Here is an 846,862-nt window from a genome sequence, read left to right as displayed (position 1 = left end):
TGCCTCAATAAAGTTTTTCTTCTTTTTCCAGCATTGCTAGAAAACTGTCGAATCGCTTCTGGCGCGTTTCCGGTTTTTTGGCCGTTTGCAGGCGATAAGCGATGGCATAGCGATTTTGGCGATTGAGCGTTTCAAAAAAGGCTTTGGCCGACGGCCGTTCTGCCAGAGCTGCCATAAAATCTTCAGGCATCGTCATTTCGCTGGCTGGTGCATAAGCTGACTGCCAACGGCCGTCTGCCTGGGCAGCCCGCACGTGAATGAGGCCCGGCTCCTGCATTCTGTCCTCAGCGATAAGGCGTTCTACATGCTCGCGGTTCCGTTTGGACCAGTTGCTGCCTGGACGGCGCGACGTAAATCGCTGCAAATAAGCCTGATCGTCCAATGGCTTTTTGACGCCATCAATCCAGCCCCAACAAAGGGCTTCTATGACAGCCCCTTCCCAATCAATCGTTTTTTGACCGGAGCCTTTTTTGTAAATCTTGAGCCATAGCTCTGGCTCGGAATCATGATTTTGCGCCAGCCATTGCCAAAATGCAGGCCCGTCCTCAAAGGCGCGGATACGTGTTTTATCTGGTTCTGGCATAATGTTTCCTTGTCTTTTTCTTGAAGTTGTTGCCGAGGGTCGTCTACGCGATTAAAGCGTTATTCTCATGTTTGCTGGGATTGTGCAACCTAATCCGCGACTTTGTTCAATTTATTGGGCTGGAATTTGTAGATGCGTTAACGGCCGTTGTAACACATTAACAGTTGAATCCTCTTTAGGGTTCATATGTTTTTAACCTGGTGAGATTGGACCAATCTTGGAGATTGGTCCAATCTGGAAACTCCAAAGTTAATTGCAAACGAACCCTTAGGATTCGCCGCAATAACTTTGGCGCAATGCCTGGTTTTGCCTAACGAACACCACTGAAGGCATTTTCGGAATAAAAAATAAGCCTTCAATCCGAAAATGCCTCAAGCGAATTCCGAAATACATCGAATTTCACTCGATTATTTCTCGGAATTCGCCTAAGACAGCAAAATCAATATCCTCAGCCGATGCTGTGCCGTTTGTACGACCCGGATAGCTAAGCCAGGTCATGGCAATGTTGAGTTCACGGATAATATTTTCCGCTTCGATTCTGATGTCATTATTAAGTTCCAGCGTTTCAGTAGTATGGGCATCTTTGATAAGGGTGAGATCGTAGCCACGATCCAGGGCGCCATACGCCGTGGCTCGAATGCACCAGTTCGTGGCCGCGCCAGCCAATACGATGTGCGCCGCGCCAAGCTGAGCCAGGGTCTCTTCCAATTGCGTTTGCTCGAACGATGAGTTGAACTGTTTATGAATCCGTATTTCACCTTCTGCCGGCAGCAGGTCTGGCACTATTTGCCAATCCGGGCTGTCATAGACCAGTTCGTCGTCCGCGTGCTGAACCCATATCACGGGTATCCCCAGTCCCCGTGCTTTTTCGACTACGGCGCCGATGTTTTTAATGATTCGTTGGGCATCCCACGCATTTTGCATGACGCCGACCTGCACATCTACAACCAAAAGAACTCCGTTGTTTCCTTCTCGTATAACTGCCATTTTTTACCTCCAGATCAATACCAGCGTGTATGGTTTTCTGAGTCAGGAAGCACTGCGCCTTTTTGCAACCTGACAAATAAGATAAGTCTTGGCCCGGGTAACGGCCGTTTTCCATCCCCCATTGTGTCGGTTTTATGGATGAATAAACGGCCGTTTTCTTCACCCCGCACCCTCGCCAGGTGATATAGGGCAAAAAGTGGGGAGAGCGGTGCTCAACTCGCCGCCTTCTTCGCTTCTGCCTTTAGCGCTTGGACACGCTCTTTTTGTCTGAATTAGTGTGCCGCAAGATATTCTGGCAGAAATAATAGCACAAATGTTCTTGGTCTCCAACAAGGACTAGCGGAAGCGAGACAACAGGATATTACGGTCTGAGAGTGCCAGCAATGCTCAATTTAGAATTAAAGCGGCGATGTCAGATGGGACGTCATCTTCCTCAAGCGATTTGACCATAAACAGCCAGAGTGATTCCCAGTCAGGAAAATAGGTTAGCGACACAATGCACCAGCAGTTCTCAATTTGCCTGGGTGCTGCTAGTAGGGGCGGGACGGCGCGGACGGGTAACAGCCGCAGCGAACGGCATCTTCCCCCGCCGTCTCGCCCAATGGGACCCAAAGAGGGGCGAGACAAGCGGGAGGCCAGGCATTGGTGATTGGCAAAAATGTTGTCCCGCCCCTACGGCTGGATTTCAAATTGAGAATTGCGGCAAGGTTCAATTCAGGCGACATGTGCTTTACAAATTTAGGCATGGTTCAAGTTACTCGAGGTTCGCTCAAATTGAGCGGTAAATAGTAAAATTGGCGGCATGACTATGCCAGAATTCACAATCAGTGTTGAACGGCTGGATGACCTGCCGCTCTTGTATGGTTTATCGAAAGATAGGCATTCAGTCCACCATTGATACCGTCATCAAACCGCACGGGAATTGGCAGGACTGAGCATGGGTTGCCCGTTGGGCTTGTTGTTGGCGCTGGATGTGGTTCCTGGCAATCGGGCCGATGACCCGCTGTATGTGCCTTGCTACCAGCGGGTGAAAGAGATGCTGGCCCGGAATGGGTTGCTCATCGTCGGCGACAGCAAAGATGAGCGCCTTTGACACCCGGGCCACGATTGCGGCGGGCCATGACCACTATCTGGGCCCCCTGCCCGATGGAGTGAACCGGGTCTGCTGGACAAAGTACCTGCGCCGGTGGTGGGCTGACGGCGGCGCGGCGATGCCGGTTTTCCTGCCCGACGATGAGCCTGAGGAGGGACAAGAGCCTGACTGCTCCCTGGCCCATCGCCGAAGGATTCGAGGTCAGCCGCGCCCATCAGGCTGGGGTGGGCACAGCATGTCGTCTGGTCGGAGCGTTGTCTGGTGGTGCGCTCGTTGAGCTACCAACAGACCGAACAGGCGAACTTGCGGCAGCGGCTGGCCAAAGCGGAAGGGGCGCTGCGGACTTAACGCCTGCGCCAGGGCGGGGTAAACGCCCCATCACCGATGGAAGCGAGTTTACAAAAAGCCATTGCCGCTATTGAAAGCAGTATCGCGTGGCGGTCTGTTGCCGGTCAGCTACACTCGCCAGGTCACAGAACGCGCCATCCGCGGCTATCGCGGTCAACCGGCACGAGTAGAGCAAGACATTCGCTACCAGGTGCAGGTCAAGCGAGACGAGGCGGCGATTAGTGGGCGCTGTTCCGGGCCGGTTGGCGTATCTACCTGACCAATGCGCCGCAGGCGTCGCTCTCTTGACCGAGGCCGTCCTGGCTTACCGCGACCAGTATATCGAGGAGAACATTTTCCGCCGTCTCAAAGGCAAGATGCTCTCCATCACCCCGGTCTATGTCCAGCGGGATGACCATGCGCGGGGCTTGTTTCATTTGCTCTCGCTGGCGGCGCGACTGCTGGCCTTAGGCGATTACACGGCTCGTCGCACTCTGGCCGACCAACAGTCAGAACTGGAGTGGCATCACCCCGCAACCCCAAGCGGGCCACGGCTCGGCCGACGATGGAGCGGCTGCTGGAGGCATTTGACAACATCAACCTGAGCATTATCCATCTGACCGGGCAGCGGGTCTGTCAGGCGACGCCGTTAACGGCCGTGCAGCAGCGCATTTTATCTCTGTTAGGCTTGTCGGCTACGTTGTATACCAACTGGACTGTGGCTGAACCGGTTAACCAGGGGTGGATTGGGCCTGTTGACGGTATTTGATTGGTAAAGTGCTTGTTTTTTGTAGCTGTCATATCGGTTTTGCTGGCTTCTGAACCACTTCACCGATATGGCAATCTGAATTGGACTTTTGCTCGTTTATTTGAGCGAACGCCCTGAAGTTAGCTTGACAAAATGATAAAAGAAAACCACGAGTTTCCAGTGCATAATTGGTTTTACTAGAGCCGCTTATGCAAAAGGAGGAAACCCGTGGCTGAAAGCCGAGATGATATAGTGCCCGCAGAAAGAGCGCAAATTGTGATAGAGATGATGTCGCCGAACCGACCTTGGGGAAGAGTAAAGCAATTGGCTGAAACGTATCAACTGTCGCGACAGACACTGTATGACATGACCACCACAGGCAGAGATGCCTTGATTCGCGCCATGATCCCTGGACAGCATGGCCCGCAACCCCAGCAGAGATGTAGTAGTGACGAAGAATCGTCTGCAACGGTGTGCTGACTTTGAGTGAACAGGGAGTCAGCCAACGTGGCGTGAAAACCTGTTTGTCCGAAATGTTGGATGCAAGCGTCTCGTTGGGCTGGATCAATGGCGAGTTGGCTGACCTGGAAGATGTCGCTCAACAGGTGAACCAGCGGCTTGAACCAGCGAGCAACGAGACGTTGGCTGGTGATGAGATATTCGCCAATGGGTTGCCCAATCTGTTGGTGGTGGGGAATGATTCGCTCTACATCTATGCCTTGACCCGTCAGGACGAACGAGATGGCGACACTTGGGGCTGTGTCTTGCTGGACGTACCCGAAACCAGGCAGTTTGCTTCCGATGCCGGTACCGGTTTGGCAGCTGGTGTGAAAGCGGGCCGCATTGAGTCACCATCAATTGGATTGGGACCACTTGCTGCGTCCCATGTGGGGTCAAGCAACCCGCTTGGAAGAGCAAGCCTACGCCGCCCTGATCAAAGTGGCAGAACGAGAAGCGATCTTTGACAAATCGCAAACAAGCAAGCGCCTGCAGCATCTTGCTAAATGGGAGGCATTGGTGGCTGAGGCCGACAAGAAAATAAAGAAGCTGGATGCTTTTGCCCAAATTGCCCGTAAAGTGGATGCCTACTTCGCGCTCATCGATCTGGAAACAGGTCAATTGGTCGATGCTGAAAAGGGTATGGCTCACTTGCAAGTCTTGGGTGAACAAATGACCACCTTCTCGGGTCGCATTTACAAGAAACTGGCAACTAATCTGCGAAACTGGGCAGCCAGCTTGTTCACTTATCAAGCACTGCTCTCTCCAGAGTTGGCAGTTTTGACCAACCAATACGGCTCTGAAGCCATAGCTGCCCTGTGCCGCATCTGGCAATGCGAAGCCGATGAAAAACGGCGTCACCTTTCGCTGCCCGAAAAAGAAAATCGACAGCAGATTTGGCAGCAAGCGCTTGATACCGCCTATCTTTGCCTGGGCGACAGCCGGCTTGGCTCCGCTTGGGAGGCTGTCACGACGCTGCTGTCCCATCCTTGGCGCGGGAGCATGTTGGCCGAATGCGTCAATAGTTTGTTGAGACCGATTCTTGACCGGCGCAAGCACACCGACCAGGGCTGCCTGGATTTGTTTCGCTTCCTTCATAATGTACGCCCCTTTCTGCGGGGCAAACGAGCAGGTCATAGCCCGGCGCAACTAGCGGGTATCTCTTTACCTGATGACCCGCTTTCTTTATTGGGGCTGGCGCTTAAAGTGTCAAGCTAACTTCATGGGTTTTTGAACCATGCCCGAACCTGATATCTAAATTCTTGATTGCCCTGGACAGTGTAGCCGGGAGGTATTATGGCGATTATGATCAGGCCAAAACCTATTTATTGGAAGCGGCAACGTATGTGCAACAAATCAACCTCTGAACGCAGCGCAGCCCTATTCCTGACTTTAGGCAACGTGGTTTATAAACAAGGGGATTGGCGGGCAGCGGATTTGGTCTGGTTAGCGGCGACCGCGCATCTTTACCGGGGAGAAATGTATTTGAAAACAGGGAAGGATGCTACGGCGCGCCAGGATTTTACGATAGCTCTGGAGACGGCAAACACCCTAAACGCGCCGGAACAAAAGGCAGCGGCGCTGTTTGGGCTGGCGCGAGTCTCTTTGTCTACTCATCATGAGCAATCCATTCGCTGTGCGCGGGAAAGCGCCGCTATTTTTGCAGAATTAGGTCACTGTAGTGTAGACAGCGTTCGGCAATGGATAAAGGGTATTATTGCATAACGCCCCTACAAGGTACGTTCCAATAAATCGCCCGCTCGCAGTTCAGCGGCATCGGCCATGTAGTCGGGCATGCCTGGCAAAGCCGTCAGTTCGGACACAACAACCTGGGTAAAGGCGGATCCAGATCGTTCGCCATTCACTTTAACCCGGCCTCCCTGGCGCGGATCATGGCCTGGGCGCGGTCGGCGACCTGTAGTTTGTTGAAGATATTGGAGATATGGTTGCTGACCGTTTTGCCGGAAATGTTTAGCCGGGCGGCGATATCGTTGTTACTCAGTCCCTGGGCAATCAGCCGCAGCAGCTCCCGCTCGCGGTCGGTGAGATCGGGGAAAGGCGTCACGGCCGTTTCCGAACCGCTCCCGCGCTGAAAAAAGGTTGTCAACCGGCCAGCAATCGCTGGACCAAAGAGCGCCTGACCCTCGGCAACGGCCGTTACCGTCCGCAACACCTCCGCCCTATCCGCTCCCTTCAAAATATAACCCCGCGCCCCGACGCACATGGCGGCAAACAGGGAGTCGTCATCTTCCAGCATGGTCAGCATGATCACGCCCACGTTGGGCTGGTCGGCCAAAATGAGGCGCGTGGCTTCGATGCCGTTCATGTCCGGCATCTGGATGTCCATGAGGATCACGTCGGGCGTCACGGCAGCCGCCTGGGTGATGGCTTCCTGGCCGGTAGCCGCTTCGCCAACAACGGCCGTTTCCGGGGCGGCGTTCAGCAGGGCAGTCAATCCTTCCCGAAATAGTTTGTGATCATCCACAACGAGAATGCGAATCGGTTGTTTGCTCATACGGGCCTCTCGTACAGGGCGGCGACGTAATCATGGTCAATCACCTCGCCCTGGTAGCTGAAACCCTGATCATCGTAGTAACGGCGCAGACGGCCGTTCCTCGCCAAACAGTCCAACCGCAGAAATTGTCGCTCCGCTTGCCTTGTTTTCATCATCGCCCAGAACAAAATCAGGCCGCCCAGATGTTGCCCATGCATGTCGCTGCGCACGGCTATCGAATGCACGTAACCAGCCAGATTGTCGTCGGGCCAGTAAGGATCAGCCCAGGTGAAGCGCACAATGCCAAAGCGGTTTTGGGCGATGCCCACGGTGTGCACTTCCTCTCGCTGGATGGCTTCAGCCATGCGCCGCTGCCAATGTTCGTTGGGTGGCGAGGCCCACTGGTTGATGCCTTTCCCTTTGAGCCAGGCAGCGGCCTCAGCCAAAATTTCCATGACCAGAGGCAGATCATCAGGTTGGGCGACTTTGAAGTCGAGGACGGTGGTGGGCGTGATTTTCATGCGCCATCAGCCTCGCTTTGGGAAGATAGAGGGAGAACGGCCGTTACCCACACCCCCTCCTTTTCGCCAGATTCAATGCTCAGCCGGCCGCCCAGCTCCTCTGCCCGCTCGCGCATCGAATGGAAACCGACGCCGGTACGGCCGTTTGGCGCCAGCCCCCGGCCATCATCACCAACCGTGAGCGTGAGGTGCGTATCCTCCGCTTGCAGGTGGACGGCGCAGTTGTGCGCCTGGGCGTGCCGGGCGGCGTTGGTCATCGCTTCCAGGGCGATGCGGTAGGCGGCCACTTCCACGGCGGCCGAGAGCGGCGGCAGCGGCTCTGGCCTGGCACTAATCTGGATTTGCAGGCTGTGCGGCTTGTTTAGCTGCGCGGCGTGGGCCTGCAATGCACCGACCAAGCCCAACTCATCCAGGGCGGGTGGGCGCAGCTCATGCACAAGCCGCCGAATTTCGGTCACGGTGGCCTGGTTTTGCGCTTTCAGGCCGCGCAGCAGGCGGGCGGCTTCGGTTGGATCGTTTTCCAGCAGGTCCAAAATGGCGTCAATGGCAAAGGTCTGGCTGGCCAGGGTCGGGCCAAGCTCATCGTGCAGGTCGCGGCGGATGCGGCGACGCTCTTCTTCGCGGGTGAGCACCAGCTTTTCGCGGGATTTTTGCAGGGCGTTGGTCAGCCGCAGCGAATAGGCGGCGGCGCCGGCCTGGGCGGCGATGTCGCCCAAAAGCTGCTGCTCTTTGGCGGTGAACGGCTCGCCCGGCGAGCGGGGGGCGGCTTGCAGCCAGCCGACAATTTCCCCCTGGTAACGCAGCGGCCACTCCTGGAGAACGGCCGTGCCCCGTTCCCCGCTGCTGGCGGCAGGCTGTCGTTGCTCGTTGGCGACCAGTTCGATGGCGGCGTAGGGCAGTTTGAGGGTTTGGCAGATGGTGGTGGTGATGGCGGGCAGGGTTTGGGTGGGAACGGCCGTTTCCCCCAACTGCCGCCCTAACTGTGACAATACCTTGTAGGGATCGTCCCGTTCGCCAAACATGAAGCGGTTGACGCCGCGCTGCAACCGTTCACGCAGCGGCTGAAACAAAACGGCAATGAAGCCGGTGGCTAACAAGGCAATGGCAAAGTTGCCGCGCGTGTGCAGGATGGCGCTCAGGCCCCCCACGACCAGGGTATAAATGGCAACGATGCTCAGGGTCAGACCACCATACACCAGGGTGCGATTGATGAGGATATCAATATCCCACAACCGGTATTGCAAGATAGCCAGCCCCAGAGAAACGGGGAACAAGGCAGCCAGAAAAATCATCAGCGTGCCACCGAAAAGATTCCAGGTAAGGCGCGGGAGGCCGGGTGACAGGGGAAAGAATTCCATCAAAAGAAACCACAGCAAAACGCCGAGCATCAGGGACGTGACGCCAATGACCACCCATTTTGTCTGCTGTTTTTGCGCCTGATTGGAATAGGCGCGGTAACGCACAATCTGTGACGCCGCGCCGAGCAGCATGAAGAGCAAAAAGGCCATCCCGTTGATGGTGTCGGGCAGGTTGTCATCCAGCCCTGGCGAGAGGATGAGGTTGATGACGCCAAAGGGTAGGATGACAAAGAGGAGCAGGTAGGCGCTATAACGGGTCCAACGGTTGATGAAACGGCCGTTAGGGAACAAGAGCAGCAGCAAGAGCAAGGACGCCGCGCCGATTTCGCTGACTATATCGCCCAAGAAGGCTACCCACTGCGCTTCCTGTGTCCAGGCCCAAAGAATGTTGCCCAGGGAGACGCCTAGATATACAAGCCCCAGGCAAGTCAACACCCCGAGCCAACGATGGGTACAGTTACGGAAGATGACAACCCACAAAATAACCACCGGCACAATCAGGATCAATTCGACGGCCGTGTGAAAAACAGCATAGGCAGACGCCGAGACGCCCCATTCCTGCAAGATGGCAAAATCAGCCGGAACCAGAATGATCGCCGGGCAAACGGCTTCTATACATACGGTTTGCAGTTGCAACAGCCGGGCGGGAATTGCGCCGAGTAAGAGGGCCATCGCGCCCAGTGCAAAAATCAGGAGGAAGAAACGAACGGCCGATTGCCATTGCGCCGGGATGAGATCCAACGGTTGATCGTTGATGGGTGGGGGATGGGGAACGGCCGTTGGCGTGACTGGCGGTAGGGGTATGAGACGATTGACATAGGTTTGCAATTGGTTCTGTGCGGGTTTTAGCAGGATGGCGGTGACGGCCGTTGCCAGCACCACACCCAGCAGCTGCCACTGCTGCCCCGCCGCCAACAGCCCTAATCCACCGACCATAAGCAGGTAAACGGCCGTGATCAACCCCGTCAGCCCGCCATACACCAGCGTCCGGTTAATGAGCTTATCAATATCCCATAGGCGATGAGTTAAGATTGCCCCGATAACGGCGATAGGATACAGCATGATAGCCACCACTTCTGGATGCAGGGCAAACCAGACAGCCAGCAAATTGGCATTGAGGCCAAAATAGGCTAACAGCGGCACAAAAGGGAACAGCAGCACAATCATGGCTATAACCGTGCCCCACACGACCCATTTAATTTGCTGCCGCTCCTCTTGATTACGCATCAGACGATAACGATTAAGTAAAACCGTTGTTGCTATCAAAATGATAATGGCAATGGCGATAATTGTTTCCGGGAACAGCGCCGCTACATGACGATAATAGACGGGATTGAGCGCCAGGTGAGGAAATAACAACCACAACCCAATTGCCAGGGCAAAAGCATGGGCTAGCCAGCGTGTCCAGCGTGGCTGAAAACGGCCGTTCGGAAACAAAAACAAGGCATAACCAGCCACTATAAATGAAACTCCCCGCAGCAGGGATAAAGGGAAATGCCAGGGTTCATGCCTCAGCGCAAAGGTAAAGAAAACAGGTGACAACAGCGGCAGGGAAGCGATACCGGCTCCAGCCGTCAACAACACGCGCCAATCACTCCCTTTGCGCCAGACGACCAAACCACATAATAAGATAGCCACCACAGCATGACTCAGCGAAAGCAAAATTAAGTATCCGGCATAAACGCGCTGATGTATGCCCAGAGCAGCCAGCGCGTCTATTGTTTGCCTTTGGAGGGGAATAGACAACGGGGAGCAGTTTGCCACACAGGTTTCAGTAACGAGTTGTGAAAAAGAGGGCAAAGCGCCGACAAATACGCTTACCGTGATCATGGCAAACAGAAACCACGCGGCATGGAAAACTGCTATTCTCCCAATGCGTTTGTTCCGGGCAGCTTTTACCAGATTCATGCGTCTGTCTACCTTTCTGTTCGTGGTATAATCTGCTCATCATGAGTGTTGGATCGGAAATTCAAGAAAAAATTGGCAAATACATCGCCCATGCCCGTCAGGCGATAGCAACGGGCAAATTGGTGTTGGCGCATGAAGATTATATAACAGCGGTGAACCGCGCCTATTATGCCATTTTTTATGCGGCTAATGCCTTGCTCGCCAGCAAAGGGCTGGAACGGAGCAAACATTCCGGTGTCATCGCCGCCTTTCGCCAACACTTTGTTAAAACCGGTCTCATCGAACCAGAATTTAGCCGTTTTTTCGGCGCGGCAATGGATGAACGTCATGCCGGTGATTATGACCTGGAGCCACTTGATTATGAAAGCGCCAGCCGCCACCTGGAAAACGCCACCATTTTTCTAGAGCGCATGGAGCGGGCTTTGCAGGAGACAGGGATTCAATATGATTGATTTACCCGAGCACTTACAAACCAATGAAAAGCAGGCTATCTTGAAACTGTGCCTGACCCTGTCTGAGATGTTAGGTCGCAATCTGGTTGATATGGTTCTGTTTGGTTCCAAAGCTCGCGGCGATTTCCACCCTGATTCAGATATAGATTTACTTGTCGTTCTGCGTCATCTTAATGCGGATAGCCGTTGGTTGGTGCGAAGTGTGGCGGCTGATTGTTCATTAGAGTACGATGTTTTGTTCAATACCCACCTCTATGAAAAAGGGCGCTGGGAGGCCATGATGGCCCACCGGGATACGCTGTGGCGTGAAGTACAGCGGGACGGTATGCCCCTGCGTGATCTGTTGGCGCAGCCCATTTCATAACCCAGCCCAAAGTTCAGCACTGTTAAGATCGTCGCAGGCGGTGAGCGCTTTTTGCAGCATGGGCAGCCAGACCCACTGCGTCTCCGGGTTGTACCGGCCGCGACAATACTCCACGGCAATGTAAACGCCCATGGCTACACAGAGGCGGTAATCGTCCCACAACTGCTCCCAGACGTAGCCCTGCACGCCGCGCTGTATGAGTGTTTCGTGGTAATGACGCAAGATAGGCCGTTCCCATTGGCGGCGTGCTTCCACATCCCACTCCAGGGCAATGGCGTAGGCCAGATCGTACACGCCCAGCCAGGTGGTCAGGCTCCAGTCGAACGGTTGGCGGTCTATCAGGTACAATGGCCGTTCCCCCTCTCGCGGCACCATAATATTGTAACAACCGGCGTCGCCGTGAAAGAGGGTAAAGCCGTTGGCGTCCTGGCTGCGGCGGATCATCGCCTGCGGGTGGTGGGCGAAGATGTCGCGAATGGCAGCGGGCCAGTGGGGTTGCAGTTCGCTGGCAACCCGCCCGACGATATGCTCAACCCCCGGCTCGCCAATGGCCACCCAGCGGCGGATGTGAGCGGCGTCGTGCAGCGGGGCGTTGGCTTCGGCCAGCCGTTCTGCGCCCCACCAACGGCCGTGCAGAATGGCGAACGCCTCAGCCAGCGCCAGGCCATATGCCAGGGTGGGCGGTTTATCGCAGGCAATTGTATGCGTTGCGGAAATGTCTTCGAGCAGCAGATGGTAGCGATGAATAGTGGGGGAGTAACGGCCGTCGTAACAACGCAGCAGCGGTGCATCCGGCACGTCCACGTAATCGCGCAGGTAATAATCCACTTCGGACGAACCAAAAAATTCACCGTCGCCGGTATCGGCGTCCACCATTTTGAGGAAGAGGCGCGACGGCCGTTCCCCCTGCGCGTCCGGGCTGTAATGCAATTGCAGCGAGCCGCTGGTAGACCAGTTGCCACGGCCGTCGGCTATGTCAAACCCGGCCACGCTGCCCTGAGTGAGTGCGCCGCTGTGGGTGAGAACGGCCGTTAGCCATTCATTTGTCACTTGTTCCAGATTGGTGATGAGTTGGTCAGTCATAGGGCACAGTTTACCATCTCTCCTTGTTTTTTAGTGCTGTCAATTGCTGGCCCGCCAGCGCCACACGGCCCACAATGAACGAAGCAACCCCCATCCGAGCGTCAACAGCAGAATAACCAGCAGCAGCAGCCCCAGGTCGGGTTCAAAGCGCAGGGTCAGCGGCACATTGGATTTGGCGGCGGGCAGGCGGATAAAGAGCAAGTAGCCGACCAGCGCCAGGTCAATCAGCGCCAGCGCCACGAAGAACCAGCCAGCGCGGCGGGTCAAGGCTGCGCCGCGTAGTCGTCGAATGGCAGCCACCCCACTGATGAGCAAAAGCAAAATGAGGCCAATGCTTAACGGTCGTAAATTCTGCGTCAGCCAATCTTCTTGCGGCGGATAATGCTGCGCCTCCAGCCCCAACGCCAGCAGCGCCACGTCAAAGGCGATGTTGCTGAAAGCGGAGCCGTTGTTAGGGCCAGGGCCGCTCATCAGCAGCACCACGCCCACATCATATGCAGGAATGAAGAGGATGAGATTGCTGAATCCCAACCATTCGCCGCCGTGCGAGAGGGCGGTTGGGGGTTCGTCGCCGGGCAAGGCGGCGTCGGCAAACGGCCAGACGGCCCAGCCCATCGCATACTGGACATCCGGGCCGGTGGCGGGATCGGGCGTGTGCAGTGCGGCCACGCTTGCGGGGGAAAGGAGTTGGGTGGTCTGGTAACGGCCGTTTTGCAACTGCGCCAGCACAAAATGAGCCATATCTTCCGCGCTGCCAATCAGCCCGGCCGAGGGCTGCACAGCCCGCGTGTAGGGCATCTGATCATCAAAGCTGGTTTGCCGCCCCAAAAAAGGGTAAAAAGCGTTGCTCATCCCGGCGGCGCGGGCCGTTTCTAATGAGGTGAACGAGCTGCTCATCTCCAGTGGGCCAAAGATGTTGGCCTGAATGTAGTCGCCATAGGATTGGCCGGTCACTGTTTCAATCAGTAATCCCAGGATGTCGTAATTGCTGTTGGAATATTCAAACGCCGTGCCGGGTGGGTTGTTTAGTTCGGTATCGGCCAACTGCCGGATGCTGGCCGCCAGCGCGTCGGGGGCGTCTGGCTCCAGGTTGCGGCGGTAGCCCTGCGTTTCATCCAGGCCGCTGGTCTGGTGCAGCAGTTGGCGCACGGCGATGGGTGTATCGGGCAGGAGCCAGGGCAGGTACTGTTGAATGGGCGCGTCCAACTCGATTTGCCCCGCTTCGACAAGCTGCATGACGGCAACGGCCGTTACCGGTTTACTCAGTGAAGCCAGCAATAACGGCGTCTGCGGCGTCACCGGGTCGCCCGCTTCGTTGGCGACGCCGTAGCCTGCCAGATGGACAATCTCGCCCTCCCGTACAACCGCCAAAGCCGCGCCGGGGATGTTCAGACTGTCCATGCGCTCCTGCATGAAGGCATCAATGGCCGGGCTGTTCCCGCTCATTTGCGCTGCGGCGTCGGCAGTCGTCAACAGCAGGAAGCTCATCAGGACCAAAAGAAACGTTAGATTGAATCTCAGCAAACGCAGCAGGAGCTTTTGTTTCAACCGTTTGCACGGATCACCCGTCGGACTGGTTATGGATGGGACCATGGACAATCTTTTCCTTCGCTTGAAAGCAATCGAGCGCAATTGTTTTGGCCCCACCCGGTTCCACCATTATAAACCAGGGCGCAAGTCCCCTTAACGGCGGTAAAAACGGCCGTTATCTGGCCGCCACCGGCGCAACGGTTTGCATATAGGCCCATAGCGCCCGCAGTTCCTCATCTGTGTAACGGCCGAATGATTCCCAGGGCATCTCTTCCGGGTTAAGCAGCGTGCCATCCGGCCGCACCCCTTCTGTCACCGCCCGCAAAAACTCCGCCTCGGTCCAGGCGCTGATAGCCGCCGGCGTAATGTTGGGCGAGCCAAACATCTCGCTGCCCGCAAAATCAGGCATATGGCAGGCGGCACAAAAGGCGGCCAGGTATTTGCCATAAGCCAGCGTTTCTTCTGGTGATATGGGCGCAAGGGGCGGCTGGCTGGTATCCACATTTTCGACAGTGACAAGGGGAAACAGCTTCGTCGTGTGCATGACGCGCATCATGGGGCCATAGCTGGGGTGCGGATAGTCGGTATCTACCGGGGGCACACTGCGCATATAGGCGATCAATTTTTCCATATCGCCGATATGGATGGCCTGATGAAATTCGGAAGGCATCCCGACAGTGGGTGAACCATCTGGCTTCACGCCATACCAGATCGCCCGGGCAATCTCTTCGTCGCTGTGGCTGCGGCCGATGCCATTTTCGCCCGCCGTCAGATTGGCGCTGTAGATTTGCCCAAAGGCGGGATCATCCGAGAAGAGATCCCCAGCCAGGTTGGCCCCATGACAGCTCTCACAGTAGATGACAAACAATTTTTCGCCAGCGGCGATACTTTCGGGATCATTGGGGACGTTGAGGTTGAAAACGGCCGTGACCTCATACGTCTTGTTCAACCGGCTGGCGCTGACGGCGTAAACGCCCACCACCAGCAGAATGATTAATCCCAACAAGCCACCTGCCACAATGCCAATCCATTTTAAAACACGTTTCATTTGAATTTTCCTTGTATGGTATAATCTGTCTGGTTAACGATTGAGTTGTTTAAGCCAATCTTGACAGGAATGAAAAGCTCATGATTTTAGAATACATTCAAAAAGCTCTAGAGTTGGCCCAATATGAAATGATTGAGGATGAAGAACCCTTTTATGGTGAGATCGCCGACTTGCCCGGCGTTTGGGCTACAGGCCCAACGCTAGAAGCATGTCGTCGTAATCTGGCGGCAGCCGTTGAAGATTGGCTGTTATTTAGCATTGCCAAAGGGTTACCCATTCCTTCGCTGGCAGACACAAGGATAGAATTACCAGCTCCAGTCGCTTTTTAACGTGCCCAAGCTTTCTCCAATTTCACGCCGCGAATTTATCCACCGCCTGCAAAAATTAGGGTTCGAAGGCCCTTTTTCTGGTGGGCGGCACCAATTTATGCTGCGCCAGTCACAACGACTGATTTTGCCGAACCCACATCGCAGCGATATTAGTGCGGCCCTGCTTTCCCGACTGTTACGACAGGCTAACGTCTCGCGGGAAGAATGGGAAGGAGTGGAGTGAGCGGTAAAGTCAGGCAACGGCCGTACTGCCACTCACTTCACCCACCACACCGTCTGCCGGTTGGGTCAGATAGCGCCAGCCGATGGGGGCAACTGTTATTTTTCGGCCACCAGCAGGCTGCTGCCGGGGGCCTGACGCATGGGGTAAAACTGAATGTTCTTAAAGCCGGTTTGGTCAAGCAGAGTGGTCAGTTCGGCGCGGGTGAAGATACGGCCGTCGGCAAACAGGTAATACATCAACCCCACCAACTGCACGATGGCGTTGGTTGCTGAGCCAAACTGCTTGCCCGCCACCTGGTCAAAAATCGCCACTTTGCCACCCGGCTTCAGCGCGGCGTGCGCTTTTTCCAGCAGCTTGTGGTTGGTTTCCAGGTCGTAATGGTGCAGCAAGTTAAAGAGCAAGATGGAGTCCCATTCCGTGCCCCAGGCGGCCGACCACAAATCGGCGGCGTATAGGTCTACCCGGTCGCTCAGTTGGGACGCTTCCAGATTTTGCTGCGCCGTTTCCAGGGCGGCTTCACTGTCCATGATGGTGGCCGTCAGCCGGGTATGCGCCCGGCAAAAGTGAATAGTGAACTGGCCGTGCCCGCCGCCCACATCCAGCAACCGGCTGGCCGTTTCTGGCAGTGCCACCTTCTTTACAATGCCTGCCCCCACCAGATTGGCGTTGCCCTGCATCATCGTCTGGTGGGCGTGGCTGAGGCCGGGGGTGCTGGCGGTGAAGTCGTAGAAGTTAAACGGCCGTTCCCCACTCTGTATCACTTCCAGGGCATGGGGCCACAGTTCCCGAAAAAAGGTATCAAAGACAAGCAGGGCGGCTTTCATGTCCAGCATCTCGTCTTGCAAAAACCATTTGTCGGTCATGGGGCTGTTGTGGTAACGGCCGTTCCGTTCCACCAAGTAGCCAATCGCCGCTAGCGCCGCCAGCAGTTTTTCCAGACCCCGTTCCTGGCAGCCCAGGGTTTGCGCCAGTTCGGTGGGGGTAGACGGCCGTTCTTGCAGCACAGTGAAGAGGTTGAGGCGAACGGCCGTGTTCACCGCCTGAAACGCCAGCGCCCCGGCCAGATCCAGCATCGGCCCTGGGGCGGCATTCAGCGTAAAAAAGGCGGTTCGTTCCAGAAAATTGGGTTGAATAGGCATGGCAATCTCCAGTAATCGGTATTCGGTAAACCGTATTCAGTATCCAGTTCGGCCCCGTTCACCGCTCACCGACCACTCTACCCTTCCCGCTTTCCCGTTGTCATGGGGGCAGGCTCCTATTTCGGTCGGGAAATTTGCCAGCTTGCGCGCATCTTTGCCGCGCTATCGTTTATAATGCCCCTGAACATGTCCGGTTTGGGAGGGCAGTCGAAACGGGCCTCAACCAGAAGCCCGCTACCTACTGTAACTGGCCGGACCCAACACCCAACTCTTCAAGTGGGAAAGACATCACCGTAGGCACGAAAAGGCTGAAACAGAGCATATCCGCTCCGAATGTGGGCAGGCGGCAGCCAACCCGCGTTTTCCCTCTTGAGACAGGCCGCAGCAAAAACAGCTATTCAACAGATGTGCGGCAACGGCCGTTCGCCCCACCTGCTCAAACAAGTTGACCAGCTTGGTCGCGGCCAGGGAGACGGTCATCGTCGCCCGCCCCGCTTTTGCCAATGCCGACGAGTCGGCCTACCATTGGGACTGTACGGCCGTTGCCGACAAATTAGCCAACTTCCTGGTTAATAGCTGATCGGCGTGATGGAATATCTACCGGTTGGCGATGCGCTTTATACGGTTCAGCCAGGAGAGACGCTCACTTTGTTTTATTGCCTCAATCGGCTCAACCCAAACTACCTCATTCTTGACGACAGGTGGACGCGCCGACATTTCTGGCGGCGGCCGAAGAGTACCCCGGCGAAGTGAGTGAGCGGCAAGTGCGCCAGGTTCAGGCGCGCAACTGGAGATTGTCGGATTGATGATGGCGCTGCATCTCCCCACTGCCGTTGAATTGACCGCAGCCATTTTACACCTGCGCGCCATCGGGCTGATATACTCCCGCGCCTACCTGTCCAGCAGGTTGACCAGGACCAGCTCGATGATGGTGGCTTCGTCCAGGTTGGGGAGAGGGGTGGATCTAGTACAACGCCTGGATAGCCAAAAACTACCAAAATCCGTGAGCCCGCCAAGACCCTGGTAGCCGTAATCCGTGATTGGGCTGCGATAAGTTTAGGTGGCCAAATGGACGGTCGTTTTGCCAGCCCTTCCCCTCTACAGTTACCCTCAACCGTCGCAGTCTGGATTAGACCGGTTCAATCTCCACGACTAAATCATCCATCTTACCTCATACCAATCTCCCCCAACTGGGGGGGGTCCATATCCCCTGACCAGCCGATACGCTTGAAGGATAGCAGTTGTATGATTCAAATTAGTCCTAATAGACTCAATCAACGATATTTCCTTATTCACACATACTAGACCTCGGCGCACCTTACTACCCGGTGTGCCGGCATCAACCAATCAGGGCAGTTAATCCCATGATCGAGGAGGATCAAACGATGAACCAGGATATTTTTGAAGGCAAGTGGAAAGAAATGCAAGGTCAGGCCAAAGAGTGGTGGGGCAAACTCACCGACGATGACTTGAAGCAAGTAGACGGCAAGGCTGACCAGCTCATTGGCATTCTGCAACAGAAGTATGGTTACACCAAAGAACAAGCCGAAGAGGAATTGAACTTGCGGCTGGAAGGGTTTGCTCAGGAGCCTGCGGAAGTGGGCAAAAGCCCTTACACGACCCCGGCTCCAGAGGGTACGGGTTTGGATCATGCCATGCCGGGCGAACCCTATAAAAGTCCTTATGTTACGGGCGAACCGGAAGATCACACCGCTAAAAATGCGGGGTTCAAAAGCCCTTATGCTACGCCGGATATGACTGACATCCGTGAAGACGACAGGGAGTTAAGCCCATACACAACGGTGGATAACAGGCCCTGAATTGGGAAGCCCTGTTGCTTGTGTCGTTTGTGGGCGCCCTCATTCTGCTGGCGATTGTCAAGCTCTTTTCCCGGAGAAGGGTGCGCTAACCAGGCGCCTGCTGCTGTTGCACAACTCATTCGAAGATGCTGGATGTGGGTGACTGGATTCGCGTGGGGCTTTAACGGCCGTTGACTACCAGCGTGGCTTTATTGATTTCAGAAAAGTCCATTCATCAAGCCAATCATACGGAAACCTGCATCCGTTCAACTCCTACGAGGGAACACAACATGCCTACCATTCCTGTTTCCGGATCATTGCCCAACGATTATCAAGAAGTTCTCTACTGGCGAGTGACCGATAAACCCACCCACGTGATCGCCATACAAATCCTGGCCTTAATCTCCCTTGTCATCTTTGGCCTTATTTTTTTTGTGTTGGCTGTCAGCTTGGGCAAGATGCCGACACAAATTGCATTCGGTATGGGCGAAATCGGGGCGGTTCTGCTCGGGGTTTTGCTGGCAATGGGCTTACATGAGCTAACCCATGGGTTAACCATGCAGATGTTTGGGGCAGAACCCAAGTATGGCATCCTATGGAAAGGGCTGATGTTGTACGCCACATCGCCCGGGTACGCTTACCCTCGAAACAACTATATCGTTATCGCCCTGGCGCCATTTGTTGTCATCAGTACCTTTGTCATTAGTGGCATGTGGTTATTGCAGGGAACCTTATGGGTACCCTTATTCGCGTTATGCGGCATCTTCAACGCCAGCGGCGCAATAGGCGATATGTGGATGACCATGATCGTGCTTCGCTACCCCGCCACAGCCTACGTTATGGATGAGCGAGATGGGTTACGACTCTTTTTGCCAATCACATTGGTACAAGCCACAGGCTAAAGGTGCGGTGTACGAGTCATATTTGTTTTGTAAAGAGAATGGGGATCAGTTAATTGGTGAGGCTGGCTAAACGGCCGTTCAGCGCCTTATTGGAACTATAATAATCTTTTTAAGGAAAGTCCAAAATGGATCAGAAATCAAACGATGAACAGAAGCGACCCTCAAAATTTTATCAGAACCGAGGCACATCTCTTGGCGTCGCTCTGGGATTAATCTTTGGAGCAGCATTTAACCAAATTGGCATAGGCCTGGTACTGGGTATTGCGGCAGGAACGGCAATTGGTCGCACGCTTGAGTTACAGGCTCATAAAAAAACTAATCAGGAATAAATGATGAGCGAGAATGAAAGCAAAGGCAAGTTGCAGCAAATATGGCGGAAACTTGGAGAGTGGTTGCGGCAACCGCGCCAAAAGCAGTTGGCCGAAGAAAAGATCGCTGACGACCATGCTGAGATGGTTTGGGCTGATGATGGCGGCCCTCCAATTGAGCCGTCAGGCAGTGAAAAGCCCAAGGATAGTCACGAATAATCTCACGTTAATTGATAAGCAATATTATTGGTTTTTGTGACCTTCTTGCATGGCCTTCCCGAAGCGCAGTGGCCCAGATAAGCATTCTGTTGAACGAGTCTCTTCTCGATTAAACTGGAGAAATCCTAATGTCCCAATCCCAACACAACGATCAACAACACCGGGAAATCTTGCAGCGCATTGCCCACAAGGCGATGCTAGAAAGGGAGTTGCTTCCCGACTTTTCAGCCGCAGTGCTTGCCGAACTGGACAAAATTCAAGCCCCCGCCAGTCTAAACAGCGAGCCAGCCGAAGCGGTTTCTGGCATACGTGATCTGACGGATTTGCTGTGGGTTTCCATTGACAACGAGGACTCCCGCGACCTGGATCAACTCACGTTTGCCGAATCTCTGCCCGAAAACAAAGTCAGGATTCTGGTAGCCGTGGCCGACGTGGACGCGCTGGTTAAAGATGGCTCAGCCATTGACCAACATGCGCGCCACAACACAACTTCGGTCTACACAGCCGCAACCATCTTCTCCATGCTGCCGGAAAAGCTCTCCACCGATTTCACTTCCCTGAATTTTAATGAGGAGCGCCTGGCTGTTGTTGTAGAAATGGTGATCGGCGCAGATGGCTCCTTGCAAGGCTCAGATATCTATCGGGCGCGCGTACAAAATCATGCCCGGCTCTCCTATAACAGGGTGGCCGCCTGGTTAGATGGGGATGGTGCTGTGTTTGAGGAGATAACGGCCGTTCCCGGCCTAACTGACAATCTGCGCCTGCAAGACCGCACCGCCCAAAGCCTGAAGAACTTGCGGCGCGTCAATGGGGCACTCAGTTTAGAAACCATCGAAGCCAGACCAATCTTTGACGGCGACCAAATTCGTGAGCTTGAAGTACAACAGAAGAACCGCGCCAAAGAGATCATAGAAGATTTCATGATCGCCGCCAACGGGGTCACGGCCCGGTATCTTGAGGCCAAGAAATTCCCTTCCATCCGCCGGGTGGTACGCACCCCCAAACGCTGGGATCGGATAGTGACACTTGCCCAAGAACACGGCGCCACGCTGCCGGCTAACCCGGATTCGGTGGCGCTTGATGCGTTTCTCGTTAAAGCGAAAGCTGCTGATCCTTTGCGCTTCCCCGACCTCTCCCTGGCGGTGATCAAACTGCTCGGAGCAGGCGAATACAGCGCCGAACAGCCCGACGCGACGACCTCAGGCCACTTTGGTCTGGCGGTCAAAGATTATGCCCATTCCACCGCTCCCAATCGCCGTTACACCGATTTGATCACGCAGCGTTTGCTGAAAGCCGCTGTTGCCAGCCAGGCTGCGCCCTACAGCTTTGCGGAACTGGCTGTGCTGGCCGAGCATTTCACCCAGAAAGAGGATGACGCGAACAAAGTGGAACGGCAGGTTGGCAAATCTGCCGCCGCGCTGCTCATTGAGTCCAGGATTGGCGAAGAGTTTGATGCGTTTGTTACCGGCGCTTCCGAGAAAGGGACGTGGGTGCGGCTGCTCACTGTGCCCGTCGAAGGCAAACTCATGCAAGGGTTCGAGGGGTTGGATGTGGGTGATCGGATTCGCGTGGCGTTAACGGCCGTTAACGTCCAGCGTGGCTTCATTGATTTCAAAAAAGTTCATTCATCAAATTAATACGGAAACGCCCGCATCCGTAGGCGGACATGACAATGATAATAATTTACGACAAAGGAGGCCGGGGTACGCCGGTAAAAGATGATGAAACATAAATATGATGATCTTCCTGGAAAACCAATTTCCCTCTGGCTGGACACGACACCCCAAACGAATTTCCCTTCTTTGCAAGACAACTTACAGGTGGATGTGGCTATCGTCGGCGGTGGCATTGTGGGCCTGACAACCGCTGCGCTGCTGAAAGAGCAGGGCAAAACAGTGGCTGTGCTGGAAGCAAAACGGATCGTTGAAGGCGTCAGCGGCAACACCACGGCAAAAGTAACCTCCTTGCACACCCTGATCTACGCCTATCTCATTCAGCATTTTGGCAAAGAAAAAGCGCAAATCTACGCCAATGCCAACGAGACTGCCATCCAACAAATAGCCAATTTCGTCCGGGATAAACAAATCAACTGCGAGTTTAGACGCACCGCAGCTTATACCTATGCTGAGTCCGACGAGGAAACAGCCAAAATCCATGATGAGGTAGAAGCAGCCTTAAAACTGGGGCTGCCCGCATCGTTCACCGAGGAGACGCCGCTGCCTTTTCTTGTTAAAGCAGCGGTACGCTTCGACAACCAGGCGCAATTTCATCCGCGCCAATACGTATTAGCTCTCGCCCACGATATTCCTGGCGACGGCAGTAATATTTTTGAAGATACCCAGGTTTTGGATGTTTCCGATGATGACCCTTGTGTTGTAACCACAAATCGGGGAACGATTCACGCCGCTGACGTTATTGTTGCCAGCCACTTCCCGTTTAATGACAAAGTTCTCTATGCCACCCGGCTGAAACCACATCGTTCCTATGTTTTGGCCGCCCGCCTGGCAGAACCAGTACCGCAGGGCATGTTTATCACCACTGATTCATCCCATACAATGCGCCATCATTCAGGAGCTGACGGCGAATTTCTATTGGTGGGGGGTGAAGGGCATATCCCCGGACAGGATGACGATACTGTAGAACGTTACCAACGGGTTGAGCAGTGGGCGCGTGAAAATTTCAACGTGAAATCTATCGAGTATCGTTGGTCTACACAGGACAATCAAACTCTGGATCGGCTGCCGTATGTTGGCCGTTATTCACCCGTCTCGCACCATGTTTACGTGGCTGCCGGTTTTGGTGGTTGGGGCATGACAAACAGCATGGTTGCTGGAATGCTCCTGCGCGATCTGATCTTGGAACGGGAAAATCCTTGGGCTGAGCTTTACGACCCGAACCGCATTAATCTGAAAAGCGTGCCCGAATTTGCCAAACATTCAGCACAAGTGGCTAAACATTTTGTGGGAGATCGTCTGGCAGTGACCGATACCGTCGAGCCGGGAGAAGGCAAGCTTGTCAACACAGAAGACGGAGCGGTAGCCGTTTATATGGCAGAAGATGGGAACCTCACTGCTTTGTCACCAGCCTGCACCCATATGGGTTGTTTTATTCAGTGGAATTCGGCGGAAAAGAGCTGGGATTGTCCGTGTCACGGATCGCGCTTTGCCATGGATGGCACGGTTATTCATGGTCCTGCACTTAAAAACTTGGAGCAGGTAAATGTCAGAGCTAAAGAACCGATCTGATTGAGGAAACGGCCGTTCCTTCGGCCGTTCCGCTGCCACCACGTCTCAGCCAAAACCGTCAGGTCTTTCCAGTCTTTGTCGTTAACAGCCAAACCATGATCAGATAGGCAATGACGTGAAAGATGATCAGGACCAGAAAGCCTGAAGCTGAGGCTGCGGGAAAGGGAAATGGGGCGGCCGCCGGATTGACGGCCGATATGATGTTAGGAATGATTGACAGGACAAAGACAACGGTGGCCACAATGCGGTAAGTACGCAGCGGCCGTTTAGCCATCCGCACCACCACGACAAAGGCCACCACGGCCAGGAAGGTAAACAGCACCGTCATGATGCCAATGGCTGCCGCACTTAAAGGGGGAAACTCGGCCGGCGAGGGTAAATCTAGGACGGCGTTTAATATAAAGTAAGCGAGTAAATTAGCCACCAGAGACAGGCCAATTGCAGCCAGACCCGTTGGCCAGATTTTGCTTTTGTCAATTTGTTCGTTGCTTGTAAAAGTTGTCACTTTGTTCTCCTTAAATATCTGTTCAGCACAAACGCGCAAAGGACACGAAGAAAAGCTTTGTGTGCTTTGTGCCTTTTGTGGTTAGCAATTCGCCGACATCGCTAATTACTTAGCATCGGCGCTTTGCGCCGCCAGGTATCTGACGCCGCCTGATCCAGCATAAAGCGGGCAAAATCGGCGCGGGCCAATTGGGTCCCCGGCCTTTCATACTGCTTAACCTTCCAGTGGGTTTTTTATATGCCTTGTGACTGCGGTGTTTTTTGCCACACAGCCGCGTCATCGCTGATGAATTGGCGCATGGTGATCGACGGGCGGTTGAGCAAAACGGCCGTTTCTGGATGCACCGTCTCCGCCATGCCCAGGCGCGTTGTCAGATAAATGGCCGTCATCACGGCCACGTAACCGAGCGGATGGCCGCGCCGCCAGAACCGCCAGGCAAACCGTAAAAAATGGGGTTGACTGTAACCGATTGGCCGTGCCAACGCGTCGCTCATCAGCGCCGCCACCGCCCCATAATCCAGCGCTTCCCCACCCGTCAGCGGATAAGCCTGCTGTGCATGACCCGGCTCCGTCAGGACTCGAGCCGCCACCGCCGCGATGTCTCGCACATCCACAAACGCCGTCTTGCCCCGACCGGCCGGTACAAAAATGTCGTCATGGTCGCGGATGTCCTGCCGGTGGGTGGTGGACAGATTTTGCATGAAGAAACCGCAGCGCAGCAGCGTATAAGGCACGGAACCGGCCATCAGCAGCGCCTCGACTTTGGCATGAGGCACAAACCGATTCTTCTCCGCCCCCACCAACGACAGAAAAACGATGTGCTGCACGCCTGCGGCGGCAGCATAGGCGATGGCCGGCTGCATATCCCGCGCGATGTTGGCGATGTGGGGCGGGCGCAGCAAGAACAGCCGGTCCACGCCGGCAAAAGCTGCGGCGTAAGTGGCCGGGTTGGTGAAATCGAACAGCGCCCAGGGTACGCCCTCTGGTAGATTGGCCGCGTCGGCGGCTGACACGACGGCCGCCCGCAACTGCTGCCCGGCGTCGCGCAGCAGTTGCGCCAGTTCGCGGCCAACGTTGCCCGTTGCCCCTGTGACTAAAATGGTTCCATTCATATATTAGACCAGTCTACATAATTTCATGGTAAAAAAAAGCCTTACAACAGACGCTCCAGCTCAACGGCCGCGTCCAACAACGGGCCGACATTGCGCTCGCTGCGGCTGAGGATGATGGCCCCTTCAATCAGGGCAATAGTGACGACAGCCAACCGCCGCGCTCGCACCGGCTCGTAACCACTGCTTAACAACTTTTCTACAATCACTGACTGCCAAACGCGGTAGGCGTCGCGGCAGGCGTTATTGAGGCGTTCGTTGGTGGAGGCGGCTTCCAGGGCAACGGCCGTTATCGGCCCGCCCGCCTGGAAACCACTGGCCTGCACGTGCTGCGCCAGATCGCGCAAAAAAGCCGGAATCGCCTGGGCTGGTTGTTCATAGGCGTCCATGCCCTTGCGCAGCCGCTCGGAGATAAGCCGGCTGGTCTGGCTGATAGCCGCTTCGACAAGTTCATCCTTGCCTTCGGGGAAGTAGTAGTAAAGCGAGCCTTTGGGTGCGCCGCTCTCCGCCAAAATCTGGTTCAGGCCGGTTGCCGAATAGCCCTGCATTTCGATTAGGTGGCAGGTTGTCTCGATAATTTGCTCTCGTCGTGAAGCCATATAGAGAATTATACAGACTGGTCTATAAAAATCAAGGATTGTTCTGCCGTATTCTGATTGTAGACCCAGATCAGGTTGGGGGCAGTATGATCAAAAATCGCCCGGCATGAAACCGGGCGACCTTTGAATATAAGGCACAACTGCGCCAGAGTCTGTCGCGGCAACAAACTCCAGGAAAGCCAAAAATCAACGCTCCGTTGGGCCATGGGAGGCCGGGCTGGCCAGGCTCACTCCCAGATACCTGGCCATGCCCTCGCTGCACGCCTGCATGGTGACGTTATGATTCCAGCTAAAAAGAGGGCGCAGCAGCGGAGTCAGGACGTTCATCCACGTTTTGGTCGTGTTGACATTCCAGGTATAGCGCGTCGTCGTCAACGAGCCTTCTTGCGACAGTTCCCATCGGCCAAAGCCTTCCAGCTCGCCAGAAGCCTGGCCTTCAAGAATAAATGGCGCCTCTTTGTGCGTGATTTGTGACTCAAAAGCCAGTTTGTAGGGCAGGCGGCTGACAAAGACAAACTGCCAGCGGCTGCCAATCCCGTCTTCACCTCCGGGTGATAGCTGGCGGGTGCTTTCGACCGCAGGCCACCAGGTCGGCCAGACTTCCGGTTCGTTGATCAGTCGCCAAACGTTCTCAATATCTGTATCAATTTTCCAGGTGGTAACAAATAAGTAATGGGCCATCAAACCATCTCCTCCGAACAGGTGGGGCGAGATTGGCGATTGGGGCTGGAGATCGCGCAGCAGGGTAATCGCCAATCGCCTCCTTAAGTTGGTGTCTCTTTCTTTTGCGATTCCATCAGAAAATAGAACAGGGCAATGCCGATCAATAGAAGGAATAGGCCACCAACAAACAGATAGGTGACGGCGTTGGCTGGGTCGAATTCGCTCCAGGCGCGCAGGGTGCTGATCAGGATGAATAAGATGGAAACCCACTGCGCCTGCAGAATCAGACGGGCCGCGCTCCAACGGGGGTCGAAGGCGATGCCTAATCCCACCAGACCAGGCAGGGCGAACATGGCACTGATGACCCGCGCCGTGAGCGGGGTAAGCTGCCACGGCCAGAGGTTAATCATCAGGGCGGGCTGCATGAAGAGGAGCAGGGATGTCAGCACGGTGATCCCGCCGACCAGCCCCATCATCCAGCGCCAGGAGGTGGGGATGATTTGGAGGTTGGCAACGGCCGTTCCTGGGTCCACTCTCCGGTTCCGCAGCCAGGTGGCAATCACCAAAAATGGCGTTGTCAGATACAGGGCTGTCCAGGTGAAGAAAGAGATGTGTTGGTGGTTAAAGCGGTCCCAATGAAGCAGCGTGGCGATGCCGAGGATGGAGGCGAAGGCGGTGACCGGCAGAAAGCCGGTCTTGATATGATGCCACTTTTGCGCCCGCAGGACGCCGCTGAAGAAATAAATCCCCCCAAGATAGGCGGATGCCAGCATCATTGGCGTCATGGTGGGCACAATGGTCCAGGCAAAGGTTTTGTCTGTCTGGTCAGGCCAGATAAACAGCAAAATGAAAGCGGCTATCAGAAAAGGGATGATGAACGCGGCCAGCCACTTCGTTTCACGGTGAATCCGGTCATCTTTGGCGATTGATTGTTGGGCAGCTTGTTGTTGAACCATTTTTCCCACCTTGGTTTGTTTTTTGCTCCCCAGCCTGCAAACTTTAAGCAATCTGGCGCCGCTTGTCAATAGGGCAGCTCAGGCGATTTTGGCGGTTCGTCTAGGCAAGAAGCGGCATAGCCAGGGGATATTGTCATCAGCGACGGCGCTGAGCGTCGCCCCAATGTTGTTTCCGCCAAACTCTTGTATAATTGCTCTCTGCAACTTGATTCGAGACAGTCGTCTACACGGCGTCGGCCAGATGGGGCTTTAGCCCACACCAGAGCCAGTGGTGGCCCTGACCAAAAACAGCCTGTTCGCCGCCCTGGACGCCGGAATCTAAGCCACAGACTTCAAGATCATACTCAATTCAAAGGAGAATTTTTAATGAAAGCAAACGAAAATGGTTCACAATTTGACGCCGACATCATCGCCGAAACGGAAAGTTTCGCGGTCTGGCGCAGCCAGGAAGATGACGGGTTTGTCTACCACGTGGAAATGGGCGGCATCACCCTGCACCTGGCCGCCGAAGAATGGGAAGAGTTTATCGTCTTGATCAAAAGCGCGGCCTAGTACCCGTATTCGATAATCCGTATTGCCTATTTCGTAGGGCGCTGCCTCTGGCAAATGCCAACGGAAAACAGCATACGGACTTCGGTTTACGGCTGCTAGCAGCGCCAACAACAGTCGGGCTTTGTAAACAAAGCCCGACTGCTGTATCAGGCACAAGGCTAAAACCGTGCGGCGCGATTTGTCTGGCCGCGCCGCGTTTTTCCGAGGAGGGCGGAATGGAAACGGAGAAAAGAGCGGCCTACATACCCAAGATTCGAGATATGGCCGAACATGACCGGCCGCGTGAACGGTTGGTCAAGGTGGGGGCCGGCGCGGTTTCGTCGGCCGAACTATTGGCGATTGTTTTACGTACCGGCACAGGCGGCGAAAATGTGCTGCGACTGGCCGAACGACTGCTGCACACCTTTGGCTCCATCCCCGGACTGGCGCGAGCGACCATCCCGGAATTGATGAGCGTCAAAGGCATCGGCCAGGCCAAGGCGGTGGAAATTAAAGCGGCTTTGGAAATTGGGCGGCGGCTGATGGCCAGCGCGCCGGAAGAAAAACCGCGCATCACATCGCCGGCCGACGCGGCTAATTTGTTGATGTCGGAGATGATGTTTTTGGAGCAGGAGCATTTGCGGCTTATTTTATTGGATACACGAAATCGGGTGCTGGGCACGCCCAACATTTATATCGGCAGCCTCAATACCTCGGTGATTCGCATTGGCGAATTGTTCCGCGCAGCCCTCAAGGCCAACGCGGCCGCCTTTATTGTGGCCCACAACCATCCGTCCGGCGACCCATCGCCATCGCCGGAGGATGTAAATGTGACGCGGCAGTTGGTGGCCGCCGGCAAGCTGTTAGACCTGGATGTGCTGGACCATATTGTCATCGGCCACCAGCGATATGTGTCGTTGAAAGAGCGTGGATTAGGGTTTGACGCTTAGTAATCGTCTAAGAATCATTTCCTGTTTTTTAGATTGGACCAATCTTGGCGATTGGTCCAATCTGGGCGATGTAATTTCTAGATGATCACTCAGGAATTGGTATGAGCCAAGCTGAATTTTTGCTTAACGGAAATCTGGGTGAGCCGTTTTACGCGGTCGGCGGGGATACGCAGCGGATAACGGCCGTTGGCTGGATGAGTTGGTGGCTGCCGCCCCGTCCCGACGACCCCAACTGGAAACATCGCCAACCGGTCTTTAGCAACTTCACCATGGACAATCGGCCGGTGCAGCAGCTAACCACGCCGTGGGGAACCCATGTGGGTGGGCTGTGGCAGCAGGCGCCGGCCGCTCCCGGCAACCGGTATGAGCTAACCGTTGAAGGGCAAGCCTGGTCCAGCGATGAGCCGACGCCCGGCAGCCGGGTGGAAGGCAGCGATGTCAACCTGCAAATTGGCATTGATCCCACTGGCGGTGTAGACCCGGAAAGCCCGCTGATTCAGTGGAGCGCGGTGGCCCAGCCCCTGAGCCATTGGGAGACTCTGCACCTGACGGCCGACGCCGAGACGACCACCATCACCATTTACCTGAAGTCGGCGCCAAACTTGCCCAAGCGGCAGCAGAGCGTTTTCTGGCGCAATGCCTTTTTGCGCCCGATTGGCCGCCACAAGCGCAGCGTGAACATCATCGGCGCGGGCGATACCTACATTACGCTGGAACCAGAACACCCCCACCCGGGGGAGGCAGTTCAAGTGAAGGTGTCTTCAACGCGGGAACACCGGCAGGTGGATTTGTTGGTGAAGGACGCGGCGGAGGTGTTGACGGCCGTCTCCCCCCTGGGCCACACTGTAGACGGCGAGCGCCACGTCTGGCGCTATGATTTCACGGCCGTCGCCGATGGCCTATACGAAGTACGCTTTGTCGGCGACAAGGGAGCGCGGCTGTTGGCGCTGCGGCTGCTGCAAGTGGCCCGCGACATGCAGCTTGTGCCCAGCGACGCCTCGCGGCTGAATTATCAACGGATTTATGTGCTGCTGCCACCAACGGCCGACGTGCATTGGTTCATGGCGGCGGCGCGGGGTGGGTTTAACGGCCGTTTCACCATTGGCTTTTCGGCCGACGACGCCGGCGTGGGCGACCTGACTCACAAACAGGTCATCGCCGTGAACCCTCACCATTGGCCGGAAGTGCTGACCCCTTCCTGGTTCCAGCAACATTACCCGGGCGTGAAGTTTACGGCCGTTGTCGCCAACCGCCCCGACGACCTGGAAGCGTGGCTGAGGAAATGGTTTGAGACGCAAAATTGACGATTGGTCCTGAGCTTGTCGAAGGAATGACGAGAGTCGGCGGCTTATCGTCATTCCCGGTAATAGGCATCGGGGTATGGGGCTGTCACGGGGTCCTCATCGTGAATGGAGAGGTGGACGATGGTATCGCCGGGGTAGAAATAGATGCCGTGTTCACGGGCGATGACAAAACCATCGTGGGGTGAACGGAGCGGGCTGTTGGCTAACGGCCGTCCCCATACATCGCGCAGTTCGGCCAGTGGGTCCCCCTTTTTAACCATGTCACCCGATTCCACCAGATGCAAAGCCACACACGCCTCCTCCACCCGCGTGCCCTCGCTGCGCCGGGTACGAAAACCAGGATCCGCCATTTTAATGCCGACAATTGGCTCCATGTCGCCGGGCAGCATACCGGCCCAACGCAGCACATTGCGCGTACCGGCCACCGAAGCCGCCACCATCGCCTGGTCAGGCATCAGGCCCGTGCCCAATTCCACCGTGAAGGCCGGTATACCAGCCACCAACAGCGCCGCGCCAGAGGTGGAGCGATGCAAATCCTGTTTGATGTAATGCTTCGCCGGAAACTCGGTGACGATGGTATGCCCATAAGCGGCCATCATCGCTTCTTGTTGATGGGCCAGGGCTTCAGCTTTAGCCCGGTTTTGCGCTTCGTTTTCGCCCTTGGCGTGATACAGCACCCGGTCACGAAAGACAAAAGAGATGGAGTCTATCCAGGCGTTGTGGTAATCAATCATAAAATCGGCCGTTTGCCGAATATGCACAAACAACCGGGCAAACGCTCGTTCGACCGACGACGGCGCTTCTTCGTCCGGGTCTTGGGGGCGGGCCGGTTTACCGTCAGGCCACATGCGGTTGGGGTTTTTCGGCAGGTGGTAGGGCACGTATTCTTTGGTGCGCAGCCCGGCCGGGCTGAGGGCTGGTAGGGCCACAATCGTACCGCGCAGTTGGTCTACCAATTCCTGGGTGATGAGCCGGTACAACACCGTCGGGCCGGTATGCTCTGGGCCGTGTATGCCGGCCGTCAGCCAGATGCACGGCCCCGCCTTCCGCCCCTGAGCAATCATAACCGGCAGGTAATCGTCGTGGCCGGTGGGGTGAGTGATGGCGTCCCATTGGCCGTATTGGATGGTTCCGGGTTGGGCAACGGCCGTTCCCAGGCTGATAGATTTCGCCATATTCTCCTCGTTTTGTAACTATTCTAACGCTTCGGCAAGACCGACAGCACTTCTCGCGCCGCGTTACGGCCGGGCGCGCCGGTGACGCCGCCGCCAGGGTGCGCGCCGGCGCCGCACAGATAGACATTTTTAATGGGGGTGCGGTACTGCCCCCAGGCCGACACCGGCCGCATCACCAACAACTGCTCCAGGCCCATTTGCCCATGATGAATGCTGCCCTCCGCCAGGCCATACATCTGCTCCCAATCCAGCGGGGTGAGAACCTGGCGCTGGCCGATGAGCAACGGCAAATCGGGCGCGTACTGGGCCATCGTTTGGATAATCAGGTCGCCCAGGCGCTCCCGTTCCGTTTGCCAATCGCCGCTGCGCAGGGCATAAGGGGCATACTGCATGGTGATGCCCATGATGTGCTGCCCGGCCGGGGCAAGGGTGGGGTCCAGCAGGCTGGGGATGGTGGCATCGAGGAAGGGATGGGGGGAGATACGGCCGTATTTGGCGGCATCATACGCCTTTTCCAGGTAGGTCAGGTCTGGGGCGATGCGAATCCGGCCGGTTAGCTGCGCTTCGGTCGTCTGACCGACAAATTCTGGCAGGCCAGACAAAGCCAGGTTCACTTTGGCGGTGCAGCCGCGATAGATGATGCTGCGCACGGCGCGCATAAAGCGCGGCTCCAGCTTTTGCGGCCCAATTAAGCCAAACAGGGTGCGGCGCGGATCGGCGCTGGAGAGGATGACGCGGCTGGTCAGCTCCGCGCCGTCGGCCAGACGGACGCCGGTGGCCTGATCATCGTCGTTGACCAGGATTTGCTGCACGGCCGTGCCGGTGCAAATTACCGCGCCATAGCTTTGGGCGGCGGCAGCCAGCGCCGCCGACAATTGACCCATGCCGCCACGGGGGATACGGCCGTTCATAAAACCATTGGCGTGGCGATAAAAAAACAACAGGGTTGTGCCCGCACTGCGCGGCCCCAACTGGCTGCCCACCAGCCCATCCACTGCCAGCGCCCCCTTCAGTGCATCGCCTTCAAACCACTCATCCAAATAATCGCTCAGGGCCAGCGGCAAGACACGCAAAAATTCCATCATGTCGTGGTCACCCAGCCGCTTGAGCTGCCAGCCGATTTTGCCCCAACTGGCGGCGTCGTTCAGGTCCAGGGCCATCAGGTCTGGCGGCGTTTGGGCCATGATCTCGCCCCAGATGGCGGCAAACCGGGCCACCTGGCGCACAAATGCCGGGTAACGCGCGGCGTCAAGCTGGTTAAAGTGGGCGATGTCCTGTACAGTTTGGGTTTCGTCGTGCCAGAGAGTGAGGGCATGGCCGTGGGGCTGTGGGGCAAATACGGCCGTTGGCCCCTGGCGAAATTCCAGGCCATGCATCTTCAGAAACAGCTCTCTGACAATGGTTTCCGGGAAAAGTCCGGCGTCGGGCGCGCCGGTATTTACGTGAAAGCCGGGCCATACTTCTTCTGTGGCCGCCACCCCGCCAGACAGCGGGCGCTGCTCTACAACCAACACGCGGTGGCCTGCTTGCGCCAGATAAGCGGCGGCCGTCAGGCCATTATGCCCTGCGCCCACAATGATGGCGTCGTATTGTGTCTGACTCATCGTTTATTTCATCCTTGCCCGTCTGAGGTGTATGCCGCCCGGCGACCTATGCCACTGCGACAGCACTTTAAAGATACCCCAATTCGATGATTTGTTGTAACAACTCTGGCGGAAGACAGCAGTTCTCATTTTGCAATCCAGCCGTAGGGGCGGGACAGACGGCGCGGGAAAAGGCCGTCCGCTGCGGCTGTTTTCTGCGCGCGCCGTCCCACCCCTACCATACACCATGATAAATTGAGAACTGCTGGGCAGAAGGGAGCAATTTTCGATTGAGTCGTGGTGTGTGGCAGCAACACAACTGCGTCTCCATCGCCAGCCAATCCTACTTGAACACCATCACCGCCTTCCGCAGCCAATAACGGATAACGGACAACGGATTATGGATTACCGAATATTGGCCCTGTTGTCCAAACACCGGATCAGTTTATCGAATTTGCCCCACTTGTTATAATTGCAGCCTAACCATGGTTATGCTGCACGTTCAATTATTTCAGGCACTAACGGTCAAGACGGCCAGTTTCACCCTTCTCGACCTGGGATCCCCTACTACCCGGTCCCTTTTTGCTTATCTGGTGCTGCACCGCGAGCAAAACCTGGATCGTCGCCGACTGGCTTTCCAATTCTGGCCCCACAGCAGCGAGCAAATCGCCCGGCGCAACCTGCGCCAATACCTCCACCGCATCCGCCGCGCCCTGGAACCGGTAGACCCCACCGGCAGCCTCATTCTTAACGAAGGCAACCTGGTGCGTTTCAACGCCCCCACCGACTGGACGCTGGACGTGGCCGCCTTTGAACAAGCCGCCTCGCCGCCCCATGAAAACTTGCCTCTGGCTATTCAGATCTACAGCGGCGAGCTGCTGGCCGACATTTACGATGACTGGGTGGGGCCGGAGCGGGAGCGATTGGCCCGCCTCTACCGCGAATGCTTGCTGCGCCTCAGCGACCAGCAGGAGGCGGCCGGCCAATTCGCCGAAGCTATTGTCACCGCCGAACGATACCTTACAGCCGAACCCTACCTGGAAACGGCCCATACCCGCCTGATGCGCCTGCATTACGCCGCCGGTAACCGGGCGCGCATCGCCCAACAATACCAGCAGTTGGCCACCATTTTGGCTGAGGAATTGGGCGTCGAGCCGCTGCCAGAGACAACGGCCGTTTATGAAGCCATGGTCGCCGGTGACTACATTATCCAGCGCGGCAAACCACCCTTCGTGCCCATGCCACCGCCCCAACCCCCAACCGCCACCTCCCAACCGCCGCCCTCTCCCTTTATTGGCCGCGCCGAAGATATGGCCTGGATGAATGGTTGGTGGGGGGAAACGGCCGTTTCCCACGGCCACTTCATCTTCCTCCAGGGCGAATCCGGCGTCGGCAAAACCCGCCTCCTCGACGAATGGCTCGGCCAGATTGACACCCCTGTTTACCTGCTGCGCGGCCGGGGCCACGAATTTGAAGCGATGATCCCCTACAGCCCCTTTCGCCAGGCCCTACGCGGCGCCGCCCCCGACCTGCCCTGGTCCCTCTTCCAACCGCCGCCACCCTGGCTCTCCCCCTTGCTCTCACTCATCCCCGACCTGCCCGCCTACTTCCCCGGCCAGGAAATGAGCGCCCCCAACAGCGGCTCACCCCATCATATCATCGAGGGTCTGGGCAATTTCATCTTCGCTCTGGCCCGCCAACAGCCCGTCATCCTGCTGTTAGACAACCTCCACTGGGCCGACGCGCCTACCTGGAACTTCCTCGGCTACCTGGCCCAGCGCGCCGGACAAACACAGCTTCTCATCATCGGCGCCGCCCGCATCGAAGACCTGCCCCATGAACGCGCCAGCCTGCTGCGCCGCCTGCAACGCCAGCAATGGGCCAGCACGCGCCAACTCTCCCGCCTCTCCCAAAGCGAAACCTACGATCTGGTTCGCCAACTGATGGGTGACGCCGCATTAGACCCCCGCTTCACCCGACGCATCTACGAAGAAACCGAAGGCAATCCCTTCTTCATCATCGAAACCATCCGCGCTGTGCGGGAAGCCGGCGGCGACTGGACCCAATCCGTACCCACAGACGCCGCCGGCCGCCGCCCTTACTTCGCCATCCCGCTGCAAATCCAGTCCGTCATCCAAACCCGCCTGGATAAACTCGGCGATGAGAGCCGCGCTGCCCTGGGCGTGGCGGCGGCCATCGGCCGTGAATTCGACTTTGCCCTGCTGCAAGCCGTCAGCCAGTTTGATGCGGAAACGCTGCTGAACGCCCTGGACGAATGGCTGGATCGCGCCCTGGTACGCGAAACCAGCGATGGCTACGACTTCACCCACGAAATGCTCAGCCAGGTGGCCTATCAGCAGCTTAGCCGCGCCCGCCGCCAGTGGATTCACCTGCAAATTGCCAACCACCTGGCCGAACACCGTTCAGACGCCGACCCGGGCCAGTTGGCCCATCACTACTACCTCAGCACGGAACCGGGCAAGGCGCTGCCCTTCCTGGCGCGCGCTGGTCAGCGGGCGCTGAGCGTGCGTTCTTACGCCGAGGCGCGGGAATTTGGCTTGCGGGCAATTGGGCTGCTCGGTCGTTTCCCCGCGCCGCGCCAGGGCGAACAGACAGAACGCATTGACCTGAATTTGCAACTGGCGCAGGCCTACGCCTTTACCGGGGCGCACGGCAAAGCGCTGCAACTTTTGCAAGAGATAGAGCGCACGGCCGAAGCGCTGGGCGATATGACCCGGTTGGCGCGCATTTTTCACCGTTCGGCGCAGATATTTTGGCTGCAAGGCCAGCCGACCACCGCCGACAGCTACAGCCGCCGCACCCTGCGCCACGCCGAAGAACTAGACAACGCCGAACTGCGCTTTGCCGCGCTGCGCATGTTGGCCCGCGCCGGCATCGTTCTTAGCCATTACGACGACGCCATTGCTTACCTGCTGCGTTATATTGATCTGGCTGGGCGGGTGTATGCGCCGCCCGATTTGCCAGTGATTTATGGTTATCTGGGTGTGGCTTACGCCCGCGTTGGCTCCTGGCAGCGGGCGATTGACGCGGCGCAAACCGGCCTGGACCTGGCGCGCACCGACCTGACCGGCGCAACGCATGTCGTGGCCCGAATGCAGTTGGCCTTTATTTATGCCGAACTGCATGAATGGGCGCAGGCGCTGGCTATCGCCGAACCGGTGCGCGATACCTGGCGCGAGGAGGGCATGACGCCCCACGCCTTTATGCTGCGCGCAGTAATTGGGCGCTGTCTGACGTATGGCGACGAACCGCAGCAAGGTCCGGCGGAAATTCAGGCGGCGCTGCAATGGGCAGAAGGGGTGGAACATCGGGTGCAGGTGCATCCGGTGCAGATGATTTTAGCGCAGTGCCAGGCGCAGGTAGGGGCGTATGAATTGGCCCTGGGCACAGCGGCGAAATCGTTGGAATTGGCGGAGAGGACGGGGGATTTGTGGGCTACGGCCGCTTGCCTGCGTGTTCATGCCGAAGCCGAAATGCGTCTAAACAAGCCGAACTGGGGGCGCATTGAAGCCAATCTCATCCGCGCCCGCGACATTTTGCGCCAGATTCGCGCCCGGCCGGATTTGGCGCGCACCTACCTGGCCCTGCGCCGCCTGTATGACCGCGCCGGGCAGTCGGCCTGGGCGGTAGACTGCCACTTTCGGGCGACGACGATTTTCGAGGAATTGGGCATGTCGGATGAACTCGCTGTGGCCCAGGGCCGGCCGGGTGGCGAGCGTATTGGCGCGGTGGTGATTCCTGGCCTGGATTTACAAGGCCCCAATGTTGCCGCATCGTTCGATTCGTGATGCGCCAGGAAGCTGGAGTTCGTGGTTAACTTGACGTTTGGCGGTTGGTTGGTTTGATGGTTTGTTCGCCAGCCCACTAACCAACCAACCTGACAGTTGCGTTTTTCTCGTTAACGGCCGTGTAAACAGTTCATTAACGCCTCGTGAGTAAACTACCCCTCATCTGCTCCACAATTGACCCTGCCGATGGCGGATCAGACACGGAAGAGGAGACTATTTATGGCGCGCGGCTTTAATCATGTCCTAAACAGCAGCCCCCTACAACCGGGCGATAGGCAATTGGTGGTGGATGATATTTCTCTGGCTTTTGGCGGCGTGCAGGCGTTAACGGCCGTTTCCCTCGAAGTGCGTCAGGGCGAAATCACGGCCATCATCGGACCCAACGGCGCGGGCAAGACCAGTCTGCTCAACTGCATCAGCGGCCTGTATCATCCACAAAAAGGGAAGATTACGTTTTATAACGGCCGTGAACACCTCATCACCCATCTCAAACCCTACGAAATCGCCCGTCTCGGCATCGCCCGCTCTTTCCAAAACATCGAACTCTTCAAACACATGACCGTGCTAGACAACATCATGCTCGGTCGGCACATTCACCTCAAAACCAACATCTTCAGCGGCGGCCTCTTTTGGGGCCGCGCCCAAAAAGAAGAAATCGAAAACCGCCGCTTCCTCGAAGACATCATAGACCTGCTCGAAATCGAAGCTATTCGCAAAAAAACTGTCGGCGCGCTCTCCTATGGCCTGCAAAAGCGCGTCGAACTGGCCCGCGCCCTGGCCGTGCAGCCCAGCCTGCTGGTGCTAGACGAACCAATGGCCGGCATGAACAGCGAAGAAAAAGAAGACATGGCCCGCTTCGTCCTCGACGTGAACGAAGAACATGGGGTCAGCATCATCATCATCGAACACGACATGGGCGTCGTCATGGACATCTCCGACCACATCATCGTCCTTAATTTCGGCATGAAAATCGGCGATGGCACACCGGAAGAAGTGCAGCAAAACCCGGAAGTTGTTCAGGCGTATCTCGGCGAGGATTTGCCGCACGGCTGAGATACACAAAAAAGAGGTAGTGGGGCACCCTTATCATACGCTCTGGCGGATGGGCCGGCACAAGGGCCGCCCTACCCAACGTCATTTCTCTAAAAACAAATGGGCGAAACATTTCCACAACTACTCCTGGAACGGAACAAAGAATTTGGCGATAGGCGCATTGCCTTACGTGAAAAATATCACGGCGTCTGGCAATCTATGACCTGGGCCGAATTGGAGCGCCGCGTGCGCCATTTCTGCCTGGGGTTGGTTAGCCTGGGTCTGGAGCCAGACAGCACCGTCGCCATCATCGGCGACAATCGGCCAGAATGGGTGATGGCCGAACTGGCCGCGCAGGCCGCCGGGGCCAAAAGCATTGGCATCTACCAAGACGCTGTCGTTAGTGAAATGATCTACATCATCACCCACGCTCGCGTCAAATTTATCGTGGTCGAAGACCAGGAACAGGTGGACAAAGTCCTGGAAATGTGGGACGACCTCAAAGAGACCGTCCATCGCGTTATCTACTACGACCCCAAAGGGCTGCGCAGCTACACGGAAGAGTTCCTGATGTTTTTCCCTGACGTGGAAAAATTAGGCGAAGAATACGAAAAAGCGCACCCCGGCTGGTACGAACAACAGGTTGCCGCCGGCAGCGGCGAGGACATTGCCATTCTCTCCACCACGTCTGGCACCACTGGCTATCCTAAGTTAGCCATGATTCGCCATCGCAACCTCATCACCCAGGGGCGCGGCCTGCTGACTTTAGACCCGTTAACAGCTGATGACCGCTTCGTCAGCTTTTTGCCGCTGGCCTGGATTGGCGAACAAATGATGTCCTTTGCCTGCTTCCTGCAAAACGGCTTTCCACTGCACTTCCCCGAAGCGCCAGAAACCGTACAGCAAAACATCCGCGAAATTGGACCACACTCCATGTTCAGTCCGCCGCGCATCTGGGAAAACATGGTCAGCCAGGTGTTGGTGAAGATGGAAGACAGCTCCCGCCTGAAGAAAAAACTGTATGACTGGGCAATAGGCGTAGGCTACCAAATCGCCGACCTGCGCTTCCGCAAAGAAACGCCCACTTTTGCGTTGAAAACGCAATACATCCTGGCCGATTGGCTGGTTTTTCAGGCCATTAAAGACCACTTGGGGCTGCGCCATCTGAAGCGGGCTTACACCGGCGGCGCGGCGTTGGGGCCAGACGTATTTCGCTTTTTCCATGCTCTGGGCGTTAACCTGAAGCAAATTTATGGTCAGACCGAAGCCAGCGGTATCAGCGTGCTGCACCGCGACGGCGATGTGAAATTCCAGACGGTTGGTACGCCGGTCCCCGGCACAGAAGTGCGTATCGCCGAGAATGGCGAGATTTTGTTGAAGTCGGGGTCGGTGTTTGCCGGTTATTACGGCAACGAGGAAGCGACGCACGAATCGCTGCGTGAGGATTGGATGTATTCCGGCGACGCTGGTTACTTCGACGAAGATGGGCATCTGATTGTGATTGACCGAGCCAAAGACGTGATGACGCTGCATGACGGCACGAAATTCAGCCCACAGTTTATTGAGAACAAGCTGAAATTTAGCCCTTATGTGCGCGAGGCAGTGGTGTTTGGCGGCGATTGGCCGTTTGTGACGGCGATGATCAACATTGACATGGCCAATGCGGGTAAATGGGCGGAGAACCATCAGATTGCCTACACCACCTACACAGACCTGGCGCAGAAACCGGAAGTGTATGCGTTGGTGCGCCGGCAGGTGGAGACGGCCAATGTGGACCTGCCAGAAGCGGCGCGTATTAAGCGCTTTTTGCTGCTGCACAAGGAGCTAGACGCCGATGACGCAGAGCTGACGCGCACGCGCAAGGTGCGGCGCAAGTATGTCGCCCAACGCTACGATGACATTATTTCGGCGTTGTACAGCCAGAATGACCACCTGGATGTGGAATCGGCGATTACGTATCAAGACGGCCGTTCCGCCATCATCAAGACAAGGTTGAAGATTGAATCGTTGAACGGAGCGTGAACCGTAATCCGTAATCCGTGAACCGTGAACACGGAATACGAACTAAAGGGCTAACTATGGAAAAATTCATCCAACTGACGCTAACCGGGTTGACCAATGGCGCCGTACTGTCGCTGGTAGCGTTGGGTTTTGTCCTGATTTATAAAGCGAGCGACGTCATCAACTTCGCCCAGGGCGACTTCTTGATGGTCGGGGCCTACATTACTTACGCCTTTGTCGTGCAGTTTGGCCTGCCCTGGACCTTGGGCGTGCTGCTGACAATGATCGTAGCCGTGCTGCTGGGCATCGTCGTGGAGCGATTCATCCTCCGCCCCATGATTGGCGAGCCGATCATTTCCGTCATCATGGTCACGATCGGCCTATCCAGTCTGCTCAGGTCCATCGTCAATACCATCTGGGGGACCACCGGCCGCGCCTTCCCCTCCTTCCTGCCCCGCACCCCATTAGACATCGCCGGGGCCATCATCTCCGCCGACAGATTAATCGCCCTGGGCCTGGTCGTTGTGCTGCTGGTCATCTTCATGATCTTCTTCCGTTACTCCAAAGAAGGCATCGCCATGCGCGCCACAGCCGACGATCAGCAGGCCGCTCTCAGCATGGGCATCAGCGTCAAGCGGGTGTTCGCCATCGCCTGGTCTATCTCAGCCGTCGTGGCCGCCCTGGCCGGGGTCATCGTCGCCAACATCATTGAGCTAAACGCCGCCGCCCTTTCCGGCTTTGGCCTGCGCGTCTTCCCCGTCGTCATTTTAGGCGGCCTCGACTCCATCCCTGGCGCGATCGTGGGTGGCATTATCATTGGCTTACTGGAGGTATATACGGCCGGCTATACCGCTCCAGAGTTAGGGCTGGCCTCTGTCATCCCTTTCATTGTTCTCATCTTCATACTCATGGTGAAACCTTACGGCTTATTCGGCGAAATACGCATCGAGCGCGTCTGAGCCACCATCCGAATCCTGAACACAAAACACTGAACACCGAACACTAAACACTGTATACAAAACACGGAACACCAAACATGGAATCTGGCGTTTTTCACAGCACCTACCGCGAAGATATGCGCTTACGGCCGACGCCGCTCATGCGCATCCGCATTATAATTGTCATTCTCCTGGTGGTCATTTTCCCCTTCACGGCCAACACCTACCAGCTCACGCTGGCTAACCAGGTAGGCATTATGGCGATTGCCGCCATTGGCCTGAACATCCTCACCGGCTTCACCGGACAGATCAGCCTGGGAACCGGCGGTTTCATGGCGATTGGCGCATATGGCTCCGGCCTGTTGGTGTTGGAATTGGGGCTGCCCTGGTGGCTGACAATCCCTATTGCCAGTTTGGTGACAGCGGCCGTTGGCGCGTTTTTTGGCCTGCCCTCCCTGCGCCTGAAAGGGCTGTATCTGGCTATTGCCACGCTGGCCGCGCAACAAATCATTGAATGGGCAATTATACGCTCGCCGTTCACCGGTGGCGTCGAGGCATTGGTTGTGCCCGCGCCCCGGCTGTTCGGCCAGAGAATGAGTACCGACTTCAATTTTTATTGGGTTACCCTCTTTTTCCTGGTCCTCACGGTCATGTTTGCCGTCAACCTGTTCCGTTCCAGAATCGGCCGCGCTTTTATCGCCATACGCGATCAGGACATCGCCGCCGAGGTAATGGGGGTGAACATCTTCCGTTACAAACTGCTCGCCTTTGCCACCTCTTCCTTCATCATTGGCATGTCCGGGGCGATGTTGGCCCAATATCGTGGCATCGTCAATTACGAACGATTTACCATTGAAATGTCCATTACCGTCCTGGCTATGATCATCATCGGCGGGATGGGGTCTGTCTCCGGCTCTATTTATGGAGCCATTCTCATCACCTTGCTGCCGGCCCTCTTGTCAAATCTGGGGACGTTCCTGGGTGGCTCTGTCCCGCAACTGGCGGGAATTATGCCTTTCATTCAGCGCGGCTCATTTGGTGTTGTCATTATTTTGTTCTTGATTTTTGAGCCGGAAGGCATTGCCAAAATCTGGCGCAACGTGAAGGATTATTTCCGTCTGTGGCCGTTCAGCTATTAGCTGTGAGTTGTAGACGCAGCGCGCGCGTTAAGAGTGCGTCGCATCTGTGTCTGTTGCATTTTAAGGAGGATAAAGAAGATGTTTAAGAAAAGGACGATGTTGTTTGTTTTGGTTCTGCTTGCCAGCCTGGCCCTGGCAGCCTGTGGTGGCCGCAGCGACGGCGATTCGGCCACCGGCCCCATTAAAATCGGCGCTGTACATGATCTGACTGGGGCAACGGCCGATGTTGGTACGCCGTATGCGGATGGCATCCGCGATTTTGTAAAGTTCATCAACGAAAATGGGGGGGTGGGCGGCCGGCAAATCGAACTGCTTTCCCAGGATTACGCCTACAAAGTAGACCAGGCAGAGCAGTTATACAGCCAATACACCTCTCAGGGTGTTGTGGCCTTCCAGGGTTGGGGCACGGGCGATACGGAAGCGCTGCGCGGCCGGGTCACTGAAGATGAAATCCCGTTCATGTCCGCTTCTTACTCGGCCGCTCTTACCAATCCAGAAGAAACGCCCTACAATTTCCTGGCGGGCACTTCTTACTCTGATCAATTCATCATCGGTTTACAACACGCCAAAGAAGACGGGGCGACCGTTGTTGCTCTGATGCACCATGACAGCCCCTTCGGCACATCACCGTTGGAAGATGGTCGCCGGTGGGCAGAAGCCAACGGCATGACGGTTATCGGCATCCCCATGCCGGCCGGAACCTCTGACTTTACGGCGCAGCTTACACAGGTAAAAGATGCCGGGGCGCAATATATCGTCATCCAAAATGTCTCCTCGCCGGCCGCCACTTTAGTTAAAGACGTGGCCCGTTTGGGCCTGGACGTCGGGATCGTCTGCCTGAACTGGTGCGCCGATGAGTTGTTTGTCCGTTTGGCTGGGGATGCGGCCGAAGGCACGTTGGCGGCCAGCCCCTTTGCCTTTCCCGGCAGCGGCGCGGCGTTGATCGAGAGTGAAATACGGCCGTACACCGAAAAAATCGGTAAGGACCTGGATGAATTGGGCGTCCATTACGTGCAGGGCTGGACTACCATGCGCGTCATGGTAGACGCCATCGCCAAAGTTATCGCCAATGGTCAAGAAGTGACCGGCCCCAACATCAAAGCGGCGCTGGAGACTTTCACGAATTATGAAACCGGTGGCGTAACCGCGCCGCTCACCTACAACAGCAGCGACCACAGCGGCAACAAATCGCTGCAACTGTACCAGGTACGCAACGGCATCCACCAACGGCTGACCGATTACATCCGTGCCGGTGGCTGAGGACAGTAGTTGATGGTTGGGATTGCTGGTTGTTAGGCAAGAACTGTCCCACTGACAACTGGCAACTCCCAACCGTTTTCGGAGTGAACATGCTCGCGCTTAATAACGTCGAAGTCATTTATAACGATGTCATCCTGGTGCTGAAGGGAATGTCGCTGGAAGTTCCCCAGGGTAAGATTGTGGCCCTGCTTGGTTCCAATGGAGCGGGCAAGTCCACGACGCTGAAAGCCATTTCTGGGCTGTTGAAGGCGGAAAATGGGGAAGTGACCGATGGCGAGATTCTGTTCGAGAATGAGAAAATTCAGGATTTAGACGCGGCCGACGTGGTGCGGCGCGGCGTTTTCCAGGTGATGGAAGGGCGGCGGGTGTTCGAGCATCTGGATGTGGAGCAGAATCTGGTCGCTGGCGCTTACACACGCCAGGACCGGGGCGGGATAAAGCAAGACATCGAAATGGTGTTTACTTATTTTCCCCGCCTGAAAGAGCGACGGCGACAAACGGCCGGTTATCTCTCCGGTGGCGAGCAGCAGATGTTGGCTATCGGCCGGGCGATGATGGCCCGGCCGCGGCTGATTATGCTCGACGAGCCATCGTTGGGGCTGGCCCCGCTACTGGTGATGAGCATTTTTGAGATCATTAAGCGCATCAACCAGGAGCAGGGTACGACCATTTTGTTGGTAGAGCAGAACGCTCGTATCGCGTTGGATGTGGCTGACTATGCGTACATTATGGAAAACGGCCGTATCGTCCTCACTGGCGAACCGGCCCAACTCAAAGACAACGCCGATGTGCGCGAGTTTTACCTGGGACTCAACGAAGTTGGCGCGCGCAAAAGCTACCGCGATGTCAAGCACTACAAGCGGCGCAAACGCTGGCTCTCCTGAGAATCTGTCCCCTACGTGGTTGCCCCTATATCTGGCGTCAACCACCTAACCAGGACAAGCCAGAACCAAAAAGGGTTATCTAGGTGGTTTTGCCCACCTATGAATACGTCGAAGAGGAAAGCATCAAGATAACAGGCCAATGGGCATTCTCATGGGTAATGCATTCTTGCTGGTTTTATGGGCCTATACCCAGCCTGATTTTACGGTTTATGAAGCCTGTACTCGTTGGCGCAGCAGCGGCTCACGAATCGCCTTTGCATCCAGCTTGTTTGCGCCGAGAAAAGTGATGAATCGGGTAAACCCGCGAGCCAATACCTCGGCAAATGCCTCATCTTTGCCGAGGGCCTCATCTTCCAACCACAAGCCCAAGATAACGAACGTGCTGGTTGCCCGGTCGAGTTTGCTGTCGAAGCGCGCCACGAGCCGGTCGCCCCACAAAACCGGCAGCGTGTAATAACCGAACTTGCGCTTGTCCACCGGTTTATACACTTCCCACACATAGTCGAAGCCAAATAGAACTTTGGCGCGCCCGCGCGCGCTGACAGGATCGAGCGGCGCCAGGAAGACGACCTCTTCCGTCGTGGTTGTGTCCAGCGGCGTCCACGCCTGGGGCACGCGCTCGGCGCTCAAATCGTGCAGCGCCTGGACGTCGCTGCCGAGCGCGTAGTGCATCGCCTTCCAACCTTCAACCTGCACCTCGATGAGATCGCCAACCGCCAACATCGCTTCGAGCATCTGCTTGACTTTGCCAAAGGGCACGCCGCGGTGAAACGAATCACTCACACGGCTCGCCCGTGACAGGCCGGAGAAGCTGATATCCTTTTTAATCAGGAAGCGGTCAGTCTCAGCCTCGTCGCTTTCGCGAATGTGATGCGCCGGGGCGACGTTTTCAGTCAGGGCGTACACACGTTCGAAGTTCTCGCGGTGGTGGGTCATCACTTCACCGGTACGCCATAAATAATACAAAGCGAGCGCGCTGTCCTTACGGCCGCGATAACTTTGCGTTCGTGTCCGCGTCGCCATCTTGAAGTCGCGATTGCTCACGGTACCGCGCTCCTGCAAAATGGCCCGCATTTCGACGATGGCCTCGGCGTGGTCGCGCGCCATATCGCGAATGCGCACGGCGTGGGTATCACGCTCGCGGCGCATGACCACGCGCCAGTGCGGCAGTTCGTCCATTGGCCGGGCAGCCAGCCAGCCACCCCAGTCAAAGAATTGGCGCTGCTGGTAGGTCACATCTTCCCATATACCAGGTGTGTAATCAAGGACACGGCCGTACAGCTTGATGTCCTGGCTGCGGGCGATGATTTGCAGGGGGTCGAGCTGCAAATATTCCATGGCGTGCATGGCCTGGGCTGTGCCCGCCACGCCGCGCCAGCGCCGCCCCGGCCACAAGCCCTGCTTACCGAGGATAAAACGACGGGCTGTTTCAATGTTGATAGTCAGCATAATGGCCTATTGTAGAGATGCGCAGTCAGAAGAGGTTATGTTTCTGGCCTGGGTTACCCAATCAAAACCCGTCACACCGTGCTGCGTGAGCAGGAAACTCAAGTGCGCGGCGTGTTCCTGAACGTGGCGCATACAGCAGAACAGGGCATGGTAAGCCACAAACGAGAATTGTCCGTACTCAGCGTTATCCGGTTCGTCCCACAAAACGGCCGTCCAGAGATGGTCCGCGCAGAACTTTATAGCGTCGCCAAGCATATCTATGACCGCCTCGAACTGCTGCCAGATGATCGTTCGCCAGGTGATAATGTTCATGCTGCCTCCATTGTTTTTGCCCACGCGCCTCGCTGTGTTCAACTAGCCATGTTTCCATCCCACCCAATCAATCTCTGCGCCTGTGCGAGAGCCGAGCCGTTCCATCAGCTCGCCGGTATGCTGCATCAAGTGCCGGATCGAGTAGATTTGCAGCTCTAACGTGATCAAAGACCTACCATGCCCTTCCGGCGCTTCCAGATTCAACTTTGGTATTCTTTCCACAACATGCTGCTGGCAGAAGGCCAGGTACTCCAAGATTGTGTCTTTATCGTAAGGCTCGAAGACCTGCGAGTCATCGAAGTCGTACACTTCCCGATGCTTGATCCAGGGCGTAAAGGATTCATAAGAGTCTGCCAGATACTCATGGGTAAAGTAGAGGGCATGGTAGGCGACCTGCCAGAATTTATTCCTGTCGTTCGCCGCATTCCAAAGCGGCTCCGGGCACAGGGTAATTGTCTGCTTGAGCATTTCCAGTGAGGCCAGATACTGCGAGACGAGAATTGCTGCTAGATCCATCTTTCTACCTCCTTCGAAGATAATTTAACGCAAAGACGCAGCAGCAATTCCAATGATGGTAGGGGCGGGAAGGCGCGGTCAGGTGCTGGCAGTGAAAAATGGCGTTTTCTCCGCGCCGTCCAGCCCTACGCCAGGTTCATCATTGGAATTGCTGGAGGCGCAGAGATAAACTTGCGTTAGGAACGAAAATTCAATTAAGTGCGGGACTCGTCATTCCCGCGAAGGCGGGAATCCATGTTGTTACAGGAGTGGATGCCTGCCTTCGCAGGCATGACGCCGTGAAGTTCCGTAGGGTATTTAATCCGTGTTCCTAAGGGATCATCCCAAAATTACTTCCCGTTTTGGGTTTGTAGTAACCGCTTCAGCGGTCTGGACGGCTAAAGCCGCCACTACGAACTAATTTTGGGATGGTTACAAAGCGGCGGCTGGTTGTCCAGCCGCCGCTTTGGTTGGCTGCGTGTCAGGTTATGGCTTTACAACCACCGGTAAAAATAGACGCGGTGGTTCAATGTAAAACAGATACGATGTCACCATATCCACTTCGCCATCACCGGTCACATCCATTTCCAGAATAATGTCGGTGGGGCCTAACAGGACAAACTCGGTGTACTGCACCGAGATAGGAATGTGGGTTTCTCCCGGCGTGTTGGCAATGGTCCCGGTAATGGCTACGCCGGGCGGCAGCCCATTCAGGCTGACAGCCGGTGTCGGTTCCATCCCGCGCGTCATCGCCCAAACCCGGTAGGTGGCGTCCCCACCGCCGTTGAGACCATGCGTGGAGCGAACGCTGTTATTTTGCACCGTGAAGCTGATGTTTTGGGTAAAGCCAAAGGGAATACCACCGCTGAGGCCAGAATTGACATTGGGGCTAGTCCACCATATTGGCGAAAAAGACCACAACGCGGCCTGGCAAGTGAAAGATGTGCCGGTGTCCAGATTGGTCACCACTGCCTGGAACACAGTGGACTGCGAAGGCCCGGTAAACATACTGGGATAGTCCACATTAATCTGCACCACGCCATATTGGAATGGATTCAGCGAAATGGGCAGTTGTGTTAACACGTTGAATGTGGTGGGACCAACCAACTGCACGGTGTACCCTTTCTGCGCAGTGGTGGAAGTATTAAAGATGTAGATCTCCGTCAGTAAAGAAGTTGTGTTCAGGAAGTGATTATCCCAAGGGATCATGCAAAAGTCATTTTTGCCGCCCTGCCAGTTGCCAAAATCGGCGTCGGTTATCACTTCGCCGGGATCAAGTTGAAGGGTGTAGGTGCCAGTGACGGGCGCTGTTTGAACCCACTGAATCATTTGTTGTCCGTTCCAAATGGGCGGTGGCTGGACTTCTGACACCACGTAACTGCCTGGCGGCAGATTCATAAACCAATAATTGCCCTGGTTGTCGGTGGTGGTAGACGTGACGACATTATTGCTCTGCACCTGAATGGTCCAGTTGGGCAGACCATTTTCGCCGGGGTCTTGCAGGCCATCGCCGTCGGCATCAAAGAATTTTTGGCCGTGGATTTCGCCGGGTTGGATGTAGTTGCCAAAGTTCAGGTTTCCAATGACTTGTGGCGGCACAAAAAGCACTACATGATTGCCAGGAGGCAGGGGGAATGTTTGTGTCCAACCGGGTTTTAATTGTTCTGTGATGGTATAAGTGCCGGTGGCAATCCCGGTAAACCAATAAGTGCCGGTGGCGTCTGTGGTGGTGGTTAGGGTGGTGCTGTTATCGCCCACTAGTTGGATAACCCAGCCGGGTAATCCAGGTTCGCCAACATCCCATTGGCCGTTGTTGTCAACGTCATAAAACTTCTTACCCCAAATGCCGCTGTTGCCCAGTTCCTCGCGATTACCGAAATCAAGGCCATCACGTGGCTGCCCATTGGTGATGATGACGTTATGGACGCCAGGACCGCCGATTGGGTCCAATGGGAAGGTTTGCTGCCAACCCAGTTGGTTGATTTCTTGCACGACGTATGGGCCATCGGGCAAATTGTCGAAGCAATAAAGGCCATTGACGTTGGTGGTGGCGGAGAGGACTGTGCCGACGCCGCCGCTCAGTTGAATTGTCCAGCCGGGCAGTCCCTGCTCTGGAGGATTGTCCCAGGCGCCGTTGCCGTTCAGGTCGTTGAACTTAGTGCCGCAAATGGAGGCCCCGCCGGCCCCGGCCAGCTCTGCCTGGGTGCGCGGCACGGCCGTAAACGCCAATAACATCACCGCCATGACGCTGCCGACTAAAAAGGCCAATACAAGGTAACGGGACCAGTCTAGAGTGGGTTTGGTATCAAATTCAAGCTGCTTGTTCATGTCTCATCTCCTATAGGTTGGAGTTGTTCGTAGCTGGGTGTTGGATCAGTCACCGTGGTCTCCCCCGCGCTGACAGTCAGCTGTATGGCGCCTGATGAGCAGTGTGGCAGCGAGTGTTCCCCTGGTTGGATAATGGTCTGAGGTTGCCCAAAAACCAATGAAACTTCCTGACGTCGCGCATTAAACGATAACATCACCTCCTGTAACCAATGCCGTCATTCATTAGGATTGTAGTGGGCGCTAAAATCCTGGAATGCGAAGGTCTGGCAATATGGTTTTATGCTGTGTTAGGGGCTAATGAACATAACCATTATAACAGACGGCCGTTACCATGTAAACAATCGCTCGACCAATGGATGCGCGGCACGTTAGCGGTTCCGCTGCCGACGTGAAGAAGGCATAAAATCCGCGCCTATTCCCCCCGCCGCCTATGTTATCATGCAAGCAATGTGCAAAACGGCCGTTTTCGCCGTGGCGCTTCTGGGGTAGTTCGGCCGGTACGAGTCGAAACTGGGGCACGCCACCTCCTCTTTCCCATAATAGAGAGGATTTCCCATGCGAATCAGACCTGTTCTCCTGCTCGGTTTCCTGTTCAGCTTCAGCCTGCTTATCAGCTTCTACCCATCATCCTTGCCCGCCCAAACCGTCGCCGCCGATCCACCCGCTGCCTGGGGCAGCCTGCCCGGCCCAACCGGCGGCAGCATCAGCCATGTTGTCATCACGCCAGACCACCAGTGGGACAGCCCAATGTTCGCCGCCGTCCAGGGGCGCGGCATCTACCGCAGCCTGGACGACAGCTTTCATTGGTCCCCCACCGGTTCCGGCGACTGGACCACGCTAGACCTGCGCCTCTCACCCGCCTTCGCCGAAGACAACACCCTCATTGCCCTCACCGGCGCGCCGCAAAGCGGCTATACGGTGCGCCGCTCCCTCGATGGCGGTGACACCTGGATCAGCTCCGTCACCTTTTCCGGCGGTCTGGCCCTGGCCCTGTCGCCCGACTTCGCCAACGACCAGACGCTCTACCTGCTCACCGGCAGCAATCATCTCAGCTACGTCTCGACCGACGGCGGCGATAACTTTGCCCTGGTAGGCGGCTGGCTGGGCGAACGGGACATCATTGCCCTGGCTTTTTCGCCCGGCTACGCCAGCGACCAGACGCTCTTCGCCCTGGTGGCCAACGACGGCCTCTATCGTTCAACTGACGACGGGGCTAACTGGACGCCAATGGGTATCCAGGGCGATATTCGCGCCCTGGCCCTCTCGCCCGACTTCGCCAACGACCAGACGGTGCTGGCGATTGCTCAGGGCGGCACAGTCTACCTCTCTACAGACGGCGGCGTCAGTTGGACGATGATGGATTCGTTCACCCTGGGGAGCAGCGGCCGTTTTTCCATCGCCTTCTCCCCCACCTTCGCCAGCGACCGGGTCGTCATGGTCGCCAGCTCGGCCGACCCCGGCCCTTACCGCTCGCTCGACGGCGGCTACACCTGGGAAACAGCCGGCTGGTATGACCCCGCCTACGATTACCAGGATGGGATGATCGGCGGCGGCGTGCAGTCGCTCGCCCTGGCCCCCAACCAGGATTGGAGCGGCCGCGCCTTTGCCGCTACTCGCGCCGGCATCGCCCTCTCCGCTTACCGGGGCGGCGACTGGATGCAAATGAATAAAGGACTGCCCCTCCTGGCGACCCGCGCCCTGGCCCAGGCTCCCCACTACGGATACAGCGGCTCGCTATTCATCCTCGCCGGAAGCGCCTATTTTGAGCAGGGCCGCTTCGACAGCGGCGCGCTCATCCCTGATTCCGGGGCGATCCACCGCTCGACCGACGGCGGGCAAACCTGGCGGCAGGTGAGCGGCCGTTTGGCCCGGCTGAACGCCCTTGCCCTGTCGCCGACCTTCGCCAGCGACAGCACGGCTTTCGCCGCCGCCGGGATGATCGGGCAGCATGGTTTCGTCGAGGGAGGGCTTTACCGTTCGACCGACGACGGCCAGCATTGGACGGCCGTTTCCCCCGCCCCCCACGCCTACACCGCCCTGGCCCATCTCCCCCAACTTCGCCGTAGACCGGACCGTCTGGGCGGCGGCGCAGGGAGCGACAACGGCCGTTGGCCTCTACCGCAGCACCAACGGCGGCGATAGCTGGACCCTGGTCGCCCCCGGCCTCAACGTCAGCGCCCTGGTCGTCTCGCCCAACTACGCCCTGGACCAGACCCTCTTCGCCGGGACGGGCGGCGCGGGCGTGCAGCGTTCTGTCAACGGCGGCCTCGCCTGGAGCCAAAGCTTATCCGTGCCGCAGGTGACGGCGTTGGCCATCTCGCCAGTCTATGGGGCCAGCCGCACCCTCTACGCCGCCGCCCGCCCCGAAGCGGGCGCGCCTACCAGCCTCTACCGCAGCAGCGATGGTGGGGCCAACTGGCAGGCGCTTGCTGGGGCCATCCCGCCAGAGCAGGACGGTCAACCGCTAACCATCAGCGCCCTGGCTTTTGCCCTAGACGGCTCGGTTTTGGCCGGAGGACAGTATGGGGCCGATGGGGGGACAGTTGTTTACCGCTCCACCGATGGCGGAACGACCTGGGAAGCATTGGATGGGTTGGCGGAGGGAACGGCCGTTTATCAGTTCACCAGCCAACCGGCCAATTCCCTCGACCTCTACGCCGCCACCAGCGGCGGCCTGCGAACCCGCCATGTACCGCAGGGCAGCCCGCCGGAGCCGGGAAGCTGGCAGAGCAGCGGGCCGCGCGGCGGCCAGGTCAACGTCCTGGCCGTCTCGCCGGGCTTCGCCAACGACGGCCTGGCCTTCGCCGGGGAGCGGCTGACCAGCTTCCAGGGTGGCGCCTCCGGCCTGGGCGTGCGCAAATCGGCCGATTATGGCCAGACCTGGGTGGAATCCTCCGGCGGCATGGCCGCCTACGATTACAGTTCGGCCGTCTTCGCCTACGCCTTCTCGCCCGGTTTCGCCAGCGATCAGACCCTCTTCGCGGCCACCTGGGGCGGCCTTTTCCACAGCGCTGACGCCGGGCAAAGCTGGACGCGGCGGCCCATTAACCATCCAGCCGAAATCGGTTTTGTCACGGGGGTGGCCGTCGCCCCCGATTTCCCGACCAGCGGCCACATGGCGGCCATCGCCGGCTACGGCAGCGGTGTACTCTACCTGAGCCAGGACGGCGGGCACACCTGGACCGCCCCGGAAATATGGTCACCAGGCAGCCAATCGCCCGCAGCCGGGGAAGGGCTGCTAAATGAATGGATCGCCGCCGTGATTTACTCGCCCGACTATGCCAACGACCAGACGATCATCATCAGCAGCCTCAATGGCATCTGGCGTTCCGGCGATGGCGGCGACACCTGGACGCAGGTCCACGCCGAATACATCTCCAACCTGGCAATCTCGCCCGACTACGCCAACGACCAGACCTTCTGGGGCGGCAGCGACTTTTTGCACATCTTCCAGGATGGCGGCGCGACCTGGATCAGCCATCCGGTGGGCGAAGCGGATTACGTCCTCAGCCTGGCCGTCTCGCCCGATTACGCCAACGACCAGACCCTCTTCGCCGGGACGGACATTGGCCTCTACTGGTCAGACAATGGGGGGTTGGATTGGACGGCCGTTCCCGAATACGCCGGTCTGACCATCTCCCGTCTGGCAATCTCGCCGCAGTGGCCGGCGCATCCTGTCTTGCTGGTCGGCACACCGCAGGGCGTCTACCGCCTGCTCACCGCCGACCTGGCAAATGGCGTGATAAAGGAGGCCAGCCAGGGATTGGCGGTGATGTCGGCCACCACCCTGGCCCTGGCCCCCGACGAATCGCTGCTGCTGGCCGGGACGCAAAATCACGGCATCTTTAGCAGCCTGGACCGGGGCGAAAACTGGCAAGTTCTCGGCTCGCAGTGGGGCGGCGGCTATTACAGCACTGTCGCCCTGGCTATCTCGCCCGCCTACGCCGACGACCAGACCATTTTCGCCGCCACCGCCAGCGGCCAGGGCATCGGCGCATCCATCAGCCGCACCCAGGATGGCGGCGAAAATTGGGTGGGCGTCCACAATACCGACTACATCAAACACCTGGCCATCTCGCCTGCCTACGCCGATGATGGCGTGGTCTTCACCGCCGCCGGGGGCTACCTGCGCTACTCAACCGATCAGGGGGACAACTGGTCACAGATGGGCAGTTGGAACCCGTCTGCGCAGGGGGCGGCGCAGCAAATCGCTCTGTCGCCGGGGTATCCGGGCGACGGCCGTTTGCTGGTCGGCAGCAGCAATGGGTTCTGGTTTAGCAATGACAACGGGGGGCATTGGACCCAGGCGACGAGCGGGCTGGTGGGCAATCGGACTGTCGGCGCACTGGCCGTCTCGCCCAACTTCAGCGCCGACGGAACCCTGTTGGCCGTCACCACCTGGAGCGAGATGATCCCCGTTTACACCTTCCATCAAGCGATTTTCCGCTCCGGTAACGGCGGGGTCGCTTGGACGCCGGTGATGGCGGGCATCGCCGACAATGAGATGCTGCAAGATGTCGCCTTTTCGTCCAACTTCGCCGCCGACCAGACGGCTTACGCCCTCACCGACCGGGCGTTATACCGCTCCCGCGACGGCGGCCTGAGTTGGGCGCTGGTCGGCGCGCCGCCGGACGCGCCGGCATTAGGCCGGGTGCAGGTAGACAGCGCCGGGAGCGTGTATATCTCCAGCAGCGCCGGGGTCTGGCGCTACCGCACGCTGTTCCACAATCTGATCATCAACGGCGGCTTTGAGGCGACGGGCGGCTGGACGCTGCCGGTCACGCCGATCACAGGGCAGTACAGCGGGCAGGTGGTGTATAACGGCCGTTCCGCGCTCCACCTCGGCCTGGACAACAGCAGCAATCGCAACGGCTACTCCTCCGCCCGGCAGAGCTTCACCCTGCCGCCGGGCACGCTCCAGGCGACGCTGACTTTTAACTTCTACCCGGCTTCCGGCGAGGCGACGCTGGCGGCGCAGCCCGACCTGCGGCCGCAGAGCCGCTGGCTGGAACCGGAGCAGACGGCCGCGGGCGACGCCCAATACGTCTTGCTAATTGACCCGGTGACGGCCGATGTGCTGCAAATATTGCATTGGGGCCTGAGCAACGAGCAGGCGTGGCAGCGCTACACAGTGAACCTATCGCCGGAGTACGCCGGTCAGCCGCTGCTGCTTCATTTTGGGGTGTTGAATGATGGGGTAAACGGCCGTTCTGCCCTTTACGTGGACGACGTTTCCCTCACCATCCTGGACGGGGCGCTGGCCCCCTACCGACTCGCCCTGCCCATCGTTCATAAGTAGGTTGGCAGCCTAAGTCAGTGGTCAGTAGTCAGTGGTCAGTAGTCAGTGATCAGTTTTCAGTCGGCGTTGCTGGAAAACGCGAGCTGAAAACTGAATACTGAGTTTCCCCCAAAAACGCAGAGACGCGGCGGCGGAGAAGGATGTCTTCTCTGGTAACTCTGTGTCTCTGCGCCTCTGCGTTACTTTTTTCAGGGGACTCAATATAACTCCAGAAAAGTCTTTTCCTGAGGTTGTCGGGCGATTTCCCCAATCGCCCAGAATGAATTCGGTGACTGCGATAAAAAGTCTGCTCAAGCAGACTATCGGAACGTCGCTGCCAGAGTATGCTGAAGCATATTTCCTGTTTTAGCCAGAGAAATCATTCCCTGGTGCTTGCAGCATCCGAATGTACTATTGCCAAAGTATAAGTTTCTCTTTTTCTGTGCGGTTTTTTTCACAAGTGTAACAGTTTTTGTAAGATCGCTTTGTTAATCTCCCACTAATGTTGGTAGTAAATCCAGTTGTTGCGGTGAATTGCCAAAAACCTTAAACCGATTTCCTTTCTAATATGCAGCGGTAGTTTGTGAGCGTTTATACAAACTACAAAAAGTGCTCCACATGAGAAGAGTTTCTGTTGGGGAAATTTGCGATCCATATGCGGATGGCAGATTCGATAAAAGGAGGGCCAGCCATTTATACTTTCGTGTGCCAGTAAAAAATCTAGCAAAAAGGAATTGCCTGATAGGTTGGCCTTAAACGGCCGTTTATCACCAGCGCCTGAAGTATGCATAGGTCGCCAGAAAGGGAGGAAAACATTAGCCAACAAATTTCCACACAAACCAGGTTTCCGAAGTTGTTTAACCAGGAATATCAACCATTTACCAGGGCGTTTTGTCGCCCCTGTTTCTATTTTCAGGAGAAAATACAATGAAATCGAAGCTAACCATCGTCACTTTGCTGACGCTGCTTTTGGTTCTGCTCACGTCGGCCGTGCAGGCCGATCCCATCAACTATTACGTCGCGCCCGGTGGCAACGACGGCAATGACTGTTCAACGACAAGTACCGCCTGCGCCACGATTCAAGCGGCAATCGACAAGGCAGCGGCTGGCGATACCATAATTGTCTATCCCGGGACTTACACGGAAAGTGCAAATTACAACCCTGGAGATAACACAAATTCCGGCAATAACCCACTGGGTATGCTCATAAACAAGTCTGTTTCCATTATTGGAGTGGACGCTGATGGGGTTCCCATTACCAATGTCGAAGATGTCGCAGCGACCGTTACTTCCTCAATTCAGTCCAACTGGGGTACAAACTTCCATGTCACAGCACCAAATGTAACGATTCGCGGACTGAAACTGCTTGGTGTTGGAAGTACCCATCAACCATTGGTCAACAAGGCCATTGAGATTGTGGAAGACAATTTCACCTTGGAACACTCTGTTGTAGGCGCTTTAGGTAGCCTCCCGATGTACGGTGCTGTCTACATCAATGACGAGAACGTACCTTCGACAGTCAACTTGGAGGACTTTGTTTCCAAGATAAAGAAATTCCGCATAGCGGATAACGAACTACGAGGATCGTTCAGCACAACGAATGGCCCAGGGTGGAACATTCCTCCTGCGGAAATCGACATGTTGGTCACTGGCAATCAGTTTGTCAACAGCCCAGGATCATCTGTTGCTAATGCAGGCATCTACGTAACTGGATTTGATGATGACATTGCCTGGCGGAATGCGCCCGCGGTCTTTCCAACAATCACCAACAATGCGTTTGACACTGGGGTGTCTGGGCTGCTGCTCGCGAGAGACGATGAAGTCGGCAGGTTACCAAACTTGACACAGGTACAAGCATTCCTGTCCAACAATACATTACCACGAGGCGTCTATATTACTGACCCCAGCGATCTGCTGCGTGTCACTGCAACCTCTACCAGCAATGCTGTCACCGTATATTTGAGTATCCAGGCCGCAGTGGACGCTGCAACTGCGGGAGACAAGGTCAATGCCGTTGCTGGAACCTACGTCGAACAGGTCGAAATCGCCAAGAACCTGACACTGGTGGGCGTTGGTCCGAACACGATCATCCAGTCACCAAATACTCTCCCTTTGTTCTTTGTGACGGGAACCAACAATAACTATCCCATCGTCTATGTCCACGACACAGATGCCGTGACGATCAAGAATCTGGTGGTCGACGGCGCAGGCAAGGGCAATGCCAACTACCGCTTCCAGGGTATCGGCTATCACAACGCCGGCGGCACGGTGGACGTGGTAGAGATCCAGGGCGTGCGTGACACACCATTGAGTGGGTCTCAACACGGGGTTGCCTTGTACGCCTTCAACGAAGATGCAACGGCGCGGACCCTGACAGTCACCGACTGCGTCATCACCGATTTCCAGAAAACTGGGATGGCACTATCAGGAGCGGGCCTGACGGTGAACGTAGATGACTGTACCGTGATTGGTGCTGGGCCTACTAACGTAACCGCCCAAAACGGTATTCAAATAGCTTCTGACGCCACCGGTAGTGTAATTGATTCCGACGTAACCGGTATCGCCTACACTGGCAGTGGATGGGTTGCCACCGGTATGCTGTTTTACCACGGAGCTTCTGTAGCTGTTACTGGTGGTAGCGTGAGTAATTCGCAGGCCAGTATCATCTTCCAGGAAACTCCAGGTACTGTCTCCGGAACCACCGTGACATCCGCTGCAGTTGATTATGCAGAAGGTATCAGTGTACGTGACTACGGCGCCAGGGCAATGGGTGAAGGTGTTTTGAAGGTGGTCCCGGCATCGCCTTTTGAAAATGGTCCAACGCGGGAAGGCTATATAGTAGATGGCGTTTCGACAGTGGTTGCTGTGGAAGATGTAACTCTCTCCGGGGTTGATCAACCCGATAGCTATGCCGTTGCCGCCTGGTCTTTAGGTGATGACGTCACGGTTAGTGTAACGGATTCTAGTATCCAGGATTGGGATATTGCATTGTTAGCTTACCGGAGCAGCGGTGCGGTGTCCTTGAGCGCTAACCATAACTGCATCTCTGACAACGGTCTGGGTTTCTACAGCAATGCGACAGTGAATCAGGATGCTGAGAACAACTGGTGGGGCCACCAATCTGGGCCATACAACCTAACTCAGAACCCTAGTGGCACAGGTGACGAGGTTACTGACTTCGTCGACTTCCAGCCTTGGATCAGTGATAGTTGCGGAAGCACAACTACGACCGGCAACTGGCAGAACACCACCACCTTGGCATATGATGACCTGCTAGGTTCGCTGGACGCTGCCAACCCCGGCGAAGAGATTGTCTTCGTGGGTACCGGACCGGTTGGCGGTGGTGCAGTTGTCAACAGACCTGGTGTCACCATCAATCTCAACGGCGGTACCGTAGGCGCAGGTTCACCGGCGTTTACAATTGTGGCTGCTGACGTTACCGTTCAGGGCGGCGTTTTGGACGGCAACGGTGATACTTCGCCTGCTGTGTTAGTCAGGGCCGGTGGCAACAACTTCACCCTGAAGGATGTGGAAGTACGGGAATGGGCCAACGGCGTGGAAGTGGAGGCCAACGTCACCTCCTTTAAGCTGTTCGACAACTGGATTCACAGCAATAGCGGCGCCGGTTTGCTGGTGAACAGCGGCGTCACTCTGGGCGGCGTGGTCTCCATTCAGGGCAACCTGTTCAAGGCCAATGGCGGCAACGGCATTCAGCACGACGGCAACGGCTCGCTCCCGGCAACATACAATTCCTGGGGTGATGTGGCTGGGCCGGCTGGAGCTAATGGTGACGGCGTCAGCGCCAACGTCACGGTTCTACCCTGGACCTTTGCCGAAGTTTACATGGACGTTGACCCAACGACAGCTGGAGACCAGTATCAGCGGGACGTGAACGAGAATGATACCTTCACGGTTAACCTAATGGTTGATGCAGCAAACCTGTACGGCATTAGCTTCCGCTTTAGCTATGACGACGACTTACTGACCGAACCGCCTCTCAACTTTAGCTTCGTCTCACCGTGGGATACTGCTTACTGCCAAGAATATGACGACCTATTAGACAATGAGATAGGTTATCAATGCGCCCTAACTGGTGCGACTGAGTGGCAGGGTGGTGCAGTAGCTACCGTCAGCTTCACAGCTAATGGCCCTGGCCTGACTGCAAACGGTCCCTGGTCGGCGCTGTTCGACATCTCCCATCTGGAGGCGGATACCAGCGCTGGCGCTCTGAATGGGGCGAAGGTCTTTGTCAACAACGCCGGCTTTAATGCCCCCAGCACCACAGATCGCAATATCACCGATACCAACGACGGGCAGATTGACATCACCGGGCTGGCGAACTTCACTGGTTTTGTGGACCTGCAAGGGCGGGCGAATGATTCCGGCACGGTGGTGGAAGTGTTCAACGTCGCCAATAAGACTGCGTCTGTCTTACTGGCGCAGGGAACCAGTGATGCCGGTGGCGGTTATACCACAGCTTATGAAGGCCTGAATCAGCTTTTCATCGGCAGCACATACTACTTCCAGATTAACCGACCGCTTTACCTGCCAACGACTATTCTTGTTTCCCTTGATTCGATTAATAACCCTGTACCAGAAGAATGGGCTAACAGTGCGGGGGCGTCGTTACGGCCGTTCACATCCCTCAACACAGTGGTTTTGTTAGGCGGCGACGCCACCAATGACAATGTCATTACAATTACTGACGCCTCGTGTATCGGGGGTCAGTATGGTGGTGCGCCGGATGTTTGTGGTGTTGATGGGATTGGCGACGTCAATGGGGACGGTGTGGTGAACATTCTGGACCTGACGCTCATGGGCGGTAACTTCGAGAAGAACTCCAGCCCCTGGACTCCAACTCCAACTCCATAACATCTTTGTGGCGTTTCAGGTTTATTGACCTGACGCCTGACTAACCTGGCTGGTACTCGCCGCCTTGAAGCGGCGAGTACCAGCCTTGACCTTGAAGACAAAATGTTTATGAGCCGTTGTATAAGACATCCCCTGACGCTGCTTCTGATTCTGTTCTGGCTTCTGGCTGCACCCCCGTCTGTTTGGGGCCAAAACACAGAGGCTGTTTTACAGTTCAGCCCGTCTACGCTGCAGGTAGCCACGGGCCAGACGATAGACGTGGCCGTCGAAATTAAAGATGTAACTGGCCTGTATGGTTTTGACGTCACCGTCAGCTATGATCCGGCCATTGTGGAAGTGGTGGATTTTGATCCTGCTTTGGAGGGCGATCAAGTGGCCCTCGGCCTTTTCCTTGATCCGGGTTTTGTCATCTTCAACCAGGCACGGAATGATTTGGGCCAACTGCGGCTGGTCATGACCCAGTTGAACCCCAGCGAAGGCAAAAGCGGCAGCGGCAATCTGATGGTGATTCGTTTCCGCGCCCGGCAGGCGGGCGAGACGCCCCTGCTGCTGGTGGCTGGTGAGCTGGCGCAGCGGGATGGGACGAGTTTTGTCCCGCAGTTGATAGATGGGCAGTTGGCGGTCATCTCCGCCGCTCCACCCCCGCAAACGCCAACGCCCATCCCGGCGCAGTTGGCCGGGACGCCCTTGCCCACGACGGCCCCAGACCTCCTGCCGGCCGCGCCGCAGGCCACGCCAACGGCCGTCACGCCGCCAGGCGCCACACCCCAGGCCACGGCAACAGCGACGCCGGCCGTTACCCAACAGGCAGCGCTTGCCACCGTCACAACGGCGCCGCTCAGCGCCAATTCACCCACCCCAGAGGCTCCGGCGTCGGCGGTCGCAACGGGGGCGGATGGCGCGGTAAACACGGCCGAAGTCGAATCAACGGCGGCTGCGGCAACGGCCGTTCCGACTGAAACGGCGACCCCCATCGCCGACACAACGCCAGAAGCCGTGGCTGCTTTGTCCCTGGCTGAAGGGGCAACGGCCGTCGCCAAAGGGCCAGCAGCGGCCGTCGCCGTGATTGGCAGCGGCGTGGGCAGTGACAATGGGGCAGATACGCCTGACAGCGCCCAAAATAGTGGACAAATTCCCTTGTCACAGGTATTCTTTTCGGCCATCAGCTTGTTACTGATTATTGTCCTTGTTTTCTCTTTCTTGAGCCGAAAACGTCAGGCACAACCCTAAAACTGATGAACCAGAGGCCACACACCAGGCTAACCTCACAACAAATCACTCTCAGCCTTATCTTGCTGGCTGTACTGTTTTTGCCGCTTCTGGGCGTCTATGGTCTCAATCAAACCAGTGACACCGCCATTGTAGTGAACCCGCCAACAGGCAGCTATGCGGTGGGCGAAACGATTGCGGTGGAGGTGTGGGTTGAAGATGTGGTGGACCTCTACGGGGTAGACATTCGCCTGGCCTTCGACGCCACACGGCTGCAAGTGCTGGACGCCGATCCCAATCTGCCCGGCGTTCAGGTAACGCCCCGTTCTGACATTCTTTCGCCAGATTTTGTCATCCGGCGCGAGGCAGACAATGTGGCCGGTACGGTCTGGTATGCCGCGACGCAGATCAACCCCTCGCCGCCGGCCAGCGGCTCTGGCGCGCTCTTTTCCTTTACCTTCATGACCATCGCTGAGGGATTGACCAACGTGACGGTGACCACCTACCAGTTGGCCGACGCCAATGGCCTCTCCATACCGGCCCAGGCCAGCGGCGCTGTTTACCAGATCGGCGATGGCGCGACGGCAACGCCAACAGAGACGAGTACGGCAACGCCACCTCATACTGCGACGGCCACAGCCACGCCGACCATCACAGCAACGCCAACGATGGGCACAATGACGGCCACCAGTACGGCGACGCCTACCGCAACACCCTCAACTACGCCTACCGCAACACCTTCATCTACGCCTACCGCAACACCTTCATCTACGCCTACTGCCACGTCCCAACCGCCCATAGAAACGGCGCTGCGCGTGCTGCCGGCAGCCGGCAGCTATGTGGTTGGCGAAACGATCCTTGTCGAAGTTTGGTTGGAAGATGTGGTTGACCTGTACGCGGTGGATGTTCGCCTGGCTTTCCCACCCGCCTTATTGCAGGTACAGGATGCGAACCCGGCTCTGCCGGGTATCCAGGTGATCCCGCGCAGCGATTTGCTCTCGCCAGACTTTATTGTGCGGCGTGAGGCGGACAATGAAGCCGGGTCGGTCTGGTATGCCGTGACGCAGGTAAATCCACGCGAGCCGGTCAGCGGCTCGGGCGCTTTGTTTGCCTTTTCTTTTGCAAGTGTGGCGGAGGGCACGGCCGTTGTAACTGTCTCTGATACGACCCTGGCCACGCTTGACGGGCAGGTGATCCCGGCCGATCCGTTCGGGGCAGTTTATGAATTAACCGTCGGCGCGGACTACAAGCTGTTCTTGCCTGTTGTGCAGCGGAACTGATAAGCCAACATAGGCGCTTTAGCGCATACCCACTAGGGAGATGAAGTAGATGATGACACATACGCGAAACTGGTGGACAAGAGAGGAAAAGATTGGCTGGCAACGGCCGTTACTGTTTCTCGCCTGTATCCTGGCCCTCGTCTGGCTGGTGGGCTTGCTCTCCAACCCACAGTCAGTTACGGCCCAAAGCGGCACGACGATCACGCTGGAGTCGGTTACGACGACGATTAACGGCTGCGAGACGCTGGATGTCTTTATCCGGATCAACAACGTCAGCGGATTGTATGGGGCCGACGTTTTGCTTACCTTTGACCCGGCAGTGTTGGAAGTGACGGCGCTGCAAGAATCAGTAGATTTTCTCCTGCCAACCTTTTATATTGCCAGGAAACAGTGGGACAACACAGACGGAACCGTTCGTTTGGCGTTGACCCAACTGAGCCCGAGACCGCCGGTTGACGGCAGTGGCAATTTTGGCCGCGTCACTTTCCGGGCCAAAGGGGCACAGACCAACTCGTCAATCCAATTCGGCTACAGCGAACTGGCTACCATCAATGGGGTGACGATTCCAGCAACGGCCGTTAACGGCAGCCTGTCCACCACGCCACCCGCCGCCACCACCGCCGCTATCGCGAAACTCAACCCAACGACGGCTCGCTTGAGCTGGACGGCCGTTCCCGGCGTGTCCAGTTACAACATCTACCGCGACACCTACGCCTACTTCACCCCCACGACCCCCCACCACACCACCAGCGCACTGACCTTTGATGACGATGACGCTTTGGGCGACGTCGCCAGCAACAACTTCTATGTGGTCCGATCGGCGTGTGCCAACGGGTTCGAAAGCGCCAACGCCAACCGCGTCGGCGAGTTTGATTACCCCTTATTAACCGATCCTGCGACCAACAAATTCAACATGATTGCTCTGCCCCTGGATTCCACCGCATCGATTGTGCCCTTTAGAGCATCGGGTTTAGCAGCCTATGTCGGATCTGGTGTCAAACTCGTACAAAGATGGAATACACCAACCCAAAACTTCCGAATTTACAACCCGGTTACGTCTCCACCTTCTGCCAACTTCGAATTGTCAATAGGCGGACTATATGTGCTTGAGGTTGATAATACAGTAGATCAAGTAGTAACTTTTGTTGGCGGTGTGCCTTCTCAAGGTTCGATTGTTTTTAATTTCACTTTGGGATTGTCGGGTGATTGTACGCTCAATAGTCTCTCAATACCATTAGATCGTACAGATATTTTGCGAGCGTCAGCGTTAGCTGATGATATTGGCGGTGTAACCCAGGTTTTGGGGTGGAACCCAGGAACCCAGAATTTTCGGCTTTTCAAACCAGTTATTAGCCCTCCCAGCGCTGACTTTACCGTAAGAACTGGTTATCCTTATTTTGTTTGTCTAGATGAGACAGCGCCGATTAGTTGGCCTTAGAAGAGTGTTTGTTTTGAATTGATAAGGAATGGGTGAAGATCATGAGAAAACGTTTGATATGGTTGGTTTTGATTTTTTTAGCCTTAACACTAATAACTGCTGCTAACGTCTCCGCTGGAACATATCGCAGTCCATCGAAAGATACCTTATGTGATGCGCAGGTAGGTTCATGGTGTGAAAATGGTTATGGCGTACAGACGGGATCAAGCGGCATTGGTGCGTGCATTCCCGATCAGGTAAGTTTCATTGGCTGGGATCTGCGTGATGTTGGGGGGGCTATTGATTCCGCGCAACTCACACTAACAACTTATGATGTATCGGGTGCTCCCTCACCTGGCGTGATTGTTTTCGAGTTGTTCATACCCAGTACGCAAGATTGGACTGAAGATCTCGATCAACCTAGCCCAGGGGCTTCTGGTACTATACTGGCAAGCTCCTCTGTCGCGTTGATCAATGGAACTAACCCACAACAGGTCGTGTTTGGCGGTAGTGCCGATCCAGCCGGTGCGACAGCGCTCGGTGACTATTTTGACGGATTGAGAGCCAACCCAGCAACTACTGTTGGTGTTCGTATCACTGCGGGGTGCTCGCAGGGCACCCTTGTAGCTTTTAATGACCGCGAAAATAGAGGCAATCTGCCCGGCGGTGCGGCGGCCACGGAGCCGGATTTGATTCTATTTACACCAACGGCCGTTTCCCTGTCTTCCCTCAACGCTTCCGGTGAGAATGCCAACAGCAATGTACCGGTAGTTCTGGTTATCGGCGCATTAGGGATTATAGCTGTCGTCACCAGCTTTGTCGGTTTGCCGCTGCTGCGCCAACGTAAGCCCCAGGCGTGACCCCATGAAGCGGGTAGGCTGGCTTTTAAGCCTCCTGCCGCCAATTAATTCAGCGCCCACGCTGTTAGCCAGCATGACAACCACCCGTCGCCGACGGGAGGTTGCCCTTTGCCTGACGCTCAGGCAGCTGCTGCACATTGATCCCAAAGTGAACTGTCCTTGGTCTTCTTTTCAGAAACAGGGGGTTAGAAATGAACGCATTCATACAAAATATGTCAACCCAGCGCAAGCTCGCCGTGATCATTCTTCTGGCATTCATTGTGACGCAGATGCTTGCCAGGCAGTCTCCCGTATTATCCCAACTGGAAGACGCCTGTGATAGTCCGGCCAATCCCATCGTGGCCGAAAACTGCCTGACTGGAAACCCGGCCATCGAGTGGGAGATAAACGGCGCGGGCGACGCGAGCGTTCAGGGATTCGCCACGAATATCAGCGTGAACCGCGGCGGGACGATTGGATTCAAGATCGGCAATACCAACCCGGCCGATGGCGGCAGCCAGATCGATCCGGTAGCGCCGCCAGCATTCAGAATCGACATCTACCGGCTTGGCTACTACAACGGTGTTGGTGCACGCTTAGTCCACACTATTGCCGATGTGGACACAGTTGAGACCAATCAGCCCGCCTGCAATCTCTCCACCATCGAAATGGGCGGCGGCGCTACCACCAGTGGCCAACTGCTCGACTGCGGCAACTGGTCCGTATCCGCCAGCTGGTCGGTACCGGCCGGTGCGACTTCGGGCGTTTATATCGCCCGGCCAACGCGCATCGACAACGGCGGGGCCAGCCACATCCCGTTCATCGTGCGCGACGATGCCAGCAATTCAGACCTGCTCTTCCAAACCTCCGACACCACCTGGCAGTCTTACAACCCGTACGGCGGCTACAACGCCTACGGCAGTTCCGGCGCGACAATGGCCGAGAAGCTCAGTTACAACCGCCCTTTTACCACTCGCGGCGCAGAATTGGAGAACTACCTGTTCAACGCCGAATACCCGATGATCCGCTGGCTGGAGCGCAATGGCTTCGATGTCAGCTACATGTCAGCCGTGGACGTCGAGCGTTACGCCAGCCTGCTTTTGAACCACAAAGTCTATCTTTCTGTCGGTCATGACGAGTACTGGTCGCAAGGCCGACGGGATGCGGTCACTGCCACCCGGGACGCCGGCAAGCACCTGGCCTTCTTTAGCGCCAATGAAATTTACTGGAAGATCCGCTGGGAGGCGTCCACGGCAGATGGGGCAGCACGGACTACCGCACCCAGGTGGTCTACAAGGAAGGCAGCTCCGCCCCCAGCGGCGCGGTCGAGCACCGCAACTGCTACGACAACTACCTGTGCGATCCGAGCACTATTTGGACCGGCCAATGGCGCGAGGCGCCCGGATCTACCCCGGAGAATTCGCTCAGCGGCCAGATTAGCTGGCGGCTGACCACGCCGGGGGCTGCGATGACCGTTCCCGGTGAGTACGCGCCGCTGCGCTTTTGGCGCAATACGGCCGTTGCCACTCTTGGGCCGACGGATGAGTTGACGCTGGGCCAAAACATAGTGGGTTACGAGTGGGACCCCGAATATCCGGAGTACGCCGACTGGTATCCGGCCGGCCGGGTTCTGCTTTCAACGACCAATCTGCCCTCCTTCGCTGGCTCAGACCAGCACCACCTGAGCCTCTACCGGGCCCCTTCCGGGGCATTGGTCTTTGGCGCGGGTACGGTGCAGTGGTCGTGGGGCCTGGACGCCACGCATGACTACGGTACCTCAACCGAAGACCTAAACGTTCAGCAGGCCACGGTGAACCTGTTCGCCGATATGGGCGTGCAGCCGGCCACGCTGCAGTCCGGCCTGGTGACGGCGAGCGCTTCGACGGATACGGCCCCGCCAACTGTTGCGGTGACGTCGCCCGCCGCGGGCGCCTCCGTTCCTGGCGGTGCGCTGACGATCACGGGCACGGCGAGCGATACCGGCGGCGCTGTGGGCGTGGTCGAAATCTCCACCGACGCTGGGCAAACCTGGCGGCGCGCTTCCGGCCGCGCGAATTGGAACTACACCTACGTCGCCGCTGAAGGCACGGCCGACATTCGCGTGCGCGCTGCCGACGACAGCCTCAACCTCAGCACACCGCTTAGCCACACATTTAACGTTGAACCACGGGTATGCTCTGCCAGCAGCCCCTGCTCGCTCTGGGATGACGCCACGACACCAACCGAATACAAGCAGAATGGGAATCCCATCGAAACGGGTTCCCGCTTCCGCACTGACGTTGCTGGCTTCATCCGCGGCATCCGCTTCTACATTGGCCAACCCACCAGCGCTACGTTTACCGCTCACCTCTGGTCGAACGATGGCCAACTTCTAGGGGAGGCCGACTTCCCCGGCGCAGGGGCGCTGGGCTGGGTGGAGGCGACCTTTGCCACGCCCGTACCGGTGCAGGCCAACACCACCTACGTCGCTTCTTATTTCTCGCCCAACACTTATTATGCCTACACCAACGGCTATTTCGCCACTGCCGGATTTGCCAACCCACCCCTTTACGCACTGCGTGACGGCGAAGCTGGCGCGAACGGCGTCTACCGCTACGACACGCCAGGCTTTCCCACGCAGACCTACCAATCGAGCAATTACTGGATAGACGTCACGTTCGTCGAGGAGTTCGCGTCCCACACCTTCTTCGACGGCGCGCTGCCCGCCCGGCTGGAACGGCAACGTGAATGACAATCAGGCGATCGAGCTGGGGATGCGTTTCCGCACCACGATCCCGGGCGAGGTCACCGCGCTCCGTTTCTTCAAGGCCCCGTCTGCGTTGGGCGAGATGGTGGCGAGCCTGTGGACCGAAGCCGGCGCCCTCCTCGCCAGCGGCTCGATCAGCGCCATCGCCGACAGCGGCGGCTGGCGCGAGGTCGTCCTGCCGACGCCCGTCCCGCTGACGGTGGGCACGAACTACGTCGTCTCGTACTTCTCGCCAGCCCCCGGGTGGTTCGTGATCAGCCCGGAGGGCGCTTTCGCAACCGACCTGTTGGTCGGCCCGTTAGTCGCACCCGCCAACGTGGTGGGCGCACTGAATGGCGTTTACCGCTACGACGGCGGGTTCCCTAACGCGGGCGGCGGCCGCAACTATTACGTGGACGTCGTCGTCCGCGAGACGCTGCCTCCAGACACCACGCCGCCTACCGTCATTTCTACCTCACCTGCGGCTAACGCCACCGGCGTCGGAGTCAACGCCAGCGTCACCGCCACCTTCAGCGAGGCGATTGACCCCGCCACGCTGACTGCCAGCACCTTCGAGCTGCGCGATCCCGGCAACGCGCTTGTCGCCGCGGCCGTCTCCTACAGCGCCGGCTCGCGCACCGCCACACTCGACCCGGACGCGGCTCTCGCCAACAACACGACCTATCAAGCCATGCTCAAGGGTGGAACCGGCGGCATCGCTGACCTGGCAGGCAATCCGCTAGCCGGCGACCTCACCTGGAGCTTCACCACGGCCGCGCCGCCGCCCCCGCCGCCCGACGAAGGGCCTGGCGGTCCGATCCTGGTGATCGCCACGGCCACCGACCCCTTCGGCCGTTACTATGCCGAAATCCTGCGCGCTGAGGGCCTGAACGCCTTCACCGTCACCGACATCACCCTGGTGGATACGGCCGTTCTGGCTAACTACGATGTCGTCATTCTAGCCCACATGGGGCTGACACCGGAACAGGTCACGCTCTTTAGCGATTGGGTCACCGCCGGTGGCAACCTCATCGCCATGCGGCCTGATGCGCAGCTCGCCGGTCTGCTGGGGCTGGCCCCTGTCGGCGCGACGACGCTCGCCGAAGGCTATCTGTTGATGAACACGGCTGCCGCGCCGGGCGTGGGCATCGTCGGTGAGACGATCCAGTTCCATGGCACGGCCGATCTCTATTCCCTGGACGGCGCGACGGCCGTGGCCACGCTCTATTCCAACGCCAGCACAGCCACAAGCAATCCGGCGGTCACGCTGGCCAGCGTAGGCGCGAACGGGGGCCAGGCCGCAGCTTTCACCTATGACCTGGCGAAATCGGTCGTCTACACGCGCCAGGGCAATCCCGCCTGGGCGGGCGACGAGCGCGACGGCTTCCCTCCCGTGCGTTCCAATGATATGTTCTATGGTGCCAAAACTGGGGATGTACAGCCAGACTGGATCGACCTGAATAAGGTGCAGATACCACAGGCGGATGAGCAGCAGCGGCTGCTGGCCAATCTGATCCTGCATATGAATCTGGACGAGACGCCGCTGCCCCGCTTCTGGTACTTCCCGCGTGGCGAAAAGGCGGTGGTCGTGATGACCGGTGACGACCATGCGAGTACGAATGGCACCGCCACCCATTTCGATTGGTTCGCCAGTCAGGATCCGGCCGGATGCGAAGTGGATAATTGGGAGTGCATTCGCTCAACATCTTACATCTATCCCGAAACACCGCTCTCTCCTAGCGCCGCCGCCGCTTACGAGGCGCAGGGCTTCGAAGTCAGCATCCATGTCAACACAGGCTGCCAGGCTGACTGGACGCCGGCCACCCTGCCGATTTTCTTTGCCGCCCAGCTAATGACGTTCGACAGCAACTTCCCCACCGTTCCGGCGCCTTCAACGCACCGCACGCACTGCATCGCCTGGAGCGATTGGGCCACGCAGCCTCAGGTTGAATTAGACTTTGGTATCCGCTTGGACGCGAACTACTACTACTGGCCCGAGTCGTGGGTCCAGAACCGGCCCGGTTACTTCACCGGTTCGGGTATGCCGATGCGTTTCGCCGATCTGGATGGGACGATGATTGACGTTTACCAGGCGGCGACGCAGATGCCGGATGAGAGCGGAATCAATTACCAGCTCCATACGGCGACCCTGCTGGACAACGCCCTGGGCGCGCCCGGCTACTACGGCGTGCTGACGACCAACATGCACACCGACAGAGATCTAGCCCCGGCGCAGACGATCGTGGCTGTGGCGAAGGACCGCGGCGTGCCGGTGATTTCGGCGCGCCAGATGCTGACCTGGCTGGACGGCCGTAACGGTTCAGCCTTTGAATCACTAAATTGGACCGCCAACACCCTTTCTTTTTCCACCTCCATTGGCGCAGGCGCAAACGGTTTACAGGTAATGGTTCCCGCCCAGACCGCAGGAGGCACTGTATCCAGTATCACCATTGCCGGATCGCCCGTCTCCTATTCCTTGCAAACGATCAAGGGGATTCAATACGCCATTTTCGACGCCAGCGCGGGCACGGTTGACGTCAGCTATGCCGAAGATACCACGCCGCCAGTTGTCAGCTCAGTCTCGCCCCCGGATACGGCCGTGCAAGTACCGACCGGCAGTGTAGTAACCGTCACCTTCAACGAACCGATGAACGCCGCGACGGTCAACACCAATACCTTTGAACTGCGCGCTCCCGGAAATGTCCTGGTAGCGGCGGCTGTGACGTATAACGCCGCCACCAATACAGCCAGCCTGACGCCCAATGCGGCTCTGGCACAAGACACCACCTATCTGGCAACGGTAAAGGGCGGCGTCTCTGGTGTGGCTGATGTGTCGGGCAATCCTCTCGCAGCCGATACAACCTGGTCATTTACAACGGCTGCTGATAGCTGTCCATGCAGCATTTGGGATAACAGCCCCAGTGTTGGAGGCAACCCGGCTGATTCAGCCAGCTATGAATTAGGCGTCAAATTCCGCAGTTCTGAAGATGGGTTCATTACTGCCTTGCGTTTCTATAAATATCCGGAAAATACAGGCACGCATGTAGGCCGTCTATGGGATATGAGTGGCAGTCTGCTCGGTTCGGCTACCTTCACCAATGAAACTGCCTCGGGTTGGCAAGAGGTCACTTTAGACCCACCGGTTGCTATTACGGCCAACACCGTTTATATCGCCAGCTACGGGACGGAAAATGGTAATTATGCTTTCAGCGCCAACTACTTTACCTCCCAAGGCGTGGACAATGGACCCCTGCGTGCCTTATCCGCATCTGAGTCGCCAACGCCGGGAACGAATGGGGTACTCAATGAAACACCGGGGCTGTTTCCAAACGAGAGCTTTAATGATGCCAACTATTGGGTGGACGCGGTTTTCGCGACAGCCCTGGCTAACGATACGACGCCGCCGGTCATTAGTAATATAAGCGCCACGCCGGCGGCCAACGGAACGGCCGTTATCACCTGGAACACAAACGAGCCGGCCACTTCTCTGGTGGGGTACGGGACAACCTCAGGGGCACTGAATCTAAGCCAGAGTAGCGCTGCCTCAGTAACATCGCACTCGATCCTGCTCACCGGTCTGGCGGCAAACACGACCTACTATTACAAAGTTACCTCCGTAGATGCCGCCAACAACAGTGCTACCTCCACAGAATACAGCTTTATCACCCCGGCGCAAGTGCTGACCGATACCAGCCCGGCCGACTTTGGTGCAGCAGCGGCCAACTCTTCTTGTTACATCGCTGAGATGGAGGATGGCGAAGTCATCCTGCCGCCCACCGTTGGGGAAGAATTCGACGGAACCACATTGCCTGTGGGGTGGAGCAGCACTTCCTGGACAGGTGGGGCTTCTACGCTAAGTGGCGGTCAGGTTTCGGTTGATGGGGCATTAGCCGGATGGGACGCCTTCTACACCCCTGGCCGTGCCCTCGAATTTGAGGCCACATTTGGCAATGAGACGTTTCAAAATATCGGCTTCGGTCAGTCGTTAGCAAATCAAACAGGCGAATATTGGGCCATGTTCGGTACTTACAATACCACCAGTGGGCTGTATGCCCGCACGAACAACAATGGCGCTGTGACGGATACTCTCATTGCGGGAAACTGGCTGGGTACCCCGCATCGTTACCGCATTGAATGGACCGCCAGCCAGGTTCTTTTCACCATTGACGGCTCTCTGGTCCATACGGCCGACGTAGCCATCCTCAACACGATGCGCCCGCTTATCAGCGATTATCAGGCTGGTGGGGCAAGCGTGAACGTGAACTGGCTGCACATGTCCCCGTATAGTTCGCCATGCAGCCTGACCTCCCGAGTGTTCGACGCGGGCGAAACAGTAATTTGGGACACGATGTCCTGGAGCAGTGTTGTGCCGGCCGGCGCCAGCCTGGGGATGAGCTATCGCATTGGCAACAGCCCAACCCCAGACGGTAGCTGGTCGGCTTTTGCGTCAGTGGGCAGCTCGCCGGCCAGCCTGAGCGGCAGTTCACGCTACATTCAATACAAAGCTGACCTGGCCAATACCGATAACAGCCAAACCCCGGTCTTGCAAAATGTCAGCTTTGCCAGCCACATTGGCGCAGACACTACGCCGCCGACGATCACGGGCCGCTCGCCAGTTCCTGACGCTACGGCCGTTGCCTGGGATACGGCCGTAACCGCGACCTTCAGTGAAGCCATGAACGCCGCCACGTTGACGGATACGACCTTTACCTTGCGCGCTTCCGGCGCTGGCAGTGATATGCCCGCGGTTGTGACATACGCCAATGGGGTCGTCACGCTCACGCCGACGGCGAACCTGCAAGGCGGCACACTCTACCTGGTGACTGTCTCCGGGACAGTGACCGATCTGGCCGGCAACCCCCTCGGTGATGACGATACCTGGAGCTTCACGACAACCGCTCAGGGTTCGCTGACCGACACCACCGTCGCCAACTTCAGCGCCGGAATAGCGGGCGCCTGCGTCATTGACCCCACTATTGGCGACGGCGCTCTACGCCTGCCGGCCCTGATTGATGAAGACTTCTCCGGTGACAGCTTGCCGGCTGGCTGGTCAGTGCGGGATTGGCAAGATACGGGACCGGGCACCGTTACCTTTAGCAATGAGCAGATGGTTATCAATGGCGCACGTGCCAGAGTTGATGCCTTGCTCTTCCCTGGCGCCTCGATTGAGTTCAGAGCCACCTTTGGCGCCCAGCCCTTTCAGCATATCGGTTTTGGCGGCGGGGACGATACCTACAACACCTACCCCATGACTGCCTTCTCAACCGCTGGCTCGGATCCGGTTAGTCAACTCTATGCCCGCACCTGGCCGGAGGGGGGAGGTTCATTCATTGATGTGCCTCTAGGCAGTCAGTGGCTGAACAGCCCACATACTTACCATATGAACTGGTACGACGACCGCATCGAGTTCTACATTGATGGGTCCCTGGTCCATACCCAGAACACGGCCATCAGCGTGCCGTTGCGTTTCGCTGCCAGCGATTATCGACAGCCGGCGACAGCTTTGACTGTTGATCGGGTGCGGCTTGGCCCGCCTTATCTTTCGCCCTGTGTTTTCGAGTCGCGTGTTTTTGATGCGCAGGTGGTTGTTGACTGGCTCAGCGCCGAGTGGTTGGGAACAATGCCCGCAGGCACAGCGGTGACTGTCGAGACGCGGACCGGCTCCAGCGCCACTTTGGAGAGTGAATGGTCAGAATGGCTGGAAGTTGATGCATTGGGCAATATGGACAATCCCGACGGCCGTTATGCCCAATACCGCCTGACCCTGTCCACAACCGACGTCAACGCCACCCCCATCATCGAAGAAGTAACCCTGCGGTACAGTGTGGACATCATTGAGATCGCCCAGTTTACCGGCTTTGTGGATTTACAGGGCCGGGCGAATGATTCTGGGGCTGTGGTAGAAGTGTTTGATATTGCCAATAAGGCTTCGTCTACGCTGTTGGCTTCCGGCGCAAGCGCTGCCGGCGGCGGCTACACCACTGCCTTCCATGGCACTCGTCAGCTTGAAGTGGGTACAAGCTACTACTTGCAAATCAACCGACCGCTCTTCTTACCAACCACGATTTTGGTGGCCGATGATTGGCAACATTGGGCAAATTTAGTGGAACGGCCGTTGACAGCGCTCAATACCGTCGTCTTATTAGGCGGCGATGCTACCAACAGCAGCGACATCGGCATTGGCGATGCCGCCTGTATCGGTGGCGCGTTTGGCAGCACGACCCCAGGAAAATGTAGTCTTCCGGGTGAACCTGGCTATGATCCGGCTAGCACACCAGATGTCAACGGAGACGGTGCAGTGAACATCCTGGACCTGACCCTGATGGGCGGTAACTATGGAAGGAGCTTTAGCCCCTGGACGCCACAATAACCAGCAATGCCAATTGTGGTAGGGGCGGGGCGGCAAGGGGAAACGGATCGTTAATAGTTTCGGTAATCCGTATCCCGTATTCCGTAGGGCGCTACTTTTAGCAAATGCCAACGGGAAACGGGGTACGGACTCCGGTTTACGGCTGCCAGGGAAGCGTGAATACGTCTTTTTGCAAGCCAGCGGCAATCGCTTTTGCCAATGGGTGTGTTTCAAATGCCTACGGCGAATTGGCGATGGTGAAACTGCTGTTTAACTCGGCCACCAGTTTGTCGCTGCCGTCAAAGGCCCACACGGTCCAGGTATAGCTGCCCGGTTTTAAGGCGGGCGTTACGGCCAACGAAGTCTCGGTTGTTGTCTCATCCAGGACGACGACGGGCGGGTAAGCGACAGCGTCCACCACGACGACCTGATAGCGGACTGCGCCGGGATAACTTTGCCATTGCAGCACCGGTTCCGGGCTGACGGCCGCGCCGTCCGCCGGGGCGACCGGTTCCAGGGCGCCCTTGACAAAGAAAGTGCTGTTGAGTTGGGCGAGAACGGCCGTTACCCCATACTGCGCCTCAAGCGCATCCTGCGCCCAGACTGTCCAACTGTAATGGCCGGGAGCCAGCGGCTGTTCCACCGCCAGCAGGGGTTCGGTCACAGTCTGATCAAGGACGACTTGCGGCGGGAAGGCCGCATCATCCAACACGACGATGTGGTAGCTGACCGCGCCGGGGAATTCCTGCCACTGCAAGACGGGCTGGCTGTCCACCGATGCCTCGTTTTCCGGCCAGATGGGTTGCAGGATAGGAACGGCCGCTGTCCCTGCCACCGAAAGCGAGTTAATCACTGCGTCCAGCGCCGCCAAATCCGGCGTAAAAGCGGATGTCGGCTGCTCATCAAGCAAAGCCAATGTCTGCGCCAGATAGCCTTGCCAATCTTCCATGAGCGCTGTCCATTGCGCCTCGCTTAACTGCGGTGAGTCGGGCAGTTCGGGCAAGGTGACGGGGAAGTAGGCGGCGACATAGGTCGCGTCATCATTCGTTAATCCCTGGAAGGTGTAGAACAAATCCTGGTTGCTGATCGGAACCGGCCCCTGGCTCAACTGCGTCAGGTAGCGGATGCCCTGCCCGTCGGCAAAGGAAAGATATTCGGTCTGGGCGCGCAGCGTTTGCACGGCGTTGCTGGGCGGCAGCATGGTCAGCCCCACCTGTTCGGCACCCTCGTTTGCTGGGAAGACCTCAAAGGTAGAGGTATCTGGCTGGTCGGCCAGAAGCTGCTGCAAAGCGGCTACGATGGGCTGCACTTCGGCATTCAATCCGGCCGTAGGATAGATGTGAATCTGGCCTTCGGGCGGCAGGTACTGACCCAACGGCATGTGTTCCTGCGGTCCAGCGGCGGGGGCGAAGGTGAAAACAATGTGTTCGGCTGGCGCCCACATCATGCCCGGCCCCGGTTCGGCCGGCCGCGCCGGGACCAACTCCGGCCACACGCTGTCACCGGTTGCCTGGTCAAAGGTAAACGTCGCGCCGAGGAAGTTGACATCTTGACGGCCGTTTTCAGCCAAAACAATCGTGCCGTCCAGTTGATTTCCCCACAGGCCATGCGCCCCCACCTGGAACAAAGCTGACGGCGCCGAACCTGTCAGTTGGTTGAAGGAGAGGTCTATTTCGTACAAAGCCGGGAGTTGGCCCAGACTAAAGGGGATGCTGCCGCTGAGTTGGTTGTCGCGCAGCCTGATGGTAGTCAGCGCCGTGCAGTTTGCCAGCGATTCAGGAATGGCCCCGCTGAGACGGTTGTGCGAGAGATGGAGGGTATGCAGCGCGGGCAAGTCGCCCAGAGCGGCGGGTAGTTGGCCCTGCAGGTTGTTGTAGTCAAGGCCCAGGGTATCCACATGGCCGTCGGTGCAGGCGACGCCATACCAGCTGCAAGGGGTGTTTGTTGCCAGCCAGCCGGTCCGGTCTGCCCAGTTCGGGCCGTTTGTGGCCTGGTAAAAGGCTGCCAACGCCTGGCATTCGGCGGCGGGAATTTCGCTGACGGCCGTGCAGTCGAAGGCATTGTCTGTAACGGGGGTGGGGAGGGCTGGCATAACGGCCGTCTCCGCACCCGCGGCCACGACCTCACCCGCAGCCGGTCCTACTTCCGTTTGGGTTGGCCCACTGCTACAGCCAGCAAAAAGCAGGTTGATGAGCAATACCATGATTAGTTCTACAGGTATCCGAGACATCTTTACCTCCCAGGCAAGAGACCATCATTCGCCTGATTTTAAGTTAAGTTTGGGTATAGTTTAGGGCGGAAGGGGAACGGCCGTCCTCTAACCAAAGTTAGGTTGTGAGTTATGTTTGGGAGAGGGGAGGGGTGAGGGGTTAAGTGATTCTTCTGGTGTAAATGGACAGAACTCCTGACGTCTTATTCAGCGCCGTGCCCGCCCCAGAGCGAACGGCCGTTTTCATCCCGCAGCCGCACCTCCGCCCCGGTCGTCTCATGGCGCAGGGCGACAATCTCAAAGCCGTCGGCCGTGCGGTAGCCGGTCAGGCGGATGGCGTCGCCGACGGCGGCGCTGAACCCCTGGCTTTGGGCGTATTCCCAGGCGGCGCGGCGGGCGCGCGCCTGAGTCCCATCGGCCAGTTCCAGCCATAGGCCATTGGCGCGAATGTTGGTGACAGTGGCCACGGCCGTTTGCCAATTCTCTGCCGCCACAACGTCATTCTCCTCATGGTCAGCAGCCTCAACCGAGGAACCGACCTGCTGGCCGAGCGGCTCATTGGCGTCACCCAACTTATCCAACGTCCGGTTCACCCCGCCCACAATCAGCAGCAGCGTCACCAGACCAAACAGTGTGCCGAGAAAAAGTTTTTTGAACATATTTATTACCTGTGGCCGTTGTCGGTTGTCCGTTATCCGTTATCCGTTGTCCGCTATCCGCTGCCCGTTCAACACCTTCCCCGTCACCTTCACAATCCAGCCCCAGTGGATGTAGATGTGCCACAGCGCGGCCAGGATGATGCTGATACCGCCCCAGGTGTGCAGCACGTCCCACACGGATCGGCTGAAGAGGAAGCCGGGGTCCCAGGCGAGATTTTGGCCCGCCTGGTAGCCCCCTTCGGGCAGGAAGAAGAAGTAGAGGCCGGAAACGGCCGTTACCAAAAAACTCAACGCAATCCAGCCATTAATCCATACATTGCGTCGCGCCCCGGCGGAAAAACGGCCGTTCTGCCACAGGCGGCGCGTCATCGTCTTCACCCAGCCCCAGTGCATAAGCAGGTGAATGACAACGGCCGTTACCATCAGCAAGCCGCCCCAGGTATGTATATCTTCCCAGGTGTGGCGCGTGAACAGAATGACGATCCCATACCAGGGATTACGCCCACCTTCAAACCCCCCAGAGGTAAAGACCAGGAAGTACACCCCCGACAACATAGACAGCAGCGCGCCGAGGAAAACGGCCGTGTCAATCAACCAGTTATTGCGCGTTCTTGGTGAAATAGATTGCTTCATACTCATCTTGCCATACTCCTAACAATGCTGTTACCATAGCACCGCATCATGAAGAAGTTATGAAGCCCCATCTTCACAAAATCTTCATAGTCCATTGGTATAAAAGCAGTTGGGAGTTGGGAGTTGATAGCCTCCTAACTCCCAACTAACAACTATCAACTACCAACTACCTCATGTCTAAAACCATCCTCGTCGTAGATGACGAACCCCGTTTAGTCAGCCTGGTGCGCGGCTATTTAGAACAAGAAGGCTACCAGGTGGTGACGGCCGGAAACGGCCGTGACGCCCTATTTGTTGCCCGCGACAGCCAGCCCGACCTCATCGTCCTGGACCTGATGATGCCAGAGTTGGATGGCTGGGAATTCATGCGCCTGCACCGCCAGGAGCGCAACACTCCGATCATCATGCTCACCGCCCGCATCGAAGACGTGGACAAAGTGGCCGGTCTAGAGATGGGCGCCGACGATTACATCACCAAACCATTCAGTCCGCGTGAACTGGTGGCCCGCGTCCGCGCCGTTTTGCGCCGCCTGGAACCAGCCGCCGAAAAAAGCGACCTGCTGCGCCTCGGTCCGCTGGAACTGGACCGCACCGCCCACACCCTCAAGAAAGATGGGGCATTGGTAGAGCTGACGCGCATGGAATTCGATCTACTCGACACCCTCATGAGCAGCCCTGGCCGCGCCTTCAGCCGCCTGGAACTGCTAGAACGCACCCAGGGCTACGCCTACGACGGCTACGAACGCACCGTAGATGTGCACGTCAAAAACCTGCGTAAGAAAATCGAAGACGACAGCGCCAATCCCACCTACATCCACACCGTCTTCGGCGTTGGTTACCGCTTCAACCCCGGCCTCTGATGCGCGCAATCTGGCACACCCTCTGGTTTCGCCTGACGGCCGTTTTCCTCTTCATCGCCATCATTGGCGTGGCCGTCGTCGCCGTGCTGGCCAATCAGGCCACAACCACCGGCTTCCGCGCCTTCCTCACCGAATCAGAGTGGGCCGATTTACGCGCCGACCTGGCCAATCTCTACGAACGGCAGGGAGATTGGGCCGGCGCGGAACTGCTGCTCTCAGCCGGGCGGCCGGGGCAGGGCGGCGCCGGTTTGCTGCTGCTGGACGAGACGGGGACGATTGTGGCCGCCGCCGGGGGGCGGGCCAATCGGCCAACCGGCCCCGCCGACGCCGATGAAGCGCTGCCGGTGCTGGTCAACGGCCGTTCCGTCGCCACCCTCCTCGTCAAATTCCCCAGCAGCGGCGGAGCGGGCAGCTTTGCCGCCGCCGCCTTTCTCGATCAGGTCAACCGCGCCCTATGGCTGGGCGGCGGGCTGTCCGTCCTCCTCGCCCTCTTCCTCGGCGCGCTGCTGGCGTGGCGGCTGACACGCCCCGTCAGCCAACTCACCCAGGCCACCCGGCAGATGGCCGCCGGCGACCTGAACCAGCAAGTGCCACCCGCGTCCGGCGAATTAGGCGAACTGGCCGCCAGCTTCAACCAGATGGCCGGGGCGCTCGCCCTGGCCGAACAACAGCGGCAGCAGCTTTTGGCCGATGTCGCCCACGAATTACGCACCCCCCTCAGCATCATGCGCGGCCATATCGAGGCGATGCTCGATGGCGTCTTCCCCCTCACGCCGGACAATCTGGCTGTCGTCCACGAGGAGACGCTGCTGCTCGGCCGACTGGTGGAAGATTTACGCACCCTCTCGCTGGTGGAAAGCGGCCAGCTTCCGCTGAATTTGCGCCGAATCAATCTATCTCAGGTGGTGCGGCAAACGGTCGTTGCCTTCGAGCCGCTCGCCGAAGCCGAAGGGGTGCAGCTAGTTCTGGACACCCCGCCCAACTTCCCCCTCGTCCTGGCCGACCCCGACCGTTTGCAGCAGGTGATGGGCAACCTGGTGGCTAACGCCCTGCGCCACATCGGCCAATCGCCGCGCCAGCCGCGCACCCTGCGCCTGGAACTGCGCCACCAGGCCGACCAGGTGCAGGTGCGGGTGGCCGACAATGGCCCAGGGCTGTCGCCGGAAGCGCAGGCGCATGTGTTCGACCGCTTCTGGCGGGCGGAAAGCTCGCGCAGCCGCGACCAGGGCGGCTCCGGCCTGGGGCTGACTATTTGTCGCGGCATTGTGCTGGCTCATCACGGCCAAATCTGGGCCGAAGAGACTCCCGGCGGCGGCGCGACCTTCGTTTTTACCCTCCCCGTTCACACCCCTCCAGACCTGACAGGTTTTTCCCCGGCCCAACTCTAAGCGCATGAAGCCCAAAACCTGTCAGGTCTTTGTTATTCACATCCCGAACACAACCTCTTCATAACTTCTTCGCATCTGCCCCGTATCATCCCCTTTACAGAGACGCGAAAACCGCGCCTCAAAAGGAGCATGATAGGATGAAACACAACACAATCGTTTTCCTCTTTGGCTTGATTTTGCTTTTGGCGTTGGCGGGCTGCGGCGCGGCGGCGGCCGATTTGCCGGCCGTAGATAGCGCGACGCTAACGGCCGTGAACCCCACCACCACCGCTCAAGAAGGAGCGGCCGTTCTCCCCAGACCCACTCCTGTGATTGTGGCAGAAGGGGGGGATGGAGAAACGGCCGTTGCCGCCATCCAACCCGTCACCGTCACCAACCAACTCAGCGACGCCGAAATCGCCGCGCTGCACTTCATGCGCGAAGAAGAAAAACTGGCCCACGACATCTACCTGGTCCTCCACGACATGTGGGGGCTGCCCATCCTGCAAAACATCGCCGCCAGCGAACTCAACCACGTCGAGAGCGTGCTGCGGGTGTTGGCCCAATACGGCCTGCCGGACCCGGCGGTCGGCAACCCGGCCGGTGTCTTCAACGACCCCACCCTGCAAAATCTATATCACCAGATGGTCGCCCAGGGAGGCCAATCCTTGCTCGAGGCGCTGAACGTCGGCGCGACCATCGAGGAAGTGGACATTTTGGACCTGCAAGCGCGGCTGGCGCAAACGACCAACCCCGACATCTTGCGGGTTTATCAATCGCTGCTGGCTGGTTCAGCCAACCACCTGCGTTCCTTCGCCCGCCTGATCGAGCAGCAAACCGGCGCCGCCTATGAGCCGCAATATCTGACAGACGCCGTTTACGCGGAGATTCTGGCGCTGGCCGGGGAAAACGGCCGTAATGGGCAAGGCGCGGGCGGTCAGGGCCAGGGTCAAGGCGCGGGCAGCCAGGGTCAGGGTCAAGGTAATCCCGGACAAGGGCAGGGCAATCGCGGCGCAGGCAGTGGGCGCGGTGGGCAACCCTGATGCCAAAAATCGTACACCAGGAGCAGGCAAATGTCTGAAAGAACCCCAACCAACCAACCCCGGCGCAGCCGGCTGCTGTACACCAGCGCCGCCCCCGACGACCGCAGCCGAATGCGCGCCGTCGCCAACAACCTCATTCTCCATTTGCATCCCACCAAAGTGCCCGCCCCGGCCCTGAAGTGGAGCTACACCTGGGGGCTGGGCGGCATCTCCGCCACCCTCGCCGTCGTCCTCATCGTCACCGGCGTCTTGCTGATGTTCCGCTACGACGCCAGCGCAGCGACAGCTTATACCAGTATTCAACTGATTGAGACCCAGGTCCTGTTCGGCTCACTCATTCGCGCCCTGCACCATTGGTCGGCCAACTTGTTGGTGATTACGGCCTTCCTCCATTTGCTGCGCGTTTTTTACACGGCCGGTTTCAAAGACGGCCGTTCCACCAACTGGATCATCGGCATCATCCTTTTCCTGATCGTGCTGACCTTCAACTTCACCGGCTACCTGCTGCCCTGGGACCAACTGGCCTATTGGGCCATCACCGTCGGGACCAGCCTGCTCAGCTACATCCCGCTCGTCGGCCAGGCGATCAGCGATTTTTTGCTGGCCGGGCCGGTGGTGGGGCAAGGGGCGCTGCGTAACTTCTACGCCCTGCATGTGGCCGTGCTGCCCACCCTGCTCATCCTGATGATGTCTTACCATTTTTGGAAGGTGCGTAAGGATGGCGGGATTTCCCAGCCGAAGGAGGAAGAGATGGAGGAAAACGGCCGTCGTCGCCCCATCGAACGCCTCACCACCATCCCCCACCTGGTCCAGGTGGAATTCGCCGCCGCCAGCGTCCTCATTGCCGGGCTGCTGCTCTTCGCCATCTTCGTGCCCGCCCCGCTGGAAGAGTTGGCCAATCCCAGCCACCCGCCCAACCCGGCCAAAGCGGCCTGGTATTTCATGGGGCTGCAAGAGTTACTGCTGCACATGCACCCATTGGCCGCTATGCTCCTGACCGGGCTTGTCCTCCTCGCGCTCATCTTCCTGCCCCGGCTGGATAGGGACGCGGCGGACATCGGCCATTATTTTCGTTCGGCCGTTGGCCGACGGGCCGCCGCCCTGGGCGCTTTGCTCAGCCTGGGCCTCATCCCCATGCTGGTGGTGGTGGATGAATGGTATCTCGATTTGCCCGCGCTGCTCCCCGGCTGGCCAACCCTCCTCTCCAATGGGCTGCTGCCGCTGCTGTTCAGCCTGTTCGGGTTGTTCTTGATTTATGCCCTGTTCCGTTGGGGCGGCCGTTTGCGCCACAGCGAGGTATTGGTCGGTCTGTTCAGCTTTATCTTTGTCAGTCTCATCATCCTCACCCTCATCGGCGTCTTCTTTCGCGGCGCGAACATGGCGTTGGTCTGGCCGTTTTGAGCGAGAGCTAGAGCTAGAGTGTAACTGGCATTCCCTCTAGCTCTACACTCTACACTCTACACTCCCGCAAGGATTAACCATGACAACAAACACACAACCAGCGCCGTTGACGCGGCGCAACTTTTTGAAATTAGGGCTGGGCGCATTGAGCAGCCTGGCGGTGCTAGAAATGGGCGCGGCCAGCCTGTTCTTCATGCAGCCGCGCCGCCTGGAAGGGGAGTTCGGCGGGGTGGTGAATGCTGGACTGGTGGAGAGCTTCCCAGTTGGCTCGGTGACGGAGTTTCCCGACGGCCGTTTCTACCTCGTCCGCGCCGCCGATGGCTTCCTGGCCCTCTCCAACCGCTGCACCCACCTGGGCTGCGCTGTCCATTGGCAGGCCAACAACCAACACTTTTTCTGCCCCTGCCATGCCTCCAGCTTCGACCAGCAAGGCGACGTGCAAAATCCGCCCGCCCCCCGCGCCCTCGACACCTTTCCCATCGAAATCAGCGACGGGCAGGTCTTTGTCAATACCCTTCGCGCCGAAAAGCGCGACCGCTACACACCAGAACAGGTGACCCAGGCATGAACCGAAATACCATCGTCACATTGCTCGCTATGTTGCTGATTGTCGTGGCGTTGCCCGTCTACGGCTGGCTAGAACCGCAGCGCATGGAAGCGGCGCAGGAGACGCTGCGCCAGACCTCCATCGCCGACGCGGCGGTGATGTACGTGGAAAATTGCGCCATCTGTCACGGGGCGAAGGGGCAAGGCATTGGGGCCATGCCCGGCCTGGACAACGACGGTCTGCGCGACATTCCCTACGATACGCTGTACAAAACCATCTCGCGTGGCCTGTATGGCACAGTCATGCCGGCCTGGCATGTGGACGAAGGCGGCATCTACACCGACTACCAGATTGAAGAGCTGATCGCCCTCATCCGCTATGGGGACTGGCCCGAAGTGGGGGAATTGGCTGCCGCCCAGGGACTCATCCCGCCGAGCCTGCCCGTGCCGGAGGTGGATGAGACGCTGCTGGCGCGGGTGGTGGCATTGGGCGAGGCGGGCAGCGAATGGGCGGCCGGGATGCAGCTTTATGCCAACAACTGCACCATCTGTCACGGCGTTAATGGCGAGGGGAGCGCGTTGGCCGTGCCCCTGAACACGCCGGAGATTCAGGCCAGTGATGGCGCCACGCTTGCCCGCATCATCAACGAAGGTGTGCCCGGCACGCTGATGATGGGCTGGAACAGCATCCTCAGCCCGGATGAAGTGGCCGATCTGGTGGCCTTCCTACAAAACTGGGCGACCCTCAGCGCCGAGGGGGTGGCCCTGACACCGCCGGAGCCGGTGTGGATAGATTTGCAGAACCCGGAAGAGGTGTTGGCCTACGGGGAGCGGTTGTTCGCCACCACTTGCGCCGCCTGCCATGGGGAAAATGGCAGCGGCGGCACGGGACCGGCGCTGAACAGCCAGCAAATTTTGACCCGGCAGACGGATGAGCAAATCTTGCAGACCATCATCAATGGCGGCCACCGGCCCAATTCGGCCATGCCTGCCTTTGGCGACCGGCTGACGCTGGTGGAGATGGAGGCGTTGGTGGATTATATCCGCGCCTGGGAGCCGACGGCGCCGCTGGTGGAGAATCCGCGCGGCACGGGGCAGGGGGGCGGCCCGCCCTGGCTGCGTACCGATGGCGCGACGACGCAAGGGCAGGGGCAAGGGAACGGGCAAGGGCAGGGGCAAGGCCAGGGACAGGGGAGGCAAGGGAACGGGCAGGGCGGCCCGGCCGGACAAAGCGGGCAGACGCCGAACACAGAGGGGACAACGGCCGTTTCCCCCACCCCCGCTGAACAGTATCAAGGCACAGTGGTGGCGGTGGCCGGGAATTTGTTGACCTTTCAGACGGTAGACGGCCGTTTGCTAGACGCTATGCTCGGCCCGCCCTGGTTCTGGGAAGCCAACGGCATCCTCTTGAACGCCGGAGACGCCATCAGCCTGGAAGGGTTCCAGGGCGAAGGGCACATGGAGCTAAATTGGCTGCATAACGAGACGACAGGTGAACGCCTGAACCTGCGCACGCCAACCGGCCAACCGGTGTGGAATCAGTGACGCGATTTTCATCGCCTTACTTCTGTTACTGGGTGTGTTTCATTTCAGTTACGCCTTGTGGGAGAGGCATTGTTGTACCCGTGAACGGCTGATGGGTAAGAAGGGGCAGCAGAGTGTACGGCCGTTGCCGGGAGGCGAAAGGTGACGGGTCCTGGGGCGGCTACTCTCCGCGCCGAATCATGTCCAGGGTATACATCAGGACCCAATTTGGGCCGATGGGCGTACGAATTGGGGTGCACGGTTTCGAGCCGATGGAACAGTTCGTCCAGGTCGGCGCGCATTTCTTCGGGCGTTAAGAGGGGGTAGTCGCCCAGCAAGATGGGTTCGGGCAGGGCAACGGCCGTCGGCGTTGGTGCAGCGGCGGCAGTAGGCACGGCAATCGTGGGGAGGGGCACAGACGTGAGATATTTGACGTAGCTCATGCCAACGGCCGTTTTGAACTGCGAACTTAAATGTGCCGGGCTGAGGTTGACAACTTCGGCCACCTCCTGCAAAGAAATATCTGCCCGCCGGTAATTTTCGTGAATACGCTGGCTCACCCGATAAAACACGCTGACATTCATCATCCCTTCAAATGGCAAACCTCACCAATCTAAACAAGCAAAGTATGATGCGTTTTCAAGAATCGAGTAGAATGGGCAGCAAGGCAAACGCCTTCACAAACTATCACCTTCCGGCCAAACTATGAATCGTGACATTATTTTGACCATTGACAACGGAACCCAAAGCGTGCGCGCTTTGTTGTTTGATTTGCAAGGTAACCTACTGCACAAGGCGCAAATCTTTTTTGAGCCTTACGTCTCACCGCAGCCAGGCTGGGCAGAACAAGACCCGGATGTCTTCTGGCAGGCCATTGGCGACGCTTGCCAGCAGCTTTGGCGCACCGGCAGCATCGCCAAAGAACGCATCGCCGGCGTGGGGCTGACCACGCAGCGGGCGACGGTGGTGAATGTGGGGGCAGACGGCCGTCCTCTGCGTCCGGCCATTCTCTGGTTAGATCAACGCCGCACCGAAGGTCTGAAACCCGTGGGTGGGCTGTGGGGGCTGGGTTTTGCCCTGGCGGGCATGAAAGAAACGGCCGCTTACCTGCAATCGGAAGTGGAAGCCAACTGGCTGGAAAGACACCAGCCGGACATCTGGGCCAATACCCACAAATACCTCTACCTCTCCGGCTACCTTACCTACAAACTCACCGGCCGTTTTGCCGATTCCATTGGCTGTCAGGTGGGCTACATGCCCTTCGATTACAAAGCGCAAAACTGGTCCAAATCGTGGGATTGGAAGTGGCAGGTGATCAACGTGCCGCGCAGTTGGCTGCCGGAACTGGTTCCCCCCACCGGGCAGTTGGGCGAGATCACGCCGGAAGCCAGCGCCTTCACCGGCATTCCCGCCGGGCTGCCGCTCATCGCCGCCGCCGCCGACAAAGCGTGCGAAGTGATTGGCTCTGGGGCGCTGGCCCCCCACATTGGCGCGCTCAGCTTTGGCACGACGGCCACCATCAACACCACGCACCAAAAATATGTCGAAGTCATCCCCCTGCTGCCGCCTTACCCATCGGCCGTGCCCAAAGCGTATAACCTGGAGGTGCAGGTCTTTCGCGGCTTTTGGATGGTGACATGGTTCCGGCAGGAATTTGGCCTGCGCGAGGAACAGTTGGCCCAAGACAGGGGGCAGGCGGTCGAAGAGTTGTTCGACCGCCTGGTCGCCGACGTGCCGCCTGGCTCTATGGGCCTGACGCTGCAACCCTATTGGTCGCCCGGTTTGCGCGTGCCCGGGCCAGAGGCCAAAGGGGCGATTATCGGCTGGGGCGACGTGCATACACGGGGGCATTTTTACCGGGCGATTTTGGAAGGCATTGCCTACGCGCTGCGCGAGGGCAAAGAGCGCACGGAAAAGCGCAGTCAAATCGCCATTACTGACCTGCGGGTGGCCGGCGGCGGATCACAAAGTAACGCCGCCATGCAAATTACCGCCGACGTGTTTGGCCTACCGGCGTCACGGCCGCATGTTTATGAGGCGTCGGGGTTGGGGGCGGCGATTGACGTGGCGGTGGGGTTAGGGCTGCATGGGGGGTTTGATACGGCCGTTTCCGCCATGACCCGCCTCGGCCAGACCTTTGAACCCGACATGTCCCACCACCGTCTGTACAACGACCTGTACCACGGCGTTTACCAACACATGTACCAAAAACTCAAACCCCTCTACGAAACCATCCGCGATATTACCGGCTACCCGGTTCGCTGAACCCCAACCACTGAACACCCTCAAACCGCCGCTTCCAATTGATCAATGGCCTGGCGAATGGTGGCCGCGCTGGCGTGCAGCGCCGCCTGTTCCTCCGAGCTGAGCGGCAAGATAAAGGTATCTTCCACGCCCTCGCCGCCGACGATGTGCGGCAGAGCCACCGTCACATTCTTTACCCCGGCGATGTCGGGCAGGGGCGTACACACCGTCATGATCGCCCGACGGTTGCCTAGAATGTTGCTGACGATGCGCGCCAACGCGCTGCCCACGCCATAATAGGTAGCCCCCTTGCCCTCGATAATCTGATAAGCAGCGCGGCGCACCGAATCATCAATGTGCTGGCGCGTTTCCTCGTCCAATGGACAGCCATGAGAACGGCAAAAATCGTCCAGCGGGATATTGCCAATGTTCACCAACGACCAGACCAGAACCTCGGTATCACCATGTTCGCCGATGACATAGGCGTGAACGTGGGTTGAATCTATGTGCAGCTGCTGGCCCAACAGCGCCCGGAAGCGGGCTGTGTCCAGCGTTGTGCCAGAGCCGATAATCCGGTGCGGAGGAATGCCAAACTCAGCCGCGTACTGCGCCGATAGGTGGGTCATCACATCCACCGGGTTGGTGGCGACAATGAGAATGGCATCCGGGGCGTGGCTGAAAATTTGCGGGATGACTTCACGGAACACGGCCGCATTGCGTGATAACAGTTCCAGGCGGGTTTCGCCCGGCCTTTGCCCTACCCCGGCCGACATAATCACCACCCGGCAGCCGTGTAAATCGGCGTAATTGCCGGCGCGAATGGTTAGAGGATGGGCAAAGGGGACGGCGTGCAGAATGTCGGCCGCCTCGGCAATGGCCCGTTTCTCAAATTTGTCTACCAGGACGATTTCGCGCCCCACGCCGCGCATTACCAGGGCATATGCGGCCGTCGCGCCGACCATGCCGCTGCCAACAATACCGATTTTCATGATTTTTCTCCTTATGGCCGATTGTCAGGGATTTACCACCTGCACGGCCGTTAGTGGAACAACATTATTTTCAAAGGGTCCGCTGGCCGATTGCACAGCCATCCGTTCGCCGGTGAACCAATCATACAGGCCCACTTGCAAAGTGTAGGAACCAATGGGTAAGTCGGTCGGTAGGTCGAGTGTGTACTCATCGGCGATGATTTCGCCGGGCCGCCAGCGGGGTGTGAGATAGGCGTTGTCGCACGGCCGTGTATCGCGCTGCGCCCATACCGGCGAACCGGTCGCCGGGTTTGTCTCGCCAATGAGGTGAATGAAGACCGTATAATTGATGGGCGTCGGCGCAGCCAGATACCACCAGAGGCGGAGATGCAGCGGTTGGCCGGGGGCAGTGGTTGGCTCTAAATCATACCCTTGCAGCATTATCTGGTCGGCAAAGTTGGCCTGGAAAGGAAATTGCGGCTGTGTCTGGGCGCGCTGTCCGGGCGGTATGGCGTAATCGAAGGCATACAGAGAGCCATCGTATGGGTTGTGGTACTGCCAGACCTGCCGGCCCTGGGGAAAGATGGCTTGAAGCCGCGCCAGAGAACGGCCGTCTTCGCTGACGATAAGTTGGTGAGTGGTCTGCGTAGTCTCGGCCGGAAACACGAGGCAGGTACGGCCGTTATACGTGCGCAATCGTTTGTCTCGCCCATCCATCGCAAACGTGAGGGTGTACCAGTCGCCGGGAATCGGCGTGAGGTAGATAGGTTCCTCATCAGGCAGCTTGCCGGCATATTCGCCGATGGCGCGCAAACCCACGTCAAAGGCGGCAAACAGCCAGGGCGAGGTTCCCCATTGATGGAAATAGTCGTTGTAGGCCCGGCTGCCAGAATAAAACACGGCCGCGGCCAGACCCGCCAGCACGATGCCCTGACCGAGACGGCGGTTAGGGACGCGCTGCAAAATTTCGCGGCCCACCAACCATGCGCCCAAAGCCATCGTCAGGGCCAGGGGCAAAGTGGCGATCAGCGAACGGCCGTGATGCGGTGGATATTCAGTCAGGATGGTGGGCAAAAAAGAAAGCGCCGTCCACACCAGCAAAAACCAGTACGGGTTGTCTTTCAGCCGCCGCAGGCAGGCAGCCAGCCCGATCACATAAAAAGCGAACTGCAACCAATCCATCATCGGCCGGCCGGGCAGATTTTGGCGCCAGTTGGTATCGCTGCGCCAGGCGAAACCGCGCAAAACGGCCGTTATGCCCTGCCACAATGATACCCAGGGCGATTCGCCGCCGATGGTCGCCGCCGTCGTCTGCTGTGGCCGCATAAGAAGCCACTCAGGATGGCGCAAGAAATACAGGCCCAGCGGCAGAAAGGTCAGGGCGGCGGCCAACAGGGCCACGCCCAATTGCGGCAGCCGCTGACGCAGCAGCGGACGGGCAAACAGCAGGTGATACAACACAACCAGGAAAGCCATCACGGGAATGGTGCGGCCAGCCTGGTAGGTATACAAACTGGCTGCCGTAAAAAAGCCTGCCAGAATCGCATCGCGCATGGCCCCGGTGCGCACCGTGCGCCAGATAAACAGCATGGCCGGGACGGCCATCATCGGGGCCATCGAAGGTTCCATGCCAATGCGGTTGTAATGAATGGACCAGTACCAGATCGCCAAAAACAGGCTGGCCAGCAGACCGATTTGCCCGGCGGCTTTACGGCCGTAACCGCGAAACAACTCCACCGCCAAAAAATAAAGGCTGACCACCGTGACAACCCCGGAGGCCGCCGAAACCAAACGACCGCCAATCGGCGTAGGCCCAACCAGGTAAAAATAGAGCGCGGTCAGGTAAATGTGCAGCGGCTCTTCGCCATTATTTTCCGGCATAAAAATAGGCAGCATCTCGCCCCGAGAGATGCGCAAAGAGTACAGGCTGTTGAACGCTTCGTCGTAATGAAGGCCAGGAGGTGTGGTATCTAGCTGCCAGAAGCGGAAAAAAGCGGCCAGGGCAGCAATGAGTAAAAGGGCGACGATCTCGCCGCGCCGTTCAGTCCAGAAACTATTTTTATCGGTGTGAGTTGTCGTCATAAGTGAAATAATGTGATTGCCAGCAGCCGTAAGCCGAAGTCCGTATTCCGAAGTCCGTATTCCGTAGGCCGTAGGCCGTAGGCCGTAGGCCGTAGGCCGTAGGCCGTAGGCATTTGCCAGAGGTGGCGCCCTACGGAATAGGGGATACGGATTACCGAATACGGCTGCTAATCTTGCAAAACTAATCGGTTGGCGCGGCGGCGGCGGTCGGTTTACGCCGGCCGGCGCCGGTGCGGCGCACCAAAACCAGCGCCGGGAAGATAACCACCAGAGACAAGGCCGCGCCCAGCCAATAAGGGCTGTTGGGGTTGAGGGCAAAAATGGTACCGGCAACGGCCGTACTCACAATGGTCGAAAGGCTGACGGTAGATTGGTACACGCCCAACACCCCACCGCGCAGTTCATCGGCCACGGTGATTGTCGCCAGCGATTGCAGCGGCGGCATCATGAGGCCCACACCCATGGCAAACAACAGGGCCGCCGCCCCACCCAACAGCGGCGTAGACAAAGCGGCAAAAATCAATAAACCCAGTGTCCGCGAGGCGAGGCCAATAATCAGCACCCAGGCTTCATCATACTTTTTGAGGGCGCGCGGCAGCAAAAAAACCTGCGTCAGAAACTGCCCCATCCCGACTATCGTGAGCAAGACGCCAATGCCCAGGTTCACCATTCTTTCGTTGTAGCCGGCAAACAGCACCGCCTCGCCAAACAAAGCAAAGGTAGATTGCAGCAGGCCCATGCCAAATTGGCCCACAAAGGCGATGAGCAAAATCAGCAGCAGGGAGCTGTTGCGCATAATGGCAGCAAAGCCTACGCTTTGTTTGTTGAAATGGCGATTGGCCTCCCGCTGTTCGGGCGAAAGGGTTTCGTCCAGAGTGAACCAGGTGAGCAAGACGACGATGGCCGCGGCGATGGCCGCAAAGATATAAGGGATACGCGGGCCAAAGAGCGCCGACAAAATGCCGCCCAAAGCGGGGCCAAAGATGAAACCGAGGCCAAACACGGCAAAAATATAACCCAGCGATTGGGTTCGCTTTTCGCGGGGGGTGATGTCGGTGATGTAGGCCTGGGCGACGATGATATTGCCACCGGTGATGCCATCCAGGATGCGGGCGACGAACAAAAAAGCGACGGAAGGGGCCAGGGCGAGCATGAGAAAGCTAACGGCCGTGCCCACCTGGCTAATTATCAAAACGGGTAAACGGCCAACCTTGTCCGACAAGCGCCCCAAATAAGGTCCGGCGATAAACTGCGCCGCAAAAAAAGAAGTCGCCAGCAGGGTAATGGTCTGGGGCGACATGCCAAATGCCCGCTGCGCATACAACGGCAAAATAGGCATGATCATCGCTGCGCCGAGCATTTGCACAAACACAATTAGCAAGACGGTGAGCAAGCGCCGATCAATGGTTTTCAGCTTTCTCAACAAGGTAAGCCTCTCAGGTGATGAACGTAGGCCCCATTTTAGCTTGTGCCAGGATAATAACCACACAGCTTTCATCTGACTGTTAGACGACCGTACCAATCGCAGCCACCCTGGCAGGCAGAGATCAAAAAACGGCCGTTCCCGCGCCACCAATCAGGCAGCAGAAAAGGAAACGGCCGTTTTGTCTATCCGGTCAAATTGGCGGGACTATTGTCTAATAATCGTCGTCATCGTCCTCAAGGTCGTCTTCAAAATCGGCCAAATCTTCATCGTCAAATCCATAGTCCGCCAAATCATCGAACTCATCCTCATCCACCCAGCTCAATTTCAGCGGTCTCAACTGAATAACCTCCAACTCCGCTTCGCACTCTTCGCAAACAAGAAAAGAGCCAAGCTCAGGACTTACTTCAAAGCGAATCATCGTCTGGCAAGCCGGACATCTGGCAGATAACGTCGTCATCATCATCTTTTTCACCTCACAAGTTTGCCGCACCGACCCAGCCTATACTGCGCTATTGTGGTACGAAAATCTTATTCATGGCGCGTATTATGCCAAATTTCCTTGCGGACGCACGCAATTCATCGGGCTAATTCCGGACGCTGGCAGTTTGGGTAACAGTGATCAACGGCCGTCCCCCCTCCCCGGCCACCAACGCCAAATCTGCATATCTCCCCGGTTCGCTGCGCCACTGCAAGCTAAAGGTCCAACCCTGCCACTGCCACACGGCAACGGCCGTTCCATCCGGCCCATCCACCAACACCACCAGCTCTTCAATGCCGTCGCCGTCCACATCGCCCAACGCCAGTTGGCGGATGGGGTCCACCACCGGCCGGCCGCCCCACAGCAGGTCATACACGCCGCCGCGATAGCCGACGATGTAGGGCTGGCTGCGCTGGTAGCCCGCGCCATCCGCCCGCCAGATAGCCAGCATAATCTCGTAACGGCCGTCATCATTCGGGTCGCCCAGAGCCACATCCACCACCCGCCAATCGGCCGGGCTGCGCCAGACGGCCGTGCCAGCCTGATAAACGACCACCTGCTCCCCTTCGCGGCGCACTATTTCCGGCCGGCCATCACCCGTCAGATCAATCTGCCCGCTGAAGAACTGGCCCGATTGCCCCGTTGCTGGCGCATCCGTTGGCTGGCAATCCACCTCGCGGCAAACAAAACCAATGCGCGGCGGCGGCGGCAAAATACGCGCCAGAAGCGGCGCGGCCTCGTCCAGCGTTAACAAACGCGGCCGTAATCCGGCCCGGATGGGCAGCGCCTGCACCGCCCGCAGCCCATCGGCGTCGAAAAAGGCGTGCAAGGCCAACCCATGCCGCGTTTCCCCCATCTCCTGGTCAAACACAAAATTGCCCAGGCTGTAGGCCACCACCCCAGCGCCAACCACCGCCACCGGCTGCGCCACATGCGGATGATGGCCGACAATCAGATCAGCCCCCGCGTCCAGCAGCGCCTGGGCGATTTGCTCTTGCGTGGGCGACGGCCGTATCTCATATTCCAGCCCCCAATGGATGGAGACGATCACCGCGTCGGCCTCGGTTTTGGCGGCGGCGATGGCGTCTTGCCACAGGGGAAGGCAGGCTGACAAGGAGAAGGGGAGACAAGGAGAGGCGAAGTCGGGGTCGGGGATGGTGTTGAGGGCGAGGAAGGCTAAGTGGATATTATTGGCTATGCGAAAGTTTGCGGCGCTGTTGGTATTTTGGGGGTGGCCGATGGGGACGATGCCGGCCTGGCGCAGGCGCGCGGCGGTTGTTTGCAGCCCTTCGCCACCCCCATCCAGGCTGTGATTGTTCGCCAGCCCCAGCAAATCGAACCCGGCGCCGCGCAGTTGGAAAACGGCCGTCGGCGGCATAAGCAGCGTCATCCGTGAGCCGTATTCCGTGTTCCGTTGTCCACTCGCTGTCAGCGGTTCACTGTGAATTGTTATCACCCCTTCCAGATTGCCCAGCGTCACGTCGGCAGCCGACAGCCAGGCGGCCACGTCGCCCAACGGGTCGGGCTGGTCGGCGACGCCGCGCCCCAGCAGCACATCACCCACGGCGATGAGGCTGGCAAGGGATTCGTCGGCGGAAATAGGACGGCCGTCGCGTAGATAGAGCCAGGGATAGGGTGAAAGGTCTGGAGCAACGGCCGGCTGGCCAGACCACAGAACCAGCAGGGTGAACAGGAGAAAGAGGAGGAGGAGGAGGAGGAGGGAGACGGCCGTTAACGGGCGTGGACTCTTCATTCTGACGAACCAATTGCCAACGATAGAGATTCAGATAATGATTTTGGAGCGCAGGCGTCTCGCCTGCCAGTGCGGGCAAGATGCCCGCGCTCCGTTTCGATCTACTGATTTTGTGTAAGGGCAGGCCTTGTGCCCGCCCGGCTGCCAGAGGGCGACCACAAAGGTCGCCCCTGCATCTGGTTTCAACCCCCTAAAATCCTGAAGAGCCATTTTGCCTTAAATGACCCATGCCAAAAAACAACACAAACAATCGTTACCAGGTACGACACACGGCCGAAAGTATGTCGCACCTGGTTGAATCCGGTTTTACGGTGTCTGCCAGTTCGGCGGTTGGTTGGCGTAGACCAGATTGGTCACCTGCCAGACGCCATCCACGCGCTGCAAGGTGTAGGTGGCGTCCAGCGTGTATGGGCCGCGGTGGCCCAGCACCGGGTCGTCATAGTCGGGGTAGCCGTTGGGCGCTTCGTAGAGCGTGTCGCCCCAGGTTTCGCGTACAGTCACAACGGCTGTATCCGGCCCCTGCAAGTCAAACGAACGGTAGCTGGCGCTGATCCACTGCCGCCCCACATACTGCCCGGCGGCAATCAGAGCATCCAATTCGGCCTGGAAAGCGGGCAAGGGCGCGGGCAGCCAGGGTCTTCCCTCCATATACTCGGCCGGCTCCCAGAAAAGCCAGGGCAGATTGGTCTGGAAGGCGTAAATGGCTTGCTGGGCAAAAGCGAATTCGGTTTCGGCGGAGAAGAAGGTGGTGATCCACGACGGCCGTGCCACCCCCTCCCCCGCATCCAACATCTCGCGCCACTTTTCATCCGTCAGGCGGTCGGCGGCCGGCCAGGGGAATTCGTAGTAGGAGAACACGCCGCCCTTGGCCACTTGTAGGGTGATGGTTCCATCCTCGGCCACAAACGGCACGACGGCATACAACTCATCCACCCGCCCCACGCCCACTTCCAACACCGTCGGGTCAGGCACACCGTCGCGCACGTAATCAGGCGCAGTGGCCACGTCGGCGATGACGGCCGCTTGCGGTTCTTCATCCATGTAGGGCTGGGCGAAGGGGTCATCTTCCGGCACATCGGCCGAGGCCATCACCAGATGCTCCAATTCGCCGCCAACGTAGCGGATCAGGTAGGCTTCGTCTTGGCTCAGCGGTTCGCCGCGCAGCTCTTTTTCGGCCATCATCTGGAAGGCGTCGGCCAGACGGATGAGGCGGTTCAGGCTGTCGGCGTCCTTCTCCGTCAGCAGGCCCCGTTCATCCATGCCGTCCAGGGTCATGGTCGCCAGAGCGGAGAGGCGGGCGTAGAAAGCAGGGACCGGTTCCACATAACCCACGGCTTCCTTTGGCGAGGGGGGATTCAAGCCGCCGCCGCCCAATTCGGCGTAGGCTTGTTTAGCGTAAAGGATGGTATCGTGCTTCAGTTCGGCCCAACTGCCCAGACTGGTGGAAAGCTGCTTGTCCAGCCAGGCGTCGGAGAGCATGAATTGGGGGTAGCCGGTGGTGGGTGCGTCCAGAAGCGGCTGCAAGGTAAAAAGCCAGCCGTTGTAGAGCGTTTCGGTCCATTCATCGGCCGTCAGGCTGCCGGTCCAGGCGCGCATCTTGTCCATCTGCGCCGGGTAGCCGACATAGTTGGTCTCGCCCAACGATTCGAGGATGGTATAGGCGCGGTCGGAGCCCATGGCGGCCATCACGTCCAGGCCGTTGGGCAGTTGGCGCGGCTCGTCGGTCGTGCCGACATTGCGCCAGATGAGTTCGCGGAAGATGTAGGCGTCGGGCACGAAGCGCTGCCCCATGAAGCGGAAGCCTTTGGTCACTTCCTCCACGTCGTCCGTTTCGCTGATGACCAGGCCCAAAATGCGCGGCGGCGGCAGCAGATTGGCCGCTTCGATGAAGGCGGTCAGGCGGTTCTCGTCGCTCAGGGTGGTCAGATTGGGATTGTCGCCGTAAACGGCCGTCATCACATCTATGTACTGGAACGCCGTCAGATCGTCGCTGCGCCCCACCAGGAAGGCGGTGGGATCATACACATCGCGCCACACGTCCAGGGCAGGACGGCCGTTCACCGTCGCGTTTTGCAGGGCGTTTACCAGCAGCAGGGCGGAGCGGGTTTCAGCGCGGCCCACGGCCAGGTCGTTGGATTTGAGGCGGAAGGTCATACGGCCGTACCACATCATGCTTTTAAAGTAGGCCATCAGCTCTTCGCTGAGGGTGTAATGGCCGCGCGGGATGTATTGGGTGTAATCTTCGCCGAACTCCAGGCCAGGGAAAAGCGGCGAGGGCAAAATGCCACCAGCGTCTTCGATGAGGGCGATTTCGGCCTCGGCCAGCTCTTGGGCGTAGACGGGAATTTGCACCGTTGGCTCCAGCAGCTTGCTGGCAGCGCCGACGAAGGCGACGGAACGCAGCGCCGCGTCTTCCCATTCGCTCCCTTTGAGTTCCTGGTATTGGGCGTCAGTTTCCGCCAGGATAGCGGCGTTCAGGTCGCGCAGCAGGGGCGCAAAAAACTCTCGTTCGGCGGTGCGCAGCACTTTGTCGAAAATAAGGTGATAGCTGTGCAGCAGCGAATCGCTGGTAACAAAGATGGGCACGTTGGCGTAGCGCGCCTGTTCATACACGCTAAAAAACTCTTTTTCCACACCAGGGCTGACAACCACGCCGCTTTGCGCCAGCCGCGCCAGTTGGTCAGGCGAAAGGGCAAAGGGGACCAGGACGTTGCTCAGGTCAGGGGCAATGAGGTCGTGGAAGATGGCCGGGGCGGCGGTAACGGCCGTTTCCTTAAACTGAGCAAAGCGGGGCATATCACTGGCAGCCACTTCGGGGACGGGCACGGCCGTTGGCGGTGGCTCATCGGTGGGCGGCACGGCCGTGTCTGTGGCCGCCGGGATGACGATGGTGGGCGTCACCGGTGGCGGTGTAGGGGCAATCTCAGAAACGGCCGTTGGGGATTCAGGCACGGCCGTGGGCGCGGCTTCTTTGCCGCCGCACGCAACCAGGACCAGCAGGAGAACAAGTAAGCCAATACGCAGCAATGATTTAGGGTGCATCACATACCTCCTTAACAGGCTTGCAGATGGGCAAAAGGTGGGTTCGGCTCCGACCACCCATCATTCCAATCATCATCGCCCATTATAACAGAAAGACCTGACAGATTGCGGCAACCTGTCAGGTCTGGAGCCTATTCAACAGCCTGTCGGAGAACTCAGGATAGGTACACGGATTGAACGGATTCGACGGATTTTTACGGATAACTCACCAGAAAACCGGTGTAAATCCGTGTCATCCGTGTATCCATCCCTTTCTACTTTTCCGACAGCCTGCCAGGAGTGCTGCGGAACAATCAGGCGGCGCGGGGTTGGGGAACGGCCGTCACCTGCATCCGTCTCGTCCGCCAATAGCCCAGCAAAGCCAAAACCACAACCAGAGCGGCAGAGAGTACGGCCGTATTCGCCACCACCGCCACATCCGGGTAAGCCGCCCGAATGCCAAACAGCGCCCACACCAGCACCCCGGCATAGGCCAGATTACGGCGGTTAATCAACAGTACCCCGGCAACCACCACCGCTACCGCCATCATGATGGCCGACCAGATCGGTTGGGCAATGCCAAAGCCGTTCCAACCAAAGTAATTGGCGACGCTGGCAACGTTGGCGATGGTCGCCACGGTAATCCAACCCAGGTAGAGGCTGAAGGGCGCCTGGTAAAACAGCTTGTCGGCTGTGGTCAGCGCTGAACTGCGGCGGCCAATGTCCAGCCGCAAATAAATGGCGATGAGCGTCACCAGCAGAGCGACCATGAATGCCACCGACAGCAGGTAGACGCCATAATGCCAGGCAAACAACCAGCCGATGTTAAACACGGTACTCAGGACAAACAGCCCACCGATTTTTGCCAGAAACGGCCGTGTCCGCTGCGCCGGCAGCGCCTGATACACACCAAAACCCAACAGCGCCGAATAAATCAGCCCCCAGATGGCGAAGGTATAACCGGCCGGGGTGAAATACGAGGGCAGCGCGTCGGAGATGGATTCGACGGAACGGCCGTTTAACGGCAGGGCACTGGATAAGATATTCATCACAATCACCGCCACAACGGCGATGATGTTGGCTATTTGCAAAGATTTTGCATTGATTTGTTTTGTATTCATGCCTTTATCTTAACAAAACCTGTGCATTTTGTCAATAGCCTGTCGAACATTCCAATTGGAAGCCGTGTTCCGTGTTCAGCCGCCATTACCTCTGGAAAACGCATACTGAAAACTGGGCATGGTTCAAGTTAGCTTGACAAAATGATAAAAGAAAACCACGAGTTTCCAGTGCATAATTGGTTTTACTAGAGCCGCTTATGCAAAAGGAGGAAACCCGTGGCTGAAAGCCGAGATGATATAGTGCCCGCAGAAAGAGCGCAAATTGTGATAGAGATGATGTCGCCGAACCGACCTTGGGGAAGAGTAAAGCAATTGGCTGAAACGTATCAACTGTCGCGACAGACACTGTATGACATGACCACCACAGGCAGAGATGCCTTGATTCGCGCCATGATCCCTGGACAGCATGGCCCGCAACCCCAGCAGAGAGATGTAGTAGTGACGAAGAATCGTCTGCAACGGAGTGTGCTGACTTTGAGTGAACAGGGAGTCAGCCAACGTGGCGTGAAAACCTGTTTGTCCGAAATGTTGGATACAAGCGTCTCGTTGGGCTGGATCAATAGCGAGTTGGCTGACCTGGAAGATGTCGCTCAACAGGTGAACCAGCGGCTTGAACCAGCGAGCAACGAGACGTTGGCTGGTGATGAGATATTCGCCAATGGGTTGCCCAATCTGTTGGTGGTGGGGAATGATTCGCTCTACATCTATGCCTTGACCCGTCAGGACGAACGAGATGGCGACACTTGGGGCTGTGCTTGCTGGACGTACCCGAAACCAGGCAGTTTGCTTCCGATGCCGGCACCATCAATTGGATTGGGACCACTTGCTGCGTCCCATGTGGGGTCAAGCAACCCGCTTGGAAGAGCAAGCCTACGCCGCCCTGATCAAAGTGGCAGAACGAGAAGCGCTCTTTGACAAATCGCAAACAAGCAAGCGCCTGCAGCAGCATCTTGCTAAATGGGAGGCATTGGTGGCTGAGGCCGACAAGAAAATAAAGAAGCTGGATGCTTTTGCCCAAATTGCCCGTAAAGTGGATGCCTACTTCGCGCTCATCGATCTGGAAACAGGTCAATTGGTCGATGCTGAAAAGGGTATGGCTCACTTGCAAGTCTTGGGTGAACAAATGACCACCTTCTCGGGTCGCATTTACAAGAAACTGGGTAACTATCCAGGTGTGAGTTGAGGCATAAGAACATTATCGTCAAACAGAGACCCTAATGCTTCCCACACATTGAGACCCTGTTTACGAATCGTGGAAATATAGGTGCGCAGCGAACAGAATTGTTCAGCGCCTTCCCAACTGCGAAAAAGAGCCTGAGATTTTCTGCTGAACCTTCATCATTCTGATGTCTCGTTCAGCCAAGTTGTTATCAAACGGCACCTTAAAATCATGGACAAAACGCAAGATAGCCTCCTGCTGCTTGTCAAATCGTTCTACCAGATTACGCGCCTTTGTTTTTTTGCGCCGCCCTCGTTTGACAAGGGGCGGATGTTCATCAGGTAACAGGTTTTCCTCTAAACCGAAGGCAACAATGGTGTCATACATTTGGTGGATTCGTTGCAACTGCTCGATTGACAATTCGGTTTCCCCTGCCTGATAAGCTTCGGCAACCAATTGTTTGGCCGATAACAAATAGACAATCATCAGTGCTGCCCATTGCTGTTGATCGTTCTCAACCAGAGCCGTCAACTCGCGCAAATGATGGGCATTGCACAAGGCATGAAGCAACAATTGATACTTGAAATAGGTCGCCCAGTTATCGTGAACAAGGGCGCCGGTGAATTCAGGCAGAATGCCAATGGCGTCAGTCGCCTTTTTTGCCCCGACTTTGATGCGGTTCATAATAAGTCAATTCTGGGGTGCTGACGGTATGGAGCCAAGCTCTTTTTCCACTGATATAGAAGCCTGTCTCATCAGCATGACCGACTTCGGCCTTTTTGACGGCTTCTTTAATGGCTTGTGTGGCTGGCTTCACATTTTCTGCGGCCGTCTCTAAAAAGTTTTGCAATGAACCAGTGGAAATGGGTAATTCAAACAGGTCGGCCAACATCTGTCGCTCTCGTTCATACGGAATGAACTGCTCATTGCGCAGATAAACTGACAACCGCTTGACTTGCGAACCATATTGCACCGGGTTGGTCACATCCGCTGGAAATTCACCGGTTGTTGCTTCACCACAACAGGGACAGATGATGGTTTCGGCTTGGTGTTCGATGGTCACATAACGCAATGGCGGTAATTCAAAGACCTGTCGTTTAGCAACTTTACTGGCTACAATTTCTTCGGACAATGGGGCTTGGCAATGGTCACAGCGGGCTGGACGATGCGGTTCAATGAAATCTGGTTTGGGATTGAACTCAAGCGTATGCCCTTCATGTCCTTCCTGACCACCAGCTTTGCGCTCTGTTTGTGGCCGTAGACTTTTGGGCTTAGGCTTCTGTCGGCCTTTATCGCGGCTGGACGGCCAACTGGAGTTGTGGCTATTTTGACCAAGCAACTCGACTAAATGCTTGATTTGAGTCTCAGCAACGGTCAACTTTTCGCGGAGTTCTTGGACTTCTCGCTTAAGTTGCTTGTTTTCTGCTCGCAGTTGTTGCACTTCGTCCATGCTTATCATTTATACCACAGGTTTTAGACCTGTATAGTTACTTTGGTTCAAATATACATAGCACCCTCAAACGGCTTGAATGTTGCGTACATCCCAACGCAGGGTGGTACACTGACCCTGTTCAATTGTCGTCTGATCGGCCTAGAAGCTGATGGAGGGGACTGGCGTGGGCATGGATGTGGGCAATGGCGTGATCATTTTAGCGGCCACAACAGAGGCGTCATGACAATAGCCAGCAGGTACACGACCACTGTCAGTAGCCCGCCGACCCGCAAAAAATCCATGAAGCGGTAGCGCCCCGGCCCATACACCATCAGACAGGCTGGCTCCAGCGGCGTCAGGTAGGAGGTGCTAGCGGCAATCGCAATCATCATAGCAAATGTGCGTGGATTCAGGCCCAACTGCACCGCCGTTTGCAGCGCCACCGGGATTACCACCGCGGCTGCGGCCTGATTTGACATGGGTTGAGTCAGAAGTACGGTCAGCGCAAAGAATCCGGTCAGCAGCCACAGTGGATTCCATGTTCCCACCAGCGCTGTCAGGCGGTTGGCGAGGAACTCCGCCGTGCCGGTGGTCTGCATGGCAACACCCAAAGACAGCATACTGCCAATGAGAATGAGTACCTTCCATTCCACTTGACGATAGGCGTCGTCGGGCGTAATACAGCGTGTCACAAATACCAACAGCGCTCCCAGCAGCATCGCCACCGGCAGCGCGACAATTTTCAAAGATCCCAGCAGCAGCGCTCCTCCGAAAATTGCTATCACTGTCCAGGCCCGGCGGCGGTCGAAACGTTGCGCATCCACCATGCCCAGCACGCTGAACGTGTTTTCAGCTTGCAGCCCTGCAATCTGTTTTGGATTGCCCTGCACCAGCAGGACATCTCCCATTTGTAGGCGGGTGTCAGCAATCTTGGTATGAACGACCCCTGTACGCCGGTTGATAGCCAAAATTTGAACATGGTACCGTTCTCGTATCTGTAAACCCTTGGGCTTGCGTCCAATGAACGGGGAGGGCGGCAGTAAAACCACCTCGGCCAGGCGCAGTCCATCCCCCTGCAAATCCACATCTGAAAATTTAGCATCGGCCTGGATGTCAATCCCGGCAGTATCTTTGATTTTTAAGATGGCGTCTGAAGCGCCTTCCACCAGCAGCGCATCACCGGCCCGCAGGACGGCCTCAGCCGGCGGATCCAGTTGGCGTTGGCCTTCGCGGATAATCGCCAGAACCGTCAGGTCAAAATTGCGTCCCAGGGCGGACTGCGCCAATGTACTGCCATCCAACGGTGAGCCGGGCAAAATCCGCAGTTCGGCCAGGTAGGGGCGCAGGTCGAAGCTCTCGGTCAATGTTTCCGGCGCGGGGTGTTCGGGAATCAGGCGCTGTCCGATGAACAGCATGTACAACACGCCTGTGAGAAACACGGGTATACCAACTGGGGCCAGTTCAAACATGCCAATGGGCGCCAGACCAGATTGTGTCATTAAACCGCTCACGACGACATTGGTTGAAGTGCTGATCAGCGTTATCGAACTGGCTAGAATGGCGGCAAAGGCCATCGGCATCAGCAGGCGCGAGGCGCTTATTTTGGCGCGTTGACTCAGTCCCAAGATTACCGGCAGGAAGAAAGCCGCCGCAGCGGTGTTATTGATGAAGGCGCTTAATCCTCCTACTGCCAGCATCGTTGCCGGCAGCAAGCTGGCAGGGCGTTTGCCGGTGAATTGGAGTAGTTTTCGGCTCACCACTTCTACCACGCCGGTGCGCATCAGGGCAGCGGTCATAATCAGGATGCCCAGCAGCAGCATGACGGTATCGCTGCCAAAGCCGGCGAACGCCTGCTCCATCGGCACCAGCCCCAACAGAATCAGGGACAGCAGTACCCCCAGCGCGGTCACATCGGGCGGAACCCACTCAAATGAAAAAAACAAGAGCGCGACTGCCAGGATTATCAAAAGTAGCAAAATGGCTAAGGTCATGGACTTATCACTCCTCAAATGTACATGGATTTTGCGCTCTGATCGGATTGGAACTGATCTATGGTGGGCGACAGGCTGAGTATGGCGTACCGTCGGGATACGTGTAAAAAAGACCCGCTTTCGCTAAGATTTTTGGACAAATCCGCACAGAAACGGCCTCAAAAACATTAGCAGGGATGAATTTTGACTCTTGTAACCTGTATTAGCAGAAATATTTGGCCTATTTTGATCGCTTTTATATCTGCTACGATCGTTTAGACGCCATTTTGGTCTCAAAAATGAGCAAAAAGTAGGCCAAAGTGGGTATTATTTACACGTATCCCGACGGTACGCCAATACCTCAACCGCAGCTAGAGCGCAAGCCCTCCGAGGACTCGCGCCAGCGTCGCCTGGAACCAATGTTAGGCGGGTTGCCCGCCTGACGCTGGCCTTTTTTCCAGAGTAAATTTGTTAAAACTTATGCCGAAGCCGCCTGATTTGACCGGGTAGGGCGGTGGCTGCTGCCTGAAAGTTTGCTGGCAAACGGCCGTTTCACTTCCATATTCTTATGCCACTGCCGACGGCCGTTCTTACCCAACATCTCATGATTCCCCACAACCTCAACCAGCCGACATCGTTTCACGCCTTCAACTTTTGCTGAGCGAGACGCTCGTTTTTCGCCTAAAACTCTTTCTATTCTCTTGCTTATCCTTGGTCAACCAACCTGCCCTTATAACGCAAAACTCCTTGCCATTGACAAACTGTTTTGCCGAAGTTGGTTTGTGCTAGCCTTACTATCTGGAGTCTGGCGAAAAGTGGATCACAAGAGGCTGACAGATTAAGATAACAGTTCCAAACCAAAATCTAAATCTGGAGCAACCTCTTGATCAAGCAGATTGTACAACATTCGACCAAACTCATTCAATTTCTTGCCCTTTTACAACTGACTCTCGCAAAACCACAGTGTCGTCATGTTTTAGCCATTGCCGATGCCGCGATTGTCTGCGAGTCGCCCCACAAGACATTGACCACCCTATACGACTTAATCGTCGACGGGCGACATCCCTCGAATGCGGCCGATTGCTTGCGCATCAGCCCCTGGTCTGCTCAGGATTTGCGTGGTGCGCTGCGTGAATTCACGATTGGCGACCTGATACAGTTAGCCAGTGTCACAGGTGAGAAAGTTATATTTGTCAGCATCGACGATTCCTTGACGGCCAAAGACAAAGACACCACCTGTCAGGAAGCTGTGGACTGGCATCATGACCATACCCGCAGTCAGGGAAAAAAGCAGGTTTACACCAACGGAACCCAACATGTTGAAGTCCGCATTCAACTGGGCAACCAGGCGTATGTCTTCGGTTGGGGTCTCTACCTGCGCGAGAAAACGGTGCGCCGCCTCAATCGGAAACGGTTAAAAGGACGCCGCCTGGCCTTTCGCAGCAAGTATCGCATCGTGCGCTCCATTCTGATGGAGTTGAAAAAGCTGCTGCCCGCCGGTTTTACCGTCTATGTTCTTTTCGATAGTTGGTACGCTTCCAACAACCTCTTAAAATTCTGCCGTCGTCAGAGCTTGCACTGAGCGAAGTCGAAGTGGTTGGCATGTCATTTGTGCCATCAAATCCAACCGGACGCTCGACGGTATCAAACTGCCTGAATGGAACCAACGCCTTAAGCACCAGCCGTACACACCGGTTAATCCGGCGGCTACAGACCAGCGAAAACGGCCTACCTCGTTCGCGCCCGGAAGGGCAGACTCAAGAACGTGCCGTTTGAGGTCTGTGTCCTCATCAGCAAGAGGCACCGTGGGGACAAGCGCCCCAAGTATTTTCTGTGTACCGACCTGTCGTTGTCGCCGCAGCAAATACTGACTTACTATCAGAAGCGTTGGCCGATTGAGGTGGATAACTACTATGTCAAGCAACTGTTGGGTTTGGGCGACTTTCGCGTACAGTCTTATGAAGCAACGGAGAAGTGGTTTGCCATCATCTTTCTGGCCTACACCTATCTGCAATGGCGCTTGAATCACGCTCAACCAGACGAACGTTTTAAGGTGGTCGCTGATGTGATTCGACATCACCGACAGCACCATGCGCGTCAAGTATTGGAAGCGGCGTGTAAATTAGCAGCCACTTGTGGAGACATCGAGCAGGTATTGGCGCGTTTCATTGGCGCCGAACAGCCTGCCCCGGCATAACCGACCAGACTTCTCCCCCAGCTTGAAGACATGTACGCTAGAATCAGTGCGTCACTGATTCGCTGTGCAGCCCTGCCACTGCGACAGTTAGCAGGCAAGACGATATAGGTTTTTAAAGGTTCGGTTGAGTGACGCTAGCCTAAAATCGCCAGAGTCCAGTTACTATTTGTTTAACGGCGTAAAGAGAGCGAGGTTATAGCTAGCAAAACAATGCTTATTCCTAGAATCACCCAAGACCATATTGCTGGATACACTATGAGCGGGTAAAGGAGCAAACCAATAGATATACCAATTAACAGCATTACGGCCATAAAGCCATAAGTCCGTAGCCGATGGCGAGAGTTCTCACTAACCTTATTTGAATCTTTCTTTATCAAGACCAAGCGTCCTTTAATACTATCAATCTATACCAAACCCATCCATGGGTTTGATAGGGAGGGAAAAAGCATGCTCTCAAACGTGCTTTCGCTAATGATGAACCTGCCCTAACGCCAGTTTCAGGCGCGCTGGCGCGGGTCACCAGGGCCTTTGCCATTCACCTGAGCGGTAGCTGTCCGAGGCATCGCGCCAGCGTCGCCTGGAAACGTTGTTAGGCGGGACGCCTGACCAACGCCTTTGCCGGCTTGCCTGAGCGAAATTGTTAATGCTTTGCGCCGGAGCGGACTGACTGGACTGGCTGCGCCGCTGGCTACTGCGAAACATTATAATGGAAAACGGTCGTTTCCCTTCCACCACTTTTGCTATCCAAACCGGCTGTTCTTACCCAATATCTCATGATTCCCCAAAACCTCAATCAGACTGTGGCGTTCGCCGTCCACAACTTTTGTTGAGCGTGACGGCCGTTGACCACCCAAACCTACGCCACGAGAAAACAATAAAAGAGTGAACGGCCGTTTCCTTTCCAAACCTTTTGCCACTCTCCAAAACCTCGCCCAATCTGCACCACGAGAGCCGACCACCGTTTTGGAAGAACTGTGACCAACAACCTGCAAAAATAACTGGACAGCAGCCCGCCCTAACTCGCTGTTCTACGGGTGCCCGTCAGATTTTTGCAAGTACCCATTTCAAGTGGATGATGCTGATTTCAGGTAGGTCAAACGGCAAAATGCGAAGCAGTTTGATGCACAAAATAGGCTAGGTTGCTTATTTGACAGGCTGTTTTGGCTGTTCAAGAGGCTAATTTTGGCCGTAAGCTGCTCAAAAACCACCCATCTAGCGTTTACGCAAAAATCTGACGGACACCCCTGTTCTACAGCTTGTTTGACAGGCAATAAATATCCATGATATGATTCGTATCATGAATACGGATTCGACACGCCCTTACGAAAGTAAGATACGAAAACGGCAAAAACAACAGACGCGCACGCGCATCCTGGAAGGATTGATCAAGGTAATGGGCGATGGTCTGGCCGATATCTCAATCCCGGCCGTCGCCAAGGCGTCAGAAATATCCATTCCCACGATTTATCGCTACTTTCCGACCAAACAAGCCCTAATCAATGCCTTACCAGCCTATCTGGCCGAGAAAATCGGCGCCCCCACATTAGTACCACAGCCCGATTTGGAAAGTTATCTGGCAACGATAAAAGCATTTTACTCGAATGCGGACAAGATGGATGAATCGCTGCGGGCGGCAGCTCTGAGCGAAGCGGCGGGCAACATCCGTCGTACCACACGGCCGGAACGTCTGCAAATGGTAGAAGATATGCTGACGCCGTTCATAGCCGACTTACCGACAGAAGAACAAAAACGGTTGCGGAACATTGTTCTTGTTTTGGCGACTTCAGTTGTTATTCGTGCATTTACCGATTATTTAGACCTTTCCTGGCAAGAAGCAGCCGATCATGCGGTGTGGGCTATCCAGACATTGGTGAATGAGGCTTCTGCTACTGCCCAGATCACAGGAGAAAATGAATGACCGTTGTCACGTTACCGGTAGCACATAGCCTATCCTCAGTTACTTTGATTGGTGGAAAAGCAGTCAACCTGAATCGTTTGTTAACCGCTGGCTTTGCTGTACCTGCCAGTATAGTCGTTACCACAGAAGCTTACTGGGCTTTTGTTACGGCCAACAAGCTTGATGTTTTTTTTCAGGCCAGGACAGGCAAGCCTGTTTCAGACGAGACTATATGGCAACACTTTTTGGCTGCCAGTTTACCAGGCACACTATCTGATTCGATTTTGAATGCGTATCACAACTTGGGGAATAAATTGGTTGCTGTTCGCTCCTCGGCGACAGCGGAAGATTGGGAGGCAGCCAGCTTTGCGGGACAGCATGACAGTTTTTTGAACGTTCAGGGTGAAACGGCCGTTCTTGAGGCTGTGAAAAAATGTTGGGCCAGCCTATGGATGGAGCGGGCAGTTGTTTATCGCAACCAGCGTGGTATTGATTCACATCAGGTAAGCATGGCGGTCATAATACAGCCAATGATAGCCGCAACCTGTTCTGGTGTACTTTTCACCCAGGACCCCCTTACGCTTACTCAAAAGACAGTCGTCGTTGAAGCGGTGCCTGGTCTGGGCCAGGATTTGGTAAGTGGGCAGGCCACACCGGATCGATACATTGTGAACCGGCATAGCAAGGAAATTGAAAAAATAACGACTCAGAAAGAGCTGCCTGTTCTGACCAACGCCCAGGTCCAGCAATTGGTTGTTACCGGATTGGCCGTCGCTGAGTTGTTCGGCACTGCTCAGGATATTGAATGGGCTGTAGAAAATAACAGCTTCTTTCTTCTACAAAGTAGGGCCATCACCACAAAGGCTCCTCGTATACCTCTGACGCCATTACCACCCTATGAAATCAATGTACCCGGTGATGACAGTTGGTTGCCGGAAGAGGCGATATCTCATCCCTTTGATTTGTGGACACGGGCAAACTTTGGTGAAGTTCTTCCTAATCCAGTCACCCCTTTGACGCTTTCCAGTTTACAGATGATAGGCAATGCCGCAGAGGTGCAGTTAGCATCTGGCGAGAAGGTGCAGATGGCTCGACGTATCTATGGGCGCATTTATGCCAATGAGGGGGGAATGCGACAATTTGTGGCCGATTTAGGACTACCTACATCCTTTATTGATGCTACCTGGGGCAGCAGACGTCCTGATTTACCACCTAAAGCGGGATTCCGACCGTGGCGGTTGCTGACTAAAGGCCCCCAACTTATCTGGCAAGGGTTGAAAAGTCAACGACAATCTTCTTCCCCAAAGCCACTCTTACCCAGAGATGAGGCTGAACTGTACCGGCAAATTGATGTCTGGACAGATGAATTCCAACAGGGCGACCTGTCAGGCATGAGTGAAGAAGAAGTGTGGTCTACTATTCGCACTGTGTGGGAGCCGCGCCGCGCCGAGGTGTACCAGCGGCATGTCACGGTGAGTACGGGAGCTTTCCTTTCATTTGCCCCGTTGGAATGGATGACAAAGAAGTGGGGACATGATGCCCGGTTGGCTCAAACCTTAATTACCGGCCTGAACGGTGTCTACACCGCGGAAATGGGTCCGGCCCTACAACGGCTTGCTCAGGCATTGCACGATGCCAATCTGGTTCACGTTGTCCGGGAAAATCCGCCCCAGGCCGCGTGGGATAAACTGCAAACTTTGCCAGAAGCAACGGGGGTACGGGCATTGCTTGAGCAATTTTTGCATGATCATGGTCACCGTTGTCCGGCAGAACCTGAAATTTTGCTGCCCCGTTGGGTCGAAGCACCAGAGCAGGTTATTGCCTTAGTGGCCGGATATGTAGGGGATATTGGGCAACGAGACAAACAGGAACATTCATCTGCACAAGTTGCTCAGCAAAACATGGAAAAACAACTGGGCCTCATCCGCAGAGTTCTGTTTCGCCGGGTGTTGCAACAGGCGCAAAATCAGGTGCGCCGCCGTGACAACAGCCGTCACTTTATGGCTAAGCTGGAACTATCTCGCCGTCAGCTATTTATGGAGTTAGGGCGCCGTTGGCATGAAAGGGGAATTCTATCTGTCGCCGAGGATATTTTCTTTCTTACCCATGACGAAATTGACATTGCAGTGAGGGGAAGCACGACAGCTACGGCTGAATCTTTATTGGAGCGTACAGCGGAACGACGGAAGGCTTATGAATTCTGGTGCTCCTATCCAATCCCAGAGGCGCTCGATTCCGAGGGCCGACCTTTACCTAACCTCGCATTATCCGCGGAACAGGGTCTTCAAGGCATCCCGGCCAGTGGCGGTATGGCTACTGGTCCTGTGCGAATTGTTCACCAGCCTAACGAGGCTGCACGGCTACAACGTGGTGATATTCTGGTTACGCTGGCTACAGATCCAGGTTGGACACCTGTATTTCCACTTGTTGCTGGGCTAGTTTTAGTTTATGGGGGGCAGTTGTCACATGGCGCCATTGTTGCGCGTGAGTATGGTGTCCCGGCTGTGGTAAATGTTCCTGAGGCAATGACCCGGTTGCATGAAGGAATGATCGTGACTGTTGATGGCAGTAACGGCCGTGTTTTGTTTTTGGCAACGTAAAAGTGGCTCTCCCGCAATTTATGTGATCAGATTTGATCCAATATGGTTTGATCCGTTGACAACAAGTTGATCAGTCGAGCACATTATACAATTCAGGTAGACTAAAGAAGCTACTGTCCGCCTTTTCACACAAATCGCGGGAGAACCTGACAATGGGGGTCACTATAGACAATGGTACTCAATAATGTTAACGAAAAGTCGATTATGCACAGCATTAGATTACTTTTCTTCGCCAATCTTTGATATATAAGACATTGTTGTTATCTAGTTGAATTACACTTCGAGAACGTAACAATAAAGACGTTTCTAAGCCGTATTTATCAATTTGGCCCAAAATCAGAATACGGCTTTTTTTATGCCACATTGAATAACATTTTGAGCCAAATTCGGCACTGAAGGTCATGATTTAGTTCAAAATACCAAGTATTAGGGAGGTTTTCAATAAATTTTGTTCGATCTGCCTTAATTTCCGGTCTGACTCAGTTCAAAGGCGAGTGATGAACACAAAGCACGGTTAAAATCAATGAGGAAAGTGCTTAATGTGGCACATTTTCTGCCATATTCTGATTTTGGGCCGTCTAGGGATGGAAAACGGGCTGCTGGAGCAGCCCGTTTTTTTGCCTATTATTCTTTGATTTAATACGGCCGTTGGTCTTCATTTAGCTCGGTCGCTAACAGCAAAAAGCTGGCATTCACACCATCGCCGCCCTGAGCGAGACACCGGCTGCTAAATTATCTGGCATTCTGCAAGCCCCAGCCTGGCGCGCTGAAGCGATTCTGACCGAGGCGAAGGGGAGATAGAAATCTGCGGACTACCGAAGGTGGTCGTCTGGCGTGTTGAGCCAAACCGCAAAGGCACACGTTTGCCCTACCAGGTTAAACTCTTGTACGATCCCGGTTCCCGGTTGTGCCACAAAGACTGTAGCCCCAGATGGCAGCAACAACCATTCCCCTGTAGCAGAAAAAGCGTGGCTTCTTGCCTGATCCCAATCAGGTGTTTGTTTGCTCCAGGCATAACGAACTGTTTCGCCCGTCTGCAAAGCGTACAATTGCATTTCCTCAGAAGCCGCTACAACGAGAAAGTGCCCATCGGGGGAAATTTCCAGTTGGTGCAACGAGGCCGAAGTTAATCCGGGCACATAACTAATCTGCTCCGTTTGCAGGTTGATCACAAAAAGAACGGCGCGCGCCGGCGTGCTTGGGTCGGTGGCGCTCACCAGAACAATCTGCGGATGAGAAGCACTCCCCCTGGCATTGATCAAAACAACGTCGTCTGGATTGCTGTCATACCCTTGCTCAACAAGAGCGCTTTTCGCTTTTTCCCCATCCAGCACAACACGCGGCTCAGACGCGTCGTCAAGCTGCCAAATGACAAGTTCTGTGTGTGTCCCGCCTAAAGCAGGCAGCCCATCTGTGGGACGTAAATAACCTACCCGGTTTTCACTCAGCCAAAAAGGCGTCCCGCCTATATCAACTTTCCCTTCGTTTTCTCCCAGCCTGTCTTTTATCTGGATTGTCCAATCTGCAAAGTCCCAAACCAACTCTTTACCGCCCAGAGGCGAGCGAAGCAGAAATTCGTCGGCCATGACGAAGTCGCAGGCGCCTGTTTGGCATCTGGTTGTGTCAATTTGGAATAAAGTGTAGGGTTCGTCCGTTTGATGGGCGTAAAGCTCGTTGCCTGAAGAAGAAAAAACGGTTAGCTGTGGCAACATTACGTAACGATCTTCGGCGGTGAAAACCAGCCTTTCCTGGCCATCTTGCCATAAGAAGATGTGGAACTGGGCTTGTCCGGCGTCATCAATTTCGTTGCCGTAAATGAGAAAGCCATCGTCGTTTTCCAAAGGGTACAGTCCCTGAATGGCAAATGTGATCGAGTTGAGCAGATCAGATGGTTTTTGGCTCCATACCTGTCTACTGGCGTCAAATCGCCAGTATTGGATACCGGCGTCATCCTGGCATACCAGCATAGGATCGGCTGGTAATGCGGCGCTGCTGAATTCTGCAGCGCCGTTCTCTGCCGTTAAGTTGGTTGGCGGTGGCGCGTTGTCATGCAATGGGTCCGTTTCCCGGTCGCTTTTATTCACTTGAGAACGGCAGGCTGATGTCAGACTTGAAATAAAAATGAACACAGTGATCAATATAAGATTTGACTGGTATGATTGAGTTTTCATTTTTCCTCCAACAGATATGAAAATGCTTGCATTCACAGGTACTCTTCTTTCTCGTTCTAACGTTACTACACTGTTAAACGAGTTTTCTTTACTTTCGCACTTGGTCTGTCATTCCGAGCGAAGTCTTCGGAGCGAGGAATCTCTCTCCTCTACAAGCGGCAGAGATTCCTCGTCGAAGACTCCTCGGAATGACACGACGAAGTCTAGATTATTTTGTTAACGGTGTATTACGGGTGTAGATCTTTCTCTTTTACTTTTATTGTTGACAATCGGATGGGATAGAAATTGGAAGAGGATCTGGTGGAATACACCAACAATCATATCCAGCTTGCCATTCCGCACAAATAACGCCAATGCCTGGGATTACAATAAGGCGAAGACAATTTTCGTAATGGCAACACCACCTGACGTATGCACAATTACCCCATGCGCAACAGTTTGGGTGGGTAACTTGAGCAACCAATAGCATTTATGCTTGCTCCTCCACCTTCAAGGTCAGAAACCTCGATTACTGTATTATTATGCAGGCTTGATGGGGAATTGAGATAATCTTTGGCACCGGTAACCTTGTGGGCGGATATACCTATAGTTACCATGAGAAATAGTAGTAAAATCTTTGCGAATTTTGACATGGCTCACCTCCAAATACCTCTCGCACAATTGTTCAACAAGAAGTGTAGGTCTGGGGGTCGGCGACTGGTGGCTTGTATGCACCTACATAATCAATTTCAGAATAAAATAACCAAAGTTTTACGGTCAATAGGACTGTGGTCCTGGTAGATCGCTGGCAAAAACCGGGTTGCGCCAGGACGTTGTTCGGACCTTTTGAAAATAGAAAGTGTGCCAGCCAACCAGGGTCTTATCTCTTAAGCCAGGGTGATGTGCAAACGGCCGTTTTCCACCACCCACACTTCCTCCGCAAAACGCTCAATAAAATAACGGTCGTGGACCACGGCCAGCACTGTGCCCTGGAACTGGCGCAAGGCCTCCTCGAACTGAGTGCGGGAGGGGATGTCCAGATGGTTGATCGGCTCGTCGAGCAGCAGGAAGTTGCAGCCCTGGGCCACCAGGCAGGCCAGCGCCAGCCGGGAGCGTTCGCCATAACTCAACTGCCCCGTTGGCCGCAGCGGGTCGTCGCCGCTGAAGAGGAATTGGTGCAAGAAACTCCGCGCCTCCGTCTGATTCAGCGCCGCCACGCCTAAGATCGTCTCCAACGCGCTCTTCTCCGGGTCCAATAGCTCCTGCTCCTGCGCCATGTAGCCCAACTGTACACTGCCGCCCAGCCGCGCCCGGCCGGCCAGCGGCGCGATCTGCCCGGCAATCGTTCGCAGCAGCGTTGTCTTGCCGCAGCCGTTCTCGCCGGTGAGGACCACCCTCTGCCCCGCCTGCACGTACTGGTTCAGGTCCGTCAACAGCGGCGCGCCGCCGGGGTAGCCCACTGATAAACCCTCCAGCGCCAACACATCTCGCCCCAGGTGGGACGCTTCGTCAAACGACAGCTTCATCTGCCAGCTTCGCGCCGGTTTTTCCACGCGTTCGTCGGAGTCCAGGTAACGGTCCAGCTTCTTCTCGCGCGATTTGGCTTTACGCGCCACCTTCTTGGCGATCCCCTGGTAGAAATCTTTCGACTGCTTGATGTCTCCGCCGCCGATACTGACAGAACTGACTTGCCGTTCCGTGTAAGAGGCTCGCGCTTTGACGCGGATGATGTCTTGCTTCATCCGGCGGATTTCGGCGTTTTGGTCGCGGTAGGCGGCCCACTGTTTGTCTTGTTCGGCCAGGTATTGTTCCAGGTAGTCGCTGTAGTTGCCGGTGTATTCGCGCAGGTGGTGTTTGTGTGGTGTTAGCGGCCAAAATGAATAGCTGAAAACGAGGCATTTCGGCTGAAATAAATGGGGGCGTAGGTTCCTCCAAACCCCAAGGCCACTCCAAAGAGAGTGGCTTTTTTTCTTCTCAAACTGGGGGAAAGCCAGTAAGCTTGCCGCCCCATCCCAAGAAGGAGAATGGCATTCCGGCCCAGGCGGAACAAGGTCTGACCACCTGGGAACCACCTTAGTGGGCCAGAAGCCAACCAAACCAGCTTGATTGTAATTGCCTTTGGCCTGGATGTACAGGCTTACGTGGAAAATGAAGGGCACCAGCAGTGCCCCCGGCCGACACAGTGCCCCCACTGTGGGGCGGTGGGGCGCATGACCGGCCATGGCAGCTACGGGCGGAAGCCGAAAGACCTGGAGCGAGCCTACCAGATACGGGTCAAACGCTGGCAGTGCCAGCACTGCCAGCAGACAACGAGCTGCCTGCCGAGTTTCCTGTTGTCCTGGCGGCACTATCTGGTGGCAGTGATCCAGGCCGTTTTGGTGCAGCGGTTGGAGCAAGGGGGAAGTTGGTCGGCCATCGTCCGCCAGTGCAGCCTAGGGCTGTTTCAAAGTAAAAAGTGGCGTACAAGGTGGAATTGATGCAAAGTTTCCTAAATTCTACAAAAGCGAGGAAACATGCGAATCGAAATTCCACCTGTGTACACTATTTTTGACTCAATTCCTGATTGGCGCAAGGCAAAAGGGAAAAGGTACGGCTTGAAGAATTTGATCGAGTTCATCGTTTTGGCTATCTTGTGCGGGAAGAACAGCGCCCGGGCTGCGTCTCGCTGGGGAAAACACCTTCCGGCAGGCGTGAAAAAGCGGTTAGGTATCGAACTCGGCCAACGACAACTAGAATTACCCATCGTCTTGCCTCAAATAGAAATCTTACTTGTAACTATACAGGTCCAAAACCTGTGGTATAAATGATAAGCATGGACGAAGTGCAACAACTGCGAGCAGAAAACAAGCAACTTAAGCGAGAAGTCCAAGAACTCCGCGAAAAGTTGACCGTTGCTGAGACTCAAATCAAGCATTTAGTCGAGTTGCTTGGTCAAAATAGCCACAACTCCAGTTGGCCGTCCAGCCGCGATAAAGGCCGACAGAAGCCTAAGCCCAAAAGTCTACGGCCACAAACAGAGCGCAAAGCTGGTGGTCAGGAAGGACATGAAGGGCATACGCTTGAGTTCAATCCCAAACCAGATTTCATTGAACCGCATCGTCCAGCCCGCTGTGACCATTGCCAAGCCCCATTGTCCGAAGAAATTGTAGCCAGTAAAGTTGCTAAACGACAGGTCTTTGAATTACCGCCATTGCGTTATGTGACCATCGAACACCAAGCCGAAACCATCATCTGTCCCTGTTGTGGTGAAGCAACAACCGGTGAATTTCCAGCGGATGTGACCAACCGGTGCAATATGGTTCGCAAGTCAAGCGGTTGTCAGTTTATCTGCGCAATGAGCAGTTCATTCCGTATGAACGAGAGCGACAGATGTTGGCCGACCTGTTTGAATTACCCATTTCCACTGGTTCATTGCAAAACTTTTTAGAGACGGCCGCAGAAAATGTGAAGCCAGCCACAAAGCCATTAAAGAAGCCGTCAAAAAGGCCGAAGTCGGTCATGCTGATGAGACAGGCTTCTATATCAGTGGAAAAAGAGCTTGGCTCCATACCGTCAGCACCCCAGAATTGACTTATTATGAACCGCATCAAAGTCGGGGCAAAAAGGCGACTGACGCCATTGGCATTCTGCCTGAATTCACCGGCGCCCTTGTTCACGATAACTGGGCGACCTATTTCAAGTATCAATTGTTGCTTCATGCCTTGTGCAATGCCCATCATTTGCGCGAGTTGACGGCTCTGGTTGAGAACGATCAACAGCAATGGGCAGCACTGATGATTGTCTATTTGTTATCGGCCAAACAATTGGTTGCCGAAGCTTATCAGGCAGGGGAAACCGAATTGTCAATCGAGCAGTTGCAACGAATCCACCAAATGTATGACACCATTGTTGCCTTCGGTTTAGAGGAAAACCTGTTACCTGATGAACATCCGCCCCTTGTCAAACGAGGGCGGCGCAAAAAAACAAAGGCGCGTAATCTGGTAGAACGATTTGACAAGCAGCAGGAGGCTATCTTGCGTTTTGTCCATGATTTTAAGGTGCCGTTTGATAACAACTTGGCTGAACGAGACATCAGAATGATGAAGGTTCAGCAGAAAATCTCAGGCTCTTTTCGCAGTTGGGAAGGCGCTGAACAATTCTGTTCGCTGCGCACCTATATTTCCACGATTCGTAAACAGGGTCTCAATGTGTGGGAAGCATTAGGGTCTCTGTTTGACGATAATGTTCTCATGCCTCAACTCACACCTGTATAGTTACATTAAATCAACCATTCTGTGGTCTTGACAATGGGGGTAACTATAGGCATACCCCTGCCCTTGTACGCCGCCAAGTCCCATGGGAGTGGTAATGGTCAACAGGTTGCCGTTGTCATCATAACTGTAGGTGGTCGTCGTAGCGCCGTCGTTGGATGTAACCAGCCGGTTGACCGGGTTGAAGGTGCGGCTGACGCTGGTGGTTTGGCCGTTGACCTGCTCGGTGTAGGCGGTCATGTTGCCCGCTTCGTCATAGGTGTAGCTGTAGCTGGCGCTGACGTGGCCACTGTAGGCCGCGTTTACCAACCGGTAGAGCGGGTCGTAGGTGTATGCGATGCTCGTGTTGACCACTACTTCCTGCCGGACCAACCGGGCATACACATCCACATTCCCGCCTCGTCTATCCTCCCAGGCCAGCAAGTGGGTTCCGTCCCCGGCTGCGGCCAGCAGTTTGGTGCCGCTCACAACTCATAAGGAAACTCCCGTTTCCATGGAGAATTTTACTGCTCGGTAAGTGCTATGGCCTTAAACAACGATTTGCATCAGAGGGAGACATATGGCTTATAGTAGTGACATATGCAGATTGGTAATCAGTCAATTGTAGCAAAACAGAGTCAGGTAAATTGTAATAGGCTTGATTTGGATCAATCGTTTCTTCTTTAAAAACATGAATCGAAAACGTAAAAAGGCCATCATCACTTTCTTTGCGCCACATTTGTACAGTATCCTCAGACCAAATTGCCCATCCATTTCTAGAAAGTTCCGTTTTAAAAGCATCTAGTAATACATTAGGATCGCTTTCAGCACCATACCATCGATCACTTGCTTGACCAGCACATTTGCCTGTTGCACTCGATGTTGTAAATGAATGTGTGTACATTAAGGTTGAAGCCGGATACATAAGTTTATCGTATTCGGTAGTTATCAAATTTTCTGAAGAAACACATGCTGTTAAGGTCATTAATAAAATTGATCCCAACACAATAAATTTATTATGAATATTCGGCATGGTTCAAAAACCCATGAAGTTAGCTTGACACTTTAGGCGCCAGCCCCAATAAAGAAAGCGGGTCATCAGGTAAAGAGATACCCGCTAGTTGCGCCGGGCTATGACCTGCTCGTTTGCCCCGCAGAAAGGGGCGTACATTATGAAGGAAGCGAAACAAATCCAGGCAGCCCTGGTCGGTGTGCTTGCGCCGGTCAAGAATCGGTCTCAACAAACTATTGACGCATTCGGCCAACATGCTCCCGCGCCAAGGATGGGACAGCAGCGTCGTGACAGCCTCCCAAGCGGAGCCAAGCCGGCTGTCGCCCAGGCAAAGATAGGCGGTATCAAGCGCTTGCTGCCAAATCTGCTGTCGATTTTCTTTTTCGGGCAGCGAAAGGTGACGCCGTTTTTCATCGGCTTCGCATTGCCAGATGCGGCACAGGGCAGCTATGGCTTCAGAGCCGTATTGGTTGGTCAAAACTGCCAACTCTGGAGAGAGCAGTGCTTGATAAGTGAACAAGCTGGCTGCCCAGTTTCGCAGATTAGTTGCCAGTTTCTTGTAAATGCGACCCGAGAAGGTGGTCATTTGTTCACCCAAGACTTGCAAGTGAGCCATACCCTTTTCAGCATCGACCAATTGACCTGTTTCCAGATCGATGAGCGCGAAGTAGGCATCCACTTTACGGGCAATTTGGGCAAAAGCATCCAGCTTCTTTATTTTCTTGTCGGCCTCAGCCACCAATGCCTCCCATTTAGCAAGATGCTGCTGCAGGCGCTTGCTTGTTTGCGATTTGTCAAAGATCGCTTCTCGTTCTGCCACTTTGATCAGGGCGGCGTAGGCTTGCTCTTCCAAGCGGGTTGCTTGACCCCACATGGGACGCAGCAAGTGGTCCCAATCCAATTGATGGTGACTCAATGCGGCCGCTTTCACACCAGCTGCCAAACCGGTACCGGCATCGGAAGCAAACTGCCTGGTTTCGGGTACGTCCAGCAAGACACAGCCCCAAGTGTCGCCATCTCGTTCGTCCTGACGGGTCAAGGCATAGATGTAGAGCGAATCATTCCCCACCACCAACAGATTGGGCAACCCATTGGCGAATATCTCATCACCAGCCAACGTCTCGTTGCTCGCTGGTTCAAGCCGCTGGTTCACCTGTTGAGCGACATCTTCCAGGTCAGCCAACTCGCTATTGATCCAGCCCAACGAGACGCTTGTATCCAACATTTCGGACAAACAGGTTTTCACGCCACGTTGGCTGACTCCTTGTTCACTCAAAGTCAGCACACTCCGTTGCAGACGATTCTTCGTCACTACTACATCTCTGCTGGGGTTGCGGGCCATGCTGTCCAGGGATCATGGCGCGAATCAAGGCATCTCTGCCTGTGGTGGTCATGTCATACAGTGTCTGTCGCGACAGTTGATACGTTTCAGCCAATTGCTTTACTCTTCCCAAGGTCGGTTCGGCGACATCATCTCTATCACAATTTGCGCTCTTTCTGCGGGCACTATATCATCTCGGCTTTCAGCCACGGGTTTCCTCCTTTTGCATAAGCGGCTCTAGTAAAACCAATTATGCACTGGAAACTCGTGGTTTTCTTTTATCATTTTGTCAAGCTAACTTGAACCATGCCGAATATTCACTATTGACCTCACGGCGGGACTGGGTTAGTTGTATGGGATACCAGAGGTCGCGTACCAGAGAAATCCCACTCAACAGACCCAGCGCCCTCACGGCTTATTTTTATAAAGCGGCAAAAATACTGCAAAATCATTTGGGCTTCCAAAGAGGCTAGGGGTTTGAGCTTCTTGATAACCACTTATGCTACCGTAACAAGCTGTTACATCACATCGATATGCTGTGTAAATAATTATCATATCGTTATCATTCAAATCCATTAGATGCTCTGATTGTTTCCCTGTTCGTATGTCTGCCCACCAACGCAGATATGCAGCAGCATAACGAATGCCCCCCTCATCTGATAGAAGGGTTCGCAATCGCACACTTTTTTGATTACCGCCACCTAAATCAGGTAAGAATCCCTGACCCGGATAGTTTCGATTAAAATAATTTTCAGTTCTTACTGCAGGTCCTGCATGCATGTTGGCAATACCAGGAGCTGCACCATATCCGAATCCCTTTGGTTCCAAATAGGAAGCTAACCCAAAATACTCATGAAATCCTTCAAGGAGATCATTGCATATATTAGACATTATCCAAAATAAAAAGTAGCACCAAAAGGCTGTAAAATCAGCCGGAAATCAAAGAAAAAGAGGTGCTACCTGATGTTATCATACAGTAATCTACAAAAAGAGCCGAAACTGCTGCAAGCCTTCACAGGATTAGATGAAGCAGAGTTTCTGGAGTTACTCGTTGCTTTTGACAATGCCTGGCAAGCCGACGAAAGAAAAAGAGCCAGTAGACGCCTAAATCGAAAACGCAAAGCAGGCGGTGGTCGGAAACTGGGTCTTGAATTGATGTCCGACAGGTTGCTATTCATCCTGATGTATATGAAACTCTATCCCATCCAGGAATTGCAAGCATTTATGTTTGGGCTTAGTCAAAGTCAGGCCAACCGCCTCATTCAACGCACCGCCGATGTTCTCAAAGAGGCTTTGCAACAAATGGGACACCTACCCGAACGAGATGGACAACAACTGGCGCAGGTATTGGCGCAATGTGAGACCCTGACGTTCACGCAAGATGGGACTGAGAGACGACGACAGCGGCCCAAAAAGAACCAGGAAGTGTACTATAGTGGCAAAAGAAGTGTCATTCGGTCAAAAATCATCTGGTTGTTCATCCTGATAATCGGCGTGTCTGGTTTCTCAGCAAAACCGTCCCGGGCAGTAAACATGACAAAAAGATAGCTGATGAGGCGGCATTATCTTTCCCTGACCATGCCGTCGTTGAACAAGATACCGGCTTTCAGGGGTATGAACAAGATAACATCATCATTGTGCAACCAAAGAAAAAGGCCCGTGGCAAAGACCTGTCAACCGCCGACCGCTTTTGAATAAGGCTATCGCTTCTGGACGGATCATTGTGGAAAACGTGATAGCTGGTGTCAAGCGGTGCCGGATAGTTAAGGATGTTTTACGTAATTGGAAAACAAGTTTTGACGACCTGGTCATGGCCATAGCCTGCGGTTTACACAATTTACGTGTTTCATTCCGTCATGCAGTTGAGACCATTAACCTGCTCGATCTTATTTAGGATAATGTCTATTAAAAAGTGGTCTATCGGGCCCAAAATCAGAATACGGCTTTTTTTATGCCACATTGAATAACATTTTGAGCCAAATTCGGCACTGAAGGTCATGATTTAGTTCAAAATACCAAGTATTAGGGGGTTTTTAATAAATTTTGTTCGATCTGCCTTAATTTCCGGTCTGACTCAGTTCAAAGGCGAGTGATGAACACAAAGCACGGTTAAAATCAATGAGGAAAGTGCTTAATGTGGCACATTTTCTGCCATATTCTGATTTTGGGCCAACCAGGCCGAAGCGACGCAACGCTTCAACGGCAAAGAGTTGACCGGCTTCATCCAGAAGCCCTACAACGCCACCACCCTGATCAAAAAAGTACAACAAATCTTACAGTAACCGGATCACACACCTCACTCATCATCGGCTCGGCCGCCGATCACCCATGCCTATTCCGCCTCACGATATTTTTCCCGGGTTACCTGGTTGACTGACAAATCTCAGATTTTCACCGCGGAGAGCGCGGAGGACGCGGTGATTTTCTCTGGTACAGCCTCCGCTCTCTGCGTTCTCCGCGGTTAGATAAGTTTTGTCAGTCAATCAGGGCGAAGCCCTTAGGATCCGTAAATTTATTACTTCCCGCACTTGCTCAACTTTCTATGACCAGGATGCGGGAACTTATTCTTTTACGGACTCTTAGCGTAGGAAAGCGTCCTTTCACTACTAAAACCCCAATGCTTACTTCACAATTTTGAAGTTGAACATCCCAGTACCGAGTACACCAAATAGCCGAATCCAGATAGGCAGAACTTGTTCCGTACCGCGCGAATTCGTAATATCGCCCAAGTCAATTATATCCTTCCAGCCGAACCAACCTTTAAGCCACTCGGTCACTTGCGCTTTGGCGTCCGCATCGTTGCCACACACAAACAATGTATGATCCGCATTGGCAATCAGGCTAGGATTGACCATCAGGAAGGCGGTTACAGTGTTGAGGGTCTTTACCACTTTCACATTTGGAAAAGCACGCTGAATCTGTTCGCCAAGTGAATCGGTATTGCTGACTGAGAGCGAAGGCGGGCTACCTTTAGAGAAATCCAGTGGATTGGCAATATCTACGAGAATCTTGCCGTTGAGATTGGATTCACCAGCCAGTTTGAGGGCCTCCAATGAACCTGTGCCATTTGTGGCATTGAACACGACTTCACCGTGTTTGGCGGCATCTGCAAAGGTTCCGAGTTTAACGCTCGCGTGTTCTTTCTGCCAAACGCTGAATGCTGGAAAACCATATGGATGAGGCTCAATGTTCGCTTGTGTTTTCGCCACATTGCGCGTACCAACCATTACGTCATGTCCAAGTTCCGCCAATTTTCCACTGATGGCTTGACCGACCATGCTTGTTCCAAAGACTCCGATTTTCATTGTGTTACTCCTTTTTGGGTTGCGTAAAATTGTGAAACACGCTACGATACAAGTCTGTATCGAATAGTTAAACAATACAATACAGACCTGTATCGTGTCAAGAGGCAACTGATATGAAAAACGAAATCACTCCAAAAGATAAACTATTCCAAACCGCCGCACGTTTATTCTATCAACACGGTTATCGCGCCATCGGCGTGGATACCATCGCCGCCGAATCAGGCATCGGCAAGATGACTCTTTACCGTCACTACCCCTCCAAAGACGATTTGATTGTTGCATTTCTCAAAGATAGCAACGATGGTTTCTGGAATTATTTTGAGCAAGCCACAAAAGACATTCCTACCCCACGCGAAAAATTACTGGCATTCTTTCAAGGCTTGCAGGACTATGTGACCACCCCCGCATGTTGCGGATGTCCCTTCCTCAATGTGGCAACTGAATACCCTGAAACGGGTTATTCTGGTCATCAGGTTGCGCTTGAACACAAGCAATCTGTTCGCGCCCGTTTTCGTCAATTGGCAAAAGATGCGGGTGCAACCAACCCCGAAGCACTGGCTGATCAACTCTTTCTTTTAATGGACGGCGCTTATATGGCGTCGCGCATGTTTGGCAGAAAGAATCCCGCCATGTATGTTGCCGAAGCCGCGCAGGTTTTGGTTGACTCGGCTCTCGGATGATTTTGTATATCGTGCAATTGAGTTGGGTGCGGAAACCCGGCCACATGAAAGGATACTGCTGGCGAATTCAAAACAGGTCACAAATTGGTGTCGAGCCAACCCGATTTTGATTACTTTTGACCTTGAACGGATTAGTTTTATGACTTTTGAGCGATAAGATAATTCGCCAGCAACATCCTTTCATGATACTGCTGGCGAATTCCCATTTTGCTCCAAAATTAGGCAATCACGGATGCTGGCGCTAACCTGGCAAAGGAAGAAACTCCTGTTCGAGCCTGTGGTAACTCTGCCCACCACGCGCCTAAACGCAAAATATTCATTCCTAAAGCCGTCAGTATGTGTTGTAGACAAGTCTTAACCAAACCAACATGACGAGTACGTCGCAAGTCAGCAATGGCAATCCTTTGCGAAATAGTACCCTCCATACCAGCTCGTTTGGCATATGTTCGCCAAAAGCCATGTTCTTTCTGACGTTGACGAGCTGCACATAGCGCTTCATATCCAGCTTGCGGCCGAATGGTCAGTGTACGAGATAAGGCCGCAGACCGAGTACACTTGGCACGCACGAGACAACTCCTACAGTCTTGTTTGTGAAAGCTAAAAGGCCCAAAATCAGAATATGGCAGAAAATGTGCCACATTAAAGCACTTTCCTCAATGATTTTAACCGTGCTTTGTGTTCATCACTCACCTTTCTATTGACACATTCCGGCTGTGCGCTGGCGCTCTACTCTACAAAATACCCATATTGCCCCATAAGCTGTTTGATACGAGCGATGAAAATATCGCGCGCCTGATTCGTTGGCATATCAACTCTCCTTGCGACTATTTTATCGATATGTAAACCTGACGGACAAGTAAGCCCGACTAACGGCTCGCGTTACCGGCGGCGGGTGGGTTTGGATTCATCTGCAAAATGGAAAAAGCCCAAAATCAGAACCAACTCATTTTGATGGTGAGAATCCCGCCGTCCGTGTGCACGCATTGTTAGACTGAGCCTGCCATTCTTGCTTTTTGAAGTCCAGCGATTCCCATTGCGATACACATCACAGATAGAATCAAACCAGGCCAGTGGTTATTCAAAAAAGTTGCCGCTGCTTCCATAAGAATAAACCATTTCGAAAACTCGATAAGAGAGTAGGCGGCCATTACCACTAAGAGCAACCCATTAAAGGCTTTCTGATAACCCTGCCTAAGTTGAAGGCGCTCCCGTTCCTCGTAACCGTTACTTCCACCGATTAGGCCACCTAAAACAGCCACCGTCAGCATAAATGACAGTAGTTCGAAATCTGGCAAGAATAGAAACGCAATACCGATGATCCCGACTATAAGTGCCAGAATATTCATGAGACGGTAATTCACTCTAGTCTTACTTATTGTGTTCATGATCCAGACCTTCTCCTTTCAGGGATTCGTCATTTGGCGAATTCCAATCATCTAGCAGGCTGTCGGAAAAATATCTTCTGAAGGCCCGATGATAGACAAATAACGATTTCAAAGCATCAAGACAAGCAGTTTGCAACTCATATTGGCCTCATTACCATGAATTTTGCACGGTTTTACAGCCCGTTTTCGGGCATCAGGCAGGGGGCAATAACGCCCCCATCAACCAACCCGCAAGGTATGCAATCGTTTCAAGTTGTAAGCCAGACAAACCAATGTCCATTCGCCACCGGCAGCAACCAGGCCTCGCAGAGAAAACTGACGGCAAACCCAAGGTTTCCTTGATGATACCGATAACCGGTTCAACCGTCGATTTGCGCAAACGGTAGGTGGCTTTGCCGAGGGTGGTCTGCAGTTTGTAAGCCATTTGCTCTTTGACGGAAGCATCATTGGGTGGCGGGTTGGGATTGTCCAGGAAAAAGGCACGCCAACCCTGATGGTGTGGGCTGCGACCGGTGGCGATGTAGGGGGTCAATGCCGCGCGCTTCCAAGCTGGCGATGTTGTTTCGCTGAAATAGCCGGTGTCCAAATTGACCTTTTTCGGCTGACCCACGACTGGTGGTACGGTGTCGAGAGTTGGCAGGGCGGCCTGTTTATCGTTGGTATGGTCACACAACCAATTGCCCACTACCAGACGACTGTCATGGTCAACCACTACCTGGACGTTATAATGTTGGTCAAAGCCGCTGTTGGTGGCGTTTTTCATGATGCGCGATTCGGGGTCGGTGAAGTTGTACTGGTCTTTATCTCTGGGTCCTGGAGTGGGTGGCTGCGGTGGTTTGCCCGGCGGCTTTTTTCCTGTGGGTCGGTCTTTTCGGCCCGGGCTTGCATCTTGGCCTCGTATTCGGCTTGCTCGGCTTCATACCGGGCCTGGGCGCGTTCCTCCAGCACCTTCTTGGCTTCGGCCAGCCGCGCCAATTGCTGCTGGCGTCGGGCAATCTCATCGGGAATGTTCATCTCTTCGGGCAGTTGTCCTCCATCGGCAACTTCAGCCAAAGTGAACAACTCCTCGACTTCGGCTTGCAGATAGGCTTCGATAGCCAACAGCCGCTGGTAACTGACCGCTTTGCTCTTGGACGCATCGGCATGGATTTTGCTGCCATCCAGACTGACGTTACCCAATTGCAAATAGCCCATCGCCTGGGCAATCAACAGTATCTGGACAAACAACTCTTTCAGTTCAGCCAGAAATTGTTGGCGGAAAGCCGCAATCGTGTCATGGTCGGGGTGCATGTCACCGGTAATGAAACGAAAGGGAATCACCTCATGGGTGGCGCGTTCAATCTTGCGCGAACTGAATACGCCGCTGGCATAGCTGTAGAACAGCAATCCCAACATCACTTCCGGGGCGTATGGTGGCGCACCCTGCTCACTATACTTTCTATACACGATCCCCAAATCAAGTTGGGCGACGACAGCGACAATGAAGCGAGCCAAATGGTCGGGTGGCAGGACATCGCGCAAGGTGATTTGCAGGTCCAGGGTCTTTTCGTAATCAGCAGTTCTGAATTTTCTTGCCATACCCAAAGTTTACACCGAAATCATTTTTGTTCGGAGAAACGTATCTTCTCCGACAAGCTGCTAGTACCCGTATTCGGTATTCCGTATTCCATATTCCGTTGGGCGCTACCTTTGGCAAATGCCAACGGAAAGCGGCATACTGACTTCGATTTACGGTTACTAATGAGGCGCCCCATGACAGCCTGGAGAATCCGGTTGTTTAACCGGGCTAAGGACAGCCCAACAAGGAGAGTAAACTTATGTCAGCCGAAGCAAACACAGGTATTTTGGATGAACAGGGGAATTTGCGTGTTGAAGCGCTGAACCAGGGGACGATTTTGCTGCGTTTTACCGCCCAAGAAGAAGAACCCTCGTTGATTCAGCTTGTCTTCACCTGGATCCCCGACGATCCAACACAGCAGGCAATACGGCAAGTTGTCAAAGAGAGTGACACCGATCTGGGTCGGGGCGGGTACGTTGAATGCCTGAAACTGAACAAGAACAGAGGGGTTAATGCACCCCTGGTCTGCCTGCCAAAGCTTTGGGAGTAACCCAAATTCCTTTGAAGTCGTTTTCGGCGGTGGTTAAGCAGTCTGGATGGTAATGGCTTGATGGATGAACAGCCCGGCAAACGCTGCTGTCACAAATAGTCCAGCCACCGCCGCAAACTGGGCCAATGGCCCTTGCGCTTGCAGCCCTGAAAGCCACCACAAGACAGCGCCGTAGCTAACAAAAGTGGCTGCGCCAACCACCAAAGGCAGCCAGCGAGCCAGGCGATCTGGACGATGGGACACGGGTACGCCAGACCAGGCGAATCCCACAGCGTTGATGACGCCGGTGAGTAAGGCAGCCAGCCAACTACGGCTGTCCATCGTGACCGTTAGAGGCAGCAAAACAAACACCCCCAGAGAGCCTAACACAATGGAAACGGCCGTGCGTGCCAGCCAATGCCCATCTGCCAAAGCGACCTGGGCCGTCGCCAACAGAGCAGCCCAGTATCGGACAGACACAAAGCAGAGCGTCACCAGTATCAACAGCAGCAGCGCGGCATCTCGAATGCGCACCCCTGTCGTCGCGTCTGAATCCTGGGCCACACTCAGCGCCAAAAGCGCTACCGTGATCAGGCTGCACGCCAGCGCCAGACGACCGGCGGCAGCGCTGAGTTGGTCAATATAGGGCTGGTACGCCTGTCGGCGCAGGCGGGCTATCTGTGTTTGAATTGGCACAGCGAAACGCAAAGGCAACGGCCGTTCCTTTTGTGAATGGTAGGCAAACGTGGCGAGACGGTGAACGGCCGTTCTGCCTGCCCCATTTATCGCCGCTTCCGCCAACAAGCCCGCCCAAGTCGGCTCATCTTCCCACAGCGCCAGTTGGGCAATGATTGCCAGATGCAAGGCTTCATCGGCCACATTATTCTGGTGCGCGGCGCGCAGCAGCGCCAGTCCCTCTGCCTGGTCCAGATGCAACCAGCCGGGAACCCCCTGCCCAACCGCCAGGGACGACAACAAAATCAACCTCTTTTCCTCTTCCGTCAACCGCCAGGCTGGATTCTGCTGCTGCGCCGCCAGCTGCGCCAGTTCCTCACGAGACAAAAGCCGCTCAGCGGCCAACGCCTGGGCCATCAGACCCACCAGCGGCGTCCAGGCTGCTTCCCAATCTTGCGGCAGCGGACTGGTTTTGGCGATGACGACCCGGTCCATCTGCTCGTGCAGCTTTAGTGTGGGCGTTTGTTCCGGGCGCAGCGCCCGCACCCGCGCCTCAGCGTAGGCGAACAATTCATCAATGGTGATCTGGCGGTCCCGGTTCCGGTCGGCGCGTTCCGTTTGAATGCCTTCAATGAGGTATTTGGTGAATAAAGAATTTGGCCCCGTTTCGGTAAACGAAAACTGCACCCGACTGGAAGATGAAAGAACGGCCGTTGTCTGCCCCTGTAACTTGTCGAACACCAACGCCTCAGGGCCGGCTTTGGCGTCTGCCGGAAAAGCGCCGCTAAAGCAGCAGTCCAAAATGACAACACGATGCTGCGAACGGCTAAAGCGCATGACATCGCTAAGAAATGACTCTTGCAAGCTGGTAGACAGCGGCTGGTTCACCCGCGTATTGCGCGCCACCAGGCACAACGCCCCATCTTCATTTCTGAACCCGTGACCTGAATAATAAAAGAGCGTCAGGTCGCCGCGCTGCGCGCTGCGGTAGAAATCTTCAATCCCTTGCCGCAAAGCATCGGCGTCTCTGTCCACAAGCTGTTCAACGATCTTAAATTCGCCTCGTGCTGCCAGCAAATCGGCTAAATCGCGCACATCATTGGCCGGCGTAGACAAATGAGGAAAGTACTCCACGTCTTCAAACTCTGTATTTCCCACCAGTAAAGCCAATCGTTTTGCCATCGTCTATGCCCAAAAAGAAGCTGCATCTTTTGCCAGACAACGCTGGCAAAACAAGGCGTCATTCTGAGCGGAGTCTGCGGAGTGAAGAATCCCTTGCGTCAGCCGTAAGGGGATTCTTCCTCGAAGACTCGTCAGAATGACAATGAATTGTCGCTAGTGGCGCTGTTAGCGCCTAATCGGCGGCAACCTCATGCCAGGGAGCAGTGGGTCGCTGCGCCTGAATGTGTTGTAAGAGGGTCGGAATCTGGTCGCGTCGCTCCAGGCGCAGCAGCAGTTGGACCACTTTGTCCGATTTGTTTTTGCCCGGCAGTTCTTCATAATCCAGGCGTAAGTCAAAACAGAGCGTTTGCAATTCGCTTTCATCAAAATAGGCGGCCACCAGATGCCGCAATTTCACCCTGTCATAATCATATGGCATCGTTGGTGGCAGCGCGGCATTGGTGGTTTCATCGCCAGATTGCAATTTTTGCACCAACGCGACTAGTTCATCTGGCGACAATCTTTTGTCGGGCGTAAAAGTCACTTCCAGGCCACCGGGGGTTTTGATGGTCAGCTGCAGGTCTTGCCCGCGCAGCGCCCAGGCGTGCAAAAAGTTAACCAGGGATGGCAGACGCGACGGCACGGCCGTTAATCCCAACGCCTGCAACATAGCCGAATTGCCCTTAGCGCCCTCTGGCAGCGGTCCTGCATAGGCGATGGGTTTTACACTGTCTAGGCCCCAATCATTCAGGTCGCGTGCCAGTTGACGGGCCAGGTTATCGCGCTTCTCGGCGTCCATTTCCGGCGCAGAGAGTAAAAGGCGGAGTTCAATCGGTGAATTCATGATTGACTGTTTCCAAAGCGTTCGTTGCACCTGTTGATACAATGCGCATATCATAACATGCCTGTGGAAATCGCTTCAAGCGCTTGCCTAATACGTGTACGAGATACCGGTTGCAAGCTATAATCCACTGTTATGAATATCAGCCAGCAGGGACGCCTCAGCCGCCCGCAGCCATGAACATCACCCTCCACGATCTGTCCCACCAATTTGTGGCTGGCAGCAAAGCGCTGCCGGTGCTGCACGCCATCAACCTGACCATCGCTTCTGGCGAATTTGTGGCTGTGGTGGGACCCAGCGGCTGTGGCAAATCTACCTTGCTGCGTCTATTGGCCCATTTATTGGAACCGACGGCCGGTAGCATAACTGTGGCTGGCGGCAGCCCGGCAACGGCCGTTGCCCAAAAACGTATCGCTTGGATGGCCCAAAACCCGGCGCTGCTGCCCTGGTACACCTGCCGCGACAACGTCGCCCTGGTACAGCAGATCAACCAGGCCAACGGCCAGACGCCGGACGAACTGCTGGACCTGGTAGGCATTGGCGACTTCGCCGGGGCTTATCCCTTCACCCTCTCCGGCGGGATGCAGCAGCGATTGGCCCTGGCACGGGTATTGGCCCAGGGAGCGGCCGTCTGGCTGATGGATGAGCCATTCGCCGCCCTGGACGAACTGACCCGCGAACGGCTGACGGGCGAACTGCTCGGCCTGTGGCGGCGGCAGCGACCGACGGTGGTCTGGGTGACGCACCATATCTATGAGGCGGTGCGCCTGGCCGACCGCGTCTTGGTGATGTCGCCGCGCCCGGCGACCTTCCTGGCCGACATCACAATCCCCCTCCCCCGCCCCCGCAGCGACGCCGCGCCGGAATTTTTAGCGGCGGTGGCGGAAATTCGGAGGGCGGTGGCTGGTGGCTAGTGGCTGTATTCAGTTTTCAGTTTTCAGTTTTCAGTTTTCAGTACACATTTGCCAGAGGCAACGCCGACTGAACACTGAACACTATCAACTCCCAACTCCCAACTCCCAACTATATGAGCAATACTCGCGGAAGTAACTGGCTGGCTGTATTGATTGTGGGTGGGGCGCTGCTGCTGTGGGAAACGGCCGTTCATCTGCGCGACATCCCCGTTTACATTTTGCCCGCGCCAAGCCGGGTGGTGCAGACGTTGTGGCAGAATGGGTGGCTGTATGGGGAGGCAACGGCCGTTACTCTCAGCGAAGCGCTCCTCGGCCTGATTTTAGGCACAGTGGCGGGCGGTGGGCTGGCCGTGCTGCTCAGCCTGTGGCCCCGGCTGGAGCGCGGCGTGATGACCCTGGCCATCCTGGCCAAATCCACCCCACTGGTCGCCATCGCCCCGCTGCTCACCATCTGGCTCGGCTTTGGCATGGCCCCCAAGGTGATCATCACCGCCCTGCTCACCTTCTTCCCGGTGCTGGTCAACGTCCTGGCCGGGTTGCAGCGGGCCGACCCGGCCATGCTCGACCTGTTCCAAACCTGGCACAGCAGCCGGGGACAAATTTTCCGCCATGTCCGCGCCCCGTCCGCCCTGCCCTACCTGTTCACCGCCCTGCGCATCGCCGCGCCGCTCTCGCTGATAGCGGCCGTCGTCGCCGAGTGGACCGGGGCGTCCGGTGGACTGGGGCGGACGATGTGGCTGGCCTATACCAATCTCAACCTGCCCTACATGTTCGCCGCCATCTTCATCCTCTCCATCGCCGGGGTGAGCCTCTATGGGCTGATTGTGTGGCTGGAGCGGCGCGTGGTGTTCTGGCAATCGGCCAATCATTTTTAAGAACGGAAGAATTTATACAAAGGGACAAAGGGGGAAAGGCTCTTCTTTGTCTCTTTGTTTCTTTGTAATAAAAATCACTCATCAAGTGGAGAATGTATGCGACACACAAGACAACTGGTTTTGCTGATGGCGTCTCTGTTGGCGCTGATTGGTTGCCGGCCAAATTCGGCCGACACGCTAGAGACGATGACCTTCATGGCCGGCTTCCGCCCCCAGGCTAATCTGCCCTTCGTCGGCGTCTACGTGGCCCAGGAAAAGGGCTTCTTCGCCGAGGAGGGGTTGACGGTCAAGATCGAACACGCGGGCGGCGGGGGGCAGCATTTGCAGCTTCTCACCGCCGGAGAAGTGCAGGTGACGACGCAGGACGCGGCCGTTTTGCTGCAACGCCGTGCCGATCCCGGCCTACCGCTGGTCTCCATCGCTCTGATTGGGCAGCGCGGGCAGCAGGCATTCGCCGCCCTGGCCAATTCCGGCCTGACCACGCCCCACGATTGGCAGGGGCGTATCGTCGGCTACAAAGGCACACCGCCGCCCGACCTATTCGCCCTACTCCAGGCGGCCAGGGCGGATCCGGCGCAGGTCTCCCTGGTCAATGTCGGCTTCGACCCGCGTGTCCTGACGGAGGGGCAGGTGGATGTGTATCCGGTGTTCAAATCGAACGAGCCGTATCTGATCCGCAGTTGGGGCTATGACCTGACGTTGTGGGACGCAGGTGACTTTGGCGTGCCGACGCTGGGGCTGGCTTATGTGACCAGCGAGCAGATATTGCAGGAGAATCCAGAGATGTTGACCCGCTTTTTACGGGCGGCGATGAAAGGCATTGCTTATGCGGAGGCCAATCGGGAGGAGGCGGTGGCAATTGTGCTGCGCTACGCCGGACCAGAGACGGACGCCGCCCATATGCGCTTCATGCTAGACACAGAGCTGGCCGACGCGCACAGCGCCATTACAGACAAATTTGGGTTGGGTTGGCAGACGGCCGAACAGTGGCAGGCGCTGGCGGATATGCTGCTGGAGTTTGAGGCGTTAACGGCCGTTTCCGTGCAAAACGCCTTCACCACAGACATCCTGGCCGCCGCAAAATAGGCATCATTGACAGAGTGACAGCCCCTGGCAACTATGCTAAGATGATTACCTATCATGCGTCAACTAAATTTCCTGAGCGTCTGCCTGGTAGTTGTTTTGTTTTTGCTGGGGCTGCTGCTGTTAAACGCCCTGGTAAATGGCGCTTTGTTCACCTGGCAGAGCGCCGTTTTAGCTGTTCTGGCCGGGATAGGTTCAGGTTATCTTCTATGGCGCGTGGTGATTCGACCCTCTCGTCCAATAGAAACGGCCGTACCCTTCTCGCCTACCCAACCCGCCCATCGGCAGCCTGAAGCGGACCAACAGACGCTAACGGCCGTTAATCTGCGCCAACAAAAAGAGTTGTTTGAGAACCTGTTTGAGTATGCCAGCGACATTGTGTATATCCTCAACCGCGATGGTACAGTTCTTTATGTAAACCGGATCATCGAAACAGCCATCGGCTATGCGCCATCTGAGGTGTTGGGCAAGCATTTTGTGGCCTTCACCCATGGCGTGGACGAAGACATCCTGGAGAAGCAGTTGGGTCAGGGGGGCATCAACCATTACGAATTCGTTTTTCAGACCAAAGATGGGCGGCCTATCGTTCTGGAGTTAAACGCACATTTCATGCTGCACGACGGCAAACCCATCGCCATTTTAGGCATTGCCCGCGACATCTCCGCCAAAAAACTTGAGCAGATAGAATTGCAGCAGGCCAAAGAGGCGGCCGAAAAGGCTACCCGCGCCAAAACCATTTTCCTGGCGAACATGGGTCATGAGCTGCGGACGCCGCTTTCGGTGATCATCGGCTACGCCGACATCATCAGCCAGGATGCGGCCAGCGATGGTCAGAGCGCGACCCTGCTGGCGGCTAACAAAGTCAAACAAGCGGCGCAGCAGTTGCGCGGCATTGTCAACGATGTGCTAGAGATTACCGAAATCGAGACCGGCCGGCTGACGTTTTTGCTGGAGACGTTTGATATTGCCGAAACGGTGAATCGCGCGGTGAAAAACTGCCAGACGGCCGTTGACGCCCACAACAACGACCTGCTCATCTTGCTGCCCCCAGACGTCGGCAGCATGTTTGCCGACCAGGACAAAGTGCGCCGCGCCCTGGAAAATTTGCTCAGCAATGCCGCCAAATTCACCCAAAATGGATTTATCACCCTCAGCGTCACCCGTGAGCAAACCGACGGACAAGAGTGGGTCCTATTCCAGGTGGCCGACACCGGCATTGGTATTGCGCCTGACCAATACGAGAAGGTTTTTCGGGCGTTTGATCAGGTAGATCAATCGTTTACGCGGGGGTATGATGGCGTTGGTCTGGGTCTGGCGATTAACCAACATTTGTGTACGTCCATGGGCGGCAGGATCGATCTGGTCAGCGCGCCAGGCAAGGGGTCTACATTTACGATGCGCTTACCGGTGAGGGTAACGGCCGTAGACGCCATGTTCGTGCGCAAAAAGTAAAAGACAAAACCTCATGCGTCGCCCATCAACATGACACATGGCACATGACGTATCAATCAAGCCCTTTCCTGCTGCATCCGCGCTTTCAACCATGCCACCCATTCAGCAACCCCCTCCCCCGTTTTACAAGAAATCGGGAAAAAGGCGGCGTTGGGATTGAGCATTTCGATCCCCCGGCGGAAATAAGCCAGGTCAAAATCCACGTAAGGCAGCAAATCCATCTTATTTAAAATCAGTGCGTCAATCCCCCGATAAATATTGGGGTATTTATACGGCTTGTCATCCCCCTCCGGCACACTGGCGATGACCACATTAAAATGCGTGCCCAGCATGAACGACGCCGGGCAAATCAGGTTGCCCACGTTTTCGACAATCAGCAGTTGAATCTCCGCCAGGGGCATCTGCGCCAGCGCGCCACTCAGCATCACCGCGTCCAGGTGACAGTCACCGCCGGTGTTAATTTGCACGGCCGGCATCCCGGCGGCCGTTACCTTGTCGGCGTCAATGGTCACGTTGGCCGTATCCCCTTCCACCACGCCAAGCCTGGTATCGGCGGCCAGGGCTTCAATCGTCCGCAGGATGGTGCTGGTCTTGCCGGCGCCCGGCGAGGCCATGATATTCATGCCCACCACCCCGGCCTCATCCAATTTCGCCCGGTTCTGCGCCGCCAAACTATCATTGGCGCTCATGATTTCTTGTATAACGGGTACGGTTGTCGCCATGCTGTCTCCTTATTTCGGATTTTGGATTTCGGATTTTGGAAAACGGTACTTCACAATTCACACTTCTTCCGTCTCCACCTCAATGCTTTCCAGCCGAAACTCCTCCCCGGCCGTCACTTTTAGGCGGATGCTGTCACACTGGGGGCAGGCGATTAACTCCCGGTTGAGGGTGTAAGAATGGCCGCAGTCCAGGCACAGCAGCGTCGCCGGAATGCGCTCAAAGCGCAGCGTGGCCCCAGCGCACAGCGTATCTCTGCTGATGATGTCCCAATAAAACTGAATCGAATCATCCACAATAGACGACAACTGGCCGATGACCAGGTGCAAGGTGGTGACGCGCTTCGCGCCGACTCGTTCGGCGTGTTCAACGGCAATGTTTAGAATGTTTTCGGCAATCGGTAATTCGTGCATTGGTTTACTGCCGACCGATAACGTACCGGCAGGCTTCCGAATTGTGGCACAGAGACAGGCCGTTTCCAATGCCAATTGTCACCTGTTTTAACGGGCAAACGTCATCCTACGGCGGGGGAGACGGCCGTACCCGTCACATACACAAAGTGATCATCATCCCCGCATCACGTGACAATAGGCACTGCCACACATCGGCGGCAGCGAGTATCCTCTATACATCCTGGTAAAACCACGTCGGTCCGTCGCCAACGCCTTATCATCCTCGCCCAACGGCAGCCGACAAAATCGGAGGCAAAATGACCACAACCAAATGGATTGTTGTTGATAAAAAGTGGTGCGAATTTATTGGACAAGAAGCCAGCATTATGGAACAGCGCGTCTACGCCACCGACATGCTGCCAGACACCGAACCTTACCGCGTTATCGCCCGCAAATGCTCGGCCAACGTCGCCTGCAACCTGGCCGATGTGCCTTGTGATTGGGCTTTTACCAACCCTCAGGTTGATCGCTTTAAACTCGGCTGATCTTTGCGCAGAAGCTGAACGACTAATGAGTATGAACCATCTCTGGACAGACGGCCGTGCGTTACAATCGGCCGTCTGAACGGGTCGGGCCAATCTGCTACCGCACTCTCGGGGAAAGAGTCCCAGGCATGTAAATAACATTCATGCCTGGGATTCTTTGTTTTGCATAGTTGGTTGGCAAACCAACCAACTATGCTTTATTTGCGAAAACGAAGCAGACCAAAAAGAACGGCCGTAGCCACCGCCGCCATCCCGGCCACTTTCACCCCCTGGCCCACTTTGCCATCCAGCCCAATACCGTCAAACAATTCGGTGATAGGTTCCAGCCGCTGGCGCGGCGTCACGCCAAAAGCAAGGCGCGTAATGGCCTTGCCCAGGCGATAATGCCCCGGCGCGCGGAAAATCGTCGTCAGGTCCAGCGGGTTCGGCGTGCCGCCAATGGCATAAGAACGCATCTGCGTGAACTGCATCACCTCTTCCTTGCCATGCGTGCGGGCGTTGCCCGACAACTTCACCCCGCCAAACGGCAGCAGCGAGACTGGATAATGGACAATGGCGTCATTAATGACCACCGAGCCAACATCTAACCGGTGGGCCACGCGCTTGGCCTGGCGCATATCACCGCTCCACACGGCCGCGCTCAGGCCGTAATCACAATCATTCGCCAGCCAGATCGCCTCCGACTCATCGTTAAATTTCATGATGGGCATGATGGGACCAAAGGTTTCTTCGCGCATCACCTTCATGCTGTGGTCCACGTCCACCAGAATCGTCGGCTCCATAAACAGGCCGTCCAACTTGCCGCCGGTCAGGATGCGCGCACCCTTCGCCAGCGCATCATCCAGTTGAGCAGTGACGATGTTGACCTGCCGCTCAAAGGTCAGCGGCCCCATGTTGAAGTGGTTGTCGGTGTCGTGGGTATAGCCAATTTTCACCTGGCGCGCTTCGGCGAGAACGGCCGTCACAAATTCATCATAAGCCGCCGCCTGCACATACATCCGCTCAATGCCCATGCACGTCTGGCCGGTGTTGTACAACGCCCCCCAGGTGCCCCATTTGGCCGCCGCCTGAATGTCGGCGCTGGCAAAAACAACCATGGGGTCCTTGCCGCCCAATTCATAAATAAACGGCGTTAATGTTTTGGCCGCCGCCTGGGCAATGATATGCCCCGTCGCCGTCGAACCGGTGAGGAAGATCAGGTCGGGCCGCGCGGCGACGATTTGCGCCCCAACGGAGCCATCGCCGTGCAGCACGCGCACAAAGGGGGCCAATTCTGGCACGCGCTGAATCAACTTTTCGATCATCACGCCGACAGCCGGCGTCACCTCGGATGGCTTCAGCAAGACGGTGTTGCCCGCCAGCAAAGCGGAACACATCGGCGGCACACACAGGTCAAAAGGATAGTTCCAGGGGCCAATCACCGCCACCACGCCAAAGGGATGGGGTTCGGTGTAATACTGCTTAAACAGGTACAAGCCGGGCGGCACACGCCGCCGCTCTAACCACTTGGGGCCAAGTTTGTAATATTGATGCAGCCGGTCTACGGACATGTTTACTTCAACCCAGCCATCCTGGCGGCTTTTGCCAGTGTCCTGATTGATGACCGAACTGATTTCATCCATCGAATCTATGATTTCGGCCTGGAATTGGCGCAAAATGCGAATCCGCTCAGCCAGCGGTTTGCGCCGCCACACCTGAAACGCCTGGCGCATCTCTTTGTGCGCCAGGGCGATCTCGTCACTCGTGGACATAGCAACCTGACCAAACTGCTCGCCGGTTGCCGGATTAACAAATGGGATGATGCGCGGTTCTGCCATGGCTTATTTGTCTCCCTGCCTGTTCCAGGCTTTTAACAAAAATAGAACGGCCAGTGGGATGGCCAGTAACAACATGAAAGGCAGGCTGGCTCTGAGGCGGGAACGGCCGTTTCCTCCACCATTCTCCGCTGCCCCGGCCGGCGCGGCCAACGGGGCCGGTTGCGCCGCCGCTGCTTTGGCCGGAATCTTGCTCATGGCCCGTTCCGTCATGGCGGTGATGGTCAGGCTGGGGTTCACCCCCAGGTTGGCCGGAATCACCGAACCATCGGCCACGTACAGGCCAGGGTAATTGAAGACCTGGTGATTTTTGTCAATGACACCCTTGCTTTCATCGTCGCCAATACCACAGCCGCCCAGGATGTGGGCCGTATTGGGGATGTCCAGCAGGTCGTTCATGCCCGCCCAGGCGACGCCGTTCACCTTCTCGGCAAAACGGTCTACCACACCGCTGCCCGCTTCCACTACCGGCGGAATCGGCAGAGAATGGTCCCGTTCGCTGACCAGATTTTTGCTGAACAGCGTCCAAGTGCTGCGGCCGCGCTTAAAGGCCATGCGGTTTTCCACGGTCTGCATGATCAGAAAGATGGTGTTGCGCCGCGCCCAGTCCGGCCAGACGCGCACCGTGAGAAAATCAGACGGCCGTCGCAGCCCATTCACAAACGACCGGAAAACGCGCGGCCCAAAGCCGCCCTCAAACTGCACCAGCGGCCAGGTGAGATTGCGCATAAACGACTGCCCCGGCGCATAGCGCACCGGCTCCACACTGGTCACGTCATCAATCCAAAAATGGGAGCTGATGGCGACGCCCTGAGAATAATCCACGTCCCCCTCGCGGGCGGTCACGCCCATCAGCGCTTCGCTGTTGCTGCGTACCATCTGGCCCAACCGCTGCGACAACAGCGGCAGGGAACGATTCTCATCGCGGCATTTCAGCAGCAAATTAACCGTGCCCAACACCCCGGCGGCGATGATGACGTTTTGGGCGCGTACCGTCTGCTGCCGTTTGCGCGCCCAGTCGGTAACTTTTTCGTAACGGACTTCGTAGCGAGCCTGGTCGGATTGTGGGCCGTATAACGGCCGTACATCCAACACATTGGCTTCCGGGCGCACTTCCGCCCCCCACCGTTCCGCCAGATAAAGGTAATTTTTGTCCAGGGTGTTTTTGGCGTTGTGCTGGCAGCCCACCATGCAGCCGCCGCAGTGAATGCAGCCAGCCCGCTCCGGCCCGCTGCCATCAAAATACGGGTCGGGAACCACTTTGCCCGGCTCGCCAAAGAAAATGCCTACCGGCGTCGGCTTGAAGGTGCTTTCCTGCCCCAATTCTTCGGCGATTTCACGCAGACGGTGGTCGGCCGGCCAGAATTTGGGATTTTCGGCCGTGCCCAGCATTCGGTCGGCCACGGCGTAATAAGGCGTCAGCTCCGCTTCCCAATCCGCCAGATCGCGCCACTCGGCCGCCTCAAAAAACGCTTTCGGCGGTTTGATGTGCGTGCTGGCATATACCAGACTGCCACCCCCTACCCCACTGCCATTCAGGATCCAAATATCGTCGAAGAAATTGATACCCATGATGCCGAAGCAGCGGGCGGCCGGCAGCCACAAATATTTAAATACATTCCAATTCGTTTTGGGAAAATCTTCGGCATTGTACCGTTTGCCACGCTCTAACACCAGCACACGGTACCCTTTTTCGGCCAGACGCAGCGCTGAGACGCTCCCCCCAAAGCCGGACCCAATGATCACATAATCAAACACGTCCCCTGCGATCTCATTGCCATTTTCATTTTTCATGTGCAGCTACCCCTTTCCTGATTTCAGTGGAGTTTCGATTGACAAACAACCTGACGGCCGTCAATCTTTGCTATTGCCCGACGCCTTACGGAAACAGTTATAACACGCTGCGTTATATTGTACACAAGAACGCCCCATTTGTGCATCTTGCAAATCGTATCTTCTTAAATATTTCGGGATCCACCGGTAGGCAAAGGGGTAAAAGCCGGGTTTACCCGGCGTTGTTTTGTAGACCGGCGCTTTAGCGCTGGTCGTCGCCGGTCGCCGGTCGCCGGTCGCCGATTGTCCATCGTGCCTGGAGCTAAAGCCCCAGGCTAAAAAACAACGCCCCGTAAACGGGGCTAAAGACGACTATGACAGCAGCAACAAACCTCCTGAAGGCTCCCCTGATCATTAAGATGTTACAGAAATCGGCTTAACGGCCGTTAATAAACCATCCTTCACCTAACAAGTAAACATAATTATTTCTTGAGAAACATTATGTAATCTGTCAACCCCGGTTGACACTTCGTTGACGCCGCCCCGTTTTCTTTGTATCTTAGTGTCTTTGTTCCTTTGTACAAATACTTCCTACTTCACCTCAGGAGGCTGAATGACCGAAATCATCGCCATCGCCATGCAAAAAGGCGGCGTGGGCAAGACGACCACCACCATCAATCTGGCCGCTGCCCTGGCCGAACAGGGCAAGCGGGTGCTGGCCATAGACCTGGACCCGCAATGTAACCTGACCCAACATGCCGGATTCGATCCGGATCACATCTCGCCGACCATTTACAACGGCTTTAAGGCGGAAATTGACGGCCTGGAAAGCAATGTCGCCGATGCCATTTACGAGACCGACGAAGGCTTTCACCTGCTGCCCTCGCAGCCGGAACTCAGCCTGATCGAGCTGGCGCTCATCAATACCCTCAGCCGCGAGCGGGTGCTGGCGACGATGCTCGTCGGTGTGCGCGCCAACTACGATTTCATCCTCATAGATTGCAATCCGTCGCTGGGGCTGCTGGTAATCAACGCCCTCACGGCCGCAACCAGCGTCGTCATTCCCATCCAGACAGAGTACCTGGCGGCGCGTGGCGCGCTGATGATTTTGTCCAGCATCGAGACGGTGCGGCGCAAGAAGCTGAACAGCGACCTGGCGATTGAGGGCATTCTGTTGACGATGGCCGATACGCGCACGACGTTGACCAAAGATATTTTAACGGCCGTGCAGCAGCAATACGGCGACGGTATGCGCATCTTCGACACCATCATCAAACGCTCCGTGCGCTTCGCCGAGAGCGCCGTCGCCGGCCAGAGCATCCTGGCCTACGACCCCAAAAGCAGCGGCGCCGAAGCCTATCGCAAAGTGGCAAAGGAAATAGTCGGCTAGTCGCGCCAGCCAACTACCCGACTAAAGGACCAACAAGACCTATGGTTAAAAAACGGCCGTCTATCAACCTCAGCCGCCCTATTCCCGCCCAGACGGGCGACATGGAAACCCTGTTCGCCGGCAAAGATGACGTGGAGCAGGCCGCCGGGCTGCAACTGCTGGCCCTGCGCTGCGACGCCATCTTCCCCGACCCCAACCAGCCGCGCAGCACCTTCCACGACGACAGCCTGCAAGAGCTGGCCGAATCCATCAAACAAGATGGCGTCATCCAACCGATCGAAGTGACCCAGGTGCGCGCCGGGCAGTACATGATTGTGCATGGCGAACGCCGCTGGCGCGCCGCCCAACTGGCCGGGCTGGAATCCATCCCGGCCGTCGTCCGCCGCCGCTCTTACGACGAAGTGACCCGCTTCGTGCGCCAGCTTGTGGAAAATATCCAGCGCGAAGACCTGAACGACGTAGACCGCGCCTATGGCATGGTGCGCCTGCGCGACCTGCTGCAAGAAGAACTCGACGCCCAAATCCGCGATGGCCAGACCAGCAGCAAGCCCCATTCGCGCTCCATTACCTGGGCCAAAGTGAGTGAACGCCTGGGCTTCAGCCGCCAGCGCGCCAGCCAGATCATCCAACTGCTGGACCTGCCCGACGAAATCAAAACGGCCGTGCGTGAAGGGACCATCAGCGAACAGGACACGCGCATCCTCAAGGGCCTTAAACCGTCGCAGCAGCGCGCCCTCTACCGCGCCCTGGAAGCCGGCGACGTTGACAAAGCCGAGTACAAACAGGTCGCCCGCTACCTGAAACACGACGCCCCCGACGCCTCCGTCCACGAGGCGATCCGCGTCCTGCACATGCCGCTGCCACCGGTAACGGCCGTAATCGAACCCATATTCGATTCTTCCCTCGGCCCCGTCGAACCCCTGGACTCGCCCGAACCGCCCGAAGACCAAATACCCAACCTGCTACCCAACCAACTCACCACCAAACCCACCCACCTGCAACGCCTGCACTGGATACGTACCCACCTTTCCCGCATCTCCGCCCAATCCACCACCCCCGCCGAACGTCAGGAAATGCGCCGCCTGCTCCAACTCATCCAACAAGACGTCGCCTCCCTGCTGGCCGCCCTAGAAAAATAGTCAATAGCCAATGGTCAATTGTCAACGGGCAACGCCGGCCAACTTCACAATTCATAATTCACAATTCACACTTCAAAAGGAGAGCCATATGACCGCAAAAACCATCATTATCACCGGCGCGTCACGCGGCTTGGGCCTGGCGATTGCCCGCGACGCCGCCGAGTTAGGCGCCAACGTGGTTCTATTCGCCCGTTCCGCCGACAAATTGGAGCAAGAAGCTCAGGCCATCCGCGAAATCGGCGCAAAAGCCCTGGCCGTGCCCGGCGACATCAGCCAGGAAGCCGACTGCCGCCGCCTGGTGGACAAGACGAGCGCCCACTTTGGCCGCATAGACGCCCTGGTCAACAACGCTGGCGTCATCGAACCCATCGCCCCGGTCGCCGAAGCCAGCATCGCCGCCTGGCGGCAAAACCTGCTGACCAATGTGCTGGGGCCGGTGATGTTGACGCAAGCCGCCCTCCCCTACCTGCGCCAACACCGCGGCCGGGTGATCAACGTCTCCAGCGGCGCGGCCACCTACGCCATCCCCGGCTGGGGGGCGTATTGCACGGCCAAAGGGGCGCTGAACCAGTTCAACCGCGTATTGTCCATCGAGGAAGAGATGGTCACTTCTATCGCTGTCCGCCCCGGCGTGATTGACACCGACATGCAGGCCGTCATCCACGAAATGGGGGCGACCGGGATGCCGGAGAGCGCCTACCAGCGCTTTGCCCAGATGCGCGACGCCGGCGAACTGCTGCCGCCGGAAGTTCCCGGCGGGACCATCGCCGTGTTAGCCCTGTTCGCCCCCCGCGAATGGGACGGCGAATTTGTCGCCTGGGACGAGGAGCGGGTACAAGAACTGGTGCGCAAATACGCCACCCGGCGGGAGGGGTGATTGCGGATTGCGGATTGCGGAGCGACGTTTGACGATTGCCTCGTCATGCTGAGCGGAGTCTGCGCAGCGAAGCATCCCCTTCCCCAGCGCGACCGGGATTCTTCGGGCTTCGCCCTCAGAATGACAGGGAAGGCAACCCGTCATGCTGAGCGGAGTCTTCGCCCCTGAGCAACGTCGAACGGGGAAGCATCCCCCCTCCCCGCGCTGTGCACGCTGTGGCACGGTCAGGAGACCGGCCACAGCTTAAGGGATTCTTCGGGCTTCGCCCTCAGAATGACGCTATAGTTGGTAAGCAATGAAGCAATACTTCGTCTACATCCTGGCTTCGCCATCTAGAACCCTCTACACCGGCATCACCAATGATCTGGCGCGGCGGGTTTCTGAACACAAACACAAGCTCATCCCTGGTTTCACTTCCCGGTACAACGTAGGGCTTTTGGTGTATTACGAGACCTTCAACACGCCCCAGGAGGCTATTGCCAGAGAAAAGCAAATCAAGGGCTGGGTTCGTCGCAAGAAAATCGCCCTGATTGAAGAAAGCAATCCCTCTTGGGAAGACCTGAGCAAGACCTGGGAATAACCCCCTCGCCACCCCGTCACGCCGTCATGCCGTCATGCTGAGGTCCTCCGAAGCATCTCCCCTATTGGTTGTTCCTGGACAGGCGGGATGCTTCCCCGTTCGACGTTGCTCAGGGGCGAAGACTCTGCTCAGCATGACAAGCTTCCCCCTCGTCATGCTGAGGTCCTCCGAAGCATCCCCTTGTTCCCTGGGGATGCTTCCCCGTTCGACGTTGCTCAGGGTCAAAGACTCCGCTCAGCATGACAACAGACGGCCGGGGGCGCTGATGGGGCGTGAAACGGGGCAAATTTGCCCGCTGCGGGGCGCAGCGGGCCAAACAACACTGCCGCCGCCCTGTTCGTGAACAGGACGGCGGCAGTGGCTATTTAACGACTATTCAGTTGTGGGGACGGCTCTCTACATGAATTCCCAGGAACGGGGAGAGCGCCACAGGCTGGAAAGCAGCAGAGAACGCACATCCAGCAGCTCTTTCGGCAGGCGGTCATAGAGCTTCACAAAGAGCGCTTCGTGCGAGACGATCTCCGCCTTCCACTTCTCACTGTCAATCGCCATCACGTCCTGGAACTGCTCGTGGCTGAAATCGAGGCCGGTCCAGTCAATGTCCTCATAACGCGGCATCCAGCCGATGGGGCTTTCCACGGCCATCGCCTGCCCATGCGACCGTTCCACAATCCACTTCAGGATGCGCATGTTGTCGCCAAAGCCGGGCCAGACGAACTTGCCATTCTCATCCTTGCGGAACCAGTTGACGCAGAAGATGCGCGGCGGATTGGGGATATTCCGGCCAAAGCTCAGCCAATGGGTGAAGTAATCGGCCATGTGGTAGCCGATGAACGGCAGCATGGCCAACGGATCGCGGCGCACCTGGCCGGTGGCGCCAAAGGCGGCGGCGGTGGTCTCCGAGCCGAGGGTGGCCCCGGCATAGACGCCATAGACCCAGTTGAACGATTGGTAAACCAACGGCACCGTGTCTTGGCGACGGCCGCCGAAAATAAAGGCGTCAATCGGCACGCCATTTGGGTTCTCCCACTGGTCATCAATCACCGGGCATTGGGCGGCCGGGGCGGTGAAGCGGGCGTTGGCATGGGCCGCCGGACGGCCGCTGTCGGGCGTCCATTCCTGGCCGCGCCAATCAATCAACGACGCCGGTTTCTCTTTGGTCAGCCCTTCCCACCAGACATCGCCGTCGGGCGTCAGGGCAACGTTGGTGAAGATGCTGTTTTGGGCGCAAGAGGCGATGGCGTTGGGATTGGTCTCCGGCGACGTGCCGGGGGCAACGCCAAAGAAACCGGTTTCCGGGTTGATGGCATACAGCTTGCCTTCGGCGTTGGGTTTGATCCAGGCAATGTCATCGCCGACGGTGGTTACTTTCCAGTCGCCCATCTCTTTGGGCGGGATGAGCATGGCAAAGTTGGTCTTGCCGCAGGCGCTGGGGAAGGCGGCGGCCACATAGCTCTTCTGGCCTGCCGGGGATTCCACGCCGAGGATGAGCATGTGTTCGGCCAGCCAGCCCTCGTCGCGGGCGATTTTGGAGGCGATGCGCAGGGCCAGGCATTTTTTGCCGAGCAGGGCGTTGCCGCCATAGCCGCTGCCATAAGACCAGATAGCCCGTTCTTCGGGGAAATGGACGATGTATTTCACGTCCGGGTTACAGGGCCAGGAGACATCCTCTTGACCCGGTTCCAGCGGCGCGCCGACGGTGTGCATACAGGGGACAAAACGGCCGTCTGCACCCAACACATCCCACACGGCCGTGCCGGTGCGGGTCATGATGTTCATATTGACAACGACGTAAGCGGAATCGGTGATTTCGATGCCCAGTTGAGCGATGGATGAACCCAACGGCCCCATGCTAAACGGGATAATGTACATGGTGCGGCCGCGCATGGAACCGGCAAACAGTTCATTGAGGCGAACGTGCATGGTTTTGGGGTCTTCCCAATTGTTGGTGGGACCGGCGTCGGTCGGGCTGACGCTGCAAATGTAGGTGCGGTCTTCGACGCGAGCGACGTCGCTGGGGTCGGAACGGGCCAGGAAACTGTTGGGGCGCAGTTCTTCGTTGAGTTTGATAAACGTACCGCTGTCAACCAGTTGTTGGTTGAGAGTGGCCTGTTCTTCAGCCGAGCCGTCACAAAAATGGACATGGTCTGGTTGGCACAAGGCAACCATTTCCTCGATCCAGGCGCGCGCCTGGGCATGGGTCAGATTGGTGGGGAATTCAAGTGTCATCAATTTTTTCCTTTATTCACTAAACATACAAAATCAGCCGGAGCACACAGCAAGAAGCCAGAAGTTGCCCAGCGTTCAAGGCAACGGCGCCGTCGCCATATTGTTTTGTCTTGCTCATCTGCTCCCACAATAAGCGGTTTTGTCACCGGTGGTCTGGCAAGCCTGACCGGTGCGATACTCATTAAAATCAGGATGATGATAGCGGAAAAACGGCCGTCTGGGTAGATGACAAATGACATATGTTCAAGCATTACGTCATAGTGACACCAAGTTGGGGCAAGGAACTGTCAACCCAGGTTGACAGTTCCTTGCCGGTAAAATTTGGGCAAATTCGTCCTCGGCAGAAAACGGCCGTTTCTGCTAGAATCAACCGAGGGATTACCATCTGAACCAACGGCATCCTGGCCTATCCAGGCCCATTTTTTGAAGGAGCGAGATACGTGAGCGATTTACAAACATTACAGGCGCAATTTGAACAAGTGAAAAGCCTGGGTCTGGCGCTAAACATGCAGCGCGGCCAGCCAGCCAACGCCGATTTTGACCTGGCAAACGGCATGTTGACCATTGTGGACGCCAACGACCTGGTGACGCCGGGCGGGGTGGACATCCGCAATTACCCTGGCGGCATCGCCGGGATTCCCGAAGCGCGGGAATTGTTCGGCGAAATGTTGGGCGCGCGGGCCAACGAGACCATTGTCGGCAACAATTCCAGCCTGAAGCTGATGAGCAACACCCTGATGTGGGCGATGCTGCGCGGCCTGAAAGAAAGCCCACGGCCGTGGAGCCAGGAAACACAAACCAAGTTCATCGTCACCGTGCCCGGTTATGATCGCCATTTCACCCTCCTAGACGCTTTGGGCATCGAGATGGTTAGCGTGGGCATGACGCCGGACGGTCCAGACATGGATGCGGTTGAGGCGTTGGCGTTGGATACGGCCGTGCGCGGCATGGTCTTTGTGCCCACCTACAGCAACCCCACCGGCGACACGGTGTCCGATGAAACGGTACGGCGGCTGGCTGGCATGAAAACGGCCGTGCCCGATTTCACCATCTTCGCCGACGACGCCTACATTGTCCACCACCTGACGGATGAGCAGGAACGGCCGCTCAACCTGCTGCGCGCCTGCGAAGCGGCCGGCAATCCAGACCGGGTTTACCTCTTCGGCTCCACCTCCAAAATGACCTTTGCCGGGGCTGGGCTGGGCTTTATGGCTGCCAGCGCGGCCAATGTCAAATACATCATCGGGTTGATGAATACGCAGTTCATTGGGCCAAACAAGGTAGAGCAGTATCGTCACGTTAAGTTTTTGCGCCGCTATCCCGGCGGCATTGCCGGGCTGATGGCCGATCACGCCGCTATTTTGCGCCCCAAGTTTGACGTGGTAGACGCTGTATTAACGCGGGAATTGGGCGACACGGGCCTGGCGACCTGGTCTAAGCCGAAAGGGGGCTACTTTGTCAGCCTGGATACCACCCACCCGATAGCCGACCGGGTGGTGGCGCTGGCGCAAGAAGCGGGCGTCTCGCTGACGCCGGCCGGGGCCACATATCCTCACGAGAAAGACCCACACAACGCCAACATCCGCCTTTCCCCCAGCCGCCCGCCGGTGGCCGAGGTGGAGAAGGCGATGGAAGTGGTGGCGTTGTGCGTTAAACTGGCCTCGGCGGAGTTTGACGGTGAGCCGTGAACCGTGAACGGAACACGGAACACGTCTTACATCTCCATTTCACGGGTGAGAAACCAGGCGCCATGACGGTCGTCGGCGTCTTTGGGGGCGCGGTCGTAGTAGAGTTCAAAGATACGGCCGTCCGCCGTTGTCACGCGAAAGAAAAAGCGACCCACACCCCAGGAACCCCGCTGGGCGGCCCGCGCCGCGTGTTCTGGCTGCATATTTTGCGCCATACGTCCGCGACGGCCGTAATCCACCCATTCCTCCAACAGTTGCACCACCCGAAACGTCTCATCGCCCCAGACAAAACCGTCCGGGCAGCCTGGTTTTTTGCTGATGGCCGGTGGGGTGTCGAAGACGGCCGTTATCTGTTCGCCAATAAATCGTGAGTCCAACAAACTCCCTCAAACTTCCAACCGCCGGGCGATCTCTTTCTCCAGGCGGGCGATTTCAGCTTGCAACTGCGTTTCTTCCTGGGCCAGCACCAGCAGACTTTGCTCGGTGGCTTCCAGGCGGTCCACATATTGGGCGCGCATTTGCCCTTCTTTGCCGGTGTTGGACAGCGCCGACATATTGCCCTGCACCTGTTTTTGCGCCTCGTAGATCTTCTGGCGCTCCTGATTGATGGTCTCAATTCGCTTCTTATGGTCGTTGATTTTCTCCATCAGCCCCAAAATCGTGGCGATGAGGTCATGGGCGGCGCGGTCAATCAGGCCATCACGCAGATAGCGCGCCAAAGTGACGTAAGATTGGCGCTCGATCTGCTCGTGGCGGCGGCGCAGATAGCGGGTTTGCACGCGCAAGATCGTCTCCTGACGCGGCGGCGCACCTACGGCAAAGCGATAGGTCTCCTGGGTTTGCTCGGCCGGTTTGGGCGTGTCGAACAGGTCGTAACTCTCCTGGCGCGGATGCTCCACCAGCACCGTCAAGGGGCGGTTGGTGGTGTTGTTGATCTGATACGTGCGCCAGCGGATGTCCCATTCCTCAAACACCAAATATGCTTTTTCCAGTGACAGGGCGTGAATTTGCGTAGACGCGCCAGACTGTTCGCGCACGCGCACGCCCAACTCGACGGCATAAGGGATGATAAATTCCGCCTGGTCGGCGGTGAATGGCAGCACCGCTTCGCCAACATAATCACCGCCTTCGCTGACCGTAACCGGGCCACGTTCTAGCGTCAGGCCGGTTTTGTTGTCCAGGCGTAGGCTGGCGACAGGGTGAGAGGCTAATTTTGCGCCGTTGTAGAGCAGGTCTTTGCGGTAGGGCAGGTTGGCGGCAACGATGGGAACCATAGCCGATTGGCCGCGCCCGACAGAAACGGGGGTGTTGATGTGGTATTGGAACAACTCGCCCAACGCTTCGCCGCTGGTTTGCACGGCCGTTGCTTCTTGCAGATCACGGCGAGACATTTTGGCTTGCGGGGCAGGAGCGCGCATGTCGTCCATAACCGCCATTGTGGGCATGGGGGCGGACGGTGGGACCATCGCGCCCATGCCCAGGGTGGCAGCCTGAAAGCCAACCGGGCCGGCAGCGACGCGCGATTCTTCTTCGATGAACGGCCGTTCCGGGGTAAACGGCGTGTACAAATCATACACAAAAGAAATGGGCATCCCGGCCACCAGGGAGAGTTTGATGTCGGTTAGTTCCTCCTCCAACCGGTTGTCGAAAATGCCCCAACCGAGCAGCAGGGCGATGGGTCCGCTGTCGGCGTCGGGGTCGGCCACCAGGCGGTAGCTGACGCGCCAGGTGGGGGCGGGGGCGATGTAGCTCACCGACAGATCGTGTTGGCCGGGGGTGAGGCGCACGGTGACTTGCCGGTAGTTTTCTTGCGTCAGGGACACTTGCAGGAAGAAGCGCAAATCGGCCGCGCCGCGCTCGTCGTTGATGGTGACGGCCTGTACCCGGCTGAGGGCGACGGTTTGCACCTGACGGCCGTCGTCTTGCAGCAGCGAAACCAGCGAATCGCCCACCGGCTGGCGGTCTGGTAGTTCGTCCAGGCCGAGGAGCAGGCCAACGGCCGTTTCTCCCTGGTCCAGGTGCAGTTCGGCGCGCCGACCGCGCAAACCAACGAGCAAATCGCGCAGGCTGCGGCCGTCATCCAGGCGGATGGAACAGCCGGACAGCCGTTCTTCGCGGCTTTGCGGGGTGGCGTAATCTACGCCCAACACCTGGCCGTCGCCCCAATCTACGGCCGTCAGGCTCTTCAGAATATCGTTCATTTCCTCCACGCGGAAGGAGAGGGAAACTTCGTCACCCTCTAACTGCGCCCGGCGCTCGAAAAAGCCGACGCCGTGCTTGTAGAGAGTCATGCGGGTGATGGGCAGAGTGGTCATGGAATCTCCTGAATGGCGAAGTTTGAATTGTGAATGGTGAAGTATGAAGTGGAAGAAGTCATTCACCATTCATACTTCACAATTTATTCGTAACTACCAAGCCCTCTCTGGTTGTCATACCCGCTTTCGCGGGTATCCATCATCATCGCCAGAGTGGATTCCCGCCTTCGCGGGAATGACCGGCTTAGTAGTTACATTTATTCAGTATTTTACCACAGAGGGAGTTGAAAGGTGGGACGACGGCCGTCGAGTAATACAAACGGCTTGAGATTTTTGGTCTGCACGCCGAGGAGTTGCAGGTCGGCAATGTCGCGCAGCACGCCGAGGCGGCGGGCGTTGAGGATGGTTTGGGCGCTGATGGGTCCGATGCCGGGCACACGCAGCAGTTGTTGGCGCTCGGCGCGGTTGAGTTCCACCGGGTTTTGCAGCAGATTTTGCTGCGCCCAGGCCAATTTGGGGTCAATGTCTAGCGGCAGATTGCCATCTGGGGTGAAGGGCAAATCTTCCAGGTCGAAGCCGTAGTCGCGGAAGAGGAAGGAGGTCTGGTAAAGACGGTGTTCACGCCGCCGGTCGGAAGCGGGCAGGTGTGCCAGCGGTGTGTCTGGCTGGGGGCGAAAGGAGGAGAAATAGGCGCGGCCGATGCGCAACTTTTGGTAAAGGTATTCGGTGGTGGAGAGCAGTTCCAGGTCACTTTCACCCACCGCGCCGACGACAAATTGGGTGGTGGTAGAGGGCCAACGGCCGTTCCAGCCCATACTCCCCGGCTGCGACTGGCGGATGTCTTCGATCCATTGTAACGGCCGTACCAATTCGTCCCAAAAATGCTTCTTAGGCGCCAACAACGCCAGCCGATGGTCGTTGGGCGCTTCCAGATTCACCGACAGCCGGTTCGCCAACTGCATCGCACGCTCCACCTGCGCCCGCTCCGCGCCGGGCATGATTTTTAGATGCACATAACCGCGAAACAGATGCTTTTCGCGCAAAATGGCCACCGTGTCCAGCAGTTTGTCTTGCGTCGCCGCGCCCCCTTTGATGATGCCTGAACTGAGAAACAGCCCTTCGGCCACCCCGGCGCGGTACAAATCCATAAAGGATTTTGCCATCTCGTCGGGTTGGAAGGTGGTACGGCGAAAGTCACGGCCGGCGCGGAAGGGGCAGTAAAAGCAGTTGCGTTCACAGGCCGAAGTTAACAGGGTTTTGAGCAGCGGAATTGTTTTGCCGCCGGGCATTTTGGCGTGATGGATACCGAGGGCTTGCTGCGGGCTGGCGGCTGGAGTGTGGCGGTTGGCAAAGCCGCCGCTCGATCTGGGTTGGGGATCGTTTATTGGGATGCCGCAGGGCGCAATATGCGGCGCGGGCTGCAAGGAGACTTCTTCGGCGGGTTCCAGATCGGCGTTATCGGCCAGCAGTTTGAATTTTTTCAGGGCGTCCATGGCCTGATTATAGAACATGCGTTCGCTCAGGTCAATCTTTTACCGCCGTGTCGCAGGAGGGGCGTCTGATATACGCCCCTCCCTATCGCCGGTAATCGGCCTCAAGGGCGGCGACCTGGGCCAGACAGGCGTCGTCGGTCTCGTTGGGTTGGTAGGTGGCGGCAAACCAGGCGTCCAGGATTTCTTTGGCGATGATCTCCGAGGTGCGGCGCAGGGAGAGGCAGAGAATGTTGGCGTTGTTCCACAGGCGCGCGCCGCGAGCGGTTTCGGCGTCGTCGCACAGGGCAGCGCGAATGCCGGGGACCTTGTTGGCCGCCAGACTGACGCCAGTCCCGGTCCAGCAGAAGAGAATGCCTTCGTCGGCCGCGCCGCTGGCGACGGCTTCGGCGACCTGTCGGGCAACGGCCGGCCAATATCCAGGCTGGTCGGCCAGCGGGCCAAAGGGAAGGGGCGTGTGACCGCGTGCCTGCAAATCGGCCAGCACGGCGTCTGTCAGGTGGGCGCGTTCATCGGAACCAATGGCAATTTTCATCATGTACCTCCGGGCGTATGATTATACCCTCCTACAGTGGGGGTGCATGATTATACGTCCCTACATTATTGCGTCGTTCGGGAATAGGACAGGCCATTTTGCCGCTCCGCCTCGAACAAGGTGGGATAGGGAATGATAACGCCATGTTGGCCGATGTGACGGATACGCTCCAGTTCGATCAGGCGCTGCATGTCGGCATCGGAGAATTGGCTGACGACTTGTTGCAGCCGGGCGAGCGCTTTGGCTTCATTTTCGGCCTGCATGTGCCGTTCGTGGACCGCCTCCAGAGCGGCTTTGACATGGGGCGGCATGTCTATCGCGCCAATCATCACCCGGCTCACCTGAAAGGCCAACGGCCGTAACCGCCCATCCAGCGCCGCCTTTACCTGCGCCTCCAACTGCTTGTGGGCGCCGGGCAGGGTCAACTGCTCAATGGTGTATTCGCCGATGACATGCTGCAAAACGTTGCCCAGGTGGCTGCGCGCGGCCGCCGCCGGATTTTTCGCCAGGGTGCGGGCCACTTTGGCCTGTTGGTCGGCCGGGACGGCAAACACATTTAGCGTATAGGTGAGACGCCATTCTACGGCCAGCGCCAGGCCGCCGATGGTTTGCAGGCCGGTGGTTCGGCCGGTTACGGCCGTTGAATCGGTGGCAATTGTGGCGCTGATATGTTCGCTAAACGGCCGTAACCAATGGCCGCCCGGTGGTAAAAAGCGGACAAACCGCCCACCACTATCGTATACCAGCGCTGCCTCCATCTCCGGCACAAGCACATAAGCCGCTCGCCGAACAGCCCAGACCACCAGACCCAACAGCATGGCAACGGCCGTGCCTACCAGCCCGGCCACACCGCCCAGCCACGCACCTAACCCAACGGCAAAAGTTATTATGAGTACAGCCAACATCCACCACATCACGCACCTCATTTTTTATTCGTGTAAAATATACACTTTCAGTATAGTGTCACAACAACACTTTGTCAACCACCAAAGTTTGATTCGCTGGCTGACGCCGCAAAGTTGACAAGAATGTTTATAATATGGTCAGGTCGTTTACCTTTGCCGTTCAAAAAAGGAGTGCATGATGCTAAAAAATGGGTCGTTTTCCGAAGGATGGACAAATTTACCGCCGACGCCGGGTTTCCTCATCAACCAACAGCCCAATCACTGGCAGTTACGCTGGATTGAGCCGGGACAGTCGCTGTTTGGCGCGGGCGATACGGCCGGTGGTGTGCCCGAATGCGTTCACAAACTGGCCGATCAACTGCCACCTGACGAGCAGTTGGGCGGCAGCAATGCCTTGATCCTGGCCGGCACGGCCACCTACAAAATTTTTCACGGGGGGTCGCCGTTTGGCGCGGAGTTAAAGCAAATGGTGACGGGGCTGACGCCGGGGACAACGGCCGTGTTAACCGCGCCAGTTCTGGTTGTGCTAAACAACGAAACCGACCCGTTCGGCGCAGAATCGGGCGTGTGGGTGAATGGGGCAGGGGGGTGGGTCAACGGCGGGCAGATGGGCAACCGCCAATGGTTTCACCACACGGTGCAATTCACTGTGCCCGACAGCGGCACGGCCGAGGTGATCATCCGCGTGAAGAGCAAATGGGCGCGCGCCAAAGATTTTTTCATTGATGGCGTTACGCTGGTGGCCGAAGAAAGCCCGGTGCTGCTGGACCCGCCGTTCAAGCCCAAACCAATCAATCATGTTCGCGTTCAGGTCCCACCAGGAGTCCAGGTGGTGTTAACTATCTGCCAAACGCCAGACGTGGTGGTGGTTTCTGTGCCCGAAGGGATAGATGTGGAAGTCGTATAAGATAATCGCCGGTGGCGAGAGGTCGGCTGCCGGCCTCTCGCCACCGGCTGCGCTCTTTATTTGCCCGTCCAACTTGGCCGCAAGTAGATAAACCAATAGACCAGCCCCACCATCAGCGCCCCGCCAATGATGTTGCCAATGGTAACAGGCAGCAAATTAACCAGGAAGAAATTGCTCCAGGTGAGGGCAGGATAGTCAACGGCCGTTTTGCCGACATTGGCCCAAAATTCAGCCGGCGCGCCGGCCTTAACCAGCAGTCCAATCGGAATAAAATACATATTGGCGACGCTGTGCTCAAAGCCGGCGGCCACAAAAGCGGTAATGGGGAAAATGATCGCCAGGATTTTGTCGGCGGCCGTGCGCGCGCCAATGCACAGCCAGACGGCCAGGCACACCAACGCATTACAAAAGATGCCCAGCATGATGGCCTGGACAAAGCCCAACTGCACTTTGGCGCTGGCCGTGTTGAGGGCGTTGAGGCCCACAGCGCCATTGTTAAAGGCGTATTGCTGGGTCAGGAACATGCCAACGGCCGTTACCAACGCGCCAACAAAATTACCCACATACACCACCACCCAGTTCCGCAGCAGCGCCCCGGTGGTCACTTTCTTGTCTGCCCAGGCCATCACAATCAAATTATTGCCGGTGAACAGCTCCGCGCCCGCGCCAACGACCAAAATCAGGCCCAGGCAAAAGGCCAAACCGGCCAATAATCTGACCACGCCATAGGGCAGCACACCGGCTGCTCCGGTGGTGACGGCCGTTGAAAAGACAGCCCCCATCGCAATAAACGCGCCCGCCAACACAGACAGGGACGTCATGCGGTAAATGCCCAGGTTGGCTTTAGACACGCCGGCGTTTTCCGCCTTTTTGGCCATTTCCGCGGGGATAAGGGCATCAATCGAGAAGTTTTGTTCCATGGTTCAAGCTCCTGAGTGGGAATAGGACGGCCACCAACGGCCGTTGTGATTGACCTGAGTATACGGGGTGGGAAACGGCCGTTACAGTGCCATCTGACACCTCCGCGCCAGATAAAAATCACCAGAAACAAAAACGGCCCCGGTTTTCACCGGAGCCGTCTCTCAACTCTCAACTACCAACTACCAACTACTTCTTGCCATCCAACGCCGCGTGGGCGGCCGCCAGGCGGGCCACCGGCACACGGAACGGCGAACAAGAAACATAATTCAAGCCCAGCTTATGGCACAGAGCGATGCTTTCGGGGTCGCCGCCATGTTCACCGCAGATACCTACCTCCAGGTCCAGGCGGGTGCTGCGTCCCTTCTTCACGGCGATGTCCATCAGTTGGCCCACGCCATCCGGGTCAATGGTCTGGAAGGGATTCTTGGGCAGAATGCCATCCTCCACGTACTTCACCAGGAAGTTGCGTTCGGCGTCGTCGCGGCTGTAGCCAAAGGTGAACTGGGTCAGGTCGTTGGTTCCAAAGGAGAAGAACTCGGCCGTCGCAGCGATCTGATCGGCTGTCAGACCGGCGCGGGGGATTTCGATCATCGTGCCAAATTTGTAATGGAACTGCACCCCTTTTTCTTCCATCACCGCGGCGGCAATCCGTTCCAGTTTGGGTTGGATGAAATGCAGCTCGTTGATGTGGCCGGTTAACGGAATCATCACTTCCGGCTTCGGCTCAAAACCGCGCAGTTTCACGTCGGCGGCCGCTTCAAAGATAGCCCGCACCTGCATTTCCACGATTTCCGGCATCATCACGCTCAGGCGGACGCCGCGCAAACCCATCATCGGGTTGCTTTCGTGCATCGCCTGGATGTTGGCCAGCAGCGTTTCTTTGGTAAGATCTGCCACGCCCTTGATGCGGTTTTCGATAACTTCTTCCATCAGAGCGTGTTCGTCGGGCATGAACTCATGCAGCGGTGGGTCAATCAGGCGGATGATGACGGGCAGGCCGGTCATGGCCTCGAACAATCCGTCGAAGTCGCTGCGTTGGAAAGGCAGCAGTTCGTCCAATGCTGTCTGGCGGTCTTCTACTTTGTCGGCCAGGATCATGCGCTGCACAACGGGCAAACGCGCCGGCTCGAAGAACATATGCTCGGTGCGGCAGAGGCCGATGCCTTTGGCGCCGTAGGAACGGGCGCGGCGGGCGTCTTCAGGGTAATCGGCGTTGGCCCACACCTGTAAACCGCGTGTCGGCCAACCGGACGGTACGGCGCGAGTGCCTTCTCTGGCGGTGATTTCATCGGCCCAACTGAGCAGCGTCATGAGTTCGGTTTGCTCTTCCAGGGAAGGAGCAACGGAAGGAATCTGGCCCAGGAAGGCTTCGCCGGTCGCGCCGTCTACGGAAATGTAGTCGCCTTCTTTCAGGGTAATGCCGTTGGCTGTTACTACCCGGTTTTCCAGGTCAATGCGCACATCGGAAGCGCCAACGACACAGGGGATGCCAAATTGGCGGGCGACGACGGCCGCATGAGATGTAGCCCCACCTTCACTGGTAAGGATTCCTTTGGCGGCCAACATGCCATGAACGTCATCGGGTTTGGTGAACGGCCGTACCATAATCACGTCCTGCCCATGTTCTTTCGCCATTTTCTCGGTCAGGTCGGCATCCAGATAGATACGCCCCACGGCCGCGCCGGGTGAAGCGTTAACGCCGGTGGCAAAACGCTTGCCTTCGTCGGTGGCCTGCTTTTTGGCTTTCGGGTCAAATTGGGGATGGAGCAAAGTGTCCACCTGGTCTGGCTGGACGCGCTTGATGGCTTCTTCTTGGCTGATCAGTCCTTCTTCGGCCATCTCTACGGCAATTTTAACGGCCGCTTTTGCCGTGCGCTTGCCGTCGCGGGTTTGCAGCATCCACAGTTTGCCACGTTCGACGGTAAATTCTACGTCTTGCATGTCGCGGTAATGCTGTTCCAGCGTTTCCTGCACTTCCAGGAACTCGGCATACGCTTCGGGCAGTTCCTGGCCCATGAATTGAATTTTGGAGGTATTGCGAATACCGGCCACCACATCTTCACCCTGAGCGTTAATCAAATAATCGCCATAAAGAATGTTTTCGCCGGTGGCGGGGTCGCGGGTGAAGGCGACGCCAGTGCCGGAGCTGTTGCCCATGTTGCCAAAGACCATCGTCTGGATGTTAACGGCCGTGCCCAGGTCGTGGCGGATATTGGCAGCATTGCGATAATCCACAGCCCGCTTGCCATTCCAGGATTGGAAGACGGCTTCGGTCGCCAACTTGAGTTGTTCGTAGGGGTCTTGGGGGAAATCGAAACCCTGATGCTCTTTGATGGCCGCTTTGAACACTTCGGTCATGGTTTTCCAATCTTCGGCGTTCATTTCGGTGTCGCTTTTGTACCCTTTTTCGGCTTTATATTGTTCCAGGGGGTGTTCAAAAACGTCGTCGTCAATGCCCAGGACAACGGAACCAAACATCTGCACCAGACGGCGGTAAGCATCATAGACGAAGCGTTCGTCGCCGGTAAATTCGGTCATGGATTCGGCCGTTTCATCGTTCAGGCCGATGTTCAGGACGGTATCCATCATGCCAGGCATGGAGAAGCGAGAACCGGAGCGGCAGGAGACGAGCAGCGGGTTGCTTGGGTCGCCAAATTTTTTGCCGGTCTGTTCTTCGGTCGCCTTCATGGCTTCCAATTCTTGCTCCCACATGCCATCGGGGAACTGCATATTGGCGGCCAGATAGGCATTACAGGCTTCGGTGGTCACGGTGAACCCAGGGGGAACCGGCAGGTTGATGCGGGTCATTTCGCCCAGATTGGCGCCCTTGCCACCCAATAGGGAGCGAACGTCATCCCAGGCGCCACCCACATGTTCGGTGGCGAGTTCTACTTCGTTGAATAAATAAACATATTTTGTCATGAAATCCTCCAGATTGTCGTCTAATGCCGCTGTGGAAAAAGGCATTGATGATGTGGTTATGGCTAATAGGAATGAAGGTCAGGCATGTTAAACATACCTGACCAGGTTGATATTATTTTGCTGTGCAATACGGCCGTTTCGCACAGCCGCTATGGCTTTCCACCGAGTCAAACCGACTGGTATTTTACGAGGTCTACAGATGCCTACAGAGTGACAATAGACACGTTTGCTACCGACAAAAGTCACATAAAATCACCAGACTATTTTATGACGTACTCATAATTAATTTATGGAGTTTCCAGAGTAAAACTAAATTGTTTGAGCCAAATTTTTGCTTTGGCGGCGCGGGCTTTGCAAAACAACAATACCCAAAATGATGATCGCCATACCCGCCAGCATAACGGCCGTCACTCGTTCATGCAATACCACGACGCCGCCAATTCCGGCCACAATCGGCATGATGTAAGCGGTCATGGCCGAGGCCGTTGCGCCGAAACGCTTCAGGTTGTAAAAGGTCAGCAGCGTTCCGGCAAACGTGCCGATCAGAGCTGCCCAAAACAGGGCCACAAAGCCGCCAGAGGTGACAGCATGGAAGTCTAAACCCAGGAAAACGAAGGAGAGAGGCATCACGGCCAAAGCGGCGACGCCCATGCTGACGCCGGAAACATCGAAAGAATCATAGTCGCTGAGGTATTTGCGGGCGTAAACGGTCATGCCGTTGCCCAGAATGATGGCGGTGAAAATGAGCAGGTAGCCCAGGGGGTTGGTCTGTGTATTGTTGGTCAGGCCAGTTTCGCCGCTGGCCGCCAGCAGCACAGCGCCGCTTAGGGCCAGGGCCACGCCAGCTGCTTTGCGCCGGTTGAGAGATTCATCGGGTAGGGTGAAATGGGCCAACAGGACGATGACCGCCGGGCCGGTGGTGATGAGGACGGAGGCAATGCCGCTGGAGAGATATTGCAGGGAGGAGACGATGGTCAGCATGGGCACGGCCGTGCCAAAAATGCCCATCACCGCCGCGTGTTTTAACAGACGGCGGTCGGTGGGCAAGGGATGGCGGCGGCCGGCCAGCAGATAGACTGCCAGAAAACCCAGTCCCGCCAGGGTTAAGCGCAGGCCAATGAAGGTGGCCGGGGGAAATTGGTCTACGCCAAAACGCGACGCAATTAAGGTTGTGCCAAAAAGAAAGCCCAATAGGGTGATGTAAGGGATTGCCTGTGCTGTCACCAATCGCTCCGGTTATAGATTTTGTTAGATGAATATCTAACACATTGGCGAATTATAACCGAAAGCGGCTGAGAAACGAGGGGAATCGTAATCCGTAATCCGTAATCCGTAGTCCGTGGGGGATGCCGACGGAAAACGGATTACGTGTGCTGGCGTAAAGTCAGTTGTTTTAGAGGGAGCGGGCGCAGTAGTACCAGGACGGCCGTTTTGGTAACACCACCGTCCACGCGCCGCCAAACTCCGATTGGGGTGGTGCGCCATCGGAACGATACAGGTAGCCGGCGAGGCTGGCGCCGGTCGGCTGGTGGAGGAAGAAGAACACGCGGGTCGAACCGCTGCTGCGATCAATCAGGACACGGCCGTTGGCGGACAGGCGGTGATAGGCGGCGGGCAAGGTGGCGTATCCATCCATGTCTGCCACCAGTTCACCAGCTTCCACCAGGGCCACAACGTGTTGATACGCCGTCAGGTTAGACTGGAAGCGGGCCTGTTCCCACAGGCTGGCAAAGGGCACACACTGCACAATGATCAGAGTCCACACATTGATCAGCAGGGGAACGGCGGCCAACAGCAGGTTGCCCTGGCTGGCGCGAAAGGCGAGATAAACGCCAGAGGCCAGGATGAGGGCCAACAAGATGATTTGCAGGCCATTGGCCGCCGTGTCTTGCGTCCCTTGCGTCATTTGGGCGACGGCCGTTATCAGTACCAACACCAGGCCAATCCACAACGACGCCACACCCAACGCCGGAAATTCCCGGCTAACTTCGTCACCATCGTATTCATAGGTAGCCATGGGTTTCCTCCTTCGGCAAGCTCAGGACCAATCGTCAATCGTCAATCGCCAACCGGGGCGTCATAAACAACACCACATAGGCCAGAATAAAAACGGCCGTCATTAGTCCCGTCGTCACAAAGGTCTTCAAAAACATCTCCGGGTGCAGCAGGCTGATGGCGACGTCTTCCACCACGCGCAGCGGACTGGTGAACATGTCCCAACTGTTCCAGCGCAAAAATCGGCCGATATACACCCCCAGCCCAGATAAGCCGGAGACCACCAGCACAAAGGCCCAGCCAATGCGCGCCCCATATTGCGCCGCCACCACCGTGTGCAGCAAATAAAGCGACACCAAACCTAACATCAAACCGGTCAGGGCAAAGGCAAACAGCATGATGGCGTCGTACCAGAAAGGCACGTCGCCCCAGGGGTAAAGGTGGATCAAATCGGTCACCAGGTAAAGGGCGTTGGGTAGGAACAGCAGCCACAGCGTGCCCATGACGCCAGTGACAAACGGCCGTCCGCGAAACCCATACACCATCGCCGCAAACAAAAACGGCAGCCAGGCCAGGAACAAATTCCACACCAAAAAGGTGAACTGTAGTTGGCCGGTGTACAACATCCGTAAGACCACCATCATCGTCGCCAGACTGGAAGCAAAAGCCAGAGCCAGGCCAATTAAGATAAGGTGGCGGGTAGGGTGAACGGCCGTTTCCGCCTGCTTCAAACTCTTTAAATCAATTGTTGTCACGAATAGACCTCCATGTTTTTGTTAGACCTGTCGGGTCTTCATGCCAGACACTTTACCCCATACGGCCGTACCTGCGACACCTCCCAAACCCCCATCGCCACGCACCTGAGTGCTTGATCTGTCCACCAAATTAGACGATGGTAGAATAGACTGCGGCTGCACTCTGGAGCATGGCCGCAACCTGATGAGTCAGAGACGAACCAACATGCTGAATCTGCTGATTGTAGAAGACAACGAGAAGCTGCGACCCGCCCTCACAGCCGGCTTGGCCGCCACGAATAGGGTCCGCGTCGTCTACGATACGGCGGCGGGCGAAGACGCGCTGGAATTTTGCCTGTCCGGCGAAGCGCCAGACGTGATCTTGATGGATGTGCAGTTGGCGGGGGTGATGAATGGCATTGAAACGGCCGTCGCCATCCGCCGCGAACTGCCCCGCCTGCCCATCGTTTTCTACTCCATCCAGGACGACGACGCCTATTACCGCGACTTTCGCCGCGCGGGCATCCTCAGCCATTACGCCTACGTGCGCAAATCCAACTACCTGCTGCCGGCGATGATTGTGCCGTTGCTGCTGGATGCGGTGAACGGCCGTTCCTTCATAGACCCAGACATCGAGTCGCGCGTCCAGGAAGTGCGCCACAAAGATGAAAACGCCCCCATGGACCTGCTAGAACCCAACGAGCAAATCGTCGCCCGTATGTTGGCCCAGGGCCTCAGCAACAAACAAATCGCCGACCGGCTCGGCTTCCGCGACAAACGCACCATCAGCCGTATCAACGGCCAAATCTACACCACCTGGGGCCTCAACGACACCACCGACGACGAAAAAGTCGCCCGCACCCGCGCCAGCCTCATCGTCCACAGCGGCCAGCTCATCACCTGGGACGAAGATGGCCTGCCCCATGTCCGCAACAAACGGGGCGAATGGGTTATCTGGGAGCTATAAATGGTATTCATCCTTCAGCGTTTCCCGTTCATCGTCGCTTATGAGTGGTAATCTCTTTCTCAATTGGGCGATCATCGCCATCTCCTTTTTTAATGCCATCCTACTCTTGTGGCTGGGCGTTACCGTACTGCTCAATTCCGACCGGCGCACGTTGGGCGTGTGGGCCGCCAGCGGCTGGCTGCTGTTAGGCGCGGCCTTCTTCGTCAGCCACACGGCAATCATAGGGCGCGGCGTCATCACGCTGGGTTGGGCCAGCACCATTTTCTGGTGGACCATCGCCATGGTCCCGGCCATCATCCTGCCGTTTGCCTGGTACGTCATCATGTTGTGGTACTCCGGCTTCTGGAATGACCCCATGTCTGATTTGCGCCGTCGGCAGCGGCCATGGCTGCTGCTGGCCTCTGGCGGATTGGTCCTGGGGCTGCTCAGTCTGGCGGCGGGGATGATCTTGTTGGCTGTGCCATCGCCGAATTTGTACCACCTGCGCGTTTTCATTCGCTGGTCGGTGGCCGGGATTCCGCTGCTGGCCGTAGGCTACTCGCTGTTCATCGTCTTGTGCATTGGCCTGGCGCTGGACGCGCTGCGGCGGCCCGGCCCGCCGCGCCACGTCATGGGCGATCTGGCCCGCCGCCGCGCCCATCCCTGGCTGGTTGTGGCGTCGTTGACCATGCTGGTCGTTAGTTTTATGCTGATGGGCGTGATGGCCTGGGTGGTGCAAGATGCCCGCCAGCGCACCTTTTACGATATTTATCTGTCCGCCAGCACTACATTTGCCTGGCTGGATGTGGTGGTCGCCGGGCTGCTGAGTTTTGCCATTCTCATGTTGGGTCAGGCGGTGGTGTCTTACGAGGTGTTTACCGGCAAATCGCTGCCGCGGCGGGGGCTGCTGCGGCATTGGCGCAGCGCCATTCTGCTGGCTGCTGGCTACAGTTTGATTGTTGGCGCGGCGTTTGCCGTGGAACTGCGCTTAATTTATATTTTGCTGCTGACGGCCGTACTCATGACCCTCTTCTTCGCCCTGTTCGCCTGGTCTTCTTATGTCGAACGGGAGCGGTATATTGCCCAGTTACGGCCGTTCATCACCAGCAACCGCCTCTACGACCAACTCCTCACCCAATCCACGCCCCAAGAGATGGACCTGGGACCCGCCTTTCGCACCCTTTGCACCGACGTGTTGGATGCGCGTCTGGCTTATCTGGCCGCTCTGGGTCCGATGGCCCCGCTGGTCGGTCCACCGCTGACCTTTCCCCACCGCGAAAATTTCACCCTGCCGCCGCTCACCGACATCGCTGCCCAATTTTCCTCCCCAACCACAATGACCATTTTATTAGACCCCAGGCGTTACCAGGGCGCAGTATGGGCGGTACCGTTGTGGAGCGAGCGTGGGTTGATCGGCGTCTTTCTCCTGGGCGAAAAGCGCGGCGGCGGCTTGTATACGCAGGAGGAAATTGAAATTGCCCGCGTCAGCGGCGAGCGACTGATAGACACCCAGGCCAGCGCCGAAATGGCCCGCCGCCTGATGCTGGTGCAGCGTGAACGGCTGGCGCAGACGCAAATCATTGACCAGCAAACCCGCCGTGTCCTGCACGACGACATTCTACCGGCCCTCCAGGCGGCCATGATAAAAATGAGTAGCTCACAATTAAATGGGGAGGCGGCGCAGGCGGTGGAAACGCTGACGGCCGTTCATCGGCAAATTTCCGATCTGCTGCACGATATGCCCACCATCACCGCTCCAGATGTGGCTCGCCTGGGGCTGCTGCCGGCCTTGCAGCGCGCCGTAGACAACGAGTTTAGAGCCGCGTTTGATGCCGTTCACTGGCGTATTTCGCCGGCGGCGCAGGCCAAATCGCCACAAATCCCCAACCTGACGGCCGAGGTGGTTTTTTATGCGGCCCGGGAGGCCGTGCGTAATGCGGCGCGCTATGGCCGGGGAGATGGGCAGAAACGGCCGTTCACCCTCACCTTCACCGCCGACTGGCAAGATGGATTGCTGCTCACCCTGGAAGACAACGGCGTCGGCCTGGAAATGACCAGCCACAACAACAAAGGCAGCGGCCAGGGTCTGGCCCTGCACAGCACCATGATGGCCGTTGTCGGCGGCACGCTGGCTGTAGAAAGCGCCCCCGACCAGCACACCCGCGTCATCCTCTCTTTGCCCCAGATTGCTGGCGCTTAACTTGCAGCCCCTTTCTCGCGTTTGCGCCAGTAACGGCTGATGCCGTCTACCGACATATACCAGGGGTTGGAGATTTCATATTGGTGAATCGCTGCGTCGGACATGCCAGCACTTTTGGCGCGGTTTCGGTTCCATTGATTGTACGTTTCCACTAGTTTGTCGCGCGCTACACCGGCGTCGAGCTGGGTTTTGATGTAGACGGCCGTCTCCCGTATCTGCCCTTTCAACGTCGTCAAATGTTGGATTGGGTCGTTCACCGCGCCAAAGTGGGTGGGGTACAACGTCTGTAAGTTTTCTGCCAGCAAGCGGTCAATGCTGTTTTCCCAGGCTTCCAGGTCAAATTCTGGCGGTGGCGCGGGCACGTCAATCATCGGCATATCGGGCAAATGGATGCCCGCCGCGTCACCGGTAAAGGCCACACCGCCCAGACGGAAAACGTGATGGTGGCGCGCATGGCCGGGCGTCTCAATCGCTGTAAAACGCAGACCAACCACCTCGATCACATCACCATCAGCGACGGTTGTCACCCGCTCGGCCGGCGATGGCAAAAAATCGCCCCAAAGCGCGTCCATCTTGTCGCCATAAATGCGGCTGGCGCTCTGTAACAATCGGTCAGGGTTGATCAGGTGTGGCGCGCCAAAGTGGTGGACGTACACCTGGGCGCCCTGCTGCGCCCACCAACCGGCCGCCCCGGCATGGTCCAGGTGGATATGTGTCACCAACACATGCCGCACATCGGCTGGCTGAAAGCCATGTTGGCCCAACGCGCTTTTCAGCGCAGCTAACGTTGAACCAGGGCCGGTTTCGACAAGCACCGGGCCGCCATCGCCGACAACCAGGTAGGCGGCAATGGTTTGGGGAACATGTTGAAAGTTTAGGTCGAGTGTGTAAATCTTCATGGCTAAAATAATAGCATAGTATCCCTAGAACGGGGGGAAAAAATTTCCGACTTTTTTCACAAAGCATGGTGGGTCGGGCTTGGGGCCGTATGGCCCGGCAGTACGTGCCAGATTTGCCCGGCGGCGCCTCTGTTTGCTTGACGGTCCGGCCAATAGCTGTCGGCGGTGGTTGTGGATTGGTGAAGGTGTTTTGCGGCAAGACGGCCGTTGCGAAAGTACCGCCGGGCCAGGCAGTTGGGTGGATCAATCCTCGGCTGACCGTTCCCCGTCATCCCTTGCGTAAACAGGTCTGTCAGTTCACGATTGATCCGCTTCTGCCGGCCCCGCGCCACTGTCTGATGCGGGCCGTGATAACTGTTGGGCAGCTGCCAGGCCACATAAGTTGCGCCAGGTTTTCCCTGACGGCCGTTGTGGTCCACAAATTCAAAAGAAGCCGGGCCTTTGCGCCAACCAACCTCTTGTCGCTGCTCTGGCGAACAGGCCGGGCCAACAGCAAAATGCGTTTGCGTTTTCACCCGGCTTTTTCTTTCATAAACGCGCTGTGTCTTGGGCGTGGTGGCGCTCACATCGTGCAGCGTGGCGCGGGCGATGGGTTTGTGGTCGCCAGTTTGGTTCTTGCGGCTGCTGTGGAAGCTGGCATAAAAATGCGCCCGAACCAGGCTAATTGAACCGGTCAACACGGCCAACGGGATGGCAACGGGACGTTGAACCAGGCGGGCCAAGCCCAGCGCCGCCGCCGCTTTGGCTACCGACGCCAGCCAGATACGGCCGTTTTGCCACTGCCAGAACACCCCTTGCCCCTGGCGCAGCAAATTGCGCATTTGCCGCCAGCCACACACGCGCTGCTCAGACCGCCGTTCCGTCAGAATCCGCCGGGTAGTGGTCTCATCCACCCACCCACGCCCTGCTTCGTCTAGCTGGCGCAGCAGCAGCCAGATGCGGCCAGCCGCCGTCTGGTTCTCGCGTAACATCGCCAGACCCAGGTCGGGGTAGAGTGTGATAACGGCCGTCGGTGACGGCCGTTCGGGTTGGTTTTCGATTGGTTGGACAATGGAAAGGGGTGCCGGAGAAGCGCTGCAAATGGCAATGGGTTGTTGGCTGGGGCGGAGAACGGCCGTTAAGTTGGCGCTGCCCCAGCCCAGATGGGTTGGCAGATGTGCCAGCCCAGACTGAATGGCTTGTAAGGATGGAGAGGTGGGGGAGGGGAAACGGCCGTCAGAATACTCCGCGTTTGTTAAGCCGCATACCTCTCGCATTGCCTGCTGTTGTCGCCGAACTTCTACCAACCGCTCCTGCGCAGCCAGCAGCGCCGACGAGACGCCACCCGTTTGGCTAACCACGTCTTGCCCTGTTGCCAGGCAAGAAACAGGCAACATAAAATAAACATAACCTGTCTCAACGCTACATAATACGTCATTGACAGCTATGTCTGCCTATGCTATGCTCTTACCTAGCTAGTGAGCTACCCGGGGATACAAAATCCCCCTCCCCACTAAAGGGGCGACTAAGCTGAAGGTGTTGGCGGCACCAAACAGCCAAATGTAGGTAGCTTGCTTATACCACTCTAGGCCAGGCGTTTATACGCTTGGCCTTTTTTCTTAACAGAGTTCGGAACCCCTGTTAACTGCATACTATTAAGTTTATAAAAACCATTATCTTTATAGCTCAAAATACGAGAAATAATGGCGTATATAAATGATTCTGACCGACAGTCTAACAAAAATAATATACTATGTCAATCAATCTATAGCATATAGATTGAACAAAGAGGCATTGTATACGCTCAACATATCACTGTTATCAATTCCTATGCTCCACTTGACAAGCAAAATAGACTTTTATAACATATTGCAATGAGTACAAACCCCCAATTTGGATTTGAAATAGAACACTACAAGCCGGAGTGGGATCGGTTGGGTGTTGTTGTCCCACCATTCAACATCGAAGCCGACCCAAGATTCATGTACCTGTCCACGGAAACCAGACGCGCCCTCTCTAAAGTGAGCTACATGGTAGAAGCGGGGCAAGGGGCATCTGTGATCGTCGGCGAAATTGGTACCGGCAAGACGACCCTGGCCTCCTGGTTTCACAGCCGTTACCATCGCCGCCCCGACTTTGTTGCCGCAAAAATAGACGAGACGCCTAAAAAGAGCGGTCTTCTATTATTGCGACGCATCGCCGCTGAATTTGGTTTACGCACCCGCCGTGCCACTGAAGACCAGCTAAATGAATTTCGCGCCTTTCTTATAGAAAAAACGGCCGATGGTATTCTGCCCCTTATCATCATTGACGAGGCTCACGAATTAGGCCCTGAACAATTTGTTGAATTACGCCGCCTGCTAAACTTTAGAGACCCGCGTGGTGGCAAAGCCTATCAATTAGTTCTGCTCGGCCGCCCAGAATTAGATATTAACCTGCGCGAGGTGCCAGACTTCAATGATCGTGTTGCGACACGTTCCTCACTAGACCCGCTTACCCCCGACGATACACGCTCCTTATAGAGTATCGCTTGCCCGCTGCTGACGCGACAACAAACAACCGGCGCTCTTCACCGAAGACGCCATCATGCCCATCTGGCGCGAGACACGTGGCTATCCGCGGAGCATCTGTTTGCTGTGTCTCCACTTATGCCTGGAGCTGTTAATCACCGGGGGCGTAATCATAAATGAGGAATTTGTGGCGAAATTCCTTGAAAACCATCACAACTACCGCCAGGCCGCTTGATTGCTGCTAGAATGACGTCTTCTGTCCCAAAACCATGAGCAGTCAACGCAAAGACCGAACCAGCACGCTCGCCGAGCTGCTAAAAGACAAGCCAAAGCGCGGCCGGCCGCCGCACGCTGTCAGCCGACAAAATGTTTACGTCGCCCTCTCGGATGATGAAAAACAACAAATGAAGCGGCTGGCGCTTCTCCTCCCATCTGGCCTGTCACGCGCCGATTTACCAGATCTGGCAATCGCTACACTTACTGCCAGATTAGAAGCGCTGCACCGTGCCGTATCCGACAGAAACAGAGAAATCCCCGAAGGGATTACAGACCTGGAGTCCCTTTACTTGTTGTGGGACTTAGCTGTCCCGGTAGAAACCGCAGAACGCAAATGGACATCTATACGAGTATCACCGCAAGAGGTAATCGAATTGGGTCGCGCCCATGGCACGCTGAACGCTGTATTTGGCGCTAATCGCAGCGAAACATTTAGTCTGGCTCTAATTTTATTGACTCTCTTCATTGAAACTCAAAATCTGCCTCCTACCACAACCCTCGCAGAAGTACGGAAAATCATTTTAACCAATTATTTATGAGTAGCTCATAACTTAATCAATTACCTTCTCTTTTGAATTGCGTGTAGCCAATATGACGCATTGTATGAAGCGGCGCCAATTGAAGTAAATCACTCCATTCAGAAATTGGTGACGGGTGTGTGCCAAATCAGTTGGGTCGGTAGGGAAGGGCAGGTGGGGCATCTTTGCTAGCCACCAATACCTGGCCTCCGCGTCATCTCGCCCTCTTCTTTGACCGGCGCTGGCCTCTATCAGGTCGAGATGGCGCAGGGAAAAGCCGTTCGCTGCAGTTAAGACGAGCCCGCGACCCCATCCCTGCGTGTGCACAACTGAAATGAAAAAGAGCCATCGGTGATAACCCAAGAATCCGACCTCGCATCCATTCCGCAGCATTTTCTGTAGCCTATACCTGAGAAAAAACTAGCCGCTACATGTGATTTACAACAAAAAACGGAAAGCTATTGGAGTAGTTTAGTCGAGTGAGTGACCTTTGCTAAAACCAGTTTTAGAAATTCACACGAAAATCCCTTGACACCAATTAGGGTGCTTGCTATAATCCCAAACTGTTGATGGCAACGAGATGTCGCCGAAATAATCGGAACATCAAAACAAAAAAATTAAGGTCAGGCAAACTGAAATTACAGTAGCTAGAAACGGCTCTTAGCCGTTTTTTTGTCTGCAAAAATCCCTTGACAAAGGGCGTGCGTTTGCTATAATCATTGACCTTGTGTACCTTGACAATTGAAAAGTGACAGAAACGCAGTAACGTTCAGGTTGAGTAAATTCTTTTAATAGTAGTCCGTTTTAGACGGATTTAAACTTTCTATTTATGGAGAGTTTGATCCTGGCTCAGGATGAACGCTAGCGGCGTGCCTAATGCATGCAAGTCGAACGGGATCCCTGGATTCGTCTGGGGTGAGAGTGGCGAACGGGTGAGTAACACGTTGGTGACCTGCCTTAGAGAGGGGGATAACTGTTGGAAACGATAGCTAATACCCCGGATGTCAAGGCTTTTAGAAAACCTTGACTAAAGCTTCGGCGCTCTAAGAGGGGCCTGCGGCCCATCAGCTTGTTGGTAAGGTAATGGCTTACCAAGGCTAAGACGGGTAGGGGGCGTGAGAGCGTGACCCCCCACACTGGTACTGAGACACGGACCAGATACCTGCGGGTAGCAGCAGCAAGGAATATTGCGCAATCGACGAAAGTCGGACGCAGCAACACCGCGTGGAGGATGAAGGCCTTCGGGTTGTAAACTCCTTTTCTGGGGGAAGAGAAAGGACGGTACCCCAGGAATAAGTCTCGGCTAACTACGTGCCAGCAGCCGCGGTAAAACGTAGGAGGCGAGCGTTATCCGGATTTACTGGGCGTAAAGCGCATGTAGGCGGTTTACTAAGTCGGACGTGAAAGCTCCTGGCTCAACTGGGAGAGGCCGTTCGAAACTAGTAGACTTGAGGGTGGTAGAGGAGAGTGGAATTCCCGGTGTAGTGGTGAAATGCGTAGATATCGGGAGGAACACCAGTGGCGAAGGCGGCTCTCTGGGCCACTCCTGACGCTCAGATGCGAAAGCTAGGGGAGAGAACGGGATTAGAAACCCCGGTATTCCTAGCCGTAAACGATGTCAACTAGGCGTAGGAGGTTATTGACCCCTTCTGTGCTGTAGCTAACGCGTTAAGTTGACCGCCTGGGGACTACGGCCGCAAGGCTAAAACTCAAAGGAATTGACGGGGACCCGCACAAGCAGCGGAGCGTGTGGTTTAATTCGAGGCTACGCGAAGAACCTTACCAGGGCTTGACATATGCGTGGTAGCGAGCCGAAAGGTGAGCGACCCTTCGGGGAGCGTATACAGGTGCTGCATGGCTGTCGTCAGCTCGTGCCGTGAGGTGTTAGGTTAAGTCCTGTAACGAGCGCAACCCTCGTCGCTAGTTATACGTGTCTAGCGAGACTGCCCGTGATAAGCGGGAGGAAGGTGGGGATGACGTCAAGTCAGCATGGCCTTTATGTCCTGGGCTACACACACGCTACAATGGCCGGTACAATGGGTTGCCAAGCCGCGAGGTGGAGCCAATCCCCCAAAGCCGGTCTCAGTTCGGATTGTAGGCTGCAACTCGCCTGCATGAAGTCGGAGTTGCTAGTAAACGCGCGTCAGCAACAGTGCGTTGAATACGTTCCCGGGTCTTGTACACACCGCCCGTCACGTCATGGAAGTTGGCAACGCCTGAAGTCGGTGGGCTAACCCTCACGGGAGGCAGCCGCCTAAGGCGGGGTCGGTAACTGGGACGAAGTCGTAACAAGGTAGCTGTAGCGGAAGCTGCGGCTGGATCACCTCCTTTTAAGGAGAAAAAGCTTTGTTGTGAAACAAAGCTCACTCCCAGGTCAGTCACCCATTAGGGTGTCAATCTGCGTTAAATCGTTTCTGTCACTTTTTAGTTGTCAAGGTTTTAACAAATTCTTAGGTGTGACAATTAGCTTTCTCTCCAGAGGGGCTAACTTGTGGACGCCCGCGTTTGGGCCTGTAGCTCAGCCGGTTAGAGCGTTCCTCTGATAAGGGAGAGGTCGTTGGTTCGAGTCCAACCAGGCCCACCTTTGTTCCTTAAGGGGATGTAGCTCAGTTGGGAGAGCGCCGCCTTTGCACGGCGGAGGTCAGGAGTTCGAGCCTCCTCATCTCCATTGGGCCAGGGGTTTGCGGGTAAGGTTTTTTGCAAACTGATATGGATTTTTTCAACTTGTTCAATATCTGACGGTTTGTTGGTGTATAGTTGTGCTCTTGATGGCCCGACTATATGTCGGGTTTTTTGTCCTTTATAAATATGTGTTGTGTTTTAGTAAGGGATTGATCAATGCTACTTCACGGTGGCATTGATCAGCAGCTTACTAAGCTGATGACAAGTACATTTACAAATGAATAAGGTGATGGCGTAATTTATGTACGTATGAAAATGCCGAATTCTCCGTATCATGTGTGTAAGCTACTAAGGGCGCACGGTGGATGCCTTGGCGTCAAATGCCGATGAAGGACGTGGTACACTGCGATAAGCCCCGGGGAGTCGTGTGCAGATGTTATATCCGGGGATGTCCGAATAGGGAAACCTGCTAGGGGTTAATGCTCTAGCACTGTTACCTGAACACATAGGGTAACAGAGGGAACGAGGTGAACTGAAACATCTTAGTAACCTCAGGAAAAGAAATAATTCCCTAAGTAGTGGCGAGCGAAAGGGGAAAAGCCCAAACCGTTGTCTATATGGTGGCGGGGTTGTAGGACTCGCGCATAGGAGTTACAAATCTATCTGGTAGTAGAACCATCAGGAAAGGTGGACCATAGAGGGTGATAGTCCCGTATGCGAAATCGGATAGACTCCTGCGATGTTCCTGAGTACGGCGGGGCACGTGAAACCCTGTCGGAATCTGGGAGGGCCACCTCCCAAGGCTAAATACATTTGACGACCGATAGTGAACAAGTACCGTGAGGGAAAGGTGAAAAGACCCCCGGTAAGGGGAGTGAAATAGAACCTGAAACCGTGTGCCTACAACCGGTCGGAGCACTATGGCCTTCGGGCAATTGTGTGACGGCGTGCCTTTTGGAGAATGAGCCAGCGAGTTAATCTCAGTGGCGAGGTTAAGTCAGCGACAGACGGAGCCGTAGCGAAAGCGAGTCTGAATAGGGCGATGTAGTTGCTGGGATTAGACACGAAACCAGGTGAGCTACCCATGGGCAGGCTGAAGCGAGGCTAATCCCTCGTGGAGGGCCGAACTCACTAATGTTGCAAAATTAGGGGATGACCTGTGGGTAGGGGTGATATGCCAAACGAACTTGGAGATAGCTTGTTCTCTCCGAAATAGCTTTAGGGCTAGCGTCGCATGTTTAGTATAGGGGGTAGAGCACTGGATGAGCTAGGGGGCGCGAGCTTACCGACCTCAACCAAACTCCGAATACCTATACTCTAGAGTGCGGCAGTCGGACTATGTGAGATGAGTTTCATAGTCGAAAGGGAAACAACCCAGACCGTCGGCTAAGGTCCTTAAGTCTATGCTAAGTGGGAAACGATGTGAGAGTGTTTAGACAGCCAGGAGGTTGGCTTAGAAGCAGCCACCCTTTAAAGAGTGCGTAATAGCTCACTGGTCAAACGCTTTTGCGCGGAAAATGTAACGGGGCTTAAGCATAGCACCGAAGCCTCGGACTTTGATAGTTCTGCGGGTTTGTTGGAGTGGTAGGAGAGCGTTCTGTAGGAGATACAAGGGTGATCGAAAGGACATCTGTGGCCTACAGAAGTGAGAATGCTGGCATGAGTAGCGTAAAACATGTGAGAAACATGTTCCCCGTAAACCTAAGGTTTCCGACGCAAGGTTAATCCGCGTCGGGTTAGTCGGGCCTTAGCCGAGGCCGAAAGGCGTAGGTGATGGACATCCGGTTAATATTCCGGAACCGCCTAAATGGAGCGATGGGGGGACGCAGCGTGGTAGGTCAGCCCCTTATTGGATTGGGGTGCTAAACGTCTAGGATAAGGATGGGTGTAGGTAAATCCGCACCCGGAGTCTGAAGCGTGATAGCGGTGCCTTTAGAGCCAGAAGTGATTGAGCCAGGCTGCCAAGAAAAACCTCTAAGTGATGATATTTAGGTGACCGTACCGCAAACCGACACTGGTAGGTGGGTAGAGTATACCAAGGGGATCGAGAGAACCTTCGTTAAGGAATTAGGCAAAATGCCCCCGTAACTTCGGGATAAGGGGGGCCTCTGCCGGTGATACAATTCGTTGAGCTGGCGGAGGCCGCAGAGAAACGGCTCTTTCAACTGTTTAACAAAAACACAGGTCTCTGCTAAGTCGAAAGACGATGTATAGGGGCTGACGCCTGCCCAGTGCTGGAAGGTTAAGGGGAGAGGTTAGCGCAAGCAAAGCTTTGAACCGAAGCCCCAGTGAACGGCGGCCGTAACTATAACGGTCCTAAGGTAGCGAAATTCCTTGTCGGGTAAGTTCCGACCCGCACGAATGGCGTAATGAGAAGAGCACTGTCTCAACGAGGGACTCGGCGAACATTGAAGTACGTGTAAAGATGCGCGTTACCCGCAGCAGGACAAAAAGACCCCGTGAAGCTTTACTACAGCTTGGCATTGAGTTAGGGCTTATCTTGTGTAGGATAGGTGGGAGGCTTTGAAGCTGGGACGCCAGTCTCGGTGGAGCCAACCTTGAAATACCACCCTGGCTAAGTCTTGGCTCTAACCCGCGGCCGTTATCCGGCGTAGGGACAGTGCCTGGTGGGTAGTTTGACTGGGGCGGTCGCCTCCGAAAATGTAACAGAGGCGCCCAAAGGTTCCCTCAGGCTGAATGGAAACCAGCCGTAGAGTGTAAAGGCACAAGGGAGCTTGACTGCAAGACATACACGTCGCGCAGGTACGAAAGTAGGGCTTAGTGATCCCACGGTTCCGTGTGGTAGGGCCGTGGCTTACCGGATAAAAGCTACTCCGGGGATAACAGGCTAGTCTTGTCCAAGAGTTCACATCGACGACAAGGCTCGGCACCTCGATGTCGGCTCATCGCATCCTGGGGCTGGATAAGGTCCCAAGGGTTGGACTGTTCGTCCATTAAAGCGGTACGTGAGCTGGGTTCAGACCGTCGTGAGACAGGTCGGTCTCTATCCGCTGTGGGCGCAAGGGATTTGAGAGGGGCTGCCCCTAGTACGAGAGGACCGGGGTGGACAGACCTCTAGTGTGCCAGTTGTACCGCCAGGTGCATCGCTGGGTAGCTACGTCTGGCAGAGATAACCGCTGAAAGCATCTAAGCGGGAAACTTGCCTCAAGATTAGATCCCTCATCCGTTATGGAGTAAGACCGCTAGGAGACCACTAGCTTGATAGGCGGCAAGTGTAAGTGCAGTAATGTACTCAGCTAAGCCGTACTAATGGTCGAGGGCTTACGTTACACATGGTACGGAGAATTCGGAATTTTGGTATTGTACATAGTTCCTGTTACCTTATTCATTTGATATGTTCTTTAATTTGTTGTTTTTTAGAAAGATCTCTTGGTGATTTGAGCGGCGAGGGTACACCCGGTCCCATCTCGAACCCGGCAGTTAAGTTCGCCAGCGCCAATGGTACTTGGGGGGTGACTCCCTGGGAGAGTAGGTCATTGCCAAGAGACCTTTTTTAGAGATTGGAAATTGAGGAGTGAAGATGTATATCTTCTACTCTTCAGTAGCCAATCTCTTTTTTTGTTTGGGGGACTTAAGCAACGGCCGTCGTCATGCGTGAATATCTCCTTCTGCTGCAGAAAAACCGTAACTATCGTTTTCTGTGGCTGGGGAGTGTTGTTTCTCAGTTGGGAGATTGGTTCAACCTGCTGGCCGCGGCCGAAATCATCACTGCACTTACCAACAGCGGGGTAGCTATTAGCTACCTTTTTTTGACTCGTTTTTTACCCCTCTTTCTGTTTAGCCCTCTGGCCGGTGTGCTGGCTGACCGTCTCAATCGTCGAACGATTCTCATTGTTTCTGATGTGCTGCGCGCCTTTACCGTGCTTGGCTTTTTGTTGGTGCGCTCGTCGGGGCAAATTTGGTTGTTTTATGCACTGACACTGCTTCAGTTTGTGTTGAGTGCATTGTTTACACCGGCGCGGAATGCAGTATTGGCCAATGTCGTGGTTGAAGAGGACCTGGTGACGGCTAATGCGCTGGACAGCCTTACCTGGAGTACGATGCTGGCGTTGGGCGCATTTTTGGGTGGATTGGTGGCGGCTACTTTGGGGGCACAGACGGCGTTTGTGCTGGACAGCCTGACATTTATACTTTCTGCCTGGTTTATTAGCCGGATTGTGATGCCGGCGACGGTTATTACGTCGGTGGGAGTTCGGCAGACGGGGTGGCTGGATTTTGTAGACGGGTTTCGGTATCTGTGGGGCGAACCTGTTATTTTGGCGATTGCGCTGGTGAAGGCGGCCGGTTCGTTGGTCTGGGGTGGTATCAATGTGCTGGAGATCACGTTTGCGGCGCAGGTCTTTTCGCTGCAGGACTCGTTTGTGGCGCAAACGCTGCATGTTGAAAATGGCGCCACGGCCGTTTTGGGCGCTATCTATGTTGTCAGCGGATTGGGGACCGGGTTGGGGCCGATTGTGCTGCGGTCCTGGCTGGGTGACAGCCGTCGCCGGATTTTGTTAGGGATTTCCATCGGCTTTGTTCTCCTGACGGTGGGCATTATGACTTTGGCGCGGGCCGGCTCGCTGCCGGTTTTTTTGTCCGGAACGCTGGTGCGGACGGTGGGGTCTGGGGCTGTCTGGGTGTTTTCGGCGGCCCTGCTGCAAATGTTGACGCCCGACCGATTTCGCGGCCGGGTGTTTGCCTTTGAGTTTGCGGCGTTGACGCTGACGCAGTCTGTTGCTACTTTTTTTGCCGGTTATGCGCAGGATTCGTGGGGGATGGATGTGCGTGGGGTAACGGCCGTTTTGGGTTGGCTGAGTATGGTTATGGCGGCGCTCTGGTTTCTAGTTCATTGGCGGGTGCGTTCCCACTTTATGGAAGGGGAGGGTGGGCAACGGCCGTCAGGCAACAAACATTCAGGTCTGCATCGGTAGAAAAACGCTGAGTGTGGAACCCTGGTTGATGGCGCTAAATACTTCAATATGCCCACCATGCAGCCGGACGATTTCCTGGGCAATTGCTAGGCCCAACCCGGTTCCAGGAATATTAGATTGTCGGGCCTGCTTGCCCCGGTAAAACCGGTTAAACAAATAGACCACATCATCGGCGTCAATCCCGATGCCGGTATCTTTAACGGCCAGACAGACCTGCTGCTGATTGGCGGTGGGCGCAATTTTTACCTCTATGCGGCCCTGTTTGGTGTAATTGATGGCGTTAGACAATAGATTGGTGATCACCTGCGCCAGTTGATTGCGCTCGCCCCAAATGAGTGGCAGGTCGGGACAGGGTGTAAAAACCATCTGTAAGCCGGCAATGTCGGCGCGCGGCTGATGGGCGATGACAACGTCCTGAGCAATGGCGTTCAGGTCTACCAATTGGAAGCCAGGCAGGTTGTTGGGGCGAATGTCTAGCCGGGAAAGATCTAAAATATCCTGGATAAGCTGACCCAAGCGGTCAGCCTGTTTTTGTAAAATAGGCAGGTATTTGGGCAAAAGCTCGCTGCCTTTGTGTTCCAGAAGATCGAGATACAGCTTCAGATTGGTTACCGGTGTACGCAGTTCGTGGGAAACGTCGGACACAAACTGGGACTTGAGAGCGTCTAGCTCTTTGAGCTGCTCATTGGCTTCGGCCAATTCGCTGGTGCGTTCCGCTACCCGCTCTTCCAATTCAGCGGCGTGGGTGCGTAACTGGTCGTACAAGCGTGCCGTTTCCAGAATGCGGCCTAATTCTTCGCAAACGGTTTGGGTCAGGCGGATTTCTTCGTTGGTGAAAACATGTCTCGTCTCGGAACCGATGCCCATAATGCCAACAAGGCTGCCCCGCAGCGAAATAGGAACGAGTAAAGCCGACATGAGGCGGTAGATTTCGACCAGGTGGGCCATGCCAGGACTAAGGGGGAATTGGCTCAAATCCGGGACAACAAAGGGCGTTTGGGTTTGCACAACGGCCGTTAACAATGCGCTGTCTGTCATTAGCTCTAAAACCCGGCCGGTAAGCGATTTGTGATCGGGGCTAAGATATTGGGCCATCACCCGCCCAGTTGTCATGGACTTGTCTAACTCCACCAACGTGACGTGGCTTGCCGATAAATAGTGGGCAATTTCCTGGCAAAGTATTTGCAGCACGGTTTCTTCTGTCTGCCCGGAAGCGGCGGCAGAAATGACTTTGTTGAGCAGATTCAATTCTTGGGTTCGGGCGTGGGTTTTGGCAAACAATTGGCTTCGTTCCAGCCCCAGGGCAATGACATTGGCGATTTGCTGAACCAGAGGCAGTCTGACTTGTTCAAACGCGCCTGTCTGGTCCCAACTTAATGTCAGAACTCCTTGGGTAGCCTCATTAACCAGCAGCGGCAGGGCTATATAGGCCCGATACCCCTCTTTGTACAATAATTGAGCAGCCAGATAGTCTAATTCTTGGCTGATGTCGGGCACGATGTGGACACGGCCGTGCAATAAATCCTCAGTGGCCGCCGACTGCGAAATGTGCAGACGAAAAGCTGAGTCAAATTGATTCTTGTCATCATGCAGCGCAATAAAATAGGCCCACTCCCGCGTTTCATCCATTTGCGCCAACGTGACCCGTTGGCAGTTGGTAGCGGCTTTCAGACTCCTCACCAGGGCAGGGAACGCATCCTGAATGTTGGAAGCTGCGTTGAGCGCCCGCAGCACGTCGCCTGTCAATCGCAGCGCTTCGGTGCGCCCGGTGGCCGCAGCAAACAGCCGGGCATTCTGCAGAGCCAGCGCGGCCTGGGCGGCAAACGCCGCTAAACGCTGCCCATGTTCGTCGTTGTAAAAATCAGGTTCAAGTTTGTTGATGGATAAAAAGGCTGCTACTTCGCCGCCAATCAGTACAGGAGCGCTGGCCCAAGAGCCAATGTGTGGGGTGGAAGCGCTGTCGAGCCACAAATTGCTCTGCTTGATGTCTGGGATGACTAACGGCCGTTTTGTCTCAATCACTTTCTGCCAGGTCAGCGCGTCGGCCACGTCTCTAGCGCGCGGCCGTTGGGCAGTATCCAAAAAAATGCTGAACTGCTCGTAACCACGCGCCCGCACAACAAACGTTTGCCCATTCTGCACTTCGATAACGTTCGCCGAATCATAAGGTACAACCCGGCCGAGCTGTTCCAGCAGCAAATCCAGCACCACTTCAACATCCAGTGATGCGCTCAACGCCAGGCCGATTTCGTGTAGGGCTTCAGCCAGTTCGCGTTGTGTGCGTTCCATCTCTGCGGCTCGCTTACGTTCTAACTCGGTCGCGGCTTGCGCAGCAAACAGATTCATGACCGAGACGGAATCAACGGTGCTGTCTATGAGCTGGTCGTGGAAGACGACCAGAACTCCTGATGGCTGCCCATCGGCGCCGAACAGCGGCGCGCCAATGTAACACTCGATCTGTTTCTCGTTTAATCCTTTGTCTTCGGGGAACAATCGCCAGACATCTGAGGTGTAATACTGTATCCCGTTTTCCAGCACTGCGGCGCAAGGGCTGCCGGCAATCTCGTATTGGATATTTTGCCGCAGACGGCCGTCTTGCCAATAGGCAATCGTTTGAATCAGCTCTTTGTTATGGCCGGTTATCTCGCCTACCAACGCATACCGGGCCGCCAGCGTTTCGGCCAGATGTTGTACCAGGGAAACAAAAGAATCATGACCGGTTGCCCATGCTGTGCCTTTTAGGATAGCATTCAGCGTATGTTCAACCCGGCCAAGCCGGGCTGCTCGCGCGGTCAATGTCGCATTCTCTGCTTTCAACAGCTCGATTTCTTGCTTCAGGTCATCAAAATTCATGATGGAGTGTTTTTTGGCTGCACCAACACCCGATCATCGCCAACGCGCCGGGTAACTTTGATGTCGTCCAGGTGCTCTAAGAAGGCGATGGCGTATTTGCGGCTGGTTTGCAGCAAGTCGCGGGCCTGGGCAGCGTTGATACGGCCGTTCCCTGCCAAGTACGCCACGATCTGCCCGGTGAATAGGGCATAATGTGGCGCAGCGTAAACCACGTCATCGTTAAGTTGGCGCAGCTGCCCCATGTCCAGCAGGGCCAAATATACGGCGTTGCCAACGGCCGTTTTGCATTCCTTCACGCTGGGTGAATGGATACCGGCGGCGTCCATCTGGCGCAGTAAGGCAGACACGGCCGTTTGCTGCCCCGGCGACAAGGTAATTTCACGGCCGGGTTGGCGCAGTGTGGCTTCGTCGGGGATCACCAGACCGGCCTGCGCGGCCGCATCCACCAGCGGATTAAAAATGGTTGGCGGCAGCTTCAGGCGGCTGCGCGCCTCCTCGCGGGGCACGCCCAGCCGCAGCGGATTCTCCTGATGATAACGCGCCACAATCTCTGCCAGCCGATCTTGCAGCCGCTGCCAACCGGCGCGGGTCATGAGCTGCTGTTCCAGGCGGACAATCAGATTGTCCCGTTCCAATTCGGCCAGGGCAGCCGCCGCTTCGGCCTGGTTGACGCTGCCGCTTTGCCGCAGTTTGGTCATTGTGGTCGGCTCCAGGCGAGACAGCGCTTGCAGCAGCAAATCGGCCGGTGTCCCTTGGGCCAGGGTTTGCAGCCGGGCCAAGACATCGGGACGAAAACGGCGGTGGCGGCGGCCAGGGTGTGGATCCAATACTTTGCCGCCGCCCAGAGTTGCGCCAGGCGACGGCCGTCGCAAAATGAAATGATCGCCGCGCGCCACAGCCACCTGCTGCGTCAGGGCCAGTTGCAGCCAGCCTTCTTCGCCGGGGTTGATTTGGGTCATGCCCAACACGCGGGCGTGGGCCATCACCTCGGCCGCGCCGACAAACAATTTCACGGCCATATTATGCTTCAATGGTGTGGGCGCATCGGCCAGATGGCGATAGACCACGTCTAACAAAACGGTCGCGCTCAGAATGCCTGGCGCAGCCACCACATCGCCGCGCTGCACCTGATTGTGGTCTACGCCGGTGATATTGATGGCGACGCGGCTGCCCGGATGGGCTGTGTCTCGTTTGGTTTTGTGGGTTTGCAGTCCGCGAATGCGCCCTTTCAGTCCAGATGGCTGGATTTCTACCGCGTCGCCCAGGTGGAAACGGCCGTCGCTTAAAGTTCCGGTGACGACTGTGCCAAAACCGGATAGGCTAAACACTCGGTCAATGGGCAAACGGGGGCGGGCGAGGTCAGGGCGGGGGGGAACGGCCGTTAACCGCTGCCACAATACGGCCCGCAGTTCATCCAGCCCGGCTCCGGTGCGCGCCGACACCGGCACGATGGGCGCGTCGGCCAGCGCAGTGTCGGCCAATAAGTCGTGCAGCTCCAGCGTCACCAGGTCCAACCAGTCAGGGTCATCAATCAGGTCGTTTTTGGTCAAGGCCACCACACCGCTGCGCACGTTTAACAGATCAAGAATTGCCAGGTGCTCGCGTGTTTGCGGCATCACCCCTTCGTCGGCCGCCACCACAAACAGCGCCAGGTCAATGCCCCCCACGCCCGCCAACATATTCTCAATGAAATCCCGATGGCCGGGCACATCCACCACACCCACTTCTGCGCCATCGCCCAAATTCAGCCAGGCAAAGCCCAGGTCAATGGTCATCTCCCGTTCTTTTTCCTCGGCCAGGCGGTCCGGATCAATACCGGTGAGCGCCTCTACGAGAGTGGATTTGCCGTGATCTACGTGGCCCGCGGTACCGATGACGTACATTTCAGTGTTCAGTATTCAGTGTTCAGTATCCAGTTCACTGAACACTGAATACTGAACACTGGCTGCTCTCTCTTATTCTTCACGCACCGGGACCAGCGCCGGTTGGCGACGGCGGCTGGGGTTACGGGAAACGGCTTTTTCAACTTCTTCCAGCCAGAGGCGCGGCCATTGTTTCAGGGCGTCGGCCTGGGCTGTTTGCACACGCCACAATGTTTCTTTGTCTTGTTCGATGGTTTTAAGCTGTTCTTCGAGCAGGGTAATTTGTTCCAAAATTTGCCGGTTTTGCCGGTTCAAACCGGCCCATCGCTGTTCCATTTCCACGTCGAACGTGCGCCATTTTTTGTCGTTTTCAGACAGGAAGTTCTCCCAATTGGCGCTGAGGCGGCTGTGTTCCACGCGCAGAAGTTCGGCCGTGTCGCGCTGCTGTTGTTCGATTTGCGCCTGCCAGGGGGCCAGGGTTTGCACGGCCATTTTGGCTTCTTTGTACTGGTCGGAAAACGTGACCCATTCTTTGGAGAATTGTTGGATGGTCTTGGCGTGGTCTTCCATGATTTGCCGCCACCCTTCCACCCGCTGGTTACGTTCATATTCCCCAATCTGGATTTGTTCCATCCAGCCTTTGGTGCTTTCGCGGATTTCTTGCTGTGTTTCCATCAGATTGCGGATGCTGATGTCTAGTTTGCTGGCGTTGCTGGTCAGCACGTCCAATCGGTCGTGGATGGGACTCCATCGTTTGTTGATTTCCACCAGTTTGGCCTGTGCTTCGCTGATACTGCGGCTGTTTTGTTTTTCTTTTTCTTCCAAGAAGGTCAGGGAGTTTTCCCAGGTGTCCACGCGGTTGGCAACGGCCGTCATCTTATTCTGCTGCTGTCCGATCAAGTTCGCCAACCGTGTCTCTTCCGCCTGACGCATTTCCATTTCGCGCTGCAAGCGCGGGATAGCCGGCAGCTCCTTGCGCACGTCGGCGATTTCACGCACGTTGCTTTCATGTTCCACACGGCGCATCGCTTCCATTTCCGCCTGCGCCTGCACCCGGCGCTGATCATACTGCTCGATCATCTGCACGATGTCGTCTTTGAACTGCGCCAACTGCACATCTACCTGAGGCAGACGCGAAAGCTGCGAAGTGAGACCAGCGATTTGCGTTTCCAGGTCTTGAATACGTTGGTCGCGGGCAGTAACTTCCCGCTCCTGTAGGACAACCCGTTGTTCGATTTCCGTTAATTTGCGGCCGACTTTGCGCCGTTCTTCATCCTGCCATTCAACTTGTTGGCGTAAATCTCTAAGTTCTTGCGACTCGCCTGAGCCGGTGGGTTTAGCCATTGATCACCTCTGAAAAACTGCATTTGGTATACGTCGAGCGTTATGCGCATTGTGTCGTGGTTGATGGACTGCATTATAACGTGACGAGGGCCGATGGCAAAAGAGGGCAAAAGTCCAAACCCTTACGGCAGGGTGCAGCCGCCGGGAATCGCCAGGTTGGGATCAATAAAAATTTGCTGCGACTGTGCCGTGCCGGTGGCGTCATCCTGAACGCGCACTTCGTGGTTGTAGGCTGCGCAGCGGCGGGCTTTGGCGAAGTGGTAAAATGGGCCGGCGCCGCGATACTCGGCCGGCTGGTCGGCGTCAAAAACCCAAACGGTGTAAGGACCGCCACCGCCACCGTAAGGAGTGATCTGCACCTGGCAGCGCCACTCTGTGCCGATGTATTCGCAGCTTTGGGCAATCCAAATCAGGGTGGTTGGTTGATCAGATGTGGGTGAGGCAACGGCCGTCACCGTGGCTTCAGGCGTAGGTGTGGCCGTAGGCGTCGCTGTCGCCGGGACGTAGGCTTCCAGGCTGAAGGTCAGCTCCGGGCCAAACGGTTTGCTGCTGGCGTCTACCAATGACCAGACACTCTGATAACTGCCGGCGGCCGCCGGGGCGACAAAACTGGCCGTGAGGGTGATGCTTTCGCCTGGCTGCACGGCCGTATTCAGCCGAATCGGATTACCTGTGAAAGCAAACGTTTCGCCGGATTGGTGCGCCCAATTCAGATTGTCGGGCCAGGGGCAGGTTCCGCTGTTTTGCAGAACCCAATTGACTGGAAATGGGGCATTGACTGGCGCGGTCTTGGCGCGTGGATTTTGGAACGTGAACACATTGACCAGTCGGGCGTCTGGCGTGCAGGCGGCTAGAGCGGCAGCGGTGGCGTCTGGGGTGGGCACGGCCGTTGCCTTTTTGGTGGCAGTGGCGCTGGCGGTAGGTATAACGGCCGTCGCCTCTTCGCTGGCGACCACCACCAGCAAGGTGGGAGCTGGCGGTGGCAGCGTGGCGGTGGCCGGTTCTTCTGTTGCTGGCGGTGTCTGGGTATCGGCTGCTGTGGGTCCGGCTGCGGCCGTCACCGGTTCTGCGGGTTCGTTGGCACGGCCGTTTAACGCCCAGATGCCGCCACTAATCAGCCCCAACAGCAGCAAGCCAACGACCATCAACGGCCAGACGGCGCGCTTTTTCCCAGCCTCCGCCGCCAGCGGCGGCTGCGGCGTCGCCGGTGGCGGCGTCGCCGGTGGCGTGATCCATTCGGTGCTGACGAAAGGCGCCGGGGTGGATACGGCCGTCATCCCACCAACCGCCGCCGTCGGTTCAGCGCCTCCCGCTGCCGGTTCAGCGACCACCGCCGTAGTGTCGGGGACCACCGCCGTAGTGTCGGGGACCCCCGCCGTAGTGTCGGGGACCCCCGCCGTAGTGTCGGGGACCACCGCCGTCGGTTCAGTCGGCGATTCCATCGCGCCACCGGACAACGCCGATAGTTGGCCGACGGGAGCGACAGAACTGCCGCTTTTGTCACCGGGCAAGAAGCGCAGCGCCCGCAAATCATCGGCCATGATTTTGGCCGTGCGGTAACGGTTTTCCGGCTCTTTGGCCATGGCGTTTAGGATGATGTCTTGCAAGGCTGGCGGTACGTTGGGGTTAAACCGGACCGGTTCGGGGATGGGCGTGTTGACGTGCTGCATGATGACTGCCAGGGGCGTATCGGCCGAGAAGGGAAGCTGCCCGGTGGTCATCTGGAACAGCAAGACGCCCAGGGCGTAAATGTCTACGCGCTCGTCGCCCGGTTTGCCCATGGCCTGCTCCGGCGACATGTAAGAAGGGGTGCCGATGAGCGCGCCGGTGGCCGTATAGGCCATGCTTTGGCCGCCAACCAACTTGACAATACCAAAATCGGTGAGGATGGCACGGCTGTCTTCATTGAGCATAATGTTGGCGGGTTTCACATCGCGGTGAACCATGCCCCGGCTGTGGGCATACTCCAGCGCTTCGGCCACTTGCAAAGCAATTTGCACCGCCCGTTCCAGCGACAGCGCTTCTTGCCGCTGAGCCAGTTCTTCTAACTTTTGCTTGAGCGTGCCGCCGGAGACATATTCCATGACCAGGTAATAAATGTCGTCGCGGTAAACGTCAAAATCGTAGATGGCCACAATGTTGGGGTGGCGCAGGGAGGCCATGGCTTTGGCTTCCCGCTTGAAGCGCTGCAAAAAATCTTGCTCGCTAACCAGAAAAGCGTGCATGAGCTTGATGGCGACGTAGCGGTCCAGGCTTTCCTGGTACCCCTTGTACACCTCGGCCATACCGCCGCGTCCTAGTTTTTCCAAAAGTTGGTATTTGCCGATGGTTCGGCCTGACAGGGTGTCGGTCATGGGTTTCCTGTTTGCGCTGTGCGCCTGGAAGGGATTCGTCTGGTCAGCGCACAAATTCAGCAAATTTAGTATACCCGAGTTTATGACCTTTTGCAGCGTTTTTGTATTCGTCGCAGCTGCTAACCTGAGGAACACGGAGGGTACTGCGGTTAGACTTGTAAATACGCCGTACTCGCTGCCAGCAGCGCCCTCACCACCAACAACAAAACAGCGACTCGCATAGATGGCCGACTAACTTTTGTGTCCAAACGGCCGTTTGGCTGGTCGTCGGTGATTGTTTGATGAGCAGGGTTGAACTTTTAGTGACCGCCTAAAAGCAACTACGTTTCTTCCTCTGTCAGCGCAAAAAATCGGTAGCCAAAGCCATGTTCGCTGTGAATATAACGCGGTTGGTTTGGGTCAATCTCTACCTTTTTGCGCAGATGCCAGATGTAGCGGCGCACATAGCCCACGTCATTGGCGTACTGCTCGCCCCACACCTCACGCACCAACATCTGCGGCGACAGTACCTCGCCGCTGCGTTCCATGAGCGCCGTCAGCAGCTTAAACTCTGTCGGCGTCAGGGCAATCAGCTCTTTGCCCCGCCAGACTTGTTTTGCCATCAGGTCCACCACCAAATTGCCCTGGCGCAGCAAATGGCTGTTTTCATCGGGTTGTTCCTGGTTGGATTGCTGTCGGGTCCGGTTTAATACGCTTTGCACCCGCGCCGCCAATTCGGCAAAAGAAAATGGTTTGGTAACGTAATCATCCGCGCCCAATTGGAACCCACGCAGCACGCTTGTTTCTTCATTGCGCGCCGTCAGCATGATCACCGGCGTCTGGGCCATTTCGCGGATGCGCCCCAATGTTTGCCAGCCATCGCGCTGCGGCATGGTGACGTCCAGGATGACCAATTCTGGCTGGCTGGCATAAAACGTTCGGAGGCCGTCGTCGCCGTTTACGGCCGTATGCACCCCATGGCCCCTCTCCCGCAAATAATCAGCCAGCAGCTCCAACAGCGCCGCATCATCATCAATTAGCAGCAAGCAAGCCATCCTGCGCCTCCTCTTCTTGCGCCAACGGCAGCGTTAGCATAAACCGGCAGCCCGGCGCAGCGGAATCCTCATGGGCTGGCGATTGCAGCGTCAGGCTGCCACCCTGCTGCTGCAGCAGCATCCGGGCAAAATACAGCCCCAACCCCCAACCGCGTGGCTGGTCGCTGTGCCCATTGCCCGGTGACATGCGCACAAAACGCTCGAACACCTGCGCCTGCCTCTCGGCGGGAATGCCCGGACCATAGTCAGTAATGCAGAGACAAAGCTGCCCCGGCGCTACGGTCACTTTTAGCTCGATGGGCGACTGGGGCGGGGAGTACTTATGCGCATTACGCAGTAGATTGCGTACCACTTCTTCGGTATAGGTCTCATCTACCCACAGCGGCGGTATATCGGCCGGAAGCTGCCAGACCACCTGCCCGGCATCGGCTCCCAACGTCACATTCACCGCCTGCTGCAGCAGCGGTTTTAGCGCCACTGGCCCACAGTGGACGTGCAGTTTCCCGGCTTCCAGTTGGGTCAAATCCAAAATCGTGCGCACAAATTCGGTTAACCGCGCCGTTTCCGTTAGCAGCAGGTGCAAAACACGCTGTGCCTTGAGTGGAAGCTGTTCTTTGTATTGCAAGGCCACCTCCAGCCCGCCATTCAACGTCGCCAGCGGTGCGCGCAGTTCGTGGCTGACCAGAGAGACAAAATCGGACTTTATCTGATCCATTTCCTGTAGGCGCAAATTAGCCTGCTCTAGCTCGGCTGTACGCAGCGCCACTTTCTGCTCTAAGCCGCGATTCAACTGGGCAATATCGCTGTGCGCCTGCTGCAATATTTGCAGCAGATGTTCCACATAGGTCAGCGCCAGATAAACAGCGGTTGGCCCTACAACACCAAATACAAAAATTTCCAGCAAGCCCATTGGGTCAACCAGGAGCGGTTCATGCTTTATCCTGTGTTCCCATCCCTCAAAAAGCGTTGCCAGCAAGAACAGACCCAAAGGCAGCGCAAAGCGCAGTCTGCGAATGTGGCGTGTTGTAAAAAACTCGGCACGCGAAGCTAAGAATTGTTGTGGTTCAGTCATCAGCTCTTTTCCACCAGAGAAAGATAGGCTGCAAACGCAAAGGCCAGACCGTTTTGACCGAATCAGCCTGTGAATACTATAACATCAAATTGGCAGTCCGCAGCACGCCTGCGACACTTTTTGACAAACAATGACGCCATTGTCACCAGGATGTTTGTTAAACTGTAGTAACTATACAGGTGTGAGTTGAGGCATGAGAACATTATCGTCAAACAGAGACCCTAATGCTTCCCACACATTGAGACCCTGTTTACGAATCGTGGAAATATAGGTGCGCAGCGAACAGAATTGTTCAGCGCCTTCCCAACTACGAAAACAGCCTGAGATTTTCTGCTGAACCTTCATCATTCTGATGTCTCGTTCAGCCAAGTTGTTATCAAACGGCACCTTAAAATCATGGACAAAACGCAAGATAGCCTCCTGCTGCTTGTCAAATCGTTCTACCAGATTACGCGCCTTTGTTTTTTTGCGCCGCCCTCGTTTGACAAGGGGCGGATGTTCATCAGGTAACAGGTTTTCCTCTAAACCGAAGGCAACAATGGTGTCATACATTTGGTGGATTCGTTGCAACTGCTCGATTGACAATTCGGTTTCCCCTGCCTGATAAGCTTCGGCAACCAATTGTTTGGCCGATAACAAATAGACAATCATCAGTGCTGCCCATTGCTGTTGATCGTTCTCAACCAGAGCCGTCAACTCGCGCAAATGATGGGCATTGCACAAGGCATGAAGCAACAATTGATACTTGAAATAGGTCGCCCAGTTATCGTGAACAAGGCGCCGGTGAATTCAGGCAGAATGCCAATGGCGTCAGTCGCCTTTTTGCCCCGACTTTGATGCGGTTCATAATAAGTCAATTCTGGGGTGCTGACGGTATGGAGCCAAGCTCTTTTCCACTGATATAGAGCCTGTCTCATCAGCATGACCGACTTCGGCCTTTTTGACGGCTTCTTTAATGGCTTGTGTGCTGGCTTCACATTTTCTGCGGCCGTCTCTAAAAAGTTTTGCAATGAACCAGTGGAAATGGGTAATTCAAACAGGTCGGCCAACATCTGTCGCCCGTTCATACGGGAATGAACTGCTCATTGCGCAGATAAACTGACAACCGCTTGACTTGCGAACCATATTGCACCGGGTTGGTCACATCCGCTGGAAATTCACCGGTTGTTGCTTCACCACAACAGGGACAGATGATGGTTTCGGCTTGGTGTTCGATGGTCACATAACGCAATGGCGGTAATTCAAAGACCTGTCGTTTAGCAACTTTACTGGCTACAATTTCTTCGGACAATGGGGCTTGGCAATGGTCACAGCGGGCTGGACGATGCGGTTCAATGAAATCTGGTTTGGGATTGAACTCAAGCGTATGCCCTTCATGTCCTTCCTGACCACCAGCTTTGCGCTCTGTTTGTGGCCGTAGACTTTTGGGCTTAGGCTTCTGTCGGCCTTTATCGCGGCTGGACGGCCAACTGGAGTTGTGGCTATTTTGACCAAGCAACTCGACTAAATGCTTGATTTGAGTCTCAGCAACGGTCAACTTTTCGCGGAGTTCTTGGACTTCTCGCTTAAGTTGCTTGTTTTCTGCTCGCAGTTGTTGCACTTCGTCCATGCTTATCATTTATACCACAGGTTTTGGACCTGTATAGTTACAAACTGTAGCTGTAAATAACGTTACAGTACGATCTATTCATCCTGGCAATGGCGTTTGTAAGCCGTTGCTTCAACACATCTAACAGGAGAAAAATCAATGCGAAGGAAGCGTATTTCAATATTAGGGATGCTGCTGTTGGCTTTAGTGGCTGCGCTGGTCACTTTACCGGCCACAGCGCAAGATGCTGAACCAGAAGAACCCACCATCTGGGTTCCCGATCAACTCACGACGGAATTGCGGGTCAAAGCGGCTTACAATGGTCAGGATATCCTCTGGCTGTTTGAATGGCCGGCCGATCCGGGCAGCTTGTTTCACGATGTGTTGGTATATGAAGACGGGAAATGGGTAAAACGGGGCGACAGCGGCATTGGTGCCGATGAGTATGGTCTGCGCGAAGACCGTGTTATTATGATGGTGGATACGGGCGTGGTCCCGGGATTTGCCAACCAGGGTTGCTACGCCGCCTGCCACGACGGCCTGGATTCTCTGAGCAATGGGCTTGATGAAGATACTGTTACAACCACTCTGGGGGAAGATTGGGGGCGCGCCGATATTCGCAAATTTATTCCGCTGTCGCGGAATGGCGCTGCCTGGTGGGATGCGTCTTGGGATACACCAAAATCGCCAGAAGAATTAGCGGCGCTGGCTGAAGCTGGCGCTTTTTTGGATATGTGGCATTGGCGTTCGGTGCGCAGTAACCCGATTGGGTATTCGGATGACCAGTATGTGCTGGAATACCGCAACAGCGACGAGGGTAAATCGGCTGTAAGCACCAATTGGGATGGCGACCTGAAGCAGCCTAATGTGATGTTTGATCCTGATAAGACGGGCATTTACGCGCTTAACTGGGACAGCCTGGTGGCTGGTGAATACAGTCAGGACGATGTGTACTTTTTGTCTGGCGACAATTCGGTTCCGTTTGACCCGAACCACGCCTGGCAAAATGGAGATGTGATCCCGCGCCGCCTGCTGCGCATACCGCAAGAGGGTGTGGCAGACATCACGGCCGACGGCCGTTGGGCCGATGGTTTGTGGCGGGTGGAACTACGCCGGGCGATGGATACAGGCAACAACAGTTCCGACCACGCTTTGCTAGAAGGGCGCACTTACAACGTCGGTTTTGCCATTCATAAAAACGCCACCGGCGCGCGCTGGCATTACATTTCACAGGGCATGAAGGTTGGCGTGGGTGTACCGGCAGAAATAACGGCCGTGCGCTTTAGCGGCGACAATCCAGACTGGGACGCTATCCCCTGGACCACGCTGCCCATGTACTACCCCGGGCAAATCACCTGGGACTGGCTGACCAGCGACGCCCACCCCGGTGCGCCAGAAATTCGCGCCGATGAAAGAAGCTGCCAAAGCTGCCACGGTAATGATCAGGCGGCGATTGTAAAGCTGGCTCAGGCTTCGGTGTATCATGAAGTACGCGACGGCCGTTCATCCCTCAATTGGTGGCTGACGCTGGCGGCCGGCCTGACGCTGTTGGTCGGTGGTACGGTAACGGCCTTCAATGTCTCGAAAGGAAAGGAGAAATAACGATGCAAGGTTTATTACACACCGTATTGTCTGGGGCCAATATCGGCATTCTGGTGCTGGCGACCGCCGCTTTTGCGGTTCGGTTTTTCATGGGCAGCCGCGATGACAACCTGGCTGCCAGCGCCGACAAGGTGGCTTATGTGGCCGCGGCCGTTGGCGTCATTCTGGCGATATTCACTGCGCTTTCGGGCATATTTGGCACCTGGCCGCGCGAGGCCATCCGCGAGACGCTGCTGATTCAGAACAAGATGTTGGTGGCTTCGGCTTTGATTGGTTCGTGGGGCATGTTCGTCTTACTGCGCTGGCGCGTGGGGCCGAAGTTGTGGCAAAACAGCACCCTGAAACTATGGAGCGCCTTCCTGGTTCTGGTGGGCTTTCTGAACACTGTGCTGGTCGGCTCTATGGGTGGCTCGGCTTCGTTGAAGGGAACAATTCTGGACCCGGTTCTCTGGTCGCTGAATCTGAACCGGTTCACTTCGCTTTCCTGGGGGCCGGTGTTGAGCGTGGTTGTGATTGTGGTGGTTCTGGCGTTGGCTGTGTTTACCGGCCGTAAACGAGCCAGCAGCTAACTACCAGTGATGCAATAGAGATCAGACCTGGCAGGTTTGCCCAAACCTGTCAGGTTCTCTATCCAGGTATTGTCGCCTCGCCCAGCGGCCACTGCACAGTAACGGCCGTTCCCTCCCCCAGGCCCGCACTCACAATGCCAATCTGTCCACCATACAGTTCCACAATCAACTTCACCAACGACAACCCCAACCCCACCCCCGGCGCAGCCCGTGACCGCGACTTGTCGGCCCGGTAGAAGCGGTCGAATAGATGGGGCAAATCCTCGGCGGCGATGCCCATGCCGTTGTCTTGAATGGTGTGCCGGATGACCGGCCCAACCGGTTCCAGCCGCCAGATGACCTGGCCGCCATCGGGCGTATAGTTCAGGGCATTGTTGAGCAGATTGCGAAAAACAATGGTCAGGTGGGTGAAGCTGGCCGTCAGCGGCGGCGCTGTTTCCGGCGCGTCCAGTGTCAGGTTGATGTGGCGGCTGGCAGCGGCCGGGGCGATTTCGTGCAGCAGTTGACGCGCCAAACGGATCGGGTCTACCTGCTCGTGGCCGATTTCTTGCCGACCAGCGTCCAGCCGCGAGAGCAGCATCAGGTCTTGCACCAGATTGCCCAGCCGCCGCACTTCCTCGTCAATCTCGACGATGTAGCGCTGCGCTGTCGTGTCGTCCAGTGCGCCGTCACGTAGGGCTTCGCTGCGCAGGCGGATGGTGGTGAGGGGCGTGCGCAGCTCGTGCGAGGCGTTACTGGCGAAGGCGCGCTGCGCCTCGATCATCGCTTCCACCTGGCCGCTCATATGGTTGAAGGCGTGGGCGACCTGGCCGATTTCGTCCTGACGGGTTTCGGGCAGCCGGGCGCGGAAATTGCCCTGGGCAATTTGCAGGGCGGCGTGGCGTAGTTGTTCTAACGGCCGTGTCAGGGTGGTCGCTAACCAAAAGGCGGCGATGGCGGCAACGGCCGTAACTCCCAATACGGCCGTTGCCAGGCCCAACCAACGCTGCCATACCAGTGCCGCCGCGCCCGACAGCGGCGCGGCTAACTGTACCACCGCAATCACGTCATCGTCTTCCCAAATGGGCGCGGCGGCGTAAACGACGCTGCCGCGAATCTCACTGCTAACCGCGCCACTTTGCGCGGACCGGATTTCTGGCGTGTTGGTACTGCTGCGTTCACCACTGCTGCTCAGCCAAAAATCGCCGTGATCATCGGTCAGGACGATGGTGGTGTTGGTTTGCTGGGCGTAGGTTTGCAGTAGTGAACGGATTTCGGTCCAATCAGACTCTTTGTCGTAGTCCTCTTCCAACGGGTCGGCAAAGGCGCGGGCCACAAGCTGCGTCTGTTCTTGCAGGCGGCTGCTGAAATCCTGCACCGTACCGGCGGAAATTTGCCGCCCGGCCAACACGGCCACCGCTGTAAACCCGGCCAGAATCAGGCCGACATAGGCCAACAGCAAACGTGTGCGCAGTGAACGCATCAACCTAGCTCCTTCGCAAAGCGGTAGCCAACGCCACGTACCGTCTGGATGAGGTGCGGCTGGCCGGGGTCGGTCTCTATTTTTCGCGCAGCCAACGGATATGCACATCCAACGTGCGCGTATCCCCCAGCCAATCTGTGCCCCACACTTTGTCGAAAAACTCGGCGCGGGTGATCACGTCGCCGGGGCGGCTGAGCAGCAGCGCCAGCAAATCATACTCTTTCTGGCGTAGGGGCAGTTCGACGTTGTCTTTGAAGAGGCGGTGGGTGTTTAGCTCCAGGCGCAGCGGACCGGCGATGATCTGGTTGTCGGCGGCGATGGGGCGGCGGTCTAGTTCCACGCGACGCAGCAGGGCGCGCAGGCGGGCGATGAGTTCGCGGGTGCTGAACGGCTTGGTAAGATAGTCGTCGGCCCCCAGTTCCAGGCCCAAAATGCGGTCCACTTCGTCACCCAGGGCGGTGAGCATGAGGATGGGCACGGTGCTGTTGCGGCGCAGCGCGCCGCAGACTTCCCAGCCATCCATGATGGGTATCAGCACGTCCAGCAAAACAACGTCTGGTTGTTGGCTTTGGGCAAGGGAAAGGCCATCTCGGCCGTTATGGGCCACCAGTACGTCATAACCGGCTTGCCGCAAGGCGCGCGCCAATGGTTCGGTGATCATGATTTCGTCGTCTATCAGCAGAACAGTGGTCATAGGCTTCATTGTGGCACAGGTGACGGCCGTTATCAATGCCCACCGTCAGATTTAAGCTGGATTTAATACTGTTACTACAACGTTGATTCATTGGGGGTTGGCCGTTGGCCTGGGCGCAATAGTCCATGACGGCCGTGTGTACATCTGTTACAATTTGTGAAGATAACAAGGCTGTAACGGCAAAGAGGCAAGATAGATGGCGCTGCCAACCGAACGACAACAGAAAATCCTCGATTTGCTGCAAGAGCGGGGCATCGTTTCTATTCAAGAGATGGGCGGCCTGTTTGGCGTCTCTGATATGACTGTTCACCGCGACTTGAACCAGTTGGCGGCGGTCGGGCAGTTGGTGAAGGTGCGAGGTGGGGCGATTTCGCCTGGGGTGGTTGCGCCTGGCACGGCCGTTTCCCAATCTACACCAGACAGCGAATCTACTCTGGCCGACGATGTCTGCTGCGCCTGCCATGGCCGCATCAACCCACGCACGCAAATGGTCTTGCACCTGACCGATGGCACGCGCCGCCGCGCCTGCTGCCCACATTGTGGCCTCATCAGCCTGGCGCGGTTGGCTGGGCAGGTGGAATTGGCCCTGGCGACCGATTTTTTGCACGGCCGTACTGTTAGCGCACATACGGCCGTTTACGTGGTTGGCCCGGCAGTAACGATTTGCTGCGAGCCGACGGTATTGGCTTTTTTGCGCCGCGAAGAGGCAGAGCGCTTTCAACAAGGATTTGGCGGCCAGGTTTTGGACCTGGCTGCCGCGACGCTGGCGGTGCAGGCGGCCATGCACCTGGGCGGGCACAGCCGGCATAGGGGTGAGTAAGTTATGAACAAATGGGCGGGGCGCGGCACGGCCGTCTTTGTTTTGCTCTTATTCTTGCTGCTGGCGGCTTGTGGTGAGCGGCAAAGCCAGGCAGTGAACGAGACCGGTGTGGTCGTGACGGCGCAGCCAGAGACAACGGCCGTTGGTGAAACGACGCTCACCGTCACCCTGACCGACGCCGATGGCCAACCGGTGGCTGATGCCGCTGTGCAGGTGCGCGGTGACATGAGCCACGCCGGCATGGTCCCGGTGGTGCGCGCCGCCCTGCCGGATGAAAAGGGCGTCTATGTCGCCCCTTTCACCTGGACGATGGCCGGCGATTGGCTTGTAACGGTTGATTTTACCCTGGCCGACGGCCGTTCCGGGACAGAAATCTTCAACTTCTCTATCCATATCCCGTGAAACGGTTGACACTGAACGAATGACGACTGACGTACTACGCCTTCCCCTCATCGGCCGCTTCCTGCGCTGGCGTTGGGGGCGGTTGGCGCTGCAAATGGGGATGCTGCTGGTAACGGCCGTCATCCTCTACGATGGGTTTACGGGACGGCCGTTGGCGCCGACCAACCTGGCGACGGTCGTCACCTGGGTGCATTATCGTGGGTTGGTGATGTTGGGGCTGCTGTTGGCTGGCAACCTGTTTTGCATGGGCTGCCCCTTCACCCTGCCCCGCACATTGGCGCGTAAGTTGAGCGGTAACGGCCGTCGCTGGCCGCGCGTCCTGCGCAACAAATGGCTCGCCATTGGCGTGTTATTTGTCTACCTCTGGCTCTACGAATGGCTCGATTTATGGGCCAGCCCGCTGCTGACCGCCTGGGTCATTGTCGCTTACTTTGTCGCTTCATTTATATTAGAGAGCCTCTTTGCCGAATCCCCCTTCTGCAAATACGTCTGCCCGCTGGGCACATTCAACTTCGTCAATGCCACCATCTCGCCGACGCAAATCACCGTCCGCAGCGCCGATATTTGCCGCACCTGCGAAGGCAAAGAGTGCCTCAACGGCAATGGCGACGTGTTAGGCTGTGGTACAGAACTGTTTGCGCCGCAAATCAGCAGCAACATGGACTGCGTTTTTTGCCTGGACTGCGCCCGCGCCTGCCCCTACGACAACATCGCCCTCACCTTGCGCAGCCCCCTGCGCGAAGCAAGCACGCCAGACGCCTTTCCGCGTCGCTGGGATTTGCACCTGCTGATCCTGGTCTTCGCTTTCGCCAGCCTGAGCAACGCCTTTGGCATGGTCCCGCCGGTTTACGCCCTGGAGCAAACATTGGGCGTCTGGCTGCGCACCGATAACGAGGGCCTGCTGCTGTTTCTGATTTTTGCCGTGCTGAATTTGCTGCTGCCGCTGGGATTGGGTCTGGGGGCTGCCTGGTCTAGCCGCCATTTGGCGCGCCGCCACGAGCCGCTGCGTGTGGCGCTGGCGCGTTATGCCCCGGCGCTGCTGCCGCTCTCGTTTGCCATCTGGTTTGCCCATTACGCCGGGTTCCACTTCCTCGGCAGCGCCCTGAGCATCGTGCCTGTCTGGCAAAACTTCCTATTGGATCACAACATCACCCTATTCGGCGCGCCCAATTGGACTCTAGGGCCGGTGTTGCCGACCGCCTGGTTAGACCCATTGGAGATGGTGGTGGTGCTGGTCGGCTTTGCCGCCAGTTTCTACGCCGTCAGTCGGCGCGCCCGCCGCGCCGAAGAGCGGCCAGATGGTCTGGCGGCGCAGATGCCCTGGTTGGCGCTGCTGCTGGCCCTGGCCGCCGCCGCCATGTTCATCTTTTATTTGCCAATGGAAATGCGTGGGGCGGGGTTTGCCGGCTAAGCCAGACGGAGCGGCGCCGGGAAGGCATCGTCATAGAGAATGACGATAAACCGCTTTGGTCCATGCACGCCCACGGCCATTGTCTGCTCGATGTCGGCCGTTTTGCTGGGGCCGCTGATCAGGGTGATGTTGGCCGGGGTGGGGGCCTGGCGCGCCTGCGTCCAGGTGAACAGGTCGCTGGTAAGCCGCGACGTGGGCAGCAGGACAATGTGAATCGGCGGCAGCAGGGTTGCCATACGGCTTTGGCCGGGACCGCTGCTGATGATGACTGAGCCGGTTTCGGCCAGGGCGGCGTCGGCGCTGCTGAGGCCGGCGTCGGCCGCGGCGCAATAGGCGCGCAAATCTCCGGCGGTTTGCCCGACAAGATGCCACTGTATGTCTGGAAAACGGCCGTGCCAATCCACCCCAGCTAGCGGCCCGTCGTCATTGACAACGGCCGTTCCAATCTTAATTTCGCGCAGCAATGTACCTAATTCAATGACGGCCGTCTCCCAATCAACCGCCCGCCGGACTTCCGCCTTGGCGGCGATGGCTGCCTGGGTAAATTGCGCCGCCAGGTCATCAAAGTCGCGCCGCGAGCGCCACACCGGCGGCAGCGGCGCGGCCGGCCCATTGCCTGCTGCGCGCAGGCGTCCCAAAATTTCATCCCGTGCGTTCATCATCACCTCTACAGTCTTGGGAGTCCAAGCCTTCGGCCGCCAAGCTTTCGGCTGCCAAGCCTTCGGCCTCTAAGCCTTCGGCCCACAACTGGCGGAAGGATTTGGCCGCCAGGTGAGGCGGGCGGCGTTCGCCGGTGAAGCTGACGGGCAGTTGGAGTTGCCCATCATGCAGGAACGGCCGCTGCCCCAGCCGCGCCGCGCCCAGCGCCAACTGCCAGAGGCCAGCATTGCCCATCAGCGCCGCCACCGCCCGTTCGGCCAGCGCTTCTGGTCCGGCGATGATGCCCTGCGCTACTTCCTCCTGGCGCAGCGCCAGCAGCATACGCGGTAGATCAATACGCACCGGGCAGACGTCTTTGCACGCGCCGCACAAGCTGCTGGCGTGGGGCAGCGCCTCGTATTGCTCCAGGCCAAACAGCAGCGGCGACACCACTGCGCCGATGGGACCGGTGTACGGGCTGCCGTAGGCGTGGCCGCCCGCCTCGCGGTACACCGGGCAGACGTTCAGGCAAGCGCCGCAGCGCAGGCATTGTAAAACCTCTTCATAAGGGGTGTTCAACAGCCGCGAACGGCCGTTATCCACCAACACCACATGCACTTCTTGCGGACCATCCACATCGCCGGGCCGGGCCGGGCCGGTGATGGCGGTGGTGTAGATGGAAAGCGGCTGGCCGGTGGCGCTGCGCGCCAGCAGGCTGAGCCAGACGGCCGCTTCGTCCCAGGTTGGGGCGATTTTTTCGATGCCCATGACGGCGACGTGAACGCGGGGTAGGGTTGTGACCATACGGCCGTTGCCCTCATTGGTCACCAGCACTACGCTGCCGGTCTCGGCCACAGCCAGGTTGCCGCCGCTGACGCCCATGTCGGCGGCCAGAAATTTGGCGCGCAGCATCCGCCGGGCGACAGCCGTCAGCGCCGGAATGTCGGCCGCCGACAGCGATTCGCCCGATTCATGCTCGAATAGTTCGATGACCTGCCCTTTGGTTTTATGCACCGCCGGGGCGATGATGTGGTAGGGTGGCTCCTGCGACAACTGGATAATCCATTCGCCCAGGTCGGTCTCCACCGGCGTGATGCCCGCCGCTTCGAGCGCCTGGTTCAGACGGATTTCGTCGGTCATCATGGATTTGCTTTTGGCGACCAGTTTCACGTTGTGGGCGCGGGCGATGTCTACGACGATCTGGCTGGCTTCGGCGGCGGTGCGCGCCCAGTGAACGTGGGCGCCGTTGGCCTGGGCGCTGCGCTCGAAGGTTTCCAGGTGTTCGGCCAGGTTGGCGATGGTCGTCTGGCGAATCGCTTTCAGGTGGTCGCGCAGCGCCTCGACGTCTGGGACCGCGCTCAGGGCATTGCCGCGCGCTTCGCGGAAATGGGACAATGCCCGGTCCAGCGCCCCTTGCAGGCGCACGTCTTCGATGGCGATGGTAGCGCTGTGGCGGAATTGGCTGAAGCTGCTGCCTGGTGTACTCATCGGGTGGCCCTCTCTAGCATGGTGGCGATGTGTTCGATGGGTTGACGGCCGTCTGTCAGGCCGCGCATTTGCATCAGGCAGCCGGGGTCGGCTGTGACCAGGGCGGCGGCTTGCGTTGCCTGCGCTTGGCGCAGCTTCTCGGCGGTCATGGCGTTGGACACTTCGGGCATTCGTACGGAAAAGAGGCCACCAAAGCCGCAGCAGCGGTCCGGCTCGGTCATCTCCTGGATGGCGTAACCGGCGGCTTGCAAGGTGTGGCGCGGTTCGTTTTTCAGGCCAAGCAGGCGGCACATGTGGCAGGAATCGTGGTAAGTGATGGGTTCAGGCTGGGGGGTAGGCACGGCCGTTGCTGCCGGCCATTTTGCTTCTTTCGCCAAAAATTCGCTCAGTTCAAACGTCTTTTTTGCCAGACGCAGAGCGCGATAGTAATACTTTGGCTCATTTTCCAACAAATGGGGGTATTCCTGACGAATCATCGTCGTGCAGGAGCCGCTGGGCAGGACGACGATGTCTTGGTCGGCAAAGGCGTCTATGGTGCGGCGGGCCAAGCGCCGTGCTTCCTCCTGGAAACCGCTGTTAAAAAAGGGTTGGCCGCAGCAGGTTTGCTCTGGGGGGAAATCTACCGCGCAGCCGGCGCGGCGCAGCACCTTCACTGTGTCCACGCCAACTTCGGGCAGAATCTGGTCTACCACACACGTCACAAAGAGGGCAATCCGTTTTTCCTGGTCGCTCATAAAGCAATCTCCTGATGGACGTAAGTTGGACGTAACTACAGGGCGTTCGCTCAAATAAACGAGCAAAAGTCCAATTCAGATTGCCATATCGGTGAAGTGGTTCAGAAGCCAGCAAAACCGATATGACAGCTACAAAAAACAAGCACTTTACCAATCAAATACCGTCAACAGGCCCAATCCACCCCTGGTTAACCGGTTCAGGCCACAGTCCAGTTGGTATACAACGTAGCCGACAAGCCTAACAGAGATAAAATGCGCTGCTGCACGGCCGTTAACGGCGTCGCCTGACAGACCCGCTGCCCGGTCAGATGGATAATGCTCAGGTTGATGTTGTCAAATGCCTCCAGCAGCCGCTCCATCGTCGGCCGAGCCGTGGCCCGCTTGGGGTTGCCGGGGTAGATGCCACTCAGTTCTGACTGTTGGTCGGCCAGAGCGCGACGAGCCGTGTAATCGCCTAAGGCCAGCAGTCGCGCCGCCAGCGAGAGCAAATGAAACAAGCCCTGCGCATGGTCATCCCGCTGGACATAGACCGGGGTGATGGAGAGCATCTTGCCTTTGAGACGGCGGAAAATGTTCTCCTCGATATACTGGTCGCGGTAAGCCAGGACGGCCTCGGTCAAAGAGAGCGACGCCTGCGGCGCATTGGTCAGGTAGATACGCCAACCGGCCCGGAACAGCGCCCACTCAATCGCCGCCTCGTCTCGCTTGACCTGCACCTGGTAGCGAATGTCTTGCTCTACTCGTGCCGGTTGACCGCGATAGCCGCGGATGGCGCGTTCTGTGACCTGGCGAGTGTAGCTGACCGGCAACAGACCGGCCACGCGATACTGCTTTTCAATAGCGGCAATGGCTTTTTGTAAACTCGCTTCATCGGTGATGGGGCGTTTACCCCGCCCTGGCGCAGGCGTTAAGTCCCGCAGCGCCCCTTCCGCTTTGGCCAGCCGCTGCCGCAAGTTCGCCTGTTCGGTCTGTTGGTAGCTCAACGAGCGCACCACCAGACAACGCTCCGACCAGACGACATGCTGTGTGCCCACCCCAGCCTGATGGGCGCGGCTGACCTCGAATCCTTCGGCGATGGCCAGGGAGCAGTCAGGCTCTTGTCCCTCCTCAGGCTCATCGTCGGGCAGGAAAACCGGCATCGCCGCGCCGCCGTCAGCCCACCACCGGCGCAGGTACTTGTCCAGCAGACCCGGTTCACTCTTGCCATCGGGCAGGGGCGTCAGATAGTGGTCATGGCCCGCCGCAATCGTGGCCCGGGTGTCAAAGGCGCTCATCTTGCTGTCGCCGACAATGAGCAGTCCATTCCGGGCCAGCATCTCTTTCACCCGCTGGTAGCAAGGCACATACAGCGGGTCATCGGCCCGATTGCCAGGAACCACATCCAGCGCCAACAACAAGCCCAACGGGTCGAGGCTGGCCCAGCATCGCTTTGAACTGCGGTTCATAGACCCCTTCTTTGTTCTTCCCCACCTGAAACAACAGGTGACCCGCCGGGTCGTGATACACGCCGGCGGTTGTGCCATCCAGCCGCACGATGTTCACCGACCGCAGGTCGTAAACGCGCAGCAACCGATTACCCAACAGGCCTCGATCCGCCGCCACTGGTCAGGCTCGTGCAGTTCCCGCAGACAAATCGCCAGTCGGTCATCGGTGAAGTCAAGCTCGGTCACGTCCTGTCCGGTCAACTGCCGCAAAGAAACCTGATGGGTTGCCACCCACTCTTGAACCCGATCCATCCGATGGTTGTACGCCGAGATGATGTGGCTGAGCCAGATGGAGATCACCCAACCCATGCTCAGTCCCTGCCAATTCCCGTGCGGTTTGATGACGGTATCAATGGTGGACTGAATGCCCATCTTTTCGATAAACCCATACAAGAGCGGCAGGTCATCCAGCCGTTCAACACTGATTGTGAATTCTGGCATAGTCATGCCGCCAATTTTACTATTTACCGCTCAATTTGAGCGAACCTCGAGTAACTATACAACTTCTGGGGAATTTCACCAGAGGGAAGCGGCGCCTTCACTGGACCATAGAAGCTGTTCGCGCCTGCCACCAGGCGGTCAGGTCGCGGAACCCGGCATAGTGGTCCTTCGCGCCTGCCACCAGGCGGTCAGGTCGCGGAACCCGGCGGCGTTTAGCCGGTGGCCTGTGTTGTATTCGCGATAGGTCAGGTCTGCCCCGGCTGTGCGCAGGGTTTGGGCGCAGCGCTGTGCCCGGTCGTAGGGAATGAGCGCATCTTCCCGGCCAACGGCCATAAAGATAGGCAGACCAGATAAAACGGCCGTTTCCCCCTCCACCGCGCAATCTTCTGGCGCAAACCCCACCAATCCGGCAATGCCCTGTACCAACCCTGGCTGGCGCATGGCTGTGGCATAGGCCGCCGCGGCCCCCTGGCTGAATCCCATCAGATAAATGTGTTGGGGATCAGCGTTGTACAGGCTGGGCAGGGCGTGGATGAAGCGGGTAACGGCCGTAACCGCCGCATCAAATTGGATCAGCGACGGCCATTCATCCTGGCTGCGCGGGTGCCAGGCGTAGCCACCGTCTGGGTCGGGCTTGATGGCGCGTGGGGCGACCAACAGCCAGCCCGGCGGGCAGCTTTTGCCAAAGACCCACATCACGTCTTCGTTACCAGAACGGCCGTGCAGCATGACAATGGTGGGTAATGGCTGGCTGGTTAACGGCCGTAACACCCGGTGAATTAAGCCAGCCTGGTTGATCACCTGGACCGTTTTGACAAGTTGAGGAGAAGATGGGTCATTCATTGTAAGGGTTGGTGATGAGTGGTAGTTTGCCGCCACCGTTTAAAAAGAAATGAGGTGGCGAACTAACGGGCGCTAGTTCGACCACCTCTGGGGGGGGAGCCATAAAGAGTATAGCATGGTCCCAAAATATCGTCAATCCCAGAATCGAGGAATTTTAGCAATTTTTGTATTAAAATGATGAATTAGTAGAAAAAGGGTGTTTGTCGGGCGCTGGGCTTGATGCTTTGTATCCTATGGGACATGAAATGTGAATGAAAGTAATACCCCCGCCAGGACTCGAACCTGAATCTACCGCTTAGGAGGCGGTTGCTCTATCCATTGAGCTACGAGGGCGAAAATGGTCAATGGTTCAAGGTCAACGTTCGATACAAAACGAACGGTGCAATACTCAGGCAGAGATTATAACAAACAATTGGCGCTTGTCGGAAATCCTGACGGCCCACCAGGCCACCGAACACTGAACTTTACGCTACGGCCGTTTCCCACTGGCATTCCCTCCCTTTTTGTTGCATCATAGAGAGAAGCTACTATTTCCGGTGCGCCGCCCTTTCTAACCTGCGCCGCACCCTGTTCCTAATATGGAGGTTCATCCTATGGATTACAAAACCCTCGATTTGACCGATCAATTTGTAGAATTGATTCGCCGCGCCGCTACGCAGCTGCCCCAAGATATGCGCCAGGCGCTCCGGCAGGCCCAGGGCAACGAAGAGCCGGGTTCGGCCGCCGAAGGGGCGATAGACACCATTTTGCTCAATGTAGACATCGCTGAGCGCAACAGCACCCCCATCTGCCAGGATACCGGCACGCCCATCTTTGAAGTCAGCTACCCGATAGGCGTTTCCACCCGCAAACTGGCCGACCAGATTCGCCGGGCGGCGGCCATCGCCACACAGCAGAACTACCTGCGCCCGAATGCCGTGGACAGCATTTCCGGCAAAAACAGCGGCGACAATACGGGCGAAGATTTCCCCACCATGCACTTTCATGAATGGGACGAGGAGGCTATTCGCGTAGACCTGCTGCTGAAAGGCGGCGGCTGCGAAAACGTCTCTACCCAATATAAACTGCCCGATGGCCCATTGGGCGCGGGCCGCGACCTGGAAGGAGTGCGGCGGGTGGTGCTAGACGCCGTACACAAGGCGCAGGGGCAGGGTTGTGGCCCGGCCGTTCTGGGCATCGCCATTGGCGGCGACCGTGGCTCTGGCTATCTCAAGTCTAAGCAGCAGTTGTTCCGCCCGCTGGAAGACACCAATCCTGACCCACAACTGGCAGAGTTGGAGCAGCGCATTTATGAGGAAGCCAACCAATTAGGTATTGGCCCGATGGGTTTTGGCGGCAAGACAACTGCGCTGGGCGTAAAAATTGCCGCGCAGCACCGCCTGCCGGCCAGCTATTTTGTCTCGGTGGCCTATATGTGCTGGGCCAACCGCCACGCCAGCATGGAGATTCAATTGAAAGAGGAAGGGTTGGAGGTAAGTTATGCCTGAGTTAACAACGCCCATTTCAGACGCCGACATCCGCAATTTAAAGTCGGGCGATACCGTTTCTTTGAACGGCGTTATTGTCACCGGCCGCGACGCGGCGCACAAATTTATGATCGATCATTTCATCAAGCAGCCAGTTCAGCCAGATGAGGCCGAATTGTATGAAGACCTGAAGAAACTGCTGGACGGCGGTGTGATTTATCACTGCGGCCCGGTGGTGAAATTCCATGAGGACGGCTCTTATTCCTTAGTGGCGGCCGGCCCGACCACCAGCATCCGCGAAGAGGTGTACCAGGCGGACGTCATCAAACACTTTAACTTGAAGGGCGTCATCGGTAAAGGCGGTATGGGGGCGAAAACGCTCCAGGCGTGCCAGGAGCAGCCGGCCGTCTATCTTCATGCCATCGGCGGCGCAGCCAGCTTTATCGCCCAATCGGTGAAGGAAGTGCTGGGGGTGTACAAGCTGGATTTTGGCGTGCCGGAAGCAATGTGGGTGATTCGCGTGGAGAATTTCCCGGTGGTAGTGACCATGGACAGCCACGGCGCTAGTCTGGACAAGACCATTGAGGCGCAATCTAAAGAGAAGTTGGTCGAATTGATTGGCTAACAAATTTTTACCAACTGGCAGCCGAGAGCGAGAGCGAGAGCGAGAGCGAGAGGAAGAATTCGAGCAATACTCTAGCTCTAGCTCTAGCTATTCTTGAGGGAAATCATATGAAGAAAGTACGATGGGGTTTGGTCTCGACGGCGAATATCAACCGGCGGCTGATTCCGGCGATTCGGGCGTCGAAAGAGGGGGAGTTAACGGCCGTATCCAGCCGTTCTCTCGCCTCCGCCCAGGCATATGCGGCTCAGTGGGCGATTCCGCACGCCTTTGGCAGCTACGAAGCGATGCTGGATTCCGACGCCGTAGACGCCGTGTATATCAGCCTGCCCAACCACCTGCACGCCGAATGGACGATTTACGCGCTGGAACACGGCAAACATGTGCTGTGCGAGAAGCCCTTCGCCCTGACGCTGAACGAAGTGGACGCGATGATCTCTGCCAGTGAGCGTACCGGCAATCGGTTGGCGGAAGCGTTCATGTACCGCCACCACCCGCAGGCAAAACTGGTGAAAGCGATGGTGACGAACGGCCGTCTTGGAGAAATCACCATCCTGCGCGGCGCGTTCGACTTTGCCATGACCGACCCGGCGACCAATGTGCGAATGCGGCCAGAATGGGGCGGCGGCGCATTGTGGGACGTGGGCGTTTACCCCATGAGCTACGCGCAAAACCTGATGGGCGGGCCGCCGCAGTGGGTCTTTGGCAGCCAATGGATCGGCGCGTCGGGCGTAGACGAGGTGTTTGCCGGGCAGATGGGCTATGGCAGCGGCGTGATGGCTCAATTTAGCTGCGCCTTTCGTTCGCCGTTCCACACCTTTTTTGAGATTGTGGGCACGGAGGGCAGGGTTTTGGTGACACGGCCGTTTGTCGGTCCCCAGGAAGGCACTGTCACATTCTATCCGGCCAACGGCGATGTAGAAACCTTCACGGTACCGGATGAGGAACTTTACCTGGGCGAGGTGGAAGATATGAATACGGCCGTGCTGCACAACACCGCCAACTTCCTAACCCTGGCGGAAAGCCGCAACCACGTGCGCACCATTCTGGCGCTGTACGACTCGGCCAGGCAGGCCGAGGTGGTTTGGTTGGCTGACTAAGCGGCAGTAACCGCTCGCTGCCGCAAGACCTGATGCGTCATGGGCGGCGCAAAATGCGCCGCCCATGACGCACGTTTGTTTTAAACCTGCTTTATTCAGCCCATCACCCCGCCCTCCACGCGGTACACCTGAACTGAAACACACCCATTGAAATGAAACATATGTGTGGCGAAATTCGGCCCCGAAAGGAGTTGTTGTCAACTATTATTAATGTATAATTAACAAATTGTACGGATTTTTGTTGCGTTCTTGCAACTATCTGCAAGTGAACAATTGAATATTGGCGCAGTCTGGGGGGACCAAAAGCCAAATTGACCGGGTATAAGTGTGTCCGGCGGGCGCATCTACGACTTGGGGGAGGCCAAAGCAGAAGGGAAAAAAGCATCAAAACGGCCGTTAACCCAATACAAACGCAAATGAAGCAAATGGTTGAAGCCGTCTTCGCTCCAGCGCATGCCGACACCCTTGAATCGTTGCTGAATCAACCACTTGCAGGTACTTTCAACCAGGCCGCTGCCAATGGGTAATCCAGCCTGCTTTAATTTGTCGTACTGGATGTGCTCCCGGTGTTTATCGAGATAATTGTACAGTTTGGTCAAGGCTTGTTGCGCGGATTCTGGCAAACCGGGTACGGCGAGAGCTGCCTGAATATCGGCCAAAACCGCGTCTTGCTGACCATGTCGCAAGCGGTGGCGGGCCTGATGGAACCACGTTTTGGCCTGACTTGTGCGGCCATCCAGCCACACCTTGACCCCGGACCAAAGATTTTGGGTTGCGTGGTAGAAATCTAAAACCCCAGTGGCCGAGGCGCTAAAGCGTTCGGCAAACAAACGCCAAAAGCCCCGCCCGCCATCGCTTAACCAGACAACGCGGGGCGCTCCTTGATGCCTGGTCTGCGCGCTTCCAGCCACATCCGCTCGGATAAGTCGTCCACATCACCCAAAACAGCCGTCACGCGGTGGTGATGCAAGCGGCTCATCGTCTGGCCCGCGCGGGTGATATGCTTGCCTAAACGGGCAAAGATGGCGACCTTGATTTCGCGCCATACTGTTTTGCCCGCCGCTGTCTTGGCTTGGGGGCGAAAGGGAACCATCACCCCGTCAGCGCCCATCAGGAGAGTTTCCGCGGCAAGGGTCGCGCTCAACGCTTCCGCCTCTGGCTCATTCCCCAGTTTCAACGCCGCTAACTCGGCCACCAAATGGTTCATCATCTCTTCTCCAGTCACCTGAACCCACTCCCAGATACTTTGCGGCGTGACGATGACCTGGCTCAATTCTTTTAACAACATGGCTGCGGTTTCAAAGGGCACAAAAATGGCTGTCAAGCAAGCTATCCGCCGCAAACCATCATCGCTTTTTTGATTGGGCTTTAATCCCAGCGCCTCATCCAATGGCGCTACCTGACCAATGGCACATCGCTTAGGACAGCGTCCCAGTCGGCGCTGCCAGCGAATGAGACCAATGATGCTCTTGACTTCCCGAGGGGCAAAGCCTTTGCTCTGCAACTTCCGGCCACATATTTGACAATGACCCCACTCTGTTGGGGCTTGGGCTCTGCTATTCAAGGTTTCTTCCACCAGACTCACTGCCAGAATGCGCGATAATTGCCAGGCGAGCAGGATCATTAAGGAGAGCGTGGCTGCATCGCCCATCTCATCAACTATTTTTTGGCATTCTGGTTTCGCTTCACGTATAGTTTCCATTAAACACGACATTGTTCTAGGCGATCCTTTCGGGTTTGTGATGATTCTTCGAAAGTTTAACCTAAAAATAATGTCGTGTTAGTTTCCTCCCCTAAGTTCTTTATGCGCCCGTGTCCGGCATCATGTTTCGCGCTCATTGCATTCGGAAGGAGGGATGTCCCATGAGAAAAAGGAGCAATTGGTTATTTGGCATTGGTTTGATGATCACTTTGGTGATCGCTATGGTGGCTATTTTTGTCACACCCCTGACGGCAGCCTCAACTGAGTCTAAGCGAACAACGGCCGTTCCCGCCCATACGGTCAGTCTGTCTTCAGTCGCGCAGTCAACAAAAGGCCAATGTGAGGTAACGGCCGTAGACCTCATTGGCGCCTGGGTAGATGCCGGCGCGCCAGAAAGCGTCCCCTTCCCCTTCACCGCCGAGGACGATGCCGATTGTTCTGGACTCTTTGCGACAGACATCTTGCCCCTCTTTACCACCGAAGACGCCTGGTTCCCCGGCTCTCAGGCCTGCACCGAGTGTCATTTCGAGATTTCCCCCGATTCGCGCCACGAGATGGACCTTTCCAGCTACGCCGGCATTCTCACCGGCGCCGACGCCCTCTCCTCGCCGCCCGGCGCGCCGATCATCTTGCCTGGCGATTGGCAGAACTCCGTCTTGCGCGCCCGGCTGCGCAACAATCGGATGCCGCCGGATTGGGAATTTGAAATCGAAGAGACCAATCGAGACGGTCCCCTACTCACGTTGGGCGGCGGCGATGTTTACGCCGTAGACCTGATTGCCGCCTGGGTAGACGCGGGCGCGCCCGATGGCAGCTTCCCCTGGACCAACGTAGACGGCGCGGCCCAGACCGGCAGCTTTGCCACCGACATTTTGCCCCTATTCACCGAAGAAGACGCCTGGTTCACCGGCTCGCAAGCCTGTACGGAATGCCACTTCGAGAATTCGCCCGATTCGCGCCACGAGATGGACCTGTCTTCCTATGAAGGCATTCTCACCGGGGCCGACGCGCTTTCTTCGCCGCCCGGCGTGCCGGTAGTGCTGCCCGGCGATTGGGCCAATTCTGTTTTGCGCCATCGCCTACGTGACAACCGGATGCCGCCCGGTTGGGAATTTGACATCGAAGAGACCAACCGGGATGGTCCGCTGGTGCAAGCGGGTGTTTTAGGCGCGCCTGTGACCGAGCGGCAGCCGCCAACGGCCGTGCCAACTCTCGTCGCCGCGTCCGCCAATCCGCCCCCACCGGGTGTCCCGGAATCCACCATCACGGAAACCATTACGACACCCACCATTCATCCCGTCCTCTTGGGGCTGTTGGGGGTGCTGACGGCCGTCTTCGGCGGCGTGATCGGCGTTGTGCTGCTCAATCGCTTCCGCGTCAAAGGGCGCGAACCGAGCGTGCCAGTCGTGGCGACCGACGTGGCTTTACTGTTGTTTTCCTTGCTGGCGGTTAGCAGCGGTGCGCTCTCTTTGTACGCGGTCGCCAGCGGTGCGTTCACGCGGACCCACACCATCCACGAAGAAGTCCCTTACCTGGTTGAAGTGCCCGTCCAGGTTCCCATTTTGGCCGAAGTGCGCCTGGAGGATTGGCAAGCCCAAATTCCGGCTGAGTATGAAACGCTGCAAAACCCGTTTACCAATGACCCGGAAGCCATCGCCGCCGGTAGGCGACTATACTTTAGCAACGACTGCCAGCAATGTCACGGCGATGCTTTGGACGGCCAGGGAAAATTTAGCAAAGGGCTGGCGCCTAAACCGGTTAATTTGACCGATCCGGCCCTGATCAATTTGCCATTTATGACCGACACTTATCTGTATTGGCGATTGAGCGACGGCGGGGGACAATCCCCTTTCCTGTCGGCGATGCCCGCCTGGAAGAGTATGCTCACCGAGACAGAGCGTTGGCAGTTAATCGCCTACATCCGCAGCCAGACGGCCGATTATATGATTGATGAAGGGCAGCAAGCGGCCGTGGCTATCGCGCAGCAGATGGGCTGCTTTGCCTGCCATCGCAGCGAATCGCTGGGGCGCGGGGGAACGATTGGTCCTGGTTGGGACGAATTGAGCGAGGTGGCCGCATCTCGTGTGCCCGGCCTCTCGGCTGAAGAGTACGTGCATCAATCCATCGTTGATCCCCGCGCTTTTGTTGTTGAGGGGTATGAAGACCAAGCTCTGACCATGCCGGTGGACTTTGGGCAGCGGTTGTCGGATGAAGAAATGGATCTGATGGTCAATTTCTTGCTCTCTTTGGCGGATGACGAGTGATGAGATTTGGGGGTGAATGCCCGCGCAGCCAACGGCCGTAAAACAGTCTCCCCATCGTCCTTCTCGCGCCACTCTGATGGTCTACGGCCGCCGGGTGGCGCGGGCGGGATTTTGGCTGTGGCTGATGCTGTTGTTGGGCTGCGCCCGGCCGGGGGCGCCGGCCGATCTGCTGACGGCCGTGCCTGCCTGGCAGTGGCAGCGTGACTTAGGCGATGGATTGGCTTCACCGCCGGTTTTGGCAGGTGGGTATGTGGTGGCGACCACAGCTGCGGCGGTTATCGCCCTGGACCCCCATTCCGGCGCAGAGCAGTGGCGATTCGCGCCCGATGGTGGCGTCTGGTCCCGTTCGCTGGCCGCCAGCGAAGACATCATTTTTGTCGGCGCGCCGGGCCGGGTGTTGGCCCTGAACGCCGCCAATGGGCAAATCCGCTGGCAGCAGCCGGTGGTGGGCGAGATGCTCTGGCCACCGCTGGTAGATGATGGACGATTGTTTGCCGGAACGGCGTTTGTCGGGCCGGGCGTCACGCCAAACGCGGCCGGTCGGGCCTGGCTGTATGCTCTGGATGCTGCTTCGGGGCAGGTGGAATGGGCGCAGGAGACGGCCGTGTACACCCTCATCACCCCGGCGGCCAACGAGGCCACGCTCTTTGTGGGCGGCAGCCAGTTGGGGCAAGAGAAAGTCCCCGAAGGGGGGCACATCCGCCTGCACGCTTTCGACAAACAAACGGGGCGCCTTATCTGGACGGTGGAGCGGCAAGACGGGTTCTTAAAATCATTGGCTGTAGATGGTTCACGTCTGTTTTTTCTGGCCTATACCGATGTGGTATTTGGGCTGGCGGCGGCCGATGGGTCTGAATTATGGCGCTACCCAACTGAAAATTGGTCGCCGGGCTTTCGTCTGGCAGACGGACGGCTTTACCTGGGCAGCGACAATGCTTTTGTTCATGCAGTGGAGGTGGCGGGGGGAACGGCCGTATGGCGTACCCATCTGGAAGGTGTGTTCAACGCGCCGCGTTCCACGCCTGCGGCGGACCAGGACGCCCTGTTTTTCCAGAGCAACGACAATCGGCTGTACTGCCTGGAGCTTTTGACCGGGCAAATGCGCTGGCAAACAGAACCGCAGCCGCGTTCGCGTGTGGCTTTGGTGGTGGGGAACGGCCGTTTATTTCTGACCGGCGAAGATGAAAACCTGTACAGCTATGTCTTGCCGTCTCGTGTGAATCAGTGATCAGTATTCAGTGTTCAGTGACCAGTTTTCAGTCGGCGCTACTTCTGGAAAACGCACACTGAACACTCTACACCACTATATTTACCTTTCAGTGGGCTTCTCTTTTTCTGACGAAATCTCACCCTCCAGGTAAGCAAAGAGTTCAGACAACGAGGCAAAACCGCGCCTCTCACCGGTGGCCGGAAATTCCAGCGATGCACGCCAGACGCGCCGTCCCCCGTCTTCTGTTTCCCACAGGCGCAGCAAATAGGCGAAATAACGTGGTTTCCTTCTGCTCTGCCTCATGGTATTTCTCCCTGGAAAGTATCCACCGATTACACCGATTTTACAGATAGAAAATCTGTGTCCATCTGTCTCCTAGACCTGACAGGTCTCAGAGGACCTGTCAGGTTTTGTTGTGATCGTTACTTCCTGACCATAGGTAAATACACTTTGTAGCCGGGTGTATACAAGCCAGACAACCCCGTCGTTGTGCCCAGGCTCATGCCGGGGATGGTGTTGTGCTGCGCCGATGTGCTGGTGGTACGCAGCCCTTGTCCGGCCGTCAGCGCCGCCGGCAGCGTAGCGCTCCAATTACCGTTGGCATTGGCCGTCACCACCGCCAACGATTGCAGCGTCTCGGTGATGGTATCGGTATCGTCCAGGAATAGTTCGACGATGCAGTTGGGGCAAGGGCTGCCCGCGCCGCTGGTTCCGCTAACGGCCGTGCCGCTGATACTCGTCACCTGCGCCGGTTTAAAATTGCGGAAGGCGTCTGGCAGGCTTTTGGTCATCTGGATGGCGTCTTCCGGGCTGTTGTTGCCTTCGATTTCCCCCCAGGGCGTTAATTTTTTGATCACGTTGCCGCGCAGTGTATTGGCGTCCGATGTGGAAACCACCGGCGTGTCGTTCAAAGAAATCGCCGAAAGCCCCGGTCGGATGATCTGATTGGTGGTGATCTGGTTAAATTTTGTGCTGCTCAACAGATAAATACCCCGCCCGCAAACGCCGATTTCGGCGTTGGCCGCGTCCAGGCCAATTTTGTTGTCCCGGATAATGTGGTAACTGCCGCCCATGCGAATGGTATCGGCCTGAATGGTGGGCGGGCTGACGGCGATGCGCAAACCGGCAAAGATGTTGTTCTCCACCAGGTTACGGCTGCCGCTGAGGCTGATGCCGCTGCCGCCCAGCCAATCCCACTGCAAACAGATCAGGCTGGGATCTGTGGTCTTGTCGGGCACGGTTCCATTGGCGATGGTTCCCACGTAGTTGTTGGCGAAGGTGGTGTCGTTGCCATTGATGGCCGCCGCGACCCCGGCCAGACCAGTGAAGACATTGTTTTGGATGACGTTGTTGGCGATGTTGGCCCCGACAGAAATGCCGGTATTGCCGCTGCCATCATTTTGCCCGCCGCCGCGCAGGACAATATTTGTGCCATCGTCACTCAGGCCAAACCAGTTGTCTTCGATGAGGTTGCCGCTGGAATTGACATAGATGTGGGTTTTGAACATCTGAAAACCCAGGCCGCGAATCTGGTTGTTGTTTTGGACGCCTGTTTCGCCCAGCTTTAGCCCATCCCACTGGCCGGTTCCAGGACCCACCAGGATGATTTTAGGGTCGGTGGTGCGACCGCCGGGTTGGGTGCTGCCGTCAATGGTGATGTCGCCATTCAGGTAGCGCAGCGTGGCGTTGGCCGCGCTGGAGATGCCGCTAAACTGAATTTTCCAGATTTGCAGGGTGCTGTTGTAACCCTCTTCGGCCGTTGCCGGGATGTCGAAGGTGATGAGGACGGGTTTAGGGCTGGTGCGGGCCTGGATGACGGCGCGGCGCAGGGTGCAGGGTTGGGTGGCGCAGGTGGTTCCATCGCTGGTATCCAGGTCTTTGCCACTGTTGACGATAATGGTTGTCGCCGGGGCGTAGCCGCTGGCGGTAACGGCCGTTTCCTGAGCCATCAACTTGAACGAAAAGAGGCTGAAGAGGACGGCCGTCCCCAACAATCCAAAAAACAGGGCGCGTATCGCTTTCATGAATCGTCTCCTTTTGTAAATGCTGGTAGTCGGTTGGCACACGTTGGATGGCCCCCACCGGTGCAAACGCCTGATATAAATAATCCGCCATCTGTCATTCCTCATTCGTTGTGCGTCATTGACCGGCGAATGACAGCCACGGCGACCCTTGCACTGTAACTGCGCGGCGTCAAAGAATCGTCAAAAATAGCAGGGGATGCTTTGTGTCCTGGCGGTTAAGCGGTAAAATGGTTGAAGCGTATTGGTCTTGGTGTATTTGTTGCATATAGTGGTAGGGGTCATGGCTGCACTGAAGATCACCTTGTTTGCCTCGTTCCAGGTTGTCTTCGACGGCCGTTCCGTTACCGACTTTGCCACCGATAAAGCCCGCGCCCTTCTCGTCTATCTGCTGGTCGAACGCCGGCAGCCGCACCGCCGCGAAAGCCTGGCCGCCCTCCTCTGGCCGGATCAGCCCGAAGCCCGCGCCCGCCAAAACTTACGCCAGGCCCTCTCCAATCTGCGCCAGGCCCTCGGCGACAGCGACGACTCCGCCAGCGCCGCTGCGCCGACGCCACCCTTCTTATTGATAGACCGGCACGAAGTCCAGTTCAATCCCCAGGCTGAGGTCTGGCTGGATGTGGCCGAGTTCACCGCCCTGGTCGAGAACTGTACACATCATCGTCATCGCCAGATGGGCCAATGCCTGCCCTGCTTGCAGCGGCTGGAAGCGATGCTCGCCCTTTATTCCGGCGATTTTTTGGCCGGCTTTTTGCTTTCCGACAGCGCGCCGTTTGAGGAATGGGCGCTGCTAAAGCGGGAATGGCTGCATTGTCAGGCCGTCGAAGCGCTGGGCCACCTGGCCGATTTTTATGAGCGGCGTGGCGATCTGGCGGCCGCCCGACGTTATGCCCAACAGCAGGTACGCCTGGAGCCGTGGCGCGAAGAAGCGCACCGCCAATTAATGCGTTTGCTAGCCGAAGATGGGCAGCGCAGCGCCGCCCTGGCCCAATACGAAACCTGCCGCCGGGCGCTGGCGCGTGAATTGGGCGTCGAACCCACCCGCGAGACCCTGGCCTTGTATGAAAGGATTTGCGCCGCGCCGTCGTCGGCCGCCAAACGGCCGTCTACCATCAACCTGCCCCCGGCGGCTACCCCGTTTATTGGGCGGGCGGTGGCCTGCACCGAATTGGCGGAGATGCTGGCCGACCCGGACGGCCGTCTCATCACCCTGGTTGGTCCTGGCGGTATTGGCAAAACCCGCCTGGCGATGCAGGTGGCTGAAGCCCACCTGGGTCTGTATGCCGATGGCGTCTATTGGGTGGCGCTGGCGGCCGTTCCATCCGACGGGCTGATCATCCCGACAATTGCCCAGACCATTGGCTTGACGTTGTACGGCAAAGAGCCGCCGGCCGCGCAGCTTTTGGCCTATTTGCGCCAGAAACGGCTCCTGCTGGTGCTGGATAACGTCGAACACCTGCCCGGCGTGGCCGAACTGATCGCCGCCTTGCTGCCCGGCGCGCCAGACGTGACCTTCCTGGTCACGTCGCGCCAGCGGTTGGATTTGCGTGAGGAGTGGTTGTACGCGGTGGAAGGGCTGCCGTATGGTTCTGCCCTGGCGGCGGCCGATGAAGCGGCGCAGTTGTTCATTCGCAGTGTCCAGCGCGCCTACCGCAGCTTTGCGCCGACGCCGGCCGATTGGCAGGCGGTGGCCGCTATTTGCCGCTTGGTGGAGGGGATGCCCCTGGCTTTGGAGTTGGCCGCCGTCTGGGTCCCAGACCTGAGCTGCGCTGCCGTGGCCCACGCCCTGGCAGACGACATGGCCTTGCTGACTGCCTCCTGGCGCAACGCGCCGGAGCGTCAGCGCAGCGTGCAGGCTACCTTTGAGCATTCCTGGGCTTTGCTGCCAGCCGCCGAACGGCTGTTTTTTGCCCGGCTGGCCTTGTTTCGCGGTGGCTTTGCCGGATTGGCCGCCGCCCAGGTGGCCGATGCCGCCGCACCGGTGCTGGCGCGTCTGGCGGCCAAGTCGTTGCTGCGGCGGGTGGGTGACGGCCGTTATCAGCTCCACGAACTCTTGCGCCAGTTTGCCGCTGACAAATTAGCCACTTATCCTGGGGAAGCGGAGCAGACGGCCGTGCGCCACGCCCACCATTACCTCTCGTTCCTGGCCGGGTATGAAATCGCCCTCAAGGGCGCCGGCCAGGAAGAGGCGCTGCTGGTTGTTGGCCGCGAAATCGCCAACGTGCGCCAGGCGTGGGATTGGGCTGTGGCGCAGATAGCTGCTGGTGGCGCAGACGCCGCCGAGCTGCTTCAGGCCAGTCTGGAGAGCCTCTTTTTGTTTTATGCGCTGCGGAGCTGGTACCAGGAAGGCGCGGTTGTATTTGCTCAGGCGGTTACGGCTGTCTCCCCGGCCATCCCCGGTCATCGTCTGCTGCGCAGTGAACTCCTGGCCCGCCAGGCCCGCTGTCTGGAATTTACTGCCCCGCCCGAAGAGGCCATCGCTTTGTATCAGGAGAGCCTGGCTTGTTTTCAAGCGCTTGGCGCACTGCAGCAGAGCGCTTTGCCGCTGTATGGGCTGGGTTACATGGCCCATATTCAAGGGGATTATGAGGCAGCTCAGGGCTTTTTTCGGGAAAGTCTGGCGCAGTACCAGGCGTCGGGCGACCGTTGGGGCATGGCGAATGTGCTCAGCAGCCTGGCCCTGGTTCTACGGCGGCAGGGCGCTTTCGCGGCGGCGCGGCATGCCGGCCAGGAAAGCCTGGTTATTCGCCGCGAAATCGGCGACAGGCGCGGCATCGCCTCGTCGCAAAACAACCTGGGGCTGGTTTACTGCGCTTTGGGTGATTACCAGGTGGCTGAAGAAGCGCTGCGAGAGTCGGTGGCGATCTGCCGCGAGATAGGCCATACGGTGGGCACGGCCAACGCTATTACCGGTTTGTGCCACGTGGCTGTCAGCGCCAAAGCGTATGCCGACGCCGCCCGCTATCAACAAGAGGCGCTGGAGCTATACCGAGAGGTGGGTGATTTTTGGGGGGTGGCGATTGCCTATAACAACCTGGGACAAATCGCTATGGAGGATGGGCAGATTGCCGCGGCGCAGACGTTTCTGGCTCAGGGGGTGCAGGTTTACCGGGAGCTGGGCATTAAATCCGGGCTGGCTCATGCGTTGAGCAATCTGGGGCAGGCGAACTACGTGGCCGGGCACATGGCCGCGGCGGCGCGGTATCTGGCTGAAGCGCTGTCTATTGCCCACGAGGTGGGCGACCGGCCGACGATTTTGGAAGTCTTGGCGCGCACGGCCGTTCTGTGGGCGGGGCAAGAGCCGGGCCTGCGTCCGCTGGTAGTGCTGGCCTTTGTGCTGCGGCAGCCGGAGTTGTTGGCGGAGACACGGCGCACGGCCGTTGCCCAGTATGCCGAATTACAGGCGAGATTTACACCAGAGCAGACGGCTGTGGCGCAGCACCTGGCCGCCGGGCTGGATTTCGCCGCGATAACCAGCGAAAGTTTGCAGACGCTACAACAGATACGCCCAATCTGATATACTCCCCACCCTTGCGCCGGTGGCAGAACACCCGGCCTATCAAATACTGCGGCGGTCGTAGTTCCCGCCTTAACAAAACAAAGGAGAATGTCTGTGTCTGTTGTAAATTCCCAGGAACCTATTCAATTGAAGGCGGTCGGGCCGATCGCCCAATCTATGCCGATCATCGCGTTGGTTGTGGTGGCCGCCTACATCGCCGCGCAAATGGTCGCCGATGTCGCCAGTCTGCGGATTGGCAATGTGGCCGGGCTGGCGGTGGATATGGGTACGTTTATCTACCCTATCACCTTCACCCTGCGCGACGTGGTGCATAAAATTTGGGGTAAACGCAATGCTCAGGCGTTGATTATCACGGCAGCGGTGATTAACGTCTTGATGGTTTTGTATCTCGGCTGGGCGGCGTCGGTCGCCAGCGACCCGGTCGCCGACCCTGATGGGCTGTTTGGCGCGGCGTATGCGCTGGTGTTTGGCCCATTATGGCGCATTGTGCTGGCCTCTATTCTGGCCGAAGTCGTCAGCGAGATGGCCGATACTGAGGCGTATCACTGGTTTGTCACCCGCATCACACAGCAGAAGCAGTGGGCGCGGGTGTTGGTGAGCAATGCGGTTAGCATTCCCATTGACACAGCGATTTTTGCGGTGGTGGCGTTTGGGGGGGTGTTTCCGTGGACGGCCGTCGGGCAAATCTTCCTCTTCAATCTCATCGTCAAGTTCGCTGTCACGTTGTTCAGCCTGCCGCTCATTTATGTCTATCCCGACCCGGATTGGTCGCAGCTTCATTAAACGCTTTGTTGCTCGTTGCGGAAAGTAAAGCGCTCTACTAAAATCCGACCATGCACATTGGGATAGATGCGCGGCTGCCTTTTTACCAGATGGGAGGAATTAGCCAATATACGGTGCATCTGGTACAGGCGTTGGCGGAGATAGACCCGACCAATGCCTACACCATTTTTCACAGCCGCAGAGACGGCCGTTCCTATCTCCCACCCGCCGCCAATTTCCGCCGCCGCAATCTGTGGACACCCAGCCACCACCGACTGGAACGGCTGGCTCTGGCGGCCGAACTGCTGCCCCACCGGCTGGACGTGCTGCACAGCCCAGACTTTATTCCGCCGGCCGCCGGGGCGCGGCGCAGCATCATCACCGTCCACGACCTGAACTTTATCTACTACCCGGAATTTCTTACCGCTGAAAGCCGACGTTATTATGCCGGGCAAATCGCCTGGGCGGTGCAAAGAGCCGACCACATTTCCGCCGACAGCCACGCCACCCGCCGCGACCTGATTGAGCAGTTGGGCGTGCCGCCGCAGAAGGTGACGACCATTCACCTGGCGGCTAATCCGCTGTATGAACGGCCGTTTGCCCCTGAAGCCATCCAGCCAACCCTCAGCCAATATAACCTGCCGCGCGGTTTCATTCTGTTTGTTGGTACGTTGGAGCCGCGCAAAAATCTGCCCATGCTGCTGCGGGCTTACAAATTGCTGCGGCAGGAAACGGCCGTAGACATTCCCCTGATCCTGGTGGGCGGCAAAGGCTGGATTTATGACGAGATTTTTGCCACCATCGAGGCATTGGGCTTGCGCGACCATGTGCGCCACCTAAGCGGCGTTTACGACGAGCAGTTGGCCCATCTCTACCATGGCGCCGGGGTATTGGTGACGCCATCGCACTATGAAGGCTTTGGCCTGCCCGCCCTGGAAGCGATGCACTGCGGCTGCCCGGTTATCGTCAGCAATCGTGGCTCGCTGCCGGAAGTGGCCGGCGACGCCGGCTGGCTGCTGGACCCCGACGACAAAACAGCCTGGGCCGCAGCCCTGGCCCGCACGCTGACCGATTCTGACCTGCGCGCCGGGATGATCGCCAGAGGCCATGCCCAGGCGCAAACATTTAGCTGGCGGCAAACGGCCGTGCAAACCCTGGCGCTTTATCGCGGATACTAAACCATGAACCTGCTCCTGCTTACTCCTCAATTACCTTATCCGCCGCACCAGGGAACCAGCCTGCGTAATTTCCACATCATTCGCGGGCTGGCCGAGCGGCATTCCATCACCCTACTCAGTTTTGTGGAAGACAACCAGTCGGCTGACCCACAAAGTTATGCGCCACTGGTTGAATTATGTCAACGAATCGAGACCATCCCGGCCCCGTCGCGCAGCAAGACGCAGCGTTTGTGGCAAATGTTAACCACTCGCCGCCCAGACATGGCCCACCGCTTGTACAGCCCGGCTTTTAACGCCCGGCTGCGCGACTTGCTAACGGCCGCTGCCTTTGACGTGGTGCAGGTGGAGGGCATCGAACTGGCTCGCAGCATCGAAATCGTGCGCCAGATTAGTCCGGGCAGCAAAATTGTCTTCGACAACCACAACGCCGAGACGGAATTGCAGCGGCGCAACATGCAGACTGATTTTGCCAACCCGCGCCGCTGGCCGACGGCCGTTTACTCCTGGGTGCAGGTGCGGCGATTGGCTCGCTTTGAAAGCTGGGCCTGCCGCATGGCCGATGGCGTCACGGCCGTATCGGCCACCGACGCCCAACATTTGCCCAATGTGACGCCCGTCACCGTGATCCCCAACTGCATTGACGTGACCCAGTACCGGCTGGAGGAGTCTGAAGCCATCCCGTTTGACGTGGTGTTTAGCGGCAAGATGGATTACCGGCCCAACGTGGACGCAGTTTTGTGGTTTGCCGATGCTGTGTGGCCGCACATTGTGGCGCAGCGGCCGTCGGCCACCTGGGCCATTGTCGGGCAAAAGCCCCATGCCCGGTTGGATCGGCTGCGTGGGCTGCCGAGCGTCACCATAACGGGGTGGGTGGCGCGGGTGCAGCCTTACCTGGCCGGGGGGCAAATCATCATCATGCCTTTTCGCGTAGGCAGTGGCACGCGCCTGAAACTGATTGAGGCGATGGCCGCGGGCAAGGCCATCGTCAGTACGCCGGTGGGGGCGGAGGGGTTCCCGGTGCAGCACGGCCGTGAAATCTGGCTGGCCGAGACGGCGGAAGGATTGGGCACGGCCGTTCTTCACCTGCTGGCCCAGCCCGACGAACGCGCCCGCCTGGGCATGGCCGCGCAGCAGTTTGCCGCCCAATACGATTGGCGGGTCATCATCCCCTTGTTTGAAGCGCTCTATAAACGGCTGGTCTGAACGATTCCCTGCTGTTCTAAAAATTCGCTTACGCTGCGTTCCAGCGAAATCTGCCCGTTTAGCACGGCGTCTTTGCAGCCCTTGCGCCAGGGCAGCAGCAGCGGTCTGGCCGTTTGCCATTCGTGGTAGATCAACCAGGCTAATGGCCCGGTCTCGGCCATGAAGCCGGAGTTAAAAAAAGCCCGGTCGGTGGCCGCTCTGTCATAGGCCAGGCGCACAATCTGCGCCTGCCACTGCCCGTTGCGCCAGATGATCTGGGCATAGCTGGCCCGTGTATCGCCATCCACCGAGTTGCCGGTTGCGCCGGTATTGACCAACAAGGTCTGGCCTATCAGCCGGGTATAAGCGACGTGGATATGACTGGTGACAAAAACGGCCGTTGCCGGGGCAATTCTGGGTTGAATCTCTTTGTCTGTATAAGTCGGGTAGATGCCGTCTTCATTGCTGCGCATGGAAGCATGGGTTGTTCGCAGCACGCTGCCATCGGCAGCCGCCAGTTCGGTGAGGGGCGGCAGGGCCGCCAATTCGGCTACATGCCCGTTCAACTGCTGGTAAGTCCAGCGCGAATTTTTATTGATGTCGGCGCGCACGCCGACATGTTCCACATCTGGGACCGGGTTGGCGTGTTTGCAAACATACGTTTCATGGTTGCCACCCAGCACGCGCCAGCCCTGCTGCGCTCGCCGCGCCCGAACCATTTGCCAGCAGGTGGGCGAATCTGCCCCACGATTCACTACGTCGCCATTGACGATGACCTGGTCGGGCTGCCAGGCGTCTATGTGGGCCATAACAGTTTCCAACGCGGCCACGTTGCCATGAATATCAGAAAGGATTGCTATTTTCATGGGCCGATTGTAACTGAAGAGGGTGGGCTGTAAAAGAAGCGCTTGTTAGCAGTATCCGGTATTCAGTATTCAGTTTTCGGCATGGTTCAAAAACCCATGAAGTTAGCTTGACACTTTAGGCGCCAGCCCCAATAAAGAAAGCGGGTCATCAGGTAAAGAGATACCCGCTAGTTGCGCCGGGCTATGACCTGCTCCTTTGCCCCGCAGAAAGGGGCGTACATTATGAAGGAAGCGAAACAAATCCAGGCAGCCCTGGTCGGTGTGCTTGCGCCGGTCAAGAATCGGTCTCAACAAACTATTGACGCATTCGGCCAACATGCTCCCGCGCCAAGGATGGGACAGCAGCGTCGTGACAGCCTCCCAAGCGGAGCCAAGCCGGCTGTCGCCCAGGCAAAGATAGGCGGTATCAAGCGCTTGCTGCCAAATCTGCTGTCGATTTTCTTTTCGGGCAGCGAAAGGTGACGCCGTTTTTCATCGGCTTCGCATTGCCAGATGCGGCACAGGGCAGCTATGGCTTCAGAGCCGTATTGGTTGGTCAAAACTGCCAACTCTGGAGAGAGCAGTGCTTGATAAGTGAACAAGCTGGCTGCCCAGTTTCGCAGATTAGTTGCCAGTTTCTTGTAAATGCGACCCGAGAAGGTGGTCATTTGTTCACCCAAGACTTGCAAGTGAGCCATACCCTTTTCAGCATCGACCAATTGACCTGTTTCCAGATCGATGAGCGCGAAGTAGGCATCCACTTTACGGGCAATTTGGGCAAAAGCATCCAGCTTCTCTATTTTCTTGTCGGCCTCAGCCACCAATGCCTCCCATTTAGCAAGATGCTGTTGCAGGCGCTTGCTTGTTTGCGATTTGTCAAAGAGCGCTTCTCGTTCTGCCACTTTGATCAGGGCGGCGTAGGCTTGCTCTTCCAAGCGGGTTGCTTGACCCCACATGGGACGCAGCAAGTGGTCCCAATCCAATTGATGGTGACTCAATGCGGCCGCTTTCACACCAGCTGCCAAACCGGTACCGGCATCGGAAGCAAACTGCCTGGTTTCGGGTACGTCCAGCAAGACACAGCCCCAAGTGTCGCCATCTCGTTCGTCCTGACGGGTCAAGGCATAGATGTAGAGCGAATCATTCCCCACCACCAACAGATTGGGCAACCCATTGGCGAATATCTCATCACCAGCCAACGTCTCGTTGCTCGCTGGTTCAAGCCGCTGGTTCACCTGTTGAGCGACATCTTCCAGGTCAGCCAACTCGCTATTGATCCAGCCCAACGAGACGCTTGTATCCAACATTTCGGACAAACAGGTTTTCACGCCACGTTGGCTGACTCCCTGTTCACTCAAAGTCAGCACACTCCGTTGCAGACGATTCTTCGTCACTACTACATCTCTCTGCTGGGGTTGCGGGCCATGCTGTCCAGGATCATGGCGCGAATCAAGGCATCTCTGCCTGTGGTGGTCATGTCATACAGTGTCTGTCGCGACAGTTGATACGTTTCAGCCAATTGCTTTACTCTTCCCCAAGGTCGGTTCGGCGACATCATCTCTATCACAATTTGCGCTCTTTCTGCGGGCACTATATCATCTCGGCTTTCAGCCACGGGTTTCCTCCTTTTGCATAAGCGGCTCTAGCAGGCTGTCGGAAAAATATCTTCTGAAGGCCCGATGATAGACAAATAACGATTTCAAAGCATCAAGACAAGCAGTTTGCAACTCATATTGGCCTCATTACCATGAATTTTGCACGGTTTACAGCCCGTTTTCGGCATCAGGCAGGGGGCAATAACGCCCCATCAACCAACCTGCAAGGTATGCAATCGTTTCAAGTTGTAAGCCAGACAAACCAATGTCCATTCGCCACCGGCAGCAACCAGGCCTCGCAGAGAAAACTGACGGAAACCCAAGGTTTCCTTGATGATACCGATAACCGGTTCAACCGTCGATTTGCGCAAACGGTAGGTGGCTTTGCCGAGGGTGGTCTGCAGTTTGTAAGCCATTTGCTCTTTGACGGAAGCATCATTGGGTGGCGGGTTGGGATTGTCCAGGAAAAAGGCACGCCAACCCTGATGGTGTGGGCTGCGACCGGTGGCGATGTAGGGGTCAATGCCGCGCGCTTCCAAGCTGGCGATGTTGTTTTCGCTGAAATAGCCGGTGTCCAAATTGACCTTTTCGGCTGACCCACGACTGGTGGTACGGTGTCGAGATTGGCAGGGCGGCCTGTTTATCGTTGGTATGGTCACACAACCAATTGCCCACTACCAGACGACTGTCATGGTCAACCACTACCTGGACGTTATAATGTTGGTCAAAGCCGCTGTTGGTGGCGTTTTTCATGATGCGCGATTCGGGGTCGGTGAAGTTGTACTGGTCTTTATCTCTGGGTCCTGGAGTGGGTGGCTGCGGTGGTTTGCCCGGCGGCTTTTTCCCTGTGGGTCGGTCTTTTCGGCCCGGGCTTGCATCTTGGCCTCGTATTCGGCTTGCTCGGCTTCATACCGGGCCTGGGCGCGTTCCTCCAGCACCTTCTTGGCTTCGGCCAGCCGCGCCAATTGCTGCTGGCGTCGGGCAATCTCATCGGGAATGTTCATCTCTTCGGGCAGTTGTCCTCCATCGGCAACTTCAGCCAAAGTGAACAACTCCTCGACTTCGGCTTGCAGATAGGCTTCGATAGCCAACAGCCGCTGGTAACTGACCGCTTTGCTCTTGGACGCATCGGCATGGATTTTGCTGCCATCCAGACTGACGTTACCCAATTGCAAATAGCCCATCGCCTGGGCAATCAACAGTATCTGGACAAACAACTCTTTCAGTTCAGCCAGAAATTGTTGGCGGAAAGCCGCAATCGTGTCATGGTCGGGGTGCATGTCACCGGTAATGAAACGAAAGGGAATCACCTCATGGGTGGCGCGTTCAATCTTGCGCGAACTGAATACGCCGCTGGCATAGCTGTAGAACAGCAATCCCAACATCACTTCCGGGGCGTATGGTGGCGCACCCTGCTCGCTATACTTTCTATACATGATCCCCAAATCAAGTTGGGCGACGACAGCGACAATGAAGCGAGCCAAATGGTCGGGTGGCAGGACATCGCGCAAGGTGATTTGCAGGTCCAGGGTCTTTTCGTAATCAGCAGTTCTGAATTTTCTTGCCATACCCAAAGTTTACACCGAAATCATTTTTGTTCGGAGAAACGTATCTTCTCCGACAAGCTGCTAGCTGTTTAAGTTTCTCATCTTTAACAGTTTTCTGGTGGTGACAATGAGCATGAAGAAGCTGCCAGTTGTTATACCCATCATGTCCACCACGTGCTTTGGAGATGATGTGGTCAACTTCTGACTTATCCTCTGCACCGAAATACAATCCACAATAAGCGCATTTGCCAGCTTGCCATTTGAGCAGGGTCGCCACTCGTTTAGGCAGGCCGGGTTGTCTTCCACGTCGTGTTGCCAAATAGACCCAGTCGCCATCGTACGGACTTTTGTTTCCGCGCACCTTGATGTGTCGTTGAATCGGTGTTTGGGGGTTTTTGCCCAACCCCTCAAAAAGGTTCAATCCAGCGACTCGATGAGCGAAATCGGATATAGCTTTAGCTTCCCCACAAGTTCATCAATATCCGGGACCTGAGAAATTTGACGGAAATTGTAACGGCCTTGAAAGTTTATGTGCCGCCACGCAATAGGCGACACCCGAGCCAAACGTTGGGCTTGAGTCTCATCTGCATCAGCCAGTGTGGTCTCCAGGAGCCGCGATAAAATGACAGCATTAGACATTATCCTAAATAAGATCGAGCAGGTTAATGGTCTCAATTGCATGACGGAATGAAACACGTAAATTGGCCTGTGGGTAACAAACTCGCCATATGAGGCGACTAGATTAATGGCGACAGAAAATCAATGACTGTTTTCCGCATCACGTTTCTGTAGATAGGCGTAAGATACCCGGCCAGATGAAAGGATACTGCTGGCGAATTCAAAACAGGTCGAAAATCGGTGATGAAACAAACAAATTTCGATCGTTTTTTAACCTTGAAGCGGCTGATTTTTGTGATTTTCGGAGCGACGAAACAATTCGCCAGCAGTATCATGAAAGGTAACACATTTGGGACACTCTATTTCGCCAGAGCGCAAAAACGCTAGAAAACACCCAAAGTGCCAGCTTCCTCAAGAGAAGCAACTGCCGAAATGGATTTTCTACACCGTAAAAAGTCAACCATGTGGGTTTAGGAAAATGGTTCTTCGAACCCTATTAGCTTCGCTTCTACGCTTTTCTGCCGCGTTTTTAGAGAAAATTGCGCCTAAATCCCACCTTTTCTGTTCTCTCGGCCGATTTCAGCGGCTCAATTTCCCTTTTGGGGTAATCAAGCGCATTCCAGTAACGTCTTGGCGGAGTCTGATGTCCCAAATGTGTTACCCTTCATCTGGCCAGGTGTCTTTTTAGATAATGCCAAATAGATTGGCATGGGAGTTTAGTTGGCCGTTACGTGGAAATTAATCATGTCGCCTCATATAGCGAGTTTGTTACCCACAGGCCCAGGTAACGATTGACGGTGTTGGGTTTTCGTTTCAGGTCATGCTGCAAGTAGTCCCGATAAGGGGTAAAACAAACATCGCTGTCACCAGCCGCCACATTTTCAGCTATCGGGCATAGGCATTGAGATCAATTTGGCTAACTCGACGGGCCATTTCCGCCTCGGTAGGTTGGACATAAATCTGTGTTGTCTGAATGGAGGTGTGTCCGAGCAATCTTGCCAATCCTACCAAATCCCCTGGATGACGAAGCAAGTAGCGGGTGGCAAAGGTGTGCCGTAAACTATGGGGAGTGGCTTCGGCCGGAACCTGCCCTAGCGATGCAGCCTGCTGGATAGCCTGCCCAATCATCCGGCTCATTTCTCGAATACTCAAGGGGGTGCTTCGCTCGCTTTTCCACAGCGGTTCCAGAGCATCCACATTCTGCCAGACCGTTGCCACTGCTTTCAACCTGGGTTCCACTTCTAAGAGCGGAGCAGCATAGTCGGCTAGGGCCTGGCGGGCCGACTGATTGAGCTGAAGCCGCCGGCAGCGCTGCTCAAAGAGCAGCCCTCCGAGGCAGCGACGCCTGAACCTGAGCCAACGGATACAGGGCGACGCTGTCCGCTGTGCGGCCAACCATTACGGCTTGTGCAACGGCTGCCCCGGCTACAGCCGGTTACAGGGACTCCCTGGCAACCCCCTTAATAAGGGACGGCGCGGGCTGACAATTGCATAACCAAAAGCAGCCGCAGACGGGCTGTTTGTTTGATGCTGCCCGGTGGTCGTCTGGCGACCGGCGGTGGTATGGGCGGCGTGACAGAAAGGGTGGGAAATCTGTCCCTGATGATTGATCTTTTCCAGTCTAAACTGCTACAATGACTCTGGTCGTGGGGGCGAGAGGTAGCGGTTATCGGGCATCCCCAGGCTTAAATTCCAAATAGAAAGGCTTTGGCTGAGTGCGGCTTAGTTCAACTCAGGATTATGCGGCGGCTCCGAAGACTCCGCGCCGCATGAATCCTTACTTCGTTAGCCGCCCGTGCGCCGGCATCCGGAGGGTTAAATGACGAACGCAATTGAAGACCATTGGGGTAGGGGCGACGTTTACAGCTTGATCGTATCGGCCCTGAACAAGGCGTCGAAGTCCCTAGACGGCTTGACGGTTGAAGATCTAGCGCCGGTTGACCATTTCCACGCCCGCGGTTTCCCGGCGACCGTGGAACTTGCGGATCGGCTTCCGGTCAGGCACGGCCAGCACATTCTTGACATCGGTTGCGGCCTCGGCGGCCCCGCACGCTACATGGCGAAGCGGTTTCACTGCAATGTAAGCGGCGTGGACATAACGAAGCCTTTCGTCGACGCAGCCAACAAGCTGACGGCGCTACTTCGAATGGAGCAGGAGGTGAGAATCGAGCATGGCGACGGTCACCGCCTGCCCTATCCAGATTCCCACTTCGACGGCGCCTACACGCAGCACGTCACCATGAACGTGGCCGATCGCCCGAGATTCTTCGCGGAAGCCTATCGGGTCCTGAAGCCAGGCGGATTCTTCGCGCTCACGGAGCACGGCTTGGGACTGAAAGGCGCTCCGCACTATCCGCTGCCTTGGTCGGCGGACGGTGCTGGCGCCTACCTGTTTACGCCGTCCGAGACACGTGCGATTCTGGAAAAAACCGGGTTCGAGGGCATTGTCGTCGAGGACACGGGGGCGAAGTATGTTGCCGGATACAAGCTTGTGATCGAAAAGGCGGAGAAAGGCACCTTGCCGCCGCTTGGAGTTCACATCCTGATGGGCGACACCGCGTTGCAGAAGACCCGCAATGCCGCGCGGAACATAGAAGAAGGACGCACCCATCCTATACAACTGATTTGCCGAAAACCGCGATGAAGACCCTTGCGTGTTCGCGGCTAACCCGCTGCTGCAGCGGACGCGCAGCAGCGCGCCGCTGAGCGCAACGTTAGGATAGACCCAATCGCAATTTCCATTACCAAGTACTGGCAGGGAAAGAAGGAATTAATGACGATATTAGTTGAAACCCTAATCCTCACAGTGGCAGTGCTATTGCTAAAAGTCTACTCAGGGGTTCTACTAGGATTGGGGCAGGAATCGGACATAGCCTAATCATGAGCGCTTTTCGACTTAAAGATTGCTATATTGGACATGATTCCTGCGATAACGATGACTTTGTACATCAGAATCCGCGATCCTGATCAGGGTTAAATGTGCTTTTGGAACCCGAAATTCTGTGATACCGGTTGTTATCCCAGAGAAAGAAACAGTTTGCCGATACATTATGTTCTGTGTCCGATTCCTGCACTGATCCTAGTCAAACCCCTGTTAGTGGTGGTTGTTGGAGAACGGCCGTTCCCCAAACTCCCTACCCACCACGTTTACATCCCGGCCTCGATTTCCGGCAGCGTCAGCAATTGTACTCCATGCTGCGCCGCCAAGGAGTGCGCCGCTTCGGTGAACGCTTGCCGTGCGAACAGAGCATAATGCACCGTCCAGCCATCACCTCCGTCCGGCAAATCGGCCAACACTTTGGGCGTCTTGACCTCAATTAACTCTGCCAGCACGCTCCGGCTTACCGGCGCATCGCCCCATTGCACTCCCCCAACAAAAGCTGCCGCTCCCGCCAGTTGATCGCCGCCACGTCCACCTGCACCGTCTTCGACCAATGCGCCCCCACGTTGTCGGCGGCGAAGGGCAGCTTCTCCCGCTGCGCCTGCGTTACCAGCCAGGCGAGACAAATCTCCTCAAACGTCAGGGCCACAAAGGCGCGGGAAGTTGTCCTCAATCATCTGCCACAGACGATGGGACAGGCCACCATCCAACAGGTGCAGGTTGGGGTCAATGAAACGGTAGTAGAACCGAAGGAAGGGGTCGCGCAGGTAGTAGCGCGTTTTGCGGCTCGTTTTTAGTTCTGCCAACGGCACAGTGGCCGGGATGCGTCGTTCGACGAATTGCAGTTCTATCAGCCAGGGCAGGTAATGGCTGAGGGCCGTGCTTTCAGCGCCGCATAGCTGGCAATCGCCTCCCGCTCGTGATGACCGGCGGCGATCACCTTCAGAATCGCTTCGTAATTGACAGTCTCCCGCTCCGTCAAATCGCTCACCAACACCTGCGGCTCGTTGCGAAACCAGCCGGTGCGCTGCAAAAAGAGCCGCTCGACGTTGGCCTTGAGCGACTCATCATCCCGCCAGCGCTCCAGGTAGGCGGGCACGCCGCCCAAAATGGCGTAGATAGCCAACCGCTGCCAGCTATCGTAGCGCGGCAGGAAGGCCTGGCAGTCGGCAAAGCGCAGGGGGTAGAGGGGGAATTGGGCTGTCAAACGACCATAGAGCGGTGATTGGTATTGGATGAGGTCGGTCAACATGCCGATATGGGAGCCGGAGAGGATGAGGATGATCTGGCTCTCCTTGAAGAGATGGTCCCAAGCAGCCTGCAAATGGCTGCCGAGACCGCTGTCTTGTTGCAGGGCGTAGGGCAGTTCGTCGAGGATGACGATAGCCCGGCGGTTGCCAACGGCCGCGTCCAGCATCTTGAACGCCTGCTCCCAATCGCGCGGCTGGATTGTCACGTCTCCCTCGCCGCCATGCTGCCAGGCGTAGATGGCCCGGCCCAGGTTGCCGAGCAGCAGGTCGCGGGGGTCGCGTTTGGCCACCCAGTAGAAGGTGGGCAAGCTGGTTTGCCTGGCCCAATGGGTGATTAATGTTGTTTTGCCGATACGGCGCCGGCCGTAGAGCATGATGAGGTGGGCGCCGGGCTGCTGGATGAGATTGTCGAGCAGGGCTAATTCGTGGTGGCGGTTGATGAATTGACTCATAGTTTCGGTTTCTTCGCAAAGGTTTATCAGACTATTATAGTCTGATAATTATTATGATGTCAATGCGTGAAGAGAGTTATTTCGTAGCAAGAGAGGTGAGCTTCAGCTTTGTGCTTTGAGAGGGTCGATTGGAGGCATAATATAATAGGAAGCGTGTTTGGGAATGCTGGCGTAGGCGGACCCGGGGCGTTGGCTCAGAATGAGATGCGCATTGACTTAAAAACAATCTGACTTTGCGTGGTTCGGGTGTTTTTGCATAGCATCTCAAGAGAGTATATTCAAGTATTTTGGCTCCCAAAACGGCCGTTTTGCCCCCGGTACTTCCCGCTTTTTTTCGCCCTTTTCCGCCTCTAACTAACCGTACATATTCCGGCCTGATGACATACATAAACCCTCATCGGCTTTGAATTTTAATTTCCTGTTTTCAAGTTTCGCATTCGAAGTATGCTGTTCGTAATTTCGGATCCTTCGTTGATTTGTATTAGTACATGCTGAATCCTACATCTTCCCGAAGCCAAAATGAGGCAAAAAAACCCGCCTTTTTCTTTCATTTTTTGCTACGTATAATTTAATCTTATACGTAGTTATTGGGCTAAAATAGGAAATTATGAACCATAGAGACAAAATGAAGGGCGTGACACAACGGCTAGGTAAGCACGACAAGGAACGGCCGTGACGCAGCTGATATTTATAAAAAACTACGGTGACAACCCATGAGCGAACAAACAATCATACCAACGCCAAGCAATGAGTTGGAGAATCCACTGACAGCGACGACCCCCATGGCGACTGTCGGCCAAGTCGCCAACCAGGTGGCCGCCGATCATATCTTTGCCGACTATTTAAATAGGAAGAGCGATGATACGATTGCCACGCACTATGCGGCCTTAAAGCGGTTCGGCGAATATTTGGAGATTGCTGGTATTCCAGGCTTAACGGGCGTTCGCCTGCAAACGGAGCCAGAATCCTGGCGCGGCTTAACCTGGGGGCTGGTAGAAGGTTTTGTCAAATGGCAGCTGCACGAAGGTTATGCCATGGCCACGGTGAACAACCGGCTGTCGGCCATCAAGGTGTATGCCAGGATGGCCGCCAAAGCGGGCGTGATTGATGCCCAGGAATTGCAGCTGATTAAAGCAGTCAACGGTTACGGCCGGGCTGAAGCCAGGCGGGTGGATGAACGACGCGCAACGATACGCGTGGGCCATAAAAAGGAATTACCGGTGCGCCTGACGCCATGGGACGCGCAAATCTTGAAGGATCAGCCTGATACACCCCAAGGACGGCGCGATGCGCTTCTGTGCTGCCTTCTCCTGGATTTAGGGTTACGTGTGGGCGAAGTTTACGGGCTATTTGTCGAGAATTTCGATTTAACGCCAGGAGAATTGCGCTTCTATCGCCCTAAAGTCGATATGGAGCAAACGCATCAGTTAACCGGTGATGTCTGGCTGGCAGCAAAACGGTATCTGGCTTTGGATGCGGCCGCTGCCGGGCGCTTGTTGTTAGGCAGCCGAAAAAACGGCCGTCTAACCAACAAGCCGATGTCGATACGGGCGATGCAGAATCGTATTACCTATCTGGGAGAGCGCCAGTTGGGGCTTGAGGGTCTGTCTCCCCATGACTGCCGTCATTACTGGGCCACCGACGCGGCCAGAAGTGGGACGGATCCGTTTCGGCTACAAGAGGCCGGCGGCTGGGCGAGTCTGGCGATGCCCCGGCGCTATGTGGAAGCGGCGGAAATTGCCAATAAGGGGGTGAAGTTATCGGCGGGATAAAAACAGGCTTTGCTAAAAGACACCTAGTTTTGCCGCCTAATGGGTAGTTGGGGTGCTGGGAGCAAATGGACGATTTCCTACGCTAAGGAAGTTTGGAGGTTTTGAAGCTAATTTCGGCTCGAAAATCAACCGCTTTATCCAGCAAAAGGAATTATGTTGCAGCAAAAACGGCCGTTAAGTGAGTGAATTCTTGCAAAATCGGCTCGCTTTGCACTGTTTTCCGCAATATAAGGCGAGTTATCACGGTAATTATGTTACAAAAATGGCTAATCGTAGGTTTTCATCCTTTTACTGCTAAATGCGCCAGGGGGATTCTTTTTGAGTCAATGCGGTTGCCATGAGGTTTGTTTACCAGGGTGTTGCTCTATTTCCTGCCGTTTTGATTCGTTCTCTCGAAACCGGTTCATGACCGGGGGATGAGAGGCAAGGAGGTAGTATGGCTAACTAAATCCTTGATAACTTGTGGTTCGATGTTGGGTGCAATCCCCAACCTCTAGTGAACGGAGAATGCTACATCCCCATGGTAGCGACTGGACATCAATCCGTGAAGCGGGATGAAAAAGCGGGTCGCCTGGAGTTCGACCAGGTCATCCCCGCAAGCAGGTATCTATGGGTAGGAATACGAACAGACGTCTGAAGCATCGTGAATAGAAACAAGCCTACGCGGACTATTGGCTTGCCCAAAATGGGAAAGGATAAGGGCCTGGCGCATGGCAAGCACGACCAGGGTTCACCCCGACAAACCCGGTGTATAGTCTGACCCTAAGGATACGCAAAACGAACCACAGGAACGAAGTAAACCCGCCCGTGCTCTCAGCCGGACTGAGCAGGCGCCAACCGGATGCCGGTCGGGGAAGGATTCCCCAAGAAGCAAAAGCCGGGGGTAATGCCCCGGATAGGCAGACGTGGGGACGCATGATTGGAAGGTAAGGACACAAGTAGGAGTAAACAGGTTATGAACACGGTACAACAACCGATGTATGAATGGAAAGACCTGCCCTGGAAGAAATTCGAGCGGTCGGTTTTCAAGCTCCAAAAGCGTATTTACCAAGCCTCAATTGAGGATGACAGAAAAACAATCCACAAGCTCCAAAGGCTCTTAATTAACTCTTGGCACGCTCGGTGTCTCGCTGTCAGACGGGTTACGCAAGACAATCGCGGCAAGAATACTGCCGGCATTGATGGCGTCAAACGCCTTTCACCCAAGCAACGATTGTATCTGGCGCAAACGCTGAAACTTCGACAGAAAGCCCGCCCCCGTGCGGCGCGTATGGATTCCTAAACCAGGTAAAACGGAGATGCGCCCCTTGGGTATCCCCACCATACGCGACCGAGCTGAGCAAGCCTTGCCAAGCTTGCCCTGGAACCCGAATGGGAAGCTCGCTTTGAACCAAACAGTTACGGATTCCGGCCAGGACGCTCCGCCCATGATGCTATTGAAGCCATCTTTCAATCTATCTGCCTCAAAGCAAAATATGTCCTCGATGCAGACATCGCCCAATGCTTCGACCGCATTAGCCATGCCGCACTGCTGGCAAAACTGGAACTTTTCCCTGCCCTTCGCCGTTCCATCCGAGCCTGGCTCAAAGCTGGGGTCATGGAAGAAGACCAGCTTTTCCCACACCCGCCGGTTCGCCTCAGGGTGGGGGTCATTTCGCCACTGTTAGCCAACATCGCTTTACACGGTCTGGAAACGGCCGTCTCGAAAGCACACCCACAGGCGCGATTAATTCGTTATGCCGATGATTTGGTGGTATTGCACAAAGACCTACCCGTCATTGAGCAAGCAAAGGAAACAGTGTCAGCATGGTTAGCTGGGATGGGGCTGGAATTGAAACCAAGCAAAACATGCATCACCCATACATTTCACCAGCATGAAGGCAAGGTTGGGTTCGATTTCCTCGGATTTCATGTGCGTCAATACCCGGCGGGTAAGAATCGCTCCGGGAAAACGGGGTATCCGCCCAACTTGCCACTTGGCTTCAAGACCATTATTAAACCCAATAAGAACGCGATGCAACGGCACTACCAGGAGGTTAAGCGCATTATCGAGGCGCACCCATTCACACCACAGGCACAGCTCATCAGCCAACTCAACAAAACTACACGCGGCTGGACTGCCTACTTTGCCACGGTTGCTTCAAAAGATGCCTTTTCCAAACTGGCACATCTCACCTTTGTCAAGCTTCGCCGCTGGGCAAAAGGGTCGCCACCCATCTAAATCCTGGAAATGGATTGCCCGTAAATATTGGCATCCTGAACGGGGAACTTGGCTCTTTGCCGCGCCTGTTGGTCTGCCGCTTTACCGGCATTTCGAAACACCCGGCCAACGACAAGTCAGAGGTGAAAGGCAGCAAGAGTCCAATTATGGAGATTGGGTTTATTGGGCCAAAAGAAGAGCGGCTTATACTGGAACCCCAACACGAGTAGCGAAGCTACTGACAGCAACCGTATCGCTCAAGTGAGGATTGCTATTTTACGTCAAAGGTGAGCTTCAGGAAGGTGACCACATGTTCCCAATTGCCAGCGGAGGTAAAGAGTCAGCAAATACCAACAGGCGGCTTTGCTGCCCCAACACTGTCATCACCAGAAGACGTACAAGAGCCGACCGGTCTTTGGCAGTTGAGAGGCGCTGCTAGAAAAGTGCCGGTCATGCGGGAGTCGGATGAGCAGGAAACGCTCGACCGGCTTTGGAACAGCGCCGGGCAAAGGAGGGCGACTCCGTCCCCTGGAACGACGTTTCATACCTGGCGGGGCTGAACCAAGAGCAAACGTCATGTCTCGGTGCTCAAATTCTTGCGATACAACGATAGAACGATATGATGACCGAACTAAAGGAGAGTTGAGCGCAATGACCCTCAAACTAATAGACCAATCTCCTTTCTTAGTTTTATAGTGGGCATTTCGGCGTTGCCCCAGTTGGAATCGTAAACTCTACGTGCCCATGCGGCATTGTGTGATGCCATGGGTTTAATGCTCTATGGTCAAATCCGGCGAATCCGCGAACAGTTAGGCGGCAATGCCCTGGTCAATTGCATCATGTGGAACTATGGCGATGAGGCGGCGCGGAGCGAGACACGATCTGCCTGCGCCTGCTGGCCCGCTTTGGCTGGGCACTATTCAAACCAACCGGATTCCTGACGAAAGAAAACGGGAGCGTGTTGAACCAATTCCAACGCGACTTCGCCGATGTTGCCTGGGCTGCATTTCGGCGCGAAATTCTGCCAGACGATATGTTGGCGGAAATGGATGCGCCAGTCTGCGCGAGCTCAACAAGAATATCGCGTCTTATGGACGAAGCGGCCAATCTGCAGCGGACATCTGCAAACCCACGATCTCGCGTTTAGGGCATAGCACCCAGTTAGGAACTCTGGAAGAACGTGTCTCGGCTTGAAGCCCGATTACAGGAACTGGTGATTCTAAACCCGCAGCAGATGAAAGATTATGCCGATATGGTGGCAATTGTGGCGCGGGTTCTCAAACGCAAGCAAAAAGGTAACGAAGCCACGGTTCACGCCGAGGTCAAACGGCAGTTCCAGGTACCTTCCTACCAGCTTATCCCAGAAGCAAACTTTGATACCGTCAAGCGCTATCTGCGATTGGTTTGTCCGCCTATCCGGACCGGTGCGCCTGTCCCCACGATTTTTGAGCAGCCAGCCAAAAGCGATTGCTGTAGGAGGAAAGCCGGATGACAACAGCCAACGTGCAGAGCATAAAGTGGTGCTGCCTGATGAAGTGTGGAGTGAAACGCTCATCCAGGCGACGCTGGAACAGAAAACAGCCAGCGAGGTTTGTGACTACGTCTTACGCCACTATGTGGGTTTATCCGCAGAAGATAAGCCGCCAATCCGGCCAACGACAATTAGAATTACCCACTGACGACAATTAGAAATGCCCATTTAGGCGTCAACGTGACTGCGGCTAAACTCCTGACATTTATGTAAGGAGTAAAGCAATGACAGCCACCGACGCACAAGTGAGGGATTGCTATGCGTGAACGAAAAAGGGAAGAATCAGGAACAGGCGGCGGCCAAAGCCAATCTGCAGCCGCAAAACAGTCAGCAAATACGAGCAGTCGGGTTTGCTGCCCCGTCAACTAGAGAAGGCGCGGACGTACAAGACCCGACCGGATGCTTTTGCTGCTGAGTGGCCGATGTTAGAGAAAAATGCTGGCCGGGCCTGGTGAAGCCAAGACATTGTTCGACTGGCTGTGCGAACAGCAGCCGGGCAAATACCAGGAGGGTCAACTGCGTACCCTGCAACGACGTGTCACGACCTGGCGGGCGCTGAACCGAGAGCAAACGGCCAGTCTGGACCAGATACGGGAGCCAGGCGAGATGATGCAGTTGGACGGCACCTGGATGACCGAACTAGAGGTGACGCTGGAGGGACAACCGTTCAAACACATGCTCATCCACAGCGTCCTGCCTTATTCCAACTGGGAATGGGGGCGTGTGGCGCAGTCGGAATCGTTGAGCGCGGTGCGCCTGGGCTTACAAAGCGCATTGCTGAAATTGGGCTATGTGCCGCAAATTGTCCAGACAGACAACAGTTCGGCGGCAACCCGCCGCTTGCGCAGTGATGAAGAGGACGCGAACGGCCGTACACCGATGAGTATCTGGCGCTGCTGGCCCACTATGGCCTGACGCCGCAGACGATTCATCTGGGTGCGTCTGACGAGAATGGGGATGTGGAATCGAGCAACGGCAAGCTAAAACAGTCGGTGGCGCAGCAGTTGTTGCTGCGTGGCAGACCGCGATTTCGCCAGCCTGGCGGTGTATGAGACCTTTTGGTTTGACATCATGGACAAGCGCAACAAACGGCGCGAGATGCGATTGCGCGAAGAATTGGCGGTGATGCGGCCGTTGTCGGCCACGCCGCTGGGCCAACCACAGCAAACTGCGGCTGCGCGTCAGTCAGGGCAGCCTCATTCGAGTGCTGGAGAAGACTTATTCTGTGCCCACGTCGCTCATCGGCAAAATGGTGACGGTGGTTATCCATGAGTGGTCGTTGGAGATTTATTACGCCGGTCAACTGGTAGACCGCTTCGCCCGGCCTCATTGGCAATGAGGTCCACCAAGGTGAATTACCGCCATGTCATTGACAGCTTGCTGCGCAAACCGGGGCTTTCGCCGCTACCGGTATCGGGACGATTTGTTCCCTCGCTCGTCTTTCGGCAGGCGTGGGAGGCGCTGGACCGGCAGTATGCGCCATGCCGGGCCGATTTGCTTATTGCCGAATTCTGCATCTGGCGGCGCGTCATCTGGAGGGTGTGACTGGCGGCGGCTTTGAACTGCTGCTGACCACCGGTCAGACGTGGAGCGAGGTGGATGTGGCCGAACTCCTGCGTGTGGAAACGTCGGTCGTGCCGGCGCTGACGCAGCCGGTGGTGGAATTGCGCCTGTACGACCAGTTGTTGGTCGGCGGTGGCGCGCTGAGCGGTGGCGCGCTGAGCGGTGGCGCGCTGGGCGGTGGCGCGCTGAGCGGTGGCGCGCTGAGCGGGTGGCTGGCGCGCTAGGCGGTGGCGCATGACGACGGGCATGAATCAGGCGAGATGCGTGCGGCTGTTGTCAGCCGGGCGGCGGCTGCCGACGATGGCAGCAGCGGCAGGGAGGATGCGCTGCGCGGAACGGGATAACTGGCCGCTGGATGCTTTATCCCACTTGTTGAGAGACCAGGAGGTGGCGACGCGGCAGCAGCGGCGCATTGAGCGTCTGCGGCTGGAGTCGAAGCTGCCGCCGGGAAACGGTTGCCGTTTTGACGAAGGCCGCTTGCCGCTGCGCATCCGGCGGCAGTTACCTATTTGCAGGCCGGGGACTTGTCAATCAGGCCCAGAATGTGTTGTGCTTTGGTTTACCGGGCACAGGCAAAACGCATCTGGCGGCGGCCGTGGGGCTCTGTTGGTGGAAAACGGCCTTGGTTCGCGCTGTTTACGCCGACCTTCAAGGTGGTGGGGCGGCTGCTGCGGGCTGGGTTCAGGAATATGAACTGGAACGCGAACTGGACCGGCGTTTAGACCGGTTTGGAGGTGGTCATTCTGGATGATATTGGCTATGTGCAGCAGAGTCGGGAAGAGATGGAGGTGTTGTTCACCTTTTGAGAAGGCGGTATGAGCGGCACAGTCTGGTGATTACCTCCAACCTGGTCTTTCGGAGTGGGACAAGATATCTCAAGGACCCATGTTGACTTGGCGTCTGCCACAGACCGGGTGGTGCATCATAGCATCATCATTGAGTTTGGGCGAGACATCCAGAGTATGCGCATGGAAGAGGCGCAACGGAGTCAGGCGGCGCTGCGACCAGAGGTGGGCGTAGGGTAACTTTTCATGGGGAGAAAATCGTGGCAAAAATGACGCCAGAAATCCGTGACCAACTCTTGTTCTGTTATCCCGGACCCGTGCCTGTGTGCTCGGTGGAGTCACCCTGGTTTGCCTGGTTGGAAACGGCGTCGGCCTTCCGCTATTGCAGTGGACAGCGGCGCAATCTGTGTCGCGGGCATGGCCCCGTTGTATGGACCTGTGTCTTTCCGCAAGGAGCGGCGGCGGCAGATGGGACTGTGGTATGCCTATCGCCGGGTGCATGGCGTTTTGTACAAGCGGTATGTTGGTAAGTCGGCGGGTGACGCTGGCGCGGTTGGAGGAAACGGCGGTGGCTCAATGAGATATGGTGACAGATGGGAAGCATTAAGGAGGGCCTATGGTGGTGGTTGGCAGGCTGGCTGACGGCTTGTCGGGGCGTGTTTTTATGGGAACGGTATGGGCATTTCTAATTGTCGTTGATGGGCATTTCTAATTGTCGTTGAGCAGCCAATCCTATTAATGTCCGGATCGGGTCGGCAGCGCTCTATTTATTTAGACCAACAGATTTGGATCGAACTCATTACCTGTAAGGTTCGAGAGCGGCGGCCGATCAGCGCGATTCTGGAACAGCAACTGCGGGCATATTTGGGCCTGCCCGTTTCGCTGCCTTAAACAAGCTTCTCTTGACGCTTTTCTGAAATAGACAAATGAGAAGAAGGGTATGTTTCCAAGGCGGCAGATATAGATATCCGCATTGAATCAAAAAAATAATCTATCTAACTTGGCGTGGTTCCCATTGTCGCGAATAGATCTGTCTGCCTACGGCGCTGAGGCGAGATTGCGGCGCAGTTGCTTTGTCTAACAGTTGCCACCAGATCCGGGATGTGCTGAGGCAACAACCGTTGTCTTCCGCGATGGATGCTCGCCAAACGGCCGTTTGCCAGCTATATTTTTGGCTTCCCAAACGGCCGTTGGCCCTCGCGACTTCTCGCTTTTTCGGCCCTCAACTAACCGTACATATTGCAACCGTATGGACAGGAAGTGGGATTGGTTGGCATCGGCCGGACACAACACTACGAGGGGCAAGTCAAGCCTCTCTAACGGTTGTTGCCTGGGCTTGAATCAGCAAACGGCCGTTCTGTACACAGATTCCAGAGACAAAGAGAAACGGGCAACGCAATTGTTTGGATGTGCTTTTGCCGCGATAATCATCCTAAGAAGATTGTTATCAAAAACCCCCATCTTAGGAGAAAATCACGATATTCACCAATCCACCGATGGATTGATGCGACCGCACCATTGACGAAAGTCGTCCATGCGATCACGACGCGAGACATATCGGATCAACTCTAAGACAAAGTCGCTTTTGGTTTGCGGAAAATTTTCATGCTCAATATCCATAGCAAAGCAAATCTCACGCAACTCGCTGACGCTCAAGGATTCCCGGCAATTAAAGAATAACCGGTATTCTTTCCGCTCATAAACCTCTTTGCGCTGGCTCTTTTCATCGGCAAGATGGCCTAAAACATTCGTGAGTATCTGGCTCTCACCCACAGGTTCGGGCGTTTGATCCACCAAAACCAGAATGGTTTGCTCTTCTTCATGTAGCCGTTCCTGACCATCAGCATAAGAAACTGTAAGATGGAGAGGCACGTCTGGGCCATATTGAAGCGGACTGACCGATAAGGGGAGCACTCGCTCTTCTTCAGGGGCAATACGGGCTATCAATTGCGTGCAAGTGATCCCGCCAGCAAATTGCTCGTTGCTGCTTTGCGCCTTAATTGTCAGATGCGCCGCAACGCCAAATCCTTTGTTCGTCACTTTGAGATTTATATCTGACGGGGTATGTTGTTGCAGATTGGCGTACTCCACATCAAGTATAATGACCGGCAATTCATTGTAACGTGCTACCTCACGTAAACAATAGGCCAGGTCTTCGGACAGCAGTTCTCAATCTGAAAAACTAGTGACATGAAGGGCAAAAAGTGATAGTGTCAGGCATTTGCCCAAAGGAGAAAACATGAGCCACGCACTATCACTAGATAAAATCATGGAACATTTTCAAGAATCCTGGCGCAAGTTGCCAGACTACCGGAAACCCAATAACAACACTAAATACGAGGTAGCCGATGCTGCGTTGTCAGCCTACAGCGTCTTTTTTTTATGCAATCCGCTTCATTTTTAGCCCACCAGCGGGATATGAACCAACGTAAAGGTCAAGACAACGCAGGAACTTTGTTTGGCGTCAGCAAGATACCCAGTGACAATCAGATACGAAACTTGCTAGACCCAGTGACACCTGACCACTTTCATGGAGATTTCTCTTGGATTCATGGGGAATTAAAGCAAAGTGGTTGTTTGGTGAACTTTCAGGATTATAAAAGCACTTATCTGATCCCCTTTGATGGAGTTGTCTTTCATTCCTCAGAGAAAATCCATTGTGATAAGTGTAGCACACGCCAAGACCGCAACGGCACAACCCACTATTATCACAGTGCCATTATGCCCGTCATCGTCAAACCTGATTCGCCCCATGTCCTATCACTACCACCAGAGTTTATTGTGCCTCAAGATGGACATGAGAAGCAAGATTGTGAACGAGCTGCAGTTAAGCGCTGGTTAAGGCAGCATCAGGGTCAGTTTGAGGCCCAAAGTGTGACCTTTCTGGGTGATGATTTGTACGCTAACCAGCCGCTGTGTCAGTTAATTGACCAAACCTATCAACAATTCTTTATCTTTGTCTGCAAACCTGATTCCCATCCCACCCTTTATCAATGGGTAGACTCTCTGGCTGGTGTCGCGGGTTTAGAGACCATGCAAGAACGCTTTTGGAATGGCCGACATGGGGAAATCTGGTCCTATCGCTTTGTCAACCAGATACCCTTACGGGCGGGCGAGGATGCTATGTTGGTCAACTGGTTAGAGTTAACCATTACCCATGAAGGCACTGGCGAACAGATCTTTCATAATGCTTGGATTACCAGCCATCAGGTCACGCTCAAGAATGTGACTTCTTTAGCTAAGAGGGGCGTACACGCTGGAAGGTTGAAAATGAAAACATCAATGTCCTCAAGACCAAAGGTTACAATCTAGAACACAATTTTGGTCATGGGCTGAATCATTTGTCTAATGTCTTTTTCTCGCTCAATATTCTGGCTTTTCTGACTCATACAGCCCAGCACTTGCTCAACAAGGCTTATCGTCTCTTACGAGATACGTTAGTTGTACGGCGCACTTTTTTCAATGATCTCAAAGCCTTAACTCGCTATATCGTTTTCGATAGTTGGGATGCCTTGTTTGCTTTTATGATAGATGGGTTGGAGTTATCCCCTTGATTCTTTCATTTAATTTCAGATTGAGAACTGCTGTGTTGTTGAAAGAACTCTTGCATCACTTTGCTGGCGTGATAGCGTGCCCCATCTTGAATCAAAATGAGATGTTTGGTCGTTTGCTCCAGGACCTCCAGCAGGAACGTCTGATAGCTGGTGCTATTGAATTTGTCTGTTATCCCCTTGTAAAAGAAACGTCCTGACAAATAATCAATGAGGCCAAAAACCTTGTACGCCTTGCGCCGTCCGCTGGTTTTGACGGTGGGTTGTTCCCCACGTCTCGCCCAGGTGTAACTGAGGGTTCCCCATTGGGCGAAACTGGCCTCGTCTCCGAAAAGTATCATCCCTCCTTTGGCTTGAGCGAGGCGTTTGATTTCTGGCCAAGTCTGGGTCATCCAGGTCCTCTGGGCTTCGCCAACATTATCCAGATGATCAGAGACAAAACGAGCCTTCTGATAGGAGAAACCCATATTCTTTAACAATTCAGCGATGTAGTGCAAATTGTAGGTAATCTGAAACTCTTTCTCGATCAGGTCTTGGAGCAGAACTGTGTTCCAGCAACCACAATCATAGCCCGCCTCTTCTGGCCCAGCCTCGATGAACGTTGCCAGTTTCTTGCGCTGATTCTTCGTTAATTTGGCTGGTCGTCCCGGCGGGCGGTGATAGTGCAAGCTTTCCACACCGCGTTTCAGAAACGCGCGAATGTAATTACGCACACATTCTTCGCTCAAAGCGAACATCCCGGCTACTTCCGCTGTGGTTCGGCCCTCCGCTACCGCCAACAGCGCATGGATTCGTTTGATAAGCCGTGTCTGCCCTTTCTGATAACTGTTTTGCAGACGTTTGATGACCTGTTTGCGTGTTTCTGTTTCCAAACGTATTCTGATCCCCATAGATACAGATTAGACACATCAGCCACTTTTTTGCCAAGCAACTCAAAATCTTTTTCTGAAAAGCTATAGTACGAGTCTTTCTGCCTGTGTGCTCAGTGGTGTCTCCTGCCTGGTTTGCCTGGCTGCGCACGATTTCTTCCTTTTGCTACAGTAGTTCTCAGAGTTCGGGGTGCCTGGCGGTACACCGGGATAAACGGCGCCGCCGCAAAACGGCCGTTCCCCCCACCCCCATCACCCCCACCAACAACCCAATCCAACCAACCGGGCTGGATGCCGAGAAGGAGGAGAGAGAAACGGCCGTTGGCTCCGCCGTCGCCAGCGTCCAGATACTCAACCCATCCACTCCGCTTATCGTCGCGCAGCTATAACCGTTCACCGTCGTCAGCGTCGGCGCATCGCCAACTTGCCTCCAACTCCCGTCGCGCCAACGCGAGAAGCGCAGGGCGCTTTCATCCAACCCACCCAACTCCGCTGCCGTATAGCAAAGTTGCAGCGTCAGGCTAAACCCTTCCGTCACCGTCGGCGTAATCTCCCACCAGGCGCCGATAGATTCCGGCCCCTGGCTCGCCCACTCAACCCGCTTCGTCACCGTGATCACCCCTGGATCGGTAAGCGCCCCATCCCGCTGCACACCCGCCAGCGCCGGGCCAAAGGTCGTCAAGGTATTGGTCATCACCGGCCGCATCACCGTATCGCCGTCATCATACTGCATCTCAAACGCGCCGATGTCGCAGCCCAGGTCGGCCGTGCGGGACAAGCCGCGCGGGTCGGCGGGCAGGCAAGCGGCCACATCCGCCTCGTCTATCGCCGGCGAATCGGGCAGCAAGGCCAGTGTGGGCAGAGCGACGTCTTCATTAGGCCCGATACGCGGGCCGCCGTGATCGCCCAATAGGCCAAGCCGGGGAGCGGCGGCGAGGAAGCCAACTGAGCCGACGGTGTTGCAGGAGCTATCCGTGGCCAGCGTGTGGATGTTCGTCGTGTTCGGCTCCTCCAAGAAACACGTACCGCTGATGATGTTGTTGTGCAGCGTCAAGACGTTTTCATAATTTATAGAGGGGTGGAAAAGACTGCTCGCGCCATCGGCGAATATGTTGTGGGCCAGGAACGTCGTGCCAAAGTTTTTCAACCTCAATCCGTTGCTCGGACCCCCCTGTCCCCAATTCTCGGCAAAGGTGCTGTTGGTGATCGTGATGGGACCATTCGTGTACTCCGCATGGATGGCCCCACCCCCAAAGGGGACGGTATACCCGCCAACATGGTCAGAGCCATTGCCGATGAAAGCGCTGTCCTGCACAACCAGCAGCAGAATAGGGCTTTCATTGGAATAAAGGCCAATGCCGCCGCCGCCCCACTGAGTCACATTGTTTGCAATCAGGCTGCGGCTGATCGTCGCCCCGCTAGCGAAGCTTACGCCAATGCCACCGCCGCCCACCAGAGAACTGGCGGCGATCATCTCGGTCACCACGTTCTGGCTGACAATACTGTCAACGAGGTTGAGCGAGCCTCGGGTGGAGGTATGGCCTTGTATAGCCACAAGAATGCCGCCGCCACAAGCCCGACGATTACAGAAACGGCTGGTATTGCCGGCAATCAGCGAGTTTATGACGTTCAGCTCGCCAGAGGCGCTGATGCCGCCGCCCTTGACGGCGGTGCTGCTCATCACGGCGCTGTGGGTCAGCGTCACCACCGCCCCCGCATCCACCCGCAGCGCGCCGCCGCAGGGATAGCTGTTCCCATCATCGAAATGCGCACAGATAGGATTCAAGACGACGCCGTTGGAAGCTGACTGCGTGCTGGTCATCGCGCTGCCGCGTGCCAGGGTCAACCCCGCCAGCGTGACGCGCCCGCTGGGGATCCACAGCAGGCGGTGCAGATCGAAGCCGTCCAGCGTGGCCGGAGCGGTCAAGGCGGTAGCGTCTACGGTCATATTGCGCGTGATGACCAGCGTGGGTTCTGAGACCGTCCAGGGGAAGGGCGAGTCGTACAAAAGGGTGATGGTCTGCCCGGCCAGGTCTGGCCGGAAATCAACGACCGCGCCAGTGGGGGCCGCGGCCAGGACTTGCCGCAGGGAGCAGGGGCCGTTGCCGCGCAGGGCGTCCACGCGCAGCGGCGCGCTGCATTCCACCGTCGTCGCCGCTTGCGCCCAGGTTGTCAGGTTGGCCGCGCTGCTGACCTGGGCGGTACTGAGCAGCGTATCGCCATAGTCGCCGGGCTGGTTGAGCGCGCCCACATTGCGCAGCGCCAATACCCAGGTCAACGTTTCGCCGCTGTCCATACTGCCCTGCCAGAATACCTGGTTGCCGTTGAGCGTCGTGTTGGTGGGCGAGATGACCCACTGCGCAAGGACCACGCCAGCCGGTAAGGTCTGTGTGAGAAAGACCGCCGGATCGGCGGCTACGCTGCTGTTGGTCAGCATGAGGGTATAGGTCATCAGGCCGTGATAGGGCGCGTTAGCGGCGGGCGAGACGGCCAGATTCAGGTGCAGCGGGCCGCGCTCATACGCGCCGACGTCGCAGGCTGCGCCCTGGGGCCGCGCCAGATCGCGCTGGTCAGCGGCGGGACAGGCGTCCGCGTCACCGGCGTCCAGCAATGGGCTGCCCGCCAGCGGCGCCTGGGTCAACAACGGCTGATCGCCAGCGACGCCGACTCGCGGGCCGCCATTGTAGGTCAGTTCGCCCAAGAGCGGCACGCCAGACTGGAAATTGACGCCGCCCGCGCTGCACGAACCATCTTCCACCAGGTTGTTGACGTTCGCGCCGATACTGCCAGAGCCGCCCAGAGCGCAGTCCACGCCTCGGTTGGGATAGAGCCGACCGAAGCTGTTCGCCACTACGGTATTGGTGTAATGCAAGGTGGCAGATTCTGGGCCGACATAAATGCCGCCACCCTGGGTAGCCAGGTTGTCAACCAGCGTGCTGTTGGTCAGTGTCACGCTGCCAACGTACACAAGAATAGCGCCGCCGGTGGCAGCGCTGCCATTGCCGCTGAAGGTGCTGTTTTCCACCTGCATTGGGTATGATGGGTATGAGTAGAGGGACAGCGCGCCGCCGCCACCGGCCGTAACTCCAGACCAGTCGGTGGGGGAAGACACCGCATTGCCGACAAAGGCGCTGGATTGCAGCGTCATCTGGCCGTGAGCGTTAATGGCGCCCCCATAGTAGAGTGCGGTATTACTGAGAAAGACGCTCCTGTCTATCCCCAGATAGGGCGCTTGCGCAGAGTTATTCCGGTTGCTAATTGCGCCGCCAATCTGGGCCGAGTTGTCGCGAAAAACGCTGCGCTGGATCGTGAGACCCATGTTTACGTTTTCAATAGCGCCGCCTGAGGAAACGATGTCTGAAGCAGCGCTCTCATTGGTGCGATTCCCAATAAACGTACTATCGGCCACGATATTCATATCGTTATAAACTGTCTGTGCCCAGCCAGCCAAAAGAAGCGCGCCGCCGGTATCGATCGCCTTGTTGCTGATGAAGGTACTGCGACTAATCTGCAACCTGAGGTCGGGTCGATCGGGTTGATCTGCCATTGAGATTATGGCGCCGCCATGGTAAGCGGTGTTGTCGCTAAAATCACTACCCACTACGGTCAAGACGTGCCGGTTCTCAATAGCGCCGCCGGTAATGGCGGCATGGTTGTTTGTGAAAGCGCTGGAATACACGGTTGCCGTACCCTCGTTGAAGAGCACGCCGCCAAATCCATACCCCTCGGGAAGATTTGTGTTCCCGCTGAAACTACTATGCGCGACCGTCAACGTCCCCCAGTTGCTGATTGCGCCGCCGTAGGAGGCGGCCGTATTACTCACCACCGCGCTGTGCGTCAGCGTCACCTCGGCGCCGACCTCTATTTTCAGCGCGCCCGCGCAGGGTTCCGCGTAGCAATCCTTAACCGCGGTGTTGTTGCCATGGGCGAAGGTCAGCGCACGCAGCGTGACGCGGGCATTGTCGCTCACCCGCATAATGCGCACGGCGTCGTTGCCATCCAGCGTGATGGAGATGGGCAGCGTGCTGCCATCCAGCGTCAGGTCTTGCGTGATCTCCAGCGTGCTGGCGAGGGTGATGGTATCGCCGGACAAGTTGGCGTCGAAGGTGATGGTATCGCCGGGCACGGCGTCGGCGATGGCCTGGCGCAGCGTTCCCGCGCCACTGTCCGCGCTGCTGATGACGGTGATATTGTCGCTGAATGGAGCGGCCGCTTGCGTGGGCGGTGGCGGCGCGATGGCCCACAACAGCAGCACGCCAATGACAAAAGAGAGGGCGACGCTTGAAACGACGGCTAAGATTCGTTGTATCATGTGCAGATAGGGCTTATAGGTTGGCAATTTTGTTTCTCCTGAGAACCATTCTTGTTTGATCTGCATGTTAAGGGTGGTGGTTAAAGTGGGGCGCATCTATTAGGGAAACCCCATATTAACATTGCCAGTGTAAATGAGACGCAATTTGTGTATCTGGTGAAGGTTTTCCCACAGTGTAGTCTGTGTGCTGTTATGTAAAAATAGGAGATATGGCTCACATGTAGGCAGGTGGCGTGAATAGAGGGGGAAAACGGCCGTTTCCCCCTACTGGGCTTCACAGCCCCTGCCGACTGTAATGAAGCCCAGTAACATCGCAACTTTCCTTCAACAAGATTTTGTAGGCTAAACAGATCATTGTGCCGGCGTGACGTCCGGCGCAAACCCATAAACGCCGCGAGCAGTATCGCCGCTGCAATGCCGATTGTTGCCGGGGACTGTGTAACCAGGGCAATGACCCGCGCCCCCGTAGGAATTTCTACCTTGATAGTCCAAAAGCCCGCTCAACTCGAATCCGCTGCCGGAAAGCGTCCCGGCGTCCGGCTGACCGACCGTCCTGTCCAGGGCGTAATCTCCGTCCGCGCTGACCGCGCCGCCGCCATCCACCGTAGACCACATCAGGTCATACCTGCCGCCGGATTGTGTACCAGCCAGCGCCCGCATAAGCAGCAACAGACATGCTGTGTGTAAAGTAACGCGTGAGATTTGCATCGCTTTCTCCTTTACCGCCGCCAGATATACGGCGAGCAGAGGGTACTGGAACAGTGCGCCACCTTCAGGTCGTCATTGGTACTATCGTAGTAAGTGATTAGCCCCAATCAAGCAGTCTCCGTGAAAGCCGCCTTAGCGCAACACCACTTCCACGACGACGTGCCGGTCAGCGCCCGGCAGATAAAAGGAATGGCTGGTTGCCAATATGGGTATTTTTGCATATCCCACCCAAAAGGTATATTCCAGCGTATCTCAGTCGAGTAGGCTAAAGTAGATGTGGCCCATTAATTTGGTTGTTTTCGATCATTTTTTACTCGAGAAGGAATTTTGAAATATACCTTTTGGCCTGTGGGTAACAAACTCGCTATATGAGGCGACATGATTAATTTCCACGTAACGGCCAACTAAACTCCCATGCCAATCTATTTGGCATTATCTAAAAAGACACCTGGCCAGATGAAGGGTAACACATTTGGGACATCAGACTCCGCCAAGACGTTACTGGAATGCGCTTGATTACCCCAAAAGGGAAATTGAGCCGCTGAAATCGGCCGAGAGAACAGAAAAGGTGGGATTTAGGCGCAATTTTCTCTAAAAACGCGGCAGAAAAGCGTAGAAGCGAAGCTAATAGGGTTCGAAGAACCATTTTCCTAAACCCACATGGTTGACTTTTACGGTGTAGAAAATCCATTTCGGCAGTTGCTTCTCTTGAGGAAGCTGGCACTTTGGGTGTTTTCTAGCGTTTTTGCGCTCTGGCGAAATAGAGTGTCCCAAATGTGTTACCTTTCATGATACTGCTGGCGAATTGTTTCGTCGCTCCGAAAATCACAAAAATCAGCCGCTTCAAGGTTAAAAAACGATCAAAATTTGTTTGTTTCATCACCGATTTTCGACCTGTTTTGAATTCGCCAGCAGTATCCTTTCATCTGGCCGGGTATCTTACGCCTATCTACAGAAACGTGATGCGGAAAACAGTCATTGATTTTCTGTCGCCATTAATCTAGTCGCCTCATATGGCGAGTTTGTTACCCACAGGCCAGTTTCGAGTTCGCCAACAACATCCATCCCGAATTTAGGCCAACATATCTGGACAGTCGATGAACTGTTAATGTACCGAGTGCCGTTACCGCGCTGGACATCACCGAAACGTCGCGGACGGCCTTCTAAAGAGCTGTCAGACCTGATAAATCGATGGTGTTAACCGACCACGATTAAATGTGGTCTTACCGGCACCCGAGGTAATGGGTGAACCGGAGAAATTTGGAATGGACAGATGCGCCTGGCAACCTGGTAACTGTCCCAGGTTCAGTGACGTCAGACCAGTCCCTGTTCGAGCGCGCGGCGGGCGGCTGCCGTGCGCGAGTTGACGTCCAGCTTTCCATAGATGGAGGTTAGATGAGCATTGACCGTACGAGGGCTAATCACCAGGGTTTCGGCCACTTGGGCATCGGTCATCCCTTGCGACACCAAGCGCAGCACCTCCAGTTCGCGCCGCGTGAGTTCACCTGTTTTGTCCATACTCTCTTTTTGGCGGTCAGTCTCATTCTCCGGCGCGGTGGTCGGCGTCAGGGAGTGAAACGCGAATGTAACCGCTTCTTCCAAGCCCATCGCCTTGCCCGCTGCCAGTGCCGTGGCGAAGCCTTTAGCGCCCAACTTCTGGCGCGCCGGCTGTAGACCTCGCTCATACTTCGCCTCGTCAAGAGGGTTTAGGATCACCCCCATCACTTCACGCTGGCCTGCATCTACTCCGTGTAAGCGCGCCGCCCGCTCGGCCGAGCCAGTGGCAGCTTCAAGGATTGCCAGGGTGCGTAATACCTCCACTGTCGTTGGCCAGTCCCCCAGCTCTTGTGCCAGGACCAAGCTCTGCCTGGCACGGGACCGGGCTAACTCATGCTCGCCCTGCGTCACAGCCACCAAGCCCAGATCGGCCAGAACAACGGCCGATTGTCGCTTGTCTCCCAAGGTTTCAGCGATGGTGTGGCTACGTTCGAGGTAAGACTGAGCTGCGGTTCTGTCACCTTGGTACAAAGCCAGGCTGCCGAGATTGCCCAGGGCCAGGGCCGCCCCGTGCAGGTCGGCCGTCTCTTCCATCAAGGGTGAACAGCGCTCGAAATAGGAAACCGCCGCCGTAGGATCGCCTAACGCATAGGCGACTGTACCTAGATTAAGCAGTGCGGCCGCAACAGTGTTCTTGTTACCGTACTCCTGAGCAAGGGACAGCGCTCTCTCGTAATAAGACTGTGCTGCCGGGAAATCACCCTGGTGGTCTGCGATGATACCCAGGTTACCAAGCGCTCTGGCCATTCCATCCCAGTCTTCCATTCTCTGAGCGATTGCCAGCCCATCTTCGAAAAAATTCTGTGCGGCTGCATACTCTCCTTGCGCCACCGCCAGCATGCCGGCGCCCCGCAGTGCGCTAATGTGGAGCAGTGTATCGACGACCTCCCCCTGAATTTCCGACAGGACGCCTGTGAGCACCTGCAGGCCTTCCCGTGTATAGCCACGCAGATACCAGAAGTAGGCCAGGGCAGCGGATAGCCGGAGCATGAGCGCCAACCGTTTTTCTCTGCGGCACCATCCGAGTGCGGCGCGGAAGTTGTCATGCTCTTGCTCCAGGATCTCAAGCCAGCGGTTCACGCTGGCGCTTTTCAATTCCGGCGCTGCTTCCTCGGCCAGCGCCAGGAAACAGTTGGCGTGTGCCTGCTGCAAACGGTCCTGCTCCCCGCTGCTGCGCAGCTGTTCTAGGGCAAACGCGTGGATCGTCTGAAGCATCACAAAGCGCGGTTCGCCGTCTGGTTCGCCGGCTTGGCGCAGCAGGTTTTTATCCACCAGCGCAGCCATACCGTCCCACAGGTCAACGCCTAGATCCGCATCAGCATCGCACACCGTCGCGGCAGCCTCCAGTGTGCAACCACCAACAAACGCCGCCAGCCGCCGGAACAACTTCTGTTCCTCCGGGGCCAGTAGTTCGTAGCTCCACTCCATCGTTGCCTGCAGCGTCTGCTGGTGCGCCGGCAGGTCGCGAGCGCCGCCTTTGAGGTGCTGCCAGGCGCTCCCCAACCGACTCTGGAGCGCCTCGGCGCTCCCCCAAAGGGGCAGGCGAGCCGCTGCCAGCTCGATGGCCAACGGTAACCCGTCCAGCCGAGCACAAATCTCGGCCACAGCAGCGGCATTGGCCGGTGTCAATTCAAACGACCGCATGGCGGCTGTCGCCCGCTGCCGGAACAGTTCTACCGCAGAGAAGGAGGCGACTACCGCCGCCGACAAGGCCTGATTCAGCTGATCGGGAGCAGGCGTCGCCAGCGGGTTAACCGGGTAGTTGTGCTCACCGCGCAGTCGCAACCATTCACGGCTGGTTGCCAGTACACGCAGCTGTGGAGCAGCCGCCAGCAAATCGGAAACCACCGGTGCCGCCATGATGAGATGCTCGAAATTGTCCAGCACCAACAGGAGCTGGCGTTTGGCAAGCGCCAGGCGTAACGTCTCGGTCACGGTTTCACCTCCACATTCCGCCACGCCCAGAGCAGCGGCAATTGTGGCCGGCAACAGCTCCGGATCCTGCAACGGATCGAGCGCGATGAAAAAAACTCCATGGCTGAAGTTGGGCAGCAAGTGGTAGGCCACTTCTAAAGCAAGCCGTGTCTTTCCTACTCCTCCAGGTCCAGTCAGTGTCACCAAGCGAAACGCTTCATGCTGCAGCAAAGCAGCCAACTCTGACAGCTCGCGCTCGCGCCCAATTATAGGTGATGTTGGTGCAGGCAGGTTATGTTCGGCCAAGACAACGTTACTCCTGACGTTCGCTCACGCCAATGGGTGCTATTGTACCATGACTTCGCCCAAAACTAGCGAAGCTGTCACGAGACACAAGATAACAACAGGGGGATTTTTGCCCAACCCCTCAATATGGTTCAATCCAGAATTTCTTACAAACCCTACCTCTGTTAGCGACTCTTGCAATCCGGCCAAATCATCTAATTTTCAGATTTTGATTTTAAAATCTCCACCTCTGGTGGTTAGCTTGAATTGAACCTTTTTGAGGCTTTGTGCAAAACCCCCAAATCGGTAAGTTCGTTGGTTGCCGATCAGCGAACCAGTCCCTATCAATGTGAGATGATTTCTCCGCCTGATGCATGCTTGACACTCGTGTTTCTCCCACCGAGCACCCTGGTTGTCGCCGGGGTGAGACAATACTAACTTGATCAACTTCACGTCAAAACTTTAGATGCGGCTGAGAGTTACCCTCGGTTATTATAAGTGAAGACAGTCGTGCAGTATAGATAGGTAGTCAACTTAGGTTGTTTCACTGATGTGTAAAGGGTGTGGTAAGACGATAATGCGGACAGTTCGAAGAAGTCAGGAAAAATTCACAAAAGGAGATTGAAATGAATACAAACCTGAACGTTCAAAAATCTGTTGTACTGACCCTGGCCTTTTTACTTGTTGCTGCTATGCTCCTGATTAGTCAGTTATACCTAACAGGGATAACCGGGGCAATCGGAGCCGGACCAAACCTATACCCACAAGTGAAATTTGAGCCGGTTCAGACTGAGGTAATGGAAGTTGTCGAGCAGATAGGTACGAAAGTTGAGGCGTATGCCCCTCTGGGTGGTCGCAGGACACCGGCTGCTTTGGAAGGTCGCAGGACACCGGCTGCTTTGGAAGGTCGCAAGACACCGGCTGCTCTGGAAGGTCGCAAGACACCGGCTGCTCTGGAAGGTCGCAAGCTACCACCGGCCGCGCAGGTTGTCCTATCAGCACAACAAGTAACACCCTTAACCCTGGTAGATAGCCTCTTGGCGCTCGCTCTGGTAGGGTTGCTGCTGAGTCCCGTCTGGCAAGTCCGGTCCAAACGTAATTGATTATCCGATTAAGACTCTGAGCGCCTGCACGGGTGAACACCTGCGCAGGCGCTTTTGTGCAGGTAAGGACGTCAGATCTTCCTCAAGGATTCTAAACATGACTCGACACGCCCGATGTTTCTTGACTATCGTGATTCTGGTCGCAGCCGCGGCCTGGTTTCTCGGTCTGCGCGGAGAGGTGGATGAACTCCTTAGCGGTGTGCCGCCAGCTTATAGCGGCCCGGTCTTTGAGCTAGACAGCCTCGAACACACGCAGACTCTGTCCTATTCGTCAGTGGAACTGCGCACGCAATTTGGCAAGATGGTTGGTCAACCCTCCGCACCGATTGGCGTCGCCCTGGTTACCCAACCTGGACAATCAGAAGTGTTTTGGGTAGTTGATGAAGTGTCAGGAGGAACCTACCAGATTACCGCTACTCTGCGCTATGCTGGTGAACAGACATTGATTTACGTAGATAATCACATTGAGGTCGATCAGCAGGCCCTGGAACAGGCCGCCCTGAACTTCGAGATGTATATTTACTACCCCACCATGGATTTATTTAGCCCAGAGGCTCCCCTTGGGTTTGAAAGCGATTCGCGTTTGACAATCTTACACACCCCATTAGCCAGCGCTGGCGGTTATTTCTCCCAAGCTGACACTGAACCAATAGAAGTCAACCGTTTCAGTAATCAGCGCAATATGTTTGTGATCGGCTCCGACTCATACTTGCCGGGCGATGATGGCTACCTGATGATCCTGGCGCATGAATTGCAACACATGATTCACGCCAGTTTGCAACCAAATAGCCCGGCCTGGTTTAACGAGGGAATGTCCATGTTGGCGCAGGACCTAAACGGTTACATAGACGACGACCTGGCCCTGATATACCTGGCCAATCCCGACATCAGTTTGACGGACTGGGCTCAGAATGCTTCCGAGACGGGTGAATATTATGGCGCGGCGCAGCTTTTTTTGCGCTATTTTTATCAGCAGTACGGAGGTGTGGAGATACTTCCCGAACTACTGCGTGCCGGCGCCGGCAGCAATCCGCAGGTCTTTGTTCAATTCGCGAGGGAAATCCGTCCGGATATTAGTAGTTTCAGCGAACTGGTGGCCGATTGGGCGGTGGCCAACCTAGTAAATGATGCCAATGTCGGTGATGGCCGTTATGCTTACGATGGACTACCTACACAGGCCAGGCCGCTGGGGATAATGGGCAGCAGTGTGTTAGCCACTGTCAACCAGATGGGCGTGGATTACCTGGACGTGGGGAATGGGCCACGCTTGGTGGAATTCGATGGCGACGATGCTGTATCCTTGACTGGCGCCCGTCCCAAACGGGGAGATTGGATGTGGTGGAGCGGGCGGGGCGACGCCCAAGTAACAACCTTAACCAGAGCTTTTGACCTCCGAGGTGTGGCGCAAGCCGCCTTGCATTTTTCAGTCTGGTACGAGCTCGAGCGGCATTTTGACTATGCCTACGTAACGGTCTCGGTGAACGGTGGCGAGACCTGGCAAACCCTATCGGGGCAGGTCACCAACCGTGAGGATCCCCATGGAAACAACTTGGGCGAGGGGTTGACCGGCGTCAGCGGGTATCCGGGTATAAACCCCGAGCAGGGCCGGCGTGGACGCTGGGTACAGGAGCGCATGGATCTGGCACCTTACACCGGGCAGCAGATTTTACTGCGTTTCTGGGTGGTTAACGACCCATCCTATAATGCCCCAGCAATTCTAAATGTAAAACTTGCGAACAGAAGTAGATCGCGCTATACCATCACCAAAAGCCAAAAAGGGGTGATGTGATGGGAAAAAGAGCGCAAGTGAGTCGGTTTATCCAGCATCTGGGCGAGTTGACAGAGAAGATGCCTGACAAGCGGGCTGGGCGGCATAACCAGATATATGCTTTGCAAGACGCGGTACGCGGCGCCTTCTCTATCTTTTTCATGCAAAGCGCTTCTTTTCTGGCGCATCAACGCCTTATGGCGCAAAAGCGCGGGCGGAGTAATCTGGAAAGCGTGTTCCAGATGTCGCGCATTCCCACTGACAATCATATCCGTACCCTTTTGGATGGCGTGCCAGCCAGCCATTTTGCGGGAGCCTATCAATGGCTTTGGCAGCAGTTGGTGGCTGAGGAGAAGTTGGCCGGATTTCGGGCATTAGGGGGGCGGTTGCTCGTTGGTATCGATGGCATTCAATTCTTTAGTTCGACAAAGGTGCATTGCCCCCAATGCAGTCAGCAAGTGCGCGAAGGTGTCACCCACTACCATCATCGGGCATTGACAGCTTTGGTTGTTCATCCTGAGCAATCGGCGGTGCTGCCTCCTGGCGCCGGAATTCCTGCTGCCACAGGATGGCAGTGATAAACAGGACAGCGAACTGGCGGCTGCCAAACGTTGGTTGCCGCAGCAGGCCACCTGGCTGCAACAACAGAAGGCGGTCATCCTGGGAGATGACTTGTTCAGTCATCAACCGTTCTGTGAGTTGGTGCTGATTTACGGGCTGGACTTCATTCTCGTGTAAGCCCAGTTCGCACGAGACGCTCTATGAGTGGGTCGCGGCTATTGAGCGAGGGGCAAGCTGCCTGAAATTGGTCGTCGCGTCTGGAACGGTCGTCACGGGGAAATCTGGCGGTATCGGTATCTCAATGATTTACCGCTGCGTGCGGGTGATGATGGTCTTCGCGTGAACTGGTGCGAGTTGACGATTACCCATGAATTGACTGGCGAACGCCTTTATCAAAACAGCTTTGTGACCAGTTTACGCCTGGACGCGCCTCTGGTCCAAGCTGTCACTCACGCTGGACGCGCCCGCTGGAAACATGAAAATGAGGGACATAATGTCCTGACCACCCACGGCTATCATATTAAGCACAATTTTGGTCATGGGCAAGAACATTTAGCGACCGTCATGTTCACGCTTAATCTACTCGCCTTTTTCCTGCACCTTTCTGGAGTTGGTGGATACGACCTACAAACGGATTCGTGCTGCTCTAGGTGCGCGTCGCACCTTCTTTGAGGATGCCTGGTCACTGATGCGTTGGCAAATCTTTGAAAATTGGGAAGCCCTGATTCAATTTATGGCCGAGGGTCTAGAGTTAGAACCCGCCCCTGACTAACTGTTTCGTTTCTTACGATTGGGCCATTGTTATTGGATGCTCACAAGTCGCCTCGGCAGAGAGGTGGCTAAATGCCGCGTTGCTATCATCTGGGTAATTACCTGGTTTTGAGGTCGTTACTGTACTCGGAACCGTGCCACATAACACTGCACTTTAATCTGATTAGCGCAGAGTGCGACTCCTCGCTGATACATCGGCATTGCGCCGCTATTTTCCCGATACCCGTTTTCTACATTTAGAATTGCTGATAATGCCCAAGGTTTGTTATTGGACGAAATTCACATCCCGGAAATTGGTTACTACGATGGGGGCGAAACTGATGATGTAGGGTGGCAGTCGCAGGGTTTTGTGCGCACCACGGGTGGTATTCCCCAGGAATGGGTAGTGCGACTGGTCGTTGAAACGGAATCTGGAATTGAGGTGCGCCGGGTGGAACTAGACGAACGCAAGTGGGTCCGGTTGGATCTGGCTGCCAGCGAACGCGGCGTGTTGGTGGTGATGGGGGCTTCAGCACTTACGGATGAGCCGGCCCGATATCTGATTGTTACCCAATAGTGTCCGGATAAGAAGGATTTTTCAGAAGGCTCAATATGGATTTGGGTATTTTTGTATATCGCCCCAAAAAAGTATATTTCAAAAATCGCTATCGAGTATGAATGATCGAAAATGACCAAATTAATAAGCCATACCTACTTTAAGTCTACTCGACTGAAATATGCTGGATTATACCTTTTTGGGGGATATGATGAAACACCCTTTTTGTGCTTCAAAGAAGCCGATGGGGTCCTGATACCTGATAAACCCTGTGGGCGGGACCATGATTTTTCGCCGCGGCAGCCAGTAAGTGACAGACCATGCCTGAATAAGCCGCAAGGGCTGCTTGCGGCTGAATACAACCACTACATTGAAGAGATAAAGTAGGAGGAATCAGCATAATGAACAACCAGATCACCCCGAAAGCGATGCCATCTCATCTTAAGCCACCCCACTGGGTCTGGCTTATCGTTTTCTTAAGCCTGCTGACGTCACTTCATGCTCCCCTGCCGGCAGCCGGGCAGGTGGAGGCGCTCTACAAAATTGACCTGCCCACCCCAGTGAACAGCGGCGCGTACGGCAAACAGGTCGCCATCCTGCCCAACGGCAACATCGTCGTCGCCGACCCGGCTTACAGCACGGCAAGTGTAACCAATGTCGGGGCAGTCTATCTTTACGATGGCGAGACGCTGGGATTGATCAGCGTGCTGACCGGCAGCCACACCAATGATTTCGTCGGTGGTTCTGGCAGTGATACTGGGGGTATCACAGTTTTGAGCAGCGGCGACTTTGTGGTATCCAGCCCGGCCTGGAATGGTACGCGCGGCGCCGTCACCCAGGTGAACGGAACAACCGGCCTATCCGGGGTCGTCAGCTCGGTGAACAGCCTGATTGGCTCGTATGACTGCGATACTGTAGGCCAGGGAGGGATTACCGAGTTGCCCAATGGCAGCTATCTGGTCTACAGCCCATTATGGGGTGGTGGACCAGAATGTCCCGGCTGGCAGGGCGCAGTTACCTGGGTGGACAGAGTCACCGGCGCCACCGGAGAAGTGGGGGCAGGAAACAGCCTGATAGAGGTTAAGTCCAGCAGCCAAATCCACGTCCTGACCAACGGCAATTACCTGGTAAGCGGCGATAATTCGCTCACCTGGGGTAACGGCGACACCGGCGTCACCGGTGCTGTTTCATCTGCCAACAGCCTGGTAGGCAGCAAATTTGATGATGGGATTGGTCGAAACGTCATCCTGCTCGCCAATGGCAATTACGTGACCTGGAATCCAGAGTGGGACAACGGCCCTGTCATTGACGCCGGGGCGGTCACCTGGGGAGACAGCGCCACCGGCACTTCCGGGGTGGTGTCAAGCGCCAACAGCCTGGTAGGAATTCGCAATTATGACAACGTCGGCTCGCCAGGGACTTGGGATCCCGGCGTCGTGCCCCTGGCGAATGGCAACTACGTGGTCATCTCTGCGCTTTTGGATTTACCCTCCACCATGAATGTCGGCGCGGTCACCTGGGGCAACGGCGCAACTGGCACAACCGGGGTCGTCTCAGCCATCAACAGCCTGGTCGGCGGTAACTACAATGACTGGGTGGGAACGGGAGGGGTAACTGCCCTGAGCAATGGCAATTACGTGGTCAACAGCTCGTATTGGAACGGGCACACCGGCGCGGTCAGCTGGGGGAACGGCGCAACTGGCACCACCGGCGTGGTCTCAGCCGCCAACAGCCTGGTGGGTAGCGCAGGATTCGACGAAGTCGGTAGCCCTGGCGCTGTCGCCCTGCCCAATGGCAACTACCTCGTGCGCAGCGCCAAATGGAACCAGAATAGTGGGGCCGTTACCTGGGCAGATGGTGATACCGGCATCACCGGCGAAGTATCATCTGCCAACAGCTTGGTCGGCGGTACTGTAGGGGATCGAGTGGGTTCGCATCTCCCCTCCCCCGGCGGCGTTGCGATTTTGAGCAACGGCAACTATGTCGTTTCCAGTCCATTCTGGCAAATTGTCTTCAACCAATTTGTCGGAGCGGTCACCTGGGGAAATGGCAGCACAGGAGTTACCGGGGTTGTTTCCGCGGCAAACAGCCTGATCGGTAATTCTACGGGAGATATGATTGGCTTACTCCGGCAGGGTAACCCAAATCCCCTGGACGGCATCATCCCTTTGAGCGACGGCAACTACCTGGTCGCCAGCGGCTATTGGGATAACAGCAGCACACCGGATGTCGGGGCGATCACCTGGATGAACGGCAGCCAGCCAGCCAGCGGTGTGGTTAACGCCGCCAACAGCCTGATCGGCAGCTCTGCCAACGACATGATCGGCGCAGCTCATTTGGACGTTCCTTATGATGGAATCGTGGAATTGCCCAATGGTAAGTTTGTGATCGCCAGCGCTTACTGGGACAACGGCGCAGTCCAGGATGCCGGGGCGGTCACGTTTATCAACGGCGCCGGCGGCTTCAGCGGCAGCGTCGTCACCTCCGCCAACAGCCTGGTCGGCAGCTTTAGTGGCGATTTCGTCGGCTCACATGGCGTGGAAGCCCTGCTTAATGGCAATTATGTGGTGCGCAGCGGCTACTGGAACAACCTTGCCGCCGGGAAAATCGAAGCCGGCGCCCTGACCTGGGGCAGCGGCGTCGCCGGCGTCACCGGGGTTGTCTCCTCCGCCAATAGCCTGGTGGGCGGCAGCGACTTGGACCGGATCGGCGTCGAGCCGCTGAACGTGCTGAGTAGCAGCGACTACATCGTCTACAGTCCGTTGTGGGACAATGGCGCTAATAGTGATGCTGGCGCTGTCACCTGGGGAAATGGGACCACAGGGACTGCCGGTTTGATCAGCAACAGCAACAGCGTCTTGGGACTGGTCGCCAACCAGAGCAGTAACTTCCCCTTCCAGGTTGCCCCCAACAATCAGCGCCTGGTGGTTGGTCGTCATCTGAGTAATATCGCTACCATTGTTGAGCTGCTGCCCCGGCTGATCGTTCATCGTGCTGGCGCCGGATCTGGCACCGTCACCAGCGATCCGACTGGTATCAACTGTGGAGATGACTGCACTCACCTGTTTAACCCGGGCACGCTGGTGACGTTGACCGCAACGCCGGCCGTTGGCTCTATCTTCACAGGTTGGTCTGGCGCCTGTACTGGCCTGGTGGTCTGCATTGTCACGATGGATCAGGTGCAAACAGTCACCGCCACCTTCACCGCCAACACGCATCTGTTGAGCGTCAGCCTTAGTGGTACCGGCTCCGGCACGGTTACCAGTGACCCACCGGGCATCGACTGTGGCGTTGACTGTACTGAAGCCTATCCACAAGGAACTGTGGTTACCCTGACGGCTGTGCCGGCGTCCGGTTCGACTTTCAGCGGCTGGTCGGGGGCGTGTACCGGCACGAGCACATGCGTCGTCACGATGAACGCGGCCAAAACGGTGGCAGCCACCTTCATGGCAAATCCCGGTACGCATCTTCTAACTGTCAGTCTGGCCGGCAGCGGATTGGGTACCATCACCAGCGACCCACCGGGCATCGACTGTGGCGTTGACTGTACTGAAGCCTATCCACAAGGAACTGTGGTTACCCTGACGGCTGTGCCGGCGTCCGGTTCGACTTTCAGCGGCTGGTCAGGGGCGTGTACCGGCACGAGCACATGCGTCGTCACGATGAACGCGGCCAGAACGGTGGCAGCCACCTTCATGGCAAATCCCGGCACGCATCTTCTAACTGTCAGTTTGGCCGGCAGCGGATTGGGTACCGTCACCAGCGACCCGCCGGGAATCAACTGTGGCGTTGACTGGAGTGAGGCATACGCCCAGGACACGGTGGTTACATTGACAGCCACCCCGTCCCCTGGTTCGACTTTCAGTGGCTGGTCGGGGGCGTGTACCGGTGCCGGTACGTGCGTCGTCACGATGAACGTGGCTCAAACAGTGGCAGCCACCTTCACGGCCAATCCCGGCACGCACCTCTTGACAGCCAGCCTGACTGGCAGTGGTTCGGGTGCCGTCACCAGCGACCCGCCGGGCATTAACTGTGGCGTTGACTGCACTGAAGCCTATTTGCCGGGAACCGTGGTCACCTTGACGGCGACACCTGTTGTCGGTTCGAGTTTCATCGGCTGGTCGAGCGCTTGCAGCGGTTCAGAGACGTGTATTCTAACAATGGATAGTAGCAAGAGCGTCAGTGCGGTTTTCAGTCTGAACGGTAGCGAACTGCCGTACAAGGTTTTTCTGCCAATAGTGAAGCGCTAATCATAGCCTTGTTGCGTCAGACTGCGTGACAAGGCTTGTGAACATATAGAATTTTCAGTGTAGGCGTTCAGCCCCTGGAGACTTGACAGGTTTTTTCACCTGTTGCGCCTCCAGTTGAACTGGTCAACCTGTTAGGTCTGAACGGTTACTTTTCGGTCAGGAAATAGAGGCTCCAATGAATTTGGGTATTATTACAGTCGGCAGGGGCGTCGCTGCCCCCACCGCTGCTCCAAAACGGTGCGTGAAAATATCCCTTACATGTAGCGATTTCCAGCAAAAAAAGGTGGCCTATTGTCAATTTCAGAATTATTTGTCCCTGTTCTCAACACTATTTGTCCCGCGTTTCAGAACTACTTGTCCTGGATTTCAGCAGTAATTGTCGCAACGTTCTGGAGTTTTCTGTCCATGCCAAAATTATGTTGCGAATATTTTTGGCGTTAGCCATCCTGGGCTAATCCTTGCGGCCTCTGGCAAGTTCCGTTTCCATTAGCTTCGTTGAGCACATCATTCGCAACATAATGAACATTATCACGGTAATTATGTTGCAAAAATGGATAATCGTAGGTTTTCGTCCTTTTACTCCCAATACGCCAGATTGCTCGGACACACCTCCATTCAGACAACACAGATTTATGTCCAACCTACCGAGGCGGAAATGGCCCGTCGAGTTAGCCAAATTGATCTCAATGCCTATGCCCGATAACTGAAAATATGGCGGCTGGTGACAGCAATGTTTGTTTTACCCCTATTATATGCTTTTGGCCTCGCAACGGCTCTCAAACAATTCGCCTAGCAGCTTGTCGGAGAAGATACGTTTCTCCGAACAAAAATGATTTCGGTGTAAACTTTGGGTATGGCAAGAAAATTCAGAACTGCTGATTACGAAAAAGACCCTGGACCTGCAAATCACCTTGCGCGATGTCCTGCCACCCGACCATTTGGCTCGCTTCATTGTCGCTGTCGTCGCTCAACTTGATTTGGGGATCATGTATAGAAAGTATAGCGAGCAGGGTGCGCCACCATACGCCCCGGAAGTGATGTTGGGATTGCTGTTCTACAGCTATGCCAGCGGCGTATTCAGTTCGCGCAAGATTGAACGCGCCACCCATGAGGTGATTCCCTTTCGTTTCATTACCGGTGACATGCACCCCGACCATGACACGATTGCGGCTTTCCGCCAACAATTTCTGGCTGAACTGAAAGAGTTGTTTGTCCAGATACTGTTGATTGCCCAGGCGATGGGCTATTTGCAATTGGGTAACGTCAGTCTGGATGGCAGCAAAATCCATGCCGATGCGTCCAAGAGCAAAGCGGTCAGTTACCAGCGGCTGTTGGCTATCGAAGCCTATCTGCAAGCCGAAGTCGAGGAGTTGTTCACTTTGGCTGAAGTTGCCGATGGAGGACAACTGCCCGAAGAGATGAACATTCCCGATGAGATTGCCCGACGCCAGCAGCAATTGGCGCGGCTGGCCGAAGCCAAGAAGGTGCTGGAGGAACGCGCCCAGGCCCGGTATGAAGCCGAGCAAGCCGAATACGAGGCCAAGATGCAAGCCCGGCCGAAAAGACCGACCCACAGGGAAAAAAGCCGCCGGGCAAACCACCGCAGCCACCCACTCCAGGACCCAGAGATAAAGACCAGTACAACTTCACCGACCCCGAATCGCGCATCATGAAAAACGCCACCAACAGCGGCTTTGACCAACATTATAACGTCCAGGTAGTGGTTGACCATGACAGTCGTCTGGTAGTGGGCAATTGGTTGTGTGACCATACCAACGATAAACAGGCCGCCCTGCCAACTCTCGACACCGTACCACCAGTCGTGGGTCAGCCGAAAAGGTCAATTTGGACACCGGCTATTTCAGCGAAAACAACATCGCCAGCTTGGAAGCGCGCGGCATTGACCCCTACATCGCCACCGGTCGCAGCCCACACCATCAGGGTTGGCGTGCCTTTTTCCTGGACAATCCCAACCCGCCACCCAATGATGCTTCCGTCAAAGAGCAAATGGCTTACAAACTGCAGACCACCCTCGGCAAAGCCACCTACCGTTTGCGCAAATCGACGGTTGAACCGGTTATCGGTATCATCAGGGAAACCTTGGGTTTCCGTCAGTTTCTCTGCGAGGCCTGGTTGCTGCCGGTGGCGAATGGACATTGGTTTGTCTGGCTTACAACTTGAAACGATTGCATACCTTGCAGGTTGGTTGATGGGGCGTTATTGCCCCCTGCCTGATGCCCGAAAACGGGCTGTAAAACCGTGCAAAATTCATGGTAATGAGGCCAATATGAGTTGCAAACTGCTTGTCTTGATGCTTTGAAATCGTTATTTGTCTATCATCGGGCCTTCAGAAGATATTTTTCCGACAGCCTGCTAGGGCTGTTTCAAAGTAAAAAGTGGCGTACAAGGTGGAATTGATGCAAAGTTTCCTAAATTCTACAAAAGCGAGGAAACATGCGAATCGAAATTCCACCTGTGTACACTATTTTTGACTCAATTCCTGATTGGCGCAAGGCAAAAGGGAAAAGGTACGGCTTGAAGAATTTGATCGAGTTCATCGTTTTGGCTATCTTGTGCGGGAAGAACAGCGCCCGGGCTGCGTCTCGCTGGGGAAAACACCTTCCGGCAGGCGTGAAAAAGCGGTTAGGTATCGAACTGGAGCGCCACCCTTCACCAGCTATGTTATGTCGTGTTTTCTGGCACATAGAAGCGACGGTACTCGAAACGAGAATCAGAGAGTGGCCACCCAGGTGCATCAACAACTTGTCCTGGCCGACCTGGTTCGTGGGGTAGCCGTGGACGGCAAAAGCATTCGTCGGGCCGCTTCCTTGGGTAGTCCCAATGCCTTTTTAGTGGCGGCTGTTTGTCACCAACTGCGTTTTGTCCTCAACCAGGTGGCTGTGGCTGACAAAACAAACGAAATCACCTGTGTCCCTACCTTGCTGGAACATTTGTTGCTCAAAGGGCTGGTTATCACCGTCGATGCCCTGTTAACGCAACAACAGATTGCTACCCAGATTCGGCGAGCAGGGGGGCATTATGTGATGTATGTCAAAGGCAATCAGCCCAAAATGCTTCAGGCACTGGTCCAACTGTTTACGCCACCCCGCCGCCCTGGCGTAGCCCCTTTTGACCATGCCCGGCAGGTCAAAAAAGGACATGGTCGGATTGAAATACGGGAAATCTGGGTTTCGACGAACCTGAATGGCTACCTTGACTGGCCGGATGTCGCCCAAGTCTTTTGTCTGAAACGCACCCGACAGGAAGTAAAACCCAACAAAACCACGGAAACTATTGTCTATGGGGTCACGTCGTTGTCAGCGGCTGAGGCATCACCGGATGAAATTATCGAGATAACCCGCGACCATTGGGCGGCGATTGAGAATGGTCTCCACTGGGTCAGGGATGTTGTTATGGGCGAGGATGCTTCCACTACTCGTCAACCGGGTGCACCACAAGTGCGGGCGGCCTTTCGCAACATAGCCATTAGTCTCGTCCGGTTGTCCGGCTTCGATTCGGTTACTGAATCGATTGATGCTTTTTCTGCTGACCCATACAAAGCCCTGGATACCATGGGGCTTTGATACTTTGAAACAGCCCTATTCGCCAGCAGTATCGTTTCATGTGGCCAGGTGTCTTAAAAGGTGAAGATAAACAGCGCGACGAGAGCGACAAAGATACCTATCCACTGAAAGTTATCCCAAAAAATCTTGCCGTTTAATTCGGGGCTGAGCAGTTCCAAAATAAAGCCCAGAACCATAGCGGTCTGGGCATAGGCATAGAAGGCAAATGTATTGATAGTCGGCACGGATCGCCGCCGCCAGGTATAGTGGGCCACGGACAGCGAGATAAGCAGTGCCATGATATAAGGAAACAGGTAAGTTGCTTCTTGCCAGTTCAAGCGGCCTCCTCCATCTGTGACTATCCCGATTGCGCCATAGCATAACATAATGCTCATACACGGTACAAGGAATTATTTGCTTTTACCCAACCCTCCCTTGAAGAAAAGCATAGCCTGTCCGTTTGCGACTGAAGGCTTTTTACCGGTTAAGGGGCCTCCCGTGACGCCGGAGGCCCCTTAACATGCCGTGTGTAGGCCAGGGCAAAACTGGTCTTGCCCTGGCGAATCAAGTTGTTACCGCCGGCGCAGTACCCAACCGCTAATCAGCAGTAGGCCAAGCAGCAGGGCAAGGGAGAAGACGGCCGTGTTCACTCCCACAGCGCGAATGGTTTGCAGGGAAACGGCCGTGGGTTTCATCCGGATTGCTGTCGGTCAGGCCAAAGGGCGAGTAGGCGCTGACGCCATCAACCTCCACGTAGTAATGGTCGCCACCGTTGCCGCGTTGTTCGCCATCAGCGTCCAGGCGGTCCCAACTGGCCCCATTCCAATGATAGACGCGCATAGCGCCGGTGTCCTGGTTGTTGCGTTCGTCACCCAAATACCAGAAGCGGACGGCGGCCGTTTGCGGCGTGGTCGGCTCGATGTCGAAGCAGCGGTGGGCCAACTGGTCGCCCTGGTTGCAGCCGGCAGTCTGGTTGCCGCGAATTTCACCGTCGTCGGCCCCATCGCCCCGGCCGGGATGATGTCTACGCCGTAGTATTTTGCCCCACCGCTGCCGGTGATATGCAGGAAGCGGGTGTAAGTGGGATCGGTGATGTCGATGGTCTGGCGCAGCGTGCCGTTGTTGGTGAGGCGCCGTTGATGGCGAGGGAACGGCCGTCGGGAATCGTCAGTTCCGCACCGGCGGCTACCGTCAGGTCAAACACAGCCGGGTCCATTTCCAGTACCGGCCAGTCTACTCCAGTGAGATAAGCCGGGTCCACCAGGACGCGCGCAAAGCCGTTCGGGACGCCGTTGGGCGTCCAGTTCAGGGCATTGTTCCAGGCGCTGCTCTGGCTGCCATTCCAGGCATAATCAGTGACCACGGTCGTGGTGATGGGCATGTTGGGCACTGTGCTGGGCGTGTCGTGGGCGATAAATGGTTCACCGGTATATTGCCCAGGCGTCATCGCCGTGGCGTCGAAGGTTACATTAATTTGCTGGTCGGTCGCGGCAGCGACTGTGCCAGAGGCTGGTAGTTCGCTTAACCAGGGAAGGCCAGCGTCTACAAGCAGGCTGACATCGTCAACGTGGAAATTGGTTACGGCCAAAGAAGTACCGTATTCGGTTGAGCTAAAGCGCAAATTGTGGGCGCCGCCATCTGCGTAGGCAGAAACATCAACGGTGGCCTCTTTATAGTCCCCATAACTGGCTGCATCTGCCTCCGTGACAGAAAACAGCACGTCGCCATCCATGGAAACATTCATGAACGCCGGGGCGCCGGTGCTTCCGATTAACAGCCAGAAGGACAATGTCGTTACGCCGGATGGGATTGTGACAGTCTGATCAACCGAACCGATTTCTGTGGAATTTGCTCCGCCGAACCAGACCCAATAACTGCCGGTTCTGGACACATCGGCGCCACATCCACTATCACAAATTGGCGTGCCAAAATTAGTAGAAGCCTCGCTCCAACTGGTATTTGGCGTTCCGCCTTCAAAGCTGCCATCCTGTGCCACATCAGAGACGCTGCCACCTATTTCACCAATCTGGTAGTTGGCTGTGTCAGTACCGCTGTTGGTGATGGTAAACGGCCGTATCAGACTGCTCCCCGTCGGAATTGTAACAGCCAGACTTTCCGGGGCATAACTGAGTAAAGCGCTGCCCAGGGAGAAGTCGTGGTACACGGTGTTGTTGGCTACCACGTTCACGGTGTCTACGTCTGATGTGTAGCCGGTGGCGACGGCCGTAAACGTCCTGCTACCGGCCGGGGAATAGAGAGTATAAAAGCCATCGTCTACGTTGGGGTCTAACGGCGTGGCGGCGCTGTTAGTGGTGTAGCTGTCTTCGTTGGACACGGTAGCGCCGTTGACGCCTGCGGTCATGTTCGCGTTGTAAACGTTGCCTACCACCAAACCACCGGAAGGAGCAGTACAAGACGATGCTCCTCCAATTAAAACATCATCTACCTGCCACCACCATGACCAACTGCCATTGTAATAGTGGAAACGGACCATCACATTAGGTTGATTGCCGGCCAAAGCGGAGATGTCGATAACGGCCGTTTTAGGCCCCAAATCACTTGCTCCGGAGCGTGTCCAAACGTTCGTCCAAGGCCCCGCCCCGCCATTGATGCTTACATCTACATTGGCTACCTCGGATGTAAATGAGTAATCCCGGTATTCGTACTTGAACTCAAGTGTAACTACAGGCGTTGATGAAAAGTCGATTACAGGAGTGCGTAACTCGGTGTTTTGTACGCCAGAGGAGCCATAACTATCGCTGTTAAGGACAGCAAACAAGCCAGCCCCACCCGTATTGTTACCGACATTGCCAGGATTGTTGAACTGCCAAACCTGACCATTTCCTTGATTGTCAACTATGCTCCAACCCGAACAGCAATTCTAAATGTAAAACTTGCGAACAGAAGTAGATCGCGCTATACCATCACCAAAAGCCAAAAAGGGGTGATGTGATGGGAAAAAGAGCGCAAGTGAGTCGGTTTATCCAGCATCTGGGCGAGTTGACAGAGAAGATGCCTGACAAGCGGGCTGGGCGGCATAACCAGATATATGCTTTGCAAGACGCGGTACGCGGCGCCTTCTCTATCTTTTCATGCAAAGCGCTTCTTTCTGGCGCATCAACGCCTTATGGCGCAAAAGCGCGGGCGGAGTAATCTGGAAAGCGTGTTCCAGATGTCGCGCATTCCCACTGACAATCATATCCGTACCCTTTTGGATGGCGTGCCAGCCAGCCATTTTGCGGGAGCCTATCAATGGCTTTGGCAGCAGTTGGTGGCTGAGGAGAAGTTGGCCGGATTTCGGGCATTAGGGGGGCGGTTGCTAGTTGGTATCGATGGCATTCAATTCTTTAGTTCGACAAAGGTGCATTGCCCCCAATGCAGTCAGCAAGTGCGCGAAGGTGTCACCCACTACCATCATCGGGCATTGACAGCTTTGGTTGTTCATCCTGAGCAATCGGCGGTGCTGCCTCTGGCGCCGGAATTCCTGCTGCCACAGGATGGCAGTGATAAACAGGACAGCGAACTGGCGGCTGCCAAACGTTGGTTGCCGCAGCAGGCCACCTGGCTGCAACAACAGAAGGCGGTCATCCTGGGAGATGACTTGTTCAGTCATCAACCGTTCTGTGAGTTGGTGCTGATTTACGGGCTAGACTTCATTCTCGTGTAAGCCCAGTTCGCACGAGACGCTCTATGAGTGGGTCGCGGCTATTGAGCGAGGGGGCAAGCTGCCTGAAATTAGTCGTCGCGTCTGGAACGGTCGTCACGGGGAAATCTGGCGGTATCGGTATCTCAATGATTTACCGCTGCGTGCGGGTGATGATGGTCTTCGCGTGAACTGGTGCGAGTTGACGATTACCCATGAATTGACTGGCGAACGCCTTTATCAAAACAGCTTTGTGACCAGTTTACGCCTGGACGCGCCTCTGGTCCAAGCTGTCACTCACGCTGGACGCGCCCGCTGGAAACATGAAAATGAGGACATAATGTCCTGACCACCCACGGCTATCATATTAAGCACAATTTTGGTCATGGGCGAGAACATTTAGCGACCGTCATGTTCACGCTTAATCTACTCGCCTTTTCCTGCACACCTTTCTGGAGTTGGTGGATACGACCTACAAACGGATTCGTGCTGCTCTAGGTGCGCGTCGCACCTTCTTTGAGGATGCCCGGTCACTGATGCGTTGGCAAATCTTTGAAAATTGGGAAGCCCTGATTCAATTTATGGCCGAGGGTCTAGAGTTAGAACCCGCCCCTGACTAACTGTTTCGTTTCTTACGATTGGGCCATTGTTATTGGATGCTCACAAGTCGCCTCGGCAGAGAGGTGGCTAAATGCCGCGTTGCTATCATCTGGGTAATTACCTGGTTTTGAGGTCGTTACTGTACTCGGAACCGTGCCACATAACACTGCACTTTAATCTGATTAGCGCAGAGTGCGACTCCTCGCTGATACATCGGCATTGCGCCGCTATTTTCCCGATACCCGTTTTCTACATTTAGAATTGCTGCAACCCGAAGGCAAACTTCCGCTATCGAACTGTTCAAACAAACCGCCACTTGCATAACCTGGCGCTTCACAAGCAACCAGATCAGCATTCAAGGCAAAGTCCTGGGTAGTATCACCGGCAATCGGGCCAATCAATTGGGTGGCATCGTGTAACCATCTACCCAGGCGCTGACGATGAACTCATAGCTGCCGCCCGGGGCAACTGCACACTGTACGCGCCCGTTTCCGGGTTGGTCAGATGGTGCTGCCAGGGTAGCCAGTAATGTCGATGCTGGCGTACAACGGCCAGCCGGTAGCCGCATCCGTTACGAAACCGGAAACTGTGGCGTCGGGCACGGCAGTTAAGGCAAAATTCTGAGTAGTCACCGCCATCTTGGATGGTCACGCCCGTTGCGTACTCGGCAGATAACCAAAAGCCGAGGCCGTGACGTCATAATCACCGACAGAGACCACCAATTTCATATTCACCGGCGGCGTTGGTGTTTACGCTGCGCATATTGCCACTCAGAACAGCCTCAATCGTAGCGCCAGCGATTGGCAGACCGCTGCCGACATCGGTAACCGTCCCTTGTAGCGTACCATTAGGACACTCGGCTTGCGCCGCCTGCACGGCAGCTTCTACATTAATTTCGCCCCAGCCGGTGGCATAGTTGGGCCAGCGTGCGCCGTGACCCAAATCATTGTAATAAATCGGCGTGGCCGTCTGCTCGATGATGGTTTCCGTGGTGGCATAATCGCCTATCAGGCAGGAGCCAGCCTGCCGCATCAGGGCCACCAACCCGGTAACATGCGGCGCCGACAGGAGGTGCCGCTCCAGCCATCTTGATACTCTGTGTCGCTGCCCGGCGTGCTAGAACGGATGCTTACACCAGGAGCGATGACCTGGGGTTTTAAATCCGCCCAACCGGCCTGAGGATTTACCGTGTCGGGATTGTCTGTTGGCCCCAATTGGAGTGAGTGGCATATTGGCCGTTGCTTTCACCCGAAGAGCCTACGCCGGTGACGTTACCGGGCGGGCCGGGTTGCCGACGGTGTTTAGGCCGGGCGGCGAGGTAAGAACAGTTGCTGGCGTTGCCATTGGAGAAAACCGGGTAAATACCGGCGGCTTGCCAGGCGGCGATGGATCCGCGTACCAATTGTCGTATGTTTGACCACAGTCGCCCCAGGAGTTGTTGACAACGTTGGGGCGCATGTCGGGGTTGGGAGAGCCAGGGCTGCCAATGGGATAGGGGGCGGCAATCCATTGGGCGCAGGTGAGCAAGGCAGCATCAGGGCAGCCGGTGGTCTGGCAGGCGTCACGGGCAATCCACTGAGCGCCCGGAGCCACACCGATCTGGTTGGTTGGGGCTGCGTTTTCACCAACGATGGTGCCCATTGTATGCGTGCCGTGGCCGCTGATCGTCCGTTGGTATGGCGCTGCCGCTGGCCGCGCCCAACCAGTTGTAGTCGTGGCTGCCGGTGGCCGTGCCACGATATTGGCGAACCAGGGCTTCGTGGGTAGCGCGTACGCCGGTATCAACGTTGGCAACAACCATACCTAGCAGCTTGTCGGAGAAGATACGTTTCTCCGAACAAAAATGATTTCGGTGTAAACTTTGGGTATGGCAAGAAAATTCAGAACTGCTGATTACGAAAAGACCCTGGACCTGCAAATCACCTTGCGCGATGTCCTGCCACCCGACCATTTGGCTCGCTTCATTGTCGCTGTCGTCGCAACTTGATTTTGGGATCATGTATAGAAAGTATAGTGAGCAGGGTGCGCCACCATACGCCCCGGAAGTGATGTTGGGATTGCTGTTCTACAGCTATGCCAGCGGCGTATTCAGTTCGCGCAAGATTGAACGCCCCACCCATGAGGTGATTCCCTTTCGTTTCATTACCGGTGACATGCACCCCGACCATGGCACGATTGCGGCTTTCCGCCAGCAATTTCTGGCTGAACTGAAAGAGTTGTTTGTCCAGATACTGTTGATTGCCCAGGCGATGGGCTATTTGCAATTGGGTAACGTCAGTCTGGATGGCAGCAAAATCCATGCCGATGCGTCCAAGAGCAAAGCGGTCAGTTACCAGCGGCTGTTGGCTATCGAAGCCTATCTGCAAGCCGAAGTCGAGGAGTTGTTCACTTTGGCTGAAGTTGCCGATGGAGGACAACTGCCCGAAGAGATGAACATTCCCGATGAGATTGCCCGACGCCAGCAGCAATTGGCGCGGCTGGCCGAAACCAAGAAGGTGCTGGAGGAACGCGCCCAGGCCCGGTATGAAGCCGAGCAAGCCGAATACGAGGCCAAGATGCAAGCCCGGGCCGAAAAGACCGACCCACAGGAAAAAAGCCGCCGGGCAAACCACCGCAGCCACCACTCCAGGACCCAGAGATAAAGACCAGTACAACTTCACCGACCCCCGAATCGCGCATCATGAAAACGCCACCAACAGCGGCTGACCAACATTATAACGTCCAGGTAGTGGTTGACCATGACAGTCGTCTGGTAGTGGGCAATTGGTTGTGTGACCATACCAACGATAAACAGGCCGCCCTGCCAACTCTCGACACCGTACCACCAGTCGTGGGTCAGCCGAAAAAGGTCAATTTGGACACCGGCTATTTCAGCGAAAACAACATCGCCAGCTTGGAAGCGCGCGGCATTGACCCCTACATCGCCACCGGTCGCAGCCCACACCATCAGGGTTGGCGTGCCTTTTTCCTGGACAATCCCAACCCGCCGCCCAATGATGCTTCCGTCAAAGAGCAAATGGCTTACAAACTGCAGACCACCCTCGGCAAAGCCACCTACCGTTTGCGCAAATCGACGGTTGAACCGGTTATCGGTATCATCAAGGAAGCCTGGGTTTCGTCAGTTTTCTCTGCGAGGCCTGGTTGCTGCCGGTGGCGAATGGACATTGGTTTGTCTGGCTTACAACTTGAAACGATTGCATACCTTGCAGGTTGGTTGATGGGGCGTTATTGCCCCCTGCCTGATCCCGAAAACGGGCTGTAAAACCGTGCAAAATTCATGGTAATGAGGCCAATATGAGTTGCAAACTGCTTGTCTTGATGCTTTGAAATCGTTATTTGTCTATCATCGGGCCTTCAGAAGATATTTTTCCGACAGCCTGCTAGGCCACGATAACCGTCTGCCCAGGCTTGGGGGGCCAGCACATGGGCGATGTTGGGTTCTATGGCGTTCGGCGCATGGCTATTATCAGTGATTTTTCCGGTTCAATGATTTGCATCACGCGGGGGGCGCGGATGATTTCGATCTCGCTGAAGGAGAGGCAAACCGTTCAAAGTGGATTTATTGGAGCTTTCAACGGCAATGATGTTTGTCAATCCAGAAGCTTTGGTATTTTACGCCTTGCGAATCGAGGGTGGGCGCGCATTGGCCTGGGAAGACCTGGCGGCCCCTTGCAGAGTTTGCACCACATACCAGCCGCGTTCGGCCCACGTCATGTTGTAGCGGCTGATAAATCTGGTTTTTCGCGGAAGTATATGGGTAGCCCGTTTCGCCTACACTTTGAAAACGGGTGATGAGGGCTGGTTCAACTTCTACAACTGCTTTGGGGGAGGCAACGGCCGTTAAAGCCACCGACGGGTCAAATACAGCCTGCTGCAAACGAATCTCAACCGGTATAGGCCCGTTCCGGCAAAACGGGCGAACCTGGCGGTGGGGTGTCGGTCACAACCGCAGGGTTCGTACCCGGCTTTGGCTGTTCTGCCGGGACGCTGTCGTCTGTTTGAGCCGAGCCGGTTTGTGTTGGCGGCTCGGCTGCCACCGGATAAGGTCGCACAGCTGTCAGCCCTAGGAAAATAACGCTAACAATAAAATAAATAACTCTCTTCTTCATGTTTGGATCTTTGCTCCTTTGTTGTTATGTTGTCAAGCGAAACCACACCAGAGCTGAACGGCTTTAGTGGAGTCTCTGACTATGTAGAAGTACTACCGGTACACCAACAAGACTCTCCGTCAGAGGGAGCTACCAATACAAAAAAAGATGTCCACGAAAATCGGTCGCTCTGCAAAAGCTATGCAATTGTTGAGGTAAAGGTTTTCTCCGTCCCCTTTGTTACTGCTGAGGATTTTGAATTGCTAATGAAAACAGTTTGGCTGAAGTCTAACGTCCTATTACACACGCATTTTGTGAAAGATCTTGCTGCAACAGCCGTATGACAGATGGGTTTTCGGATTTAATCAGGTAGAAGGAGTAAGGATGTCTACCTAAAATCCACGGTGCCCATCTATGATTTAATAAGTATAGTCACGTAAATTACAACAATCGTTTAAATTTGTTTAGGTTTTGTTTAATTTTTCAGCGCGAGAAGATTTTGCCCGACCTGGCGTTTCCTACCCATACAATCGTTGACCGAAAAGTGGGATTCCCCCAAAAAAGTGGACACATGGGACACATAACCCAAACAAAACACATTAATCCTGATACAGCAAAATTAGCTTCGATGTGGGATACCCGACCAGATGAAAGGATACCGCTGGCAAATTCAAAACAGGCCGAAAATCGGTGATGAAACAAACGGATTTTGATCGTTTTTGAGCTTGAAGCGGCTAATTTTGTGATTTTTCGGAGCGGCGAAACAATTCGCCAGCAGTATCATGAAAGTTGACACATTTGGCACATTAGACTCTGCCAGTGTGGTTCAGAAATGAGATTAATCGCTTAAAAAGTCGCAAGAGTAAATGCCGCATTTTGGGCGCAATTTCCGCCAAAAATGCAAGAAAAAGGCTCAGAAAGGCTTCTGCGTGATTGGCTGGGCCACAAAGACAAGATGCCTACAGGGTGAAAATTTTTATGCTGACCTCGAGAACACTCCGTATTTTGTTGGCGAAATAGAGTGTGCCATATGTGTAAAGGTGTCATGTGAACAGGTATCTCTTGGGTAGTATTCAGTGAATAGATTCATGTGATTTTACCTTGCACATATGCGCCTATCACCGCCAGCCTAAAAAAAATAGGCTTGAAATAAAGAAAATAGAAAAACAACTAAAATAATTCCAATCGAAGCACTAACCATTACACCTTTAAAAATCAACCGATACAAATTATCGCTAAAAGCAAAACTTGGCTCATCAAAAAAAAGCAATTTCCAAGACACAAAAGACTTACAAATCCAGCGACAACGGGTGAAATAAAAATCAAAAGAAAAGACATACTTTCACCCCACCTGAGAACCCCCGCAAAAGCTCGAAAAATAAGTAGCCAAGAAAACCTGAAACTACGAAAGAAAGTAACATTATAAAAATGCTGCTAAAAGTTTTTCCATATGGACATCGTACCCTCCCTTTCATTTTCCTTGCGTATATGTGCCTATAAAAAAGTAAACGGCCGTTACCGCCCTGCCCTTATTGGCCCAAAATCAGAATATGGCAGAAAATGTGCCACATTAAGCACTTTCCTCAATGATTTTAACCGTGCTTTGTGTTCATCACTCACCTTTGAACTGAGTCAGACCGGAAATTAAGACAGATTGAACAAAATTTATTGAAAACCGCCTAATACTTGGTATTTTGAACTAAGTCATGACCTTCAGTGCCGAATTTGGCTCAAAATGTTATTCAATATGGCATAAAAAAAGCCGTATTCTGATTTTGGGCCATGTCGGCGGAAAAGAGCAAAACAGGTGAACGTGATCGGGCTGGACAACAAGCTCTCTCACTTCGCCACCAAGCTCAGCGGTTTTGGTGCGAATCAGCGCGTCAAGTTTGGCCGGGATATCGCCAACCAAGACCGGACGGCGAAATTTTGGAATCCAGACGAAGTGATAGTTGATATTGTAGGTGCTGTGCTGCGTTCGTTTGCTCTGCATAAAGAATTATAACAAATACGCTCCACAAGCTTATATGGCAGGAGACGGCGCTTCACGCTGCTCACATTCCCCTTCCCGCTAAAGCTGGGAGTACCCTGTGAGGCTTACGATGGTGCGTTTTGCTGGCCGGGCTGCATCTGAAGGGCATTCCGCTTTGGCGGCTGCTCATTCACGATTGGACAAAGTTCACCCCGGCCGAACTGCCGCATTACAACCGATACTTTCACGGTGACAAGAAGAACGTCTTGGAATTTGCCATCGCGTGGAGCCATCACGAAAATCACAACCCGCATCACTGGGGTTATTGGATAGCCAGAACGGGAAAGTACGCCGGGCAACCACTCCCCATGCCTCGCGCCTACGCACGGGAAATGGTTGCTGATTGGATGGGCGCCGGCCGTGCGTATAACAGATCGTGGGATATGACCAAGTGGCTCACTGACAACCTGCCTCGTATCACGCTCCACGAAGAAAGCCGCCATCACGTTTCTGTCGCCTTGTGCGAATTGGGATACGAAAATTTGATCGAATTAGACACCCGGCCACATGAAACGATACTGCTGGCGAATTGTTTCGTCGCTCCGAAAATCACAAAAATTAGCCGCTTCAAGCTCAAAAAACGATCAAAATCCGTTTATTTCAACACCGATTTTCGGCCTGTTTTGAATTCGCCAGCGGTATCATGAAACAGGTCATATTTGGGGCGTTAGACTTCGCCAGGATCCGCAAGCGCCTCTCTAAGCCGTTCTAAGCGGAAAATTCGTGAAATTGGTGTCTTTTAATGGCATGGTTCAAGTTAGCTTGACAAAATGATAAAAGAAAACCACGAGTTTCCAGTGCATAATTGGTTTTACTAGCAGCTTGTCGGAGAAGATACGTTTCTCCGAACAAAAATGATTTCGGTGTAAACTTTGGGTATGGCAAGAAAATTCAGAACTGCTGATTACGAAAAGACCCTGGACCTGCAAATCACCTTGCGCGATGTCCTGCCACCCGACCATTTGGCTCGCTTCATTGTCGCTGTCGTCGCCCAACGATTTGGGGATCATGTATAGAAAGTATAGTGAGCAGGGTGCGCCACCATACGCACCGGAAGTGATGTTGGGATTGCTGTTCTACAGCTATGCCAGCGGCGTATTCAGTTCGCGCAAGATTGAACGCGCCACCCATGAGGTGATTCCCTTTCGTTTCATACCGGTGACATGCACCCCGACCATGACACGATTGCGGCTTTCCGCCAGCAATTTCTGGCTGAACTGAAAGAGTTGTTTGTCCAGATACTGTTGATTGCCCAGGCGATGGGCTATTTGCAATTGGGTAACGTCAGTCTGGATGGCAGCAAAATCCATGCCGATGCGTCCAAGAGCAAAGCGGTCAGTTACCAGCGGCTGTTGGCTATCGAAGCCTATCTGCAAGCCGAAGTCGAGGAGTTGTTCACTTTGGCTGAAGTTGCCGATGGAGGACAACTGCCCGAAGAGATGAACATTCCCGATGAGATTGCCCGACGCCAGCAGCAATTGGCGCGGCTGGCCGAAGCCAAGAAGGTGCTGGAGGAACGCGCCCAGGCCCGGTATGAAGCCGAGCAAGCCGAATACGAGGCCAAGATGCAAGCCCGGGCCGAAAAGACCGACCCACAGGAAAAAAAGCCGCCGGGCAAACCACCGCAGCCACCCACTCCAGGACCCAGAGATAAAGACCAGTACAACTTCACCGACCCCGAATCGCGCATCATGAAAAACGCCACCAACAGCGGCTTTGACCAACATTATAACGTCCAGGTAGTGGTTGACCATGACAGTCGTCTGGTAGTGGGCAATTGGTTGTGTGACCATACCAACGATAAACAGGCCGCCCTGCCAACTCTCGACACCGTACCCCCAGTCGTGGGTCAGCCGAAAAAGGTCAATTTGGACACCGGCTATTTCAGCGAAAACAACATCGCCAGCTTGGAAGCGCGCGGCATTGACCCCTACATCGCCACCGGTCGCAGCCCACACCATCAGGGTTGGCGTGCCTTTTCCCTGGACAATCCCAACCCGCCACCCAATGATGCTTCCGTCAAAGAGCAAATGGCTTACAAACTGCAGACCACCCTCGGCAAAGCCACCTACCGTTTGCGCAAATCGACGGTTGAACCGGTTATCGGTATCATCAAGGAAACCTTGGGTTTCCGTCAGTTTTCTCTGCGAGGCCTGGTTGCTGCCGGTGGCGAATGGACATTGGTTTGTCTGGCTTACAACTTGAAACGATTGCATACCTTGCAGGTTGGTTGATGGGGCGTTATTGCCCCCTGCCTGATGCCCGAAAACGGGCTGTAAAACCGTGCAAAATTCATGGTAATGAGGCCAATATGAGTTGCAAACTGCTTGTCTTGATGCTTTGAAATCGTTATTTGTCTATCATCGGGCCTTCAGAAGATATTTTTCCGACAGCCTGCTAGGGCAGCCCCGCGGCATAGTCCAGCGCTTGCTGAACATTTATCAGGCCGTAGCCTACTTCGTCGTGCCATTGTCCATACGGTCTGATGTGGTTATGGTTATACACGTACAGATTGGGTTGGATTTTTTCACATGTGCTGCTGATCGCTTCGCGCACCTGCTGGCCGTTCAAATGGGGAAAGCGGGAGAAAATCAGGGCAGCTAACCCGGTCGCGTGAGGCGCAGCCGCGGATGTTCTACCAAAATCCAGACGAAAACCACCCGCATTAGCCTGTAAATCGGTGGTTGGGATGGACTCGCCAGGGGCCATCATGTCCAACGCTGTTCCCCAATTGCTGCCCCAATCCAACCAACTGCCGCTCTGTAGAGTTCGCCGCTCATCCTGCTGGTTCATCGCGCCGACGGCGAGGGTTTCCGGGAAGCCGGCAGGGAAAACGACATCGGCGACGTTGTTGTTGCCGGCCGCCGCGACAATGAGGATGCCAGCCTGGTTTGCTTGCTGCACGGCCGTATGCAAACTGGCGGTCGGCGGAAACTTGTTGCTCATGTTTATGACGCGCGCGCCCTGAGCCAGCGCCCAATCCATGCTGGCCGCCGCGCCGACGCTGCTCTCGCCGTGATAAATGGGCAGTATGGAGCAGCCGCCAGCCATCCCGGCAACCCCCAGATTGTTATGCAAGGCGGCGGCAATCCCGGCAACGGCCGTGCCATGCGCTCTGACCGGCGAAGCATCATATGGTCCACCCAGAACGCCATTGGCTGCCTGGCTGGCATTAAAATGCGTATTTTCCGGCGTATATGCCAGGTCAGGATGGGTCAGATCACAGCCAGAATCTATGATGGCGATGGTCACGTTTGGGCTGCCGATCTCCAGGTCCCAACCGGTAAGGCCAACGCCGCCGGCGCCCACCCGCACCATATTCCACTGTTCCGCCCAAAGCGCATCTCTAGGTTCAAAGGCGTCTGCTTGCCACATCACCCACTCAAATTCAACCCAGGTCACGCCAGCCGCTTCTGCCACTTCCACCAAAATGTCATAGGCGGCGCCCACACTCTTGGGCAAAAGAAAATACAAAAACTCCCCCAACAGATGACTCATGCCCTCGACTTCTTCCAGGTCATACTTTTGCCGCAGCGCTTCTCGAACCATCGCCGCATCCTCCGGCCTTGTCTCTACCAATAACACGTCCGGCAAAGGCGCTGCCTGCGACCACTGCCCCTGTATCTCGTCCATATATACGGGCGCAATACGGCGCACAATGTCCGTCGCCAAATCATCCATATTCTGGCCGGCGTTCGCCCTGACCCAACGACGTGGACGATACCAGGCTGCTCTTTCCTCTGGCATTTGCTCAGCCCAACCAGGCGGGTTGTACGGTTCCAATTCGTTTTCCTGCAAATAGCTGTCAATCAGTTCTTCGGGCACGTCCAGGTTGAACTCGATAAAGTACAGGTCTTCCAGCAAGACATAAAGTCTCTGGAAATCGGATCGGCCGACGATGAGTTTGGGTTCTAAAGGCATGAATACCTCCAATAGTGAGCGAGAGCGGTGCTGTCTAACGCGGTGTATCAAAAACAAAGGGATGGAACTTCGTAAGGAGGAGAGTAGTTTCCCCATTATAGCAGAAATCGAGTGACTTGGGTGCCATGAATTTGCCGCGCTTCTTGCCCTATTGATGGCTGCTCTGATATGATTCGAGCATGGAAAGTCACCCCCTGTCGGCCCAAGAAGAACATCTGGCGGCCCGCCGCATTCTGGCGATTACCGAAGAGGAATTGCAGCGCATTATCCTGGATGTTCATGATGGGCCGGTGCAGCGTCTGTTTGCCGCCCGTTCCCAACTAAGCGCTCTGCAAAATCGCCGCGCCCATGGCGAATCTATCGCCGAAGCCGATTACGACAAGGTGATGGGCCGCGTGGCGCAGTTGTTGGATGGCGCGCTGGCCGAAATTCGCGCTTTTTTGGGTACGTTCCGGCCGCCTGATTTTGCCCGCCGTGATTTTATCGAAATTATCCGTGACCTGTTGATTTATCACGAGGAGACGACCGGCTGCCAGGTTTATTTTGCCGGACCAGATTGCTTGCAAACGCCGCTCTCTTTGCCGGTGAAGATCGCCTTGTATCGCATTTGTCAGGAGGCGCTGTCTAACGCTTACCGGCATAGTGGGGCGAATGAACAGTGGGTGCAGATTGACGAAACGGCCGTGTCCATCACTCTCTCTATCTGGGATGAAGGGCGTGGGTTTTCGCCGCCGCCGCTCACTGGCCCGGCGGCCACCGAGCGCGAAGAGCATATTGGGCTGCGCGGTATGCGCGACCGTGTGGCTTTGGTGGGGGGCGCATTCGAGCTGGATAGTTCACCACAGCGGGGCACGCGCATCACCGTAAGGGCGCCAATCTATGAATAAGCCGATTCGTATAGTACTTGCCGATGATCATGCGTTGGTCTTGGAAGGGCTGCGCAGCTTATTGGCCTCGGAAGACGACATCCTGGTTATTGCCACGGCCACCGATGGCGAACGGCTGCTGGAAGCGGTCGCTCGTTTTGCCCCAGATGTGGTTGTCACTGACATTCAGATGCCCTACATGGATGGGGTGACGGGGCTGGAGAAGATTCGCAGGCGTTTCCCGGAGACCCGTATTTTGGTGCTGACGGCGTATTCCGACGCCGAGACGATGCGCGCCGTATTAAGCTGCGGCGCGGATGGCCTGTTGTTTAAGACCGACCCGCCAGAGCAAACCATCCGGGCCATCCGCCAGGTGATGGATGGGCAAATGGTCTTTCCGGCGGCGGCGCGCCGCTGGATGTTTGCTCCGGCTGCCCCGGCTGAGCCGATGGTGGCGCTTTCTGGGCGAGAGGTGGAGGTGTTAACGGCCGTTGCCGAGGGCCTCACCAACGCCGAAGTCGCTGAACGGCTGCATATCAGCGAAAACACCGTCAAATTTCACCTGCAAAACATCTACCAACGCCTGGGCGTTACTAACCGCACCGAAGCCAGCCGCTGGTATCTGCAAAATAACAAACCCTAACCCAGACCAACCAAGAGCAAAACTATATAACGCGGAGACGCCGTGACGCAGAGTCGCAAAGGCGCAGAAAGCTGCTCTTGCTGCCTCTCCACTTCACCTCGTCTCCCAATCTCCCAATCTCCCAGTCTCTCAGTCTCTCAGTCTCCCAGTCTCCCAATCTCCCCCACGATATTCAATATCTTTGCGAAATCTATGCAATATATTGACAATACCTTGCATAGATGGTATGCTTCTTTTTGTCTGACCGACACGTTACAGCAAATTAGGTGTGCCGGCCGCGGGAGTACCATCCATGTCAAATCGTGAAATTATTGTCGAAAACCTGGGCAAAGAATATCCGGGCGGGGTAACGGCCGTTCAAGATGTCTCGTTCCGGGTAAACTCAGGCCAAATCTTTGGCTTTCTTGGTCCCAATGGGGCGGGCAAAAGCACCACCATCAAAATTCTGACCACCCTGGCCCTGCCCAGCCGCGGCCACGCCCATGTCGGCGGCTATGATGTGGTCTCGGAGGCCGACCAGGTACGCCGTATCGCCGGCGTGGCGCTGCAAGAAATCGGCATAGACCCCCTGATGAAATCCATGGAACTGCTGACCATGCAGGGGCAGTTGTTTGGCGCCGGTCGCAAAGAAGCCACCGCCCGCGCTCAGGAGTTGTTAGCCCTGGTGCGCCTGGAAGAAGCTCTGGGGCGGCGTGTCGGCACATACAGCGGTGGGATGCGCCGCCGCCTGGATTTGGCCCTGGCTCTGGTCCACAAGCCGCAAATCCTCTTCCTCGACGAGCCGACGACGGGACTAGACCCTGCCAGCCGCCGCGACGTGTGGGAAGAAGTGCGCCGCCTCAACCGCGAGTTAGGCATGACCATCTTCCTGACCACCCAATACCTGGAAGAAGCGGACGAATTGGCCGATGTCGTCGCCATCATAGACGCCGGTAAAATTGCCATCGAAGGTTCGCCGGCCAAACTCAAGGCCAGCGTCGGCACAGAATCCATCAACCTGGCCTTCGACAGCCGCGAGACGGCCGAAAGCGCCCGCGCCGAGTTGGGCGACATGGCCGATACCATTCAGATTGACCGCGACATGGTTCGTCTGTACATGAGTCAGGCGGCGCAAACCATTCCGGCCGTCGTCAATCGTTTGCAGCAAGCCAATCTCAATCCCATCTCTTTGACGCTGACACAGCCCACCCTGGATGACGTTTTCCTGCGCGTTACCGGGCAGCGGCTGCAAACCGAAACCGCTCAACCCCAATTGAGCTAAAACCTGGAGGACAATTACTATGACAACTCATGCACCGACGCAGCCGATCGTTAACCGCCCGGCAGTTACCAATGGCCGGGCCAGCCTGCCGCTGCAAATTATGTTGGTCACGTGGCGCAATCTGGTCACTATTTTTCGTACCCCGGTGGCCCTGGTTCCACCGCTGGTCATCAGCATCTTCTTCCTGGTGATTTACGAATCTACCCTGGGCAAAGCGGCCGCTTTTATCCCCAATCTCAGTGGCAACAGCTATCTGGGCTTCATTTTGCCGCTGTCCATCATCAGTTCATCGCTTTCTGGCTCCGGCATCGCCGCGCAAAACATGGTGCGCGACATTGAAAGCGGCTACTTTGACAAACTGCTGCTGACCCCCGTCAGTCGCACGGCCTTGCTTCTGGGGCCGATTCTGGCCGGGGCGCTCATTTTGGGCATTCAGGCCAGCGTGGTGATTGCTTTTGCCACTGTCATGGGTTTGCAGTCGGCGACCGGTGTTGCTGGTTTGGCGGTGGTGGTTGGATTGGCTATATTGTTGGGTACAGGTTTTGCCGGGTTTACGGTTTCGGCGGCTTTGGGCAGCGGCAGCGCGGCGGCCACCCAGGGGGCCAGCTTCCTCTTTTTCCCGCTGACGTTCCTGACGGCCAGTTTTGTGCCGTTGGAATTGTTAGATGGCTGGCTGCAAACGGCCGCTCGTCTGAACCCTATCACCTACGTTTTGGAAGCGATGCGCGGCCTGCTCAATACCGGTTGGGACACGGCCGTTTTAACGCAAGGTATCGCCGCCTGCCTCATCCTGGGCGTGGCGATGTATGCCCTGGCGGTGTACGCCCTACACGTCCGCACGCGCCGCAGCTAATCGCTAATCGTTCACCAGTTCACCAGTTCACCATTGGTAACGGCCGTCTGCCCGCCAGGTATTGTCCTGACCGGCAGACGGCCGTTTTGTGTTCCCACGTAGCCCCAAACGGCCGTTCCTCCCTCAGCCACAACCACAATTGATGCGCCACCTACCCGGTCAGGTAGGCCATCCCACCTCAAATGGATAGGCAAGAACCGCCCGCTTGCGGGTTTCTTCACAACCTCGGCCGTGTTATCCTATTTGTGTAAATCGTCACAAACTATTCACTTCACAGGGGCGCGCGAAAAAAGGGGAGTCATGTCTGAACAACCGGATCACAATCTAGCTTTAGAACTGGTCCGCGCTACCGAAGCGGCGGCCTTGTCCGCTGCCAAATGGGTGGGACGCGGGCAGAAAGAATCTGGCGATCAGGCGGCGGTGGATGCGCTGCGCCTGCTGTTGGGCACGGTGCGCATGGATGGCATCATTGTCATCGGCGAAGGGGAGAAAGACGACGCCCCCATGTTGTATAACGGCGAGAAGGTGGGCAACGGCCGTGGCCCCCAGGTGGATGTGGCCGTAGACCCCGTGGAAGGGACCAATTTGCTGGCTAAAGGGCTTGCCAACGCCATCGCCATCGTCGGCCTGGCCCCCCATGGCGCGATGTGGAACCCCGGCCCCGCCTTCTACATGGACAAACTGGTTGTCGGACCGCAGGCTAAAGGCAAAGTGGACCTGGATGCGCCGGTGGCCGACAACTTGCAAGCCATCGCTACCGCCAAAGGCATACATATAGACGAGGTGACGGTGGTTATTTTGGACCGGCCCCGAAACGCGGCAAAGATAACGGCCGTGCGCCAAACCGGCGCCCGCGTCCGCCTCATCACCGATGGCGATGTGGCTCCGGCCCTCATGGCCGCCCTGCCCGAAACCGGTATAGACGCGGTGATGGGCATCGGCGGCACTCCCGAAGGCGTCATCACCGCCTGCGCCATGCACGGGCTGGGCGGCGACATCCAGGGCCGCCTGGCGCCCCAATCAGACGCCGAACGCCACAACATCGAACAGGCCGGCATCTCCCTCACGCGCAAACTTGGCCTGACCGATTTTGTCTCCGGCGATGACCACTTTTTCGCCGCCACCGGCATCACCCAGGGAGATTTTCTGCGCGGCGTGCGTTACACAGCGGATGGCGCCGTCACCCATTCGTTAGTTACCCGTTCCCAATCGGGAACGTGGCGATTGATCGAGTCTTATCATCGTTGGGATACGCTCATGCGTATCAGCATCGTACCGTACCGTTAACTATGTGGGGAGGCGGTGGGGAAAGTTGGTCCAACTTGGGCCAACTCTCCCCACCATTTTACAAGCCCCAGGTTTCCCATTGAGTGGTTGAATCACAAAAAGGAGAATTTAAAATGAGTGAAGCAATAGCCCCTAATTTAACAGCCCAGCCGCCAACCGCCGATTTGAGCGATAAATACATCGCCGGTGTGCGCACCTATGCCAGTGGATATTACGACCCAGATTACACGCCGAAAGACACCGACCTGCTGTGCGCCTTCCGCATCAGCCCCAAGCCACCCACAGACATGATCGAAGCCGCCGCCGCCGTCGCCGCCGAATCGTCCACCGGAACCTGGACCGAGGTCTGGTCCAATCAGTTGACCGATCTGGAATTTTACAAAGCGCGGGTGTACGACATTCAGGGTGACATTGCCTACATCGCTTACCCGATGGATCTGTTTGAGGAGAACAGCGTCGTCAACATTATGTCTTCTATCGTGGGCAATGTGTTTGGCATGAAAGCGATCAACGCCCTGCGACTGGAAGACATGCGCATCCCTGTCGCCCTCGTCAAGACATACCCAGGCCCGCACGTAGGCATTTATGATGAACGGGTATGGGCGGATAAATGGGGACGGCCGTTGCTCGGCGGCACTGTCAAACCCAAACTGGGTCTCTCCCCCAAAGCCTACTCCACCATCATCTACGAATGTCTGATGGGTGGCCTGGATACCACCAAAGATGACGAAAATATGAACAGCCAGCCATTCAGCCGTTGGCAAGACCGTTTCCGTTACGCCCAAGACGCCGTCGAAGACGCCATGGTCGAAACCGGCGAATACAAAGGCCACTGGCACAACGTAACGGCCGGCTCTACCCTTGAAAGCCTGAAGCGTATGGATTTTGTCAAAGAACGCGGCGCCGATATGTGCATGTTCGACTTTCTCACCGCCGGCTTTGCTGCCTCGGCCGATGTATTTGCCCATGCGCGTGAACTGGATATGATCGTCCACTGCCACCGTGCGATGCATGCCGTCTTCACTCGTCAGCGCGACCACGGCATCCACATGCGCGTCGTCGCCAAATGGCTGCGCCTGACCGGTGGTGATCATGTCCATACTGGCACAGTTGTCGGCAAATTGGAAGGCAATTGGAGCGAAACACAAGGTATTCTCAGCTTGCTGCGCGAACGGCATACCCCGGCCAACACCCAGCAAGGCATCTATTTCGACCAGGATTTTGCCGGTCTGAAGACCGTCTGGCCGGTGGCCTCTGGTGGTATTCATGTCAACCACATCCCCGACCTGTACCGTCTGACGGGCAATGATGCCTTCTGGCTTTTTGGCGGTGGTACGCACGGCCACCCCAAAGGCAGCCGCGCCGGGGCCACCGCCAACCGCGTCGCCACCGAAGCGATTTCCTCCGGTTCCACCCTGCAGGAAGCGGCGCGCAATTCGCCGGAACTGCGTGACGCCATGAACCTGTGGGCCGACATCAAGTTTGACTAGTACAAAATGGCAGAAATAAGCCGACAGTTTGTAGAACGATGTTGTAAATCGTTCTGGGGCGATTACAACTCGCATCAATTTTACTTTTCCAAGGCTGTTAGCTAAATAGTTCATCAGGTGACCGACGGCCGAAGACCTGTGACCGGTAGGCCAAGCTTCCCTAGGAGGGAGGTTATATGAATCGCAAAACCATCATGCTGGGCATCGCAGGCGACAGCGCGGCCGGCAAGACGACATTGAGCAAAGGTATTGTAGACGCCCTGGGACCAGACCATGTGACGGCTATCTGCTGTGATCATTACCATAAGTACAACCGCGTACAGCGTAAAGAACTGGGCATTAGCGCCCTATCGCCGGAAGGGAATTATGTGGACATCATGGAGCAGCATTTTCGCCTGCTGCGTGAAGGTCAACCCATTTTGAAGCCCGTGTACAACCACAGCACGGGCGATTTTGATGCCCCGGAATATATTAAACCGACCAAATACATCATTGTGGAAGGGCTGCTGCCCTTTCACACCCGCTTGATGCGCCTTTGCTTCGACGTGAAGGTGTATTTGAATCCGCCGGAAGAGCTGCGCCACAAGTGGAAAATCAAGCGCGACACTACCAAACGGGGTTATACGTTGGAGCAGGTGCTGGCTTCGCTGTCCGGCCGTGAAGATTTATCGCCTCGTTACATTCAACCACAGCGGGCTATGGCCGACATGGTGGTGCGGTTTCATCCTCCCGAAGGACATGCCGAGGAGACCGGCGGGCATCTAAACGCCAACCTGGTTCTGCGGCCAACCATTCCCCACCCCGACATGACCGACATTTTACAGCATAGTGGTAATGGTGCTGAACCGGCGATGCGGTTAGAATTAGGGCGCTATGATGGCAAGCCGGTGGACTTTTTGGACATTTCTGGCAATGTGGCGGGCGAAAAAGCGCGCGAATTGGAAGAGGTGATTCAGAGCCATCTACCGGCCGATAGCAGTGTTGATCTGGATAAGCTAGGTCGCTATCAGTCTGGGTTGGATGAGGAGCGCAGCTACCCTCTGGCGCTGACGCAGCTGCTGATCGCTTATCACATGATTACGGCCGGCGAAGCCGTATTTACATAACTATGACGCGACGATAGAGAGACGCGGTGGTTTGGAGGCCGTGGGTCGGGGGGCCGTGAGCCGTGAGCCGTAATCGGAATACGGAATACGGAACTTCCTAACATCTCTCCCTATACGGCCGTGTCTCAATCAGGAGAACTTACCATGAACAACGATCTATCCTCCGCGTTGCGTCCGGTGGCTAACACGATTCGCGTGTTGGCGATGGACGCGGTGCAAAAGGCCAACAGCGGCCACCCCGGTATGCCAATGGGCATGGCCGACGTGGCCGCTTTGTTGTGGGCGCGTTATCTGAAGTTTGATCCACAAAATGCACATTGGCCGGACCGCGACCGTTTTGTGCTGTCGGCCGGACATGGCAGTATGCTGCTGTATGCCCTGCTGCACCTGAGCGGTTATGACCTGCCGCTGGCCCAGCTTCAGCAGTTTCGGCAGTGGGGCAGCCACACGCCCGGCCACCCGGAAGTGCATGAGACGCCCGGCGTCGAGATGACGACGGGGCCATTGGGGCAGGGGATTTCGACGGCCGTTGGCCTGGCCCTGGCCGAGCGCTGGCTGGCTGCGCGCTACAATCGGCCAGAATTTACCCTGGTGGACCACCACACCTACGTCATCGCCAGCGACGGCGACCTGATGGAAGGCATCTCCCACGAGGCCAGCTCGCTGGCCGGCCATTTGGGGCTGGGTAAACTGATTGTCTTCTACGACGATAACCACATCAGCATTGATGGTTCCACCGAATTGTCGTTTACCGAGGATGTGTTGGGGCGCTATGCCGCCTATGGCTGGGGGACCTGGCGCGTAGATGGGCATAACCCGGACGCGATTGCCTCTATTTTGGCCGAGGCGCTGGCGGATGCGGAACGGCCGTCGCTCATCGCCTGTCGCACCATCATTGGTTTTGGCAGCCCCAACCGGGGCGGCACAGCCAAGGCCCACGGCGAGCCGCTGGGCGCGGAAGAAATCCGTCTGACCAAAGAGGCGTTGGGCGTGCCGCAAGAGCCGTTCTGGACCGACCCGGCGGCTTACCAGATTTTGGGCACGGCCGGCAAAAGCGGCGCCGATGAGCATACTTTGTGGCGCAACGTGCTGACCGGCTATATTGCCCGCTATCCTGACCTGGGGGCTGAATTCCAGCGCGTTATGCGCGGCGAACTGCCGTCAGGCTGGGATGATTTTACGGTGGAATACACCGCGCCAGACGCGACGCGCAACACGGCCCACAAAGCGCTCAACGTGCTGGCGCAGCGCGTGCCGGAACTGTTGGGCGGCTCGGCCGACCTGACCGGCTCCAACAAGACGGACCTGAAAGGGGCAGGGGATATTCAGAATGGGGCGTTTGACGGCCGTTACCTCCGCTTTGGCGTGCGTGAGCATGGCATGGGGGCCATCCTGAATGGGTTGGCGCTGCACGGCGGGGTGATTCCCTACGGCGGCACTTTCCTGGTTTTCTCTGACTATATGCGCCCCACCATCCGGCTGGCGGCGCTGATGAAATTGGGCGTCATTTACGTCTTCACCCACGATTCCATCGGCCTGGGCGAAGATGGCCCTACCCACCAACCCATCGAACACCTGGCCGCCCTCCGCGCCATCCCCAACCTGACGGTCATCCGCCCGGCGGATGCCTATGAATCGGCGGTGGCCTGGAAAACGGCCGTGTCTCGCCGCACCAGCCCCACCGCCTTCGCCCTCACCCGGCAAAAACTCCCGTTGTTGGACCCCGCCCTGGCTGAGGGCGCCCGAAACGGCGCCTACGTGCTGGTGGATGTGGCCGACCCACAGGTGATTTTGCTGGGGTCCGGTTCTGAGCTGCATATTGCCGTCGAGGCGCAAAAGCAGTTGGCCGCAAAGGGCGTGGCCGCCCGCGTCGTCTCGTTCCCCAGTTGGGAGCTGTTCGACGAGATGCCCCAAGATTACAAAGACGCCGTGCTGCCGCCGCAGGTGACGGCCCGCGTCGCCATCGAAGCGGGCATTGCCCTGGGTTGGAGCCAATATGTCGGCCAGCAAGGCCGGGTCATTTCGATTGAACATTTTGGTGCGTCGGCCCCATTCGAGACGCTGTATCATGAATTTGGCCTGACGCCAGAAGCGATGACCGCCGCGGCGCTGGAATTGGTAGGGTGATGGGGTCACAAGATGATGGGGTCACAAGATGACCGGGTCACAAGATGACCGGGTCACAAGATGACCGGGTCACAAGATGACCGGGTGACTTGGTGGCATGGTGTCACCCGGTCATCTTATTCAGAAAGGTGAACGAACATGGCAAATGTCAAATTAGCCCCCTCTATTCTCGCGGCTGATTTTGCCCGGCTGGGCGAACAGGTGGCCGAGGCGGTGGCCGCCGGGGCCGAATACATCCATGTGGATGTGATGGACGGCCATTTTGTGCCCAACATCACCATTGGGCCGTTGGTTGTGGCGGCGTTACGGCCGTTGGCCCGCCAGACCGGCGCACTCTTAGACGTCCACCTGATGATCAAAAACCCCGACCGCTACCTGGCCGACTTTGCCCAGGCCGGGGCCGACATCCTGACCGTTCATGTGGAAACCTGCCCCCACCTGCACCGCACGGTGCAGGCCATCCGCGAATTGGGCGTGAAGCCGGGCGTCACTCTGAACCCGGCCACGCCGCTGGTGACTTTGGAAGAAATTTTGCCCGATGTAGACCTGGTGCTGATCATGTCGGTCAATCCCGGGTTTGGCGGTCAATCTTACATACCTGGCAGTACCGCCAGAATTCGCCGCCTGCGCCAGATGTTAGACGCCATCGGTTCTAAGGCCGATCTGGAGGTAGACGGCGGCATCAAGCTGAGCAACGCCGCCGACATTGTGGCCGCCGGGGCCGATGTGTTGGTGGCCGGCAGCGCCATTTACGGCGGCAGCCGGACGATTACGGAAAACGTGACCGATTTTAGAAAAGCGCTTGCTTAGCCGGATGGCCGCAGCGTAGTCAATCTCCCGACGATGCGGCCGCAAGACTAACAGACTGCCCGACTATTTGGTATACTTTGACTTGAACGGCCGTCTAGCGCGACGCCGACCAACCAGTTAAGGAAACAAATATAAGACAAGAGACTACGCAGCAAGTTTTAGATGGTCTCTGGCATAGAAAAGGAGATTTTCATGATTGTAACAACGGCTGATTTATTTAAAGTGGCTTACGGCAAATTTGCTGTCGGCGCGTACAACATCAACAACATGGAACAGACGTTAGGTCTGTTCGAGGGCAACGTGAAGGCACAGGCACCCTTTATCGTGCAGCTTTCTAAAGGGGCGCGCAAATACGCCAATCCCAAGATGCTGGAAGCGATCATCCGCGCCGCCGAAGAGTTGTACCCTGACGCCATTTACGCCGTGCATCTGGACCACGGCGACGAGCAAACCTGCTACGACTGCATTGATTCCGGCTTTTACAGCTCGGTGATGATTGACGCCTCGCACTATCCCTTTGACGAAAACGTCGCCATCACCCGGCGAGTGGTGGAACGGGCGCACGCCAAAGGCATCAGCGTGGAAGCGGAACTGGGTATGTTGGGCGGTGTGGAAGAAGACATCTCCGTGGACGAAAAAAGCGCCCTGCTGACCGACCCCGACGAAGCCAAAGCGTTTGTGGAACAAAGCGGCTGCGACAGTCTGGCGGTCGCCATTGGCACCAGCCACGGCGCGTACAAATTCAGCGGCAGCCAGGGTCTGCACTTTGGCCGCATGGCCGAAATTCAGAAGCGGCTGCCCGGCTTCCCCCTGGTGATGCACGGCTCTAGCTCTGTGCCGCAAGAAGAGGTGGAGCGCATCAACGCCGCCGGCGGCGCGTTGGACCCCTCGGCCAAAGGCGTGGACGCCAACGAGTTTGCCAAAGCAGTGCCGTTGGGCGTGACCAAGGTGAACATTGATACCGACGGCCGTCTCGTCTGGACGCGCGTTCACCGTGAATTTTTCCGCGACAAGCCGGCCGATTTCGATTTCCGCAAGCCCGGAACGCTGTTCGTCCCCGCTTACGCCGACTTCATCGTAGACAAAAGCCACAAACTGCTTTCCGCTGGCACGCTGCCCTTAGTGCGCGAGGCGCTGGGCAAGTAGGTAGAGATTTGTTAGTTGGTTAGTTTGTTAGCCAGCCAACAAACTAACCAACTAACAAAAAGGACTCCACCGAGTCCTTTTTTTGTTGGTTAGAACGGCGCGTCGCCGACCAGACTTTGATGCCACTCTGTCAGAAATTTCATCGCCGCGTCGAATTTGCGCTGCGGCATGAGTTTGTAAGAGGTGATGCCAAATTTGCGGTACAGTTCGCCATAACACGCGCCAAATTCGTTGCGGCCGGTCTCTTTGCCCAAAGCCAGGGCCACCGCCTTGACGGCCTGGCTGATCTGGCTGGCCTGCGCTTCCGTTACCACATCCGCGCCGGAAAGCTGCTCTTCGACGGTGGTCAGCCGCTCCTCCACATTTTCTAGCCGCAGTTCCGTGTCGCCCAGCCGCCCTTCCAACATAATCTGCTGTTTGGCGAGTTTGACAATCGCCAGCGCCATTTTGTAGGCTTGTACGGCATCGGTGTCTTGTTCCAGCAGTTTCTCGAAGCCAGGTTCCATCGTCAGGCGACCTTCCTGGAAGGCTTCCCACAGCACGGTTCCCGCTTCTTCCTGGAATTTTTCCAGTTTGGGTTGGGCTTCTTTTTTGACGGCCGTCACCCGCACGCCAGACAACCACAGCGGCACCAAATCTACGCGCAGCACAAAGGTTTCTCTATCGCCCTGAATGGTGTGTAAATTGCACACCATTAACCCCCGACCGAGGACGGCGTGGCGGCGGATGCGCTGCCGCTGTCCATTATCGTCCAGCCCGAGGGCCTGGCACATGTGGCGCACGGAGGCATAGATACGGCCGTCATTGGCGCGCACGGCCGTTAATTCGTCGCCATAAAAGACCACGTCCTTCTGATCAACCGCAATCAACACACTTTCATCTGCCATGCTGTCATCCGTTTAAATGGTTCTGTGGGGTGGAGCAAATGTCTTTGCCTCTGTTTGTGGCCGACGCTTGATGCTAAACTGATTCGGCTGGCTGCCCCGGCTGCCGGTTCATCCCTTTTTGCCAGATCAGCCCAAACGCCAGCCGCCAGGCCAGCACAAACAGGCTGCCCAGCGTTAATGTCACCAACATGAAAGCCGGGGGAATATCGCGGCCAAGCATAAAGGCGCGCAGCAACAGCGCCAGCGGCGCGGCGATAAACCAGGCGTTTACCGTCCGCGCCAGCAGAGTGGGCAGCCGCATCCCCTGAGCGTCCAACGGGATGGCTTTAACCACCCAGGCTACCGTCACCCAGGCCAGCAGGAAGGGAAAAGCGGTGCGCAGCAGGCCGAGCAACGGCCGTGCCGCATCCACTGTGTTATGATCTCTTTGTCCGGTGAAGACAAACAGCAAAATGGCGATTAAATCGCCCAAAAGCAGCACCATAGGGGTCCAGCGCATTGTATTGTGTGCCATCATGATATACCCTCATTCGGGCGGACGAAACGTCCATGCTCCCATTGATGATAATGATTGTACCGCGAAAAATAAGCTGAGGAAAAAAGAAGCGGGATTCTTTGCGGGAATTGTGGTAAAACGGCCGTTATGGAAATATCAATACAAAACAACGAAGTAGTGCCAGAACAAGGCAAATGGTTAGGGCGCTTTGCTGCGCTGCTGGTGTGGGCGGCGATTGGGTTGCTTTCGTTTTGGCTGCAAGCCCGGGCCTGGCTGGCGCCGGGCCTGGGCGAGCTTCCAGCCGATACCCAGGCGTTAACCGACACATTGCTCCAGGTGGTGACGTTGGGCATTCCGCTGCTGCTGCTGGCCTGGCGTTGGCCCCATCCGCGTTACCGGGCCATGTTTCAGACATGGCTGTGGGGCTGCGGGCTGCTGCTGGCGCTGGGCGTGGCCCGATTTGTGCCCCCGGCGCAGAGCCAACTGCTGTCCTGGCTGCAGCTGATGGGGGCGCTGGTCTGGCTGGCGGTGGTGTATCTGGTCTTGTGGCGGCGACGGCCGCTGCCTACCAACTGGTCTGGGACGCCGCTGGCGCTGGGGTTAACGGCCGTTACCCTCTATCCCTGGCCCGGTTGGGGCGCGCTCGGTTCGCCGCTGGACGTGCTGTTGGCGGCGCTGCTGGGCGGGGCTGTGGGTATTTCCGTCAGTCTCATCGTCGCTCATTTCTGGCGCCAATCCCTGGCCGACCTGTCTCGCGGGCCGCGCCACGACGCCCTGACCGGCGGCTTTGTCGTGGGGGTGCTGTTGCTCATCGTCGCCAGCGGCCTGAGCCTGAACGGGGCGCAGTTGGTCATGATGGTCGGTCTGCCGGCGTTGGGCTGGTTGGCGGCGGGCGTGACCGGCTGGCCGGCGGTGGCGGTGGTGGTCGGTTTGGGCACGGCCGTGCCCCTCGCGTTCATGGATACCGACGCCACCAGCGTCATTGCCGCCGACTCGATTCTGCTCTGGTCTTTTTTGGCGGCGCTGGCCTCGCTGGCGCTGGCCTGGTTGTTGGGCGCGGTGCTGGTGTGGACGGCGGGCCGTCGTTCAGCGCCGCGCCGCGCGGCGCTGGGGTGGGGGGCAGCGGCCGCTGCCTTGTTCATCGGCGGGTTGATTTACAGCCAGGGCGGGCAGACTGGTTTCCACGGCGACACCCTCTTTGTGGTACTGCGTGATCAGGCGGACGTGACGGCGGCCGCCGCCATGCCCGATTACAACGCCCGACGGCAGTTTGTCTATGACACGTTGGTGAGCCACGCTGATGCCACCCAAGCCGACTTGCGCGCCGACCTGGACCGTCTGGGCGTGTCTTACACGCCCTATTACCTGGTGAACGCCCTGGAAGTGTCGGGTGGTTGGCCGATGCAGGTGTGGCTCGCCAGCCGGCCGGAGGTGGACCGCGTGCTGCCTAATCCCACGCTGCGCCCGCCGCAAGGCGCACCGCTGGCCGTGTCACCGACGGCTGCGCGCCCGTCGGCGCCGCGGTGGAACCTGACGGGCATTGGGGCAACGGCCGTATGGCAGGATTTTGGCGTCACCGGTGAAGGCATCGTCATCGGCCAGTCTGACTCCGGCGTGCAGTGGGACCATCCCGAACTGCTGCCGACTTATCGCGGCCGTTCTGGCAACCACGACTACAACTGGTACGATCCCTGGACCCATGCTGCCGTCCCCCAAGACGCAGGCGGGCACGGCACACATACCCTCGGCTCGATTGTCGGGCAGACGGTGGGCGTGGCCCCCGGCGCAAGCTGGTACGCCTGCGCCAATCTGCCGCGCAACGTGGGCAGCCCGGCGCGCTACCTGGACTGTATGCAATTTATGCTGGCCCCCTTCCCGCTGAACGGCAGCCCGCTGCGCGATGGCGACCCGCTGCGCTCGGCTCATGTGCTAAACAATTCCTGGGGCTGCCCCGAAGCCTACGAAGGCTGCGACGCGGAATCGCTGCGGCCGGCAGTGGCTGCGCTGCGGGCGGCGGGTATTTTTGTCGTCGCCTCGGCGGGCAACGCCGGGCCGGCGTGCAGCACCGTCGCCGATCCGCCGGCGCTGTACGCGGAGGCTTTCTCGGTGGGCGCGGTGAACGAGGCGGGTGATCTGGCCGCTTTTAGCAGTCGTGGCCCGGTGATGGTTGATGGCAGCGGCCGTACCAAACCAGACATCCTGGCGCCCGGCGTGCAGGTGTTGTCGTCGCTGCCGGGGGATGGTTATGGCTTGCTGGACGGCACTTCGATGGCCGGGCCGCACGTTGCCGGGGTGGTGGCCCTGATCTGGTCGGCCAATCCTGCCCTGATCGGCAACATTGAGCGCACAGAGGAAATTTTGCGGGCGACGGCCACGTCATTTACCGGCCAAGTAGGCACATCGCTGCTGGCCGAGATGATGGGGCAGCTAGAAGATTCTGGCCTGTCGCTGCCGGCGCAGACACCGCCGGAAGATATGGCCGGGTTCGGCGTATGTTATCTGGAAGGAAACGCCGTACCCAACAATCTGACCGGCTACGGCATCGTCAATGCGTATCGCGCCGTAGAGATGGCCCGGCGCGGGAACTGAAACTCTTGAACCATCCAGACGTATAGGTGGTCATTAACCTGATATAACCTGATGGAGGTAAACGATGGGCATTTTGAGTTGGATCATCTTTGGGGCATTGGCCGGTTGGATTGCCAGCATGATTGTAGGACGTAACGACCAGATGGGCTGCCTGACAAACATCATTGTCGGCATTATCGGCGCGGTGGTGGGCGGTTGGATCATGAGTCTGTTTGGCGGTTCTGGTGTCACCGGTTTTAACCTGCCCAGTTTTGTGGTGGCGGTCGTCGGGGCTGTGGTTTTCTTGGGGGTTTTGAATTTGCTTACCGGTCGTCGGCGCTAACTGGTTTTGTCGAGATAGAACAAAAAAAGCGGGGTAAATCAGCTGATTTACCCCGCTTTTTGTTGGTTGGGGTTATTTTTCCACGGGCAGCCCGGCTTGCTGCCAGGCGACGATGCCGCCTTCCATGTTGTGGACGTTGGTGAAGCCGTTTTCGCGCAAAAAGTCGGCTGCCTGACCGCTGCGGTTGCCGCTGCGGCAGGTGATGATGACGGTTTTGTCGGTGGGGATTTCGCTGAGGCGGTTAGGAAGGTCGCCCAGGGGGATAAGGGTGACGCCGGCGATGTGGGCTTCGTCGTATTCAAACTGCTCGCGCACGTCGAACAGCACTACGTCTTCACGGCCTTTGATTTGGGCGACGGTTTGTACGTCTACTGTGTCGGGTAGGTTCAGTTCGCCGTCGGCGGTGGATGGGGCGGTTTGTTCGGCAACGGCCGTATCCCCCGCGTTTGCTGCCCCACCACAGGCAGCTAAAATCAACACCAGCAGCAAACCAGTAAGCCAGATATATTTCTGTTTCATTTGCAGAATTTCCTTGCGATTCAAATAGATGACCTTACTTTTACCACAGAAATGGGTTGTGTCAACTATCACAGGTCGCAAGTCATAAATCGCCTGTTTGACGCCTGAGGGAAGATTGCACGGCCGTTACCCCCACCAGCGCCACCCAGGCCATCGAGCCAAGCACAAAGGGCAAGATGGTCAGCAGGCTGACGAACAGGACGAGGGCGACAACGGCCGTTAGCCCCAACGCGCCCAATGGATTCAGCAGCAAAAACCGGCCGCCGTTGGCATAGGTGTTGCGCATAGATTTGTCTGCCTGCGCCAGCCAAAACGGCCAATAGACCAGATTCAGCCCCAACCAGACTGTCAGCGCCAACAGCCAGACCACCCGCAAAAAAATCCATAACGGCCCTGGCACGTCCCAGTAGGTGAGCAAGTTAAACAACGCCAGCCCGATGACCAGACCATTGACCAACGCCCACTGCCAGGCGGGCCAGAACAATTCTTTGGCGGCGGTCCAGATGTCACGGCCGTTCCACCACTGGTTATCGTAGGATTGGCGCATGAGGGAGAAGAGAACGGCCGTTGCCGGCGGCCCCGGCAGCACCAATACCTGGCACACAAACCAGGCCAGGGCGATGGGGAGAACGGCCGTCCATTCATACCACCATCGTTTACTGGCTTGCAGCAGAACGGCCGTCACCCGAATCATCGCTCACTTAATCCCACTGTAGCTGGTTCCCTCGATAAAGTACCGCTGAAACACAAAAAAGATAATCGCCATCGGCAGCGTGGTCAACATCGAACCGGCCATCAGCGAATTCCATTGCAAATTCTGCCCCATGCCACCGCGCAGCAGCGCCAACCCCAACGGCAGCGTGAACAAACTCTGGTTCACCGTGATCACAATCAACGGGTGCATAAAATCGTTCCACGCTCCCTGAAAGCTGAATATGGTCAGCGCTACCAGCGCCGGTTTGGCCGTCGGCAGCACCACGCGGAAGAAAATTTGCAGCGGCGTCGCCCCATCAATGCGCGCCGCCTCTTCCAATTCACGCGGCACCGACTCGAAAAACTGTTTCATCAGAAAAATGCTAAACGCCGTAATCAATTTAGGCACAATCAGACCAGCATATGTGTCCACAAATCCCAACAATTTCAACACAATAAACATCGGGATCAGCAGCACAATGCCCGGAATCATCATCGTGCCCAAAATGCCCAGAAAAACGGCTCTACTGCCCGGAAAGCGAATACGCGCCAGCGCATAACCGCCCAGGCTGGCAAACAACAAGTTGCCCAGCGTAACCGATACGGCCACCAGCCCGCTGTTAATCGTCCAGCGCGGCACATTAAAGTTCAGCAGCCGCCGATACCCTTCCAGCGAAATCTCTTTGGGTATCAGGCTCACCGGAAACTGGTTGATTTCGGGTAAGGATTTAAAGCTGGTGGCAATCGCCAGCAAAAACGGATAAATGAAGGTCAGGGCCAGCAAGAACAAGACGCCATAAGACAACACTTTCCTGACCGCTGCCTGCCGTTCATTTGCCTGCAAACCACCCTGAGAAATGGGTTGACTGATCGTCGCCATGATACGCTCCTTTGCGCCTAATTGTCTGCTTCGCTGCCGGTGATGCGGCGTTGAATCAGCGTGAGCGTAAAGATGATGATAAACAATACGATGGCAATCGCCGCGCCCAGCCCCATCTGGCTGTTGTTGAAGCCATTGCGGTACACCAGATAGGCTATCGTCAACGTCGTTTTGGCCGGGCCGCCGCTGCTCATCACGTACACCTGATCAAAAACCTGGTATGTGCCGATAAGCCCCAGGGTGATCACAAAGAACAAAGTCGGCCGCAGCAAGGGTAAGGTGATTTTGCGAAACTGCGTCCAGGCGTTGGCCCCATCAATTTGCGCGGCTTCATAGACAAAACCGGGCACGTCTTGCAGCGCCGCCAGAAAAATGATCATCATGGTGCCGATGGTGGTCCAGGTATTCATGATCATAATGCCCGTCAGGGCCACACTGGGGCCGCTGATCCAGCTCCACAGCGTGACGCCGCCCAATTTGCTCTGGGTCAGAAAGTCTGGGGCTGTCTGAATGGTCAGCCCAAACCAACTGAGCACAATGTGGATCAGGCCGCGTGGGTCGGCCATCCAGGCGATGGGCTGCCAGGCGCCAAATGTCAGCGAGCCCAAGACCTGGTTCACCAGGCCGCTTTTTTGGTAGAAGAACAGGAACATCAGGCTGATGGCGACCGATGAGGTGATGGAAGGGAAGTAGTAGGTGGTGCGAAAGAAGCCCTTGAAGCGCAAAAGCGATTGGTTGACGACGACGGCCAGCAGCAAAGAGATGATCGTCTGCATCGGTACGACGCCCAGGGCGAAGTAGGTGGTGTTTTTCAGAGCGGTGAAGAAGTCGGTTTGCCGGATGCCAGATTCGGTCAGGATGGCTTTGTAGTTGTTCAGGCCGATGAAGTTGGCTTCGGCTGGCCGGCTGATGCCGTTCCAATCGGTCAGGCTAAAATAGACGGCCGCAATGATCGGAATGATGATGAACACAGAAAAAATCAGAACTGTGGGGGTCATAAACAGCCAGCCGGCAATGGCATTTTGCCTGTCTTCACCCCGGATGCCGGTTGTCACAGCCATTTGCTGCCTCCTGCTGAGACCTGACAGGCCGCCGCGGCCTGCCAGGTCTGTCTAAACATGGTTTTGCCTACCGGTTCAAAACTTCCGTGCCTACTTCTTGGGCGTTTTGCAGCACCTGTTCGGTGGTCGCCAGACCAGTGAACGCTTCTTGTAAACCAGAGTTCACCGTGTCCAGCACGTCCTGGAAGCCGGGGCGGAACTGCCACGGATAGGCAAAATCGGCGCCGTTTAGGAACGGTTCCAGATCAGGATATTTTTCCAGCCAGCCAGCGCGCAGGCTGGCGCGGGTGGGCATCGCCAGACCCAGGTCGGACCAGGCTTTCATGCCTTCGGGGCCGGTGAGGTAATTTACCAGGCGTACCGAGGCGTCGTGGTTGGCGGCGTTGGTTGGCACACCGTAGCAAACGGTGAAGGACATGGTGGCGTCGCCGCCCGGTCCGGCCGGTAGTTCGGCTACGCCGAAGTTAACGTCGGGGAATTGGTCACGCAGGAAGGAGACAATCCAGTTGCCTTCTGTGGACATGGCCGCCTGCTGTTTGCCAAACGCTTCGCCGGGCCAACCGCTGTCCAGGTCGGATGGTTGGGCGGCAAAACCGTCTTGTACCAGACCCACGTAGAAATCCATCGCTTCTTGTGCTGCTGGCGAATCCAGGGTCATGGCCGTGAAGTCGGCGTTGGTGATGGCCCCATCGGCCTGATAGAGGAAGGCGATCCAGCGGGCCATGTCGGCGCTGAGAACGATGCCGTAGACGCCGTTGTCGCTGTCTGTGAGGGCCTCGGCTGCCGCGCGCAGGTCATCCCAGGTCCAATCGGCCGTGGGGTAATCCAGGCCGGCCGCATCGAACATGTCTTTGTTGTATTGTAAGGCCAGGGTGCTGAAATCTTTGGGCGGGCAGTAGAACGTGCCGTCCAGGGTGAAGGCCTGGCGCAGGTTGGGGTAGAAATCGTCTACGTCTTCCAGTTCATCACCGATGGGCGCAATGGCATTGGCGGCGACGAAATCGGGCAGTTTGAAGCTGTCAATGTAGAAAACGTCGGGCGGCGCGCCGCCGGCCAGGCTGGTTTGCAGCTTGGTGTCGTAGTCGGGCACGAGCAGCAGGTTGGCCTGAACGTCGCTGTTGGCGGCGTTGAAGTTGTCAATCATTTCTTGCAGACGGCTGTTTTCGGCGTCGGAGCTGGCCCAGCCCATGAGTTGGAGTTGGATGACATCGGCCGCCGGTTGGTCGGTCGGTTGTTCTACCACTGGTTGTTCTACGGCCGTTCCCACCTCAGTGGCTGCTGGCGCTACGGCCGTTGGATCCGCCGCACTGCCACCACAAGCAGCCAACAGAACCCCTACGAGTAACAATACCCACAAAGTTAACAAACGCTTGTTCATTTTCTTCTCCATTTAATCCATTCACTGGTTGATAATTGTGATGCACGCCGGGGAGTAGTGAAGGCGAGATTGCTGTATAATTGGCTCCACGAGGCGCATCGTTGATAAACGGTTTGTCTCTTCATGATTGCCGCGTGTGCCTATCTTTGACCGGACGGAATGCGCGGCAGTCTATGTTTTAAACAGGTGTGCCGAAAACTCATTCAATTTTGGCGATAACCCTTCCTTCTGCATCGCGGCGGATGTCTACCTGTTTGTACGCGCCACGATAGCGAAACTTGAACGCAATGCGCTGCCAATGTTGGGGTAATTGGGGATGCAGAGAAAACGTGCCTTGCTCCTGGCGCAGCCCGGCGAAGCCAAAGACAACCGCCTGCCACACCCCACCGGCCGAAGCGGCATGGATGCCATCCCCGGCGTTGCCACGTGGATTAAGCAAATCTGCCTGCGCGGCCAGCATAAAATGCTCATACGCTTCCTCTGGTCGCCCCATCTCGCAGGCGGCCCAGGCGTGGAAGCTGGGTCCCAACGACGAGCCATATTTGTGGTCGGTGATGGGCATGTAGGCGTGCCAATTGGCCTGCCACGTCCGCTGGTCGAATTGATCGCGGAACAGGCAAAGCAGCATGATCACGTCCGCCTGCTTGAGGACCTGGCTCTCGTTGGCCCCTTCGATGCCCAGAATCACTTGCAGCGATTGGCTGGCGCTGGCAAATAGTTCAGGGTCCAGCCGGTTGCGTTGGAAGAAGCCCTCAAATTGTTCGATAACGGCCGTTGCCCCATCCCACAAAAACACCAAATGCGCCATCACCTCCTGCCAGTGCCGATAGACCTCATCCGTGAGGGCGAGTTCGGCTTCCAAAGCCGCCGCCTTCACCGGGTCGGCCTGCCGCAGCCAGTCGCGTACCTCCAGGGCGGTCTGCAAATGCCAGCGGGCGATATAGTTGGTGTAGCTGTTGTTATCCACGTGGTCGTGGTATTCGTCTGGGCCGATGACGTCGCGGATGCTGTAGACGAGACGGCCGTCTATCTCTTCCCGCTCGGCCCGGCTGCCCCAAAAACGGGCCGTGTCCAGAATCATCTCCGCGCCATAGTCGCGCATAAAGGCATTATCGCCGCTGATCTGCCAATACTGCCGGATGGCGTAAGCCACGTCGGCCGAAATGTGGATTTGAATGTCGCCCGTCCAGATGCGCACCAACTGCGTCGGGTCGCTGAAATGAGGGACCCAGGTTGGCGTCACTTCGTCGCCGGTGGCCGCGCTTTCCCAGGCGTACTGCGCTCCGGCAAACCCATTGCGCGCCGCTTTGCGCCGCGCCCCGGCCAACGTGTGGTAGCGATACAGCAGCATGTTGCGGGCAATCTGCGGCTGCGTATAACTGAAAAACGGCAGGATAAAAATTTCCGTGTCCCAAAAAACGTGCCCCCGGTAGCCATAACCGCTGAGCGTTTTCGCGCCGATACTCACCCGGTCGTCGTGCTGTGGGGCGGCGACGAATAGTTGGAATAGGTTGAAGCGCAGAGCCAACTGCGCCGCGGGGTCGCCTTCAATCTGTACATCGCTGGCCTGCCATACCTGCCGCCAGGCGGCGATGTGGGCGGCGCGCAGCGCGTCGTAGCTCTGGCTGGGCAAATAAGCCTGGGCGCGGGCGACGACGTTTTCGGCTTGCGGCGCGGCATCGCGCCCGGCGGCGTAGGCGATGAGCTTGTCTAGCAGCAGGCTTTGGCCGGGCGGCAGCGTTTGCGTCACATGGATACGCGGCTGGCCGGGGCAAAGTTGGCTCTGTGTTTGTGCCCCCGCCGAGGCGATGACGGCCGCCGCCGCGCCCACATCCATGCTCGTCTTGCGCGTGCGGCTGTGCAGCCAGACCAGGCCATCGTCGGCTGCGCCCTGGTCCAACAAGCGCCAGTGCAGTAAATCCTCGTTGGCGACGTGGCCGTTGATGCCCGTGGTGATGGCGAGATGGCAGGCCTGGTTGACGGCCGTTGCCAGAATTCGCAGCGCGCCCACATGTTCCTGAGCATAACTGGCAAATCGCTCAAACGTCAGGTCTACAATCGCCCCGCCCGGCGACTGCCAGCGCACGTCGCGGCGCAAAATTCCCTGGCGCAAATCCATCTGCCGCTGAAAATGCAAAATTTGCCCCTGGTCCAGCCGGAACGGCGCGCCGTCTACCCAAACGGCCGTATCTAACCAGTCTGGCATATTCACCAACTCGGTAAAACTCACCGGCATGTCGTCGAAGATGCCGTGGGCAAAGGTGATCGGCTGGTCGTCGGGGTGGCCTTCCTCGAAGGCGCCGCGGGTGCTGAAATAACCGTTGCCCAGCGTAAACACGGTCTCCATGTGGCGCTGCCCGGCTGGATCAAACCCCGACTGACAAATAACCCACCGCGGATCAACGGCGGTCAGCGCCTGCAAATCGGCCAGGGTCACATCGGCCAGGCTGTCGCGGCGGTGGGTCAGGGCGGGCAAATCGGCAAATCGGGCGGCCGGCCCCAGCGCCAGGGTAGTCATGCCGGCCGCCAGACCGGCCTGTACCCCGGCGGCGGCGTCTTCCACCACCAGGCAGCCGCCTGGCGGCGTGTTTAGTTTGGCGGCGGCAAAGCGGAACAGGTCGGGGGCCGGTTTCGGTTCGGCCACGCTGTGGCCGTCGGCCAGCAGCGCCAGCCGGTCGGCGATGCCCAGTTTAGCCACGACAACGGCGGCGTTGCGGCTGGCGGAAGCGATGGCGTAAGGGATGCTGGTGGCGTCCAGTTCATCCAGCAGGCGAGCCACGCCGGGCAGCAGGTCGGCCGGGGAAATCTGGGCCAACATCTGCTGGTAATAGCTGTTCTTGCGCTGCATCATATCCAACAGCGCTTCTTCGGGCAGAGAACGGCCGTCCAAAATGATCGCCAGCGATTCGCGGCGCGAGATGCCGCGCAGTTTTTCGTTAATGGCGCGGTCGAAGGACAGACCCTCAGCGTCGGCCAGTTTCTGCCAGGCCAGATAATGGTATTCGGCCGTGTCGGTGATGACGCCATCTAAATCAAAAATAACAGCTTGCAAAGTCATGGTTTAGCTCGATTGGCGGATGATCAGTTCTGGTTTTAGCAAAATCCCTTTTTGGGCGATGGGCTGCCCTTTGATTTGTTTCAGCAGCAAATCCACCACCTGCTGCCCCACCGTGGCGATGGGCTGCCGCACGGTGGTGAGGGCCGGGGTGAAGTATTGGGCCATCGGGATGTCGTCGTAGCCGGTGATGGCGATGTCTTGGCCGACGTTCAGCCCGGCGGCGCTGGCGTCGTTGAGCGCGCCAATGGCGATAACGTCGGACACACAGGCGACGGCCGTTGGCCGGTCTGCCGCCGGCAGCGAGCGGAAATGCTGCATCCCGGCCGCGCCAAACTGCACTGTGTTGCTGCCGCGCAGCACCCAATCGGGGCGCACGGCCAGCCCGGCGCTGCGCAGCCCATCGGCAAAGCCTTCTTCGCGGTAAGCGCCCGCCTCCGACCCTTCCGGCCAGGTGAGCAGGCCGATGCGTTGGTGGCCTCGTTCAATCAGATGGTCGGCGACGATGCGTAATCCGTGACGGCCGTCTATATCCACCCAACAGAAATCCCATTCCGTATTGGCGCGGCCAAAACTGGCAAAGGGGATTCCCTGCTCAATCAAACAGGCGATGCGTGGGTCGTTGTGGTTGGTGTCTGCCAGGATGTACCCTTCCACCTGCCGCCGGTCATACAACTCCTTGTAAATGGCAACGTCGGACGTATCGGTGGCATCCACGAGGAAGGTGAGCAAGTGGTAGCCGTGCTGCTCGAAGGTGTACACGGCATCGTAGAGAAACTGGTCCAGGATGGGGCGGGGGGAATCATCCTGGCTGCGCTGCCAGGCGTAACCGATGAGGTTGCTGGACTGGGTACGCAGATTGCGGGCGCTGACGTTGGGCTTGTAGCCCAGGTCGGCCGCTGCCTGCCAGATGCGCGCCTCCGTGTCGCCGGACACATTGCCCTGCTTATTGAGCACTTTGGAGACTGTCTGGTAGCTGACCCCGACGTGGGCGGCTACGTCTTTGATGGTGATTCGAGCCATGAAGTTGCCCTTTCTCATCTAAAAAGTACGGTTATCGCTTTTAGGCGAACGTTCGCCCGAACGTTCGCCTCTATTAAAGCATAGATAGAGATATGTTGTCAAGAGGCAGCGGCCGTGAGATCTAAAAACCCGGCAGGCGTCCTGATTGACTGACAAAACTTATCTAACCGCGGAGAACGCAGAAAGCGCGGAGGCTGTACCAGAAAAAATCTCCGCGCTCTCCGCGGTGAAAATCTGAGATTTGTCAGTCAACCAGCAGGCGTCAGAAGGCTTGCCAGGTTTTGCAACCCACATTGTGATGTCTCCGTGAAATCTAGGGATGGCCGCGGCTTTGGGGTGTACCCAGGTTTTTGATTGTGCTACACTTCGCCCTGGAGAAAAAAGATGGATGTAGCACACTTAGCACAGCTTTTACAGCGCGCAACCATCGCCCGTGACAACGAGGCGAACGATACGGCCGTGCGCTATTACGCCGAACTGATTGCCCAAACAGAAGGGGGAGCCGCCGAGCCGGGGGTACGGGAGATACGGTTGGAGGCGCTGCGGGAAAACGGCCGTCTCTATCGTTTGCTCGGCCAGCAGCAAGAGGCTCTGGCTTGCTTCGAGCAAACATACATGGATGCCGGTTCTGGCGAGCAAGCCGTAGACGCCCTGACTTTGTTGGCTAACCAACACAACAGCATGGGCAGCTACGATGAGGCCATGCAAGCCTGCCGCGAAGCGCTGCAATTGACCGAAGCCCTGAATTATTCGGCCGGCCGCGCCGCTGCTTTCCAGGTCTTGGGCCGCGCCTACGCCCATCAAGGCCGCACCGAAGAAGCCATCCACAACATGCAAAAAGCGCTGGCGCTTTTTGAGCAAATTGGCAACCGCACAGAGGTTGCCCGCACCAATAGTTGGATTGGCGTTGTGCGTATGGACCAATGGCACATGGACAAAGCGATTCGGGCTTTTCAACGCGCCTTGCAAGAATCCGAGCATGTCAGCCCCATTTTACGCTGCACCATTCTGAATAATCTGGGCGAATGTTATCAATGCCTGTTCGATTTCGAGCAGGCGTTGGCCTACCATCGTGAAGCGCTGGCGCTGATCAGCCAGACGCGCTTTACCATGCCCCAGGATGATCTACTGCGTAATTTGGGGGTGGATTTGTGCCGCATTGGAGAAGTGGATGAAGGCATCGCCCACCTGTACGACGCCTTACGTCTGAGCGAGGCCAACGGCGACCCGGATGTGCGTTTTCAGGTGTTGGATTCTCTGATACACGCTGAACTGGAACGCGGTCGGCCGGATGTGGCTTTGCAATACAGCCAAACGTTGCGCATGGAAGCGGAAAAGAGGAAAGCGCGTCATTTTGAAGCCCGCGCGCTGTATGGTCTGGGCCTGTGCTACCAGCAATTTGGTGAAGGCGTGGCCGCTGAGCAAGAGTGGCAGCAGGCGCTTTTTTTGGCCCATGAAACGCGCCAGCAAAATCTTATCTGGCAGATTCACGCCGGATTGGCGCAAATTGTGGGTATTGCCCCCCTGGCCGCCACCCACAATCGTATTGCCGCCGAGGTAATTGACCAGATTGTGTACCCGATTGAAGAAGATAATTTGCGCCAAAAATTCCTGGCTGCTCCATCCGTAAGGGCGGTGCTGGCTGCACGCCCAGAGTAATGGCCGGCCGCCTGTCAGCCTGTTGCTAAAGCAAAAATTGGCATGGTTCATCGGGCGAAACATCTTCTTTACAAATTTACGCGGCATTGTCATTCCTTCGGCGTTGCTCAGGACAAGGTCTGAGCGGAGTCTTCGGCCCTGAGCAACGTCGAACGGGGAAGCATCCCGCTAACGCTAGAGGAACGGGATGCTTCGGAGGATGCTTCGGAGGATGCTTCGGCAAGCTCAGCACAGGCTCTCAGCATGACACGCTTTTTTGCAAAATTTGTAAAGCACAAATCAACTGAAATGAACCATGCCGGATGTTACTATAGATTGTCAGAAAAACATTTTGGCTGGTAGGGGCGACCCTTGTGGTCGCCCTCGATTGGGCGGGCACAAGGGTCGCCCCTACTATGGTTTCTTCGGAAGAATTTCTTCCGAAGAAAAAAAATTTTCTAGTAAGGAAACGGAGCGATTCTTCCGAAGAAAATTTTTTTTCTAGTAAGGAAACGGAGCAATGCTTCCCAGGAAGAATTTTTTTCTAGTAAAGAAACTTCTCAGCCTTGCGCCTGCCGCCGTAGACTCTAAGGGTTTTGTGCCGAAGGGCTAGACTTCCCCGTTATTGTAGTTGGTTTGGGGCTGGTTTCGATGATTTGAATTCCTTCTGGCGTGAGGCCGCCAAGCTGGTAGGTGATCTGGTTTAGCAATCGCTTTGTTCATCCTCTAACGCGCCCAGCCAGGGAGCCAGGCGGGCTTCGTCCGGGTCGGTTTGGTGGGCTTCCTGGAAGTGGGCCAGACTGCCGTACCAGCCGACAACGGCCGTTTTCCCCACCCGCGTCGCCTTATCATGAACAATCGCGTCGTAGGAGCAGTAGGGCCAGTCGCGGAAATCGTCTACCAGCCCGTGTTTTTGTGGGTTGCGGTGGATGTAGGTGACGAGGTTGTAGAAGTAGCCTTCGGTGGTAACGGGGATGCGGCCAAACGGCCGTTGAAACAGCGCCCCCGTCCGTCCATAGCGGTCATTAAAAGCGCGGGCATAAGCGTTGAAGAAGTTGGAGAAGAATTGATGCGGCCGGTCGGCCTGCGTATGCGGCCAAAAATCACGCAGTTCCGGGTCGCGCAATATCTCCTCGAACGCCTTGAGGTGGAGAAGGAAATGGAAATGATTGGGCAGCAGGCAGTAGGCGTACACGTCAACGATGGGCGCAATGTAATGGGTGAACAGCTTGAGGAAGTAAAGGTAGTTGGCCTTTTCCTGAAAGATGTTGCAGCGGTTAACGCCCCGGTTGTAGATGTGGTAGGTCTGACCAAATTGCAGTTTGGGCATAGTGTGCATCTGCTCCTCCATGTATAGCCCTTTAGACCTGACAGGTCTCCGAAGACCTGTCAGGTCTAAAGGGCGGGGCCACGCGAGACCCGGCGCCGGACCAGACACCTGACAGGTCTCGGAAGACCTGTCAGGTGTCTGGTCCGGGTTCACGGCGCGGCAATAGGCATACGCGGCGGGGCGGTTTGCCAAAGCCAGGCGATTTCGTCATCCGTCAGGCCGTAAGCCTGATTGACCAGATTGGAGATGGTGTTTTCTAATTGGTTGATGTGGGTTTGTCGCTGGCGGACGTCGCCGCTGTATGTTTCGTGGGTGCTTTTCAGGGTGCGGACTGCGGCGGGGGTCAAAAGACCGGCGGCGCGGGGACGCCGCTTCTTGACTTCTTGCGTGAAATCAACGCTGTTGAGCGCGGCGAATGATTCCAGCTTTTGCCCGACCTCGGCAATGCCAAATTCAACGCGCAGCCAGTCCAATAGCTCGCCAATCATGGAACGCTGCTCTTTGGCGAGGGCGATGACCTGAGTAACGGCCGTTTCCACCCCCGCCCGAATCTCATCTGTTGGCTGCGCGATGGGAAGCAATTCCATCAACTCCCCTTTCGGGCTTAATGCCTCATCTTTCATGTGAGGCAAATAACGCCAGTTATGCCACCACATCAAAGGCGAGTTTAGCACAGCAAGAAGATACAGATCATCAACAGGTAGCAAGAAGACCTTGTTATTTATGAAGAAATTTTCTGTATCGTAGCTGTAAGCAGGGTGGAATTGGATTTCTTTGATAGATGATTTTCGGCTTCTCGAACTGCTCATAGTAAGCACAAGACCGAAGTTCCCACCAGAAACGACCTTTGTCCCACCGCTTCATCATTTGCTTTTGGAACGGTGCAAAAAACTTGTAAATGGACGGGTACGTTGCTGCAAAAATTGCTTCCGCTTGTTCGCCAGCATCGCTCCAGGGCCAGACATAATTCTCGCTGGACTTCAAAAGAACCATCCATAGGTCTGCCCATTGTGGAGACCAACGCTTTATATCCTGGCCGCGCAAATATGGCTTGATGATTGCTGCTGCATTCGGATCATCCTGATCAGAAGATTTCGTGTGGCTGTGTCAATCAAAAACGCTTCATTAAATCCGGTTTTGATCCCGTAAAAAGGCGACTGTCCGATAAACTCTCGCAGGGGAAGGCCATTTTGTTTTACTTTGGCCATCAACTGTTCAACCACTTCTGGCTCTAAACTCCAGGGTGCGCTGCTGAAACGACTGTTTAAGACGCGGTAACTATTGCTAGCAATGAAGGAGGCAATCTCTACCTTGTCCAATTCGGCGCGAGGAAATATGCAGATGGTTGTTTTGCTGTCCGCGTTGCCGTGTTCATCTTCCGGTTTCTGCAAAATCAAAATACAGGGAAACGTATCCGCATCGGCAAAAATGGGCGCGTGACCAAAATCCACAATCTCCCTGACGTGGGCGTTTTCCGCCAGATAACCGCGCAAGCCATCGCCATAACCGGCCCGCAGCCATTTGTTGTTGACGATGTAGGAAAGATAGCCGCCAGAACGCAGCCAGTGAAGGCCGCCGTACAAAAAATAAACGTACAAATCGGCCGTGCCTTTGTAGACCGGCTGGTAAGCCTGCGGCAAAAAGGGCTTGATAGCGGCCATCTGCTCCTGCCGCACATACGGCGGGTTCCCAATCACCGCATCAAACCCGGCCGCCTCGCCCAAAGAACGGCCGTATTCATCAAAAAACACCTCCGGGAAAGCCAGCTCCCAATGAAAATAATCGTTCGCCGCCGCCGCCGGATGGCCCAAAAAAGCCGCCGCCTGCGCTGCACTCAACAGGCTCTCCCGCCCTTGCAGCCGGTCGGCCAGGGCGCGGTACTCCTCCGCGCTCAGCCCATTGCCAAAATAGGCGCTCACCCACAGGTCGGCCAGCCGCCGCCAGCGGGCCACGTGCGTCTGCTGGATGTCTCGCCAGGCCGCCTCTTTGGCGTGGACCGTCTCAATGTCGTCGGTCGGCAGGCGCTCAATCCGCATCACGCCGCCCACCGCCCGGAACATATCCTGGGTAAACGCCCCTTCGTCGAACAGGGGAACCTGACAGGTCTGCGGAGACCTGTCAGGTTTGGCCACCCTTTGCGGCGGCGCGGCTAAATCAGCCAACCACGCCCCAATCAGGCTGTCGCCATGTTGCAGGTGATGGTCCAGGAAGGAGAGCGGTTTGTCGGCGGCGGCCGTTTTCAGCCACAGCGACAACTTCGCCAACTCCACGGCCATCGGATTCTTGTCCACGCCATAGATGCACGCTTCGACGACGCGCCGTTTCCAGTAGAGGAGGTCGGAGCTAGAGCTGGAGCTAGAGCTAGAGCTAGAGCTAGAGCTAGAGGAGGAGGGGGTGTACTCATTGGTGGCGAGGGCGCGGGCCAGGTAATGGGTTGCTTCCACCAGGAAGTGGCCGGACCCCATCGCCGGGTCGAGGACGTTCAGGCGCAGGATTTCGGCGATGAAGTGGTTGGCGAAGGTGGAGGGAGAGCTAGAGCTAGAGCTAGAGCTAGAGGAAGAGCTAGAGGAAGAGGCGAGGGCGGCGCGGTGGCGGGCTTGCTCTACGAGGGGGCCGAGGGTGTTGGCGACGATGTATTCGACGATGTAATCGGGGGTGTAGTAGGAGCCGGTCGCTTTGCGCTCCCCTTTGTCGGTGGTCAGGTACAATTCGCCCGGCTGGCGGCGGTCGCCGTAGCTCTTCGCCCGCCCCCTTTGCGCCAGCGGAACCCACGTCTCCACCCCCTTCTGGCTGATCGTCACCATCTCCTCGGTGGCGACGGCCACCTTGTACTCCAGCAGCCCTTCGTAGATGGAGCCTAGCTGGCGCACGTCGAGGGTGCGGTAATCCACCCGCTGATATTCCGGCTTGCCGCCCGCCTGGATGATGCGCCGGGTCGCCAGATAATCAATCGCCTGGGCCAACGCCCGGTCGCCGACAAAGTGGGCCTCCAAAAAAGGATGCTGCGCCGGGTCGAAGAGGCCGCCGTTGTAGCGCGGCAGGCCCAAATCGGCGTTCAATTGGGCGTCCACGCCGCTGATCAGGCGGAACAGTTCACGCAGTTGGTCCCAATAGCGGCGGCCGGTGGTGGGCAGATGGCTTAGCTGGCTGCGCCGGCTATCTATTTTGCCGGCCAATTGTTGCAGCGAATACTGCTCCTGGTAGATGGGCTGCTGGATGGGCAGCAGGGCGCGGCTTTCGCCATAGAAGATGAAGAGCAGGCGATAGAGCAGGTAGAGGCTGTTCTGGTAGACCTCGGCGCGTTGGGCGGGATTGGCGGCGTCCAGGGCGGCGTCCCCGGCGAAGAAGCCGATGATCAGCTGCTCCAGGGCGCGGTAGGCGTTGTCGCGCAAATCGGCTTCCAGGGCGACGGCATAGGCGCGGCTCTGGGCCAGGGCGTCGGCGAGAAAGGTACGGCCGTCGCCCCCCGGCCGGAAGGCGGCCTGGTTGAAGAAGAGCCAGAAGTAGAGGATGACGGCCGTTCCCTTCGTCTCATCCCCTTCCTCCAACGCCGCCAGCAAATCCACCTCAAAGTAAGTCTCCAACGTGCGGGAGGAGGATTTGTGCAGCAGCCGCCAGAAACGGCCGTTGCTCAACATCCCCCACTCCAACCCGGTCAGCGTCAGGTAGGTGTCAATCTGGTACATCGGGTTCTGGTCGGCGAAGATGGGCTGCGCGCCGGTCTTGCGGCTCAGGTTGACGCCCCACTGCTTCACCTCGCAGACAGCCAGAGCGGATTGGGCGTAGGAGAGGCTGTTTTGTTGGGAAACGGCCGTTTGCCGCGCCGCCGCATCGGGGAAAAAGAAAAAGTCCGGCTTCTTGATTTTGCCCTGCCAGCCGGGGATAACCGCCTGCCCCTCCCAATGCGCCAGCCCCAGCCGGGCAAAAATCGGCTTAAACCACTTGTCCTCAAGCTGGTTCTCGTTGTAATGGGGCAGCTGCGCCTTCTCCTGGGCGTACAACTCGCGCAGCCAGACCAGAAAGGCGGCCGCCTGGGGGATGGCCGCCCGCCAGGCATCGCCCCGGCGCAAAATAGCGTCCAGGTAATGGTCAGAAAAGAGGGATTGGTTGTTGTGCGAGGCAAGGCTTAAGGGTAACTGCGGCGAACTGTCGGCCATCTATGCGCTCCTTTGGTTAAGACCTGGCAGGTTTTTGGGAACCTGTCAGGTCTGTAAGGATAGCACCATGTTTGCACTTTTTTCAAACGTATTTTTTCAATATGTTGGGGTAATCGGTAGCAAAGGGGTAAAAGCCGGGTTTACCCGGCGTTGTTTGATAGACCGGCGCTTTAGCGCTGGTCGTCGTCGGTTGCCCGCTGCGCCTGGAGCTAAAGCCCCAGGCTAAAAAACGACGTCCCGTAAACGGGGCTAAAGACGGCCGTGGTGGCCGCGACAAATCCCCCGGAGGCTCCCTCGATGATTGAGATATTACTTTGACAATGTTAGATTAGCCACCTATCCGCGCCGTCGCGCCCCTACCGCAATTGGGTTGCCGCCGAAGGACAGAGCGTTTGGCAGTTACCGGGGATGTTAGATAATTGACGTATGAATCAGATCCAACGCCGCCCAAGCCGGACAGCGCCCTATTTTGCCGCGCCGCGCCGCTTCCTCTGGCCCGCCATCGCCCTGCTGTTCATCGCCGCCGTCTGGCTGAGCAGTTTGCCGCCGCACATCGCCATCGCCAACGACCCACTGCCGGATCCGACGGGCGAGTTTAACGGCTTGTTGCAGCTTTTGGATGATTCGGGCGAATTTGTGATTGCCTGGCACACCTGGGGCGTCACCCACGCGCCCGGCTACCCGCTGCTGGGTCTGGTGGGCAACCTGGGTGTGCGCCTGCTGGACCCGCTGCGGCTTTATCCGGCGGCCGCCGCCAACCTGCTCTCCTTTTTCTTTGCCCTGGGAGCCTTCGTGTTGCTGGCCCGGCCGCTGGCCCGATTTGAAGCGTCGGGAACGGCCGTGGCCGCCGCCTATCTGCTGCCCGCCTTCGGCATCCTCGTCTGGCTTTACGCGGTGGTGGCTGAGGCGTATGCCTTTGGCCTGCTGCTGGCGTTTGGCTCGCTCAGCCTGGCGCTGGCGGTGGGGCAGCAGCCCACCCGGCGCAAATTTCTGCTGTTGGGTCTGCTCTTTGGTTTGGCGGTGGGCCATCACCGCACCCTGGTCTTTCTCGCGCCCGCCTTGCTGCTGGCTGTCTGGCCGGCCAGAGCGTTGGGCTGGCGCATTTGGTTAGGGGCGGCGCTGCTGGCGGCGGCCTCTTTGCCTGGTCTACCTCTATCTACCCCTGGTCGCCTGGGCCGGATCGCCCTGGGTTTACGGCCGTTCGCCCACCACCTGGGCCGGGTTCAGCGACGCTTTTTTCGCCCGCGAATACAGCGCCCGGCTGGCCCCGCCGACGGCTTTGCCAGAGATTGCCGCTGCGCTAAACGGCCGTTTGCGTTTTCTGGCCCAGGAGATGAGTGGGTTCGGGCTGGCTGTCGGGCTGTTCGGTTTTGTCCCCGGTCTGCTGCACGCCGAAACGCGCCGTCTGGCCGGCGTGCTGCTGCTGGCCTTTGGCGGCTACTGGCTGGCCCCCGTCAGCCAGGGTTTGTTGATTCGCTCTTACATGATGATCCTGGTCGCCAGCCTGACGTTGGCCGCCGCCTGGGGGGTGGGGCTGATCGCTTTAGGCCGTTGGCGGCGTTGGCTGCCGGCCATCGGTCTGCTGCTCACGGCGGCCATCGCCCTGAACACCCTGCGCGCCCACCAGCCCTACATCCTCTTCCACACCAAAGACGACACCGGGCGGCAAATTATTGCCGACGCGGCCGCGCTGCCGGGCGAGAGTCCGTTGGTCGGGGAGATTTGGGGGCCGCGCTTCTTCCCGCTGGCTTATGGCCGGTTGGTGACGGGCGAATTGGCCCGAATGCGCCTGCTGGATTTGCGGGCAGACCTCAGCGGCTTGCCGCCGGAGCCGCCGGCGCTTCTGTTTGTCAATCCCAGTGTGCTGTATGCCACCCCACTGGCGCAGTGGCGCGAGAAATATGGCACAGCCGCAGCCCTCAGCAGCCAGGGCCAACGGATGATAGCGGTTCGGCCAACGCCCCTGCTGGCGGCCATCGCCGACCGGCCGTTGGCCGCCACAGACACAGTGCAGCTGCTGGCCGCCCAGGCGGAACTGGCCGATGAGACCAATCTGGCTGTCACGCTGTTGTGGCAGGCGACCGGGCAGCCGGAGCATGATTACAGCGTTTTTGTCCACGTCAGCGACCAGGCGCAGATTCTTGGCCCAGATGATCTGATCGCCCAGGGAGACCGCCGCCATCCGGCTGCCGGTTTTTACCCGACCTCAGGCTGGCAGCCTGGCGAACTGGTTCAGGACAATTACCTCATCCCGCTGCCAGCCAATCGCCTCCCGCGCACGGTGGTGGTGGGCTTGTATACGGTGGATGAAAACGGCCGTTTTACCAACTACCTCAGCTACTCCCTGGCAGCCGTAGTCGGTATTCCGTAGGGCGCTGTCTCTGGCAAATGCCCACGGGAAACGGGATACGGACTTCGGCTTACGGCTGCCAGCAGCCTATGGGAAAGGTAAAAATTGATACACGGATGACACGGATTTACACGGATTTTGGGCATGGTTCATGGTTCTCCCGCAGTTTGTGCTTTACAAATCTAGCCCAAAGAGGTGTCATGCTGAGAGCCTGTGCTGAGCGAAGCCGAAGCATCCCCCGAAGCATCCCGCTCCTCTGGTGGGAAGGGGATGCTTCCCCGTTCGACGTTGCTCAGGGCCGAAGACTCCGTTCAGCATGACAAGAAAGCACGTCATGCTGAGAGCCTGTGCTGAGCGAAGCCGAAGCATCCCCCGAAGCATCCCGCTACTCTGGTGGGAATGGGATGCTTCACTCCGAAGACTCCGTTCAGCATGACAATGCAGCGTAAATTTGTAAAGAAGATGTTGGGTCTTTCGGATCTCGTGGGGTAGCGCTAAATGTAGGGGCGGGTCTTGTACCCGCCCAGTCGAGGGCGACCACAAGGGTCGCCCCTACATCGGGCGCTGCCCCATGAAATCCTGAAGAACCAGAATCCCTAAACTCAGCAGATCGAAATGGTTTTGGAGCGCAGGCGTCTCGCCTGTCAGTGCGGGCAAGATGCCCGCGCTCCGTTTTGATCTACTGAAACGACAAAGATAGTGTTCGTCGCTAACGCCAACTGAAAACTGGTCACTGAACACTGATGACGACTGCCAGATCGTCCTACCCCTTTCAATTGTCGGCAATATCCAGTATGATGTACCAGGATGGATGTCCCCTCAGCCGCGACATAGGTCGCCTGGAAAGAATTGCGCTCAGCCAATTGATTCACACTCGCCGCATCTTCTTGTAACCCCGTTTCCACCCACTGTTCATCCTTTCCCGGTAACACGTAGACAAATAGATCTTCTGGAGAAAAAAATGAAAAGAAAACTATCGGCATATCTGGTAATGGGTATGGTATTGGCGGCGTTGGCATTGGGCGTTGGCTGGGTGTTGGCTCAGCCGTCGCCCATGGCCCCGGCTGTTGAGCCAGTGGCCCCGGCTGTTGAGCCGTTGGCCCCGGCTGTTGAGCCGTTGGCCCCGGCTGTTGAGCCGGTGGGGACAGATTTTACCTACCAGGGTTATCTGGATAACAATGGCAGCGCGGCCAATGCGCTTTTTGATTTTGAATTTATGCTCTACGACGCCGCCGCCGGCGGGAATCAGATTGACGTTACGGCCGTTCGGAACAATATCCAGGTGCAGAACGGGTTGTTTACGGTTGATCTCAATTTTGGCGCATCGGCTTTTGGGCAAAATGCGCGCTGGCTGCAAATTGCGGTACGGCCGTCTGGCGGCGGCGCGTTCACAACCTTGAGTCCGCGTCAGGAACTAACGCCCGCGCCCTATGCCCTGGGGCTGCCCAATGTATATACCAACGAATCGCAAAACTTCGTTGGCGTTGGACGCAATTTCCGCATCTCCGGCAACGAAGTATTCGGCGTGCGCGCCGTTGCCGCCGCCAACCAATACGGTGGTATGTATGTGGAAACGACTAACGCTGGCGCCTGGCCGTTTTATGGCTATGCCACCAATGGCTCTTTCCGGGCCTGGACTTATTATGATGGCGCAACGGGCGATTGGCACTTGTACAATGCCGGCATTCGTCTGAGCGTGCCCAACGAAGGCGGGCTGCGGATTGGTCCCAGCGCCGATTACAGCCTGGTCATCAGCAATACCACCGGCAGCGATGGCATTCGCATCCTCAAAACAGGCGACGACGCTATCCAGATAGGCAGTGCGCCGGACGTTTCCAACTACGGCGTTTATATCCCCAGTCCAGGTGTATCCACTTATGGCATCTGGTCGAACACGGCCAACGCCAGCGGGGAGTGGGCGTTTTACAGTGTGGACAATATTCAGGCGGGCAACGTCTTTGCCCACGCCTATTCGCTGGTCGCCAAAGTAACGGGGGCGACGGCGCTGACAGCCGGAGACGTGGTGGCCGTAGATGGTTTGGCCGACCCACTGCCAGGGGCGCAAAGCGCGCTGCCGCTGGTGCGGCTGGCCGACGATAAGCAGTTCACCGGTGTCATTGGTGTGGTGACGGGGCGATTGGAGTATGCGGTTGCGCCGGGCAAAGAAGAAGAAGGGGAGATGTCTTTGCGCAGCGGCGATGGGCCGGCCAATCCGGGCGACTACGTGGCGCTGACGATATATGGCGTGGCGGAAGTGAAATTGCAGCCGGGCACGGCCGTTCAAGCCGGTGATCGTCTGACAATGGCAGCGGATGGACGGGCACGGCCGTTGCAAACGCGCACTCTGGAAGGCATGGTTGTCACTGAAGGCGCGCCAATCATTGGTACCGTCCTGGAAACGCCCACGGCCGGACAAGACACAATCGCCGTGTTTGTGACACTGCGTTAGGGAGACGGTCCATGAAACGACAACGCACGGTTTTACTTCTACTGGCGGTGGTGTTGTGCCTGACGGCCGTTGCCACTCTCCTGGCGCTGCCGGAACAAGCCCCAAACGCCCTCTCGATTCCCTGGTGGACGGTGGATGGCGGCGGCGGCACAAGCAGCAGCAGCGTTTTTACAGTGAGCGGCGCCGCCGGTCAGTTTGATGCGGGCCAGCAGATGACGGGCGGCTCCTTCACCCTGACCGGTGGTTTTTGGAATCGCACAACCGGTAATATCAGCGGCGGCGAGAGCCAACAAATCTATCTGCCCCTGATTCGGAGGTGAGCCACTGCCATACGCTATAGATTTTCAGAGAAACATTCTGGCTGGTAGGGACGACCCTTGTGGTCGCCCTCTGGCAGACGGGCGGGCACAAGGCCCTCCCCTACACAAAATCATTAACTGAATACCAACTTTCTTTATCGCGCTTTGGCGGGGCGCAGCAGCGGCGTATCGGCCGGCAAAACGCGCTGTGTGTACCAACCCAGATACACAATCTCGGCCAGCGCGGCCATATTCAGGGCGACAGCGGCAGTGGGCAGACCGGGCCATTGGTTGAACAAACCAACGGCCAGGACAACGGCCGTAACCCCCAAATTAATCGCCATGCCCACATTCACCGCTTTGGTCGCCCGCCGATTGATGAGCAGGCCGCGCAGCCAGGAGATAAACGTCGCCAACGCCGGGAACAGCAAGAAATAGACCAGACTGGATTGGGTCAGCGCGCCGACAACGGCCGTCATGTCTTGCACCACATAGATGTAGTAAACCGCCAGCGGAGTGAAGATAAACAGGGCCATCAGACCGGTCATGGTCACGGCCAGGTTCAGGCTGAAACGGCGCAGCGTGTGAAAAGTGCCTTTACGCTCGCTGAGGGCGATGACCACTTCTGGCAGCGCCAGCGCCGCCGCGCGGGCCATCAGCATGATCTGGAACACCACCGGCCAGGCGGCCAACGATTCCACCGGCTGGTCCAGCCGCGCCAGACTAAACGTAACCATCGGCTGGGCCAGCAAAATGAGCAGCGAGGTAGAGGCCAGGGGTAGGTGGAACCAGAAAAGTTCGCGCATGGTCAGGGCTGGCCCGGCGGCGGCGGGCGAATCGGGGGCCAGGTGCCGGCGCAGCAGCGGCCGTACCGCCACCGTGGCATACAGCGCCTCGGCCACCACCCCGGCCATCAGCGCCGTCGCCCCAATGATGATGCCCGCCCAACTGCTGAACAGAGCCAGACAAACGGCCGTGCCACCCGAAGCCAGCAGACGAACGGCCGTGCCCCAGGCCACCTTGCGCGTCGCGCCATAATGAATCATCACCCCTTGTAAAAAGCGCCGCCAGGCAATAGCCGCCGTCCAAAACACCATGATCTGCATCCCCGGCCGCACCCACTGCGCCACTGCCGGCGGCGTGCCCAACCAGCGACGCACAATCACGTCGAACAACGGCGTAAAAGCGACCAGCGCCGCCAAAACGGTCAGGGCAATAGCCCACTGAATGGTAAAACGGCGCAGCAGCAAAAAAGAATGGCGGTCTTTCACCAGCGCCGTCGAGGTCGCCAGCAGGTTGATGATCGGGCTTTCGATGGTCACAGACAGGCTGTTGACAATGCCAAAGGCGGCCAACATGATCACTTCTTGGGGCAGGCGGTTAATGGCCGCGCTGATGATGGGACCTTCGGCCGTCATAAGCAGCCAACTGGCAAACAGGGGCATCCAGAACCAAAAAATGTCTCGTTGTCGCATAGGCGGGGGAGTATAACACGGTGGCCTGATTTCTGTTAAAATGACATCGAAGGCTGAGACACGGTTGACAAAAGATAGCTCTCAACTTATGGAAACTAACAAAAATCCCGATTTGCTGCAAAAAGTATTCAAAGAACCCATGCTCAAGTACGCTCCGGAAGAACAACTCGCCTTGTTTTCGGAAAAACAGCTGTCGCGGGGTGAAATCCAGGCGCTTGCGGCGGAGAAGAATGACGCACCTAAACCACAATTATTGTACCAACACCCGCACGGCTCAATTTATGTGGGTGATTCTGTGCAATGGTTGTCTTCATTACCAACTGAATCGGTTGATCTCATCGTGGCGGACCCCCCCTACAATATCAACAAAGCAGAATGGGATACGTTTGAATCTCATCAGGTTTATGTGCAGTGGTCTTTAAGTTGGATAGAACAGGCTGCCCGTGTGTTAAAACCTGACGGGACGCTTTACGTCTGTGGGTTTTCTGAGATTTTAGCCGATATCAAGTTGCCGGCGTTGAAGTTCTTTGCGGGTTGCCGATGGTTGGTATGGCACTACAAAAACAAAGCCAATCTTCGTTCGGATTGGGGGCGCTCGCATGAGAGTATTTTGCATTTTCGCAAAAGCAAAGAATTCACGTTCAACGTAGATGAGGTGCGCATCCCTTATGGCAACCATACGACAAAATATCCAGATCGGGTGGCGGCCGAGAGCAGCCAATACGGTCACAGCACAGAGGTTTGGAGTCCGCATCCCAGGGGAGCTAAACCGCGAGATGTGATTGAAATACCCACCACCTGCAATGGTATGAATGAGACCACGCCCCACCCCACCCAAAAACCAGAGGAGTTGTTTCGTAAGTTGATTTTGGCTTCTTCCAATGTTGGCGATCTGGTGATTGATCCGTTTTTAGGGTCGGGGACAACGGCCGTTGCCGCCGAACAACTTAAGCGAAAATGGATGGGCTGCGATCTGTCAACCGAATATGGTCAGTGGGCCATAACACGTATTGAACTGGTAAAAGATTGGCCGGTAGACAAGTGGATTGAACACGACCTGACCAATGCCAATCGGAGAAAGGCCATTCGATGACCACAGCCCGATCACTAGAAGAATTACAAGCCAGTGTGCAAGACAAATCCGCTTTTAAGCAATTGGCAGATTACCACGCGCTTACCACTGCGTTTCTCGATCTCTTGGCGCAAACAAAGCCAACGCGCATCATGGCTCCTAACGATCACCGTTACGTCTTCTTTCAATACGGCAAAGAGCATAATTACAAGATTACGCGCCCACTGAACTTCGATTTATTCATTGAAACGGCCGATGAATTCTACACAGCGTTCACACGGTTGATGTTATTCCTTGCCGATATGCGTCAGCAAGGACAAACCGCTGCCGACCTTCCTTCGGTGCAAAGTTATTTGCAAACCAATGAAATCAACAAGGCTGTCTACACAATGCAGCAGTCTATTGGCAGTATTGGCGACTCTTTCACAAACCCCAATCAAAGCCGAAAGCGAATCGGCCAGCTTTTTGAAAACCTGGTTAAGCTGCTCATTCAAGAAATGGGCTTTCCCTGCCAACCACGAACCATTTCTGTGCCTATTCCAGACTCACCAGGTTACAAAATGTCTTATGAGCTTGACTTGGTCATTTCCCAAAAGGGCGCCATTGTCACTTCTGAAAGCGCTTTGCTTCACCCAGACGAATCAATCGGGTCGGTCAAAACCACCAGTAAAGATCGGATTGACAAAATCTTTCTAGACAAGTTTCTCTTGGGCAGATTGTTGGGCAGAGAAATTAAAGTGGTAGCCATCTTTCTGCACGATGTGCAGCGTGCACATATGGCGACCAGTATCTTTGGCGTCAATTCCACCTTCAAGACAAACCATTTTTTAGGCTACACGTTGGCGCTCAACCGCCTTAATGGTGTGTATTATGTCGATCCTCGGCCCGAGATGGTGAGTAATCCGCGACTCAGAAACGAGATTGGCGATCTGCAACGCTTTTTAACCCAGGACATCTGGAACTTGTAATCACCTTTCCCACACACTGTTCAGCTAAAAAGGAGAACCATGCGCAAGAAAGTTGTTTTAATCACCGGGGCGGCTGGCGAAATCGGCCAGGCGCTGATCAAAAGTCTGGCGGCTTCTGGCAACAACCACGTCCTTAGCCTGGATTTGCACGAACTGCCGGCCGACATGGCCGGTTATTCCACCCACATGCAAGGTGACATTCTGGACCATAACCTGTTTGCCCGGCTTGTCACTGAGTATGACTTTGACGTGATATTTCACCTGGCGGCGCTGTTGTCTACGCGGTCAGAATTTGCGCCGGAGCTGGCGCATCAGGTGAATGTGAACGGCACGTTGGCCCTGCTGCAAATGGCTGCCGAGCAGTCGCAGCGGCGCGGTGATCCGGTGCGTTTTATATTCCCCAGCTCCGTCGCCGTTTATGGCCTGCCCGACCTGGAAACAAAGGCGCGGGATTTTTATGTGCGTGAATGGGATTGGAACTACCCGACGACGATGTATGGCTGCAACAAACTGTACTGCGAGATGCTGGGCATGTATTTTAGCAGCCATTATCAACAGTTGGCGCGTTCTAAGCCGGTGATGTTGGATTTCCGGGCGGTGCGCTTTCCGGGGTTGATCAGCGCCTATACGGTTCCCTCTGGTGGAACCAGCGATTATGGGCCGGAGATGCTGCACGCGGCGGCCCAGGGCAAGCCCTATGCCTGTTTTGTGCGAGAGGACAGTGTGATCCCTTTTATGGCGATGCCCGATGCGATTACGTCGCTGCTGCAATTGGCGGCGGTGGAGCGGGCGGCGCTGCGGCGGGCGGTGTATAACGTGACCAGTTTTAGTTTAACGGCCGTGCAGTTCCGCGACGAGGTTCTCAGGGCCTTCCCCAACGCCCAAATCAGCTTTGCGCCGGATGTGCAGCGCCAGGGCATTGTAGACAGTTGGCCGGCCGGGTTGTCCGACAAGACGGCGCGGCGCGATTGGGGCTGGGAACCGGCTTATAATGTAGAACGCGCCTTCGCGGAATACCTCATCCCCAACATCGCCCGACGTTATCAATCGTGAAGATCGTAAGGAACGAGATTTGAATAATCTACACGGTTAGATTGGACAAATCTTCTGGGATTTGTCCAATCTTTTGTCGGTTACAGCGCACACATCTATGTTAGACCGTAAGCACCTCACGCGATTTGCCTGGCTGTCTATTGGCACGGCCGTCGTAACCATCTCCCTCAAAGCGCTGGCCTATTATCTAACCGGGTCGGTCGGTTTGTTATCCGACGCGCTGGAGTCGGGCGTGAACCTGGTGGCGGCCCTGATGGCCCTGATGGCCCTGACCATCGCCGCCCAACCGCCAGATGATCAACATGCATACGGCCACGCCAAAGCGGAATACTTCTCCAGCGGCGCAGAAGGGATGATGATTTTGTTTGCGGCGATCATGATTGCGGCAACGGCCGTGCCGCGCTTGCTCGACCCACAGCCTCTGGAACAGGTTGGCCTGGGTCTGGTGGTATCGGTGACGGCTGGGTTGTTCAACCTGGCCACGGCGCTTGTCCTCACCCGCGCCGGCAAACAGCACAATTCCATCACCCTCACCGCCGACGCCCATCACCTGTTGTCGGATGTGTGGACATCGGTGGGGGTGGTGGTGGGCGTGGCCGCCGTGGCGCTGACCGGTTGGCAAATTTTGGACCCGTTGATTGCTTTGGCGGTGGCGGCGCAAATCCTAAATTCTGGCGTAAAACTGGTGCGTAAATCGGCGCAAGGGTTGATGGACACGGCGCTGCCGGCGGACGAATTGGCGTTGGTGACGGCCGTTTTGGACCGATATTGCCAGCAAGAATCCATTGAATATCACGCCTTGCGCACCCGCCAATCGGCGTCGCAGCGTTTTGTATCCGTTCATGTTCAGGTTCCCGGTGAGTGGACAGTACAGCACGGCCATGCGTTGTTGGAGGAAATGGAACGAGATTTGCGGCAGGCGTTACGGCCGTTAAGTGTCATCACCCACCTGGAACCTATTGAAGACCCGGCCTCCTGGCAAGACATTACCCTCAATCGGGAAGAGTAGCCAGGAGAAATCGCTCAGATAAGCCGGTTGGCCTGGGCCACTTCGCTTAACCAACGCGCACTGGGTTTGATGGTCCGCCGTTGGGTGGCGCGGTCCACGGCAATGATGCCAAAAGTTGGCTGGTAGCCGAGCATCCATTCAAAGTTGTCATAAGCCGACCAGGCAAAATAACCGCGCACGTCCAGCCCCTCTTGCAAACAGGTGTGTACGCTGCGCAGGGCTGCCTGGTAGTAAGCCAGGCGACGGCCGTCATCCTTCGTGCCAATGCCGTTTTCCGTCACCATCAGGGGCAGGCCGGTTACTTCGTGGGCGCGGCGTAGGGTTGCGCCGATGGCTTCGGGCCAGAATTCGTAGCCCATTTGCGTCAATTCCACCCCTTCTTCCGGGCCGAAGGGGCCTTCCGGGCCGTACCGCTCGCGGGTGTAGGTTTGCACGCCGACAAAATCATCTTCGCGGGCTGCTTCCAGGAAGACATCTTGCAGTTCCCAACGCATCTGGTCACGCACGGCTTCGCCGCCGGGCAAAGCCTGCATATCAGCCATGGCAATGGTCAGGCCGACGGGCAGCGACGGCCGTTCCGCCTTAATCGCCGCCCGCGCCTGCTGGTGGGCTGCCAGGATCACTGCGCGTCCCTGGCTTGTTCCGGCAAACATGAAGGGCGCAAATTGCTCTGGCGTGGTATGCAGCGCCTGAGCCGCCCGCTGGATGAAGGTTTCATCGAGGCCGCCGGCCATCCACAGCAAAGCCGCCATACGCGGGATGTTGACTTCGTTGATGGTGCAGACCGCTTCGATGAGGTCGCCCAGATGTTCGGTGACTTTTTGGGCGTAACGGCCGAATTTAACGGCCGTTGCCCCATTCTGCCATCCCCCCTGGCTGATCAGCCAGCGCGGCGAAGTGAAATGATGGTAGGTGACGATTGGTTTGAGGCCGTGCGCGTGGCACGCTGCCAACATGCGGCGGTAGTGGTCCAGGGCGGCGGTGGAGAAACGGCCGTCTTCCGGTTCCACCCGCGCCCATTCCACCGAAAAGCGGTAGCTGTTGAAACCCAACTCGGCCAACAGCGCCATATCTTCCGGGTAGCGGTGATAATGGTCAATGGCGTCGCCCGACGGCTCGGCGAAAACGGTGTTCGGCAGGTGTTCCATCACCCAGAAATCGCTGTTGGTGTTGTTGCCCTCCACCTGATGGGCGGCCGTGGCTGTGCCCCATAAAAAACCTTGCGGAAATTCATTGGTCATTTTTACTCTGCTTCTCCAGACCTGATAGGTTGCTAAAAACCCGGCCCAGATTGGACCAATCTCCAAGATTGGTCCAATCTCGCCAGGTTAAAAACATATGGACCCTTAGCGCTTCACCCCATGCACCTGCTCCAGCAGCATGTCGGCGATGTCGTCGGCGGGCTGCGTGAGCGAGCCTTCCTGGAAGTGGAGGAAACTGCGCAGGGGCAAGTCCATCAGAAAACTAAGCACATCCATGCCAATAGCATCGCTGCCAGAGTCATCAGCGCTGAAGGGACCGCCATTGGATGTTAATTCGTGGAACATTGGCTGGAGGATTTGTTTGCCGAGGGGGTCGTCGAACCAGGCGCGGATGGTGGATTCGGCGTGCAAAATGGATGGCAGCTGCAAGGTGGATTGCAGGGTGACGGTGGCCTGGCAGCGAATGTCGGCCGCCGATGCGCCAACGAGGATGTCGAACTGACCATCTTCGGTGATCCATTGTTGGTAGGCGGGGTCGTAGTAGGCAAAGGCGCGGGAATCGAGGGTGATGGAGACGGTTTGGGTTTCGCCCGGCCGGAGCGACACTTTGGTGAAGCCTTTGAGTTCTTTGTACGGCCGTATCAACCGCGACGCTTGATCATGCACGTATAACTGCACAATTTCCTTGCCGGCCACCGGGCCGGTGTTGGTCACATCTACCGACACCGTCAGACCGGCCACGTCTTTGAAGCTGTCGGCCGAAAGCTGCAAATTGCTGTAGGCAAAAGTGGTGTAGCTCAACCCGTAGCCGAAGGGGAACAGCACTGGCGTCTCTTTGGCGTCGTAGTAGCGGTAGCCGATGAACAGCCCTTCGCCGTAGCGCACCACGCCGTTTTCGCCGGGGAAGTTGAGGTAGGCCGGGGTGTCTGCCAGACGCAGCGGGTAGGTTTCGGTTAGTTTCCCAGAAGGATTGACGCGGCCAAACAAGATGTCGGCAATGGCCCCGCCGCCAGCCTGACCCATCATCCACGCTTCCAACACGGCGGCTGCGCCATCAAGCCAATCGCCCATGACTACCGGCGCGCCGTTGTTGAGGATGACGACGGTGTGGGGTTGAACGGCCGTTACGGCCTGAATCAAAGCCACCTGCTGCGCCGTCAAGTCCAGGTCCGCCCGGTCATACCCTTCCGACTCTTTGAAGGAAGGCAGGGCGATGTAGAGCAAGGCCACGTCAGCGGCCTGGGCGATGGTGACGGCTTTGTCAACCAGGCCCTGGTCCAGGCTGTTGTCTTCAGGATACCCCGTGGCAAAGCTCAATTCGGCGTTCCCGGCCAGCTTTTGCAGTTCGCTGAACGGCACGTCTACCTGGGTGGGATTGATGTGTGAGCTGCCGCCGCCCTGGAAGTGGGCTTGTTGCGCGGCGCGGCCAATGACGGCGACGTGCTGCGGGTTTTGCAAGGGGAGCAGGCCGTTGTTCTTGAGGAGAACCATGCCCTCGGCGGCCACTTTGCGCGCCAGGGTGTGGTGGGCGGCGGCGTCAAAGCCGCCCCCTTTGGGTGTTTGCGCGGCGCACAGGGCGACGCGCGCGATGCGTCGCGCGGCTTCATCCAGCACCGCTTCGTCCAGTTCGCCGTTGCGCACCGCTTCGATGACAGCATTGACCCGCGTCTGCTTGGGGCCGGGCATTTCCAGGTCTAACCCTGCTTTGAGGGCGGCGACCCGGTCGTGGACGGCGCCCCAGTCGGAGACGACGAAGCCCTGGAAGCCCCACTCTTTTTTGAGGATGTCGCTGAGCAGGTAGGTTTGTTCGGAGCCGTAGGTTCCGTTGATTTTGTTGTAGGAACACATGACGGTCCAGGGTTGGGATTGGGTAACGGCTGTTTCAAACGCCGCCAAATAAATCTCGCGCAAAGCGCGTTCGTCCACCTCGGCGTTGATCGAAAAGCGCTCAAATTCCTGGTTGTTGGCCGCGTAATGCTTCAGCGACGTACCCACGCCCTTACTCTGAATGCCTTTGATCAGACCGGCGGCCATCGCCCCAGCCTGGTACGGGTCTTCGGAAAAATACTCGAAGTTACGGCCGCACAGGGGCGAGCGTTTCATGTTGACGCCGGGACCGAGGATGACATCCACGCCCAGGGCAATGGCTTCTTCGGCCAACGCCTGCCCCATTTCAAACAACAAATCCACGTCCCAGGTGGCGGCCAGACTGGAGGCAGTGGGGAAACAGGTGGCGGGCAGGCTTTTACTCGTCAGCGCATGAATGTCGGCGACGCGGCGAATGCCGTGTGGGCCATCGGAGACGAACAGTTCCGGCAGGTTGAGCCGTTTTACCGGGGTTGTTGTCCAGGCGCTGGCTCCGGTACAGAGCGCCGCTTTTTCTTCTAAAGTCATTCTGGCTACGAGAGCGTGAATATCGGACATGGTTGACTCCTTTTTTCTCAATTAGAAAGAATCGTAAACCGAACGGATGCGCAGCGCTGCTTTGGCCTGGGATAAGTCCCATCCGTGAGGCAGTGGGCAGGTAAGGGTAACGGCGCGGCGGGCGGGTAGGTCGAAGTAGTTGTCGCTAAAAACGACATCGGCCCCGTCGAGGGAGAGTTCTACCAGGCGGGCGAGGGAACGGCCGTTCAATTCAATGTGCAGCATCGCTCCTTCAAGATGACAAACGGCCGTTATCTCCGGTTCCATCAGCTGCAAATGTTTGGTCGGCGCGAAGAAGGCGGTCTGCCGGGTCAGAAGCTTGTCATTCTGCCACAATTCGGCGATAAAGGTCAGGCTGCGCCGGTTGTCGTCGGTTAGCTGATCGGTAAAGTCCAGGGTGTTGACGTGGGTGGTGGCCTGTGGCGCGGCTTGCACCGCTTCCTCGCCGGCTGCCAGCGCTGCGCCTTCTAACGTTTCCAGCGACCAGCGGATACGGCCGTGCCACGCCTCAAGCCGCTCATTGGTCAGGTAAACTCCCTGGCGCGGCGGCGCATCCTCAATGGAGAGCAGCAGCGGCGCGTAGAAGCGGCGGGCGGCGTAATGCAGCGCCTTCCAACGGCCGAAATAATCGAGGCTGGACCAGGAGGCCACCGGCCAGCAGTCATTAAGCTGCCAGTAGAGCGTGCCCGCCACCCGCTCCTGGGCGCGCCGCCAATGCTCCACACCGTAGCGGATGCCTTCCGCTTGCAGCGCCATGCTCAGGTAAACGAGCGACGGGAAATCTTTGGGCAGGCGGAAAGTGTCGAGCATTTGCCCGACCATCAGACTGTTGCCGCTGTCATTTTTCTGGTGCTGCTCCATGATGTAGGAGGTCATGTTCCAGTCGGCTTCGTCGGCGTAGGTGCGGATGGAGGCCAGCGGCGGCAATGCCTGGAAGCCAAATTCGCTCATGAAGCGGGGATATTGGTCGCGGTAGGCGGTGAACGGTTTACGGCCGTGCCACACGTCCCAATAGTGGGCGTCCCCTTGCTGCTGCCCATTGGGGTTCTCGAAGGGGGTGTCGGACGAAGGCGAGCTGGGCCAGTAAGCGGTGTCCGGGTCTTCGGCGGCGCACCAGGCGGGCAGTGTGTGGTGGAAGAAGCTGTCGTAGGCCGCTTTCAAATCGTCCAAATCGGGCCGCTGTTTCCAGCCCCAATCTACCCAGCCCCATTCCATCTCGTTGTTGCCGCACCAAAGGGCCAGGCTGGCGCGATGGCGCAGTCGGCGCACATTTTCCAGCACCTCGATGCGCACATTTTCCAGGAAGTCGGGGTCGTCCAGCGGGTAGACGCTGCATGAGAAGATGAAATCTTGCCAGACGAGGATGCCGTAGCGGTCGCACAGGTCGTAGAAGCGTTCTTCCTCGTAGAAGCCGCCGCCCCAGACGCGCAGCATGTTTTGCTGGGTTTCGGCCGCGCCGCGAATGAGCGCCTCCAGGTAGGCGTCGCTGATGCGCGTGGGGAAAGAGTCGGCCGGTATCCAGTTGGAACCTTTGGCGAAGAGGCGCACGCCGTTGACGACGAATTCAAAGGAGCGCCCCCATTGGTCAGGTTCCTGGCGCAGTTCGAGGGTGCGCAGGCCAAGTTGGTAGCGGCGATTGTCTAGTTCGGCGTTGTTCTGGCGCAGGCTGATGGTGATTTGGTAGAGGGGTTGGGGGCCGTAGCCGTTGGGCCACCATAATTGGGGGTGGGGAATTGTGAATTGTGAATTGTGAATTGTGAATTGTGAATGGGGGGAGGGGGAAACGGCCGTTTCCGTCATCATCTCCTCGCCATCGGGGGCGAGGATGTGGAGGTGGGCGGTTAAGCCTTCGGTTGTCTGGCCTTCGAGGGTTAATGCGGCGGAGATTGTGACTTCGCCGTTGGCGTGGTGTTGGCGCAGATGGACGTCGGCCAGACGGATGCCCTCCCCGCCTTCCAGGCGAATCTCTTTCCAGACGCCGATGGGCGGAAGCTGCGGTCCCCAATCCCAACCAAACTGGCAGGGGGCTTTACGCAAATAAGGCCCGCCGGCGATGGCCTGGGAGACGCCGGGCAACGGCCGTTGCGCCTCCTTTTCGCTGATGGTTTGTACCGGTGAGGCAAAGGTGATGAGCAGTTCGTTGTCCCTGGCCTGGAGCAGGGCGCGGACGTCCCAGCGGTATTGGCGGAACATGTTGTTGGTGTGGGCGAGGAAACGGCCGTTTAAAGTCACCGTCGCCAGCGTATCCAGCCCATCGGCCACCAGCCAGACGTGGGGCTGCGCCAACAGTTCGGGCGCGGCCATAAATTGATAGCGATATTCCCAATCGCTTTCCGCCACCCATTGCACCCGCTTTTCATTGTCGCCCACAAAGGGGTCGGGGATGCGGCCTAAAGCCAGCAAATCAGTATGCACGCCGCCGGGCACGGTGGCGGGCAGCCATTCCTCTGCTCCCGCCTGACGAAACTGCCACTCGCCTGCCAAAGATTGAATGTTCATATGTTGTTTTCCTGTGAATCTACTTTTCCCGCCAAACAGCTTGCAAAGCGCGATAATCTAGAAGAATGATGCCCTTCATGCGCTCGGGCGATGTCAAAAATCAAAATCGTCTGGCGATATGAAAATCTCGGTCTATCGCCGCAATTGGGGTAGCCCGGAAACCGCCCCCCGCCGGGCGGCGCGCCCAGCACGCAAAAGTCCATCCACTCAGCCGCAGACAATGCCAATCCAGGTGCGTCGGCTTCAACCCGGCCACCAGCACAGTTTCGATCTGCGCTCTGAACTCTCGCTCCAATTCCGCTAAATTGACCTGGGCCAAAAAGTGGGGCATCTGCTCGAAGTTGTAGAAGTGCCCCGCCTCGTTAACGAGAGATGGTACTTGCTCCCTGGGGGTAAGCGGTCCCCACCGGTAATCAACCCATTCAGAAATCGCCGTGAGGTGAACGCCAAAGCGGACTTCGGGATGCTCTTTCAAGAAATGGATGGCGTGCAGTGCCCAAGGGCAGGGGACCATCAAGGTGGTGGAGCGAAGAATACCGGCCGGCCATGCGCCGATAACGGCCTCATTCACCGAGTTACACATCCCAAAATCATCGGCGTTGACGATCAACAGCTGGGCGCGGGATAGCCCAACAGCCGGTTGGTCTGGCCACCGCATACTCCATTTCCTGCGATCCCTTCATCACCAGCGACAGCCGGTAACTGGCGAGCAAACTGAGGAACAACGCCACCAGGCTGATGGGGATGATTTCCAGAGAAAACCGGCGCGCCAACACACCCACCAGACTGGCGATTGTCGCCCCGCCCAACCCGGTAGCCGCCATTTGTATCCCAATGGTGTTGGCGGCATAACGGGCGCCGACCCGCTGCCTGGTTCCCGACATCATCGCCGGGAAGACCGGGGCAATCGCCAGGCCGATCAGCCCGACCGCCAGCAAGTTGGCGAAGGGCACGGGGTTCCACCAGAGCAAGACGGCGCCGAGCAGAGCCAAAACCATACCGCCCTGGGCCAGCAAATGAATCCCCAGGCGTCGGGCGTACAGCCCGGCCAGGATGCGCCCAACGGTAAACATCGCCCAATAGCTGCCGGCCCAGAAACCGGCCAGACGCACCGGTACGCCGCGCGACTCGGTGAGCAGGGTGTAGGCCCAGGCTCCCAGGGAGACTTCCGCCCCCACGTAGAGGAAAAACAATAGGGCGCTGAGCCAGACTTGCGGCCGGCGCAAGGTCTGGCCGATGGGGGTTTTGTACTCCGTCAGGCGCTTTTCCCGTTTCTGCTCCGTCCGTTCTTCGGGGGCGTTCCACCAGGCAAGGGTGAGGGTAAAAGCGAGGGCCATCAAGAACTGGAAGCCGCCGACGATGCGATACCCGGCGCGCCAGGAATCCAGGGTGGTGATCGCCAGGGTCATGATCACCGGGCCAATGGTCACGCCGATGCCGTAACTGGCGTGCAGCCACTGCATGAGTCCTTCGCCGAAATGGGCGGCGACGTAGGTATTCAGACCGGCGTCAATCGCGCCGGCGCCTAACCCGGCCAGCACGCCCAGGGTCACCATCATCCACCAGGAAGGCACAAGGGTGTAGCCGACGAGGGCCGCGCCGGTGAGAGCGCAGCTAATTGCCAGTAAGTTGCCCACGCCCAGGCGGGCGATCAACGCCCCGCTGAGAAAGCTGGAGGTCATGTACCCGGCGACGCTGGCAAAGAGTAACATGCCCATGGCATCCAGCGGGATGACAAAATCGGCGCGGATGGAAGGCCAGGCGATGCCCAACAGGCCATCGGGCATGCCCAGGGCAATAAAAGCGGCGTAAGCCAGAAGAATCAGGCTTAATTTAGAAGGGACTCTTGATTTTTGCAGCATGTTTGTGATGTGTAGAGACGTTGCATTGCAACGCCTCTACCGTTAGACCGTTGAAAGGTCCCATTCTTCATAGATTTTGGGTACGTCGTTGAGCAGGCGTTTGGTATATGGCTCTTGCGGATGCAGAATCACCTGGTCGGCCGAGCCGCTTTCGACAAATTTGCCGTGTTCCATGATGTAAACGCTGTCAGAAACATAATACGCCAGACCAATATCATGGGTGATGAAGATGGGCGTCATGCCGATTTCATCGCGCAGCTGCATCAACATATCCAGGATAGTGGCGCGGGAGCAGGCGTCTATCATGGAGGTGGGTTCATCGGCCAGCAAGATTTGGGGCTTCAGCAAGAAGATGCGGGCGATCATCAGGCGCTGCTGCTGCCCACCGGAAAGCTCAAAGGGATACTTGTTGGTCAGTTCGGCGAACTTCAGGTTGACGAAGCTGCACGCCTCGGTCATCAGCTCGCCCTGAAAGTAAATGTCGCCCTCAGTCGGGTTGATCAATCCCAGCAGCATTTTCGCCAACGTGGTCTTGCCACTGCCCGATTCGCCGACGATGGAGATGATTTCGCCCTCGTAGAAATTGAAATCCACGTGATCCACAGCGACAGTTTTATTGCGACCAAGGCCAAATACTTTTGTCACGCCTTTGCCGCTGAGGCATAGTTTTTTCTCGTCAGACATTTTGATGAGCCTCCCTGGCATATATTTCTCGCAGTTCTGCTTCGGGGATGATGCAGCGGTAGGCACGGCCGTGTCCCGCTTCGCGCAACGGGACGGAGATGGCTTTACACTCCGGCCGCACGTACTTGCAGCGTTCGGCAAAACGGCAGCCAGACGGCGGGTTTTTGAGATTCGGCGGCACGCCCGGAATGGCCGTCAGCTTCACATCCCGCAGCCCTTCTTCCGGCACGATGATCGAACCCATAAGACCTTTGGAATAGGGGTGGAGGGGGTCGAACACTGCTTCTTTAGCGCCGGCCTTTTCGACGATCTGCCCGGCATACATGACCATGATGTCATCGGTCACGTTGTACAGCAGCGGCAGCTCATGGGTGATGAAGATCATCGCCTTGATGTACCCTTTGTCCATCAGGCTGCGCAGCATCTTGATGACCATCTTCTGCGAGGTCACGTCGAGCGCAGAGGAAGGCTCATCGGCGATGAGGATCTGGGGCGAGAGGATGACGGAGATGGCGATGACAGTGCGCTGTTTCATGCCACCGGAAAGCTCCACCGGGTATTTTTGCAGCACGTCGGCTGGCAGACCGACGGCTTCAAAGAAGCCTTTAGCCAGGTCGTATACTTCTTTCTTGGTCACGGTGGGATCGTGCGCTTCAATGACATCTTCAATAAAGCGGATGACCCTTTGCGTGGGATTGAGGGCGTTCATGGCCGCCTGGGGGATGTAGGAGATTTCCTTGCCCAGGATGGACTTACGCACGTCGTCGGGGTTCATGCCGGAGATGTTACGGCCGTCAATAATAATCTCGCCGCTCGTATAATGCAGCGGTGGGAAATAGTAGCCCATCAGGCTCAGCGCCAGGGTAGACTTGCCGCAGCCCGATTCGCCGGCAATGCCCAACGATTTGCCTTCTTCCACCTTCAACGAAACGTGGTCAACGGCGTAAACATCTTCCCGAAACCGGGTGATATATTTTGTGGTGAGTTCTCTGACTTCTAATATGGCATTTGACATGGCAGTTACCTGTTTTGTATGTTCCGTGTTCCGTTTACGGCTCACGGCTTACGGCTATTACTCCCTTAGCGCCGGATTGAACACCTGGTCAAGGCCGGTGTTCATCAAATTCATCGAGAATGTAATCAGCGCGATGGTAATGAGGACGGGGAGATAAGCCCACCATTTACCCAGGATATGCGCCTGGTAAATCAATGCCCAATTCAACATCAACCCTAATGTGGGCATTTCTGTTGTTCTGGGTCCCAATCCAAGAATGGACAGGCCGGCCTCCGCCAGGATACCGGAGGAAATTTGCAGGATCAGCGCCATGACAACATATGAAGCAATGTAGGGCAGAACGTCTTTGACGATGATGTGTACGATTGAATGCCCGGACAGCTTCGATAGATTCACGTGGTCCCGGTTGCGCAGCGAAATCACCTGCGATCTCACGGCCCTGGTCGTCCAGACCCAGGATGTGAACCCAATTACGATGGCGATGGTGACAGGGCCACGTTGATTTTGCCCAATGCTGAATGAAATCAGGATCAACAAGACAAAACTGGGGATAACGGTAAAAAGATTGGTGATAAACATGATGATGTCATCCACCAGCCCACCGATATAACCGGACAATAATCCTAGTACCAAACCGATGGAAGTGGCGACCAGACCCGCCACAAGACCAATGAGCAAGGATACACGGGTGGCCGCTACCAGTTCGGTCAGCACGTCCCGGCCAAAATTATCGGTCCCCAGGAGCAGTAGGCGCACGTTTGGAACCTGCCTGATATTGACGTAATCTTTAAGCGTAACAACGCCTATCTCTTCTAGTTCGCCCGTTTCCTCGTTTCTCACGGCGATGCTCACGCCTTCGGTTGCCAGCAGTCGGTTGAGTGAATCATTGAGCCGGATAAAGTAATTGCGCCGGGCGTTGGTCATGCCCTGAACCCTGAGCGTGGGGTCGTAATTGTTTGCCCACTGCTCCAGGAGTTGGCGGGTGTTTTCAACGTCAATCTCGTCTTCGGGAATGCCAACGGCCGTTAACCATTCTTTGATGGCCTGCCGATCGTCATTGCTCAACTTGCTGGCGATCCGATTCCTGTTAGCGTCGGGCAAATTGAGGATGTAATGGGGGGCATTCAGGCTGTCGTAAACATTCACATAGATGCCGGGAGGGAAAAACGTGCCCTGACCGATGATCTGTAAGGGGGGATCGGTGATGATGCGTGGATAAATGATCACGAACAGCAAAACGAATGAAAAAATGGAAAACCCGACCAGGAATTTGCCAGATTGAAAGACTTGTCGAAGTGTGTGTTTCATAGCAGCATCTTCCCTTTATCAATCAGCCTGCGCTGCTTTAATGCGCGGATCCAGGACGCCATAGATGATCTCAATCACGAAGTTTGCCAGCAGCACCATGATGGTGATGATCAATGTCGTGGCAGAGATAAGCGGGTAATCCTGGCCTAGAACGGCCGTAAAAATCGTCGAACCCAGCCCTGGGTAGCTAAAAATAATCTCTGCCACCAGCGCGCCGCCAACCATTGTCCCTACCGCCAATGCCAGACCGGTTATCTGGGGCAGCATGGCGTTGCGAAACACGTAGCGCACAATTTTGCCATCTTTAATGCCCATGAAACGGCCGTATTTCACATAGTCGGCATTTAGCTCGTAAATCGCCATCGAGCGCATCCCAATCGCCTGCCCACCTATTGTCACCAAGACAATGGACCAAAACGGTAACTGGTAATGAACGATCACCGACCAGACAAAACGCCAACTCATATTGGGAATCAGGTCAAACCCATAACCGCCCGAAGTGGGCAGCCATTGCAAGCTCACGCCAAAAATAACCAGCAAAATCATCGCCATGCCAAATGGCGGGATACTGCTGGCAAAAATACTGATCGGCAGCAAAACCTTGTCAAAGCCACCCTTCACATAAGCCGCCAACGCGCCAAGCGTATTCCCAATCAACCAGCCAACGATGATGGCCGGAAATTGGAGAATAATCGTCCACCAGAGAGCTGCGCGAATCACATCCGACACCGTTCTGGGATATTGGCTGAATGAAAAACCAAAATCGCCTTGCAGCGCATTGCGCACGTACAGAAAGAACTGCTCGTACATCGGTCTGTTGGTGCCAAACAATTCTGTGTACTGCTCATAGATGGCCTGCACCCCGGTTGTATTGCTCATGCCCTGAACCTGTCTGGCCACGATAGCCGCCACCGGGTCGCCCGGCATCTGGCGCGGCAGAATAAAATTCAGAATGAATGCACAAACTAAGGTGACGAGGAACCAAACAAGCTTGTTAAAAAAATACTTCCGGTATCCTTTCAAGACTGCACCTCCCAAGAAACATCAAACATTCCGCTCGTCCGGCGACAACAGCCCCCGATATCCGTAAAGTCCTGACGCTTTAAAAAAACAGCCATGTCCCGGTTTGTGGGACATGGCTGCTTTTTTGTTAGCTTACAACTTAATTGTTAGCAAGCTCCAGGTTATAAAGACCCGCGATACTCCAACCATCAGTCAGGTTGAGCGGGGGTACGGGTGGGGTGGTCCCATCACCGTCAAACGGGAAGTTGGTCCAAACCGTCTCGTTCACCGTATGGAACGATTGGGGACGGTACATCAGCGTGAAGGAAGGAACATCAGACAGGTAAATGCTTACCAGTTCGGTGTACAGATCTTGCAAAGCCGTCGCGTCGGTCTCAGCGGGGATGGCTTGAATCAAGGCATCGGCGTCGGGGTTAGAATACATGCCCCAGTTACCATTCCAGTTGCTGGACATGCCGATAAATTCAGAACTCATCAGCTTGCGGATACGACCCCACGGCTGCGTCGGGCCAGCGCCATCACTCCACATCATGAAGATGTCATACCCTTCGGGCAGGGACGCATCGGATTTGGTGACGATTGTCTGGTAAACAGACCATTCGGGGAAGTTGGTGGTAATGTCGATGCCGATCTCAGCGCCGGCCGCAGCCACCACTTCAATCGCGGCTTGCCAGTCAGACCACCCATTGGGGCAGGTAGCGACATAGCTCAGTTTTTCGCCTTCATACTCACGCCAGCCATCGCCATCGGAGTCCACAATGCCGGCCTCGTCGAGCAGCGCCTTAGCGCCCTCAATGTCGTTACCGGCCCACTGCAATTCCGCCACAGCGTCGTGGTTGAACAAGGCTTGCTCGCCTTCGGTCGGGTTCATCAAAGAGCGCGCAACCTGGTCAAAGGTAGCCGATTGATTGGTCATCGCGTTGGCGATGATGGTGGGGTAATCCACTGCCATGGCAATCGCCTTGCGCACGGCAACCTGATCCAAACCGGGGGATTCCAGGTTGTAGAAGGCGGTGGGCAGGGAAGCGCCGATCTGGTACGGTGGGTCGGGTAAATAGGTGGAGATGGGTAGACCATCATCTTCCCACAGCAAGTTCACATTAGAATTGAACTGCTGGCTAACATCCACCTCACCAGCTTGCAAAGCGGTTGTACCGGCCGCATTGTCCTTAAAGATCACGTGCGCCAGGTATTTCGGAACCGGCAGCATACCCCACATGGAGGCATCCTGACCCCAGTAATTATCATCGCGGACATAGATAACCTTCGTATCGTCGGCGAAGTATTTGTGATAGGGGCCAGAATAAACAACGTCTTCGGCAGGATCAGCCAAGAGCGCAGTGGCGTCACCAGCGACGCGCGCTTCCAGCGTTTCGGTCCACGCTTTCTGGATCACATAATTGCTGCTCAGGTAAGCAGCCACCAGCAGCGGATTGACGGCCGTACCATCCTCATTCAGCTTAGCCTTAACAACAACTGTCTGGGCATCTACGGCTTCGATGGCTTCGATGAAATCAATGTTGGCCGCGCCGGTGGGAGTGTTGTACTTCACATGGGTAGCCCAGGTATAAGCGACATCTTCGGCCGTTACCGGGGTGCCATCGCTCCACATAGCGGCCGGCTTGATCTTGAAGGCGATCTCAGTACGCGCTTCATTCCATTCAAAGGGGCCATCGGCCAGCAAAGGATACACCTGCCCGTCCATCATATTGTACAGGTAAGGTGTCTCGAACATGATCACGCGGGCGTTGTCTTGCTGGGCAATCGCCATGGCATTGTTGTTGCTGTTGGAAAAAGGATTCCAGCCTACAACAGAACCCCACTGCTGACCATTGAAGTACAGGGTTTCGTTACGGGGCAGAGAATTCGGGTCCGTAGATGCAGCCGCAGGTTCTTCAGTCGGGGCAGTTTCTTCTACCACCGGTGTCGCTTCTTCCACGACCGGGGCTGGTTCTTCCACTGCCGGAGCCGGTTCTTCTACGGCCGGGGCTGGTTCTTCCACTGCCGGGGCGGGTACAGTTGTTGGACTAACCTCCGTCGAAGTGGTTGTCGTGCCGCAAGCGCTTAGTGCAAGACTAAAAACGAGCAGCAGACTAAGGATGATGAACAAGACGCTATTTTTTTGTTTCATGCTGTATCTCTCCTCTCTAATTTGTTTTTTTGCAGTTTTTCGCGGCGAACATAGGCCATTTGAAAACGTAAGCTGCAAAAACCTGGTTAAAACCAAGATTGTCTGGTACCGGACAATCTCGTTGTTATCAGTTAAAAGTAACGAAAAAACGATGGATTGTGTATCAGAATTTTGGATGATTTTGCTATATGTGGGATAGATGAAATGTGACGAATATGACGATCCGGTATACAATTCGGCCGTAATAGTTACCCAAAAGGGGACAAATCATGGTTTGGGTAACTTTTTGGGCTTAGATTAATGGGAAAAGCAGCAGAACCAATTATTCGGGATGGCTTGTTGTGGGTGGGCGGAGAGGCAACGGCCGTGTCCCCCGCCATCCCCATAGATTCTCCCCAATGGAACAACTGGCTCACCCACCATACACAGTTCAAATTCAAAGGGGAGACGGGGCATTTTACGGCGCGGCGCGAGAGCCGCTGTGGCAGCGATTACTGGTACGCCTACAGACGGCGCAGCGGCAAATTACACAAAACATATTTGGGTAAATCGGCTGAAATGACTCTTATCCGCCTGGAAGAAGCCGCCGCCAATTTGGCCGGAAACACCGTTCTGGCCCAGCTATCCCTGACCGCAGATTTTCTAGACAGTTCTGCCAATGCGTCCTGGATTGCCAATACATCCCTGGCTGCCCAGACAAAAATCAGGCCGCCAACTTTACCGCCCACCCTGGTCATGCGCCCGCGTCTGACAAGCAAAATCAGTACACCGGTGAGTTTCATTTCCGCGCCCGGCGGATTTGGTAAAAGCACGCTGCTAAACGCCTGGCGGCAAGAATGTGACAACATGCCGGTCGCCTGGGTGGCCCTGGATACCGATGATGATCATTTGCTGCGTTTCTGGTCTACCGTGATCATGGCGCTGCAAACAGTGCGCCCCGGTTTTGGGCAGAGACTGCTGCCCTTTCTCCAACGATCCTCTTCTATTACGCCGGCTGAAATTGTGACGCGGGTAACCAACGAACTGGTCTATACAGAGGGTGAACCATTTGGCATCGGGTTGGTATTAGACGATTTCCACCATATCAAACAAGCCGATATTCACGCTTCCATCCAGATTTGGTTGGAGCATTTACCGTCGGTTTTGCAGCTTATCATCGCCGGACGCACCCGGCCGCCATTGGCGTTGGGAAGGCTGCGCGCCATGGGCCTGGTGACAGAGATGGAGTTGGATGATCTGCGCTTTACGCTGCCGGAAGGCATCGCCTTTCTGCAGCAGCATATTGCCGAACAGCCATTGGCTTATGCGGATATGGAGGCGTTGGTGAAGCGCACCGGCGGCTGGGCAGCGGGTTTGAAACTGGCGGTGCTGGCGCTGAACAAACAAGAGGACCGGCGGCAGGTGATAGACACCTTCAGCGGCGCTCATCTCTTTTTGCGTGAATATTTTATGGAAACAGCACTGCACCAACGGTCTAAGGTGATGCAGACTTTCCTGCTCAAAACCTCAATTTTGAAACAGTTAACGGGTGGTTTGTGTGATGCCGTGACCGGGCAGACGGATGGGGCGCAGATGCTCGCTCGCCTGTGGCAAGAAAACCTCTTTATTAGCCGTTCCGGCGAACAGACATGGTACCGGTATCACGATTTGTTTGCCGAAATGTTATGCAGCCAATTACAGCGGCAATTTCCCGACCAGATTCCAGAGCTGCACCGGCGGGCGGCGGCCTGGTACGGGGCGCAGAACATGTCGGCCGACGCGGTGAGCCATTTGCTATCCATTGAAGATTGGGAAGCGGCGGCCGAGGTTATTGAGGATGTGTGTTTGCGTGAATTGGCGGAGTTGGGCGAAGATTCGCGCTTGCTGCGCTGGATACAACGGCTGCCGGAAACGGTGATACAACGGCATAAGACATTGTTGTTTGTTTACTTGCGTCTGGCCATGCTTGCCCTGCCAAAAGCTGAGACGATGCGCTTTTTGCAGCACATTGAAGATGACCTTTCCGCCCGGCCGCAGAAAGAGATGACGCAAAACGAACGAGAAGTACTGGAAGAGGTGCGCCATTTTCGACAGCGCTCTATAACGGGAACGGCCGTTCCGCAGTTGTCGGCCGGCAAAGCGCCGGATGTACGTTGGCAGTTGTTGGATGCCTATTTATTGACAGAAATGTACAGTAAGCCGAAACCGGATGAAGTTGCGGCACAAGTATATGAAATCTATGACCGGGCGCGGGCGGAAGGCAATCTGTTTGTGGCAATATTCGCCGGTTCGGATATTGCCACCCGCGCCTTGCTGCGCGGCCAACTGCGGCAAAGCGAAAAGGTTGCCTACCAGGTGTTGCAGCAAGCGTTAAACCAGCGGGGACAACTGCCAGAACCGGCAAGCATTGCCTTGTCTGTCCTGAGCCACATATGCCTGGGGCGCAATGAGTTAACCCAAGCGCGCCAATTTTTAGATCGGGCAACGGCCGTTGATCCTAACCCCACCAGCTCCAACATATTGATGACCATTGCGATCTTGCGCGCCAGGTTGCAGTCAGCCGATGGCGACCATACAGCGGCGCAGGCAACCATTCAGGCCGCGCGTTCATTGCAGGAGCATCGCCCGGCCCGCGTGTGGAGTGACCAGGATTTAGCGGCGTATGAAGCCCGTTTTTGTGCCCGCCAGCAGGATTTTGCGCGCGCCGAACAACTGCTAAAAGAAGCGGAAACAGAAGAAACACATACGCTGTCGGAATTGGTGCGGGCGGAAATTTTGCTCAAGCAGCAGCAAGCGGACGCCGCCGAGACGATTCTGACCTATCTTGTGATGCAGTATCCGGCCGGTCTTCCCAATGAACCATTGTTAAACGCGCGTGTGTTATTGGCGCAGGCGTTGTTTGTTCAGCACAAAATGAATCAGGCGCGGCAGGTGTTAGCGGAGGCGGTGCAGTTGGCCGCGCCGGAGGGGTTTATACGGCCGTTTCTCGACCACGGCAGCCAACTTGTTCCGCTGCTGACGCTGCTGCAAACCCACCATCTCACACCCAAATCTCAAGACTTCATCCAGCAGATATTGCAGTTGTCAGACTGTGCCGACAGCGCGCAAACCACGCTGTCCGAAGAAACGCTGAAAGACCTGGCGGCGACGGCGTCTATCACCCCACGGGAGCAAAATGTGCTGCGCTTAGTGCGCGCCGGATTGTCTAACCGCGAAATTGCGGCTCAATTGTGCATTTCGCCCGGCACGGTAAAAACCCACCTGACCAACATCTACGCTAAACTGGATGTAAACAACCGCCTGCAGGCGGTCGCTGAAGCGCAGTTGTTAAAGTTGATATAGACGTCAGCTTAAAGGTAACTACCGAGCAACAAACCCTGCCACAGCGTGCAAGTGAATTAATTCTCGTTCCTTAGAAGAACGGCTGGCTCTGGTTTGCCAGCCGCCGCGCCGTAAAACAATCCGTAATTAAAATGTTAATCCAGCCGCCCCGCAGCGCGCCGCGGATGGCGTCGTGTTTGCGTCGGCCGCCAGCCACTCCCACCGCTCTATCTGCCCGGTGAAGCTGCTCCAGGGTCATAGACACCACGCGGCTGTTCAGAGATTTTTGCACCGGACGGCCGTCTTCATCAAAGAAACGCAGCAAAATATCCCCCACTGCCCCCTGGCCGCGCAAAATATCCAATTCCTCGCTGCTGAAAATGTTGCCGCTGTCGGCCAACAACTCGGAAGGTTCCACCGCACCAATGCCCACCAGCGCCAGACTCACCTTGTCGAACAACGCCATTGCTGCCTGCACATAGTGGTCTTGTAAAAACGCCTGCAACGTGGCCTCCGACCCCACCACACCCGGCGCGGGCAAAAATGTGGCCGTGCCGTGTACCAGTTTAGCAAAACGGCCGGTGAGGCGAGCGGCATGAATTTCGGCCGCCGGATTGCCAATGCCACCCAAAATCTGGACAACCTGAACCCCAGTTTTGCGCGGCGTCTGGTGCATGGCGTCTACCAGGGCCAGCAAAGTGGCGCTCCAGGAAGAAAGGCCAATCACCTCGTCGGGTTTGATGGTAGATTCGACGTAATAGGCGGCAGCCGCGCCGATGTCGCGCTGGATGATCTGCTCATCATCGTGGACGCAATCTACCACGATGGCGTCGCGCAAGTTGTACTGCGCGATCAGACGCTCCTCCAACTCTGTATAGACCCCCTGGGGCACACTGACCGAGATGCGCACGATGCCTTCTTCTCTGGCCCGGTTAAACAGCCGGGAGATGGTCGCCTGGGAAAGCCCTAACTGCTGCGCAATTTCTGCTTGACGCATGTTGCGTTCATAATACAGCCGGGCCACGCGCGTCATCAACCGTAGTTCATCAATGCGTGTCACGATTTATTCCCCTTTGAATATTTATGCAAATTGTCTTGACAGAGCTGAATTTATCATGTAATCTCACCATATCTGCAAGAATATCACACAATGAATAATTATTCAAGCGTAATTTGCAGTTAGACATGGGAAGCAAGAGATGTCCAAAACAATCTCGGAAGAACTTGAACGAAAATCAATTCAATATCGCCGGGAAGTTCTGACGATTATCAAAAACGCCAATTCTGGGCACACGGGCGGCAGCCTGTCGGCCGTAGATATTCTTAACGTCTTATACAATTACACCATGAACGTCTCGCCGGCGAACTTTCAGGACGCCAATCGGGACCGCTATGTGCAGAGCAAAGGGCATTCGGTAGAGGCGTTATACGTGGTTTTGGCCGACAAGGGCTTTTATCCAACGGCCGTGCTGCACACTCTGAACCAATACCAATCCCATTTTATTGGCCATCCGACGCGCAAGGTGAATGGGGTGGAGCAAAATACAGGCGCGCTGGGACATGGGCTGTCTTTGTCTGTGGGCATGGCGTTGGCGGCCAAGCTAGACGGCCGTTCCTACCGCGTCTTCACCCTCTTAGGCGATGGCGAACTGGAAGAAGGCTCCAACTGGGAAGCCTCTATGAGCGCCGCCCATTATGACCTGGATAATCTGGTGGTTATTGTAGATTACAACGGGCTGCAAATTACCGGCCCCATTGAAACAGTCACCGGCATCACCAACTTACGCCAAAAATTCACCGCCTTTGGTTACGCCGTACGCGAGGTCAATGGCAACAGCATCCCCGAACTGCTGGCAATTTTCGACCAACTGCCCTTTGAACCAGGCAAACCGAACCTGGTTTTGGCCCATACCACCAAAGGCAAGGGTGTGAGTTTCATCGAAAACCAGGTTCATTGGCACCACCACGTACCGACGGACACCGAATTTGCGACGGCCATGTTGGAACTGGACGCGGCCGAACGGACATGGGGGGCGAACAATGGAAATGGGTAAGGCGAACCTGGAGATTTTTGCGGCCACGCTGCTGCGTCTGGCGCAAGTGGACCGGGATATTCTGGTTGTCACCAGCGACTCGCGGGGGTCGGGCAAACTGACACCCTTTGCCAGGGCGCTGCCGGCGCAAATTGTGGAAATCGGCATCGCTGAGCAAAATCTGGTGGGGGTGTCGGCTGGGCTGGCTTCGGCCGGCAAAAAGGTATTTGCCGTCTCGCCAGCCTGTTTTTTGACGGCGCGCGGTCTGGAACAGATCAAGAACGATGTGGCTTATTCAGACAACCCGGTGAAGGTGGTAGGCATCAGCGCCGGGGTGAGTTATGGCGCGTTGGGCACGACGCATCATTCACTGCATGATCTGGCGGCGCTGCAAGCCATCAACAACCTGGACATTGTGGTCCCGGCGGACAATTTTGAGACGGCCGCCGTGATTGAAACGGCCGTCTCCCATTCCCGCCCGCTCTACATCCGTTTTGGCAAAGCAGCCATGCCCCATCTGCACGCACCTGGCGCGCACTTTGAAATTGGCAAAGCCATCAGCCTGTCCGCAGGGCGCGATGTGACCTTTATCGCCATTGGCGAAACGGTGGCGCGGGCGGTGCAGGCCAGCCATCTGCTGGCCGAACAAGGCATCGCTGCCGGGGTGATCAGTATGCACACGCTGAAGCCGTTGGACAAGACGGCCGTACTCCACGCCGCTCAACACACCCAGGCCATTATCACCGTTGAAGAACACAGCGTCTATGGCGGGCTGGGCAGCACCGTGGCTGCCCTGCTGCTGCAAAATGGCGTCAGCCTGCCTTTTAAAATCGTCGGCATTCCCGACGAATACACTGTCACCGGCAGCCAAAACGAAATCTTGGCCCACTACGGCATCACCGGCGATGGCCTCGCCGCCACCGCCCAAAACCTGCTGGCCGCCGCGACAGTGGGGCACAGATGAACACAGATTTTCTTCTTTGCCCCTTCGTCTCTTTATTCCTTTGTAATAAATTCCTAAGGGAGCTGCGTTGAAGACGATCCTGGCGATTGACCAAAGCACCTCGGCGACGAAAGCAATCTTGTTCAACGAGATGGGTGAACTGTTGGACAAAACGGCCGTTCCCCATGCCCAACTCTACCCCCGTCCTGGTTGGGTGGAACACGACGCTGCCGAAATCTACCGCCATACCCGCCAGGCCGTCAGCGAATTATTGGCGCGCAGCCCACAACGGCGCGACGATCTGACCTGCCTCAGCCTGACCAACCAGCGTGAAACCATCGTCGTTTTCGACAAAACCAGCGGCGAACCGCTGTACAACGCCATCGTCTGGCAGTGCCGCCGCGGCGAAGCCATTTGCGCCGAATTGGCGGCCGCCGGGCATGGTTTCCTGGTGCAGCAGCGCACCGGCCTCAAAATAGACACCTACTTCCCGGCGTCCAAACTGACCTGGCTCTTTCGCCAGCGCCCTGATATTTACCAAAAAGTCGTCGCCGGCGAGGCGCTGATCGGCACGATGGACACCTATTTGCTTTACCGGCTGACAAACGGCCGTACCTTCGCCACCGACCAGACCAACGCCTCGCGCACCCTGCTGTTCGACATCCGCAGTCTGGCCTGGGACGAAGAGTTGTGCCGCCTGTTTGCTGTGCCGCCGAACGCGCTGGCGGATGTACGTGACAGCGACGCCAGTTTTGGCGCGACAGATTTGGGCGGGCTGCTGCCACGGCCGTTACCGATCGTCGGCGTCATGGGCGATTCGCAGGCAGCGCTGTTTGCCCAGCGCTGCTTCACCCCAGGCAGCGCTAAGGTGACGTTTGGTACTGGCTCCTCGGTACTATTGAATATCGGCGACCAGGTGGCTTATTCCAACAGCGGCTTGGTGACGGCCGTCGCCTGGGTCATCCAGGGGCAGCCCACCTATGCGCTTGAGGGCATCATCAACTTCACCGGCGCGACCATCGCCTGGCTGCGCGATCAGTTGGGCCTGATTCAGTCGGCGGCGGAGACAGAGGGGCTGGCAACGGCCGTTGCCGACAATGGCGGCGTCTATCTGGTTCCGGCCTTTGTTGGCCTGAGCGCCCCTTACTGGCAGCCCAACGCCAGAGCGGCCATCCTCGGCCTGACGCCGGGCAGCGGCAAAAACCACGTTGTCCGCGCGGCGTTAGAAAGCATCGCCTACTCCATCCGCGACGTGCTGGACCTGATGGCCGCCGAGTCTGGCGTGCCTTTGCAGCATCTTCACGCCGATGGCGGCGCGGTGGGCAACCGCTTCCTGATGCAGTTCGTCGCCGACATGACCGGCGCTCCGTTGCGCGCCGCCGCGCTGCCGGAGCTTTCAGCCCTGGGCGCCGCGCTGGCCGGTGGGCTGGGCTGCGGTCTCTATGCCGACATCGCCGCCCTGACCGCCTTGCCGCAAGCCTACACCCCCTTTACGCCAACGATGGCCCCGGCCGCTGCTGACCAATTGTACCGGGGCTGGCAAACGGCCGTGCGCCAGGTATTGCTGGAAGAGGTTCACACGAAGGGCGCACAGTATTAATCAAGCATGATGAGTGGGCTACACCAACCACCACGAATGAAAATCCTGGGAGCGCAGGCGTCTCGCCTGCCGGGGCGGACGGGACGTCCGCGTTCCTATTTCCACCGGAGGAGCGTATGAAGAGAGTTTGGGTCTTATTAAGCGTCTGCCTCATCAATCTGCTGGCAGCCTGCACGATTGTGCCGATTGAGGAAATGCAGCAGCTTCAGCAAAGCGAAACCTTTGACCCGGTGAGCTACGTGGATGGCATCTGGGCTGAACGGGTTGTGCCGACTATTTTGGAAAAGGCCACCGATTTACCGACTGTTCTGGCGGCCATCGAGAGCGATCTGGTGGACGCGGGTGAGCAGTATGCCACCATATCCCAGAGCGGCGCGCTAAACTTTGTGGTGCGTGGGCAGGGCGTGGTGGAGTCGGTGAGTACAGAATCGCGCAATGGGACGGCCGTTTTGCAAATTGAAGATTACAACGGTCCCATCACCATCATCTTGCAGGTTGGCCCCCTCATTCGCGGCGATGGCGTGCGTGATGGCGTTGGCTTCATCAACTTCGGCGATTTCCGCGAACAGACCGAATTCGGTCAGGTCGCACGCGAACTGAACCAGCGGGTCGCCAACGAAGTGGTCAACAGCCTGGACCTGGAGAATCTGGTCGGTCAGCCGGTTGCGTTCAACGGCGTGTTTACCATCCGCACCACCAACCAGACCAATATAGACCTGAGCGAAATTGTGATCACGCCAGTACTGCTGGACGTGGGCGGCTGACGATATGGCAACTTCACCCACCCTTTCCCCCACTGAACTGAACGCTGCCCCGCCGGATGACGTCATCCTGCGGGCTGCCAACATCACCAAGTTGTTCCCCGGCACGGTGGCCCTGGATCACGTGGATTTCAATGTGTATCGCGGCAAAGTCAACGTATTGGTTGGCGAAAATGGCGCGGGCAAATCCACGCTGATGAAGATTTTGGCGGGCGCTTACCAGCCCACCAGCGGCCAACTGCTGCTGGAAGGGCGGGAAGTGAGCTTCCGCAGCCCGTTGGATGCCGCCCGACAAGGCATAGGCATCATTTACCAGGAGATGAATCTTTTCCCTAATTTGAGCGTGGTGGAGAATATTTTCCTGGCGCGGGAGATGACCAACGGCCGTTTCCTCATCAACAAAAAAGCACAAATCGCCCAGACCGAACTGCTGCTCAAACGGCTGCGCCAGCCCATCAAGCCAGACGACCTGGTAGCCGATTTGCGCATCGGCCAGCAGCAGATCGTGGAAATCGCCCGCGCGCTGGCCGAAGACGCCCGCATCCTCATTATGGATGAACCCACTTCGGCCCTCAGCAGCGCCGAGGTAGAGATTTTGTTTGAGGTGATCGAAGAGCTAAAAGCGGCCGGGGTCTCCATCATCTACATCTCGCATAAGTTGGACGAACTGCTGCAAATCGGCGATTATGTCACGGTGCTGCGCGACAGTCGTCTGGTGGCGGAAAAAGCGGCGGCGGAGATAGACGTTGCCTGGATTATTGAGCAAATGGTTGGGCGCAACCCCGCCTCTCTCTTCCGCGGCGAAAGCCACAAAATTGGCGCAGAACTGCTGCGCGTGGCTGATATGACACTGCCCCGCGCTGGCGGTGGTTTCACGCTGGACCACGTCTCCTTTACGCTGCGGCAGGGGGAGATTTTGGGCGTTTATGGGTTGATGGGCGCCGGCCGCTCAGAGTTGTTTGAGTGCCTGGCCGGGGTGCGCCAGGCGACGGGCGGGCAGGTGTGGCTGGATGGCATAGAGGTGCGGGAGGGGACGGTAAACGGCCGGATCAACCTCGGCATGTGTCTTGTCCCCGAAGACCGGCAGCGCGATGGCCTGGTACAAACCATGTCCGTCGCCGACAATATCCTCCTGGCCAGCCTGCGCCAATACGTTAGCCGCCTGTCCATCTCGCGCAAGAAAGAAAAAGAAGCGGTAGGCGATTCCGTAAAAAACCTGTCAATCAAAATTGCCAATCCCAACCAACTCATCACCTCGCTCAGCGGCGGCAACCAGCAAAAAGTCGTCGTCGCCAAGAGTTTGCTCACTCACCCCAAAGTGCTGCTGCTAGACGAACCCACACGCGGCATAGATGTGGCCGCCAAAGCGGAAATTTTCCAGATCATGAGCCGTCTGGCGGCCCAGGGATACGGCATCCTGTTTATCTCGTCTGAATTGAAAGAGGTCCTGGCCATGGCCGACCGCATTTTGGTCATGTCCAGGGGCATCATCACCGGCGAATACCACCAGGCGGAAGCAACCGAAGAATACCTGGTCCGAGATTCGGCCGTCGGCCACGGGCTGGCCAATAATCGCAATGGAAACGGAGGATCCCCCCTATGAGCCAAGCTGAAATCAAAGCCGTTGCTGGCAAAAGGCGCATCACCAGTCTGGACGTGCAAGAATTCCTCTTGCGCGGGCGGGCGTTCATCGCCCTCATCGTCCTGCTCATCGTCTTTTCAGTCCTCAGTCCAAACTTCCTGACACAGGCCAACATCATCATCATGGCCAAACATGTCGCCATCAACGCCATCCTGGGCATTGGCATGACCTACGTCATCCTCACCGGTGGCATAGACCTCTCGGTTGGCTCCATTGTCGGCCTGGCAGCCATGATTGCCGGTGGGCTGATTAACGAAGGTTTGGTCCTGCCCATGTTTGGCGTGATTGTTTATTTCCAGGTTTGGGCCATCATTTTAATCACATTGATCCTCGGCGCACTGCTGGGCGGCCTCAACGGCCTTATCATTACCCGCTTCAACGTGGCCCCCTTCATTGCTACTTTGGGCATGTTATACGCCGCGCGCGGGCTGGCCCTGCTGCGTTCTGGCGGCCGAACCTTCCCCAATCTGGTCGGCCGGCCAGAACTGGGCAACACTGGCTTCCCGGCTCTTGGCTCCGGCGATTTTCTTTCGGTCAACTACTCCATCTGGATCATGATCGTTTTTGCGTTGGTGGCCGCGTTTGTGGCGACCAAGACCCCCTTTGGTCGCCACGTCTTTGCCATCGGCGGCAATGAACGCGCCGCGGAACTGTCTGGCGTGCGCGTCAAGCGCGTCAAGACCATTGTCTATATGATTTCCGGCTTCTGCGCGGCCACGGTCGGCCTGATCATCGCCTCGCAGTTAGTAGCCGCCCACCCGGCCACCGGGACGTTTTTTGAGCTAAACGCGATTGCCGCCGTTGTGTTGGGCGGCACCTCGCTTTCCGGCGGGCGGGGCAGCATCGGCGGAACCATCATCGGCGCGTTTGTCATTGGCGTGTTGGGTGATGGCCTTATAGGTCTGGGCGTCTCTTCATTCTGGCAGCAGGTGATCAAGGGGGCCGTTATTGTTTTTGCTGTCGTCATTGACCAGGCTCAGGTGCGGATGCAGGAACGAGCCGCGTTACAACGTCAGCAGCAAATTGTATAGGAGGTGAAAATCGGAAGAGAAGAAGGATTACCCATAGAGTTCTTATTTCAAGCTGAACCAATATTTCAAAACATTTGAGAGGAGAATGACACATGACAAGCCGAAAGTTATTGCAGTTGATTACCTTGTTGTTGATTAGCGCCCTGTTCATGGTTGCTTGCAGCCCCGCCGCCACAGATACACCCGCCAGCGCGCCAACGGCCGTGCCCGCCGCCGACACTACCGAAGACACGACCGCTCCCGCCGCCGACAGTGGCAAAAAATTGATCGTCGTCATCACCCCATCGCACGACAATCCCTTCTTTGGCGCGATGGCCGACATCGCCGTCGCTACCGCCGAAGAGCTGGGCTATAACACCCTGTCGCTGGTACACGACGACGACGCCAACAAACAAAGCGAACTGTTCGACACCGCCATCGCCCAGGGCGCAGCCGCCATCATCCTGGACAACGCCGGCGCCGACGCCAGCGTCGCCGCCGTGCAAAAAGCGGCCGACGCCGGTATCCCCTCTTTCCTGGTAGACCGCGAAATTACCCAGGAAGGCGTGGCCGCCGCCCAGATCGTCTCCAACAATTACCAGGGCGCGACCATTCTGGCGGAGTACTTCGTTGAATTGATGGGCGAAGAAGGGGAGTATGTCGAGCTGACCGGTCGGGACACCGACACCAACGCCCACGTCCGTTCGCAAGGTTACCACGACGTGATTGACGAATTCCCGGACATGGTGATGGTGGCCCAACAAACGGCCAACTGGAGCCAAACCGAAGCCTTCGAGGTCATGGAAACCATCCTGCAAGCCAACCCCGACATCAAAGGCGTCATCGCCGGTAACGATACGATGGCCCTGGGCGCGCAGGCGGCGCTGATTGCCGCCGGCCGTCCCGAAGTGATCGTCGTCGGCTTTGATGGCAGCGATGATGCCATCGCCTCCATCGTCGCCGGTGAACTGAAAGCGACCTCGCTCCAGCCAGTAGCCGAGATGGCGATTCAGGCCGTCAACCAGGCGCATCAATTCATCACCACCGGCAGCACGGGCAAGCCGGAGAAGCAGTCCATTGACATGGTGCTGTTAACCATTGCCAACGCCGGCAATTACGAACGCTTCGCCCCCAAACCAGGGGCGAGCACGGCCGCCCCGGCCGTCGATAGCGCCGGTAAACTCATCGTCGTCATCACCCCATCGCACGACAATCCCTTCTTTGGCGCGATGGCCGACATCGCCGTCGCTACCGCCGAAGAGCTGGGCTACAACACCCTGTCGCTGGTACACGACGATGATGCCAACAAACAAAGTGAACTGTTCGACACCGCCATCGCCCAGGGCGCAGCCGCCATCATCCTGGACAACGCCGGCGCCGACGCCAGCGTCGCCGCCGTGCAAAAAGCGGCCGACGCCGGTATCCCCACCTTCCTGGTAGACCGCGAAATTACCCAAGATGGCATCGCCGCCGCCCAGATCGTCTCCAACAACTACCAGGGCGCGACCATCCTGGCGGAGTACTTCGTTGAACTGATGGGCGAAGAAGGGGAGTATGTCGAGCTGACTGGTCGGGACACCGACACCAACGCCCACGTCCGTTCGCAAGGCTACCACGACGTGATTGACGAATTCCCGGACATGGTGATGGTGGCCCAACAAACGGCCAACTGGAGCCAGACCGAAGCCTTCGAGGTCATGGAAACCATCCTGCAAGCCAACCCCGACATCAAAGGCGTCATCGCCGGTAACGATACGATGGCCCTGGGCGCACAGGCGGCGCTGATTGCCGCCGGCCGTCCCGAAGTGATCGTCGTCGGCTTTGATGGCAGCGACGACGCCATCGCCTCCATCGTCGCCGGTGAACTGAAAGCGACCTCGCTTCAGCCAGTAGCCGAGATGGCGATTCAGGCCGTCAATCAGGCGCACCAATTCATCACCACCGGCAGCACGGGCAAGCCGGAGAAGCAGTCCATTGACATGGTGCTGTTAACCATTGACAATGCAGGTAATTACGAACGCTTCGCACCGAAGAAATAGTTAGATAGCCGCAGAGACGCTGCATGTGCAGCGTCTCTGCGGCTGGCAAAGGAGTTTGGTTATGGCTGCTGTTCCCTCGAATATGCTGGCGCTGGGCACGGTTGCGCCGGATTTTGTTTTACCGGACGCTGTGTCAGGCGCAACGATGGCTTTGTCGGCGTTAAAATCAGATGTGGCGACGGTAATTATGTTTATCTGTAACCATTGCCCTTATGTCAAACACATCAACAAAGAATTGGCGCGCCTGGGGGCCGATTACCAGCCAAAGGGGGTCGCGTTTGTGGCGATCAGTTCCAACGACGTGGCAGCATACCCGGCTGACGCCCCCGACCAGATGCGCATTGTGGCTGAGGAACAAGGTTATTCATTTCCCTATCTGTATGATGAAGACCAGAGCGTGGCCAAAGCGTATCAGGCGGCGTGTACGCCGGACTTTTACATTTTTGACGGCGAGTTGAAGCTGGTCTATCGTGGTCAACTGGACGATGCCCGGCCGCGTAATGACGTGCCGGTGACGGGCCGCGATGTGCGGGCCGCGCTGGACGCGATTTTGGCTGGAGAGCCGGTGGCGGTGGAGCAACGGCCGTCTATCGGCTGTAACATTAAATGGAAGGAAGCATGAAAAAGAGCGACCTGATCAACCAACCGATTACGGCCGTACTCGGCGGCCTGGGTCACACAGACACTCTCACCATTGCCGATGCCGGTCTGCCCATCCCGGCGACGACGCAGCGCATTGACCTGGCTCTGACCAGGGGCGTGCCTTCCTTCTTAGAGACCCTGCGCGTAGTGCTGAGCGAGATGTATGTGGAAAAAGCCATCGTGGCCGAAGAGATGCAGGTCGTCAGCCCGCAGATGTATGCCGCTGTGCTAGAAATTATGGGCGATACGCCGGTTGAACTGGTTGCCCACGTGGAGTTCAAGCGGACAACGGCCGTGTCCCGCGCCATCATCCGCACCGGCGAGTTTACCCCCTACGCCAACATCATCCTGGTGGCCGGGGCCTGGGGGTTTGTACTACCATAAGCCGTGAGCCGTAAACGGAACAGGAATACGGAATACGTCAGGAGAAACCCATGCCCCAACCCCACATCGTCGTTGTTGGCAGCTTAAATATGGACCTGGTGGTACAGGTCCCGACGATTCCTGCGCCGGGCGAGACGGTGTTGGGTGATAACTTCGCCACCATTCCCGGTGGCAAGGGGGCCAACCAGGCGGTGGCCGCGGCGCGCCTGGGGGCAAAGGTCTCGCTGATCGGTCGGGTGGGGGCGGATGCGTTTGGCGCGCAGCTTTTGGCCGCTGCCCGCGCCGAAGGCATAGACGTGACCCACGTCGGCGTGGACGAAACGGCGGCCAGCGGCATCGCTATGATCACTGTGGACGCCGCAGGGCAAAACAGCATTGCCGTCGCGTCGGGGGCCAATTATCGGCTGACGGCCGTACACGTCCACCGCGCCTGGGAGCAGTTAGACCGGGTAGACCTGCTGGTCATGCCCCTGGAGACGCCGTTGGAAACGATAGAGACGGCCGTCATGCTGGCCCAACAGTCTGGCGTGAAAGTTATCCTTAATCCGGCCCCGGCACGGCCGTTACCGGCCCATATTCTGGCCGGGGTGGATGTGTTGGTCCCCAATGAATCGGAAACCGCGCTGCTGACCGGCTTGCCAGTGACAACTGGCGACGAAACGCGGCAGGCGGCGCGCTGCTTGCTCGATTTGGGCGTAGGCAGCGTGGTGCTGACATTGGGCAGCCGCGGCGCGCTGGTATTGGCGGGGGGAAATGGGGAATTTACGGCCGTTGCCCCCTATCCTGTCAACGCCGTAGATACCACCGCCGCCGGTGACGCTTTTGTCGCCGGACTGGCCGTTGGCCTGGGCGAAGGTCGGTCGCTGCCGGCCGCCGCCCAATTCGCCAACGCCGTCGGCGCGTTGGCCGTCACCAAACAAGGGGCGCAGCCCGCCATGCCCACACGGGCCGAAGTAGAAACGTTAAGCAAGAGCTAGAGCAAGAGCGAGAGGAGGAAGGGCCTTCTTCCTCCTCTTGCTCTCGCTCTCGCTTCCAAAGGAGCGAACTATGACAACATTAGGCGTTATCGTCACCAACCGCGAGTTTTTTGCCGACCACCTGGTCGTGGACGGCCGTGCTAAAATTCTGTCTCTTCTGGCCGAACTGGGCATCAAAACCATCAGCGTAGATGCCGCTGCCACCCCTCTGGGCGCGGTGGAAACCTGGAGCGACGCGCAAAAATGCGGCGAACTGTTCCGCCGCCATCAGGACGAGATTGACGGCATCCTCGTCTCGCTGCCCAACTTTGGCAACGAGCAGGGCGTCGCCGACGCCATCCGCGAATCGCGGCTGAACGTGCCGATTCTGGTCCACGCCTTCCCCGACCGCAGCGACACCCTGACGGCCGCCGGCCGCCGCGACGCCTTTTGCGGCAAGCTGTCCGTCACCAACAATCTGTACCAGTACGGCATCCCGTTTAGCGTCACTCAATCCCACACCTTAGACCCCGACAGCGACGCCTTTGCCGCCGAAATCAACAGATTTGCCGCCATTTGCCGCACCCGCAAAGGGCTAACCAGCGCCCGCATCGGCGCGATTGGCGCGCGGCCGGGCGCGTTTAAGACCGTGCGCTACAGCGAAAAATTGTTCGAGTCGGTGGGCATGAGCGTGCAGACGTTGGATTTGTCTGACGTGTTTGGCTGGGTGCGCCGCCTGGATGATGGCGACGCCCAGGTGACGGCCGAAATCGAGCGCATCAAGCAGTACGCCGCTTACGAAGCTGTGCCCGCCGCCTCGCTGACCAAAATCGCCAAATTGTCGGCGACGATTCGCGGCTGGATGGCCGACAACGGCATTACGGCGACGGCTATCCAATGCTGGGAATCGCTGCAAAAGAATTATGGCGTGAACGTTTGCACGTTGATGAGCATGATGAGCGACGAATTGATGCCCAGCGCCTGCGAAACGGACATCGCCGGTACAGTTTCGATGTATGCCCTGACTTTAGCCAGCCACAAACCGGCGGCGCTGGTGGATTGGAACAACAATTACGACGATGATCCCAACAAGTGCATTTATTTCCACTGCGGCAACTGGGCCAAGAGCCTGGTCAAAGAGGTGCGCATCAGCACGGCGGAGGTGTTGGGCACGACGTTGGGGCCGGAAAATACCTGGGGGGCGTTAGACGGCCGTTCGCCCGCCTTCCCCCTCACCTATGCCCGCATAGACACCGATGACCGCAAAGGGGTCATCAAAGCCTACTACGGCCAGGGCCGCACCACCAACGACCCGCTCTCGCGCATTCCCGGCAACAGCGCGGTGGTGGAAGTGGAAAACTTGCAAGGGTTGATGCGCTACGCCGCCAAGAACGGCTTCGCCCACCACTGCGCCATGACCGATGCCCACGTTGCCGATGTGCTGCAAGAGGTGCTGGGAGATTACCTGGGCTGGCAGGTGTATCACCACCAGCCGTAGCCGAACGCACGGCCGTTGTTAACCAATCAGGGCAATCCGTTCCCGGTTGTACAACTGAATCGCCGCCGCCAGGCCGACAATGCCCACCAGCAGCGTCACGGCCGTTGCCGCCCCCACGTCGGCCAACGGCAGCGCTTCGCCACGCATCACTTTGTTGATCAAAAAGGTCTGTGAAATCGTTGGGATCAGGTTCATCCACGGCTGCGCTTTGATCGGCAAAATCGCCAGGAACAACGCCGGCATGAACCCGATCAACGAGAGCAGTTGGGTGTAGGTTTGCGCTTCTTTGACGTTGCGCGTGTAGGAGGCGATCAACATTTGCAGCGCCACCGCCATAAAAATGACCGGGATGATGACGATAACGGCCGTGCCCATCGCCCTCACGGTCACATTCACCTGAATCGCCGTAAACGCCTGCACCGCCGGGAAGCTCAGCAGCGCCAGAAACAGCACCGTCGCCAACGCCGTCGCTAAAATAGTAAAACCAAAGGCGGTAATGTATTTGCCAATGACAAAAGCCCAGCGCGGAACCGGATTAATCAACAGTGGTTCCAACGATTCCCGCTCTCGCTCGCCGGCCGTCATATCCACCACCATGTAGAAGCCACCCAAAAAAGCGGCCGTCAGCATGATGATCGGCAGCAAGTTCAGCACCGTGCCCGCCGCGCCGCGCGCCGCCGGGGAAACATCCACGGCCACAACGGGTACGGCCGTCATCACCGCCGGACTCACCCCCCGCGCCAGCAGCCGCAGCGCCCCAATTCGGCCGCTGTACTGCGTCAGCAAATTCTGCACCCGCGACACCGCCACGCTTGTACCCTGGTTCGATTCATCGCGCAGCAGTTCTACGGCGGCCGGTTCGCCCCGGCTAAACGCCGCCCCGTAGGTGTTGGGGATGATGAGTACCAGGTCGGCCGTTCCGTTTTGCACGGCCGTGTATGGGTCGGCCGGCGGCGGCAAAATGTCCACGTTGTACATATCCAGAAAAGCAACAAGATTGGGCGCATTTTCTGCGCCCACCACCGGCAGGCGCAATGTTTGCTCCGCCTGTTCGCTGAAGGAGCGGTTCAGAAAGCCAAATAATACAATATACAGCAGCGGATTCAGCAGCACGCTCAGCAGGGCGTTAAACACCGAGCGGCGGTCGCGCAGGTTGTCCACCGCCTCTTTGCGGCTGATGATGCCCACAAGTGACCAGGGTTGTATCATTCCAATCCCTCCGTCGTACCAATGATCTGCACAAAGGCCTCTTCCAAATCGCTCTGACCGGCGCGCTGGCGCAGCGCGTCGGCCGTACCCTGAGCCACCACCCGGCCATGGGCGATGATGACGATGTTGTCGCACAGCGACGCCACTTCTTGCATGATGTGGCTGGAAAACAACACAGTCTGCCCGGCGTCGCGCAGACGGCGAATCACCTGGCGCATGGCGCGGGTACTCATCACGTCCAACCCCACCGTCGGCTCGTCCAGCATGACATTGGGCGGATTGTGTACCAGGGCGCGGGCGATTGCCACCTTCACCTTTTGCCCGGTGGAAAAACCTTCCGTCATCCGGTCGGCGATCTCTTCCATTTCCAGCAGAGTTAGCAGTTCGTCAATGCGTGTTTCCAGGGCGGCGCCGCGCAGGCCATGCAGACGGCCGTAATAGCGAATATTCTCGCGTGAAGTCAGCCGTTGGTAGACGCCGCGTTTGTCTGGCAAAACGCCCAACCGTCGCTGCGCCGCCACGCGCTGCCGCCAGGTGTCCATCTCGTCCACCGTGGCGCGCCCTTCCCCTGGCTCTAACACCCCGGCAATCACCCGCATGGTCGTGCTTTTGCCCGCGCCATTGGGGCCAAGCAGGCCGGTAATCTGCCCATTGGGCGCTGCAAAAGAAACGCCCTGCACTGCCTGTATCGCCCCAAAAGCCTTAGAAAGATTGGTTACAGCAATCATAATATCCTCGTTGGCTGTGTGGCTGTTAGCTCTCAGCTATCAGCCAGAATATGTCGTCTGTTTATGGTCTTGGCCCTGCCGGGCTGACGAAAAAGGGCGGCGGCTGAATTTCCGCCAGGCAGGTTGTATCTAACCCGGTGACCGAACCGCTGCTAATGAAAGCCGCCACGACAGACGGGATACAGCCCATCGTCAGCACATCGTGGCCGTAGCCGGGGATGACAAGATGCAGGCTTTGCGGCAGAGCGGCGGCCACGCTGTCGGCGTACTGGGGCGGGGTGATGGGATCGGCTTCGCCGGAGAGCAGCAGGGTGGGGATGACGGCCGTTACCGGCTGCCGCAGCGCTTCGGGCACATCTGCCCGCGGCCAGTCGGCGCATGCCGTTAGCAGGTCATCGGCCACCAGACCAAATAACGCGCCCGCTTGCAGCGCCTCGGTCTGCGCCGGGTCAATCAGCGGCGCGTCTTCGCTGCACACCACCGCGTAAAACATGCCCTGGTATATCCCGGTGCTGCTGGAGATTGACAGTACCGGCGACACAATCGGCGCCACATCGCCGCTGGCGGCGGCGTTATGAATCAGCAGCGGCAGCAGCGAGACAAAATCGGCGCTGTACAGCAGGGCAAAAATGCTCTGCATAAAATCCTCTCGCCCCAACGTCATTTCGACAATTTCGCCGGTCACGGGATGGACCAGCGTCACCGCCACTTCCTCATCCAGCCGGGTCAGCAGGCTGGCAAATTCAGCTTCCAGGTTGGGGAAAGTCTCGCTGCAGGCGTCGTCGGCGGCGCAGCGGGCAAAAAAGAGGTCCAGCGCCCGCTGGCCGTCTCGTGGGGCTTGCAGTTGCAGCACCAGTTCCGGTCCGGCGACGGCGTTCAGCACCACGCTGCGCGTCTGTTCGGGGAAAAGACGCATGTATTCCAGCGCCGCCCGGCTGCCATAGGAAACGCCAATCAGGTTGATTTGACCATAGCCCAGGGCGGCGCGCACCGCATCCAGGTCGGTCATGGCGATGGTGGTGTGGTACTGCGTCAGGTCGTTGTCGGCGGCCAGTTCCTGGCGGCACGCCGCCAGCGCCTCGCTCACCATCTCCTCGGTGCTGTCCAGCGGCAGGTCACGCACGTTGGGACACGCCAATGGGTTGGACTGGCCCGTGCCGCGCTGGTCCACTAGAACAATGTCGCGGCTCTGGTTCAGTTTTTGCAGCGCGGGCAAAATCTGCGGAAAGGCGGTTATGGCCGCCTGCCCCGGTCCACCGGCCAGCATAAAGATGGGGTCGGGCTGCGGATTGCTCAACGTGGCCGGCAGGACGGCAAAGTGAATATCCAGGGTACGGCCGTTTGCGGCCGTCTGGCTGCGGTCTTCGGGCACGGTGATGGAACCACACTGTGCCGTCACGCCGCCGCTAAGCTGGCAGGTGGTGAGAACGGCCGTAGGCGTTGGCGCTGGTTCAGTTTGATTTTGGCAGGCAGACAGCAGCAGGAACGTGATGACAAGCAAAAAGAGTTGTTTCATACGGTTTTTAGAGGGGGGTGAATGGTGCGTCCACGATGGGCGCTCAGGTCATTCCAATTGTGCGGCCAAATAATGAGCGTAATTGTACGCCAAAACAGCCGATAGCACACCAAGACCTGCCGAGTCTACCCCGACTCATGGGCAATAGATGACATTTGTTACTGTAAACGTGGCAAACCTCTCCACTAAAATAGATAGAGGTGGTATCATCGTGGCCCGCACCCGCTGAAAACTGACCACCTGAACACTGAAAACTATTTGCTATTTTTCATGGAGGAGCCAAATGAAACAAGAACTCGTGCGAGATTGGATGACGGCTAATGTCATTCACGTCACCCCAAACACAACGTTGCCCCGCGCACATGAATTGATGACGCGCAACAACATTCGCCGTTTGCCGGTGGTGCTTGATGATAATATCCTGGTCGGCATCATCACCTTGGGCGATGTGCGCGGGGCCGAGCCATCGCAGGCCACGTCGCTGAGTGTCTGGGAGCTAAACTATTTGCTGTCTAACCTGCTGATTGATGAGATTATGACCAGAGAGCCGGTGACTGTGCGCGACGATGCCACCATCGCCGAGGCCGCCAGCCTGATGCTTGATTACCGCGTCAGCGGCCTGCCGGTGACTGACAAACAAGGCAAGCTGGTCGGCGTCATCACCGAGTCCGATATTTTCCGCATGGTGGTGCGCCATGAATGGCAGCGGGTTGAATCGCCGGTTTAGTGTGCGCGTTGGGTAAGCCGTATTCCGTATTCTGTGAGCCGTGTTTCGAGGGTCGTGGGGTGCTGTTTTTGGCAAGCGCCAGCGGAATACGGGCTAGGGGCTGGGGTTGACGGCCGTTATACTGGCAAAGGTTATCATCTGCCATTTTGTCAGCTTGTCAGGTGTTGTAGGCCAGAAATAGTTGGCCCCGGCCATCCAGCCCCTGTGGGTCGTGGTAGAGGGTGTGCAGGGACATGTTAACGGCCGTATCCAACAACGCTCCCTCCACAATGCTGGCAAAGGGGCTGCCGCCCAACAGTCGGTTGGCCTGGGTCAGATAGAGCCGGTCTAACACGTCGCCGCGCAGCAGCAGGTGCAAAATTCTAGGGCCGGCGGATGAATAAATGGTCTGGTAGCCCAGTTCCCCCATCCGCTGCACCAACTGAATACCACCCATCCCATTTTCGTCCCCTGCTACAATCACCTGCCCGGCCTGCGCTTCAATCTCGCGCACACGGGCGGTGTTGGGGTTGGCGGTAGTGAAGACGACTACTTTGCGCCCTCCGGCCGTCAGCACATCGGGGATGGGAAAATCCAGGCTGCCACTGATGATGGCGATGTCTGGCTGCGGCGGCAGCCCCTGTTCTTGGCGCCAGGCGCGCAAATCGGCAAAGCGCGGGTCGTCTACCTGCAAAATTTCCTGGGCACGGCCGTCTGCCCAATCGCGCAAATAGCGGCCGCTGCTGATGATCAGGTCGGCCTGGGCAGCCAATTCTTGAAACAGCCGCCAATCTCGTTCGTTGGCAATCTGTTTGGGCACTGTCAACCCCTGGCCGCTGGCGTGGGGAATGGCGATACGGCCGTCTAAACTGACGACAAAATTGGCATAGACAAACGGCCGTCCGGCCGCCCGGTATTGGCGCAGGTTGTGGTTCAGATAGAGGTTGGTCAACGGCCGTTCGGCCGCCGGTAAGGGATAAAGTTGGATGACGCTGTTTATCATAGTCGGTAAGCCTGTAAGTCGGAAGCCGTAAGCCGTAAACCGTAAACCGCCGTTCACGGAACACGGATTACGGCTAATGCACGGGCCGCAAGCAGGTAGGGTCGTCGTGGGCGGGGCTGTTCACCCAATCGCTCACTGCATAGGCGGCCATGCGTTCGGCGGGATACGGCCGTAACAGATGTTGCGCCATCTCCGGCTGCAAACCGGGATACAGCCAATCGTCATAATCGGCCGGGTCCAGAATCACCGGCATCCTGTCGTGGATGGGGGCCATCAGTTCGTTGGGCGTGGTGGTCAGGATGGTACAGCTTTCCAATTCGCTGCCATCGCCACCCTGCCAGATTTCCCACAGACCGGCCAGGGCAAACGGCCGTTCCTCCTGTAAATGGATGAACATCGGCTGCTTGCCGCGCTCCAGCTTCTGCCATTCATAAAAGCCATCGGCCAATACCAGGCAGCGCCGCCGCTTGAAGGCGGCGCGAAACGCCGGTTTCTCGGCCACTGTCTCGGAGCGGGCATTGATCAGCCGCGCCCCCATCTTCAGGTCTTTGGCCCAGGAGGGGATGAGTCCCCAATGAAACAGGGTTAGCTCGCGCTGACGGCCGTCCTTCGCCGGGCGCACCGCCAGCACCGGCTGCGTTGGCGCCACGTTATAACGCGGGCCAAGTTGGGTCACGTCTAATCCGGTAAACGCCACATCAAACGCCGTCAGCAGCGTATCGCCAGAGCTGGCTAAGGCAAATCGTCCACACATACTCACCTCCGTTGGTTAACGGCCGTGCCGTTTTCTTTTCAGCCCGTCACCAGTATACCGGAGTCCGCCCGAATCAGGGCGAATCCAGTCAATCTTTGATACCCCTCTTTGGTTCTATACCCGCAAAGGTCATCGTCTGACATTTTTGTCACCTTGTCACCTTATCCAGATTAAGAACCGGCCGCAAGGATGATCTGACTGAGGAGCGCGTCCAGCATCAGCAGCGCCGTCAGGTTGTGCATGGCGTGGCCGCGCTGGAACGCTTCGGGCAGCGTGTAGTCATGGGCGTAAAAGGTACTCATATGCACGCCGTCTACGTCCAATCCACGCCCTGGCAGCGTTCCGGCCACAATATCGAACTCCCATAGGGGAATCTGGTAGTCGGCGGCAATCTGGCGCAGGATGTCGTTGTTCTGGTTGCTGCCCTCGTGGCGGTCGGCCTTTGTGCCCAACACCGGGATAACGCCGTTGTCTATGGCGTACTGGACGATCTGGCGCATATTCTGGTCATACATCGCCGGCACGTCCACATCGTTAGAACCCAGGCGGATAAGGACGATGGCCGGGTTATGCTGGCGGAACTCGCAGGCGATGGGGCTTTCATTGGGCAGGCAGACGCTCTTGTCGGCCCAGGCCGGGTCGAAGGTTGTCCAGGAGTGCAAGCCGGTGCGTACGGCCGTGCTGTCGCGGGCGAAGGAACCACGAAAGTGATCAATCACCCCTTGCAAGGCGGCGTACTCGCCCAGGTTGTAAGGGCCGCTGTCGAAGCGGCTGAGAAAGTGGTCGGTTTCGATGGTGCTGTCGCCGACTTTGGCAAAGGCGCGGCGATTGCGCCCCATCGTCTGCCCGGCGGCGTAGATGGCACGGCCGTTTTGCAACACATCCGGCGGCAGGACAAGAATCGCGGTCAGAGGCAGCCCGTTTAGCATGGTGGGCAAAGAGTCTGTTTGTTGGTTTGCTGCTGCGTTTGTTAGTTGGCTGACAGGTTGTTCTGCCTCTCGCTCTGGCTCTCGCGCTATCTCCCCATCAGGGATGATCAAAAGCTGCCCGGCAAACAAGACGGTGGGGTCGGTGATATTGTTGGCGGCGGCAAGCTGTTCCACGGTGAGGCCGTAGGCGGTGGCAATGCCGAAGGTGGTTTCGCCGGGTTGGACGAGGTGGCTGGCTGGGACAACGGCCGTTGCCAGGCGCGTCGGTTGGTTGGTTGGTTGGGGTGTGGGCAGGGGAACGGCCGTTGCCGCCGCCGGCGCCGCGCCGCTAATCGCGGCGGCGTCACTGCCAAAATTGCGCGCGGCCAGCACCAATGCGGCGCTCACCAGGGCCATAAAAAACAGAGCAAAGAACAAAATTGGGATGTGTTGGCGCATCAAGCACAAGTGTAGCCAATCGCTGCGCCGAAGGCGAACCAGACGGCCACATATTTGGCCCGGTTCTTTGACAATCGGCCCTCTTTTTTGCACAATGAAATAACTGCGGCGACAGCCGCGCCGACCCACTATTTCACACTATCAAAAAAGGAAAACCCACATGAACCATCCCCCCTATGCCCTGATGAACCCCCTGACCCGACTGCTGGACAAGCCGCGCCAGGAGTTCACCCGCGAAGACCTGATCCACATTATCGAGCAAAAACAGCTTGAACGTATTACCTTCCATTACACGGCCATAGACGGCAAGCTCAAAGAGCTAAAAATCCCCCTGGCCGGCCGCACCCAGGCGGAGCGCATTCTGGCCGATGGCGAGCGCGTGGACGGCTCTTCTCTCTTTCGCGGATTGGTAGACGTGGCCGTCTCTGACCTGTATGTAGCGCCGGTTTACCAAACTGCCTTCCTCAACCCGTTTGATCCTGGCAGTCTGGATTTTGTCTGCCGTTACCTGACCCACGATGGCGAATTGGCCCCGTACACGCTGGACAATATCTTGCTCAAAGCGTATCGTCGCTTTCAGGAGCAGACCGGGTGGGATTTGCACGCGATGGGCGAGCTGGAATTTTTTGTGCTGAGTAATCCGGCGCACAACTTGTATACGGCCGTTAAACAACGTGGCTACCATACCGCTTCCCCATTCAACAAAACCGGCGACCTGATCAACGAGATGGTCAACCACATCACCCAGATCACCGGCGCGGTAAAATATGCTCACAGCGAAGTGGGCAACCTGCATGAGGTGCGCAGCGACCTGGAGGAAATCGCTGGCAAACGCGCCGATCAGCTTGAAATTGAGTTTTTGCCTACGCCGATTGACGAAGCCGGCGACAATCTGGTGCTGGCCCGCTGGCTCATCCGCAACGTGGCTTACCAGCATGGCTGCGTGGCAACTTTTACGCCCAAATTAGAGGAAGGCATCGCCGGCAATGGGCTGCATGTGCATATGGAATTACGGCGCAACGGCCGTAACGCCATGCGCGACGACAACGGCCGTCTTTCCCGCGAAGCCCAACAACTGATCGGCGGCCTGGGGCACTATGCCGCCACCCTCACCGCTTTTGGCAACACCACCTCATCCGCCTACCTGCGCCTGGTCCCCAACCAGGAAGCCCCCACCCGCATCTGCTGGAGCGAATCCAACCGCAGCGCCATGATCCGCGTGCCGTTGGGTTGGACCAATGCCAACAACCTGGCGCGGCAGGTGAACCCGCAGCAGACCACCCTGTTTGTAGACGAATCTGGCCGGCAGACGGTGGAACTGCGCAGCCCTGATGGCAGCGCCATGGTCCATTTGCTGCTGGCGGGTATCGCTATGTCGGCCACCTGGGGGCTGACTCACCCGGCCGAAGCGCAGCAGTTGGCCGACAATTTGTACGTCACCGGCAACATTTTCCGCGACAAGGCGACGTTGAACCAGTTACGGCCGTTGCCCTCAAGCTGCGTGGCCTCGGCGGCGGCGCTGCGCCAGGAGCGCGACCTGTACGAGGCGGACGGTGTCTTTCCGCCGAGCATGATTGACTACGTGGCGCGCATGTTGCAGGAGGAGGATGACGAAGGCATGAACCAATACCTGGCCGACCTGCCCGCCGACGACCGTCTGCACCAGACGCGGGCCATCATGCACAAAGATTTACACCGCCATTAGCTGTCGGAGGCGAGAGAGACCGGCCAGCCCTGTAAATGCGTCTGAACCAGATCGCCTAGCAGGGCGATCTGCTCTGGGCCATCGTTCAGGCAGGGGATGTATTGGTACTGCCGCCCGCCGGCCGCCATGAAGATGTCCCGGTTCTGCACGGCCACCTCCTCTAACGTTTCCAGGCAGTCGGCGGCGAAACCGGGGCAGATGGTATCTACGCTTGTTAGCCCTGCTTGCGCCCACGCTTCCAGGGTCTTGTCTGTGTAGGGTTGCAGCCATTCCTGCGGGCCAAAGCGGGATTGAAAGCAAACCTGGTACGCTTCTTTGTCCAGCCCCAACTCCTCGGCCACCAGCCTGACCGTCTTCTGGCAAAAACAGGGGTATGGGTCGCCGTTGGCGAAGTAGCTTTGGGGGATGCCGTGAAAAGAAAAGAGCAGTTTGGCGGCACGGCCGTTTTCCGCCCAAAACCTTTGCACACTCCCGGCCAGCCCGCGAATGTACAACGGATGGTCATGATAGCCGGTGATGGTGCGCAGTTCTGGCGTCCAGCGCCAGCGCTTCAGTTCGTCAAACACCACGTCGAAAATGGTTGCCGTGGTTGTCGCCGAATACTGCGGAAACAGCGGCAGCACCAGAATGCGCTGCGCGTTGGCCTGGCGCAGCGCCGCCAACTGCTCCGGGATGGATGGACGGCCGTAACGCATTGCCAGTTCCACCCGGATGGCGTCGCCCCAGGTTTCGGTCAGCGCCGCCTGCATTTGGCGGGCGATGCTTTGCGAGTATACAAACAGCGGTGAACCTGCTTCCGTCCAGATCGCGGCGTACAATTTGGCCGATTTTTTGGGCCGCACGTTGAGAATGATGCCGTGTAAAATCGGCTTCCACGCCCAGGCGGGCCACTCGATGACCCGCGGGTCGCTCAGAAATTGACGTAGATACGGCCGTAATCCCCGCGCGGTTGGCGCTTCTGGCGTGCCCAGGTTCACCAACAAAATGCCGGTGCGGCCCGGCGCGCCATGTTCGTACTGTTGTTGTCCGATGTATTTGCTCATTGTCTATCCTTTCCTTCAATAACATTATCCCATACAATGAAAAGCATAAAAAGGCGTACCATCATGAGCGACGAATTCACCTACAAACCCCAAGACGTGCATTACCTCGGCTTTCTGGAAGCGCAGCTGCGCGATATGCAGGGCATAGACGTGCTGGCCTACGAACTCATCCAAAACGCCGACGACGCGCCCCAAGATACCGCCGCTCCCACCACCCTCTGCTTCAACGTTACCGACGAAGCCCTTGTTGTTAGCAACGATGGCGTGTTCCGGCCGCTGGATTTCACGCGGCTGCAAACCATCGCCAGCGGCGGCAAGCGGGAGGAGAGCGGCGTCACCGGCGCGTTTGGGTTGGGTTTCCTGGCCGTCTACCAGATCACCGACCGGCCGGAGATTTTCTCCAACGGCCGTCACTGGACCATCCAACCCGATGCCGCCACCGCCCAACGTATCATCGAGCGGCCGGCCGACACCGCCGGCACAACCTTTCGCCTGCCCTGGGCCGTAGACCCACAGTCGGCCGTGCGCCGCGCGCTGCGTCTCTCAGTCGTCCAACCCGCCCAACTGGATGACTTTGCCGCCCAATTCAGCGCGGCTATTGGCCTGGCGGCCCTGTTTTTGCGCCAGATTCATACCCTGGAAGTGCGCCGCAACGATACGCTCATTCACCGCCTCACCCGGCATCTCAGCGCCGACGGCCGTATCCACCTGCACGATGAACACGGCCGCCGCGCAACCTGGCTGCTGCTGCATGGCGACTTTGCCAGCGAAGCCGCCGGACTGCGCGCCCAATATCCCTGGCAAATCGAAGACGGCCGTCGCAGCGCCATCCACATCGCCCTGCCCACCACCGACTTGTCCACCCCCGGCCGCTTCTTTGCCGGGCTGCCTACGGCCACCACCATGCCCCTGCCGCTGCACCTCAACGCCGACTTTTTCCCCACCACCGACCGCAAGCGCATCCATTTCGACGGCGGCTACCAGGCCGATTGGAATCACGCCGCCTTGCGCTGCGCCGCCCAAACGCTGGCCGAAGCCTTGCCCGCGCTGCCCGCCGCCCTCGGTCCGGCAAACCTTTGGCGCCTGCTGGGGCAGATGGCCCACGCCCACGCCCTGGCCCACCAGGGGGATTTGCCGGCCGCGTTAGCCATTTTTTGGCAAACGGCCGTGCCCATCCTGCCCACGCTGCCGCTGCTGTTCACCGTCCAACAGACCTGGGCGCTGCCAGCCGATGTGCGCCTGTGGGACAATACCGACGGCCGTCACCGACGCGGTGATCTGCCGGATACGGCCGCTGCCCGCCTGACCGCCCTGGACATCCCTCTGGTCCACGCCGACCTGTGGCCCTATTTCGCCTTGCTGCGTCGCCCGGAAATCGGCGCGCCCGACCTGAGCATCTGGGACGTGACCGCCGCCCTGACGCGCCTGGGGCTGGACCGGCCCATGTCGCTGGCTTTTGCTCCCGCCGGTCTGGGTGCTTTGGCCGATTGGCAAACGCTCTGGCATGTGTTGGACGAACTGCTCAGCCGCCTGGTCCGCCCCAATGATCGCGCCGCTGCTGTGGCCGCCCTGAACCAATGCGCCCTGGTCCTGACCGAAGAGATGACCCTGCAAAAACCGGGCCATGTCTACCGGGGCAGCGCCGAAAGCCGAGCGCTTTTCCCCGCCGCTGCCTGGCTGCATCCGGCCATCCCATCCGGCGGGCTGCTGGACCGGCTGGTTTCGCCCTTTGGCGCGCGCCAGGCGGTAGACCTGCTGGCCGACACGCCGCCAGACCAACTGGCCGCCGATTGGCAGCACGGTCGTCTGGACATCCCCCGCTTTTTTCGCTGGCTGGAAGGGCAGCAAATCGAAATCTTCGCCGATGACCCGACGCTGTCCGGCCGCATTCGCCGCCTGCCGCTGTGCCCGGTGGATGGCATGTTACGGCCGTTAAATGACCTCTATTTGCCCGGCGGCTTTGCCGACCCGCTGAAGCTGGCCGGGTTGGTAGACCTGGAGGCCATCGGGGGGCGGCGGCAGTTTTTGCAGGATTTGGGCGTTATCGAGTTGGATTTTATCACCTATGTGCAGGATGTTGTGCCCCGCGTGCTGGCCGCCAACCCCGATCTGCCGTCTGATGCGCGGCATCAATTGGTAGACCTGTTGGCGCAGCGTTTGGGCGAACTGCGCGACGACGAGGATTTACAAGAGCGCCTGGGTCAACTGCCGCTGGTAGCCTGCCTGGATGGCTCTTTTCGCCCGGCGACGGCCGTGTACGCCAGCCGCGAGGTGATGGCCCTGTTAGGCGAGCAGGTCCACGTGGCCGAACCGGCGGCAAGCCAGGCGGTGCAGGCGCTGCACCGCTGGTTGGGCGTGCGTCAACAGCCGTCCCCGCCTGACCTGGTGGCCGCGCTGTTAGCCATCGGTCGCCACCAGCAGCCCGGCGCGCTGCCGGATATGCCGATGCTGGCGCGGCTGACGCAGCTTTGGCAGCGGTTGGCCGAGCTGCCGGCCGATGCGCCGCAGACGGCCGTTCTCCTGGCTCCCCTGCGCGACCAACCGGTGCTGCCAGATGGCCGGGGCATTCTGACCGCGCCCGCCCACCTGCTCCTGGCCGACCGGCCGGAGTTGGCGGCCCGTTTCCACGCCCTGCCGGACTCGGCGGCGACAGCCAGCATTGTGGCTTTGCCGGGGGAATGGGTGGGGATAACGGCCGTCATTGGCCTGCGTTCGTTGTCGCAAGTGGTGGTATTGACGGTTGACAGCGGCGGCCAATCCATCCCAGACGCGCCGCTGGCGGCGCGGATTCGCCAACGCCAGCCGCTTATCGCCCGCCTGCTGCGCGCCGAATTTGCGCCCGGCCAGCCGCCGCCGACCGACTGGCTGGCGAAACTGCCAGTTCTCCGGGCTGAACGGCTGCAAGTGCAGTATCGTCTGACGCTGGGAACCGGGGAGATATTGGCGACCGCGCCGGAAGACGCGGCGGCGAAACTGGTGGGGGAAACGGCCGTGTTGTACGTGGTGTATACAGGCGATGGCGCGCCATGGACGGCCGTTGCCCGTGAGTTGGCTCTGGCGCTGCGCCCCCAGCAGCCGCCCGGCGGCCTGGCCCTGGGCATCAAAGAAGTGCTGTCGGCGCCCAGTCTGGCCGCCGCCGCCGAAATGCTGGCGGAATTGGGCTATGGTGATGATTAGGGGATAGGGGTCAGGGGGTCAGGGCAGTAACTCGAAGCTGTCGCCGCCAATGATCTGGCCGTTGACCTGAATTTCCAGGCGATGGCGTCCGGGGTAATAGCGGCGGGTGGTGATCGGTTTGATGGCGTGGCGTTTTTGCACCGTCAGGTCGGCGTGGGGGGGCAGCACGGCCGTTTTCAGCTTAAACACCTTGGGGGCGGTACGGCCGTTGGCCTTCACAAAATGGACCACATAATCAATCACCAGGTTTTGGGCGACGGCCGTGTCGTTGTGCAGGCTAAAGCGCACGGTTAAGGATTCGCCTAGCTGAACGGCCGTCGGTTCGATGACCAACTGAGACAAACTAACCTGCGCTGCGCCAAAGCCTTGCAGCGCCAGCGCCGCCGGATGGCCGGCCTTCACCAGCGAGCGCAAGGCGTGGCGGGTGATCCAGGCCGTTTCCGCGGACGGTTCGCCGGCGTTCCAGCGCGCCAGCGTCGCCAGCGCCAACTCCGGGTTGTCTTTGCTGATGTCGTTGAGATGGTTGGCGACGGAGCGGCGCACATAGTCCGAGGGATCGTCCTTGAGTTGTTCCAGCAGCGCCAGGGTCGGTGTGGGGTCGGCGATGAACTGCTGCAGGCGCATTCCCCAGGGCAGGCGCGGGCGCGTGCCTTCGCTGACCAGGCGGCGCACGTGAGGGCTGGGGTCGGTGGCCCAGGCCTGCAAGGCGGCCAGAGTGTGCGCCGGGTAACGGACGAGAAACGGCCGTATGGCAAATTCGCACGAAAAACTTTTGGTGATGGTGTGCATGGCGGTCAGCGACAGTTCCAGATCATCCAGACCGTATACCTCCACAAAATGGGCCACCGACCACAAGGCCCAGCCCAGGCTGCCGTTGAAGATGCCGTCTTCCGGCGGCGTCTCTGGTGGCAGAATTTGCAGGAGGATGGTAACGGCCGTGCCATAATCTGGCGGCAAAAAATCGTGCAGCGCCGCGCTAAAAACAGCCACGCGCTCCTTTAGCTCGCGCGGCGGTAGTTGGGGGGCAATTTGTCCCACAAACCCGGCGGCGTCGAACGACGGGTACACCGCCTGAATATGTTCCGCCAGCCTCTGCGCCAGCGCTGCGTTCATGTTGTCCTTAAAGAGAGTTGAATCGCTCATCAGTTGTTATCACTATCTTCGCAGTTTTGGTACGATTTGCTTTTTGGGTACGCGAGTGGCAAGTTATGTCATGCTGAACGGAGTCTTCGGCCCTGAGCAACGTCGAACGGGGAAGCATCCCGGCGTCGCCTAAATTTTGAAAGAGCCGGTATAATGAAGCGTAAGAAGACAAACGATGATACTAACCATTCAGACAAATGCAAGCGAAAAGTTCTATGTTTATCTGGTGGGGTATAAATGCAGGGCAGAGAACACGGATTAACAGGATTTGTGGATGAAACTGGTCGAGAAGTAAATCAGTAAATCCTGGTGATCCGCTGTTTCTCTAACCGAAATGAAACACACCCGCCGCCTAACTTGCGGTCAGCGCAGCCGAATCATCGCGCTGCACAGGGAGGATCAATGGAAACTTTGTTTAAACTTGTCAACGCATTCCCGATGCCGTTGTGGCTGGCGATGATGTTTGCCCCGAACCATCGGCTGACGGAGCGGGCCAGCCGTTCTGGGATCATTTTTAGCATTGCGGCCCTCAATTATGTAATGGCGCTGATTCAGGCAGCCCGCGGCGGTTCGCCGCCAGGTGAAGCGCCGGGTGAAGGTAGCGGTGGAGTACCAAACCTGACGACGCTGGAAGGGGTGCGTCAGGGGTTGAGTACGCCGGAAGGGGCGCTGGCCGGTTGGTCCCATATGCTCGCTCTGGACCTATTCACCGGGGCATGGATTTATCGCCAATGTCGCCGGTTGGGCGCGCCGGCCTGGGTGCGTATTCCGGCGCTGTTGTTCACGCTGATGACCGGGCCGTTTGGCCTGCTGCTTTTCCTGGTCTGGCGGATGTTGGCCGGCAAAACAGGCGAAATTGCGCCGCAATGGCTGGATTGAGCCGGGTGTTTGTCCAGCGCCGCGCACGGCCGTTGCTGGCCTTTGCCGTATTGGTCATCCCCCTGGCTTTCCTGGGGGCTTTTTTCTTTTACCCGCTGGCTAACATTTTGCGCGTCAGCCTGACGGCCGAGGCGGTGGCGGCGGTGGTGGGACGGCCGTATTTCCGCAGCATCCTCTGGTTCACCTTCTGGCAGGCAGGGCTGTCTACCCTGCTCACCCTGATGGCCGGGCTGCCGGCCGCCTACCTTTTTGCCCGCTACAACTTCCCCGGCCGCAGCCTGCTGAAAGCCCTGGTCACTATCCCGTTTGTCATGCCCACGGTGGTGGTGGCCGCCGCCTTTCGCGCCCTCTTGGGCGCCAACGGGCCGCTGAACCTGCTGCTGGTGGCTGTGTTTGATTTGCCGCGCGCCCCCATTCGTCTGGAACAAACCCTGAGCCTGATCTTGCTGGCCCACGTGTTCTACAACGTGGCGGTGGTAGTGCGGCTGGTGGGCGGCTTTTGGGCTAACCTGAACCCGCGTCTGGCAGAAGCGGCGCGGACCTTGGGCGCGTCGCGCCGCCAGGCATTTGTGGAGATTACCCTGCCGTTGTTACGGCCGTCTCTCTTCAGCGCCGCCCTGCTGATTTTTTTGTTTACCTTCACCAGCTTTGGCGTCATTCTCATTCTGGGTGGGCCGCAGTTTAGCACCCTGGAGACAGAGATTTACCGCCAATACGTCACTTTTTTGCGGCCAGACATCGCCGCCCTGCTGTCGCTGCTGCAAATTGGCTTCACCTTTGGTCTGATGATGGTCTATGGGCGTTGGCAGCAGCACACGGCCGTTGCCCTGGATTTTCGCCCGCAGCAAAGCAACCTGCGCCGCCCGCAAACGACCGCCGAGCGCACGGCCGTAGCCGCTCTGGTGCTGGGGTTGGGTTTGTTTCTGCTGGCGCCGCTGGCAGCCCTGGTCTGGCGTTCGCTGGTAGACCGTGATGGGCAGTTTACCCTGGCCTATTACCAGGCATTGTCGGAACTGCGCCGGGGCAGTGTGCTGTTTGTGCCGCCGATAACGGCCGTGCGCAATTCCATCCTCTACGCCCTGCTCACTGTTTTGCTGGCTGGTTTCCTGGGGGTACTCACGACCATGACTCTGGTACGGCCGTCGCGCTGGCGCAGCTGGCTGGACCCACTCTTTATGCTGCCATTGGGCGCTTCGGCCGTCACCCTGGGTTTTGGCTACGTCGTCACCTTCGGTTGGCTGCGCACCTCGCCGCTGTTGGTACTCATCGCCCATACCCTGGTCGCTTTCCCCTTCGTCGTGCGCAGCCTGATGCCCGTCCTGCTGGGCATTCGCCCCGGTTTGCGCGAGGCGGCGGCCGTGTTGGGCGCGTCGCCGCTGCGCGTCTGGCGTGAGGTGGATTTGCCGATTATGGGGCGGGCGCTGCTGGTTGCCGCCGTGTTTGCCTTCACCGTCAGCATGGGAGAATTTGGGGCCACCAGTTTCATCGTGCGCCCCAACAGCGGCTATCTCACGCTGCCCATCGCCATTCAGCGTTACCTGGGCCAGCCCGGCGCGCTGAATTACGGGCAGGCGATGGCGATGAGCGCCATCCTCATGCTGGTTTGCGCCATCGGCTTTTTCGCCATCGAACGCTTCCGCTACGCCGACATTGGCGAATTTTGAGATCGGGGGTATCTACTGAGGTTTCATATGTTTTTAACCTGGTGAGATTGGACCCATCTCCAAGATTGGTCCAATCTGGAAACAAACCTTTGGTGATGGGCGCGCCAGCCGGTACAATCTGGCCTCATGAACTATATCGAAAAACTGCAAACAATTCAAAGACAAAACGATTCCTGGTTGTGTCTGGGCCTGGACCCTGACCCGGTGCGCTTGCGCGTAGACGTGATGAAGTGGGACGAGCCGGTGCTGCCCTTTAACAAGGCCATCATTGACGCGACGGCCGACCTGGTGTGCGCTTACAAGCCGAATTTGGGCTTTTACCTGCAATGGGGCGCGGCCGGCGTCATCGCCCTGGAGCGGACCATCGCCTATATTCCCGGCCACATCCCCATCATTTTAGATTGCAAAACGGGCGACATCGGCCACACGCAGGCGGCATGGGGGCGCGGCCTGTTTGACCAATGGGGCGTAGACGCCATCACGGTGAATCCGTTTGTTGGCGCGGAGGCGGTGCTGCCGCTGATTGGCGACCGGCCGGACAAGGCGGTCTATATCCTGGCGCGTACTTCCAACCCCAGCGCCGCCAACTTCCAGGGCGACCTGGCCGCCGGGCAAGGGCTGACGGCCGATGTGCTGCGCCAAAGCCAGACCTGGGCCACGGCCGGACACAAAGGTTATGTCGTTGGCGCAACTTATCCGCAAGAATTGGCGGCTGCCCGGCAAATGGCCCCGGCGGCCAACTTTTTGATTCCCGGCATTGGCGCGCAGGGGGGTGATCTGGCAGCGGCCGTGCAATACGGGGCGGATGCCATTGCCGGGCCGGTCATCAGCGCCAGCCGCAGCATTTTGTATGCGTCGCTGCAAGGCGATTTTGCCGCCGCCGCCCGCGCCGCCGCCCTGGACCTGCGCGACCAGATCAACGCGGCGCGCCGGAGTCTGGGCGCGGCGTGAGCGAAACGTGGCGGCCGCCGCCGGACGCCTTTGTGCTGCCGCCGGGCGTGATTCATCTGTGGCGGGCGTCTTTGGCCCGCAGCGCAGAGACACGGCAGCGGTTGGCGCAGTTCCTCGCGCCGGACGAACTGGCCCGCGCCAGCCGTTTCTATTTTGAACGTGACCGGCAGGCGTATGTGGTGGGGCGAGGTCTGCTGCGCTGGTTAAACGGCCGTTACCTTTCCATCCCCCCTTCAGACATCCAATTCAGCAGCAGCAGCTATGGCAAACCGGCGCTGGCGCAGGGCGGCGATTGGCAGTTCAACCTCGCACACAGCCAGGGCAAGCTGCTCGTCGGCTTTTGCCGCGGCGCGCCCATTGGCGTAGACATCGAGCAGATTCGTCTGCCCGACGAGGCGGACGCGCTGGCGCAGCATTATTTTTCGGCGGCGGAAACGGCCGTTTTCCGCCAACTGCCGCCCGCGCAGCGCGCCGAAGCATTTTTTAACTGCTGGACGCGCAAAGAGGCTTACATCAAGGCCATTGGCGAAGGGCTTTCTTGCCCGCTGCATTCCTTCGATGTCACTTTGCGGCCGGGCGAACCGGCTCGTTTGCTGCGGGTTGCGGCAAATGCAGGCGCGGCAACCGCCTGGACGATGACCTCGCTGTCGCCGTTTCCCGGTTATCGCGGTGCGGCGCTGGCGGCCGGGCAAGGCTGGCAAATGGCTTGTTGGGACGGCGATTTGCTGGCGCAGGATTTTTGCGGGTGAGGGCGGCGTGACGGCCGGACCTTTCCCGTCGAGAAAGCGCCGGGGGCGTGCCGGCCGACGTCTACAACGGCGTTTGCGCCGGTTTCAGCGCGGTGCGGTGGCGCTGGCGGGCAGCGGCGTCGCCGGTGTAGATGATTAGCGCCAGCCAGATGAAGCTGAAGCCGATCAATTGGCCGTGGCTGAATGGCTCGTTGTAGACAAAGACGCCGATGAGAAATTGCAAAGTGGGGGCGATGTATTGCAGGATGCCCAGAGTGATGAGGGTGACGCGGCGAGCGGCGGCGGCAAAGAGCAGCAGGGGGATGGTGGTGATAAAACCGGCGCCCAGCAACAGTAAATTGATCTGTGGGCCGCTGTGGGCAAATGCGCCCACGCCGTTGACCTCCTGCACAACCAGATAAACGACCGCCGGCAGGAACATCCAGGCCGATTCCAGCGACAAGCCTTCCAGGGAATTGAGTACGGCCGTTTTCCGCAGCAGGCCATAGGAGCCAAAACTAAAGGCCAGGGTGAGGGCAATCCAGGGCAGCGCGCCATAGCTGAATGTGAGGTAAGCCACGCCTCCGGCCGCTGTCAGGACGGCGACTGCCTGCAACGGCCGCAGCCGTTCACGCAAGAACACCATGCCCAACAACACATTCACCAGCGGATTGATAAAATAGCCCAGAGCGGATTCGACGATAAACCCGGCGTTAACCGACCAGATGTAGACAAGCCAGTTGACACTGAGGAGAGTTGCCGTCAGCAGGAAAGTGAGCAGGACTTTGGGCTGACGCAGCACCGGTCTGATCCAGGCCCAACGGCGCATAACCGTCAAAATCAGCAGTAAAGAAAGAAAAGACCAGGCCATGCGATGGCTGAGAATCTCGCCGGCCGGCACGCTCTTTAGCGCTTTCCAGTAAAGTGGGAACACGCCCCAGGCGGTATAGGCGATGATGCCATATATAATGCCTTTGTTTTTCATTGTTAGAACCTCGGTCCCACCCCGGTTTGTAGCGTAAGGGGAGTAAGTATAAAGGGAAACGGCCGTTTTCTCAACGCCCAATCTGCCACGCCTCGCCAGGTACAGTGACAACAACATCGCCATCGGTTATACTGCTTGTATGCATAGTGAAGCGGGAGAACGGCCGTATCAGCGCATTTTCGAGGCTGTCAGCGACGGTCTCATCATCCACGACGCCCAAACCGGGATGGTTGTAGAGGCCAATCCTGCTGCCTGCGCTATGTACGGCTACACTCCCCAAGAATTCATCGGCCAACCCCTTGCCAGCCTCCTTCACTCCGACAGCCATCATCTGCTCCACGACTACCTCCAGACTGTACAAGAGGGCGGTGTGTATGTGGCAACGGCCGTTCACCTCCGCCGCGATGGCGCAGCCTTCTATGGCGAAATCCGGGGGATGGCGCTTACGTTTGCACAGCGACCGTGTCTGCTGAGCGCCGTCCGCGATATCAGCCAGCGGGTGCAAAAGGAGCAAAAACTGGCGCAGCAGACGAAGGCCCGGATCGAAACGCGGGCCAGCCAGGCTACCTTGCAAGAACGGCAGCGGCTGGCGCAAAATCTCCACGACGCCGTCAACCAATCCCTCTTCTCCGCCAGCCTGATCGCCGAAGTGCTGCCCCGCCTCTGGGAACGCGACCCGACAGAGGGGCGGCAGGCGTTAGAAGATCTGCGCCGCCTGACGCGCGGCGCCATGGCCGAGATGCGCGGCCTGTTGGCCGAACTGCGCCCCCTTGTCTTAACCGACAGCGAGCTGGGCGACCTGCTGCGTCAGTTCGGCGACGCCCTTACCGGCCGGACCAACATTCCCGTCCAGGTGACGGTGACTGGGACAGAGCGTGGCCCCTTGCCCGCCGATGTGCAGGTGGCTTTCTACCGCGTTTGCCAGGAAGCGCTGACCAACATCGCCAAACATGCCGGGGCCAGCCGGGTGGAGATAGATCTGCGTTATGAGGCCGACGCGGTGACGCTGCGCATCCGCGATAACGGCCAGGGTTTTGATATGGCCCACACGCCCGCCGGCCATTATGGCCTGAGCATGATGCGCGAACGGGCCAAAACGATTGGCGCAGAATTAACGGTTGCCAGCCAGCCGGGCCAGGGGGCAGAAATTGTTATCCGCTGGACAAAGCGGCTGGAAAAGGAGGTCCGATGACTCCCTCAATGCCGATTCGGGTGATGCTGGTGGATGACCACACGATGGTGCGCCGCGGCCTGGCGACCTTTTTGAAGGTGTTTGACGATCTGGAACTGGTGGGCGAGGCGGCGGATGGGGAAACGGCCGTTTCCCTCTGCCGCCAAATTTTACCCGACGTGATCCTGATGGACATCGTCATGCCAGACATAGATGGCGTCACCGCTACCCGCCTCATTCGCCAAAGCTTCCCCACCGTACAGATCGTTGCCCTGACCAGCTTCAAAGAAGAGAGTCTGGTACAAAGCGCGCTCCAGGCGGGGGCCATCGGCTACTTGCTCAAGAACGTCTCGGCCGAAGAGTTGGCCCAGGCTATTCGCGCTGCCTATGCCGGCCGGGGCACGTTCGCCCCGGAGATTGTCCAGGCCATGGCCCAAGCCGCCAGCCAACCGCCGCCGCCCGGCCACGACCTGACCGAGCGCGAGCGCGAAGTGTTGGCCCTGATGGTCGCCGGTTTGAACAACAGCGAGATCGCCGAGAAACTATTCGTTACGCCCTCCACCATCAAATCCCACGTCAGCAACATCCTGACCAAGTTTGGCGTCGCCAGCCGTACCGAGGCTGCGGCGATGGCCGTGCGCCAGAGGTTGGTTGACTAAACGGCCGTTTGCCACCCCTCATCCCTCTCCACATTCATCCGCAACTGATACTCAGTAGATCGAAACGGAGCGCGGGCATCTTGCCCGTTTTGGCAGGCGAGACGCCTGCGCTCCCCAATCGTTTCGATCTACTGAATCTTGGTGATTGTGCCAGACTGTCACCATGCTGATCTCCCCCAACTGGGGGAGTTCCAAATCCCCTGACCAGCCGATGTACCAGAGAGGCGCTGGTTGTATGATTGAAATTAGCCCCACCAGACTCATTTCACGGTGACCAGGGCTTTATCCGCTGCGCCACAAGCCGTTAACTTCTGCCGCCTGGGCGCGTAGCTTCTTTGGCGTTGGGGCCTCGTTAGCATGGGCAAAAAAAGATGAACGAGACAAAAATCACCTTCCACAACAAAGCTGAGATCCGGGTGCAGGCGCAGATATTTACCGGCCGCACGCTGATCAGCACCTGTGTGGCTGGTCCGGGCGAGAGCCGTACCTTACCAGCCGAGGCGTCGCCGTATGACGTTTATCTCAAGAACAGCGTCACCGGCTGGGAATTGGCGCGTCAGCTAGACAGCGAGGCCAAAACCCTGACCCTGAGTCGGCACAACGGGCGATATCTCATTACCGGGAGTTAAAGATGATTCTACGATTCCAGGATTGGCTTAACACACAGCAAGAGCGCACCGATGAGATTGGTGAACTGGCGCGCATCCCGAATATGCAAAGAAGGCTGACGAACATAGAGACTGGGCAGATGTTGTCATCGGTATTGCGCAGCCGGGACATATTGCCGTTTTTAACGATGCCTGGCAAGAATTTCTGCTGGCAAAGCAGGCAGCAATCACTGAATCGCTGGATGAATCCCGGTTCTCGGAGCATTGACATGATTCGCGTATTTATAGCCGACAGCCAAACCGACACCCGTTCAGCTCTGCGGCTGATGCTGCTGGATTTGAACATGCAGGTAGTTGGGGAGGCGAACAAGTGGACGGCCGTTTTGCAAGAAGCCGCTCAAACCCAACCCGACATGATCGTGGTGGACTGGGAGTTAATCCCCACAGAAAGTTCGCTCCCGGCGCTGCGGGCCACCTGCCCGGCGGCCGTTGTCATTGTCCTCATCAGCCACCTGGATGCCCGGCAGCAGGCGGCGCTCTCGGCCGGAGCCGACAGTTTCATCAGCAAAGACGAAACGCCAGACCGGGTGGCGGAACGGCTGCGCGACGCAGTCGCCAAGATTCACGTTAGCTAAACCTCGGCGCGCCTTGCTGCCCGGTGCACCGCCAACGACCAATCAAGGCAGTTTATCTAAATGATCTGGAGGATCACACGATGAACCAAGATATTTTTGAAGGCAAGTGGAAAGAAATGCGGGGTCAGGTTAAAGAGTGGTGGGGCAAACTCACCGACGATGACCTGGAACAGGTGGATGGCAAGGCGGACCAACTGATCGGCGCACTGCAAAAGCGATATGGTTACACCAAAGAAGACGCCGAAAAGGAGCTGAACAAGCGGCTTGATGCCGCTAAGGTTCACTAATTCCAGCAAGACCTGACAGGTTTGCGAAAACCTGTCAGGTCCAGGGCAAGGGCCACTAACTAATTTGTAAAGCACGGCAGCGTGCATACTTAAACACTCTAAAGGAGAGTATAAAATGAACTTTATTATATGGCTTGTCGTTGGCGGTATTGTTGGCTGGGTAGCCAGCATCATTATGCGCACAAATGGGCAGCAAGGGTTGATCCTCAACATTATCGTCGGCATCGTCGGCGCGTTTTTGGCCGGTCTGGTATTGACGCCGCTGTTGGGCATTGGCACCATCAACCAAAACGATTTCAGTTTGCCGGCTTTGGTTGTCTCGGTCGTCGGCGCCGTCATTCTGTTGGCAATTGTTAGCCTCTTCCAGGGCAGAGGGCTGCGCAGGGGTTAACAGCGATTCAAACCTCCGAGGGCTGAAACTCCTCGGAGGTTTAGCCGACTGATTGATGAATTGACCAAACCAACCCTTGGGCAGCTTTTTCAACTGGATAACGCCATTTATTTTCATAAGGAAACCAGAGCATGAAGAACAAGAAAAGTAACAAAAAGAATCAAGATGACAATAATTTAAGCGGCTTTTGGGCCGGGCTGATGTTGTTGGCCGGGCTGCTGCTGGGCAGCCTGATCGGCGCAGGCGTGATGCTGCTGATAGCGCCGCAATCTGGCAAGAAAACGCGGAAGCAGCTCCGGCGGAAAGGTCGGGATTTGCGCGAGCAGACAACCGACGCGGTAGATGACACGGCCGCGCAGCTGCGGGCTAAAGCCCATCACGTTACGGACAGCCTGCACGAACAGGTGGAAGAGATACAACAACGGGGCCATGATGTCATTGACAGCGGAAAGGAACGTTTTGCCACCGTTGTCGAAGCTGGGAAAACGGCCGTTAACGGCTCCTGATCAACTATTTAGCTATGAATAATCTACACGTTTAGATTGGGCCAATCTTGGAGATTGGTCCAATCTGGGCCATGTAATTTCTTGATGATCACTTAGTACCAGATTGGTTCAGTTTTATAGCTTTATAGATTGAACCAGTCTCATAAAGGGGAAACCTCATGTTATGGACTATCATTGTTATTCTGTTCATCCTGTGGCTGCTCGGCTTTTTGGGCGGAAGTGTGAACCCAAGACTCCGTACCGGCAATTGGATCCACACGCTGCTCGTTATCGTTGTCATCCTGGTCATTTTACAACTGCTTGGGGTACTCTAATTATAACACCCCTCACGCAGCCAACTGCGCTGCACATTAACTGGCAAACCGCCAAGGGGGTTTATGAATGGGAGCAAATGGATGATTTCAGTTAATTATTTGCCGCCTGTGGTAGCGGCAGACGGTATTCTGGTGATTGACGATAACCAGGATATACGCGAATCGCTCGCTGACCGATGTTTTCACCTATCACTTGGACGTACCGGTTTACACCGCCGTCAACGGATACGAAGGCTTGCAAATCTACCGGCAGCAGTGGCAAAGCGTTGCCCTGGTTTTACTCGACATGAACATGCCGGTGATGAACGGCGAATAGACATATGAAGAATTGCGCCAAATTGCCCCTCACGTCAGGGTCATCATCTCATCAAGCCTGAGTCGCGTAGAGGTCGGTCATCGTCTTGGACAACAGGCGATGCCCAATTTTTTGCCAAAACCCTACGACATGCACAGCCTGCTCACCGTTGTCCGCGCGGAATTGGCGCTTGCTGTGTCCGCTCCAATGGACCTGTTTATCAACCCACCGCTGAACGGGAAGAATGGGGATGGTAACGGCCGTTGGGACGGTAAGAAACTATATAGCCAATCAGTAGTAGAGCATTTGGCGCAGCAGCCCACTGGCACAGATAAACCGGCGCTTTCCGGCAGCCACATTTAACCGTCCCTTTTGCTGAAACCTGGAGAAATTGATGGATCTACTAGCAGGCTGTCGGAAAAATATCTTCTGAAGGCCCGATGATAGACAAATAACGATTTCAAAGCATCAAGACAAGCAGTTTGCAACTCATATTGGCCTCATTACCATGAATTTTGCACGGTTTTACAGCCCGTTTTCGGGCATCAGGCAGGGGGCAATAACGCCCCATCAACCAACCTGCAAGGTATGCAATCGTTTCAAGTTGTAAGCCAGACAAACCAATGTCCATTCGCCACCGGCAGCAACCAGGCCTCGCAGAGAAAAACTGACGGAAACCCAAGGTTTCCTTGATGATACCGATAACCGGTTCAACCGTCGATTTGCGCAAACGGTAGGTGGCTTTGCCGAGGGTGGTCTGCAGTTTGTAAGCCATTTGCTCTTTGACGGAAGCATCATTGGGTGGCGGGTTGGGATTGTCCAGGAAAAAGGCACGCCAACCCTGATGGTGTGGGCTGCGACCGGTGGCGATGTAGGGGTCAATGCCGCGCGCTTCCAAGCTGGCGATGTTGTTTTCGCTGAAATAGCCGGTGTCCAAATTGACCTTTTTCGGCTGACCCACGACTGGTGGTACGGTGTCGAGAGTTGGCAGGGCGGCCTGTTTATCGTTGGTATGGTCACACAACCAATTGCCCACTACCAGACGACTGTCATGGTCAACCACTACCTGGACGTTATAATGTTGGTCAAAGCCGCTGTTGGTGGCGTTTTTCATGATGCGCGATTCGGGGTCGGTGAAGTTGTACTGGTCTTTATCTCTGGGTCCTGGAGTGGGTGGCTGCGGTGGTTTGCCCGGCGGCTTTTTTCCTGTGGGTCGGTCTTTTCGGCCCGGGCTTGCATCTTGGCCTCGTATTCGGCTTGCTCGGCTTCATACCGGGCCTGGGCGCGTTCCTCCAGCACCTTCTTGGCTTCGGCCAGCCGCGCCAATTGCTGCTGGCGTCGGGCAATCTCATCAGGAATGTTCATCTCTTCGGGCAGTTGTCCTCCATCGGCAACTTCAGCCAAAGTGAACAACTCCTCGACTTCGGCTTGCAGATAGGCTTCGATAGCCAACAGCCGCTGGTAACTGACCGCTTTGCTCTTGGACGCATCGGCATGGATTTTGCTGCCATCCAGACTGACGTTACCCAATTGCAAATAGCCCATCGCCTGGGCAATCAGCAGTATCTGGACAAACAACTCTTTCAGTTCAGCCAGAAATTGTTGGCGGAAAGCCGCAATCGTGTCATGGTCGGGGTGCATGTCACCGGTAATGAAACGAAAGGGAATCACCTCATGGGTGGCGCGTTCAATCTTGCGCGAACTGAATACGCCGCTGGCATAGCTGTAGAACAGCAATCCCAACATCACTTCCGGGGCGTATGGTGGCGCACCCTGCTCACTATACTTTCTATACACGATCCCCAAATCAAGTTGGGCGACGACAGCGACAATGAAGCGAGCCAAATGGTCGGGTGGCAGGACATCGCGCAAGGTGATTTGCAGGTCCAGGGTCTTTTCGTAATCAGCAGTTCTGAATTTTCTTGCCATACCCAAAGTTTACACCGAAATCATTTTTGTTCGGAGAAACGTATCTTCTCCGACAAGCTGCTAGATAAAAATGCCATCGCGGAGATCTTAAACGACCGCGAGCCACCCTGTCTTTCACTCTACCAAACAACTCACCGGCGGCATCCAGAAAACCAGCAAGACCCGATTCGCTTTGGCAACCTGGTGAAAAAACTGGAAGCGTCGCTGCTGCAAAAATACCCGGCAAACGAGATTCAACCGCTGCTAGAACCGTTTCTAACCCTGGCCGATGACCGTGATTTCTGGAACCATACCCTTGACGGCCTGGCTATATTGGCAGCGAGGGATCTGTTTCGCGTTTACAAACTGCAACGACCCGTGGCCGAGTTGGCCATCGCGGCCGACACGTTTCACACCAAACCCCTGCTGCGCGTACTCCAGTCGGTCGATCGCTACCAAATCCTGGGCCTGAGTCGGCAGGAGATCAAACTCTTCGAGGGTAACCGCAACGCCCTCGACGAGATCGAACTGGCTCCAGACGTACCGCGCACAATTACCGAAGCGTTGGGCGAAGAACTGTCCGACCCGCACCTCACCGTCGCCTCTTATGGCGGTGTGACGGGAACGCAGCACAGCGGCGCGGGGGGAATGCAGCCGGGCATGCACCACGGCCATGGCGGCAAGGCGGCCGAAGTGGATGGCGACGCCGAACGTTTCTTCCGCGCCGTTGACCGGGGCGTTTTGGAAAGTCACTCGCTGCCATCGGCCCTGCCGCTGGTCCTGGCGGCCTTGCCGGAACATCATCATCTGTTCCACCAGGTCAGCCGCAACCCGTTTTTACTGGGGGAGAGCGTGGATATCAACCCGGACGCCCTGCCCCAGGATGAACTCCGCCAGCGCGCCTGGCAAGTCGTCGAGCCGCATTATCTGGCACGACAGGCCGCGCTGGTCGAGCAGTTCGGCAATGCCATGTCCCAGAATCTCGGCTATGACCAACTGACGCAGGTGGCAAAAGCGGCCGTTGTTGGGCGAGTGGCTACCTTACTGATCGAGAACGGCCGTGAAATACCCGGCCAGATTGACGCAGCTTCCGGCGTTGTCCTCCTGGCGAACCTGGAACACCCGGAAATTGATGACGCGCTCGACGACCTGGCAGCCTTGACCCTGAAAATGGGCGGCGAAGTTATCATCATGTCCCCTGAGCAGATGCCGACACAGACAGGCCTGGCCGCTATCTATCGTTATTGATCTACGTAACGCCAGATGCCGCCTACAAGGACAACAGAGATATGAAAATTCAAATCAACACCGATAAAAATATCGAAGCCGATGACGATCTGGCCGAACAAGTCAGAGCCATGGTGGGGGAGACCCTGGAGCGTTTCAGCGAGCGAATCACATGGGTTGAAGTCTACCTGAGTGACGAGAACAGCGACAACAAATTTGGCACCCATGATATGCGCTGCGTGCTGGAGGTCCGTCTTGCTGGCCGTTCCCCGACGGCCGTGACCCATGATGCGGCGACCTGGGAACAGGCTGTTGAAGGCGCGGCCGAGCAGTTAATGCGGTCCCTGGAAAGCACGCTGGGACGCCTGGACGACCACCGGCAAGGGGAGACGCCGCAAAAATATAAGTAAGACCGCGATCGCCAGGTGTATAAGGCGAAGTAAACGTCAGAAGTGCGGTTGCGAAGGAGATAATCCTCATGTTCCCAATTGGTGATGATGACAGCGCCAGCAAAACTTTCCCAGTGGTCACTTATGCTCTGATCGCGCTGAACGTTCTCTTTTTCTTTGTCGAGATGAGCGGCGGTGACGCCTTTATCGAAAAATGGGCTTTTGTTCCGGCCCGTTTCCTGGCTGATCCCGTCGGCGATTCTCTGACACTTTTCACGGCCATGTTCATGCATGCCGGGTGGGCGCACCTGGGCGGCAACATGCTTTACTTGTACATCTTCGGCAACAACGTCGAAAACCGTTTCGGACACGTTAAGTTCATCATTTTCTACTTACTTTGTGGTCTGGCCGCCACTTTTGCCCAGTTAGCGTTTAGCGCTGGGTCCAATGTGCCAAATTTGGGCGCATCGGGGGCGATTGCCGGGGTACTTGGCGCTTACATCTTGTTATTTCCCCAGGGAAAGATCAAGGTATTGCAGCGCCAGGGCGTGATGCAGGTTCCGGCGTTGATCGTCATTGGCCTCTGGTTTGTGTTACAGCTTTTTAGCGGCGTTGGTTCTATCGCCGCCACCACAACGGACACGGGCGGCGTCGCTTATATGGCCCATATCGGCGGCTTTGTGGCCGGGCTTGGTCTGGCCTTTTTGCTGCGGGGCAGCGACCGGACGCAGCCGTCGAGGGTGCGCTCTGGCTAGTTACACGGAGGCAGAGGTAGGAAGGGTCAGCACGGCTGGTTGCCCGATAACGGCCGTTTGGCAGCTATATAGCATCTTCCCAATAAATGGGGGTGCAGTTGGTTGAGCTTGCCGAAACCAATGACCTTCGACAAGCTCAGGCCTCGTTTACCCCAGAATATTGAGAAGACACTTTGCGACTATAAAAACCCCATAAGATTTGATCGAAAGGAGAAAGAATCATGAGTAAAGATAAGAACAATAGCAAGAAGGACAAGAAGGATAAAAAAGAGGATAAGAAGGCGGACAAGAAAAAACAGGTGAAAAAGGACAAAAAAGACAAAAAAGACAAGAAGGAATAGCCTGCAAAACGAAGCATCCCATTCATCCCAAACGGATGAAGCCGTTGGGGATGCTCCGCTTCGTTCAGCCTGACCCGTACAAAAATATATCCGGTCAAGAGGATGTCTTGCTGGATGAACCACGTCGAAACTTATTGTGAAGGAGCATTATGCTGGACCGAATCCTTGTACCGCTAGAGGGGTCTGCCCTGGCGGAGTGTGTGCTGCCACATGCCAGGGCCATTGCCCAGGCTGTGGGCGGGCATCTCTTCTTGCTGCACGTGGTGGAGCCAGAGGATGACGGCCGTGCGCCCCAGGTGGACCCGCTGAACTGGTATTTGCGCAAAGTAGAAGCACAATCTTACATGGACCAGATGAGCCGACAGTGGCAGCAAAGCGGCCTGTCCGTTACCAGCGTCTTGCTCGAAGGCCCGGCCGCTGCGCGGGTGGTGGCCTATGCCCACGACCATGACGTAGACCTGGTGGTACTCAGCAACCAGAGCCAGAGCGGGGTGGCGCAAAAGGTAATCTGGCAGGTAGGCAAATCTGTTCTGTTGGTCCGGGCAGAGTGGCCGGCCGATAATCGGCCGGCTGAACTGCACTACGGCCGTATCCTCCTCCCCCTCGATGGTTCACTGCGCGCCGAAAGCGTCTTGCCGATTGCCACCCGCCTGGCCCAATACCACCAGGCAGAACTATTGCTGGCGCACATTGTCGCCCGGCCAGAAATGGTCCACCCCCACGCTCTCACCCCCGAAGACAGCGCCCTGATGACCCAGATCGTCGAACGTAACCAGACCGTCGCCACCGACTACCTGGCACAACTGCAACGCCGCCTGCCCCCAGGAAGCCAAACCCGTTTATTGGTCGGCGACAATGTCATCACCACTTTGCATGACCTGGTGGACCAGGAAAAAGTGGATTTGCTGATTTTGAGCGCTCATGGTCATTCCGGCGGCAGCCAACGGCCGTATGGCAACCTCGTCACCAACTTCATCACCTACGGCCTCGTCCCGCTGCTCGTTGTTCAGGATATGTCGTCCCCTAATACCGGGCCGCTGGCGACCGACAATGCCTTCCGGTCATCAGGTCAGGCGATGGGAGGGCAGACCTTTGCCAACGCCAACTACGCCCAGTGAGACCCTTCCCCCTTCCGCCAGTCAACCCGCGCCCACACAGGTTCTCAGCCGATTAGAGCAGACCGCCCAGCACCTGGCAGCCGGGCATCAGGCCATTTGCTACGCGCCGCGAGCGCAGCATTTGCTGCAGCGGCTGCCGCAGCAAACCAAACTACTGCAAAAAGGGTACCAGACATTCCGCAACAGCACCGCCGAAGCGTTGGTCTTTTCCTATGCCGCCGAATGGCTGCTGGATAATTATTATGTCGTCCAACAAGCCCTGCTGCAAATCGAAGAAGACCTGTCGCCTGACTTTTACCGGAATTTGCCCCGGCTTAATTCGGGCGCTCCGCTGCAAGATTATCCTCGTGTTTATGACCTGGCCCGCCAACTCCTCATCGTCGAAACGTGCCAGCTCGACCTGGAGCGCATCCACAAATTTGTTTGGGCGTATCAGGCCGTAACCCCCCTGACGATGGGGAATTGTGGGCCTTGCCGATTATGCTGCGCCTGGTGCTGCTGGAGAGCATGGCGCAGTCTGTCGGCCGTCTAGCCAACTTGCCGCCTGCGGCCGAGCCGCTGCCCCTGGCCTTGCAATGCAACCACACCGTCAACGATACCGACGTGGTTGCCAACTGCATTCCCAGCCTGCGCCTGCTGGCCGGTGAAGATTGGCTCATCTTTTTTGAGCGCATCAGCCAGGTGGAACAATGCCTGCGCCAGGACCCGGCCGAAGTGTATGCCCAGATGGATTTCGAGACCCGCGACCGGTATCGCAAAGTGGTCGAGCGGGTGGCGCGGGCGACGAATCAGGCAGAAATTGTGGTGGCGCAAACGGCCGTTTCCCTGGCCTCCCGCGCCCCCGCCGACACCAACTCCCCCACCCGCCACGTCGGCTATTACCTGTTGGCTGCCGGGCTAAGCCAACTGGAACAGGAAACCGGCTGCCGACCCCGGGGACTCCGCCGTTGGCAGCGGGCGTTGGCCCCTTACACCACACCCCTTTACCTGAGCAGCGTCGCCGTGTTAACGCTCATCATCGCCCTGCCTTTTGTCTTCTACGCTTTCAGAAATGGGACGGGGTGGGCGGGGGTAACGGCCGTTTTCTTCATCCTCATCCCGGCGATCTCCACCACCGTCACCCTGATCAACTGGCTCGTCACCCACCTTATCTCGCCGCGCGTCTTGCCCAAACTAGACTTCCTGCAAAATGGCGTACCGGCCGAATGCGGCACGATGGTCGTCATCCCCACCCTGCTGACTCACCGCGCCGAAGTGGTCTCGCTGCTCAAACAGTTGGAGATGCACTACCTGCGCAACCCCGACCCCCATCTGGCTTTTGCCCTACTGACCGACTTTGCCGATGCCGATTTGGCCACGGCCCAAACCCCCTTCGGGCCGGAAACCAGCCGCGCCGCTGCCGACGCTCGCCTTCTCAGCCAGACCCAAACCGGCATCGAAGCCCTGAACAATCGCTACCCCAGCCAACCTTTTTATCTTTTTCACCGCCATCGCCAATGGAACCCCCGCGAAAACACCTGGATGGGCTGGGAACGGAAGCGGGGCAAACTGCACGAATTTAACCAACTGCTGCGCGGCCACAGCCAGACATCTTACACCGTGCAAGTTGGCAACCTGGGCATTTTGCCCCAGATTCAATACATCATCACCCTGGACGCCGATACTATCCTGCCCCGCGAGGGAGCCAACCGGCTGATCGGCGCGTTAGCCCACCCCCTGAACCGCGCCCAATTTGATCCAGACACCGGCAAGGTAACCACCGGATACACCATCCTCCAGCCGCGCACCCAAATTCAATCCACCAGCGCCAACCGCTCCTTTTTTACGCGCATTTTTGCCGGCGACAGCGGCCTGGACCTGTACACCCTGGCCGTCTCCGACGTGTATCAGGATTTGTTTGGCGAGGGGAGCTACGTGGGGAAAGGCATTTATCATATTGATGCGTTTGAACGCAGCCTGGCTGGCCGCATCCCGGAAAACACCCTGCTCAGCCATGATTTGTTTGAAGGGATTTATGGGCGGGCCGGTCTGGTAACCGACATCGTGCTGTATGAACAATATCCCGCCAATTATTTCACCAGCACGCGCCGCGCCCAACGATGGGTGCGCGGCGATTGGCAGCTATTGCCCTGGCTGATGCCCTGGGCGCCCAATGTGTCCTCGCCCAACGAGCAAAAAAAACCGTATGTCCGCAACGATTTGTCCACCATAGGGCGTTGGAAGATCGCCGACAATTTGCGGCGCAGTCTGTTGTCGCCGATGCTGCTCCTCCTGTTTGTCACCGGTTGGTTGTGGCTGCCTGGCTCGCCGTTGGTCTGGACTGTGTTGGCGCTGCTCACTTCGGCCGCTTCTCTGCTGACCAGCGTCGTTAGCACCGTTTGGCGCGCCATTGGCGGGGCTTCCTGGGCGGAACTAAGACGGCCGTTACGCGATGATACCATTCGCTGGCTGCTGTTTGTGGCTTTTTTGCCTTACGAAAGTCTGCTCACCGTCGCAGCGATTGGGGCCACCCTCTGGCGGCTGCTGATTTCCCGGCGCAACTTGCTGCAATGGACCACCGCCGCTTCCACTGAGCGTCGGTTTGGCCGCGGCGCAGGTCAAACGGCCGTCTCCCGCCAATTGTTCCCTTCTGTCCTGTTTGCTCTCATCTTAGCCGGGCTGATTTACTGGGTTAATCCAACGGCGCTGCCTATCGCCCTGCCGCTGTTGTTTATTTGGGCCATTGGCCCGCAAATTGCCCAATGGATCAGCCAGCCATACGGCCGTTCCGTCCCCCCCCTCCTGCCCGACCAACGCCAACAGCTCCACACCCTGGCCCGCCGCACCTGGCTCTTCTTTGAAGAATTTGTCGGCCCCGACGATAACTGGCTGCCGCCCGACCATTTCCAGGAATCGCCGCGTGGTGTGGTTGCCCACCGCACCTCACCCACCAACATCGGCTTGTACCTCCTATCCGTTTTGGGGGCCTACGACCTGGGTTATATCAGTCCCCTCACCCTCACCCTACGTCTCCGTTCCACCTTCGACACCCTGGACAGGTTAGACCGGTATCGCGGCCATTATCTCAACTGGATAGATACCCGCACCCTGGCGCCGCTGCCACCCAGTTATGTCTCCACCGTAGACAGCGGTAATCTGGCCGGTTGTTTGCTGACCCTCAAACAAGGCTGTCTGACATTGCCGCAGCAGCCCGCCTGGCGCTGGCAGCGGTGGCAGGGTTTGTTAGATACGCTGGCTGTTCTCAGCGAAGCGCTGGCTGACGAAGACATGGCCGCGGTCTGCCAGCAGCATCTTGCCCACATGCGCCAACAAGTTCTGGAGGTACAAAACCAACCAGAACAGTGGGGCAGATTGCTGCGCCATCTGCTGGACCATGAACAACCTACCCTATCCACTCACCTCATGGCCCTGGTTGAGGCCAGTGAGGCCATCGAGGCCCGTACAATCCACACCTGGCGCGTCTATGCCGAGCGCATCAGCCACCATTTACAAGGGATGCAGCGCGAGGTAAACAGCGTACTCCCCTGGGTGCTGCCCTTTAGCCAGCCGCCCTCTTTTGTCAGCCAGTCGGCCGACCCGGCCATTCAGGCCGCCTGGCAAAGCCTGCTGTCCGCCTTGCCGCCCACCCCTCGCCTCAATGAGATAGCCAATCTATGTACCGCCGGGCAAACCGCCCTGGCCGAACTACAGCATATGCTGCCCACCGATACGGCCGCCGCTGACCGCGACTGGTGCGACCAATTGACGGACGCCCTGTCGGCTGCCCGCCTGCTGATCAGCCCGCTGCTGACTAGCTGCGACGAGCTGGCTCGCCAGGCCAACAATCTCGTCACCGACATGGATTTTGCCTTTCTATTTAACAGCCAACGCCAAATTTTCCACATTGGCTACAACCTGGCGACTGGCCGCCTGGACCCCAACTATTACGACTTGTTGGCCTCCGAATCACGCATCGCCAGCCTGGTTGCCATTGCTCAGGGCCAGGTTCCGCAAAGCCATTGGCTGCATTTAGGTCGTCCATTGACCCAGGTGAAAGAGGGGTTGGCCCTGCTTTCCTGGAGCGGGACCATGTTTGAATACCTGATGCCGCCCCTGCTGATGCGCAGTTACGAAGGCACATTCCTCAACCAAAGTTACGGCCACATCGTAGCCCACCAGATCGCCTACGGTCAGGCCCATCAAGTGCCCTGGGGCATTTCTGAATCCGGTTTTTACACCTTTGACGCCGGTCAAAACTACCAATATCGGGCGTTTGGCGCGCCGGGTCTGGGTTTTAAGCGGGGGCTGGCGGATGATCTGGTGATTTCGCCTTACGCTTCGATCCTGGCGCTGCCATTTGCACCACAGGCGGTCAGCCAGAACGTGGCCCAACTGACGGAGTTGGGCATGATGGGGCGTTATGGCTTGTATGAAGCGCTCGATTTTTCCCCGGCGCGGCTGGAGTTGGGGCAGTCATCGGCGATTGTACGCTCCTATATGGCCCACCACCAGGGCATGATTTTGCTGGCGCTGATCAATTATCTGCATGACAACCCGATGGCGGCCCGTTTCCACGCCGACCCTCACATCCAAAGTGTGGAACTGCTGCTGCAAGAACAGGTTCCGCTGCGCTTGCCCGACGAACGGCCGTCGCAGCCGGAAGAGCGCGCCGGTAAGTTAAGGCAAACGGCCGTTTCCTACCCCCCCTGGGCTGTGCCCACCGACACGCCGATGCCATTGGCCCATTATTTGTCAAACGGCCGTTTCCACACCCTCATCACCAACGCCGGCGGTGGTTACAGCAGCCGCGAAGACCTGGCCCTCACCCGCTGGCGGCCCGACGCCACCCTGGACAACTGGGGGCAGTGGCTCTACGTGCAAGACCTGGACAACGGCGACCTCTGGTCGGCCGGTTTGCAGCCGACGGCCGCCCGTCCCGCGCATCAGGAACTCCTGTTCCACCCCCACATGGTCGAATTTCGCCGTCATGAACACCACATTGCCCTGCAAATGACCATCACCATCGCCCCTGAAGATGACGTGGAAATTCGCCACATCAACCTGACCAACGACAGCGAACGGCCGCGCCGCCTGCGCCTCACCAGTTACGCTGAAGTTGTCTTGGGACCGGCCGCCGCCGACCAGCGCCACCCGGCGTTTGCCAATCTCTTCGTCGAAAGCGAATACTTGCCCGGCCTGCACGCCCTGCTCTTCCGCCGCCGTCCTCGTTCGGCCAACGATGAGCCGCTCTTTTTGCTGCATATGCTGCTCGCCGACACAACCCTTGATGTAGGGGCCGGCCTTGTGCCTGCCCTGGCTCCTTTGCCTGCCCTGGGGCAACCACAAGGGTTGCCCCTACAGGGTCGCAGTTACGACAGCGACCGCGCTAAATTCCTGGGGCGCGGTCGCACCGCCCGCAATCCCATCGCTCTGACGGATGGTCCCAGCCAGACCACCGGCGCGACCCTGGACCCGGTTATGTCCCTCAGCCAGACCGTTGCCATTGCGCCCCACACCACCGTGCGACTGGCCTTCATCACCCTGGCGACCCCTTCGCGCCGTCAGGCGTTGGAGTGGGCTACTCGCTACCAGCAGTGGCTGATGCTGGAACGGGCGTTTGTCCGCGCCCGCAGCCTGGCCGAACAAGAACTGCGCCAACTCGATTTAACTGCGCCTCAGCTAGAGCAGATGCAGCGGGTATTGTCGCTGCTGTTGTATCCCCACCCGGCCCGCCGCGCCGACGCCGCGACTCTGGCCGCCAACAGCCAGGGTCAGCCCGGTTTGTGGGCCTTTGGCATTTCCGGCGACTACCCCATTTTGCTGCTGCAACTGCATCAGGAGGCGGATGGTGAACTGCTGCTCGACCTGCTGCGCGCCCACACGTACTGGCGGCGGCGCGATTTGCAGATTGACCTGGTCATCCTCAACCAACAAGAGTCAAACTATGGGCAGGAGATGCAGGGCTTCATCTACCACCTGATCCACCGCACCCAAAGCGAGCATTGGCTGAACCGGCGCGGTGGTCTGTTTGTGCTGCGCGAAGATCAGATGAGTCTGGCCGACCGGGTGCTGCTGAAAACAACGGCGCGGGTGGTGTTGGATGGTTCGCAGGGGACGATGGGGCAGCAGTTGGGGAATTTGCTTTACCAGCCCACGCCCCTGCCCCTGTTTACGGCGACACGGGACGAGACGGCCGTTTCCCCACCACCAACCCCACCTCTGCCTCGCCCCACCACCTGGCAGTTCGACAACGGCCTGGGTGGTTTTAGCGCCGACGGCCAGGAATACCAGATTTACCTGCCGCCGGGCGCAGTCACCCCCGCTCCCTGGGTCAACGTCATCGCCAATGAAAGCGTCGGCTTTCTGGTGTCGGAAACCGGCGGCGGTTACACCTGGGCGATAAACAGCGGCGAAAACCGGCTCACCTCCTGGCGCAACGACCCGGTCAGCGACATCCCGGCAGAGGCGTTGTACCTGCGCGACGAAGAGACGGCCGAACTCTGGTCGCCGATGCCCCAACCAGCGCCGGCCGACGCCCCTTATTTGGTGCGGCACGGAGCCGGTTACACCATTTTTCAGCATCACAGCCACGGCCTCAAACAGGAAACGCGCCTCTTTGTCAGCCCGACGGATCCGATCAAGGTGATCCAGGTGCGGCTGGAAAACGCCTGGGACCGGCCGCGCCGCCTCACCCTGACCCTGTACGCTGAATGGGTGTTGGGCACAAACCGCGAAAGCAGCCAGCCTTATCTCATCCCCAGCTACGACTGGGAACGGTTTGCCTTGCTGGCCCGCAACCCGTACAACAGCGAGTTTGGCGAGCGCGTCGCCTTTGTCGCCGCTTCCAGGCAGCCGCACGGCTTCACCGACGACCGGGCCGAATTTATCGGCCGTTTGGGTGACCTGCGTCGGCCAGCCGCGCTGGGGCGAATCGGCTTGAACAACCAGGTAGTGGCCGGGTTAGATAGCTGCGCCGTCATTCAGCTTCATCTCGACTTGCCGCCCGGCGGCAGCGAAACGGTTTGCTTTTTTGTGGGCCAGGCGGCGAACCAGGAAGACACTGTGTCGCTTATTCAACAGTTTCAGCAGGAGGGAAAGGTAACGGCCGTCTGGCAGTCCGTCCACGCCTTATGGGATGATCTGCTGGGGGCGGTAACGGTGGACACGCCCGACCCGGCGATGAACCTGCTGCTCAACCGCTGGCTGCTGTACCAGACGGTCGCCTGCCGCCTGTGGGGGCGGTCGGCGCTGTATCAATCCAGCGGCGCCTATGGGTTCCGCGACCAGCTTCAGGACGTGATGGCCCTGCTGTACACCCGGCCAGACCTGGCCCGCGACCATATTTTGCGCGCCGCCGGACATCAGTTTGCGGCGGGTGATGTGCTGCATTGGTGGCATCCTCCCAGCGGACGCGGCGTGCGCACGCGCATCAGCGATGATTTGCTTTGGCTGCCCTATGTCACCGCCCACTACGTTGCCACCACCGGCGATGAAACGATTTTGCAGCAAAAACGGCCGTTCCTGGTGGGCGAGCCTCTGGCGAAAGATGAAGAGGAGCGGTACGGCTGGTATGAGACGACGGCCGAGCGTTATTCACTGCTGGAACATTGCCGCCGCGCTTTGCAGAGGGGAACCACTGCCGGGCAGCATGGCCTGCCGCTGATGGGCGGCGGCGATTGGAACGATGGCATGAACCGGGTGGGCATTGCCGGGCGCGGCGAGAGTGTCTGGTTGGGTTGGTTCTTGTACAAGACGCTGCACGACTTTGCCGATTTGTGTGAACGGGTGGGGGAGGGAGAAACGGCCGTTTATCGTCAGCAAGCCGCCGCTTACCAGCGCGCTTTGGAAACACACGGCTGGGACGGCGACTGGTATCGCCGCGCCTACGACGACGACGGCGTGCCGCTTGGCTCGACGCAAAATCAGGAAGCGCAAATTGATGCCATCGCCCAATCTTGGGCCGTTCTTTCCGGCGCGGCCCAGCCGCAGCGGGCGCGGCAGGCGATGCAGGCGGCCTATGAGCGGTTGGTGTTACAGCAGGAGCGGCTCATTTTGCTGCTCGCGCCGCCGTTTGACAAAACGAGCCGCGACCCTGGCTATATCAAGGGCTACCTGCCCGGCATTCGTGAAAATGGGGGGCAGTACAGCCACGCGGCCGTGTGGACGATTTGGGCGTTCGCCCAACTGGGGGAGGGGGATGTGGCCCACGCCCTGTTTGATCTGATCAACCCCATCACCCACGCCGACACACCGCAGAAGGCGGGGCGCTACAAGGTGGAGCCGTATGTGCTGGCTGCCGACGTCTACGGCGTGCCGCCCAACCAGGGGCGCGGCGGCTGGACCTGGTACACAGGGTCGAGCGGTTGGCTTTACCGGCTGGGGGTGGAAGGGCTGTTGGGCTTGCGCAAAGTGGGACAAATGTTGGTGATTGAGCCGTGTATTCCGGCGAGTTGGGCGGAGTATGGGATGGTGTATCGGAACGGCCGTTCAACTTACCACATTCATGTCAAAAATCCGGCCGGCGTCCAGCAGGGCGTCGCTGAGGTCTGGCTGGATGGGGAGCGTTTGCCCAGCCCGGAAGTTCCACTGCAAGACGACGGCCAAAGCCATCAGGTGGTGGTTGTATTAGGCCCCCAGGCAAATAGCTAGCAGGTTGTCGGAAAAGTAGAAATGGATACACGGATGACACGGATTTAACGGATTTACACCGATTTTCTGGTGATGTATCCGTAAAAATCCATCGAATCCGTTCAATCCGTGTACCTATCCTGAGTTCTCCGACAGGCTGCTAGATCGTTTTCTACTGTTACGTACCTCGAATTCCATTTGAAAATTACAATCCCTTCAAACTACTTAACCGCCTAATGCCATTTTGTACCTGCGGTGATGCAGGTTTCCAAAGCCTTTGTCGGTCGCCGATTAGAGAGCCATCCGAGGCATCGCGCTAGCATCATTGGCAGCACTGATTAGGCGGCTAAGAGTCTTTCTACTTTAAGCACTGTTTGATTCTGCCTGGCAAGCCACAGATCATACTGCATTTGCTGGTTGAGCCAGCTTTCAGCCGAAGTATCAAAAGCCAGAGAAAGCCGAATTGCCATCTCCGGGCTGATACCGGCGCGTCCATTCAGAATTGCCGATAATGTCTTGCGACTGACGCCAAGCGCCTCTGCCGCTCTTGTTACCGTTAGCCCCAACGGCTCTAAACACAGTTCTTTGATCACTTCTCCGGGATGGGGTGGATTATACATTTGCATCATTTCAATTACCTCAATGGTAGTCTTCATAACTGACAATAGCTGCATCTGGCCCATCAAAGCGAAATGTGACCCGCCAATTGCCACTTACTTTGACTGACCATGTGCCTTGCCTGTCACCTTTCAGTTCATGCAAGTACAAACCGGCAAGTTCATATCACGTGGACTGGTTGAAGCATTTAGCCTACCCAAAATAAGCCGCAGTTTGCCCGCATGAGCAGCCTGGATTCCTGCTTTGGAACCGGTCAAAAAGAACTTTTCGAGACCCTTATGCTTGAAATCCTGGATCACGATTCTGAGTGTAACCTATACCGTTACGGACGGAAAGTCACAAGGATATCCAGTTTCTCAGGGCAAGCGGAGGTGTACATTATGGCTTAATAGCGGCAAGACCGCATTGAACAACAACGGGCAAAAAGCTGCTTGAGTAACGGCCGTTTGCCGTTACCCCCTTCCACTATCCCATTCCCCAGAACTGGTGGGCGGTACGGCCGTTTCCCCATCCTTCTGCAAACCGTCCATTTTCTCTCTCCCCCAACTGGGGGAGACAAAAATCCACTGACCAGCCGATGCGCTTCAAGCGGATGGGCAGTACCATTCAAGGGCAAGGAGGGTCTACCTATGTGGACCCTGGTCTTTTGCAAAAATATGTTTAAGGAGAGCAGCATGTCAGCTAAAAAGCATTTTACGGCCGAACAAGCCTGCGAAATCGGGGAAAAGCTCGGCATCACCTGGGACCATTTCGATGTGGCGCAGTTCCAGATGGGTTTAGAGGTCGAGCTAGAACATGGGTTACACGATCCGGATACGGACGTGACGGGCAACGATCCCCTGTTGACCGGCAAAATAGCCCTCGCCCATCTCAACGAGTTTGCCGACTACTATACCCGCCTGGAAAAGATGGAGCGGGAAGCTAAAGAAGAACTCGGTTAGAACAAAATTTAATCATCTTACCACGCTGTGGCCGCATCTCAGTCCCGAAGGGCTGCTCTGGTGGCCACGCCACCCCACAATCATCGGGCAAAGATGCCCCATTTACAGAGGAAAAGATCATGAGTAAGGGTCAGGACAGCAAAAAACGCGACAAGAAAAAACCAGGCAAGACAACGAAGGAAAAACAACAAGCAAAAAAAGAAAAGAAAGAAAAAAAGGAAACCCCGCAAATTTTCAACCCGTAACTAACAGGCAAAGGAACGCTGCATGAAATCTGTAACCCAATTTAGGCGACAGCGTATGCCTGTGCGCAAGACCAAAGAAGATTTTTTACGTTGGTTAGGGGAACAAGACAGGGGTAATGGGCCGGCGGCCAAAGAACAAGCCGTTCTGGCTGATCATGCCACCTCACCGGCGCTGATGGTGTGGGCGGACGATGGCGGCGCAACCTGAGTGGACGTTCAGGCGGGTTGTCTGGGCTACGCTGGTCCTGGCGGCCGTTGGCCTGAGTTTCTGGCTGCTTTACCGCTTCAACCAGGTACTTTTCATCCTGTTTGTGGCTTTGGTGATCGGCACCGTACTCAGACCGGTCGTCGTCTGGCTGCATCGGTGGGGCATACCCCAGAAAGCAGGCGTAATTCTGGTTTATTTGCTGCTGCTGGCCTTGCTCATTGGCTTTGTGCTGTTGTTATTCCCGCTGATTGCCGCGCAAAGCGCTACCATTACGGCCGTTTTGCCGGATTATTACCAAAGCCTGCGTGGGTGGGCGCTGGACAACCCTAACCTGCTGTTCGGCAGCCTGAATGACCTTGTTCCTACAACCTGGTCATTCGCTGATCCAGTCCAACAGACAGTCCAGGAGATGTTGGATTCGGCCGGTCAGGCGGTTGGTTATATCGGCGTCGTGTCGCAGACTATTTTTACGGCCGTTATCATCTTCCTATTGGCCGCTTACTGGACGCTCGATGGGCCGCGCACCATCCGCTCCTTGCTGCTGCTGCTGCCGCAGGCGCGGCGCGAAAGCATTAGCGAGCTGATCACCGCCATGGAAACGAAGATGAGCGCCTTCGTGGCCGGGCAAGGCATCCTGATGCTGGCCGTAGGCAGCCTGTCCCTCGTCGCCTATTGGCTCATTGGTTTGCCTTATCTACTGGTGCTGGCCTTCGTGGCCGGGCTGATGGAGGCGGTGCCGCTTGTGGGGCCACTGCTGGGCGCTGTGCCGGCGCTGTTGGTCGCCCTGACTCTGGGGCCAGATAAATTGATCTGGGTCATTGTGGCGACGCTGGTCATTCAGCAGGTAGAAAACAGTTTTCTTGTGCCGCGCGTGATGCGTCAGGCGGTCGGCGTCAACCCGTTTGTCACGCTGTTGGCCCTTTTTGCTTTCAGCTCTTTGCTGGGTATCGCCGGCGCGTTGATGGCTATTCCGCTGGCAGCCATGATCCAAATTTTACTCAACCACTTTGTTTTCCGGCCGGGAGCGTTGGAGCCGGAGGTCACGGCCGGCCGAGACTATGCCAGCCGCCTGCGCCAGGAAGCGCAAGAGTTGGCCCAAGATTTGCGTCAGCAGGCGCGGCAAACACCGGGCGGTTCCGAAGAGCAGATCAAGCAGACGGAGCAGGTGATGGATGAGATCGAGACCCTGGCTGTCGAATTAGATAGACTGCTGGCCCAGGTTCACCCTGTGGGGGCCGAATGACCAAGCAAGTGGCGTGGGTGGGAACGGCAGTTATGACCACAATATTAGCGCTGCTCTTATTGTGGCAGTTCCGCCTGGTGGTCGTCTACGTCCTGCTGTCACTGGCTCTGGCTGCCGCCGCGCGTCCCCTATTCAAGCGGCCGGCCGGCCAGCCGCTTGTGGCCCGCCTGGGTCTGATCTTGCTTTACCTGATTACCCTGGGTGGTTTCCTATTCTTGCTGGCGGTCAGCGGTGGGGCCGCAGTTCGGGACATTCAGGAGTTGGCGCAGCAGGTGTCGGTGCAAGATAGCTGGCGACAGCCGGTTTGGCTGCCGGGCAGATCGCTGCAAGACTTGTTAGACACGCGGCTGCCCCAGCCCAGCCAACTCCTGGACGCACTGATTGGCGAACAGGGTGAGTCTGTACTACCGGCGGTGTTGGGGTTTACCCAGAGTGTTTTTAGCCTGCTGAGCGGCGCACTCGTCGTTCTCTTCATGAGTATCTATTGGGGAATGGACCAGAACCACTTTGAACGGCTCTGGCTTTCGCTGCTGCCACCGGGGCAGCGCAGCCAGGTACGCGACATCTGGCAGACAATGGAGGCGGACCTGGGGATTTACATTCGCCGCCAGGCTGGGCAGGCGTTCCTGGCCGGGCTGCTGCTGGCCTTGGGCTATTGGCTGTTAGGCTCCCCATATCCGGCGCTGTTGGCTTTGTCTGGTGCGGTGGCGCTGTTGATGCCTATCGTGGGGCCATTCCTGGCGCTGGTTCCGCCCCTGTTATTGGGGTTGTTGAGCGGTGTGGAGTTGAGTTTGCTAACGGCCGTTTACACCCTCATCGTCATCACTGCCCTGAAATGGCTGCTGGAATCACGCCTGCCCCTCCGCGCCCAGGTCAACCCCATCCTCACCATTGTCATCTTGCTGGCCCTGGCCGACGCTTATGGTCTGCTGGGCATCCTCTTTGCACCGCCGCTGTCGGCCGCCTGCCATATTTTGTGGAGCCGCCTGGTCAGCTTCCGCGCGGTTTCCGGGGCGACGCTCCAGGTGTCCGACCTCAAAGAGCGGCAGGCAGAGGTATGGCGCGCCATCCAGGTCTTGGATGAAGCGCCGTCGCCGCTGATCACCAGCAGCATGGACAAGCTGGCCGCCTTAATTGAAAAAGCAGAGCCAGTGCTGAACGTCGAATCATGATACGACCTGCTGGGGTTCGTAATCCGTAATCAGTTTTCAGTGACCAGTTTTCAGTCGGCGTGACCTCTGGAAACGCGCACTAAAAACTGAATACTGAACACTGAACACTGGTCACTAAATCGGCTCATCATTCTGCACTTTTCCCACCAGCCAAAGGGTTAGCTCTGATGGCCCGACACCCAGTTCACGTTCCAGCGCCGCCACAGCCTCTTGGTACGCTTTGAGCGCCAAAGTACGATGCCCTTGCCGGGCATAAGCGCGCATGAGCATCTGCCATGCTTTCTCCAGCCAGGGGGCCACCTGTAAGCCACGCCGCAGCCAGGTCTGGCTTTGCACCCATTGTCTGCGCGACAAATATGCTTCGGCGGCGCACAGGCAGCCCTCCAGGTACAAATCCTCCAACTGTTGGCGCGGTTCCAGCAGCCAATCGGCATAGGGCAGGTCGGGCAGTAGGGGGGCGTATCCCGCCAGGGCGTCGCTGAGCGCGTCCAGTCCGTCGTCGTCCAGATCGCCTGCGGCCAACGCCTGATCCACCTGCCGTGTAAACTGCGCCACATCGCTGCCGACGACGCTGTAGGGGTCGAAACGATAGACATCCCGCTCTACGACAATGTAGCGATTGGGGCCGCGCGGCCGCATGAATGGGTCCAGGGCGCTGCGTAGATGGCTGTTGATGGTGCGGAAGGACACGGCCGTTTTCTCCGGGTCACCGTCTGGCCACAAATCTTCCAAAATCTGGTCGCGGGGGATGGGCTGCCCGGCATGGAGGGCGAAGTATTGCAGCAGCCGGGCAACGATGGGGCGGTGAAAATCCTCTGCGCGCAAGGCGTCCTCACCCCGTTGGGCGCGAAAATCGCCCATTAAACAAAGGTGCAGCGGCGGCGGCGGCAGGGATTCGAGCCTGGTCAGCGCCGTGTGGAGTCCCTTTTTGATCTCTTTGTTTGTTTCGGCGGCAACGGCCGTTGCCAAAGCCGGCATCGCCTCTTCCTGACCGATTTGCGCCAGAAGTGTGGCCGCGCGTCCGCGGACAAACCCATCTTGGTATCGCAGTAGGGGCAGCAGCGAGCTGCTCTGCCCAATCTGCCGCAGGGCGGCGTCAGTTCTGGCTGGTTCCAGCCCTTCGACCAGCAAGATTTTCCAGAACGCGGCTGCCAGCTCCGGGTCGCGGGTGGTGAGGAGTTGGCCGTATAACGGCCGTTCCCCCTCCACCAATACACGCCGCGCCAATCGCCGCCAACGGGGATTGCTCTGTCGCCAACAGATGATCGCCAACATCATTCGCAGCCGCACCAGCTCGGCGCGGGCGCGCATGGGGATGAGGGCGCGGGTTTGTGGCGTTAGTTGGAAGCCTTCCAGATCACCATCAGCCAGAGCGGACAGCAGGGCGGCGATGTCTCGTTCCAGCGCCAGCCGCCCTTCGTAATAGGGAAACTCCGTTCTGACCGCCAGGAGTTTATCTGCCAGTTGGATGGCGCTTTGATATTGCCCCTGTCGTCGGTGTAACCAGACCATCGCCGCCCCGAACAAAGTCCGCAGCAGCGGCGATTCCTGCACTTCAGGCGACTCCCTTCCGGCGGTGAACAGGGCGGCGGCTGCGGCAAAACGGCCGTCGCCCACCGCCAACAGGCCGCGATCATGCTGCAAACTCCACTGGATCCGCTCATCAACCAGTTCCGCCTGCGCGACAATGGCCTCCAGCGCCGTCAGGTTCTCGCGCTGGCCGGCCCAATCCCCCTGGTCCAGCAGCAAATGGCCCAGATTACGCCGAATCAGCAGCAAATCTTGGAAGTTGTTTTGGGCGGCCACTTCATGCAGGGCGGTGGTGAGCATGGCGTGGGCCGACGCCCGCTGTCCCCGCGCCGCCAGGACCAGCGATGCAAAGTTGACCTGCTCGATCAGCCCGCGGTGTGGCTGTGTCCCGGCGGTTAGCGTCTGAACTTCCAGATAACAGCGCTGCGCCTGGTCGAACTGCGCCAGGAAGGCGTGCAGGGAAATCATATCTTGCAGGGCGGCGATTTTCTGAACTGCGTCTAGATCGGGCATCGCAATCAGCCGTTGATAGAGCGTTAGCGCCTGCTGGTTGTGACCTTCGTCGCCGTGAAAAAAGGCCATGTAGCGCAGCCCCAGCCGGTAATCGGCGGTGCGGCTGCCCGCTTCCGCCAGGGCCACGCCGCGGTGTAGAAACTCCCACGCTTCGCGGCGGCGGGCGCGCAGGTGGAAGAGGGCCGCCCCGTTGCGCAGCAGCAGCAACGGCCGTTCGGCCACAATTTCCGGCGGCAAGGCGCTGATCCAACGGTGGTGGGTGAGGAAACGGCCGTTGACCCGTATCTCCACAAACGCTTCGGGCGCAGCCAACAGCGCCGCCGCTTTCTCTGGCAGGCCCCCATTCAAGGCGTGTTCGATGGCGGCGCTGAACTGCTTGTTTTCGCATAGCCAATTAATAACCATCAACAAAAACGTGGTGAACTCCGTCGAGGTTAGCTGCTGGCGCAAAAAGGCGCGAATCAGGTCGTGATAACGGTAGCTGCCAGTTTGTATATCGTGGTAAAGGAAAAGATTGCGGGTCAGCAGGGATTGCACGGCCGCGTCGGGATCGCTGTCTGGCAGTAAGGTGGCGGCCAGGGTGGGGGTGAAGGTGAGGGGGACGGCCGTTACCGTCATAAACCGCTGCAAATCCGGCGGCAGCGCGGCAAACATCTGCTCCGTCAGGTACTCAAACAACTGCTTTTCGGCGATGGGCTGCGGGTCAGCGGCGTCGCCCAGGTTTTTTAACAGAGCCAAACCCAACGGCCAGCCTTCTAGCTGCTGCTGCCAGGTGGCCCGGTCTGGCCGCCGGTCGCCTAACCACGCCCGCGTTTCCCGGTCGTCAAACGCCATCTCGGCCAGACCCAGTTGGTTGATTTTGCCGTACAGGGCCAGGTCGGTGGCCGGGAACAACGGCTGCCGCCCGGCCAACACCCAGCGCGGCTGCGCCTGACGCATCTGCTGTTTCAGCCAGGTTATGGTGGCATCGGCTTCCAGCAGGTGGTGGACGTCGTCGAGCAGCAGGGTATTTTCCGCTTGCCGCAGTGGTTCCAGCCGTTCGCGGAGAGCGGCCGGATCGCTGTCGGCCGGGCTGAGGGGGATGAAGTAGGTGTACGGCCGTTCCGTTTGCAGGCTTTGCAGCAGCAGCGTTTTGCCGTAGCCGGCCGGGGCGTTGATGAAAAGATGCCCTTCGCCGAGCAGCGCGGCCATTTGCTCCAGCAGCCGGGGGCGGCGAATCGTGTTGGACATTAATGGATTACCTCGCGTTAACAGGGTTGTTCATTCGTTGTCAACAATAACAATATACGCTTGCGGCATGGATTACCAGGCTTTCATTGTGCGTATTAAGCAAGGCGCGGACGGGCAGCCGCATGGGTTTGTCAGCGATCCGCGCACGGGGGAGAAACGGCCGTTTATCACCGCCGCCGAGTTATTGGGGCTGTTGCAAGAACGGCCGTTTTCACCCCCGCCCACCCACAAGGAGAAAAACAATGATTTCTGAACGCTTTCCGGCCCAAGTTCGCCGCGCCGGCCTCCTCTTTTGTCTGGCGCTGGCGGCGCTGTTGGCCGGGCTGACGCCCAACCCGGCGCAGGCCGCCTTCATAGACCCCGGCTTCAACCCCGGCGCGAGCGGCACAGTTTACGCCATTGTCGTGCAGCCGGATGGCAAGATTTTGGTCGGCGGCGGATTTGGCAACCTGGGCGGAGCCTATCGTCCGGGTATCGGTCGGCTGAACGCGGATGGCAGCCTGGACAGCCCCTTTAATCCCGGCAACGCCAGCGTGGTTATTCGGGCCATCGCCCTGCAAAACGACGGCAAGATTCTGACCGGCGGCGGGTTCTCTAGTCTGGCCGGCCAGCCGCGCAGCTCTTTGGGGCGGCTGAACGCCGACGGCAGCCTGGATACCGCTTTCCTTGACCCTGGCGTGCGCTTTAATGCCAATTTCGGAACCATTGAGGCCATCGCCATTCAGTCCGACGGCAAAGTGGTCATTGGCGGTTGGTTCACAGAAGTGGCTGGTCAGCCGCGCCAGAATATCGCCCGGTTGAATGCCAACGGCAGCCTGGACGCCGCCTTTAACCCTGGGGCCAATGGCCGCGTAAACGATCTGGCGATTCAACCCGACGGCAAAATCCTGGTTGGCGGCGAGATGACCCTATTGGCCGGGGAGGCGCGCAGCTACCTGGGGCGGCTGAACGCCAACGGCGCTCTGGACGATTCGTATACAATCAATCCCGGTCAGGTAACTGACAGAGTCTATGCGATGGCCCTTCAGCCGGATGGCAAATTGATTATCGGCGGTTCCCTAGGCGGCCATGTGCGGCGGATGAACAGCGATGGCAGCATGGATTTCAGCTTTGTCGGCACGGCCGGCGCGGTCGTTTACGCCGTTGCGCTGCAAACAGATGGCAAAATCCTCATCGGTGGCTCGTTCGGCACAGTCAATGGGCGCGAGCGGCGGGCTATCGCCCGGCTAGGTCCCGACGGTATCCCTGACGCCTCCTTCAACCCCGGAGCCGATTTGACTGTTCTCGCCGTGGCCGCCCAGGCGGACGGCCGTGTATTGGCCGGAGGATTATTTAGCCAGATGGGCGGCGTAAACCGCAGTCGTCTCGGCCGGACCAACCCGACGACGCCCACGCCTGTCCCCGATCCCGCCTTTAACCCAACCGTCAATAACCAGATCAACACGGTGGACCTGCAAGCGGACGGCAAAATTGTCCTGGGCGGCACGTTTACGGAAATTGATGGACAGCCGCGCGGTCGCGTCGCCCGCCTCCATTCTGATGGCAGCCTGGACGGCGGTTTTACAACTGGCGAAAGCAATGGCACAGTCTACGCCGTAGCCGCGCAGACGGACGGCAAAGTCATAGTCGGCGGCAACTTCACTTTGCTGGATGGCGCGGCGCGGGCGGGCATCGGGCGGTTGAATGCCGATGGCAGCCTGGATACCGATTTTAACCCTGGGACGCTTCAGGGCAGCTTTGGCGGCACGGTCAGGGCGCTTGCTGTCCAGGCCGACGGCAAAATCCTGGTCGGCGGCACATTCACCTCCCTGGGTGGACAGCCTCGCTTTAATATCGGCCGTCTGAACAGTGATGGCACTGTAGACGCGGACTTTAACCCAGGGGCCAGCAGCATTGTCCTCGCGTTTCTGGAGCAGCCTGATGGCAAAATCCTGGTCGGCGGCGCTTTCATCACCCTGGCCGGAGAGACGCAGCCTTATTTCGGCCGACTGAACCCGGATGGCAGTCTGGACAGTTCCGTCAGCCCGGCGCTCAACAACCGGGTGGAGGCGATTGCCTACCAACCGGACGGTAAAATTTTGCTGGGCGGGTGGTTTTCCTGTCCTGGCTCTTCTGGGAATCTCGTCCTGCGACTGCACGCCAACGGCGCGCCCGATAACGACTTTTTCTCCTGCGCGGACAACCCGACTCATTGGACCAATGGGCAAATTACCTCCCTGGCGGCGCTGCCGGATGGCAAGATTTTGCTTGGCGGCTTCTTCACCCGCATTGCGGATAAGCCTTATGAGACGATTGGGCGGCTGAACAGCGATGGCAGCCTGGACGGCAGCTTCAATCCGGGGACGAACGGTTTTGTCTACGCCATCTTACCCCTGCCGGACGACAATATCCTGGTCGGGGGAACGTTCAGCGAAATCGGCGGACAGCCGCAGCCTTATATTGCTCGCCTGTTCAATACGGCCCCTATACCAACGCTAGAACTGTATCTGCCGCTGGTCACGCGCTAAGGAATGAAAGTTAAATAACACACGGAAGATTGGACAAATCTCAGGAGATTTGTCCAATCGGTCCAGGCTGAGTCCGGCGGTGCGGGGGTCTTTGGCGTGGCCTTCGAGACGGCCGTCTCGCTTCGAGATACTTGATAACTCCCGCGTCACCTGGGCATAGGGATCGAAACAATCAAACATGTCCTTAGCGGCGGCGAACAAATCCAAAAGGGAAAGACTTTGTTGATGGATGATTTGCCGGTCGTCACGCCGACGAAGTAAAAGGTGGGTACTTCGCATCATTCGGCGGCGTTGACCATTGATTTTGATGAACCCGGCGCGTACCAGCTCTGGACTGTCTTTTATTTCGCGTAGCGAATATAACAGCTCTTCAACAAACAAATCAGCAGCCGTCTCGGCGCGCATCTGCCAGAAGGGGGCGTTGGGTGGGTAGTAGATCTGTGTCATGCACGGTGTTGGCATTGAGCCGGATGAACGGGTCGTCGGCCGTTGCTCTCCGCCAACACCACCTCCCGTAAATTTTCGTGGATCGGGTCTACCACACGGCATAACTTTCCACCTGCTCGCCCAGAGCGACAATTTCGCCCATGGCCGGGAATGCGCACCGCGCGCGGCGAGTAATGGCGATGCCCACCCTTGTAGATGCGCAAATCGGTGCCGCAAATGTTGGCGTTCAGCACCTTCACCGTCTAGCACTTCTTCCAGCAAAACGGGGCGGCCTTCGAGCATGGATTTGGTTCCAGCCAGGACGGTGGCGACTGCCCAACGGCCGTCTTCGCCTCCCACGCGCGCCACAAAGTGCTGCATCTCGTGGATGTAGGCCCAGGCGAAGCGCTCCGGCCAGCGCCGGTAGATAGGCGTGATGAGGCCCTGGTCGCGGTTGATGCACACCACCACGTCCATGCCCTGCATCGAGCCAGTTTGCATGATTCCTTGCTTGCCGACGATTTCTACCCGCGCATCGTAGGGCTGGCAAAGGGTGTGGCGCTGCTAAAACAGGCCAACATCTTTGAGCAGCCGGGGGAAATGTTTTGGGCGTGATCTGTCATCTAAGCGCGGACTGGGCGGCGTGGAAGCCGCACATGCCATGGACGCCGCCGCCGGGTGGCGTGGCTGAGGAGCAGAGGAACACGTTGGGCAGTGGCGTGGAATAGGGGTTCAGCCGGGGCACAGGGCGGGTGAACAACTGACGCCAGTTTTGCACGCCGCCGTTGATGTCGCCGCCGATGTAATTGGCGTTGTACGTCTGGAAATCCTGGGTGGTCATGGTGTGGCGGGCCAGAATGGTGTCGCGGAAGCCGGGGGCGAAGCGTTCGATCTGGCTTTCAATGGTGGCGGTCATATCCAGGGTAGACCCGTGGGGCACGTGGCAGTAAGCCCAGCCGGTGTGTTGGCTGGCGGGAGCGCGGCTGTCATCAAACAGGCTTTGTTGGGTGACGAGGGTATACGGCCGTTCCGCCACCTTTCCACGCCAGACCAACCGTTCACTGTGAGCAATCTCCGCCGCTGTGGGACCCAGATGTACTGTACCCGCCCGGCGGCAGGCGGCGGCTGTCCAGGGAATCGGCTCGTTCAAGGCCCAATCCACTTTAAAAACGCCGGGGCCGTATTGATACCGCTGTAACTGGCGGCGATAGCCGGGCGGCAGTGCGTCACCGGCAATTTGCAGCAGTTGGCGCGGCGTTACGTCGAGCAGCACAGCCCGCGCTGGGGGTAGTGCTGCCAGTGACTTTACCTCGTGGTCGGTGACTATTTCGCCGCCTAAATCGGTGAAGAAGGCGGCCAGGGCGTTGGCGATGGCCTGGGAGCCACCGCGAGGCAGCGGCCAGCCCACACGGTGCGCGAGCGTGCCCAACATCAGGCCGAAAGCGGCCGTCAGCGGCCATTCCAGGGGCATGATGGCGTGGGCGGCAAAGCCGGCAAAGAGGGCGCGGGCCGGTTCCGTGCGGAACAGAGCGCGGGCCAGGCTGTCGGCGGGCCACAGGGCACGCAGGCCAAACCCGGCCATCGCCAGCGGGTGGCGCGGCGGGCGCAGCGGCCCCAAAAATTCGCGGGCGATTTTGTCCCAATCGGCGACCAGGGGCGCCAGCAAACGGCCGTAAACAGCGCCATCTACGCCTAACTGAACGGCCGTTTCCGCTAACGATTGGTGGACGGCAACGGCCGTGCCGTCATCAAACGGGTGCGCCAGCGGCAAATCGGGCTGAATCCAGCGTAAGCCGTAATCCGCCAGGGGCAGGCTCTTGAAGAAAGGCGACCCCATGCCCAACGGGTGAATGGCGGAGCAGATGTCGTGGTGGAAGCCGGGCAAGGTGAGTTCGGCGGTGCGCATCCCGCCGCCAATGGTCGGTTTGGCCTCCAGCAGCAGCACGCGCCAGCCCTGCCGCGCCAGGGTAATGGCCGCCGCCAGCCCATTAGGGCCAGACCCTACAATAATTGCGTCGTAATCAGCCATAGAAATTATGAATTATGAAGGATGAATTATGAATTCAAGAACGCGGCTTGCTCATCCCTCATCCCTCATCCCTCATCCTTTTTGAAAAGCCGTTTAGTCAGGTGGATGGGCAGGTAGACGGCTGAACGAATAGCGGCATTATGCCAGATATTGCCTGCTTCTGCCCACTGCACCTTTTTGTCTATGCAAACGGCCGTTAACGTCGGCTGGCGGTTGGGCGAGCCAAAGTGAGCGGCCAGATTGCCCAGCGTGTCGAACCAGAACTTGTCTTCGGCTTTGTGACCGAAGCCGAGGCGGAAGGTGGTTTCGTACATGGGGTCGCTGGCGCGGATGAGCGCTTGAATCTGGATGACCGTCACGCCGTCGACAGTGAAGGCGCTGAAAGTGATCATGCCGGCGAACATGTGGCCTTGCGGTGTCATGAAGGAGAAGGATTCGTCGTCGGCGTAGATGACGCGCACGCCGGTGGAGAGCTTCATGCCACCGGGGGCGTTCAGGTTGAGTACGGCCACTTCGCCCGGTTTGACGCCTTGCAGCGGGCCATAAAAGTTGTTGCCTTTGGGCCAGAAGTCGGGGAAATGGGCTTTCCAGTCGTGGATAACGGCCGTTGGCGCCACATCTACACCTTCCAGCCGGATATGGTACGTTTTCTGCCACATCTGGCCGAAGCCTTGCAGCGGACTCATCGGGCGGCGGCCCTGAACGTTGAGGTTCATGGCGTTAGTTGGGATGTCGTGGACGTCCATGGTATCCACCGGCTGCGCCCAGTTTGCTTCACGGGATTGTTTATTTTCGCTCATCGGTATTCCTCCGGGTTAGGGGCTGACGGCTGGCAGGTTGAAGCCAGACAACCGCCAGACGGTTCTCTTTACAGCTTGTATGCGGTTACCTAAATTTGGGAATCAGGCAGGGGTGGTAACAGCCGTTAATGCCGCCTGTTCACTGTCAAAAATGGCGATGGCTTCATTCAGCCGGGTCAGCTCAAAAATCTGCTGGTAATGGGCGCTCAGGCCATAGGCCAGCAGGCGCTGTTTTTGCCGCTGCACCCGGATGAGCAGGGTGACGAGCAGGCCGATGCCGGAACTGTTCATGTATTCCAGGTTGGAAAAGTTGAGGATGATGGTCTGGGAACGGCCGTTACTGGCGGCGGCATAGGCCTCCATCAGCGCTTCTTCCCCGTAGCCATTCAACTCGCCGGAAATATCAATCACGGCCGTGCTGTCGGACACCTTACGAACATGGGTAATCAGGTTATTGGACATGGATGACCTCCTAGAATAGTAGCAAGAGCTAGAGCGAGAGCTAGAGCTAGAGAAGGAGCAAGCCTCTAGCTCTCGCTCTTGCTATCACTGAATCTCGATAAAATCGGACAGGCGGGTGATGGTGAAGATTTCGCGGTAATGGTCGCTGAGGCCAACGGCCGTTAGCGGAATATGCGCCGCCCGTGACTTGGCCAGCAGCCCGACAATCAGGGCAATGCCGGTGCTGTTGATGTAATCCACCCCGCCAAAATCCAGGGTGATGGCGGTCGGCTGCACCTGGGCGGCGGCTGCATAAACGGCCGTCAGCGCGGCGTCGGCATCCTGGTTGATTTCGCCGTGCATGAGGATAACGGCCGTTTCTTCTTCCAATTTCGTTTCCGCCGTAAAAGCGGCTTTCTTCTCTGCCATCTTTATGCTCCCTTCTGGTTTGCCAGATGCATGACCAGTTCAATCGTGTAGTGTTGGTCGTCTTGATGCACATGCATTTCGTCTACCATCGCCTGGATGAGGAACAACCCCCAGCCGCGCGGCGACTGTGCGCCGGCCAGTTTGGCTGCCAGGTCAGGTGCGACGGCGGCTGGCGACGGCTGGCCGCCGCCCTGGTCGGTGATGGTGACGCGCACTGAGCCTGTCGAAGTGGGCGCTTCTTCTACAAACACCTTTAACCGCGCCGGTTTGTCCGGGTCGTATTGGTTGCCGTGTTCCATGGCATTCATGGTGGCTTCGGCAACGGCCGTTTTCAATTTCTCCAACCGCGCCGCCGGCAGCAAATCACCCACCACCTCCGCCACCCATTCCATCGCTGTCCGCTCATTGCCCGGCGCGGACGGAATCTCAAATTCAACGGGTTGACTGTTAATTGTTAACTGTTGACTATTGATTGGCTCCTCCCTTTGTATCGTCACTAACGTTACATCATCCTCCTGCTCCCAACCGGGGCCGGTGAAGGCGGCCAGTTCCGCCAGCAGAAACTCGTGGAGCGTGGCGCCGTCGGCGTGGGTGGCGAGCAAGGCTTGCAGGTGTGGGAAACCAAACATGCCGCGGGCCGGATTGTGGGCTTCCACCAGGCCGTCGCTGTAGAGCAGCACATAGTCGCCGGGGGCCAGCGTCGTCTCTTTTTCATCGTAGCCCATGCCCGGCATCAGTCCCAGGGGCATCCCGGTGGCCCGCAGTTCGACGACGCCCTGGGCGGTATAGTGATAGGGCACATCGTGACCGGCGTTGGCGTAACGCAAATGGCCGGTGGCTGGGTCCAGCAGGGCGTAAAAGCAGGTGACAAACATTTTGGGTGGGATTTCCTGCACCAGCACATCGTTGGTGCGGGCCAGGACAGCGCCGGGCGCTTCCAGCCGTTCGGCGGCAGCGCGCAGCAGGGTGCGGGTGGTGGCCATCACCAGCGCCGCCGGTACGCCTTTGTCGGTCACATCCGCCACGATAAAGCCCACTTTGCCATCGGGAAAATAGAGGAAGTCGTAAAAGTCGCCGCCGACAGCGCGGGCGGGCTGATAGTAGGCGGAAACACCCCAACCGGCCAGCGCCGGCAGTTCCTGCGGCAGCAAAGTTTGTTGGATGAGGCGGGCGACGCGCAGTTCCTGGGCGATGCGCTCCCGTTCGATGGCTTCCAGTTTTTGCTGCTGCACCAGTTGGGCAATGCGCAGCGCCGGAGCGGCCTGGGTCGCCAGGTCGCTCATCAACCTGTGATCGTCGCTGGAGTATTCCTGGTCGCTCATGCGCTGGCCCAGGTTGATCAGGCCAATCAGTTCACCCTGGCTGACCAGCGGCACCACCAGCCGGACGCCAGCCTCGCGCATGGCCGTCACGGCCAGGGAGTCGAGCTTGAGCTGCGCCACGTCGAAAACGACGGGGTTGTGCTGGATGTAGGCCAGGAGCGGGTCGTTGGGGGCGATGTCCAGGTCTATGGGTGTGAGGGCAGGGGGTGCGGTAACGGCCGTTTCCGCTGTGTTCAGTGTGGGCGAAACGGCCGTTCCTGGTTCCACTTTTGTTTTATTGCGCCAAAATCCTCTTAAAGTTGTCATGATGGCCTTATCATAGCAGGGTATCGTCTGCTAAACGTTACGAAATGGGAAGGATGATGCCGATTTTTCGGAATGCGAATTGTAAGACGAGTTTGAAAATTGGCCTCTATGATACAATAAGGCCGGAGGTATCTGAAAATGAACACCTTAATGTTAGAGCTTACGCCTGATCTGTACTCCCGTTTGCGGCAAGAAGCGGAGCGGATAGGCAAACCCCTGGAAAAAACAGCCCAGGAACTCCTGGCGCAGCGCCTGGAATCCGCGCCGCCCGGAGAAAAGAGTGAACGTGAGCGTGTGCGGGAAGCATTACAGGCGGCCGGGCTGCTGACAGAACTTGGACCGGAGATGAAAAAACGCGCCCAACAGGCGACAATGACTCTGGAAGAAGTTCGTGCGGCACTGGATCAATCTGAGGGAGAGCCACTCAGTGAACTGATTTTGGAAATGCGTGGACCAAAGGAATGAGCAATTATTTTCTTGATTCCAGCGCGTTGGCTAAGCGGTATCTGACTGAAGCAGGCAGAGGTTGGATTCATGATATCACCAGCCTCAACACAGGCAACACGGTAATAATCGCCGAAATCACATTGGTTGAAGTGGCTGCGGCTCTGGCTGCTAATCAAAGCCTTCTCCAGGCAGGCTGTCTCCCTTGACTTTTGTTGCCGCTGATCGTGATTTGCTCCTGGCTGCACAACAAGAAGGATTGACAGCCGATAATCCTGCCGACCATTTGTCTTAACTCGACTTTATTTCTCCACCGGTTTCATCCACACAAAAACACTCTCCGGCTGCATCGTTTCCTGTACGACGCGGATTAATTCGGCCGTCAGCGCCTCCATCTCCGTTTCATCCCGCGCCACCTGGGCAAACTGGGCCAGCACCTGTTGGGCATCGTACTTTTGGCGGTAGAAACGACGGTCAACGGCCGTTTGCACCCGCTTTCTCAATGGCGCAAACAAAGCCGCAATCAGCAGCGTAGACACCACAATCACCAGCGGCGATTGGGCGTCCGTGGCCCGGCCAACCACCGTTTGCAGCAGCACCACGCTGCCAAAATAAACCAGCGCCAGCAAAGCCGACAGCACACCATATTGCACCGTCTTGCGGATGATCAGGTCAATGTCATACAGCCGGTAGCGCAGAATGGCGACGGCAATCGCAATGGGCAGCAGCGTCATCGACTGGTTGCGCAGCGCCACCACAAACTCGTTAATTGGCCCACCCAGCGAGTTGGTGAACAGGCCGATGAGGTAAACACCGGCAAACAGGGCAGCCGCGAATAGCAGCCACCTCATTTGCTCTCGCTCAACCGCTCCGGCACGGCGATAGCGCACGACGAGCGAGACGACGCTCAGCACGATGAAAACGAGCAAGCCGGGAAACCAGAATTGATAGGGAAACGAATCGAGCGGCAGAAAGCCGATTGGATTGGGCGCTGGAGTCGGCCAGTTGTTGTTTACGGGGACAAACTCCTGAGAAAAAGATGCGAAAAACAGAAAAAGTGCGCAGAGACCCAGGCCAAGTCCCACCACCCAGCGCCAGCGGGCGGAAAGCAGTCTGCCCGTGGGGAAGAACAAGGGGATAAACAGCACCGGGAAGATATACCACAGCCACGCCCAGCCGTAGATCCAAAGGCCAATCAGGGTCAGCCACGAGGGGTCGGTTGGCGCTTGAATCAGGCTGTCAAAATAGTCACCTATCGGAGCAACGAAGGTGATCGTTGCTTCTAATAGCAGCAGCCAGCCAACTGTGTTGCGCGGCCGGTTCGAAACGATCAATGCGCCGGTGATGGCGAAGGCAGCACTCCAGGCCAATCCTAACAGGGCTTCGCCCACGCCAAAAATGGTGGGTTCGGCCGCAATGCCTGAAATAGCGATGGCAACGGCCGTAGTAATGACCAACACACATACGATCCAGGCAAAGCGGGCAGCGGTTCTGTTGCTCATCGGCGGGCCTGCCTGTACCAGATTGTGATCTGCTCCGGTTGGAGAGTTTCCAGGATGACATGCTGGAGTTCGGCCGTTAGTGCGTCCATATCCGTCTCGTCGCGGCACGTCTGCGCGAATTGGGCCAGCACCTGCTGGGCGTCATACTTTTTGCGGTAGAAACGGCGGTCAATCACATTCTGGACGCGACGGCGCAGCGGGGCAAACAAGGCGGCAATGACCAGCGTAGAAATGACAATGGCAAAAGGAGATTGTTGGCCGCTGACCGAGTTGAACACGCTTTGCAGCAGGATAACCATGCCAAAATAGACCAGCGCCAGCAAAGTCGACAGCACTGCATATTGCAATGTCCTGCGAATGATCAGGTCAATGTCATACAGCCGGTAGCGCAGCACCGCCACCGCCAGCCCCGCGCCAATCACCACAGAACTGAGGCTGGAGAGAATGGAAAAGATATTGATCCAAAACAGATTTGTTACCCAACCAAAGGCGGGCGGAAAATTCAGCCCAAACAGCAACAGCCCCGCCACAAAACCGGTAATTGCCCAACGCAGCTGCGCCCGGCTCACCGCATCCTGCTGTGTCACACCCGCATGAGCCAGGCTCGCAATCGTCAGGATCATCATGCCCAACGTACTCACCCAGCCCACTTCAGCGCGGCCTCCCAGCAGGAGGAAAACCAAGAGCAGTAAACCATAGGCAAAGGGCAAAAACGCCAGCCAGGGATGACGTTGAATGATCCGCTTGGGACGGGGAAACAGCAGCGCAAAAGCCAGCAGGGAGGGGGCTAACAGCACCCCAAAAATGACATAGCTGAAAAAACCCGTTAAATAAAAGGCAGCCTGATCGAACTGTACGGAGAGACCATCCGGCACACTGCTGCTGATGGTGGTTGCACCTGAGGCGACGCCAAACATGAGCAGGGCGCGGGCACTGGGAATGTCAGGGCGGCGCAGAAAGGTGAACCAGCAGATAATGAGCAGCAAAACGGCGCCCAACAGAGTCCCAGCTTTCCCCGGTGTGGCGGTGTGGTAGCGCCAAACGGCCGTTCCCGTCCACGCTACCACCGGCACAGCCACCTCCAGCTCCACCCCATCCCGTAACATCAGCATCGTCACCGTCTGGCCAATCTGCCAGTTATCGGGAGCCGGGACATAGGCATTTGACGCGCTGCCCGAGACGGAACGGCCGTCTACCGCCAGCACCTCATCCCACCGCTGTAAATCCGACTCTGCACCCACCAAATTCTCATAAAAAATCCAGTTTGCGCCTTCAATCTCTTCCGTGAGTACACCCCAGCCATCCGTGGGCAGTGTCAAACGATAGGCAACCTGTGCCATACTTAGCAGCAGCACCAACACCGCCGCCAGCAATACCAGCCACCCATTCCTATCCAACCGCTGAACTGTTTTTTGCTCTGTCATGAGATCATTGTATCGTCAAATCGTCTGCTCAACGTTACGGGAACGGCCGTTCACCCTTTGCCAACTTTAACCAGACCGAAACCTGCTCAGGCTGCATGGTTTCCTGCACCACGCGCACCAATTCGGCCGTTAGCGCCTCAATATCCGTCTCATCCCGCGCCACCTGGGCAAATTGGGCCAACACCTGTTGGGCATTGTATTTTTGGCGGTAGAAGCGACGATCAACGGCCGTTTGTACGTGACGGCGCAGGGGGTTGAAGAGGGCGGCGATGAGCAGGGTAGAGAGGACGATGGCGAGGGGCGATTGGGCATCCGTGGCCCGGCCAACAACCGTTTGCAGCAGCACCACGCTGCAAAAATAAACCAGCGCCAGCAAAGCCGACAGCACCCCATACTGCACCGTTTTGCGAATGATCAGGTCAATGTCAAACAGCCGGTAGCGCAGCACCGCCACCGCCAGCCCCGCGCCAATCACCACAGGGCTGAGGCTGGAGAGAATTGTGAAGATATTGATCCAAAACAGATCTGTTACCCAGTTAAAAGCGAGCGGAAAATTCAGCCCAAACAGCAATATTCCCGCCACAAAACTAGTAATCGCCCAACGCAGCTGCGCCCGGCTCGCCGCATCCCGCTGCGTCACACCCGCATGAGCCAGGCTCACAATCGCCAGGATAAGCATACCCATCGTACTCACCCAGCCCACTTCGCCACGACCACCTGACAGGGGGAATATCAAGAGCAGCAACCCATAGACAAAGGGCAAAAACGCCAGCCAGGGATGACGTTGAATGACCTGTTTGGGACGGGGGAATAGCAGCGTAAAGGTCAACAGTGAGGGGGCTAACAGCGCACCAAAAATGACATAGCTAAAAAGCAGCGTCAAATAGAAAGCAGACTGATCGAACTGTACGGAGAGACCATCCGGCACAATCCCGCTGATGTTGACTGCACCCGAGGCAACGCCGAACATGAGCAGGGCGCGGGCACTGGGAATATCAGGGCGGCTCAGGAAGGTGAACCAGCAGATGATGAGAAGTAAAACTGCACCAAGCCGATACATGGCTTCCCCTGGTGTGGCTGTATTGTGTTGCCAAACGGCCGTTCCCGTCCACGCCACCACCGGCACAGACACCTCCATCTCCGCCCCATCCCGCAACATCAGCATCGTCACCGTCTGGCCAATCTGCCAGTTTTCCGGGGCCGGGACATAGGCATTTGACGCGCTGCCCGAGACGGAACGGCCGTCTACCGCCAGCGCCTCATCCCACACCTGCAAATCCGACTCTGCTCCCACCAAATTCTCATAAAAAATCCAATTTGCGCCTTCAATCTCTCCCGTGAGTACGCCCCAGCCATCCGTGGGCAGTGTCAAGCGATAGGCAACCTGTGCCATACTTAGCAGCAGCACCAACACCGCCGCCAGCAGCACCAACCACCCACTCCCATTCAACCGCCGAGTTATTTTTTGCTCTGTCATGAGATCATCGTATCGTCAAATCGTCTGCTAAACGTTACGGGAACGGCCGTTCACCCTTTGCCGACTTTAACCAGACCGAAACCTGCTCAGGCTGCATGGTTTCCTGCACCACGCGCACCAATTCGGCCGTTAGCGCCTCCATATCCGTCTCATCCCGCGCCACCTGGGCAAATTGGGCCAGCACCTGCTGGGCATCGTACTTTTGGCGGTAGAAGCGGCGGTCAACGGCCGTTTGCACACGGCGGCGCAGGGGGTTGAAGAGGGCGGCGATGAGCAAGGTGGTAATGACAATAGCAAAAGGAGATTGTTGGCCGCTGACCGAATTGAACACGTTTTGCAGAAGCACCACCATGCCAAAATAAACCAGCGCCAGCAAGGCCGTTACCACCCCATACTGCACTGTCTTGCGGATGATCAGGTCAATGTCAAACAGCCGGTAGCGCAAAATGGCAATGCCAATGGATACCGGAATGAGGGGCATCACGATCATCCAGAGGTTGCTCCAGATGGCGGTGTCTGGCCCAAAAGCGAAATCTGTGAACAGAAAGACCGGGATATAGGCCGCTGCGAAAACGGCCGTTGCCACAAGCAGCCACTTCATCTGTTGGCGTTCCACCCGCCCGGCGCGCCGGTAACGCACCACCAGCGACGCCATGCACAGCACCACCCACAGCGGCATCATCGCGAAGAAAAAAGAAAATACAGCGCTCTCATTGAGTCCGTTGTTTTGAATCAAGCCAATCGGATTGGGGTAGCTCCAGTCGGCGCTGCCGCCGCCGGCGGGCTGCATGGGCGTCACAAACGTCGCCAGCAGCAGCAAAAACAGCAGCAGGACAACGCCTACCCACACCAGGCCGCCCCAGCGGCGGCTAATCGGCCGTCCGGTGGGGAACAGCAGCATCAACCACGGCAAGGGGAAGATGAGCAGCGCCCAATTCCAGTCACCGTACCACAGCGCCAGCCACAGTACAGGGGTCAGCTGGGGCGGCAGCGTCGCGAGGCCAGTGTTAAACGACCGGAAATAGGCGTCCACCAACACAAACGCCGATATGCCCGGCAGCAGCAGCAGCCAGCCCACGCGGTTGCCAGGCTGACGCGCCAGGATCAGCGCCCCTACCAGCGCAAACACCGGCCCCACCAGGTAGGGGATCCAGGGCTGGGGTGGGCCGCCCTGCCGCGCAACGGCCGTATCGAGCAGCGCCGCCCAAACCGAGATGAGGATGATCAGGCCAAAAAGTGCCCAGGCTGCCAACGTTGTCCGTTTCATTTCCCTTTCCTTTCAGATGATCGCCGTCCACGAGCGTGAATTGGGTTCTGCTTTGGCGGTTCAACGGCCGTTACAGATTCAGGGCGTAAATCAAAAACGACCCCATCTCATCTTCGGCTTCCCGTTCCAAAGACATCCCAATTTTCTGAGCCACGCCGATAGAGGCGGTGTTGTCCGGGTAAATCATGCAAATCAGGCGCGTCAGCCCCAATTGCCCAAAGCCGTAATCCCGGATCGCCAGCGCCGCTTCTGCGCCCAATCCCTGCCGCCAATGTGTTTTGGCAATGAGATAAGCCACTTCGACTTCGTCCTGCCCATCAATGGTCCATGGGAGCAGCCCGCACCGGCCAACAAACTGCCCGGTCTCTTTATGAATTGTCGCCCACAAGCCCAGTTCCGGGTGTTCGGGGTGGCCGTTGAGAAACCATTCCAGCTCTTCTTTGGTTTCCTCATAGGTCAACGTGCCATCCGGGAAGTAGCGCCGTATTTCCGGATCGCGGTACAGAGCGTACAGGTCGTCCAGATCGCCGGGTTCCAAATGGCGCAATAGCAGTCGGTTGGTTTCCAAAATTTTCATGCGTACCTCCAGGTGACAGTCACTTCAAAAGTGACTGTCACCTATAACAACGATCACGAATTATCGGGCAAAGCGGGCAGCGATTGCAAATAGGTCCAAATCGCCTGCAATTCGGTGTCGCTCATCTGGCTGAAGATCGTCCAGGGCATTTGTTCGGCGTCGAGGGAACGGCCGTCCGGGGTTTGCCCCGTGCGCATAGCCGCCATGAAATCCGCCTCCGTCCAGCTTACCAGATCGCCGCTGGGGGTCAGGTTAGGGCCGGGCGGCGGGTCGTCTTCACCTACAATGCCCGCCAAATTTGCCGCATGGCATTCACCACACATGGCAATGCTCACCATATACGCGCCATATTCGGCTGTTGCCCCCTCTGTGGGGCTGTTGGCGCCCACGTTGGCGTGGTCAATGCCGTTGATCCGGGTGAAGTCGTTAAAGCCAATCGTGCCGCCCAACACCGAGCCGGGGAAGCCGATGCGCCGTTCGCCCAGATCGTTGTCCACCGGCGGCGCGGCTTTCAGGTAGGCGATCATCGCCCCCAGGTCGGCGTCGCTGAGATGCTGGTAAAAGTTGGACGGCATGATCACCAGGACACGGCCGTCGCCGCCCACGCCATGCCGGATGGCCCGTTCCCAATCGGCGTCGCTAAACGTGGTTCCTACGCCGCCCGCGCCCGCCGTCAGGTTGGCGGCAAAAACGTAGCTGCCCACTTCGCCGTCAAAGAAGACCTGCCCGCCTAGATTTTCGCCATGACACATGCCGCACGAGCTGACCACGTTCACCAGATGCTCGCCCCGCGCCAGCGCTGCCGCATCGGTGGGCGCCGCCACCGGTTTCGTCGCTACCTCTGGCGCGTTGTTCAGCCGTGAGAGGCCGACAAAGTGCAGGATAACGGCCGTTACCAACAAAAAGCCCACCAATCCACCCAAAATAATACCAATCCACTTGAATACCCGTTTCATCGAGACCTCCTATTGATTTTTACCAAACCAAAAACCGAGTACCAAACCATAAATCAGGTGCGCCAGCGCAAATTGCCCGGGGGAAATTTGCGCTAAGGGTGCGCCAACGGCCGTTAACACCACCCCCAGCCCCAACAGCCACAGCAGCAGCCCATACCCCAACCCCATCAGCCAGCCCCAACGCACCAGCGACGGCCGTATCCGCCCCACCATCCCCAGCAGCAATCCAAACACCACCCCATAAATCGCCGACACCGCCAGATGCGCCAGCAGGCCCGTCAGCCAACTGCCCGCCTGCGCCGGGTCAAAATAAGCCAACGTGATCTGTGGCGGCGTGCCCGTTAGCCAACCGGCCGTCAGCAAAAAGAGGGCCATCACCCCCCCGCCCACCAAACCAGCTAACAGACCGTCTACGGCCGTATCGCCTATCGTTTTTTCCCGCCAGACCAGATGCGTCTTAGTCATCCGTTTCACTCCTTGTGTAATCCATATTCCGTATTCCGTGTTCCGTTTACGGCTCACGGCTTACGGTTTACGCTATAGGCCCACCATAACAAACGGCCGTCTCCCAAACGTTACGAAACCACCAACCTGTCGCATTTCAGGACGTTTTTGGCTAAAATGGCCCCATGAAACCGTTGCGCCTGCTGCTGCTTGGCCCACCCCGCATCGAACGAGACGACCAGATTCTGGAACCGGACACTCGCAAAGCGACGGCTCTGCTGGCCTACCTGGCGCTGAGCGGCGAACGGCCGTCCCGCGACTGGTTGGCTGCTTTCCTCTGGCCCGACTTCGACGAGAGCCGGGCCAAAGCCGCCCTGCGCCGCACCCTCTCCGCCCTGAAAACGGCCGTTGGCCCCAATGCCCTCTCCGCCACCCGCGAACAAATCGGGTTGAATCTGGACCAGGTGTGGTGCGACGTGTCCGTTTTTCAGCGCTGCCTGGCGCAGGATGATCTGGCAACGGCCGTTTCCCTCTATCGCGACGATTTCCTGACCGGCTTTAGCCTGCGCGACAGCCTGCCCTTTGACGATTGGCAGCGGATGCAGCAGGAAACCTTGCGCCGCGACCTGGCCCAGGCGTTAGCCCGACTCACCCAACGATCCGGCGGCGAAACGGCCGTGGCCCATGCCCGCCGCTGGTGCCAACTAGACCCGCTGCACGAAGACGCCCACCGCCAACTGATGCAGGCCCTCGCCGCCAACGGCCGTCACGCCGACGCCCTGCAACAGTACCGCGATTGCGTGCGCATCCTCGATGAGGAATTAGGCGTGCCCCCCCTGCCCGAAACCACCGCCCTCTACCACGCCATCCAGAATGAACGGGTGACAAAGCAGCCGGGTGAGGAGGTGACAAGGTGGCCGGGTGACGAGGTGACAGCGAATGGTCCTGTCACCCCTTCACCCCTTCACCCCTTCACCTCTTCGCCGCTGCCGCTGGTAGGGCGTGGGGCAGAACTGGCCCGTATGCAGCAGGTCTATGGCGATGTAGGACCAGACGGCCGTTTATTGGCAATTATCGGTGAAGTGGGCATCGGCAAAACCCGGTTAGCCGAAGATTTTGTCGCCTGGGCGCAAAGCCACGGCGCATTGACTCTGACCGCCCGTTGTTATGAAGGCGAAAACAACCTGGCCTATGCCCCCATTGTCCAATCCCTGCGCGACGCCTTGTCCCAACCGGGGGGGACGGAACGATTGGCGATGACGCCGCCTTACCATTTGGCCGAAGCCGCCCGGCTGTTACCAGAACTGACCTCGCCTCTGGCTGCGCCGTTGGCCGCCGTGCCAGAGACGCCGGGCGCGCAAAATCGCTTCTACGATGGCCTCGGACAGACGATAGCGGCGCTGCTGCACGGTTCTGCCCCTGGCGTTTTCTGGCTGGATGATGTTCACTGGCTTGATTCTGCCTCCTTAGAACTGCTGCTTTACCTGCTGCGGCGCTGGAAAGAACGGCCCATCCTCATCTTGCTTTGCTGGCGCAGCGAAGAGCTGCCGGGCAGCCACTCCCTGGCGCAAATGGCCGCCGCTCTGCACCGGGCTGCCGTCGCTGAACGCACCCAGCTTGCCCGCCTCACGCTGCCGCAAGTAGCCGAACTGGTAACGGCCGTTTCTCTGCCCGCCAACCTGCCGCAGCGGCTGTACCAGGAAACAAACGGGCTGCCCTATTTTGTGGTGGAATATCTCCGCGCCCTGGCGGCGGCCGACGCCGACCAACCCTGGCCCATTCCCAGCGCAGTACGCGAGCTGCTTCTGAGCCGTCTGGCGCAGGTAGATGAAACCGGGCGGCAGCTTCTGCAGACGGCCGCCGCCATCGGCCACGCCTTTGCCTCTGAATTGGCGCAAACGGCCAGCGGACGCAGCGAAGAAGAAACGGTAGCCGCCCTGGAAAATCTGGTGGCGCGGGGAATTCTGGTGGAACAAACGACCCCGGCAGCCTCCATGCAGGCCGTCTACGATTTCAGCCACGAAAAGCTGCGCGCCCTGGCCTATGAGGCGATGGGGTTGGCGCGGCGGCGGCTGCTGCACCGGCGGCTGGCAGAGACTCTGGCCGAATCAGCCCGGCGGCAGCCCGCGAACACGCTGCTGCCGCCCCAAATTGCCGCCCATTACCGGCTGGCGGGTAAGGATGAAGAAGCGGCGGCCTATTTTGTGCAGGCCGGCGACCAGGCGCGCGCCCTCTTTGCCCATCAAGACGCCATCCACTACTACCGTTCGGCGCTGGCGCTGGGAGCAGAAAATGCCTGGCGGCTGCACGCGGCCTGCGGCGAATTGTCCATGCGCCTGGGAGCTTACCCTGACGCCCTGTCCAGCTTTGAAACGGCCGCTGCTCTGGCGCCAACGGCCGTTCTGAGCAGCCTGGAACAGCAGTTGGCGCAGGTGTATCAGCGGCAGGGAGAATGGTCGTTGGCCGCTCTTACGCTGACGCAGGCCCAATCCCATCTGGACGAGACCAGCGATCCGGCGGGCGCGGCGCGTCTGCTCATTGACCGCAGTCTGGTAGCCCACCGCCAGAAGCAGCCACAAGCGGCGCTGGCCTGGGCGCAGCAGGCGCGGACCCTGGCCGAAACCGCCAACAACACGCCGGCGTTGGCCCTGGCCGACAATATCTTGGGGGTGCTGGCGCGCAGCCGGGGAGAATTGGAAACGGCCGTGACCCTGCTGGAACAAAGCCGCCGATTGGCTGAAGAGAACGGCCGTTTAGACATTCAGATCGCCGCCGGCAATAACCTGGCGCTGACGCTGATGGCCGCCGGGCAGTTGACCGCCGCCCGGGAAAACCTGGAACAGGCGCTGATCCTCTGCCAGCGCCTCGGCGACCGCCACCACGAGGCAGCGTTACGCAGCAATCTGGCCGACGTGCTGCATCAGGCCGGCGACGAAGCCGCCGCCCAGGCGCAAATCCGCCAGTCAGCCATTATTTATGCCGACATCGGGCGCGAACAGGAGATGTGGCGGGCGGAAATCTGGCAGTTGATGGAGTGGTGAGACTTTTTGCCTGGACCAATCTGGCCGCCGTAAACCGAAATCCGTATCCCGTCTTCCGTCGGCATTTGCCAGAGCTAACGCCCTACGGAATACAGGATACGGATTCTACGGGTTACTGAATACGGATTACCGAATACAGATACCACGCCATCGGTCCAATCAAAAAAATCCGGCTATGGTCAGGCGGGGCGTTGTTGGAACGCCATGATGCTCTGAGAGATGCCGCCAACCACGGCGAAAATGGCCGCCGCCCAGACCAGCGACAAGATGAGCGTTGGTGAGGTGTAGTTGAAAATGAGGATCAGGCCAAACACGATGCTCAGGCCGCTGAAGATGGCGGCTCCCCAACCACCACCGCGCAGGGCCAGGATCAGGCCGATGATGCCCACGACAAGGCTCTGAATCCCCAGGAACAGTATCAGGATAACCGGGATGATCAGAACATTGATCAACGGGTAACGCAGGATAATGATACCAGCGGCGATACTGAGCAGGCTGCTGAACAACTTCCAGCCCCAGGCCGTTGTGTCCAGAAACATCGCCACCAGGCCGAGGATGCCGGTGAAGAGCCAGTAATAGCCCAAAGCCAGGACCAGCACAAAGACGGTCTTGACCGGCGAGGTCAACAACAACACCCCAACAATAATATTCAACACACCGCCAATCAGAATGAGCCACCAGGGCGACTGATTGGTTTTAAACGACATTGCACTTGTAGACATGTTTTCTCTCCTAAAATGATGGTCTTCAGGAATTCAGGGGTTTGATGTTGCCCGTAAACCAAAACCTGACACAAACTCCAGGAAGCCAACCTGATTATACAGATATACGGGCTGCATATCGAATTTGCAAAGGAGACATCATGAGTGGGCTGCACCCACCACCACGAATGAAAACCCTGGGAGCGCAGGCGTCTCGCCTGCCGGGGCGGACGGGACGTCCGCGCTCCCATTTTCACAGGAGACATCATGAGTGGGCTGCACCCACCACCACGAATGAAAACCCTGGGAGCGCAGGCGTCTCGCCTGCCGGGGCGGACGGGACGTCCGCGCTCCCATTTTCAAGGGAGTATTCACGTGAGCGTCCAGACCTGACAGGCTTGCCACTCGTTCAAAATGGAGTGTTATGGTATGAAAACCTGTCAGGTCTCTGGTGAGCCTGAACGATTACTAATTTCACTACGGTACGTTTTGAATGTGATCCCAAAGGCATCTGAAAAGATACCGGAATAGACAGAGTCTTCAGTCCCTAATCTGCCACCGTCTAATCATGCGCCATCATATCAACAGCTACGGTAACTGCCAGGATCACAATATCATTTTGCCCCGGTTCAATCTGAACGCCATACGTGTCGGCGATACGGAACCACTTTCTGGAGATTTCGGCGATCTTGTTCCCGCCCTCGCCAATGGTGTATTCAAGGCTTAGGATATTGCCCTGCACGTTCAGGTCTGGGCCATCACCAATTTTCACCACCCAACGGTGACGCAAAGGGGAGATCAGCGCTTTTCTGACGGTTGCCAGTCGCTCGTCGTTTGGCCCTTCAATCGTCATTGTATCCTTGATCCGCAGCAGTTTTTCCTGAATTTTGCAGAGGGTCTGCCCTTGCATATCTTCAAAGAAGAGGGTGTCGCGCACACGCAGCATTTTGCCGTCTACCTTAAAAACGCGCTGGCCGCCCTCATTTTCGATCCAGAAATCATCGCCAAAAGCGACCAATTTCTGCCGCATCCGGTAGCGAGTCGCTGTCCCCCTCCGGCCAAAGACTGCTCGTTCTTCCTGGCGTTGTTCTCGTCGTGCTCTACCTGGCATAGTTTTACCTCCACTCTGTTTAAGAGTTCGCCCGTATTTAGGGTATCGGATTGATATCCCTAATACAGGTCATAGCTAATACTTGGGCGGCAGTAACGGCCGTTACCCGCCGAAATCTTCCATCAGCGATATGTCATTCTGAGCTGAGTCTGCGGAGCGAAGAATCCCCATGCTCTGGTCACTAAAACTGAACGGGATGCTTCGATAGGCTCAACATGGCATAAAGCAAGATAATCGCGTTGAAGAACCTGCTCAATACCAAAACTATAAATGCGCCCTGAAAGGGATGCGATAGACGGCCGTTTCGGTCATCGTCAATTTATGCTGAACCATAACTGAATCATAATGAAGACCGGCCTCGGTTGGAAGGGTAGAAAGAAGTAGATTGGGAGTATTTACGGAAGGAGGTTCAGCGTTTTCGCTTTGGCGATGGCCTGGTGACGGCCGTTTACACCCAGCTTTTGGTAAATATGGCGGTTGTGCTTCTTCACCGTCAGCACCGATAGGACCAGTCGTTCGGCGATCTCTTTGTCGGACAAACCTTGGGGCAACAGGGCTAAAATTTCCAGTTCTCGCCCGGTCAGCGCCTCTGGTTCCGGCAGTTGGTTGGCGCGGAAAACGGTCAGAATATGGCCGATGTAAGCGGGAGCAACGCCGCGCTTTGCCACCTGCGCCAGCAAAGCGGCCATCTCTGCCCCCAATTCCACAAATAGGCGCAAGTAGCCGCCGGGTTCAGCCAATTGTACGGCGCGTTCTGTGGCTGTCAGAGCCTCTTCTGATTGTCCCTGCGCCTGCGCCAGCAGCGCCCGCAGCGCCCAAATCTGGATGAGCAGCCAGACGTTGGCCGTCTCCTCGGCATAGTGCTGGCAGGTGGTTAACAAATGGGCGGCTTCCTGGTGGGTAACGGCCGTTCCCTGAGTCATCAGCACCTTCACGCGGGTCAGCTCATTGGCTTCCCAAAACCAGAGCGGCATCCGCGCCGGCTGCGCGCCGGTCTGCGCCCAATGTACGGCCGTGCCCACATCACCGCGCAGCAGCGCCAGGCGGGCGCGGAACGCTTCCACCTCCGGCGCAAATTGAACCTGGTTCATCTCCAGCAGCACCTGCGTCAGCGTATCCAACGTCTGCCGCGCCTGCGCCTCAGCGCCCTGCGTGTGGTGCAGCAGGGCGAGGCCCAGCATCGCTTCGTGGTAGACGCGGAAATTGGCCTGATAACGCAATTCTGGCACGACCAACCAGTGGGCATACGCTTCATCCAGGCGGTTCCAATGGTAATAAGCATGGCCTAAGAAATGACTCGCCCAGGTGACGCTGAGCGGTTTCTCTTCGGCCAGCCCCAACGTCAACAAGAACTGGCCCACTTGCTCCAAACGTTTCAAATCGCCGACCGAACCATAAATGCCTCCCGCCGCTACCAACAGCAAAAAGCGAAACGTGTGATGCTGCAATTGCTCATCATCCAGCCAGGCGTTCAACTGGCGTAGGGCCAATTCCGTCATTCCCAGGCTGTGCTGTGTCATCAACTGGAACAAAGTAGCCAGACCACGGGCATAAAAGTAATGGCGCGGCAGGCGGTCTAGCGCGGATTGGGTGTAAGCCAGGCTGTGATCAAACGCATTTTGGAGGAAGGTCATTTCGCCGCGCAAGGCGTCTCGTTCGCCGCGCAAAATGTCGGGATGGATGCTCCCGCCGCCGCCGCTATCCATTTCTTGAGCCAACAAGGCTTCTGCCTGTTGCAGCAAAGTGGGAATCGCCTGAAATTTGGCCTGCCAGCGCAGCATCCATGCTTTAAGCTGCAACAAGGCTGGTCGCCGTGCCACCACCTCCTCCGGCAGCAGTCCCAGCCACCGATTCAGACGGTGCATTTCCCCCTGATTGAGCATGTTATGCCGCTGGTCTTCGATGAGGGTAACGGCCGTTGCCATATCGCCCGCCGTCAGCAAATGGCGCAGCGCCTCTTCGGTAAACCCCTGTGCGGCCAGCCACGCACCAGCCCGGCCATGCAGCGCGGCAATCTCCGCTGGCTCCCATTCCTGAGCCAGCCGTCGCAGCAACAGATCGCGAAAAAGGTGATGGTAGCGATACCATTTCTCCTGCTCATCCAACGAAACCAGGCAGAGATCGCTGCGGATTAGATGAGGCAGCAGTGATTCCGCGCCGGCCGGTCTCTGCCCAATCACCGCGTCGCACAATGAAACGCAAAACCGTTCGAGAACGGCCGTTTTTAACAAAAATTCCCACACAGCGCGCGGCTGATGGGCCACCACCTCATCAAACAGAAAGTCCATGATGAGGCGACGGTGGCGCTCTTGAAAAGCGCGGGCGAAGGCCGCCGGGTCTGGCTGCTCGCGCAAGGAAAGCCCGGCCATTTGCAGGCCGATAATCCAACCTTCGGTTTGCTCGTCCAGCAAAACGGCCGTGGCCTCATCCACCTCAGCGCCGGTTGTCTGGCTGAGAATGGCCCGCGTCTCGGCCAAAGCAAAACGCAAATCGGCGGCGCGAACTTCCAACAGATGCTGCTGCGCCCGGCGGCGCGCCAGTAGGGGCAGCGCCGGGTCTATCCTGGTGATCAGCAGCAGTTGCAGCGCGTCTGGCAGATGCCGGAGCAGCGCCGCCATCACCTGTTGAATGGCCGGATGGGTGATCAGATGATAATCGTCCAGAATCAAGAGCAGGGGGTGGGGCAGGTGGGCCAGGTCGTTGATCAGGGTAGTGGCGATGGTTTCCAGCGGCGGTGGTTGAAGGGCGTTGAGCAATGTTTGGGTGTTGGCGCACGGCCGTTGCTGGGGGAATGTGTGGTGAACGGCCGTTGTCAGATATCGTAGAAACAGATCCAGGTCATTGTCGGATTCATCCAGAGAGAGCCAGGCTGTGGTTAGTAACGGCCGTTGGGTCAGCCAATCCACCGCCAGCGATGTTTTGCCATACCCGGCCGGCGCCGAGATGAGGATAAGACCCGACCCCAAACCGCGATCCAACTGCGCCAACAGGCGCGGGCGGGTCACATGCCCTTCGCGCAAGCGTGGCGCTCGCAGTTTGGTATCAAGCAGCAGACCCATATAGTTAGCCATATTCTTTATCTGAGACAAGGCAGCAGACTTAAGCGATGATTACAAGAAAGTTTAACACGTCTGGGACTTGTACGCTCCAAAAACAGAGAAGTTTGATTGCAGAGAGATAATTCAAAAAAAATGTGTACAATCTGTCAACATACGAGATTGCCAACTTCTTCTTTGGACAAACCTCATGAGACAAAGGTATGACATTTTGGGGCAAAATCGTGCTGACTAACAATCGCCAGAAGAGAGACTTGCATGAATTCTGATGGACAGAAAATACCCACTATAGAACAGAAAAAAACGCTTTGGCAGGCCGCCATGATTGCTGCCTTCTTTGTCCTGATTTTGGCGGCGGTAGTTGTTGGCTACGGGCTGCTGCGGGCGATGAGCTTGCTTTCCAGTGTATTGGTTCCCCTGGGCGTAGCCGGAATCATCTCTATTTTATTGAAGCCAGTCATTGAGTTGGCTTCAACCCACCTGCCGCTTCATCGCAACCGCGCGACTATTCTTGTGCTGGCGATTTTCTTTGGCCTGGGGGCGGTGCTCTTTTTTTTGACGGCCAGATCGCTGCTCTCTTTTGCGACGAATTTGCCGGAGCTGGTCAGGCAATTTAACCTGTTGGTTCAGGCGCAGTTCCGGCAAAACCCCGCATTGGTGGATGTGCTTATTGAGGCTGCGGAGCGGATGAGAGTGGTTTTGCCCACAGTAACAACGGCCGTTGTTTCATTTTTCTTGTCAACCGTCAACAGCGCCATCGCCATCTTCGCCTACGTCGCTGGCTTCATTTTTGTGCCTTTATACACCTATTATTTTCTGCTAAACAGTGAAACCATCGTCAAGCAGTGGCAGGAGTATATCCCGCTGCGCCAATCAAAATTTCGGGACGAACTGGCCTTTATGGTCGGGGAAATCAGCCGCTACATCGTCACCTACTTTCGGGGTCAGATCACAATCGGCTTCACCATCGGTGGCATTATCGCGCTGGGTCTCATCATCCTCAACCTGCAATACGCTCTCCTCATCGGTCTGTTTGCCGGTTTTGTCGGTTTGATCCCTTATTTGGGCGCAATCATGGCGATTGTCCCCGGCGTTACCCTGGCCTATTTACAATCCAACGGAGATTGGGGATATGTGCTGCTGGTAGCCCTGGTTTTTGCTCTTGCCAGCCAGGCGGAGAGCCTGTACATCGGCCCCAAAATCATGGGAAATCGTACGGGCTTGCACCCGGTAACGGTCATTCTTTCCCTGTTTTTCTGGTCGGCCATTATTGGCGGCGTATTGGGGCTGATGTTGGCCGTCCCCCTGACAGCAACCGTGCGTGTGCTGTTGCAGCGGTATGTCTGGCAGCGGGAAAGTGCTGAGTTACCCCCAGGAGACCCGCCGCCTGCCTGATTCAATGATCTTTCGGCGCTGACGGTTGTAGAATATGTGTTGACCACCCCCCAACTCCCTCCGCTCGCTCGCAAGAACAACCGCGCACACTCCCTGTTATAGACGCCTCCTGTCTCTCTATGATGTACCTGATTTTTTGGAGAGCGATTGCCCCCTTAGTCATCGTCTAAGAATAACTTCCTGTTTTTTAGATTGGACCAATCTTGGAGATTGGTCCAATCTGGACCATGTAATTTCTAGATGATCGCTTAGTTTAAGCCATTAAAAAAACTTGCAGCTCCTTGGCGGCCAACCGGTGGAGCGATAAAACAATTCGCCAGCAATATACTTTCATGTGAACAGGTGTCCAAAAATCGCACAGAATCCCCAGCGTCTGGTGCACGCTATGTTAGCCTGCCGTGTTCATAGATGGCTTTGCGGGATATTAAAAGAGTATCCCATTCCATTCAACACAGAACAAACCTTCCGAGCGCAATTCTGAGACAATGCAAGATGTATAGTCAATCCCATGTAATCTGACAGTTTCCTCATCAACATTTCTTAATATGAGAGGTAACATTAACCGATATATTCCTCCATGCGAGACACACAAAATCTTTGTTTCAGTGCCTCCAAGCTGGCTAATTAACTTGTCAATGAATGGCACAAAACGGTTCCGGATAGCTAAGAAAGTTTCGCCACCTTCAATACATTTTTCCCACTGTTTATGAACCGTCCAGCTATCAAATAACTCGCGCCATCGTTGCCAACTAACTTCATCAGAATGCCCTTCCAAGAACCCACAATCGTATTCCCGCAAGGCGTCTACTATCTCATAATCTAAGTTTAGCTGGTTAGCAAGGATGATACTGGTTTCAATAGCACGCAAAATGGGACTGGAATAAATGTGCGTGATAACTTGATTCCTCAGACTCTGCGCTAGCGTATTTGCTTGTTCACGCCCCTTGAGCGTCAGTCCGTATTGAAGTCCACGATTAGAAATCTCATGTCGAAGATTAGCTTGGCTTTCTCCGTGTCGGGCAAAATAGATTCTCATAGTAACGATTTTCTCTAATTCTTAACTCGAGTGTTGGGAATTTAAATTTGACAAATTGTAAAGTGACCCCCCATTAATCATCAGGACATGGCATCTTGATTGTTGGTGGGTTGATCTGCCGGTTGCCACGTAAAATATTCCTGGATTGCCTGGTGGATAAAGATGTAGCCGCCGCCAACACGGTGCAAAAAGACACGGTTTACGCAAAATTCCAGAAACCCTGTCAAATCGCCGGGCAGATCGGTGGTCAGCCATAACAAAAAGCGCAAAAAGAAGTGGTTGGCGACATCGCCGCCGCCAAACATGAAGAGGGACACAAGCGCCGATAATACTCCGGCGACCAGTCCCAGGGTGAGATTTTGCCACAAAACGGCCGTCACCACCGTCATTGCCAGGCCTAAAATGCCCCCGGCGATCAGCGCGTTGGTGGCCGATAGCCGAATACCCTGATTGGGTTTGCTGGTAGCCGTTACCCGGTGGCCACGCAAACCGCCAAGCAGCAGAAACACCAGCCCCAACGACAAAAAAGTATGTAGGATTTGTGTGGAGCCATATAACAGGAATTCCACCAGTTCTACGGCCGTCGCCAGTCCCAGACCGATAAGCAAACCCACCGCCATGCCCGACCAGGACCAATCGAGAGCGGCCACGGTGCGAATGTCGTCACGCAAATTATTGCCATTAACAAAATAGGTAATCAGACCAAAATTAACGCCAGCCACGACGCCAAACGAAAGCGCCAGAAAGAGGATGTCATAAATTGCCACGAAGAGCGTTGTTAAAAAACAGACGACCGTCACCGTAACGGCCGTGCGCCAGTACCGTCGTTTTTGGTTGTCTAGGATCGGGTAGCCCTGGTCTGAAATGTGTTTGTAGTAGATGCTGTCCAGCACGGCCGTTACCAGCCCCATGCTCAATCCTAAAAACAGCATCAGCCATAAATCGGTCTCGGCTGCCAGACCCGGGACCACCTGCCCAATTTGCTGCGACCAGACCGTGCTGAATTGGGAGATGTTGATGTGTACCATAAGCCAAAACAGCCACATGAGCACACTGGAAACCAACCCCGCAAACAGTCGCGACCCTGCCATGTAGGTAAACTGCCACCACTGAGTATTCAGCCAACTTGGCTGCAACCCCTCAATCAAAAAAACCGCCTGATTGTGTGTGCCCATTTGCTGCGCCAACCAGCTTAATCTATGCACGACGCCTGCCTGAGAATAGCCTGTGTTATTGCCGCGCCTGGTAAACATGGCCCGGACATAAGCATCGAACAGGTCTGTTATGCCAATTCTTTCGTCGTCTCCCGAAACCAGTTTCGTTTGCCAGTAGGCCACGCTGAGGACGTGGAGCATGAGCGGTGTCTGGGCCATTTTTGCCAGGGCGGGGTCGTGGTGAACGGCCGTTTTCAAGCCGCCCAATCGTTCACCGGCCGCCGTCAGGTAGGCGTCGATCTGGGCGGTCGTGAGCGGCTGCAAGAGGTACGCACTGCCCAGGTGTAGGCGTGTTTCCAGCGCCTCATAGGCTTTGCGGCGGCTGCTGATCACGATGCCTGTCAATCCATGCTGCTGGCGGAACTGGTTGAGCGCGGTCACGCAGGCGGCGCGGTGGTTTGCCGGCGTTTCGTCCAGACCATCTAAAAGCAAAATCAGGGCGTCGTCATTCAGCCATTCACAGCCCAGCGTTTGGGGAATCTGGTATTTGGCGGTTAATTCTTCGACGACCCATTCGCTGATGGGCTGCCGCTTTTCGGCCCACGAGACGAGATTGAAAATGACGGGAATCGGCTGCTCCGGGTCTCTTTCGGCCTGGGCGATGAGTTCCTGAGCCAGGTTGATGAGCGTCGTGGTTTTGCCGGAGCCGGGTTCACCCAAAATGAGCAGCGCCCGGTCGGATTGGTGGAACAGGGCCGAGAGGGTGGGTGGGGCAACGGCCGTTTCTTCCCCATCCGGCAGCGGCGGCACAGTCCCGATGACGTACTGCCAGGGCTGGTCTATGGCTTCATCGTAGGCACGGCCGTGCAGATGCAGCAGCAGCGCCCCTTTCACCGATTTTTCCAAAACGCCTTCCACCCAAAAATGTTTCACTTTTTCTAACAAAACGAGCTGCTTGCGTCGTTCCGGCGTGAGTGGCGCAGCGGGTGGAGGGGCTGTTGTTGCCAGGATGGGCGCGGGCGCAGGGTTTGTCTGGGGAAATATCCGGCGTTGTTCCTGCTCGTTCAGGGCGCGGTAGTTGCCGGTGCGCAGGAATTGGTTGGCTTCAGCCAGCGTCGGCAGGCCGCCGCAGCGATGCAGCACAGCCACCAGGCTCACCAACACCAGCCGGTCGTCGGCGTGGATTTTGCTCCGGTCTCGTTCCCAATCGGAAACGGCCGCGCCTGAGTAACCGGTGTTGCCCAGTTCATCGCCCAGCAGTTCGCCCAGGCGCACCTGCGTCAATGTACCGCCGCGAAGCGAGTCCTGGCACTGTTTGCGGTATGCGCGCACCTGCTGGCCAAAGGTGGTCATGACTTCCTCCCCATCTTTCTGTAGAAATCCGATGGCTGTGTCAGATCAACGTTTTTCTGACATCGCCGCTTTAAAACCTGCTAAAAATCGGTTTAACACTTACTTAAATTCGTAGAGCCGTTTGCCGAAATTGGTTCATGATGGCCTGAATTTGTTGTCCTTTTAGTCGAGAATAAAAGGCATGAAGCTGATTTAAGCAGCACCCTCTGTAACTCAAGCGTCAATTTTTCTACACTGAAACCATGAACCGATCGGGAACAGCTTGCAAGAGGAAATGGAATGGAAAACGGCCGTTGAGCATCTCATGAGCGGATAAAACAACCTTTTGTCCGGGCGCGCCGTCCTCAATGAGCCTCTCTTACACAAAAGTGAGGTGTCGAAATGCTCGAGGTCCGAAAAACACAAGTTAAGCGTCGAATTGTTCATCTGTGGTCTGTTACAACGGTCTTTGCCATCTGTTTTGGTCTGCCCACACTCCTCCATTTGATGGCCGAGTGCGCCAGCACAGGGTCTGGCTGTGGGTGCGCAGGCTAATCCTGGAATATGTTTAGCCGCAGATTGCGCGGAATTTTGGTCTCATGCGTGATGCGTGACAAGAGTAACTCACGCATCACGCATCAAAGCATTGTCTTCACCCACTCCCCGCGTCTGCTTCAGGGCGTTCTCAGCCTCCTTGAAACCTTTTTGTAGTTTTTGTCCCCAGGCATCATCGGGAAAACCGGCCAATAAGGCCAGCGCCTGTGAATAAAACTGCTGCGCCTCATCAAAATGATTTTGCGCCGTTTTGACCTCCGCCAACCCGCCCAATGTGTTGGCATAATGAACCGGATCAGCACAACCTTTCCACAATACCAGGCTGCTGTGGAAAAATTGCTCTGCTTCCGCCAATCGCCCTTGGGCCAGGTAGACGGCGCCTAAATTATTGGCCACCACCGCCCGATCAAATAGATTCCCCGATTGCCACAAAAAAGAAGCGTTCGCCTCCAAAAAGAGGCGCTCTGCTTCAGAATGATTGGCCCGTTTCAGGTGCAGCGAACCCAATTCATTCAGCACCCTGGTTTTGTCTAAATGATTTGCGGTGTGGGCCAGGCAATCCAGGGCTTCATGATAGGCGGCTAAGGCGGCGTCTGTTTTGTCTTGCGCGGCCAAAACCTCCCCCAACAATTTGAGACAGTTAGCCAGATAAACAGGATCGCCCACTTCACGCCACAGGGATACTGAATAACTGAGATATTCCTCAGCCAGCGCCCATTGCCCTTTGTCTTTGGTCAGCAATCCCAGTTCAAGCAGCACAAACGCATGTTTGATGAGCGGGACGTGGATGACTTGAAACGCTTTTTGCGCCTGGTGGATGTAGGTTTCTGCTTCAGTAAAGCGCCGCATCTGACGGCAAACCGCCCCCAGGTTGATGCAGGCATGGGCCTCGCGCCATTTGTCCTCAAGCATCAAGCCGATCTGCAATTCATCCAGGTGGGCGGCAAATGCTTTTTCCAACTGCCGGTTATGGCGGTAAAAAAGCCCCAAATGGTCAAGAATTCGGCCACGCAGCGCCGGGTTGTCATCTGGGCAGCTTTCGAGCGCTTGTTCCAGCATCGGAATCCACTCGCCCCAGTAGCCTCGCCGCTCAACGAAGACAAAGGTTTGCAAAAGCAGTTCGGTCGTGCTGTGCCAGGCGTCCGGCACATGCAAGCCAAATTTGGCGGCGCGGTAGAGGTTTTGCCGCTCCTGGTCTAGGGCGGGAAGCGTGTCGTCGGTGAGGTCCTGGGTTCGCTGCTGCCAGTACTTGATGTTGGCGGCCACGCTTTGGGTGAATTGGGTGGAGGGTTGGGTCATCATGGTTCTATCAGGTTGGGCCAGCCGATAATTTCTGTTTGTAAGAAGGTGTCTGTGAGGCGGTGGATGCCGTAGCGCCGTTCCTGGATGGTTCCCTGCACTTCCAGCAGGGAGCGGGCGGTCAATTCGCGCACGGCCGTCCAAAATTCATTTTCATCCAGACCGCTAAAGGCCAGCATTTGCTCCGGTTGGGCGCCGGAAGCGGCCGCCAGAGGCATGGCCAGCAGCAGCGTTTGCGCTGCGGGTGTTAACGTTTGCCAGGTTTCCCAGTAAATGTGGCGGTATAAATCTTCAATCGGACCGGCCCGGTTTTTGTTGAGATCGGCCAGGATTTGGGGCAGGGGCAAAACGGCCGTCAGGCTGACCACCAATTTCAGGGCCAACGGATTGCCGCCAGTGACCTGGTAGATGGCTTGCATGGTGTCCTGGCCGGCGGCGGCCAGTTCTGGCAGACCGGTGATTTGGGCATGGTGGCGCAAGAGCGCTTCGGCGTCGGGGAAGGGCAGTTCGTGTAAGGAGTGGGTGTAAACGGCCGTTCCGCCGGACGGTCGGGCGCGGCTGGTCAGTAAAAAGCGGGTTGGTTCCACAAAAGCCAGAAGCTTGCCGGCGAAATAATCAACGTGGGCGATTGTTTCCAGATTGTCAATGATGATCAAAAGGGGTTCGGCTTTCAGTTTTTGGCTTAAGCGCGTTTCCAGGTGGGCATCCGGTTGACCCTGAGCCATGCCGGGCCACAAAGCGGCGGCAAGTGCAGCTAATAGGGCCTGATAGGCGCGTTCAGGCGGCAGCGCCGCGCCGCTGAACTGCTGCTGCTCGACACGCAGCCAGCAGATTTGTTTGAAGGCCAGACTGGGCAGCACCTGCCGCACCACCGAGTCCGCCAGACTTGTCTTGCCAATGCCGCCGATGCCCGTCAGGGCAATGATCCAGGGCGCCGTTTCCTGCACGAGCTGGGCCGCAACGATTTGCCGAATCTGGCTAAAACCAAAAAATTGGCTGTAAGAGGCGGGGGGCAGGCTGCTTTCCAGGGCCTGGATTAATTCTGTGCGGAGCTTTGTTTCCTGATGGTAGAGAAGCTGGGTCAAGGACTCGATGGCGGCGCGCTGCCAGCGATTGACCTGGTCAACGCTGGCGTACATTTCCTGAGCAACCTGTCGGGTGATTTTGCCATCCAGGAACCGGCTGCGCAGCACCATTGCGCCGGCTTCGTCTTGTTCGGTCAGGAGTTCGATGCTGTCCAGAAGGACACGGTCAACGGCATACCGCCGCCCAAATGGCAGGGCGCTTTGAATTGAGGCCAGCTGATTTTGGACGAGCAGTAGTGTAGAAAGCGGTAACGTCTGATTTTCTGCCGGTTTGCCCCATTGCACCAGGGCCGCATGAACGGCCGTTTGCAGTTCCGCCTGAGTGATGGCTGTCATAGGAGCATTGTACCTGAAAAACGGCCGTTTTGTTCATTCGATATGGCCTGACTGCGCACAAAATCGCAGACAACTCACACAGTTTCGCACACTGAAAATGGTATCTATTTAACAAGGATAAATATCAGGAGGCAGGACCAATTCCGGGAGGCAAATGATGATACTCATTGTTGGTGGAACCGGGGCGCTAGGCAGCGCCACAACCGAAAAATTACTGGCCCAAAAAACGGCCGTGCGCGTGATGACCCGCACTCCACTCAAGGCGCAAGCCCTGCAAGCCCTGGGCGCGGAAGTGGTTCAAGGTGATTTACGCGACCAGGATTCTCTAATCCGAGCCTGCCAGGGCGTTGATGTCGTGTTGGCCTCCGCCCATTCGATTATGGGCAGTGGGTCAGAAACCTCGAAATACATTGATGATCAAGGGCATCGCTGGCTCATCGACGCGGCTAAAGCCGCCGGTGTCAATCATTTTGTCTACGTCTCTGCGTTGGGCGCAGCGCCAGACCATCCAGCCAACTTTTTCCGCATCAAATACAAAATTGAACAATATTTGCGGAACAGCGGCTTACCATGCACGATTTTGCGCCCCACGGCCTTCATGGAATCCCATGCTTACCAACTTATCGGCCAGCCCATCTTGGAAACTGGCAAAGTGACTTTGTTTGGCAAGGGTGAAAATCCACGCAATTTTGTTGCCGCTGCTGACGTGGCTCATTTTGCCGTCCTCATGCTGCTTAACCCAGACCCATCTGGAGAGATGTTAGCAATCGGTGGGACAGAGAATCTTACCAATATGCAGGTCGTGGTCATGTATGAAGAACTCGCCGGACGTAAGGCAAAAGTGTCTCATGTGCCGCTGGGTATGCTGCGGATCATGGCGCCAGTGGTCAGCCCCTTCAATCCCGGTCTCAGCCAGGTCATACAAACCAGCATCTGGCATGACACGACAGACCAAACCTTCGATCCAAGCACCTTACTGCAGCGGTATCCCATGACATTAACAAGGTTGGAGGATTGGACGCGAAGTCACATCCCGTCTGATCGGCTCGTTGCCGCCGGCAGTGTTTAAGGTATCCGGGTTGTTTCTGTCCTCTGGGGGGACGGCCGTTCTCCTATAGAGAACGGCCTTTTTTCAATTCCCCTCGACGTTCAATAGTTTTTCACACTAGAAATCATGAGAGGGCTGTACTGGCTACAGGATACTTGCTGACCAGGATGCTGGGTCGATCAAACCAGCAAAATGAGTTGAGTGGACACTTTTTTTGCAGGGTAACGGCCGTTTTTGCTCATGCAGTGCAGGGTTTGAGAGAAATGAAAACAATCAGTAAGTTTTTATACAGACGGATGCCAAAAATAAGACAAACGCTCACCCGAACGACCTATGAATATGTGTCTTCAATCGATAAACAAAACCAAGTTCTTTTTATGAATTACGGATACGCCAATTTGAATCAAGACCTAAAACCGATCCAGTTACCTCTTCAAGAAGAAAAATTTCGCTACGAGATCCAACTCTACCATCATTTAGCATCCTTCATTAATTGGCATGGACTAGAGGCTTTGGAAGTCAGTTCAGGACGTGGTGGTGGTGCAAACTACATTAAACAGCAATTCAAACCAAAATCACTTATAGGTGTAGATTTTTCAAGCAAAGCAGTTGATTTTTGCAATCGGTACTATGCACATGTGGCTGGCCTATCATTCATCAGAGGTAATGCTGAATCTCTCGAATTTGCTGACAATTCGTTCGATGTTGTCATCAACGTGGAAGCATCATTTTATTATCCAAAAATAGAACGTTTTTTCGACCATGTTGTAAGAATCCTCAAGCCAAACGGCCACTTTTTATATACAGATATGCGCTATTCAACAGAGTTGAATACATGGCATAAACAATTAGAAGCCACAGGTTTGGCCTTGTTGCAAGAAACGGACATTTCCTACAATGTGATTGCGGCCTTAGAACTCGATAAAGAACGACGCATTCAACTCATACAAGAGAATGTGCCCAAAATACTGTTTACCCCCTTCTCTCAATTAATTGGTGTAACCGGCGGTGGACTCATCCCCCATCCATCCAGGATTGGCGAGCGCGTTTACAAGAGCTTCGTTTTTAAGAAAAGTGGTTAATGAGAAGATTGACATATGGCAAATCAAACCTATCTCGTAACCGGCGGCTGCGGCTTTTTGGGGCAATACATCGTCCAGGCCATTCACACCCATGATCCCCAGGCCGAAATTCGCGTGCTGGACCTCAAACCACGCAGCACCTTGCTCAATATCGAATCCATCCCACAAGTTAAACTGATCTCTGGCGATTTAAGGCAGCCCGAATCATTTGCCTCTGCTTTGGCTGGCGTGGACACAGTTGTCCACAGCGCTGGGTTGATTTCCTTCAAACAGGGAGACAGCGACGCCTTGCGCCACTCAAACATCGTTGGCATGGAAAATCTATTGCAAACCGCATTAGCACATCAGTGCCAAACTTTCCTGTTTATCAGCTCCATCTCCGCAGTTGGACGGCAGCCCAACCAACTTTCAACCGAAACCATGTTCCCAGAGCCGGAAGAGAAGCGACTTACAGATCCCTATGGCTACAGCAAGCTTTGTGGGGAACATCTTTTGCAAGCCAGCGCAGATAATATTCGCGGCCTTATCCTCAATCCCAGCCTCATTTTAGGGCCAGGCTCACACCGCATCGCCAAGACGATTCACTATTTACGTTGGATTCCTTTCTGCCCTATGATCACCACGCTCAACAGTTTTGTGGATGTGCGCGATGTGGCCGCCGCCGTTGTGCTGGCGCTGGAGAAGGGGCGCAGCGGCGAGCGTTACCTCATCACCACAGAAAATATGGGCATGGTACCCTTTATGAAAATGCTGCTTACAGGCATGGGTAAAAAAGCGCCGGTATTTCCTGTGCCAACTTTCCTGCTCAACCTGTACGATTTCTTCGTTTGGTTACTGGACCTGCTGCACATCAATCCTTGCTTTAAAAAATCTAAGGGGTTTCATGTGGATAAAGCGTACAGCACCCAGAAAATAACGCGCGAACTGGGCTGGCGACCAACCTATTCAATCGAACATTCCCTGCATGACACAATATCGTTCTGCACTGGAGAAAAGAACAAAGATGAATTTGTACGGCAAGACAGTATTGCTTACCGGCGCATCTAAAGGGCTGGGACGAGTCTTAGCCAGCCAACTCGATGCCAAAGGCGGCCGTCTGTTGTTGGTTGCGCGTGATACCGCCCGGTTAGACAGCCTGCAACAAACGTTGCAAACATCTGGCTCTCGGCTGTTTCCCTGCGATTTGGGTGATGGGAACGGCCGTTCCCGATTGGTCGAACAAATTTTTGCGACTGAGACCAGAATTGATCTAATGATCCACTGCGCCGGAATAGGCAGCCATTCCAAATTGAACCAACTCTCGCCTGAAGAAATACGGCCGCTGTTGGCGGTCAATACGATTGCCCCACTGGAACTTACGGCCGCCCTGCTGCCCTTGCTACCATCCAACCAACCGGCCGGCATTGTCACCATCGGATCGGTGGCGGGGGAGTTGACGCTGCCTGGCATGAGCCTATACAGCGCCAGTAAAGCCGCCTTGCATAGTTTCAGCCGGGCTGCTGGCATGGAGTTGGTGCATCAAGGTCATTTCAGCCTGCTTGTTGTCTTGGGGGCGCTGCGTGACACTCAGTTTGGCGAGTCAATTCGCCATCCTGCAAATAAGCAGCCGGGTTTGTATCGGCGGCTGGATGTCTATCCGGCCCAAGCTGCCGCCCAAATTATCAAGGCTGTCGAACAACAGCGTTCTTTATTAGTGATTCCTGGATGGCAGCGAATTCTGCTGGCTTTTAACAGGGTATTGTTCCCGTTGACACAACCGGCAACCCGGCATTTGTACCGCCGATTTCGCTAAAACCATGACTGTGTTGGCACATTTAAGCAGCATTTTTGCCAATTTTGCCGTTTTTAACGTTCAACCACGGTTTACTGTGGTGATACCGTTGCGTACGCGAGTGACATTTTTCAATGACCTACTTGCATTGTGTCGCTAGCCTATTTTTCCTGACTGGGAATCGCTCTGGCTGTTTATGGTCAAATCGCTTGAGAAAGATGACGTCCCATCTGACATCGCCGCTTTAATTCTAAATTGAGAACAGCGGCACCAACGCACCGCCACCTTGACAAATAAAAAGAGTCATGATAATTTTCTCTTTAAGGATTGCCTGCAGTAAAAAATAGATTAACTTGCGTGAACTTTTTTTTGACTCAAAGTGAAACGTTTCACTAAGCTAACAAGGCTCGTAGATACCCAAATAGAGGCTTTGTAACCCCATTCATCACAGGGAGGCACAGAGTAAGACTTTTGCCCTCAGTGGTCCAATGTCAGAGGGACTATATAGATAAAAGGCGTTGGCAAAGATCGATGCTCGCTGCGCAGCCATGAACAAGAAATTTGAAAGTACTTATGGATATTTTGCCGACGATGGCAAAGAGTACGTCATCACCACGCCCTATACGCCACGGCCGTGGGGCAACATCATCAGCAATGGCGATTATAGTCTGCTGATTTCGCAGAATGGTTCCGGTTATAGTTGGCGCGGCAATGCTGGGCAAAATCGTATCACCCGCTCATTTCAAGACCTGATCAAGGACAATTGGGGCAAATATTTCTACATCCGTGACCGGCAGCGGGGGGTGTTTTGGTCGGCTACCTACAAACCGGTGATGCGGCCGTATCAATCTTTTGCCGTCGCGCATGGCATTGGCTATTCCCGATTTAGCCAGGAAGTTGAAGAGATTGCCAGCGAATTGACAGTGTTTGTGACGGCCGTTGACCCGGTGGAAGTGTGGCGGCTGCAACTGACCAATCACAGCGCCGAAACGCGCGAGTTGGACATCACCTCCTACGCGGAATGGGCGTTGGGCTTTGCGCCCGACGAACACCGCGAGTTTCATAAGCTGTTCATCGAAACATGGGCCGACGAGTCGGCCGGGGCTGTCTATGCCCGCAAGTGCCTCTGGGGTTTCCCCGATGACAAGGGGCGGCACAACAACGTGGATTGGCCCTACACCGCGTTTATGGCCGTCAGCGAACCGTTGCAGTCGTTTGATTGTGATAAGGAGTCGTTTATCGGCCTGTACAGCAACGATGACAAACCGCAGGCGATGGTTAACGGCCGTCTCGCCGGCCGCAGCGGCCGATTCACCGATGCCATTGCCGCCTTGCAGGTTGCTGTCAGCCTGGAACCGGGGGCGAGCAAAACCATCGTGTTCACGTTGGGGGTAGCGGAAGATGGGCGCGAGGCTGTGGCGGAGCTGCACGGCCGTTACACCACCGTCGAAAAAAGCGCCCACGCCTTGCAAGAAGTCCACGCCCTCTGGTCACGCTTTTTGGATGGCGAAAAGGTGACAACCCCCGACGAAGCCCTCAACTTCATGACCAACTACTGGCTGAAATACCAGTCTATCTCCTGCCGCTTATGGGGGAAATCGGCGCTCTACCAGGTTTCCGCCGGCTATGGTTTTCGCGACCAATTGCAGGACAGCCAAATTTTCCTGGTTGGTGAACCAGACTATGCCCGCCAGCAGCTATTGCGCCATGCCGCCCAGCAATTTATCGAAGGGGATGTGCTGCACTGGTGGTTTTCCATTCGCGGCGGCGGCCCGCGCACCAACTGCTCCGACGATTTGTTGTGGCTGCCCTTTATCCTCGACGCCTATCTGAAAGAGACCGCCGATTTCGCTATCCTGGATGAAGCAGTGCCTTATCTGAACGGGCCGGCCGAACCTCTGTACGACCATTGCAAGCGCGCCATCGAACGCTCTTTCGCCCGCTTTTCGCCACGCGGCATTCCGTTGATGGGCGACCACGATTGGAATGATGGTCTGAGCGCCGTCGGCACGCTGCTGAAAGGCGAGAGCTTCTGGGTAGCCGAATTCCTCTACATGATCCTGGGCAGTTTCGCCCCGGTGGCGCGAAAGCGAGGCGACGAACGCTTTGCCCAGAAGTGCGAAGTCGTCCGTGATAACCTCCAACTGGCCCTCAATACGCACGGCTGGGATGGCGAGTGGTATTTGCAGGCCACAACCGACGAGGGGCTGCTGTTGGGATCAAAAGAGAATGACGAGGGACAGATATTTTTGATGCCCAACAACTGGGCCGTCATCAGCGGCATTGCTGACGCGGATCGCGCTCAGACGGCGATGGCCTCGGTGACGAAGTATTTGCTGTGGGAGCATGGCACGCTGCTCAACTATCCCGCTTTTACCAAACCCCGGCCAGATGTAGGCTACGTAACGCGCTATGCGCCGGGTTTACGGGAGAATGGCGGCGTTTATACCCACGCCGCCACCTGGTCTGTATGGGCCTATACGCTGATTGGGCAGCCCGACCTGGCCTACGAAGCGTATCGCCGCATCTGCCCGCCGAATCGCAGCGCCGACATTGAGACGTACAAGGCCGAACCCTATGTCACGCCGGGTAATATTGATGGGCCGCTTTCTGAGTATTACGGCCGTGGTGGTTGGACATGGTACACCGGTTCGTCCCAATGGCTGCATCGCATGGCCACGCATTGGATTTTGGGTATCCGGCCGCAAGCGGATGGGTTGCTGGTCGAGCCGTCTATCCCTGCCCACTGGCCCGGCTACCAGGTCAGCCGCAAATTTCGCGGGGCCTGGTATCAGATTGAAGTCCACAACCCGGAACAGATAAGCCGAGGTATTCGCTCTATCCTGGTTGATGGGCAGCCCCAGACCAACAATCTCATCCCCGTTTTTGGCGATGGGCAAACCCATCACGTCGCAATCATTATGGGTCGGGCAAAAGAAACGGAGTAACTGCTTACCACGGAGACACAAAGGCTTGTCCTGAGTACAACCGAAGGAACATAGAGATTAAACTGATACCATCTCCGTGTTCTCCGTGCCTCCGTGGTGAAATCCTAAAAAGGAGGCGTCTATCGAAAGAGGGTGAAACGCAACGCATTTTATTAACAAGTCAATGAACAATCTTGAGGAGATTAAGACATGAAGAGTATGACCATTCGCTTTTTATTGCTTGTTTTATTGCTGGCGGCCCTGGCGGCCTGTGGCGGCACCGCCACCACTACCACTACCGAAGAACCGATGGCTGACGCGCCGGCGCAAGAAGAAGTTGTCGCAGAACCGGCGGCGGAAGAACCTGCGCCCACGGAAGAACCTGCCGCTGAAGAACCCGCGCCGACTGAAGAACCGGCGGCTGAAGAACCCGCCACCGCCGAGATGGAACCGGTGACGCTGCGGTACGCCAACTGGAACCTGGGCACGGAAGAAGAAAACAACATCCAGCGCCAGATGGTGCAGGCTTACAGTGAGGCCAATCCCCACGTCACGGTGGAGTTTGTGGATATGTCGGCCGAAGGTGGTTGGGACGCTGTGCTGACCTCTTACGCCGCCAAAGGGGAGCTGCCAGACGTGTTTATGGCGAACAATGTGCCTCTGTATGTGCAAAATGGCTGGCTGGCCGACCTGACTCCCTTTGTAGAAAACGACGCCGATTGGGCCAACGTGCCGCAGGTGTTAAAGGACGCCTTCACCTACTCCGGGCAGGTGCTTGGCTTGCCGGCCGCCCAATTTGTGATGGGGTACTTTGTCAACAACGACTTGTACGAAGCGGCCAACCTGGATGCCCCGGCGTATGGCTTCTCGGTGGAAGAGTTTGAAACGGCCGTTACCTCCCTCAGCAACATCCCTCAGGGCGTACTCGGCCTGGACGAGATGGAATTTGTGATGGGTTGGTACGCCAACACCCAGGACCCCAACCTGAAATGGTTCAGCTTTGACGGCGAAAAGATGAATTACAACTCGGCTGCCTTCAAAGAGGCCGTCGCCAAAGCGGGCGAAATGCAGCAATACACCTGGCAAGGGCTGTCTGAAGAGCAGCTAACCAACTTCACAGCCACAGGCCCATGGGAACTGTTCCTGAACCAGGAAGTAGGGATGCGTTGGGACGCCTCCTGGTCTGTACCCAACTACGTGCAAAACGCCACCTTCGACTGGGACTTCATCGGCATTCCCGGCGGCAACCAGGCGTTGGTCGCCGACGTGATTGTAGTCTCCCAGACGGCCGCCAATCTGGAAGAAGCGTACAACTTTGCCAAATGGATGACCTTTTCTTCCGCCGCCTACGCCAAAGAAGCGGAACTGGCCGCAGCCATGGATTCCGCGCCCAAGATGCCAGTGGCCCTGGACGACGCCTCCCTGGAACTGTACAAGCAGTTTGTGGACAAACCGGGCATTCTGGCGGCCCTGGACAACCTGGACAACAGCATGATCGAATCACTGGCAAAGATTGTGCCAGGTTACATCAATGCACGCTTTGAAGGCAAGCCCGGCATTGACGTCGGCGAAGACCTGGATGTGAATATATGGTTTATGTTCAACTTTGCCAACGACGGCCGTTACAAATTCGAGGACTACTCCGCGCAACTGGAAGAGTTCGCCAATCAAATTCTGGCCGACGCCGCGGCGGAAATGAATCAGTAAGTTAGTCAGGCAGGTTGTTCGTTGCTGAAAAGCAACGAACAACCTGCCTTCTTCCGCCCATGTTTCCAATGTTTGCCCGAATTGTCCGGCTGGCTGGTCTGGTGGTGGTGTTGCTGTTGGCGGGCGCGCCCGCTTCGGCGCAGGCTGCCGGGCGTCCGGCGCACCCGGCGTCCGTGTTGCCCCGCCAGATCCCATCCGGGATGGTGGCGATTCAGGCCGACGCTTTTGGCCGGCCCCTCAGCGACCATCCATTGGCGCGGGCATATGGCCAGCCGACCGTGCAGTTGGCCGCCGGTGATGTGGTGACGTTTACGGCCGTTATCCCCACCGACAGCCTCTACACCATCAGCTTCGACACAGCCGCACTTGATTCCTTCATCAACCCGCCCGAAGGCCAACTGCGGGTAGATGGGCAGTTCCCCTCCCCGGAAGCGCAGCGCATTGTTTTCCCCATTTTCTACACCAACACCGCCGATGAGTTTCCACTGGACCGCTATGGCAACCAGGCGCTCATCCGGCAAGAACGATTGCTGCGCTGGACGGCAACGGCCGTGCGCGACGCCAATTTCCGCCAGCCCTACCCGCTGCAATTTCCCCTGACGGCCGGAGAACGCCAATTTGAATTTACCCTGACGGCCGAGACGATGCTGCTGGGCAGCATCGTCTTGGAACCGTTTGCCCCCTACCCCACCTACAGCCAGTACCAACAGGCCAACCCCGCCGCCGCTTCGTCGGGCGTGCTGCTGGAATTGGAAGCGGAATTCCCGACCTACAAAAACAGCACGGCCGTGCGCCCCACTAACAACCGCAGCCTGGCCGTAACCCCTTACGACACCTACCAACTGCTGCTCAACACGCTGGGCGGCGAAAGTTGGAAGCAAAGCGGCACGGCCGTTTATTACGAATTTGCCGTGCCCGAAGATGGCTTGTATCACATCACCCTGCGGGCGCTGCAAAACAGCAAAAACAACTTCACCACCTTCCGGCGCATCACCCTCAACGACGAGGTACTGTTCGACGAGTTAAACGCCGTCCCCTTCCCCTACAGCGCCGATTGGCATAACGTCACCCTGGGCGGCGAGACGCCTTACGCCATCTATCTGCGCCAGGGGGTCAACGTCTTGGGCATCGAAGCGACGCAAGCCCCCTACGGCGCGGCCATCGAAAAAATTCAGAAGGTGCTGCTAGACATCAACACCCTGTCGTTGGAGATTAAAAAGCTGACCGGCAATCAGGCCGATCCGTTCAAGGAATGGGTCATTGCCGATTACATCCCGGACATCGAGGCGCAGCTAAACGCCATTGCCGATGATCTGGCGGTGGACCTGGCAGGGTTAACGGCCGTTTACCCCGCCGGCGGCTCCCCCGAAATCCTGGCCTACCAGATGGCGATAGACAACATCCGCTTCCTGGCCCAGGAACCCGACAAAATCCCCATGCGCCTGAACCGCTTCTCCGAAGGTACAGGCTCGGCCGCCCAACTGCTGGGCAGCCTGCTGCCCGCCCTGCAAAGCCAACCCCTGGCGCTGGACAAACTCTACATCCACTCCCCCGATACCCCGCCGCCGCCGGTGGAGACATCGCTCCTGGATGCCTTTGTCGAAGGGGTCAAACGCTTTGCTTCCTCCTTCCGCCCCAACCCATATCAATCCATCGGCGCGGCCGAAGACGAGCTGGAGGTTTGGGTTAACCGGCCGCGCCAATATGTGGATTTGATGCAGCTCATCACCGACGAAACCTTCACCGCCGAAACGGGCATTCGGGTGAAATTCTCCATCATGCCCGATGAATCCAAGCTGGTGCTGGCTAACGCCGCCGGCATCCAGCCCGACGTGGCCCTGGGCGTCAGTACCAACGTGCCTTACGAACTCGCCATTCGCAACGCCCTGCAAGATTTACGCGCCTTCGACGACTTCGATGAATTCATCGGCATCTACGCCCCTGGCGCGCTTCTGAGCTACGTCATCAACGATTCTGTTTACGCCATCCCGGAAACGCAAGATTTTTGGGTGACATTTTACCGGCGCGACATCATGGAGTCGTTGGGGCTGCCGGTTCCGCAAACCTGGGATGAGGTGATTGCCATTTTGCCGGAGTTGCAGCGCTATGGCCTGAACTACAACACGCCGCTTTCGGCCGGCAGCGGCAGTAAACCGTACCTGATGACCGCCCCCTACCTGTTTAATCACGGGGCAAATCTGTACAGCGCCGACGGCTTTGCCACCGGTCTGGAAAGCGAAGAGGCCATCGCGGCTATCAGATTCATGGCCGAGAGCTTCACCATTTATGGGATGCCGCTGACCACATCTAGCTTTTACGACAGTTTCCGCTATGGCAGCCTGCCGATTGGCGTGTCTAACTTTGTAGACTATCTCAAGCTGCTCACGGCCGCGCCGGAAATCGCCAGTTTGTGGGAGATAGATCTCTACCCGGCCACCGTGCTGGCCGATGGGCGCCAGTACCGCTATGCCACCGGCTCGGCGCAGTCGGGCATTATGTTCGCCAGCACCGACCGGCCGGATGAGGCGTGGGAATTTATGAAGTGGTGGATGTCTACGCCGACGCAGGTAGATTTTCAGCAGCAGTTGATTTTGAATTATGGGCTGGAATATCTGTGGAATTCGGCCAATCTGGCGGCGTTTGCCTATTCGCCCATCCCGGAGGCGCACAAAGAGGTGATTTTGGCGCAGTGGGAATGGCTGCAAGAGCCGGTGAAGCTGCCGGGCAGCTATATGCAGGAGCGGGAATTGAGCAACGCCTGGAACCGCATTGTTTTTGATGGCGTGAATCCGCGCGTGGCGGTAGACAGTTCCGTGACGTTGATCAACCGGGAAATCAGCCGCAAAATGGAGGAGTTTGGTTATCTGGAAAATGGGGTGGTGGTGCGCGAGTTCAAAATTCCGACGGTGGAGACGATAGAGCAATGGATGGGGCGATAATACACGACGAGGTGGAAGAACGGCCGTCTAAAATCCGGCGTTGGGCGAGCAGAGAAGGCAACGCCTATGCCTTTGTGCTGCCCTATGCGCTCATGTTCACCATCTTCATCGTTGTGCCGGTGTTGGTGGCGTTTGGGTTGTCGTTTACCTTTTTCGACACCATCCAGCCGCCGACGTTTAACGGCCTGCGCAATTACATCACGCTGCTGACGCAGGATGATGTGTTTATGCGCTACGTGCTGCCCAACACCATCCGGTTTGCCGTGATTGTGGGGCCGGGTGGCTATGTGATGGCTTTTATGCTGGCCTGGATGTTGGCGCAACTGCCGCAAGCGCCGCGCACCATCCTGGCGCTGATTTTGTACTCGCCCTCGATGACAACGGCCGTTGCCATGGCCGTCGTCTGGAAAACCCTGTTCAGCGGCGATCAAAACGGCTACCTGAACAGCTACCTGTTGCAGTCAGGTCTCATTCAGGAACCGGTCCAATGGCTGCAATCGCCGCAATACCTGATGACCATCATGATTTTTGTTACCCTGTGGAGCAGCATGGGCGTCGGTTTTCTGGCGATGCTGGCCGGTATTCTGGAGATTAGCCCGGAATTGTACGAGGCGGGCAGCCTGGATGGCATCAGTAACCGCTTTCAGGAGATCATTCACATCACCATCCCTTCGATGAAGCCGCAGATGTTGTTTGGCGCGGTGATGGCGATTGTGGGCACATTTCAGGCCGGGGCGATTGGCGTCACGCTGTCGGGGGTCAACCCAACGCCGCAGTACGCCGGGCAGTTGATTGTGAACCACATTGAGGATTTTGGCTTTTTGCGCTATGAGATGGGCTATGCAGCGGCCGTTTCCGTGGTGCTGCTGCTGATGGTCTTGTTCTTCTCCCGCTTCGCCAACCGCCTGTTCGGCAGCAATGATTGACGGGAGCGCGGGCGTCCCGCCCGCGCTCCCAGGTAGTACGAATGAAACGCAAACGACGAACCAGCAGCCGGTATTCCGGCATCTACAACAGCGGGATTAACCCCAAAGGCTTTCACACCAGCCAGATCAAGTTTTACGTGATCCTGACGCCGCTGGTGCTGTTTATGCTGCTGCCCATTGTCTTTGTCTTTTCCCACGCCTTCAAGCCGCCGGATGAACTATTCGCCTATCCACCTCGCTTCCTGGTGACCAATCCCACCACCAAAAATTTCAGCGACCTGTTCGCCCGCATGTCTGTCGCGGGCGTGCCGGTGAGCCGGTATCTGTTCAACAGCATCCTGATCACCCTCATCACCATCGCTGCTTCGATTGCCGTCTCCACGACGGCCGCTTACGCCCTGTCCAAAAAGAAATTCAAGCTCAAAAAAATCCTGTTCGCCATCAATACCGTCGCCCTAATGTTTGTGCCTATCGCCGTCACCATCCCGCGTTTTCTCATCATCGAACGACTCAACCTGATAGACACTTTTTGGGTCCACATTTTGCCCGCCTTAGCCATTCCGGTGGGGCTGTTTCTCATCAAGCAGTTCATTGATGGCATCCCCGACGAGGTGGTGGAGGCGGCGCAAATTGATGGCGCGTCGGACGTGGCGATTTACTGGCGCATCATTTTACCGATGATCAAACCGGCCATCGCCACTATCGCCATTCTGACTTTCCAGGCGACGTGGAACAATGCCGAAATTTCCACCCTGTACGTCAACAGCGAAAGCCTGAAAACCTTCGCTTTCTACCTGAATACTCTGACAACGACAGCGGCCGGGGCCAATGCCGTCGCCGGGCAGGGCATGGCCGCCGCCGCCACGCTGATTATGTTTGTGCCCAATCTGATCATCTTTCTCATCCTGCAAAACCAGGTGATGAGTACCATGTCGCATTCAGGGTTGAAATGATGAAGCGGTTGGTTCTGCTCCTGTGCCTCATCGCGCTGCTGGCGCTAACGGCCGTGCCCACCCAGGCGCAAGCCCAAACCCCCTACACCACCTGGGCCTGGGGGCCAAACGGCTGGCTGGTGATGACCCAAGACGCCTACACCCCGCTGGCGGAGATTGATCTGCCCATCTCCGGCGCGGAAGACATGTTCATCACGCCGGAGGGGGTGATCTACGTGGCCGATACGGGCAACGGCCGTATCCTCCGCCTGGATTCCCAATTCAACATCGCCGCCGTTCTGGGTGAAGCGGTGCTGCAAAAGCCCACCGGCCTGTTTGTAGACGCCGACGGCGTGGTCTACGTGACCGACGCCGGGCAGGACGCCATTGTCATTTTCGACGCTGAGGGCAACGTCCTAAAGCAGTTTGGCCGGCCGTCTGAACCCCTGTTTGGCCGCAATCGCCAGTTTTTGCCGCGCAAAATCGCCGTAGACGCCCGGCAAAATCTGTATATCGTCAGCGAAGGCTCGGTGAATGGGCTGGTACAGATGAACACCAACGGCGCCTTCATTGGCTACTTTGGCCCCAACGCGGCCAGCATGTCGCTGAAGATGATTTTGCAGCGCCTCTTTCTGACCGAGGAGCAGCTTGATCAGTTCATCAAAAACGAGGCCGCTTCGCCGTCTAACCTGGCGATTGACCACCAGGGTTTGATTTTCACCATCACCGCCGGCGCCGAAAGGTGGCAGAGCATCCGCCGCTTCGCCATCTCCGGCAAGAACATCTTCCCGGAGACGTTTGACTCCACCGCTTTCCGCGATATTCACGTGAGCGAGACGGGGCTGATAACGGCCGTTGCCGCCGACGGCGTTATCTTTGAATACGACCTGAATGGCACGCTGCTCTTCCTCTTTGGCGCCAAAGATAGCGGCGACCAACGGCTGGGCACACTGCGTAATCCAACGGCCGTTGCCCGCCACAACGACGTCATCTACATCCTGGACAAAGACAAAAACGCCCTCATCGTCTACCAGACCACCGCCTTCGCTCGGCGCGTCCACGAAGGCGTGCGCCTCTACGTGGATGGCTTCTACAGCGAGGCCAAACCCTACTTTGAAGAGGTCCTCACCCACAACGGCTCCTTCATCATGGCCTACCAGGCTATCGCCGACGCCTACTACAAAGAACGCGCCTACGCCGACGCCCTGACCATCTACCGCTACGCCGAAGACCGCAGCGGTTACTCCGAGGCGTTTTGGGAACTGCGCAACGAGGTGCTGCAACAATATCTCTCCCCGGCCCTCATGGGGCTGCTGGCGCTGGGGATTGTTTATCAGACTGTCAACCATCTGGAGCGCCGCCGCCGCTGGTTTGATCCGGCGCGCGCCTGGCTGCGGGGCTTGCGCCGCTTCCGGCTGGTGGATGATTTTGTCTTTCTGTTCCGCTTCATCCGGCAGCCGGCCGACAGCTTTTACTACATCAAACATGATTTGCGCGGCAGCCTGCCCTTTGCCCTGCTGTTGTACGCCTGGGTGATTGGGGCGCGGGTGCTGGCGGCCTATGTCACCGCCTTTGTCTTTAATCCTTACAGCAACCTGGCGGATATTCGCGTGGCGGATGTGATTGCGTATACGGCCGTGCTGCTGTTTTTGTGGAATGCGGCCAATTACCTGGTCTCCACCATCAGCGATGGCGAAGGGCGCGTGCGCGATGTGGTCATCGGCACGGCGTACAGCCTGTTCCCCTATGCGCTGTTCATGCTGCCCATCGCCCTGCTCACCAACATCCTCACCCTGAACGAGATTTTTCTCTACACCTTTTCGCTGAATCTGATGTGGCTGTGGGTGGGGATCATGCTGTTTATCATGGTCAAGGAAGTTCACAACTACACCTTTTCCGAGACGGTGCGCAACGTGCTGCTGACGCTGTTCACCATGGCCCTGTTTGTGCTGACAGGCTACATTTTGTCTGTGCTGTTTACGCAACTGTTCGATTTTGTTACGGCCGTTGCCCAGGAGTTAAGGTTACGTGGCTAAACAACGCCTCATCCTCGCCCTTGGCCTGCTGCTGCTATTGCTGCTGCTGCCCGCCACCCTCAGCGCCCAGCCTCTAGCTTACAGCCCACGGCTCACGGCCGTCCAACCCATGCCCGGCGCGTTTGAACTGGTGGCCGAAAACGAGACCTTCCAGCTTTACGCCAACCGGGAAACCCTGGCCTTCAACGTGGTAGACCGGCGCAGCGGCTACGTCTGGCACTCCAACCTGGTGGAAAAGCAAGAAGAGGACCGGCTCAACCGGACCTGGACCGCCTTCGCCCAAAGCGGTATCAGCATCGATTACCTGGATGAAAAAGCGGTCAGCGAACGCGCCTCCATCAGCAACGCCGACCACACCCTGGACTTTCGCCTCATTGACCAGGGCTTCGCGGCGACGGTGACGTTCACCGGGCCGGGCATCAGCCTGGAGGTGATGGTACAGTTGGCGGCTGATGGGGTGACGGTAGAACTGCCGTTTACCGGGGTGGTGGAGGCCGACCCGGCGTTTAAGTTGGGGCTGGTGTATGTCTATCCCTTTTTTGGGGCTACGCGCAGCGACCAGACGCCCGGTTATATGTTCCTTCCCGACGGCGTGGGCAGCCTGATCGCCTTCACCGCCGAGACGAAAGCGCAGAATATGTTTTACGGCCGTTACTACGGCCCCGACCTGGGCATGATTACCTACCTGCCCTACGACCCGGCCATCAATCGCCCCTACAAGCTCTCCATCCCGGTTATCGGCATGATTCACGGCGAAAAAGAGCATGGCTACCTGGCGATTGTGGAAAAAGGGGCCGCTTATGGCGAAGCCCACGCCCACCCATCGGGCATCATCACCGACTTTAACTTTTTATACAACGCCTTCGTCTACAACCAGAGCTACTTCCAGGCGACCAATCGCTCTGGCGCGGGCGTAACTGCCTTGCAGCCGCAAACCAACGCCTTCGACGTAAAAATCCGCTACCGCTTCCTGACAGGCGACGAGAGCGATTACGTGGGCATGGCGCGGAGCTACCAGGCGTATCTGGTGGAACGGGGGGTGTTACGGCCGTATGCTTCCCCCAACAACGCCATCGGCATCCGCCTGGAATTTCTGGGCGCGGAAAAGGAAAAGGTCTTGTTCTGGCAGCGGGCCATCCCCATGACCACGGTGGCGCAGATGCGCGACATCCTGGCGCAGCTAGACGTGCAAAACCCGGCGGTGGTTTATTACGGCTGGCAGCCGTTGGGCGCGGCGAACATGCCGCCGCGCACGCTGAAACTGGAGCGCAAACTGGGCAATCTGGCGGAGTTAGAAGCGGTGGTAGAGGAGATAACGGCCGTTAACGGCCACTTCTACCTCTATCTCGACCCCCAAGCCGCCCTGCGCGACGAACGTGGTTACTCGGAACGGCGCGATCTGGCAATGTCTATCACCAATTTCAACCTGATCGGCTTCAACCGCAACAAAGTCAACTACTACCTCAACCACGACGCCCTCAGCGACCGCTACGCCAGTCTTAGCGCCGACGTGCTGGCGGAACTACCGGCCGGCCTGGCCCTGGATGGCATTGGCGGCACGCTCTACAGCGATTTCAAAAGCGGCCAGCGCCTCAACCGTGAAGAAGCCATCGCCCATTACCAGGCGCTGCTGGGCGAAAGCGGCCTGCCCCTGGCCTTTTACCTGCCCAACGATTACCTGTTTGGCCTGATGCAGGCGTATTACGACATGCCCCTGAATAACAGCGGCTACATTTACACCACAACGGCCGTGCCCTTTTTGCCTATTGTGTTGTCCGGTTATGTGCCCTATTACGGCGTCGCCCTCAACTTTTCCGCCAACAGCCGCGCCGACCTGCTGCGCCACGCCGATTATGGCGTTTACCCTTCCTACTTCCTCAGCCACGAGGCGACCGCCAGAATCCTCAACACCAGTTCCAACTGGATTTATAGCTCGTCGTTTGCGCAGTGGGGCGAGGAGATTGAGGCGAATTACGCCTGGCTGAACGCGCTGCTGGGGCCGGTGGCCGGGGCGCACATTGTCGCCCGGCAGCCGTTGGCCGAGGGGGTGTGGGCGACCAGTTATAGCAACGGTCGTCAGATCATCGTCAATTACAACGCCGCTCCCTTTAGCCAGGGCGACTTGGTGGTGGCGGGGGAAGATGCGATTGTGCGGGAGGTGGCGCGGTGAACGGCCGTTTACCCTTCCGCCGCCGCGAACTAAGCCACCGCGCCAGAGAAGCGCTGCACGGCTACGCCTTTGTGTTGGTCTGGATTGTCGGCTTTACCATTTTTACCCTGCTGCCGCTGCTGCAAACCCTCTTCTACAGCTTCAACCAGGTTACGGTCTCCGCCACCGGCATCAATCTGCAATTTATCCGCTGGCAAAATTACACCAGAGCCTTGTTCACCGACCCCACCTTTGTGCAGTTGCTCATCGAATACGCGATCGAAACGCTCGTTTCCCTGCCCATCATCCTCATTTTTTCCCTGATCATCGCCCTGTTTCTCAATCTCAAATTCCGCTTCAAGGGCGTTTTCCGCACGATCTTCTTTTTGCCGGTGGTCATCACCAGTGGACCAGTTATTCAGGAGTTGGTAGCCCAGGGCGCAACCTCCGTGCCGGGGTTGGCAATTTCCGGCACGGTCGCGGCGTTCATCGCCGACATGCCTCGCTATCTGCGTAACCCGATAGAATATCTGCTCACCTCGTTCATCCTCATCCTCTGGTTTTCCGGCGTGCAAATCCTCATCTACCTTTCCAGCTTGCAGCGCATAGACCAGAGCATTTACGAGGCGGCGGCCATTGATGGCGCGTCGGCCTGGGAATCTTTTTGGAAGATCACCCTCCCAGCGCTTTCCACCACCACCGTCATCATCGCCATTTACACCATCATCACCCTGTCCCACTTTTCCGAGAATAAGGTGATCAAATACATCTATGGGCAAACCTATGCCGTCGGCGGTGGCATAGGCTACGCCAGTGCGATGTCGTTTTTGTACTTTTTTATACTTGTTTTGCTGCTGGCCGTCATTTTTTTGCTCCTGAACTACCGGGCGCGGAAGCAGTATGGGTAACATTCATGAATAAAGCAACACAAGACCGCTGGCGTAGTTTTTTTCTGGGCAACCGCACCCAATATGGGTTGTTGTTTAGCATTGTGCTGTACATGCTGCTGATTGCCATTGGTTTTGTCTATCTCTATCCGCTGTTGTTCATGTTTGTCACCAGTCTGAAAAGCCCCGCCGACTTGCTCAACCCGATGGTGCAGTGGATTCCAACAGAGTTTTACACCGGCAATTACGTCAAGGCTTATCGCGTGTTGGATTATCCCCATACGCTGGCCTCATCGCTGCTCATCAGCGTGGTTCCGTCGGTGATTCAGGCGGCCGTGGCTTCGCTGGTGGGGTATGGGTTGGCGCGATATCGCTTTCCGGGCAAAAACTTCATCTTTTTCCTCATTCTGGCGACGTTTATTATCCCGGCACAAAACACGGTGATCCCGCAAATGCTTACTTACCGGGAGTTTGGGCTGTTAGGCAATTTGTGGGCGCTTATTTTGCCGGCGCTGCTGGGGCAAGGCTATAAAAGCGCCATCTTCATCCTGATTTTTTACCAGACGTTTCTCTCGCTGCCGAAGGTGTTGGAGGAGGCCGCACGGCTAGATGGGGCGGCGGATTGGAAGATATTTGTGCAAATTGCCTTGCCAACGGCCGTGCCCGCCTATATCATCGCCATCATTTTCTCCACCGTCTGGTATTGGAACGAAACCTATCTCACCGTCATCTTTCTGGAGGGGGGCATCCAGTCGCTGCCCATGCAGTTAGCCAAATTTGTCCAGGCGTATGAAAATCTCTACCCGCCCGGTGTGGTGAACATTTTCGACCGGCTAAATGAAGCGGTTAAACTCAGCGGCACATTCCTGAATATTTTGCCCCTGCTGCTCATGTATTTTGTGCTGCAAAAATGGTTTGTTGAATCTATCGAAAGGACAGGTATTACCGGTGAATAAATCTATTGTTTCGCTCCTGCTCATTGCCCTCATGCTGACTGGATGCACTATCGCTGCGGAAACGGCCGTACTGCCAACGGCCGTGCCGACCACGCCTCCCCAACCCCCACCCACTATGATGACAACGCCCACAATCACCCCGACCCCCATTCAGACAGCCTGGGATTCCATCATCGCCCAGGAAATGCAAGCCTCCTTCGACTTCTTCTGGGAACAGGCCAACACCGACCCCGCCAGCCCCGGCTTCGGCCTCATCCGCGACCGGTATCCCGGCTCCGCGGGCGTCGCCAGCATCGCCGCCGTCGGCTTCGGCCTCTCCGCCTACCCCATTGGCGTCGAAAAAGGCTACATCACCTTCCAGGAAGGATACGACCGGGCCAACGGCACGCTGGACACCCTGCTGGCGCTGGAGCGCACCGAAGGTTTCTACTACCATTTCCTGGATATGACCAGCGGCCAACGCGCCTGGCAAAGCGAAGTCTCCACCATAGACACCGCCATCCTGCTCATGGGCGTCCTCACCGCCGGGGAATACTTCGGCGACGAGGTGAACGACAAAGCGCAAGAGATTTATGACGGGGTGAACTGGCCCTGGTTTGTTGATGAATCACGCGATATGTTCCACATGGCCTATCGTCCGGAAAAAGGGTTTGAGGGGCATTGGGATTTTTACGCCGAGCAGTTGATGTTGTACGTGCTGGCCGCTGGTTCCCCCACCTTCCCCACCGACGACACCCCCTATTACACCTTCACCCGTCACCAGGCCGCCTATGGCAGCGGCCAACCCTTCATCCACTCCTGGTTTGGGTCGCTGTTCACCCACCAATACAGCCACGCCTGGCTGGACTTTCGCGGCTACACCGACCAGGATGGAGTGAACTGGTTTGATAATTCGGTGCTGGCTTCGCAGGCACAGGTGGATTTTGCTACGGCCGTTGCCGACCAATACCGAACCATTGGCCCCCACGCCTGGGGCCTCACCGCCTGCGATGGACCAGACGGCTACAACGGCCTCTACGGCGCGCCCCCCTCCGGCTTCGACAACCGCGCCCACTTCATAGACGACACCGTGCCCCCATCCGGGGCCATCGGTTCCATCATCTTCCTGCCGGAGCAGGCGCAGCAGGCCATGCTGCATTACGCCGCCGCAGAAGGGCTAACCGGGCGCTACGGCTTTCTGGACGCCTACAATCTCAGCGAAGAATGGATCGCCAGCGACGTGATCGGCATCAATAAAGGCATTACCCTGCTCATGCTCGCCAACCACGAAAACGACCTGATCCACACAATCGTGATGCAAAACGAACACATCCTAAACGGGCTAAATCGTTTGCACATCACCCCCGACGAATCATGATTGGTCAAACGCCCTTTACTCAGCCATTCTCTGCGTCTCTGCGCCTCGGCGTTCAGTTCTCTTCAAAGGTATCGGCATGACAACCATCAAAGACGTGGCGAAACACGCCGGGGTCAGCGTCACCTCCGCCTCCTACGCCCTGAATGGAACCGGCACGATCGGCGACGACACGCGCAAGCGCGTGCTGCAAGCGGCCGAGGAGCTAAACTACCACCCCAATGCCTTCGCCCGCAATCTTAAAAAGAACAAAACCCACACCATCGGCGTCTTTATCTCCCGCTTCGGTGGCTCATTTTACGAAGAGATTTTGGAAGGCATCCATGACACGATTCTAAGCACTGACTACGAGCTAATCGTCTGTCCGGAAACCCACGCCATGTCCAAACTGCTGACGCAGCGGCAGGTTGATGGGGCCATCGTCTTCGACTCTAAAATCAAAAGCGACGTTATCCTCAAACTGGCCTCCAAACGCTTCCCCATCATCATTCTCGACCGCTACTTAGAGAAGGATAATCTCTTGCCCCTGCTGCTAGACAACCGACTGGGAACCCGCGAGGCGTTTTATCACCTGTACGAACAAGGGGCGCGGCGCATCGGCTTTGTCTCCGGCGCGGCCGATTCGTTTGATAATGGCGAGCGAATGCGCGCCTTCATCGGCGAAGCGGAGAAAAACCAGGTGGCGGTGCGGCGCTACAGCGGCAACTTTACCGAAAAGTCCGGCTACGACGCCGCCCGGCTGATGATTGAAAACCGCAACATACCGGAAGCCGTTTTTTGCGCCAACGACCAGATGGCGATTGGCCTGCTGAAAGCCATGAAAGAACACGGCCTGCAAGCGCCGGATGACATTGCCGTGGTGGGTTTTGATGACATTCAGATTGCCCGCTACATGCAGCCCAGCCTGTCTACCATTGGCGCATCGCGGCTGGCCTGGGGCGCCGCGGCCGCTGCCCGACTGATCGCTTTTTTGGAGACGGAATACACCTTCCCGAAGCCCTATCGCATCCAAACCCGACTCATTCCGCGCGAATCGTCTGTTAAAAGGTAAGGTATCTGTTCACCACAGAGGCACGGAGGGCACAGAGATTAAACCTGTAAAACCTCCGTACTCCTTCGGTTTTGCTCAGGACACGCCTCTGTGTCTCCGCGGTGCAATCCCAGAGAGACTGTATAGTTGCTAAGGAAAATAGAATGAATCAATTTTATGTGGCCGGGGGACAGTTTTGGCTAGACGGCCGTCCCCAACTCATTCAGGCCGGTGAATTTCATTACTTCCGCACCCCGCCGGACCAGTGGGCGCACCGCCTGGGTTTGCTAAAGACGGCCGGGTTCAACAGCGTCGCCACCTACATCCCCTGGTTATGGCATCAGGCAGAAGAAGGTCTGCCTGATTTTGACGGCCGTTCCCACCCCATGTGCAACCTGGCCGACTTCCTCGACCTGGCCGCCGACATGGGCCTGTGGATCATCGCCCGCCCCGGCCCCTACATCATGGCCGAAACCATCAATGAAGGCATTCCCCCCTGGGTGTTCGCCACCTATCCCCAGGCAGCCTTCATCAACCAGCGAGAGCAGGTCGAAAATATCGCCAGCTATCTCCAGCCGGATTTTCTGGCTTGTGTCAGAAAGTGGTACACGGCCGTTTTCGCCATTCTCACCCCGCGCCAGTTCACCCGCAACGGCCGTATCATCATGGTCCAGTTAGACAACGAAATGGGCATGCCCCACTGGGTACGCAACATCTTCGATACCAACCCGGACACCCTGGCCCGCTTCGCCGCCTATCTACGCGCCACCTATGCCGACCGCCTGCCCGAAATCTATCCGGCTGACCAATTACCTGACTGGTTGGGCGAGCAAATCATACGCCCCACAGAACCCCACGCCGCCCGCGTCGTCGCCGATTACCGCCGCTTCTACCGCGACTATTTGCGCGAATACGCCGCCTTCCTGCTGGCCGAAGCGCAGGCCAACGGGCTGGAAGTCCCGCCCATCATCAACGTTCATGGCTTCATGAACGGCGGCAAAACCTTTCCCATCGGCCTGTCACAATTGGTGCAGGCTATGGAACTGCCGGGTATGATCAGCGCCACCGACGTTTACCCCATTTTCATCGGCGAAGGCAACTTCCACCAACTGCTGCTGGTAAACGAAACGACCAAAGCGCTGCAAAACCCCGACCAACCCCTCTTTTCGGTGGAGTTCCAGGCCGGGGGGCACAACGATTTCAGCGGCAGCCAGTCGTCGTTGTATGATCTGCACGGCCGTCTCTGTCTTTCCACCGGGATGCGCGCCATCAACCACTACCTCTTCTTCGATGGCGAAAACCACCCGCTGCTCAGCCCTGTCAAACGGCACGATTGGGGCCACCCGGTGCGCAAGGATGGCACACTGCGCCGTCACTACCACCGCTACCCGCAGCTTTCCCGCGTCCTGCACGCTTATGGCGACGATTTGATCCTGGCCCGACCGCAAACGGTTACGGCCGTTGGCTTTTTGCTCGACCAGTTCATGACCGAAGTCAACAACGCCTTCACCCAGGAAGCCACCAACACCCTCACCCATCAGCGGGAAGTGATTTTGTGCGATTTTATCGCCCGCGGGCTGGCTCTGACCCATCGGCCATTTACCGCCCTGGAACTCAGCCGCGCTCCGTTGGACCCCACCCAGACCCCAACCTGTTGGGTGATGATGGAACAGCAATGCCCGATGGCTGTGCAGCAAAAACTGATAGACTACGCCCGGCAAGGTGGCAAACTCGTGCTCATCGGCCGACTGTGCGTCGAAGATTTCGACTACATCCCCTGCGCCCTCCTGCAAGATGCCCTGGGTGTGACCCACATCGCCAGCGACCCGCCATTTAGCCCGGCGACCATCAACGCCTTTCACCATGAGGATGTGCCCGTTTCTTTCGCGCAAAGCTACACCGGCCAGTTTAGCGAGGTGATCGCTACCCGGCCCAATGGGGCAGTGGTAGGTTTCCGCCAGACCGTCGGCCAGGGACAGGTCTTGCTGCTGGGCGCGGCGCTGACCACCAACACCCTGGCCGATTTAGACGTTTTTGAGCAAATCGCCCGGCTGGTGGCTTGCCCGCCGCTCTTGCAGCTAAGCGAATGGGCCGATACGCGGCTCAGCGCAGGGGAGAACGGCCGTTTCCTCTACCTCAACAATTACCAGGAAGAGGCGGTGACAACGGCCGTCGCCTACCAAAACGCCCCCCTTTTCGACGGCCAACCCCTCACCATCCCACCCCGGCGTGGCCTGATTTTGCCACTGGAATGGCGGCTTAACCCCAATGTACTCATCCACTACCTTACCAGCGAACTCACGGCCGTTAACGACGAAGGCGACACGCTCACCCTGCACACTGCCCAACCCACCTTCACCGCCGAACTCACCCTCACCGGCTACACCTGCGACCAGGCTACCATCCGCCAGCAGACAGCCCACACCCAACGCATTCACCTGAGCCACACCAACAACGATACCATTGTGTTACGCAGATGAGTTACTTGATTGGTCAGCCAATCAACTAACAAACAAAGCAACAGGAACATCAACCCCATGATCGAAACACCCCCCGGTTCCTACAACCACCTCGACCCCGCCACCGAAGCCCGCGTCGCCGCCTTGCTCGCCCAAATGACCCTGCCGGAGAAAGTCGGCCAGCTTGTACAGATCAGCCCCTTCGCCCCGTTCGATTTCGACGACTACCTGGCGCAAAAGCAAGCCGCCGAGGCCGCGGGCGAACCATTCGACTATCCACCCCGGCTGCACCCCGATATAGATGAGATGATCCGCAACGGCCGTGTTGGTTCTTTCCTCAACATTATGCTTCCGCACCTGATCAACCACTGCCAACGCATCGCCGTCGAAGAATCCCGCCTGGGCATTCCCCTCCTCGTCGGCAGCGATGTCATTCACGGCTTCCGCACCATCTTCCCCATCCCTCTGGCCGAAGCCTGCACCTGGAACCCAGCCCTGCTGGAACGCGCTTCTCGCGTTGCCGCCGAAGAAGCCTCCGCCTCCGGCGTGGATTGGATTTTTGCCCCGATGGTAGACATTGCCCGCGACCCGCGCTGGGGGCGCATCGCCGAAGGGGCCGGCGAAGACCCATTCCTGGGCGCAGCCATGGCCCGCGCCCGCGTGCGCGGCTTCCAGGCCACCGACCTGACCAGCGGCCGACGCATTGCCGCCTGCCCCAAACATTACGTCGGCTATGGGGCCGCCGAAGCCGGCCGCGACTACAACACCACCGATTTCTCCGAACGCACCCTGCGCGATGTCTACCTGCCCCCCTTCAAAGCCGCCTTCGATGCGGGCGCGGGGACGGTGATGAGCGCCTTCAACGAACTCAGCGGCGTACCGGCCACCGCCAACTCCCTGCTGCTGCGCACCATCTTGCGCGATGAATGGGGCTGGCCCGGCGTCGTCCTCAGCGACTACGACGCCGTGCGCGAACTCATCGCCCACGGTATCGCCGCCGATCTGGCGGACGCCGCCCGCCTCAGCCTGCTGGCCGGGCTGGACATCGAGATGGTCAGCGATGGCTACGCCACTCACCTGGCCGATCTCGTAAAAGCGGGGGATGTGCCATTAACGGCCGTAGACGAAGCCGTCCGCCGTGTATTACGCCTCAAATTCCGCCTGGGTCTGTTTGAAAACCCCTACACCAATGAAAGCCTGGCCGACACACTCATTCTGCGCCCCGATTTCCGCGAATTGGCGCTGCAAGTGGCTCAGGAATCTATGGTGCTGCTGAAGAACGAGGATGACATTTTACCCCTATCGCCGCAGACGCGGCTGGCTGTCATCGGCCCGCTGGCCGACAGTCACCACGACATGCTCGGCTGCTGGTCGCTGCACAACCACCCCGAAGACGTGGAGACGCTGCTGCATGGTCTGGCCGCCTACCTGCCCGCCGACGGCTGGACCTATGTGACCGGCTGCCCCATCCGCGACGACGCGCCCACCGATTTCGCAACGGCCGTCGCCGCTGCGCAAGCCGCCGACGTGGTGCTGCTGGTGGTGGGCGAAAGCGCCGACATGAGCGGCGAAGGGCATTCGCGCACCCACCTGGGGCTGCCCGGCCGCCAGCAAGAATTAGCTGATGCGTTAGCGGCCACCGGCAAGCCGATGGTGTGCGTGTTGATGAACGGCCGTCCCCTGGTCATTCCCCGGCTGGCGGAACAGGCGCAGGCGCTGCTGGTGGCCTGGCATGGCGGCATCCGTGCCGGTCGCGCCGCCGCCGACATCCTCTTGGGCGCGGTCAACCCATCGGGCAAACTCACTGCCAGTTGGCCCCGCGCCGAAGGACAAATTCCCGTCCATTACGCCCACAAAAGCACCGGCCGGCCGGCGGCCGCCGCCGGCACACGCCAATTCGCCGAAGCCTTCAAATCCGTTTACATAGACAAACCTAACTCCCCGCTGTTCCCGTTTGGCTTTGGCCTTAGTTACACCCGGTTCACCTATACCGATTTACACATTGCCCAACCCGTACTCACCTTAGACGACACCCTGGTTGTTTCCGCAGCAGTGACAAACAGCGGCGGCCGACCGGGCGCGGAAGTAGCGCAGTTGTACGTGCGCGATCTGGTGGGCAGCGTCACCCGACCAGTGCGGGAGCTGAAGGGTTTCCAAAAGATTTTCCTGCAACCGGGCGAGAAGCGCACCGTATGTTTTTCGCTGCCTGTTTGCGAGTTGGGCTTTACGGACCTGGCGATGAGGTACGTGGTAGAACCAGGGGAATTCAGGGTATGGTTGGGGCCAGACACCGCCAGCGGGTTAGAGGGCGTGTTTTATGTTAGATGATGAAGGCAGCGAGCATGCAAGAAAACACCGCGGAATGTGTCACAGTTTTGAGATACTAAAACCAACAGATTTGAGAGCAACGCCACGCGCATCAACCTCTACGACGGCTGCGCGTCATGCTCCTGCCGGGGTAGGTTAAGCCAGACGGCCGTAGATACCTGCGACGCCATAGGCCGCCCCTTCACGAACCGCTCTGGATGTTTCTCATAAGTCGTGCCCAGTTACGGCCATCATGCAAACCGCTAAAATTGTAGAGGACCGCTTCCAGACTGGGGTGAACCGTGCATAATTCCATCAGTAAATTTATTTGAAATGTGCCTGGCTCAGTAACGCCTGATGCCAGGGAATGTTGTGGTAATAGGCGTGGCGCAGTTCCTGGCTCTGAATGTGGGCCATGTGGGTTTGCAATTGCGTTACGGCCGTATGCCAAATCACATCACATCGGGCATCCCCATTGGCGGCCAAAATCTGGACGCAGTGCCAGTAGTTGAGAAAGTCGTACTCGGTTCCGGCAAAGCTGCCCCCGGCGGCCAGATAGGTTAGCACCTCCTCCAGAATCGCCAGCGCCCGATCCGGCGCGCCCTGAGCCAGGTTAAGCGCCGCCAACGTCGTCAAGGATTCCATGAGCAGGTTGGCATTGTTCAGTTGCCGCCGCCGGGCAACGGCCGTTCCCAACACTTCCTCCGCCCGCGCCAACTCTCCCGCACCCAGCAACGCCAATCCCAACCCCGTCAGCGCCACCGCCTCGCCAATGCGGTCGCCAATGCGCTGCGCGATTTGCAAGCTCTGTTCGTGATGGGCGGTCGCCGCCGCGTATTGCCCTTGCATATACGCCACGGCCCCCAGGTTGTTCAGCGTTTTGCCTTGCCCCTCCTGGTCATTCAACGCCCGCCGAATGGTCAGACTTTGCCCGTAATAGGCCAACGCCTGCTCATACTGCCCCAAATTGGCCGCCACCAGCCCCAAATTATTCAGCGTGCGCCCCTTGCCCAGTTCGTCGCCCACTTCTTCCAGAATCGCCAGACTTTGTAGGTGCCATTGCCGCGCCTGCTCGTACTGTCCCTGAGTGCGGGACATAATGCCCAAATTGCCCAGCATGATGCCCATTTGCAGCCGGTCGCCAATTTGCTCCTTGATGCGCAGACTTTGCTGGTAATAGGCGGCCGATTGTTCATAGCGCCCTTGCCCCCAGGCCAGCAGCCCCAAATTATTCAGCGTGTCGCTGGCCCCCGCCTGATCGCCAATGTCCTGGTAAATGGCGAGGCTTTGTTGATAGGCGTCGGCCGCCTGCTCATAGTCGCCTAAAAACCAGGCCACGACGCCTAAATTTTTCAGAATCTCCGCCTCTGTGGGGCGGTCGCCGGTGTCGCGCACGCTGTCCAGGCCGGCTTGTAAATATTCGCTGGCACGGCCGTAAGCGCCATGCCGCCATTCAATAATGCCCAAATCCTTCAGCAAGCGGCCTTCATGGGGGCGGCTGCCAATTTGCCGCGCCAGCGTCAGCGACGCCTGGTAGTGAGTGCGGGCGGCGGCATAATCGCCGTGAATGGTGGCAATCTGCCCCAAATAGCGCAGCGATTGCGCCTGCTCCAGGGGCAAGATGTCGTGCTGGCGGGCCAGGGCCAACGCCAACTGGCTGTGCTTTTCGCTTTCGCCAATCTGCCCCTCGCCAAAGCGGATGGCCGCCAGACGCACATGGCCGATCACTTGCAGGGGGGCATTGTGGAGTTCTTCGCCAATGGTAACGGCCGTTTGCGCCAACTGCACCGCTTCGTTCAGATTCACCACCCGCTGCACGAAGTAGGATTGGGCGGCCGACAACTGCCCCAACAGCAGCCGGGCCTCGACCGTGGGCGGCGAGGTTGCCAACTGGCGCAGGGTTTGACCCAATAAGGTGTGGGCTTCGCGGAAGGAGCCGGTGAGGCGATAGAAGCTGGTCAAACCGGGGAGCGCCTGACGCACTATCTCTAGCTGGTTGGTGGTGGTAGCCCATTGCCAGGCGGTGCGGATGTTGCTCATCTCGGCCTGGATTTCGCGCAAAACGGCCGTTTCGTTTTCCAGTTGGTGCGCTCGTTGCTCGATAAACAGGGCATAGTAGCGGGCATGGTTGGTGCGCACGGCGTCCCTGTCTATCTGTAAAGCGGCCAGCTTGTCGGCGGCAAAATGGCGGATGAGTTCGTGCATGTCGAAACGGCCGTTGCCCACCGCCCGCAGCAGCGACTTTTGCGTCAGCGCCAGCAGCAAGGCCATCGGCACACGAGCAACGGCCGTTGCCGCCGCCGCCATAAAACCACCCTGAAACAGCGAACATTGCGCCAGCGCCAGCCCCTCCTCCGGCGACAACCGCTGCCACGAATAATCAAACACCGCCTGCAAACTCTGATGCCGCGACGGCAAATCATCCTGTCCCAGCGCCGTCAGCGCCTGGTAATTGGCCGTCAGCGCCGCCCGGATCGCCGCTGGCGATTGGTACGCCGTCAGCGCCGCCGCCATTTCAATTGCCAGCGGCAGCCCCTCCACCAACTGGCAAATCCGCACCACATCGGCCAGATTGTGGTCATCCAAAATGAAATCTGGCGCAATGCGGCTGGCCCGCTCGGTGAAGAGCTGCAAACTGCTCATGGTAATCAGGTTGGGCATCTGGATTGGTTGGGTGTCGTCGGGCACTGGCAGCCCATGCAGGCGCACCACCATCTCCGCCTGCACATTCAGCCGCTCCCGCGAGGTAATCAACAGCGACAGATGGGGGCAGTTGGTCAGCAGATCCAGCAGCAGCTTTTTTCCCGCCGACAGGTGTTCCACATTATCCAGCACCAGCAGCAGGCGTTGGTCGCCGATCATCTGGTACAGGTTGGCGGCGGTGGCTGGCTGCGGGTTGGCAACGGCCGTTCCCAACACATCCTCCAGCGCCCCCACCAACTGCTCCACAGCCATCTGCGGGTCTGGCGCATGGGGCAAATGTGCCAGCGGCACAAACCAGACGCCACCGGCAAAATCGGCGGCCACTTTTTGGGCGGCGGCAATAGCCAGCCGGGTTTTGCCAATGCCCCCTTCGCCCATAATGGTCACCAACGGATACCGGTTGCTGCGCAGATGATTGGTAACGGCCGTTAACTCCTCCTGGCGACCAAAAAAGGGGGTGAGCGGGCGCGGCAAGTGGGGTTGGCGGCGCAGTTCGGCAGGCGCAGTGGGCTGCGCCGCCGGGCCAACTTCCCCGGCCACAATTTGGGCATACAACGCCTCGGTCTGACTGGTTGGCGCAATGCCAAATTCGGCGGCCAATGTCTGGCGGCACAACGCATACTGGGCAACGGCCGTTTCCCGCTGCCCCATATAGGCCAACAACAACATCCGCTGCCGGTGCGCCGATTCCCGCCACGGCTCCAGTTCCAGCAGCCGCTGCGTTAGCTCCAGCCCCATGCGCCACTTTCCCGGATGCTGTGCCGCCTGCTCCACCAGGCCATCCATTTGCGTTAGCGCCAGCTCATGCAGCCGCTCCCGCCACAACATCTGCCACTCCGCAAACGGTTCGGCCTGCGGCACATAAAAGCCCGCCAAAAACTCCCCTTGATACAAATTCAATGTCTCATACCGCTGCTCATCGCTGAGAGCGGCCAACTGCAACTGCTGCTGAAACTGCTCCACGTCCAGGTAATACGGCTGCTCCCGGTCAAACGCCAACGTCTGGCGCGTAATCAGCAAATGTTCAGGGAACTGCTGGCGCAGCAAGGGCAAAATATCGCGCAAATTCTTCAGCGCCCGGCTCTCTTCCACATCCGGCCACAACAAAGAGGCCAGCCACAAGCGGGTTTGCGGCTGACCGGTCACGACCAGATAAATGAGAATGGCCTGGGCTTTGATAGACAGATCATGGGTGATGTTGATCTGATTGCGGACAATTTGCGGCTGCCCAAACAGGTGTAATGACAAATTGCTCATAAGGTCTAACCAGACCTGACAGGTTTTTGCCATCGTGATCGCCTGTCAAATATGCCTCGAAAACCTGTCAGGTCTTTTCGTTTCTCCGTATCACGCTCCGTTTTCTATCGGCGTTTTACCGGCGTTCCATCGGCGTCCGTTTGTTATTGTACTGCATGAAGGTAAACAAAGGTGAACAAGTGACATCAGCAGACCACGCTTACCGCGTATTTATTGTGCGTTGTTGGGATGATGGGGAAGCGCCAGTAGGCAATGCTTCCCGTTTTGTGCTGGAAATTCCCCGCACCAATGAACGCTATGGCTTTACCAGTCCGGAAAATTTACTCAAAGCATTGCAATACCAATTGAATTCCCCCGGCGTACCAGCCGCATCCAGCCTCAACCCCGATGAAAAATAGGAGCGAAGAATTGAGAGGAAACCGTATGCAACAACGTCTATGGCTCATTTTAGTGACACTCTTGGCGACAATGGGTCTTATTTCGGCCGCTTTTGCCCTCAACGAAACAACCACCACCCGGCAGCCCATCGCCACCGCTCCCGATGACATCTCGCTCGTTACCAGCGATAACCCCACCAAACAAGCAGCGCGGGATTTACCCCAGCCCCACACCTACATCATTGTGCTGGCCGATGCGCCGCTGGCCAGTTATGCGGACGGCAAGTTGGGTTTTGCCGCTACCAGCCCCGCCGCCACCGGCGACCAACGGCTGGATATGACCAGCGTCAACGGCCGTAGCTACCACGCCTACCTGACGGCCGTACAAAACAACCTCCTGCACACCCTCAGCGTCGCCTACGGCCATACCCTCACCCCCTTCTACCAATTCACCGTTGCCCTCAATGGCATCACTGTACAGTTGAGTGCTGAAGAAGCCGAAGCCGCCGCCAAAATGCCTGGTGTAACGGCCGTTATCCGCGACGAATGGCACTTCCCCACCACCGACGCCACCCCCGCCTTCATTGGCGCTACCGCCCTGTGGGACGGCAGCGCCACCGGCGGCCTGCCCGGAACCAAAGGCGACGGCGTCATCGTTGGCGTCATAGACACCGGCATCTGGCCGGAACACCCCTCCTTCACCGACGACGGCAGCTACCCGCCGCCCCCGGATTTCTGGGGCGGTTACTGTCAGCCCCCCGCCGACGGGCAAAACTACTATTTCTGCAACGACAAACTGATTGGCGCTCAATTCTTTCTGGAAGCCTACGTGGCTGCCATGGGCGGAACCTACAACGGCGATTTTCACTCCGCCCGCGACGACAACGGACACGGCACGCATACCGCCTCCACCGCCGCCGGTAACGAAAACGTCCCCGCCACCCTGCTGGGCATACCGCGCGGAACCGTCTCCGGCATTGCTCCCCGCGCCTATGTGTCTGCCTACAAAGCGCTCGGCCCCTACGGTGGTCTGACCTCTGATCTGGTCGCCGCCATTGACCGCGCCGTCGCCGATGGCGTGGATGTGATCAACTACTCCATTGGTGGTTCCAGCCGCGACCCCTGGCAAGAGCTGACGGCGTTGGCCTTTTTGAACGCCCGCGCCGCCGGTGTGTTTGCCGCCGTTTCCGCCGGTAACAGCGGGCCAGGAGCCAGCACTGTCGCTTCTCCCGGCGACGCCCCTTGGGTAACCACCGTAGCGGCCAGCACTAGCAACCGCCAATACCTCAGCGACATCACCATCACGCCGACCATTTCCACCACTGTGCCGTTGTATGGCGCCACCCTCACCGGTGGCGTGACCGATTTTGTGCTGGTGGACGCCGCCGATTACACCGATACGCTGGGGCAAAACGGCCGTCTCTGCCTCAACCCCTTTGCCCCCGGAACCTTCGCCGCCAATGAGGTGGTATTGTGCGAACGGGGCATCAATGCTCGCGTAGACAAAGGCGTCAACGTGGATGCCGGTGGCGCGGGCGGCCTGATTCTGGCTAACGCCGAACCCGGCGATTTAGCCACCGACCCCTATCCCTTGCCCGCCGTGCATGTGGATGCGGCGGCGGGCGCGTTACTGCGTCAGCACATCGCCGACCAGTCGCCGGTGACAGTTTCTTTTACTGGCAGCACGGCCGTATTAGCCCCTGACCCCCGCGTACCCGTAGACCAGATGGCCGCCTTCAGTTCGCGCGGCCCCATCCAGCATGGTGGCAGCAACTACGTCAAGCCCAGCATCACCGGGCCAGGCGTGCAAATTTTGGCCGGACAAACCCCCTTTGCCAATGGCGCTCCCACCGGCGCACTGTTTCAGGCTATCTCCGGTACCTCCATGTCCAGCCCGCATGTCGCCGGAGCGGCCGCTTTGCTCGTAGCCCTGCACCCAGACTGGTCGCCCGCCGAAATCGAATCGGCCCTCATGACAACTTCTAACCCCAACCACCTGAAGCATGACGGCGTCACTCAGGCCGATGCCTTTGACATGGGCGCAGGGCGGCTGGACTTGTTTGTCGCCAGCAAAGCAGGGTTGGTCTTGCATGAAGAAACCAGCAGCTACCCGGCGGCCAACCCGGCAGCAGGCGGCAATCCGGCCGAGCTGAATATCGCTTCGTTGGCTAACAGCCAATGCCTGGCGGAATGCAGTTGGCAGCGGACGGTACGCAGCACATTGCCCTACACGGTGACGTGGACGGCCGTTGTCCCCGAAATCGCGGGCATTGACCTCACCATTACGCCTACTCAGTTCGACATCGCCCCTGGGCAGAGCCAAACCCTCACCATTAGCGCCAATGTGGAACAATTTGCCCCGGATGGCGCCTGGCATTTTGTCAGCTTTGCCCTGCAACCAGATGACACCGACGTTCCTCAAGCTCATTTCCCCATTGCCCTCCTACCCACCAGTTCTATCCTGGTAGATCGGGTGCTGGAAACCAGCCACTTCAAAGACGGCCGTGTGGATGTGCCAGTAATCGCCCGCCAAATTTCCGATCTCACCCTGACGCCTGTGGGGCTGACCATCGGCGATGTCACCACCGCTAACCTGCTGGAAGACCCCACGCCTGAAGACCCATTCGACAATTTGAATGACGGCACAACCTTCTTTATTACCATGACTGTGCCTGCCGATGCGCTGCGACTGGTGGCCGAAACCACCGAATCTACCGCTACTGATATGGACCTGTTCGTGGGTACGGGGGACACCCCCTCGGCGCAGACGCAAGTGTGCAACAGCACCTCCCCGCATCCTATGGAGTATTGTCATGTGCCCAACCCGGCCGCCGGTATATGGTGGGTGCTGGTGCAAAATTGGCAAGAAAGTGACAACGCGCCGGATTTGGCTGTACTGATAACGGCCGTTGTCAGCAACGACAATGGCAACGTCAACGCCACCGGCCCGGCCACCGTTCCGGCCGGGCAGCCCTTTGCCGTCACCGTCAACTGGCAAAAAGAGGCGCTGACCCCCGGCGACCGCGCCTATGGCGCAGTGGTCATGGGCACAGACGCCGCCCATACAGACAACGTGGGCGTGATCAATCTGGACATTGTGTACACCGGCGCCGCCCTGGTCAGCCTGAGCAGCAATGAGCTAGACATCTCCCAGGGGACAAACCAGGTACACACCCACACCCTCACCATAAGTAACCCTGGTGATATTGCCCTCAACTGGACGGTAAGCCAGGAAAGCGCCGCCAGCCAGATCACGCTGGATTTGGCCGGGGAAGCCCCGGTCGGGGAAGCTCCGGTCGGGGAAGACTCGGTCGCCGACCCCACCTACTTTCAAACCATCGGTAGCTTCGCCCCCTTTAGTCAAATGACCAATCCCAACCCACCGGCGACTGCTTGGTCTGCCAATCAGCCCAGCAGTGGCCAAACCATCGCTCTGACTTTAGACGACGGATCGCCGGAGACCAGCTTCGGCGCCAATGGACGGGAGTTCATCTGGCTCAACCGCTTCACCCCGCGCCAGATAGATTACCCATTTGCCCTCACCACCGTGCAGATTTTGTTCGACGCGACGGCGCTGACCGGCGTGCAGGTGGGCGAATTGGTAGACATTTACGTCTATCAGGACGCCGATGGCAACCCGAACAGCGGGGCGGTGCATGTGGGCAGTATCCACAATGCGCCGGTGCAATTTGCCAATGGCACCGACTTTTCCACCTACCAATTCGACCAGCCGCTTCGTCTAACTGGCCCCGGCGATGTGCTGATTGCGGTGGTAAACCGCACCGCCGGTATTGCCAGCGGCGGCTATCCGGCGGCGATGGATGCCACCTCCAGCCGCCAACGCTCCTGGATTGGCCTATACAGTGCGGGCGCGCCTGCCGATCCGCCAACGATTCCGGCCGATCAGGACTGGGGGTTGGTGGATACCTTTGGCGCACCGGGCAACTGGATGATTCGCGGCTTTGGCGAAAAGTGCGGCGCCGCCGACATAGATTGGCTGAGTGTCAGCCCCACCAGCGGCGTGACCGCACCGGGTGGCAGCAGCGATCTGGCGCTGACGGTGGATACCCAGGGGCTAGAGGATGGTGTGTACACGGCCGTACTCTGCCTGGACAGCAACGCCATCACCGACGGCAGTGAGCCATTCATCCGCGTGCCAATTACGGTAACGGTAGCACCGCAGATGCACGACTACGACATCTTCCTGCCATTCATCATCAAATAGGTTTCGTAATGCGTGAATCCTTACGCATCACGCATCACGCCCAATTAGTTATTTAGATTAGAGGAGAGAAATATGCACAAGAAACGATTTTTTTGGGGAACAGCGGCGGTGGCTTTGCTAACGGCCGTTCTCATCCTGGCCTCCTTTGGCATCACCCGCGCCGATGAAGGCAGCGGCACAGTCGGCCCCCCGGCCATCTGCGCCGAATTAACCAACCCGGAGTCCACCTATACCGGCGTCGCCTCCATCTGGCTGCGCGACCTGTGCGGGGTGGCGCCGGAAAAAGCGCCACAAACCGCTAACGCCGCGCCCGTCGTGCAACTGGCGCTCAATCCCGACGTGCCGGTCAACGACCCCAGCGGCGATGGCGGGCAAGCCTACGCCCAAAGCACCACCAGCAGCGCCATCAACGCCAGCACCGGCACCGTCTGCACCGCCTATATAGATGTGTTTCATGGACAGAACGAAGGCAAAGGGTACATCGGCTTTAGCCGCTCCACCGACAATGGCGATTCCTTTGAGGATAAGGGGAGCATTGATGATTCGGTGCTGAATTATGGCAACCCCAGCCTCGTCTGGCGGGCCAGCGATGGCTATTTCTACCTCTCGTCACCGCTGGATCAAGACCAGGGGACAGGGGTCTGGCGCTCCACCGATGATTGCCAGAGCTTCGACTACTTCTCCAGCCTGGATTTGCGTCTGGAATATGGGGTGGATGACATGCAGATTTTGGCTGTGGATAACAGCCCGTCTAGCCCGTATTACGGCCGTTTCTATGTTGTCTGGTATGGCGAATTCGATACCATCCAATTCAGCCGCTCCGATGACGCCACCACCTGGAGCGGGCGCGTCACCGTCAGCAGCAATACCAATTTCGACTACATCACCCAAACCCCTTGGGTCACCACCGGCCCGGATGGGGCTGTGTACATTCTGTGGAACCAAAACAGCTATCCCTGGGATAGCGCCTGGGCTTTCTCCATCGAGGGCGTGCACTCCAACAATGGCGGCGACAACTTTGCCCCCATCGCTTCCCCGCTACCCTCTGCCGTAATGCCCCGCGCCGCCACCGTGGATTGCGGTTTCCGCGTGCCGGGCTTGCTGGGCGGCATTGCCTATTATCCGCCACCACCGCAACTTGTGGCCGGAGCCGATGGCGTGTTGCACATGGTCTACAGCTATGACCCCGATGGCTTTGATACGGGGGATGTGGTGGATGTCTTCTACCGCCGGTCGCTGGACAATGGGCAAACGTGGGAGCCGGAAATCCGCCTCAACGATGACGCCACCACCACCGACCAATATTTCCCCACCCTCAGCGTGAATGAACACGGCCGTGTCGCCGCCAGTTGGTACGACCGGCGCGACGATGCCGCCAACAACTTCTTGTTCAAGTATTACATGCGTACCTCGTTTGACAACGGGGTTACGTGGGAAGCCAGCCAGGCCGTCAGCGATGTGCAGTCGCCTGTCTTTGCCGACCCCAGTGTCATGCAGTGCTATCACGGCTTTTACGATCAACAACTGCAAACCACCGACAGCGCCTACCTGTTCTGGTCCGATAATCGCAACATTACCGCGGCGGTGTATGACCCCGACGTGTTCTCGGAGCGGATTGATTACCCGGCGGACTTTGTGCTAACGGCCGTTCCTGCCAGCCAGTCCGTCTGCACCACCGATTCCGCCGTGTACGATGTGGCCTTAGCCAGCATCGGCGGCTTTGCCAACCCGGTCACACTCAGTGCCAGCGGCGAACCAGCCGGGGCCACAGTAACCTTTGGCGCGAACCCGGTCACGCCGGATAACGCCACCACCCTCACTCTCTCCACGCTGGCGGGGGCTGCGCCCGGCAGCTACACGCTGACCATTACCGGCGCCGAAGGGGCGCTCCTTCATGCCACCGATGTAGACCTGCACCTGGCGGATGTGGTTCCGACTGGGGTCACGCTCACTGCTCCGGCGGATACGGCCGTAGACCAACCCGTCACCCCCACCTTTAGCTGGAGCGCGGACGCAACGGCCGTTACCTACACCATCGAAATCGCCACCGACGCTGCTTTCACCAACATCATCCACAGCGCCGAAACCAGCGACGCCAGCCACACCCCCGCCGCCTACCTGGACACCAACACCATCTACTACTGGCGCGTGATCAGCAACAACGGCTGCGGCGACACAACCTCCGCCGCCTTCAGCTTCACCACCCTCAACGCCCCCGCCATCCTGCTGGTAGACGACGACGACAACTTCCCCGATGTCCGCAGCAGCTACACCGACGCCCTCGACGCCCTGGCTCAGGGTTATGATGTTTGGGACACCAACGGCGGCGAAAACCAACCGCAAGAAAGCGACCTCGCCCCCTACAACATGGTCATCTGGTTCACCGGCGGCGATTACAGCGCCGGCCCCAGCCCCGCCACCGAAGCCGCAATGACCGCCTGGCTGCCGCAAGACAACTGCGTCTTCATCTCCAGCCAATCCTATTTGAACAACATGACCGCCTTCCGCAGCCAATATCTGGGCACGCGCTCCTTCTTTGGCCCTTACCCACCCTACTACTCCGTCAGCGGCGACTGGGTGGTGTATGGCGGTCTTGGCCCCTACAGCCTCACCTATCCCTTTTATGAAAGCCCCAAAGCGATCCTCGCCAACGCCCTCGGCCAACCGGCCTTTGTGGCGGGCGCAGATTTCGCCGGGGTAAACGTAGACAATGCCCTGTTCAAATCCACCACCCTGGGCTTCCCCCTGGAAGCCGCCGATGACGCCGCGCGGCAAGAGGTGTTGGCAACGGCACTGGATTGGTGCAGCAATGGCGTAGAATACGGCTCGTTAACTGGCGTCGTCACCGACCTCGATTCCACTTTGCCGATTAAAAACGCAGCAGTTACGGCCGATAACGGCAGCTTCCCCATCACCTTCTACACCAATGCTAACGGCAGCTACAGCAGCGATTTGCGCACCGGTTCCTATACCGTCACTGTGGCCGCCGCCAACTACCAAAGCCAAACCTTTAGCGGCGTTGTGATCAACGACAGCAGCGCCACCACGCTGGATGTGGTCCTGCAAGGCAGCCTGCTCAGCTATGCCCCGGCCGCCGTGGAAGATACGGTGGAATTAGGCGATGTGGTAACCCAAACCGTCACCCTCAGCGCCTCCGGGCCGCTGGATGTGGAGGTAGCGCTCACTCCTTACACCACCCTGCTGGATCGCACCTATGGCATCTACGCCAGCGTAGCGCCACAGCCAACCATCTTCCACTTCAGCCACAACGATCCCACCGATTTGACTTTGCTGGGCAGCTTCCCGTTGGGCGGCTCCGTTGGCGGCGACTTCTTCGGCGATGATTTCTCCGTGGTCTATGCCCTGGCCGATCTGGGCGATTCCGACAACAGCAATGACCAACTGGTCAAGATTGACACCCTCACCGGAGCGATAACCGTTGTGGGCACATTGCCAGCCGCACCCGGCTGGGAACAATACAGCGCCATGGGGTACGATCCGGTCACGAATCAGATGTACGTCATCAGCAGCTATGCCGACTTCTTTGGTACGGGCGGCAAAAGCCTGCACACCATTGATGTGAATACAGCGCAAACCACGCTGCTGGGTGCTCTGCTCTCGCCATTCCAGATGGAAATCGGCTCGCTGGCTTTTGATGATACCGGCACACTCTATCTCCATGATAGATGGAGTCAGGATTTGGCGACGGTTGATCTGGAGACGCTGGTGGTTACGTACATCACCTCTGGTGGGATGCAGCCTGTTACGGAATTTAACAGCGGTATGGATTGGGACCCGGTAACTCGGCAGATGTATGTGACGGTGTTTAGCTTTACCACCAACAGCAGTCTGTATACCGTGGATTTGCAAACGGGTGCAACGACCTTTGTGGAGCAGTTTGGCTCGGTTGCGCCGGGTAACGATGGTCTGATTGCGCCGACGTGGATTGCTTTTGCTTCCGCGCCATTGCCCTGGGCAACGGCCGTTCCTGATCAACTCGCCATCCCCGCCAACAGCAGTGTGGACGTGACGGTGGCGCTCGACACTACCGGTCTCTATGACCTGGGTGATTACAGCGGCGGGCTGGCCTTCAGCGGCACGCATGTCAACGCGCTGGCCTCCCAACCCATTACCCTGCACGTCACCTGCGCCGATTGCGGCGTGTTGAACGGCGATGTGCTGGATGCCTGGTTTAACGAGGCCGTGGCCGCCAATCTGCACATCACCGGCGACACGGGCATGGACATTCAGCTCACCGGCGTAGAAAGCTATGCGGTGACTGTGCCGGCGGGCGATTACACCATCACGGCGACCGCGGTGGGTTATCTGAGTGAAGTGGTGCAGGTAACGGCCGTTAGCGCCACCACCACCACCACCGACATCAGCCTCACCCCGGCGGCCAGCTTCTTAGAGTACGCCCCGGCCAGCGTCGCCGTCACGGCGGAAATTGGCGACCAGATCACCGAAACCGTCACCGTCTCCAACACCGGCACCACCACCATGACCTTTGCCGTGCGCATGGACAACTTCGACGTGCCCGCAGCGGTACGCAGCGCCGCCCTGTCCGCCATCACCAATCCCGGTGTGAACATATTGGCTCCCGTAGACATTCTGGCCTACGGCGTACAACAAGAAGGGATTGGCGGCGCGTTGGCCTGGTTCAACCTGAACACCCCCGGCTCCATTGAATCCAGCGGCAATGTCATTGCCGATCATGGCTCCCTGCGCGGCGGTGACTTCTGGGACGATGACTATTCCCGGCTCTACGCCTTTGAAGAAAGCAAGCTCATTGCCCTGGATGTGCCCACCGGCGACAAAGAGGTGATTGGCGCACTGCCGATGATCTCCACCTACACCACCTACTCCGGCATGGCCTATGAACCCGTCACCGACAAAATGTACATCCTGCACGCCTATGAATGCTACCTGGGCTACAGCCTGTACACCGTGGATGTGACCACTGCCGCCGCCACCTTTGTGGCTCCCATTACCGGAACCGGCTGTCTGGATTCGCTAACGGCTGATGATGCGGGCAATCTCTACACCATTGACATGGACAACGATGCGCTGATCGCCATTGATCCGACAACCGGCGCGGCTACCATCGTGGGCAGTTTGGGTTTCGACGCCAACACCTTCTTGCAAGGGCTGGCCTGGGATTCCGCCACCAACCAACTGTATTATGCCGCGACCGATGTGTCGGGCTTCCCATTTGTGCAGAAGCTCTATCTGGTGAGCACAGCCACCGGCGCGGCTACAGAAATTGCCGATATGGGGTTGAGCAACATGGGCGGTTTGGCGATTGCCTCCGATGCGGCGGAATGGGTCAACTTCCCCACCTATCGCATGGAAGTGCCGCCGGGAATGCAGATGACGTTTGACCTGGTGTTCGACTTGCGGAACATGGCGCAAACGGGTGATTACGCTTCGGAGATGGTCTTCGACGGCAACTTCATCAATGAACCGGCCAATCTGCCCGTCAGTCTGGCGTTGGGCTGTACCAATTGTGCAACGCTGGATGGCGCGATTACCGCTGCCGCCACCGGCGATCCGCTGCCGGCCCGCATTGATGTAACGGGGCCGAATGGCTTTGCGTACACCGGCCAAAGCAAAGACGCTTACAATCTGACGGTGCAGCCGGGCGATTACACCATCCAGGTGAGCCGTGCCGGATATGTGCCGCAAAGTGTGGTGGTAACGGCCGTTGCCAACGCCACCACCACCACCAACTTTGCCCTCATTGCCAGCGAACCAGAGATCAGCTACAGCCCCGCTGCCCTGCATGAGGTGGTGCCTGTGGGCGATACGGCCGTAAGCAGCTTCAGCCTGACCAACGACGGCAATGCGCCCTTCGACTTCACTGTGTTCGACAGCGACTGGAGCGGCAACATGCTGCCCACCGTCCCCTACACCTCCTGCGGCGCAGCCGATGCCTTTGGCTATAGCTGCCTGGACAGCAACGCGCCGGATACGCCCATTGCTTACAACTGGGTAGACATCAGCGCCACGGGCACATCTCTGGGCCTAAGCGGAGCCAACGACTTTTACGCGCCATTGCCCATTCCTTTCGCCTTCACCTTCTATGGCAGCAGCTACAATGAACTGGCGGTTGGCTCTTATGGGCAGGTCTTCTTTGAAGATCGGCAGCCAGACCCCAACTTTGGCGGCAACCAACCCATTCCCACCGACATGATGGATGGTGTGCAAACCTTCATCGCACCGCTGTGGGGCAACCACACCTACGACACCAGCGTGCAAACCCATTACCAGGTGCAGGGCGTGGCCCCCTACCGGCGGGTGATCATCCAATGGACGAATGTGGAGTCTGGCTCCTGGCCTTATTCGCGGGTGACGTTCCAGGTGATCCTGTTTGAAGAGGGCAACATTCTGATGCAGTATCACACCTTGAATGACCTCACCGGCGATAGCGCCACCATCGGTATTCAGGGCGACGCGACAACCGGTTTGCAATATGGCTTCGATCAGGCGGTCTTGTCGGATGAGTTAGCTGTCTGCTTCTTGCATCCCGACTCCACCAACTACGATTGTGGCCTACAACCGCCGGACGCGGCCTGGATGAGCCAATCGCCCACAAGTGGTGTGGTGGATGCCAGCGAGACGGCGGATGTGGAGGTGCTGTGGGATGCAACGGCCGTATTGCCCGGTCTGTACAGCGGCAGCATCCACTTTGGCAACAGCTACAACGACCCGATGATGGTCGCCGCAACCATGCGGGTGGTGAACATGGAACTGCTTCCCGCAGAAGACGCCGCGATTGCGCCGCCCGGCGAAACGGTGCAATACACCCTCTCGCTGACCAACATCGGCCCGATGACCGACACCTTCACCATTGAAGCCGCGAGTGGTTGGGAAATCAGCATCGCCCAAAGCAGCGTGGCGAATCTGGGCGACAGCCTGGAAATCACGCTGGCGCCACAGGAGACGGTGGAGTTGTTGGTGACGGTGACGGTTCCGGCGGACGCGGTGCAGGGGGATGTGGATACGGCCGTAGTCACGGCCACATCCAACACCTACAGCGAATCGTTTGTGGCGGCGGAGCTAACGACCACGGCGCAAAATTATCAACTCTTCTTGCCGGTGGTTGCCAAACCTTAGTTGGGATGGTTCGTGAACCACTCTGGTTCACGAACCATCCCCTGACATGCATGAAGCGTGATGCGTGAACTTTTTCCACGCATCACGCTTCTTTTTGTCTCCCACAGCCGCCCCCAAGATGACGGGAATACCCTCCGTTTCAGTGAACAATTTGGATTTTTTGCATATCCCCCGCCAGAACGTAATCTGTGGGGGTATCTGTCTTTGCAGCGCCAGGTAGAGAATAATAATCGGCAGCATGGACAGCACCAGACCAGCCATCGCCAGCCCAAAGTCCGAGGTAAATTGACCAAAGAAGGAGAACGAGGAAAGAGGCAGTGCTGCGCCACTGCACAACCATGCAGGTAGATCGCAACTACGTGGACAGTCACGGTCAAAGTGAAGTCGCTTTCGCTTTTTGCCATCTATTGGGTTTTCAGCTCATGCCCCGCTTCAAAAATATCCACGAACAAAAGCTCTCTCTATCAGCCAATGGCTGGACTAGAGGCGGTCCGGGCCAGAGGTGCGCAAGGTACGCATTTCAGCGTCGGGACGAAATGAGGCGTTGCGCAGGCCGAGGGTATGCAGCTTTTGCAGCCATTGGCAATCCACCAGGTCGGACTTGCGACCAGGCATGTGCTTGATATGGCAGGCATTGACCACGAAACAGATAATGCCGCGCGCTTCCAGGAGTTCAAAGTTGGGAATCCGGTAGACGCCGGTGGATTCCATGGCCACGGTGGTGACGCCGTAACTAAGTGATCAACTAGAAATTACATGGCCCAGATTGGACCAATCTCCAAGATTGGTCCAATCTAAAAAACAGGAAGTTATTCTTAGACGATTACTAAGCAGCCAATCGGCCAGTGCTTCCAGGTCTGGGGTGAAAGTGGCGAAATAGCGGGCCGTTTCGCCGTCATGATGGGGCGAGGCAGCAGTCCAAGTCTCGCGGGAACCGATGTCCAGACCGGCAGCATGGGGATTGACCACGGCCTGGTTTTTGAGTTCGGCGACCGACTTGATACGGCAGGGCTGGGTGGGGGTGGTACGGGACTTGTTTTGTTTGCGCATGATAACCTCCAGAGTAAAGTTGAGATATCATGCCAACCCATTGCCCAATAACAAAGGTAAATTCCTGATCAGGGTCACGACGAGCGTGCCGCTGGTGGTGAAATCACGAGGGCAAGGGAACCAGGTTGCACTGCGGGCTATGGTCATGAAGAGCCATATGACATCAAAGGAATAGTACGGCCTTGCTTTTGGCGTGATAGGCACAGGATACCCGCTGAGGGTTGGAACGGCGACGCGGTTTCTCTGGTGGGGGAATACCCCGCCAGGTATGGGAGGTTACAGAAAACGTAGCCGGAGTTAGCACCGTTTTATCCATGCCCAACTCTCTCAAGGGAGCCGCGCAATGTTTCTGCCTTCGCCATCAGCGATTCCTCGCCTAATTCCCGGTAGGTTTCTATGGCTTGCTGGCAGTAGGCCAGCGCCTGGGCCGTGTCTCCGAGGTCGCTGTAGGCAAAGGCCAACATCATTTGCTGTTCGCCTACTAGCATGGCGTCGTTCAATTCCAGCCCTAAACCCAGTGCTTGCTGCGCGGCCGTTACCGCTTCGGCAAGCTGCCCTGTTTCGGCCAACACGGCGCTGAGACGGCCGTAAACCTGCCCGCTGGCTGCCTTATCCTGCAACTGCCTGGCCCGTTTCAAGGCTGTCTCATACGCCGACAGCGCTGCATCCAGGTCGCCCAGATCGTAATAGGCATAACCAAGCTGGTTAAGCATTGTCATCTGCCACGACCAATCCTCACTCTCTTCGACAATCGCCAGCCCGCGTTGTAAATGAGGCAGCGCCCGCCGCGCCTGCCCTTTTTCTACCAGGTAGGCGGCCAAAAGATTGATGTTGGCGATTTCTGCGCTTGTATCTTGTATTTCATGCGCCATGCGAATCACCTGTTCGCCATAGAGCATCACCATGCTCGGCTTGTCCTCGGCCACATACAAACGCATCAGGCTGCCGAGGGCGCTCATTTCGGCCTGTGGATTGTTCAGTTCCGCAGCCAGATTGAGGGCTGTTTCCAGCAATTCTCTGGCGCCATCGGCCGCCCCACTTGCCTGCAATACATTACCCATTTGGAGCAGATAAAGACATTCCGCCGGCCGCTGTCCCAACTGTCGCGCCAACTGTTGGGCCGCGCCAAAATACTCCAACGCCTTTTCCGACGATTCCAGGCTGGCAAAAACGGCGCCTATCTTGCCCGCCAGACTCATGGCCCGCAAAGGGTCGCCGGACGAAAGGGCCACGCCATATGCCTGTTCCCAGCGGGCGATGGCTTTGGTTCCCTGCCCCATCTCCAATTGCAGGTTGCCCAGTTGGGTCAGGGCGTCCGCCAAAAGCGGTGCATGGTTGAGCGCTTTAGCCATGTTTTGTGATTTGTGCAGGGCGATCTGGGCAAAGTGGGAATTGCCAAGGCGCATCAGGCACATCCCCTTATAACCCCACAGCCGCGCTTCCAGCGGCTCATCTTTTATTTCCTGGGCCAGGGCCAGGGCTTCTTCGTATTGGGTAAGCGCTTTGGGGACGTTGCCGTCGTCCAGATGGCACTGGGCCAGGTGGATGAGGGCGTGAATCAGGGCGGTTGGCTCGGCCTGGGCGCGGGCGCGGGTTACGGCCGTTTCCAAGCGGACAAGCTGTTCGTTCGGCGCAGTCACATGGGTTGGTTCACTCATTTGCTACTCTCCAATTTGCCATCTCCTGCGGCCGGAAAGCCGGCTGTCTGCCGGACCTCCAGCGCTTTGGTAACAACCAGGGCTTCGACATGGGGCAGGCGAGCGGCGAGCGCCAGCCCTGCATCACTGCCTAAGACCATCACGGCCGTACTCAGCGCATCGGCGTCGGTGGCCGAGGGAGCCAGCACGGTCACGCTGGCCAGATCGGTCGGCGAAAGCCCGGTGCGCGGGTCGAGAATGTGGTGCTGGCGAAAATCTTGGCTGAAGCTGTGCTGGTAATCGCCAGAGGTGGCCGCGGCGCGCATGGTGATGGGCAGCACGCGCAGCAGCGCCCCGGCGGTAGCGCGGGGATGGCTGATCCCCACGCGCCAGGGGGTCCCGTCGGGATGTGCGCCCAACCCCATCAGATCGCCGCCCGCTTCGACCAGGATGTTGGGAAAGCCGTGAGTTTGCAACACGGCCGTTGCTCCATCCACCACCCGCCCTTTGGCAATGCCATCCAGCGTCAGCGCCATGCCCGGCAGCCCCAGGCGAATGTGCCCGGCGCTGGCTTCGATCTGGCGGTAGTCTACCAACGGCCGTTGCCCGGCGGCCGGCAGTCCGGCGCGATACGCATCCAGCAGCGGCTTGACGGAAATGTCGAACGCGCCGCTGGTCAGGTCGCTGTACTGCCGCGCCTGCTGGATGATGCCTAGCAGTTCGGTCGGCGGAGCGGCCAGATGGCCGCTCTGGTTGAGCCGCGCCAAGGGGCTGCCCGACTGGCGGTGGTCGAAGAGGGCAATCAGGCGCTCCATTTCGGCGAAGGTGGCGGTGATGGCGCTGCGGGCGATGGCGGCGTCATCGCCAATGATCGCCAGATTGATGACCGTGCCCATCAGCGTGCGCGTCTCGTGGAAGGTGGTGAATCGTTGTCCGAAAGGCCATCGTTTGCCGATGAGACATACGCCGGAAACGGCCGTAGCCGCGGCTGTCATTTGCAAGAACTGCCGCCGGTTCAGGGTGGGGGGAGAAAGGTTCGCCAGGGTCATGGTTTTGGGGTTGCCTCGCGGGTGGGGGTGGGTACGGCCGTTGCTTCACCCTGGCCACGCCCCTGGCCGCTGCCAGAGCCATGTGAACCTTCGTCGGCGTCGGGAGCGGGTGTGCCATTTAACTGCTGCCGAAACTCTACCGCTTCGGCGGTGATGGTTAGATAGACGTTGGGGTCCATTTCATATCGCTCCCGATAATAGCTGGGCGTGGCTGGTTGGTCGGTGGTCAGCCCTTCGGCCCAGATGAGGCCGATCAGGATAACGCTGAGACCCACAAAGCCGAGCAAGAGGAAGCGTTTGCCCTTTTCATGTTTGGCGCGGGCGCGGGCGGCGTCGGCGCGGTCTAGCTCTTCATGATTCGTTGACGCCATTGCGCCCAAGCCTCCTTCAACCAGCGCCGAACGGCAGCGATCATATCCACCACCGGATCAATGGGGCACAGGTAGTTACAAAATGGCCGGTAGGTCATCAGGCTGGCAAAGACGACTACCAGTAGAAACACCCACTGCACGGGTGTCCCGCGCAAGTCAAACAGCGTGGCAAAGGGTTCGTAGCCGGCAACGCCGGGTCGGCGCAGCGCCAGACCCAGGAGAACGGCCGTTAATGCTAGCCCGCGCTGCACCCACTTCAAAGGCTCGTTCAGATCGCGCGGGTGGTACCGTTTGGCGCGGGAGACGGCGGCGACGCATTCCTGGAACGCGCCAAACGGACAGAACCAACTGCAATAGGGGTTTTTGGCGTCTACCGTGGTAACAAATAAGATGCCGCCGATCAACATATACCAGTAGAGATTGCTATGCCAGTCGGGCCAGTAGCCGCTGAGCAGGGAGATGATCATGGTGATGGTCAGCGGCGCGGTGTAGATGAAGCCGAGAAATACCATGCCGGCGATGAGCGTGCCCCAGCGCACGCGCTGCTTCCAGGGGCCGCCGCGCAGCTTGTGACCGACGTAGCCAGAAGCAAACAGCAGCACCAGAATCAACTCCGGCCAACCGACCTGGATAGGCTGCTTTTCGGGGGGGAGAGGAACGTTCAGACCATTGGCGGCTATGTCGCGCACGGCCGTGCGTACCGCGCTGGCTACCCCCTCCGCGCTCACCGTTGCCCCGGTCACGGCATCCAGGTCTTCACCGAGTTGCAAAGGTGCTGTAAGGGGCTTATTGGCGTAACTAGACAATAAATCGCTGTTGTCCACCAGGCGGAAGAAGCCTGGCGATTCACTTTGTTCCACCACCATGACGCCCAGAAGGTTGCCATCTGGGTCTACACCTACCAGCATCACGATGGGGCCGCTGTAACCGGGCGCGCTGCCCGCCGCCGCATAGCCCACCAGATTGCCGTCTGCGTCGTAGCCAACAAAAAGCCCATCGGTGAACTGAATGCTGGCAGCGCCGGGCAGCACATTTTCCACCAGTGGCGATACGTCGGCCCCGGCTGTCAGGTAGCCATAGAGCCAGGCAATGACCACCAGCAGCACGGTTCCCACAATGAGAAAGTGTTCGCGCCGCTGCTGTTTTTGCCTTTTTGAAGGCGGGCGAGGCGTTAAGGGAATGACAATCGGATCGGGATTGCTCATAATTCCGCTTCTATACCTGACAAAATGCCAGTTTGTATCTTTTGCCAGTAGGAATGTAACACAAAATGGGAGAGGGGGTTGCCCCTCTCCCATCTGTTAACCTTTCAGATTGACCCAATGAGCTTCATCGGGGGTAACTGTTCACCACGGAGGCACGGAGGGCACAGAGATTAAACCGTAAAGTCTATGTCTCTGTGGTGCAATCCCAGCCGGGCTGTATAGTTGCCATCGGGGAATGTGTGGTCTGTTATTTGTGCGGCCTATTTGCCCCGGCGAGTGAACCAGATCACGATCCCACCTAACAGCCAGACGACAAATGTAACCCACAGGATACCAGCCGCACGCGGCTCTAGTTCCAGGCCGCTGCCCCAGGCGTTTTGGAAGATGAAGAACAGGCCAAAAGCCCAGATTATCCAGAGCAGCCATTCGTAAAACGGCCGTTTTCTAACCGAAACTGCGTATTTTTCAGACATGCCTTAAACCTCCATTACCGGCGCGTTGCTATCAGTGCCATATTCGGGCAGATCCAACGACCACCATTCTTCGGCGCTGGCCTGCGTACCATACCCAAAAGCGTCGTCCATACTGCGGAAAAAGCTATCCATGAAGGGCGCTACCGATGCGCCGGCCTTGACCCATTCATGAATCCAGGCCTTGTCTTTCTTGGAGAAGGGGCAAACGGCAAAGCAGATACCGCAGTTGGTGCCCGCCTGTTCCCGCCAGTAGGTGTAACAGGTGACGGAATTTTCAAAATAGGCTTTGTGACCGGGATTGTTCCATTCACCTTGCGTTTCCCAGGTAGGTTCATCCAGGAAGCTCAACGATTCGGAGGGACAGGCCTCGGCGCACTTCTTACACCGTTTGCAGAACTCCATGATCCCGGCGTCAATCGGCTTGTCGGTGGCAATCGGTAGGTCGGTGAGCAGTTTGAAGACGCGCACCATCGGCCCAAATTCTGGGGTGATCATGCGGTTGAGGCGGGACATTTCGCCCAGACCGGCCATCACGCCCAACGCCGGGGAGATACCCAGGGCATTGGTGGTGGATTCACCCAAGCCCTGGTAGCCCAGGCCGCGCAAGAACTCTTGCAGCGAAGCCTGGATGGTTTCACCGCGGGTATAGGCCAGCGTGGTGGTTTGCGAACCCAACTGCGTGGGGCTGCGGCGCATGGTCTCTTGGGACATTTGCACGGTGTAGACTACGACGTATTTGCAGCTATTGGGAATGTAGCGGGCGTTGTCATCTTCGTAGGCGATAGGCTCATCGGTGAAGATGAGGTCTTTGCCATCGGGGTCTACGCCATAGATGAGTTTGCGGGTGTTGTCGTCCAGTTCGATAAAGCCGACGGTGGCCGCACCCATGTGGCGCATCGCAGCGCGGATGATTCGCGCCGCTTCTTCTGGCGAACCGGTCCATTTAGGCACGCCTCTCTCTTCCGGGGTGGGTGCTTCTTGAGGGCCTAAGTAGGACTTGCCAATGCCGACATGGGCGGCTTTGAGGGCCTGGTCTTTGAGGGTGTAGCCATCCACGTTGTCCAACATGCGCTGCAATTCGTTGGCTTTGGCGGCGGCCGAAAGGCGGTCTACTTCGTCGTCGCCGACGTAGCCGGCCATGCCGGGGCCGCGCACTGAGCCGGTGCGCTCGTTGTAGCGCTGCATGACGTTCCAGTCAATTTCGGTGGTGGGTACGTCCACCGTTTTCACCCACCAGGGGCGATTGGGGCGGCCGGCCGGGTCAGAAAAGCTGCCGGCTCTGAAGCTGGCAGGAGCCGCAGCGGCGGGTTTGGTAAGAGCAGCAACGGCCGTTGCTCCAGCTCCAATACCGGCAATCCGTAAAAAGTCGCGCCGGTTTACCTTGAGTTTACTGTCATTCGCCATAGTGAATCCTCCTGATTCGTCCTCGTTCTGATGTCCGTGTTCAATGTTCAGTGTTCGGGATACGGTATACGGCTCACAGCCTTTTATATGAGGGTAGTGTAGCAGGAGGGAAAACAGGAGGGTATCAGGAAAAGGATATTGTTTTGTGGTGATTTTCCTGACAGATGGGCACGATTCAGACCCGAAGGATTTCTGAAAGGCCTTCGGGTCTTACTGGGAACTGCGGCAGACGGGTTATTCCTGGTCTTTATATTGGTCCAAAATACCGGCGCGCAAGGCGAACTTCACCAGGTCGGAGCGATGTTCCAGGCCTAGTTTTTCCATGGCGCGCTGGCGGTAGGTATCGGCCGTTTTGGGGCTGATGAATAATTTCTCACCGATTTCCCGGCTGGTGAAGCCCATAGCCGCCATTTGCAGCACCTCTTGTTCCCGTTCCGATAATGACCCGAATCGGGCCGGTTCGGAGGGTTTGTCGGTAAATGTTTCCATCAGCGCCGTGGCGGCTTTGGGGTGCAGAAAACTTTCACCGGTGAGGACGATCCGGATAGCTTGTAGCAGGCTGGTATGGGTGGAAGATTTGGGGATGTAGCCGTCGCAGCCGGCTTCGATGGCCGGGCGTACAAAGTCGCTGCTGCTGTACATAGAGAGGACGATGATTTTGCTGCGCACGTTTGCCCGGCGTATAGCGCGAATGGCTTCCAGGCCGCTCATATCCGGCAGACCTAAATCCATGACGATGACATCTGGTAACAAGACGCACGCCTGGGCAATGGCTTCCGCTCCGGTATCCACATCGCTGATAACGCGCAGGTCGGGTTCGCTTTCCAACAGAGCGCGCAGCCCATCGCGCAGAACTTTGTGGTCGTCTACCAGGAGGATAGAGATGGTGGGTGGGGTAGGTGAGGCCATTAGCGGACTCCTTCCAGAAGCGGGACGCGCACCTGGATTGTGGTTCCCTGGTTGGGTGCGGAATAGACATCCAGGTAGCCGCCAGCAATGGCGGCTCGTTCGCGCATGTCAATGAGACCCAGATGTCGGGCGCCGGGATCGGCCGTCAGGCGGTGGGGGGAAAAACCACGGCCGTTGTCTTCAATGGTCATCAGGACAGCGTTCTCGTCGGACGTTAGCCGCACCGTGATTTCATTAGCGCGGGCATGGCGCAAAATGTTGGTCAAGCCTTCTTGGGCGATGCGGTAGAGAATGACATCCACACCGGAGGGCAAGACGACGCCATTCAGGTCCAGGTAACAGTGGGCAGTAATGCCCGTTTGAGAGGTCATTTCTTTGACGAGGGTGCGCAGCGCGACAGCCAGGCCAAACTCTTCCAGAGCGGCGGGGCGCAGCCGGTGGGAGAGTTCCCGTACTTGTTCGATGGTCTCCGATACGATGTCTAACAGGGCCTCTAATTCGCGCTGCGTGTCTGGCACTATAGCTTTCTTCTCCAGGGTTTTGATGCGCACCAGCAGACTGGTGAGCATTTGCCCGGCGCCATCGTGCAGCTCACGCGCCAGACGGCGACGCTCTTCTTCCTGCGCCTCGACCAGTGATTCAAGGAGGGCCTGCCGGGCCAGCTCTTTTTCCTCCAGTTTTAGCCGCAGCCAGGCGTTGGCGACGATTTCAGAGATTTGGGTACCAACGGCCGTTAACAAATCCGTATCTTCTTCGGTCAGCGCGTACCCCTGACGGCAAAGCAGGTTAACCACACCATATTTCTGTCCACGCGCTTTGATGGGAATGGTGATGTGCTGCTGCTCTAGATCGGCGTAGCCAACCATGGCCATTCGCTGGCACTGGTGGTTATACACCTTGTCGGCCGACGTCTCGTCTAGCAGGGCTTGCTGGCAATAACAGAGGCTGTCGTTGGTCTGGTGCAGCAACCACGCTTCCAATTCGGTGGGAACCTGATACCAACTGGCGAGATGAAAGGTATCGCGTTCGGGGTCGCGCAGGTAAACCCAGCCGGTTTGCAGGTTAATCACCTCAACAATGTTTTGCAAAATGGCATAAAGAACGTCGTGGATTTCGGCCTGACGCTCGGCGGCGAGCATGACCTGGTTGATGGCGGCGAGGCGGCGGTTAGTGCGCGCCAGATCGTTTTGGGCGGCAACGAGGTGGTCAGTCATTTTGTTAACGGCCGTAGCCACTTCGCCAATTTCGTCTCTAGACCAGACCGGGGCGCGGGCGTGGAGGTCGCCGTCAGCGACCTGGAGCGCCATGTCGCGCAGATCGAGCAACGGCCGTATCAACAAAAACGTCAGAAACGAGGCCAGCACCAGCGATCCGGCTGCCGCCAGAATCGTCACCAGCACCACGCTGCGACCACCGGCCCGCATCGCCGCCTCCACCCGCGCATCGGTTAGAATGTAAGACAGCCAATCCGACAAACTGGCTGTTACCCAGTAATTAAGGCTAAATCCCAGAATCAACACCGCCAGGACGATGATGCCGGTAATCTTGATTCGCACCGGAACAGATAAAACTGCCGACTGCAACCAGACGCCAAGACGATGCATTGTTTCACGAATCATAGGGTAAAAACCTTAGGAAGCGTCTGAAAATGGCTTCCCGATTTGTAGTAAGCCAAGAGAAATATAGAACATGAACTGTAGACGGTAACGGCACGGCTGGCATTGGCGTCGGCACCGGTTTCCATTTTGGTGGTTATGACGGGTTGATGATCAGCAGAAAATAAAGTCACGGGTCCTCCAATTCTTTGGTGGCCTTTTGCGAAAGGCCATTCTGAAGGTATTATAGCGGCAAAGGGTAATTGCTTGCCATTTGCCGTCTACATACATCCATGCTTGAGAAACCTGACATTCCAGTTGGGGGTTTTGGCCCAACCTCAAAATGGTTCAACCCAGATTTTCTCACAACTCCTACCTCTGGTGGGGACTATTACAACCCGACCAAATCATCTATCCGGAATTCGTTAATACCCTCGTTGCATCTAGCCAAAAGCGGGTTGGGAGGAAACCACATCCATCCTATGAGACGCGCAAAGTAAGATTATTTTTGAGTCAATGCGGGTGGAGAGGCGGATTGATAAGCTGCACACCAAATTGGGAACAGGAGATATTCTGCTTTACACCAGAATCTGCCAGGGGGAGCCTTCATGCTGCACATCATTTTATTGGGTCAACCACGTCTTGCCCTGCATAGCCAGGCGCTAAAACTCAATGCTCCGCCTAAGACATTGCCCCTGCTGGCCTATCTGCTGCTGCATCGCCGCCAACCCCTTGAGCGCCAGCAAGTCGCCTTCACCCTCTGGCCCGACGACCCGGAGCCAACAGCTCGCGCCAACTTGCGCCGCCACCTGCACTGGCTCAATCGCCTGCTGCCGCCAGCCCCTTCACCGGCCCAACCCTGGGTGCTAACGACCCCTTCCACCATCCAATGGAACCCCCACAGCGATTTCTGGCTGGACGTAGCCGAGTTTGAGAAGCTGGTCACGCGCCCGGAAACATTGTCCGCCGCCCTCGCCCTCTATGTCGGCCCTCTCTATGAAACCCTGTACGACGATTGGATATTTTTCGAGCGTGAACGGCTGCAAAACAGCTACATCACCGCGCTTACGCAGTTGATTGAACAGCGGCGCGCCGCCGGCGCCTTTGCCGAAGTGAGCGGTTATGCCCGGCGGCTTTTGGTCGTCGATCCCTTCCGCGAGGATACCGTGCGCCAGCTCATTGCCATCCATTATGAAGCGGGCGACCGCGCCGGAGCCATCGCCGAATACCACCGCTTTACCCGGTCGCTGCGCCAGGAAATGGGCGCGGATCCAATGCCGGAGACCCAGACGTTGTACGAGATTGTGCTGCGGCACGGCCGTTTACCCGGCAGCCACCCCCCGCCAGCCACCCCCGAAACATCCGAACGCGCTATCACCCTGCTGCCCTTTGTCGGCCGGAACAGCGAGATGGCTCGCCTGTCCGCCCGCTGGCAGCGCGCCGCCCACGGCTGTGGCGGGCTGCTGCTCATTGGCGGCGAAGCGGGCGTGGGCAAAACGCGCCTGGCCCGCGAACTGGCGCTGCTGGCCGAAAACCAGGGCGCGCGGGTGCTGCATGGCGGCAGCGCCCAGCACAAATCCATCTCCTACCAGGCGGTGGCCGAGGCGCTGCAAGCCGCCCTGCCGCTGCTCGCCAGCCTGGAAAGCGAAACGCTGCGGCTGGCGGCGCTGGCCCCGCTGCTGCCCGACCTGCGGGTGCGCCGCAGCCTGCCCACCCTGACCGCCATTCGCCCTGACCAGGAACAGACGCGCCTGTTCGACGCCGTGGCCGGCTGCCTGGAAAAGTTAAGCGAACCGCGCCCGCTGCTGCTGATTTTGGAAGACTTGCATTGGGCGGGCGAATCCACGATGGCCCTGGTGGAATTTTTGGCGCGGCGGCTGGCGCAAGCCCCGATCCTCATCGTCGGCACGTACCGCGAGGAGGAGACGCCGCGTAGCCATCCCCTCCAGGTGATGCGCCGCTGTTTGCAGGCAGAGAAGTTGGTGGAGAGGCAGCCTTTAGGGCGTTTGGGGTTAACGGCCGTTACCCAACTTCTGGCCCAACTGCCCACCCCCGCCCCCGAACTGGCCGCCTCGCTCCACGCCGCCAGCGCCGGGAACCCCCTGTTCCTCAACCTGCTGCTGCACGCATGGCAGGAAACCGGCCAGACCGCCTTCGCCGACCTGCCAGACAGCCTTCGCGCCGCCATTGACCAACGGCTCAGTACGCTTTCGCCCACCGCCCGCGCTTATGCCGACGTGGCCGCCATCTTTGGCCCCCACTTCGACCCCGACGCGGTGCGCGAAGTGGGCAGTTGGGGTGAATGCCAGGCGTTGGACGCACTGGACGAGCTGCTCGACCGTCAGCTCACCTGCGACGCGGCGCACGGCCGTAACTACCATTTCGCCCATCACCTTATCCAGGCGGCTTTGTACACGACCGTTCCCCCCGCCAAACGGAAAATCCGCCACCGCCGCGCCGCCGAAGTCCTGGAAAGCCTCTATCCCGAACAAGCCCAAGAGTTGGCGGCTACATTGGCCTATCATTATGATTCTGGCGGCGATGCGGGTCGCGCTGTTCCCCATTATCTGGCGGCGGCGGAGGGGTATACGGCCGTTTACGCCGATTCCGAAGCCCTGACAGCCCTCAACCGCGCCCTGGAACTGGTCGCCGCGCCGACGCCCATCGCGCCGCGCCTGCATTTCGACCTGCTTTTATTGCGCGAAAACAGCCACCAGCGACACGGCCGTCGTGAACAACAGTTAGCCGATTTGCAGCAGTTGGCGGCGCTGCTCCCCAATCTCAACGACAGGGAACTCACCTGTCTGTTCTGGCGGCGTCGGGTTCTCTATGACAAAGACATCAATGATTACGCCAGTCAAAAAATCCATCTCGACTACTTCAAGCAGGCTGCGGCAGCGCTGGGCAGCCTGTATTGGCAGGCCGAAGTCATGTTCGCCGAAGGCGTCTATCTGAAAATATTGGACAAATATCAGACGGCCGTTGTCCGGCTGCAAGAAGCGTTGGCTGTCTACCGTCAGGCGCAGTGCGTCGAAGGGCAGGTGGACTGCTGCTGTCAACTAGCAGAAATATCGGTCATCAACCGCCAGAGCGCCGAAGCGGAACTCTGGACGCAGCGCGGCCTGGCGCTGTGCCCGCCGGAGCAGCCCACGCCGCAGCTCATGTTCATCCTTTGGAGCATGGCGGCCAATGGGTTACTCAGCAAAGATTTGCCTCGCTGCCTGGAGTATGCGGCCCGGCTGCTGACGGCCGCTGAACAAGGCGGCGTCCATTTCTGGCAAGCGGCTGCGCACCGCCTGCATGGCATGGCCTACCAGCGCCAATTTCTCATCAGCGCCGCGCAGCGCAGCCTGAATGCTGCCTTGGACCTGTACCGCCAGATGCAGCACACCAAAGGCACGGCGCTGACGCTGCAATCGATGGGGCACGTGGAGGTATCGCTCGGACGCTACGCCGCTGCCTCTCGCCATTATCAGACGGCTTTTGAGTTAGTGGAAAAGCTCAATGATAAGGATGGCATGGCGTCGGAGTGCCTCAACCTGGCCTACGCGGCGGCGCTCCAGGCCGATTACGCCGCCGAGGGGGAGTATGCCCGCCGGGCGCTGGCCTATGCCCGTCAGGTGCAAAACCGCCATTTGGAAGGGGTGGCGCGGCAAAACCTGGGCGAAGCGGAGCGCGAAGGGGGTGATTTAACAGCCGCGCGCCAACACCTGCTGACTGCGCTGGCTCTGTTGGATGACCCCGCCCTCTTTGAGGAGCGTGCCAGTATATTGGCCGATCTGGCGCTGACCCATTGGAAAGCGGGTGACTTGCCCCTGGCGCAGGAAACGGCCGTAGAAATGCTGGCGATTTACCCAAGCATTGAAGGGAGTGACGATAACGCCCATCGCTTTTTGTGGACGGCCGGGCAAATCTTCCACGCCGCCAACCGGCCAGAACAGGCCGCCGCTTTGCTGGCCCAGTCTTACGCCGCCTTCCAACACGACCTGGCCGCCATCCCCGACGATGAATCGCGCCGCGCCTTCGCCGCGATGATCCACAATCGCCAGATTGCCGCCGCCTACGAGCGCGATGAGTGGCCGGAGGGAAACAGTAACCAGTAACCAGTAAACAGTGAACGGTGAACAGTAGTTTGGGGCAAAAAGCCTGGCTTCTACAGAGAAGCCAGGCTTTTTTATTGCCAATCTCCACTGTTCAATCTCCAATCTTCACTTTTTGGACGCTTTTTGGACGCCCCGTCCATAGAATGCCAGAAAGGGTTATGGACGAAACAACGACTCATTCCCAGTTTCTTTTTATCGTACGCATCTGGCTTATCGAAGGGGGACGCGAGGGGGCCTGGCGCGGTTCGGTGGAGCATGTTCCTTCGGGGCAAAAGTTCTACTTTACCTCACTGGGCGACCTGGATGACTTTATCGCCGGGCGTCTGTCGGCGGCAACCCTAACCCCAACAGCCCCAAAAGGAAAGGTAAATTCATGAACAAACATATCCTATCCATCAAATCTTAACCTGTTTTATCAACAATACAGCCAACAAGCGCTGTGAAATCATTCAAAGTAAAGGAGACAACATGAAACGCACATATCAAGTAACCGGTTTTGTATTACTGATCGTCATGGTATTGGTGGGCGCAGTTCTGGGGGTGACTGCCCAGACCGAAGTGGAACCCCAATCGCCGCAAGGCGCCATGCACAACACGTTTAGTTACCAGGGCTACCTGGCTGACAGCGGCGGCAACCCCATTAACGACATCTGTGACTTCCGGTTTGTTTTGTATGACGCGGCAACGAGCGGCGCGATGATCGGCACGTATGACGACAAGTTCAACATGCAGGTGGTGGACGGTTACTTTACCGTTGAACTGAACGATGGTAATGAATTTGGCAGCGATTCTTTCATGGGTGACGAGCGCTACCTGAGCATTACCGTCGCCTGCGACAATGGCGGCCCACAAACAACCCTCGCGCCACGTCAACGGCTGATGGCTGTGCCCTACGCCATTTACACGCTCAACATCCCGGACCACAACCATTATGGCGAGACCTGGGAAGGAACCGGCTTTCCGTATGGCCTGTTCATCAACAACACCAATGCAGCGGGCGTTGGCCTGATAGTGCGCGGACCGGGCGGCGATACGGGACGGGCCATCTCGGCGGTCGGCGGCATTTACAGCACGGCCGATTCGCTGATGTACCTCAGTCCGCACGACATGGTTGTGCGCTACGATAGCACCAGCACAACGCTCTCGCCTATGGCAGGTGGGGGAACGGCCGTTACGCTGCCACAGGCCACCACTGTAAAAGTTGTTACTATTCCTGTACATGCCTTTGGACAACTGCTTGGCTCTCAGATGTACGTTAAATCACTGCAAGTTTGTTACAAAGGGACCAACGCCATCATCACTACCGCCGCAGTAGCCAAGAACACCGGCACCACGAACGGGGAAACTTATTATATTCTCGATAATACAGACCGGACTTCAGGGACTTACGCCTGTTACACGGTGAGCGCCACAACCCCTCGTGTGGCTATTGATAACACGACCTGGGTACAGTTTAACGTGCAAAACCCAACACCATCGGCCACTTCTATCATGGAAATCTATACCGTGAAGTTGACTTTGACCGAGGTTCAGAACTAATCCGGGGAGGTTGGAATGAAGCAAAAACTGATTATTGTTAGCTTACTGGTGTTGGTTTTGCTGCTGGCAGCCGGGGCGCTTTACGCCGAAACCACCGGCTACAACCTGAACTGGTGGACGGTGGACGGCGGCGGCGGCCACCTGAGCGGAACCGGATATACGCTAGATAGCACCATCGGACAGCCGGATGCGGGACGCATGAGCGGCGGCAACTATGTGCTGGCTGGCGGCTTCTGGGGCGGCGACCGGACCGAAGCAACAGGCGAATACGGGGTGTATTTGCCCACCGTGCTGCGTCAATAATTAATAAGGGGTTCGCGGTCCTATCCGCAAGGCGGGCAAAGAACACCAAAAAAATCCGGTGTTCTTTGCCTCTTTGTGTCCAGAAATGATGGACATTCGTCAGTGGGCTAACCGATTTAGACCTGAACGGCCGTGATCCGTGTTGTTTGCCTTACAGGACCGCGAATTGTCGCAGCAAATAGATACCCGGCCATGTAATTTCTTGATGATCACTAAGTGGCTGTTGGGTCCGCGCCGTCCCGCCCCTACTCGCACACCCGGGCAAATTGAGAACTGCTGATTACACCCTGTCCGGCTTGCGCTGGTATTCGTAACCCGATATTATAAACAAATGAAAATCCGCAGTGTGAACCGTTTACGAAAGTTTCTGTCGCTCAATTTAGGCGCGCGCCTCACCCTGAGCATTGGCAGCGGCATCATACTTGCCAGCCTGGCGCTCTTCACCTGGCTCTACCATCTACAAGAAGAATTGGCGCTGCGCCAGGTGGAAACCCAGGCCGAAGCGCTGTTGACCGAAATGCTGATTGTGCGCGATTGGGTCGCCGAGTATGGCGATGTCTGGACGACGCAGCCGGGAGATTATTACGTCGAAGGGCAGGGGCCATTTTACCGAAAATCACCGGGCATGGTGACAAAGGAGATTTCCGTCCTCTCCAACGCCCGCGAAAATTTCCGCTTCCACATCACCAGCCTGGAGTTAAAAAACCTTGAAAACGCGCCTGACGCTTTTGAACTGGAGGCGCTGCACAAATTTGAGCAAACGCCAGCCACGTTTAGCCAGATTGAGGTGATTGACGGCGAGCGGTATTACCGGCAAATGACTCCCTTGTTCACCCAGGCCACCTGCCTGGAATGCCACCCTGGCGTGCAAATTGGCGACGTGCGCGGTGGCATTAGCGTACTCGTCCCGATGGCCGAGGTGGATCAATCGTTGGCAAATGGGCGGCAGGCGTTGGTGCTCACGGCCGTTCTCATCACCACCCTGATGACCGGCCTGCTTTACTGGTTGGTGCGGCGCATGGTCATCAGCCCGCTGCGCCAACTGCGCGGCGCAGCCGTGGCCATGGGGCAGGGAGATTACCAGGCGCACTGTACCCTGCAAACCGGCGACGAACTGCAAGACCTGGGCGAAACTTTCAACCAGATGGCCGGCAATTTGCGCCGTTATCAGGATTCTCTGCACCAACAAATCAACCAGCGCACCCGCGAATTGAATGCCCTGGCAGAAATGTCCCTGACGATCAGCCGTTCGCCCAACTTAAAAAGCGTGCTCAGCGAATCGTTGGCCCTGGCCCTGCAAGCCACCGACATGGATGGGGGTGTCATCCACCTGCTTGGCCCTTCCGGTAGGGTGGCGGTGACAGTACATCAGGACGTGCCTCCGGCCGTCGTCCACTGCATGAGCCGGGCAGCCGATCAGGAAGGATGCTCGTTTTGGGGTTTGAACCGTGACTTGCAGGCGATTGACTTGCTGGCGAATACGCACCACGACTGCCAGGCCATCGCCCATAATTATCGTGGCCTCACCGTTGTGCCTCTGCGTTCTGGACGGCAAGATTTGGGCATGTTAACGCTGCTGCAACGGAGAGAAACGGCCGTTTCCCCCGAACAACGCCAATTCATCACCTGCCTGGGCAACCAACTGGGCGTCGCCGTTGCCAATGCCCATTTCCAGGAAGAGATCGAACGATTGGCGATCCTCGAAGAACGCGGTCGGATTGCCCGCGAGCTGCACGACAGCCTGGCGCAAACCCTGAGCTGGCTGCACCTGAAAATGGATATGTTGACGCAAACGTTGGAGGCGGGCAATCTCTCCGAAACGCGGCAGGAGGCGCAAGATGTGCAGCAAGTGGTAGATCAGGCTTGCTTCGAGGTGCGCGAATCCATAGATGGCCTGCGCATCCAGCCTGCCGCTGGCCTGCACAGCGCCGTCTCCGGCTACGTCAATGAATTCAGCCGTCGTAGCCGCTTGCCGGTCAGCCTGAGTATGGGCGAGGCATGCCGTCTTAGCCCGGTGGTGGAAATCGAGGCGCTGCGCATTTTGCAAGAAGCGCTGACCAACGCCTACAAACATGCCCAGGCCACCCACCTGGCGGTTCATTTCCAGCGGCACAATGGCTATGTGGAACTGGCTATCCGTGACGACGGGCGGGGGTTTGACCCGCAGGCGCAGGAATCAATGGGGCATTATGGCTTGCGCATCATGCAAGAGCGCGCCGAGCGGGTAGGCGGGAGTTTCTACCTGGAAACGGCTCCCGGCGTGGGCACGCAAATCATCGCCCGCCTGCCGGCCGAACAGAGCGCCCCCCTCATTTACCCCAAGGAACGCGGTTCCTCCCTCATTTACCAGGAAGCCACGCCATGAGCGCCATCCGCGTCTTGTTAGCCGACGATCACCAACTCTTCCGCGCCGGCATTGCCAGCTTGTTGGCACGGGAACGGGACATCGAAGTGGTCGGCCAGGCGCGTAATGGGCAAGAAGCGGTTACCCTGGCGCAGCAGCTTCAGCCAGACGTCGCCTTGCTAGACATCCAGATGCCTCTTTGCACCGGCCTGGAAGCGGCGCGGCAATTGTTGGCGCAGCAGGCGAGTTTGAAAATCATCATGCTCACCATTTCCGAGAAGGATGAGGATTTGTTCACGGCCGTTAAAGCGGGCGCCCAGGGGTATTTGCTGAAAGGGAGTACCAGCGCGCAAGAATTGGTAACGGCCGTGCGCCAGGTAGCCGCCGGGGAAGCGATCATCGCCTCCAGCCTTGTCCCCCAACTGCTGGCAGAGTTTACGGCGTTGAGCAAAGAGCCAGAGCCAGGGCCAGAGGAAGAGGGGAAAGATGCGCGGCCGGTGTTGAGCGAGCGGGAACTGGAAGTGCTGCACCTGGTCAGCCAGGGGCTAAAAAACCGCGAGATTGCCGCGCAGTTGTTCATCTCTGAAAATACCGTGCGCACCCACCTGCGCAACATCCTGGACAAACTGCACGTGCAGAACCGTGTTCAGGCGGCAGCGATGTTACGGCAAGGGGTGGATGACGGCCGTTTCCCCAAATTCGTCCACTGAATCATCCAACTGGATGATACCCACCTGAAATCTCATCTCCTAAAATTAGAGTGGTTTAATTGCCCCAATTGAACCGGTTTTGATACCCTATCTAAGGAGAAAGAGATGCAAAGAAAATCTTTTTATGTTGTCTTATCATTGCTGCTGCTGCTGCTGTTAACCGCTTGCGGTCAGTCGGAGCCAGAAGCAACGGCCGTGCCGCCCACCCTGGCCCCCGACGCCTACACCCGCGACGCCCTGATCGCCTTTAAGGCGCTGCCAGAGGTAGTCACGCCAACTGAGTATGAACTAACCGAAGAACTGATCGCGTTGGGGCGGATGTTGTACTACGAACCCCGCATCTCCATCAGCCAGGAAATAAGCTGCAACTCCTGCCACCTGCTCGACAATTACGGCGTAGACAGTTTGCAATTCTCGCTGGGGCATGATGGCAAACCGGTCGGGCGCAACTCCCCCACCGTCTACAATGCCGCCCTGCACATCGCGCAGTTCTGGGACGGCCGTGCCGCCGACGTGGAGGAGCAGGCGCAAGGCCCCATCCTGGCCTCTGGTGAAATGGGCATGCCTGATCCCGATTATGTCCTCTACGTCCTCAACACCATCCCTGGCTACCTGCCCCTGTTCGAGGCCGCCTTCCCCAACGACGCCGACCCCATCAACTACGACAACGTGGGCCGCGCCATCGGCGCCTTTGAACGGTATCTGATCACCCCTGGCCCGTTCGACGCCTTGCTGAATGGAGATGAAAGCGCCCTCAACGAGCAAGAAAAGCGTGGGTTGGCCCTCTTCGTCTCCACCGGCTGCACCACCTGCCACTATGGCGAGGCCATTGGCGGCAGCCGGTATGCCGTCTTGGGGCAAGTCACGCCGTACCCCGCCGTAACCGACGAAGGGCGCTTTGCCATCACCGGCAAAGAAGAAGATATGCACTCCTTCAAAGTGCCCAGCCTGCTCAATATCGCCAAGACCGGCCCTTACTTGCACAATGGCAGCATCACCACCCTGGAAGAGATGGTCAAAATCATGGCGACCTACCAGCTTGGCAAAGAGCTGACCGACGCGCAAATCACTGACGTCGTCGCCTTCTTAAATGCACTGACCGGCGAACTGCCGCTGGATTACATCGTTGTGCCCGAATTCCCGCCCAACGGCCCAGACACCCCTGGTCCGTATGAATACGAAGGCACAAGCTCGAATTAAACCTTACACGCAGCCCAGGTTATTAATCTGGGCTGCGCACTTTTATGAACATACAAAAGCGATTTCGCAGCAACATCCCCTCAGCAGAGATCACGCCGGAAGCAGTTTACCGCAGCCGGCGTCAATTCATGCAAGGCGCGTCTGCCCTGGCAACGGCCGTGTTGCTGACTGCCTGTGGCGCACCTCAAACTTCCACGCCAGCGCCAAATGACATCTCTGGGACGAGCCAATCCCCATCTCCTGTGCCCACCTTCACCCCCGCCCCCGATGACCTGACCAGCGAGCAGGAGATTCTTAACTATAACAACTTCTTTGAATTCACTGTGGAGAAAGAGGAGGTTGCAGCAAAGGCGCAAGGGTTGCTCACTTCACCCTGGGAAGTGGCGGTGGGCGGGTTGGTACGCAACCCTGGCGCCTATGACGTAGATGACCTGAAGCGGCAGTTTGACCAGGAGGAGCGCGTCTACCGCCTGCGCTGCGTGGAAACGTGGTCTATGGTCATCCCCTGGTTGGGCTTCCCGCTGTACAAGCTGTTGCAATTGGCGGAGCCGCTGCCGGAAGCGCAGTATGTTCGCTTTGAAACGTTGTATAACCCAGAGCAAATGCCCGGCCAAAAGAGCGACTGGTATGAATGGCCTTATGTAGAAGGGCTGCGCCTGGATGAGGCGCTGCACGATCTGACGCTGCTGGCGACGGGGCTGTATGGCAAGGATTTGCAGCCACAAAATGGCGCGCCGATCCGCCTGGTTGTGCCCTGGAAATATGGCTTTAAGAGCATCAAATCTATTGTCAAAATTGACCTGGTGGCGGAACAGCCCACATCGTTGTGGATGAAGGCATCGTCGCACGAGTATGGCTTTTATGCCAATGTGAACCCAGACGTGCCCCACCCACGTTGGTCGCAAGCGACGGAACGCCGACTGGGGGAAACGCGCCGACGCAAAACGCTGCTCTTCAATGGATACGAAGCTGAAGTAGCGTATTTGTACGCTGGGATGGACTTAAAACAGAATTTTTGACGACGCGCTTGGGCAACCAGGGTTGCCCGTACAGTCGAAAGTAAAGCTGTGCAAAAGAAACGGCCGTTCCCCACCTTCCAACTCCTCATCCACCTGCTGGCCTGGCTGCCGCTGCTCTGGCTGCTGTGGGCCTATTGGCAAGACCAGTTAGGCTTCAACCCTGTACGCACCATGACGCTGCGCACCGGCAAGACGGCGCTTATATTGCTGCTGCTCTCGCTGACCTGCACGCCATTGAACCTGATTTTTGGTTGGAAGTGGGTGTATCGGCTGCGACGGCCGTCAGGCGTTTACGCCTTCTTCTACGCTGCCCTCCATTTCCTCACCTTTGTCGGGCTGGATTATGGCTTTGACCTGGCGCTGGCCGCCGACGCCCTGCGCATCAACCGCTTTGCCCTGGTGGGGCTGGCTTCCTTCCTCATTTTGCTGCCGCTGGCGGTTACCTCCACCCGGCGCGCCATGCTCTGGATGGGCGAAAAGCGGTGGCGCTGGCTGCACCGCCTCAGTTATCTGGCGGCTGCCTTAGCCATTCTGCATTACGCGCTGCTGGTGCGGCAATATTACACGCAGCCCATCATTTTCGGGGCGATATTGGCTCTGTTGTTAGGGGTGCGACTGGTGGTAAGAAGGTCAGCGTCTTCTAAGGAACAAAAATTCAATATCTGAAGGTCTATCGCGCTTACCCGACATTCGATTCATGACTCCCCATCTACCCGCACCAACGGAATATCTTCCCAGGAGGACGGGTCTAGCCAAAGCCAGCCGGTGAGGGCGACGGCCGTTCCTTCTCTCCCACCACCTGCGCACCTTAGAAAAAGCAGGGCTGGTGTATTCAGAGTTGACCAGGTTGTGTTGACTTTTTGTTAAAAGTCTCGCTTTTCCCCCTACGACGCTCTCATCACCCTGGCGCAGTGCCTGGTTTGTGTCGCCCTTTACCGGCGCGGCAAGATGGCCACTATACCTCTAGTGCTGGCGCGGGAAAGTCTGGCAGAGGCGCGCCGCTCTATTCGGGCGTTACGGCCGTTGGCGATGGAAAGCGCGATCTGCCGGCGCGCTGCGGCAAACGGCCGACCGGCTGACGGACGGTCTCAATCTGGTGGCCGATCATGCCATCAGACTCGCCCGCGCTGCGTCGCATTCTTCATCTACGCCCGGCGGGTGCAAAAAGAGCGTTTCATTCTGGCGCAACTGCGCCACGACCACGGCGACAACGTCCCGCGCGCGCATCAGACGCGCCGCCGCGTGTCCGACCTGTCCCCGGCGCTGGAGGCCGTGCGAATCAAGCCAGCCATCAGCCAGGGCGAAGTTCTCGCAGCAGTGGTCAATCTCGCCGTACTCGACGCGCACCACGCGCTCCCCTTCTCGGACGAGGACGTGCTTGGGCAGCCGGTAGCGGACGCCGGCCAGGGATTCGGCCAGGTGGATGGTCGTGTTCTCAGAATGGCCGACGCCCAGCAGCAGCACCTGTCCGTCCCGTGCATACACGCGGCCGATCGGGCTGTCCAGCCCATGTGGCACAGCCACCGGATGGGGAGCGGTGATGTCCGGTGCGTGCGGCCCAATCGCGGCAAAGGCGTGTGGGCTGTCGCTGCGCAGCACATCCGGCAGCTGCCAGAAGGTGTGGGCCACAATGCCCATGTCCATACAGGGCGTCGTTTGCGGGTCGAAGGGCGTCTCTTCATCGTCGGTCATGCTGGGCATGACCAGTGTGCCGGTCGCGTCCAGGGCCGCGCGCAGGGCGGCAATCAGGCCGGCCGGCCCGTTCTCAACCGGCTTCACGCGGGAAAACGCGCAATGCACCAGCAGGACGCCGCCGGGCGTTACGCCGATGCCGAGGAGTTGCTCTACAAGTTGGTTGGGGGGAGAATATCATGGTCTGCCTCTAATCTAGCAGGTGCGCTCGAAGGTGAGCATCTCTTGTTGTAGAACCGCCAGCCATCAGGCGGCTCTTCCATGTATAATGGACAAAACGGCCGTTTCAGGCAAACGGCCGTTCAGTAAACAAGCCGTTTTTCCCTTTGCCTGCCCGCAGAAAAAGAGATAATTGGTTAAAAATCCCTGCTTGACTCTCGGGTTACCCGAGACAGTAAACTACAGGCATGTTCAAAATTGGCGAGTTTTCCCGTATAGGCAGAGTGACAGTTGAGACACTGCGTCATTATGATGCACTGGGTTTGCTCAAGCCGGCGCAAGTGGATCCCTTCACCGGCTACCGCTACTACAGCGCCAAGCAGTTACACGCACTCAACCGAATCATCGCCCTGAAAGAGGTGGGGTTATCCCTGGATGAAGTTGCGCGCATTCTCCGAGAGAACCTGACAACCGATGAGCTGCGGGGCATTCTGAAAACGCATCTAGCGCTGACCGAAAGCGCTATCGAGAGCGCCCAACTGCGCCGGGAGCAATTACAGGCTCGCCTACACTTTCTTAACCTGGAGGACAACATGCCGGCATATGAAATAATCCTGAAACCTGTCAATGCGTTCACCGTCGCGGCAATTCGCCAAACGGTACCCACGATGGAGCAGATGCCCCAACGGTGTGGCGAGATGTTCAATATGATCGCCAGTTGGCTGGCGGGCCACGGTCTGCCTATTGGCGTTCCCCTGACCATTTACCACAACGAAAGTTATAGCCGTGAGAACATTGACACCGAATGTGCTTTCACTATCCCCGACACGGCGAGCGATAAGGCGCCCGTGCCGCCTACCCCAATTATCGTCCGGCAAATGGCAGCTTGCCCGCAAATGGCCACCACAATCGTTGCCGACGAATTCTTTCAAAAAGTGGAGGGGCTGACGCCCGCGTACAATGCGCTTGCCCAGTGGATAGAAGCTCATGGTTATCACATTGTTGGTGCGCCCCGCGAGCTGTACTACGGTTCTCCCGAAAGAGGAGACTTCACGGCCGAGATTCAGTTTCCTGTGGCAAAAGAGTAGCCTGTAGATGTGGTGCTGCGCGGAGCCTTTCCCCCACCTTTTCCGCCTTGATGGGGACTGAACGGCCGTTGCCAATAACCATTTTGGTGACAGCGCAGCCTGGCAACGGCCGTGTCCGCCATAATCGGTCAGCGCTGTGCGGTGGCGTTGAGCGGCGTCGTGCAGTTAGACGAGTTGGCCGAGATGCGCAGCATCTTCGAGGCGATTCTACGTAGTTTGCGCCCGGCTGAAGCTGCCTGAGCATTTTCCTGGCCGGTTTGTTCACAGCCGTTACAATCTACCCCATGTCAACCTTCGGCGATACCTCTCCCACAGTCGTCTGGCCCCGCGCCATCCTCCACCTGGACATGGACGCCTTCTACGTCAACGTCCACGTCCTTGACCATCCCGCCGACGCCGATATTCCCCTGGTCATTGGCGGCCAGCCCACCTCGCGCGGCGTGGTCGCCTCGGCCAGCTACGCCGCCCGCCGTTTGGGGATTCGTTCGGCCATGCCCACCAGCACGGCCGTGCGCCTTTGCCCCCATCTCAAAATCGTGCCCGCCAACTGGCCGCGCATCCGCGAATGCTCCCGCCAGGTGATGGACATCCTGGCCGCCTATGGCCCGCTGGAGCAGGTGAGCGTGGACGAGGCGTACATTGACCTGAGCGGCTGGCCCGACCCGCTGCCCCTGGCCGATGAAATCCGCACGGCCGTCAAAGACAACAGCCGGCTGCCCGCCTCCGTCGGTCTGGCGACCAGCAAACTCGTCGCCAAAGTCGCCTCCGACCACGAAAAGCCCGAAGGCTGCACCCTCGTTCTGCCCGGCAGCGAGGCGGCCTTTCTGGCCCCGCTGCCCGCCCGCGCCTTGTGGGGCGTCGGCCCGCGCACGGCCGAACGGCTGGCGGCCTTGGGTGTCACCACTTGCGGCCAGTTGGCCGCCACCGACGCCACCACGCTGCGGGCGCAGTTCGGCCATCAGGCCGACGACTTGCGGCGCCGCGCCCAGGGCCTGGACGACCGGCCGGTGCAGGCCGAACGCGGCCAGCCTAAGACCATCAGCCAGGAGTGGACGTTTGACCAGGACGTGGCCGACGCGGTGCGGCTGCGAGAACAGTTACAAACCCAGGCCGACAGCGTGGCCCGGTCGCTGCAAACGCATGGTCTGGCCGCCCATACCGTCCGGGTGAAGTTCCGCTGGGCCGACTTCACCACCTTCACGCGGCAGAAGTCTGTCAGCCAGCCGCTGGACGACGCGGCGGGGGTTTACCGGCTGGCGCTGGCTGTCTGGCAGGAACACTGGCCGCCCGGACAGCGCATGCGTCTGATTGGCGTGGGGGTGAGTGGTCTGGTCGCGGTGGAACAGCGGCAGTTGGGATTGCCATTTGCTGGCGATGAATGAGGACGCGGCGAACGGCCGTTTTACCCTGGAGTCTGTTTGGACGGCGTGGAAAGGTTTGGGAGTTTGGGCAGAAGAAAAGCGCCTCGCGGTGGCTCATGCTGATGGCCTGGCGCATCCTGGCGCGCCAGAGTCACGAAAGTCAACTGGCGGGGTACACGGGATGGCTGCTGCGCTGATTGGTGACAGGGGAGCGAGGACCACGGCTGCGAATATCGGCGCTGGCTTCTTACAGGCAAAAATAGTTCACCGGCGCTGGTTGTCCATGAGCCAGATGTACCCATCTTCCAAACTCGGTTCAGTGGGCGTGGCGACACTCCCCAACGCCGGTTTGCCCAAAATGCGATAATGCACACCATCCTGCAGCTGCAAAGTGGAAACAATGGCAGCCTGGGGAAACGGCCGTTCCCCAACACCAATGCTAACAGTCATGGAGTGGTCATGCTAAGCCGGGTTGGACAATAACTGGCTTATGTTACAATTTGTCTATGCCGACTGTTTTACAAGATGGCCCCTACAGTTGTGTGTTTTTCAGCTCTGACAGAGGTGAACCACCGCATATCCATGTAAAACGGGATCGTCAGATTGCGAAATTTTGGCTTGCGCCCGTTTCACTGGCAAAAAATCGTGGGTTTGCGAGCCATGAATTGAACGAAATTGCCCGCCTTGTTCTTCGACACGAAGAAAGGCTTGTGGAGGCATGGCATGAATACTTTAATTATTGAGACAGAGCCTACGGCCGTAACCATTCGTGTGACCGATGATGAATTGGTTATCAGTTTGCTAGACGGCCGTCGCCTTAGCGTGCCATTAGCCTGGTATCCACGTCTGTTACAGGCAGAGCCAGATGAACGCAATAACTGGCGCTTATTGGGCGAGGGATATGCCATCGAATGGCCCGACTTGGATGAGCATATTGGTATTGAAGGGCTGTTAGCCGGGCGACCCAGTGGTGAAAATCAGGCGTCACTCAATCGTTGGTTAGCTTCCCGGTCAAATCGTGTCGTGTAATGCAAGGGATGCACAACGACCTACGGCCGTTCGCCACCAACCATCGCTAACTGTGAATGAGGAACGGCCGTTATCCGCCCCCCTTGCCCTAAAGAGGCCGCCAGTGCTCCGGTCACCTGCCCGGTAAACTGGTACCTCCGGCCGTGACCAGTTTACCACCGGCCAGCATCCCCACCGCCCGGTTCTGCGGTTGCCCGGTGAAGTCCCGGTCGGGAATCGTCTGCGTGGCGTGGTGCTTCGCAGCATAAGAGACGCGATTCAGCACGTTTTTGTCCCCTCGCTTCTGTTGGACTATACGGCCTTCAACTGTTCCTTTTCTTTGAGGGCCAAAGCACATCAATCAACGCAGTAGTGATTCCAGCGCCTAGCAGGCTGTCGGAAAAATATCTTCTGAAGGCCCGATGATAGACAAATAACGATTTCAAAGCATCAAGACAAGCAGTTTGCAACTCATATTGGCCTCATTACCATGAATTTTGCACGGTTTTACAGCCCGTTTTCGGGCATCAGGCAGGGGGCAATAACGCCCCCATCAACCAACCTGCAAGGTATGCAATCGTTTCAAGTTGTAAGCCAGACAAACCAATGTCCATTCGCCACCGGCAGCAGGCAGGCCTCGCAGAGAAAAACTGACGGAAACCCAAGGTTTCCTTGATGATACCGATAACCGGTTCAACCGTCGATTTGCGCAAACGGTAGGTGGCTTTGCCGAGGGTGGTCTGCAGTTTGTAAGCCATTTGCTCTTTGACGGAAGCATCATTGGGTGGCGGGTTGGGATTGTCCAGGAAAAAGGCACGCCAACCCTGATGGTGTGGGCTGCGACCGGTGGCGATGTAGGGGTCAATGCCGCGCGCTTCCAAGCTGGCGATGTTGTTTTCGCTGAAATAGCCGGTGTCCAAATTGACCTTTTCGGCTGACCCACGACTGGTGGTACGGTGTCGGGAGTTGGCAGGGCGGCCTGTTTATCGTTGGTATGGTCACACAACCAATTGCCCACTACCAGACGACTGTCATGGTCAACCACTACCTGGACGTTATAATGTTGGTCAAAGCCGCTGTTGGTGGCGTTTTTCATGATGCGCGATTCGGGGTCGGTGAAGTTGTACTGGTCTTTATCTCTGGGTCCTGGAGTGGGTGGCTGCGGTGGTTTGCCCGGCGGCTTTTTTCCTGTGGGTCGGTCTTTTCGGCCCGGGCTTGCATCTTGGCCTCGTATTCGGCTTGCTCGGCTTCATACCGGGCCTGGGCGCGTTCCTCCAGCACCTTCTTGGCTTCGGCCAGCCGCGCCAATTGCTGCTGGCGTCGGGCAATCTCATCGGGAATGTTCATCTCTTCCGGGCGGTTGTCCTCCATCGGCAACTTCAGCCAAAGTGAACAACTCCTCGACTTCGGCTTGCAGATAGGCTTCGATAGCCAACAGCCGCTGGTAACTGACCGCTTTGCTCTTGGACGCATCGGCATGGATTTTGCTGCCATCCAGACTGACGTTACCCAATTGCAAATAGCCCATCGCCTGGGCAATCAACAGTATCTGGACAAACAACTCTTTCAGTTCAGCCAGAAATTGTTGGCGGAAAGCCGCAATCGTGTCATGGTCGGGGTGCATGTCACCGGTAATGAAACGAAAGGGAATCACCTCATGGGTGGCGCGTTCAATCTTGCGCGAACTGAATACGCCGCTGGCATAGCTGTAGAACAGCAATCCCAACATCACTTCCGGGGCGTATGGTGGCGCACCCTGCTCACTATACTTTCTATACATGATCCCCAAATCAAGTTGGGCGACGACAGCGACAATGAAGCGAGCCAAATGGTCGGGTGGCAGGACATCGCGCAAGGTGATTTGCAGGTCCAGGGTCTTTTCGTAATCAGCAGTTCTGAATTTTCTTGCCATACCCAAAGTTTACACCGAAATCATTTTTGTTCGGAGAAACGTATCTTCTCCGACAAGCTGCTAGAAAGCCGCACACAACAGTTGCCCAACTTTCCTCTAACACCAATACATTGAAAAGAGCACCACAAAGGAAAATCAAAATAAAAACAGTAGCGTATTTAAGAGGCGATTTATTCTCGTTCATAAGTCTATTTTTTATCACTTTCCTTGCGAGGGCCTCCACTGTTGTGGCAGCCATGTCGCATTCTCGATTGAATACGGTTGGATGGTTTGATTAAGGTCAGGGCTTAACGGTTGACTAGAATACTTGATTATTTCATCATATGCTTGGCTAGTTGTAGGATTTACTACTAGCCATTGTGTTGCCTGATGAGCCGCAAATGCATAAATGGGATCGTCGATGATTTTAGAAACGGCCCATTTCACTCCCTTACCTAGCACAAAATTGAGCGGAAAAGTTACTCCAAATTTTATACCCTTCGCTATCAGTTCTGCTTTTTCTTCATCAGACATAGGGTAGTATTTAGGCCAACCCCCGTCTGGAGCACATATCTCTCCACCACCCCATGTAGGCGAACAACCGGTGTGCATTTCGTTTCATTTGTGTTTCTGGAAGGCACTCACAGATGTATCCATCGTATTGAGTATTTTTTGAATCTCGTCTGTTGTCCCATTTTGGAGCAACTAATTCTTCCACTCGTCAGGATAGCTTTCCATCCCTCCAAGTTGCCATAATTCAAGATAGATATTCCCCAAAGAGTTCCATACTTCCAAACAAGCTGAAAGTTCCATGTCATTCACTCCAGCATACTGTGTACAATGATGGTCCGTCGGGTCGAAGTACCGGAGGGGGTTATTCAAGGAATAGGTGTACCTGTTAGTACTGCTGTGGATTGGTCGGGTCCGGCACAAGCGTGTCCCCGCTGGCAAATCTGCCTATGCCAACGACGAAAAACCGGGCATTCATGTAGATTAAGCCCAGGTCGTCATTATGTTTGTGCCCAGTGTACCCCTGTCCGTCACCTGATTTGGCCCGCTGCCCCCGCGGTAGCCGCCAAAGGGGTAGTAGTGGGCCGCGCTGCCGCCCACCACCGCGCCACTCGTGGTTGTCGCCAGACTGGTGGAGCCGAGATGGTCGTTGTGCAGGTGGTAGAGGGTGTTACTGCCACCGGTGCCCACCACCTGCACCCGCAAGGCCATCGTCTGCCCGGCAATGGCGTAGGTGATGCGCCGGGGTGGTCGTGCTGCCGTTGACCTCCTCCTCGTAGCCGGGGAAGGGGAAGTAGCTGGTCTTGCCGCCTGACTTGACGCTCTTCACCCGGATTCCGGCGGCATCGTAGGCAAAAGTCGTTGTCCCCGCGCCGACTCTTGTAGACCGCTGGATGCTCCAGCAAACAAGGCTCATCGCCTACTAAACCAAAGATCAGCCAAACCAATAAGCAATACTGCTATCCCAAGACTAACTAGCATAAATCTAAACACAACAGCTTTAACAGAAAGGAAATCGGGAAACAACAATGATGTGATTGTCCCAATCAGTATCATTAAGATAGCCACTATTTGAGGAATTGCAGGTCTGACAAAGATAGGTTGAGAACCTGGTTTAACCCCCAAAAAAAGAGCAACTTTGCTTTTGTTATAATTCTATAATCTTCTTTAGACGATTTTTGTCCCAACAACCCACCGAACCAAAGCATTAACGAGATGATCATGATTTCTATCATTGTTTGAAACCTTATCTGCTTTATAACCTCTATTCAGAGCTGACCTCATTTATTGCGTAACCATACATTACTCCACGGAACAAATTTCTATTATTGACGTGTGCTTCTTCTTGCATTGCTTTTATAACATGACCACGATTGAGTACTGAACGGTCAAGCCACTGCGTTGGTCTGGTTTCTGGTCCTGACGGTAACTCAATTGAGCTAGTACCTCAACTTTCTAATTTTGAGGGGTAGTACTCTTTAAAAACGCGACGCGCATCTTCAACAGTGAATCCCCAATGAATTTTGCGGCAAGCAGCATTACTTTGTGCTTCCCATGACATTAGCTCAGCTTGTAATGTCCATTCATCGGGTAGACGAAGGCGCAAACATTGATGACGCATAATGCCAATCTCTATTTGGTAGTGGTTAACTGTTAACTGATAACCGCTGAATTATACTCATGAATAAATAGCCTGAGAGCAATTTCGTGATACTCGTCGGACTTAGAAAAGGACAAGGTCTTGCGAACAAAACGGGCCAGTCGCTGCCGTAAGGTATTGTTCCACCTCTCCACATGGGCAGTTTCACCTGTTTCTTTGCCCACTGATTGGTGGTCCTGGCCTAACAGACCAAAGACCTGCTGATAGGTCTCCCAGAAGTCGCTAAAGGTGTGGCAATGACGATAGGCCGGGGGAATCCATTGCCAAAGCCGCCAGCAGCTTTCTTCACCACGGTCGCCAATGAAAAAGGAAACGACCTGACGGGTACGCCGACAGAGGGCAATCCAAATCCAGCGCTTATTCTCTTTCTGGCCGAAAAATGACCATAATTCATCCAGTTCCAAGACATCATCAGCTTGACTCTCAACCAGTGATTCAGTTAAAGGAGGCAGTTGCTCGGCTTTTTTTTAAGCCATTGGGCGACCGTTTGGCGGCAGACACCAAAGGTGCGTTCCAAGCCCCGCAAGCTGGATCGTTCATGATAGGCCCGCATAATCTCTTCTCGTCGTTCCGGTGGATATTTGACCTCTGGGTTCAAGGTGCCATAAGCACCACAGACACGACAGTGAAATTTCTGCTTACCTTGCTTCGTCTGACCATTCTTGACAATGTCAAGGCTACCGCAACGCGTACATTCATAAGTTATGGTTTCGTGAATCATACCCACTATTCTACATCTATCAGTCGTAAATTAACCACTACCTAACGCCTACCGTGAAGAATTGGTGCAATCCGGCAAAAGTCGCAGCAGCATCAACCAGGCGCTGTCGGCCATCCGTAAGCTGGCGGCCGAGGCCGCCGACAACGGTTTAGTCCCCCCACCCTGGCCTATGGCGTGGAACGAGTCAAAGGGGTCAAGCAGGAAGGGGTGCGCGCCGGCAACTGGCTGACCAAAGAGGAAGCGGAGAAGCTGGTCAACACACCAGTCACCCGCTGGCGGCAGGAAGAGATTCCCCTGCTGAAAGCCATCCGCGACCAGACCATCCTGGCGGTGATGATTGGCGCCGGGCTGCGTCGGGCAGAAGTGGCTGGTTTGACCTGGGAAATGGTGCAGCAGCGCGACGGCCGTTGGGCGATTATCGACTTGGTGGGCAAACGGGGCCGGGTGCGTTCGGTGGGCATTCCGCCTTGGGTGAAGGTGGCGCTGGACAGTTGGGGGCAGGCAGCGCGGCGACAGCACGGCCGTATCTTTCTGGCGTTGAACAAAGACGGCAGCCTGGCCGGGTCGGTGCGCACCAAAGGGGGCAGCCTGACCGATGGTCATTTGACGCCGCAGGCGATTTACAATGTGGTCAAGGAGCATGTGCTGGCGGCGGGGTACACTAATAGGAAGGGAGAAGCGGCTTTAGCCGCCCATGACTTGCGGCGGACGGCGGCGGCGCTGGCCCTCAAAGGCGGCGCCGACCTGCGGCAGATCCAGCAGATGTTGGGCCATGCCAGCATTACGACCACCGAACGCTACCTGGAGCCGATGCGCAGTTTGCAGGTGACGGCCGGTGACTTCATCCAGATTGAGCTGGCGCTGGCGGCCAATGCGCCAATCCCTCCAGTTTAGGTGGCACTTCCGTTTTGGACAGATTCTCCAATAACCGTTTCATCTCAACAACCCTCAACCCCAAAAAGGCACAACGGCCGCAAAACTGCCGTTGTGCCTTTTTATCATTGAGATTATTTGTCGTTAATTAGTCGGCTGGCGATCAAAATAATCAGTTAGTTTGCGTTCCGCTTGTTCACGGTTCCAGCCATAGCGTTCTTGTACCCGGCCGACCAATTTTTCATATTCGCCGTTGATGACATCCAGATCATCATTGGTGAGCTTGCCCCATTGCTTTTGGATCTCACCGCGGAATTGTTTCCAATTTCCTTTCAAAATATCGCTGTTCATTTGTTGTACCTCCGAAAATTCTTATAGGTTCCCCGACCCTCTCTTGTTGCACTCCAAGAGTAAAAAGACGATGGTGGGGAAACTACCGATAAAAATACTACACTTTCAATATAAGGGTCTGGCGTTTCTTTACCCATGTGCCATGGTACAGAAGGCAGATAGATGCAAGATATATCTGCGGGGTTTCAGGCCATTGCCTTCTCATTGATGCCAGTTTTAAAGATGCTCCCTTCCGCAATACTGGTCAGTTTTTTGTCTATATCGCCTTCTTCATTCAGGGTTTGTTGCAGCAGGCCAGCCACTTCATCGTAACCCAATTTGTCCGCAAAGGTGCGGGCACACCCGTAAGCAGCCATCTCGTAATGCTCTACCCGTTGCGCAGAAGCAATGAGAGCCGCATCCCGTACGGCCGTGTCCGCCATAGACCGAATTGCTTCCTCACTCTCTTTAATGAGACCTTTCATCGCCACACACTCATCCCCTGTTTTGTTGATTCCCAAATCAGCGAAGATGTTTTCCAGACGGTTTACATGTTGATGCGTTTGTTGCAGATGCTGGCCAAACGCATCCTGTAGCTCCAGAGAAGTGGCTGCATTCACCATCTTCGGCAGTGCCACGACCAACTGTTGTTCAACGCTGTACAAGTCATTTAGCTCGTGAACCAACAAATCTTGCAAAGAATTTAAATGTTGCATGTTGTACCTCCGTTAATTTACTGGACCTGCAGTTCGCCCATTTTCCAGGTTCTCAGACTCCAGTACTTTACAAAAACGTGCCTTCTCATTGTAAAAATAAAAGCAAACCCAAGACACAGAGGTGTTACTCTTGCCATTTACTCTAACGAGTTTGCGTCTTTCATTCATGTACCCGTATCTAAAAAATAGATATAGTTCTGGTACATTTCGAGGCTAATCATCTTTTTTAACCCAACGGCCGTTATCGTTTTTCTCATATGTGTTCTTGACAGCCGCCCAGGCCACTTTGTGCGCAGTTTCTTCGCGGGTGTCATCCCCACGCCGATCAGACGCATCGGCATATTGGTCCCAGGCACTGTTGTACGCAGCCTGGTAAATTTCCTGGGCATGTTTTGGCAAATTGTCCCGTACGGAATCTGGTAGATCAGACAAGTTTTTGTAAGGCATTTTTTGCTCCTTGCTATTTAATTTATCTTCTTACCTGTTCGCTTATTTGCTCCTATTTAGCTGGCCTGATTTTCTGTTTTGTTGGACGATACCCACCATGAGGGATGCCAGAAAAACAAAGAAAAAAAACAAAAACAAAATTCGGGCAATTTCCGCTAAACCTTCTGAAAAGCTCAAACGGCTAAACCCAAAGAAAGCTGCCGACAAAGCCGCTATTAAAAATAGAGACGCCAATCTTAACATAATAAGCCACACTCCTTTTTGATTATTTCCTGGATGCTGGCGTTTTTTGTTTACTTCACGGGAAAGACGCCTCGACGAGACAACTCTCGACCGAAAATTAAACTTCGCCAGGCCCAAGTGCTTGACCAGCAAACATCCACGAGAAAATGCGACAGCTGCCCGCATCCGTTCTGCCACATACACTATCCGGCGCTCTTCCTATTAAACAGATGCAGAGATATAGAAAAAGGATACAGAGAAGATACATTTTCAAGAGATATATCCAAGATGTATCTTCCATCTATACCCGCCTCTATAGGCAAGTCATTTTCTTTTATTTATCATCAAGTTTAGATGTGCGGGAGCATTCTGAAACAGAAGAGCAGGAGATAAAACGAATGTTAAATAGAATTCTTGTCCTACTAGATGGGTCCACTCTGGCACAATGTGTTTTGCCCCATGCCCGCGCCTTCGCGGCGGCGTTTGCCGCCGATGTGACGCTGCTAAGGGTTTTGGAACTGGACAATACGCAAACTCAGACCCAGGTTGATCCGGTTAACTGGCATTTACGCAAAGTGGAAGCGCAATCTTATTTAAGCGGGTTGCTGCATATATGGCCGCAATCTGAGGCATTCCCCCATATAGTATTGGACGAAGGAACGGCCGTTGATCGCGTCGTTAATTATGTAGAAACCCATGAACCCAACATAGTTATGTTAAGCACACATGGACAGAGTGGACTCTCCGCCAGCAGCATCAGCAGCGTCGCCCACAAAATCATTCATTTGCTGCCCACATCATTTGTGCTGGTACGTGCCAGGCAAGCATTGGAAAAAGACAACGAGATCACCCACTACAAACGGATTTTGGTACCACTGGATGGTTCCCGGCGGGCGGAATGTGTTTTGCCGTTTGCCAGCCGCCTGGCAGCCACCCATGAGGCCGAATTGGTGCTGGTCCACGTGGTACCGCAGGCAGAAATGATTCAGCGGCGGCCCCTTTCCCCAGAAGAAGCGCATCTGTGCGAGCAGTTACAAGAACGCAACAAAGCCGAAGCCGCTCAGTACCTACGCCAATTAGCTGACCAGGAAGCGCTGTCCATCACCACTCATTTGTTGACCGATGCCCAGGTGCCAGATGCGCTGATCAACTTTGCGAACTCGGAACAAATCGATCTGGTGATCCTGTGCGCCCACGGCCATTCGGGAGGCAAACATCGTCTGTATGGCTCCCTGATCACTAATTTTATCCACTACAGTTCTGCGGCCTTATTTGTCATTCAAGATTTGCCCGCCGACCAAATCAAGTCATCTCGAATTTCTACCAACGCGATGGGTGGCTTCAATCCGAAAATTGCTTATGCCCAACCCGAAGACTGGACTCCCAATTAACAGCTCTCATCCACTCCAACCAGACGTCCCCCTGCCTGTAAACAGCAGTTCTTCCTCTATAGAAAGTACAGCCCAACAAGTGGCCCAACGGCAGCAGCAAGTGTTTATCGGGCAAACACTCCGCCATTTATTGCGCCGTTTGCCGGAGCAAGCCCGGCTGCTTGAAGAGTGCCATCAGGCTTATCAGGACGCCTCGCAAGTTGAACTGGCCTTTTCCGCGGCTGCCGAGTGGATGCTGGACAATTTCTATATTGTCCAGCAAGCGCTGCGGCAGGTGAAAAAAGATTTCACCCCCGCCTTTTATGATGATTTGCCCAAACTGAGCCTGGATGAGGCGGATGAATACCAGCACTTTCCGCGCATCTATGCCCTGACGCGCCACTACATCCTGCAAGAACAGTGCCAGATCCAAACCGAAAAACTACACCGATTTCTCCAGGCTTATCAGACAGTGACTCCTTTGACGATGGGTGAAGTATGGGCGCTTCCTATCATGCTGCGTATTTCTCTGCTGGCCTGCCTGGCTCAAGCCAACGGCCGTATCACCCAAATCTTGCCTGCTGCCGATGAACTCTCCCCCGCCATGCGCTTTCAATTCCCGAATGCCGAGGACGACAAAGACATTGTCGCCAGCGCCATCACCAGCCTGCGCCTCTTGGGTACGCTGGATTGGCAAACATTTTTTGAACAGGCCAACCTGGCCGAACAAGCCCTGCGGCAAGACCCGGCTCAGTTGTACGGCCGTATGACGTTTGCCACACGCGACCAATACCGCAAGGTTGTGGAGGGATATGCGAAGACCACCGGCCATTCTGAAATCATGGTCGCGCAAACGGCCGTAACCCTGGCCCAAACATCTGGCGCACCACCACCCACCGCAGACCAGGATCCCTGGTCGGGGCTGGCCCTCCCCCCACACGCCCACGTGGGTTTTTATCTGGTTGGGACGGGACAGGCCCAACTGGAAGAAGCGCTTGGCTACCAGCCCACCGGCGCCGCCCGGCGGCGCCGCCTGCTCAAGCGCCATCCCCTGGCCGCTTACCTGAGCGGCATCCTGTTTTTCACCCTACTGTTTTTGCTGCTGCTTCTGTCTTATACGGTTGCTGCTGCCGGTACCCGCTGGCAGCTTTTGCTGGTTTGTGTGGTGGCCTTGGTACCGATAACGGCCGTTGCCGTCAATCTGGTAAACTGGCTGGTAACCATCCTGCTCCCCCCGCACCAATTACCCAAACTCAACTTTGAAGAAGGTGTGCCCGCCTCCTGCCGCACCATAGTCGTCATTCCCGTCCTGCTCACCCATGCAGAAGAAATTCAATCCCTGATCGGGCAGCTAGAACAGCACTACTTGCGCAATCCAGACCCCCATCTCGGCTTTGCCCTACTCAGCGATTTTGCCGACGCGCCCCAGGCCCACATGCCCACCGATGCCTCCTTAAAACAGTTAGCGCAAGCCGGAATAGAAGCGCTTAACCATCGCTACGAACACCAACCTTTCTACCTCTTCCACCGGCAACGGCAATATAACCCCGGCGAGGGCGTCTGGATGGGGTGGGAACGCAAACGGGGCAAGCTCCACGAGTTTAACCAACTGCTGCGCGGCGCTGACCATACTTCCTATGACAATGAATATGGCGATCTCCGCCGCCTGCCCTTTTTCCAATATGTCATTACCCTGGATGCCGACACCATTTTGCCTACGGATGCCGCCCAACGTCTCATCGGCGCTATCGCCCATCCCCTAAACAGAGCCTACTGCGACCCCCATACCAGCCGGGTAACCAGCGGCTACACCATCTTGCAGCCGCGCACCGAAATTCAACCTTCCAGCGCGGGTCAATCCCTGTTCAGCCGTGTCTTTGCCGGTGATATTGGCCTGGATTTATATACGCTGGCCGTGTCCGACGTGTACCAGGATCTGTTTGGCGAGGGCATCTTTGTGGGCAAAGGCATCTATGATGTAGACGCCCTTGAGTGCAGTTTAGCTCATGGTGTTCCCGAAAACAGGCTGCTCAGCCATGATTTATTTGAAGGAGTACAGGGTCGGGCCGGGTTGGTGACGGACATCGTTTTATATGAAGATTATCCGCCTCATTATCTGGTTTTTGTCCACCGTGCCCAGCGTTGGATACGCGGAGACTGGCAGCTTTTGCCCTGGTTGTGGTTCACGGTGCCCGCCGCCAACGGCCGTATCGCCAATGATCTTTCCGCTCTCGATCGTTGGAAAATTTTTGATAATTTACGCCGCAGTTTGGTAGCTCCTTTTCTATTTCTCTTTTTCATCGTGGGTTGGCTGCTGCTGCCCGGCTCTCCATGGGTCTGGACGCTGATCGCCTTGCTGCTGCCGGGCATGGCCTTATTAACCGCTGCGTTTATGGCGCTCAGCCGCCTGATCGGCGGCAGTTCCTGGCGCGAAGCACAAGCGCCTGTGCGCCACAGCGTCCTGCGCTGGCTGCTACAAATCGCCTTTTTACCGTATGAAGCCCTGCTTAATCTGGACGCCATTTTCACCACGCTTGGCCGTCTCATCTTCACCCGCCGCCACTTATTACAATGGACGACTGCCGCCCATGTCGCCCATGTCTTTGGTAATGAGCAATCTGCCGAAAAAACTGCCGGACAAATGATCCGCCCGCTCATCCTCGTCACGATTCTCGCCTTGATGATCATCGCCTGGCGGCCGCAAGCGTTGATCGCGGCTGTACCCATCATGATTTTGTGGGTATTGGCGTCGGAAATAGCCTACCGCATCAGTTTGCCCTATCATGAAGAAACGGCCGTACTCACCCCCCTGGAACAACAACACCTGCGCACCCTGGCCCGCCGCACCTGGCTCTTCTTTGAAGAATACGTCGGCCCCGAAGATCATTGGCTGCCCCCCGACCATTACCAGGAATACCCCCGCGGCGTAGTCGCCCACCGCACCTCCCCCACCAATGTCGGCCTCTACCTGTTAACCGCCTTAGCCGCCTATGATTTCGGCTACATCGGCCTGCTCAATCTATCCCTGCGCCTTAATGACACCTTCGACACCCTGACCAGGCTGGAGCGGTATCGCGGTCATTTTCTCAACTGGATTGATACGCGCAGCTTGCATCACCTGTCGCCGCGCTATGTCTCCACCGTAGACAGCGGCAATCTGGCGGGCTGTTTGCTGGCCCTCAAGCAAGCGTGCCTCAACATGCCAAACGAGCCAGTCTGGCGGGCGGAACGTTGGCGCGGACTGCGGGACACCCTTTCCCTTTTTGATGAAGGCGTGGAAAGCTTGAGCGGTCACGCCAATGTTCAGGACGTAAAAGCCCAGCTAACCCGGATGCAAACGGCCGTACAAAATCGGCCGGAAACATCCTATGAAGACCCCAGCCTCATCCTCTATCTGAACGAAGAAGCGCTGCCCGAACTGGAGCGCCTGTTACTCGTACTTTTTGAAGAGGGGGGCGAGTTGTTGACGCCCGAAATGGCGCAACATTGGCAGCTTTATGTGGGTATGCTGCACCGCAATCTGCAAGGTATGCAGCGCGATGTGACCATGTTAAGCCCCTGGCTGCTCTTTTCGCAGCAGACGCCAGCCTATTTCACAGCCCCGGATTTGCCGCCGGATGTGGCGACCGCGTGGCAGGCGCTGCCCGCCGCCCTGCCGCAGCACCCCCGTTTGGGCGAGCTGGCTGAGGTCTATCGTCATCTGGAAACGGCCGTTCGCCACCTGCAAGCCACCCTGAAAACGGCCGTTCCCTCCCCCCATCTCGCCGCCGCCAGCCAATGGTGCACCGACTTCAACGACGCACTGCTCAACGCCCGCATGAGCGCCAGCGCCCTCCTGACCAGTTATGATATGCTGGCGCAACAGGCAAACAGCTTTGTGCAAGAGATGGACTACGCCTTCCTTTATAATCCCCAACGGCACGTGTTTCACATCGGCTACAACCTGGAAAACGGCCGTCTGGATGACAACTACTATGATCTGCTGGCCTCTGAAGCCCGCATCGCCAGTCTGGTCGCCATTGCCAAACGAGATATACCAATCAAACACTGGCTGCATCTGGCCCGGCCCCTGACCCAACTGCCCGAAGGGCTAACCCTGCTTTCCTGGAGCGGCACCATGTTTGAGTATCTGATGCCGCCGCTGTTGATGAACAGTTTTCCCGACACGCTGCTGGCCCAAAGCTGTCGCACTATCGTGGCGCGGCAAATTGCTCACGGACGGCAGCACCACATGCCCTGGGGCATTTCCGAATCTGGTTTCTACACCTTCGACAACGCCCTCAACTACCAATACCACGCCTTTGGTGTGGTAGGCGCCGGCTTCAAACGCGGCTTATCCGAAGATCGGGTGATCGCCCCTTACGCCTCCCTGCTGGCGCTGCCCATCCAACCCAAGGCGGTATTGGCGAATTTAGACCACCTGCGGCAGTACCACATGATGGGCATGTATGGCCTGTATGAAGCGCTTGATTTCACTCCTTCGCGGCTGGAAGCGGGGCAAGAAGCCGCCGTTGTGCAATCGTACATGGCCCATCATCAGGGCATGATCATGCTGGCCCTGGTCAACACGCTGCAAAATGAGAAGATGGTCCACCGTTTTCATGCCGAACCGACGGTGCAAAGTGTGGAACTGCTGCTGCAAGAGCAGGTGCCCGCCGCCCCAACTCTGCAAAATCCGCATGAAGATGAGACCCATCAGGAAACGGCCGTTCCGCCCAGCAGCCTATCGGCCGATCCCTGGCAACTCCCGGCAAACACCGCTTTCCCGCAAGTTCACTACCTGACAAACGGCCGTTTGGGATCCCTCATCACCAACGCCGGCGGCGGCCTGCTGCAAACGCCCGATCTCGCGCTCACCCGCTGGCGGCCCGACGCCACGCAGGACAATTGGGGATTGTGGCTTTACGTGCAAGACCAGGAAAGCGGCGCTTTCTGGTACGCCACCCGACACAGCAGCGAGGTGCGATTCTTCCCCCATATGGTGGAGTTTACCAGCCGTCAGCATGGCATTAATTTGCAAACGGCCGTTACCGTAGCCCCCGCCGACGACATCGAAATCCGCCATATCCACCTCACCAACCAAAGCAACCAGCCACGCCACCTGCGCCTCACCAGCTACGCCGAAGTCGTTCTGACCGATTTTGCCACCGACAACCGCCATCCGGCCTTTGCCAAATTATTTGTCGAAAGTGACTATCTGCCCGCCGAAAATGCCCTCATTTTCCGCCGCCGTCCTCGTGCCGCCACCGAAAAGCCACGCTATCTGGGGCATATGCTGGTCGTCTCCTCTAAACTAACCCCCACCGGAGCCTACGAAAGTGATCGGGCCGCCTTTGTAGGGCGCAACCATTCTTATGCCCAGCCAGCCGCTTTACAGCCGGGCGGCGCATGGCTCACCAACGCCACCGGCGCCACCGGCGCCACCGGCGCTACCCTGGACCCGATCATGGCTTTGGGGCAAGAGATCACGTTGGCCCCTCACAGCTCCGCAGAAGTAGCCTTCCTCACATTCACCGCCGCGTCACGGGCTGAGCTTCTGGCGCTGGCGCAAAAATATCAACAGTGGACGGCCGTTCACGCGGCATTTAACGAAGCCCGCACCCAGGCGCTGCAAAATCTGGCTCGTTTGGACATGACCACCGCCATGCTAACTCAGGTGCAGCAGCTCCTGTCGCTGCTGTTTTATCCGCACAAAGCCATGCGCACCCAGGCCGCGACCATTGCGGCCAACACCCTGGGGCAGTCCACCCTCTGGGGCTATGGCATCTCTGGCGATTACCCCATTGTGCTTTTGGAATTGGCCGATGAAGAAGCGCAGGAACTATTGGTAACCCTGCTGCGGGCACATGCCTATTGGCGGCGCGGCGGCCTGCGCGTGGACCTGGTCATCCTAAACCGGCAGGCGTCCAACTATGGGCAGCCGGTGCAAAACACCATTCACCGCACCATCCGCCGCCTGGAAAGCGAGCATTGGCTGAACAAACGAGGCGGCATCTTTATCGTGCGCGGAGATCAGATGCACCCGGCCGATGAAACCTTGCTGCGCACGGCCGCCCGCGTCATTTTGTCCGATATGGCAGGCTCCTTATCCGCGCAGCTTGCCTCGTTCAACCAGTATGGCCTGGAACTGCCCTTGTTCCAACCCATGCTGCCCGCCAACGAATATGCGGACGCCGCCCCACCGCTCCCCCGGCCACAAGGGCTGCTGTTTGACAACAGCTATGGCGGTTTTACGGCCGATGGCCGCGCGTACGCCATTTATCTGCGACCGAATGAGTCTACCCCGGCTCCCTGGATCAACGTCGTCGCCAATGAACGGGTAGGATTTTTAGCCTCCGAATCGGGCGGCGGTTATACCTGGGCCGAAAACAGCGGCGAAAACCGGCTAACCGCCTGGCGCAATGATCCCGTCCAGGATATGCCCGCCGAAGTGCTCTATCTGCGTGATGAGGAAACGGGCAATATCTGGACGCCCACGCCGCAACCCGCGCCGGATGGCGCTCCTTACCTGGTTCACCATGGCGCTGGCTACACCACCTACACCCATCACAGCCAGGGCCTAAAACAACACCTGCGGCTCTATGTGGCCCCCGATGCGCCGCTGAAGATCATCCACCTGCGGCTGGAAAATTGTGCCCCACGGCCGCGCCGCCTGACCGCCACACTTTATGCCGAATGGGTGTTGGGGCCGTCACGCCCGGACACGCAAATGACGATTATTCCTGCTTATCATCAGGCGTATTCCGCCTTGCTGGCCCAAAACCCTTACCATACGGAATTTGGCGCGGCGGTTGCCTTTATGAGTGCCAGTAAAACGCCGCATGGATTGACCACAGATCGTACAGAATTTATCGGCCGTTTGGGCGATTTGAGCCAACCGGCGGCGTTGGGTCGCCTGGGTTTTAGCGACCGGGTGGAGGCTGGCCTGGACCCCTGTGCCGTGATGCAGATGCATGTGGATTTACCGCCGGGCGGCAGTGAGGAGATCTATTTCTTGTTGGGGCAGGGGCAGGATGAGGCGGAGGCGTTGGCCGTGATCGGCCGTTTCCAAAACGAGGCCGAAGTGACCGCCGCCTGGAAGGCAACCCATGCGTTGTGGGATGATGTGCTGGGCACAATTCAGGTGGAAACGCCCGATCCGGCGATGAACCTGTTGCTGAATCGCTGGTTGTTATATCAGGCGCTGGCTTGCCGCATTTGGGGGCGTTCGGCGCTTTATCAATCGAGCGGGGCGTATGGGTTCCGAGATCAGTTACAAGATGTGATGTGCCTGGTTCATACCCGGCCGGAGATTACCCGGCAGCAGTTGCTGCGGGCAGCGCAGCATCAATTTGAAGCGGGGGATGTGCTGCATTGGTGGCATCCGCCCTCAGGACGCGGGGTTCGCACACGCATTTCGGATGATTTGGTATGGCTGCCTTATGTGACGGCGTTTTATGTGCAGGCCACCGGTGACACGGCCGTTCTGGATGAACAAGTTCCCTTCCTGCTGGGCGATCCCCTGACCGAGGATGAAGAAGAACGATATGGCCGTTATGAATCCACCCCCGAAACCGCCAGCTTGTATGAACATGGCTGCCGCGCCCTGACCCGCGCCGCCACCCAAGGCAGGCACGGCTTGCCCTTGATGGGGGGAGGTGATTGGAACGACGGCATGAACCGGGTCGGCATTGAAGGGGAAGGTGAAAGCATCTGGTTAGGCTGGTTCATTGCTTCTGCCTTGCAGGCGTTTTCCCACCTGTGCCGCCAGCGGGGCGACGAAAAGCAGGCCAGGCAATTTGTGCAGCAGGCGGAAATGTACCGGCAGGCCCTTGAGCTACACGGCTGGGATGGAGAATGGTACCGGCGAGCTTATTATGATGATGGCACACCGCTTGGCTCTCAGGTGAATCAGGAGTGCCGCCTGGACGCGATTGCCCAATCTTGGGGCGTGTTAACCGGGCTGGCCCGACCGGAACGCGCCCGGCAGGCGATGCAGGCGGTGGAAAAGCACCTGATCAAGGAAGAGGAGCGGCTGCTGTTGTTGTTTACGCCGCCTTTTAACAAGACGACCAAAGACCCAGGTTATATCAAGGGGTATTTGCCCGGTATTCGGGAAAATGGGGGGCAGTATACCCATGCCGCGCTCTGGTCTATTTGGGCTTTTGCCCATTTAGGGGAGGGCGAGAAGGCGGAGGCGTTATACCGCCTGATCAACCCGATCTACCGGGCGGACACAGCCGCCAAAGCCGCCGAATATAAGGTAGAGCCGTATGTCGTTTCCGCCGATGTGTATGGCGTGCCACCGCATGAAGGGCGCGGCGGCTGGACGTGGTATACCGGTTCCGCCAGTTGGATGTATCGTCTGGGGATTGAGGGTATTTTGGGGTTAAGCCGTGAAGGAGACATGCTGTGTTTGCAGCCCAACATTCCGGCTTCCTGGCCTGGGTTTAAGCTGGTGTATCGCTACGGCCGTACGCTTTACCATATCACTGTGGAAAGAAATGGAAGGGAAGAAAGCCAACTCATGCTGGACGGCAACATGTTGGCCGATTATCGAATACCGCTGGTGGATAACGGCCGTTCTCATGACGTGTTGCTGTATCTGCCGAAATAAAGAAGATGGAGGAAGAAAGACAGATGATCACATATCGCATGGAAAAAGATTCTCTCGGTGAAGTCAAGGTGCCCGCCCAGGCCTACTGGTCTGCTCAAACGCAGCGGGCGATTTACAATTCCCCTATCAGCGGACTGAAGCAATATCCGGCGTTTATCTGGGCTATGGCGCTCATTAAACGAGCGGCAGCCGAAGTCAACGAAGATTTGGGTTTATTTGCCGACAAAAATATGGGCGACAAGGTGGTTTCCGGCACGGACATGGCCCAGGCCATTAGGCAGGCGGCCGATGAAGTGATAAACGGCCGTTTCCCCGATCAGTTCGTAGTAGACCCTATTCAAGCCGGCGCTGGCACCAGCCACAACATGAACATCAACGAAGTCATCGCCAATCGGGCCAACGAGATACTGGGTTATCCATTGGATGCGCCGCACAAACCGATTCACCCGAACGACCACGTCAACATGGCTCAATCCACCAATGACACCATCCCTACCGCCATTCGCCTGGGTTGTCTCTGGCGGTTGTCGGAGTTGCAGCAAACGTTGGCTAATCTGGCGCTGAGTTTGGAGGAAAAAGCAATTGAATTTGATGACGTTGTCAAAAGCGGCCGTACTCATTTGCAAGATGCCGTACCGGTGCGCCTGGGCCAGGAATTTGGGGCGTATGCGCGCTCTGTGCGCCGCAATAGCGAAAAAATCGAGTCCGCTGCTGTCGGTTTGCGCCGCCTGGGCATTGGGGGCACCGCCACCGGCACCGGACTCAACGCCGATCCCAATTATCATCGGCGCATGGTAGCAGTGCTGCAACGCCTAAGCGGCTTGGAACTGCACGAATCTGACAATTTATTCGAGAGTATGCAGAGTATGGCCGACCCCGTCCATTTTAGCGGCGCTTTGCGCACCCTGGCCCAAGACCTGATTCGTATCGCCAACGACATTCGTCTGCTGGCTTCCGGGCCTAGCACCGGCCTGGATGAAATACGCCTGCCGGCCGTACAGCCCGGCTCTTCCATCATGCCGGGGAAAGTCAATCCCGTGATGGCGGAAATGCTCAACATGGCCATGTTTCAGGTGATTGGCAATGATTTGACGGTGATGATGGCGGGTCAGGCCGGACAATTAGAGTTGAATGTGATGATGCCCATCATTGGCTACAACCTCTACCAAAGCATGGATATTACGATCAATGCCAGTCGTGTTTTCCAGGAAAAATGCGTGGTGGGGATAGTAGCGAACCGCAAAAAAGCGGAGGGTTGGTTGGCGCTAAATGCCATTCTGGTTACGGCGCTCAATCCGGTTATAGGGTATGAAAAAGGAGCGGAAATTGCCAAGGAAGCGATGGCTACCAATCGAACGGTGCGCGAGGTGGTGTTAGAGAAGGGATATTTAACTGCTGAGGAAGCCGACCGGCTGTTAGATGCGCGGGCATTAACTTAAAAAAAGGTATCCAAATTATGTCTTTACCAATAACAAGTTTCTTCCGCCAAATCCATATGGGGAGTTTTTGCATATTCCCTATAAAAACAAACTCCCTATCTGAAGATTTATACAGCCAGGTTCAAACTGGACTGCTGCTGAATTTTTAAGATTGATGCCGCCTCGTGCCGGTTATTTACATCTAACTTCTTCAGAATGTTATGGACATGATTTTTCACCGTACCGCATTCTATAAAAAGCCGGTTGGCGATTTCCTGATTTGTCAGACCTTTATCTAGCAGGCGCAGCACTTCTTCTTCACGGGAAGTCAATTCATCCAATTGGGTTTCTCGTGCTTCCATGTAACCGTAAGGTGTATCTAATTTCGCCAGACAACTCAACCGTTTCATCAGGGCAGCCGCCACAGAAGGCGAGATAATCGCTTTTTCTTGATGCGCTGCCTGTAATTTTTTTACCGTGTCCTCAATGGACTCGTTTTGCAAAATATAACCAGATGCGCCCGCTTCGATATAACTTAGAATGGACTCGGGGCGCTCATCCACGCCCAATACCAGGGTTTTTGCCTGCGGATGAGTCATGCTGATGTCGGCCAACAGGTCAATGGCGGTTGCATTACCCATTTCTGTGCCTAATATCACCACATTGCCATGCGGCAGGAGAAAATGAAGCTCTTCTGCGGTCGTGGCGCACCCCACCACATATACATCCTTTTCATTATCCAGAGTAGTCCGCAATGAATCACACACTAAGCGGGAGGGATGAGCAAGCAAAATACGGATCATTTTAAGTCTCCTTTCTTTTTCATGGATAAGATTGTGTCTTCAATGGATTTTGTTTTTACAGGATATGACACGGGGTCATACTTGACTTATGTTTGTAGTATGAAGGAAAACGGCCGTTTGCTCTATGGGGAGAGCACCTACTATCTGATAAGGGATTACCCTACCTTGGGGCTAAAATAGGGGTAAAAAGGGGTTTGGCTGGTAAGAAAAGGTAGCGGGTAACGCTTGCTACAAGAACTTGCTACAAGAAGAGTTCGCCTTTGGTGGCGGCCCGGATGGCAGGAACAAGCTCCTGGTTTGCCTGCTGTTTCAAGATGAACCCTGAAGCGCCATTTTTGCGGGCTTGCTGCAACAGGACACTGTTATAGTGCATGGAAAGCATGATAACCCGCGCGGAAATATCCAAAGCCTGGATTTTCCCGGCGGCTTGGATACCGTCTAATTCTGGCATGGAGATATCCATGACAATCACGTCAGGCTCTGTCGTTTTAGCCAACTGGACTGCCTTACGGCCGTTTTCGGCTGTCCCTATCACCTGCATATCTGGTTCCAACGACAGCAGGGCCATGATGCTTTTACGCACCATCTCATGATCATCAATGACTAAAATTCGAATTACAGATTTTGACATAACAATAGAAAATTTTCCTTCGTAACAAAAGAAGGCCGCCTATCACCTGGCTTCTTTATCAAGATATTATTCCATAGATAGCCTGCGCGCCGTATAGGGGAAAACCCTACTATAGGCAAAACAACCTCTTAACGCATCAAAATATCAGCCCTTGTTTGATAGCTTCGCGAATCAGGGAAGCCAGATCATTTACCTGTAACTTCGACATGACATTAGCCCGGTGTTTCTCCACTGTCTTGACGCTGATGCTCATGATATCGGCCATATCGTTGTTGGTATGGCCTTCCGCTACCAGTTGCAGCACTTCACGTTCACGAGGGGTCAGCAAATCGGCCATCCGTTCTGCGGAAGGATCCGAAGGGGACAGCAGCATGGTCATCACCGTATCAGAGATTGTGGGACTGAGGAACAATTTGCCTTGACTGACCGAGCGCACGGCCAGCAGCAGTTCTTCGGTGACGGCATCTTTGAGCAGATAGCCCTTTACGCCCCGGCGCAAAAGCTGCTGAATCATGGTGGTGTCGGCGTGCATGGAAAGGATGATGATCTGCGTGGGCAGATTCATATCCAGAATCCGTTCGGCAGCTTGCGCGCCGTCTAAACGCGGCATGGACAGATCCATGACCACCACCTCTGGTTTGTGTATTTCCGTTAATTGGATGGCTTCTTCGCCGGTAGCGGCTTCGGCAACAACCTGCACATCGCCGCTTTGCTCTAACAAGGCGCGAACACCCTGGCGTACCAGATTGTGATCTTCAGCAATGATGACATGAATCATGTTTCCTCCGCCATAAAGGGCACAACGGCCGTTAACCGGCTGCCTTGTCCTGGTATGGATTCGATGTGTAAACGGCCGTTTACCATTTCCAGGCGTTCTATCATCCCTACCAATCCAGCTCCTTGTGTTGGCAGCGACTCTTCAATATCAGGCGGCGAAAAACCCTCGCCATTATCTTCAACCAGCAAAATGATCATATCCAACTCCAGGTTTAACGTCACTTTCATCCATGTCGCCTGAGCATGTTTGGCCGCATTGGTCAGCGCCTCTTGGGCAAAGCGATACAACGACAAAGCCGGCAGCGCCGCCAGATTGGGCAGATCAATCCCTGTATAAGTCACTTGTAGCGTTGTATGTGTCTGAAAATCATGACAAAGACCGGCGAGGGCGGCATCCAGACCATATGCATCCAGGCCAGGTGGACGCAAATTGTGCGCCAGCAGCCGCAAATTATTCATCGTCTTATCCACAAGAGAAAGCACATCACCCAGGTTCTCCTTGATCTCCATCATCTCTGGCGGCAGCAGAGAACGGAGCAAATCCAGGCTGATTTTGAGAGAGGTCAACGATTGTCCCGACTCGTCATGCAGCTCACGCGCGATGCGGGCGCGTTCCTTTTCCTGGGCTTCTACGACGCGCCGCGCCATGTGGCGCATTCGTTCACGCTGCTTCTCCGCTTTCTGGCGAGCCTTCTGTTGGGCCGCATAAAGCCGCGCGTTCTCAATAGCCATGCCGGCTTGTATGCCAAAGATCGTCAATAAGCGTTCATCATCGGTGGTAAAGGCAGACGGCGTGGCGCACTGCACGCTGATGGTGCCGATGCGACTTTGGCGGCTTTCCACGGGAGCCACCAGCAATGAATGGGCATTGATGCTGGCGTCTATCGTTAAACGCCGTGGATCGGTCTGCATATCAGCGATATTGATCACGCCGCCATGGGTTATCACCTCACCCGCGATACCTTTCCCTAAGTCCATCAAGTGTGCCGCGGCGGCGACCTCGATCCCGGCGCTGGCAGCTAATTCCAGGGTGTTTGTTTTGGTTTGCAGCAGATGAATGACGGCCCAATCGGCCTCAGGGATGATGCTTTGCACCTTGTTGACAATGAGTTGCAGGAGTTCGTCCAGGTCTAACGTTTCGATTAAGGCATTGCTGATGGTGGTTATGGCGTCACTTTCCATTAAGCGGCGCTGCAATTGTTCATACTGGTGGGCGTTGCCAATGGCGATGGCGGTCCAGGACGCCACCGTTTCTAGCAACTGCATATCCTCCTCATCAAAAGTATCTATCTCTTGATGAATCGCCTCTAATACGCCTATTGCTTTATCCTGCCAGCGCACGGGAGCGGCGATGATCGTTTGTGGCCGATAGTCAGTCAGTCCTTCCAGTATGGGCGATAACTGGCGGATACAAGCTTCTCCTTTCACCAGAAGAGGCTGGCCACGCCGCCATACTTCACCGGCTATGCCAGAGCCGGAAGGCAAACACACGCCGCGCATATCAGGGATATTTTCCTGATCCATGGCGACTATTTCGAGCATATTTTCCTTATGCAAAAATAGGATAAGCGCCTCGGCCTTGATTAACGGCCGTCCCAGTGACAACACCCGCTCATAAATCAATTCTAAATCTAGCGTGGCCGAAACTGTCTGCCCAATTTCCATTAAGGCCGATAGGGTGCGCACGGTCTGCGCCAGGGTTAGCTCCGTCTCTTTGAGTTCGGTCATGTCCTGGGCTGTGCCATACAGTTTGACAATGCGGCCCGCATGATCATAAATGGGATGGCCTCGCGCATGAAGCACACGCATGGAGCCGTCAGAGCGGATAATACGGTGGAAATGGTCAAAGGAACGGCCGTTTTGGTAGGCGCTGGCTACTTTTTGTTGCGTATACGCCACATCGTCAGGATGAATCCAGGCCAGGAAATCTTGATAGGTGATCTGGGGGGTGTCTGGAGACAGCCCATAAATACGGTAGAGTTCAGGCGACCAGGAAACTTTGTCGCGCACGATATCCCATTCCCAATGACCGATGTGGGCCGTCCTCTGCGCTTCGGCTAATTGGGTTTCACTGTTGCGTAACCGCGCCAGGGTCTTCTGACGCCGCATTGCCAAGCCCAACAAAGCGCCCACATGCGTGATGACAGCGATGATGTCCTCGTCAGGCGCGACTGCTTCGGGGGAGAAAAATTCAAGAACGGCCGTTACCCGCCCCTCCACTATCACCGGAAAAGCAAAATAGGCGCGAATGCCCCCCTCTTCAACCGGCAGCTTTCGCCTAAACATCGTTTCAGTATGGACATCCAAAATGGAAATAGCTTTGCCGCTTTCCCAAACCCGTCCCAAAGTACCTTGCCCGCGTTGGAACTGCGTGGCTTCGCTCAACTGGCGGAAAGAGGAAAATACAACCGGGTCCACCATATGCCAGATACGGCTGGAAACAAGCTCGTCAGTGGCCTCTGACCAGACATAGACATGCCCTAAAGGCCAGCGCATAAAGCGACAAATGTAAGCAAGAACATCGGTGAAGGCGGCATCAACGCTTTCTGCCTGGTTGACGGCGAGAGAAATAGCTTGCAGCAGCATCAGGCGGTGCTTGTCGGATGGGGGCGTGATTGCTTCGGATAGATTGGTTTCTTCTGTCATCTACTTCCTTTTTCCTGTGAACAGATCGTCAAACACTATCCAATAAATATGTTTTCAGAAAGAGAGGATGAGGGCCGGCTGCGGAGGCTATCTCATTGAAAAATGACGGTGACAAACATTTTATCTTGTTTGCTGGCTGGAGAAAAGGCAAAATGCTGCCCTCCGTTTTCTGACGCTGTCGTCAGCCTGGCGTGACAAATTCATGCCCGATTCTGGTAGTTGACCCATAGGATAGTTTCCAGGTTAGCCCTGTAGAAATAGGGTGATTTCTGAACTAAAGGTAGGGATTCCCCCGTAACGCAAGGTTAGGGCCATCACGCAGGCTTGCGTTATTTGTGACTTGAATTCCCATCGAGGCTCCTTGTTTTTAGGTATAGCCAATCTGTATCTTGACTCTATACCTGGTCATATGGAATCTACTTTCTACTTTACATATGATTAAAAAGTAGAATCGAAACTTTTTTATCGTATTTGCAATAGGAGGCAAACATGTTAGTTAATATCGTTTTATGGATTATCTTGGGTGGTGTTGCTGGTTGGATTGCCAGCATGATGATGGGGCGCGACGGCCAAATGGGCGCTCTGGCTAATATCATTGTAGGTATTGTTGGCGCGGTCATTGGTGGGTTCCTGGCTGGCTTGTTAGGTCTTCCAGGTACGACAGGGTTCAATATTTGGACGCTGTTGGTAGCGACCGGCGGCGCTATAGTCCTGCTCTTCCTTGCCGGTCTTCTTCGTCGGGGCATCTAAGTTTCATTGCAGCCCTACGTAAAATACCTCCATACACATCAGTACGGGGGTATTTTTTTGTCACGCAGAAAAGTGTTTTTGCCGCCATTCTGTTTTACTGGCCCGGTTCGGACTGGGCCGCCAGATGTTAAGGAGTAACCGCCATGAAGCATGTGGAGGTTCCTGATATTCCGGCGCGTCAATTGGTGTTGTGGACGTTGACAGGCTGAAGATGGACAAATCCCGCTCGAATTAACAAACCTGACACAAAGATTGGCCCATCTATTGTCCTCTTCTCGTCATGTCAAACCGGAACTTGTCAGTGAGTAAGCGAGAAGTGGACACAACGGCTCAAGATGCGCCGGGGTCTATACCTTCATCTATATCTCTTTTTTATACCATGTCTATTCATCACAACGGCCGTTTCCCATAAAATATAGCGACGGAACGTTCCTGTTCTGTTCATGGATACGATTTATCAAGAGGTCAAAATGACTGACAAATCAACAAATCTCGCCAAAAGAAACCGGCCGATAATTGATCGGCAAAACTGCCTGGTGGATAAAGTTATCTTACTCGTTGGAAACGATATGACTGTTATGCAATCTATCATCATCCAACTCGCCCAAAAGGGAGCTGATGTGGCGCTCATTTGCCCAAAAGTACCCCACGAAACCTTACGCAATGTGAGAGAAAGTGTGGAATCTGTAGGGCGGCGATTGTTGGTCATAGAGGAATCAGACCGCAATCCCACCTCGGCAGAGGGGGTAATTCGAACTGTCATCTGGCAAATGGGTCGCCTCGATATTTTTATAGACCTATCGGCGTTCAAAAGAAAATTGTCCACATTGGAAAGTGAAAAGGGACAAATCAAAGAATGGGTTCCCTCGAACTGGTCGCTCATGCAGGCAGCCCTGCAAGAGATTGCTCACGCATAAATCGTAGGTATCATCGATATTCTTCCTACTAAAGCAGGTTCACTTGATCGGGATTAAAGTGACCCCAGGCACCTATCGAAAAATTGTCCCTACCTGAGTATTGGTTTGGTCAATTTTCACCGGACGGCCGTTATCTTGCCTTGGTTGACCAAAATGACACACTCAATGTTTATGGTTTCCACAATGCTACGCTTGTTGCCACAGACCAAGTTGGCGGTTATCTGGATCCTTTTAATACATCTTCAATTATCTGGAATCGAACAAGCCATGTATTAGCCTATGTTAGTTTTCGCGAAGAGGTAGATGCCTGGATTTTGCGTACTGTGGCAGTGGATGGAGAGACAAAGGATTATGAAAATTTCTTTAGTCCCGCATTTAGTGCAGATGGTTTGCAAATGGCAGTTCGTTTAGGGGGAGATGAGCCAAAAAATCTGATTTTCAATTTGCAGTCAGGTGAAACAATCCCCATCCAGTTTCGTTTTAGTCAATTTTCCGCAGCGGACCCGGTCTTTTGGCTTGATTTGAACGACGGTGAATAGGGCTGTCGATTGCAGAGGGTTTTCGTTTTTTGTATAGACGTTAATAATTGTGCCTCGGACTGGTAAATTCAGGTGTCTCGGTTATGTTCTGGCTTTTGCGGTTTTCTTTTCATAGCGGGAGCATTGGCCTAGATGAAAGCTATTCAGCGTTTGGCAATGGGGAACGGCCGTCCGGTAAAACAAAAGTGGTAGACGTGAAACGCCACCGGCTGTTGTAGGTTTTGCGAAATGAAGCGATGTTGGGTAGGAACGGCCGGTTTGGATAGCAAAAGTGGTGGATGGGAAGCGGCCGTCATTCGTTAAAAATCGTGGGCAAACGCCAGCGCCAAAACCAGCCAGGTCATGAGTAGTTGCTTCGGCAAAGGCGTTGGAAGTTGTTGCTCAGAAAGAGAAGAAGTCTTAACAACCCTTCCTGAGAAACTTCCGTTTTGTGGCCTGGGAAGCCAAAAATGGCTCGAAAAACGTGTTGTGGAGGTAGATTTTTGGTTTTTGGACGGCAGAGAATGACCAAATGAGCGGCAACAATGTTATATAGGTACAGCAAAGCTAACCTCCGTTGAATAAAATGGACGTTGATAACCGAAAACAGAACTTGAACTAAATCCAAGTCAGAAAGAAATCGGTCAACTCTAAGCTGTGACCACACCAACCCGCTCCCAACGTAAGAGTAATTTCCTGAACAGGGTCACGCGATGCGTGCCGCTAATGGTGAAAACACCGGGGAGCGAGAACCATGTTCCAGTGCGGGTTCCCGGAAGAGGGCTTCCATGACACCAAAGAATTGTACGGTCTTATTTTTGGTGTGGTACGGAGAGGATACCTGATTTGGGGATGTAGGCAAGGAAGTTTCTCTGGTGGGGGAATGCCCCGCCAGGCATGGGAGGTTCCAGTTGACGCTGGCGCGATGCCTCGGACGGCTGGCGTTTTGGTGAATGGCAAAGGTCTTGGTCAACCGCGCCAGCGCAACTGAAGGCGGCGTTCGCAATCAAAGGTGAGATGATCCCGCCTTGCGGCGAGCCTTCAGTGGTAGGAAATAACGTCTCGCCGTCCAACACGCCAGCCTTAAGCCCGGCGCGAACGGCTCTCTGCATCGCAGGGTAGGTTTGCAGCTTGGCTAACACAGCCGAATGCGATATTTTGTCGAAACAGGCAGCAATGTCTGCCTCCAGCACGTATTTTGCCTGGAGGCAGATGTTTTTGAAGATGGCTTCTATCGCATCGTGGGCGGAACGTCCTGGTCGGAAACCGTAACTGTTTGGTTCAAAGCGTGCTTCCCATTCCGGTTCAAGGGCCAGTCTGGCTAATGCCTGTTCAGCACGGTTGGCAATGGTGGGAATGCCTAACGGCCGTTTCTCCACTTTTCCCGGTTTGGCATCCAAACCCGCCGTATAGGACAAGCTGTCTGGGATAGTTGCAACGTTTGCGCCAATCTTAACCGTTCTGGGGGGTCACTTTACCCATACCAAATCCACATCGTCTGGTTACGCATTGCAAACCTCCTCTAGTTAGTTTTGGGATTCTGATTTCAACTTATGTGGGTGAAGCGTTTTTTGTATCAAGTTACGGATACCATTCACCAAAACGGTTAGTACCACTCATATAGACCTGAGAATTGGGGACGCTTTTACCGTCCTGAGAATATTTTTTGAGAGTGAGAGATTTAAATTCGCCACGGCTAACCGCATCATTGGGGGTGCCAGGACCAGCCAAAAGATAGCTGATTGTGCCCAAGGCTTTGTTCAACGGCCGTTATCGACTCATCCACCAGGTCGGCCAGTTTCGGAATTCAGCCCTGTTCTAGCACCACAAGCTCATCCGCATCCCAGCCATTATCGCCGCCACGAGTAAACACTTTAAAACGGCCGCTAGAGGCCAGATGCTACTTATTGACCTTTTCCAGTCCAAACTGCTACAATGATTTCTGTCATGGGGGGTTGGAGTCGGCGCTTGTCGTGCATCCCCAGGGCTTAAATTCCAAATAGAAAATTCTCGCCAAATGTGGCTGAGTTCAACTCAGGATTATGGAGCGGCTCCGAAGACTCCGCGCCCCATAAATCCTTACTTCGTTACATGAAGCGGAATCCGCAGCACCTGCTGTTTCGCTGCCGAAAATGAGCGTACCATGTGTCCCATGTGCGTTTCATCGGGCCGTTGAGAGTGTATTTGCCGCTGTTGCGGCGTTGAAAGGAGACACGGGGACAACGACACGAAGGGGCGTGGAAGTTAGGCAACATGATTCGAGCAATTCTGTGCCTCCTTCGTGAAACTTCGTGTCACAAACTAAAAGGAGCTAAGTCATGAATATGCAGCAGTTAGAGAAGCAAGTAGTGCATCGGCTGGCAGGATGGGTTGGGGCCTTGTCCACGGCCGTTCTACTCATTGTCCTCGTTTTAGGGGTGTTGGCTGATCCCGGCGAGGTGTATGTATCGAGTACGACAGGTAGTGATGGTGATGGGTGCGGTACGGCCGTTTCTCCCTGCCAGACCATTCAATACACGCTGGACAACCGCGCCAATCCAGGCGACGTCTTGCTGATTGCCGCCGGAACGTACACGGAAAACGTCGGTATCCAGATGAGTGTAACGTTGCAGGGTGGCTATAACCCCATCGGTTGGAGCCGCGACGTGGCTCTTTACGAGACCATCCTGGATGGTTCGGCTGTTCAGCCGGTGGTGGGGGATTGGGACGGCCGTCATGTGAAAAAAGCCCTCCGTTCTGTGGGACGGCAGCCAGTACCGCATGTGGTATGACGGCGTCAATTTGCTGTACGACGTGGAAGTAGGCGAAGCGACCTCGGCCGATGGACAGACGTGGCAGCGTAATCCCAACAACCCGGTTTTAACCAATCAAAACGCACCCTGGAACGACCCTGCCTCTGAACGCAGCCCCTTTGTCCTGGGAGCAACCGGGGCTTTTACCATGTATTTTGAGGCGGCGACCGATGGCGTGCGCTCTCTGTATCGGGCGACCAGCGCCGACGGAACTGCCTGGACAGTGAACCCGGCGACCCCCATTCTTACGCCAACGGCCAACAGCTATGATGAAAATTTTGTCGGGCATGGATCCGTGCTGGTGGAAAATGGCGTGCATCGGCTGTGGTATCATGCCGGGGGCAACCAGGGGTATGTCATCGCCTATGCCGAATCGGACGATGGCGTTGCTGATTGGGACAAAATCGGCACGGCCGTTGTGCCGCAGCCGGGCGACTGGTATGAATGGGCCGTGTGGGGGCCTTCGGTTGTTGTAGATGGCGGTGGGGATCATTGGCTCTTCTTCACCGGCGTGGGACCGGCGTACCCGGCCTCCATTGGCGCCTTTACCAGCAACGATGGCGGCCAGACGTGGACGGCTGTTGGCAGCCAACCCCTCATCACCGGCGGCAACCAATTGGCCGACCCCCATGTTATCTACGCCGGCGGCCTCTTCAAGATGTGGTTCTCCAACAACGACGACGGCGCCATCTACTATACTCAATCGGCCAACGGCCAAACCTGGACAGACCCGCAAGCTGTTTTCTATTCGGGCGACCTGGGCAGATTTGGACTGCCGGTTGTAGACATATTCAACCACGACGCCGAGGTGGTGTTGGATGGCCTGACCATCACCAACGGTTATGGGGAGGAGGCCGGCGGTGTGCGAGCTGGGGATGCCACCCTCGCCATTCGCAATTGTCTGATCCACCACAACACGGCTGATGGTTCGCCCGACAGTTGGGGCGGCGGCGGGATCATTGCCCAAGGGAATCTAACCGTCAGCGACAGCCTCGTCATCCACAATTTGGCTCGCCAGGGCGCGGGCGGCATCCGCGTGGGCGAGGGGGCGCTGCACCTGAGCAACAGCCTCATCGCCGACAACCTGGGAGACGCCGGACTGCATTTGAATGGCACGGCCGTGATCACCAATGTCACCATCGCCAACAATGCTCCGGGCACTGACCGCCCCGGCATCAACTTTAACCCGCAAACCGGCCTGGACTTGTACGTCACCAACAGCATCCTCTTTGGCAACGCCGGGGGATCCATCCATATCCCGGACGCCAATGACGCCCACATCAGCTATTCGGCCGTAGAAGGCGGCTGGCCCGGCGCAGGTAACATCAGCGATAACCCGCAGTTTGTGGATGCGGTTCAAGGCGATTATCGCTTGCAGTTCGGCTCTTCGGCGATAGACACCGGCGCGAACACCGGCGCGCCGCTGTATGATCTGCTTGGCGTTTTGCGCCCGCAAGATGGGGATTTGGACGGTACGGCCGTCGCCGATATGGGCGCCTATGAGTGGCTGCCCTATCAAGTTTATCTGCCGGCAATTGTAAAGTAAGCGTACAAAAGGCACGTTACCCATTGAGCGAGACCTGTGACCCGGAAACGGGGCGCAATTGATCACCAGTGTACAAATAGGGTGTTTTTGTATATCTCACCCAAAAAGTATATTTCAAAATTCCTTCTCGAGTAAAAATGATCGCAAACAATCATATTAATAGACCGTATCTACTTTAGCCTACTCGACTGAGATACGCTGAAATATACCTTTTGGGTGGGATATGCAAAAACACCCATGCTGCCGCATCAAGCGTGCCACCCGGTTCACGCTGCACGGTATTTCGTCTTTCATCTCGTGGTAAATGCGCGGGCTAACGTAACAACCACGATTCGCTTCATGAGCCGTTTTGATTTTGTCTAGCAGTTGTTGACTGACCATCTCCCTCAATTTGTCTCTTGTGTGTGTCCACTTTTTTGGGGAAACCCCAGCGGCAGGCTGACGGTAAAGAGGGAGCCAACGCCGAGTTTGCTTTCAGCCCACACACGGCCGTGATGGGCCTCCACCACCCCTTTCACAATCGCCAAACCCAAACCAGAGCCGCCGGTATCGCGTGCCCGTGAGGGGTCGGCGCGGTAGAAACGGTCGAAAACGTAGGGCAAATGTTCGGGCGCGATGCCGGCGCCTGTGTCGCCTACACTGACAAGCAGTTCGTCTCCCGACTGCCAGACAGTGACGGTCAATTGCCCGCCGGGGTCACTGTATTTGATGGCGTTGCCGAGCAGATTGCGGAACACCTGCCCCATGCGCCGGACATCCAGTTCGATGAGGGGGAGATTATCCGGTAGGTGGGTGGTCAATGTCAGATGGCGGCCGACGAGTTGGGGAGTAACGGCCGTTACCGCCCCCATCACCACGTCAACCAACGAGACTGGCTGCACATCCAAATGAAGCTGCCCCGCTTCCGCCAGTGATAGTTCTTGTAGGTCGGCAATCAACTTATCCAACAACATCACCTCGTCATGCAGGGAGTTGATCACGTCTGGCGTGGGTTCCAGTAGGCCATCTTGCACAGCTTCCAGGTGACCGCGCACGGCCGTAAGCGGCGTCAGCAGTTCATGCGCCACATCGGCGGCCAAATGACGGCGCAGTTCCGACTGATGCGCCAGATCCGCCGCCATCTGGTTGAACGATTGCCCCAATTCGGCCAGTTCATCCTTGCCCTGCACCGCCACACGAACGCTCAGATCACCCTGTCCCATTTGCCGGGTGGCTGTGGTGAGTGTCTGTACGGGGCGCAAAATGCGCCGGGCCGTGACCCAACTGAGCAGCACGGCCACCAGCAGCGAGACGCCCAGAGCCGCCACAAAGGCGCGATTGACGAGTTGGATGAAGGCGCTCTGGCTAGCAAACGTGTCTACCAACACATCGGGCGGCGATACAACGATGTAAGCCAACTCTTGGGGTGTGGTGACTGACAGGGAGATAGCCTCGCCGCTCGCCAGGTGGGATTCATCATCAGGCAGCAGATCCACCACAGACGTTTGACTGCTAATGCCCACATCGGCGCTGTTGGGCATGGAAATATTTGCTTCTACCAGTTGGTTGTTTCCCGGCGCGGAAAAGAAGTGGACGGTGCTGGCTTCGCCATTGGGCGCATCTTGTCTGAGAGCCAGACCCACAGGAGGGAGGGAAACGGCCGTTACCCTCTGCCCCACCTGCTTCACATCAGAAGCGGACACAATCACCCCTACCGTATCGTACACATAGGCTCGAATGCCATACACCTGGGCAACTTTGGCCGTCAGGCTATCCAGTTCCGCCAACGAGCCGGATAGAATGGGCGCTTCAAACAGTTGCGCCGTCTGGTTCAGGGTGATCATCTGGTCACGAGCCACATACGCCCCAAACTGGCGGCGCGTCTGTTGCATGGCAACCATGACCACAATCGCCAACGCGATCACGGCGACACTGATGAGGGTGAGGAAAAGGCGGGTTTGTAATTTGTGGCGCATATCTTTTTCCGGTAATAATCGGAACTCTGGAAGAGCTGCTTTACAATTTTCGGCATGGCTAAAAAAGCCAAAGTTGTCCTTTACAAATCAGTCGGCGAATCGTCATTCCTTCGGCGTTGCTCAGGACAGGTCTGAGCGGAGTCTGCGGGCCTGAGCGTAGCCGAACGGGGAAGAATCCCTCCGGCTCTGGTCATGCAATTCATAGGGGATGCTTCGCTCCGAAGACTTCGCTCAGCATGACACTTCTCATTTGTAAAGGATATTTTCACAATCTTGAACCACACCCAATTTTCTGACCACCAGCCACCAGCCATCGGCCACCGATTACCGATTACCCTCTTCCACCCGATACCCCTGCCCATATACCGTCTGCACATAAATGGGGTGGGCGGGGTCAGGCTCTATTTTGCGGCGCAGGTTCATGATGTGTGTATCAATGGTGCGTTCCAGGCTGGCGGCGTCGTAGCCAAACAGTTCGTCTAGCAGGTTTTGGCGGGAGTAAACGCGGCCCGGGTTTTGGGCCATGAAAGCCAGCAGGTTAAACTCCGCCGGGGTCAGGGGAAGAATGCGGCCATTTTGTCTTGCTTCTCGCCGCACATAATCTACCACCAACTCGCCAAGCTGCACCTGCTCCGGCTGGCTAGACTGCGCCTTTTGCAGCCGCCGCAGCACCACCCGCACCCGCGCCACCAATTCGCGTGGGCTAAATGGTTTGGTCACATAATCGTCCGCGCCCAGTTCCAGGCCAATCAGTTTGTCATCTTCCGTGCGCCGGGCGGTGAGCATGATGATGGGCGGCCCACCTTCTTGGGTGAGCAGCCGCAGTACATCCAGCCCATCTACCTTCGGCAGCATCAAATCCAAAATGATCAGATCGGGTTGTTTTTGCCGGGCTATTTCCAGCGCCTGCAACCCATCGTAGGCGGTGAACACCTGATACCGTTCCTGTTCCAGGTACAGCTTCACCAGGTTCACAATCTTCACATCGTCGTCTACTACCAATATCTTTTGCGGCATCATCGGAATCTTAACGGAAAGGAAGTCAAAGGCAAAGGGGACGGGGGCAATAGTTAAACAAGTTGGGGAAGAAGTTCAACTTCTCAGAAGAAGTTGAACTTCTAAACAAGCTCCAAACAAATTCTGTTCCTTATCGCTGGGATAGCCGCATGAGAATGACATCGGCTACGATTTGGTCGCCAGACCGCTCACCCCATACGTCCACGAAGGTGTTTTCCACCAGCATGTCCAGGTTTTCCACTTCCTCTAATTTTTGTTCCACGGCCGTTTGGCCCAAAGTGTACTCCGTTCTATCTATGTACAATCTGGTTTTGTTTGTCACCAAGACATTCTGTTTGATGCCGTCGTAGCTAAACTCCGGCACGGCGTTGGGTTCAGTGGAAATCATAGCCATGACATTGCCTGTCCCAATGGTCAGGGTGTCATCGGTGCGGCCAACAAACAGCCCTTTTGTTTCCGGCGCTCTGGCGGGCAGTTCGGCAGCCATCTCCATAAGTGGGGCCGGGATGCTTTGGGCGACACTGCCATTTTGCAACGTGATGGACTGGGCAACATCGGATAAGGGTACTGCACCCTCAGCTTGAGCCATGAGGTTGCCGCCCATAAAGGCTGCGGCCAATAGCAGCATTAATACGAAAGCTCCGCCAATGAATAAACCTGTACGGTTGTTTTTCTTGCTGATTGTTTCTTCGGTCATTTCAATTTCTCCTAGAGTTTGTTTGTATGACGGCTTAAAAGATTTGCCTGTCATGTTTTGAAAGTATTATAGGTAAGCGGTTGTCAAGATTTGATGGAGATTGTGTGGGCTTTGGGTCGGGTTTAAGGAACTGCCTTATTCGTAGCGTAACGCATCTATCGGCTTCAAATGCGCCGCCCGCACGGCCGGGTACAGGCCAAAAACCACCCCGGTCAGCAGAGCCACGCCAAAGGCCAGGGGGATGCTGTTTGGCTGCAACAGCGCCGGACTGCCGTTTAACTGCGCCGCCAAAGGAATGACCAGAATGCCAACGGCCGTACCCAACAACCCGCCCAGCGCACTAATCAACATCGCCTCCAGCAAAAAGTGCAGAATAAGGTCGCGCCGCCGCGCCCCAATCGCCATACGCACCCCAATTTCTCGTGTGCGCTCGGTCACACTCACCAGCATCACGTTCATAATGCCGATGCCGCCCACCACCAACGAGACAGTCGCCATGGCCGCCAGCAGCAGGGAAAAAGTACGAGCCGCTTCCAATTTGGCCCCCAACACATCCTGGCGGGTGGTCATATAGAAGTCATCGGTATAGTTGTCCGCGCCGTCTAGGATGATGCCGTGGCGCTGGCGCAAGTAGGTGGAGATTTGCTCTTTGGCCGTTTCCATCTGTGTCTCGTCGCGCACATGCGCCGCAATGCTCACGGCTGGCTCTTCGGCAAACAAGTGGGTCACGGCCGTGCTAATCGGCAGATAAAGCCCTTCATTGATATTGGTACGGCCATACCGCTCCTGCGGATCGGTGGATTCTAATTCGCGCAGCACCCCAATGACCTGGCACCGCTGGCGGTTTAACCAGATGGTCTCGCCCACCGGGTCATCCCCGGCAAAGAGGTCAAGCGCGGTTTTATGGGCCAACACGCATACCTCCGCGCCACCAGCCACTTCGGCGGGGGTGAAGAAACGGCCGTTTGCCAAAAACGCCTCATTCGTCAGGGGTTGACCATCCGGCCAGCCCAGCGGCTGCGTCTGATTCTTTTGCGCCAGACCCGGCAGCGCATCGGCCATGGCGCCTGTCGCGGTGATGTCGGCCACATAACGGCCGTTGCGCGCCTTGCCATACCCCGTCACGGTCATCTCTACCCGGTCAACCAGGGGCACGTTGGCTGCCATTTCCAGACCATCGGCGAAGGAGAGCAGCTTGCCTTTCGGCTTCATTTCGCCATCTTCCAACGTCTGTTCCATGCCAATTTCAATTTCGTCCGAACCGAGAAAGCGGAAGCTGGACTCCACCTCCCGGCGGGCGCCGTTGCCTAAAGCCAGCATGGCGATCACCGAAGCCACGCCGATGATAATGCCCGTCATGGTCAGGGCGGAGCGCAGTTTATTGCTGGTAATGCCTTGTACGGCCGTGCGAATCATGTTGAGCCACGTCATCTCATTCTTCTCCCTTGAAAATGGGAGCGCGGACGTCCCGTCCGCCCTGGCAGGCGAGACGCCTGCGCTCCCAGGGCTTTCATTGCATCACCCCATCCATCATTTGCAACACCCGCCCGGCGCGACTGGCAACAGAGGGATCGTGGGTAACGACGAGGATGGTACGGCCGTTCGCCGCCAGATTGAGCAGCAAATCCAACACCTCCGCGCCAGTGCGGCTGTCCAGATTGCCGGTCGGTTCATCGGCCAGAATGATGGCCGGGTCTGTCACCAGAGCGCGAGCGACGGCCACCCGCTGCTGCTGCCCGCCCGACATCTCGGCCGGGCGATGGTGGGCACGGTCGGCCAGCCCCACCGTGCGCAGCGCGGCCGTGGCTTTCTGGCTGGCGTCTTTCACCCGGCCACGATAAAGCAGGGGCAGCATGACGTTTTCTAAAGCCGTAATGCGGGGCAATAGATTAAATTTTTGGAAGACAAAACCAATGTGTTGGTTCCGCACTTCCGCCTGCTCATCGGCCGACAGGCGGCTCACATCGCGGTTTTGCAGGAGATAACGGCCGTCAGACGGCCGGTCTAAACAGCCCAACAGGTGCATGAGCGTAGATTTGCCACTGCCCGAAGGCCCCGTCAGGGCCACAAATTCACCTGCCGCCACCTGAAAGGTAACGTCGCGCAGGGCGTGAACTTCGTTATGGCCCATCGTGTACGTCTTTTGCAGATTCTCGACTTGAATGATGCTTGTCATTTTCGGTAAGCCCTTTGCCCTTTATTGGCCTAATACCATCTCTCCCTCTGTCAAGCCAGAGAGGATTTCTACATACGTGTCACCACGCAGGCCAACCTGTACCGGGCGCGATTCCGCCACACCGTTGTGCCACACCTGCACCGTTGCCGTATCATCACTGCCCGCCCGAATCAAGGTGCGGGGCAGCCGCAGCACATCTTCCTGCCGCTGGATGATGATGATGGCGTCGGCCGTCATGCCCGGCAGCAGCATCTCCGGCAGCTCATCCACGCTGATATACACCGCATAAAGCGGGCGCTCTGTGCTCGTGCGCTGGGGCACAATGCGGCTAACCGTGCCGGTAATCGTGCTGTCGGGTGCGGCGTCGAAGTAGAGTTCGACACGCTGCCCCACACGTACCAGGGGCAAATCTTCCTCAATGACCGAGGCCAGCACCTCACCCTGCCGCACATCGGCCAGAAGTAACAGCATTTGCCCTGCGCCTACATTTTCGCCCACGCGCACCCCCACTTCCAGCACCACGCCCGCAAACGGGGCAGTGATGGTGGTCGCGTCCAGACCGGCCTGCGCCTTGTCCACGTCCCATTGCAGTAAGGGATCTACGCCATTGGTGCGTAACGCATCCAATTCGGCCTGCGCTTTGGCGACGCCAATTTCGGCCCCGTTGACGCTCTGGCTGTTCGCCCAACTTTGGTTTTGCACGCTGGTCAACTCCGCCTGAGCGATAGACAGGTTATCCTGGGCCATTTGCACCTGCCGGGGGGCGGCTTCGCGCTCCGCTTTGAGCATGTCGGCGCGGTAAGGGTCATTGAGTTCCCAGTCACGCCCCGGATCAAACGCTTTGTTGTAGGCAGCCAGGGCATCGGTGAGGGCCTCTTGGGCCTGCTGCACCCTGATTTGGGCGGCTGTCAGGCTGGGATAACCCGCCTGCGCCGAGGCGACGCCGGTTTCGGCGCTCTGCACGGCCAATTCCGCGTTGGCAATCTGGCGCGCCAACTCCTCTTGAGCGAGTGAAAGTTTTAGTTGGGCGAGGGAGAGGGCTTCTTCATACGGCCGTCGGTCAATCTGCGCCAACACGTCGCCGGCCTTCACCCTATCACCCGGCCGAGCGTGCAATTCCGCGATTGTGCCGCCCACGCCAGCGGGCAATATCTGTTCTTTGACGCTGGCTAACTGCCCGGGGGCGATGATGGTTTCTTCTACAGTGCCGCGCTCGACAGGTATGGTGGGAGGTGGGGTGAGTGTGGGATCGGTAACGGCCGTATCGCCGGAACCGAGCCTGGCCTGTAGCTGCGCCATCAGGTCAGTCGCCTGGCCGTTGGATCCGGAATACCCTACGTACCCCGCCCCCAGGACAAGGAGGAGGAGGAGCATGATGCCCGTTGTTTTGAGTGATCCATTCATGTGTGTTCCTTATATTTGCCGATGGCCGGTGGGGAGTAGGACTCGCTTACGGCCGTTTTGTATTCTGGCATAAGGATACGCACCAATTGTCAAGATGTGATGGAGATTCTGTTGGGGTTGTATCGGCTCGATCTGCTCCCCGATTCCGAAAGTAAACTCGGACTTAAGGTCCGTAAATTTATTACTTCTCGCACTTGCTCAGCTTTCTATGACCAGGGTGCGGGAACTTATTTTTATGGACCCAAGACCCGAATCAACTCTCCTTGTTGGGGGTTTTTTACACAACCCCTCAAAATTGGCAACTTCCCGTTTGCCTCACGCCGCTTTGCGAAGATGCTCTGTTCACAGTCCGGTTTCCCCTTCTGCTAACTTCGTTCGGCTTGTAAGTTTTTGACATCTCCTTACAGAATCCTCTGGATTCAATTCAATCTCGCCGTTTCACGGCGCACTGCCTAAAGCCTCGAAAAGGTTCAATTCAAGCTAATCACCGGAGGTAGAGACTCTAAAATCAAAATCCGAAAACTAGAGGATTTGGCCGGGTTGCAAGAGTCGCCACCAGAGGTGGGATTTGTGAGAAAATCTGGATTGAACTATTTTGAGCGGTTGGGGCCAAAACCCCTTTTGCGATTGTTAGTGGAAAGCATTGTCCTTGAGGATGAGACGGTTACAATTAAACACATCATCTTACTGATGAAAAGTGTCGATTATTATCGAGCGACTTATTACGAATTTACCTCTATTATTATGGACGATAACACGAAAAGTTATGTAGCCCAATGGCTCGATCTGCTGGAAAAGCAGCACCGGCAAACGTATGCGGTGCTGGCAGGGATTTCAGAGGAAAAGTTGTGGGCACGCCCAGCACCGGGCGAATGGTCGATCGGGGAGATTCTGGACCATACGCGAGTGCTGAACCGCTCCTTTCGGCGGCTGATCGCGGTGGCGTGGCCGCTGCTGCGCCCCTGGAGCCGCTTGCGCCGCGCCCGACCATGGCTTGCCAATATTGATGATGTCTATGCTCGGCCAAACTTTCCGATGAGCGTGGGATGGTTGTGGCCGCCCCGCCACAAGCCGGGTAGTGGGGTGACGCTGGCGCAACTGGAGGCAGAATCATCAGCCGAATACCGAAAAATCCGCGCCTGGTACAGCAATAAGGAGGAAGACATGCTGGGGAATACGTATTTCTACGACCCGGTGATCGGCTGGCTCAATCTGGTGCAGGTGTTGCGCGTGGCGGCCTGGCACGACGATCTGCATTTCCGGGATGTGGGCAAGATGCGTAATGAGTGACGCTAATACAATACAACGTCGCGGGATGGTTCATTTTGACGGAGAATCAGGTTTACCCTTTTGAAATAGACAAAAATCTATATGTGGGTGTTAAAGTGCTGTTTTTGCGCAAAAACCAGAGAGATCTTCCTGTTCGGGCGCAAAATGGCGCGACCAGGTAAGAACACGGTTTTTATGCGTATTGGACCCTATGACGGCCGTTAAGATGCACGCCAACGAAGTCCACACCGACGCGCAGCTCGTGCGCCGGCTGCTGGAGGCGCAGTTTCCGCAATGGGCCAACTTGCCCCTCACGCCGGTCCCTTCGACCGGCACCGACAATGCCCTCTACCGCCTCGGCAGCGATATGGTGGTGCGTTTGCCGCGCATTGATTGGGCCGTCGGGCAGGCGGAGAAAGAGCGGCGCTGGCTGCCCCGGCTGGCGCCCTACCTGCCACTGGCCGTTCCGGAGCAGCTGGCGCTGGGCGAACCGGGCGCAGGTTATCCCTGGTCCTGGTCCATCTATCGCTGGCTGCCGGGCGAGAGCGCTACGCTGGAACGGCTGGACGACCCCTGCCAGGCGGCCGCCCAACTGGCCCAATTTATCACCGCACTGTGGCAGGTTGACACCACGGGCGGACTCCCGGCCGCCGAACATAATTTGCGCGGCGCGCCCCTGACGCTGCGAGACGGGCCAACCCGCCAGGCGATTGCCGCGTTGGCCGGCGTCGTGGATACCCAGGCCGCTACGGCCATATGGGAAGCCGCCCTGGAAGCCCCGGAATGGGAGCGGGAGCCGGTCTGGTTTCATGGCGACCTACTTTGCGGGAATGTGCTGGTTGAGCAAGGCCGTCTGAGCGCGGTGATTGACTTTGGCGGTCTGGCCGTGGGCGACCCGGCCTGCGACTTGATGATCGCCTGGAGCCTCTTCTCCGGCGCGAGTCGAGAAGTGTTTCGGGCGGAAACGGCCGTCGATGAGGCGACTTGGTTACGCGGCCAGGGACACGCCCTGTCTCAGGCAGCGATTTTTATCCCCTACTACTGGCAGACAAACCCCAGCGGCGTCAAAAGCGCCCGACGGATGATCACGGAGCTTCTTGTTGCAGTTGGTGCGAGCGGTTGAATGTAAAGTTTAGAGGACATCCGGTCACATGAAAGGGGACTGCTGGCGAATTGTCTCGTCGCTCCGAAAATCACAAAAATCAGCTGCTTCAAGCTCAAAAAACGATCAAAATTTGTTTGTTTTATCACCGATTTTTGACCTGTTTTGAATTCGCCAGCAGTATAATGAAACAGGTCATATTGGGGGCTTTAGACTTCGCCAGGATCCGCAAGCGCCTCTCTAAGGGTCCGTAAATTTATTACCTCCCGCACTTGCTCAACTTTATATGACCAGGGTGCGGGAGCTTTTTTTATATGGACCCTTAAGCCGTTCCAGGTGGCAAATTCGGGCAAATTGGCAGCTTTCCACATCTTAGCCAATTTGAAGTCTCTGTGGGCGCGTGAAATCAAAGGTTAGCTTCTGGTTCTATAGCTCTCGTGACGACAACCAGGAAACTTGCCTTTAATGTGCCGTTGAGAGTTGACAGTTTTCTGACTCTAACTGGCGGAGTCTAGCGCCCCAAATATGACCACGCTCATCTGGCCGGGTGTCTAATCTTTGATGATGTTCTTGCTAATTGTGCAACCATTTAGCTTGTAAGCGCTCAAATAGCCTTCTACCCGCCAGCCCACCGCGAAAACGCGGGCCAATCCACCGCCAGGCAAGGAATGTCGTTTTCAATGCGCTCCCGTCGACCGCGCATAAATTGCGCCGTCCAGGGATGTGCCTCTATGCCTTCCAGCCCCACATCCCGCAAGAGGACGGCGTAGAGATCAATCTCGCGCAGCTTCATGAAGAAGGGGATTTCCTCCAGCCAGCGGCCGTCCAGCGCATTCTCTTCACAATAGCCTCGCCAGAACTGGGGCCAAAACATCTGCGCAAAGGTGGCCGCGTCCTCCCGGTTGACGATGGCGTAAAAGAGAACCATCGCCAAATCGTAGGCAAAATGGCCGTAAACGCAGTCGTCAAAATCAAAGAGGGTGATCCGGCCGTTTTCATCCACAAACAAGTTGCCGGTGTGGGCGTCCTGGTGAATCATGCCGTAACCGTCCGGCGTTCGCGGCAGCGCCAGCAGATGGTCAAAAACAGCGCGGTACCGCTCCGCCACCGCGCTCTCTTCCTGCGACAAGGCGGCGTAAACGTCGTTGTTAATTGGGTCGTCCCACTGCGGTCGGCGCCAGGCAGGGTTACTCGGTCGGTACATTTTGCTGAGAGCGTGGATGCGGCCAAGCAGACGGCCGTAAGCCAGGTTAAACGCCTCCGTCCAGCCCCCCATCTGCCAGACCGGCCCACCCGCCGCTTTGACAAAGGCAGTCGCCAGGAAATGGCCGCCCGCCCCATCGGCGATCAGTTCCACCAATTCGCCATTCTCCGAAAGCGTCGCTTGCGCCACGCCCGCGCCGCGCGCCGCCAGATAATTGATCCAATCCACCTCAGCCCGTACCAGGTCGGGCGAACGGCGGTGGTTGTGACCGAGGCGCAGAATATAGTCCGCGCCATGGTGACGAAAGGCGTAGATAAAGCTCTCAAAACCGTCCAACAAGGTTATATCGTCGGGGGCGACGCCGTATCGCCGCCGCGCCTCTTCCAGGATGCCTGGACTGTATCTGTCTCTAATGATCTGTTCCATCGCTCGTTTCTCACTTTACTACGCCAACTGCCCGTGCCGGAAACAATCTACCGTATGGTCGTTGACCATGCCCACCGCTTGCATGAAGGCCTAGCAGATAGTCAGGCCGACAAAGTTGAAGCCCCGCCTGCGCCCCTTTGAGAATGAGCGCATTTCAAACAGGCGGTGGTCATCGTGGATGTTGACGCCCCACTCTTCGTCATGGTAGGCAATATCTGATTCTAACGCATTTTGTGTAAACGCATGAATCAAACGATCTTCACTATTGGCAGCGGCAAATAAATTTTATCTGTAAATTACCAGAGCCATCCAGAGGTAGTGGCTGAAATACACAAAATCCGTTAGGACCAGAAAAATTCTCTGCTGCTGCCGGCGACTGGTGGACCACTAAATATTGCCCGCTGATAGATAAACGTCATCTGTTTTTGCGGCGTTTTCGCAATGTTTCAGGAAGTCGTATGCTTTTTTTAGGTCAATGCCAGGTTTTTGTTGGTTATTATCGTTCGGCTTATGGCGAATTTACCCCTGGTCGCAATGTTTTTTGGTTTTGTGTATGATTGCCGGGAGTTGGTGATTCGCTTTGGAACGTACGTCGGGGATGGTCCTCGTTTAGCCCAAGTAGGAAGATGGCTTGCGCCACGCCCCGAAGTCACCAAGAAAAATCTTTGAAATTTTCGCCTTAGCGTGAGCATTTGGATCAAACGAAGACCAACGCCGAAATGGCTGTTGGCAACGGCCATTTCGGCGTTGGCAACCCCAAATACGCCAGGCCCCACAGGAAAAACCGAGGAGGTCGAATGAGCGAGAAACCCACTCTGGAAGAAACCGCGAACTGGCAGCGCCGCCTGGCAAGTCAGGCAAACAATCGTGCCTGGAGCCTGTCGGAATCGCGTGTGCGGACGCCGGAAGAGGACGATGAAATGCTTCAGGCTGCACATACGGCAATGTATCTCTGGACGGCCGTTGGTAACGAAAAAGCGCAGGCTCATGCAGCGCAGTTGGTAGCTCATGTCTATGCACTGCTGGGCATGGGCAGCGAGGCGAGCCGCTACCAAACCAGGTCGCAGCCCATCTTCTTTGGCGAAGGGACGCCGCTGTGGGAAGTTGCCCTGGCACATGCGGTGGCCGCTAACGTGGCGGCGGTCAACAAGGATACCACGGCGCACAACCAACATTACCGGAAAGCCATTGCCCTGGTTGCCGCGCTCCCCGACCCTGAGGACCGCCAGATTTTGGAAGCAACGCTGAACGTCGTTCCTCTGCCTGACGCTTTTGTTTAAAAAGAATGATTGACCCCCGCTACCTCAACGTCCTTCGCAGAATCGTCGCCTCCCTGCAAGATTGCCACTGCCCCTGGGTCATCACCGGCAGTTTGGGTATGGCCCTCCAAGGCATGGTGATTGCAGTAAACGATATTGACATCCAGACTGATCGGGATGGCGCATTTGAGATTGAAAGCCGTTTGTCCGCCACCATTGCTGAGCCTGTGCGCTACCTGGTTTCTGCACGGATACGCTCTTACCTGGGTCGGCTGGAAATGGATGGCATCCAGGTAGAGATCATGGGCGACATCGCCAAGCGGCTGGACGACCGGACGTGGGAAGCGCCCATCCAGGTGGCGCAACACCGGCGCTGGCTGGCAATGGATGGGTTGCAAATCCCCGTTCTGTCGTTGATCTACGAGTATGAAGCGTATCTAAAGCTGGGCCGCATGGAAAAAGCAGACATGATTCGGCAATTTTTACAGCAGAACAGATTGGGACAGGTATAATCATGAGCCAACCAGTTATAGATCCGTTGCAAAGGTCTGCCCGGTTAAAACAAGAAGCTGACTTTATCCTGCAAGCGGTCAACCTGTACCCGATTTTGCAACCTTACGGCCGTATCACCCCCACCGGCAGCTACTATCTCGGCGTCATGATTTATCCGGACATTGATCTCTACCTGTCGCCGGTCTCAATCGAGGCGTTATTTGCAATTGGCAGCCAACTGGCGGCCTGCGACCTGGTCTTCCAGGTTGTCTTCGAGAAGTCGCAGACAACCCGACTGCCCGGCGGCCTCTACCTGAAACCGCGAATCGCTTATGGGGAGTGGGGACGGCCGTGGAAAATTGACATCTGGTCCCTGGCAGACGAGGTAATCGACCGGCAAATGGCCGAGATACACCGCTTCAAACAAGCCATGACACCCGAAATCCGAGAGCGAATCATCCGCTACAAACACGCCATCCTGACCGCCAGCCAGCGAACGCCGATGTACAGCGGCTACCACATCTGTAAAGCGTTCATTGACGAAGGCTTGACTGATTTCCAGGCGGTTACAGCCTACCTGATTGGGCAGGGCATTCGGATGAGTTGATACGCCAGGAGTCATCATAGGCGACCTTGAAGCGCAGGCAAACAATGTACCGTTTACAAATGCTGGAAGCAATCGCCCAGCGCATCGCGCAAATCAAACGGCCGCATCCGCTGCGCGTGGCCATTGACGGTGTGGACGCGGCGGGGAAGACAACGCTTGCCGATGAACTTGTGGCGCCGCTGCAAAGCCGCGGCTTGCCTGTAATCCGGGCTTCCATTGACGGCTTTCACAATCCCGCTCGCTGGCGGCGCCGGCGCGGCGCGTTATCCCCTGAAGGCTACTATCACGACTCCTTCAATTATCAGGCGCTCATCACATTGTTGTTGGCCCCCATGGGACCCGGCGGCTCGCGCCGCTACTGCCCCGCGTTTTTTGACTACCGCACTGAATCAGAAACGCAACTGCCCCGGCAGATTGCGCCAGACAATGCGATACTACTGTTTGACGGAGTCTTCCTGCTTCGACCCGAATTGGTCAATTGCTGGGATTATTCAATTTTTGTCCACGCCGACTTTGCAGAAATAATTCGACGAGCGGAACAACGCGACATCGCCCATTTTGGTTACCTTGCTGAATTGCGCCAACGATATGAGCAACGCTATATCCCGGGACAGAAATTATACCTGGATACCTGTCGCCCCCAGGAACGAGCGGATTTGGTCGTTGATAACAACAAGCCGTTACAACCGCGTCTCTACGAGGGTTGGCCGCGCAGGGCCTCTACTTCGCCCGGCCGCTGGCGGATAACGTTTCCGCGCCGACTCTACCGCCCGGCTACCTCATTCGCCCGCTGCAAAGCCCCGCTGAACTGGATGCGTATGGGGCGTTGTATGATTTTACGGCCGTTAATCCCCACCACCGCCAGGAGATGTTCCACAGCGACGAATACGGCCATCTCGTCGCCGTTGCCGATACGGGGGAGTTTGTCGCCTATTGCGAATACGCCTTTTGCCGGGCGGAATGGGCGCAAAGCGGCCGCCGCCGGGGTTGGATTGAGTACCTTGGCGTGCGGCCGGAGAATCAGCGGCAAGGGTTGGGGCGCGCCATGCTTCTGGCCGGACTGCGCCAGGTGCAGGCGGCCGGCGTGGAAGTGGCGCTGCTGGGAACGATGAATTCAAACAAAACGGCCGTTAACCTGTATGAGACGACAGGCTTCACGCGCCTGACGACTCCGGAAACGCCAGCCTACCAGAAAACCTACTCCCTCCATGCTTGAAAAACCGGACATTTCCCCTGCAAAGATTGCCGCCTGTTTACAGGCCGCCTATGGCGTCACGGCCGTCCAGATCATCTTCCTGCCGTTGGGCGCAGACCAGAACACGGCCGTTTACCGTATCGAAACCAATGTTGAAACCGCCTACTTTCTGAAGCTGAGAAGCGGCGTTTTTGACGGAACAGCCGTTACCCTTCCCCAATTTCTCCACGACCAGGGAATCCGGCAAATCGTCACCCCCCTGACAACAAAAACTGGGCAGCTTTGGACAACGCTCGATGCGTTCACGGCGATTCTTTACCCGTTCGTAGACGGCTGTAACGGCCGTGAACGCAAGCTGTCGGCGGCGCAGTGGGCAGAGTTTGGCGCGGCGCTGAAAAAACTGCACATGCTGGCCGTACCACCAGCCATAAGAGCCAATCTACGGCAAGAACGTTATTCCCCCCGCTGGCGCGAGATGGTCAAGATGTTTTTAGGGCGCGTCGAGAGCGACGTCTACGACGATCCCGTCGCCCTGGATTTAGCCGCGTTTCTGCAGAGCAGACGGGCTGAGATTCTCGACCTGGTACAACGGGCGGAACAGTTGGCCGATTCATTGTCAGGCGAACTTCTGGAATTTGTGCTGTGTCACGCCGACATCCACGCCAGCAACGTCCTGGTTGACGGCCGTGACGCTCTTTACATCGTGGACTGGGACGACCCGATGCTGGCTCCCAAAGAGCGGGATTTGATGTTCATCGGCGGCGCGCAAGGATTTGTCGGCTATAATGCCCAGGAGGAAGAAACGCTGTTTTATCGCGGTTACGGCCAGGCGGCGATCAACTGGCGGACGCTGGCTTATTACCGCTGCGAACGAATCATCGAAGACATCGCCCTCTTCTGCGAGCAATTGCTCTTATCGAACGAAGGCGGTCAGGATCGGGCGCAATCTCTGCGCTACCTGGTCTCGAACTTTCTGCCCAACGGCACAATAGAGGCGGCTTATAGAGCGGACAAGCGGATTGATCTGAGTTATGGGGGCATGAAATGAATGACAAACCAGTTAAGTCTGGCCTGGCGGCCATCAATAACGCCCGCATCTATTACGAAGCAGCCGGAGAGGGGCCACCTCTCGTGATGATTCACGCAGGCGTGGCTGACAGCCGTCAATGGAACAACGAGTTCGCCCATTTCGCCGACCGGTTTCACGTTGTTCGCTACGATCTGCGCGGCTACGGCCGGAGCGAGCCGGTTGAGGGTGACTTTAGCCATCTTGGGGATTTAATCGCCTTGCTGGACTATTTGGAACTGCATGAACCTGCATTGTTCATGGGTTGTTCGATGGGCGGTGGCCTGGCTATCAACTTCGCCTTAACACGGCCGTCGCAAACAGCAGCCTTGATTTTAGTCGGCTCCGGGCCGTCTGGCCTGGAGTTGGATACGCCGACGCCGGCCAAATTTGCCACGGCCGAGCAAGCCTACCACGCAGGAGATTTTGACCTGTTGGCTGAGATAGAGACGCAAATCTGGTTTGACGGTATGGAACGAACGCCCGATCAGGTTAATCAGACCATGCGCCGGTTAGCTTACGAGATGAATCGTCAGGCGCTCTCCCACTACGCCAAAAAGCTGGGCCAGGAGCTTCTCGATACGGAGATTGTCGCCGCTGAGGAGATGAGCGCATTGCAGACGCCAACGCTCATTATTGTGGGCGCTCATGACATACCCTATATTCATGCGGCGGCCGATTACATGATGACTAAGTTGCCATCAGCCCGAAAAGCCCTGATTGCCGACGCCGCCCATTTATCCAACATGGATCAGCCAGAGGAGTTCCGCCGGATTGTAACTGAATTTCTGGCGAGTTCGGCGCTTTATGGCCGTTAATCTTGGGACCTGGTTCACAATGACAATACGGCTTTGCCCGGTTGGCTGGTTTTGGTGGCCCGCAGACACATAGCGACCTATCCTGACGTTGCTCTTGGTTTGTAGATTCGCCGAACAGGAATTGAGCTTGAAGTATAACCTATGTCTACACTTACCAACCGTTTATATGCTGGCCCGGATGATCTACAAGCCATGTTGCAGCTTTTGTTTGCCGTCAGGCCGGCCGCGCGTCTGGCAGATTATCCAGGTCCGGTTGATTTACGAGAACTTCTCGCCTTGCCTGCTGTGCAGGTCAATACGCGCCTGTGGTTAGATAGCAACGGCCGTCTCGTAGCCTTTGCCTTTGTAGACCAGTACGACAACCTGCGCTTTGAGATGGACCCACAGACCTCATACCCTGACCTGGGAAGGGAGATCGTCGGCTGGGGCGTGGCGTGTCTGCGGCGCGCGATGTCGGCAGGGGATGAAACGCGCACGCTCGACGCCAGTTGCCGTGAGGATGACGCCGGACAAATTGCTTTGCTCGAACGGCACGGCTTTGTGCGGCAAGAACTCCGCTCGCTGCGTCTGGTTCGTCGCCTCACTGAACCCATTCCACCGCCGCAACTACCGCCCGGGTTTGCCATCCGCCACGTTCAAGGCGAGCAGGAGGTTGCGGCGCTGGTCGCGCTGCATCGCGCCGCGTTTGGCACAGAGTATATGACGGCCGCAGAGCGGCTGGCGATGATGCGCGGGCTAGAGTATGAGGCGGAATTGGACCTGGTGGTCGTGGCGGCGGACGGCCGTCTGGCCGCCTACTGCCTGTGTGCGATTAGCCAGGAAGAAAATGAACGCACCGGACGGCAGGAAGGGCACACGGACCCGGCAGCGACGCATCCCGATTTTCAGCGACGAGGGCTGGCGCGGGCGCTTTTGCTCACGGGGCTGCGCCTGTTGCAAGAACGTGGGATGGATACGGCCGTGCTAGGCACAAGCAGTGATAACCCGGCGATGCTGGGCACTGCCCAATCTGTTGGGTTTCAGGTGCAGACCGCAACTTGTTGGTTTTCCCGGCCGGTGAGCGGCGTTCCTGTTACGGCAATGCGCTAAGAATGGCCTGGATATGAATGTTATGCGGTTGGTTTGTAATCGGGGTCGTGTTGGTCGAACAGGATTGGGTTGCCGTCCGGGTCGGTCAGCGTGAAATAGGCGGGACCCGTGGTGGACTCATCCGCTTCCGAGTCCAGTTTCAAGCCACGCGCTTTCAGTTGTTTTTGGATTGCCCGGGCATCTTCCGGGACAAAGGTCAGTAAATTCTTCTCAAACATGCCCTGGAATAATCCGATGACGGTCTCGCCATTTTGGAGAATCACCCAATTTTCATCCCGGTGATCATCCAGCAGGGCAAAACCAAGATTTTGGTAAAACGCCAGGGAGGCATGAATGTCTGTTACGGCCAGGCTAAGGGAAAATTTTCCAAGTTCCATTTGTATCTCCTTGTAGCCGACGATCCGCAAGCAATCGTCGAGACGACAGGCAATTCATTCTGCCGCACATTACATCGCTCTGCCATTCCTTTACAGATGGCCGGTAAATATTCTATACTGACGCAACGTCCAAGCCAACGTCTGTCTGTTTCGGTAAAGAGGGTTTTTATGGCATTTGATATCTGCCACGGGTTGGAAGAACAAAATTGGGAAAACATGGACCCCGGCGAACGCTTCGATTTCCTGCGCCAGATGATTGAACAGTCGCTCACTGACTGGCAGTATGAGCCGGTAGATGTCGTAGCCGGCGCAGCGCCCGATGGGGCTGAAATGTACTACGACAGAGATACCCGGTCGCTGGTAATTGATGTGGACAAAATCGGCGCCGACGACTATTCCGGATTTGACGGCGTTTCGTTGGGCATCCATGAGGTTCTGCACGCCCTGGATGACCAGGATTTCGGCGGCAGCTACGATTATTTTGGGGATCAGTCGCAGAGCGCCATCCACAACGAGCTGCACCAGACCGCTCTGGCCTGGACGACTGAACGTCAGGAAGAATGTTTCCGGGAAGGACAGTCCAGCGAATCAGCGCCGGACAAAACCTTGCCGCCGATTAACTGGGGAATGTAACCATGAGTTTTGCTGAACTATCCGAACAAAACGCCCAAGCCTACCAGCGTTACCAGGCGCTGCGGCGCGAGGTTCTACGTCTGCGGATTGACAACGCCCGCAATGAAGGATTGTTGGCCCTCATCGCCGCCATTGAATCCCAGGCCGCCGACGAGCGGCACGCGCATGGCGAAGCCCTGGCCGAACTGAGTGATCGTCGGGCCGCGGCTTACCGGCGCATGGCCCGTTACCGCAGCGCGCGGGCTGTTTTTGGCCGACGCGCCTCAAACAATCTGCATCATTCGGGCCTGGTGGAGGAAACGCCATGATTCCCTACGGTGTTATGCCCGCTCGCGTACGTCTGGCGTCAGATACCGATTACCCGGTTACGCTGCGCGCCCTGATCGAAAAAACGACCCGCCATTGTTTGTGTTCTCTCTTTATCGTGGACCTTCTACCGGCCAGCGATCCCGATTTGCAGGTTCACGAGGTGTTTCGCGCTTTGCAAGGCGCTTTGTGGCGGGGGGTAGATACGCGGCTGCTCATCGGCGGCAGCCGCACCAACCTGGATATCGCCGAACGGTCAATCACCGCCCGGAGTTGGGCCGAAGAACAGGGCATTCCGGTACGCTGGCTGACGGCTCAGCCGGTACGCGGCAGCCACGTCAAACTGGTCGTGGCCGATGATTATGTGTTGACCGGGTCGCACAATTGGTCGGGGGGCGCTTTTACCAACCAGACGCAGGACAGCGTTTTGGTGCAGTCGGCGGCGCTGGCGACGCGCTTTGTCCATTTCTTTGAGGGGCAGTGGCTCCGGGCAGAACAACGATGAGCTATTACAAAATCAACTGGTCGCAGTTTGTCACCGACGCCTCCCTGGCCATTCTGGCCGGGCAGGTCGGCGCGCCAATCACTCAGTCTGTGGGGGAATTACGGCCGTTCGTCGCCTCTATTTGCGCCTCTGCCGGTGGGCTGCCGGTGACTGAACAACCGCTTGATGAGGCAGCGCGCACGGCCGTTGTGCTGCGTCTGGTAAATGAAGGGCTGGCCCACGCGCTGCATACGGCCCATGAGGGGGGACGGCGTGTACCGGACAATTACGTTCAGACTGCCGGACCCGGGATGTTGGCCGAAATTGTCACCCCGGTTACGCCTCTCAACCTGAATACTGCCTCGGTCAAAGAGATGGTACACTTGCCGGGCATTGGGCCAACTTTAGCCGCCCGAATTGTCGGCGAGCGACTGGCGCGGGGGCTATACAGCTCGTTGGACGACCTGGACCGGCGCGTTAAGGGTGTGGGACCAACGGCCGTTGGCAGGCTCCGTTATCGCGTTCGCTTCGGTTCTCCTCTGGAGGCCACAAACACGGCCGTTCCCGACCTGGCCGGGTTGACAGCCAGGATGCCTGGCGCAACCATCTGGGAACAATTGGTTGCGGCGTTGGACGCGGTAGCCACAACCTGCGCGGCCGACCCCCATCCGGCAACGAAGGAATATCAGCCTCGCAATTTTGACCTGGCGCTGGCTGAACCGGAAAGCCTGGCCGATTGGGTCGGCGTTCTGTCCGGCCTGGATTATTTTCGGCGCCTGCCAGCCTTGCTGCAAAATGTCACCACTTCGCTTGACGTCTGTCTGTTTCACATCGCTCTGCCGGAGCCGACCCATCCAACGCGCCTGTTGCTTGAGGCGCTGGTTGCTGCCCACAACCGGGGCGTGGCTGTGCGCGTATTGCTAGATGCCGACAGGCCAGAAGACCCCTATCGTTCATCGGTGATTAACGCCCCGGCGCAGGCGTATCTGACCGCCGCCGGCATACCGGTTCAGTTTGACTCCACGGAGCGACTGCTCCACTCGAAGTATCTTGTTGCCGACGGTTCTCTGGTTATCCTGGGCAGCCATAACTGGTCGGCCGGTTCCTATTTTGTGTATGATGACCTGAGTCTGGTTATCCAGTCTGTGGAACTTGCCCAGACATTAACCGCTCGTTTTGTCTCTCTCTGGCAGGAGGCAAGCGAGAGGAACCCACCAGGTTAACGGCCGTTACGCTACTCAAATGCTCTTCCCGACAACCGCGCCAGATGCTCCGCCAGCAGATTCACCACCCCATCTTCCTGCTGTACTTTCCCCGCCACCAGCAGCAGCCGCGCCCCGCGAATGACCGACCGGTAACGGCCGTACACCCCCGGCGACACTATCACGTTCATCAGCCCATCCTGGTCTTCTAGGGTTAGAAAGTGAAAACCTTTCGCCGTCGGCGGCGACTGATGGACCACCAGCAGCCCAGCGGCGCGCACGCGACGGCCGTGTGCGCGCCGACTCAATTCCTGACTGCCCAGAATATGCTGTTCGTCCAGCCATTCCCGGTACAAAGTCATCACATGCTCGCCTGTTGACAGACCCAACACCGCCTGTTCCCCCAGCATCGCCGCCGCGCTATCCCCCAGCCGTCCTGCGCCCCGGCCACGATGAGCGCCTCTACCGCCTTGCGCCCCAGTTCCGTCCGGCGGCAGAAGTCGGCCAGGTCGGCGAAGGGCGCAGCCTCTCTTCTTACTAGAATGGCGTCCATCTGCGCCTGGCTCAAACCCTTGACGTAACCCAGTCCCAGACGGATACGGCCGGCGGCCACCGTACACTTTTCCTGACTCACCGCCACGTCCACCGACAGCACCGCTATCCCTTGCCGCCGCGCTTCGTTGACCAGAATCGCCGGCGTCCAGAAACCCATCGGCTGGTTGTTGAGCAGCGCCGTGTAGAAAGCGGCGCAGTGGTAGCGCTTAAGCCAGGCCGACTGGTAGACCAGCACGGCAAAGGCCACCGCGTGCGACTTGGCGAAGGAGTAGCTGCCGAAGCCGCGCAGTTGGTCAAAGACAAGTTCGGCCGTCGCCGGCGGCACGCCATGGGCCTGCGCTCCGCTCAGGAAGGCGGCGCGGAAGCTTTCTAGTTCGGCCGCCGCCCAGGGGATGGGGGGCGGCCATGACCTTCAAGGCCAACGTCGCCATACCCGAAGTGGGCACGCCCCCCATTTCGGTGATGCGGCCACGAGGGATGCCGCCCATGCCGAGAGCGGCGTCCAGGTCTGGGAAGCTGGTAGGGATAACTGGGGCGGCACAAAGGGGGCGTCCGAAGGGTCCCCCCGCTGGACAATCTGGCTGCCCCACCGACCTTGCAAGGTCGTGATGGTTTTTTCTAGTTTACGCTTTTTGTCGCCGGGCACGAAATCGCTTTCTCCAGAGTGCTGCGGGCAGCCGTAAGACATAGGTGGCAGAACAAACGTTCCGATTGAGGATTGTAACATGCCGCGTAGTACCGGCGTATTAGCGGCGGGGTGAAGATGGCGTGAAAGTTGGGGATTTGTGACGGCAGGTGACACAAACGGCCGTGTTGCCCCAAGTGGGCAATTTAGAGGCCCAATCCGTTACCCGTGAAGCCAGGCCAGATGAAAGGCTACCGCTGGCGAATTCAAAAATGGGGCATGAATGCTACGAAAGATCACCTTGGAGGGGGTGGGACGGTTTCTGGGGTGGTGGCAACCGGCAGCAAAAAGCGGTTGATGCCTTCTTTTGTGCTGAAATCCAGGTGGGTTGTATCATTAGCTGACTTTTTCGGAATCCCTGGGGGTTTATGAACCATCTTTGGCTACAAATTATGGGGTTGTTGCTGTTAGTTTTGGGGGTCAGCCTGGGCTATTGGCGCTGGCTGCGGCCGTATCACAATCGGCTAAATAATGCCCAACGCAGCCTGATGTTGTTGGTCATTCTAACGTTAATGGGCGGCTTTTTTGGCTCGTTTGGCTGGTGGCTGGACGTGCCCGCCAGTTTTTCCTGGGATTTACCCCCGTTAGCGGCGCGAATGCTGGCGGCGGCGGGGTGGTCGTTCGCCCTGGTTTGCTGGTTGGCGCTAGAACGGCCGTCGCTGCCCCGTTTACGCCTTGTTGTCATCATGCTCTTTGTTTACCTGGCGCCATTAGCGGCGGCCATTTTGTTGTTCCACCTCGACAGCTTTGATTGGACGGCGCCAATCACCTATGCTTTTTTTGCCCTGGTTGTGCCGATGACGGCGCTCACCACCTGGCATTTATTTCATCCGATGGGCGTCATTGAAATATCAGGTGATGGGCCGCCAACAGGCATGGTGCGCGGTTGGCTGTGGGGGGCGGCCATTCTCATGACCTTGTGGGGAGCAGCTTTGTTTGTCACTGACGGCGGACCATCAGCCTTCATTTGGGTATGGCCGGGTGATTTGCTCACCAGCCGGCTAATCGCCGTGATGCTGTGGACGCTGGCGGCCGCCGCCGGGTACAGTCTGCGCTCCACGGAGGCGATGTCAGTCGCTTTGGCAGCCATGGCCGCTTATGGCGTGGGCGTAGTGGCGGCCAATGTGTGGCATTTCCCGGCCGTTAAGCCCTTTTATGTTTTCTTTTTTGCCGTGCTGGCGCTGGGTTCCCTCGCCACTCTTTACCAAACCAGGTCCAGGTGACTTCGCCCTCATCCGCTGGCAAGCTTTCTACAATTAGGCGCACGGCCGTTGACACAAACGGCCGTCACGTCAAACGGATAGGACCAGGAAACGACCCGGTGACACAGACGAAGTGACTCAAACCCGCGTCGGCAGCGGATGACGCCAGCGCACAACTTCAAACTTCATCTTCTTGTCCGGGCTAAGCGTGGGCACGGGGTCAAATCCTAACTCATAGTTGGCCGGGCTGAGCCTTAACTCGGCAAAGTGAAACAGGGTAGCGACGGTAAGCGCCATCTGCATTTCGGCCAGGCCCTGTCCCAGACAGGTGTGCGGACCCAGGCCGAATGGGGCATAGACGCCGGGTTGACGATGTTCTTTTCGTTCCGGTGTATAGCGCTCAATGTCGAACACCTCCGGGTTGGGGAAGTAGGTCGCCAAATGGTGGGGCACTGTCGTGGCGATGATGACGTCGGTGTTGGCGGGAATGGTATATCCGGCAAAAGTGATGTCTTGCGTCGTGGTGCGCGTTAAGGCTGGGGCAATGGACCACAGACGCATCGCTTCCATGGCTACCCGGTGAGTGGCATCCATGTGGCGCAGACCGGCCGCTGTGGGGCCATCGGCGCCAAAAAGTTCGTCGGCTTCAACTGTCACCTGAGCAGCCAGATCAGGATATTTAAGCAGGGCGTAGAGGATGAAGGCGGTGGTGCTGGCAACGGTGTCCAGTCCGGCGATAAAGGGACCTAAAACGGCCGTCATCATGTCCTGTTTGGGCAAAAAGTCGGGGTCCTCCTGGTGCAGGGCGACTATTGCGTCAATCAGGTCGGGTTCGGCTCCCTGGCGCAGTTCCGGCGCATGCGCGGCCACCACCTCATGCCCGATTTGCATGAACGGAGACTTGGCCTTTGCGAAAAGCAGGCGTCCGGCGCAAGATGGCGGGGCGCTGTTTGGTGACGCGGGTGGCAAGGATGGTGCGTACGGCCGTGATGATCTCGTCCAGGTCATCTTTGGCGGAATAGTTGGCGGCAATAACACTGAGCTGCTCGGTGACAATACGTTGAAGTGAATACAGGGCAGGCATTGGCTGATTCTGCGTTAGGTACTCATCTCCCGCGTGGTAATGGCAATTGGGCCGTGGGTAAGTTATCAAACAACATCGAACGGGCGTATCGGGGCGCTGCACTTTGCGGAAACGGGTGTGGTCGTCGCCATCCATGCTGATGAGTGACCGATTCGCGCCAAATTCCGCATCCTGTTCCTGCCAAATCTTTGGACCGGAACAACGTTTCCCTTCCTGGGCATAAAACAGATTGGCTTCCACTCCCGCCAGCACCACCATTTCTCGATTTAAGGCGCGCCGCGAAAAGTGAGTCCCAATTGACGGTATTGCTCCGTCAGGGAAACGGGCCACATTTTGCGCCAGCGGCAGCGCTACCCAAAACAGGCAACCCTGGGGCCAACGGTATTTTATTGACGGTTTGTGGGGCGGTTATTGTCATAGGCTCTTACTTTCGCTCCTTGTTTGTGTGTATGATGGCTCAAGCCTATCGTATCACAAATCAGGCAGAAGGATATGAGAAAGGAGAGAAAGTTGGGAGCTTGTGACGGCAGCGCCGCCAAATGAGGGCGCAGCATCCCACCAAAGCAAAACCGCCCCGTCGAAACGGAGCGGTTTTGTTTTGTCGCCAGACCGGGGATGGTGGCCTGGAGACAGGCGGGCGGGCAATACGTATACGAGAAAGGAGGGTGTATTAACCCTAAGTCCAGCAGAGCGTTCCAGTCGCGTTTCTCTCGTGCCAGTTTTGGGGGGGAGGAATTTCTCTCTCGTATATAACCCCACTGAACCTGCCCATAGTCTACAAAAAAAGCGGTGATTTGTCTATAAACGAACGGTGACTTTGGTCAGGGGGATGGTGCGTCACCATCCAGGAGTCTCATCAGCGGTTCCTGCCCCGGGCGAGCTGGAAATGGCGTTTGCCCAAAGTGGATAATGGCGGAAAATAGGGGCCATGTCCATACCACCACCTGACATTCCCACGGCCGCGGCCGACATCGCCGCCCAACTCCAGGAAACCCACCCCCCGGCCATCCTGCAAATCCGGCGCATCATCGAACAAATCGGGCTGGAGGCCGCCTACGCCTGCCTGCAAAAGGCGCTCGAAGTCGAAGCCGCGGGGGGAATGCTTACCGCCAACAACAAACAGCGCCGTACGCCCGGCGGGACCTACTTCTATATCGTGCGCGGCCAACTGACGCCGGAACAGCGGCAAATTCTCTGGCCGCCGCCCCAATGGCCGTCGCGCACCAAGCCGTCGCAATCCGCCAAAGTCCCTTCTCCGCCGCCGTCGCGACAGTCTGGTCGCCAACCCAAGCCCCCTCCCCGCACCCGACATTGCCCTGGGATGCGCGTGAAACCCTGGCCGTCCCGGCCCTGGCAGAAAAAGGAGTCGCCACAACCGTGAAAATCACTCTCGTTGGCCGTCCTGGTAAAGTCATCGAACGTCCTGATGCTGTTATTGTCACCCTGACCGGCCGCAAACCGCCGGCCCTGCCAAAAGGCTTGCCCATCTTGCCCGAAGACGCCGTCACCGTCTTTCTGGTCTACATCGCCAGTAAGCAGTGGCAAAAGGTGTCCGTGGCCATGCAAAATCCTGAAGACAAATTGGTCATCGAGGGCTACCCCTTCATGGACGCCAAACTGAAGGTCATCGGCGTGCTGACGCAAAGCGTGACGACTGTCCTGACGCAGCGCGCCCTGCGCACCAACAGCTAACTCCCCGATTCCCTGTTCCCGCCTTCCCCCGCCTTTGCCCGCTTCCGCCCCTTGCAGCCCCTGCGGGCAAAGCTGCTGACTGCGACCGCCCAAACCTTCGTGTAACCACTAAGGCAGACCACCCCCAAATGCAACCCCCAAAGAGAACATTAAGAATTTCGTCCTGGTGGGTACGTGGCTGTCGTTGGGCGTGGTGATTGGGCTGTACTTCCTTTACTACATCCTGGGCATCACGCCCCATCTGTGGGCGCAAGGCATCTGGTTTTCGGAAAACGACATTCTCCACCTGGGCCTGATCGCCTGGATGGTCTATATCGGCCGGGTTGTCTTGCCCCAAGTGCAGGATGTAGCAGATAATTGACACGATACTGCGCCCAGGGGTGATAAAACGGTTTGGACAAGGGCTGGCGCTATTGCTGGCCGCGCCTCATTCGGCGTTGCCACCGGCGCGGCAGCAGCCGTTCGACGGCAAAGGAAGGCAGGCAGATGAATGACAAGAAAGCCATGAACTTTGGCGTAGCGCTCCCCTACACCTCCGCCCGCGCCATCGCCACCCTTTGCCAGTCAGCTGAAAAGACCGGCTGGGATGGCTGCTTCACCGGCGATGCCATCTGGTGCGAAGACCCCCTGATTGGCCTGGCCGCCGCCGCCATGCTCACCGACCGGATTCGCCTGGGAACGATGGTGACGCCTGTCCCCCTGCGCAAGCCGTGGAAACTGGCGAGTGAATCGGTGGCCCTGGACCATTTATGCAACGGCCGTCTCACGCTCGGTCTGGCAACGGGTGCAGCCTGGATGGGCTGGCACGCCTTCCCCGACGAAGTGACCGATGCCCGACAACGGGCCGAAATGCTGGCTGAGACGATTGACATTCTGACGCTGCTGTACGCGAGACGGCCGTTTGACTACGACGGCCGTCATTATCAGGTGCGGCTGACACAGCTAGACGAGCAGTATTATCCGCCTAAGCCGCAGCAGCAGCCGCGCATCCCGTTGTGGTGCGTTGGCATCTGGCCGCGGATGAAGTCCATGCAGCGGGCGCTGACATGCGACGGCCTGATCGTCGAAAAGCAGCGCCTTCACGGCCAGGAGCAGCCCATCACCCCGGCCGCCATCCGCGCCATCCGCGCCTTTGTCCAGGACAACCGCCCGGTGGCCACGCCGTTTGACATCGTCGTTGTCGGCAAGACGGCCGGGTGGCCGCCGGCGCAGATAGAAGATACCCTGTCGGCCCTGGCGGAAGCGGGGGCGACCTGGTGGGTTGAAGGGTTGTGGGATGAATCGGTCGAGCGGGTCAGGCAGCAGATTGAAAATGGGCCGCCTGGCGGACGCGAATCTTACTCTGTCGGCCAGCAAGCCGCCCGCTGAAAAGGAACAAACACCATGCCTGACACGATTTTCCAATTCAAAGTCACCCTCAAAGAAATCCAGCCCCCCATCTGGCGTCGCTTCCAGGTGCGCCGCGACATCACCTTCCGCGACCTGCACAACACCTTGCAGGTCGTCATGGGCTGGTGGGACTATCACCTGCACCTGTTCCAATACGGCGGACTGCTCCTTACCGATTACAACACGTTGGCCGAATGGGGCGAAGAAGGTCTCCGAGACGACACCATGCCGCTCAACACGCTGCTCAGGCGGGAAGGGATATCGTTCACCTACGAATATGACTTTGGCGACAGTTGGGTGCATGACCTGGTGTTGGAGGCGATGCTGCCAGAGGTGGAAACGGCCGTTTACCCCCGCATTCTGGCCGGAGAACGCGCCTGTCCGCCCGAAGATTGTGGCGGCGTTTGGGGCTACGAACAGTTCCTCGAAGCCATCCGCGACCCGAACCATGAAGAGCATGAAAGCTACCGGGAATGGGTTGGCGGCTCGTTCGACCCCGAAGCCTTTGACCTGGCTAACGTTACGCGGCAGTTCCGTGAGGGCGTTTATTGGCAAGGTGAACTGGTGGCCCCGCCCTTAACCTCCACCCAGACCTTCACCGCCCAGGCGCGCTGGTTCTGGAACAGCATCCCCGAAGAGGCAAGGACCCGGATGATTGGGGCTGTCTGGTGCAGTCACTGCGGCCAAAAAACGACCATCATCAATTTCAAGGGCAACATCCAGCAGGGAGATCTAATCCTGCGCGGCAAGTGTCTGCGCTGCGGTGGCGTTGTTGTCCAACGGCTGGAAGGCGGCTAGTTGTTGTCGCCGCTGGAACCGGATGCCCCCAAACACCCGCCGCCGCAACCCCCACGTATCCCCATACCGCACGTGGTTAATCCCCCCCTGCACGCTGGCGTCTAAATCGGCAAATGAAATCTCGCCGCTGGGTAGGCATCTTTGATGCAGGCTATAGTGATGATTAATCCGCTGACAGCGGGGAAGGTTTGGGAAGGAGCACGGCCGTATCTCACTAATGACCATCCCTCCTCACAATAACCGGTTGCCACCTTCTACGGCTCGTGTTATCATGCAAACATATGTTCTATTAGCAGGGCGTCAAAATTAGGACTCCAAGCACATGGGATGCCGCCAGCCACGTCAGGCCATCCGTTTGCGATAAGCCCCGAAACGGACGATATTGCTGCCACCATGAACGAGCTGCGAGCCTATGAAAAGGAGAAAAAGATGAAAAGAGCAGCCATAGCGGAGGCGCGTGTCTTTGACAGTTGGCAAGATTATCAAGATGCTCTCAAGCGGGCCATCGCCCCACTCACCGACGAACAGCTGCAGCAGCGGCCCTTGCCCGGCCTGCGTACCCCCGGCGAAATTGCCGAACATATTGTCTTTGGCCGTGCCCTGCATTTGCACCACATGCTGGGTGAGACGGCGGCAGAATTAACCCCGCTGCACCGCTGGGACGATGAGGATGATTTGCCCCGAACGGCCGTTGAAATTGTGCAAGGGCTGGACCTGACCTGGCGTTACATCACCAACTGCCTGATGGGCGGCTCAGCCACTGACAGTCTGATTGAAGAAGAGGTACAAATCGTGCAAGCCGTCTGGGGACTGCTCGACCACGACCTGCCCCATGCGGGAGAGCTGTCGCTGCTGTTGGGCGCGTCGGGCCTGCCGGGGGTGGAGATTTAGCCCTAACCAAACGGAGGAAACACAGTGACCAAACATCGAATCTTTACAATGCCTTTTGCGGGCGTTTACCCATTGTACATGCAAAAAGCGGAGCGTAAAAATCGGACAAAAGAGGAAGTTGACCAGATTATTTACTGGTTGACGGGCTACGATGAGGCAGGCTTACAGGAGCAAATCGAACAGGAAAACGATTTTGAAACCTTTTTTGGTCAGGCTCCTATCATGCATCCCAATCGTTCGCTGATCAAGGGCGTGGTGTGTGGCGTGCGCGTGGAAGAAATTGAAGACCCGCTGATGCAAAAAATTCGCTATTTGGACAAGCTGGTTGATGAACTGGCCAAAGGCAAGGTGATGGAAAAGATTTTGCGGTAGTAATGCTTTATTTTGGAGGAACTGTGACGAATAACTGTATGCGGGTGACCTTAGAAATTGGACCCAACGGCAAGAAGGTGGTGGCCGTAGCGCCAGATTGGCCTGGCCTTGAGCGCGGGGCAAAGACCGAGGCAGCGGCCATCGAAAGGCTGCAAGCGTATATGCCGCGCTATTTACAGGTGGCAAAGCTGGCTGGCCTGAACGTGGCGTTCGATATCGCCCAGGACATTGACGTAGTCGAGCAATATCCAGGAACGGGATCCACTGACTTCTGGGGTATCTCATTTGCGTTTTCGAGCTTCGACGAGCAAGACATATCAGCTGACGAACTGGAGCGTGAGCTGAAACTAATGCAGGCGTGTTGGGCGTTTTTTGACACTGTGCGCGGGCGAGTAACGGCTGAGATGCAGAAGGGCCCCCGAGGTGGCGGGCGAGATCGGGATCGCATCGTCCACCATACGTTTGCCGCAGAGAAGGATTGGGCCAGCGGGGTTGGGGTACTCACTCCTGATGGCGCGATGCTAACTGACGCGGGACTGAAAGCGCATCGCGAGGCCTACTGCCAGGCCATACGTGACTATCATTCACAGGGTAAGCTGGCTGGCAGCCGGGCGAAATGGCCGCTGCGGTTCCTGATTCGGCACACGGCCTTTCATACCCTGGACCACGCCTGGGAAATGGAAGACAAGGATCTGACGGCCAAAGAAGCGTGAAGCCAGGTAGGCTGCCAAGATCGCCAAGGAGAATCACCATGAAATTACTCCTCACCTCCGGGGGCATCAAAAACGCCAGCATCCACAACGCCTTGCGGTAGTGGTTAAGTTACGACTGATAGATGTAGAATAGTGGGTATGATTCACGAAACCATAACATATGAATGTACGCGTTGCGGTAGCCTTGACATTGTCAGAATGGTCAGACGAAGCAGGGTAAGCAGAAATTTCACTGTCGTGTCTGTGGTGCTTATGGCACCTTGAACCCAGAGGTCAAATATCCACCGAACGACGAGAAGAGATTATGCGGGCCTATCATGAACGATCCAGCTTGCGGGGCTTGGAACGCACCTTTGGTGTCTGCCGCCAAACGGTCGCCCAATGGCTTAAAAAAAGCCGAGCAACTGCCTCCTTTAACTGAATCACTGGTTGAGAGTCAAGCTGATGATGTCTTGGAACTGGATGAATTATGGTCATTTTTCGGCCAGAAAGAGAATAAGCGCTGGATTTGGATTGCCCTCTGTCGGCGTACCCGTCAGGTCGTTTCTTTTTCATTGGCGACCGTGGTGAAGAAAGCTGCTGGCGGCTTTGGCAATGGATTCCCCCGGCCTATCGTCATTGCCACACCTTTAGCGACTTCTGGGAGACCTATCAGCAGGTCTTTGGTCTGTTAGGCCAGGACCACCAATCAGTGGGCAAAGAAACGGGTTGAAACTGCCCATGTGGAGAGGTGGAACAAGACCTTACGGCAGCGACTGGCCCGTTTTGTTCGCAAGACCTTGTCCTTTTCTAAGTCGGACGAGTATCACGAAATTGCTCTCAGGCTATTTATTCATGAGTATAATTCAGCGGTTATCAGTTAACAGTTAACCACTACCAAATAGAGATTGGCATTATGCGTCATCAATGTTTGCGCCTTCGTCTACCCGATGAATGGACATTACAAGCTGAGCTAATGTCATGGGAAGCAAAAGTAATGCTGCTTGCCGCAAAATTCATTGGATTCACTGTTGAAGATGCGCGTCGCGTTTTAAAGAGTACTACCCCTCAAAATTAGAAAGTTGAGGTACTAGCTCAATTGAGTTACCGTCAGGACCAGAAACCAGACCAACGCAGTGGCTTGACCGTTCAGTACTTCAATCGTCGTCATGTAGAGTAAAAGCAATGCAAGAAGAAGCACACGTCAATAATAGAAATGCGTTCCGTGGAGTAATGTATGGTTACGCAAATAAATGAGGTCAGCTCTGAATAGAGGTTATAAAGCAGATAAGGTTTCAAACAATGATAGAAATCATGATCATCTCGTTAATGCTTTGGTTCGGTGGGTTGTTGGGACAAAAATCGTCTAAAGAAGATTATAGAATTATAACAAAAAGCAAAGTTGCTCTTTTTTTGGGGGTTAAACCAGGTTCTCAACCTATCTTTGTCAGACCTGCAATTCCTCAAATAGTGGCTATCTTAATGATACTGATTGGGACAATCACATCATTGTTGTTTCCCGATTTCCTTTTCTGTTAAAGCTGTTGTGTTTAGATTTATGCTAGTTAGTCTTGGGATAGCAGTATTGCTTATTGGTTTGGCTGATCTTTGGTTTAGTAGGCGATGAGCCTTGTTTGCTGGAGCATCCAGCGGTCTACAAGAGTCGGCGCGGGACAACGACTTTGCCTACGATGCCGCCGGAATCCGGGTGAAGAGCGTCAAGTCAGGCGGCAAGACCAGCTACTTCCTCCCCGGCTACGAGGAGAGGGTCAACGGCAGCACGACCACCCCGGCGCATCACCTACGCCATTGCCGGGCAGACGATGGCCTTGCGGGTGCAGGTGGTGGGCACCGGTGGCAGTAACACCATCTGCCGCCTGCTCAACGGCCTGTGGCAGGTTTCCGGCGGCCACGGCCGGATTGACCCCACGGCCGCCGTCGCCGAGATGGTCGGCTACCACGACGCCGGCTTCACCACCTGGGACCTGGCCGACCACTATGGCCCGGCCGAGGAGTTCATCGGCGCGTTCCGGCGGCAGTTAGCCGCCCGTTCCGGCCAACAGGCGTTGGAGCAGGTGCAAGCCTTCACCAAATGGGTTCCATCGCCCGGTCCGATGACCCGTCCAATCGTCGAACGGGCGGTGGACGTGTCGCGGCGGCGCATGGATACGGAGACGTTGGACTTGCTGCAATTCCACTGGTGGGAGTACCGCGATTCGCGCTACCTGGAGGCTCTGGCGCATCTGGCGGCACTGCGGGCGACCGGCAAGCTGCGCCATCTCGGTCTGACCAATTTTGACACCAGGCGGTTGGAGATAATAAAACAACAAGGGCTGCCTATCGTCGCCAACCAGGTGCAATACTCGCTGCTGGACCGTCGACCGGAGGTGGCGATGGTCCCCTTCTGCCAGGAGCAGGGCATCGTCCTGTTCACCTACGGCACGTTGTTGGGCGGGCTGCTGTCGAAACGCTACCTGGGCCGGCAAGAGCCGGGTCCGCGTGACCTGACCACCGCCAGCCTGCGCAAGTACAAGCAGATGATTGATACCTGGGGCGGCTGGCCGTTGTTCCAGGAGCTGCTGCAAGCGACTGACCAGATAGCCGGGCGGCATGGCGTCAGCATCGCCAACGTGGCGGTGCGCGCCATCCTCGACCGGCCGGCCGTTGCCGGGGTCATCGTCGGCGCACGGCTGGGGGTAGCCGAACACAAAGACGAGAATGCGCGTGTGTTCAGCTTTCAGTTGGACGCGGCGGATTGGGCGCAGCTGGATGCCGTTCAGGCCCGGTCGCGTGACCTGTTTAAGCTGATAGGCGATTGTGGCGACGAGTACCGGCGGTAGCGGCTGCAAGCAAGTGTAGTTACCGGCATCGCCTTCCCCACAACGGCCGTGCGCGCCGCTGCCAACGAGCGCTGGGCCATGTGTTGGGATGGGTGGGGATGAATTCTACTGGGCGGCCGATGAGTCCATTGCTGCCGGGGCAGAGGTTGGGTTGTCGCTGACTTATCAGCAGATTTCCCCATGCGCCGGGGTATTTACGGTGCGGGGGTCACTTTAGTAAACCCGGCTTTTACCCCTTTGCCTACCAGTTGACCCCGAAATATTAAGAAGGTACTGACCAGGTATCTTATAGTACTTTTTGTCTAGTTTATCGTCAGCTATCGCTGGTCATATACAATATACGCTGGTTTATTGTTACGTGTGCGGGAATGCCTCTCATTTAGGAAGCCGTCAGCACCTAAAATCACAACCCCTTGGGATAACGATGTACAGCCCTCCCCATCTAATCGGCTTAAGAATGGCGCTTGAACGCCTGACTCGCCCCTCGTCTGCCCTGACGGACCAGTCGGCGCGCCAGCAGGCTCGGTTGCTGGCCGTGTTGGCCCTGACTTTTATAGTGATTGTACCTATCATTGTCCTGATGTGGGTTGTCCCCGGGTCGACATACATGGTCTTTCGCCCTGTCTCACCGGGCATTCTGCTAACGGCCGTTCTGATTTACAGCCTCAGCCGCACCCGCCACTATTGCTACGGCGCCATGCTAATGGTCCTGACCATCTTCAGCCTGGTGACTCTGGCTCTTCTCACCTTACCCGGATCACTGACAGAGCGGATGCCGGCGCTGAACTTTCTGACAGCAGCCATCATGGTCTCCAGCCTCTTTCTCCGCCAGTCTGTTACCTGGGTAGTGACACTGCTCAGCCTGGGCATCACGAGCGCCTTTTTCTTTCTGCCGGACGTGCCTTTTATATTCATCTATATCTATCTGGCCTCCTTTTTGTCCGTCACCATTCTAGGGGCTGTTGGCGCGGTGTTGACCAGGCGTTATAAAGAGCAGTTGCTAACAAGCGAAGAGCGCTACCGTTCGGTTGTTATGGCTATGTCTGAAGGCGTGGTCCTGCAAAGCCGAGATGGTCTTATCTTGGCCTGTAACGCGGCTGCGGAGTGCATCTTGGGTTTAACCACCGCCCAGATGATGGGGCGTGCCTCGGTCGACTCCCACTTGCAAGCCATCCGGGAAGACGGCACACCTTGCCCCCCTGATGAACATCCAGCTATGGTGACGCTGCGCACGGGACGGCCGTTAACCAACGTCATCATGGGTATTCAGCGACCAACCGGCGAACGGCGCTGGATTTCCATCAACTCTCAACCCCTGACCCGCCCCGACGAAAGTCTGCCTTTTGCCGTCGTCACCTCATTTACCGACTTTACCGGACGCCTACAGCAAGAACAGGATTTGATAGACTCGCGCTCCCGCTATTACGCCCTGTTTGAGCAGGGCCACGACGCCGTTTTTATTCTGGACCTGGAAGGACATCACCTGGAGGCCAATCACCGGGCAGCCAATATGTTGGGCTATTCCATGGAAGAGATGCAGGAGCTTACCTACAGAGATTTGTCGGCGGAAATTGATGAAAGTGAAGATGTGCGGCAAAAGTTGTTGGCCGGTGAGCATATCCCCGTCTTTGAACGGACATTCCGCAGGAAAGACGGCCGTCATATCCCCGTAGAAATCAAGGTGGAACTGGTCCGCAGCCTATCCGGTCAACCATTGCATATTCAGAGCGTTGCCCGCGACATCACCGAATTATGTCAGACCCGGCGCGAACTCAAACGGCTGCAAAAGCGGCTTGAATTTGCCATATCTGCGGCACGCCTGGCCTGGTGGGAAATGGACGGAGATACCGGCCAAGTTCAGTTCGATAAACGAAGAGTCCTCATGGCAGGCTACCAGCCCCAGGCGTTCCAAAACGTCACGTACCACGCCTTCACCGACCTGATCCACCCCGACGACTATGCTGCTACCATGCAAGCCATGCAAGATGTACTGAGCGGGCAGCAACCCTTCTACGCCGCAATCTACCGCATGCGCACCGCCGACGGTGGCTGGATGTGGTTACGAGACTGGGGCGAGTTATTGACTAACGAAAGCGAACGGCGTATCGTGCGCGGATATGTTATCGATATTTCGGAAAGCAAAGAGGCCCAGCAGCGTGAAATTGACCTGGCGCTAGAAAAAGAGCGGGTCCAAATGTTGTCCACTTTCATCCAAAGTGCCGCCCACGAGTTCCGCACGCCGCTTGCCATTATCAACACCACCGCGTTTGTCATGGCGCACATTAATGAAATGGAAAAGCGGCAACAAAAGGTGTCTATCATTCAAGGCCAGGTGCAGCGAATTGTGAGATTGATCGATATGCTGCTGCTGCTGACTCGGTTGGAGAGCAGCGCTCCCACCTTGCAACCGGCCGTAGATATCAACGCCGTCATGGAATCCTTTTGCCAACAAGTAGTGGCTAATAGCAATTGCCGGCTGACGATCCGCTGTGAAGAAAGTGCCAGGCTGCCCCTGGTAGCGGGGAATCCTGATGAATTATTGGAAGCTATCCAGCAAATCGTGGATAATGCCTGTCGCTTCACCCCGGCCGATGGCGTTGTCACTATCTCCAGCGGTGCGACCGATGCGAGCGTGTGGATAGAATTGCGGGATACCGGTCCCGGAATCGCCCCAGAAAACCTGCCACACCTGTTTGAGACATTTTGGCGGTTGGATGAAGCGCACAGCACACCGGGTTTCGGGCTGGGCCTGGCGATTGCCAGAAAGGTCATGGAAAGACACGGAGGGCGAATCGAAGTAAAAAGCGAAGTTGGGGCAGGGTCCGCGTTTCAACTCATTCTACCCACCCAGTCACAATCCGCCGTTTCATAAGCAGCATACAGCCTTGCGGTAAAAAAGCGAGGAGCATCACGACGAACAACATGAATCCCATTTCGATTCACTCGTCGTTTTTGTTACAACAAGTCTCCGACAAGACAAAATCATGGCCGATTTTATTCGCTATCTGACATTCGTCATCTCGTCTCTCGCTGCCATTTTGGTCACCGACTGTACAGCAGAGTTCTCGGAAAGCATACCACCCAACGGCCCATTACCATTACCCCACCCTTTTCACAGGGCGAAACCATCCGCCTGTTGATTGTAGGCGATCCTTTTTCCATTGCCTTACAGAACCTCGGGCCTGAACTGAACAGCCTGTCCGGGGGGACGTTTGACATTGAGGTTGTGGGTTACGACGACATGCGCCTGTTGGCGCTAAGAAACGCTCAGGACCAGGTTTCAGCCTACGATATCGTGAGCTTCGATGTGGTCTGGATAGGCGAGTTTGCCACCGAAGGCGTCCTGCTACCGCTAAACATACAAGTTACGTTTCATCTAACCGTCAGACAGGACCCATAGGCTATATTTCCTTCCTCGTTGCGCCCGTACCGGGCCTTATTTCCACGACTCCTTCACGAAGACCTATCTCATAAGTGGTTACAATGAATCCGTAAGTTGCATAGACGCGATGTGCGAAGTCTTGCCGCACAAACTCGGCCGTTTAATGTTTTTGGCCCGTTGCTCAGGCGAATGCTTCACTTCAGTCGGCGCTTACGGGAATCATCATGAAATTGTTTCCAACTACCACTGCCACAACACGGATTCGTATTTATGGGACGTTGTTTGTCTTGTTGGTGGTAAGCCGTTTCTTGCTGCCGGCCGATGCCTGGCAAGGCAATCTCACCCGCCACATGGCGCTGGAATTTATGGCCGCGATGCTGGCGATGTTTGTGGGTATGTTGGCGTTGGTGCGCTATTTTACCCGCCGCGACAATGTTTTTCTGTTTATCGGTGTTGGTTTTGTCGGGGCAGGGTTGTTGGATGGGTTGCATGTGCTGGCGGTTCATCCACAGTTGATGGACATTTTCCCCTGGCTGAATTTTACGCCGCGTTGGATTTGGAATGCGTCGCCCACGTTTCTTTCGATTTTGATTTTTGGCAGTTGGCTGACCTGGCGGCGAGAGGTGGAAACAGGGTGGTACGGCCGTATGACCGGCCGCCGTCTCTTCCTGCTCATCGTGGGGCTGACGCTGATAAACGTGCTGCTGTTTGCGCTGGTGGCCCAGAGCGAGGCTGCCCCCTCGCTGCCGCTGGAGCGCGTTGAACTGTTTATTTCCACAACGTTTTATTTGTGGGCGCTGGTCAATTACCTGGCCAAAGGCCATTGGCAGCACGACACCTTTGAGCATTGGCTGATCATCGCCCTCCTTCTCAGCTTTTCCGGCCAGATTTTCTTTTTGTTCTCTTCCGTCGAATTATTCGACGCTTATTTTGAAGTGGCTCTGGCCTTGAAACTGGCGAGTTATTTCTGCGTGCTGGTCGGTTTGATGGGCAGCATCGTCGTCATTTTTCGGCAGGCAGCTCGCAGCGCCGCCCAGTTGCAGCAGGCCAACGACGCTTTGAAGCAAGAGATCGCCGAACGCCAGCGGGCGGAACGGGCCGAACACGAGCAGCGCCGGTTGGCCGAAGCGCTGCGCGAAGTGGGCATCGCCCTCAGCGCCACGTTGGATTTTGACCAGTTGTTGGAACGTTTGCTGGACCAGATCGCTCATGTCGTGCCTTATGATACGGCCAACGTGATGCTGCTGCGCGGGACGGAGGTGGACATTGTTTGTACGCGGGGCTACGGCCGTTCCCAGACCCCGCTCATCAACCACTTTGCCCTGGCCGACATGCCCAGTCTCCAGCAAATGGCCCGCACCGGCCTACCCCTGGTCATCCCCGACATCTCGGCCGATCCGGCCTGGGTGCGCGCCGAGGCGTCGCCCCACGTGCGCTCTTGGGCCGGTACGCCTATCGTCGTGCAGCAGGAAGTGGTCGCTTTCCTGGCGCTCAATTACAGCCAACCCAACTTTTATCGGCCGGCGCACGCTTCCCGGCTGGCCGCGTTTGCCGGGCAGGCGGCCATCGCCATCCAAAACGCCCGCCTGTACAAAACCCTCCAGCAGCGCGTCGCCGAATTGACCACCCTGAATCAGATCAGCCACGCCGTCACCTCGTCGTTGGATTTGCAGACGACGCTGAACATTGTCACCGCCCAGGCTACGCGCCTGTTAGACGTGGATGCAACCTCGGTGGTGTTGGTGGATCGGGAGCGGGGCGATTTGTGGTTTGCCGCCGCTTTTGGGCAGGCGGCCGAGTTTGTGCGCGGCAAGCGGCTGGCGTTGGGGCAGGGCATTGTGGGCTGGGTGGCCGAGCATGGTGAACCACTACTCATCACCGACGCCAAGACAGACCAGCGCCATTTTCCTCATTTTGACGAGGTCAGTAAGTTTACCGCCCGTACGCTGTTGTGCGCGCCGCTGCAAGTGAAGGGACAAACGATTGGCGCGATAGAAGCCATCAACAAAGCGGCCGGGCCGTTTGATGAGGCTGATTTACGCTTACTGACGCTGCTGGCCGGTCCGGCGGCGGCGGCCATTGAAAACGCGCAGTTGTATGAACAGGCGCGGCGCGAAATCGAGGAGCGGCAGCGGGCTGAAGCGGCTTTGCAGGCGGAACGCGCCTTGTTGGCGGACCGGGTGATGGAGCGCACGGCCGATCTCAGCGCGGCAAATGCCGAACTGGCCCGCGCCGGCCGGTTGAAGGATGAGTTTTTAGCCAGCATGAGCCATGAACTGCGCACGCCGTTGAACGCCGTGCTGGGCATTGCCGAAGCGCTGCAAGACGGCGTTTATGGCCCGCTGAACGATAACCAGGACCATTCGCTGCGCAGCATTGAGGAAAGCGGCCGTCACCTGCTGAATTTGATCAACGACATTTTGGACTTGTCCAAAATTGAGGCGGGCAAACTGGTTTTGGAACGAACAGTGGTATCGGTGCAAGAGGTGTGCCAGGCGAGCTTGCGTTTTGTCTGGCAGGAAGCACACAAAAAGCAGTTGCAGGTAGCCACGGAGATTGACCCGTCGGTAATGACTATTTGGGCCGATGAGCGGCGGTTGAAGCAGATTCTGGTGAATTTGTTGAGCAATGCGGTGAAGTTTACGGCCGTTGACGGCCACATTGGTCTGGAAGTGCAGGGCAACCCGGCGCAGAAAACTGTGCATTTTGTGGTGTGGGATAAAGGGATAGGCATTGCCCCGGAGAATATCAAGAACCTGTTTCGGCCATTTGTGCAGCTAGACAGCCGCCTGTCGCGGGAATACAGCGGCACTGGCCTGGGATTGTCGCTGGTGTATCGCATGACAGAGCTGCATGGCGGCAGCGTGGCGCTGACCAGCGAGGTGGGACAGGGCAGCCGGTTTACGGTTTCGCTGCCGTGGGACCCGGAAGATGGTTTTGGCCGTAAGGCAGATACGGCGGCGTTGACAACGGCCGTACCGCACGCCGCGGATGGCAAAGTGATTCTGCTGGCCGAAGACAACGATATTTTTATTGAAACGGTGGGCGATTACCTGACGGCAAAGGGGTATCGGCTGATGGTGGCGCGCAACGGCCGTGAAGCCATTGAGCAGGCGGCTGTGATACGGCCAGACCTGATCTTGATGGACATTCAGATGCCGGAGATGGATGGTTTGCAGGCGATGACCCGATTGCGGGCGGAAACGGCAACGGCCGTCACCCCCATCGTCGCCCTGACAGCCCTGGCAATGCCCGGCGACCGGGAACGCTGCCTGGCCGCCGGAGCCAACGCCTACCTGAGCAAGCCGCTGAGTCTAAAGCAGCTTATCGAAGTGATTGAGTCGTTTACTTGACAATTTGTAGCCGCGGTATCCTTACCGCGTTTACACCAGCGCGGTAAGGATACCGCGGCTACTGACACGAACGGCCTGGCGGAAAAGTGACAAATGAACGGACAACCGGTGGTTTTAATTGTGGACGATGATCCGACGGCACGAAAGACGGCCGAAATGCTGCTGCTGCAACAGGGCTACGCGCTGCATTTTGCCGCCAGCGGGCCGGAAGCGTTGGCGCGTCTGCCGGAAATTGGGCCGGACGTGATTTTGCTGGACGTGATGATGCCGGGCATGGACGGTTTTGCCGTGTGCCGGGCGTTGAAAACGGCCGTAACCACCCAACACATCCCCGTCGTCCTCGTGACAGCCCTGGACAGCAAGGAAGATCTGGCGCGGGGTCTGGACGCCGGCGCCGATGACTTCATCCACAAGCCGGTGAACGGCCTGGAACTGCGCGCCCGCGTGCGCTCCATGCTGCGCATCAAACAGCGCCACGATGACTTGCAAACCCTGATGCAGCTACGGCAAGATTTGGCCGACATGATCGTCCACGACATCCGCAATCCGCTGACAACCATCACGATGTACTGCGATTTATTGCACCACATCACCGGCGCGGAAGGGCGGGAAGCCCTGCAAACGATCACCAGCCAGGTGAACCGCCTGAGTTCGTATCTTACCGACATGCTGCTGATGGCGAAAATGGAGCATGGCAAGCTGGTGCTGCTGCAAACGGCCGTCAACCTGAATGATTTGCTGCAAACGGTTGCCACGATGTATCGGCCGTTGGCGGCGCAAAAATCGGTGACGCTGGCGCTGGAACTGCCGCCGGAGTCGCTGGTTGCCAGCCTGGACGCCAATTTGTGGCAGCGCGTGCTAGATAACTTGCTCTCAAATGCCCTGAAGTTTTCACCGGAAGACGGCCGTATCACCCTCCGTTTACGGCCGTTAGCCGACGGCCGTTTTTGCCTGGAAGTGGGCGACGAAGGACCGGGCATCCCGCCAGAACATTGGGAAACGATATTCGACAAATTCCAGATTGTGGCCGCCGGGCGGCGCGACCTGAAGCAGGTTGGGCTGGGGCTGGCTTTTTGCCGCATGGTGGTGGAAGCGCATCACGGCCGTATCTGCGTAACCGCCAACGAACCCCGCGGCGCGCTCTTCCGGGTGGAAATGTGAAAAAGTTTTGCTACGAGGAGATTAGATGACCCCATCACGGATTTTACTGGTTGACGACGACACGGAATTGGTCCGGAGTTTGCGGCTGGTTCTATCGCAAGATGGGTATGAGGTATTGACGGCGCACAATGGGCTGGAAGGGCTGCAAACCGCCCACCAGATGCAGCCGGACCTCATTGTGTTGGACGTAAATATGCCCTGGATGGACGGCCTGGAAATGTGCCGCCGCCTGCGCCTGGACACGGATCCGGCGCTGCGTTACGTGCCCATTCTTTTCCTCACGTCACTGGACAGCGTGGACGACCACGTGACCGGCCTGGACTTGGGCGCGGATGATTATCTGGATAAGCCGTTCCAATCGAAAGAGCTAAAGGCGCGGGTGCGCGCCTTGCTGCGCCGCCGCGAGGCGACCCGGCAGCAGCCCGCGGCGGCCGACACGCAAGAGTTAACGGTGGGGCCGCTGACGCTGCATTTGCAGGCCTGTTGGGTACGCCGCGACAACAAGGACACGGTGCAGCTAACGCCGGCCGAGTTTGAGCTGCTGTACCACCTGATGACACATCCGAAACGGCCGTTTTCCAGCCAGGATTTGTTGGTGGAAGTGTGGGCTTACCCACCCGGCACGGCCGATCCCAGCCTGGTGCGCTGGCACATTAAAAATTTGCGCCTGAAGATAGAACCAGACGCGGAACGGCCGTCGCTCATTCGCACGGTCTCGCGCCTCGGTTACATGTTGGTACCCGAATGAACAGAGGGAACAAAAGACCGAACAAGATTGGTCCAATCTCCGAGATTGGACCAATCTGTGGCCCTCACGCAAGCCTCACGCAAGGCTCGCGCCAAGCCCACGCTCCGCAAGATAAGTCTGTTGTACAGTAAGGACATCGAACAAAAACGGTGCAATGCAAAAAAATCGAATCCGCAGCGCGCCGAGAAAAAACAACATTCATATCTTGCATAAGGAGCAAAAAAATGAACAGCAACAATTTTTGGAAAAAATTAGGTCGGGATGAAAGCGGTATCACCGCTCTGGAAACAGCCATCATCTTGATCGCCTTTATCGTGGTCGCCTCCGTTTTCGCCTTTACCATCCTGTCAGCCGGTACATTCTCCACCGAGCGCGGTAAAGAAGCCGTCTACTCCGGTTTAGGCGAAGTGCAGTCTTCGATGGAAGTGAAAGGTTCCCTCATCGCCACGGCTACCGTTAGCGGCACGACGGGCGCAGAAATGGGCACGCTGGTCTTCACGGTCGGTAACGTGGTGGGCGGCGAACCTCTGGACCTGAACACGACGACTCCGGTGATGGTAGTGAATTACGTAGACGCGGTGCAGTTTGTAAATGATTTGCCCTGGGAAACGGAATGGATTGTCAGCCATGATGGTGACGAACTGTTGGACAAGGGCGAACTGGTAGAGATTACCCTGGACTTGAGCGGCCTGACCAACGCCCTGAGCATCAACACGCAGTTCGCGATAGAAATGAAACCGCCCAAGGGCGCGGCGCTCAGCGTACAACGCACCTCCCCGGCGTACTTCGACATGGTGATGGACTTGAAATAACAAATCACGGTTAAAAAAATGAGTGAACAGTCGAGCCGGACTTACAAGTCCGGCTTAACTGTTGCCACAAAAGGAGCAGTCTGATGGACATCGAACAAAGAGTGAAGTCTCTGGAACAGGAAATGAAGATTTTGAAGAATCAGGTTCAAAAGACGTTATTGGACATTCAAGAACAAATCCTCGTTCATTACCATCCGGCGCTCCGCACAGAAGACGATTCCTTTGAAGAGAACAATGCAACGTCGAGGGAAACGGGCCGGTCAGGTGGCGGCAATGGGCTGCGGCCAGAGGCTTCATTTTCGAACGAGGCCGCGGGTGGGTTGAAGGTGCGCCAGGTTTCTCTGGCCGATTTGCGACAATCCAATCAGCCGCCCGCGGAACCAACCATTGCTGCGCCCATCATCACCGCTCCTGCTCCCGCACCCGCCGCCAACCCCATGAGCGATGACGAGATTTTTGCCGGTCTGGTGGAGTGGGTGAGTGACAGCGTGGTCAAGATTGGCGCAAAACGGACCCAGAAACTATTGGACCTGCGCGCAGCTACCGGCACGGTACCCCGTGAGGTTTACGACACGTTGCAGCAACTGATTACCCTGTGTGACGAGAATGAAGGGACTGACGCCGCGGAAACGGCCGTTCTCCTGCATCAACTCAGTCAACTATTAAAGCCAAAATCAGCCTGACAGGCGCTTGAAGCCCGGCTGTAAAGAGACCAAAGGGTTCACATGGATAAAGCAATCATGACCACAATGCTCATTGTCATCAGTATGGTGATGGGTGTTCTCCTGTTCCACGCCGCTTATCCGGCCATTATTGAAAGCAACGATGCCATGACCAGCATGACCAGCCGCGCCGATGAAAAGTTACGCAGCCAGATCACCATTGTCCACAGCGTTGGCGAACTAGACAGCAGGGGATGGTGGCAAGACACCAACGGCGATGGCAACTTTAATGTGTTTGCCTGGGTGAAAAATGTAGGCGAAACGCGCATGGTCGCTTTGGAACAAACGGACGTCTTTTTTGGTCCAGAGGGGGCGTTTAACCGCATTCCCCACCACAGCAAGGCCAGCGGCTACCCTTATTGGACCTGGCAAGTGGAAAATGGCAGCCAATGGACGCCAACCACCACGCTGAAGATTACTGTGCATTATGGCGTGCCTTTGGGAAACGGCCGTTACTTCCTTAAAGTCATCACCCCCAATGGCGTAGACGCCGAATACTTTTTTAGCATGTAAACCTGGATGATAGACGTTTATGGAAACAATCCTGACTGCCTTTATTGTTCTGACGCTTATCTTGTTCGCCGCCCTGACCATTTTTACCGGTTATCTGAATGCTCAAGAAACGCTGCGCCTGGCCTGGCAAGAAATGCAGACACGCCTGAGTGATCAATACCACACCGACCTGGCGCCGGTTATGGCGGAGGCCAAAAGCTCCGGCGCGGTCATTGAGCTAACGCTGCGCAATGAGGGCGATACCCGCCTGACCGATTTTGCTGCCTGGGATGTGATTGTGCAGCATTATTCAGCGCCCGGCGATTACTACATTGACTGGTTTTCATATGCAGACCAGGGTGATCCGGTGGATGGCGAATGGAGCATTGTCGGCATTTATCAGGATGCAGCCACGGCCGAAGGTGAAGTGTTTGAGCCAGGAATTTGGAATCCTGGCGAAGAATTATTAGTACGTTTGCGCATATTGCCGCCGGTAGGCCCAAATTCCACCAACATGGCAACCATCACCACCGCCAATGGCGTGGGCATCAGTATGCAATTCACGCGCTGATCTGTCAGGCGTCGGGCGCGGCAACGCGCCTGGCCTGACGCTTCCGAGAATTAAGATGGCTCTTCATCACATTTTATTGGTAGACGACGACGAAATGCTGGTCCGTTTGTTGGCGCGGGCGCTGCGAAAATGCGGATATCAGGTGGATACGGCCGTTGACGGCCAGGATGGCCTGGAAAAGGCCCTGACGTTGCGGCCAGACTTGCTGGTGCTGGATGTGATGATGCCGCGCATGGACGGCTACGAAGTGTGCCACCACCTGCGCCGTCACCCGGAAACGGCCGCTACGCCCGTTCTCATCATTACGTCCCTTGGCTCTGCCGGCGGGCCGCTGGCCGACAGCACAGAGGAACACGCCGAAGCCGTCCACCAGTATCGCCAGCGCGCATTTGCCGCTGGCGCCAACGACTTCCTGACAAAACCGGTGCGGCCCCAAACGCTGCTGGACCGGATCAAACATGTGACATTGGATACGCCGCACCTGGCATGTCCGGGATGAGGAAAATGATGACTCAATTACAAGCAGAACGAACGGATTGCAGTCCGATTGACCTGACTTATGCCCACGACATTGTAGACGGAGACATGGAGCTGTTGCAGGAGATTATCGCCCTGTTTCTGGAAGATTACCCGTCTCAACTGACGGCGTTGGGGCAAGCCATTGTGGTCGGCGACGCTGCCGAAACCAAAGCCAGGTCCCACCGCTTGAAGTGCAGCCTGGGCAACATCGGCAGTTGGCGCGCCTATAAGCTGGCGTATGAAATCGAGCTGATGGGGATGCAGTCCAGACTGGAAGGCGCGGCTGAACGTCTGATTGACCTGACGGCCGAAATTGGCCGTATTGTTTTCTTTTTCGAGCAGCCTGGGTGGGTCTTGCGGACCCAGACATTGCTCGCCTGCGACGAGGACCAATGAATCGGCCGCATCGTATCCTGGCGATAGACGACGATCCGTTGACCCTGCACATCGTGGAACGGGTGCTGCAAAGGCATGGTTATGAGGTGTTCACGGCGTACAACGGGCATGATGGCATAGCCAAAGCCCGCGACTTGAAGCCGGACCTGGTGATTTTGGACATTATGATGCCGGGATTGGATGGTTTTCAGGTATGTCGCCGGTTGCGTGAGGACCCGGAAACGGCCGTTCTTACCATCCTCATGCTCTCTGCTCGCGGCGCGATAGACAAGCCGGCCACCGACCCGGTAGATTTTGCCCAACGGGTGCGCGACCAGCTACAGGGCTACCGTGTCGGCGCATCAGATTTTCTGACCAAGCCGGTGAAAGCGGCCGTTTTGGTGGAACGGGTGCGTTCGTTAATCTGGAGCGGCGGAAATTGACATGGCGCAGAAGATTTTGATCATCGAAGGCGACGTGCCGATGTTGGAGTGGATTCAGGGTCTTCTGGAGGAAGAGGGCTACCTGGTGTTGATTGCGATTGACGATGGCGCGGGATTGAAAACGGCCGTGACCGAAATACCCGACCTCATCCTGCTGGACATATTTTTGCCCGGCATGGGCGGCGAAGAAGTCGCCCGCTATCTGCGCGCCGACCCCGAAACGGCCGAAATCCCCCTCATCATGCTCGCCAACGAAAGCGAGCTAGACAGCCTCACCATCGGCCACGAATCGCCCGTAGACGATTACCTGATCAAACCCTTCGATGCCGTCACGCTGGTCACTAAAATCCTGCCATACCTGGGCCGCAAAGGGCCACAAAAAACCGTCATCTCCTCTGGCAATGGCGAGCTAGACAGCAAAATGGGCGGTGGCATTCCCCTCGGTTCTCTCACCCTCGTCGAAGGCAGTTCCGGGGCCGGCAAATCCGTCCTTTCGCAGCAGATGATGTTTGGCTCGCTCAACGACAACTTCACCCTCTCGCTGTTTACCAGCGAAAACAACGTCAAAAGCCTGGTGAAGCAAATGCGCAGCCTGGACCTGGACATTCTGGACTATTTGCTCCTGGGCAAAATTCACATCTACCCGATGGAATTGTCCCAACTGGGCAACGCCGCTCCCCGCCTGCTGCTTCAGGCCATGGGCCAGGAAACCAGCCGCGACATGATCATCGTGGATTCGCTGACACTGGCTATCGGTCAATCTACCATTGAAGAGGTATTAGGTTTCTTTGAGGAATGCAAGCGGCTGTGCGCGCGCGGCAGCAGCATCATCCTCATTTTGCATTCTCACGCGCTCAACAGCGAATTGTTGGTGCGCATTCGCTCGTTGTGCGACGCTCATTTGCAGCTTCGCACCGAGGAAGTAGGCAAAAAACTGGTTAAAACGTTAGAAGTCACCAAAGTTCGTGGCGCAGACAAAACCACTGGCAACATTGTCAGCTTTGAAGTGGAACCCGGCTGGGGCATGCGCGTCATTCCGGTGAGCAAAGTAAAGGGGTAGCCTGGTAGTCTGTCGTCATGGCAACTCGACTACTTGACTATTCAACCAATCGGCTATTCAACCAAACGACTAAACACTATGTCTCAATCAGTCCTTCCTTTCCCCTTTCAGACAGGTGGCGCGCAGTGCGACCATGGTGTGGGGTGCAGCCTGCAACTGGTGCTGCCGCCGCCGCTGCGCGATGCGTGCGAACAAGCGGATTTCCTGGCGGATTATTTGCACCAGGTTCCCTTGGGCGATATTGGGATTCCCATGTATTACCCCAAGCTGACACGCAAGCTGCAACTGTTGGAACGGCGCAATCTTATTTACCCCATTGACGGCGGTCTGTATGTTCACATTTACCCGGACGCTGTGGCGGCGCGTGATCACTACGTCTCAATTGAGCCGACCGTAATGGTCAGTCTGGATGAGGTGATGCTGAAGATTGACGAACGTCTGGTGGAATGGGCCGAAGACATTGGGGAAGTAATAAACGAAGAAGAAAAGAAGCAGATATTGCTGAAGCTGCTTGACCAGATTTGCACAACGGAGCCACCGCAGGTAAATGGAAATGGCAACGGCCGTACCCCCTCAGCCAAAGCCGCCGCTAAAAAAAGCAAAACCGACCCTATTTACGTCACCGCACAACAACTGGAAGGCGTGCGCTACCGCGTCCTACGCGACAAAGTCGGGCTGGGACCCTTGCAGCCCTTGCTGCTGGACCCCTACATAGAAGACATCAGTTGCAGCGGCATTGGGGCCATCTTTGTTGAACACAAAATCTTCAAAAGCCTGCAAACCACCATCAACTTTGAAACCCTGGACCAACTCGACGATTTCGCCGTCTGGCTGGGCGAATGGATCAAAAGCCCGGTCACGGTGCGCAACCCTATTGTGGACGCCGTGCTGCCGGACGGGTCACGTATTAACATCGTCTACGGCCGTGAAATCTCCAAACGCGGCAGCAACTTTACCATCCGAAAATTTGGGGGTTCCACCACCAGCATCCTGGAACTCATCGAATTTGGCACACTGGACTACACCATGGCCGCCTACCTTTCGCTCATCATGGAGGAGGGGATGAACGTCTTTGTTGTCGGGGCCACAGCCTCCGGCAAAACGACGACGTTGAACGCCATCAACACCTTCATTTTGCCGGAAGCCAAAATCATCACCATTGAAGACACCCCTGAAGTGATGGTTCCCCACAAAAACTGGATTCGGGAAGTCACCCGCGATATGGGGCGCGAGTCCGCAGGGGGCAGCGTGGGCATGTTCGATCTACTCAGAGCGGCGCTGCGGCAGCGGCCGGATCGCATCATCATCGGTGAGATTCGTGGCGAAGAGGGGCGCATCGCCTTTCAGGCCATGCAGACCGGCCACGGCGTTATGTCTACCTTCCACGCCGCATCCGTTGAAAAACTTATCCAACGTCTCACCGGCGACCCCATCAACGTACCCAAGACCTATATAGACAATCTCAACGTCGCCATCGTGCAATCGGCCGTGCGTTTGGCCGACAAAAAAATGGCCCGCCGTATTCTTAGCATCAATGAAATCATCGGCTACGACCCGTATACAGAAAGTTTCTCCTTCTTGGAAACTTTTCGTTGGAACCCGGCGAATGACACATTCGAGTTTCCCGGCTACATGAACAGTTTCTTGCTAGAAGAGCGCATTGCCATGAGGCGAGGCATTCCACCCCAAAAACGCAAAATGATTTATACCGAATTAAAACGCCGGGCAACCGTTTTTCAACGGCTGCATAAAGAAAAAGGAGTGCGTGGTTTTGATGACTTCTTCCAAATCCTTGCCGAAGCCCATCGCCAAAAACTCTTATAAATTTAAGAGCATTACGGCTTTTGACCAGTTTTACCAGTTGACGTATATGTCGGCCACGGCCGCTGCCGGCATCTCGCGCAGTAAAACGTTTGAAATGGCCGCAGAGTCCGGTTCACCGGCGGCGAATTATTTTATAGCCATCAACTTGCTGGTCAACGAACTTCGTTTCGACTACCCGGAAGCGTGCCGTACGGTGGCCAATAAAGCGCCCTCGGACGAGATCAAAAGCTTCCTGCTGCGCCTGTCCGACGCGATGCGGTCTGGTGAGCCTTTGCCCGCTTTCCTGGCCCGCGAAGCGGAGGTGCAGGCAAATGTGTATGACAATGCCTACGAGCGTGACCTGGAATCGCTGAAAAAGTGGTCGGATGCGTTTTCTTCGATTGTGGTTTCCGTGGCCCTGATCGTGATCATTAACCTGGTATCCACCATGATTTACTCCATGGGCACGGGCATGATTACCGGATTGGTGATTACGGCGATTGTCATGGGGTTTTTTGGCGCCTGGATTCTTTCACGCGCTGCCCCACAAGAAGAGATGATCATCCCGTCGTCCATCGGGTCGGCGGCGCAGCGGCGCACGCTGCAATTGAGCCGGATTATTATTCCTACGGCCGTTCTTCTCTGTGGCATTCTGGTATTTCTTGGCTTTGGCACGGCGTGGGTACTGGTTGGTGTATCGGTTGCTTTATTGCCTCTGGGTATTGTCAGTTCTCGCGCCGACACCGAGATCACCAAAAAAGACGCGGAGATCAGCTCCTTTTTGCGCTCGGTGGGTGGCATGGCCACTTCCACCGGCACCACCCTCAAAGAAGCCATCACCAAAATAGACATCAGCTCCTTCCCCCAGCTTCAGCCCGATGTGAAGCGATTGGATACGCGCCTGCGCGCTCTGGTCAGCCCGGTGGTTTGCTGGCAGCGCTTTGGCAACGAGACCGGCAGCCGCCTGATTCGTCAGGCCACCGGCATCTTTTACGAAGCGGTGCGCCTGGGCGGCGATCCGGAACAAGTGGGATTTCTTTGCTCTATGTTTGCTTCGCGCACCGCGATGCTGCGCGCCAAACGACGCACGGTGGTCAGCACCTTTGTCTGGCTTACCCTGGTGATGCACGTCGTGGTCGCGGCGTTGATGGTTTTTGTGCTGCAGATCATCCACAACTTTTTGCTCCTGATGCAATCGGCCATGACCGCCGATCAGTCGGCGTTGGCCTCGGAAAATCTGGCAATGCCGCTGGCAAATTTTAGCCCGCAGCAGATGCAGTTCCTGGACGCCATCACCATCATGATGGTGGTGTTGTTGGCGGTCATCAGTGCGATGGCCATCGTCGCCAGTGATGGCGGGTATAAATTTAAGCTCACGCTTTACCTGGCTGTGCTGCTGTTTATGTCGGGTATTAGCGGCAGTTGTTGATTGATCTATTTAACAGATTTACACCGATTTTCGGTGATTGAGGGTACGTAAAGACCCCGGTTGCTGACGATTTGACTTGGCAATCTCTCCGAAGAGTGGAAAATGACCCCGTCTCCTGGGAAATAAACCCTTGGAGTTTTGCGGATGAACAGACCCAGTTTACACCGATTTTCTGGCCTGGATTTTCCGAGAAACCTGAAGACCAAGGTCCTGGATTTGGAATATTTGGACACCCCCGTGTCCCTAGCCCTGAGGGTTTCTCCGGCAGACTTTGGTTTTGACGCATGATTGAGGAATGACGTTTTATGTCTAAATCCAAACGGCCGTTTCGCCTTCTTCTTCCCCTGGTTTTTAGCGGTGGGCTGCTGCTGGGCTGGTTGGTCATTGGCTGGTGGTTGTGGCCGGTGCAGTGGATCAACGTCTCGCCGGCGCAGTTGTCGGCGGAGCATCAGCGGATTTACGTGGCGATGGCCGCCGAAGCATATGACCTGACGGGCGACGTGGCCCAGGCGCAGTCTCGGCTGGCAGCCTGGGACGACGAGGCGCTGGCCGCGACCCTGACATTGCTGATCCAGGAAGCGGCCGATCCGCTGGCTCGTGAGCGATACGTCGCTTTGGGGGAAGCGATGGTCATGCCGCAAGTAGACCTGAACCTGATGGACGTAATTTTGGGGCAGAAAGCGATTTTGATAACGGCCGTTGCCGCCGTTGGCCTTTTCGTGGCTGCCTTGGGCATGGCCCTGTTCCCCATGGCGCAGCAGGCCAGAATCCGCAAGCAAGAAGAGCGGCGTCTGCTGGCTGGCGCTGAAGCGGAAGCCGACATGGACGAGGATGAGCAAACGGCCGTTTCCGCCACCAACGCCGCCCGGCAAAACAAAGGCGGAACCGAAACGGCCGCCAACACCGGCCAGGGCGCTTCGCCTGACCCGGCGGCCAATGCCGCGCAGCAAGCGAACCCCGGCGACCAGGCCAACGCCAGTGGCGGTGGGGCTGGGCAATCCGGCGCAGTCCAGGCTGGAGATGGTAAACAGACGCCACCAAACCCGGCCAACGCGGCCACACCGACGGCTGAACAACAGGCAACGGCCGTGCAAAATCCGACCAACGCCGCTGCGCCTGCGGCCAATCAACCGCCGCCGGAAGAGGCGGCCGAAAAACTGCTCAGTGAAGCGACCGGTGAAATTCAGGCCTTGCTGAACGGTATCTTCGACGAAGACGACAAACTGGCCCATTACGATACGTTGTTGCAAGGTTTGGGCGACGTCAATATGGTTCAACTGGCCGACCGCAGCGCCCACATGCTGCGCCAACTGCGGCAAAAGAACCGGGAGATGGCCTGACATGGATATTTTCTGGCTGGTGTTTGGTTTTTTGTTGGGTTGGTCGTTGAACTGGCTCAGCGACTTCTTGCCTTGCCGCCTGAACAAAGCGCCGCGCCCGGCTCACCAGTCGCGGTGGACAGCCGGCTGGCCCTGGGTGATGGGGGGGATGACGGCCGTTGTCTGTTTTTACTTCGGCCCGCGTGGGCAATGGCTCTCTCTGGTCCTGTACGCATTTTTCCTGTTGATCGCCTTGATTGATGGTAAATACAGGCTGGTTTTGAACGTGCTGGTATTCCCGGCTATTGCGCTGACGCTGGTCTATCATCTGGCGGTTGGGGAACAGTCGTGGACGGCCGTGTTGTTGGGCGGTGGGCTGGCTTTGGCTGCGTTTGTCCTGGCTGCCTGGCTGCGCCCCGGCGACCTGGGCGGCGGCGACGTGAAACTGGCGGCGCTGATTGGCCTGATCTTCGGTTTCCCTGGCGTGTTGTGGCCCTTGTTGTTGGGCGTAGGATTGGGTGGACTGGCCGCCGCCTACCTGCTGCTGCGCGGTTACGGCCGTCGCTACCACATCCCCTACGCACCCTTCCTGTGCCTCGGCGTCTTCATCGCCCTCCTCTACACCCCCCTCTAACTCCCAACTCCCAACTATCAACTCCCCACTCCCAACTCCCAACTATCCCCCTATCTTATCGCTTCCTACCCGTAATATTCACGTTTCTTTTCCGTCCCTCGCGCTGGCCCCTTTATATAATGGTTTCAAACAACTCGCAGACGGTTGTGGTTTGTGAGTCCTGTTTCCGAAAAGGCAAGACATCATAACTCAAGTGAAGTAACCATTATGCGCGAATCTTCTTATGATCTAGACACGGTTCTGGCGGATCAAACTTCCACACCTTCACGGCGGCCCGTCATCTTGTGGTTGGTCGCTTTAGGCCTGCTGGTGCTGTTTGTGCCCTTGTACCTGGTGGCTACGGCCGTGCGCGCCGACACTCAACGTTTAGAGAGCGAATTAAGCCAGTTACAAATGGCTGAAGTCGGTGGCCCGGCGGCGAATCCTATGGCAGACGCCTTGCAGACCAGAGTGGTAGAAGCCCAAACTGTGTCAAACAGTCTGGCCGCTGTGCAGTCCAGCCAGGGCGCGCAGCAGGTTGATTGGCCTGCCGTGGTAGGCGCCATCAAGACAGACACCAATCAGATTACCCTCCTGGGGGTAGAGCAGATCGACAATCGCCTGACTATTTCCGGGGAAGCGGCCGATGACACGGCTGTTATCGCCTACGCGCAGGAGTTAGAAGCCTCCGGGCAGTTTTCGCGGGTTGTTGTACAGTCTATCACATTGCTGCCTACGCCCCATCCCGTCATCACGCCAACGACCTCACCCACGCCCACAGTGACTATCGCCCCCTCGCCCACAACGGCCGCCACCGCCACAAACGCCAGCCCGCCGACCAATCCGACGGCCGTGCCCAGCATCACCCCCACACCCAATTTACGCGACGCCTACGAGATTGACGACATCCAGGCTAAGCCCATCTTTGTTGGCGAAGTGCAGACGCGCAATTTCTACCCGGCCGGTGACGTGGACAACGCCTGGTTTTTGGCGAAGAACGGCCGTTTCTACACCATCGCCACCACCAACCTCTCCCCCGGCGTAGACACCGTACTCACCGTGACCATCGGCGGGCAGGTCTACGTCAACGATGACCAGCAAGATGGAACTCTGGCCTCAGAAATTGGCGTTCAAAGCATCGGCGGCGACGTGCAGGTCTTTATCCAGGTGACCAATCGCGGGCAGTTTGGCGGGCAGATGGGCTACCAGCTCTTTGTGCAAGAAACCATTCCCACGCCTGGCCCTACGGCCACCGATACCCCGCCGCCGCCCACCGTAGTGCCCAATCCCACCGATACCCCGGACCTGCGTGACCAGTTTGAACCCGATGACCCCACCCCGGCGGTCATCCTGGTGGGCGAGACACAAACCCGCAATTTCTTCCCTCAGGGCGACGTGGACAACGCCAGTTTTATCACCAAGGGCGGGCGTTTTTACCAGGTCGCCACCTCGAATCTGGCTTTGGGCGTTGATACATTTCTGCGCGTGACGCTCGATGGTCTCCAGTGGGAAAATGACGATTACGCCCCGCCAGGCACAGGCAACTTTGCCTCATCGGTCTGTTTCCCGGCGACGTCGGTGGACGGCACGGCCGTTGCCAACATCACCAACAAAATGCAGCAGTTTAGTCCCAGCGCCACCTACAACATCGCCGTCCTGGAAGTGCCGGCCCTGAGTCTGAACCTGGAGCAACTGGCTTATGGCCCGGTAGCCGCCGGCGGTGACAATCCGCCCAACCAATCTGTGCAAATTTTTGGCGACAGTACGCTGAATTGGTCGGCCGTTACCAGCGCGCCCTGGCTGCAAATCAGCCTCAATCAAGGCGGCGCACCCAGCCTGATGGACGTGACGGCCAATATCACCGGCCTGCCACCAGGCACGTATGAAGCGACCATCACTTTTTCCTGGGCTTCTTTGTGCCGCCGCGAAGTGACGGTGACGTTACAGGTAGATCCTCCGCCGGTCAGCAGCGACCCGACCGGGCAGGGAAATGGGCTGGTTTTGACGATGGGGCAGGGTGGGGAAACGGCCGTTTCCCGCCGCCTGATCCTCGCCAAACAAATCACCCAGCCATTGACCGGCGCCGTCCCCATGAACACCGTCGCTTTTGTCATCATCGTGGAATTGAAAGGGCAGTAGTGAGTACATAACCCATGGACGTCTTATACGATTTACGCGACACGATCCGCAATAACATGTTATCTGTTCTGGCGATTGCCTTCATCGTCATTACCGTGGTTTGGTTTGGTTATTTTCTGTCTACCGACGTCTTGCCCCAGTGGACAGCCCGGCAGGAATTGGCCGCGCAACTATTGGCCGCCCAACAAAACTCGCGCCAGGGCGAACAGGCCGAACAAAACTCCGCCGAGGCGCTGCAAGCCCAACTGGCCGACATTCAGTCGAATTTGAATGCAACCACCGGCGCCTTCCTGAGCGAAGCCCAGGCGGCGGCAATTTTGGACAGCCTTTACCGTTACGCCGCCAGCAGCAGCGTCACCATCACCGGTCTGCAGGCCCAATCCGCCGCCGAACCGGTTGCGCCCAACGCTTTGTACAGCGTGCAGGCGTTCACCGTACAGGTGACGGGGCCGGTGCTGCAATTGTTGGATTTTCTCGGCCGTTTTGAGGAGACCACCTGGCCGGGCGTCTCCTTGAGCGGCGTGAAGCTTGCCCAGGGCGAGGGGCAATCCACGCTGGATTTGGGTCTGGCGCTTTACACGTCGCCTCTGGCTACCGGCGCAGTACCCGAAGCTGCGCCGCTCCTGGAAATATCGCCCAGTAGCGCAAATGGAACGGCCGTTAACGGCGCATCAGCCGCCGCTACCGCCCCCGCCGCCGATCTGACGGCGCTGGTAAACAGCCTCTACGAACCCTGGATGGCCGAAAACTGGCCGGAAGCGATCCGCATCCTGGAACAAATTTTGGCTCAAACGCCGGATGATTTTGACATGAAAACCCGGCTGTACGCAGCCTACCTCTACCATGGCTACCAGCTTTCCGCTGCCCAACAGCCAGAAGAGGCGAAGGCCGCGCTCTCCCGCGCTCTCGAATTTCGCCCAGATGGCCTGGAGGCCTCAACAGCGCTCCAGCGGGTGAACAATGGACTGCCGGCCACGGCCGTTACCCCCTGACCCCCCGAGAACTGTTCACATGAAAGGATATTGGTGGCGAATTCAAAATTGGTCGAAAACAGGTGATGGGGTACGGGTAACAACTGTACGATATCCGCCCACCTCTCGAGTGCAACACGACATTCTATAGCAGAATATAGACCTTTTAGAAGTAGTGTTACTCGAGAAGGTGGCGCTCGTTACACGTTTGTTACCCGTGCCCCTTCAATGAGGGAGCGGCGCAGCCAGGCCACATCATCGTTGAACTCGACTAAAATGCGATTTAGTTCCATCTCCTTATAATCGCGCTCCGGTTCAAATTCTTGGGCGCTGTGTTCCAGAACAATGCGCTGTTTTTTGAGTTGGGAGGGGATTTTGTGGAGACGGCCGTGTCTAAAAAAGATGCATAATACCTTCTCCCGGTACGCATCTGGCTTCAACAATAAAGCGCGTGCCTCCAGGTTTTTTTCTGTATCCATTTTATTATTTTTCGCCGTCATTTCGCCACCGTGCATCCGTCGCATACTGTTTCGAGAAACTAAAAATGCTCTGCAAATGACGAAAGATGCTTATTTGAATGTGCAAAAGTCTTTTGGCTTCTTCGTCACCCATTGCCCGAGCCATCTCTAGTTCCTTTTGATAATTGTCAATGGCTTTGTTGGTTATCTGTTTGAACATTGCCTCTAAGCGCTCCATCTCACTCATTGAAGAAGCGTCCTTAATTTCAATATTATCCATTTGTTCCACGATGTTCCATCCCTGTTTGTTGTGAATTTATCATAAATGAATTGTGCAATCTGATTTGACAAACATCAAATTAGATTTTACAATCTTTCGTTATAACCAATAAATCAAAAAGGATTTCCTTAATGATGCTCCATTTGTTAACACCTAAACAATATCATCAAATTCAGCCTCTTTTTGGTGAAGACGACAGGCCCTCTCTCTATTGCCAGGGCATTGTAGCCGGCAAATATCCCGGCAAGATTGTTGTGGATAACCCCAATCAACCCCGCAGTGCATTAGTCATCAAAGATGCGTGGTGTGATCTGATTGGCGATCCTGGCAATGAGACCTTCAACCAGGCGTTAAAAGATGAACTGACTGAAAAAAAACACATCGGTGAAAACACGAAAGTTCTCTTCTTTGTTGATCCTTCATCAGCCTGGCTTAAGGTTTTGGCAGGATTACTTGATGACCGCCAGCCGATTGAGATGCCCCGTTGTCTTTATGCTGCCACACCGACATATGATGTGCCAGCCCCTGCTTTACCGGAGGGGTTTGACCTTCGTTTTATTGGTGAAGCGCTTCGGGATGAGGTAGATGGTGATCTGCCGGAAGATGTGCAAAAGGTTTTGGATTTGCGGAAGGCAGCAATTGTGCCGGATGAGATGGCGTTTGGATTTGTGGCGGTAAACGGCCGTTCCCCCGTCGCCTGGTCCGTTATAGACTTCATCTTCGGGGATGTCGGCGAAATTAGGCTGGTAACTGAGGAAAATTATCGTCGTCGCGGACTGGCTGTCGCCACCTCAGCCGCCACTATTGCTTACGCAGTGGCTCATCAGGGCTTGAGACAAATTAACTGGGATGCGGCCGCTTCCAACATTCCCTCCATTCGCACCGCCCAAAAGTTGGGTCTACAGTTGCTTCATGAGCCAAAAGAGTACATCATCATCTTCCCCGAAATCGGCTATTTCATCAATCTGGCCTGGAGCCATCTCGATGCTCATCGCTTTGAACAGGTACATGCTGTTACCGGGCAGATGCTTGCATCAGATAAGGAAATGTTGGTGCAGTACGGGCAGTTCTTAACCGCGGCAGCGTGTGCGGGTTTAGGTGATCGGACAAAAGCCATCTTCCACTTGCACAAAGCGATAGAGGCTGGTTTTGATGATCTCTATGAAATGAAAAAAAGCCCTCACTTAACCATCCTTCAAGATTCGACTGAATGGCAACAGCTCATTGAACGTATTGGCCGAGAATAGGGGCTTTTTGTGGTTGAGACGGCCGTTTCTCTTATGTATAGTCGGAGACGTTATGGCTAAAATAAAATGAGGTCACAAGTGCGCTAAGGCCACCTATCGTAAGGTTAGGCGGCATACTTTCAGCGGCAATTAGCTATGCCGTGCAGTGGTCTCAGACACCCGACCACATGAAATGATACTGCTGGCGAATTGTTCCGTCGCTCCGAAAATCACAAAAATTAGCCGCTTCAAGCTCAAAAAACGATCAAAATCCGTTTGTTTCAACACCGATTTTCGGCCTGTTTTGAATTCGCCAGCGGTATCCTTTCATCTGGCCGGGTATCTCCGAATTGCTCCGATTATCTAAGCATAAGGATAGCCGGGGCAGTTAGTATCCACGAAAACTTTCCCAAATCAGGATTGATAAAGGTTAAGCCAATTGAAAGTAGAAAAACGGCCGGTGTTGTCAAAATAGCGAGCAAACTGCGATGGGCCACATCCTTGCCCATAGTCTCGTCAATCAGCCGATTTTCCCAGGAAGCGTACCACCACAGCAGCGCAGAAAGCAGACCGGTCATGGTAATACTTAAAGCATAGAAGATTGTCGCCGTACGGTTGCCGTTCTCGCTGATCACCGAGGTGGGGAAAGGGATGAAGGCGATGGACATCAAAACAAGAAGATTGAGCAAGAGCAGGCGGTTGTCGTAGCGCGTGATGAGCGAGAAGCGGCGATGGTGCGCAATCCCCAAATTGCCAATCACCAGAAAGCTGATGACAAAGCTTAGATATTTGGGCCAGATGGCGAGCAAATTGGTCATCAACTGCTGGTTGGTGAGATGGGCGACCGCAACCGGCAGGCGAATGTCCAGGGCCAGCAGGGTGATGGCAATGGCAAAGACGGTATCACTAAACAGAACGACACGTTCCAAACCTGTTTCATTTGAGGCATTTTCGCATTGAAGGCTTATTTATTATTCCGAAAATGCCTTATGACAATTCAAATTTTGCTAGTTGATGATCATACGGTCGTTCGTCAGGGTCTGAAAATGTTTCTCGAACTGGATGCGGACCTGGAAATTATCGGGGAAGCGCAAAACGGGGAACAGGCCGTCCGCCTGGTGGCGGATCTGAAACCGGACGTGGTGTTGATGGACTTGCTCATGCCAGTGATGGATGGGATTCAGGCAACGGCCGTTATCCGCCGCGAATACCCCGAAACCGAAGTCATCGCCCTGGCCAGTGTCCTGGAAGACGCCTCCATCATGGCCGCCATGCGCGCCGGAGCCATCGGCTACCTGCTCAAAGATACCCATGCCGACGAATTATGCCGGGCAATCAAAGCCGCCGCTGCCGGTCAGGTGCAGCTTTCGCCGCAAGTCGCCGCCCGTCTGATTCAGGAAGTGCCCATACCCCAAAGCCCCGAAAAACTGACCGAACGTGAAACTGAAGTGCTGTGCTTGCTGGCCTTGGGGCGAGCCAACAAAGAAATTGCCCTCGAACTCGGCATAGGCGAAAAGACCGTCAAAACCCATGTCAGCAACATCTTAAGCAAATTGGGCGTCCCCAGCCGGACGCAAGCCGCCTTGTATGCCGTCTCCCTTCCTGGAGCGGGTGGCTGCCAGCAACGTGGGGCTGGTACAGCTCAGAGGTGCATCAACTGTTCGGCCGTTATGCCGGGCATATCACCACCACAGAAGGCCAGGAAATATCGGTCCAAGACCTGACAGGCTGGGCGGAAGACCATGTGGCGCTGTGGTAGGGCACGGCCGTTTCCTCAGTGGACTTTGGCGCGGGAGACGTCGCCCTGACCGATGAGGCCATGAATCCCACCATCGGCCTCATCGCTGAAAACAAACGCTTCTTTCCCTTCCGATTACAATTGGAGACACCCTGGCCGTGCTCCAATAGCGGCTCCTATGGAACAGGCGTTGATGAAATAATGAAATATGGTTGAGGCAATGGCTAAGCGTCTGGCAGGGCAACGGCCGTTACGGTCGGGGTGTTTATGGTGCGACGGCCGTTTATCTGCCAGTTGTGGGAAAGTGAAGTGGAAAACGGCCGTCATGATTGACCGCCCTGTATGCGTGACCATCACTCCCTCATCGCGTCGCCAGGGGAAGGTAAACCCACTGCGACGGCACAAAAACCACCGCCCCCGCTTCGTACGCTCCCACGTCGCACTGCCCGTCAATGCGGAAGAAACCGCGCTGGTCGGTGGCCGGACAGTCAGCGTTCAGACCACCGTCGATGGCTGGACTGCCCGCCAGCAGCGGGATTGTCAATGTCGGCCCGCCATTGTCGGACAGAGCGCCAACCTGGGGATTGACGGCCGTTTGCCCGCCAAAACACTCATAATCATTCCAATTGCCCGTCGTCTTCTGGGGGTGCTGAATATTGCCGCCGCCGCTGTTCAGTTCCACCGTGCAGTTTTGCTGGATGTCCCAAGGATTGCCGCCCGTATTGCTGGCGATGATGCTGTTTTGCACGTTGGCCGCCCCGGCGATGGCCCCACCCACAAACCCGGCGTCGTTGCCCACCAGGGTGCTGTTGATGATGGTCGTGGCGCTGCTGGTACGAATCGCGCCGCCGAAGCCGCGCTGCCAGTCGTCGGCTGCCAGGCTACCGCTTTGGGAATGGATGGCTTTGTTGCCGGTGAAGGCGCTGTTGCCAATCGTCACCGGCGCGTCCAGCAGCCACAACGCCCCACCCTGGCTGGCCATGTTCAGCGGCCCGGCTTCTGCCCGGTTGTTGGCAAACAGGCTGCGCGTAATCGTCAGCGGCCCAATGCCCAGGGCGCTCTGATGGTAAATCGCCCCGCCCTGCCCGCGGTTGGTGGAGACGTTGCCGTCGAAGGTACTCTGGTCAATGAGGGTCGCGCCGGAACCTTCGGGGAAGCTGAATATCGCCCCGCCCAATTGATTGCTCGTATTCTGGCGAAAGGTGCTGGTCACAAGCTGCACCTGGCCGCTGAGAGCCTTCGTGCCGTCCATATAAATCGCGCCGCCGCCGCCACCACCCGCCGCGTTCTGGGCGCTGTTGCCGGTGAAGGTGGTTCCCACCGCCAGCAGGTTGCTGTGCAGCAGGTGAATCGCCCCGCCGTTGCTGGCCTGGTTGCCGGTAAAAAGGCTGTCGCTGACCGTCGCCGCCGAACCGCCGGACAGGTACAGCGCCCCGCCGCCGTTGCCGCCGCCCGGAATGCCCGGCGCAGTGGCGGTGTTGCCGTCGAAGGCGCTGTCGCTAATGGTCACGACGACCCCGGCGTCATTGGCTCCCCAACCGTTGGTGGCGATGGCCCCGCCATTGGCGGCCACGTTGTCCTGAAACGTACAGTTCTCAATGGTGAGCGTACTCAGCCGTTCGGCGTAGATGGCCCCGCCGTTGTCGTTGGCCCGGCCGTCCACCAGCCGCAGACCGCGCACGGTGAAAGCCGCCCCATTTTGCACATTGAACAGGCGCGTCGTCCCGCCGCCGCTGATGGTTATCAGGCCGGCGCCGTCTACGGCCGTATCGGTCATAATCGTTTGCCCGGCGGTCAGGGTGATGGTGTGGGGCGCAGGGCCGCAGTTGAAGCTGACATTACCGCCGCCACCAAGCGCCGCCGTGAGCGCCGCCGCCGTGCAGCTTCCCGGCGTGCCCGTCCCCACCACGCCGGCGGCCTGTAACGGCCGTGTACCGACCAAACCCCACCCCCAGACAATCAGCCCTAGCAATCCCGTCCACAGTGTCATTCGTTTGCTGGTCATCGTCATCCACTGCCTGCCTTTTGGTTAGTGAACGGCCGTTTGCGCGAAACGGTCGTTTTGCCCATTATATAGGGAAAAGCCGCCCAATGGCGGACGGCCCCATAACTTGCTCCCGCCGCCTGGTTTCGCCAGACAGTGGACAGGAGAGAAATCATGTGTCGTAACATCAAACAGCTTCGTTTACCCGACCGGCCGCCCACCGATGAAGAAATCGAATTGGCCGCTTTGCAATTCGTGCGCAAGGTGAGCGGCTATCGCCAACCGTCACGCACCAATGAGCTGGCCTTCCAGACGGCCGTCGCCGACATCGCCGCCGCCACCCGCCGCCTGATGGACACCCTGACCGTACCCAAATAGTTGCTCCTATGGGACAGACGCCGGTGAAACGCTGTAGAGTCAATGGCTAAACGTCTGTCAGAGCAACGGCCGTTGTCCTACAATAGAAATTAGGCCCTTTCGCCATAGGCGGGCAACAGCCGTTGCCCCCACTATGGTAGTTTGGAGAGTCATATTCACCTCAGCCTTTACCCTTACCGGCGACTTTTGGTAATAGCGAACGGGGAGTTTGCGATGAGTAAAACGATCGTTTTCTTGAGCTTTTGGCTGGCACTTCTGACGGGTTGTACTTCGCCTACGGGGAATGAATTGGTGGGGACGGCAACGGCCGTTCCACCAACAGCGATACTACACACAGGGGAAACGGCCGTTACTCCAACCCCAACAACGCCGACGATAGTCGTAGATACCACACCGCCGCTCATGCCAGATGGAGCAACGCCAACTATAAACGTCCCAGAACCAACACCCACTCCAACGCCATCAGGAGATCGGGATTTATCCCTATTCCTGCCTCAATGTGACCGACGGCCGTTAACCGGTCTGCCCACACAACCCCATCCCGAAACAGGCGAGACGTGGGCCCGGTACGCTAACGAAGCCTACGGCTTCGCCTTCACCTTTCCGCCAGAATGGGAGTTGGTGGAAGGGCAAAACTACATCTGCCTCAATTACCTGCCGCAACCAGAGACAAGGTTGATCATCGGCTTCAAATGGTTTGATGACAAGCAAACCGCTATCGTTCGTTCCGGCGTCGCCGCCGGGGATCTGACGACAACAGGCACAGTCAGCTTTTTAGGACGAGAGATTGACCGGAACATCTTGCGCTACGAAGGCAAAGAAAAAGCAGTCCTCTATAACAACGCGGCGACTATCCGCGCCAATGATTTGCTATTCACCTTGAGTCTCGATGACTTCAGCACATCCTATGAAACGGCCGAACTCACCCCAGAAATCATGCAAATGGCCGACGCCATTGTGGCCTCTTTTGAGTTGATTGATCGCCTATACGTCAACGAGACCTACGGCTTTTCCTTCGTCGCGCCCCCCGAATGGCGCTTACGACCGGCAAAGGTTTATGGCACTCCCGACGATCAGAACGCCATCCAGCTATCCTACCGGCCAGATCGCACCAACAACATCGTTTTGTCCATTGGCTTCAAGCGGCAAGATGAGGAGGATATTCACATCGTTCGCACCGGCGTGCCCGAAATGGATGAGGCTATCACCAGTGAAATTAGCTTCATGGGGCGCACCATTGGCCGAGATGTTCTCCGCTATGAAGGTAAAAACAAGATGATTTTGTATCATGGCGGCGGACCTATTCAGATCAATGACCTGATTTTCACCCTGAGCCTTGATTACTTTGGCACAAACTACCGCGACTTTGCCATGCCCGTAGAAGTGATGACAATGGCGGATGAGATTGTGCAATCTTTTGCGCTTGTTGGGGAATAAAATGGCTATGAGACGAGTCTTGACTGTATTACCCTTCATTATGTTATGTTTGCTTACGGTCGTTTTCACCGCTTGCACATCACCCCCAGAAGTAACGGCCGTTCCCACCCCCACCTCCACTACAACCATAGCGCCAATGCCAACGAATGTTGCGCCAACGCCAACGAATGTTGCGCCAACGGCCGTTCACCCCACACTTGACCCCCAAGCCAACCTGCCCCAACCCGAATTCCCCACCGCCACCCCCCTGCCACCCACGGCGACCCCTACGCCGCCCCAACTGCTCTTGGACGCGGCGCGCCAATTAGGACGGGGCCAGATTTTAGACGCCGTCTTCTTGCCCGCCGGTGATACCTTCGCCATTGCCCTCGGCTGGGCAAATGGCGTTTCGCTGGCGACGCTGGATGGGCAAGAGTTGTGGTGGCAACCCACCGACGCCCTGCTCGTCGCCCTGGCCGCTGACCAGCAAGGGGCGCACATCGCCGCCATTTTGGAGAGTGGCGCATTGGTCGTTTATTCCGCCGATACGGGTGCCATCCAGCAAACGGCCGATAGCCCTCCTTACGTCTACTGGAGCGACATCGCCTTTTCCCCCGATGGCCGTTGGCTGGCCTTCCAATCCATCGGCCCCAATCGGGGCGACCCCATCTTTTTGCTGGATTTAGAGAATGGTGCGCTGAGCCAGGTTCCCAGTTCACGCATTAGCTCCGGCGTACGGCCGTCGCTAGTCTGGTCGCCGGATGGGCAAACGCTGACCCTGCCCGCGTTGGGGGAAGATTGTGCGCGCTTGCTTGACGTCAACACAGGCGAAGTACAGCTCGATTTGCAAACGGCGGCTGGCTGTTACGACCCCTGGGCCATCGCCTATGCCTCCGACGGCCAACGGCTGGCGCTGGCCGACCCGTCCGGTGGCGTGGCCCTTCGCCGGCCGGACGATGGGCAGTTGGTGGGGCATTTGCCCGGCGCGGTGTTAACGAGTCCAGATTGGGCCGCGCCGCCACTGACCTTTAGTTCCGACGGCCGTTGGCTGGTGACGCCCGGCGGTTATGCCTTTTATGGCGACGCTTTCCTCACCCTCGTCTGGGATGTGGCGGCGGCAAGGGTTGTGGCCGAGCGGCAAGCCGCCAGGGAAAAGCGCCTGGCGCTGGCGTTTGCCGGTGATACGTTATTGAGTTTGTACGCCGACGGCCGTATCACCCGCTGGCCGTTTACGGAAGACGGTGCGACGGAAACCGTCATCGGGCGGATTCCCGTCATCGCCCCCTATCTCGATTTGCGCTGGTCGGCCAATGGCGCAAGATTGGCTACACCGCTGACCTATGGCGGCGTGGCGGTCTGGGATGTCGGCCGGGCTGAACCCATCGCCCTGTTCCCCGCGCCACTCACCGACCCCGCTTTGAGTCCCAACGGCCGGTGGCTGGCACTGCGCCATCCCGAACAGCGGGAAATCCAGTTATATGACGTAGACAGCGGCGCAACCATCCCCAGCTTTGCCGCTGCCGAGTCATTACCGGCGGGCGACCCGTTTTCGCCAGACGGCCGGTGGCTGGCCTATGGCTCTGGCAATCGGCTTCAGTTGGTGAAATTAGATGGGACGGCAACGGCAGTTTCGCTGGCCGGCTACCCGGAAGGGCAAACCATCACCCGCGTTATCTGGTCGCCCACCGGCGATGCCCTCGTCGCCGCCGGCGCGAATCCCTATGAAGAGGTGGGGCAAATAATTTTGTGGGAAGAAACAGGGAATGGCGATTTTATTGCCACCTATCAGGGGGAATCGGTGCGGGCGGGGTACACCTGCTGCGTCACCCTCGCCGCCTTTAGTCCGCAGGGGGGATACGTTGCCTTCGAGTTTGCCCCCGATTTTGAGGCCAGCAGCCTACTGGTGGAGGTGTATGACCGCCAGCAGGGAACGGCCGTTTTGCGGCTGAACGAGTATGAACTGCTGACCTGGCTAGACGATGATCGCCTGCTGACCCATGAAGTGCAGTACGAGACGAAGTTTACCCAGTGGGCGGTGGGGGACGGCCGGGCAACCGTGTCCACCAAAAGCACCATCGGCGATGAGGTGTTTGCGCCATCAGGCGGTTTCTACGCCCACACAACCTATGCTGGCCCCAACATTGGCCGCGCCATCCGCGTTGGACATTGGTTGCATCGGGGGGTCACGCAGGACGACAATGTGGGCAATGATATGGGGGTGATAAGCTGGTCGCCGGACGGCCGTTGGCTGGCGGCATTAGCCAGTGATGGTTCGCTCTGGCTGTGGCCGGTGGATAATCTCTTGGCCGACAGCCCCTAGCTGGTTGGTTAAGAGAGTGCCGGGCGGCAGTGACACATGCGCACAGCTTGAAGTTCTCTGAGCATTCTGTTGACCGGTTGGTTAACGGCCGTCCACCAGGCCACCCTCTATGCCACCTGCCGGTAATAATCCAACAACGGCCGTTCATCCCACCAGGGACAAACAACACCGATGAACGATGAAATCGAAGAAGCGCACATCCCACTCCGCCGCCAGTTAGAGCAATCTGAGACGGCGCTGCTGCACGGCAACCGGGCAGTTCTCTTCCGGCATGGTCGCTGGCACTACCTGACGTTGGGCGACCAGGTCGGCGGGATGGGGATACAAGCGTTGAATTTCCTGTCTCCGGGCCGAGCGGAATCCTTGATAGCGGCCTGGTTGACGGGCGGCGCGCAGCCTGTGACCTATGCGCAGGTATCGCCGATTTGGTCCACCGAGGTCGCGGAGAAGGTTCTCCCCACCGCCGCCGCCTATCGTCCCCTGCTGCTGGCGGGGCGGGTGAGCCTGGTACGCGGTGCGACGACAGACACACTCTCGGTCATGGTCGGCTCGCCGGGCGATGCGCCGGGTGAGGTGGCAGGGGATGAAACGGCCGTTTTGTCCTTCCTGGCGCAGATGATGGCAAGCGGTCAGGCGGGACCGTATTTGCGTTTCTGGTAGGAAAAGAGGGTGGGGGGAACGGCCGTTGGCGGATTGTCTGACGCAGGTGAGCGAACAGCCTATGACGACCGCTCCTGGCTAAAGGGCGTAAGTAGGGGCAACGGCCGTCTCCAGAACGCAAGATGTGGAACAAGGAAATGACCATTGGCTGCAGGTGGAATGGGCAAAAAAGTGTGGGCCGGGGAAACGGCCGTTTTCTAGCCTTCGTGCTCTCTTTACATCGTCACAAGTTTGTTTGGAGGAAACTAAACCCATCCTACAAGATGAGCAAAGTAAGATTATTTTTGAGTCAATGCGCCCCAATAATGAGTCATTTCGGATAAATTTGCATCAAAGACTTTCTTGTATGACGATAGAGGTATCACCTATAGAGTAAACTCCTATAGAATGAACTCCGTCTTTATCCCGAAAGTAATCCCGCCAGGACATGGAACTTGTGGCGCTGCCCACTGTTCTGGAAATGCATTCATAGAAGGTTATTTATGGACCGTCAAGTATTCAAAATCACGTTTGTCAAATTCCTAGATCGACATCTTCGGCGGTTCTTTTGGCTCCTTCCTCTCCTCGGGCTGGTGTTCGTTGCCGTTCCCACCCATGCCCAAGATAGACCCGAGGCAACGCCCACGGCCGTTCCCGGTGAAGCGCCCATCGAAGCGCCGGAGCGGGTAGACGTGCAGCCGGTTGCCCGTGACGAAGAAATAAGTGAACGGCTCCAAAACATCCTCGAATCCACGGGCTGGTTCACCTCTCCTAACGTAACGGTACAAAACGGGGTCGTCTTTTTAACAGGCCAGACTGAGTCCCAGGAATTCAAAAGGTGGGCTGGTGACTTGGCTCGCAATACTCAGGACGTGGCCGCCGTTGTGAACCAGATCACCCTCTTGGAACCCTCAATCTGGGATTTTGAGCCGGCATTGGCCGGATTGCGCGCCCAAGGGCGCAGCATCGTGCGTGCTCTGCCCCTGATGATCTTCAGCCTGTTCGTGCTGTTCATTGCCGCCCTTTTCGCCAAGTTAGCCGTTTCTCTATCCCGCCGTCTCCTGCATCGCCGACTCCCCAACAACCTGTTGGTCAACGTCATTGCCCGGGGTATAGGTGTGGGCGTGTTTCTGCTGGGCCTCTACATCGTCTTTCAGATAGCCGGATTAACCCGTATTGCCCTCACTGTGATCGGCGGTACAGGATTGCTGGGACTGGTTCTTGGTATTGCTTTCCGTGACATCACCGAAAACTTCCTCTCCAGCATTTTCCTCAGCATGCAAAACCCCTTCCACACAGGCGATCTGGTGGAGATTGATGACACGATGGGCTACGTGCAGCTTTTGACCACCCGCGCCACCGTCCTAATGACCCTGGAGGGCAATCACGTCCAAATTCCCAACGCCACCGTCTACAAAAGCAAAATCTTCAACTACACCAGCAATCCCAACCGCCGTGTAGGATTTATAGTGGGCATTGGCTATGAAGATAAGATTACGACGGCTCAGGAACTGGTCATGCAGGTGCTGGCGGAACATCCGGCGGTCTTAAAGGAGCCGGAACCGTTGGTTTTGGTGGAAAATCTGGGCAGCGCCACGGTGAACCTGCAAATTTATTTCTGGGTAGACGGCAGTCAGCACAGTTGGCAGAAAGTGAGGTCGTCGGTGATTCGCCTGGTGAAGCGGGCTTTTCAGAATGCCCACATCTCCATGCCGGACGAATCGCGGGAATTGATCTTCCCCAACGGGGTGACTGTGCGCCTGGTTGAGCCAGGGGATGCCAATTTAACGGCAGAGGACGAAGCACAACAAGAACCGGAAACACTCTCGACAGGAGCTGAAGGTGGTTTACGCAGTGAGGCGAGTGAAATTGAGCGGCAAGCGCGCCATTCCCGCACCCCTGAAGAGGGAGAAAATTTACTGGATCCGACAGCATGAAGAAGGGTTTTGCACAAAGCCTCGAAAAGGTTCGATTCAAGCTAACCATCAGAAGTGGAGACACTAATACTATAACGAGACTTCGGCGAGTAGCTTTCACCCTTATGTACATGGATTTTGAATGTGATGCACCCATATATGTGCTTTGTGGTCAATATGTCATGATTTAGATTTCGCAAAAATATGATGCAACCATTTTCATCACCCACATATGGTGACAGCATAATGTAGGGGCGTTGGGGATGCAGTTAAGCGTCGGCGAGCGCCATGCTGCCAAATGCGCCCATCCTTCTGCTGGATGAACCAACGGCCAGTCTGGACCCGCAAACCGAAGAGGCAGTACCGGACACCATCTTCCGGCTGGCTGAAGGACGCAGCCGGCTGCTCATCACCCACAGCCCGGCGGGTTTGGCGCAAGTGGATGAGGTTGTGGCTTTGGCTGATGGCCGGTTGGTGGGCGATAGGGGAGAAAAGGTGCACGGTAGCGAGTAGGCGCTAACAGCGCCGCTATCGGCAAAGAAGGGAACAAGAGATTTTACGGCGCTTACTACAAGCCCACTGGGAGGGGATTGATAACACGTAGGCCACCACCAGTTCCCGCCAACGTTTTTCCCATTGTCAATCTGTTCTGGGTAGTTCCAACATATAAAGCTCAGCCACGGCCGTGTCTAATACCGCCAACTGTTCATCGCGCCCCAGCACAACTAATACGTCGTCGGCTTCCAGCTTTGTGGTGGAAGCTGTCCCCAGGCGAATGCGCGGACGGCCGTCGCGTTCGCCGCGCTCCACCAGACCAATCACATTCAAATCAAACTGTTTACGAAAATCCAGGTCTATCAACGTCTGATCTGCCCAGGCAGATGGTATTCGTACCCGGCGAATGCTGACGCCCGGCAGAATCTGGCGGCTGTCATACGTCTCGCGCTGCGTGCGGTAGATGCTGTTGTCGTGGGCCAGCAGTTCGGCGATCACCAACGCCAACAGCGCCGGAACCATGTAGATGGAGCCAAACACCTCCACCGTGAATAAGATCGCTGCCAGCGGCACATTCACCAGCGAGACCAGGCTGGCCGTCATGGCCGGCACAATGAGCATCATCGGCTCGTAGTTAAACCACCCGGCAAACGCTGTAGCGACCATCGTGCCGAAAAAAAGCGAGGGAACCAACAGCCCAGCCGACCCGCCAGAGGTGATGGTCATCAGAGTGGCAATAATTTTAGCCCCCAGAGCAACCAAAGCCTCGACAATAGTTAGTTCGCCGGCCAGAGCCGCGTTAATGGCCGATTCACCTGTTCCCAGAACTAATTCGAGTCCTTTATCCGTCAGACCTGCGTTTTGCAAAGTCCAGGCTACGATGATGGCGGTAACGGCCGTTAACCCCGCCCCCACCAGATGACGCACGTAAGTTCCCGGCAAACGATGGTGAAACGCATGGTCAAAACGGCCGCGCAGCAGCCGAAAAAAGATGCTCAACAGCGAAATCAACACAGACATCAAGGCCAACACGCCATAATACGGCAGGTCAGACGGCGGCACGTAATGAGTCCCCACTTCAAAAATCGCCGTATGCCCGGCCGAAAACAGGTCTGTCAGAAAAAAAGCGACCAAGGCCGAAATCAGCGAAAACATCAGCTTTTCCACAATGGGGCGTCGCCGATACATCACCTCGGTAGCAAAAAAGGCGGCGGCAAAGGGTGCGCCCAACAGCACAGACACGGCGGCAGCGATGCCGCTCAACTGCGCCGTCTGTAAATGGTCCGGGTTGCCCGGCTGCCACCAATACCACACACGCCGCAAAGCAGTCACACGAGTCGCCGCCTCTTCGCCCAGTTTACGCGGCTTAAACAGGCTGGCCGACAAACTCTCGCCAATCAAAGCCACACTGGCCTCCAGGCCACCACTACCGCCGCTCCCCAAAGTCGCCAGAGTGGCGGCAAATTTGCGCAGCGCCAGACTAAACGTAGGCATTTGCCAACGTACGGCCACCCCTTCCTGGCCGGTCAGGGCGTTTTCGAGGGTGGGTTCAGACATGTAGTAGAGCGAAATAGCGCGTTCCAAACCGTCGCCTTCCACGTCGTTAAGCTGATGGATTTGCCCCTGGTTGTCCCGGTAGTAGATGATTTCCGCGTGGGCGCGGGAGATGGCGGCTACAACGGCCGCGCCCAACAGCAGCGGCGCAAACACAAACAACAGCGAAGGCGCATTTTCCAGCCAACGGAGGGTGATGTGGAAAAGCCAATGGACGCTCTCCTTGAGTGAAAAGACCGCCACCCATACAACGACGCCAATGATCACAGACTGGACAACCAGTCGCCTCTCTTCCTCGTTGACGTAGGAGGCCACGGCGCGTAATGTGCCCCAAAAGTCGTCGAAGATGCCGCGGAAGAATTGCAAAAGGAGTTTCATATATCCGTTCACTGTTAGCGGCAGGTTGTGGGGGCACGGCGTGCTTCACCCACGGCTGCTTTTGTCTGTTGTTGCCGATAGTAACTGCTGCGCGAGTACGCCAGCTGGTCACAGGCTTGTTTCGTATTTATTTTCTGCGCCAATTGGCTGACGGTTGCCCTCATTTCTCGTCGTCCTTCGGTTGTTCCAGAGTGATACCCAAGATTTCCGAGAGTTTTTTGAGCCTCGATAACTAATTCTACCCAATGTTCAACTTTTTAGCGGACACTAAAATCATCTAAATGAAGCGGTAGCCGCCCCAATTGCAGATTGATAAACACACAAACCGTCTGCGACAGCACTTACGAATCGCATTGACTCAAAAATAATCTGTAACTATACAGGTGTGAGTTGAGGCATGAGAACATTATCGTCAAACAGAGACCCTAATGCTTCCCACACATTGAGACCCTGTTTACGAATCGTGGAAATATAGGTGCGCAGCGAACAGAATTGTTCAGCGCCTTCCCAACTGCGAAAAGAGCCTGAGATTTTCTGCTGAACCTTCATCATTCTGATGTCTCGTTCAGCCAAGTTGTTATCAAACGGCACCTTAAAATCATGGACAAAACGCAAGATAGCCTCCTGCTGCTTGTCAAATGTTCTACCAGATTACGCGCCTTTGTTTTTTTTGCGCCGCCCTCGTTTGACAAGGGGCGGATGTTCATCAGGTAACAGGTTTTCCTCTAAAACCGAAGGCAACAATGGTGTCATACATTTGGTGGATTCGTTGCAACTGCTCGATTGACAATTCGGTTTCCCCTGCCTGATAAGCTTCGGCAACCAATTGTTTGGCCGATAACAAATAGACAATCATCAGTGCTGCCCATTGCTGTTGATCGTTCTCAACCAGAGCCGTCAACTCGCGCAAATGATGGGCATTGCACAAGGCATGAAGCAACAATTGATACTTGAAATAGGTCGCCCAGTTATCGTGAACAAGGGCGCCGGTGAATTCAGGCAGAATGCCAATGGCGTCAGTCGCCTTTTTGCCCCGACTTTGATGCGGTTCATAATAAGTCAATTCTGGGGTGCTGACGGTATGGAGCCAAGCTCTTTTTCCACTGATATAGAAGCCTGTCTCATCAGCATGACCGACTTCGGCCTTTTTGACGGCTTCTTTAATGGCTTGTGTGGCTGGCTTCACATTTTCTGCGGCAGTCTCTAAAAAGTTTTGCAATGAACCAGTGGAAATGGGTAATTCAAACAGGTCGGCCAACATCTGTCGCTCTCGTTCATACGGAATGAACTGCTCATTGCGCAGATAAACTGACAACCGCTTGACTTGCGAACCATATTGCACCGGGTTGGTCACATCCGCTGGAAATTCACCGGTTGTTGCTTCACCACAACAGGGACAGATGATGGTTTCGGCTTGGTGTTCGATGGTCACATAACGCAATGGCGGTAATTCAAAGACCTGTCGTTTAGCAACTTTACTGGCTACAATTTCTTCGGACAATGGGGCTTGGCAATGGTCACAGCGGGCTGGACGATGCGGTTCAATGAAATCTGGTTTTGGGATTGAACTCAAGCGTATGCCCTTCATGTCCTTCCTGACCACCAGCTTTGCGCTCTGTTTGTGGCCGTAGACTTTTGGGCTTAGGCTTCTGTCGGCCTTTATCGCGGCTGGACGGCCAACTGGAGTTGTGGCTATTTTGACCAAGCAACTCGACTAAATGCTTGATTTGAGTCTCAGCAACGGTCAACTTTTCGCGGAGTTCTTGGACTTCTCGCTTAAGTTGCTTGTTTTCTGCTCGCAGTTGTTGCACTTCGTCCATGCTTATCATTTATACCACAGGTTTTGGACCTGTATAGTTACAATAATCTTACTTTCGCCTGCTGTTCTGGCTACTTTCTTGTCCATACGCTTGCAATATGTACGGTTAGTTGAGGAGGGAAATGAGGGCGAAAGAAGGTGAAAACGGCCGTTTCTACCGCCACAAAAGTATCCTATCGACCACAACGTAGATGATCATTCCCCAATGCGGGGTCAGCTGTCGCCAGTTTCCAGGCGCTTCTGTTGCTCCTGATAGCGCTGCAATTCCTCGCGCACTCTGGCTTCCATGTCCTGGCGCGATACTTTGCCTTTGCCTTGCAAAACCGCTTTCTCGTTGAAGCGCAAGAAGTCATCTAGTTTGTGAATCCACTGCTGCATGTACATCGGTCGTTTCTCCACCGCCTGCAACTCCGCATAGGCCAGGAATTGCTCCACCAGCAGGTTGAGCCGTTTCAGTTCAAGCTCTTGGAGATAATTTTTGGCAATACAGGCCTCTTTCGCGGTCACCACCTGTCCTGACCAGTTGGTAAGACCCATCGCTGGCGACTGGCTGTTGATCCGCTCGGTGATGAGTTCAGCCGCCGTCCGTCCATGAATGGCGTAATGGAACTTGTTTTGTACGGTGGCGAAGAATTCCTGAGCCTGAGCCGCCTTCGGGTCATAATCAATGCTGGTGGCAAAGATGTCCAGGGCTTTGCGATAGAACTGCTGCTCAGACGTCCGAATCCGGCGGACCCGTTCGACCAGTTCCTCAAAGTAGTTGCGTTCGCTGCCCTCCAGTCGGGCGTCGTTGAGGACAAAGCCTTTCACCAGGTATTCGCGAAGCGTCCCGGTAGCCCAAATGCGGAACTGGACACCACGATGGGATTTAACTCGGTAGCCGACAGAGATGATGACATCCAGATTGTAAAAGGCGACTGGCTTGTCTGAGTTAGCAATATGCAAAAAATGCATATTGCTTTCGGCATCCAGTTCGCCTTCTTTGAACACGTTGTTGATATGCCGGGAAATAACCGATTGGTCCCGTTGGAACAACTCGGCCATCTCTTTTTGCGTCAGCCAGACGGTGTCCTCTTGCATGACGACCTGGATTTGCGTCTGTCCATCTTCGGTCTGGTAGAGAATCAGCTGCGACTGTGGTTTTCTATCCATTGCGCATCCTTCTGGAGGGGTTGGTTTTTTAGCACAAATATTCTAGCCGAAATGGCCGGAGTTTCAAAGCCAATTAATATCAACGATTCTTCCTTATCGGAAATAATGAACGGGGCAAAAACCATTGACATTTTTCGACCTTCTGCCGTTTCACTACGCCACACCATCTTGCCCCAACAACCTACCGACACAGCGACTTTGGGGCAACTTCGTTGCCAGGTCTCTGGCGGGCCAGACAATGCTCTCTTCCTTTTTGAATGAGGTCGGATTAACCCAATCAGGCTGATTGCCAACATCGCCTGTCTTTCGCTGCCTTGCCCTTGACAACCGGCATTCACTGGGGTCAAACATAGCTCTGCAGCGCTGTTATTCAGCCTCCGCCAACTGCTGTTCCAATTCGCTTAGGGAAATCAGACGCGACCCTGTTTCCTGAGCCTCCTGCTGCAAAGCGGCCGTAAACCCGCCTCGCGCAAACAAAGCATACTGTGTTTGCCACCCCTCCGTCACCTGCGCCATGCGCTGGCTGCGTTTTATCAGGTCGTTCAGGACGTGCCGGCTGAGCGCATCCCGTCCCCATTTCGCCTTCGCCAATCAGGAGTTTCTGCTCACGGGGGGCGGCCGCTACCACATCAAGCTGCACCCCCTGCCCCCGATAGGTGCGCCAGTAAGACCCCACAGCTTCGGGCACAAACGGGAGTTGTCCGGCCATCGCCGCCGCCCAAACCCATTCACGGCACAACTCTTCAAAAACATGTTCACCGAGAAACGGCCGTAACTCCGCCTGAATTTTTGTCGCCGCCGCTGCCTGATAACCACGGGCCAGCGGGCCAAGCTGCGGTACCACAAAGCGGTAGTAAAAGCGCAGAAAATGGTCGCGGACAAAGTAACGGCCGCTTTTGCTCTGCGGCCGGGCCAACACCGGCTCGCGTCGTTCGATGAATTCCAACTCTTGTAGAATTTTGAGATAATGCCCCAACGCGGTTTCGCTCAGGCCAGACATTTTGGCAATGTCTGACCATTGGTGAAAACCAGCGGCCACCGACGATAGGATAGACTCATAGGTCTGCGGTTCTTGCAGTTGTTCATAGAGGATGAGCGGCGGGTCGGACAGCATCAGGCTGCCCGGCGACAGACAGTGGTCCCGCAGCGCTGTAACAAAACTGTCCGTGCGCGTAAACAGTTCAAGGTAAGCCGGTACGCCCCCGGTGACGCCGTAAAGCGCCACCCGTTCATCGGCTGGTCGTTCCGGGAACAGGGCCAAGACCGCGGCATAGGGCAGCGGGCGCAGGCGAATTTGGGCGGTGGCTCGGCCGTACAAAGGGGCTTGATAGGCAAAAACCTCTCGCGCCATCATGCCGATCAGCGAGCCGGTGAGGATGAGCTTAAGCTGCGGGATGTGCGATAGACGATGGTCCCATACTTTTTGGAAGATGCTGCTGATGGCCGGTTCGTTGCGCAGCAGGTAGGTAAATTCGTCCAACACCAGCAGATGGGGCTGACTGCTTAACGCCACGATGTCGGCCAGGTGGTGCAGCGCCGCCTCCCAACTGGCAAAGGTGAAATCGGCCGTTGGTGGCCCAGACATGCGGGGGTCGTAGTCCAGGATGGCCTGGGAGAAATCGCGCAGCTGGTAGGCTTCATTGTGAGTTGTCGCCATCCAGTAAAACAGGGGCGCTGTCTGGCGCTGCTCCAGAAAGTGGGTGATGAGCCGGGTCTTGCCAATGCGCCGACGGCCGTACAGGATGAGCAACCCGGCATTGGGCGACTCATAAAAGGTCTGCAAAATCTTTAACTCACGGCTGCGTCCGACAAAGTCCATAGGGTGTCGCTCTTGGGATACGTCAATTATAATTGTGTGGTATATAATAACATTGGCAATTATAACGAGCAATTAGTGGGAGATCAAGAAGGGTTCCGCCAGGACTAAAATGGGGTTTTGGGGACACCCGGCCAGATGAAACAGGTCATATGTGGGGCGTTAAACTCCGTCAGCTAGGGCTTTATTTCAGTCGGCAGGGGCTTCACAGCCCCCACCGCTGATTCAGAACCGGACTTGAAAGTTTCCCCTCATCCGGCTCCTCGCATGATTGGCTGCTGTCATCAGTGCCTCTAGGGGGTTTTGGCCCAGCCCCTCGAAAAGGTTCAATTCAAGCTAATCACCAGAGGTAGAGACTCTAAAATCAAAATCTGAAAATTAGCTGATTTGGCCAATGCGCTAAAGATATGGAAGATGAGTTTGCCGCCGCTGGTCGTGGTATCGATTGACTCCTGCAAGCTCTGTAGTCCAATTCCTTGCTCTTCAAGCGAATTAACGGATTCAATCAAATGTTCAGGGAACGGCCGAGGCGATCCAGTCGCCAAACTACCAGAACATCTCCCTGTCGAAGATAAGTAAGTGCTTCATCCAGTCCCGGCCGCCTGGTTTTGGCGCCACTTATTTGGTCATAAAAGACTTTCTCGCAACCAGCTTGCTCCAGCGCATCTGTCTGCAATGAAAGGTTTTGTTCGGTCGTGGAAACGCGTGCATAGCCAATTTTCATAAGTCAGATCGTATCGTGCGGGAACTCATCTGACCAACAAGTTCCCGCACTTTGTTTTTCACACCGAGTTTCTGCACCACCTTGCCTCGAGAGGGCAAATTTGTGGCCGATTTGCGCAGAAAACGTTCGTTTTCTGCGCCAACCTGTCGCCGCCAACGGCAGGCGACTATCCATATCGAGATCAAAGCGACCATACGGATTGACGTGCAGATAGAATAATGGGGTTAACTCGCGCCAATCTTCATCAGTCATGCGGGTATACCATTTTGGCTCGGCCAACACCTCCTGCACCATCAACGTGTTCACATAGACCAGGCAGGCTTGCAGTAAGTGCATGGACGAACGGCGATTTCCTGAGCATCAACATCGTTTGTACTGACTTCGCCATGACGACCGTAATAGATGAAGCTATTGGCGCTATTCCAATTCTCGACAACATTCAACCCTTCCTGAATCTCACGCCGAACCGATTCATGCATCAAATAGTTGCAGAGAAAAACCGTTTTGATAGCGCGTCCCAACTCTGATAGCGCCTTGTATGTAGGATGCTGCTGGTTAGACCGGGCGAACCGTTTGAGGATGGCTTCGGCTTCGACCGTGCCCAAACGCAGTGCCGTTTTGTACTTCACCATTTCATCATATTGCTGCCGGATCAATTCCCAATCAATTGCCGCCTGCAGAATAAGCGCCAAATTAGGATATAGAGCGGCCATATCCTTGTCGGGCAAGCAGAGCTTTTGCTCATGCATATTCTTGAAACGCGGCATCAATTGGAAGCCCAACAGGTGACAAAAGGCAAAGGCAACATCACTCTGTCCATGTGTATCCACATAGTTGCGATCCACTTGCATGGCGGCACAATAGGGTACTGTGCATAAACGCGCAGAAATATACGCTAAGGGCTTTGTGAATCAAGATAACCATATTTTGCCCGTAATTTAGTTCAATACGAACTAAGTTGTAGTGATTATCATTGATCAAAGCAACTCAAGAAAACGGTCATTTTCATTTGTCAGCATAAACTCTCCAGATAAAATACTCTTAGCGTATATTTCTACGCAAATATGTTTAGTACCCTATCTACCGCCGCATTCTGGCCGAACATCCCGACCACCCGCTGGCGAAACAGGCCGCGCCATTAACCTGACGAGGAACCCATGAACCAGGAACGCGAATTAACTGCACCCGTTGACCTCTGCCTGCCCAACGGCCGTCTCAATCCGGCGGCTGTTGGCTGGTCACACTTTCCCCTACAACGCGGCAACCGGCACGGCCGCTGGAACTGGGCCGTGCGCCGGGAAGACAAAACGGCCACACCTTCGGCCTGAACCCGGGTGGATGGCGAGGACTACCGGGTCACGTCGCCGTCTTCTGCGTCAGGATTTACGCCGGCAACGGCCGTGCCCATATCCATTAGCGTACTCACCGTCCGCCTGTTCCGGCCTGTGATGGCGACGCCCCAGCCCTGCCCAATCTTCTCGGCCAGTTTAGATCGCCCAATGCCATCCGGCGCATGGAGATAAAACATCCGGTCAACGAGCGCATATTGTTCATCCGGTCGCTTTACGGCTTCCAGTGCTTCCCAATTGATGGTTGCCGGGTCGCCATCCAGAAAAAAGAAAGGGCCTTTGGGATTTCGTGGAGTTTGGCGTGATGCGTGATGCGTACTATCTCTCTAGTCACGCATCACGTATCATGCATCATTTGCTGTCAACCCCTTGAATTCCTAAAGAGCCAGCTTTAGTTCTTTCCAAACATCAGGCACGCAACCCCATGTCAGGTCTTTTGCGCCCAAAAACTGCCCCAACCCGGCCGCGGCCTGAGAAATGGCCTGTACTGTTGGCCCATCGCCTGGCGCTCCCTCCTCCGCATACACGTTGTGCAGATGCAGGGTGTTGGTTTTTCGGTTCATGCCGGCGTCAATGCGTCCAATCAGGCGGTCGTGGTGCAAGATGGGCAGCACGTAATACCCATACGTCCGCTTGTTGGGTGGCACATAGATTTCAATGCGGTAGTAGAAATCGAATAACTGCTCGGTGCGGTCACGGTCGCAAATCAGGTTGTCGAAGGGGGAGAGCAGGGTGGTACGGCCGTGCCAGTCTTCGGCCTGAATCTGGGCCAGCAGGGCGGTATCTTCCCGGTGTAAGTACCAGGGGCCGGGCAGGGGCATCTCCTCGCTGCCCAGGATGGTTGCTTCCAATAATACACCTTCGTCCACCAGCTTTTTCAACACGGCCGTTAGTTTCGGATAGCGCCCTCTCGTATAGTGCTGCTTGATCTGTTTGGGAGTCGCCACGCCTAATGCCCGCACGGCTTTTTGCGCGGCAAAGCGCGTCACCTGTTCCTCGCTCCACGTTTCGCGTGGGGTCCACGCCGGCCAAAATTCTTCGGCCAGACCCCAGAGCCGGTGGTTATTGTGAGGACGGCCGTAAACCGTAATCACTCCCCGCGACCAAAGATGGTCAATCAGTACCGGCACATAGCGCCCACTCCACCAACGACTGTCAAATCGCGGATCATCCGCCAGGCTCAACTCGCGTGACATCTTCGGCGCCTGCCGAAATTCTGTCATCATATCGGCCAGTATTGGTTCGAGCACTTCACGGCGCTCTTCAAACCATTTGGACTCTGGCTTTGCCTGCAAATGACGCATATACCAGTGGTGTACCGGCCATTCCTCCATCAGCACCAACGACGCGGCGTGTGCCCAATACTCGAAAAGTGCCCGCTCTTCAAACCGCAGCCGTTCCAGTTCGGCCCTGTCGAACGCCCCCAGACGGCTCCACAAGACCAGCAAGTGGGTGCGCTCCACGTGCCGGATGGGGTCTAACTGTACACAGCCCAAGTCACGGATGAGATCGAGCAGACACGGCCGTTCCGCCGCATCTAAATGTTGTCGTGAAATCGCCAGTCGTCGCGACGCTTGTCGGGTCAAAGTCACCATCACAGACCTCCGTCTTTCTTTGGCCTATTGTAGTGCAACCCCAAACCTGGAACAATTGTTCCACAAGCCCAGGCCGGGGGTTTCAAAGGTAGCCACAAAATCCTTTTCGCGCTCTCGTGTGGGACACAAACGTGATTATGAAATCGGGGCTACTGAGGTCGGCCAGTAAAACGGCCGTCGTCTTGTTCTGGCGGCAGCGGCTCACACTGGCATGATGGGGATTTCCAGGGTGGCGGACACAGGCTCCCCTGTCCACCCCGTAAAAGCCAAAGCCTCCAGTGGGTAGCTGAGTTGGTACCTGGACTGCGGCAGCCAGGTCTGATAGATATAGTCGTTCAGGAGCTGACGCGCGGCAACGGAGGCAGGGAGCGCGAAACAGGCATACAGGCCGGACGGCATTGTCTTGTTAACCAGCACAGGGGGAAAAGCGATGTTGGCGGCTGTTTCCACGGCGGCCAGGTAGTAGACGCCGACATTTGGATAGTGGGGCACGTAGTGACGCACGGCCCAGGCCGGCTGCTGCGCCAGCGCCCCGTCTAAACACTCTCGCAGCGTCTGCCACAGGTGGGGCACGGCCGTTGCCGCTTCATCCACGGCCGTCATCAGACCGGCTAACATGCGCGACGGCCGTTCTACTACCTGCGGCCGCACACTTGCCGCATTGCTGCGATGGGCCAGGTGCGCCGGGGTGAGCGGCGTCATAAAGCAGCGGGGATCAATCCAGCCTGATTTTTGCCACTGGCTGGGCAGCAGACCAAACAGACGTTTGAAGGCCCGCGAGAACGCTTCCGGGCTGCCAAATTGGCAATCCAGAGCGACCTCGGTGACACGCGCGCCGTCTGCCAGCCAGTGCGCCGCCTCCGTCAGACGGCGACGGACAAGGTAGTCGTAAGGGGGGTGATGGGTGACCTGGTTGAAGATGCGACAAAAGTGGAAGAGGGAATAGTGAACGGCCGTGGCCATATCGGCTACTTTGATGTCAGCGTGCAGATGGTTTTCGATGAACTGCACGGCCGTCGCCATCGCCAACTGCGTCGTGGTCGCTTCGGGAAACGCTTCCAGATAGGCCATGTCACGCTTTCGGGCGGATGGGAACGTAAACGTCCAGGCTCGATTCATCCAGGTAGTCGAACCCTTTGAAGCTGCCATCGTGATACTGGATGTGGTACTGGTGAGCCAGTTCGTAGCCAGATTCAGGTAACCATTCGCCATAAATTGCCAGCGACCAGTCACCCACAATTTCCTGGCCACGCAGCGTAAATACGGCATAGGTGGTCGCCGGCAACACCTTAACGACCGCTTCCAGGGGAACTGGCGCGCCTTCGGCCAGTTTAACGCCGACGAAGACTTCAAACAGGCCGCTGTTGCGCGTCTCCTCATTATAGACGTGCACCTCGTAAGCTATACCGGGCCGGGCAATGAAGGCGCGGCCTGCTTCGTCCAGACTCGCCAGGTAAGCCATGAAACGCTGCCAGAGCCGGCCGATTTCGTTTTCTTCCGTCCAGCCAGGACTGAGACGGAAGGGGTCGCCGTAGAAACTGAAACCAGCCAGCCACGTCTGTTCTTTGCGTACGATTTGTGGGTTCATAGCGCCATCCATCCTTTGATGGCCCCAAGTATAACAAAAGCCCGGCCAGTCGTTGGCAATTTGCGTAGCCAACGACTGGCCGGGCCGAGGGATCAGGCGGCCTGCGCTGCCTCATATTCTTCGTACAGGCCCATGCCTTCTTCAGGCAGCCAATCCAACCCCCAATCCAGCCAATCAGGAATGTGGGCGTCTTTCACGCGATCACAAACCGGAAAGTAGCCTTTGAGGTCGAGAATAGGCGTGCCCTCGAAGGCGTCTACGTTGCGCACCTGAATAATACCGTTGGCTTCATCCAGGGCGATGATTTCACAGACCGTCAGGCCAATAGGGTTTGGGCGATATTCGGCGCGTGTGGCGAAGACGCCGGTGAGCTTGTCAGGCGCGTAAGGCGGGTAACAGGTCATCTCGCGCCGGCTTTCCGACGTGTCCTGCCGATCGGCCCACCACAAGACAATAACGTGGCTGAAGTGTTCTAACTGCTTCAGGCCAGCGCGATAGGGTGGGGCGATATGCAGGCAATAGCCACTTTCCGGGCGATGCACGGTCCCGATGGGCTGTACGGTGTAGGTGTTTGTTTCTTCACTGTTCTGGGTAAACATGGGTTGCTCCTTTTCAGACAGATTGGTTAACTACTGACAGAATAGCGAAGAAACGGCCGTTCCGCCTGACTCTGTTTGCTGGCTTGCCCGCCTGTGTTTGCCCGGCTATCAGGCTGAATCTGATAAATTTTGCGTCCTTTACCCGGCTGCCTCAGCTATCCCTCATATCCGCCATATCTACTGATAAAGGGGTGTCCGCCTGTTTTTTGCTCTGTGCGGCCTCTTCGCCAGCCCTCTCATCCCCAAAACAGCGCTCATCCACATCGCCGCCAAGGCGCACCTGCCAGAGACGCTGCTTACGCAGTTGGAAGAGATGTCTCTGCTGCAACATCACAACAGCCACACCTTGAGCCTGCATCCGCTGCTGCATGAGTACGCGGCCGATTACGTCCAGCATCTGCCGCAGTATGCTGTCTTAAAGGGACAGTTTGTGGCCTGGTACGCGCAGTACGCATCTGAGCGGCGGGGCAAATACGAGGAAGTGCAACTGGACTTTCACAATATCCAACAAGCGTCAGATTATGCTTACCAGACAAAAGATTGGGAATCACTGTACCTGCTTTGGGGACCCATTGCCGAACATTTGTGGGAACGAAGCCAGTGGACAGCTTACCGTCAGGTTAACCAGCGCTATTTGGAAGCGGCCATCGCCCGGGGCGATCTGGCGGTCGAAGCACAGGCGCGTTCCCGATTGGGCTGGGTATCAGTTGAAGAACAGCTTTACGAGGAGGCCAGAACCAACTTTCAGCGCGTCCAGGAGATTTGTGACCGGCTGGAAATTGTCCCCGACGGGGTGCGCGTCCGGCGGCATCTGGGTGTGCTTTATACCGAATGGGGCGATTTGACTCTGGCGAAGCGCTATCTGCAGGAAGCAGAAGCAATAGCCTGCGCCAACGGACAGGAAGAGTGGCCCACCATGCACCTGGCGCTTATCGCTCACGCCCAGGCCGGTGTCTTCATGAAATCGTGTAACTTTGCCTCGGCTTTATCTTACGCCGACCAGGCACAGGCAATTCTCAGAACCACGAATAACCTGGAATCGCTGCCCATGATACAACTCAGGCAGGGCGATATTCTGTATTTGCAGAAAAGGCAGGCGGAAGCAGAAACGGTTTGGCGCCAGATTGCGTCATACGGCCGTGACTACCACCCAGAAGAGCGCATCATCGCCGGGGCCATGCAGCGCCTTGCCCAGGTAGAAGCCGCCCGCGGTCAACAAGAACGCGCTCTGGACTGGGCTTACGAAGCGCGTGATATTTATATTCAAAGCAACCTCGCATCGCTGCGTCACCAAATAGAAGCCGTTATTGACAAGATCCATTTTGCCCATGAACAGTCACCAGCCGGGCAGTGGGGCGAGTTTGAATTGTGGGACTGATGAGGGAACAACGGCCGTAAACGCATTCAAACGGCGCTCGCTTTCAAGTAGTGACGCCAAACACTTTCACTCATGGCGCCAACCGCTGCTTCCACACGCTCGACAAGGGCCTTGATTAAAGGTCATTTGTAATCAAAGTGGCAGTCAAATACCAACCTTTCCATAACAACTTCTTGTACATACTAAAAATGTATGTACGGTTACAAGGGGCATGTAGAGCTGTAAAAAAAGTGTGTTTAGTAGCTAAAAACACGGATCGAAAACGGCCGTGTTTATCACTTTCGGCATGGTTCATCGAGCAAAATATCATCTTTACAAATTTACGCGGCATTGTCATGCTGAGCGGAGTCTTCGGAGCGAAGCATCCCGCTCCCGCCAGAGGAGGGGATGCTTCGGGGGACCTCAGCATGACACCTCTTCTTGTTAAATTTGTAAAGCACCATTAGCTTTAAATGAACCATGCCTCACTTTCTTAACCACTATGTTTGCGACGCACAATCGAAAACAAGTCGAAACCAAAGTGTATGTACCTGATTCCCAGAACGAATTCTCAATAACTGACAATACTGCTGCGCAAATGTCGTCAAATATAACCTTCTCAAATAATGTATGGGTTGAGAATGAGAAGCAGCAAATTGATTGGATCACTGGAGCGCTGAATGCCACGCCAGTGCTTCGATGAGCGGTTTGTGCTGCTTGTTGTTAGATTGAAAGGACACACTTCCAGAAGGTGTGGCCTGATTTGGCTATACTGATGAGTTCAGTACTCAGATATATGTTTGTCCAGCTTGAGTTTGAACCCGGTTGAGTCATATTTCGAATTGCTGCCCGAGTAAGCCGTACATTGACTTCCAAAACGTTTTGAATTATATTGTAAAAGGTTCCCGAAACGTTTTGGGAGCCTTTTTTCCTTTTCAAACCTTTGTCTGAATCGCGCGGAAGGGAAGTGCGTATGGCCGTTACACTCAAGGACATCGCCCACAAAGCAGGCGTTTCCATTACTACTGTATCACGCGGGCTGGCTGACTATGACGATGTGGCAGTGGAAACACGCCAACAGATCCGTCAGATCGCCCAAGAGTTAGGCTACCGCCCCAACCTTCTGGCGCGCCGCCTGCAAAAGCAGCGCACCGACACCATTGGCTTCATCCTACCCACCTTTGGCCCCCGTTTTTCTGACCCCTTTTTCAGTGAATTTTTAGCCGGGATTGGCAACGAAACGACCGCCCACGAATATGATCTGCTCGTCTCCACCCACGCCCCTGATAGCCCTGGTGAACAGCAAGCATACCAACGCGCTGCCCAGGGCGGCTGGGTGGACGGGATGATTGTGGTGCGCACGCGAGAGGATGACGCCCGCGTCCGTCTGCTACATAAACATAACTTTCCCTTTGTCGCTTTTGGCCGTTCCTGCTGTGACCTGGATTTTCCTTACGTAGACGAGGACAGTGCTGCCGGGATGCGCTTGCTAGTGCAGCATTTTATTGACTTGGGGCATCGGCGTATCAGTTTTATCGCCCCGCCAGACAATCTGATGTTCGGCCGTTTGCGGCGTGAAGGGTTTCTGGAGACGATGGCCGCCAATGGGCTAGTCGTTGCCCCGGAGTGGCTGGTGGCGGGCGACCTGACGCAGCGGGGGGGCGCGGAAGCGGCTGGACAGTTGTTGGGGGCGGGGTTGGGGATAACGGCCGTTATCGCCAGCAACGATCTCATGGCCATTGGAGCCATCAACCGTATCCAACAGCACGGCCTGCAAGTCGGCCACGACATCGCTCTGGGTGGCTTCGATGACATCCCCCTGGCCGCCTATACCTCCCCACCCCTCACCACCATCCACCAACCCATTTACGAAATTGGCCGGCAAGTCTGCGCCATGCTCATCGCCCTGGTCAATGGTCTTTTGCCCACTCCAGCCCACATCCTGCTAGAGCCAACACTTATCATCCGTGAATCAAGCGGACCACCTATTACACCGCTGACTTCATCGTAGAGCGATTTTCCAAATCGCCCTATCCCATAAAAGAGGAGGTGATTGACTGAAACTAACAGTAAACAGGTTATGTTGAGGCCTTCCGAAGCATCTCAATCGTTTGCAACGACCGAGGTCGTCAGGATGTTTCGTTTCACTCGATGTGACACGGACACAATATTTTGTAGAGGAAATGTCTCGTCTGACGAACTTTGTCTGCTTTTAATGTGAACCGAACGGATAACGTTGATTCTACCCATATCCGCGTCCATCCGCGTCATCCGTCCCCAATCCCCTGAGGAGGAAAGAAAAGCATGTCTCGTTATCTCAAATTACTCGCGCTCTTACTGAGCGCCGTCCTGCTCATCGTCGCCTGTGGCGGCGGTGACACCCCGGCTGCGCCAACTCCAGCGCCAGCCCCGGTCGAAGAAGCCCCGGCCCCCGTCGAAGAAGCGCCAGCTCCAGCCGAACCCGTCGCTGTTGGCGACGCGGTCTTCTTCTCCACCCAATTTGTGCCTGTCGAAGAGCAAGAAACCTTCCGCCGCATCTTGGCCGAAGGCGGCTTCGACGTGACAGGCTCCGAAGAAGGCCCCCTGATTGACCTGGTGCTGGCCGGAAGCCAGGCTGGGCAGGGCACAATAGACGTGATCGGCGCGCTGCATGGCACCTATCCACCTCTGGCCCGCGCCGACGCCATGCGCAACCTGATTGACCTGGCCGAAGATCTCTCCGACAGTCGCGATTTCGCCCCGGCCTTCCTCGAGACCGGCCTGCTTGGCACGGATGACTTCCTCAATTACATCCCCTGGATGCAGGCCACCTACATCATGGCCGCCCATAATGACGCCCTACCCTACCTGCCCGCCGGGGCCGATTTGGACAACCTGACCTGGGAACAGTTCGCCGAATGGTGCCAGAACATTCTGGATGAGACAAGTGAACCGCGCTGCGGCCTGCCCCACGCCGGCCTTTTTAACCGTTTCCTGCAAGGTTACATGTGGCCCTCCTTCACCGGCGGCATGGTGGGCAACTTCCGCAGCAACGAAGCCATCGCCATGATGGAATGGGCGCGCGACAGCCTGTGGCCGACCATCCACCCCCAATCCATCAACTACAGCTTCATGCAAGAGGCGCTGTTGTCCGGCGAAGTATGGGTAGCTTTTGACCACACCGCCCGCCTGATTGACGCCTTCAACGCCGATCCGGATAACTTTATAGCCTTTGCAGCCCCGGCCGGTCCGGCCGGTCGCGGCTTCATGCCGGTGGTCGTTGGTCTCGGCATCCCGGCCGATGCGCCCAATCCGGCGGCTGGCGAGGCAGTCATCGAATTCCTCACCCGGCCGGACGTACAGGAAGCAGTCTTGAAAGAGTTGGGCTTCTTCCCGGTGGTCGGCGGGGTGGATTTCTCTGATTTACCGGCCGGGGTGGCCATTGAAGCGGCGGCGGTGACAGCGCAGGCCAACGCCCCGGATGCGCTCCCGGCGCTGCTGCCGGTGGGCCTAGGTGAACGCGGTGGCGAGATTAACCAGATCTACCGCAATGCGTTTGACCGGATTGTGTTGAATGGCGAAGAGATAACGGCCGTTCTCGACGAGGAAGGTAACAATCTGGCCACTCTGATGAACGAAACTGGCGCGCCTTGCTGGGCGCCAGACGCCGTCAGCGATGGTCCCTGCCCGGTCGCGCCATTGGGTGAAGCAACTGCCGCACCGGCCGCACCGCTGATGGTTGAGCAATCACCAGCCGTGTTCTTCTCCACCCAATTCGTCCCCGTCGAAGAGCAGGAAATCTTCCGCAGCATCCTGGCCGATGGCGGCTTCGACGTGACCGGCTCTGAGGAAGGCCCGCTGCTGGACCTGGTCCTGGCGGGCAGCCAGGCAGGCAGCGGCACGATTGACGTAGCGGGCGCACTGCACGGTACCTTCCCACCTCTGGCCAGCGCCGACGCTATGAGCAACCTAATTGACCTGGCCGAAGATTTGCAGGCCGACAGAGACATCGTCCCGGCCTTCCTGGAGACGGGTTTGCTGGGTAGCGACGACTTCCTCTACTACGTGCCCTGGATGCAGGCCACCTACATTATGGCCGCCCACAACGACGCCCTGGCCTATCTACCCGCCGGGGCCGACCTGAACGCCCTCACCTGGGAGCAGTTCGGCGAATGGTGTCAAAACTTGCTGGCCGAGACGGGCGAACCGCGCTGCGGCCTGCCCCACGCCGGGCTGTTCAATCGCTTCCTGCAGGGCTACATGTGGCCTTCCTTCACCGGCGGTATGGTCAGCACTTTCCAGAGCGACGAGGCGGCGGCGATGCTGGAATGGGCGCGGGATAGTCTGTGGCCGGCCGTGCATCCCCAATCGATCAATTACGCATTCATGCAAGAACCGCTGCTGGCCGGTGAAGTCTGGGTCGCTTTTGACCACACCGCCCGCCTGATTAACGCCTTCAACGCTGAACCGGATACGTTTGTGGCCTTCCCTGCCCCGGCGGGGCCGGCTGGCCGCGGCTTCATGCCGGTGGTCGTGGGGCTGGGTATCCCCGCCGACGCCCCTGACCCAGAGGCTGGCGCGGCGGTAATTGAGTACCTGACCCGGCCGGTGGTGCAGGAGCGCATCTTGAAAGAGTTGGGCTTCTTCCCGGTGGTCGGCGGTGTAGACTTTTCTGACTTGCCCGCAGGCGTGGCCCTTGAGGCCGGCGCGGTGACGGCGCAGGCCAATGCCCCGGACGCCTTACCGGCGCTGCTGCCGGTGGGCCTGGGCGAACGCGGCGGTGAGATCAACCAGATTTTCCGCAATGCTTTTGACCGGGTTGTCCTTAATGGCGAGGACATTGCCACCGTGTTGGCCGAAGAAGGGGCAAACTTGCAGGCGCTGATGGACGATACCGGCGCGGCCTGCTGGGCCCCAGACCCGCCCAGTGATGGCCCCTGCCAGGTTCAATAATCAGTGAGCAGGAGCAGTGAACAGTGAGCAGTCATCAGCTCACTGTTCACTGTTTACTCTCTCTAAAGGACCCTGGATCGTGACAGAAGGAAACATTAAACGGAAACGGCGGATTAACTGGATTCCTTACCTGCTCATCCTGCCTTCAATTATCTACCTCATGCTCTTTTTTGCCTGGCCGATGGTGCAGGCGCTGCGTCTGGCGGTTTGGGAGCAGAATGCGCTGCTGACGCTGCGTGAGGAGGCAGACCAGGACAGCCCGGTGATTGCCCGTTTACCCCAAGGCAGCCAGGTGGAGGTACTAGACCGCCAGGGCAACTTCATCCCGCCGGAACTGCTGGCGGATAGGCGAACGCTGCTTATCGAACTCTGGTTCCAGATCAGCGGCGAGGATGAGGCGGGGCGTATGATGACAGGCTGGTCCCCGGAAACCCGAGTCCGCATACGAAGTGAGGCAGCGGACGGCACGCCGTTGACCGGCTCTATCCGCACCCGTATTGGCGCGGCGGCCGACCCGCTGACCAGTTTGTACAGTGAACCGAATGACAACAGCGAAGTGTTGGGGCAATTAGCGGCGCAAACGGCCGTTACCATCATAGACCAGGTAACACTGGAAGTGTGGTATCTCGTCCAGGCGGAGCAGGATGGTGAACTGGCCGCCGGTTGGGCCCCTTCTCGCTATATCCAGGTCTTTGGCGAGGGCGAGCGCGGGCGCATTGATCGGGGAGACAGCGGTCAGTTTACTACCAAATACATCGAGCGCATGGTCACCGACCGCTTTTTCAAACCGGCCATAGCGACCACCATTCTACTGATGCTGATCATCATCCCCATCCAGTTTGCCCTAGCAGTGATTATGGCTCTGGTGGTGCAGGCGCGGCTGAAGGGCAATACCATGTTCCTTTACATTTTCGCCATTCCCCTGGCCGTCTCCGACCTGGCTGTCGGCATTCTCTGGTTCTCGATTTTCACCCAAATTGGCTATCTGAATACGATTTTAATGGGGCTGGGGCTGATCAGTTCTCCGATAACCTTCCTATCGGCTAATACACTCCCCTGGATTATTGTGGCCATTTGCCTGGCGGAGGTGTGGCGAGCCACGGCGCTGGTGATGGTGATCGTCGTCTCCGGCTTGCAGGCGATTTCTGACGAGGTGTTGGAGGCGGCCGAGGTATTTGGGGCGACGTTGTGGCAGCGGGTGCGCCACGTCATCTTGCCCATGCTGCGCCCCAGCTTGCAGGTAGCCTTGATTCTACGCACGATTTTGGCGCTGCAAGTGTTCGCCGTGGTCGTGGCCCTCAGCGGCGGTGACGTGGTGACAGTGTTGGCTAATGAAACCTACCGGCAGTATAACGATTTGCGTAATCCGAACGTGGCGGCAGCTTATGCCAGCTTTATCTTGCTGCTTTCGATGGTGAGCGCCATTATTTATTTGCGGATGCTGCGCACCCAAGAGGAGGCGATGGAATGATGAGTGAACAGTCAGGAGTAACGGCCGTGCAAGCCAGCGCCGAAGTCCAGGCCATCCACCGGCGCATGATACGTCGCCAAAAGCTGAACCGGGGGCTGACCTATGTGGTGGCTATCCTCATCTCCCTCTGGGTGTTGGTCCCCATTTACTTTATTGCTTCGATGGCCCTGACCACCCGCGAAGAGGTGCGCGCCTTTCCCAAAGGCGTCCTGCCCTTCATCCCCTTCTCCACCGAGACGATGCGCTTCTTTTTGAATTCCAGCGGTATCATGTCTGGCATCATCAACAGCATCATTGTAGCCGTTATTACCCTGGTCCTCTCAACCATTATCGCGGCTCCGGCCGGTTACGCCATCTCCCGCTACATCTTCCCCGGACGTGACTCCTTCCGCCTTTCGATTTTGGCGGTGCGCGCCTTTCCGGTGGTGATATTAGCCATCCCCCTGGCCGTCGTTTTCATCAACCTGGGCATCTTCGACAGCGTCTACAGTCTGGCCCTGATGCACACGGCGTTGACGCTGCCCACCACCATCCTGATCATCGGCAGCGTCTTCGCCAGTATCCCGTATGAATTGGAAGAAGCGGCGCAGGTGTTCGGCTGCACCCCTTTCCAGGCGTTCCGCCAGGTTGTGCTGCCCCTGGTGCTGCCCGGCATCGCCGCGGCGGCCATTTTCACTTTCGTCATGTCCTGGAACGAGGTCTTCGCCGCCAGTGTGCTGACCATCCAAAACCGCACCCTGCCCGCCCAAGTCCTCAACTCCCTGGGGCAGTCGTCGGAACCGTACAAATTTGCCGGGGGCTTCTTCATGCTCCTGCCATCGGTGATTTTCATCTTTTTTATTCGCCGCTATCTGTTCAACATGTGGGGGCAGGTGACGAAATAGGTAATTCTATGGCAGAGATATTAATTGAGAACGTAACCAAACGCTTTGATGACTTTGTGGCTGTTGATAACGTCTCCCTGACGGTGGAAGACCAGGAGTTTGTGGTGCTGTTGGGGCCGTCCGGCTGTGGCAAAACGACGCTGCTGCGAGCGATTGCCGGGCTGGGCATGGCCGATGAAGGGCGCATCAGCATTGGCGGCCATGATGTGACTTACCTGCCCCCACGCGAACGGCATATTTCCATGGTTTTCCAGAGCTATGCCATCTTTCCGCACATGAAGGTGTATGACAACATCGCCTTTGGCCTGAAGATGAACAAACTGGAAAAAAAGGAAATCGAACGGCGGGTGGGGCGCGCAGCCGAACTGCTGCACATCGAGGAAATGCTGGACCGCTACCCGAATAAGATGAGCGGCGGGCAGCGGCAACGCGTGGCCGTGGCTCGGGCCATCGCCATGGAAGGCCAAATCTTGCTGATGGATGAGCCGTTGAGTAACCTGGATGCGCTGCTGCGCCTGGAGATGCGCGCCGAACTCAAGAAGTTGCTGCGCGAAATTGGGGCGACGACGATTTACGTTACCCACGATCAGATTGAGGCATTGAGCATGGGCGATCGTATTGCGGTGATGAAGGATGGCATCATCCAGCAGTTCGACCATCCCAATACGGTATATGATTTGCCCGTCAACTTGTTTGTGGGCAGTTTCATCGGCAACCCGCCGATGAATTTTATGGCGGGACAGGTACAGCGGCACAATGGGCAGGTGCAGGTGAGCATCGACGATTTCCACTTAACGCCGGAAGCGGCGATGCAGGCAGAGTTAACGCGGTGGGACGGCCGTCGTATCATTCTGGGCATCCGCGCCGAAAATATGGAAACGCTGGCCGAACCAGCGGCCGATTCCCTACCGGTAGAGGTGTTAGTTGTAGAACCGCTTGGTTCGCAAAATTTGCTGACGGTAGAGATTGGCCAGGACACGGTGAAAGTAGCCACCCACCCCACGTTCCAGGTCACACCGGGGGAAACGGTCTATTTACGCTTCCCGGCGGATAAGATTCGCTGGGTAGACCCGGAGAGTGGACGGGTGTTGTATGGGTGAAACCGTGATCCATAAGCCGTAAGCTGTATACGGATAACGGACGACGGATAACGAATAACGGATAACGGGTAACGGACTATGCTGGCACTGTTGCAAGAGATTTATGGTGAGGAGGTGGGGCGAGAAACATTTGGGCGAGTAGAGGCATTGATGGCGGGGTATCGGAAGCGGCTGCCAGAGGTGACAACGGCCGTTCTCACCGCCCGAGACGCCATCCTCATCACCTATGCCGATCAGGTGGGTGAGGCGGGCAAGCCGTTCCTCCCCATCCTGACCGACTTCTGTCAAGCGCATTTGCAGGCCGTGGTCAGCGCCATCCACCTGCTGCCCTTCTATCCTTACTCTTCCGACGATGGTTTCTCCGTGATTGATTATCAGCAGGTGCGACCCGATTTAGGCGATTGGATGGATGTAGCCCGGCTGGGACAGCAGTTCCGCCTGATGTTCGACGCCGTGATCAATCACATCTCAGCCGAGAGCGCCTGGTTCCAGGGCTTTTTGCGTGACGAACCAAGATACCGCGACTATTTCACTGTGGTGGAGCCGACGACCGATTTATCAACCGTTTTCCGTCCCCGCGCCTTACCCTTACTGACAGAAGTGGAAACGGCCGTTGGCCGCAAACACGTCTGGACTACCTTTAGCCCCGACCAGATTGACCTGAACTACCGCAACCCCGACGTGCTGCTGGAGGTACTGGAGACGTTGCTCTTCTACGTCAGCCAGGGGGCGGAATTCATCCGCCTGGACGCCATCGCCTTTATGTGGAAGGAGGTCGGCACGCGCTGCCTCCACCTGCCGCAGACCCATCAGATCATCCAACTGATGCGCGCCCTGCTGGACGAGGCAGCCCCCCACGTCATTCTGATTACCGAAACCAACGTGCCTCATGAGGAAAATATCTCTTATTTTGGCGACGGCCGTAACGAGGCCCAGATGGTGTACAACTTCTCCCTGCCACCGCTGACGCTCCACACCTTCCACCAGGGAGACGCCAGCGCCCTCTCCCAATGGGCCGATGGGCTGCGGCTTCCCGGCCCACGCACCACCTTCTTTAACTTCCTGGCCTCCCACGACGGCATTGGCCTGACCCCGGCGCGCGGCTTCCTCAGCGAGGGGCAAATCGGGGCGCTGGCGGCGCGGGTAGAAGCGTTGGGCGGCTTTGTCTCCAACCGCCACCAGCCGGACGGCAGCGTCAGCCCGTATGAGCTGAACGTCAACTACCTGGATGCCCTGGGCATACCGGGAGTGCAGGAAGATGTGGAGCTGGTGGCGCGGCGTTTCATGGCCGCCCAGGCGATGATGCTGGCGCTGCGCGGCGTGCCCGGCATTTATTTCCACAGCCTCTTCGGTTCGCGAGGCTGGCCGGAGGGTGTGGCGCAGTTGGGCTACAACCGGGCTGTCAACCGGCAGAAGCTGGCGCGGGCGGACCTGGAGCGGGAATTGGCCGATCCACTGTCGCTGCGGCAGCGGGTATTTCAACAGTACCGCCATCTGCTGCGGGTGCGGGGGCAAACGGCCGTTTTTGACCCGGCAGCGGAACAGCAAATATTATTCCTGGACCCGGCCCTGTTTTGTCTGGTTCGGGTGGCAGGAAACGGCCGTGAGGCCGTTCTCTGCCTGCATAATGTGACTAACCAAAGGCAGAGTGTCTCGATTGATTTGCGCCCGCTCGAATTAACCAGGCCGTTGTGGGATGTGGTTGGGGGGAGAGAGGTGGGGGGTAACGGCCGTTATCTCTCCCTCACCTTACACCCGTACCAGGTTTTCTGGCTGCGGCCGACATAAGTGATCAAGTAAAACCGGTTATAATAGTCAGAAAATAGGCTTGATGGAGGTTGCGGAATGGAAAGAAGCATTGCTGTTGTGTATGAAAAAGGGATGTTAAGGCCGTTGTCTCCCTTGAATTTCCCAGAACACACGCGACTTGAAATTCAGATTATAGAGGCAGGAGATGAGAGCAAACGCGATGCGGAAAAAGCGTATCAAATCCTGGTACAGGCCGGGTTGGTGCAGCCAGCTATCATCCGTGAACGTGAGCCTGCGCTAATTTCTGATAAAGATAGGCGCGAAGTTGCTGACGCTTATGGCCTGGCCGGTTCATTATCGGATGTCATCATTGCCGAACGAGATGAAGCATGACGACCTATTATCTAGACACCAGCGCCTTAATTAAGCGATACGTCACAGAAACAGGCAGCGAATGGGTGCAGAGCCTCTTCGACTCAAAAGAGGATCACCTTTTCATCACCAGCCGGTTGACGATGCCTGAAGCCTTCAGCGCATTTGCCCGCCGTCTCCGCGACCAATCTGTCACCCTCGCCCAATACAACCTAAATGTTGATCTTTTTCATGATGATAGCAGCAGAACCTACAAATATGTTGAGCTGACGCTAGACGTTATCAACCTGTCTCGACATCTTCTAGAAAAATACCCTTTACGGGCAAACGATGCTGTTCAATTAGCCTCGGCCATACTTACCAATCGTTTGTTGGTATCAGCTAATATGCCTCAAGTGCGATTTCTGTGTGCAGACAATAATCTGATCTTGGCCGCGACCGCTGGGGGGTTGTTCAGTGAAAACCCGAACGAGAAGACATGAACATCGGCTTTATCTCTTTTCGTTTTGCCGGGACCGACGGCGTTTCGTTGGAAGTGGCTAAGTGGGCGGCCATTCTGGAAGCGATGGGGCACACCTGCTGCTACTTTGCCGGGCAGTGTGACCGGCCGGCCGACCGCTCCTTTGTTGTGCCCGCCGCCTTCTACCAGGAACCGGAGATGCTGGCCACCCACCAGGCCCTCTTCAGCCGCCCCACGCGCACGCTGCAGGAAACCGCCTGGATTCAACAATGGCGCGCCTACTTCCATGCCCAACTGCATCAATTTGTCCGCGCCTTCAACCTGGACCTGCTCATCCCGCAAAACGTGCTGGCCATCCCGCTCAACATCCCCCTGGCCCTGGCCATCACCGACCTGATTGCAGAGACGGGTATTCCGACCATCGCCCAATACCACGACCTGGCCTGGGAGCGTAAGCGCTTCCTGGTCAACGGCGTGGGCGACTATCTCAGCGCCGCTTTCCCGCCCGATTTGCCCTCGATTCAGCACGTGGTCATCAACAGCCTGGCGCAGCGGCAGTTGGCCTGGCGGCGCGGCCTCAATGCCAGGCTTGTGCCCAACGTGATGGATTTTGCCACGCCACCGCCCGCCCCGGATGGCTACGCCGCCAACGTCCGCCGCGATTTGGGGCTGGCCGACGATGAACTGCTGATTTTGCAGCCGACGCGGGTCATCTCGCGCAAGGGGATCGAACATGCCATCGAGTTAGTTTCCCGCCTGGGGCGCAAGGCGCGGCTGGTCATCTCCCACGCCAGCGGCGACGAGGGGGACGCTTACGAACAGCGGCTGCGTCAATACGCAGAGCTGATGGGCGCGCCGGTCTTGTTTGTCGGCGACATTATCGGCGACGAGCGGGGGATATTGCCCGACGGCCGTTCCCGCTACAGCCTGGCCGACGTCTACCCCCACGCCGATTTTGTCACCTACCCCTCGCTCATCGAAGGCTTCGGCAACGCCTTCCTGGAGGCGATTTACTTCCGCAAGCCGCTGCTGGTGCAGCGCTACGACGTCTATGCTGCGGACATTGGCCCGAAGGGATTCCGGGTAGTGGAATTTGACGAGTATCTGACGAATGAAGTGGTAACGGCCGTTAACCACCTTCTAGACAATCCCCATCAAGCAGCGAAAATGGCCGAACATAACTACCGTATAGCTTTACAGCATTATTCTTACCAGACCTTGCAGCGCTGCCTGCAAGCATTATTGGGATTGGTTGGTTGAATGAGTCAGCACGTCTGGGAGCTAGACGTGGACAACTACTTCTGCGGCGCACGGGTGATAAGGGAACGGCCGTTGGGCCGGCTGTCTGGCGGCAGGTCATGGAAACAATCATGCTGCACATGACGCAATACCAGGAGGAACAATGACCAACCCTATCCAGGCTATTCTTATTGGGGCCGGACAGCGTGGTGCAGAAGCTTATGGCGCGTATGCGCTCAGCCATCCGGAAGATGTGCATTTTGTAGCCGTAGCCGAACCGGACACTGGCCGACGCGAGCGTTTTGCCGCCATGCACGCCATCTCCCCAGAATATCAATTTGAGTCGTGGGAGCCGTTGTTGGCACGGCCGTTACTGGCCCAAGCCGCGCTCATCTGTACCCAAGACCAAATGCACACTCCGCCCGCTCTGTCCGCCTTAGACCGTGGTTATGACGTTTTGCTGGAAAAGCCAATGGCAACCAGTTTAGCCGAGTGTCAACAATTGGTTCAAAGCGCCGAGGAAAACGGCCGTCAATTACATATCGCCCACGTCTTACGCTATACCCCCCACTTCCAAAAAATGCGAGAGATCATCCAATCTGGCGCCTTGGGGCAAATTGTTCATGTGAACCATCAAGAAAACGTCTCTTTCTGGCACATGGCCCATAGTTACGTGCGTGGCAATTGGCGCAGCACGGCACAAAGCTCACCCATGATTTTAGCCAAATGCTGCCACGATTTAGACATTTTAATCTGGCTGCTCAACGACACCTGCCAGACAATGAGCAGTACGGGCAATTTGCTGCACTTTCGCCCCGAAAATATGCCGGATGGCGCGCCTGCTTATTGTGTGGACGGCTGTCCGGCGGCCGATAGCTGCCCATTTTTTGCCCCGCTGATCTACGCCGACAGAACACCTTTGTGGCGCAATATGGCCGACAGTGCCAGCGGTATTACCCGCCAGGCAATACAGTGGCAGCTGCGCTCACCCAGGCTGGTACGGGCGTTGAGTAAAGTGATACCGCCATTACGGCAGGTCAGTGAATACCGAGGTTGGCCGAGCAATTTGGTTTCATCAGATGGTGAACGCGAGCATATCATGGCGGAATTAGCGAGAAGTCCCTACGGCCGTTGTGTGTATCAATGCGATAATGATGTTGTCGATCATCAAGTAGTGAACATGGTCTTTACCAACGGCACAACAGTCACCCTGACGATGCACGGTTTGTCCCACGACGAGGGGCGCACCACCCGCATTCAAGGCGCTCGTGGCGAGTTGGAAGCCGCCTTTTTAGTGGCCGGTTCGTGGATTGAAGTGCGTGAACATCGCACCGGCAAACGAACCCGCTACGACACAACTGCCCATAGATCGTCGGGACATGGCGGTGGTGATGCCGGTTTGATGGCCGGATTTGCCGCAGCTCTTCGCCAAAATGATCCGTCTTTAGCTTTGACATCTGCGCGCTTCTCTCTGGAAAGTCACCTGATGGCTTTCGCCGCTGAGGAGGCGCGGCTGGGGAGCGAAATCATACAAATGGAAGCATATCGCAAATCTGATCTTCCCCCGAAAAAGTGGACATCGGGTTGAGAGCAGATAAGGGTACTGTGCATAAACGCGCAGAAATATGTTTAGTACCCTATCATCGAAGCGCCAAACTGGACGAGCGACGGCCGTTACCTCATCTAAAACAGCCGGGGGCGGATGTACACCTATGAACTGGCAACTGGCGCAATCTGGGAGATTGACACCGGCTTTGCCACTGACTGCAACAACGACCACGTCCTCTCGCCAGACAGCAGCCAGCTTGCCGTCAGCCACCACACCAATGAAGACGCCGCATCGCGCATCTACATTCTGCCTCGGGCCGGTGGCGAGCCTGTATTAGTTACCGAAAAAGGCCCCAGCTACCTGCACGGCTGGTCGCCTGACGGCGGGCGGCTGGCCTACTGCGCCGAGCGCGGCGGTCAGTACGACATTTCGGGGGTTTTGGCCCAAACCCCCAAGCAGGAAATCAGACACTGGCATAGATCACCGGAACCATCAATGGGCCTTCTCGAACAGATCGTGGTTCTTCTCGTTGAAACCTTCAGGCCATACAGTGGCGTCATCCGCATACACCCATCAAAGTGAGCCTCTTCAAATCGTACCTGCGCCAGGTTGGCTCCCCGTAAGTTTGCAGCAAAGAAGGCTGCTTGCACCAAATCTGCCTGGCTGAGATTAGCATGGCTCAGGTTAGCGCTAATTAAATCGGCATACCTCAAAACCGCCTCAGACAGATTCGTTTCAGTGAGATTGGCGCTAAAAAAGGCCGCATGATGCAGGTCTGCTCGTGATAAATCAGCTTCTTTCAAGTTGGCGTAGGAGAAATCGACGTGGGACAGGTCTAGATATGACAGATCTAGTCCTGAGAGATCAACACCGCGCAAACGGATGGGTTGGTGGGCTGCGGCGACAAGTTTGATAATGTCCTGTCGGGTTAACTCGGCCATGATAACGGCATCCTTTTATTAGGGGATGGCAAAATCATAGCACATAAGTTCTTTTCTGGCGAAAAAACGCCATCTGCAGGCGTCTATCTGGAGACCATTTCAAACCGGGGGCAAACTCAGCTAACTGCGATAATCGGGGGCGATGCCGATAAGGCGTAAATACGCAATACGTCCGAAAATCCACATCTCTCGAGAGATACACCATAGAAATCAGGTAAAATTCCCCATCTGTGATGGGGAGCTCTCTGGAGTGGCGTGAAAAATGGACATATTACGTATCGACGCCGACAACGGCCGTTGCTTCAGCACAACCAGGACATCGGGCCAGGCAACTACGTCGTAGACAGAGAGATTTATTCGCGACAATGGGAACCGCGCCGAGTCAAATTATTTTTGAGTATTACACAAGCTTTTGTTGGTTATTATCGTTCGGCTTAAGTCAAACGAAAATAACCAACAAAAGCCGGGCGCCGATTCTATATTCCACGTGCCCAGCAAACCAAGGGTTATTTTGACCACCTGCCGACGGTGTCTTCCGTCTCTCTTATTGCAGTCCCGTTATTCGTGCCCCCTGTACGCCCCGCCGGTCGCCGACCGCAACATCATCTACCAGGAAAAGATCCCTGTACCGAAAATGACCCCAATTACAATTTGCTCCAAGAGTACAACTAGATTACCATTGTCTTAACTATCATTGTTATAACTATTACTATTTTTAGAGACTCGCTTATGTTTGTCGGCCGTCACGAAGAACTTGCCTTCCTCAACCGCTTGCTCACCCGCAAACAGCCGGGACCAGGACAGATGGTGTTGTTGTACGGCCGTCGCCGGGTAGGGAAGACCCAACTCTTGAAACAGTGGGCCGAGCAAAGCGGCCTGCCTTATACCTATTGGTCGGCTGATAAAGAGCCACCGGCGCTGCAGCGGCGCAGCTTCATGGCCACCATGCTCGACATGCCCGAAGAGCAGGCCACCTCCTTCGATAGCTGGCCGGCTCTGTGGCGTTGGCTGGCGCCGCGCCTGGCAGAGAAGCGCGACAAAGGGATTCTCATCCTCGACGAACTCTCCTATGCCTCAGCCGCTGACCCGGCGCTGCTCTCCGCCTTGCAGCACGCCTGGGACCACCACCTGCAGGGGTCTCAACTGATTCTGGTCCTGTGTGGTTCGCAGATCACCACGATGGCCGCGATCATGCAGCATCAGTCGCCGCTGTTCGGCCGGTTTATCGGTCAGTGGCATTTGCAGCCGCTGCCCTTCGCCAGCTTGCGCGAATTCTTTCCGACCTGGTCAGCCGAAGAACGAGTGGCGCTGTTTGCCATCGTCGGCGGTGTCCCCGCTTACCTGCGCTGGCTGAACAGCGACTTAACCCTGATGGAGAACATTCGCCAGGTCATCCTCGAACCGGGCGCCATCTTTCTGGCCGAACCAGAACTGCTGCTTCATGACGAACTCCGCGACCTATCCACCTATCAGGCCATCTTGCGCGCCATCAGCAAAGGGCATCATACGTTGAAGGCCATCAGCGACGATTGTCTGATGGGGTCATCGGGCCTCACCTTTCACCTGGGCAAACTGCAAGAACTTCACCTGGTCGAGCGCCGCCTGCCGGTGACGCTGACCACCGCGCAGCAGCGCGCGTCCAAACAAGGCCGGTATCACCTCGCCGATCCTTTCTTCCGCTTTTACTTTCGCTTCCTGTTTCCCTATCTCACTTCGTTGCTGTCCGCTGAAGCGACGACGGCGCATATCAAAAGCGAACTGCGGGCGTTTGTGGGTCTCTCTTTTGAGAAGTTGGTTCAGGAGTGGGTGGCAAAACAAACACACGCCGGTCAACTGCCCTTTGCCCCAGAGTCGGTGGGCAGCCATTGGAGCCGTCGGGTACAGGTAGATGTTGTAGCCGTGAACCGCCCAAGTCGGGAGATGTTGCTCGGCGAGTGTAAGTGGGGCGAAGAGCTGGTCAGCCGCCAGGTTGTCTGCGAACTGATGGAGCAGAAGGGTCCCAAGCTGCGGCAAGAACTGCCGGATGGCGACGCCTGGACGTTCCATTACGCCATCTTTGCCCAGGCCGGTTTTACAGCCGCGGCGGCCGCGGAACTAACGGCGCGTCAGGGTTTGTTGGTAGACTTGGCGGCGCTGGATGCGGGCTTATCCGCCTGATTTTCTTTTCCCTAAGCTCGTGGGCGTTTCGCTCGTGGGCGCTTCGCTCGTGGGCGCTTCGCTCGTAGGCGCGCTGAGAGCCTTGCCAAGAAAATTTAGTAATTTTTTGTCGGGCATTCGCCACTGATATTCGCCTTAATTCCCAGGTCTACGCGCCCCCCAACTCGCCGTACATATTGTGGACATATCACCGTAAAATCAATTTTTTTAAGTTAGAATTGGTAAGCCAGGGCAATGATAAAGTTGAGCGTCTCATCTGAGTAAAAGGAAACGAAACGTATGCGCAGCGACAATTCCAACGGCCGTTTCACAGGCATGAAAGGCTTCATCATTGTGTGGATCGGCCAGTTTATTTCTCTGTTGGGCAGCGCCATGACCGGTTTTGCGCTGCCCATCTACATCTTTGGCCAGACAGAGCGCGTGCAAGAGCTGGCCCTGTTGGGGCTGGCCTTTACACTGCCGCTCATCCTCTTCAGCCCCTTTGCCGGAACCATCGTAGACCGCAACAGCCGCAAAAAGATGATGATCATCAGCGACCTGGCCGCCGGGGCGACGACGATTGTCGTGCTGCTGTTGGTATGGACGGGCACGCTGGAGATATGGCACCTCTATATTACCAACGCCATTAACGGCGCCTTCCAAACGCTGCAATGGCCGGCCTACTCGGCGGCCATCAGCGTGATGGTGCCAAAGGAACAATACGGCCGTGCCAACGGACTGATGTCGCTGGCCGAATCTGGTTCCAACATCTTCGCGCCCGTTCTGGCCGGGGCGCTGTTGGGTTTTATTGGCTTGCAGGGCATTTTGCTGCTCGACGTGGTGACCTTCTTGTTTGCGGTAGGGACGCTGCTGTTCATTCATGTGCCCGACCCGCCGCGCACGGTGGAAGGGCAGAAAGGCAAAGGCAACTTCTGGCGTGAATCGGGCTATGGCTTTGTCTACATCTGGCAACGGCCGTCGCTCCTCGGATTACAGCTCATCTTTTTCGTCGGCAACTTCTTTGCCACATTGGCCTTTACGGCCCTGGCCGCCATGATCCTGTACCGCACCAACCAGAACGCCCAGCTCTTCGCCTGGGTAATGTCGGCCGGGGCGGTGGGTGGCGTGTTGGGCGGCGTGCTGATGAGCGCCTGGGGCGGTCCCAAACCGCGCGTTCACGGCGTCTTAGGCGGCTGGATTTTCAGCGGCGTATTGGGCATGGCCCTGTTTGGCATTGGGCAAACCTGGCTGGTTTGGGTAGTGGCTTCGTTCCTCGGTAACCTGGTGATGCCGGTTATCAACGGCTCCAATCAGGCCATCTGGCAGGCAAAGGTGGCCCCCGACGTGCAGGGGCGCGTCTTTTCGGTGCGCCGGCTTATCGCCTGGGCGGTGGTGCCGCTGGCTAATTTACTCGTGATCCCATTGACCGATGGTTGGTTGGAACCGGCCATGCGCGAGGGGGGCGGCCTCGTAGACAACTTTGCCTGGCTGGTAGGCAGCGGCCCCGGCGCGGGCATCGCGCTGCTCTTTGTTTTTGCCGGGCTGATGGCAACTCTGGTGGGCATGAGCGGATATTTCTTTCCGGCGGTACGGAACGTGGAAACTATTTTGCTAGACCATGACCAGATGGCGCGAGTGGAAACGGCCGTTCACCCCATAGAGGCGGCAAATTTGCCGGCCCAGTAAAGGTGCGTGTGATTTACGACATGGCGAATTCGCCGGGTACAGGCTTATGAATTCCACTTGCGCAACTTGATGAGGGGATTGGGGGTGCTCTATGCGGCAAATTTGCCGCAAACTACCAACGGCCGTTCAGTACTCCGATCCCACACTGCGTTTCAAGCCTGCGGCATAGCAAAACCAGTCAGTTCCGTTGGCCCAATACCTCGTCATTCCCAACGGCCGTTTGCATCCCAATCCCCTTATGGCATAACCATTCCCCACAACACAGTTTCCAGGAACGGCCGTTCACGAACCAACCCTATCTGCATCAGCTAGCTGTTCGCATCAGTTCTATGAAAGACTCCTGTCTATTGACTATCCAACGCTTTCCTTTCATGGCGTTGAGGCCAAATACGAAATCAATCTGCAAGTGTTTCGCCTGCTCAATGGCACTCAAATCAATCACTAAGAACTGAAACTCCTCAAGTAGACATTCACCGATAACTAAATCTTTACATCTGAACGTCGGAATTGTATGCTTGGCTCCGGTTGCATCTTCAACTTCAATTGGCTCATCTTCAGTCAAGCCTGTTTGGAGCATCCCGAGTAATCTTTGATTGAGTAGTGACAATCCCCCACCTGTGTCAAATACCGCATCAAGCACATGATTATGAAAGGAAACCGGCAAGATGGGGATACCCAGATTGAAATTGGTCTCCAATCGAACGTTCTCCATCGTATTCAGCATGTTATTGCCCAGAAAGGCTATTTCACCCTCGACGAAGTCCAGGTAAAGTGGTTTCTGTAATAGCATATCGCAGCCAAGCGCCATCGTAACCTCAAAAGGCAGAGTATCCAAGTCTCCTTGAGAGTCCGGTTGAACGTCCACGACGACATCTCGGAATGACTCATCTAGAAAATGAATCTCGTCCACGCAGATTTGGGGTACTGAGATCGTCCTCAAGGCTCCGTGGACTTCTCTTGTCCCGATAGGGGGAAACCGCGCCGAATGCGCCTGAAGGATGCTTGAGTGTCTTGCGCCTGTATCTATATGAGCATACCCACTAATCTGCCGCAACCCCACGGGGGCAAACAGTCTATCATTATTTATGACAAGAGTCTCACCCATGGCAAAATAACTCCTTCACCATCTTCATAAATGTGGCCTAACAAATGGGATAAGCCGTGCCGCTGGGTAACGGCCGTTTGCAAAGCCAGCCACATTTTCCCCTTAACTAACCGTACATATTCCGGGCGTATGGACGAGAAAAGCGGGCAAAACAACAGGCCAAAGTAAGAATATTTTTGAGTCCATGCGAGGTGCAAGGACACGGTTTTGGACCATGCCGGAAAACGATCTCGGCCACTTTGCACCACAGTTTTTACAACTGCTCTATCTCAATCTCAAACAACTGCGCCAACATCTCAATGTCAGCCAGATGATGACCCGTCATCAGCAGATAGTGATGGGACGAGAGGGTCTTCAACATATGACGGCCGTCAGGAACCCGCAATACCGCCCCGTTCAAACAATCTGAATCAGCATACTGGGCATAGCCGGTCAGTTCGCCCTCGGTAATCGTCAGCTTATTCAACGTCGGGTGCAGCTTCGCCAGGGTCATCTTCCCTTCCGGTAGGCGCGCATCAATCGCTGTCGCGTTCTCGTCCACAATCGCCAATACCTTCGAGCGCAAAGTCCATTCCGTGCTGAAAGATGGGGGCACAACCCCCAGATAGCCGCAGTGCGCCGCCAAAATATGGTCATCCGGGTTCCCTGCCACTTCCGGGAAATTTGGGATGCGCTCATGTTTAAGCGCCGCCTGTCCCATCAAGAAGGGGTAGAGATTGGTCATCATGATTGGCATACCCAGCGATTTGTGCAGCAGATATTTGGTAATCATAGACATCGTATCTGCCTCGCAGCCCCAGATTAGCCCCATCTCCTGGTAAAGCATACTCCAGGCCAGGCAGGGCGTTGTGTCGGAGAAGTGGGATTCGTTCAGGCAGTTGATACCCACGCCGCGAATTGTCGGGTCTTTTTCCAGTTCCTGCTTGACGGTGATGTAGATTTTGATGGCGCTGAGGAGCTGCGGGGTGGAAACGGCCGTTCCCCACTGCCACTTCTCCCACACCGCCTCCGCTTCCGCGTCGGGGACGGCTTTGGCGATGGCCCCCATCTCTTTAAAGCTCTTCTTGACGATGGTTACGCCAAACTTTTCCATCATGCGTTGCGTACATTCATCTTCCCACCAGTAAAAACGATTGAAGATACTGGCCTGGAAGCCTGCGCCCGGATTATCCTGATAGACCAAAAATTTTGTGTGGTGCAGTTCTCGCTTTACGCTGAGGGCGCGACACGCTTTTTTTGTCTGTTCCAGGCTGTAAGGAGCGATGATATTCATCCCCTCTTCGCGCAAGTAGCTGGCGATCTCCCAATCCCACATCAGCACCGTGCCAAACTCCGATGTCACGGTGAGGATGGGCAGGTTAATCTGCTTAAACTCGTCCAGCCGCCGATACGCCTCGCCCAACAACTGGGGGAAGATGATGGCTTCGGCTTCTGGCAGGCTTGAACCAAGCGGCTGGGGCGGTAAAAATTCGGCCTCGCCGGCCAGTTGTTCGTGCAGAACAGCCAGTTGGGTGTCGAATTCGGCGTCACGGCCGTCGAAAAAAAGCGGTAATAAACGTGCTTTCATGGCGATCTTTCTCTCCTTTTTCTTGAGTTTTACCGCAGGGGCGCCGATGGTTGTCCAGGCAAAACTCCACGTCCCGGCGGTTCAATGATCTTTATTTTGTGGTGGCGGCTGCCCTGTTCAGTTTGTCAAACAAGTCCGGGGTGATCTCGATGTGTAAGACCTGGCCCACCACCTGCGACCAGCCGTGGACGAAGTAGACCCAACCATCTTCGACGATCAGATTTCTAGACTCAACCTGGCGCAGCGCCTGGTGCATGAAGTCCAGTTCGCCCCGGTAGTTGAACTCCCAGGCGATGCCGCTGCGCGGGAACAACCCGTCGTCGGTGATGGGCGAGCCGGGGGTGTCTTTGCCCATGCCGGTGGCGTTGATGACGATGCTGCCTTCGGGCAGAGCGGCCATCAGTTCATCGTTGCGGCGCGGGTCGCTGTTGCAGATGTAGCTTACTTCGATGTCGGTTTCGTAGTTGCCGACCATTTGGCGCATATGTTCCAGTCGGTCAGGCGAACGGTTGACGGCGATGAATCGCGCCGGCCGATCCCCTTTCTCCTGTTTATGGATGAGGTGCAGCAGGGTGGCCAGCGCCGAGCCGCCCGCTCCAAGACAGAGGATGTCGCCACCGGTGCGGGCGAAGTAGCCCGGCTCAATGATATGGTCCAGGCTGAGTCCGGCGGTGATGGGGTCTTTGGCGTGGCCTTCGAGACGGCCGTCTCTCTTCGAGATACTCGACAACTCCCGCGTCACCTGGGCATACGGGTCAAAATAATCGAACATATCCTCGGCGGCAGCAAACAGGTCCAACTTATGGGTGGTCACCAACGCGCCCAGTGAGTTGGGGTCGTACTTCATCTGGGCCACCGTCGCCCGGTACGCTTCCGGGTCGTCGTGGATTTTGTGGTCAATGCCTTCCAGCACCACTTCCGGCCGGCCGAGAACTTCCATCCACAAAGGAAATACCTTGTTAATAGAAGATTTCCCCGTGGTCACGCCCACAAAGTAAAAAGTGGGCACTGCTTTGTTGACGATCTTGTACTGGTTCATGATTTGCTCCTGGTTCAGCCGCGTCCTTTTCTGGCGGCGGCAACGGCCGTTACAAACTCTTGGGCAACGGCCGTTATCTCCTCCCAACGCCCGGCCAACGCCCACTGCTTCGGACAGAGCGAACTACCCGCGCCGACAGCCACCGCCCCTGCGGCAAACCAGTCGGCCACATTCTCCTTTTCCACCCCGCCGGTCGGCATCATCGGGATGTCCGGGTAAGGCCCCTTCAGCGCCTTCATGTACTCCGGCCCGCCAACAGAGCCGGGGAACAGCTTCACCACATCGCTGCCCAGAGTGTAAGAGGCCATCACTTCCGACGGCGTGAACGCGCCCATCATCACCGGCAGGCCAGTGGCCGTCATCGCCCCCGCCAGCGCCGGTTCTGTATGCGGGCTGACGAGGAAAGCGGCCCCGGCTTCAGCCGCTTCGGCCGCCTGTTCCGGCCGGGTCAACGTCCCCATCCCCAGCACAATTGTCCTACCAAATCGCTCCGCCAACTGCCGCACCACCGCCGGAGCATTGGGCGTGGTGTAAGTGATCTCGATGCCATACACGCCCCCCGCCACCAACGCCTCCACCATCTGCATTGTCAGTTCCGGCGAAGGCCCGCGCAGCACCGCCAGCAGCCCCAATTCACGAATTTTTTGTAAGGTGTTTTCTTTACTCATTGATTCATCCATTGCTTTAGAATTTAACCGCGCTAACCTCTTCAAATCCTGTACATTGCTTCTTCGCCGCGCAAGACCGCCAGACAATCATCCAGGGCCATGCGGCCCATGGCGTTGGTCGCCCCATCGCTGTGCGCGCCCATGTGGGGCGTGGGGATGACTTGCGGCAGCGCCAGCAGCGGATTGTCCGCGCCGGGCGGCTCTTGCTGAAAGGCGTCCAGCGCTGCCCCGGCCAGACGGCCGTTCGTCAGCGCATCCAGCAGCGCCGCCTCGTCCACCAGTTCGCCCCGCGAGGTGTTGATCAGGTACGCGCCCGGCTTCATCTGCCGCAAAAAGGCGTCATTGACCATCTGCCGCGTCTCCGGCAGCACGGGCACGTGCAGCGAAACCACGTCGGATTGCGCCAGCAGGTCGTCCAGCGTTACCAGGGTGATGGCGCGCCGCCGGGCAAAGTCGGCGTCGGCGACCACGTCATAGGCCAGCACAGTACAATCGAAACCGGCCAGGCGCCGCGCCACTTCCTTGCCAATCGCGCCCAGGCCCACCAGCCCGACCGTTTTGCCCACCAGCGACACGCCCGGCAGGCGCGGCCAGCCGCCCTGCCGGGTTTCGGCCGCCGCCTGCTGAATGGGGCGCAGCAAATTCAGCAGCAGGCCGATGGTCAGTTCAGCGACGGAGGCGGCATTGGCTCCCGGCGTGTTGGTGACGACGATGCCCTGCGCCCGCGCCGCGGCCAGGTCTACGTTGTTGATGCCCACGCCATACCGGGCGATGATGCGCAGATGGGGGGCGGCGGCTATCGCGGCCGCATTAATCTCGTCGAGACCAGCGATGAAACCGTCCACGTCGGGCAGCAGTTCTTGTAGCTGCGCTGAGGTGAGGGGTTTGCCGGTGGGGTTGTAGGTGACACGGCCAACGGCCGTTTCCAATTCCCTTTTCAGGTGCGGGGCAGAACGGCCGTAAGAAGTCGCCGTCACCAAAACGTGGCAGTCGCTTAGCGGCTTCATTGGGTCGCGCCGCTCCAGCGCGGATTGTCCACAATCGCCGCTGCGCCATCCCGCTCCACCACCAGCTTGCGGAAGCCCTGCTGTTCAATCGTGCCATAATCATGGCCCGCATCTCCCGGATAGACGAAAAAGGTGATCAAATCCTCGTCCAGGCTGGCATTGACCGAGCGATGCGCCCAACGGGGCAGCACGTACAGCACCCGGCCAGGATAGAGCGCTTCGACAGCCCATTCTCCCTCCGGCGTCTCCATCATCATGAAGCCTTTGCCTTTCAGACAGTAATAGATTTCGCCTGTCTCCAGCACTTCATGGAAATGGCCTTTGGTCATGTTGTACTCGTCGCCCACCTTGCCAGGATGGACAATAGAGATGCCATGCAGCAATTCCCCGGCCACTTTGGGGCGCTGCAATTCATACACCTCATAGAGCAGCGGATCCCCTGCGGACAGCAGGTTGGCGTAAGCATCCTGGTCCAGGTATTGCCCCTTCATGGCGCTGAGGCGGCGCTCGATGTGATTGTCGTAAACGGACGGGATGAAATCCGGGCTGTTCAGGTCAAAGGTAAACGGTACTGCTTTCATAATACTCCCTCTTGTGTCAATGGTTTCGCCAGGCGGCGGGCGATATTGCCGCCTGTTAAATTGCGGATCAAGTCATATTCCAGACCCATGTCCTTTAGCCGGTCGCCGATTTGCGTTACAAAAGCTGCCATGCCCGGCTGCCCGCCGAAGGCTGTCCACAGGCCGCTGTCAGCCAGGTCGGTCGCCAGGACGATTTGCCCGCCTAGCCCGGCGGCAATCATCTTCTCCAGGAGCGGCCAGACGTTTTCCTCCGGCCCGTATTTGGGACGGAAAAAGGTGTCATATTCCAGCATGGCGCCGCTCTGGGCGATGGTCTGGTGGAAGGCGAAGTCCGGCCGTTTGTCTACATGGCAAAAGATGAGGCGTTCCGGGGCCACGCCACGGTCGAGGAAGAATTGGAGGAACTCTTCAACGGCCGTTCCCCGTTCCGTGTGCATCTCCACCGCGCAGCCGGTGGCTTTGCAGGCCATGGCCGCCGCTTCCAGCAGATGGCGCGGCGTCTTCGCCAGGCTCTCTTCCCCGGCGATTTTCAGGAAACCGGCGCGGACGGGTTCGTCTGACTCTTGCGTTTCGCGTAGCCAGTCACTCAGTTCGCTGATAAAATGAGCGGCGGCGGCCTCCGCGTCCAGCTGCCACAGCGGGGCGTCCGGCGGGTAATAGCGGCGCAGGTGGAAGCCGGTGCAGGCGATGAGATGGACGCCGCTGGCGCGGGAGAGGGTGGGGAGGAAACGGCCGTTGCGCCCACATCCCCCCGGCTGGCAGTCCACCACCGCGCCGCCGCCCGCCGCCTTATAAGCGCGTAGCTCCTGGCCAATGGCCGCCGCGTCGTTCAGCACTGGCGCATCCGCCGCACCGCCGGCCACCGGCTCGATCCAGACATGGCTGTGCCCATCGGTGACGCCCAATTCCGCTGGGGCAACCGGCCCCAACACCGTCATGACCTGCTTATCCATCTCAAGGCTCCAAAGAGACGCGCAAATTCGCGCCATCGGCCGCCGCCGCAAATGCCGCCCCGGCCTCGGCCAACGGATAGCGAGCCGTGACCAGCGGGGCCAGGTCTAAACGGCCAGAGTTCACGATGTCGGCCGCTTGCAAACAGTCATAGGTGCTGCACGCCGTCGTGCCGGTGACGATTAACTCTTTGTAATGGACGGTGTTGCTGTTGAAACGAATGTAGGGATCATCTTTGGCCAGACCGCCGAAGAGGTTGATGCGCCCGCCAATGGCCGCGATTTCCAGGGCCATTTCCTGGGCCGCTTTGGCTGGCGCGGCCACGATCACCACATCCGCGCCCCGTCCACCGCTCTCCGCCAGCACCGCTTCTGGCAAACTTTCACGCACCGGGTCCACCACCCGATCCGCGCCGAAGCTCAGCGCCTGCTCCCGTCGCCCGGCTGCCGGTTCGCTGACGATCACGCGCAGCGCGCCGCGCAAATTAGCCAGCAGCAGGTGCAAAATGCCAATTGGTCCGGCCCCCATCACCACCACCACATCACCAGAGCGCACGTTGAGGGCGTTTTGGCCGCGCAGCACACAGGCAAACGGCTCAATCAGGGCGGCGACGGCCGGATCAACCGAATCGTGGATGGGCATGAGGTTGCCCTGCTGGATGGCCAGAGCGGGCACGCGCAGATATTCGGCGAAAGCGCCATCCAGGTTGATACCGATGGCCTGGAAGTCGGGGTCCATGTTGTTGTTGCCGGAGATGGTGGCCCGGTTACGGCCGTTGCCCATATTTGGGGCCACAAACACCCGCTGCCCAATTTCGTATCCGTGTACCCGTTCGCCCAGGGCGGCGATCTCCCCGGCGACCTCATGACCGGGGATGCGTACCGCGCCAGGCGGGTAATGGCGATGGCCCCCTTTGTAAATGCGCAGGTCTGTGCCGCAGATGTTGGCGTTCAGCACCTTGACCAGCGCCTCGTCCGGCCCGATCTCCGGCACAGGCACTTCTTCCACCCGCAAATCCTCTGGCCCGTAATAGATGGCTGCTAACATAGTTGATTCTCCGTGTTCGGTAATCCGTGTTCCGTAATCCGTATTCCGATTACGGATTACGATTCACGGCTTACGTTATTGCTGCCAGGGTACATCCCAGCTTGGGTCCAGCACTTCTTCTAGCAGGACGGGGCGGCCTTCGAGCATGGATTTGGTCCCGGCCAAGACAGTGGCGACAGCCCAACGGCCGTCTTCGCCGCCAACGCGCGGTTTCTGCCCGGTCTGCACGCATTCCACAAAGTGCTCTATCTCGTGGATGTAGGCCCAGGCAAAACGTTCCGGCCAGCGGCGGTAGATGGGGGTGACAAGCCCCTGATCGCGGTTGACGCAGACCACCACATCCATGCCCTGCATCGAACCGATTTGGATGATGCCTTGCTTGCCGACAATCTCCACACGGGCGTCGTAGCCATAATCGCAAGGGCAAACGCCGGAGACATTGCCCAATGCGCCCGATTCAAACTTGATGGTGGCGAACATGTTGTCGTAGAAATGTTCGGCGGTTGCGCCGCGTTCCGCGCCTTTGAAGTTGGCCGTCTCCAGGTAAATGCGCTGCGGATTGGACCCCATCAGCCAGCGCACGCAGTCCAGGTCGTGGCTGTTTACTTCGGCGATCATACCGTTGGAGGTGCGGATGTCGTTGGCCCAGGCGGGCGGCAGGCCGGGGCCATGCGTCAACGATTTGATGAGCATCGGCTCGCCAATCTCTCCGCCAAAGATGCGCTCGGCGGCGGCGACAAATTCGGGGTCAAAGCGGCGCATGAAGCCGAGTTGCAGCAGCAGGCCGCGCCCTGCGGTGGCGGCGATGATGTCGTCGCATTCGGCCAGGTTCATGGCCATCGGCTTTTCCATGAAGACGTGTTTGCCGTGGGCGGCGGCCAGCAGGGCCAATTCCCGATGGGTGAAGGTGGGGGTGGTGATGATGACGGCGTCGAAGTCGCTTTTGTCGAGCGCTTCTTCGAGGGTGGGGTAACGGCCGTTAATCCCAAACGCCTCTCCCGTCTCATGCAGCATCTTCGGGGCGGGGTCTACCAACGCCACCACGTCGCCATCGGGCACATACCGCTTCAGCGTGCCGGAATGCAGCTTGCCCACGCGCCCCGCGCCTACCATACAAATTCGCACTTGTTTCTTCATGAGAGATGTCAACTCCTTCGCGTAAAAGAATCCCGCAGGGTGGCCTGCCATTCGATGTATTGGCCGATGAGCGGTTGGTATGTTTGGGAAACGGCCGTTTGCGGCCAAATCGGTTCGCCATCCGGCTGCGCGTGCCTGGCCGCCACCTCGGCCAGGTCGTCAAAAATCCCGGCCGCCTTCCCGGCGATCATCGCGCTGCCCCAGGCGCCAAATTCAGCGCGGCCCAAGCGCTGATAAGGCACGTTCAGCACATTCGCCTTGATCTGATTCCAGGCGTTGCTGTGCGCTCCGCCACCAATGACCCGCGTCTCGGTCAGCGTCAGGCCGGGCACGGCTTCGCGTAAAATGTTCAGATAATAGGCATACTCAAAAGCGACGCTCTCCAGCACGGCGCGGGCGAAGTGGGCCTGGGTGTGGCTCCAGGAGAAGCCGTGCCACGCGCCGCGCATCGCCGGGGTAGAGGGACAGATACGCCCGCCCAAATGGGGCGAAAAGAAAAGACCATCCGCGCCGGGCGGGGCCTGCTCCGCCAGGGAAATCATCTGGGCGTAGAGATCTTCGTCGGCCGCTTGCCGGGTTCCGCGCCAGGTATTGAAAAACTCATCCCGATACCAGCGCAGCGCCTGCCCGCCGCCGCCGATGTAGGCCAACGGGTTCCACAAGCCGGGGATGACGGAGCGCATCGTCAGCAGGGCGCGCTGGGAAACATCGGCGACGAAGGTGTCGGTGGAGGCGGCCAACACGGAAGCGGTCCCGGCCACGTCGAACAGCATCCCTGGCCGGACGATGCCCGCGCCCAATGCGCCGGCGGCCGTGTCGCCGCAGCCGGCGGCGATGAGGGTTCCGGGAGCCAGGCCAAAATCGGCGGCGGCTTGCCCTTTCACCTCGCCTACCACCTGCCAGGGTTCGACAATGCGCGGCAGCTTTGCCGGGTCTACACCCAATGCGCGGCATAATTCGTCTGACCAGACGCCATTTTGGGCGTCGCTGAGGGCGGTGAAGTGGAGGAAGGTGGTGTCTATGTAGGCTTCGTCAGCGGCTAAGCCGCTCATGCGCCCGGCGACGTAGGCGGAGGGCATGAGGAATTTGGCGATACGGGCGTAATCAGACGGCCGTTCTTCCCGCCACCACATCATCTTCGGCCCATGATCGCAAGTGGGCGGACAGCCGGTCAACCGCGTTACCAAATCGCCATACTGCTGCTCAATCTGCTCGATATAGGGCTGACAGCGCATATCCAACCAGGAATCGAAGTGGCCGACCGCCTGATAGTCGCCGTCAATCGCCCCAACGCCAGCCATCTGGCTGTTGAAGGCGATGGCCGCCACCTGACGCGGGTCAATTCCACTGCTTTGCAGGCAGGTCCGCACCGTTTCCGCCGCCGTGCGATAAAAATCTTCGCTGTGCTGCTCCACCACGCCCGGTTTGATGCAGTAAAGCGGTACTTCGGCCATCGCTTCCGCCACCAACGTGCCATCCGGGCGATAGAGCGCCGCTTTGGTGCTGCTGGTCCCCAGGTCAACGCCGATTAGATACTGTGAGGCCATCGCTTTTACCCATCCTTCTTTCTAGCCTGTGATCCTGTCATTACAAGTCACCCAAAAAATTTTCCCCGGCAGGTTAGACCTGCCGGGGAAGAGGAAGTGGACCGATTAAAGGAGTTTTGCCAGATATTCAAAACTGCGAATCGCTTCCGGCACAGTGCCACATTCAACGCTGAAAATAATGTCGCGTTCCTGGGCCACCGGCTTGACAATCTCAATGACGCGCTGCCAATCCACCACGCCTTCGCCGCAGGCGCAGCCGACAGGCGTACCGGTCACTTTGCCGCGCTCTGCTTCGCCCTGCTGCATACTGATGTCTTTGGCGTGCAGATGGACCAGCCGGTCGCGGACCCGCTCCAGCCATTCATATGGGTCGGATCCGCCCGCCAGATAGCTGTTGCCGGTATCGTAATTGATGCCGATAGCCGGTGATTGGACCAGGTTGTAGATAGCGTCTAGCCCGTCGGGCGTTTTGCTGTATTGCTGGTGGGGTTCCAGGCCGATTTTGATACCGTGCCGCTCAGCGACCAGGGAAGCTTCTTTGAGCGTGTAGGTCATCAGGGTGAAGTCCATCTCTTTGCTGGTCCAGATGGGCTTGGGGCCTTCGTCGGTGTTGACGACGGGGGCGCCAGCGTGAGCGGCCCAGCGAATCGCCATTTTCAGATATTCGACGCTAATCTCCGGTTTGCAAAGTGGGGTATGGGAGGAGAGACCAGAGAGTTTGATATTGTGTTGGGCGCAGAGGTCGCGTACCCAGAGGGGATCGTCGTACATGGAGACGGAGTGGAAATACCCGGCCTCGCTGAGCAGCTCCCGGCCGATGTGGACCATTGGCTCAATGTATTCGTAGCCGATTTCGGCCGCTTTGGCGACGCCCCAGGCAAAGGGTTTGTCGTGATGGCGTACAAATTCCATGTTGACGCCTAGTTTAATTGCCATGTTTGGCTCCTTTTAGGAATGTGGATTAAATAACCTACGGAACTTCAAGATGTCATGCCTGCGAAGGCAGGCATCCACTCCTGTAACAACATGGATTCCCGCGAAGGCGGGAATGACAAGTTCCGTACATAACTGAATTTCCGTTCCTTATTAACGCAGAGACGCAGGGGCGCAGAGCGATGTCGGTGATGAAAGCGTCGGCTGCGGCTTGTTAATTTTCGGCCATGCGCTGGTTGGTAGCGGCGACGAGGTCGCGGACCCAGGTCAGGCTTTTTTCGATCATCGGGCCGCCCGCGCCTTCACATTCGATGCTGACGACGCCGTCGTAGCCGATGTCTGCCAGGATGTCGAAGCACTTCTGGATGTTTTCGCCATTGACGCCATCGCCAATGGCGGTGTTGCTGACGGCGATGCCGGTGAGTTCGCCGCGTAGGGAGGCGGCCAGCGATTGGCTGACGTCTTTGACGTGGACGTGGCTGACTTTGTGCTTGAAGCGGTTGAGGAAGGCGACGGGGTCTTGACCGGCGATGAAGGTGTTGCCGGTGTCCATGTTCATCCGCAGGAGAGGCGTGTCGAAGAAGTTGAGCATTTGCGCCATGAATTCCGGTTTGGTGGTGTAGTAGCCGTGTGGTTCGATGTTGATGATCATGTTGTAGAGAACGGCCGTTTCCAACACCTCTCCATAAATCCTTTTCATCAGCTCCAGGGCCTGTTCGTCCGTCTGCCCTTCGGGTTTAAACATGTGGTCGGTCGTGTCAATATGGGTACAGCCAGCCAGATAAGCCCAGCGGATGGAATTGTTGATATAGGTTGTGCCAATGGAGGCGGCATTGGGTAAAGAGAGGGGATACGCGGCGTCTAGCTGGGAGAATTTGACACCGTAGTCGTCCATTTTGCGGCGCAAGGCCAATGGGTCTTCCCACAGGGCGACGTGTGGCTGGTAGCCCAGGCCATGAATCCAGCTTACGCCGTCAATCGTGCCACACTCAATATAGTGGACATCGTTTTCTTGCGCCCAGCGCAAGCATTGTTCAAAGCTCCAATAGGCGCTGTTAAAAGCGTCGGTGTGAAAACCAATCTCGATCATGATAAGCCTCCTGCCAGTTGCGCCAAAAAATTAAGAGTGTGGACCCGTGTCCAGGCCCACACTCTTAATGGGTTAGATTACTGACCGCCCCAACGTGTTGGGAAGTCAGGCATGCCTTCGCAGCCGCACATGGCGTAGTGCAGCGGCGGCATGTTGGGCTGGATGTATTGATCCAGATTCTCGTTGGTAATCGTCGGTTGTGGCAGACGCCAGACAGCCGGGACTTCTTCACCATTCATAATGCGCAGGGCGGCGATGATCGGGGTGCGCCATTGGAAGGTGGGGAAGGTGGGAGAAATGCCAGAGAGGTCATTTTCCTGCCATTTCACCAGGAAGTCTTGTTGGTCTTCACCGACGATGATGGGATAGGGTTGACCGGCGTCCTCGAAGGCTTCCAGGGCAGCAACGGCCGTAGCCCCCGCATCCATCCACACCGCGTCAATCCGGCCAAAGCGGTCCAGATAATCATTGACGATGGACTTCACTTTGGCATTGTCGCCATCGCCAAATTCCACGCCGATCACATTAATGTTGCTGCCCGCGCCTTCAAAGGCGATCTTGGCAGAAGCCCAACGCTCTTCCAGAACGTCCACGCCAGGCAGGATGCGCAGCGCCAGCACGTTACAGTCGTCGCCGCAGTTGTCAATGATGTAGCGCGCGCCCGTCTCGCCAAAGGCGTAACCGCCGATGGGCTGCACAAAGCTGACCGGGCATTCGGTGAAGACGCCGCGATCAAAGACGATAACCGGCAACACTTCGCAAGCCTGTTCAACGGCCGGGGTCAGGGCGGCGGTGGTGTTGGGGGAGACGATCAAAACGTCGCAGTTGCCGCTGGCCACCAGGTCGGCGATGTCGGAGATTTGCTTCTCGTCATTGCCTTGCGCGTCCACATGGATCAATTCAGTGATCTCTGGGTGGAGGTCCACTTCAGCCTGCATTGTCGTCCAGCCGACCACGCGCCACGGATTATTCACGCCAGCATTGGAGAAGCAGAAGGTGTAGGGGCCTTCTTTGGCGTAGGCGCTGGTATCTACGAATTCCGCTTCCAGGTATTGCACCCAGGGTTCGCCCTCCGGACCTTCGGGGTTCAGGGTCATTTGGCGCATGGAGCGATCATACTGCTCCTGGCTGAAGAACTCAGAAGCGACCACAGCCGCGTCATTGGTCAGGCCAGCCGATACCGGCGCGGCCGGTTCGGCCGGGGTGTCAGCGGGAGTGTCGGCGGTCGCGGCCGGTTCAGCGGGGGTATCAGCGGCCGGAGCCGGTTCGTTGGTTTCGCCGCCGCAAGCGACCAGAGTAAAAACAAGGACCAATGCCAACAGCAAAACCCAGGTACGGTTAGAAATTGTGCTTAACATAGAACATCTCCTCCTCTAAAGAGAGTAATTGTGTGGAACTGAAAACGGTAAAGTGTGAATAGTAGTTGTTTGACACCTGCTTTGTTCTTTGGCATCACCTCCTTTTAAATAATCAAATGGTGTCTGGATTCGGTTGACTTATGCTCAACGAGACCGACCAGAGCGGTAGGCGGCATAAGCGACGGCGCCAATGATGATGAAACCTTGCACTGCGTCGCGCAGTGGTTTGGGTAAGCCCAATAAATTGAGCAGGGTAAACAATGCTTCCAGGGCTAACGCACCGGCGATGGCAGTGGCTACGGAGCCGCGACCACCGAGCAGGACGGCCCCACCCAGGACGGTGGCGGCGATGGCTTGTAGTTCAAAGCCCCGGCCGGCTTCCGGATTGACGCCGCCGAAACCACCTTGCAAAATACCGGCGATCACGGCCATCACGGCCGATATGATAAACGCAACAATGCGCATTCGCTCTACCGGTACGCCTGCCAGTCGCGCGGCGCGTGCATTATCACCGATAGCCAGAAGCTGCCGCCCCAAATTGGTGCGGTGGAAGATGTAGATGGCGATGCCGCTGACGATAATCAATACCGCCACTGCGTAGGGCAGGCGGTCCACCAGGGGGAATGGTTCAATCCAGCCCCGGCCGAAAATGCGGAAATTGTCGGTAAGGTAGCCGCGCGGCGCGCCACCAGTCCAATATAACCCAGCCCCGCGCAGCGTCAGCAGCATTCCCAGGGTAACGATAAGGGAGGGAACGTTGAGGTAGGAGACTATCAAGCCATTCAGGAGGCCAACGGTGACGCCGATGCCAAGCAGCACGAGGATCACCCACCAGGTGTTGGCGGGGTCGTTGTTGATAAGAAGCGCCGCGCCGATGACGGTAAGTGACATGATTGAACCGACGGAGAGGTCGAATCCACCAGTGACGATGACGAACAATTGTCCGGCAGCCAGGATCATGAGCGGGGCAGACCGGCGCAGCAGGTTGAGGAAGCCGGCCGGTTCAAGGAATGCCGGGTTTTGTGTGCCGATGGCGATGAGCAGAATGATGACAATGATGTAAATGGGCGGAATGCTGCGCAGACCGGCGACAAATCGGGTCCACAGCGTATTTTTTTCGTTTGAATGGGTTAATTCAGCCATGGTTTCCTCTCCGTTAAGCCGCTTTTTCTTTGGAGCGAATGGTGTAGGTGGCTACGGCCAGGATGATGATGGAACCGCGCAGCACTTGTTTGAGGAAGGGGTCTACGCCGAGTTGGTTGAAGGCGGTGTCCAGAATGCCGAAGATGAGAACACCAGCCAATGTGCCCCAAACGCCGCCTTTGCCGCCGGATAGAGCGGTGCCGCCAACGACGACGGCGGCGATGGATTCCAGGTCGTAGAGGCCATCAGGCCCGACCCAGGGCGCCCCGGAGCGCAGGCGGCTGACGATGAATAGACCGGAGAGAACGGCCGTTAAACTGCAAATCACATGCGCCACAATAATCACCCGGTCAGTGCGCAGACCGGAGAGGCGCGACGCTTCCTGATTGCCGCCAATCGCATAGAGGTGCGCCCCAAACTTCGTCCGCTTAAGGGCGACTGCGGCCACAATTGTTACCCCCAGCAAGACCAGGATGGAATAGGGAATCGGGCCGACGCTGTCGTAGCCAAAGGATTGGAAGCTGCGTGGGACAGCGCCGGTGAAGGTTTCAAAACTGGCGTTCAGAAAGCCTTTCAGCACCAGGCCGACGCCTAAGGTAGCGATGAAGGGGTTCACCCGCAGTTTGGTGACGATCAGCCCATTCACAAGGCCCACAGCCGCGCCGATGGCGAAGACGGTAGCGACGGCCATGGGAACCCGCGCCGGATCGCCTTGCATGAGGTAGGAGGCCATAACGGCCGTTACGCTAATCAAATAAGCCACAGACAGGTCAATCGAAGCGCCCAGCATGACAAACGTCTGCCCCATGGCCACAATACCCAATGCTACCGAACGGACCACCATGTTGGTGAGGATGGTCTGCGACGTGATCTGCCCCCGGCCAAAGATACTGTCCAGAAAAATGGCCGTGAGAAACACAATCACCAGAATCCCGTAGACGGGGGGAATTTTTGAGGCTTTTACCTTTGCCTGCACATTAGACCAGCTCATCGCTGTCATAGGTTCGGTTCCTTTGCTGGGTATCGCTGATCAGGGTGTCCGGTTGCCAGCAGCATAATCTCCTCTTCAGTCGCGCCGGCCGGGAGTTCGCCCATAATTGCCCCATCCCACATCACTACAATCCGGTCGCTCATGCCGATGACTTCCGGCAGTTCCGACGAGATCATCATCACGGCTGCTCCATCTCGCGCCAGCTCGCGGATCATCTCGTGAATACTTGCTTTGGCGTCTACGTCAATGCCTCGCGTCGGCTCATCGAATATGAAAATATCGCAGGTTGAGGCCAACCACTTCGCCAGGATCACTTTTTGTTGATTGCCGCCGCTGAGATACTGCACCTCTTGTTTCAGGCTGGGGGTGCGGACATCCACCCGCTCTACCAGATCGGTCACAAGCTGCGGCTGGCTGTGCGTCCCATTTTGCTTGATGCGTTGGAACACGGTGCGCAGCGCGCGCACGGCGACCAGCACGTTGTCGCTCACCGGTTGATTGGGCAGAATCCCTTCCGCCTTCCGGTCTTCGGTGACAAAGCCCATGCGGGAGCGAATGGCCCTGGCGGGGGTTTTAACGGCCGTTTTCCTCCCCTTAATCGTTACGCTGCCACTCCTGAACGGCGCCACGCCAAAAATCGCCTGAGCCAACTCCGTCCGACCTGACCCTTGCAGCCCAGCAACGCCCACAATCTCCCCGGCCCGCAGTTCCAGGTTGATATTGTGCAGCTTCTCATTGCTCGCCGCTTCAATGCCGACCAGCGGCTCGCCGATCTCTTCTGGTTTGGCCAGACCGGGGAAGTATTGCGATAATTCGCGCCCAACCATCAGGGTGATGACCTGAGAGGGTGTTACGGCGTCAACGGCCGTTGTCTTCACATGCTGCCCATCCTTCAAAATGGTGATAGTCTGGGCAATGTCGAACACTTCCTTGAAGCGATGAGAGATAAAAATAATCGCCATGCCCCTGGCTTTGAGCCGCCGCACCAGGTCAAAGAGAATTTCTACCTCATGCGTTGACAAAGCGGCCGTTGGCTCATCCATGATCAGCACTTTGGCGTCAAAGGAAATGGCTTTGGCGATCTCTACAAGCTGCTGTTCAGCGATAGAAAGCGTTTTGACCTGCGCTTCCGGCGCGATAATCGTCTCTGCGCCAAGCTGGCTGAGGACTTCAACCGTGCGCTTCTTTAACGTATTGAAATCAATCAGACCATAGCGCGTTGGTTCGCGCCCCAAGAAGATATTTTGCGCCACTGTGCGCTCCGGCAGCAGGTTAAACTCCTGGTAGATGATGCTGATGCCCGCCTCTTGCGCCTCTTGCGGATGCCGGAAGGTGATCGGGCTGCCCTGGAAGATGATCTCGCCCTCATCCGGTATGTAGGCCCCGACCATGATCTTCATCAGTGTGGATTTGCCCGCGCCATTTTCGCCAACGATGGCATGGACCTCTCCAGGGAAGAAGGGCAGCGACACATCATTGAGCGCAACCACGCCAGGGAAGCGCTTGGTAATCTGGCGCACCTCCAGGATGGGCTGTGGGTTTGTGCTGGTGGGGGACGATGGTTCGTTCATAGAGACGCGCTCATCAGTTGGCGTAAGAAGGCCAGCCCTTCTTGGGCAATGCTGTCTTGATCAGGAGCGATTTCGCGCCAGATGCAGACGGCGCGGGCGATGGATTGCACCTGGGGGGTGAAGGATTCGATGACCACCGCGCCCTGGTAATCAACGTCGCGCAGCGCCTCGGCGACGCTGCGCCAGTGGACCTGGCCCGTCCCCGGCACGCCGCGGTCATTTTCGCAGGCGTGGAAGTGGAAGATGTGGGCGGCGGCGCGGCGAATGGCGGCGGCCGAATCTTTTTCTTCCAGGTGCATGTGGAAGGTGTCCAGGTGGAGACCGACGGCCGGGCTGCCGACCGCCTCGATCAGGGCAAGGCCCTGGTCTACGATGTTGACCATGTCGGTTTCAAAGCGATTGAGGGGTTCAAAGGCGAGCCTGACGCCGTGCGCCTGAGCGTAGTCGCCCCATTTTTGCAGTCCGGTGATGGCGCGGTCCCATTCTTGTTGGCGAGCAACGGCCGTTGCCAACCGCTCCTTGCCTACCGCCGAATACATCGGCCCGGCCACTACTGGCGATTCCAGTTCCGCGGCGGCGTCAATCAGCCAGCCTAAGTAGCCTTCCGCGTTTTGCCGGATGGATTCGTCGGCGCTGCTCAGGTTTCGGTCAGGGCCAAACGCGCCACAGACGATAATGCCCATGCCGGCCGCCTGCGCCGCTTGCCGCAGCGCCGCCACGTCCACCAGCGCCGGATCTTCGACGGCTATTTCCAGCAAGTCGAAACCCATCTGCCGCGCCTTGTCAATCAAGTACAGATGCGTATCGGTGGAGAAAGGGGACTCCCAGATAAAGGTATTCGCGCCGAATTTCAATCTAGCCTCTGTGTTTTTCAAAGATTTTACAGATTTCGCAGATTATTCTCCATCTACGAAATCTGCGAAATCTGTGGATAACTCTTTTACATCTCGCTAATCGCTACTCGCTGCCCGGATTGGGCTGATTGGATGCCGGCTTGCAGCACTTCCACTTCTTTCAGGCCATCGTAGAAGTTGGGGGCGATGCTGCTGCCGGTCTCAATCGCTTTCATGAAGTCCACCACGGCGTGATGGAACTCATGCTCATAGCCGATGATGTGGCCGGGAGGCCACCAGGCGGCGATGTAGTCGTGCTGTCCGCCCTCGGTGACGATGATGGTGCGGAAGCCCTGGGCATAGGCCGGGTCGTTGCGCAGGAAAAGCTGCAACTCGTTCATCCGCTCCAGATTGAAGATGATGCTGCCCTCGCTGCCATAAATCTCGAAGTAGTTGTAGTTTTTGCGGCCAGGGGCGAAGCGGGAGGCTTCAAAGGAGCCGAGGGCGCCGTTCTCGAATTCGGCGAGCATGAAGGCGGCGTCGTCTACGGTGACTTCGCCCATTTCTGTCGCTCCGCCCGACCCGGCAGTGAATGTGGCGGCTCCGGCTCCGGGTAACGGCCGTTCCTTCACAAACGTCGTCATCATTGCCGACACCGCTTTAATATCACCCACCAGGAAGCGGGCCAGGTCAATACTGTGCGAATTCAGGTCGCCATGCGGGCCGCTGCCGGCCGTCTCTTTGCGTAAATGCCAGGTCAGCGGGAAATCCGGGTCCACAATCCAATCCTGCAAATAGGCCCCGCGCCAGTGGAAAATGCGCCCAATTGCCCCTTCGTCAATCAGCCGCTTCGCCAGCTTGACGGCCGGGCAGCGGCGATAATTGTGGTTCACGTAATGGACGATCCCGGCCGCATCGGCCGCCTCATACATCTCTCGCGCTTCTTCCAGGGTAATGGCGAAGGGTTTTTCGCAAAAAATGTGCTTGCCCGCTTTGGCCGCCGCCACCGCAATATCCCGGTGTAAATAGGTGGGCACGGAGATGTCTACGATGTCAATGTCATCCCGTTCGATGACCTTGCGCCAATCTGTCTCAATCTCTTCCCAACCCCAACGGTCGGCGAATTCACGCAGTTCAGCCTCGTTTTGGCCGCAGGCCACCTTCAACACCGGCTTGATGCCCATGTCAAAAAATCGTGGGGCGTTCAGCCAGGCGTTGCTGTGCGCTTTGCCCATAAATTTGGCGCCAATGATGGCGACGTTCATTGTCTTCATGCTGTTCTCCTCTTCTGCCTGATGCTCTTGTTATTCAGGCTTTAACGGTGAAGATATTTTCTAGCGCAAGCCAGATCGCGCCGACCATACCGGCGTCGCTGCCTAACTGGGAATACTCAACCCGCAGTTGGCGAGTGGACAGCGGATTGGCCCGACGCAGTGTGGCCTGGCGGATGGTGGACAGGAAGATGTGGCCGATGTTGCTTACCCCACCGCCGATGAAAATGGCCTCCGGGTTGAAGAAATTGACCAGACCGGCCAAGACACCCCCAATCATGCGTCCACTTTGGCGGATGATCTCATTGGCTACCCGGTCTCCGGCGGCGGCGGCTTCACCGACATCAACGGCCGTTATCACCCCATTCAACTCCAACCGTCGGGCCAGAAAAGGGCTTGCGCCGCCTTGGGCTTTAGCTGTCCCCTGGGCGGCAATGGCCGGGCCAGCCGCCATACACTCCAGGCAACCCTGATTGCCACAGTGACACATCGGGCCATTGTAATCCACACAAATATGCCCCACATCACCGGCGCAGCCATCGCTGCCGCGATGGATGTGCCTATCGGCGATGATGCCGCAGCCGATGCCCGTGCCTACCTTGATAAAGAGAAAGTTGTTTAGACCCTGCCCCGCGCCCGCTTTTTGCTCCCCTTTAGCCATGATGTTGACATCGTTGTCCACAAAAACGCGGGCAGCGGGGAAACGGCGGCGAAAATGCTCTTTGATCGGGTAGCCTTCCCAGGTGGGCATGAGGGGGGGAGCGATCAGAACGCCAGGAGCAAATTCCACCGGACCAGGCACGCCAATACCGGCTGCCACCAAAGCGGTTGGCGCAATACCCAACTGATTTAAGAGCGATTCGACCACTTCGCCGACTCGCTCCAGAAAGGGTTCTGGTCCGATAGTCACGTCTGCCTCTTCTGAGGTTTTCGCCAGGACGTTGCCCTGAAAGTCGGCCAGGGCAACGTCCATGCTGGTCGCGCCGATGTCCACACCAGCGACGTAGCCGAAAGTGGGGTTGATGTTGAGGAGTAACGGCCGTCGGCCTCCGGCCGATTTCCCTTCGCCCACTTCTACCAGGATGCCCATGTCGAGCATTTTGCCCACAATCATAGTCAGGCTGGCTCGTGAGTAGTCCATTTCCACCGACAAATCAGTCCGGGAAAGCGGCCCTTTATCTCGAATTGCCTGCACGACGGTCGCCTCGACATCGTACAACTCAAAAACAGGTTCGCTGCTGCGTGGGCTGATGGCAGTGGGTTCATACATTAGAGAGGAGTTCTCTTTGTTCGCCGGATGCGTGACTTAATTTGTATTTAGGCATACTTAATTCAATTAATGAAGTAAGATGTGTGTAATATAACCAAACTAGAGTCTTGTTGTCAAGCACTTTTGCCCAAAGGAACCCCTCGTTCATGGTCACCGAACGTTGGCGGCGATGCGTTTTAATTCTTTGACGCTTTGCTCAACTGCCCAATGTTCCTGATTTTCGTATTCTGGGTGCAGCGAATCGGTCTCCACGGCCAGGAAGCCCTGATAGTTGGCATCGTGCAAAATCTGGGCCAGCTTTTGGTTGTCTACCAGCCCCTCGCCGACCGGTGTGGAGGAGAAGAAATACCATTCCCGTGCATCAAGACCCTTCACTGGCTTCAAATCTTTGATGTGGGTGGCGTAAACCCGATCCGCCAATTTCTTGGCTCCTTCGACGGGATCGTCCAACAGGCGCAAGAAGTTGCCGGTGTCCAGGTTCAGGCCGAGGTAGGGGGAGCCAACGCGATCGAGCAACTCGACGCATTCATCAGAAGTGTAATCAATGTGGTTTTCGACGGCCAGTTTCACGTCGTACTCTTCGGCTACTTTTACCGCTTCCTTGAACCAGTCCACCAGGATGTCTAGTTGCGGACCATGCGGCTCGAAGCGGAACATCAGGCTGCTGGCGACCACCCGCATTACCGGCGCGCCAATCAGTCTGGCGTTGGGGATTTGGGCGATCATATCGTTGAATGCGTCGCGGTTTTTACCTGCTTCCAACCCATCCGGATGCCCCCAGGCATAGACCCGGTCAAAGCCATAGTCGTCTAGCTGCGCCTTCAGGTCCACAAACCATGCCTTGTCAAAGCTGGGAAAGAAGCAGGATTCTAGCGAGACGCCATCCACTTCGAGCTTTTTAGCAAAGGCTAAAAAGTCTTCCATGGTCATCATTTCGTCTTTTGCAGGGGCTGTTTGATGGGGATAGACTTCGCCGAAATAGCGATGGAAACAGTAGCTATCAATACCGACTTTCATTGCCATGGGACATCTCCTTTGTGAAAGGGCAGCGACTCACGGGTTAGGTGCAGTTGGCGTGAGTCACGGCGCTGATAAACGGATGGTTTTATTCGGGCAAGTTAATGCACTGCCTCGCCAATTAATGTTTCTAATGAGGGCTGTGGGCGTTCGTAGGCGCGGATCAGTTCTACTTCAAACATGGAGCGGTCGCCCCTGTGCAGAGCGTGGTAATACTCCAGCGGTGTGCCATCTTCCAGGTAACTAATACTGTCTAAGGAAATGAGTGGTGAGCCTTCGGCAATGCCGAGTAGTTTGGCTTCGTATTCACTGGCGACGACTGCTTCGAGAATGCGGCGGCCACGGGCGATAATCAGCCCGTGCTGCTGCTCCAGATAGGCGTACAGCGATTGGTGGGTGAGGTCTACTTCGACCAATTCTGGGCAAATGGACTGCGGCAAATAGGTAGTGACAAGAACGATTGGCTCGCCAGAGACGTAACGTACACGGTCAATGCAGATAACTGGCGTTTCCGGTTCCAATTGTAAGAGGGCAGCTACTTTGGCGCTGGCGGGTATGATCGCCTGTTTGAGGACTTTGGAAATGGGGGCGTGCCCTTTCTGGCTCATGTCTTGATAGAAGCCAGTTAACTCCTGAAAGAGACTCTCGCCGATTTTCGGTTCGGCAACAAAGGTGCCTTTGCCTTTGCGGCGAACAATCAGGCCTTCGTATTCCAGGCTGCGGAGCGCCTGGCGGATGACGGTGCGGCTAACATCAAACAGGCGACACAGTTCGGGTTCGCTGGAGATTTGGTCGCCTGGGCGCATACTGCCGTGGTTGATGCTCTCTTTGAGGGCGTCTTGAACCTGGGCATAGAGGGGGATGTAGCTACTGCGGTCAATTTTGCTTTCGTAGTTCACCCTGCACCATTCACCTTGTTATCCTGTTATCCTGTAATTACAACTTGCTCATTAGTCTATAGAATATGGGCAATTTGTCAAGATTATTGCGGGATATTTTGGTTGAATTATCTAAATTGGTCAGTTCTTCCAATGATTTTGCGGTTGACAACGGCCGTTTTCTCTCATATCATATGGTTATCAGGTTGTACGGACAACCGTATGAATTTAACTCCATAGCTACCCGAGAAGAGGCTAAAAGAGTCAGTATGACCTTGAAAGACCAGGTAAGTCACCAAAGCAAATCACCTCTCTACCAACAAATCTACCAGCTGCTGCGCCAGAAAATTCTGCACGGCCAATGGCAGCCTGGCGACGCGCTCCCCTCGGAGAATGACCTGATCGAGCAGTACCAGGTCAGCCGGGCGACGGTGCGGCAAGCCCTGGATGAGTTGGTCAGCGATGGCCTTATCCAGCGTCGCCAGGGAAAGGGAACTTACGTCTCGCCGCCGACTGTGGAGCAAGGATTGGTGCGTATTATCAGTTTTACCGAAGATATGCAGCAGCGCGGCTTTGTCCCTGGAACTAAACTGATCTCCGCCGGACTGACGCCGGCGACGAAACCATTGGCTGAACAATTGGAAATCGAGGTGGGCGAGCCTGTCGCGCGCATCGAGCGGCTGCGTCTGGCTGATGGTGAACCGATGAGCGTGGAGGTTTCTTTTCTGGTGCATCGCTATTGTCCGGGCATCTTGACGCAGGACTACACGGCTCAATCCCTCCGCCTGATGCTTGAGGAACGTTATGGGATTCGGATCACCAGTGCCCGCCAGACCATTCAGGCGATTAGAGCCGTGACCGATATGGCCGCGTTGTTAGCGGTTGAGGAAAAAGCCCCGTTGCTCTACATTGAGCGACTTTCTTACTCGGAGTTCAATGTGCCGCTGGAGTTTCTTCGCCTCTACCATCGCGGAGATCGGTATACGCTTCATGCGGAACTGCGGGGGTAGGGCGGGCAAGACATATTCCATAGCACCATGTCACGTTCACGGAACACGGCTAACCATGCACATCGTTACTTTAGGCGAAATTCTGATTGATATGTTTCCGGCAGAGGTGGGACGGCCGTTATCCCAGGTGTCCGCCTTCCATCCCAAACCAGGCGGCGCGCCGGCCAATGTCGCCGTGGCCGCCCACCGCCTGGGGGCGCAGACCGCCTTCATTGGCAAGGTGGGGGATGACGCCTTTGGGCACTACCTGCAGCGCGTGTTGGCCGACGAAGGCGTGGAAACTTGCGGGATGCGCGTGGACGACGAAGCGCGCACGACGATGGCCATCATCGCCATGCCCGACCCGCACACGGCCGAATTCATCTTTTACCGCAATCCAGGCGCAGATTTACGCCTGCGCCCCGACGAATTGGATCTGAATTTATTGCGCCACACGCGAGCGCTCCACATTGGTTCGCTCAGCCTGGTGGACGAACCGGCGCGCAGCGCGACACTGGCTGCCGTCAAGACAGCCCGGCAGCATGGGGCGCTTATCTCTTTCGATGTCAACTATCGTCCGAGCCTCTGGCCCAGTCCGGCGGCGGCCCTGGCCCAAATTCGCGCCCTTATTCCTCTGGTGGACTTGCTCAAAGTGAATGAGGTGGAACTGGCGCTGCTGGCCGGGGAGGGGGAAACGGCCGTTGCCCTCCAAACTCTCCTCGCCCTCGGTCCTACCCTCTGCCTGCTGACGCGGGGCAAAGAGGGCAGCTATGCCCAGACGGCCCTCCAGTCCATCACCGCCCCCGCTTTCCCTGTGACCACCGTAGACGCCACCGGCTGCGGCGACGCTTTCATCGCCGGTGTGCTATTTCAACTCACCCAGGTTGCCGACTGGCGCTCGCAGTTGGAACCAGACCGCCTGTTCACCATTTTGCGCTTCGCCAACGCTGTCGGCGCGCTGACTGCTCAAACTCAGGGCGTGATACCGGCGCTGCCCACGGCCCTGCAAGTGCAAACCTTTTTTACCCACCAATCCGAAATCCGAAATCCACAATCCGCAATGACCTAAGGAGTTCTTATGGACGCAATTCCCACAACGGCCGTTGGCGTTGACGAGTTAAATGAACTCGCCCGCCAGATGCGCCTCGACATCTTGGAGATGACCACCAAAGCCGGTTCCGGCCATCCTTCCAGTTCCTTTTCGGCCACCGACATTGTCACCGCGCTTTACTTTGGCGGCGTGCTGCGCTACCGGGCCGACGAGCCGCTCTGGCCGGAGCGCGACCGTTTCATCATGAGCAAAGGGCACGCCGCGCCGCTGCTTTACGCCGTCCTGGCCCACGCCGGTTACATCGAGCGCGACCTCATCTGGACGCTGCGTGAGGTAGACAGCCCGGTACAGGGCCATCCCATTCAAAATCTGTTACCTGGCGTCGAGGCGACCACCGGCTCATTAGGGCAGGGGCTTTCGGCTGGCGTGGGGCACGTGTTAGGCGGACGGCTCAACAAGTTTGATTACCGCGTGTATGTGCTGCTGGGCGATGGCGAGTGCGAAGCCGGGCAGGTCTGGGAAGCGGCCATGTCCGCCGCCCACTTCAAAGCCGACAACCTGGTCGCCATCCTCGATTACAACAAATATCAGGAGACCGGCCCCATCAGCCGGGAAATGGCCCTGGAGCCGTTGGTCGAAAAGTGGCAGAGTTTCGGCTGGCATGTCGAAGAGGCGGATGGTCATGACATGGCCGATTTACTGGCAAAATTCGCCGCGATACGCGCCGTCAAAGGGAAGCCGTCGATTATCATCGCCCACACCGTCAAGGGTAAGGGCGTCTCGTTTGTGGAAGCAGATTTCACATTTCACGGCCGGGCGCTGACTCCACAGCAGGCCGCACTGGCGCGGGAGGAACTCCATGGAACTCGGTAAACAAGCAGGACTCAAACCTTATCCCCAACCGCTGCGCAACGTCTTTGGCGAGGCGCTGCTGAACGTCGCCCGCGAAAATGAAAAGGTGGTCGTCCTCGACGGCGACCTGGGCAATTCCACCAAAACAGAATATGTACGCCAAACCTTTCCGGAGCGATTCTTCAACATCGGCATTGCCGAGAGCAATCTGGTGGGCGTGGGCGCGGGGCTGGCCGCCTGTGGTTTTGTGCCCTGGATCACCAGCTTCTCTTCCTTTTTATTATGCAACGCCTATGACCAGATTCGCCTGGCGGTAGCGATGTCCAACATCAACGCCAAGATATTGGGCAGCCATGGCGGCATCACTCTGGGCAAAGATGGTCCCACGCAAATGGGCATCGAAGATTTGGCGCTGATGGGCGGCCTGCCGACCTTCGTCATTCTGGTGCCCAGCGACCCGGCCTCCATGCACGCGGCCGTCAAAGCAGCCACCGACTACGTGGGACCGGTTTTTCTGCGCTCCAGCCGGGTGGCGCTGCCGGAAATTTATCCCATGGACAATTGCCCCTTTGAGATTGGCAAGGCCAACATGGTGCGCCAGGGCGGCGACCTGACCATCGTCGCCTGCGGCATTATGGTGGCGGCCGCCTTAGACGCGGCCGCGGAACTGGCCGCCGCGGGCATTGAGGCGCGGGTGCTGGACATGCACACCATTCGCCCGATGGATGTGGCGGCGCTGACGGCCGCGGGCGCGGGAAACGGGGGCCATCGTTACGGCGGAGGAGCATTTGTTGCAAGGCGGCATGGGCAGCAACATCGCCCGCGTGGTGGCCGAGCAGCACCCGGTCCCCATGCGCTTCGTCGGCCTGGCCGACACGTATACTGAATCGGGCGACCCGGATGATTTGCTGCGGAAGTATAAGTTAACGGCCGTTGACATCGCTGCCGCCGCCCGTGAGGCTTACGCCGCTAAGGCAGGTTGACATGTTACGTGACGAACTGCAACAACGCGCTGCCTCTGGGCAGCCCATTCGCATAGCGGCCAGTGGCGCGGGCTGGATGGGCAGCGGCTTTGCCGCCCAGATGGCTCACGTACCCGGCATGGAACTCTCTGTGCTGATTGATCCCAATCTGGCCGCCGCCCGCGCCGCTTTCACCGCTACGGGGGTGGATGCGGCCGATGTCGTTGCCGCAGGCAGCGTGGGGCAGGCGATGGATGCCATCAACCAGGGTAAGCGCGTCATCACCGACGATGTGGTCTTGGCGGCGCAGCTAGAGGCGATTGACGTGATGACCGATGTCACCCCGTCGCCCGCTTCCGGCGCAGCGACGGCTTACGCCGCTATCACCCACGGCAAAGATGTGGTGCTGATCAATATCGAAGCCGACGTGACGGTGGGGCGCGCCTTGAAAAAGCTGGCCGCCGACGCCGGCGTCCTCTACTCGGTCTCGTCCGGTGACGAGCCGGGCTGCCTGATGGAGCTATACGACTTTGTGACGACGTTGGGCTTTGAACCCATCGTCATTGGCAAGGGCAAAAACAACCCGTTGGACCCCACAGCCACGCCCGACACGGTCGCCAAAGCAGCGCGACGGGCCAACAAGGACGCCTATCAAACTGCTTCCTACGTAGATGGCAGCAAGACGATGTTCGAGATGACCTGCGCCGCCAATGCCACTGGCTGCCGGCCGATGCAGCGCGGCATGGTCGGGCCGGAAGCGGACCAATCAACCATCACTGAGATTTTCTCGCTGCGCGAGGATGGGGGATTGGCCCCGTTCCCCGGTGTGGTAGATTTTGTGCAGGGGACGGCGATGGCCGGGGGCGTGTTTGTGACGGTGCGCGTGCAGGATGACCGTATCGCCGACGATTTGAAATATCTGAAGGTGGGCAACGGCCGTTACTCCACCTTCTTCCGGCCTTACCATCTCTGGTTCATCGAAGCGCCCATCTCCATTGCCCGCGCTGTGATGCACCGGCAGACAACGCTGGTTCCTTTAGACTACCCGGTCGCTGACGTGTTGACCATTGCCAAGCGGGATTTGCGCCCTGGCGAACGGCTGGACGATTTTGGCGGCTACACGTTTCGCGGGCTGATGGATACGGCCACGGCCGTATCTGCCGAAAATGGCTTGCCGGCCGGTCTGGCCCCCGGCGCGGAACTCATCCGCCCGGTGGCTTCTGGGGCGATTATCACCTGGGCCGATGTGCGCCTGGACGAAAGCAGCCCCGTTGTGCGTCTGCGCCGCCTGCAAGATCAACAATAGCGCCACGGAGGCGCGGAGAACACAGAGTTTTTTCTTACTCTCCGTGCCCTCCGTGCCTCTGTGGTGAATTCTTCCGAGAAACCATGTCATACCAAACAGTTACAGACGAAAGCGAGCAAATTGTCGCCAGCGGCCTGACGCCGGAGCAGCTTTTTGCGGCGCTGCGCCAGATGCACCTGATTCGCGCCTTCGAGGAAAAGGCGGAAGCGCTGTACGCCCTGGGCAAAATCCACGGCACAATGCACCTTTCCATAGGGCAGGAGGCGTCGGCGGTGGGGGCGTGTCTGGCGCTGCGCCCGGACGATTACATTTTGAGTACCCATCGCGGACACGGCCATTGCATTGCCAAAGGGGCCGAGCCGCAGTTGATGATGGCTGAATTTTTCGGCAAGGAAGTGGGCTACTGCCGCGGGCGGGGCGGCTCGATGCACATCGCCGATGTCGCCGGCGGCAATCTGGGCGCGAACGGCATTGTAGCCGGAGGGCTGCCGTTGTCTACCGGTGTGGGGTTGAGCATAAAAATGCAACAACTAGACCGCGTCTGCCTCGCTTTTTTTGGCGATGGCGCGGCCAACGAAGGGGCGTTCCATGAATCGCTCAATCTGGCGGCCATCTGGGAGCTGCCGGTGGTTTACATCTGCGAGAATAACCAGTACGCCATGTCGATGCCGGTGACGGCCGCGTTTCCCATCAGCCAGATCGCGCAGCGGGCGGCGGCCTACAACATGCCGGGCATGACGGTGGATGGCAATGATCTGTTGGCGGTGTATGGGGCGGTGAAAACGGCCGTTCTTCGCGCCCGTTCTGGTGGTGGCCCCAGTTTGATCGAAGCCGTCACCTACCGCTGGCGCGGCCATTCCAAAAGCGACCGGCAGCGTTACCGCACCCGCGACGAAGTGAAAGAATGGCAGGCGCGTGATCCTATCATCCGCCTGGAAAATTTGTTGGTGGCTGCTGCTCTTTTTACGGCCGAACAACTGACCGATTTAGGCATGGCAGCGCGCCAAACCATTGACGAAAGCGTCACCTTTGCCGAAGCCCAGGCCGACCCGGACCCGGCGACCATTTTGGAGGGCGTGTATGCCTGATTTGACGCAAGCAGAAGTGGCGGGGGTACAGGCCAATGACGTGGATAAGGCCAATCGTGAATTGACCTACGCCCAGGCCATCCGTGAGGCGCTGCAACTGGCGCTGCGCCGCGATGAGCGTGTCTTTATGCTCGGCGAGGACATCGGCGTCTATGGCGGCGCGTTTGGCGTGACGGATGGCCTGATCGAGGAGTTTGGCGCCGAGCGTGTGCGCGATACGCCCATTTCTGAGGCGGTCATTGCCGGGGCAGCCATTGGCGCGGCGATGACCGGAATGCGGCCGGTGGCTGAAATTCAGTTTATGGACTTCATCACCCTCTCGATGGAGCAGTTGGTGCTGCAAGGGGCCAAGCTGCGCTTTATGTTTGGCGGCAAGGCGAGCGTACCGCTGGTGCTGCGTACCCCGGCCGGGTCCGGCACGGGCGCGGCGGCGCAACATTCGGAAAGTCTGGAGGCCTGGTTTGTCCATGTGCCCGGCCTGAAAGTGGTGATGCCCGCCACTCCCTACGACGCTAAGGGATTGCTGCTGGCGGCTATCGAAGACAACAATCCGGTGATTTTTGTGGAACACAAATTGTTGTATCGTACCAAAGGCCAGGTGCCGGAGGGGTATTACACTGTGCCTCTGAGCCAGAGCGAGGTAAAACGGGAAGGGGGCGACCTGACTGTTGTGGCGACTTCCATCATGGTTCCGCGCGCCCTGGAAGCGGCCGATTTACTGGCACAGGAGGGCATCGAATTGGAAGTGATTGATCCGCGTACGTTGAAGCCGTATGACTCAGAAACCGTGACGCGCTCGGTGTGCAAGACGGGGCGGGCGCTGGTGGTACACGAAGCGCCCAAAACGGCCGGTTTCGGCGCGGAGGTGGTGGCGGAGATTGTGGCCGGGGAAGCGTTTGATTACCTGGACGCGCCGGTGCGCCGTCTGGCCGGGTTGGATGTGCCGATCCCCTATAACCGGGAGCTGGAACGCACGGCCGTGCCGCAGGTGGCCGATATTGTGCGCGAAGCGCGGGCGCTGGTACGCGGGGAGTATTAGCCATGCCTGTGCCCGTCATTATGCCTAAATTTAGTATGACCCAGGAAGAAGGCCGGGTAATGACCTGGCTGGTCGCCGAAGGGGATATTGTGGAAAAAGGGGATCCGCTGCTGGAGGTGGAGACCGACAAGGTGACGATGGAAGTGGAAGCGCCGGAGAGCGGCGTACTGCGCGGGGTATCGGTAAAAGAAGGGGACGTTGTGCCGGTCACGGCCGTTATCGCCCATATCCTTTTGCCCAGTGAAGCGTGGTCGCCGGAACCAGTGAAAGCGACGCCGGTAGCGCGGCGCGTAGCCGCGGCGGCCGGCGTTGATGTCAACGACATTCCGGCGAGCGCCGGTAAAGTAAAACGGCAGGATGTGGAGGCGTACCTGGGCAAGGTGCGGGCGACGCCGGCGGCGCGGCGGTTGGCGCAAACGCAGGGGGTGGACCTGACGGCCGTTAATGGCAGCGGTCCGCGCGGTCGGGTTCAGGCGGGGGATGTATTTAGTCGGGTAGTCGTTAGTCCGGTGGCGGCGGTTAGCGCGATGCGGCGGACGATTGCTGAGCGGCTGACACGGAGCTACCAGACCATCCCGCACATTACCTTTACGGTGACAGCAGACATGACGGCCGTTGCCGATTTGCGCCACCGTCTGAATGCGCCAAGGGATGGGGTGAAGGTGTCGGTGACGGCCGTGTTGGTGAAAGTGTGCGCCTGGGCGCTGGGGCGGCATCCGCTGCTGAATAGTTCCTGGCAGGCGGAAGGCATCCAAACCCATGAGCAGGTCCATATCGGCGTGGCGGTAGCGTTGGATGACGGCCTGATTGTGCCGGTGGTCCACAATGCGGCGCAGTTGGGGCTGACAGCGATTGCGGCGCAGGTGCAGGATGTGACGGCGCGGGCGCGGAACGGCCGTTTGCAGCCCGCCGACGTGCAGGGCGGCACGTTTACCATCAGCAATTTGGGCATGTGGGGGGTGGAGCAGTTTACGGCCGTGATCAACCCGCCGCAGAGTGCGATTCTGGCCGTGGGCCGGACAATCAAGCAGCCGGTGGTAGTGGAAACAACAGGAGGCGATGAAATTGCCATTCGTCCCATCATGAAGATGACGTTAGCGGTGGATCACCGTATCATTGATGGCGCGGTGGCGGCGCGCTTTTTGCAAGACGTGGTTGCCGCTCTGGAACAGCCCGACCGGCTGCTCTGGTAGAAGAAATGGCGAATTGTGAAGTACGAAAGACCCTTTCCCAATTCACCATTCACCATTCAAAGTTCACAATTCACAATTCAGGAGGTTTCCCATGCGGATTGGCGTATTTACAGCGTTGTTTCAGAATTTGCCTTTTGCCGAGGCGTTGGATAAGGCGGTGGCAGCGGGGGTAACGGCCGTGGAAATCGGCGCGGGTGGGTATCCCGGCAGCCAGCATTGTCCAGTGGATGAGCTTTTGGCGAGTGAGGCCAGGCGTGAAGAATATCTGGCGGCCATTCATTCACGGGGCCTGATTTTGAGCGCCCTCAGCGTCCACAACAACCCCCTTCATCCCGATCCGGCTGTCGCCGCTGAAGCTGACACTGTCATTCGCAAGGCGGCGCGGCTGGCGGCGTTGTTAGGCGTATCTGTGGTTAATGGATTCTCCGGACTACCGGCCGGGGTGCCGGGCGACAGTATGCCGAATTGGGTGACGTGCCCCTGGCCGCCCGAATTTCTGGCGATGTTGGATTACCAGTGGAACCAGGTCGCCATTCCATATTGGCAAGAAGCGGGCCAATATATTGCCGACCAGGGTGTGAAATTCGCTTTTGAAATGCACCCCGGCATGTTGGTCTACAACGTGGAGACAATGCTGCGCCTGCGCGAGGCGGTGGGGCCGGTGTTGGGCTGCAATTTCGATCCCAGCCATCTCTTCTGGAATGGCGTTGACGCCGTGGCGGCGATACGCAAGTTGGGCGCGGCGATTTATCACGTTCACGGCAAGGATTGTTACGTGGACCATCTGAATGTGTCTGTCAATGGTTGCAACGACAACAAACCGTATGACCAGATTCTCAACCGCGCCTGGACTTTCCGCAGCATTGGTTATGGACATGGAGCGCAGGTGTGGAAGGACATCGTGAGCGCCCTGCGGCTGGTAGGCTACGATTACGTCATCTCTATTGAGCATGAAGACGCGCTGATGTCTACCGATGAAGGATTGGCAAAGGGGGTGGCGATGTTGCAGCAAGTGAACATCTTCGAGCAGCCGGGGGAGATGTTCTGGGCCTGATGCGGCGTATTTTTGTTGATGAGGCGGGGTGGGTTAACGGCCGTGGCTATCGCAAGCAGGTGGTGGCGGATACGGCCGTACTTGCCGCTCCTGGGGCGTTTGCGCAGGTGGTGGAGATGGAGCCGGGGGAAATTATTCCCGACCATGTCCACCAGAGTTCGCGGGAGTTTTATGTGGTGTTAAACGGCCGTTGTCAGCTCACCGTCAACGGCACAAATCATTACCTGAAACCAGGCGATATGCTGCTGATGGAACCGGGCGATGTCCACCACCTGCACAACAACGGCGGCGAACTCTTCCGATTGTTGGTTTTCAAGACCAACGCCACGACAGAAGACACGATTTGGAGTTAGAGCGGGAGGGAGCGTTTTTCTTCCTGCCCGCTCTCGCTTAAGGAGAGGCTCAGATGAGTGCAGAGATCCCCGAGATTGGCGTGGGTATGTTGGGTTATGCATTTATGGGGCGGGCGCATAGCAATGCGCTGCGCAGCATCCCGTTTGCGATTGATCCGCCGCCAGCCATCCCCAGGCTCGTAGCTGTTTGCGGACGCGACGAAATGGCGCTGAAGGCGATGGCTCGACGTTATGGCTACGAAACGACTTATACCGACTGGCGCGACATGCTGGCCGATGATCGCATCCAATTATTTGACAACGGCGGGCCAAATGACACCCATGCCGAGCCGTGCATTGCCGCGGCTGAAGCGGGGAAGCATGTGTTTTGCGAGAAGCCATTGGCAAGAACGGCGGAAGAAGCCAAAGCGATGCTCGACGCTGTGACCAAAGCAGGCGTGAAACATGGCGTGGCCTTCAACTACCGCTTTGTGCCTGCCATCCGGCAGGCTAAACTGCTGATTGACAGCGGGGCTTTGGGCCGTATTTACCATTTCCGGGCAATGTATTTGCAAGAGTGGATTTTGCCCCATTACAACACGCCGCGCCTGTGGCGCATGGACAAGAGCCGCGCCGGTACCGGGGCGATTGGCGACCTGGCCGCCCATATTGTGGACCTGGGGCGCTATCTGGTGGGCGAGATGAAAAGCGTGAGCGGGTTGACGCGGACGTTTATTGAGGAACGGCCGTTGCCCGACAGCCGTGGCATGGGCAAAGTAGACGTAGACGATGCCTTTGTCGCCACCGTAGAATTTGAAAATGGGGCGATTGGTTCCCTGGAAGGGACGCGGCTGGCCGCCGGCCGTAAGAATTACGAAGTGCTGGAAATCAACGGCGAAAAAGGCAGCCTGCGCTTTAACCTGGAACGGCTCAACGAATTAGACGTGTACTGGGTTGATGATGAACCCCAGACGACGCAAGGTTTTCGCAACGTCATGGTGACAGAAGGTGTCCATCCCTGGCTGCAACATTGGTGGCCGCCCGGCCACATCATCGGTTGGGAGCATACCTTCATCCATGAACTGACCCATTTTTTGGACTGTATCGTCAATAATAAACCGGTCGCTCCAGTAGGCGCGACTTTTGATGATGGTTACCGGGCTGCATTGGTGTGCGATGCGATTGTAGAGTCGGCGTTGAAAAAGCGGCAGGTAGATTTCAAGCCGGAAGTAGATCGTTCTGCAACAGAAAAACACAACCGTTTATAACTTCAGCTTTTATCAGCAAGACTGTAGGAGTTGTCCCGTATGGAAAAAGCCGCGATCCTTAATTTGACTGCAAGGCGGGCGCAGTGATCGAATTACCGCATTCCAGACAAATCGCTTCCTGCTCGATCACCAGTTTCCAGCCCCGATAAGCATCCCAGGCAGGTAACAAGCCTGCATCATTGAGCTTCTTCAGGAAAGTAGTGGATGGGCGATTGCCGACCTGACTGCCCCACCAGATGTTGCAGTCCTTGCAAATCCAAATGCTGCCTGAACCTAACTGTGCAATTTGTGACATGACAAAACCTCTCTATTCTTATTTGGTTACCGACCTGAATTTAAATTCCCGGGCGGAACGCTTACGGATAAAATTATTGGGTGCCTCGTTATGAGGCGCCTATCTTGTGATTGGTAATTGTTGACATAATCAGACGTTATGTTTTCATGGCATCTCTCCTTTCCGGTTTTCCTCTTCGTCACTGTCTTGCTGACTGCTGGCAGCAACGGCCGTTAACTTCACTGCCATAAACGCTTTCAACTGCTCAAGATCGCTGAATCCGTGCTTCCGGGGTTCGGCCGCTACCTCGCGCAGCTCAAACCGCCACGTTTCCGGCTCAGCTGCTGTCGTCGGCGGCATTAGCCAACAGCGCACCAAAAAAGATTGATAGACTCGTTTTGCTTGTTTCACCATATTGGTTTTTCCAAAAGCGCTGCTTATTTCAGGACTGTTACCAATATACGCACCAGGCGCTTCCCAAACGCTTCCAAGAAATAAAAACACGCTACCAGACTGGATATGGCGTATACTTTATTTCAATTGGGGAGTCTTCATAGCTTTTGGAGCGATTATGTTGGAGATATTTTTATTGGGTGAAATCAGAGTCCGGTTGTACGGTACGCCTGTCATCCAAATTCGCAGCCAAAAAGAGATAGCTTTGTTGGCCTATCTGGCGCACACCGGGCAAGCACATAACCGTGAAGCATTGGCTGATTTGCTGTGGGAGGCGCGTTCTACCAGGCAGTCGCTCTCTAATTTGCGCACCGTATTAGCCAGACTGCGCCAACAGGTGGGGGAGCATCTCATCGTCACCCCCAAAACTGTGGCCGTAACTCGCGCCGTTCATGAGCAACTGGATACCGTGCGCTTTCAGACGATGCTGGCTGGAATGGGCAAGGAACGGACGATAACGGCCGTCAACCTGCTCTCCCAAGGCCTGAAATTGTACAGCGGCGAATTTATGGCCGGATTCTCTGTTCCAGATGCGCCGCGCTTCGATGATTGGCTTGTGGTTGAACAAGAGCGCTTACGCCAAACCGCCATGCGCGGCTATCGCCAATTAGCCCGCTGGCAGGAAGAACAGGGCGCGTTTGCTGACGGGGTCATCACCGCCCAGCAGTGGGTCAGTTGGGATCCGCTGGACGAGACGGCCCAGCAGCAGCTCATGCGTTTGTTGGCTTATGACGGCCGTATCTCAGAGGCATTAAACGTCTACGAAAAATGCCGCCATCTTCTCCAGACAGAACTGGGCATCACGCCAGCCCCATCCACCATTGCCCTCTACCAAACCATTCAAGCCGGTTCCCTTTCGCCGCCCGACATCACCCCTGCGCCGCTGCATAATCTGCCTCGCGCCCTGACGCCGCTGTACGGCCGTAAAAAAGAAATCGAACAGCTCACCCAGGTTCTCTTAAACCCTGAATACCCACTCGTCTCCATCACCGGCGTCGGCGGCATGGGCAAAACCAGCCTGGCCCTGGCCGCCGGACGGCAGTTGGCTGCCGCCCCCCCACCGCTTTTCCAGGACGGCATCTGGTTCGTCTCCCTTGAGGAAATAGAAAACGACACCCCGGAAAAAGTCGGAGACAGGGTGGCCGCGTTGGTGGGGCGGGCAATGGGACTCTATTTCCATGGGGAAAGCGATCTCTGGTCGCAGTTGTTGGGGCAGTTGGCCGCGAAAAAGCTGCTGCTCATTTTAGACAACATCGAGCAGTTTTTGACTATCGCCTCCGACCTGATTGTAGACCTGCTGGAAGCGGGTGAGAATATTCACCTACTCACCACCTCCCGCACCACCCTGGCTTTGGCCGCCAGCGTCGCGTTTCCGCTAACGGGGCTGGAAACGCCGGCGCAGGTTTCGACCGAAGCCCTGCAAAATGAAAGTGTGCGCCTGTTTGCAGAAAGAGCCGCCCGGATGCCAACGCCTTTCCAACTAGAAAAGCATCTGGCAGAAGTCGTGGCGATTTGCCAATTTGTCGAGGGAATGCCGTTGGCGATTGAGTTAGCGGCTGCTGCGTTGGGACGGTTGATGATGGATGAGATCATGCCGGCCTTAACCGGCAATCTCCACCTCCTCGACACCACCCGGCATGACCTGCCGCCCCGCCAGCGCACGCTTCAGGCCGTTTTTGATACCACCTGGCAGTTACTCGACTCCCGTGAACAAATTCTGCTGGCGCAAATCTCCATTTTTCGCGGCGGCTTTACCCGCCCGGCGGCCGCAGCGGTGTTAAAAGACGCAAATTCGGGCTTATACATTTTGCAACATCACGCCCTGCTTGGCCGGGACGAAACGGGGCGTTTCAAAATGCACCCGCTCATTCGCCAATTGGCGGGTGAGCAGCGCGCCAACTTCCCCGACACTGCCGCCTTGTTTCAGGACAGCCTCGACAGTCACAGTCGCTACTACTTGCAGATGATGGGGCAGCAGGCGCAGATCTTGCAGCGCGGTGCGCCAAGCCAGCTTTTGGCAACACTCCAGCTTGAGCAGCACAATCTCCGTGCCGCCTGGCAGCAAGCCGTTAGGCAGGCAGCCTGGGCTGACATTGCCCAAAACTTGGAGGGCATTCAGCATTATTATTACCGCAGCGGCCTATTCCGTGACGGGATCGAACTGATCACCCAGGCTCTGGCAACGGCCGTTGCCACAGACGTACCGCCCCAACTCATCCCCAGCCTGCACCAGGCCAGAGCCGCGCTATTAGAACCGATCAGCCAGTTTGATCAGGCGCTGGCCGACATCAAACAAGCGCTCTGTCAAGAAACAGTCAGCCAGCAGACGCAAATCAGAGCTTATCTTGTCTGGGGATTGGTGCTCGATGGCCAAGGGGATTACCAGGGATCTCTGGCGCAATATCAAACGGCCGTTGATCTGCTGCAAGATAGTGATGAGTGGCTTTTACTGGCGAGAGGCAAGCAGGGAATCGGCTGGGCGCTGATTCAGATGGGGCAAACAGAAGCCGCCAGCGAGCCGCTGCAGCAGGCGCTTGAATGTTCACAGCGTGCTGATGACCAATTTGGGCAAATGATGACGCTGACCTTTTTGGGTGTGCAAGCACGACGGCGCAACAAGCTAATCGTTTGCGAACGCTATTATAAGCAAGCACTCGACATTGCCCGGCCGCTGGGGGATCGGCTGGTGGAGGGCAAGCTGTTGTCTAATTTGGGGGTCGCAGCTTCTATGCGATTTGCGTTGAGCCAGGCCCAACGATACCTGGAACAGGCCTTGACCATTTTTGAGCAGCTCAATGTGCCGAAAAATCGGGCCATCACGGAGGGTGATTTGGGGGTTGTGTATGCCAGAATAGGCAATTATGCGCGTGCCCAGCGCCTTTTGGAGCAATCGCTGGCGCTGGCGCGTCAAATTGGGGATCGCTACGGGGAGGCCTGGGGGTTGAACTGGTTGAGCGGCGTGGTATTGGCACAAGGTGACGCCACGACAGCCTTACAATTGGCCAGGGAAGCATTTTCGGTTGCCGAGGCTATCGGTATCAAGTCGCTGCAGGCTGGAGGGCTGGCAAAAATGGGGGATGCTTTGTTGGCGCATGGGGAGTTGGCTGAAGCGGCCGATTGCTACCACCAGGCGCAGATAATTTGTGCGCAGATAAACCAGGAGGCCGAGGCGTCCCTGATGCTCGCGGGTCTAGCCGACATCGCGCTGCGGCAGCAGCAGCCTGAGCGTGCCCTGACCCATGTGGAGACTGTTCTGACCACCATAGCAACCGAGCCAGAGATATGCCAGGGCATTCATTTGCAGGTTTACTGGGTTTGCTATCAGGTACTGCAAAATCTGGGCGACCCACGAGCAGCGGCCGTACTGGCTGCGGGTCATGGCATTTTGATGAGCCGTGCCGACCACATTGACGATAAAGCGGCCCGGCAACTGTTTCTGACTCAAGTTGCTGCCCATCAGCAAATTTTAGAAGCAATCACGCACAACCTGTAAAAGCGACAGTTTTCTGGCGGCCGTTCTATATAGGGCTTGTGTCGTAAGCGTCGGAAAACTTCCGGTCTTGTTAACATCACATTGCCATCCTTTGTCCAATAAAACGAGCGTTATCTTGGACGCCTGTGAATCATAGCTTTCGCGCTTGCCTCTGTCTGGAAACTGGATCCACAATAGTGGTCTGCTATTCAAGGTAGGGGAAAAGATAAGTGCCAGGACAAGGGAAAAAATTAAAATTGTGTTTCAACGCATGTTTGCTTATAATCTGGTTATGGTAGATGTGGCACACCCCGCGGAAAAATGGGCGAGAGACGCCCAACAACAATCGCCCGAATTGTCTTTGCGCCTGGCGGCAATGGCTGGTCACATGCGCTCTGACAAAATCGCCGCCAGACGCGCCGCACTGACCGATTTGCTGGCTGACGGCCGTCCCCATGCCCGCGAAGAAATTTGGCAAACAATCGCCGCTCAGCTCGGCCAAGAATGTTGGGGAAAACTGCCCCAAGAAGCGCTGGCCAGGGATTTGTCCGCTCTGCGTCAAGGCGGCATCCGCATTGCGTATAGCCGCCGCCCAGAAATATGCGGCTATTATTTGCAGTATCCGGCTTTGCAACGGCCGTTGTCCCATCCATATGAAGTGGTCAATTGGGAGCTTATCAACCATATCCGCCGCTTATCTGTTCCGCAAAAGAACAGCCGCGCTTTTGCCGCCGCCGATTTTGCCTTGCGTCAGAAAAAACTCATTCTAGCCGAAGCTCACCCCGATTGGTCGGCCGAAGGGGTCAGTAACGAAGCGCGGCGGCAGGTATTTGGCGTTGCAGCGGACAGTTTCGCATGACAAACTACGAACAAAGCCAGGCGTTTGGCGGCGTCATTGATGTCCTGGAAGCCGTTGGCGCCCAATACGCCATTTGGGGCGGTATGGCCGTTATTGCTTATGGCGAGCCTCGTTTCACCCAGGACATGGACATCTTACTCAGCCCGGAACAGTTCGCCGTCTCTCTATTTGTCCGCCGGCTGCGAGAAAGTCACTTTCATGTGGATGAAATGACTGTCAATGCGGCTTTGGGCGGCGGTTTTTTTAATGTCATTCACCTGGCCTATCACATTAAGACCGATTTTTACGTGCCCATTGAACCAGAGCTACAAGCGATGATGGCCGAGCGCGTTTATCTCCCTTTTGACGAGACGCGCCGCGCGGCCTACATTACACCGACTTCAGTGGTTATCGCCAAGCTGCGCGCCTATCAAGACAGTCAATCCACGCGCCACCTGGACGATATTGCTTCTATCGTTCGCTTACAAGGAACCGACTTGAATCGGGAACGCATTGATGTAGCCGCAGCTCGCTCGGGCACACTGGGCATATGGCGCGCCCTGTGGGAGAAAAACCGGCCGGATTAGCGCAAACTGGCGTGCTTGCCGGGGAATAGGCTGACATTTAGAACGGCCGTTTTTGCTGCAAAAACACCCCATTTGGCAGCATGGGTAAATAATGTATAATTAGTGAACAATGTTTACTTGATTTTACCCGATATGAACGAACTCTCCCCACAAGCGCGCCGGCTGGCGCAAACCCGTCAGGAAATCATCCACAATGCCCGCCATATCCTGGTGGAGCAGGGCATGGACGGGTTGTCCATTCGCGCGTTGGCTGACAGCATTGATTACACGCCGGGGGCGCTGTACAAATATTTCGGCAGCAAAGAGGAGTTGATTGACGCGGTGCGCGCCGACTGCTTTGCACGACTGAACGCCTTCATCGCCGTGCGCATTCACTCCGCCGGCAGTGCGGCGGAGATGCTGCTGGCCGGGGGTATGGCGTACATTGAGTACGCCGGGCAGCAGCCACAAGAGTATCACCTCATGTTCAACATGGAGCCGTCCAGAGCCACCTCTGGCGAGCAGCGGGTGTTGGCGATGCGCGCGCTGCTGCAAATTGTGCAGATGGGCATGGCGAACGGCGAGTTTTCCCCACAGGGCGCGTATGACACGACGGCCATCACCTACCATTGTTGGGCGACAGTGCATGGGATTGCTTCGCTGCATACCACTGTGCTGCTCGATGAGCGGGATGAGTTGTTGGCTGTGAGCCGCGTCATCATGCAAAAGGTGATAGAGGGTTTTACCGTCTAATTTTTTTGCCACCGAGTGAACATCGTTCACTCATTAAATTGTTTTTACGCAAGGAGTCGAGAAAATGATACCGACATGGCTTGACCAGCGAGAATACCCGTTTATCCCAAAGCAGTTCAGCCTGCCCATGGGCCAGATGAGTTATGTGGACGTAGGCGCGGGGGAACCAATTGTGATGGTTCATGGCAACCCGGTCTGGTCGTTTGTGTATCGCCACTTGATCAATGGGCTAAACGGCCGTTACCGCTGCATCGCCATGGACCACATCGGCTTTGGTCTGTCCGACAAGCCATACGATTGGACCTACCGGCCGCAGGACCACGCCGCCAACCTGCAAACTTTCCTGGACGCCCTCGACCTGACCGGCATCACCCTGGTGGTGCAGGATTGGGGCGGCCCCATCGGCCTCGCTTACGCCATCCGCAACCCAGAGCGCGTCAGGCGGCTGGTTATTTTGAACACCTGGCTGTGGCCGGTGAACGACGATTGGTATTATCGCGCTTTTAGCGGCTTCATGGGCGGGGTAATCGGCCGTTTCCTGATTCGCTATTTCAACTTTTTTGCCCGCTCCGTGGTGCGGACGGCCTACGGTGACAAGCGTAAATTGACGCCCCCCATTCACGCCCATTACCTCAACCACCTGCCCACGCCCGAAAGCCGCAAAGGGAGTTGGGTTTTCCCCGGTCAGATCATCGGCGCGACGGATTGGCTGGGGCAGCTTTGGGCGCAGCGCGCGCAGTTAGCGGATAAACCGGCGATGTTGGCCTGGGGGATGAAGGATATTGCCTTCCGCGAGAAGGAATTGCGCCGCTGGATGATGCTTTTCCCCGAAGCGAGCGTTACCCGCTACGCCGACGCCGGCCATTACGTGCAAGATGAAAAAGGGCCGGAGCTGGCGGCACTGATCGCCCAATTCATGTCTCTTTAGTCACCGGTTATAGCTCCCGTGGTAGCACCACACTTAATCGTGGTGAAGTTGCTATAGCGAGTTTTTTGAATTATGGCTTGCTTTATGTTCAGTAAACCATCAAGATCGGGCCGTTTTTAGGCTAAAATTCAGCTGATTTATGGAATTGGACTTTCGACAAGCCGTGCCAAGCTCAACTGCCACTGTTTGCATCTCTGGCAGGTTGCGTTCCCAGAGACGGGGCAGGCTGTTGGCCAGATAGCGTGCTACCCAGAGTTGCAGATAAGCGATATGCACCAGATGCCATCACGCTTCCTCTTTTTGTTTTTGAAAACGCTCCCGGAAAAGATTTGTCAGTCAATCAGGGGATCAGGCTGTTTTTTTCGAAGAACAGCACCATAAGGTCGGGCGGCCAGTCCGTCGCGCGATTCGTTACCTTGTCAACATGGGCAACGGTCATGAGGCAGCGCGATACACCCTGTCCAGCGGAATCGACCATAGTGCATTCTATGAGCGCATCAGGCCCGCGGAACTCACGTACGTAAGACGTGATAGTAATCTCCTGATCGCCCCGAACAGGCCGCAGAAAATCTATTTCCACTCTTCGAACCCAGGTCATGAACGGCAACGTCCCCAGGGTCCTCAGATCCCAGCCAACATAGTCACGTAACCCCTCCATCCGATGGTCGACAAAATAAGTCGCGTACTTCCCCGTACTCATATGATTATAGGGATCGAGATCAGAGAATTGTATCCGGTGTGTGCTCTTAAAAATGATGGGTGCCTTCGACATTCAGGACTCCTTTACTCTCAATCATAGATACCCGATTTTATTAAAGGTTTGATGTTTTGGTTGACGCGGAACAGGTTGCCGGGGTCGTATTTGGCCTTTATCTGCGCCAGGCGCGCATAGTTATGCCGGTATGCTGCTTCAACACGATCCACACCTTCATCCATCATCATATTCACGTAAGCGCCACCAGCCGAATAAGGGTGGAGGGCACTCCAGTAAGCTTTCGACCATTGGATCATACGTTCATTGTTAGCCGGATCAGGGTCTACGCCTACAATCACCTGGGCAAAGTTCGCTTCGCGGAAGCTCCAGGCGGTGTCATTTTCTCCTACCCGATGGGCTGCGCCGTTAATGGGATAAATGTGCATCGTGGAGTGGACCGTAGGCAGCTGTGAGGCGTGTTTAATATGCAGGTCAATAACCTCATCGTTGAGCTCGGTGAAGAAATCGGCATTCCAATACCATTGCAGGCCAGGTGGATACAAGCCGTCGAACAGGCTTTGCAAGGCAGGCAGAGGAATCGGCCCGGCAAAGTCCATGGCCAATGGCGCCAAGGCGCGGATGGGCGCGAAGATCTGTTCGGCCTTTTCCGGGTCGCCGGTATAGCACCAGGTGATAACGGCCGTTTTCTTCAAATGGTGCTCTACTGGGAACATATCAACCGGCGGGACGGTGTGAAAGCCAAACCAGCCGTTAAGCTCATCAGGGCCGGTCAGGATCAATTCGCGCCAGGTGCGCATGACAGTAGCCGCATGTTCCATCTCCCAGAACATCGGCCCGCCATACACCATGCTCACCGGACGGCCCTGGAAGAGGAAAGAAGTGACGACACCGAAGTTACCGCCGCCGCCGCGCACCGCCCAGAAGAGATCTTCATTTTCCTCAGTGCTAGCCGTGACCAAACGGCCGTCGGCCAGCACCATATCCACCTCTAACAGATTATCAATCGTCAGACCATAATGGCGGGTGAGATAACCCAGGCCGCCGCCCAGTGTCAGCCCGCCTACACCCGTCGTGGAAAGAAAGCCAGTCGGCACGGCCAAACCATACGGGTAAGTGGCGTGATCCACATCACCCCACAGACAGCCCCCTTCAACGCGCACTGTGCTTGCCGCCTGGTCCACGCGAATGCCTTTCATGAGCGAAAGGTCAATAACCAGCCCATCATCACAGCTTCCCAGCCCGGCGCCATTGTGACCGCCGCCGCGCACGGCCAGCAGCAGCCGGTTTTCACGGGCAAAGGTAACCGCGGCCTGCACATCGGCCGCATCCACACAGCGGGCAATAAGTCCAGGTCGTTTATCAATCATGCCGTTGTAAAGCTGCCGCGCCTCATCGTAACGGCCGTCTCCGGGCTGGATCAATTCGCCCCGTAAACTGCCTGTAAACGCAGTTACCGCTTCTTCATCTAACAAATTCACACTGCCCTTTACTTTCCGGTAAGTCATAGGTGCTGATGGCGACCAACTTGTTCATAATTGCAGGTAGCAAAAACACAAACTGCAAGGAGGACATATGTCAATCGCCATCATCCGAACTATACAAGTTCTGGAAGAAATCGTACAAATTCTGCCTGTGGGCACGAACCTGGCTCTTTTACATTTAATGTGGGTCATGCTCAATGGGTCCTTTCTCCAGAAGCCGAGGTGCTGTTCACGGCGCATTGGTTGAATCCGGTTTCACGCCAGGCCAGGTCAGGCGGAGTTGGTCAGCGCTGCGCTATGGCGTTTGGTCCATCAGCGAACTGATCGGGCGTTGGCGCGCGATCGTCCTGCGTGAAGGGCGTTGGCAGCCCCGTGAATATGATGGCTACCGACCATTGGCCGTGGACATCACAGCTTTTTTGGCGACCTAAACTCCAGGGTTGGGCCGGCAAGTTCTTTTATCGTCTAGCGAATCGGGCCGTCAAAGGCGTCGGCTACGGGGTCATCACGCAGGTGGGGCAAGTGGATGGACAACGGGTTCCTTTGCTCAAGCGGATAATTCGGGTCAAGCGGTCAGAGATGAGCGAAGCCGACCTCAAGGCGGATATTTTGCGCCAGGCAAGCACCTATCTGGACGAGAAGGAAGTTTGGATTCATGATGCTGGTGTGGGATTGGCCGACGTGCAGACAGCCAACATTGCCTGGTATGTCATTCGCCAGGCGGTGAATGTAACCGGGCGACGCAACTATCTGCCGCCGGCTAAGGATCGAGGCCGACCGGCTCAATACGGTGAAAAAGTGCGTCCGTTGCCGCGGGAACGACTCGAACACCTGATAGCAGCGACGTCGCCGGATGTCAGCACGCAATTTCAATTTCAAGGACGCACCATTCAAGTTCAAGGCTGGCAAGAGCTGGTGCGTGCTGACCAGAAAGTGGCCGATGCGACGCAAACCTTCACCATTTGGACCTTTTCCGACCCTTTGTATAAGAAGCCAATGGTTCTGGGCACAAACCTGGCGGCCTCGGCAGAGACGGTCTTTCTTCTCTACCTTGACCGCTGGCCCGTTGAGCAACCGCCACTGGTCGCCAAGCAAATGTTGGGATTACATCGTCAATCTGTTTTTGCCCCCGTCTCAGTTCTCCGGCTGCCAGAGTTGGCGTTGTTGGTGGCTAACATCCTGACCTACCTGGCTGCGGTGCTGCCGGCGATGCCTACCGGATTTTGGGACAGGCAGCCGAAGCGCACCTCAGGACGGTTGCGGCGCGTGTTAGCCAGGGCAGTTTTTCCTAATGAATACCTTTTGCTGACCGACTTCGAGAAAAGCAGTCGGTTACGGCCCATTTGCCCAAGGGAATTCTAGCCCATCGGCGAAGGAAACGACGCCAAACGGCTCCCTGAAACGGTATTTGGCGCTATTTTCGCCCACATTGTTAAAGTTCTTTGAGCCAAAGCTGGGCTTTGGATTGTTCGTTTTGCCCTTTTGGGGCAAGCAGTTACCGGAAAGTAAAGACTGCCTGTCATTTCTAAAACATCCATGTTCATCGTTTACCTCCAAAAGAATCTGAAATTGTTGTGGCCGGTTTCGGCCCGACCACCTCTAAAAAATGCAACTACGGCCGTTTCTGCGCGATCACATCCTCATGCAGAACAGCGTAAATCTCAACATCCTGATGTAAACCCTTGTGATACCACGCCCCACGGGCTGTGCCTTCGTGCCGGAAGCCGCATTTCTCGGCCAGCCGACGGGAAGCAACGTTGTCGGGGTGAATGACTAATCGGATTCGGTTGACTCGTTTGTTCTCGAACAGGTAACACACCAGCAGTTTGACGGCTTCGGTGGCCACACCTTTGCCGCGCTTTTCGGCGGCGTATACCTGGTAGGAGAGTTCGTACTCGTCCAGATAATTGACGGTTTTGAAAAATTCGATGTGGCCGACGATTTCATCGTTCGCAGAGACGATGACCAACATGCCGTCCTCTTTGTTCCAAAAACCACTCTCCTGGAACCGTTTATGGAAGAGTGGTTGGGCCAGAACACCGCGGGGAAAGAAGTCACCACGATTGTCAATGTCCAGGTGAAAAGCGTAAAGTTGATCCAGGTCAGTGTCGCGTACGGGGCGGAGTAAGATGATGTTACTTTTGAGCATGATGTCATCCTTTATTGATCATGGATTCTACCGCATGATGATGGGCAGCATGACCCGTATCGGCACAAACTCATCGTAGCCGATATCAAAACCGTTACCGGACGGCCGTTCATCCCCCTCAAAATCCACAGCAATTCCCGCATCCACGCCCGCATCAATCGCCGCAGACCCGACCTGTAGATGGAAGTCGCCCGCGTCAGGGTTCACAAACAGTGGATCACCTGTCACCCGGTTCTCATCCAAAGCCACGCTCCCCTGAATGTCCAGCCCGTTATCGTGGAACAAGGCATGGCTCAGCGCCACAAAGCCGGTGGTCACGTTCAGCCCTGTCGCATGGTTGGCAACAATCGTGTTTTGGATAAGGAGGATCTCTTTCGTCGTGCTTATCGCCGGGCTGTTCACAAGTTCCGAACTGGCGATCATCACATGCTTCAGGGCCGCTGTGCCACTGTCCTGGAGAGACACCACTGCTCCATCTGCTGGCGCGGTATTGCCGGCAAACAGCGTATTGACTATCAAGACATCCCCGGCACCAGATTGCGCCACGCCGCCAAGCGTATTATTTATAAACAGGCTGTTTGTCACCATCAGGGGGCCTTGCACCACGATGCCCCCACCATTGTTCACAAACTGGCTGTCGGCAATCGTCGCTTCTTGAGTAGCATCAGAAGACTCAAGTGCAATATGGTCGTTATTGGCAAATAACACGTTGGTTGCTTGCGTCCGGTAAGCAAAAGCAGCCGGGGTAGCACCTGAATTATTCAGAAACTGTGTGCCCGTCAGAACCATACTGCCCAACGCCACCAGTCCAGAATTGGCGTTGTACTCAAAACTGCCGCCGTTAACCACGATATCGCGCACCCGAGCGCCGCCCATGAAAAAAGCGGTGTTGCTGATAAAGCGCGTATCGGTCATTACGACGTTGTAGCCAAACAGACCGCCGCCATTAAGCGACGCTGTGTTTTGCTCAAATTGGCCGCCATGGATGGTTAGCCCCTCCTCCGCCTCAGCAACCAGCCCGCCGCCATGAAAGCTGGCAGTGTTGCCCACAAAATCCACGCTGTTTAGCGTCATCGTCACGGCCGTAGAAACGAACATGCCCCCACCGCTGCCGCCTGTACCATTGTTTTCAAAGCGGGAGTTTGTCACCTGAACCGGGACCGAACCAAAGATAGACGCGCCACCGCCATTGCCACGTGAGGCACTGTTGCCGCTAAATAAGGTTCCCGTGATGACCGCCGCGCCGTTGGCAAACAGTCCGCCGGCCGCACCACCTGTCGTGTTGCTGATGATTTCCGTGTTTGCCACTGTCAGCGTATTTGCCGCATAGAGACCGCCGCCGATGCAACTAATCGCTGTAACGCATTGATTGTTTTGGATGATGCTCCCGTTAACGGTCAACGCCCCCCCGGCGTAGATCGCCCCTCCTTCGTCGCTGGCGTTGTTCCCTTGAAAGAAGCTGCCATTCACCACCATCGCACCTGTACTGCTCACCCCGCCACCCGACGCGGCACTGCTGTTTAGCACGTTGATGCCGTTTAATGTCAGGTTGCCATTAGAGTTGATCCCGCCGCCGGACAGAGTGCCAAAAGCCACAGCGTTTTGCACCGTCAGGCCGGTGATAGTCACCGGTACGTTAGCAATCGTTAAACCGCGATAAAGATTTTGCCCATCAATCTTGAATGGCTGAAGAACAGTACCGGCAGCAGGCACATAGATAGTCACAGCTTCCGTGATGGTCGGCAGTGCGCTTTGCAGGTCGAGCTGGCCCAGGGCAATGATGGTAATTAAATCCTCACCCGGCGTGATATTGGCATTCAGGATGGCCTGCCGCAGCGAATTTAGCCCGCTGTCGTTCAAATTAGTGACCAAATAAGTTGTCTGTAAGGCTGCCTGAATGGCGTGTGTACCCGCCACCGCCATGGTAGTACCCAAAACGCTCATTATGATGATGCCCATCACGTATTTCAGCCTGCGTGTCATACAAACCTCCCAGCAACAAAAACAGTGTTCCACCCACCTGTTTGGTTAAGCCTGGCACATACCACACAACGCCCAGTTTGCCAGAGCCACAGACCGTCTATATAATTTTTTCAAACGATCTGGCGGAGAAAACAGAGTTAGCTCGTTCCGCCTTTCAGGATCAAGTTCACCTCATTTGTCATCACTGGTCCCCATTGTAGAAAACAACCCTCGCTTAAAACTCGCACAAACCCTCGCGCAATTGGCGGCCGTATGGGCCAAAATGGGTTTGGCCGGGCAGGAATAGGGCAAACTTATGTGGCGGTTCACACTATTTGGCGCACCAACACTAGAAGGCAACGGCCGTACTCACCACCTGCCCCGCCGCAAAGCCAGGGCCTTGCTCACCTATCTGACCGTCACCCAACAGGCGCACGGCCGTGAAGCCATAGCCACACTGCTCTGGCCCGACCACGATCAGCAGCAGGGCCGCGCCGACCTCAGCCGCATCCTGTCTAATTTGCGTCAGGTATTGGGCGCTGACACCATTCTGGCCGACCGGCAGCAGATAGCCCTAAATGAAAAAGCGCCGCTGTGGGTTGATGTGGTTCACTTTCGCCAGCAGTTGGAGGCTTGCCGAGAGAGTGCCGTGGGGGAGATGGACGATGATTGCCGCCAAAAATTGGTGGCCGCCGTAGATTGTTATCAAGCTGATTTTCTGACCGGTTTTACCCTGCCCGACTGCCCCGCCTTTGACGAGTGGCAATTTCTACAAACCGAAGCCTTGCGCCGTGAGTTGAGCTGGGCGCTCGAAAAGTTAATCCATATTGATGAAGCTCGGAATGACCTGACCCAGGCCATTGTTTATGCCCAACGATGGGTAGGGCTGGATCCGCTGCACGAACCGGCGCAGCGGCGGCTTATCGCCCTCTACGGCCGTAACGGACAGCGCGCCGAAGCCCATCGCCAATACCAAACGTGCGAACGTCTGCTGGCCGAGGAGCTGGGCATCGAACCTGAGCCAGAGACCAGAGAACTCTATGAACAGATCCGCCGGGGCGAGACAGCGAGAGGAGCAGCCGGGGTAGACGGCCGTTCCCTTGAGACACTGCCGTTTTCAAGCACCCCATTCACTGACCGCCCTCCCGCACCGCGCTCTCCATTTGTGGCCCGTACCGGGGAATTGGCGCAATTGAACAGCTATCTGGAGGGAGCGCTGACCGGGAACGGCCGTGTTGTCTTCGTCACCGGAGGCGCGGGCCGGGGCAAAACATCATTGCTTGCAGAATTCGCCCGCCGCGCACAAGAGGCGCACTCAAATCTGATTGTCGCCAGCGGCAGCGGCAGCGCCTTCGCCGGTGTGGGCGATCCCTATCTACCCTTCCGCGAGGTGATGGAACTGCTAACCGGGAACTTCACCTCCAGGTGGGCCAGTGAACAACCAGGTATTGAGCAGTCGCGTCGTTTATGGGCCTTACTCCCTCACACGGCCCAGGCGATCCTGAAGTGCGGTCCGCAGTTGCTGGATGTCTTTGTCTCCGGTAAACAATTACTGGCGCGGGCCACGGCTGCTGCCCCTGCTGGTTCAAGTTGGGTGGCGGCCCTGGCTACAGAAATTGCCAGAAATCAAAATGGCCCCAGCGCCCGAGAACAGGCCGCGCTCTTTGGGCAGTTCACGAACGTGCTGCACCAGTTGGCCCAAAACCACCCCTTGCTGATTACCCTTGACGACTTGCAATGGCTGGACGCCGCCTCCATAGGGCTGCTGTTCCATCTTGGCCGCCGTCTGGCTGGCAGCCGCATTCTCATCGTTGGCGCCTACCGGCCGGACGAACTCCCCCGAAGCGGCGATGGCAAGCCACCCTATCTGGTCCAGGTTTTAGATGAGTTCAAGCGAAACAATGGTGACGTGTTCATTGATCTGGCCGAGGCCGACAAGCGTGAGGGCAGGGCTTTTATTGATGCCTTTTTGGATACCGAACCAAACCAGTTGGATGCGGCATTTCGCCAGACGCTCTGGCAGCGGACAGAGGGTCATCCCCTATTTGTAGTGGAGTTACTGCGAGAGATGCAGAACCGGGGTGATCTGATTCAAGATAAAGCAGGGCAATGGCGCGCAGGTGCGGCGCTGAACTGGCAGACGCTTCCGGCTCGTGTTGAAGCAGTTATTACGCGGCGGGTGGAGCGGCTGAGTGGCGACTTGCGGGCTGTTTTGGATGCCGCCAGCGTAGTGGGGGAACTGTTTACGGCCGAAGTTGTGGCTCAGGTGTTGGGGGTGGCGGAACGGCCGTTGCTGCACAGCCTATCACAACAGTTGGGCAAACAACAGCGGCTGGTACGGGAACGGGGTGAGATAAAAGTTGGTCAGCGTTACCTCTCCGCCTACCAGTTTAGCCACGTCCTGTTTCAACAATACCTTTACCACGAACTTTCCCCAGGGGAACGCCGCCGCCTGCATGGTGCGGTTGCCGCTGTGCTGGCGGAGTTGTATGCGGAAGATATGGATCAAGTTGTTGTGCCATTGGCTTACCACTATACGGCCGTTGCCGACTGGCCCCAAGCTACACAGTGCCATAACCGGGCTGGCGACCTGGCCTACCAGAGAGCCTCCCTGCCCGATGCTGTGTACCACTATCGGACTGCTCTGGCTCATTGGCCCCAATCTGACCCGGCGGGACAGGCAGGTATATTGTCTAAACTTGGCGAGAGTCTGTGGATTCTGGGACAGCACCAGGAAGGCATGACGGCCGTTCAAGCCAGTTATGATTTGTTTCACGGGGTGGAAGATAACCAGGGGATGGCGACCGCCCAGCGGTTATTGGGCCGCATACAGTGGGAATTGGGAGAACTGGACGAAGCTGGACGCAGCTACCGGCAAGCCCTCGACATTTTGGAAGGCGAGCCTGAAAGCGAGGCGCAGGCCTGGGCGCTGGCCAGTATGTCCAATTATCACATGCACCTGGGCAATTATGAAGAGTCCATCAATCTGGGGCAGCAGGCATTGGCCCTGGCCCGTCGTCTAGGGGCTGACGCTTTAATCATTCAATGCCTGTGCGACCTCGGCTCCGCCATCTCCAGCAAGGGTGATTGGGAAGGGCTGGCATTGGAGCAGGAAAGCCTGACCATGGCTCTGGCCTCTAATCGCCCCCACGATGCCGGCCGTGCTTACCTGTACATCGCTGAAGCGCTCATCTACCTTGGTCGTTATGATCAGGCCAGGGAGCTTCTGCAAGAGGCCATTGTTTACACTCAGCGAATGCATGTCTCCTATATCGTCACCGGCGCATTCTGCATGTTGGCTGAATTGGACCAACTTGCCGGTCGTTGGTCGACCGCCCTGACGCAGTTACAGACAACAGTTGAACGCACCGGCAGCGAAGAATCAACCGGGCCTTCCCATCTCTATGTTAGCCTGCTGCTTGGCCGTCTCTACAATGACCTGGGGCTGGCAGAGCAAGCGCATAAACTGCTGACTGCGGCCCTGGCTGGCCCGGTTAAAAGTCTGGATCCGCGGGTGGCCCTGTTAGGCGAACTGGCACGGGCCGAAACCGTACGTGGTCGGCAGGAAGCCGTTTTAGCTGCCAGCAGGGAGATACTAAAATTGACCGGGCAGACTCGCTATCTCTTCCCGAACATCAGCCTGGCGTTGTTGTTCATCTGCCAGTTGCCACTGATGTTCAGGTTGCCCAAATTGGTTCGTATGGCCCAATCCGCTTACCTGCAGTTGGAGCGATTAGACCGGCAGTACAGTACGCCGACCACCGCCGCCTGCCTTCTGGAGGGGAAGGGCTGGTTGACCTTTGCTGAGGTTGACGTGATGGAAGCGACCGCCGCATTTGGGCAGGCGGTTACCAGATGGCAGGCGTTGGGTCATCCTTATGACCAGGCCCGCGCCTTGAGTGGATTGGGGCAGGCTCTGGCACAAGCGGGAGATAAGGATGGGGCCAAATTGGCATCAGCGCAGGCAGAGGAGTTAATCACTATCCTGGCGACGCAGCTAGAGGATTCAGCGTTGAAATCCTCATTTCTCGATTCGCCACTGGTACGAACCTTTCGTACCAGTTTCAAATGGTCGTTCAAAACATCACAACTCTAGCATGGGGTTCCCCCGTTTTAGTAGACACAGATAATGGTCATACCGCTAACGCCTGTTTTTGATAACTGGCTTCGTAGGCTTGCGGACTCACGTAGCCTAACGCAGAGTGCCGACGCTGTCGATTATAGAAGCCTTCGATGTAAAAGAATATATCTGTCATCGCCTCCTCTCGGTTGAGATAAACCGTTTGATAAATCAACTCCATTTTCAGGGCACTAAAGAAGCTTTCGGCCACGGCGTTGTCATAGCAATTGCCAGTGCCACTCATGCTCGCCTTGACCTGACAAGCCTGAAGTAATCGTTGAAACTCATGGCTGGTGTATTGGCTGCCGCGGTCGGAGTGAAACAGAAGGCCTGCTTGGGGCTGACACTGCCGCCAGGCCATCTGAAAGGCCTCTCTGACCAATTGCCCAGTCATCCGGGCATTCATCGCCCAACCCACGATACGGCGAGAATAGAGGTCAATCACCACGGCCAGGTACAACCAGCCGGCGGCCGTCCAAACGTAGGTGATATCCCCGCACCACTTTTCCGCTGGCTGGCTGGCGCTGAAATCCTGGGCCAGGTGATTGGGGGCAGCAGGATGGTTCTTATTTTGCTGGGTTGTCGTTTTGTACCGTTTAGACTGTTTGCCCCGGATACCATGTTGCCGCATCAAGCGTGCCACCCGGTTCACGCTGCACGGTATTTCATCTTTGATCTCGTGGTAAATGCGCGGGCTACCGTAACAACCACGATTCGCTTCATAAGCCGCTTTGATTTTGTCCAGCAGGTGTTGATTGGTATCTCCCGCTGACTGATGGGCCGCGTCCGCCAGTCATAATATCCGCTGCGGGAAATCTGTAACAGGTCACACATAAGACTTACCTCGAATTCTGAACGATGCCGTTCCACGAAATCATATCTCACTGGTTTGGGTGCGTGAAGCCTGTGCTGAGCGGAGCCGAAGCGATGGCCACTGCTTTTTTTAGGATTTCTTTTTCCTGCCGTAAGCGGGCGTTTTCCCGCTCAAGCTGCTTGACCTGCTCGGCCAATGGCTCTTCGGCCAGGGGACGATTCGACCGGGGTGCGATGACCTCGCCGGCCGCTTTGGCTTTCAAGCGGTTCCAGCGAGACAGCAACCCTGGTGTAATGCCCAGTTCCCGTTCAATATCTGCGGCGGAGCGGCCACTGCTACGCAGTAGGCTAACCGCTTGTTCTTTGAATACCTCTGAGTATTCTCGCATTTGCTTTTTCATTGGTTACCTCCAAAACAAGTGTACTCAATTTGTCTCTTGTATGTGTCCACTTTTTTGGGGGAACCCCAGTTATCAAGCAACGCATCTACAAGACAGCGAACAGATCCCTATCCCCCCTCTAGCTTCCACAACCTGGTCAGATGGGATAGGGTGGGGGAACACCAATGGATGCCCGCCGTTAAGCGATCACCTTGGGGCTTTTCGTCTCCTTTCTTGAGCTTGCTAAAGGGCCAGGTCTGCGCCATCGCCGAGGGCCACGTAGGCCGCCGAGAATTCCTGGTACAGTTTTTCGCTGCTGGGGATGCCGCGCAGATTGGCTAATAGCGCCAACGCCTGGTCATAAACCTGACGCGCCTTATCGGCTTTTCCCTGGCTGGCTAACGCCTCGGCCAGGCCGCCCAGGCTGTTGGCCTGGTTCACCTCGTCCCCCAACTCGCGCCAGACGGGAATGGACGTCGCAAAAAATGGTTCAGCCTCAGCAAAACGCGCCTGTTTGACGATAACCGCTCCCAGGCTGTAACAAATAGAGGCATATAGCACGAAATGGAGTTCCGGCTGCCGCGACATGGCGCTGTAGGTTTCGCGCAGATGTGCCTCGGCCTGTTCATACTGCGCCTGGTCGAAATAGATAACGGCGATGTTGTATTGCACGACCAATTTCTCCAGCCAGATGGACGTTCTTGCCAGGTGGTTGAGCGCTTGATGGTAAGCCAGTAACGCCTCGTCTATTTTGCTTTGCCCGCGTAAAACGTTGCCCAGGTTGTTGTAGACGCGGCCGGATTCGACCGGCCGCTGCAACGGCCGCCACAAATCAAGCGCCACGGTGTACCAATCGGCCGCTTCATCCAGTTGGCCTAAGGCTTCGTAAATGAGACCGATGCTGTTGGCGGTTGCCGCCCGCCAGGCGTCGCTTTGCCGGGCGGTAGCTGCCGCTTCCCAGGCGGTGAGCGCGTATTGTCTGGCTTGCTCATAGCGGAATTTGCGCCGGTAATCTTCGGCTAATTGGAAGGCGATTTCGCAGGCGGCCAGGCTATGCGGCGGCAAGGGGGCAATTATCGCAGCCGCTTCCTGGTGGATGGCTAAGGCTTCATCCAGCCGGTTGCGCAGCCGGTACAGTTGACCCAGGCGGCCCAGAAAACGGCCGTGTACCTCCCGCTCTCTATCACAAAAACGCTGGGAAACAGCCTCAAACAAGGGCAGCCACATCGGCCATAAGCTGCTGCTCTCCACCAAATGGAAGGTAGCCAGCGTCAGGCGCACTGCCTGGCGGCGCGTTTCCTCTAGCGCCAGCCCCAGTTTTACCGCCCGCAAAATGTTATTGTGTTCCACCATAAACGCCTGGTTGGGGGAACCGTTCAACTCGGTGACAACGCCTTCCCAATAATCAAGCGCGTAGCCCACGATGCGGACGCTTTCCGGAGAAGCAATCGCTGCCGAATCTGCCGCGCCATCGTCTATCATCTATCGTCTGTTGTCCTTTTCTCCGGCAAATTCATTTACAGGAAGTCATTGGGATAATGGATGATTTCTGTTTGCAGGAAGGTTTTGGTCAGGCTGTGGATACGGTAACGCAGCTGCTCATCCCAGATTGACCCTTGCGTTTCCAGCAGAGAACGGTTGATTAAATCGGCGATGGCGGCGTTGATGGCTCGCAGGTCCAGCGCCGGGCAGAGGGAGGCGAGGTAGGCCAGACTGGCCCCATCGGCCGAATCGGGGAGTTGCATCGCTTTGAGGACGGTTTGGCCTTCTCCGCTCAAGGCGCGCCACGCTTTCCAATAGATATGCCGGTACATCGCCTCAATTTCCGCCTCTACCTTCAATTCTGTCAGGTCGTTGAGGATGGCCGGGACGCTGTGCCGGTCGGAGAGGCCGACGATGAGTTTGAGGGCCAGCGGGTTGCCGCCCACTTTTTGCTCGATGGCGCTGATTTGTTCGGCGGAAGCGTCGGCCAGTTCCCGACGGCCGATTTTGTGGGCGTGCTGGCGCAGGAGGTCGGCGGCGGCGGTCGCCGTCAGCGCGGCCAGGGGTTGGACGAAAAAGGTGTTGTTGGCCGCCGGCCGGTGGCGGGAGGTGAGGATGAATTTGCTGGGGTTGGCGAGTTTGCTCAAGCCCTCGGCCAGGTGGGAAAGGTCTTCTTCTAGACCGTCAATCAAGACGAGGCAGGGGCAGGATTTCAGGAGTTGGGTGAGTTGCCGTTCTATGTCGGCTTCATGGGTCGCCGATAGGCCCAGCTCTCTGGCCAACCGGGCGAGGAGGTTGGGCCAGGGGCAGGTTACCCGATTCCAGGTAGAGGGCGCTGATTTTTTGGAAGCGCAGGGTGGGGGCAATCAGACGGATGGCGCGGTCGGCAACGGCCGTTTTCCCCAATCCGCCCAGCCCGCTGACAACAATCAACCAGGAATGATCCGGGGCCAGCAGCGCCGCTTGCAGCCGGGCGACGCTCTCCTCTGCGCCAAACAGGGTGTCGTAAGTTGGCTCTTTGTGCAAGCCTTGCAGCAGATGGTCCAGATGTCCCTGCCGGGCGTTGCCCTCCCACTGCATCAGAATGGCGGCTAACTGCTCAATCGCCCGGCGCTGTTCCCGGTGCGCCTGGTAGCGGTTTTCGTAGCCCAGCTTGTGGGCAATGCCGCGCATGGTCAGCCGGTCTATGTAATGGGCCTGGAGAATTTCCGCGCCGCGCGGGTTGCTTTCGGCCAACTGGTGGATGCCCGCCAGCAGCAGTTTGCCGCAGACAATGTGCCAGACCGGTTCGGCTTCTTCGTTTTCTGCTTGGAGGCGTTGGCGCATGATGAGCAGCTCTTTGAAGAAGGGCGGCGTGGGGGCGCCGGTGGAGAGGCTGGTCAGGGCAACGGCCGTTGCTTCCTTAAAATCGTCAAAGGTCACTGTTTTTCCTCCATGTTCAGGCATCTCTTTGTGAGCGCACAATTTTTCACATGAGCGCACAGATTTGCACACATCGGCACGCTTCCCGACCTGCGGCTCATGATAAACTGTTGTCGCTGGTATTTCAACTGGTTGGCGCAAATTGATGACGCAGAAAAAGGAAATCTCCCCGATGGTCTTGCTGTTGGTCGCCGCGCAATGTGATGAACCGTTTGTGGTGCGCTGCGTCTGCCAGATGCGGCAGAGGGGTCTTGAGGTGGCGCTGCTAGGCCTCTATCTCGGCCCGGTCATTGGCCGGCATGGCGTCTGGCTGCGGCCGGACCAAAGTTTGGCGGAGATGGAACCATCTGACTTCCATCCTCCACACCTGCTGATTTTGCCGGGGCCGCAGGAATGCACCCTGCAACTGCTGTTCAATCCGCGCGTCCCTGAGTTGATTGAGTTGACGCTGCGGGGTGGGGGATGGGTAACGGCCGTTTCCCCCAAAATAAGAGAGTTGCTTGTACGCAGTGGGTTGAGCGCGCCGGAGGGCGAGCAAGGCTTTTTGTTTCAGGGGCGTTTATCTGACGGGGAGTTTATTACGCAATTGGTCGTTCAGGCGCAGTTGTTGCGCGAAGGTATATAACCTCGATAAAGGAGAGATTCATGGTCGCTTTACAAGATTGACGCAAAGTTTTAGATGGCCCGTTTATCGGCCAGCCCCATGTGGGCGCAGACCTGGCTATTGCCTCTACCAGTAGTCGCTTCAAGTTTACGGTTGCCTTCTATCGAGACAAACCGAGCAGCAAAGTAAAAAACATCTGGCACTGGTAGAAACCCGTTTCAAGACATTTTTTCGCTTCTTGTATCAGACCCCTAAGGAGGACACAAATGATACACCGTTATACGACAAGAATAGCCTTTTTGTTTGGCACATTGGCTCTCTACCTTATTATCGGCCACAGCTTCCACCAACAACAAGTTCAAGCGACCTCTTTATTAAATTCGCCCACTATTGCTATTGATCCGGAAGCGTTGTCGGCCACACTGCTGGCTGATGAGCAAGCAAGCTATACGCTGACAATTAGCAACACCGGGACCATTGCGTTGAACTGGTCTATTGAGGAGGCTTATGGCCCAACGGGACACAGCAAAACCCACCTGCTAAATAGTTGGTCAGAAGATTTTGACGACGTGAGCCTGCTACCCGGACTGGGTTGGGTAACAATCAACAACAGCGAGCCACTGGGGACAGGTGTCTGGTCGCAAGGAACCCCCAACACCTTCCCCGCCCATCTAGGCGCGCCCAATTCTTACATCGCCGCCAGCTATCAAAGCGCCGGCGGTGCTGTTAATGCCGTCATTAGCAATTGGTTACTAACCCCAGAAATCACGATGAACAATAACGATGTCATCAGATTCTGGACACGACACCCTGGTGATGGCTGGGCAGACCGTTTACAGGTGCGCCTTAGCGCCAATGGGAATAGCGCGGATGTCGGCAATACCGCCCACAGTGTCGGCGATTTTACCCAATTACTGCTAGACATTAACCCAGAGTATGATCCACATGGTTATCCAGAAGTGTGGACGGAGTTCACCGTTGTGATTACAGGGTTGGCTGGGACAACAAACGGCCGTATCGGTTTCCGCTACTTCGTAGAGGATGGCGGCCCATGGGGAGATAATTCCGACTATGTGGGGATTGACACCCTGTCTTACACCGCTCCTTGTGTCAGTCCGGCAGATGTTTCCTGGCTTACAGTTGATCCCACGAATGGCTCTATATTACCCGGTGCATCAACGCCAGTGACCGTGACATTAGATTCAACGGGTTTAGCGGTGGGGGTGTATTCGGCTTATTTATGTGTGACTAGCGATGACCCTGATAACCCTGTGGTGCAAGTTCCCGTCACATTGAATGCCACCGTACCCCAAGACCCACCCGTCATTGCCTTTGACCCAACCGTGATTGACACGGCCGTGGCCGAAGGAAGCCAAACCAATCAGATTCTAACCATCAGCAACAATGGCGAAGAAGACCTCGACTGGCTCATAGAAGAATCTGATGACAACAATTGCGCCGCTCCTAGCAACGTATCTTGGCTAACGGTGAACCCAACCAGCGGTATCACCCCGGCTGATGCGCCTGGCGAAACCCTGCTCACATTTGATGCGACCAGCCTCGCCACGGGAACCCACGCCGCTTATCTTTGCATCACCAGCAATGACCCTGCTACGCCGTTGGCCTCTTTGCCAATCACATTAACCGTCTTCACGCCCCCGGACCCGGCCGTGATTGACCTCCAACCCACTGCCTTAGAAGCTACCCAATTGGCAAATATCGTGACAACCCACCCTCTCACCATCAGCAATATGGGCGAGGCAGATTTAACCTGGTTGTTTGGTATGCCCACCGCCCTATACGATAACGGCCCCTTCATTACCAGCTATGGCGATGGCCCCGGCGGCGCTGATGTGAGTTTGCTACAGGACAACAGCTTAGGGTTAGAGACTCCCGGTTACGGTAGCTTTATCACTGGTGTTGGGCCTCAGTACCGCATTGCTGACGAATTTACCGTTACCGATCCTGGTGGCTGGCAAATTGACCAAATTCGGTTCTATGCTTATGAACGGGATTCCTCAACAACCTCAACAATGATTAGCGTTAATTATCGCATTTGGAATGGCAACCCGAAACAGTTGGGGAGCAGTGTCATTTATGGCGATACGACGACCAACCGCATCGTTGATACTGGTTGGACCAATGTTTATCGCTACGCCGAAAGCAACAGTGGAAGCGTTGAACGCCCCATCATGTATGTTGACGGAGATGCCAGCCTGCATTTGCCGCCCGGTTCATACTGGCTTGATTGGCAATTAGACGCCAGCTTGAACAATGAACCGTGGCAAGTGCCAATCTCCATTTTGGGCGAAGTAACGACAGGAAACGCCCAACAGTTACGGGTGTCTGGCTGGGTTGATTTGGTGGATGACGGGACAGGAACGCAGCAGGGCGCGCCCTTCCAACTGTGGCTGGATGCTCCAACTGGTTGTGAAGACCCAACGGCCGTTTCCTGGCTCTCCCTCTCCCAAAACAATGGCGTCACTTCTAACGGCAATCCCACCCCAATCGAGGCCACCCTCGACTCAACTGGGCTGGCTCCGGGCGTGTACACAACCACTTTGTGCATTGTTAACAATGACCCCATAAACGCTGTAGCGCAGTTCCCTATTACCTTAACCGTCTCTGCGCCGCCCGCCCCGCCCGCCATTCTGGTTAGCCCCAGCGTTATCAGTGGAACGCAAGAGATTGACACGCAAAGCGCTTACACGATGACCATCAGCAATACTGGCGGTGGGTTTCTTAACTGGTCATTTACCGAGGTGGAGAATATCTGCCCAGACCCAACGGCCGTTTCCTGGCTTTCCCTCTCCCAACAAAATGGGGCCACCCTGCCGGGCCACCCTGCTAATGTCACAATCACCCTCAATTCCACGGGCATTCCCCCTGGCGTTTACACCACATCACTTTGCCTTCAAAGCAACGCTTCTAATACAACCTTGTCGGTTGTGCCTGTCACTATGACCGTCTCCGCTTCATCAGGGCATCAGTTATACCTGCCCGTGATTATGAGACCATAACTCTGTTGGTTGACAGCGACTAGTCGCCCCTGAAGCAAAAAGTTTTTGCTTCAGGGGCGCTTGGGCTGGGAGTTTGTTGAGCGCCTGGCGGCGCAGACAATGGTTTGGGAGCGGGTTTGAGCGCAACTCAGCACGCGCCCATAATTTAAGGAGGTTTGGTAAAAATGCGCGATAAAATTTTGTTTGGTTTGTTTGGTATTTTAGTTGGCGTTCTTTTCTCAACAGCCGCCGTGACCCGCGCTGGAGATCCAGTCGGCCCTGGTACGCCGCCAAGCGCCACCAATTCCTATACACTGCAAGATATATATAACCGGTTGGACAGCGGCGCGGCCGGTAGTCAGAGCGCGTTCACCGAACCTTCGGTAGCCCCCGGCACAGGCACAATGGTCACTTTGAACGAGATTATGACCGCGGCTCCGGCCGTTGATAATACCAATGGCGCGTTGACCGCTAACGTTCTTAGGGGTAAGACCTTTTGGGGATTAAACAATGGTCAATGGGGGGTGCAAACCGGAACGGCTTACCCGGCGAGCGTACCCCGAACTGGACAAATAACCAGTTATGACACGGGTAGCGATGGCCATTTGCAGCGGGGCGTCGTTTGGCCCAACCCACGCTTTACAATCAACCCAAATGGGACAGTAACCGACAACCTGACCGGCTTGATCTGGTTGAGAAGCGCTAACTGCTGGGGTACTCAGCTTTGGGCTAACGCTTTATCATTGGCTAACAATTTAGCCAGCGGTCAATGCGGCCTCACCGACGGCTCTGTCGCCGGTGACTGGCGGCTGCCAAACGTGCGGGAACTACAAAGCTTGCTTTCTTATCAACGGTTCAACCCGGCCCTATCGGACACAAGTGGAACTGGTCCGTGGTCCAATGGCAACCCCTTTTTAAGCGTTGCTTCCAACAGTTACTGGACATCTACGACTTATAGAGGAAGTACGGGCAATGCCTTTCGCGTTGATATGGTAAGCGGCGTTGTATTTAGTACGGGTAAAACGACTGGATATATCGTATGGCCGGTCCGAGGAGGGCAATAGCCATGAAAAAATATGGTCTGGTGTTTAGCTTTCTGTTGCTAACAATAGCGCTTCCCGTTTTGGCTAACATTGACACAATTGACAAATGGGCCTGGAGCGCTCACGTTGGCTGGATTAACTTTGATCCTGACGATGGCGGCGCTGTCGTCTACAGCGATCACCTAGAGGGATATGTCTGGGGCGAAAACGTGGGCTGGATTCGATTGGGAACATACAACGGCGGCGATGAACACACTTATGCCAATGCAACGGCCGCCGATTATGGCGTCAACAACGATGGCGTGGGCAATCTTTCCGGCTACGCCTGGGCGACCAACGCCGGTTGGATCAACTTTGCCCCCGACGATGGCGGCATCTGGATTGACCCGGTGACGGGTGACTTTCAGGGCTACGCTTGGGGTGAAAATGTGGGCTGGATTCACTTCCAAAACGACAGCCCGGCTTATAAGGCGAAAACAGGTTGGCGGGGCCGGTTAACGGCCGTCTATCAAAATGATATTGCCGCCCTTATCACTGCCTGGCGAGACGTTCCTGCTATCTCCGGCGGTTTGACTATTGCCGATGTTGATTTCCTCCATGACAGTGGCGACGGCATTATCCTGGGGCACGACGACGCGGCATTTGCCAATGTGGCCGACAATGTACCTACCGGCGTGGCGAAACGATGGGCGCGTATCTGGCAGTTGGACGTCAACGACAACCCGACAACTGGCGGCGGGCAGGTAACGCTCACCTTCGATATCTCCGAAGCGGGCGGCCAGGGCGACTTTAGCGCCAGCGGCGTCTACTTCCTGCTGAAGCGGGATACGGGCAGCGCGGATGATTTTGCCGTTGTCACTGTGGTTGATACGGTCGTTAGCGGCGACCAACTCGCTTTTACCGTCAACGTGAGCGAGTTAAGCTCAGAGTTTACCCTGGGCGCGGATGCCGGTTCGCCAACGGCCGTTTCCCTACAACAAATTCAAGCGCAGTCTGGCGTGGGGACGGGCGTAACGGCCGTGTTCCTCTTGGCGGCGCTTTGCCTGGTGTTCACCGCGGCTGTTGTGATGCGACCAACACGGCAGACATAGAAGGCCCGCTAAAGTGCTTTGCACCTGTTTTCACAAAGTTGACTTTTTCACCCAAAACTCTTTATTATGTTCACATTGCCCAACAGCCGTTTGACAAAAGATTCTGGCCCGTTCCACTGCACATCCCTGTTTGTGCGGCAAACGAATACGCTTGAGTAATCCAAAGAGCGACCGGGCCGCCCGGTTCGCTCTTTGCGGCTACGCATGTGGGGAGGGGGGATAACGGCCGTTGTTCCTTGCCGTCACTCGCCTGATCTATTAACCATAAATTAGCCATAAAGCGTTATTTTCAGTCAGGTTCAATCAAGAGTAAGTAAGCCAATGAGTGAAGAACAACAAATCATCGCCGCCGATCTGGTCTATGGCGACCGGGTCGGCGGCGACAAAGTGGGCGGCGACAAGATCACCCTCGGCGACCTCAGTGGCAGCTACAACGCCATCGGCGCGGGGGCGCAGGTCATCGTCACCCAAATTCAGCAGGCGTTGTCGGCCGTTGACGAGATGGAGAAGGGCATCCAGGCAGCCGAACGACGGTTGGCGGCGGCCATCACGCAAAAGATCGGCCGCTACGCCCACCTGTCCGCGCCCACTCAGGTAGACACAAGGGAAAATCCGTACAAGGCACTGCTGGACTACAAATTGGAGGATGCGCCTTTCTTTTACGGCCGTTCCCAGGCAGTAAGAGTGATGTGGCAAAAGATGGGAAACGGCCGTCTCACCATCCTCCACTCCGAATCCGGCTCCGGCAAAACCTCGCTGCTGCAAGCTGGCCTCGCCTCTCGCCTGCTGGCCAACGGCTGTTTCCCCCTCTACCTGCGCCCCTACCGCCAATCCCCCGACCAGTTCATCAAAAAAGAGTTCCTGCCCGACTATGCGGCGCAGCCAGAACTGCGCCGCTTCCGCGACGATCAGATGTCGCTGAAAGGCTTTTTGGAGCGGACGGCTTATTACCTCGGCGGCCGTCAGATTTACATTTTCCTGGATCAGTTTGAGGAATTTTTCACCGAGCAGTCGCCGGAAATGCAGCGGGCCTTCGCCGGGCAGTTGCAGGAATGCGTCGAGTCTGACTTGCCGGTGCGCTGGGTCTTGTCGCTGCGCAAGGAGTATTTTTCTGATTTACGGCTGTTTGGACGCGTTACGGCCGTTTGACAACGAATACTTCCTGCCCACCTTCCGCCTGGAAGAGGCGCAAGAAGTCGTCACCGAACCGGCCGCGCTCAAAGGGGTGCAGTACGAAGCGGGATTGGTGGACCACATCCTGAGCGATTTGCGCCAGGAGGACAAGGGCATCCCCCCGGCGCAAGTGCAGTTGGTCTGTTACACCTTGTTCGACGAGCTGCCAACGGCCGAAGACGGGACCGCGATCAGCCAGGCGCTCTACAACAAACCGCGCGGCCGGGGGGTGGGCGAGCCAGGGGCCAAAGGCATTCTCACCAGCCACCTGTCGCGGGTGTTGGACCGGGAGCTAAAGGGCGCGGAGCGGCGCATCGCCAACCGGGTCTTGGAAGAACTGGTCACGTCCGATGTGCGCCGGGCGGTGCGCAGCCGGGAACAGTTGGCGGGCGAATTGGAAACAGCCGATCCGGCCGCACTGGAGCATGTGCTGGCGACCCTCCACGAAAACCGTCTCATCCGCCGCGACCTGGACGAAGACGACCGGCCGCTCTACGAACTGACCCACGACTACCTGTTAAGCGAGATTGAGCTAAACCCGGAAACCCAGGCCCGTAAAGCGGCGCAGGAGTTGTTGGCGCGGGAGTTGGCCGCTTACCGTCAGTTTGGGGCGCTGCTCAGCAAAGACCGCTTTGACATTATTCACAGTCAGATGGCTTTTTTGAAGTTGGAGGAAACGGCCGTTGAACTCCTGCAAAAAAGCGAATCCGCCCTAACTGCCAAACAGCAGCACGAACTACAAATAATGCGCGACTTGGCATCGGCCCAAATGGAAGCTGCCCAGAGATTGCGCTGGGCCGTTTGGGGACTGGCCGGGATTATGGCAGCCATGTTGGTCATTATCGGTATTTTAATTGCCCCATTTATTCAGGAGAGGTGGGCCAGATCAGCCGCTATGGGTGAGATGGCCTTCATTCCGGCCGGAACGTTCTTATTTGGGAAATCTGACCCGTATACCTATCTACGTGTAGGGTCGTCTGCAAATCCTCCTTGGCCACGGCAAGAAGTAGAACTCGCCGAATTCTGGATCGACAAATACGAAGTTACCAACTACCAGTATGGGTTGTGTGTATCCTATAGCAATCAATGCATGCCACTGCTGGAAAACAACAATCGTTTAACGGACCCAGCTAGGCACGATCGTCCGGTGGTTAATGTTACGCTGCTGCAAGCAAATGCTTACTGTCAATGGTTAGGCAAACGGCTGCCAACCGAAGCAGAATGGGAAAGAGCGGCACGTGGTTTGACAGGTGATTGGCCATGGGGAAAAGGAGATCCCACGCCACAATTGGTAAACATGCCCCTAAATTTCGACCCAAATCTTACTGGCGATGCGGAACCGGTAAACACCCTTTCAGAGGGTCAAAGCAAGGAGGGTGTTTATCATCTTGTGGGTAATGTGTGGGAATGGACAATATCTTATTGGCAAGGTGACGAAGGACAAGGTGACCAAGGAAAAGAAACATACGATCCATATGCTTACTGGAATGGTGACTTAACAACATACCGGGACGATCAAGATTTTGTCTTACGTGGCGGTGGTTGGGAATATGGTATTAGCCATATTGCCACCGTTATTCCCAGCAAGGGAGCGTATCAAGGGCATGGCGTCGGTATGCGCTGTGTAACTGATACACCTCCATAACCCAGGTCATAGCAAGGCAAGGAGACGACAAGATGAGTGATGGACGTTTAGACAACCCAATTTATATCAACGGGATTAATGGCAGCACCGGTGAACCACTGGTACCCCAAATGGCAATCGACACGGCCACGAGCAGAGCCATGACCTGGCATGATTTACTTAAACAAATGACCGGCGAAGATGATGACTTATATAAGTTGTCGAAAAATCGAACCGAACGGGGTGAAGAGTCATTTGGAGTCAAAGCCGGAGTTGATCCCAACAAATTGGAAGAAGCAGGTTGGGGCATTGTTTATGCCAATAGTATCAGCGATGAAATTAAAGAAGCTCTGTCGCCATTGGTCAACTGGCGACGCTCACAGGCCAATAAGAATAAGGAATTATTCAAAACCTATCACTTTCAACCAGCATATGCCAATCCCCAACGAGGATTTCGTAACTTCATGCGCGATAATGATGCGGCCCCACGGGACGATGCAGACCCGGAAGAAATGCCTTATTATCTTTTATTGGTTGGCGATCCGGAGCAGATTCCTTACACCTTCCAATATGCGCTAGATGTGAACCGGGCTGTCGGCCGTATTTACTTTGACACGGCGACCGAATACGCCAATTATGCCGAAAGCGTCGTTGCCGCCGAACGAGATGGGGTCCGCCTACCCCGGCACGCTGCTTTTTGGGGTGTTACCAACGAAAATGACAGAGCCACCCAGTTAAGCGCTGAACACCTGGTCAAACCATTGAGTGAACATTTTAGACAAAAGCTGACCGGCGAAAACTGGGCCATTAACAGCTATCTCGGAGAACAAGCCAGCAGAGCCAGATTGCAGGCAATTTTAGGTGGTGACCAACAGCAAACACCGGCCTTTTTGCTGACGGCCAGCCACGGCATAGGCTTTAATTTAGACGATTACCGCTTGCTACCCCACCAGGGGGCTTTGTTGGGCAGTGATTGGGCCAACGAACCTGGGTATATCGGCGAAGAAATGTATCTGGCGGGAGAACATCTCAGCGATACGGCAAAGTTGCATGGGCTGATTGCCTTCTTGTTTGCTTGTTATGGGGCCGGAACACCCAAGCATGATGATTTTATGGGGAAGGTGAAAGGTACAGCCAAACAAATCGCGCCTCGTCCCATTATAGCCAAGTTGCCGCAGCGAATGCTCGCCCACCCGCGTGGCGGGGCCTTGGCCGTCATTGGCCACGTAGACCGGGCCTGGACATTTTCCTTTATGGAAGACTCCGGGATGATGAAGTCGAGTCTTTTATCGTTTAAGTCTACCTTGACCGAATTATTTCAAGGTGTACCCATTGGCCACGCTTTTGATTATTTCAATCGTAAACACGCCAGCTCATCTGTCAGTTTAGTTAGCTTGTTGGATGAACAACGGCGGGGTGAAGAAGTGGATGAGTACGAGTTGATAGACACCTGGATCAATAATCATGATGCTCGTGACTATATTATTCTGGGCGATCCGGCCGTTCGTCTGTGTACAAGTTTAGAAGATGAGCAACCTGTGCCCTCAACCCTAAGTCTAAGCGAAGTAGACCTGAAACATTTTCAGCCGCGAGTAGCATATAGCAGTTCACCAACGGTTATTAAAGAGAACACAGCAGTAGATCAAACAGTGCAGCCCCGAAATGATGAACCGGGCGCCTTTGCCGAAGATTTTGTGCCTGGTCAAGGTGTACGCCCTAATTCACAGTTGGAATTAGAACTGTTGGCATTGTATTCACTGCATAATATTGAAAAGATAACATATAGAGGTAGCCAAATAACAGTCGCTGACAGGGTTGAGCCAAGTGGTTCGGGCAAAGTCCTAAGAAAGATTCAGATCGACTCGACAACACTCAAACCCATTACACCTATCCGCTACATTGATAGCACATCTTATGGGGTTGTCAGCGCTCAAGACATGAGCATGATGGATAGCCGTTTAGGCACAACTATTCAGGAGGCAGTAGACAGATTTTCGGAACAAATTTCCAGGGCGATGCGGAATATCGGTACTTTGGAGATATTGACTTATACGAGTACCGATGATCTGAAAAATGTATACGATGCCGACAAAAAGACATTTCGTGAGGAGGCGCAGTTAAAGGCGGTGACGCTTTTGTCACTGGATGGGGATGTCAAGAGCATGGTGCCGGTGCGCCAGGTTGAAGTTGTCGTAGGTGATGGGGTCAAAGTTGTTGAAGAGATAGACGCTGAGTTATTGGAAATTCACAAAAATATGGTCGGTCTGGCCCAAGAGAATCAGGCGCGGTTCTTCCGCAACATCCTGGAAGTGGCGGCCACACTGGTCAATATGGGCAAATAGGGTTGTGGTATGACGGCCGTTTTCCTCTTCGCCCCCCAAACAGATGCAAAAATTACTGAGCCGTTGTCTCTGTGGGGGCTAAAGGTGACTGCACCAGCCATGAACAGAGCGCAGTCGTTTGGCGAACGGCCGTCTCAAACTGAGGAGACGTCGGTCTGGTCCATCAAACTCCCAGCCGACGACCAACAGGCCTACCAGGATTTAGCCCGGCAGGCAGCGATGCTGAACCAACGGGAAAGAACGGCCGAAACAGTCAACCAATATCTGCACCTGGCCACCCCTCCCGCCAGAACGGCCGAATCATTTAACACCGGTCAGCCTTCGTTTCAAGAGGAGTGGGAACTGTGGCAGCATCTCGATCTATTGCCGGAGAGTCGCGCCGAATCCCTGAGCTTCTCGGCCGTGACCAGTGGGCGAGAAGTTAGGCAGCAGTTCCGGCAATTTATGGGTCAGGTGAGTTATCTGCTAAGGCCGACGATGCAGATTAACAGTGACCAGGCGGGGTTTTACCTGGCCCAAACTATTGTCCGGGCCAGCGGTGGGCTGGAAACAGTCTGGCGTGACGGGCTTGATCTGCCACAGCGAGCCTTGCACCAGGAAGTTGTTGAGACGACCATGGCGACGCGCCTGGCAGTGCTGCGCTTTTTGAGCCACATCGTCACGGGCGCGGCGGCTTTGGCCGCTCGCCTGGCCGTAGCGCCGGCACTGGCTTTACCGGCTGCTTTTCGCTTCACCTATAACGTCATCCGTCGCGCTCACGAAGAACAGTTGTTCATGCACATGCAGCAGCTATCTGCACTCAAAACATAGGTGAGTTGGTATGCCAACACAAGGAAGCGCTTTTACACTGTTTGAAATAAACATCCAGCACCAGCCGAGAGGATACGAGCATTATCCTGTCGTGGTCGAATTCACCACGCCCGGCAATGAAGCTGTAACCCAAACGCAGGGGAAACTCATTCTGGATGACAATGTTATCAGAACCCTGCGCGAACACGAAGAGTGGGGAGAGCCAGATAAATATGGGCAAACATTAGGAGAGCTTTTATTTCAAGGCCCGGTGCGCGATGCGTTGCAGCAAGCTTATTCAGGCACCGAAATGCGTATTCTCCTGGCGGTCAACGCGCCTGAACTGCGCGGCCTGCGTTGGGAAAGGCTGGCAGCCCCGGTTGACAATGGCTGGCGTATGTTGGCGCGTAACGAGAACACCCCGTTTGCCATAAGTCTGGCTTCCAGCCGTCACGTTATTTTCCCTTCGCTACAGCAAGACGAGATTAAGGCCTTGGTTGTTGTTTCCCACCCGAAGGACATTGAGGCGCGTGGGTTTAGCGCCTTTGACGATCAAAAGGGGATCAAGGATGCCATCGTTGCCCTCAGCCACATCACGTCGGAAATTGATGTATTGGCGGTAGAAGCGCAATCAGGTATTGATGCAGCGCTGGCGGCCATTGAGCCAACGGCCGTTACCACCCCATCCCCAGACACAGTCAACGCAGCCAGCCAAACGGCCGTTACCGTCACCCACATCGGCAAACCAACGGAAGAGAGGCTGTGTACCGCCTTAACCGCCAAGTCGTACGCGATTTTGCATCTGATTGCCCATGGCCGCGTGGATGCCCGCTCCGGCCAGGATGAAACCTACGTTTATCTGGCCAACGATGCTGATGAAACAACCCGCGTTTCGGCAAAAAGCCTGATTGATTTCTTCATCCAAAAGGGAAATCTACCCCGCTTTGCCTTCCTTGTTTCCTGCGAGAGCGCCCGCCAAAGCCGTGTCCTTACTCTAGAAGCCGATTCTGGCCCCGGGCACAGCGGCCTGGGGCAGCGGTTGGTCCAGGAGGCGGGAATGCATGCAGTTGTGGCCATGACCGACGAGATCACCATCGCCACGGCCGAAGGTCTGGCCCCCAAATTTTACGAATGGCTCGCTAAACATGGGTATCCCGATTGGGCCTTGGTGCGGGCCGGAGCCGGGCTGCGGGGACGCCGGGATATGCAAGAGATTGTGCCTGTTCTATTCAGTCGCCTCCGTGGCCGACCGCTTTACTACCATCGTTACACCGAAACGGCCGGTATCCCCTTGAGCAAAACAGAAATTGAAAGCGGATTCGCCCGGTTGAAGCAGTTGATTGATGAACGAGCGCCCGGCCTCAAGAAGGATTTGATTAAAAAAGATCCCGGCGGCCAAAGAACATCTGATGCGTTATTTAAGCTAAAACTAGCTTTCCTCAAGCCAAAGCCCGATTGGGCCAGCCTGACCGACACCGTCTCTGATTGGAGCGTGGTGGAATGGCTGAACAATGTCTGCTACAACCTGTTGGACTTCGACTTTGTGGAGTTGGCCAAAGGGCGTGAGGCAACGCTGTACGCCGTTGAATGCCCTTTCCCCGGCTTGAAAGCGTTTGGCATTCCCACCGACCCAGAGAGCAAAGCGGCCACCGCTTACTTTTTTGGGCGCGATGCCCTGGTAGAGAAGTTGCAGCTTCGCCTGGTTGACGAACCGGTTCTGGCGGTGTTAGGAGCCTCCGGCAGCGGTAAATCGTCAGTTGTCATGGCCGGTCTGGTACCGAAACTGGAAGAGAAGGGGCGACGTTGGCAATATATGAAGCCGGGGGAAAGGCCGCTGGCTGTTTTTGAACGCCTGTTATTAGCCGCCGATCCCCATCTAATCGTCGTTGACCAATTTGAAGAGATATTCACCCACATTCCCAACAACCCGGAAGGGAAAAAGGAGCGGTTGGCGTTTATTGCGCGGTTGGTCGATTGGGTTGAGGATGCGGCGGCGGACCATACATTGATCCTGACGATGCGGGCCGATTTTGTCTCCGAATGCCACAGTTATGAAAAACTGGCGGATTGGATGACCGACCACTCGCAGCAGATATTACCATTAACGGCCGTTGAACTGCGTGACGTGGCCTGGCAGCAGGCGGCCAACGCTTTTCCCACGTCGGGCGCAAACGGGGCGGAGGGCAGCCCGATGGGACTTAAATTTGATCCCGGCCTGCTCAACACCATCATGAGCGACCTGCAAGAGGAGCGGGGAGCCATGCCGCTGCTCCAGTTCACCCTGCGTGAATTGTGGCAAAGACGAAACGGCCGTTGGCTGCGGGCCAATGCCTACGAGGAGTTGGGCGGCATTGGCCAGGCCATCGCCCACACCGCTGAAGAGATTTACCAAAGCCTGGATAAAGAGGAGCGGGCGCTGATGAAGTATATCTTCATTCGCCTGACCCATCTGGACGAGAGCGGCGGCCGTGGCCAGCAGCGGCGCGACACCCGCCACCGGGTCGCCCTCAAAGATTTGGTGCCCCAAGGCAGAACCCTGGAGCAGGTACAGGCCCTGATCTACAAACCGGAAATGCGCGGGCTATTGGTAACCACCCAACCGGCAGAACAGGCTGGCGAAGCCAATCCCGCCGAGCCTGAGACCCCCCGCCAGGTAGAAGTAGAAGTGATTCACGAAGCCGTTATTCGCCATTGGCAGCGGTTGCAAAAATGGTTGGATAGTGATTACGAAATGCTCCGCCAGCGGCAAAAAATCCAGCAGGAAGCCCATGAATGGCAGCATGAAGCCGATCCGGAAAAGAAAGCCAGCCTGCTGCTTCTGCACGCCTCCCGGCTGCAAGAGATAAAAGAGTGGCAAACTAAAAACAGGCTGGAACTCAACGAGAACGAAGACGCTTATGTCAAAGCTTGCAGTGCCAAAGAACAGGAGCAGTTACGGCGGGAAATTGAGCAACAGCAAGCCTTAGCCGAAGCCCAACGCCAACGCGCTGAAGAGGCAGAAGCACGCGCCAATGAACAGGCGCAAGCGGCCGTAAAACTGCGCCGCCGGTTTTATTATGTAGTGGGCACATTGATTTTGGCGATTGTTGCAGGGGTAACGGCCGTTACTTTTGCTATTAGTGCTAATAAAGAAGCCACACGCGCCAACATAAATGAACGCAATGCCCGGGCAAATTTGCTTCAAACTCAGGGAAATACACTATTTGGTAACAATCCCCTACTTGGTATGCGTTTATTGCTTGAGGCATATGAAACGGCTCAAAGTGAACCTGTAAAGAGCCGCATCGCAACAAACATGGAGTATAACCTGCGAACTGGTCGGGTAGATCTATTATCCGATCTAGTTGCCTTTATACGAGAAATTGTTGTTGGGAAATTGTATGTCATCAAATATGTGAACGGACATTCAGAACTTTGGTTAACAGCAGTAGATAAAATTATCATCCCAGCAGGCAACGCTCAAATAACCCCAGTCCCTAATTCATCAATGTTTTGGTTACGTCATCCTTTCAGTGCCACTGAGTTATGGTCACTGGAAAGTAATCAAGTTATTCTCGAAGGTCAATTTCTGCATATATATGCTATTTTCGATACACCCTTCTATGTTATGAAACACAATTTTGCACCAGGAGAATTACGTTCACTAAAAAGTGATGATATTGTAACACTTTCCGATGATGTGAGAGATGTATTTCCTATTCCTGACTCCCCTTCTTTCGTTGTGAAATATGTGAGCCAGCCTAGTGAACTCAGATCAGTAGAAAATAGCACTGTAGTTACACTGACTGGTAACGCATCTAAGTTGTATTCAATTCCTGAATCTCCTTTCTATATACTGCACTATGATAATGCCGATGATGAATTGAGAACGATGAAAAGTGCTGAAGTTTTTACTTTATCTGGTCAAGTAAACGGAGTATATCCTATTCCAAAATCACCATTTTATGTAATCCAATATAGTAGTTTAGTGGGTGAGTTAAGATCGATAGACAGCAGTGAAATTATCGAACTGACTAATAGTGTAAGCGGTGTCTACCCTATCCCTGATTCCCCCTTTTATGTAGTGATATATATGAATGGAGTAGGAGAACTAAGGTCGACTGAAAATGACAATATCATCATTCTTGATGGCAAAATAAGACATATCACGGCGATTCCTGACTCTCCTTTATTTGTGGTAGCCTATGAGGATTCCCCCGGAGAATTGTGGTCAGTCAAAGGCAATAAAGTAGCATCTTTTACTAGCGAGATAGCAGAAAGTTACTCTATTCCTAACACCAATTTATTTGTAGTGGACTATATCTATAACGATATTCCTAATGAAATATGGCGAATGGAAAACGATGAAGCTGTTCTTTTTTTGGAATCTTTCAGAAGGGTATACTCTGTGCAGGGAACTTCGCTTTATGTTGTAGTTTATCTTGATGGTAGCAGTGACTTATGGAAAAATGAACAACACTTTGCAGAGTTGGGGGGTGGCGTTAGCAATTTTGCTTGGTTCTCTGGATCCAATTCAATAGCTGTCCGTTATGGAAACGGTCAGGTTTGGTTACTTGACTTAAAATTGCTTGAAATACTCAGCGATGATGCGATAACACGAGGAGAAAGGAATTTTACCACAGAGAATTTAATACAAATAGCCTGCACATATTTGTTTACAAATAATCCTAATTGGGACGAAACAGAATTATTACCATACTTACTAGAAGGAGAATCACCACGTGCTTGTCAAGACAATTGATTGCAAAGTTATCTTGTCTTTTTTTGGCGTATGAAATCATAAGGAGAAAAATCATGGCTGTATTACATAATTGGCGCAAGTTGATGGATGGCCCGTTTGTTGGCCACCTTCATGTCAGCACATACCTTTCTGTTGCTGATACCAAAGGGGGCATCTGTAGAGGGTATGCTGCTCCACGAAAATGGAGATGTATGGCAAATTAGGGAGCAGCACAACCCCCGCCCCAATCTACCGGCTGGCGCACGGCCGTTTGCCTTTAGAGTAGGATGCAGATAAAGGGAAGTCACTCTGAATTTGAGAGCGAGGTATTTTTAGACAATACAATGGAGGATTTATGAGTACACCCATCAACAACGCAGCCGCGGCCGGCTTTACGGCCGCAACCAATCTCGACCACATCCCGGCCGGGACAACCTTCCAGGCGACCTGGGGCTTTACAAACACCGGCACGACGACCTGGCGGGGCGATTACCAGCTCGCCTACACCCTGACGCCGCACCCGGAAACGGCCGTTTACCCCCGCGCCCCCCTCTCCGCCAAACCAGCCTACACCCTGGCCGAACTGGGCGTTGGTGATGTGCCGCCAGGGGCGACAGCGCAGCTCAGCCTGCCCCTCACCGCCCCGGCCGCCGCCGCCGCCCACGCCACCAACTGGCAATTGCAAGCGCCCGACGGCCGTCGCTTCGGCCCGGTGCGCTGGCTGCGGCTGGTCGTCCCGGCGACGGCGGGAGCGACCCTGGCCTACCAGATGGTCCACTTCGTCAACAGCGTGGCCAACTTCAACAACATGCAGCCGGGGCAGCAGTTCACGGCGAAATGGACGCTGCGCAATACGGGAACGGCCGTTTGGTCCGGCGATTTCCAGGTAGCTTACCTGGACAAAAGCGTCGCCGACACCCAAAGCCACAGCCCCAACCCGATGGGCGCAACGGCCGTTGCCACCCTACGCGCCCTCGCCGGCCGCGAGCAAGTCCACCCCGGCCAAACGGTAGACGTGGAACTGCGCCTGATCGCCCCGACGACGGCCGGGGGCTACGCCTTCCACTGGCAACTGCGCGACGCCAACGGCCAGCCTTTTGGCGACACCCGCTGGCTGACTATCGGCGTGGGCGGCCAACTGCCACCGGAACGACCTGACCCACCGCCCGGTGACAAGCGGGTACAGTTCGGCATGAACGTCAACATCAACGACGGCCACCCGTTGGACGCCGAGCGGATGAACGGCCTGGGCTGGGTGCGCTTCGTCTTTTGGGCCTCGCGGATTGACAAGACGCCAGAGCAAGCATACCAGGAGCGGTATCGCCACATCATCCAGAGCTACGCCAGCCAGGGCATCCGCTCCCTCATCATCCTGCACCAGGACACCTACTGGGGCAATGGCCCCTGGAACAATAGCGGAAGCGGTGATTGGAACGCTTACGCCCAGCAGTTCGGCGAACAGTGCGGCCGCGTCGCCCGCGTCTGCGCCGAATTTGGCGATAGGGTCGCCTACCAGATTCACAACGAGCAGGACAGCGAGTTTGGCAATGACAAAGGCAATATCAACCATTCCGCCATCGGCATCGCCCCCGCCAATTACGCCCTGATTTTGCAGCACGCCGCAGCCGCTATCCGCCAGGCGCATCCGGGCGCGAAGGTGATTTTTGGCGGCTTAAAGACGGGGCCGGACAATGCCGCCGAGTACGCGCGCCAGGTGCAGCGGGCGCTGGGCGGCAAACTGCCGGTGGACGCCCTGGCGCTGCATCCCTACGGCCGTTATATCAAACACATCATCTTCAACTATGGCAGCATCGGCCGCTTGCCCGACGCCCTCAACGTCTTCAAACGCGCCTTTCCCAACATCCCGCTCTGGATCACCGAGGTGGGCGCGGCGTCGGACGGCCATATCGGGCCGGAACATTACGCCGACATCGCCACCTACATGCGCGAATTCGTCAACGAATTGACGACCAACTACGCCGATTACGTCCAGACCCTCATCTGGTTTGGCTGGAGCGACATCATGCGCAACTCCGGCGTCAACACGCGGGACAACCAGCCCAAGCCCCATATCTTCGACGCCTTTGTCGCCATGCGCGACCGCTACAAGGGGCTGGCTAAATCGGTGGACCCCTTCGCCGAGGTATCGGAGGCGGCCTTTGTCGCCTTTGCCGCCACCGAAGCCAATCTGAACGTCGTGCCCGCCAAAACGGATTTCACCTGCCGCTGGACCTTCACCAACATGGGCACGACGACCTGGGACGACAAGTACCGGCTGGTCTTTGTCGAGCGGGGCACGCACCCGGCGGCGATGACGGCGAAGCAAAGCTACAGCCTGCCGGAGGCGGGTGGCTTTGACAGATTGCGGCCGGGGGAAACGGCCGTTTTCACCCTCAACCTCACCGCCCCGGAGACGGCCGGGCGCAGCTACCGCAGCTTCTGGCAATTGCGCGACCCGCAAGATAAGCCGTTCGCCCACTTCTACGTAGACGTCACTGTCACTCCCGCCTCGACGGCCGGCACACCCGCCCGCACCCCGGACATGGCCTTCGTCGCCGACCAGACCATCCCCGATTTCGAGCAATTGGTGGCCGGGACCGATTTTGACAAGCAGTGGCGAGTGCGTAACACGGGCACGCGCCATTGGGGTGATGGCTTCCATCTGGCCTACATCGAAGGTAGTCTGGCGATGGCCCGCAACAACCCCTCACACGTCATCCCGGCGGCCAAATTGGGCGAAGAGGTGGTCATCACCGTGCCGATGACCGCGCCGCAAGGGACGAGCGGCCAGGTCTACTCGATGTGGCGGCTGAAGGATGACCGGGGCAACTTCTTCGGCGATCCCTTGTGGGTGAAGATTGTGGTGACAACGGCCGACGCCGACACACCCGCCACCAGCACCCCGCTGGCCCGCCTGCTGGCCGACCCCTCCCTGTGGTATTCGCAGGTGGATCCGCGTTGGCGCGGCGACCAACTGGGCTACGGCCCGGAGACCATCGGCACCTGGGGCTGCCTGATGACCTGCATGGCGATGGCCCTCTCCGCCTACGGCACGCGCATCAATCCGCAAGAGCTAAACCAACGATTAAAAAACCTGGACCCCAGCCAGGGCGGCTACGAGCGCACCAACTCCATCGTCAAATTCCTCGCTCCCTTCTACGTCGGCGGGCTGCAATTCAACAAAAATGTGCAATCCTGGCCGAATAAACCAGTAGATTGGGCCGTCTGGACCGGCGAAGACCCCATCACCCGGATTGATCAGGCGTTGGCCAGGGGGCATATTGTGGTGGCCCAGGTGGATATGCGGCTGAACACGGCCGTTGTGGACCAGCATTGGGTCGTCATCGTGCAGCGCTCCGGCGACGATTACCAGATCATAGACCCGCTGACGCCGCCGGACGCGCCCAACCGGATCACCTCGCTCAAAGCCAAATATATGCGCCACGTCCCGTCCGACTCAGTAGAGACCAATCTGCGCAACGCCATCATCTCGACGATGGTCTACACCAGAGCCAACGGGGCCGGGAATTAATGAGAAGTGAGCCGCAGATTTCGCAGATTCCACAGATTAAAAATCTGCGCAAATCTGCGAAATCTGCGGATAAATAATCCAATAGGAGAGTGCAGCATGTTACAAAATGGGAATTTCATGGCTGATTGGGAGACCTTGCCGCCGATAGCGGAGGCGAATCATTTGCGCAACCAACGGCCGTACCACTGGCAATTAGAATGGCTCAAGCCGGGACAACCGCTCTACGACGACCCCAACAGCCTGGTGACGGGCATCCCGGAATGTGTCCATAAACTCAGCGCCCAACTGCCGCCCAACGAACAATTCGGCCAGCCCAACGCCCTGATCCTCGACGGCTCCGTCACCTACAAAATCTTCAACTCGGCGGCCGTGTTTGGCGCGGCCCTGTCGCAAACCGTCAGCGGCTTGCAGCCCGGCAGCCAGGCGACGCTCACCGTGCCCATCCAGGTTCACCTGCACGGCGAAACCGACGCTTATGGCGCGGAGTCGGGCGTTTGGGTCAACGGCGAAGGGGGCTGGGTGCATGGCTTCGACATGGGCGACCGGCGCTGGTATCGCCACATCATCACCTTCACCGTGCCCCCATCCGGCGTCGCCGAGGTGGTGATCCGGGTGAAGAGCAAATGGGTCAAGGGAAAGGATTTCTTCTTTGATGGCATCACGCTGGAGGCGCAAGCGCCCCCGCCGCCACCGCCTGTTGAGGACCCGCCGCCTGGGGAAACGCAGGTTGTCTACGTGCAACTGCCGCCCGGCGTCCGCCTGGAGCAGGTCACCCACAATCAGGCCGGAGTCATCCAGGTCAACGTCCCGCCCGGCGTACGGCTGGAAATCATCTGAGTTTCGTATACCGTATTCCGTATTCCGTAAGCCGTTGTCCGTATTTCGTAAGCCGTTGTCCGTAAACGCGCCTCAGAGGTGTTGGACTACGGAGTACGGATTACGGTATACCCAAGGAGTCCCTCGTGTCTATCAACTTCGGCAATTTATTCAAACAGGCGCTTAAAGATGAGCGCAAGGTGTTACGGCCGTACTTCTTCCCGGCCGCGTCCGATGCAGCGGTCCCGCTGGTGACAGAAGAGAGCTATTTGCGGCTGCGGCTGGCGCGCATGTTCCTGAAGAACCGGCGCGAACTGTTCAAAACCCATTACCCGGTGGTCAACGCCCAGATGCACTTCCCCGGATTGGATGGCGAGGTAGAGGTCAATTTTGTTGTCCAGCCAGACTTGCCCGGCCAGGGGGAGGGGGCGGAATTGGTGGATGTGGTGACGATGAACCAGACGCTGCTCGGCCCCGTCCTCTACCGGGGCGGCGACCTGAAGCTGCTGCTCGGTCTCTATGCCGTGCCCGGCGAAGATTGGGCGCAGCGCTTCATCAAGGTGGCCGAGGGGGTGAGTCAGTTGGCGATGAGCGCGCCGTTGGCAACGGCCGTTTCCCTGGCCAACGTCATCAAAACCTCAGTGGAAAACTCCTTCGCCAGCGACAGCCTGGACCTGCGCCTGGGGCTGGACAGCGAACTGCGGGCGGGCGATTGGCTGCAAACGGGCTACCTGGTGATGATCGCCGCTCCCGACGAGCAGCTTAATCCCGGCGCGCTGCGCATCACCGATGGCGAACTGCGCGACGCCGACGGCAACATCTACACCGCCCACGACTACCTGGTGCTGGCCATCGAAGTGACCAGCCAGCGCTCCGACTGGCAGGCGTTGGGCTATGGGACATTATGGCAAAAATTGCTGAAAACGGCCGCCGACGCCGACGACATCCAGGCGGTCAAAGAGAGCTACACCACCTTCAGCGGGGCCATTCTGGCCAGCGCCGATTTAAGCTGGTCCGACCGCAGCGCCATCGCCACGCTGGCCCAACAGCGCATCAAGGCGATCCGCGACGCCCGCAGCGCCGCCGATTTCTTCGCTGGGATGAAGGGGATGGATGCCCTGTTGAAAATTGAGGCGTTGATGACGCAGGAGCCGGTTTTGCCGGATGAGGGGGTGGTGGGGAAAACGGCCATTGAACTTTTGCAGACCGATTGGCTGACCTGACAGGAGGGATTGATGAGCGCGATATTTGAACATGGTTACGCTCTGATTATCGGCGTAGACGCCAACCAGATGCCCCGGCTGGCCTTACCGTCCGTCGCCAAAGACGTGCAGGCCATTTATGATGTGCTGGCCCATCCACAGCGGTGCGCCTACAACCCGGAGAACGTCCGGCTGATCAAGGGGGAGAAGGCGACAAGCAAGGAAATCCTCGACGGTTTGTACTGGTTGCAGGAGAAGGTTAGGGGAGATGGGGAGGCAACGGCCGTACTCTACTTCTCCGGCCATGGCATGGTAGACAAAGCGGCCGACCAATACTACCTCATCCCCTACGACATCCGCGAACTGAGCCGCCTCCGCGCCGACGCCATCAAAGCCGAGACTTTTACAGCCGAAATCAGCGACATCCGCGCCCAACGGATGCTGGTGGTGCTAGATTGCTGCCACGCGGCCGGGATGGACGTGAAAAACGTAGACCTGGCGGCTTTGGACACCAGTCGGTTCCAAACGGCCGCTTTCCCCCTCGATTTGCCGGAGACGAAATCTGTGCCAGTTTTTGCGGCTGAACCGGGGGCGAAAAACATCAGCGATTTGCTGGATGGCGAAGGGCGGGCCATTCTCAACTCCTCCAACAATGCCCAATCTTCTTTCGTGCGCAACGACGGCGCCATGAGCCTCTTCACCTATCATCTGATAGAAGCCCTGACCGGCCACGCTCCCCACCCCGACGACGCCACCGTGGTTTACGTGACGGACGTAATGAGTTGGGTGACCCATCAGGTCAAGAAATCGGCCAGGGAGCAGGGGCGCGACCAGACGCCGGTGATGAAAACTTCCGGCGTCTTTCCCATTGCGATGTTGCTTGGTGGGCAGGGAGTGGCGAAGGGGATTGGGCAGTTGCCGCCGAACCCGCTTGAACCGCTGCCCACACCAGCGGGGGCAACGGTGAATCAGGCGGGCGGCAATATCGTCTCCGGCGCGGCCGGGGGAGATATGGCTGGGGGCGACATCAACAAAACAACGATTAAAAAGAAAGGCGGTGTCCACATTGAAGGCGGCTTCAGTGGCGGCAGTTATGTTGGTGGGGATAGCACAGTCATTCAAGGCGATCAAATAACGGGTGGCGAAAAGTTCACCGGCAGCAAAATTTCTATAGGCAGCGTATCTGGCAACAACAACGCCATTGGCGACAACCCCCAGGTGAGCAGTTACATACAACAAGGGATGAACAGTGACGAGTTGACGCAGCTTTTCAACTCGTTCATGGGGCAGGTAGCGCAGTCCGACCCAACGGCCGTCGCCAAAGTCGTGGCTCTTCAAGCCGAAGTTACCCGCGGGGAAGAAGCTGACGACGAGAAAATAGCCGATTTGATAGGTGACATTGCTGAGGCCGCCCCATCTGCGGTGGAAGGGCTGAGCAATCTGTTTGCCTACGCTGAGGTCGCCAAAGCAGCCGGGACAACAACTCAGTTTATTTTGCGCCGCATAAGCCGGTAAAGAGAATCTGATGTGTATTCGACTATTGACGCAACCTCATATAGTTTTTTGAGCATTTGAACATAAAGAGCGCGAAGTTTTCATTTTTAATTCTTCGCGTTCTTTCATTTTGAGTTTTTGGTCGGTTCTAGGGGTAAATTCGGGATAAGTCGAACGATAATAACCAACAAAAATCTGGCATTGGCCTAAAATTAGAATGTCTCAAAAAATGGGCCACATGGGCGGCCTTTTGGCGTTTTTGGGCTTGCCGGGCATTCTGTCAATCTTTTTTGTGCTTCACAAAACACCAAAATAGGCCACCTTTTTTTGCTGGAAACAGCAATTCTAAATGTAAAACTTGCGAACAGAAGTAGATCGCGCTATACAATCACCAAAAGCCAAAAGGGTGATGTGTGGGAAAAGAGCGCAAGTGAGTCGGTTTATCCAGCATCTGGGCGAGTTGACAGAGAAGATGCCTGACAAGCGGGCTGGGCGGCATAACCAGATATATGCTTTGCAAGACGCGGTACGCGGCGCCTTCTCTATCTTTTTCATGCAAAGCGCTTCTTTTCTGGCGCATCAACGCCTTATGGCGCAAAAGCGCGGGCGGAGTAATCTGAAAGCGTGTTCCAGATGTCGCGCATTCCACTGGCAATCATATCCGTACCCTTTTGGATGGCGTGCCAGCCAGCCATTTGCGGGAGCCTATCAATGGCTTTGGCAGCAGTTGGTGGCTGAGGAGAAGTTGGCCGGATTTCGGGCATTAGGGGGCGGTTGCTGGTTGGTATCGATGGCATTCAATTCTTTAGTTCGACAAAGGTGCATTGCCCCCAATGCAGTCAGCAAGTGCGCGAAGGTGTCACCCACTACCATCATCGGGCATTGACGGCTTTGGTTGTTCATCCTGAGCAATCGGCGGTGCTGCCTCTGGCGCCGGAATTCCTGCTGCCACAGGATGGCAGTGATAAACAGGACAGCGAACTGGCGGCTGCCAAACGTTGGTTGCCGCAGCAGGCCACCTGGCTGCAACAACAGAAGGCGGTCATCCTGGGAGATGACTTGTTCAGTCATCAACCGTTCTGTGAGTTGGTGCTGATTTACGGGCTGGACTTCATTCTCGTGTGTAGCCCAGTTCGCACGAGACGCTCTATGAGTGGGTCGCGGCTATTGAGCAGGGCAAGCTGCCTGAAATTAGTCGTCGCGTCTGGAACGGTCGTCACGGGGAAATCTGGCGGTATCGGTATCTCAATGATTTACCGCTGCGTGCGGGTGATGATGGTCTTCGCGTGAACTGGTGCGAGTTGACGATTACCCATGAATTGACTGGCGAACGCCTTTATCAAAACAGCTTTGTGACCAGTTTACGCCTGGACGCGCCTCTGGTCAAGCTGTCACTCACGCTGGACGCGCCCGCTGGAAACATGAAATGGGGACATAATGTCCTGACCACCCACGGCTATCATATTAAGCACAATTTTGGTCATGGGCAAGAACATTTAGCGACCGTCATGTTCACGCTAATCTACTCGCCTTTTTCCTGCACCTTTCTGGAGTTGGTGGATACGACCTACAAACGGATTCGTGCTGCTCTAGGTGCGCGTCGCACCTTCTTTGAGGATGCCCGGTCACTGATGCGTTGGCAAATCTTTGAAAATTGGGAAGCCCTGATTCAATTTATGGCCGAGGGTCTAGGTTAGAACCCGCCCCTGACTAACTGTTTCGTTTCTTACGATTGGGCCATTGTTATTGGATGCTCACAAGTCGCCTCGGCAGAGGTGGCTAAATGCCGCGTTGCTATCATCTGGGTAATTACCTGGTTTTGAGGTCGTTACTGTACTCGGAACCGTGCCACATAACACTGCACTTTAATCTGATTAGCGCAGAGTGCGACTCCTCGCTGATACATCGGCATTGCGCCGCTATTTTCCCGATACCCGTTTTCTACATTTAGAATTGCTGTGCTGGAAATCACTACATGTAAGGGGCATAAACATGTAGTATAATGGGGGAAAAGTGGCTGGCTTTTTGTGTTGGCTGCGGCGGCTGTTTTTGGGTGCTGTGCTGGATTTTTGAGGCTGTGGCTGTTTTGGGTGATGCGCCTGTTTTTGGTGCTGTGCTGGATTTTTGGGCTGCGGCTGTTTTTGGTGATGGGCTGATTTTTAGGTGGTGTGCCGATGACTGTTCAAGCTGACCCCCCATTTGCGCTGGCGCCTTCGGAGACCGACAAAATGATCCTGGCGGGACAACTGGCCAATGAGAAGGCCGCCGGCGATGTTTTTGCCGATCATATGCGGCACAAATCCGAAGAGACGAAAAAAGCGTACAAAATTACAGTGAATCTTTTTAGCCAGGCGCTGGCTGAAATTCACATCAACCGACCCACAGATCTACACTTAACAGATCCGCGGGCATGGCGCGGCGTGACCTGGGCCATGGTGCAGGGGTATCGGGATTGGCTGTCAGCCAAAGGTTATGCCATTGGCAGTATCAACCAGCGGTTAAGCATCATTCGCAAAATGGCCGACCTGGCCGGACAAGCCGGAGTCATCCCGGAGGATGAACGCCTGCGGATTCGGGACGTGGCCGGGTTCACGCGGAAAACAGGCAGACGTGTCAATGAGCAGCGGGAGGTGACCCGGATTAGCAACCAGAAGGATGCCAGCAATTTCCTGGACCGCGACCAGGTAAAGTTATTATTAACAGCGCTGCCCGAAAATCCGCAGGGACGGCGCGACCAGCTCATGGTGGGCATGTTCATTTATTTAGGGATGCGTGTCTCAGAGCTGGTGGCCTTATCGATGAGTGACATTGATCTGGTGGGCGGTATCCTGCACATTTACCGGCAAAAGACCGATACCGATAGTCAATTGGATATGCCGGCGCCTTTGCGCCAGATTTTGCGGGAGTATTTGAAGGTACGGCCGGAGGAGCTGGGGGACGGCCGTTTGCTGGCGGCGTCCCGGCGGGTGGCAGTCAGTGTGAACTTGGAAGGCAGTGAACTGCTGCCTAGAGCCATGAGCAAACGAGCTGTACAAGGCCGCGTGCGGCGCCTGGGCCAGGACATCCTGGGAATTGACGATTTATCGCCCCATGACATGCGCCACAGCCTGGCGGAAACGTTCGCCGAGAAGGAGATAAGCGAGGCGGCGGCGATGGATGTGTTGGGGTGGTCTACCAGTGTTATGTATCACCATTACCGGAAACGGAACAAGGTGGTAAGTGTACCGAATGTTTGGGGCTAATCTGGCCCACAGGCCAGAGACGAATCTCTGGTCTTCGTCGGCCAACGACAAATAGAAATACCCATCGTGTTGCCTCGCAAGTTGTGACCACTTTTAGTCCATAATGACCGGGCAGATCGCGCTCAAGCGCTTTGATGAGTAGTATTTCATTGACACGAGTTCAATACCGCAGCCTCTTCAACCGGATAAACTGTTTTTGCTAGTGGAGATTCAGGTAGAACGTCGAAATGGCTAAATTGACTCTCCAATGTGGCACATTTTCTACCGTATTCTGATTTGAGGCCATCCACGCGTCTGATAAGTCAGAACAATTGTGCTATCATATTGGTGGTGAAGATACCCTGGCTGCCTGCTGGCAAATATGCTCGCAGAGAAAGGAATGACAATGAGTGAGGATAAAGCATTAGTACAACTCCAATTTGAGGATTATCGCATTCGGCGCATCATGGATGAAGTCACGGGAGAATGGTGGTACGCTGTTGTCGACGTGATTGAAGCGCTAACAGATAGTCAAAAGCCCCGCGATTATTGGTACCGAATGAAAAAACGGGTAGCTGAAAATGAAGGCGTTGAACTGTCGACAAATTGTCGACAGTTCAAATTAAAGGCGCCCAACAATCGTTTTTACGATACCGATTGTGCGGACACAGAGGGTATGTTGCGCATTATTCAGTCAATTCCTTCTCCCAAAGCAGAACCATTTAAGCGCTGGCTGGCTGAAGTGGGTAGGGGGCGATTAGAGGAGATAGACAACCCTGAGCTGGCAGCGGAACGCCTGCGGCAAATCTACAGGGTCAAGGGATATTCCGACGACTGGATTGAACGACGACTGCAATCCATTGTCACCCGCAATGAGCTGACAGATGAATGGCAAAATCGCGGTGTAGAGGCTGGCCGAGAGGTAGCTATGCTCACGGCCGAGATTGCCAGGGCAACCTTTGGCCTAACCCCGAGCGAGCACAAGAAGCTGAAGAAGCTAAAGCGGGAAAACCTGCGCGATCATATGACCGGGCTGGAATTAGCGTTCACGATATTAGGCGAAGCGGCCACAACGGAAATCACGCGACGGGATGACACCCAAGGCTTTAATGAAAACCAAACAGCTGCTCGTAAAGGTGGGCGAATTGCCGGTAATGCGCGCCGGGAGTTGGAGGCCGAAACAGGCCGTCCGGTCGTCTCGTCTACAAATTACCTGGAACGGCCGCAAGTGGAACAAGAGCAGTTACCGGCTGGTGAAGAAGAAAACGATGAGGCGACGTCTTGAGAGTATTGAACGGTTTTAAGCCTACGTGGTTGTTACAACCATACAGGGGAAGCTAGATCATCGCTGGGATATACTTTAGTTCCGCTTAATGGTCACCAACGGGAATGTTATCGGGTCTTGGCCGATGCTTTTGTCAGCAGCACCATGCCAGATGATTGGATGCAAACAAACCCGCCTACTTTCGGGATATTCTGATTTTGGGCCGACCTGGATACCGACCTGGACGTACACCATCTTGTCAGGCGTACTATGGGTGGTGCGGACACGTTAACAAACACCGTTCTTCTGCAGGCCAATTGTCACCGGCAAGTTCATGCCCTAAACTTAACCGTGTTGAAACCGTGTCTTTCACCGGGCATTTGAGAGGCATGAGCGGTGTGCCTTGAAAGGGGCCTGTACCGTTCTTAGGGAGCGAGAGAGCAGAAATGGTCTCTTGCTACCCGACCATCTCACTTCAATTTTAGGAGCATCCAAATGTTCAAGAACCTTATCCCGAAGATCTTCTACGATCACCTACAAGACGGGCTCGAGTTTTTTGTGGACGGCTTGGGATTCGAGGTCCTCTATCAGGACGCGGATATGGCGGTCATTGGACGTGACGGCGCCAAGGCTTATATCGTCCAGAGCCCTGAGTATGCGGCTAAGGATCGTCCAGAGCTTGGCATCGACACAGATAACATTGACGAAATATTCGATGAAATGTCCGCTCGCTCGCCCCACCTCTTGCATCCCAACTCAAGCACCGTCTCGCTCAAACCATGGGGTGCGCTGGAGTTCGCCATGTTGGACAAGACAACGGTGTGTGTGATCTTTCGCCAGTGGCCGGCTGCGGGCTGAGACGCCTAACAATTCATTCAAACCGAACCCGCTTCGCGGGTCGGCTTAACGGCACGGCAGACTGCGTCCACTTGTAGGTCTGGCTCTCTACGCTTGCGGCGGCCTAACAAGCGGATGAACTTGATCATATTCCTGGTTTCTTTGACACAAGCCAGTGACTTTGTGTGAATCAGTTGCGGACGGTTGTGACCTGGTGCGGGTTTTACAGCGGACATTGGCAGGCGAAGTGACAGCTGCCTGGTTTTGGGGAGGTCTATATTCGATATGGGTAAGCCGCAACGATTTACATCTCTTAAGAAGTTGACAGTGGGAGCAAATTTCAGAGCCAGTCTCATTATTTACCGATTCAGTCTCATGATTTACCGATGATTCTCATTATTTAGCGAATCCTACAATCCCACATGTAGGATTTCGTAATTTTTGAGAATAGCCTCTCATCCAATTAGCTGGCTATTCCACAGTTTTTGAGACAACTATTCCGCAGTTTTTGAGAATTTCCTACAGTTATGCCTTAATTTTTGAGAATAACCTACATGACTTGTTCGCCCTTATCCCACAATTATTGAGAACAGCCTACAAAATCTTCTACCGGCTTCCAGAGTAGCCGGTTTCCAAAATAGGCCATTCTCAAAAACTGTGAAACGGAATTCTCAAAAATTGTGGAACAGATTCTCAAAATATATGGAACAGTTCTCAAAAATTGTGGGATCCTACATGCAAAAAGGTTCCCAACCGCCGCAAAACCCAACTTTATATCAACATAATACCTTATGATAATCACCGTTAACAAAAGCTATTGACAGATTGCAGAATTTGACATAACATAACCACATGGACAGACAAAATACAGCCCTCATCCCCCAAGATGACTGGTATGCCATCATTGATTTGGTGACGCAGAGTGTGGACAGCCCGCACAGCAAGCGGGCCTACAGCCGCGCCCTCATTGATTTCCTGGATTGGTATGAGCAAAACGGCCGTCCCGGTTTCAGCAAAGCCACGATTAACGCCTACCGTGAAGAATTGGTGCAATCCGGCAAAAGTCGCAGCAGCATCAACCAGGCGCTGTCGGCCATCCGTAAGCTGGCGGCCGAGGCCGCCGACAACGGTTTAGTCCCCCCCACCCTGGCCTATGGCGTGGAACGAGTCAAAGGGGTCAAGCAGGAAGGGGTGCGCGCCGGCAACTGGCTGACCAAAGAGGAAGCGGAGAAGCTGGTCAACACACCGGTCACCCGCTGGCGGCAGGAAGAGATTCCCCTGCTGAAAGCCACCCGCGACCAGACCATTCTGGCGGTGATGATTGGTACCGGTTTACGACGGGCAGAAGTGGCTGGTTTGACCTGGGAGATGATTCAGCAGCGCGACGGCCGTTGGGCGATTATCGACTTGGTGGGCAAACGGGGCCGGGTACGTTCGGTGGGCATTCCGCCCTGGGTGAAGGTGGCGCTGGACAGTTGGGGGCAGGCAGCGCGGCGACAGCACGGCCGTATCTTTCTGGCGTTGAACAAAGACGGCAGCCTGGCCGGGTCGGTGCGCACCAAAGGGGGCGGCCTGACCGATGGTCATTTGACGCCGCAGGCGATTTACAATGTGGTCAAGGAGCATGTGCTGGCGGTGGGGTATTATAATAGGAAGGGAGAAGCGGCTTTAGCCGCCCACGACTTGCGGCGAACGGCAGCTGCGCTGGCTTTAAAAGGGGGCGCTGATTTGCGGCAGATCCAGCAGATGTTGGGCCATGCCAGCATCACGACAACCGAGCGTTACCTGGAGCCGATGCGCAGTTTGCAGGTGACGGCCGGTGACTTCATCCAGATTGAGCTGGCGCTGGCGGCCAATGCGCCAATCCCTCCAGTTTAGGTGGCACTCCCGTCAGCTAACCTTTGATTTCACGCGCCTACATGGGCTTCTAATTGGTTCAGATGTGCAACGCCATCAATTTTCCTGAATTTGCCGCCTAGAACGATGTAGAGAGCGCTTGCGGAATAGATATACCCTTTCGTGTGGCCGGGTATCTATTATGTATTTGCCCCATTATGCTGTACGCCGACTGCCTACTCCCCACATTTGGATAGTCTCGTATAATTCAGTCTCATGGATAACATACCTGGAATTGTGCAAGACAGGATTGGATTGGAATCAGATCGCTCCAGCGGCCCTACCATCCAGAGCGCCAAACTGTCATTGCAGCAGGCGCGTCAGGCCAATCGTCCATTAGACGTTTTTATGGCGCTTATACGTCTGGCGCATTTGCATTTTCGCCAGGGACATTACGACGAGGCCCAGGTTCTGGTGAGAGAGGTGATCCGCGATTCACCACCCGATTCATTGCCGCGTTGTGATGCGCTGCGCATCCTGGGCAACTGCGCCGCCGAACTTGGCGATCCCGCTGCCGCCGAACTGTATTATCACCAGGCCATTGACCTGGCGCGGCAGTTGGATTACCGGTATGCGCTGTACAAATGTCTCCACAGTCTGGCGACCAACATCTATTGGCCGCGGGGTCAATTTGACTTGACGCTGGCGGCCGGCAAAGAAGCGCTGGCTCAGGCCCAGGCGCTCCATTTGGGTGATGAACTCTGGTTCCCACTCTCCGACATTGCCTGGGTCTATTGGAGTACCGGGCGTCGTGATCTGGCGGCGGAAATCGCGGAGCAGATGGAACGGGTTGTGCTCCCAGGTTCGCTGGGCGAGGGGTTTACCTGCTGTTTACGCGCCGGGTTGGTAGAACCGGGACCTGGATTTTTAACGGCCGTATTGCCACTGTATCAATGCGCCCGATCCATTGCGGAAGCAACCGGCGATCCCGGCCTGAATGTGGAAGTCCGCCTGGGTTTGTGCCGCAGCTACCGCGCCGCGGGCAATCTGGCCGCGTCCGCCGCCTGGGCCGATGACGCCGCAGCCGTCACGTTTCGACTGAATTACCGCCAATTTCAAGCCGTCGCGCTCATTGAACGCGCCCGGACGGCCATCGCCGCGGCCGATGACCCGCTGAGCGCTCTGAACGACCTGGAGTCCGCCATTGCGCTTGCCACCGAACTGCAAGCCGGTTTTGATTTAGCGCGGGGCAGTTTGTACCGTGCCGCGCTACTGTTCGCCCAAAATCATCCCCAGGCCGATGCAGCCTGGGCGCAAACCGTCCGCCTCAGCCAGAGTAACGGATATGATTTTCTCCTGGGCCAGGAACGCTCGTTGGTGCTGCCTTTTATCGCCGCTGTTCTGGATTCGGCTGATCCTTGTCTGGCCAGGACGGGTAAAGAATTATACGAGCAACTGCTGCGCGTCGTTCCGGCCCCTCTCCGATTTGAAATGCTGGGGGACTTTTCGGTTTGGGTGGGCGCGAACTCTATTCCCAAACAGACCTTGCGCCAGCGTCGCGCCGGAGAACTGCTGGCCCTGCTGCAAACCACTCAGAGCCATACCCTGACACGGCAAGAAGTGACAGACGCCCTGTGTCCGGAAAAGGATTCAGATGCGGCCCTGGATTTTTACCATCACGCCGTCTCGGCTTTACGTCACTTGTTGGAACCCGACCTACCTGACCGCCGCTTTGCCTGCCGCTATCTGGATGTAGACGACGAGCGTATCAAACTCGTTCTTCCGGCTGGCTCAACCGCCGACTGGCAAGAATTTGCGGCGGCTTTCCGGGATAAGGATTGGGAAACGGCCGTTACCCTTTGCACCGGCGAATTTCTCCCCATTTTTTGTACGGCCGAATGGACGATTCCCCTGCGCCAGGACCTGGCCGATCAATTCGAGTTTGCCCTGCTCGCTCTGGCCGACAGCCGGTTCCAGGCCCATGATCCCACCGCCTGTCTTGACCTGTGCCGCCGCGTTCTGCGGCACAATCCCTGGCAAGAGCAGGCTGTTGCCCTGGGGATGCGCGCGGCCGTTGCCCTGGGGGATCGCATAACGGCCGTCAAGCTCTATCAACGCCTGGAAAAGGTGCTGCAAAAAGAGCTGGGTCTTGCGCCGCAAAAAGAGGTGCAGCAGCTTTATGCGACGATCAGACGCCAGTCGCTCAAATAACCCCGGCAAATTGCTCTGTTGGAGGCGAGATGTGAACAACACCTCGCCTTTTTTGTTCCCCGACGCCAGGTTTTGGGGTACGGGTAACAACTGTACGATATCCGCCCACCTCTCGAGTGCAACACGACATTCTATAGCAGAATATAGACCTTTTAGAAGTAGTGTTACTCGAGAGGGTGGCGCTCGTTACACGTTTGTCACCCGTGCCCCTGATAAGACAATAGTGGTGATGGCTGCTTGGTTATTTCAACACCAATGGCAGCAAGACATGAAACGGCCGTACCACTATCTGCCCAGAACGGCCGTAGCCATCGGTATACTCATAAGTCCCCACCTCGACAAACTGGCGGCTGTAAGCCTGTCCGGGGATCATGCGGCCGCTGTCAAAGCCCAACACGTCCGCTAACGGATCCAACTCGCTCAGGATGTGCTGCATCGGGTTCTCGCTCAGGCTGATGTACTGATCGGGCGCCAACCACGAATCGTCGGCCGTCCATGTCACCAACTGCCCCACGAAAATGGTCACTTGCGGCAAACTTAGCGCCGATTCGTCCACCGGGATGTTCTGCACGGCCGTTGCTGTTACCGGCGTCAGCGGCGCATTAACATGGACAATCTCGTTAATAACTTCAATCACCGGGCTGCGCCAGGATTGATAGCCATCCGGCGCAGCCACTTGCAGGTAATACTGGCCGGGCGGCGTAAAGAAAGCAAAATAACCATTCTCGCCCACCACCTGCGGATTGATCTGGTCGTTGTACAGATGCGCCGGCCAGGGTCGCCAGTTGTCGGTCGCCGGGACGTATTCATAGGCGGTGACGGTGGCCCCTGGCAGGACGTGGGCGGTGGGGTTGTCGGGGTCGAAGCCCAGGGTGCTGTCAAAGACATAACCGTCGGGATCAATCAAAATCACGCCGAAAACTTCGTCACAGTTAGAGGCGATGGTCACATGATGCGCCACGCCGGTAATGTCGAAGTGATAGACGGGGCCACCGCCGGGCTGCGGCTCGTATTGGATTCCGTCGGCGATGACCCAAACGGCCGTTGGCGGGGTGGCTGTGTCGGGGCAATAACCGGCAGTCAACGTCAGGTCGGTGTCCCAAAAGCCATAAACGCCGGGGATCTGCCAGTTCTGGCTGGAAAATTCACCGGTCGCATCGCGGAAGCCATACACCAGATGCTGCCCGGCCAGCGGCCCGGCCGTTGGCGTGCCTTCCCAACGGGACTCCTGCGGACACCAGAAGGACTGCGGCTCTTTGAGCGTGAGCGTTGTCGGGCTGGAACAGGTCTCCGGCGCGGTCAAGGTACAGGCGCGCACTTCCAGCAGCGTCGTCGGGTCTATTCCGACGTGCGTTGAGGCATAACTGAGGTTGAACTCGCCATCCGTCACGGCCTGGGAAGCGGCCAGAGTGCCATTTTCATAGACGCGAACCATCACGTCCGGTTGGGCAAAGCCGCGCAGCGTTACCGGGTTATCGCTGCGCGAGCAATATTCGCCGGTGCCGGGGTGAGCAGGATGGGTGCAATGAGCGGGACGACGCTGCTGGTTGGCAGGGAATACACGTCGGCGCCGGCGGTGATAACGGCCGTGTTCCATAACGTCTGTCCGGCCGTTGGCGCGCCGTTGGTGCGCAAAATGATCTCGCCCGAATCGTCCTTTTGCACCGGTTGGTTCACATTCCAGGTCAGGACCTGGCCCGACTGCGTGAAGGTCATGGCCGGCGAGTGGGTATCGGACACGTAATTCAACCCAGCGGGCAGCGTGTCGGCAACCGTTACGGCCAGCGCGGGCGGATTGGCCGCCAGGCTGCCATAGGCGTAGCGCAGCAGATAATCCTGCTGCAATTCGGCCACCGGATCACCGGTGATCGGGTCGCTGGTGAAGGACCACACCGGCGTAAAGGCGGTATTTTCTACGTCGAATACGTCCAGGGGATTGTAAAGATATTCATCCGCGCCCAGGTCGGGTTGAGTGCCGGCGGGCAACGGCCGTGCGTCGCCATCAATGTCCAGCGCAACGTCGCTGTTGGCCTGCCCAATAGCCGCCGAATAGCGCGTCAGGTGGCAGCCATCAGCCATCAGCCCGGAAGGGCCGGTTATCGGGTTGGTTTCCGTGACCTGGCCGATGGCGGCCGCTTCGTTTTGCGTCAGCAAGACAGTATCCAGCGTGATGGCGCCATAGGCGTCGGTTCGCGCGCCGGTTCCACTCAGGGCAATGATGGAGTTGGTCAGCGTGGCGGTGGAATTGAGTTCATACACCCACAGCGCCTCGTTGACAATATCGCTCAGGGTGACATGCTCGCCGCTGAGCGCGCCGTGGTTGCGCACCACCAGGCCGTAAGCGGCCAGGTCGGAGAAAGCCACGTTACGCAGATGCACCTGCGTGGCCGTAAACACCAATAGGCCGCTGTGGCTGCGCAAAATGGTGCTTTCTTCTATCGTTACGTGGCTCAGTTCACCGATTACGGCCACCGCATACCCCCACCGGCCCAAATCGCTGAATTCAGTGCGCCGGACGGTGACGTTGCTGTTATTAATATTGAGGCCGCCGTTGAGTATAATGCCCACCGACCCGGCATCTATTATCTGGCTGTCTTCAATTAATAATTCACCCGCCTGAATGTTTTCGGCAGCGATATTCGCATCATGGCCGTAGCGCACCGTGACGTGGCGCAAATGGCCGTCGCCGCCGCGAAACCGGAGGCCATTCCACTCGTTCGGGGCGCTGTTGGCCGCAGATGTGAAGAGGATGGGCTGAACGGCCGTGCCCAGCGCTTGCAAGTTACCATCTATATAAAGCGTATCGCTGCCCATGAGCGTAACGCCCGGTTCCACCGTCAAGACAACACCGGCGGGAATCACCCAGTAGCCAAATTCGTACCCTTCCAGCCCATTTTGCGGCGTAAGGGTCACGTTCTGCCCGCTCATGGCATCATTGTTCAGGTACACGCGGTCTACGAAATTGTTGCTGAAGGTGTTGTTGGTCAGCGTGACGGCGCTGGTTGGCCCGACGATGTACAACGGGTAGCCGCCGGTTCCCAACCCGCTGAACGTTGTGTCGCTAAGGGTCACATGGCTGTAAAAGACGCGGATGCCTTCGTCACGGATGGAATTAACCAGGCCGCCATCCATGATCTGGCTGTTTTCAATCAACAATTCACCGGACTGGATGTTTTGCGCCAGGATGGTGTAATCGGTGGCATAGCGTACCGTGACATAGCGCAAATGGCCCGTGCCGCCGCGAAACTCCATTCCCCACCACTCGCCCGGCCCGCTGTCGGCCGCCGAGGTGAAGATGATGGGTTGAACGGCCGTGCCCACCGCCTGAAGATCGCCATCCACGTAGATATGGTTGGCGGTTTTCACGGTGACGCCGGGTTCAATGGTCACGGTGACGCCGGCCTGAACGGCGACGTAATCGCTCACGGTATGCACGCTGCCGGTGGCCAGACACCATGTCTCGTCGCTGGTAATCCAGCCGTTGTGCTGGGTGGTTGGGGTACAGTCCTGGGGCACAGCCTCGGCTGCCGGCGACAGGCCCAGCCAGATGACCAGTATGATCAAACCGCCGGAAAGACTAAGCAACAGTTTCGCTTTCATGAAAGGGTCTCCTTGTATCTGAATCTTGATTTTGTACTGCGGTGACGCTCAGTTGATGCAGCAGGGCGATTAGCTCCGTTTTGTCTTTGAAAGGGAACACCTCCCGGTCTGACGGCCGTTGCAAATCACCGCACAAAAGGTCAGGAACATCCGGGTCTATCACCAGGCGCAGAACAAAAGTTTTTATGAAACGCATAAGTGCCTCAATTGGCCCACTATACCAGGGCGAGTTGCCAGACGTTTGCCAAAATGGGGGCGTGAACGCCGCAAAACGAGGCACGGGTAACAAACGTATAACGAGCGCCACCCTCTCGAGTAACACTACTTCTAAAAGGTCTATATTCTGCTATAGAATGTCGTGTTGCACTCGAGAGGTGGGCGGATATCGTACAGTTGTTACCCGTACCCCGCCCACCGCCAGATTTAAGGTAGATTTAGCATTGTTTAGGCTGCATTTAACCCAGCGACACCCTATATGGGCTAAGATACCCATCGTTACGCACACAATACTTTGTAACGGGAGTCGTAAACGGTACAAAAACATTTCTAAAACGACTGCTCACCGGTGGCTGAGCCATCTCTGAAAATCATGATGATTAGTCGGTTAGTCCCGTAGTCGGACAATTAACTTCTTGACTACCAGACTAACTGACTACCAGACTAAAAAGAGGTACTACAATGAATCGCACGAAAGGTATTTTAGCGGCCGGGACGTTGACCGGCCTGGTCCTCATCACATTGTTAGCGTTGGGCTTTGGTAATTTGCGGGCGGCGGGGGGCAGCACAACGGCCGTTCCCACCACGACCATATCCACCACAACCACCGACCTGCCCCTGCCTGAAACAGGCAGCCTGACAAACGAAGAAGCGCTGCAAGCCTGGCAGGAATACAGCGTCCAACTGGAGCAGACAGTGCGCACCATGCAAGAGCGCGAGACGGTCTACCAGGCCCAACTCGACGCCGCTAACCAGACGATTTTGCAGCTACAAAACGACATCAACAGCGCCAACGCCAACAGCGCCCCGGCCTTTACCGGCGGCGACGACAATGGCGAACACGAAGAACATGAAGAACACGAACACGAGGAATACGACGATGACTAAACCAACAACAAAATCCTCCGCCCGACCCAAACAACAAACAGGCGCTCTGGCCGCCGTGCTGCTGACGGGCAGCGTCATTGCCACCCTGGCCGGAACGCGGCTGCTGTCTTTACAAGACGTGGGGCAGCCGGCAACGGCCGTCAACTCTACCGCCCCCACCACCATCATGGTCCCGGCCGCGGAAACGTCTACCATCGCCCTGCCCCCCGCCGGGCGCGGCGTGCAAATCGAACTGCCACCCATCCCGCAAGCGGTGCAGCCACAAATTCAACCGGTAGCCCGCACGCGATCGTCGCAGTAAGCGACAGGGAGCCGTAGACCATAAAACGTAAACCCTATTCCGAAATCCAGAATCCAAAATCCGAAATGCCCCCTGCCACCTGGCAAACGCATCAATTCTGGGCTATGGGCTGCCAGATGGCAGTCTGGTTGGAGGCCGAACCGGACGTGGCCGCCCAGGCTTTCGCTGACGTGGCGGCCCTGTTCGCCGCCCACGAGCAGACGCTCAGCCGCTTTCGGCCGGACAGCGAACTCTCGCGGCTGAACGGCCGTAGTGGGCAATGGGTAGTGGTCGCCGACGTGTTGTGGGACGTGTTGACCCTGGCTCTGGGGATGGCGGCGCTGACCGACGGCCGTTTCGACCCCACGCTGATTAATGGAATGCTGCATGCGGGATATAGAGACAGTTTTGAAAACGTGGCGCGCGGCATGGGCAACGACTCCTGGTCCACCGCCGCCTTGTTAACAGGCCAATGGGCCGACGTGCAGCTGGATGAAACGCGCCGCGCCATCTGCCTGCCGCCGGGTGTGGGTGTGGATTTGGGCGGCATCGCCAAGGGTTATACGGCGCAGACGGCCGTCGCCCACTTGCGCGCCTCCGGTCCCTGCCTGGTAGACGCGGGCGGCGACCTGGCGGTCGGAGCCGCCCCACAGGGTTATCCCGGCTGGCCGGTAGCCATCAGTGCCCCGTGGTCGGGCGCAGGCGCAGCGCGGCCTGACCTGGCCTCGTTCTGGTTGGCGGAAGCGGCCCTGGCGACTTCGGGCATTGATTACCGGCGCTGGCAGCACAACGGTCGTCTGGCCCATCATCTGTTGGACCCGACCACCGGCCAACCGGTAGTCACCGATGCTCTCACCGTCACTATTCTGGCCGAAGACGCGGCGCAGGCCGAAGCCTGGGCGACGGCGACTCTGGTGGCCGGTTCGGCCGACGGGCTGGCGGCCTTATTGGAAATGGAGCTGGCCGGGCTGATGGTGACGGATGATGGCCGTATCCTGGTAACACCGCCTATGTACGCGGTGTTGCAAGGCAGCCCGGCAGACATGGCATAACCCAGATTTCTTTCTTTAATCGGTGAAATCTGCGGATCGCTTTTTGGGAGATTGAGAATGACGACGATAGAACCTTCAACGACGAACGGCCGTATGGCCACCCTGCGCGCTTTTGTCGGCAGTCTACTGCTGGGCCTGTTAGGCGGCCTGCTGTTGCTGGGCGGGGGTTGGTTACTCCTGACCATCACCCCCATCGGTTCGCAAATCGCCCTTTTTGTGGGCTTGACGACCAAGACGCCCTGGTACCTGTCACGTTCGGCGGGTACGGTAGCCTATTTGCTCCTGACCGGGTCTACCGTGTGGGGGCTGTTGCTCAGCAGTAAAATCATTAAGGAGACGGTCCCGGCCGTGCTGTCCCTGGCGATGCACAACCTCCTCTCCTGGCTGGCGGTCGCCTTTACTGCTCTGCACGCTCTGGCGCTGCTGTTCGACAGCTATTACCCTTACTCGCGGGCCGATGTGACCATTCCTTTTATTGGTCCCTACCGACCCGGTTGGGTCGGGATAGGCATTCTCAGTCTATACTTCATGATCTTTACCTCCCTCAGCTTTAACTTTCGTAAGCAGTTGGGGCAGAAGCGCTGGCGGCAGTTGCACTACCTGACCTTTGTCATCTATGTGGCGGCGACGGTGCATGGGGTGATGGCTGGTACGGATAGCAGCAAGCCGGGGATGCAGTTGGTGTATTGGGGCAGTGGGCTGCTGGTCTTGTTCCTGACCAATTACCGGCTCCTGGCAGGCAAGACGGCACGATAAAGGATGAAAATTAAACAACGTCAAAATTGAGATTGGAGATTGGTTCAATCTCCAATTTCCTGTAGGTTATTTAATCCGAAGAGCAGAAAATTGGTCATTCGGCCAACGACAATTAGAACGCGCATTGACTCAAAAAGAATCTTACTTTGCGTATCTCGTAGGATGGGTTTAGTTTCCTCCCAACACGCTTGTGATTAGATGCAACGAGGGCAATAGCGAATCCCGAGATTCATGGAGATCAGGAAACACCAAATTCCGTTCCCCAATCTTCGGGTCATCAAGGACCGCAGAACGAGAATAGGGGGCTGAAAACGCCGTTTTCAGCCCCCATTAGGGTACTGTGCATAAACGCGCAGAAAAATATACGCTAAGGGCTTTGTGAATCAAGATAACCATATTTTGCCCGTAATTTAGTTCAATACGAACTAAGTTGTAGTGATTATCATTGATCAAAGCAACTCAAGAAAACGGTCGTTTTCATTTGTCAGCATAAACTCTCCAGATAAAATACTCTTAGCGTATATTTCTACGCAAATATGTTTAGTACCCTATCATCGAAGCGCCAAACTGGACGAGCGACGGCCGTTACCTCATCTACAACAGCGGGGGCGGATGTACACCTATGAACTGGCAACTGGCGCAATCTGGGAGATTGACACCGGCTTTGCCACTGACTGCAACAACGACCACGTCCTCTCGCCAGACAACAGCCAGCTTGCCGTCAGCCACCACACCCATGAAGACGCCGCATCGCGCATCTACATTCTGCCTCGGGCCGGTGGCGAGTCTGTATTAGTTACCGAAAAAGGCCCCAGCTACCTGCACGGCTGGTCGCCTGACGGCGGGCGGCTGGCCTACTGCGCCGAGCGCGGCGGTCAATACGACATCTATACCATTTCGGGGGTTTTGGCCCAAACCCCCAAGCAGGAAATCAGACACTGGCATAGATCACCGGAACCATCAATGGGCCTTCTCGAACAGATCGTGGTTCTTCTCGTTGAAACCTTCAGGCCATACAGTGGCGTCATCCGCGTACACCCCATCAAAGTGAGCCTCTTCAAATCGTACCTGCGCCAGGTTGGCTCCCTGTAAGTTTGCAGCAAAGAAGGCTGCTTGCACCAAATCTGCCTGGCTGAGATTAGCATGGCTCAGGTTAGCGCTAATTAAATCGGCATACCTCAAAACCGCCTCAGACAGATTCGCTTCAGTGAGATTGGCGCTAAAAAAGGCCGCATGATGCAGGTCTGTTCGTGATAAATCAGCTTCTTTCAAGTTGGCGTAGGAGAAATCGACGTGGGACAGGTCTAGATATGACAGATCTAGTCCTGAGAGATCAACACCGCGCAAACGGATGGGTTGGTGGGCTGCGGCGACAAGTTTGATAATGTCCTGTCGGGTTAACTCGGCCATGATAACGGCATCCTTTTATTAGGGATGGCAAACTCATAGCACATAAGTTCTTTTCTGGCGAAAAAACGCCATCTGCAAGCGTCTATCTGGAGACCATTTCAAACCGGGGGCAAACTCAGCTAACTGCGATAATCGGGGGCGATGCCGATAAGGCGTAAATACGCAATAAGTCGAACGATAATAACCAACAAAAGTCAGGCTTTGACCTCATATTCTACGTGCCCAACAAACCAAGGGTTATTTTGACTATCTGACTACGGTATCTTATAAACCTGTCTGTCTACGGCGCTGTGGGGAGGGAAATTACGGGCCAGTTGCTTTGCTCCACGGTTGTCACCGTCCTGGTTGTGCTTATGTGCTTAGGCCACGGCCGTTTGCTACCGCGATTTCTCACTTTCTCTGCCCTCAAATGACGTGCATGCTGCAATGGTATTTCATACATAGTAATTATAATGTTTTACATGTATAATAACTTTGTGCACCCATTCATTGGCCGTACTTCAGAGATACAGACCCTCAATACCTATCAACAGCGTCACGAGTCCGCTTTGCTCATCGTGTATGGGCGGCGGCGTGTCGGCAAAACAAGGCTGCTCACCCATTGGCTGCAAACAACACCAATCGCCCATGCCTTGTATTGGGTGGCGCAACCTGATTCAGCTACGGCGCAGCTGCGCCAATTCTCGCAAGCGCTTTATCGGTTTGAACATCCAGAAGGAACCGTGCTGACCGATTTTAGTTACCAGTCCTGGGAACAGGCGTTTGAACGGGTTGCCCGATTGGCTGAAGGGGAACGCTTCACCCTCATTATTGATGAATTCACCTATCTATTAGCGCGAACGCCGGAGTTAGCCGGTCTGCTACAGAACACGTGGGATCATCACCTTAAACAAAAAAATATCATGCTCATCTTAAGCGGCTCGCATCTGGGCATGATGCAAAAACAAATTCTAGATTATCAGGCGCCTTTATATGGACGCGCCAGCGCACAACTGCACGTGCAGCCGCTGCCCTTTGGTACAAGCCGGCTGTATTTCCCGGATTATGATGCGGCGGAAAGAGTTGCCATTTATGCCATGTTTGGCGGCATTCCAGCTTATTGGGAACGCCTGGACCAAACTGTCTCCCTGTCGGAAAACATACGCCACCAGCTGCTGACCGCCAATAATCTGATGCAAGCTGAACCACGTTTGTTGCTGCAAGATTTTGTGCGCGAACCCGATAATTACATCGCCCTTTTCAACGCCATTGCCAATGGCTACCGGACGCAAAAAGAGATAAAAACGTTTACGGGTTTAGCGCAAGGCCATGTCTCCAGCTATCTCAGCGTATTAGAAACGGCCGGTTTTATCGCGCGGCGCATTCCGGTAACGGCCGGCATCCAATCGCGTCAAAGCCGTTATCATATTTCTGACCCCTATCTCCGTTTTTATTATCGTTTTCTGGCAGCACGCCAAACCCAATTGGCTTTGGGAATACAAGAGCCAGCCCTGGCTGAAATCAAACGACATCTGCTTGATTTTATTGGGACGCATACGTGGGAAGAACTCTGCCGGGAATGGGTTCTGCGGGCTGGGGCGGCCGGTAAGCTGCCTTTTTTGGTGAATCAGGTGGGCAGCTATTGGGACAAAACGGCCCAAGTAGATGTCGTCGGCATCAATAACATGGAAAAAACGCTCATTTTGGGCGAGTGTAAATGGTCGCCTAAGCCAATGGATGGCGCTGTTCTGGATACCTTACGTCGCAAAACAGAGGCCGTTGTCCCGAGGCAGGGTAATTGGCAAATTGCATACGTGGGCATGGCGCGTGGGGCTGGGTAAAAGACGCCCAGATAATGGCCAGCCGGCTGATGACTGATGAAGAGGGAAACGGCCGTAATTGGCGCGTTTCCCAAACGATATTGGTTGATCTGGCGGAGATTGACCAGGATTTAGCCAACTGGAGCGGTTAGAAAATGGCGTATCCGCATTCTGGTTGGGCTGAGGCAACGGCCGTTTTCTTCCTCGATGGATGCTCGGAAAACGGCCGTTTTCGCCTTCTTTTTCCCCTTCATTCCGCCCTTTTTCCCTCCCCAACTCACCGTACATATTTTAATCGTATGGACAGAGAGAAAGTGCCTGGGTGCAAACCCGCGGAGGTATCGCTGAAAACACGAGTCAGGTATGCGCTGGTAGCCTATTCACAAACCACTCGTCAGGCGAAACGATAACCAACACCTGGCTCGGTAAGGACATATGTTGGACGCAAAGGGTCATCTTCAATCTTGCGACGCAGTTGTGATATAAAGACTCGCAGATATTCCCGTTCATTGCCATATTCAGGCCCCCAGACTACCTGTAAAATTGAACGATGCGTGATAACTTTTCCCTGATTCTGAGCCAAATAATATAACAACTTGAACTCTGTAGGCGTTAAATGAATCTCTTCACCTCTTAAGGAAACCTGATGACTATCACCGTCAATATATAAATCGTTACAGGCTACGGCGTGTTTAGCCGGCCGATGCTCATTTCTTTGAATTGTCCATCGTCGCAAAGAGGATCGTACCCGCGCCAAAAACTCCTCCATACTAAAAGGCATCTCCACGTAATCATCGGCGCCTAAATCCAACGCTTTGATTTTCGTTTGTTCAGCCCCAATTGCCGAGAGAACAATGATAGGCGCGTGCGTTAATTCACGAATTTGACGACAAATTACCAAACCATCTACTTCAACAGTCGCAAAATCCAACAGCAGAATAAATAGGTCAAACTTCACATCCCTGACAGCCTCAAAAACGTCTCGGTCATCTAAAGCAATAGACACCTCATACCCTCTACCGGAAAGATTCCGGCGCAAGGTACGCAAGATCGCTGGTTGATCACCGATAAGTAATGTCTGTATCGCTTCCATCTAGGCTTCTGTTACATACGGGACGTATAGAACCAGGGATGTGACTTCTTCAACTGCACTAGACGTTGTCAGTTTTATTGCCTGCAATGTCAATAATTGATACGAAACCAATGCCTTTAACTTGATTTCGGCGCGCAGATTGATAGGGAAGAGGAATCGTTCAGGGGCATGGTGAGATAACCAATTGATGAGGTCATTGGTCAGGCCAGAAGAATCAGTTTCAATTACAAGCTGCCATTCAGTGGCCTTTTCTAGCATTTGAATTGACATTGGTGCGCAAGATTTGACATTGGCGCTAAGCAAGACTTCGATTAACAATCGCAGTGCCATCCGCAAATACTCGAAATCTACAAACGCCGGGCGCGTTTCTGTGGGCAATGAGAGTTCAATGATTGCGTCCGGTAAATCTTTTTGCACCAGATCTTTCGCCTGGGACAATATCTCTTGGAGGCTGTTGGGTTCACGATGAACGATGAGGGTTTGGCTTTCACAGCGCATCGCCAGGGTCATCACGGCCGTTAAACTAGAGCTGTCATCCACACTTTTATCAATTGTCTGCATAAATTCATGTTGTGCGGCCTGATCCCAAAAAATATTGCCATCCAAAAGACTGGAAACAGCTGCTTTAATAGAAGCAAAAGACATCTGCAAACCCTGGCTAATCTCCGAAACCAGGTCCCACATGATTCGTTCGTCATCCATCACAGCGCGTGTATCATCTTCGGGTAAGGGTTTGTGTGCATTCATGAAAAACAATCACTTTGTCATTCTTGTGGTCCAATCTCAAACAAATAAACCACTCGACCCTTGTTTCATTCCGATTCGCAAACCCGCTTTGCCGTCCAGTGTTGCCGGCAATTTACGCAGCGTGGTGATAATCACTTGCTCCCCACCGCTGTGCAAAAAATTCGCAGCAGCTTGCAATTTACCTTCAACCATTTGTGAAACAAACGTCTCCTGACTCAAGAGCGAATCCAGGTCTTCAAGTGACAAATGTCTTTGTTGCTCTGTATTGAGTCCCATGAGGGCAAATTTGTCATTGCGGTCAATAACCATGAGCAGCAGGGGGGCACGCAACTGCACGGCCATCATGCAGCCCACACGATCCGTATCTACCACTGCTTCTACGCCTTGAAGACGGCCGTTGTTCCCGCGCACGACCGGGATACCCCCACCACCAGCCGCAATTACAATGGTGCCACTTTCCACCAACTGTTTGATCCCTTCCATCTCCACAATCTCGAGAGGAACCGGCGACGAGACTGCTCGCCGATAGCCGCGTCCAGGTTCAAGCAGCATATGCCAGCCCCGACTTTGTCGATGCTGTTCCGCTTTGTCTTTGTCAAAAAATGGCCCGATTGCCTTGGTTGGTTGATTAAAAAGCGGATCTTCAGAATCCACAACGGTTTGGGTGACAACGGACATAACGGGGCGGTTCAATTGGTTTTCTGCCAAAACATTATGCAGCGACTGCATCAGCATATAGCCGGTGGCCCCTTGTGTGTCCGCGCCACAAACGTCTAGGGGAATAGAATGCAAGGCATGGCTGGCCAACTCAGACCGGTATAACACATAACCAACCTGCGGCTTATTGCCATGCAAAATCGCTACTTGCACATCACTCTGGAAAATTGGCAGCAATACTTCGGCCAATTCATGGGCTTTGTCGCGTTGGTTGTCAATCGTTGAGCTGAACTTGTTAGAAAGCACTTCTCCATTTACAAGAATAACGATAGCCTTTTTCATCACAGAAATCCTCGTCAATCTCCCCTATTCCTTTGTTCGATAGAGCTAAATCATGACATGGAATGAAATCTGGTTAAAAGCCCACAAAACTGAGGACAATTCACCTGAGCCTTTATTGTACCAAACAAAAACAATCGCCCCACATCCATCAGGAATAGTCGAAGAACCGGGTGAGTAGTTAGCATAAACCCACAAATGAATAACTTTACTTTCCGGTAACTGCTTGCCCCAAAAGGGCAAAACGAACAATCCAAAGCCCAGCTTTGGCTCAAAGAACTTTAACAATGTGGGCGAAAATAGCGCCAAATACCGTTTCAGGGAGCCGTTTGGCGTCGTTTCCTTCGCCGATGGGCTAGAATTCCCTTGGGCAATGGGCCGTAACCGACTGCTTTTCTCGAAGTCGGTCAGCAAAAGGGGTATTCATTAGGAAAAACTGCCCTGGCTAACACGCGCCGCAACCGTCCTGACGTGCGCTTCGGCTGCCTGTCCCAAAATCCGGTAGGCATCGCCGGCAGCACCGCAGCCAGGTAGGTCAGGATGTTAGCCACCAACAACGCCAACTCTGGCAGCCGGAGAACTGAGACGGGGCAAAAACGAATTGACGATGTAATCCCAACATTTGCTTGGCGACCAGTGGCGGTTGCTCAACGGGCCAGCGGTCAAGGTAGAGAAGAAAGACCGTCTCTGCCGAGGCCGCCAGGTTTGTGCCCAGAACCATTGGCTTCTTATACAAAGGGTCGGAAAAGGTCCAAATGGTGAAGGTTTGCGTCGCATCGGCCACTTTCGGTCAGCACGCACCAGCTCTTGCCAGCCTTGAACTTGAATGGTGCGTCCTTGAAATTGAAATTGCGTGCTGACATCCGGCGACGTCGCTGCTATCAGGTGTTCGAGTCGTTCCCGCGGCAACGGACGCACTTTTTCACCGTATTGAGCCGGTCGGCCGCGATCCTTAGCCGGCGGCAGATAGTTGCGTCGCCCGGTTACATTCACCGCCTGGCGAATGACATACCGGGCAATGTTGGCTGTCTGCACGTCGGCCAATCCCACACCAGCATCATGAATCCAAACTTCCTTCTCGTCCAGATAGGTGCTTGCCTGGCGCAAAATATCCGCCTTGAGGTCGGCTTCGCTCATCTCTGACCGCTTGACCCGAATTATCCGCTTGAGCAAAGGAACCCGTTGTCCATCCACTTGCCCCACCTGCGTGATGACCCCGTAGCCGACGCTTTGACGGCCCGATTCGCTAGACGATAAAAGAACTTGCCGGCCCAACCCTGGAGTTTAGGTCGCCAAAAAGCTGTGATGTCCACGGCCAATGGTCGGTAGCCATCATATTCACGGGGCTGCCAACGCCCTTCACGCAGGACGATCGCGCGCCAACGCCCGATCAGTTCGCTGATGGACCAAACGCCATAGCGCAGCGCTGACCAACTCCGCCTGACCTGGCCTGGCGTGAAACCGGATTCAACCAATGCGCCGTGAACAGCACCTCGGCTTCTGAGAAAGGACCCATTGAGCATGACCCACATTAAATGTAAAAAGAGCCAGGTTCGTGCCCACAGGCAGAATTTGTACGATTTCTTCCAGAACTTGTATAGTTCGGATGATGGCGATTGACATATGTCCTCCTTGCAGTTTGTGTTTTTGCTACCTGCAATTATGAACAAGTTGGTCGCCATCAGCACCTATGACTTACCGGAAAGTAAAGAATAAAGGTGAATGGTCAATCAAACAACTTGCTTCCATCGGCCACAAGGATTTTCCCGTTTTTCACTACATAGGTGCGGTGGGGTTGTTCGATAACCGCTTCTGCTGGTGTCTCGCCCCCCAAGATCACAAAGTCGGCCCGCTTCCCCACTTCAAGGCCATAATCAGCAGCGCCCATCACCTGCGCGCCACCATAGGTGGCTATCTTTAAGAGCATCTCAATCTCTTCGTCTCTGCGTAAGCCGCTGCGATAGCCCATCAACTTCACCCGTTCCAGCATGTCAATGGTGTAATATGGTCCCCAGGTGTCGCGAACGCCATCGGTTCCGGTGCAAAGGGAGACCCCAGCGTCATAGAGCGTTTTGATGGGCGGAAACGGCGAATGACCGGAGCCAAGGGTCATGATGGTGATGCGATTTTCTAGCAACAGGTCAATCAGCGCATGTAAGTAACCCTGTTCAACCGTGCCCAGACAAAAGACGTGGCTAATGGTGACCCGCCCTTGCAGGCTCAGAGCGCGGGTACGTTCGGCAATCAACTCGACGGTGAACGCACCCAACATGCCCGGTTCGTGGAGATGGATGTCCAGGTCTACGTTGTAACGGGCGGCGATGCCAAAGATGGTGTCCAGGTGCTTCACTGGGTCACGGTCTATCACCGCCGGGTCCAGGCCGCCCACGCAATCTGCGCCAGCTTTGATGGCTTCTTCCAGCAGTTCGACGGAGCCGGGGCGACTTAACATACCGCCTTGGGGGAAAGCCACGATCTGCATGGTCAGCATATCTTGGTACTGTTCGCGGGTGGACAAGACACCTTCGAGATTTCTCAGACCGACACCGGCATCTACGTCTACGTGAGTGCGGATGTGGGTGACGCCGGTGGCAATAGATGCCTCTACCTGCCGCGCCGATTGGACCTGGGGCGAGTGATTGACTTCGCGTTGGACGCGCCGTTCGTATTCCACGAAGTCTTGGACACGGTGACCCGCAAGTTGATTTCTATGCCAGGGCAGGCCCATCAGATTTTTGTCCAAGTGGGCATGGGCGTTAACAAGACCAGGGAGCAGCAAGTGAAAACGGCCGTCCACTACCATCCCATCGTCAGCCACAATATTCGGCTCTATCCGCTGAATTAAGCCATCCTCAACCAGAACATCTACAGTGGGGCCGCCCCACGGCCGTACCTGCCTGATCAACAGCTTTTTGGTCATAGAATGCTCCTTACTCCGCAAAGAGGGGAAATTGTATCGCTAGCGATTTCACTTTTTCGCGCAAATTCAGCAAGTAGGGATCATTGTCCACCTGTTTCTTGAAAGATTTGATAAAAGTGCCCCGCTCTTTTGGTTCTTCGGGTAGCGTGGCATCTTTGACGTAAGCCACAACCTGGGTGATCCACTGCCCGATTTGGACCATTTCCGCTTCCTGCATCCCCCGTGTGGTCACCAAAGGCGTACCCAGACGCAGACCGGAGGGATAAAACGGCGAGCCTGGTTCGTTGGGGATGGTGTTCCGATTGGCGTAGATTCCAGCCACATCCAGGGCATAGGCGGCCTGCGTTCCCAGACCCACACTTAACGGCGTCAGGTCTACCACCATCAAGTGATTTTCACTGCCGCCTCCGGCCAGCGTCAGGCCGCCAGATAACAGAGATTCTGCCAGGGCATTGGCATTCAGGCGCATTTGCCGGGCGTAAGCGCGATAAGCGGGCTGGGTGGCCTCTTCTAAAGCGATGGCAATGCCGGCCGTAGTCGCATTGTGTGGGCCACCTTGCAAGCCGGGGATGATCGCCTTGTCGATCTTCGCACCCAATTTTGCGTCACGCGCCAACCCGCGTTCAGTGACCAGGATGATGGCCCCGCGTGGGCCGCGCAACGTCTTGTGTGTGGTGGTCGTGATCACGTCGGCGTAGGGCACGGGCGAGGAATGTTCACCGCCGATAATTAGGCCAGTAATGTGTGAAATGTCGGCCAGCAGCCAGGCCCCAACAGCATCGGCCACTTCGCGAAAACGGGCAAAATCGAGCATAAAGGGATAAGAGGTTGTGCCCGCGATGATTAGTTTGGGCTGATGTTCTCGCGCCAGGGCGAGCATGTGGTTGAAGTCTATACGGCCGTTCTCATCCAGCCTATACTGCACCGACCGGAAATACTTACCAGAAAAGGTCACGTCGGGATGACCGTGCGTCAGATGGCCGCCGCCGCCCAACGTCAGCCCCATGATGGCGTCGCCGGGTTCTAGTAAAGCATATTGCACGGCCGTATTGGCCGGCGACCCGGAGTATGCCTGTACGTTGGCAAAGGGTACGTCAAACAAGGTCTTAGCCCGTTCAATCGCCAGGTTTTCTAGCTTATCTACGATCTGGTTGCCTTCGTAGTAGCGCCGTCCGGGGTAGCCTTCGGCGTATTTGCTGGACAGGCAGGAACCTAATACTCCGGCTACCTGGGGGGACATATGGTTTTCAGAGGGAATGAGGCCGATTTTTTCTTTCTGGCGTTGTTCTTCTTCTTGTATCAATTGGTAAACGATATTATCGGTTGTCATGGTGTCTTCTCGTTCCTAAAAGGGGTAGCGAGCGGCGAGCAGCGGGTTCTTTCTGGACTCGCTACCCGCTACTATTCATCCAACAAATAAACGGGTTCGGCGTAGAAGCGGATACGGCCGTTTCGTTGCTTCTCCAATAATTGCTCATGCAGCCAACGGTTTTTTTCACGCAGCGTTTGGTCAGTGCGTAGAACTTCCAGGTCTAAATTGACGCGCAAAATCCGGCCGGGCACGATAAATCGCGTAATGCCCGCTGGCAACCGTCGCCCCGCCTGTGCCAACTGAATCACCTGATCCACCGTATAAACCGGAAAAACAACCAGCGCTGTCATGTCCGGAAACTCATGTTGGAGTTTGGCCATGTCCTGAATCAGGGTGCGTGATGTGTGGCTGGCATCAATGTAAGCGGCAGTTAACTGGTTAAGCGCCTCCAGACGATTGACGCCCGACCGAGCCTGCACCAGATAGACCGGCCCATCGGCAAATTGCATATAACACAAACTGCCATACGCCAACTGTTCTTCGGTGACATCAGCGACCGTGCTAACAGCCAGTTCAATATCGGGCAGCGAATGAAGCAAATCGAGCAAGTCAACCCGGTCAATCTGACGAATGACGTGATACCACGTCTTAAGCTGCAAACCCTCGGCGTCCGATCGGAAAACTTGCACCAACATATGGGGAAGACCCAATTGGCGCAGCGCCGTCGAGCGTGTCGCACCATCCAGCACCATGTACCCTTTCTCTGTTTCCATGACCAGCGGCGGATTCTTCAACTGGCCGGAAGCCAGCAAGCGGTTCGCCAGACGCAGCACGCGCTTCTGATCAAACAATTCGTGCGGGAAAACTTTGTCCGAGGGCACAATGCGTAACGGTAAGACAGGCTCCACTTCGTTGGCAGCGAAAAAATCGAGAAACTTCTCGGCGACGGTGATGGCTGCTTCACGCGCTGCATCTAGGGTATAACCGGCGATGTGGGGTGTCACAATCACCCGTGGGTGCTGCACCAATGGATGTTGGGGCGATTCGTCGCCCGCCAACACGTCCAGTGCGGCTCCGGCAATTTGCCCGTTGTCCAGGGCTTTCAGCAGCGCCGCTTCGTCTACAAGCTGGCCGTAGGCCGAATTGAGCAAATAAGCGGTTGACTTCATGTGCGCCAGCTCTTGAGCAGCGATGAGGTGATAAGTCTCCAACGTCACCGGCACGTGCAACGTCACAAAATCCGACAGCACCAGCAGATCGTCCAGGTCTACGGATTTGACGTTGGCTTCCAGGGCTAGTTCCGGCGTGAGTTGGGGCTGGTTGACGAGAATTTTCATGCCAAACGCCTGAGCGCGCACGGCTATCTGTCGACCAACCGGCCCAAAACCAACAATACCCAATGTTTTTCCGTAAAGCCCCATGCCGGTCAACTGTTCCCGTTGACCTGTGCCCAGGCGCAGACTTGTTTCTGCCCAGGGTAGACGGCGTGCCATGGCCAGCAGCAGGCCCAGAGTGTGTTCGGCAATGGCCATGGTGTTGGCCGCCGGGGCGTTGACCACCTCGATGCCTCTGGCTTTAGCCGCAGCCACGTCTATGTTATCTAAACCAGGTAACGCCCTACCGATAATTTTCAGGCGAAAGCCAAAATCTAGCAGTTCGGCTGTTACCTGGGTTTCGCGGCGCACGATGAGACCGTCATAACAGGGCAGCAGGGCGCTGAGTTCGGCCTGGGTCAGGTCGGTTTGCACGTCCACGTCAACGGCCGTTGCCAGCAGTTCCAATCCTGCCTCATGCAGTGGTTCACACACCAAAACACGCGGCAATTGTTTATCAATCATATCCAAACCTCAAACAACAGTTAACAGTGAACAGTGAACAATTAACAGTTCACTGTTAACTGTTAATTGTTCATTGTTAGCTGGCTCTGCCGCTTATTCATCGCCCGCAGCTTGCCCGCTTTGAACACGTAACACTTCTCCGCCTGGCCGACGATGGCCGCTGACGCGGAGGGCGCATCCAGCAACACCATGTCAGCGATGCAGCCCGGTTCCAGGCCATAATCGGGCAAGCGCAGGGCGCGGGCAGCGTTGGTCGTGCTCATGCGCAGCAGCGTCTCCAATTCGACCACGGTGTCCATGTGCGCTCCGTAAGCCAGAATGAGCGCTTCTTCCAGCAGGTTCAGGTTGCCTAACGGCCGTAACGCATCCCTTACATTATTCGAGGCATACGTCACGTTCACTCCGGCGGCCAGCAGTTCCTTCACTCGCGTCAGGCCGCGCCGGACGTGCTGCCGGTCTTCGCGCCCCAGGCGGTACAGGTCTGGCTGGCTGGTCACGGTGATGTCGGCTTCTTGCAGCAGGGCGATGGCCTGCGCGGCCACCTCCGGCGATGCGGAATCCAGTGTGCAGGCGTGGCCGACGGTGACGCGACCCTGGTAGCCATAGTCCAACGTGCGCCGGGCGATGTGGACGACCTCTAAATCGTCCAGGGTCACATCCGGTTTCAGGCTCAAATCGGCGTGGATGTCCAGGTCGCGGTCCAGTTTCATCGCCAGGGCGAAGGCGGCGTCTATGTGCTCTTGCATGGTGAAGCCGGTTTCGATGTTGGCCGCGCCGCCCATCACGTCCGCGCCACAGCGGAAGGCTTCGCGGAACAAATCCAGCGTGCGCGGATCGCGCAGCAGCCCTTGCTGCGGGAAGGCGACAATTTGCAGGGTCAGCCAATCGGCCACGGCCTCTTTGACCGCTTGCAGGGCAACGATGTGCTTGAGGCCGATTTCGGTGTCCAGGTGGCATTGGGCGCGCACGGCCGTTGTGCCATGGCGCAGACCCAATCGCAACGCGGCCGTCGCCCGCTCCACAATCTCTTCATGGGTGAAGGCGCGTCGGCGGCGCTCGATGGCCGCGTTGAGTTCGGACATGGAGGCGTAGGGAACGGTTCGGCCAGGTTTATGCGGGTCATTGCTGAGAGCGATGTCCAGATGCAGGTGGCTTTCGACAAAGCCGGGGATCAGGTAACGGCCGTTGCCCGCCACCTCCTGTTTTGCCACGTAATTCAGGGTTGGACCAATGGCGAGAATACGGCCGTCATGCACCGCTACACACACTGGTTCGGGGGCAACGGCCGTTACCACGTCCCGCAAAAGCAAATCAATCATTTAGAAGACCACATCCAACATGCGCAGATAGCTGTCTATATTGACCAACAATTCCTCAATGTCCGTTACTTGCCAATCGCCCATGTGACCAATGCGAAAACATTTGTCCTTCAATTTGCCGTAGCCATTAGAGACGACCATGCCTCGCTGCCGCAAGAAGGCATTCAGATCTTTCACCACCAGACCATGCGCGTTGGCAATCGTCGTGACGGTGGGGGAAGCATACGCTTCTTCGGCAAAAAGCTGGAAGCCGCGAGTTTTGGCCCACCGCACCACCAGGTCGCGCATCGCCAGATGGCGCGCCCAGCGCGCCTCCAGCCCTTCTGCCAGGATAGCGTCTAGCTGCATGTCCAGCGCATACAACAGGGAGATGGCCGGCGTCGCCGGGGTCTGATCCTTGACCATATATTTTTCCAACGTGACATAATCAAAGTAGTAACCGCGATAGGGAATGGTTTTCGCTTTTTCCAAAGCGCGGTCGGAGACGGAGGCGAAGGCCAACCCAGGCGGCAGGGCGAACGCTTTCTGGCTGGAGGTCAGGACGATGTCCAGGTCCCAGAGATCGGGTTCCATCGCCATGCCGGTCAGCCCACTGACGGCGTCTACCATGATGGTGATGTCTTGACCGCCGGGTAGCTGGCGCACGGCCGTTGCAATCTCTTGCACCGGATTCGCTACGCCGACGCTGGTCTCATTTTGCACCAACGCCACGGCGTCGAAGCCACCGGTGGCCAGCTGTTCGACCACCATTTCCGGCAAGACAGGCTTACCCCATTCCACGTCCAACACGTCCACTTCTTTGCCGTTGGTTTGCGAAACTTCGATCCAGCGGTCGCCAAAGGAGCCGTTGGTGCAGTGCAGCACTTTGTGCGCCACACAGTTACGGCTGGCGGCTTCCCACATGCCCGTCCCAGAGGCGGCCGCGACGTAGACGCGGTATTGGGTGCGAAATACCTGGCGCAGTTTGGGTTGGATGCGCCCAAAGAGCTGGATGGCTTCGGGCATACGGTGGCCAACCATCCAGTTGGCCTGGGCGTCGAGGATTTCTGGCCGGACTTCGGTGGGGCCGGGCAGAAATAGTTTGAGATGTTCTGCTTCTTTTCGGATGCTCATGGGTTGGGTGTGTTCCTCAGATTGGGCCAATCTTGAAGATTGGCCCAATCTCTGAGTATGATTTTTAACGATAGGCAGGGGTGTAAAACGGCCGTTTCACTACCTTCACCTTCTTCAATTTATCGCGCACCTGCACGTCCAGTTCCGTGCCGATGGCTGAGAATTCGGCGGCGACCAGAGCCATGCCCAGGTAGCGCCCTGTGGTGGGTGAAAACATGCCACTGGTGACGACGCCGACGTCACGGCCGTTGCCATAAACCGGATACGTTTCGCGTATCACCCCACGTTCCAGAAGTTCGATGCCCACCGACACTCGCGCTGGCTTTTCTAGCTTTTGCTTCAGCAGCGCATCGCGGCCAATGAAGGGTTTGTCGAAACTGACGGCAAACGTCAGCCGGGCCTCGACCGGGGAAATGGTGGGCGACAGCTCGTGACCGTAGAGCGGCATACACGGCTCAAAGCGCAGACTATCCCGCGCCGCCAGCCCAATGGGCAGCACGCCATCGGCCTGGCCGGTTTGCAAGATGCCTTCCCAGATGGTCACGGCGTGTTCGGCCGGGAAGTACAGCTCGAAGCCGTCTTCGCCGGTGTAGCCGGTGCGGCCTAGCAGAACCGGCACGCCAAAGAGGGTGTCGTGCAGCGCCGTAAAGCGCGGCACGCTTTCCAGATTGGCCTGCGTCAGCCGGTTGAGGATGGCCGGAGCCTGCGGGCCTTGAAAAGCGAGCATGTATGTCTCATCGGAGACGTCCGTCAGCGTGACGTCGTAGCTGGCGGCCTGAGCCGAAGCCCATTGCACGTCTTTGTGCCGGTTGCCGGCATTGATGGCGATGAAAAAGTAAACGTCGCCGACCGCGTCGGCCAATTTGTAGATGAAGATGTCGTCTACCACCCCGCCATCCGGGTAACACATCAGCGAATAATGGGCGTCGTTCAGCGCCATCCGGCGCACATCGTAGGTGACAAGATAGTTGACGAACGCTTCGGCCTGCGGCCCGCGCACTTCCATCTGGCCCATGTGGTCAATGTCGAACAGCCCAGCCACGGTGCGTGTGGCTTTGTGTTCTTCTAACGGGCCGGTGGGATATTGCACGGGCATTTCCCAGCCGGCAAACGGCACCATCCGGCCACCGTTGGCCGCGTGCCAGGCATGGATGTTGGTTTTTTGTAAAGGTTTGGTCACGGGTGTCCCTTTTCCCTGGGAGCGCAGGCGTCCCGCCTGCTTTTGCGGGCGGGACGCCCGCGCTCCCAGGCTGGTATTTAGTCTGTAGGCGCGTAGGCTTCGATGGGCGGGCAGGTGCAAACGAGGTTGCGGTCGCCGTAGACGTCGTCTATGCGGCCGACGGGCGGCCAGAACTTCCAATCTTTGACCCAGGCGGCAGGGAAGGCGGCCTGGGCACGGGAGTACGGCCGTTCCCACGTTTCACTCGTTGCGGCCACGGCCGTGTGCGGCGCATTGACCACCACGTTGTCGTGCAGGTCAGCCTGCCCGGTCTCAATGGCGCGAATCTCTTCCCGAATTTGAATCATCGCCTGGCAGAAGCGGTCTAGCTCCACCTTGGATTCGCTCTCCGTTGGTTCGATCATCAGCGTGCCGGGGACCGGGAAGGCGACGGTGGGCGCATGGAAGCCATAGTCCATCAGCCGCTTCGCCACGTCCATCACCGAGATGACGTCTTTCAGGGGGCGCAAATCCAGGATGCACTCGTGGGCGACACGGCCGTTTTGTCCTTTGTACAGCACCGGATAGTAAGGATCGAGTCGCTCGGCCACGTAATTGGCGTTGAGAATCGCCATCTGCGTGGCGCGGGTCAGCCGGCCGCGCCCATCATGGCGATGTAGGCGTAAGAAATGGTGACGATGCTGGCGCTGCCCCAGGGCGCGGCCGATACCGGGCCAATCGCCTTCGCGCCGCCCACTCGCCCTACCGCCAGGGGATGTCCCGGCAGGAAGGGGGCCAGGTGCGCCGCCACGCCAATCGGCCCGACGCCCGGCCCGCCGCCGCCATGCGGAATGGCGAAGGTCTTGTGCAGGTTCAGATGGCAGACGTCCGCGCCGATGTGACCCGGCGACGTGAGGCCCACCTGGGCGTTCATGTTCGCGCCGTCCATGTAGACCTGCCCACCGTTGGCGTGGATGATCTGGCAGATTTCCACGACGCTCTCTTCAAAGACGCCGTGCGTGGAGGGATACGTCACCATCACCGCGCCCAACGTCTCTTTGTATTGCTCGGCTTTGGCGCGCAGATCGGCCACGTCAATGTTGCCCGCTTCGTCACAATCCACCACGACCACTTCAAAGCCGGCCATGACGGCGCTGGCCGGGTTGGTGCCATGCGCCGAACTGGGGATGAGGCAGACGGTGCGCCGGTCGTCGCCCCGGTCGAGGTGATAGGCGCGGATGACGAGCATCCCGGTGTATTCGCCGGCTGCTCCGGAGTTGGGTTGCAGGGAAACGGCCGTAAAGCCTGTAATCTCCGCCAGCCAGCCTTCCAGCCGCCGGAACAATTCGTGGTAGCCCTCCGCCTGGTCGGCCGGGACGAAGGGATGCAGCGCGCCAAACTTGGGCCACATCAGGGGCAGCATTTCGGCCGTGGCGTTGAGCTTCATGGTGCAAGACCCCAGCGGAATCATCGAATGGGTCAGCGAGAGGTCGCGCGATTGCAGCTTGTTGATGTAGCGCATCATCTCCGTTTCGGAGTGGTAGCGGTTGAAGACGGGGTGGGTGAGGTAATCGCTTTGCCGGTCGTAGGGTGCGCCGTAGGCCAATTCCACGCTTTGCGCCAGGGCTTTGATGTCCACAGAACCGGGCGCAGCGCCGAAGACAGCCAGCAGCGCTTCGACGTGGTTGAGGCGTGTGATTTCGTCGAAGGCGATGCCAATACGGCCGTCTTCGTAGTAGCGCAGGTTGATTTCCTGGGCCAGCGCGGCGGCGCGGATGGTTGCCTGGTCGCGGGGGCCGCCAGCGATTTGCAGGGTATCGAAGACGGGGGCGTCGTTGATGGTGTAGCCGAGTTGTTGCAGAGCTTTGCCGAGAACGGCCGTTAACACCCGAATCCTTTGCGCCCGCAGCCGAATCCCGTCCGGCCCGTGATACACCGCATACATCGAGGCCAGAATCGCCAGCAGCACCTGCGCCGTGCAGATATTGCTGGTGGCCTTTTCGCGGCGGATGTGCTGTTCGCGGGTTTGCAGCGAGAGGCGCATGGCCGGGTTGCCGTTGGAGTCTATCGAGACGCCGATCAGTCGGCCGGGCATGTTGCGTTTGTAGGCTTCGCTGGTGGCGAAGAAAGCGGCATGTGGCCCGCCAAACCCCATCGGCACGCCAAAGCGCTGGCTGTTGCCCACCACCACGTCCGCGCCAAACTCGCCGGGCGGGCGCAGCAGCGTCAGCGCCAGCAAGTCCGTCGCCACGACGACGAGGACATCGTGGGCGTGGGCTTCGACGACGAATGGTTCATAATCGAGAATGTCGCCGTTGGTGGCCGGGTATTGCAGCAGCGCGCCAAACGTCTGGGCAAAATCGTAGCTGTTGTGGTTGCCGACGACGACCCGGATACCCAACGGCGCAGCGCGATTTTCGACCACGGCGATGGTTTGCGGATGGCAGAGTTCAGAGACAAAAAAAACGTCGGCGGTGGATTTGCGCGGCCGTTGGCGCAGGCAGAGGGTCATCGCTTCAGCGGCGGCCGTGCCTTCGTCCAACAGCGAGGCGTTAGCGATCTCCATGCCGGTGAGGTCGGTGATCATGGTCTGGAAGTTGAGCAGCGCTTCCAGCCGTCCCTGGGCGATTTCGGCCTGGTAGGGGGTGTATTGGGTATACCAGCCTGGATTCTCGAAGATGTTGCGCATCACCACCGGCGGCATGATGCAGTCGTAGTAGCCCAGGCCGATGAAGGAACGATAGAGCTTGTTGCGCCCGGCCAGTTCGCGCAGTTCGGCCAGGATTTGTGATTCGGTGCGCGGCGTTTCCAGGTTCAACGGGGCCGTGAGCCGGATGCGTTCCGGCACGGTTTGGTGGATGAGGTCGTCGAGGGAGGTGGCGTGAACGGCCGTTAACATCGTCTCAATCTCCTCCGGGCGCGGCCCAATATGCCGGTCTACGAAGTGGTCGGTCGGGTCCAATAATTCAAGTACAGAGGGTGTGGGTTTTATCATAGTTCCTCTTGGTTCCGTATTCCGTGTTCCGTATACGGTTTACGGAATACGGCTTACGGAATACAGTTTACGGAATACGCCTTACGCTTCCTCATGGTACGCCAGGTAGGCGTCGGCATCCATCAAGGACGTTACCTGCTCCAGATCGCTTAGTTTGATGCGGACCAGCCAGGAGGCATACGGGGCGCTGTTTAGTTGTTCGGGGCTGTCCACCAGGGCGTTGTTGACGGCGATGATTTCGCCGGCGACGGGCATAAACAGGTCGGCGGCCGCTTTGACCGATTCGATGACGCCAAAGGCATCGCCTTGTTCGAAGCTGTCACCGACGTTGGGTAGTTCCAGATAAACGATGTCAGACAAAGCGTCTTGAGCATGGTCAGAAATGCCGATCACCGCTTCATCACCTTCCACTCGTAACCATTCATCGTCTTGGGTATAGAATAATCCAGGTTCTATTTTGCTCATGGGTTCCTCTTTGCAGAAGTTTGTTCGTTGGCCGGTCAGCAGACGATCCAGTGAACAAACCAAAAAATGGATGCACGGCCGTATACAGGTTACGGCCGTGCATCCAAATCCGTAAACCGTAGTCCGTTTACGGAATACGGTTTACGGCATAATCGCGGCCATCACACCTTTTTGCGCGTGCAAACGGTTTTCCGCTTCGTTAAAGCAGGTGTCGCCCCACTTGCCATCCAACACAGCGTCGGACACTTCCGCGCCGCGTTCGCAGGGCAGGCAGTGCATGTATTGGGCGGTCGGTTTGGCGAGATTCATGCGTGCTTCGTCGGCGATCCAATTCTTGTATTTGCCGAACAGTTTCATCATCTCGTCTTTTTCCGGCTGTGCGGTGACGGGCGGCAGCAGGTCCAGGCAAACGTAATTCTTGGCGTAGACCACGTCGGCATTTTCGCAGGCGTCTTCCATGTTTTCGACGACCTGATACGTACCGCCGCTGGCGAGAGCGTTGGCGCGAATGTCGTTCTCGATGCCGGGATCAATGCGCATTTCGGGCGGCCGGGCAAAGACCAGGTCGGCGCCAAAGAGGCTGGCCATGTACATGAAATCGTGGTGAGGGGCGATGGGTTTTTTAGGGCTGGAGCCATAGGTCCAGGTAACGGCGACTTTACGGCCGTTCAAATTCTTGCCATACAACTCCCACAACGCCATCGCGTCGGCCATGCCCTGGCAGGGGTGATATTTGTTGTCTTCCATATTAATCACCGGCGCATGTGACCATTTGGCAAATTCTTCAATGATACGGAAGCTCTTGTCATATTCCCAACCCACCACGTCACCCAGAATACGGATGGCGATGGCGTCGCCCATGCGCGAGAGGACGCGCGCCACGTCGGAGATGCGCTCGGAGGCGTAGCCCAGGTCTTCGCCTTCCAGGGTTGGCAGCCGTGTAGACGATGGTTCCAGAAAATGGCCGTGGCCGCCCAACTGGAAGATACCGGCCTCAAAGCTGTTGCGCGTGCGCAGGCTGGGGTTGAAGAACATCATGAACAATGTGCGTCGCGGTAGAATCGTGTCATGGGCGCGGCGCATGGTATTGTCCGCCTTCAGTTGCAGGCCCAATTCCAGCATGGTCTCCAGTTCCGCTTTCGTGAAATCTTGCAGGCGCAAAAAGTCCCGCCCTTTTAATCCTTCAGTAACCATTTTAATTTCTCCTCAAAGTGTATATGTTGGTTGTTGGTTAGTTGGTTGGTTTTGCTTAAACCAACCAACTTTTTCTGATTTTTTGGTAACGGCCGTCTAACCCTTATCAAACAGCTTGCGCCATTCACGACCGACCTTCTCCATAACCGAGTTTGCCCCGGTACGGCGCAGGCGATGCAGCCGGGGCATGCCCAACCGCCACTCTTCCATCCAACGGGCGGCAAATTCGCCGCGCTCTGTCTCCTGAAAAATCTTTTTGACTTCGTCGTAATTGATCACCCGCGGCCCGCTGGTGCGCACGGCAAATTCGCAGGTGCGGCTGCTGCGTTCCGAGATGTAGGCTTCAATGCCGATATCATCCATCACGTCAATCACCGTGCGCAGCGAGCGGATGGCTTTGGCATAGGCAAAGTAGGGCGGGTAGCCGTTTTCCACCATCGTGTCGAAAACCGCTTTCATCAGGTGAATTGCCCCACCGTAAAGCACCTGCTCTTCAAAGTTGTCGCCCTCAGTTTCATGCTGAAACGAGAGTTCCACCACGCCGACGCGGGTGCTGCCGGCGGCTTTGGCAATTGCCAGCACAATCTCGCGGGCATCGCCGGTGACGTCTTGTTCCACGCTGACCGCGCCGTAAATGCCGGAGCCTTCCAGAAACTTCTCGCGCACTTTGTGGCCGGGCGCATTCGGCACGTAGAGGGTGATGTTCACATCCTGCGGTGGTTTGATGGAGCCGTAAAGGACGTTGAAGCCGTGACAAAAGCTCAAGGTTGCGCCGTGCCGCAGGTTGGAGTGGATGGATTCCCGGTAAACGCCCGGCTGAGCCGGGTCGGCCAGCAGTACATGCACCACGTCGGCGCGCCGGGTGGCCTCGCCGATGTCGTACACGTCGAAACCATCTTCTTCCGCCTGGTCCCAATCTGGATAAAGCTCCCGTGGCCCCGCCCCGACGATGACCTTGACACCGCTATCCCGAAAATTCAACGCCTGCGGCCGGCCCTGAATGCCATAGCCAAGCACAGCGACAACTTTGTTGTTCAAGATAGATATGTCTACGTCGTCGTCACGATATACTTTTTCAGACTCCATGCTTAAACCTCTAGAAACTATCAGAATGGTTCAATGGCCAAGATTGAACCATTCTGACAATAGACTACCACGTCACTTTGTGGTGCTTTTCCAATCTGGCCGGATCGTCGAAGCGTGAGAGAGGCAGCTTGTCAATGAAGAACGACGTTTCGCCGGTCATAATGTAGCGGGCAATGTCACGGCCGATGGTTGGCCCTTCGATGACGCCGTTGCCGCCGGCGCCAATCGCCAATACATACCCGTCTACCGAGGTCGGCCCCAATACCGGCATGTAATCTTTCGGTTCGGCCCGATAGCCCACCCAGTCGTTGGCGACGGAAGATTCCAGCAGCCGGGGATAATGCTGCATCAGCTCTTCGGTCAGGAAGTCCCAGAAGTAGGGGTCTGTGCCGCCGGTCATGGGCAGATCATCCGGATTCCACAGACCGGCGTGGTCGGGATTGTTGAGATCCATCGTCAGGTGGGCTTTGCAGATGAAGACGTTGTCCTTATCTTTGCGGGCGTAGAAGCGCGGGTATTTGAGGACGGGGAAGGGGTAGCCCAGACTTTCGGCCGGTTCCAGAATGAACACTTCGGCTTTGGTGTGGATGATGGGCAAATCCAGGCCCACTTTCTGGCCGAAGAAGGGCGCCCAGGGGCCGGTGGCGTCTACCAGCACGTCCAGGTCGAAGTGGCCTTTGGTGGTGTCTACGCCGGTGACTTTGTTGTTGACCATGTTGACCGTTTGCACTTCCGTGCCAATCATGACGGTGGCCCCTTTTTCCCGCGAGAGGCGGGCCAGGGTGTTGGAGATCATGGTGGGGTCGAAGAAACCGTCGTCGGGGCTGTAAGCCGCGCCCAAAACGCCATCCAGAGTCAGGTCGGGGATGATGGTGCGAATTTTTTCCGGGTCTTTCCAGTATTCGGCCTGGTAGCCGGAGGCGACGGCCAGGTCTACGGCCTGGAGGGCGTACTTCTCGTATTCGGGGTAAGGGGCAATGAGCAGCGTGCCGGTTTGTTCAAAACCAGTGGAGCCGGGGAACTGTTTTTCCAGGTCGGTGTAGAATTTGAAGCCAAAGAGGCGGATGGACCAGAATTCGTGCGGCACAGAGTCGTCTATGAGGCAGTGGGTGCCGGCCGATTTGGCGGTTGTGCCAGAGCCGATGGTGTTCTTTTCAAAGAGAAAGACTTCGGCGTCTTCGTAATGGTGGGTGAGGTGGTAGGCAACGGCCGTACCAATAATGCCGCCGCCCACAATGCCAATGCGCTTTTTTGTCATGTTCTATTCTCCTAATTCTTTGTAATGGAACGCGCCTTGATTGCCGTAATCAGGGCGGGAACAAATTGATACAGGTCGGCGTGTACGCCGTAATCGGCCTGGGCGAAGATGCCCGCGCCCTCGTCTTTGTTGACCGCGACGATGAGTTTGGAATCGCGGATGCCGATCATGTGTTGGATGGAGCCGGAGATTCCCAGGGTGAGGCAGAGGTCGGGCGACAATTTGAGGCCGGACAGCCCCAGCCATTCGGGGAACCAGTCGCGCTCTGAAGAAACAGGGCGCGAGCAAGCCACCTGCCCGCTGAGAAGTTGGGCCAGTTCTTCGGCCAGGGCCAAATCTTCGCGGGCTTTGACGCCCTGACCGACGTCTACGATGACAGGGGCGTCTTGCAGGCGACGGCCGGTTTCCCGTTTCTCGTTATTCTCCAGCACGTGCAGCCGAGGCGCGTTTACCGTCACAGCAGCGGGGACAACTTCCGCCGTTTTACCAGGGAAGGCTTGCGGCTGGAACGTGCCGGGGGCCACTGTCGCCAGCGCCGGGTGGGTGGTAATGTGATAGGTGTTCTGGCCCATGCCGGTGTAGATGAGGCACACGGCCGTTACCGTCTTGCTCGCCATATCAAACGTAAAATCTACGCACCAGGAGACCGCGCCCAGTTCCAGGCGCTCGGCCACCTGGCCGCTTACTTCCAGGCCGCGTTTGGTCGCGCCCACCAGCACCAGGTCTGGCCCCGCCAGACCAATGACACCGGCCAGGGCGTCGGTATAGGTTTCGGGATTGTAGGTCTCCAGGCCGGGGTCGGTGACGGTGTAGACAACGTCCGCGCCCCATTCGCCCAATGTCGCGGCGGTGGCGGCGGCGGAGCCAAACACGGCCGTCACCACCTGATCAAACCCGGACTGGCTGGCTTTACCTAATAATTCCTGTAAAACGCCCGTTTCCTCAGAATAAACAAATAACTTGGACATCATGTTGCTCCTATTCAGTGACGACCCGTTCGACCACCAGAGCGTCTAGCAGTTGATTGGCTAACGCGGCCATATCCTCGCCCTGGAACATCTGTTGTTTACGTTTGATCACGATGCCTTCTTGCGCGGTGCGGGTGACGCTTGCCCGCGCCTGAAGTTGTTCCGGCGTCAGGCCCAGGTCGGCTGCTACTTGCCAGACGGCCACCGGCTTTTTCTTGGCTTTCAGGGCGTCCATCAGGGTGGGGCGGCGCGGGGTGTTGGTTTCTTGTGTGACCGTCAGGACGAGCGGCAAATTACCTTCAACCCGCTGCATCCCACTGTCCAGGTCGCGGTCGGCGGTGATGGTTTCACCGGTCAGCGTGATGTTGCGGGCGTAGCCGAGCAGCGGCCAGCCCAGGCGCTCGGCTATGCGGGGGGGAATCTGGTAGCTTACGCCGTCGTCACTGGCTTCGCCGCAGACGACCAGGGTGACGTCGCCCAGTTTTTGCACGGCCGTTGCCAGAATCATCGCTGTCACCGCCGGGCCAGCGGCGGCCAAATCGGCGCTGTCAATGATGGTCAGGTCGTCCAGCCCCATGGCCATCGCTTCACGGAAGGCTTCGCGCGCGCCGGCTGGAGCAAGCGTTAAACCGTGAACGGTCGCGCCGGTGGCTTCTTTGAGGGTTACGGCCGTTTCCAGCACATTCTTATCAATCACGCCCACCCGCTGCGGCACACCGGTCAGGCGCAGCTCTTTCGTCGCCGGATCGACCTTCACTTCCGACACGTCGAATGAATACTTAATGCAAGCAACTATCTTCATTACCAGGCTCCTCAGGCCTTATCCATAGCGAAACACAATGCCAAACCCGCCTTGCGGTGGATTCCAGGTGATGCCGCCCTGTCCGCCCGTGTCACAAGCGATCTGGCAGGTGCCGCATTCCAGGCAGTTCTCGTAGCGGGCGACAATCTCGCCGTCTACGGCCACGTACACGGCCGCCGGGCAAACAGTCAGACATGGCCGTAACTGGCAGCGCAGACACAACGATTGATCCACCTGAATGTGGCTGTGTTCTTCGTCAATTTCGTATTTATCCAGCCCCAGACGGTCGTCCAGGCTCAGTTCGCGTGTACTCATCGGACCAATCCTCTCCCTATCTGCGCCATGTCTTTCAGCATTTGCCACAGCGTCAGTTCGTCGTGCATGTTGTCGCGCAGGGCGCGGTACGCTTTTTTGCCCGGCCGCGCCTTCACAGAAAACATGTCATCCATCACGCCGCTGATCAGATCGGGATACACGTTGAAGAGACGCTTGTTTTCCAGCAGCGCGTAAGTCTCTTTGAACGTCACCATGTCCTGGTACACGTCGGTTTGTTTGAAGAATTGTTCATAGGCCGCCAGCGATGCGCGGGAATAATCGCCTTTTTCTCTGGCCGCCAGAATCGCTTTGGCCGCTGCCGCCGCCGAAGCCACGGCCACGTCCATGCCGCGTAAGGTCATCACGTTGTTCAGCAGCAGACGGGCGGCGCTGCCGACGACTACGTAGCCATCCCCATACAACTGCGGGATGAGATGCACGCCGCCGCGATGAATGGCCTGGGCGGAGTATTCGACCACTTTGCCGCCATGAACCAGGCGGTTGATAAACGGGTGGGATTTAAATTCGTCCAGAATTTCGTGCGGCTGGCGCTGGCTCTTGTAGAGGGCGTCAATTTTGACGACCACACCCACCGACAGCGTTTCTTTGTTGGTATAGAGGAAACCACCGCCTTCTACACCGCCGGTGTGGCCGACGCAGGTGTAGGCCACGCCTTCATCGGCCGTCAGGCATTGGAAGCGGTTGGTGATGATTTCTTCCGGCAGGGCGATGACTTCTTTCACACCGATGGAGACATCCCCGGCATAAAAATCGTCGCGCAGCCCGGCCTGTTTGAGCAGTTGCGAGCGTGTGCCTTCGGCCACCACGACGACGTCGGCGAGTAAATCGTCGCCACCCGCGTGAATGCCGGTGACACGGCCGTTTTCCACCAGCAGTCTCTCTACCGTATAACCCGGCAGCAACATCGCCCCGGCATCTTCAGCCTGCTGCGCCATCCAGGGATCAAAGCAGGCGCGCAGCACGCTGTAGGCGTTGTGCGGTGTGTGGGTGGGGTCCAGGTCACGGTAATCCAGCGTAACCGACGTTTCCTGCCCCAGAAAAGCAATACTGTGGCCGACAATCGCCCGTTCCACCGGCGCGCTTTCCCAAAAGTTGGGGAACAACTCGTTGTAAATCTGGCTGAACAGCAGCGCGCCGGAGACATTTTTACTGCCTGGCGTCGCGCCGCGCTCAATCACCACCACCTGCATCCCGGCCTGCGCCAGCAGATAAGCGGCCGTCGCGCCCGCCGGCCCAGCGCCGACGACAATGGCGTCAAATTTTTCCATACCATCCATCCTTATAAACCGGCGGTGTAATCCCGGTTGATGTCTTTGTACAAAATGTAACGGCCTGTTTCCCAGCCGGTGGCGTAGAAGAACTGCGGGCAGTAGGGCGCCATGTAGATGTAGTCGTCTTTCTGCACTTCAATGTAGTCACCATTGAGGAAATAGACGCCACGGCCGTCCAGCATATACAGCCCATGCTCCATGATGTGCGATTCTACAAAGCTGAAGTAAATGCCGGGGTCAAAAATCAGCAGGTTGAAAGCCATGTCGTAGCCCAGTTCCGTGTCATAGGGGATGAGGTGCTTTTCGACGTAGGTATCTTCCGGCAGCGCGGGCACGTCTTGTTCGTTGGCGACGATGGGCGCGGGTACAGGGATACCGTCCACCGGCTCATAGCGCCGTCGCAGCCAGAGCATCCGCGTCAGCGTCTCGCCATTATTGTGTAAGGCAAAGCTGGATTGCGGCGGCAGCCAGGCGTAGCCGCCGGTGGTGAAGGCGTGGGCTGTGCCGTTCAGGGTGAACTGCACAGTCCCTTCGATGACGAAGAGAAAATGCTCGAAATTATCCTGAATGGGGTCAATCGTGCCACCGCCGGGCTGGATGAGCAGTTCGTGTTCGACGAAACGGGCGCCTAAAGCGGCCGTTGTCATTACCTGCACGACGGCATTCTGGAAATTGGGGATGGTACTCAATACACGCGCACCACGTGGCAAAATGGCGTACTGCCCCGGTTTGGTGATGGCGCGATTTCTTGTGGTTACGTCCGCGTCAACGGCAAGGACTCGTTTGGTCATGGGTTGTTCTCCGTTTTCTGGATTAGTTGGTTTGTATGGTTGGGTTGGCTGACAACCTAACCAACTTCATGTCGTTCTAATTTGTTGCGGCGCAAGAATTGGCCGTAACCGGGTTCGGCGCAGACACGGCCGTTCTCATACACCAGCTTCCCGCGCACCCACGTCTGCTCCACTTTGCCTTTGAACTGGCAGCCGACATAGGCGCTGTGCTTGTGTCTGTAGAATAAATCCTCCGCGGCCAGTTCCCATTCGGCGTCCAGGTCCACCACGACCAGGTCAGCATCCGCGCCCGGCAGCAGGCTACCCTTGCGCGGGTAGAGGCCAAAGATGCGCGCCGGATTGGCGGAGGTCAGGCGGACCAATTGTGGCAGGGTTAAACCCCGTTTGTGAACGCCTTCCGTCAACAGCACCGGCAGCAGGGTTTGCACGCCGCTGATGCCGCCCCATGCCTGCCAGATGTTGTCCAGGCCTGGTTCTTTGTCGGCCCAGGGGCAGGGGGAGTGGTCGGAGGCGATGGTGTCTACCAGGCCGCTCAGGACGCAGCACCACAGGGCTTCCACCTCGTCGCGGCTGCGCAGCGGCGGGGCGCATTTGGCCGCCGGGCCAATACGCACAAAATCCGCCTCATCGAAATAGAGGTAATGGGGGCAGGTTTCCACGGTGACGTGGACGCCTGCTTCTTTGGCTGCCTTCGCCGCGCGCATCCCTTCGGCCAGGGTGACGTGAACGACGTGCAAACGGCCGTTGGTCACGCCGGCCCAGTAAATCGCCCGCTTGAGCGCTTCCAGTTCGGCGGCCGGTGGGCGCGATTCATGCCAGGCCGCGCGGTCGGTACGGCCGTCGGCCCGCAATTCCCGGCCCAATAGCGCTGTCACATGCTCGTTTTCGGCGTGAACGGCCACCAGGGTGCCCAATCGGGCCGCCTCGCGCAGCCCGGCGTACAACACATCGTCGTCTATGCGGGCAAAATCTACGCCGCTGCTGCTCATGAAGCCCTTGAAGCCGATGACGCCGGCGGCGTGCATATCGGCCAGGTCGGTTACGTTGTTGTCTACCAGCCCGCCCCAGAGGGCATAATCCACCACCGCTTTGTGGAGAACGGCCGTTTGCTTGTGTTGCAAATGTTGCAGATTAATGGTCGGCGGGGTGGCGTTCAGCGGCATTTCCATGACGGTGGTAATGCCACCGGCGGCGGCGGCCATGCTGCCAGTGGTGTAGCCTTCCCAATGTTCGCGGCCAGGTTCGTTGAAGTGGACGTGGTCGTCTACCAGACCGGGCAAGACGATTTTGCCTTTCAGGTCAATTTCCTGGTGGGCGGCAACAGCCGTATCCCCACCAACCAACTGGGCAATCTTCCCACCCTGGATAACCATGCCGCCATAAAATTCACCGGTTTCTGTGATGAAACGGCCGTTCTTCAAGTACAAATCCGCCGCCATTTTTTTCGCTTTTCCCTTTTCCGTATACCGTAATCCGTAATCCGTATTCCGTTTACGGTATACGGTATACGGATTACGGATTACGGCTCTAAGCCACAATCGACGTCCCGGTCTCGCCGCGCAGCGCCCGCGAGATGTTGGGCGGGTCGGTGATGATGGCTTTTTTGCCGCCTCGTTCCAGGAACCAAATGCAGGCCTGAATCTTGGGAGCCATGCTGCCCTTGGCAAAGTGCGTGCCTTCGGCCAGATATTGTTTGGCTTCGGCCAGGGTGATGGTGTCCAGTGAGTGCTGGTTGGGTTTGCCAAAGTTGAGGGCTACTTTTTCAACGGCCGTGCTGATAATCAACAAATCCGCGTTCAACGCATTGCCCAACAGAGAAGTGGCATAATCCTTATCAATGACGGCCGCAATCCCTTTCAGCTTGCCGCTTTCATCGGCCACCACCGGAATGCCGCCACCGCCGACTGTAATCACGCACATCCCAGCGCTCATGAGGTTCTTGACCGCCGGTTCTTCGACCACACGCATGGGCAAAGGTGAGGGGACAACGCGCCGCCAGCCCCGGCCGGCGTCTTCGACCACGTCCCAACCATCTTTCTCCCGTCGGCTTTTCGCTTCGTCGGCGTCCATAAATGTGCCAATCGGCTTGGACGGGTTCTGGAAAGCGGGATCGTGACGGTCTACTTCCACCTGAGTCACCACGGTCGCCACGGCTTTATCAATGCCACGCTTCAGAAATTCGTTGTACAGCGCTTGCTGCAAGGCGTAACCGGTCGCGCCTTGTGTATCCGCGCCGCAAAAGTCCAGCGGAACTTCGTGTAACCCTTCCACCTTAAAGGCAATTTCCGACCGCCGCAGCACAAAACCAACCTGCGGGCCATTGCCATGCCCGATAGCTACTGTCCACCCCTGTTCAATCATGTCGGCGATATGAACGCAGGTGTCTTCCACAGCCCGGTATTGATCCGGGATAGATTGATGCTGTTTGTCCGCTATCAACGAATTGCCACCAATGGCGATGACGGCCAATCTCTCTTCCATTTAAATAACTCCTTTGTGGCGAGTAGCGAGTAGCGGGTAGCGGGCAAATTACTCGCTGCCTGCCACTTGCTACTTCTTAACCCAAAATGCTCGCCACCAGCGCCATACGAATCGAGACACTGTAGGCAATGGCTTCAAAATATTGTTGGCTGGGGGTGGTATCAATCCGCAGGTCCATTTCACCGGCGCGGCGCGGCAGTGTGTGGGTGACACAAATCACGCGCCCTTCTTCTTGCCGCACTTTTTCCAGCGTCTCGTGACGGACGTAGTAATGGTCCATCAGCTTCTTGAATTCTTCCGCTTCGGCCCCTTTGGGCGCGCTGCAACCGGGCAAGTAGATCAGGTCCATACCGGCCGCCATCTCATTAAAGCTGTCCTGGTTGAAATCGAACTCTTCGGTGACATCGCCGTTAACGGCCGTGATTTTTTCCATCACTCCGACGGGGATCCGGTTGGCTTTCGGGCTGGCCAACGTGACTTTGGCTCCCAGGCGAGCCAGGCCATAAGCCATGGAATGGCCGGTGCGCGCCGCTACCAGATCGGAACTGGCAATGCACACTTTCACCCCATCAATCCGACCTTGTGTGCGCCACAGGGTGTACAGGTCCAGCAGCGCCTGGGTTGGATGTTCCCAATGCCCAAAGCCACCGCTAATAACGGGCGACTCGGAGTAAGTGCAGGCGTCGCGGGCTTCGACGTCGTTGGGGTGGCGCAGCACAATCACGTTGGCGTATTTGGAAACGACCTTCATCATATCGGCCAGACTTTCCTCTTTGGCGGCCGACGAGGAGACCATCGGGTTGGCTTCCGTAATAACCATCCCACCCAGACGAGCCATCGCCGCCTCAAAGCTCATGCGGGTACGTGTGCTCGGCTGGAAAAAGAGCGCGGCCATCAGACTGCCGGGCAACAAATCAATTCGGGAGCGATTCCAGGGTTCCAAAGCCAGGGCCAGCTCGAACAAACCATAGATCTGTTCGTTATTCAGATCATTTATGGAGAGGAGACTTTGTCCCCGAAAGCCAATAGCATCAATCATGGCGTTAAGAGTTTTGATTTTAGTTGCTGTTTGCATGTATAGACCTTCCTCAATTTCGTTAACAAGAAACGGTTTTTTTACTGTCAACACTTCGCTGTTGTGAATGCTCAGGTAAAAGCAAGACGCCCGCCTGTAAGCAAAACGACTATGTGATATTTATCACAAAAGCTGTAAGGAGCGCATAAAGACCACATAAGGAAAGGGTAAAGTTTAGGACTGGCTGTGTTTTAAGAATGACATATTCCTTAGGAATTGAAGAGGCTCATACTGAGTAAGCAGATCTGCTACTTGTGTTTTTTAGCAACCCTTACGGATTCTTTATTCCTTCTTTATGTAATACTTATTGCGCTTGTGATAGGATTCACAAAGTAAATTGCAGGAAACTGGCACAAGCAGACCCCCTTAACGGCAAATTTCATCTATTGTCTTGCAACAGATGAACCGAAGCTCAAGGACGATAGGCTGTGACAGTTATGGGCAATGGATGAAAGAGAGTAGAGCGTCGCCCCCGAAAGTTAAGAAAAATAGGTGGTGACGATTATGTGAAGACTAGAATAAGGAGAAGATAAAATGAAGAAAGGATTGTGGATAGTTCTAACTTTTTTGTTGTTAATGGGATTGTTCGCTGGATGCTCTCAATCAGGCACAGATGGTTCGACCTCGGCCACAAGCGCTCCTGATTCATCATCAACCCCGGTTCAAGAGCCGGTTGGGGCTGCGGTTAGTGTGATTAAGGTCGGGGCGTTGTATCCGCTAACCGGCGCGGACGCTGGTTGGGCTGGCGATCCTTATATCAAATCGCATCAGTTGGCGATTGACGAGATTAATGCCGCCGGAGGCATTGCCTGTTTAGGTGGTGCAAAATTAGAATTGGTCAAAGGAGATACCCAGGGCAAAGCTGAGGTGGGTAACTCTGAAATGGAACGGCTCATCTCACAGGAAAAGGTTGTGGCGGTGATGGGGTCGGCGCTCAGTGGGACGACTCTACCGGCTTCGGAAATCGCGGAAAGGAATAGCGTACCCTATATTGTACCGAATGCGCTCGATGGTACGATTACAGATCGTGGCTTGAAGTATGTGTTCCAGACTGTTTCTACGTTACAGCAGTGGGGCATAGATAATACGGCCTGGGCCAAGGAGCAAGGGGCACAAACGGCCGTAATCACCGTCCCCAACTTTACCTTTGGCGCAGAAGTCGAAGAAGTATGGAAGCACGGGCTGGAAGAAGCTGGCATCGAACTCCTGGCTAGTTTTACTTATGAAGGTAATGCTCAGGACTTCACCGACACAATTTTGCGCGTGAAGCAACTCGACCCAGATGTCTGGTTTGCTTTAGGCAATAATCAGGCCCCCCAAATGGCTAAGCAGGCCAAAGAACAGGGCTACTATCCCAAGATGGGCATCATTTCTTTAGGCTCTGGTTTCGGCAGCACTTTCTTCTTGAACGAAGCTGGCATAGAAGTAGCAGATGGCATCATCGTGACACAAGATTTCGCCCCGGTGAGCAGCCTGAATGTAGACCCGGCCTTTATGCAGAAGTTCAAGGATTATACCGGTCAGGACCTGGGCGGTACATACAACACCACCTATGCGTCAACCTGGCTGTTGGCCGATGCTTTGGAAGCGGCGTGTTCGACTGATCCGAAAGTCGTGGCTGAAACGCTGCGCACCACTACCTTCACCGATGGCGCTGGTAAGTGGGGCTTTCAGTGGCCACAGGCTTCATTTGATGAACATGGCCGTCTCCGTGAATCCGCCTCAGTGATTGCCCAATGGCAAAACGGTCAAATGGTTGCCGTATGGCCGCCCGAATTGGCTGCCGCAACGGCCGTCTGGCCCGTGCCCGGTTGGGATGATCGCACCGGCCCGCTGACCGGCGAACCGATTGCTCAGGCTGCCCCGGAAACGACTGAAGAAGTCGCTTCCGAAGCTGGCGCTGGCATCATGGCCATTATCAACAGCCCGGAAGTGAATGAAGCCGCTCTGGCCTCCGATTACTCGCAGGCTATCCTGGCCGACGCCGCTACCATGGTAGACACGGCTGCTTACGCCAAAGAAGGCCCCTACGTCATCGCCGTTTCACAGCAAGACGCCAGCAATGGGTGGGGTAACACCTATAACCTGACGATGGCCGCTTATGGTGAAGAGCTGTTGGCCCAGGGTGTTTTGGCCAGTCCGCTGTTAACGGCCGTTACCAATGACGCCAACCAGCAAATCAGCGACATCGAAAACTTCATCGAACAACAGCCAGATGCGATTGTGGTGGAACCGCTCGGACGCGCTGCCTCGACCACCGTCATCAAGCGCGCCATTGACGCCGGTATTCCTGTTATTCTCTGCGCCAACGGCATTGAAGGAGATAACTTCACCGCTCGCGTGGATGTGGACTTTTACGAAGTAGCTTACAAGTCGGGCGTTGGTTTAGCCGAATTGATGGGCGGCGCCGGTAAAGTGGTCGTCTTCAACGGCATCGCCGGCGTGGACTCCACCGAAACCTGGCAGGCGGCGGCGTTGGATGCGCTAAGCAACTATCCAGGCATCGAAATCATCGCTACAGAATATGCCCAGTGGAACATCGCTACAGCGAAGCAGAAAATGGAAGCCATCATGGCTGCCAATCCGCAAATTGACGGCGTATGGGCCGGTGGTGGTGAAATGGCCCTGGGCGCAGCCCTGGCATTTGAAGACGCCGGCATCCAACCCCCCAAATTTGCCATGGTGAATGTGCCTAACGGTTTCCTCCGTCTGGCGCAAGAGCATAGCTACGAATTTGTTGGCTCGCCTGACCCGCCTTCGATGGCTAAGTATTGCCTGCAAACGGCCGTAGATATCCTTCAGGGCCGCGAAGTTTCCAAATTCATTAGTCTGCGCACCCTGATGGATGGCGCAGACCCCTACGACCACACCAATTTCGTCCAATGGTACGTTGCCCAACTGAATGACGACTTCATTCCACCCGCCACAGTTGACGTGTCCTACTACCTTTCCGGTGGTTTTGAACGGAAATAACTTTACCTTTCATTAAGCAACAAACCTGCCAGGGAGGATTTTCTGGCAGATTTGTTGCCACACCATCATTCAGCCAAACCGTCCGCTCACATTTTATTATAGACTTTATGTTAGCCCAATCGAGGATAACATGACAGTTCCCACTCCCATTGATTCCCCACAGACCGTACTGTCCCTCCAGGGAATCCACAAGCGATTCGGTGGCATCTATGCCCTATCGGGTGTTTCCTTCGATCTGCGGGCTGGCGAAGTCCATGCCCTGGTGGGGGAAAATGGCGCTGGCAAATCTACTCTCATCAAAACCATCACCGGCGCCTACGTGCCCGACGCCGGAAGCATCACCATTGGCGGCGTTGCATACGAAGGACTAACGCCGCAGCAGGCGCGCCAATTGGGCGTGGGCGTCGTCTACCAGGAGTTTAATCTACTGCCCGATATGTCGGCGGCGGAAAACATTTTCCTGTCCCGACCACCCACAAAGCGCTCCGGGCTGATTGATACGGCAGTGCGCACCCACCAAGCCTATGAATTACTGGAACGCCTGGGCGCTCACAAACACGTCAACCCTAACGAACTGGTCAGAAACCTCACCGTCGGCGAGCAGCAGATTGTGGAAATAGCCAAAGCACTGGCTCTCAATGCCCGCATCCTCATCATGGACGAGCCATCGGCCGTACTGCCCAGCCGCGACGTAGAGCGGCTCTATGAAGTTATCAAAGCGTTGCGTGAACAAGGTCACAGCATCGTCTACATCTCCCACCGTCTCAACGAGATTTTTGAACTGGCCGACCGCGTCACCGTCCTCAAAGACGGCCAAAGCATGGGCACGCAAAACATCACCGAAACCAACGATGCCGAACTCATCCGCCTGATGGTCGGCCGTGAGCTAACGGACATGTACCCCCCGTTCCACCACGAAACCGGCGATGTGCTGCTAGACATACGCGATCTAAGCATCGAAAACAGTGTCTTTAACGTCAGTTTTCAAGTGCGAAAAGGGGAAATCGTGGGTCTGGCAGGTTTAGGCGGTAGCGGTCGTACCACCATTGCCCGCGCCCTCGTCGGTCTGGCAAGAATCAACTCTGGAGAAGTGCTCTATTTCGGTCAGCCGGCCCGCATGACTACCGCCTGGGCAGCCCGCGCCGGCGTGGTACTAATTCCCGAAGACCGCAAATCCTTTGGTCTAATTCTGGATCAGAGCGTGCGTTTCAACATTACCTTACCCAACCTGCCCCAGCTTGAGCGCTGGCGCATGATCTTCAAACGTAATGAATGGGACCCGGTCGTCACCGCCATCAACGATTTGCAAGTAAAACCGGCCGATCCTGAACAAGCTGCCGGGAACCTCAGCGGTGGCAATCAACAAAAAGTCGTACTGGCAAAATGGTTGATGGCACGCCCCAAAGTGATCGTTTTTGACGAGCCAACGCGTGGCATAGATGTGGGCGCCAAAGCGGAAATTTATGCCCGAATGCGTGATCTGTCACAGCAGGGTGTGGGAATTATCATGGCTTCGTCAGACTTGCCAGAACTGTTGGGTATGAGCGATCGCATTGTGGTGCTACACGAAGGACGGATTGCCGGAGAACTGACGCGGGCAGAGGCCACTGAAGAAAGAATCATGCGCCTGGCGACGGCCACCAACGGCTCCAATGGTTTCGCGTCACCAGAAGCGCAAAGCGTATCGCAGGAGCAAAGCGAACCATGAGCATGACCTATAAAGAAGCCCGCATCACTACTCACAGCTTGCGTTCACAAAAATTGGCGACATTTTTGCGCAATAATGGCCCGGTACTGTTGATTTATGGCTTCATTATCCTCCTGGCCGGAACCGCATCCATCTATTCTGATAGATTCCTGACGGCTTCTAATCTCCTCAATATCCTGCGCCAATCCATCGTCTTGGGGCTGCTGGCGATTGGGCAAAGCCTGGTGTTGTTGACCGGCGGTATGGACATCTCCACTGAAATGGTCGCCCGGTTGGTGGGACTGGTAGTGGCGACGATTTTTGCTGCCAACGCCGGTAATCCGGCCCTGATAGTGCCGCTCGTCATCCTGGGAGTTCTGATGGGCGCCGTGCTGGGCGGATTGAATGGCCTATTAATTACCCGCACCCACGCTGTACCCTTCATCATCACCTTTGGTATCGCCTTCATCCTGCGTGGTATCAATTTAGCTATCTCCACTACGCCCATTCGTGGCATTCCCGATGCCTATCTGGCCGTTTATGATGCCAAGATCGGCATTGTGCCGGTGAACGTCATTGTGATGGGGTTAGTCTGGTATTGCGTCTGGTTGTTTACCACCCGCTCGCGCCTGGGCCGTAATATCTACGCGGTAGGCGGTTCGGAACGTATCGCCAGACTATCGGCTATTCGCGTGAACCGGACAGTGATGATGGCATATGTACTGAGTTCGGTTTTTGCGGCGCTGGCCGGATTGTTTTTGCTTTCGCGGACCGGCGTAGGCGACCCCAGCGCGGCCGAGGGTATGACATTTCAGTCCATTGTCGCCGCGGCTGTGGGCGGCATCAGCCTGTATGGCGGCCGAGGTTCCGTTCTGGGGACATTAGGCGGCGTGCTGCTGCTGACGCTACTGTCGAATTTCTTCAATTTGATGCAAGTCAACATTTTTTACCAACAACTGCTGTTGGGCGCGATTGTTCTAGTTGCCGTAGCGGCGTATAAGACAAAATCATTGGGATCGTCATGAAAGCCATAGCCATAAAATCAGTGGGATCAGGTAGGTTTTCGAGCTTTCGCCCTTCGCCGCGTTTTGTGCGGGGCATAGACCTGGCGGGCCAATGGGCGGCGCCAATTGTGATTGTATTGGTGCTGATTGTCGCGGCCGTGTTTGCCCCTGCCTTTTTTAACCCAGCGAATCTGAGGTCGGTATCTATTCAGATCGCTGTCTTGGGTGTGGTAGCTATTGGTCAGACGTTGGTGTTATTGAATCGTTCGATTGATATGTCGGTGAGCGCGGTATTGGCGTTGGGCGCAGTCATTGTGGTGCAAACGGAGGCCGGTAATTCGATTGGTGTCTCGCTGCTGCAAGCGTTGGGCGTAGCGGCGTTGATTGGGCTGGCGAATGGCTTCCTGGTCGCCAAACGACACGTGCCGCCCTTTGTGGCGACGTTTGGCATGTTGGTGTTCGTGCAAGGGGCGCGTCTGGCGTATACCAAAGGGCAAGCCAGCGGCACTGTGCCGGGTTTGCTGCGGGCCATTAGCATTGAACCGTTAGGGCCTGTGCCGGCCGCACTGGTCGTCTGGCTAGTAATCAATGCGATTGTGATTTTTACGCTGCGGTATACGCGCATCGGCCGTTGGGTGTATGCGGTGGGCGGCAATCCAGGGGCAGCGCGATATGCCGGTATCAACGTAGATTTGGTTTTAATTGGCGCGCACGTAGTGTGCTCGGTGTTTGCCATCTTAGGCGGTTTGTTGTTAAGCGGTTATATTGGGTATGTAGATTTGCGTCTCGGCGCGGACTATAACATGAATTCGATTGCCGCGGCCGTTGTCGGCGGTACGACGTTTTCCGGGGGAAAGGGTAATTTATTTGGCACGGCGGCTGGCGTGGCCTTGCTGGTGATGTTGTTGAATCTGGTGGTTGTCTTAGGTCTGTCCATTCATTGGCAATATGCAATGCAGGGTGCAGTATTGGTGCTGGCGACGGCCTTGCAGGGCTTCCGCCAATTCCTCTTGAGTCGTTGAGACTACTTTCCGCGGAGGTATTTCATGAGCCTGGAGATATTTTTCCAAACCATCGTGAATGGTTTGTTTACCGGGGCAATTTATGCGTTGGTAGCTATCGGTCTGACGTTGATTTATGGCGTGATGATCATCCTCAATTTTGCACATGGCGAGTTCTTGATGTTGGGGATGTATGTGGCGTATGGCGCGTTTACCTTGTTTGGCCTGGATCCGTATCTGTCTATACCGATTGCTGCCTTGTTGGTCTTTGCGCTGGGCGCATTGATTCAGGCGGGACTGGTGCAGCGGGTGTTGGATGCGCATCCACTGAACCAGATTATTCTGCTGCTTGGCGTCTCGACGCTGATCATTGGCCTGGTGCAGTTCTTTTTAACGGCCGAACCGAAGGTGGTGCGTGTGCCGTATGAAACGGCCGTTTTCACCATCAAAGGCTTACGCTTCAGCATCCCGCGCACGATAGCCTTCTTTTCAGCCATGGTCAGCTCGCTGCTGCTCTATCTATTTTTGCAGAAAACGCGCACTGGCACAGCCATCCGCGCCGTGTCGCAGTCGCGTCCGGCGGCGTTGCTGATGGGTATCAACGTGAAATATATCTATTGGCTGACATTTGGGTTGGGAGCGGCCGTTACTGCCATCGGCGGCGTGCTGCTAACCCCCAACTACCGCATGATCCCCACCGTTGGTCAGAGCTTCTCCGTCGTCGCCTTTGTCGTCGTCGTATTAGGCACTATGGGCAACTTCATCGGCGCTTTTGTCGGCGGTCTCATCATTGGCATTGTCGAAGCCTTCGCCGGTTTCTATCTAGGCGGCGACGTCAAAATTATCGCCAGTATGCTCGTCTTCATCCTGATCTTGCTTTTCAAACCGACCGGTCTCTTTGGAGGCAAAAAAGGCTTATGACCACCACGCCCATTTCCCCTCACGGCAGCCGCCTGGGACTGCGCCGCATCTTACTCGATTGGGATAAAACCCAATTGTTGATCAGTTTTGTTATTCTGGGCTTGATAGCCCTTGCCCCGCTCTTCATCAAGTCCCCCTACTACATGGGCATCGTCATCCTGACCACGCTGTACATCTTCACCGGCATCTCCTGGAATATCGTCGCTGGTTTTGCCGGGCAATTGCTCATCGCCCACATCATCTTTCTGGCGGTGGGCGCATACACAACCATCGTGTTGTACGACACGTATGGCGTCTCGCCCTGGATTGGTATCTGGCTCAGCGGCGTCACGGCCGCATTGTTGGGACTGGCTGTGGCCTTCATCACCATGCGCTACGGATTAAAAATGGACTATTTCGCCCTGTTCACCATTGCCTTAATGGTGGCGATGAAGACCTTGTTCCTCAAGTGGGACTTTGTTGGCGGCGCGGTGGGCATGGGGCTGTCGCTGAGCGACCCCGGCTTTAGCAAGATGATCTTTGACTCCAAAACGCCTTACCTTTACATTGCCTTGAGTCTGACCCTCCTGGGCGTCATCGTTCAGTACCTCATTTACCAGTCCAAGATGGGCAAATACTTCATGGCGATTCGGGAGGACGAAGCGGCCGCCGCCGCGTTGGGCGTCAATACTTCGCTTTACAAGACGCTGGCGCTGGTCATCGGCGCGGCGATGGCCGGGATTGGCGGTGGTTTTTACGTGATGTATGTCACTTTTGTGGAGCCACCGCAGGTATTTGATCTGGGGCTGAATGTGGAAATCATCATGGCCGCGCCGATTATCGGCGGATTGGGCAGTCTTGCCGGGCCGGTGCTGGGCGGTATCCTCAACAAGCCGCTGGCCGAGTTTATTCGCGGTACGCTGTCGGCCGGACGCAGCGGCACAACGCTCATCGTCTACGGCGCATTTCTGATAGTCGCTATTTTGTTCATGCCCCGCGGCGTGACTGGCGTGTTTCACAGCCTGTATTTGCGCTTACGGCAGCGGTTTGTAGACGGCCGTAATCCGTAAGCCGTAGACCGTAATCCGTAAAGCGAGTAAAAATACTATCGTCACCTTTAGTCTGTGTAATCTGTGTAATCTTTGATAAACCACTCTGGAAAAAAAAGAGATGAGTATTCTCACAGTTGAAAATATCACCAAACGATTTGGCGGGTTGGTAGCCGTGCATAATCTGAGCCTGAACGTGGAAAATGGCGAGATTCTGGGCATGATTGGCCCCAACGGCGCGGGCAAAACCACCGCCTTTAATATGATCTCTGGCTATTACCGGCCGGATGAAGGCCGGGTTGTATTTGATGGGCACGACGTCACCGGTCGCCGGCCGGATCAAATCTGCAAATTGGGATTGGCGCGCACGTTCCAGGTGGTCAAGCCCTTCCCGCAGCTCAGCGTGCTAGATAACGTCATTGTAGGAGCCTACAATCGGACCAACGACAAACAAGAAGCCCGCCAACGGGCGCAAGACGTGATCAAGTTCCTGGACATGACGGATATGGCTGGACAATTGGCGGGCAGCCTCTCTGTCGTTGGTCGTAAACGGCTGGAAATCGCCAAAGCGCTGGCGACCGAACCCAAGATGATCCTGCTGGACGAGGCCATGGCCGGGCTGCGGCCGGTTGAAACCGACATGATGATCGAGTTGGTGCGTCAGATTAGCCAACAAAATATTGCCTTGCTGCTAGTGGAGCACGTGATGCGCGTCATTATGTCTCTGGCGGATCGTATCGTCGTCATCCATCATGGCGAGATGATTGCGCAGGGTGAGCCGCAGCAAGTTGTGCGCGACAAAGCGGTGATTGACGCTTACCTGGGCGAGGAGGTCGTGGATGTTACGGGTTAAAAACATTGACGTGGCATATGGCGACGTTCAGGTTTTGTATGACGTTTCTCTGGACATTGCACAAGGCGAACTGGTCGCGGTGATTGGCGCAAATGGCGCAGGTAAGACGACCTTGCTGCGGGCAATTTCCGGCGTCTTGAAGCCGCGGAAAGGCTCTATCCATTTTCAGGACAAGACCATCAGTGAACAAGCGCCCAATAAAACGGTCGGCGCTGGCGTCGTACAGGTTCCCGAAGGGCGATTGCTCTTTCCTGATATGTCGGTGCTTGAAAACTTAAAGATGGGCGCTTTCCTTACCAAAAGCAAGGAGACCATCGCCCAGCGGTTGGAGTCGGTGTATGTGATGTTTCCACGGTTAAAAGAGCGCCAGAAGCAGTCGGCTGGTACACTGTCTGGCGGGGAACAGCAAATGTTGGCGATAGGCCGGGGGCTGATGGCCGGGCCGACGCTGCTGATGATGGACGAACCGTCGTTGGGTCTTTCGCCGAAGCTGGTGCAGCAGGTGTTTGCCCTGACGCAGCAAATCAACAAAGAGCTGGGCGTGACGGTGCTGCTGGTGGAGCAGAACGTGCGTCTGTCGTGCGAGATTTCTAACCGGGCGTTTGTGCTGGAAAACGGCCGTATCGCCCTGGAAGGTCCCGGCGCAGAAATGCTGGCCAACGACCACGTGCGCCGCGCCTACCTGGGCTTGTAAGTTGAGATTTTTACCGCGGAGAGCGCGGAGGACGCGGAGATGTTCTCTGGCATAACCTCCGCGCTCCCGCGTTCTCCGCGGTTAGATTCTTTTTGTTAGCCAACCGAAGATTGTGAAAGTTATGCGAATTCTATTCATCAACCCCAACACATCGGCCAGCTTCACAGCCAAAATTCAGACCATCGCCGAACAACATGCCTTGCCTACCACCGAAGTGGTTGCCCTGAATCCGACGGCCGGTCCACGCTCCATCGAGTGCATCTACGACGAACTGCTCAGCGCTGCCGGTACACTGGAAGTAGCTATTACACATCTGGATGATTTCGACGCACTGGTAATCGCTTGCTACAGTGACCACCCGACCATTTATGCACTACGGGAAATCACCGACAAGCCGGTGATGGGCATCGCCGAAGCGTCTATGCTAACGGCGTGTATGCTGGGTCACAAGTTCAGTGTAGTGACGACCAACCGGGAGTGGGAACCACTATTAAGCGATGCGGTGCGCCATTACGGGCTGGCGCAGCGGTGCGCGTCGGTGCGTTCGACGGGCATGGCGGTGCTGACATTAGAAACGGCCGTGCCCGAACACACCGACGCGCTCATCATTCAGGCTGCGCGCATGGCCGTTGAACAAGACGGCGCCGACGTGATTTGCCTGGGCTGCGCCGGCATGGCCGGACTGGACAAAAAAGTTACTGCCGTCTTGCACGTCCCGGTCGTAGATGGCGTGGTCAGCGCCCTGAAGTTGTTGGAAGGAGTGGCGGCTGCCGGTTTACGCACCAGTAAACGGTTGGCCTATGCCCAACCCCAGTACAAACAGTTGGATAATCTGCCGGAGGTTTTTGCACGGCCGTATCAAAAAACAACAGTAAGGTAAGTGCACCGAACTCGATAAGCGCCAATTCACCCTTACCCCCGGTTACAAGACAGTCTGACTGCTGGCCGTAAAGCCAAAGTGCCGCAACACGCGCAGCGCCCGCAGCGTATTCCAACGACTGGGCTGACCGGGGCTTTCCATGTCGAAATGGGTCTGGCCGGAATGTTTGGCCTGGAGGGACCAGGTTCCATCTTTGCGCCGTTTTTGCCGCAAGACATCCAGCGCATCCTGCATCCGGGGATCGTAAGCCGCACCGACGCTCCGAAAATAATCCAGCGCCCGCAGGGTGTCGTAAAACCAGCGCGACGGGTAGGATAGCATAAGAAAGCGGGGGTTGATAACCGCGCCGGTGCGGTCGGAGCGGTACAGCCGGTGCAGTAGAATGAATTCCTGTGCCTGACGGGCAATGCTCCCCAACTCGGCGGCGCGATACGGATACCCCTGGGCCAGATACTCAGCAATCCCCTCAAGTACCGAGAGGGTTGAATGCAGTGAACTGTGAACGGCCCCCTGCTGGTTAGACTGGCAGTTAAAGCCGCCATCAGTCATTTGTGCCCCAATCAAGAAGTCCACGATGGCGTGGAGCGACTCGGCCGGCATCCTGAAGTAGGCAGCGTAGTTGAGGAACATGCCGTTGACGCAGATGTCACTGTTTTCAATAGTTTTTGCCGGGTTGACGCCGCCATCGGCCGATTTGTGGTGCGCCAGGATATGGCTGATGCTGGCGCGGATTGTCGCCTGGTCAGGTTCGATACCGAGATGCTTCAGGTCAAGCAGCGTGTAATGGGTCGAAATCCACTTCGGTTGGTAAAATCCCCGGCCCCAATGGCCTGCTGGCTGGCGAGCGACCAGGAATTGTGCCCCCCACCCTTCGGTGGCGATGCGGGCGCGTAAATCGGGGCGATCTTCATCCAGTAGATCGCGGTAAACCTGGTATTGAATGGCGACATCGCCCGCCAACAGCCAGTTAAGGAGGTCGTTGGGAATGGGGTCAGGCATCATGGCAGTTCCTTCGTTCCAGTAAAAGTCAGCGAACAAACGGTGACGGTAAGTTCTTACACAAAACGCCGGCCTTTGCGGGCGACGGCCGTGCCCCGGCGGTGCGGATGGCCGTGTCCAACACCTCACCATAACCGACGAAGGGGAAATCCTGGCCGCCGGCGGCGACGGCCGTATCATACTGCGCCGCCCAGGCATCAAAAAGGGTCACTCGCTTTGCTTGTTGGGTCATGTTGGGAACGGGCAGAACCTCTGCTGTAAACCAACCGGCGGCCGACGCTCCTGATAAGCCGATGGGACTTACTCTGTATCCGGCCAATCGCCGAATTCCCTGCGCAAGACGTGCCGGCCAAGTTCTTCATCGTCCATTGCCAAAATCCGGTCAATCGTGCCCTGTTTCAACTCGGCCAACAAGTCGAGGATCGCCAGATTGAGATCCCGCAGCACCGCCAGTTTGGTGAGCAAATCGTTGACCTGGAAGCGCTGCGCTTCGGTCAAAGGCTCGGCCAGCCACCAGCGCATCTGCTGTTCGTGCAAGGCGATGTCTTCCAACTGCGCCTGATACAACCGCAGCGCCCGGTCAACAATCGCGTCATCCAGCACATGGGGTTTGGGTCTGGCTTCCAGGAAGGAGGCATACTGCTCCTCGGTGTTTTGCAGCGTGCCCAGGATCATCTCGGTGAAGAAAGGCAGCATGTCAATCGCGTGGCGGATTTGCTGTTGTTTGGCAGCCTGACGTTTGGGCTTGGGTTTCAGCACCCGGGCTTTCTTGGGTTTGTCCTGGTTATCCGGCAGCGGCGCGTCCGAGGGAACCTCGATGACGCCGTCGGCGATGGCCTGGGCCAGACGTTCCAGCAAGTTGGCGAAGCGGTAGAAGCCATCATAACGCTGAGCCAGCAGGGTCATTTCCAGCCTGGTGCAGGTGTCCAGCAGCTGCTTGAAGGGGTCCATGTAGGCGTGCATCCCTTCAAGGATCTGCTCGTCGCCGCCGCCATTGCTCAGGACAGATAGCACCCAGGTGTCAATCGCTTCGGCCAGATGTACTTTTTCTGCGTTCATAAGACCTTCCATGCGCTGTGGTTGAATGGCACAAAGATAGCCGACGGCCGTCATCTGTGCCAACTTTGAAAAGAGAAACGTCGAACTGCTCCCGGCGAAAACGGCCGTTGGGAATAGTCAATGGTTAACGGGAGAGGGTCTGACAATCCTTGCAATCCATTATCATAATCGTTGGCTTCCACGAGCGTCGCCGCCAACGGCCGTTCCTCACCCTTCACCCATCCCCGGACAATCGCGGGCAAAAGCCACCAGCAGCGTTGTGTAGCCGGCCTGAACCTTCTCGCCGCAGCGGGTGCAGGTCGTTTCGCTGACAAAAAGACCTGTTTGGTTGACGCGCCGCCAGGGAGCTAAGCGATGGCCGCCGGCCGCTGCCCGCTCCTCGGCTTCTTGGATATGACGTTGTAATTCGGCCCGTTCTCGTTCGTCAGCCATGAATGTCTGCCTTGTTGTAGTAGGATGACGGCCGGGGGGAATGGTCAATGGTCAACTGTCAATTGTCAACGGGGGAGGCGGCGTTTTGGTTACTCTCGGCGCCAGTCGTAGGACCCCCGCATCATTGGCGCAGGTTGTACCCGTGAACGGCTGACAGGGCAGGGATATAAACCACCTGACATCTGTCTACTTTCACCATAACGGCTGTTATCCCATCCCCGTAAAAATCTATATCTCGCTGGTCCACCGGGACCCGCGCTTTGTCGCCCTCATGGTTCACCTGCCCCTCGGCTCGTATTAGGTTCTGATAACCGAGGATTATAGGATGCGATGTCGTCGCCTGCCACTGCCCGGAGAGCCGGAGAACGGCCGTCACCACCATCGCTGCTAAACGACCCGGGACGCCCCCCACCCTGGTGTGGCTGTCGGCCGTCAACTGCCGTCTCCTCAACGCACCCCTATGCGAAGCACTCGTTCTCTTTGTTGCAGCTTGTTCGGGTCATTCCAGACAAAACAGCCTACGGCTGTAGGTGGGTGAGAACGGGCTGGCATTGGGCCGGTCCGACAAACCCAATCTAACCGGAGGTAGATGAGATGACGATGACAGCAGTTTCTTTATTCGTAGACGGCAGCTGCCGCGGTAATCCTGGGCCAGGCGGTTACTGCGCGATTATGCAGGCTGGCAGCCAGGAAAAGGTGCTGGTGGACGGGGCCGACGAAACCACCAACAACCGCATGGAACTAACGGCCGTATTAGCTGGTTTGGAAGCCCTCAAACGGCCGTGCGCCGTCACCGTGTTCACCGATAGCCAGTACGCAGCCAACATTCTAAAAGACTGCACTGAGCGCAGCCGGAGTGGCAGCAAAGCTAAAGCCAACCTGGACCTGGTGCAGCGGGTGCGGATAGCGGCAGCCCGACACGCGGTCACGGCGCAGTGGGTTGCCGGACACAGCGGGCATGACCTCAACGAGCGGTGCGACCGGTTGGCCTATGCCGAAGCGACGCGGCGGCTGAAAGGCGCTTCGGCGATGCTTAGCACAGGCGCTTCGGCGGCGTGTACAGCCGGCGTGCAGGAGGTGTAACCCATGTGCCAGGTTATCAACTTCAAGCAGTATGGCTCAGTGACGGCGTTGAACCAGGCGTTTGGCGACCGTTGGGTCTACATCGGCCGAGGCAACACCGCTGATGGGCTGGCGCACTCCCCCCTGGGCAACCCATTCAAGGTCAAGGACTACGGCGGGCAGCGAGGGGCGACGCTGGAGGATTACCGGCATTGGCTGTGGGGGCGGATGCAGGCGGGCGACGAAGCGGTTTTGGGCGCGCTGCGAGCGATTGACGCTGACATGGCGCTGGTCTGTTGGTGCAAGCCGGAACCATGTCACGGGGATGTGGTCAAAGTGGCGGCGCGGTGGCTGCGGGCACAGTCACCGGCGGCGTTACCGCGGGTGGCTTTTGTCAGCGGGCATCGAGATTTAACCGAGGCCGAGTTCACCCGGCATTACCACCCGCGGCTGGATAAAGCGATAGCCGCCGGTCATGTGTTTGTCGTGGGCGACGCGCCAGGAGCAGACGCCCAGACCCAGGCATACCTGTCTGGCGCAATTTCGCCGGAGCGGGTAACTGTCTACCACGCCGGTCGCCGGCCGCGTTACTGCGCCGATGGGTTTGTCGCCCGTGGCGGTTATGCCAACCAGTCGGCCAAAGACGCGGCGATGACGGCCGTTTCGGGTGACGACATTGCCTGGGTGCGACCGGGCAGGGAAAGGTCAGGCACAGCCGGCAATCTGGCGCGGCGTTTGTTGGTGCGTTAGCGCGTTTGTTCATTCTGTGGTTGGGTGCGGCTGTTTCAGCTTCACTCAGCGCCGGCCGCTGCCTGCTAACCGGGTAACGGCCGTTTTGTATTCCCATTCTAATCGTGCAGCGAAAGGAGAAAATCTTAATGTTGACCGAACGAATCTTCAATCTCATCATCCGCCTGATGGCCTGCGGGTGGGCGTCTAGGTACGACGAACACCACAGCCCCTACGAAGACGCCTGCCTGGCCCGCCTCGGCCCCTTCCGCCTCAGCGCCAACTACTGCTTCGTCCTCGACCACCAGGACGCGAGCGTCAGCCTGACGCTGCCCCTGCCCGGCGGCAAGCTGCATCTCAGTTACACCATCTGCCTGGGCGAGGAGCCGATACGGCAATCTGGCTGGGCCGCGTGGTGGCAGCGGCCGTACCGCCCCACCCCGCCGACAGCGCCGGCCGACGAGTTCACCCTGTAAGCGTAACGGCCGTTCGGCCACTGCTGTAATCGCGCTCTATATAAATAGGAAGAGAGGCAGTCCACCGTGGGTTGCCTCTTTGCGTTTCTAGCTAAGGAGGATTTCATGAACCAACCAGACCCCCAGAAAGCGATTTATCTCCAGCCCAACCAGCAGCGCGTACCGGGCGAACGGCGCAGCCCGAAGCCGGCCAAAACCCAACCACAATGGGAAGCCCACCAGAGCGACCAGGCGCTCGACGCCTGGGGCGTGGCCCTGCGCGAGATGCGCCGCACCGGCCAATGGGGAGGAAGTGAAAGCTAGAGCGAGAGCGAGAGGAAGAGGCAGGGTGACGTCCTGGTTCTTTCTCTGGCTCTGCTCTAGTTCCCAATCCTGTTCCCGCTCTTTTCTTACTCTAGCTCTAGCTCATAAGGAGAAAATGATGACAACCATTCGTTTTGACGATAACCGTGGTGGTTTAGCGTATCCGTTCCTGCCGGCCGATAAGGCGTGGCAAATTACTGCTCATTCCTTGAGTGACGAGGCCGCCCTTGCCGACATTTTCCAGGCTCCCAGCCCGGCACTTCGCTGGGTGAAGGACGACAAGGTGTTGGATTTGCACGTGCCAGGGCTGGACACGGCCGACTTCCTGGCCGATGCCGGTCTGAAACTCTTGCTGGACAAGGGCGGCTACGTCCTGTCCAAACGGCTGTCGCGCATCATGCGGCCGTTTCGCTATTGGGGCTTTTTCGCCGACAGCGACATTACCATCGAGTACAACCCTTCGTTGGACGGCCGTCTGTGGGACGGCAGCGGTCAGGTCAGCCGGGGCTTTATCCAGCGCCTGGCTGATGCGCTGTATCCTTCGACAGGCTCAGGACAAGGACTTGACGAACGCCACCGGCGGGAACTGCTCGCCGCCAACCGCTTCGAGGTGACGACGCTGCACAGCGGCGGGCAGGATAAGGGGCACGTTTACGTCGTAGACAGCCTCACCGTAGACTTCCTGTTTCCAACCGGCAGCGCCAAACAAGAACTGTCCCTGGTAGACCCTTCGGGGGACTCAGGGCAGGCTTCCCGGACCTTCATCGGCCTGCACCCCGTCCACAGCGCCGACCAAATGAGCCTGGACATCCAGAGCCTCATCAACCTCTATCCGTTCTTCCAGCCGGAACACCTGCTGGCCTGGACGGCGATGGAGAGCAGCCTGTTCCTGACCAGCATCCGCGACGGCCGTTTAGACAGCATCCTCGACCGCCTGACCACCGCCAACACCGCCGAGGCGCTGGATTCCCTGGCCGACTGGCACGTCGGCGAGTACGTCGCCAGCGGTGGCCGCCTGATGTGGTTCGCGGGCATGGTCAAGGCCGCCGCTGGGCAGCATCTCAAGCGGTTGGGCAGCCGGGCGAGCAAACTGCGTCTGCCCATTCCCGGCGGCCGCTACTACCTCTTCCCGGCGGCCGTCGGCGACCGCGATGTGCCACCCGGCCACGTCGAGTTAGACCCGGCCGGCGCTACCGCCTGGGTCAACGACGCCGACTGGCTGGAGACCATCGTAGACGTATTGGGCGGCTGCGATGGCGACGACGCGGCCTGGGTCTTCCCATTCGCCGACGCCAGCGACGGCCGTCAGCCGAGACTCCTCCTCTGGCGCAGCCCCAACCAGGTCGGTGAATACGTCCTCTTGCGGCCGACGGCGGCCAGCCACCCTATCGCCTGGGCCACGCCCGATGGCCCATTGACCTGTCCGGTCATGTCCAGCCACCGGCTGCCGCCGCGCATTGACCACCTCGCCACCCAATACGGCACGCTCGCGGCGACAGACGACACGGGAGAAACCAATCTCGCTTACACCATTGCCGCCATGACGCCCACCATCCGACAGGCGGCGGCCAACCGGGGGGTGCTGGGCAGCTTCTGCAACGTGATGATGCTCTGCAAAGCTGTCTACGGCCGTTTGCCCGACCAGCTTCCGGCGACGTTGGAGGCGGTAATTGACGGCAGCGTCAAGAGCGGACTGGATCTGACCCCCGTCCGGCAGTGGAACGAGATGGCCCTGCGGCGCATGGCGCAGCACGGGCTGGTCAATCCCCACCGGCTGCTGCCGGAAACGCTGCTCGACCGGCTGCCAGACTGGTTGCGCCAGACAGCGCGCGAGGCGCGGCAGCAGGCAGCGGCCGCCGGTCAACTGCACCCCCACTGGCTGGACACCTTAAGCGCGGCCATCGAAGCCCACAAGGCGCAGTACCAGGCCGAAGTGGCGGCGCTGGCGTGCGAGGCGTGTCCGCCGCTGGCGCTGTTCGAGCAAGGCCGGAAGTGGCTGGCGGTGGGCAAGGAGCTGCGCCAGGTCTACAGCCGGGCTATCCGGCAGGCGCTGGCCGAGGGTCGCGGCGCTGACGACTTCTTCTGGTCGGGTGACGAGGCTGAGGATGGCGATACGGCCGTTGCCGAAACCCTCTACCAGGCGGCGCGGCAGGCCAGTGAAGCCTATCTGGCGCAGTGGCCGGCGGCGCAACGGCCGTTTGTCCTGCTCGGCGCGGCGGCCTACCTCTACATTCACGGGCCGGAAGCAGGCGCGCCGGTACGCGATGGGCTGCTCTGGCAGTTGGGCGAGAAACACCCGTCCGGTCCGGGCCGTGAACCGGGTCTGGCCCAGACGATGTTGGCGGCGCTGCGGCAGAGTGGGCTGCTGGGCGAACCGGTCTGGACGACGGCCGGGGCGGTACTCCAGTACCATGAGGAACCGATGGCGCGGCGTGCTGGCGTGCCGGTACGCATCAACGGAACGTGGCTCAATCTGCTTAACGCCACCGGCCCAAAGCAGTACACCCGCATGGGCGATGTACCGTCGGCCATGCGGGAACAGGCCAAAGCACTTATCGCCGACTACGCGGCAACGAAGTTCCAGGGGATGGCGCTGACAACGGCCGTCACCGACGACAACCGTGTCATTACCCGCACGCCACGCGGCAACCTCTTTGGCTACGTGCAGCGCGACCACGAATTGGCGGCCATCCGCCACGACCAATGGCGCATCGCCTGGGCGACGGCGGTGGATGGCAACGTGTTGGCCGTACTCGTACCAATTGCGGATTGCGGATTTCGGATTGCGGAATGAAGAGAGGCCTCTCCCCAATCCGCAATCCGCAATCGCCAATCCGCAATTGAAGAGGGCGCTATCGCGCCGGATGAGGTGAAGATTGTTTATCAACCCAATTTTAGCGATAAGGAGAGTGAAACATGTACCAAAAAGTGACGATTGTGGGCAATTTGGGGCAAGACCCGGACATGCGTTACATGCCAGACGGCCAGGCGGTGACGAACCTGTCGTTGGCGACCAACCGGCGTTGGACTGACCGGACGACGGGCGAGATGCAGGAAGAAGTGACCTGGGTGCGCGTGTCGGTGTGGGGCAAGCAGGCGGAAGCGTCTAACCAATACCTGAGCAAAGGGCAGAAGGTGTTGGTGGAAGGGCGGCTGCGGCCAGACCCGGCTACTGGCGGACCGCGGCTGTGGACGCGGCAAGACGGCACTGTAGGCGCGTCGTATGAGGTAGTCGCCGACCGTGTCATCTTCCTGGGCGGCGGCAACGGGGCCAACGGGAATGGCAATGGCAACGGTCACGGCGCGGGCGAACCGGCGTATGAAGAGGACGAGGTGCCCTTCTAGGACAGATTCGTCCAGATTTGCAACCATCCCGCTGACTGACAGGCGTGGGCACGGCCGTTAACGGCCGTGTCCACGCCTTTTTTTATTTTCCGGAGGCTTCCCCATGATTTCTCGTAAACCAGGTGTGCTTATTCTGCTGCTTGTGACCCTGCTTCTGTTAACCGCCTGTGATGGCGGCGATGGTATCCGCGATAGCTGCCAACATCTAAGCAGCACGCCGGAGACCACCGCCATGGAAAGATAACCGCGACGTTGGCAGACGCCGAAGACGGCATCATTGACGAAGGCGAACCCGAATTGGGCGATGCTGTCATCGCGACTGCCGAGTGGTTGGCGAGCGCGGGAAAGTAACCCGCGGAGGCAGTTGTTGCAGGTAGGCTGCTCCCCGATGACGAGGAGCAGCCTCTTTTTTTTCGGGTATCAAGCTTCTGTTCTGTAGGCGGGTTTGCGCCTAACGGCGCGGATGCCGCGAATCATTGGCGCTATCGGCGACACTTTGCCCTCATCGGATGGACTAGATTAAACCAACTGCCAGGAGGTAATTCATGCCCCAATTCCAGGTCGGTGATATGTGGACGGCCTATGAGACGGCCGGACTGTTTCTTGTTACCACCAACAGCACCCTGACGGCTGACGGCCGTTTGGTGTTGGGCTGGATTATCATTCAGCTTGGCATGGCCCGGCAAGCCAGGGAGCGTTTTCCCGGTCTGGATGCAGCACTGGGCGCGCAAATCCAGACCATCTGCGGCAGCCAGGGCTTCTACGGACTGCTCATCAGCCAGCGCTGGCCGGCGGCGAAGTTGGCGGCCTTCCAGGTGAAATATCACTGGCAGCGGCCGGCCGACCTGTCCCTGGTTACCCAGAGCGTGACCGCCTTAACCTGGTGGGCGCGTTACCATGCCGACTGTGCTATCCACCTCAACTTTCCCGGTATCGGCAACGGTGGGCTGGCGCGCACGGCCGTGCTGCCCTTGCTGAAATCGCTGCCGGACAACGTAAGCATCTGGGAGTACGCCCATGACACAGCTTTGTGATACCTCAAGAGACACCAATGAACGACCTTAAAACAAAACTGACGGCTCTGCCCACCATCGCCCTGGGCGGGCGGCCCCATCTGTTCTACCAGGCGGTGGCCGATACGGTGGCCGCTTATTTGTACCCCGGCGCCCCGATGGACGCCGCCGCCTACCAACGTGTTCTGGAAACGGCCGACGCCCTATGCCGGGAGTTGGGCTACGCCGAGGTGGTCCAGCTGACGCCCCCGGACGTGGAGTTAGCAGCGACCGGCCTCTACTGGACGGTCAGTCCGTTCCCGGCGGCCTGCCCACCCCTGTCCGCAGCAACGACGGCTGCCCCCGTCCTCATCCACGCCGGCCCCGGCCCGGCGGAACTGCTGGCCGACGGCCAGCTGCTGGACGCCAGATTGGGGTGGTTGGGTCTGGATGAAGTCAGTCGGCAGCATTTCAAGATTCCTGTGACCACCAGCGAGGGCGTGGCCGACCTGCTGCATCGGGCGGTGGCGAGCGCCTGGCCCAACGACTACAAAGGGTTATGGCACGACGTGTTGGGCATGTGCATACGCGGCGGCGAGGACGTGGGTCCGAACCGGCGGCAGTTTACAGTCATCATCCGCGGTCTGGAGCGGCGCTACTGGCGTTTCCAGGCCGACGTACAGCCGGACAACAGCGGCGCGCCCTACCTCTACATCTCTCTGGTCGAGGAAGCCAATCGGGACACGCCAGGGCTGTTTCCTCTGGGCCAGGTGGTGATGACGCCGGGGGTGGCGGCGCTGGGCATTGACCCAACGCCCTACATCGCCCGCCATCACCGGGGGGATTGGGGTCAATTGGATGCCTTCGACCGGCGGCAGAATGAAACGGCCGTTAAAGAAGGGCTGCGCATCCTCTCCGCCTACGACGTACCCACCGCCGATGGCGAGACAGTGCGCCTCTGGGTGATTACCGAAGCCGACCGCAGCGTCACCACGGCGCTGCTCCCAAATGAGTATTGAGCCAGGGCTAGAGCGAGAGCTAGAGCTAGAGGAAGAGGAAGAAGAAGAGGAAGAGACCTACTCTTGCTCTTGCTCTTGCTCTAGCTCTAGCTCTAGCTTCCCCCCTTTTTCTCAACCGCCCACCAGATGGGAATTCATCATTCCCCCTTCATCATTCCGCATTCAAAAAGGAGTATTTCCATGCCAACCACAGCCATCCAACACCTGAAGCCCCACCCGGCGCAGATGCGGGCCAGCTACGACCTGGGAGCGCTGGCTGCCCTGACCTTGCAGGTCTACGAACGTGGCCTGGACCAGTGGCAGCCGGTCGTCGCGACGAGAGTCGCGACTCCCGTCGCCACCCCGGCCGCCAACGGCCAGACGGCCGATAGCTACTACATCATCAGCGGCCACCGGCGGCAAATGGCCCAACTGCTGGCCTTCGCCCTGCGCGACTGGGCCGCCGAACGGCCGGACACAGAGATTATCCATCGAGGTCACGCGGACGATGATTGCCACCCTTGTCGAATCGCTCGGTTCGCTGGAAGCGCTCATCGCCTCGCTGCTGGGCAAGTACGGGGCGGAAGAAATCCCGTTTGTCCTCTTCGAGGGCAGTCCGAAGGCGCAAATCCTGGCGCTGCACAGCGCCAACTTCGGCAGCGACCAGCCGGACATGATGGGTGTGGCCCACAGCTTCCGTCAGGCGCTGCTGGCCGGCGCGACGCCGGAAGAAATCGCGCGCAACTGCGGTCAGCACATCCACTATGTGCGCAACCACCTGGCGCTGACCGACATCCCGCCCGACCTGGCGCAGCGCATCGCCGCCGGGGAACTGCCGATGAGCGTAGCGACGGCCGTGGCCGACCTGCCGGAGCCGAAGCGCACCGGTCTGGCTATCTTCATCCTGGCCAATGAGCCGGGCAAGCTCACGGCAAAGGCTATCAAGGAGTGCGCCGCCACGCTGAAGAAATGGCCGGGCCTGCAATTGCCGCTGATGGTCAAGCACCAGTCGCAGCGCAACATTGCCCGCGCCCTGGTGCAGTTGTGGGGGCAGGCGTTGGCCGCCTACCCGGAGGACGCCTACGCGGCGGCGGCGATGTTCATTTTCCGCGACGTCCATGAGGAGCCGTGGAGCAAGCAGGAGAAGCTGGCGCTCTGGTTCCAGGCGTTGGGCGGCGAGACCTACTTCGCCAATGGGCAGATTCACTGGTCGGAGGTGGTGCAGTACCTCATCACCGAAGTCTCCTGTGCGACCTGTCCCATCGGGCAGTTACCCAGACAGTCACTGCGCGATGACCTGTCGCAAGGTCAGGGTGGGCCATTGGGAATGCCCTGCCGGGTGGGTGAGGAAGGAGAACGCTGCCTGCACGGACTGGCCCCCAACGACAACTTCGACGTGCGTGTACCCTGGGCGTGGGGGCAGCATCCGGGTGTGGTGGGCGAAGGCGGCGATTACCGGGTCAAAAGCTACGATGATTTGCTGCAGGCGTGGCAGACGCAGGCGGCCAAAGAGCGGGAGCTAGAGCTAGAGCGAGAGCGAGAGCGAGAGCGAGAGGAAGAGGGAAGCGGGGCGATGGTGGGTAGCAGCGGTTCAACAGTTGACGCGAAACCAAAGCCGGAGAAGGGTCAACGGCCGTTGGCGGATACCGGTCAACCGTTCACCGGCAGCCCTGCCCCCACCCCGCCGCCCTCCGATTCGCCCATCGCCAAACAGCGGGCGCGGATTGCCGACTTCATGGCCCGGCACGGGCAGATGGCCGTCAGCCATCCCTTCGCCACCGCCTGCGGTGACTGCCGCCACAAGCTAGAAGCCAGCCCGACCAAAGATGAGAGCGTACCGCACTGCGCCTGGGCCGGGCGGTCGCGCCAGGTAGCTTTTAAGGTGCTGGCAGCCGACGACAAAAACGCGCCACAGATACCGGTCTGTCGCCAGTTTGCGCCCAACCGGCCGTGGACGGAACTCATTCCGGCCCATCCGGCGCCGCCGGAGATACCGCGGGCCTGGTTGAAGGAGCAGCTATTGCACCTGGTCCAGGCGGCCAACCGGCATGGCAGCGAGCGCAACGCTTTTGAATTCCTGACCGGCCGGCCGCTGGCGGCCAGCGAAAGCCACAGCGACTGGTTCAGCCAGCAGTTGGCGACGCAGGGCGGTGAATTGAGCGATGCGCAGCTATTTACCCTGTTTATCTGGGCGCACGCCGAATGGCAGCGGGCGCAGGGACAGTTGTTTAGCCTGCCGTTGAACGGCAGCGCGGCACAGTTTGCGGCTTATCAGGAACGGCCGTTTAGCTAGAGAAGAAGCGAGAGCGAGAGCGAGCGAGAGCGAGAGCGAGAGCGAGAGCGAGAGCGAGAGCGAGAGCGAGAGCGAGAGCGAGAGCGAGAGCTAGAAGAAGAGCATGAGTTCCACCTCTTCCTCTAGCTCTAGCTCTATCCTCTCGCTCAGGAGGTGCGATGAACCCGATATTAACTGTTGCCGACCCATTGGCCGACAAAGCGGTGACGATTGTTGTCACCCTGGTGGCTGGCGGATCGACCCGTGACGAGCGGCTGGCGCTGGTCAGCGTAGGCGCAGCCGAGCAGCCGCCGGTGAGCCGGAGCGGCCGTTTCGACGCGCTGCTCGACCTGATTAACGCCGCCTGGACGGCCTATGGGGTGCAGGCGCAATTGACTGCCGCCGTATCATCAGATGAGTTGGACGAAGAACTGGTGGCGGAAGAAGAAGTCGCCGCGTCGGTGGCGGCCACCCATTTGCCGCAAACGGCCGTACCGCCGCCCCCGCCTCGTCCACAAGTCCACAATCTATCCCTGTTTTGAGCTAGAGCGAGAGGAAAAGCTAGAGCTAGAGCGAGAGCTAGAGGAAGAACGTCATCTCAAACTCTTCCTCTAGCAGGCTGTCGGAAAAATATCTTCTGAAGGCCCCATGATAGACAAATAACGATTTCAAAGCATCAAGACAAGCAGTTTGCAACTCATATTGGCCTCATTACCATGAATTTTGCACGGTTTTACAGCCCGTTTTCGGGCATCAGGCAGGGGGCAATAACGCCCCCATCAACCAACCTGCAAGGTATGCAATCGTTTCAAGTTGTAAGCCAGACAAACCAATGTCCATTCGCCACCGGCAGCAACCAGGCCTCGCAGAGAAAACTGACGGAAACCCGGTTTCCCTTGATGATACCGATAACCGGTTCAACCGTCGATTTGCGCAAACGGTAGGTGGCTTTGCCGAGGGTGGTCTGCAGTTTGTAAGCCATTTGCTCTTTGACGGAAGCATCATTGGGTGGCGGGTTGGGATTGTCCAGGAAAAGGCACGCCAACCCTGATGGTGGGGCTGCGACCGGTGGCGATGTAGGGGTCAATGCCGCGCGCTTCCAAGCTGGCGATGTTGTTTTCGCTGAAATAGCCGGTGTCCAAATTGACCTTTTCGGCTGACCCACGACTGGTGGTACGGTGTCGAGAGTTGGCAGGGCGGCCTGTTTATCGTTGGTATGGTCACACAACCAATTGCCCACTACCAGACGACTGTCATGGTCAACCACTACCTGGACGTTATAATGTTGGTCAAAGCCGCTGTTGGTGGCGTTTTTCATGATGCGCGATTCGGGGTCGGTGAAGTTGTACTGGTCTTTATCTCTGGGTCCTGGGTGGGTGGCTGCGGTGGTTTGCCCGGCGGCTTTTTCCCTGTGGGTCGGCTTTTGGCCCGGGCTTGCATCTTGGCCTCGTATTCGGCTTGCTCGGCTTCATACCGGGCCTGGGCGCGTTCCTCCAGCACCTTCTTGGCTTCGGCCAGCCGCGCCAATTGCTGCTGGCGTCGGGCAATCTCATCGGGAATGTTCATCTCTTCGGGCAGTTGTCCTCCATCGGCAACTTCAGCCAAAGTGAACAACTCCTCGACTTCGGCTTGCAGATAGGCTTCGATAGCCAACAGCCGCTGGTAACTGACCGCTTTGCTCTTGGACGCATCGGCATGGATTTTGCTGCCATCCAGACTGACGTTACCCAATTGCAAATAGCCCATCGCCTGGGCAATCAACAGTATCTGGACAAACAACTCTTTCAGTTCAGCCAGAAATTGTTGGCGGAAAGCCGCAATCGTGTCATGGTCGGGGTGCATGTCACCGGTAATGAAACGAAAGGGAATCACCTCATGGGTGGCGCGTTCAATCTTGCGCGAACTGAAAACGCCCGTAGCATAGCCATAAAACAACAATCCCAACAGCAATTCCGGGGCGTAGGGTGGCGCACCCTGCTCGCTATACTTTCTATACATGATCCCCAAATCAAGTTGGGCGACGACAGCGACAATGAAGCGAGCCAAATGGTCGGGTGGCAGGACATCGCGCAAGGTGATTTGCAGGTCCAGGGTCTTTTCGTAATCAGCAGTTCTGAATTTTCTTGCCATACCCAAAGTTTACACCGAAATCATTTTTGTTCGGAGAAACGTATCTTCTCCGACAAGCTGCTAGCTCAATCCTCTAGCTCTCGCTCAATCCTCTAGCTAAGGAGAAGACCCGATGACAACCGAAGAAGTACCCATCACCGACAATGTCGCCGTCCCCGCGACGGCGGGCGCGTCCGGTTACACCCGGCGCGTCTTCAAATACGGCGCGCAAACCTTTCCCGACCCGGGGTCGGAGTACAGCGTCGAGAACGTCCTCCACCACCTGCGGACCTTCCTGCCGGAATTGAGCCACGCCAAAACGGAAGAGAAACTGTTGGATGACGGGACACTGGAGATTACCTTCAGCAAGCAAGTGGCGCGCAAGGGTGCGCGGCGCAAGGGTGCGCGGCGCAAGGGTGCGCGGCGCAAGGGTGCGCGGCCCAAGGGTGCGCGGCCCAAGGGGCGGGCAGCGATGAATGAGCCGGAGACAACTGGTCTTGACGCGCTCCTGGCCGCGCTGGCCGTCTTGCCGGAGCGCGGCGCCCCGCTGGTTCCCATCTTTGCGGCTTTAGAAGGCGAACGGCCGTTAACCCTACGCGCTGTTCGGCGGCACAGAGCTGTTTTGCAGGCGTGTACGGCGGACGTGCGCGACCAGACCTTCGCGGTCAACCGGATGATAGTTTCATGTCAACAAATACCGCCCATTCCCCTGCCCTGCCTGCCCTTGGGATTCTAGACCTGCGGCCGACGCTCCTGACGGCGACCGACGCCTTGGCCGATACCCCGGTTGTCTGCCCCATCATCCCGCCATTCGACTTTCTTCCACTGGCCGACCGGCTGGCAGAGTTGTACGAGATGGTTTTCCCGGACGAGACTGAATGGCTGGATGAAGCAATCGGCGGTTGGCGCGACGACGAGGATGTGTCTCAGGCCATGGGCCGCTTCCTGGAGCGAGTGGGCAGACTGTTCCCTGTCTATGAGGATGTCTGGGAGATAGATTTGGAAGGCATCGAATGGCGGTTGTTTGAGATTCCCCTTGTGCCTTTGGGCTACGATGAGTGGCACGACGAGTGGGATGGATGGAAAGAGCCAGCGCCCTATCTGCTGTACATGAGCTACGCCCGCCGCGACGACGACCCACCGGACGGCCGTGCCGAATTCGCCGCCCTCTATCCCGACCACCTGGTTCCCCGCAATCTGGAACCGCAGCGTTTGGTGACCAGACTGCGCGAGCTGAACCTGCCGGAGCCGCTGGACGCCTTGCCGGACCTGATTGAGATGCTGGACCACAACACTGGCAATAGTTGGCTGGACACCGGCGAGATGGCCCTGGTCGAGGGCGGGGGGCATCCGCCGTGGACGGCCGAGAACGTGGCCTGGCTGGCGGCCGAATGGCAGGCGGCGCAGCCGGTGGCCGAGCGGGCGCAGCGGCTGTTGGACTGGCAAGAGCAGACGCCGGTGGAGACTGCCGATAAGCTGACGGCCGTGCGCGACGCATTGGCGACGGCGTGGGAGGAGCTAGAGCTAGAGGAAGAGGGGGTGCTAGAGCTAGAGCTAGAGGAAGAGGGCGAAGATGGATGAGCAAGATGGGGTATCTGTGACAACATGTCCGCGGCTGCGGTTGGATTTCTACAATACGGCCGTGATGATGAGCCAGTGGACGGAAGACGGCCGGACGACCACCCATCCCGTCGCCGTCCAGGACGTGGTCGGCGCTTGTATGAACGTGACATTGGGCAGCGGTCTGCTGCCGCCGGACGTGTTGTTCTGGCGGCAGCGCGGACAGACGGTGACGTTGGCTATCTTTGTCCCGGCGCGGCGGTGGCGGGTGCAAGTGGAAGAGGGCGCAGTGCGGCAAGGGTATCATATTCCCCTACCATCGCTGGTGTTTGTCGGCAGCGGCAAAGCCTACCACGTGTTTGCTGTCAGGCAGCGGCCGAGTAACGGCCGTGAACCGCTGTACGAGGCCCCCTGCCCAAATGTCCACCACACTGGCCATATCTGCCAGGGCGACGCGCCCTTTCCGGTCTGCTCGACGCAGAGTATCAGGCCGGCGCTGGATTTGTTCCTGGAAGGCAGCGCCTTCAATTCTCATCTGAGTAACGGCAAGTGTCAGCGTTACCCGGACGACGTGCGCCGTTTGTGGGCAGAGTTAAACGGCAAGAAGCATTTCCCACTGAAGGAATTGGTTCCTACACGGCAGAGTGTCGGGCATTTGCTTTGATGGTGTTTTGTCTTTTGACTTTTACCCTTCTGTAAGCGATAGCGATAGCCATAGCCGACAGACGCCGGTTCCCAGGCATTGTCACTCGCAACGGCCGTCGCCACCTTGTTGGTGGCGACGGCTTTTTGTTATCCGGAGGAGATATGTTCCCCAACCTGGTCACCTACCAGATTCACCGCCACGAGCCGCTGCCGCCGACCGATGCCCTGGCCTATCAGTACGTTCTGGCGGGCAATGGGCTGTTCATCCGCGCCGAGACGCGCTTTTTCGCCGCCCGGATACCGGTCGCTGCCGCCGTTGTGCGTGGGCTGCCGCTGCTGGCGGCGGATTTTCGCCTCAAGATTCCCCGCTTGTCGGGCAGTCTGCTCAACAGTATTCTGGCCGACGCCGGCCGCGCCCGCCGGCCGGATGGCGGGCTGAACGAGGTGTTTTACCAATTGCACTGCCAGGCTGGACGGGTGCAGGTCCGACGGCCGTCGCAGTTGGCCACCGGCAGCAGCGTCGTCGCTGTCGGAAACAGCGCTCCGGCCATCCTGTGCGACCTGCATTCGCACGGCAATATGGCCGCCTTTTTCAGCGCCACCGACAACGCCGACGAGCAGGGAGCGCGGCTGTACGGGGTCATCGGCAAATTGGATAGTGAGCCGGAGATGCGCCTGCGGGTGGGGGTGTATGGATATTGGCTGCCGCTGCCGGTAGCGGTCGTTTTCTGCAGCAGCGGACCATTTAGCGAGAAGGAGAAGCGATGAACAAGAATGGACAGAGCAATGGCAACGGGTCTGGCCCGGCTAGTTTAGAAGAAGAGTTAACCGGCTTCACCTACGAGTTGGAAGAGCCGGTGCTGCTGCGCGGCTTCGCCGTCACCTACGACCGGAAGTTTAATCTGGGAAACTTTGAGAGCCTCAACCCGGCGATAACCATCTGGGTGAAGAGCTACGCGACGGAAGGGGCGGCCTTCGACCTGCACCACGCCGAAGAGCGGGTGCGGCGGATGGCGCGAGAGAACGTGCGGGCGCAGTACCAGCGGCTGCAAGGCGGTGATGAACTGGTCTTTCTGGGTTTGCAGCCGCCGTCAACTGGCGAGCCAGACCCCATTTTCGTGCGCACCGTCAGCGTCAGCCTGGAGCAGCGGGTGAACCTGGGCAACTACCAGTCGGTGGTTCCGGCCTTCACCGATTGGGCCGATTTGCGCCACGTCGCGCACAGTCCGGGCGAACTGCACATCGCCCTGAGCCGGATGTGGCAGAGCCTGTGGGCCAACATCGCCGACGAGATTGCCCGTGCCCAGGGCAAAGGGCAGCCAGGCGGCTACTTTGGCCTGCCGGTGGTCGAGGTGGAGGACTTAACCGGAGCGGCAACCGCGCCAGCCAATGGCAGCCGACAACCGGTTAACGGCCGTTCACCAGCCGCCAACCACCAACGGCCAGCCGCCAACCACCAGCCGCCAGCTACCAACAACCAGCCGCCAGCTACCGATGACTCCCCTGACCATCGAACCAACCTATCGGGTCCTGCTAAGAGAAACCAGCCACGTCCGCATCCTGCAAGTAGGCTGCGGCGGCACCGGGTCGGCGCTGGCGCTGGCGTTGGGCGGCCTGGCCTACCACGCGCGGCAGCAAGGCATCCGGGTGGAATTGACGTTGGTAGACCACGACGTGGTTGAACCGGGCAACGTCGGCCGGCAGAGCTTTGCCGCCGCCAGCGCCCTGACCACGGCCGTGCCCAAATGCGTAGACCTGGCGGCGCGGCTCAACGCCGCCTACGGGCTGGACGTGGTCGCCTGGCCGCAGCGGTACAACCATCCGCTGGGCGAACGCTGGCTTTCGGGCGGGGCAGAGCGGCGGGGGCAATTACACCTCCTGATTGACTGCGTGGACAACACAGCGGCGCGGCAGGAGATGGCGCGCACGGCGCTGGCCCATGATGGCGGCCTCTGGCTGCTGTCGTGTGGCAACGAGCGGGTCAATGGTCAAGTGCTGCTGGGCAATACCGGCCGGCCGGAGATGATCCGGCTGGACAAACTCGGCTTGTGTACCGGCCTGCCCTACCCCTACCTCCAGGAACCGGGATTGTTGGCTGAGGCGGAGGAGGCAACGGCCGTCTCCTGTGCCGTCATGGCTCAACAAGAGGCGCAATCGCTGATGGTCAACCGGCTGGTGGCGGCCGTGGCCGGCCATCTGGTGACGGAGATGGTCTTGCAGCGGCAGGTGACGGTGCTGGGCTGTTATTTCAGCCTGACGCCACCGGTCATGCGCAGTGTGCCGATGACGGCGGCCACGCTGGCCCCGTTTCGCCTGGAGCGCCAGTCAGACTGACCGGCGCTTTCTTGGGCTGCACATATGTTCTATCAGGGGTATAATCTGGTCAGGCAAACAGCCTGCGGAAAACCGGACGAATCAGGCGCAGCGAGGTGACGATGAGCGAGACAAACGACCAGGAACTACTCTCCATTGGCGAAGTGACCATCCCATTCTATGAAGACCGGCTTATCGTGCAGTTAGGCGAAGACGGCGAAATCTATGTGGCGCTGCGGCCGATTGTCGAGGCGTTGGGTCTCTCCTGGGGGTCGCAGTTCAACCGAATCAGGCGAGATGCGGTGTTGGCGAAGAAAATCCGGACCCTCTCCGTATTCGTAATGAATACGCAGGGTGAGGCTGAAGGGCAAAACCGGGTTCTCATCTGTTTGCCCCGGCAATATCTAAGCGGTTTTCTTTTCGGGATTAGCGCGGGGCGCATTAAGGACGCCCGGCTGCGGGCCAAAGTGGTGCAATTCCAGGAAGAAGCTCACCTGATTCTCGACGCGGCCTTCACTGGGGATGCGGAATCGGCGATGGCGGCGGTGCGGCAGCGGTATCTGCGCCAGGGGTATGATGAGGCGTGGATTCGGCAGCGGCAGATTACGATAGAGACGCGCAACCAGTTGACGGATGAATGGAAGGCGCGGGGCGTGCAGGGGAAGCAGTATGGGTTGTTAACGGCCGTTGTCCATCGCGGCGCGTTCGGTATGACGCCGTCGGAGCATCGCGCCCACAAGGGCGTGGAGAAGGGCGAAGTGCGCGACCACATGACAGGGCTGGAGTTGGCGTTCATCAACGTCGCCGAACAGGCGACCATCGTCAATGCGCAGATGGATGATGCCCAGGGGTATGAGGCCAACATCGAGGCGGCTGACAAGGGTGGCCGGGCGGCGGGTGCGGCGCGGGTGGCGTTTGAGCAGGAGCATGGGCGAAAAGTGATTAGCGACGAATCGTATTTGGAACAGCGCAAGCGATTGCAGAGCGGCGCGGAGCGCGACACGGCGAACGACGAAACGTAGCCTCTGACCGGGTTGGAGAATCGGGACGTTTAGAATGGGCAACGGCCGTTTCTCTAGGGAGGAACGACTGTTTTTTGTTGCCTGTTGGCAGGATGATGAGGTGGACGATGAACCAGAACAAGAAATGGTATAGATGGTTGAAGCAGGCGACGATGGGCAAACACAAGGATTTAAAGCATGTGTACAGCGACGGCCGTCAATTGTTGGCCGGGGGCAGGTCAGCCTGCACGCGCGGCGGGTCGCGCTGGGCAAGCGGGGGTACGTGGCGCTGGACGAGGCGGAGGAATTTGTGGTGGATGAGGGCGTGGACCGGCTGCCGCCGTTTTCCAGGGCTATCCCCCAGATTGAGCCAGCTTTCACCCTGGTAGTAGACCGGGACCGGCTGCTGCGGGCGCTGCGCGGCCATGAAGAACAAGTGCGGCTGAGCGCCTACGCCGTCGGTTTGGGTATCCTTGAGCTGTCGAGTGCGGGAGCTTACACGATAGTATTGGTGACGAGCAAGGGGGGAGATGGGGAATTCTGGCGGCCAGAAATACAACCAAAGGATGAAAAGGAAGCCCCGCCGCGAGGCGGATAACCCGGTTCACTTAACCCAGGAGACTGCCCCAAAGAGCTGTCGCTACCGTATCCCAGGGAACGATGCGGCGGATAATGGCTGACTGCTGCATCAAGGATGTGCCTTGAGAAAAGTCGCGTTTGGCCTGTGATACCAGCTCCTCATCAACGCCGGCCGCCTCGATAAGCCAAAGAAGCATTCCGGGTTCGACAATGTGATTGTAAGCGTAACGGGCATCACGTGTGGTATGGTTTTGGCGGTTATAAGCGCCTGGGCCAGCGTACTCGTTCAGCCAACCAATCCAGTGCTCTTTCTGCGTCTGGTACCACTTGCCGGGAGTTGTAACTGGCTCGTCTGAGGGCAGGTCGCCTACAGCGGACAAAAACTTCTTGATGCTGACACTGTTGCTCATAGTACCGATTATACGTCGGTCATTGTGCATCCAACCAGAGGACGTGACAGAGATACCGCTGCCGCAGACGCGCTGGCAGTGGGTTGTCGTCCATGTTTATGGTGGCAATACCGATGATAACGCCGCCTTCCTGTTCGATAAGCTGGATAGCGGCCTGCGCCTGCGCGCCGGTCTCAATCCATTCGTCTACCACTGCTACCCGGTCGCCTGGTTGCAGCAGTCCGCGCCGGATTTCCAGCCCTTTGGTCTGGCCGCTGTAGTCCACAAACGCCACCGCGCGGGCAGCCACCGGCAGCTTGCCGCGCTTGCGGATGGGGATGAAGCCTGTGCCCAGGCGCAGGGCCATCGCCCCGCCCAGGACAAAACCGAGCGCGTCAATGCCAGCGACGTAGTCCAGCGGCGTGGCGGCAAAGGGCGCTGTCAGGTCGGCGATGAGCTGGGCGAAGGCGGCCGGGTCGGCGAATAGCGGCGTTATGTCGCAGCGCGGGCCAGAGGTCTGGGTGTCAATGAGCTGGAGATAGCTTTTCATACAAGCCTCTTTCAGTTGGAGATAGCTGGCAGTAGAGTTTCCGACTGCCACCGCGCGTAGGCGGCGCGGGCATACTGTTCATGGGTGGCGTGCCAGACGGGTACGTCGTCAATGGGCCAATAGCGCAGCGCCAGACCCTCATGGGACAGGGTTAACGTACCGCCGACCACGTCGCATAAATGAACGACGGCTACCATGGTATGCGGGCCGTTGCGGCCGCCGGGCATACGGGTGAAGACGCCGACCAACTGTCGGACGACGACTTCCAGCCCGGTTTCCTCGCGGACTTCGCGCACGGCCGTTGCTGCCGGTTTTTCGTTGGGTTCCACCCAGCCACAGGGCAAACACCAGCCGCCGCCATCGGCGCGGTCCATCAGCAGAATTTCACCCTGGTCGTTGAAAATGGCCGCATCGGCGCCGACTTTGGGGGTGATATAGCCCAATTCGGTCAGGAAACGCTGCCTGATGTGTTCCTCTGGCATTGCCAACAGTTGGGCATAGGTGCGGGTGGCGAGGCTCAGAAGGCGTTCGTACCGTTCACTGTCGTAGAGGCCATCGGTGTAGAGCAGACCGTTGCGGGCGATGGTCTGAATTTCATCGAGTAGAGAAAAGATGTCCATAGCTGTCTTGTTATCGGCAAAGAGCCAGGCAGGCTATCCGGCCAAATACTCCTGAAAGTCCTCTATTGTGGCAAATGTGTTGAGAGCGGCCCCGTTTTCCCGGAGAAACTGTTGTAACCGTAGGTCAAACAGCAGACATTGCTGCCGGAGTCCGGCGAAATCCCTGGCAGCCACATAAGGCAGCAAATCGGGGAAGCCCAACGCGGCAAGGTCCTGCTCATATTCCGCCAGACTGTTGAAACTGGAATAGGCGACGCCGGTAAACGCTTGCGCCGTGTGGATCATCAACTCGTGGTACAGAGATGTCAGATTGAAATTGAACATATCTTGCCGCTCGCAGGCGAGTATCACGTGCTGCAAGTCTCCCTTCAGTTCGGGATAGGCGGCGTCAAAAATAGCTGCAAAGGAAGCTGGCCGATGGTGGGCTGCTTGCTGCTCGGCCAGCAAGAGGGCGCGGGTTGTTTGTAGCAAAGTTTCAATGGCGGCCAGCAGGCGCGCCGGGTCGGTGGTTTCGGTAACCTGGGCGACAGTTGTGGCGAACTCGGCAGGCAGTTTAGGTAGCCCCAACACCTGGTCTAATTTGCGGGTGTCTACGCAAGCCTGGTTGCAGACCATCAGGCAGTGCAGCACGGATTGGAGGATGCCGCGTGCGCTGTGGAGGCAAGCAAGTTGCTGCCCGGTGGTCACTTGCTGGCGGAGTAAGTAGTAAGGATAGCCGGTTTCTTGAAAGATGGTCTGCGCTTTGCGCAGCATCGCCGGACGCGCTGCAGGTTGCTGTAACTCGTGGATCCGCGCTGGGAGTTGGGTGAACCGTTCGGCAATGGCCGTTGTGCGGGCATAGAGCATCTCGTTGCGCAGCAAGACAGTACCGCTGATATCGTCGAAATTCGCCATCCGTTCCAGACGAGACCAGTGGATAGGATAGCAATCAATCATGACCTCAGCCACCATGACGGTGATGCTGTGCCAGGTGGTCTCATGCGTTGGGACGTAAGAGATGTCCAGGTCTGAGTAAGCATGGGTTGTACCCTGCAAGTAGGAGCCGTAGCGGAAGATGAGGTCTACTTCGTCGCCCAAATCGCGTAAGAGCGCATCTTGCAGGAGTTTGATGGTTCGTTCAGTGTCAATCGTCATCGTAGGTTCCTTTTATCTATCAATGGGCGTATTGTCCAACAAACTTCTGGTAAAGAAAACAGGAGCCAGCGGGTACTGACGGCTATCGGCCTTCTCTATGAGCCAAAGTGAACTCAGAAAGGGCTAGCGGAGGCGCATCTTTAGTACGTTCCGAGTATGAAGACATCCCGTTGATAAAAGGCAGGCAACGGCCGTTTCTCCACCAGGGGAAACGGCCGTTTTTTGTTGTATAGCAGGCAAAATGGAGGTATTCGGTGAACAAGAAATGGTATAGGTGGTTGAAGCAGGCAACGATGGGCAAACACAAGGATTTAAAGCATGTGTACAGCGACGGCCGTCAATTGGTAGCCGGGGGGCAGTACAGCCTGCACGCGCGGCGGATTGCGCTGGGCAAGCGGGGCTGCGTGGCGCTGGACGAGGCGGATGAATTTGTGGTGGATGAGGGCGTCCGGCTGCCGCCGTTTGCCAGGGCTATTCCCCAGATTGAGCCAGCTTTCAGGCTGGTAGTAGACCGGGACCGGCTGCTGCGGGCGCTGCGCGGCCAGGAAGAACAAGTGCGGCTGAGCGCCTACGCGGTCGGTTTGGGTATCCTTGAGCTGTCGAGTGCGGGAGCCTACACGATAGTATTGGTGACGAGCAAGGGGGAAGGTGCGGACTTCTGGCGGCCGGAACTGGAAGAAACGTAGGGCCATACCCCTAACGGGGCGGATGAGGTGAATCTATAGCTACAGTCTAATAAGGAGGAATGCCATGTCCCCAACTGCCTACATCCTACGCCGGCCGCTGACGGTCAGGAAGCCGTCCCGCTGGGACATTCACGCCCGCTATGCCATGCGCCTACCAGACCAGCCAGTAGACTTGCCGGCCGGGACCTGGCTGCTGGCGCTGCCGGAACCAGAGGGTAGCCAACCCCACCCACCCCACTACCGTCTGTCCGACGGCCGTATCGTCTGCCTGGATGCGCCGTTAACGGCCGGGCAAGCCGCCCCCCTCACCGACCCGCAAGCTCTGACGGCCCTGACCGCGTATCGCCCATTGGAGCAGGCGATAGCGGCAGATTGGGGAGTTCAGGTCGAGCATGTAGACCACAATGCCCCCTTCCGCCTCATCCAGTGTCCGTTGTGCGACGGGACAACCTTCGTCACCGTCGGCTTCTCCGGCGTCTGGTGCGACTGCTGTCAGGCCGAATTCCACGTGCGCCACACGGCCGGCGACCCCGGCTTCGTGGTGGACTGCACCTGGGCGCATTACCAGCCGACAGCCGCCCGCTACCTACTGCCGCGCAGCGACGAGTTGGTGCTGACGATGGTCTGCAAGAACGGCGGCGGTGACCCGCTGGACCTGACCCACAGCCAGCACTGTTTCCGCGACGACTGCACCGACGCGCAGGTGGCTTTGACTGACGGCCGTGACACTCCCCTGCGCGTCGGGCTGCACGCCTGCGTTCTGGGCGATGTGTACGATTGGTCGTTTTACGGCCGTGTACCGACCGTCTACAACCACGACCGGCACGGGCATCACACGCTGCTGTGGCCGGATGGTCAGGAAGAGTCATGGCCGCGCAGCGCCTTTGTGACTGTCAGCGGCTTCCGTTGGGAGGACAAACAAAAGGTCACCAGCGCGGCGGCGTTGCTGGCGGGCTGCACCCCGGCCGGTTACAGCCCGGACTTCGGCTCGCTGGGGTATCGGGATGAGTTGGCTGCCTTCCTCAATGAGTGGGCGCAGCAGCCGAGCCACCCACCTTCGGTGGCCTATCGGGGCGTGTGGCCGCAGCGCAGCCAACTCCAGGATGGTGAAAGATACCTGCTGTACCGTTGGCTGCTGCACCAGGAGAAAGATGATGGCTGGTTGCAGGCATCCCCGGTGTGGCTGGTGGTCACCGACGCCGTCCAGGAGAAGTATGACAGGCGTTGGCGGGTGGTCCGCGACAATATCTGCCCCCATTGCGGCCGGCCAGTGAGCCAGGCGGAATGGGCGAGCAAGCGCGGGGGAAAACAACTGTGGGATGTGCCGCATGGCTACTGCCGCGAATTATGGGCGCGGCACAACTGGCAGCCAGCGAGCTAGAGGATGGAGCGGGAGCGAGAGGATGGAGCTAGAGCTAGAGGAAGAATGTACTTCTTACTCTCGCTCTCGGCCAACGACAATTAGAATTACCCACTGACGACAATTAGAAATGCCCATTTAGGCGTCAACGTGACTGCGGCTAAACTCCTGACATTTATGTAAGGAGTAAAGCAATGACAGCCACCGACGCACAAGTGAGGATTGCTATGCGTGAACGAAAAAAGGGTAAGAATCAGGAACAGGCGGCGGCCAAAGCCAATCTGCGCAGCCGCAAAACAGTCAGCAAATACGAGCAGTCGGGTTTGCTGCCCCGTCAACTAGAGAAGGCGCGGACGTACAAGACCCGACCGGATGCTTTTGCTGCTGAGTGGCCGATGTTAGAGAAAATGCTGGCCGCGGCCCCGGAGTTGGAAGCTAAGACATTGTTCGACTGGCTGTGCGAACAGCAGCCGGGCAAATACCAGGAGGGTCAACTGCGTACCCTGCAACGACGTGTCACGACCTGGCGGGCGCTGAACCAAGAGCAAACGGCCAGTCTGGACCAGATACGGGAGCCAGGCGAGATGATGCAGTTGGACGGCACCTGGATGACCGAACTAGAGGTGACGCTGGAGGGACAACCGTTCAAACACATGCTCATCCACAGCGTCCTGCCTTATTCCAACTGGGAATGGGGGCGTGTGGCGCAGTCGGAATCGTTGAGCGCGGTGCGCCTGGGCTTACAAAGCGCATTGCTGAAATTGGGCTATGTGCCGCAAATTGTCCAGACAGACAACAGTTCGGCGGCAACCCGCCGCTTGCGCAGTGATGAAGAGGACGCGAACGGCCGTACACCGATGAGTATCTGGCGCTGCTGGCCCACTATGGCCTGACGCCGCAGACGATTCATCTGGGTGCGTCTGACGAGAATGGGGATGTGGAATCGAGCAACGGCAAGCTAAAACAGTCGGTGGCGCAGCAGTTGTTGCTGCGTGGCAGCCGCGATTTCGCCAGCCTGGCGGTGTATGAGACCTTTTGTTTGACATCATGGACAAGCGCAACAAACGGCGCGAGATGCGATTGCGCGAAGAATTGGCGGTGATGCGGCCGTTGTCGGCCACGCCGCTAGTCAACCACAGCAAACTGCGGCTGCGCGTCAGTCAGGGCAGCCTCATTCGAGTGCTGGAGAAGACTTATTCTGTGCCCACGTCGCTCATCGGCAAAATGGTGACGGTGGTTATCCATGAGTGGTCGTTGGAGATTTATTACGCCGGTCAACTGGTAGACCGCTTCGCCCGGCTCATTGGCAATGAGGTCCACCAGGTGAATTACCGCCATGTCATTGACAGCTTGCTGCGCAAACCGGGGGGCTTTCGCCGCTACCGGTATCGGGACGATTTGTTCCCCTCGCTCGTCTTTCGGCAGGCGTGGGAGGCGCTGGACCGGCAGTATGCGCCACGCCGGGCCGATTTAGCTTATTTGCGAATTCTGCATCTGGCGGCGCGTCATCTAGAGTGTGACGTGGCGGCGGCTTTGGAACTGCTGCTGACCACCGGTCAGACGTGGAGCGAGGTGGATGTGGCCGAACTCCTGCGTGTGGAAACGGCGGTCGTGCCGGCGCTGACGCAGCCGGTGGTGGAATTGCGCCTGTACGACCAGTTGTTGGTCGGCGGTGGCGCGCTGAGCGGTGGCGCGCTGAGCGGTGGCGCGCTGAGCGGTGGCGCGCTGAGCGGTGGCGCGCTGAGCGGTGGCGCGCTGAGCGGTGGCGCGCTAGGCGGTGGCGCATGACGACGGGCATGAATCAGAGCGAGATGGTGCGGCTGCATTGCAAGACGCTGCGGCTGCCGACGATGGCAGCAGCGCTTGAGGAAGGGATGCGCTGCGCGGAACGGGATAACTGGCCGCTGGATGCTTTTTAGCCCACTTGTTGGAACAGGAGGTGGCGACGCGGCAGCAGCGGCGCATTGAGCGTCTGCGGCTGGAGTCGAAGCTGCCGCCGGGGAAAACGTTTGCCGTTTTGACGAAGGCCGCTTGCCGCTGCGCATCCGGCGGCAGTTACCCTATTTGCAGGCCGGGGACTTTGTCAATCAGGCCCAGAATGTGTTGTGCTTTGGTTTACCGGGCACAGGCAAAACGCATCTGGCGGCGGCCGTGGGGCATCTGTTGGTGGAAAACGGCCGTTCGGTGCTGTTTACGCCGACCTTCAAGCTGGTGGGGCGGCTGCTGCGGGCTAAGCAGGAATATGAACTGGAACGAGAACTGCGGCGTTTAGACCGGTTTGAGGTGGTCATTCTGGATGATATTGGCTATGTGCAGCAGAGTCGGGAAGAGATGGAGGTGTTGTTCACCTTTTTGAGCGAGCGGTATGAGCGGCACAGTCTGGTGATTACCTCCAACCTGGTCTTTTCGGAGTGGGACAAGATATTCAAGGACCCATTGACGACGGCGGCCGCCATAGACCGGGTGGTGCATCATAGCATCATCATTGAGTTTGGGCGAGACATCCAGAGTATGCGCATGGAAGAGGCGCAACGGAGTCAGGCGGCGCTGCGACCAGAGGTGGGCGTAGGGTAACTTTTCATGGGGAGAAAATCGTGGCAAAATGACGCCAGAAATCCGTGACCAACTCTTGTTCTGTTATCCCGACCCCGTGCCTGTGTGCTCGGTGGAGTCACCCGCCTGGTTTGCCTGGTTGGAAACGGCGTCGGCCTTCCGCTATTGCAGTGGACAGCGGCGCAATCTGTGTCGCGGGCATGGCCCGTTGTATGGACCTGTGTCTTTCCGCAAGGAGCGGCGGCGGCAGATGGGACTGTGGTATGCCTATCGCCGGGTGCATGGCGTTTTGTACAAGCGGTATGTTGGTAAGTCGGCCGGGTTGACGCTGGCGCGGTTGGAGGAAACGGCCGTGTGGCTCAATGAGATATGGTGACAGATGGGAAGCATTAAGGAGGGCCTATGGTGGTGGTTGGCAGGCTGGCTGACGGCTTGTCGGGGCGTGTTTTTATGGGAACGGTATGGGCATTTCTAATTGTCGTTGATGGGCATTTCTAATTGTCGTTGACAGCGCTCTCGCTCTCGCTCTCGCTATGGAGGAAAGATGGACGTAATCGTTCTGCAATATCTGGAGTTGGAGAACCTGTTGACGGAAGCGGGGGCGGCGGCAGGGTTGCGCGTGCATGTGTTGGAGCGGAGCAAGGCTACTTCGTCCAATGCGCTGAGTTGGCGGGAGATAATGATTGGCCTATGTGTCCAGGCGATTACTTCGGACAGGCGAGTTCTCTCCTGGTACGGCGAAATTGCGAAGCTGGGCTTTTACGCCCACATGCAGGCGGGGGATGCTTCCCCTGAACGAGAGCAATACCAGACAGCCTGGCAGCAGGCCAGAGAACTGCAAGCGAAACTGGTCGAGCGGCTGCGGCAAGAAGGGTATATCGTTTACACCGATGGCCTGATTGAACTGGATATAACCCACTTCCTGCGCGGCGTCACCGGCCTCATCGCCTGGCCAGAAGAAGTTGCGAGGGAGCGAGAAGGTGCGTGATGGATACCGATACGCCGTTGGTGCAGACGATGGCCGTTATTCATTTGCCGCCCTGGGACGAGGTGGCGCGCTTGAAAGTGTATACCCCAGATTACCGGCGGCTGGCCTGGTTGCAGGTGTGGCAGGTGTTCCAGGCTGTTTACCCCGGCCGGTGGGCGCTGGAGTTGTATCCACCGGCTGAAGACCTGATGGACGACGCTCATGTCTACCATCTCTGGCTGCTGCCGGAGGAGTGGCGGCCGCCTGACGAGATGAATCTGGCGGCAAAGTATCGGGACTGATGCCCGTCTCTACCTATATCTGTTTTCTTAGCCGGTCTGTTGACCGGCTTTTTGTTTATCAGCGAGAGCGAGAGCTAGAGCGAAAGCGAGAGCGAGAGCTAGAGCGAAAGCGAGAGCTAGAGCTAGAGCTAGAGGAAGAGTAGGAGTTCTGCCTCTTCCTCTAGCTCTAGCTCTATCCTCTAGCTCTCTGGAGGTGAACCATGACATGACATTTGATGAGTGGATGAGAAACGTAGACCAGGTAGTGGGCGACATTGCCTTTGGCCTGAGCGTCTACGACCTGCCGGACATAGACTTTCGCAGCCTGTACGAGGCGGGGGAGACGGCGCAAACGGCCGCTGAAGAAGCGTTGGTCGGGGCCGACTTCCCCTTCGAAGAGTTGGGCTACATAGATTAACGGAGGCGGTCCATGAACGACTTACACACCATTGACCTGACCCTGCGCATTGTCTGCGAACCAGATGATGCCGTTCGGGTTGCCTTGTCGGGAACGGAGTTGTACGCGGTTTGTCGGGCGGTGTCTGAAACGTTGGGGCTAAACGGCCACTTCGACAAGCTCAGTGCAGGCTGTTTCCACGTTGCGCCACATTCCGTCACCTGGGTAACGGGAGGCGGTGCGGACGAGGGGGAAGGCACAGCCGACTTGGGATAGCCAAATGGAGGGACGGGATGCGCCAGTTGCGCCTATTTCCGCCGGAGATTGTGTTGGAAAGCGGTCGTTTGCGCGGCCCCCTCCCCCTAGACACACCTATCATCGTCTCCAATGGTGTCGGGGTGGACTCGGTGGCGCTGCTCATCGAACTGCGCCGCCGGGCCATCATCCCCGATGCCATCGTCACCGCCCTGGTGGGGCGAGAGTGGTATGGCAACGAACACCGGCGTTTCTACGACTACCTGCCCATCCTGGAAGCGTGGCTGGCCGAGGCCGGTTTCCCGTCCATCACCTACGTCTGGTACGAGATGCAGCGCCCGGCGAAATATTTCGCCTACCTGAGTCTGGCGGGCAACTGCCTGGCTAACCGCACCCTGCCCTCGATTAGCTTCCGGCGCAATCACAGTTGCAGCCTGAAATACAAGGGGGTGGAGATTGACCGCTGGGTGACGGCGCAGTATGGGGCGCGACCGTGTTACCGGTTGGTCGGTTATGACCTGACCGAAACGCGCCGCGTCGCTCGTTTCGTTGCTCGACCCCCCGGCCAGGGGCCACGCGCCCGCGACGTGTACGTCCATCCGCTGCGTCTATGGGGCTTGGACCGAACTGACTGCGAAGGGGTCATTGCCGCTGCTGGTTTGCCCTCGCCCGGCCTCTCCGCCTGTGTCTTTTGCGCGGCGATGCATCCGGCCGAACTGGACGAGCTGAACCCGGAAGAATTGTGGCTCATCGTCATTCTGGAGGCGCACGCGCAAATCAACTTGAAACAGATACGCGGTTTATGGGGACACGGCGAACGGATGACGGAGTACATTGTCCGGCGTGGCTTACTGCCGGCCGCTCTGGTAGCCGAGGTTTGGGACAAGTGGGTGGCGGCGGAACGGCCGTCTGCGTTACGCGATAACCCACAAGCGGTGGCCGAAGAAGTATTGTTCGCCGAAGTAAGCCGCCTGGCCGCCCTGTGCGGCTAACGCCGCCAATGGGGCGAAGAGAGCTAGAGGATGGAGCGAGAGCGAGAGGAAGAGCGAGAGCGAGAGGAAGAGCGAGAGCGAGAGCTAGAGCTAGAGGAAGAGAGGCGTTCTTCCTCTAGCTCTAGCTCTATCCTCTAGCTCAGGAGGTAATCATGCACCAGTTCAGTAGTGAATTAACGTTTGTGTCCGACCCGGGGCATGGATGGCTGGAAGTCCCTCTGGCCGACATCGCCGCTCTGGGGTTGGAGACAAAGATTTCGGCGTATTCCTATATCAACGGCCGTTTCGCTTACCTGGAAGAAGACGAAGACTACGCTGTCTACATGGATGCCCTGGCGGCGCGGGGTCTGCCGCGCCCAGAAATCCGGCAGCGGTATGTGGAATACTTCGACCGTGGCCAGCCGGGGTTTGGCGACTGGCAGTTCTCGCCCGAATTCTGGGACAAATTACGGAGGTAACACACAGATGCCCACCATTCAGGTCTACCACAATCCCCACTTTCTCGACTATGATGGCAGCCACAGCCAGATTGTGCCGCCCGTTCGGCCCACGGCCAGCGTCAACATCACCACCGCCGGACTGGAGCTAAACGATATGTTGGGCGCGGCCTACGCCTGGACGCAGCACGGATATCTTTATCCCAGTTGGTTCAACGACCCGGCCGTCACCCCCCACCTGCGCAGCACGGCCGTTGGCGACCTGCTGGCAACCGAAGATGGCGCACTCTACGTAGTGGAGTCGTTCGGCTTCCAGCCTTACCGGCCCAAAGCTATCTCGCCCATTCACAAACTGGCCGAGGCTTACCGGCTGCTGGATGCCGCGGCTGAGCGGACGGCGGCAACGGCCGTGCAGCAGGCACTGGCGGCGATGGCCCATGTCCTGATCGCCGACGGGCGGCCGGTGGGCGACACGCCTGTCCTGTGGGACAACGCGCAGGTGGGCGACGTGGTTGGCCGACCGGAAATTGGGCAGTTCCGCGTCATCGCCCGACGGTTGCGGCCGAAGTGGCGGGCCAGGCGGCTGCTGGCCCACGTGCCTGGCAGCCAGCTTTGGCTGGATGGCTCGCGCCATTGGGCGGTGTTGGTCCCGGTCAGCGAACCCGCATCGGCCTGACGGCCGTCCTGGAGAAAAAGAAAGCGCCAGACCCCCCTGTGGGAGATCTGGCGCTAGCGAACTCATTGCCCCTCTGCGTGAGGATTAAGTTCAGTGCCCCGCTGGTTTATATCCCGCCGGTGCGGACGTCGACGGCTGCTACCTATTATACAACGATTTGACAGGTAATGTCACAACTTGTCCGAAAATCTCATGGACGGCTGGCAATTCTGGTGGAAGAACAGCAAACAAAAAGAAGGAAAGGGTGAGGAAGAGGTGGAGCCTTTTGCTTACCCCTTTTTCAAGGAAAAGGATCTCATGACCACACAACTATCTCTTGGTTATCTGCCACGGCCGTTGACGGCCGTCTCCCGTCGGCGTGTTTGCGATTTACCGGCCGAGGAGCGACCGCTCTACCGCTTGCAGCAGCATGGCAGCGACGCTCTGGCGACCACCGAGTTATTGGCCCTGGTCTTAGGTATGGGTGAGGCTCCCGGCATTGCCGCCGACCTGTTGGCCCGCTTCGGCACGCTGCACAAACTGGCGCGGGCCAGCAAGGCGCAGCTCATGCAAATCCGGGGCATCGGCGAGGCGCAGGCGGCGCGGTTGGTGGCCGTGTTGGAACTGAGCCGCCGCCTGCAAGCGCCGTCGGCCGACGAGAAGCCGCGTGTCTCCAGCCCGGCAGAGGCGGCGGCGGTATTGGCTCCGCGACTGGCCCATCTGGACCAGGAAGAGATGCACGTCATCCTGTTGGACACACGGAATCGGGTGTTAGGCATCCAGGCTGTCTACAAAGGGAGCCTGAACAGCAGCGTGGTACGGGTGGGCGAAATCTTCCGGGCAGCCATCGAAGCGCCGGCGGCGGCCGTCATTGTCGCCCACAACCATCCTTCAGGCGACCCCACGCCCTCGCCGGAAGACGTTAACGTCACCCGCCAGTTGGTCAAGGCGGGCAAGCTGCTAGACATAGAAGTGCTGGACCACGTAGTCATCGGCCAGGGCGGGCAGTTCGTGAGTTTAAAAGAGCGTGGGCCAGCGTTTGATTAGTTGAGTAGTCGAGTAGGCATAGAGTTACTCGGTGGTGTACCTGGCGGCATCACTACCCGACTACGAGACGACAGGACTACCAGACTACCAGGAGGAACCATGATTCACAGACAAGATTTCATGCGACATAGGGCCGGGGTCATCATCGCCATTCTGGTGGTGGGATTGGTGGCCTTTGAGACGTTTAACTTCGACACCACCCGCTTTGCCCTTAATCAGCTGATGGCCGGGCAGCGGTTCTGGGGGTTGGAATGGGCGTTGGTGCTGGCGCTGGCCTTTGGCAGCATAGACTTCGCCGGGCTGGCGCGCATCCTGACGCCGGCCGCGACCTGGGAAGATGAGCCGCGCGAAGTGTGGCTGCTGACCGGGGCGTGGTTGTTGGGGGCGACGATGAACGCGGTAATGACCTGGTACGCGATGGTTGTCCTCATTGCGCCGCGCCGCGCACAAGTGGGCGTGGGGATTGTGGGGCAAACGGCCGTCATGGACGCCGCCCCCATCTTCATTGCCGTGATGGTGTGGCTGACCCGTGTCCTGCTCATCGGCAGCCTGGCGTTGGCATTGGAGCGGGCGGCGGAAGCTGCCCCGGCGCGGCCCAAACGGTCTGCGCCGCAGAATGCGCCGCTGCGCGAAAACGGCCGGGCTGTCGTCTCGGCAAATGGCCGGGATGGCTGACCAGGACAACCAGCCACGCCAACCACGACCGACTCAGATAATGGAGGAACCCATGAACAGCGTGACAACCCCCTCTCCCCCACCCGCGACGGCGACGGGGGAAATCTACCTGACAGTCCACGGCGAGGCCCGCGCCTACCCGCGCACCAAAGAAGGCAAACGGCAGGCGATTCTGGACGGTCTGGCCGCCATCCCCACCCTCACCGTGGACGGGGCGGTTTATCTGCCCGACGCGGCTGCCTTGCAGGTGGTGGCGTCAGCGCTGTACCCGGATGGCATCCAGACGACCGAAGCGTACCAGGTGGTGGCCCAAACGACGGCCAAGGCGTGCGCCCACATCGGTTTCGGTGAGGCCGTCGAGTTGACGCCGCCGGCCGTGCCCTTTGCGGCGCGGGGCAGCTACCGGCGGCAGTACCCGCCGCTGGACGAGGAAAAGGTGCGGCAGCAGTTACGGCTGGTGCCGACCCGGAGCGACCGACCGCAGCAGGCGCTAGCGTGCCTGACGGTCTGGACGCAGAGCGGTTGGGAGCGTTACGGCCGTCGCTGGCCGGAGCTAAACGCTGGGCAGCAGGCAGTCATCCAGACCCAGGTGGATGAGATAGCGGCGCATGAGGGCTGGCAGAAGGAAGGCGCCGGCGACGACAGCCGCTACGTGCGCCCCTTGCCACTCGATGAAGCCGGGGCGCACCGCCGCCTCGACGACTACCTGCGCAAGGAAAACGGCCGTCCGGTTGCCGCTCGCAGCGTCCACTACCAGGCCTGCCTGGGGGCGTATGGCCGGGGCTTCTACATCCAGGAACTCCCCCCGGCGCTGGCCGACCTGGTGGCGGCGACGCTGGCCGGGCATGGCTATCATCCGGTCGCCACCGGAGACGAATACCGCCCCGCGCCGCTGGAACTGGTAGATGGGGTGACGCTGGCTGAAAAACTGGCCGCCCTGACGCCGGTAACGACTGAATTCGGCCCGGCGCTCTTGCTGGGTGATGTGCTGACGGCTGTTCTGCGTCAGGCACGGTCGGTCGGTGAGTGGCAGACGAAGCAGTTACTGGCCGAAGGCCCGCTCCAGCCGGCGCTGCGGCAGATGGGCTACCAGACGACCCTGACCTGGCTGCAACCTTATCACTTCCGGCCCAAACAGGAGGGACAGGCGGCCCAACAGGTCATCTTAAAAGAGGTGCGCGTCCAAAACGACGCCGGCCGTAAGCTCTCATTGGCCAAAGGTTTTGCCGTCCTGACCCCAGCCATCGCCGTGGACGACCAGGACGACACGTTGGTCTACCTGGAGATGGTAGGGGTCAAAGAGGCGGTGAAGGCCAACTGGGCGGCGCTGGTCGGTGGGGGCAAGGTTCACTGGCTGGGGCGCAAGCGGGTGGCGCTGGACGGGATGAAGGCGCACGTGAAGGTGCAGACGACGCTGTCCTGCGGCTGGCAGCACGCGGCGCTCATCCACAAACAGGCCAGCTTGCAGGCGATGAACCCGGAATGGCCGTTTTACTTGCTCGACGACGGCCGTCAATCTATCCCGCCGCTGTTCTACGCCATGCTCAACAAGGCGCTGGCCCTGCCGCTGCTGCCGGAGTGGGCGGTGTACTTGTGGACGAACGGCCGTGCGGAGAAGCTCATCACCCTGCTCGACGAAGGCGAGGGACAGGGCTACGCCGCCTGGCGGGTGCTGCCCGCGCCGGAGAACTGGCAGGTGGTGGTACAGGGTGGGCTGGCGGAAGGGGAGATTGGCTTTTAACAGTCTCTCCTTGCTATAGTGATTTACGCCCAATTTGCTGCGTCAGATGTACGGAAGTGGGTGGAAGCAGATGATGGTCTGGTCATTTATCTCCCCAGAGTTATTGCCTGGAACGAGGAAATGTGACATTTGTCAATCCGAGTGTATGGTATCGGAGTTACAGAGATGTTGGTGTAAAAGCTGATTTTACTTGCTATTAGGCGCTGCCAGCGCGGAGCGGTGTCATAGGATGAGGTAGACAAGATTGGCAGCCGGGGAAATGGGTTTCTAACAGCCTCCACGCCCCAGCGGCAGCCGGCTCTGCCGCCAACCGCCGGCCAACCCCTCGGCCAGCAGCCCCGACGACACCCCCCAGGGCTGCAAGACCGTCTGCACCGCCCGCAGCGTCAACACCTCATAGCGGGCCACGTCCACCCGTGCCGGGTCCAACGGCCGTGGCAGCCCCCAGGCATACACATCCGGCTTACCCCGCGTCAGAATAAACTGAATTCGCTGCCCCGGATACCGTTCCTTGCCCACTGCCTGCAACTGCGTCGCCGCCCGCGCTGCCGGCGACGGCGTCGTGTACTCGGCGGGCGGCCGGCTGAGACGTTGGGCCAGCAGCAGGTCGGCCGGGTCCACCTGCCCCCGGCGCAGCGCCTGCAAACGGCCGTCCACCAACGCCAGCAAGTCGGCGCGGCAGTCATGCCAGACGGCCGTGTCCGTATCCATCACCCGCCGCGCCAGGTAGGCCAGCACCGCCGCCTGCGCCCCGACGACAAAGGGCGGCGTGTCGTGCCGCCGCAGTTCGATGCCTCGCGCCTTCACCGCGCCATCTTCAAAGACGCCGAAGTAACGATTGGGCACTGGCACGCGGGCATCCTGTCTGGAAGGTAGGAAAGCAATCCAGCGGTAGAAACCCTCCAGAGCGATGGGCAGCCCGGTCGCCGCTTCGATGGCGTCCAGCAGCGGCTGGGCGGCGGCAGCCGTCTTTACCCCCCGGCGCTGCACCCAGAGGCCATCCACGTAGAGGTGGAGTACCTGGTAGCCCAGCGCTTCGGCCGTCTCCTTGGCCCGCAGCAGCGCCTCGCGGCTGTAAGCGGTGATGGCCTCATGGGTCTCGATGCGGCCGAAACGCGCCCGCTTGTACCCGGCATAGCCGAAGGCGACCACCAGCAGCCACTTCAAGGCCGCCGCCCTCGCCTGCAGCGCCGGGCGGCGGCAGTCCCGGCGCGTCAACTCCGCCAGTTGCCGCTTAATGGTCAGCCGCTTCTGCAGCAGCGGGGTCAGCGTCTCCGGCAGCAGGCCGGGGTGGGATTGGTCAATGGACAGCCCCAGTTCGGGCACGGTGGCCACCGGGCCATCCCCCTGCCCGACCGTCTCCGGCGAGACGTTGAAGCGGGCGATGATAGAGGGGTACATGGAGATAAAGTCAATCTCCAGCACGTCAGCGTGCAGCCCGACCTGCGGCTGAAAGACCAGCCCGCCCCGGTCGGCGCGCAGCAGGGCGCGGACGCTTTTGTAGCGTTCCGCCTGCTGTTTGGTCACCGGGACCAGCACGCCGCGGCGCACGGCGGTCAACATCTGCATAGCGGTGATGCCGGCGCCGGGGCTGCGGCGGGCCACCGCTTGCAGCGGCAATCCGGTGACGGCCGTCTGCTCCAGCACGCCGTCCAGGCCGTACTCGGCGAACAGGGGAGCATTCTCGATGTCAATATGCCAGCGGCCAAAGAGGCAGGTCTGCTCGCCGCGGTAGAGGACCATGCCATAGGTGAAGGTGCTGCCGCCCGGTTTTACCTGCCAGGCGCGGGCCGGGTCGCGGCTGGGGTGGAAGGAGATGCCGCTGGCGGCCGCCCAGCGGCGCAGCGTCGGGAAGAGCCAGGTATCGCCCCACCGGCTGAGGATGAGGTCAGGGTCACGGTGCCGCAGTTGGGCTTGCAAGCCGATGAGCAGCAGCCGGGGGTTGTCCAGCGGATAGCGCGCCGTCTGCTCGCCAAAACCAACGAGGAGTTGCCGGGGTTCAACCAGAGAGGGGTCGCAGTCGGGAGTCAGGGTGAGGATGCGCAGCGGGGGAAGCGGCCGTTCGACCGCCCAGCGGTCGGTCAGTGGGGTAACAGCCAGGATAGTGTCTTGCTCATCTACGACCACCCGGCCGGGCAACGTCGGAAACCAGTCGCAGCGGGCAGCGTACTGCACCGAGACGGGCAAGTCGGCGTCGAAGTAGTCCAGGTCGGGAAAGGCCTGCTGCACCTGGCGGAAGAAGGCGGGCTGCACGGCCGTATCCACCGTCATCGCCAGCACGTCTACCGGCCCGGTGAAGAGGTCTTGCCGCTGCTGGCGCGACAGGCGCACGGCGGTTTTCTGCCGCTGGGCGCACTGCCACAGCGCCCGCAGGCGGGGGAAGGGGCCGGCGGCATAGAAGGTGGTGGTGAAAGGCTGGCGCAACTGGCGGCAACGGCTTCGGCCTTGTTCTGGGCCAGCCTCGTCCAACAGCCAGAGCGTGAGGCCGCTTTCAGGGTGGGCGTAAACATCCAACAGCCAGCCTTGATAGTCACGGTTCATGGGCGGAAGCTAGAGCTAGAGCGAGAGCTAGAGTAAGAGTAAGAGGAAGAGCGGGAAAACACGTCACGCTTCCGCCTCTTCCTCTTCTTCCTCTCGCTCTAGCTCTATCCTCTCGCTCTCCAGCTGTTCGATGCGGCGCTGTTGCTCCAGGAGCATCGCCAGGAGGATGGCCTCGAAGGGCAGGGCGTGGTCGGCCAGGCTGATGGCCGCCGTGTGCTGTCGCGCCGCGGCGAAGAGGGTGTCCAGCCGGGCCTGGTCGGGCGGCCGCAGCGCCCGGCGGAAGTTGCGGAAGTGCGGCCAACGAAAAAAAAAAACCCCCCCCACGACAAAAAAAAACCCCCCCGGGGCCCCCCGGGACCCCCCCCCCCCCCCCCCGGGGGGGGGGCACAACCCCCGGCAAAGAAGGCCGGGAAAAGACAAAGACGCCCCCCCCGGGCGGGGGGGAAAAGGGAAAAAAAAGAGGAAGGGGGGGGGCCAAACCCGGGCGGCGCCCCCCCCCAACCCCCACCAGGGGGCCCCCCGGGCCCCCCCCCCGCGGGGGGGGGGGAGCCCCCCCCCCCCCCAGCCCGGGGGGCCGCCCCCCCCCCCCCCGCGCCGGGGGGCGGGGGGGGGGCGGCCCCCCCCCCGGGAAAAAAAGGCGGCCCCCCCCCCCGGGGCGGGAGAACCCGCCGGGGGCGACGCGGGGAGGGCCCCCCCCCCCCCCCGGGGGGGCCCCCCGGCCCCCCCCCCCCCGACCCCCCGCCCCCCGGCCCGCCCCCCCCCCCGGAAAAGGGGCCCGGGGGGGGGAGGGGGGGGGGCGGCCCGGGGAAAGCGCGGGGGGGGCGCCCCGACGGGGAAACACGGGCCCAAACAAAAACCCCCCCCCCCACCCCCCCCCCCCCCCCCCCCCCCCCCCCCCCGGGGGGGGGGGGGGGGGGCCCCCCCCGGGGCCGGCCGGGGCCCGCCGGGCCCCCCCCCCGGGGGCCCGGCCCCGAGCCGGCACCCCCCCCCCAAAACAAAAAGGGGGCGGGGGCCCCCCCCCCAACCCCCCCCCCGGGGGGGGGAGGGAGGGGGGACCCGCCGCCCCCCCGCGGGGCCCCCCCCCCCCCCCCCCCCCCCGGCCCCCCCCCCCCCGCGGGCGGCCGGGGGGGGGCCGGCGGGGGGGGGGGGGGAAGGAAACCCCCCCGGGCAGACGGGGGGCCCCCCGGGCCCCCCCCCCCCCCCCCCCCCCCCCCCCCCCCCCGGGGGGGGCGGCGGGAGCCCCGCGCCCCGACCAAAAAACAAGACCCAGCACCGGGGGGGGGGGGGGGGGGGGGGGGGGGGGGGGGGGCAGAGCCCCCCCCCCCCCCCCCCCCACCCCCCCCCCGCCCCCCCCCGCCCCCGCCCCCGCCCCCCCCCCCCCCCGCCCCCCCCCCCCCCCCCCCCCGGCCCGGGGGGGGGGGGGGGCGGGGGGGGGGGGGGGGGGGGGCCACGGGGCGCCCCCGGGGGCCCCCCCCCCCCCCCCCCCCCGGGGCCCGGGGGCCCGGCGCCCCCCCCCCCCCCCCCCCCCCCGGCCCCCGCGCGCCCCCGGGGGGGCCCCCCCCCCCCCCCCCCCCCCCCCCGGCCCCCCCCCCCCCCGGCCCCCCCCGGGGGGGGGGGGCCCCCCCCCCGCGGACACCCCCCCCCCCCCCCCCCCCCTCGCCCCCCGGGGACCCCGGGCCCCCCCCCCCCCCCCCGGGGGGGGGGGGGCGCCCCCCCCCCCCCGCCCCCGGGAAGTGGGCGATTTCATTGAGGATGGTCTGATTGGTCGTGGCCAGTGTGCGGCCCATTGTCCCTCCCTTGAAAATGGGAGCGCGGACGTCCCGTCCGCCCCGGCAGGCGAGACGCCTGCGCTCCCAGGCTTTCATTCATGGCCGTGCGCCGACTCACGAAACCACCAAGAATTCGGATTATTCACTCTCTTCACTCCGCACGCAACAGCCAAGGTTGCTGCATGGCAGGGGGCAGAGCGTAGCGGTAGACCTGGTCGGCGGCGGCCTGGACGATAGGCGTCAGGTCGGCGGTAGACGGTGGCGGTGGGCGCAGCGTGACCAGTACCGGGACCTGCGCTCGACAGCGGCGCAGGTGGGTGACGGCTATGCGCGTCAGGCGGATACGCTCCGGCAGAGACACTGCGTCATCGTAGAAGGTGGTTAGCAGGTCGAGGCAGACCAGGGGCATGTCGCCGATGGTTTGTTCCAGGAGGGTGATGGTCTGGTAGCAAGTGAACGGCCGTGCCAGATGAATGCGGGCCAGAGTCTCGTCCAGGCGGGTGGTGTGTCGCCGCACCAGGCGCGCCATATGTTGGGCGTCAAAGCGGTTGCCGCCAACCAACACGCGCACGGGGCCGCTGAGGGCCAGCCGGGCGACGAGTTCCAGAATCGCATCCTGGTGGGGCCAGCCGATGACGGCCGTCAGTCCCTGTTCATGGGGTGGCAGAGGCGGGTAGTCCATACAGCCGCAGCATAGCGACCGGGGCAGAGCGATTCAATCGCCCTGGGTGATGATATGGGGGTGATGTCAGGGAGTAACCCCATGGGGTGAGCCGGTAGGGATGGCGGTATTGTCCGACGCCGACCGGCCATCTAGCCAATCGCTAAAATCCAGGCCGGCGAGTTCCCGCCGCAGCGCTTCTTTGCTGTTCAGGCCGAATTTGTCCAGAATATGGCGGATGTGGGTCTTGACCGTGTTGGGGGAGAGAACCAGGCGTTGCGCGATTTCCGCATTGGTCAAGCCCAGCCAAATGAGACCGGCGACCTCTTTTTCCCGGTCGGTGAGGTGTTGCCAGGTAGCCAGGGCGGCGTTTGCTTCGCGGCGTTCGGCCAGAGCAAAATGCAGCAGGTCGTTGACGACAGCGCCTACGGGCAGATTCTCTTGGGCGGCGATTTGGGCAACGGCCGTCAGCAGTTCCGGCCGGATGTGAACCAGAGGGAGCAGGCGGCCATGCTGCCGCCAGGGGAGGAAGTCGCGTAGGTCGGGCATTATCAGAAGGGCTGGGCGAACACGCAGATTAGCACATGTGTTCGCTTATGCCCAGGAGATTCTAACACAGCCCGGATTACCGCCTGTGAAGAAGGCGTGAAGAATAGGACTTGGGTACTAGTGGAGACGGTTGGATTATCGAGTGGTGGGGCCGTGCGCGGCGCGGCGCTCGGCCAGCGCGGCGGCCACCAGAGCCGACACAGCCGGTTGTTCTATCGCTGCCAGAGAGTGGACTTTGACATGACGCAGCCGCTTACCACTCCCTTCCAGCACCCCCTGGGGGTCTGGCAGGGCGACGCCGTGATAAAAGCCAAGATTCACCCATTGCTTTTGTGGCATGATGTAGCAATATGCTTCGCTCATTTTCTTCGGGCCGAGGCCATAGGAAGCCGCGTTATCGCCCAGACGGATTACTTCAATCGTCTGGGGGTGTAACGTGATGATTATCTCGCGCAGGCGATAAGCTATCTGCGCCAGCGTTGGGTCTACGGAATGTAGCAGTTCGTCAAAGGAACCAAATTGAGCCATTTGTACCTCCTGGCGCAACGTGTAAATACAGCGACGACCGCTTTCGGCAACAGACAGACGGCCGTTACCTGTCAGGCGGACAAAGTTGCCAATCGCTCGTCAACAAACAGAACACTCATTCATGATAACAACGCTATCTGTCGTTGACAACTGAGCAGTGGAACCGGCGCTAACGCGCCCGATGGGGCGACCTCCATCCCCTAAAGAAGACAGGATAATTCCACCCACAGCCCTTCTCTTCCTACTCTATCTCTATCTCTCCCCTCTCGCTCTCGCTCTGTGTAGGTTGACAAAGTTATTGAATAAGCCTCTCGTGAAGATTAGGCGACTTTGACAAAGTTAGTGAATAGGTTTTGCCAGAGTTACTGCATAAAACCTCCTGTTTTGACAAAGTTAGTGAATGGACCCTCTCCAGGCCAGATTCCTCAGATGAGCCTTCCACCAGAGAAAATCTCTATGCCGGAGCATTCAGCCAGAGGATTTATTCAATAACTCTGTCAATTATTCAACAACTTTGTCACTCTATTCAATTACTTTGTCAACCCACACTAGCTCCCACTCTAGCTCTCGCTAAAAGGAAACAACCATGACCCGACTCGCCAATATCGAAAAAGCGGGGTACTTCCCCCTGCCCCCGACTGTTACGTCCCTCATCGCCAGCCACATCACCGCCCCGCACGGTGGCCGTCTGCTGGACCCGTGCGCCGGTGAAGGCGCAGCGCTGGTCACCCTGGCCGAGGCCTGGGCCTGGAAACCTTACGGCGTCGAGCTGCACGAAGACCGGGCGAAAATAGCCCAGGGAAGAATTGCGGATTTCGGATTTCGGATTGCGGATGGGGGACAGATTCCGCAATCCGCAATCCGAAATCCTTCGACAGGCTCAGGACAGGTTCCGAAATTCCTTCTCCACGACAGTTACCTGAGCCTGAAAAGCCCCCGCAGCGGCTACAACCTGCTCTATCTCAACCCGCCCTATCTGCGGGATGATGAGGAACAGAGGATGGACGGGTCCAACGGCCGTGCCGAATACCAGTTCCTCTGGCGTACACGGCCGTACTTGCAGCCGGGCGGTCTGCTGGTTTACGTCGTGCCGCGCCACATCCTGCGCAGCCGCAAGCTGGCCGACTACCTGACCGCCTACTTCCAACACGTGCAGGTCTACCGCTTCCCCGACGGCGAGTATGAGCGCTTCCGCCAGATTGTCCTCTTTGGCGTCCACCGCCAGCGCCCCATCGCGCCGGAGATGGCCGATGCTCTGGCCGAAGCGCGGCAGGTGGGGATGACGATGCTGCCGCCCTGCGGGGTTGTAATTATGGGCTTATTATCCAAGTTGGAGATTGGGTTGGGTACTGAAGCGGCTCCTAGGTGTGGACAAGTTTACCGCGAACGCCATGACCAATTACCCAAAGCCTCGTCATATTCCTGCGAGTTAGCCGTATATATTCATATAGAATGGACAAATGAAGTGGAAACGATTCAGATGGGCGAGATGATCTTGAATAAAAAGCTAGAAGCAGAATTAATCCAACGTTCGCAAAATGATATACGGGCTTTTACTGACTTATATGAACATTATTTTCCCCGCGTTTACAAATATGTTTACTATCGAGTAGGGGAGCGTACAGTAACTGAAGATATCGTGTCAACTATCTTTTTGAAAGTGGTAGAGCGGATCAGCAGCTATCGAGAAAAACACGGCGAATTTAGCCCCTGGCTCTTTCGCATTGCCCATAACGTCGTCGTAGACTACTACCGGGATAAGGCACGGTCAGAAGGGCCATTAGAAGAGATCCCCCTGGAAGCAACAAATACGCGGTTCACTGAGCAACAAGTACTTGAACAACTGAGCAGTGAAGAATTATTGGCGAAAATCGCTTGCCTTGCAGATCGCGAAAGGGAAATCATTGGTTTGAAATTCGGTGCAGGGCTGGGCAATGGCGAGATTGCGGATCTTCTAAAGCTATCAGATAACCATGTAGCTGTTATTCTTTATCGAGCCATGAAAAAGCTGAGGCAAGAAACACCAGAGGAAGGTGACTGATGAATGATTTTGAACAAAAAGCAATAGAGTTTTCAGAAGAAGTAGATGCTTTGCTTGCGGGCAAGCACCTGGACGGGAGCGAGGACCTAAGTCATGACGATGCTCTAGTACTCTTGGCTAATCGTTTACACACGCTTGAGTTCCCTAACAGCGAACCGTTGAAACTTCAACTTCACCGTCAGTTGTGGCAGCAGCTAGAGGCAAGACAAGAACCTCATACTCGACGGTGGTCGCTGGCACAGCTATTGATACCAGGTCGTCGGTTGACGGTACGGGCAGGAATAGCAATCATTGTGCTGTTGGGTTTGCTACTTATCCTGCCAACGGGTCGTTCCGCATTAGCGTCTGTGCAAGAATTCCTTCGCCAGCTACGATGGGAGAACACTACTGCCAGTCAAGTGGTGCAAGAGAGCCAGCCGGAAAACCTCGATGAGTTGAAAGCGCAATTCGAGCGCGAGTTAGCCGAGGGGAGAGCATGGTCTTATAGCTTTGAGGGTCACAATCTTGGTGGTTGCTGCGCTGACGGCGTACGAAATGAAATCGTTTCACTAGAACAAGCCTTTACAGAAGCCGGTTACTCCATGATGCTGCCAGGTTACGTGCCGAACGGCTATTCAATGACTGAGATCAGGCTTATGGGACTTCCACCCTATGCAATTTTCGTCATTTACGAAGGGCCGACTGGCCGTATTGGACTCTACCAATCAAAGGGAGGGTATACTGCTCAAGACGTAAACGAATATACCGCCGAGGTTGACGCCCAAGCATCTGCAGTTGATACGGAAGGATCAATGGAAGAAGTGTTAGTTGGAGACATGACGGTTGCTTTGATAGATGGAACCTCAGTCGTGTGGGAAGTAAACGGTATTAGCCTTCATTTAATTGGATCGGGGATTGATACGGAGACGCTTTTACAGATCGCAGAGTCATTGAAACCTTCAAATTAATATCGCACATCCTTTGCCAGCAGACCGACACGCTGGACATCCAACCGGAGTGGAAAGAAATGCTGGCCGCGGCCGGGCTGAAGGCGGCCATCTTGCGCGCCGCGCCCAACAAGCGGGAGGGCTGGATAGAGCAGCAGGTGCAGGCGGGGGTGGACGTGGTTATCTCCCATCCGCGCAAGGTGGAGACGGGACTCGACCTGCTGGACTTCCCGACCATCATCTGGATGGCGATTGACTACTCTGTCTACACCGTGCTGCAAGCCAGCCGCCGTTCGTGGCGCATCGGGCAGACGCGGCCGGTGAAGGTCTACTACTTCGCCTACGAAGAGAGTATCCAGGAGGATGCGCTGCGGCTGGTGGCGGCCAAGGTGGCCGCCGCACTGCGGGTCAACGGCGACACGATTGGCGACGACGGGTTGGCCGACCTGGACGAGATGGCGTCGGGTGACCTGGTGGCGACGCTGGCGAAAATCGTCGTTGGGCAGGCGCAAATCGAGGCGCGCAGCTTGCAACAGGCGTTTGCCGAGGCGAATGCCAGTCTGCGGGCGGCGAATCGGGTGATTGGTGATTACCCAGAGCTAGAGCGAGAGGAAGAGGGGAGAATGGAGATAGAAGGGGAGTGGACGGTGGAGCGGGTGGCGTTACGGCCGCTGCCGGTGTTGGTGGGCGAGGGTAATGGGCATGGTGGCGTGCGGCAGCCGGGGTTGTTTGGCAATGGGGCGGTGAAGGCCAATGGTCACCCGCTATCGGCAGCCAGCGACCAGCCACCGGCGACCAACGGCCAGCCTCCCGTGCCCCGTCCGCGGTTGCTCATCAGCCAGTTGGGGGCACGGCCGTGAGCGGCGCTGCCCGCTGTGACTTCCGTTACCTGGCTTTGCTTTCTACACCCGATGAATTATGGCGGCTCACTCTGGCCGAACTGCGGGGACAAACGGCCGTTGTCACCTTCAACACCTGGTTAGCCAGCAGCCGCATCGTGGCGACGGGCTGCACGCCCTCGTTCTGGGTGGTCGCTGTGCGTAACGAGTACGCCTGCGACTGGCTGAGCCATCGTTTCTATCCGACGGCGGCGCGGACAGCAACGGCCGTGGCCGCCCGGCCGGTCACCCTCTGTTTCATCCCGCGCTATTTGACCCTACCAACCGATTTACCCTATCCGCCGTTACCACTCCAGACAGGCGGTGGTTGCTCCGAAAGGCATAACCACCGCCAACGGCCGTAATAATCCGCAATCCGAAATCCGCAATCCGCAATTCCAGGAGGTTTCCATGAACAATCCCTTACCAGAGCCATCTGTTCCCATGCGCGTGCGCATTGCCAGCCATGTGACCCAGTCCCGATTCTTGCACGTTGAGGACAGTCTGCAACTAGGCAAGGTTCGTCTGTACGGCGGCAGCTATCGGCGCAGTGCGGGCGCCAGCGCATTAACGGCGCACTTTCTAGATATCGCCGATGCGCGCGTCGTGTTTGACGCGCTGGCGCGAGGCGAAGAAGGCTTCGCCTACAAAGAGTACAAAGGCACGCCGGGCAAGAATGGGCAGCCGCCGGTCAGCCGGGTGCTGTCGGTAGCCGTCAAGGGGGAGAACGTCTATATCGAACTGAAGAGCGGCCCCGGCAAGCTGACGCCGACGGGGGCGGTGATGCCGGCCGGGTCGGCGCAGGTCGAAGTGAACGTGGCTTTCAAGCGGCACGAAGCGCGGCGACTGGCGGCGACCGCGCTGGCCTATCTGCACGCCTGGGATGTGGTGCGGCTGATGGCGCAGCGGCCGGTCATGGGCAAGATACGGCCGTATGAGTTGGTTCCCACCGAAGGAGTGCGGAATGTGGAACGCGGAGTGCGGAGTGAAGAGGGGGTGCAGAATGGGGGAGATTCTTCTATTCCGCATTCCGCACTCGCCACTCCGCACTCGCTTCGGTCGGTGACGCGCAAGGGGGTGGCGCGACCGGGAAACGGACACAGCCGGACGACGACAGCGGCCGTCTCTCTGCCAAAGGGCAATGGCGCGACGATGCCCGCGATGGCGACGGCCGTTGTTGAGCCAGCCCATGCAACACCGCCGCCGGAAGAGAGTGAAGAAGGCCAACGGCCGTCGTTGGTATACGGTGATGGGCAGCCGGTGAAGGCGGAGAATGTCACTGAAGTGCAGACTTTCGAGCGTTTTGTGGCCGAAAGGCAGTCGCCGCCGGCATCGCGGGCGGCGTTGTTGGATTATTACCGGCAGGCGGCGGGGTGAGGGAGTGGACGGCCGTTTGGGTGCTACTGCCGAAGATGGACATGGGGGAGATTGTAACGGCCGTTGGCCGGTGAAGGCGAATGACGCCGATGGGGTGCTGGTCGCTTGATTATTGGGGTTTTCGAGTTGATGAACCGGGTTCAATCTGGCAGATTGAACCCGGTTTGCTTTTGGTGTGGTTTCTTTAAATTTGTGTTCCCTGAAGCTGCGCCCAGTCGCGGTTGAACTGCTCGATTACCCAGGGGATGTGATCAGCGCCGCCAAAGCGCACCTTGTCCTCGATGAGCATGATGAGCCAGAGGTAGAGGCGGTAGAGGGTGTGGCGGGTCTGGCTGTCCGGGTCTGTGCGGGGTGAACGGCCGTAACCCTGCCAGAAGGGATCATCCGCCGGGCGGAACATTACCTGATCAATGTCGGGGTCACCCCAAAGGGCGCGTTCCCAGTCTATGAGGCCGGTAATGGCCCAACGGCCGTTTGTCTGCTGGACAAATATATTGCCTTCCCACAAATCCCAATGCACCAGCCGGGGCGTCTTCACCTCATCCAGCAGGGGCAACAGATGGGCCAGGGTCGTGCGCACGGCCGTCCCGTCCACCGGCAGCGTCACCGCCAGCGCCTCGCCATCGTCCAACAGCGCCGTTGTCATGCGCTCAAACGCGCCCCGCCAGGTAGAAGCCGAGAGCGCGGCGCAATCATAGCCAAAATGGGAGCCGGTGACGGTGTGCAGCCGCGCCACGTAATGCCCCAACTCCTGATAGATGCCGGCCAGTTCAGCCGGTGGAATGTCGCTTTTGGCCTGGTCTAACGGCCGTCCGGCCAGCCGGGCCACAAACATATAATCCTGGTCTAGCACCTGCCGGCTGAAATCGTAGGCCAGCAAGGGCGCAATGGGGACGTCGGCCTGAGCCTGAACAAACTGCATCACGGCAATTTCGCGCCGCATCAGATCGCGCTCATAGGTGAGGACGGGTTGTTGGGGATGGGGGGCAATGCGCAGCACCACGTCGGGCAGGGCGCTGCCTAGTTCGAGGGCGTAGGCGGTGTTGAACCAACCATCTTTGAGTGGGATGATGGCCTGGGGGGTAACGGCCGTGCCAAATTGCGCCCGCACCAGGTCATGAATGGTGGCGGCATCGAACTCGGTTTTGGTAAAGCTTTTCACGTCTGCTCCTGAGCCAGCTATTCGGTAGGAGTTAAAGCGTTATGAGCTGGGGATGACCGTTTACATAACTTATGATGGTAGGCGGCACACGTAAACGGCCGTCACGCTCATACAATTCCCGCATCCTTTCCCAATCCGGCACATCCTCACTAGTCAGATTCGCCACGTCATCCAGGAAGCGGTTGTCATCGGCGGTCAATGTCTCATCTTCTCCCTCAGTAATGCCCCAACCGTCCCAGGGCAGCAGTTCCATTTTGTTCAGTGCCGCCACGTCACGAACCAGGTTGCCGCGCACAAACCACAGGCCGTGCATGTCAAAGATACCAAACGCATCCGGATCTGCTTCTCCGCTGCGGCATAGCTGCCACGCCCGACCCCCGACGATGAATTGGTCACGCGGTACGTCCAGCGGATCAAAAGCGATGGACAGCTTTTCGCATTGCAGGTCGTCCAATTGCGCGTCCACTAGCACCCAACGCCCGGCTGCTTCATGCCAATATTCACATACCCAATGGTCTTCGTAATGGTTGGGCAAGAAATAACGGCCGAAACCGCAGCGAGCGCGGGCCGGGATGTGGTGGTGACGCAGAACGGCCGTTAACATCACGCTAAAATCGCGGCAGTTACCCACTACCCGCCTGTCCGGTGGGCGCACTTCGGTGAGCGGTCGCGCATCCAGCGCCAACAGACGCTTTAGCCGGGCAGTTGTGGTACGCAGTTGCACTTCTTCCCGGCGCTCTTCGGGAAGCTGAACGCCGTATTGGTCAGCCCAAAAAACATGAATCATCACCCCCTGGATCAGCCGGCAAAGTTCGGCCACAGTACGAGGTGTATCATCAAGATAGCTTTGGTAATCGCCGACTATGGTCATAAGACCGGGCAAGGCATAATAGTCTTGTGAATTTTCCATTGTTACGCTTCCTTTTTTGGGCACTCCGGGTAGAAGTAAACGCTGCCGCCCAGAGAGACCTCTTTTTGAATCAGGGCGCCGCAACTGGCAGTTCAGGTGGTGAAAGTCATGGTCACTAATTATACCCTGCTGCCGGTTGAAAGGGTCAACGAGGTGCTAGAGGCAGATACAGCTGGTGGGAATATGTCACCGCGCAGCCGCCAGCCAGGGCCACGTTCACTTCACCACAGGCGGCGGAGGAAACGGCCGTTGCCGCACTTAAATCCGGCGTGAAGGTAATAGACTCGCCCGCGCCTCATCGCACTCTTCGTCTACGCCCGGCGGGTGCAAAAAGATTGTTTCATTCTGGCGTAACTGCGCCATAACCACGGCGACAACATCCCGCGCGCGCATCAGACGCGCCGCCGCGTGGCCCACCTGCCCCCGGCGCTGGAGGCCATGTGAATCGAGCCAACCATCGGCCAGGGCGAAGTTTTCGCAGCAGTGGTCTATCTCGCCGTACTCGACGCGCACGACGCGCTCGCCTTCCCGGATGAGGACGTGCTTGGGCAGCCGGTAGCGCATGCCGGCCAGGAATTCGGCCAGGTGGATGGTCGTATTTTCGGAGTGGCCGACGCCGAGCAGCAGCACCTGTCCGTCTTGTTCATAGACACGACCGACCGGGCTGTCCAGCCCATGCGGCACAGTCACCGGATGGGGCGCGGTGATGTCCGGGGCGTACGGCCCCACCGCGGCAAAGGCATGTGGGCTGTCGCTGCGCAGTACGTCTGGCAGTTGCCAGAAGGTGTGGGCCACGATGCCCATATCCAGACAGGGGGTGGTCTGTGGGTCGAAGGGGATGTCTTCATCGTCGGTCATGCTGGGCATGACCAGCGTGCCGGTTGCGCCGAGGGCCGCGCGCAAGGCGGCGATCAGGCCGATCGGCCCATTGGCGACCGGCTTCACGCGGGAAAACGCGCCATGCACCAGCAGGACGCCGCCCGGCGTTACGCCGATGTCGAGGAGTTGCTCTACCAGTTGGTTGGAGGAAACTATCATGGTCAACCTTTAATTTAGCAGGCATTCCCGGAAATCGAACTACTTGAAGCGACTTGCCGGCCCCATACCTTCTTGGGGCACGGGTAGGTTTATGACGTTTGGAGGTGGCGCACCGGAATAGGTGGCGTATTGTTGGAGCAGCTTACGCTGCCCTCCTCGCGGTGACGTACCAGTTATGCGGCACACCGGGCATCGTGGTTGGCAAAATGGGAAAAGGCCAACGGCCGTAATGCGCATCATCAGCTCCGGCCTGCGTCAGAGTGGCTTGCCAGCCGTGCGCGGCCAGAAAGGCCACCGGATCATCCATGACGCCAATCCAGGGAGCGCCAGAACTGGCCTGCATTTCAATCCATTTTCGCGTGATTGGTGAGGTCAACATGGCGCTGTTAATAATGTCAAATCCCAGCCAGCTTCCCGGTGCGGCCAGGCTCGTCACGGCATCCAGTATTTGGGTGATGGTTTCATTGGCGAGATAAAAGAGAAAGCCCTCCAACAGCCAGACCGCCGGCGCATTTGCGTCGAAACCCGCACCGATGAGCGCTTCTTGCCAGGGCAGGGCCAGATCCGCGCCAATGACGTGCCGCTCACACTGTGGCTGCCCGCCGGTAGAATTGAGAATTTGCCCCTTTTCCTCTAAAACCGAAGGTTGATCTAACTCAAAGACTCTGGTTCCTTCCGGCCAGTTCAGCCGAAAGGCGCGTGTATCCAGTCCCGCCGCCAATAAAACGACTTGCTGAATGCCTTCCTGCGTTGTGATGCGTTGCAGAAAATCGTCGAAATAGCGGGTTCGGATGACGATTGGAATGACGCTGTCGTCCGAGCGCTGATCAATCCACGCTGCGCCCGCCAGCCCTGCCAGAGCCGCGGCCCAGGGATCATGGAACAAACGGCCGTCACGCATACTTTCTCGCGCCCGCACACTGGCCGTCCAGCGGGCAGTTGCTCCCAGTGATTGATTTGAAATAGTTGCTCCCATCATGACCCAAACCTCCCATCCTTTTACTATTTGTTGGCGCTGATTGACTGACAACTCTTTTTCAGGAGCGTTTTCAAAAACAAAAACCAGGTTAACTTTCTCAGTTCATCAAAAAAAGGAAGGTAACTATGAAAAATGCTCCCAATTTGTACGATACCTTGACTCATATCTTTGGTCAACCGATCAACCAGGGCGATTGCATACCCGCCAAATTCAGATGTCTCAGATAGCCTCGCCAGGGGGTAAACGCCCCGGCTAGACAACAACGCCGGTTGAAACCGGCTCCGGCTCCCACCGCCAACGCTCCGTTTACGGGGTGTTGTTTGGTAGCCTGATGCTTTAGCATCAGGCGGAACGGGCCGCAAAGTTGAGTATGCAATCGCCCTACGAATTCTACCCTTTGTGGCGATAAAACTCACGGATTGAGGGACAATAGCGGGATGAATTACCATGTCACCCAGGCGGGACGGCCGTTTGCCCGCACCAATCGCCAAACCATCGAGCAGCGAGCCGACATTCTGCGCGAGTTGGGTTACAGGCAGCCGGCCATCGCCGAGATTTGCTGCGGCGACTGTCGGCGGCAGCAGCAAATCTACCAGGAACAGTTACAGACCGCGCGCTATTGTGGCCTGGACCTCAGCCCAGAGGTGGTGGCGCTGAACCGGGCGAACGGCGTGGCTTGCCTGGCCGGGGATGCGCTGGATACGGCCGTGATGCGCCAGTTTCTGGACTTTGACGTCATCTTCTTTGGCCCGCCCTCTCAGCCCAATGTGATGGACATTCCCGGCTGTCTTTCCGCGCCGTCACGCCGGGTTATGCGCCTTTTGTCCGCCTGCTGCTGCAAGAGCTGAACTATGGCGGGTTATTGGTGCTTGGCCCGAACAGCACCAACATGGGCGAGATTCGCTGGCTGTACCAGCAGGCGCGGCATGAGCGAGCCGATATAGGGCTGCGCCTGATTCACTACAGCTGCGCCACACTGACCGGGAATGACGAGGCGACGGAACGGCGGTTGAAATACGTGGAACTGTGGTTGGGCGGCGGGCTGCCGGATGTGTGGCAGGTGCGCCGTTGAGCCAACGATGCCGTCACTGTTGTTGCCGGACGGGGGAGGGGAATCAGACCAGTCGAGCGCGATGATCTGGGTTGTTGACGCCACAAAGGAGGAATGAATGGCCTTGTTGACCAATGATCTGAGCGGCGGCGGCTATCTGGCCGTCGAACTGACGATAGACAAACGCTTACAGCCCATCACGCCTTTTGCGCGCGGGCCGGTTGTCTCCTGGGATATGCCAGACGAGTTACACGCGGAACTGGTCGCCCTGAGTGAAGAATTGGCGGCGGAACTGGCGGAAGAAGAGTCAGATTGGCCGCCTGATGGGAAAGATTGGCCGCCGATAGACTAGGCCAAAGTGGGCTGGCTGGTTTGCACGATTCAGTTTGTGGTCGGCACGGCCGTCATTTACCGGCAGAGTCTGCTGGTGCAATACACGACCTTCTGGGACTGGTATCACTCCCTCGACACGCTGGTAAAAACAGAACACTCTGAAGAGTGCCATCTGTACAGCGGCGGCGAAAGCCCGGAGTTGCGCCTGCACCTGATCCGCAGCTACTTTGATCCGGCGGAATGGGGCGAGAATCCAATGGCGACAAACGGCTACAGCTATGAGCTGCAAACCTCTGTAGACCCAGGCATTGCCGCCGGAGAGTTGTCGGTGAGCGGTGAAGGGCCGGGGATGTTTTTCTATCCCACTCAGGCCAGCGTATTGGCGTTTGCGCGCCAGTTGCTGGCCGAAGCCGACGCGGCTGGTTAACGACGAACGGTTTTATGCAGTCCGGCCAGGGTTGAACAGCGTGTGCAGCCAGACCAGCGCCTCTGGGTAGTGGTCGGCGTCCAGTACAAACTCCTGGCCGCGTCCCACCGTATCCAGTTGTACCGCGCCATCCAATAACTGCCAGCGGTCGGAACGGCCGTGATAGCTGAGCGCCGACGGCCGATTCGCCGGATGGAACCAGGCGGGCAGCCGCCACCGGCTGCGATGCTCGCTGGCTGGGTCAGTGAGGCGCAAGCCTTCGTGGAAGCGGGGGAACAGGCCGCCGCCGGGCAGGTTCACGCCGGGCAGGTCCAGGGTCTCACGAGCGATGTAGAGGGCGTCGGGGTTGAGTGGTTGGCGGCGCTGGCAGTGGGGATGATCGGCGGCCCAGGGCGGAATGTCGGCGGCGGCCGTCAGGGGGATGCGCCGCTCAACTTGCAGCCAGCCAAACAAAACGTGCCAGTCGGAAGCGTTGGGGATGTAGCGGAAACGGCCGTCCACCACCGCTACTTGACGGAACCAGCCAAAAAAGAGAAAGATGTCGCCTGGCCCAACGCCCAGCCGTTGTAAATGGCTTTCGGCGGCGCCTGATTGTCCGAAGACCGCCCGCCAGCCGGATTGGCGTGGCGCAGATGCGGCGTCCAGGTCGGGGTCTAAATGCAGCGGCGTCGTGGGCGTGATGCGGCCATTGGTCAGGTCGGTAACCAGTTGGCCCAGAGAGACGTCGCCAGCTTGAACCTGATGGTAGAAGCGACATTCTTGCTGTCGTTCGGGGCGGCCGTCAGGAATGGGCAGGGAACAAAGCTGCCCCGAAGGCAGGATGGGGCTGGGAACCTTGCCGGTGGCGGCATCGAAGCCTTTGCGACTGAGGATGAGTTTCACGGCGGGGAGTCTCCTTTGTTAAGCCGTATCTTACCTCAGAGACGGCCGTCTTGTCATCTGCCAACGACTTGCCCGCCCGCCCACCATACGGCTGACATTGGCCGTGACCGGCCACCGGACCAGCATCCTTTCTTCCACCCTCCAGACGGTAGGCGCTAAACGCGCCGGATGGGGAAAGCCTTATTTCGTCAGGCGAGGACACAGCCGTTGCTGGCTGTGTCCTCGCCTTTTTTGTTGTTAGAGGAGGTGTGGCGATGGTGACTAAACCGTATGGGGGAACGGCCGTTGGCGACGACGCGCGGCGCGTGCTGGATGTGGAGCTGACCGAGTTGCAGCGGCGGGCGATGGCGCTGGCGCGGGAGTTGGGGCACTGGAGTGGGATTCGCTGAAGATTTATCAGGAGTACCCCTGCTGCCTTTCGCGGAGATGTCTTTGATGGGGCGGGAGGTCATCCGGCTGCGGGGCGAGATGCGGGTGCAGTGGTTTGAGACCTTGAGCGAAGGCTGGCTGAAGCTGGCGCAGCGCAAGATTGTGGTCTTCCCGCATGGCATCTACACCATCACCTACCGGCAAGACCGGCGGAAGCCGGGCAAGATGGTGGCGGCCTTGCAGAAAGGGCGGCGGGTGAACGGCCACTTCGACAAGCTCAGTGCAAGCTGTATCTGCTCCCGGCAAGTTCATCTCGGCCCGGCCGGGCAGTTGACGAAGGAGAAGCTCTGGGAGCGGTCGCTGGAACTGGAGCGCAAGCTGGCCGGTTTCCTGGCGAAGGCGACGGGCAATCTGGGGCGCATTAACGAATCGCGGCAGGTGATGTTTGGCGTGATTTAGGCGCAGAGGGAGAGTCTGACGGGAAACCGTCAGGCTCTCTTTTTTTCTTTTTTTGTGGGGTTGGGGTGGCGACCTCCTCGCCGGAGTGGCTATGAGTGCGGAGTGGGGAGTGGGCTGGTCGGGGCCTACCGCTTGCGGCGGGCTTTGGGGAGCGTGGTTGAGGGAGTGGATTTGAGTTGGGCGGCGTGGGTACGGCTGCTGAATGTCTGGCTTTGGTTGTCGAGGTGTCGTCAGAAGTAAACGGCCGTGCCGTCCATGCGGTGGCAGCAGCGCAAAGTGACCGGGCCGCCGCAGTGGGGGCAGATGGCCTGGGGCGGGGCGTCGGCGGTGGCGGTGATGGGCTGGTGGGTGTCGGGGTGGTGGGCGAGTTTCATGGGGTATGGGTTCTTCTGAACGGCCGTTTATTATTTCGGAGACGGCCGTGTTGTTATCTGTGATTAAGGGAACAGAGAAACTTCAGAGGGTTTTGACGGTAGTGTCAATTTGTAATCAATCCCTGGCACAATCGCAAGGGCGATTTTTTAGGGATGCTGCTATATATGCTCCGGCGGTATGGACAGGAAGTGGGCTTGGTAGCTACCGTGCGGTGGAAAATGCGGGCTGCTCATCAAAACCACGAGCGGGAAACGACTCATCGTCCCATTTGCCGATGCCGCGCCAGCCAGGCCACTCCCAAAAGCGGCAGCGTAGCCACCAGATAATACCAGGGCGTGCCAACTGTCAGCCCGGCCGCAGTCGCGCCGGTGATGTCGGCGGCGGGCAGCCCGTTCAGCGGGCCAAGATACCAGAGGATGAGCAACAGGATTTGCAACGGCCGTTCCGTGTCCCCCACCACCCCCAAACACAAAGCCAACGCCGGAATAGACGGCGCCCCGGCCCAAAAGCCGGGCAGCGACGGCATACCAGATAGAGCAGGCGCGGCACGGTCACGGCCGTCCAATCAAAGCCAGTGCAGACAAAGGTTTGCATCGCCACACTGGCGGGCCACATCCGCGCCATTCCAGGAGATAGCGCCGCTGGTAGGCCGGGTGATGGTGGCGATGATGCGCATCACAGTGGATTTGCCCGCGCCGTTTGGCCCCAGCAGCCCCAAGATGCCCGGCCCCAGGCGCAGGCTAAAATCGCGTAGCCCCCAGACCCCCCCGGTATTCTTTGCTGACGTTTTCGATGACGAGTTCCATGATTGTGTTCCATGGTGTCGCCAGACTGGTTCAATCTCTGAAGATTGAACCAATCTTGGAGCCTACTACTCATAAGCCAGCGTATCACGCACCGTCAGGCGCACGGCGCTGCGGGCGGGCAGCAGGCTGGCAATCGTCGCCAGAAGCAGTGCGCCCACCAGCCACAGCCCCAACCCGCTCAGCGAGAAGATGTAGACAATCGGCATGGTTAGCAGTTCTTCGCCCAGACGATTATCCAAAAATTGGGTGATGGGCACGGCGGCGATGGCGCTGAGCGTCCAGCTAATCAGGCCGATGAGCGCCCCTTCGACGATGACCATCTGGAAAACCGCGCCATTGGTTGCCCCCACCGCCCGCAGCACGCCGATCTCGCGGGTGCGTTCCAGCACGTTCATGCCCATGGTGCCCATCAGCCCCAACCCGCCTACCAGAGCGATGAGCAGCCCCATCAACAGCAGCAGGGTGATGAGAATGTCAATCCGCGCGCGCTGCTGGGCGATGATCTGGCCGCCGGTCGTCAGAGTGGCTTCGTAACCTTGGGCGGCAAGGCGGGTTTGGGCCGCCGCCAGCGCCTCTTCCTGCCGCGCCAGGTCGTGGCGGTCGGTGATGAGGCGCAGGCTGTTGACCTCGCCTGCGCCGCCCGCCAGTTCCGTCAGGACGCCGGCGTTGACGTAGGTGATGGGATTGGGCACGTTGCTCGCCAACCGGAAAATGCCAACGATGGTCACGGCCGTTTCCCGCTCATTCAACCGCAGCCGAACCACATCCCCCACCCCCACTTCCGGGCGCAAATCAGTAAAATGATTGTCCACCACGATGGCCTGGGCGTCGGTGGGTTGCAGCCAACGGCCGTCCAGCAGCGTCACCGGCCGTAAAGCTGTGTCCACCGGCGGCGCATAGACGACGATCTGGTCGCTCGCCGCATCACTGGCGTGGGGGACATTGGCTTTGGTGGTGCGCCAGCCTTCAACGGCCGTAATCCCCGGAACATCCGCCAGCGCCACCTGCACCGCCGCCAGCCGGTAAAGCCGGGCAAACTCCACGTTCACATCCGACTGGTACGCGCCAAAGCTCTCATTGATTTCCCAATACAGCGACTCGCGCACGCCCAACATGGCGATGAAGATCGCCCCGCCCAGGGTCAACGTCGCCAGGGTCAGCCCCAGACGCCCCTTACGGCGGAAGGTGTTGCGCAAAGAGAGCAGCAACGGCCGTGGCAGCCAGGGCAGCGCGTCCACCAGCCGGTCCAGCAGCCCCGCCTGGCTGCTCGCGCTCAGGCCATAAGTGGTCATCGCCTCGCGCACTGTGCGCCGCGCCCCGCCGCACAACATGTTTATCTCATTGACAAGAAGCTTTTCCCAGGTTCCATCTCCCGGTACAAAGCGCTAATCTGCGCCGCAAAATCGGCCATGCTCCAGCGCAGGGGGCGCGGCGACAACACTTCCACCGCCCCGCCCAGCGCCAGCAGCTTGCCGCGGGCTTCTTCCAAACTCTCAAAAACCAGCGTAACCCGCACCCAGCCGGCCGCGTCCGGCATTTCTAACGCGGTCATGCACTCTTGCATCGTCTCGCCTAAATAGTAAGGAAGCTGGTCCACAAGCTGTGGTGCGATGCGTATCTCTACCGGATATTGCGCCCGCTGCGTCTCAAAGTCCGCGCACCACGCCTGCCAGAAAGCGGCCAGGTCAAAACCGGGGTCCCGATTGAACGTCTCGTCCAGTATAGCTACTTCCAGGAGTTTGGCGATGCGCTGAGCCAGGAAACGGCCGTTACGCGCATACACCACATACCACACCCCCGCCTTCGCCACCAGGCCATAAGGCTCCACCACCTGCGTCACCCCCACCGCCGGGCCAAACGGCGTGGGATAGTGGATACGGAGCCGACGATCTTGCCATACCGCCTGCTGCACCAGCGGCAAATGCAAAATGGATTCGCCGCCCTGAAACCACCACGCCGCGTCCAGGTGAATGCGCTGGCGCACGTGGGCTTCATCCTGGCGCTGCCGTGCAGGCAATGCGGCCGTTAACTTGAGCAGCGCCGAACGCAGCTCTTGACTGACCCCTAAATCGGCCAGCGGTTCCGGGATGCTGAGCATAAACAGCGCCCGCACTTCCGCTTCGTTCATGCCCGTCAGGGACATGCGGTAACTGTCCAGCAGCGCATAACCACCCTTCATCCCGGTGTCGGCATAAATGGGTACGCCGGCCACCGACAGCGCCTCTACGTCGCGGTAAATGGTCCGCTCTGTCACGCCCAGTTCCGCTGCCAACGCCCGCGCCGACATGTGACCCCGCGTTTGCAGCAGCAGTAAAAGTGATAACAACCGATCTGCGCGCATCGTCAAATTTTAGCATAAAACCCTGACAATAGGTGTCAGGGTTTGCTGTTTATACTGCCGTCATCAATCATGGATGGTCTTCAGGTTTCAATGGGCAGCGGGCAGCAAGTGGGGGAGATGGTCGTCAGACGCGCCATCTGTTACCCATCGCCCGCTGCACAAAACCGCCTAAGACCGCAATTAAGGAGCTAACCGATGAGTAAAAACGATGTGCGAATTGTGAAACTGGAGCCGCTGCGCGTGGCGGCAGTCCACGGCTTTGGTCCGGAACCGGAAGGCATCGCCTGGGACAAGATGATGGCCTTTGTCGCCGCAAACAACTTGACCGGCGTCCGCTATTTCGGCTTTAACAACCCGAATCCCGCGCCTGGCAGCCCGAATTACGGCTATGAGCAGTGGGTTACTGTGGGACCAGAGGTGGAGGCGTCGGGCGACGTGGCAATCAAGGCGTTCGGCGGTGGTTTGTATGCGGTCATGCGCTGCCAGGGTGTGCAGAACATCCAGGGGGCATGGCAGGAACTGGTGGGCTGGGCGGAAAATAGCCCTTACCGGCGCAGTAACCACCAGTGGTTGGAAGAAGTTCTCACACCACCGCCTACGCCCTTCGAGGAGTTTGTATTAGATCTGTACCTGCCGATTGTGGACAACTAAGAAATCGTCTAAGAATAACTTCCCGGAAGTATCTTCTTGCAATCAACTTCCGGGAAGTTAAGTCGTGTCACCGCTGGGTAAGCCAGTAGGCGTGCAGGAGGGGGAGAACCGTCTCCGGTGGGGGGACATAGCGGTCGCGGTTGCCTTTGGCGTGACGGATGTGCAGTTGCATCCGCTCACTATCCACAACGCGGACTTGCAGGTCTCTCTAGATTTTCAATAACAAAAGTATCGGCAACAACATTGTCAAAGTGAAGCCCATCAACAGGATGACACGGAGACGTTTGCTCTTTGGGTGAGATCTACCCAGTACGTGAGAATGACTGATAATAATAATAACAATGTCTGCAAAAACACCTCCGGCCAACCTACTATATGATCCCATAAAGGTAAATTGAAAAAAATCATTCCCTCAATACCGCCCCAACTAGCTGAAAACGGCGTAAGAATCCCTATAACAACAAGCATACACCACATGATCAGCCAGCCTTTGCGATTGCTGAATAAAACGTCTCTTAACAGGTAAAACACAAGTGCCAATAATGCAGCCCTCAATGGCTGAAATAGAGGGCTGGCTACCAGTATCGGATCCGTAATTTTTCGAATGATCGGGGCTACATCTGGCCGGATCATTCGAGTTGCATAGCCAAGGAGAATAGCAGCGACAACGCCGGTAGTGAAATAAGTGACAGTATGAGAAATAACAGTCCGATACAGAATTGACCGGAAAGAAGGTTGTGGGTTATTCATCATTATTTTCTCTATCATTTTTGTCTCAACTTGAGTTTGGAGCTGCGCTATGATGCAAACTACTTCGTCAGCCAACCATCAGGCAACAAACAATACAGGTCCAATTCCACGTCATACTCTGGCCCGCGCATCATCGCCAGCCGCTCTTCGGCCGTCAAATACTCTTGGGTCGGCATACAAACGATTGGTAAGCGAGATCATAAATTACATCTCAAGCTCAATTCCTGGTCAGCGGATCCCCAAATTAAGGCATGGTGCAAAAAGCCAAAGTTGTCCTTTACAAATTAGTCTGCGAATCGTCATTCTGAGCGGAGTCTGCGGAGCGAAGAAATCCCTCTGCTTTGGTCACGCAAGTCAATAGGGATGCTTCGCTCCGAAGACTTCGCTCAGCATGACACGTCTCATTTGTAAAGGACATTTTCACAATCTTGAACCACGCCCCAAACGAATAACAACGTCAGGCTGGGCGTTATGTTATACCGTAATGACCACATTACCCTTTTTGTGGCCCTGCGCCACATACCGGTGAGCTTCGGCAATCTGTTCGAGCGGGTAACATCTATCTATGACCGGTTTTATCTTCCCCGCCTCAAGCAATTCCGCGAGCAAGACCAGATCTTTGCTCTTCTCTCCGGCTGATCTCAAACCGGTAGCCGCAAACCTCGCCTTTTTGCCGTTGTTCTTCGCGGACCATAATGCCTGTAACATAATTTCCGGCTTAGGGACCGTCGTCAGATAGATGCCTTCATCCGTCAGCGAGCCTTTGCACTGTGAAAACGAACGCTTGCCAACCGTATCAAAAATAATGTCATAGGCCTTGCCGTTTTCGGTAAACTCCTCCTGGGTGTAATCAATCACCTGATCGGCGCCCAAAGATTGAACCCATGCCAAATTTGCCGAACTACATACTCCTGTCACCTCCGCCCTGTAGTACCGGGCCAGTTGAACCGCCGCAGCGCCAACCGATCCAGAAGCGCCATAGATCAGCACGGTTTGTCCACTCCGAATCTTGCCCTTATCTCTTAGAAAAGGCAGCGCGGTTAATGCCCCATTCGGAACGCTTGCGGCTTCTTCGTAGCTCAGATTAACCGGCTTAATAGCCAGCGCCCCGTTTTCAGGCATACATTTGTATTCAGCATACGCGCCAAACATATCAAAGCCAAATACCTGGTCGCCGGGTTTGAAACGGGTCGCGTCTCTGCCTGTTGCTTCAATTTCTCCAGCCAACTCCTGCCCCAGGATTGGATGTCTGGGTTTCAGAAAACCGTTAAAACCTGGGGCAGCTCTCAAATCCGGGTCTTCTTTTACGACAGTTGTCGCCACTATTTTTATCAACACCTCGTTATGTTTAGGCGTAGGTTTTTCGACCTCTTGAAGCTGAAGAACATCTGGCGGGCCAAATTTTGTGTACACAATTGCTTTCATGAGCATTCCTCCACGATTACTTTTCAAAATTGACGAGGTTAACGCTCAACCTCGCCAATACCCTGGTTGGCTGTTGAAACTTGAAGTCGAAAAGGCGATTGATTTTGCGCTGCCTGGTTTGGATTGCTACGCAAAAGGATGATGCCTAGCCAGACGAACCAGATGATTTGGATCAGGCCAAACAGCCCGGTTAGATCGGTCAATCCCGGGAAGATGGAAACAATGCCCACCGCACTGGTCAAAAGGCCGAGAATATTCAATCCCTTGGGAAGCCCTCCAGATCGCAAAGCAACCCAACTGACGAGAAGCATCCAAAGGCCACCCTTAATTTCACCGTTGCCGTTGCCCAAACCGCTCGCCACGATTTCAATCCCCTGCCAGGTCAGCGCGGCCTGGGCCGGGTCTCTGGCATAAAGGGCCACGACAGGGGCGATCCCGGCATTCGCAACCATGCCGCTGGCGATCAGCGAGCCAGCCCAGATGATCCCGATTGCGGTTGCCACCTGCATGACCGCCGGTGCGCCAGACTTCAACCGGTCGTACAACGCCAGTGACAGGACAATCAGGAAAACGCCAAAGAACACGTACATGAGCAGGTTGGTTGAAAAGGTGACCATTGGCATTTTGACGAGCAGAGCCGCCTTTTGCGCCGGGTCGGTAATGCTGGGGTAGTCCAGAATGACGAGAAAGATAACCATTCCGATCAGGTAGGCAGCTGCCATGTACAGCGCGGCGAAACCGCCAAATTTCTGCAAGGTTTTCATGTTTTTCTCCTTTTTAAATGAATACCAATGACTTGTTTTGAAGGTGACTGTTTGTTGAAGGTCAAAGTAGGCTGAGGATTTACGCTTCGCTAACCTCCTCGGTATCTGACGCAACGGAACGAACCGAGAGCAAAGGCAGGCCCACATCGCGTATTTTTTTGAGTATGCCGTGCAGGGCGGCCTGATCAACCACCGGGCCACTCAGGAGTGTGTTGCCGTTCCCGTCCAGCGTGATGGTCAGGCCGTCGAACCACGTCACCCAGCGAGCCTCCAGGTGTCCCTTGAGGCGGATTTCGTAAGATTGAGTTTTCGGGGTTGGCGTTTCAACCATTCTGCGCCTCATGTTTTTCTCTCGTGGTTGATTTGCCCTTAAGATACCGCCAGAGGTGGGGAAATGTCATCACCACATGATGTGATAGAGGTGGTGATTGATGGCGGAAAACAAAAAAACCCCGGCAGGTGGTTGATGACACCTGCCGGGGCCGGTATTGGCGATTTCGGGCCAGTTAGAACAAATCGAGTTCCTCGGCGCGGCGCACGGCCGTTCGCCGGTTGTTGACCCCCAATTTATTAAAAATGTTTTTGGTGTGGGTGCGCAAGGTGTTGAGCGACACGATCAGTTGTTGGGCAATTTCTGGGCCGCTTAAGTCGCTTCGCAGCAGCTTCAGCACTTCCAGTTCGCGTTCGCTCAAAGGCTCCATCATGTCTGGTTTTTGCTGGCTGCTAGCTGATGTTGGCGCAGCCGCCGGTTGGGTAAAGGCAGCCAGGAGTTTGTCCACATAACCGCTCAGTGGATGGTCTCGATGGCGCGATTGTTTTTCAAGCAACAATCGCATCGCTTCGCCTTCATCCACAAAGATGCGCACGTAGCCTTCCGGCTCGGCCAGGGCCAGGGCGCGTTCCAAAGCCGCCAGGGCGTGGGGCAGGTTATCTTGCGCCTGGAACGTCAGGGCTTGCAGCAACAGGATCTGAATGACGCTGCCCAACCGGCCGCCAGTTTCCGCTGCTTGTAAGAGACGCCCCAGCAGCCGGATAGCCTCGTCAAGAGAGCCTGCCTCCCGGTCGCTTTTACCGGCGGCGATACGTATCCGGGCCAGCGTGATGTACTCAAACTCGCGTGTGTAGCCGATAATATCATCCACCGATAGCTCTTGCTCACGTGCCCACCCCAGGGCTTCAGCCAACCTGCCCTGCTTCAGCCAGACCCGCACCTTCAAAGCCGCGATGGGACGCACATCGGGCAAGGGGGTCCGAATCGTCACGCGCTCCGCTTCATCAAGCAGAGCGAGTGCGCCATCCAGGTCTCCCTGCGCCTCTTTCAGGCGTGCCTGGGAAACGCATAGGCGATGCGGCCAATCCGTCATCGTGGTCTGCTCGCTCAGCTTCTGGCTGGTCAGCAAGTGTTGCGCAGCGGCTTTCAGATCGCTCCGTTCAAGGGAAAGCTCAGCCAGGCCGCGATACAAGTCTGCCGTTCCAAGGGGCACAAGCCCGCCCTGGCCGGTAGCGAGAAGCAATGATTGCTGATAGATGCTTTCCGCCTCATGGAGGCGGCCCAGCGCCGCCCGGATGTCGGCCAGTAAAAATGTGATGCTGATCAGGGTCGCTGTTTCACCAGTTTGCCGCAGGTGCGTATGGAAATCGGTCAGGGAATGCTCGGCGGCCTCCAGGTCTCCACTGGAATACTGGGCAATCCCCAGGAGCGAGGTGGCCTGGATGTATCGGGCCTGGTCATCTCCAGGGGTGAGTTCAAGCGCCTGTTGGGCATACTTTACAGCGTCGGCGACATTGCCAAGCGCCAGGGAGCGGTAGGCCCTGGCAGTGGCGATTGAAGCGGGCAATGAGCGAAATTGCGCTTTATCCACGATGACCATTGTATCAGTTGGGGTGTCCAGTAAGCGTTCGGCGTCCTGCAAACGGGATTCGCTGGCCTCCAGCTCGCCGCCATCCAGCAACGCCCAGGCATAACCCACGCCAAGTACCGGCCGGACGTGGATCAACACATCAGGCAGCGCTTTAACCCAACCGAGCCAGGTGGAGGATTGGTAACTGAGGTCCATTGCTGACCAGGCCAGTTCGATCAATCCCGCGGCGTGTTCGAAATCCCCGGCGACCAGTGCATGGCGGATGGCATCGGGTGGGAATCCGTTCTGTTCATACCAGGCGCTTGCCCACTGATGCAGAGTGGCTACTCGATCAGGCTGCGCCTCCATCAAGTGCGCTCGTAAAACATCGGCGAAAAGGTGGTGATAACGATACCACTGGCGCCGATCATCCAGCGGAATGAGGAACAAATTGCTGCGTTCCAGGATAGCCAGTATTTCTTTCCCATCTTCCCGCTCTGTGACAACATTGCACAAAGACGCGCAAAACCTGTCGAGAATCGCGGTTTGCAGTAAGAAGCTGCGGATAGGTTCAGGCTGGTGCTGAAGAACTTCTTCGACCAGATAGTCCAGCACAAAACGATGGCTGCCGGTGAAGGCCTGGATAAAACCGGCGACGTCTTCTCGACCTTGCATGGAGAGCGCAGCCAATTGTAGGCCGGCGATCCAGCCTTCGGTACGAGTTTCCAATGCAGCGATGTCTTCTACGGAGAGATTTAGTCCCATCATCAGGTTGAGAAATTCAGCGGCCTCGGCGGGGGTAAACCGCAAGTCGGCGGCGCGTAGTTCGGTCAGTTGGCCGCGGGCGCGTAACCGGGACAGGGGCAGAGATGGGTCTTCGCGGGTGGCGATAACCAGGTGCATCTGCGGCGGTTGGTGTTCAATGAGGAAAGTCAGGAGTTGGTCTACCGGCTGAGAATCAATGACATGGTAGTCATCAAGAACGAGGATGAAATTGTCCGAGATGGTGGCAATTTCATTGAGCAGGGCCGTCAAAATTGCTTCGGCTTGCGGCGGCTGAGGGGATTGGAGTACAGCTAACAGCCCTTCGCCAAATCCCGCCTGGATCGTCTGTAACGCTGCTATCAGGTAAGCGATGGAGCGGATCGGATCGCGGTCCCCCTCATCCAGCGACAGCCAGGCCACCAACCGCCCACAATGGGCAAGCCATTCGCCGACCAGGGTGGTCTTGCCAAAGCCGGCGGAAGCAGAGATGAGCGTTAGTTTGCCACCCATTGCCAACCCCGCGTTTAGCCGATTGATGAGGCGGGGACGCGGGACAACGCCGGGGCGGGGTGGGGGGATATACAGTTTGGTGGCTAAAATCGGAGTGGACATAGGTCAAGTAAACAGCACATCTGATGAGGATCATTGTAGCAGGTTGGACTGGAAAAGAGCAACAATCAACGCTAAGACGGCCGTTAGGGTCATGCGGTGCTGGCGGCGTATGAGGGGGTAGGTATACGGCCGTTTGAGCGCCCTATTGGCCGATAAAGGGCAGCTGCTAGAAACTATCACCGCCGCACAGCAGGCGCGGGTCCTGGGGGATGTGGCACAGGCTAACCAATGGCGCGACCACGGAGCTAATCTTCAGCTTTGCCAACAGCAGCGCTAACTGCGTCACCCATACCGCAAGCAAAAGTCGGGGAGGGTACTCGCCAGTATCCTACCCGACTTCTGATTTTAGGCCGATTACAAGCCAATTTTAAATTTCTCCTTGACTTGGAGTTAACTCCAGGTATTACACTACCCCGTGGAGGTGCAAACATGAAGATTTCAGAAGTGAGCGAACAATCCGGTCTGTCCGTAGATACGCTGCGCTACTACGAGAAAGTTGGCCTGCTCCCACCGGTCAACCGCACCGATGGCGGCATTCGAGATTACAGCGAGCTAGATCTGCGGCGCGTCAACTTCATCAAGTGTATGCGGAGCGCCGGACTTTCCGTTGAAGTGCTGATCGGGTATTACGCCCTGGTGCAGCAGGGCGACGAGACCATTGACGCCCGAAAAGAAATCTTGCAGGAACAGCGTACCCAGCTTCTGGCCCGGATGGCTGAAATGCAAGAGACCTTAGATTTACTGAACCACAAAATACAGGTGTATGAAAACGCGGTTTTGACGAGAGAGCAGAAACTAACCGATTGATGTAGCAGAGATAACAAGGAGTACGAAAAATGCCAAAACGGTAACGTGGCAACAGCGGAAAAGCATCAATAGTCTGAGGCGCGTGTCGCAACCATTAAACTTACGTCGCGCACAATAGAAACAAACTGACAGGAGATTGCAGATGGAATACGTAAAACTTGGCAATACCGGATTGGATGTCTCGCCGATTTGCCTGGGCTGCATGAGCTTTGGCACGGCCGAAAACTGGGTCCACAACACCTGGGCGCTGGATGAGGAAGGCAGTCGCACGATCATCAAAAAAGCGCTGGATTTAGGGGTCAACTTTTTTGACACGGCCAATGTCTATGCCTACGGCCGTAGCGAGGAAATTCTCGGTCGCGCCCTGAACGATTTTGCCAATCGGGATGAAATTGTGGTAGCCACCAAGGTTTTTTCGCCGATGAACCAAAAGCCCAACGGCGGCGGCCTGTCGCGCAAGCATATCATGAGCCAGGTGGACCAGAGCCTGAAGCGGCTGGGGATGGATTACATTGACCTATACATCATCCACCGCTGGGATTACAACACGCCCATCGAAGAAACAATGGAAACGCTGCACGATATTGTGAAAGCGGGCAAGGTGCGCTACATCGGCGCGTCGGCCATGTATGCCATTCAGTTCCAGAAGGCGCTGCACGTGGCAGAGAAGCACGGCTGGACGCGCTTCGTTTCCATGCAAAACCACTACAACCTTATCTACCGGGAAGAAGAACGGGAGATGCTGCCGCTGTGCGTTGAGGAGAAGATTGCGGTTACGCCATACAGCCCGTTGGCGTCTGGGAGATTGGCGCGTGATTGGGCGGAAACGACGCCGCGCCTGGAGACCGACCCCATCGCCAAACAGAAATATGACGCTACGGCCGTTGCCGACAAAATGGTTGTGGCGCGTGTGGCGGAAATTGCCGCCAATCATGGTGTGCCCATGGCCCATATCGCCCTGGCCTGGCTGCGGCATAAAAATCCCGTCGTCGCGCCGGTCATCGGCGCCACAAAAATCTCGCATCTGGAGAGCGCGGTTGCATCGCTGTCGGTTGCCTTAACGGCCGAAGATATGACCTATCTGGAAGAGCCGTATGTCCCCCACCCAGTCGTTGGCCTGATTCCGTATGCCAGGTGATCCCATGAAAGTAAGTGCAAATGTTAAAGGCATCGGCTTTCTCGTATCAGCCGCATTCGTCATCTCCATCCAGAACATCGTCATCAAATGGATTGGCGGCGATTATTCCGCCTTGCAAATCGTCGCCTTCCGCAGTTTGATTGCCTTGCCTTTCACCCTGGTTTTCTACCGCTATGAAGGCCAGCGCGGACTGCCCACCACGACACTTCCCCGGCTTGAATACATTCGTGGTCTTTTCCTTTTTCTCTCCTACACAACTTTTATGATGGGGTTGGCAGCCTTACCGCTGGCTCAGATCGAAGCGATTCGCTTCTCCGGTCCGCTAATGATTACTTTTTTATCCGTCGTGATGCTGGGCGAAAAGGTGGGGCCGCGCCGCTGGCTGGCGCTGGTCATCGGCTTTATGGGGGTGCTTCTCATCGTCCAGCCTGGTTCGGCAAGCTTTAATCTTGGGTCTGTTTTTGTGTTGATCTCCGTGCTCTTTTATGCGCTAGTTGTCATCCTGACGCGCAAACTGCAAGCGGAGGACAGCAGCGCGACGATGGCGTACTACAGCTCGCTGGTGTATCTGGCAGCGGCGCTGATTCTAGTGCCGTTACCGCTCATCGTGGGCGAAATGCCCAACGTCCACCCAAGCATTGCTTTTCTCATTCGCCCCTGGACCATGCCGACTTTGCTGGATGGCCTGATCATGGCTGGATTGGGGTTGATTTGGGCTGGCTGGATGTATCTTTTGTCGCGCGCCTACAGCCTGGCCCAGGCTTCGGTGGCCGCCCCATTTGAATATGTGTCGCTGCCCATCAACATCATGTGGGGCTTTCTTATTTGGCGCGAGATTCCAACCTGGTTAACCATAGCTGGCGCCTTTTTGACGCTGGGGAGTGGGCTGTATGTTCTGTATCGAGAGCGCGCGGAACGGCCGTTACCAGCACCAGCCAGCAAATAAGTCCGAGAGACACAGGAGACCGATAAATTGGATATTGAGACATTACGAAACTGGATCGCCGCACGCGATTCATTCAGCATTTTGGAGACAGTAGACGTTTACACTGGAAAGAGAACTGTTCTCCAGGAGTTTGACACCGTCATCGAAGCGCCAAATTGGACGAGCGACGGCCGTTACTTCATCTACAACAGCCGGGGGCGGATGTACACCTATGAATTGGCAACCGGCGTAATCCGGGAGATTGACACCGGCTTTGCCATTGACTGCAACAACGACCACGTCCTCTCGCCAGACAACCGCCAGCTTGCCGTCAGCCACCACACCCCTGCAGACGCCGCATCACGCATCTACATTCTGCCTCTGGCCGGTGGCGAGCCTGTATTAGTTACCGAAAAAGGCCCCAGCTACCTGCACGGCTGGTCGCCCGACGGCGAGCGGCTGGCCTACTGCGCCGAGCGTGGCGGCCAGTACGACATCTATACCATCTCCGTGAATGGCGGCGCAGAAACTCAACTAACCAACGAACCGGGACTGGATGATGGGCCGGAATACTCACCGTCTGGTGACCATATCTGGTTCAACTCCACGCGCAGCGGCTTGATGCAAATCTGGCGGATGGAAGCGGATGGCTCGAACCCCACCCACATGGTAAAGGAAGAGGCCAACGGCTGGTTTCCGCATATCTCGCCGAACGGCCGTTTCGTTGCCTACATCGCCTACGGCAAAGACGATGTATCGCCGGGCGACCATCCGCCGAATAAACACGTCGAATTGCGACTGATTCCGGCCGAGGGTGGCGCTTCCCAAACCATCGTCAAGCTGTTTGGCGGCCAGGGCACAATGAACGTCAACTCCTGGTCACCGGATAATCGGACGCTGGCGTTCGTTTCTTACCTGCTCAAAGAATAACGGAGGTTCAATCATGACAACAAAACCCGTGAAAACGGCCGTTATCGGCTGCGGCAATATCAGCGACATCTATCTGGAAAACGCGGCCAAATGGGACATCCTGGCCCTGGTCGCCTGCGCCAACCGCACCCTGCCCCGTGCCCAAAGCCAGGCCGAGAAGTTCAACGTGCCCCAGGCCAAACCCATCGCCGAGGTGCTGGCCGACCCCGAAATCGAACTCATCATCAACCTGACCACTCCCGACGTCCACGCCGAAATTGGGCTGGCGGCGCTGCGGGCAGGCAAATCGGTCTACAATGAAAAACCATTGGCCGTTAGCCGGGAAGACGGCCGTCTTCTCCTGCAAGAAGCCAAAACACGCGGTCTGCTGGTGGGCTGCGCCCCGGACACCTTCTTAGGCGGCGGTCTGCAAACCTGTCGCCAACTGCTCGACGCGGGCGAAATCGGCACACCGGTGGCCGCGCAGGCGTTCATGCTCATTCAAGGGCCAGAAGCGTGGCATCCCAACCCCGGTTTTCTCTATGAGGTGGGTGCGGGGCCGCTGTTTGACATTGGGCCATACTACCTCACCGCCCTGATTTCGCTGCTGGGGCCAATCCGCCGCGTCACCGGCTCGGCGCGCACGACCTACCCGGAACGCACCATCGGCAGCGGCCCCAAACAAGGGGAAAAGTTCCCGGTAGAAACGCCCACCCACATTGCCAGCATCCTCGATTTTGCCAGCGGCCCGGTCGCCACGCTGACCACCAGCTTTGATGTGGCCGTGTCGGCGGGCGCGGCGCTGAATCTATATGATGTCGGCGGCGCTTTGCTGGAAATCCAGGGCACGAAGGGGACGTTGTGCCTGCCAGACCCCAACCTGTTTGGCGGCCCGGTGCGGGTACGCCGCCTGGGTGAAAAGGAGTGGCGCGAAGTGCCTTTAACCCACGGTCACAGCAGCAACGACCGGGGCATCGGGGTGGCTGATATGGCTTATGCAATCCGTAACGGCCGTTCCCACCGCGCCAATGGCGAGATGGCCTATCATGTCCTAGATGTCATGCACGGTATTCTGGAAGCCGCCAACAATGGCCGACACGTTGAATTGAGCAGCAGTTGCGAACGGCCGTTTCCCCTGCCGGCCGGTTTGGCAGGCTTTTAGCCTTAATGGCAACCTGTTCATTATCACCCGGCCACACGGGCGGGTCCTTTTTCTGTCGGAATGGCTATCACCCACTGGCCCTGGCACCGGGAAATAGTAAACGAGGAACGGCCGTTCCCCAACACCAATAGCCAACAATGAACAGATAACAGTGAACAGTGAACGAGGAACGGCCGTTCCCCAACACCAATCGCTATCAGCCAACGAGAAAGGGAAGCCGTTTGTCCCTTCTCCTTCTGCCCCCTTTCTCAGCCAAGCTACCCTCGGCTAACGGCCGTTTACCAGTTTTCCCCCTTTGCCTGAAACGGCGCTAACGGCCGTTGCTACATCGCCAGTGTCAGTAGATCGAAATAAGCTGGGAGCGTTGGAGGCGGTGATGGACGGCAGCGTCAAGTGCGGGCACATTTTCACAAGAAATGTCAACTTTGGCCCGGCAGAAAAAATTAAACTGAAGAAAAAAGAGGTGAGCGTCCCGGGCAGCGCACTTTTTCAGAGTCATGCGCCACAACCATGTCGTTTGTAAGTGCACGCACCTCTGGGACTGAACACTTACATTTCTAGTTCCGTGGAGATGATATGAAGAAAAGTTTTGTAATATACGCCATATTGACCCTTAGCATCGCCCTTGTCCTGTTCGCGTTTCTGCCCTTAAAGCACGCCCAGGCAGCTACCCAGGTCACAAATTACATTGTGACACGCACAGATGATCCTCCACCCGGCAACTGCCAGGCGGGCGACTGTTCGCTGCGCGAAGCTATCCTGGCCGCCAATGCCAACCCCGGATTGGATTACATCGGGCTAACCATTGACGCCACTTATGGGTTAAGCATCCCCCCGAATGGGGTCAACGGTGCCAATACAGGCGATCTCAATATCACCGACGACCTCAACTTTTATTACCCAGGCATGATCTGCCTTGGGGGCATCTGCCAGGCCACCATCAAGGGTGTCACCGGTTGGCTAGATCGTATCCTTAGCCTGGAAAATAACGCCGAAGTCCACATGTCTGGCCTGACCATCAAGGACGGCTCCACCTTTGGCAGTGGCGGCGGCGTCTTCATTTTCCCTGGCAGCAGCCTGTACCTCTCATCCTGCAATATCTACCACAATGCCGCCGATGGTTTAGGGGGCGGCATATACAACGCCGGCACATTGGTGCTGAGTAACAGCTACATCTTGGGAAATTATGCTGGCAATGGCGGCGGCATCTACAATGAGGTGAACGCTCACCTCACAGTTTCCACGCCCTCTTATATTATGTCTAATACCGTGGTGGGTAACGGCGATGGCGGTGGCTTGTGGATTTCCGACCTGGCTGACGCCCAATTAAGCAAGCTGACCGTGCAGCAAAATCATGCCGACGGCGGCTGGGGGGGTGGCATATTCTACCAAAGCACAGGCCAGGACTTGCAGCTTACCCACAGCAACATCTTGAGTAACACGGCGACGAACGGTGGCGGTATTTTCCTGGGGGGTGGTTCGTTGACCGTTAAAACAGTGACGATCTCCGGCAATTCGGCTTCAGGTGATGGCGGGGGGATCGGCGCGCAAAATTATCAAAACGGCCAGTTGAACATCAGCCACAGCAGCATCGCCAACAACAACGCTACGAACGGCGGCGGTATTGGGGTTGACTGGGATTCAACCGCCCAGATCACCATGACCAACGTTACCGTTAGCGGCAACACCGCGACGAATAGCGGTGGCGGGTTGATGTTGTCCACTGCCTGGCTCTACAACGTCACCGTCACCAACAACTCGTCTGATTCGGACTTCAACCAAATTGGATTGGGGGGTGGTTTATGGGTGGGCCAGGATGCCTACATTGCCAATTCGGTGCTGGGCGCAAACCCACGGGGTTCTGATTGTTATGCCCATGGCATACTGCACTCGTTGGACTATAACCTGATCCAAACCACCAATCATTGCACACCAACAGGCGACATTTTTCACAACAAAATGGGCGTCGCGCCACTGTTAGGGCCGCTGGCTAATAATGGCGGCGAGACCCTGACCCATATGCCGTTGGCCGGCAGCCCGTTACAAGAAGCCGGTAATCCCTTCGGCTGCAACGGAGCCAATGGCAGTCTGCTGACGACAGATCAGCGCGGCTGGTCGCGGCCCGTGGGCCTATGCGAGATGGGCGCAGTGGAGATTGGGGCCATCGCCGACAGCACTCCACCAGAAACCAGCCTGCTGCAAACGCCTCCGGCCAACGATCCGACGCCGACGTTCACTTTCCAGGGCAATGATGGCGTGGGCGGCAGCGGCGTAACCGGGTTTGACTGCCAATTGGATAGTGGAATCTGGGTTAACTGCACCAGTCCATCTACCTTTGCGCCGCTGTCCAATGGTTCCCACACTTTCAAGGTTCGCGCTTATGACCTTGTGGGAAATGTGGACGCCACGCCAGAAAGTTACACCTGGACTTTGCAAGCTGCTTATTTTGTCTATCTACCGTCTACCCAAAAGTGATCCTATGGGTTGTAAAACGGCCGTTATCCAGACGATACATCATTCATTAAATAAACGTATCTATACAAATAAACTTCGGTCTTTGGGATTTCCTGGGGCTTGGTCTGATGCGTGATACGTGCTGTCTCTCTGGTCAAGCATCATCCATCATTGATGGCCTGGCCACCCACAACTGCTGCGGCCAGAGATGACAGGGCAACGGCCGTTCCACCACCACCGTCAACTGCGCCGCCTTTTGCCGATACAGCGGATAGGGTTCCGCCCGCTGCGCCACCTGCTGCGCCAGGCGACGAGCCAGCGCCGCATCACCGTCGGCCAGCGCCACGTAGCCCCTGATCAGGTCGCGCTCCATCTCGGCCCAGATGCTTAAGCCTTCTAGGCGCGGAGCCTGGGCCAGCATTTGCGCCGCGCGGCCTGGTTCGGCGCTGGCTAGGTAAGCCATAGCCAGCGCCCCATGCAGTTGGAAGTTTAGCAGCGGGTTCTCGGTTGTGGCGGGCAGCGCCAACGCCTGCTGTAACGTGGCAATAGCCGCGGCCGTCTCGCCCTGTACCAGTTGCACTAAAGCCAGTTTATCCAGCCGATACCCCCACATCCGCGCCGTACTTTTGCCCACCGTCTCCTGGAGCATCTGGTCCACTACCTGTCGCGCCGCGCTTGTTTGCCCGCACCACAACAAACAAAGCGCTCGCAGACTCTCGGTTGCCGCCAGGCCCCGTTTATCCGCCACAATGCGCAGCGTTTCGCCGGCCTGAGTCAGTTTTGCCAAAACCTGTTCCGTTTCCAGCCAAAAGAAGTGAATGTTTGCCAGATAGGTCAGCACATAGGCCGCGCTGTGTACATCGCCAATCGCCAGCACGCCGGCCAATCCTTCCTGGCGGTACTGAAAAGACGCCACCATGTCACCCAGGTCGTAAAACATGCCCCCCACGTAGGCCAGACTGAGATTCAGCAGGCGGGGCTGCCCGGCCGCCCGCGCCCAGGTCAGGGCCGTTTGCGCCTGTGCCATCGCCTCGTTCAGGTCAAGGTTGTGGCGGGCTACGCTGGCTAACCCCAGATGCGCGCTGGCCCGGATTTCACCCACCATGCTGTGCGGCCAGCCCACCATCTGATCGGCCAGGGCCAACGCCTGCTGCACGGCCTGATAGGCGGCCTGGTGCTGCCCCAAATCCCCGTGCGCATAGGCCGCCAGGTTACAAAGGCGGGCTTGCAGCAAAAGATCGTTGGGCGTCAGGCCGGCTTGCGCGGCCTGTACCAGACGCAGCGTTTCTTCAAACTCGCTGCGCTGGGCGCATAAATCGGCCGTTTGGTAGATCAGGTTGGCACGCACGGCCGTATTCCCGGTGAGGGCAATGGCCTGGCGCAAACTCGCCTCGCCTTCGGCGATGCGCAGCGTGCCCGCCAGCAGCTTGCCACGCAGCGCCAGCAGGCGGCGCAGTAAATCGTCGTCCTTGCGCCGCAATCGGCCAAGCTGCGCCAGCACGTCGTCCAAAACGGCCGCGGCCGGGAGGACCTGGCCGCGCCCGACGAGGGCGGGCGTATTGTTTTCAATCGTTTCCAGCGCCACATCCAGCAGCCCGGCGGCGCTGTAGTGCCAGGCGGCGGCCAGGGCATCGGCGACGCTATGAAACCAATCGCCCGCCAGACGGTGCAGGCGGCGGCGCAGGGTGACTTCGCCGGTGAGAACGCCATAGACGTAATCGCGCAGCAGGGGTGGCAGGTGGGTCTGGGCGGCGTTGTGGATGAGAAAATGGCGCTGTAATTCGGCAACGGCCGTTGCCATCTCCTCAATGCCGCCCACCGTACAGGCCAGTTCCACCAGATAGGGATCGGTCAGATTCACCGGCTGCTGCAGGACGGCCAGCATGAGCAGCAACCGCCAGGCCGCCGGGGAGATTTGCTGGCGTACTGTGCGCAGCAGGTAAGCGGCCACTTGCGGCTGCGTCTCTAGCCGGGTGATAAACGATTCGGCCGTCGCCGCGCTATCACCGGGGGCGGTCGGCTCGTTGGTCAGGCTGCCCAGGGCCAGCCGCAGCAGCATGGGGCTGCCGTCTGTTCTCTCTACCAGCCGGGTGGACAGGGTCGGGGTAAGCCGGTGGAGGGCGCTTTGCTCAATGAAGGCGGCGGCTTCGTCGGCGCTGAAGCCTGGCAGAACCATTTCGGCCACGTGGGGCAAGGCCAGGCTCTCGCGGGCGGTGAGCAGCAGGTAGACGGGGGTGGTGGCGGCCAGATGGCGCAAAATCTGGCGGCTGGCTTCATCCGCCTGAATGAGTTCGGCGTTGTCGAAGCACAGCAAGACGGTCTGGCGCGACAGGGCGGCGCTGAGCAGGGCTACCTGCTGCTCCAGACTGAGGGCGGCGCGGGCGCGCGGATCGCGGGTGAGAAGCGGGCGCATGGTTTCTGGCTCGTGGGCGGCCAACAGCACGGCCGTTTGCCGCAGCAGCACGTCGGCCGAATTGGTGATACCGGCCGTCAGAGTAAGCCACAGGACGGGCATGGTCTGGGAATAGTCGCGGGCAAGCTGGGCGGCCAGGGTGGTTTTGCCCATGCCGGCCAGGCCGCACAACAGGAGGCGGCGTTCGGCGTCCAGGCGTTGGCGGGCGCGAATGTGTAGGGTGGGGCGGGGAATTTCGGCAACGGCCGTGCCGGGTATTTGCTCCAATGTCATGTCCACTTCTGTCAGGCTGGCGGCGGGTGGGGTGGATGACGTTGCCAGTTCCAGCAGCCGCGTGGCCAGGGCTGGTTCCTGCTCCAGGTCTAGTTCGGGGATAAAGAGGGCGGCAACGGCCGTGACGTCGGGGAGATAGCGGTTCTTCTCGAAGCGGTTGATGTGGGCTTCGCTATAGCCTACCGCAATGCCCAGGGCGCGTTGTGTCAGGCGCGCGCGCCGCCGCAAAAAGCGCAACAAATCGCCAAACGTGGTGAAAGAGGAAGGGTTCGTTGTCAAGCTGAAGTCGGCCATGTTTCTCCGTTCGTGTCCTGCGGTATGCAAGAAATATCAACTTTTGCCGGTGGGTTTTTTGTTACAGTGCGTGCCACAAAGTCATTCTACTGCAACAGCACAAGACTGGCTATTGCCGACCGCGCAAACTGAACAAACATCTGGTGGCGAGTAGCGGGTAGCAAGTAAAGAAAAAACCCGCTACCGGCCACTTGCTACCCGCTACCCAAGAGTTTGACTTTGGAAGGAACGTAATGAATATCGGAATCTGCCCCAAGTGCCAGGCCAGCGAAGTCTATTGCAGCTTATCGGCCGACGGTGAAGGTTTGGCCGCCGGAAGTTATCTGGCCCTCATTGAACTGATGGCGGGGAAAAGCCAGACGACGCTGTGGCTGAACACCTACGTTTGCCGGGCCTGCGGTTACGTGGAGGTGCATGTCGCCAATCGAGATGAACTGGCGCTGCTGCCACAGGCGGAGGGGTGGACATTGGTAGCCGTAGCAAGGAGCTAATCATGGAATTTATCAGGCAATGTATCGTTTTGCTGCTTTTTTGGGGAACAGGGCCAACCACCACCCAGACCATGTCTGACGATTGGGAAAGCCCGATAGTAGCCGGGCAGCCATAATCTGAAGTCAGTAAACCGTTCGTCAAGATTTATCTAATCCATACCCAATTTCAAAGAGGAAACATGACACATAAATTACGCTATTTCTTGTTGCTTATCTGCGTTTTTGTTCTGCCTACGGCTACGCGGGCGGCCTGGAGCGAAGCGCCAGCCGCTGAACTGGTTGCGCCGGACAGCCTGATCAATCCCGACGGCACGCTGAACCTGGATGGTTCCTTCCGCGGCGCGCTGGACCTGAGCGGCTATCACGTCACCATAGACCCGCAGCGCGGGCCAATTTTGGATACCAACAACAGCTCGAAAGCATCCCTCGTGGCTGGCGACTGGCGTAATCTGGGCAGCGGCGGCGGGCCGATTCGTGATCTGGTGTGGGCCATAGCCGTAGATGGCGCTACCGTGTACGTGGGTGGCAGTTTTAGAAACGCCAACAGCGATCCCACCGCTGACTACATTGTCAAGTGGGATGGCACGCATTGGAGTGGTTTGGGACAGAACAGCCTCGGCGATGGCGCACTGAGCAGACAAGTAACCGCCCTCGCCATAGATGCGGCGGGTAACCTCTATGCCGGCGGGGACTTCCTCAATGCCGGGGATAACAGCGCCGCCGATTACATTGCTCGCTGGGATGGCGCGAGTTGGTCAGCGATGGGCAGCAACGGCGCGGCCGATGGCGCGTTGAATGGTAATGTGTTTGCTATTGTGACGCAGGGAACGGCCGTCTACATTGGCGGGCAGTTCACAAACATCAACAATAATGGCGTACCCTTGCCAGAGGCTGACTACCTCGCCCGATGGGACGGGAGCCTCTGGAGCGCCGTGGGCCATAACGGTTCCGGTGATGGCTCGTTGAACGCCTTCGTGAGAACGCTGGCTATCAGTGGCAGCGATTTATATATCGGCGGCGCATTTTCCAATGTAACCGACAACGGCGTAACGCTAACCGCCGCCGATTACATTGCCCGATGGGACGGCGCGAACTGGCATGAATTGGGCAGCAATGGCGCCGCGAATGGCGCTCTGAATCATAGCGTCTCGGCTATTGCCCTGGGCGGTGGGGGTGAACTGTATGTGGGCGGCAGGTTTACCAATGTCAACAACAACGGCGTCGTCCTCCCTACGGCCGACTACATTGCCCGTTGGGATGGCGCGGATTGGAACGCCCTGGGTGACAATGGCGCGGGCACAGGATCGCTCAATAGCGACGTGTATTCATTACTCGTGATGGGCAGCGACTTGTATCTGGGCGGTAACTTCACCGACGTCAACAACCAGGGAACGATTCTGACGGCCGCCGACTACCTCGTTCGGTGGGACGGCGCGAACTGGCATGAATTGGGCAGTGATGGCAGCGCGGATGGGGCGCTGCTGAGTAGTATCCATGCCCTGGCGGCGAATGGGACGACGCTGTATGCCGGGGGCAATTTCCCTTACGTGGAAAACAACGCCGGCGAGATGATCACGGCGGCCTCGTCTCTGGCGCAGTGGGATGGCGCGGATTGGTCGGCGATGGACCAGGCCGCGCCGACGAACGGGTCGCTTAACGGGATGGTGTATGCGCTGGCGGTGCAGGGCACGGCCGTTTATGTGGGCGGGGATTTTATGAACGTTATTGACGAGGATGGCGTGGCCTTGCCTGAAGCCGATTTCATCGCCAAATGGGACGGCGAACACTGGTCGGCGCTGGGCAGCAACGGCGCAGGCGATGGCGCATTGGATCGGTCGGTTGCCTGCCTGGTTATTGGGCCAGATGGGGCGCTGTACGTCGGCGGCAGCTTTACCAACGTCCGCAACGGGGCTGTCTTGCTGTCGGCGGCCGACCACCTTGCCCGGTGGGATGGCGAAAACTGGACGGCCGTTGGCGTTGGCGCAGACGGCAATGGCGCATTGAACAACGTCGTCAACGCCATCGCCTTCGACGGCGACGAGATGATCGTGGGCGGCACGTTTACCAACGTCAACGACAACGGAACTGCCCTGCCGGAAGCCGACTACATCGCCCGATGGGATGGCGCGCATTGGTCGGCCCTGGGCAGCGATGGCGCGGGCAATGGCGTGCTCAATCAGCGCGTCGAAGACATTGCCATCACCGGCGGCGGCGTGTTTGCTGGGGGCTGGTTCACCAACGTCAACAACAACGGTACGCCTTTGCCCGAAGCCGATTATGTCGCCCGGTGGGATCCGCTCGCGGGCAGTTGGTCGGCGTTGAGCAGCGATGGCGCAGGCAATGGCGCGTTGAACAACTATGTATATGCCCTCCAGCCGGATGCCGCCGGAAACCTGTACGTGGGCGGCATGTTTACTAATGCCGGGGGCGTGGCCGAAGCGGATCAGATTGCCCGGTGGGATGGGACTGGTTGGCACGCCCTGGGCAGCAATGGCGCGGGGGATGGGGCGATTGGCGGGGGCAACGTCTATGCCATCGAAATAGATGGCACAGACATCTACGTCGGCGGCTATTTTGCCAACGTGAATTCCGGCGCTGGCCTTATGCTGGAAGCCGACTACATCACCATGTGGGACGGCGTGCAGTGGTCGGCATTGGCCAATAACGGCGCGGGCAATGGTTCCCTGAATGCGTACGCGCGAGCCATTAAGCGTCTGAATGATGACCTGTATGTGGGTGGCGCTTTTGAGGATGTGAACAATAACGGCTTGGTCAACACGACCGCTGACTTTGTGGCCGTCTTCTCGCCGCTGGACATTGCGCCGCCGGTGGTCGAGTCTAGCACCCGCGCCGACGCCAATCCGACCGTCGCGCCCAGCGTGGATTTTGCCGTCACCTTCTCGGAGAAGGTGGTTGGCGTGGACGAGAGCGATTTTGCGCTGACGACAACCGGCAGCCTGACGGGTGCGGTGGTGAGTGTGGTGCGCGGCGCGGGCATGAACTACGTCGTGACGGTTTTCACGGGCACGGGGGCGGGCACGTTGCGCCTGGACGTGGTGGATGATGACAGCATTCTGGATATGGCGGGCAATCCGTTGGGCGGGGTTGGCGTGGACAACGGCAGTTTCACTGGTGGGGAAGTATATGACGTGCGGCTTTATGCACTCTACCTGCCGTTGATTCTCAGGTGAGAAAGAAATTTATTACAGAGATAGGCCTGTGGGTAACAAACCCGCCATATGAGGCAGGCTCTCGAGTGCATACGAGAAATTTTCGGGACTTTTTGACATATTTACGCTTTCCATACTCGAGAGGTTGCCCCATATGGTTACCCGTGGGCCAAATATGACCTGTTTCATGTGGCCGGGTGTCTTGCTCCCAAAAGGCCAAACAGCGCATCAACCGATCGGTTGATGTGGTCGCTCCCAGTCGGTTGACCGCATAATCCATCCCTCGATAGCCCAAATTCAATCTCTCGGCGGGTTACTTTCTCCGGGCCAGCTGCTATTCTGTAGCCATTGAACACAAACCTAATAGTCAGAATCAGACAGGAGAATGTCATGAAACAGGAAACAGTTGTCAATTCAGAACAGGTCAAAGGGAAACACGAAGTTGGAAAGTGGATGGGAGCGTTTATGGTCCTCTTGGGCGTCATCTTCCTCTTGGGGACGTCCGGGATCACCATCGGGGGGCACAGTCCCTCGATGCTAATAGCCTTGTTGCCCATTTATTTGATCGGCGTATCGGCTTATAGGCGCTACAAGGTAGACGGCCGCCTCACCCGCCGTGTCTTCAGCATTGCCGTTTTCGCCGTGCTGCCCTTCGCTTACATGGTCGCGATGGCGCTGGGCTACAGTGTCTCAGGCCTGTGGCCTCTAGGCGTCATTGTCGTTGGCGTTTCATTCATCTTGTTTCGCGGCAGCAAATAGAGCTAAAGCTTGAAAAGAGGGTACGATGTCACAGGTTGTTGAAGTACGAAATCTACACAAGGCTTACGATGGAGTTGCGGCCGTGGATGATGTTTCCTTCAACGTGCCGATGCCCAGTTCCAGGACACGCAGCGACGGCCGTGCTCCGGCAGTGCGGACGGCCGTGTCCAACACCTCACCATAACCGACGAAGGGGAAATCCTGGCCGCCGGCGGCGACGGCCGTATCATACTGCGCCGCCCAGTCGTCAAACAGCGTCACGCGGTTTGCTTGCTGCGCCATCGTCCCTCGCCAAAACGCGGTCCATCGTGCCCTGTTTCCATTCGGCCAACCAATCGAGCAGCGCCAGATTGCGCTCCTGCAACCACCACCAGCAGCCAACAAACGCCCCGGCAGCTTCTGGCGGCACACGTCGCCACTGGCTTGCAGCCGCTGCCGCCGATACTCGTCGCCACAGTCGCCGATCAACTGAAACAGGTCACGCGAGCGAGCATGGAGGGCATCCAGCCGCGCCCACTCCTCAGCGTCCCACTGGAAGCGAACACGCGGATATTTCCCGCTCTATATTCAGCCACCACCAGCCCGTTTTTCTTGTTGCGGATAGGGCAAACGGCCGTTGTCCGGGTTGCTGCCTGTCCGTGGAGCGGGTAAGTCAGCGCCTCAGCTAGGGCGCTCATGGTCTTCTGGGGGTTGCAATGGCCGCCAGTGGGTTACCTGGTTGGCGCGGATGAGTTCCATGCCCGGCGTCATCCAGTTGCCGTCAATCCACATCGCCACCCGATAGTTTACCTCGCCCTCCGGGACAAAGATCAGGACGTCTATTTCAGCTTCTGGTAAGTTCTCGGTTACGCGAATCCAGTCAGTTTTCATAGGTGTACCTCGACGAAAGATGATTTACCGGCCGCCTGGAGACGGGACGGGCAGACCCTCTGCCCCGCCTGGCGGCCACTCTGTTTCCCTGCGATTATAACAAAGGAGGTGGGCGACGGCCGTTTCTCATACTTCACCCAACCCCGGGCAATCGTGGGCAAAAGCCACCAGCAGCGTCGCGTAGCCGGCGGGTGCAGGTCGTTTCGCTGACAAAAAGACCTGGTTGGCTGACGCGCCGCCAGGGGCTAAGCGATGGCCGCCGGCCGCTGCCCGTTCCTCGGCTTCTTGGATATGACGTTGTAATTCGGCCCGTTCTCGTTCGTTCTCCATGAATGTCTGCCTTGTTGTAGTCGGATGACGGCCGGTGGGAATGGTCAATTGTCAATGGTTAATGGTCCTATCTATTACCCACAAGTTGGGTTTGTTCTTTAACAAGATACCAGGTGGCGGCTATATCCTGCAATCTTTGCCAGCCGCGCCAGATAACAACGATACCTGGTTCACCATCTCCCTTGCGGCCCAGAAAACCACCCAGTTGCGCAATCCAGCGCACAGCTTGACGGACGGTGGGTACAGTTTGAGGCAATTGTGTCGTTTTGTTGATACGCATGTAAAGGCTCTCCCACTCGGGGGTCGTGAGAATGACGGTGCAGGGCAAGTTTGGTTCAGCACGGTTGATGTAGGTGAGCCATAACAGGCGCCAGGCAACGACACTCATGAGGGCAATGTAGTTCTGTAGTCGGTCAGCCGTTTTGAGTCGGCAATCTTCCACAGTACAGCCCGACTTGATGACTTTGTGATAAATCTCGATTTGCCAGCGGCAACAATACCATTGCACCACTTGCAAGGCATCGGCAAAGGTGTCCACTGGCGTGTTGGTGAGCAGCAACCATTCAATCGGCTCATCTACCTCATCGGGGGGTGTATCTTCCCGCACTAGAATGGCATTCAGGGTGACAACCGGCAATTTTATCTGGTTCGGCCGCCAGGGTGGTTTGAGTTTTACCTGAGTAAATCGAACGGAAACCGTGGCAGTGCGAGCGGCTCGGTTTTGGTTGGGGGTGATATGCACGTCCAGATAACCGGCAACAGCTTTACATTCGACAGTCGGCCAGAGTTTACCCGCTTCGCTGTCCACTAAAGCGCGGTTGGTTGAAGTGGGGTTCCCCCAAAAAAGTGGACACATACAAGAGACAAATTGAGTACACTTGTTTTGGAGGTAACCAATGAAAAAACAAATGCGAGAATACCCAGAGGTATTCAAAGAACAAGCGGTCAGCCTACTGCGTAGCAGTGGTCGCTCCGCCGCAGATATTGAACGGGAACTGGGCATTACACCAGGGTTGCTGTCTCGCTGGAACCGCTTGAAAGCCAAAGCGGCCGGCGAGGTCATCGCACCTCGGTCGAATCGTTTCCTGGCCGAAGAGCCATTGGCCGAGCAGGTCAAGCAGCTTGAGCGGGAAAACGCCCGCTTACGGCAGGAAAAAGAAATCCTAAAAAAGCAGTGGCATCGCTTCGGCTCCGCTCAGCACAGGCTTCACGCACCCAAACCAGTGAGATATGATTTCGTGGAACGGCATCGTTCAGAATTCGAGGTAAGTCTTATGTGTGACCTGTTACAGATTTCCCGCAGCGGATATTATGACTGGCGGACGCGGCCCATCAGTCAGCGGGAGATGGCCAATCAACACCTGCTGGACAAAATCAAAGCGGCTTATGAAGCGAATCGTGGTTGTTACGGTAGCCCGCGCATTTACCACGAGATCAAAGATGAAATACCGTGCAGCGTGAACCGGGTGGCACGCTTGATGCGGCAACATGGTATCCGGGGCAAACAGTCTAAACGGTACAAAACGACAACCCAGCAAAATAAGAACCATCCTGCTGCCCCCAATCACCTGGCCCAGGATTTCCAGCGCCAGCCAGCCAGCGGAAAAGTGGTGCGGGGATATCACCTCAGCACGTTTGGACGGCGCCGGCTGGTTGTACCTGGCCGTGGTGATTGACCTCTATTCTCGCCGTATCGTGGGTTGGGCGATGAATGCCCGGATGACTGGGCAATTGGTCAGAGAGGCCTTTCAGATGGCCTGGCGGCAGTGTCAGCCCCAAGCAGGCCTTCTGTTTCACTCCGACCGCGGCAGCCAATACACCAGCCATGAGTTTCAACGATTACTTCAGGCTTGTCAGGTCAAGGCGAGCATGAGTGGCACTGGCAATTGCTATGACAACGCCGTGGCCGAAAGCTTCTTTAGTGCCCTGAAAATGGAGTTGATTTATCAAACGGTTTATCTCAACCGAGAGGAGGCGATGACAGATATATTCTTTTACATCGAAGGCTTTCTATAATCGACAGCGTCGGCACTCTGCGTTAGGCTACGTGAGTCCGCAAGCCTACGAAGCCAGTTATCAAAAACAGGCGTTAGCGGTATGACCATTATCTGTGTCTACTAAAACGGGGGAACCCCAATCACAATTTGCGCTCTTTCTGCGGGCACTATATCATCTCGGCTTTCAGCCACGGGTTTCCTCCTTTTGCATAAGCGGCTCAGCAGGCTGTCGGAAAATATCTTCTGAAGGCCGATGATAGACAAATAACGATTTCAAGCATCAAGACAAGCAGTTTGCAACTCATATTGGCCTCATTACCATGAATTTTGCACGGTTTTACAGCCCGTTTTTCGGGCATCAGGCAGGGGCAATAACGCCCCCATCAACCAACCTGCAAGGTATGCAATCGTTTCAAGTTGTAAGCCAGACAAACCAATGTCCATTCGCCACCGGCAGCAACCAGGCCTCGCAGAGAAAACCGGCAAACCCAAGGTTTCCTTACGATACCGATAACCGGTTCAACCGTCGATTTGCGCAAACGGTAGGTGGCTTTGCCGGGTGGTCTGCAGTTTGTAAGCCATTTGCTCTTTGACGGAAGCATCATTGGGTGGCGGGTTGGGATTGTCCAGGAAAAAGGGACGCCAACCCTGATGGTGTGGGCTGCGACCGGTGGCGATGCAGGGTCAATGCCGCGCGCTTCCAAGCTGGCGATGTTGTTTTCGCTGAAATAGCCGGTGTCCAAATTGACCTTTTTCGGCCGACCCACGACTGGTGGTACGGTGTCGAGAGTTGGCAGGGCGGCCTGTTTATCGTTGGTATGGTCACACAACCAATGCCCACTACCAGACGACTGTCATGGTCAACCACTACCTGGACGTTATAATGTTGGTCAAAGCCGCTGTTGGTGGCCTTTTCATGATGCGCGATTCGGGGGTCGGTGAAGTTGTACTGGTCTTTATCTCTGGGTCCTGGAGTGGGTGGCTGCGGTGGTTTGCCCGGCGGCTTTTTTCCCCCTGGGGTCGGTCTTTTCGGCCCGGCTTGCATCTTGGCCTCGTATTCGGCTTGCTCGGCTTTCATACCGGGCCTGGGCGCGTTCCTCCAGCACCTTCTTGGCTTCGGGCCAGCCGCGCCAATTGCTGCTGGCGTCGGGCAATCTCATCGGGAATGTTCATCTCTTCGGGCAGTTGTCCTCCATCGGCAACTTCAGCCAAAGTGAACAACCCTCGACTTCGGCTTGCAGATAGGCTTCGATAGCCAACAGCCGCTGGTAACTGACCGCTTTGCTCTTGGACGCATCGGCATGGATTTTGCTGCCACCCAGACTGACGTTACCCAATTGCAAATAGCCCATCGCCTGGGCAATCAATGGTATCTGGACAAACAACTCTTTCAGTTCAGCCAGAAAATTGTTGGCGAAAGCCCAACGTCTCTAAGGTCGGGGTGCTGTCACCGGTAATGAAACGAAAGGGAATCACCTCATGGGTGGCGCGTTCAATCTTAGCGAACTGAATACGCCGGCTGGCATAGCGGCAGAACAGCAATCCCAACATCACTTCCGGGGCGTATGGTGGCGCACTCCGCTCACTATACTTTCTATACATGATCCCCAAATCAAGTTGGGCGACGACAGCGACAATGAAGCGAGCCAAATGGTCAGGTGGCAGGACATCGCGCAAGGTGTTTGCAGGTCCAGGTCTTTCGTAATCAGCAGTTCTGAATTTTCTTGCCATACCCAAAGTTTACACCGAAATCATTTTTGTTCGGAGAAACGTATCTTCTCCGACAAGCTGCTAGATGAACCATTCCGCTGGTGTTCTCGCCAGTACGTTACCCCGTTTGGTGGCTATGGTTCCGGCAGCCCCAGAGAGACAGACTATGAATGGCTACGGCCGTTCGACGTGGCCGAGCGTTACCGGGGTCAACTCTACGTCCTCATCGGTCCGGATACATTTTCCGGCGCGATCACTCTAGCGACCGCCCTGCAAGACAGCGGCCGGGCGCAGCTCATCGGCGAAGAAACCCTGGATACCGCTTCCTACTGCGCCAACGTTCCCACAGAAATGCTGCCCTTGCCCCGCACCGGCCTGCCGTACCAATCTTCCCGAATGTGCCTGGTTCGCCCCAACGGCCGGTTGAGCGATGAGGGGGTTATGCCCGACATCATCGTGCCCACCACGCTGGCCGACCAGATTGCCGGCCGTGATCCGGTCCTGTCCCATACGCTGGATATGATTCGGCGCGGGCCGTAGCCGCCAAAGCCATCACCCACCGCCGCTCTATACCATCAGCCTATAACAGCCATAGACATTGTTCCCTCCATCCGCCTCGCTGCCGCCGGTGGGGACGCTGGTTTCTGTGTCCACCTACGCCCCGAGGCGATACGTTCCGACCGCGCCGAAGGTGGGTGTTTTTGCATATCCCACCCAAAAGGTATATTCCCGCGTATCTCAGTCGAATGGAACAGATCGAAGGAATTGTCGCCATTAATTAGCCGCGTCAGGCTAAAGTCTTGGAACCAAACGAGTTGTCTGTAGAACAGATTTGCGACTCAGTGTAACATCTGAACCAAAACACTATATGACCGTCTCGCGGTCTTGCTGCTTAACGGCCCCAAAGACACAAATATACGTATCAGCCGAACGGTGACAAAGAGTGGTTGTGCCAAATAACAGCTTCGTTTAAGATTAATGATGAAAAAGGGAATTGTGACAAGATAATCTTCTCATCCCCATACTCAAATCATCGTTGTCCCTATCACCAACTTCTACACAACTAAATGAAAAATCCCGAAAAAACGATTGTCCCAGCAGTCGTATCATCCCGCTTGAAAATGGCGCAGGATGCCGGATGGCTTCTACTAGTGATTTTGGTTCCGCTTTGGGTCAACTTATGGGGGCAACAGCCCTTTGAACTGCCCAAAGCAGCGCTGCTCAGAACGTTGGTCTGGCTGCTGACAGGTTTATTCCTTGTTGAATATGCCGTGACCGGGCGTTCGCTGCGGCGCGCCTGGCACACCAACCCCCTTTCAGGAGCAGTCGCACTGCTGGCATGGGTGCTAGTTGTCACGACGGTAACGGCCGTTAATTGGCGTCTCAGTTTGTGGGGCAGCTATGAGCGCGGCCAGGGAACCATCACCCTACTCACCTACCTCCTCTTGTTTTTGCTGGCTGCCGAACAGTTCACCACCCTATCCCGCGCCAGGCAGTTGATTAGAACACTAGTCACGGCCAGTGGGCTGCTCATCCTGCTCAGCCTGGGGCAGGCGCTGGGCTGGAATCCGTTCGGCCTGGTCAGCGACGCCCGCTCACCCATTTACGCTGCCTTAGGCCGTGCCAACTTTGTCGGCGCGTACCTGGCCCTGATGGTTCCGTTGACGCTGGCGCTGCTGCTCACCACACCCCAACGTCGCTGGCGCGTGCTCTGGTCGGCGCTGTTTATAGGCCAGATTGTGGTGATCGGGCTGACGTTGGCGCGCAGCGCCTGGCTGGCAACGGCCGTTTCCCTCTCCCTCTTCCTCCTGCTCTGCTATGGACCTCGGCTGGCGCGGCGCTGGCGGCGGCTGGCCTGGGGCGGCGTCGCCCTGCTTTTTATCAGCGGGCCGCTGACTGTGTTTTGGTTGGGCCAGCAGCAGGCTGGCTCCACAGCCGCCCGCCTGTCCATCTGGCAGGGCACCGTGGAATTGATTCGGCAACGGCCGTTACTCGGTTACGGCGCCGACTCCCTGGGATTGGTTTTCCCGCGCGTTTACCCGCCGGAACTCGTCTATTTTCAGGGGCGCGATTTCTTCGTCGATCGAGCGCACAATCTCTTGCTGGATTGGGCCATAACTGCCGGACTGCCCGGTTTGCTGGCCTTTGGCCTGCTGCTGCTCCTGTTTGTCATCGTCAGCGTGAAGGCGCTGCGCCGGCCACTGCCGCCAGCGCAGCGGGCGCTGCTGGCGGCGATTTTAGCGGCCATGCTGGGCAATGTCGCTAACAATCTGACAAGTTTCGATGTCACCCCCACGGCTATGGCAACCTGGCTGCTGCTGGGGATGGGTGTGGCTCTGGCCGCGCCGCCGCCTGCGCAGTCGGAAGTTGTGGTGGGGCAACGGCCGTTTCGTCAATGGGCGCTCGGCGGGCTGCTGGTGGTGGGGGTGGGAACGGCCGTCTGGCTGCTAAACGGCCGTCCTCTGCTGGCCGACATCGCCAACCGTTCCTCCCAGCGCTACGCGCAGATGGGCGACTGGGAAGCGTCTGTTGCCTCTGCGGGACAAGCCGCCGCCTATTGGCCGGACGAACCCGCCCATCACCTGCGTCTCAGCCAGGCTTACTGGCAGCAAGCCGCCGCCAATCCGGCTGACGCCGCAAACTGGTGGGTGCAGGCGGAAACCAGCCTGCTGACCGCGCGACAGTTGCGCCCGGACGATCCGGTCCTCTGGCGGCAAACGGCCCAATTCTACGAATCGGCCGCCGGGCAGTTTGGCCTGGATGTTCACCAGTTGGCGGATATGGCCTACCAGCAAGCCGCCGCCTTGTCGCCCAATCAGGCGGCCATCTACATGGCCTGGGGCCAGTTTCACCTGGAGCGAGGCGATGCGGAAACGGCCGCGCCGCTGCTGCGGCAAGCCGTCATCCTGGATGGCACTTATGGCGAAGCCTACATCTATCTGGGCGCGGCAGAGATGGCTTTGGGGCGGTTGGAAGAGGCGCTGGCCGATTACCGGGAGGCGGTGCGTTTATTGCCGGAGTCTGGCCGGGCTTATGCCGGACTGGCGCACTGTTATTGGCAAATGGGACGCACACCGGAAGCGGAAACGGCCGTTGCCGCCGCCCTACAACACGATCCCCACAATGCACAGGCCATCGCCCTGCGGCAGGCCATCGCCCTGCGGCAGGGTGTCTACAAATCCCCATAGCTGTGCATATGATCAGCGGGCCATCAGGCCCAACTCAATTGCGGAAAACCCGCAAAGGAAGGTAAAGATGAAAACGAAAACAATGTCCATGATTGTCACGAGCATTACCCTTGTGCTGCTGCTGGTTGGCGCGGCCGGGGCGATAGCCCAGCGCCTACCGACAGCTCCGGCGGCGGTGGAGGCTGTCGTAGCCAGCGGTATCAGCTACCAGGGGCGGCTGACCGATCCCGGCGGCACGCCCTTAAACGGCGCGTACACCATGCGTTTTGTGGTCTACAATGCCAGCGTGGCCGGATCTGCGTTGTGGGACAGCGGTAATCTCAACATTGCCGTGGCGAATGGACTGTTCAACGTGAAACTGGGTGTGAGCCAGGCATCCTTTAACGGCCAGGCGCTCTGGTTGAGCATCATCGTGGACGGGCAAACGCTGTCGCCGCGCCAGGAAATCCTGCCCGCGCCCTACGCCCTGAGCCTGCGCCCTGGCGCGACGATTGTTGGCGATGCGCTGGGTGGGGGCGAGGCCGCCCTGTCTGGCGCCGCGCCGGCAACTGGTACGGCGCTGCGGGCCGATGCCAATGGCGGTATGGGCCTCTATGGTTCGAGTACCAACAATTATGGCGTCCGGGGGTCCAGCAGTAACAGTTGGGGCGGCTACTTCAGCAGCAGCGGCGGCCACGGCATTCGCGTGGAGACGAGCGGCACGGATCATTATGATCATGGCGCTTTTGTCACGGCGCAAGGCGGGTATGGCGTACTCGCCCGAAGCGCCACCAATCAGGGTGTGCGCGGCGAGGCCGGTAACGTGGCCGATATTGCCCAGCCGCTGGGTGCGGTAGGGGTGGTGGGTATTGGCTCAAATCGGGGGACGTATGGGGCCAGCGGCGCCGGCATTGGCGTTTATGGCGTGAGCAATTCCAATTATGGCGTGTGGGGGACAAGTTCCACCTATCATGGCGTGACTGGCCGCACCGGTCTGGCGAACAACAATTACGGTTTTTACACGCCGGATAACCTTTATGCGCTCAATTATAATCTCGCTGGCGCCCTGATGCAGGTGATGCAGAATGGTGGGACAGAAGCACTGGCTCCAGGGGAGGTGGTGGTTTTTAGCGGGATTAACCGGTCGGTAACGGCCGTTGACGGACCCATTGTGCAGGTGAGCAGCGCCCACACAGCCAACAGTACGGCTGTGGCGGGGGTGGTCTTCAGCCGCTTCAACATTGACGCTGTGGATCCCGATCTGGAGTTTCCCGACGATACGGCGCAAGAGCGCCTGGCGGAGATGGATGCGACGCCACCGGGCAAAGTCGCACCGGGTGAGTTTTTGCTGGTGGTGGTACAGGGGCCGGCTCTGGTGAAAGCCAGTGCGTTGACCGACAGCATCCAGCCGGGTGACTTGTTGTCTACCGGCGGTATGGGCCTGGCAGGTAAGGCAGCGGTGATGAATGTGGAAGGGATGGAAACGGCCGTTCCCGGCACAGTATTCGGCAAGGCGTTAGAACCGCTCAATGGGACGCAGGAAATGATCTACGTCTACGTCACATTGCAGTAAGGAGGCACAGATGACACAGAAGAAACAGCAAATCATCGTTATGGCTGTGACCCTGCTGCTGTTGGCCTTCGGCGCGGCAGCGCTGGCGCAAACGTCGGCCGGGTTCAACCTGGAGTGGCACGTCATCGGCGGCGGCGGCGGCCAATCCAGTTCGGCCGGCTACCGGGTTCAAGGCACGATTGGGCAAAGCGCCGCCAGTCCACCAACGGCCGGCAGCGCCGGTTATGTCGTCAGCAGCGGCTATTGGTCTGGCAGCACGGGATCGGCAGGCACAACCGTCTACTTGCCGGCGATC

At 57.0% G+C, this 846,862-nt stretch carries 721 protein-coding genes, 3 tRNA genes, 3 rRNA genes and 23 pseudogenes (1 of these 750 running past the window's edge); 410 read left to right on the top strand and 340 right to left on the bottom strand.

Annotation, left to right across the window (positions count from 1 at the left end):
• Nucleotides 1–4 precede the first annotated feature (4 nt).
• On the bottom strand, nucleotides 5–583 hold the full coding sequence (locus tag IPM39_12785; GenBank protein ID MBK8986931.1) for a YdeI/OmpD-associated family protein: 579 nt from the start codon (nucleotides 581–583) through the stop codon (nucleotides 5–7).
• Between the two features lie 399 nt (nucleotides 584–982).
• A complete protein-coding gene (locus IPM39_12780) occupies nucleotides 983–1,570 on the bottom strand; it encodes an isochorismatase family protein (GenBank protein MBK8986930.1) in 588 nt (195 codons plus the stop codon).
• A 937-nt stretch (nucleotides 1,571–2,507) separates the two neighbouring features.
• Here IPM39_12780 and IPM39_12775 point away from each other — a divergent pair.
• Nucleotides 2,508–2,663: a hypothetical protein gene (locus tag IPM39_12775; GenBank protein MBK8986929.1), complete on the top strand. Its 156-nt coding sequence runs from the start codon at nucleotides 2,508–2,510 to the stop codon at nucleotides 2,661–2,663.
• A 418-nt stretch (nucleotides 2,664–3,081) separates the two neighbouring features.
• Nucleotides 3,082–3,270, top strand: a complete 189-nt coding sequence (locus tag IPM39_12770) for a hypothetical protein (protein MBK8986928.1) — start codon at nucleotides 3,082–3,084, stop codon at nucleotides 3,268–3,270.
• On the opposite strand, the gene IPM39_12765 is transcribed toward IPM39_12770, so the two are convergent.
• Nucleotides 3,263–3,427: a hypothetical protein gene (locus IPM39_12765; protein ID MBK8986927.1), complete on the bottom strand. Its 165-nt coding sequence runs from the start codon at nucleotides 3,425–3,427 to the stop codon at nucleotides 3,263–3,265. The genes IPM39_12770 and IPM39_12765 overlap by 8 nt on opposite strands.
• 83 nt (nucleotides 3,428–3,510) lie before the next feature.
• Here IPM39_12765 and IPM39_12760 point away from each other — a divergent pair, with 83 nt between their 5' ends.
• From IPM39_12760 to IPM39_12745, 4 genes are all read left to right on the top strand, one after another.
• Nucleotides 3,511–3,759: a hypothetical protein gene (locus IPM39_12760; GenBank protein MBK8986926.1), complete on the top strand. Its 249-nt coding sequence runs from the start codon at nucleotides 3,511–3,513 to the stop codon at nucleotides 3,757–3,759.
• A 461-nt stretch (nucleotides 3,760–4,220) separates the two neighbouring features.
• The gene (locus IPM39_12755; protein ID MBK8986925.1) at nucleotides 4,221–4,703 is read left to right on the top strand and encodes a hypothetical protein; all 483 of its coding nucleotides are present in this window, start codon (nucleotides 4,221–4,223) and stop codon (nucleotides 4,701–4,703) included.
• Nucleotides 4,645–5,454 (top strand): hypothetical protein, encoded by an 810-nt coding sequence (locus IPM39_12750; protein MBK8986924.1) that lies wholly within the window; start codon nucleotides 4,645–4,647, stop codon nucleotides 5,452–5,454. The genes IPM39_12755 and IPM39_12750 overlap by 59 nt, the downstream gene beginning before the upstream one ends.
• 78 nt (nucleotides 5,455–5,532) lie before the next feature.
• A complete protein-coding gene (locus IPM39_12745; GenBank protein MBK8986923.1) occupies nucleotides 5,533–5,961 on the top strand; it encodes a hypothetical protein in 429 nt (142 codons plus the stop codon).
• 136 nt (nucleotides 5,962–6,097) lie between these two features.
• On the opposite strand, the gene IPM39_12740 is transcribed toward IPM39_12745, so the two are convergent.
• Genes IPM39_12740 through IPM39_12730 form a run of 3 tightly spaced genes read right to left on the bottom strand, consistent with a single transcriptional unit; the run spans nucleotide 6,098 to nucleotide 10,517 of the window.
• Nucleotides 6,098–6,751: a response regulator transcription factor gene (locus IPM39_12740; protein MBK8986922.1), complete on the bottom strand. Its 654-nt coding sequence runs from the start codon at nucleotides 6,749–6,751 to the stop codon at nucleotides 6,098–6,100.
• Nucleotides 6,748–7,251, bottom strand: coding sequence for a hypothetical protein (locus IPM39_12735; GenBank protein ID MBK8986921.1), 504 nt, complete (start codon nucleotides 7,249–7,251; stop codon nucleotides 6,748–6,750). Before IPM39_12735 ends, IPM39_12740 begins: the two co-directional genes overlap by 4 nt.
• The gene (locus IPM39_12730; protein ID MBK8986920.1) at nucleotides 7,248–10,517 is read right to left on the bottom strand and encodes a sensor histidine kinase; all 3,270 of its coding nucleotides are present in this window, start codon (nucleotides 10,515–10,517) and stop codon (nucleotides 7,248–7,250) included. Before IPM39_12730 ends, IPM39_12735 begins: the two co-directional genes overlap by 4 nt.
• 41 nt (nucleotides 10,518–10,558) lie before the next feature.
• On the opposite strand from IPM39_12730, the gene IPM39_12725 reads away from it, so the two are divergent.
• Together IPM39_12725 and IPM39_12720 are read left to right on the top strand one after the other, a co-directional pair.
• Entirely contained in the window at nucleotides 10,559–10,969 is a 411-nt protein-coding gene (locus IPM39_12725) for a HEPN domain-containing protein (protein MBK8986919.1), read from the top strand.
• Nucleotides 10,962–11,333 (top strand): nucleotidyltransferase domain-containing protein, encoded by a 372-nt coding sequence (locus IPM39_12720; GenBank protein ID MBK8986918.1) that lies wholly within the window; start codon nucleotides 10,962–10,964, stop codon nucleotides 11,331–11,333. The genes IPM39_12725 and IPM39_12720 overlap by 8 nt, the downstream gene beginning before the upstream one ends.
• On the opposite strand, the gene IPM39_12715 is transcribed toward IPM39_12720, so the two are convergent.
• From IPM39_12715 to IPM39_12705, 3 genes are all read right to left on the bottom strand, one after another.
• Complete coding sequence (locus IPM39_12715) at nucleotides 11,328–12,416, bottom strand: hypothetical protein (GenBank protein MBK8986917.1); 1,089 nt, start codon at nucleotides 12,414–12,416, stop codon at nucleotides 11,328–11,330. The two genes, IPM39_12720 and IPM39_12715, sit on opposite strands and share 6 nt — an antisense overlap.
• 39 nt (nucleotides 12,417–12,455) lie before the next feature.
• Nucleotides 12,456–14,009: a beta-lactamase family protein gene (locus tag IPM39_12710; protein MBK8986916.1), complete on the bottom strand. Its 1,554-nt coding sequence runs from the start codon at nucleotides 14,007–14,009 to the stop codon at nucleotides 12,456–12,458.
• A gap of 112 nt (nucleotides 14,010–14,121) precedes the next feature.
• Complete coding sequence (locus tag IPM39_12705) at nucleotides 14,122–14,994, bottom strand: cytochrome c (protein MBK8986915.1); 873 nt, start codon at nucleotides 14,992–14,994, stop codon at nucleotides 14,122–14,124.
• Between the two features lie 80 nt (nucleotides 14,995–15,074).
• On the opposite strand from IPM39_12705, the gene IPM39_12700 reads away from it, so the two are divergent.
• Together IPM39_12700 and IPM39_12695 are read left to right on the top strand one after the other, a co-directional pair.
• Nucleotides 15,075–15,323: a type II toxin-antitoxin system HicB family antitoxin gene (locus IPM39_12700; protein MBK8986914.1), complete on the top strand. Its 249-nt coding sequence runs from the start codon at nucleotides 15,075–15,077 to the stop codon at nucleotides 15,321–15,323.
• 1 nt (nucleotide 15,324) lies between these two features.
• Nucleotides 15,325–15,546 carry a type II toxin-antitoxin system HicA family toxin gene (locus tag IPM39_12695; protein MBK8986913.1) on the top strand — a complete coding sequence of 74 codons (222 nt, stop codon included), beginning with the start codon at nucleotides 15,325–15,327 and terminating at the stop codon, nucleotides 15,544–15,546.
• 95 nt (nucleotides 15,547–15,641) lie between these two features.
• Here IPM39_12695 and IPM39_12690 read toward each other — a convergent pair whose 3' ends face one another.
• Entirely contained in the window at nucleotides 15,642–16,685 is a 1,044-nt protein-coding gene (locus IPM39_12690; GenBank protein MBK8986912.1) for a methyltransferase, read from the bottom strand.
• A gap of 1,385 nt (nucleotides 16,686–18,070) precedes the next feature.
• Between IPM39_12690 and IPM39_12685 the strand changes: the two genes are divergently transcribed.
• From IPM39_12685 to IPM39_12660, 6 genes are all read left to right on the top strand, one after another.
• Complete coding sequence (locus IPM39_12685) at nucleotides 18,071–18,505, top strand: CsbD family protein (protein ID MBK8986911.1); 435 nt, start codon at nucleotides 18,071–18,073, stop codon at nucleotides 18,503–18,505.
• Between the two features lie 182 nt (nucleotides 18,506–18,687).
• Nucleotides 18,688–19,386 carry a DUF3267 domain-containing protein gene (locus IPM39_12680; GenBank protein ID MBK8986910.1) on the top strand — a complete coding sequence of 233 codons (699 nt, stop codon included), beginning with the start codon at nucleotides 18,688–18,690 and terminating at the stop codon, nucleotides 19,384–19,386.
• Nucleotides 19,387–19,511: 125 nt separating this feature from the next.
• Complete coding sequence (locus tag IPM39_12675) at nucleotides 19,512–19,715, top strand: glycine zipper family protein (GenBank protein MBK8986909.1); 204 nt, start codon at nucleotides 19,512–19,514, stop codon at nucleotides 19,713–19,715.
• A gap of 3 nt (nucleotides 19,716–19,718) precedes the next feature.
• The gene (locus tag IPM39_12670; protein ID MBK8986908.1) at nucleotides 19,719–19,913 is read left to right on the top strand and encodes a hypothetical protein; all 195 of its coding nucleotides are present in this window, start codon (nucleotides 19,719–19,721) and stop codon (nucleotides 19,911–19,913) included.
• A gap of 128 nt (nucleotides 19,914–20,041) precedes the next feature.
• On the top strand, nucleotides 20,042–21,550 hold the full coding sequence (locus IPM39_12665) for an RNB domain-containing ribonuclease (GenBank protein ID MBK8986907.1): 1,509 nt from the start codon (nucleotides 20,042–20,044) through the stop codon (nucleotides 21,548–21,550).
• An 84-nt stretch (nucleotides 21,551–21,634) separates the two neighbouring features.
• Complete coding sequence (locus IPM39_12660) at nucleotides 21,635–23,158, top strand: FAD-dependent oxidoreductase (protein MBK8986906.1); 1,524 nt, start codon at nucleotides 21,635–21,637, stop codon at nucleotides 23,156–23,158.
• A gap of 58 nt (nucleotides 23,159–23,216) precedes the next feature.
• Here IPM39_12660 and IPM39_12655 read toward each other — a convergent pair whose 3' ends face one another.
• The 5 genes from IPM39_12655 to IPM39_12635 all read right to left on the bottom strand — a co-directional run bounded on the left by IPM39_12655 (nucleotide 23,217) and on the right by IPM39_12635 (nucleotide 26,990).
• Nucleotides 23,217–23,663, bottom strand: coding sequence for a hypothetical protein (locus tag IPM39_12655; protein MBK8986905.1), 447 nt, complete (start codon nucleotides 23,661–23,663; stop codon nucleotides 23,217–23,219).
• Between the two features lie 233 nt (nucleotides 23,664–23,896).
• Entirely contained in the window at nucleotides 23,897–24,775 is an 879-nt protein-coding gene (locus tag IPM39_12650) for an NmrA family NAD(P)-binding protein (GenBank protein MBK8986904.1), read from the bottom strand.
• 41 nt (nucleotides 24,776–24,816) lie between these two features.
• Nucleotides 24,817–25,371, bottom strand: coding sequence for a TetR/AcrR family transcriptional regulator (locus IPM39_12645; GenBank protein MBK8986903.1), 555 nt, complete (start codon nucleotides 25,369–25,371; stop codon nucleotides 24,817–24,819).
• 186 nt (nucleotides 25,372–25,557) lie between these two features.
• Nucleotides 25,558–26,052 (bottom strand): SRPBCC family protein, encoded by a 495-nt coding sequence (locus IPM39_12640; GenBank protein MBK8986902.1) that lies wholly within the window; start codon nucleotides 26,050–26,052, stop codon nucleotides 25,558–25,560.
• Nucleotides 26,053–26,135: 83 nt separating this feature from the next.
• Nucleotides 26,136–26,990, bottom strand: coding sequence for a hypothetical protein (locus IPM39_12635; protein MBK8986901.1), 855 nt, complete (start codon nucleotides 26,988–26,990; stop codon nucleotides 26,136–26,138).
• A gap of 366 nt (nucleotides 26,991–27,356) precedes the next feature.
• On the opposite strand from IPM39_12635, the gene IPM39_12630 reads away from it, so the two are divergent.
• From IPM39_12630 to IPM39_12620, 3 genes are all read left to right on the top strand, one after another.
• On the top strand, nucleotides 27,357–27,542 hold the full coding sequence (locus IPM39_12630) for a hypothetical protein (GenBank protein MBK8986900.1): 186 nt from the start codon (nucleotides 27,357–27,359) through the stop codon (nucleotides 27,540–27,542).
• 215 nt (nucleotides 27,543–27,757) lie between these two features.
• Complete coding sequence (gene radC / locus IPM39_12625) at nucleotides 27,758–28,471, top strand: DNA repair protein RadC (GenBank protein ID MBK8986899.1); 714 nt, start codon at nucleotides 27,758–27,760, stop codon at nucleotides 28,469–28,471.
• Between the two features lie 101 nt (nucleotides 28,472–28,572).
• Complete coding sequence (locus IPM39_12620; GenBank protein MBK8986898.1) at nucleotides 28,573–29,775, top strand: hypothetical protein; 1,203 nt, start codon at nucleotides 28,573–28,575, stop codon at nucleotides 29,773–29,775.
• A gap of 50 nt (nucleotides 29,776–29,825) precedes the next feature.
• On the opposite strand, the gene IPM39_12615 is transcribed toward IPM39_12620, so the two are convergent.
• Complete coding sequence (locus tag IPM39_12615) at nucleotides 29,826–30,950, bottom strand: succinylglutamate desuccinylase/aspartoacylase family protein (GenBank protein ID MBK8986897.1); 1,125 nt, start codon at nucleotides 30,948–30,950, stop codon at nucleotides 29,826–29,828.
• 23 nt (nucleotides 30,951–30,973) lie between these two features.
• Nucleotides 30,974–32,554, bottom strand: coding sequence for an NAD(P)/FAD-dependent oxidoreductase (locus IPM39_12610; GenBank protein MBK8986896.1), 1,581 nt, complete (start codon nucleotides 32,552–32,554; stop codon nucleotides 30,974–30,976).
• Between the two features lie 464 nt (nucleotides 32,555–33,018).
• Between IPM39_12610 and IPM39_12605 the strand changes: the two genes are divergently transcribed.
• The 7 genes from IPM39_12605 (at nucleotide 33,019) to IPM39_12575 (ending at nucleotide 43,596) form a co-directional block, all read left to right on the top strand.
• Nucleotides 33,019–36,342, top strand: a complete 3,324-nt coding sequence (locus IPM39_12605; protein ID MBK8986895.1) for an AAA family ATPase — start codon at nucleotides 33,019–33,021, stop codon at nucleotides 36,340–36,342.
• Between the two features lie 219 nt (nucleotides 36,343–36,561).
• A complete protein-coding gene (locus tag IPM39_12600) occupies nucleotides 36,562–37,395 on the top strand; it encodes an ABC transporter ATP-binding protein (GenBank protein ID MBK8986894.1) in 834 nt (277 codons plus the stop codon).
• 99 nt (nucleotides 37,396–37,494) lie between these two features.
• Nucleotides 37,495–39,396, top strand: coding sequence for an AMP-binding protein (locus tag IPM39_12595; protein MBK8986893.1), 1,902 nt, complete (start codon nucleotides 37,495–37,497; stop codon nucleotides 39,394–39,396).
• A 56-nt stretch (nucleotides 39,397–39,452) separates the two neighbouring features.
• On the top strand, nucleotides 39,453–40,334 hold the full coding sequence (locus IPM39_12590; GenBank protein ID MBK8986892.1) for a branched-chain amino acid ABC transporter permease: 882 nt from the start codon (nucleotides 39,453–39,455) through the stop codon (nucleotides 40,332–40,334).
• Nucleotides 40,335–40,411: 77 nt separating this feature from the next.
• Nucleotides 40,412–41,452 carry a branched-chain amino acid ABC transporter permease gene (locus IPM39_12585; GenBank protein ID MBK8986891.1) on the top strand — a complete coding sequence of 347 codons (1,041 nt, stop codon included), beginning with the start codon at nucleotides 40,412–40,414 and terminating at the stop codon, nucleotides 41,450–41,452.
• A 78-nt stretch (nucleotides 41,453–41,530) separates the two neighbouring features.
• Nucleotides 41,531–42,712, top strand: coding sequence for an ABC transporter substrate-binding protein (locus IPM39_12580; GenBank protein MBK8986890.1), 1,182 nt, complete (start codon nucleotides 41,531–41,533; stop codon nucleotides 42,710–42,712).
• Nucleotides 42,713–42,801: 89 nt separating this feature from the next.
• Entirely contained in the window at nucleotides 42,802–43,596 is a 795-nt protein-coding gene (locus IPM39_12575; protein MBK8986889.1) for an ABC transporter ATP-binding protein, read from the top strand.
• A gap of 207 nt (nucleotides 43,597–43,803) precedes the next feature.
• Here IPM39_12575 and IPM39_12570 read toward each other — a convergent pair whose 3' ends face one another.
• From IPM39_12570 to IPM39_12555, 4 genes are all read right to left on the bottom strand, one after another.
• Nucleotides 43,804–45,045: a YcaQ family DNA glycosylase gene (locus IPM39_12570; GenBank protein ID MBK8986888.1), complete on the bottom strand. Its 1,242-nt coding sequence runs from the start codon at nucleotides 45,043–45,045 to the stop codon at nucleotides 43,804–43,806.
• A gap of 6 nt (nucleotides 45,046–45,051) precedes the next feature.
• Entirely contained in the window at nucleotides 45,052–45,357 is a 306-nt protein-coding gene (locus IPM39_12565) for a hypothetical protein (protein ID MBK8986887.1), read from the bottom strand.
• 42 nt (nucleotides 45,358–45,399) lie between these two features.
• Entirely contained in the window at nucleotides 45,400–45,873 is a 474-nt protein-coding gene (locus IPM39_12560) for a DinB family protein (GenBank protein ID MBK8986886.1), read from the bottom strand.
• A 465-nt stretch (nucleotides 45,874–46,338) separates the two neighbouring features.
• Entirely contained in the window at nucleotides 46,339–48,180 is a 1,842-nt protein-coding gene (locus IPM39_12555) for a carboxypeptidase regulatory-like domain-containing protein (protein MBK8986885.1), read from the bottom strand.
• Nucleotides 48,181–50,128: 1,948 nt separating this feature from the next.
• On the opposite strand from IPM39_12555, the gene IPM39_12550 reads away from it, so the two are divergent.
• The 9 genes from IPM39_12550 to IPM39_12510 all read left to right on the top strand — a co-directional run bounded on the left by IPM39_12550 (nucleotide 50,129) and on the right by IPM39_12510 (nucleotide 72,170).
• Nucleotides 50,129–53,479 (top strand): hypothetical protein, encoded by a 3,351-nt coding sequence (locus IPM39_12550; protein MBK8986884.1) that lies wholly within the window; start codon nucleotides 50,129–50,131, stop codon nucleotides 53,477–53,479.
• Between the two features lie 906 nt (nucleotides 53,480–54,385).
• Complete coding sequence (locus IPM39_12545) at nucleotides 54,386–58,330, top strand: hypothetical protein (protein ID MBK8986883.1); 3,945 nt, start codon at nucleotides 54,386–54,388, stop codon at nucleotides 58,328–58,330.
• Nucleotides 58,331–58,438: 108 nt separating this feature from the next.
• Complete coding sequence (locus IPM39_12540; protein ID MBK8986882.1) at nucleotides 58,439–59,560, top strand: hypothetical protein; 1,122 nt, start codon at nucleotides 58,439–58,441, stop codon at nucleotides 59,558–59,560.
• Nucleotides 59,561–59,565: 5 nt separating this feature from the next.
• The gene (locus tag IPM39_12535) at nucleotides 59,566–60,819 is read left to right on the top strand and encodes a hypothetical protein (GenBank protein ID MBK8986881.1); all 1,254 of its coding nucleotides are present in this window, start codon (nucleotides 59,566–59,568) and stop codon (nucleotides 60,817–60,819) included.
• A gap of 49 nt (nucleotides 60,820–60,868) precedes the next feature.
• The gene (locus IPM39_12530; protein MBK8986880.1) at nucleotides 60,869–62,257 is read left to right on the top strand and encodes a hypothetical protein; all 1,389 of its coding nucleotides are present in this window, start codon (nucleotides 60,869–60,871) and stop codon (nucleotides 62,255–62,257) included.
• 41 nt (nucleotides 62,258–62,298) lie between these two features.
• Nucleotides 62,299–63,096, top strand: coding sequence for a hypothetical protein (locus IPM39_12525; GenBank protein ID MBK8986879.1), 798 nt, complete (start codon nucleotides 62,299–62,301; stop codon nucleotides 63,094–63,096).
• A gap of 191 nt (nucleotides 63,097–63,287) precedes the next feature.
• On the top strand, nucleotides 63,288–64,526 hold the full coding sequence (locus IPM39_12520; protein MBK8986878.1) for a hypothetical protein: 1,239 nt from the start codon (nucleotides 63,288–63,290) through the stop codon (nucleotides 64,524–64,526).
• A gap of 17 nt (nucleotides 64,527–64,543) precedes the next feature.
• Entirely contained in the window at nucleotides 64,544–65,806 is a 1,263-nt protein-coding gene (locus IPM39_12515) for a DUF4082 domain-containing protein (protein MBK8986877.1), read from the top strand.
• The gene (locus IPM39_12510) at nucleotides 65,799–72,170 is read left to right on the top strand and encodes a DUF4082 domain-containing protein (GenBank protein MBK8986876.1); all 6,372 of its coding nucleotides are present in this window, start codon (nucleotides 65,799–65,801) and stop codon (nucleotides 72,168–72,170) included. Before IPM39_12515 ends, IPM39_12510 begins: the two co-directional genes overlap by 8 nt.
• Nucleotides 72,171–72,387: 217 nt before the next feature.
• On the opposite strand, the gene IPM39_12505 is transcribed toward IPM39_12510, so the two are convergent.
• The 3 genes from IPM39_12505 to IPM39_12495 form a co-directional block, all read right to left on the bottom strand.
• A complete protein-coding gene (locus tag IPM39_12505) occupies nucleotides 72,388–74,379 on the bottom strand; it encodes a hypothetical protein (GenBank protein ID MBK8986875.1) in 1,992 nt (663 codons plus the stop codon).
• 182 nt (nucleotides 74,380–74,561) lie between these two features.
• Nucleotides 74,562–75,017: a hypothetical protein gene (locus tag IPM39_12500; GenBank protein MBK8986874.1), complete on the bottom strand. Its 456-nt coding sequence runs from the start codon at nucleotides 75,015–75,017 to the stop codon at nucleotides 74,562–74,564.
• 39 nt (nucleotides 75,018–75,056) lie between these two features.
• Nucleotides 75,057–75,656: a DUF4405 domain-containing protein gene (locus IPM39_12495; GenBank protein ID MBK8986873.1), complete on the bottom strand. Its 600-nt coding sequence runs from the start codon at nucleotides 75,654–75,656 to the stop codon at nucleotides 75,057–75,059.
• Between the two features lie 167 nt (nucleotides 75,657–75,823).
• On the opposite strand from IPM39_12495, the gene IPM39_12490 reads away from it, so the two are divergent.
• The 6 genes from IPM39_12490 (at nucleotide 75,824) to IPM39_12465 (ending at nucleotide 82,412) form a co-directional block, all read left to right on the top strand.
• Nucleotides 75,824–76,510 (top strand): response regulator transcription factor, encoded by a 687-nt coding sequence (locus tag IPM39_12490; GenBank protein ID MBK8986872.1) that lies wholly within the window; start codon nucleotides 75,824–75,826, stop codon nucleotides 76,508–76,510.
• Complete coding sequence (locus IPM39_12485) at nucleotides 76,510–77,898, top strand: HAMP domain-containing protein (GenBank protein ID MBK8986871.1); 1,389 nt, start codon at nucleotides 76,510–76,512, stop codon at nucleotides 77,896–77,898. Before IPM39_12490 ends, IPM39_12485 begins: the two co-directional genes overlap by 1 nt.
• Nucleotides 77,899–78,035: 137 nt before the next feature.
• Nucleotides 78,036–78,920, top strand: coding sequence for a DUF2202 domain-containing protein (locus tag IPM39_12480; GenBank protein MBK8986870.1), 885 nt, complete (start codon nucleotides 78,036–78,038; stop codon nucleotides 78,918–78,920).
• 30 nt (nucleotides 78,921–78,950) lie between these two features.
• Nucleotides 78,951–80,321, top strand: a complete 1,371-nt coding sequence (locus tag IPM39_12475) for a cytochrome b N-terminal domain-containing protein (GenBank protein ID MBK8986869.1) — start codon at nucleotides 78,951–78,953, stop codon at nucleotides 80,319–80,321.
• A 79-nt stretch (nucleotides 80,322–80,400) separates the two neighbouring features.
• Nucleotides 80,401–80,889: a Rieske (2Fe-2S) protein gene (locus IPM39_12470; protein ID MBK8986868.1), complete on the top strand. Its 489-nt coding sequence runs from the start codon at nucleotides 80,401–80,403 to the stop codon at nucleotides 80,887–80,889.
• Complete coding sequence (locus IPM39_12465; GenBank protein MBK8986867.1) at nucleotides 80,886–82,412, top strand: c-type cytochrome; 1,527 nt, start codon at nucleotides 80,886–80,888, stop codon at nucleotides 82,410–82,412. The genes IPM39_12470 and IPM39_12465 overlap by 4 nt, the downstream gene beginning before the upstream one ends.
• Nucleotides 82,413–82,456: 44 nt before the next feature.
• Here IPM39_12465 and IPM39_12460 read toward each other — a convergent pair whose 3' ends face one another.
• Nucleotides 82,457–82,978 carry a helix-turn-helix transcriptional regulator gene (locus IPM39_12460; protein ID MBK8986866.1) on the bottom strand — a complete coding sequence of 174 codons (522 nt, stop codon included), beginning with the start codon at nucleotides 82,976–82,978 and terminating at the stop codon, nucleotides 82,457–82,459.
• A gap of 118 nt (nucleotides 82,979–83,096) precedes the next feature.
• Between IPM39_12460 and IPM39_12455 the strand changes: the two genes are divergently transcribed.
• A complete protein-coding gene (locus tag IPM39_12455) occupies nucleotides 83,097–84,656 on the top strand; it encodes an FGGY-family carbohydrate kinase (GenBank protein ID MBK8986865.1) in 1,560 nt (519 codons plus the stop codon).
• Nucleotides 84,657–84,676: 20 nt separating this feature from the next.
• Here the strand turns inward: IPM39_12455 and IPM39_12450 are convergent, their stop codons facing one another.
• From IPM39_12450 to IPM39_12420, 7 genes are all read right to left on the bottom strand, one after another.
• Nucleotides 84,677–85,624 (bottom strand): L-lactate dehydrogenase, encoded by a 948-nt coding sequence (locus IPM39_12450; protein ID MBK8986864.1) that lies wholly within the window; start codon nucleotides 85,622–85,624, stop codon nucleotides 84,677–84,679.
• A gap of 24 nt (nucleotides 85,625–85,648) precedes the next feature.
• Nucleotides 85,649–87,685, bottom strand: coding sequence for a glycosyltransferase family 39 protein (locus IPM39_12445; protein ID MBK8986863.1), 2,037 nt, complete (start codon nucleotides 87,683–87,685; stop codon nucleotides 85,649–85,651).
• A gap of 181 nt (nucleotides 87,686–87,866) precedes the next feature.
• The gene (locus IPM39_12440) at nucleotides 87,867–89,108 is read right to left on the bottom strand and encodes an MFS transporter (protein MBK8986862.1); all 1,242 of its coding nucleotides are present in this window, start codon (nucleotides 89,106–89,108) and stop codon (nucleotides 87,867–87,869) included.
• Nucleotides 89,109–89,322: 214 nt separating this feature from the next.
• Complete coding sequence (locus IPM39_12435; protein MBK8986861.1) at nucleotides 89,323–89,574, bottom strand: hypothetical protein; 252 nt, start codon at nucleotides 89,572–89,574, stop codon at nucleotides 89,323–89,325.
• A gap of 121 nt (nucleotides 89,575–89,695) precedes the next feature.
• Nucleotides 89,696–91,342 carry a CapA family protein gene (locus IPM39_12430; protein ID MBK8986860.1) on the bottom strand — a complete coding sequence of 549 codons (1,647 nt, stop codon included), beginning with the start codon at nucleotides 91,340–91,342 and terminating at the stop codon, nucleotides 89,696–89,698.
• Between the two features lie 306 nt (nucleotides 91,343–91,648).
• Nucleotides 91,649–94,384 (bottom strand): DUF3160 domain-containing protein, encoded by a 2,736-nt coding sequence (locus tag IPM39_12425; protein MBK8986859.1) that lies wholly within the window; start codon nucleotides 94,382–94,384, stop codon nucleotides 91,649–91,651.
• Between the two features lie 293 nt (nucleotides 94,385–94,677).
• On the bottom strand, nucleotides 94,678–95,484 hold the full coding sequence (locus tag IPM39_12420) for a tryptophan-rich sensory protein (protein MBK8986858.1): 807 nt from the start codon (nucleotides 95,482–95,484) through the stop codon (nucleotides 94,678–94,680).
• A 216-nt stretch (nucleotides 95,485–95,700) separates the two neighbouring features.
• Between IPM39_12420 and IPM39_12415 the strand changes: the two genes are divergently transcribed.
• Together IPM39_12415 and IPM39_12410 are read left to right on the top strand one after the other, a co-directional pair.
• Complete coding sequence (locus tag IPM39_12415; GenBank protein ID MBK8986857.1) at nucleotides 95,701–96,399, top strand: hypothetical protein; 699 nt, start codon at nucleotides 95,701–95,703, stop codon at nucleotides 96,397–96,399.
• Nucleotides 96,341–96,667, top strand: coding sequence for a hypothetical protein (locus tag IPM39_12410; protein MBK8986856.1), 327 nt, complete (start codon nucleotides 96,341–96,343; stop codon nucleotides 96,665–96,667). The genes IPM39_12415 and IPM39_12410 overlap by 59 nt, the downstream gene beginning before the upstream one ends.
• 102 nt (nucleotides 96,668–96,769) lie before the next feature.
• Here IPM39_12410 and IPM39_12405 read toward each other — a convergent pair whose 3' ends face one another.
• From IPM39_12405 to IPM39_12390, 4 genes are all read right to left on the bottom strand, one after another.
• A complete protein-coding gene (locus IPM39_12405; protein MBK8986855.1) occupies nucleotides 96,770–97,327 on the bottom strand; it encodes a transposase in 558 nt (185 codons plus the stop codon).
• Nucleotides 97,290–98,093, bottom strand: coding sequence for a transposase (locus IPM39_12400; protein MBK8986854.1), 804 nt, complete (start codon nucleotides 98,091–98,093; stop codon nucleotides 97,290–97,292). The genes IPM39_12405 and IPM39_12400 overlap by 38 nt, the downstream gene beginning before the upstream one ends.
• 194 nt (nucleotides 98,094–98,287) lie before the next feature.
• A complete protein-coding gene (locus IPM39_12395; protein MBK8986853.1) occupies nucleotides 98,288–100,066 on the bottom strand; it encodes an SLC13 family permease in 1,779 nt (592 codons plus the stop codon).
• A gap of 457 nt (nucleotides 100,067–100,523) precedes the next feature.
• Nucleotides 100,524–100,688 (bottom strand): hypothetical protein, encoded by a 165-nt coding sequence (locus tag IPM39_12390; GenBank protein ID MBK8986852.1) that lies wholly within the window; start codon nucleotides 100,686–100,688, stop codon nucleotides 100,524–100,526.
• A 240-nt stretch (nucleotides 100,689–100,928) separates the two neighbouring features.
• Between IPM39_12390 and IPM39_12385 the strand changes: the two genes are divergently transcribed.
• The 4 genes from IPM39_12385 (at nucleotide 100,929) to IPM39_12370 (ending at nucleotide 106,739) form a co-directional block, all read left to right on the top strand.
• Nucleotides 100,929–101,627, top strand: coding sequence for a transposase (locus tag IPM39_12385; protein ID MBK8986851.1), 699 nt, complete (start codon nucleotides 100,929–100,931; stop codon nucleotides 101,625–101,627).
• 183 nt (nucleotides 101,628–101,810) lie between these two features.
• A complete protein-coding gene (locus tag IPM39_12380; GenBank protein MBK8986850.1) occupies nucleotides 101,811–102,242 on the top strand; it encodes a transposase in 432 nt (143 codons plus the stop codon).
• A 1,297-nt stretch (nucleotides 102,243–103,539) separates the two neighbouring features.
• Nucleotides 103,540–104,160, top strand: coding sequence for a TetR/AcrR family transcriptional regulator (locus tag IPM39_12375; protein ID MBK8986849.1), 621 nt, complete (start codon nucleotides 103,540–103,542; stop codon nucleotides 104,158–104,160).
• Complete coding sequence (locus IPM39_12370; GenBank protein MBK8986848.1) at nucleotides 104,157–106,739, top strand: hypothetical protein; 2,583 nt, start codon at nucleotides 104,157–104,159, stop codon at nucleotides 106,737–106,739. Before IPM39_12375 ends, IPM39_12370 begins: the two co-directional genes overlap by 4 nt.
• A gap of 812 nt (nucleotides 106,740–107,551) precedes the next feature.
• Here the strand turns inward: IPM39_12370 and IPM39_12365 are convergent.
• The 3 genes from IPM39_12365 to IPM39_12355 all read right to left on the bottom strand — a co-directional run bounded on the left by IPM39_12365 (nucleotide 107,552) and on the right by IPM39_12355 (nucleotide 110,985).
• Nucleotides 107,552–108,946, bottom strand: a complete 1,395-nt coding sequence (locus IPM39_12365) for a hypothetical protein (protein MBK8986847.1) — start codon at nucleotides 108,944–108,946, stop codon at nucleotides 107,552–107,554.
• Between the two features lie 383 nt (nucleotides 108,947–109,329).
• Complete coding sequence (locus IPM39_12360; protein ID MBK8986846.1) at nucleotides 109,330–109,542, bottom strand: hypothetical protein; 213 nt, start codon at nucleotides 109,540–109,542, stop codon at nucleotides 109,330–109,332.
• Between the two features lie 234 nt (nucleotides 109,543–109,776).
• The gene (locus IPM39_12355) at nucleotides 109,777–110,985 is read right to left on the bottom strand and encodes an ABC-F family ATP-binding cassette domain-containing protein (GenBank protein MBK8986845.1); all 1,209 of its coding nucleotides are present in this window, start codon (nucleotides 110,983–110,985) and stop codon (nucleotides 109,777–109,779) included.
• Nucleotides 110,986–110,991: 6 nt separating this feature from the next.
• Here IPM39_12355 and IPM39_12350 point away from each other — a divergent pair, with 6 nt between their 5' ends.
• The 5 genes from IPM39_12350 to IPM39_12330 are packed head-to-tail and all read left to right on the top strand — an operon-like array spanning nucleotide 110,992 to nucleotide 113,142.
• Nucleotides 110,992–111,366 carry a transposase family protein gene (locus IPM39_12350; GenBank protein ID MBK8986844.1) on the top strand — a complete coding sequence of 125 codons (375 nt, stop codon included), beginning with the start codon at nucleotides 110,992–110,994 and terminating at the stop codon, nucleotides 111,364–111,366.
• Nucleotides 111,367–111,402: 36 nt separating this feature from the next.
• The gene (locus tag IPM39_12345; GenBank protein ID MBK8986843.1) at nucleotides 111,403–111,696 is read left to right on the top strand and encodes a transposase family protein; all 294 of its coding nucleotides are present in this window, start codon (nucleotides 111,403–111,405) and stop codon (nucleotides 111,694–111,696) included.
• Between the two features lie 5 nt (nucleotides 111,697–111,701).
• Nucleotides 111,702–112,316 carry an IS66 family transposase zinc-finger binding domain-containing protein gene (locus tag IPM39_12340; protein ID MBK8986842.1) on the top strand — a complete coding sequence of 205 codons (615 nt, stop codon included), beginning with the start codon at nucleotides 111,702–111,704 and terminating at the stop codon, nucleotides 112,314–112,316.
• Nucleotides 112,205–112,459 (top strand): hypothetical protein, encoded by a 255-nt coding sequence (locus tag IPM39_12335; GenBank protein MBK8986841.1) that lies wholly within the window; start codon nucleotides 112,205–112,207, stop codon nucleotides 112,457–112,459. The genes IPM39_12340 and IPM39_12335 overlap by 112 nt, the downstream gene beginning before the upstream one ends.
• Nucleotides 112,456–113,142, top strand: coding sequence for a transposase (locus IPM39_12330; GenBank protein ID MBK8986840.1), 687 nt, complete (start codon nucleotides 112,456–112,458; stop codon nucleotides 113,140–113,142). The genes IPM39_12335 and IPM39_12330 overlap by 4 nt, the downstream gene beginning before the upstream one ends.
• On the opposite strand, the gene IPM39_12325 is transcribed toward IPM39_12330, so the two are convergent.
• The 4 genes from IPM39_12325 to IPM39_12310 all read right to left on the bottom strand — a co-directional run bounded on the left by IPM39_12325 (nucleotide 113,143) and on the right by IPM39_12310 (nucleotide 116,342).
• Complete coding sequence (locus IPM39_12325) at nucleotides 113,143–113,607, bottom strand: hypothetical protein (GenBank protein MBK8986839.1); 465 nt, start codon at nucleotides 113,605–113,607, stop codon at nucleotides 113,143–113,145.
• Between the two features lie 52 nt (nucleotides 113,608–113,659).
• Entirely contained in the window at nucleotides 113,660–114,151 is a 492-nt protein-coding gene (locus tag IPM39_12320; GenBank protein ID MBK8986838.1) for a hypothetical protein, read from the bottom strand.
• Nucleotides 114,152–114,170: 19 nt separating this feature from the next.
• Nucleotides 114,171–115,406 carry a hypothetical protein gene (locus IPM39_12315; GenBank protein MBK8986837.1) on the bottom strand — a complete coding sequence of 412 codons (1,236 nt, stop codon included), beginning with the start codon at nucleotides 115,404–115,406 and terminating at the stop codon, nucleotides 114,171–114,173.
• A 453-nt stretch (nucleotides 115,407–115,859) separates the two neighbouring features.
• A complete protein-coding gene (locus IPM39_12310) occupies nucleotides 115,860–116,342 on the bottom strand; it encodes a hypothetical protein (GenBank protein MBK8986836.1) in 483 nt (160 codons plus the stop codon).
• 72 nt (nucleotides 116,343–116,414) lie between these two features.
• Between IPM39_12310 and IPM39_12305 the strand changes: the two genes are divergently transcribed.
• The 3 genes from IPM39_12305 to IPM39_12295 are packed head-to-tail and all read left to right on the top strand — an operon-like array spanning nucleotide 116,415 to nucleotide 117,345.
• Nucleotides 116,415–116,999: a transposase family protein gene (locus tag IPM39_12305; protein ID MBK8986835.1), complete on the top strand. Its 585-nt coding sequence runs from the start codon at nucleotides 116,415–116,417 to the stop codon at nucleotides 116,997–116,999.
• On the top strand, nucleotides 116,921–117,145 hold the full coding sequence (locus IPM39_12300) for a hypothetical protein (protein ID MBK8986834.1): 225 nt from the start codon (nucleotides 116,921–116,923) through the stop codon (nucleotides 117,143–117,145). Before IPM39_12305 ends, IPM39_12300 begins: the two co-directional genes overlap by 79 nt.
• A complete protein-coding gene (locus IPM39_12295; protein MBK8986833.1) occupies nucleotides 117,142–117,345 on the top strand; it encodes a hypothetical protein in 204 nt (67 codons plus the stop codon). The genes IPM39_12300 and IPM39_12295 overlap by 4 nt, the downstream gene beginning before the upstream one ends.
• Before the next feature lie 163 nt (nucleotides 117,346–117,508).
• Here the strand turns inward: IPM39_12295 and IPM39_12290 are convergent, their stop codons facing one another.
• Nucleotides 117,509–117,718 carry a hypothetical protein gene (locus tag IPM39_12290; protein ID MBK8986832.1) on the bottom strand — a complete coding sequence of 70 codons (210 nt, stop codon included), beginning with the start codon at nucleotides 117,716–117,718 and terminating at the stop codon, nucleotides 117,509–117,511.
• A 354-nt stretch (nucleotides 117,719–118,072) separates the two neighbouring features.
• Nucleotides 118,073–118,756, bottom strand: a complete 684-nt coding sequence (locus tag IPM39_12285; protein MBK8986831.1) for an NAD(P)-binding domain-containing protein — start codon at nucleotides 118,754–118,756, stop codon at nucleotides 118,073–118,075.
• A 113-nt stretch (nucleotides 118,757–118,869) separates the two neighbouring features.
• On the opposite strand from IPM39_12285, the gene IPM39_12280 reads away from it, so the two are divergent.
• Nucleotides 118,870–119,436, top strand: a complete 567-nt coding sequence (locus tag IPM39_12280; protein ID MBK8986830.1) for a TetR/AcrR family transcriptional regulator — start codon at nucleotides 118,870–118,872, stop codon at nucleotides 119,434–119,436.
• Between the two features lie 218 nt (nucleotides 119,437–119,654).
• Here the strand turns inward: IPM39_12280 and IPM39_12275 are convergent, their stop codons facing one another.
• The 3 genes and pseudogenes from IPM39_12275 to IPM39_12265 form a co-directional block, all read right to left on the bottom strand.
• On the bottom strand, nucleotides 119,655–120,002 hold the full coding sequence (locus IPM39_12275) for a transposase (protein ID MBK8986829.1): 348 nt from the start codon (nucleotides 120,000–120,002) through the stop codon (nucleotides 119,655–119,657).
• 420 nt (nucleotides 120,003–120,422) lie between these two features.
• Nucleotides 120,423–120,821 (bottom strand): hypothetical protein, encoded by a 399-nt coding sequence (locus tag IPM39_12270; GenBank protein MBK8986828.1) that lies wholly within the window; start codon nucleotides 120,819–120,821, stop codon nucleotides 120,423–120,425.
• A 219-nt stretch (nucleotides 120,822–121,040) separates the two neighbouring features.
• A pseudogene (locus tag IPM39_12265) lies at nucleotides 121,041–122,399 on the bottom strand (transposase).
• 239 nt (nucleotides 122,400–122,638) lie between these two features.
• Here IPM39_12265 and IPM39_12260 point away from each other — a divergent pair.
• Nucleotides 122,639–122,929, top strand: coding sequence for a hypothetical protein (locus IPM39_12260; protein ID MBK8986827.1), 291 nt, complete (start codon nucleotides 122,639–122,641; stop codon nucleotides 122,927–122,929).
• A 33-nt stretch (nucleotides 122,930–122,962) separates the two neighbouring features.
• Here IPM39_12260 and IPM39_12255 read toward each other — a convergent pair whose 3' ends face one another.
• Complete coding sequence (locus IPM39_12255) at nucleotides 122,963–124,765, bottom strand: caspase family protein (GenBank protein ID MBK8986826.1); 1,803 nt, start codon at nucleotides 124,763–124,765, stop codon at nucleotides 122,963–122,965.
• Between the two features lie 172 nt (nucleotides 124,766–124,937).
• Complete coding sequence (locus IPM39_12250; protein MBK8986825.1) at nucleotides 124,938–125,588, bottom strand: hypothetical protein; 651 nt, start codon at nucleotides 125,586–125,588, stop codon at nucleotides 124,938–124,940.
• Nucleotides 125,589–125,698: 110 nt separating this feature from the next.
• On the opposite strand from IPM39_12250, the gene IPM39_12245 reads away from it, so the two are divergent.
• The 4 genes from IPM39_12245 to IPM39_12230 all read left to right on the top strand — a co-directional run bounded on the left by IPM39_12245 (nucleotide 125,699) and on the right by IPM39_12230 (nucleotide 129,909).
• Nucleotides 125,699–126,499, top strand: coding sequence for an ABC transporter ATP-binding protein (locus IPM39_12245; GenBank protein MBK8986824.1), 801 nt, complete (start codon nucleotides 125,699–125,701; stop codon nucleotides 126,497–126,499).
• A 113-nt stretch (nucleotides 126,500–126,612) separates the two neighbouring features.
• Nucleotides 126,613–127,374 carry an ABC transporter permease gene (locus IPM39_12240; protein ID MBK8986823.1) on the top strand — a complete coding sequence of 254 codons (762 nt, stop codon included), beginning with the start codon at nucleotides 126,613–126,615 and terminating at the stop codon, nucleotides 127,372–127,374.
• A gap of 96 nt (nucleotides 127,375–127,470) precedes the next feature.
• On the top strand, nucleotides 127,471–128,460 hold the full coding sequence (locus IPM39_12235) for an ABC transporter substrate-binding protein (protein MBK8986822.1): 990 nt from the start codon (nucleotides 127,471–127,473) through the stop codon (nucleotides 128,458–128,460).
• A 54-nt stretch (nucleotides 128,461–128,514) separates the two neighbouring features.
• Entirely contained in the window at nucleotides 128,515–129,909 is a 1,395-nt protein-coding gene (locus tag IPM39_12230; protein ID MBK8986821.1) for a PAS domain S-box protein, read from the top strand.
• Nucleotides 129,910–129,965: 56 nt separating this feature from the next.
• Here IPM39_12230 and hypB read toward each other — a convergent pair whose 3' ends face one another.
• Both hypB and hypA read right to left on the bottom strand, forming a co-directional pair.
• The gene (gene hypB / locus IPM39_12225) at nucleotides 129,966–130,631 is read right to left on the bottom strand and encodes a hydrogenase nickel incorporation protein HypB (protein ID MBK8986820.1); all 666 of its coding nucleotides are present in this window, start codon (nucleotides 130,629–130,631) and stop codon (nucleotides 129,966–129,968) included.
• Nucleotides 130,632–130,688: 57 nt separating this feature from the next.
• A complete protein-coding gene (gene hypA / locus IPM39_12220; protein ID MBK8986819.1) occupies nucleotides 130,689–131,042 on the bottom strand; it encodes a hydrogenase maturation nickel metallochaperone HypA in 354 nt (117 codons plus the stop codon).
• 296 nt (nucleotides 131,043–131,338) lie between these two features.
• Here hypA and IPM39_12215 point away from each other — a divergent pair, with 296 nt between their 5' ends.
• Nucleotides 131,339–131,566 carry a hypothetical protein gene (locus IPM39_12215; GenBank protein MBK8986818.1) on the top strand — a complete coding sequence of 76 codons (228 nt, stop codon included), beginning with the start codon at nucleotides 131,339–131,341 and terminating at the stop codon, nucleotides 131,564–131,566.
• Between the two features lie 197 nt (nucleotides 131,567–131,763).
• Here IPM39_12215 and IPM39_12210 read toward each other — a convergent pair whose 3' ends face one another.
• Complete coding sequence (locus tag IPM39_12210) at nucleotides 131,764–133,383, bottom strand: aldehyde dehydrogenase family protein (GenBank protein MBK8986817.1); 1,620 nt, start codon at nucleotides 133,381–133,383, stop codon at nucleotides 131,764–131,766.
• A 3-nt stretch (nucleotides 133,384–133,386) separates the two neighbouring features.
• On the bottom strand, nucleotides 133,387–135,174 hold the full coding sequence (locus tag IPM39_12205; protein MBK8986816.1) for a GMC family oxidoreductase: 1,788 nt from the start codon (nucleotides 135,172–135,174) through the stop codon (nucleotides 133,387–133,389).
• 592 nt (nucleotides 135,175–135,766) lie between these two features.
• Between IPM39_12205 and IPM39_12200 the strand changes: the two genes are divergently transcribed.
• The 4 genes from IPM39_12200 (at nucleotide 135,767) to IPM39_12185 (ending at nucleotide 139,139) form a co-directional block, all read left to right on the top strand.
• Complete coding sequence (locus IPM39_12200) at nucleotides 135,767–136,543, top strand: ParA family protein (protein MBK8986815.1); 777 nt, start codon at nucleotides 135,767–135,769, stop codon at nucleotides 136,541–136,543.
• A 41-nt stretch (nucleotides 136,544–136,584) separates the two neighbouring features.
• Complete coding sequence (locus IPM39_12195; protein ID MBK8986814.1) at nucleotides 136,585–137,682, top strand: ParB/RepB/Spo0J family partition protein; 1,098 nt, start codon at nucleotides 136,585–136,587, stop codon at nucleotides 137,680–137,682.
• An 88-nt stretch (nucleotides 137,683–137,770) separates the two neighbouring features.
• A complete protein-coding gene (locus tag IPM39_12190) occupies nucleotides 137,771–138,559 on the top strand; it encodes an SDR family NAD(P)-dependent oxidoreductase (GenBank protein MBK8986813.1) in 789 nt (262 codons plus the stop codon).
• 295 nt (nucleotides 138,560–138,854) lie between these two features.
• Nucleotides 138,855–139,139, top strand: coding sequence for a GIY-YIG nuclease family protein (locus IPM39_12185; GenBank protein MBK8986812.1), 285 nt, complete (start codon nucleotides 138,855–138,857; stop codon nucleotides 139,137–139,139).
• A 396-nt stretch (nucleotides 139,140–139,535) separates the two neighbouring features.
• Here IPM39_12185 and IPM39_12180 read toward each other — a convergent pair whose 3' ends face one another.
• Nucleotides 139,536–141,368 carry a phosphoenolpyruvate carboxykinase (GTP) gene (locus tag IPM39_12180; protein MBK8986811.1) on the bottom strand — a complete coding sequence of 611 codons (1,833 nt, stop codon included), beginning with the start codon at nucleotides 141,366–141,368 and terminating at the stop codon, nucleotides 139,536–139,538.
• The gene (locus IPM39_12175) at nucleotides 141,368–141,619 is read right to left on the bottom strand and encodes a hypothetical protein (protein MBK8986810.1); all 252 of its coding nucleotides are present in this window, start codon (nucleotides 141,617–141,619) and stop codon (nucleotides 141,368–141,370) included. Before IPM39_12175 ends, IPM39_12180 begins: the two co-directional genes overlap by 1 nt.
• A 189-nt stretch (nucleotides 141,620–141,808) precedes the next feature.
• Between IPM39_12175 and IPM39_12170 the strand changes: the two genes are divergently transcribed.
• Nucleotides 141,809–143,056: an aminotransferase class I/II-fold pyridoxal phosphate-dependent enzyme gene (locus IPM39_12170; protein MBK8986809.1), complete on the top strand. Its 1,248-nt coding sequence runs from the start codon at nucleotides 141,809–141,811 to the stop codon at nucleotides 143,054–143,056.
• Between the two features lie 26 nt (nucleotides 143,057–143,082).
• Here the strand turns inward: IPM39_12170 and IPM39_12165 are convergent, their stop codons facing one another.
• From IPM39_12165 to IPM39_12145, 5 genes are all read right to left on the bottom strand, one after another.
• A complete protein-coding gene (locus IPM39_12165) occupies nucleotides 143,083–143,433 on the bottom strand; it encodes a hypothetical protein (protein MBK8986808.1) in 351 nt (116 codons plus the stop codon).
• 9 nt (nucleotides 143,434–143,442) lie between these two features.
• A complete protein-coding gene (locus IPM39_12160; protein ID MBK8986807.1) occupies nucleotides 143,443–145,371 on the bottom strand; it encodes a hypothetical protein in 1,929 nt (642 codons plus the stop codon).
• 209 nt (nucleotides 145,372–145,580) lie between these two features.
• Nucleotides 145,581–146,822, bottom strand: a complete 1,242-nt coding sequence (locus IPM39_12155; protein MBK8986806.1) for a radical SAM protein — start codon at nucleotides 146,820–146,822, stop codon at nucleotides 145,581–145,583.
• Nucleotides 146,823–146,886: 64 nt separating this feature from the next.
• Nucleotides 146,887–147,336 (bottom strand): RpiB/LacA/LacB family sugar-phosphate isomerase, encoded by a 450-nt coding sequence (locus tag IPM39_12150; GenBank protein MBK8986805.1) that lies wholly within the window; start codon nucleotides 147,334–147,336, stop codon nucleotides 146,887–146,889.
• Between the two features lie 65 nt (nucleotides 147,337–147,401).
• Nucleotides 147,402–148,250 (bottom strand): SPFH domain-containing protein, encoded by an 849-nt coding sequence (locus IPM39_12145; GenBank protein MBK8986804.1) that lies wholly within the window; start codon nucleotides 148,248–148,250, stop codon nucleotides 147,402–147,404.
• 166 nt (nucleotides 148,251–148,416) lie between these two features.
• Between IPM39_12145 and IPM39_12140 the strand changes: the two genes are divergently transcribed.
• Nucleotides 148,417–149,148: a hypothetical protein gene (locus tag IPM39_12140; protein MBK8986803.1), complete on the top strand. Its 732-nt coding sequence runs from the start codon at nucleotides 148,417–148,419 to the stop codon at nucleotides 149,146–149,148.
• A gap of 56 nt (nucleotides 149,149–149,204) precedes the next feature.
• Here IPM39_12140 and focA read toward each other — a convergent pair whose 3' ends face one another.
• From focA to IPM39_12115, 5 genes are all read right to left on the bottom strand, one after another.
• A complete protein-coding gene (gene focA / locus IPM39_12135; GenBank protein ID MBK8986802.1) occupies nucleotides 149,205–150,026 on the bottom strand; it encodes a formate transporter FocA in 822 nt (273 codons plus the stop codon).
• Between the two features lie 229 nt (nucleotides 150,027–150,255).
• The gene (locus IPM39_12130; protein ID MBK8986801.1) at nucleotides 150,256–152,991 is read right to left on the bottom strand and encodes a pyruvate, phosphate dikinase; all 2,736 of its coding nucleotides are present in this window, start codon (nucleotides 152,989–152,991) and stop codon (nucleotides 150,256–150,258) included.
• A gap of 309 nt (nucleotides 152,992–153,300) precedes the next feature.
• Nucleotides 153,301–154,215, bottom strand: a complete 915-nt coding sequence (locus IPM39_12125) for a DMT family transporter (GenBank protein ID MBK8986800.1) — start codon at nucleotides 154,213–154,215, stop codon at nucleotides 153,301–153,303.
• Between the two features lie 169 nt (nucleotides 154,216–154,384).
• The gene (locus IPM39_12120; protein ID MBK8986799.1) at nucleotides 154,385–155,008 is read right to left on the bottom strand and encodes a hypothetical protein; all 624 of its coding nucleotides are present in this window, start codon (nucleotides 155,006–155,008) and stop codon (nucleotides 154,385–154,387) included.
• A gap of 34 nt (nucleotides 155,009–155,042) precedes the next feature.
• A complete protein-coding gene (locus tag IPM39_12115; GenBank protein MBK8986798.1) occupies nucleotides 155,043–155,741 on the bottom strand; it encodes a DUF1361 domain-containing protein in 699 nt (232 codons plus the stop codon).
• A gap of 205 nt (nucleotides 155,742–155,946) precedes the next feature.
• Between IPM39_12115 and IPM39_12110 the strand changes: the two genes are divergently transcribed.
• Both IPM39_12110 and IPM39_12105 read left to right on the top strand, forming a co-directional pair.
• The gene (locus IPM39_12110) at nucleotides 155,947–156,687 is read left to right on the top strand and encodes a response regulator transcription factor (GenBank protein ID MBK8986797.1); all 741 of its coding nucleotides are present in this window, start codon (nucleotides 155,947–155,949) and stop codon (nucleotides 156,685–156,687) included.
• 40 nt (nucleotides 156,688–156,727) lie between these two features.
• Nucleotides 156,728–158,866 (top strand): hypothetical protein, encoded by a 2,139-nt coding sequence (locus IPM39_12105; protein MBK8986796.1) that lies wholly within the window; start codon nucleotides 156,728–156,730, stop codon nucleotides 158,864–158,866.
• On the opposite strand, the gene IPM39_12100 is transcribed toward IPM39_12105, so the two are convergent.
• Together IPM39_12100 and IPM39_12095 are read right to left on the bottom strand one after the other, a co-directional pair.
• Nucleotides 158,863–159,765: an MBL fold metallo-hydrolase gene (locus IPM39_12100; protein ID MBK8986795.1), complete on the bottom strand. Its 903-nt coding sequence runs from the start codon at nucleotides 159,763–159,765 to the stop codon at nucleotides 158,863–158,865. The two genes, IPM39_12105 and IPM39_12100, sit on opposite strands and share 4 nt — an antisense overlap.
• A 56-nt stretch (nucleotides 159,766–159,821) precedes the next feature.
• Nucleotides 159,822–161,141 (bottom strand): hypothetical protein, encoded by a 1,320-nt coding sequence (locus IPM39_12095; protein ID MBK8986794.1) that lies wholly within the window; start codon nucleotides 161,139–161,141, stop codon nucleotides 159,822–159,824.
• A 477-nt stretch (nucleotides 161,142–161,618) separates the two neighbouring features.
• On the opposite strand from IPM39_12095, the gene IPM39_12090 reads away from it, so the two are divergent.
• The 8 genes from IPM39_12090 to IPM39_12055 all read left to right on the top strand — a co-directional run bounded on the left by IPM39_12090 (nucleotide 161,619) and on the right by IPM39_12055 (nucleotide 170,604).
• A complete protein-coding gene (locus IPM39_12090) occupies nucleotides 161,619–162,266 on the top strand; it encodes an AAA family ATPase (protein MBK8986793.1) in 648 nt (215 codons plus the stop codon).
• Nucleotides 162,267–162,523: 257 nt separating this feature from the next.
• Nucleotides 162,524–163,069, top strand: a complete 546-nt coding sequence (locus tag IPM39_12085; protein MBK8986792.1) for a hypothetical protein — start codon at nucleotides 162,524–162,526, stop codon at nucleotides 163,067–163,069.
• An 805-nt stretch (nucleotides 163,070–163,874) separates the two neighbouring features.
• Nucleotides 163,875–165,379: ribosomal RNA gene (locus IPM39_12080) — 16S ribosomal RNA — on the top strand.
• Nucleotides 165,380–165,555: 176 nt separating this feature from the next.
• Nucleotides 165,556–165,629, top strand: a tRNA-Ile gene (locus tag IPM39_12075).
• Between the two features lie 14 nt (nucleotides 165,630–165,643).
• Nucleotides 165,644–165,716 (top strand) — tRNA-Ala (locus tag IPM39_12070).
• A gap of 292 nt (nucleotides 165,717–166,008) precedes the next feature.
• A 23S ribosomal RNA gene (locus tag IPM39_12065) occupies nucleotides 166,009–168,960 on the top strand.
• Between the two features lie 99 nt (nucleotides 168,961–169,059).
• Nucleotides 169,060–169,176, top strand: a 5S ribosomal RNA gene (gene rrf, locus IPM39_12060).
• The 16S, 23S and 5S rRNA genes sit together here with 2 tRNA genes alongside, the layout of an rRNA operon.
• Nucleotides 169,177–169,281: 105 nt before the next feature.
• A complete protein-coding gene (locus IPM39_12055) occupies nucleotides 169,282–170,604 on the top strand; it encodes an MFS transporter (GenBank protein ID MBK8986791.1) in 1,323 nt (440 codons plus the stop codon).
• Here IPM39_12055 and IPM39_12050 read toward each other — a convergent pair.
• The 9 genes from IPM39_12050 to IPM39_12010 all read right to left on the bottom strand — a co-directional run bounded on the left by IPM39_12050 (nucleotide 170,587) and on the right by IPM39_12010 (nucleotide 182,732).
• A complete protein-coding gene (locus IPM39_12050; protein ID MBK8986790.1) occupies nucleotides 170,587–173,457 on the bottom strand; it encodes a GAF domain-containing protein in 2,871 nt (956 codons plus the stop codon). The genes IPM39_12055 and IPM39_12050 overlap by 18 nt on opposite strands.
• Complete coding sequence (selB, locus tag IPM39_12045) at nucleotides 173,454–175,352, bottom strand: selenocysteine-specific translation elongation factor (protein ID MBK8986789.1); 1,899 nt, start codon at nucleotides 175,350–175,352, stop codon at nucleotides 173,454–173,456. The genes IPM39_12050 and selB overlap by 4 nt, the downstream gene beginning before the upstream one ends.
• 60 nt (nucleotides 175,353–175,412) lie before the next feature.
• Complete coding sequence (locus IPM39_12040; GenBank protein MBK8986788.1) at nucleotides 175,413–176,663, bottom strand: hypothetical protein; 1,251 nt, start codon at nucleotides 176,661–176,663, stop codon at nucleotides 175,413–175,415.
• Between the two features lie 122 nt (nucleotides 176,664–176,785).
• Nucleotides 176,786–179,017 (bottom strand): protein kinase, encoded by a 2,232-nt coding sequence (locus IPM39_12035; protein MBK8986787.1) that lies wholly within the window; start codon nucleotides 179,015–179,017, stop codon nucleotides 176,786–176,788.
• A 320-nt stretch (nucleotides 179,018–179,337) separates the two neighbouring features.
• Nucleotides 179,338–180,051, bottom strand: a complete 714-nt coding sequence (locus IPM39_12030; GenBank protein ID MBK8986786.1) for a response regulator transcription factor — start codon at nucleotides 180,049–180,051, stop codon at nucleotides 179,338–179,340.
• Nucleotides 180,029–181,123 (bottom strand): HAMP domain-containing histidine kinase, encoded by a 1,095-nt coding sequence (locus IPM39_12025; protein ID MBK8986785.1) that lies wholly within the window; start codon nucleotides 181,121–181,123, stop codon nucleotides 180,029–180,031. Before IPM39_12025 ends, IPM39_12030 begins: the two co-directional genes overlap by 23 nt.
• Nucleotides 181,124–181,294: 171 nt before the next feature.
• The gene (locus tag IPM39_12020; protein ID MBK8986784.1) at nucleotides 181,295–181,912 is read right to left on the bottom strand and encodes a transposase; all 618 of its coding nucleotides are present in this window, start codon (nucleotides 181,910–181,912) and stop codon (nucleotides 181,295–181,297) included.
• Nucleotides 181,816–182,190, bottom strand: a complete 375-nt coding sequence (locus IPM39_12015; protein MBK8986783.1) for a transposase — start codon at nucleotides 182,188–182,190, stop codon at nucleotides 181,816–181,818. The genes IPM39_12020 and IPM39_12015 overlap by 97 nt, the downstream gene beginning before the upstream one ends.
• The gene (locus IPM39_12010; protein ID MBK8986782.1) at nucleotides 182,187–182,732 is read right to left on the bottom strand and encodes an IS66 family transposase zinc-finger binding domain-containing protein; all 546 of its coding nucleotides are present in this window, start codon (nucleotides 182,730–182,732) and stop codon (nucleotides 182,187–182,189) included. Before IPM39_12010 ends, IPM39_12015 begins: the two co-directional genes overlap by 4 nt.
• A gap of 138 nt (nucleotides 182,733–182,870) precedes the next feature.
• On the opposite strand from IPM39_12010, the gene IPM39_12005 reads away from it, so the two are divergent.
• Both IPM39_12005 and IPM39_12000 read left to right on the top strand, forming a co-directional pair.
• Nucleotides 182,871–184,313 carry a hypothetical protein gene (locus IPM39_12005; GenBank protein MBK8986781.1) on the top strand — a complete coding sequence of 481 codons (1,443 nt, stop codon included), beginning with the start codon at nucleotides 182,871–182,873 and terminating at the stop codon, nucleotides 184,311–184,313.
• 2 nt (nucleotides 184,314–184,315) lie between these two features.
• The gene (locus IPM39_12000; protein MBK8986780.1) at nucleotides 184,316–184,882 is read left to right on the top strand and encodes a hypothetical protein; all 567 of its coding nucleotides are present in this window, start codon (nucleotides 184,316–184,318) and stop codon (nucleotides 184,880–184,882) included.
• A 58-nt stretch (nucleotides 184,883–184,940) separates the two neighbouring features.
• Here the strand turns inward: IPM39_12000 and IPM39_11995 are convergent, their stop codons facing one another.
• Together IPM39_11995 and IPM39_11990 are read right to left on the bottom strand one after the other, a co-directional pair.
• Complete coding sequence (locus tag IPM39_11995) at nucleotides 184,941–186,344, bottom strand: HAMP domain-containing protein (protein MBK8986779.1); 1,404 nt, start codon at nucleotides 186,342–186,344, stop codon at nucleotides 184,941–184,943.
• Nucleotides 186,344–187,038: pseudogene (locus tag IPM39_11990) on the bottom strand (response regulator transcription factor). Before IPM39_11990 ends, IPM39_11995 begins: the two are co-directional and overlap by 1 nt.
• 196 nt (nucleotides 187,039–187,234) lie before the next feature.
• On the opposite strand from IPM39_11990, the gene IPM39_11985 reads away from it, so the two are divergent.
• Genes IPM39_11985 through IPM39_11975 form a run of 3 tightly spaced genes read left to right on the top strand, consistent with a single transcriptional unit; the run spans nucleotide 187,235 to nucleotide 189,671 of the window.
• Nucleotides 187,235–187,858, top strand: a complete 624-nt coding sequence (locus IPM39_11985) for a DeoR family transcriptional regulator (GenBank protein ID MBK8986778.1) — start codon at nucleotides 187,235–187,237, stop codon at nucleotides 187,856–187,858.
• 3 nt (nucleotides 187,859–187,861) lie between these two features.
• Entirely contained in the window at nucleotides 187,862–188,260 is a 399-nt protein-coding gene (locus tag IPM39_11980; protein ID MBK8986777.1) for a FixH family protein, read from the top strand.
• Nucleotides 188,261–188,279: 19 nt separating this feature from the next.
• On the top strand, nucleotides 188,280–189,671 hold the full coding sequence (locus IPM39_11975; GenBank protein ID MBK8986776.1) for a hypothetical protein: 1,392 nt from the start codon (nucleotides 188,280–188,282) through the stop codon (nucleotides 189,669–189,671).
• Here IPM39_11975 and IPM39_11970 read toward each other — a convergent pair.
• The 7 genes from IPM39_11970 to IPM39_11940 all read right to left on the bottom strand — a co-directional run bounded on the left by IPM39_11970 (nucleotide 189,668) and on the right by IPM39_11940 (nucleotide 195,633).
• Complete coding sequence (locus tag IPM39_11970) at nucleotides 189,668–190,333, bottom strand: lactate utilization protein (GenBank protein MBK8986775.1); 666 nt, start codon at nucleotides 190,331–190,333, stop codon at nucleotides 189,668–189,670. The two genes, IPM39_11975 and IPM39_11970, sit on opposite strands and share 4 nt — an antisense overlap.
• A complete protein-coding gene (locus IPM39_11965; protein MBK8986774.1) occupies nucleotides 190,314–191,798 on the bottom strand; it encodes an iron-sulfur cluster-binding protein in 1,485 nt (494 codons plus the stop codon). The genes IPM39_11970 and IPM39_11965 overlap by 20 nt, the downstream gene beginning before the upstream one ends.
• Entirely contained in the window at nucleotides 191,795–192,532 is a 738-nt protein-coding gene (locus tag IPM39_11960; GenBank protein ID MBK8986773.1) for a (Fe-S)-binding protein, read from the bottom strand. Before IPM39_11960 ends, IPM39_11965 begins: the two co-directional genes overlap by 4 nt.
• Nucleotides 192,533–192,729: 197 nt before the next feature.
• Nucleotides 192,730–193,977 carry a transposase gene (locus tag IPM39_11955; protein MBK8986772.1) on the bottom strand — a complete coding sequence of 416 codons (1,248 nt, stop codon included), beginning with the start codon at nucleotides 193,975–193,977 and terminating at the stop codon, nucleotides 192,730–192,732.
• 93 nt (nucleotides 193,978–194,070) lie between these two features.
• Complete coding sequence (locus IPM39_11950) at nucleotides 194,071–194,457, bottom strand: DUF4277 domain-containing protein (protein MBK8986771.1); 387 nt, start codon at nucleotides 194,455–194,457, stop codon at nucleotides 194,071–194,073.
• A 138-nt stretch (nucleotides 194,458–194,595) separates the two neighbouring features.
• Nucleotides 194,596–195,300 (bottom strand): dienelactone hydrolase family protein, encoded by a 705-nt coding sequence (locus tag IPM39_11945; GenBank protein MBK8986770.1) that lies wholly within the window; start codon nucleotides 195,298–195,300, stop codon nucleotides 194,596–194,598.
• A gap of 261 nt (nucleotides 195,301–195,561) precedes the next feature.
• Nucleotides 195,562–195,633: transfer RNA gene (locus IPM39_11940), tRNA-Arg, on the bottom strand.
• 260 nt (nucleotides 195,634–195,893) lie between these two features.
• Between IPM39_11940 and IPM39_11935 the strand changes: the two are divergent.
• Both IPM39_11935 and IPM39_11930 read left to right on the top strand, forming a co-directional pair.
• Nucleotides 195,894–197,391: pseudogene (locus IPM39_11935) on the top strand (fumarate hydratase).
• 107 nt (nucleotides 197,392–197,498) lie between these two features.
• Nucleotides 197,499–198,488, top strand: coding sequence for a Gfo/Idh/MocA family oxidoreductase (locus tag IPM39_11930; GenBank protein ID MBK8986769.1), 990 nt, complete (start codon nucleotides 197,499–197,501; stop codon nucleotides 198,486–198,488).
• Between the two features lie 344 nt (nucleotides 198,489–198,832).
• Here the strand turns inward: IPM39_11930 and IPM39_11925 are convergent, their stop codons facing one another.
• The gene (locus tag IPM39_11925; GenBank protein ID MBK8986768.1) at nucleotides 198,833–199,318 is read right to left on the bottom strand and encodes a hypothetical protein; all 486 of its coding nucleotides are present in this window, start codon (nucleotides 199,316–199,318) and stop codon (nucleotides 198,833–198,835) included.
• Nucleotides 199,319–199,344: 26 nt separating this feature from the next.
• The gene (locus tag IPM39_11920; GenBank protein MBK8986767.1) at nucleotides 199,345–199,992 is read right to left on the bottom strand and encodes a hypothetical protein; all 648 of its coding nucleotides are present in this window, start codon (nucleotides 199,990–199,992) and stop codon (nucleotides 199,345–199,347) included.
• A 359-nt stretch (nucleotides 199,993–200,351) separates the two neighbouring features.
• On the opposite strand from IPM39_11920, the gene IPM39_11915 reads away from it, so the two are divergent.
• The gene (locus IPM39_11915) at nucleotides 200,352–202,454 is read left to right on the top strand and encodes a c-type cytochrome (GenBank protein MBK8986766.1); all 2,103 of its coding nucleotides are present in this window, start codon (nucleotides 200,352–200,354) and stop codon (nucleotides 202,452–202,454) included.
• Nucleotides 202,455–202,470: 16 nt separating this feature from the next.
• Nucleotides 202,471–203,682: a PQQ-binding-like beta-propeller repeat protein gene (locus IPM39_11910; protein MBK8986765.1), complete on the top strand. Its 1,212-nt coding sequence runs from the start codon at nucleotides 202,471–202,473 to the stop codon at nucleotides 203,680–203,682.
• A gap of 81 nt (nucleotides 203,683–203,763) precedes the next feature.
• On the opposite strand, the gene IPM39_11905 is transcribed toward IPM39_11910, so the two are convergent.
• Together IPM39_11905 and IPM39_11900 are read right to left on the bottom strand one after the other, a co-directional pair.
• Entirely contained in the window at nucleotides 203,764–203,967 is a 204-nt protein-coding gene (locus IPM39_11905; GenBank protein MBK8986764.1) for a hypothetical protein, read from the bottom strand.
• Between the two features lie 119 nt (nucleotides 203,968–204,086).
• Nucleotides 204,087–205,688: a right-handed parallel beta-helix repeat-containing protein gene (locus IPM39_11900; protein MBK8986763.1), complete on the bottom strand. Its 1,602-nt coding sequence runs from the start codon at nucleotides 205,686–205,688 to the stop codon at nucleotides 204,087–204,089.
• Between the two features lie 280 nt (nucleotides 205,689–205,968).
• On the opposite strand from IPM39_11900, the gene IPM39_11895 reads away from it, so the two are divergent.
• The 4 genes from IPM39_11895 (at nucleotide 205,969) to IPM39_11880 (ending at nucleotide 212,348) form a co-directional block, all read left to right on the top strand.
• Nucleotides 205,969–209,202, top strand: coding sequence for a tetratricopeptide repeat protein (locus IPM39_11895; protein MBK8986762.1), 3,234 nt, complete (start codon nucleotides 205,969–205,971; stop codon nucleotides 209,200–209,202).
• Nucleotides 209,203–209,292: 90 nt separating this feature from the next.
• Nucleotides 209,293–209,988 carry a queuosine precursor transporter gene (locus tag IPM39_11890; protein ID MBK8986761.1) on the top strand — a complete coding sequence of 232 codons (696 nt, stop codon included), beginning with the start codon at nucleotides 209,293–209,295 and terminating at the stop codon, nucleotides 209,986–209,988.
• A 50-nt stretch (nucleotides 209,989–210,038) separates the two neighbouring features.
• The gene (locus IPM39_11885) at nucleotides 210,039–211,145 is read left to right on the top strand and encodes a glycosyltransferase family 4 protein (protein ID MBK8986760.1); all 1,107 of its coding nucleotides are present in this window, start codon (nucleotides 210,039–210,041) and stop codon (nucleotides 211,143–211,145) included.
• Between the two features lie 3 nt (nucleotides 211,146–211,148).
• Complete coding sequence (locus tag IPM39_11880) at nucleotides 211,149–212,348, top strand: glycosyltransferase (GenBank protein MBK8986759.1); 1,200 nt, start codon at nucleotides 211,149–211,151, stop codon at nucleotides 212,346–212,348.
• Here the strand turns inward: IPM39_11880 and IPM39_11875 are convergent.
• From IPM39_11875 to IPM39_11845, 7 genes and pseudogenes are all read right to left on the bottom strand, one after another.
• On the bottom strand, nucleotides 212,330–213,193 hold the full coding sequence (locus IPM39_11875) for a metallophosphoesterase (protein ID MBK8986758.1): 864 nt from the start codon (nucleotides 213,191–213,193) through the stop codon (nucleotides 212,330–212,332). The two genes, IPM39_11880 and IPM39_11875, sit on opposite strands and share 19 nt — an antisense overlap.
• 287 nt (nucleotides 213,194–213,480) lie before the next feature.
• The gene (locus tag IPM39_11870) at nucleotides 213,481–214,530 is read right to left on the bottom strand and encodes a hypothetical protein (protein MBK8986757.1); all 1,050 of its coding nucleotides are present in this window, start codon (nucleotides 214,528–214,530) and stop codon (nucleotides 213,481–213,483) included.
• A gap of 38 nt (nucleotides 214,531–214,568) precedes the next feature.
• Nucleotides 214,569–214,787, bottom strand: coding sequence for a hypothetical protein (locus IPM39_11865; protein MBK8986756.1), 219 nt, complete (start codon nucleotides 214,785–214,787; stop codon nucleotides 214,569–214,571).
• A 192-nt stretch (nucleotides 214,788–214,979) separates the two neighbouring features.
• Nucleotides 214,980–216,335, bottom strand: a pseudogene (locus IPM39_11860) (transposase).
• Nucleotides 216,310–216,765: an HNH endonuclease gene (locus IPM39_11855; GenBank protein ID MBK8986755.1), complete on the bottom strand. Its 456-nt coding sequence runs from the start codon at nucleotides 216,763–216,765 to the stop codon at nucleotides 216,310–216,312. Before IPM39_11855 ends, IPM39_11860 begins: the two are co-directional and overlap by 26 nt.
• Nucleotides 216,732–216,953, bottom strand: a complete 222-nt coding sequence (locus IPM39_11850; protein MBK8986754.1) for a Tn3 family transposase — start codon at nucleotides 216,951–216,953, stop codon at nucleotides 216,732–216,734. The genes IPM39_11855 and IPM39_11850 overlap by 34 nt, the downstream gene beginning before the upstream one ends.
• 864 nt (nucleotides 216,954–217,817) lie before the next feature.
• Nucleotides 217,818–218,327, bottom strand: coding sequence for a tyrosine-type recombinase/integrase (locus tag IPM39_11845; GenBank protein MBK8986753.1), 510 nt, complete (start codon nucleotides 218,325–218,327; stop codon nucleotides 217,818–217,820).
• A gap of 424 nt (nucleotides 218,328–218,751) precedes the next feature.
• Here IPM39_11845 and IPM39_11840 point away from each other — a divergent pair, with 424 nt between their 5' ends.
• Nucleotides 218,752–219,576, top strand: coding sequence for a methyltransferase domain-containing protein (locus IPM39_11840; GenBank protein ID MBK8986752.1), 825 nt, complete (start codon nucleotides 218,752–218,754; stop codon nucleotides 219,574–219,576).
• 503 nt (nucleotides 219,577–220,079) lie between these two features.
• On the opposite strand, the gene IPM39_11835 is transcribed toward IPM39_11840, so the two are convergent.
• Genes IPM39_11835 through IPM39_11820 form a run of 4 tightly spaced genes read right to left on the bottom strand, consistent with a single transcriptional unit; the run spans nucleotide 220,080 to nucleotide 221,515 of the window.
• Nucleotides 220,080–220,265: a hypothetical protein gene (locus IPM39_11835; GenBank protein MBK8986751.1), complete on the bottom strand. Its 186-nt coding sequence runs from the start codon at nucleotides 220,263–220,265 to the stop codon at nucleotides 220,080–220,082.
• 8 nt (nucleotides 220,266–220,273) lie between these two features.
• Nucleotides 220,274–220,486 carry a hypothetical protein gene (locus IPM39_11830; protein MBK8986750.1) on the bottom strand — a complete coding sequence of 71 codons (213 nt, stop codon included), beginning with the start codon at nucleotides 220,484–220,486 and terminating at the stop codon, nucleotides 220,274–220,276.
• Nucleotides 220,446–220,619 carry a hypothetical protein gene (locus tag IPM39_11825; protein ID MBK8986749.1) on the bottom strand — a complete coding sequence of 58 codons (174 nt, stop codon included), beginning with the start codon at nucleotides 220,617–220,619 and terminating at the stop codon, nucleotides 220,446–220,448. Before IPM39_11825 ends, IPM39_11830 begins: the two co-directional genes overlap by 41 nt.
• A 44-nt stretch (nucleotides 220,620–220,663) precedes the next feature.
• Nucleotides 220,664–221,515 (bottom strand): AAA family ATPase, encoded by an 852-nt coding sequence (locus IPM39_11820; GenBank protein MBK8986748.1) that lies wholly within the window; start codon nucleotides 221,513–221,515, stop codon nucleotides 220,664–220,666.
• A 713-nt stretch (nucleotides 221,516–222,228) separates the two neighbouring features.
• Here IPM39_11820 and IPM39_11815 point away from each other — a divergent pair.
• From IPM39_11815 to IPM39_11780, 8 genes and pseudogenes are all read left to right on the top strand, one after another.
• A complete protein-coding gene (locus IPM39_11815) occupies nucleotides 222,229–223,287 on the top strand; it encodes a tyrosine-type recombinase/integrase (protein ID MBK8986747.1) in 1,059 nt (352 codons plus the stop codon).
• Nucleotides 223,288–224,242: 955 nt separating this feature from the next.
• Nucleotides 224,243–225,508: pseudogene (locus IPM39_11810) on the top strand (reverse transcriptase N-terminal domain-containing protein).
• Nucleotides 225,509–226,667: 1,159 nt separating this feature from the next.
• Entirely contained in the window at nucleotides 226,668–226,979 is a 312-nt protein-coding gene (locus IPM39_11805; GenBank protein ID MBK8986746.1) for a hypothetical protein, read from the top strand.
• A 28-nt stretch (nucleotides 226,980–227,007) separates the two neighbouring features.
• Nucleotides 227,008–227,166, top strand: coding sequence for a hypothetical protein (locus tag IPM39_11800; GenBank protein ID MBK8986745.1), 159 nt, complete (start codon nucleotides 227,008–227,010; stop codon nucleotides 227,164–227,166).
• A gap of 287 nt (nucleotides 227,167–227,453) precedes the next feature.
• Nucleotides 227,454–227,933, top strand: a complete 480-nt coding sequence (locus tag IPM39_11795) for a hypothetical protein (GenBank protein MBK8986744.1) — start codon at nucleotides 227,454–227,456, stop codon at nucleotides 227,931–227,933.
• 99 nt (nucleotides 227,934–228,032) lie between these two features.
• Nucleotides 228,033–228,290, top strand: coding sequence for a hypothetical protein (locus IPM39_11790; GenBank protein ID MBK8986743.1), 258 nt, complete (start codon nucleotides 228,033–228,035; stop codon nucleotides 228,288–228,290).
• A 78-nt stretch (nucleotides 228,291–228,368) separates the two neighbouring features.
• Nucleotides 228,369–228,563, top strand: a complete 195-nt coding sequence (locus tag IPM39_11785; GenBank protein MBK8986742.1) for a hypothetical protein — start codon at nucleotides 228,369–228,371, stop codon at nucleotides 228,561–228,563.
• Nucleotides 228,560–228,805 (top strand): hypothetical protein, encoded by a 246-nt coding sequence (locus tag IPM39_11780; protein MBK8986741.1) that lies wholly within the window; start codon nucleotides 228,560–228,562, stop codon nucleotides 228,803–228,805. The genes IPM39_11785 and IPM39_11780 overlap by 4 nt, the downstream gene beginning before the upstream one ends.
• Nucleotides 228,806–228,832: 27 nt before the next feature.
• Here IPM39_11780 and IPM39_11775 read toward each other — a convergent pair whose 3' ends face one another.
• Entirely contained in the window at nucleotides 228,833–228,994 is a 162-nt protein-coding gene (locus IPM39_11775; protein ID MBK8986740.1) for a hypothetical protein, read from the bottom strand.
• A gap of 50 nt (nucleotides 228,995–229,044) precedes the next feature.
• On the opposite strand from IPM39_11775, the gene IPM39_11770 reads away from it, so the two are divergent.
• Entirely contained in the window at nucleotides 229,045–229,332 is a 288-nt protein-coding gene (locus IPM39_11770) for an ATP-binding protein (protein ID MBK8986739.1), read from the top strand.
• Nucleotides 229,333–230,848: 1,516 nt separating this feature from the next.
• Here the strand turns inward: IPM39_11770 and IPM39_11765 are convergent.
• Nucleotides 230,849–231,478, bottom strand: a complete 630-nt coding sequence (locus IPM39_11765) for a hypothetical protein (GenBank protein ID MBK8986738.1) — start codon at nucleotides 231,476–231,478, stop codon at nucleotides 230,849–230,851.
• Between the two features lie 157 nt (nucleotides 231,479–231,635).
• Here IPM39_11765 and IPM39_11760 point away from each other — a divergent pair.
• Nucleotides 231,636–232,920 (top strand): annotated as a pseudogene (locus IPM39_11760) (ISNCY family transposase).
• 5 nt (nucleotides 232,921–232,925) lie between these two features.
• Here IPM39_11760 and IPM39_11755 read toward each other — a convergent pair.
• The 4 genes from IPM39_11755 to IPM39_11740 form a co-directional block, all read right to left on the bottom strand.
• Complete coding sequence (locus tag IPM39_11755; protein MBK8986737.1) at nucleotides 232,926–233,789, bottom strand: IS630 family transposase; 864 nt, start codon at nucleotides 233,787–233,789, stop codon at nucleotides 232,926–232,928.
• A 175-nt stretch (nucleotides 233,790–233,964) separates the two neighbouring features.
• On the bottom strand, nucleotides 233,965–238,125 hold the full coding sequence (locus IPM39_11750) for a hypothetical protein (GenBank protein ID MBK8986736.1): 4,161 nt from the start codon (nucleotides 238,123–238,125) through the stop codon (nucleotides 233,965–233,967).
• 324 nt (nucleotides 238,126–238,449) lie between these two features.
• Complete coding sequence (locus IPM39_11745; protein ID MBK8986735.1) at nucleotides 238,450–238,806, bottom strand: hypothetical protein; 357 nt, start codon at nucleotides 238,804–238,806, stop codon at nucleotides 238,450–238,452.
• Between the two features lie 1,314 nt (nucleotides 238,807–240,120).
• Nucleotides 240,121–242,583, bottom strand: a complete 2,463-nt coding sequence (locus tag IPM39_11740; GenBank protein ID MBK8986734.1) for a tetratricopeptide repeat protein — start codon at nucleotides 242,581–242,583, stop codon at nucleotides 240,121–240,123.
• A 605-nt stretch (nucleotides 242,584–243,188) separates the two neighbouring features.
• Between IPM39_11740 and IPM39_11735 the strand changes: the two genes are divergently transcribed.
• From IPM39_11735 to IPM39_11700, 8 genes and pseudogenes are all read left to right on the top strand, one after another.
• Complete coding sequence (locus IPM39_11735) at nucleotides 243,189–243,665, top strand: hypothetical protein (protein ID MBK8986733.1); 477 nt, start codon at nucleotides 243,189–243,191, stop codon at nucleotides 243,663–243,665.
• 97 nt (nucleotides 243,666–243,762) lie between these two features.
• Nucleotides 243,763–245,454 carry an immune inhibitor A gene (locus tag IPM39_11730; protein MBK8986732.1) on the top strand — a complete coding sequence of 564 codons (1,692 nt, stop codon included), beginning with the start codon at nucleotides 243,763–243,765 and terminating at the stop codon, nucleotides 245,452–245,454.
• A 17-nt stretch (nucleotides 245,455–245,471) separates the two neighbouring features.
• On the top strand, nucleotides 245,472–246,011 hold the full coding sequence (locus IPM39_11725; protein ID MBK8986731.1) for a hypothetical protein: 540 nt from the start codon (nucleotides 245,472–245,474) through the stop codon (nucleotides 246,009–246,011).
• A gap of 1,022 nt (nucleotides 246,012–247,033) precedes the next feature.
• Nucleotides 247,034–247,321, top strand: coding sequence for a hypothetical protein (locus IPM39_11720; protein MBK8986730.1), 288 nt, complete (start codon nucleotides 247,034–247,036; stop codon nucleotides 247,319–247,321).
• A gap of 380 nt (nucleotides 247,322–247,701) precedes the next feature.
• Entirely contained in the window at nucleotides 247,702–251,550 is a 3,849-nt protein-coding gene (locus tag IPM39_11715; GenBank protein ID MBK8986729.1) for a hypothetical protein, read from the top strand.
• Nucleotides 251,551–252,422: 872 nt separating this feature from the next.
• Nucleotides 252,423–253,760, top strand: a pseudogene (locus tag IPM39_11710) (transposase).
• Between the two features lie 244 nt (nucleotides 253,761–254,004).
• A complete protein-coding gene (locus IPM39_11705) occupies nucleotides 254,005–254,343 on the top strand; it encodes a transposase family protein (protein MBK8986728.1) in 339 nt (112 codons plus the stop codon).
• A 2-nt stretch (nucleotides 254,344–254,345) separates the two neighbouring features.
• Entirely contained in the window at nucleotides 254,346–255,134 is a 789-nt protein-coding gene (locus tag IPM39_11700) for an ISAs1 family transposase (protein ID MBK8986727.1), read from the top strand.
• Between the two features lie 53 nt (nucleotides 255,135–255,187).
• Here the strand turns inward: IPM39_11700 and IPM39_11695 are convergent, their stop codons facing one another.
• Entirely contained in the window at nucleotides 255,188–255,451 is a 264-nt protein-coding gene (locus tag IPM39_11695) for a hypothetical protein (protein MBK8986726.1), read from the bottom strand.
• Between the two features lie 346 nt (nucleotides 255,452–255,797).
• Here IPM39_11695 and IPM39_11690 point away from each other — a divergent pair, with 346 nt between their 5' ends.
• Nucleotides 255,798–256,148 (top strand): hypothetical protein, encoded by a 351-nt coding sequence (locus IPM39_11690; protein ID MBK8986725.1) that lies wholly within the window; start codon nucleotides 255,798–255,800, stop codon nucleotides 256,146–256,148.
• Here IPM39_11690 and IPM39_11685 read toward each other — a convergent pair.
• Nucleotides 256,138–257,667, bottom strand: a complete 1,530-nt coding sequence (locus IPM39_11685; GenBank protein ID MBK8986724.1) for a hypothetical protein — start codon at nucleotides 257,665–257,667, stop codon at nucleotides 256,138–256,140. The two genes, IPM39_11690 and IPM39_11685, sit on opposite strands and share 11 nt — an antisense overlap.
• 416 nt (nucleotides 257,668–258,083) lie before the next feature.
• Between IPM39_11685 and IPM39_11680 the strand changes: the two genes are divergently transcribed.
• A complete protein-coding gene (locus IPM39_11680; GenBank protein ID MBK8986723.1) occupies nucleotides 258,084–258,266 on the top strand; it encodes a hypothetical protein in 183 nt (60 codons plus the stop codon).
• The gene (locus IPM39_11675) at nucleotides 258,241–258,780 is read left to right on the top strand and encodes a hypothetical protein (protein MBK8986722.1); all 540 of its coding nucleotides are present in this window, start codon (nucleotides 258,241–258,243) and stop codon (nucleotides 258,778–258,780) included. The genes IPM39_11680 and IPM39_11675 overlap by 26 nt, the downstream gene beginning before the upstream one ends.
• A gap of 1,278 nt (nucleotides 258,781–260,058) precedes the next feature.
• On the opposite strand, the gene IPM39_11670 is transcribed toward IPM39_11675, so the two are convergent.
• The 3 genes from IPM39_11670 to IPM39_11660 all read right to left on the bottom strand — a co-directional run bounded on the left by IPM39_11670 (nucleotide 260,059) and on the right by IPM39_11660 (nucleotide 261,157).
• Entirely contained in the window at nucleotides 260,059–260,388 is a 330-nt protein-coding gene (locus IPM39_11670) for a carboxypeptidase regulatory-like domain-containing protein (protein MBK8986721.1), read from the bottom strand.
• A gap of 225 nt (nucleotides 260,389–260,613) precedes the next feature.
• Complete coding sequence (locus tag IPM39_11665; protein MBK8986720.1) at nucleotides 260,614–260,997, bottom strand: hypothetical protein; 384 nt, start codon at nucleotides 260,995–260,997, stop codon at nucleotides 260,614–260,616.
• A complete protein-coding gene (locus tag IPM39_11660; GenBank protein MBK8986719.1) occupies nucleotides 260,978–261,157 on the bottom strand; it encodes a hypothetical protein in 180 nt (59 codons plus the stop codon). The genes IPM39_11665 and IPM39_11660 overlap by 20 nt, the downstream gene beginning before the upstream one ends.
• A 196-nt stretch (nucleotides 261,158–261,353) precedes the next feature.
• On the opposite strand from IPM39_11660, the gene IPM39_11655 reads away from it, so the two are divergent.
• Together IPM39_11655 and IPM39_11650 are read left to right on the top strand one after the other, a co-directional pair.
• Nucleotides 261,354–261,998 carry a transposase gene (locus IPM39_11655; protein ID MBK8986718.1) on the top strand — a complete coding sequence of 215 codons (645 nt, stop codon included), beginning with the start codon at nucleotides 261,354–261,356 and terminating at the stop codon, nucleotides 261,996–261,998.
• A gap of 38 nt (nucleotides 261,999–262,036) precedes the next feature.
• Complete coding sequence (locus IPM39_11650; protein ID MBK8986717.1) at nucleotides 262,037–262,618, top strand: transposase; 582 nt, start codon at nucleotides 262,037–262,039, stop codon at nucleotides 262,616–262,618.
• Nucleotides 262,619–263,240: 622 nt separating this feature from the next.
• Here IPM39_11650 and IPM39_11645 read toward each other — a convergent pair.
• Both IPM39_11645 and tnpA read right to left on the bottom strand, forming a co-directional pair.
• Nucleotides 263,241–263,465 carry a hypothetical protein gene (locus IPM39_11645; GenBank protein MBK8986716.1) on the bottom strand — a complete coding sequence of 75 codons (225 nt, stop codon included), beginning with the start codon at nucleotides 263,463–263,465 and terminating at the stop codon, nucleotides 263,241–263,243.
• Between the two features lie 1,717 nt (nucleotides 263,466–265,182).
• A complete protein-coding gene (tnpA, locus tag IPM39_11640) occupies nucleotides 265,183–265,437 on the bottom strand; it encodes an IS200/IS605 family transposase (GenBank protein MBK8986715.1) in 255 nt (84 codons plus the stop codon).
• 119 nt (nucleotides 265,438–265,556) lie between these two features.
• Between tnpA and IPM39_11635 the strand changes: the two genes are divergently transcribed.
• On the top strand, nucleotides 265,557–266,123 hold the full coding sequence (locus IPM39_11635) for a hypothetical protein (GenBank protein ID MBK8986714.1): 567 nt from the start codon (nucleotides 265,557–265,559) through the stop codon (nucleotides 266,121–266,123).
• A gap of 231 nt (nucleotides 266,124–266,354) precedes the next feature.
• Nucleotides 266,355–267,710, top strand: a pseudogene (locus IPM39_11630) (transposase).
• A gap of 163 nt (nucleotides 267,711–267,873) precedes the next feature.
• Here IPM39_11630 and IPM39_11625 read toward each other — a convergent pair.
• Nucleotides 267,874–269,397 carry a S8 family serine peptidase gene (locus IPM39_11625; protein ID MBK8986713.1) on the bottom strand — a complete coding sequence of 508 codons (1,524 nt, stop codon included), beginning with the start codon at nucleotides 269,395–269,397 and terminating at the stop codon, nucleotides 267,874–267,876.
• 179 nt (nucleotides 269,398–269,576) lie between these two features.
• Between IPM39_11625 and IPM39_11620 the strand changes: the two genes are divergently transcribed.
• The 4 genes from IPM39_11620 to IPM39_11605 all read left to right on the top strand — a co-directional run bounded on the left by IPM39_11620 (nucleotide 269,577) and on the right by IPM39_11605 (nucleotide 273,020).
• A complete protein-coding gene (locus tag IPM39_11620) occupies nucleotides 269,577–270,284 on the top strand; it encodes a sensor histidine kinase (protein MBK8986712.1) in 708 nt (235 codons plus the stop codon).
• The gene (locus IPM39_11615) at nucleotides 270,277–270,906 is read left to right on the top strand and encodes a response regulator transcription factor (protein ID MBK8986711.1); all 630 of its coding nucleotides are present in this window, start codon (nucleotides 270,277–270,279) and stop codon (nucleotides 270,904–270,906) included. Before IPM39_11620 ends, IPM39_11615 begins: the two co-directional genes overlap by 8 nt.
• A 292-nt stretch (nucleotides 270,907–271,198) precedes the next feature.
• Nucleotides 271,199–272,167: an ATP-binding cassette domain-containing protein gene (locus tag IPM39_11610; protein MBK8986710.1), complete on the top strand. Its 969-nt coding sequence runs from the start codon at nucleotides 271,199–271,201 to the stop codon at nucleotides 272,165–272,167.
• Between the two features lie 19 nt (nucleotides 272,168–272,186).
• The gene (locus IPM39_11605) at nucleotides 272,187–273,020 is read left to right on the top strand and encodes an ABC transporter permease (protein ID MBK8986709.1); all 834 of its coding nucleotides are present in this window, start codon (nucleotides 272,187–272,189) and stop codon (nucleotides 273,018–273,020) included.
• 11 nt (nucleotides 273,021–273,031) lie between these two features.
• On the opposite strand, the gene IPM39_11600 is transcribed toward IPM39_11605, so the two are convergent.
• The gene (locus IPM39_11600; GenBank protein MBK8986708.1) at nucleotides 273,032–273,241 is read right to left on the bottom strand and encodes a hypothetical protein; all 210 of its coding nucleotides are present in this window, start codon (nucleotides 273,239–273,241) and stop codon (nucleotides 273,032–273,034) included.
• A gap of 79 nt (nucleotides 273,242–273,320) precedes the next feature.
• Here IPM39_11600 and glpX point away from each other — a divergent pair, with 79 nt between their 5' ends.
• From glpX to IPM39_11570, 6 genes are all read left to right on the top strand, one after another.
• Complete coding sequence (gene glpX / locus IPM39_11595; GenBank protein ID MBK8986707.1) at nucleotides 273,321–274,307, top strand: class II fructose-bisphosphatase; 987 nt, start codon at nucleotides 273,321–273,323, stop codon at nucleotides 274,305–274,307.
• 113 nt (nucleotides 274,308–274,420) lie between these two features.
• A complete protein-coding gene (locus IPM39_11590; GenBank protein MBK8986706.1) occupies nucleotides 274,421–275,797 on the top strand; it encodes a form I ribulose bisphosphate carboxylase large subunit in 1,377 nt (458 codons plus the stop codon).
• A gap of 176 nt (nucleotides 275,798–275,973) precedes the next feature.
• Nucleotides 275,974–276,903: a phosphoribulokinase gene (locus IPM39_11585; protein ID MBK8986705.1), complete on the top strand. Its 930-nt coding sequence runs from the start codon at nucleotides 275,974–275,976 to the stop codon at nucleotides 276,901–276,903.
• A gap of 144 nt (nucleotides 276,904–277,047) precedes the next feature.
• Nucleotides 277,048–279,030 carry a transketolase gene (gene tkt, locus IPM39_11580; GenBank protein MBK8986704.1) on the top strand — a complete coding sequence of 661 codons (1,983 nt, stop codon included), beginning with the start codon at nucleotides 277,048–277,050 and terminating at the stop codon, nucleotides 279,028–279,030.
• A gap of 138 nt (nucleotides 279,031–279,168) precedes the next feature.
• Nucleotides 279,169–279,840: a ribulose-phosphate 3-epimerase gene (locus IPM39_11575; GenBank protein MBK8986703.1), complete on the top strand. Its 672-nt coding sequence runs from the start codon at nucleotides 279,169–279,171 to the stop codon at nucleotides 279,838–279,840.
• 192 nt (nucleotides 279,841–280,032) lie between these two features.
• Entirely contained in the window at nucleotides 280,033–280,986 is a 954-nt protein-coding gene (locus IPM39_11570) for a class II fructose-bisphosphate aldolase (GenBank protein MBK8986702.1), read from the top strand.
• An 89-nt stretch (nucleotides 280,987–281,075) separates the two neighbouring features.
• On the opposite strand, the gene IPM39_11565 is transcribed toward IPM39_11570, so the two are convergent.
• Both IPM39_11565 and IPM39_11560 read right to left on the bottom strand, forming a co-directional pair.
• A complete protein-coding gene (locus IPM39_11565) occupies nucleotides 281,076–281,873 on the bottom strand; it encodes an ORF6C domain-containing protein (GenBank protein ID MBK8986701.1) in 798 nt (265 codons plus the stop codon).
• 73 nt (nucleotides 281,874–281,946) lie between these two features.
• Nucleotides 281,947–282,390 carry a DUF3054 domain-containing protein gene (locus IPM39_11560; protein ID MBK8986700.1) on the bottom strand — a complete coding sequence of 148 codons (444 nt, stop codon included), beginning with the start codon at nucleotides 282,388–282,390 and terminating at the stop codon, nucleotides 281,947–281,949.
• A 126-nt stretch (nucleotides 282,391–282,516) separates the two neighbouring features.
• Here IPM39_11560 and IPM39_11555 point away from each other — a divergent pair, with 126 nt between their 5' ends.
• Together IPM39_11555 and IPM39_11550 are read left to right on the top strand one after the other, a co-directional pair.
• Nucleotides 282,517–284,958, top strand: a complete 2,442-nt coding sequence (locus tag IPM39_11555) for a S8 family serine peptidase (protein MBK8986699.1) — start codon at nucleotides 282,517–282,519, stop codon at nucleotides 284,956–284,958.
• Between the two features lie 64 nt (nucleotides 284,959–285,022).
• Entirely contained in the window at nucleotides 285,023–285,280 is a 258-nt protein-coding gene (locus tag IPM39_11550) for a GlsB/YeaQ/YmgE family stress response membrane protein (GenBank protein ID MBK8986698.1), read from the top strand.
• 72 nt (nucleotides 285,281–285,352) lie between these two features.
• On the opposite strand, the gene IPM39_11545 is transcribed toward IPM39_11550, so the two are convergent.
• The 7 genes from IPM39_11545 to IPM39_11515 all read right to left on the bottom strand — a co-directional run bounded on the left by IPM39_11545 (nucleotide 285,353) and on the right by IPM39_11515 (nucleotide 293,889).
• A complete protein-coding gene (locus IPM39_11545; protein ID MBK8986697.1) occupies nucleotides 285,353–285,799 on the bottom strand; it encodes a rhodanese-like domain-containing protein in 447 nt (148 codons plus the stop codon).
• An 82-nt stretch (nucleotides 285,800–285,881) separates the two neighbouring features.
• Complete coding sequence (locus IPM39_11540) at nucleotides 285,882–286,493, bottom strand: hypothetical protein (protein MBK8986696.1); 612 nt, start codon at nucleotides 286,491–286,493, stop codon at nucleotides 285,882–285,884.
• Nucleotides 286,494–286,496: 3 nt separating this feature from the next.
• On the bottom strand, nucleotides 286,497–287,372 hold the full coding sequence (locus tag IPM39_11535) for a carbohydrate ABC transporter permease (GenBank protein ID MBK8986695.1): 876 nt from the start codon (nucleotides 287,370–287,372) through the stop codon (nucleotides 286,497–286,499).
• A gap of 17 nt (nucleotides 287,373–287,389) precedes the next feature.
• Nucleotides 287,390–288,427 carry a sugar ABC transporter permease gene (locus IPM39_11530; protein MBK8986694.1) on the bottom strand — a complete coding sequence of 346 codons (1,038 nt, stop codon included), beginning with the start codon at nucleotides 288,425–288,427 and terminating at the stop codon, nucleotides 287,390–287,392.
• A 73-nt stretch (nucleotides 288,428–288,500) separates the two neighbouring features.
• Nucleotides 288,501–289,811 carry an ABC transporter substrate-binding protein gene (locus tag IPM39_11525; GenBank protein ID MBK8986693.1) on the bottom strand — a complete coding sequence of 437 codons (1,311 nt, stop codon included), beginning with the start codon at nucleotides 289,809–289,811 and terminating at the stop codon, nucleotides 288,501–288,503.
• A 199-nt stretch (nucleotides 289,812–290,010) separates the two neighbouring features.
• Nucleotides 290,011–292,329: a glycoside hydrolase family 65 protein gene (locus tag IPM39_11520; protein MBK8986692.1), complete on the bottom strand. Its 2,319-nt coding sequence runs from the start codon at nucleotides 292,327–292,329 to the stop codon at nucleotides 290,011–290,013.
• Nucleotides 292,330–292,872: 543 nt separating this feature from the next.
• On the bottom strand, nucleotides 292,873–293,889 hold the full coding sequence (locus IPM39_11515) for a LacI family DNA-binding transcriptional regulator (protein ID MBK8986691.1): 1,017 nt from the start codon (nucleotides 293,887–293,889) through the stop codon (nucleotides 292,873–292,875).
• Nucleotides 293,890–294,273: 384 nt separating this feature from the next.
• Here IPM39_11515 and IPM39_11510 point away from each other — a divergent pair, with 384 nt between their 5' ends.
• Nucleotides 294,274–295,548: a tetratricopeptide repeat protein gene (locus IPM39_11510; protein MBK8986690.1), complete on the top strand. Its 1,275-nt coding sequence runs from the start codon at nucleotides 294,274–294,276 to the stop codon at nucleotides 295,546–295,548.
• A 682-nt stretch (nucleotides 295,549–296,230) separates the two neighbouring features.
• Here the strand turns inward: IPM39_11510 and IPM39_11505 are convergent.
• The 3 genes from IPM39_11505 to IPM39_11495 form a co-directional block, all read right to left on the bottom strand.
• Nucleotides 296,231–296,866, bottom strand: a complete 636-nt coding sequence (locus tag IPM39_11505; protein MBK8986689.1) for a hypothetical protein — start codon at nucleotides 296,864–296,866, stop codon at nucleotides 296,231–296,233.
• A 140-nt stretch (nucleotides 296,867–297,006) separates the two neighbouring features.
• On the bottom strand, nucleotides 297,007–297,480 hold the full coding sequence (locus tag IPM39_11500; protein MBK8986688.1) for a hypothetical protein: 474 nt from the start codon (nucleotides 297,478–297,480) through the stop codon (nucleotides 297,007–297,009).
• 402 nt (nucleotides 297,481–297,882) lie between these two features.
• A complete protein-coding gene (locus IPM39_11495) occupies nucleotides 297,883–301,014 on the bottom strand; it encodes an Eco57I restriction-modification methylase domain-containing protein (GenBank protein ID MBK8986687.1) in 3,132 nt (1,043 codons plus the stop codon).
• 426 nt (nucleotides 301,015–301,440) lie between these two features.
• On the opposite strand from IPM39_11495, the gene IPM39_11490 reads away from it, so the two are divergent.
• From IPM39_11490 to IPM39_11475, 4 genes are all read left to right on the top strand, one after another.
• On the top strand, nucleotides 301,441–303,060 hold the full coding sequence (locus IPM39_11490) for a DUF2723 domain-containing protein (protein ID MBK8986686.1): 1,620 nt from the start codon (nucleotides 301,441–301,443) through the stop codon (nucleotides 303,058–303,060).
• Nucleotides 302,954–303,385 (top strand): hypothetical protein, encoded by a 432-nt coding sequence (locus IPM39_11485; protein ID MBK8986685.1) that lies wholly within the window; start codon nucleotides 302,954–302,956, stop codon nucleotides 303,383–303,385. Before IPM39_11490 ends, IPM39_11485 begins: the two co-directional genes overlap by 107 nt.
• A 940-nt stretch (nucleotides 303,386–304,325) precedes the next feature.
• Complete coding sequence (locus IPM39_11480; GenBank protein MBK8986684.1) at nucleotides 304,326–305,813, top strand: DUF2190 family protein; 1,488 nt, start codon at nucleotides 304,326–304,328, stop codon at nucleotides 305,811–305,813.
• Nucleotides 305,814–305,824: 11 nt separating this feature from the next.
• Complete coding sequence (locus tag IPM39_11475) at nucleotides 305,825–306,133, top strand: hypothetical protein (protein MBK8986683.1); 309 nt, start codon at nucleotides 305,825–305,827, stop codon at nucleotides 306,131–306,133.
• Nucleotides 306,134–306,267: 134 nt separating this feature from the next.
• Here the strand turns inward: IPM39_11475 and IPM39_11470 are convergent, their stop codons facing one another.
• The gene (locus tag IPM39_11470) at nucleotides 306,268–307,587 is read right to left on the bottom strand and encodes a hypothetical protein (protein MBK8986682.1); all 1,320 of its coding nucleotides are present in this window, start codon (nucleotides 307,585–307,587) and stop codon (nucleotides 306,268–306,270) included.
• Between the two features lie 139 nt (nucleotides 307,588–307,726).
• On the opposite strand from IPM39_11470, the gene IPM39_11465 reads away from it, so the two are divergent.
• The 4 genes from IPM39_11465 to IPM39_11450 all read left to right on the top strand — a co-directional run bounded on the left by IPM39_11465 (nucleotide 307,727) and on the right by IPM39_11450 (nucleotide 311,689).
• The gene (locus tag IPM39_11465; protein MBK8986681.1) at nucleotides 307,727–308,680 is read left to right on the top strand and encodes a site-specific DNA-methyltransferase; all 954 of its coding nucleotides are present in this window, start codon (nucleotides 307,727–307,729) and stop codon (nucleotides 308,678–308,680) included.
• Nucleotides 308,677–309,627 carry a hypothetical protein gene (locus IPM39_11460; GenBank protein MBK8986680.1) on the top strand — a complete coding sequence of 317 codons (951 nt, stop codon included), beginning with the start codon at nucleotides 308,677–308,679 and terminating at the stop codon, nucleotides 309,625–309,627. The genes IPM39_11465 and IPM39_11460 overlap by 4 nt, the downstream gene beginning before the upstream one ends.
• Before the next feature lie 39 nt (nucleotides 309,628–309,666).
• Entirely contained in the window at nucleotides 309,667–310,680 is a 1,014-nt protein-coding gene (locus IPM39_11455) for an NAD-dependent epimerase/dehydratase family protein (protein ID MBK8986679.1), read from the top strand.
• A gap of 97 nt (nucleotides 310,681–310,777) precedes the next feature.
• Entirely contained in the window at nucleotides 310,778–311,689 is a 912-nt protein-coding gene (locus IPM39_11450) for a cation transporter (GenBank protein MBK8986678.1), read from the top strand.
• 14 nt (nucleotides 311,690–311,703) lie between these two features.
• Here the strand turns inward: IPM39_11450 and IPM39_11445 are convergent, their stop codons facing one another.
• The 10 genes from IPM39_11445 to IPM39_11400 form a co-directional block, all read right to left on the bottom strand.
• Nucleotides 311,704–312,930 carry a glycoside hydrolase family 1 protein gene (locus tag IPM39_11445; GenBank protein MBK8986677.1) on the bottom strand — a complete coding sequence of 409 codons (1,227 nt, stop codon included), beginning with the start codon at nucleotides 312,928–312,930 and terminating at the stop codon, nucleotides 311,704–311,706.
• A gap of 105 nt (nucleotides 312,931–313,035) precedes the next feature.
• Nucleotides 313,036–315,285 carry a glycoside hydrolase family 3 C-terminal domain-containing protein gene (locus tag IPM39_11440; GenBank protein ID MBK8986676.1) on the bottom strand — a complete coding sequence of 750 codons (2,250 nt, stop codon included), beginning with the start codon at nucleotides 315,283–315,285 and terminating at the stop codon, nucleotides 313,036–313,038.
• 51 nt (nucleotides 315,286–315,336) lie between these two features.
• Nucleotides 315,337–317,742, bottom strand: a complete 2,406-nt coding sequence (locus IPM39_11435; protein MBK8986675.1) for a glycoside hydrolase family 2 protein — start codon at nucleotides 317,740–317,742, stop codon at nucleotides 315,337–315,339.
• Nucleotides 317,743–317,914: 172 nt separating this feature from the next.
• Nucleotides 317,915–318,472 (bottom strand): ChbG/HpnK family deacetylase, encoded by a 558-nt coding sequence (locus IPM39_11430; GenBank protein MBK8986674.1) that lies wholly within the window; start codon nucleotides 318,470–318,472, stop codon nucleotides 317,915–317,917.
• Nucleotides 318,405–319,676 carry an MFS transporter gene (locus tag IPM39_11425; protein MBK8986673.1) on the bottom strand — a complete coding sequence of 424 codons (1,272 nt, stop codon included), beginning with the start codon at nucleotides 319,674–319,676 and terminating at the stop codon, nucleotides 318,405–318,407. Before IPM39_11425 ends, IPM39_11430 begins: the two co-directional genes overlap by 68 nt.
• A gap of 42 nt (nucleotides 319,677–319,718) precedes the next feature.
• Entirely contained in the window at nucleotides 319,719–320,360 is a 642-nt protein-coding gene (locus IPM39_11420) for an ABC transporter ATP-binding protein (protein ID MBK8986672.1), read from the bottom strand.
• Nucleotides 320,353–321,375 carry an ABC transporter ATP-binding protein gene (locus IPM39_11415; protein MBK8986671.1) on the bottom strand — a complete coding sequence of 341 codons (1,023 nt, stop codon included), beginning with the start codon at nucleotides 321,373–321,375 and terminating at the stop codon, nucleotides 320,353–320,355. Before IPM39_11415 ends, IPM39_11420 begins: the two co-directional genes overlap by 8 nt.
• Before the next feature lie 57 nt (nucleotides 321,376–321,432).
• Nucleotides 321,433–322,683, bottom strand: a complete 1,251-nt coding sequence (locus tag IPM39_11410) for an ABC transporter permease (protein ID MBK8986670.1) — start codon at nucleotides 322,681–322,683, stop codon at nucleotides 321,433–321,435.
• Nucleotides 322,684–322,701: 18 nt separating this feature from the next.
• Entirely contained in the window at nucleotides 322,702–323,706 is a 1,005-nt protein-coding gene (locus IPM39_11405) for an ABC transporter permease (protein MBK8986669.1), read from the bottom strand.
• A gap of 139 nt (nucleotides 323,707–323,845) precedes the next feature.
• A complete protein-coding gene (locus IPM39_11400; protein MBK8986668.1) occupies nucleotides 323,846–325,837 on the bottom strand; it encodes an ABC transporter substrate-binding protein in 1,992 nt (663 codons plus the stop codon).
• Nucleotides 325,838–326,137: 300 nt separating this feature from the next.
• Between IPM39_11400 and IPM39_11395 the strand changes: the two genes are divergently transcribed.
• On the top strand, nucleotides 326,138–329,158 hold the full coding sequence (locus tag IPM39_11395; GenBank protein ID MBK8986667.1) for a hypothetical protein: 3,021 nt from the start codon (nucleotides 326,138–326,140) through the stop codon (nucleotides 329,156–329,158).
• A gap of 70 nt (nucleotides 329,159–329,228) precedes the next feature.
• Here the strand turns inward: IPM39_11395 and IPM39_11390 are convergent, their stop codons facing one another.
• Nucleotides 329,229–330,197: a sugar-binding transcriptional regulator gene (locus IPM39_11390; GenBank protein ID MBK8986666.1), complete on the bottom strand. Its 969-nt coding sequence runs from the start codon at nucleotides 330,195–330,197 to the stop codon at nucleotides 329,229–329,231.
• A gap of 139 nt (nucleotides 330,198–330,336) precedes the next feature.
• Here IPM39_11390 and IPM39_11385 point away from each other — a divergent pair, with 139 nt between their 5' ends.
• From IPM39_11385 to IPM39_11330, 12 genes and pseudogenes are all read left to right on the top strand, one after another.
• Entirely contained in the window at nucleotides 330,337–331,191 is an 855-nt protein-coding gene (locus IPM39_11385; GenBank protein MBK8986665.1) for a transketolase, read from the top strand.
• Nucleotides 331,178–332,134, top strand: a complete 957-nt coding sequence (locus IPM39_11380) for a transketolase family protein (GenBank protein ID MBK8986664.1) — start codon at nucleotides 331,178–331,180, stop codon at nucleotides 332,132–332,134. Before IPM39_11385 ends, IPM39_11380 begins: the two co-directional genes overlap by 14 nt.
• A 67-nt stretch (nucleotides 332,135–332,201) precedes the next feature.
• The gene (glpK, locus tag IPM39_11375) at nucleotides 332,202–333,713 is read left to right on the top strand and encodes a glycerol kinase GlpK (GenBank protein ID MBK8986663.1); all 1,512 of its coding nucleotides are present in this window, start codon (nucleotides 332,202–332,204) and stop codon (nucleotides 333,711–333,713) included.
• Between the two features lie 116 nt (nucleotides 333,714–333,829).
• Entirely contained in the window at nucleotides 333,830–334,477 is a 648-nt protein-coding gene (locus IPM39_11370) for a DUF2291 domain-containing protein (GenBank protein ID MBK8986662.1), read from the top strand.
• A gap of 4 nt (nucleotides 334,478–334,481) precedes the next feature.
• On the top strand, nucleotides 334,482–336,077 hold the full coding sequence (locus IPM39_11365; GenBank protein ID MBK8986661.1) for a sugar ABC transporter ATP-binding protein: 1,596 nt from the start codon (nucleotides 334,482–334,484) through the stop codon (nucleotides 336,075–336,077).
• Nucleotides 336,074–337,147 (top strand): ABC transporter permease, encoded by a 1,074-nt coding sequence (locus IPM39_11360; protein ID MBK8986660.1) that lies wholly within the window; start codon nucleotides 336,074–336,076, stop codon nucleotides 337,145–337,147. The genes IPM39_11365 and IPM39_11360 overlap by 4 nt, the downstream gene beginning before the upstream one ends.
• 149 nt (nucleotides 337,148–337,296) lie before the next feature.
• Nucleotides 337,297–338,223, top strand: a pseudogene (locus IPM39_11355) (D-ribose ABC transporter substrate-binding protein).
• The gene (locus IPM39_11350) at nucleotides 338,209–339,165 is read left to right on the top strand and encodes a D-ribose ABC transporter substrate-binding protein (GenBank protein ID MBK8986659.1); all 957 of its coding nucleotides are present in this window, start codon (nucleotides 338,209–338,211) and stop codon (nucleotides 339,163–339,165) included. The pseudogene IPM39_11355 and the gene IPM39_11350 overlap by 15 nt, the downstream one beginning before the upstream one ends.
• Nucleotides 339,166–339,226: 61 nt before the next feature.
• Nucleotides 339,227–339,787 (top strand): thioredoxin family protein, encoded by a 561-nt coding sequence (locus tag IPM39_11345; GenBank protein ID MBK8986658.1) that lies wholly within the window; start codon nucleotides 339,227–339,229, stop codon nucleotides 339,785–339,787.
• The gene (rbsD, locus tag IPM39_11340) at nucleotides 339,784–340,191 is read left to right on the top strand and encodes a D-ribose pyranase (GenBank protein MBK8986657.1); all 408 of its coding nucleotides are present in this window, start codon (nucleotides 339,784–339,786) and stop codon (nucleotides 340,189–340,191) included. The genes IPM39_11345 and rbsD overlap by 4 nt, the downstream gene beginning before the upstream one ends.
• 50 nt (nucleotides 340,192–340,241) lie before the next feature.
• Nucleotides 340,242–341,168, top strand: a complete 927-nt coding sequence (rbsK, locus tag IPM39_11335) for a ribokinase (GenBank protein ID MBK8986656.1) — start codon at nucleotides 340,242–340,244, stop codon at nucleotides 341,166–341,168.
• Nucleotides 341,169–341,238: 70 nt separating this feature from the next.
• Nucleotides 341,239–342,645, top strand: a complete 1,407-nt coding sequence (locus IPM39_11330; GenBank protein MBK8986655.1) for an L-fucose/L-arabinose isomerase family protein — start codon at nucleotides 341,239–341,241, stop codon at nucleotides 342,643–342,645.
• A gap of 18 nt (nucleotides 342,646–342,663) precedes the next feature.
• Here the strand turns inward: IPM39_11330 and IPM39_11325 are convergent, their stop codons facing one another.
• From IPM39_11325 to IPM39_11315, 3 genes are all read right to left on the bottom strand, one after another.
• Nucleotides 342,664–343,854 (bottom strand): ABC transporter permease, encoded by a 1,191-nt coding sequence (locus IPM39_11325; GenBank protein MBK8986654.1) that lies wholly within the window; start codon nucleotides 343,852–343,854, stop codon nucleotides 342,664–342,666.
• The gene (locus tag IPM39_11320; GenBank protein MBK8986653.1) at nucleotides 343,851–344,582 is read right to left on the bottom strand and encodes an ATP-binding cassette domain-containing protein; all 732 of its coding nucleotides are present in this window, start codon (nucleotides 344,580–344,582) and stop codon (nucleotides 343,851–343,853) included. Before IPM39_11320 ends, IPM39_11325 begins: the two co-directional genes overlap by 4 nt.
• 61 nt (nucleotides 344,583–344,643) lie before the next feature.
• Nucleotides 344,644–346,098 carry an alpha/beta fold hydrolase gene (locus IPM39_11315; GenBank protein MBK8986652.1) on the bottom strand — a complete coding sequence of 485 codons (1,455 nt, stop codon included), beginning with the start codon at nucleotides 346,096–346,098 and terminating at the stop codon, nucleotides 344,644–344,646.
• Between the two features lie 283 nt (nucleotides 346,099–346,381).
• On the opposite strand from IPM39_11315, the gene IPM39_11310 reads away from it, so the two are divergent.
• Entirely contained in the window at nucleotides 346,382–346,825 is a 444-nt protein-coding gene (locus tag IPM39_11310) for a CBS domain-containing protein (GenBank protein MBK8986651.1), read from the top strand.
• Between the two features lie 157 nt (nucleotides 346,826–346,982).
• On the opposite strand, the gene IPM39_11305 is transcribed toward IPM39_11310, so the two are convergent.
• The 3 genes from IPM39_11305 to IPM39_11295 form a co-directional block, all read right to left on the bottom strand.
• Entirely contained in the window at nucleotides 346,983–347,804 is an 822-nt protein-coding gene (locus tag IPM39_11305) for a dihydrofolate reductase family protein (protein ID MBK8986650.1), read from the bottom strand.
• 76 nt (nucleotides 347,805–347,880) lie between these two features.
• Entirely contained in the window at nucleotides 347,881–348,561 is a 681-nt protein-coding gene (locus tag IPM39_11300) for an SOS response-associated peptidase (GenBank protein MBK8986649.1), read from the bottom strand.
• A gap of 170 nt (nucleotides 348,562–348,731) precedes the next feature.
• Nucleotides 348,732–349,928: a LysM peptidoglycan-binding domain-containing protein gene (locus tag IPM39_11295; protein ID MBK8986648.1), complete on the bottom strand. Its 1,197-nt coding sequence runs from the start codon at nucleotides 349,926–349,928 to the stop codon at nucleotides 348,732–348,734.
• A gap of 160 nt (nucleotides 349,929–350,088) precedes the next feature.
• Here IPM39_11295 and IPM39_11290 point away from each other — a divergent pair, with 160 nt between their 5' ends.
• Nucleotides 350,089–351,633 (top strand): glutamine synthetase, encoded by a 1,545-nt coding sequence (locus IPM39_11290; GenBank protein ID MBK8986647.1) that lies wholly within the window; start codon nucleotides 350,089–350,091, stop codon nucleotides 351,631–351,633.
• Here IPM39_11290 and IPM39_11285 read toward each other — a convergent pair.
• The gene (locus IPM39_11285) at nucleotides 351,630–352,676 is read right to left on the bottom strand and encodes a ferrochelatase (protein ID MBK8986646.1); all 1,047 of its coding nucleotides are present in this window, start codon (nucleotides 352,674–352,676) and stop codon (nucleotides 351,630–351,632) included. The genes IPM39_11290 and IPM39_11285 overlap by 4 nt on opposite strands.
• A 63-nt stretch (nucleotides 352,677–352,739) precedes the next feature.
• Here IPM39_11285 and IPM39_11280 point away from each other — a divergent pair, with 63 nt between their 5' ends.
• Nucleotides 352,740–355,853, top strand: a complete 3,114-nt coding sequence (locus tag IPM39_11280; GenBank protein MBK8986645.1) for a DUF3684 domain-containing protein — start codon at nucleotides 352,740–352,742, stop codon at nucleotides 355,851–355,853.
• Nucleotides 355,854–355,871: 18 nt separating this feature from the next.
• Here the strand turns inward: IPM39_11280 and IPM39_11275 are convergent, their stop codons facing one another.
• Nucleotides 355,872–356,996: a DNA alkylation repair protein gene (locus IPM39_11275; GenBank protein ID MBK8986644.1), complete on the bottom strand. Its 1,125-nt coding sequence runs from the start codon at nucleotides 356,994–356,996 to the stop codon at nucleotides 355,872–355,874.
• A gap of 402 nt (nucleotides 356,997–357,398) precedes the next feature.
• Here IPM39_11275 and IPM39_11270 point away from each other — a divergent pair, with 402 nt between their 5' ends.
• From IPM39_11270 to IPM39_11255, 4 genes are all read left to right on the top strand, one after another.
• On the top strand, nucleotides 357,399–357,875 hold the full coding sequence (locus IPM39_11270; GenBank protein ID MBK8986643.1) for a DUF4281 domain-containing protein: 477 nt from the start codon (nucleotides 357,399–357,401) through the stop codon (nucleotides 357,873–357,875).
• Nucleotides 357,863–359,539, top strand: coding sequence for an iron ABC transporter permease (locus tag IPM39_11265; GenBank protein ID MBK8986642.1), 1,677 nt, complete (start codon nucleotides 357,863–357,865; stop codon nucleotides 359,537–359,539). Before IPM39_11270 ends, IPM39_11265 begins: the two co-directional genes overlap by 13 nt.
• Nucleotides 359,540–359,665: 126 nt before the next feature.
• Nucleotides 359,666–360,490: an orotidine-5'-phosphate decarboxylase gene (pyrF, locus tag IPM39_11260; GenBank protein MBK8986641.1), complete on the top strand. Its 825-nt coding sequence runs from the start codon at nucleotides 359,666–359,668 to the stop codon at nucleotides 360,488–360,490.
• Complete coding sequence (locus IPM39_11255) at nucleotides 360,487–361,239, top strand: 4'-phosphopantetheinyl transferase superfamily protein (protein ID MBK8986640.1); 753 nt, start codon at nucleotides 360,487–360,489, stop codon at nucleotides 361,237–361,239. The genes pyrF and IPM39_11255 overlap by 4 nt, the downstream gene beginning before the upstream one ends.
• 61 nt (nucleotides 361,240–361,300) lie before the next feature.
• Here IPM39_11255 and rarD read toward each other — a convergent pair whose 3' ends face one another.
• Nucleotides 361,301–362,203 (bottom strand): EamA family transporter RarD, encoded by a 903-nt coding sequence (gene rarD / locus IPM39_11250; GenBank protein MBK8986639.1) that lies wholly within the window; start codon nucleotides 362,201–362,203, stop codon nucleotides 361,301–361,303.
• A 139-nt stretch (nucleotides 362,204–362,342) separates the two neighbouring features.
• On the opposite strand from rarD, the gene IPM39_11245 reads away from it, so the two are divergent.
• From IPM39_11245 to IPM39_11200, 10 genes are all read left to right on the top strand, one after another.
• Nucleotides 362,343–363,395 (top strand): PAS domain S-box protein, encoded by a 1,053-nt coding sequence (locus tag IPM39_11245; protein ID MBK8986638.1) that lies wholly within the window; start codon nucleotides 362,343–362,345, stop codon nucleotides 363,393–363,395.
• A gap of 23 nt (nucleotides 363,396–363,418) precedes the next feature.
• Nucleotides 363,419–364,033, top strand: coding sequence for a response regulator transcription factor (locus IPM39_11240; GenBank protein MBK8986637.1), 615 nt, complete (start codon nucleotides 363,419–363,421; stop codon nucleotides 364,031–364,033).
• A gap of 371 nt (nucleotides 364,034–364,404) precedes the next feature.
• Nucleotides 364,405–364,662 (top strand): hypothetical protein, encoded by a 258-nt coding sequence (locus tag IPM39_11235; protein ID MBK8986636.1) that lies wholly within the window; start codon nucleotides 364,405–364,407, stop codon nucleotides 364,660–364,662.
• A gap of 248 nt (nucleotides 364,663–364,910) precedes the next feature.
• The gene (locus IPM39_11230) at nucleotides 364,911–365,276 is read left to right on the top strand and encodes a response regulator transcription factor (protein MBK8986635.1); all 366 of its coding nucleotides are present in this window, start codon (nucleotides 364,911–364,913) and stop codon (nucleotides 365,274–365,276) included.
• 80 nt (nucleotides 365,277–365,356) lie between these two features.
• Nucleotides 365,357–365,563, top strand: coding sequence for a CsbD family protein (locus IPM39_11225; protein ID MBK8986634.1), 207 nt, complete (start codon nucleotides 365,357–365,359; stop codon nucleotides 365,561–365,563).
• Nucleotides 365,564–365,678: 115 nt separating this feature from the next.
• Nucleotides 365,679–365,954: a GlsB/YeaQ/YmgE family stress response membrane protein gene (locus IPM39_11220; protein MBK8986633.1), complete on the top strand. Its 276-nt coding sequence runs from the start codon at nucleotides 365,679–365,681 to the stop codon at nucleotides 365,952–365,954.
• A 131-nt stretch (nucleotides 365,955–366,085) separates the two neighbouring features.
• Nucleotides 366,086–366,460, top strand: coding sequence for a YtxH domain-containing protein (locus IPM39_11215; GenBank protein ID MBK8986632.1), 375 nt, complete (start codon nucleotides 366,086–366,088; stop codon nucleotides 366,458–366,460).
• A gap of 158 nt (nucleotides 366,461–366,618) precedes the next feature.
• A complete protein-coding gene (locus IPM39_11210; GenBank protein ID MBK8986631.1) occupies nucleotides 366,619–366,774 on the top strand; it encodes a lmo0937 family membrane protein in 156 nt (51 codons plus the stop codon).
• A gap of 136 nt (nucleotides 366,775–366,910) precedes the next feature.
• Nucleotides 366,911–367,090 (top strand): hypothetical protein, encoded by a 180-nt coding sequence (locus IPM39_11205; GenBank protein ID MBK8986630.1) that lies wholly within the window; start codon nucleotides 366,911–366,913, stop codon nucleotides 367,088–367,090.
• A gap of 99 nt (nucleotides 367,091–367,189) precedes the next feature.
• Nucleotides 367,190–367,432 carry a hypothetical protein gene (locus IPM39_11200; protein ID MBK8986629.1) on the top strand — a complete coding sequence of 81 codons (243 nt, stop codon included), beginning with the start codon at nucleotides 367,190–367,192 and terminating at the stop codon, nucleotides 367,430–367,432.
• A gap of 207 nt (nucleotides 367,433–367,639) precedes the next feature.
• Here IPM39_11200 and IPM39_11195 read toward each other — a convergent pair.
• Nucleotides 367,640–368,998: pseudogene (locus IPM39_11195) on the bottom strand (transposase).
• Between IPM39_11195 and IPM39_11190 the strand changes: the two are divergent.
• The 6 genes from IPM39_11190 to IPM39_11165 all read left to right on the top strand — a co-directional run bounded on the left by IPM39_11190 (nucleotide 368,915) and on the right by IPM39_11165 (nucleotide 381,435).
• Nucleotides 368,915–370,225, top strand: a complete 1,311-nt coding sequence (locus IPM39_11190; GenBank protein ID MBK8986628.1) for a hypothetical protein — start codon at nucleotides 368,915–368,917, stop codon at nucleotides 370,223–370,225. The pseudogene IPM39_11195 and the gene IPM39_11190 sit on opposite strands and share 84 nt — an antisense overlap.
• A 41-nt stretch (nucleotides 370,226–370,266) precedes the next feature.
• On the top strand, nucleotides 370,267–370,614 hold the full coding sequence (locus IPM39_11185) for an HPF/RaiA family ribosome-associated protein (GenBank protein MBK8986627.1): 348 nt from the start codon (nucleotides 370,267–370,269) through the stop codon (nucleotides 370,612–370,614).
• A gap of 68 nt (nucleotides 370,615–370,682) precedes the next feature.
• Nucleotides 370,683–371,348 carry a rhomboid family intramembrane serine protease gene (locus tag IPM39_11180; GenBank protein ID MBK8986626.1) on the top strand — a complete coding sequence of 222 codons (666 nt, stop codon included), beginning with the start codon at nucleotides 370,683–370,685 and terminating at the stop codon, nucleotides 371,346–371,348.
• Between the two features lie 490 nt (nucleotides 371,349–371,838).
• A complete protein-coding gene (locus IPM39_11175) occupies nucleotides 371,839–372,807 on the top strand; it encodes a universal stress protein (protein MBK8986625.1) in 969 nt (322 codons plus the stop codon).
• The gene (locus IPM39_11170) at nucleotides 372,782–373,339 is read left to right on the top strand and encodes a hypothetical protein (protein MBK8986624.1); all 558 of its coding nucleotides are present in this window, start codon (nucleotides 372,782–372,784) and stop codon (nucleotides 373,337–373,339) included. Before IPM39_11175 ends, IPM39_11170 begins: the two co-directional genes overlap by 26 nt.
• Nucleotides 373,270–381,435 (top strand): hypothetical protein, encoded by an 8,166-nt coding sequence (locus IPM39_11165; GenBank protein MBK8986623.1) that lies wholly within the window; start codon nucleotides 373,270–373,272, stop codon nucleotides 381,433–381,435. The genes IPM39_11170 and IPM39_11165 overlap by 70 nt, the downstream gene beginning before the upstream one ends.
• A gap of 317 nt (nucleotides 381,436–381,752) precedes the next feature.
• Here IPM39_11165 and IPM39_11160 read toward each other — a convergent pair whose 3' ends face one another.
• Nucleotides 381,753–382,040, bottom strand: a complete 288-nt coding sequence (locus tag IPM39_11160) for a HigA family addiction module antidote protein (protein ID MBK8986622.1) — start codon at nucleotides 382,038–382,040, stop codon at nucleotides 381,753–381,755.
• A 13-nt stretch (nucleotides 382,041–382,053) separates the two neighbouring features.
• Nucleotides 382,054–382,331, bottom strand: a pseudogene (locus tag IPM39_11155) (type II toxin-antitoxin system RelE/ParE family toxin).
• A gap of 375 nt (nucleotides 382,332–382,706) precedes the next feature.
• Here IPM39_11155 and IPM39_11150 point away from each other — a divergent pair.
• From IPM39_11150 to IPM39_11135, 4 genes are all read left to right on the top strand, one after another.
• Complete coding sequence (locus tag IPM39_11150) at nucleotides 382,707–382,973, top strand: hypothetical protein (protein MBK8986621.1); 267 nt, start codon at nucleotides 382,707–382,709, stop codon at nucleotides 382,971–382,973.
• Between the two features lie 267 nt (nucleotides 382,974–383,240).
• Nucleotides 383,241–383,426 carry a hypothetical protein gene (locus IPM39_11145; GenBank protein MBK8986620.1) on the top strand — a complete coding sequence of 62 codons (186 nt, stop codon included), beginning with the start codon at nucleotides 383,241–383,243 and terminating at the stop codon, nucleotides 383,424–383,426.
• Complete coding sequence (locus IPM39_11140) at nucleotides 383,410–384,669, top strand: AI-2E family transporter (GenBank protein ID MBK8986619.1); 1,260 nt, start codon at nucleotides 383,410–383,412, stop codon at nucleotides 384,667–384,669. Before IPM39_11145 ends, IPM39_11140 begins: the two co-directional genes overlap by 17 nt.
• Nucleotides 384,670–384,701: 32 nt before the next feature.
• Entirely contained in the window at nucleotides 384,702–385,841 is a 1,140-nt protein-coding gene (locus IPM39_11135; GenBank protein MBK8986618.1) for an AI-2E family transporter, read from the top strand.
• Nucleotides 385,842–385,955: 114 nt separating this feature from the next.
• Here IPM39_11135 and IPM39_11130 read toward each other — a convergent pair whose 3' ends face one another.
• Entirely contained in the window at nucleotides 385,956–389,114 is a 3,159-nt protein-coding gene (locus IPM39_11130; protein ID MBK8986617.1) for a winged helix-turn-helix domain-containing protein, read from the bottom strand.
• 88 nt (nucleotides 389,115–389,202) lie between these two features.
• Between IPM39_11130 and IPM39_11125 the strand changes: the two genes are divergently transcribed.
• Nucleotides 389,203–389,367, top strand: a complete 165-nt coding sequence (locus IPM39_11125; protein ID MBK8986616.1) for a hypothetical protein — start codon at nucleotides 389,203–389,205, stop codon at nucleotides 389,365–389,367.
• A complete protein-coding gene (locus IPM39_11120) occupies nucleotides 389,357–391,621 on the top strand; it encodes a hypothetical protein (protein ID MBK8986615.1) in 2,265 nt (754 codons plus the stop codon). The genes IPM39_11125 and IPM39_11120 overlap by 11 nt, the downstream gene beginning before the upstream one ends.
• Here IPM39_11120 and IPM39_11115 read toward each other — a convergent pair.
• The 6 genes from IPM39_11115 to IPM39_11090 form a co-directional block, all read right to left on the bottom strand.
• On the bottom strand, nucleotides 391,589–392,548 hold the full coding sequence (locus IPM39_11115; GenBank protein MBK8986614.1) for a hypothetical protein: 960 nt from the start codon (nucleotides 392,546–392,548) through the stop codon (nucleotides 391,589–391,591). The two genes, IPM39_11120 and IPM39_11115, sit on opposite strands and share 33 nt — an antisense overlap.
• 118 nt (nucleotides 392,549–392,666) lie before the next feature.
• Nucleotides 392,667–394,076 carry an NAD(P)/FAD-dependent oxidoreductase gene (locus tag IPM39_11110; GenBank protein ID MBK8986613.1) on the bottom strand — a complete coding sequence of 470 codons (1,410 nt, stop codon included), beginning with the start codon at nucleotides 394,074–394,076 and terminating at the stop codon, nucleotides 392,667–392,669.
• Nucleotides 394,077–394,141: 65 nt separating this feature from the next.
• A complete protein-coding gene (locus IPM39_11105; protein MBK8986612.1) occupies nucleotides 394,142–394,876 on the bottom strand; it encodes a hypothetical protein in 735 nt (244 codons plus the stop codon).
• Between the two features lie 102 nt (nucleotides 394,877–394,978).
• Nucleotides 394,979–395,338, bottom strand: coding sequence for an STAS domain-containing protein (locus IPM39_11100; GenBank protein ID MBK8986611.1), 360 nt, complete (start codon nucleotides 395,336–395,338; stop codon nucleotides 394,979–394,981).
• Nucleotides 395,339–395,422: 84 nt separating this feature from the next.
• A complete protein-coding gene (locus tag IPM39_11095; protein MBK8986610.1) occupies nucleotides 395,423–395,746 on the bottom strand; it encodes an STAS domain-containing protein in 324 nt (107 codons plus the stop codon).
• 2 nt (nucleotides 395,747–395,748) lie between these two features.
• Nucleotides 395,749–397,374, bottom strand: coding sequence for a SpoIIE family protein phosphatase (locus IPM39_11090; protein MBK8986609.1), 1,626 nt, complete (start codon nucleotides 397,372–397,374; stop codon nucleotides 395,749–395,751).
• Between the two features lie 138 nt (nucleotides 397,375–397,512).
• Between IPM39_11090 and IPM39_11085 the strand changes: the two genes are divergently transcribed.
• Both IPM39_11085 and IPM39_11080 read left to right on the top strand, forming a co-directional pair.
• Complete coding sequence (locus tag IPM39_11085) at nucleotides 397,513–397,839, top strand: hypothetical protein (protein MBK8986608.1); 327 nt, start codon at nucleotides 397,513–397,515, stop codon at nucleotides 397,837–397,839.
• Nucleotides 397,836–398,027: a hypothetical protein gene (locus IPM39_11080; GenBank protein ID MBK8986607.1), complete on the top strand. Its 192-nt coding sequence runs from the start codon at nucleotides 397,836–397,838 to the stop codon at nucleotides 398,025–398,027. The genes IPM39_11085 and IPM39_11080 overlap by 4 nt, the downstream gene beginning before the upstream one ends.
• A 93-nt stretch (nucleotides 398,028–398,120) precedes the next feature.
• Here the strand turns inward: IPM39_11080 and IPM39_11075 are convergent, their stop codons facing one another.
• The 7 genes from IPM39_11075 to IPM39_11045 form a co-directional block, all read right to left on the bottom strand.
• Nucleotides 398,121–399,320: a hypothetical protein gene (locus IPM39_11075; protein ID MBK8986606.1), complete on the bottom strand. Its 1,200-nt coding sequence runs from the start codon at nucleotides 399,318–399,320 to the stop codon at nucleotides 398,121–398,123.
• A complete protein-coding gene (locus tag IPM39_11070) occupies nucleotides 399,317–400,744 on the bottom strand; it encodes a hypothetical protein (GenBank protein MBK8986605.1) in 1,428 nt (475 codons plus the stop codon). The genes IPM39_11075 and IPM39_11070 overlap by 4 nt, the downstream gene beginning before the upstream one ends.
• Before the next feature lie 34 nt (nucleotides 400,745–400,778).
• Nucleotides 400,779–402,221, bottom strand: coding sequence for a hypothetical protein (locus IPM39_11065; protein MBK8986604.1), 1,443 nt, complete (start codon nucleotides 402,219–402,221; stop codon nucleotides 400,779–400,781).
• Between the two features lie 34 nt (nucleotides 402,222–402,255).
• Nucleotides 402,256–403,488 carry a hypothetical protein gene (locus tag IPM39_11060; protein MBK8986603.1) on the bottom strand — a complete coding sequence of 411 codons (1,233 nt, stop codon included), beginning with the start codon at nucleotides 403,486–403,488 and terminating at the stop codon, nucleotides 402,256–402,258.
• A gap of 70 nt (nucleotides 403,489–403,558) precedes the next feature.
• Nucleotides 403,559–404,065, bottom strand: a complete 507-nt coding sequence (locus IPM39_11055) for a GNAT family N-acetyltransferase (GenBank protein ID MBK8986602.1) — start codon at nucleotides 404,063–404,065, stop codon at nucleotides 403,559–403,561.
• A 53-nt stretch (nucleotides 404,066–404,118) separates the two neighbouring features.
• A complete protein-coding gene (locus IPM39_11050) occupies nucleotides 404,119–405,021 on the bottom strand; it encodes a c-type cytochrome (protein MBK8986601.1) in 903 nt (300 codons plus the stop codon).
• Between the two features lie 9 nt (nucleotides 405,022–405,030).
• On the bottom strand, nucleotides 405,031–405,486 hold the full coding sequence (locus tag IPM39_11045) for a hypothetical protein (GenBank protein ID MBK8986600.1): 456 nt from the start codon (nucleotides 405,484–405,486) through the stop codon (nucleotides 405,031–405,033).
• A 164-nt stretch (nucleotides 405,487–405,650) separates the two neighbouring features.
• On the opposite strand from IPM39_11045, the gene IPM39_11040 reads away from it, so the two are divergent.
• Nucleotides 405,651–408,506 (top strand): AAA family ATPase, encoded by a 2,856-nt coding sequence (locus IPM39_11040; protein MBK8986599.1) that lies wholly within the window; start codon nucleotides 405,651–405,653, stop codon nucleotides 408,504–408,506.
• Between the two features lie 179 nt (nucleotides 408,507–408,685).
• Here IPM39_11040 and IPM39_11035 read toward each other — a convergent pair whose 3' ends face one another.
• From IPM39_11035 to IPM39_11025, 3 genes are all read right to left on the bottom strand, one after another.
• Nucleotides 408,686–409,228 (bottom strand): DUF308 domain-containing protein, encoded by a 543-nt coding sequence (locus IPM39_11035; protein ID MBK8986598.1) that lies wholly within the window; start codon nucleotides 409,226–409,228, stop codon nucleotides 408,686–408,688.
• A gap of 541 nt (nucleotides 409,229–409,769) precedes the next feature.
• The gene (locus IPM39_11030; protein ID MBK8986597.1) at nucleotides 409,770–410,318 is read right to left on the bottom strand and encodes an LURP-one-related family protein; all 549 of its coding nucleotides are present in this window, start codon (nucleotides 410,316–410,318) and stop codon (nucleotides 409,770–409,772) included.
• Between the two features lie 395 nt (nucleotides 410,319–410,713).
• The gene (locus IPM39_11025; GenBank protein MBK8986596.1) at nucleotides 410,714–413,389 is read right to left on the bottom strand and encodes a hypothetical protein; all 2,676 of its coding nucleotides are present in this window, start codon (nucleotides 413,387–413,389) and stop codon (nucleotides 410,714–410,716) included.
• Between the two features lie 243 nt (nucleotides 413,390–413,632).
• Between IPM39_11025 and IPM39_11020 the strand changes: the two genes are divergently transcribed.
• Entirely contained in the window at nucleotides 413,633–414,769 is a 1,137-nt protein-coding gene (locus IPM39_11020; protein ID MBK8986595.1) for an AI-2E family transporter, read from the top strand.
• Between the two features lie 424 nt (nucleotides 414,770–415,193).
• On the opposite strand, the gene IPM39_11015 is transcribed toward IPM39_11020, so the two are convergent.
• The 4 genes from IPM39_11015 to IPM39_11000 all read right to left on the bottom strand — a co-directional run bounded on the left by IPM39_11015 (nucleotide 415,194) and on the right by IPM39_11000 (nucleotide 421,566).
• A complete protein-coding gene (locus IPM39_11015) occupies nucleotides 415,194–415,805 on the bottom strand; it encodes a histidine phosphatase family protein (protein ID MBK8986594.1) in 612 nt (203 codons plus the stop codon).
• An 80-nt stretch (nucleotides 415,806–415,885) separates the two neighbouring features.
• Nucleotides 415,886–418,312 (bottom strand): NACHT domain-containing protein, encoded by a 2,427-nt coding sequence (locus IPM39_11010; GenBank protein MBK8986593.1) that lies wholly within the window; start codon nucleotides 418,310–418,312, stop codon nucleotides 415,886–415,888.
• Between the two features lie 603 nt (nucleotides 418,313–418,915).
• On the bottom strand, nucleotides 418,916–420,148 hold the full coding sequence (locus tag IPM39_11005) for a tetratricopeptide repeat protein (GenBank protein ID MBK8986592.1): 1,233 nt from the start codon (nucleotides 420,146–420,148) through the stop codon (nucleotides 418,916–418,918).
• Entirely contained in the window at nucleotides 420,145–421,566 is a 1,422-nt protein-coding gene (locus IPM39_11000) for a hypothetical protein (protein ID MBK8986591.1), read from the bottom strand. Before IPM39_11000 ends, IPM39_11005 begins: the two co-directional genes overlap by 4 nt.
• Before the next feature lie 154 nt (nucleotides 421,567–421,720).
• Between IPM39_11000 and IPM39_10995 the strand changes: the two genes are divergently transcribed.
• The 17 genes from IPM39_10995 to IPM39_10915 all read left to right on the top strand — a co-directional run bounded on the left by IPM39_10995 (nucleotide 421,721) and on the right by IPM39_10915 (nucleotide 448,097).
• Nucleotides 421,721–422,635 (top strand): SDR family oxidoreductase, encoded by a 915-nt coding sequence (locus IPM39_10995; protein MBK8986590.1) that lies wholly within the window; start codon nucleotides 421,721–421,723, stop codon nucleotides 422,633–422,635.
• 242 nt (nucleotides 422,636–422,877) lie between these two features.
• The gene (locus IPM39_10990) at nucleotides 422,878–423,696 is read left to right on the top strand and encodes a class I SAM-dependent methyltransferase (GenBank protein ID MBK8986589.1); all 819 of its coding nucleotides are present in this window, start codon (nucleotides 422,878–422,880) and stop codon (nucleotides 423,694–423,696) included.
• 15 nt (nucleotides 423,697–423,711) lie between these two features.
• A complete protein-coding gene (locus IPM39_10985) occupies nucleotides 423,712–424,743 on the top strand; it encodes an NAD-dependent epimerase/dehydratase family protein (GenBank protein ID MBK8986588.1) in 1,032 nt (343 codons plus the stop codon).
• Nucleotides 424,700–425,488 carry an SDR family NAD(P)-dependent oxidoreductase gene (locus IPM39_10980; GenBank protein ID MBK8986587.1) on the top strand — a complete coding sequence of 263 codons (789 nt, stop codon included), beginning with the start codon at nucleotides 424,700–424,702 and terminating at the stop codon, nucleotides 425,486–425,488. The genes IPM39_10985 and IPM39_10980 overlap by 44 nt, the downstream gene beginning before the upstream one ends.
• A gap of 527 nt (nucleotides 425,489–426,015) precedes the next feature.
• Nucleotides 426,016–428,415 (top strand): glycosyl transferase family 36, encoded by a 2,400-nt coding sequence (locus IPM39_10975; protein ID MBK8986586.1) that lies wholly within the window; start codon nucleotides 426,016–426,018, stop codon nucleotides 428,413–428,415.
• Between the two features lie 189 nt (nucleotides 428,416–428,604).
• Nucleotides 428,605–430,101, top strand: a complete 1,497-nt coding sequence (locus tag IPM39_10970) for an ABC transporter substrate-binding protein (GenBank protein ID MBK8986585.1) — start codon at nucleotides 428,605–428,607, stop codon at nucleotides 430,099–430,101.
• A 68-nt stretch (nucleotides 430,102–430,169) separates the two neighbouring features.
• Nucleotides 430,170–433,040: an extracellular solute-binding protein gene (locus IPM39_10965; GenBank protein MBK8986584.1), complete on the top strand. Its 2,871-nt coding sequence runs from the start codon at nucleotides 430,170–430,172 to the stop codon at nucleotides 433,038–433,040.
• Nucleotides 433,025–433,966 (top strand): sugar ABC transporter permease, encoded by a 942-nt coding sequence (locus IPM39_10960; protein MBK8986583.1) that lies wholly within the window; start codon nucleotides 433,025–433,027, stop codon nucleotides 433,964–433,966. Before IPM39_10965 ends, IPM39_10960 begins: the two co-directional genes overlap by 16 nt.
• Nucleotides 433,967–434,007: 41 nt before the next feature.
• Nucleotides 434,008–434,919 (top strand): carbohydrate ABC transporter permease, encoded by a 912-nt coding sequence (locus IPM39_10955; GenBank protein MBK8986582.1) that lies wholly within the window; start codon nucleotides 434,008–434,010, stop codon nucleotides 434,917–434,919.
• Complete coding sequence (locus IPM39_10950; GenBank protein MBK8986581.1) at nucleotides 434,919–436,934, top strand: YIP1 family protein; 2,016 nt, start codon at nucleotides 434,919–434,921, stop codon at nucleotides 436,932–436,934. Before IPM39_10955 ends, IPM39_10950 begins: the two co-directional genes overlap by 1 nt.
• Nucleotides 436,927–439,104: a hypothetical protein gene (locus IPM39_10945; GenBank protein MBK8986580.1), complete on the top strand. Its 2,178-nt coding sequence runs from the start codon at nucleotides 436,927–436,929 to the stop codon at nucleotides 439,102–439,104. Before IPM39_10950 ends, IPM39_10945 begins: the two co-directional genes overlap by 8 nt.
• On the top strand, nucleotides 439,101–439,991 hold the full coding sequence (locus IPM39_10940; protein ID MBK8986579.1) for a sugar ABC transporter permease: 891 nt from the start codon (nucleotides 439,101–439,103) through the stop codon (nucleotides 439,989–439,991). The genes IPM39_10945 and IPM39_10940 overlap by 4 nt, the downstream gene beginning before the upstream one ends.
• Nucleotides 439,992–439,996: 5 nt before the next feature.
• Nucleotides 439,997–440,926 carry a carbohydrate ABC transporter permease gene (locus IPM39_10935; GenBank protein MBK8986578.1) on the top strand — a complete coding sequence of 310 codons (930 nt, stop codon included), beginning with the start codon at nucleotides 439,997–439,999 and terminating at the stop codon, nucleotides 440,924–440,926.
• Nucleotides 440,919–442,283, top strand: a complete 1,365-nt coding sequence (locus IPM39_10930; protein ID MBK8986577.1) for a hypothetical protein — start codon at nucleotides 440,919–440,921, stop codon at nucleotides 442,281–442,283. The genes IPM39_10935 and IPM39_10930 overlap by 8 nt, the downstream gene beginning before the upstream one ends.
• A 76-nt stretch (nucleotides 442,284–442,359) precedes the next feature.
• Complete coding sequence (locus IPM39_10925; GenBank protein ID MBK8986576.1) at nucleotides 442,360–443,331, top strand: LacI family DNA-binding transcriptional regulator; 972 nt, start codon at nucleotides 442,360–442,362, stop codon at nucleotides 443,329–443,331.
• A gap of 143 nt (nucleotides 443,332–443,474) precedes the next feature.
• Nucleotides 443,475–445,790: a beta-galactosidase gene (locus tag IPM39_10920; protein ID MBK8986575.1), complete on the top strand. Its 2,316-nt coding sequence runs from the start codon at nucleotides 443,475–443,477 to the stop codon at nucleotides 445,788–445,790.
• Between the two features lie 57 nt (nucleotides 445,791–445,847).
• Entirely contained in the window at nucleotides 445,848–448,097 is a 2,250-nt protein-coding gene (locus IPM39_10915; protein ID MBK8986574.1) for a glycoside hydrolase family 3 C-terminal domain-containing protein, read from the top strand.
• Nucleotides 448,098–448,400: 303 nt separating this feature from the next.
• Here the strand turns inward: IPM39_10915 and IPM39_10910 are convergent, their stop codons facing one another.
• Nucleotides 448,401–452,069, bottom strand: coding sequence for a tetratricopeptide repeat protein (locus IPM39_10910; GenBank protein ID MBK8986573.1), 3,669 nt, complete (start codon nucleotides 452,067–452,069; stop codon nucleotides 448,401–448,403).
• 146 nt (nucleotides 452,070–452,215) lie between these two features.
• Between IPM39_10910 and IPM39_10905 the strand changes: the two genes are divergently transcribed.
• The 3 genes from IPM39_10905 to IPM39_10895 all read left to right on the top strand — a co-directional run bounded on the left by IPM39_10905 (nucleotide 452,216) and on the right by IPM39_10895 (nucleotide 463,754).
• Nucleotides 452,216–452,434, top strand: a complete 219-nt coding sequence (locus tag IPM39_10905) for a hypothetical protein (protein ID MBK8986572.1) — start codon at nucleotides 452,216–452,218, stop codon at nucleotides 452,432–452,434.
• Between the two features lie 25 nt (nucleotides 452,435–452,459).
• A complete protein-coding gene (locus IPM39_10900) occupies nucleotides 452,460–456,638 on the top strand; it encodes a S8 family serine peptidase (protein ID MBK8986571.1) in 4,179 nt (1,392 codons plus the stop codon).
• Between the two features lie 72 nt (nucleotides 456,639–456,710).
• The gene (locus IPM39_10895; protein ID MBK8986570.1) at nucleotides 456,711–463,754 is read left to right on the top strand and encodes a carboxypeptidase regulatory-like domain-containing protein; all 7,044 of its coding nucleotides are present in this window, start codon (nucleotides 456,711–456,713) and stop codon (nucleotides 463,752–463,754) included.
• A gap of 27 nt (nucleotides 463,755–463,781) precedes the next feature.
• Here the strand turns inward: IPM39_10895 and IPM39_10890 are convergent, their stop codons facing one another.
• Nucleotides 463,782–464,090 (bottom strand): hypothetical protein, encoded by a 309-nt coding sequence (locus tag IPM39_10890; GenBank protein MBK8986569.1) that lies wholly within the window; start codon nucleotides 464,088–464,090, stop codon nucleotides 463,782–463,784.
• Here IPM39_10890 and IPM39_10885 point away from each other — a divergent pair.
• A pseudogene (locus IPM39_10885) lies at nucleotides 464,066–464,218 on the top strand (Tn3 family transposase). The gene IPM39_10890 and the pseudogene IPM39_10885 sit on opposite strands and share 25 nt — an antisense overlap.
• Nucleotides 464,219–464,234: 16 nt before the next feature.
• Here IPM39_10885 and IPM39_10880 read toward each other — a convergent pair.
• The 10 genes from IPM39_10880 to IPM39_10835 all read right to left on the bottom strand — a co-directional run bounded on the left by IPM39_10880 (nucleotide 464,235) and on the right by IPM39_10835 (nucleotide 473,471).
• Entirely contained in the window at nucleotides 464,235–464,465 is a 231-nt protein-coding gene (locus tag IPM39_10880) for a hypothetical protein (protein MBK8986568.1), read from the bottom strand.
• Nucleotides 464,466–464,495: 30 nt separating this feature from the next.
• Entirely contained in the window at nucleotides 464,496–464,804 is a 309-nt protein-coding gene (locus IPM39_10875; GenBank protein MBK8986567.1) for a hypothetical protein, read from the bottom strand.
• Nucleotides 464,805–465,112: 308 nt separating this feature from the next.
• Nucleotides 465,113–466,462 (bottom strand): tetratricopeptide repeat protein, encoded by a 1,350-nt coding sequence (locus IPM39_10870; protein ID MBK8986566.1) that lies wholly within the window; start codon nucleotides 466,460–466,462, stop codon nucleotides 465,113–465,115.
• Nucleotides 466,459–467,490, bottom strand: coding sequence for an FAD:protein FMN transferase (locus IPM39_10865; protein ID MBK8986565.1), 1,032 nt, complete (start codon nucleotides 467,488–467,490; stop codon nucleotides 466,459–466,461). The genes IPM39_10870 and IPM39_10865 overlap by 4 nt, the downstream gene beginning before the upstream one ends.
• Nucleotides 467,487–467,861, bottom strand: coding sequence for a hypothetical protein (locus tag IPM39_10860; protein ID MBK8986564.1), 375 nt, complete (start codon nucleotides 467,859–467,861; stop codon nucleotides 467,487–467,489). The genes IPM39_10865 and IPM39_10860 overlap by 4 nt, the downstream gene beginning before the upstream one ends.
• Nucleotides 467,834–469,066: an FMN-binding protein gene (locus tag IPM39_10855; GenBank protein MBK8986563.1), complete on the bottom strand. Its 1,233-nt coding sequence runs from the start codon at nucleotides 469,064–469,066 to the stop codon at nucleotides 467,834–467,836. The genes IPM39_10860 and IPM39_10855 overlap by 28 nt, the downstream gene beginning before the upstream one ends.
• Before the next feature lie 260 nt (nucleotides 469,067–469,326).
• On the bottom strand, nucleotides 469,327–469,539 hold the full coding sequence (locus IPM39_10850; protein MBK8986562.1) for a hypothetical protein: 213 nt from the start codon (nucleotides 469,537–469,539) through the stop codon (nucleotides 469,327–469,329).
• Between the two features lie 3 nt (nucleotides 469,540–469,542).
• Nucleotides 469,543–470,943 (bottom strand): reductive dehalogenase, encoded by a 1,401-nt coding sequence (locus tag IPM39_10845; protein ID MBK8986561.1) that lies wholly within the window; start codon nucleotides 470,941–470,943, stop codon nucleotides 469,543–469,545.
• A gap of 234 nt (nucleotides 470,944–471,177) precedes the next feature.
• Nucleotides 471,178–471,852, bottom strand: a complete 675-nt coding sequence (locus IPM39_10840) for a response regulator transcription factor (GenBank protein ID MBK8986560.1) — start codon at nucleotides 471,850–471,852, stop codon at nucleotides 471,178–471,180.
• Nucleotides 471,852–473,471, bottom strand: a complete 1,620-nt coding sequence (locus tag IPM39_10835; GenBank protein MBK8986559.1) for a HAMP domain-containing protein — start codon at nucleotides 473,469–473,471, stop codon at nucleotides 471,852–471,854. Before IPM39_10835 ends, IPM39_10840 begins: the two co-directional genes overlap by 1 nt.
• Before the next feature lie 584 nt (nucleotides 473,472–474,055).
• Between IPM39_10835 and IPM39_10830 the strand changes: the two genes are divergently transcribed.
• The 10 genes from IPM39_10830 to IPM39_10785 all read left to right on the top strand — a co-directional run bounded on the left by IPM39_10830 (nucleotide 474,056) and on the right by IPM39_10785 (nucleotide 485,521).
• Entirely contained in the window at nucleotides 474,056–477,550 is a 3,495-nt protein-coding gene (locus IPM39_10830; protein MBK8986558.1) for an AAA family ATPase, read from the top strand.
• Nucleotides 477,551–477,708: 158 nt separating this feature from the next.
• Complete coding sequence (locus tag IPM39_10825) at nucleotides 477,709–477,927, top strand: hypothetical protein (protein ID MBK8986557.1); 219 nt, start codon at nucleotides 477,709–477,711, stop codon at nucleotides 477,925–477,927.
• Between the two features lie 91 nt (nucleotides 477,928–478,018).
• Entirely contained in the window at nucleotides 478,019–479,089 is a 1,071-nt protein-coding gene (locus IPM39_10820) for a hypothetical protein (GenBank protein MBK8986556.1), read from the top strand.
• 15 nt (nucleotides 479,090–479,104) lie between these two features.
• The gene (locus IPM39_10815) at nucleotides 479,105–479,392 is read left to right on the top strand and encodes a hypothetical protein (protein MBK8986555.1); all 288 of its coding nucleotides are present in this window, start codon (nucleotides 479,105–479,107) and stop codon (nucleotides 479,390–479,392) included.
• Nucleotides 479,393–479,738: 346 nt separating this feature from the next.
• Nucleotides 479,739–481,757 carry a DUF3365 domain-containing protein gene (locus IPM39_10810; GenBank protein ID MBK8986554.1) on the top strand — a complete coding sequence of 673 codons (2,019 nt, stop codon included), beginning with the start codon at nucleotides 479,739–479,741 and terminating at the stop codon, nucleotides 481,755–481,757.
• The gene (locus tag IPM39_10805) at nucleotides 481,754–482,446 is read left to right on the top strand and encodes a response regulator transcription factor (GenBank protein MBK8986553.1); all 693 of its coding nucleotides are present in this window, start codon (nucleotides 481,754–481,756) and stop codon (nucleotides 482,444–482,446) included. Before IPM39_10810 ends, IPM39_10805 begins: the two co-directional genes overlap by 4 nt.
• Nucleotides 482,447–482,551: 105 nt before the next feature.
• The gene (locus IPM39_10800) at nucleotides 482,552–483,646 is read left to right on the top strand and encodes a cytochrome-c peroxidase (GenBank protein ID MBK8986552.1); all 1,095 of its coding nucleotides are present in this window, start codon (nucleotides 482,552–482,554) and stop codon (nucleotides 483,644–483,646) included.
• Between the two features lie 44 nt (nucleotides 483,647–483,690).
• Complete coding sequence (gene msrP / locus IPM39_10795) at nucleotides 483,691–484,665, top strand: protein-methionine-sulfoxide reductase catalytic subunit MsrP (GenBank protein MBK8986551.1); 975 nt, start codon at nucleotides 483,691–483,693, stop codon at nucleotides 484,663–484,665.
• Nucleotides 484,666–484,713: 48 nt separating this feature from the next.
• On the top strand, nucleotides 484,714–485,331 hold the full coding sequence (locus IPM39_10790) for a ferric reductase-like transmembrane domain-containing protein (GenBank protein ID MBK8986550.1): 618 nt from the start codon (nucleotides 484,714–484,716) through the stop codon (nucleotides 485,329–485,331).
• 133 nt (nucleotides 485,332–485,464) lie between these two features.
• Nucleotides 485,465–485,521 carry a hypothetical protein gene (locus tag IPM39_10785; GenBank protein MBK8986549.1) on the top strand — a complete coding sequence of 19 codons (57 nt, stop codon included), beginning with the start codon at nucleotides 485,465–485,467 and terminating at the stop codon, nucleotides 485,519–485,521.
• Between the two features lie 248 nt (nucleotides 485,522–485,769).
• On the opposite strand, the gene IPM39_10780 is transcribed toward IPM39_10785, so the two are convergent.
• Nucleotides 485,770–486,495: an AAC(3) family N-acetyltransferase gene (locus IPM39_10780; GenBank protein ID MBK8986548.1), complete on the bottom strand. Its 726-nt coding sequence runs from the start codon at nucleotides 486,493–486,495 to the stop codon at nucleotides 485,770–485,772.
• Between the two features lie 269 nt (nucleotides 486,496–486,764).
• On the opposite strand from IPM39_10780, the gene IPM39_10775 reads away from it, so the two are divergent.
• From IPM39_10775 to IPM39_10765, 3 genes are all read left to right on the top strand, one after another.
• A complete protein-coding gene (locus IPM39_10775; protein ID MBK8986547.1) occupies nucleotides 486,765–487,604 on the top strand; it encodes a MerR family transcriptional regulator in 840 nt (279 codons plus the stop codon).
• Between the two features lie 284 nt (nucleotides 487,605–487,888).
• A complete protein-coding gene (gene dinB / locus IPM39_10770) occupies nucleotides 487,889–488,986 on the top strand; it encodes a DNA polymerase IV (protein MBK8986546.1) in 1,098 nt (365 codons plus the stop codon).
• Nucleotides 488,983–489,162, top strand: coding sequence for a hypothetical protein (locus IPM39_10765; protein ID MBK8986545.1), 180 nt, complete (start codon nucleotides 488,983–488,985; stop codon nucleotides 489,160–489,162). The genes dinB and IPM39_10765 overlap by 4 nt, the downstream gene beginning before the upstream one ends.
• 67 nt (nucleotides 489,163–489,229) lie before the next feature.
• Here the strand turns inward: IPM39_10765 and IPM39_10760 are convergent, their stop codons facing one another.
• On the bottom strand, nucleotides 489,230–489,415 hold the full coding sequence (locus IPM39_10760; protein ID MBK8986544.1) for a hypothetical protein: 186 nt from the start codon (nucleotides 489,413–489,415) through the stop codon (nucleotides 489,230–489,232).
• Between the two features lie 56 nt (nucleotides 489,416–489,471).
• On the opposite strand from IPM39_10760, the gene IPM39_10755 reads away from it, so the two are divergent.
• On the top strand, nucleotides 489,472–489,708 hold the full coding sequence (locus IPM39_10755) for a DUF4160 domain-containing protein (GenBank protein MBK8986543.1): 237 nt from the start codon (nucleotides 489,472–489,474) through the stop codon (nucleotides 489,706–489,708).
• Nucleotides 489,689–489,994 (top strand): DUF2442 domain-containing protein, encoded by a 306-nt coding sequence (locus IPM39_10750; protein ID MBK8986542.1) that lies wholly within the window; start codon nucleotides 489,689–489,691, stop codon nucleotides 489,992–489,994. Before IPM39_10755 ends, IPM39_10750 begins: the two co-directional genes overlap by 20 nt.
• A 112-nt stretch (nucleotides 489,995–490,106) precedes the next feature.
• On the opposite strand, the gene IPM39_10745 is transcribed toward IPM39_10750, so the two are convergent.
• The 6 genes and pseudogenes from IPM39_10745 to IPM39_10720 form a co-directional block, all read right to left on the bottom strand.
• Nucleotides 490,107–490,259 (bottom strand): hypothetical protein, encoded by a 153-nt coding sequence (locus IPM39_10745; protein ID MBK8986541.1) that lies wholly within the window; start codon nucleotides 490,257–490,259, stop codon nucleotides 490,107–490,109.
• Nucleotides 490,260–490,526: 267 nt separating this feature from the next.
• Nucleotides 490,527–491,885: pseudogene (locus tag IPM39_10740) on the bottom strand (transposase).
• Between the two features lie 198 nt (nucleotides 491,886–492,083).
• Nucleotides 492,084–492,398, bottom strand: coding sequence for a hypothetical protein (locus IPM39_10735; protein MBK8986540.1), 315 nt, complete (start codon nucleotides 492,396–492,398; stop codon nucleotides 492,084–492,086).
• Nucleotides 492,399–492,857: 459 nt separating this feature from the next.
• On the bottom strand, nucleotides 492,858–493,085 hold the full coding sequence (locus IPM39_10730; protein MBK8986539.1) for a hypothetical protein: 228 nt from the start codon (nucleotides 493,083–493,085) through the stop codon (nucleotides 492,858–492,860).
• 942 nt (nucleotides 493,086–494,027) lie between these two features.
• Complete coding sequence (locus IPM39_10725) at nucleotides 494,028–494,438, bottom strand: IS1 family transposase (GenBank protein ID MBK8986538.1); 411 nt, start codon at nucleotides 494,436–494,438, stop codon at nucleotides 494,028–494,030.
• A gap of 35 nt (nucleotides 494,439–494,473) precedes the next feature.
• Entirely contained in the window at nucleotides 494,474–494,755 is a 282-nt protein-coding gene (locus tag IPM39_10720; GenBank protein MBK8986537.1) for an IS1 family transposase, read from the bottom strand.
• A gap of 174 nt (nucleotides 494,756–494,929) precedes the next feature.
• Between IPM39_10720 and IPM39_10715 the strand changes: the two genes are divergently transcribed.
• Nucleotides 494,930–495,649, top strand: a complete 720-nt coding sequence (locus IPM39_10715; protein MBK8986536.1) for a site-specific integrase — start codon at nucleotides 494,930–494,932, stop codon at nucleotides 495,647–495,649.
• A 123-nt stretch (nucleotides 495,650–495,772) separates the two neighbouring features.
• Here IPM39_10715 and IPM39_10710 read toward each other — a convergent pair whose 3' ends face one another.
• The 4 genes from IPM39_10710 to IPM39_10695 form a co-directional block, all read right to left on the bottom strand.
• Entirely contained in the window at nucleotides 495,773–495,979 is a 207-nt protein-coding gene (locus IPM39_10710) for a CsbD family protein (GenBank protein MBK8986535.1), read from the bottom strand.
• A gap of 185 nt (nucleotides 495,980–496,164) precedes the next feature.
• Nucleotides 496,165–496,674 (bottom strand): ferritin-like domain-containing protein, encoded by a 510-nt coding sequence (locus tag IPM39_10705; protein MBK8986534.1) that lies wholly within the window; start codon nucleotides 496,672–496,674, stop codon nucleotides 496,165–496,167.
• Nucleotides 496,675–496,887: 213 nt separating this feature from the next.
• Nucleotides 496,888–497,121 carry a putative cation transport regulator ChaB gene (chaB, locus tag IPM39_10700; GenBank protein MBK8986533.1) on the bottom strand — a complete coding sequence of 78 codons (234 nt, stop codon included), beginning with the start codon at nucleotides 497,119–497,121 and terminating at the stop codon, nucleotides 496,888–496,890.
• 42 nt (nucleotides 497,122–497,163) lie between these two features.
• Nucleotides 497,164–497,364, bottom strand: a complete 201-nt coding sequence (locus IPM39_10695) for a DUF1328 domain-containing protein (GenBank protein ID MBK8986532.1) — start codon at nucleotides 497,362–497,364, stop codon at nucleotides 497,164–497,166.
• A 146-nt stretch (nucleotides 497,365–497,510) separates the two neighbouring features.
• Between IPM39_10695 and IPM39_10690 the strand changes: the two genes are divergently transcribed.
• From IPM39_10690 to IPM39_10680, 3 genes are all read left to right on the top strand, one after another.
• On the top strand, nucleotides 497,511–498,734 hold the full coding sequence (locus tag IPM39_10690) for a universal stress protein (GenBank protein ID MBK8986531.1): 1,224 nt from the start codon (nucleotides 497,511–497,513) through the stop codon (nucleotides 498,732–498,734).
• A gap of 79 nt (nucleotides 498,735–498,813) precedes the next feature.
• Nucleotides 498,814–507,309, top strand: a complete 8,496-nt coding sequence (locus tag IPM39_10685; GenBank protein MBK8986530.1) for a cellobiose phosphorylase — start codon at nucleotides 498,814–498,816, stop codon at nucleotides 507,307–507,309.
• Nucleotides 507,310–507,332: 23 nt separating this feature from the next.
• Nucleotides 507,333–508,748: an aspartate ammonia-lyase gene (locus IPM39_10680; GenBank protein ID MBK8986529.1), complete on the top strand. Its 1,416-nt coding sequence runs from the start codon at nucleotides 507,333–507,335 to the stop codon at nucleotides 508,746–508,748.
• A 107-nt stretch (nucleotides 508,749–508,855) separates the two neighbouring features.
• Here the strand turns inward: IPM39_10680 and IPM39_10675 are convergent, their stop codons facing one another.
• The 4 genes from IPM39_10675 to IPM39_10660 all read right to left on the bottom strand — a co-directional run bounded on the left by IPM39_10675 (nucleotide 508,856) and on the right by IPM39_10660 (nucleotide 513,584).
• Nucleotides 508,856–509,530 carry a response regulator transcription factor gene (locus IPM39_10675; protein MBK8986528.1) on the bottom strand — a complete coding sequence of 225 codons (675 nt, stop codon included), beginning with the start codon at nucleotides 509,528–509,530 and terminating at the stop codon, nucleotides 508,856–508,858.
• Between the two features lie 241 nt (nucleotides 509,531–509,771).
• Nucleotides 509,772–510,161 (bottom strand): response regulator transcription factor, encoded by a 390-nt coding sequence (locus IPM39_10670; protein ID MBK8986527.1) that lies wholly within the window; start codon nucleotides 510,159–510,161, stop codon nucleotides 509,772–509,774.
• 136 nt (nucleotides 510,162–510,297) lie between these two features.
• Nucleotides 510,298–510,939 (bottom strand): response regulator transcription factor, encoded by a 642-nt coding sequence (locus IPM39_10665; protein ID MBK8986526.1) that lies wholly within the window; start codon nucleotides 510,937–510,939, stop codon nucleotides 510,298–510,300.
• Complete coding sequence (locus tag IPM39_10660) at nucleotides 510,936–513,584, bottom strand: GAF domain-containing protein (GenBank protein MBK8986525.1); 2,649 nt, start codon at nucleotides 513,582–513,584, stop codon at nucleotides 510,936–510,938. The genes IPM39_10665 and IPM39_10660 overlap by 4 nt, the downstream gene beginning before the upstream one ends.
• Before the next feature lie 489 nt (nucleotides 513,585–514,073).
• On the opposite strand from IPM39_10660, the gene IPM39_10655 reads away from it, so the two are divergent.
• From IPM39_10655 to IPM39_10645, 3 genes are all read left to right on the top strand, one after another.
• Nucleotides 514,074–514,334, top strand: coding sequence for a GlsB/YeaQ/YmgE family stress response membrane protein (locus IPM39_10655; GenBank protein ID MBK8986524.1), 261 nt, complete (start codon nucleotides 514,074–514,076; stop codon nucleotides 514,332–514,334).
• Nucleotides 514,335–514,804: 470 nt separating this feature from the next.
• Nucleotides 514,805–515,251: a hypothetical protein gene (locus IPM39_10650; protein ID MBK8986523.1), complete on the top strand. Its 447-nt coding sequence runs from the start codon at nucleotides 514,805–514,807 to the stop codon at nucleotides 515,249–515,251.
• Nucleotides 515,252–515,334: 83 nt separating this feature from the next.
• A complete protein-coding gene (locus IPM39_10645; GenBank protein MBK8986522.1) occupies nucleotides 515,335–515,790 on the top strand; it encodes a hypothetical protein in 456 nt (151 codons plus the stop codon).
• A 143-nt stretch (nucleotides 515,791–515,933) separates the two neighbouring features.
• Here the strand turns inward: IPM39_10645 and IPM39_10640 are convergent, their stop codons facing one another.
• Nucleotides 515,934–516,086, bottom strand: a complete 153-nt coding sequence (locus IPM39_10640; protein ID MBK8986521.1) for a hypothetical protein — start codon at nucleotides 516,084–516,086, stop codon at nucleotides 515,934–515,936.
• A 495-nt stretch (nucleotides 516,087–516,581) separates the two neighbouring features.
• Nucleotides 516,582–517,165: pseudogene (locus IPM39_10635) on the bottom strand (group II intron reverse transcriptase domain-containing protein).
• Nucleotides 517,166–518,087: 922 nt separating this feature from the next.
• Here IPM39_10635 and IPM39_10630 point away from each other — a divergent pair.
• Both IPM39_10630 and IPM39_10625 read left to right on the top strand, forming a co-directional pair.
• Nucleotides 518,088–518,540, top strand: a complete 453-nt coding sequence (locus IPM39_10630) for a hypothetical protein (GenBank protein ID MBK8986520.1) — start codon at nucleotides 518,088–518,090, stop codon at nucleotides 518,538–518,540.
• Complete coding sequence (locus IPM39_10625) at nucleotides 518,530–520,107, top strand: hypothetical protein (GenBank protein ID MBK8986519.1); 1,578 nt, start codon at nucleotides 518,530–518,532, stop codon at nucleotides 520,105–520,107. Before IPM39_10630 ends, IPM39_10625 begins: the two co-directional genes overlap by 11 nt.
• A 180-nt stretch (nucleotides 520,108–520,287) precedes the next feature.
• On the opposite strand, the gene IPM39_10620 is transcribed toward IPM39_10625, so the two are convergent.
• From IPM39_10620 to IPM39_10590, 7 genes are all read right to left on the bottom strand, one after another.
• Nucleotides 520,288–520,488, bottom strand: a complete 201-nt coding sequence (locus IPM39_10620) for a transposase (protein MBK8986518.1) — start codon at nucleotides 520,486–520,488, stop codon at nucleotides 520,288–520,290.
• A 5-nt stretch (nucleotides 520,489–520,493) separates the two neighbouring features.
• Nucleotides 520,494–522,062 carry a HAMP domain-containing protein gene (locus tag IPM39_10615; GenBank protein MBK8986517.1) on the bottom strand — a complete coding sequence of 523 codons (1,569 nt, stop codon included), beginning with the start codon at nucleotides 522,060–522,062 and terminating at the stop codon, nucleotides 520,494–520,496.
• A gap of 324 nt (nucleotides 522,063–522,386) precedes the next feature.
• Nucleotides 522,387–523,079, bottom strand: coding sequence for a response regulator transcription factor (locus IPM39_10610; protein MBK8986516.1), 693 nt, complete (start codon nucleotides 523,077–523,079; stop codon nucleotides 522,387–522,389).
• Nucleotides 523,080–523,209: 130 nt separating this feature from the next.
• Nucleotides 523,210–523,776, bottom strand: a complete 567-nt coding sequence (locus tag IPM39_10605; protein MBK8986515.1) for a hypothetical protein — start codon at nucleotides 523,774–523,776, stop codon at nucleotides 523,210–523,212.
• Between the two features lie 135 nt (nucleotides 523,777–523,911).
• On the bottom strand, nucleotides 523,912–525,207 hold the full coding sequence (locus IPM39_10600; protein ID MBK8986514.1) for an ABC transporter permease: 1,296 nt from the start codon (nucleotides 525,205–525,207) through the stop codon (nucleotides 523,912–523,914).
• 79 nt (nucleotides 525,208–525,286) lie between these two features.
• On the bottom strand, nucleotides 525,287–525,952 hold the full coding sequence (locus IPM39_10595; protein ID MBK8986513.1) for an ABC transporter ATP-binding protein: 666 nt from the start codon (nucleotides 525,950–525,952) through the stop codon (nucleotides 525,287–525,289).
• Between the two features lie 21 nt (nucleotides 525,953–525,973).
• Nucleotides 525,974–527,356 (bottom strand): efflux RND transporter periplasmic adaptor subunit, encoded by a 1,383-nt coding sequence (locus IPM39_10590; GenBank protein MBK8986512.1) that lies wholly within the window; start codon nucleotides 527,354–527,356, stop codon nucleotides 525,974–525,976.
• A gap of 570 nt (nucleotides 527,357–527,926) precedes the next feature.
• Between IPM39_10590 and IPM39_10585 the strand changes: the two genes are divergently transcribed.
• Both IPM39_10585 and IPM39_10580 read left to right on the top strand, forming a co-directional pair.
• The gene (locus IPM39_10585) at nucleotides 527,927–528,646 is read left to right on the top strand and encodes a DinB family protein (GenBank protein ID MBK8986511.1); all 720 of its coding nucleotides are present in this window, start codon (nucleotides 527,927–527,929) and stop codon (nucleotides 528,644–528,646) included.
• 190 nt (nucleotides 528,647–528,836) lie between these two features.
• Entirely contained in the window at nucleotides 528,837–529,748 is a 912-nt protein-coding gene (locus IPM39_10580; protein MBK8986510.1) for an aminoglycoside phosphotransferase family protein, read from the top strand.
• 595 nt (nucleotides 529,749–530,343) lie between these two features.
• Here IPM39_10580 and IPM39_10575 read toward each other — a convergent pair.
• Together IPM39_10575 and IPM39_10570 are read right to left on the bottom strand one after the other, a co-directional pair.
• Nucleotides 530,344–531,357, bottom strand: a complete 1,014-nt coding sequence (locus IPM39_10575) for a phosphotransferase (GenBank protein MBK8986509.1) — start codon at nucleotides 531,355–531,357, stop codon at nucleotides 530,344–530,346.
• An 18-nt stretch (nucleotides 531,358–531,375) separates the two neighbouring features.
• Nucleotides 531,376–531,510, bottom strand: a pseudogene (locus tag IPM39_10570) (DNA-3-methyladenine glycosylase I).
• A gap of 644 nt (nucleotides 531,511–532,154) precedes the next feature.
• On the opposite strand from IPM39_10570, the gene IPM39_10565 reads away from it, so the two are divergent.
• The 3 genes from IPM39_10565 to IPM39_10555 are packed head-to-tail and all read left to right on the top strand — an operon-like array spanning nucleotide 532,155 to nucleotide 533,715.
• Nucleotides 532,155–532,637 (top strand): hypothetical protein, encoded by a 483-nt coding sequence (locus tag IPM39_10565; GenBank protein MBK8986508.1) that lies wholly within the window; start codon nucleotides 532,155–532,157, stop codon nucleotides 532,635–532,637.
• 5 nt (nucleotides 532,638–532,642) lie between these two features.
• Complete coding sequence (locus IPM39_10560; protein MBK8986507.1) at nucleotides 532,643–533,128, top strand: hypothetical protein; 486 nt, start codon at nucleotides 532,643–532,645, stop codon at nucleotides 533,126–533,128.
• Between the two features lie 2 nt (nucleotides 533,129–533,130).
• The gene (locus tag IPM39_10555; protein ID MBK8986506.1) at nucleotides 533,131–533,715 is read left to right on the top strand and encodes a hypothetical protein; all 585 of its coding nucleotides are present in this window, start codon (nucleotides 533,131–533,133) and stop codon (nucleotides 533,713–533,715) included.
• A 53-nt stretch (nucleotides 533,716–533,768) separates the two neighbouring features.
• Here IPM39_10555 and IPM39_10550 read toward each other — a convergent pair whose 3' ends face one another.
• Entirely contained in the window at nucleotides 533,769–533,945 is a 177-nt protein-coding gene (locus IPM39_10550; GenBank protein MBK8986505.1) for a hypothetical protein, read from the bottom strand.
• 473 nt (nucleotides 533,946–534,418) lie between these two features.
• Here IPM39_10550 and IPM39_10545 point away from each other — a divergent pair, with 473 nt between their 5' ends.
• From IPM39_10545 to IPM39_10530, 4 genes are all read left to right on the top strand, one after another.
• Nucleotides 534,419–534,931 (top strand): GNAT family N-acetyltransferase, encoded by a 513-nt coding sequence (locus IPM39_10545; GenBank protein MBK8986504.1) that lies wholly within the window; start codon nucleotides 534,419–534,421, stop codon nucleotides 534,929–534,931.
• Nucleotides 534,924–535,958 carry a phosphotransferase gene (locus IPM39_10540; GenBank protein MBK8986503.1) on the top strand — a complete coding sequence of 345 codons (1,035 nt, stop codon included), beginning with the start codon at nucleotides 534,924–534,926 and terminating at the stop codon, nucleotides 535,956–535,958. The genes IPM39_10545 and IPM39_10540 overlap by 8 nt, the downstream gene beginning before the upstream one ends.
• Nucleotides 535,955–536,794: an alpha/beta fold hydrolase gene (locus tag IPM39_10535; protein MBK8986502.1), complete on the top strand. Its 840-nt coding sequence runs from the start codon at nucleotides 535,955–535,957 to the stop codon at nucleotides 536,792–536,794. Before IPM39_10540 ends, IPM39_10535 begins: the two co-directional genes overlap by 4 nt.
• 141 nt (nucleotides 536,795–536,935) lie before the next feature.
• Nucleotides 536,936–537,883 (top strand): GNAT family N-acetyltransferase, encoded by a 948-nt coding sequence (locus tag IPM39_10530; protein ID MBK8986501.1) that lies wholly within the window; start codon nucleotides 536,936–536,938, stop codon nucleotides 537,881–537,883.
• A 20-nt stretch (nucleotides 537,884–537,903) separates the two neighbouring features.
• Here the strand turns inward: IPM39_10530 and IPM39_10525 are convergent, their stop codons facing one another.
• Nucleotides 537,904–538,260 (bottom strand): VOC family protein, encoded by a 357-nt coding sequence (locus tag IPM39_10525; protein MBK8986500.1) that lies wholly within the window; start codon nucleotides 538,258–538,260, stop codon nucleotides 537,904–537,906.
• A 168-nt stretch (nucleotides 538,261–538,428) separates the two neighbouring features.
• Between IPM39_10525 and IPM39_10520 the strand changes: the two genes are divergently transcribed.
• The 4 genes from IPM39_10520 to IPM39_10505 are packed head-to-tail and all read left to right on the top strand — an operon-like array spanning nucleotide 538,429 to nucleotide 540,906.
• Nucleotides 538,429–538,893, top strand: a complete 465-nt coding sequence (locus tag IPM39_10520; protein ID MBK8986499.1) for a hypothetical protein — start codon at nucleotides 538,429–538,431, stop codon at nucleotides 538,891–538,893.
• A gap of 2 nt (nucleotides 538,894–538,895) precedes the next feature.
• Entirely contained in the window at nucleotides 538,896–539,201 is a 306-nt protein-coding gene (locus IPM39_10515) for a hypothetical protein (GenBank protein MBK8986498.1), read from the top strand.
• Nucleotides 539,198–539,704, top strand: coding sequence for a hypothetical protein (locus IPM39_10510; protein ID MBK8986497.1), 507 nt, complete (start codon nucleotides 539,198–539,200; stop codon nucleotides 539,702–539,704). Before IPM39_10515 ends, IPM39_10510 begins: the two co-directional genes overlap by 4 nt.
• On the top strand, nucleotides 539,701–540,906 hold the full coding sequence (locus tag IPM39_10505; GenBank protein MBK8986496.1) for a helix-hairpin-helix domain-containing protein: 1,206 nt from the start codon (nucleotides 539,701–539,703) through the stop codon (nucleotides 540,904–540,906). Before IPM39_10510 ends, IPM39_10505 begins: the two co-directional genes overlap by 4 nt.
• An 11-nt stretch (nucleotides 540,907–540,917) precedes the next feature.
• Here IPM39_10505 and IPM39_10500 read toward each other — a convergent pair whose 3' ends face one another.
• From IPM39_10500 to IPM39_10490, 3 genes are read right to left on the bottom strand one after another with little or no spacing between them, the layout of a single operon-like run.
• Nucleotides 540,918–541,247 (bottom strand): hypothetical protein, encoded by a 330-nt coding sequence (locus IPM39_10500; protein ID MBK8986495.1) that lies wholly within the window; start codon nucleotides 541,245–541,247, stop codon nucleotides 540,918–540,920.
• On the bottom strand, nucleotides 541,247–541,765 hold the full coding sequence (locus IPM39_10495) for a hypothetical protein (GenBank protein MBK8986494.1): 519 nt from the start codon (nucleotides 541,763–541,765) through the stop codon (nucleotides 541,247–541,249). Before IPM39_10495 ends, IPM39_10500 begins: the two co-directional genes overlap by 1 nt.
• Nucleotides 541,734–541,928: a hypothetical protein gene (locus IPM39_10490; GenBank protein MBK8986493.1), complete on the bottom strand. Its 195-nt coding sequence runs from the start codon at nucleotides 541,926–541,928 to the stop codon at nucleotides 541,734–541,736. The genes IPM39_10495 and IPM39_10490 overlap by 32 nt, the downstream gene beginning before the upstream one ends.
• Before the next feature lie 565 nt (nucleotides 541,929–542,493).
• Between IPM39_10490 and IPM39_10485 the strand changes: the two genes are divergently transcribed.
• Complete coding sequence (locus IPM39_10485; protein MBK8986492.1) at nucleotides 542,494–543,348, top strand: hypothetical protein; 855 nt, start codon at nucleotides 542,494–542,496, stop codon at nucleotides 543,346–543,348.
• 117 nt (nucleotides 543,349–543,465) lie between these two features.
• On the opposite strand, the gene IPM39_10480 is transcribed toward IPM39_10485, so the two are convergent.
• Together IPM39_10480 and IPM39_10475 are read right to left on the bottom strand one after the other, a co-directional pair.
• Nucleotides 543,466–544,218: a cytochrome P450 gene (locus IPM39_10480; GenBank protein ID MBK8986491.1), complete on the bottom strand. Its 753-nt coding sequence runs from the start codon at nucleotides 544,216–544,218 to the stop codon at nucleotides 543,466–543,468.
• Complete coding sequence (locus IPM39_10475) at nucleotides 544,202–544,663, bottom strand: hypothetical protein (GenBank protein ID MBK8986490.1); 462 nt, start codon at nucleotides 544,661–544,663, stop codon at nucleotides 544,202–544,204. The genes IPM39_10480 and IPM39_10475 overlap by 17 nt, the downstream gene beginning before the upstream one ends.
• 676 nt (nucleotides 544,664–545,339) lie before the next feature.
• Here IPM39_10475 and IPM39_10470 point away from each other — a divergent pair.
• The 28 genes and pseudogenes from IPM39_10470 (at nucleotide 545,340) to IPM39_10335 (ending at nucleotide 575,018) form a co-directional block, all read left to right on the top strand.
• Entirely contained in the window at nucleotides 545,340–545,792 is a 453-nt protein-coding gene (locus tag IPM39_10470; GenBank protein ID MBK8986489.1) for a hypothetical protein, read from the top strand.
• Nucleotides 545,789–546,103: a hypothetical protein gene (locus IPM39_10465; GenBank protein ID MBK8986488.1), complete on the top strand. Its 315-nt coding sequence runs from the start codon at nucleotides 545,789–545,791 to the stop codon at nucleotides 546,101–546,103. The genes IPM39_10470 and IPM39_10465 overlap by 4 nt, the downstream gene beginning before the upstream one ends.
• 166 nt (nucleotides 546,104–546,269) lie before the next feature.
• Nucleotides 546,270–546,464, top strand: coding sequence for a hypothetical protein (locus IPM39_10460; protein MBK8986487.1), 195 nt, complete (start codon nucleotides 546,270–546,272; stop codon nucleotides 546,462–546,464).
• A 125-nt stretch (nucleotides 546,465–546,589) separates the two neighbouring features.
• Nucleotides 546,590–547,471: an LLM class flavin-dependent oxidoreductase gene (locus tag IPM39_10455; GenBank protein MBK8986486.1), complete on the top strand. Its 882-nt coding sequence runs from the start codon at nucleotides 546,590–546,592 to the stop codon at nucleotides 547,469–547,471.
• A gap of 15 nt (nucleotides 547,472–547,486) precedes the next feature.
• Nucleotides 547,487–548,290 carry a plasmid pRiA4b ORF-3 family protein gene (locus IPM39_10450; protein MBK8986485.1) on the top strand — a complete coding sequence of 268 codons (804 nt, stop codon included), beginning with the start codon at nucleotides 547,487–547,489 and terminating at the stop codon, nucleotides 548,288–548,290.
• Nucleotides 548,291–548,719: 429 nt separating this feature from the next.
• Nucleotides 548,720–549,181, top strand: coding sequence for a DinB family protein (locus IPM39_10445; GenBank protein ID MBK8986484.1), 462 nt, complete (start codon nucleotides 548,720–548,722; stop codon nucleotides 549,179–549,181).
• A gap of 24 nt (nucleotides 549,182–549,205) precedes the next feature.
• Entirely contained in the window at nucleotides 549,206–549,553 is a 348-nt protein-coding gene (locus IPM39_10440; protein MBK8986483.1) for a DUF2200 domain-containing protein, read from the top strand.
• 38 nt (nucleotides 549,554–549,591) lie between these two features.
• Entirely contained in the window at nucleotides 549,592–550,266 is a 675-nt protein-coding gene (locus IPM39_10435) for a hypothetical protein (protein MBK8986482.1), read from the top strand.
• Nucleotides 550,267–550,404: 138 nt separating this feature from the next.
• A pseudogene (locus IPM39_10430) lies at nucleotides 550,405–551,129 on the top strand (IS1 family transposase).
• Nucleotides 551,130–552,068: 939 nt separating this feature from the next.
• Nucleotides 552,069–553,085: an aldo/keto reductase gene (locus IPM39_10425; GenBank protein MBK8986481.1), complete on the top strand. Its 1,017-nt coding sequence runs from the start codon at nucleotides 552,069–552,071 to the stop codon at nucleotides 553,083–553,085.
• A 457-nt stretch (nucleotides 553,086–553,542) separates the two neighbouring features.
• Nucleotides 553,543–555,957 (top strand): PAS domain S-box protein, encoded by a 2,415-nt coding sequence (locus IPM39_10420; protein ID MBK8986480.1) that lies wholly within the window; start codon nucleotides 553,543–553,545, stop codon nucleotides 555,955–555,957.
• Nucleotides 555,958–556,691: 734 nt separating this feature from the next.
• Nucleotides 556,692–559,820 carry a GAF domain-containing protein gene (locus IPM39_10415; protein ID MBK8986479.1) on the top strand — a complete coding sequence of 1,043 codons (3,129 nt, stop codon included), beginning with the start codon at nucleotides 556,692–556,694 and terminating at the stop codon, nucleotides 559,818–559,820.
• 93 nt (nucleotides 559,821–559,913) lie between these two features.
• Nucleotides 559,914–560,981 carry a hybrid sensor histidine kinase/response regulator gene (locus IPM39_10410; protein MBK8986478.1) on the top strand — a complete coding sequence of 356 codons (1,068 nt, stop codon included), beginning with the start codon at nucleotides 559,914–559,916 and terminating at the stop codon, nucleotides 560,979–560,981.
• Nucleotides 560,982–561,006: 25 nt separating this feature from the next.
• A complete protein-coding gene (locus IPM39_10405) occupies nucleotides 561,007–561,729 on the top strand; it encodes a response regulator transcription factor (protein ID MBK8986477.1) in 723 nt (240 codons plus the stop codon).
• Nucleotides 561,730–561,953: 224 nt separating this feature from the next.
• Nucleotides 561,954–562,541, top strand: a complete 588-nt coding sequence (locus IPM39_10400; protein ID MBK8986476.1) for a hypothetical protein — start codon at nucleotides 561,954–561,956, stop codon at nucleotides 562,539–562,541.
• 83 nt (nucleotides 562,542–562,624) lie between these two features.
• Entirely contained in the window at nucleotides 562,625–563,224 is a 600-nt protein-coding gene (locus IPM39_10395) for a hypothetical protein (GenBank protein ID MBK8986475.1), read from the top strand.
• 42 nt (nucleotides 563,225–563,266) lie between these two features.
• The gene (locus IPM39_10390; protein MBK8986474.1) at nucleotides 563,267–563,776 is read left to right on the top strand and encodes a hypothetical protein; all 510 of its coding nucleotides are present in this window, start codon (nucleotides 563,267–563,269) and stop codon (nucleotides 563,774–563,776) included.
• 19 nt (nucleotides 563,777–563,795) lie between these two features.
• Complete coding sequence (locus IPM39_10385; GenBank protein MBK8986473.1) at nucleotides 563,796–564,326, top strand: hypothetical protein; 531 nt, start codon at nucleotides 563,796–563,798, stop codon at nucleotides 564,324–564,326.
• A 55-nt stretch (nucleotides 564,327–564,381) separates the two neighbouring features.
• On the top strand, nucleotides 564,382–564,825 hold the full coding sequence (locus tag IPM39_10380; protein MBK8986472.1) for a response regulator: 444 nt from the start codon (nucleotides 564,382–564,384) through the stop codon (nucleotides 564,823–564,825).
• 5 nt (nucleotides 564,826–564,830) lie between these two features.
• Nucleotides 564,831–565,241, top strand: a complete 411-nt coding sequence (locus IPM39_10375) for an Hpt domain-containing protein (GenBank protein ID MBK8986471.1) — start codon at nucleotides 564,831–564,833, stop codon at nucleotides 565,239–565,241.
• Nucleotides 565,238–565,663: a response regulator gene (locus IPM39_10370; GenBank protein MBK8986470.1), complete on the top strand. Its 426-nt coding sequence runs from the start codon at nucleotides 565,238–565,240 to the stop codon at nucleotides 565,661–565,663. The genes IPM39_10375 and IPM39_10370 overlap by 4 nt, the downstream gene beginning before the upstream one ends.
• A gap of 1 nt (nucleotide 565,664) precedes the next feature.
• Nucleotides 565,665–566,723 (top strand): response regulator, encoded by a 1,059-nt coding sequence (locus IPM39_10365; protein MBK8986469.1) that lies wholly within the window; start codon nucleotides 565,665–565,667, stop codon nucleotides 566,721–566,723.
• A 78-nt stretch (nucleotides 566,724–566,801) separates the two neighbouring features.
• Entirely contained in the window at nucleotides 566,802–568,547 is a 1,746-nt protein-coding gene (gene tadA, locus IPM39_10360) for a Flp pilus assembly complex ATPase component TadA (protein ID MBK8986468.1), read from the top strand.
• A complete protein-coding gene (locus IPM39_10355) occupies nucleotides 568,498–569,955 on the top strand; it encodes a type II secretion system F family protein (protein MBK8986467.1) in 1,458 nt (485 codons plus the stop codon). Before tadA ends, IPM39_10355 begins: the two co-directional genes overlap by 50 nt.
• A gap of 305 nt (nucleotides 569,956–570,260) precedes the next feature.
• Nucleotides 570,261–571,295, top strand: coding sequence for a hypothetical protein (locus IPM39_10350; protein MBK8986466.1), 1,035 nt, complete (start codon nucleotides 570,261–570,263; stop codon nucleotides 571,293–571,295).
• A gap of 1 nt (nucleotide 571,296) precedes the next feature.
• Entirely contained in the window at nucleotides 571,297–571,908 is a 612-nt protein-coding gene (locus IPM39_10345; GenBank protein MBK8986465.1) for a prepilin peptidase, read from the top strand.
• A 207-nt stretch (nucleotides 571,909–572,115) separates the two neighbouring features.
• Nucleotides 572,116–574,026, top strand: a complete 1,911-nt coding sequence (locus IPM39_10340) for a PilN domain-containing protein (GenBank protein MBK8986464.1) — start codon at nucleotides 572,116–572,118, stop codon at nucleotides 574,024–574,026.
• 14 nt (nucleotides 574,027–574,040) lie between these two features.
• Complete coding sequence (locus IPM39_10335) at nucleotides 574,041–575,018, top strand: tetratricopeptide repeat protein (protein ID MBK8986463.1); 978 nt, start codon at nucleotides 574,041–574,043, stop codon at nucleotides 575,016–575,018.
• Nucleotides 575,019–575,197: 179 nt separating this feature from the next.
• Here IPM39_10335 and IPM39_10330 read toward each other — a convergent pair whose 3' ends face one another.
• Together IPM39_10330 and IPM39_10325 are read right to left on the bottom strand one after the other, a co-directional pair.
• On the bottom strand, nucleotides 575,198–575,476 hold the full coding sequence (locus tag IPM39_10330) for a DUF2087 domain-containing protein (protein MBK8986462.1): 279 nt from the start codon (nucleotides 575,474–575,476) through the stop codon (nucleotides 575,198–575,200).
• Nucleotides 575,477–575,480: 4 nt separating this feature from the next.
• Nucleotides 575,481–575,744, bottom strand: a complete 264-nt coding sequence (locus tag IPM39_10325) for a hypothetical protein (protein ID MBK8986461.1) — start codon at nucleotides 575,742–575,744, stop codon at nucleotides 575,481–575,483.
• Nucleotides 575,745–575,866: 122 nt separating this feature from the next.
• On the opposite strand from IPM39_10325, the gene IPM39_10320 reads away from it, so the two are divergent.
• Entirely contained in the window at nucleotides 575,867–576,982 is a 1,116-nt protein-coding gene (locus IPM39_10320; protein ID MBK8986460.1) for a GNAT family N-acetyltransferase, read from the top strand.
• 338 nt (nucleotides 576,983–577,320) lie between these two features.
• Here the strand turns inward: IPM39_10320 and IPM39_10315 are convergent, their stop codons facing one another.
• Nucleotides 577,321–577,890: a DUF1211 domain-containing protein gene (locus IPM39_10315; protein ID MBK8986459.1), complete on the bottom strand. Its 570-nt coding sequence runs from the start codon at nucleotides 577,888–577,890 to the stop codon at nucleotides 577,321–577,323.
• A gap of 60 nt (nucleotides 577,891–577,950) precedes the next feature.
• On the opposite strand from IPM39_10315, the gene IPM39_10310 reads away from it, so the two are divergent.
• The gene (locus IPM39_10310) at nucleotides 577,951–578,685 is read left to right on the top strand and encodes a response regulator transcription factor (GenBank protein MBK8986458.1); all 735 of its coding nucleotides are present in this window, start codon (nucleotides 577,951–577,953) and stop codon (nucleotides 578,683–578,685) included.
• 375 nt (nucleotides 578,686–579,060) lie between these two features.
• Here the strand turns inward: IPM39_10310 and IPM39_10305 are convergent, their stop codons facing one another.
• Nucleotides 579,061–580,704: a hypothetical protein gene (locus IPM39_10305; protein MBK8986457.1), complete on the bottom strand. Its 1,644-nt coding sequence runs from the start codon at nucleotides 580,702–580,704 to the stop codon at nucleotides 579,061–579,063.
• Between the two features lie 153 nt (nucleotides 580,705–580,857).
• Between IPM39_10305 and IPM39_10300 the strand changes: the two genes are divergently transcribed.
• The 3 genes from IPM39_10300 (at nucleotide 580,858) to IPM39_10290 (ending at nucleotide 584,797) form a co-directional block, all read left to right on the top strand.
• On the top strand, nucleotides 580,858–581,061 hold the full coding sequence (locus IPM39_10300; GenBank protein MBK8986456.1) for a DUF2277 domain-containing protein: 204 nt from the start codon (nucleotides 580,858–580,860) through the stop codon (nucleotides 581,059–581,061).
• Nucleotides 581,062–581,274: 213 nt separating this feature from the next.
• Nucleotides 581,275–582,498 (top strand): hypothetical protein, encoded by a 1,224-nt coding sequence (locus IPM39_10295; GenBank protein ID MBK8986455.1) that lies wholly within the window; start codon nucleotides 581,275–581,277, stop codon nucleotides 582,496–582,498.
• A 19-nt stretch (nucleotides 582,499–582,517) separates the two neighbouring features.
• Nucleotides 582,518–584,797: a WD40 repeat domain-containing protein gene (locus IPM39_10290; GenBank protein MBK8986454.1), complete on the top strand. Its 2,280-nt coding sequence runs from the start codon at nucleotides 582,518–582,520 to the stop codon at nucleotides 584,795–584,797.
• 107 nt (nucleotides 584,798–584,904) lie between these two features.
• Here the strand turns inward: IPM39_10290 and IPM39_10285 are convergent, their stop codons facing one another.
• A complete protein-coding gene (locus IPM39_10285) occupies nucleotides 584,905–585,048 on the bottom strand; it encodes a hypothetical protein (GenBank protein ID MBK8986453.1) in 144 nt (47 codons plus the stop codon).
• Between the two features lie 112 nt (nucleotides 585,049–585,160).
• Between IPM39_10285 and IPM39_10280 the strand changes: the two genes are divergently transcribed.
• The 3 genes from IPM39_10280 (at nucleotide 585,161) to IPM39_10270 (ending at nucleotide 587,865) form a co-directional block, all read left to right on the top strand.
• Nucleotides 585,161–585,457, top strand: a complete 297-nt coding sequence (locus tag IPM39_10280; GenBank protein MBK8986452.1) for a hypothetical protein — start codon at nucleotides 585,161–585,163, stop codon at nucleotides 585,455–585,457.
• A gap of 482 nt (nucleotides 585,458–585,939) precedes the next feature.
• A complete protein-coding gene (locus tag IPM39_10275; GenBank protein ID MBK8986451.1) occupies nucleotides 585,940–587,373 on the top strand; it encodes a mechanosensitive ion channel in 1,434 nt (477 codons plus the stop codon).
• 267 nt (nucleotides 587,374–587,640) lie between these two features.
• Entirely contained in the window at nucleotides 587,641–587,865 is a 225-nt protein-coding gene (locus IPM39_10270; GenBank protein MBK8986450.1) for a hypothetical protein, read from the top strand.
• A 126-nt stretch (nucleotides 587,866–587,991) separates the two neighbouring features.
• Here IPM39_10270 and IPM39_10265 read toward each other — a convergent pair whose 3' ends face one another.
• The 10 genes and pseudogenes from IPM39_10265 to IPM39_10220 form a co-directional block, all read right to left on the bottom strand.
• Nucleotides 587,992–589,779: a chloride channel protein gene (locus IPM39_10265; protein MBK8986449.1), complete on the bottom strand. Its 1,788-nt coding sequence runs from the start codon at nucleotides 589,777–589,779 to the stop codon at nucleotides 587,992–587,994.
• 375 nt (nucleotides 589,780–590,154) lie between these two features.
• The gene (locus tag IPM39_10260) at nucleotides 590,155–590,394 is read right to left on the bottom strand and encodes a transposase (GenBank protein ID MBK8986448.1); all 240 of its coding nucleotides are present in this window, start codon (nucleotides 590,392–590,394) and stop codon (nucleotides 590,155–590,157) included.
• Between the two features lie 91 nt (nucleotides 590,395–590,485).
• Nucleotides 590,486–591,367 carry an IS66 family transposase gene (locus IPM39_10255; GenBank protein MBK8986447.1) on the bottom strand — a complete coding sequence of 294 codons (882 nt, stop codon included), beginning with the start codon at nucleotides 591,365–591,367 and terminating at the stop codon, nucleotides 590,486–590,488.
• Nucleotides 591,321–591,599 carry a hypothetical protein gene (locus IPM39_10250; GenBank protein MBK8986446.1) on the bottom strand — a complete coding sequence of 93 codons (279 nt, stop codon included), beginning with the start codon at nucleotides 591,597–591,599 and terminating at the stop codon, nucleotides 591,321–591,323. Before IPM39_10250 ends, IPM39_10255 begins: the two co-directional genes overlap by 47 nt.
• 212 nt (nucleotides 591,600–591,811) lie before the next feature.
• Entirely contained in the window at nucleotides 591,812–592,750 is a 939-nt protein-coding gene (locus IPM39_10245; protein ID MBK8986445.1) for a virulence RhuM family protein, read from the bottom strand.
• The gene (locus tag IPM39_10240) at nucleotides 592,723–593,097 is read right to left on the bottom strand and encodes a hypothetical protein (GenBank protein MBK8986444.1); all 375 of its coding nucleotides are present in this window, start codon (nucleotides 593,095–593,097) and stop codon (nucleotides 592,723–592,725) included. Before IPM39_10240 ends, IPM39_10245 begins: the two co-directional genes overlap by 28 nt.
• Before the next feature lie 23 nt (nucleotides 593,098–593,120).
• Nucleotides 593,121–594,569, bottom strand: coding sequence for an ATP-binding protein (locus IPM39_10235; GenBank protein MBK8986443.1), 1,449 nt, complete (start codon nucleotides 594,567–594,569; stop codon nucleotides 593,121–593,123).
• Between the two features lie 323 nt (nucleotides 594,570–594,892).
• Nucleotides 594,893–595,290 (bottom strand): annotated as a pseudogene (locus IPM39_10230) (recombinase family protein).
• Nucleotides 595,291–595,293: 3 nt separating this feature from the next.
• The gene (locus IPM39_10225; protein MBK8986442.1) at nucleotides 595,294–595,626 is read right to left on the bottom strand and encodes a Tn3 family transposase; all 333 of its coding nucleotides are present in this window, start codon (nucleotides 595,624–595,626) and stop codon (nucleotides 595,294–595,296) included.
• Entirely contained in the window at nucleotides 595,593–596,141 is a 549-nt protein-coding gene (locus tag IPM39_10220) for a Tn3 family transposase (protein MBK8986441.1), read from the bottom strand. The genes IPM39_10225 and IPM39_10220 overlap by 34 nt, the downstream gene beginning before the upstream one ends.
• Nucleotides 596,142–596,447: 306 nt before the next feature.
• Here IPM39_10220 and IPM39_10215 point away from each other — a divergent pair.
• A pseudogene (locus tag IPM39_10215) lies at nucleotides 596,448–596,555 on the top strand (DUF2804 domain-containing protein).
• 83 nt (nucleotides 596,556–596,638) lie between these two features.
• Here IPM39_10215 and IPM39_10210 read toward each other — a convergent pair.
• From IPM39_10210 to tsaA, 5 genes are all read right to left on the bottom strand, one after another.
• A complete protein-coding gene (locus tag IPM39_10210) occupies nucleotides 596,639–596,818 on the bottom strand; it encodes a hypothetical protein (protein MBK8986440.1) in 180 nt (59 codons plus the stop codon).
• A 198-nt stretch (nucleotides 596,819–597,016) separates the two neighbouring features.
• Nucleotides 597,017–598,234 carry a YcaQ family DNA glycosylase gene (locus tag IPM39_10205; protein MBK8986439.1) on the bottom strand — a complete coding sequence of 406 codons (1,218 nt, stop codon included), beginning with the start codon at nucleotides 598,232–598,234 and terminating at the stop codon, nucleotides 597,017–597,019.
• 201 nt (nucleotides 598,235–598,435) lie between these two features.
• Entirely contained in the window at nucleotides 598,436–599,353 is a 918-nt protein-coding gene (locus IPM39_10200; protein MBK8986438.1) for an AraC family transcriptional regulator, read from the bottom strand.
• Nucleotides 599,307–599,822 carry a GyrI-like domain-containing protein gene (locus IPM39_10195; GenBank protein ID MBK8986437.1) on the bottom strand — a complete coding sequence of 172 codons (516 nt, stop codon included), beginning with the start codon at nucleotides 599,820–599,822 and terminating at the stop codon, nucleotides 599,307–599,309. Before IPM39_10195 ends, IPM39_10200 begins: the two co-directional genes overlap by 47 nt.
• Before the next feature lie 92 nt (nucleotides 599,823–599,914).
• The gene (tsaA, locus tag IPM39_10190) at nucleotides 599,915–600,421 is read right to left on the bottom strand and encodes a tRNA (N6-threonylcarbamoyladenosine(37)-N6)-methyltransferase TrmO (protein MBK8986436.1); all 507 of its coding nucleotides are present in this window, start codon (nucleotides 600,419–600,421) and stop codon (nucleotides 599,915–599,917) included.
• A 313-nt stretch (nucleotides 600,422–600,734) separates the two neighbouring features.
• Between tsaA and IPM39_10185 the strand changes: the two genes are divergently transcribed.
• The 15 genes from IPM39_10185 to IPM39_10115 all read left to right on the top strand — a co-directional run bounded on the left by IPM39_10185 (nucleotide 600,735) and on the right by IPM39_10115 (nucleotide 620,297).
• The gene (locus IPM39_10185) at nucleotides 600,735–601,799 is read left to right on the top strand and encodes a hypothetical protein (protein MBK8986435.1); all 1,065 of its coding nucleotides are present in this window, start codon (nucleotides 600,735–600,737) and stop codon (nucleotides 601,797–601,799) included.
• Between the two features lie 952 nt (nucleotides 601,800–602,751).
• Nucleotides 602,752–603,789: a LacI family DNA-binding transcriptional regulator gene (locus tag IPM39_10180; protein MBK8986434.1), complete on the top strand. Its 1,038-nt coding sequence runs from the start codon at nucleotides 602,752–602,754 to the stop codon at nucleotides 603,787–603,789.
• Nucleotides 603,790–604,082: 293 nt separating this feature from the next.
• Entirely contained in the window at nucleotides 604,083–606,710 is a 2,628-nt protein-coding gene (locus IPM39_10175) for an extracellular solute-binding protein (protein MBK8986433.1), read from the top strand.
• A gap of 79 nt (nucleotides 606,711–606,789) precedes the next feature.
• A complete protein-coding gene (locus IPM39_10170) occupies nucleotides 606,790–608,181 on the top strand; it encodes an SH3 domain-containing protein (GenBank protein ID MBK8986432.1) in 1,392 nt (463 codons plus the stop codon).
• The gene (locus IPM39_10165; protein MBK8986431.1) at nucleotides 608,181–609,065 is read left to right on the top strand and encodes a carbohydrate ABC transporter permease; all 885 of its coding nucleotides are present in this window, start codon (nucleotides 608,181–608,183) and stop codon (nucleotides 609,063–609,065) included. The genes IPM39_10170 and IPM39_10165 overlap by 1 nt, the downstream gene beginning before the upstream one ends.
• Nucleotides 609,066–609,073: 8 nt before the next feature.
• Nucleotides 609,074–610,165 (top strand): ABC transporter ATP-binding protein, encoded by a 1,092-nt coding sequence (locus IPM39_10160; protein ID MBK8986430.1) that lies wholly within the window; start codon nucleotides 609,074–609,076, stop codon nucleotides 610,163–610,165.
• A gap of 78 nt (nucleotides 610,166–610,243) precedes the next feature.
• Entirely contained in the window at nucleotides 610,244–611,953 is a 1,710-nt protein-coding gene (locus IPM39_10155; protein MBK8986429.1) for a sugar phosphorylase, read from the top strand.
• A gap of 57 nt (nucleotides 611,954–612,010) precedes the next feature.
• On the top strand, nucleotides 612,011–612,307 hold the full coding sequence (locus tag IPM39_10150) for an antitoxin family protein (GenBank protein MBK8986428.1): 297 nt from the start codon (nucleotides 612,011–612,013) through the stop codon (nucleotides 612,305–612,307).
• Nucleotides 612,304–612,768, top strand: coding sequence for a type II toxin-antitoxin system VapC family toxin (locus tag IPM39_10145; GenBank protein MBK8986427.1), 465 nt, complete (start codon nucleotides 612,304–612,306; stop codon nucleotides 612,766–612,768). Before IPM39_10150 ends, IPM39_10145 begins: the two co-directional genes overlap by 4 nt.
• The gene (locus tag IPM39_10140) at nucleotides 612,765–614,006 is read left to right on the top strand and encodes a glycosyltransferase family 4 protein (GenBank protein MBK8986426.1); all 1,242 of its coding nucleotides are present in this window, start codon (nucleotides 612,765–612,767) and stop codon (nucleotides 614,004–614,006) included. Before IPM39_10145 ends, IPM39_10140 begins: the two co-directional genes overlap by 4 nt.
• Nucleotides 614,003–614,152: a hypothetical protein gene (locus IPM39_10135; GenBank protein MBK8986425.1), complete on the top strand. Its 150-nt coding sequence runs from the start codon at nucleotides 614,003–614,005 to the stop codon at nucleotides 614,150–614,152. The genes IPM39_10140 and IPM39_10135 overlap by 4 nt, the downstream gene beginning before the upstream one ends.
• Complete coding sequence (locus IPM39_10130; GenBank protein ID MBK8986424.1) at nucleotides 614,149–615,573, top strand: Gfo/Idh/MocA family oxidoreductase; 1,425 nt, start codon at nucleotides 614,149–614,151, stop codon at nucleotides 615,571–615,573. Before IPM39_10135 ends, IPM39_10130 begins: the two co-directional genes overlap by 4 nt.
• A 114-nt stretch (nucleotides 615,574–615,687) precedes the next feature.
• Nucleotides 615,688–616,116, top strand: a complete 429-nt coding sequence (locus IPM39_10125) for a PD40 domain-containing protein (protein ID MBK8986423.1) — start codon at nucleotides 615,688–615,690, stop codon at nucleotides 616,114–616,116.
• Nucleotides 616,117–617,204: 1,088 nt separating this feature from the next.
• Nucleotides 617,205–618,632, top strand: a complete 1,428-nt coding sequence (locus tag IPM39_10120) for an ATP-binding protein (protein ID MBK8986422.1) — start codon at nucleotides 617,205–617,207, stop codon at nucleotides 618,630–618,632.
• Between the two features lie 315 nt (nucleotides 618,633–618,947).
• On the top strand, nucleotides 618,948–620,297 hold the full coding sequence (locus IPM39_10115; GenBank protein ID MBK8986421.1) for an MFS transporter: 1,350 nt from the start codon (nucleotides 618,948–618,950) through the stop codon (nucleotides 620,295–620,297).
• A 304-nt stretch (nucleotides 620,298–620,601) separates the two neighbouring features.
• On the opposite strand, the gene IPM39_10110 is transcribed toward IPM39_10115, so the two are convergent.
• The 21 genes from IPM39_10110 to IPM39_10010 form a co-directional block, all read right to left on the bottom strand.
• Nucleotides 620,602–621,132, bottom strand: coding sequence for an aspartyl protease family protein (locus IPM39_10110; GenBank protein MBK8986420.1), 531 nt, complete (start codon nucleotides 621,130–621,132; stop codon nucleotides 620,602–620,604).
• Between the two features lie 523 nt (nucleotides 621,133–621,655).
• Nucleotides 621,656–622,969 (bottom strand): hypothetical protein, encoded by a 1,314-nt coding sequence (locus IPM39_10105; GenBank protein ID MBK8986419.1) that lies wholly within the window; start codon nucleotides 622,967–622,969, stop codon nucleotides 621,656–621,658.
• A 91-nt stretch (nucleotides 622,970–623,060) separates the two neighbouring features.
• Complete coding sequence (locus IPM39_10100) at nucleotides 623,061–624,008, bottom strand: shikimate dehydrogenase (protein ID MBK8986418.1); 948 nt, start codon at nucleotides 624,006–624,008, stop codon at nucleotides 623,061–623,063.
• Between the two features lie 14 nt (nucleotides 624,009–624,022).
• Nucleotides 624,023–624,676 (bottom strand): bifunctional 4-hydroxy-2-oxoglutarate aldolase/2-dehydro-3-deoxy-phosphogluconate aldolase, encoded by a 654-nt coding sequence (locus tag IPM39_10095; protein MBK8986417.1) that lies wholly within the window; start codon nucleotides 624,674–624,676, stop codon nucleotides 624,023–624,025.
• Between the two features lie 41 nt (nucleotides 624,677–624,717).
• Complete coding sequence (locus IPM39_10090) at nucleotides 624,718–625,683, bottom strand: phosphoglycerate dehydrogenase (GenBank protein MBK8986416.1); 966 nt, start codon at nucleotides 625,681–625,683, stop codon at nucleotides 624,718–624,720.
• Nucleotides 625,680–626,264 (bottom strand): glucose-6-phosphate isomerase, encoded by a 585-nt coding sequence (locus IPM39_10085; protein ID MBK8986415.1) that lies wholly within the window; start codon nucleotides 626,262–626,264, stop codon nucleotides 625,680–625,682. Before IPM39_10085 ends, IPM39_10090 begins: the two co-directional genes overlap by 4 nt.
• A complete protein-coding gene (locus IPM39_10080; GenBank protein MBK8986414.1) occupies nucleotides 626,261–627,217 on the bottom strand; it encodes a hypothetical protein in 957 nt (318 codons plus the stop codon). Before IPM39_10080 ends, IPM39_10085 begins: the two co-directional genes overlap by 4 nt.
• Nucleotide 627,218: 1 nt before the next feature.
• Nucleotides 627,219–628,262, bottom strand: a complete 1,044-nt coding sequence (locus IPM39_10075; GenBank protein ID MBK8986413.1) for an alcohol dehydrogenase catalytic domain-containing protein — start codon at nucleotides 628,260–628,262, stop codon at nucleotides 627,219–627,221.
• Between the two features lie 75 nt (nucleotides 628,263–628,337).
• Complete coding sequence (locus IPM39_10070; protein MBK8986412.1) at nucleotides 628,338–629,399, bottom strand: Gfo/Idh/MocA family oxidoreductase; 1,062 nt, start codon at nucleotides 629,397–629,399, stop codon at nucleotides 628,338–628,340.
• A gap of 8 nt (nucleotides 629,400–629,407) precedes the next feature.
• Entirely contained in the window at nucleotides 629,408–630,946 is a 1,539-nt protein-coding gene (locus IPM39_10065) for a xylulose kinase (GenBank protein MBK8986411.1), read from the bottom strand.
• A gap of 105 nt (nucleotides 630,947–631,051) precedes the next feature.
• Nucleotides 631,052–631,882 (bottom strand): sugar phosphate isomerase/epimerase, encoded by an 831-nt coding sequence (locus IPM39_10060; GenBank protein MBK8986410.1) that lies wholly within the window; start codon nucleotides 631,880–631,882, stop codon nucleotides 631,052–631,054.
• Nucleotides 631,883–632,093: 211 nt separating this feature from the next.
• Nucleotides 632,094–632,969 carry a sugar phosphate isomerase/epimerase gene (locus tag IPM39_10055; GenBank protein MBK8986409.1) on the bottom strand — a complete coding sequence of 292 codons (876 nt, stop codon included), beginning with the start codon at nucleotides 632,967–632,969 and terminating at the stop codon, nucleotides 632,094–632,096.
• A 77-nt stretch (nucleotides 632,970–633,046) separates the two neighbouring features.
• Complete coding sequence (locus tag IPM39_10050) at nucleotides 633,047–634,327, bottom strand: substrate-binding domain-containing protein (GenBank protein MBK8986408.1); 1,281 nt, start codon at nucleotides 634,325–634,327, stop codon at nucleotides 633,047–633,049.
• 144 nt (nucleotides 634,328–634,471) lie between these two features.
• Nucleotides 634,472–635,470, bottom strand: a complete 999-nt coding sequence (locus IPM39_10045) for an ABC transporter permease (protein ID MBK8986407.1) — start codon at nucleotides 635,468–635,470, stop codon at nucleotides 634,472–634,474.
• Between the two features lie 13 nt (nucleotides 635,471–635,483).
• Nucleotides 635,484–636,461 carry an ABC transporter permease gene (locus IPM39_10040; protein MBK8986406.1) on the bottom strand — a complete coding sequence of 326 codons (978 nt, stop codon included), beginning with the start codon at nucleotides 636,459–636,461 and terminating at the stop codon, nucleotides 635,484–635,486.
• Between the two features lie 5 nt (nucleotides 636,462–636,466).
• Nucleotides 636,467–637,990 carry a sugar ABC transporter ATP-binding protein gene (locus IPM39_10035; protein MBK8986405.1) on the bottom strand — a complete coding sequence of 508 codons (1,524 nt, stop codon included), beginning with the start codon at nucleotides 637,988–637,990 and terminating at the stop codon, nucleotides 636,467–636,469.
• Between the two features lie 38 nt (nucleotides 637,991–638,028).
• Nucleotides 638,029–638,886: a sugar phosphate isomerase/epimerase gene (locus tag IPM39_10030; GenBank protein MBK8986404.1), complete on the bottom strand. Its 858-nt coding sequence runs from the start codon at nucleotides 638,884–638,886 to the stop codon at nucleotides 638,029–638,031.
• An 86-nt stretch (nucleotides 638,887–638,972) separates the two neighbouring features.
• Entirely contained in the window at nucleotides 638,973–640,139 is a 1,167-nt protein-coding gene (locus tag IPM39_10025; GenBank protein MBK8986403.1) for a Gfo/Idh/MocA family oxidoreductase, read from the bottom strand.
• A 34-nt stretch (nucleotides 640,140–640,173) separates the two neighbouring features.
• The gene (locus IPM39_10020) at nucleotides 640,174–641,406 is read right to left on the bottom strand and encodes an ROK family protein (protein MBK8986402.1); all 1,233 of its coding nucleotides are present in this window, start codon (nucleotides 641,404–641,406) and stop codon (nucleotides 640,174–640,176) included.
• 150 nt (nucleotides 641,407–641,556) lie between these two features.
• Nucleotides 641,557–642,429 (bottom strand): sugar phosphate isomerase/epimerase, encoded by an 873-nt coding sequence (locus IPM39_10015; GenBank protein ID MBK8986401.1) that lies wholly within the window; start codon nucleotides 642,427–642,429, stop codon nucleotides 641,557–641,559.
• Nucleotides 642,430–642,524: 95 nt separating this feature from the next.
• On the bottom strand, nucleotides 642,525–643,322 hold the full coding sequence (locus IPM39_10010) for a GntR family transcriptional regulator (GenBank protein ID MBK8986400.1): 798 nt from the start codon (nucleotides 643,320–643,322) through the stop codon (nucleotides 642,525–642,527).
• 248 nt (nucleotides 643,323–643,570) lie between these two features.
• Between IPM39_10010 and IPM39_10005 the strand changes: the two genes are divergently transcribed.
• From IPM39_10005 to IPM39_09955, 11 genes and pseudogenes are all read left to right on the top strand, one after another.
• A complete protein-coding gene (locus tag IPM39_10005; protein MBK8986399.1) occupies nucleotides 643,571–644,311 on the top strand; it encodes a GntR family transcriptional regulator in 741 nt (246 codons plus the stop codon).
• A 55-nt stretch (nucleotides 644,312–644,366) separates the two neighbouring features.
• Nucleotides 644,367–645,359 (top strand): carbohydrate kinase, encoded by a 993-nt coding sequence (locus IPM39_10000; protein MBK8986398.1) that lies wholly within the window; start codon nucleotides 644,367–644,369, stop codon nucleotides 645,357–645,359.
• Nucleotides 645,360–645,368: 9 nt separating this feature from the next.
• Nucleotides 645,369–646,214: a transketolase gene (locus IPM39_09995; protein MBK8986397.1), complete on the top strand. Its 846-nt coding sequence runs from the start codon at nucleotides 645,369–645,371 to the stop codon at nucleotides 646,212–646,214.
• A pseudogene (locus IPM39_09990) lies at nucleotides 646,201–647,176 on the top strand (transketolase family protein). Before IPM39_09995 ends, IPM39_09990 begins: the two are co-directional and overlap by 14 nt.
• Before the next feature lies 1 nt (nucleotide 647,177).
• A complete protein-coding gene (locus IPM39_09985) occupies nucleotides 647,178–648,461 on the top strand; it encodes an NAD(P)-dependent oxidoreductase (protein MBK8986396.1) in 1,284 nt (427 codons plus the stop codon).
• Nucleotides 648,462–648,544: 83 nt separating this feature from the next.
• Nucleotides 648,545–649,549 (top strand): thiamine pyrophosphate-dependent dehydrogenase E1 component subunit alpha, encoded by a 1,005-nt coding sequence (locus IPM39_09980; protein ID MBK8986395.1) that lies wholly within the window; start codon nucleotides 648,545–648,547, stop codon nucleotides 649,547–649,549.
• Complete coding sequence (locus IPM39_09975; protein ID MBK8986394.1) at nucleotides 649,542–650,588, top strand: alpha-ketoacid dehydrogenase subunit beta; 1,047 nt, start codon at nucleotides 649,542–649,544, stop codon at nucleotides 650,586–650,588. Before IPM39_09980 ends, IPM39_09975 begins: the two co-directional genes overlap by 8 nt.
• Nucleotides 650,589–650,590: 2 nt before the next feature.
• Nucleotides 650,591–651,781, top strand: coding sequence for a 2-oxo acid dehydrogenase subunit E2 (locus IPM39_09970; GenBank protein ID MBK8986393.1), 1,191 nt, complete (start codon nucleotides 650,591–650,593; stop codon nucleotides 651,779–651,781).
• Between the two features lie 91 nt (nucleotides 651,782–651,872).
• Nucleotides 651,873–652,835 carry a sugar phosphate isomerase/epimerase gene (locus tag IPM39_09965; protein MBK8986392.1) on the top strand — a complete coding sequence of 321 codons (963 nt, stop codon included), beginning with the start codon at nucleotides 651,873–651,875 and terminating at the stop codon, nucleotides 652,833–652,835.
• Nucleotides 652,835–653,188 carry a cupin domain-containing protein gene (locus IPM39_09960; protein ID MBK8986391.1) on the top strand — a complete coding sequence of 118 codons (354 nt, stop codon included), beginning with the start codon at nucleotides 652,835–652,837 and terminating at the stop codon, nucleotides 653,186–653,188. Before IPM39_09965 ends, IPM39_09960 begins: the two co-directional genes overlap by 1 nt.
• A gap of 53 nt (nucleotides 653,189–653,241) precedes the next feature.
• Nucleotides 653,242–654,435 carry a Gfo/Idh/MocA family oxidoreductase gene (locus IPM39_09955; protein MBK8986390.1) on the top strand — a complete coding sequence of 398 codons (1,194 nt, stop codon included), beginning with the start codon at nucleotides 653,242–653,244 and terminating at the stop codon, nucleotides 654,433–654,435.
• Between the two features lie 58 nt (nucleotides 654,436–654,493).
• Here IPM39_09955 and IPM39_09950 read toward each other — a convergent pair whose 3' ends face one another.
• A complete protein-coding gene (locus tag IPM39_09950; protein ID MBK8986389.1) occupies nucleotides 654,494–654,730 on the bottom strand; it encodes a hypothetical protein in 237 nt (78 codons plus the stop codon).
• A 144-nt stretch (nucleotides 654,731–654,874) separates the two neighbouring features.
• Entirely contained in the window at nucleotides 654,875–655,123 is a 249-nt protein-coding gene (locus IPM39_09945; protein ID MBK8986388.1) for a hypothetical protein, read from the bottom strand.
• Between the two features lie 157 nt (nucleotides 655,124–655,280).
• Here IPM39_09945 and IPM39_09940 point away from each other — a divergent pair, with 157 nt between their 5' ends.
• The 5 genes from IPM39_09940 (at nucleotide 655,281) to IPM39_09920 (ending at nucleotide 661,719) form a co-directional block, all read left to right on the top strand.
• Nucleotides 655,281–658,655 carry a tetratricopeptide repeat protein gene (locus IPM39_09940; GenBank protein ID MBK8986387.1) on the top strand — a complete coding sequence of 1,125 codons (3,375 nt, stop codon included), beginning with the start codon at nucleotides 655,281–655,283 and terminating at the stop codon, nucleotides 658,653–658,655.
• 238 nt (nucleotides 658,656–658,893) lie between these two features.
• The gene (locus IPM39_09935) at nucleotides 658,894–659,493 is read left to right on the top strand and encodes a hypothetical protein (protein ID MBK8986386.1); all 600 of its coding nucleotides are present in this window, start codon (nucleotides 658,894–658,896) and stop codon (nucleotides 659,491–659,493) included.
• Complete coding sequence (locus tag IPM39_09930; GenBank protein MBK8986385.1) at nucleotides 659,490–660,059, top strand: hypothetical protein; 570 nt, start codon at nucleotides 659,490–659,492, stop codon at nucleotides 660,057–660,059. Before IPM39_09935 ends, IPM39_09930 begins: the two co-directional genes overlap by 4 nt.
• Nucleotides 660,060–660,191: 132 nt before the next feature.
• Nucleotides 660,192–660,791, top strand: a complete 600-nt coding sequence (locus IPM39_09925) for a TetR/AcrR family transcriptional regulator (GenBank protein ID MBK8986384.1) — start codon at nucleotides 660,192–660,194, stop codon at nucleotides 660,789–660,791.
• Nucleotides 660,792–660,855: 64 nt separating this feature from the next.
• Nucleotides 660,856–661,719 carry an alpha/beta fold hydrolase gene (locus IPM39_09920; protein ID MBK8986383.1) on the top strand — a complete coding sequence of 288 codons (864 nt, stop codon included), beginning with the start codon at nucleotides 660,856–660,858 and terminating at the stop codon, nucleotides 661,717–661,719.
• A gap of 340 nt (nucleotides 661,720–662,059) precedes the next feature.
• On the opposite strand, the gene IPM39_09915 is transcribed toward IPM39_09920, so the two are convergent.
• Together IPM39_09915 and IPM39_09910 are read right to left on the bottom strand one after the other, a co-directional pair.
• Entirely contained in the window at nucleotides 662,060–662,491 is a 432-nt protein-coding gene (locus tag IPM39_09915; protein MBK8986382.1) for an acyl-CoA thioesterase, read from the bottom strand.
• A 17-nt stretch (nucleotides 662,492–662,508) separates the two neighbouring features.
• Complete coding sequence (locus IPM39_09910; protein ID MBK8986381.1) at nucleotides 662,509–663,939, bottom strand: FAD-binding oxidoreductase; 1,431 nt, start codon at nucleotides 663,937–663,939, stop codon at nucleotides 662,509–662,511.
• A gap of 354 nt (nucleotides 663,940–664,293) precedes the next feature.
• On the opposite strand from IPM39_09910, the gene IPM39_09905 reads away from it, so the two are divergent.
• Nucleotides 664,294–665,277 (top strand): hypothetical protein, encoded by a 984-nt coding sequence (locus tag IPM39_09905; GenBank protein MBK8986380.1) that lies wholly within the window; start codon nucleotides 664,294–664,296, stop codon nucleotides 665,275–665,277.
• Nucleotides 665,278–665,527: 250 nt separating this feature from the next.
• Here IPM39_09905 and IPM39_09900 read toward each other — a convergent pair whose 3' ends face one another.
• Nucleotides 665,528–666,064: a GNAT family N-acetyltransferase gene (locus tag IPM39_09900; protein MBK8986379.1), complete on the bottom strand. Its 537-nt coding sequence runs from the start codon at nucleotides 666,062–666,064 to the stop codon at nucleotides 665,528–665,530.
• A 27-nt stretch (nucleotides 666,065–666,091) separates the two neighbouring features.
• On the bottom strand, nucleotides 666,092–668,047 hold the full coding sequence (locus tag IPM39_09895; protein ID MBK8986378.1) for a hypothetical protein: 1,956 nt from the start codon (nucleotides 668,045–668,047) through the stop codon (nucleotides 666,092–666,094).
• A 295-nt stretch (nucleotides 668,048–668,342) separates the two neighbouring features.
• Here IPM39_09895 and IPM39_09890 point away from each other — a divergent pair, with 295 nt between their 5' ends.
• A complete protein-coding gene (locus IPM39_09890) occupies nucleotides 668,343–672,122 on the top strand; it encodes a tetratricopeptide repeat protein (GenBank protein ID MBK8986377.1) in 3,780 nt (1,259 codons plus the stop codon).
• 37 nt (nucleotides 672,123–672,159) lie between these two features.
• Here IPM39_09890 and IPM39_09885 read toward each other — a convergent pair whose 3' ends face one another.
• The 5 genes from IPM39_09885 to IPM39_09865 form a co-directional block, all read right to left on the bottom strand.
• Complete coding sequence (locus IPM39_09885; protein ID MBK8986376.1) at nucleotides 672,160–672,939, bottom strand: IS3 family transposase; 780 nt, start codon at nucleotides 672,937–672,939, stop codon at nucleotides 672,160–672,162.
• An 88-nt stretch (nucleotides 672,940–673,027) separates the two neighbouring features.
• Nucleotides 673,028–673,360, bottom strand: coding sequence for a transposase (locus IPM39_09880; protein ID MBK8986375.1), 333 nt, complete (start codon nucleotides 673,358–673,360; stop codon nucleotides 673,028–673,030).
• Between the two features lie 222 nt (nucleotides 673,361–673,582).
• On the bottom strand, nucleotides 673,583–674,821 hold the full coding sequence (locus tag IPM39_09875) for a tetratricopeptide repeat protein (GenBank protein ID MBK8986374.1): 1,239 nt from the start codon (nucleotides 674,819–674,821) through the stop codon (nucleotides 673,583–673,585).
• 35 nt (nucleotides 674,822–674,856) lie between these two features.
• The gene (locus IPM39_09870) at nucleotides 674,857–675,513 is read right to left on the bottom strand and encodes a hypothetical protein (GenBank protein MBK8986373.1); all 657 of its coding nucleotides are present in this window, start codon (nucleotides 675,511–675,513) and stop codon (nucleotides 674,857–674,859) included.
• 55 nt (nucleotides 675,514–675,568) lie between these two features.
• The gene (locus IPM39_09865) at nucleotides 675,569–676,243 is read right to left on the bottom strand and encodes a hypothetical protein (GenBank protein MBK8986372.1); all 675 of its coding nucleotides are present in this window, start codon (nucleotides 676,241–676,243) and stop codon (nucleotides 675,569–675,571) included.
• A gap of 145 nt (nucleotides 676,244–676,388) precedes the next feature.
• Between IPM39_09865 and IPM39_09860 the strand changes: the two genes are divergently transcribed.
• From IPM39_09860 to IPM39_09760, 21 genes are all read left to right on the top strand, one after another.
• Nucleotides 676,389–676,868: a hypothetical protein gene (locus tag IPM39_09860; GenBank protein MBK8986371.1), complete on the top strand. Its 480-nt coding sequence runs from the start codon at nucleotides 676,389–676,391 to the stop codon at nucleotides 676,866–676,868.
• 245 nt (nucleotides 676,869–677,113) lie between these two features.
• Nucleotides 677,114–679,867, top strand: a complete 2,754-nt coding sequence (locus IPM39_09855; GenBank protein ID MBK8986370.1) for a choice-of-anchor J domain-containing protein — start codon at nucleotides 677,114–677,116, stop codon at nucleotides 679,865–679,867.
• A gap of 164 nt (nucleotides 679,868–680,031) precedes the next feature.
• Nucleotides 680,032–680,910 carry a DUF1566 domain-containing protein gene (locus tag IPM39_09850; GenBank protein MBK8986369.1) on the top strand — a complete coding sequence of 293 codons (879 nt, stop codon included), beginning with the start codon at nucleotides 680,032–680,034 and terminating at the stop codon, nucleotides 680,908–680,910.
• A gap of 2 nt (nucleotides 680,911–680,912) precedes the next feature.
• A complete protein-coding gene (locus tag IPM39_09845) occupies nucleotides 680,913–681,980 on the top strand; it encodes a hypothetical protein (protein ID MBK8986368.1) in 1,068 nt (355 codons plus the stop codon).
• Between the two features lie 321 nt (nucleotides 681,981–682,301).
• Nucleotides 682,302–683,129, top strand: coding sequence for a hypothetical protein (locus tag IPM39_09840; protein ID MBK8986367.1), 828 nt, complete (start codon nucleotides 682,302–682,304; stop codon nucleotides 683,127–683,129).
• The gene (locus IPM39_09835; GenBank protein ID MBK8986366.1) at nucleotides 683,107–684,798 is read left to right on the top strand and encodes a formylglycine-generating enzyme family protein; all 1,692 of its coding nucleotides are present in this window, start codon (nucleotides 683,107–683,109) and stop codon (nucleotides 684,796–684,798) included. Before IPM39_09840 ends, IPM39_09835 begins: the two co-directional genes overlap by 23 nt.
• A gap of 32 nt (nucleotides 684,799–684,830) precedes the next feature.
• Nucleotides 684,831–687,119 carry a hypothetical protein gene (locus tag IPM39_09830; GenBank protein MBK8986365.1) on the top strand — a complete coding sequence of 763 codons (2,289 nt, stop codon included), beginning with the start codon at nucleotides 684,831–684,833 and terminating at the stop codon, nucleotides 687,117–687,119.
• A gap of 99 nt (nucleotides 687,120–687,218) precedes the next feature.
• Entirely contained in the window at nucleotides 687,219–687,929 is a 711-nt protein-coding gene (locus IPM39_09825) for a hypothetical protein (protein ID MBK8986364.1), read from the top strand.
• A gap of 10 nt (nucleotides 687,930–687,939) precedes the next feature.
• Nucleotides 687,940–692,649: a CHAT domain-containing protein gene (locus IPM39_09820; GenBank protein ID MBK8986363.1), complete on the top strand. Its 4,710-nt coding sequence runs from the start codon at nucleotides 687,940–687,942 to the stop codon at nucleotides 692,647–692,649.
• Nucleotides 692,650–692,983: 334 nt separating this feature from the next.
• The gene (locus IPM39_09815; protein MBK8986362.1) at nucleotides 692,984–696,160 is read left to right on the top strand and encodes a C39 family peptidase; all 3,177 of its coding nucleotides are present in this window, start codon (nucleotides 692,984–692,986) and stop codon (nucleotides 696,158–696,160) included.
• Between the two features lie 96 nt (nucleotides 696,161–696,256).
• Nucleotides 696,257–696,997 (top strand): hypothetical protein, encoded by a 741-nt coding sequence (locus IPM39_09810; protein MBK8986361.1) that lies wholly within the window; start codon nucleotides 696,257–696,259, stop codon nucleotides 696,995–696,997.
• 125 nt (nucleotides 696,998–697,122) lie between these two features.
• Nucleotides 697,123–698,199: a hypothetical protein gene (locus IPM39_09805; protein MBK8986360.1), complete on the top strand. Its 1,077-nt coding sequence runs from the start codon at nucleotides 697,123–697,125 to the stop codon at nucleotides 698,197–698,199.
• Between the two features lie 12 nt (nucleotides 698,200–698,211).
• A complete protein-coding gene (locus tag IPM39_09800) occupies nucleotides 698,212–699,693 on the top strand; it encodes a caspase family protein (protein ID MBK8986359.1) in 1,482 nt (493 codons plus the stop codon).
• 753 nt (nucleotides 699,694–700,446) lie between these two features.
• Entirely contained in the window at nucleotides 700,447–700,962 is a 516-nt protein-coding gene (locus IPM39_09795) for a hypothetical protein (protein MBK8986358.1), read from the top strand.
• Complete coding sequence (locus IPM39_09790) at nucleotides 700,959–701,369, top strand: hypothetical protein (protein ID MBK8986357.1); 411 nt, start codon at nucleotides 700,959–700,961, stop codon at nucleotides 701,367–701,369. Before IPM39_09795 ends, IPM39_09790 begins: the two co-directional genes overlap by 4 nt.
• 477 nt (nucleotides 701,370–701,846) lie before the next feature.
• A complete protein-coding gene (locus IPM39_09785) occupies nucleotides 701,847–702,914 on the top strand; it encodes a site-specific integrase (GenBank protein MBK8986356.1) in 1,068 nt (355 codons plus the stop codon).
• A gap of 385 nt (nucleotides 702,915–703,299) precedes the next feature.
• The gene (locus tag IPM39_09780) at nucleotides 703,300–704,178 is read left to right on the top strand and encodes a Bro-N domain-containing protein (GenBank protein MBK8986355.1); all 879 of its coding nucleotides are present in this window, start codon (nucleotides 703,300–703,302) and stop codon (nucleotides 704,176–704,178) included.
• A 249-nt stretch (nucleotides 704,179–704,427) separates the two neighbouring features.
• Nucleotides 704,428–704,541, top strand: a complete 114-nt coding sequence (locus IPM39_09775) for a hypothetical protein (protein MBK8986354.1) — start codon at nucleotides 704,428–704,430, stop codon at nucleotides 704,539–704,541.
• 111 nt (nucleotides 704,542–704,652) lie between these two features.
• Nucleotides 704,653–705,015, top strand: coding sequence for a hypothetical protein (locus tag IPM39_09770; protein ID MBK8986353.1), 363 nt, complete (start codon nucleotides 704,653–704,655; stop codon nucleotides 705,013–705,015).
• A gap of 831 nt (nucleotides 705,016–705,846) precedes the next feature.
• The gene (locus IPM39_09765; protein MBK8986352.1) at nucleotides 705,847–706,872 is read left to right on the top strand and encodes a tyrosine-type recombinase/integrase; all 1,026 of its coding nucleotides are present in this window, start codon (nucleotides 705,847–705,849) and stop codon (nucleotides 706,870–706,872) included.
• 273 nt (nucleotides 706,873–707,145) lie between these two features.
• Nucleotides 707,146–709,041 (top strand): hypothetical protein, encoded by a 1,896-nt coding sequence (locus tag IPM39_09760; protein MBK8986351.1) that lies wholly within the window; start codon nucleotides 707,146–707,148, stop codon nucleotides 709,039–709,041.
• A 241-nt stretch (nucleotides 709,042–709,282) separates the two neighbouring features.
• On the opposite strand, the gene IPM39_09755 is transcribed toward IPM39_09760, so the two are convergent.
• The 3 genes from IPM39_09755 to IPM39_09745 are packed head-to-tail and all read right to left on the bottom strand — an operon-like array spanning nucleotide 709,283 to nucleotide 712,837.
• The gene (locus IPM39_09755; GenBank protein MBK8986350.1) at nucleotides 709,283–710,476 is read right to left on the bottom strand and encodes a hypothetical protein; all 1,194 of its coding nucleotides are present in this window, start codon (nucleotides 710,474–710,476) and stop codon (nucleotides 709,283–709,285) included.
• 29 nt (nucleotides 710,477–710,505) lie between these two features.
• Complete coding sequence (locus tag IPM39_09750; protein MBK8986349.1) at nucleotides 710,506–712,641, bottom strand: right-handed parallel beta-helix repeat-containing protein; 2,136 nt, start codon at nucleotides 712,639–712,641, stop codon at nucleotides 710,506–710,508.
• Entirely contained in the window at nucleotides 712,619–712,837 is a 219-nt protein-coding gene (locus IPM39_09745; protein ID MBK8986348.1) for a hypothetical protein, read from the bottom strand. The genes IPM39_09750 and IPM39_09745 overlap by 23 nt, the downstream gene beginning before the upstream one ends.
• A gap of 482 nt (nucleotides 712,838–713,319) precedes the next feature.
• On the opposite strand from IPM39_09745, the gene IPM39_09740 reads away from it, so the two are divergent.
• The 6 genes from IPM39_09740 (at nucleotide 713,320) to IPM39_09715 (ending at nucleotide 719,063) form a co-directional block, all read left to right on the top strand.
• The gene (locus tag IPM39_09740; GenBank protein ID MBK8986347.1) at nucleotides 713,320–713,745 is read left to right on the top strand and encodes a hypothetical protein; all 426 of its coding nucleotides are present in this window, start codon (nucleotides 713,320–713,322) and stop codon (nucleotides 713,743–713,745) included.
• Nucleotides 713,738–714,046, top strand: a complete 309-nt coding sequence (locus IPM39_09735) for a hypothetical protein (protein MBK8986346.1) — start codon at nucleotides 713,738–713,740, stop codon at nucleotides 714,044–714,046. Before IPM39_09740 ends, IPM39_09735 begins: the two co-directional genes overlap by 8 nt.
• Nucleotides 714,047–714,111: 65 nt before the next feature.
• The gene (locus IPM39_09730; protein MBK8986345.1) at nucleotides 714,112–715,077 is read left to right on the top strand and encodes an FAD:protein FMN transferase; all 966 of its coding nucleotides are present in this window, start codon (nucleotides 714,112–714,114) and stop codon (nucleotides 715,075–715,077) included.
• A gap of 57 nt (nucleotides 715,078–715,134) precedes the next feature.
• Entirely contained in the window at nucleotides 715,135–715,833 is a 699-nt protein-coding gene (locus IPM39_09725) for a ferric reductase-like transmembrane domain-containing protein (GenBank protein MBK8986344.1), read from the top strand.
• Between the two features lie 612 nt (nucleotides 715,834–716,445).
• Nucleotides 716,446–716,925: a PD40 domain-containing protein gene (locus IPM39_09720; protein MBK8986343.1), complete on the top strand. Its 480-nt coding sequence runs from the start codon at nucleotides 716,446–716,448 to the stop codon at nucleotides 716,923–716,925.
• Between the two features lie 794 nt (nucleotides 716,926–717,719).
• The gene (locus IPM39_09715) at nucleotides 717,720–719,063 is read left to right on the top strand and encodes an ATP-binding protein (protein ID MBK8986342.1); all 1,344 of its coding nucleotides are present in this window, start codon (nucleotides 717,720–717,722) and stop codon (nucleotides 719,061–719,063) included.
• A 373-nt stretch (nucleotides 719,064–719,436) separates the two neighbouring features.
• Here IPM39_09715 and IPM39_09710 read toward each other — a convergent pair whose 3' ends face one another.
• From IPM39_09710 to IPM39_09595, 24 genes and pseudogenes are all read right to left on the bottom strand, one after another.
• The gene (locus IPM39_09710; GenBank protein ID MBK8986341.1) at nucleotides 719,437–720,135 is read right to left on the bottom strand and encodes a response regulator transcription factor; all 699 of its coding nucleotides are present in this window, start codon (nucleotides 720,133–720,135) and stop codon (nucleotides 719,437–719,439) included.
• Entirely contained in the window at nucleotides 720,136–720,882 is a 747-nt protein-coding gene (locus IPM39_09705; GenBank protein MBK8986340.1) for a hypothetical protein, read from the bottom strand.
• A 36-nt stretch (nucleotides 720,883–720,918) separates the two neighbouring features.
• Complete coding sequence (locus tag IPM39_09700) at nucleotides 720,919–721,881, bottom strand: carbamate kinase (protein MBK8986339.1); 963 nt, start codon at nucleotides 721,879–721,881, stop codon at nucleotides 720,919–720,921.
• Nucleotides 721,882–721,926: 45 nt separating this feature from the next.
• Nucleotides 721,927–722,292 carry a hypothetical protein gene (locus tag IPM39_09695; GenBank protein MBK8986338.1) on the bottom strand — a complete coding sequence of 122 codons (366 nt, stop codon included), beginning with the start codon at nucleotides 722,290–722,292 and terminating at the stop codon, nucleotides 721,927–721,929.
• Nucleotides 722,293–722,421: 129 nt separating this feature from the next.
• Nucleotides 722,422–723,015 (bottom strand): hypothetical protein, encoded by a 594-nt coding sequence (locus IPM39_09690; protein ID MBK8986337.1) that lies wholly within the window; start codon nucleotides 723,013–723,015, stop codon nucleotides 722,422–722,424.
• Between the two features lie 589 nt (nucleotides 723,016–723,604).
• On the bottom strand, nucleotides 723,605–724,798 hold the full coding sequence (locus tag IPM39_09685) for an amidohydrolase family protein (protein ID MBK8986336.1): 1,194 nt from the start codon (nucleotides 724,796–724,798) through the stop codon (nucleotides 723,605–723,607).
• Between the two features lie 10 nt (nucleotides 724,799–724,808).
• Nucleotides 724,809–726,128, bottom strand: a complete 1,320-nt coding sequence (locus tag IPM39_09680; protein ID MBK8986335.1) for a serine hydroxymethyltransferase — start codon at nucleotides 726,126–726,128, stop codon at nucleotides 724,809–724,811.
• 71 nt (nucleotides 726,129–726,199) lie between these two features.
• Nucleotides 726,200–727,948 carry a hypothetical protein gene (locus IPM39_09675; protein ID MBK8986334.1) on the bottom strand — a complete coding sequence of 583 codons (1,749 nt, stop codon included), beginning with the start codon at nucleotides 727,946–727,948 and terminating at the stop codon, nucleotides 726,200–726,202.
• A 62-nt stretch (nucleotides 727,949–728,010) separates the two neighbouring features.
• Complete coding sequence (locus tag IPM39_09670; GenBank protein MBK8986333.1) at nucleotides 728,011–729,267, bottom strand: amidohydrolase family protein; 1,257 nt, start codon at nucleotides 729,265–729,267, stop codon at nucleotides 728,011–728,013.
• The gene (locus IPM39_09665; protein ID MBK8986332.1) at nucleotides 729,268–730,380 is read right to left on the bottom strand and encodes an alanine--glyoxylate aminotransferase family protein; all 1,113 of its coding nucleotides are present in this window, start codon (nucleotides 730,378–730,380) and stop codon (nucleotides 729,268–729,270) included.
• Between the two features lie 64 nt (nucleotides 730,381–730,444).
• A complete protein-coding gene (gene gcvT, locus IPM39_09660; GenBank protein ID MBK8986331.1) occupies nucleotides 730,445–731,560 on the bottom strand; it encodes a glycine cleavage system aminomethyltransferase GcvT in 1,116 nt (371 codons plus the stop codon).
• A gap of 77 nt (nucleotides 731,561–731,637) precedes the next feature.
• A pseudogene (gcvP, locus tag IPM39_09655) lies at nucleotides 731,638–734,534 on the bottom strand (aminomethyl-transferring glycine dehydrogenase).
• A gap of 81 nt (nucleotides 734,535–734,615) precedes the next feature.
• Nucleotides 734,616–734,999, bottom strand: coding sequence for a glycine cleavage system protein GcvH (gcvH, locus tag IPM39_09650; protein ID MBK8986330.1), 384 nt, complete (start codon nucleotides 734,997–734,999; stop codon nucleotides 734,616–734,618).
• Between the two features lie 141 nt (nucleotides 735,000–735,140).
• On the bottom strand, nucleotides 735,141–736,193 hold the full coding sequence (locus IPM39_09645; GenBank protein MBK8986329.1) for an ornithine carbamoyltransferase: 1,053 nt from the start codon (nucleotides 736,191–736,193) through the stop codon (nucleotides 735,141–735,143).
• Nucleotides 736,194–736,289: 96 nt separating this feature from the next.
• A complete protein-coding gene (gene ilvC / locus IPM39_09640; GenBank protein MBK8986328.1) occupies nucleotides 736,290–737,279 on the bottom strand; it encodes a ketol-acid reductoisomerase in 990 nt (329 codons plus the stop codon).
• A 64-nt stretch (nucleotides 737,280–737,343) separates the two neighbouring features.
• Nucleotides 737,344–738,537 carry an FAD-binding oxidoreductase gene (locus IPM39_09635; GenBank protein MBK8986327.1) on the bottom strand — a complete coding sequence of 398 codons (1,194 nt, stop codon included), beginning with the start codon at nucleotides 738,535–738,537 and terminating at the stop codon, nucleotides 737,344–737,346.
• 11 nt (nucleotides 738,538–738,548) lie between these two features.
• Entirely contained in the window at nucleotides 738,549–739,508 is a 960-nt protein-coding gene (locus IPM39_09630) for an electron transfer flavoprotein subunit alpha/FixB family protein (protein ID MBK8986326.1), read from the bottom strand.
• A gap of 7 nt (nucleotides 739,509–739,515) precedes the next feature.
• Nucleotides 739,516–740,307: an electron transfer flavoprotein subunit beta/FixA family protein gene (locus IPM39_09625; protein MBK8986325.1), complete on the bottom strand. Its 792-nt coding sequence runs from the start codon at nucleotides 740,305–740,307 to the stop codon at nucleotides 739,516–739,518.
• A gap of 18 nt (nucleotides 740,308–740,325) precedes the next feature.
• The gene (locus tag IPM39_09620; GenBank protein ID MBK8986324.1) at nucleotides 740,326–740,622 is read right to left on the bottom strand and encodes a 4Fe-4S dicluster domain-containing protein; all 297 of its coding nucleotides are present in this window, start codon (nucleotides 740,620–740,622) and stop codon (nucleotides 740,326–740,328) included.
• A complete protein-coding gene (locus IPM39_09615) occupies nucleotides 740,619–741,911 on the bottom strand; it encodes an FAD-dependent oxidoreductase (protein ID MBK8986323.1) in 1,293 nt (430 codons plus the stop codon). The genes IPM39_09620 and IPM39_09615 overlap by 4 nt, the downstream gene beginning before the upstream one ends.
• A gap of 11 nt (nucleotides 741,912–741,922) precedes the next feature.
• Complete coding sequence (locus IPM39_09610) at nucleotides 741,923–742,705, bottom strand: cupin domain-containing protein (GenBank protein MBK8986322.1); 783 nt, start codon at nucleotides 742,703–742,705, stop codon at nucleotides 741,923–741,925.
• Between the two features lie 56 nt (nucleotides 742,706–742,761).
• A complete protein-coding gene (allB, locus tag IPM39_09605) occupies nucleotides 742,762–744,144 on the bottom strand; it encodes an allantoinase AllB (GenBank protein MBK8986321.1) in 1,383 nt (460 codons plus the stop codon).
• An 88-nt stretch (nucleotides 744,145–744,232) separates the two neighbouring features.
• On the bottom strand, nucleotides 744,233–745,186 hold the full coding sequence (arcC, locus tag IPM39_09600) for a carbamate kinase (GenBank protein ID MBK8986320.1): 954 nt from the start codon (nucleotides 745,184–745,186) through the stop codon (nucleotides 744,233–744,235).
• 76 nt (nucleotides 745,187–745,262) lie between these two features.
• Nucleotides 745,263–746,261 (bottom strand): aspartate carbamoyltransferase, encoded by a 999-nt coding sequence (locus tag IPM39_09595; GenBank protein MBK8986319.1) that lies wholly within the window; start codon nucleotides 746,259–746,261, stop codon nucleotides 745,263–745,265.
• Nucleotides 746,262–746,951: 690 nt separating this feature from the next.
• Between IPM39_09595 and IPM39_09590 the strand changes: the two genes are divergently transcribed.
• The 9 genes from IPM39_09590 to IPM39_09550 all read left to right on the top strand — a co-directional run bounded on the left by IPM39_09590 (nucleotide 746,952) and on the right by IPM39_09550 (nucleotide 757,302).
• A complete protein-coding gene (locus IPM39_09590) occupies nucleotides 746,952–749,234 on the top strand; it encodes an ABC transporter substrate-binding protein (protein MBK8986318.1) in 2,283 nt (760 codons plus the stop codon).
• 130 nt (nucleotides 749,235–749,364) lie between these two features.
• Nucleotides 749,365–750,942 carry a sugar ABC transporter ATP-binding protein gene (locus IPM39_09585; protein ID MBK8986317.1) on the top strand — a complete coding sequence of 526 codons (1,578 nt, stop codon included), beginning with the start codon at nucleotides 749,365–749,367 and terminating at the stop codon, nucleotides 750,940–750,942.
• Nucleotides 750,939–751,946: an ABC transporter permease gene (locus tag IPM39_09580; protein ID MBK8986316.1), complete on the top strand. Its 1,008-nt coding sequence runs from the start codon at nucleotides 750,939–750,941 to the stop codon at nucleotides 751,944–751,946. The genes IPM39_09585 and IPM39_09580 overlap by 4 nt, the downstream gene beginning before the upstream one ends.
• Nucleotides 751,947–752,011: 65 nt before the next feature.
• On the top strand, nucleotides 752,012–752,947 hold the full coding sequence (locus IPM39_09575; GenBank protein MBK8986315.1) for an ABC transporter permease: 936 nt from the start codon (nucleotides 752,012–752,014) through the stop codon (nucleotides 752,945–752,947).
• 24 nt (nucleotides 752,948–752,971) lie between these two features.
• Entirely contained in the window at nucleotides 752,972–753,847 is an 876-nt protein-coding gene (locus IPM39_09570; GenBank protein ID MBK8986314.1) for a branched-chain amino acid ABC transporter permease, read from the top strand.
• A complete protein-coding gene (locus tag IPM39_09565) occupies nucleotides 753,844–754,896 on the top strand; it encodes a branched-chain amino acid ABC transporter permease (GenBank protein MBK8986313.1) in 1,053 nt (350 codons plus the stop codon). The genes IPM39_09570 and IPM39_09565 overlap by 4 nt, the downstream gene beginning before the upstream one ends.
• 100 nt (nucleotides 754,897–754,996) lie before the next feature.
• Nucleotides 754,997–755,728: an ABC transporter ATP-binding protein gene (locus IPM39_09560; GenBank protein ID MBK8986312.1), complete on the top strand. Its 732-nt coding sequence runs from the start codon at nucleotides 754,997–754,999 to the stop codon at nucleotides 755,726–755,728.
• Complete coding sequence (locus tag IPM39_09555; protein MBK8986311.1) at nucleotides 755,715–756,422, top strand: ABC transporter ATP-binding protein; 708 nt, start codon at nucleotides 755,715–755,717, stop codon at nucleotides 756,420–756,422. The genes IPM39_09560 and IPM39_09555 overlap by 14 nt, the downstream gene beginning before the upstream one ends.
• A 121-nt stretch (nucleotides 756,423–756,543) precedes the next feature.
• On the top strand, nucleotides 756,544–757,302 hold the full coding sequence (locus IPM39_09550) for an aspartate/glutamate racemase family protein (GenBank protein ID MBK8986310.1): 759 nt from the start codon (nucleotides 756,544–756,546) through the stop codon (nucleotides 757,300–757,302).
• 42 nt (nucleotides 757,303–757,344) lie between these two features.
• Here IPM39_09550 and IPM39_09545 read toward each other — a convergent pair whose 3' ends face one another.
• The 5 genes from IPM39_09545 to IPM39_09525 form a co-directional block, all read right to left on the bottom strand.
• A complete protein-coding gene (locus IPM39_09545) occupies nucleotides 757,345–758,301 on the bottom strand; it encodes a hypothetical protein (GenBank protein ID MBK8986309.1) in 957 nt (318 codons plus the stop codon).
• A gap of 28 nt (nucleotides 758,302–758,329) precedes the next feature.
• Nucleotides 758,330–758,533, bottom strand: coding sequence for a hypothetical protein (locus tag IPM39_09540; protein MBK8986308.1), 204 nt, complete (start codon nucleotides 758,531–758,533; stop codon nucleotides 758,330–758,332).
• Nucleotides 758,534–758,601: 68 nt separating this feature from the next.
• Nucleotides 758,602–759,360, bottom strand: a complete 759-nt coding sequence (locus IPM39_09535) for a hypothetical protein (protein MBK8986307.1) — start codon at nucleotides 759,358–759,360, stop codon at nucleotides 758,602–758,604.
• Nucleotides 759,361–759,567: 207 nt separating this feature from the next.
• Entirely contained in the window at nucleotides 759,568–759,792 is a 225-nt protein-coding gene (locus IPM39_09530) for a hypothetical protein (GenBank protein MBK8986306.1), read from the bottom strand.
• 121 nt (nucleotides 759,793–759,913) lie between these two features.
• Nucleotides 759,914–760,228: a hypothetical protein gene (locus IPM39_09525; protein MBK8986305.1), complete on the bottom strand. Its 315-nt coding sequence runs from the start codon at nucleotides 760,226–760,228 to the stop codon at nucleotides 759,914–759,916.
• Between the two features lie 158 nt (nucleotides 760,229–760,386).
• Between IPM39_09525 and IPM39_09520 the strand changes: the two genes are divergently transcribed.
• The 9 genes from IPM39_09520 to IPM39_09480 all read left to right on the top strand — a co-directional run bounded on the left by IPM39_09520 (nucleotide 760,387) and on the right by IPM39_09480 (nucleotide 767,718).
• A complete protein-coding gene (locus tag IPM39_09520; protein MBK8986304.1) occupies nucleotides 760,387–760,875 on the top strand; it encodes a ribonuclease HI in 489 nt (162 codons plus the stop codon).
• A 3-nt stretch (nucleotides 760,876–760,878) separates the two neighbouring features.
• Complete coding sequence (locus IPM39_09515; GenBank protein MBK8986303.1) at nucleotides 760,879–761,604, top strand: DUF4326 domain-containing protein; 726 nt, start codon at nucleotides 760,879–760,881, stop codon at nucleotides 761,602–761,604.
• 128 nt (nucleotides 761,605–761,732) lie between these two features.
• Nucleotides 761,733–762,059 carry a hypothetical protein gene (locus IPM39_09510; protein MBK8986302.1) on the top strand — a complete coding sequence of 109 codons (327 nt, stop codon included), beginning with the start codon at nucleotides 761,733–761,735 and terminating at the stop codon, nucleotides 762,057–762,059.
• Between the two features lie 105 nt (nucleotides 762,060–762,164).
• Entirely contained in the window at nucleotides 762,165–762,362 is a 198-nt protein-coding gene (locus IPM39_09505) for a hypothetical protein (protein MBK8986301.1), read from the top strand.
• Between the two features lie 115 nt (nucleotides 762,363–762,477).
• Nucleotides 762,478–765,156, top strand: a complete 2,679-nt coding sequence (locus IPM39_09500) for a hypothetical protein (protein MBK8986300.1) — start codon at nucleotides 762,478–762,480, stop codon at nucleotides 765,154–765,156.
• A 122-nt stretch (nucleotides 765,157–765,278) separates the two neighbouring features.
• Nucleotides 765,279–765,707 (top strand): single-stranded DNA-binding protein, encoded by a 429-nt coding sequence (gene ssb / locus IPM39_09495; protein ID MBK8986299.1) that lies wholly within the window; start codon nucleotides 765,279–765,281, stop codon nucleotides 765,705–765,707.
• A gap of 103 nt (nucleotides 765,708–765,810) precedes the next feature.
• Nucleotides 765,811–765,951, top strand: a complete 141-nt coding sequence (locus IPM39_09490) for a hypothetical protein (GenBank protein MBK8986298.1) — start codon at nucleotides 765,811–765,813, stop codon at nucleotides 765,949–765,951.
• Between the two features lie 301 nt (nucleotides 765,952–766,252).
• The gene (locus IPM39_09485; protein MBK8986297.1) at nucleotides 766,253–766,741 is read left to right on the top strand and encodes a hypothetical protein; all 489 of its coding nucleotides are present in this window, start codon (nucleotides 766,253–766,255) and stop codon (nucleotides 766,739–766,741) included.
• Between the two features lie 671 nt (nucleotides 766,742–767,412).
• Nucleotides 767,413–767,718, top strand: coding sequence for a hypothetical protein (locus IPM39_09480; protein ID MBK8986296.1), 306 nt, complete (start codon nucleotides 767,413–767,415; stop codon nucleotides 767,716–767,718).
• 162 nt (nucleotides 767,719–767,880) lie between these two features.
• On the opposite strand, the gene IPM39_09475 is transcribed toward IPM39_09480, so the two are convergent.
• Nucleotides 767,881–768,189, bottom strand: a complete 309-nt coding sequence (locus IPM39_09475) for a hypothetical protein (GenBank protein ID MBK8986295.1) — start codon at nucleotides 768,187–768,189, stop codon at nucleotides 767,881–767,883.
• A 16-nt stretch (nucleotides 768,190–768,205) separates the two neighbouring features.
• Here IPM39_09475 and IPM39_09470 point away from each other — a divergent pair, with 16 nt between their 5' ends.
• Together IPM39_09470 and IPM39_09465 are read left to right on the top strand one after the other, a co-directional pair.
• Nucleotides 768,206–769,990: a hypothetical protein gene (locus tag IPM39_09470; GenBank protein MBK8986294.1), complete on the top strand. Its 1,785-nt coding sequence runs from the start codon at nucleotides 768,206–768,208 to the stop codon at nucleotides 769,988–769,990.
• Between the two features lie 158 nt (nucleotides 769,991–770,148).
• On the top strand, nucleotides 770,149–770,511 hold the full coding sequence (locus IPM39_09465) for a hypothetical protein (protein ID MBK8986293.1): 363 nt from the start codon (nucleotides 770,149–770,151) through the stop codon (nucleotides 770,509–770,511).
• Between the two features lie 237 nt (nucleotides 770,512–770,748).
• Here the strand turns inward: IPM39_09465 and IPM39_09460 are convergent.
• A pseudogene (locus IPM39_09460) lies at nucleotides 770,749–772,099 on the bottom strand (transposase).
• A 112-nt stretch (nucleotides 772,100–772,211) separates the two neighbouring features.
• On the opposite strand from IPM39_09460, the gene IPM39_09455 reads away from it, so the two are divergent.
• The 7 genes from IPM39_09455 to IPM39_09425 all read left to right on the top strand — a co-directional run bounded on the left by IPM39_09455 (nucleotide 772,212) and on the right by IPM39_09425 (nucleotide 778,195).
• Entirely contained in the window at nucleotides 772,212–772,814 is a 603-nt protein-coding gene (locus tag IPM39_09455; GenBank protein ID MBK8986292.1) for a hypothetical protein, read from the top strand.
• Nucleotides 772,763–773,659 carry a hypothetical protein gene (locus tag IPM39_09450; protein MBK8986291.1) on the top strand — a complete coding sequence of 299 codons (897 nt, stop codon included), beginning with the start codon at nucleotides 772,763–772,765 and terminating at the stop codon, nucleotides 773,657–773,659. Before IPM39_09455 ends, IPM39_09450 begins: the two co-directional genes overlap by 52 nt.
• The gene (locus IPM39_09445) at nucleotides 773,652–774,302 is read left to right on the top strand and encodes a hypothetical protein (GenBank protein MBK8986290.1); all 651 of its coding nucleotides are present in this window, start codon (nucleotides 773,652–773,654) and stop codon (nucleotides 774,300–774,302) included. Before IPM39_09450 ends, IPM39_09445 begins: the two co-directional genes overlap by 8 nt.
• A 143-nt stretch (nucleotides 774,303–774,445) precedes the next feature.
• A complete protein-coding gene (locus tag IPM39_09440) occupies nucleotides 774,446–775,051 on the top strand; it encodes a Mov34/MPN/PAD-1 family protein (GenBank protein MBK8986289.1) in 606 nt (201 codons plus the stop codon).
• 621 nt (nucleotides 775,052–775,672) lie between these two features.
• The gene (locus IPM39_09435; protein MBK8986288.1) at nucleotides 775,673–776,617 is read left to right on the top strand and encodes a ThiF family adenylyltransferase; all 945 of its coding nucleotides are present in this window, start codon (nucleotides 775,673–775,675) and stop codon (nucleotides 776,615–776,617) included.
• Nucleotides 776,618–776,718: 101 nt separating this feature from the next.
• A complete protein-coding gene (locus tag IPM39_09430; protein MBK8986287.1) occupies nucleotides 776,719–777,618 on the top strand; it encodes a hypothetical protein in 900 nt (299 codons plus the stop codon).
• Nucleotides 777,619–777,751: 133 nt separating this feature from the next.
• Entirely contained in the window at nucleotides 777,752–778,195 is a 444-nt protein-coding gene (locus IPM39_09425) for a hypothetical protein (protein ID MBK8986286.1), read from the top strand.
• Nucleotides 778,196–778,205: 10 nt separating this feature from the next.
• Here IPM39_09425 and IPM39_09420 read toward each other — a convergent pair whose 3' ends face one another.
• Genes IPM39_09420 through IPM39_09405 form a run of 4 tightly spaced genes read right to left on the bottom strand, consistent with a single transcriptional unit; the run spans nucleotide 778,206 to nucleotide 780,869 of the window.
• Entirely contained in the window at nucleotides 778,206–778,586 is a 381-nt protein-coding gene (locus IPM39_09420) for a hypothetical protein (protein ID MBK8986285.1), read from the bottom strand.
• Nucleotides 778,587–778,605: 19 nt separating this feature from the next.
• Entirely contained in the window at nucleotides 778,606–779,115 is a 510-nt protein-coding gene (locus IPM39_09415; GenBank protein MBK8986284.1) for an adenine phosphoribosyltransferase, read from the bottom strand.
• An 11-nt stretch (nucleotides 779,116–779,126) separates the two neighbouring features.
• Nucleotides 779,127–779,735 carry an NUDIX hydrolase N-terminal domain-containing protein gene (locus IPM39_09410; protein ID MBK8986283.1) on the bottom strand — a complete coding sequence of 203 codons (609 nt, stop codon included), beginning with the start codon at nucleotides 779,733–779,735 and terminating at the stop codon, nucleotides 779,127–779,129.
• Nucleotides 779,736–779,768: 33 nt separating this feature from the next.
• Complete coding sequence (locus IPM39_09405; protein MBK8986282.1) at nucleotides 779,769–780,869, bottom strand: hypothetical protein; 1,101 nt, start codon at nucleotides 780,867–780,869, stop codon at nucleotides 779,769–779,771.
• A 293-nt stretch (nucleotides 780,870–781,162) separates the two neighbouring features.
• On the opposite strand from IPM39_09405, the gene IPM39_09400 reads away from it, so the two are divergent.
• The 16 genes and pseudogenes from IPM39_09400 to IPM39_09325 all read left to right on the top strand — a co-directional run bounded on the left by IPM39_09400 (nucleotide 781,163) and on the right by IPM39_09325 (nucleotide 792,915).
• Nucleotides 781,163–781,555 carry a hypothetical protein gene (locus tag IPM39_09400; protein ID MBK8986281.1) on the top strand — a complete coding sequence of 131 codons (393 nt, stop codon included), beginning with the start codon at nucleotides 781,163–781,165 and terminating at the stop codon, nucleotides 781,553–781,555.
• Nucleotides 781,556–781,619: 64 nt separating this feature from the next.
• A complete protein-coding gene (locus IPM39_09395; GenBank protein MBK8986280.1) occupies nucleotides 781,620–782,936 on the top strand; it encodes a hypothetical protein in 1,317 nt (438 codons plus the stop codon).
• Between the two features lie 206 nt (nucleotides 782,937–783,142).
• A complete protein-coding gene (locus IPM39_09390; protein MBK8986279.1) occupies nucleotides 783,143–783,808 on the top strand; it encodes a hypothetical protein in 666 nt (221 codons plus the stop codon).
• Between the two features lie 142 nt (nucleotides 783,809–783,950).
• Nucleotides 783,951–784,703 (top strand): hypothetical protein, encoded by a 753-nt coding sequence (locus tag IPM39_09385; protein MBK8986278.1) that lies wholly within the window; start codon nucleotides 783,951–783,953, stop codon nucleotides 784,701–784,703.
• Between the two features lie 109 nt (nucleotides 784,704–784,812).
• A pseudogene (locus IPM39_09380) lies at nucleotides 784,813–785,489 on the top strand (ATP-binding protein).
• Between the two features lie 28 nt (nucleotides 785,490–785,517).
• Nucleotides 785,518–785,844: a hypothetical protein gene (locus tag IPM39_09375; GenBank protein MBK8986277.1), complete on the top strand. Its 327-nt coding sequence runs from the start codon at nucleotides 785,518–785,520 to the stop codon at nucleotides 785,842–785,844.
• 168 nt (nucleotides 785,845–786,012) lie between these two features.
• Nucleotides 786,013–786,456, top strand: a complete 444-nt coding sequence (locus tag IPM39_09370) for a hypothetical protein (protein ID MBK8986276.1) — start codon at nucleotides 786,013–786,015, stop codon at nucleotides 786,454–786,456.
• The gene (locus tag IPM39_09365; GenBank protein ID MBK8986275.1) at nucleotides 786,456–786,737 is read left to right on the top strand and encodes a hypothetical protein; all 282 of its coding nucleotides are present in this window, start codon (nucleotides 786,456–786,458) and stop codon (nucleotides 786,735–786,737) included. Before IPM39_09370 ends, IPM39_09365 begins: the two co-directional genes overlap by 1 nt.
• Nucleotides 786,738–786,942: 205 nt before the next feature.
• Nucleotides 786,943–787,134, top strand: a complete 192-nt coding sequence (locus IPM39_09360) for a hypothetical protein (protein ID MBK8986274.1) — start codon at nucleotides 786,943–786,945, stop codon at nucleotides 787,132–787,134.
• A gap of 12 nt (nucleotides 787,135–787,146) precedes the next feature.
• Nucleotides 787,147–787,389, top strand: coding sequence for a hypothetical protein (locus IPM39_09355; protein ID MBK8986273.1), 243 nt, complete (start codon nucleotides 787,147–787,149; stop codon nucleotides 787,387–787,389).
• A gap of 17 nt (nucleotides 787,390–787,406) precedes the next feature.
• Nucleotides 787,407–788,360 carry a hypothetical protein gene (locus tag IPM39_09350; GenBank protein ID MBK8986272.1) on the top strand — a complete coding sequence of 318 codons (954 nt, stop codon included), beginning with the start codon at nucleotides 787,407–787,409 and terminating at the stop codon, nucleotides 788,358–788,360.
• 152 nt (nucleotides 788,361–788,512) lie between these two features.
• A complete protein-coding gene (locus tag IPM39_09345; GenBank protein ID MBK8986271.1) occupies nucleotides 788,513–788,818 on the top strand; it encodes a hypothetical protein in 306 nt (101 codons plus the stop codon).
• 7 nt (nucleotides 788,819–788,825) lie between these two features.
• On the top strand, nucleotides 788,826–789,473 hold the full coding sequence (locus IPM39_09340) for a hypothetical protein (GenBank protein ID MBK8986270.1): 648 nt from the start codon (nucleotides 788,826–788,828) through the stop codon (nucleotides 789,471–789,473).
• A gap of 297 nt (nucleotides 789,474–789,770) precedes the next feature.
• Complete coding sequence (gene radC / locus IPM39_09335) at nucleotides 789,771–790,499, top strand: DNA repair protein RadC (GenBank protein ID MBK8986269.1); 729 nt, start codon at nucleotides 789,771–789,773, stop codon at nucleotides 790,497–790,499.
• Between the two features lie 99 nt (nucleotides 790,500–790,598).
• Nucleotides 790,599–791,174: a hypothetical protein gene (locus IPM39_09330; GenBank protein MBK8986268.1), complete on the top strand. Its 576-nt coding sequence runs from the start codon at nucleotides 790,599–790,601 to the stop codon at nucleotides 791,172–791,174.
• A gap of 52 nt (nucleotides 791,175–791,226) precedes the next feature.
• Nucleotides 791,227–792,915, top strand: a complete 1,689-nt coding sequence (locus IPM39_09325) for a hypothetical protein (protein MBK8986267.1) — start codon at nucleotides 791,227–791,229, stop codon at nucleotides 792,913–792,915.
• Nucleotides 792,916–793,182: 267 nt separating this feature from the next.
• Here the strand turns inward: IPM39_09325 and IPM39_09320 are convergent, their stop codons facing one another.
• The 5 genes from IPM39_09320 to IPM39_09300 all read right to left on the bottom strand — a co-directional run bounded on the left by IPM39_09320 (nucleotide 793,183) and on the right by IPM39_09300 (nucleotide 798,963).
• On the bottom strand, nucleotides 793,183–795,456 hold the full coding sequence (locus tag IPM39_09320; protein ID MBK8986266.1) for a hypothetical protein: 2,274 nt from the start codon (nucleotides 795,454–795,456) through the stop codon (nucleotides 793,183–793,185).
• 63 nt (nucleotides 795,457–795,519) lie between these two features.
• Complete coding sequence (locus IPM39_09315; GenBank protein ID MBK8986265.1) at nucleotides 795,520–795,780, bottom strand: hypothetical protein; 261 nt, start codon at nucleotides 795,778–795,780, stop codon at nucleotides 795,520–795,522.
• Nucleotides 795,781–797,376: 1,596 nt separating this feature from the next.
• Nucleotides 797,377–797,907: a hypothetical protein gene (locus IPM39_09310; GenBank protein ID MBK8986264.1), complete on the bottom strand. Its 531-nt coding sequence runs from the start codon at nucleotides 797,905–797,907 to the stop codon at nucleotides 797,377–797,379.
• 66 nt (nucleotides 797,908–797,973) lie between these two features.
• Nucleotides 797,974–798,435: a hypothetical protein gene (locus IPM39_09305; GenBank protein ID MBK8986263.1), complete on the bottom strand. Its 462-nt coding sequence runs from the start codon at nucleotides 798,433–798,435 to the stop codon at nucleotides 797,974–797,976.
• 135 nt (nucleotides 798,436–798,570) lie between these two features.
• Entirely contained in the window at nucleotides 798,571–798,963 is a 393-nt protein-coding gene (locus IPM39_09300; GenBank protein ID MBK8986262.1) for a DUF1801 domain-containing protein, read from the bottom strand.
• A 586-nt stretch (nucleotides 798,964–799,549) separates the two neighbouring features.
• Here IPM39_09300 and IPM39_09295 point away from each other — a divergent pair.
• Genes IPM39_09295 through IPM39_09275 form a run of 5 tightly spaced genes read left to right on the top strand, consistent with a single transcriptional unit; the run spans nucleotide 799,550 to nucleotide 804,185 of the window.
• Complete coding sequence (locus tag IPM39_09295; GenBank protein ID MBK8986261.1) at nucleotides 799,550–801,004, top strand: sigma-70 family RNA polymerase sigma factor; 1,455 nt, start codon at nucleotides 799,550–799,552, stop codon at nucleotides 801,002–801,004.
• Complete coding sequence (locus IPM39_09290) at nucleotides 801,004–801,951, top strand: DUF4367 domain-containing protein (protein MBK8986260.1); 948 nt, start codon at nucleotides 801,004–801,006, stop codon at nucleotides 801,949–801,951. The genes IPM39_09295 and IPM39_09290 overlap by 1 nt, the downstream gene beginning before the upstream one ends.
• Before the next feature lie 59 nt (nucleotides 801,952–802,010).
• Nucleotides 802,011–802,790 carry a hypothetical protein gene (locus tag IPM39_09285; GenBank protein MBK8986259.1) on the top strand — a complete coding sequence of 260 codons (780 nt, stop codon included), beginning with the start codon at nucleotides 802,011–802,013 and terminating at the stop codon, nucleotides 802,788–802,790.
• On the top strand, nucleotides 802,787–803,173 hold the full coding sequence (locus IPM39_09280; GenBank protein MBK8986258.1) for a hypothetical protein: 387 nt from the start codon (nucleotides 802,787–802,789) through the stop codon (nucleotides 803,171–803,173). Before IPM39_09285 ends, IPM39_09280 begins: the two co-directional genes overlap by 4 nt.
• Before the next feature lie 46 nt (nucleotides 803,174–803,219).
• Nucleotides 803,220–804,185 carry a hypothetical protein gene (locus IPM39_09275; GenBank protein ID MBK8986257.1) on the top strand — a complete coding sequence of 322 codons (966 nt, stop codon included), beginning with the start codon at nucleotides 803,220–803,222 and terminating at the stop codon, nucleotides 804,183–804,185.
• Nucleotides 804,186–804,369: 184 nt separating this feature from the next.
• On the opposite strand, the gene IPM39_09270 is transcribed toward IPM39_09275, so the two are convergent.
• The 4 genes from IPM39_09270 to IPM39_09255 form a co-directional block, all read right to left on the bottom strand.
• On the bottom strand, nucleotides 804,370–805,347 hold the full coding sequence (locus tag IPM39_09270) for an aminoglycoside phosphotransferase family protein (protein ID MBK8986256.1): 978 nt from the start codon (nucleotides 805,345–805,347) through the stop codon (nucleotides 804,370–804,372).
• A 31-nt stretch (nucleotides 805,348–805,378) separates the two neighbouring features.
• Entirely contained in the window at nucleotides 805,379–806,257 is an 879-nt protein-coding gene (locus IPM39_09265; protein ID MBK8986255.1) for a transglutaminase domain-containing protein, read from the bottom strand.
• A gap of 258 nt (nucleotides 806,258–806,515) precedes the next feature.
• A complete protein-coding gene (locus tag IPM39_09260; GenBank protein MBK8986254.1) occupies nucleotides 806,516–807,295 on the bottom strand; it encodes an AAC(3) family N-acetyltransferase in 780 nt (259 codons plus the stop codon).
• A gap of 142 nt (nucleotides 807,296–807,437) precedes the next feature.
• The gene (locus IPM39_09255; GenBank protein MBK8986253.1) at nucleotides 807,438–808,274 is read right to left on the bottom strand and encodes an SAM-dependent methyltransferase; all 837 of its coding nucleotides are present in this window, start codon (nucleotides 808,272–808,274) and stop codon (nucleotides 807,438–807,440) included.
• 437 nt (nucleotides 808,275–808,711) lie between these two features.
• Between IPM39_09255 and IPM39_09250 the strand changes: the two genes are divergently transcribed.
• The 4 genes from IPM39_09250 (at nucleotide 808,712) to IPM39_09235 (ending at nucleotide 810,085) form a co-directional block, all read left to right on the top strand.
• On the top strand, nucleotides 808,712–809,122 hold the full coding sequence (locus IPM39_09250) for a hypothetical protein (GenBank protein ID MBK8986252.1): 411 nt from the start codon (nucleotides 808,712–808,714) through the stop codon (nucleotides 809,120–809,122).
• A 17-nt stretch (nucleotides 809,123–809,139) separates the two neighbouring features.
• Nucleotides 809,140–809,346, top strand: coding sequence for a hypothetical protein (locus IPM39_09245; protein ID MBK8986251.1), 207 nt, complete (start codon nucleotides 809,140–809,142; stop codon nucleotides 809,344–809,346).
• A gap of 97 nt (nucleotides 809,347–809,443) precedes the next feature.
• Nucleotides 809,444–809,677 (top strand): hypothetical protein, encoded by a 234-nt coding sequence (locus tag IPM39_09240; protein ID MBK8986250.1) that lies wholly within the window; start codon nucleotides 809,444–809,446, stop codon nucleotides 809,675–809,677.
• A 6-nt stretch (nucleotides 809,678–809,683) separates the two neighbouring features.
• Nucleotides 809,684–810,085 carry a hypothetical protein gene (locus IPM39_09235; protein MBK8986249.1) on the top strand — a complete coding sequence of 134 codons (402 nt, stop codon included), beginning with the start codon at nucleotides 809,684–809,686 and terminating at the stop codon, nucleotides 810,083–810,085.
• 12 nt (nucleotides 810,086–810,097) lie between these two features.
• Here IPM39_09235 and IPM39_09230 read toward each other — a convergent pair whose 3' ends face one another.
• Nucleotides 810,098–810,967 carry a hypothetical protein gene (locus IPM39_09230; GenBank protein ID MBK8986248.1) on the bottom strand — a complete coding sequence of 290 codons (870 nt, stop codon included), beginning with the start codon at nucleotides 810,965–810,967 and terminating at the stop codon, nucleotides 810,098–810,100.
• Between the two features lie 432 nt (nucleotides 810,968–811,399).
• Here IPM39_09230 and IPM39_09225 point away from each other — a divergent pair, with 432 nt between their 5' ends.
• Entirely contained in the window at nucleotides 811,400–811,795 is a 396-nt protein-coding gene (locus tag IPM39_09225) for a hypothetical protein (protein MBK8986247.1), read from the top strand.
• 230 nt (nucleotides 811,796–812,025) lie between these two features.
• Here IPM39_09225 and IPM39_09220 read toward each other — a convergent pair whose 3' ends face one another.
• The 5 genes and pseudogenes from IPM39_09220 to IPM39_09200 form a co-directional block, all read right to left on the bottom strand.
• Nucleotides 812,026–812,169: a hypothetical protein gene (locus IPM39_09220; protein MBK8986246.1), complete on the bottom strand. Its 144-nt coding sequence runs from the start codon at nucleotides 812,167–812,169 to the stop codon at nucleotides 812,026–812,028.
• Nucleotides 812,170–812,426: 257 nt separating this feature from the next.
• A complete protein-coding gene (locus IPM39_09215) occupies nucleotides 812,427–812,735 on the bottom strand; it encodes a hypothetical protein (protein ID MBK8986245.1) in 309 nt (102 codons plus the stop codon).
• Nucleotides 812,736–812,976, bottom strand: a pseudogene (locus IPM39_09210) (ATP-binding cassette domain-containing protein). It lies immediately after the preceding gene.
• Between the two features lie 65 nt (nucleotides 812,977–813,041).
• The gene (locus IPM39_09205) at nucleotides 813,042–814,307 is read right to left on the bottom strand and encodes an FtsX-like permease family protein (GenBank protein ID MBK8986244.1); all 1,266 of its coding nucleotides are present in this window, start codon (nucleotides 814,305–814,307) and stop codon (nucleotides 813,042–813,044) included.
• Between the two features lie 2 nt (nucleotides 814,308–814,309).
• Nucleotides 814,310–815,302 (bottom strand): WYL domain-containing protein, encoded by a 993-nt coding sequence (locus tag IPM39_09200; protein MBK8986243.1) that lies wholly within the window; start codon nucleotides 815,300–815,302, stop codon nucleotides 814,310–814,312.
• Between the two features lie 210 nt (nucleotides 815,303–815,512).
• Between IPM39_09200 and IPM39_09195 the strand changes: the two genes are divergently transcribed.
• Nucleotides 815,513–815,968 carry a GyrI-like domain-containing protein gene (locus tag IPM39_09195; GenBank protein MBK8986242.1) on the top strand — a complete coding sequence of 152 codons (456 nt, stop codon included), beginning with the start codon at nucleotides 815,513–815,515 and terminating at the stop codon, nucleotides 815,966–815,968.
• Nucleotides 815,969–816,229: 261 nt separating this feature from the next.
• On the opposite strand, the gene IPM39_09190 is transcribed toward IPM39_09195, so the two are convergent.
• From IPM39_09190 to IPM39_09170, 5 genes are all read right to left on the bottom strand, one after another.
• Nucleotides 816,230–816,736: a hypothetical protein gene (locus IPM39_09190; protein MBK8986241.1), complete on the bottom strand. Its 507-nt coding sequence runs from the start codon at nucleotides 816,734–816,736 to the stop codon at nucleotides 816,230–816,232.
• Between the two features lie 456 nt (nucleotides 816,737–817,192).
• Nucleotides 817,193–818,143 carry an NAD(P)-dependent alcohol dehydrogenase gene (locus tag IPM39_09185; protein MBK8986240.1) on the bottom strand — a complete coding sequence of 317 codons (951 nt, stop codon included), beginning with the start codon at nucleotides 818,141–818,143 and terminating at the stop codon, nucleotides 817,193–817,195.
• 38 nt (nucleotides 818,144–818,181) lie between these two features.
• Nucleotides 818,182–818,907: a DUF4386 family protein gene (locus IPM39_09180; protein MBK8986239.1), complete on the bottom strand. Its 726-nt coding sequence runs from the start codon at nucleotides 818,905–818,907 to the stop codon at nucleotides 818,182–818,184.
• A gap of 79 nt (nucleotides 818,908–818,986) precedes the next feature.
• Nucleotides 818,987–819,238 carry a hypothetical protein gene (locus IPM39_09175; protein MBK8986238.1) on the bottom strand — a complete coding sequence of 84 codons (252 nt, stop codon included), beginning with the start codon at nucleotides 819,236–819,238 and terminating at the stop codon, nucleotides 818,987–818,989.
• A 175-nt stretch (nucleotides 819,239–819,413) separates the two neighbouring features.
• Nucleotides 819,414–822,125 (bottom strand): helix-turn-helix transcriptional regulator, encoded by a 2,712-nt coding sequence (locus IPM39_09170; GenBank protein ID MBK8986237.1) that lies wholly within the window; start codon nucleotides 822,123–822,125, stop codon nucleotides 819,414–819,416.
• 429 nt (nucleotides 822,126–822,554) lie between these two features.
• Between IPM39_09170 and IPM39_09165 the strand changes: the two genes are divergently transcribed.
• From IPM39_09165 to IPM39_09140, 6 genes are all read left to right on the top strand, one after another.
• Entirely contained in the window at nucleotides 822,555–822,932 is a 378-nt protein-coding gene (locus tag IPM39_09165; protein MBK8986236.1) for a MerR family transcriptional regulator, read from the top strand.
• 142 nt (nucleotides 822,933–823,074) lie between these two features.
• Entirely contained in the window at nucleotides 823,075–824,070 is a 996-nt protein-coding gene (locus tag IPM39_09160) for an aldo/keto reductase (GenBank protein MBK8986235.1), read from the top strand.
• A gap of 4 nt (nucleotides 824,071–824,074) precedes the next feature.
• Nucleotides 824,075–825,016, top strand: a complete 942-nt coding sequence (locus IPM39_09155) for a DMT family transporter (GenBank protein ID MBK8986234.1) — start codon at nucleotides 824,075–824,077, stop codon at nucleotides 825,014–825,016.
• A 27-nt stretch (nucleotides 825,017–825,043) separates the two neighbouring features.
• On the top strand, nucleotides 825,044–825,925 hold the full coding sequence (locus tag IPM39_09150; protein ID MBK8986233.1) for a TolB family protein: 882 nt from the start codon (nucleotides 825,044–825,046) through the stop codon (nucleotides 825,923–825,925).
• A 13-nt stretch (nucleotides 825,926–825,938) separates the two neighbouring features.
• Nucleotides 825,939–827,066: a Gfo/Idh/MocA family oxidoreductase gene (locus tag IPM39_09145; protein ID MBK8986232.1), complete on the top strand. Its 1,128-nt coding sequence runs from the start codon at nucleotides 825,939–825,941 to the stop codon at nucleotides 827,064–827,066.
• Between the two features lie 576 nt (nucleotides 827,067–827,642).
• Nucleotides 827,643–829,541, top strand: a complete 1,899-nt coding sequence (locus tag IPM39_09140; GenBank protein MBK8986231.1) for a right-handed parallel beta-helix repeat-containing protein — start codon at nucleotides 827,643–827,645, stop codon at nucleotides 829,539–829,541.
• Nucleotides 829,542–829,674: 133 nt separating this feature from the next.
• Here IPM39_09140 and IPM39_09135 read toward each other — a convergent pair whose 3' ends face one another.
• A complete protein-coding gene (locus tag IPM39_09135; GenBank protein MBK8986230.1) occupies nucleotides 829,675–832,500 on the bottom strand; it encodes a helix-turn-helix domain-containing protein in 2,826 nt (941 codons plus the stop codon).
• 233 nt (nucleotides 832,501–832,733) lie between these two features.
• On the opposite strand from IPM39_09135, the gene IPM39_09130 reads away from it, so the two are divergent.
• The 3 genes from IPM39_09130 (at nucleotide 832,734) to IPM39_09120 (ending at nucleotide 836,920) form a co-directional block, all read left to right on the top strand.
• Nucleotides 832,734–832,991 carry a hypothetical protein gene (locus IPM39_09130; GenBank protein MBK8986229.1) on the top strand — a complete coding sequence of 86 codons (258 nt, stop codon included), beginning with the start codon at nucleotides 832,734–832,736 and terminating at the stop codon, nucleotides 832,989–832,991.
• A gap of 179 nt (nucleotides 832,992–833,170) precedes the next feature.
• Nucleotides 833,171–836,182: a hypothetical protein gene (locus IPM39_09125; protein ID MBK8986228.1), complete on the top strand. Its 3,012-nt coding sequence runs from the start codon at nucleotides 833,171–833,173 to the stop codon at nucleotides 836,180–836,182.
• A 369-nt stretch (nucleotides 836,183–836,551) separates the two neighbouring features.
• Nucleotides 836,552–836,920: a hypothetical protein gene (locus tag IPM39_09120; protein ID MBK8986227.1), complete on the top strand. Its 369-nt coding sequence runs from the start codon at nucleotides 836,552–836,554 to the stop codon at nucleotides 836,918–836,920.
• Between the two features lie 63 nt (nucleotides 836,921–836,983).
• Here the strand turns inward: IPM39_09120 and IPM39_09115 are convergent, their stop codons facing one another.
• The 6 genes from IPM39_09115 to IPM39_09090 all read right to left on the bottom strand — a co-directional run bounded on the left by IPM39_09115 (nucleotide 836,984) and on the right by IPM39_09090 (nucleotide 838,928).
• Entirely contained in the window at nucleotides 836,984–837,202 is a 219-nt protein-coding gene (locus IPM39_09115; protein MBK8986226.1) for a hypothetical protein, read from the bottom strand.
• A complete protein-coding gene (locus IPM39_09110) occupies nucleotides 837,168–837,329 on the bottom strand; it encodes a hypothetical protein (protein ID MBK8986225.1) in 162 nt (53 codons plus the stop codon). The genes IPM39_09115 and IPM39_09110 overlap by 35 nt, the downstream gene beginning before the upstream one ends.
• 55 nt (nucleotides 837,330–837,384) lie before the next feature.
• On the bottom strand, nucleotides 837,385–837,597 hold the full coding sequence (locus IPM39_09105) for a hypothetical protein (GenBank protein ID MBK8986224.1): 213 nt from the start codon (nucleotides 837,595–837,597) through the stop codon (nucleotides 837,385–837,387).
• Nucleotides 837,581–837,790, bottom strand: coding sequence for a DUF551 domain-containing protein (locus IPM39_09100; GenBank protein ID MBK8986223.1), 210 nt, complete (start codon nucleotides 837,788–837,790; stop codon nucleotides 837,581–837,583). The genes IPM39_09105 and IPM39_09100 overlap by 17 nt, the downstream gene beginning before the upstream one ends.
• A 126-nt stretch (nucleotides 837,791–837,916) precedes the next feature.
• Nucleotides 837,917–838,120, bottom strand: a complete 204-nt coding sequence (locus tag IPM39_09095; protein MBK8986222.1) for a hypothetical protein — start codon at nucleotides 838,118–838,120, stop codon at nucleotides 837,917–837,919.
• Nucleotides 838,121–838,187: 67 nt separating this feature from the next.
• Nucleotides 838,188–838,928, bottom strand: coding sequence for an IS4 family transposase (locus IPM39_09090; protein MBK8986221.1), 741 nt, complete (start codon nucleotides 838,926–838,928; stop codon nucleotides 838,188–838,190).
• A gap of 88 nt (nucleotides 838,929–839,016) precedes the next feature.
• On the opposite strand from IPM39_09090, the gene IPM39_09085 reads away from it, so the two are divergent.
• Both IPM39_09085 and IPM39_09080 read left to right on the top strand, forming a co-directional pair.
• The gene (locus IPM39_09085) at nucleotides 839,017–839,796 is read left to right on the top strand and encodes an IS3 family transposase (GenBank protein MBK8986220.1); all 780 of its coding nucleotides are present in this window, start codon (nucleotides 839,017–839,019) and stop codon (nucleotides 839,794–839,796) included.
• A complete protein-coding gene (locus tag IPM39_09080; protein ID MBK8986219.1) occupies nucleotides 839,789–840,136 on the top strand; it encodes a DDE-type integrase/transposase/recombinase in 348 nt (115 codons plus the stop codon). The genes IPM39_09085 and IPM39_09080 overlap by 8 nt, the downstream gene beginning before the upstream one ends.
• Before the next feature lie 364 nt (nucleotides 840,137–840,500).
• Here IPM39_09080 and IPM39_09075 read toward each other — a convergent pair whose 3' ends face one another.
• The 4 genes from IPM39_09075 to IPM39_09060 all read right to left on the bottom strand — a co-directional run bounded on the left by IPM39_09075 (nucleotide 840,501) and on the right by IPM39_09060 (nucleotide 841,794).
• Nucleotides 840,501–840,947: a transposase gene (locus IPM39_09075; GenBank protein ID MBK8986218.1), complete on the bottom strand. Its 447-nt coding sequence runs from the start codon at nucleotides 840,945–840,947 to the stop codon at nucleotides 840,501–840,503.
• A 126-nt stretch (nucleotides 840,948–841,073) separates the two neighbouring features.
• On the bottom strand, nucleotides 841,074–841,277 hold the full coding sequence (locus IPM39_09070) for a hypothetical protein (protein ID MBK8986217.1): 204 nt from the start codon (nucleotides 841,275–841,277) through the stop codon (nucleotides 841,074–841,076).
• A gap of 9 nt (nucleotides 841,278–841,286) precedes the next feature.
• On the bottom strand, nucleotides 841,287–841,502 hold the full coding sequence (locus tag IPM39_09065) for a hypothetical protein (protein ID MBK8986216.1): 216 nt from the start codon (nucleotides 841,500–841,502) through the stop codon (nucleotides 841,287–841,289).
• A gap of 10 nt (nucleotides 841,503–841,512) precedes the next feature.
• A complete protein-coding gene (locus IPM39_09060; GenBank protein MBK8986215.1) occupies nucleotides 841,513–841,794 on the bottom strand; it encodes a transposase in 282 nt (93 codons plus the stop codon).
• Between the two features lie 222 nt (nucleotides 841,795–842,016).
• On the opposite strand from IPM39_09060, the gene IPM39_09055 reads away from it, so the two are divergent.
• From IPM39_09055 to IPM39_09040, 4 genes are all read left to right on the top strand, one after another.
• Entirely contained in the window at nucleotides 842,017–842,367 is a 351-nt protein-coding gene (locus tag IPM39_09055) for a hypothetical protein (protein ID MBK8986214.1), read from the top strand.
• Nucleotides 842,368–842,978: 611 nt separating this feature from the next.
• Entirely contained in the window at nucleotides 842,979–845,015 is a 2,037-nt protein-coding gene (locus IPM39_09050) for an O-antigen ligase family protein (GenBank protein MBK8986213.1), read from the top strand.
• Nucleotides 845,016–845,082: 67 nt separating this feature from the next.
• The gene (locus tag IPM39_09045; GenBank protein MBK8986212.1) at nucleotides 845,083–846,567 is read left to right on the top strand and encodes a hypothetical protein; all 1,485 of its coding nucleotides are present in this window, start codon (nucleotides 845,083–845,085) and stop codon (nucleotides 846,565–846,567) included.
• A gap of 10 nt (nucleotides 846,568–846,577) precedes the next feature.
• Nucleotides 846,578–846,862 carry the 5' portion of a hypothetical protein gene (locus IPM39_09040; GenBank protein ID MBK8986211.1) on the top strand. 12 nt of this gene lie beyond the right edge of the window, so only the first 285 of its 297 coding nucleotides appear in the window; its start codon is at nucleotides 846,578–846,580; its stop codon lies beyond the right edge, outside the window.

Source organism: Candidatus Leptovillus gracilis, assembly GCA_016716065.1.
Classification (GTDB): Bacteria; Chloroflexota; Anaerolineae; order Promineifilales; family Promineifilaceae; genus Leptovillus; species Leptovillus gracilis.
Note: the sequence above shows the minus strand (reverse complement) of the source record. Positions and strands in the feature narration are given on the sequence as shown.

What these genes read in the sequence shown, in the direction of transcription:
- IPM39_12785 (MBK8986931.1), bottom strand. Translation starts at nt 583, where the DNA reads ATGCCAGAACCAGATAAAACACGTATCCGCGCCTTTGAGGACGGGCCT.
- IPM39_12780 (MBK8986930.1), bottom strand. Translation starts at nt 1,570, where the DNA reads ATGGCAGTTATACGAGAAGGAAACAACGGAGTTCTTTTGGTTGTAGAT.
- IPM39_12775 (MBK8986929.1), top strand. Translation starts at nt 2,508, where the DNA reads ATGGGTTGCCCGTTGGGCTTGTTGTTGGCGCTGGATGTGGTTCCTGGC.
- IPM39_12765 (MBK8986927.1), bottom strand. Translation starts at nt 3,427, where the DNA reads ATGAAACAAGCCCCGCGCATGGTCATCCCGCTGGACATAGACCGGGGT.
- IPM39_12745 (MBK8986923.1), top strand. Translation starts at nt 5,533, where the DNA reads ATGGCGATTATGATCAGGCCAAAACCTATTTATTGGAAGCGGCAACGT.
- IPM39_12740 (MBK8986922.1), bottom strand. Translation starts at nt 6,751, where the DNA reads ATGAGCAAACAACCGATTCGCATTCTCGTTGTGGATGATCACAAACTA.
- IPM39_12735 (MBK8986921.1), bottom strand. Translation starts at nt 7,251, where the DNA reads ATGAAAATCACGCCCACCACCGTCCTCGACTTCAAAGTCGCCCAACCT.
- IPM39_12730 (MBK8986920.1), bottom strand. Translation starts at nt 10,517, where the DNA reads ATGAATCTGGTAAAAGCTGCCCGGAACAAACGCATTGGGAGAATAGCA.
- IPM39_12725 (MBK8986919.1), top strand. Translation starts at nt 10,559, where the DNA reads ATGAGTGTTGGATCGGAAATTCAAGAAAAAATTGGCAAATACATCGCC.
- IPM39_12720 (MBK8986918.1), top strand. Translation starts at nt 10,962, where the DNA reads ATGATTGATTTACCCGAGCACTTACAAACCAATGAAAAGCAGGCTATC.
- IPM39_12715 (MBK8986917.1), bottom strand. Translation starts at nt 12,416, where the DNA reads ATGACTGACCAACTCATCACCAATCTGGAACAAGTGACAAATGAATGG.
- IPM39_12710 (MBK8986916.1), bottom strand. Translation starts at nt 14,009, where the DNA reads ATGGTCCCATCCATAACCAGTCCGACGGGTGATCCGTGCAAACGGTTG.
- IPM39_12705 (MBK8986915.1), bottom strand. Translation starts at nt 14,994, where the DNA reads ATGAAACGTGTTTTAAAATGGATTGGCATTGTGGCAGGTGGCTTGTTG.
- IPM39_12700 (MBK8986914.1), top strand. Translation starts at nt 15,075, where the DNA reads ATGATTTTAGAATACATTCAAAAAGCTCTAGAGTTGGCCCAATATGAA.
- IPM39_12690 (MBK8986912.1), bottom strand. Translation starts at nt 16,685, where the DNA reads ATGCCTATTCAACCCAATTTTCTGGAACGAACCGCCTTTTTTACGCTG.
- IPM39_12685 (MBK8986911.1), top strand. Translation starts at nt 18,071, where the DNA reads ATGAACCAGGATATTTTTGAAGGCAAGTGGAAAGAAATGCAAGGTCAG.
- IPM39_12675 (MBK8986909.1), top strand. Translation starts at nt 19,512, where the DNA reads ATGGATCAGAAATCAAACGATGAACAGAAGCGACCCTCAAAATTTTAT.
- IPM39_12670 (MBK8986908.1), top strand. Translation starts at nt 19,719, where the DNA reads ATGAGCGAGAATGAAAGCAAAGGCAAGTTGCAGCAAATATGGCGGAAA.
- IPM39_12665 (MBK8986907.1), top strand. Translation starts at nt 20,042, where the DNA reads ATGTCCCAATCCCAACACAACGATCAACAACACCGGGAAATCTTGCAG.
- IPM39_12660 (MBK8986906.1), top strand. Translation starts at nt 21,635, where the DNA reads ATGAAACATAAATATGATGATCTTCCTGGAAAACCAATTTCCCTCTGG.
- IPM39_12650 (MBK8986904.1), bottom strand. Translation starts at nt 24,775, where the DNA reads ATGAATGGAACCATTTTAGTCACAGGGGCAACGGGCAACGTTGGCCGC.
- IPM39_12645 (MBK8986903.1), bottom strand. Translation starts at nt 25,371, where the DNA reads ATGGCTTCACGACGAGAGCAAATTATCGAGACAACCTGCCACCTAATC.
- IPM39_12640 (MBK8986902.1), bottom strand. Translation starts at nt 26,052, where the DNA reads ATGGCCCATTACTTATTTGTTACCACCTGGAAAATTGATACAGATATT.
- IPM39_12635 (MBK8986901.1), bottom strand. Translation starts at nt 26,990, where the DNA reads ATGGTTCAACAACAAGCTGCCCAACAATCAATCGCCAAAGATGACCGG.
- IPM39_12630 (MBK8986900.1), top strand. Translation starts at nt 27,357, where the DNA reads ATGAAAGCAAACGAAAATGGTTCACAATTTGACGCCGACATCATCGCC.
- radC (MBK8986899.1), top strand. Translation starts at nt 27,758, where the DNA reads ATGGAAACGGAGAAAAGAGCGGCCTACATACCCAAGATTCGAGATATG.
- IPM39_12620 (MBK8986898.1), top strand. Translation starts at nt 28,573, where the DNA reads ATGAGCCAAGCTGAATTTTTGCTTAACGGAAATCTGGGTGAGCCGTTT.
- IPM39_12615 (MBK8986897.1), bottom strand. Translation starts at nt 30,950, where the DNA reads ATGGCGAAATCTATCAGCCTGGGAACGGCCGTTGCCCAACCCGGAACC.
- IPM39_12610 (MBK8986896.1), bottom strand. Translation starts at nt 32,554, where the DNA reads ATGAGTCAGACACAATACGACGCCATCATTGTGGGCGCAGGGCATAAT.
- IPM39_12605 (MBK8986895.1), top strand. Translation starts at nt 33,019, where the DNA reads ATGGTTATGCTGCACGTTCAATTATTTCAGGCACTAACGGTCAAGACG.
- IPM39_12600 (MBK8986894.1), top strand. Translation starts at nt 36,562, where the DNA reads ATGGCGCGCGGCTTTAATCATGTCCTAAACAGCAGCCCCCTACAACCG.
- IPM39_12595 (MBK8986893.1), top strand. Translation starts at nt 37,495, where the DNA reads ATGGGCGAAACATTTCCACAACTACTCCTGGAACGGAACAAAGAATTT.
- IPM39_12590 (MBK8986892.1), top strand. Translation starts at nt 39,453, where the DNA reads ATGGAAAAATTCATCCAACTGACGCTAACCGGGTTGACCAATGGCGCC.
- IPM39_12585 (MBK8986891.1), top strand. Translation starts at nt 40,412, where the DNA reads ATGGAATCTGGCGTTTTTCACAGCACCTACCGCGAAGATATGCGCTTA.
- IPM39_12580 (MBK8986890.1), top strand. Translation starts at nt 41,531, where the DNA reads ATGTTTAAGAAAAGGACGATGTTGTTTGTTTTGGTTCTGCTTGCCAGC.
- IPM39_12575 (MBK8986889.1), top strand. Translation starts at nt 42,802, where the DNA reads ATGCTCGCGCTTAATAACGTCGAAGTCATTTATAACGATGTCATCCTG.
- IPM39_12570 (MBK8986888.1), bottom strand. Translation starts at nt 45,045, where the DNA reads ATGCTGACTATCAACATTGAAACAGCCCGTCGTTTTATCCTCGGTAAG.
- IPM39_12565 (MBK8986887.1), bottom strand. Translation starts at nt 45,357, where the DNA reads ATGAACATTATCACCTGGCGAACGATCATCTGGCAGCAGTTCGAGGCG.
- IPM39_12560 (MBK8986886.1), bottom strand. Translation starts at nt 45,873, where the DNA reads ATGGATCTAGCAGCAATTCTCGTCTCGCAGTATCTGGCCTCACTGGAA.
- IPM39_12555 (MBK8986885.1), bottom strand. Translation starts at nt 48,180, where the DNA reads ATGAACAAGCAGCTTGAATTTGATACCAAACCCACTCTAGACTGGTCC.
- IPM39_12550 (MBK8986884.1), top strand. Translation starts at nt 50,129, where the DNA reads ATGGTTTCGTCGAGGGAGGGCTTTACCGTTCGACCGACGACGGCCAGC.
- IPM39_12545 (MBK8986883.1), top strand. Translation starts at nt 54,386, where the DNA reads ATGAAATCGAAGCTAACCATCGTCACTTTGCTGACGCTGCTTTTGGTT.
- IPM39_12540 (MBK8986882.1), top strand. Translation starts at nt 58,439, where the DNA reads ATGAGCCGTTGTATAAGACATCCCCTGACGCTGCTTCTGATTCTGTTC.
- IPM39_12535 (MBK8986881.1), top strand. Translation starts at nt 59,566, where the DNA reads ATGAACCAGAGGCCACACACCAGGCTAACCTCACAACAAATCACTCTC.
- IPM39_12530 (MBK8986880.1), top strand. Translation starts at nt 60,869, where the DNA reads ATGATGACACATACGCGAAACTGGTGGACAAGAGAGGAAAAGATTGGC.
- IPM39_12525 (MBK8986879.1), top strand. Translation starts at nt 62,299, where the DNA reads ATGAGAAAACGTTTGATATGGTTGGTTTTGATTTTTTTAGCCTTAACA.
- IPM39_12520 (MBK8986878.1), top strand. Translation starts at nt 63,288, where the DNA reads ATGAACGCATTCATACAAAATATGTCAACCCAGCGCAAGCTCGCCGTG.
- IPM39_12515 (MBK8986877.1), top strand. Translation starts at nt 64,544, where the DNA reads ATGACCGTTCCCGGTGAGTACGCGCCGCTGCGCTTTTGGCGCAATACG.
- IPM39_12505 (MBK8986875.1), bottom strand. Translation starts at nt 74,379, where the DNA reads ATGTCTCGGATACCTGTAGAACTAATCATGGTATTGCTCATCAACCTG.
- IPM39_12500 (MBK8986874.1), bottom strand. Translation starts at nt 75,017, where the DNA reads ATGTTCAAAAAACTTTTTCTCGGCACACTGTTTGGTCTGGTGACGCTG.
- IPM39_12495 (MBK8986873.1), bottom strand. Translation starts at nt 75,656, where the DNA reads ATGAGTATGAAGCAATCTATTTCACCAAGAACGCGCAATAACTGGTTG.
- IPM39_12490 (MBK8986872.1), top strand. Translation starts at nt 75,824, where the DNA reads ATGTCTAAAACCATCCTCGTCGTAGATGACGAACCCCGTTTAGTCAGC.
- IPM39_12485 (MBK8986871.1), top strand. Translation starts at nt 76,510, where the DNA reads ATGCGCGCAATCTGGCACACCCTCTGGTTTCGCCTGACGGCCGTTTTC.
- IPM39_12480 (MBK8986870.1), top strand. Translation starts at nt 78,036, where the DNA reads ATGAAACACAACACAATCGTTTTCCTCTTTGGCTTGATTTTGCTTTTG.
- IPM39_12475 (MBK8986869.1), top strand. Translation starts at nt 78,951, where the DNA reads ATGTCTGAAAGAACCCCAACCAACCAACCCCGGCGCAGCCGGCTGCTG.
- IPM39_12470 (MBK8986868.1), top strand. Translation starts at nt 80,401, where the DNA reads ATGACAACAAACACACAACCAGCGCCGTTGACGCGGCGCAACTTTTTG.
- IPM39_12465 (MBK8986867.1), top strand. Translation starts at nt 80,886, where the DNA reads ATGAACCGAAATACCATCGTCACATTGCTCGCTATGTTGCTGATTGTC.
- IPM39_12460 (MBK8986866.1), bottom strand. Translation starts at nt 82,978, where the DNA reads ATGATGAATGTCAGCGTGTTTTATCGGGTGAGCCAGCGTATTCACGAA.
- IPM39_12455 (MBK8986865.1), top strand. Translation starts at nt 83,097, where the DNA reads ATGAATCGTGACATTATTTTGACCATTGACAACGGAACCCAAAGCGTG.
- IPM39_12450 (MBK8986864.1), bottom strand. Translation starts at nt 85,624, where the DNA reads ATGAAAATCGGTATTGTTGGCAGCGGCATGGTCGGCGCGACGGCCGCA.
- IPM39_12445 (MBK8986863.1), bottom strand. Translation starts at nt 87,685, where the DNA reads ATGACGACAACTCACACCGATAAAAATAGTTTCTGGACTGAACGGCGC.
- IPM39_12435 (MBK8986861.1), bottom strand. Translation starts at nt 89,574, where the DNA reads ATGATGATGACGACGTTATCTGCCAGATGTCCGGCTTGCCAGACGATG.
- IPM39_12430 (MBK8986860.1), bottom strand. Translation starts at nt 91,342, where the DNA reads ATGAAGAGTCCACGCCCGTTAACGGCCGTCTCCCTCCTCCTCCTCCTC.
- IPM39_12425 (MBK8986859.1), bottom strand. Translation starts at nt 94,384, where the DNA reads ATGCACCCTAAATCATTGCTGCGTATTGGCTTACTTGTTCTCCTGCTG.
- IPM39_12420 (MBK8986858.1), bottom strand. Translation starts at nt 95,484, where the DNA reads ATGAATACAAAACAAATCAATGCAAAATCTTTGCAAATAGCCAACATC.
- IPM39_12405 (MBK8986855.1), bottom strand. Translation starts at nt 97,327, where the DNA reads ATGAACCGCATCAAAGTCGGGGCAAAAAAGGCGACTGACGCCATTGGC.
- IPM39_12400 (MBK8986854.1), bottom strand. Translation starts at nt 98,093, where the DNA reads ATGGACGAAGTGCAACAACTGCGAGCAGAAAACAAGCAACTTAAGCGA.
- IPM39_12395 (MBK8986853.1), bottom strand. Translation starts at nt 100,066, where the DNA reads ATGACCTTAGCCATTTTGCTACTTTTGATAATCCTGGCAGTCGCGCTC.
- IPM39_12375 (MBK8986849.1), top strand. Translation starts at nt 103,540, where the DNA reads ATGAATACGGATTCGACACGCCCTTACGAAAGTAAGATACGAAAACGG.
- IPM39_12370 (MBK8986848.1), top strand. Translation starts at nt 104,157, where the DNA reads ATGACCGTTGTCACGTTACCGGTAGCACATAGCCTATCCTCAGTTACT.
- IPM39_12360 (MBK8986846.1), bottom strand. Translation starts at nt 109,542, where the DNA reads ATGTCAAAATTCGCAAAGATTTTACTACTATTTCTCATGGTAACTATA.
- IPM39_12345 (MBK8986843.1), top strand. Translation starts at nt 111,403, where the DNA reads ATGCGAATCGAAATTCCACCTGTGTACACTATTTTTGACTCAATTCCT.
- IPM39_12340 (MBK8986842.1), top strand. Translation starts at nt 111,702, where the DNA reads ATGGACGAAGTGCAACAACTGCGAGCAGAAAACAAGCAACTTAAGCGA.
- IPM39_12320 (MBK8986838.1), bottom strand. Translation starts at nt 114,151, where the DNA reads ATGCCGAATATTCATAATAAATTTATTGTGTTGGGATCAATTTTATTA.
- IPM39_12310 (MBK8986836.1), bottom strand. Translation starts at nt 116,342, where the DNA reads ATGTCTAATATATGCAATGATCTCCTTGAAGGATTTCATGAGTATTTT.
- IPM39_12305 (MBK8986835.1), top strand. Translation starts at nt 116,415, where the DNA reads ATGTTATCATACAGTAATCTACAAAAAGAGCCGAAACTGCTGCAAGCC.
- IPM39_12285 (MBK8986831.1), bottom strand. Translation starts at nt 118,756, where the DNA reads ATGAAAATCGGAGTCTTTGGAACAAGCATGGTCGGTCAAGCCATCAGT.
- IPM39_12280 (MBK8986830.1), top strand. Translation starts at nt 118,870, where the DNA reads ATGAAAAACGAAATCACTCCAAAAGATAAACTATTCCAAACCGCCGCA.
- IPM39_12270 (MBK8986828.1), bottom strand. Translation starts at nt 120,821, where the DNA reads ATGAACACAATAAGTAAGACTAGAGTGAATTACCGTCTCATGAATATT.
- IPM39_12260 (MBK8986827.1), top strand. Translation starts at nt 122,639, where the DNA reads ATGTCAGCCGAAGCAAACACAGGTATTTTGGATGAACAGGGGAATTTG.
- IPM39_12255 (MBK8986826.1), bottom strand. Translation starts at nt 124,765, where the DNA reads ATGGCAAAACGATTGGCTTTACTGGTGGGAAATACAGAGTTTGAAGAC.
- IPM39_12250 (MBK8986825.1), bottom strand. Translation starts at nt 125,588, where the DNA reads ATGAATTCACCGATTGAACTCCGCCTTTTACTCTCTGCGCCGGAAATG.
- IPM39_12240 (MBK8986823.1), top strand. Translation starts at nt 126,613, where the DNA reads ATGAGCAATACTCGCGGAAGTAACTGGCTGGCTGTATTGATTGTGGGT.
- IPM39_12235 (MBK8986822.1), top strand. Translation starts at nt 127,471, where the DNA reads ATGCGACACACAAGACAACTGGTTTTGCTGATGGCGTCTCTGTTGGCG.
- IPM39_12230 (MBK8986821.1), top strand. Translation starts at nt 128,515, where the DNA reads ATGCGTCAACTAAATTTCCTGAGCGTCTGCCTGGTAGTTGTTTTGTTT.
- hypB (MBK8986820.1), bottom strand. Translation starts at nt 130,631, where the DNA reads ATGGCGACAACCGTACCCGTTATACAAGAAATCATGAGCGCCAATGAT.
- hypA (MBK8986819.1), bottom strand. Translation starts at nt 131,042, where the DNA reads ATGCACGAATTACCGATTGCCGAAAACATTCTAAACATTGCCGTTGAA.
- IPM39_12215 (MBK8986818.1), top strand. Translation starts at nt 131,339, where the DNA reads ATGACCACAACCAAATGGATTGTTGTTGATAAAAAGTGGTGCGAATTT.
- IPM39_12210 (MBK8986817.1), bottom strand. Translation starts at nt 133,383, where the DNA reads ATGGCAGAACCGCGCATCATCCCATTTGTTAATCCGGCAACCGGCGAG.
- IPM39_12205 (MBK8986816.1), bottom strand. Translation starts at nt 135,174, where the DNA reads ATGAAAAATGAAAATGGCAATGAGATCGCAGGGGACGTGTTTGATTAT.
- IPM39_12200 (MBK8986815.1), top strand. Translation starts at nt 135,767, where the DNA reads ATGACCGAAATCATCGCCATCGCCATGCAAAAAGGCGGCGTGGGCAAG.
- IPM39_12195 (MBK8986814.1), top strand. Translation starts at nt 136,585, where the DNA reads ATGGTTAAAAAACGGCCGTCTATCAACCTCAGCCGCCCTATTCCCGCC.
- IPM39_12190 (MBK8986813.1), top strand. Translation starts at nt 137,771, where the DNA reads ATGACCGCAAAAACCATCATTATCACCGGCGCGTCACGCGGCTTGGGC.
- IPM39_12185 (MBK8986812.1), top strand. Translation starts at nt 138,855, where the DNA reads ATGAAGCAATACTTCGTCTACATCCTGGCTTCGCCATCTAGAACCCTC.
- IPM39_12180 (MBK8986811.1), bottom strand. Translation starts at nt 141,368, where the DNA reads ATGACACTTGAATTCCCCACCAATCTGACCCATGCCCAGGCGCGCGCC.
- IPM39_12175 (MBK8986810.1), bottom strand. Translation starts at nt 141,619, where the DNA reads ATGCTTGAACATATGTCATTTGTCATCTACCCAGACGGCCGTTTTTCC.
- IPM39_12160 (MBK8986807.1), bottom strand. Translation starts at nt 145,371, where the DNA reads ATGACCACTCTGCCCATCACCCGCATGACTCTCTACAAGCACGGCGTC.
- IPM39_12155 (MBK8986806.1), bottom strand. Translation starts at nt 146,822, where the DNA reads ATGTTCTATAATCAGGCCATGGACGCCCTGAAAAAATTCAAACTGCTG.
- IPM39_12150 (MBK8986805.1), bottom strand. Translation starts at nt 147,336, where the DNA reads ATGAAAATTGCCATTGGTTCCGATGAACGCGCCCACCTGACAGACGCC.
- IPM39_12145 (MBK8986804.1), bottom strand. Translation starts at nt 148,250, where the DNA reads ATGTGGTGGATGTTGGCTGTACTCATAATAACTTTTGCCGTTGGGTTA.
- IPM39_12140 (MBK8986803.1), top strand. Translation starts at nt 148,417, where the DNA reads ATGATGCTAAAAAATGGGTCGTTTTCCGAAGGATGGACAAATTTACCG.
- focA (MBK8986802.1), bottom strand. Translation starts at nt 150,026, where the DNA reads ATGGCCAAAAAGGCGGAAAACGCCGGCGTGTCTAAAGCCAACCTGGGC.
- IPM39_12130 (MBK8986801.1), bottom strand. Translation starts at nt 152,991, where the DNA reads ATGACAAAATATGTTTATTTATTCAACGAAGTAGAACTCGCCACCGAA.
- IPM39_12120 (MBK8986799.1), bottom strand. Translation starts at nt 155,008, where the DNA reads ATGGCTACCTATGAATACGATGGTGACGAAGTTAGCCGGGAATTTCCG.
- IPM39_12110 (MBK8986797.1), top strand. Translation starts at nt 155,947, where the DNA reads ATGCTGAATCTGCTGATTGTAGAAGACAACGAGAAGCTGCGACCCGCC.
- IPM39_12105 (MBK8986796.1), top strand. Translation starts at nt 156,728, where the DNA reads ATGAGTGGTAATCTCTTTCTCAATTGGGCGATCATCGCCATCTCCTTT.
- IPM39_12100 (MBK8986795.1), bottom strand. Translation starts at nt 159,765, where the DNA reads ATGAAGATTTACACACTCGACCTAAACTTTCAACATGTTCCCCAAACC.
- IPM39_12095 (MBK8986794.1), bottom strand. Translation starts at nt 161,141, where the DNA reads ATGTTGCCTGTTTCTTGCCTGGCAACAGGGCAAGACGTGGTTAGCCAA.
- IPM39_12090 (MBK8986793.1), top strand. Translation starts at nt 161,619, where the DNA reads ATGAGTACAAACCCCCAATTTGGATTTGAAATAGAACACTACAAGCCG.
- IPM39_12085 (MBK8986792.1), top strand. Translation starts at nt 162,524, where the DNA reads ATGAGCAGTCAACGCAAAGACCGAACCAGCACGCTCGCCGAGCTGCTA.
- IPM39_12055 (MBK8986791.1), top strand. Translation starts at nt 169,282, where the DNA reads ATGCGTGAATATCTCCTTCTGCTGCAGAAAAACCGTAACTATCGTTTT.
- IPM39_12050 (MBK8986790.1), bottom strand. Translation starts at nt 173,457, where the DNA reads ATGAATTTTGATGACCTGAAGCAAGAAATCGAGCTGTTGAAAGCAGAG.
- IPM39_12040 (MBK8986788.1), bottom strand. Translation starts at nt 176,663, where the DNA reads ATGGCTAAACCCACCGGCTCAGGCGAGTCGCAAGAACTTAGAGATTTA.
- IPM39_12035 (MBK8986787.1), bottom strand. Translation starts at nt 179,017, where the DNA reads ATGACCGACACCCTGTCAGGCCGAACCATCGGCAAATACCAACTTTTG.
- IPM39_12030 (MBK8986786.1), bottom strand. Translation starts at nt 180,051, where the DNA reads ATGGCTTGCTTGCTGCTAATTGATGATGATGCGGCGCTGTTGGAGCTG.
- IPM39_12025 (MBK8986785.1), bottom strand. Translation starts at nt 181,123, where the DNA reads ATGACTGAACCACAACAATTCTTAGCTTCGCGTGCCGAGTTTTTTACA.
- IPM39_12015 (MBK8986783.1), bottom strand. Translation starts at nt 182,190, where the DNA reads ATGAACGGGCGACAGATGTTGGCCGACCTGTTTGAATTACCCATTTCC.
- IPM39_12010 (MBK8986782.1), bottom strand. Translation starts at nt 182,732, where the DNA reads ATGGACGAAGTGCAACAACTGCGAGCAGAAAACAAGCAACTTAAGCGA.
- IPM39_12005 (MBK8986781.1), top strand. Translation starts at nt 182,871, where the DNA reads ATGCGAAGGAAGCGTATTTCAATATTAGGGATGCTGCTGTTGGCTTTA.
- IPM39_12000 (MBK8986780.1), top strand. Translation starts at nt 184,316, where the DNA reads ATGCAAGGTTTATTACACACCGTATTGTCTGGGGCCAATATCGGCATT.
- IPM39_11995 (MBK8986779.1), bottom strand. Translation starts at nt 186,344, where the DNA reads ATGCGTTCACTGCGCACACGTTTGCTGTTGGCCTATGTCGGCCTGATT.
- IPM39_11985 (MBK8986778.1), top strand. Translation starts at nt 187,235, where the DNA reads ATGGCGCTGCCAACCGAACGACAACAGAAAATCCTCGATTTGCTGCAA.
- IPM39_11980 (MBK8986777.1), top strand. Translation starts at nt 187,862, where the DNA reads ATGAACAAATGGGCGGGGCGCGGCACGGCCGTCTTTGTTTTGCTCTTA.
- IPM39_11975 (MBK8986776.1), top strand. Translation starts at nt 188,280, where the DNA reads ATGACGACTGACGTACTACGCCTTCCCCTCATCGGCCGCTTCCTGCGC.
- IPM39_11970 (MBK8986775.1), bottom strand. Translation starts at nt 190,333, where the DNA reads ATGATGAACGCACGGGATGAAATTTTGGGACGCCTGCGCGCAGCAGGC.
- IPM39_11965 (MBK8986774.1), bottom strand. Translation starts at nt 191,798, where the DNA reads ATGAGTACACCAGGCAGCAGCTTCAGCCAATTCCGCCACAGCGCTACC.
- IPM39_11960 (MBK8986773.1), bottom strand. Translation starts at nt 192,532, where the DNA reads ATGAGCGACCAGGAAAAACGGATTGCCCTCTTTGTGACGTGTGTGGTA.
- IPM39_11955 (MBK8986772.1), bottom strand. Translation starts at nt 193,977, where the DNA reads ATGAACCGCAGTTCAAAGCGATGCTGGGCCAGCCTCGACCCGTTGGGC.
- IPM39_11950 (MBK8986771.1), bottom strand. Translation starts at nt 194,457, where the DNA reads ATGCCAGAATTCACAATCAGTGTTGAACGGCTGGATGACCTGCCGCTC.
- IPM39_11945 (MBK8986770.1), bottom strand. Translation starts at nt 195,300, where the DNA reads ATGAATGACCCATCTTCTCCTCAACTTGTCAAAACGGTCCAGGTGATC.
- IPM39_11930 (MBK8986769.1), top strand. Translation starts at nt 197,499, where the DNA reads ATGAAGAAAGTACGATGGGGTTTGGTCTCGACGGCGAATATCAACCGG.
- IPM39_11915 (MBK8986766.1), top strand. Translation starts at nt 200,352, where the DNA reads ATGAGAAAAAGGAGCAATTGGTTATTTGGCATTGGTTTGATGATCACT.
- IPM39_11910 (MBK8986765.1), top strand. Translation starts at nt 202,471, where the DNA reads ATGCCCGCGCAGCCAACGGCCGTAAAACAGTCTCCCCATCGTCCTTCT.
- IPM39_11905 (MBK8986764.1), bottom strand. Translation starts at nt 203,967, where the DNA reads ATGAGGCAGAGCAGAAGGAAACCACGTTATTTCGCCTATTTGCTGCGC.
- IPM39_11900 (MBK8986763.1), bottom strand. Translation starts at nt 205,688, where the DNA reads ATGAAAGCGATACGCGCCCTGTTTTTTGGATTGTTGGGGACGGCCGTC.
- IPM39_11895 (MBK8986762.1), top strand. Translation starts at nt 205,969, where the DNA reads ATGGCTGCACTGAAGATCACCTTGTTTGCCTCGTTCCAGGTTGTCTTC.
- IPM39_11890 (MBK8986761.1), top strand. Translation starts at nt 209,293, where the DNA reads ATGTCTGTGTCTGTTGTAAATTCCCAGGAACCTATTCAATTGAAGGCG.
- IPM39_11885 (MBK8986760.1), top strand. Translation starts at nt 210,039, where the DNA reads ATGCACATTGGGATAGATGCGCGGCTGCCTTTTTACCAGATGGGAGGA.
- IPM39_11880 (MBK8986759.1), top strand. Translation starts at nt 211,149, where the DNA reads ATGAACCTGCTCCTGCTTACTCCTCAATTACCTTATCCGCCGCACCAG.
- IPM39_11875 (MBK8986758.1), bottom strand. Translation starts at nt 213,193, where the DNA reads ATGAAAATAGCAATCCTTTCTGATATTCATGGCAACGTGGCCGCGTTG.
- IPM39_11850 (MBK8986754.1), bottom strand. Translation starts at nt 216,953, where the DNA reads ATGTCTAATGCTGTCATTTTATCGCGGCTCCTGGAGACCACACTGGCT.
- IPM39_11840 (MBK8986752.1), top strand. Translation starts at nt 218,752, where the DNA reads ATGACGAACGCAATTGAAGACCATTGGGGTAGGGGCGACGTTTACAGC.
- IPM39_11820 (MBK8986748.1), bottom strand. Translation starts at nt 221,515, where the DNA reads ATGAGTCAATTCATCAACCGCCACCACGAATTAGCCCTGCTCGACAAT.
- IPM39_11815 (MBK8986747.1), top strand. Translation starts at nt 222,229, where the DNA reads ATGAGCGAACAAACAATCATACCAACGCCAAGCAATGAGTTGGAGAAT.
- IPM39_11795 (MBK8986744.1), top strand. Translation starts at nt 227,454, where the DNA reads ATGCTGGCCGGGCCTGGTGAAGCCAAGACATTGTTCGACTGGCTGTGC.
- IPM39_11775 (MBK8986740.1), bottom strand. Translation starts at nt 228,994, where the DNA reads ATGCGCCGCTGCTGCCGCGTCGCCACCTCCTGGTCTCTCAACAAGTGG.
- IPM39_11745 (MBK8986735.1), bottom strand. Translation starts at nt 238,806, where the DNA reads ATGCAAATCTCACGCGTTACTTTACACACAGCATGTCTGTTGCTGCTT.
- IPM39_11735 (MBK8986733.1), top strand. Translation starts at nt 243,189, where the DNA reads ATGAATACAAACCTGAACGTTCAAAAATCTGTTGTACTGACCCTGGCC.
- IPM39_11730 (MBK8986732.1), top strand. Translation starts at nt 243,763, where the DNA reads ATGACTCGACACGCCCGATGTTTCTTGACTATCGTGATTCTGGTCGCA.
- IPM39_11715 (MBK8986729.1), top strand. Translation starts at nt 247,702, where the DNA reads ATGAACAACCAGATCACCCCGAAAGCGATGCCATCTCATCTTAAGCCA.
- IPM39_11705 (MBK8986728.1), top strand. Translation starts at nt 254,005, where the DNA reads ATGCGAATCGAAATTCCACCTGTGTACACTATTTTTGACTCAATTCCT.
- IPM39_11675 (MBK8986722.1), top strand. Translation starts at nt 258,241, where the DNA reads ATGGCGCAAAAGCGCGGGCGGAGTAATCTGGAAAGCGTGTTCCAGATG.
- IPM39_11670 (MBK8986721.1), bottom strand. Translation starts at nt 260,388, where the DNA reads ATGCGGCAGGCTGGCTCCTGCCTGATAGGCGATTATGCCACCACGGAA.
- IPM39_11665 (MBK8986720.1), bottom strand. Translation starts at nt 260,997, where the DNA reads ATGGGCACCATCGTTGGTGAAAACGCAGCCCCAACCAACCAGATCGGT.
- IPM39_11660 (MBK8986719.1), bottom strand. Translation starts at nt 261,157, where the DNA reads ATGGTTGTTGCCAACGTTGATACCGGCGTACGCGCTACCCACGAAGCC.
- IPM39_11655 (MBK8986718.1), top strand. Translation starts at nt 261,354, where the DNA reads ATGTATAGAAAGTATAGTGAGCAGGGTGCGCCACCATACGCCCCGGAA.
- IPM39_11650 (MBK8986717.1), top strand. Translation starts at nt 262,037, where the DNA reads ATGAAAACGCCACCAACAGCGGCTGACCAACATTATAACGTCCAGGTA.
- IPM39_11645 (MBK8986716.1), bottom strand. Translation starts at nt 263,465, where the DNA reads ATGAAGAAGAGAGTTATTTATTTTATTGTTAGCGTTATTTTCCTAGGG.
- tnpA (MBK8986715.1), bottom strand. Translation starts at nt 265,437, where the DNA reads ATGCAGAGCAAACGAACGCAGCACAGCACCTACAATATCAACTATCAC.
- IPM39_11625 (MBK8986713.1), bottom strand. Translation starts at nt 269,397, where the DNA reads ATGCCTTTAGAACCCAAACTCATCGTCGGCCGATCCGATTTCCAGAGA.
- IPM39_11620 (MBK8986712.1), top strand. Translation starts at nt 269,577, where the DNA reads ATGGAAAGTCACCCCCTGTCGGCCCAAGAAGAACATCTGGCGGCCCGC.
- IPM39_11615 (MBK8986711.1), top strand. Translation starts at nt 270,277, where the DNA reads ATGAATAAGCCGATTCGTATAGTACTTGCCGATGATCATGCGTTGGTC.
- IPM39_11610 (MBK8986710.1), top strand. Translation starts at nt 271,199, where the DNA reads ATGTCAAATCGTGAAATTATTGTCGAAAACCTGGGCAAAGAATATCCG.
- IPM39_11605 (MBK8986709.1), top strand. Translation starts at nt 272,187, where the DNA reads ATGACAACTCATGCACCGACGCAGCCGATCGTTAACCGCCCGGCAGTT.
- glpX (MBK8986707.1), top strand. Translation starts at nt 273,321, where the DNA reads ATGTCTGAACAACCGGATCACAATCTAGCTTTAGAACTGGTCCGCGCT.
- IPM39_11590 (MBK8986706.1), top strand. Translation starts at nt 274,421, where the DNA reads ATGAGTGAAGCAATAGCCCCTAATTTAACAGCCCAGCCGCCAACCGCC.
- IPM39_11585 (MBK8986705.1), top strand. Translation starts at nt 275,974, where the DNA reads ATGAATCGCAAAACCATCATGCTGGGCATCGCAGGCGACAGCGCGGCC.
- tkt (MBK8986704.1), top strand. Translation starts at nt 277,048, where the DNA reads ATGAACAACGATCTATCCTCCGCGTTGCGTCCGGTGGCTAACACGATT.
- IPM39_11575 (MBK8986703.1), top strand. Translation starts at nt 279,169, where the DNA reads ATGGCAAATGTCAAATTAGCCCCCTCTATTCTCGCGGCTGATTTTGCC.
- IPM39_11570 (MBK8986702.1), top strand. Translation starts at nt 280,033, where the DNA reads ATGATTGTAACAACGGCTGATTTATTTAAAGTGGCTTACGGCAAATTT.
- IPM39_11565 (MBK8986701.1), bottom strand. Translation starts at nt 281,873, where the DNA reads ATGGCAGATGAAAGTGTGTTGATTGCGGTTGATCAGAAGGACGTGGTC.
- IPM39_11560 (MBK8986700.1), bottom strand. Translation starts at nt 282,390, where the DNA reads ATGATGGCACACAATACAATGCGCTGGACCCCTATGGTGCTGCTTTTG.
- IPM39_11555 (MBK8986699.1), top strand. Translation starts at nt 282,517, where the DNA reads ATGGAAATATCAATACAAAACAACGAAGTAGTGCCAGAACAAGGCAAA.
- IPM39_11550 (MBK8986698.1), top strand. Translation starts at nt 285,023, where the DNA reads ATGGGCATTTTGAGTTGGATCATCTTTGGGGCATTGGCCGGTTGGATT.
- IPM39_11545 (MBK8986697.1), bottom strand. Translation starts at nt 285,799, where the DNA reads ATGAAACAGAAATATATCTGGCTTACTGGTTTGCTGCTGGTGTTGATT.
- IPM39_11540 (MBK8986696.1), bottom strand. Translation starts at nt 286,493, where the DNA reads ATGATTCGGGTGACGGCCGTTCTGCTGCAAGCCAGTAAACGATGGTGG.
- IPM39_11535 (MBK8986695.1), bottom strand. Translation starts at nt 287,372, where the DNA reads ATGGCGACGATCAGTCAACCCATTTCTCAGGGTGGTTTGCAGGCAAAT.
- IPM39_11525 (MBK8986693.1), bottom strand. Translation starts at nt 289,811, where the DNA reads ATGAACAAGCGTTTGTTAACTTTGTGGGTATTGTTACTCGTAGGGGTT.
- IPM39_11520 (MBK8986692.1), bottom strand. Translation starts at nt 292,329, where the DNA reads ATGACTACCCTGGCGCTGGGGCCGGCCGCCCGATTTGCCGATTTGCCC.
- IPM39_11515 (MBK8986691.1), bottom strand. Translation starts at nt 293,889, where the DNA reads ATGGCTCGAATCACCATCAAAGACGTAGCCGCCCACGTCGGGGTCAGC.
- IPM39_11510 (MBK8986690.1), top strand. Translation starts at nt 294,274, where the DNA reads ATGGATGTAGCACACTTAGCACAGCTTTTACAGCGCGCAACCATCGCC.
- IPM39_11505 (MBK8986689.1), bottom strand. Translation starts at nt 296,866, where the DNA reads ATGCACACTATGCCCAAACTGCAATTTGGTCAGACCTACCACATCTAC.
- IPM39_11500 (MBK8986688.1), bottom strand. Translation starts at nt 297,480, where the DNA reads ATGAAAGATGAGGCATTAAGCCCGAAAGGGGAGTTGATGGAATTGCTT.
- IPM39_11495 (MBK8986687.1), bottom strand. Translation starts at nt 301,014, where the DNA reads ATGGCCGACAGTTCGCCGCAGTTACCCTTAAGCCTTGCCTCGCACAAC.
- IPM39_11490 (MBK8986686.1), top strand. Translation starts at nt 301,441, where the DNA reads ATGAATCAGATCCAACGCCGCCCAAGCCGGACAGCGCCCTATTTTGCC.
- IPM39_11485 (MBK8986685.1), top strand. Translation starts at nt 302,954, where the DNA reads ATGATAGCGGTTCGGCCAACGCCCCTGCTGGCGGCCATCGCCGACCGG.
- IPM39_11480 (MBK8986684.1), top strand. Translation starts at nt 304,326, where the DNA reads ATGAAAAGAAAACTATCGGCATATCTGGTAATGGGTATGGTATTGGCG.
- IPM39_11475 (MBK8986683.1), top strand. Translation starts at nt 305,825, where the DNA reads ATGAAACGACAACGCACGGTTTTACTTCTACTGGCGGTGGTGTTGTGC.
- IPM39_11470 (MBK8986682.1), bottom strand. Translation starts at nt 307,587, where the DNA reads ATGCGACAACGAGACATTTTTTGGTTCTGGATGCCCCTGTTTGCCAGT.
- IPM39_11465 (MBK8986681.1), top strand. Translation starts at nt 307,727, where the DNA reads ATGCTCAAGTACGCTCCGGAAGAACAACTCGCCTTGTTTTCGGAAAAA.
- IPM39_11460 (MBK8986680.1), top strand. Translation starts at nt 308,677, where the DNA reads ATGACCACAGCCCGATCACTAGAAGAATTACAAGCCAGTGTGCAAGAC.
- IPM39_11455 (MBK8986679.1), top strand. Translation starts at nt 309,667, where the DNA reads ATGCGCAAGAAAGTTGTTTTAATCACCGGGGCGGCTGGCGAAATCGGC.
- IPM39_11450 (MBK8986678.1), top strand. Translation starts at nt 310,778, where the DNA reads ATGTTAGACCGTAAGCACCTCACGCGATTTGCCTGGCTGTCTATTGGC.
- IPM39_11445 (MBK8986677.1), bottom strand. Translation starts at nt 312,930, where the DNA reads ATGACCAATGAATTTCCGCAAGGTTTTTTATGGGGCACAGCCACGGCC.
- IPM39_11440 (MBK8986676.1), bottom strand. Translation starts at nt 315,285, where the DNA reads ATGACTTTAGAAGAAAAAGCGGCGCTCTGTACCGGAGCCAGCGCCTGG.
- IPM39_11430 (MBK8986674.1), bottom strand. Translation starts at nt 318,472, where the DNA reads ATGCGGTGGCCAGACCAACCGGCTGTTGGGCTATCCCGCGCCCAGCTG.
- IPM39_11425 (MBK8986673.1), bottom strand. Translation starts at nt 319,676, where the DNA reads ATGCTGCAAAAATCAAGAGTCCCTTCTAAATTAAGCCTGATTCTTCTG.
- IPM39_11420 (MBK8986672.1), bottom strand. Translation starts at nt 320,360, where the DNA reads ATGTCTGACGAGAAAAAACTATGCCTCAGCGGCAAAGGCGTGACAAAA.
- IPM39_11415 (MBK8986671.1), bottom strand. Translation starts at nt 321,375, where the DNA reads ATGTCAAATGCCATATTAGAAGTCAGAGAACTCACCACAAAATATATC.
- IPM39_11410 (MBK8986670.1), bottom strand. Translation starts at nt 322,683, where the DNA reads ATGAAACACACACTTCGACAAGTCTTTCAATCTGGCAAATTCCTGGTC.
- IPM39_11400 (MBK8986668.1), bottom strand. Translation starts at nt 325,837, where the DNA reads ATGAAACAAAAAAATAGCGTCTTGTTCATCATCCTTAGTCTGCTGCTC.
- IPM39_11395 (MBK8986667.1), top strand. Translation starts at nt 326,138, where the DNA reads ATGGGAAAAGCAGCAGAACCAATTATTCGGGATGGCTTGTTGTGGGTG.
- IPM39_11385 (MBK8986665.1), top strand. Translation starts at nt 330,337, where the DNA reads ATGTCCAAAACAATCTCGGAAGAACTTGAACGAAAATCAATTCAATAT.
- IPM39_11380 (MBK8986664.1), top strand. Translation starts at nt 331,178, where the DNA reads ATGGAAATGGGTAAGGCGAACCTGGAGATTTTTGCGGCCACGCTGCTG.
- IPM39_11370 (MBK8986662.1), top strand. Translation starts at nt 333,830, where the DNA reads ATGAAGAGAGTTTGGGTCTTATTAAGCGTCTGCCTCATCAATCTGCTG.
- IPM39_11365 (MBK8986661.1), top strand. Translation starts at nt 334,482, where the DNA reads ATGGCAACTTCACCCACCCTTTCCCCCACTGAACTGAACGCTGCCCCG.
- IPM39_11360 (MBK8986660.1), top strand. Translation starts at nt 336,074, where the DNA reads ATGAGCCAAGCTGAAATCAAAGCCGTTGCTGGCAAAAGGCGCATCACC.
- IPM39_11350 (MBK8986659.1), top strand. Translation starts at nt 338,209, where the DNA reads ATGGTGCTGTTAACCATTGCCAACGCCGGCAATTACGAACGCTTCGCC.
- IPM39_11345 (MBK8986658.1), top strand. Translation starts at nt 339,227, where the DNA reads ATGGCTGCTGTTCCCTCGAATATGCTGGCGCTGGGCACGGTTGCGCCG.
- rbsD (MBK8986657.1), top strand. Translation starts at nt 339,784, where the DNA reads ATGAAAAAGAGCGACCTGATCAACCAACCGATTACGGCCGTACTCGGC.
- rbsK (MBK8986656.1), top strand. Translation starts at nt 340,242, where the DNA reads ATGCCCCAACCCCACATCGTCGTTGTTGGCAGCTTAAATATGGACCTG.
- IPM39_11330 (MBK8986655.1), top strand. Translation starts at nt 341,239, where the DNA reads ATGACAACATTAGGCGTTATCGTCACCAACCGCGAGTTTTTTGCCGAC.
- IPM39_11325 (MBK8986654.1), bottom strand. Translation starts at nt 343,854, where the DNA reads ATGATACAACCCTGGTCACTTGTGGGCATCATCAGCCGCAAAGAGGCG.
- IPM39_11320 (MBK8986653.1), bottom strand. Translation starts at nt 344,582, where the DNA reads ATGATTGCTGTAACCAATCTTTCTAAGGCTTTTGGGGCGATACAGGCA.
- IPM39_11315 (MBK8986652.1), bottom strand. Translation starts at nt 346,098, where the DNA reads ATGAAACAACTCTTTTTGCTTGTCATCACGTTCCTGCTGCTGTCTGCC.
- IPM39_11310 (MBK8986651.1), top strand. Translation starts at nt 346,382, where the DNA reads ATGAAACAAGAACTCGTGCGAGATTGGATGACGGCTAATGTCATTCAC.
- IPM39_11300 (MBK8986649.1), bottom strand. Translation starts at nt 348,561, where the DNA reads ATGTGTGGACGATTTGCCTTAGCCAGCTCTGGCGATACGCTGCTGACG.
- IPM39_11295 (MBK8986648.1), bottom strand. Translation starts at nt 349,928, where the DNA reads ATGCGCCAACACATCCCAATTTTGTTCTTTGCTCTGTTTTTTATGGCC.
- IPM39_11290 (MBK8986647.1), top strand. Translation starts at nt 350,089, where the DNA reads ATGAACCATCCCCCCTATGCCCTGATGAACCCCCTGACCCGACTGCTG.
- IPM39_11285 (MBK8986646.1), bottom strand. Translation starts at nt 352,676, where the DNA reads ATGAGCAAATACATCGGACAACAACAGTACGAACATGGCGCGCCGGGC.
- IPM39_11280 (MBK8986645.1), top strand. Translation starts at nt 352,740, where the DNA reads ATGAGCGACGAATTCACCTACAAACCCCAAGACGTGCATTACCTCGGC.
- IPM39_11275 (MBK8986644.1), bottom strand. Translation starts at nt 356,996, where the DNA reads ATGAGCGATTCAACTCTCTTTAAGGACAACATGAACGCAGCGCTGGCG.
- IPM39_11270 (MBK8986643.1), top strand. Translation starts at nt 357,399, where the DNA reads ATGGAAACTTTGTTTAAACTTGTCAACGCATTCCCGATGCCGTTGTGG.
- IPM39_11265 (MBK8986642.1), top strand. Translation starts at nt 357,863, where the DNA reads ATGGCTGGATTGAGCCGGGTGTTTGTCCAGCGCCGCGCACGGCCGTTG.
- pyrF (MBK8986641.1), top strand. Translation starts at nt 359,666, where the DNA reads ATGAACTATATCGAAAAACTGCAAACAATTCAAAGACAAAACGATTCC.
- rarD (MBK8986639.1), bottom strand. Translation starts at nt 362,203, where the DNA reads ATGAAAAACAAAGGCATTATATATGGCATCATCGCCTATACCGCCTGG.
- IPM39_11245 (MBK8986638.1), top strand. Translation starts at nt 362,343, where the DNA reads ATGCATAGTGAAGCGGGAGAACGGCCGTATCAGCGCATTTTCGAGGCT.
- IPM39_11240 (MBK8986637.1), top strand. Translation starts at nt 363,419, where the DNA reads ATGCTGGTGGATGACCACACGATGGTGCGCCGCGGCCTGGCGACCTTT.
- IPM39_11235 (MBK8986636.1), top strand. Translation starts at nt 364,405, where the DNA reads ATGAACGAGACAAAAATCACCTTCCACAACAAAGCTGAGATCCGGGTG.
- IPM39_11230 (MBK8986635.1), top strand. Translation starts at nt 364,911, where the DNA reads ATGATTCGCGTATTTATAGCCGACAGCCAAACCGACACCCGTTCAGCT.
- IPM39_11225 (MBK8986634.1), top strand. Translation starts at nt 365,357, where the DNA reads ATGAACCAAGATATTTTTGAAGGCAAGTGGAAAGAAATGCGGGGTCAG.
- IPM39_11220 (MBK8986633.1), top strand. Translation starts at nt 365,679, where the DNA reads ATGAACTTTATTATATGGCTTGTCGTTGGCGGTATTGTTGGCTGGGTA.
- IPM39_11215 (MBK8986632.1), top strand. Translation starts at nt 366,086, where the DNA reads ATGAAGAACAAGAAAAGTAACAAAAAGAATCAAGATGACAATAATTTA.
- IPM39_11210 (MBK8986631.1), top strand. Translation starts at nt 366,619, where the DNA reads ATGTTATGGACTATCATTGTTATTCTGTTCATCCTGTGGCTGCTCGGC.
- IPM39_11200 (MBK8986629.1), top strand. Translation starts at nt 367,190, where the DNA reads ATGCCCAATTTTTTGCCAAAACCCTACGACATGCACAGCCTGCTCACC.
- IPM39_11190 (MBK8986628.1), top strand. Translation starts at nt 368,915, where the DNA reads ATGGTCGGGTGGCAGGACATCGCGCAAGGTGATTTGCAGGTCCAGGGT.
- IPM39_11185 (MBK8986627.1), top strand. Translation starts at nt 370,267, where the DNA reads ATGAAAATTCAAATCAACACCGATAAAAATATCGAAGCCGATGACGAT.
- IPM39_11180 (MBK8986626.1), top strand. Translation starts at nt 370,683, where the DNA reads ATGTTCCCAATTGGTGATGATGACAGCGCCAGCAAAACTTTCCCAGTG.
- IPM39_11175 (MBK8986625.1), top strand. Translation starts at nt 371,839, where the DNA reads ATGCTGGACCGAATCCTTGTACCGCTAGAGGGGTCTGCCCTGGCGGAG.
- IPM39_11160 (MBK8986622.1), bottom strand. Translation starts at nt 382,040, where the DNA reads ATGCAAATGTATAATCCACCCCATCCCGGAGAAGTGATCAAAGAACTG.
- IPM39_11150 (MBK8986621.1), top strand. Translation starts at nt 382,707, where the DNA reads ATGTCAGCTAAAAAGCATTTTACGGCCGAACAAGCCTGCGAAATCGGG.
- IPM39_11145 (MBK8986620.1), top strand. Translation starts at nt 383,241, where the DNA reads ATGAAATCTGTAACCCAATTTAGGCGACAGCGTATGCCTGTGCGCAAG.
- IPM39_11140 (MBK8986619.1), top strand. Translation starts at nt 383,410, where the DNA reads ATGGCGGCGCAACCTGAGTGGACGTTCAGGCGGGTTGTCTGGGCTACG.
- IPM39_11135 (MBK8986618.1), top strand. Translation starts at nt 384,702, where the DNA reads ATGACCACAATATTAGCGCTGCTCTTATTGTGGCAGTTCCGCCTGGTG.
- IPM39_11130 (MBK8986617.1), bottom strand. Translation starts at nt 389,114, where the DNA reads ATGTCCAACACGATTCGCCGCCCCCGGCTGCTGGAGCAAATGGCCGCG.
- IPM39_11120 (MBK8986615.1), top strand. Translation starts at nt 389,357, where the DNA reads ATGATTTCTGAACGCTTTCCGGCCCAAGTTCGCCGCGCCGGCCTCCTC.
- IPM39_11115 (MBK8986614.1), bottom strand. Translation starts at nt 392,548, where the DNA reads ATGCAAACTGGCTCGATGCAGGGCATGGACGTGGTGGTGTGCATCAAC.
- IPM39_11110 (MBK8986613.1), bottom strand. Translation starts at nt 394,076, where the DNA reads ATGGCTGATTACGACGCAATTATTGTAGGGTCTGGCCCTAATGGGCTG.
- IPM39_11105 (MBK8986612.1), bottom strand. Translation starts at nt 394,876, where the DNA reads ATGAGCGAAAATAAACAATCCCGTGAAGCAAACTGGGCGCAGCCGGTG.
- IPM39_11100 (MBK8986611.1), bottom strand. Translation starts at nt 395,338, where the DNA reads ATGTCCAATAACCTGATTACCCATGTTCGTAAGGTGTCCGACAGCACG.
- IPM39_11095 (MBK8986610.1), bottom strand. Translation starts at nt 395,746, where the DNA reads ATGGCAGAGAAGAAAGCCGCTTTTACGGCGGAAACGAAATTGGAAGAA.
- IPM39_11090 (MBK8986609.1), bottom strand. Translation starts at nt 397,374, where the DNA reads ATGACAACTTTAAGAGGATTTTGGCGCAATAAAACAAAAGTGGAACCA.
- IPM39_11085 (MBK8986608.1), top strand. Translation starts at nt 397,513, where the DNA reads ATGAACACCTTAATGTTAGAGCTTACGCCTGATCTGTACTCCCGTTTG.
- IPM39_11080 (MBK8986607.1), top strand. Translation starts at nt 397,836, where the DNA reads ATGAGCAATTATTTTCTTGATTCCAGCGCGTTGGCTAAGCGGTATCTG.
- IPM39_11075 (MBK8986606.1), bottom strand. Translation starts at nt 399,320, where the DNA reads ATGAGCAACAGAACCGCTGCCCGCTTTGCCTGGATCGTATGTGTGTTG.
- IPM39_11070 (MBK8986605.1), bottom strand. Translation starts at nt 400,744, where the DNA reads ATGACAGAGCAAAAAACAGTTCAGCGGTTGGATAGGAATGGGTGGCTG.
- IPM39_11065 (MBK8986604.1), bottom strand. Translation starts at nt 402,221, where the DNA reads ATGACAGAGCAAAAAATAACTCGGCGGTTGAATGGGAGTGGGTGGTTG.
- IPM39_11060 (MBK8986603.1), bottom strand. Translation starts at nt 403,488, where the DNA reads ATGAAACGGACAACGTTGGCAGCCTGGGCACTTTTTGGCCTGATCATC.
- IPM39_11055 (MBK8986602.1), bottom strand. Translation starts at nt 404,065, where the DNA reads ATGAAAATTTTGGAAACCAACCGACTGCTATTGCGCCATTTGGAACCC.
- IPM39_11050 (MBK8986601.1), bottom strand. Translation starts at nt 405,021, where the DNA reads ATGAAACGGGTATTCAAGTGGATTGGTATTATTTTGGGTGGATTGGTG.
- IPM39_11045 (MBK8986600.1), bottom strand. Translation starts at nt 405,486, where the DNA reads ATGACTAAGACGCATCTGGTCTGGCGGGAAAAAACGATAGGCGATACG.
- IPM39_11040 (MBK8986599.1), top strand. Translation starts at nt 405,651, where the DNA reads ATGAAACCGTTGCGCCTGCTGCTGCTTGGCCCACCCCGCATCGAACGA.
- IPM39_11035 (MBK8986598.1), bottom strand. Translation starts at nt 409,228, where the DNA reads ATGTCTACAAGTGCAATGTCGTTTAAAACCAATCAGTCGCCCTGGTGG.
- IPM39_11030 (MBK8986597.1), bottom strand. Translation starts at nt 410,318, where the DNA reads ATGCCAGGTAGAGCACGACGAGAACAACGCCAGGAAGAACGAGCAGTC.
- IPM39_11025 (MBK8986596.1), bottom strand. Translation starts at nt 413,389, where the DNA reads ATGGCTAACTATATGGGTCTGCTGCTTGATACCAAACTGCGAGCGCCA.
- IPM39_11020 (MBK8986595.1), top strand. Translation starts at nt 413,633, where the DNA reads ATGAATTCTGATGGACAGAAAATACCCACTATAGAACAGAAAAAAACG.
- IPM39_11015 (MBK8986594.1), bottom strand. Translation starts at nt 415,805, where the DNA reads ATGAGAATCTATTTTGCCCGACACGGAGAAAGCCAAGCTAATCTTCGA.
- IPM39_11010 (MBK8986593.1), bottom strand. Translation starts at nt 418,312, where the DNA reads ATGACCACCTTTGGCCAGCAGGTGCGCGCATACCGCAAACAGTGCCAG.
- IPM39_11005 (MBK8986592.1), bottom strand. Translation starts at nt 420,148, where the DNA reads ATGATGACCCAACCCTCCACCCAATTCACCCAAAGCGTGGCCGCCAAC.
- IPM39_11000 (MBK8986591.1), bottom strand. Translation starts at nt 421,566, where the DNA reads ATGACAGCCATCACTCAGGCGGAACTGCAAACGGCCGTTCATGCGGCC.
- IPM39_10995 (MBK8986590.1), top strand. Translation starts at nt 421,721, where the DNA reads ATGATGATACTCATTGTTGGTGGAACCGGGGCGCTAGGCAGCGCCACA.
- IPM39_10990 (MBK8986589.1), top strand. Translation starts at nt 422,878, where the DNA reads ATGAAAACAATCAGTAAGTTTTTATACAGACGGATGCCAAAAATAAGA.
- IPM39_10985 (MBK8986588.1), top strand. Translation starts at nt 423,712, where the DNA reads ATGGCAAATCAAACCTATCTCGTAACCGGCGGCTGCGGCTTTTTGGGG.
- IPM39_10980 (MBK8986587.1), top strand. Translation starts at nt 424,700, where the DNA reads ATGAATTTGTACGGCAAGACAGTATTGCTTACCGGCGCATCTAAAGGG.
- IPM39_10975 (MBK8986586.1), top strand. Translation starts at nt 426,016, where the DNA reads ATGAACAAGAAATTTGAAAGTACTTATGGATATTTTGCCGACGATGGC.
- IPM39_10970 (MBK8986585.1), top strand. Translation starts at nt 428,605, where the DNA reads ATGAAGAGTATGACCATTCGCTTTTTATTGCTTGTTTTATTGCTGGCG.
- IPM39_10965 (MBK8986584.1), top strand. Translation starts at nt 430,170, where the DNA reads ATGTTTGCCCGAATTGTCCGGCTGGCTGGTCTGGTGGTGGTGTTGCTG.
- IPM39_10960 (MBK8986583.1), top strand. Translation starts at nt 433,025, where the DNA reads ATGGATGGGGCGATAATACACGACGAGGTGGAAGAACGGCCGTCTAAA.
- IPM39_10955 (MBK8986582.1), top strand. Translation starts at nt 434,008, where the DNA reads ATGAAACGCAAACGACGAACCAGCAGCCGGTATTCCGGCATCTACAAC.
- IPM39_10950 (MBK8986581.1), top strand. Translation starts at nt 434,919, where the DNA reads ATGAAGCGGTTGGTTCTGCTCCTGTGCCTCATCGCGCTGCTGGCGCTA.
- IPM39_10935 (MBK8986578.1), top strand. Translation starts at nt 439,997, where the DNA reads ATGAATAAAGCAACACAAGACCGCTGGCGTAGTTTTTTTCTGGGCAAC.
- IPM39_10925 (MBK8986576.1), top strand. Translation starts at nt 442,360, where the DNA reads ATGACAACCATCAAAGACGTGGCGAAACACGCCGGGGTCAGCGTCACC.
- IPM39_10920 (MBK8986575.1), top strand. Translation starts at nt 443,475, where the DNA reads ATGAATCAATTTTATGTGGCCGGGGGACAGTTTTGGCTAGACGGCCGT.
- IPM39_10915 (MBK8986574.1), top strand. Translation starts at nt 445,848, where the DNA reads ATGATCGAAACACCCCCCGGTTCCTACAACCACCTCGACCCCGCCACC.
- IPM39_10910 (MBK8986573.1), bottom strand. Translation starts at nt 452,069, where the DNA reads ATGGCAAAAACCTGTCAGGTCTGGTTAGACCTTATGAGCAATTTGTCA.
- IPM39_10900 (MBK8986571.1), top strand. Translation starts at nt 452,460, where the DNA reads ATGCAACAACGTCTATGGCTCATTTTAGTGACACTCTTGGCGACAATG.
- IPM39_10895 (MBK8986570.1), top strand. Translation starts at nt 456,711, where the DNA reads ATGCACAAGAAACGATTTTTTTGGGGAACAGCGGCGGTGGCTTTGCTA.
- IPM39_10880 (MBK8986568.1), bottom strand. Translation starts at nt 464,465, where the DNA reads ATGGAATCCACCGGCGTCTACCGGATTCCCAACTTTGAACTCCTGGAA.
- IPM39_10875 (MBK8986567.1), bottom strand. Translation starts at nt 464,804, where the DNA reads ATGCGCAAACAAAACAAGTCCCGTACCACCCCCACCCAGCCCTGCCGT.
- IPM39_10870 (MBK8986566.1), bottom strand. Translation starts at nt 466,462, where the DNA reads ATGAGTGAACCAACCCATGTGACTGCGCCGAACGAACAGCTTGTCCGC.
- IPM39_10865 (MBK8986565.1), bottom strand. Translation starts at nt 467,490, where the DNA reads ATGACCCTGGCGAACCTTTCTCCCCCCACCCTGAACCGGCGGCAGTTC.
- IPM39_10860 (MBK8986564.1), bottom strand. Translation starts at nt 467,861, where the DNA reads ATGGCGTCAACGAATCATGAAGAGCTAGACCGCGCCGACGCCGCCCGC.
- IPM39_10855 (MBK8986563.1), bottom strand. Translation starts at nt 469,066, where the DNA reads ATGAGCAATCCCGATCCGATTGTCATTCCCTTAACGCCTCGCCCGCCT.
- IPM39_10850 (MBK8986562.1), bottom strand. Translation starts at nt 469,539, where the DNA reads ATGTCTGAAAAATACGCAGTTTCGGTTAGAAAACGGCCGTTTTACGAA.
- IPM39_10845 (MBK8986561.1), bottom strand. Translation starts at nt 470,943, where the DNA reads ATGGCGAATGACAGTAAACTCAAGGTAAACCGGCGCGACTTTTTACGG.
- IPM39_10840 (MBK8986560.1), bottom strand. Translation starts at nt 471,852, where the DNA reads ATGGCCTCACCTACCCCACCCACCATCTCTATCCTCCTGGTAGACGAC.
- IPM39_10835 (MBK8986559.1), bottom strand. Translation starts at nt 473,471, where the DNA reads ATGATTCGTGAAACAATGCATCGTCTTGGCGTCTGGTTGCAGTCGGCA.
- IPM39_10830 (MBK8986558.1), top strand. Translation starts at nt 474,056, where the DNA reads ATGCTGCACATCATTTTATTGGGTCAACCACGTCTTGCCCTGCATAGC.
- IPM39_10825 (MBK8986557.1), top strand. Translation starts at nt 477,709, where the DNA reads ATGGACGAAACAACGACTCATTCCCAGTTTCTTTTTATCGTACGCATC.
- IPM39_10820 (MBK8986556.1), top strand. Translation starts at nt 478,019, where the DNA reads ATGAAACGCACATATCAAGTAACCGGTTTTGTATTACTGATCGTCATG.
- IPM39_10815 (MBK8986555.1), top strand. Translation starts at nt 479,105, where the DNA reads ATGAAGCAAAAACTGATTATTGTTAGCTTACTGGTGTTGGTTTTGCTG.
- IPM39_10805 (MBK8986553.1), top strand. Translation starts at nt 481,754, where the DNA reads ATGAGCGCCATCCGCGTCTTGTTAGCCGACGATCACCAACTCTTCCGC.
- IPM39_10800 (MBK8986552.1), top strand. Translation starts at nt 482,552, where the DNA reads ATGCAAAGAAAATCTTTTTATGTTGTCTTATCATTGCTGCTGCTGCTG.
- msrP (MBK8986551.1), top strand. Translation starts at nt 483,691, where the DNA reads ATGAACATACAAAAGCGATTTCGCAGCAACATCCCCTCAGCAGAGATC.
- IPM39_10775 (MBK8986547.1), top strand. Translation starts at nt 486,765, where the DNA reads ATGTTCAAAATTGGCGAGTTTTCCCGTATAGGCAGAGTGACAGTTGAG.
- dinB (MBK8986546.1), top strand. Translation starts at nt 487,889, where the DNA reads ATGTCAACCTTCGGCGATACCTCTCCCACAGTCGTCTGGCCCCGCGCC.
- IPM39_10765 (MBK8986545.1), top strand. Translation starts at nt 488,983, where the DNA reads ATGAGGACGCGGCGAACGGCCGTTTTACCCTGGAGTCTGTTTGGACGG.
- IPM39_10760 (MBK8986544.1), bottom strand. Translation starts at nt 489,415, where the DNA reads ATGACTGTTAGCATTGGTGTTGGGGAACGGCCGTTTCCCCAGGCTGCC.
- IPM39_10755 (MBK8986543.1), top strand. Translation starts at nt 489,472, where the DNA reads ATGCCGACTGTTTTACAAGATGGCCCCTACAGTTGTGTGTTTTTCAGC.
- IPM39_10750 (MBK8986542.1), top strand. Translation starts at nt 489,689, where the DNA reads ATGAATACTTTAATTATTGAGACAGAGCCTACGGCCGTAACCATTCGT.
- IPM39_10735 (MBK8986540.1), bottom strand. Translation starts at nt 492,398, where the DNA reads ATGTCTGATGAAGAAAAAGCAGAACTGATAGCGAAGGGTATAAAATTT.
- IPM39_10730 (MBK8986539.1), bottom strand. Translation starts at nt 493,085, where the DNA reads ATGGCCTTGCGGGTGCAGGTGGTGGGCACCGGTGGCAGTAACACCCTC.
- IPM39_10720 (MBK8986537.1), bottom strand. Translation starts at nt 494,755, where the DNA reads ATGATTCACGAAACCATAACTTATGAATGTACGCGTTGCGGTAGCCTT.
- IPM39_10710 (MBK8986535.1), bottom strand. Translation starts at nt 495,979, where the DNA reads ATGAACAGCGATATTTTGAAAGGAAATTGGAAACAATTCCGCGGTGAG.
- IPM39_10705 (MBK8986534.1), bottom strand. Translation starts at nt 496,674, where the DNA reads ATGCAACATTTAAATTCTTTGCAAGATTTGTTGGTTCACGAGCTAAAT.
- chaB (MBK8986533.1), bottom strand. Translation starts at nt 497,121, where the DNA reads ATGCCTTACAAAAACTTGTCTGATCTACCAGATTCCGTACGGGACAAT.
- IPM39_10695 (MBK8986532.1), bottom strand. Translation starts at nt 497,364, where the DNA reads ATGTTAAGATTGGCGTCTCTATTTTTAATAGCGGCTTTGTCGGCAGCT.
- IPM39_10690 (MBK8986531.1), top strand. Translation starts at nt 497,511, where the DNA reads ATGCGACAGCTGCCCGCATCCGTTCTGCCACATACACTATCCGGCGCT.
- IPM39_10680 (MBK8986529.1), top strand. Translation starts at nt 507,333, where the DNA reads ATGATCACATATCGCATGGAAAAAGATTCTCTCGGTGAAGTCAAGGTG.
- IPM39_10675 (MBK8986528.1), bottom strand. Translation starts at nt 509,530, where the DNA reads ATGATCCGTATTTTGCTTGCTCATCCCTCCCGCTTAGTGTGTGATTCA.
- IPM39_10670 (MBK8986527.1), bottom strand. Translation starts at nt 510,161, where the DNA reads ATGTCAAAATCTGTAATTCGAATTTTAGTCATTGATGATCATGAGATG.
- IPM39_10665 (MBK8986526.1), bottom strand. Translation starts at nt 510,939, where the DNA reads ATGATTCATGTCATCATTGCTGAAGATCACAATCTGGTACGCCAGGGT.
- IPM39_10660 (MBK8986525.1), bottom strand. Translation starts at nt 513,584, where the DNA reads ATGACAGAAGAAACCAATCTATCCGAAGCAATCACGCCCCCATCCGAC.
- IPM39_10655 (MBK8986524.1), top strand. Translation starts at nt 514,074, where the DNA reads ATGTTAGTTAATATCGTTTTATGGATTATCTTGGGTGGTGTTGCTGGT.
- IPM39_10650 (MBK8986523.1), top strand. Translation starts at nt 514,805, where the DNA reads ATGACTGACAAATCAACAAATCTCGCCAAAAGAAACCGGCCGATAATT.
- IPM39_10640 (MBK8986521.1), bottom strand. Translation starts at nt 516,086, where the DNA reads ATGACGGCCGCTTCCCATCCACCACTTTTGCTATCCAAACCGGCCGTT.
- IPM39_10630 (MBK8986520.1), top strand. Translation starts at nt 518,088, where the DNA reads ATGAATATGCAGCAGTTAGAGAAGCAAGTAGTGCATCGGCTGGCAGGA.
- IPM39_10625 (MBK8986519.1), top strand. Translation starts at nt 518,530, where the DNA reads ATGTGGTATGACGGCGTCAATTTGCTGTACGACGTGGAAGTAGGCGAA.
- IPM39_10620 (MBK8986518.1), bottom strand. Translation starts at nt 520,488, where the DNA reads ATGGTCAGTCAACAACTGCTAGACAAAATCAAAACGGCTCATGAAGCG.
- IPM39_10615 (MBK8986517.1), bottom strand. Translation starts at nt 522,062, where the DNA reads ATGCGCCACAAATTACAAACCCGCCTTTTCCTCACCCTCATCAGTGTC.
- IPM39_10610 (MBK8986516.1), bottom strand. Translation starts at nt 523,079, where the DNA reads ATGCCGCAAAAGATATTGGTAGTAGACGACGATGTGAAGATTGTGAAC.
- IPM39_10605 (MBK8986515.1), bottom strand. Translation starts at nt 523,776, where the DNA reads ATGACCGAAGAAACAATCAGCAAGAAAAACAACCGTACAGGTTTATTC.
- IPM39_10600 (MBK8986514.1), bottom strand. Translation starts at nt 525,207, where the DNA reads ATGACGTGGCTCAACATGATTCGCACGGCCGTACAAGGCATTACCAGC.
- IPM39_10595 (MBK8986513.1), bottom strand. Translation starts at nt 525,952, where the DNA reads ATGACAAGCATCATTCAAGTCGAGAATCTGCAAAAGACGTACACGATG.
- IPM39_10590 (MBK8986512.1), bottom strand. Translation starts at nt 527,356, where the DNA reads ATGAATGGATCACTCAAAACAACGGGCATCATGCTCCTCCTCCTCCTT.
- IPM39_10580 (MBK8986510.1), top strand. Translation starts at nt 528,837, where the DNA reads ATGACGGCCGTTAAGATGCACGCCAACGAAGTCCACACCGACGCGCAG.
- IPM39_10575 (MBK8986509.1), bottom strand. Translation starts at nt 531,357, where the DNA reads ATGGAACAGATCATTAGAGACAGATACAGTCCAGGCATCCTGGAAGAG.
- IPM39_10565 (MBK8986508.1), top strand. Translation starts at nt 532,155, where the DNA reads ATGAGCGAGAAACCCACTCTGGAAGAAACCGCGAACTGGCAGCGCCGC.
- IPM39_10560 (MBK8986507.1), top strand. Translation starts at nt 532,643, where the DNA reads ATGATTGACCCCCGCTACCTCAACGTCCTTCGCAGAATCGTCGCCTCC.
- IPM39_10555 (MBK8986506.1), top strand. Translation starts at nt 533,131, where the DNA reads ATGAGCCAACCAGTTATAGATCCGTTGCAAAGGTCTGCCCGGTTAAAA.
- IPM39_10540 (MBK8986503.1), top strand. Translation starts at nt 534,924, where the DNA reads ATGCTTGAAAAACCGGACATTTCCCCTGCAAAGATTGCCGCCTGTTTA.
- IPM39_10535 (MBK8986502.1), top strand. Translation starts at nt 535,955, where the DNA reads ATGAATGACAAACCAGTTAAGTCTGGCCTGGCGGCCATCAATAACGCC.
- IPM39_10530 (MBK8986501.1), top strand. Translation starts at nt 536,936, where the DNA reads ATGTCTACACTTACCAACCGTTTATATGCTGGCCCGGATGATCTACAA.
- IPM39_10525 (MBK8986500.1), bottom strand. Translation starts at nt 538,260, where the DNA reads ATGGAACTTGGAAAATTTTCCCTTAGCCTGGCCGTAACAGACATTCAT.
- IPM39_10520 (MBK8986499.1), top strand. Translation starts at nt 538,429, where the DNA reads ATGGCATTTGATATCTGCCACGGGTTGGAAGAACAAAATTGGGAAAAC.
- IPM39_10515 (MBK8986498.1), top strand. Translation starts at nt 538,896, where the DNA reads ATGAGTTTTGCTGAACTATCCGAACAAAACGCCCAAGCCTACCAGCGT.
- IPM39_10510 (MBK8986497.1), top strand. Translation starts at nt 539,198, where the DNA reads ATGATTCCCTACGGTGTTATGCCCGCTCGCGTACGTCTGGCGTCAGAT.
- IPM39_10505 (MBK8986496.1), top strand. Translation starts at nt 539,701, where the DNA reads ATGAGCTATTACAAAATCAACTGGTCGCAGTTTGTCACCGACGCCTCC.
- IPM39_10500 (MBK8986495.1), bottom strand. Translation starts at nt 541,247, where the DNA reads ATGACTTTGTACCGGGAATGGCTGGACGAACAGCATATTCTGGGCAGT.
- IPM39_10490 (MBK8986493.1), bottom strand. Translation starts at nt 541,928, where the DNA reads ATGGGCGGCATCCCTCGTGGCCGCATCACCGAAATGGGGGGCGTGCCC.
- IPM39_10485 (MBK8986492.1), top strand. Translation starts at nt 542,494, where the DNA reads ATGAACCATCTTTGGCTACAAATTATGGGGTTGTTGCTGTTAGTTTTG.
- IPM39_10480 (MBK8986491.1), bottom strand. Translation starts at nt 544,218, where the DNA reads ATGCAAATCGGGCATGAGGTGGTGGCCGCGCATGCGCCGGAACTGCGC.
- IPM39_10470 (MBK8986489.1), top strand. Translation starts at nt 545,340, where the DNA reads ATGTCCATACCACCACCTGACATTCCCACGGCCGCGGCCGACATCGCC.
- IPM39_10455 (MBK8986486.1), top strand. Translation starts at nt 546,590, where the DNA reads ATGAATGACAAGAAAGCCATGAACTTTGGCGTAGCGCTCCCCTACACC.
- IPM39_10450 (MBK8986485.1), top strand. Translation starts at nt 547,487, where the DNA reads ATGCCTGACACGATTTTCCAATTCAAAGTCACCCTCAAAGAAATCCAG.
- IPM39_10445 (MBK8986484.1), top strand. Translation starts at nt 548,720, where the DNA reads ATGAAAAGAGCAGCCATAGCGGAGGCGCGTGTCTTTGACAGTTGGCAA.
- IPM39_10435 (MBK8986482.1), top strand. Translation starts at nt 549,592, where the DNA reads ATGCGGGTGACCTTAGAAATTGGACCCAACGGCAAGAAGGTGGTGGCC.
- IPM39_10425 (MBK8986481.1), top strand. Translation starts at nt 552,069, where the DNA reads ATGGCCTTGCGGGTGCAGGTGGTGGGCACCGGTGGCAGTAACACCATC.
- IPM39_10420 (MBK8986480.1), top strand. Translation starts at nt 553,543, where the DNA reads ATGGCGCTTGAACGCCTGACTCGCCCCTCGTCTGCCCTGACGGACCAG.
- IPM39_10415 (MBK8986479.1), top strand. Translation starts at nt 556,692, where the DNA reads ATGAAATTGTTTCCAACTACCACTGCCACAACACGGATTCGTATTTAT.
- IPM39_10410 (MBK8986478.1), top strand. Translation starts at nt 559,914, where the DNA reads ATGAACGGACAACCGGTGGTTTTAATTGTGGACGATGATCCGACGGCA.
- IPM39_10405 (MBK8986477.1), top strand. Translation starts at nt 561,007, where the DNA reads ATGACCCCATCACGGATTTTACTGGTTGACGACGACACGGAATTGGTC.
- IPM39_10400 (MBK8986476.1), top strand. Translation starts at nt 561,954, where the DNA reads ATGAACAGCAACAATTTTTGGAAAAAATTAGGTCGGGATGAAAGCGGT.
- IPM39_10395 (MBK8986475.1), top strand. Translation starts at nt 562,625, where the DNA reads ATGGACATCGAACAAAGAGTGAAGTCTCTGGAACAGGAAATGAAGATT.
- IPM39_10390 (MBK8986474.1), top strand. Translation starts at nt 563,267, where the DNA reads ATGGATAAAGCAATCATGACCACAATGCTCATTGTCATCAGTATGGTG.
- IPM39_10385 (MBK8986473.1), top strand. Translation starts at nt 563,796, where the DNA reads ATGGAAACAATCCTGACTGCCTTTATTGTTCTGACGCTTATCTTGTTC.
- IPM39_10380 (MBK8986472.1), top strand. Translation starts at nt 564,382, where the DNA reads ATGGCTCTTCATCACATTTTATTGGTAGACGACGACGAAATGCTGGTC.
- IPM39_10375 (MBK8986471.1), top strand. Translation starts at nt 564,831, where the DNA reads ATGATGACTCAATTACAAGCAGAACGAACGGATTGCAGTCCGATTGAC.
- IPM39_10370 (MBK8986470.1), top strand. Translation starts at nt 565,238, where the DNA reads ATGAATCGGCCGCATCGTATCCTGGCGATAGACGACGATCCGTTGACC.
- IPM39_10365 (MBK8986469.1), top strand. Translation starts at nt 565,665, where the DNA reads ATGGCGCAGAAGATTTTGATCATCGAAGGCGACGTGCCGATGTTGGAG.
- tadA (MBK8986468.1), top strand. Translation starts at nt 566,802, where the DNA reads ATGTCTCAATCAGTCCTTCCTTTCCCCTTTCAGACAGGTGGCGCGCAG.
- IPM39_10355 (MBK8986467.1), top strand. Translation starts at nt 568,498, where the DNA reads ATGACTTCTTCCAAATCCTTGCCGAAGCCCATCGCCAAAAACTCTTAT.
- IPM39_10350 (MBK8986466.1), top strand. Translation starts at nt 570,261, where the DNA reads ATGTCTAAATCCAAACGGCCGTTTCGCCTTCTTCTTCCCCTGGTTTTT.
- IPM39_10345 (MBK8986465.1), top strand. Translation starts at nt 571,297, where the DNA reads ATGGATATTTTCTGGCTGGTGTTTGGTTTTTTGTTGGGTTGGTCGTTG.
- IPM39_10340 (MBK8986464.1), top strand. Translation starts at nt 572,116, where the DNA reads ATGCGCGAATCTTCTTATGATCTAGACACGGTTCTGGCGGATCAAACT.
- IPM39_10335 (MBK8986463.1), top strand. Translation starts at nt 574,041, where the DNA reads ATGGACGTCTTATACGATTTACGCGACACGATCCGCAATAACATGTTA.
- IPM39_10330 (MBK8986462.1), bottom strand. Translation starts at nt 575,476, where the DNA reads ATGGATACAGAAAAAAACCTGGAGGCACGCGCTTTATTGTTGAAGCCA.
- IPM39_10320 (MBK8986460.1), top strand. Translation starts at nt 575,867, where the DNA reads ATGATGCTCCATTTGTTAACACCTAAACAATATCATCAAATTCAGCCT.
- IPM39_10310 (MBK8986458.1), top strand. Translation starts at nt 577,951, where the DNA reads ATGACAATTCAAATTTTGCTAGTTGATGATCATACGGTCGTTCGTCAG.
- IPM39_10305 (MBK8986457.1), bottom strand. Translation starts at nt 580,704, where the DNA reads ATGACCAGCAAACGAATGACACTGTGGACGGGATTGCTAGGGCTGATT.
- IPM39_10300 (MBK8986456.1), top strand. Translation starts at nt 580,858, where the DNA reads ATGTGTCGTAACATCAAACAGCTTCGTTTACCCGACCGGCCGCCCACC.
- IPM39_10295 (MBK8986455.1), top strand. Translation starts at nt 581,275, where the DNA reads ATGAGTAAAACGATCGTTTTCTTGAGCTTTTGGCTGGCACTTCTGACG.
- IPM39_10275 (MBK8986451.1), top strand. Translation starts at nt 585,940, where the DNA reads ATGGACCGTCAAGTATTCAAAATCACGTTTGTCAAATTCCTAGATCGA.
- IPM39_10270 (MBK8986450.1), top strand. Translation starts at nt 587,641, where the DNA reads ATGCTGCCAAATGCGCCCATCCTTCTGCTGGATGAACCAACGGCCAGT.
- IPM39_10265 (MBK8986449.1), bottom strand. Translation starts at nt 589,779, where the DNA reads ATGAAACTCCTTTTGCAATTCTTCCGCGGCATCTTCGACGACTTTTGG.
- IPM39_10255 (MBK8986447.1), bottom strand. Translation starts at nt 591,367, where the DNA reads ATGAAGGGCATACGCTTGAGTTCAATCCCAAAACCAGATTTCATTGAA.
- IPM39_10250 (MBK8986446.1), bottom strand. Translation starts at nt 591,599, where the DNA reads ATGGACGAAGTGCAACAACTGCGAGCAGAAAACAAGCAACTTAAGCGA.
- IPM39_10245 (MBK8986445.1), bottom strand. Translation starts at nt 592,750, where the DNA reads ATGGATAGAAAACCACAGTCGCAGCTGATTCTCTACCAGACCGAAGAT.
- IPM39_10235 (MBK8986443.1), bottom strand. Translation starts at nt 594,569, where the DNA reads ATGGACTTTGTCGGACGCAGCCGTGAGTTAAAGATTTTGCAGACCTTT.
- IPM39_10225 (MBK8986442.1), bottom strand. Translation starts at nt 595,626, where the DNA reads ATGCACTTACTGCAAGCCTGCCTGGTCTATGTGAACACGTTGATGGTG.
- IPM39_10220 (MBK8986441.1), bottom strand. Translation starts at nt 596,141, where the DNA reads ATGCAAGTGGATCGCAACTATGTGGATACACATGGACAGAGTGATGTT.
- IPM39_10210 (MBK8986440.1), bottom strand. Translation starts at nt 596,818, where the DNA reads ATGTTTTATCTCCATGCGCCGGATGGCATTGGGCGATCTAAACTGGCC.
- IPM39_10205 (MBK8986439.1), bottom strand. Translation starts at nt 598,234, where the DNA reads ATGGTGACTTTGACCCGACAAGCGTCGCGACGACTGGCGATTTCACGA.
- IPM39_10200 (MBK8986438.1), bottom strand. Translation starts at nt 599,353, where the DNA reads ATGAATCGAGCCTGGACGTTTACGTTCCCATCCGCCCGAAAGCGTGAC.
- IPM39_10195 (MBK8986437.1), bottom strand. Translation starts at nt 599,822, where the DNA reads ATGAACCCACAAATCGTACGCAAAGAACAGACGTGGCTGGCTGGTTTC.
- tsaA (MBK8986436.1), bottom strand. Translation starts at nt 600,421, where the DNA reads ATGTTTACCCAGAACAGTGAAGAAACAAACACCTACACCGTACAGCCC.
- IPM39_10185 (MBK8986435.1), top strand. Translation starts at nt 600,735, where the DNA reads ATGTCTCTGCTGCAACATCACAACAGCCACACCTTGAGCCTGCATCCG.
- IPM39_10180 (MBK8986434.1), top strand. Translation starts at nt 602,752, where the DNA reads ATGGCCGTTACACTCAAGGACATCGCCCACAAAGCAGGCGTTTCCATT.
- IPM39_10175 (MBK8986433.1), top strand. Translation starts at nt 604,083, where the DNA reads ATGTCTCGTTATCTCAAATTACTCGCGCTCTTACTGAGCGCCGTCCTG.
- IPM39_10165 (MBK8986431.1), top strand. Translation starts at nt 608,181, where the DNA reads ATGAGTGAACAGTCAGGAGTAACGGCCGTGCAAGCCAGCGCCGAAGTC.
- IPM39_10160 (MBK8986430.1), top strand. Translation starts at nt 609,074, where the DNA reads ATGGCAGAGATATTAATTGAGAACGTAACCAAACGCTTTGATGACTTT.
- IPM39_10155 (MBK8986429.1), top strand. Translation starts at nt 610,244, where the DNA reads ATGCTGGCACTGTTGCAAGAGATTTATGGTGAGGAGGTGGGGCGAGAA.
- IPM39_10150 (MBK8986428.1), top strand. Translation starts at nt 612,011, where the DNA reads ATGGAAAGAAGCATTGCTGTTGTGTATGAAAAAGGGATGTTAAGGCCG.
- IPM39_10145 (MBK8986427.1), top strand. Translation starts at nt 612,304, where the DNA reads ATGACGACCTATTATCTAGACACCAGCGCCTTAATTAAGCGATACGTC.
- IPM39_10140 (MBK8986426.1), top strand. Translation starts at nt 612,765, where the DNA reads ATGAACATCGGCTTTATCTCTTTTCGTTTTGCCGGGACCGACGGCGTT.
- IPM39_10130 (MBK8986424.1), top strand. Translation starts at nt 614,149, where the DNA reads ATGACCAACCCTATCCAGGCTATTCTTATTGGGGCCGGACAGCGTGGT.
- IPM39_10125 (MBK8986423.1), top strand. Translation starts at nt 615,688, where the DNA reads ATGTACACCTATGAACTGGCAACTGGCGCAATCTGGGAGATTGACACC.
- IPM39_10120 (MBK8986422.1), top strand. Translation starts at nt 617,205, where the DNA reads ATGTTTGTCGGCCGTCACGAAGAACTTGCCTTCCTCAACCGCTTGCTC.
- IPM39_10115 (MBK8986421.1), top strand. Translation starts at nt 618,948, where the DNA reads ATGAAAGGCTTCATCATTGTGTGGATCGGCCAGTTTATTTCTCTGTTG.
- IPM39_10105 (MBK8986419.1), bottom strand. Translation starts at nt 622,969, where the DNA reads ATGAAAGCACGTTTATTACCGCTTTTTTTCGACGGCCGTGACGCCGAA.
- IPM39_10100 (MBK8986418.1), bottom strand. Translation starts at nt 624,008, where the DNA reads ATGAACCAGTACAAGATCGTCAACAAAGCAGTGCCCACTTTTTACTTT.
- IPM39_10095 (MBK8986417.1), bottom strand. Translation starts at nt 624,676, where the DNA reads ATGAGTAAAGAAAACACCTTACAAAAAATTCGTGAATTGGGGCTGCTG.
- IPM39_10090 (MBK8986416.1), bottom strand. Translation starts at nt 625,683, where the DNA reads ATGAAGCCGCTAAGCGACTGCCACGTTTTGGTGACGGCGACTTCTTAC.
- IPM39_10085 (MBK8986415.1), bottom strand. Translation starts at nt 626,264, where the DNA reads ATGAAAGCAGTACCGTTTACCTTTGACCTGAACAGCCCGGATTTCATC.
- IPM39_10080 (MBK8986414.1), bottom strand. Translation starts at nt 627,217, where the DNA reads ATGGATAAGCAGGTCATGACGGTGTTGGGGCCGGTTGCCCCAGCGGAA.
- IPM39_10075 (MBK8986413.1), bottom strand. Translation starts at nt 628,262, where the DNA reads ATGTTAGCAGCCATCTATTACGGGCCAGAGGATTTGCGGGTGGAAGAA.
- IPM39_10070 (MBK8986412.1), bottom strand. Translation starts at nt 629,399, where the DNA reads ATGAAGAAACAAGTGCGAATTTGTATGGTAGGCGCGGGGCGCGTGGGC.
- IPM39_10065 (MBK8986411.1), bottom strand. Translation starts at nt 630,946, where the DNA reads ATGGCCTCACAGTATCTAATCGGCGTTGACCTGGGGACCAGCAGCACC.
- IPM39_10060 (MBK8986410.1), bottom strand. Translation starts at nt 631,882, where the DNA reads ATGGCAATTAAACTAGGCGTCAACATGGAATTTGTACGCCATCACGAC.
- IPM39_10055 (MBK8986409.1), bottom strand. Translation starts at nt 632,969, where the DNA reads ATGATCGAGATTGGTTTTCACACCGACGCTTTTAACAGCGCCTATTGG.
- IPM39_10050 (MBK8986408.1), bottom strand. Translation starts at nt 634,327, where the DNA reads ATGTTAAGCACAATTTCTAACCGTACCTGGGTTTTGCTGTTGGCATTG.
- IPM39_10045 (MBK8986407.1), bottom strand. Translation starts at nt 635,470, where the DNA reads ATGGCTGAATTAACCCATTCAAACGAAAAAAATACGCTGTGGACCCGA.
- IPM39_10040 (MBK8986406.1), bottom strand. Translation starts at nt 636,461, where the DNA reads ATGAGCTGGTCTAATGTGCAGGCAAAGGTAAAAGCCTCAAAAATTCCC.
- IPM39_10025 (MBK8986403.1), bottom strand. Translation starts at nt 640,139, where the DNA reads ATGAAGACAATGAACGTCGCCATCATTGGCGCCAAATTTATGGGCAAA.
- IPM39_10020 (MBK8986402.1), bottom strand. Translation starts at nt 641,406, where the DNA reads ATGTATGAACCCACTGCCATCAGCCCACGCAGCAGCGAACCTGTTTTT.
- IPM39_10015 (MBK8986401.1), bottom strand. Translation starts at nt 642,429, where the DNA reads ATGGCAATGAAAGTCGGTATTGATAGCTACTGTTTCCATCGCTATTTC.
- IPM39_10005 (MBK8986399.1), top strand. Translation starts at nt 643,571, where the DNA reads ATGACCTTGAAAGACCAGGTAAGTCACCAAAGCAAATCACCTCTCTAC.
- IPM39_10000 (MBK8986398.1), top strand. Translation starts at nt 644,367, where the DNA reads ATGCACATCGTTACTTTAGGCGAAATTCTGATTGATATGTTTCCGGCA.
- IPM39_09995 (MBK8986397.1), top strand. Translation starts at nt 645,369, where the DNA reads ATGGACGCAATTCCCACAACGGCCGTTGGCGTTGACGAGTTAAATGAA.
- IPM39_09985 (MBK8986396.1), top strand. Translation starts at nt 647,178, where the DNA reads ATGTTACGTGACGAACTGCAACAACGCGCTGCCTCTGGGCAGCCCATT.
- IPM39_09980 (MBK8986395.1), top strand. Translation starts at nt 648,545, where the DNA reads ATGTCATACCAAACAGTTACAGACGAAAGCGAGCAAATTGTCGCCAGC.
- IPM39_09975 (MBK8986394.1), top strand. Translation starts at nt 649,542, where the DNA reads ATGCCTGATTTGACGCAAGCAGAAGTGGCGGGGGTACAGGCCAATGAC.
- IPM39_09970 (MBK8986393.1), top strand. Translation starts at nt 650,591, where the DNA reads ATGCCTGTGCCCGTCATTATGCCTAAATTTAGTATGACCCAGGAAGAA.
- IPM39_09965 (MBK8986392.1), top strand. Translation starts at nt 651,873, where the DNA reads ATGCGGATTGGCGTATTTACAGCGTTGTTTCAGAATTTGCCTTTTGCC.
- IPM39_09960 (MBK8986391.1), top strand. Translation starts at nt 652,835, where the DNA reads ATGCGGCGTATTTTTGTTGATGAGGCGGGGTGGGTTAACGGCCGTGGC.
- IPM39_09955 (MBK8986390.1), top strand. Translation starts at nt 653,242, where the DNA reads ATGAGTGCAGAGATCCCCGAGATTGGCGTGGGTATGTTGGGTTATGCA.
- IPM39_09950 (MBK8986389.1), bottom strand. Translation starts at nt 654,730, where the DNA reads ATGTCACAAATTGCACAGTTAGGTTCAGGCAGCATTTGGATTTGCAAG.
- IPM39_09945 (MBK8986388.1), bottom strand. Translation starts at nt 655,123, where the DNA reads ATGGTGAAACAAGCAAAACGAGTCTATCAATCTTTTTTGGTGCGCTGT.
- IPM39_09940 (MBK8986387.1), top strand. Translation starts at nt 655,281, where the DNA reads ATGTTGGAGATATTTTTATTGGGTGAAATCAGAGTCCGGTTGTACGGT.
- IPM39_09930 (MBK8986385.1), top strand. Translation starts at nt 659,490, where the DNA reads ATGACAAACTACGAACAAAGCCAGGCGTTTGGCGGCGTCATTGATGTC.
- IPM39_09925 (MBK8986384.1), top strand. Translation starts at nt 660,192, where the DNA reads ATGAACGAACTCTCCCCACAAGCGCGCCGGCTGGCGCAAACCCGTCAG.
- IPM39_09920 (MBK8986383.1), top strand. Translation starts at nt 660,856, where the DNA reads ATGATACCGACATGGCTTGACCAGCGAGAATACCCGTTTATCCCAAAG.
- IPM39_09915 (MBK8986382.1), bottom strand. Translation starts at nt 662,491, where the DNA reads ATGTCGAAGGCACCCATCATTTTTAAGAGCACACACCGGATACAATTC.
- IPM39_09910 (MBK8986381.1), bottom strand. Translation starts at nt 663,939, where the DNA reads ATGACTTACCGGAAAGTAAAGGGCAGTGTGAATTTGTTAGATGAAGAA.
- IPM39_09905 (MBK8986380.1), top strand. Translation starts at nt 664,294, where the DNA reads ATGATGGCTACCGACCATTGGCCGTGGACATCACAGCTTTTTTGGCGA.
- IPM39_09900 (MBK8986379.1), bottom strand. Translation starts at nt 666,064, where the DNA reads ATGCTCAAAAGTAACATCATCTTACTCCGCCCCGTACGCGACACTGAC.
- IPM39_09895 (MBK8986378.1), bottom strand. Translation starts at nt 668,047, where the DNA reads ATGACACGCAGGCTGAAATACGTGATGGGCATCATCATAATGAGCGTT.
- IPM39_09890 (MBK8986377.1), top strand. Translation starts at nt 668,343, where the DNA reads ATGTGGCGGTTCACACTATTTGGCGCACCAACACTAGAAGGCAACGGC.
- IPM39_09880 (MBK8986375.1), bottom strand. Translation starts at nt 673,360, where the DNA reads ATGAAAAAGCAAATGCGAGAATACTCAGAGGTATTCAAAGAACAAGCG.
- IPM39_09875 (MBK8986374.1), bottom strand. Translation starts at nt 674,821, where the DNA reads ATGATAGACGATGGCGCGGCAGATTCGGCAGCGATTGCTTCTCCGGAA.
- IPM39_09860 (MBK8986371.1), top strand. Translation starts at nt 676,389, where the DNA reads ATGACGCAGAAAAAGGAAATCTCCCCGATGGTCTTGCTGTTGGTCGCC.
- IPM39_09855 (MBK8986370.1), top strand. Translation starts at nt 677,114, where the DNA reads ATGATACACCGTTATACGACAAGAATAGCCTTTTTGTTTGGCACATTG.
- IPM39_09850 (MBK8986369.1), top strand. Translation starts at nt 680,032, where the DNA reads ATGCGCGATAAAATTTTGTTTGGTTTGTTTGGTATTTTAGTTGGCGTT.
- IPM39_09845 (MBK8986368.1), top strand. Translation starts at nt 680,913, where the DNA reads ATGAAAAAATATGGTCTGGTGTTTAGCTTTCTGTTGCTAACAATAGCG.
- IPM39_09840 (MBK8986367.1), top strand. Translation starts at nt 682,302, where the DNA reads ATGAGTGAAGAACAACAAATCATCGCCGCCGATCTGGTCTATGGCGAC.
- IPM39_09830 (MBK8986365.1), top strand. Translation starts at nt 684,831, where the DNA reads ATGAGTGATGGACGTTTAGACAACCCAATTTATATCAACGGGATTAAT.
- IPM39_09825 (MBK8986364.1), top strand. Translation starts at nt 687,219, where the DNA reads ATGAACAGAGCGCAGTCGTTTGGCGAACGGCCGTCTCAAACTGAGGAG.
- IPM39_09820 (MBK8986363.1), top strand. Translation starts at nt 687,940, where the DNA reads ATGCCAACACAAGGAAGCGCTTTTACACTGTTTGAAATAAACATCCAG.
- IPM39_09815 (MBK8986362.1), top strand. Translation starts at nt 692,984, where the DNA reads ATGAGTACACCCATCAACAACGCAGCCGCGGCCGGCTTTACGGCCGCA.
- IPM39_09810 (MBK8986361.1), top strand. Translation starts at nt 696,257, where the DNA reads ATGTTACAAAATGGGAATTTCATGGCTGATTGGGAGACCTTGCCGCCG.
- IPM39_09800 (MBK8986359.1), top strand. Translation starts at nt 698,212, where the DNA reads ATGAGCGCGATATTTGAACATGGTTACGCTCTGATTATCGGCGTAGAC.
- IPM39_09785 (MBK8986356.1), top strand. Translation starts at nt 701,847, where the DNA reads ATGACTGTTCAAGCTGACCCCCCATTTGCGCTGGCGCCTTCGGAGACC.
- IPM39_09780 (MBK8986355.1), top strand. Translation starts at nt 703,300, where the DNA reads ATGAGTGAGGATAAAGCATTAGTACAACTCCAATTTGAGGATTATCGC.
- IPM39_09775 (MBK8986354.1), top strand. Translation starts at nt 704,428, where the DNA reads ATGGGTGGTGCGGACACGTTAACAAACACCGTTCTTCTGCAGGCCAAT.
- IPM39_09770 (MBK8986353.1), top strand. Translation starts at nt 704,653, where the DNA reads ATGTTCAAGAACCTTATCCCGAAGATCTTCTACGATCACCTACAAGAC.
- IPM39_09765 (MBK8986352.1), top strand. Translation starts at nt 705,847, where the DNA reads ATGGACAGACAAAATACAGCCCTCATCCCCCAAGATGACTGGTATGCC.
- IPM39_09755 (MBK8986350.1), bottom strand. Translation starts at nt 710,476, where the DNA reads ATGGTTCGCGTCTATGAAAATGGCACTCTGGCCGCTTCCCAGGCCGTG.
- IPM39_09750 (MBK8986349.1), bottom strand. Translation starts at nt 712,641, where the DNA reads ATGAAAGCGAAACTGTTGCTTAGTCTTTCCGGCGGTTTGATCATACTG.
- IPM39_09745 (MBK8986348.1), bottom strand. Translation starts at nt 712,837, where the DNA reads ATGCGTTTCATAAAAACTTTTGTTCTGCGCCTGGTGATAGACCCGGAT.
- IPM39_09740 (MBK8986347.1), top strand. Translation starts at nt 713,320, where the DNA reads ATGAATCGCACGAAAGGTATTTTAGCGGCCGGGACGTTGACCGGCCTG.
- IPM39_09735 (MBK8986346.1), top strand. Translation starts at nt 713,738, where the DNA reads ATGACTAAACCAACAACAAAATCCTCCGCCCGACCCAAACAACAAACA.
- IPM39_09730 (MBK8986345.1), top strand. Translation starts at nt 714,112, where the DNA reads ATGCCCCCTGCCACCTGGCAAACGCATCAATTCTGGGCTATGGGCTGC.
- IPM39_09725 (MBK8986344.1), top strand. Translation starts at nt 715,135, where the DNA reads ATGACGACGATAGAACCTTCAACGACGAACGGCCGTATGGCCACCCTG.
- IPM39_09720 (MBK8986343.1), top strand. Translation starts at nt 716,446, where the DNA reads ATGTACACCTATGAACTGGCAACTGGCGCAATCTGGGAGATTGACACC.
- IPM39_09710 (MBK8986341.1), bottom strand. Translation starts at nt 720,135, where the DNA reads ATGGAAGCGATACAGACATTACTTATCGGTGATCAACCAGCGATCTTG.
- IPM39_09705 (MBK8986340.1), bottom strand. Translation starts at nt 720,882, where the DNA reads ATGAATGCACACAAACCCTTACCCGAAGATGATACACGCGCTGTGATG.
- IPM39_09700 (MBK8986339.1), bottom strand. Translation starts at nt 721,881, where the DNA reads ATGAAAAAGGCTATCGTTATTCTTGTAAATGGAGAAGTGCTTTCTAAC.
- IPM39_09690 (MBK8986337.1), bottom strand. Translation starts at nt 723,015, where the DNA reads ATGAGCGAAGCCGACCTCAAGGCGGATATTTTGCGCCAGGCAAGCACC.
- IPM39_09685 (MBK8986336.1), bottom strand. Translation starts at nt 724,798, where the DNA reads ATGACCAAAAAGCTGTTGATCAGGCAGGTACGGCCGTGGGGCGGCCCC.
- IPM39_09680 (MBK8986335.1), bottom strand. Translation starts at nt 726,128, where the DNA reads ATGACAACCGATAATATCGTTTACCAATTGATACAAGAAGAAGAACAA.
- IPM39_09675 (MBK8986334.1), bottom strand. Translation starts at nt 727,948, where the DNA reads ATGATTGATAAACAATTGCCGCGTGTTTTGGTGTGTGAACCACTGCAT.
- IPM39_09670 (MBK8986333.1), bottom strand. Translation starts at nt 729,267, where the DNA reads ATGATTGATTTGCTTTTGCGGGACGTGGTAACGGCCGTTGCCCCCGAA.
- IPM39_09665 (MBK8986332.1), bottom strand. Translation starts at nt 730,380, where the DNA reads ATGAGCATCCGAAAAGAAGCAGAACATCTCAAACTATTTCTGCCCGGC.
- gcvH (MBK8986330.1), bottom strand. Translation starts at nt 734,999, where the DNA reads ATGAGCAAAATAGAACCTGGATTATTCTATACCCAAGACGATGAATGG.
- IPM39_09645 (MBK8986329.1), bottom strand. Translation starts at nt 736,193, where the DNA reads ATGGTTACTGAAGGATTAAAAGGGCGGGACTTTTTGCGCCTGCAAGAT.
- ilvC (MBK8986328.1), bottom strand. Translation starts at nt 737,279, where the DNA reads ATGGAGTCTGAAAAAGTATATCGTGACGACGACGTAGACATATCTATC.
- IPM39_09635 (MBK8986327.1), bottom strand. Translation starts at nt 738,537, where the DNA reads ATGACAAAAAAGCGCATTGGCATTGTGGGCGGCGGCATTATTGGTACG.
- IPM39_09630 (MBK8986326.1), bottom strand. Translation starts at nt 739,508, where the DNA reads ATGATGTCCAAGTTATTTGTTTATTCTGAGGAAACGGGCGTTTTACAG.
- IPM39_09625 (MBK8986325.1), bottom strand. Translation starts at nt 740,307, where the DNA reads ATGAAGATAGTTGCTTGCATTAAGTATTCATTCGACGTGTCGGAAGTG.
- IPM39_09620 (MBK8986324.1), bottom strand. Translation starts at nt 740,622, where the DNA reads ATGAGTACACGCGAACTGAGCCTGGACGACCGTCTGGGGCTGGATAAA.
- IPM39_09615 (MBK8986323.1), bottom strand. Translation starts at nt 741,911, where the DNA reads ATGGAAAAATTTGACGCCATTGTCGTCGGCGCTGGGCCGGCGGGCGCG.
- IPM39_09610 (MBK8986322.1), bottom strand. Translation starts at nt 742,705, where the DNA reads ATGACCAAACGAGTCCTTGCCGTTGACGCGGACGTAACCACAAGAAAT.
- allB (MBK8986321.1), bottom strand. Translation starts at nt 744,144, where the DNA reads ATGGCGGCGGATTTGTACTTGAAGAACGGCCGTTTCATCACAGAAACC.
- arcC (MBK8986320.1), bottom strand. Translation starts at nt 745,186, where the DNA reads ATGGAAGAGAGATTGGCCGTCATCGCCATTGGTGGCAATTCGTTGATA.
- IPM39_09595 (MBK8986319.1), bottom strand. Translation starts at nt 746,261, where the DNA reads ATGCAAACAGCAACTAAAATCAAAACTCTTAACGCCATGATTGATGCT.
- IPM39_09585 (MBK8986317.1), top strand. Translation starts at nt 749,365, where the DNA reads ATGACAGTTCCCACTCCCATTGATTCCCCACAGACCGTACTGTCCCTC.
- IPM39_09580 (MBK8986316.1), top strand. Translation starts at nt 750,939, where the DNA reads ATGAGCATGACCTATAAAGAAGCCCGCATCACTACTCACAGCTTGCGT.
- IPM39_09570 (MBK8986314.1), top strand. Translation starts at nt 752,972, where the DNA reads ATGAGCCTGGAGATATTTTTCCAAACCATCGTGAATGGTTTGTTTACC.
- IPM39_09565 (MBK8986313.1), top strand. Translation starts at nt 753,844, where the DNA reads ATGACCACCACGCCCATTTCCCCTCACGGCAGCCGCCTGGGACTGCGC.
- IPM39_09560 (MBK8986312.1), top strand. Translation starts at nt 754,997, where the DNA reads ATGAGTATTCTCACAGTTGAAAATATCACCAAACGATTTGGCGGGTTG.
- IPM39_09555 (MBK8986311.1), top strand. Translation starts at nt 755,715, where the DNA reads ATGTTACGGGTTAAAAACATTGACGTGGCATATGGCGACGTTCAGGTT.
- IPM39_09550 (MBK8986310.1), top strand. Translation starts at nt 756,544, where the DNA reads ATGCGAATTCTATTCATCAACCCCAACACATCGGCCAGCTTCACAGCC.
- IPM39_09545 (MBK8986309.1), bottom strand. Translation starts at nt 758,301, where the DNA reads ATGCCTGACCCCATTCCCAACGACCTCCTTAACTGGCTGTTGGCGGGC.
- IPM39_09540 (MBK8986308.1), bottom strand. Translation starts at nt 758,533, where the DNA reads ATGACCCAACAAGCAAAGCGAGTGACCCTTTTTGATGCCTGGGCGGCG.
- IPM39_09535 (MBK8986307.1), bottom strand. Translation starts at nt 759,360, where the DNA reads ATGAACGCAGAAAAAGTACATCTGGCCGAAGCGATTGACACCTGGGTG.
- IPM39_09530 (MBK8986306.1), bottom strand. Translation starts at nt 759,792, where the DNA reads ATGGCTGACGAACGAGAACGGGCCGAATTACAACGTCATATCCAAGAA.
- IPM39_09520 (MBK8986304.1), top strand. Translation starts at nt 760,387, where the DNA reads ATGACGATGACAGCAGTTTCTTTATTCGTAGACGGCAGCTGCCGCGGT.
- IPM39_09515 (MBK8986303.1), top strand. Translation starts at nt 760,879, where the DNA reads ATGTGCCAGGTTATCAACTTCAAGCAGTATGGCTCAGTGACGGCGTTG.
- IPM39_09510 (MBK8986302.1), top strand. Translation starts at nt 761,733, where the DNA reads ATGTTGACCGAACGAATCTTCAATCTCATCATCCGCCTGATGGCCTGC.
- IPM39_09505 (MBK8986301.1), top strand. Translation starts at nt 762,165, where the DNA reads ATGAACCAACCAGACCCCCAGAAAGCGATTTATCTCCAGCCCAACCAG.
- IPM39_09500 (MBK8986300.1), top strand. Translation starts at nt 762,478, where the DNA reads ATGATGACAACCATTCGTTTTGACGATAACCGTGGTGGTTTAGCGTAT.
- ssb (MBK8986299.1), top strand. Translation starts at nt 765,279, where the DNA reads ATGTACCAAAAAGTGACGATTGTGGGCAATTTGGGGCAAGACCCGGAC.
- IPM39_09490 (MBK8986298.1), top strand. Translation starts at nt 765,811, where the DNA reads ATGATTTCTCGTAAACCAGGTGTGCTTATTCTGCTGCTTGTGACCCTG.
- IPM39_09485 (MBK8986297.1), top strand. Translation starts at nt 766,253, where the DNA reads ATGCCCCAATTCCAGGTCGGTGATATGTGGACGGCCTATGAGACGGCC.
- IPM39_09475 (MBK8986295.1), bottom strand. Translation starts at nt 768,189, where the DNA reads ATGGATAATCTCTGTGTCCGGCCGTTCGGCGGCCCAGTCGCGCAGGGC.
- IPM39_09470 (MBK8986294.1), top strand. Translation starts at nt 768,206, where the DNA reads ATGATTGCCACCCTTGTCGAATCGCTCGGTTCGCTGGAAGCGCTCATC.
- IPM39_09465 (MBK8986293.1), top strand. Translation starts at nt 770,149, where the DNA reads ATGAACCCGATATTAACTGTTGCCGACCCATTGGCCGACAAAGCGGTG.
- IPM39_09455 (MBK8986292.1), top strand. Translation starts at nt 772,212, where the DNA reads ATGACAACCGAAGAAGTACCCATCACCGACAATGTCGCCGTCCCCGCG.
- IPM39_09450 (MBK8986291.1), top strand. Translation starts at nt 772,763, where the DNA reads ATGTCAACAAATACCGCCCATTCCCCTGCCCTGCCTGCCCTTGGGATT.
- IPM39_09445 (MBK8986290.1), top strand. Translation starts at nt 773,652, where the DNA reads ATGGATGAGCAAGATGGGGTATCTGTGACAACATGTCCGCGGCTGCGG.
- IPM39_09440 (MBK8986289.1), top strand. Translation starts at nt 774,446, where the DNA reads ATGTTCCCCAACCTGGTCACCTACCAGATTCACCGCCACGAGCCGCTG.
- IPM39_09435 (MBK8986288.1), top strand. Translation starts at nt 775,673, where the DNA reads ATGGCAGCCGACAACCGGTTAACGGCCGTTCACCAGCCGCCAACCACC.
- IPM39_09430 (MBK8986287.1), top strand. Translation starts at nt 776,719, where the DNA reads ATGAGCGAGACAAACGACCAGGAACTACTCTCCATTGGCGAAGTGACC.
- IPM39_09425 (MBK8986286.1), top strand. Translation starts at nt 777,752, where the DNA reads ATGGTTGAAGCAGGCGACGATGGGCAAACACAAGGATTTAAAGCATGT.
- IPM39_09420 (MBK8986285.1), bottom strand. Translation starts at nt 778,586, where the DNA reads ATGAGCAACAGTGTCAGCATCAAGAAGTTTTTGTCCGCTGTAGGCGAC.
- IPM39_09415 (MBK8986284.1), bottom strand. Translation starts at nt 779,115, where the DNA reads ATGAAAAGCTATCTCCAGCTCATTGACACCCAGACCTCTGGCCCGCGC.
- IPM39_09410 (MBK8986283.1), bottom strand. Translation starts at nt 779,735, where the DNA reads ATGGACATCTTTTCTCTACTCGATGAAATTCAGACCATCGCCCGCAAC.
- IPM39_09405 (MBK8986282.1), bottom strand. Translation starts at nt 780,869, where the DNA reads ATGACGATTGACACTGAACGAACCATCAAACTCCTGCAAGATGCGCTC.
- IPM39_09400 (MBK8986281.1), top strand. Translation starts at nt 781,163, where the DNA reads ATGGGCAAACACAAGGATTTAAAGCATGTGTACAGCGACGGCCGTCAA.
- IPM39_09395 (MBK8986280.1), top strand. Translation starts at nt 781,620, where the DNA reads ATGTCCCCAACTGCCTACATCCTACGCCGGCCGCTGACGGTCAGGAAG.
- IPM39_09390 (MBK8986279.1), top strand. Translation starts at nt 783,143, where the DNA reads ATGCGTGAACGAAAAAAGGGTAAGAATCAGGAACAGGCGGCGGCCAAA.
- IPM39_09375 (MBK8986277.1), top strand. Translation starts at nt 785,518, where the DNA reads ATGACGCCAGAAATCCGTGACCAACTCTTGTTCTGTTATCCCGACCCC.
- IPM39_09370 (MBK8986276.1), top strand. Translation starts at nt 786,013, where the DNA reads ATGGACGTAATCGTTCTGCAATATCTGGAGTTGGAGAACCTGTTGACG.
- IPM39_09365 (MBK8986275.1), top strand. Translation starts at nt 786,456, where the DNA reads ATGGATACCGATACGCCGTTGGTGCAGACGATGGCCGTTATTCATTTG.
- IPM39_09360 (MBK8986274.1), top strand. Translation starts at nt 786,943, where the DNA reads ATGACATTTGATGAGTGGATGAGAAACGTAGACCAGGTAGTGGGCGAC.
- IPM39_09355 (MBK8986273.1), top strand. Translation starts at nt 787,147, where the DNA reads ATGAACGACTTACACACCATTGACCTGACCCTGCGCATTGTCTGCGAA.
- IPM39_09350 (MBK8986272.1), top strand. Translation starts at nt 787,407, where the DNA reads ATGCGCCAGTTGCGCCTATTTCCGCCGGAGATTGTGTTGGAAAGCGGT.
- IPM39_09345 (MBK8986271.1), top strand. Translation starts at nt 788,513, where the DNA reads ATGCACCAGTTCAGTAGTGAATTAACGTTTGTGTCCGACCCGGGGCAT.
- IPM39_09340 (MBK8986270.1), top strand. Translation starts at nt 788,826, where the DNA reads ATGCCCACCATTCAGGTCTACCACAATCCCCACTTTCTCGACTATGAT.
- radC (MBK8986269.1), top strand. Translation starts at nt 789,771, where the DNA reads ATGACCACACAACTATCTCTTGGTTATCTGCCACGGCCGTTGACGGCC.
- IPM39_09330 (MBK8986268.1), top strand. Translation starts at nt 790,599, where the DNA reads ATGATTCACAGACAAGATTTCATGCGACATAGGGCCGGGGTCATCATC.
- IPM39_09325 (MBK8986267.1), top strand. Translation starts at nt 791,227, where the DNA reads ATGAACAGCGTGACAACCCCCTCTCCCCCACCCGCGACGGCGACGGGG.
- IPM39_09320 (MBK8986266.1), bottom strand. Translation starts at nt 795,456, where the DNA reads ATGAACCGTGACTATCAAGGCTGGCTGTTGGATGTTTACGCCCACCCT.
- IPM39_09310 (MBK8986264.1), bottom strand. Translation starts at nt 797,907, where the DNA reads ATGGACTACCCGCCTCTGCCACCCCATGAACAGGGACTGACGGCCGTC.
- IPM39_09305 (MBK8986263.1), bottom strand. Translation starts at nt 798,435, where the DNA reads ATGCCCGACCTACGCGACTTCCTCCCCTGGCGGCAGCATGGCCGCCTG.
- IPM39_09300 (MBK8986262.1), bottom strand. Translation starts at nt 798,963, where the DNA reads ATGGCTCAATTTGGTTCCTTTGACGAACTGCTACATTCCGTAGACCCA.
- IPM39_09295 (MBK8986261.1), top strand. Translation starts at nt 799,550, where the DNA reads ATGACCCGACTCGCCAATATCGAAAAAGCGGGGTACTTCCCCCTGCCC.
- IPM39_09290 (MBK8986260.1), top strand. Translation starts at nt 801,004, where the DNA reads ATGAATGATTTTGAACAAAAAGCAATAGAGTTTTCAGAAGAAGTAGAT.
- IPM39_09285 (MBK8986259.1), top strand. Translation starts at nt 802,011, where the DNA reads ATGCTGGCCGCGGCCGGGCTGAAGGCGGCCATCTTGCGCGCCGCGCCC.
- IPM39_09275 (MBK8986257.1), top strand. Translation starts at nt 803,220, where the DNA reads ATGAACAATCCCTTACCAGAGCCATCTGTTCCCATGCGCGTGCGCATT.
- IPM39_09265 (MBK8986255.1), bottom strand. Translation starts at nt 806,257, where the DNA reads ATGGAAAATTCACAAGACTATTATGCCTTGCCCGGTCTTATGACCATA.
- IPM39_09260 (MBK8986254.1), bottom strand. Translation starts at nt 807,295, where the DNA reads ATGATAGTTTCCTCCAACCAACTGGTAGAGCAACTCCTCGACATCGGC.
- IPM39_09255 (MBK8986253.1), bottom strand. Translation starts at nt 808,274, where the DNA reads ATGATGGGAGCAACTATTTCAAATCAATCACTGGGAGCAACTGCCCGC.
- IPM39_09250 (MBK8986252.1), top strand. Translation starts at nt 808,712, where the DNA reads ATGAATTACCATGTCACCCAGGCGGGACGGCCGTTTGCCCGCACCAAT.
- IPM39_09240 (MBK8986250.1), top strand. Translation starts at nt 809,444, where the DNA reads ATGGCCTTGTTGACCAATGATCTGAGCGGCGGCGGCTATCTGGCCGTC.
- IPM39_09220 (MBK8986246.1), bottom strand. Translation starts at nt 812,169, where the DNA reads ATGAAACTCGCCCACCACCCCGACACCCACCAGCCCATCACCGCCACC.
- IPM39_09205 (MBK8986244.1), bottom strand. Translation starts at nt 814,307, where the DNA reads ATGTTGTGCGGCGGGGCGCGGCGCACAGTGCGCGAGGCGATGACCACT.
- IPM39_09195 (MBK8986242.1), top strand. Translation starts at nt 815,513, where the DNA reads ATGAGTAAAAACGATGTGCGAATTGTGAAACTGGAGCCGCTGCGCGTG.
- IPM39_09190 (MBK8986241.1), bottom strand. Translation starts at nt 816,736, where the DNA reads ATGATAGAGAAAATAATGATGAATAACCCACAACCTTCTTTCCGGTCA.
- IPM39_09185 (MBK8986240.1), bottom strand. Translation starts at nt 818,143, where the DNA reads ATGAAAGCAATTGTGTACACAAAATTTGGCCCGCCAGATGTTCTTCAG.
- IPM39_09180 (MBK8986239.1), bottom strand. Translation starts at nt 818,907, where the DNA reads ATGAAAACCTTGCAGAAATTTGGCGGTTTCGCCGCGCTGTACATGGCA.
- IPM39_09175 (MBK8986238.1), bottom strand. Translation starts at nt 819,238, where the DNA reads ATGGTTGAAACGCCAACCCCGAAAACTCAATCTTACGAAATCCGCCTC.
- IPM39_09170 (MBK8986237.1), bottom strand. Translation starts at nt 822,125, where the DNA reads ATGTCCACTCCGATTTTAGCCACCAAACTGTATATCCCCCCACCCCGC.
- IPM39_09165 (MBK8986236.1), top strand. Translation starts at nt 822,555, where the DNA reads ATGAAGATTTCAGAAGTGAGCGAACAATCCGGTCTGTCCGTAGATACG.
- IPM39_09160 (MBK8986235.1), top strand. Translation starts at nt 823,075, where the DNA reads ATGGAATACGTAAAACTTGGCAATACCGGATTGGATGTCTCGCCGATT.
- IPM39_09155 (MBK8986234.1), top strand. Translation starts at nt 824,075, where the DNA reads ATGAAAGTAAGTGCAAATGTTAAAGGCATCGGCTTTCTCGTATCAGCC.
- IPM39_09145 (MBK8986232.1), top strand. Translation starts at nt 825,939, where the DNA reads ATGACAACAAAACCCGTGAAAACGGCCGTTATCGGCTGCGGCAATATC.
- IPM39_09140 (MBK8986231.1), top strand. Translation starts at nt 827,643, where the DNA reads ATGAAGAAAAGTTTTGTAATATACGCCATATTGACCCTTAGCATCGCC.
- IPM39_09135 (MBK8986230.1), bottom strand. Translation starts at nt 832,500, where the DNA reads ATGGCCGACTTCAGCTTGACAACGAACCCTTCCTCTTTCACCACGTTT.
- IPM39_09130 (MBK8986229.1), top strand. Translation starts at nt 832,734, where the DNA reads ATGAATATCGGAATCTGCCCCAAGTGCCAGGCCAGCGAAGTCTATTGC.
- IPM39_09125 (MBK8986228.1), top strand. Translation starts at nt 833,171, where the DNA reads ATGACACATAAATTACGCTATTTCTTGTTGCTTATCTGCGTTTTTGTT.
- IPM39_09120 (MBK8986227.1), top strand. Translation starts at nt 836,552, where the DNA reads ATGAAACAGGAAACAGTTGTCAATTCAGAACAGGTCAAAGGGAAACAC.
- IPM39_09115 (MBK8986226.1), bottom strand. Translation starts at nt 837,202, where the DNA reads ATGGCGCAGCAAGCAAACCGCGTGACGCTGTTTGACGACTGGGCGGCG.
- IPM39_09105 (MBK8986224.1), bottom strand. Translation starts at nt 837,597, where the DNA reads ATGAGCGCCCTAGCTGAGGCGCTGACTTACCCGCTCCACGGACAGGCA.
- IPM39_09100 (MBK8986223.1), bottom strand. Translation starts at nt 837,790, where the DNA reads ATGAAAACTGACTGGATTCGCGTAACCGAGAACTTACCAGAAGCTGAA.
- IPM39_09095 (MBK8986222.1), bottom strand. Translation starts at nt 838,120, where the DNA reads ATGGAGAACGAACGAGAACGGGCCGAATTACAACGTCATATCCAAGAA.
- IPM39_09085 (MBK8986220.1), top strand. Translation starts at nt 839,017, where the DNA reads ATGAAAAAACAAATGCGAGAATACCCAGAGGTATTCAAAGAACAAGCG.
- IPM39_09070 (MBK8986217.1), bottom strand. Translation starts at nt 841,277, where the DNA reads ATGAGATTGCCCGACGCCAGCAGCAATTGGCGCGGCTGGCCCGAAGCC.
- IPM39_09045 (MBK8986212.1), top strand. Translation starts at nt 845,083, where the DNA reads ATGAAAACGAAAACAATGTCCATGATTGTCACGAGCATTACCCTTGTG.